Below are 802,294 nucleotides of genomic sequence, written 5' to 3' on the forward strand. Positions count from 1 at the left end.
AGAGCGCTTGCATGGCATGCAAGAGGTCAGCGGTTCGATCCCGCTTAGCTCCACCAAATCCTGCTCCCATCAGGTTTGGAACGTAAAGAAAATGTGGGGCTATAGCTCAGCTGGGAGAGCGCTTGCATGGCATGCAAGAGGTCAGCGGTTCGATCCCGCTTAGCTCCACCAAAATTCGAAACCCTCGCCTATGGCGGGGGTTTTTTGCTTTGTGCATGTGAACAAAAAAACAGCATTTATATTATAAAAGGCATGCGTAGATCAGGATTTACTCAACTCGGTTTGCTTCGAATAATAACTATCAATAATATTTGAACAGTCACTCTACGTACGATAAAGGATATCGGCAGATACGCATGACTGTGCAACGGAATACCCCTATTAGGAAATTCGTCCTGGCATTGGCTATTAGCCTGGTGATGATTCCTGCTTCTCGATATATCTCTCCGACCGCATTTTATGATGGTCACTCTGTATATCTGGCATGGTTACCGCTGAGCGTAATGATTGCGCTGATGATGTTGTTTGGCCGTCATGCAGTGCTGCCTCTGGCGCTAGGCTTTATCGCCACCAACTACTGGCAGTTGCACCTTTCGCCTTTTGATTCATTAGTGTTATTGTTCTGTCAGTTAACGGCTGTCTGTATTTCAAGCCTTATTTTATATTCCATTCTGGGGCGGCGTTGGCGTCATGGATTAGCTATCCATCACATTGGCTTACGTATTTTTTGGCTTGGCTTTGCGACGCCGATATTAGCTAAGGTTATGATGTATTTAGTGGGCGAGGTGACTATTGTTCCCGCCGTAATGTTTAGCTATTTTAATATAACCTCCGTTATTTATGCGATTGTTGATATTCAAGGGTTGGTTTGTGCATCCTTAATATTTACTAAACTATTCTATTATCCAATACGGATGTGCCTGAATACCCGCTATGCAAGAGTATTCTGGCGTAAAAACATTGCGGGCTATACGGGGCTAAAGGGGAAATGCTTCGTTATCTCCTGGTTCCTCGCGTTGATTTGCATGCTGTTTTTTCTTTGTGCACCATTCGGTGAGCGCTATTTTGCCGGTTATCTCGTTCCCATCATCTTTATCTTTTTTGCCTTCGGTATCAGCCAACTGTCGTATCCGTTGATCATTATGAGCTGGACGCTGTCCGCCTTTATGTTGGTGATGTACAACAAAAACTTCCTGCACGGTATCCAAACCCAATACTCGCTCTCATTTATCCTGTCGGCGCTGATCTCGTTTACCGTCTGTCTGCAATACATGCTGCAAATTTACCATCGCAGTAAACATCTCAAGCAGAAGTGGCACGAGCAGGCATTGCTTGACCCATTGACCGGGCTGCCTAACCTACGTGCGCTAGAGGATTATATGAAAATGCCAGGCGTCACCAGCGTCTGTTGCCTGCACATCAAAAACCTGGACTTCCTCAGCCGCCACTACGGCATGATGATGCGTATCCAGTGCAAACGCAGTATCACCCAGGTGCTGCAGCCTAAGCTTGACAGCAATGAGAAGCTGTTCCAGCTGCCGGGCAATGAACTGCTGCTGGTGTTAAATGGACCAGACACTGAAGCGCGGCTCAATCATCTGGTGGATTTCCTGCAGCGCCAGGATATTCGCTGGAACAACACACTCTTGACGCTGGAATATGGCATCTCGTGGGGCAGGGTGCGTACGCAGGACGATAATCTCTACCATACGCTTGGGCAGCTCAGTTGGTTGGCAGAGCAGGCGGGTGAAGAGAACCAGATCTTGCAGCTGGATAACGGTCAGGTGGAGGCTTTTGACGAAACCGGAGACCGCGTTGTGCTCCTCAACCGCATTAAAAGCGCGCTGGAGTGGGACAATTTTGTCCTCTACGCGCAGCCCATCAGAAAACCATCGGGCGAAGGGTACTATGAAATCCTCAGCCGACTGGTGGATGCTAACGGCATGGTGATGCCGGATAAATTTATCCCCATTCTGACGCAGTTCAACCTGAGCAAACGCTTCGACATGCAGGTGCTGGAAAACCTGTTCCGCTCGCTGCCGGCGTTTCCAGGGCAGCGTTTTTCCGTCAACCTGATGCCCTACACGTTGATGCATAAGGAGAGCGCCGCGGAAATCATTGCGCTGTTTCGACGCTATCGGGTGAAAGTTCAGCGCATCATTATTGAAATTACCGAAGAGCAGGCGTTTTCGAACTCCGATATCAGCATTCAGAATCTCAATAGATTACGGGAGTTCGGCTGCCAGATTGCGATTGATGACTTCGGCACCGGCTACGCCAACTATGAGCGCCTGAAGCGTCTTGAGGCCGACATCATCAAGATTGACGGGGCGTTTGTGCGTGACGTACTCGCTAACCCAATGGATGCGATGATTATTCGTTCCATCTGCGAGCTGGCGGAGATGCAGGATCTGGAGGTTGTGGCGGAATATGTCGAGACCGAGGAGCAGCAGGCGCTGCTGGTGGAGCTAGGTGTGGACTATATGCAGGGGTATCTCATTGATAAGCCAAGACCGCTTTGCGATATTGGCTACCAGACCGAGTCATAAATAAAAAGGGCCTGTAACAACGTTACAGGCCCTTTTTTAATGCGGGTAGATTACAGAACCAGTGCCGCGATAGAAGCGGACAGTACGCTCACCAGCGTAGAACCGTAAACCAGCTTCAGACCGAAGCGGGAAACCACGTTACCCTGTTCTTCGTTCAGGCCTTTAATCGCGCCAGCGATGATACCGATAGAAGAGAAGTTAGCGAAGGAAACCAGGAATACGGAGATGATGCCGACCGCGCGCGGGGAGAGTTCAGCGGCGACTTTCTGCAGATCCATCATGGCAACGAATTCGTTAGAAACCAGTTTGGTCGCCATGATGCTACCAACCTGCAGGGATTCGCTTGCCGGTACACCCATAACCCATGCAACGGGATAGAAGATGTAACCCAGAATGCCCTGGAAGGAGATGCTGTAGCCGAACCAACCGGTAACGGTCGCGAACAGGGCGTTCAGCGCAGCGATCAGGGCGATAAAGCCGATCAGCATTGCCGCAACGATAATCGCAACTTTGAAACCTGCCAGAATGTATTCACCCAGCATTTCGAAGAAGCTCTGTCCTTCGTGCAGGTTAGACATCTGAATGTTCTCTTCGCTGGCATCTACGCGGTACGGGTTGATCAGCGACAGAACGATAAAGGTGCTGAACATGTTCAGTACCAGCGCCGCAACAACGAACTTCGGCTCCAGCATGGTCATGTATGCGCCCACGATAGACATGGAAACGGTAGACATCGCGGTGGCCGACATGGTGTACATGCGGTTACGGGACATTTTACCGAGGATATCTTTATAAGCGATGAAGTTTTCAGACTGGCCCAGAATCAGGGAGCTGACGGCGTTGAAAGATTCCAGCTTACCCATGCCGTTGATTTTAGACAGCACGGTACCAATTGCACGAATGATAATCGGCAGAATACGGATATGCTGCAGAATACCGATCAGCGCGGAGATGAAGACGATAGGGCAGAGAACCTTCAGGAAGAAGAAGGCCAGACCTTTATCGTTCATGCTGCCGAAGACGAAGTCGGTCCCGTTGTTCGCAAAACCAAGCAGTTTTTCGAACATTTCGGCAAAGCCACGTACGAAGCCCAGACCAATATCAGAGTTCAGGAAGAACCATGCCAGTAAAACTTCAATGACAAGTAATTGAATAACATAACGAATGCGAATCTCTTTGCGGTTGGTGCTGACCAGCAAGGCCAGGATACCTACCACCACGAGCGCGAGAACAAAATGCAAGACGCGGTCCATATTTGCTCCAAACATGAGACGGGTTAAATTTTCTTGCACATTCTATGTAACATCATTAAATAAAACGAGATCTCCATCCCACTATATTTAGTTCCTGTGAGCAAACTCAAAATTAGTGATCAAAGATACATTTTTGTGATGTTAAGTAAATGTATGAAAAGTTCCCTTGTTGTACTACTCTCATCTTAAGCGTACACCAAACCCCCGCAACCTCCAGTCTGGCGATTGATTCCGGCTATCAGAGCAATCATTATCATCTTTTACAAATGAACTTGATAATCATTCGCATTCTGTTAGCCTGAAACATAGCAAAGGCTATGTTTTTGAGGCAGACCATGACAAACAGTCGCGTTGAGAGTAACACCGGTCGTGCAGCGCGCCGTATGCGGCTAGCGCTGATGGGGCCCGCATTTATTGCCGCCATCGGCTATATCGATCCCGGCAACTTTGCCACCAACATTCAGGCTGGGGCGAGCTTCGGCTACCAGCTGCTGTGGGTTGTCGTCTGGGCAAACCTGATGGCGATGCTGATTCAGGTGCTGTCCGCGAAGCTCGGTATCGCCACGGGGAAAAACCTGGCGGAGCAGATTCGCGACCATTATCCGCGTCCGGTAGTCTGGTTCTACTGGGTACAGGCGGAAATCATCGCTATGGCAACCGATCTGGCAGAATTTATCGGGGCAGCAATCGGCTTTAAGCTGATCCTCGGCGTTTCGCTGTTGCAAGGGGCGGTGCTGACGGGGGTTGCCACCTACCTGATTCTGATGCTGCAACGCCGTGGGCAAAAGCCGCTGGAAAAAGTGATTGGCGGCCTGCTGCTATTTGTGGCGGCGGCCTATATCGTTGAGCTGGTTTTCTCGCAGCCGCAGATGGCACCGCTCGCCAAAGGGATGATTATTCCGTCGCTGCCTAACTCCGAAGCGGTGTTCCTCGCGGCGGGCGTTCTGGGTGCGACTATCATGCCGCACGTTATCTATCTGCACTCATCTCTGACTCAGCACCTACATGGCGGTAGTGCCAAAGAGCGCTATCACGCCACGCGCTGGGATGTGGCTATCGCCATGACCATTGCCGGTTTCGTTAACCTCGCCATGATGGCGACGGCGGCGGCGGCGTTCCACTTCCACGGTCATACTGGTGTTGCCGACCTCGATGAGGCGTATCTTACCCTCGAACCGTTGCTGAGCCATGCGGCAGCAACCATCTTCGGCCTGAGTCTGGTGGCGGCGGGGCTTTCCTCTACGGTAGTTGGGACGCTGGCCGGACAGGTGGTGATGCAGGGCTTTATTCGCTTCCACATTCCGCTGTGGTTCCGTCGTGCGGTGACGATGCTGCCGTCATTTATTGTGATTCTGATGGGGCTCGACCCAACGCGCATTCTGGTGATGAGCCAGGTGCTGTTAAGCTTTGGTATCGCGCTGGCGCTGGTGCCGCTGCTGATTTTCACCAGCAATCGCCAACTGATGGGTGAGCTGGTCAATACGCAGTGGATTAAACGAATTGGCTGGGTGATTGTGGCGATTGTGGTGGCGCTGAATGGGTGGCTGCTGCTGGGGACGTTGCTTGCCTGATGACGCTGCGCTTATCTGGCCTACATGAAACCTGTAGGCCAGATAAGGCGAAGCCGCCATCCGGCAAACTCCGGCAAGGTATCAATGATGATGCCCGTGTCCATGACCGTGGCCTCTTCCGCGCCCACGATGATCGTCGCGGTCGCTCCAGCCTTCACGATAGCCGCGCTCATAGGCTTTGCGGTTATCCCAACCGCGGTGCCAGCCGTTATCGCGGTGATACCAGTTTCGATGCCAGTAATCACGATCGCGCCAGCGACCGCCGTCCCAGTAGTTACCGTAATTATCGCGATCGCCAATTTGTAATTTTACGGACGGCAGCAGGGTGATTTCACCAGCATTCGCGAACATCGGGGCCGATGCCATCAACACTGCCGCCAGAATCAGTGACCTGAACATACTTCTCTCCTATACGATCGTGGCCTGTAAGGCCTGTTAACGCAATATTACAATTCGGTAAATACCGCGATTATTGGGGTAACTCTTAAATCGTCAGGAGAGAGCACTTTTTGCTAAAGTTGCCGTTATTTTATACTGCGCAGAACACTATCGATGGTATCGCTTTCCTCAGCGCTGAAATGCCGATTGCTCAGCATGCCCACTGCATCATCAAGCTGCGCAGTTTTGCTGGCACCAATCAACACCGACGTCACCGCCTGTTGGCGTAATACCCACGCCAGTGCCATCTGCGATAGCTTCTGACCACGCTGCTCTGCGATAGCGTTAAGCTGGCGTACGGCTTCCAGCTTGCCGTCGGTCAGCTGCTCCGGCTTCAGGAAGATGCTGCCGCTGGCGGCGCGGGAGTCTGCTGGAATACCGTGTAGGTAACGATCTGTCAGTTGCCCGCCCGCTAACGGCGAGAAGGCGATACAGCCGACTCCTTCCTGCTGCAGCACCTGAAGCAGGCCATTTTCAGGGCTTCTTTCAAGCATTGAATATTTCGGCTGGTGAATAAGACACGGCGTACCAAGGTCGTTCAGAATCGCAATGGCCTGACGAGCCAGTTCGGCCGGGTAGTTGGAAAGCCCGATGTACAGTGCCTTACCCTGACGCACGATATGGTCCAGCGCGCGCATGGTTTCCTGCAGCGGCGTTTCCGGGTCCGGGCGGTGGTGATAGAAGATATCGACGTACTCAAGCCCCATCCGCTTCAGGCTCTGATCGAGGCTTGAAATCAGATACTTACGCGAACCCCAGTCGCCATACGGCCCGTCCCACATGGTATAGCCGGCTTTGCTGGAGATAATCAGTTCATCACGGTAGGGCAGGAAATCTTCCCGCAGAATGCGGCCAAAGTTGCTTTCAGCAGAGCCTGGAGGCGGCCCGTAGTTGTTGGCTAGATCGAAATGGGTGATCCCAAGGTCGAACGCGTGGTGCAGCAGCTGGCGGCTGTTTTCTACTCGCGTTTCGTCGCCAAAGTTGTGCCACAGCCCCAGCGAAATGGCCGGCAGTTTGAGGCCGCTATTGCCGCAGCGCTGAAACGTCATGGTCTCATAACGCGTCGGGCTTGCCTGGTAAACCATTGTGTCCTCCAGATTATCCGGTTGTGTATACGCTTACACTAGCGAATGTCCACCGACTCGTACACTCCTGAAATCTGTAAAAATTGCTTTCCAGGGGACTTTTTGACGAAATCTGGACAGCCTTAACACTTCCTCAATACTCAAAGAATACTGACTGGAGGAGGTGCATGATGACAACGTCCTATACCGTGGCAGATTATCTGCTTGACCGCCTCGCCGACTGTGGCGTTGACCACCTGTTTGGCGTCCCCGGAGACTACAACCTCCAGTTCCTCGACCATGTTATCGCGCACCGACAGATTCGCTGGGTCGGCTGTGCGAACGAACTTAACGCCGCCTACGCCGCCGATGGCTACGCGCGGATGCAGGGTTGCGGCGCGCTGCTCACCACCTTCGGCGTCGGTGAGCTGAGTGCGCTGAACGGGGTAGCGGGGAGCTTTGCTGAACACGTTCCGGTACTGCATATTGTCGGTGCCCCCTGTACAGGTGCTCAGCAGCGACGTGAGTGTTTACACCATACCCTGGGGGACGGCAATTTCGATCGCTTTCGCCAGATGAGCGCGCCTGTCTCGGTAGCGCAGGGCGTGCTGGATGCCGCTAACGCCCGCGATGAAATCGACCGCGTGCTGCGCGATATTCTGCACTACAGTCGTCCTGGCTATCTGCTGTTGCCTGCGGATATCGCTGCGCTGCCAACCTCTCCTCCTGTAAACGCTCTCACGGCAAAACAAACGCCGGTTGATTCGACTGAACTGGCCGATTTTGTTTCGCACGCTCGCGCTTTGTTGAATGACCGCCGCCGTATCTCTCTGCTGGCCGATGTGCTTGCCCTGCGCTTTGGTCTGCAATCGACGCTAAATAAATGGATGGATGCGGTTCCGATCCCTCACGCGACCATGCTAATGGGCAAAGGACTATTTAATGAGACGCATGCTGGGTTTGTGGGCACTTACAGCGGCGGTGCCAGCCAGCCGGAAACGCGCGCCGCAATAGAAGATGCGGAGGTTATTTTTTGCATCGGTACCTGTTTTACCGACACGCTCACGGCAGGCTTCACCCACCAGATTCCGGCAGAAAAATCTATTGAAATCCAGCCTTTTGCTGCGCGGGTCGGGAAACGCTGGTTTAGCGGAATAGGCATGCAGGAAGCGGTGAATGCGCTGATTGCGCTGAGCCGTGACTTTTCCGCGCAGTGGCAAATACAGCCTGCCCGGGTGCTGAAAACGACGGCGGCGGATACCGGTCAGCTAACCCAACGCCACTTCTGGCAAACGCTGGATAAATATCTGATGCCGCACGACATTATACTGGGCGATCAGGGGACGGCGGCGTTCGGGCTTGCTGACCTGACGCTCCCGCAGGGGGCTAGCCTGATCGTGCAGCCGCTGTGGGGATCGATTGGCTATACGCTGCCGGCCGCATTTGGCGCGCAGACCTCGCAGCCGGAACGGCGCGTGGTGCTGGTGGTGGGCGACGGGGCCGCGCAGCTGACGATTCAGGAGCTCAGCTCAATGCTGCGCGATGGGCTGAAACCGCTGATCCTGCTGCTGAATAATGAAGGCTACACGGTTGAACGGGCGATTCATGGCCCGGAAGAGCGCTATAACGATATCAGCCTATGGAACTGGACCCAGTTGCCGCAGGCTCTTAACCTGGATTGTCAGGCCGAATGCTGGAAAGTGAGCAACGTCTCGCAGCTTAGCGACGCGCTGGCGCGCGCCGCCCACCGGGACAAGCTGACCCTGCTTGAGGTGATGCTGCCGAAAATGGATATTCCGCCGCTGTTAAAAGCGGTCACACAGGCGCTAGAGGCGCGTAACAACAGCCATTAATCCTTACGTTTGCGCGGCACCATCATTGTGGGTTTCCCCGCCAGCAGGAGCCAGGCGGGGAGCATCACGATGCACAGCAGCGGCAGCAGCGTGGTATCAGGCACTACCACAGCAGCCATAAACAGGCTCAGCCAGGCATCGCGAGTGACCACTAAAACCAGCCCCAGAATGGCGCAGGAGACGGTAATCGCCGCCGGAACGGCATCCACGTGCGCATGGAGCATCAGGCCTAACGCCACCGCAACAAATACCGCCGGGAAGATGCGCCCGCCCCGGAACCCGCAGGCGGCAGCTACGACCAGCGCCGCCAGCTTGCTGAGCGCAAATAGCATATAGTCACCTGCACCGAAGCTCTGACCTGCGGTCAGCCGCTGCATCTCATCCAGCCCTTTAAACAGGGTGATAGGCCCGCCAACGGTACCAATAATCCCCAGCACAAAACCGCCGACGCCGAGGATCAATACTGGATGTTTTAAACGGTGCATCAATGCGTGCAGATGCGGCAGGCACCAGACGGCAACCATCCCAATGGCGATAGCAAAGACGGCGACAATCGCCCCGCTGAAAATATCGACGATGCGCAGCGTCTGATAATGCTCAATCGGCAGTGAAAACTGCGGATGAAAGAATACGCCGGTGGTTAATGCCCCGGCGGCGGCGGCCAGCAGCGGCGCAAAAAGGCGGTCCCACAGCGGCGATTCGTTATTGCTGGTTAGCGTCTGGGTGAAAATCAGCGCGGCGGCAACTGGGGTGCCAAACAGAGCGCCGATGGTGCCCGCTGCGGCGAGAATGGTCCAGTCCAGCGAGCTGACACGCGGGAAGAAGCGCGCGCCCAGCGCAACCGCTAGCGCGATGTTCACCGACATAATCGGGTGCTCAGGGCCGAGGCTCACGCCGCCCGCCAGCCCGATAATTAACGCAATGACCAGTCCCGGCAGATGAGAAGGGGGAACCGCCGCGCCAATTAACGGTTCGCTGGCCGGGTCCGGCCCGGCATGACCGGGGCTATAGCGAATGACCAGACCGACGGCGATGCCGGTCAGGGTCAGCATCAGGATTATCCAAAAAGGGGAGTCAAAGGCCACGCCGAACGTCGCGGGCAGATTGCGCCACAGCAGATGTTGCAGCACGGCGGCAATTTTCATCACCACAATTAAAAGCAGGCTCGAGGCGATACCGATCAGCACCGCGGGAATAGAGAGCAACAACATCGTTCTGGCTCGCGGGTGGAGCATGTTTTTATCCTTTTGACTGAATGCTGAGGTTACTTTGCATTTTCCGTCGGTTACGTTCAGCGCAAATGATGCTGAAACGATACGGCGCAATAGCGCATCCGGCCTTTGCATCTGATAAGAATGACGCAAAAAATGTGACCGGGATCGATAATCCTGGGGTGCTCACACAAACGTCATTGTCGTGAAAGCGCCTTGAATTTACAGTGTGACAAAGATTTATTCTGACTTTAGCGGAGCCGTAACGGAATGACAAAGTTTGCTTTAGTGGGTGATGTTGGGGGCACCAATGCGCGTCTGGCATTGTGCGATTTAGCCAGCGGTGAAATTTCGCAGGCGAAAACCTATTCCGGTCTGGATTATCCAAGCCTGGAAGCCGTTGTCCGCGTCTATCTCGACGAGCATAACGTGTCGGTCGAAGACGGCTGTATCGCGATTGCCTGCCCGATTACCGGTGACTGGGTGGCGATGACCAACCACACCTGGCAGTTCTCGATTGCGGAAATGAAGAAAAACCTCGGTTTCTCGCACCTGGAAATCATCAACGATTTTACCGCGGTCTCCATGGCGATTCCGATGCTGAAAAAAGAGCATCTGATCCAGTTCGGCGGCACCGAGCCGGTTGAAGGCAAACCGATCGCCGTTTACGGTGCGGGCACTGGCCTTGGCGTGGCGCATCTGGTTCACGTCGATAAGCGTTGGGTCAGCCTGCCGGGCGAAGGCGGCCACGTTGACTTCGCGCCAAATAGCGAAGAAGAGGGGATTATTCTTGAAGTGCTGCGCGAAGAGATTGGCCATGTTTCCGCCGAGCGCGTGCTCTCCGGCCCTGGCCTTGTCAACCTCTATCGGGCCATTGTGAAGTCCGACAACCGTGTACCGGAAAACTACAAGCCGAAGGATATTACCGAACGCGCGCTGGCGGATACCTGCACCGACTGCCGCCGCGCGCTGTCGCTGTTCTGCGTCATCATGGGCCGCTTTGGCGGTGACCTGGCGTTAACCCTTGGCACCTTTGGCGGCGTCTATATCGCCGGTGGCATTGTGCCGCGCTTCCTCGAATTCTTCAAAGCCTCCGGCTTCCGTGGCGGGTTTGAAGATAAAGGCCGCTTTAAAGATTACGTTCACCCGATCCCGGTCTACCTGATTGTACACGACAATCCAGGCCTGCTGGGCTCAGGTGCCCATCTGCGTCAGACGCTGGGCCAGATTCTGTAATCCCCGGCCCGATAAAACAAAAAACCGCGTTCATCGCGGTTTTTTTATTTCTATGCCAGAGGCGGTTTTCGGCCCAGAATCTCTTTACGGATGATCTCGGCCCCTGCGTTCAACGCCTTGAGCTTGCCGCGAGCGACCTGGCGAGGCAGCGGTGCCATACCGCAGTTGGTTGACGGGTAGAGGTTCTCTGCATCGACAAACTGTAGGGCCTTGCGCAGCGTATTGGCCACTTCTTCAGGCGTTTCAATCGCGTGGTTTGCCACGTCAATCGCCCCAACCATCACCTTTTTACCGCGAATCAGCTCCAGCAGATCCATCGGTACGCGGGAGTTATGGCACTCCAGCGAAATAATATCGATATTCGACGACTGCAGTTTCGGGAACGCTTCTTCGTACTGGCGCCACTCTGAGCCCAGCGTCTTTTTCCAGTCGGTGTTGGCTTTAATGCCGTAGCCGTAGCAAATATGTACCGCGGTTTCGCATTTCAGCCCTTCAACGGCGCGCTCTAAGGCGGCGATGCCCCAGTCGTTAACTTCATCAAAGAAGACATTAAATGCAGGTTCATCGAACTGAATGATATCCACGCCAGCGGCTTCTAATTCACGGGCTTCCTGGTTAAGGATTTTGGCAAATTCCCACGCCAGCTTTTCGCGGCTTTTGTAGTGGTTGTCATACAGCGTATCAATCATGGTCATCGGCCCCGGCAGCGCCCATTTGATAGGCTGCTTAGTGAGCTGACGCAGGTAGCGTGCGTCTTCAACAAAGACCGGTTTCTGACGCGCCACTTCACCCACCACCGTCGGCACGCTCGCATCGTAGCGATTACGAATTTTCACAATCTCGCGTTTTTCAAAATCGACGCCGCTCAGGTGCTCAATAAAGGTAGTGACGAAGTGCTGACGGGTCTGCTCGCCGTCGCTGACGATATCGATACCGGCCAGCAGCTGTTCCTGCAGGGAGAGACGCAGCGCATCCTGTTTCCCTTCAATTAACTCGTCGTTCTGCAGTTTCCACGGAGACCATAGCGTCTCGGGCTGCGCCAGCCAGGAAGGTTTTGGCAGGCTGCCAGCAGTGGAAGTAGGGAGCAATGTTTTCATATTCGATAACCTGGTATTTTTCGTTAATCAAAGAGCGTAGCTTGCGGACCATTGCTCAAGAATGTTCTGGTAAGGCTTAATAAAGTGCTCTTCGGTAAATTTGCCCTGCTCAATCGCTAACCGGCTACGCTCTTCGCGGTCGTAAACAATTTTGGTTAATGAGTGATCCTGCTGGTTCAGGTCTGGCTGATAGCACAGGCCCGCCGCTGAGTTGGCATTGTAAATTTCCGGGCGATAAATCTTCTGGAACGTCTCCATGGTGCTGATGGTGCTGATAAGCTCCAGGCTGGTGTAATCCGCCAGCAGGTCACCGGAGAAGAAGAAGGCCAGCGGTGCGACGCTGTTTTTTGGCATGAAATAGCGCACCTTCAGGCCCATCTTGCCGAAGTACTGCTCAGTCAGCGACGCACTGCTTGGCTGATATTCAATGCCCAGTACCGGATGTTCATTACCGGTACGGCGGTAGACGTCTTTGCTGGACACGCTCAGGCAGATAACCGGCGATTTTTTAAAGTTCGCTTTGTACTCTGCGGAGTGAGCGAAGAGCTTAAAGATATTGCCGTGCAGGTCGCCGAAAGTATCCGGGATGTTAAATTCCGCACGGTTTTTATTATGTTCTAACAGCAGTACGCTGAAGTCATAATCCCGCACGTAGGACGAGAAGTTATTGCCGACGATCCCTTCGATACGTTCGTTGGTTTGCTTATCAACAATATGCGTTTTCAAAATTTCGATGGCCGGGAAGGCATTCGTTTTCCCTTCCGCATCGATATTCATTTCGACGGAAATAATCTCCAGCTCAACGGCATAGCGATCGCCTTTCGGATTATCCCAATGCGCTAAGGTATTGAAACGGTTATCAATCATCTTCAACGTATTACGCAGGTTCTCCTGACGATTTTCCCCACGGGCCAGGTTCGCGAAGTTGGTGGTAATACGCGTATTTTCCGCCGGATTATAGTTCTCGTCGAAACGGCTGCTTTTAATCGTAAAGGTAAAGTCTTTGTTCATCGCGTCTTGCATCCCGAGTGCTGAAATGAAAATTAAAATCACGTCCTGGTTCCCAGAGTTTGTGCTCTGGTTTGCTCATTCAGCAGTCTTAATGTTGCCGATAAGTTAATGTTGATAATTTATGCCAGAGGCGGTGGAAGAGGGAAAGCGACTTAATTTCATTGCAACATGAGAGAAGTTCATGGTGCTGAGGAAGGGGATGCTGAGAAGGTGAATAAAATTCATTTATGATAAAAGGGTAACGACACCCTGATGGAGCAAACATGAGAACGCAGAAACGATGCATGGGGCACGTGGCTATCGTGGTAGATGACTACGACCGCGCCATTGAGTACTACACCAACAAACTGGGTTTCACACTGGTTGAAGATACGCCGCAGCCGGGAAAACGGTGGGTGGTGGTCTCGCCAAACCCGGAAAGCGACTGCAATTTGCTGCTGGCGCGTGCCTCAAACGAGCGGCAGGAGAGCTTTATCGGTAACCAGTGCGGTGGGCGGGTATTCCTGTTCCTGCAAACCGATGATTTCTGGCGCGATTACCATGCCATGAAAGCGAAAGGTGTCACGTTCTGCGAGGAACCGCGAGAAGAAGAATATGGCACGGTGGTGGTCTTTGAAGACCTCTACGGTAACCGCTGGGATCTTTATCAGAACAAGTAACCCTAACGTTCTGGGTATAATACGCGTTCGATACGTTAAATAACCTTGTACTGACGACGATGAATCTCAATCGCTTTTGTTATTTGCTGCTGGTGCTGGCGGCTCTTGCCAGCATTTTTACACCTTATCCGGTTGTGGCGTGGTTCCTGCTGGCTAACGTTCTGACGCTGGTGATTTACGGCGCCGATAAACTGGCGGCTCGTCAGGGTTGGCGTAGAGTGCCGGAGGCCACACTGCTGGCGTTTGGCGTGGTGGGCGGTTGGCCCGGCGCGCTGATGGGACAGCAGGTCTTTCGCCATAAAACGCAAAAACAGCCGTTTAAAACCTATTTTATTATCAGTGTGATAGTGAACATCGTGGTAATGATCGCGGTGTATCTACTGCTGAATAAGGGAGGGGTATGAACCTTTATCTCATTGACCAGAAGGGTGGCTTAGCGTTGCAGCAAGGCGGCAGCGTTGTGGTTGAGTTTGATAACGGCAAGACGCTTGAACTGGCAGAAAGCCAGCAGCCGTTACCGGCGGAAATTCCAGACGGTATTCATATCTGGGGCGGGAGGATGCCCTCTGCCTCCTCGGCCGATACCGCGTTTTCGACGCTGAACATCATGCCGGTGGCATCAAATGGCGTGATTATCTCCCCGCATCATGAAAATAATTCCACTTCGGGCGGCGGTATTGCGCTGTTTATTGCAAATGCTGATGGTGCCCTGCAGCCGGTGAAAGAGAATAACCTGCTGATTGAGCTGAACAATGGCAAAACGCTGGAAGCTATGTCCGACTACGCCAATAAGGGGCTGCTTATCTGGGGAGGGCGTGAACCTATTGCCGGGCTACCGCTGGAAGATACCCGAAAACGAACTGAAAATCTGGGGCTCTTCCCGCTAGCGGCTAATGTTGTTCATCTCTTTCCCTATCGATTGGCGTAACACTCCGGCAGAACTTGCGCGAACTGCCGGATGATGGCGTAAATACCTTATCCGGCCTACCGTTCATGACATAATCAATTAATGCTCGCTATCGGTGTGCGGTTTTTCCGGCGTCGATGTGGCATTTTTTTCGCGTAACAGTCGCTGCACCCGGTTGTGCTGCCATTGGGCAATTCGCTCCCGGAGGATAAAAGTTCTCAGTCCGCGAAAGGCGATAAGTGAACCCCAGATAAGGGTCACTATCAGCGACCAGTAGCTGCCTGGCGAGTAAAAGTAGTTCACCGCCATCAGCCCGGCACAGACCAGAACGGCAATGGTCAGACTGCGGTAGAAGCGCGTCTCCTCCTGTACGCGTTGTCTGGCATCGTGGATCCGCGTATCCAGCGCCTCGCTTGCTATCTCCGTCTCCTCCGAAAGCTCCGAGACCGTAACGTTAAATACCGAGGCCAACGCGCTGATGGTTTCCAGCCCCGGCGTGTGACCATTTTCAATGCGCTGTACCGTTCTTACCGACAGAGAAGCCAGTTGCGCCAGTTGTTCCTGTGACCATGCATTTTTGAGTCGGTAGGCTTTAATTTTTTCACTCGTACTCATTGCTGTTGCCTCGTAGATATGGGATAGGAACAGTCTTGCACATCTTTTCTCACAGCGGCACGACAGGCAGGCGACACCAACCCGACAGGTGCCCGACACCTCATTTAGGGGAGTTTTTTAAACCCATGGGGCACAGGTAAAATTCGCTATCCCGTTCAGGATAACGGATGATAAAAGCATTAACGTACAGAGAGAATAGAAAAGGGAAAGCGCTGTGTTGAAAAAGTTGGTCACCGGGCAACTGAGTTTGCCAATGACGTTTTGGGGATGGGGATTTTGTGGCGGGCTGGTTTTGGGGCTGATTGGCCTTGCGGGCATTCATACCACCCATGCCGCGCTGGTTCCGTTGTCTTACCTTTTAAAAATCGTTCTGTTTTGTGCCGTACTGTCAGGCGTGACGTTTATTCTGCGTAGAAAAATAACGGTATTCGGGAGCCTGGCTTTTCTGGTGCTTCTGGCGCAGGTCATCCTCAACATCATCATGTTTATCGGACTCTATTCATTATTATTTATCTGGTAGCGCCATTCCCGTTTTCGTCGACGTCTCGCTTTATATCGCTAAGGGTAAACTGCTCGGCGTCGATGCCTTTACAAGCTGTAGCTGAGGATAGCGTTCCAGCCATCTTTTTATCGCAACCCGCTCTCTGAAAACGGCGAGTTTATCCCGCTCAAACGGGGGCGTCGGCCTGAGACGGAGTTCAAACAGGTCGTGAAGCCCATAAGGGGCGATACTCTCAATAAGACCTGAAGGTGCGATTCTGACGGCCACCGCCGTCGCGGTTTCGGGCCAGAAGCTCAGCGCATGCTCCGTTGAGTCATAGGGAGAGTTGCCGTTATGGTGATGCATTCTGGCCTGATTCTTCACTGACCAGTCAAATGCTGATGTCAGTTGCCGAAGCTTTTCTTCCAGGCGTCGATCCTCATCCGGGCTGCACTGATTTTTATCGAAGAACACCACATCCACATCGCCTGCTACGGGGCGTGGGCTAAACCCATGAAGGTGATCCCACACTGCTTCCCGCACAAATCCGGCGCCGATCCAGCCGTCCCTGAGCCCTAGAGTTTGCACAGCATGAAGCGCCTGCATTCTGCCAGGGTCGGCAAGCAAAATTCTCTGTAAGGTCTCCTGGTAGGACATCGCTTTCATCTACAGAATATCCATTTAATGTCGCCCGTCCCCAAGCTAGAGATGCATGATCTGGCGAAACTCTTTCACCTTGCTGCGGCTTACCGGCACCTGAAACTCCAGGTCGCGCAGGCGCAGAATGTAGGTGTTATTAAACCACGGCTCTATCTCGCGAATTTTATTCAGGTTGACGCAAAAAGAACGGTGGCAGCGGAAAAACTGGCTGGCCGGCAGCCTGGCGCAAAACTCGGTGATGTTCATCGGCATCACGTACGACTCGCGTCGGGTATAGACAAACGTCATTTTCTCGTGCGCTTCGGCGTAATAGATGTCGTTTACCGGCGTCACGATGATACGCTCGTCCTTAATCAGGTTGATGGTGTCATTTTCTCGCGGTGCGCTGCTGGCCACGTTGACGCTGCCAGACTGCTGCTGTTGCCAGCTGGCTTCCAGCTTTTGCAGCATGGTGACGATGCGTAATTCCTGATACGGTTTCAGAATATAGTCGAACGCTTCCAGCTCAAAGGCCTCCACTGCATGCTCTTTCCACGCGGTGATAAAGACGATAAACGGCTTATGGGCAAACTGGCTGATGTTCTGCGCCAGCAGTACGCCGTCCAGAGACGGAATGTTGATGTCGAGGAAAATGGCATCCGCTTTGTTGTGCTGCAAAAATTTCAGCACGTCGAGCCCGTCGTCAAACGTTCCGACAATCTCCATCTGGCTATGCTGCTGAATCAGCCAGGTAAGCTCCTGCTGTGCCAGGAATTCATCTTCGACAATGATGACTTTCATGTAAGCTCCGGGTTAGGGCAATAACGTGGCGGCGACCGGCTGGGGCGTACGCTGGTTAGGAATATAGAACGACATTTCCGTGCCCGGCTCCAGACGGCGAATATGCAACCCTTCGCCGTACAGCAGTTTGACGCGGTGGTGCACGTTGAGCAGGCCTATCTTATTCCCCGGCATTTCGTTGGCTTCAACCCGCGCAATCACCAGCGGGTCGATACCCGGCCCGGTATCGCGCACGCCAATGCGCACGCGGTTGCCGGACTCCGTCACGCTGATAGTGACCACACCTTTCCCCTTGCTGCGCTGAATGCCGTGCACGATGGCGTTTTCCACCAACGGCTGGATCAGCAGGCTAGGGATCAGGCAGTTCACCTCATCGTCAATATCATAAATGACCGTGAGCTTATCGCCGAAACGCGCCTGTTCGATGGCGATATAGTCTTTAATCTGGTACAGCTCTTTGCGAATATCAATCTGCTCATCATCTTTTAATTCAATGTTATAGCGCAGATAGCGCGAGAGATTGAAAATCAGTTGCCGGGCGGTATCCGGGTTCATGCGAATCGAGGATGAAATCGCATTCAGGGCGTTAAACAGAAAATGGGGATTGATTTTACTTTGTAGCGCGCGTAGTTCTGCCTTATTTGCCATTTCCCGCAGCTGTTCGGCGCGAGAAACTTCCAGTTGGGTAGAGATGATTTGCGATAACCCTATCGCCATCTCTTGCAGCGAGGAGGTGATCTGGTGCGCGTGGCAGTAGTAAATTTTTAGCGTACCGGTGACGACCCCTTTCTCGGAAAGCGGGATCACCAGCATCGAGTGAATTTCCGGGGTGCGATAGGCTTCATCATTGTTTTTAATGATGATTTCGTTGTTGTTGATCGCCTGTTTGGTGGTGGGGCTGATGGCGTCATCGTTATTGTGGTAGTTATCTTCCCCCACGCCGACGTAGGCCAGTACCCGGTCGGTGTTGGTGATCGCTACCGCATCGGCGTGAATATCCTGACGGATGATGTCGCAAATTTGACGCAGCGTGTCGCTGTTTATCTGGCGAAACAGCGGCAGCGTTTTGTTGGCTATATCCAGCGCAAGCTTGGCCTGGCGTGCGGCGCTGGCCTCTTTTTCTCCCTCAACGCTTTGTACCAGCAAAACGATAAAGCCGATGCAGACGCTGCCAGCAATCATTGGGATACCAATCTTCGACACGATATCCACGCCCAGCGCGATGTTCGGTGCCCAGACGATCACCAGAATCATGGTTAGCGTTTCACACAGCATCCCACCAAGAATACCGATTTTCCAGTGCAGCTCTTTTGGCACCCGGCGGTTAATCAGGCCGGAGAGGATCCCCGCAATAATGCTGGTAATAAAACATGGCACTGCGGTGACGCCGCCAGCATCAATCAGGTAGCGGTGGATCCCAGCGATGATCCCCACAATACCGCCGACCCACGGGCCAAACAGGATCCCGCCAGACATCACCGCGATGATTCGCACGTTTACCAGCGACCCTTCCACCGGCACGCCGGACCAGGTACTGAAGATAGCGAACATCGAGAAAATGACCGTGACCGCCAGCAGTTCTTTTGGGGTATGCGCTGATTTATGCAGCAGCTCGCGGAATAGACGGATGCGAATCAGGAAAAAAAGACAGATCAGCATTAATGCGGCCCGATCATAGACCGCGAGCAGCATATTGAGTATTTCGTGCATGGGGGAGCGCCGAATGTTTTCTGGAAAGCGCTTATGATAAGAAACCCGGCGGCGGATGACCAGCGGTACGCATGAATAGGGATAAACCCTGTTTTTAAAAGGGGATTGATAGAAGAAACGAATCACTGAGGTGAGATCATAAATTTTCGACCTGTCAGTACAACTCTGATGAAAATCACTAGATAATATATTGTTATATTTGTGTTTTAATTTTACTGGTTTTGACCGCTAGTGATTAATTCCCGTTCGCAGACTTTCCCCTTTTCGCCGCAGAAATATTTTTTTACTTGCCCCCTCGACAGCGCCAATTTTTTCAGGTTATTTTCTAGTCATGCCACATCGGTGGCAGCGTCGCTCGAACGGTTCGGGCGCTAACGTAAATCTGAGGAACCTATGGCTGACTCCAGTCCTGAACGCCGTTTTACGCGTATCGATCGCTTACCCCCTTATGTTTTTAACATTACCGCTGAACTGAAAATGGCTGCGCGTCGGCGCGGCGAAGATATTATCGATTTCAGCATGGGTAACCCGGACGGCGCGACGCCGCCGCACATTGTCGAAAAGCTCTGTACCGTGGCTCAACGCCCGGATACCCACGGCTACTCTACCTCACGCGGTATTCCGCGCCTGCGCCGGGCGATCTCTCGCTGGTATCAGGAGCGCTACAACGTTGAGATCGATCCGGAAAGCGAAGCGATTGTAACCATTGGTTCAAAGGAGGGGCTGGCGCACCTGATGCTGGCGACGCTCGATCACGGCGATACCGTACTGGTGCCGAACCCGAGCTACCCGATCCACATTTACGGCGCGGTGATTGCCGGAGCCCAGGTACGTTCCGTACCGCTGGTGGAAGGGGTCGATTTCTTTAATGAACTGGAGCGGGCGATCCGCGAAAGCTATCCGAAGCCGAAGATGATGATCTTAGGTTTCCCATCTAACCCGACCGCGCAGTGCGTCGAGCTGGAATTCTTCGAGAAAGTGGTCGCGCTGGCCAAACGCTACGACGTGCTGGTGGTGCATGACCTGGCTTACGCCGATATCGTCTACGACGGCTGGAAAGCGCCGTCAATTATGGAAGTTCCCGGTGCTCGTGACGTGGCGGTTGAGTTCTTCACGCTGTCGAAAAGCTACAATATGGCGGGCTGGCGTATTGGCTTTATGGTGGGTAATAAAACCCTGGTCAACGCCCTGGCGCGTATTAAGAGCTACCACGACTACGGCACCTTCACCCCGCTTCAGGTTGCTGCGATTGCCGCACTGGAAGGGGATCAACAGTGCGTGCACGATATTGCCGCGCAGTACAAACGCCGCCGTGACGTGCTGGTGAAAGGGTTACATGAAGCGGGCTGGATGGTCGATATGCCAAAGGCGTCGATGTACGTATGGGCTAAAATTCCCGAACAGTACGCCCATATGGGTTCGCTGGAGTTCGCCAAGAAGATGCTGCAGGACGCGAAGGTTTGCGTGTCGCCGGGCATCGGTTTTGGTGACTATGGTGATACCCACGTGCGCTTTGCGCTGATTGAAAACCGTGACCGTATTCGCCAGGCTATTCGCGGTATCAAAGCGATGTTCCGCGCCGACGGGCTACTGCCGTCAGAGGGTAAATCGGCAGGCTGATTTACCCGCCCCTACAAATGCAAACAGGAGCCAATTGGCTCCTGTTTTTTTTGCTTTTTATTGGCTAGATCATCAGGGCGAACGTGCCGGCAAAAACGATGACCATAAAGGAAATGCCCATAAAGAAATATTTCACGACTCATCTCTCCGCGTAATTTTTTCTACGCACTTATGACCGGGTGGTACTGCGAGTTGATATCAACCGACGGAAAAATCTGACCCACTTTTCGCGGCTGGCATCACCTCAGAATTCTGTGCATTTGTGCTCCAGATGGCGCTAATGTACGCCTAAAGATGAGGGGAAACAAGAGGGATTTTTTTATTAATTTTTAGTTACTTACGAGTGTCGTGATTCAGCGACACTTTAATTTCATACGGTAATAAATTCCATTCTGGCGACGTTTCGGTTGCCACTTTTTCCTCGCTTAAACCCCATTGATTTCAAGGCTAATTTTGTGACGGGTGTCGAAAAAATCATCGCTCTGCCCCTGAGCCCTTTATCGGCAGCATGGAGAAATAGAATGTGCCCTCGATGCGAATGTCGAGCATGCGGTGTCAGATCGGCAAAAACGCGCGGTTTTATTTTTACTTTTTGTTTTTTCAATGAATACTGAATGGACGAGGGATAATACTGACAGAGGATTTTTTATGATGACCCTGGGCGTTCGCCGGACAATGTTAATGATGATGACCACTATTCCGCTGCTGCTTGGCAGTACGGCACTGTACGCCGGGACTAACAATGTGCAGCAAAAGCTGGAAGCGTTGGAGAAAAGCACGGGCGGACGGCTGGGCGTGGCGCTGATTAACACCGCCGATGATTCACAAATTGTCTATCGCGCAGACGAACGCTTTGCCATGTGCAGCACCAGTAAGGTGATGGCGGCAGCGGCGGTGCTCAAGCAGAGCGAAAGTGATAAGGCGCTTTTAAATCAGCGTGTTGAAATTAAGAAGAGCGATCTGATTAACTACAATCCGATAGCGGAAAAGCACGTTAACGGCACCATGACGCTGGCGGAACTTAGCGCGGCGGCTCTGCAGTACAGCGATAATACCGCCATGAATAAGCTGATCGCGCATCTTGGCGGCCCGGATAAGGTGACTGCTTTTGCCCGTTCGCTGGGTGATGAAACCTTCCGTCTCGACCGAACCGAGCCAACGCTCAATACTGCTATCCCCGGCGACCCGCGCGACACCACCACGCCGTTGGCGATGGCGCAGACGCTGCGTAACCTGACGCTGGGTAAAGCGCTGGCAGAAACCCAGCGGGCGCAGCTGGTGACGTGGCTTAAGGGCAACACTACTGGCGGTGCGAGCATTCAGGCGGGCCTGCCAAAATCATGGGTGGTGGGAGATAAAACCGGCAGCGGGGATTATGGTACGACCAACGATATCGCCGTTATCTGGCCGGAAGACCATGCGCCGCTGATTCTGGTGACCTACTTTACCCAGCCGGAGCAGAAGGCGGAAAGTCGCCGCGATGTGCTGGCCGCTGCGGCAAAAATCGTTACCGAAGGGCTTTAGCGTCAGTGGTTAAAAACGCCCCGCGCAGGACGGCGGGGCATTGATGACACTCAGCGGGCTGGCGCGCTGTCACCAACCTGAGCCATGGCATACCACGCCATCAATTCTGCGGTTCCCGCTTCCCCTTCAGCCGGAGACCACGGCGCGTAGTCTTCTTCAGCGACAGGCTGATACGCGCCCTGTTTCACTTCAAAAATCACGCCGCCGTTGTCCAGCGACAGCACGGCATGCCAGGTGCCCGCCGCCATTTCCAGTACGGTGCAGCTTTCGCCCAGTACCGCCCGGTGAGTTACCGTTCCCTGCTCGTCAAAATTCAGCACCACAAAGCGCCCGCTGAGCGGCAGCAGTAGCTCAAAGGTATGCGGATGGCGGTGTGGGCGCACGTAGGTACCTGGCTCCATCGCAATCGCCAGACGCTGAACCGGATCGCTTAGCTCAGGATGGAAATTACGGTGCGCGCGCAGTCGTGGAGATTGAGCGGCAGCGGCGCTCTGCTGTTGCATATCGTTACAGGTGATCTGTTTCATCCTGACGGCCTTGTTTATACGGGAAAATGTGGTCGCCAGATTGCCAGAACTTACCGGGCAAGTGAAGCCTGTTGCTTGTGTCTTATGCCGCTAAAGGTCATAGTTGCATGGTTGTTATTTAATTTATGAATGATTGTTATGTGAGAGAGTCGCCCATGGAGACATACCTGAAGAAGATGAAAGGCGAGTGGCTGTTGCTGCTTAAACAGACCGAACCTCACATACGGACGCTGGCCGCAGAGATTGCCGCCGCAAATGCGCATGCGCTGTGCGCTGAATTTTATAAAGTGGTGCTGGCCGACCCTCACGCTGAAGAGTTCCTCAGCAATGAGCAGGTGGAAAAACAGCTCAAGAGCGCGCTGGAGAAGTGGATTATCGATATTCTCTCCTGTAAAGAGGAGGACATCGATCGTCTGATTGAAGCCCAGCATACCGTTGCGGAAGTGCACGCACGGATAGGTATTCCGGTTGAACTGGTGGAGATGGGATTCCGGGTACTGAAGAAAATCCTCTATCCTGCCATTATTTACAGCTCGCAGGAGGCGGCTGATAAGCTGCAAATCTACCACTTCGCTATCAACAGTATTGACCTGGCGATGGAGGTCATGTCGCGGGCGTTTTCCTTCAGTGAAAGCAGCCTATCGAAAGAGGATGAGAACTACCGAATCTTCTCACTGCTGGAGAATGCCGAAGAGGAGAAAGAGCGGCAAATCGCCACGCTGCTGACCTGGGAGCTCGATATTATCTATAAAGTCGTGCTGGATTCGGATCTCGGCAACAGCATGCCGCTCAGCCAGTCGGACTTTGGCCTGTGGTTTAACCATAAGGGACGTCATTACTTCAGTGGTATTGCCGAAGTGGGCCATATTTCCCGACTGATGCAGGATTTCGATGGTGTTATCCACGCCCAGAGCGCGGGAGATAAATCACCTGGCAACAAAGCCCAGCGTAATAAGTTCCTGATCCAGCTTAGAAGTACGGTATCGCAGATCCTGACTCTGCTACGCGAACTGTTTGAAGAGGTTTCCCGCCATGAGGTAGGGATGGACGTGCTGACGAAACTGCTCAACCGTCGTTTTCTGCCAACTATTTTTAAACGTGAAATCGCCCACGCTAACCGGGTTGGCACGCCGCTGTCGATTCTGGTGATTGATGTCGATAAGTTTAAAAAAATTAATGATACCTGGGGCCATAACACCGGCGATGATATTTTGCGTCGGGTGTCTCAGGTCTTTTATGACAACGTGCGCAGCAGCGATTACGTTTTTCGCTACGGCGGTGATGAATTTATTATCGTCCTCACCGAAGCGTCCCCGGTTGATACTCTGCGCACCGCTGAACGTATCCGCAGTCGGGTTGAGAAAACCAAAGTGAAAGCACCGGATGGTAATGATATCCCGCTGTCGCTGTCGATCGGGGCGGCGATGTTTAACGGTCATCCGGACTATGAACGCCTAATCCAACTGGCGGATGAAGCGCTCTATATCGCCAAAAAACGCGGTAGGAACTGCGTCGAGATGTGGAAAGCCCCCGAGTAAACCGCCAGTTTTGCCATCACTCCCCGAAACCATCAGGAGAATCTCTCCTGATGGTTAATCTTCAGTCCATTTCCCCTGTTTTCCCATCGCTACCCGGTGTCACTGCCCGCCCGTCATCCAGATTTTTTATGTTTCTATCAGGCATAAGAGGGATGTTTTAAATCATAAGTAAAATTTATATATTTTTTAACTTTTTAGTGATTTAGTACGTAATGTAACGTGAATGATATATATGTGATGCAATTGTGTTTCTTTTCCTGGGGAGAGGGAAATGAATAAAAAATCAATGCGTTTGCTCGTCGCGGGTTTTACCGGCAGCGCCGGTCTCTTTACTGTTCCAACCGCGTTTGCGGATTGCTCCAGTTCAAGCACCACCTCTGTGACGTGTTCCGGCACCATTACGTCATCTCAGCGTTTTGATTCTGCCGGACAAAATATCAATATTACGCAAGGAACGACGATAACCACCTCTGGTCAACTGTACGCGGCGTACTTTTCAAGCATGGGGGGGACTCTTCAAAACAACGGCAGCATCATATCGACCAATGGCGATGCGGTTCAGTATCACACCACCGGTGGGGCGACGCTCGGAAATACGGGGACGATTACCACCTCTGGTGATTGGTCTGATGCCATTGATATAAGCGAAGTCAGAAACAGTTCGCTAAACAATAGCGGTACGTTGGCGACGACGGGGGCGAACAGCCACGGTATCAATATTGGCGCTGACACTCGTCAGCCGTTGCTGAACAATAGCGGCAATATCGTGACGACCGGGGACACCGCGAACGGCATTAATGTGCTGTATAGCAATGACGGTACGATAGTTAACCAGGGGAATATTACGACCAGCGGGGCCGGAAGCAACGGCATTTATCTGGGCGACCAGGTTACTAACTACACTCTGCAGAACGCGGCGAATGGCGTTATCTATTCATCGGCGGGCAACGGCATCACCACGCGCGATGGCGCAACGGTCAATTCGATCATCAACGATGGCATTATTGATGCGGGCGTTGCTGGTATCTCACTGGGTGGCACCTCGCGGGTTATCTCGTTGAAGAATAATGGCTATATCATCGGTGCGGGTACCGGTGACGCTATCGTAGTAACGGACAGCGCTTTCCTTGGGCAGTTGACGAACACCGGTATTATTGGCGCATTGGATGGCGATGCTATTCGTGTCGATGGCTCAGCCGTCATTAGCGATGGGGTGAAAAACCAGGGTGCGATTGTCGGCAGGATCAACGCCCCAAATACCAATCTGCATAACTACGGCATCGTTGAACTGCTCAGTACCAGCGCACCATCGGTGGTCAAAGACTACTCGCAGACCGCGGCTGGCGTGCTGGGCCTACAGGCTGACAGCTCGACCAGCTACGGACAATTACAGGCCACGGGTGATGCAACGCTCAACGGACGGGTGGTGGTCGCGACGCGCGGCAGCACGAGCTTTGCCGATGGTGATGAACTGACGAACGTGGTGACGGCGACCAGTATTACCGGCACGCCTTCCGCGGTGTTGGATGATTCGCTCCGTTACCAGTTTGTGCAAGAGCTGACCGGGACCACCTACTCGTTGAAAATCGTCGATACTAATCTGACGACGGTATCCAATGCTATCGCGGCGACCAAAAGCAATTATTCGCTGGTGGACGTAGGGACGGCAGTTGATACAATTATCAACAATAATAACGCTTCTCAGGCGACAGCCTGTACAGGCGCGCTCGCCAGTACCGTTTGTGCCATTACCTCATCGTTTAATGCCAGCCAGGTGCGCAAAAACGTGGTACAGCTTGCTCCGCTGATGGATGGCAGCATGCCGTATATCGCGCTTAATAATTTGCGTGCATTTGGCGATATCGTCAGTGGCCGCCAGGATTCGGTACGCGGGCAGGGCTACCTCAGCGAGTTTAACCCGGAGAAATATCTGTGGATCCGCCCGGTGGGCGTTGGGATAGCCAGTCCACTCGCGGCGATTACGCGGGCTACAACGCGGATACCCGCGGCATTGCTATCGGGGCCGATGGGCTAGTTTATGATCGCACCCGGCTTGGCTTAGCGCTGGGAATGAGCCGTACCGATGTTAACGATACGTCCGATGATATTCGTCATGATGCACGGGTTGATAGCTGGAACATGCTGGTCTACGGCGGCTATGATTTTACGCCGGACACTGGCTTGACATGGCAAACCGGGCTGGGGCGAAATACCACTAAGGGTAATCGATACCTGAATATTGAGAACCCGACGGACGGTAGTTCGGTGTTTAACGGCGTGGCGCACTCAGACTATAACAGCGATACCTTCCAGGCTGGTTTGGGGTTGCAAAGCACATACCATCCGACGAACGAGGTAACGTTAACGCCTGAGGTGCGTACCGACTACTATCGGGTGAAGGATGATGGTTATCAGGAGTCCGGTGCTGATGACGTAGGTCTGAAGGTGGATGGTACCACTACCGAAGCGCTGATTGTCTCCAGTAAGTTAAAAACTGGGCTGCAACTCTCTGATATTGTGAATGTTCACGGCTATATCGGTGCAGGTTATGACACCATGAACCGGCGCTCTGACACCACGGCGGCCTTTATCGGCAGCACGGCAACGCCATTCACCTATCGTGGTATGAGCGAAAGCCCGTGGATTGCGATGGCAGGCGTTGGGGTAACGGCGAAGTTCAGCGATGTGCTGGACGGCACGGTTCAGTACGACGCCGGGCAGCGCACCGGCTTTACCAGTCAAAGCGTTAGCCTGAAGGTACGTTACGCGTTCTGATAAGCGAGCAGGAAAAGAGAGAGGCGACGGAATCGTCGCCTCTGTTGTGTTTTACATTACTCCGAAGAGTTTAGGCAGGAACAGCGAGATCTCTGGGATATAGGTGACCAGCATCAGAATCAGGAACAGGACGGCGTAGAAAGGCAGCATAGCTTTTACCACCTGTTCGATTTTTTGCTTACTGACCGCACTGGCAACGAACAGCACCGAGCCGACCGGTGGCGTAATCAGACCAATTCCGAGGTTAACCAGCATAATCATCCCGAAGTGAACCGGGTCGATGCCCAGCGCATTGGTCACCGGCAGCAGCACCGGCGTTAGGATCAGAATCAGCGGCGCCATATCCATCAGCGTACCGATCAGCAGCAACATGATGTTAATGCACATCAGAATCACATACTTGTTATCGGAGATGCTGGTGAAGGCTTCGGTGATACGCATTGGCAACTGCATGTAGGTCATGATGGCGCCAAAGGCAGCGGCAAAGCCAATCAGGATCATGACGATAGTGACGGTTTTTACCGTGCGGTACATCAGTTTTGGCAGCTCGGACCATTTGTAATCGCGGTAGATAAACATCGTCACAAAGAACGACCACAGACAGGCGATGGCCGCGGATTCCGTTGCGGTAAAGATACCGGAGAGGATCCCGCCCATAATGATGACCACGGTCATCAGCCCCCAGAGGGTATCGACGAAGATCTTCAGCGCCTGGCGGAACGGCACACGTTCACCTTTCGGGTAGCCGCGCTTGCGGGCGAAGCATACGCACATCACCATCAGGCTTAAACTCAGCAGCAGCCCCGGTAAAATACCGGCAATAAACAGCGCGGCAATGGAGACCGTGCCGCCGGTCGCCAGCGAGTAGATCACCGAGTTGTGACTTGGCGGTGTCAGGATGGCCTGCACTGAACCGCTGGCGGTGACCGCTGCGGCGAAATCGCGCGGATAACCCTTTTTATCCATTTCCGGGATCATCACCGAACCAATAGATGCCGTGTCTGCCACGGATGAGCCGGAGATGGCGCCAAAGAAGGTCGAAGCGACGATGTTCACCAGTGACAGGCCGCCGCGGATAAAACCCACGAAAATATAGGCGAAGTTCACCAACCGGCGGGCAATGCCGCCCTCGGCCATAATCGCCCCGGCGAGAATAAAGAACGGAATCGCCAGCAGCGAGAATTTATTGACTCCGTTGGTTAACTGAATCATCACCGCTTCCAGCGGGATATCAATATACCAGGCGCCAATAATGGCGCTGATGCCCACGGCGAAAGCCACCGGTACCCCAATTGCCAGCATAATGCCGAGCGTAAAGACGAGAATAAATGCGTCCATCTGTATTCCTTTTCTCAATAACCGGGGCTTAACTGGTGGAACCCAGCATCACGACAGGGCGCTGATACTGCGGGCCGCGCCAGAGCTTTTCGATAATGAAAAGCAGGGTGATAGCGGAACCAATTGGCAGTGGCAAGTAGTTTTCTCCGGCGGTGAGCAGCGGAAACTCCGCCACCGGTTGCTCCCACAGTTCGTAGCAGAGCAGGGTGCCGTACCAGAGGATAAATAGACTGATGGCCATCAGCATCAGGTCAGCCAGGATCAGGCAGACGCGGCGCGCGCCTTCGCTCAGACGATCGGTAACCATGCTGACGGCAATATGGGAGCCCGCTCGGTAGCTGACGGCGGCACCGATAAAGGTAAAGGTCACCATACATAAAATGGCGACGGGTTCAGGCCAGGAGAGGGCGCTGTTCATCACGTAGCGGGCAAAAATACCCACGGGGATAACGGCAACCATGACCAGCAACGCGAGCCCGGCAATCCACATGGAGATACGATAGATAATATCCATCAATGACGAATAGCGTTCGTCCATAATTATAACCTCTAAGACATAATTGAACTGAGGCGGATGAAAATGCTCATCCGCCCGAACGATTACTTCACGTCCTGAATTTTCTTAATGAGATCCTGATGGTCTTTACCGTATTTATCGCGCACAGATTGAGTAGCGTTATAAAAGTATTCGGTATCGATGTTATGGAACTGAACGCCGCTGGCTTTCATCGTTTCGAGGGATTTTTCGTTATAGACTTGCCACAACTGGCGCTGTTCCATCTGTGCTTCTTTCGCCAGGTTAAGAATTAACTGCTGGTCTTCTTTTTTCAACTTGTCCCATTTTGGTTTTGAAAACAGGAACAGTTCAGGAATAATAAAGTGTTTACTCCAGGTATAGTTTTTCGCTACCGGTAAATAGTTATGGGCCACAAAGGTTGGCGGGTTATTTTCCGTGCCGTCAATGACGCCGGTTTGCATGCCGCTGAACACTTCGCTGGTTCCCATAGCAACGGCGTTAGCGCCCATCGCTTTTAAGGTATCCAGCGCTACCGGGCTGGTCTGTACGCGAATTTTCATCCCTTTAAGGTCTTCCGGTTTGGTGACCGGTTCTTTGGTGATGAGGTTACGAGTACCGGCATCCATCCAACCGAGGAACACCAGCCGAGATTTGCTATTACCGGTCAGACGATCGCCAATTTCCTGGCCAATCATACCATCAAGTACCTGATGCATATGGTTTTCGTCACGGAAAATATAGGGCAGGGTAAAGACGTTTATCTCCGGTAGAATCGCCGCAACCGGGGCCATTGATACACGAATAATATCAATTGCACCTAATTGCGCCTGCTCAATCATCTGCTTTTCATCGCCGAGAACGCCGCCAGGGAAGGTTTTAATATCAAGACGGCCCTGAGTTGCGGTACTGAGTTTCTCCCCCATATGCTTTACGGCAACCACGTTCGGATAATCGGCGGGATGGACGTCAGCGGCGCGTAATGTCTGCGCGAGAGTGGTGTGGGCAGTCAATATTAAGGTCGAACCAATGCACAAGCTTAACAGTGTTTTTGTCAATTTCATTTTCCTTCTCCAGACACGTATTAATATCCATTAATAGAGAAAAACAGAGTAAGAACCGCCCCTGGAAAGGGACAGTGAAAAAGGGTCTTAATGCTGCTCGTGATGCAGGTTAATGAATGTAACTAATTATTTCGCTGACGATGTTCACAAAAAATGATGCCGGGAGTGTGGTTTTGGAACAATGTTTCAAAAGTGTTTGTGGGATCGACTTATTGGCGTGGTAATAAATATGAATTTGTTTTTTGTATGTTAGGTGGCTATTTATATTGTGAGTAATAATATAAAAGGCATAGCGCTGTGTCATTGCAGTTGATGGGAAGTGTTAAGGCTGGAGAGGGAGGGATTTGTCCCCTGCAGGAATCGAACCTGCAACTAGCCCTTAGGAGGGGCTCGTTATATCCATTTAACTAAGGGGACAGAGCGGGCCGAGTATAGCGTTTTTTGCGCGCCTGGGTAAGTGCTCGGCCGCTCGACTGCTCAAACACTCGCCATTCAGAGTTGATTCTTCTCATCTTTTTGTCGCTTTCCTTCCTGTTCGGCCTCTAAGCGCGCTCTTTCCTTACGCGCGTTGCTCATATCATTACGGATCTGCGCATGGCTCATCAGGGCGAAAATAAAGGTGCCTCCGCAGATATTGCCGGCGAGAGTTGGCAGGGCGAAAGGCCAGATAAAATCCCCCCAGTGGAGCGTGCCGCTGAATACCAGATAGAGTATTTCGACCGAGCCAACGACAATATGGGTGGTATCTCCCAGCGCGATAAGCCAGGTCATCAGGATGATGACCACGATTTTTGCCGCCCCTGCTGAAGGGAACATCCAGACCATCGTCGCAATCAGCCACCCTGATATAATGGCGTTTGAAAACATCTCTATTGGGCTGTTCTTCATCACATCCATGCCGATTTTGGTGAAGGCATCGCGCGTCGGTTCATCGAAAATAGGCATATATTCAAACGCCCATGCTGCGATTCCCGTTCCGATAATATTCCCGAGAAGCACCACGCCCCACAGCCTCATCAGCAAACCGACGTTGCCCAGCGTCGGTTTTTGCATCACGGGCAGTACGGCAGTGACGGTATTTTCGGTAAAGAGCTGCTGACGGGCCATAATGACGATGATAAAACCGAAGGTATAGCCAAGGTTTTCAAGAAGAAAACCGCCGGGAACTCCCTCAAGCTGAACGTGAAAAATACCTTTTGCGAGTAATGATGCTCCCATCGATAGCCCGGCGGCGATGGCGGACCACAGCAGCGCCATTGCATCGCGCTCCATCTCCTTTTCTCCCTCCTGGCGAATATGCTCATGAATCGCCATGGCGCGGGAGGGGAGCCGGTCTTCATTCACTTCAATGCTTTTCCCTTGCCGTTTTTCTTCGCTTTCAACTGCTATTTCGTCATGGTGGCGGTCTATGTTCTCTTTTTTGAGTTCATCCATCGCGGTAGCCCTGAAATAAGCACATATAGCCTAAGCGTAGCGGGTTACAGACAATGCAGGTTTGGCGCTATTCTGAAATACTGACGTTATTGCAAAGATTTAATTGCGCCAGGCAGGCACGGCGTGCCGCAGTCCTGGCTTTACCAGGCTATGATAAAATCAACAAAACTTGGCTATATAGACATCGTCCGATGGGCTGTTACAATCGCTCACATCTAAACAGGCGGATACGTAAACGTGCCGCATGGATGGCAATCAGCGATAGCCATAATCAACAGGGAGACATTTATGAAGCTTCGCCTGTCGGCGCTTGCGCTTGGGACGACACTGCTGGTGGGCTGTGCGAGTTCCGGTACAGAACAGCAGGGGCGTTCTGACCCCTTCGAAGGTTTTAACCGCACGATGTACAGCTTCAACTTCAATGTGCTGGACCCGTATGTCGTTCGTCCAGTCGCTGTCGCCTGGCGTGACTATGTTCCACAACCTGCGCGCAATGGCCTCAGTAACTTCACCAGCAACCTGGAAGAGCCAGCGACGATGGTGAACTACTTCTTACAGGGCGACCCGTACCAGGGGATGGTTCACTTCACCCGCTTCTTCCTCAACACCATTCTGGGGATGGGTGGCTTTATCGACGTGGCGGGTATGGCTAACCCGAAACTGCAGCGCGTCCAGCCGCACCGCTTTGGCAGCACGCTGGGCCATTATGGCGTAGGCTATGGTCCGTATCTGCAACTGCCGTTCTACGGCAGCTTCACGCTGCGTGAAGACGGCGGTGATTTTGCGGATACCACTTATCCGGTTCTCTCCTGGCTGACCTGGCCGATGTCTATCGGTAAGTGGATGGTTGAAGGGGTAGAAACGCGTGCACAGCTGCTCGACTCCGACGGCCTGCTGCGCCAGTCTTCCGATCCGTACATTTTGGTGCGTGAAGCCTACTTCCAGCAGCATGACTTTATCGCCAGCGGCGGTAAGCTGAAACCGGAGGAGAACCCGAATGCGCAGGCGATTCAGGGTGACCTGAAGGACATCGATTCCGAATAGCGAATTGGTGGCAATAAAAAAGGGTGAACATGATGTTCACCCTTTTTTTATGTTGGCTAACTATCAGAAGCGATAGTTGAAGTTGGTACCGAACAGCCAGGCTTTACCTTCGGATTTGAAGGAGTAGCCACCTTCTTCAATCGTCACGTCCTGACCATGCATATAAGATGCACCAAAGTCGATAGAGGCATCATCGTTAAAGGCATAGGTCGTACCGGCGCTAATCCAGAAACGGTCCTGATCCGGAATAGAGATAGAACGGTTATCTGCTGGAACCGGGCTATCGTCAAATGCGATACCGGTACGGAAGGTCCAGTTCTTATCGTAGTAGTAGGTGGTACCCAGGGCGATACGGTAAGCATCTTTGAAGCCTTCTTCTTTATAGAAGAGCTGCTGGCCGTTTGAACCGGTAGCTTTTAGCTCCTGGAACTGGCTCCAGCTGGTATAGGCGATGCTGTAGTGGATAGCCCACTGCGGATCGACGCGGTTATAGCCGGAGACTTCCCACATTTCCGGCAGGTTCAGAGTCAGAGAACCTGGGACGGTAGCTCCGCTGGTGCCGTATGGTGCGGCAATACCCATTCTTGGGAATGTCGCGTTTCCAGCAGGGGTTATTGAGCTTCTGTAGTCGCCGTCGAAATCAATTTTCACTTCGGAGCGATAGGTCAGACCCCAGCGGTTGTTTTTATCCAGCTCATACAGAATACCGGCGTTCCAACCGTAACCCCACTCATCGCCTTTCAGATGGGCAATTTGTGAGCTCGTCGAAGGTACACCGAGGATCGGGCCCGCAGCACCTGCAGCAGTGCTGATATCACCCGCCGTACGCTCAATTTTCGCTTTAGCATACACCGCATCAAAACCGAGACCGAAGCTCCAGGAGCTATTCAAACGGTAAGCGCCGCTCAAATTCAGGTTAACCGTTTGCAGGTCGGTAGTGCCGCCAAACGGACCGGCCGCATAGTTATCATTAAACTCCGTCGCCAGACCATAGTTGGAGGTGACCGAAGCGCCCCAACCAAACTGTTCGTTAATAGGCATAACGAAGTGCATGTTAGGAACCCATGCGGTTGGCGCAATATTATCGGCATCGGTGCTTTTTTTCGTTTTTGGTGCGGTACCCGAGATATTTACATCCGGATCGATAAATACCGCACCAGCAGAAAACGTTGGACGGTCGAACATCATAATCAGCGCTGGGTTACGGCTAGCATTACCCGCATCATCTGCGATAGCACCTTCGCCGGAATAGGCACGGCCCAGACCAGAGGCTGAGAATTCATTTAGCTGGAAGCCTGCGGACCAGGCTTGAGTTGAAACAAGTGCCACTGCAACAGCAAGAGCAGACTTCGTATAACGGGTTTTCTGGCTCATGACCATAACCTCATTGAGTTATTTTTATACAAACAATGTTACATGTAGTAACAGAAGCGCGAAGTGTAGGGGCTGGACTACGACAGAGAAATCAGACCAGTGACGAGAGTATAGGTCTGACCAGCTGGTATGTTGCAATATTGTTTATTAGTTTTTTCCGAGATGTTGTTTGAAACGAGATCTGGTTGGCAAAATTGCGGGTCTTGTCATAGGGGGAGAAACACTAAATTTGTTTTAGATCATTTTTAATTGTGATTTCGGTCACTTAACGTCAGAGATCACATTCTCGACTGGAGGCATAAAGCGGGTGGACGTAAAATATGCTCATCGTTTATCTGGCACCTTGAGTGCACAAAACAGAGGAAATCTACAATGAGCAAATGTAGTGCTGATGAAACCCCGGTTTGCTGCTGCATGGACGTGGGTACCATTATGGACAACTCCGACTGCACCGCTTCCTATAGCCGTGTATTCGCTAACCGTGCCGACGCAGAAGCAACGCTGGCCGCGCTGTCAGAAAAAGCCCGTAGCGTAGAATCTGAACCCTGCAAAATTACCGCTGACTTCAAAGAAGTCGAAGGCGGCGTTCAGCTGGATATCGATTTTGTCTTCGCCTGCGAAGCTGAAACGCTGATTTTCCAGCTGGGCCTGCGTTAATCGCGCCTCTCGCATAACGGCTTTAAATAACGCCCCCTGTTACTCGCGTAACAGGGGGCGTTTTCTTTTGTTCTCAGTGTGTTTTAGCTCCCAATTTTTTCTCTCCCCGATTGGCTAAGTGTAATAAATTAGTTAAAACTGTTATCAGGTCAGACCACTTAGTTTTATTCCGTTAACAGGGGAGAGTTATGAGTCAGGCGTTACCGCTTATCACCCGTCAGGGCGATCGCATTGCTATAGTCAGTGGATTACGTACCCCGTTTGCCCGACAGGCGACTGCTTTTCACGGGGTTCCCGCCGTCGACCTCGGTAAAATGGTCGTGGGTGAAATGCTGGCCCGTAGCGAAATCTCCCCTGACGTTATCGAACAGCTGGTCTTTGGCCAGGTGGTGCAGATGCCCGCTGCGCCGAATATCGCTCGTGAAATTGTGCTGGGTACCGGCATGAACGTGCATACCGATGCCTACAGCGTCAGCCGCGCCTGCGCCACCAGCTTCCAGGCGGTGGCAAACGTTGCGGAAAGCCTGATGGCAGGCACCATTCGCGCTGGGATTGCGGGCGGGGCCGACTCTTCTTCGGTGCTGCCTATCGGCGTGAGCAAAAAGCTGGCGCGTACGCTGGTGGATGCCAACAAGGCCCGTACTCTGGGCCAGAAACTCAAACTCTTCTCTCGACTGCGCCTACGTGACCTGATGCCGGTACCTCCGGCGGTGGCGGAATACTCGACCGGTCTACGGATGGGCGACACCGCGGAGCAAATGGCGAAAACCTATGGCATCACCCGTGAGCAGCAGGATGCGCTGGCCAACCGTTCGCATCTACTGGCGGCGCAGGCCTGGGCGGCAGGGAAATTGAATGATGAGGTCATGACGGCCTACTCGCCGCCGTACCGCAACCCGCTGGAGCAGGACAACAACATCCGTGCAAACTCCACGCTTGCCGATTACGCCAGGCTGCGTCCAGCGTTCGACCGCCAGCATGGCACGGTGACGGCGGCCAACAGTACGCCGTTAACCGACGGTGCCGCTGCGGTTATCCTGATGACTGAATCCCGCGCCAAAGAGCTGGGTCTGGTGCCATTGGGCTATTTGCGCAGCTATGCTTTTACCGCGATTGATGTCTGGCAGGATATGCTGCTGGGGCCGGCATGGTCCACGCCGCTGGCACTGGATCGTGCAGGGCTGACCTTTGCCGACCTCACGCTTATCGATATGCATGAAGCCTTTGCTGCACAGACGCTGGCGAATATTCAGTGTCTGGCGAGCGAAAAATTTGCCCGCGAAGTGCTCGGGCGCAGCCACGCCACCGGTGAGGTTGATGAAAGTAAATTCAACGTCCTGGGCGGTTCAATTGCCTACGGCCACCCGTTTGCGGCAACCGGCGCGCGTATGATCACCCAAACCCTCAACGAACTGCGCCGTCGCGGCGGTGGGTTCGGACTGGTGACGGCGTGTGCGGCGGGCGGGTTAGGCGCGGCAATGGTTCTGGAGGCTGAATAATGGAAATGAAATCCGCATTTACGCTCACCGTACGCCCGGACAACGTGGCGGTAGTGACGATTGATGTGCCTGATGAAAAGATGAACACCCTGAAGGCCGAGTTTGGCGGCCAGGTGCGCGCTATCCTCAAACAGATCAGAGAAAACAAAGCGCTCCAGGGTGTGGTGCTGATCTCCGCGAAGGCAGATAACTTTATCGCCGGGGCGGATATCAATATGATTGGCCGCTGCAAAAGCGCCCAGGAGGCAGAATCCCTCGCTCGACAGGGACAGCAGGTGATGGCCGAAATTCATAGCCTGTCGATCCCTGTGGTCGCGGCGATCCACGGAGCCTGTCTTGGCGGTGGGCTTGAGCTGGCGCTAGCCTGCCATGCGCGTGTTTGCTCAGACGATGGGCGAACCGTGCTGGGATTGCCGGAAGTGCAACTTGGTCTGCTGCCGGGTTCCGGCGGCACCCAGCGTTTACCGCGCTTGATTGGCGTCAGTACGGCGCTGGATATGATCCTCACCGGTAAGCAACTTCGCGCTCGTCAGGCGTTGAAGGCGGGGCTGGTAGATGAAGTGGTGCCTCACTCAATTCTGCTGGAGGCAGCAGCGGAGTATGCCCGCAAGCCGCATCACGAACATCGTCGTTTGCCGGTACGTGAGCGAATTCTGGCGGGGCCGCTGGGGCGCAATCTGCTGTTTAGCATGGCCGCCAAAAAGACGGCGCAAAAAACCCAGGGTAACTACCCGGCGACCGATAAAATATTGCAGGTTATTGAAACCGGCCTGGCGCACGGCGTGAACAGCGGCTACGAGGCGGAGGCTCGCGCGTTTGGCGAGCTGGCAATGACGCCGCAGTCTAAAGCGCTGCGTAACATTTTCTTTGCCAGTACTGATATCAAAAAAGACCCCGGTGCCGTTGTTGCCCCTGGCCCGCTGCGCTCAGTAGGCGTACTGGGCGGTGGGTTAATGGGAGGAGGCATCGCCTACGTCACGGCCATAAAAGGTAAATTGCCAGTACGTATTAAAGATATTAACGCCAACGGCATTAACCATGCGCTGAAATACAGCTGGGATCAGCTCGAACAAAAAGTACGCCGTCGCCATATGAAAGCGGCGGAGCGTGACGCGCAGCTGGCGCTGATCTCCGGTAGCACCGACTACCGTGGTTTTGCCCATCGCGACCTGGTGATTGAGGCGGTATTTGAAGATTTATCCCTCAAACAGAAGATGGTTGGTGAGATTGAACAGTATTGCGCACCTCACACCATTTTTGCTTCGAATACCTCATCTTTACCGATTGGCGATATTGCCGCCTTTGCGGAGCGGCCTGAGCAGGTTATCGGGTTACATTTCTTCAGCCCGGTTGAAAAAATGCCGCTGGTTGAGGTGATTCCCCATGCAGGTACCTCAGAGCAGACGATTGCCACGACGGTGAAGCTTGCTAAGAAACAGGGCAAAACGCCGATTGTGGTCGCAGATAAAGCAGGATTCTACGTTAATCGCATTCTTGCGCCCTATATCGCCGAAGCCATGCGTATGCTGGTGGACGGTGAAAGCGTCGAACATATTGATAATGCGTTGGTTAAATTTGGTTTCCCGGTGGGGCCTATTCAGTTGCTCGACGAAGTGGGTATCGACACCGGTACCAAAATTCTGCCTATTCTTGAAGCCGCCTATGGCGAGCGTTTTAGTGCGCCTGCAACGCTGATTCAGGCAATTTTGAATGACGATCGCAAAGGCAGAAAAAATGGTCGCGGTTTCTATCTTTATGGTGCGAAAGGGCGTAAAAGCAAGAAACAGGTCGATAGCGCGGTCTACTCCCTCCCGGGGATGTCGGCTCGGCGTAGTCAGTGTTCGGCGGAGCAAGTGGCCGAACGCTGCGTGATGCTGATGCTGAATGAAGCGGCGCGTTGTAGCGATGAAGGCGTTATCCGTAGCGCCCGTGACGGCGATATCGGCGCGGTCTTTGGCATTGGTTTTCCACCGTTCCTCGGTGGCCCGCTGCGCTATATGGATTCATTAGGCGCGGGTGAGGTGGTTGCCCGGTTGCAACGATTGGCTACACAGTATGGTTCGCGATTTACCCCATGCGAGGCACTTTTGCAGCGGGCTGAGCGCGGCGATACCTTTTGGCCAGGTGATGAAACAGATTCACTGAGCTGAGGTCAAAGGTATTGAACCCAGATGAAATGCATGGTTTTTGGCTATTTTGTAAACGGATGTTGACTATACTTACACCAGTAAGGTAAAAATCAGCGTTTCATTCAGTGAATGGATAAGGCACAATGCCCGGCTACCGCGTCACCGTTATGGTGACGCTGGTGCTTCTGGTCAACAAAAGCGGTGCAATATGCAAGTTTTTATTATGCGTCACGGCGACGCTGCCCTCGATGCAGCCAGTGACTCGGTTCGTCCTCTCACCGGTTGTGGTTGTGATGAATCTCGTCAGATGGCAACCTGGTTGAAAGACCAAAATGTGAATATCGATCGTGTTCTGGTGAGCCCGTTCCTGCGCGCGGAGCAGACGCTCGAAGTGGTAGGGGAGTGCGTTAACCTGCCAAAAGAAGTGGATGTTCTGCCTGAGCTCACGCCATGCGGCGATATTGGCCTGGTCAGCGCCTATCTTCAGGCGTTAGCCAATGAAGGGACTTCATCGGTGCTGGTGATTTCTCACCTGCCGCTGGTGGGCTATCTGGTTGCTGAACTCTGCCCAGGTGAAGTTCCGCCGATGTTTACCACCTCCGCCATTGCCAGCGTTACTCTTGACGCTAACGGACAAGGTGTCCTGAACTGGCAAATGAGCCCGTGCAATCTGAAAATGGCGAAAGCGATTTAACGATTGAGACGTCAAGGCCTCTGTAGGCCTGATAAGCGCAGCGCCATCAGGCAGCCTGGAGCACATTGCCGGATGGCGCTTCGCTTATCCGGCCTACATCACTCAAGGTAATTCCGGCGGCAGCCACTCTTCAACTTCAATCAGCACCAGCAGCGCAGCGTCTCCGCCGTACTCTTTCGACGCCTGATGAAACGCCATCACGTGCGGATGCTGAGCCAGCCACAGCGGCGTTTGCTGCTTCAGAATATGTTTGCCGTGCCCGTGCATCACGCAGGCGCAGAACACATGCTCCCGACGGCAGGCGGCAATCAGCGCGCCCAGCTCCTGTTTGGCCTGCATTTGCGTTAACCCGTGCAGGTCGAGAAACAGCTCCGGTGAATAGTCACCGCGGCGTAGCTTTTTCAACTCAAAGTGGCTGACATCTTCGCGCACGTATTTGACCGGTCCGTTGGTATTGAGCAGCGGCTGAAATTCGTCGGAAAAGTAGTGGCTATTGTCGGCTTGCTCCTGTAACAGGCGCTTTGGCGGCACTTCGCTTATCTTTTTGCGTATCGGGCGATGAACGATGGTGTCCTGCTTAATTTTGCGGGTGCCCGTCATCAGCTGCTGGAAGAGCGCCTGATCCTCCTCGCTCAGTGAATTTTTGTTCTTCATTGATTCTTCTCAATTCGTCTTTTCCCTTAGTTTACCTTTTCACGCTGCTCCCTGCAGCGAAAACGCTTTTTTCCCCGCACCCTACGCAAGAATGCTGATTTATCGCCGCCTTCATGGCAAACTAGCCGCCGAATTTACCCCGACGCATGCCCCTGGAGGACAATGTGGATAAGATTTTTGTTGATGAAGCAGTCAATGAGCTGCATACCATTCAGGACATGCTCCGCTGGGCGGTAAGCCGCTTCAGCGCGGCCGAGATCTGGTACGGTCACGGCACTGACAACCCGTGGGATGAAGCGGTGCAGCTGGTGCTGCCTACGCTCTACCTGCCGCTGGATATTCCAGAAGATATGCGCAGCGCGCGTCTGACCACCACGGAAAAACAGCTGATCGTTGAACGCGTGATCCGTCGCGTGAACGAGCGTATTCCGGTGGCCTACCTGACCAACAAAGCCTGGTTCTGCGGTCACGAGTTCTACGTTGACGATCGCGTACTGGTGCCGCGCTCCCCAATTGGTGAGCTGATTAACAACCGCTTTGCGGGCCTGATTAACCATCGTCCTGAGCATATTCTTGATATGTGCACCGGCAGCGGCTGCATCGCGATTGCCTGCGCTTACGCTTTCCCGGAAGCGGAAGTGGATGCCATTGACGTCTCCCCGGATGCGCTGGCCGTCACCGAATTCAACATTGAAGAACACGGCATGATCCACAACGTCACGCCGATCCGTTCCGATCTGTTCCGCGACGCGCCGCAGCTGCAATACGATCTGATCGTCACTAACCCACCGTACGTGGATGAAGAAGATATGTCTGACCTGCCGTCAGAATATCGCCACGAACCGGAGCTGGGTCTGGCTTCCGGCGCCGATGGTCTGCACCTGACCCGTCGTATTCTCGGCTGTGCACCGGATTACCTTACCGACGACGGTATTCTGATTTGTGAAGTGGGTAACAGCATGGTACATCTGATGGACCAATACCCGGATGTTCCGTTCACCTGGCTTGAGTTTGATAACGGCGGTGACGGCGTCTTTATGCTGACCAAAGCGCAGCTGATTGCCGCGCAGGATCGCTTCGCCCAGTACAAAGACTGATTAATCCAGCACGCAACAACAGAACAACGATAACGGAGTCGTGATGGCAGGAAATACAATTGGACAACTCTTTCGCGTAACGACCTTTGGCGAGTCGCACGGCATCGCGCTGGGCTGCATCGTTGACGGTGTGCCACCGGGCATCCCGTTAACCGAAGCGGACCTGCAGCACGACCTTGACCGTCGTCGCCCGGGCACGTCGCGTTACACCACCCAGCGTCGCGAACCGGATCAGGTGAAAATCCTCTCCGGCGTGTTCGAAGGGGTGACCACCGGTACCAGCATTGGTCTGCTGATTGAAAACACCGATCAGCGCTCGCAGGACTACGGCGCCATTAAAGACGTCTTCCGTCCGGGGCACGCAGACTACACCTACGAACAGAAATATGGCCTGCGCGACTATCGCGGCGGCGGACGTTCTTCTGCCCGTGAAACGGCGATGCGCGTAGCGGCTGGGGCGATTGCCAAGAAATTCCTCGCGGCGAAATTCGGTATCGTTATTCGCGGTTGTCTGACCCAGATGGGCGACATTCCGCTGGCGATTAAAGATTGGGATCAGGTCGAGCAGAACCCATTCTTCTGCCCGGATCCGGACAAAATCGACGCGCTGGATGAACTGATGCGCGGCCTCAAAAAAGAGGGCGACTCCATTGGTGCGAAGGTGACTGTGGTTGCTGATGGCGTACCGGCTGGCTTCGGTGAGCCTGTGTTCGACCGTCTGGATGCCGACATCGCCCACGCGATGATGAGCATCAATGCGGTAAAAGGCGTGGAGATTGGCGATGGCTTTGAGGTGGTGAAACTGCGCGGCAGCGAAAACCGTGACGAAATCACCAAAGCCGGTTTCCAGAGTAACCACGCGGGCGGCATTCTGGGCGGTATCAGCAGCGGTCAGCAGATCGTGGCGAATATTGCGCTGAAGCCGACTTCCAGCATCACCGTACCGGGCAAAACGCTAAACCGCTTTGGTGAAGAAGTGGAGATGATCACCAAAGGTCGTCACGACCCTTGTGTGGGCATCCGCGCGGTGCCTATTGCTGAAGCGATGCTGGCGATCGTCCTGATGGATCACTTTATGCGCCAACGCGCGCAAAACGCCGATGTGACGACGTCTATTCCACGCTGGTAAACATGAAAAAAACCGTTATTGCGCTGCTGGCCCTGGTGGCCAGCGGGACGGCGCTGGCAGCAACGCCGTGGCAGAAAATCACCCAGCCTATTAGCGGCAGCGCGCAGTCTATTGGCGCTTTTGCCAACGGCTGTATCGTTGGCGCACAGGCGCTACCGCTACAATCAGACACCTATCAGGTGATGCGTACCGACCAGCGCCGCTACTTTGGCCACCCGGATCTGGTGCAGTTTATCCAGCGCCTGGGCAACCAGGTACAGCAGCATGGCATGGGCACGATGCTGATTGGTGATATGGGGATGCCTGCCGGCGGGCGCTTTAACGGTGGACACGCCAGCCACCAAAGCGGTCTGGATGTTGATATTTTCCTGCAGCTACCGAAAGCGCGCTGGAGTTCCGCTCAACTGCTGAAACCTCAGGCGCTGGATTTAGTCAGCGCGGACGGCAAACGTGTGGTCCCCACGCTGTGGAAACCGGAAATCGGCCAGATGATTAAGCTGGCGGCTGAAGACCGTGAAGTGACGCGTATTTTTGTTAACCCAGCCATTAAACAGCAGCTTTGCCTGGAAGCGGGTAACGACCGCGACTGGCTGCGTAAAGTTCGCCCGTGGTTCCAGCACCGTGCGCATATGCACGTACGTCTGAAGTGCCCGGCGAACAGCCTTGAGTGTGAAGAGCAGGCACCGCCTCCGGCCGGAGACGGCTGCGGCGCTGAGCTGCAAAGCTGGTTTGAACCGCCAAAACCTGGCACCACTAAACCTGTGAAGAAGACGCCTCCTCCGTTGCCGCCTTCCTGCCAGGCGCTACTGGATGAACACGTACTCTAATGGACAGCTTCTCCGCATTATTTATGGTTGAACCACTGATGCTGGTGGTCCTTTTCTTTACTGCGATTCTGGCGGGTTTTATTGACTCACTGGCGGGTGGCGGTGGTTTGCTGACCGTGCCGGCGCTGATGGCCGCCGGGATGCCACCTGCGCAGGCGCTGGCGACCAACAAGCTGCAGGCCTGCGGCGGGTCGCTTTCTGCCTCACTCTATTTTGTGCGTCGCAAAGTGGTGAACCTCGCGGATCAAAAGCTCAATATCCTGATGACCTTTATCGGCTCGATGACCGGCGCGCTGTTGGTGCAACACGTGCAGTCAGAGATCCTACGTCAGATCCTGCCGCTGCTGGTGATTGGTATTGGCCTCTATTTTCTGCTGATGCCGAAACTCGGCGAAGAGGACCGTCAACGCCGCCTGCACGGCCTGCCTTTTGCGCTGGTAGCCGGTGGCTGCGTTGGTTTTTATGACGGCTTTTTCGGCCCCGGCGCCGGTTCATTCTACGCGTTAGCGTTTGTGACGCTGATGGGCTTTAACCTCGCTAAATCGACCGCGCATGCCAAAGTACTGAACGCCACGTCAAACGTTGGCGGGCTGCTGCTGTTTATCATCGGCGGCAAAGTCATCTGGGCCACCGGATTCGTGATGATGGTCGGGCAGTTTTTCGGTGCCCGCATGGGTTCTCGCTTAGTATTAAGTAAAGGGCAGACGCTGATCCGCCCGATGATTGTGGTGGTTTCCGCGGTGATGAGCGCGAAGCTGCTGTATGACAGCCATGGACAGCAAATCTTGCATTGGTTAGGGATGAATTAATGACGAACACGCACGATTACCAGCAGCTGGTCGCTATTTTCGATGGCTGCTTTGCCGATGAGTTTAATACTCGTCTGATTAAAGGCGACGACGAACCCATCTATCTTCCGGCTGATGCCGGGGTGCCCTATAACCGTATCGTTTTTGCGCACGGTTTTTTCGCCAGCGCGCTGCACGAGATCTCACACTGGTGTATTGCCGGAAAGGCACGGCGTGAACAGGTCGATTTTGGCTACTGGTACTGTCCAGACGGACGCGATGCCAAAACCCAGGGGCAGTTTGAAGACGTTGAGGTGAAGCCGCAGGCTTTTGACTGGTTGTTCTGCGTGGCGGCGGGCTTCCCGTTCAACGTTAGCTGCGACAACCTGGAAGGTGATTTTGAGCCGGATCGTATTGTGTTTCAGCGACGCGTGCACGCCCAGGTGATGACCTATCTTGCCGAAGGTATCCCGCCGCGCCCGGCTAAGTTCATCAAGGCACTACAGAATTATTACCATACGCCGTCCCTAACGGCGGAACAATTTCCATGGCCGGAAGATCTCTAAAGCCATGTTACCGAAAGAGGAAAGAAGATGATCGCGGAGTTTGAAGCACGCATTCTGGCGTTAATTGATGACATGGTGGAGCACGCCAGTGATGATGAGCTGTTTGCCAGCGGTTATCTGCGTGGCCATTTAACGCTCTCCGTGGCGGATCTGGATGAAGATGAAGTCCATAACGCCGATGCGCTGTATCGCAACGTAACCCAGAGTCTGGAAACAGCTATCAGCGCCGGTGAACTCTCCCCGCGCGACCAGGCACTGGTGAAAGAGATGTGGGATAACCTCTACCAGCAGGCTTCCCACTAATCGCTATTGCCCGGTATCGCTGCCGGGCAATTGCCTTGTTTATTTTACCGCTTTTCCCTTCAGCAGTTTTCTGACCCACAGTCGATTAGGATTGAGCGCCGCCAGGGTGTGTGCATCCAGCGGTAGTGGTTCATCACTCATTTGTGCCGCGAGCACTTCCGCCGTTAACGGGGCCGTACACAGCCCACGCGAGCCCAGCCCACCCAGCATAAACAAGTCCTGATAGTACGGCGCGGAAGCCGCCGCTTGTGGATCCTCATTCAGCGTTGCGTACTCGGCGAGCGTGGCGGCGTAATCCGGAACGTTACCGACCATCGGCAAGTGATCGCGCGTGGCGCACCGAACGCCGCAGCGGGCTTCATTGGCGCTAATGTCCACTTCCTGCGCCCAGCGTTGCTGTGGGAAACAGTCAATCAGACGCTGGCGGTTATGCTGCTGGTCTTCCTCGTTAAACACCATGTCGCGCTGCCCACGATGGTAGCTTGCGCCAATACAGTGCTGCTGGTTATTAGGATTTTGCGGTGTTAAATAGCCGTCGTAGCACAGCACCTGGCGCAGGTTTGACAGGTTCTCAGCGGTGGGGATATGGCTGACCTGGCCACCGACGGCATAGACCGGCAGCGCCTCAGTCTGGGCTAACTGATTGATGTTATGCCCGTTTGCCAGCACCATGGCAGGGGACGAGGTGGTTTGCCCATCGGCAAAACTAAGCTGCCAGCCATCGACGTCGCGGGTGAGGGCCGTCAACGTTTTTCCCCAGAGCACCTGAAGGCCCTGTTGGCGAGCCAGTTCGAAGGCTCCGGCAGTTAACTGCGCGGGACACAGCCAGCCACCGAGCGGGTATTGAATACCTCCGCAGTCGGTTGTCAGCCCTACGCTTGCGTGAACGTCATTTGCTGTCACCGCATGAGCAATCTCTGCAGGCAGATCCATGGCCAGCATATTGGCGATTTTCTCCGCGCTTTTTTCATCAAAGCCAAGCTGTGTCACGCCGCACCACTGATGATCAAACGCTACGGGCAGGGCGTCGTAGAACCGTCGGGCGTAGAGAAATGCGGCGGGGAAGAACTGCGCCAGCGCGGCATCGTGGGCGCTTAACAGGGGATACAGCGCACCCTGGCGATTGCCCGATGCACCCTGAGCAGGTGCATCATCGGCGCAATAGAGCGTCACCGCCCAGCCGCGACGCAGTAAGGCCAGGGAAAGCAGGGCGCTGGCAATGCCGCCGCCGATAATCGCAACATCGCGCTTTTCGCTAGCAATACGTGCAAACCACGGTGTGCGCTTTTCGTTAGGCTGGGCGAGTGCCATTTCACCGATCAGCATGTCGCGTTTGCGGCCAAACCCCTTGGTCTTGTGCATGGTGAACCCGGCGTCCTGCAAGCCACGACGAACAAATCCTGCTGAGGTGAAGGTGGCAAGCGTACCGCCCGGTCTGGCGGTTCTCGCCATCGCGGCAAACAGCGTTGGGGTCCACATATCCGGGTTTTTCGCGGGGGCGAAGCCATCAAGGAACCAGGCATCGACCTGCTGATTAAAGCTATCGTCGAGTTTGTCGGTGAGCTCGTTGATATCGCCAAACCATAAATCCAGGGTGACGCGACCCCCGTCGAGCAGCAGGCGATGACAGCCAGCCAGCGGCAGCGGCCACTGTGCCTGGAGCTGTTCAGCCCACGGTGCCAGTTCCGGCCAGTGCTGATGCGCCAGACGCAAATCATCGGCTTTGAGCGGAAATTTTTCAAAACTGACGAAATGTAATCTTTGTAGCGTAGCGTCAGGATGCTGGCGGCAAAAGGCGTCGAACGCCTGCCACAGCGTCAGGAAATTGAGGCCGGTACCAAAACCACTTTCTGCCACCACAAACAGCGGGCGGGGGTGGACTGGGAAGCGTTCTTCCAGATGGTTACCGCCGAGAAAGACGTAGCGTGTCTCTTCCAGACCATTGTCATTGGAGAAGTAGACATCATCAAAATCTCGGGAAACAGGTGTACCCTCACTGTTAAATTCGAGGTTGGCAGATTGTATGGCGTTATGTTTCACGTAAGTTACTCGTGCGGCAAGGAGTCTGAGGATCTTAACGATGCGGGCTCGAAGGCGCAAATTTCTGCATAAAATTGCTGATCGGACTTGTTCGGCGTACAAGTGTACGCTATCTTGCGACTCGAAACTTTAAAATAGTGATGACTTACAGAGGTATTGAATGAAACGTGCAGTGATTACTGGCCTGGGTATCGTTTCCAGCATCGGTAGCAACCAGCAGGAAGTCCTGGCATCTCTGCGTGAAGGACGCTCGGGGATCACTTTCTCTCAAGAGTTCAAAGATTCTGGTATGCGTAGCCACGTATGGGGTAACGTCAAACTGGACACCACCGGTCTTATCGACCGCAAAGTGGTCCGTTTCATGAACGATGCCTCTATCTATGCTTATCTCTCCATGCAGCAGGCGGTTGAAGACTCTGGCCTGAAAGCAGAAGATTATCAGAACAACCCGCGCGTAGGCCTGATTGCCGGCTCCGGTGGTTCTTCTAAAGCGCAGGTATTTGGTGCTGACGCAATGCGTAGCCCACGTGGCCTGAAAGCGGTGGGTCCATACGTTGTGACCAAAGCGATGGGTTCTGCGGTTTCCGCGTGCCTCGCTACGCCGTTCAAAATTCACGGTGTGAACTACTCCATCAGCTCTGCATGTGCCACCTCCGCACACTGCATCGGTAACGCAGTAGAGCAGATTCAGCTGGGCAAACAGGACATCGTTTTTGCCGGTGGCGGCGAAGAGCTGGGCTGGGAAATGGCCTGTGAGTTCGATGCGATGGGCGCACTGTCTACCAAATACAATGAAACGCCAGAGAAAGCTTCCCGTACCTATGACGCGCACCGTGATGGTTTCATCATCGCAGGCGGCGGCGGTATGGTTGTGGTTGAAGAACTGGAACACGCACTGGCTCGCGGCGCGCATATTTATGCAGAGATCGTTGGTTACGGCGCAACGTCCGATGGCGCAGACATGGTTGCTCCATCCGGTGAAGGCGCAGTGCGCTGCATGAAGATGGCGATGCACGGCGTTGATACCCCAATCGACTACCTGAACTCCCACGGTACTTCTACGCCGGTAGGCGATGTGAAAGAACTGGGCGCTATTCAGGAAGTGTTCGGCGACAACAGCCCAGCAATTTCTGCAACTAAAGCGATGACCGGTCACTCTCTGGGCGCCGCTGGCGTACAGGAAGCTATCTACTCTCTGCTGATGCTGGAACACGGCTTTATCGCCCCAAGCATCAACATCGACGAGATGGACGAGCAGGCTGCGGGTCTGAACATCGTGACGGAACCAACCGACCGCGAACTGACTACCGTCATGTCCAACAGCTTCGGCTTCGGTGGTACTAACGCCACGCTGGTCATGCGCAAGCTGTAATTTTTACAGTTGGTGAGAAAAAGGAGCCTTCAGGCTCCTTTTTTTATGCGTTGACAATCGCCTGAAATAACAGGCAAACTCCTGGCTCAACATTATCATCACGATAATGCGTAAGCGTTCAACGTCAACCAACGCACCTTAATCCTGATGATCAGGTAGAGGGGGCGTGGCCACAGTACCTCGCCTTACTCAGCATTCTGGAGTAAAGCATGACAGCAGTCACTCAAACTGAACCAACATCGTCTTCGAACGGGTCGTTATTTCGCATCGCTTTTGCGGTGTTTTTGACCTATCTCACCGTCGGCATTCCGCTGCCGGTCATTCCCCTATTTGTGCACCAGGAACTGGGCTATGGCAACACCATGGTGGGCATTGCCGTGGGCATTCAGTTCTTTGCTACCGTTCTGACGCGCGGCTACGCCGGGCGTCTGGCGGATCAGTATGGCGGTAAGCGCTCGGCATTGCAGGGCATGGCCGCCTGTGCGTTTGCCGGGGCAGCCTGGCTTGGTGCGGCGCTGCTGCCGGTGGATGCGATGATCAAATTTGGTCTGCTTATTGTCGGACGCTTAATCCTCGGCTTTGGTGAAAGTCAGCTGTTAACCGGCACCCTGACCTGGGGAATGGGGCTGGTGGGGCCGAAGCAATCCGGCAAGGTGATGTCCTGGAACGGGATGGCGATATTCGGTGCGCTAGCCGCAGGGGCTCCACTGGGGCTGTTTATCAATGCGCGCTATGGTTTTGCCGTGCTGGCCGGGGTCACCATGGCGCTGCCGTTGCTGGCCTGGGCCTTTAACGGCTCGGTGCGTAAGGTCGCCGCGATGGCCGGGGAGCGTCCGTCGCTATTCAGCGTCATTGGTCTTATCTGGAAACCGGGCATGGGGCTGGCGCTTCAGGGTGTAGGCTTCGCGGTGATTGGTACCTTCGTATCGCTCTACTTTATGAGCAAAGGCTGGTCGATGGCGGGCTTCACGCTGACGGCATTCGGTGGCACCTTCGTACTGGTGCGTATTCTGTTTGGCTGGATGCCGGATCGCTTTGGTGGCGTGAAGGTGGCCGTGGTCTCGCTGCTGGTGGAAACCGTGGGGCTGCTGTTGCTGTGGCAGGCGCCGAGCGCATGGGTGGCGCTTTCCGGTGCGGCGTTGACCGGAGCCGGCTGCTCGCTGATTTTCCCGGCGCTGGGCGTGGAAGTGGTGAAACGCGTGCCGCAGCAGGTTCGTGGTACGGCGCTGGGTGGCTACGCCGCGTTCCAGGATATCGCACTGGGCGTATCCGGGCCGCTGGCAGGCATGCTGGCTACCTCATTCGGCTACCCGTCCGTCTTTCTGGGCGGAGCGATTTCTGCCGTGCTGGGGATCGTGGTCACCCTCTGGTCATTCCGTAAGTAATCGTGATTGCCCGGCTCCGCGCGTCTGGGGGCCGGCAACCGCTTTGCGCGGCAGGAAATATTTCACCTGGAATTCAAACATGTTGGTGTACAGAATCGAGTAATCGATAGGGTTCGACTGTTCATCAATGGCCTGTGTCTGCATACGAATAATCGGGTCTAACGCACTGATATGCAGAAGGTTGGCCACGTCCGGCGACGGTAGAATGGGCTGAATAGACTCATAGCAGCCAAGAATTTTCACGCCGCACTCATTCTCAATATAGGCAAACTTCGACTTCTTCATATGGGCGAGCGTCAGGTCCGGGAACCGACTGGCGGAGAGCCACGTCTCTTCAATCTGCATGGCAATATTGTCGATTAAACGCAGACGCTTGGCATAGTAGACCGGTTCGCCGAGCATCACCCGCAGGTTATTGGCAATCTCTTCAGAGGCGGTCTGTAGCTCAAACTTCAGGATCTGGCTGGTGGGCGTTTTGCCCTCGTTGCGGGCGATTTCGGTAAAGCTATCGAGATGGGTCACGGAGGCCTGGAAATGTTTATTTCGCAGATAGGTGCCTGAACCATGCCGCCGTTCAATCATCCCTTCCTCTTCCAGCGTTTTTAGCGCTTTGCGTAACGTATTGCGCGAAACATCATAATGCTCTGCCAACTCTTTTTCCGATGGCAGAAGATCGCCGATATTGTAGATTGAGCTGTTTAATCTGTTTTTAAGCAGATTGATGATGCTCTGATAAACCACTTTTGAACCTCCTTAAATCCTTTTTAAACAAAAGGTTACAAAACCATTTCCGTAATAATGCATCAACACGTTCAGCTATCAGTCAATTATTGAACAACTTTGGCATCGTTAACTGTGATCGCAATGCAAGTTAAGAAAAATAACAATAATTAAAGTGGGCGTCAATGAATGACATATTTTTTGAGAAAGGAAATAGGATGCAAAATATATTATTAGACTACGCGATTGAAATATCAAAAAGAATGAAAAATTGGGATCGTCTGGATAACTAATCGTTATTTTAATTGATTGGTAAATTATTTTGTTAATAATTTTTTATTTTTATTATAAAATTAAGGGACCATTATGGGGTTGATGAATTCATTTGAACGCGGGATGGAGAAAATTCTCGTTCCGATAGCCATTAAATTAAACTCGCAGATCCACGTTTCAGCCATTCGCGATGCCTTTATTCTGTCATTCCCAATCGTCATGGCCAGCTCGCTGATTATTCTCATTAACTTCGCCATCCTCTCGCCGGACGGCTTTATCGCCAGTATCCTGCATCTGGGAACGATATTCCCGAACCTGGCCGATGCTCAGCAAATATTTACCCCGGTGATGAACGGCTCGGTCAATATTATGGCGGTGCTAATTACCTTCCTCGTGGCGCGTAATATGGCGATAAGCTACCAGCAGGATGATCTGCTGTGTGGCCTGACCGCTATTGGCGCGTTCTTTGTGGTCTATACCCCGTATACAATTATCGACGGGCAGGCTTACCTGAGCACCAAATATCTGGGGCCGCAGGGGCTGTTTGTGGCGGTTATTGTCGCGCTGCTGGCGAGTGAAATTTTCTGCCGTCTGGCGCGTAATCCGAAGGTGACCATTAATATGCCAGCCGCAGTACCGCCTGCAGTAGCACGCTCCTTCAAGGTACTGCTGCCGATCTTCTTCGTGATGATCTTCTTCTCGGTGCTGAACTACCTGCTGTTAAAAATCTCGCCAAACGGCCTGAACGACCTGATCTATTCCCTGATCCAGGCGCCGCTGAAGGATATGGGCACCAACATCGTGACCGTATTGATTCTGGGGCTGGTGGCGAACTTCTTGTGGATCCTCGGTATTCATGGGCCGAACACCGTGGCGGCGATTCGTGAAACCATCTTCTCAGAAGCGAATCTGGAGAACCTCTCCTATGCGGCTTCCCACGGCTCCACCTGGGGCGCGCCGTACCCGATTACCTGGACCGGTATTAACGACGCCTTCGCCAACTGCGGCGGCTCCGGGATGACGTTGGGTCTGCTACTGGCTATTTTTATTGCCTCTCGCCGCAAGGATTACCGTGACCTCGCCAAGATGGCCTTTGTGCCTGGCCTGTTTAACATCAACGAACCGGTGATGTTCGGTCTGCCTATCGTACTGAACCCGATTCTGGTGATTCCATTTATTCTGGTGCCGTTTATTAACTCGCTGATTGGCTACTTCTTTATTACCCTGGAAATCATTCCACCGATTGCCTACGCGGTGCCGTGGACCACGCCTGGGCCGCTTATCGCCTTCTTTGGCACGGGGGGGAACTGGATGGCGCTCTTCGTCGGCATACTGTGCCTGGTCGTCGCAACGCTTATCTATCTGCCGTTCGTGATTGCCGCCAACAAAGTCAATATGTCGGCCGCAGCGGAACAGAATGCTTAACGAAGGTAACGGCACACATGGTCCCCTCGCCCCATTGGGGCGAGGGGACATACGCGCACCATTTTTCGGGAGATAAAGATGATTAAGCTGATTATTACCGACCTCGACGGCACTTTCTTAAACCGCCATGGCGATTATAACCGTGAGTTGTTCCCGCAGATTAAGGCATTGATGCAGCAGCAGGGGGTGGCCTTTGCGCTGTGTACCGGCAAACAGTGTGAGCGCGTTGAGGAGCTGTTTGGCGAACAGGTACATGATTTCTGGATCCTGGGCGACAGCGCCACGCGGATTAAACACGCTGGAGACTATGTCTATCAGTCGCTGATCAAAAACGCGCTGGGGCGTGAAATCATCCACACGCTTGAGGAGGCCAACAGCGAGCCGGTGATCATTGCCTGCACGCCGTTTGGGGCGTATGTCAAAAACACCATTGCCCCGGAGATGCTGCTGAAAGTGAAGATGTCCTACGCCAATGTGGTGCAGGTTGCGGCATTCGATGAGGTCGGCCACGACTTCGTTAAAATTTCCCTCTTCGACATCAAAGGCCGCTGCCCGCAGATTAAGCCGCATCTCGCGGATTACTTTGATAAAGCCTATATCGTGGTATCAGAAGACGCGTGGATTGATATCGCCGACGTGGGCGTGCACAAAGGCCATACGGTGGAAATTCTGCAGGAGAAGCTGGGCGTCAACAAAGACGAAACGATGGTTTTTGGCGATGGGTTGAACGATATCGAACTGATGACCCGCGCCACCTGGAGCTTCGCCATGCGCAATGCGTTTGACGAAACCAAGCAGGCCGCGCGGTTTATTACCGGCAGCAATGATGACGATGCGGTCATGACGACCATTGCCCAGGTGCTGAGTTTACAGCAGCACCCAAAGTAGTATCGCCACCACGATCAGCACCACAAAGGCCAGCCCAGGGCGTGCTGACAGCGACTTTATTGAAGTAATCATCGGCGCGAACGGCGCGTAAATCGGCTGAATGTTCCGCGCCTCCAGCGCCTCTGCATGCGCCACGCGTTCACGCTCAATACGCTTGAGAAACAGGAGATTGAGCAACTCCTGAACCTGAACGGTGGTGAGCACCGTCTGCGGTGTCATATTCCAGTTCTGCTGCCCGTAATCGCGCAATACCTGAAACTCCTGATCGCCCAGCGGCTGCTTAAGTGCGGCCTGCAGCACATTAAGCGTAGGGGCTGGGTGCGTGCTCAGCGTTAGCCGAGCCTGCAATAACGTCACCAGCGAGGTGAAATATTTTGCGGGGATCAGCTCACTGGTCTTCACCGGCGAAAATTCCTGTAGCGACTGCCATAGCGGTTTATTGGCGTCACTGGACGACGATGGCGCTTTATCGGAGTAGAGCGCGTCGGGCTTCACGCTGGCGAGCTCAATCAGCGACTGCCAGATTTGCTTGCTCGACTCGCCGGTTGCTGCGGACAGCTTGCTGACCAGTTGGTTGAGCGTGGTGTACTCCGCCGGCAGTAGCGGACGGTCGGTCGCCGGGCGCTGCTGCGGCTGAGGAATCGACAGCTGGCCACGCTGGAGCAACTGCAGCACATTATTAAGCTGCGGCGGGGTAAGCTGGTTCAGGGCGGTGTGCCCGTACTGTTGACGGATAAAATCACTGACGGCCTGGCGATTATTGCCCTGGCCCAGCAGTTCGGTGAGCTGTGAGAGCGTCTGCCGCATGCTGAGGTTCTGCTCGGCAGTGCCGATACGCTGGTTCAGATTCTGTTCCGCCGCCGGAAAATGACGCGCCAGCAGCGGCGTATCACCTTTCAGTCCCAAATCGTGTTTCACGCCCGCCCACACTTCGGCATTTTGCTGCGACGTCATGGTGATAAGGCGCGTGATCAAGCGCTCCAGCACGGTGCGTTGCTGAAGGTTAAGCGGCTGCTCTCCGGCACTGGAAAGCGGAGTGGGACCGGCCCCCGGAGGGCGCGCAGGCATACCTGAGATGGGTTGCGTCATGATTCATCCTTTCTGTAAAGCGGTACTGATACCAGGCGCGAGTATTCCTGGCGGCAAGATTATGGCACACTTCCCCGGTTTACTCTCGTTCTCAGACAGGTACTGAACCGTGAAAATCCTTGTTGATGAAAATATGCCCTACGCCCGTGAGCTTTTTAGTCGTCTGGGCGAAGTGAGGGCTGTTCCTGGCCGCCCGATCCCGACCGACGCGCTAACCGATGCCGATGCGCTGATGGTGCGCTCGGTAACGAAGGTGAATGAAGCGCTGCTTGGCGACAAGGCGATTAAGTTTGTTGGTACCGCCACCGCGGGCACCGACCACGTCGACCAGCCGTGGCTGGCGCAGGCGGGCATCGGTTTTTCTGCCGCGCCGGGCTGTAATGCCATTGCGGTGGTGGAATATGTCTTCTCGGCGCTGCTGATGCTGGCCGAACGCGACGGTTTTGCGCTGGCTGACCGCACCGTCGGTATCGTCGGCGTGGGTAACGTCGGCGGCCGTCTGCACAAGCGTCTTGAAGCGCTGGGGATTAAAACGCTGCTCTGCGATCCGCCGCGTGCGGACAACGGCGATGAAGGGGATTTCCGCTCGCTCGACGAACTGGTCGCTGAGGCTGACGTCATTACGTTCCACACGCCGTTGTATAAAGAAGGTCAGTATAAGTCGCTGCATCTTGCCGACGAAACGCTGATTCGCCGCCTGAAGCCGGGGACGATTCTGATCAACGCCTGCCGTGGCCCGGTGGTGGATAACGCCGCGCTGTTGAAATGTCTGGAAGCGGGGCAGAAACTGAGCGTGGTGCTGGATGTCTGGGAGCCCGAACCGGATCTCAACCTGGCGCTGCTCGATAACGTCGATCTGGGCACCTCGCATATCGCCGGCTACACGCTGGAAGGTAAAGCGCGCGGCACCACCCAGGTGTTTGAAGCCTACAGCCAGTTTATTGGCCAACCACAGGAAGTAGCGCTCTCGACGCTGCTGCCGGCGCCGGAATTTGGCCGTATTAGCCTGCATGGCCCGCTCGATCAGCCTACGCTGAAAAGACTGGTCCATTTAGTGTATGATGTGCGCCGCGATGACGCGCCGCTGCGAAAAGTGGCGGGTATCCCCGGCGAATTCGACAAACTGCGCAAGAACTATCTCGAGCGTCGCGAATGGTCATCATTGACCGTTGAGTGTGATGATGCCGATGCGGCCGAGCTGCTGCAAAAACTCGGGTTTAACGCCGTACACTGTTAATGTCTTCTTAATCACTCTGCTGGATACTCCGGCAGAGTCGCATTTTTTCTGGAGTAAATCACCATGTCTGAAGGCTGGAATATTGCCATCCTGGGCGCAACCGGCGCCGTAGGCGAAGCCCTGCTTGAAACCCTTGCTGAACGTCAGTTCCCGGTGGGTGATATCTATGCGCTGGCGCGCACCGACAGCGCGGGCGAACATCTGCGTTTTAACGGTAAATCGGTCAGAGTACAGGACGCTGCAGAGTTCGACTGGACTCAGGCTCAGCTGGCGTTCTTTGCTGCCGGTCAGGAAGCCTCGGCGAGCTACGCGGAAGAAGCCACCAACGCGGGCTGCCTGGTCATCGACCTCAGCGGTCTGTTCGCGCTGGAGCCGGACGTACCGCTGGTGGTGCCGGACGTGAACCCATTCGTAATGGCCGACTACCGTAACCGTAACCTGATTGCCGTCGCCGATAGCCAGACCAGCCAGCTACTGGCTGCGCTGAAGCCGCTGATTGATGACGGCGGCCTGTCGCGTATCAATGTGACCAGCCTGATTTCTGCTTCCGCGCACGGCAAGAAAGCCGTCGATGCGCTGGCAGGGCAGAGCGCCAAGCTGCTGAACGGTATTCCGATTGATGAAGATGACTTCTTTGGCCGCCAGTTGGCGTTCAACATGCTGCCGCTGCTGCCAGACCGCGAAGGTAGCGTGCGTGAAGAGCGTCGTATCGTCGACCAGGTTCGCAAAATCCTGCAGGACGAAGGCCTGATGATTTCTGCAAGCTGCGTGCAGTCGCCGGTATTCTACGGCCATGCGCAGATGGTGAGCTTTGAAGCCATGCGCCCGCTGTCTGCGGAAGAAGCGCGTGATGCTTTCTCCCGCGGTGAAGATATCGTGCTGTCTGAAGAGGGTGAATTCCCGACCCAGGTTGGCGATGCCACCGGCAGCGCGCATCTTTCCATCGGCTGCGTCCGTAACGATTACGGGATGCCGGAGCAGGTTCAGTTCTGGTCCGTCGCCGACAACGTCCGCTTCGGCGGCGCGCTGATGGCGGTCAAAACCGCTGAGAAACTGGTGCAGGAGTATCTGTACTAATGTCTGACAAAGAGCTGCTGCCGGTCTATCGAATTGCGCTGGGCATTGAATACGACGGCAGCAAATACTACGGCTGGCAGCGGCAAAACGAAGTGCGCAGCGTGCAGGAGAAGCTCGAAAAAGCGCTCTCGCAGGTGGCAAACGAGCCTATCAACGTGTACTGCGCCGGGCGTACCGACGCTGGCGTTCACGGCACGGGCCAGGTGGTGCACTTTGAAACTCGTGCGCAGCGAAAAGACGCCGCATGGACGCTGGGGGTAAATGCGAATTTACCTGGTGACATCGCGGTACGTTGGGTGAAAGCTGTTCCCGACGATTTTCACGCGCGCTTTAGCGCGACGGCGCGCCGCTATCGCTACGTTATCTACAACCACCGGCTGCGCCCGGCGGTGTTGAGCCAAGGGGTGACCCATTATCACCAGCCGCTGGACGCGGAGCGGATGCACCGCGCCGCGCAGAGTCTGCTGGGCGAGAATGACTTCACCTCGTTTCGTGCGGTGCAGTGCCAATCGCGTACGCCGTGGCGTAACGTTATGCATATCAACGTGACGCGCTATGGCAACTATATTGTGGTGGACATCAAAGCAAACGCCTTTGTGCACCACATGGTAAGGAACATTGTTGGCAGCCTGATGGAAGTTGGCGCAGGAAACCAGCCGGAGAGCTGGATTGCAGAACTGCTGGCGGCAAAAGACAGGACGCTTGCCGCCGCAACGGCAAAAGCGGAAGGGCTGTATCTGGTGGCGGTAGATTATCCCGCCCACTTTGCACTGCCCGCCGCGCCGATGGGCCCGCTTTTCCTGGCGGACTAACGAAGTCATTTAGGGCTAAGACAATATGGATCTCATCCGTTTTTTGATTGATTTCATCCTGCACATTGATGTGCACCTGGCGGAGCTGGTTGCGCAGTACGGCATCTGGGTATACGCCATTCTGTTCCTGATTTTGTTCTGCGAAACGGGGCTGGTGGTAACGCCGTTCCTGCCGGGCGACTCGTTGCTGTTTGTTGCCGGTGCGCTGTCGGCGCTGCCAACCAACGATCTCAACGTCCATCTGATGGTGGTGCTGATGGTGATTGCGGCGATCGTCGGGGATGCGGTGAACTACACCATTGGGCGGCTGTTCGGCGAGAAGCTGTTTAGCAATCCAAACTCGAAGATCTTCCGTCGTAGCTACCTCGATAAGACCCATGCGTTCTACGATAAGCACGGCGGAAAAACCATTATTCTGGCGCGATTTGTGCCTATCGTCAGAACATTTGCGCCATTTGTGGCGGGAATGGGCCATATGTCCTATCGTCATTTTGCTATCTACAACGTGACCGGTGGGCTGCTGTGGGTACTGTTGTTCACCTACGCGGGCTATCTGTTTGGCGATCTGCCGGTGGTTCAGGAAAACCTGAAGCTGCTGATTGTCGCTATCATTGTGCTGTCGATATTGCCGGGCGTGATTGAAGTGATTCGCCACCGTCGCAAGGCGGCAAAAGCGGCAAAATAAACCCTGCACACGGGGCACGATTCAGCCGTGCCCTGTTACGACATGTTTCGCGGTTCGACCACTTTTTTATGCCAAGTTTCGGGCTGTTATGTTTTAATGTGCAACATTCATGGTCTATGAGGGGCAAAAGTGGCATTATGCGCGCCCCCTTATGGCAAAACTGGCATCGACCAGGTTCAGGCAGAAAGGTTATCAATGAGCTGGATTGAACGAATTAAAAGCAATATCACACCTACCCGCAAGGCGAGCATCCCGGAAGGGGTATGGACCAAGTGCGATAGCTGTGGTCAGGTTCTGTATCGCGCCGAGCTGGAGCGTAACCTCGAGGTTTGCCCGAAGTGCGATCATCACATGCGTATGTCAGCGCGTAATCGCCTGCATAGCCTGTTAGATGAAGGGTCCCTGGTAGAACTGGGAAGTGAGCTTGAGCCAAAAGACGTGCTGAAGTTCCGTGACTCTAAAAAATACAAAGATCGTCTGGCATCCGCTCAGAAAGAGACGGGTGAAAAAGACGCGCTGATCGTGATGAAAGGCACCCTGCACGGGATGCCGGTTGTCGGTGCGGCCTTTGAGTTCTCCTTTATGGGTGGCTCAATGGGTTCTGTTGTCGGTGCGCGTTTTGTCCGTGCCGTTGAACAGGCGCTGGAAGACAACTGTCCGCTGATCTGCTTCTCCGCTTCCGGCGGTGCGCGTATGCAGGAAGCGCTGATGTCTCTGATGCAGATGGCGAAAACCTCTGCGGCGCTGGCGAAAATGCAGGAACGCGGTTTACCGTATATCTCCGTGCTGACCGACCCAACCATGGGTGGTGTCTCCGCGAGCTTCGCGATGCTGGGCGACCTGAACATCGCTGAGCCGAAAGCGCTGATTGGCTTTGCCGGCCCGCGCGTTATTGAACAGACCGTTCGTGAGAAACTGCCGCCGGGCTTCCAGCGCAGTGAGTTCCTCATCGAGAAGGGCGCTATCGACATGATCGTTCGCCGCCCGGAAATGCGTCTGAAGCTTGCCAGCATTCTGGCGAAGCTGATGAATCTCCCGGCACCGAACCCGGACGCGCCGCGCGAAAGCGTGGTGGTGCCACCGGTACCGGATCAGGAACCAGAGGCCTGATAGTGTAAGGGCAGGGCCGGGTGGCTCTGCCCTTTTTGCTTTTATTCACCGTTGTTGGATGTTGCGGCACTATGGACAAAAATCTTATTCCTCAGGCCACGTCGCCCCTGGCTACGTGGCTTTCTTATCTGGAAAACCTCCACTCAAAAACCATCGACCTCGGCCTCGAACGTGTTAGCCGCGTTGCCGGTCAATTAGATGTCCTGCAGCCTGCGCCGTTTGTCTTCACCGTTGCTGGAACCAACGGCAAAGGCACCACCTGTCGCACGCTGGAAACCATCCTGATGGCCGCGGGCTATAAGGTAGGGGTTTACAGTTCCCCACATCTGGTGCGCTACACCGAACGGGTACGTGTGCAGGGCGCTGAGCTTGCCGAAAGCGCCCACACCGCTTCATTTGCGGCGATTGAAGCCGGACGTGGTGATACCTCGCTGACCTATTTCGAATACGGCACCCTGTCGGCGCTGTGGCTGTTTAAGCAGGCAAAACTCGACGTGGTGATTCTGGAAGTGGGCTTAGGTGGTCGTCTTGATGCCACGAACATAGTTGATGCCAACGTCGCCGTGGTGACCAGTATCGCGCTGGACCACACCGACTGGCTGGGGCCGGACCGTGAAAGCATTGGCCGTGAGAAAGCGGGCGTCTTCCGCGCTAACCGTCCTGCGGTGGTTGGTGAGCCGGATATGCCGCACACCATTGCCGATGTGGCCCATGAAAAAGGTGCGCTGCTGCTGCAGCGTAACGTTGACTGGCGCTATACCGTCGAAGGCGATAGCTGGATCTTCAGCGACGCGCAGGGCGAACTGCGTAACCTGCCGTTGCCGAACGTGCCGCAGCCTAATGCCGCCACGGCGCTTGCCGCGCTGCGCGCCAGCGGGCTGAAGGTGAGCGAAGCGGTGATTCGGGAAGGCATCGCCAGCGCTATTCTGCCAGGCCGTTTCCAGACCATCCAGCTTGAGCCACGCGTGATCCTCGATGTTGCACATAACCCGCACGCCGCGGCCTATCTTGCCGGGCGTCTCAAATCGTTGCCGAAAACTGGGCGAGTGCTGGCGGTTATTGGTATGCTGCATGATAAGGACATCGCCGGTACGCTGGCGTGTCTGGAGGACGTTGTGGATAGCTGGTACTGTGCGCCGCTCGAAGGACCTCGTGGCGCCACGGCGGAACAGCTGCGCGAGCATCTGCGCGCAGGGGCCGTCTTTACCAGCGTAGTGCAGGCATGGCATGCCGCCATGGCTGACGCAGCGCCCGAAGATACGGTGCTGGTGTGTGGTTCATTCCACACGGTAGCGCATGTGATGGAAGCGTTGGACGCGGGGAGTGCCGGTGGCAAGTAAGTTTCAAAACCGTCTCGTCGGGACGATAGTATTAGTTGCGCTGGGGGTCATTGTGCTGCCAGGGCTGCTTGACGGGCAAAAAAAGCATTATCAGGATGAGTTCGCGGCGATTCCGCTGGTGCCAAAACCGGGGGACCGTGATGAACCTGATATGCTGCCGACGGCCACGCAGGCGCTGCCTGCTCAGCCGCCTGAAGGGGCGGCGGAAGAGGTGAGGGCAGGTGATGCGGCAGCACCGTCGCTGGACTCCAGCCGTCTGGCAGTGAACGGCAACGGCGATCTTGAACAGATCCCGCCGGCTGCCGAACTGCCGAAGCCAAAACCAGTAGAAAAACCGAAACCAAAACCGCAGCCTGTCGCTGAACAGGTTGCGGCAACGACGCCACCGCCGAAAGCCGCGCCGGAAGAGAAGCCGGCACCGGTAGGTAAAGCGTACGTGGTGCAGCTTGGTGCATTGAAGAATGCGGATAAGGTGAACGAAATTGTGGCGAGTCTGCGCGGTGCGGGTTATCACGCCTACACGTCGCCTTCGACGCCTGTTCAGGGTAAAATAACCCGTATTCTGGTCGGTCCGGATGCCTCGAAAGATAAGCTGAAAGGTTCACTTGGTGAACTGAATCGGTTGTCGGGGCTCAGCGGCGTGGTGATGGGATATACGCCGAACTAAGGCGTAGGTTTCTACCCCTCACCCTAACCCTCTCCCCATAGGGGAGAGGGAACTGTAGGGAGACGCCGGTAAGTTCGGCGCTGACTTTCTCCCTCGCCCCACTGGGGAGAGGGCCGGGGTGAGGGGTGTTGAACAACGCCGAAAACGACCAAAAAACGATGGCGTTGAATATTTTTTCAGCGCCATTTTTTATTTACGCCGGGGAAGGAAATCCCTACGCAAACGTTTTCTTTTTCTGTTAGAATGCGCCCGAACTGGATGACAGGGCGTAAAATCGTGGGACATATATGGTCTGGATTGATTACGCCATTATCGCGGTGCTGGGCTTATCTTGCTTGGTGAGCCTCATCCGCGGCTTTGTTCGTGAAGCATTATCGTTGGTGACATGGGGCTGTGCCTTCTACGTTGCCAGCCATTACTACACTGACCTGTCAGTCTGGTTTACGGGCTTTGAGGACGAACGGGTTCGAAATGGGATTGCTATTGCGGCGCTGTTCATCGCGACGCTCATCGTCGGCGCTATCGTCAACTTTGTGATAGGCCAGCTGGTGGAAAAGACCGGTTTGTCGGGTACAGACAGGGTATTGGGGATCTGCTTCGGCGCATTACGTGGGGTGCTGATTATCGCCGCTATCTTGTTCTTCCTTGACACCTTTACCGGGATGGCCAAAAGCGATGACTGGCAGCATTCGCAGTTTATTCCCTATTTCTCACCGGTTATCAGATGGTTTTTTGAATACCTTCAAAGCTCGTCAAGTTTCTTGCCCAAAGTATAAGCTTTGGGTCGTTGCTTAACGAGGAAAAGACGTATGTGCGGTATTGTCGGTATCGCCGGTGTCATGCCGGTAAACCAGTCGATTTATGATGCGCTAACGGTGCTGCAGCACCGTGGACAGGATGCCGCTGGCATCATCACCATTGATGCCAACAACTGCTTCCGCTTGCGTAAAGCGAACGGTCTGGTGAGCGATGTCTTTGAAGCCCGCCACATGCAGCGTATGCAGGGCAACATGGGTATTGGCCACGTGCGTTACCCAACGGCGGGCAGCTCCAGCGCCTCTGAGGCCCAGCCTTTTTACGTCAACTCCCCGTACGGCATTACGCTGGCGCATAATGGTAACCTGACCAATGCGCACGAGTTACGTCAAAAGCTGTTTGAAGAAAAACGCCGCCACATCAACACCACCTCCGATTCTGAAATCCTGCTCAATATCTTCGCAAGCGAGCTGGATAACTTCCGTCATTACCCGCTGGAAGCCGACAATATCTTCGCTGCTATCGCCGCAACCAACCGCCAGATTCGCGGTGCGTATGCCTGCGTCGCGATGATCATCGGCCACGGCATGGTGGCTTTCCGTGACCCGAACGGTATTCGTCCACTGGTGCTGGGCAAGCGTGATATTGGCGACGGTCGCACCGAATATATGGTGGCCTCCGAAAGCGTGGCACTGGACACCCTCGGTTTTGAGTTCCTGCGCGACGTTGCACCGGGCGAGGCGGTCTACATCACCGAAAACGGCCAGCTGTTCACCCGTCAGTGCGCTGACAATCCGGTGAGCAACCCGTGCCTGTTCGAATACGTCTACTTCGCGCGTCCAGACTCCTTTATCGACAAGATTTCCGTCTACAGCGCCCGTGTGAACATGGGAACCAAGCTCGGCGAGAAGATTGCGCGTGAATGGGAAGATCTGGATATCGACGTGGTGATTCCAATTCCGGAAACCTCCTGCGATATCGCGCTGGAAATTGCCCGTATTCTCGGCAAACCGTACCGTCAGGGGTTTGTGAAAAACCGCTACGTCGGCCGTACCTTTATCATGCCGGGCCAACAGCTGCGTCGTAAATCCGTTCGCCGCAAGCTCAATGCTAACCGCGCTGAATTCCGCGATAAGAACGTACTGCTGGTGGATGACTCCATCGTGCGCGGTACGACTTCTGAGCAGATTATTGAAATGGCGCGTGAAGCCGGGGCGAAGAAGGTTTATCTGGCCTCTGCGGCACCGGAAATTCGTTTCCCGAACGTCTACGGTATCGATATGCCAACCGCCACCGAGCTGATTGCTCACGGGCGTGAAGTGGATGAGATTCGCCAGATCATCGGTGCCGACGGTCTTATCTTCCAGGATCTGGACGATCTGATTGACGCGGTACGCGCGGAGAACCCGGATATTCAGCAGTTTGAATGCTCGGTATTCAACGGCGTGTATGTGACCAAAGATGTTGACCAGACCTATCTCGACTTCCTCGACTCTCTGCGAAACGATGACGCGAAAGCGGTGCAGTTGCAGAATGAAGTGGAAAATTTAGAGATGCATAACGAAGGGTAAATCAGGAATGCCGGATGGCGACGCATCGCGTCTTATCCGGCCTACCGTCCACCCTTGTTGTAAGCCGGATAAGGCGTAGCCGCCATCCGGCTTTTTTTATGCTTATACCTCGTCTACCCAGATCCGCATTTCGCCTTCGCCTCGGTTGGCCCAGCTAAACCACGGGATAAAGGTTAACGTCTGCTTCTCCACCGCCGTCTGGCGATTATCAAAGCTGTAGAGCGGCTTGTCTTCCTGCGCGGTCAGCACGCGAAGCCCTTCCGCCTGCAACAGAATCTTGCCTTTTAGTACGCCCACGCCCTGAATCTCGCGGAAGACGCTCTCTTTTGGCAGCGACAGGTTATGCAGTTCGCTGCCGTTATCCGCCTCTTCCAGGCAGTAGACCAGCGGCCCACGCTGAATCGCCACTTTCCCTGCCGCATGGCGCACCAGCGGGTTGGCATAGACGCGCCGGATAGTCATCGGCAGGTGCAGCGTAATCACGTCACCTTCCTGCCACTCCCGGTGCAGATGCAGGTAACCGTTGAGCGTGTTACCCACCGCCGACTGACCGTTGACCAGCACCTTCGGTGCTTCACACCACTCCGGTAGACGCAGCGCCAGGGTGTGTTCGACCGCTTGCGGATGCGTGAAGCGAATGTTCACCTCTTCATCCCACGGGTAGTTGCCTTCGATTTTGAGCGCCAGCGTCTGCTCGTTCACCGTGAACTGCGCTTCGCTACCGGCGTAGAAGTTGATGAACAGCGCGTCCGGACGCGGGGTGAAAATGTAGTGGCCGATAGCAACCAGCGTACGCGCAATATTCGGCGGGCAGCAGGCGCAGCCGAACCAGCGCTGGCGAACCGGTTTAATGTGATCGTAGATATGATTATGTGGAATGCTTTTCGGGTGCGTCTCCAATGGGTTGACGTAGAAGAAGTGCTTACCGTCCAGCGCCATCCCCCCGAGCACCGTATTGTAGAACGCGCGCTCCATCACGTCGGCGTAGTGGGCGTCTCCCTCCATTTCTAACATGCGGCGGGCGAACATCATCAGGCCGATCGAGGCGCAGCTTTCACCGTAGGCGGTGTCGTTCGGCAGGTCGTAGTCGCTGGTAAATGCTTCGCCAATCCCCTGCGAACCGATGCCGCCGGTGATATACATGCGGCGCTGCACCATGTTGTCCCAGATGCGCAGACAGGTCTGGCGCTTATCTTCGTCGTGGGTCATGCGGGCGATATGCGCCAGCCCGGTCATCAGGTACACCGAGCGGACGGCGTGGCCGACCGCTTCGTGCTGCTCGGAAAGCGGCTTATGCGCATGGGTGTACGATTTGTCTTTAATCATGCCCGGCCAGGCATCACCCCAGCCCACCCAGTGGCGAGTGCCGCCGCGTTTTTCAAACTCAATATCGTAGTAGTACGGCTGCTGACCGCGCTCTTCAACGAAGAAACGGGCCAGTGCCTGATAGCGAGGTTCTTTTGTGACTTCATACAGACGCATCAGCGCCAGTTCAATTTCCGGATGCCCCGGATAACCGCGCAGCTGATTGGGGTTGGGGCCGAAAACCGTGTCGATGTGATCGGCAAAGCGGCAGGAGATATCGAGCAGACGACGCTTGCCGGTGGCGTGGTAAAACGCCACCGCCGCTTCGAACAGGTGCCCGGCGCAGTAGAGCTCATGGCACTCTGCGACGTTGGTCCAGCGTAAGCCCGGCTCTTTTACGGTATACCAGGTATTCAGATAACCATCTTCACACTGCGCTTGCGCCAGCAGTTCAATCACCTCATCAGCGGTCTTTTCCAACTGGGCGTCAGGTTTCTGGCTGAGTGACCAGGCAACCGCTTCCAGCCATTTGGTGACGTCGCTGTCCTGAAAGACCATGCCATAAAAATCACCCTGTTCAAGACCGGCGGCAATGCGGTAGTTTGCCAGCGCGTGGCTGGGTTCCGCCTCCGGAAGATTGTCATTAAGCGCTTCCCATTGATAAGGGATAACCACGTCGCGGATGAGGCGCTGATATTCCCCTAAAAACGGGTCGGTAATGGTGATTTGGTTCAGATCGGCTTCAATCACATCAGACTGCATCATGTTTACCTCAGGAAATGTGTGAATGGCGTTGGTGAAGATCAGTAGAAATACGTTTCATCATTGGGCCGTTAAGACGGCACTTCAGCAGGCACATAGCGAGCACAAAGTGGAACACGGCTGGCACCAGGCTTTGCAGCAGGGTGATGCCATGGATAGACGCTGGCGTCTGGTTTCCAAGCCCCGGCTGATAGGCCACCATAATCAGGATCAGGCTGATAATGCCGCCTGAAGAGGCCCAGGAGAGCTTGATGAAAAAGAGGTTAAAGGCGAAATTCATCCCGGAGGAGCGCACGCCGGTTTTCCATTCGCCGTAGTCGTCGGCGAAGGCCATAATCGAGAAGTGCAGCGGCAGGGTGAAGCCCTGAATCACGCTGTTAACCGCAATGCAGACCAGCCACAGGACCTGGTACTGGGGGCCAACCGGGAGGAAGTACATGCCAATCCCGAACGCGACCAGCACCAGGTTCGTCCAGTAGTAGAGACGCACCATATCGACGCGGCGAGAGAGCGGGTTGACGATCACCGCCCCGGCAATGCCGGAAATGGTGAGGATACCGAAGAACATCGACATATACCCAGCGCCGCCCTCCAGCGCGTAGGAGATGAAGTACATGTAGCCGCCGCCGCGAATACAGAGAATATTCACCAGCAGGAAGGACATGATCAGCATCATCAGCAGCTGGTCATTTTTACGCAGCCCGGCCAGGTGTTCGCGCAGGGTAAAATTACCCGCCAGTGATAGCGGCACACGCTCTTTCACCCAGAAGAAGCACAGCAGGAACAGCACCATGCCGATGGTGCACAGCACGGTAACGCCATACTGATAACCTTTCGCCAGGTTGCCCTGACCAAAGAATTCCACCATCCACGGCAGGCCGACGGAGACGAGGAAACCGGCAATGCCGCTTAACACGAAGCGCCAGGACTGGCAGGACATCACCTGATCGTGGCGGTTGGTGATGGCATTAATCAGCGCGCAGTAAGGCACGTTGTTGGCGGTATAGCCGATAGAGAGCAGGAAGTAGGTGCCGAACGCCCACGCGATTTTCATGTTTGCGCTCATGTCCGGAACGGTAAACGTCAGGATACCGATTACGCCAAGCGGTACAGCCGTCCACAACTGCCACGGACGAAAACGCCCCCAGCGGCTGCGAGTTCGGTCGGCAATCACGCCCATCACGGGATCGGAAACGGCATCAAAGATACGCAGGGTAAAGAACATGGCGCCGACAATGGCGGGGCTTAGCCCAAAAACGTCGGTGTAGAAAAAGAGTAAAAAGCCGCTAATCAAATCTGAGATGCAATGCCCGCCGGCATCGCCTAATCCATAGCCTATCTTTTCGCGGGTAGAGAGCGTCTCTCCCGCATCAACGGTCTGTACATCAGTATCCAGGTTATCAGCAATGGTCATAACCAATCCTCGAACAGGGTGTGATGATTCAAAAAGTCATTACGGCGTATCTCTGACGATTTTTAGTAAATAACTAACGGCGCTGAGCATAGATCCTGAGCGAAATGCGGGTATATAGCGTACGGTTTAAAGAGTGAATTCGATCTTATTTTTACTATAAATTAAGTTTAACTAGCGATGTTGATCACAAAATAATGAATGATGGCGGGGTAAATATCATTTCCATCAAGAATTGAAATTATTTGGATAATTTGTTTAGTAAATACAATCCGGGAAGCGGACACCCTATGCTGCGTGGTATCCTCTGTCCGGCAATGTGGTTAACAGGCGGAAGCGAACGGAATGGCGAAGAAAATTAGAATCAAAGATATTGCCACGGCGTGCGGCGTTTCCATTGCGGCGGTCTCTCGCGCGCTAAAAGGGCAGCCGGGGCTGAGCGATGAAACGCGGCAGCGTATCTTGTCGATAGCTCAGGCGGAAGGCTATGACTTTAGCCGTCTGCGCACCGGGCGTATCAAGCGGCTGATGTTTTTGCTTCACCGGGAGCACAATATCGCCAGCGCGTTGCCGTTCTACTCAACGGTGATGCTGGGTGTGGCGGATGCCTGCCGGGAAAATGACATTGCCATGAGCTTTCAGCCAATTGGCCCGCAGGATTCGGTATCTGAATTGATTCAACTGCACCAGCCGGATGCGCTGGTCTGCGCCGGCTATCTTGAGCCGGAAGTGCTGGCTGAATTGCGCCAGACCGCGCTGCCAGTAGCGCTGGTCGATTTATGGGCGGCGGATTTTCCCTGCGTTAACCCGGATAATTTTCACGGCGGTTTCATTGCCACGCGCCATCTTCTGGAGCAGGGGAGAACCCGCATAGCGTTTCTGGGGACGTCACAGCGCCACTACAGTATTCGTCAGCGCGTCGAGGGCTATCAGCAGGCGCTGTTTGATGCCGGGCTGACGCTTGCGCCAGAATACTGCGTTGAAGTGCCGCCAATTAAAGAGATTGAGCAGGTACTGGTCGAAGGAATGTCACGGCTGCTGGCGTTACCGCAGCCGCCGGATGCGATTTTTGCCTACAACGACGTAGCCGCGCTGGTGGCGATGCGCGAATGCGCCCGTCGGGGGATCCGCGTGCCGGAAGAGGTGGCCATCGTCGGTTTCGATGACATCGATGCGGCCGCCTGGGCCCACCCGCCGCTGACCACGGTAGCGGTTGATAAACGTGAACTGGGGCGCGATGCTTTTCAGTTGCTGATGAACGACGAAAGCGAACGCAACCTGCTGCTTCCCGTGCGGCTGGTGGCGCGCGGCAGTTCGGTGACGGATAGCGACGCGTTGCGGTTGCGTCTGGCGCCGTAATCCGGCAAAGTTTGCCCCATTAAGGCTACAGGGCGGTCCGTGTGAAACGACTCATCATTGGTATTTCCGGCGCAAGCGGCGCTATTTACGGCGTACGCCTGCTGCAGGTGCTGCAAACCGTGGCGGACGTCGAAACGCATCTGGTGATGAGCCAGGCGGCAAGGCAGACGCTGGCGCTGGAGACGGATTTCTCGCTGCGTGAGGTTCAGGCGCTGGCGGACGTGGTACACGATGCGCGAGATATCGCCGCCAGCATCTCTTCCGGCTCGTTCAAAACCGCCGGTATGGTTATCCTGCCGTGCTCGATAAAAACGCTCTCCGGCATTGTGAACAGCTATACCGATGGCCTGCTGACCCGCGCCGCTGACGTGGTGCTGAAAGAGCGACGCCCGCTGGTGCTGTGCGTGCGCGAAACGCCGCTGCATTTAGGCCATCTGCGCCTGATGACCCAGGCAGCGGAAATCGGCGCGGTGATCATGCCGCCGGTGCCGGCGTTTTATCATCGCCCACAAACGCTGGACGACGTGATTAACCAGACCGTTAACCGTGTACTCGATCTGTTTGATATCACCCTGCCTGAAGATCTCTTTACCCGCTGGACCGGCGCATAACCCTGCGCCACCCTTGTGCATGATGTCGCTTTTGCCCTGTTTCAGGGCAATTGTGTAACACCGATCAAATCCTCGATATTTAATCATCCCGTTTGCGCTTTTGTGCTCGATTTATACGCTGCGGCTGATATCTTTCCTGATGATCACCTCTCGTTATCTTTTCGTTAACATTTTTAACATTGCAGATTATCCCAGCGTTAAAAATGGCACGGAAGATGCAGAGTAGGTTTTGCAAACACAACATAACTATTAGCAGTTAACGACATCACGGTTTAATAGGGGAACGTATGAAAAAGACGGTTCTGGCTCTCTCTTTGCTGCTGGGTCTCAGCAGCGCCTCCAGCGTATTTGCCGCACTGCCACAGAGCATCCGCATCGGTACCGATACCACCTACGCACCGTTCTCATCGAAAGATGCCAAAGGCGATTTTATTGGCTTTGATATCGATCTGGGCAACGAAATGTGTAAACGCGCCAGCATCAAGTGTACCTGGGTTGGCAGTGATTTTGACGCGCTGATCCCTTCACTGAAGGCGAAGAAAATTGACGCGATTATCTCTTCGCTGTCGATCACCGAAAAGCGTCAGCAGGAGATTGCCTTCTCCAACAAACTGTACGCGGCGGATTCCCGCCTGATTGCCGCTAAAGGTTCTTCGGTGAAACCGACGCTGGACGGGCTGAAGGGCAAGCACATTGGTGTGCTTCAGGGTTCAACGCAGGAAGCTTACGCCAATGAGAACTGGCGCAGCAAAGGCGTGGACGTGGTGGCCTATCAAAACCAGGACCTGATCTACGCCGACCTGGCAGCAGGCCGACTGGATGCGGCTTTGCAGGATGAAGTTGCCGCCAGCGAAGGCTTCCTGAAACAGCCTGCCGGTAAAGATTTTGAGTTTGCTGGCCCGTCGGTAAAAGACAAAAAATACTTCGGTGACGGCACCGGCGTTGGGCTGCGTAAAGATGATGTTGAGCTGAAAGCGGCGTTCGATAAAGCGTTAGCGGAGCTGCGCGCGGACGGCACCTACGACAAGATGGCGAAGAAGTATTTTAACTTCAACGTCTACGGCGACTAACCGGTCGCATGTATCATCGTGGTGCATATATTTTCGCGTGCACCACGATGGTGCGTTTTTTGTTCGAAAGTTGCGCAGGGTTGCATAATTAAGCATTTTAAATGAGAAAAAAGCCAGCCTGAAGGGCAGAATGCTTTGCCTTGAAGGGCCGAAAGATGGCACGATAACTGCTCAGATTATTTCTAAAAAACACACAAGAATCACAGCTTGTAGAGGATGATATGAAAAAACTGGCGTTGTCTTTTTCTCTGGTATTAGCGCTTGCTTCTGCATCAAGCGCATTTGCAGCAATCCCGCAAAAAGTGCGTATCGGTACTGACCCAACGTATGCACCGTTCGAATCAAAGAATGCACAGGGTGAATTAGTGGGTTTCGACATTGATCTGGCAAAAGAGCTGTGTAAGCGCATCCAGGCACAATGTACCTTCGTGGAAAACCCACTGGACGCCCTGATCCCCTCGCTGAAAGCGAAGAAAATCGATGCCATCATGTCCTCGCTGTCGATCACCGAAAAACGTCAGCAGGAAATCGCCTTTACCGACAAACTCTATGCCGCTGACTCCCGTCTGGTGGTGAAAAAAGGTTCTCCAATTACGCCAGACCTCGCCACGCTGAAAGGCAAGCGCGTGGGCGTACTGCAGGGTACCACTCAGGAGACGTACGGTAATGAACACTGGGCGCCGAAGGGTATTGAAATTGTCTCCTATCAGGGACAGGACAATATCTACTCTGACCTGACCGCTGGCCGTATTGATGCAGCGTTCCAGGACGAAGTGGCGGCGAGTGAAGGTTTCCTGAAACAGCCTATCGGTAAAGACTACCAATTCGGCGGCCCGTCCATTAAAGACGTGAAGCTGTTCGGTGTAGGTACCGGTATGGGTCTGCGTAAAGACGATACCGAGTTGCTGAACGCGCTAAACAAAGCGTTTGCTGATATGCGTGCCGACGGCACCTACGACAAGCTGGCGAAGAAGTACTTCGATTTTAACGTTTACGGCGAGTAATCATCACGAGTAACCCACCGTTTTGCACGCACAAAACGGTGGGCGTAAAGACAGGACTGGCAGCATGCTGTACGGGTTTTCACAGGTAATTTTTCAGGGCGCTCTTGTCACCCTTGAGCTGGCTATCAGCTCAGTGGTTCTTGCCGTGCTTATTGGTCTGGTGGGCGCGGGAGCGAAGCTCTCCCGAAATCGCGTGCTGGCGTTAATTTTTGAGGGCTACACCACGCTGATTCGCGGTGTGCCAGATTTGGTGCTGATGCTGCTGATTTTCTACGGGCTGCAGATGGCGCTTAACGTGCTGACCGACGCGCTCGGGCTGGCGCAGTTTGATATCGACCCGATGATCGCTGGTATCATCACCCTTGGTTTTATCTACGGCGCTTATTTCACCGAAACCTTCCGTGGCGCGTTTATGGCGGTGCCAAAAGGTCATATTGAAGCCGCGACGGCTTTTGGCTTCACCGGTGCACAAACCTTCCGTCGTATTCTGTTCCCCGCGATGATGCGCTATGCGCTGCCGGGCATTGGCAATAACTGGCAGGTTATCCTCAAAGCGACCGCGCTGGTTTCGTTGCTGGGTCTGGAAGATGTGGTTAAAGCGACCCAACTTGCCGGTAAAAGCACTTGGGAACCGTTCTACTTCGCCATCGTCTGTGGCTTGATTTATCTGCTGTTTACTACCGTTTCCAATGGCGTGTTGCTGCTGCTCGAACGCCGCTACTCCGTGGGCGTGAAGAGGGCTGACCTGTGATTGAGATCATTCAGGAGTATTGGAAATCGCTGCTGTGGACGGATGGCTATCGCTTTACCGGCGTGGCGATTACCCTATGGCTGCTGGTGCTGTCGGTGGTGATGGGCGGCGTGTTGGCGCTGTTTCTGGCTATTGCTCGCGTCTCCAGCAATAAATACATCAAATTCCCCGTCTGGCTGTTTACCTATATTTTCCGCGGTACGCCGCTCTACGTGCAGCTGCTGGTGTTCTATTCCGGCATGTATACGCTGGAAATCGTCAAAGGTACGGAGCTGTTAAACGCCTTCTTCCGCAGCGGCCTGAACTGCACGGTGCTGGCCTTAACGTTGAATACCTGCGCCTACACCACCGAAATTTTTGCCGGGGCGATTCGCTCGGTTCCGGCGGGAGAAGTGGAAGCAGCGCGCGCCTATGGTTTCTCGTCGTTTAAGCTTTATCGCTGCATCATTCTGCCCTCGGCGCTGCGCATTGCGCTGCCGGCCTACAGTAATGAAGTTATCCTGATGCTGCACTCAACGGCGCTGGCGTTTACTGCCACCGTGCCTGACTTGCTGAAGATTGCGCGCGATATTAACTCGGCGACCTATCAACCCTTTACCGCCTTCGGCATTGCGGCGGTGCTCTATCTGGCCATCTCTTATGTACTGATTAGTCTGTTCCGCAAAGCGGAAAAGCGCTGGTTACAGCACATGAAACCGTCTTCTACGCACTGAGAATATGATGTCTGATAAAAAACTAAACGTAATCGACCTGCACAAACGCTATGGCGAGCACGAGGTGCTGAAGGGCGTGTCGCTGCAGGCTAACGCCGGGGATGTGATAAGCATCATCGGCTCTTCCGGTTCCGGCAAGAGTACCTTTTTGCGCTGCATTAACTTCCTTGAGAAGCCAAGTGAAGGCACCATTATCGTCAATGGCGAGAATATTGGCCTGGTGCGTGATAACGACGGTCAACTGAAGGTGGCGGATAAAAACCAACTTCGCCTGCTGCGTACGCGCCTGACGATGGTGTTTCAGCACTTCAACCTGTGGAGCCATATGACGGTGCTGGAGAACGTCATGGAAGCGCCGATTCAGGTCCTTGGCTTGAGCAAGCAGGAAGCGCGCGATCGCGCGGTGAAGTACCTGACGAAAGTCGGTATTGATGAACGCCAGCAGGGCAAATACCCCGTGCACCTGTCCGGCGGCCAGCAACAGCGAGTTTCTATTGCCCGTGCGCTGGCGATGGAGCCGGAAGTGCTGCTGTTTGACGAACCGACCTCTGCGCTTGACCCTGAGCTGGTGGGCGAGGTGCTGCGCATCATGCAGAAGCTGGCGGAAGAGGGAAAAACCATGGTGGTGGTGACCCACGAAATGGGCTTTGCCCGCCATGTTTCATCGCACGTGATTTTCCTGCATCAGGGCAAAATTGAGGAAGAGGGCAACCCGGAAGAGGTGTTTGGCAATCCGAAGAGCCCGCGTCTGCAGCAGTTCCTGAGCGGTGCCTTAAAGTAAGCTTCACCCGCCCTCACGCATGCGTGGGGGCGTTTTCCCGCCGATAGACCCAGTCATCGTAATCTTTGCCGTTCAGCCTATAGGCTTTTGTCAGCACCTGCGTGCGGATAAAACCATGCTTTTCCAGCAGCCTTGCGGACCCTTGATTATCGCCGAGCACCCACGCATTAATCGCCCACAGCCCGAGTGAGGCAAAACCGTAGTCGCATATGGCTCCGAGGGCTTCGCTGGCATAGCCCTGACCCTGCGCTTCAGGCAGTAACGCATAGCCAACATCCGCTTCGTGCGGATTTTTACTGCTGATCTGCAGCCCTATATCGCCAAGCGGCGTACCGTTTTCATCGCGGATAACAAAGATCGCGGGAGAGTTGCAGCGCAGGGCAAAAATTGCACGTATCGCTGCTTCCTCCAGCATTTCCCCCATAAACTGCATCACCTCATGGTTTTGTCGCAGTTGTAGGAAGAAGGGCCAGTCGCTGTCATTAAAGGGAGAAAGCCGTAGTCGCCGGGTGGTGAGGGTTGCCATTTTCCTATGCCATTAAGCCAAATCTGAGGCTGTACTTTAGCACCGGCGATGATGAAATGGCACGGAATTAGCCGCTGAAGGCCGTCGTGTGTTCCAGGCGTGCAAAATAGTGCAGTACCGTTTTGCTCTCCTGAGAGGCGCGAAGCTGGAGTGCCAGGTTCAGGTTATCCAACGTGCGGGCATGCGCAACCATTGGTGAAGTCTCGGCGATTCGCCCCTCCGTCACCAGCCATTGCATGACCGTCTGCCATCGCCAGAGTGGGGAGTTGCCCTTGACGCGTTGAATGGGTGCGGGAAACTGACCGCCGCCACGAGCGCCATCTTTCAGCAGTGAAATCGCCTGGCGTGAGACGCCGGTGAGTTCGGCGATATCGCTAAGCCCGACCAGGGTCGAGTCGACAGACTCGACCCGCGCATTGAGTGAGGGGGCAGATTCAATGTCGCGAATGGCGGAAAGAATGGCCTGCTCCAGCGTGTCGCTTTCCCGGTCAAAATCGAGATAGACCGCCGTCCCGTAAAAGCAGATCAGCGCATCATCGCAATGTGCATGATAGAACGCCTCTTCAAGATTTGGCGTGCTGCGACTAACACCTGAAAGCGTTAGCGTAAAGTTAAATAACGGCATTTCGTTTCTCCCTTGCTCTACGAATGTTTGGGCTGGCAGCGGTCGACCATGCGCATGATTTGCCGGGCGTGGTGCAGCGGAACGGCAGGTGTCGACCATATGCTCATCATATGATCCCTATGCTCAGCCACGCCGCACTGCAAACGACCAAAACAGTGGGCGCTTTTACCGCTGGTGATAAACAACCAACCACGTTGTAGCGCGTAATCAATGGCTGCCCTGATATGCTTATCTGGATGTTCCTTCATCAATGTATCCCGCAGAGTATTGATATTTTGTTGACGGATGTCAACAGTGAGCTGGCGTAATAATATGCATTGGGCTGTTATGACAAAGCGGGAGATAACGCGTTGGAATCGGCTTCACGTTTGTATCAGAGGGAGATGCTCTCGTTAACAGATATGCGTGGCGAATTCCAGAAGTGGGAGAAGCAGGAAAAGTATGGTGATGGCCAGGCTCCATCACCATCGTGTGGAGCATCAGTGGGCGAGAATATCGCCTAGCGCTTCATCTAAATCGTACCAGCGAAACGCGAATCCGGCGGCTTCAAGTCGTTTGGGGAGCGCGCGCTGTCCGCCTAATACCAGCACCGAGGATTCGCCCATCAGCAGACGTATCACGGTGGCGGGAACGCGAAGAATGGCCGGGCGATTGAGCGCCTGACCCAGTGCATGGGAGAACTGCTCGTTATGCACCGGGTAGGGTGAAACCATGTTGAAAGGCCCGCGCAAATCGTTATCCAGCAGCCAGAGAATGCCGTTGACCATATCGTCGATATGGATCCACGCCAGGTACTGTCTGCCGTTGCCAATAGGGCCGCCGAGACCTAACCTGAAAGGCGGCAGTAGTTTAGCGAGGATGCCGCCTTTCGGCGCCAGCACCACGCCGGTGCGCAGCAGACAGACGCGAGTGTGCTCGCTTTGCGCGGTGCAGGCTATCTGCTCCCAGCGTGCGCACAGTTTATGGGTAAATTCATTGTGCGGTGGCTCCTCCTCCGTCACCACGACTTCGCCGAGGTCGCCGTAATAGCCGGTGGCCGAGCCAGAAATCAGTACTGAAGGGGGCGTCACGCTCGCCTGAATCAAATCGCTAATTCGCTGGGTGATGCCCCAGCGGCTGTCGCACAGCTTCTGCTTTTGCTGCGCCGTCCAGCGCTTGTCGGCGATGGGTTCGCCGGCAAGATTGATAACGGCGTCAATGCCGTCAAGCGATGACATATTCTGTAGCCCAGGCCAAAGCTCAACGCGTGGGTCGAGTATCTGGCGGGCTTTTTCCGGGGAGCGGGTCACCACGCAGACCGTATGCCCGAGCGTCAGTAAACGTGGAACTAAATGGCGGCCAATCAGCCCGGTGCCGCCGGTAATCAGAATTTTCATGCCACCTCCCGAAGGGAGCGCTTAGCGTTGCCAGCTCAGGGTAATGGATACCGAATCGGCGTAGCGCAGCGCGTGAACTTTATCGATCTCCACTTCAGCATAAGTGACCCAGTGATGTTCGCGTGCGATATCGAGCACATCCTGAGTTAATTTTTCCAGTAAAGAGAAACGGTTATTCTCAACGTGACGAATAATGCTCTTGGTAATAGTGCGGTAGTTCAGCGCATCGTTAATATCTTCGCTGTTGCGCGACTTTTCCGCCGGGTAGCGAATTTCAAGATTGATAACCACGTCCTGGCGGTTGGCAATCTCCTCTTCCTTAATGCCGATAAACGTACGCAGGCGTAAATTTTTGATGCGAATGATGGCGTCAGACTGAGACATTGCAGGTGTTCTCCGTAATTTTTGTTTTCCTGTGCATCATACACTAAAGCATCTTTATCGCGGCAGGGTCTGGCGCGCGTTTAGTTCGTGCGCCAGTTCAACAAACGCACGCAGTGACGGGAGCACATGCCGGTGCCCCGGATAATAAAGGCGCAGGCCGCCAAAGGTAGGGCACCATTCATCCAGTACGCTGATAAGTTTGCCGCTGCGAAGTTCGTCCTGAATAAACCATTCCGAAATAAATGCCAGCCCCAGTCCAGCCAGCGCCGCGCGGTGAATAGCCTGCATCTCGCTGACGACGATCCGCGGTGGGATATTAACGGTAAATTTTTGCTGGTGGTGCTCCAGTTCCCAGTGATAAATGCCGCCATGCGACATGCGCATGCCGATGCTCTGATGCTGCTGGAGGTCGTCAGGCGAGCGCGGCGTGCCGTAGCGTGCGAAGTACTCCGGCGAGCCGACAATTAGCATCCGCGCATCTGGCGTCAGGGCGACGGCAATCATATCCTGCGGGACGGACTCGGCGAGGCGAATACCGGCGTCAAATCCCTCTGCCACAATGTCGATAAGCCGTGACTCGGTGGTGATATCCAGGCGCATCTGCGGGTAGCGCTGTAGATAGGTATCAAACAGCCGAAATAGCAGCGACACGCATTCACGCGGGGCGTTGATGCGCAGCGTCCCGGTCGGATTTCCCGGTTCGGCGGCAATCTCCTCGGCGGCGCGCTGAATTTCCGCCAGTGCCGGAGCGATGCGCGCCACGTAGCGCTGACCCTGTTCCGTTAGCGCGACGCTGCGGGTGGTACGGTTAAAAAGCCGAACGTTAAGCCGTGACTCCAGCCCGGCGACGGCATTGCTGACGGCGGTGGCCGACATTCCCAACTCGCGCGCGGCGGCGCGAAAGCTCTGCTGGCGGGTGACGGCAAGGACGATTTCAAGTTCGGTAAGGCCGCTGCGGTGCATGATTGTTCCGATTTTCGTGACAGGTTATCCATATTATACCCTCTTATCGTAACGATATAGCGCTCCTATACTGCACGACATCCCACGATGAGAGGACCGAATCATGCTGCACATCAACCAGATTTATATCAACGGCGAGTTTGTTACCCCACACGGCAGCGAGCTTTTTGACCTGTTTAACCCAGCAACCGAAGCGGTGATTGGCCAGGTACGACTGGCGGATGAAGAGGACACCCTGCGCGCCATTGCTGCTGCGAAAGCCGCGTTCCCGGCCTGGTCGCAGACCACTCGTGAAGAGCGCATTGCGGTGCTGGAGAGAATGTACCTGGCCGTACAGGCGCGAGAAGCGGACCTGCTGGAAGCGCTTATCACCGAGTACGGCGCACCATCGGCACGCGCACACTGGATGGCGGCCTGGCCGGCGCAGACCATACGCTGTGCTATCGATGCGCTTAAATCATTTAGCTTTGAAGAGCGGGTAGGCCGCGCCAAAGTGGTGATGACACCGGTCGGTGTCACCGGGCTGATTACCCCGTGGAATAGCGATGCGGGTTTTATCTGCAATAAGCTGGCGACCGCGATGGCTTCTGGCTGTACTGCGGTTATCAAACCGAGTGAAATGAGCGCCTGGCAGACGCAGATTGTTACCGAAGCGCTGCACGCTGCACAGATTCCGGCGGGCGTGTTTAACATTGTCACCGGGCGGGGGGAGGTGGTGGGCGACACCATCAATCATCATCCCGACATCGCTAAAATCTCCTTTACCGGTTCGACGGCGGTGGGGAAACACATTGTGGAAAGCGGCGCCCGCACGCTTAAGCGCGTTACGCTGGAGTTGGGCGGCAAATCACCGACCGTGATCCTTGATGATGCGGATGTGAAGACGGCGGTACATCTGGCGCTGGAAGCCGGGTTTATGAATAGCGGACAGGCGTGCATCGCCGGGACTCGAATCCTGGTTCCCGCCTCTCGTCAGGCTGAGTTCGAACAGGCGTTTATCGAGGCGATTAGCGGGTTCACCACCGGCGACCCACGAGACAGCCAGACGGTGATTGGCCCGATGGTTAGCCAGAAACAGTGGCAGCGCGTGCAGGGCTATATTCAGCTGGGCCAGCAGGAAGGGGCGCGAATTCTGGTAGGCGGAGAGGGGCGCATGGCAGGTCAGCAAAAAGGCTGGTACGTGAAGCCGACCATTTTTACCGACGTGAACAGCCAGATGCGTATCGCCCGCGAAGAAATCTTCGGGCCGGTGCTGGTGATTATCCCTTATCACGACGAGGCCGAAGCGCTGGCGATTGCCAACGATACCGACTACGGCCTCAACGCCATGGTGCTGAGTGGCTCTCGCGAGCGTGGTGAAGCGCTGGCGCTGCGGATTGAATCCGGCCGCGTGATGGTCAATACCCTTGAGCATGAACCATTGGCACCGTTTGGCGGCGTGAAGCAGTCAGGTCTGGGCCGTGAGATGGGCAAATGGGGAATGCAGGCCTATCTGGAACCGAAAACGCTCGTGGTTGGCTGATTGCAAAATCCTCATGTTGCGGGCAAGTGACATCGCCCGCCAGACAGGCTATGTTGACAGCATGTTAGATGGACGCGTCCTGCGTCCATCGTTCGTGCATCTCCTGCCCGTGATTGAGGACGCTATGAGCCAGCCTGTGATAACGCTTTGGTCTGATTCTGATTTTTTCTCGCCCTACGTGATGTCCGTCTACGTTGCCCTGCAGGAAAAGGGGCTGCCGTTTACCCTCAAAACCGTCAATCTTGGCCTTGGCGAACACCTCCAGCCGGGCTGGCGCGGTTACTCTGCTACCCGTCGCGTACCACTGCTGGACGTTGATGGCTTTGAACTCAGCGAATCCTCCGCGATTACCGAATACCTTGATGAACGCTTTGCGCCGCCGGAGTGGGAGCGTTTGTACCCTCACGACCTGCAAAAACGTGCGCGCGCGCGCCAGATTCAGGCGTGGCTACGCAGCGATCTGATGCCCATACGCGAAGAGCGATCCACCGCGGTGATTTTCGCCGGAGAGAAAAAAGCACCTTTGACCGAAGCAGGACGCAAAAGCGCGGCTAAACTGTTTGACACCGCCAGTGCATTACTGGTCGATGAGCGGCCTAATCTCTTTGGTGAGTGGTGTATTGCCGATACTGACCTGGCGCTAATGATTAATCGCCTGGTGCTGAACGGCGACGATGTTCCGGAACGTCTCGCCGACTACGCTACGTTCCAGTGGCAGCGGGCTTCCGTGCAGCGCTATGTTGCACTTTCGGCAAAACGCACAGGCTGAAAAAAGTGTGGGAATCCATTATGATGGCAAGGTTATCATTGTGGGGAATTGACTCATGAAACTGATGTTTGCATCGGATATTCACGGCTCGCTACCGGCCACCGAACGCGTGCTAGCGCGGTTTGCCGAGAGCGGCGCGCGCTGGCTGATTATTCTGGGTGATGTGCTTAACCACGGGCCGCGCAATGCGCTACCGGAAGGCTATGCCCCGGCGCAGGTGGCAGAGCGGCTGAACACCATAGCCGATCGCATTATTGCGGTGCGCGGCAACTGCGATAGCGAAGTTGACCAGATGCTGCTTACGTTTCCCATCACCGCATCCTGGCAGCAGGTACTCACCGATTCACAGCGCCTGTTTCTGACTCACGGCCATCTTTATCATCCTGATAATCTGCCGCCGCTGTCGGCTGGAGACGTGCTGGCGTATGGCCATACCCACCTGCCGGTGGCAGAAAAACGCGGCGATATATTCTTATTTAACCCCGGTTCGGTTAGCATTCCCAAAGGCGGTTTTGCCGCAAGCTATGGGATGCTTGACGAGGGTAGGCTGCAGGTTTTCGCACTCAATGATCAACAGGTTATTGCAGAGGTTGCCATTAACCCGTAAGTTACCCATCAATCATAAAACGCGCCGTAAGAGCGCTTTCAATTTAAGGTTTACGGATGGTCGAGCAGAATCATTTGGCAAGCACGGAATGGGTCGATATTGTCAACGAAGACAATGAGGTCATCGCGCAAGCGAGCCGTGAGCAGATGCGCGCGCAGTGTCTGCGGCACCGGGCAACCTATATCGTCGTTCACGACGGTATGGGCAACATTCTGGTGCAGCGCCGTACGGAGACGAAAGACTATCAGCCGGGTAAGCTGGATGCCACCGCTGGGGGTGTTGTTCAGGCTGATGAACCGTTGCTGGAGTCTGCTCGCCGCGAAGCGGAAGAAGAGTTGGGTATTGCTGGCGTACCGTTTGCCGATCACGGGCAGTTCTACTTTGAAGATAAGAACTGTCGCGTCTGGGGAAGCCTGTTTAGCTGCGTTTCTCACGGGCCGTTTGCGCTGCAGGAAGAAGAGGTGAGCGAAGTTCGCTGGATGACGCCGGAAGAGATCACCGCGCGCTGCGATGAGTTTACTGACGACTCGCTGAAGGCGCTGGCGCTGTGGATGACCCGCAATGCCAACAACGAAGCTCACGTTGAAGAGGAAGCGGAATAAGCGCGGCTAAACGTCAGATACAAAAAATCCGGAGCGGTTTCCCGTCTCCGGATTTTTTTTGCCTTTAAACCACCCGCGAACGGGTGGCCTAAGGATTACTGCTGCTGCTGTGAAGACTGGATCGCGGTCAGAGCGATGGTGTAGACGATATCGTCTACCAGCGCGCCACGAGACAGGTCGTTCACCGGTTTGCGCATACCCTGCAGCATCGGCCCGATGGAGATCAGGTCAGCAGAACGCTGTACCGCTTTGTAGGTGGTGTTACCGGTGTTCAGATCCGGGAAGATGAACACGGTAGCGCGACCTGCAACCGGAGAGTTCGGCGCTTTGGATTTCGCCACGTCAGCCATTACCGCAGCATCGTACTGCAGCGGGCCGTCGATCATCAGGTCAGGACGTTTTTCCTGCGCCAGACGAGTTGCTTCACGAACTTTCTCTACGTCGCTACCTGCACCAGAGGTACCGGTGGAGTAGGAGAGCATCGCAACGCGTGGTTCGATACCGAAGGCAATCGCGGATTCAGCGGACTGAATAGCGATTTCTGCCAGCTGCTCTGCAGTTGGGTCCGGGTTGATCGCACAGTCGCCGTAAACATAAACCTGGTCTGGCAGCAGCATGAAGAACACGGAGGACACCAGAGAGCTGCCCGGTGCAGTTTTGATCAGCTGCAGCGGTGGACGAATGGTGTTCGCAGTGGTGTGAACGGCACCGGAAACCAGGCCATCAACGTCGTCCTGTTCCAGCATCAGGGTACCGAGAACCACGTTGTCTTCCAGCTGTTCGCGGGCAACGGTTTCGGTCATGCCTTTGTTCTTACGCAGTTCGACCAGGCGAGCAACGTAGCTTTCGCGAACCACTTCTGGGTCAACGATTTCAACGCCAGCGCCCAGTTCAACGCCCTGAGACGCTGCAACGCGGGTGATCTCGTCTGGGTTACCCAGCAGTACGCAGGTCGCAATACCGCGTTCAGCACAGATGGCAGCCGCTTTCACGGTACGTGGTTCGTCGCCTTCTGGCAGAACAACGCGTTTGCCGGCTTTACGCGCCAGCTCGGTCAGCTGGTAGCGGAACGCTGGTGGAGACAGACGACGGCTATGTTCGGAAGTCGCGGTCAGGGAATCGATCCACTCTGGATTGATAAAGTTCGCCACGTATTCCTGAACTTTCTCGATGCGCTCGCGGTCATCAACTGGCACTTCCAGGTTGAAGCTCTGCAGGCTCAGAGAGGTCTGCCAGGTGTTGGTGTTCACCATGAATACTGGCAGGCCGGTTTCGAATGCACGTTCGCACAGCTTAGTGATGCGCGCGTCCATTTCGTAGCCGCCGGTCAGCAGCAGGGCACCGATTTCCACGCCGTTCATTGCGGCGAGGCACGCTGCAACCAGAACGTCAGGACGGTCTGCGGAAGTGACCAGCAGGGAACCTGCACGGAAGTGCTCCAGCATGTGCGGGATGCTACGTGCGCAGAAGGTGACGGATTTCACGCGGCGAGTGTTGATGTCGCCTTCGTTGATCACGGTCGCATTCAGGTGACGCGCCATATCGATAGCACGAGTGGCGATCAGATCGAAGCTCCATGGTACCGCGCCGAGAACAGGCAGGGTGCTGGAGGTTTTCAGCTGGTCGGCATCGATTTTAACGACTTTCGCTTTGGAGGAATCGTCGAAGATCTCTGACAGATCCGGGCGAGTACGGCCCTGTTCATCAACCGGTGCGTTCAGTTTGTTAACGATAACGCCGGTGATGTTGGTGTTTTTCGCGCCGCCGAAGCTGTTACGAGTCAGTTCAATACGCTCGTTCAGCTGTTCTGGGGTGTCGGTGCCCTGAGACATGACGAAGACGATTTCCGCGTTCAGCGTTTTCGCGATTTCGTAGTTCAGAGACTGAGCAAACTGGTGCTTACGGGTTGGGACCAGGCCTTCAACCAGAACCACTTCAGCATCTTTGGTGTTTGCGTGGTAGTTAGCGATGATCTCTTCCATCAGCACATCTTTCTGATTGCTGGAGAGCAGGGCTTCTACGTGGCTCATCTTCAGCGGTTCAGCTGCAGTTGTGGTAGATGAGTTCGCGCGAACGATAGTGGTAGTCTGGTCAGGCGCATCGCCACCGGTGCGCGGCTGAGCGATTGGCTTAAAGACGCTCAGACGAACGCCTTTGCGTTCCATAGCACGGATAACGCCAAGGCTGACGCTGGTCAGGCCGACGCTGGTTCCGGTAGGGATCAGCATAATAATACGGGACACGGTTTATCCTCTTTCGTTACCGCCAGTTTCAGGCGGGATACAAAACAGCACCGCCAGCTAGGCTGGCGGTGTGATATTAGGCAGTCAGACGGCTCGCGTCTTGTGCGATGACCAGTTCTTCGTTGGTCGGGATAACGATGGCAGGACGGGTGCCTTCTTTGTTGATGAAGCCAGACTTGCCGAAACGGGCAGCCAGGTTACGTTCGTGATCAACTTCGAAGCCCAGAACGCCCAGTTTGCCCAGGGACAGTTCACGAACCATTGCGGCGTTTTCACCGATACCACCGGTGAAGATAACCGCGTCCAGACGACCGTCCATCAGTGCAGTGTAAGAACCGATGTATTTCGCCAGACGGTGGCAGTAAACGTCCATTGCACGTTTAGCGTCAGCTTTTTCTTTGTAGTTATCTTCTACATAACGGCAGTCGCTGGTCACTTCGGTCAGACCCAGCAGGCCAGACTCTTTGGTCAGCATCTTGTTGATCTGGTCGATGCTCATGCCCAGAGTGTCATGCAGATGGAAAATGATAGCTGGGTCGATGTCGCCGGAACGAGTACCCATTACCAGGCCTTCCAGTGGGGTGAGACCCATGGAGGTATCAACACATTTACCGTTACGGATAGCAGAAACAGAACCACCGTTGCCCAGGTGACAAGTGATGATGTTCAGTTCTTCTACCGGCTTGTTCAGTACTTTAGCGGCTTCCTGAGTCACATAGAAGTGGCTGGTGCCGTGTGCGCCGTAGCGACGTACGCCGTGCTCTTTGTACAGGCTGTACGGCAGAGCATAAAGGTAAGATTCTTCCGGCATGGTCTGATGGAACGCGGTGTCGAATACGGCAACGTTCTTGTCTTTCAGGTTAGGGAAGGATTTCAGCGCTTCAGCGATACCGATCAGGTGAGCCGGGTTGTGCAGCGGTGCGAAGGACGCAGAGTCTTTGATGCCCTGAATTACGGAATCGTCGATCACAACGGAGCTAGTGTACTTCTCGCCGCCGTGTACGATACGGTGGCCGATAGCGGTCAGCTGAGCGGACAGTTCTGGTTTTTGTGCCAGAATAGTATTAACGATGAAGTTCAGCGCTTCACTGTGAGCGGCGCCTGCACCTAAAGCGGCCTCTTGTTTACCGCCATCCATTTTCCACTTGATACGTGCTTCTGGAAGATGGAAACATTCGGCTAAACCAGAGAGGTATTCTTCACCGTTAACTGCATCAATGATGGCAAATTTCAGGGAGGAGCTACCGCAGTTCAGAACCAGTACTAACTTACTCGACATGGAAGTACCTATTTATGATACGTGGCTAAAAAAACGTCAATGAGTCATAAAGCGTAGCGCAGGATGACACCGACATTTATGATTAACATCATGCCCGAGACACTTTTCAGGCATGATCTAAGAAATACATATTGATTCTAAGCTATTTTGCACAATTTTCCGCCGATGGCAGAATATGCGATAATTTGATATGCCGGAGCGGATAGAATCTGGTTATCTCAGGCTGGCACAGGATACCCGATTGCAGGGTTTATGCCAAAATTTTTTGAACGATGTCATAGTCAGTTGTTGTTTTAAAAAATATTTTAATTTTTATATGTGAAGTTGAGGTAAGCCATGTCGACACCCGAGCAACGCCCGGTCAGTTTCTTCAGTTTGTTTAGCCGGGGGCAGTATTATGCAAAGACGTGGCCGCTGGAAAAACGGCTCGCGCCGGTGTTTGTTGAAAACCGCGTCATCCGTGCAACGCGCCACGCCATCCGTCTGATGCCGCCGCTGGCCATCTTTACGCTGTGCTGGCAAATCGCTCTTGGCGGCCAGCTTGGCCCTGCGGTTGCTACCGCGCTGTTTGCGCTGAGCCTGCCAATGCAGGGGCTATGGTGGCTGGGTAAACGCTCGGTGACACCGTTACCCCCTTCTATATTGCAGTGGTTTTATGAAGTACGCGGCAAATTGCAGGAGTCGGGCCAGGCGCTGGCGCCGGTCGAAGGCAAGCCGGATTACCAGGCGCTGGCTGACACGCTTAAGCGCGCCTTCAAACAACTGGATAAAACTTTCCTCGATGATTTGTAATTGAGGGCGAAAAACGCATATAAAAGAAGACACAATCATTGTGTCTTTTTTTATGCTGCAAAGCGCAACAGGAGTCGAAAAATGGAAATGACCCATGCTCAACGTCTGATTTTGTCTAACCAATACAAAATGATGACCATGCTTGATCCCGACAACGCTGAGCGCTACCGCCGCCTGCAGACCATCATCGAACGTGGTTATGGTCTGCAGATGCGTGAACTGGATAGGGAATTTGGGGAACTCAAAGAAGAGACATGTCGTATTGTTATCGACATCATGGAGATGTACCACGCGCTACACGTCTCCTGGACTAACCTGAAAGACGCCAGCACCATCGACGAACGCCGCGTCACCTTTCTCGGCTTTGATGCCGCTACCGAAGCGCGTTTCCTCGGCTACGTTCGCTTTATGGTCAACGTTGAAGGTCGCTACACCCACTTTGATGCCGGCACCCACGGCTTTAACGCGCAAACCCCAATGTGGGATAAATACCAGCGCATGCTGAACGTCTGGCATAGCTGCCCGCGCCAGTATCACCTGAGCAGCAACGAAATTAACCAAATCATCAACGCCTGATGGAGGCTACCGTGCAGTGTCGAGGTTTCCTCTTTGATTTGGACGGCACACTGGTGGACTCGCTGGCGGTGATTGAACGCTCATGGCGCCTGTGGGCCGACAGCTACGGCGTTGACCCGGAAGCGGTGCTGGACTATATCCACGGTAAGCAGGCGATCACCACGTTGCGCCACTTTATGCCCGGAAAATCGGAAGCGGAAATTCAGGCGGAGTTCTTGCGGCTGGAGCAGATAGAAGCGGGGGATCTTAACGGTATTCGCGCGCTGCCGGGCGCCGTTGAGCTGCTGGAGCATCTGGAAGCCAACGCGATTCCGTGGGCAATTGTGACTTCGGGGTCGATTCCGGTGGCCTATGCGCGCCACCGTGCGGCCGGGCTTCCACAGCCGAACGCCTTTGTCACGGCCGAGCAGGTCGCGCGCGGAAAACCGCAGCCGGATGCCTATCTGCTAGGGGCTGAACAGCTGGCGCTGCCGCCGCAAGCATGTCTGGTGGTGGAAGATGCGCCTGCGGGCGTGCAGTCTGGCCTCGCGGCGGGCTGTCACGTGGCTGCCGTTAACGTGCCGCCGGAAACGCCGGAGCTGCTTGAGGTTGATTTTGTGCTCTCCACGCTCTCGGCGCTTCGCGTTGAGAAATTGCCAGATGGCGCGGTCAACGTCACGCAGAATGCCTGATCTTATGATTTAGCCCCACACCGTTGGGGCTTTTTTCTGTCACTATGGTGAACGCCTTTTAGTTGATTCTCTAACCGCTTAATTGATGACAAGGAAATGTTGTGAACGGTGAACTGATTTGGGTGCTCTGTCTGTTAGCGATTGCGGTTGTCCTTTTTGCCACCGGCAAAGTACGCATGGATGCGATCGCTTTGGGCATTATTGTCGCTTTTGTTCTCAGCGGTACATTGACGCTCAGCGAAGCGTTTTCCGGTTTTAGCGATCCAAACGTTATTCTGATTGCCGCGCTGTTTATCATCGGCGATGGCCTGGTGCGAACCGGCGTTGCAACCAATATGGGCTCCTGGCTGGTGCAGGCCGCGGGAAGCAGTGAAACCAAAATGCTGGTTTTCCTGATGCTGACGGTGGCCGGGCTGGGGGCGTTTATGAGCTCCACCGGGGTCGTGGCCATCTTCATTCCGGTGGTGCTCAGCGTCTCTGCGCGCATGAATATCTCTCCCTCACGCCTGATGATGCCGCTCAGCTTCGCCGGGCTTATCAGCGGCATGATGACGCTGGTCGCCACGCCGCCAAACCTGGTCATTAACAGTGAGCTGATTCGTGAAGGGCTGGAAGGCTTTAGTTTCTTTAGCGTCACGCCGATTGGCCTTGTGGTGCTGGTGCTCGGCATCTTCTACATGCTGGTGATGCGCTTTATGCTGAAAGGCGATGACGCTAATACGTCGCGCGATGGCCGCAAACGCAGCACTTTTCGTGACCTTATCCGCGATTATCACCTTACCGGGCGTGCCCGTCGTCTGGCGATTCGCCCCGGCTCGCCGATGATTGGTCAGCGTCTGGACGATATGAAGCTGCGCGAACGATACGGCGCTAACATTATTGGCGTTGAGCGCTGGCGTCGTTTTCGTCGGGTGATTGTGAACGTGAATGGGGTGTCGGAATTCCGCGCCCGCGACGTGCTGCTGATTGATATGTCGGCGGCGGAAATTGACCTGCGCCAGTTCTGCAGCGAGCAGATGCTGGAGCCAATGGTGCTGCGTGGTGAATACTTCTCCGACCAGGCGCTGGACGTGGGGATGGCGGAAGTATCGCTGATCCCGGACTCTGAACTGCTCGGTAAAAGCGTGCGTGAAATGGGCTTTCGTACCCGCTACGGCCTCAACGTGGTTGGCATGAAGCGCAACGGCGAGGCGCTGGACGGCTCGGTGGTGGATGAACCGCTGCAGTTGGGCGATATCGTGCTGGTGGTGGGCAACTGGAAGCTGATTAGCCAACTGGCGCAAAACGGCCGCGACTTTGTGGTGCTGAATCTGCCGGTGGAAGTGAGCGATGCCTCACCGGCGCACAGTCAGGCGCCTCACGCCATTTTCTGCCTGGTGCTGATGGTTGCGCTGATGCTGACCGATGAAATTCCGAACCCGATTGCGGCGATTATTGCCTGCTTGTTAATGGGGAAATTCCGCTGTATCGACGCCCAGAGCGCCTACAAGTCTATTCACTGGCCGAGTATTATTTTAATTGTCGGCATGATGCCGTTCGCGCTGGCGCTGCAAAAAACCGGCGGGGTCGATCTGGTGGTGAAAGGGCTGATGGATATCGGCGGCGGGCAGGGGCCGTATCTGATGCTGGGCTGCCTGTTCGTGATGTGTGCCGCGATTGGCCTGTTTATCTCCAATACCGCAACGGCGGTGCTGATGGCGCCGATTGCGCTGGCGACGGCAAAATCGATGGGCGTGTCGCCCTATCCGTTTGCGATGATAGTGGCGATGGCGGCGTCCGCTGCGTTTATGACGCCAGTGTCGTCACCGGTGAATACGCTGGTGCTGGGGCCTGGGAAGTACAGCTTTAGCGACTTTGTGAAAATCGGCGTGCCGTTTACCGTACTGGTGATGATTGTCTGCGTGGCGCTGGTGCCGATTTTGTTCCCGTTCTGATGCTTCTGGGCAGCGCACGATGGTAGGCCTGATAAGCGTGCGCCATCAGGCAGAATGGCGCACGGTGCCGGATGGCGACGTAAACGTCTTATCCGGCCTACAAACATAATATCGCGCGAACGACTACAGCGGCGAATCCTGGCTTATTTCATCAAGCGAAAGATGGAAGCTTGGCACAAACACCGCCATAAAATAGTCCATCTCTTCGCTGCGGCGTGAGGCCAGGGTTTTCTCCAGACGCCCCTTTGCCAGCAGGAACTCATTGTTACCCGCCGACAGCTCCTCCAGGCACTTCAAATAAGCGCATAGCGCATCAGCCTGTTTCACAATCGCTTTTTCTTCATCGCTGCTCTGATGCTCGTCGATCAGCGGTGCAAAAATATCGTTCAGCTCTTCCGGCACCATATCGATAAGCTTCTGCTGGGCGATTTTCTCAATCGCTTTATATTCCTGCGCAATCTGCGAGTTGAAATACTTCACCGGCGTAGGTAAATCCCCGGTTAACACTTCAGAGGCGTCGTGATACATCGCCAGCAGCGCAATACGCTCGGCGTTGACCTGACCGTTGAACTTACGATTTTTAATGGCGGCGAGCGCGTGGGCGACCATCGCGACCTGCAGACTATGTTCAGAGACGTTTTCGGTGCGCACGTTGCGCATCAGCGGCCAGCGGTTGATTAACTTGAGGCGGGAGAGGTGGGCAAAAAAATGACTCTGATTCATAACAACCCTTACGCGTTAACAACAGTAAAGGCATTGTGCGCAGAGATGGCCGCTGGATGCAAATACCAGCGGCCATTAGCAGCATCAGAGCTGGTGGTAGCCCGACAGGAAGCGGCCAAAGCGAGTAATCGCCATCTCGAGGTCATCTTCGCGCGGCAGGGTCACGATACGCACGTGATCCGGCCACGGCCAGTTAAAGGCAGTACCCTGAACCAGCAGCACTTTTTCCTGCAGCAGGAAGTCGAGCACCATGCGCTGATCGTCATGGATGTTAAAGCGCTTAGCATCAATTTTCGGGAACATGTACAGCGCGCCTTTTGGCTTCACACAGGAGACGCCAGGGATCTCGTTGATAAGCTCCCACGCGCGGTTGCGCTGTTCGTACAGGCGACCGCCCGGCGTGATGAATTCACTGATGCTCTGATAGCCGCCTAGCGCGGTCTGAATAGCGTGCTGCGCCGGAACGTTAGCGCACAGGCGCATGGAGGCCAACATTTCCAGACCTTCAATATAGCCTTTGGCGTGTTTCTTCGGCCCGTTCAGCACCATCCAGCCCTGACGGAAACCCGCAACGCGATAGGTTTTGGACAGACCGTTAAAGGTAATGGTCAGCAGATCCGGCGCCAGCGCGGCGATCGAATGGTGCTGCGCTTCGTCGTAGAGGATCTTGTCGTAGATTTCATCGGCGAAGATGATCAGATTGTGCTCGCGGGCGATCTCAACAATCTCCAGCAGCAGCTCTTTGGAATAGACCGCGCCGGTCGGGTTGTTGGGGTTAATGATGACAATCCCGCGGGTGCGCGGCGTGATCTTAGCGCGGATATCGTCTAAATCCGGGAACCAGTCGGCGGATTCGTCGCACAGGTAGTGCACCGCTTTGCCGCTGGAGAGCGAAACGGCCGCGGTCCACAGCGGATAATCTGGCGCGGGGACCAGCATCTCATCACCGCTGTTCAGCAGTGCCTGCATCGCCTGAACGATAAGCTCAGATACGCCGTTGCCGATATAAATGTCTTCTACCGTCACGTCGCGCATGCCGCGCGCCTGGTAGTGCTGCATGATGGCTTTACGGGCGGAGTACAGCCCTTTGGAGTCACAGTAGCCCTGAGCGGTAGGCAGGTTACGGATCACGTCAACCAGAATCTCATCCGGCGCGTCAAACCCGAAAGGTGCCGGGTTACCGATGTTAAGTTTAAGGACCTTATTGCCTTCTTCTTCAAGACGCTTCGCCTCTTTAAGAACCGGGCCACGAATGTCGTAACATACGTTGTCTAACTTGCTGGATTTTTCAATGGGGGACATGAATCGTTGACCTTTTTAGCTGTTATTGCCACTCCCTGCCGTGGAAGTCAGCACGGAACAATGTACTCCGCATCCCCGGGGTTTTGAAGGGTTAGCAGTAGAAGATTTTGTTCATCTTGCGTTGTTGGTGCATTGTTTTTTACTGCCTGGTAAGGGATAACGTTGTGGGATGTTTTGTTAATTTATTGTTCAATAGTTCAAATCACTACGGTTTAAGGAATGTATAGATTTTATGCCTGGTAAAAAGAAAATGATTTAGCTTAGGTGCTAAGGTTGCTCTATATACTTTAAGCATTCTTCAACATTTTTAATTTTTAATTAAATAATGGCGAATAAGGATTAGGAGTGATACCCATTTTTGTGAAGTTGATGTTAAGGATTGCTGATGATGAAAATTAATATTTTCTTATATTTTGAAAAGTAATGCCTGTGAATTGTTAGATTTCTTAAATTGTTTTGAATCTAAACCTTTTTCTTTATTGAGATAGAACTTATTTAAGGCTTATAAATCTTATGGTTTTCGGTTAATATGAGGATGAGCACCAGACTCTCATTAGCTGTTTTTGTTGATGATTATCAAAGCTGATTCCATAACTTGATGTTATTTATTGGATTTATTGGCTTCTTTTATACGTACAACCTTCATTCTGATGCATTATCGCGGTGGCACCCCTACAACTTCTTACGCGAAAGTGAACCCAGAACGAAACGGATTATTAGCCTCAGGGCAAAGGATATATTGCAAAAGGAACTGTTACTCACGTTAGTAACAGAAAATTTAATACTGACACTCATCAGGCAGTCATTCGTCAATGATTGGTGAAAGATGATTTAAAGGATTAGCCTGAACTTTTGAGTGCAGCATCAATTAGGCAGGTCGGATCTCCGAACCTGTAAGTGGATTAATATGATAAATGCCAATCGTCCGATACTGAACCTCGATCTCGATCTGCTGAGAACCTTTGTTGCTGTTGCCGACCTGAGCACCTTTGCGGCTGCGGCGGCGGCGGTGTGCCGTACTCAATCCGCCGTTAGTCAGCAAATGCAGCGCCTGGAACAACTGGTGGGGAAAGAGCTTTTTGCCCGCCATGGGCGTAATAAACTCCTTACCGAACATGGTATCCAGCTGTTGGGCTATGCGCGCAAAATCCTGCGCTTCAACGATGAAGCATGCACATCGCTAATGTTTAGTTCCCTGCAGGGGCAGCTAACGCTCGGCTCATCAGATGAATCCTCTGATACCATTCTCCCGTTCCTGTTGAACCGCATTAGCTCTGCCTATCCAAAGCTGGCGCTGGATGTGCGGGTTAAACGTCACTGCGTGATGGCCGAGATGCTGAAAAGCAAAGAGGTCGATCTGGCGCTGACGACGCATCCGCTGGAAGGCTTTGAGTCGACGATTTTACGTACGTCGCCTACGCTTTGGTATTGTGCGGCGGACTTTACTCTGCGCCCGGAAGAGCCGGTACCGCTGGTGTTGCTCGACGACCCAAGTCCGTTCCGCGACATGATTATCAAAACGCTGGATGCCGCCGGTATTGCCTGGCGTCTGGCGTACGTTGCCTCAACGCTCTCCGCCGTTCGCGCCGCGGTCAAAGCGGGTCTTGGTGTTACCGGCCGGCCGGCTGAGATGATGAGCCCGGATCTCCGCGCCCTTGGCAAAGGAGAGGGGATGCCGGATCTGCCGGAAACGGAATATATGCTTAGCTACAACGTGGAGAGCGAGAACGAGCTGGCGCAGATGATTTTCCAGTCTCAGGAACAGCGTTACGATCCGTGGCCGAATGCGGGCAGTTATACCCCGGAAGGGGGAGATAATCCCCTTATTCATGAGAGGGATTTTGATTAACAACTCGCTCAAAATGTAGTAACAAAATGTGAATGCAAAAAAGAATCGTAGACGAAGAAAAATCCGTTTGCGGTTCTTTTTTCGTACTTCTACGTAGCCAGAAAAAAAATAAATCTGATAATGTGATAATAATCATGCAATTAGAATTATTTTTCTCTTCAAATGCCCTACCATTAAACGCAACGTCATATCACCTGCTAATGTTAAAAAAACGGATAGATTGTTGCCGTTTTGCGGGTCGAATTAACAAAAGCGTGTCTTAGATCAAGAAAATACTCCTCATTGGGGGGAGGAATCATTAGAAAATCCTGTCAAAATAGAAGGGTAATTCTTGTTGTCGCTACAAAACGGACACGATTCAACAACACGTAAACCGCAGGGTCTATTGAGCTGAATCAAATCAAAGGGCACGTAATGTTAATGAAATGCTTTTGATGTAAATTAATGTGAGGAAACTTTTGTTAAAGTTGACAAAAGGTTATCGAAAGGAGTAAAAAACCTCAACATTTTGCGGTCTATGTTTCGAATTGGGCTGTTTGTAGGTTTTTTAATCCTCCCCATGAATCGATGTAGCGTCCATCTGCCGGTAAGAGCAGAGGTGGTAATGCTACTTATTTGGTAAAGCTTTGCGTATGTCAACATCCACTGAAATCATCGCTCATCACTGGGCATTCGCTATCTTTCTGATCATTGCCATTGGCCTGTGCTGCCTGATGTTAATCGGCGGCTGGTACCTTGGTGGTCGCGCACGCGCAAGAAGCAAAAACACCCCGTTTGAATCGGGTATCGACTCCGTTGGCTCCGCCCGTTTGCGTCTGTCGGCTAAGTTCTATCTGGTCGCCATGTTCTTCGTCATCTTCGACGTTGAAGCGCTATACCTCTACGCCTGGTCAACGTCCATTCGCGAGAGCGGTTGGGTTGGCTTTATCGAAGCCGCCATTTTCATATTTGTGCTGCTGGCCGGTCTGGTTTACCTCGTTCGCATTGGCGCGCTTGATTGGACGCCTGCGCGTTCTCGCCGCACGCTGGCTAACCCAGAAACCGACAGCGTCACTAACCGTAATACGCAGTAAAAGCGAGGCAATAAGATGGATTATACGCTCACCCGCATAGATCCTAACGGTGAGAACGACCGTTACCCCCTGCAAAAACAGGAGATTGTTACCGATCCCCTGGAGCAAGAGGTGAACAAAAGCGTGTACATGGGGAAACTCGAACACGCGCTTCACGACATGGTCAACTGGGGCCGTAAGAACTCAATCTGGCCTTACAACTTCGGCCTTTCTTGCTGCTACGTTGAAATGGTGACGTCATTCACTGCGGTGCATGACGTTGCGCGTTTTGGTGCGGAAGTACTGCGTGCATCCCCACGTCAGGCTGACCTGATGGTGGTTGCCGGTACCTGCTTCACCAAGATGGCTCCGGTTATTCAGCGCCTGTACGACCAGATGCTGGAACCAAAATGGGTTATCTCAATGGGCGCCTGTGCAAACTCCGGTGGTATGTATGACATCTACTCCGTGGTGCAGGGCGTGGATAAATTCATTCCTGTCGACGTGTACATTCCTGGCTGCCCTCCGCGCCCGGAAGCCTACATGCAGGCGCTGATGCTGCTGCAGGAATCCATTGGTAAAGAACGTCGCCCACTGTCGTGGGTCGTTGGCGATCAGGGCGTTTACCGCGCCAACATGCAGTCGGAACGCGAGCGTAAACGCGGCGAACGTATTGCGGTGACGAATCTGCGGACACCGGACGAGATTTAATTTGCGCCTGCGGGCGGTGGCATCTTTTGACTTCGCAAACCAATATACAACAGCGCGAAGGCCACCCCGGCAGTCACCACGGACCTTTTGCAATGGTGAACAATATGACCGATTTAACCGCGCAAGACGCAGCCGCATGGCAAACCCGTGATCACCTTGATGATCCGGTCATCGGCGAGTTGCGCAACCGTTTTGGGCCGGATGCTTTTACCGTTCAGGCCACCCGCACCGGGATACCCGTTGTTTGGGTTAAGCGCGAACAGCTGCTTGAAATTGTCGACTTCCTGAAGAGATTGCCAAAGCCTTACGTCATGCTTTTCGATCTCCACGGCATGGACGAACGTCTGCGTACGCACCGCGAAGGTTTACCTGCCGCGGACTTTTCCGTTTTCTACCACCTGATCTCAATAGACCGCAATCGCGATATCATGCTCAAGGTGGCATTGTCTGAAAACGACCTGAACGTCGCGACCATCACCAAACTTTTCCCGAACGCTAACTGGTATGAGCGTGAAACCTGGGAAATGTTTGGCATTACCTTTAACGGCCACCCGAACCTGCGCCGCATCATGATGCCGCCAACCTGGGAAGGCCATCCGCTGCGTAAAGACTACCCGGCGCGCGCCACCGAATTCGACCCGTTTGAGCTGACGAAAGCCAAGCAGGATCTGGAAATGGAAGCGCTGACCTTCAAACCGGAAGAGTGGGGCATGAAGCGCGGGACCGAAAACGAGGACTTCATGTTCCTCAACCTTGGCCCGAACCACCCGTCTGCGCACGGTGCATTCCGTATTATTCTGCAGCTTGATGGCGAAGAGATTGTCGACTGCGTACCGGATATCGGCTACCACCACCGTGGTGCTGAGAAGATGGGCGAGCGTCAATCCTGGCACAGCTACATTCCGTACACCGACCGTATCGAGTACCTCGGCGGCTGCGTGAACGAAATGCCGTACGTGCTGGCAGTAGAAAAACTGGCTGGTATCACCACGCCGGACCGCGTGAACGTGATTCGCGTGATGCTCTCTGAACTGTTCCGCATCAACAGCCACCTGCTGTACATCTCGACGTTTATTCAGGACGTCGGTGCGATGACGCCGGTCTTCTTCGCCTTTACCGACCGTCAGAAAATCTATGATCTGGTTGAAGCGATTACCGGTTTCCGTATGCACCCGGCCTGGTTCCGCATCGGCGGCGTGGCGCACGACCTGCCTCGTGGCTGGGATCGTCTGCTGCGTGAATTCCTCGAGTGGATGCCGAAGCGTCTGGACTCCTACGAGAAAGCCGCGCTGCGTAACACCATTCTGAAAGGCCGCTCTGTCGGCGTTGCTGCTTATACCGCAAAAGAAGCGCTGGAGTGGGGCACCACCGGTGCTGGCCTGCGTGCTACCGGTATTGGCTTCGACGTGCGTAAATGGCGTCCATACTCTGGCTACGAAAACTTCGACTTCGAAATCCCGACCGGCGGTGGCGTTTCTGACTGCTACACCCGCGTGATGCTGAAAGTGGAAGAGCTGCGCCAGAGCCTGCGCATTCTTCAGCAGTGCCTCGACAACATGCCGGAAGGCCCGTTCAAAGCGGATCACCCGCTGACCACGCCGCCACCGAAAGAGCGTACGCTGCAGCACATCGAAACCCTGATCACCCACTTCCTGCAGGTTTCCTGGGGCCCGGTTATGCCGGCGCAGGAGTCCTTCCAGATGGTGGAAGCGACCAAGGGTATTAACAGTTACTACCTGACCAGCGACGGCAGCACCATGAGCTACCGCACCCGTATCCGTACGCCGAGCTATGCGCACCTGCAGCAGATTCCGTCGGCGATCCGTGGCAGCCTGGTATCAGACCTTATCGTCTATCTGGGTAGTATTGATTTTGTTATGTCAGACGTGGACCGCTAATTATGCACGAGAATCAACAACCACAAACTGAGGCTTTTGAGCTGAGTGCGGCAGAGCGTGAAGCTATTGAGCACGAGAAGCACCACTACGAAGACCCGCGTGCGGCGTCCATCGAAGCGCTGAAGATCGTTCAGAAACAGCGTGGCTGGGTGCCGGACGGTGCGATTTACGCGATTGCCGAGGTTCTGGATATTCCGGCAAGCGACGTAGAAGGTGTGGCTACGTTCTACAGCCAGATTTTCCGCCAGCCGGTTGGCCGTCACGTGATTCGCTACTGCGACAGCGTGGTGTGTCACATCACCGGTTATCAGGGCATTCAGGCCGCGATTGAGAAGAAGCTCGACATCAAACCGGGTCAAACCACCTTTGATGGCCGCTTCACCCTGCTGCCGACCTGCTGCCTGGGCAACTGCGACAAGGGGCCGACCATGATGATTGATGAGGACACTCACAGCCATCTGACGCCGGAAGCCATTCCTGACCTGCTGGAGCAGTATAAATAATGAAAAATATTATTCTGACTCCCGAAACCCATCCGCTGACCTGGCGTCTTCGCGACGACAAGCAGCCGGTGTGGTTGGAAGAGTATCAGGCGAAAAACGGCTATGCCGGTGCGCGTAAAGCGCTCTCCGGGATGGCCCCGGACGAGATCGTCAACCAGGTAAAAGACGCTGGCCTGAAAGGGCGCGGCGGCGCGGGCTTTTCCACCGGTCTGAAGTGGAGCCTGATGCCGAAAGACGAATCCATGAACATCCGTTACCTGCTGTGTAACGCCGATGAAATGGAGCCGGGCACCTATAAAGACCGCCTGTTGATGGAACAGCTGCCGCACCTGCTGGTGGAAGGCATGCTGATCTCCGCGTTCGCCCTGAAGGCGTACCGCGGCTACATCTTCCTGCGTGGTGAATACATTGAAGCCGCGCAGCACCTGCGTCGTGCCATTGCGGAAGCCACCGAAGCGGGCCTGCTCGGGAAAAACATTCTCGGCACCGGTTTTGACTTCGAGCTGTTCGTGCACACCGGGGCAGGGCGCTACATCTGCGGTGAAGAAACCGCGCTGATTAACTCCCTTGAAGGCCGTCGTGCTAACCCACGTTCTAAGCCGCCGTTCCCGGCGAGCTCTGGCGTATGGGGTAAACCGACCTGCGTCAACAACGTGGAAACCCTCTGCAACGTTCCGGCGATTCTGGCCAACGGCGTTGAGTGGTACCAGAACATCTCTACCAGTAAAGATGCCGGCACCAAGCTGATGGGCTTCTCCGGGCGTGTGAAAAACCCAGGCGTCTGGGAACTGCCGTTTGGCACCACCGCGCGCGAAATCCTTGAAGACTACGCTGGCGGTATGCGTGATGGCCTGAAGTTTAAGGCCTGGCAGCCGGGCGGCGCCGGGACTGACTTCCTGACCGAATCACACCTTGACCTGCCGATGGAGTTTGAAAGCATCGGTAAAGCGGGTAGCCGTCTGGGTACGGCGCTGGCGATGGCCGTCGACCACGAGATCGGCATGGTACCGCTGGTGCGTAACCTGGAAGAGTTCTTCGCCCGTGAGTCCTGCGGCTGGTGTACGCCATGCCGCGACGGCTTGCCGTGGAGCGTCAAAATTCTGCGCGCCCTTGAGCGCGGTGAAGGCCAGCCTGGCGACATCGAGACACTTGAGCAACTGTGTCGATTCTTAGGGCCTGGTAAAACCTTCTGCGCGCATGCGCCTGGTGCGGTTGAGCCGCTGCAGAGCGCCATTAAATATTTCCGCGAAGAATTCGAAGCAGGCATCAAGCAGCAGTTCAGCAACACCCATGCAATCAACGGGATTCAGCCGAACCTGCTAAAGACGCGCTGGTGAGTTAACGATTTTTTAATTTGGAAGCACGCTAATGGCTACGATTCATGTAGACGGCAAAGAGTACGAGGTCAACGGAGCGGACAACCTGCTACAGGCATGTCTCTCTATGGGCCTTGATATTCCATACTTTTGCTGGCACCCGGCGCTTGGGAGCGTCGGTGCTTGCCGCCAGTGTGCGGTGAAGCAATATCAGAACGCGGAAGACACGCGTGGCCGCCTGGTGATGTCCTGTATGACACCGGCATCTGACGGCACCTTTATTTCTATCGACGACGCAGAAGCGAAGCAGTTCCGCGAGAGCGTGGTGGAGTGGTTGATGACGAACCACCCGCACGACTGTCCGGTCTGTGAAGAGGGCGGTAACTGCCACCTTCAGGATATGACCGTAATGACCGGTCATAGCTTCCGTCGCTATCGCTTTACCAAGCGTACCCACCGTAACCAGGACCTGGGGCCGTTCATCTCTCACGAAATGAACCGCTGCATCGCCTGCTACCGCTGCGTGCGTTACTACAAAGACTACGCTGACGGCACCGATCTCGGTGTGTACGGCGCGCACGACAACGTCTACTTCGGCCGTCCTGAAGACGGTACCCTGGAAAGCGAATTCTCCGGTAACCTGGTTGAAATTTGCCCGACCGGCGTATTTACCGATAAGACGCACTCCGAGCGCTACAACCGTAAGTGGGACATGCAGTTTGCACCAAGCATCTGCCAGCAGTGCTCCATCGGCTGTAACACCAGCCCGGGTGAGCGCTACGGCGAACTGCGTCGTATCGAAAACCGTTACAACGGTACTGTGAACCACTACTTCCTCTGCGACCGCGGTCGTTTCGGCTATGGCTATGTGAACCTGAAAGACCGTCCACGTCAGCCGGTTCAGCGTCGTGGCGATGACCTCATCACCCTCAACGCCGAGCAGGCGATGCAGGGCGCGGCGGATATTCTGCGTCAGTCGAAGAAAGTGATTGGTATCGGTTCTCCGCGTGCGAGCGTGGAAAGCAACTTCGCGCTGCGTGAACTGGTGGGTGCGGATAACTTCTACACCGGCATCGCCAAAGGCGAGCAGGAACGTCTGCAGCTGGCACTGAAAGTGCTGCGTGAAGGCGGCATTCATACTCCTGCGCTGCGCGATATCGAATCTTACGATGCAGTACTGGTGCTGGGCGAAGACATTACCCAGACCGGCGCTCGCGTCGCGCTGGCGGTTCGCCAGGCGGTGAAAGGTAAAGCGCGAGAAATGGCAGCGGCCCAGAAAGTGGCTGACTGGCAGATTGCGGCAATCCTGAACATCGGCCAGCGTGCAAAACATCCGCTGTTTGTCACTAACGTTGACGACACCCGTCTGGACGATATCGCCGCGTGGACCTACCGCGCACCGGTAGAAGACCAGGCGCGTTTAGGCTTCGCCATTGCCCATGCGCTGGACAACAACGCACCGGCCGTTGACGATATCGGCAGTGACCTGCAGGGCAAGATCGACGTGATCGTTCAGGCGCTGGCCGGGGCGAAAAAACCACTGATTGTCTCCGGCACCAACGCCGGTAGCGCTGAAGTGATTCAGGCCGCCGCGAACGTGGCGAAAGCGCTGAAAGCACGCGGTTCTGACGTTGGCGTGACGATGATTGCCCGTGCGGTGAACAGCGTTGGCCTCGGCATGATTGGCGGTGGCTCTCTGGATGACGCCCTGAATGAGCTGGAAAGCGGCGCTGCCGATGCGGTTATCGTGCTGGAAAACGACCTGCATCGTCATGCGGCTGCCAGCCGTGTGAACGCGGCGCTGGATAAAGCCCCGCTGGTGATGGTCATTGACCATCAGCGCACGGCGATTATGGACCATGCGCACCTGGTGCTCTCGGCGGCAAGCTTTGCGGAAAGCGACGGTACGGTCATCAACAACGAAGGCCGCGCACAGCGCTTCTTCCAGGTATATGACCCAAGCTACTACGACAGCAAAACCATCATGCTGGAAAGCTGGCGCTGGCTGCACTCGCTGCACAGCACCCTGGAAAACCGTCAGGTTGACTGGACTCAGCTGGACCACGTGATTGACGCTGCCGTCGCGGCGCTGCCGCAGCTGGCGGGCATTAAAGATGCTGCGCCGGATGCGACCTTCCGCATTCGCGGTCAGAAGCTGGCGCGTGAACCGCACCGCTACAGTGGTCGTACGGCCATGCGCGCGAACATCAGCGTGCACGAACCGCGTCAGCCGCAGGATAAAGACACCATGTTCGCCTTCTCGATGGAAGGGAACAACCAGCCGGGCGCGCCGCGCTCGCAGATCCCATTCGCATGGGCTCCAGGCTGGAACTCCCCGCAGGCATGGAACAAGTTCCAGGCGGAAGTGGGCGGCAAACTGCGTCACGGTGACCCGGGCGTACGTCTGATTGAAGCGTCTGCCAACGGTCTGGATTACTTCACCACCGTACCGGCAGGCTTCCAGGCTGAAGCCGGGAAATGGCGCGTGGCCCCGTACTACCATCTGTTTGGTAGCGACGAGATGTCACAGCGCGCACCGGTGTTCCAGAGCCGCATGCCGCAGCCTTACCTCAAGCTTAACCCGGCAGATGCCGCGGCGCTTGGCGTAAACGAAGGCGCGAAGATGGCGTTCAGCTTTGATGGTCAGACGGTCACGCTGCCGCTGGTTATTTCCAGCGGGCTGGTGGCAGGGCAGGTTGGTTTGCCGATGGGCATGCCAGGCATTGCTCCAACGCTTGCGGGCGCACGTCTTGAGAATCTGCAGGAGGCACAGCAATGAGTTGGTTAACGCCGGATCTGATTGAGATCCTCCTTAGCATCATCAAGGCCGTGGTCATCCTGCTGGTGGTCGTCACCTGCGGGGCGTTCATGAGCTTCGGTGAACGTCGCCTTCTGGGCCTGTTCCAGAACCGCTACGGGCCAAACCGCGTGGGCTGGGGCGGTTCGCTCCAGCTCGTTGCCGACATGATCAAAATGTTCTTTAAAGAGGACTGGGTTCCGAAGTTTACGGACCGCATGATCTTTACGCTGGCACCGGTTATCGCCTTCACCTCGCTGCTGCTGGCCTTCGCCATTGTGCCGGTCAGCCCAAGCTGGGTGGTCGCAGACCTCAACATCGGGATCCTGTTCTTCCTGATGATGGCGGGTCTCGCGGTCTACGCGGTGCTGTTCGCCGGTTGGTCGAGCAACAACAAATACTCGCTGCTGGGTGCGATGCGTGCGTCTGCGCAGACCCTGAGCTACGAAGTGTTCCTGGGTCTGTCTCTGATGGGCGTGGTGGCGCAGGCCGGTTCATTCAACATGACCGACATCGTCAATAACCAGGCTCACCTGTGGAACGTCATTCCTCAGTTCTTCGGCTTCATTACCTTTGCGATTGCGGGCGTGGCGGTATGTCACCGTCACCCGTTTGACCAACCGGAAGCGGAGCAGGAACTGGCCGATGGTTACCACATCGAATATTCCGGCATGAAGTTCGGTCTGTTCTTCGTGGGTGAATACATCGGTATCGTCACCGTGTCAGCGCTGATCGTGACGCTGTTCTTCGGTGGCTGGCAAGGCCCGTTCTTACCGCCATTCATCTGGTTCGCGCTGAAAACCGCGTTCTTCATGATGATGTTCATTTTGATTCGTGCGTCGTTACCGCGTCCTCGTTATGACCAGGTAATGTCCTTCGGCTGGAAAGTGTGCCTGCCGCTGACGCTCATCAACTTGCTGGTAACGGCGGCTGTCATTCTCTGGCAGCAGCCATAAGGGGCTATAGACCATGACCTTAAAAGAATTACTCGTAGGCTTCGGCACCCAGGTACGCAGTATCTGGATGATCGGCCTGCATGCGTTCGCCAAACGCGAAACGCAGATGTACCCGGAAGAGCCGGTCTACCTGCCGCCGCGCTATCGTGGCCGTATCGTGCTAACGCGCGATCCGGACGGCGAAGAGCGCTGCGTTGCCTGTAACCTGTGCGCGGTAGCCTGCCCGGTTGGCTGTATCTCTCTGCAAAAAGCAGAGACCAAAGACGGCCGCTGGTATCCGGAGTTTTTCCGCATTAACTTCTCACGCTGCATTTTCTGCGGCCTGTGTGAAGAAGCGTGCCCGACTACGGCGATTCAGTTGACCCCGGATTTCGAACTGGGCGAATACAAACGTCAGGATCTGGTGTACGAAAAAGAGGATCTGCTGATTTCCGGTCCGGGCAAATACCCGGAATATAACTTCTACCGGATGGCGGGTATGGCAATCGACGGCAAAGATAAGGGCGAAGCAGAGAACGAAGCTAAGCCTATCGACGTCAAGAGCCTGTTACCGTAAGGAGAGGGGCAATGGAATTCGCTTTTTATATCTGTGGCCTGATTGCTGTCCTCGCGACCCTGCGAGTGATTACGCACACTAACCCGGTACACGCGCTGCTGTATCTGATCGTCTCGCTGCTGGCTATTGCCGGGGTGTTCTTCTCGCTGGGCGCTTACTTCGCCGGTGCGCTGGAGATCATCGTCTATGCGGGCGCCATCATGGTGCTGTTCGTCTTCGTGGTGATGATGCTGAACCTGGGCGGCGCTGAAATCGCCCAGGAACGTCAGTGGCTGAAGCCGCAAATCTGGATTGGCCCGGCGGTACTGTCCGCCGTGCTGCTGGCAGTGATGGTGTACGCCATCATGGGCCTGAACGACCAGGGTATTGACGGTAACGCTATCAGCGCCAAAGAAGTCGGTATTGCCCTGTTCGGGCCGTACGTACTGGCGGTTGAACTGGCATCGATGCTGCTGCTGGCAGGCCTGGTTGTGGCCTTCCATATCGGTCGTGAAGACCGCATGGGCGAAGTGCTGAGCAACCGCGCTGGCGATAGCGCGAAAAGGAAAACGGAGGAACACGCATGATTCCTTTACAACATGGGCTGATCCTCGCGGCGATTTTATTCGTGCTGGGTTTAACCGGTCTGGTTATCCGCCGCAACCTGCTGTTTATGCTGATTGGGCTGGAAATTATGATTAACGCCGCCGCGCTGGCCTTCGTGGTCGCCGGCAGCTACTGGGGCCAGACCGACGGTCAGGTGATGTATATCCTCGCCATTACCCTCGCGGCTGCGGAAGCGAGTATTGGCCTGGCGCTGTTGCTGCAGCTCCATCGTCGCCGCCAGAACCTGAACATCGATTCAGTAAGTGAGTTGCGCGGATGAACATGCTTGCCTTAACCATTATTCTGCCATTCATTGGCTTCGTTCTGCTGGCCTTCTCCCGCGGACGCTGGTCGGAGAATCTCTCCGCCACCGTTGGCGTCGGGTCGATTGGCCTCGCGGCGCTGGTCACGGCGTTTGTCGGTATGGACTTCTTTGCCAACGGCAAGCAGGCTTTCAGCCTGCCGCTGTGGACGTGGATGTCCGTCGGCGACTTCAACATCGGTTTTAACCTGGTGCTGGATGGCCTGTCCCTGACCATGCTCTCCGTGGTCACCGGCGTCGGCTTCCTGATCCACATGTTCGCCTCCTGGTATATGCGTGGGGAAGAGGGCTACTCCCGCTTCTTCGCCTACACCAACCTGTTTATCGCGAGCATGGTGGTGCTGGTGCTGGCCGATAACCTGCTGCTGATGTATCTCGGCTGGGAAGGCGTGGGCCTGTGCTCCTATCTGCTGATCGGTTTCTACTACACCGATCCGAAGAACGGTGCGGCGGCCATGAAAGCCTTCGTGGTGACCCGTGTCGGTGACGTATTCCTGGCGTTCGCGCTGTTCATTCTCTACAACGAGCTGGGCACGCTGAACTTCCGTGAAATGGTTGAACTGGCACCGGCGCACTTCGCGGCGGGCAATAACATGCTGATGTGGGCAACCCTGATGCTGCTGGGCGGTGCGGTGGGTAAATCCGCGCAGCTGCCGTTGCAGACCTGGCTTGCGGACGCGATGGCTGGCCCAACTCCCGTTTCTGCGCTGATCCACGCGGCGACCATGGTGACCGCCGGTGTGTACCTGATTGCCCGTACCCACGGCCTGTTCCTGCTGACCCCGGAAGTGCTGCACCTGGTCGGTATTATTGGGGCGGTAACGCTGGTGCTGGCAGGCTTTGCCGCGCTGGTACAGACCGACATCAAACGTGTACTCGCTTACTCCACCATGAGCCAGATTGGCTACATGTTCCTGGCGCTTGGCGTACAGGCATGGGATGCGGCGATTTTCCATCTGATGACCCACGCGTTCTTCAAAGCGTTGCTGTTCCTGGCGTCCGGCTCGGTCATCCTTGCCTGCCATCACGAACAGAACATCTTCAAGATGGGTGGCCTGCGTAAGTCGATTCCGCTGGTGTATGCCTGCTTCCTGGTTGGTGGTGCCGCGCTCTCCGCGCTGCCGCTGATTACCGCTGGCTTCTTCAGTAAGGATGAAATCCTCGCCGGTGCGATGGCGAACGGTCATATCAACCTGATGGTGGCGGGCCTGGTCGGTGCATTCATGACCTCGCTCTACACCTTCCGTATGATCTTCATCGTCTTCCACGGCAAAGAGCAGATTCACGCCCACGCAGGGAAGGGGATTACTCACCACCTGCCGCTGATCGTGCTGATGGTGCTGTCGACCTTTATCGGCGCGCTGATTGTGCCACCGCTGCATGGCGTACTGCCGGCAACAACCGAACTGGAACACGGCCGCGTGCTGACGCTGGAAATCACCTCGGGCATCGTAGCGATTGCCGGTATCCTGATTGCCGCATGGCTGTGGCTGGGCAAACGCACGCTGGTGACCTCCATCGCCAACAGCGCGCCTGGCCGCCTGCTCGGAACCTGGTGGTATAACGCCTGGGGCTTTGACTGGCTGTACGACAAGGTGTTCGTGAAGCCGTTCCTTGGCATCGCCTGGCTGCTGAAGCGCGACCCGCTCAATGCCTTGATGAATATTCCGGCTATCCTCTCCCGCTTCGCAGGCAAAGGCCTGGTACTGAGCGAGAACGGGTATCTGCGCTGGTATGTTGCGTCAATGGGCATCGGTGCCGTGGTGGTGCTGGCGTTGTTGATGGTATTGCGTTAATTCGTTGGGGAGGAGTTTCCTCCCCATGAAAATGTCGTGCTGTTTTCCTGTTCTGGCGGGCTTGTCGCCTCCGGATAGATTAATAAGGAAATGAATTGCCATGTTATTACCCTGGCTAATACTGATTCCCTTTATCGGCGGTTTCCTCTGCTGGCAGACCGAACGCTTTGGCGTGAAGATGCCGCGCTGGATCGCGCTGATCACCATGGGACTGACGCTGGCGCTTGGCCTGCAGCTGTGGCTGCAGGGCGGCTACTCACTCACCCAATCCACCGGCCTGCCGCAGTGGCAGTCTGAGTTCATCCTGCCGTGGATCCCACGTTTTGGGATAACGGTTCACCTCGCTCTCGACGGCTTGTCGCTGCTGATGGTGGTGTTGACCGGTCTGCTGGGTGTGCTGGCGGTGCTCTGTTCCTGGAATGAAATCCAGAAATACCAGGGCTTCTTCCACCTCAACCTGATGTGGATCCTGGGCGGCGTTATCGGCGTGTTCCTGGCCATCGACATGTTCCTGTTCTTCTTCTTCTGGGAGATGATGCTGGTGCCGATGTACTTCCTGATCGCGCTGTGGGGCCATAAAGCCTCCGATGGTAAAACGCGTATCACGGCGGCCACCAAGTTCTTCATCTATACCCAGGCGAGCGGTCTGGTGATGCTGATTGCCATCCTGGCGCTGGTGTTCGTGCACCACGATGCGACCGGCGTATGGACCTTCAACTATCAGGACCTGCTGAAGACGCCAATGTCCCACGGCGTGGAATACCTGCTGATGCTGGGCTTCTTCATCGCCTTCGCGGTGAAAATGCCGGTGGTTCCGCTGCACGGCTGGCTGCCAGACGCACACTCGCAGGCACCGACTGCGGGTTCCGTTGACCTTGCGGGTATCTTGCTGAAAACCGCGGCCTACGGTCTGCTGCGCTTCGCGCTGCCGCTGTTCCCGAACGCCTCTGCGGAGTTCGCGCCTATCGCCATGTGGCTGGGTGTGATTGGTATCTTCTACGGCGCATGGATGGCGTTCACACAGTACGACATCAAACGTCTGATTGCCTACACCTCCGTTTCCCACATGGGCTTCGTGCTGATTGCTATCTACACCGGCAGCCAGCTGGCTTACCAGGGCGCGGTTATCCAGATGATTGCGCACGGTCTGTCCGCAGCCGGCCTGTTCATTCTGTGTGGTCAGCTTTACGAACGTCTGCATACCCGCGACATGCGTCAGATGGGCGGTCTGTGGAGCAAAATTAAATGGCTGCCTGCGCTGTCACTGTTCTTCGCGGTCTGTACGCTGGGGATGCCGGGTACCGGTAACTTCGTCGGCGAATTCATGATTCTGTTCGGCAGCTACCATGTGGTTCCGACGATTACGGTGATTTCGACCTTTGGTCTGGTGTTCGCTTCCGTTTACTCGCTGGCGATGCTGCACCGTGCGTACTTTGGTAAAGCGAAGAGTGAAATCGCGGCAAAAGAACTGCCAGGGATGTCGCTGCGCGAGCTGTTTATCGTCCTGTTGCTGGTCGTGCTTCTGGTTCTGCTGGGCTTCTACCCGCAGCCGATTCTGGACACGTCACATTCTGCGATGAGTAACATCCAGCAGTGGTTTGTTAATTCTGTTTCAACTACAAGGCCGTAATTCGCCATGACAATAACTCCACAACAACTGATCGCGCTATTACCGCTGCTGATCGTCGGCTTGACGGTGGTGGTTGTGATGCTCTCCATTGCGTGGCGACGCAATCACTTCCTTAATGCCACGCTGTCAGTGCTTGGGCTTAACGCCGCGCTGGTCTCGCTCTGGTTTGTTGGTCAGGCGGGGGCGATGGACGTCACGCCGCTGATGCGCGTTGATGCCTACGCCATGTTCTACACTGGCCTGGTGCTGCTGGCGAGCCTTGCGACCTGTACCTTTGCTTACCCGTGGCTTGAGGGCTATACCGACAACAAGGAAGAGTTCTACCTGCTGGTGCTGATTGCTGCCCTCGGCGGCATTCTGCTGGCGAACGCCAACCATCTGGCGGCGCTGTTCCTCGGTATTGAACTGATTTCCCTGCCGCTGTTTGGCCTGATTGGGTACGCGTTCCGCCAGAAACGTTCTCTGGAAGCGAGCATCAAGTACACCATTCTGTCCGCCGCCGCATCGTCGTTCCTGCTGTTCGGTATGGCACTGCTGTACGCGCAGTCCGGCAACCTGTCTTTCGTCGCGCTCGGTAAGAGCCTCGGCGATAACATGCTGCACGAACCGCTGCTGCTGGCAGGTCTGGGGATGATGATTGTTGGCCTCGGCTTCAAGCTCTCTCTGGTGCCGTTCCACCTGTGGACGCCGGACGTTTATCAGGGTGCCCCTGCGCCGGTATCAACCTTCCTGGCCACCGCCAGCAAGATTGCTATCTTTGGCGTGGTGATGCGTCTGTTCCTGTATGCGCCGGTAGGCGACAGCGAAGCGGTACGCGTGGTGCTGGGCCTGATCGCCTTCGCCTCCATCATCTTCGGTAACCTGATGGCGCTGAGCCAGACCAACATCAAGCGTCTGCTCGGTTACTCCTCCATCTCTCACCTCGGCTACCTGCTGGTGGCGCTGATTGCGCTGCATAGCGGCGAGATGTCGATGGAAACCGTTGGCGTGTACCTGGCAGGTTACCTGTTCAGCAGCCTTGGCGCGTTTGGCGTTGTCAGCCTGATGTCCAGCCCGTACCGTGGCCCGGATGCAGAATCTCTGTACGCCTACCGCGGTCTGTTCTGGCACCGTCCGATTCTGGCGGCGGTCATGACCGTGATGATGCTGTCTCTGGCCGGTATCCCAATGACTCTCGGCTTTATCGGCAAGTTCTACGTGCTGGCCGTCGGCGTCCAGGCACACCTGTGGTGGCTGGTTGGCGCGGTGGTTGTCGGTTCCGCGATTGGTCTCTACTACTACCTGCGTGTGGCGGTGAGCCTGTACCTGAGCGCGCCGGAAAAACCAAACCGCGATGCGCCGTCTAACTGGCAGTACAGCGCGGGCGGTATTGTGGTTCTGATCTCCGCACTGCTGGTACTGGTGCTGGGTATCTATCCACAGCCGCTGATTAGCATTGTGCGACTGGCGATGCCGATGATGTAATCCATCGTTAACGATGTGAAAAAACCCCGCGATGCGGGGTTTTTTATTGCCGGATGGCGGCGTAGACGCCTTATCCGATCTACAAGGGAGTGGTGCAGTTTGTAGGCCGGATAAGCGAAGCGCCATCCGGTAGCAGGGTATTTAGTCGCACCACACCGGTTCATTTTCACGAATGCTGCGGATGCTAGCGTGGATCTCTTCCGGCACGATACGCGTCAGGGAGAGCGGCGGCAGATTGTTCGGGTCGACGTAGGCGATATCCAGCGATTCATGGCTAATGGCAAGCGTACCGCCCAGGGTTTCGCAGAGAAAAATCAGCTTATAGACATGCCAGGGATAGGGTGGATGCCCATGCTGGTTGCGGTCCCAGACGCCGAGGAGTCGGCTTACCTTCACCTCAAGCCCGGTCTCTTCACGCACTTCACGCTCGACCGCTTGTGCAGGGCTATCGCCAATATCGGCCCAGCCGCCCGGTAGGCTCCAGCCTTTATCGTCGGACTCCTGCACCATCAGCAGCTTGCCTTCATGCAGAATGATGGCGCGGACGTCGGTTTTCGGCGTGGCGTAGCCGGTGTCCACCTTATGCAGGTTTTGCAGCGTGGCTTCCGGCAGGTCAAAGCGCGCGGTTAGCATCCGCTCGGCAATACCCATCAGCTCTTCATAACGCTCCCGGTCATAGGCGTCTTTGGTGTAGGTGAGTCCGGTCTGCGCCAGCGCTTGTAAACGTTGGGCAATGCGTGCAAGTTCATTATCGTTGAGTACTTCTGACATGCTTCCTCCCGTTGTGTTTTCCGGTAAAAATGCCGGAAAACGGTCTTTGTAGGATACCTGGCGCGGTCACGTGTCCGTTAGGGTGAATGAAAATGCCACCTGGTAAATCCGGCTAAACGCTTCTATAGTCGAGACTGTTTCCCCGCAACAGGACTCACTAATGCGATTTAACGGATTGACCAAAGGCTTCTTTATTTTCATTCTCGCGCTCGTGACCTGGGCATTTTTCGATGTACTGTCGCCGTATTTCTCCGCCATTCTGTGGGCCGCGATACTCACCGTCGTCTTTAACCCGGTGAAAAACAAACTGCGCAGCGCACTGGGCGATCGTAACGGATTGGCCTCGCTGCTGACTATCGGCATTATCTGTCTGATCGTTTTTATTCCATTGATGGTGATCCTCTCCTCGCTGGCGCTTGAGCTGAACGTGGTGTACACCAAGCTGCAGGAGAACAACACCCGTTTTCCGCAGGTGATAGCCAGCCTGTTCTCGCATCTGCCGCATTGGGCGCGCGGGTTCCTGATAGAACACAATCTCGATAACGTCGCGCAGATCCAGAAAAAACTCTCTGACGTCGCGCTGGCGGGTGGACAGTACCTTGCTGGCAGCGCCTTCCTGATTGGTAAAGGGACGTTTGGCTTTGCCATCAGCTTCGGCATCATGCTCTATCTGCTGTTCTTCCTGTTGAAAGACGGGCCGTTTCTGGTGCGCCAGATCCTCGACTCCTTACCGCTGACGGATATCGTTAAGCAACACCTGTTTGCCAAGTTTGTCGGCGTCACGCGGGCAACGGTCAAAGGCACCGCGGTGGTTGCGGTGGTACAGGGGACGCTCGGCGGCATTGCCTTTGCGATTGTCGGCATTGACGGCAGCGTGCTGTGGGGCGCGCTGATGGCGTTTCTCTCGCTGGTGCCTGCCGTAGGGTCGGCGATTATCTGGGTACCGGCAGCAATCTTCCTCTTCGCCACTCAACAGGTGTGGCAGGGGCTGTTTATCGTCGGCTTCTTCGTGATTATTGTCGGGCTGGTGGACAATATTCTGCGCCCGCTGCTGGTGGGCAAAGATACCAAAATGCCGGACTACCTGATTCTTATCACCACCATTGGCGGTATGGAAATTTACGGTATCAACGGCTTTGTGATTGGTCCGCTGATTGCCGCGCTGTTCCTCGCCTGCTGGAACCTCTTCTCCGGGCGTGACCACGCCGGGAATGTCGAGGGGCTGGATGAAGAGTTTATCGAAGAGGGCAAAAGCCCGCCCGAGGCATGACGATCACGAAATAGCAAAAGGCGGCCTGAGGTCGCCTTTTTATTGTCACGAGAAATCAGGCGTTTCCTATAATTTCAATCATGCTTCTTGTTTTTAGGTAGTAGAAGGAACCGACAGGTGAGAATTGCCACAATAACCAACTGGGCCTACGGCGCGACGGTATGTCTGACGATTGCCTCCGGTATCGTCATGTTGATGGCCTCCAGTGCGGATAACGCCGAACGGCAGGCGGTACAGCAGCGTCTGATGTTCGACCAACTGACGGACGAGGTCGACGGCGATGCCTGGTCACTCTCTGACCTGGCGCGCCTGTACGTAGTGAATAAAGACCCAGCGGTGTTGAGCGAATATCAGCAACGAGAAAAGCAGCAGGTTGAGATTGAACAGCGTCTGTCAAAGCTCAAAGACGCCGGAGCAACAGGGGAAGAGCTGGCGCTGCTGCATGAAGGGCTGGAGATTGTCGATGGGCTTCAGGATGAGCAGCAAACCGCGCTCGCCAACCTCGCACACGATCAGGCTCCGCTGGCCGTATCGCTGCTGTATGGCAAAGTCTACGAGCAGGAGCTTGACCGGGCGCAGGAGCGCATGGACCATTTCCGCCAGATGCTCGATAGCCGGGCGCTGCGTGCGGTTCAGGAAGCGACTCGCGACTCTCGTATGCTGCGCACGCTGTCGGAGGTGATGGTCGGGCTGACGGCACTGCTGTTTTTATTCGTCCTCGGTTTTATTTTAAAACGCCGCGTGCTGCGCCCGGTTGTGCGGCTGAGCGACGTGGTGCATCGCCTGGCCTCGCAGGACTATGCCGTGGAAACGCCGAGCTTTAACCAGATTGATGAAATTGGCGACATGGCGCAGGCGATCCGCATTTTCCGCGAGAACGGCCTGGTGCGGCAGCAGCTTGAACGGCAGCGCGATGCCGACTGGGCGATACGCGAACTGCTGGCGCGCATGACCCAGCGTCTGCAGGGCTGTGAGTGTTTTGATGATGTGGTTAACGTCGCCGAGCTTTTTGCCCCGAACATTGCGCCGGGCGTGGCAGGGCGACTCTATATCCTCGACCGCGACCCGTGGCAGATGCGCTGCGTGGCGTCCTGGTTATCACCGGAGGGCGAGCCAACGCCGTTCCATCCGGATGAGTGCTGGGCGGTGCGCCGCGGGCAGAGCCACCCACCGGTGCACGGTGAGCCGGATATCGGCTGCTACCATCTGCCGGAGTCATGCCTCGACCATACGCTGTGCGTCCCGCTGATTGCCCAGGGCGAGGCCATCGGCCTGCTCTCATTCCAGAACCTCAACGACCAGACCGCACCTTCCCGTGCCTATCTTGAACTGATGGCGGAAGCGCTTGGCCTGGCGTTAGCCAACCAGCGACTACGCGATGCGCTGCTGGAAAAAGCGCTTTACGACCCGCTGACTGGGCTGCGCAACCGCCACCATCTGGACGATATCCTGAATACGCAGATGAGCCGGGCGATTCGTAACGAAGAGCCGATGAGCTGTCTGATGATCGACATCGATCACTTCAAAAATATCAATGACCGCTTCGGTCATGAGGCGGGCGACGGCGTGATTAAAAGCGTCGCCTCCACTATTCAGCGCGTGGTGCAGGACCGGGGCTTAGCTTTCCGTTACGGTGGCGAAGAGTTTCTGGTGCTGCTGTACGACATGGACGATGAGGCCGCGAACCGCATCGCCAGTGAGATTTTCGACGGTGTGCGCGAACTGGTGCTGCGTTTTAGCGGTGCGGAGATTGGCCATGTGGATGTTTCTATCGGCGTGGCGAGCTACCCGCAGCACGCCCAGAGCGACAGTCTGCTGCGTGCGGCGGATGTGGCGCTGTATCGAGCGAAGGAGTTGGGACGTTCGCGAATTGTGAGCTTTGGGGCGCTGGCGGGGTAGGGCTGGCGTGTGGCTATATAATAAAATGAAGGTGGTATTTTTCAGGAATACCGCCTTATTTTTTATTATATTTTATTACTTAAGCTTGATTGTTGATAATAGAAATAAAATATCCCGGCGTTCACCTCACAGTAATTCAACCACAATGTTAATTATTTATATAATTAAAGTAACACGTCGTGAAAATTGGCTGTTTTTAGTTCTCATAGACGAGTATTTACATATCATGATATAATGCGGAGGAAAAACGTGCAGATTATTAATCTGGCGTTAACGTAAATAAATATTTGAGGGGACTCTTCCAGTGGGACGTAAATGGGCCAATATCGTTGCTAAAAAAACGGCTAAAGACGGTGCAACGTCAAACGTATATGCAAAGTTCGGTGTAGAAATCTATGCTGCTGCTAAACAAGGCGAGCCAGATCCAGAATCAAACTCCGCGTTAAAATTCGTTATTGAACGTGCGAAACAAGCACAGGTTCCAAAGCACGTTATTGATAAAGCCATTGATAAAGCCAAAGGCGGCGGAGACGAAACCTTCGTAGCAGGGCGTTATGAAGGCTTTGGGCCAAGCGGTTCTATGCTTATCGCTGAAACGCTGACCTCTAATGTTAACCGCACGATTGCTAATGTCCGTAACATTTTCAATAAAAAAGGCGGGAACATCGGCGCAACGGGTGCGGTCAGCTATATGTTTGACAACACCGGTGTGATTGTATTTAAGGGAACAGACCCTGATAGTATTTTTGAAATTCTGCTTGAAGCTGAAGTGGAAGTTCGTGATGTTACCGAAGAAGAAGGCAACATTATTGTTTATACTGAAGCCACAGATCTTCATAAAGGTATTGCCGCGCTGAAAGCGTCTGGCATTACTGAATTCGCGACCACAGAATTAGAAATGATTGCGCAATCAGAAATTGAACTGTCACCAGAAGATTTAGCAATCTTTGAAGGGCTTATTGATGCCCTCGAAGATGATGATGACGTTCAGAAAGTATATCATAACGTTGCCAACCTCTAATTATAGATTAAAGAAATCTGCCATTATGGCAGATTTTTAAATTTATAAAGGCGTTATAAATATATCCAGCCTGATATATTTATTGCCAAAGACAGCGCTAAAAGATAGCTCACAGCGGTTTAAATACCGCTGTAAATAGCACTAGATGAAAGATCTGCCCACCTCGTCGTTGCCATATCAGTAGCATCTACTTTCAAGGGCCAACCCGCGAAGATTTGAAGGGATAGGGCTACAGTTAATCTATCGTCCCTTTTCTAAGCCACTCACATCATGACCCTTTCTCTCGGTACTTACTTTCGCGCACGTCTGCGCTTACTGATGGCTATTCTGGCCGGGTTAATCTGTTTCTTCACTCTTCCTCCCGCGCTGGGTTATTTGCAGCGGCTGCTGATTAGCTGGAACGTGCTGGCGTGGCTGTATCTGTTCTTTATGTGGTTTCTGATGCTGCGTACCGATGTGCGGGACATTCCGCGTATTGCCAGAATGCAGGATGAGAGCGCGGGGCTGGTGCTGGGTATGGTGATCGTTGGCTGTCTGGTCAGCATCCTGGCGATTCTGGTTGAGCTGACATCGCTTAAACATCTTTCCGGCACGCCGCGGGTGCTGCATCTGCTGCTCACTGGCGCGACGCTGGCGGTATCCTGGGCCTTGCTTCCCACCTCATTTGCCATGCATTACGCTCACCACCATTACCTGCACCGTAGCGAAGAGATCACGCCGATGATCTTCCCGGAAAAACCGGGGGAACCGGGCTACTGGGATTTCCTTTATTACTCCTTCACCATCGCCGTCGCGTCACAAACCGCCGACGTGGCCACGGGGACTACCGATATGCGACAAATCACGCTGCTCCATTCGGTCATCTCTTTTGTATTCAATCTGGCGATTCTGGGCCTGTCGGTTAACGTCGGAGCGGGGCTACTGAGCTAAACGCAGCATAATTTCGGACAAACCATTCCTTAGCACCCTAAAGCCATACAAAAACTTAACAAAAATGTGACAATGACAATATACATATAACTTATTATCTTTTATAAATTAGCGGGTGTACTCTGCGCTTTACCTACAAATGAGAAAAGTATATGGAACAGACACCTGCTAAAAAAACTGAACATATTCAGTCTGATAACAAAGAACAATTCACAAGATCTATTGGCCTGGTCTCAAATTTCGCGTTGGGTTTTACCTATCGTTCACCGCTGACTGCCGTCTACTCGCTGTTTGCCCTGGCGGTGACGCTGGCGGGGCCGCCGGCGGTATGGTGGATTCTGATCGTCGCCTGCGGGCAGCTACTGGTGGCGCTGGTTTTTGGTGAAGTCTCTTCGCAATACCCGATTACCGGGGGGTTATACCCTTGGGCCAGACGCCTGTGGGGGAAAAAGTACGCCTGGATTGCCGCCTGGATCTACCTCTGGGCGCTGGTCGTGACCGTCACCTCCATTGCGGAATACACCGCGACCTTCGTTGAGTCACTGTTCAAGTACGGACAAACGCCGATGACGATGTTGATAACCTCAGCGGTACTGCTGCTGATGATGATGGCTATCAATATGTCGGGCACTAAAAACCTGGCGCGCGTCGCCCGTATTGGCTTCTGGTGCGAGATTGTCAGCGTGATTGCGTTGGGCATCTACTTACTGATTTTCCATCGCACCCAGCCGTTCTCGGTTATTTTCGATTCGATGGGCGTGATGGCGCATGATGGCAGCTACACCACCGCCTTTATGTCCGCCGCGCTGATGGGGCTGTTTATGTTCTTTGGCTTCGAAGCCTGCGGCAACGTGGCGGAAGAGGTGCAAAACCCAGGCAAGAAGATCCCGGTCGCCATGATTTTAAGTATCGTCTTCGGCGCTATCTCCGCCATTATTTCGGTACTGGGCTATCTGCTCTCCTCACCGAATCTGCTCAATATCGTGAACGGCAAGGTCGCGGATCCTATCCCGGCAATTTTGCATGAAGCACTGGGTGAAACCGGCGCGACGGTATTTATCGTGATCGCAATTATTGCCATGCTCTCCTGCATTCTCTCTCTGCAGGCGGCGTTAAGCCGACTGATCTTCTCTTTCTCCCGCGACAAAATGTTACCGGGCAGCGAGTGGATGTCTAAAATCTCCAAAAACAGCGTGCCGGACAACGCGATGATCGTCAGCTGCCTGCTGCCGGTGATTGTCTGCGTCTGCGTCTACTTCCAGCCTGATAACCTGGCGCGCATTACCGCGTTTGCGGTGATCGGCATTTATATCTCCTTCCAGATGGTGGTGCTGGCCGCCATGCGCCAACGCCTGAACGGCTGGAAACCGGCCGGTGAGTGGACTATCGGTGGCTGGGGTACGCTGGTTAACGGACTGGCGCTGGCCTATGGCATAGCGGCTATCTGGCTGCTGGCGCAGCCTGCGGAAGGGAGTACCTTCCTCGATCGCTGGACGGTGCTGATTGGGCTGGCGATTGTGCTGGGAACCGGTCTGCTCTATATGGCGATTGCGCGACCGTTTGGTCGCTCCAGCGCGCCGGAAAATGATGCCATCGCCTATGCGGATGAGCTGAAAGCAAGAGAAAGTTATTAATACTCAAGGGCCTGCGGGCCCTTAATTGTCACACTGATACAGAATGAAGTAATCGCTTTGATGCAGCACCGTTGCCGGGAGCGTGGTCAGCAGATTGCCTACCCGGAAACGGGGTTCAGTCGAAAAAATGATGCGTCTGTCGCGGTTCGTCAGCACCACTTTTGCGGGAGGGCGACAGGAAAGTAGCTCCTCTTCAATCTGGCCTACCAGCATATCGATAGCCGCCACGCCAAGAAATTGCCCATTGCTGTAAACCGGCACCGCAGAGGTGAGGGTGTACGCGGTATTACAGACGTAATCCACATAAGGGCCGTGAATACAGGCCTTACCCACCGACGGCGTGTGTTTAAACCACTCAAAGGTTCTGAAATCCAGCCGCTGCTGGGTAGCCTGATCCAGGTCGAGATTGACCTGCTGCATCCCGTTGGCCTTTTTAAACCACCACTCCAGCAACCAGTATTCGCTGGTGGTAGGGCTGCTCTCAATATGGCTGGCGAAACCGGCGCCAGAGCAGTAACGGTTATGCTGCAACGTGTGTTGGATATGCCCCTGAATGGTGGCCTTCACGGCAGGCTCTAATAACATCTCCGCCGACGCCTTTTGTCCGCTGGTGATACTTTCACGTATGCGGTCAGCCAGTGCGACGGTGGACGCCACTGTTGAGGCGGTAATATCCTCAATTTTATCTATCAGGGTGGTAAACGATATGGGACAGGTCATTTTGCGGTCAGCCTTCGCTCAGATTATATTTCATCTTTTGGTCAATCAGGTGGTAGATAAACGTATCAATAAGTCGGGTTGCAATCGCCATGGCGGCCAGTTCATCGTGGTTCGCCAGCGCCTCCGTTAACGTCTCATACAGGGCCACGACCTGCGGGAAAATCTCATCGGAACGATAAAGTACCGCCACCAATGAGGCCCACTCAGCCTGTAGCTGTAGCTCCTGGTTTGCCAGCCTGGCGGAATGCGAGCTGGCGGCAAGCGCCAGCAGGCAGCGCATATCAGACTGGGTCCTTTGCTCCGGCGTCCCGGCGTGTTTCAGCACGTCAACAAACCCTCGCAGCCGGTCAATATCCGCCGCGGTCACCCGGCGGGAAGCCAGCCTGGCGCTATGGCTGATAATGGCCGAATGCATCTCTCCTAAATCGGAAAGGTAATCCGTGCTGATGGTTTTGAACGGGTGCAGGCTGCTGTTTTTATCGCGCACGCTTTCGCACACGAAGCTGCCGCCCTTTCTGCCCCGCACGGTGTAGATCAATTCATTGGCCCGCAGCGTGTTAAGCGCCTCGCGGATCGTAATGTGCGAAACCCCCATCATTTTCGCCAGATCGGTCTCATTAGGTAGCTGTTCATGAGGTTCCAGCAGCCCGGTAATGATCGCATTGGAGAGGCGCTGAACTATCTGATCGGAGCGACTGGCCTGTCCAATAGGCGCAAAGATAACTGCATGAGTAATCATAAGCTTTTCTATTATTTATTCCCTGAAAGAGCACCCTTCTTAACATAAGCCTGCCGGGCAGGAAAGGAGAGAATCACGGCAGATAACCCCTGCTTTCGCGATTTCCTGGCCTCCTGGCACTGAGCCAACATAGCGTAATCCCGTCGGTGAGCAATCCCTCCTCGCTGAGATTTAGCTATTTTGTGATTCTAATGTAAGAAAATGGTTAAATTTGCGAAGCGTATCATATTGTTCGCTCAGCAAGTTTGAATCCTGACGGCAACAAATATATTACATAAGTTTCTTTATGTTTTAAATGTCAGGAGTTGGTCATGAACACGCTGAAGCATTTTATTAACGGACAGTTCGTCTCGTCGTCATCGGAAGAGGCGTTTGAGCTGGTGAGCCCGGTCGACGGCGAATGCTACGCCATGAGCCCGAACGGCGGCAAAGCGGAGGTCGATCAGGCTTACGCAGCGGCAAAAGCAGCTTTCGCGGTATGGAAAAAGTCGACCCCGGCGCAGCGTCAGAAGGCGCTGCTGAATCTTGCGGATGCGATTGAAAGCAACGCCGCGCGCCTGGCGGAAATTCAGAGCCAGGAGACCGGGCAGCTGCGGCACTTTATCGAGAAAGAGGAAATTGCCGCGTCCTGCGACGCCATTCGCTTTTTTGCCGGGGCCGCACGCTGCCTGGAAGGTAAAGCCAGCGGGGAGTACAGCGAAGGCTTTACCTCCACGATTCGCCGCGAGCCCCTAGGGATCGTGGGGCAGGTGACCCCCTGGAACTACCCCTTCATGATGGCGGTATGGAAAATTGCCCCGGCGCTGGCTGCAGGCAACACGGTGGTGCTGAAGCCTAGCGACACGACGCCTATCAGCACTCTGATGCTGGCAGAACTTGCCGCACCGTTCTTCCCGGCGGGAGCATTTAACGTGGTGCTGGGTAAGGCCGGCACCGGTTCGCTGGTGGTCTCAAACCCCACAGCCTCGCTGGTGTCAATTACCGGCTCCGTGCGTGCCGGTCTGCAGGTCGCCGCGTCGGCGGCAGCCAACCTGACCAAAGCGCATCTGGAACTGGGCGGTAAGGCGCCGGTGGTGGTATTTGCCGATGCTAATCTGGACAAAGCCGTGGATACCATCCTCACCGCCGGGTTCTTCAACGCCGGGCAGGACTGCACCGCCGCCACGCGTCTGCTGGTTGAGCAGTCGGTCTATGACACCTTCCTGCAAAAACTGCTCGAGAAAGGCAAAGCCATTCGTTTTGGGCTGCCGGACGACAAATCTGCGCTTTATGGCGCGCTGAACAGCAAAAATCAGCTGGAGCAGGTGCAAGGCTTTATTGAGCGCCTGCCGTCGCACGCCAGAATTGAGATGGGCGGCCATGCAGGTCCAGGGCCGGGCTTCTATTTCGAACCGACGCTGGTCTCCGGCCTGCATCAGCAGGATGAAGCCATCCAGCATGAAGTCTTCGGCCCGGTGATGACCATTCAATCGTTCAGCAGCGAAGAAGAAGCGCTGCATAAGGCCAATGACGTGGAGTATGGACTGGCGGCCAGCGTCTGGACCAGCAACCACGGCCGCGCCCAGCGTTTCAGCATTGAGCTGGATTTCGGCACCGTATGGGTCAACAACCACATCCCGCTGTGTGCCGAAATGCCTCACGGCGGCTTCAAAAAATCTGGCTATGGCAAAGATCTCTCCTCCTATTCACTCGACGAGTACACCAGAGTGAAACACATCATGTGCGATATCACTGAATAACAAGGATAAAAAATGAAAACCCTTAAAGTTGCCCTTTTTTCCGCCGTGCTGTTCTCCGGGCTGGCGCAGGCCCATAGCTCCTCTCTGGAAGTTGTAAAAGCCTATATGGCGGCATGGAATGCCCATGATGCCAGCAAGGCCGCGACCCTGCTGTCCAGCGACGTGGTTTATTACGACGCGGCGGCGGGTGAGCCGGTGAAGGGGCGGGATAACGCCGAAAAAGAGGTGATCGGTGCCTTTATTCACGCCGTTCCCGACCTGAAATGGACCATGACCGATAAGCCGGTTTACGACAAAGATACCGTTGCCTTCCGCTGGCAGTTTGTCGGTAAAAACAGCGGCGAGTGGGCAGGTAGCCCGGCTACTAACAATGCCATCAAATTTGAAGGCGTGAGCTATATCCGCGTGAAGGACGGAAAAATCACCTGGCAGGGGGATTATTACGATTCCAAAAAGCTGGATGAAGAGCTGAAACCTGAGAACAAATAATCGGCCACCCCCTTTGCAAAAAAGGGGGGACGTTTAACCTGGCATCCAGAACCGGGTGTCAGCCATAAAAGACAGGATTATCAATGGCAATCACCAGACGTGATTTTCTTAACGGTGTGGCAATTACCATCGCGGCCGGGCTGACGCCGCTGGAGTGGGCGCGGGCGGCAGGCAAAGAGAATGAGTTTATCCATGGGGAGGCTTATCCCCCTGCGCTCACCGGTCTGCGCGGCAACCACCCCGGTTCATTTGAGATGGCCCATGCCCTGGGCCGTGAGCATGAAAAGTTTGATTTCGGTACTCTGCCGTTTGAAGAAGAGTATGACCTGGTTATCGTCGGCGGCGGGATAAGCGGGCTGGCTGCGGCCTGCTTCTGGCGCGAGAAAATGGGGCCGGAAAGCAAAATCCTGATCCTCGATAACCACGACGATTTCGGCGGCCACGCCAAACGTAACGAATTTACCGTCGGCAATAAAACGCTCATCGGCTATGGCGGCAGCGAGGCGTTTCAGTCTCCCACCCACAACTTCAGCCCGGAAGTGAATGGCTTGATGCAGAAGCTGGGGGTGAGCATCACGCGGATGAAAGAGAGCTTTGACGTCAACTTCTACCCGGACCAGCAGCTCAGCCGCGGCGTCTTTTTTGATAAGAAAAACTTTGGCGAGACCAAAATCGTCAGCGGCGATCCGGGCCGGGCGGTAGCGGATGATATTCCGCCGGACAGGCTGAATGGCCGCAGCATGGAAGCGTTCATCAATGATTTTCCGCTGGTGGAAAGCGATAAAAAAGCGCTTCTCGACCTCTACGAACATCCACGGGACTATCTGCCGGGCATGAGTCAGGAAGAGAAAATCGCCTGGATGGATACCCACAGCTACAGCGAGTTTCTCAGCGATAAGGTGGGGCTCAGCAAGATGGCACGCCTCTACTTCCAGCAGCGCTCCAACGATTTCTTCGCCATCGGCATTGAGGGCATTTCCGCCACCGACGCCCGCGCCTGCGCGCTGCCGGGGATGGAAGCCCTTGGCCTGCCGCCGCTGGATGGCGAAACGCTGGCCGACCTCGAAGAACCGTATGTGTATCACTTCCCGGACGGCAACGCGGGTCTGGCGCGCCTGATGGTGCGCCACCTTCTGCCAGACGCGCTGCCGGGCAGCACCATGGAAGACTCGGTCACTTCCCGCCTCGATTACAGCAAGCTTGATCTGGCCAAAAACAGCACCCGCCTGCGGTTGAGCAGCATTGTGATCAACGCTGCCAACGAGCAGGACGGGGTGAGTGTCACCTACATCAACGACGGCAAGCTCCATCGCGTGCGGGGCCGCAACGCGGTGATGGCGGGTTACAACATGATGATCCCGTATCTGGTGCCCGAAATGCCTGAGGAGCAAAAGGCCGACATGCGGCTGAACGTCAAAGCGCCGCTGGTGTACACCAACGTGGCGGTGAAAAACTGGCAGGCGTTTAAAACCCTCGGCGTGCATGAGTTTTACTCACCGACGGCACCTTACAGCCGGGTAAAACTCGACTATCCGGTGAGCATGGGCGGGTACGAACACTCCCATGGCCCGGATGAGCCGATCGTGCTGCATATGGTCTTTGTCCCCACCTATCCAGGCAGCAATATGAGTGCGCGGGAGCAGTTCCGCAAAGGCCGAGCCTGGCTGCTTGGCACCTCTTTTGAGGCGCATGAAAAAATGATCCGCGACCAGCTCCAGGAGATGTTTGGCGCGGTCGGGTTCGACCATCAGCGGGATATCGCCGGGATCACCGTCAACCGCTGGGCTCATGGTTACGCCTACTATGCCTGCCCGCTGTTCGACGATATGGACAAAATCCCTGACATCATCTCCCGCGCGAGAAAACCCGTTGGCCGCATCACCATCGCCAACTCCGATTCAGACTGGAGCGCTTACGCCCACGCGGCGATCGACCAGGCCTGGCGTGCCGTCAACGAACTCAAGGATATGGGGTAAGCGATGCGTATCGTAACCATGTTATTCACCGGCCTGCTTTCTGTTGGGGCCTCTGCGGCACCGATGACGGGGGAGTATATCGCCCGCGTTGCCGATTGCATGGCCTGCCACACGGCGGAAGGCGGCTCCCCTCTGGCGGGGGGCAAGAAATTTCCGACTCCCGTCGGGGATATTTATTCCACCAATATCACCCCGGATAAAACCCACGGCATCGGTAACTACAGCTATGCCGACTTTGAAAAGGCCGTGCGCCAGGGGATTGCCAAAGACGGCCATCCGCTCTATCCGGCTATGCCATATCCCTCCTACGCCCGGATGAGCGATAGCGATATTCACGCCCTGTACGACTACTTTATGAAAGGCGTCACGCCCTCAGAGAAAGCCAATCAGGAGAGTGACATCCCCTGGCTGCTCTCCGCCCGCTGGCCGCTGCACGTCTGGAACTGGCTGTTCCTGGACCCGCCGACGGGGGATAAGCACCCGCTTTCGGATCCCGTGCTTCAGCGAGGCGCGTACCTGGTTGAAGGGGCTGGTCACTGCGGAGCGTGCCATACGCCGCGAGGCGTGGCGATGAATGAAAAATCCTACGGCCACCAGGATGACACGTTCCTGAGCGGCGCCATGATTGACGGCTGGTATGCGCCGTCGCTGCGTACGCTGTCGCTGCCGGAAAACGAGCTGACTTCGCTTATCGTCACCGGTAGGAGCAAGCATGCCGCTGTATCGGGCTCTATGGCGGAAGTGGTTAGCCAGAGTACTCAGTATCTGACGCCTGATGATGCCACGGCCATTGCCCGTTACCTGTTAAGCCTCAATGACAACAAGTCCACCGCGGCGCCTGCTAGCTACGTTGCCACCGCCGCATCTGCTTCTCCGGCGGCGGGGAAAACTCTGTATGGCCGCTACTGTTCCACCTGTCACGGCACCGAGGGGAAGGGCACCGATGACAACGTTCCTTCGCTGGTGAATAACCCTCTCGTCAGCGCCAAAGAGGCCACGCCGCTGCTGCGTGTGGTCACGCAAGGCGCGGAAACGCCGACGACCGTGGGCAACGTCTCGTTCAGAATGCCCGGCTATGAGGATGTGATGACCGACGAAGAGCTGCGCGATGTGGTGAATTACGTTCGGCAAAGCTGGGGCAACAGCGCGGGCGAGGTCACGGCCGATGATGTGGCGAAGGTGAAAGCATCTCACCCTTAACCTGGCATAGGGGTCAGCAAAAAGGCAGAACATGGAAAACAGATTAGAAGCGGTAGGGCTGTGCTGCGAGCGGGACGATCGGCACTTATTTCGCGATCTCTCGTTTACCGTCGCGCCGGGAGAGTGGGTACAGATTGCGGGCGGCAACGGGGCGGGGAAAACCACGCTGCTGAGGATGTTAACGGGGATCATACGGCCCGACGGCGGAGAGGTGCGCTGGCAGGAGAAATCCGTCAGCCGTCACCGTGACGGCTTGCTCTCTCATCTGCTCTGGATTGGTCATCAGCCGGGCATAAAAATGCGCCTGACGGCGCTACAGAATATCGCCTTTTTTCATCCTGAGGCGTCGCCGTCAGAACGGTTGGCAGCGCTCGGGCTGGTGGGGCTCGCCGGCTACGAAGATGTACCGGTGGCGACGCTCTCTGCCGGGCAACAGCGCAATGTGGCGTTGGCACGGCTTTGGCTGACCCACGCCGTGCTGTGGATCCTTGATGAACCCTTTACCGCCATTGACGCGCAGGGCGTCGCCCGGTTGACGCACAGGATGGCACAGCATGTTGCCGCGGGCGGGCAGATTGTGATGACCACGCATCAGCCGCTGGCCGACTCAACCCTGCCTGTACGAAGGGTGGCGCTAACGGGGGGCGAGCCGGGATGATGTGGTCTCTTTTCTGCCTTGAACTGCGGGTCGCCTTTCGCAGCCGCGCTGAGCTTACCAACCCGCTGTGGTTCTTTTTTATTATCCTCACGCTCTTTCCAATCGCCCTGGGTCAGGACAGCAAACAGCTGGCGCACATTGCCCCCGGCGCCATCTGGATAGCGGCGCTTCTCGCCTCTTTGCTGGCGCAAGACCGGCTGTTCCGCGATGACTACCAGGACGGCAGCCTCGAGCAGCTGATGTTGCTCCCCGTGCCATTGCCCGCCGTGGTGCTGAGTAAAATCCTCGCTCACTGGTGCGTTACGGGCCTGCCGTTGCTGCTCTTCTCGCCGCTGGCGGCATTATTGATGGCGATGGATTTTGCCCAGTGGACGGTGATGGCGCTGACCTTGTTGCTCGGCACGCCGACCCTCAGCTTACTGGCTGCGCCCGGTTCAGGGCTGACGGTTGGGCTGCCCCGGGGCGGCGTCCTGCTCAGCCTGCTGGTGCTGCCCTTTACCTTGCCGCTGCTGATCTTTGCCACCGCCGCGATAGACGCCGCAGCGGCGGGGCTGCCCGTTTCGGGTTATCTCGCCATTCTGGCGGCGATGCTGACCGGCAGCGCCATGTTCAGCCCCTTTGCCACCGCCGCGGCCCTGCGCGCCAGCCTGCAGGGGTAAGCCTCATGTTATTTCGAAGAAGAGTGCGCACTATGTGGAAAACACTGCATCAACTGGCTATCCCGGAACGCTGTTATCGCCTCAGCGGCCGGGCCATTTTCTGGCTCGCTCCGGCGGCGCTGGTCACGCTGGCGCTGGGCTGGGTCTGGGGATTCGCCTTCGCCCCCGCCGATTACCAGCAGGGCGAGGGGTATCGCATTATCTATCTGCATGTTCCCGCGGCGATGTGGTCGATGGGGATTTACGGCGCGATGGCGGTGGCCGCTTTTGTCGGCCTCGTCTGGCAGCTCAAGCTCGCCTCCCTGGCGGTGGCGGCCATGGCGCCCATTGGTGCGGTTTATACCTTTATCGCCCTGGTGACCGGGGCGCTGTGGGGGAAACCGATGTGGGGGACCTGGTGGATATGGGACGCCCGGCTGACCTCGGAGCTCATTCTGCTGTTCATCTATATGGGCATTATTGCGCTCTGGAATGCCTTTGATAACCGCCGCACGGCGGGCCGGGCGGTGAGCATTCTGGTGCTGATTGGGGTGGTTAACCTGCCAGTGATTCACTACTCGGTGGTCTGGTGGAACACATTGCATCAGGGTTCCACCGGGCTGCAGCAAACCATCGACCCGGCGATGCGTCTGCCGCTGCGGCTCGTCATTGTGGGTTTTCTGCTGCTGTTTATCACGCTGACGCTGATGCGTTTACGCAATTTGATCCTGCTTGAGGAGCGCCTTCGCCCCTGGGTACGCCATATCGCTTGCGCAGGAGAACGACCATGACGCCAGCGTTTAAACACTGGACCGACTTTTTCGCGATGGGCGGCTACGGGCTCTATATCTGGCTGGCCGTGGCGCTGGTGCTGCTTGCGCTGGCCGGGCTGATATGCCACACCTGCTGGCAGCGGCGCGCCATTTTGCAGGCGATTCGCCGCAGTCACTCCCGGGAACAGCGCCGACGCAACGTGCCGCAACGCGAGGCCAGCTTATGAATACCCGCCGTAAAAATCGCCTGCTGATCACCAGCCTCCTGCTCGGTGGGCTGGTGCTGACTCTGGGCCTGATTCTGTATGCCCTGCGCGCCAATATTGACCTGTTTTACACGCCGGGAGAGGTACTGTACGGCAAAGGGGAGGCCAGAGAAATGCCTGTCGCCAGACAGCGTCTGCGGGTGGGCGGCCTGGTGCTTCCCGGCAGCATTAAGCGCTCGCCTACCTCAATGCAGGTGAGCTTCACGCTCTACGACGAGCGCGGCAGGGTGCAGGTCACCTTTGATGGGCTGCTTCCGGATCTCTTTCGCGAGGGGCAGGGCATTGTGGTTCAGGGGGAGTTGGCTTCCGGCAACCACATTATCGCCCGTGAAGTGCTGGCGAAACACGATGAAAACTACACGCCACCCGGCGTAAAAAAGGGAATCAAAACCCCTTCGGCTATAGGAAACCGTCAACATGATGCCTGAATGGGGGAACCTGCTGCTCTGCCTGGCGCTGGGGGCGGCGTGCCTGCTCTCCAGCCTGCCGCTGTATGGCGCATGGCGCGGACAACGCTTGCTGATAGCCGCCGCACCGCCGTTCGCCATCGCGCTATTTACCTGCCTTGCCGGGGCGTTTCTTATCCTGATGTACGCCTTTATCAGCAACGATTTCACCGTCGCCTATGTGGCGGCTAACGCCAATACGCAGCTGCCGATTATCTACAGAATGGCCGCCGTCTGGGGTGCCCACGAAGGCTCAATGCTGCTGTGGGTACTGCTGATGAGCGGCTGGACGCTGGCCACGGCCTTAAGTCGCTCCATACCGCCGTCATTACGCGCGCAGGTGCTGGCAGTGATGGGGATGATAAGCCTCGGGTTTCTGCTGTTTATCCTGTTTACCTCGAACCCCTTCGCCCGCACCTTGCCCGATTTCCCGATTGAAGGGCGGGACCTGAATCCGATGCTGCAAGACCCGGGGCTGGTTTTTCATCCTCCGGCGCTCTATATGGGCTACGTCGGTTTCTCCGTTGCCTTCGCGTTCGCCATTGCGGCGTTGCTCAATGGCCGCCTCGACCGGGAGTTTGCCCGGCTGGCGCGCCCCTGGACGCTGATGGCGTGGATCTTCTTAACGCTGGGCATCGTGATGGGCTCCCTGTGGGCGTACTACGAGCTGGGCTGGGGAGGGTGGTGGTTTTGGGATCCGGTAGAAAACGCCTCCCTGATGCCCTGGCTAGCTGGCACCGCGCTGCTGCACTCGCTGGCCGTTACCGAGCAGCGGGATACCTTCAGAGCCTGGAGCGCGCTGCTGGCTATCGCCGCCTTTTCCCTGTGTTTGCTGGGCACCTTTCTGGTGCGCTCCGGCGTGCTGGTCTCGGTTCACTCCTTTGCCGCGGACCCCACGCGCGGCATGTATATCCTGATCTTTATGGCGCTGGTGGTCGGCGGTTCGCTGCTGCTTTTTGCCCTGCGCGGCTACCGTATCCGCTCCAGGGTGAATAACGCCTTCTGGTCACGGGAGTCGCTGCTGATGGGCAATAACGTTCTGTTGATGACCGCGATGCTGGTGGTGCTGCTCGGCACCTTGCTGCCGCTGGTGCATAAAGCGCTGGGTTTGGGCGCTATCTCCATCGGTGAGCCGTTCTTTAACCGTCTATTTGTGGTGCTGATGGTGCCGTTAGCACTGTTGATGGGGCTGGCCCCGCTGGTGAGATGGGGGCGCGATCGCCCGGGCAAGCAGCGTAAGCCGGTCATCGTCACGCTGATCGCCACCCCGTTGCTGGCGCTGCTGCTGCCGTGGTGGTTGCAGGATAAGATTGTCGCCCTGACGGTGCTGGGCCTTTGCATAGCGCTGTGGATTGTCATCCTCCATCTGTGGGAGGTGATACGGCGTCTGAGGCGTGGGGAGCCGGTGACTCGCCGCTTTTGTGGCATGATTATCGCCCATCTTGGGGTGGCGGTGACGGTCATCGGCATCGCTTTTCACCAGAACCACGATATTGAGCGCGACGTGCGGATGGGGGTTAACGATACCCTGCAAATCCGGGAGTACCGTTTTACCTTCCGTGAGGTCCGCGAAAGCCTTGGCCCCAACTACCAGGCGGTGACGGCGGTGATTGATGCCGATGCCCCCGGCAGCAAAACGGCGACGTTATTCGCCGAAAAACGTTTTTACACTGCCAGCCGGGCGATTATGACTGAGGCGGCGATTCAGGTCGGCTTCACCCGCGACCTTTACGTTGCGCTGGGCGAACAGTTCGATGACGGCTCCTGGGGAATGCGTTTTTACTATAAGCCCTTTATCCGCTGGATTTGGGCCGGGGGGATCCTGATGGCGCTGGGGGGCGGGCTCTGTTTTCGCGGGCGTCGCACGCTGGCGGTAAAAGCCCAAAAGGTGACAGCATGAAACGTAACCTGTATCTGCTGCCGCTGGCGATTTTCGTCGTGCTGGCGGGCCTGCTTTTCTGGCAACTGCTGCGCATCGGCGACGGTGAAGACCCTAAAGCGCTGGATTCCGCCCTTATCGGCCAGTCGTTGCCCGCGCTGCGGGTGGCGACGCTGGCGCAGCCCAACGAGAAACAGGATTTTCAGACGCTGGGCAAGGGCAAGCCGCTGCTGCTGAACGTCTGGGCCACCTGGTGCCCCACCTGCCGGGCAGAGCACAGGTTCCTCAATACGCTGGCGGCGCAGGGCGTCGCGATAGTCGGGCTGAATTACAAAGACGACAGGCAAAAGGCGCAGCGCTGGCTACAGGATTACGGCAACCCTTATCGCGATAACCTGCTGGATGCAGACGGTACGGTCGGTATTGAGCTGGGCGTCTTCGGCGCGCCGGAGACTTTCCTGATTGATGGGCAGGGAATTGTGCGCTATCGGCATACCGGGGAGTTGAATGCCGACGTATGGCGTAAAGAGGTTGCGCCGCTGTGGGAAAAATACCGTAAAGAGGCCGGAGTATGAAAAACGGATTACTGGCGCTGCTGCTGATGACGCTGAGCTTTTGGGTGATGGCGGCGCCGGAGGTGATGACCTTTCAAAGCGAAGCGCAGGAACAGCAATACCGCCAGCTGACGGCCGAACTGCGCTGCCCTAAATGCCAGAACAACAGCATTGCCGACTCCGGGTCGCTGATTGCGGCGGATCTGCGCCAGAAGGTGTATCAGCTAACGTTGCAGGGCAAAACGCGCGAGCAGGTTGTCGATTACATGGTGGCGCGCTACGGCGCGTTTATCAGCTACGATCCGCCGCTGACGCCGGTCACGCTGCTGCTGTGGATGCTGCCGCTGCTGGCGGTTCTCGCAGGGGGCTATGCCATTTACGCTCGCAGCCGCAGGCGGGTGCGTATTACGGTGATGCCAGATTCCGCTGAGACACTCCCCGTCAGAGGAAACCCGTGGGGGCTGGTAGCCGGGATTGTGATGGCGCTGGCGGTAAGCGGGGCGGCGTTTTACGCGACCAGCGGCTATCGACAGGTGCACGACTGGCAGCAGGCAACCCGGCAGTTACCCGAACTGATGAACCGGGCGATAGACTCCCGCGCCGCGCCGCTGACAGAGAAAGAGCTGCAAACTCTGGCGCTGGGCTTACGGACCCATTTAGCGCATGACGGTGACAACCCGGAAGGGTGGATGTTGCTAGGGCGCGTGGGGATGATGCTCAACAACGCCACGCTGGCGACCCAGGCTTACGGCCGCGCCCATGCCATTGCGCCGGAGGATCTTGCCGCCGCATCAGGCTACGCCGACGTTTTGACCCGCACCGACGAACCGGAGGCGCTACAGCAGGCCGCCGGGCTACTGGCTCCGCTTCTAAACGCCCATCCGGACAACCTGCGTCTTCTGCAACTGGCGGCGGTCAACGCGTATCAACAGCAGCAATACAGTCTCGCCATCGCCCGCTGGCAGCGGATGCTGTCACTAAACGAGGGAGACGCCGCGCAGCGGGCGGACATCGAACAGAAAATTGCGCTCGCTCGCCAGCATCAGTCGGTTAAGCAGGGTTAAGCAGGTGCCTTTTGATGATCTCAGCCAGCCGCGTAAACGCCGGTGCCATCGCCTCCTCATCAATGCTGGCAAACCCCAGCAGCAGACCTTTTCGCGTTGGCGTGTCGGCAAAATAGCGTGACAGGGGGCGCACCAGCAGCGCCTGCTGGTTGGCCTCCTGGGTAATGGCGAGGTCATCGGCATCATCGGGTAGCTGCAAAATGAGATGCAGCCCGGCGTTGCTGCTGAACTCGCCCAGATACTGTTTCCCCAGTTGACGGGTAATCAGCGCGACCAGCGCGAGACGACGGCGGCTGTAGAGCTGGCGCATCTTGCGGATATGGGCCGCGTAGTAGCCTTCGCGAATAAACTCCGCCAGCGCGGCCTGCATCAGCAGGTGGCCTCCACGATAGAGATCGCTATGCACCTTTTTTAACGCCGCCGCTAGCGGTTCCGGCAGCACCATATAGCCAAGGCGGAGGGCCGGGTAGAGGGTTTTACTGAAGGTGCCGATGTAAATCACCGGGCTCGCCTCTTCCAGCCCCTGAAGGGACGGGATCGGCTGCCCGGCAAAGCGGAACTCGCTGTCGTAATCGTCCTCGACAATCCAGCTCTGGGTTTTACGTGCCAGCGCCAGCAGCTGCTGACGGCGACTCAGACTCATTACCGACCCTAGCGGGTACTGATGCGAGGGGGTGACAAAAATCATCCTCGGCGGCACCGCGTTCTCTTCAGCAGGCACCAGCCCCTCTTCATCCACCGCGATGGCGGAAAAATTCACCCCATTCATGCGCAGAATATTTTTGATGCCCCAGTAGCCCGGCTCCTCCACCCAGGCCTGATCGCCAGGGTTGCACAAGGTGCGCGTCACCAAATCCAGCGCCTGGTGGATCCCTTCGGTTATCAGAATCTGGTCCGGGGAGCAGCGCACCCCGCGCGCCGTGCGCAGGTAATCGGTCAGCGACGCTTTCAGTTCAGCCACGCCACCGTAGGCATCGTAGGTCAGATACTGCGGTAGCGGCTGGCGGGCGAGGCGATCCTGAATTTTTTTCAGCGCGCGATGCGGGAAGAGGGTGACGTCGGGGACGCCCGGCACAAACGCGCCCCACTGGCGCGGGCTGGCGCTGGCGTTGCCCAGCAGCGCCTGGCCGCGTTCTGACAATTGGACGCTGAGCGCTTGCTGTGGCGGGGCCGTAGGCGGCGCCTTTCGCTGAATCAGATTGTCCAGCACGCTCTCGCTGACGAAGGTGCCGCTGCTGGTGCGGGCCGAGATATACCCCTCCGCTTGCAGCTGCTCATAAACGCGCAGCACGGTGTTACGCGACAGCGCCAGTTCGTCGGCCAGATCCCGGGAAGGGGGGATACGGGTAGCGGGCTTCAGGCTGCCTTCCAGAATGCAACTGCATATCGCCGCATAGAGACGACGATGCAATTTCTCACCGCTCTGTTGCGAAAATGCCTGCGTGATCACATCTACAGCAAGAGAACGCATTTGGATCCTTAAAATAAAACGTTTTGGCTCTCGATTAGAGTACCAGATGGTGAATAAATAGCAGTGAGATGTATTCACAGACTTATAAAAAAGAATGAGGCAATACTATGAGTAATAAAAACCTGCATCAACGTCGCCTGGCCGCCACCCCACGTGGCGTGGGCGTGATGTGCGATTTCTTCGCGCAGTCCGCAGAGAACAGCACCCTGACGGATGTGGAAGGTCGCCAGTTTATTGATTTTGCTGCCGGCATCGCGGTACTCAACACCGGTCATCGCCACCCGCGCCTGGTGCAGGCCGTTGAAGCGCAGCTGCAGGCCTTTACCCATACCGCCTACCAGATTGTCCCTTACGAAAGCTATGTCACCCTGGCCGAGAAGATTAACGCCGCGGCCCCGGTGGGCAGCGACGCGAAAACCGCCTTCTTCACCACCGGTGCCGAAGCGGTCGAGAACGCGGTGAAAATTGCCCGCGCCCACACCGGCCGACCGGGCGTTATCGCCTTTGGCGGCGGCTTCCACGGTCGCACCTACATGACCATGGCCCTGACGGGCAAAGTGGCCCCTTACAAAAAAGGCTTTGGCCCCTTCCCGGGCTCGGTATTCCACGCGCCTTATCCTTCCGCGCTGCACGGGATCACTACCGACGATGCGGTAAAAGCCATCGAACGTCTGTTTAAGGCCGATATTGATGCTGAGCAGGTGGCTGCCATTATCTTCGAACCTATCCAGGGGGAAGGGGGCTTTGTCGTCGCGCCGCCAGATTTCGTTGCGGCAATTCGCCGCATCTGCGATAAGCACGGCATTGTGATGATTGCCGACGAAGTACAAAGCGGCTTCGCCCGTACCGGCAAGCTGTTCGCCATGGACCACTACGCGGATAAACCGGACCTGATGACCATCGCCAAAAGCCTTGCGGGCGGTATGCCGCTTTCCGGCGTGGTGGGCAAAGCCGAGATTATGGATGCGCCAGCGCCAGGCGGCCTGGGCGGCACCTATGCGGGCAACCCGCTCTCCGTCGCGGCTGCGCTGGCGGTTCTGGATATTATTGATGACGAGAAGCTGTGTCTGCGTGCCGATGCGTTAGGCGAACGCCTGCGTGCCACCCTGAACGACGCCCGTGAATACGCGCCGGGTCTGGCAGAAGTGCGCGGCGTCGGCTCGATGATTGCCGCAGAGTTTACCGACCCGGCAAGCGGAGAACCGTCTGCCGAACTGGCCCAGCGCGTACAGCGTAAAGCGCTGGAGCAGGGGTTACTGCTGCTGACCTGCGGCCAGTATGGCAACGTGATCCGCTTCCTCTATCCGTTAACCATTCCGGAGTTCCAGTTCACCCAGGCGCTGGAGATTATCAAAAACGCCCTGAAGGACTGACGAACCGCCACGTTACCCTCGCTTTCTGCACAAGATGGACATCTTTAGTGCCGTGGTACTTTGCTCATCCGAGCACCGACGATATCCATCCGTATCGTCGGTTTTTTTATTAAAAAATCCGATTTCACTGTTGAGGTAAACGATGAAAACGCTGTCGTTTCTGAATAACAATCCCGATTCCGCATGGAATATCTTTATTGCCCAGGTTGAACGCGTGCTGCCGTATTTAGGCGAGCTGGAGAGCTGGGCCGACACGCTGATCCGCCCAAAACGCGCGCTGATTGTCGACATTCCGCTAGAGATGGAAGATGGCACCGTGCGCCATTTCGAAGGCTATCGCGTACAGCATAACCTGTCCCGCGGGCCGGGTAAGGGCGGGGTGCGCTACCACCCGGACGTCACCTTAGAAGAGGTGATGGCGTTATCCGCCTGGATGACCATCAAATGCGCAGCGCTGAACCTGCCTTTCGGCGGTGCTAAAGGCGGCATTCGCGTTGACCCTAGCGAGCTCAGCAAGAAAGAGCTGGAACGGCTGACCCGCCGCTACACCAGTGAAATCGGCCTGATTATTGGGCCACAGCAGGACATTCCAGCACCGGACGTGGGCACCAACGCGCAGGTGATGGCCTGGATGATGGACACCTACTCGATGAACGTTGGTTCCACCACCACCGGCGTGGTCACCGGCAAACCTATCCACCTTGGCGGTTCACTGGGGCGCGTTAAGGCCACCGGGCGCGGCGTCTTTGTCACCGGGATGGCGGCGGCCAGACACATTAACCTCGACATCACCGGCGCGCGTATTGGCGTGCAGGGCTTTGGTAACGTCGGCAGCGTCGCCGCGCAGCTGTTTGCCAGCGAAGGGGCCAAGGTCATCTCCGTGCAGGATCACTCCGCCACGCTGTATGACGCTTCCGGCATTGATGTTGACGCGCTTATCGCCTGGCAAACCGAGAACGGCAAGATAAAGGGCTTTCCAGGTGCGGCTGACGTCAGCCCCGATGCTTTCTGGCTGTACGACTATGACATCGTGATCCCCGCCGCGCTGGAGGGCCAGATTACGGCCCAACGCGCCGAAGGTCTCTCATGCCGCCTGGTGCTGGAGGGCGCGAATGGCCCGACGGTGCCGCAGGCCGATGACATCTTGCGCGAGCGCGGCATTATCGTGCTCCCGGACGTTATCTGTAACGCGGGCGGCGTGACGGTGAGCTACTTTGAGTGGGTGCAGGATTTCTCCAGCTTCTACTGGTCAGAAGACGAGATTTATCAAAAGCTGGATAAAATCATCCTCAACGCCTTTGATGATGTGTGGAATAAATCCCAGCAGCTGAAGATCTCGCTGCGCACGGCGGCGTATGCGATTGCCTGCGAGCGTATTCTTACCGCGAGGAAAGAGCGCGGGATTTACCCGTAATCTCTGTTTGTTGGTAGCGCGGAATCAAGCCCGATGACGCTTTGCGCATCGGGCTTTAATGATGTTACGGCGGCAGGATTTTCATTCAGTTTTGCGAGCGTCCTTCCAGCAACCCGTATTGCTCGGCCCCGTTAAGCGCGGTATCCTGTTGTTGTACCTGCAAAATCAGGTGCCGGGATTGGAACCCTGAACTAACTTCATCGACGACATAAAGCGCGTAGCGCTATTTTTATGTCGTGCGCTTAGTCACATCTCAATGGTGGGCCAGCGGGGGCGTCGAAAGACGCGCCGGTGTCGATGAGGCCGGTAGTTCCAACCCCGTCTGGTTCCACCACCAATGAGATTGGAACCTCAGGTGGTGGGAGACAACATCACTCATCGGAGGCTGCCACCATGGCGACACCCCTCACTCAAACTACCGTACCCGATTTCACCCACTGCGAGTTTTACTCCTTCGTAGAAGGCCGCGCCGTCCACCTCGGCGGAGAATGGCTCACCCAAGCCGGATTTATCGACGGCATGCCCATCAAAGTCCGCGTAATGAAAGATTGCATCGTAATCACCCCGCAGAACACCCGCGAGCTATGGGGCTGCATTGAAGGCATGAGCGTCGCGAACATCAACCAGCGCAAAGTAAAGGCATGGCTGAAAACCTTTCCGGGTGCGTTGAACGATAGCGGGGATATTCCGGCGATTAAGCGGAGTAAATCGGGCGGGAAATTCTAGCGGCAAGCGACAATGGTAGCCCGGCCGAGCGGAGCGACGGCCGGGGGTTGTGCGGGAATAATCTGAGGATCGCACTTCTGCTTTGTGCCAATATAGGACGTTTCTGGCATCAGAATAATTTTCACTACCACAATACAAACCACTGGCGAAGAAAAAGGAAGCATAATGGATTTATGTATAAGGTGAAAGTAATATAAGCGGCAATATTTCAGCCGCTTGATTTGTTACAGAGTTTGCAGCCTATTTACCTTTCCATATTTCATATGCAGAATTTAGATCGTCCATTTTTTTCCATTTTATTATCTTGTCTTTATTTTCTTCATTTATTTCATTTTTTCCAAGTACTATATCTAAAATACACTTCATTTTTTTATAGAATCCATTATCTGATTTTATTATTTCTATTGAGTGGGAAGGCTTGTCGGATGATACTACTTCTGACAGGTAAGCATCTTCAAAATTTATTATAGATGCATAAACATCACTTCTATCAGTCATCTCATTCATTATTTTTTCATTATTTGTCCAAGCACCATTCACTTGCTCTATTTTCTTATACTCAATTGTTAGAGCATCAGTTTTAGCTCCAACTCTTCTTTTTGAAAAACATGTCTGAGTATCACTATCATGTAGAACATAATATTTCTTCTTGAAGTGATTTAGAACTTTCATCATAGATGCAACGGTAACTTTACCCCTAGCTCGTATGATATTTAGGTTTAAGTATTCATTGTTTCCAGTCTCAAGTTCTTTCATCTTTATATAGTTAAATATGCTATATTCAGTATCCCCCTCGATTACTAAAACGTCTCCGCCGAAGAAAGCCTTAGATATGTGCGAGTCAAAAGAGTTTTCTAATTTTAACCTTTCTTTATCTGTACCATCGAGCTTAGCTTTTTCGGGAGAGAAAAGAGTTGAGGCTTTGATATCGCCATCTTTTCTCTCTACCCTAATTATGGTTGTATGATCCTTGCTCAAGTCAATGAATTCAGGTGAATGAGTTGTAATCATAACTTGCCATCCATCTGTATTTGCTAAGTTGTATAACACATCTCTTACATTAGCTGCTGCTGTTGGATGCAGGCTAAGTTCTGGTTCATCAATGAGCAATATGTTTGAAATATTTTTACTAGCGGGTTTTGTTTTTTTATCGAGAAGCGCCTTTTTATCTGTTAGTGTTTTTAAAATTGACCATAGTACAGTTCGTTGTGTACCGCTACCTTGTTTTGATAGTGGATAACTGCATTCATCACTTCCTACTTCTATCAGGTAGTTGTTTTTAAATAATGCCCTGATAAAGTCATCGTTCCTCTTTATGTAGAACTTATGATCTTTGAATACGTTTGATATAACTTTATTTACTTCCTCCTCAATCATATCAGTTGTTTTCTTTTGAGATTCAGTTATTGCACCTTTATATTCTTTAATCTTCTCAATGTCTTTTTTGAATTTAATCGCATCCTTTTCATTATTTTCATTTGATAGCAATAGATCTATGTATGTATCAATCAATGCATCAAGTAAACCTAAGGTTTTCTTTTCCTGCTCACTCGGAGAGTCGAAAGTATTTATTCTGTGAGGATCTGGTCTTTTTGATTTTGCTACGTTTGATGCTCCCCAAGGACATTTTTCTTTATCGTTATCATTTGCCCATCTATATCCGTCTTTTGAGGCTGGATCTTTTAGCCACCCATATCTTGTTGGTGCTATATTTACTTTTTCCCATACCCATTTTTCTTGTACTTCCCATTCGTTTTTATTTTCTGTTGCAATGCACCATTCATCACCTGGCTTATTGGCTTTAACAACTAATGAGTGAATAATTATTTCTGGTTTGTTCGCGTCATTTCTATCATGAAAATCTTCTAATGTAAGCTTCCCAGAGGTTGTGACGACCTCAAACGCTCTCAAAATAGTGCTTTTGCCTATATTATTTTCACCCACAATGACCACGATTTTATTTATGTCAACGGACACACCTTTTTCATCAAAACATCCAAAGTTTTTTATGTGCAGTTTCATAATCCTAGGGATTGCAGGGGTGTTCTTTTCTATTTCATCACTCATAATATATTTTATCCTTATTAATTAATGATAATCATCTTATCGGGTGTATTGTCAGTATTTAGTAATAAACATGGGCTGAGGAATCGTTTTTTTACATACACAAAGTAGTAATGTTGGTAGCTATGCGAGTGTTGGGAACCGTTTTAAGCACAAGAAGAGCATACCTTACAAGATTCAATGTAATATGTAGCATAATCAGACGTTAGTGGATAGTTTTAATACACTACCTATTTTCATACTGACATATCTAATGAGATGGTCACTCCCTCCTTCCCGGTACTATGCTGAGGACAGGCTTTCATTCGGAGAACTATCATGGAAAACATTGCGCTCATTGGTATCGATCTGGGTAAAAACTCTTTCCATATTCATTGCCAGGATCGTCGCGGGAAGGCTGTTTACCGTAAAAAATTTACCCGGCCAAAGTTGATCGAATTTTTGGCGACATGCCCCGCTACAACCATCGCAATGGAAGCCTGTGGCGGTTCTCACTTTATGGCACGCAAGTTGGAAGAGTTGGGGCATTCCCCAAAGCTGATATCACCACAATTTGTCCGCCCGTTCGTTAAAAGCAATAAAAACGACTTTGTCGACGCCGAAGCTATTTGTGAAGCTGCATCGCGTCCGTCTATGCGTTTTGTGCAGCCCAGAACGGAATCTCAGCAGGCAATGCGGGCTCTGCATCGTGTCCGTGAATCCCTGGTTCAGGATAAGGTAAAAACAACCAATCAAATGCATGCTTTTCTGCTGGAATTTGGCATTAGCGTTCCCCGAGGAGCTGCCGTTATTAGCCGACTGAGTACCATTCTTGAGGATAATAGTTTGCCTCTTTACCTCAGCCAGTTATTGCTGAAATTACAACAGCATTATCACTATCTTGTTGAGCAGATTAAAGATTTGGAATCCCAGTTGAAACGAAAGTTGGACGAAGATGAGGTTGGACAGCGCTTGCTGAGCATTCCCTGCGTCGGAACACTGACAGCGAGTACTATTTCAACTGAGATTGGCGACGGGAAGCAGTACGCCAGCAGCCGTGACTTTGCGGCGGCAACAGGGCTTGTACCTCGGCAGTACAGCACGGGAGGTAGGACGACATTGCTGGGAATTAGTAAGCGAGGTAATAAAAAGATCCGAACTTTGTTGGTTCAATGTGCCAGGGTATTCATACAAAAACTGGAACACCAGTCTGGCAAATTGGCCGATTGGGTCAGGGATTTACTGTGCCGGAAAAGCAACTTTGTCGTCACTTGTGCTCTGGCAAACAAGCTGGCCAGAATAGCCTGGGCCCTAACGGCACGACAGCAAACTTATGTAGCATAACGGCAGAAATACACCGGTTTAAAGAATTACTGATCTGGTTTTGCGAATACTGATATTGATGATACTAACGGCCCACCGGCCTGTTGAGGAACCTGTAAAACGGAAAGGCTCATTGAAGCCGTATATTTTCTGGAGGTTCATCAGGCGCGGAACTCATCAAGGCGCGGGAATAAAATCCCATTCAGACGCCGGATAGATTCAAGCAAGCCAACTTGTCGTCAAAATCGGTGTTGCAAAAACGGGAGTGACCATAGATTCCGTTTTCCACTCATAGCGGATATTCAGTTCTGTTACTTTGCTATGAGTGAATGTTGCTAACATGCAAACGGTATTAATCCGTTGGAACAACTCAGTTACATAGTTAAGGACTCGGATCTATAGCCAACTATCTGCGATTGTGATAATTATTAATTCCATACTTCATAAGTAAGTATGGGGAAAAATGGAAGTGAAGCTTTTTCTGAAAGTATATCCAATAGGGATGCAATAGTTTTGGTAGGTGAGTATTTTCCATACTGAAACCTGCCGAAAAGTCTTTACCATCCCTTTTTACTGATTATATAGGTTTAGGAATGTCTTGATGTTCTGAAACACTGGTTTGTGATCAGTGTAATTCAGTGGATGGGATGGTGGAAAGGAGGCTTAAACTGCCTAAAAATCAGTCGTTTTATCCCGGGGATATGCTTATGTTCATCAAGTCGATACCACAAGGAAAACATTAAATTAATTGCGAGCGCTCGCTTGTATTCTTAACGCTACTATTAGAAAAAGTGATCATAGATCACGAATATTTTATAAAGCATACAATTTATTAACATGTTAAACTGGATAAGAACAAATGAAACAAATGGCGAACACTCTTTTTTTTGGCAATGGAATAAATAGGCTTTCTGAAAATCATGTCACTTGGAGTAATTTGTTAGATAGTATAAAAGGCATCAAAAAATTTGAAAATGGGCAACTTCCAAACACTATGGTTTATGAGCGTATCTATCTGGAAAAGCATGCGCCAGATAGATGCGAAAAAAAAGATGAACTAGAAATAAAAAATATTATAGCCAGCGAACTACGAGAACAAGGTACTAATGAGGTTCTTGAAGAGTTAGCGTTGTTATCAGTTGGAAATTATATTACTACTAATTATGATTACGCCTTCGAAAAGGCTCTTAAAATCCCGCCAATAAAGCTCAGTTCAGAAGATATCTATAGTCTGAGAAGGAAGAGAATGTATGAGTCTAAGAACGATAAAAAAATCCTCTGGAATATTCATGGTGAAATAGATAATCCTAAATCTATCATGCTTGGGTTAGACCATTATTGTGGTTCAGTAAGTAAAATCGATGCATATGTTAAAGGTACATACTCACATAAGGTTCATGGTGTGGATGTTACTGTTAAGTCTATGTTAAATAAACTTCGAGATGCTTCATTTTGCCACACATCCTGGGTTGATCTTTTTTTCTCAAGCAATGTTCATATTCTCGGTTTTTCATTAGACTATAGTGAGACTGACATTTGGTGGTTGTTAAATAAAAGAGCCCGTTTTTTATCAGAAGCAATAATAAATAACAAAATATATTTTTACACACATGATATTAGTGATGAAAAAAAAGGGCTACTTGAAGCATTTAATGTCAAAGTTATTTCAATTGATGTGGTAGATAATAACTTCAAAGAGATGTATTTGTCTGCTATTAAGAAAATAAATGCCAATCTTAATTGAGGCGCTGCAAGCTAACTTAACGTTTTTTATTAGAGGAAATAAAAATGAACATGATTTCGTACTGGAAAAACTCTAAACCATTCCATGAAGATGATGGTATGATATTAATTTATGGTCACTATGATCATAAGCACGAATATAATGGAGGCACTAAAGAACTCGGAGTTCACTGGGATGGATATCCGCAGTCACGTGGGATACTCAGTCCCTGTGTCATACCAGCTAACACACGTAATGCCATGCTCTCAGGCCTTTTGCACCAAGCAGTCACAAGCGGTGATAAGCAGATGATGAATAATATTATGGAAGCAATTGAGTTCTTTAGCATCTAACATATAACCCTTCCCTGCATTCGATTGAAAACCTTGTCCAGGAAGAAACTTAGCAAGATAGGACTGTCTGTTTATTTTATGCCTGCTCAGGAATTTACCGATTAAGCAATCTTTGCTCTCACAATCGAACCTAGGTTGTCAAGTCTGAATCGCCATTTCTAGCTGTTTTACAGACCTTCCCGCCTTGTTGGTCAAGCTGGCCGTGCTTTGTTGATGAAGATTATTCTGCTAAGTATTGGTCCGTGTTAACAATTGTAAACATCCGTTTCTCGTTCATAGCCGCCCTCAAACCCGCCAGGCACCTACACTTCCTGGCGGTTCCCCAATCACCTCACCGCATGCAACCCACTCTCCCCCCTCCCAGCCGCCTTATTCAGCACTCGCTCAATCACCGCCGCCAGCTCATTAATCTCAAACTTAGCCACATACCCATCGGCGTTAACCTTGCGAATATGGTCCTCGTTAGCGTTCCCCGACAGCGATGAGTGGATCACCACCGGAATATTGCGCAGCCGTGGGTCGGTTTTGATTTTGCGGGTCAGGGTAAAGCCGTCCATCTCCGGCATTTCGAGGTCGGTCAGCACGAGGGCGATTTTATCGCTCACCGGCACGCCTTCTTTCGCCGCTTCCTGGGCGATAAGCTCGATTTTCTCCCACGCTTCTTTGCCGGTCACGTGCAACTGGGCGGGGATGTCCATCGCCTTCAGCCCTTTCTCCAGCATAGCGCGCGCCACCTTCGAGTCCTCGGCAACAATCGCTGTGGCACCCGGTTTAATATTGAATTTGCGCGGGTTCAACTCTTTGGCATGCAGGTCGTGGTTGGAAGGGGTGATGTCGTAAAGAATTTGCTCCACGTCGATAACCATCGCCAGGTTGTTGCTCTCCTTATGATCGTCGAGGCAGGCGATGCTGGTGATGTATTTGCCGTTCACTGCCTTCTCAGCGGTGTGAATCTGCGTCCAGTCGAGGCGGGTAATGTTCTCGACGGATTCGACGGCGAAGGCCTGCACGCTGCGGGCGTATTCGGTAATCAGCAGAATGTTCAGGCCGGTGGCAGGTTTGCAGCCCGCCACGGCGGCGAGGTCGATAACCGGAATGATTTGATCGCGAATATTCACCATGCCCATCAGCGGCGGCTTAATGCCGGCGGGGCGGGTGAAGCTCGGCATCGGGACAATTTCCCGCAGCTTAAAGACGTTAATGCCGTACAGTTCCGAGGCGTCGCTCTGCGATGACGCGCCGAGGCGGAAAAGCAGCAGCTCAAAACGGTTGGACAGGGTCAGGTTAGCCCTGTCGTCGATCTCTTTCTGGAAGTTATCCATCATGCCCTCAGCGTAAAAAGCGTTCTCTTATTAGCTGAGTTATCGGCAGGCGTGGCTAAAACGTTATCACAGCGTGAAAGTAGCGAAATCCTCGGCCAGTTCGCATGCTGGGAAATAGGCCTGGCACTCAGCGAGCAGACGGCGACAGCCTTCGGCGTCGTAGCGTGAGCTGACGTGTGTGACGATAAGCCGCTTCGCGTTGGCGGCCCGCGCCAGCTGGGCGGTTTGCTCGGTGGACGAGTGACCGCGGCTGTTGGCTTTCTCCGCCATGGCGGCTTCCAGCGTCGCTTCATGTACCATCACATCAACGTCGCGGGCCATCGCCAGCGCGGCATCGCACGGTGCGGTGTCGCCAAAAATCGCCACTTTTTTACCGGGCGTGGCAGGGGAGAGGTAATCCGCGCCGTTAATTACGCGACCGTCAGCAAGCGTCACTTGCTCACCGGCTTTAAGCTGCTGGAACCGCGGGCCGGGGGCGACGCCTGCGGCAACCAGTCTGCGCGCATCCAGCGCCCCCGGCTTATCGTGCTCTTCCACGCGAAAGCCGTAGCACTCGACCGGGTGATTCAGCGGGAAAGCGGTGACTTTACGCAGGCCGTCATCGAGGATCTCCCCGCCGCTGATCTCAACCACTTCCAGCGGGAAATCGGTCCACGAACCGCTCAGGCGCAGGGTGGTTTCAACAAACTCTTTCAGCCCTTTTGGCCCGTACAGGGTGAGCGGCTGGGCGCTGCCCGACATCGAACGGCTGCAAATCAGCCCCGGCAGGCCAAACAGATGGTCGCCGTGCAGGTGGCTAATAAAGATGCGTTCGATTTTGCCCGGATGAAAAGCGGTGTGCAGCAGCTGGTGCTGGGTGCCTTCGCCGCAGTCAAAAAGCCACAGCCCCGGCTGCGTCGGGTGTTGCAGATTCAGCAGCATTGCTGTTACGTTGCGAGTTCGGGTTGGCACGCCCGCGGATGTACCTAAAAACGTCAATTGCATAGCGCCGCGCCCCTGGCGGTAAAAAATAAGGTTTAAGGAGCCTACCATGATTCGCTGGCAAGATTTGCACCATTCTGAATTAACCGTCCCGACGCTGTACGACCTGCTGAAACTGCGCAGCGAAGTCTTCGTGGTGGAACAGGCCTGCGTCTATCTGGATATTGACGGCGACGATCTGGTGGGTGAAAACCGCCATCTGCTGGGCTGGAAAGACGACAAGCTGGTGGCCTACGCGCGCATTCTGGTCAGTGAGGAAGAATTTGAACCGGTGGTGATTGGCCGGGTGATTGTCAGCTCAGCGGTGCGCGGCGAACGCCTGGGCTATCAGCTGATGGAACGCGCGCTGGCCAGCTGCCAGCAGCATTGGCCGCAGCGGGCGCTCTATCTTGGCGCGCAAGCGCATCTGCGGGAGTTCTACGGCCATTTCGGGTTTATCACCGTCACCGACGTTTACGACGAAGATGGTATTCCGCACGTGGGCATGGCGCGAGAAGTGGCGCAGGCATAACCCCAAATCCCGTCTATAGTGAAAGGCAAAGAGCGTTGATTTTCAGTGCGATATTGCCTTGTTACGTTTCCGCTCCCTAATCGTGGGTACTGCTTTTTATAACAAGTACCCCGTATACTATGTGGTTTTTATCATAGGGAGGTTTGCGTGCGATCCATTTTAGCGGCGTTGCAGAGCCTGTCAGGGCTGCTGACAGACGATTTTCCAGCGTTGCCCGGCACGCGAACCCTCGAAGTCTCTTTTCCCCTGAGCGATGCCTTTGACCCGCTTGCCTGGCTTAGCGGACAGGCGGTCTGGCCGCAGTTCTACTGGCAGCAGCGCAGCGGCAAAGAAGAGATTGCCGCGCTGGGTGCCGTACAGACCTTTACCTCCCTGGCCGAAGCCAATGCCTTTTTGCACACGCTTGAGCGCGACGATCTGCGCATCTGCGGCGTGAACGCGTTTGATCCCAACGTCGGCCAGCTGTTCCTGCCACGTCTGGAGTGGCGACGCGAAGCCGGGCACGCTCAACTTCGCATCAACCTGTGGAGCGATACGTCGCTCCGGCAGGATGCCGAACAGGCGCGGGCATGCCTGGCCTTGCTCACCGCCCATCACGCCTCGGCGGAGCTGGCCTTGCAGCAGGAAAGCGAAACCCATCGCCCTGGAAAAGAGGGCTGGTGTCGGCTGATTGAGCAGGCCACCCAGGCGGTTCGCGACGGCGCGTTTAGCAAAGTGGTGTTGGCACGAGCAACGGATCTGGTCTTTTGCGGCGCGCCAAACGCTAGTGCGCTGATGGCCGCCAGTCGCCGGGTCAATTTCTCTTGCTATCATTTCTATATGGCGTTCGACGCGCAGCGGACGTTTCTCGGTTCCTCGCCGGAACGTTTATGGCGGCGGCGCGGCATGGCGCTGCGCACTGAAGCGCTAGCGGGCACCGTGGCGGCGCACGACGATGCGGCAACCGCGAAGCGGCTGGGCGACTGGCTGATGCACGACGATAAAAACCAGCGGGAAAACAGCCTGGTGGTGGAAGATATCTGCCAGCGCTTACAGGGGCTGACCCACACCCTCGACGTTCTGCCTGCGGAAATCGTTCGCCTGCGCAAGGTACAGCATCTGCGCCGCTGCATTCAGGCGGAGCTTAACGTGGCGGACGATACGCGCTGCCTGCTGCAACTGCAGCCGACGGCGGCGGTGGCGGGGCTGCCGCGCGCGCAGGCGCTGGACTTTATCGACCGTTTCGAGCCGTTTACCCGCGAATGGTATGCCGGGTCGGCGGGCTATCTTTCTCGTCGCCAGAGCGAATTTTGCGTCACGCTGCGCTCGGCGAAGGTGGAAGGCAACACGGTGCGTCTGTATGCCGGTGCCGGCATCATCGACGGCTCGGATCCTGAGCAAGAGTGGCAGGAAATCGAAAATAAAGCGGCGGGTCTGCGCGCTTTGCTGTTCCCTGAATAGAACATTACCGATTCATATCAAAATCCTACTAAGCCGTAGAATTTATACTGAGTCGATTATTTGATACCGGACAACTTCATGTCAGTAAGCGCATTTAACCGACGCTGGGCGGCGGTGATCCTCGAAGCATTAACCCGTCACGGCGTGCGGCACGTTTGCATTGCGCCGGGGTCTCGTTCCACACCGCTTACGCTGGCGGCGGCGGAGAACCGCACCTTTATTCATCACACCCATTTTGATGAGCGCGGGCTCGGGCATCTGGCGCTGGGGCTGGCGAAGGTCAGCCAGCAGCCGGTGGCGGTGATTGTTACCTCCGGCACGGCGGTAGCGAACCTCTACCCGGCGCTGATTGAAGCAGGGTTGACCGGTGAAAAAATTATTCTGCTGACCGCCGATCGCCCGCCTGAACTGATCGACTGCGGCGTGAATCAGGCGATCCGCCAGCCCGGTATGTTTGCCTCACACCCTTCCAGCACCCTTTCGTTACCGCGCCCGAGCCAGGATATTCCGGCCCGCTGGCTGGTTTCCGTGGTGGATGACGCGCTGGGCTCACTGCATTCCGGCGGCGTGCACATCAACTGCCCGTTTGCGGAACCGCTTTATGGCGATATGGACGATACCGGCCTTGCCTGGCAGCAGGCGCTGGGCGACTGGTGGCAGGGGGAAAAACCCTGGCTGCGCGAATCGCTGCATCAGGAGAGTGCCGTCCAGCGTGACTGGTTCTTCTGGCGGCAAAAGCGTGGCGTGATTGTCGCCGGGCGCATGAGCGCGGAAGAGGGCAAGAAGGTTGCCGAATGGGCGAAAACCCTCGGCTGGCCGCTGATTGGCGACGTGCTGTCGCAAACCGGGCAGCCGCTGCCGTGCGCGGATCTCTGGCTCGGCAACCCGGCCGCCATCAGCGAGCTTGAGCAGGCGCAGATTGTGGTGCAGCTTGGCAGCAGCCTTACCGGCAAACGCGTGCTGCAATGGCAGCTGGCCTGCGAACCGGACGAATACTGGCTGGTCGACCCGCTCTCCGGCCGCCTTGACCCGGCGCACCATCGTGGTCGTCGACTGGTGAGCAACATTGCCCAGTGGCTGGAAAAACACCCGGCGGAAAAACGCGCGCCGTGGACCACGGTCATCCCTACACTCTCCGAGCAGGCATGGGATGCGGTCGCCGCGCAAAGCGAACACTTCGGCGAAGCGCAGCTGGCGCACCGTATTCGCCGCTATCTTCCTGAACAAGGACAATTGTTCGTCGGTAACAGCCTGGTGGTGCGCTTAATTGACGCCTTGGGCCAGCTTCCGGCGGGCTACCCGGTTTACAGCAACCGTGGTGCCAGCGGCATCGACGGCCTGATTTCTACGGCGGCTGGCGTGCAGCGTGCCAGTGCACGGCCGACGCTTGCCATCGTTGGTGACCTATCGGCGCTCTACGACCTCAACGCGCTGGCGCTGCTGCGTCAGGTCTCTGCGCCGCTGGTACTGATCGTGGTCAACAACAACGGCGGGCAGATTTTCTCTCTGCTGCCGACGCCGGTGGAGGAGCGCGAGCGCTTCTACGCGATGCCGCAAAACGTTCACTTCGAACATGCGGCGAAAATGTTTGGCCTGCGCTATCAGCAGCCAGAGGATTGGGCCTCGCTGGAAGCCGCGCTGAGCACCGCCTGGCGTACGCCCGCGACCACGGTGATTGAGCTGGTGGTCAACGACACCGACGGCGCGCAAACGCTGCAGCATCTGCTGGCGCAGGTCAGCAAGCTATGATTCTGCACGCCGTGGCCGAGCAGGGCGATCCAACGCAGCCGTGGCTGGTTTTTCTGCACGGTTTTTCCGGCGACTACCGCGAATGGCAGCCGGTAGGGCAACGCTTTGTGCGGGCGAATCGGCTGTATGTCGATCTCCCCGGCCACGGTGGTTCTGCGTCTGTGCGGGTCAATAACTTCACTGAGATGGACGCCGCACTCCAGGCTACGCTGCTTAGTTACAACATACTTAATTACTGGCTGGTGGGGTACTCGCTGGGCGGACGGATTGCCATGCACCACGCCTGCTCGCGGCCGGAAGGCCTCGCAGGGCTGATTGTCGAAGGCGGTCACCCTGGCCTGACGGACGACGCGGAGCGAGAATCGCGCTGGCGTAACGACGAAGCCTGGGCGCAGCGTTTTCGTGAGCAGTCGCTAGCGGACGTTTTCAGCGCCTGGTACCAACAGCCGGTCTTTGCCAGCCTTACCGACGCGCAGCGTGATTCGCTGGTAACGCTGCGTCAGCAAAACGACGGCAGTGCGCTGGCGGCAATGCTGCTGGCCACCTCGTTAGCCGTGCAGGAAGACCTCCGTCCTGCGCTGCACACGCTTTCAAATCCATTCTGGTATCTCTGTGGCGAGCGCGACCGCAAGTTTCGGGCTATTGCCGAGGAACTCTCGCGACCTTGCCACCTTATTCATGATGCCGGGCACAACGCGCACCGGGAAAATCCCGCGGGCGTGGCTGCGTGCCTGGCTCAGATTCTGCCTGTTAACTTATAGGACTCGCTATGATCTATCCTGATGAAGCTATGCTGTACGCCCCCGCTGAGTGGCACGATTGTTCCGAAGGTTTTACCGACATTCGCTACGAAAAATCCGCTGACGGCATTGCCAAAATCACCATTAACCGTCCGCAGGTTCGCAACGCGTTTCGTCCGCTGACGGTCAAAGAGATGATTCAGGCGCTGGCGGATGCCCGCTATGACGACAACGTCGGCGTGATCATCCTGACCGGTGCGGGCGACAAAGCCTTCTGCGCCGGCGGCGACCAGAAAGTGCGCGGCGACTACGGCGGATACCAGGACGACAGCGGCGTTCACCACCTGAACGTGCTGGACTTCCAGCGTCAGATTCGTACCTGCCCGAAACCGGTGGTGGCGATGGTCGCGGGTTTCTCCATCGGCGGCGGCCACGTGCTGCACATGATGTGTGACCTGACCATTGCGGCGGATAACGCCATCTTCGGCCAGACCGGCCCGAAAGTTGGCTCCTTCGACGGCGGCTGGGGCGCATCCTATATGGCGCGCATCGTCGGTCAGAAGAAAGCACGTGAAATCTGGTTCCTGTGCCGCCAGTACGACGCCAAAGCGGCGCTGGATATGGGCCTGGTGAACACTGTGGTACCGCTGGCCGATCTCGAAAAAGAGACCGTTCGCTGGTGTCGCGAAATGCTGCAAAACAGCCCGATGGCGCTGCGCTGCCTGAAAGCCGCGCTCAACGCCGACTGTGACGGTCAGGCGGGTCTGCAGGAGCTGGCCGGTAACGCCACCATGCTGTTCTACATGACCGAAGAAGGTCAGGAAGGCCGTAACGCTTTCAACCAGAAACGTCAGCCAGACTTCAGCAAATTCAAACGGAATCCGTAATGCGTAGTGCGCAGGTTTACCGCTGGCAGATACCGATGGACGCAGGTGTGGTTCTGCGCGAGCGGCGGCTGAAAACCCGTGATGGGTTATTCGTCTACCTGCGTGACGGCGAACGGGACGGGTGGGGAGAGATCTCCCCACTGCCGGGCTTTAGCCTGGAGTCGCTGGACGACGCGCAGTCGGCGCTTCTGGGCTGGGTTAACGCCTGGCGACAGGGCGACGATCGCGCGTTGCCAGAGGTTCCCTCGGTAGCCTTCGGCATCAGCTGTGCGCTGGCGGAGCTGAACGATGCGCTGCCTGAGGCGGCGGATTATCGCGCTGCGCCGCTGTGTACCGGCGACCCGGACGATCTGGTTATCAAGCTTGCCGACATGTCCGGCGAGAAGGTGGCGAAGGTGAAGGTTGGCCTGTACGAAGCGGTTCGCGACGGCATGGTGGTGAACCTGCTGCTGGAAGCCATTCCAGAGCTGACCCTGCGTCTTGACGCCAACCGCGCCTGGACGCCGCTGAAAGCCCAGCAGTTCGCCAAATACGTCAACCCGGATTACCGCTCGCGTATCGCTTTCCTCGAGGAACCATGCAAAACCCGCGATGACTCCCGCGCCTTTGCGCGTGAAACTGGCATCGCTATTGCCTGGGACGAAAGCCTGCGCGAGGCGGATTTCCGCTTTGAAGCCGAGACCGGCCTCAAAGCCGTGGTGATCAAACCGACGCTCACCGGCAGCCTGGAACGCGTAAAAGCCCAGGTGGCGGCGGCACACGCGCTTGGCCTGACGGCGGTGATCAGCTCCTCGCTGGAATCAAGCCTCGGCTTAACCCAGCTGGCGCGCATCGCTGCATGGTTAACCCCGCAAACCATCCCCGGCCTCGATACCCTGGATCTGATGCAGACCCAGCTGATTCGCTGTTGGCCTGGCAGCTTGCTGCCGTGCGGCGCGATCGAGGATATGGAGCCACTGCTGTGACCTTTACAACCTGGCCGTGGCGGCACTGGCGCGAGGTACACGGCGACGCGGTTGCGCTGCGGTTCGATGATGAAACCCTAAGCTGGGCGGCGCTCTGCGAACGTATCGACGCGTTGGCCGCCGGGTTTCAGGCACAGGGCGTTAACCCTGAAGACGGCGTGGCGCTCTGCGCGCGCAACAGCCCGGAGGCGGTGCTGGCCTGGCTGGCGCTGCTGCAGTGCGGCACGCGTATTCTGCCGCTGAACCCACGGCTGCCGGCGACGCTAGTCAGCCAACTGCTGCCGGGACTCAGCCTGCGTCACTTTTTAAATATGGAAGCCGATGAACACTATGGTCTCGCGCCGTTGCAGCTGCGTTCCGCACCGCTGACAACGCCGTGCGACTGGCGTGCTGGACGCCTGGCTTCCATGACCCTCACCTCGGGTTCAACCGGTCTGCCGAAAGCGGCGGTGCATACCTGCGCGGCGCATCTGGCGAGCGCGCACGGCGTGCTGAGCCTGATGCCGTTTGCTCAGGATGACTGCTGGCTGCTGTCGCTGCCGCTGTTCCACGTCTCCGGCCAGGGGATTTTCTGGCGCTGGTTGCTGATGGGCGCACAGATGGCGGTGAGTGAACGCCCGCTCGCGCAGGCGCTGCACGGCTGCTCCCACGCCTCGCTGGTGCCGACGCAGCTCTGGCGACTGCTTAATGATGAACAGCCGCTCACCCTGAAAACGGTGCTTTTGGGCGGTGCGGCGATTCCAGCGGTGCTGACCGAAGAGGCAGCAGCGCGGGGGATTAAAACCTTCTGCGGCTACGGCCTGACCGAGTTTGCTTCCACCGTCTGTGCGCGCGAAGCCAACGGCGGCGAGGATGTTGGCGTACCGCTGCCGGGCCGTGAACTGCGACTGGTGGACGGCGAAATCTGGCTGCGCGCCAGCAGCATGGCCTCAGGTTACTGGCGTAACGGTGAACTGGTGCCGCTGGTCAACGCCGAAGGCTGGTTTGCCACTCGCGATTGCGGTGAAATCCAAGACGGCAAGCTGCACGTCATTGGTCGTCTGGATAATCTGTTTTTCAGCGGTGGTGAGGGCATTCAGCCGGAAGAGGTAGAGCGGGTGCTGGTACAGCATCCGGCGGTGAATCAGGTCTTTATTGTCCCCGTTGATGATATCGAATTTGGTCAGCGCCCGGTGGCGGTGCTGGATGCTGAGCCGACGCTGGATATTACCGAGCTGGCACTGTGGGCAAAAGATAAGCTGGCGGGATTCCAGCAGCCGTGCCGCTGGTTGATGCTGCCCGAGGCGATGAAGGGAACGGGAATTAAGGTCTCTCGCCATCAGCTCACGCAATGGATAAATGCGCAGGCAAAATCGTAAGAAATAGATTTGCGTGATTGTATGTGCGTTAAGTATTTTTCATGCTGATGTATGAGACGTAATTCGTTACAATCCCACTGATTATTGCCTGTTTCGTACATTGAATCCGCTGCGTATCGCAGTACAATTCAGCGGATTATGGGCGTTTATTTTTGCGTTTGCGTGAAAGGATGAAGATGAAAAAGAGCGTGTTATTGGGTCTGGCGGGGCTGATGTTTGTCTCCGCGTCAGCGAGTGCAGTCAGCTTTAGCGGCCAGGCCGGTAAAGATTACACTAACCTGGGTTTTGGTCTCGGTACTGAGACATCCGGCCTGGCGTTAACCGGTAACTGGACGCACAGCGACGACGACGGTGATGTCGCAGGTCTGGGTCTGGGCCTGAATATCCCTCTCGGTCCATTCATGGCAACCGTAGGCGGTAAAGGCGTTTACACCGATCCGAACGACAGCGATTCCGGCTATGCTGCAGCGGTCGGCGGCGGCCTGCAGTGGAAAATTGGCGACAGCCTGCGTCTGTTCGGCGAGTACTACTACTCTCCAGATTCGCTTTCCAGCGGCATCGACAGCTACACCGAAGCGAACGCGGGCGCGCGTTACACCATCATGCGTCCAATCAGCATCGAAGCAGGTTATCGTTACCTGAACCTCGCGGGTAAAGACGGTCATCGTGACAACGCCGTGGCCGATGGCCCATACGTTGGCGTGAGCGCAGCGTTCTAATCCCCCCCCCCGGCGCGGCGGCACCGCTGCGCCAGTTTTTCTCTTCTTAAATCCTCCGCTTGCGTTATAGTGACTCGTCCTCTTTTTATTGGAGAAAGTGATGATAACGGTTGAGATGCTGTCCACCGGTGACGAAGTCTTATCGGGGCAGATCGTCGATACAAACGCTGCCTGGCTTGCCGACTTTTGCTTTCAGCAGGGAATCCCGCTGACGCGACGCAACACCGTGGGCGATAACCTGGAAGACCTGGTAGCGATTCTGCGCGAGCGCAGTACCCAGGCGGATATCCTGATTGTGAACGGCGGCCTGGGGCCGACCAGCGACGACCTCAGCGCGCTTGCCGCGGCAACGGCCAAAGGCGAATCGTTGATTCTGCACGAAGAGTGGCTGGCGTTTATGGAGCGTTTTTTCAGCGAGCGCGGCCGCGTTATGGCGCCGAGCAACCGCAAACAGGCCGAAATCCCGGCCAGCGCCGAGCTTATCGATAACCCGGTCGGCACCGCCTGCGGCTTTGCCGTTAAGCTCAACCGCTGCCTGATGTTCTTCACCCCGGGCGTGCCGTCCGAGTTTAAGGTGATGGTCGAAAAAGAGATCCTGCCGCGCATTCGCCAGCGTTATCCGGTCGGCGAACCGCCGCTGTGCCTGCGTCTGACCACCTTTGGCCGCTCAGAAAGCGATCTCGCTCAGAGCCTGCAGCACCTTGAGCTACCGCCGGGCGTCAGCATGGGCTATCGCTCCTCAATGCCGATTATCGAACTGAAGCTGACCGGGCCTGCGGAGCATCGCGAAGCCATGCTGGCGCTGTGGCCGGAAGTGCAGAAAGTGGCGGGGGAAAGTCTGATTTTCGAAGGTACCGAAGGGCTGCCTGCGCAGCTGGCGCGGGTGCTGAAAGAGAAACAGCTCAGCCTGACCTTAAGCGAGCAGTTCACCAGCGGGTTGATTGCCCTGCAACTGTCCCGCGCCCAGGCGCCGCTGCTCGCCAGCGAAGTGGTGCCGCCGCAGGATGAGAGCTTAGCGCAGACCGCCCGCTGGGCCGCTGAACGCCGGGTGAATCATTTTGCCGGGCTGGCGCTGGCGGTAAGCGGCCTTGAAAGCGAACATATCAACTTTGCGCTCGCCACCCCGGACGCCACCCACGCGCTCCAGGTGAAGTTCAGCAATACGCGACATAGTCTGGCGGTGCGTCAGGAAGTGTGCGCGATGATGGCGCTGAATATGTTGCGCCGCTGGCTGAACGGCCGCCCGGTTGCCAGCGAACACGGTTGGATTAATGTGGTCGATTCGCTGGTGCTGTAACACATCAACGCGTCGGAGATGACCTTCGGCGCTTTTTCAGTCCAACCTGTTGTACTTGCTTTGAAATAATCTGTGCGCTATCTCTCATCTTTTCCCTTCCAAACCTCCATCAAGCTGGAATAGCCCCATCGTTTGAAGTTGCTCACAATTTAGCACCCTGACAACCGCAACACTGATTCCAGTATTCAGGATTGGAGTCCAGTATGTTGGAATTAAGTAAGGTCCCGGCGCTCACCCGCGCCATTGATATTCTCAATTTGATCGCCCGTATTGGCCCCTGCAGCGCGGCGACCATTATTGACGAACTGGGTATCCCGAAAAGCACGGCCTATCTGCTGCTGGGGGAGTTAAAAAAACAGCGTTTCCTCAGCCTGGATAATCAGGATAACTACTGCTTGTGGACTAAGCTGGTTGAACTGGCCGGTCATGCACTGAGCAAAATGGACCTGCGCGAACTGGCGCGTCCGCGCCTGACGCAACTGATGGATCAGTGCGGACTGCTCTGCCACCTGGGGATCATCGATAACGGCAACGCCTATTACATTCTGAAGATCGAATCTCCGGCCACCATCAGTGTGCGTTCACATGAAGGCAAGAGCCTGTCGCTTTATCGTTCCGGTATCGGTAAATGCCTGCTGGCCTGGCAGCCTGAGCGGGTTCAGGAGTCGATTATCAGCGAACTGTGCTGGGAGCGGGCCACGCCGACCACCATCATCACTGCTCAGCAGCTTCACGATGAACTAAAACGCATTCGTGCCAGAGGTTGGAGCTTCGATAACGGCGAGGATTATCCCGACGTTCGCTGCGTCGCCGCACCCGTATTTAACGCGAATAACGAGCTGACCGCTGCTATCTCAGTGGTGGGCACGCGTCTGCAAATCAACGAAGACAATCGTGATTACCTCGCCGGTAAGGCGATTGCCTGCGCGAAAGATATTTCACGCCTGTTGGGGTGGAAAAGCCCCTTTGAACAACAAGCCTCATAATAAGGAAAAACACCATGACCCTACCGAAAATTAAACACGTTCGCGCCTGGTTTATCGGCGGCGCTACTGCAGAGAAAGGTGCTGGCGGCGGTGATTATCACGACCAGGGCGCAAACCACTGGATTGACGACCACATCGCCACGCCGATGAGCAAGTACAAACAGTATGAGCAGTCTCGCCAGTCATTTGGCATCAACGTTCTGGGAACGCTGATTGTTGAAGTTGAAGCTGAAAATGGGCAGACCGGTTTTGCGGTATCAACGGCGGGGGAAATGGGCTGCTTTATCGTTGAAAAACAGCTGAACCGCTTTATCGAAGGTAAGTGCGTCAGCGATATCAAACTAATCCATGACCAGATGCTCAACGCCACGATGTATTATTCCGGCTCCGGCGGACTGGTGATGAACACCATCTCCTGTATCGATCTCGCACTGTGGGATCTGTTTGGCAAAGTGGTTGGCCTGCCGGTGTATAAACTGCTGGGCGGCGCGGTGCGCGATGAAATTCGGTTCTATGCTACCGGCGCGCGTCCGGATCTGGCGAAAGAGATGGGCTTTATCGGCGGGAAAATGCCGACCCACTGGGGGCCACACGATGGCGATGCGGGGATTCGCAAAGACGCCGCGATGGTTGCTGATATGCGCGAAAAATGCGGCCCGGATTTCTGGCTGATGCTGGACTGCTGGATGAGCCAGGACGTTAACTACGCCACTAAGCTGGCTCACGCCTGCGCGCCTCACAACCTTAAGTGGATCGAAGAGTGTCTGCCGCCACAGCAGTACGAAGGTTATCGTGAACTTAAACGCAACGCGCCAGCCGGGATGATGGTCACCAGCGGCGAGCACCACGGCACGCTGCAATCTTTCCGTACCCTGTCGGAAACCGGCATCGATATTATGCAGCCTGACGTGGGCTGGTGCGGCGGTTTGACCACGCTGGTAGAGATTGCCGCCATTGCTAAAGCGCGCGGTCAACTGGTGGTCCCGCACGGATCATCGGTCTATTCGCACCACGCGGTCATTACCTTTACCAACACACCGTTCAGCGAATTCCTGATGACCAGCCCGGACTGCTCAACGATGCGTCCGCAGTTTGACCCGATTCTGGTCGGCGAACCGGTGCCGCAAAACGGGCGCATTCATAAAACCGTTCTCGACAAACCGGGCTTCGGCGTTGAGCTGAACCGCGATTGCAACCTGAAACGTCCTTATAGCCACTGATCCAGCCGTGCCGTACAGCGCTGATGTACGGCCCATTTTTTGAGGATATTACGATGAGCAACACCTTGCTTGAGAGCGTGGTGAAGAAAAACCGCGCCCGTTTGATCCCCTTTATGCTGGCGCTGTACGTGCTGGCATTTCTTGACCGCTCGAATATTGGCTTTGCTAAAGAGACCTATCAGCTGGATACCGGGCTAAGTAATGAAGCCTATGCGTTGGGGGCGGGGATCTTCTTTGTGGTGTACGCCTTTCTCGGGGTGCCTGCCAACCTGCTGATGCGCAAATTCGGCGCGCGAAAATGGATTGGTTGCACCACGCTGCTGTGGGGTGTTCTGTCGGCAGCGATGGCGTGGGCGGATACCGAAGCGAAATTTCTGCTGGTGCGCACGCTGCTCGGTGCCGCCGAAGCGGGCTTTTTCCCCGGCATGATCTACCTGACCTCCCAGTGGTTCCCGCAGCAAAACCGCGCCAGCATTATGGGGCTATTTTATATGGGCGCGCCGCTGGCGCTGACGCTCGGCTCGCCTTTATCCGGCGCGCTGCTGGAGATGCACGGTTTTATGGGGCATCCCGGCTGGTTCTGGATGTTTATCATTGAAGGCCTTCTTGCCGTTGGCGCGGGATTCTTCACCTTCCTCTGGCTCGACGACACCCCGCAAAATGCACGTTTCCTGACGTCCGCTGAGAAACAGGCGTTAATCAGCGAGCTGGCCAGCGAAGAGCAGAAAAAGGTCACCTCCCGGTTGTCCGATGCTCTGCGCAATGGCCGCGTCTGGCAACTGGCGATTATCTATCTGACCATCCAGGTTGCGGTTTATGGCCTGATTTTCTTCCTGCCAACTCAGGTCGCTGCGCTGCTGGGCACCAAAGTGGGGTTTGTAGCCTCGGTAGTGACTGCGATTCCATGGGTTGCGGCGCTGTTCGGTACCTGGCTGATTCCACGCTACTCCGACCGTACCGGTGAGCGGCGTAATATCGCGGCATTCACCCTGCTGGCGGCAGCAATAGGTATTGCGGTCTCAGGGCTGGTTTCACCGGTGCTGGCGATCATTGCGCTGTGTGTAGCTGCCGTTGGTGTTATTGCCGTACAGCCAGTCTTCTGGACCATGCCGACGCAACTGCTTTCCGGTACGGCGCTGGCGGCTGGCATTGGGTTCGTCAACCTGTTTGGCGCCATCGGCGGTTTTCTGGCCCCGATTATTCGCGTTCAGGCCGAAACGATCTTCGCCAGCAATTCTGCCGGATTACTGACGCTCGCCTGCGTGGCGATTGTTGGGGGCGTTATTATTTTTTCACTGCGTGTTAATCGCACGGTGCCGCAGGCTAGCACCTTACAGCATTAATTTAAGGGATCACTATGAACGCCATTTTATCGAATCCATTTAAGGCGGGACTCTTGCAGGGAGAGGTGCAAATTGGTCTGTGGCTGAGCACGACCTCTTCTTACATGGCGGAAATTGCCGCCACTTCGGGCTACGACTGGTTGCTGATTGACGGTGAGCATGCGCCGAATACAGTCCAGGATCTTTACCATCAACTCCAGGCTATTGCTCCCTACGCCAGTCATCCGGTAATTCGTCCGGTAGAGGGCAATCGTAGCCTGATTAAGCAGGTGCTGGATATTGGCACCAGAACGCTGTTGATCCCAATGGTCGATACCGCCGAGCAGGCGAGGGATATTGTCTCTGCCACTCGCTACCCACCTGTCGGTACCCGCGGTGTTGGCGCAGGGGTGGCTCGCGCCGCGCGCTGGGGACGCGTAGAGAACTATATGGCGCAGGCCAACGACGAGCTGTGTCTGCTGATTCAGATGGAGAGCAAAACGGCTCTTGAGAATCTGGATGAGATCCTCGAAGTGGAAGGTATTGATGGCGTCTTTATCGGCCCAGCTGATTTATCAGCCTCGTTAGGATATCCGGATAATGCCGGGCATCCGGAAGTTCAGCGGGTTATTGAGCAGAGTATACGACGCATTCGTGCCGCGGGAAAAGCGGCTGGTTTCCTGGCTGTTGACCCTGAAATGGCGCAAAAAGTACTCGGGTGGGGGGCTAATTTTGTTGCAGTAGGGGTGGATACCAATCTCTATACCAGCGCGCTTGATAAACGCCTGGCGATATTCAAATCTGTGACCGAACAGCCACAAGGAAAGGGGAGCTACTAGCGTTCTCCCCTTTGCAGAGCGTTGTTTAAGCCAACGCCCGTGCCAACAGCGTAATCGGATGTTCACAGCGCTTGCTGGTGGACATCTCAATCTGCCATTTGCAGGTCTCGCAGTCGGTAATCACCAGGTCTGCACCGCTCGCTTCAATTTGCGCGAAGAGCGGTGCGCCTATCGCCTGTGACGTTGGGTAGTTCTCCGTTTTGAAACCGTAGGTTCCCGCTATTCCGCAGCATTGTGAATCCAGCACTTGCAGCTCAATACCCGGTATGCGCCGCAGCAGTTCGAGGGTGTAGAGCGACCAGCCCATCTTTTCCATATGACACGGTGTGTGATACACCACTTTTAGCGGCTGCGGCTTTAACGGCAGCTCCGCGCCATCGTCCAGCTTGCGCCACAGCCAGCGGGTCGCCAGCTCAATGTTGTCGCGCAGGTCGTGGTTATCGACGTCCAGCAGGTGCGGGTACTCATCGCGCAGCGTAAAGGTGCAGGTGGATGACGTGGCAATCACCGGTAGCTTTTTGCCGCTAATGGCTTCCCGCAGCGAGGCGACGTTGCTTTGCGCCTGGCGACGCGCTTTGTCAAAGAATCCGTTGGCAATCAGCGGCACGCCGCAGCACTTCTCTTTGCTGAGCAACTGCACGCCAATCCCCATCGCGTTCATCACTTTAATCAGGTCGAGCCCGAGCTGTGGGTGGTTGTAATTGACGTAGCAGCCGTGGAAGAACGCGACCTGCTCGGCAAACTGTGCCTGTTGGGCGGCAAGGCGGGCGTAACGGCGGCGGAAGGTGCCGAAGGAGTATTTCGGCAGGGCGCGGTGGTGGTCAATCTTGAGGGCGCTATCCAGCAACTGGCGTACCGGCTTCAGGCCGGTGGCGGCGTTGACGATGGGGGCGAACGGCGTAGATAGCGTGCCCATCAGGTCGGTATGGCTGAGGATTGTATCGCGGATCCCCGGCTTTTGCTGGCTATAGTCGGCACGGGCGCGCTGAATAATATCGCCAATTTTTACATCGGACGGGCAGGCGACTTCGCAGCGCTTACAGTTGATGCAGTATTTTAGCGCCTCGTCATACAGCCCGGCGTCTTTGCGGCGCAGGCGTTCGCCGTCCGGCCCGGCCTGTTTTGGCCCCGGATAACGCGGGTTGACGCGGCTGACGGGGCAGACGGTGGTGCAAACAGTGCATTTTATGCAGTTTTCGAAACTTTGCTGGCTCATGCTTCACCTCCCGCTAAACGGATAATCTGTGCGGCCGCGTGCAGCGCGGTGACGGCGCATACGCCACCGCCGCAGCCCTCGGCAATCGGGTCGAAGCCGCCGAGCACCGAGCCGATGGCAAACAGATTACGCATAGGCAAGCCGCGGAGCGCGGGATGCAGTTCGGCATCGACGATGGCGCCGGACTGTTGCCACGGCTGCGGCGCAAAGAAGTCATCGCGGTAGCCCGCGCTTCGCGAGGCGGGCTGCTGAATATCCAGCCCCATGATCGACTCACGAATACCGTCGCGACCGGCAGTCAGGCCATTGCTGAAGAAGCTGCCGCTGGCCAGTATCGCAAAGCGTGGACGCAGAGGAATATCGCCGTGGTTACGCGTCCAGACTTCGCGAACCTTACCGCGGTCGTGACTGATGCGCACCGCTTCATCGCCCGCCATCCAGGTGCCGCCCAGCGCAACAAACCGCCGTTGCAGCGAGGCGTGCAGCCGCATGCCTGGCACCGAAGGCGGCAGCGTCGGCAGCAACGAAAGGGTGCAGGGGAGATTATGGTTAAGCCAGTCGAACAGCGCGGTATCGCGCAGGCCAAAGCAGGCGGGCATTACCAGCGTGTCGCGCCCTTCGCTGAGCGGTAGCAGCGCCTGATGCAGCACCGACCAATGCGCTTTTTCATCCAGAACTCTAGCGATATTAACCGCGCGAAACTCGGTGGGGTTCTCGCGCAGCACATCCAGCTCCGGTAAATCGATTTCAGCGGCATCGGCGTTAAGCCCCTGCTGCTGCAGGGATTCGGCGACCAGATGCGGCTGAAAATCGAGAAACCCGCTAATGCCCACCACCCGAATGCGCCCGTGTGTAAGCGGGATAATCGGCACTTCCGACGGGCTGAGCCAGGCGGCGCGCTGGGTGCCCAGCGGGGTAATGCGCTGATGCGGCTTTGCTATATCACCGAGCATGTTCATTCCACACTCTGCCAGCAGGGTCTGCGTTTGTCGCGCGTAGCGCTGCACAAGGTTAGCGCCAATCAGGCTATAGGGGTGTTGCGGAGATTGCTCGCGCAGCGCGGCCAGCCCGCTGTCGAGGTCGGTAACCGGCTGTCCGTCGGGCAGAGCGCTGAGCAAGTCCAGCGAACCGGAAGAGAAGTGCAGTGCGCTCTGGCCTCGGCTAACAATCACCGCGCGCAGGCCCGCTTTTTGTAGCTGAATGCCGCACAGCAGTCCGGCGAGCCCGCCGCCGATAATCACGCTATCAAATTTCATCTTCAGGCTCCTTTTTCAGGCCGCACAATCCCTGGTACACCCAGCGGGTCAGTTCGCTTTCGCGCAGCGCATCGCCCCAGGCGATCGGCTGCACGCCTTTCCAGCGTTCGTTAAGGAAGGCAGAAAGCTGGGTGAGCGATTGCGCCGAGGTGGCGGCGCGATAGCGCTGGAGCAGGCCGGCGGCGCGGCAGGCGCACAGTTCGCCCTGACAGGTTCCCATGCCGACGCGGGTGCGACGGCGTAAATCCAGTAGGTTATTGACCGCCAGATTCTCCACCGCGTACTCCACTTCGCCTGCGGTCACGGCTTCGCACTCGCAGACCACACTGCGCTGCAATCGACTGTTGCCGAGCCACTCCGGTGTGCGGTCGCCGTGGCGATAGACCGCTGAACCGCGCAGCGGGGCGGGCAGGGAAATCATGCGCTGGAGCGTTTTCTCCGCCGATTCTCGGGAGCCGGGCAGTGGTGTTTGGGCGGTGGTGCAGATACCGCTGTGGTTGAGTTTGCGGCAGATAGCATCGGTGGCCCATTCCGCCATCAGGCGGTAGGTCATCAGCTTGCCGCCGGTAATGGTAATGAACCCTTCCAGCCCGTCACGCTCGGCGTGATCCAGCAGGACAATGCCCCGGCTAACGTTGCGCCCGCTGGGGTCATCGTCGCTAGCAACCAGCGGACGCACGCCGCAGTAAGCGCGAAGAATGCGGGTATTCACCATTAATGGCGATAGCTTCTCGCCTTCACGCAGCAGGATATCCACCTCATCGGCGGTGACGCGGCAGCGGTCAATTTCATCGTAATCGATATGCGTTGAGGTGGTGCCAATCAGCGAAATCGTGTCGCCGGGCACCAGAATATCGGCATCGGCGGGCGGGCGGCAGCGGTTGATCACGTGCTGGTTGATACGGTTTTCAAAAATCAGCAGCGATCCTTTCGCCGGGAACATGCGGATGCGCAGGTCGGCGTATTCGGCGATGCGCTGGCCCCAGATCCCGGCGGCGTTGACCACCACCGGCGCATGCAGCTCGCGCGGTTGCCCGGTGGTGTGATTGAGCAGACGAACGCCGCTGATGCGGTCATGATGGCGAATCAGGCCGGTGACTTCATGGGCGGTAAAAATCGCCGCGCCGTGCTCGCGCGCGTCGAGCATATTGGCGGCGGTGAGACGGAAGGGGTCAACGGTGCCATCGGGCACGCGCACTGCGCCGACTAATGCCGGGTTCACCGCGGGCTCTATCCGACGCGCCAGCGCGGGGTCGATGGCTTCGGCCTGAATCCCTGCCGTCTGGCAGGCATCCATAAAGGTGCGCTGGTAGCTGAGGTCGTCTTCGGGCAGGGTGATAAACAGCCCGCTGGTGGGCTCGATGCAGTGACGGGCGATGCGCCTCAGGATCTGGTTTTCGCTGATGCATTCGCGCGCTGATTCGCTGTCGGTCACCGCATAGCGTGCGCCGCTGTGCAGCAGACCGTGGTTGCGGCCGGTGGCGCCGGTGGCGATATCAAAGCGCTCAACCAGCGCAACCTTCAGCCCGCGCAGGGAGGCGTCGCGGGCGATACCGGCTCCGGTGGCTCCGCCGCCGATGATGATGGCATCGTATTCATTGACAGAGGCGCTGTCCATAATGTGTCCTCAATGTTCGTTTTAACAACATTAAGTCATGTGCATGGATTGTTTTGTTTGATTTCGAACATATTCGCGCATTAATCGAAAAGGGTAATGGTGAGAAATGTGCTGCGTATCGCCTTTCTTAGATCTGCCCGTCGCTGACTAACTGGTGCAGACAGTTACGCAGCATTTGCAATGGGCTACCGCTCACCGGAGGCTCGCTGGCGATAAGCGACACCTGGCGATAGAACGGCGGCTCCAGCGGCACCGAGCGCAGCGGTTGCTCCAGCGTTTTCAGGGTTAGCTCCGGCAGCAGCGCGATACCCAGCCCCTGACGAATAAAGCTCATTGCCGTGCTGGGGTGGTTAAATTCGTATTTAATGTTGGGGGTAATATGCATTCCGGCAAACAGCGACATGATGCTCATTTCATAACGCCCTTTACTGACAATCAGCGGTTCGTCGAACAGGGCGTTCAGCGAAATGGCTTTTTTTCCCGCAAAGGGATGATTATCTGGCACCACGACGGCAAAGCGATCTTTATAGACCGGGGCAACGAACATGCCTTCAACCGGAATATGCACAAAGCCGGCGTCAATATTATTGTCGCGAATCGCGTCGATAATTTCGGCGCTGTTGGCTTCGTGGGGAACAATTTTAATATTGGGATGATACTGTTCAAAATAGCGCACCACCTTGGGCAGTACGCTGGCGCAAATACTCGGAAAGCAGCCAATGCGCAGCAGGCGTTGCGGCATTTTTTTCTCCTGCTCGGCAATCTCTTTAACCGCGCTGACTTCGCTCATCAGGCGGCGAAGGTGGGACACGATGCGAACGCCTGCTGCCGTCAGCGTAATGGCTTTACGGCGCTCGCGTACCAGAATGGCGACGCCCAGTTCCTCCTCCAACGCGGCAATAGCCTGGCTGATGGCGGATTGGGTCATGTACAGTCGTTTGCCCGCCTCGGTGAATCCCCCGCATTCGAGGACCGTTAACAGCGCGCCAATCTGCGTTAGCGTCATTAGTCTTTCCTAATTAAAGTCATTAAAACGATTAATTTTACTAATTTATACCGCCTGTCTATAATTTTTTCTACGGACTGAATCACACAATCACGCACGCAATTATTTGTATTTATAATGCATTCCTGAATTATATATTCGTGATGAATGTGATAATGCGCGCCGTTTAATTAGGTTGCATATAAATGAAAGAAAAATTATGGACTAAAGATTTTTGGGCAATCACAATTATTAGCTTTATTATCTTCTTCGTATTTTATGTTCTTCTCACGCTCCTGCCGATTTATATCGCTGATAACCTCCACGCCACGGCGGATAAAGCCGGGCTGCTGGTAACTTTTTTCCTCGCCGCTGCAATTATCGTGCGCCCGTTTGCCGGGCAATGGGTGGGAAAATATTCGAACAAAACGATTCTGATGCTCTCCTCTCTGGCGTTTTTAGCGGTGACTGCGCTGTATCCGTTCTGTCATTCCATTGAAGCACTGCTTTTTATTCGCGTGCTGCACGGTATTACCTTTGGGGTGATCACCACGGTGAAGGGTACGATCTCCGCGCGCCTGATTCCTGCTTCCCGACGTGGGGAAGGCATCAGCTTTTTCTCTTTAGCCATGGGGTTGGCGATGGTTGTTGGGCCGTGGATTGGCCTGAATATGGCGCGGCATAGTGCGTTCACCCAGGCGTTCTGGATGTGTACCGTCGTCTCGGCCATTGGTATCGTGCTGTCATTGATTGTTCGCGTGCCGCCGGTTATTCGTCATGCCGATGGTTCTCAGCCAAAGCTTGGCTTCTCCGCCATGTTCGACCGCGCCGCCATGCCGTTTGCGCTGGTCACCTTCTTTATGACCTTCTCTTACGCTGGCGTTTCTGCGTTCCTCGCCCTGTATGCTCGTGAGCTGGATCTGATGGCCGCCGCCAGTAACTTCCTGCTGTGCTACGCCATTTTCCTGATGATCTGCCGCGCCTTTACCGGCAACATTTGCGATAAAAAAGGGCCGAAATATGTGGTCTATCCTTGCCTGCTGGCGTTCACTGTCGGCCTGGTCGTGCTGGGATACACCCACGGCAGCGCGTCGATGATTCTGGCAGGCGCGTTAATTGGTATTGGCTACGGTTCGGTGACGCCTATCTTCCAGACGCAAATTATCAGCTCGGTAGAGCCGCATAAAATTGGCGTAGCGAACTCGCTGTTCTTCAACGCGATGGATGCCGGACTGGCAATTGGCGCTTTCGTGATGGGGATGATGGTCGAAGGGGTAGGCTATCGCGCCATTTACCTGGTCGGGGCGCTGCTGGTGGTACTGGCGGGGGCACTGTATATCTCGCAGATGAAGCGCCGTGGCGCGATGCCGCTGGTTAGCGCACACGAGGTGCACTAACCGTTACATCTCAATCTCAATATCACCCTTTGCCCTGCAGCAGCAGGGCAAAATTTCGCCCGGCTGGATAAAGGCTAGCGGTTCGGTCAGCCAGTCAACCTGGCCCGACACCAACCGCGTGCGGCAGGAGCCGCAGTAGCCTTCGCGGCACTGGTATTCCACCTCAACGTTGTGAGATTCCAGCGCCGCCAGCAGGGAAGGGTGTTCATCCTGGCACTGTAAACGCGTGCCAGAGATGCGCAGAAAAACGCGGCTCATTAGAGCTGGAAGTCGCTGAGATCGTCAGTATTGACTTCTGAGTCAATCTGGCCGACCAGATAGGAGCTGACTTCCACTTCTTGCGGGGCAACCTGCACGTTATCGGACACCAGCCAGGTGTTGATCCACGGAATCGGGTTAGATCGGGTCTGGAACGGCAGATCCAGGCCAACCGCCTGCATACGGATGTTGGTGATGTACTCAACGTACTGGCACAGAATGTCTTTGTTCAGGCCAATCATTGAGCCGTCGCGGAACAGATAGTCTGCCCACTCCTTTTCCTGCACCGCAGCCTGTACGAACAGGTCGTAGCACTCCTGCTTGCACTCTTCCGCAATCTCCGCCATTTCCGGGTCATCCGCGCCGCTGCGCAGCAGGTTCAGCATGTGCTGGGTGCCGGTCAGGTGCAGTGCTTCATCGCGGGCGATCAGACGAATAATTTTGGCGTTGCCTTCCATCAGTTCGCGCTCGGCGAAGGCGAAGGAGCAGGCGAAGCTGACGTAGAAGCGAATCGCTTCCAGCGCGTTTACGCTCATCAGGCAGATGTAGAGTTTCTTTTTCAGCTCGCGCAGGTTCACGGTCACGGTTTTGCCGTTAACGGTGTGGGTGCCTTCGCCCAGCAGGTGCCAGTAGCTGGTCATCTCGATCAGCTCGTCGTAATAGCTGGAGATACCTTCCGCGCGCTTCTGAATCTGTTCGTTGGTAACGATGTCATCAAACACAATCGCCGGATCGTTGACGATGTTGCGGATGATGTGGGTGTAAGAGCGCGAGTGGATGGTTTCAGAGAACGCCCACGTTTCAACCCAGGTTTCCAGTTCCGGAATGGAAATCAGCGGCAGCAGCGCGACGTTCGGGCTACGGCCCTGGATGGAGTCCAGCAGGGTTTGATACTTCAGGTTACTGATGAAGATATGCTTTTCGTGTTCTGGCAGCGCCTGGTAGTCGATACGGTCGCGGGACACGTCAACTTCTTCCGGACGCCAGAAGAAGGAGAGCTGCTTTTCAATCAGTTTTTCGAAGATGTCATATTTCTGCTGGTCGTAGCGTGCCACGTTGACCGGCTGGCCAAAGAACATCGGCTCTTTGAGCTGATCGTTTTTCGTCTGTGAAAAAGTGGTATATGCCATTGATGTCAATCCTGTCTGGAGAGTAATGCCGGATGGCGGTTACTTACCTGCTTACAATATCATCGCAAATAAATCCGTACACCGAATAAGGTTTTGGTCGATACGGAAATCAAAGGCCGGGTCAGCGTGTCGCTGCCCGGCAATCGTTATTAGATCTTACAGGCGCCGCTTTCGCAGCCGTCATCCTGAATGGAAGGCGCCAGATCGTCCTGTGCATCTTCCGCACCGTCACGGGTGTTCTGGTAGTACAGGGTCTTCACGCCAAATTTATAGGCGGTGAGCAGGTCTTTCAGCAACTGCTGCATCGGGACTTTGCCAGATGGGAAGCGCGTTGGATCGTAGTTGGTGTTGGCAGAGATCGACTGGTCGATAAACTTCTGCATGATACCCACCAATTGCAGATAACCGTCGTTGTTCGGCATCTCCCACAGCAGCTCGTAAGCGTTGTGCAGGTGTTCGTAGTCCGGCACCACCTGGCGCAGGATACCGTCTTTCGACGCTTTGATGCTCACGTAGCCGCGCGGCGGCTCGATGCCGTTGGTGGCGTTGGAGATCTGCGAAGAGGTCTCGGACGGCATCAGGGCAGAGAGCGTGGAGTTACGCAGGCCGTGGGTCTTAATGGACTCACGCAGCGTTTCCCAATCCAGATGCAGCGGCTCGTTGGCAATCGCATCCAGGTCTTTCTTATAGGTGTCGATCGGCAGAATGCCCTGCGAGTAGGTGGTTTCGTTGAACCACGGGCAGGCACCTTGCTCTTTCGCCAGCTCGTTGGAGGCTTTCAGCAGGTAGTACTGAATAGCTTCGAAGGTCTGGTGAGTCAGGTTGTTGGCGCTGCCGTCGGAGTAGCGCTTGCCGTTTTTCGCCAGCCAGTAGGCGTAGTTGATAACGCCGATCCCCAGCGTACGACGGCCCATTGCGCCACGTTCAGCGGCTTTAATTGGGTAGTCCTGGTAGTCCAGCAGAGCATCCAGTGCGCGCACTGCCAGCACCGCCAGCTCTTCCAGCTCGTCCAGGCTTTTGATAGCGCCCAGGTTGAAGGCGGACAGCGTACACAGGGCGATTTCGCCGTTTTCGTCGTTAACGTCGTCCAGCGGCTTGGTCGGCAGGGCGATTTCCAGGCACAGGTTAGACTGGCGCACTGGGGCAACAACCGGGTCAAACGGGCTGTGGGTGTTGCAGTGGTCAACGTTCTGGATGTAGATACGGCCGGTAGAGGCACGTTCCTGCATCATCAGGGAGAACAGTTCGACCGCTTTCACGCGCTGTTTGCGGATGCTGTCGTCGTTCTCGTATTGGGTGTACAGACGCTCGAACTCGTCCTGGTCGGCGAAGAACGCATCGTACAGGCCTGGGACGTCGGATGGGCTGAACAGGGTGATGTCGCCGCCTTTCAGCAGACGGGTGTACATCAGCTTGTTGATCTGTACGCCGTAGTCCATATGACGCACGCGGTTGCCTTCCACGCCGCGGTTGTTTTTCAGAACCAGCAGGCTTTCGACTTCCAGGTGCCACATTGGGTAGAACAGGGTGGCCGCACCACCGCGTACACCACCCTGGGAGCAGGATTTAACCGCCGTCTGGAAATGCTTGTAGAACGGAATACAGCCGGTGTGGAACGCTTCACCGCCGCGAATCGGGCTACCCAGCGCACGAATGCGACCGGCGTTGATGCCGATACCGGCGCGCTGGGAAACGTATTTCACGATAGCGCTGGAGGTGGCGTTGATGGAATCAAGGCTGTCGCCGCACTCGATCAGTACGCAAGAGCTGAACTGACGAGTTGGGGTACGCACGCCGGACATAATCGGCGTAGGCAGAGAAATTTTGAACGTGGAAACGGCGTCGTAGAAGCGCTTCACGTAGCTCAGACGGGTTTCACGCGGGTAGTTCGAGAACAGGCACGCAGCCACCAGAATATAGAGGAACTGGGCGCTCTCGTAGATTTCGCCGGTGACGCGGTTCTGTACCAGGTATTTCCCTTCCAGCTGCTTCACGGCAGCGTAGGAGAAGGTCATGTCACGGTCGTGAACAATGAACGAGTCCATCTGCTTGAACTCTTCTTCCGTATAGTCTTCCAGCAGATGATTGTCGTATTTACCCAGGTTAACCATGTGTTTGACATGGTCGAACAGTGCCGGTGGCTCAAACTGGCCGTAGGCTTTTTTGCGCAGGTGGAATACCGCCAGGCGCGCGGCCAGGTACTGGTAGTCTGGTGCTTCGCTGGAGATCAGATCTGCGGCTGCTTTGATGATGGTTTCATGGATGTCGGACGTTTTAATCCCGTCGTAGAACTGGATGTGTGAACGCAGTTCGACCTGAGAAATCGAAACGTTGTGCAGCCCTTCGGCGGCCCAATCCAGCACGCGATGAATTTTGTCGAGGTTAATGCGTTCTGTGCGGCCGTCACGCTTAGTCACCAGCAGACTCTGATTCATGTGATTTTTACCTGTCCGTGAAAAGGAAAATATCCCCTGATTTATCCACAATTGCCGTTGTAGCAAAACCTGTGGATAAATACTACATGTAGGGGTTCGTTGATTAATTAAACGCTATATGGTGAGTATTCTAGTCTGGATTCTTTTGAGCACAAGGGTTGATTTTGGCGTTAACTTGAGGTTGATAAAGGGTAAAAAAGGTGAAGTCCACGGCACGTAAGGGCTGGCGGGAATGTCAATAATTTGCAAAAAAAAATGAAAATTTGATCGAGTGCTGATTTCTTCGTCGAAGGGGGAAATTGCGCAATATGATGTAGCGCAATTTTAACGTAGACGCCCCCCATGATTGGTAGGCGACACGTAGGCCGGATAAGCGCAGGCCATCCGGCATGGGGTGTTTACTCTGCTTTTGCGGTGGTGTGCAGCATATAGTTAACGTCTACGCCCGGTGCCAGCTTAAAGCTGTTGGTTATCGGGTTGTAATGCAGGCCAATCATGTGGCGCTCTTTCAGCACGGTCTGGTCAACCCAGCTCAGCAGCTCGGCAGGCTTGATGAATTTCTTCACGTCGTGGGTGCCTTTTGGCACCATGCGCAGAATGTACTCCGCGCCAACCACCGCCATCAGCCAGGATTTGCCGTTGCGGTTGAGCGTGGAGAAAAAGACCTGCCCGCCGGGCTTCACCAGTTGGGCGCAGGCTTTCACCACCGACTGCGGGTCCGGAACGTGTTCCAGCATCTCCATACAGGTGACCACGTCATACTGCCCGGCGTGCTTTGCCGCATGCTCTTCGACGGTTTCCTGCACGTAGTCGACCGGAATACCGGTTTCCAGCGAGTGCAGCTTGGCCACCTGCAGCGGCTCGAAGCCCATATCCAGGCCGGTGACCGTCGCACCTTCACGCGCCATGCTTTCGGCCAGAATGCCGCCGCCGCAGCCGACATCCAGCACTTTTTTGCCAAACAGGCCGCCGGAACGTTCGGCGATGTAGCCCAGACGCAGCGGGTTAATGCGGTGCAGAGGTTTAAATTCCCCCTCCAGATCCCACCAGCGTGACGCGACGGCCTCGAATTTGGCAATCTCTTCGTGGTCTACGTTGTGCGCTACCGCAGCTTTTTCGGCATTCATGGCTGTTCCTGCTCCTTATTTCGTTATTGAGAGCGAGTATATCAGTACCACGGTGTGAATAAAGCGTTCGCGGGGTGCTAATGGGTTTACCTGTCTTTACGCTAATGTGTTATAATTTGCGACCTTTGAATCCGGGAATACAGTAGAGGGATAGCGGTTAGATGAGCGACCTTGCGAGAGAAATTACACCGGTCAACATTGAGGAAGAGCTAAAGAACTCTTATCTGGATTATGCGATGTCGGTCATTGTTGGCCGTGCGCTACCGGATGTCCGAGATGGCCTGAAGCCGGTACACCGTCGCGTACTTTACGCCATGAACGTATTGGGCAATGACTGGAACAAAGCCTACAAAAAATCAGCCCGTGTCGTGGGTGACGTGATCGGTAAATATCACCCGCATGGTGATACTGCCGTCTATGACACTATCGTCCGTATGGCACAGCCATTCTCGCTGCGATACATGCTGGTAGATGGTCAAGGTAACTTCGGTTCTGTCGATGGCGACTCCGCCGCAGCGATGCGTTATACGGAAATCCGTATGTCGAAAATCGCCCATGAGCTGATGGCCGATCTGGAAAAAGAGACGGTAGACTTCGTCGATAACTACGACGGCACCGAACGTATTCCAGATGTAATGCCGACCAAAATTCCTAACCTGCTGGTTAACGGTGCCTCTGGTATCGCCGTAGGTATGGCCACCAACATACCACCGCACAACCTGACGGAAGTGATCAACGGCTGTCTGGCATATGTCGACAACGAAGACATCACCATCGAAGGTTTGATGGAACACATCCCAGGCCCGGATTTCCCGACTGCCGCCATCATCAACGGCCGCCGCGGGATTGAAGAAGCCTATCGTACCGGTCGTGGCAAAGTGTACATTCGCGCCCGCGCGGAAGTCGAAGCCGACGCCAAAACCGGTCGTGAAACCATCATCGTGCATGAAATTCCGTATCAGGTGAACAAAGCGCGCCTGATCGAGAAAATCGCCGAGCTGGTAAAAGATAAACGCGTTGAAGGCATCAGCGCGCTGCGTGACGAGTCTGATAAAGACGGTATGCGCATCGTGATTGAAGTGAAACGCGACGCGGTCGGGGAAGTGGTGCTGAACAACCTCTACTCCCAGACCCAGCTGCAGGTCTCCTTCGGTATCAACATGGTTGCTCTGCACCATGGTCAGCCGAAGATCATGAACCTGAAAGAGATTATCGCTGCGTTCGTGCGTCACCGTCGTGAAGTGGTGACTCGCCGTACCATTTTCGAACTGCGTAAAGCGCGTGACCGTGCACACATCCTGGAAGCGCTGGCCGTTGCGCTGGCGAACATCGACCCGATCATTGAACTGATCCGTCGTGCGCCAACCCCAGCCGAAGCGAAAGCGGGCCTGGTGGCACAGTCGTGGGAACTGGGCAACGTTTCCGCGATGCTGGAACGTGCGGGTGATGACGCGGCGCGTCCAGAGTGGCTGGAACCTGAGTTTGGCGTTCGTGACGGTAAATACTACCTGACCGAACAGCAGGCACAGGCGATTCTGGATCTGCGTCTGCAGAAACTGACCGGCCTTGAGCATGAAAAACTGCTCGACGAGTACAAAGAGCTGCTGGAACAGATCGCTGAACTGCTGCGCATTCTGGGCAGCGCCGAGCGTCTGATGGAAGTGATCCGTGAAGAGCTGGAACTGGTTCGTGAACAGTTCGGCGACGCGCGTCGTACTGAAATCACCGCTAACAGCGCCGATATTAATATCGAAGATCTGATCAGCCAGGAAGATGTTGTCGTCACGCTGTCTCATCAGGGTTACGTCAAATATCAGCCGCTTACCGATTACGAAGCTCAGCGTCGTGGCGGTAAAGGCAAGTCAGCTGCTCGTATTAAAGAAGAAGACTTTATCGACCGCCTGCTGGTGGCCAACACCCACGACACGATCCTCTGCTTCTCCAGCCTTGGTCGTCTGTACTGGATGAAGGTTTATCAGCTGCCGGAAGCTAGCCGCGGCGCGCGTGGCCGTCCGATCGTCAACCTGCTGCCGCTGGAAGCGAACGAACGTATCACCGCCATCCTGCCGGTACGCGAGTACGAAGAGGGCGTGAACGTCTTTATGGCGACCGCCAGCGGTACCGTGAAGAAAACGGCGCTGACCGAGTTCAGCCGTCCGCGTTCTGCCGGTATTATCGCGGTGAACCTTAACGAAGGCGACGAGCTGATTGGCGTTGACCTGACCTCCGGCTCCGATGAAGTCATGCTGTTCTCTGCCGCCGGTAAAGTGGTGCGCTTTAAAGAAGATGCCGTCCGTGCCATGGGTCGTACAGCGACCGGCGTACGCGGTATTAAGCTCGCGGAAAAAGACAGCGTGGTATCGCTGATTGTTCCACGCGGCGAAGGCGCAATCCTGACCGTGACCCAGAACGGCTACGGTAAACGTACCGCTGCTGAAGAGTATCCGACCAAGTCGCGTGCGACGCAGGGCGTTATCTCTATCAAAGTCACCGAGCGTAACGGCTCCGTGGTGGGCGCGGTGCAGGTCGACGACTGCGACCAGATCATGATGATCACCGATGCTGGTACGCTGGTGCGTACTCGCGTGTCGGAAGTCAGCGTGGTAGGGCGTAACACCCAGGGCGTTATCCTCATCCGTACTGCGGAAGATGAAAACGTGGTGGGTCTGCAGCGCGTGGCCGAGCCGGTTGATGACGAAGAGCTGGACGCTATCGACGGTAGCGTGGCGGAAGGCGATGATGATATCGCGCCGGAAACCGACAGCGATGACGACGTCGCGGACGATGCTGAAGAGTAATCGTTGAGCAACGTTGAGAAAGGGCCGGTGAAAACTGGCCCTTTTTTATGCTTGTTGCATTCCCGGCGTCGCTGCGCTCGGCCGAGCTAGGTGTTCTAAGCGACTCTCTGATTGCGGCTGGCGGCTTTTCCCGCTACCTTAACCACATCCTGTTAGCCCTCAACGGCGGAGTTTCGCCACTTTGAAATATCTTGTCTCCTTTCGCACAACGCTGAAAGTTTCACGTTACCTGTTTCGGGCGCTGGCGCTGCTGCTTTGGCTGCTTATCGCGCTGATTTCCGTCTTCTATATCGTGAATGCCCTGCATCAAAAAGAGTCGGAAATCCGTCAGGAATTTATCCTTAACTCCGATCAGGCCCAGCGTTACTTCCAGCGCACCTCCGATGTGATAAAGGAGCTCAAGTACATTGCGGAAAACCGTCTTACCGCGGCGAACGGCGCGCTGCCGGGCGGGCAGGTAAAAGACAATTCCGATGTGCCTGATTTTGAACCGCTGTTCCCTGACTCTGACTGCGGTACTCTGGATACCACCTGGCGCGGCCCGCTGGAATCGCTGTCCTGGTTCCTGCGCTACTGGCGGGAAAATTTCTCGGCGGCCTACGATCTCAATCGCGTCTTTTTAATTGGCAGTGACAACCTGTGCATGGCCAACTTTGGCCTGCGCGAAATGCCGGTAGATCGCAGCGAGGCGCTGAAGGCCTTGCACGAACGTATTATGGCCTATCGCAATGCTCCGCAGGACGATCGCGGCGGCAACCTGTTCTGGGTAGGGCAAGGGCCGCGCCATAGCGTCGGTTACTTCTATGCGCTGACGCCGGTCTATCTGGCGAACCGTCTGCAGGCGCTGCTGGGCGTTGAGCAAACCATTCGCGCGGAAAACTTCTTTACGCCAGGCAGTATGCCGATGGGGGTATCCATTCTGGATGATAACGGTAACACGCTGATTAATCTGGCGGGGCCGGATACCAAAATGCATATCAACGCGCGTGGATTGCAGGAGCGACTGTGGTTCGGCTATACCGCCGGCTACCGTGAGCTGGTGCTGAAAAAGACGCTGTCGCCGTCCTCACTCAGTATCGTCTACTCGGTGCCGTTGGATGCGGTGCTGGAACGTATTCGTATTCTGGTGCTGAACGCGCTGTTGCTGAACCTGTTGACCGGTATTGCGCTGTTTACTATGGCGCGCATGTACGAACGACGTATCTTTTTACCGGCTGAATCCGATGCGCTGCGCCTTGAAGAGCACGAGCAGTTCAACCGCAAAATTGTCGCCTCGGCGCCGGTGGGGATCTGTATTCTGCGTACTCAGGACGGCACCAACATCCTGAGTAACGAACTGGCGCATAACTATCTCAATATGCTGACCCACGAGGATCGTCAGCGTCTGACACAGATTATCTGCGGCCAGCAGGTTAACTTCGTCGACGTGCTGACCAGCAACAATACCAACCTGCAAATCAGCTTCGTTCACTCGCGCTACCGCAACGAAAACGTAGCGATCTGCGTGCTGGTGGACGTGAGTTCGCGCGTCAAAATGGAAGAGTCATTGCAGGAGATGGCACAGGCGGCGGAGCAGGCGAGCCAGTCGAAATCGATGTTCCTCGCCACCGTCAGCCATGAGCTGCGTACCCCGCTGTACGGGATTATCGGTAACCTCGACCTGTTGCAAACCAAAGAGCTGCCGAAGGGCGTGGACCGCCTGGTAACGGCGATGAACAACTCTTCCGGGCTGCTGCTGAAGATCATCAGCGACATCCTCGATTTCTCGAAAATTGAGTCCGAGCAGCTGAAAATCGAGCCGCGCGAGTTCTCGCCTAAAGAGGTGATGAACCACATTACCGCTAACTATCTGCCGCTGGTGGTGAGAAAACAGCTTGGCATGTACTGCTTTATCGAGCCGGACGTGCCGATGAAGCTGATGGGCGACCCGATGCGCCTGCAGCAGGTTATCTCTAACCTGCTAAGCAACGCCATCAAGTTTACCGATATCGGCTGTATCGTTTTACATCTGAAGCGTGAAGGGTATTACCTCAGCATCAGCATTCGTGATACCGGTGTCGGTATCCCGGCTAAAGAAGTGGTGCGCCTGTTTGACCCATTCTTCCAGGTGGGGACCGGCGTACAGCGTAACTTCCAGGGGACCGGGCTGGGGCTGGCGATTTGTGAAAAGCTGGTCAATATGATGGATGGCGATATCGCAGTGGATACCGAGCCGGGTATGGGCAGCCAGTTTACGCTGCGCATTCCGCTGTACGGTGAGCAGGACGCTACGCCGTTGGCGATTGACGGGCTGGCGAAGATTCGCTGCTGGCTGGCGGTACGTAATGCGTCGCTCTCCGACTTTATTCATTCGCTGCTGAGCTGGCACGGTATTGACGTTCGCCTGTACGACGGTGAAGCGCCTGGGCCAGACGATCTGCTGATCGCTGATGACGAACTGTCACAGCCGTGGACGGGCAGGGCCGCGGTGGTTTTCTGCCGTCGCCATATTGGTATTCCGCAGGAATATGCGCCAGGCCAGTGGGTGCACAGCATTGTCTCTCCGCATGAGTTGATGACGTTGCTGGGACGTATCTATCGCGTGAAGGTGGAAACAGGCGATGCGGCGGAGCTTCAGTCTGCCCATGAAGCCCCGGCAGACAGCAACGACGATATGATGATCCTCGTCGTCGACGATCACCCGATCAACCGCCGATTGCTGGCCGATCAGCTGGGATCGCTGGGGTATCAGTGTAAAACTGCCAACGACGGCGTTGATGCGCTGAACGTGCTAAGTAAGAATCACATTGATATTGTGCTTAGCGACGTCAACATGCCGAATATGGATGGTTATCGTCTGACGCAGCGTATTCGCCAACTGGGGCTGACGCTTCCGGTTGTCGGGGTGACGGCCAACGCGCTGGCCGAAGAGAAGCAACGCTGTCTGGAATCGGGGATGGATAGCTGTTTGTCGAAACCAGTGACGCTGGACGTGCTCAAACAGACGCTAACGGTCTATGCCGCACGAGTCCGTAAAGCACGAGAGTAAGGGATTTTGTTGGTAGGCTGAATAAGGCAACGCCGCCATCCGGCGATTTGTACAGGATTGCCCGATGGCGTAGCGCTTATCGGGCCTACGTAAAGCAGGCCCGATATGCAACATGGTTTAGTCTTTGTCTGACGGCGAAAGCGTCACGGAGGAGAGGTAGTTCAGCAGCGCGATGTCGTTTTCCACGCCCAGCTTCATCATGGCCGATTTTTTCTGGCTACTGATGGTTTTGATGCTGCGGTTCAGCTTCTTCGCAATCTCCGTTACCAGGAAGCCTTCAGCAAAGAGACGTAACACTTCGCTCTCTTTTGGTGACAGGCGCTTGTCGCCGTAACCACCCGCGCTGATTTTCTCCAGCAGGCGAGAGACGCTCTCCGGGGTAAACTTCTTGCCTTTTTGCAGCGCTGCCAGCGCTTTTGGCAAGTCTGTCGGCGCGCCTTGCTTCAGCACGATCCCTTCAATGTCCAGATCCAGCACGGCGCTCAGAATTGCCGGGTTGTTGTTCATGGTCAGCACAATGATGGACAAACCCGGGAAGTGGCGTTTGATGTACTTGATAAGCGTAATACCATCACCGTACTTGTCTCCAGGCATGGAGAGGTCGGTAATCAGTACGTGTGCATCAAGTTTTGGTAAGTTGTTAATTAGCGCAGTGGAGTCTTCAAATTCGCCAACAACATTAACCCATTCAATTTGTTCCAGAGACTTACGAATCCCGAACAGCACAATCGGATGGTCATCGGCAATAATTACGTTCATATTGTTCATGTAAAGGCTACCTTGCTACAGCAAGCTCTTGACGTAGGTGTCAATGTCGCTGATGTATTTTTCTATGCCTGACGCATCTTTTTCACGAATCAGATGCTCAAGCGATTCACATAACTGCTTGCCAGGTACCAGATTTAGCATGGCAAACACACCCTTAAGGCGGTGAGCTGTCTGTGCCAGTGCGGCAAAATCCTTCGCCGCGGACTCAGTATACAGCCTGCTAACATCTTCCGGTACCGTATCCACAAACAGAGCATAATAGCCACTGGCCTGAAGCTCGGCACTTTCATCCCCGCCCAGCGGCGATTCCGTCACTTCTTCCTGCGCCAGTTGCTCTTCAATAAGCTGGAGTACGGCATCCTGCATGGCGTTGCTCATGTTAAAGTTCACACGCAGCTGACTTGGGCCAATTTTGCGTATCCCAGCCTCATCATCGCTTAAAAGCAAGCCCGAAGCAGTAAGATTAGACGGATTATCTGTTAAAAAAAGGTCAAATTCTTGACTTGTTGCTCGTTCGTCAGGGCTGATACAGGTCGCGCCCCAGCTTTCAAGCTGGCGGGTGACAATGTTGCGAACCTCGTTTGAGGTGATATCCACCATCGCCACCACATCATCCAGCAGCTGCTCTTCGGGCTCCACGTCCTCTTCGCGCACCGGCATTTTGACGTGCAGCGTATAGCGTGTGCCCAGCGACTCCCGTGCCTTAATGTTAAGGTGACCGCCGAGTTTACGCGCCAGCTGATCGCACAGCCAGAAGGTGAGGGCGTTGGCTTTGCCGTAGCGGTCTGACTGGGTGTCGTTCAGATACGGGAAGTGCAGATTATCGACTTCACCGTGCGACACGCCGTTGCCGGTATCAAGAATGCGGAAGGTTAAGCGTTCTTCCACCGACTCATCGGCATTGACCTCAAGGGTAATTTTGCCAATCTGCGTGGTGGTCACCGCGTATTGGATCAGCAGCAGTAGAATGCGGCGCAGCGCATCGCGGTCGCCGTGGCGCTGCTCTTTTGCTGGAAGCTGGTTATTGATCAGTAGCTGCAGCCCCTTGCGCTTAATCGACGGCAGCACTTCAGGCACCACTTCATCGATCAGCTCCTGCAGGGAGAACTGCGTGGACGAGCCTTTCCAGCTGTCGTTTTCCAGCATATTGGCAAGCTGAATTTCATCGACCAGCCGTACCAGCAGGTCGGCATGATTCGCGAGCTTCTGCCCGTCTGGCGTTTCAATGGTGCTGGCCTCGGCGGCGAGCGCTTTGATCGGCTGCTTCAGCGTGTCGCTAATGTTCTGCATAAACGCTGCGCGGCCCTGCTGGTTCTTCTCGTACAGACGCTGGGCCTGCTTGAGCTTCTTATTCACCAGAATTTCCCGGTCCTGATCGCGAATAATGAAAATCTGGGTGCGCGGTGAAACTTGGCTGCGGAACTGACGAATCTCATACAGTTCATTATTAATGGTGGCCTGAATCACTCCCTGATGCTGATCCGCCATGCTGGTGATGTTTTGCAGGTTGAGATGCGGCAGTAGATGGTCGGCAATTTTGTTGCTGATTATTGTTCGGTTCGACTCCTGATCGTGCACCAGTAGCCCGAGCGGCAGCAATGAGACAATCTCTTCATTGATGGCGCGCAGTACGCGCAGCTCATTATTGGTTCCCGTCGAAGGAACGTTGCTGTTACTGCCGCGAGTGGGCAGATTACGGAACGTCGAGTAGCCGAACAACGCCAGCGCCAACAGCCCAATGTTCAGCAGTAACGGCAGCATAATGTTCTGGAAGGTGTCGAGCAGCAGCGTGCCAAACGGCACCTGCCACACCAGCCGCATGCCGGTGCCGTTCAGCGCCGAGGTTATCTCAATGCGCGAGCTATTAAAGTTGATGGAGACGCTGTCGCTCGGGTCTTTTTCCTGTGCGCGTTGGGCATTCTGCGCCGGATCGGGCTCCAGGCGGAAACTGTCCAGCGACATGGTTGGCGGTACCAGGTCGTTAATCGGTAAATCAAAGGCGACGACGGTTGCCAGATGCCCAGGCTGGTTGAAGGTGGTGCGCAGGGTAAAGTAGCGGCCGTTCTGCCAGGCAAGACGGCGCAGCGACGAGAAGGTTTCGCGCTCATCCAGGGTGTTGGCCTGCTGCAGCATTTCAGCCCGGCGTGAGTCAACAATGCTGCCCACGGTTGACTCTTTAAAGCCGGAGGAGAGATCTTTTAACGGCAGGGTAGAGATAAGAATCAGGCTGTTATCCTGGCCGTTGAGATAGTACATCGACCAGGGAACATTTTCCGCGCCCCACAGGGTATCGAGATAGGTCGACATACGTTGGGTGATATCGAGCGTGGCGCTGTCGTGCGAACCGAAAATCAGCGCTTCGGTTTTACGGCGTGGCTTCTCAAGGTAATACACATCCTGCTTTAAGCGGGTTTCCTGCAGGCCATCGGCAGGCGGTGTATTGGAATTCGCGGCGGCGATGTTGTCGTAGATCTGCCAGGTGGTGTAGCGCCAGGTATCGATGCGCTTATGGACGGCGTGCGTCATATCGACAATCTGATAGCTCTTATCTTTAAGCCAGGCGTTGACGGCGCTTTGAATCATCACGCCCATCGTCACCAGCAATACGATGATCATAAGAAGGAAGAAACGCGTGATGCTCCCCGGAAGCAGAGAGAATTTCGTCGGGTTCATCTTGTCGGACTGACTCATTGGCGTGTGTAACCCATCATAACGGCATCTGAATGAGGAGAAGCTCAAGCCTGAATCGGCATTGAGGCGCGAAGATCCTGTTTTTGCACTGCTGGCAGTATATACAAAAAAGTCGGCAAGATGCATCTACGGGGCAAATTACACTGCGCGGAGCTGGCGGCAATGATATGCGGAGGAGGGCGTTGGATATTGGTGGTGAGCAGAAATAGTTTGTTGCGGATTAATTGTACAATGTAACATTTATTGTACAGTTATTTACGAATAACGACTGAAAAATAGCACTAAATAACAAGACATTATTAATCTAGTGTCTGGATACCATAAAAATGGTATGAGATTTGATTAGTTAATAGTCGTTACAATTTACGTGCGGTAGCACAGTTTGATTCAGTTTACGTAAAGAAAGGTAAAAAAAACCGGATGCGAAGCATCCGGTTGAAATAGGGGTAAACAGACATTCAGAATTGAATGACGGTAATAAATAAAGTTAATGATGATAGCGAGGACTATTTTAGTTGTAGGTGAAAGTTTTGTTTTACCATTCAGTGCTATACCTGATCTGTTTTTTAACTCATTGATTTGATGAATTTATTTTTTTCTATTTTGATTATTAGTGCTATTTTTCATGGCTTTTTGTGCTTATAAAAGTTCCCTTAAATTTACATTCTGAAACATCTATAGGGATAAATGAAACATTTGAGCGATTTTCGTATCATATTCTTATTGGATTATTCTAATTTTTACAGCACAATGGGTCTGCCGACTGATTAATGAGGGTTAATCAGTAAGCAGTGGCATATATAAAGGCATATATATAACAACAGAGGGTTAATAACATGAAAGTTAAAGTACTGTCCCTCCTGGTACCAGCACTGCTGGTAGCGGGCGCAGCAAATGCGGCTGAAATTTATAACAAAGATGGCAACAAATTAGATCTGTACGGTAAAGTCGATGGCCTGCACTATTTCTCCAGCGACAACGGTAACGACGGCGACCAATCTTACGTTCGTCTGGGCTTCAAAGGCGAAACTCAGATCAACGACCAACTGACCGGTTACGGCCAGTGGGAATACAACATCCAGGCGAACAACACCGAAGGTTCCTCCGACCAGGCATGGACTCGTGTTGGCTTCGCGGGTCTGCGTTTTGGCGATGCGGGTTCCTTCGACTACGGTCGTAACTACGGCGTGGTTTACGACGTGACCTCCTGGACCGACGTTCTGCCAGAATTCGGCGGCGACACCTACGGTTCTGACAACTTCATGCAATCCCGTGCTAACGGTGTTGCAACCTACCGTAACACCGACTTCTTCGGTCTGGTTGATGGCCTGAACTTTGCTCTGCAGTATCAGGGTAAAAACGGCAGCGTATCTGGTGAAGGCTCAACGGCTAACGGTCGTCAGGCTCTGAAACAGAACGGTGACGGTTTCGGCGGCTCCCTGACTTACGATCTGGGCGCAGGCTTCAGCGTGGGTGGTGCGATCTCCTCTTCTAAACGTACTACTGAGCAGAATACCAGCACCTTCGTGACCACTGATGCTACTACTAATGTAACTAGCACCAGCAAAATCTACGGTAGCGGCGATCGCGCTGAAACTTACTCCGCTGGCCTGAAATATGATGCGAACAACATCTATCTGGCAACTCAGTACACCCAGACCTACAACGCAACTCGTTTCGGTGGTTCCCCGAACGCTGGCGTTTACGGCTATGCTGACAAAGCTCAGAACTTCGAAGTGGTTGCACAGTACCAGTTCGACTTCGGTCTGCGTCCGTCCATCGCTTACCTGCAGTCTAAAGGTAAAAACATCGACAACGGCGTGAGAGATTTCGGCGACCAGGATCTGCTGAAATATGTTGATGTAGGTGCGACTTACTACTTCAACAAAAACATGTCTACCTACGTTGATTACAAAATCAACCTGCTGGACAAAAACGACTTCACTCAGGCTGCCGGTATCTCTACCGACAACATCGTAGCGCTGGGTATGGTTTACCAGTTCTAATTCGGTTTCGACCGAGACAAAAGGGGCCTTTGGGCCCCTTTTTTAATGTCTGATTTCAGCTAATTAGTGTACTCTTGCGCCGATTGCAGGAGGGTAATAACCGATGGAAATGACTTTTTTACGTACGATGCTGCTTGGCGTCGTTATTTTATTGGCTGGCTGTGACAACGCCAGCGCGCCGGCAACCCCAAAGGCGCAGGTGACCGTACTTGATGGTAAAACCATGGGCACGTTCTGGCGGGTGAGCGTGGTTGGCCTCGATCAAAACAGGGCGGAGAATCTGCGTCAGAAGGTGCAGACGCTGCTCGATGGTGACGATCAGCTATTGTCGACCTGGAAAAACGACTCGGCGCTGATGCGTTTTAACCAGTCGCAAAGCACCAGCCCATGGCCGGTAAGTGAAGGGATGGCGGATATCGTCACCGAATCGCTGCGCATTGGGCAGAAAACGCAGGGGGCGATGGACATCACCGTGGGGCCGCTGGTCAATCTCTGGGGCTTTGGTCCGGATAAACAACCGGTGAAAACGCCGACTCAGGCGCAGATAAATGCCGCGAAAGCGCGCACCGGGCTGCAAAATCTGACGGTGATTAACCGCGCGGGCCAGCAGTATCTGCAAAAAGCAATCCCCGATCTGTATGTTGACCTTTCGACCGTTGGCGAAGGGTACGCCGCCGATCATCTGGCGCGTCTGATGATCGAAGAGGGGATCTCCCGCTATCTGGTCTCGGTGGGCGGTGCGCTGGTAAGTCGTGGGATGAATGCCGATGGCCAGCCGTGGCGTGTGGCGATTCAAAAGCCAACCGACCGGGAAAACGCGGTGCAGGCGATCGTCGACATTAACGGCCACGGGATCAGCACCTCCGGCAGCTATCGCAACTACTATGAGCTGGATGGTCAGCGGATCTCGCACGTTATCGATCCGCAAACCGGGCGACCAATTACCCACAAGCTGGTGTCGGTCACAGTGATTGCGCCAACCGCACTGGAAGCAGACGGCTGGGATACTGGTCTGATGGTGCTCGGCACGGAAAAAGCCCAGCAGGTGGTGCGTGAGCAGGGGCTGGCGGTCTATATGATCATGAAAGAGGGTGACGGATTCACCACCTGGATGTCGCCGCAGTTCCGTGCGTTCCTGGTCAGTGGGAAAAATTAAAAAGCAAGATTGCGGGTTTTTTAATTCCTCCTTTTGGTCACAGTGATGGTTACACTAAAAGGAGGAGCCCGTTATGACATCTCATACCCTACATACCGATGATGACCGCTGGCTGGCGGTGATGAATCGCGACGCCCGCGCTGATGGTCAGTTTGTTTTTGCCGTACAGACCACCGGTATTTTTTGTCGCCCGTCCTGTCGTGCCCGTCACGCGCTGCGCCAGAACGTCCGATTTTATCCCAATGCGCAGGCTGCTCTGGATGCCGGATTTCGTCCCTGTAAGCGTTGCCAACCAGATAGCCTTTCTCCCGAACAGCAGAAAATCGACAAAGTTGCCGAGGCCTGTCGGCTGCTGGAACAGGATAGTCCGGTGACGCTCGAGGCGCTGGCTGAGGCGGTTGCCGTCAGCCCATATCATTTCCACCGCCTGTTTAAATCGGTCACTGGCATCACGCCAAAGGCCTGGCAGCAGGCGTGGCGGGCGCGTCGGCTGCGTGATTCACTCAGCGGCGGCGAGCCGGTCACCCAGGCGGTGCTGGCGGCGGGATTCCCCTCAAGCAGCAGCTACTATCGCCAGGCAGACAATGTGCTGGGGATGACGGCTCGCGCTTACCGTCAGGGCGGCAGAGCCGCTGACATTCATTATGCGACTGACCGCTGCGAGCTGGGCCGCTGCCTGGTGGCGCTGAGCGACCGTGGCATTTGCGCGGTGCTGCTGGGGGATGATGACGCTACGCTGCTGACGGAGTTGCAGCAGAACTTCCCGTCTGCCCACTTGACGGCAGCGAATGCAGCGTCTCAAGCGCAGATTCAAACCGTTATCGCCAGCCTGAATCAGCGTTCAACACCGCTAACGCTGCCGCTGGATATTCGCGGTACCGCCTTTCAGCAGCAGGTCTGGCAGGCGCTGCGCGCGATCCCTGCCGGTGAAACCCGTAGCTATCAGCAGATAGCCGACGATATCGGCAACCCGAAAGCGGTGAGGGCGGTGGCCGGGGCTTGTGCTGCGAACCGGCTGGCGATTCTGATACCGTGCCACCGTGTGGTTCGCGGAGACGGCAGTTTGTCCGGCTATCGCTGGGGTGTGGCGCGTAAGGCTGCGCTGTTAGTGCGTGAAAAAGAGCAGGAGCGGTGATGCTGGATCTGTTTGCTGATGAAGCGCCGTGGTCAGAGCCGCTGGCGCCGGGTGCCGTCGTTCTGCGCCGTCTGGCGCGTGAACAGAGCGATGTGCTGCTCGCTGCTATTGAGCAGGTTGCCAGCGTCTCGCCGTTTCGCCATATGGTGACGCCGGGCGGGTATACCATGTCGGTGGCGATGACCAACTGCGGCCCGCTTGGCTGGAGCACGGACAGCCGCGGCTACTGCTACACCGCCATCGACCCGCTGACTGGAAATCCCTGGCCAGCAATCCCTGAGGTGTTTCTCCACCTGGCGCAGGTGGCGGCGAGCCAGGCCGGATACCCGAACTTCAGCCCCGATGCCTGTCTTATCAATCGCTACCAGCCGGGTGCAAAGCTGTCGTTGCATCAGGATAAAGATGAAGCGCGGTTGGATGCGCCGATCGTTTCCGTTTCGCTGGGATTACCGGCTACCTTCCAGTTCGGTGGGGCAAAACGCAACGATCCGCTGCAGCGCGTCTGGCTGGAGCATGGCGATATCGTGGTATGGGGCGGCGCGTCCCGGCTGTTCTACCACGCTATTTTGCCCCTTAAGCCCGGAAGCCATCCGCAGGTGGGCGCCTGGCGCTACAACCTGACGTTTCGCCGTGCTGCGCAATGACGAATAAAAATAAGAATTATTCTTGATGTCGTTGCTCAGCAGTTTACACTGCTGGCTGTTTTTCTTGCTCTGGTTGCTGTTATGGAACTTCTTTTACTCGTCTGGCGTCAGTACCGCTGGCCCTTCATTGGCGTTATCGCCCTGAGCCTGCTGAGCGCGGCGCTCGGTATTGGACTTATCGCCTTTATTAACGTACGTCTGATTGAAATGGTCGACACCAACCTTACGGTGCTGCCGGAATTTCTCGGGCTGCTGCTGCTGTTGATGGCCGTGACGCTGGGCTCTCAGCTGGCACTGACGACGCTGGGGCATCATTTCGTTTATCGCCTGCGTCGCGAATTTATCAAACGTATTCTCGACACTCAGGTTGAACGCGTGGAGAAGCTCGGCAGCGCCTCGCTGCTCGCGGGCCTGACCAGCGATATTCGCGCTATCACCATTGCCTTTGTGCGCCTGCCCGAACTGGTACAGGGGGTTATCCTCACCGTGGGCTCCGCTGCCTATCTGGCGATGCTGTCGACTAAAATGCTGCTGATTACTGCACTGTGGATGGCGCTGACCATCTGGGGCGGTTTTATGCTGGTGGCGCGCGTCTATAAGCATATGGCAACGCTGCGTGAAACCGAAGATAGCCTCTATAACGACTATCAGACGGTGCTGGAAGGGCGCAAAGAGCTCACCCTGAACCGCGAGCGTGCGCAGTACGTGTTTGAACAGCAGTTCACGCCGGACGCAAAGGCTTATCGCCACCATATTATCCGCGCCGATACCTTCCACCTGAGCGCCGTTAACTGGTCGAATATCATGATGCTGGGCGCGATTGGCCTGGTGTTCTGGATGGCAAACGGACTGGGTTGGGCCGACACTAACGTGGCGGCAACCTACTCCCTGACGCTGCTGTTCCTGCGTACCCCGCTGCTGTCGGCGGTAGGGGCATTGCCTACGCTTCTGAGCGCGCAGGTCGCATTTAACAAGCTGAATAAATTCTCACTGGCGCCTTTCCGCGAGCCGTTCCCGCAGCCAACGGCGCACCCGAACTGGCAGACGCTGGAACTGCGCGATGTGACCTTCCACTATGAAGACAACACCTTCGCGGTCGGCCCGCTGAACCTGACGCTAAAGCGCGGCGAAATGGTCTTCCTGATTGGCGGTAACGGCAGCGGCAAATCGACGCTGGCGATGCTGCTGACCGGACTGTATCAGCCGATCTCCGGGCAGATCCTGCTCGACGGCCAGCCGCTGGCAGCGGATAAACCGGAAGACTATCGCAAGCTGTTCTCCGCGGTGTTTACCGACGTCTGGCTGTTTGAACATCTGCTGGGGCCGGAAGGCAAGCAGGCGAAGCCGGAGCTGGTAGAGAAGTGGCTGGCGCAGCTGCAAATGAGCCATAAGGTGAAGCTCGAGGATGGACGAATTCTCGACCTGAAGCTGTCTAAAGGGCAGAAAAAACGCGTGGCGCTGCTGCTGGCGCTGGCGGAAGAACGCGACATTATTATGCTTGATGAGTGGGCGGCCGATCAGGACCCGCACTTCCGCCGCGAGTTTTATCAGGTGCTGCTGCCGCTGATGCAGCAGATGGGCAAAACGATTTTCGCCATCAGCCACGATGACCACTACTTTACCCACGCAGATCGCCTGCTGGAGATGCGTAACGGTCAACTGAGCGAACTGGTGGGCGAGGAGCGCGAGCGCGCTTCCCGCGATGCCGTTGCGCGTACCGCCTGATTTTTTAGCCGCTTTGCTGATTTTTTCAACGTCTGAGCGGCTCGTTTAATTTTTTTTATATTCCCCCGCGCTATGCTTAATGCGCTCAATCATCCGATTGGGCGCACTTTCAGGAATAAGGATTATTCATGTCTCTGTTGAAGAAGAACAGCGCCCGCCTGCGTGATGAAGAGCGCCAGCGGCTCATCTGGTTGCTGACCACCGATAAAGCGGTGACTTCAGCGCTGTTGGGCAAGCTGACGCTGGCCGAGCAGTATGATGAGGGCACGCTGGTTGATGACCTTGCGGAAGTGGGCGCGCTGGTGGCGCACCTGCCGCCGCCGGATCTTGCCGATACCCTGGAAGCGTTGCCGTCAGAAGAGCGTCACGCGCTGTGGAACATGGTTGAAGATGATCGGCGCGGGAAAGTTTTGCTGGAAGCATCGGAGAACGTCTGGGATGACCTCATTGAAGATATGAGCGACCGGGCGTTGCTCGATGCACTGCAAACGCTGGATATCGACGAACAGATCTACCTGGTTCAGCACCTGCCGCGTGACCTGACCGGACGCCTGCTGGCCTCTATGGATCCCGCTGAACGCGCGCGCGTTCGCCAGGTGATGAACTATGCCCACGAGCAGGTGGGGTCGATCATGGAGTTCGAGGTGATCACCATTCGCCCGGACGTCACGCTAGCCTCGGTGCAACGCTTTTTGCGTCGGCTGGGCAAAATGCCGGAGAACACCGACAAACTGTTCGTGGTAAAGCGCGACCAAACCCTGATTGGCGAACTGGAGCTTAAAACGATCCTGCTGAATGCGGCGGAACGCTACGTTCATGAAGTGATGGAGGCCGATCCGGTCGCGTTTCACCCGGAGGAGCGATCGGAAAGCGTCGCTCGTACCTTCGAGCGTGATAACCTCATCAGCGCCGCAGTAATTGACTCGGAAGGCAAGCTGATGGGGCGTTTGACCATCGATGAGATCGTTGATGTGGTCTACGAAGAGACCGACAGCGATCTGCGCCGCATGGGCGGCCTGAGCAGCGAGGAAGATGTGTTTGCGCCGGTGATGAAAGCGGTGAAAACCCGCTGGGCGTGGCTCGCCATTAACCTCTGTACCGCTTTTATCGCCTCGCGCGTGATCGACGGTTTCGAACATACCATCTCACAGCTGGTGGCGCTGGCTTCGCTGATGCCGATTGTGGCGGGGATTGGCGGTAATACCGGTAACCAGACCATCACGATGATCGTGCGCGCGCTGGCGTTACAGCATATTCAGCCAGGCAACTTTTCGTTTTTGATCCTGCGCGAAATGGGCGTAGCGCTGATTAACGGCATCGTCTGGGGCGGCATTATGGGCACCGTCACCTGGCTACTGTACGGCGATCCACATCTGGGAGCCGTGATGACCCTGGCGATGATCCTCAACCTGCTGGTGGCCTCGGTGATGGGGGTGCTGATCCCGATGATCATGGTGAAGCTGGGGCACGACCCGGCGGTCGGCTCCAGCGTGATGATCACCGCGATCACCGATACCGGCGGCTTCTTTATTTTTCTGGGGCTGGCGACCGTGTTTCTGCTTTAAGCTTTGCGCGGTGCTTCAGGCGGGCAGGCACGACAACCATCATCATGATGCCCGCCAGTACGCCAATCGCCAGATTCCCCGTGCTGACCGTCGCACCGACGGTGACCAGCATCACCAGCGTTTCCGGCCACGGCGTGCGCTTCAGCGTGCCTGGCTGCAGGCTGTGCCAGTTAAAGGTTTTGAAGGCGACAATCACCATAATCCCCGCCAGTACCGACATCGGGATTTTTGCCATCACTTCGCTTAAGGCGGTGACCAGCAGCAGCAGTACCAGCGCTGCCGCGATGGTTGATATCCGGGTGCGGCCTTTGCCCATCTCCACGTTTACGATAGTCTGACCGATCATGGCGCAGCCGGCGATGCCGCCGTAGCAGCCAGCCAGAATATTCGCGATGCCAAGGCCCGCGCTCTCACGCGTTTTGTTCGATGGGGTGACGGTGAGGTCATCGACCAGCTTTGCGGTCAGCAGCGACTCCATCAGGCCTACAAAAGCAATACTCAGCGCGCACGGCCAGATAATCTGCAACGTCTCAAGATTCATCGGCACCAGCCACTGGGTGAAGCCAGGCAGCCCGCCACTCATCGAACCTTCATCACCAACGGTCGGTAAAATCTGCCCGCTGGTAGCGGTATAGAGGGTGAGGAGGACGACGGCGATAAGCGGCGACGGAATGCTTTTCATCACGCGCGGGAGCCACAACACGATGAGTATCGTGGCGGCAAATAGCGCAACAATCAGCGGGCTACGGCTCCAGAAATGGGGAACCTGAGCAAAGAAAATCAGAATACCCAGCGCATTCACAAACCCGGTCATTACCGATTGTGGAATAAAGCGCATCAGCTTTGCCATCCCGCAGGCGGCAAATAGAATTTGAATGATACCGGCCATCACTACGGCAGGCAGGATGTAGGCAACGCCGTGCTGATGCACCATTGGGCCGATAACTAGTGCCACGGAACCCGCAGCGGCGGTGACCATCGCCGGGCGGCCGCCGAGAAGCGACATCGACAGGCATAGCACCACGGAAGCAATCAGGCTGACCTTCGGGTCAACGCCCGCAATCACAGAAAATGAGATAACTTCGGGGATCAGCGCCAGTGCGGTAATCACGCCTGCCAGAACTTCACGCGTCAATAGAGAGGGTGATGTCAGGACGGCAAGCAGGGAGCCAGAAAAAGGGGAGGGGGAAGCATTTGACATAGGGTGTTCACAGGTTATCGATGGCGGGATTTCTATAATCCCGGCTTCCGTGCGTACCATCACAAAGGGGAGGATAATACCGCTTCACGTCACATTCTACCAGTACCAAATCTCATTTTTTGTACACATTTATTAAACATTTTAATAACAGATCTCAAAACTCAACTTAAATTTTAAACAATATTTAAATTTACCTTAGCTGGTGGTAACGTAACCGTACGGATGTTTTTACCTGCATGTAACAAATCGCAAGTCAAGTAAGGCCCCCTACGATGAAAAAAAAGATAGCTGTACCCAACGCACAGAAATCGGGTACCGAGAAGGTTTCTGTGGCGACTAAGGCGAAGACTCGTGTGGTGCACGAGACAGATGTATTGCTGATCGGTGGCGGCATTATGAGCGCTACGCTGGGTACATGGCTGCAGGAGCTGGAACCAGACTGGTCGATTACCATGGTTGAGCAGATGGAAAGCGTGGCTGAAGAGAGCTCAAACGGCTGGAATAACGCTGGCACCGGGCACTCGGCGCTGATGGAACTCAACTATACCCCGCAGAAAGCCGATGGCTCCGTCAGCATCGACAAAGCAATTGATATCAACGAAGCCTTCCAGATTTCCCGTCAATTCTGGGCCCACCAGGTAACGCGCGGCGTGCTGACGCAGCCGAAAAGCTTTATTAACACCGTGCCGCACATGAGCTTTGTGTGGGGCGATGACAACGTCAATTTCCTGCGTGCGCGCTATCGTGCGCTGCAAAAGAGCCCGCTGTTCAACGGCATGCGCTACTCCGAAGATCACGAGCAGATTAAAGACTGGGCGCCGCTGGTGATGGAAGGGCGCGATCCGCAGCAGAAGATTGCCGCAACGCGGACCGAAGCGGGCACCGACGTGAACTACGGTGAGATTACCCGTCAGCTCATTCAGGGCCTCAAAAAGCGCGAACGCTTTACGCTGCAGCTCAACACCGTGGTGCGCCGTTTCCGCCGTAATCCAGATAACAGCTGGAATGTAACGGTTTCTGACGCCAACGGCAGCCATGAAAAACGCACCATCAAAGCGAAGTTTATTTTCATCGGCGCGGGCGGTGCGGCGCTGAAGCTGCTTCAGCAAACCAAAATTCCTCAGGCGAAAGAGTACGCGGGCTTCCCGGTTGGCGGTCAGTTCCTGGTATGTGAAAACCCGGAAGTGGTTAACCATCATCTGGCGAAGGTCTACGGTCAGGCTTCTGTGGGCGCGCCGCCGATGTCTGTGCCGCACATCGACACCCGTATCATCGACGGTAAACGCGTAGTGCTGTTTGGGCCGTTCGCCACCTTCTCTACGCGCTTCCTGAAAAATGGTTCGCTGTGGGATCTGCTGGCCTCGACCAATAAATCTAACATCCTGCCGATGCTGAACGTCGGGCTGGATAACTTCGATCTGGTGAAATACCTGGTCAGTCAGGTGCTACAGAAAGATAAAGACCGCCACGCGGCTCTGCGTGCCTACTATCCGATGGCGAAAAAGCAGGACTGGCGTTTGTGGCAGGCCGGTCAGCGCGTGCAGATCATCAAACGTGATGCGCGTATCGGTGGCGTATTGCGTCTGGGTACCGAAGTGGTCAGCGATGATGAAGGCACCGTTGCCGCGTTACTGGGCGCTTCTCCGGGGGCATCAACCGCGGCACCTATCATGCTGGAGCTGATGGAGAAAGTCTTTAAGGACAAGATGCAGACGGCAGAATGGCAGGAAAAAATTCGCGCAGTGGTACCGACCTACGGTTCTACGCTGACGGAAAACCCGCATCTGATTGAAAAAACGTTGGCCTATACCAGCGAAGTGCTGGGGCTGCGTCATGAAGCGACCCGTGAAGCGGATCCGACGCCAGCGGTGCAGGTATCGTCCAAACCGGTTGAAGCAAAAGAGATGGCGGATATCGCACTCTAAAAAAGAAAAAATCCCGGTCAGACCGGGATTTATTATTTGGAAGCCCGGGTGAGCGCAAGCGACCCCGGGTTTTTTATTAACGCGCGACGGCGTTATGTACCGTTTCCTGGGCTTCCCAGATACGGTATTTCACTTCTACGTTCTCAGGCGCGTAGATAACAATCGGCAGCTTGCTGTTGTAGCGCAGCATGCCATCATCGCCCAGCGATGCGGTGACGAATTTTTTCGTTTTCTTCTGGTCAGGGCAGGCCATCATGGTCGACACTGGCCCGGAGATTTTCTCCACCACATAGTAGTCGTAGCCCCAGCCTTCCAGCGTTTTGCTTTCCAGCTCGCCGCCCAGGCGCTGATGGTTACAGTCGACTTCCAGCGTTTTACCAATCAATAATTCTACCTTGTAGGCAGACTCATCTTTCTGTTCCGGCAACTGAATCACCTGACGCGTCATACCTTTTTCCGCTTTAGGGAAAGGCGCGACCTTTTCCAGCGGTTGTTCTGCGGCCCAGGCGGAGCTGGAAGCGCAGGCGATGGCCAGTAACGAAGCGGCAAGTTTATGTGTGTTTTTCACTGTTCATCCTTTTTATCAGTTTGCAACGAGAGGAGAATATCATTCCTGACATCAATGGTAATCGTATTTTACTGAATTTTGCATTAGGACTAGTTCTAAATATTGTGTTTTAGAATGAATATAGCGATTAAGACTGATTAATTCGCCTGATAACGTACGGATATCCTGAAGAATGATGAAAATGACCCGATTTCTTATTATAGCTGCGCTTCTCGGCGTTATCCCTGCCGCACAGGCCACAATCCAGGTTGGGTTCTCACCAGAAGGGTCCGCCCGTGAGTTGGTGTTGAGCACTATCGATGGTGCGCAGCGCTCCATTGATATGATGGCCTACTCGTTTCAGGCCAAAGATATTGTCGACGCGTTGATTCGTGCCCAAAAACGCGGTGTGAAGGTACGGGCGGTGATTGATAAGCGACGAAATCAGGGGGAGGTCAGCCAGAAGGCCATTGCCCGGGCGGTAGAAAACGGCATTGATGTTCGCATTGACGGCCACTACCACATTCAGCATGACAAAGTGATGATCGTGGACGGCAATACGCTGGAGACCGGTTCGTTTAACTTCGCTAAATCGGCAGAGACGGAAAACTCAGAGAATGTGCTGGTGATTCGTGATGAACCGGAGGTTATCCGCCAGTATCAGGCGCATTTTGACAGCCGCTGGGCGCTGGGGAAGTCGCGGTAAGGGCATAAAAAAACCAGCCATAACAGGCTGGTTTATATAAGCTTTTTGGTCGGCACGAGAGGATTTGAACCTCCGACCCCCGACACCCCATGACGGTGCGCTACCAGGCTGCGCTACGTGCCGACGCATGGAAAAAATACTACCGCTTTTATCCCTGATTGCAAGTCAGTATTCACCAATTGATTTAAATTTAATCAATCAGTTAGCGATAAAGCGTTTTTCATCCGTCAGCACCTGCAGCAGCAAACTGAGCTGGGCTTTTTGATCTTCTTCCTTCTCGCCCGCCGCGTTCCAGGTCTTATAGTGACCATTATGGCTGAGCACGACGGTAATCGCTGGCGTGGTGATTGCCAGGGTATCGTTATCTGCCGACGTCACCCAGTTATGGCGGCGCGTGGCGCTGAACAGATCCTGACCCTGCGAGTATTCGTTTGCCGGCGTGCTGACGTGCAGCAGTCGTTGCATCAGGGTGGTCATAATATCTTTATGATCGGTCAACAGGTCGATGCGCTGAGCTGGGGTACCCGGCCAGTGGATGACCAGCGGCACCTGAAGCTGGGCGCGCGACCAGTTAAAGGTGCTGTTCTCGTCGCTGAGCGGCACGCCGTGACCGGCGGTAATAATCACCACGGTGTCATCGAGCTTGCCGGAGTCGCGCAGTGCGTCCAGTACCTTAGCAATTTGTGCATCCACATCCGCTGCCGCACGAGCATATTGACGGTCGTTGGCCTGAGCGTTGTTGATGGTGGTTCCGTTAAACGACACCCACGAGAACCAGCGGTTTTCGTCCTGGGCGTTGTTTTTAAGCCAGTTAGTCCACTGGCTTGCCGTCTGGGCATCGTTCTGCGATTTGCCCGGCGGCAGTGAGAAATCAGACAGCAGCGCCTGGCGATAAATCGGGCTGGTGAAGCCGTCAGAAGAGAACAGACCCAGCTGATAGCCCTGTTGATTAAGCGCGCTAATCAGCGCTGCCGGAATACGTGCCGACAGGACGCCATCCATATAGGACGGTGAAATCCCGTAGAACAGGCCAAAGATCCCGTTATCGGCGGTGTTACCCGCGCTCATATGCTGGGTAAAGTTGACGTTGCTGTCCGCAAAACGAGCCAGCGATGGCATCTGCTGTTCGAAGCGCGAATAGTTTAGACCATCGACGGTAATCAGCAGGACGTTCTTGCCGACACCCATATCGCGATAGCGCAGATCGCTGAGCGGGTACTGCACGGTAACGGCTTCCGGATCGCCTTGTTCCACCAGGCGGCGCTGGTAATCCTGCGCGTCAAGCAGCCCGTGCTTCTCAAGGAAGCGGCGCGCGGTCATTGGATACGACAGCGGCAGGTTGGCACGCTGCATGGTGACCGGACGATAAAAGTTAGCATCGGCCCAGATGTACATCACGTGCGAGGCGATAAACGATGCAAAGAAGAACCAGGCGACCGGGCGGGCGTAGTGACGGCGACGCGTCAGGCTGCGCAGCTTCTGCCAGCTCCAGGTGGCAAACAGCATCTCAACCAGCAGAATCACCGGCACGCTGATAAACATCAGCTGCCAGTCACGGGCGGTTTCGTTTTGATCGGGGTTGATAACCAGCTCCCACACCACCGGGTTGAGGTGCAGGTGGAAGCGGGTAAAGACCTCGCTGTCGATAAGCAGCAACGTCATGCCCGCCGTCGCCAGAATGGCGGACAGGAAGCGCATCAGGCGCTGGGACATGACGATAAAGGTCAGGGGGAACAGAATCAGCAGATAGGCAGAGAACACCAGAAAGCTGAAATGCCCAACAAGGCTGATGTAGGAGAAAATGCGTCCAGCCAGCGTCGTCGGCCAGTCGGCGACAAAAAGATAGCGGCTACCGAGCACCATGGCCAACAGCATGTTGAACAGGGCGAACCAGTGCCCCCAGCTAACCATCTGGGAGACTTTTTCTCGGTAAGGCTGACGATGAGTCACCATAAACTGTTGCTTGTACCCTTAGTGCGCAGGATCGCTGTTAATAGAAGACTGGAGCGCCTGGGCAAAAGAACGTGCGATAGCCTGGCGTTGAGCCGGAGCCACGCTGCTGTTAATCAGGTTGGTCACCATATTGCCCAGCACCATCAGCGAAAGATCGGTCGGGGCTTTATGTTCTTCCAGCACGTTGGCGAGCTCGCTCAGGAGTTTTTCAACGTGTTCATCACTATAGCGGGATTGTTGTGGCATAAATCGAAATCTGTCTATTCATTAAAGGGCAGTATATTACCGTAGCAGCAGCATTTTTTCCGCTTTTTTTCAGCGGAACGCGTTATCCTTTCGCCATTATGCTGCCGCGAGGGCGGTAATGTGTGAGTTGCACTGTCGCATCGGGGGTGATTGAATACACCCGATCTTAAAGGAGAGTTTAACATGAGTCTGGATATCGACCAGATTGCTTTGCATCAGCTCATCAAACGCGATGAGCAAAACCTGGACGTGGTGCTGCGCGACACGCTGCTGGAGCCGACCGCGCCGGTTGAAGAGATGATGGCCGAGCTGCATCGGGTGTACAGCGCGAAGAATAAAGCCTACGGCCTGTTTACCGAAGAGAGCGAACTGGCGCAGGCGTTAAAGCTGCAGCGTCAGGGGGAAGAAGACTTCCTCGCCTTCAGCCGCGCGGCCACCGGTCGTCTGCGCGATGAGCTGGCGAAATATCCGTTCGCCGACGGCGGGATCGTGCTGTTCTGCCACTACCGCTATCTGGCGGTGGAGTATCTGCTGGTAGCGGTGCTGAATAATCTCAGCAGCATGCGCGTTAACGAAGAGCTGGATATCAGCGCGACCCATTATCTCGACATCAACCATGCGGATATTGTTGCGCGCATCGACTTAACCGAATGGGAAACCAACCCTGAATCGACCCGCTACCTGACCTTCCTGAAAGGGCGAGTTGGCCGCAAAGTCGCGGATTTCTTTATGGACTTCCTCGGCGCGAGCGAAGGCCTGAACGCGAAAGTGCAAAACCGCGGCCTGCTGCAGGCGCTGGACGATTTTGCCGCCGAAGCCCAGCTCGACAAAAACGAGCGTCAGAACGTGCGTCAGCAGGTCTACTCCTACTGCAACGAACAGCTGCAGGCCGGTGAAGAGATTGAGCTGGAGTCGCTGTCAAAAGAGCTCTCCGGCGTGAGCGAAGTGAGCTTCAGCGAATTTACCGCGGAGAAGGGCTACGAGCTGGAAGAGAGCTTCCCGGCGGATCGTAGCACCCTGCGCCAGCTGACCAAATTTGCCGGTAGCGGCGGTGGCTTAACCATTAACTTCGACGCCATGCTGCTTGGTGAGCGAATTTACTGGGATCCGGCCACCGACACGCTGACCATTAAAGGCACGCCGCCAAACCTGCGTGACCAGCTCCAGCGCCGGACCTCCGGAAAAAGCTAAGTCCTCCCTCTAAAGCCCGCTCATCCCCGAGCGGGCTTTGTCTATCCGTATTCCCGCCAGTTTTGAGTGATGTTCCTCTCATTTTCTGTATCGATGTTTTTTCATCCAGGTTAAAACTTGAGCTGACTCTCGTTTAATACTTAATGAAATAAATAAAAATACGTTTCATTTTAAATGCAAAAACATTTTGATTTTGTAAATGAAGAGCCACTCTGATTCAGAAGGGCTCAAGGACGCGGCAACTGGGTGCCGCGAATCACTGAGAGGACTAACAACAAGATGCACAATACCTTCAGGCACTCCCGACTGGCGTTGGCCACCACCATAATGATCGCAGGCGTATTAAGCGGCTGTGACGATAGCGAAGCCGCTCAGGCGAAGGCGTCAGCGGCGCCGCAAAACGTCCAGTCGCCGGTGCTCTCCGTTGACGATGACAGCGCGGTGCTGGTGTGGGAAAAACCGCTGCTGGAGGCGGATAAGGTGGTGGACTATCACGTCTATCGTGGCGGTGAATTGCTGGGCAGCGCCCGCGACAATCAGGACGCGTTCTCCCCCGCTAAACCTTACATCGACAACTTCTACCAGACGCTGGATAACGACCACTGGCAGCAGAAGGTCGATCTGCGCAGCTTCACCGTCGAAGGGTTGAAAGCCGATACCGATTACCAGTTTACCGTCCGCGCGGTCTATTCAGACGGCAACGAGTCCGCCGATAGCGCACCGATTTCCCTTCGCACCACGAAGGTGCCGCACGTGGTGGATGCCAAAGCGACAGGTGCCGTCGGCGACGGAACAACGCTTGATACTGCCGCGCTGCAAAAAGCCATCGATAGTTGTACGCTGGCGCAGTATCCGCAAGGGTGCAAAGTCAGCGTGCGCGGCGGCGTGTTTAAAACCGGTGCGCTGTTTTTACACAGCGATATGACGCTGGAGATTGCCGAAGATGCGACGCTGCTGGGGTCGGATGACCCGGCACAGTACCCAATGAACAAAGGTTACTTTCTTTACCCCTATACTGATAATCCGCTGCCGAAGCGCCCACCGTCGTTGATTAACGCGCTGGAAGCCGATGATAAAGGAAGCTCCCACGCGGGCACTTTCCGCAATATTCGTATTGTAGGCAAAGGTACCATCGATGGTAACGGCTGGACGCGAGGCGTGAAGCACGGTGGGCCGGAGTCTATCGTTGATGAAGCCGGTAATGCGCTGCCGCAGTATCGCGCCAGCAACGCCAATAAGGTGGGCGAAGACGGGATTCTGGCAAAACATCAGACCGAGCTGGCGGTATCTGAAGGGATGGACCGCGACAGCGCCTACAAAAACCGCCGCTCCAGCCTGATGACGCTGCGCGGCGTCAGCAATCTCTACATTGAAGGGTTGACGATTCTCAACCCGGCATTTCACGGGATTATGGTGCTGGAGTCGGAAAATATCGCGCTGAATGCGCTCAGCCATAAGACTTTCGACGGTAATAACGCCGACGGCATCGAATTGAGTAATAGCCAAAATAGCCTGGTCTTCAATAACTTCTTTGATACCGGTGACGACGGGATGAACTTCGCAGCGGGCTACGGCAAGGGTGTTGAAACCTTTGGTCAGAAGCCGCAGAGCGGGGCATGGATCTTCAATAACTACTTCCGCAAAGGCCACGGCGCGGTAGTGACCGGCAGCCATACCGGCGCCTGGATCGAGAAGATCAAAGCGGAAGATAACGTTATGTATCTGACGGATATCGGCCTGCGAATGAAAAGCCGCCCGTACTACGGCGGTGGCGCGCGCGAGGTGCTGTTCCGCAATAATGCGATGAAAGATCTGGCGAAAGAGCCGTTTATCTTCACCATCAAATACAGCGCCGACGTGAATGACACCACACCAGCAGCCGAGCCTGCGCAGTTCCGCAATGTGACCGTTGAGAACGTCACCGTTGATGGCACGGCGGCTAAGAAAAGCATTCTGGTGGATGGCATGACGGTGCAGGAGATGGCGGCGGCCTACGGTATTACTTACCCGCGCGATGCCTATCACCAGAACCTGGCGTTCAGCAACGTGAAGTTTCGTAACGTACAGGCGAGCAAAATCACCTTCCTGCATGACAGCCAGTTTACCAACGTCATGTTTGATAATACGGAGCATGCCTGGAACCTTGCGCAGGTGAGCGGTATTACGCTTTCAGACAGCGTGAATAATGAGGTGATAACGTCGACAGGGAAGGAGACGGTCGTGCGGGAGGCGGCGAAGCAGTAAAAAAAAACGGCTCCGTAAGGAGCCGTTTTTCGTCACGTAGACTTGTCAGCGATTAAGCGCGAACGAAGTCGATGTGAGCCAGTTTTGGCTTGAACGGGTGACGCTGCACCGCCTGAGCCTTAACTTTTTCTTCTTTACCATCAACAACGATGGTCAGAACTTCGCTGTAGAATTCAGCGTTGTTCTGCAGGTTCCACAGCTTGTCGTGATCCAGTTCGATAGCAACAGGAGCTGCTTCGCCACCATAAATGATAGCTGGGAACTTGTTAGCTGCGCGCAGGCGGCGGCTCGCACCCTTACCCTGCTCTTTACGTACTTCTGCGTTAATAGTAAACATTGATAGCTCTCTTAATTAATCCTGCTACAGGCGACCCAGCAGCAGGCAAATGATCTGCTTCACGGATGTGAAAGCGGGCGGCATTATAGCCGCCTATTGCCTTACGGGCAATGAAAACCTCACCTTCAGTTGGCCGTTAAGCGCAGCCGTAAACTGTCCGGGTAGGGCGAAAAATAGCGCTGCGTCAGCAGGTAATCATCCGGGTGCTCGGCGAGGTAGTGCTTCAGCAGCGTCAGCGGCGCGAGGATTGGCAGGTGCCCGGCGTGGTAGTTGACGATAACGTCGCGAAGCTCTGCCCGCTGGCGGTCGTTGAGCTGTTTGCGGAAATAACCCTGAATATGCATCAGCACGTTGGTGTGATTTTTACGTGAGGCGGGGTGGCGCAGAATCGCCATCAGCTTGTCGCGATAGGCAACAAAAAAGGCATCCAGATCCTGCCACTCATGTAGATGAGCGATAAAGGGACCAATCTCGCGGTAGCCGGGCTGGTTGTGGGCCAGCAGATGCAGCTTATAGCGGCTGTGAAACGCCAGTAGAGCCTGACGCGTCAACCCATTTTCCCGCAGCGTATTCAGCTCGTGCAGCGCAAAAATTCGCGCCACGAAATTCTCCCGCAGAACCGGGTCGTGCAGTCGACCGTCCTCCTCCACCGGCAGCCACGGATAGCGCGCCTGCAGCGCCGCGGTAAACAGGCCAACGCCTTCCTTTGCACCCCGATTGCCGCGTTCATCGTACAGACGTACCCGCTCCATTCCGCAGCTGGGGGATTTTGCACAGACGATAAAACCCGAGAATTGCGCCGCGCCTGGCAGCACCCCCTCGGCAAACTGGTGCATTTTATCGGTGAGGTCGCAATCCAGGTCCTGACTCATGCGCACGCGGGTATCGCCATTTGCGGTCTTCACCAGCCGCAGCGCCGGGCGCGGTGTGGGCAGACCGATGCCCATTTCCGGGCAGACGGGCTTGAAAGTTACCCATTCGGCAAGCTCATCCATAATAAACCCCATCCGCTTATGCCCGCCGTCAAAGCGAACGGCAGCACCGGTCAGGCAGCCGCTGATGCCGAGTATCGGTTTGTCGTTCATATTATTGTCCTGTTTGTGGTGGGCCATAGCTCAAGCATAGGTTCTCCCGCTTCCGGCCGCGTGGCTTTTTATCCTCTACACTTAACTGAGGATCGTAAAGAGAGGAAACTGCATGAAGCTATGGCCCGTTGTCACCGGAGTGGCGTTGTCGCTTGCGCTGGTGGCCTGCCGTTCACCCACCCCACCAAAAGGGGTGACGCCGATTCGCCATTTCGATGCTAGCCGTTATCTGGGGAAATGGTATGAAATTGCTCGTCTGGATAACCGCTTTGAGCGCGGTCTGGAGCAGGTAACCGCTCACTACGGTAAGCGTAAGGACGGTGGCATTAGCGTGCTTAACCGTGGGTTTGACCCCGTGCAGGGCGAGTGGAAAGAGAGTGAGGGGAAGGCGTATTTCATCGGCGATCCAAGCGTTGCTGCACTGAAGGTATCGTTCTTTGGTCCCTTCTACGGCGGTTATAACGTCATCGCGCTGGATGATGACTACCAGTACGCGCTGGTCAGCGGGCCGAACCGCGACTATCTGTGGATTTTATCGCGCACGCCAACGCTGCCGCCGCAGGTACAGCAAAACTACCTGACTATCGCCCGTGGGCTCGGGTTCCCGGTCGACAACCTGCTGTGGGTGAAGCAGACACGCGGCTAACGCAGTTCGTTAGCCCGGCGATAGCGGCCTTCGTAGTCGAACACTTTTTCGCGCACCTGCCAGTAGACGCCTTTCTTACGGGCGACGACAAAATCCGGTGCCCGCAGCAGCGCCTGCTGGGCGATGATATCTCCAGGCGTTATCCAGCGCAGCGGCACGCCGGGCGTACGGGTGTGCGGGCGGATAAACAGCTGCTCGAACGCCGTTTTCTGCGCGGGGGTGTGCAGACGGAAGCGCTCACTGACGTCCGCACCGTCCTCGTCGTAATAGGTGATTTTAAGCCAGCCGCCTTTCTCATCCATGCCGTCCTGTAACACCATGCCGCTACAGCGCAGCACCAGCGCGTCTTTGAGCTTCAGCGCCGCTTTTAACATGTCGTCCGGGTCAACCAGCACCGTGTCGCATTCCCGACAGCGGCGGGCGGCAATGTCGTTTTCGGCGTTGCACTGCGGGCAGTTTTTAAAGCGGAAGCGGTAGTCGCACTGCTCGCGATGGCCTTCATCATCCTCGAGCCAGCCCTGACAGCGGCGGCCAAAGTGCTCAATAATGGTGCCGTCGGCGGTGGTTTTTCCCCAGAAGGTGTTGGCAAAGCCGCAGCCGGGACAGAAAACCTGCACCGGCACGTTATCGCTCTTGCCCTTAGGTGAGCCGACTTCCGGCGTGTAGAGGTCGTGTGGGTTACCGGCGTAATCGAGGATCAGACAGTCCGTTTTCCCCGGCGCCAGGCGCAGGCCGCGACCCACAATTTGCTGATACAGGCTGATGGATTCGGTAGGACGCAGAATCGCAATCAGGTCAACGTGCGGGGCGTCAAAACCGGTGGTCAGCACGGCGACGTTCACCAGATAGCGGAACTGCTGATTTTTAAAGGCTTCAATCAGCTCGTCGCGCTGCGGGCCGGGGGTTTCGCCGGTGATCAGCGCCGCGTCATTGGCGGGCAGCAGCCCGGTAATCTCGCGAGCGTGCTCGACGGTGGCGGCAAAAATCATCACCCCTTTGCGCGTCTGCGCAAACTCCTCAATCTGGCTGATAATGTGCGGCGTAATGCGCTGCTGCTGTTTCAGCTCGCGGTTGAGGTCAGACTCGCTGAACAGTCCGTTGCTATTGGCCTGTAGGCGGCTGAAATCGTACTGGACTACGGGCATATCCAGCCGCTCCGGCGGCGTCAGATAGCCGTGCTTGATCATGTAGCGCAGCGGCAGTTCGTAGATACAGTCGCGGAATAGCGCTTTTTCATCGCCGCGCACCATACCGTGGTAGTGGAACTGATAAATCCAGCCTTTGCCCAGGCGAAACGGCGTGGCCGTGAGTCCCAGCAGGCGGATGTGAGGATTCACTTTCCCCAGATGGCTGAGAATTTGCTGGTATTGGCTATCATCATCGTCGCTGATGCGGTGACACTCATCGACAATTAACAGAGAAAACTCACCCTGGAAGTGGTCGAGATTACGCGCCACCGACTGCACGCTGCCGAATACCACCTTGCCGTGGCTCTCTTTACGTTTTAGCCCGGCAGCATAAATATCGGCCTCCAGCCCTAGCGCGCAGTATTTCGCGTGGTTCTGCGCCACCAACTCTTTGACGTGCGCCAGCACCAGCACGCGGCCGCGCGCCAGCCGCGCCAGCTCGGCGATCACCAGGCTTTTCCCGGCGCCCGTGGGCAATACGATAACCGCAGGTTGAGTGTGGCGGCGGAAGTAGGCCAGGGTGGCGTCAACCGCTTCCTGTTGATAGGGGCGAAGTGTAAAAGTCATTGGCGTGATGATTGTCCTTAACAGCCAAATAGTATGCCATGAATCTTTTCACTTGAGTGGGATAACAAGCCCGTTATACTTACGGATTGTTATACTCGTTGTCTCTCCCGTTGCCGGTGCATTTTATCCCGCTACGCGGCAGGCATCGAGTCGATTACCCCATTTTTCGGACCTTTCGTCCGGCACCCGGCACTATTACAGGCTAAAAATACTTCATGCGACTTGATAAGTTTATCGCTCAGCAACTCGGCGTCAGCCGTGCTATTGCCGGGCGTTTGATCCGCGGCCACCACGTGACCGTTGATGACGAAGTGGTGCGCGATACCGCGTTTAAACTGCTGCCCGAACACGACGTAGCCTATGAAGGCAACCCGCTGACCCAGCAGAATGGCCCGCGCTATTTCATGTTGAATAAGCCGCAGGGCTACGTGTGCTCCACGGAAGACCCGGATCACCCAACGGTGCTCTATTTCCTCGATGTCCCGGTGGCACACAAGCTGCATGCCGCGGGTCGTTTAGACATTGATACCACCGGTCTGGTACTGATGACCGATGACGGTCAGTGGTCACATCGCATCACCTCGCCGCGTCATCACTGTGAAAAAACCTATCTGGTGACGCTGGAAAATCCGGTCAGCGATGACACCGCCGCGCAGTTCGCTAAAGGCGTTCAGCTACATAATGAGAAAGATCTCACCAAGCCTGCGGTGCTGGAAGTGATTACGCCGACCGAAGTGCGTCTGACCATCAGTGAAGGTCGTTATCACCAGGTGAAACGCATGTTTGCCGCCGTGGGTAACCACGTTGTCGGCCTGCATCGCGAACGCATCGGTGAGATTGCGCTCGACTCAGACTTAGAACCGGGTGAATACCGTCCGTTAACAGAAGCAGAAATTGCCAGCGTTGGCGCACCGTAGCGCTAACCAACTACCGAGGTAAATTGTGACGTCCAGGCCGCGCTCGTCGTTAAAAATTGTATTTATTCTTGGCCTCCTGGCCATGTTAATGCCGTTATCGATCGACATGTACCTTCCGGCGCTGCCGGTCATTTCGCAACAGTTTGGCGTGCCGGCAGGCAGCGCACAGATGACCCTGAGTACCTATATTCTGGGCTTTGCGCTGGGTCAGCTGCTGTACGGGCCGATGGCGGACAGCCTCGGGCGTAAACCGGTCATTCTGGGCGGTACGCTTATTTTTGCCGCGGCGGCGGTGGCCTGTGCGCTAGCGCCGACCATCGACTACCTGATCGTCACCCGCTTTTTCCACGGCCTGGCGGCTGCGGCGGCAAGCGTCGTGATCAACGCCCTGATGCGCGATATCTACCCGAAGGAAGAGTTCTCGCGCATGATGTCGTTTGTGATGCTGGTGACGACCATCGCTCCGCTGGTGGCGCCGATGGTGGGGGGGGCGGTACTGGTCTGGTTTAGCTGGCACGCCATCTTCTGGATCCTGGCGGCTGCCGCATTGCTGGCCTCGGCGGCAATCTGGTTCTTTATTGACGAAACGCTGCCGGTGGAGAAACGCCAGCCGTTCCGCCTGAGCACCACGCTTGGCAACTTTGCGTCGCTGTTCCGCCATAAGCGCGTACTGTCCTACATGCTGGCGAGCGGCTTCAGCTTTGCGGCGATGTTCTCGTTCTTAAGCGCCGGGCCGTTTGTCTACATCGAGCTTAACCATGTGTCGCCACAGCACTTCGGCTACTACTTTGCGCTGAACATTGTGTTCCTCTTTGTCATGACCACCATTAACAGCCGTTTTGTTCGCCGGGTTGGGGCGCTGTGGATGTTCCGCGCCGGGCTGACGATACAGTTCGTTATGGCAATCTGGATGGTGGTTTGCGCCCTGCTAGGCGTCGGCTTCTGGTCGTTGGTGCTGGGCATTGCGGTGTTCGTCGGCTGCGTGTCGATGGTCTCCTCGAACGCGATGGCGGTGATCCTCGATGAGTTCCCGCATATGGCCGGCACGGCCTCATCGCTGGCGGGGACGTTCCGCTTTGGTATTGGGGCCATCATTGGCGCGCTGTTGTCGTTTGCTACCTTCACCACCGCCTGGCCAATGCTGATTTCCATCGCCCTGTGCGCGACCTGCTCGATTCTCTTCTATCTCTACGCCAGTAGACCCCGCAAAACCGCGCACTAATAAGCCTTTAGAGGGGCGAAATACGCCCCTTTGTTGATACATATCAACAGAAATCGCATTCCTGATAGGGTGTAATGTTTCTTTTATGTAAAATCCATTAATGTAAAAAGTCACATTGTTGTAGATAAAAAGGTTGCGTTAGATCACAGATACGGGTACATATAGCGCGAAAACGCATCAGTACACCGAACTATGTCGTAAGAAGAATGTTGAATGCTGGCGTTTTTTTTCTGGATGCAGGACGATTTGTCAACAATGTGTTAATATGGATGTGAAATAATTGTGAAGCACTATCGCTTCCGGGGAAAAGAACGTAATGACATTACAGCTATCAATCGTACATCGACTGCCGCAGGACTATCGTTGGTCTGCGGGTTTTGCAGGTTCGAAAGTTGAACCGATTCCGCAAAATGGCGCATCCGGCGAAAATGCGCTGGTGGCCCTCAAACTGCTGAGCCCGGATGGCGATAACGCCTGGCCGGTGATGCACTCTCTTAGCCAGGCGTTAACCGATATCTCCGTCGACTGCTCGGTGCTCGAGTGCGAAGGGGAGCCGTGCCTGTTCGTGAAACGTCAGGATGAGTTTGCGGCAACCTGCCGCCTGAAAAATTTCGGCGTAGCCATTGCCGAACCGTTCTCCGGCAACAACCCGTTTTAACCGTCAGCTCAGCGCAATGAGCTGACGCGTATATTCCTTTTGCGGTGCTGAAAATACGCGCCGACACTCTCCCTGTTCGACGACTTCTCCCTGACGCAGCACCATCACCTGATGGCACAGCGAACGAACGACGTGCAGATCGTGGCTGATGAAGATGTAGGTCAGCTGATGCTTTTCCTGTAACGCTTTAAGCAGCGCCAGAATTTGCGCCTGAACGGTGCGATCGAGCGAGGACGTTGGTTCGTCCAGCACGATAAGTTCCGGCTGCAGGATGAGCGCCCGTGCGATGGCAATGCGCTGCCGCTGGCCACCGGAAAACTCAGACGGATAGCGCTGCCGGGTCTCCGGCTCCAGTCCCACCTCCTGCATGGCTGCCATCACCCGCTGCTCGCGTTCTGCGGCGGTGAGGGCGGGGTGATGAACCCGCAGACCTTCTTCAATAATCTGTAGCGCGGTTAGCCGTGGATTGAGCGACGAGTTAGGGTCCTGAAACACGACCTGAATGCGACGACGCAGCGGCAGCATCTGCTGACGGTTACGCCCCTGAATTGCCTCCCCGGCAAAACGAATATCGCCCTGCGAGGCGATTAAACGCAGCAGTGCCAACCCGGTGGTGCTTTTACCGGAACCGGACTCTCCGACCAGCCCCAGCGTTTCCCCTTTGCGCAGCGTAAAGCTCAGGTTGTTGACCACCGTGTTGTGGCTGACCACCCGGCGCAGGAGGCCTTTACGAATCGGGAAGGCCACGCTGAGCTTGTTCACCTCCAGCAGCGGAGCGGCCTCCGGCGGTAAAGGCACTGGATCGCCCGCCGGTTCGCTGTCCAGAAGCTTGCGGGTGTAGGGATGCTGTGGCGCGGCGAAAAGCGCGCTAGCGCTGTTCTGCTCAACGCAGCGGCCATGCTGCATCACCGCCACCCGGTCAGCCAGCTTGCGTACGATGCTCAGGTTGTGGGTGATGAACAGCAGCCCCATATTCAGCTCGCTGCGCAACTCTCTGAGCAACTGAAGAATTTGCGCCTGCACCGAAACGTCCAGCGCGGTCGTTGGCTCATCGGCAATCAATAATTCCGGGCGCGTCAGCAGGGCCATGGCGATCATCACGCGCTGGCGCTCACCGCCGGAGAGCTGGTGGGGAAAATCGGTCAACCGTTTTGCGGCATTGCGAATGCCGACCCGGTCAAGGCAGTCGAGGATCTCGCCGCGCGCCGCCTCTTTGCGCATGCCCCGGTGCAGTGACAGCACTTCATAAAGCTGCTTTTCCAGATTGTGCAGCGGATTCAGCGACACCATCGGTTCCTGAAAGATCATCGCAATGCGGTTGCCGCGCACCCCACGCAGCGTCTGCGGGCTGGCGTACAGTAATGACTCCCCGGCAAAGCGGATATCGCCCGTTGGGTAGCTGACCGGTGGCTCGGGCAGCAGGCGCAGAATCGACAGCGCCGAGACGCTTTTACCCGAGCCAGATTCCCCGACTAGCGCCAGCGTTTCTCCGGCGGCGAGCGTCAGTGAGAGCTGTTCAACCACCGTGGTGGTTACGCCCTGCTGGCGGAAGGCGATGGAGAGGTTATCGATCTCCAGAAGTGGTTGCTGCATCTTATACCGCCTTAGAAGGATCGAAGGCGTCGCGCACCGCCTCGCCGATGAAGATCAGCAGCGAGAGTAGTACGGCAACGCAGAGAAACGCGGCGATCCCAAGCCAGGGGGCCTGCAGGTTATTTTTGCCCTGGAGCAGCAGTTCGCCGAGCGAGGGTGAACCGAGCGGCAGGCCAAAGCCAAGAAAGTCGAGCGAGGTCAGCGTAGTGATGGAGCTGCACAGAATAAACGGAATAAAGGTCAGGGTGGCGACCATCGCATTGGGCAGCATATGGCGCAGGATAATGCTGCGATCCCCGACGCCCAGCGCCTGCGCGGCGCGAATATAATCATAGTTGCGGGTCCGCAGGAATTCGGCGCGCACCACACCGACCAGCGACATCCAGCCGAACAGCACGGTGATCGCCAGCAGCCACCAGAAGTTTGGCTGCACGACGCTTGAGAGCAGGATAATCAAAAACAGCGTCGGCATACCCGACCACACTTCGATAAAGCGCTGCCCCCATAGGTCAATACGCCCGCCATAGTAGCCCTGCACGGCGCCGACAATCACCCCCATCACGCTGGAGCAGACCGTCAGAATCAAGCCAAATAGCAGTGAGATGCGCGTACCGTAGAGAATACGCGCCAGCACGTCACGACCGTTAGCATCCGTGCCCAGCCAGTTTTGCCGCGACGGCGGGGCGGGGAAGGGGATGTCGGTGCTGAAGTTGATGCTACTGGCGCCGAAGCGAATCGGCGTCCACAGCACCCAGCCGTTTTCCTCCAGCCGCTGCTGTAGCCATGGATCCTGGTAATCGGCGGCGGTGGCGAATTCTCCGCCGAAGGTTTTTTCGCTGTAGTTTTTCACCACTGGCACGTACAGACTGCCCTGGTAGCTGACCAGCAGCGGACGGTCGTTGGCGATAAGCTCTGCGCCCAGACTACAGACAAAGATAACCAGGAAGATCCACAGCGACCAGTAGCCGCGTCGGTTGTGGCAAAAGCGCGCCCAGCGGGCCTGGTTAACGGCGTTCAGGGTCATGATTACCGGCCCTCAAAATCAATGCGCGGGTCCACCAGCGTGTAGCTGATGTCGCTGACGATGTTCATCAGCAACCCTATCAGGGTGAAAATATAGAGCGTGCCGAACATCACCGGATAATCGCGAGAGACGGTCGCCTCGTAGCCCAGCAGCCCCAGCCCGTTCAGGGAGAACATCACCTCGATCAGCAGCGATCCGGTGAAGAACATGCTGATAAAAGTGGCGGGGAAGCCGGCGATGACCAGCAGCATGGCGTTGCGGAAGATATGCTTCCAGAGGATCTGCTTTTCACCGACCCCTTTTGCCCGCGCGGTGACCACGTACTGTTTGCGGATCTCATCGAGAAACGAGTTTTTCGTCAGCATGGTGAGCGCCGCAAAGCCGCCAATTACCGTCGCCAGCACCGGCAGGGTGATATGCCAGAGGTAGTCGGTAATTTTCTGATACCACGGCAGAGTGTCAAAGTTCGCTGAGACCAGTCCGCGTAGCGGGAAGATGTCGTAATAGCTGCCGCCAGCGAAGAAAACGATCAGTACGATGGCGAAGAGAAACGCCGGAATAGCGTAGCCGATAATAATGCCGGTGCTGCTCCAGATATCAAAGCGGCTGCCGTTGTACACCGCCTTACGGATACCCAGCGGAATGGATACCAGATAGATAATCAGCGTGCTCCAGAGCCCGAGCGAGATGGAGACCGGCAGGCTCTCTTTCATCAGTTGCATGACCGAGGCGTTGCGGAACAGGCTGTTGCCGAAATCAAAGCGCAGATAGTCGCCGAGCATCTTGAAATAGCGCTCGTGCAGCGGTTTGTCGAAACCGTAGCGATGAGTTATCTCGGCGATAACCTCTGGGTCAAGGCCGCGTCCGCCGCGGTACTGACTTTCCGCGATATTGCCGACGCCCGCCCGCGCCTGGCTACGCTCCAGCCCACCACCACCGCCGGGTAGCCCACCCTGATGGCCGAACTCTACCGCCGCAATCGCCTGGTCAACCGGGCCGCCGGGCGCTATCTGTACGATAAAAAAGTTGAGCGTGATGATTGCCCACAGGGTCGGGATGATCAGTAGCAGTCGGCGAATCAGATAGGCACCCATGTTCTCTCCTTAACGTCGGGAAGCGGGTAACGTCGCCGCTTTATTCACGTCGTACCACCAGGTGTCGAAGCCCGGCGCATCCGTGCCGGAGGCATAGAGCGGGTGGATGCTGGGATAAGAAAACTTATTCCAGTAGGCGGTTCGACTGCCGGACATATACCACATCGGCAGCATGTAATAGTTCCAGGTCAGGACCCGGTCGAGGGCGCGCCCGAGCGGCAGCAGCTTCTGCTTATTGCCCTGCCAGCGGATGATTTGGTTGATCAGGCTGTCGATAGCCGGGCTTGCCACCCCAGGTGAGTTGTAGGACGAGTTGATGTATTCCGACGACCAGGAGATTTGCAGATCTGAACTTGGCCACGGCATCGCCCGCCACAGGCGCGGCATCATGTCGTAGTCGCGCTTACGCATCCGGTTGGTGATTTGTGAGATATCGACCTGGCGGATATCCATCGTCACGCCCAGACGCTGCAGATTACGCTGGAAGGGCATCACCCACTGATCGTTACCGCCGGAGGGTAGCAGCAGTTCAAAGCGCAGCGGCTGGCCGGTTTTTGCATTGACGCGCTGCTGGCCTTTCAGCACCCAGCCGGCGTCGGTCAGCAGATTTCCCGCCTTCAACAAATTGTCGCGGTCAAAGCCGTGCCCGTCTGACGTGGCGGGCTGGTAGATAGAGGTGAACACTTCCGGCGGCAGTTCGCTTTTGAGCGGAGCCAGTAGCGTTAGCTCGTCGGCATCCGGGTAGCCACGCGCGGCGTATTCGGTATTCTGGAAATAGCTGTCGGCACGGCTGTAGGCGTTGTAAAACAGCGCTTTGTTCATCCACTCGAAATCAAACGCCATGCTGACCGCCTGACGCACACGGCGGTCGTTGAATACCGGGCGCTGGATGTTAAAGGCCAGCCAGCGGGTGTCCTGCGCGGCGTTGTTTTTCTGTTCATCCTTAACGATGTAACCGCTGGCGAAGTTTTTGCCGATATAGCGCGTCGCCCAGTTTTTAGCGCTGCTCTCGGTGCGCACGTCATAGGCCCCGGCCTTGAAAGCCTCAAACGCGACGTTGTCATCGAGGTAGTAGTCATAGCGGATGGTGTCGAAGTTCCAGCGTCCACGGTTTACCGGCAGGTCGGCGCCCCAGTAATCTTTCTCGCGCTGATAGACGATATATTGCCCCATCTTCCAGGCGCTGATGCGGTAAGGGCCGCTTGCCAGCGGCGGCGTGCTGAGCGGTTCACTGAGGTTATGATCTTTCCAGAATTTTTCCGGCAGAATCGGCAGGGTAAACAAGCTCAGCATATCTTCCTTACCCGGCTTCGCCAGCTCAATGCGTACCGTCAGCGGGGCGATAGCCTTGACCGTGGTGCCTTTGTAGACCAGGCGAAACTGCGGCACGCCTTCGGTCATAAACTTGTTAAAGGTAAAGGCGACGTCGCGAGCAGTAATTGGGCTACCGTCGTGGAAGCGGGCGCGCGGGTTGATGGTTAACTCGACCCAGGAATAGTCATCGGCGTAGCGCGCCCGGTCGGCGACCAGCGGATAGTAGCTGCCCGGTTCGTCGTCGGAGGTGGTGAACAGCGCGTCGTACAGCGAGTCGGTGCGCACCGCGGCGTTTCCGCGCAGCGCAAAACGGTTGAAGTTATCAAAGGTGCCGAGTGCGGCCAATGTGACGTTCCCGCCTTTTGGAGCGGCAGGATTGACGTAATCAAAGTGGTTGAAGTCGACGGCGTATTTAGGTTCGCCGATCACCGCAAATGCGTAGCTCTCTTTAATGGTCTGCGCCTGCAGGGACAGGCTGAACAGCATCAGCAGGGTCAAACAGACACGCGCTACGATCACGATAGGGCTACCCCGCATTGAAAAGTATTGATTGAAAACGTCTTTTATCCCTGAATCTTAAATGACCTTGCTTAACTTGTGAAATACTTTGCTGGCTTACGATATTCCACAATCAGCTGCTGCAGCGTGAGAGGGCGGCTTATCAGATAGCCCTGAAGATAGTCGACGCCGTGATCGCGAAGCCAGCTTGCCTGCTCCTCGGTTTCCACCCCTTCGGCGACCGTCACCAGATTCAGGCGATGGGCCAGGGTTAGCACGGCATCCAGCACTGGCGATGTGATGGTCTCCCGACCTATAGCGTTGACAAAACCCCGGTCGATTTTCAGGTAATCGAGGGTGAAACGTTCAAGGTAGATAAGCGCGCTGTGCCCGGTGCCGAAATCATCAATAGCCACTTCAATGCCTTCACCGCGCAGCCAGGTAAACAGGCTCATGGCCTTCTCCTGGTGTAGCATGTCGCGCTCGGTCATCTCCAGCACCAACTGGAAGTAGTTTTGCGGCAGGCTGGCCGCCAGGTTACGGATATCCTGCTGAAAGCTCTCGGCATGCAGATGACCGGGCGCAATATTGATGCCGAGCTTGGCACCCGGCGGCAGCAGGTCTTTTAGCACGGGCGCGTCGCGGGCGATCAGCTCAAAAAGATGGCGGGTAAGGGGAACAATTAAATCCTGGGCTTCGGCGTAGCTGATAAACGCGTCTGGCGGGATATTGCCGACGGTTGGGTGTGACCAGCGTATTAGCGCCTCCGCGCCGGTGATCTGGCGATGCTTTGCATCCACCACGGGTTGATACGCGACATAAAACTGACCATGTTTGATGGCGGAGAGGATCTCCTTTCCCGGACGCGATCGAATGGCCAGAATATAGAGGCATAGCAGGCCACCAATCAGGCCGCAGGTGAGTCCAAGCAGGATGGAATAGAGCGAGTTATCGCTGTTGAGTGCGTTGCTGTAGAGATAGACCTCCAGCGGCACGTCGTTGATCTTCACGTGGCGGACGGCTGTATCGGTAATGTCGTCGACCGCAAGGGGTTTGCTGCTAAAGGTGGAGATGGCTGTTTTACCATTAACGACCAGTGCGACGCCGTTATACGGGGTCTGCTTTGACGAGTAGAGCACCCAGGGCATCAGATTGGCGTTGATTGAGGCGAAAACGCCGCGGTTCTCCAGCAGCGGGCTTTTTACCCACAGCACAAAGGCAGGAGTGGTCGGCATCATCGGTGTGCCGGGGACGATCCCCATAACGTGCGTTTTGCTGAGATCGAGATCCGGTACCAGATCCTTAAGCCCCAGCGACATCTCCCCGGTGGCCGATGAACAGTAGGCTATCTGATCTTTCACCAGTAAGAATGCCCGCACGTTCATGCTGAACGCGGCGCGTTCGGTGAGTTCCGACGACACGGCATGGCACGGATCCATCGTCAGCGGCTGCAGGGAATCCATCGTCACCAGGATCTGCCTGAAGTAGTTATTTAAGTAGTTTTGCAGGCTGGAAATTGTGTTATCAAACTGGACCGAGCGGCGGTGATGGAAAATTGAATACTGTGCCAGCCCGGCAGCGAGCGCAATCAGCAGGCCAGCGACAATACTGGTGAGGACGATTCGACGGTTAATCGATGAGTGGCGAGTGAACATGCAACTTCTCTATGCTACGGAACTCTAAAGAAAAGAATAATGATGAAGCATAAAAAAAGCACTGCCGAAGCAGTGCTTTTTTTATGCTTACCGTCAGCCAAGGGAAACTGGCGGTAAACGACATTACGAACGACTCAGGACGCGACGTGCTTCGTTGTAACGTTTATTCCAGTATGGTTCGTTCATGCTGGAAATCGTCACACCACTGCTGGTGGAAGCATGAACAAACTGGTTGTTGCCGATGTAGATGCCTACATGGCGACCGGTAGATCCGGCGCGGAACAACACTAAATCACCGGTTCGAAGCTGATTGCGTTTAACGGATTTGCCCGTTTCCTGCTGCTCCCAGGTGGAGCGAGGCAGCTCTAAACCAAACTGTTCGCGGAAGGTACGCTGCACAAAGCTTGAGCAGTCGATACCGCGCTTGGTGTCGCCGCCCAGACGGTAACGTACACCTTTCCATCCTGCGTATTGATCCATCAGACGGGACTTCACGTCGAGGTTACGCACCATGGTTTCAAATTCATCCTGAGAGGCTTGCAGTGACGAGGCATCTTCGGTGCCCACTGCATGCGTCTCAGAATGCATGTTCTTAGCGGTGTTGCTGGTGTTACTACAGGCAGAAAGCAGAACCGCAACTGCTACTGCTGGAATCGCTCGCAAGATATATCTCAAAATCGGCTGAGATTTGACCATTTTCGTTGTTTTCCCTTGAAGTCCTTAACGATGGAGTCGTTATAAAAAATGCCAAACGCGTCTGAGACTAAATACACGCAATCAATGAGACAATTCTTTGAATTCATTTTTGTGGCTTAGCGCACAAAGTTTTATTTACGAACCAAATAATTGCTCTTTGAAACGACAAACGCGAATGAGATTACCTTAACGAAAGCGGCATTGCGAGCGCTTTTGCCCGATTTTTTATAAGAAATCGTGATACACAAAGTTAAAAATTGTGAATGGCCAAAATTGCGTCAATGGTGAATGAAAAATGGGCAACTCATTCATTATCAAAATGAATGTTGTGACGGGATGATGACAATAACGCGGCGGGATAAAAAAAAGAAAAAGAGGGCGAATACCCTCTTTCTGGAATATCAGATGAATTGGTTATTTATTGCGCCGATTTCACTTTGGATAAATGGGGCAAATTTCGTTCAAAGAGACCCATTACATTATCGCTTAATGGCGTCATCAGCACCCACGGTACGCCAATCAGCACAGCGGTTAACGAACCGACGGCAATATCGGTAAACCAGTGTGCGCCGATCATCACGCGCGGGAAGGCGAAAACCACAAAAATAATCAGTGAAATAATGAACGCTTTCTGACCGAAATAGCGCCACATGAAGGTGGCGAATATCAGCAACATCATTCCGTGGTCACCGGGGAAGCTGTCTCGCGAGCCGTCTTTGGTCGAGAAGTCGATAAAGTCGCTGACGCGGTGTACGCCCGGCACGGAGAGCGACGGGCTGCTACGGGTGACCGGCATCAGGTGCTGCGCCAGCTGGTTAATGATGACCGCCGACAGCAGCATCACCAACCCCATCACCACGATTCGGCGACGGCCCTGAGGGGTTTCTTTTAGCCAGAAACTCAGCATCAGACAGCCCATTGCCAACAGCGAACAGCCGTCAAAGGCGCGATTATTAATAATGGCTAAGAACCAGGCGTAGCCCAAATTATCTGCGTTTAAACCCCGGTTAAAGAAGTGAAAAATGCCAAGGTCAGCCGCGGACCAGAATCCGTGATTTGCTGGCAGGAACCAGGAGAGAAACAACGCCACGCCGGCGGCGTTGAGTAAAATAATCAGGGGAAAACGTGTACGCATCTTAGTATTCATAGCAATTAGTCTCGGCGGAAACCTTAGCGGTTTCAACCTAAACGAAGTTTCAACAGCGCCGTTTGTAGCGAATTCCAGTCGGTTTGTGCGTCGTTTATCAGCTCAATACGGCTATCCGGTGGCGCAACGTTCTGTGTTTCAATGTGCAGATCGGCGCCCTGGCGATTAATACGCACCAGCCCTTCAGGAATACGCATCACTGCTTTCAGACGAGTCACCGGAGATAGACGCGCCCACTCCAGCAGGCCGATGGTGTCAAACACGGTATCGGCGTCAAAAATCCAGCCGCAGGCATAATAGCCCTGGCCCTCATTAACGCTTCTGCGCCAGCGCTGGTGCTCCGGCAGGCTTAACGCCGCGAGGCCTTTGTTTGACGGATGAGAATGTGAGTGCGCCGCGCTAGCCTTAAGCGGCGTGGTGTTGCTGCGCGGCATATCCAGCAGGGCATTATCGATATTGCCCTGTGTGGCCTCGAATAGCTGGCGTTCAGCGCCGTGCTGTTGCCACCAGGCGGCCAGCGCCTGCCGGCTTTCTGCGGTGGCACGGTCCGTTTTGTTGCTGACAATAATGTCCGCCGCGGCGAGCTGGTCGCGGAAGTTTTCATTGTTGGCAACCTTGTCGTCCAGCAACTGGCGAGGGTCGATCACGCACAGCGTGGCTCGCAGGTCGATCCACGGCTCGTAAACCGGGGCGGTAAGCAGATCGAGGATCTGCTTCGGGTGACCGAGGCCGGTAGGCTCAATCAGCAGACGATCCGGTTTCCCCTGGCGCAGCAGCGTATTCAATCCGACCTGCATCGGCAGGCCGTTAACGCAGCACATGCAGCCGCCGGGGATCTCTTTGAGCAACGCGCCGCTGTCGGCCAACAGGGCACCGTCGATGCCGACTTCACCAAACTCATTGACCAGCACGGCCCATTTTTCGTCGGCGGGTTTATTGGCCAGCAGATGCAGAATTGAGGTGGTTTTCCCGCTGCCGAGAAAGCCGGTGATCAGATTGGTTTTAGTCACGAAAACTCCGCACAGGACATAGTGATAATGTTATCTGGATCACTTTATCCTGGCGAAGCGGCGTCGAAAAGAGAAGTGTTAAGGCGGGCTAATCTAATATTAGCCCGCGAAATAGCAGAAAATGTTAACTATTGAGCGCGGTCAGCACCGCCTGGCGTGCGCCTTGTTGCACCAGATGCTGCCAGGCCTGCTCGATGGCCTGAACAAATTGCGGGTTGGCTGGCAGGTCGCTGCCGAAAATTTCCTGCAGCGTGAGCAGCGCAGCAAACCGGTTCTCGTCGCTGCTATTCGCCACGATGTTGCGAATTTTCTCCGCCAGCGGGTCACGAACATCAATCGGCTGCCCGGCATCGTCCACGCCGCTTACATAGCGCATCCATCCGGCGACGGCCAGCGCCAGCAGTGGCCAGCGGCTGCCGTTCTGGAGATGAATACGAATGCCGTCCAGCAGACGCTGCGGTAGCTTCTGACTGCCGTCCATGGCGATTTGCCAGGTACGGTGCTGAAGCGCCGGGTTGCTGAAGCGGTCAATCAGGCTATCGGCATACGCGCCGAGGTCTACATCGGTAATGCGTAGCGTGGGGGCCTGCTCGGCCATCATCAGATGACGTGCCGCCCGGCGGTAAGATTCATCCTGCATGCAGTCGCTGATGTGCGCGTAGCCCGCAAGATAGCCGAGATAGGCAAGGAACGAGTGGCTGCCGTTAAGCATACGCAGCTTCATCTCTTCCCACGGCAGGACGTCGTTGACCATCTGAGCCCCAACGCTGCCCCAATCAGGGCGCCCGGCGACAAAGTTATCTTCTATAACCCACTGGATAAACGGTTCGCAGCTGATGGCGCACGGATCTTCCACGCCCAGTTCCTGGGTGATTTCTGCCAGCGACGCTTCGGTGGCGGCCGGGACGATACGGTCGACCATGGTGCCGGGGAAGCTGACGTATTCCGCAATCCAGCTTGCCAGCTCTGGGTCCCGGCGGGTTGCCATGTCCAGCACCGCATTTTTAACCACATGGCCGTTATCAGGAATGTTATCGCAGGAGAGGACGGTGAAGGCCGGAAGACCGCGATCGCGACGGCGGGATAGGGCTTCGACCAGAATGCCCGGCGCGGAGTGGGGCTCCGTGGGGGATTCAAGATCGTGAACGATCCGCGGCTGGGTGAAATCGAGATGACCGGTCGCCGGATCGATGCAGTAGCCTTTTTCGGTGATTGTCAGCGAGACAATCGCTACCTGCGGCTCACAGAATTTTTCGATAATCGCTGCCAGAGAATCAAGCTTCGCGTTGAGGCACTCGTGGACCGCGCCAATGATAATCGGCTGGTTGCCCGCTGCGCTCTTCTCCATCACGGTGAACAGATGATCCTGCTGGCGGAGCTGGCTCATCAGCACGTCGCCGCTAAACAGGCTGATTTCACAAATTCCCCAGTCCCCGCTGTGCTGGTTCAATACCCGGTTGGTTAACAGTGCCTGGTGGGCGCGGTGAAATGCACCAAAACCGAAGTGCACAATCCGCGAACGTAGCTGTTGTCTATCATATTGAGGGAGCTGGACGCTGGCGGGAAGGGCGCTTGAGGCGATTGTATTCATTGTTCACACATCCGATTAACGATTAATTAACGTGTGCAGTGTAAAGTTATATGACAGCAAATTGAATTGGTGTGCCGTATTTATCGCGTTAATGTGAGCTTGATCAATCAATCCCAGCGGATTTATTGACGGTTCTGAATAAACATGTATGGTAGTCGTCATTGAAGGTGATTTTATTGGTATAACAACTTTAGAGGGTGAGGCAATGGAACAAACCTGGCGTTGGTACGGCCCGAACGATCCGGTATCTCTTGATGATGTGCGTCAGGCTGGCGCGACGGGCGTCGTAACGGCATTGCACCACATTCCAAACGGTCAGGTATGGCCGGTTGAAGAAATTAAACAGCGTAAAGCGATGCTGGCTGAAAAAGGTCTGACCTGGTCCGTGGTTGAGAGTATCCCGGTTCACGAAGATATTAAGACCGGCTCCGGTGAGTACAAAACCTGGATTGCCAACTATCAGCAGAGCATCCGCAACCTGGCTGAATGTGGCATCGACACCGTCTGCTACAACTTCATGCCGATCCTCGACTGGACGCGTACTGACCTCGAGTACACTCTGGAAGATGGCTCTAAAGCGCTGCGCTTTGACCAGATCGCTTTTGCGGCGTTTGAGCTGCACATCCTGAAGCGTGAAGGCGCACAGGCGGATTACACCGCAGAAGAGCAGCGTGAGGCTCAGGAATATTTCCAGGCAATGACCGAAGCGGAAGTCACTAAGCTGACCCGCAACATCATTGCTGGCCTGCCGGGTGCGGAAGAGGGTTACACCCTGGACCAGTTCCGTGCGCGTCTGGCGGAATACGACCACATCAGCAAAGAAAACCTGCGTGAAAACATGGCGGTCTTCCTGCGCGCTATCGTGCCGGTAGCGGAAGAAGTGGGCGTGCGTCTGGCGGTTCATCCGGACGATCCACCGCGTCCAATCCTCGGCCTGCCGCGTATCGTTTCTACCATTGAAGATATGCAGTGGCTGAAAGAGACCGTTGATAGCATCAACAACGGCTTCACCATGTGCACCGGTTCTTACGGCGTGCGTGCGGATAACGATCTGGTGAAAATGATCGAGACCTTCGGCGACCGTATCCACTTCACGCACCTGCGTTCTACCTGCCGTGAAGGGAACCCGAAAACCTTCCACGAAGCTGCACACCTGCAGGGCGATGTGAACATGGTTGCGGTAGTTGATGCGATTCTGACCGAAGAGCAGCGTCGTAAGAAAGCGGGCGATCTGCGTCCTATCCCAATGCGTCCTGACCACGGCCACCAGATGCTGGATGACCTGAAGAAGAAAACCAACCCAGGCTATTCTGCGATTGGTCGTCTGAAAGGTCTGGCGGAAGTGCGCGGCGTTGAGCTGGCGCTGAAAATGACCAAGTTCCGCGATCTGCTGTAATTCGTCATTTTCTCAAAATAAAAAAGGGCAGCCGTTTGGTTGCCCTTTTTGTTGGCCTATTTTCGTAGCCCGGACGAGGCGTCATCGCGCCGACTCCGGGAAATCCCGGCGTCGCGTTGCTCGGCCGGGCTACCAAAGATAGTTAGTCCGCGCGGCACATATAGCGTTTTTCTTCGATATGAACGCGAATTTTTTCGCCGGTGGTCAGGTATTCAGGAACCTGTACAACCAGACCGGTGGTCAGGGTTGCTGGCTTGGTACGGGAGCTGGCGGAAGCGCCTTTGATGCCCGGTGCCGTTTCAACGATTTCCAGATCGACCGTCTGTGGCAGTTCCAGCGCCAGAACCCGACCATCCCACAGCAGAACCTGCATTTCCGGCATACCGCCTTCAGGAATGAACTGCAATTCTTCAGCAATCTGGTCGTGGGTGAAGATGTACGGGGTGTAATCTTCTTTATCCATGAACACGTATTCGTTGCCATCAATGTAGGAGAAGTCAACGAAGCGGCGGTTCAGGGTCACGGTATCAACCATGTCGTCGCCTTTAAAACGCTCTTCAACCTTCAGGCCGGTGCTGACATCGGAGAAGCGCATTTTGTACAGCGTTGCTGCGCCACGGGCGCTCGGTGACTGAATATCAATATTTTTTACAATCAGCAGTTTGCCGTTGTAATTCAGCACCATACCTTTTTTAATTTCGTTCGCTCTTGGCATTGCAATTATCCTGTGAACTAGGGTGTCAAAAATATCGCGTAAAAGTACTCGTGCCGGGCGTTTCAGGCAAGAGGATTTAAAGGCTTTTGCTATGCCTGCTCAAAAGGTGGTAATGTGCGCGCCACCACCTTATCTACTCTACAGAGAACCCGCGATGGAATGTCGTCCGGACTGCGGGGCTTGCTGCACTGCACCTTCAATCTCCAGCCCCATTCCCGGCATGCCCAACGGCAAACCGGCTAACACGCCCTGCGTGCAGCTCGACGATCGCCAGCGGTGTAAAATCTTTGGCTCACCGCTGCGCCCGAAGGTGTGCGCAGGGTTGCAGCCCGCGCCTGAAATGTGCGGCGTCACCCGCGACGCGGCGATGACCTATCTGCTTCACCTCGAAGCGCTGACTGCGCCCTAAACGTCTTTAATCCGCACCAGGCAGCAAAGGGTGGCGACGCACAGCGCCAGCGCAATCCAGAATACGGTGTGGTAGTTCCAGATTTCCGCCACGACGCCCGCCAGCGAACCGGCGATGATCCAGCCGACGCGCGAAGTATTGGCGTACAGCGTGGTGGCTGAACCGGCTTGCCCCGGCATCAAATCCTGGAAGTACAGCATGCCAATCCCGCCGAGAATACCGATATACACCGCGTTCAGTAGCTGCATGGCCAGCAACAGCGTTGGGCTGCTGAAGGTTAGCATGCCTATATAGAAGAATAGCCCAGCCACGGCGGCCAGGCGCATCAGGAAGCGCTTACCCAGGCGTTTGGCAAAGTAGCCCGCAATCAGCATCGTCGGGATCTCCAACCCGGCGGCGGTGCCCATCATCACCCCAGCCAGTTTCTCCGGCAAATGCAGTTCATTAATGATATACAGCGGCATATTGATGATATAGAGGCTGTTAGTGCCCCACATCAGGGTACAGATAACAAACAGCAGCAGCGCATCGCGACGGTTGGTGCGCGGTGCCTGAATCGTACCGCTGGCCGCCGCTTTCTCCTTGCGCATGGTTGGCAAAAACAGCCAGACCATCGCACCACAGACCACAAACGCCACCGCAGCCGACAGATACATCACCGTAAAGCTAAAGCCCATTGCCAGTGCGTAGGCCAGCGGCGGGCCAATCACCCACGCCAGCGACACCTGCGCACGCATAATCGAGCTGAACATTACCGCCTCGCGGCCGGTTTTATCGGCGTGCTCGCGGGCGAGGGCAAACATTTGCGGGTTGGCCGTGGAGCCAAAGCTGCTGAGGAAGACACCGACAAACAGCAAAATAAAGTAGTTGCGGTTCCAGGCGAACAGTATGCAGGCCAGCACGCCGAGCAGGCAGCAGACCACGATCAAATTTTTACGGTCGCCGCGTTTATCCGAGTAGCCCGCCAGAAATTGGCTGACCAGGATGCCGATAACGGCGCTGCCGGTGAAAAAGAAGCCGACCATCGCCGGGCGAACGTGCACTTCATTACTGAGGAACAGGCTCAGCGTTGGGGTCTGTAGTGCGCCGGCAATACCGGTTAAAAAGGCAACAATCAGAAAGGATGACGAGGTGAAATCAAACGATCGCCGTGGGGCGGCGGCGGTACTGTTTTGCATGTTGTTTTATCGGTCGCTTTAGGAGAGGCGGGGAGTTTACGCCGCGACTCAGAAAATGAACAGTAACCTAAATCAAATTCGGCACGAAAAATTAAAAGGCCATTTCAAAATCTAGCTTACGTCTTGCTGAAGCAGTTGTTGAGTCGCCATCAGCGCGTCAGCAGATGTGGCGAGAATGCTAATGAAATGTGCTGTAGATCTAATTTATGCAATCAAATTGTCAGCAAAACTTGCAGGCTGATTAAGAAAGGCACAATATTATTGAAACGTTTCAGCGTCGTCTTCAGCACCTCACTCGCTAAGTACGACGATTTTTTCTCACCAAAGCTGAATCGATTCAATTCAGCGCGCGAGGGGAACCATGTTCCAGTTAACTGTTCAGGATATTCATCCCGGCCAGCAGGCCGCGAATAAAGAAGAGGCTATTCGGCAGGTTGCTGCGGCGCTCGTCAGCGCAGGCAACGTTGCTGACGGTTACGTTGCCGGTATGCTGGCGCGTGAGCAACAAACCTCCACTTTCCTTGGCAACGGCATTGCGATTCCGCACGGCACCACCGATACCCGCGATCAGGTGCTGAAAACCGGTGTTCAGGTTTATCAATTTCCGCAGGGCGTAACCTGGGGCGAAGGCCAGACGGCGTATGTCGCTATTGGTATCGCCGCCAGCTCCGATGAGCACCTCGGCTTGCTGCGTCAGCTGACGCATGTACTGAGCGATGACGCGGTGGCTGAACAGCTGAAAACCGCCACCACTGCAGAAGAGCTGCGTGCGCTGCTGATGGGTGAAAAGCAGAGCGAAGCGCTGAAGCTTGATAACGACACGCTCTCGCTTGACGTGGTCGCCAGTGACCTGGTGACGCTGCAGGCGCTTAACGCCGCACGTCTGAAAGAAGCGGGCGCGGTAGATGCCAACTTTGTGGCGCGCGTGATTAACGAGCAGCCGCTGAACTTGGGCCAGGGTATCTGGCTGAATGACAGCGCGGAAGGCAACCTGCGCAGCGCTATCGCGGTAAGCCGCGCGGCAACGCCATTTACCGTCGGTGACGCTTCTGCCTCACTGCTGATCTCCGTCGCCATGGCCGATGCCCAGCCGACCGCGGTGCTGAACCGCCTGGTCAATATTCTGCTGGACAACAAAGCTGAACGTCTGCTGAAAGCCGATGCCGCTACGCTGCTGGCGCTGCTGACCAGTGATGAAGCGCTGGCTGAAGACGTGCTGAATGAAGAATTCGTAGTGCGTAACGAACACGGTCTGCACGCCCGTCCGGGCACCGTGCTGGTGAACACCATTAAACAGTTTAACAGTGACATTACCGTCACCAATCTTGACGGCAGCGGTAAACCAGCCAACGGACGTAGCCTGATGAAGGTTGTCGCGCTGGGTGTCAAAAAAGGTCATCGCCTGCGCTTTACCGCACAGGGTGATGATGCTCGTCAGGCGCTGGACGCTATTGGCGAAGCCATTGCTTCAGGCCTCGGGGAGGGCGCATAAATGAGCAGAAGAGTAGCCACAATTACCTTAAACCCAGCCTATGATTTGGTAGGGTTCACGCCAGAAGTTGAGCGTGGCGAAGTGAACCTGGTGCGTACCACCGGGCTGCACGCAGCGGGTAAAGGCATCAACGTGGCCAAAGTGCTGAAGGACTTAGGCATCGACGTCACCGTAGGTGGTTTCCTGGGGAAAGACAACCAGGATGGTTTTCAGCAGCTGTTCAGCGAACTGGGCATTGCTAACCGTTTCCAGGTCGTCCAGGGCCGTACCCGTATTAACGTCAAGCTGACGGAAAAAGATGGTGAAGTTACCGACTTCAACTTCTCTGGTTTTGAAGTTACCCCGTCCGACTGGGAGCGTTTCGTCAATGATTCCCTGAGCTGGCTGGGTCAGTTCGACATGGTGTGCGTGAGCGGCAGTCTGCCAGCGGGCGTGAGCCCTGAAGCGTTCACCGACTGGATGACGCGTCTGCGTAGCCAGTGTCCGTGCATAATTTTCGACAGCAGCCGTGAAGCGCTGGTTGCCGGGCTGAAAGCCGCGCCGTGGTTGGTGAAGCCAAACCGCCGCGAGCTGGAAATCTGGGCTGGTCGCAAGCTGCCTGAAATGAAAGATGTGATTGAAGCGGCCCACGCGCTGCGCGAGCAGGGTATTGCTCACGTGGTGATTTCGCTGGGTGCAGAAGGCGCGCTTTGGGTTAACGCCTCCGGCGAATGGATCGCCAAGCCGCCGTCAATGGAAGTGGTAAGCACCGTAGGGGCAGGGGATTCAATGGTTGGCGGTCTGATTTACGGCCTGCTGATGCGCGAGTCCAGCGAGCATACCCTGCGTCTGGCGACCGCCGTTGCAGCGCTGGCGGTAAGCCAGAGCAACGTCGGGATCACCGACCGTACCCAGTTGGCCGCGATGATGGCGCGCGTCGACCTGAAACCTTTTAACTAACAGCGGGAGAGGCGTATGAAAACGCTGCTGATTATCGATGCCAAACTCGGACAGGCTCGCGCTTATATGGCGAAGACCCTGCTGGGTGCGGCGGCGCAGAAAGCGCGCCTGGAGTTCATTGATAACCCGAACGACGCCGACCTGGCGATCGTGCTGGGCACAGCTCTGCCAGCGGATACCGCGTTGGCAGGTAAACAGGTTTACCTTGGCGACATCAACCGTGCAGTTTCCCATCCGGAACTGTTCCTGAGCGAAGCCAAATCCCACGCCCTGCCTTACGAGGCTCCGGCGCAAGCCGAACCTACCGCAAAAGGTGCCGTAAAACGCATTGTGGCGGTTACCGCGTGCCCGACCGGCGTGGCGCACACCTTTATGGCGGCTGAAGCCATTGAAACCGAAGCTAAAAAACGCGGTCTGTGGGTGAAAGTGGAAACCCGTGGTTCCGTGGGTGCCGGTAACGCGATTACGCCAGAAGAAGTTGAGCAGGCGGATCTGGTTATCGTAGCGGCGGATATTGAAGTGGATCTGGCGAAATTTGCTGGCAAGCCGATGTACCGCACCACCACCGGTCTGGCGCTGAAGAAAACCGCGCAGGAACTGGATAAAGCGATGGTTGAGGCGAAGCCGTATCAACCGACTGGCCAGAGTAAATCCCCTGCGGATTCCGCGAAGAAAGAGAGCGGCGGCGGGGCGTATCGTCACCTGCTGACCGGTGTTTCTTATATGCTGCCAATGGTGGTGGCGGGTGGTCTGTGTATCGCCCTGTCGTTTGCCTTCGGTATCAAAGCGTTTGAAGTGAAAGGCACGCTGGCGGCGGCGCTGATGCAGATTGGCGGCGGTTCAGCCTTCGCGCTGATGGTGCCGGTACTGGCGGGCTTTATTGCCTTCTCCATTGCTGACCGTCCGGGCCTGACCCCAGGTCTTATCGGCGGTATGCTGGCGGTGAGCGGCGGTTCCGGGTTTATCGGCGGTATCATTGCAGGCTTCCTGGCCGGCTACGTCGCGAAACTTATCAGCACCAGGCTGAAGCTACCGCCAAGCATGGAAGCGCTGAAGCCAATCCTGATAATCCCGCTGGTCTCCAGCCTGATCGTTGGTCTGGCGATGATCTACCTGATCGGCACCCCGGTTGCGGCGCTGCTGAACTGGCTGACCCACTGGCTGCAAACCATGGGTACCGCGAACGCGGTCCTGCTGGGTGCGATCCTCGGTGCGATGATGTGTACCGACATGGGTGGCCCGGTGAACAAAGCGGCATACGCATTCGGCGTTGGTCTGCTGAGTACCCAAACCTACGCGCCGATGGCGGCGATTATGGCGGCCGGTATGGTTCCACCGCTGGCAATGGGTATTGCTACGCTGATTGCGCGTAAGAAATTCGATCAGGGTCAACGTGAAGGTGGTAAAGCGGCGCTGGTTCTGGGCCTGTGCTTTATCTCCGAAGGGGCGATTCCGTTCGCGGCTCGTGACCCAATGCGCGTCCTGCCTTGCTGTATCGTCGGCGGTGCCGTTACCGGTGCTATCTCGATGGCGGTTGGTGCGAAACTGATGGCACCACACGGTGGTCTGTTCGTCCTGCTGATCCCTGGCGCTATCACGCCGGTGGTGGGTTATCTGGTGGCGATTATCGTGGGTACGCTGGTGGCTGGCCTCTCTTACGCGGTGTTGAAACGCCCGGAAGCCGTCGCTAAACAGGCATAAGTTTACCTTCATTCGGAAAGGGCAGAGCGATCTCTGCCCTTTTTTTATTTTTCAAATCTGTGTCCTGCCTTTCAATTTTTTCCTCGCTTTCAGTCGCCTGCAATAAAAATTTGTGACTCCCCTCATATCTATTCATTTTCGCGCTTGCGGATGGATTTACTTTATCTAAATCCAGCTTATTATGAGCACATGTTTGATAATGAACATGTGCTCTAATAAATTTCATTGCGATCAACATCGTTAACGAACTCATTTTTATGGCAATTTATTGCCAGAGGACGTGCTATGCGTGAAAAGGAATACATTGTCACTATTGGCTCTGCCAATATGGACGTGGCAGGATATTCGCATGCTTCTTTAAACTATGCAGATTCCAACCCAGGCAAAATAAAATTCACTCCTGGCGGCGTCGGGCGCAACATTGCACATAATTTGGCACTGCTGGGAAAGGACTCGTGGTTATTAACGGCCGTCGGCAGTGACTTTTATGGTCAGTCATTATTAGCCCAGACCAGTCAGCCAGGTGTGCACGTTGATAAATGCCTTATCGTTTCTGGGGAAAATACCTCAAGTTATTTATCTCTGTTGGATAATACTGGTGAAATGCTGGTGGCTATCAACGATATGAGTATCACCGAATATATTTCTGCTGAGTTTTTAGCGCAGCATATGGATTTTATTCGTGGGGCAAAGGTGATTATTGCCGACTGTAATATCAGCGAAGCGGCGCTGACCTGGGTGCTGGAAAACGCTGGCTCCACGCCGGTGTTTGTCGACCCGGTCTCAGCCTGGAAGTGCGTCAAAATTCGCGAGCGGTTAGGCAAAATCCATACCCTGAAACCGAACCGTCTGGAAGCCGAAACCCTAAGCGGTATCACGCTCTCAGGGCGAGAAGATGTCGGCAAAGTCGCCGCATGGTTCCATGATCACGGCCTGAATCGCCTGGTGCTTAGCATGGGCGGCGACGGCGTTTACTACAGCGATATTCACGGTGAACACGGCTGGTCGCGGCCGCTGAAAACCAACGTTATTAATGTTACCGGGGCCGGTGATGCGATGATGGCCGGGCTAGCTTCCTGCTGGGTTGATAACGTGCCGTTTATTGAGTCTGTCCGATTTGCGCAGGGTTGTTCATCAATGGCGCTGTCCAGTGAATATACCAATAACCCTGATCTGTCTATTGCGAACGTTACATCGTTAGTGGAGAAAATAGAATGTCTGAATTAACTCTTTCCCCTGAATTATTACAAATTTCACCAGAAGTCCAGGAAGCCTTAAACAGCAAAAAGCCGATTGTTGCGCTGGAGTCGACCATTATTTCTCACGGCATGCCTTTCCCACAGAATGCGCAAACGGCGATTGAAGTTGAAGAAACCATTCGCAAGCACGGTGCTGTTCCTGCAACGATTGCGATTATTGGCGGCGTAATGAAAGTGGGCCTGAGCAAAGAGGAAATCGAATTATTAGGCCGCGAAGGGCATAGCGTGACGAAAGTCAGCCGCCGTGATTTACCGTTTGTGGTTGCCGCCGGAAAAAATGGCGCGACCACCGTTGCCTCTACCATGATTATTGCCGCGCTGGCCGGTATTAAAGTCTTTGCTACCGGCGGTATTGGCGGTGTTCACCGCGGTGCGGAACATTCATTCGATATTTCTGCCGATTTACAAGAGCTGGCGCATACCAACGTTACGGTTATTTGTGCAGGCGCGAAATCTATTCTCGACCTCGGCTTAACCACTGAATATCTGGAAACCTTTGGTGTGCCGCTGATTGGCTATCAAACCCAGGCGCTGCCCGCATTTTTCTGCCGTACCAGTCCTTTTGAGGTCAGCATTCGCCTCGATAGTGCGAAAGAAATTGCTCGTGCGATGGCGGTGAAATGGCAGGCCGGTCTGAACGGCGGTCTGGTGGTGGCAAACCCTATTCCAGAACAGTTTGCGATGGCGGAAGAAACCATCAATGCAGCCATCGACAGAGCGGTGAGGGAAGCGGAAGAGCAGGGCGTTGTGGGCAAAGAGAGCACGCCGTTCCTGCTGGCTCGCGTGGCGGAATTGACCGGTGGCGATAGCCTGAAATCCAACATTCAGCTGGTGTTCAACAACGCGGTGCTGGCTTGTGAAATTGCGAAGGAGTATCAACGCCTCGCATAAACCAACTTCACGGGCAGCGTGCGGTCGCCCGCGAATATCAAACATACCAAAACCTGGCGTTTACGCCGGGTTTCCTGGCATGAAGGGAAAATCATTATGGATATAATGAGAAGTCTTGTGGGTATGGTGGTATTGCTGGCCATCGCGTTTTTGCTGTCAGTGAATAAAAAGCGCATTAGCCTGCGTACCGTTGGCGCAGCGCTGGTGCTGCAAATTGCCATCGGCGGCATTATGCTCTATTTCCCTCCGGGGAAATGGCTGGTGGAGCAAGCGGCGCTGGGCGTTCATAAGGTGATGTCCTACAGCGATGCGGGCAGCGCCTTTATTTTTGGCTCGCTGGTGGGGCCGAAGATGGATGTGCTGTTTGACGGAGCGGGCTTTATCTTCGCCTTCCGCGTGCTGCCCGCCATTATCTTTGTTACCGCGCTTATCAGCCTGCTTTACTACATTGGCGTGATGGGGCTGCTGATTCGCGTACTGGGCGGTATTTTCCAGAAAGCACTGAACATCAGCAAAATTGAGTCCTTCGTGGCCGTGACCACCATTTTCCTTGGGCAAAATGAGATCCCGGCGATCGTCAAACCGTTTATTCATCGCCTGAATCGCAATGAGCTGTTTACCGCAATTTGTAGCGGCATGGCGTCTATCGCGGGGTCGATGATGATTGGCTATGCGGGCATGGGGGTGCCGATTGATTACCTGCTGGCGGCCTCGCTGATGGCTATTCCCGGCGGGATCCTGTTTGCCCGTATGCTGAGCCCGGCAACCGAGGCATCAACTGTCACCTTCGAGAACCTGTCATTTACCGAAACGCCGCCAAAAAGCATCATTGAAGCCGCGGCGAGCGGGGCGATGACCGGCCTGAAAATTGCGGCTGGTGTAGCGACGGTGGTGATGGCTTTTGTCGCCATTATCGCGCTGATTAACGGCATTATTGGCGGTATTGGCGGCTGGTTTGGTTTCGGTCATGCGACCCTGGAAGGGATTTTTGGTTGGGTGCTGGCGCCACTTGCCTGGATTATGGGCGTCGACTGGAGCGATGCGACGCTTGCGGGCAGCTTGATCGGTCAGAAGCTGGCGATCAACGAATTCGTCGCCTATCTCAACTTCTCACCGTACCTGCAAGCCGGCGGTTCGCTGGACGTGAAGACGATTGCGATTATCTCGTTTGCCCTGTGCGGTTTTGCCAACTTTGGCTCTATCGGGGTGGTGGTCGGGGCATTTTCCGCCATTGCGCCTCAGCGAGCGCCGGAAATTGCTCAGCTCGGGATGCGCGCGCTGGCGGCGGCAACGCTCTCTAACCTGATGAGCGCCACCATCGCCGGGCTCTTTATCGGATTGTCATAATTAACGGAACCGTAAAGCCCAGGCGTTATGCCTGGGCATTTTGCAGTAAGTAAATTGCGTTATCAGCGGAGAGGGTCGGGTTATTGATGCTGACGCTGGCGCGCGATAGCGCAGCGCAGGCCATGGCGAAATTCGCGCGGTCGCGAAACTCGCTCCCTTCCAGAAAACCGTAAATCAGCCCCGCCATAAAGCCGTCATCGGCACCGAAGCTATCGACAACGGTGTGCGCAGGTGGCGTCAGAACGAACTGCTCGCCATCTTTCTCGCTGCAGAAAACCGACTCATCTTCCAGACAGACAAAAATATGCTGAACACCCTGCTGATGCAGCGCATTGACGGCCTGAACGCGGTCGGCAGCGGAAACAATAGGCTGGCCCCACAGAATCTCCAGCTCTTTCTGCGTCGGTTTTAGGGTATGAATACGTGAGAACCAGGTCTTGATTTTGGCCGCTTTAAACTCGGATACGGTATCCACGAACACCGGAATATCATCGGCAATGGTAAAGACCCACTCAATGGCTTCCGGCGTCAGGTTACAGTCAGCCAGCACTACGCCCGCGTGGCGAATCAACTCTCGCGAACCGTTCAATAGCTGTGGCGTGAGCTGCTCAAGGATATGGGTGTCGTTAATGGCCAGCACCGTCTCTTCTTGCTGATTGGCAATGGAGAGATAGGTGGCGGTGCTATGCCCGTGCAGGCGAATACAGCTGGAGATATTCACCCCGGCCTGGCGGGTCTGTTCCAGCAGCGTTTCGCCGTAAAAATCACTGCCGACCGCCGAGATAAGATGCACATCGCGGCCCAATAACGCCAGGTTGTGGGCTATGTTGCGCCCCACGCCGCCGGCTGAACAGCGGATGTTACCTGGGTTAGAAGCGGCCTGTGGATAGTGAATATCTGCAATGCCGCGAATATCCATATTGATGGCACCCACCACCACGCAGTACTCCTGCTCGGTGAGGATATAGCCCTTACCTTTGATCATTCCTTTGCGCATCAGATCCATAATATGCGCCGCCACGCGAGAGCGGCTGATCTGCAAAATATCGGCAATCTCGTTTTGCTGAATCAGCGGATTGCGGCGCAGGATCTTGAGTATCTGCTTTTCCCTGTCGTTCATGATTAGGCTTCCACCGTTTCCTGCTGTTGCGCCTTCAGCCAGGCAATCTCTTCACCCCAGATATCCGGGTTGGTGGTTTCCAGCACCAGCGGGATACCGTCAAAGCGGTTGTCCTGCATGATGAAGCGGAACGCATCGTGCCCGATATTGCCGAGGCCCAGACTCTGGTGGCGGTCAACGCGGCTGCCGAACTCGCTTTTGGCGTCGTTGAGGTGCATGCCGCGCAGATACTGGAAGCCGACAATGCGTTCGAATTCAGCAAAGGTTTCCGCGCAGGCTTCGGTGGTTCGCAGGTCGTAGCCCGCGGCGAACGCGTGGCAGGTATCGATGCAGACGCCGACGCGGGACTTATCTTCTACGCCGTCAATAATGGCCGCCAGATGCTCGAACTTAAAGCCGAGGTTGCTGCCTTGACCGGCCGTGTTCTCAATCACCGCCGTGACGCCTTCGGTCTGCGCCAGCGCGATATTGATGGATTCGGCAATCCGCGCCAGGCACTTGTCTTCGTCAATTTGCAGCAGGTGGCTGCCCGGGTGGAAGTTCAGCAACGTTAGCCCCAACTGCTGGCAGCGTGCCAGTTCGTCGATAAAGGCTTCGCGGGATTTCTCCAGCGCCTCCTCAACCGGGTGGCCGAGGTTAATCAGGTAGCTGTCGTGAGGAAGAATTTGTGCCGGGGTGTAGTGATATTTTTCACAGGCGGCTTTGAAGTCGTCGATAACCTCGGTGGTTAACGGCGCGGCGCGCCACTGGCGCTGATTTTTGGTGAACAGGGCGAATGCGGTCGCTTCGATTTCCGCAGCCCGAATTGCGGCATTTGCCAGGCCGCCCGCGGCGCTGACGTGCGCTCCAATGTATTTCATATCGTTAAACCCGCCATACTCAAAAGGGGAGAGTATAGCGGGTTCGGGGGGGTTAGTCGTTGTCGATTATGCCATCACGCTATGGATAGCGTAGTTAATCGCACCGCCGCCAACAATCAGCCAGATGAACAGCACCAGCGCCATCATCAGCGGTTTTGCACCAGCTTTTTTCAGTGCGCTAACGTGCGTGGTCACACCCAATGCCGCCATGGCCATGGCCAGCATAATGGTGTCCAGCGTAATCAGCATTTGCACCACGCTGTTTGGCAGCAGGTGGAACGAGTTAAAGATAGTGACCACGATAAACATGATGGCAAACCATGGGATCGTGATTTTGCTTTTCTCGGTCGCACCAGCCGGAGCCAGTTGTTTAACGCGAGCGGCCATAAACAGCAGGAACGGCGCCAGCATCATCACGCGCAGCATTTTCGCAATGACCGCTGCGTTTTCGGTTTCTGGCGTCACCGCATGGCCTGCCGCCACAACCTGCGCCACTTCGTGCATGGTGGAACCGATATAGATCCCGTAAGCCTCAGGGCTAAACCAGTGTGCCAGCAGCGGGTACATGGCAGGGTAGATGAAGATTGCCAACGTACCGAAGATAACCACGGTCGCTACCGCAACGGTCACTTTGCTTGCCTCAGCTTTTACTACGGGTTCGGTCGCCAGTACCGCTGCCGCGCCGCAGATGCTGCTACCCGCGCCAATCAGCCAGCTGGTGTGTTTATCCAGGCCAAAGACTTTTTGCCCGAGCCAGCAGGCCATCGTAAAGGTGCTGCAAAGCGTCAGGGCATCAATAACAATCCCGCTCACGCCCACGTCTGCAATCTGGGAAAAGGTCAGGCGGAAGCCATAAAGAATGATCCCCAGACGCAGTAAATGCTGCTTAGCGAACAGTACGCCGCCGTCGCAGGACTGCCAGAGTTTCGGGTAAATCGTGTTACCAATCACCATCCCAAACAGGATGGCCAGCGTCAATGCGCTCATGCCGACGCCTGCAACGGCCGGGATATTGCCGATCCAGACCGCGGCGCCGGTAATCACGGCGGTCAGCGCAAGACCTGGGATAAAATGTTTGATACCGCGATGATGATGCGTTTCTAAGGTGACCTGTGTCATAGCCTTCTCCTTTGTCTGGCTAAAAGAGTACGCCTCGCTGGTTTAAAGATAAAATTGATTATATATTTATAATTAATCGTAATAACTGGTAAGGGCGGCCCGTGCGGGCTGAAGCGCTATGCATATCACGCTGCGGCAGTTAGAAGTTTTTGCAGAGGTACTGAAAAGTGGCTCAACCACCCAGGCATCGCAGATGCTGGCGCTGTCGCAGTCGGCGGTCAGCGCGGCGCTCACCGATCTGGAAGGCCAACTCGGCGTTCAGCTTTTTGACCGCGTCGGTAAACGGCTGGTGGTTAACGAGCACGGTCGCCTGCTCTACCCGCGCGCGCTGGCGCTGCTGGAACAGGCTGGAGAAATAGAACAGCTGTTTCGCGAAGATAACGGCGCGATTCGCGTCTATGCCAGTAGCACCATCGGCAACTATATTTTGCCGGGCATTATCGCCCGCTACCGCAAAGACTTTCCTACGCTGCCGCTGGAGCTAAGCGTGGGCAACAGCCAGGATGTGATTAACGCGGTGGCGGACTTCCGCGTCGATATTGGCCTTATCGAAGGCCCATGCCACTCGGCGGACATTATTGCCGAGCCGTGGCTCGATGATGAGCTGGTGGTGTTCTCCGCGCCGAACAGCGCCTGGCTGCTGGGGGAGGTGACGCTCGAGAAGCTGGCAATGGCGCCGTGGATCCTGCGTGAGAAGGGGTCGGGCACGCGGGAAATCGTCGATTATCTGCTGCTCTCGCATCTGCCGCAGTTCCAGATGGGTATGGAGTTGGGTAACTCGGAAGCCATTAAACACGCGGTACGTCATGATCTTGGCATCAGTTGCCTGTCGCGGCGGGTGATCGCTGAACAGCTAGAAGCCGGGACGCTGGTGGAGGTCTCCATTCCGCTGCCGACGCTTAGCCGTACGCTGTGGCGCATCCATCATCGGCAAAAGCACCTCTCCAACGCCCTCAAGCGTTTTCTGCACTACTGCGATATCTAAAATCGCCATCGGATGCTTTACTTATAATAAGAGAGCGATCATGAAGCTCTCTTATAACTGCGCATTTCTACCGTGATATGCCGGAATCGTCTGTTACAATCGCGCCTCATTTTTTGGATGGATAGCATTTTCACATGGGTTCCGAAACAAAAACCACACAAGCGCCCGCGTTACGTCGCGAACTCAAGGCGCGTCACCTGACGATGATCGCCATTGGCGGTTCCATTGGTACAGGTCTGTTTGTTGCGTCCGGCGCAACCATTTCTCAGGCGGGTCCGGGCGGCGCTCTGTTTTCCTATATTCTGATTGGCCTGATGGTGTACTTCCTGATGACCAGTCTTGGCGAGCTGGCAGCCTATATGCCGGTATCCGGTTCTTTTGCCACCTATGGCCAGAACTATGTGGAAGAGGGCTTCGGCTTCGCGCTGGGCTGGAACTACTGGTACAACTGGGCGGTGACGATTGCCGTCGACCTGGTCGCCGCACAGCTGGTGATGAGCTGGTGGTTCCCGGATACCCCAGGCTGGATCTGGAGTGCGCTGTTCCTGTGCGTTATCTTCCTGCTGAACTACATCTCGGTTAAAGGCTTTGGCGAAGCGGAGTACTGGTTCTCGCTGATCAAAGTCGCGACCGTTATCATCTTTATTATTGTCGGCATCATGATGATCCTCGGCATCTTCAAAGGTGCACAGCCGGTGGGCTGGAGCAACTGGACAACCGGTGATGCGCCGTTTGCCGGTGGGTTATCAGCGATGATTGGCGTGGCGATGATCGTCGGCTTCTCCTTCCAGGGCACCGAACTTATCGGTATTGCTGCAGGTGAATCTGAAGATCCAGAGAAGAACATTCCGCGCGCGGTCCGTCAGGTGTTCTGGCGTATCCTGCTGTTCTATGTGTTCGCGATCCTGATTATCAGCCTGATCATCCCTTACACCGATCCAAGCCTGCTGCGTAACGACGTGAAAGATATCTCCGTCAGCCCGTTCACGCTGGTCTTTGAACATGCGGGTCTGCTCTCTGCGGCGGCGATTATGAACGCGGTTATCCTGACGGCGGTGCTGTCGGCAGGTAACTCCGGGATGTACGCTTCTACCCGTATGCTCTACACCCTGGCCTGCGACGGCAAAGCGCCACGCATCTTCGCGAAGCTCTCCCGTGGCGGCGTGCCGCGTAACGCGCTGTATGCGACAACCGTGATTGCTGGCCTGTGCTTCCTGACGTCAATGTTTGGCAACCAGACCGTCTACCTGTGGCTGCTGAACACCTCCGGGATGACCGGCTTTATCGCCTGGCTGGGGATTGCGATTAGCCATTATCGTTTCCGTCGTGGCTATGTGATGCAGGGTCATGACCTGAATAATCTGCCGTACCGTTCCGGGTTCTTCCCGCTGGGGCCAATCTTCGCCTTCGTACTGTGCCTGATTATTACCCTGGGCCAGAATTACGAAGCCTTCCTGGCCGATACCATCGACTGGGGCGGCGTAGCAGCAACCTATATTGGTATTCCGCTGTTCCTGGTTATCTGGTTCGGTTATAAGCTGACCCGCGGAACGCACTTCGTGAGCTATAGCGAAATGCACTTCCCGGAACGCTTTAAGAAATAATTAGCCGTTCGGTATAATGTGAAAACCTCTCTCCGGAGAGGTTTTTTTATGCTTGCCGTCTATAAAATCGACGCAAATAGTTACTTCTTGACATAACTTTAAATAAACTTAATTGATAATCATTATCATTACGTTTATTATCACGCCTCATATAAATAGATGAAGCCATTTCCACTCCTGATGGATAAAACCTGGAGGGACCAGCCACATCTGCATAAAACAACAGGCCGTCGGTCAACGGCATTGCAGCAGCATTTGTGAGTAAGACCTCTTTGTTTTAATTCAGTATTCACCTCATGGAGATAGGAAATGTTCAGGTTAAACCCCTTGGTTCGGGGCGGGCTTTGTGCGTCCGTAATGTCCCTGGCGCTGCCGGTCAGCGCTGCAGATGATAAAGACGTGATGGTCGTGACGGCGGCTGCCACCGAACAAAGCGTGAAGGATGCGCCTGCGAGTATCAGCGTCATCACCCAGGAAGATCTGCAGCGCAAGCCGGTGCAGAACCTGAAGGATGTGCTGAAAGAAGTGCCGGGCGTTCAGCTCACCAACGAAGGGGATAACCGTCAGGGCGTGAGTATTCGCGGCCTGGACAGCAGCTATACCCTGATTCTTATTGACGGCAAGCGCGTCAACTCGCGTAACGTCGTCTTCCGCCACAATGATTTCGATCTCAACTGGATCCCGGTAGACGCCATCGAACGTATTGAAGTGGTGCGCGGGCCGATGTCTTCGCTGTACGGCTCCGATGCACTGGGCGGCGTGGTCAACATCATCACCAAAAAGATTGGCGCCAAATGGACCGGCACCGTCACCGCGGATACCACCATTCAGGAACACCGCGACCGTGGCGACACCTGGAACGGCCAGTTCTATACCGCCGGTCCGCTGGTGGATGGCGTGCTTGGCATGAAAGCATTTGGCAGTCTGGCAAAGCGCGAGAAGGACGATCAACAACCCTCCAGCACCAGCGCGACCGGTGAGAGCCCTCGTATTGAAGGCTTCACCAGCCGCGATGCCAACGTCGAGTTTGCCTGGACGCCGAACGAGAGCAACGACATCACCGCAGGCTATGGCTTCGACCGCCAGGACCGCGACTCCGATTCGCTCGACCGTAACCGTGTTGAGCGCCAGAACTACTCGTTGAGCCACAATGGCCGCTGGGAGCTGGGCAACAGCGAGCTTAAGTATTACGGCGAGAAGGTGGTGAATAAGAACCCGGGTAACACCAGTGAAATCACCTCTGAAAGCAACACCATCGACGGTAAATACGTGCTGCCGCTGGGTGCGATAAATCAACTGGTGACCTTAGGTGGCGAATGGCGTCACGACAAGCTGAGCGACCCGGTTAACCTGACGCGCGGCACCAGCAGCGAAACTTCAGCCAGCCAGTACGCGCTGTTCCTTGAAGACGAATGGCGCATTTTCGAACCGCTGGCGCTGACCACCGGCATCCGTATGGACGATCACCAGACCTATGGTGACCACTGGAGTCCGCGTGCGTATCTGGTCTATAACGCGACCGATACCGTGACGGTGAAAGGGGGCTGGGCCACGGCGTTTAAAGCGCCTTCACTGCTGCAGCTGAGCCCGGACTGGGCCACCAACTCCTGTCGCGGCGGTTGCCGAATTGTCGGTAGCCCGGATCTGAAACCGGAAACCAGTGAGAGCTATGAAATCGGCCTCTACTATCAAGGGGAAGAGGGCTGGCTGGAGGGCGTGCAGGCGAACGTCACCACCTTCCAGAACGATATCGACGACATGATTAACATCAGCCGTACGCGCGATAAAAATGCAGCGCCGGGCTATCCGAACTTTGTCGGCTTCGATAACGGCGTGCCGGTCTTTGCCTACTATAACGTCAATAAAGCACGTATCCGCGGCGTGGAATCCGAGCTGAAGGTGCCGTTTGGTGACGACTGGAAGGTGACGCTGAACTACACCTATAACGACGGTCGAGACCTGAGCAACGGTGGTGACAAGCCGCTGCAGGAGCTGCCGTTCCACACTGGTAACGGGCGCGTGGACTGGAGCCCGATTCAGGACTGGACGTTCTATCTGGCGGGAAGCTACACCGGTAAGCAGCGTGCTACCACGGCAACCTCGAAAACGCCGGGCGGCTATACCACCTGGGATATCGGCGGGGCATGGCAGGCGACCAAAGACGTTAAGCTGCGCGCAGGCGTGCTCAACGTGGGTGATAAAGACCTGAATCGTGATGACTACAGCTATAACGAAGACGGTCGCCGCTACTTTATGGCGGTAGATTACCGCTTCTAAACCTGTGCTAACCCCGGCGGCGCTTCGCTTGGCCGGGCTACTCACGATGGTACTCTGGGCGAGCAAAGCGCCCCTGGGAATCGCACTGTAAGTAGGCCCGATAAGCGTAGCGCCATCGGGCCTTTTATTACCAGTAGCTCTGCCAGTTCCGCGTCGCGCGCACCATCGCTTCCATCAGGAAGTAATCCCCCCAGCTACAGCACTCGTCCACGCCAATCCCGCCTTTAAAGTAATAGACCGAATGCTTAAGCAGCCCCTGGCCCGGCGTATGCTCGCGGTTAATGTAACCGTCGATCATGTTGCCAATCATCTGCAGCGCCAGGGTTTCATAGCTTTCGCGATCCGGATGGGTGACTGGCAGGTGCTTAACCAGCTCCAGCAGGGCGCAGGCCACAATCGCCGCCGCCGAACTGTCGCGCTCGCTGGCAGGATCGGTCAGCGCCAGATCCCAATAGCAGATGAGATCCTCCGGTAGCCGGTTCAGGTAGTAATTCGCCAGCGTCTGGCTCAGCGCCAGCAGGCGTTCATCCCCGGTGTGCAGGTAGTTCAGCAGGAAACCGTACACGCCCCACGCCTGGCCGCGCGCCCAGCACGAATCGTCGGAGAAGCCCTGATGGGTGTTGCCAAAGCGCGGCTCGCCGGTTTCCACGTCCATATACCAGGTATGGAAGGTAGAACCGTCTTCACGCACGATATGGCGGCGCGCCCGCTCAATATGCTGCTTCGCCGCCTCGGCGTAGCGCGGGTCGCCGCTGGCGGCGCTGGCTTCATACAGCAGCGGCAGGTTCATGTTGCAGTCGATGATCATACGGCCCTGTTGCTCAGGGTTATTCAGCTCGCCCCACGCCTGAATGATCCCGGCCTTCTCGTTGTAACGCTCCATCAGCGCCTCGGCGGCGAGCAGGGCGATGTAGCCCGCTTCACGGTTGCCGGTCAGACGTTCGCCCGCCACGCAGGAGAGGCTATAAAGGAAGCCCAGATCGTGATGGTTGGTGTGGTCGCGGTTAATAATCCGCTGGCCGAAGGAGTGGATATGCTGCTCCGCCAGCGTGCGGTAGCGCTCAAGCCCCGTCCACTCATAGGCCAGCCACAGCTGCCCGGTCCAGAAGCTGGTGGTCCATTCGACGTTATCAATAATCGGATAGACCCCGTTTTTACAGGCCGCATCCGGGAAGCGAGTGCCGAAATAGTCGACGTTGTCATCAATCGCCTTTAGCAGCGCGGGCATCGCCCCGCGAATTTTACGGCCAATCTCTTCACGTTCGCCCGGTTTCAGGGTGTGTGAGGCGAGCGGTTCTTTTCTGATCTGTTCAGACATCATGCTGGCATATTCCCGTTTTAATTCAGCGCTTGCTGCTTGATTTCCTGTTCTACAGCGCTTTTTTTATGGCTGTAGCAGGTCGATAAGGTGAGGGCGGAGACGCCGGTGAACACCAGGGCGATAATGCCCATGATGAGATAGGTGTGCTCGAAGCCGATGGTTTGATAGGCATAACCCGCCGGCGGCGCGACGACGATAGAACCGACGTAGATCATCGCCTGGTAGCCCAGCAGATACATGGTGGCGTTAACGCGTTTGTCGAAATGCTCGGCAATGTATTTGAAGACCGACACCAGAATCAGGGCAATCTCAATACCGTAGAGCGGCTTGACGAGGCAGATAATCAGCGGGTCGTTAGTCATACCGGAGATAATGAGGCGCAGGCTGATAACCAGTCCGGTGAGCAGCATCCCCTGCTTGGCACCGATGCGGTTGATAATCGCCGGTACCAGCATCATGCCGAAGAATTCGGCGGCGGACTGCGCGGTGCTCATATAACCGAACATCGCGTTGCCTTCCTCTTTGGTGGTGAAGAAGGTAACGAAGTAGCGTGAGAACTGCTGCTCGGCGATAAACATCATCCAGGCTACGCCTGCAATATAGAGCGCAAACATCCAGAACTTGCGGTTTTTCAGCAGGTTCAGCACGTCGGTAATGACGATTTTCTCTTTTGATAAAACGTTATTCTCTTCTTTGCCGAAGTGGTCCACCTTGAGCGTCAGCAGCACGGCAAACATGCACAGCGCTGACACGCTGCTGATGGCGAAGTTGATTTTTGGCGAAATGTTATAGAGGAAGCCGGAGAAAGAGGAGGCGGTTGCCCAGCCGAGCGCCGCCCACATGCGGATGCGGCCAAACTCCATGTTATACAGACGACTAAAGCGGTCAACATAGGACTCTTCCGCCGCCACGCCTGCGTACCAGCCGAGGCTAAAGAACAGCGCGCCGACAATCATGCCGGTGATAAAATGCGTTTGCAGCAGCGGCAGGTAGATCCAGATATAGAACGGTGCCATCAGCGCCGAGACGATGCAGACAAAATAGAGCAGATGCTTCTTCATGCCGATTTTATCCATGATGTAGCCGTACACCGGCTTAATCACCACTGCGAACACGCCGTTAACGGCGAAGACGGTGCCGATATCCACGGCATCGAGCCCCGCTTTATCGCCAAGCCAGATGGCATACAGGCCGAAGCTTGCCGCCCAGGTAAAGGTAAACAGAAAAACAAAGAGACTGAGTTTTATATACGCCGAACGTGTCGACTGAATCATCGTGGTCATTGCGGTCTCCGCCGTTATCCAGAGGTCAGGGTTATTTTAGGGTGAGCGTCAGGTCGTTCACGGTTAACTGCTGTGTCGTCACATCAAAATGCAATGGCCCCGGCAGCTCACGCACCGCGCCCGGGTCGGCGCTGACATAACAGGCGAGCCAGTGGGTTCCGGCGCTAAGCTGTGCGCGCAGGCAGGGAATAGTGGCCGGTGCGGCATACAGCAAATTGCTGTTCGGCGGCGTGGTGACGGTGAACGGGTGACGGCTGTCGGTCAGGCTCACCATCCGGCTGTAGTGGTGTATGGTTTCAAGGGTGACGCCGTTGTCGGTAACGGTCTGGCGCGTTTGCTGGTGGCGATTAGCGGCAAACCCGCCTTCAACGCACTCCAGCGTTCGCGGCGTGCGTACGCGGTGCACGCGCGCGTGGCCTTCCGGCAGCGCAACCAGCCAGGTGCTGACGGTGACGTCAGCCCACGGACGCCATTCGCTGCGAACCCAGTCATCCGTTACCTCAGCGCTGTCGCACTCGCGGCGGCCGCGATAGTAGTCATCGCCGTTGCTGAACAGCAGCATGGAATCCACCGCCGCATGACTCAGGCCAAAACGCCCGCGCTCCAGGGTAAAACCAAACTGGCTGGAGTAGGCGAATTTGCAGTACTTCTGCTCGAAGTTGACGAAGTTGTTTTTGTCGAACTGACCGGACATCAGCATCCACGCGTGGCGCTGTTCATCGCTGTGGACGATGATTTGCCCGGCTTCGGGAACAGGGTGAACGGCATCCAGCGTCGGCAGCGGTTCGCAGGCGGCCTGCCAGAAGGCGCTCTCTTCCGGCAGCGCCAGAATCAGCATCGCCTTCAGTGCCCAGTAAGGGGAGCCTGGGCTGTTGTAGTCCTCGGCCATAATCAGGTTTGGATAGCTGTAGCCAATGGTGAACAGGCCATCGGCGCCGATAAACGGTTTTTCGAGCCAACTTTCAAGGTGGCGCAAAATCAGCCCCTTCACCACGCCAGGGGTAAAGACTTCCAGTTCGGTAAAGGCGACCGCGCTCCAGAACGCGACCTGCACAAAGCGGTAGGTCAGGCTGCGGCCAAACGGAATACCGTCGCCGTTAGCAGCAAAATAATAGGCGTAATCGTTGGCAAACTGCTGGGCGCGCTGGCGATAGCGCAGGCAGCGCTCGGGGTCGACATCCTGCATAAAGTGGCTGTAGATCAGGCCATAAAAATGGAAGGCGCTGGAGATGTAATAGTCGCGCGGTTTGCCCGCGCCGTCGCTGTACCAGCCGTTGCCGAGCCAGAAGGGCTCAATGGCGTCGAGATGGCGATTGATGACCGCCATGTCGTAGGGGCGTCCGACGCATTTCAGCCCCAGTTGGATCAGCACCGGGAAGAAGTGCCAGTTATTGTCCGGCACCGCAACGTCTGCGCTTTGGCTGAGCCAATGGGCGAGGTTATCCTGCTCTTCGGCTGAGAGCGACGACCACAGCTTACCGTTAGGCAGCGCGAGGCCCAGGCCAAAGGCCGCCATTTCCACGCAGCGCTGGTCGTTGTCGCCTACATCGCCCCAGTAGCCTGCGTGCTGCGGGTTGCTGCCGTGACGCACTCCGGTAACGAATGTGTCGTGCCACGCCGGCACGGTGCCGCCGCTCACCAGCGGAAACAATCCCCACATCAGGCGAACAAAACCTTCCATTCCGGCGACGTCGTCCGGGTATTGCGCGGCGGTATCGCCCGCATGAAGTCGCGTGCAGTCTGCCGATAAACGGGGAACCGCCGCCGCTATCCAACCCTCGACTAATGCACCGTATTCTTGTTTCGTCCGCATGATGAAATCCCGTTTCAGTTTGTTGATGGCGGACGAATAATAGGAATTTGGCGCGGTTGGCAAATGTGATTACGCTCTTACTTTTAAGCATGAAGGGTAATTAAAAATAATTTTATGGCGTAATTTGGCGCAAAAGTTTTATTCCGATGATGAAAGTTTAAGTTTATTAACATGCGGAGCTGGCGCAGTGGCACATTCACAACCAACGGAAGACACCACTTATCTCGAGCAGATTCATCTCAACGATAAATCTATCTATTTCAACCGGATGCAGAATCTTCCCGCCAACTATTACCACTGGCACCAGTGCGCGGAGATCCTCTCCGTTTCACGGGGCGTGGGTATCGCGCTGATGGAGCATCAGCAATATACGGTGAAGCCGGGGCGGCTGTTTATTTTCCCACCGGGCAAGCTGCACAAGGTCTACGTCGAGCAGAGCGAGCGCAACCTCTATCACCGCACCACGCTGCACTTTAACCCGTCGTTGATTGAGCCCTGGCTGCGGGATTTTCCCCGTCAGCAGATGCTGCTACGCCACCTCTGCGGGCGCGGTGAAAAAGCGAGGGTGTTCGACGTTGGCGACCAGCTGCCGGTGATTGAAACGCTGTTACAGCGCTTTGAAACCTTAACGCACGAAGAGAGCTGGAGCACCAGCGACAGCGCGTTTTTAATTATGCAGCTGATTAGCCTGCTGCCACAGCAGGAGCAGGCGGTGGGGCATAACACCTTCTCGTCGACGATTATCCGCTGGCTGGAGAATCACTATCATGAACGCTGTTCGTTAGAGGAGATTGCCGCCGTGATGGGCTGCTCGCGCGGGCATACTTCGCGGCGATTTCATGATGAAACCGGCGGGACGATTCAGGAGTATTTGATGATGCGGCGCATTCGCCAGGCCTGCGAGCTGTTGCTGCACTCACAGCATTCGGTGAGGGAGATTGCCGAAAGGGTCGGCTTTACCGAATACGCGTGGTTTATTACCTGTTTTCGCAAGAATATGGGGAAAACGCCGTTGCAGTATCGCAAGGCGTATCCGTACACGTTGCCGGAGAGGTAGCCCGGACGAGGCGCGTAAGCGCTTACGCCGGGGCCACCATTATTTCAGCAGATACTCGGCGTGGAAGCGCAGGTGATCTTCAATAAACGTGGCAATAAAGTAATAGCTATGGTCATACCCCGGCTGAATGCGCAGGGTGAGCGGCCAGTCTTTCTGCCGCGCTGCCTCGGCGAACACCGCGGGCTGGAGCTGGTCGGCGAGGAACTGGTCGTTATCGCCCTGGTCGATTAGCATCGGGATAGCATGTTCTGTCTGGCTTGCCAGCAGCAGCTCGGTGCTGTCCCATGCTTTCCAGCGAGCAACGTCATCGCCCAGATAGGCGCTAAACGCTTTCTGCCCCCATGGCACCCGGCTTGGGTTGACGATCGGCGCGAAGGCCGACGCGCTGCAATATTTGCCCGGATTTTTGAGCGCCAGCATCAGCGCACCGTGGCCGCCCATGGAGTGGCCGCTTATCGCGATGCGTGCGCTCACGTTAAACTGCGCCTGAATCAGAGCAGGCAGTTCGTCGCACAGATAATCATACATCCGATAATGTGAGGCCCACGGGGACTCGGTGGCGTTCAGATAGAAGCCTGCGCCCTGGCCGAGATCGTAACCGGCATCATTGGCAACACCCTCGCCGCGTGGGCTGGTATCGGGCATCACCAGCACAATGCCCAGTTCGGCGGCAACCCGCTGCGCCCCGGCTTTGGTGGTGAAGTTCTCATCGTTACAGGTCAGGCCGGACAGCCAGTACAGCACCGGTGGCGGCGTTTTTTTTCCTTCCGGAGGCAAAAACAGACTAAAGGTCATCAGGCAATTTAGCGTGGCAGAATGGTGCTGCCAGCGCTGCTGCCAGCCGCCATAACAGCGGTGCTCTTCGAGCATTTCCATGCGGGCTCCTCGCGGTTTTGGTCAAAATATATCAGTCCATCATACAGATAATTCATCGGCGGTGAGTAACTTTCACTTCCGCATAACATCCACATGTTGCATCATAAAGATAACTTTACATTTACATCCGGGGCGTTCATGCCGGTACGTATTGCGCTAAGTGGGTTTCTGGTACTGGTAGTGGCGATGGGGATAGGGCGTTTCGCGTTTACCCCACAGGTGCCGCTGATGATCGGCGAAGGCGAGCTGACGCTGACCAGCGCCGGGCTGGTCGCCGCGCTGAACTATCTGGGATATCTGGTTGGCGCGTGGGATGCCATGCGCGCCCATCGCGGCGTGGAAATGCGTCTCTATTTGGGGATTGTGGGCGCCGTTGCGCTGACCTTTCTTTCGGCGCTGGCGGATAACGCCTGGCTGCACGGCGCGCTGCGTTTTGTCATTGGCTGCATGAGCGGCTGGGCAATGGTGCTGACGGCGGCGTGGGTTAACGAACGGCTGGCGCACTACGCAAGGCCTGGCCTCAGCGCGGCGGTTTTTGCCGGGCCGGGCGCAGGTATTGCGCTAAGCGGGCTGTTGGGCGTATTTATTCATGCGCAGTCGCTAAGCGCTGCGGCGGGCTGGCAGCTTTATGGCGTGCTGGCGCTACTGCTGGTGGCGTTGATTGGCCGCTGGCTGCCCCGTCCGGGTGAACTGCACCGCAGCGGCGAAAAGCCTGAGCCGCTGGCCTTAACGACTAACCTGAAACGCCTGGTGTGGAGCTATAGCCTGGCAGGCTTCGGCTATATTCTGCCCGCCACCTTTTTATCGCAGATGGCGAGCCATCGCTTTCCTGAGAGCCTGTTTGCGCAGTTTATCTGGCCGATTTTCGGGCTGGCGAGCGTTACGGGTATTGGCCTGAGTATCGCCATGCGTGGGGTAGGTCACGCGCATCAGCGTCTGGCCGTCGTACTATGGCTTCAGGGGCTGGGCGTACTGCTGGCCTGGCTGCTGCCGGGGATGAGCGGGCTGGTGAGCGGCGCACTGCTGGTCGGCGGCGGATTCCTGGCGGCGGTTCAGCTGTCGCTGCTTTATGGCCGAGAACTCGCGCCAAAACACGCGCGCTATATGGCCGGGCTGCTGACCACCGGTTACGCTGTTGGGCAATTAGTGGGGCCAATGACTTCGGCAATATCCACCTGGCTCACGCAACGGCTGGAGCCCGCGCTGGGCATTGCCGCCGTGGCCTTACTGATTGGCGGGGCGCTGGTCTGGCGTCCGCGGGTTGAAAGAGAATAACGATTGCAATAATTATCGCGACGAATACTGGATTCTGTGCGTCGCCTCACGCACAATGAGTGCAAACTTTGCACCGAAAAAGCAAAGCGCCACACCTGCAGGAGAATAAACGATGTCATCACTGAGTAAAGAAGCGGTCCTGGTTCATGAAGCGCTGGTCGCCCGTGGTCTGGAAACGCCGCTGCGCCCATCGGAGCGCGAAATGGATAATGAAACCCGTAAGCGCCTGATTACCGGGCATATGACTGAGATCATGCAGCTGCTGAATCTCGATCTGAGTGATGACAGTCTGATGGAAACGCCGCATCGCATTGCCAAAATGTATGTCGACGAAATTTTCTCCGGGCTTGATTACGCTAATTTCCCGAAAATTACCGTCATCGAAAATAAAATGAAGGTCGACGAAATGGTGACGGTGCGCGATATCACCTTAACCAGCACCTGCGAACACCATTTTGTCACTATCGACGGTAAAGCGACCGTGGCCTATATCCCGAAAGATTCGGTGATTGGTCTGTCGAAAATCAACCGTATTGTGCAGTTCTTCGCCCAGCGCCCACAGGTGCAGGAGCGTCTGACGCAGCAGATTCTGACCGCGCTGCAAACCCTGCTCGGTACCAACAATGTGGCGGTTTCTATTGATGCGGTGCATTACTGCGTGAAAGCGCGTGGCATTCGTGATGCGACCAGCGCCACCACCACAACCTCGCTGGGCGGCCTGTTCAAGTCCAGCCAGAATACCCGCCAGGAGTTCTTGCGCGCGGTACGTCACCACAATTAATTGACCAATGGAGCAGGGCACATGGAGCGAAACGTCACGCTGGATTTTATTCGTGGCGTAGCCATTCTGGGTATCCTGCTGCTGAACATCAGCGCCTTCGGCTTGCCGAAGGCCGCCTATCTAAACCCCGCCTGGTACGGCGAGATTACCTCTCGCGATGCCTGGACGTGGGCCATTCTTGACCTGTTTGCGCAGGTGAAATTCCTCACCCTGTTTGCGCTGCTGTTTGGCGCGGGTCTTCAGCTATTGCTACCGCGCGGTTCTCGCTGGATCCAAAGCCGCCTGACGCTGCTGGCGCTGCTTGGGTTTATCCACGGATTGCTGTTCTGGGACGGCGATATTCTGCTGGCCTATTCGCTGGTGGGGCTGGTCTGCTGGCGGCTGGTGCGCGATGCGCGTGAAGTGAAAGCATTATTCAACACCGGCGCGATGCTGTACGTCATTGGCGTTGCCGTACTGCTGTTACTTGGGCTGATTGCCGATAACGGACAAAGTCGTTCATGGGTGCCGGATGCTTCAAGTCTGCTCTACGAACATTACTGGAAGCTGAACGGCGGAATGGAAGCCATCACTAACCGCAGCGATATGCTGTCGGCGAACCTGCTGGCGCTGGGCGCGCAGTACGGCTGGCAGCTGGCGGGCATGATGCTGATGGGCGCGGCGCTGATGCGCTGCGGCTGGCTGAAAGGACAGTTCAGCCACCGCCACTATCGTCGCTGCGCGGCGGTGTGCATTTCGCTTGGCATGCTGATTAACCTGCCGGCGATTGCCGCCCAGTGGCATCTCGACTGGGACTATCGCTGGTGTGCGTTCCTGCTACAGGCACCGCGTGAAATCAGCGCGCCTATCCAGACGCTGGGCTATGCAGCGCTGGCCTATGCTTACTGGCCGCAAATCAGCCGCAGCCGGCTGGCGGCGGCGGTGGTCTGCGTCGGGCGCATGGCGCTCACCAACTATCTTCTGCAAACGCTTATCTGCACCACGCTGTTTTATCACTTCGGCCTGTTTATGGAATTCGATCGCCTGACGCTGCTGGCGTTTGTCGTTCCCGTCTGGCTGGTCAACCTCGCATTCTCGCTGCTGTGGCTGCGCTATTTCCGTCAGGGGCCGGTTGAATGGCTCTGGCGACAATTGACGGCAAAAGCGTCAGGCGTGTCATTTCGCGGCACATTTAGATAACGATCCAGATCACAACCATTAACAAAATGGATGTAACCGTTTCCAACCCTGTGACCTCACTCACGTAGTTGCCGCAAGCTCGCTGCCAGAATAGCGCTCACGCTGGACATAGGGGGTGTATCGTGAACTGCAGCAATTTTCAACCGGGCGGTGTGTATGGTCACCATTCGTGATGTCGCCCGCCAGGCGGGCGTCTCCGTTGCCACCGTTTCGCGGGTGCTGAACAACAGCGCGCTGGTCAGCCATGAGACGCGCGACATGGTGATGAAAGCGGTGTCAGCGCTGGGCTATCGCCCGAATGCTAACGCGCAGGCGCTGGCTACGCAGGTCAGCGATACCATTGGCTGCGTGGTGATGGACGTGTCCGACGCCTTTTTTGGCGCCCTGGTCAAAGCGGTGGATACCGTCGCCCAGCAGCATCATAAGTATGTCCTGATCGGCAATAGCTACCACGAAGCAGAAAAAGAGCGTAACGCCATTGAGGTGCTGATTCGTCAGCGCTGTAGCGCGTTAATCGTCCATTCAAAAGCCTTAAGCGATCGTGAACTGAGCGAGTTTATGGCGCAGATGCCCGGCATGGTGCTCATCAACCGCATCGTCCCCGGCTATGCCCACCGCTGCGTCTGCCTTGATAACGTCAGCGGTGCGCTGATGGGGACGCGGATGCTGCTCAATCATGGTCATCAACGCATTGGTTATCTCGCTTCCAGCCACCGCATTGAAGATGATGATATGCGGCGGGAAGGGTGGGCGCGTGCGCTGCTGGAGCAGGGGATTGTGGCACCCGATAGCTGGGTCGGCACCGGCTCGCCGGATATGCAGGGCGGGGAAGCGGCGATGGTTGAGCTGCTCGGACGTAATGCCGGGCTGACGGCGGTGTTTGCCTATAACGACAATATGGCGGCTGGCGCGCTCAGTGCGCTTAAAGATAACGGTATTGCGGTGCCACAGCAGGTGTCGGTCATTGGCTTTGATGATATACCCATCGCTCGCTATTCCGACCCGCAGCTGACGACCATCCGCTACCCGATTGTTTCTATGGCAAAACAGGCCACGGAACTGGCGCTGTTAGGGGCGGCAGGAAAGCTCGACGGCGAAGCAACGCACTGCTTTATGCCGACCTTAGTTCGCCGCCATTCGGTGGCGCAACGGCAATTTGTGCATCCCATCACGAACTGATTTGTTAGCTCGATGTAACCGTTTTCAATCTGTGAGTAAATTCACAGATTGTTAACATCGGCATGGCTATGATGGCAGCGTTTATCAGGCTGAAACATGATGTAACGGTGATTAATCACTTTTTATAACGTATTCCAGCTGCAAAAACAGTTTAGATCGTCATCTGGATTGTTACTCAACACGGAAGAACAAATTTTTATCAGTGAATTTCGTCGAGCAGTAACATTCCGTTAACGCTGCCCGCCGATTATTTTCACCCGAACTACCCTGCATAATAAAACCGGAGATACCATGAATAAGAAGGTGTTAACCCTGTCTGCCCTGATGGCCAGCATGTTTTTCGGTGCAGCAGCTCACGCTGCCGATACGCGTATTGGTGTGACAATTTATAAATACGACGACAACTTTATGTCCGTTGTGCGTAAAGCTATCGAGAAAGATGCGAAAACCGCGCCGGACGTTCAGCTGCTGATGAACGACTCCCAGAACGACCAGTCCAAGCAGAACGACCAGATTGACGTGCTGCTGGCAAAAGGCGTGAAAGCGCTGGCGATTAACCTGGTTGACCCAGCTGCGGCGGGCACGGTTATTGAAAAAGCGCGCGGCCAGAACGTGCCGATCGTCTTCTTTAACAAAGAACCTTCTCGTAAAGCGCTGGATAGCTATGACAAAGCGTTCTACGTCGGTACTGACTCTAAAGAATCCGGTATTATCCAGGGCGACCTGATTGCTAAACACTGGGCGGCAAACCCGAACTGGGACCTGAACAAAGACGGCCAGATTCAGTTCGTTCTGCTGAAAGGCGAACCGGGTCACCCGGATGCTGAAGCGCGTACCACCTACGTTATCAAAGAGCTGAACAACAAGGGCCTGAAAACCCAGCAGCTGGCGTTAGATACCGCAATGTGGGATACCGCTCAGGCTAAAGATAAGATGGACGCATGGCTGTCCGGCCCTAACGCCAACAAAATTGAAGTCGTTATCGCCAACAACGATGCGATGGCAATGGGTGCGGTAGAAGCGCTGAAAGCACACAACAAATCTTCCATTCCAGTATTTGGCGTTGATGCCCTGCCAGAAGCGCTGGCGCTGGTGAAATCCGGTGCGATGGCCGGTACCGTGCTGAACGATGCGAACAACCAGGCGAAGGCGACCTTCGATCTGGCGAAAAACCTCGCTGCCGGTAAAGGTGCTGCTGATGGTACCAACTGGAAGATCGAGAACAAAATCGTCCGCGTTCCTTACGTTGGCGTAGATAAAGACAACCTTAGCGAATTCACCGGTAAGTAATCTTTAAATATATAGGGCGCGCATTTGTGCGCCCTATAAATACTGACGCAGAAATATCGCAGCCAGGTATATATATGGACAACAATAATAGAGAGCCGTCTGGTGAATTCTTGTTGGAAATGAGCCAGATCAACAAGTCATTTCCGGGCGTTAAAGCACTCGATAATGTTAACCTGAAAGTTCGTCCGCACTCGATCCATGCATTAATGGGCGAGAACGGTGCGGGCAAATCAACGTTATTAAAATGTCTATTTGGGATCTACCAAAAAGATTCCGGCAGTATTCTCTTCCAGGGCAAAGAGATTGACTTCCATTCTGCCAAAGAAGCATTGGAGAATGGTATTTCGATGGTCCACCAGGAACTTAACCTGGTATTACAACGCTCGGTCATGGACAACATGTGGTTAGGTCGTTACCCCACCAAAGGCATGTTTGTCGACCAGGATAAAATGTATCGCGATACCAAAGCCATCTTTGATGAGCTGGATATTGATATCGACCCGCGTGCGCGCGTGGGTACGCTGTCCGTTTCGCAGATGCAGATGATTGAAATTGCTAAGGCCTTCTCCTATAACGCGAAAATCGTGATTATGGATGAGCCAACGTCATCGCTGACGGAAAAAGAGGTAAACCACCTGTTTACCATTATCCGTAAGCTGAAGGACCGTGGCTGCGGCATCGTCTATATCTCGCATAAGATGGAAGAAATCTTCCAGCTGTGTGATGAAATCACCGTTCTGCGCGACGGGCAGTGGATTGCCACCCAGCCGCTGGAAGGGCTGGATATGGACAAGATCATCGCCATGATGGTGGGCCGTTCGCTCAACCAGCGCTTCCCGGACAGGCAGAACGAACCGGGTGAAGTCATCCTCGACGTTCAGCACCTGACGTCCCTGCGTCAGCCGTCGATTCGCGATGTGTCGTTCCAGCTGCGCAAAGGGGAGATCCTCGGCATCGCCGGGCTGGTGGGCGCTAAGCGTACCGATATCGTGGAAACGCTGTTTGGCGTGCGCGAAAAATCGGGCGGTACCATTACGCTGCACGGTAAGAAAATCAACAACCATAGTGCCAACGAAGCGATTAATAACGGTTTTGCGCTGGTTACCGAAGAGCGCCGCTCAACCGGTATTTACGCCTACCTTGATATTGGATTTAACTCATTAATTTCGAATATCAAGAGTTATAAAAACAAAGTGGGCCTGCTGGATAACTCCCGCATGAAGAGCGACACCCAATGGGTTATCGACTCAATGCGCGTGAAAACGCCGGGGCATCACACGCAAATTGGTTCGTTATCCGGTGGTAACCAGCAAAAAGTGATTATTGGACGCTGGCTGCTAACCCAGCCTGAAATCCTGATGCTGGATGAACCGACCCGCGGTATCGACGTTGGTGCGAAATTTGAAATTTATCAATTAATCGCCGAACTGGCGAAGAAAGATAAAGGGATCATTATTATTTCTTCAGAAATGCCAGAGCTGCTGGGTATTACTGACCGCATCCTTGTCATGAGTAATGGCCTGGTTGCTGGGATTGTAGAAACGAAAACCGCAACGCAAAACGAAATTCTCCGTCTTGCGTCATTGCACCTTTAATTTCAGGGGCTCGACATGAGTGCGTTAAATAAAAAAAGCTTTCTCACTTATCTGAAAGATGGCGGTATTTACGTTGTTCTTTTGGTTCTGCTGGCCATTATTATTATCCAGGACCCGACTTTCTTAAGTTTGTTGAACCTTAGTAATATCCTGACTCAGTCTTCTGTACGTATTATTATCGCCCTCGGCGTTGCTGGTCTGATTGTTACCCAGGGTACCGACCTGTCGGCGGGGCGCCAGGTTGGCCTCGCGGCGGTGATTGCAGCGACGCTGTTGCAGTCGATGGAGAACGCCAACAAGGTATTCCCTGAGATGGCAACCATGCCAATCTTCGTGGTGATGATTATTGTCTGTGCCATTGGTGCGGTGATTGGCCTGATTAACGGGATTATCATTGCTTACCTGAACGTGACGCCGTTCATCACCACGTTGGGTACGATGATCATAGTTTACGGTATCAACTCCCTGTACTACGACTTCGTGGGCGCATCGCCGATTTCTGGCTTCGACGGCGGTTTCTCGACGTTCACGCAAGGGTTTATCGCGCTGGGCAGTTTCCGCCTGTCGTACATTACCTTCTACGCGCTGATTGCCGTAGGGTTTGTCTGGATCCTGTGGAACAAGACCCGCTTTGGTAAAAACATCTTCGCTATCGGCGGTAACCCGGAAGCGGCGAAGGTTTCCGGCGTGAACGTGGCGCTGAACCTGCTGGTGATTTATGCGTTGTCCGGCGTGTTCTATGCCTTCGGCGGGATGCTGGAAGCAGGGCGTATCGGCTCGGCAACCAACAACCTCGGCTTTATGTATGAACTGGATGCGATTGCCGCCTGCGTGGTTGGTGGGGTGTCATTCAGCGGCGGCGTAGGTACCGTACTGGGCGTGGTGACCGGTGTGATCATCTTCACCGTTATCAACTACGGCCTGACCTATATCGGCGTGAACCCGTACTGGCAGTACATCATCAAGGGCGGGATTATTATCTTCGCCGTGGCGCTGGACTCCCTCAAGTACGCACGTAAGAAATAAAAACAAGCCCGGCGAAATGCCGGGCATTTTCATTGTAGCCCGGACGAAGTGCAAAGCACCGACTCCGGGGCCCCGGCGTCGCTTCGCTCGGCCAGACGACTTGCTGCGGGCGGCAATATACAGCCCGCTGTTTTTCATCGCATAACCAAAAACCAACCCTACCAGCAGTGCAGGCAGCACCACTCGCCAGTTGCCGTCGCAGGCAAAGGTTGAACAGGCGCCGATAAAGGTGCCGGGGACAAAAGAGAGCCAGCCGCTTTTGGCCTGAATGCACATAGCGAAGGCCACCACACCGGTGAGCAGATAGCTGACAATCGTCAGCGCAGGCGACAGTGCGCTACCATGAATAATCACTTCCGCCCAGAATACGCCGCTGACCAGCGTACAAAATGAAATGCCCAGCCCTTTTAGCCCGCCCTGTGGACAGGCAAAATACGCGGTACAGCCAAGAAAACCCGCCCAGCTAAGCAACCCCCATGTCACGGCAACCCAACTCCAGATACCGGATAAAATCCCAGTGGTTAGCGCGATGGCGACAAGTGTGCTCATAGCGTTATCCATCCGGCCCGTTCGGCGGGCCGGTATGTTGAAGGGCGTTAAAGCGCCACGGCGTGCGCTGTTTCACCCGGTTTAAAGACTATCTCTCCAAGGCTAATACAGGCCACCGGACAGACGTGTCCGCAGAGCAGACAGCCGACGCATTTTTCGGTATCGCAGTGCGGCGTGCGGGTCTCCTCATTCCACTCCATCGCCTGATGCCCGCCGTCGTAGCAGGAGATATAGCAGCGGCCGCAGCCGACACATTTTTCCTGATTAATATGCGGATAGACGATGTAGCTGCGGTCAAGGTCTTCGGCCGGCACGATGTTGTGATTGGCCAGGCCAATCATGTCATCAAGCGAATTGAAGCCCTGATCGTTAAGGTAGTGGGAGAGGCCGCTTATCATATCTTCAACGATACGGTAGCCGTACTGCATGATGCCGGTCGTGACCTGCAGCGTCGCCGCGCCCAGCAGTAAAAACTCGGCGGCGTCTTCCCAGGTTTCAATCCCGCCGATCCCGCTGATGGGGAAATCCTTCAGTTCGGGGTGCGTGCGCAGTTGCTGAATGAAGCGCAGCGCAATCGGCTTCACGGCTTTACCAGAATACCCGGAGACGCTGGATTTACCGTTGACCACCGGCATGCCGATTTTACGGTTTAGGTCGATATTGGTAATAGATTTAACGGTGTTGATGGTCGCAATGCCGTCGGCACCACCGCGTTTCGCCGCCAGCGCCACTTCGCACATATCGCCGATGTTCGGCGTCATTTTAGCGAGCATCGGCAGAGTGGAGCCGCGCTTCACCGCCCGGCAGTATTTCTCTACCAGCTCCGGGCTTTGCCCGACGTCGCTGCCCATCGCGTGAGAGGTCATCTGCGGGCAGGAGAAGTTACACTCAATCATGTCGGCCCCGGCTTCCTCGACGAGCTTCGCCAGATCCTGCCACTGCTGCTCATTTTCGCCCATGATCGAGGCGATCAGCACCTTATCGGGATAATCCTGCTTGAGTTGGCGGATTGCCGCCAGGTTTTCCGCCAGCGGGTGCTCGGCAATCTGCTCCATATTCTTAAAGCCGATAAACCCGGTGTCTTCTTTGGTCAGATGGTCGAAGCGCGGAGAGACTTCGTTGGCAATGAAGAAGCCGATGGTTTTAAACACGATCCCGCCCCAGCCGCTGTCATAGGCTTTGGCGCACATGTCATAACAGTTGCCTACCGGTGAAGACGAGAGGCAGAACGGGTTAGGGAATTTAACGCCGCAGAAGGTGACCGACAGATCTTTGATTAACATGTTCATGCCTCCTCTAAATAGTGATGAATGGCCTGAGCGGCTTCTTTCCCGGTCTTCACGGCGTAGACCACGGTTTTATCTCCCTTGACGATATCGCCCGCGGCGAACAGCGCAGGATCGCTGGTCTGGTAGTCGTGCGTTTCCACGACGTTGCGCTGTACCTGAATGCCCGCAAAGGCATTTAGCTCAGCGTGTTGGCCTACCGCCAGGTAAATACGCTCCGCCGTCAGCGTTAGCTCACCGGGCAGGCGGACGTGCTGGAATGTGACTTTGTTGCCCGTCACGCTGACAGGCGTAAAGCCATCGATAATCGACACGCCCAGCGCCTGGGTAGTGGTGAACTCTTTATCGCTTGCCGGGAAGTCGGCCAGCTCTTCGCGCGCGACGCAGGTGACGGAGGAGCAGCCGAGAATTTTCAGCGTGCTGGCCACGTCCATTGCCACGTCGCCGCCGCCGACAATCAGGGCGCTTTGCGGTACGGTGATGTTGCCGCCTGAGGTACGGGCGCGCTGGAGAAAATCGACGGCAATCTCGACCGGGTCTGCGTCGTTAAACATTGGCAGCGTTGCGCCTTTAGACATCCCAACGGTCAGCAGCACGGCGCGGTAGTCGGCTTTTAGCTCGGCGAGGGTCAGGTTTTTGCCGGCTTCACAGCCGCAGCGAATCGTCACGCCCATTTCACTGATGCGTGCAATCTCAGCATCCAGCACCTTTTGCGGCAGGCGGAATTCAGGAATACCGTGACGCAACCAGCCGCCCGGCTGGGCCGCTTTTTCGAAAAGGGTCACGTCATAGCCCAGATTGGTGAGCGTGACGCTGGCCTGTAATCCGGCAGGGCCCGCGCCAACAATCGCCACTTTGCCTTTATCCTTGCGGCCCGGTTGGTAAATCTGCATCGCTGTCTGCTGTTCAAAGTCGGTGATAAAACGCTGCAGGCGGCCGATATCAATCGGCGTATCGATTCCCGAGCGGGAACAGCCCTGTTGGCACAGTTTTTCCGTTGGGCAGACGCGTGCGCATACCGCCCCTAACGCATTATTTTCCCGAATGGTTTCGGCAGCGCCTTTAACGTTGCGGAAATAGAGTGAGCGAATGAACTTGCCCGGGTCGGTCTCCGCCGGGCAGGACTGGCTGCACGGCGCATCGTGGCACAGCAGGCAGCGGGAGGCTTCTTTGATCGCCAGTAGCGGCGTAAAGGCGGGAATCAGCTCATCCTGGTATTCGTGTTGCGACATAATTGCTCCCTTAATGATTAGTTTAATTAAGGCAAATAAAGTGAAACAACTACTGGCAGGCTAAGCGGATGAGGGGGATGGTTCTGTGAAAGTATTCACAAATAACCTGATAATTAATGTGGTTTATTGGGGATCGCAAGAATACATAAGATGCAAATAGGAGCTATTAGCGAATGAAAACTCATTAACTAATTTAATGGCGGGAATCATGGTGTTTAGAAAGGGTTAGTTTGTTTTCTTCTTCTGCAATTCCAGCAGCTGCTCTGGCGTGACCGCCGGATAACCCTGAGCGCCTTCCGGCACTTCCTGCTGGGCAGGAATGGGGATCAGCGGGCCTAAGAAACGCGGCTCGCGTTTGAAGAGATAGAGGTCAGCCAGCGCGCCGAAGCGGGCACCGAACTCGCGCAGGCGAACGCTCCACATATCTTTCGGCGACGGCACGGCGTAGCACTGCGCCTGAATGCCCATATGCAGGGCGATAAACAGCGCACGCTCGCAGTGGAAGCGCTGGGTGATGATGATGAAATCGTTGGTGTCGAAGACTTTGCGGGTACGCACGATGGAGTCGAGCGTGCGGAAACCAGCGTAGTCGAGCACAATATCGGCAGGATCGACGCCAGCTTTAATCAGATCGCGACGCATGGTCATCGGTTCATTATAGCTTTGCAGCGCGTTATCGCCGCTCAGCAGCAGGTAGTTGACCTTGCCGCTGTTGTAGGCGTTCAGCGCGCCCTGAATGCGGTAACGATAATATTGGTTGATCACACCGGTGCGGTAATACTTGGCGGTGCCGAGCACCACGCCAACCTGGCGGTAGGGGAGATCCTGCAGTTCATCGTAGATATAGGGGGCGGTTTTCCAGCTCATCCAACGGTCAAGACCCAGCACGGTCAACAGCAGCAGGCCGCATAGGACTAACAGGCTGTATAACACACGCTTTAACATGAACTTGACTCAATAGTGGACGAGGGAGACATCAGGCTACTTTACCCGCCGGGCAAGAGCAAGAAACCATCGTTTAATTGCGGGGAAATTAGACAACGGAGACGGATTGCCGTTTGTAGGCCGGATAAGGCAACGCCGCCATCCGGCAATCAGCTCCAGTTCGCCTGATGGCGCTACGCTTATCAGGCCTACCGTTTACGCCAGCAGCACGCGATCGATATTGTGGCAGCCCAGCGCTTTCAGCGTGGCGGCGGTGGCATCCCACTGAATCAGTGGCGCATCGGCGCGTTCGGCCAGAATGGCGCGTTGAATATCCGGGTAGTCGTAACCATTCAGGCTCAGCAGGTTCAGGGCACCCTGCAGCGGTGGCAACGTTGGGTTAAACGCCGCGTTTTCCGCATAGCTGCCGCTGAAAATGGTACCGTCACGCAGTTCCAGCGCCACGCCGGAAGGCGCTTTACTGTACGGGGTGTGGCTGTGGTTAGCGGCCTGAATCGCGGCCTGCGCCAGCGCATCGCCCTCGAGCGGATAGCCGTGATCCTGCTCATCCATCAGCAGGGTTTTGATATCGAGGTCTTTTGGCCCGAACGCGTCCGGCAGGTAGTCTTGCAGCGTATGCGGCTGACGGCCCGGCAGGTTAATACGCAGCGCCAGCCCGCTGTTCAGTTCATTCATAAACTGACGGCAGTGGCCGCACGGCGTGTAGTTAACGGTAATGGCCTGCAGGGATTTTTCGCCGCGCAGCCAGGCATGGCTGATGGCGCTCTGTTCTGCGTGCACGGTCTGCTGCATGGTGGCGCCGAGGAATTCCATGTTGCCGCCAAAGTACCAGGTACCGCTCACGCCGCGGGCGATAGCGCCAACGTTAAAGTGAGACAGGTCAGCACGGGCGCAGGCTGCAGCCAGTGGCAGAAGCGCGAAAGCGAGCGCGTCTTCGTCCAGCCCCGTCGCCGTTTTAAGCGAAGAGACCTGCTCGGCGCTTAGCAGAGCAGGGAAGTGCGGATCGGCTAGCAGGGGAGCGATAGCGGTCTGCAGATCTGCCGCCAGTTGCGAAAAAGCAGATTGAAAACGTGGATGCATGGCGTTGTGCCTCATAACAATGTAATGGGATCGTAGTGTACGGGGCGCAAGCGCCCCAATTAGTGATCAATATCTCATTGTTAATGCAACGTGTGTAACATCAATTAAAAATGTGTGATTTGTCTCGTTTTATCCCACTACCGACAGAATAATCGGGAACAGGAATGGCGCAATCAGCGAGGTAATGATGCCGCAGATGACCAACGCCAGAGAACTAAACGCCCCTTCCTGGTAGTCCATCTCGGCACAGCGAGCGGTGCCGAGGGCGTGCGAGGCGGTACCCATCGACAGCCCGCGAGAGGCTTTGGTGGTAATCCGCATCAGGTTCAGCAGGGTATGACCAAACACCGCACCGAGAATACCAACGTAAATGACGCACACGGCGCTAATCGCGGGAATACCGCCGATGCTGCCGCTGACCGCCATCGCAATCGGCGTGGTCACCGATTTTGGCAGAATAGAGGCGGCGATTTGTGGGGACGCCCCCATCATCAGCGCCACCGACGTCCCGGTGATCATCGCCACCGCGCTGCCGACGAAGCAGATAGTAATGATGGATTTCCAGCGGGCGCGGATCTGGTGCAGCTGTTCATACAGCGGATAGGCCAGGGCGACCACCGCAGGCTGCAGCAGGTCGTTCAGTACCTCACTGCCCTTAAAGTAATGATCGTAAGGAATATTGGTCAGCAGCAGGAACGGAATAATCACTACCATCGACACCAGCAGCGGGTTAAGCAGCGGCATCTTAAAGCGCGCGGCAAGCTTACGGGCGGCGAAAAAGACGGCTAAGGTCAGCGGTAAAGACCACCAGATATAGTGCAGCATTATTTATCCGCTCCCTCACGACCCACCACTTTACGCTCACCGTGAATCAGGTGAGAGCTCCAGCTCACCACCACCAGCACTACCAGCGTACTGATGGTACAGGAGACGACCACCGGGCCGAACTGCGCGCTCAGCAGCGAGAAGTACTGCATCACACCGACGCCAATGGGTACGAACAGCAGCGCCATATAACGGATCAGGATGTAGCAGCCGGGGTTGACCCACTTCGCGGGCAGGATTTGCAGCGCCAGCAGCACGAACATAATAAGCATGCCGATAATGCTGCCGGGGATGGTAATCGGCAGCAGCGACGAAATAAAAATACCGGCATACAGACAGGCGTAAATCAGCACGAATGCACGCAGGTATTGCCAGATTAAATTCAGTGATTTGAGCATGGTATTCACCTTTGGTGGAATGCATTCATCATACAATTAAACCCTGAAATGTGCTACCGATCACATCATGAAATCTGAGCATACCTGATATAGATAACGCGAACATCAGGCATCTGCCCGGCGTTATTCCGCCATTTGTACCGGATGCGACAAATAGTGGAGAAACCGGCTTAGCGCCAGCGAAGGAATGCTCGATTTGCGCCAGAATACGCCGACGCTGCCTTTCTGCTCAACACGTGGCAGCGCCAGAATGGCGAGCTGGCCCTGGCTCTGGTATCGCTCCGCCAGACGCAGTGACAGAATTGAGACCATATCGCTGCTTTGCAGCAGGTTAACGCTGACGTTCATTGAGGCCGACTCTATGGTATTTTCCGGCAGCATGACGCCGTTTTCCACCAATGCGTTGTCGATGCTTTGGCGAATCGGCGTGCCGTTAGGCCAGACTATCCAGCGCCATGATGCCAGGTCCTCCCACGACAGGCGGCTGCGGTGGGCGAGGGGGTGGTCGGTTCGCGCCACGAAGCAGACTGGCTCGGTGTAGAGCACCTCATAGTTTAGCGGTAACTCCAGCGCCCGGCCGCCGATGCGCCCAACCACCACGTCCACGACGCCGGACTGCAAATCATGCAGCAGCGGCGTCATCACCTTCTCTTCAATATTCAGATGCAGCGTAGGCATCTCGGCCAGCAGCGGGAAAATCGCCTGGGAGACGCAGTCGGTCGCTACCGGCGAGCAGCCGATTTTCAGGCTCCCTACCAGGCCACCCTGCTTAAAACGCTCCATCTCAAACTGCGAACGTTCTATATCGTTAATCAGCCGTTGCGCGTGCTGAAGCAGCAGTTTGCCACCTTCCGACACGCGCAGCCCTTTGCTGTGGCGCTCAAAAAGCGTGATGCCCAGCTCTTCTTCAAACTGGGTTAACCATTTCGACAGCGCGGGCTGGGTGATGTGCATCATTTTAGCGACCTGAGTCAGGTTTCCCTGCTCGCCAAGTGCCACCAACATCTTCAGATGGTGGAGCTTCAGCTTCTGCGTCCAATCGGCCATGAGATATAACCTCCAGGTTATGGATAGGCATGAAATGCCATTGTACAACTCATTTCACATGTCACAAGATAGCAACATAAAAGCAAAAAAATAAACATCTTACTCTGAGCCGTTCTGGCGAAAGCGTGAACGGCGATGTGGATAACCTGCACATACCGAGGCCCTCCCTATGACGCAACGACGTGAACTACAGGCACTCATCGATGTCGCTCCGATCGGCAAGATGCAGTGGCGCGTCATCATCTGCTGTTTTCTGGTAGTGATGATGGACGGTTTTGATACCGCCGCGATTGGCTTTATCGCCCCGGCCATTCGTGACCACTGGCAGTTAACCGCAGGCGATTTAGCGCCGCTGTTTGGCGCCGGATTGCTGGGTTTAACCGCAGGCGCCTTGCTGTGCGGCCCGCTCTCTGACCGGCTCGGGCGCAAACGGGTTATCGAATGGTGCGTGGCGCTGTTCGGCCTCTTCAGTCTGCTGTCGGCGTTCTCACCGAATCTGGAAGCCTTAATCATCCTGCGCTTCTTAACCGGTCTCGGCCTTGGCGGCGCGATGCCCAATACCATCACCATGACCTCTGAATATCTGCCGGCCCGCCGTCGCGGCGCACTGGTCACCCTGATGTTCTGCGGCTTTACCCTCGGCTCGGCGCTGGGCGGTATTGTCAGCGCGCAGCTGGTGGCGGTGATTGGCTGGCACGGCATTCTGGTGCTGGGCGGCGTTCTGCCTATCGTGCTGTTCTTCGCGCTGCTGGCCGTGCTGCCTGAATCCCCACGCTGGCTGGTGCGTCGTCAGCGTCCGCAGGCGGAAATTCGCCGTACCATCAGCGCCATGACCGGCGAGCGCTATGACGATGCCGAGTTCTGGCTTGATGAACCAGCGGCAACCAAAAAAGGCAGCATCAGCCAGCTGTTCGCCGGGCGTCAGCTCACTATTACCCTGATGCTGTGGGTGGTGTTCTTTATGAGCCTGCTGATCATCTATTTACTCTCCAGCTGGATGCCAACCCTGCTGAATCATCGCGGGATCGATCTCCAGCACGCTTCGTGGGTGACGGCGGCGTTCCAGGTGGGCGGCACGCTGGGGGCGCTGATGCTCGGCGTCTTAATGGATAAATTCAATCCGTTCTGGGTGCTGGCGGTGAGCTATGCCCTGGGAGCGGTGTGCATTGTGATGATTGGCCTGAGTGAAAACGGCCTGTGGATGATGGCGCTGGCGATTTTCGGCACAGGTATCGGCATCAGCGGCTCGCAGGTGGGGCTGAATGCACTGACCGCCACGCTTTACCCGACCCAAAGCCGCGCCACCGGCGTGAGCTGGTCAAACGCTATCGGCCGCTGTGGCGCGATTGTCGGTTCCGTTTCCGGCGGCGTGATGATGGCGATGAACTTCTCATTCGACACCCTGTTCTTTGTGATTGCCGTACCGGCCGCCATTAGCGCCGTCGTGCTGACGCTGTTGACCCTGGTCGTACGTCAATCATCCCGAGTACCCGAATCGTCGCCTGTGATGGGCGCGGTGAAAAGTTAAGGAGAATAATAATGACCTCGGACGTAAAACACGATCGCCAACAGTTCTACCAGCATATTTCCGGGCAAAACCTGACGCCGCTGTGGGAATCGTTGCATCACCTGGTGCCCAAAACGCCAAACGCCAACTGCGCTCCGGCCTACTGGAACTACCAGGAAATTCGCCCGCTGCTGCTGGAAAGCGGCACGCTGATTGGCGCAAAAGAGGCGGTACGCCGCGTACTGGTGCTGGAAAACCCCGGCCTGCGCGGTCACTCATCGATTACCTCATCGCTGTACGCGGGCCTGCAGCTGATCATGCCGGGTGAGGTGGCACCAAGCCATCGCCATAACCAGTCTGCGCTGCGCTTTGTGGTGGAAGGCCACGGCGCATTTACCGCCGTTGACGGCGAACGCACTCAGATGAGCCCCGGTGATTTTATCCTCACCCCGCAGTGGCGCTGGCATGACCACGGTAACCCAGGCGATGAACCGGTTATCTGGCTCGACGGCCTCGACCTGCCGCTGGTCAACTACCTCGGCTGCGGCTTTGCGGAAGATTACCCGGAAGAACAGCAGCCGGTCACCCGCAAAGAGGGCGACTACCTGCCGCGCTACGCCGCCAACATGCTGCCGCTGCGCCACCAGGTGGGTAACTCATCGCCGATTTTCAACTACCGCTATGACCGCAGCCGTGAAGCGCTGCATGACCTGATGCGGATGGGCGATGCCGATGAGTGGGATGGCTACAAGATGCGCTACGTCAACCCGGTGACCGGGGGCTACCCGATGCCGTCGATGGGGGCCTTCCTGCAGCTGTTGCCGAAAGGCTTCCAGACGCGTCGGGCGCGCACCACCGACAGCACCATCTACCACGTGGTGGAAGGCAGCGGTGAGGTGACCATCGGCGAGCAGACCTTCAGCTTTAAAGCGAAAGATATTTTTGTCGTGCCAACCTGGCACAGCGTGTCCTTTAACACACCAGAAGAGACCGTGTTATTCAGTTTCTCGGATAGGCCTGTCCAGGAAGCCCTGGGACTGTTCCGCGAAGCGCGCTATTAATCAGGAGAAGAAAGATGAGCAAATACGTATTTGAACCCCAGGCGCCGGTTGCCGTGCCGGTTGTTGGCAGCGATGAGAAATTCCCGGTACGTCGCGTGTACTGCGTGGGCCGTAACTATGCCGCTCACGCCCGTGAGATGGGCTTTGACCCGGATCGCGAGCCGCCATTCTTCTTCTGCAAGCCGGCGGATGCCGTGGTTCCCGTTGCCGCTGGCGAAACCCTGAACTTGGCCTACCCGGCGCAGACCGATAACTATCACTATGAAATCGAGCTGGTGGTGGCCATTGGTAAAAAAGGCAGCGATATCCCTCTGGAGAAAGCCGAAGAGTATATCTGGGGCTACGCCACCGGGCTGGACATGACCCGTCGCGACCGTCAGATGGAGATGCGCCAGATGGGCCGTCCGTGGGAAATCGGCAAAGCCTTTGACCTGTCCGCACCGATTGCGCCGCTGCATAAAGTGGCCGACGCACCGTCCCTCGATAAAGCGCCAATCTGGCTGCAGGTTGATGGCAAAGACCGCCAGCGCAGCGATATTCAGCACCTGATCTGGGACGTGAAAGAGACCATCAGCTACCTGTCCGGCTTCTTCGAACTGCAACCGGGCGACCTGATCTTCACCGGTACGCCGGAAGGCGTTGGCGCGGTCGTGAAGGGCGAAACCATCACCGGTAATGTGGAAGGGTTAACGCCAATCGCGGTCAACATTGTTTGAGGTGAATGATGAAGCTGTACAGTTTTTTTAATAGTTCGGCCTCTTACCGCGTACGTATTGCGATGGCGCTGAAGGGCATTGACCACCAGACCGTCGGGGTCAATATCCGCATCGGCCAGCAGAATGCGCTGGAGTACCGACGCCTGAACCCGGTGGGACTGGTGCCAGCACTGGTCACCGATGACGGTGAATCGCTGGGGCAGTCGCTGGCGATTATTGACTGGCTGGACAGACATTTCCCGCAGACGCCGCTGCTACCGGCGAACGATCCCCAGCGCATGCGCGTGCTGGAGGTGGTGTACGCCATCTGTTGCGACATCCACCCCATCAACAACATGCGCGTATTGCGCTACCTCAGCGATGAGCTGAAGGTGAGTGAAGAAGAGAAAAAACGCTGGTATGCACACTGGATCCAGCAGGGGCTGAGCGCGGTAGAACAATTGCTGCGCCGTGGCCAGTCAGGGGTATTTTGCTTCGGCGATACGCCGACGCTGGCCGACTGCTGCCTGGTGCCGCAGTGGGCGAACGCGGAGCGTATGGGCTGCGATTTAAGCGGTTTCCCACGCTGTAAAGCCGTGTTTGATGCGTGCACGGCGCTGCCGGCATTTATCGCGGCGGCCCCTGAAAACCAGCAGGACAAGATCCCGGCGTAGTCAGAACAGGAGAAGAATCATGGCTAAAGTAACGCGTGCAATCATTGTCGGCGGCGGTATCGGTGGTGCGGCCACCGCGCTGTCGCTGGCGCGTCAGGGCATCCAGGTGATGCTGCTGGAACAGGCGCACGAAATTGGCGAAATTGGCGCCGGGATCCAGCTTGGGCCGAACGCGTTTTCCGCGCTCGACAGCCTCGGCGTGGGCGAGGTAGCCCGTCAGCGTGCGGTCTTTACCGACCATATCACCATGATGGATGCGGTCAACGGCGAAGAGGTGATTCACATTGAGACGGGGCAGGCGTTCCGCGACCACTTCGGCGGCCCGTATGCGGTTATCCACCGCGTCGATATCCATGCCACCGTCTGGGAAGCGGCGATGCAGCACCCGGGCGTGAAATACCGTACCTCCACCCACGTGGTGGACATTCGCCAGACCGCCGATGATGTCACCGTATTTGACGATAAAGGTAACAGCTGGACGGCGGATATTTTGATTGGCTGCGATGGGGTGAAATCCGTGGTGCGCCAGAGCCTGCTCGGCGATACGCCGCGCGTGACCGGCCACGTGGTTTATCGCGCCGTGGTGGAACGTGACGATATGCCGGAAGACCTGCGTATCAACGCGCCGGTGTTATGGGCTGGCCCGCACTGTCACCTGGTGCACTATCCGCTGCGCGGCGGTAAGCAGTACAACCTGGTGGTGACTTTCCACAGCCGCGAAACCGAGCAGTGGGGCGTGCGCGACGGCTCCAAAGAAGAGGTGCTGTCGTACTTCAAGGGCATTCACCCGCGTCCGCGTCAGATGCTGGATAAACCGACCTCCTGGCGTCGTTGGTCAACCGCTGACCGCGAGCCGGTGGAGAAGTGGGGTAACGACAGGATTACGCTGGTGGGCGACTCCGCGCACCCGGTCGCGCAGTATATGGCCCAGGGTGCCTGCATGGCGCTGGAAGATGCGGTAACGCTCGGTAAGGCGCTGACCCAGTGCGACGGCGATGCCGCCAGCGCGTTTGCGCTGTACGAGTCGGTGCGTATTCCGCGTACCGCGCGTATTGTCTGGTCTACCCGTGAAATGGGGCGTCTGTATCATGCGGCAGGGGTCGAGCGTCAGGTGCGTAACTTGCTGTGGAAAGGCAAGACTCAGGAAGAGTTCTATCGCGGCATCGAGTGGCTGTACGGCTGGAAAGAAGATAACTGTCTGCAACCGCGGTAATAGCGGTTGGCACCATGTGCTCCCTCTCCCTTTTTAAGGGAGAGGGTCGGGGTGAGGGTTCGGTGCATCTATGCCCCTCACCCTAACCCTCTCCCCAAAGGGGCGAGGGGACCGAATGGAGCAGGGTTTGTAGCCCGGCCAAGCAAAGCGCCGCCGGGAATATCACCGCACTAACCCACCAGCGCCTTATCTTTGGCTAACATAAACGGCCGCAGATACCCCACGGCGTTAGATAGCGGCAACACGTCATCGCTCAACGCAATATTCAACGTCTCGCGAATATAGGCTCGCCGTGCCTCGATGCGTGCCCACAGCGCTGGATACGCCTGCGCTATCTGCTGGCGTAACCTGGCGTCGGCCAGGGCAATGCTCTCTTCCGCGCTGGTACCGGTATATCCCGGTACCGACGGAATAATATCAATCTGCATCACCATGCCGCTTTTCAGCGTCTCGCTTGAGCCGGAATAGACCGGTGACGACATCCACTCTTCATCGGCGCTCAGGTGCCCTGGGTTAAGGTGCCAGCCGTACTGCGCTTTTGGCAGCACGCGCTCGACTAAATCATAAAGCTCACCGCCCGGCATCCCGACCTTAATATTTTCAAGCCACGTTGCCACCGCGCCAAAATAGGGTTTCACCACCCGGTCCAGGTAATCACGCTGGTTCTCCGGCAGCTCGCTCTCCTCGGCAATCACAAACCCGGTGCGGCTGGAGAGCCCGCCTTTAAACCCGGTGGTCATCGATAGCGGCTGGCCGCGCCCGACCTTTTTCCACGAAGGATAGAGGTTGGCTTTCTCAAAACGCTGGCCCGTTGCAGCGATGGTGACGACAGACGGTGCCTGCCCTTCGGCAGCGAGCAGCGCACCCAGATCCACTTCACGAACGCCCGGTTCGACGGCATCCAGCGCCGCCAGCATGCAGCGGGAGGCGAGGTTGGCGCCATATTCGTAATGGGCAATTTCGTTGGCGTTATTGACCGTTCTCGCGCCTTTATCACCGCGAATAAACAGATGCGCCGCGTTGACCAGATCGGCATGGGTACTCTGTTTTATCGCCTCGACGATAAACCACGGCAGGTCGAACAGCTTTGCGTTATCGCTCCCGGCGGTGGTAAACATCTTCCAGCCGACCAGCCCCACTTTAGACATCGCGCTCAGCCCGGTTTCGCTGAACAGCTGCGCCAGCGGCTTTTCGTTATCCATCGGCTGATTGGGCAGCGAGAACAGCGGGCAGTGCTTTAACGTCACCGGAATGCGTGAATGCGCAGCCATCTTCAGGTTTTCATTGCCGAGAATGGCGGTGGCGTGCCCGGACTTATGCAGCACCAGCAGGCCCTCTTCAAAGCGCGGGATAAAGCCGGTCAGGTACTCAAAATTACCGCCGTGCTCTTTATCGGCGTAAATCACCAGCGCATCAAAGCGCTCTTCCTGCATCCGTTCGAGCAGTTTATTTTTACGTTCGAGCAGGGTGGCATCGGTCAGCGTGACCGGTGGCACATCGCTGAATCCGTGCGGCGGCTGGATGGCTTTGAGCTTAATATCCCTTGAATTCATCATTCACCTCCTGGTGTGTTGACTGGCAGTGGAAAGCGGCATACTAAGACGTTACCATAGCGCCTCTTTTTTTTCCGGATAACGATATGCGTGTTTTACTGGCACCGATGGAAGGCGTGCTCGACTCCTTAGTGCGAGAGCTGCTGACCGAAGTGAATGATTACGATCTGTGCATCACCGAATTTCTGCGCGTGGTGGATCAGCTATTGCCGGAAAAATCGTTCTACAAGCTATGCCCCGAACTGCATAACCAAAGCCGCACACCTTCCGGAACCCGCGTGCGAATTCAGCTATTGGGGCAATACCCCGAGTGGCTGGCGGAGAACGCCGCCCGCGCGGTGGAGCTTGGCTCCTGGGGCGTAGACCTCAACTGTGGCTGTCCGTCGAAAACGGTAAACGGCAGCGGCGGTGGGGCGACGTTGCTGAAGGATCCGGAGCTTATCTACCAGGGTGCGAAAGCGATGCGCGAAGCGGTGCCCGCGCATCTGCCGGTGACGGTAAAAGTGCGTCTGGGCTGGGACAGCGGGGCGCGGCAGTTTGAAATTGCCGATGCGGTGCAGCAGGCGGGTGCTACCGAACTCGCTGTTCACGGACGCACCAAAGAGGATGGCTACAAGGCCGAGCGTATCAACTGGCAGGCGATTGCCGAGATTCGCCAGCGGCTCACCATTCCGGTTATCGCCAACGGCGAAATCTGGGACTACGACAGCGCGCAGGCGTGTATGGCCGTCACCGGCTGCGATGCGGTGATGATTGGCCGCGGCGCGCTGAACGTGCCGAACCTTAGTCGGGTTATCAAATACAACGAGCCGCGTCTGCCGTGGCCGCAGGTGGTGATGTTGCTGAAAAAATATGTTCTCCTGGAAAAACAGGGGGATACCGGGCTGTATCATGTGGCGCGTATTAAGCAGTGGCTTGGCTACCTGCGTAAAGAGTATGACGAGGCTAGCGAACTGTTTAGCGCCGTGCGCGCGCTGCAGGAGTCGAAGCTGATTGCGCGGGCGATTACCGACTGGCGCGTATAAAGTATCAGATCTCCATCACAATTTTCTCTTTGCTTCATTGAGCTTCACTGCATGAAAGTGAAATACTCATAAACGATTGTTACTGCTTCGGCAGGCAAAACCTGATTCTCTGGCTCCTGTCAGAAGTCAGGTTTTTTTGTTTCTGGGGTTCATAAATGCAAATCGCCAAAGTACTTAATAATAATGTGGTGGTGGTTCTGGATGAACACCGGCGTGAGCAAGTCGTGATGGGGCGAGGGCTAGCCTTTCAGAAACGCGTCGGCGACTCACTGGATGAGACGAAAATCGAGAAAATTTTTGCCCTGCAAAGCGATGAGCTGGTAGGGCGTTTAGGTGAATTACTCAGTCAGATCCCGCTTGAGGTGATGACCACCTGCGACCGGATCATCGAACGGGCGCGCGAGCGGCTCGGCAGGCTGCAGGAGAGCGTTTACATCACCCTGACCGACCACTGCCACTTCGCTATTGAGCGGCAGAAAAAGGGCGTAGCGCTGCGCAATGTGCTGTTGTGGGAGATAAAGCGGCTCTACCCGAAAGAGTTTGCGCTAGGGCAAGAGGCGCGAGCGCTGATTGAAAAGCGGCTCGGCGTGGCGCTGGCAGAGGATGAAGCCGGGTTTATCGCGCTACATCTGGTCACGGCGCAGCTCAACAGCGAAATGCCGGAAGTGATGCACGTCACCCGGGTGATGCAGGAAATTTTGCAGCTGGTGAAGTATCAACTGCGCCTGGAGTACAACGAAGAGTCGTTAAGCTATCAGCGTTTCGTGACCCACCTGAAATTTTTTGCCCAGCGAATGCTGACGCGAACGGTGGTAGAGGGCGATGACGCCGAACTGCATAGCGCGGTGAAGGACAACTACGCCAAAGCGTGGAAGTGTGCGGAAACCGTCGGTTTGCATCTGCAAAACAGCTACCAGCGGCCGTTGACGACGGAAGAGATTATGTTTCTCGCCATTCATATTGAACGGGTGAGAAAAGAGGGGCGTTAATCCCCCAATACAGTGGGATTGTTACTGCATAACGCAGGCAAAACCCGAGCGCGGCGCCATCTGGCGTCGTTCTCGGGTTTTTTTGTTTTTATACTCGGTCAAGGAATTTGGTATGAAATATCATGAACTTGCGCAGGATATTCTCCGCCACGTGGGGGGTAAAGAGAATATGGTGAGTCTGGTTCACTGCGCTACCCGGCTGCGTTTTAAGCTTAAAGACAGCGGCAAAGCTGACGCCGAGGCGCTGAAGGCGAACCCCGGCGTGATTATGGTGGTTGAAAGCGGTGGTCAGTTTCAGGTGGTGATTGGCAACCACGTCCACGATGTCTGGCTGGCGGTACGCGAGGCGGCAGGCATTACCGACGATAGCGAACCGGCCGCGGCCAAAGGTGAAAAAACCTCAGTGCTGGGCCAGGTTATCGACGTGGTGTCCGGTATTTTTGCGCCGTTTATCGGCGTGATGGCGGCCACCGGTCTGTTGAAAGGGTTGCTGGCACTGGCGGTGGTGTGCGGCTGGCTGAACACCGAACAGGCGACCTACAAAATCTGGTTTGCGGCAAGCGACGCGCTGTTCTTCTTTTTCCCGCTGTTCCTCGGCTACACCGCCGGGAAAAAGTTTGGTGGTAACCCGTTTATTACGATGGTGATCGGCGGCGCGCTGACCCATCCGCTGATGATTCAGGCTTTTGAGGCCGGGCAACTGCCGGGCGCCACGGCGGAGTATTTCCTGGGCATCCCTGTCACCTTTATCAACTACAGCTCCTCGGTGATCCCGATTATCCTCGCCTCCTGGGTGTGCTGCTGGATTGAGCGGCGCAGCAACGCGCTGCTGCCGTCGGCGATGAAGAACTTTTTTACCCCGGCTATCTGCCTTGCCATTGTGGTGCCGCTGACGTTTCTGGTTATCGGGCCAATCGCTACCTGGCTTAGCGTGATGCTGGCGAACGGCTACCAGACGGTTTACGTCGTTGCGCCGTGGCTGGCAGGGGCCGCGCTGGGCGGGCTGTGGCAGGTCTGCGTTATCTTCGGCCTGCACTGGGGGCTAGTGCCGCTGATGATCAACAACCTGAACGTGCTGGGCCACGACTCAATGCTGCCGATTATTCTGCCGGCGGTGCTGGCGCAGGTGGGGGCGGTACTGGGGATTTTCCTCGCCACCCGCGATGTGCGCCAGAAAGTACTGGCGGGCTCTGCGTTTTCTGCCGGACTTTTTGGTATTACCGAACCGGCGATTTATGGCCTGACGCTGCCGCTGCGTCGCCCGTTTATCTTTGGCTGCGTCTCAGGCGCCCTCGGTGGTGCGATTACCGCCTTCAGCAACAGCGCGACCTACTCTTTTGGCCTGCCGAATATCTTCTTCCCGGCGCAGATGATCCCGGCAAGCGGCATTGACGCAAGCGTATGGGGCGGGCTTATTGGTACGGCGGTGGCCTTTATCCTCTCTGGCTCGCTGACCTATTTCTTCGGGATGCCACACAAGGCTTCTGAACCTGCAGCGGTGGCAAAAGCTGCGGAAAACGACGTGCTGGCACCGATGACCGGCAGCGTACTGGCGCTGGAAAATGTTCCGGATACCACTTTCGCCAGCGGCCTGCTGGGCAAAGGCGTGGCGATTATCCCGGCGGAGGGCAAAGTGATTGCCCCCTTTAACGGTGAAGTGGCCTCGATTTTTCAAACCAAACACGCCATCGGTCTTGAGAGCGACAGCGGTATTGAACTGCTGATCCACGTTGGTATTGATACCGTCAAGCTGGACGGCGCGCCATTCACCGCCCACGTGAAAGAGGGCGACAAGGTGCGGGCGGGCGATCTGCTGCTTACTTTCGATCGTCAGGCCATTCTGGACGCCGGTTACGACCTGGCGACGCCCATTATTATCAGCAACAGCGATGATTATCCGGGGCTGGAGATCGTTGCAGGCAGCGCGGTTAGCGCCGGTCAGCCGCTGTTGACCATTACGCATTAATCACAGGAGAGAGAGATGAAAGCATTCCCGCAGACGTTTTATTGGGGCGGCGCGACCGCAGCAAACCAGGTTGAAGGCGCCTTTCTTGAGGATGGCAAAGGGTTATCCACCTCCGATGTGCAGCCGCACGGTGTTTTTGGTGACGTCGTTGATCGTGTGCCGGGTGACGCTGGCTTAAAGGATATCGCCATCGACTTCTATCACCGCTACCCGGACGATATCGCGCTGTTTGCCGAGATGGGCTTTAACTGCCTGCGCGTGTCGATTGCCTGGACGCGTATCTTCCCGAACGGTGATGATGCCGAGCCAAACGAGGCTGGTCTGGCCTTTTACGACAGGCTGTTTGACGAGATGGCTAAACATCACATTACGCCGCTGGTCACGCTCTCTCACTATGAAATGCCGTGGGCGCTGGTGAAAAACTACGGCGGCTGGGGCAACCGCAAGGTGATTGGCTTCTTCGAGCGTTATGCCCGCACGGTGTTCGAGCGCTACAAAGGCAAGGTTAAACTGTGGCTGACCTTTAACGAAATCAACATGTCGCTGCACGCGCCGATGACCGGCGTAGGCTTGCCGAGTGATAGCAGCAAAGCTGAGGTGTATCAGGCCATTCACCATCAACTGGTGGCGAGCGCGCTGGCGGTGAAAGCCTGCCATGAGATTGTGCCGGAAGGGAAAATTGGCAACATGCTGCTGGGCGGTCTGATGTATCCACTAAGCTGCAAGCCGGAAGATGTGTTCAAAACCCTGCAGGAGAACCGCGGCTGGCAGTTCTTTGGCGACGTACAGGCGCGCGGGGCGTATCCGGGCTATATGCTGCGCTATTTCCGTGACAACGGTTTTGCGCTGGAGATTACCGACGCCGACCGCGAAGCGCTGAAATCAAGCGTCGATTTTATCTCGTTTAGCTACTACATGACCGGCTGCGTGACCGCCGACGAAGCACTGAACCAGAAAGCGCGCGGCAATATCCTCAACATGGTGCCGAATCCACATCTGGAAAGCTCGGAGTGGGGCTGGCAGATTGACCCGCTGGGGCTGCGCACGCTGCTGAACGTGCTGTGGGATCGCTACCAGAAGCCGCTGTTTATCGTTGAAAACGGCCTCGGCGCGAAGGATAAAGTGGAAGCCGACGGCAGCATCAACGATGACTACCGTATCAGCTACCTGAATGACCATCTGGTGCAGGCGCGGGAAGCGATTGAAGACGGCGTTGAGCTGATGGGCTTTACCAGCTGGGGGCCGATTGACCTGGTCAGCGCCTCGAAGGCGGAGCTCTCAAAGCGCTACGGATTTATCTACGTGGATCGTCACGACGATGGCACCGGCACGCTGGCGCGCAGCAAGAAGAAGAGCTTCGACTGGTATAAAGAGGTGATTGCGACTAACGGCGCGAGTTTGAAAGCGTAAGCATCGGTGAATTGCCGGATGGCGCTTTGCTTATCCGGCCTACAAACCTCACCGCTCACTTGCAGGCCGGATAAGGCGTAGCCGCCATCCGGCACTCACCCAACTCACACCGGCTTACGCGCGCGCAGAATAAAAATCATCGGGCGTTCTTTCTCTTCATCCAGCGCCGGGTTGGCGGCAATCTGCTCCGCGGTTGGCCCCCACTCGTTCAGGCATTCAATCACAAAGCCGGCGGCTACCAGCGCGTTAATCCAACTGCCAAGCGTCCGGTGCTGCTTCTTCACGCCGTCGGCAAACCAATTGCTGATACGCTCGCCTTCCTGCTGATAATGACTCACCGGCCAGCTTTTCTGCCCCTGCTCATCTTCCTGCCAACCCTGCTTAAGCGGGGCGGTATAAATAGGATGCTCGGCGGAAAACAACAGCGTACCGCCCGGCGTCAGAGCATGATATACACAGGTGAGCAGCGAGGTGATATCGGGCAAATAGTGCAGCGCTAGCGAGCTGTAAACGACGTCGCAGCTATTGGCGGCAAGGGTGAGGGTTTGCAAATCTTCGCAGCGGTATTCAATTCCCGCATCGTGGGTCATCTCTCGTGCCCGTTCCAGCATGAGGCTGGAGAGATCCAGCCCGGTAACCTTAGCGGCATCCTGGTCGCGCGCCCAGCGGCAAAACCAGCCGTAGCCGCAGCCAAGATCCACCACCCGCTGACCGGCCAGCGTGGGCATCATGTGTACTATGGTGGCCCATTCCGGCGCACCGGCGAGCCCTTTAACCGAACGGTCAAGCGTGGCGTACCCGGCGAAGAAATCAGGGTTGTCATAAATATTCTGACTCATTTCTACTCCATGAAATTTAATAATTTTTGACTGTCACTAAGTATGTCAAATTATGTTCCCACACGCTTTACTAAAAGGATTGGCTGCATTTAAATTAATATAAACCTCCTTCTTTTGTAACCTGACCTCTCAAATGAACTTAACTCTGAAAAAAAGCGTGTTGTCTGGTTTACCCCTGCTCATCGCGCTGGCTGGCTGTGCTCCTTCGCACGATATTGGTAGTCCTGTTAAACAGCAGGTTCCGGCCTCGAACGTTTCAACGGAGCTCCCTGCGGCGGTGCAAAACGGCTGGCCGCAGAGTAACTGGTGGCAGGGCTACCACGACGCACAGTTGAACAGCTTAATTACCCGCGCGCTGGCAAATGCGCCGGATATGCAGATTGCCGATCAGCGCATCAAGCTGGCCGAAGCACAGGCGCGGATGTCGAAGTCGTCACTGGGCCCGGAAGTGGATTTCGGCGGTAACCTTGAACGCCAGAAAATGTCCTCTGAAGGCCTGATGGGGCCGTTTGCCACCGACACTGACGGCAATACCGGTCCGTGGTACACCAACGGTACGTTCGGCCTGACCGCCGGATGGGATCTCGACCTGTGGGGTAAAAACCGCGCGCAGGTGAAGGCGCGTATCGGTGAAGTGAAGGCGCAGGTTGCCGAGCGGGCGCAAACCCAGGAACTGCTCTCCAGCAGCGTGGCGCGTTTGTACTGGCAGTGGCAGACCGAAGCGGCGATTCGCGACGTGTTAGAGCAGGTGAAAAGCGAACAGAATAATATCGTGACCGTGGATACCGAGCTGTATCAGCACGGACTGACCAACTCCGCCGAAGGGGCAGAGAATGATATTAACGTCAGCAAAACCGACCAGCAGTTGACCGACGTGGCTGGCAATATGAAAGAGATTGAGGCGCGGCTGATGGCGCTGACCAACAGCCAGAGCCAGTCGCTGAATCTGCGTAAGGTCGACCTGCCAGCGGTCGCCAGCAAAATGCCGGCTCGCTTAGGCTACGATCTGCTGGCGCGTCGTCCGGATCTGCAGGAAGCACACTGGTATATCGAAGCGTCGCTGAGTGAGATCGACGCGGCGAAAGCGGCGTTCTACCCAGACATCAACCTGATGGCTTTCCTGCAACAGGATGCCTTGCACTTAAGCGATCTGTTCCGTAGCTCGGCCAACCAGATGGGCGTGACCGCCGGGCTGACGCTACCTATCTTCGATAGCGGCCGTCTGAACGCTAACCTTGATATCGCCAATGCGCAGAACAATCTCTCCATTGCTAAATATAATAAAGCGGTGGTGGATGCGGTAAACCAGGTGGCGAAAACCGCCAGCCAGGTTGAGACACTGATGGAGAAAAACCAGCAGCAACAGCAGGTTGAAAAAGACGCGCAGCGTGTGGTGACGCTGGCGCAGGCGCGGATGAACGCCGGGATTATTCCGGGTTCTAAAGTCAGCCTTGCTAAATTGCCCGCTCTGCAGGAGCGCGTGAACGCGTTACGCCTGCACGGCCAGTGGATCGATGCCAGCATCCAACTGACCTCGGCGCTGGGCGGTGGCTACCACATCAGCGAAGAAAAATAACCAACCTCGTGTTACTTTCCCCCTGTATTATTCATACAGGGGGAAGTGGAAAATAAATACTTAGATTAAATAATATCACTCGCTAATATCCACCCTCAGCATTTGATTTTTAACTTTATTAAAAATCACCATCAATATTGCATTAAAATATGTTTGCGATCACGTATTTTGATTTAAATTAATGACACCTAATGTACTCACCACTAGTATCGCCCTCCGAAGAAAGAATATTCTTTTATTGATAATAAATACCCTACACCTTTTTGTATTCATATTTTAAATATTAAAGCCAGTTCCTCACCGCTTTGGAGTTAACGATAACAACTGAGGACGATTGCGTGAAAAAAGTAATAACCTTTGGGATGCTGGCCTTTGCCAGCGCATACGCACAGGCGGTCACTATCGATCTACGCCATGAGTATACTGACGACAGTCAGGCGCAGAAGGACAGGGTGCTGATATCACACCGCTTTGCTAACGGCTTTGGCTTCTCGGTTGAGGCAAAAAGCAAATCGGGCGGTGAACATTCTCGGAAAGCGTTTAATGACGTCGTTGATAATGGTAGCGAATATGTGGTGAGCTATCAGTTTAATGCGACGCCGGAAATAACGATTCAACCCGGCCTGGCATTAGAGACCTCTTCGTCAAAATCAATTTATAAACCGTATATTCGTGGGCAATATAATTTTAGTAATGGTATTTATCTGGCGGCGCGATATCGCTATGAATATGTGCGTGACACTTCTGAAGATAAAGACGATGAACATATTAACCGCGGTGACGTGTGGCTGGGTTATAAAACCGGGGCGTGGGCATTTGAAGGTAACTACCTTTATAAAAAGAGCGAAGATTTTAATCGCTATGATAACGGTAAAGATGACTACGAGCTGAACGTTAAAACGGCCTACAGTATCGATAAAAACTGGAAGCCGTATGTGGAAATTGGTAACGTCTCTGTGCGCAATACGACCGACGAGCGTCAGACGCGTTATCGTGTGGGCGTGCAGTATTCGTTTTAAGTTTTGCGTGATTCCCGGCGTCGCGTTACTCGGCCGGGCTACCTATAACCCGGCCCATGCCGGGTTTATTCCTGCGGTTTTTTCGCTTCGCGATGCTTCATCCACCAACGAACGGCAATCACCAGCGCGACCACCAGCACCAGCCAGATGAGATGCTTCAGATGTTTATCCAGATGATGCAGCCACGGGCCAATGGCTTCACCGCCAAGGTACCCAAGCGTGGTGAACAGCAGCGCCCAGATTAACGCGCCCAGAATATTCAGCGGCAGGAAGATCTTCGGCGGCAAACCGCTGGCGCCAATCAGCAGCGGCCCAATGACGCGGAAACCGTACATAAAGCGGGTGCCAATCACGAACAGGTAGGGACGGCTTTTAATCAGCCGCTGTGCCTTGCGAATGCGCGCCTGGTGGCGTGAAAAACGTTTAAGCAGCCGCCCACCAAACCGCCGACCAAGCAGGTACAGCAACTGGTCGCCAATCATACCGCCCAGCGCTACAGAAATGACCACTAGCGGAAATTTTAACAGACCCTGATGCGCCACCACCCCGCCGAGCAGCGTAATCGTTTCGCCCTCCGCCATACTGCCAATCACCAGCGCAGCGTAACCATAGTGGGAAATCAGGTTATTGATATCCATGCAAACACTCACTCCTTACTGCATCAATCCTTTAATCATACACCCTCACGCGAGAAGTGCGGCTGCGTCTATTTTTTTCGTTGTACATAAAACAATCTATTTATGTGAATTATACTTAGAGCAACGTGGTACGAAGCCGTGCTGAGGAGGCGTTATGAACCATGTATGGGGACTCTTCTCCCACCCTGATAAAGAGATGCATGTGATCCGTAGTGAGAACGAAACCGTCTCTCACCACTATATGCATCATGTGCTGGTGATGGCGGCCATTCCGGTGGTGTGCGCGTTTATCGGTACCACCCAGCTTGGCTGGAACTTTGGCGAAGGCACCGTGGTCAGGCTTTCACTGATGACCGGGATTGGGCTGGCGATACTCTTCTACGCGCTGATGCTGGCGGGCGTAGCGGTGATGGGCCGGGTTATCTGGTGGATGGCGCGCAACTACCCGCAACGTCCTTCACTCAAGCGCTGTATGGTGTTTGCCGGCTACGTGGCGACGCCAATCTTCCTGAGCGGTATCGTCGCGCTCTATCCGCTGGTGTGGTTGTGCGCGCTGGTGGGAACGGTAGCGCTGTTCTACACCGGGTATTTGCTCTACGTCGGTATTCCTACCTTCCTCAATATTAACCGGGAAGAGGGGCTGAGCTTTGCCAGTTCCACCCTGGCAATTGGGGTGCTGGTACTCGAAGTACTGCTGGCGCTGACCGTGGTGCTGTGGGGCTACGGATACAGGCTGTTTTAACTCGCTGAATGCATTGCTGATGTGAATGTAGATTCCGTCAGCAATGCAGCATTTATTCACTATTCTTTTCTGGTAGATGCCGCGTACTCCGCGCTATGATGAGCCATTCCGCTTCGTACCCCTTAGGTACGAGGCGGTTGTCTATCATAATGTGCATAAATAACCACCAGAATACTCACCATGCAGAAATTTCGCGTTTCCCTGCTGAGCCTTGCCTTTGTGCTGGCTTTGCCTTTTGCGCCTCAGGCGAGTGCTAAAACGGCCGTCACCGCCGTTGCCTCGCAGCCGGAAATTGCTTCCGGTAGCGCGATGATTGTTGATCTTGAAACGAACAAAGTTATTTACGCCAACCAGCCGGATCTGGTGCGCCCGATGGCCTCTATCACCAAGCTGATGACGGCGATGGTGGTGCTGGACGCGCATTTGCCGCTGGATGAGATCCTGACGGTGGATATCAGCCACACGCCAGAGATGAAAGGGATTTACTCCCGCGTGCGTCTGAACAGCCAGATCAGCCGTAAAAATATGCTGCTGCTGGCGCTGATGTCTTCAGAAAACCGTGCGGCGGCGAGCCTGGCTCACCATTATCCTGGCGGCTATGACGCGTTTATCCGGGCGATGAACGCCAAGGCAAAATCGCTGGGGATGACCAATACCCGCTACGTTGAGCCAACCGGGCTGTCGATTCATAACGTGTCGACCGCGCGTGACCTGACGAAGCTGCTGATCGCCACCAAACAGTACCCGCTGATTGGTCAGCTCAGCACCACCAAAGAAGACACCGCGACCTTCGCCCATCCGGCCTACACGCTGCCGTTCCGCAATACCAACCATCTGGTGTATCGCGATAACTGGAGCATTCAGCTGACCAAAACCGGTTTTACCAACGCCGCGGGTCACTGCCTGGTGATGCGCACCGTGATGAACAAGCGCCCGGTGGCGATGGTGGTAATGGATGCGTTCGGTAAATTTACCCACTTCGCCGACGCCAGCCGTCTGCGTACCTGGGTAGAAACCGGGAAAGTGATGCCGGTACCTGCGGCCGCGCTGAGCTATAAAAAGCAGAAGGAAGCCCAGGTGGAAGGCGATATCGCCAGAGCCCAGAAGAGCGGGCAGACCACCCAGGACGATTAATTACTCGGGCAGCGTCCAGTCACCGTCGTTGAGTGGACGCTGCATGATTACCGTATCCCGCCAGTCACCCATCTTGTAGCCCACGCTACGCAGTTGACCCACCACCTCGAAACCGTGCTTTTTATGCAGGCGCAGCGAACCGGTATTGTTATTGCCATCGCCAATCACTGCCAGCAGTTGCCGCCACGGACCTTGCTCACAAATCGTAATCAACGCCGTTAACAGGCGACTGCCGATGCCGTGCGCCGTCATGGTGGTGTCGACGTAGATAGATTCTTCAAGGGTGTAACGGTAGGCCGGGCGAGGGCGGTAGTGGTTTGCATAGCAGTAACCGACCACTTCGCCGCGATAGAGTGCCACCAGCCACGGCAGGCCCTGTTCCTGAATACTGCGCATCCGCTGCTGCATTTCATCAATGGACGGCGGCACCTCTTCAAACGAGGCGCGGCCATTAAGAACGTGCCAGGCATACAGTGCGGCAATGGCTTGGACATCGTCAGCCTGCGCGTCACGGATTTCAACATCGCCGTCGCGGGTGACATCAAGCGTAGACATCATTGTATTCCTTATGGTTTCCATCGTTAATCTGGCGCTATGTAGGCCTGATAAGCGTAGCGCCATCAGGCATGGTGCGTCACGTTGCCGGATGGCGGCGTATCCGCCTTATCCGGCCTACAATGAACCTCCCAACATCTTCTCACACGTCGGTTTTTTCGCCCCAATATTTGAGCTTACTGGTTTTACCGATCCCCGGGTTCATGCTGTTGGTGGGGTCGTTCTCGCGATAATGGCGCTTCAGGTTTTCATCTGCTTCATACAGATGCCCCACGTTATGCTCCGCAGGGTACTGCGCGCCGCGCTCCCGCAGCAGGGCCAGCATCTGCTCTTTGACCTCGTGCGGATCGACCCCTTTCTTGACGATATAATCCTGGTGGAACACGTAACACATAAAGTGCCCGTAATAGAGCTTATGCACCAGCTTGCTGTCGATCTCTGCCGGCAGATGCTCAAACCACTCCGTATCGTTACGGCGCAGCGCGATATCCAGCGCCAGAATATCTTCCACCTCATCGGCGTGAACCGCCTGGTAGCGGATGGCCGCGCCCGCCGCCGCGAAGCGGTGCAGGAACGCTTTGCTGCCTTCTTCTGGCGTGCAGACGAAGAAGTCACCTTCTGCATCTTTAAAGTATTCGGTCAGCCACGCCTGCGCTTCATCAATGCCGTCACCGGACATTTTCAGCAGCAGGTGATGCTCGTACTTATCGCGCCAGGTTTTCATGCGCTCCGGCAGATGCGCCGGGAAGGCGTGCCCCAGCTTTTGCATAAAGCGGTCGGTGAAGTGCGGCTTGAACAGCGACACTTTTTCCAGCATCGCATCTGCGCGACCCTTCATGGTGAAGAAGAACGGCATTTTGTCGGTGCCGAGCTTGTCGATCATCAGGAAGGTATCTTTGCCGTACTGCTCAGCAATATCGTAGATATCGCGGTGCATATATTCGCCCGCGACCGGCAGGTTTTTGAACTCGGCCAGAATATGGCGGCGAATCTCGGTCAGCACGTCAGGCTGATTGGTGCCGATATAGAACACCTGCTGACGTTTTTCCGCCGGGAAGGTGTCGAGGCGCACCGCAAATACCGCCAGCTTGCCCGCACAGCCGGAGGATTCAAACAGACGTTCAGGGTCTGCGTTATAGCGCGCTGGCGTATCCGCGTTCACGTCGCGCACGCGGTTCACGTAGTCATAGTCATGAGCGTGGCGACCATCGTGCTGCACATCGCTGTCTTTGACGCGCTCGTCGTCAAGCTTGCTGAGGATCTGCTCCGGGGTCTCGCCAAGGTCAATGCCCAGATGGTTAACCAACGTCAGCTTGCCTTGTTCATCAATGCGCGCAAACAGCGACATTTCGGTATAGGCCGGGCCGCGCTGCACCAGCGAACCGCCGGAGTTGTTGCAGATACCGCCAATCACCGAGGCGCCGATACAGGAAGAACCGATTACCGAGTGCGGCTCACGGCCAAAGGGCTTCAGCGCTTTTTCCAGCGAATAGAGCGTAGTTCCCGGCCATGCCAGTACCTGCTCGCCGTTATCCAGCAGGTGCAGCTTATCGAGGCGCAGGGTGCTGATAATGACGATATCGCGGTCGTAGTCGTTGCCGCTTGGGGTTGAACCTTCGGTCAGACCGGTGTTGGCGGCCTGCATCAGAATAATTTTGTCGGCGTTGACGCAGGCGTTCAGCACGCGCCACAGCTCAAGCAGGGAGCCGGGGAAGACCACGGCCAGCGCGTCGCCGTGGCCAGAACGGAAGCCTTTGCGATAGCGAGCGGTTTTAGCGGGGTCGGTCAGCAGGTGGGCATGACCAACCAGGCGGGAGAGTTCGTTAATCAGCGCATTATTATCAGTTGTGGTTTGAGAAGACATTCTCCACTCCTTGTGGCGAGACAAATTTGTCGTTTCTAAGAATAGCGCTTTGTATGATCATTTGGTGAGTGAATGTTTCTAAAAATCAGAGAATAACCTTAGCTTTCTGTACCGCCGTCATTTAAGTTTATGGCAAACTGCGTTTTTTCATCGACTCTCGCCGCGCTATTCGGCATGGAATAAAGAGATTACAAGAATATGAAATGGCTACTTTCTGTTGGCGTCGCCGTGAGCCTGGCGCTGCAACCCGCTCTGGCGGAGGATCTGTTCGGCAACCACCCACTCACGCCGCAGGCGCGTGACGCCTTTGTGACCGGTTTGCTTAAGAAGATGACGGTCGATGAAAAAATCGGTCAGCTGCGCCTGATTAGCGTCGGACCGGACAACCCGAAAGAAGCCATTCGCGACATGATTAAAGAAGGGCAGGTCGGGGCGATTTTTAACACCGTTACCCGCCAGGATATCCGCGCCATGCAGGATCAGGTGATGTCCCTTAGCCGCCTGAAAATTCCGCTGTTCTTCGCCTATGACGTGGTGCACGGTCAGCGTACCGTCTTCCCGATAAGCTTAGGGCTCGCCTCTACTTTTAACCTCGATGCGGTGAAAACCGTGGGCCGCATTTCGGCCTATGAAGCGGCCGACGACGGCCTGAACATGACCTGGGCGCCGATGGTCGACGTGTCCCGCGACCCGCGCTGGGGCCGAGCGTCTGAAGGCTTTGGCGAAGATACCTATTTGACCTCCATCATGGGTGAAACCATGGTCGGCGCGATGCAGGGTAAAAGCCCGGCAGACCGCTACTCGGTGATGACCAGCGTGAAGCACTTCGCAGCCTACGGTGCGGTCGAAGGCGGTAAAGAGTACAACACCGTCGACATGAGCCCGCAGCGCCTGTTCAACGACTATATGCCGCCGTACAAAGCAGGGCTGGATGCTGGCAGCGGCGCGGTAATGATCGGCCTGAACTCCCTGAACGGCACACCGGCCACCGCCGACGCCTGGTTGATGAAAGACGTATTGCGTAAGCAGTGGGGCTTTAAAGGTATTACCGTTTCCGACCACGGGGCCATCAAAGAGCTGATTAAACACGGCGTGGCCGCCGACCCGGAAGATGCGGTACGCGTCGCGCTGAAAGCCGGTATCGACATGAGCATGAGCGACGAGTTCTACAGCAAATACCTGCCGGGGTTGATTAAGTCGGGCAAGGTAACGATGGCGGAACTCGACGATGCCACGCGCCACGTGCTGAACGTCAAATATGATATGGGGCTGTTTAACGACCCGTACAGCCACTTAGGGCCGAAAGATTCTGACCCGCAGGACACCAACGCGGAAAGCCGCCTGCACCGCACCGAAGCGCGTGAAGTCGCGCGTCAGAGCCTGGTGCTGCTGAAAAACCGTCTGGAAACCCTGCCGCTGAAGAAAAATGTCACTGTTGCTGTAGTTGGCCCGCTGGCCGATAGCCAACGCGACGTGATGGGTAGCTGGTCTGCCGCAGGCGTTGCCGCGCAGTCGGTGACCGTGTTGACCGGTATCAAGAACGTCATGGGCAACGAAGGCAAAGTGGTGTATGCCAAAGGGGCTAACGTTACCAACGACAAAGGCATCGTCGATTTCCTGAACCTGTACGAAGAAGCGGTAAAAATTGACCCGCGCTCGCCGCAGGCGATGATTGATGAAGCGGTTGAAGCGGCGAAACAGTCCGATGTTGTTGTTGCCGTGGTCGGGGAAGCGCAGGGGATGGCGCATGAAGCCTCCAGCCGCACTGAGCTTTCCATTCCGAAAAGCCAGCAGGATCTGATTGCCGCGCTGAAAGCCACCGGCAAACCGCTGGTCTTAGTGCTGATGAACGGGCGTCCGCTGACGCTGGTGAAAGAAGATCAGCAGGCTGACGCCATTCTGGAAACCTGGTTTGCTGGTACCGAAGGCGGTAACGCTATCGCCGACGTGCTGTTTGGCGACTACAACCCGTCCGGTAAGCTGCCGATGTCCTTCCCGCGCTCCGTGGGGCAGATCCCGCAGTACTACAGCCACCTGAACACCGGTCGCCCGTACAATGCCGACAAGCCGAACAAGTACACCTCGCGCTACTTTGATGAAGCGAACGGCCCGCTCTATCCGTTTGGCTACGGCCTGAGCTACACCACCTTCTCGGTCTCCGACGTGAAGCTGTCCGCGCCAACCATGAAAGCGGGCGGCAGCGTGACCGCCAGCGTGCAGGTGACCAATACCGGCAAGCGTGAAGGGGCAACGGTTATCCAGATGTATTTGCAGGATGTCACCGCCTCAATGAGCCGTCCGGTTAAGCAGCTGAAAGGGTTTGAGAAAGTGACCCTCAAGCCGGGTGAAACCCAGACCGTCAGCTTCCCGATTGACGTCAACGCGCTGAAGTTCTGGAACCAGCAGATGAAGTACGCGGCGGAGCCGGGCAAGTTTAACGTCTTTATCGGTGTGGATTCAGCGCGCGTGAAGCAGGGCGAGTTCGAGCTGCTGTAAGGATTACCCTCACCCCGACCCTCTCCCTAAAAGGGAGAGGGAGTGTGCAAACCTCCAGACCACACCGAACGGTTCCCTCTCCCCCTTGGGGAGAGGGTTAGGGTGAGGGGGCAATCCCCCAACCCTGACTCCCGCACCGCTTTGTGATCCTCCTCCCAATTTATCCCCCATTTCTTCTCTATCTGCGTCAACCCACCGCTTTTCTCCCACCAAACTCAATCAATATGTGACCGCCGTCACTCATCAAATCCCGCCGCCTCGCCGTTTTGTGCGCTTGCTCAAAAGCGATGACCGGGGGCCATAACCGGCGTGATGCCATTCACTAATACGTAAAAAAGCCCCTATCTGCCCGGCGAGAGAATCGGCGGAACCGCGTTAAATGCAGCTATCTCAACCTACGCAGGTAGCTACATGAAGATTTCATTGCATAACACCGCCCTCGACCGCAGCGGCAACACCCCGCTTACCGCGCAGCTTCAGCAGTTGATTGATGAAATCGACCGCGCGGGTGGCGGCACGCTGGTGGTCTCTCCGGGCGACTGGATGACCGGCACGCTGGTCCTGCCGTCGAACTTTACCCTGCATCTGGAAGCCGGGGCGCGCCTGCTGGCGAGCCCTCATGCTGAGGATTATCCCGCTGAGCTGACGCAAACCGTCGCCGAACTGTCCCGCATGGCGCTGATTTATGCGCGCAACGCTCACCACATTACGCTCAGCGGTGAGGGCTGCCTGACGGGCGGTGCCAACGCCTGGTTTTCTGCCAGCGCCGATGCCCAGGGCTACCGCCAGCCGAAAACCATGCGCCCACGCATGCTGGTGCTGGAAGGCTGCCAGCAGGTGCGCATCCGCGATATCACCATCAGCGACTCGCCGATGTGGACCGCACATCTGGTGAGCTGCAACCAGGTGTTTATCCAGAACCTGACCATTGATAACGATCTGGCGCTCTCCAACACCGACGCGCTGGACATCGACAGCTGCCAGCACGTGCATATCAGCGACAGCTACTTCAGCGCCGCCGATGATGGCATCTGCGTGAAAACTACCCGTAAGCCAGAAGGGCTTCAGCAGCCGACGCGCCACGTGGTGGTCAGCAACTGCCTGATCCGCTCGAAAAGCTGCGCCATCAAAATTGGCACCGAAACCTTCGCCGACATCAGCCATATCGCGGTGCATAACTGCTCAATCTTTGAGTCCAACCGCGGCATTGGCCTGGTCTCCCGCGACGGCGGCCAGTTCAGCCAGATGATCTTCAGCAACATCCTGTTCGACTGCCGTCACGGCCACCCGTGCCACTGGGGCAAAGCCGACCCGGTATTTATCTCGGTGCGCCACCGCGACCCGCAGGTGCAGCCGGGAAGGGTTGAGGACATTACCTTCAGCCAGCTTTCTGGGGTGAGTGAAGGGGCCATCAACCTGCACGCGGAAACGCCGGGCGATATCCGCCACGTCACCTTCAACGGGCTTTCATTGCAGCAGCTTACCGGCCCGTCCGATGAGCAGGGCTGCTATGACATTCGTCCGCCGTGCAACCCCGCAAGCCCAACCGGGATGGGGCTCGACAACGCCTACCGCGTGAACCCACAAACTGGCCGCGCCTGGGGCGTGGATGCCTATCCGGGCGGCCTGCCTGCGCTGTACGCCAACGGGGTGAGGGGACTCACGCTTAACGATTTGCGCATACGCCGCCCGCAGCCGCTGCCGCAGGGCTGGAGTGAGCATGCCATCGTGCAGGAAAACGCCGACGCCTGATGCTATTTGACGACGGCGCGGCTTGCGGCCTCGCCGTCCTGTTATGTTCAAGGGGATGGAAAATGATAAAAAAAGTGCGGGAGATAAAACTCCACAACTATATCTGTTACGGCCTGGCCGATGTTATCGGTTCAGGGGCTTTTACTCTGGTGAGTGCCTGGCTGCTGTTCTTCCTGACCACCTTCTGCGGCCTGACGCCGATTGAAGCAGGTTCACTGTTTGCCGTGGCGCGTATCGTCGATGTGATCATGTGTCCGTGCATGGGCTACATCTCCGATAACTTCCACAAAACGCGCCTCGGTCGTCGCTTTGGCCGTCGTCGTTTCTTCCTGCTGCTGAGCATTCCGCTGGTGGCGGTCTACAGCCTGCTGTGGGTGCAGGGCTTTAACTACTGGATGTACCTGCTGGTCTACATTCTGTTTGAAATCGTCTACTCAATGATTTTGATCCCGTACGACACGCTGTCGGCCGAGATGACCAATGACTTTACCAAACGCTCTAAGCTGACCAGCGCCCGTATGTACATTGCGCAGTTCGCGGGCTTCACCGCCGCGTTCCTGCCGGGCCGACTGCTGGCCTACTTTGGCTCTGATTCGGCGATATCGTTCTTCTACGCCGGGGCGATTTTCACCGTTGCCTTTATGGTGGTGCTGTTCTTCGTCTACTTCGGTACATGGGAACGTTCGCTGGAAGAGATTGAGCAGAGCGAACGCAGCGTTGAGACCGAAGAGAAGCCGCCGCTGAGTAAGCGCCTGTTCGATATCTACTACGATTTTGTCTCTACCCTGAAAATCAAAACCTTCCGTTCTCACCTGGGGATGTATCTGGGCGGTTCGGTCGCGCAGGATATCTTTAACTCCGTCTTTACCTATTTCGTGGTCTTTGCCCTGGCGACCTCTTCCGTTGTGGCCAGTAACCTGCTGAGCGTCATCAACGGTCTGCAGTTCTTCGGCGTCGGCGTCGCCACCTGGCTGACCTTGCGTTACTCGCCGTCTCGCGCGTTTGCGACTCAGGCGCTAATGGCGCTGGTGGCGTTTGCCCTGTTCGCGGTGACCTATCTCTACGGCTCGACCAGCATGTCGATGCTGTATCTGGCAGCAGGCGTGGCCGGTCTGGCGCGCGGCGGTATCTACTCCATTCCATGGAACAACTACACCTTCGTGGCGGATGTGGATGAAATTCTGACCTGTAACCGCCGTGAAGGGATCTTTGCCGGCTTTATGAGCCTGCTGCGTAAAGCGTCCCAGGCGTTCTCCATCTTCCTCGTTGGCGTGGCGCTGCAGATGTCCGGCTTTATCACCGGCCACACCAGCCAGCCGCAGTCGGCGATTAATATGATCCTCGCCATCATGATTATTCTGCCGGTTCTCCTGACCCTGTGGGGCATCTGGTCGGCCTTCCAGTTCAAAGTGAACAGCCGTACCCATGCGGTGCTGAATGAAGAAGTAGCGCGCCTGAAACAGGGCGGCAGCAAAGCAACCGTGACGGCAGAAACCAAAGAGGTGATCGAAAGCCTGACCGGGATGCCGTACGACCACTGCTGGGGGGATAACACCGTCGGCCACGTCAACCGCAGTCTGCTCAAAGCCAAACAGCATCAGTTAGCGCAGTTGAAAAACGCGTAAAACCAAACAAATAAACACCTTGTAGCCCGGGCGAGCGCAGCGACCCCGGGATTTTTTTGGATAACAGAAATGACCGATCAAAGTTTATATATTCAACAGGGCATCTGGGCGCGCCTCGGCCTACCGCGTGAGCTGGTATGGGGATTCGTGGGCGTCTTCCTGTTTATTACCGGGGCAACCATCGAACAGAGCTGGCTGGCCTCGCTGCTGCAACAGCGCGGGCTTGATGCGGTACACATCAGCCTGCTGTCATCCGTCTTTGGTCTGTGCGTGGCGGCGATTTCGTGGTTTTCCGGCATTGGCGCGGGCGTGCTTGGCGTACGTCGCCTGATGTGGCTGGCGACGCTACTCTACTTTGTCGGCTCAGTGCCGTTTATTTTCGTCGCGCTGCCGGACGGCAACTACCCATTGATGATGGTGAGCTACGCGGTGCGCGGCATGGCCTATCCGCTGTTCGCCTACTCGTTTCTGGTGTGGATTAACCAGCGCTGCGAAAGCCGGATCCTCGGCCGTGCCGTCTCCTGGTTCTGGATTGCCTTCGGCGTCGGCATGACCATCGTCGGGCCGTGGTTCTCCGGCTTTATGATCCCGCGCTTGGGGGAGACCACTACCTTACTCTCCGGCTTTATCTTTGTGCTGGCGGGCTGCGGCTGCGCGCTGCTCCTCAACCGCGATAAACCGCAGTGGCAGCAGGATGGCGCGGTCGGCAAGGCGCTGGCGGAAGGGATTATCGTACTGGTGCGCGAGCCGAAAATGCGCCTGGCAGTGGTGGTCAAAACCATCAACGATATCGGCAAGTTCTCGCTGGTGATTCTGATGCCGGTCTACCTGCCGCGCTTTGGCTTCAGCATTGAAGAGTGGCTGACTATCTGGGGGCTGGTGAACGTGGTGAATATCTTCGCCAACTATTTCTTCGGCTGGCTGGGCGATACCATCGGCTGGCGTAACACCGTGGTCTGGTTTGCCGGAACGCTCTGCGGCGCGTCGGCGCTGGCGGTGTGCTATGCACCGGTACTGTTTGGCCATAGCATCGTGGCGATGGTTATCGCGCTGGCGATTTATGCCATCGGCCTTGGCGCGTTCGGCCCGCTGAGTGCGCTGATTCCCTCGCTGCTGCCGGAAAATAAAGGCGCGGCGATCTCCTGCCTGAACCTTGGATCTGGCCTGAGTAATTTTGTCGGGCCATTTATCGTCACCCTGTGTGTTAACCCGCTCGGCGTGGAAGGCACGCTATGGGTTATCGCACTGCTGTACTTCGCCGCGAGCTTGCTGACGATCCCGTTAACGATCCCGAAAAAGGGCTGATTGCTGAGATTTCGTCTACGCTTTTTACTTAAGCGCCTGTTAATTGAGCGCAAATAATAAGAGGAAAGCGTATGACGATGGCAAGGGGATGGACGGCGTCACTGGTACTCCTGGCGGCGGTTGCGCTGCCGTTACAGGCCGCGGAGCCGGTAAAAGTCGGTTCTAAAATTGATACCGAAGGAGCGCTGCTCGGGAACATTATCCTGCAGGTGCTGGAAAGCCACGGCGTCAAAACGGTGAATAAAGTTCAGCTTGGCACCACGCCGGTGGTGCGCGGCGCTATCACCTCCAATGCGTTGGATATTTACCCGGAGTACACGGGCAACGGCGCATTTTTCTTCAAAGATGAAACCGACGCGGCCTGGAAAAATGCGGCGGCGGGCTACGAGAAAGTGAAAAAGCTCGATGCCGAGAAAAATCATCTGATCTGGCTGACCCCCGCACCGGCGAATAACACCTGGACCATCGCCGTGCGTAAAGAGCTGGCAGAACAGAACAAACTCACTTCGCTGGCCGACCTGAGCGGCTATCTGAAAAAAGGCGGCACCTTTAAGCTGGCGGCCTCTGCTGAATTTATCGAACGCCCGGATGCGCTCCCGGCGTTTGAAAAAGCCTACGATTTTAAACTGAGTCAGGACCAGCTGCTGTCGCTGGCGGGCGGGGACACCGCCGTCACCATTAAGGCGGCGGCACAGCAAACCTCGGGCGTCAATGCGGCGATGGCCTACGGCACTGACGGCCCGGTGGCGGTGCTGGGGCTTCAGACTCTGAGCGACCCGAAAGGCGTGCAGCCGATTTATGCGCCAACGCCAGTGGTGCGTGAAGCGGTGCTGAAAGCCTATCCGCAACTGGACGAATGGCTGAAACCGGTGTTTGCGAGCCTCGATGAAAAGACCCTGCAAACGCTGAACGCGAAGATTGCGGTCGAAGGGTTGGACGCCAAAACCGTGGCGGCGAAATACCTGAAGCAAAAAGGGTGGGCGAAGTAATCGGTTAATCGCATGCCTCGTTGTACTCATCGCGTGGTGGCGCTGCTGGCGGTTTTACTGCTGGCGGCCGCCGCGCTGCCATTTGTCAATTTCGCCCCGAATCGTCTGGTATCGGGCGAAGGTCGTTGGCTATGGCAAATCTGGGATTTCCCTCCGCTTATCCTGTTGATTATTCCGGCGCTGTTTTTGTGGTTTAGCTGGCTGCCCGGTCGGTTGCCGAGTCTGTTGATTCTGCTGCTGGCCGAAGGCGGCTTTGCGCTCCTGCTGTGGGCGAGCGGCGAGGCCGCGCAGCAACTGGCGCAGAGCAGCAGCCCGCTGGCGCGAACCTCGCCGGGGAGCGGGCTATGGCTGGGCTTACTGCTGATGCTGCTGAGTTGCAGCGAGGCCATTCGCCGCCTGACGCTGCATGCGCGGTGGCGCTGGCTGCTGAATGTGCAGCTGTGGCTGCTGCCTTGCTGGCTGCTGTGGAGCGGGGCGCTTGATGGCCTGTCGCTGATGAAAGAGTACGCCAACCGGCAGGAGACCTTTAACGATGCCTTGAGCCAGCACCTGACGCTGCTCTGGGGCACACTGCTGCCGGGACTGCTGCTTGGCGTGCCGCTCGGCATGTGGTGCTGGCGGCATCCGGGGCGGCAGTCGAGCGTGTTTACCGTTCTCAATATTATCCAGACCATCCCTTCGGTGGCGCTGTTCGGCCTGCTGATTGCGCCGCTTGCCGGACTGGTGCAGCGCTTCCCGTGGCTGGCGAATGTCGGCGTGGCGGGAACCGGGCTGGCCCCGGCGCTGATTGCGCTGGTGCTCTACGCGCTGCTACCCCTCGTACGCGGCGTGGTTGCTGGTATGCAGCACGTTTCGCCGCAGGTGCTGGAAAGCGCCGCGGCGATGGGCATGAGCCGTGCTCAGACTTTTCTTCGCGTGCAGTTACCGCTGGCGCTGCCGGTGCTGTTGCGTAGCCTGCGGGTGGTGACCGTACAGACGGTTGGCATGGCGGTGGTGGCGGCGCTGATTGGCGCGGGTGGCTTCGGAGCGCTGGTGTTCCAGGGGCTGCTCAGCAGCGCGCTGGATCTGGTGCTGCTTGGCGTGATCCCGACCATCGCGATGGCGGTTATCGCCGACGCCCTGTTCAGCCTGGCGGGCAGCTTATTACAAGGAGAGACCGATGATTGAATTCTTCCAGGTCAACAAATCGTTCGGTCACCATCCGGCGGTAAAAAACCTCTCATTGCGGCTGGCAGAAGGGGCGTTTTCGGTGCTGATTGGTACCTCCGGTTCGGGCAAATCCACCACCCTTAAGATGATTAACCGGCTGGTGGAGCCCGATAGCGGGACAATTCGTTTTGCCGGGCAGGATATCCGCGAGCAGCCGCTGCTCGCCCTGCGCCGACGTATGGGCTATGCCATTCAGTCGATTGGCCTGTTCCCGCACTGGACGGTGGCGCAAAATATCGCCACCGTGCCGCAGCTGCTGAAATGGCCGAAGGCAAAGGTCGATGCGCGCATCGATGAACTGATGGCGCTGCTGGGGCTGGAGCCGACGCTGCGCACGCGATTCCCGCATCAGCTCTCCGGCGGCCAGCAGCAGCGCGTCGGTGTGGCGCGAGCGCTGGCGGGTGACCCGGAGGTGTTGCTGATGGATGAACCCTTCGGTGCGTTGGATCCGGTGACGCGCGGCGCGCTTCAGCAGGAGATGCGTCGTATTCACCAGCTGTTAGGGCGCACCATCGTGCTGGTGACCCATGATATTGACGAAGCGCTACGTCTGGCGGACAACATTATCCTGCTGGACGGCGGCGAGGTGGTGCAGCAGGGCACGCCGCTCCAGTTGCTTAGCCAGCCGGGCAGCGAATTTGTGCGTACCTTTTTTGGCCGCAGCGAGCTGGGCGTGCGCCTGCTGTCGCTGCGGCGGGTGGCGGACTACGTGCGCCGCGGCGAGCAAGCCGAGGGTGAGGCAATTATTGCCACTTCGTCGCTGCGCGATGCGCTCTCCGGTTTTATGGACCAGCGGCGCACCGTTTTGCCGGTGGCGGATGAGGCGGGAAGGGCTTACGGCACGCTGCATTTTGCTGACCTGCTACGCGAGGATCCAAGCGATGCGACTATTCCGTGACCCGCTGCTGTGGCTGCTGGCGCTGTTTATCGGACTGCTGGTAGGGCTGCCCTACAGCGAGCCGCTGTTTCACCTGCTGTTTCCTGAGCAGCCGCGCCCGCTCTATCAGCAGGCGGGCTTTTTGTCGCTGACGCTGGCCCATGCCTGGCTGGTGGGGGTTTCCAGCCTGACGGCGATCGTCATTGGGGTGAGTGCTGGTGTGGCGGTAACGCGCCCGGCGGGCAGTGAATTTCGCCCGCTGGTTGAGACGCTGGCGGCAATGGGACAAACTTTTCCGCCGGTCGCGGTGCTGGCGCTGGCGGTTCCGGTGATGGGTTTCGGTGAAAAACCAGCCATTATTGCACTGATCCTGTATGGCATTCTGCCGGTATTGCAAGGCACGTTAGCCGGGCTGGCGGCAGTACCGCTGAGTGCGTTGAGCGTGGCAGAAGGGATGGGAATGTCGGGCTGGCAGCGGCTGCGTCAGGTGGAGCTACCGTTAGCGGCGCCGGTTATCGTGGCGGGCGTGCGGACCTCGGTTATCGTCAATATCGGTACGGCAACCATCGCCTCCACGGTGGGCGCGAATACGCTAGGCACGCCAATTATCATCGGCCTGAGTGGGTTCAACACGGCTTACGTGGTGCAGGGGGCTATTCTGGTGGCGCTGGCGGCGATTATCGTCGACCGCGCCTTTGAGCGACTGAGTCGACGGCTCAGCCAACACCGCCGCGCACAATAAATGAATAGCCTGCGAGCATCACGCCGCCAATACCGCTAATGGCCATCAGGGCAAAAATGAAGATCGCGGCAAGTTTGGTAGACTTCATGGTGTACTCCTTTTGTTAACCAAAAGATTATACCGCGAAGCTGGTCTGTTAACGAACGATTAATTTGTGGGAAGTGCGAAGGCCACGCCCTCTTCCTGCCAGCAGGCGAGCTGCTGTCGCTGCAAGGCGCTGGGTGACACACCGCACCAGATAAGCAGCGTCTGGCCGGGGAACAGCTCCGGCTGCACGTGGGTGAGCGTATGAGCCAGCACGTCAACGCGCCAGCCCTGCTCGCAGGCGACCCAGCTCTCCAGCCACAGGCGCGTCATATCGGTGACGTTCCAGCCGACCACCAGCGCGTGCGGCCCCGATTTACGTCGGCCGGAGGCGAGATTCAGCGCGATGTCGTTAATCAGCACGCCGTCGAGCAACCCCAGCAGCGTTTGCTGGGCAAACTGCGCGCTCTGTAACCGCTGGCGCAGTGGGTTAAACAGGCAGTCGACCAGCGTGCGGGCGCTGTGGCTGCGGCGCAGATCTTTGACCCACAGGCGCAGTGGGTGCAGATGACCGCTGCGCAGATAGCTCAGCACCTTTTCCTGCTGCTCCCGCCAGCCGTCCTGCTGCTCGCTGAGCAGCCCTTTGACTTTGCCTACCTGAACGCCGTTTTCTATCCAGCGCTGGATCTCGCGGATGCGGTCGATATCGTCATCATTAAACAGGCGATGGCCGCCGTCGGTGCGCTGCGGCTTCAGCAGCGCGTATCGCCGCTGCCAGGCGCGAAGCGTCACCGGGTTAATATCACAGAGCTGTGCGACTTCACCAATCGTATAAAGCGCCATCTTTTCCTCCGGCATGCGATATCCCATTTATACACTTCATCCTTCAAGCCGCCTCGGCGTTGGCTGCGCTCGCTCACCCCAGTCACTTACTAGAGTAAGCTCCTGGGGATTCACTCGCTTGCCGCCTTGATGCAACTTGAATGATTTTGTGTATAACTTTAGACGGGGATTACCGGCGCGGCCTGCTTTGATTGTTTTTTATCCACTTCGCGACCATGGTGATGGATAAAATGTGATCGGTAGCATTTTTTGCACTTTTTTTGCCAGGTTTCAAAGAAAGTTATGCCAACTGTGTGTATGTTACGCAGTTTTATTTCTGCTGTGGTGAACGGGTATGTACGAGTTTAATCTGGTGTTGCTGCTGCTTCAGCAGATGTGTGTTTTCCTGGTCATCGCCTGGTTAATGAGCAAAACGCGTCTCTTTATCCCGCTGATGCAGGTTACCGTGCGCCTGCCGCACAAGCTGCTCTGCTACGTCACGTTCTCCATTTTCTGTATTCTCGGCACCTATTTTGGCTTGCACATTGAAGACTCGATTGCCAACACCCGCGCCATTGGTGCGGTGATGGGCGGCCTGCTTGGCGGCCCGGTGGTCGGCGGGCTGGTAGGGCTGACCGGCGGCTTACATCGCTACTCGATGGGCGGGATGACCGCGCTTAGCTGCATGATCTCGACGATGGTTGAGGGGCTGCTTGGCGGGCTGGTGCACAGCCTGCTGATCCGTCGTGGCCGCCCGGACAAAGTATTCAGCCCGTGGACGGCTGGGGCGATCACTCTGGTGGCGGAGCTGGTGCAGATGCTGATTATTCTGCTGATTGCCCGCCCGTTCGAAGACGCGCTGCATCTGGTGCAGAGCATTGCCGCACCGATGATGGTCACCAACACCGTGGGTGCAGCGCTGTTTATGCGCATCCTGCTCGATAAGAGGGCGATGTTTGAGAAATACACCTCGGCCTTTTCCGCCACCGCGCTGAAGGTCGCCGCCTCGACGGAGGGGATCCTGCGTAAGGGCTTCAACGAAGAGAACAGCATGAAGGTGGCGCAGGTACTGATTCAGGAGCTGGATATCGGCGCGGTGGCCATCACCGACCGCGAGAAGCTGCTCGCTTTCACCGGCATCGGCGAAGATCACCATCTGCCCGGCAAACCTATCTCCTCACGCTATACGCAAAAAACGATTGAGACCGGCGAGGTGGTCTACGCCGACGGCAACGAAGTGCCATATCGCTGCTCGATTCATCCCAACTGCAAGCTCGGCTCGACGCTGGTGATCCCGCTGCGCGGTGAGAACCAGCGGGTGATAGGCACCATCAAACTGTACGAGGCCAAAAACCGCCTGTTCAGCTCCATCAACCGTACGTTAGGCGAGGGCATTGCCCAGTTGCTGTCGGCGCAGATTCTGGCCGGGCAGTATGAGCGGCAGAAAGCGCTGCTGACCCAGTCGGAGATCAAGTTGCTGCACGCGCAGGTCAACCCGCACTTCCTGTTTAACGCCCTGAATACGCTCAAAGCGGTGATTCGCCGCGACAGCGAACAGGCGAGCCAGCTGGTGCAGTATCTGTCGACCTTTTTCCGCAAAAACCTCAAACGCCCGTCGGAGATTGTCACCCTGGCGGATGAAATTGAGCACGTGAACGCCTACCTGCAAATTGAGAAGGCGCGTTTTCAGTCGCGGCTGCAGATACATCTGGATATCCCCGACGCGCTGGAGCATCAGCAGCTTCCGGCGTTCACCCTGCAGCCGATTGTCGAAAATGCCATTAAGCACGGCACTTCGCAATTGATGGATGTCGGCGAGATTACGCTGCGCGCCCGCCAGCAGGGCAGGCATCTGGTGCTGGACATCGAAGATAACGCCGGGCTGTATCAACCCAATACCTCGTCCAGTGGGTTGGGCATGAGCCTGGTGGACAAGCGTCTACGGATGCGTTTTGGCGACGAATGCGGGATTGCCGTCGCCTGCGAACCGGACCGTTTTACCCGGGTCACTCTGCGCTTACCTCTGGAGGAGAATGCATGATTAAAGTGCTGATTGTTGATGACGAGCCGCTGGCGCGAGAGAACCTGCGCGTCCTGCTGCAAACGCAGGAGGATCTTGAGATTGTGGGCGAGTGCGCCAACGCAGTAGAAGCCATCGGCGCGGTGCATAAGCTACGCCCGGACGTGCTATTTCTCGATATCCAGATGCCGCGCATTAGCGGGCTGGAGATGGTCGGCATGCTTGACCCGGAACATCGCCCCTACATCGTGTTCCTGACCGCTTTTGACGAATACGCAGTGAAGGCCTTTGAGGAGCACGCGTTTGATTATCTGCTCAAGCCGATTGAAGAAAAACGGCTGGAAAAAACGCTGATGCGTCTGCGTCAGGAGCGGGCGGTGCAGGATATGTCGGTGCTGGGCGAAAACCAGCAGGCGCTGAAGTTTATTCCCTGCACCGGACACAGCCGGATTTACCTGCTGCAGATGGACGACGTGGCGTTTGTCAGCAGCCGGATGAGCGGCGTGTACGTCACCAGCGGTGAAGGTAAAGAGGGCTTTACCGAGCTGACCTTACGCACGCTGGAGAGCCGCACGCCGCTGATCCGCTGCCATCGTCAGCATCTGGTGAACATGGCGCATCTGAAGGAGATTCGTCTGGAGGATAACGGCCAGGCCGAGCTGCTGCTGCGTAACGGGCAGACCGTGCCGGTAAGCCGCCGCTATTTGAAGACCTTGAAAGAAGCACTGGGGTTATAATTCGTGTATACTCGTCGCGCTTCAAGTTGCAGCGGCGTTGGCTGCGCTTGCTCACCCCAGTCACATAGTTTGCTATGCTCTTGGGGATTCGCGCGCTTGCCGCCTTGCTGCAACTCGAATCGCTTAGAGTATAAATTTGCCCACCGTATTTTTCACCATCACCACCGAAGGCACTATGGTCAGTAACGATATTTTACGCAGCGTCCGCTACATCCTGAAAATGAACAACAACGATCTGGTGCGTATTTTCGCGCTGGGCGAAGCCGAAGTCAGCGTTGAACAACTGGCGCCGTGGCTGCGCAAAGAGGATGAGGAAGGCTTCGTACGTTGCCCGGACATTATGCTGTCGTGCTTCCTGAACGGCCTGATCTACGAAAAACGCGGCCGCGACGAATCTGCGCCAGCGCTGGCGGTGGAACGCCGTATCAACAACAACGTGATGCTGAAAAAACTGCGTATCGCGTTTGCGCTGAAAACCGACGATATTCTGGCGATCCTGACCCAGCAGCAGTTCCGCGTCTCCATGCCGGAAATCACCGCCATGATGCGTGCACCAGACCACAAAAACTTCCGCGAATGCGGCGACCAGTTCCTGCGCTACTTCCTGCGCGGCCTGGCGATTCGCGAGCACGCCGCGAAGTAATTTCACGTTTTTCCCTGGCGGCGCTAAGCGTAGCGCCGCCAGGGATGCTCGAAACCTAAAAAATACTCAGACCTGATAACTATCTCGCCATCAGGCATTCCTAACTTACCATCGGCAGTTTGTAGCGAACGCTACGCCCTCCAGCCTCGCCGGTTTGCAGAAAACCAAGTTCACACAATTGTGCCAGATGGCGCGTTGCCGTCGCCCGACTCACTCCGGCAACGGCTTTATACTGCGTGTTGTTGATTCCCAATTCAAAATCACCGTCCAGCATCCGATTAAGTACTTTGACCTGCTCTGCGTTGAGCGAGGAAGCATCAAAAAAGCGCCAGTACTTTGCCTTGAATACTGTCTGTGCGATAAGTTCCTGCGTTTGCTCAATAGAGGTCTTTAGCGTATTGAGGAACCAGATTAGCCACACGGTGATATCCAGCTCACCTTTTTGCGTCTTTTCTATCACCTCATAGTACGCTTTACGTTGCTCATTGATGGTGCGTGACATGGCATAGAGACGAACGGTTCGCTGTTCCGCCTGGGCAAGCGCCAAATCCATAATCAGCCGCCCAATCCTGCCGTTCCCATCTTCGAAGGGGTGAATAGTTAAGAACCAGAGATGGGCGATGCCGGCACGTAACAGCGGATCAAGGCTGGTATCCTGTCGGCTCTCGTTAAACCAGGTCGTAAACGCGCTGATTTCCACGTTGATACGTGACGCTTCCGGGCCTTCAAAGTGAATAACTGGTTTGTCTATTCGACCTGAGACCACCTGTACTGAGCTATCACGGAACTTGCCACCGACAATTGTGTGTAGGATGGTGTGGTTTTCAGGAAAGAGCAGGTGATGCCAGTGCAGTAGTCGCGCCTCGTTTAATGGGGCATCCAGATTGTTAATGGCATCCAGGGCTGATTCGACCAGGCCTTCTGTTTTTTTATCGACCGGATAGGGGAGATCGGTTTGAACGCCGAGGTGAACGGCGAGCGATGAACGTACCGAGTGCGCATTGAGTTGTTCACCCTCAATATCGCTGGAGTAAATGATGTTGGCCAAAATCGCGTCAAGCGTGGTTTGCGCCGCATCGGCGATTTGACTGCTACCGTAGAGTGTGCCCTGCAGGAACTGCGTTTCGCGCAACAGTGGGGAGAGTTGTTGTCGATCCCAATGGAATGCGGGCCATTCTTTTTGCTGCCAAATCCACATATGTTTTCTCCCCCTGAGCTAAATACCGGCATTATTCGACTCATATAATGAGTAGAATGCTAGATGTAAATGACTCATAGGTCAATGCAACGGAAAGGGAGAGTATTATTACGGACCAATAAAAAACGCTGCCGAAGCAGCGTTTTTTTATGCAGATTATTTCACCTGCTGGCCTGGTTGCGCACCGTCATCCGGGCTTAACAGGAAGATATCTTTCCCGCCAGGGCCTGCGGCCATCACCATCCCTTCCGAGATGCCGAAACGCATTTTACGCGGTGCCAGGTTGGCGACCATGATGGTCAGGCGACCAATCAGCGGCTGCGGGTCCGGGTAGGCGGAACGGATGCCGGAGAAGACATTGCGCTTCTCGCCGCCGAGATCCAGCGTCAGGCGCAGCAGCTTATCGGAACCTTCCACGAACTCGGCGTTTTCAATCAGCGCCACGCGCAGGTCAACTTTGGCGAAATCGTCAAAGGTGATGGTTTCCTGAATCGGGTCGTCCGCCAGCGGGCCGGTGACCGGGGCTGCGGTTGCTTTTACTTCTTCTTTAGACGCTTCCACCAGCGCTTCCACCTGTTTCATTTCAATACGGTTATACAGCGCCTTGAAGGTGTTGATCTTGTGACCGACCAGCGGCGTGTTGATAGCATCCCAGCTCAGTTCGGTGTTGAGGAATGCTTCGGTACGGGCGGCCAGCTCTGGCAGAACCGGTTTCAACCAGGTCATCAGCACGCGGAACATGTTCAGACCCATGGTGCAGATAGCCTGCAGGTCGGCATCACGGCCTTCCTGTTTTGCCACCACCCACGGTGCCTGCTCGTCAACGTAGCGGTTAGCCACGTCGGCCAGCGCCATGATTTCGCGAATCGCTTTACCGAATTCACGGCTTTCCCACGCTTCGCCAATGCTTGCTGCCGCGTCGGTGAAGGTTTTGTATAGCTCAGGATCAGCCAGTTCAGCGGACAGTACGCCGTCGAAACGCTTAGCGATAAAGCCCGCGTTACGGGAAGCCAGGTTTACCACCTTGTTCACGATATCCGCGTTGACGCGCTGGATGAAGTCTTCCAGGTTCAGGTCGATATCGTCGATACGGGAAGAGAGCTTCGCGGTGTAGTAGTAGCGCAGGCTATCGGCATCGAAGTGCTTGAGCCAGGTGCTGGCTTTAATGAAGGTGCCGCGAGACTTGGACATCTTCGCGCCGTTCACCGTCACATAGCCGTGTACAAACAGGTTGGTCGGCTTGCGGAAGTTGCTGCCTTCCAGCATTGCTGGCCAGAACAGGCTGTGGAAGTAGACGATGTCTTTACCGATAAAGTGATACAGCTCGGCGGTAGAGTCTTTCTTCCAGTATTCGTCGAAGCTTACGGTGTCGCCGCGCTTGTCGCACAGGTTCTTGAACGAACCCATATAGCCGATTGGCGCATCCAGCCAGACGTAGAAGTATTTGCCCGGCGCATTCGGGATTTCAAAACCGAAGTACGGTGCGTCGCGGGAGATATCCCACTGCTGCAGGCCGGATTCAAACCATTCCTGCATTTTGTTTGCTACCTGCTCCTGCAGCGCGCCGCTGCGGGTCCACGCCTGCAGCATTTCGCTGAAGGACGGCAGGTCAAAGAAGAAGTGCTCAGACTCGCGCATCACTGGGGTCGCGCCAGACACCACGGATTTCGGCTCGATAAGCTCGGTTGGGCTGTAGGTCGCGCCGCACACTTCGCAGTTATCGCCGTACTGATCCGGTGATTTACATTTCGGGCAGGTGCCTTTAACGAAACGGTCCGGCAGGAACATGCCTTTTTCCGGATCGTACAGCTGAGAGATGGTGCGGTTTTTAATAAAACCGTTCTCTTTCAGGCGACCGTAAATCAGCTCGGACAGCTCGCGGTTCTCGTCGCTGTGCGTCGAGTGATAGTTGTCATAGCTGATGTTAAAGCCCGCAAAATCAGTCTGATGCTCCTGACTCATTTCGGCAATCATCTGCTCTGGGGTAATGCCCAGTTGCTGTGCTTTCAGCATGATTGGCGTGCCGTGGGCATCGTCCGCGCAGATGAAGTTAACCTCGTGGCCGCGCATTCGCTGGTAACGGACCCAGACATCAGCCTGGATGTGCTCCAGCATATGGCCGAGGTGGATGGAGCCGTTGGCGTACGGCAGTGCGCACGTTACCAGAATCTTCTTCGCGACTTGAGTCATAGTGGGTATTACTTCTTCTGTTTTAAAAAAGGGGTTTTGATATTACCAAAAGGGTAGAGGGTGTGCCATATATGGATGCCGCTTACCTGTGGTAGACTTAGGCGTACTGAAAGCATGTTAAAACAACAAAGGAGTCGGGATGAACTCAGAATCCCAGGCCAAATCACCTGAACGTCTACGTGCGATGGTGGCCGGCACGCTGGCAAACTTCCAGCACCCCACCCTTAAGCACAACTTAACAGCGCTGAAAGCGCTGCACCACGTCGCCTGGCTTGACGACACCGTGCACATCGAACTGCAGATGCCGTTTGTCTGGCATAGCGCCTTTGAAGAATTAAAAGAGCAAACCAGCGCGGAACTGCTGCGGGTCACCGGGGCGAAAGCCATCGACTGGAAGCTGTCGCACAGCATCGCCACGCTGAAGCGCGTGAAAAATCAGCCGGGCGTTAACGGCGTGAAAAACATTATTGCCGTCAGCTCTGGCAAAGGCGGGGTGGGGAAATCGTCCACCGCCGTGAACCTGGCGCTGGCGCTGGCCGCGGAAGGGGCGAAAGTGGGCATCCTCGATGCCGACATTTACGGCCCGTCCATTCCGAACATGCTGGGCGCAGAAAATCAACGCCCAACTTCGCCGGACGGCACCCATATGGCGCCGATTATGGCGCATGGACTCGCCACTAACTCTATCGGTTATCTGGTGACGGACGACAACGCCATGGTATGGCGCGGCCCAATGGCCAGCAAGGCGCTGATGCAGATGCTGCAAGAGACGCTGTGGCCGGATCTCGACTACCTCGTGCTCGACATGCCACCGGGTACCGGTGATATCCAGCTGACGCTGGCGCAGAACATTCCGGTGACCGGGGCCGTGGTCGTCACTACGCCGCAGGATATTGCGCTGATCGACGCCAAAAAAGGCATCGTGATGTTCGAGAAGGTGGAAGTGCCGGTGCTGGGTATCGTGGAAAACATGAGCATGCACATCTGCAGCAACTGTGGTCACCACGAGCCGATTTTCGGCACCGGTGGCGCAGAGAAGCTGGCGGAGCAGTATCACACCCAGCTGCTGGGTCAAATGCCGCTGCACATCAATCTGCGTGAAGATCTGGATAACGGTACGCCAACGGTGATTGCGCGTCCGGACAGTGAATTCACCGAGATTTATCGTCGACTGGCGGGGCGCGTTGCGGCGCAGCTCTACTGGCAGGGCGAAGTGATTCCTGGCGACATCGCGTTCCGCGCGGTGTAACGGGGGAAGAAAGAGGCCGGGCGCATCAGTGATGCGCCCGGCCTTTATTCATTAACGGTGGTAGAAAATTTCGCCGTCGTAGATTTTGCTGATGGTGCCGTCGGTATCGCTAATCTGTACATAGTTACCGCCCATGTACGTCCAGCGGGTGCCTGCATCCGGCGCTGGCAGGTTACGCTGCTGCCACTGCGTGATGTTGTACTCCGGCGTCAGGTACATTGCCGGCGCTTTGTCGCCAATCTTGAACTGCGTGAAGTCGGCAGTGAACTCTTGCAGTTCATACTGCTTGATTCCCGTTGCCGGTGCAGCCCACGCTGCGCTCGCCGTCGCCAACAGTACGCCCAGAAGCATCATTTTTGTTTTACGCATACTATCCCCACATTATCCTGGATATAAAATTGCAGCTCCGTATGATTCCTGATGCGCGGCCTGAATGGCAAGCGCTGCTTTCTTAAAAAGTGTAAGCAAACCGCGACTATTCGGTTTTGAGGACTATTCTGGCACTCGCGACTAAGGACCCCTTCATGTTCAGGCTGGAAGATTTATCTCTGTTCGTGCGCGCCGCCGCGCTGAACAGCTTTAGCGATGCGGCGCGCGAAGCGGGCATACCCCCGGCGCAGGTCAGTTCGGCCATGAAACGGCTGGAAACCGCGCTCAACGTTCGCCTGTTTGCTCGTTCAACGCGCAGCCTGCGCCTGACGGCGGAAGGGGAGACCTGGCTGCCGTTTGCCGTACAGATGCTTGATGCGCTGCAAAACGGGCTGCAAAAAATTCATACCCCGGACGATGAGGTGCGCGGCACGCTGCAAATCGCCGTGCCGTCCGATCTCGGTCGTAATTTACTGCTGCGGGTGTTTCGCCAGTTCCGCGAACGCCATCCGGCATTGCGCCTGCGCATCCTGTTTTCCGATCACCGCACCGATGTGTTTAAGGACCCGGTCGACGTGGCGTTTCGCTACGGTGAAAACGACGATGCTTCGTTTGTCTCCCTGCCGGTCGCAGCGGAAAACCGCCGCGTGGTGGTGGCCTCGCCCGACTGGATTGCCCGTCACGGCGAACCACAGACGCTAGCCGACCTCGAAAAATGTAACGCGCTAACCTACGTGCTGCGTGGCAGGCCGTTCGACCGCTGGCCGCTCAGTCTCGATGGCGTGGAGCACAGCGTGCAGGTCTCAGGTAGCATCACCAGCGATGATGCGGAAGTGATCCGTCGCCTGGCTATTGCGGGAGAAGGGATAGCGTTTAAATCGGGACTCGACGTCAGTGACGACCTGCGGGAAGGGCGGCTCAAGGCACTGCTGCCGCACTATCTGGGCGACCGGGTGCCGCTGAATATGATCTGCCCGCACCGCAAGCAGCTCTCTGCGGCGGTGCGGTTATTGTATGAGGCGGTGAAAGCGGAGTGTGCGTCGAAACAGCCTTAACTGCCGTTACGCTGGACGACTGAGTTGTAGTTAAAGCGCTGATAGTGATAGCGACTGGTGCAGAACTCGAAGGGCTGACCATCGCTTAGATAGGTGACCGAGCGAGTAACGCTGACCGGTTCGTTTGGCTGTAGCGCCAGCCACTCCTGCGCCTCATCATCGCTCGGCAGCGAAGAAAACTGGGTGTGACTGCTGGCGGGGATTTTACGCAGCGTGGATTCCACATACTGGTAAATAGACCCTAGCGCATCCTGACGCGTAAACTCCGGCAGTATATGCACGGGAAGCCAGGTGTCTTCAATCGACAGTGGAAGATCGTCGACGTATCGAACGCGACGAAAATGCCAGCAGAAGCGATCCGTTGGGATCGCCAGCATTTCAGCGACGTCAGCGGAAGGGTTAGCAATTTCAAACAGCAGCAGATGGCTTCTGACATTATGCCCCTGCGTCTGGTTAATGGTGCTGACGCCAAGGATCGGCGAAACCAGGTTGCTCTCCGCGTGGGTATAGCGTGGTGTTGCCGTTTTGACCACGGTGCCAAGACCACGCTGACGGGTAATAAACCCTTCGTTAACCAGAATCTCCAGCGCGTTATTTAGCGTTATCTTGCTACAGCTAAACTCTTCACAAAGCTGATGTCCGTAAGGGATCTTCTCCCCAGTCGTATAGACATTATTGACGATCCTTTCCCTGATTATATTCGCGATTTCAATATACCTACGCAATGTCCACCTCCTGCTTTATCCCGCCTGGGAGTATATCGCACACCTTAAATTTTTATCCAGATCTCATTTATTTTAAAAGTAGACTACTTTTAAAATAAAGGTATTGACTTGAGTGAAGGCGAGTTTCATTCTGCAACGGCGGTGCGCAGAAGGGGATTCAGATCTCGGCGAAGCGGGCGGTCTTGCCTGAAGGTGTGCTAACCCGGCGCAGAGGGGTGTTTTCATTGCAAGGGAAGAGTCATGAGTCAAACAACGATATTGACGAAAATTACTGATATATCGCAGAAAATGGCATCGGAAGTTCATCTTCGAAGCCTGCGCGATAGCTTTATTATCACCGTGCCCTTTTTGGTGTTAGCCGGGCTTTTTATCATGGTGAACTTCGTTTTTCTGGATGCGAAAGGGTGGGTTGGGCAGTGGGTTTCAGCCGAGACGCTGGCGGCGTTACGCAGCGTGGGCGATCGTATTCTGAACGGCACCATGAACATTCTGGCGCTGATGCTAGTGGTATTAATCTCCTGGAGTATCGCCAGCAAGCGTAAATTTGCCGCGCCGATGATCCCGGCGATGGTTTCTCTGGCGGCTTTTCTGGTGCTGATGCCCGGAACATTATCCATTGTGCCGCTGAATGCATCCGAACCGGTGCAGGTTAGCGGCATTATCTCCCAGAACCTCACCAACGCGGGCGGCGTATTTATGGCCATTATCACCGCCATTGTCGCCACCGATCTGTTTTTGTGGATAGCGAAGACCCGCTGGCTACAAATTCGCATGGGCGACGAAGTCCCGCCGATGGTGACGCAATCTTTCCAGTCGATGTTCTCGATTATGCTGGTGGTGCTGGCCTTCGCGCTGGTGGCGGCGGCGGTGAAGATGACCAGCGGCAAAGAGGTTCATGAGATTATTCAGGCCATTATCCAGGCGCCGTTGGTGCATTTAACCACTAATCTGCCTGGCTTTCTGGTGCTGACCACTTTAACCAACTTCCTGTTTTCACTGGGTATTCATCCATCGGGCATTATTAACCCGATTCTGGAGCCACCGCTGCTGGTGGCGATGCAGGAAAATATGGCTGCATTCGCGCGAGGTGAGCTACCGCCACATATTATCGTGCTGCCGTTTCGTGATTTATACGGCCACATGGGCGGCACTGGCAGTACGCTGGCATTACTCCTGGCGGTCTTTCTACGCAGCAAAATCTCCAGCCACCAAAAGCTCGGCAGAACCGTGCTGGCACCGGGATTATTCAATATTAATGAGCCGGTTATTTTTGGCTTCCCGGTGTTGTACAACCCGTTAATCATGATCCCATTCATTATTTACCCGCAGATTAATTTTGTTATCGCCTATTTCGCGACCGAGTTTGGCATGGTTTCGCGAATTGTTGCCTATGTGCCGTGGTCGGTTCCACCGCTGCTTTCCGGTTGGTTAGGGTCAGGCGGCGATTTCCGCAATGTACTGCTGCAGGTGGTGCTCTTAGCGTTGGGCGTCATTTTCTATCTGCCGTTCTTAATGGCGTATGAACGCACCATGCTGAAAAGCAAAGTGAAAGATCTGGTGAATACGCTGACCACCGAAAATACGCCAGAGGCACCCGACAATACGCCTGCATTAAGCGGGCTGGATATCCTGAATAATAAAACCATCATCCTGACCTGTAATGAAGGTATGTCGACATCCATCATGGCGAAAAAGATGCGCCAATACGCACAGGAACAGGGCTGCGAGCTGACGGTCTATGCCGTCAACATTGGGCGTATTGAAGAGGAATACCACAAAGCCGACCTGATTTTATTAGGGCCGCAGGTGGTTTATATGAAAGAGAGCATTATCGAAAATATACATGCGGCCTGCCCGGTTATTCCAATTAATACGCAATATTTCAGCAAGCTGGACGGGAAATCAGCCATTGAAGAGGCGGCCAGCCAACTAACTGGCATCAAAGAAATTTAACAGGAGGTTATACGATGATTCACAGTGCGTTTATTGGTTTTGGGAAAAGTGCCACGCGCTACCATTTGCCTTATGTTCTGGCTCGTCAGGACAAATTTAACGTTAAGCGTATTTATGACCAGCGGTGCAATCCCGAGCGTGAGCAAGAGGCGATTTATCGGGATATCGCCTTTACTTCGCAGGTTGAGGATATCCTGAATGATAAGGATATTACGCTGGTGACCGTCTGTACCCATCCGGACAGTCATTTTTATTACGCCAGGTTGTGCCTTGAGCACGGTAAGAACGTACTGGTGGAAAAGCCGTTTACGACCACCCCGGAGGAGGCGAAAACGCTGTTTGCGCTGGCGCGAGAAAAAGGTCTGCTGGTGACTCCGTTCCAGAACCGCCGCTTTGATAGTTGTTTCTTAACCATGAAGCAGGCGATTGAAAGCGGCAAACTTGGGCAGATTGTTGAGGTAGAGAGCCACTTTGACTATTTCCGCCCTGACGCCGCGCTTCAGCCCGGTGGGCATTTTGACGGCGCATTTTATGGCCTGGGCGTGCACACGCTTGACCAGATCCTGTCGCTGTTTGGTCGCCCGCAGCAGGTCTTTTATCACCTGCGCCACCTTCGTCAGCCGGGTAATCCGGACGACACCTTTGAAGCGCAGCTCTTTTACGGCGAAATGAAAGCCATTATCAAAACCAGCCATCTGGTGAAAACGCCGTATCCGAAATTTCTGGTTCATGGCACGCGCGGTTCGTTCGTCCGCTATCAGATTGACCAGCAGGAAACCTGCCTGAAAAACGGTGTAATGCCGCACGACAAGCACTTTGCAGAGGATGAAGAGCTGGCATTGCTGGAGTACGTCGATGAGCAGGGCGTCAGTCATATTGAACATCTTGCGTCGGTGAAGGGGGATTACGGACGTGTTTACGATGCTATTTATGCCTCGTTGACCGCTGGAGCGGCGAACTACGTCAGTGAAGAAGAGGCGTTAACCAATCTGGAAATTCTGGCGGGCGCATTCCGTCAGCCATCACCTTCGCTACTGGCTTTAGTCTAAGGAACGAATATGCAAAGGATACTGAACTGTCGCGCCAGTGACTTCGCGGCGCCAGTGACGGCGGCGGCGTTAAAGCAGGCCATTATGGCTTCCGAGGGGAGAGTCATTATGGCGGAAGTCGCCGCGGGTGCGGCGCCGTTGTACGGCGAGGTGACCAACGGCGAGCTGCTATGCGCGTTTGGTGCGGACATGCTGCTGGTGAAAGGGATGGACTGTCAGACGCAGCGCATTCAGGGCTGCGATGGGCTGCGCCATTTCAAACAGCTGACGGGGCGTCTGGTTGGCGTAAGCCTGGAAGTGCTGGCGGAAAATGCGCCGGACAATCCTCGTGCCTGGGATCCGTTCCATCTCGGCCTGATGACAGACGCGGATTTTTACTGTCTGACGGCCTATGACAAACCCGGCGTGGATGCGGCGCGGGTGCAGGAAGCGGTGAGGCAGCTGCGTGGGCTGACCGATAAGCTGATTCTGGTGGCGAAATTCTACAGTGCCGGGCTGGCAGAGGCTGAGGAGTATACGGCGTATATCAGCGCCGGTGCGGATGGCGTGATGGTGCCCGCGCCGTCCAGCTGCCGTGGCGCAACGGAAGCGCGGGTCGAGCAGGCGATGCTGGCAATACGGGCTGCCGGTGGAATGGCGATAACCACCATCAGCAGCAGCCAGGAAGGGGCGGACGAACAGACGGTACGCCAGATTGCCCTTGCCAGTAAGCGCTGTGGCGCCGACGTTTATAACTTCGGCGATGCCGGTGTAGCCGGGATGGCCGACCCACAGGCGGTGTACACGCTATCAATGGCGGTGCGCGGCAAGCGCCATACCTGGGTCAGGATGGCGGCGTCGTCATTGCGGTAATGTTGCGGTCGGCTATCACGTTCCTGCACCTCATTCGGTGCAGGAACAGGCTGACGATAACCGCTAGATTGCGTCCCGGATGCTCACCGTTATTGCGCTGTTGGTTTCAGTATCCCGCCCGTCGATTTGTTATTTTCTAAATATTGATGCTGGAAGATACACATGCGGATCGTGTTGCGGTATTCACCGTTCACGAAGAACTCATGGATTAATTCTCCCTCCTGGATAAAACCGAGCTTACGGTAAATATGAATCGCTTTGGCGTTCTCTTTATCGACGATGAGATAGAGCTTATAGAGATTCAGTACGGTAAAGCCGTAATCCATTGCCAGCTTCGCGGCGCGGGTCGCCAGGCCTTTACCCTGATATTCCGGCGAGATGATAATCTGAAACTCAGCCCGGCGGTGAATATGGTTTATTTCCACAAGCTCTACCAGGCCCGCGTTATTGCCATTAAACGAAATGACAAAACGGCGTTCGCTCTGATCGTGGATGTGTTTATCGTAAAGATCGCTAAGTTCAACAAACGCTTCATAGGGCTCTTCGAACCAATAGCGCATCACGCTCGCGTTATTATCGAGTTGATGAACAAAGCGCAAATCTTCCCGTTCCAGGGGTCTTAGTTTAATATCTGATGGTTCTGGCATAATATATTCAGCCTCTTGGTAAACTGGAAATATATTATCTGCTTGCAGTGGGCGTCATCAAGATTTGAAAACAATTACAATTAATTCAGCATACTCTGAGTCCCCATCAGGTAGAGGTGTTCACCTGATGGGGCAGCGGTTTTAGTGCTTCACCAGCGTCGCGAAGTAGTACACCAACGGAATCGCCAGCACCCACAGGCCAATCGGGATTTCACGCCATTTACCAGCGATGGTTTTAATCACGATAAAGAACAGCAGGCCGCCGGCAATCCCGGTACCGAAGCTGTTAGCAATCAGGGTAATCATCACCATCATCAGGACCGGCAGGCCGTCGGTGAAGTTACCGAGGTCAACCTTACGCAGGCCGCTGAACATATTCAGCCCGATCAGCATCAGTGCAGGGGCGGTCGCTTCTTTTGGGATCATCAGCGCCACCGGCGTGAACAGCAGCATCAGCAGGAACATCACTGCTGCTGCCAGCGCCGTCAGGCCAGTTTTGCCACCGGCTTCCGCCGCCGCAGAAGATTCAATCAGCGCGGTGGCCGCCGGAATGCCGAGCCACGGGCCGATAGCGGCGGCAATGGAGTCCACCATAAACGGGCGGTTGATGTGCGGCATATTGCCTTCTTTATCCAGCAGACCCGCTTCACCTCCGACCGCTAACGTGGTGCCCATGGTGGAGAAAAACTCAGAGGCAAAAAAGACGAACAGGAACGGCAGGAAGGCGATATTGAGCGCGCCCAGCATATCGACGTGACCGAGCACCGGCGTCAGCGAGTGCGGCATATCGATAAAACTGGCGGGCAGATGCGTCACGCCTGCGGGAATACCGACCAGGGTAGCGAACAAAATCGCCCATAAAATCGCTCCTGGAATGCGGCGAGCCTGTAACGCTATTGCGAGGAACAAACCGCACAGAGCGACCAGAGCGCCGGGTGCCATAAAGTCACCCAGCATCAGCGAGTTGGTTTTGGCGTTGGCCAGCACCAGTCCGGCATTACGAAAACCTAATACGGCAACAAACAGACCGATTGAGGCGGTGAGTCCGAGCTTAATCGATTGTGGAACCGAGCGGGTGACCACTTCGCGCAGGCCGAATTTGGTCAGCAGGAAGAAGAGGATGCCCGACCAGCAGGCGATGCCGAGGCCAATCTGCCAGCCAATGCCTTCGCTGCCCGCCAGCGTCACGCCGACCAGCACCGAACCACCAATACCCGGGCCGACGATAAACGGCAGGTTAGCGTAGAACGCCATCAACAGCGTACCGGCAACGAACACTAAAATGGTGCCGGTGGTGGCCGCACCTTTATCCATTCCCCCTACGGCCAGCAGGCCAGGGATCACCACCAGAAGGTAGGCGGCGGCGAGAAAACCGGTGACTCCTGCCAGGCACTCGGTACGCAGCGAACTGCCGCGGGAAGACAATGCAAAACGTCGCTCAAGCCAACTCCCAGCGGTTGGCGTTTGAAGGGTGTTATCGGCCATGGTGTGGCGCTCCCGTGATTATTGTTGTGATGTGTGTTCCGGCGTTTCCCGGCAATCCAGTACAGGGTCGACTATCTGGCGCGTCGTGCCGTCGGTCAGCCCTAAATCGGTTAAGTGCGGCCCGGCGTTGCAGGCAAGACAGGTGCCTTCAATCGCCTTAAAGACGCGATATGGCGGTTCCCAGTCGGCTATTTCGGCGCTCAGGTCGCGCAGCTGGCGGAATTCGGCGGCCAGCGTCTGCGCCGGTTTGTCGGAGAGCATGCCAGCAATCGGCATCGCCACGTGGGCAAGAATGCCGCCGTTTTGCGCCAGCGCCATGCCGCCGCCGGAGGCGATCAGCTGATTGGCAGCCACTGCCATATCTTCGGCGTTACGCCCCAGCACCACCAGATTGTGGGAGTCGTGTGAGTAGCTGGTGGCAATCGCGCCGCGCAGCTCACCCCAGCCTTCGAGCAGGGCAATCTGTGGTTTAGCTTCGTGACGGCCGTGACGGTGTTTCACCCAGATAAGGCTGAAGCCCGCAGGGATCTCGACCTCACCGTGACGGATTTGCACGTCGATTTCGCCCCACTGAGTAAAGCGCGCGCCGCGGATGTGGCGCAGGCGGGCGGTGCCGTGCTGGATATTGCCCACGCGCAGCACGAAATCATCAGCCTCAAGCGGGGAGAGGCGCAGGGTATTACGCGGCGGCGTGACCCCATCGGCTGCGGTCAAGGAGCTTAGCAGCTTGCCATCGCGGGCAATCTGCTTCCCGGCGACATACACTGCACGGGCGTTGAGTTTTTCCAGCGAATCGAACACCACCAGGTCGGCGCGGCGTCCGGCGGCAATCAGCCCAAGGTCATAGCGCTGGAGGCGAATGGCGGCGTTCAGCGTGGCGAAGCGCAGGGCATCGGTCGCTGGCAGGCCATGTTCAATTAGCAGGTTCAGCAGGGCAATAATGCCGCCTTTTTCCAACAGCATGTCCGGCGGTACATCGTCAGTGCAGACGGTAATTTGTGAAGAGAGATGCGGCAGTGATTTCAGCGCCTTGACGATATCCGGCAGCAGGTAAGGGTGCGAGCCGCGAATTTCCAGGGTCAGCCCAGCACGCAGTTTTTCAAGCGCGTCGTCGGCGGAGGTCAGCTCGTGATCGGAGGTGACGCCTGCGGCAAGATAGGCCTGCAGATCGGCACCGCTTAGCCCACGGGCGTGGCCTTCAATCAGCTTGCCGCTGTTGAGCCCCGCCTGCACGATCTCTTGCATCCGGCAGCTGCCGTGGAGCACGCCGTGCATGTCCATCACTTCAGCCACGCCGCGCACTTCCGGCCAGCCAAGCATGGTTTCCATTTCGGCACCGGCAAAATCGGCCCCGGACATTTCCAGCCCCGGCGTAGACGGCACGCTGGACGGTGCGGCGACCATCACCTGTAGGGGCAGATGGCGACTGGCTTCTACGGCATAGCGAACGCCCGCCACGCCCAGTACGTTTGCCAGCTCATGCGGATCCCAGAATACGGCGGTGGTGCCTTGCGCCAGTACGATCTCCGCGTAGCGCTCCGGCGGCAGATGTGAACTTTCGAGGTGAACGTGAGTGTCCATCAGGCCTGGAGAGAGGTAAACGCCGGGCAGGGAGTGGCGCTCTAGCGTGTCGCTGCGGCTGCCGCGCGGGTGGACGCTGGCAATCATATCGCCAACGATACCGACATCGGCTTCACGAATTTCACCGGTCGCCATATCGACAACGTTGGCATCGGTGATTAAAAGATCAAACGGGGACTCGCCACGTGCCGCCTGGACGGCGCGGCGGCGGTTTTCAGCATTGCTGGACATAACAACTCCGGCGCAGGGATAATGCGTGCTACTTTAGGGGCAGAGCAAACGGTTGCCCAGATGATTAAATTTATCACCCGATAACTTCAGCTTATTCTGCGTGATAGCCACGAGTGAAGCACACCATGACCGACCCCTGGCAGCGATTGCCTGCGCTCTCGCTTAAACAGTTGCAGTATTTTGTCACGCTGGCGCAGCTGCGTCACTTTACCGATACCGCTAACCGGCTGGCGATTAGCCAACCGGCGCTGAGCAGCGCCCTGCGCCAGATTGAAACGGTGCTGGGCGGTAAGCTGGTCAACCGTACCGCCTCGGCGGTGACGCTGACCGAGCTGGGCGCGGCGATTCTGCCGCATGCCCAACGAGTGCTGAGCGTGGCGCAGATGGCGTTTCACGATATGCAGCAGATTGTTGAGGCGGGCGGTGATGGCACGGTGCGTATTGGGCTGGTGCCGTCGGTCAGTTCGCTGCTGTTTCCGCTGTTACCCGAGGCGCTTGCGCAGGCATTTCCGCGCCTGCGCGTGGAGTTTCTTGATCGCACTAACGATGCGCTGGCGCGCGATCTGCAAAGCGGGCACATTGATTTTGGTGTGGGAGCTATCGACAGTTCTCTACCCGCAGAATTGCAGGTTTTCCCGCTGCGTGAAGACCCGCTGGTAGCGATACTCCATGTGGATGATCCGCTGGCCGGGCAGCCGCATCTGCCGTGGAAACAGCTGGCGGGACGCGATATTGCGGTGTTCTCAAAAGGTAATATTCAGCGTCTGGTTGGCGCGCTGGTGGAGAGTCAGCGGTTGACGCTTAATACCCGCTATCAAGTTGATTATATTGAAACGCTGTACGGGTTGGTGCGTTCGCGCTTAGCGGTGGGGATCCTCCCGCAGCTGTACACAACTCATCTGCAGGATGCGGCGCTGCGGGTCGCGCAGCTTCAGCAGCCAGAGCTAACGCGTACCGTCGCGTTAATGCGTGGCCCACAGGCACTGCCGCCGCTTATCGAAGCCTGCTTCACATTGCTGTTAAAAGAACTTCGCGAAACCGGCGCGCTATAACCGTAGCCCGGCCAGGCAAAGCGACGCCGGAAAGATGCCGCCCAATAAAAAATAAGGAGGCCGAGGCCTCCTTACCGAATTACTTCTGGGTAACGGTCAGCATTCCGTTATCGCGGCCATGAGTTTTATTCCATGACGCACTTTCAATACCATCGGCATTCATGCTGACGGAAATAACATAGCCCGCCCCGTGAATTTCATAGAAATTGGCGTTAACACGCTTAACCACTGCTTTCTTACCGTTGATGGTCGCAGAGAAGAAGCCGTTTGACAGGGTCGCTTTCAGGACGTTGGAAGAGAGGGTGGCTTCACGCATTGGGTCAGCGACGTGCGCTGCCTGAGCGTGCTGCTCGACGTCTTTGCTGCGGGTAGCGTTTGCCGCGTTAGCGTACGCCGCCGTCATCGCCGCATTGTTAATGCTCTGCTGGCGGTTCTGCTCAGATAAATAGCAGGTGTCTTTAGAGACGCCCTGTGCTTCGCAGGATGCCATGCGCTGTGCCGGGGAGCTGCAACCTGCCAGCGCTGCGGAACCGACCAGAACGGCTAACACCATCATTTTTGCTTTCATCATTAACCTTTTTTCTTATTTACCAATACACAATATTTAGCCGGAAGGATTATTTAATCACTTCCGTTATTACCAACAAAACGTTTAAAGTATAAGTGCAATCTGAATTATTCGTGGTTACAGTCAATGCTTATCGTTGATAGAGTATTGTTAAATATCGTACCAAGAAGCACGCCTGTTGCCACCAGAGCCATAGAGGCAATGGCGTAAGCAAGAATGATTTTTATCATCGGTCTTTATTTTTATAGAACGGCTATCGTCATTATTGTTTACGTTGTACCAAAAAAGAAAACCGGCAGCAGTGCACCGGACACTCGATTCTCTTCTTTCGTAACGCAAAGCAACTATCAACTAAGATGGCTCAGTGAATATTGATTTAGATCATGCATAGAATCGGAAGGGATGAGGGGGCGTCTCAGCAATGCAATTTATTGTTATTTGGTATAATAAACAATCAGTTATGTTCTTTTCTTATCTCTGTTGTGAATGGTAATTATTGCTAAATAGCAAAGATTTTTTTTGCTGATTCTGCTGGAGTTTAATGATTTCATTCATTTTTTATTTCCGTTGAACATTATTCCAGCATGGCGTTTCTATGCCGCGTGAGTTTCATATGAAGAGATTATCCTGATGTGCAGATTATTCTTAAATCATCATTGTTAATTAATATTTAAATATTAGTTTGCAAGTGTGATTTACCGATAATGAGTATTAAACGCTGATGTGTTAAAAATACCGTCAGAGGTATTACCCAGCGTAAACGAGAGCGTACGATGCAACAGGATCGCCGTAAGCCAGTCTTTAAGGCAATGGACTACATCAGTCAGAATCTCCATCTGAACCCCACGCTGGAAGAGATAGCCAGTTCAGTGGCGCTCTCAAGCTTTCACTTCCATCGGCTGTTTCGGGCTCAGGTGGGTGAAACGGTTGCGGCGTTTACCCGACGTCTGCGGATGGAAAGAGCGGCGATGTGGCTACTGACCTTCCCACAGGCGGATATCACCGGGCTGGCACTGCGTATCGGTTTTTCCAGTTCGCAGAATTTCGCCAAAGCGTTTCGCGCCCACTTTGCCGTTTCGCCGGGAGAATTTCGGCGTCGTCACATTCCCGCAACAATGAGCAAGCCAGGAAACGTCGCGCTGGAAAAAAGTGCCTATTCTCTTGTCACTGCCCCCGACGTTGGCCTGCTGGCTGCGCAAATCATCCAGCTTCCGGCACGGCGGGTAGCCTATATGCGCCGCTTTGGTCCTTATGGCAAAGAAACCTGTCAGCAGACGCATCAGGATCTGCTGGCCTCATTGCCTGTACGAACGCCGTCGCAGCCGGCAGGGACGATTTGTGTTTACTGGGATGCGCCAGAAATTACCTCGGCATCACGCTGTCGAACGGACGTCGCGGTCGATATTGGCAGTACGGAAAAAACGGGCAGGGGGATTGCGGTGCAAACATTAACGGGAGGAACCTACGCGGTCTGTAAATTTGCGGTATTTGAAGAGCAACTGGAGCCTGCATGGGAATGGGCATTTGCGTGGATAGCTTCCCGTGGCTTTATTAAAAATGATAAACCCTGCTATGAATATTATTATAATGAAACGGATGTCTCACGAAATTATTATGTTTTTGATATTTGCATTCCTTTGCAGACAGCATCAGAAGAATAACGCTTACACAAAATAATAAATGAGTTTATTCGCAACGCAACGGAGTTAATAATGAAGTTATCAAAACTATTTCTGGTGTGCGCACTGGGCGCAACCTCTTTGTCTGCTATGGCTCAACAGGAAACCAGGACGCTGATTTACGGCGGTGTTATCTACAGCGCCGACGCGCGCAATCCTCATCCACAGGCTATTGCGATTGAGGGAGATAAAATTATCGCGGTCGGTAATTATGAGGATGTGCTCAAAAAGGCCGGAAAGGATGCGATACGCCTGGATTTGAACGGCAAATATCTGCTGCCTGGGCTTATCGATAGCCATGCCCATGTTGCTTACGCGGGGTTTCAAACGGTAACGCTCGCTTTCCCGGATGGCATGAAAGATGCCGCCGCGATTCAGAAATTTGTTGCCGATAATAAAAATAATAGCCAGCGTGACCTCAATGGCGTGCAGTTCTATAGCAACCTTAACTTAGATTACTGGAATAATATTCAGCTGCTCTCGTCGGTATTTAACGCCCCTGAGTATAAAAATATTCCGGTCGTATTAGCTGGCTCGGATGCGCATACCGGTTGGGCTAATCAGGCGATGCTACGACAGTCTAATCTGACCGATGAGATGCTGAGTAAAGCCGACCCAGGAATTAAAGCCGGAACCGGATTAACCGCCGATGGAAAAATTAACGGATTCGTCGCTGAAGGCGCATGGGACTATGTGCTCAATGCTATTCCACCTGTCGATGATAATAAAATTGCTCAGGGGATCCTCGCGGGAACCAAAGAGATGAACAGCGTGGGTATCACGGCGTGGATGGACCCTATCAGCAACGTTCGCCCGCTGGCGCCAGTGTTCAATGCTCATCCCGGCCTGCACGATGAGGGCTTACTGCCGGCTTACACCACGCTTGCCGCAGAAGGTAAGCTCAATGCTCACGTGACCGGCCTGGCGCTGGTGAATATTCACTCCACGCCAGCGGCCATTGATAACGTTGTGGCGCTGAGAGCGAAATTTTCCCACACGCCAGACGTGCGCCTCGGCGGGATAAAGATTTTCCAGGATGGGGTGATTGAATACCCGGCCCAGACGGCAAAGCTCAGCGAGGCCTATCTTAATCGACCGGGCTACAGCGGTGATAACACCCTGAATAAAGCCCAATTCTGCCAGCTCATTGCCAAAGCGGATGCGGCACATCTGATTGCCCATTTCCATGCCATCGGCGACCGGGCCGTCTCTGAAGCGCTTGACGGCATTGCCTGCGCCCGTCAACAGAATGGTGATAGCGGCGTCATGCACAGCATTACTCATCTTGAAGTGGTCAGCCCGCAAAGCCTGCCTCGCTTCCAGCAACTGAACGTGGCGGCATCCATGCAGCTATTGTGGGCCGGTAAGGATGCGGCCTCGACCACGCTGATTGACGGTAAAGTGCCGGCGCCGTTGTTGAAAAACCTCTACCCGGCGGGGGATTTATACCGCCATCATGCGCTGATTGCCGGTGCCAGCGACTGGCCGGTTTCCAGCCCGAACCCGATGCTGGCGATTTACACGGCGGTGACGCGCATGGGTGAGTTGGGAGAGCTGCCGCCTGCCAGTGAAAAAATGCACCGCGAGGCGATGTTGCAGGCTTACACCCTGAACGCTGCCAAAGTGATCGGGCGGGATAAAGAGATTGGTTCAATTGAAGCGGGGAAAAGCGCTGACTTTGTGCTGTTTGACCGTAATCTGGAAACGGTAAGTATCGATAAATTGCAGGATGCCAAAGTGCTGTGGACCATGTTTGAAGGGAAACAGGTTTATCAGGCGCAATAAGATAAATAATTAACCACCGTTATTATATGGCCTTCGAAAGGCGGCCCTATATTAAAATATAGGCCGTCTTTACCCTCATAAAAAGCAACATTACTACCTTACAAACGCCCAATTCAGCCCTGGCGGCATTATATCTCCGATACCTTAGTGCTTTTTTAGAATCGTCACGTGGCGTTTTCTGATTGTATAGTAAACTGCGGCTGTACTATATTTAACCTTTGCTATAGTGCTTATGGGCGACGGTCCTCAAGAGTAGTCGCACTCATTCCTATATTCAGGCCTGACTTTCTCTATGGAATCGAATTCTCACGCACCGTTGAGCAGTTTTATCGATCTCATGATGGACGCGGTTTTTGCCGTTGACGCCCACGCCAATATCATTTTTGCCAGTGCGTCCTGCGAGCGTATTTTTGGCTATACGCCGAAAGAACTGATTGGCCGAAACATGTTCGAGATGATGCTGCCGGAAGACCGGGAATTAACCCGGAATTCGATAGTTGACGTGATGTCGGGTAACCCACAATTTCATTTCGAAAACCGTTATGTCCACAAAAATGGGCAGGTCTTGAATATCATGTGGTCAGCGCGCTGGTCACCGGCCGATCAATTACGTATCGGCGTGGCCCGCGATATCACCGAGCGTAAACGTTCCGAATTGCTCCAGTCGGTGCTTTATGCCATTTCGGAAGCCGCACATACCGCCGAAGATCTGCTCAAACTATTCCAGCGTATTCATGAGATAGTCGGTACGCTGCTACCGGCCGATAATTTCTCGGTGACGCTCTATGATGAAAAAACGTCCCAGCTGAGCTTTCCGTATCATGTCGATGAGTTTCAGCAAACCCCCGAGCCGTTCACCCTGATCCCTGAAACGTTTTATGCGGAAGTTATCCATACTGGCCAGCCTCTGCTGCTCACGTCTGAGACGATGACGGGGCGTATCGAGGAACTGCGCAGCTCATTTGGTCCTAATCCATTCTGCTGGCTGGGCGTGCCGCTAAAGTCGCATAAAGGCACTATTGGCGCGTTGGTGCTGAAAAGCTATCCGGGAGGCGTGTGCTACAACGAACGGGATCAGGAGCTGCTGCAGTTTGTGTCGACGCAAATTGCGACGGTCATTGAACGCCAGCAGATGCAGGCCCGATTGCAGCACATGGCGCAGTACGACCAGCTCACCGACTTGCCAAACCGCAGCCTGTTGTACGATCGCCTGAAAACAACGCTGGCGACGGTACGCCGTGAAGATGGACAACTGGCGCTGCTGTTTATCGATCTCGATAAATTTAAGCAGGTGAACGACACGCTGGGTCATGGTATGGGCGATCTCCTGCTGCAAGAGACCGCCGTGCGTCTAACGCGGTGTATACGTGAATCGGATACCGTCGCGCGCATCGGCGGCGATGAGTTTGTGATATTGATTCAGGGAACGTTGTCGCCTGAACGTGCGGCGCGGGTTGCTAAAAAGATTGATGATATGTTCCTCACGCCTTTCAACCTGCAAGGGAACGATTTGATGATTGCGCCCAGCATCGGTATCGCTTGTTATCCTCAACACGGCAGCGATGAACGCCAGCTACTCGATTATGCTGATAGGGCGATGTACGTAGCCAAACAAGGTAAAGCGTAGCAGCACAGAACGGATTTAATTTATACTAAGTTATTTTAATCAAGTGGTTATGCGAATCTTCCACAACGCGACAACCCGCGTAGAAGAGATGTCGATAAAAATCCTCTGAATGATTTGTATTATGAATAATACTTGGTAGTATATGTCTCATCAGAAAAATCCTAATGCGGAGAGTTTTTTCAAGCTACCAATCCACGCAGCTTATTTGAATATTTCGTTGATAGTATGATGAAGCGTATTTGCATTAATCAAGTCATATAAAATACTTAAAAAGTAACATCCCTGTTACTTCCTCACATCGACTTGCCGGCAAATAAAAAATTAAAAATAAATAAAGGTATTTTAGAATGTTGTTAGCTATTGAGAAAATTCGCCATGAAAATGGCAGAGTTTTTTTCGGTTGGATGTTATTTTTGATTTCAATTACCATTGTTGTTATGGTCAATTTTATCAATGCAAAATACAACTCGGTTATTAATCGTACTTTTGTATTTGCACTGGTTTTATTAACGCTTTGCTGCATTAGTAGTAAAGTATTAAGGAATATCATTGGCATTGTTCCACTGGTGCTAATTGCTGCCGATTTATCTCTTCAGCTTTATGCCTGGAGTAACTTCAATACTAAATTCTCCTATGGCTTCGCATTAAGTGTAATAAATACGACCGCAAACGAAGCATTTCAAATGTTAGGTGTTTATTGGCGTAACTGTGCTCTATTTATAGGGTTGTTGGGGGTGTTTGTCCTCACTATAAATTATGGTGAAAATGTTATTCCCAGGAAATATAAAAAATTCCCGGCAGTGTTTTTAGTGCTGTTGCTAACGGGCTATACGGTGCAGGCGGTATTGCATCAATTACGTGTCAGTAATGTCGAGAGCCTTGCTCAGCGCGTGATGAATTCAACTCCGCTGAGTACCGCGATGGTCTTTATGCAGGCTATCTCTGATATGAATATTACCTCAGATATTAACAAACATACGCCTGACTACAAGATAGCGATCTCAGATACTGGCATTGATAATTATGTATTGATTATCGGTGAGTCGGAGCGTACGGCAAATATGAGGATTTATGGCTATTCGAAGGACACCACGCCAAAACTGGAAGCCGAGAGTAAGAACCTTCTGCTGTTCCAGCACGCTATTAGCCCAGCTCCCGTGACTATTATGGCCGTTCCACTCGCTCTCACCGCTGCTTCGGTACAGGATGCGGCACCGGAGAAGTACGGTGATAATATCATTAGTATTGCCAACACAGCGGGATACGGTACCTATTGGTATAGTCATCAGGGAAAAGGCGGCGCACATAATAACGTGATCACGGGAATTGCCATGAATGCTCAGGATCATCAGTGGATTGAACAAGGTTTTGACGATGCATTATTACCTGCGCTTGATTCCGCCCTGCAAAAACCGGGTAAGAAGTTAATTGTCCTGCATCTCTTTGGTAGCCATGAGCCTGCCTGTATCCGTTTCCCGGGTGAGGCCGCCGTTTTCAAAAATGGCAATGACTATGATGATTGCTATGATAATTCGGTGCGCTTTACGGATGATATAATGGGCAAGATTTTTAACCGACTTTCCCAGTCTCGCTCTTCCGTTTTCTATTTCTCTGACCACGCTTTAATCCGCGATCCTTCGCGCGCCGTCGTTTACTCTCATGCGGGGGCTAATCCACCAAAAGAGGCTTTATCTATACCTGCTTTCATTTGGTATAGTCCTGAAGTAGATGAAAAAAATAAGTGGCTTGGTGACTACCAAACTCCCTGGTCTACGGATGATGCGAATACGCTCTCTGAATTATGGCTTGGTATTCATCGTGCCGAAAATAATCCCATTAGCATGAAGGAGTGGCTCCAGAACTATAATAAAAAGGTAGTCATTATGGATACCACTGGAGAGAAATTTAACTGGACTGATTTGCATTGATTGATATTTTGATGCTCAGAGTAACACGTAATCTGGCTGGCTAATATTTGTCTTTAACGCCAGCTATTCACTTTTGCCATTTACAAGACCTATCGCTGGCATTACTATCCTGACCAGCGATTCATCGCAATATTTTGATTTTGTAGTAAATGACTCGGGGTGCCCTTCCTTGTGAAGGCTGAGAAAAACCCGTACCACCTGATCTGGATAATGCCAGCGTAGGGAAGTCAGAGACCGCCTGGTCATTGCTTCTTCGCGTTTTGGCAGGAGCAAACCATGCAAGCCGACCTGCTAAGTCCCGCGCAATTCGCGCACACCGCACACCTTCTGCAGCAACATTCTCCCCTTGTTCACTGTATGACTAACGACGTCGTGCAGACCTTTACCGCCAATGTGCTGCTTGCGCTCGGCGCATCGCCAGCAATGGTCATTGATGCCGGAGAAGCCGCGCAGTTCTCGGCTATTGCCAGCGGATTATTGATTAACGTCGGCACCTTAACTCAGCCGCGCGCGCAGGCGATGCGGGCGGCGGTTGAGAGTGCGAACCTGGTGGGAACGCCGTGGGCGCTCGATCCGGTGGCGGTAGGCGCGTTGACGCTGCGCAGTGATTTCTGTCGCGAACTGGTGCAGATGACCCCGGCGGCCATTCGTGGCAATGCCTCAGAAATAATGGCGCTGGCCGGTGAAAGCCAGGGTGGGCGCGGTGTGGATACCACCGATACCGCTGGAGCGGCGCTGCCGGCGGCGCAGAAACTGGCGCGCGCAAGCGGGGCGATTGTTGCGGTGACCGGCGAAGTCGATTATGTCACCGACGGTGAACGCACGCTGGCGGTGAACGGTGGCTCTCCACTGATGACTCGCGTGGTCGGCACTGGTTGCGCGCTCTCGGCCGTCGTGGCGGCGAGCTGTGCCTTACCGGGCGACCGCTTGCTGAACGTCGCGGGGGCCTGCGCGGTGATGAAGCGGGCGGGGCAGGTTGCTGCGCAGGGGCGAGGGCCAGGCAGCTTTGTTCCCGCGTTTCTCGATGCCTTGTACGTGATGCACGGGGAGGTCGCGGTATGAAACGTATTAATGCACTGACGATTGCCGGCACCGATCCTAGCGGCGGCGCGGGCATTCAGGCCGACCTGAAAACCTTCTCGGCGCTTGGCGCCTACGGCTGTTCTGTTATCACCGCACTGGTGGCGCAGAACACCCGTGGAGTGCAGTCGGTCTACCGGATTGAACCGGACTTTGTTGCTGCGCAACTGGATTCCGTGTTCAGCGACGTGCGTATCGACACCACCAAAATCGGCATGCTGGCGGAGACGGATATCGTCGAGGCGGTGGCCGAGCGACTGCAGCGTTATCATATTCAGAACGTGGTGCTGGATACGGTGATGCTGGCGAAAAGCGGTGATCCGTTGCTTTCCCCATCCGCCGTTGAAACGCTGCGTCAGCGCCTGTTGCCGCAGGTGTCGCTGATTACGCCAAATCTGCCGGAGGCCGCAGCGCTGCTCGATACGCCGCATGCTCGTAACGAGCGCGAGATGCTGGAGCAGGGCAGAGCGCTGCGGGCGCTCGGCTGCGAAGCGGTGCTGATGAAGGGCGGCCATCTTGATGATGCAGAAAGCCCCGACTGGCTGTTTATCGCCGAGGGTGAAATGCGCTTTACCGCCCCGCGCGTGGTGACCAAAAACACTCACGGCACCGGCTGTACGCTGTCGGCCGCGCTGGCGGCATTAAGGCCGCGCCACGCCAGCTGGCAGGAGACGGTACCGGTCGCCAAAGTCTGGCTGTCGCAGGCGCTGGCGCAGGCCGATACCTTACAGGTAGGTGAAGGTATTGGGCCGGTGCACCATTTCCACGAGTGGTGGTAGCTGTCCGGCTGACGTGCCAGTCGGTTGTGCTTAAAATCTGCCAAAAGTTGGACATTCCACGCTCCCGGTACCAGGCTTATCCTGCTCAAAAGTGTTGAGCAGGATATCCAGCCGACATGATGTCGGCGCTTACGGGAGCATAGCTATGACTGATATTGCGCAGTTGCTTGGCAAAGACGCCGACAGCCTTTTACAGCATCGTTGTATGACCATTCCAGCCGACCAGCTCTATCTGCCTGGCCACGACTACGTTGACCGGGTGATGGTGGATAACAACCGTCCGCCTGCCGTGCTAAGAAATATGCAGACCCTCTATAATACCGGGCGTCTGGCGGGTACGGGCTATCTGTCGATTCTGCCGGTGGACCAGGGCGTCGAGCACTCGGCCGGGGCCTCGTTTGCCGCTAACCCACTCTATTTTGATCCGAAAAACATTGTTGAACTGGCGATTGAAGCGGGCTGTAACTGTGTAGCTTCCACCTACGGCGTGCTGGCCTCGGTCTCTCGCCGCTACGCGCACCGCATTCCGTTCCTCGTCAAATTGAACCACAACGAAACCCTTAGCTACCCGAATACCTTCGACCAGACGCTGTATGCCAGCGTCGAACAGGCATTCAATATGGGTGCGGTTGCGGTGGGTGCGACCATCTATTTTGGTTCGGAAGAGTCTCGTCGTCAGATTGAGGAGATCTCTGCCGCTTTTGAGCGCGCACATGAGTTGGGGCTGGTCACCGTGCTGTGGGCCTATCTGCGCAACCCGGCGTTTAAAAAAGACGGCGTGGATTACCACGTATCCGCTGACCTTACCGGTCAGGCCAACCATCTGGCCGCTACCATCGGCGCCGATATCGTGAAGCAGAAAATGGCCGAGAACAACGGCGGCTATAAAGCGGTGAACTTCGGCTACACCGATGAACGCGTCTACAGCAAACTGACCAGCGAGAATCCTATCGACCTGGTGCGCTACCAGTTAGCGAACTGCTATATGGGCCGTGCCGGGCTGATTAACTCCGGTGGCGCAGCGGGCGGCGAAACCGACCTTGCGGATGCGGTCCGTACGGCGGTGATCAACAAGCGTGCGGGCGGTATGGGTCTGATTCTTGGCCGTAAAGCCTTCAAAAAATCGATGGCCGATGGCGTGCAGCTTATCAACGCCGTTCAGGACGTCTACCTCGACGGTAAAATCACCTTCGCCTGATTTTTGCCCATCCTCTCCCGTCCGGGAGAGGATAATGATCGCACTCACACTTCCCCGTCCTTTTGTGAAAAACGTCACGCACCCTCGTGCGCATGCCCAAAAAACAGCCCGGCGTTAGCGGAATTTGTCCGTGGAAGTGGCGGTATTTTGTGCTTAGATTAGTGATGAAACGCCTTTTCAATTCCACAAAACCGTTTTACCGGAACCGTGTTTTACACAGACCCGTGGTGAATTAATCGCCATGTAGCATGTTGTATAAAGGACACTTAATGAAAATTGAATCTGTAAATGTCACCGTTTTCCAGCACCCTACGCGCCGCGTCTCCGACAGCGCCGGACACTCACATCCGGGGCCAGAAAGCATGGCCAAAATGGCGATGCTGACCATTACCGCCGACGACGGTAGCAAGGGCTACTCCTTTGCGCCGCCGGAAATCGTGCGTCCGTTTGTCGTCAACACCTTCTTCCGCAAGGTGCTGGTAGGGCAGGATCCGTTCGACCGCGAACGTATCTGGCAGGATCTGGTGCATTGGCAGCGTGGCAGCGCGCATCAACTGACCGAACGTGCGCTCTCCTTCGTTGAGCAGGCGTTATGGGACCTGATTGGGCGTAAGCTCAACATGCCGGTTTACAAGTTGCTGGGCGGCTATCGCGATAAAGTACCTGCCTACGGCAGCACCATGTGCGGTGATGACCTCGAAGGCGGCCTGTCCACGCCGGAAGAGTACGCAGCCTTTGCCGAAACGCTGGTCGCGCGCGGCTATAAAGCCATCAAGCTGCATACCTGGATGCCGCCGGTCTCGTTCGCGCCAAACCCTAAAATGGATATCAAAGCCTGCGCCGCGGTACGTGAAGCGGTAGGCCCGGATATCGACCTGATGATCGATGGTTACCACTGGTATAGCCGCACCGAAGCGCTGTGGATTGGTAAAGAGCTGGAAAAACTCAACTTTGCCTGGTTCGAAGAGCCGATGGAAGAAGACAGCATGTCCTCCTATGCGTGGCTGGCTGAAAACCTCTCTATTCCGATTATCGGGCCGGAAAGCTTTGGCGGTAAGCACCACAGCCGTGCCGACTGGGTGAAAGCCGGGGCCTGCGACATTCTGCGCGCAGGTGCCAACGGCGTGGGCGGCATTACGCCAACCATGAAGGTGGCGGCACTGGCAGAGTCGTTTGGTATGGACTGCGAAGTTCACGGTAACGGCGCGGCGAGCCTGGCGGTGATTGGCGCCATTCGCAACTGTCGCTGGTACGAGCGTGGCCTGCTTCACCCGTTCCTCGACTACGACCAGCCAGCGGCCTACCTGAACAGCATCGTCGACCCGATGGACGCCGATGGCTATGTTCATCTGTCTCAACGCCCTGGACTGGGCGAAGACATCAATTTTGCCTTTATCGAAGCCAACACCGTCAGCCACGACTGACACATAACAAATACAAGACAGGCACGGACGGATTCGTCGCCTGTCGTACCCTACAGGCGATAGATAGATGAAAAAATCCTCCTTACTGGGAGCGTGTTTGCTCGCGCTGACCATGACGATGGGGAGCGGGGCGGCGCTGGCAAAAACGCCGCCGGATCAGCTCATTATCGGCATGAACATGAATAACCTGCTCACCCTCGACCCGGCGGCAATGACCGGCAACGAAGTGGTGGGGATTGTGGTGAATCTCTATGACTCGCTGGTGGAGCTTGACCCTGAACAGCTCACCAACGTTAAACCGGCGCTCGCCAAATCCTGGGATATCAGCCCGGACGGCAAAACGCTGACCTTTCATCTGCACAACAACGTCAAGTTTCACTCCGGCAACCCGCTGACCGCCGCCGACGTGGTGTGGTCGATGCGTCGTATTCTGCACCTTAACCTGGCGCAGGCATCGGTGTGGAAATCCTACGGGTTTAGTAAGAAGAACGTCGACAAGCAGGTAACGGCGCTGGACGACTATACGGTGCAGATTGCCCTGCCAAAGGATAACGACCCGCAGCTGGTCATTTACTCGCTGGGCGCGCTCGGCAACCTTGGCGTGCTCGACAGTAAAACCGTCCAAAACCATGAACAGAATAACGACTGGGGCAATAAGTGGCTGACGACCCACGAAGCCGGTTCCGGGCCGTTTATGCTGGAAACCTGGCAGGCAAAAGACGTGCTGCGCATGAAGCGCAACCCGGACTACTGGCGCGGCGAAGCGAAGATGAATCGCGTGGTGCTGCGTCACTTCCAGGAGTCGCAGACCCTGCGCCTGATGATTGAAAAAGGCGACCTCGATATAGCCAGCAATATGGCGGTATCGGACATCAATGCCCTGCGTAAAGACCCGCAGCTCACCGTTGACGCGGTACAGCGCGGCACCATGTACTACGTGTCGATGAGCATGAAAGAGGCGCACTTCGCCAACCCGAAAGTGCGCGAAGCGGTGCGCTACCTGATTGATTATCAGGGGATTAATAAGGCATTGATGCCGGGCTATGGCGTGCTGCACCAACGGCCGATCAAGGCCGGTATGCCGTCAACGCTGCCGGACCCGGGCTACACCTTTGACCTGGCGCGGGCGAAAAAGCTGTTGGCGGAGGCCGGATATCCTGACGGCTTTGACACCACCCTGCGCGTACTCGCCGACCAGCCGTTCCTCAATATCGCCATCGCCGTGCAGTCCACGCTGATGCAGGCGGGCATTAACGCCAAAATTATCACCGGCACCGGCAACCAGATTTACGGCGCGATGCGCGAACGTAAGTTCGACATGCTGGTAGGGCGCGGCGGCAGCGGCATGGAGCCACACCCGCACTCTAGCCTGCGCGCGCTGGTCTATAACCCGGACAACAGCGACGAAGCGCGCCTGACCAACTTCCAGGGCTGGCGCACCGGGTTCTATGACAAACAGCTTAACGAGATGATCGACGGCGCGCTGCTTGAGCGTAACCCGCAAAAACAGATTGCCGATTATCAGGCCATTCAGACCCGCTTCGATGCGCTGATCCCAGCGATGATCCCAGTGTCGCAGATGGTCGACTCGGTGGTGGTGCGTAATGAGGTGAAGGAGTACAAGCCGCATCCGTCGGCCACCACGTTCCTGCGTGAAGTCTACAAAGTCAGCGAAGGAGAGAAAGGATGAGTACGGCAATGCTTGCGCCCGGCTCCCGGACCCGGCGCTTCTCAAAACGGTTGGTGCAGGTGGCGATTACGCTCTTCGGCCTGCTGCTGTTGACCTTCTTTATTGGCCGCGTGATGCCTATCGACCCGGTGCTGGCGATTGTCGGCCCGGATGCCGACCAGAGCACCTACCAGCAGGTCTATCACCAGTTGGGCTTTGACCAGTCGCTGATGACCCAGTTTGGCATCTACTTTGTCAATCTGCTGCACGGCGACCTCGGCAATGCGCTGCTGACCGGCAAACCGGTGACCGACGACATTATCCGTGTCTTCCCGGCTACTATGGAGCTGGCGACGATGGCGATTATCGTCGGTGCCGGCCTCGGTATTCCGCTGGGCGTACTGGCGGCGGCGCGCCGCAACAGTATCTCCGATTACGTAGTGCGTATTATCAGCCTCGCCGGTTACTCCACGCCGATTTTCTGGGTGGGGATGATGGGGCTGCTGGTGTTCTACGCCTGGCTCGGCTGGGTGGGCGGCGCAGGGCGCGTTGACCTGGGACTGGACGGCATCGTGCCGCGTCGCACCGGGCTGATGACCGTCGATGCGCTGCTGGCCGGAAACAGTGAAGTGTTCTGGAACGCCATTAACCACCTGATCCTGCCGGCGGCGCTGCTGGGCTTCCACTCGCTCGCCTACATCAGCCGTATGACCCGCAGCTTTATGCTGGCGCAGCTGTCGCAGGAGTTCATCATTACCGCGCGCGTCAAAGGGCTGACCGAACGTCAGGTTATCTGGAACCACGCGTTCCGCAACATCCTCGTCCAGCTGCTGACGGTGGTGGCGTTGGCCTACGGTTCGCTGCTGGAAGGGGCGGTATTAATTGAAACCGTCTTCTCCTGGCCGGGCTTTGGCTCCTATCTCACCGGCAGCCTGCTGCTGGGCGACATGAATGCGGTGATGGGCTGCGTGCTGCTGGTTGGGGTGATCTTCGTGATGCTAAACCTGCTCTCCGACATGCTGTATCAATTCTTCGACCCGAGGACAAAATCATGACGGTTTCTCTCGATAGTCGACTCTCCAGCGCCTCCGGTGAAGGCCGCCAGCGTTTGCTGCGCGGGCTGGCAAGGGCAGGGGGATTTATCGGCAAAATGGCGCGTAATCCGCTGACCGCCATTGGCGGCGGGATTATCTTCCTGCTGCTGGTGGTGGCGATATTCGCCCCGCTGATTGCCCCCTATAACCCGCTGGTGCAGGACTTAAACAACGCGCTGATGGCACCGAACGCCCAGCACTGGTTTGGCACCGACGAATTTGGCCGCGATATCTTTAGCCGCCTGGTGTACGGCGCGCGCATCACGCTCTACATCGTGCTGCTGGTGTCGGTCACCGTCGGCCCATTGGGACTGCTGCTCGGCGTTTGCGCCGGCTACTTCGGCGGCAAGGTCGATATGGTGCTGATGCGGGTGACCGATATCTTCATCTCCTTCCCAAGCCTGGTGCTGGCGCTGGCGTTCGTTGCTGCCTTAGGCCCAGGGCTTGAGCACGTGGTCATTGCGATAACGCTTACCGCCTGGCCGCCGATTGCGCGTCTGGCGCGTGCGGAAACCCTGTCGCTGCGTCAGGCCGACTTTATCTCTGCCGTCCGTTTACAGGGTGCCTCTCCGGCCCGTGTGCTGTGGCGTCACATTGTGCCGCTGTGCCTGCCGTCGGTGATCATCCGTATCACCATGAACATGGCGGGGATCATCCTGACGGCCGCCGGTCTGGGCTTCCTTGGCCTCGGCGCGCAGCCGCCCGATCCAGAGTGGGGGGCGATGATCTCCAGCGGCCGTACCTACATGATGGAGTGCTGGTGGGTAGTAACGATCCCGGGGCTGGCGATTCTTATTAACAGCTTAGCGTTCAACTTCTTAGGAGATGGCCTACGTGACATCCTCGATCCTCGCAGCGAATAGCGCTGCACCGCTGCTCGACGTACGCGATTTAAGCGTGGATTTCGTCAACGGCAGCGCGGTAACCCACGCGGTGCGCGGCGTCACCTTCCAGCTCGGGCAGGAGAAGCTGGCGATTGTTGGCGAATCCGGTTCCGGGAAATCCACCGTGGGCCGCGCGCTGCTGCACCTGCACCCGAAAAAAGCGCGCATTGACGCCAGTCGGATGCAGTTTGGCGATTTCGACCTGCTGAACGCTAGCGAGGCGCAGATGCGTGCTATTCGCGGCAAGCGCATTTCGATGATTATGCAGGATCCGAAATATTCGCTGAACCCGGTGGTGCGCGTCGGCGACCAGATTGCCGAAGCCTGGCTGACTCACCATCCGGGCTACAAAGCGGAGGCGAAAGCCAGGGCGATGGAGATGCTCGATGTAGTGCGCATTCGCCAGCCGGAGCGCGTCTACAACCTCTACCCGCACGAGATTTCCGGCGGGCAGGGGCAGCGCATCATGATTGCGATGATGCTGATAACTGACCCTGAGCTGGTGATTGCCGATGAGCCGACCTCGGCGCTCGACGTGTCGGTACGTCTGCAGGTGCTGGGGCTGCTGGATGACCTGGTGAAGTCACGCGGACTGGGGCTGATATTTATCAGCCATGACATTAACCTGGTACGCAGCTTCTGCGACCGCGTGTTGGTGATGTACGCCGGGCGAGTGGTGGAGTCGATAGCCGCCTGCGACCTCGATAATGCCACCCATCCGTACACACAAGGGCTGATTAGCGCCCTGCCGGATATGCACCATCGCCGACCGGTTCTCCCGGTGCTGCAGCGTCAGACTAGCTGGCTGACCGATTAAGGAGCACACGATGATTGAAGTGAAAAACTTAAGCCTGGTGTTTGGTGAGGGCGAAAAGCGCAACCAGGTGCTGTTTGATGTCAATTTCCACGTCAAGCCGGGCGAGATTTATGGCCTGGTAGGGGAGTCAGGCTCCGGGAAAACCACGGTGCTGAAGTGCCTTGCCGGGCTGTTTAACCACTGGCAGGGCGAGCTGGCGATTAGCGGCCAGCCGCTGGCGCATAAGATCAGCCGCGAGCGCTGCCGTCAGGTGCAGATGGTGTTTCAGGACCCTTACGGGTCCTTGCATCCTCGCCATACCATTGGCGACATTCTGGAAGAGCCGCTGCAAATTAACGGCATCGGCGAGCGGGACCGGCGCATCAACACGCTGCTCGACCGCGTGGGGCTGAACCGCGCCTTCCGCGACCGCTATCCGCACCAGCTTTCCGGCGGCCAGCGCCAGCGCGTGGCGATTGCCCGCGCGCTGATCCTCGAACCGCAGGTACTGTTGCTCGATGAACCGACCTCAGCGCTGGACGTGTCGGTGCAGGCGGAGATCCTGAATCTGCTGGCGGAGCTGCAAAAAGAGTCAAACCTGACCTACCTGATGGTGACGCACGATCTGGGCGTGATTGCCCACCTCTGCCAGAAGGTGGCGGTGATGCAGTACGGCAAGATCCTCGAAACGCTGACGGTTGATGCGCTGGTCAACGGTGAAGCGCAAACGCCGTACACGCAGATGCTGGTTAACGCCAGCCGTCAGTACACGCGAGAAATGGCGCGCGAGGTGGCAGCGTATTAACGGTAGGCCCGATAAGCGTAGCGCCATCGGGCAGTTGGGTGCAGGTGCCGGATGGCGGCGTAAACGCCTTATCCGGCCTACCCCATCAATTAGCCTCTGGGAATAATAAAAAATGCATAAAAAATCCTTCTGTCTTGCTCTTCCTCTTGTCCTCTGTGCCTGTTCTGCCTCCGCGCTGGCAGCGGAAACCGTCGACCTGCGAATGTCCTGGTGGGGCGGCAACGGCCGTCATCAGGTAACGCTGAAGGCGCTGGAAGCCTTCCATCAGCAGTATCCGGATATCAACGTCAAAGCCGAATATACCGGTTGGGACGGGCACACTTCGCGCCTGACCACACAACTGGCGGGCGGTACCGAGCCGGATGTGATGCAAACCAACTGGAACTGGCTGGCGCTGTTCTCTAAAGACGGCAGCGGCTTCTACGATCTCAACAAGGTCAAAGATGAAATAGGCCTCGACCAGTTCACCGCCAAAGACCTCCAGCCGGTCACGGTCAAAGGTAAGCTGAACGGCATCCCGGTCGCCATGACCGCCCGCATCTTCTACTACAACGATCAAACCTGGAAAAAGGCGGGTATCCGTTATCCGAAAAACTGGGACGAACTGATAAGCGCCGGGAAAACGTTTGAGAGCAAGCTCGGCAAACAGTACTACCCGGTGGCCCCGGAAAGCCTGGGCGTGCTGGCGTTGCTCAACTCCTATATGGTGCAGAAGTACAACATTCCGGCTATCGACCAGCAGAGTAAAAAATTCACCTACAGCGACGCGCAGTGGGTCGAATTTTTCCAGCTGTATAAAACCCTTATCGACAACCACGTCATCCCGGATATGAAGTACTACGCCTCGTTCGGCAAGGGCAATATGTACGAAATGAAGCCGTGGATTGAAGGGGGGTGGGGCGGCGTTTATATGTGGAACACCGCCGTCACCAAGTACTCGGACAACCTCAAGCCACCGGCGAAGCTTGAACTGGGTGACTATCCGATGCTGCCGGGCGCTACCGACGCGGGGCTCTTTATGAAACCGTCGATGATGCTGTCGATTGGCAAAACCACTAAACACCCGGAAGCAGCGGCGAAGCTGATTAACTTCCTGCTGAACAGCAAAGAGGGCGTCACGTTGCTGGGGCTGGAGCGCGGCGTGCCGCTGAGCAAAAGCGCGGTGGCGACGCTAACGGCGGCGGGGGTGATTAACGACAAAGACCCGTCGGTTGCCGGGATTAAACAGGCGCTGGCGCTGCCAACCTCGCTTTCCGTGTCGCCGTATCTGGAAGACCCGCAGTTGGTGCAGGAGTTTGATAGCGCGCTGCAGTCGATTGATTACGGCAAGAAAACCGTCGCCGAAGCAGCAACGGATTTCAAACGTCAGTCGGAGCGCATTTTAAAACGCGCAATGCGTTAACGTAGCAGCGGGCAGTCCGGCGGCAGGCGACAGCGTAATGCCGCCGGTAAAATCTCCATACGGAAAGTTTTACCACTCAGCGGTTCGCCGTCGAGGTTAAAGGTCATCTCGTGCGGCGCAGTGACTTCAAACCACGGCGAAACGCTATCCACCAGGTTTTCCGTACTATCGCTGCTGGCAAGCGTATTAAACAGCGCCGGGATAAGCTCTTCCCCGGTGAAAATACGCAGGTGCAGCAGACCGTCGTTAATCAGCGCATCTGGGCATAGCTGCTGCCCGCCACCCGCCTGACGTCCGTTGCCGATACCGATAACCAGCGCATCGCCCTGCCAGTGAAAGTTCTCGCCGTGAATTTCGCAGCGGTCAGGCTTCAGGGTATCCATCCGCATCAGCCCATGAATCAGGTAAGACACGCCGCCCAGCGCGGCTTTCAGCTTCTCTGGCGTTTCGGTGGTAATGCGTGTACCGAAGCCGCCGGTCGCCATATTGATAAAACAGGTTTTGTGGTTCACCTGGGCGATATCAACCGGCACGTCACGACCGGCAATGGCGAGCTTCAGCGCATTGGCCAGATCGGCCGGAATATTGACGCTGGTGGCAAAGTCGTTGGCGGTACCGAGCGGTAAAATACCGAGGGCCGGTACTTCACGGCTTTCGCTGTGGATCAGCGCCGTCGCCACTTCGTTAATCGTCCCGTCGCCGCCGCCCGCGATAACCGTCTCAACGTGCAGGCGAATGGCCTCTTCCACATAGCGCACCGCATCGCCTTTCTCCCAGGTGACACGCACATGAATGGTCACGCCCTCATCGCGCAGTATTTCAACCGCCTCGCGCAGTTGAGGGGTATTGGCACCCTTGCCGTTTAAAATCAATAAGCTTGCAGGAAAGTCGGACATCCGTGGTACCTCTTTGTGGGGTATGCAAAGAGTGTAACAAAGGAAGTGAGGACGCGCTTTAGGAGGATAGGGCAAAAAAATAAGCCCGTGTAAGGGAGATTACACGGGCTAAGGAGGTGGTTCCTGGGTACAGCTAGCATTTATGGATTATGTTTTTCAGCGAAGCGAATGATATCTACAATCGATTATTCCGTCTGTGATCCATTTCTAAGAATCTTTGCTATTGAAAAACAATATAAATGCACTAGCCGTTATGCGGATTCCGAGTGGATTCTCCTGCGAAGTTGCGCATCAGCAGGCCATACTCCAGCGCCACGTCTTCCGGTACGGGTAACCATACGGTGTGGCCATCGCCAGGCGCGACGGAGGTGGCTTCACCTTTGTTGTTTTCCATGTGCTCCAGGGTGAAGTTGACGTTGCCCTGTGGGGTCATCATCTCCAGGCTGTCGCCGACGGTGAATTTGTTTTTGACCGCGACGGCAGCCAGATTGCCTTTACGATCACCGGTGAATTCACCGACAAACTGCTGGCGCTCGGAGACGGAGTAGCCGTGCTCGTAGTTCTGGTAGTCATCGTGAGTATGACGACGCAGGAAGCCTTCGGTGTAGCCACGGTGCGCGAGGTTTTCCAGGGTTTCCAGCAGGGAGGCATCGAACGGTTTGCCAGCGGCAGCGTCATCAATGGCCTTGCGGTATACCTGAGCGGTACGGGCGCAGTAGTAATGCGATTTGGTACGGCCTTCAATTTTCAGCGAGTGCACGCCCATCTGGGTCAGACGCTCTACGTGAGCGATGGCGCGCAGATCTTTGGAGTTCATGATGTAGGTGCCGTGCTCGTCTTCAAAGGCGGTCATGTACTCGCCCGGACGTTTGGCTTCCTCAATCATAAAGACTTTATCGGTTGGCGCGCCGATGCCGAGGGTTGGCTCAACGTTCTGTACTGGAATTGGCTCGAATTTGCGGACGATGTTGCCCACGTCGTCTTCTTTGCCTTCCTGAACGTTGTATTCCCAACGGCAGGCGTTGGTGCAGGTGCCCTGGTTCGGGTCACGCTTGTTGATGTAGCCGGACAGCAGGCAGCGGCCGGAGTAGGCCATGCACAGCGCGCCGTGAACGAAGATTTCAATCTCCATATCCGGCACCTGGGTACGGACTTCTTCAATTTCTTCCAGCGACAGTTCGCGGGAGAGGATCACGCGGGTCAGCCCCATCTGTTTCCAGAATTTTACCGTTGCCCAGTTCACGGCGTTGGCCTGCACGGACAGGTGAATGTCCATCTCCGGGAAGTTTTCGCGCACCAGCATAATCAGACCAGGGTCAGACATAATCAGTGCATCCGGCCCCATATCCACTACCGGCTTCAGGTCACGAATAAAGGTTTTCAGCTTGGCGTTATGCGGGGCGATGTTCACCACCACATAGAATTTTTTACCCAGCGCATGGGCTTCGTTGATGCCGAGCTGAAGATTTTCGTGATTGAATTCGTTGTTACGGACGCGCAGGGAGTAGCGTGGCTGGCCAGCGTAAACTGCATCGGCACCGTAAGCGAAAGCGTAACGCATATTTTTCAGCGTTCCCGCCGGGGAGAGGAGTTCCGGTTTAAACATGATTATCTCGTTCTGATGACAGGTCAGATTCGTCGCACCTGATGCGGCGAGTTGGGGAGTGCCCCCACATTAAGGGCGGGCATTGTAGCGCTGCGAGGGGAGGGAGTAAACCTTTGTGCGCTTTGTGCCGGATGGCGGCGCTGGCTTATCCGGCCTACGGGGAAGTTTGATGTAGGCCGGATAAGCGTAGCGCCATCCGGCAATTCGTCACACTACGCCATGCGGCAGGCGTCAGCTTCCCAGCGGTAGCCTACGCCATAGACGGCGCGGATAAACGACTGTTCGGCGTCCAGCGACTCTAGCTTGCGGCGCAGGTTTTTGATGTGGCTGTCGATGGTGCGGTCAGTCACCACGCGGTAATCATCATAGAGATGATTAAGCAATTGCTCGCGAGAGAAGACTTTCCCCGGCTCCTGCGACAGGGTTTTCAGCAGGCGGAACTCGGCGGGAGTGAGGTCGAGCAAGCGATCGCGCCATGAGGCCTGAAAGCGGTTTTCATCCACGATAAGCGGGCTCTGAGCGTCCATCGCCTGGAGTTCAGCGCGCGGCTTGCAGCGGCGCAAAATGGTTTTCACGCGCGCCACCACTTCACGTGGGCTGTACGGCTTACAGATATAATCGTCGGCACCAATTTCTAAGCCCAGCAGGCGGTCAATCTCTTCGATTTTGGCGGTCACCATCACAATCGGCACATCGGAGAAGCGGCGGATTTCGCGGCACAGCGTCAGACCGTCGGTGCCCGGCAGCATCAGATCCAGCAGGATAAGATCCGGCGGCGTTTGATGAACGTATGGCAGCACTTTATCCCCGTGGCTAATCAGCGTTGGGGCATAGTGAGCGGCCAGCAAATAGTCGATGAGCAGTTGTCCCAGCTTCGGTTCATCTTCAACAATCAGAATGCGCGGGGCGTTTTCATCAATCGGTAAATCGGTCATATCTCTCTCGGTATTGCACGTTCCAGCGGTAACTCTACTTTAATGCTAACCCCGCCAAAAGGCGAATGTCCGACGCTTAGCTGCCCGCCGTGGGCGGTAACGATGTTGGCGCAAATCGCCAGCCCCAGGCCGGAGCCACCGCTGGCGCGGTTGCGTGAACCTTCGGTGCGGTAGAAACGTTCGCACAGTCTTGCCAGCTGTTCGTCGGTGACGCCGGGGCCGCTGTCGGCGAACTCCAGCACGATATGCTGCGCGTCGAGCGCGGTGCGAATCAGCACCTGACCGCCGCTGTCGGTGTAACGCAGGCTGTTTTCCAGCAGATTGTTGAACAGCTGCATTAAGCGGTCGGGGTCGCCAAACACGCTGGCGCTTTGCGCCAGCGCCAGATTGAGCGTCAGGCCGCGGCTGGCAAGGCGTTCGCGGAAGGCATCGGCAGCAATTTCCAGCAGCGCGATAATATCCACGGTGGATTTCTGATAGGCCAGCGCCCCTTCATCGGACATCGACAGCTGATGCAAGTCATTGACCAGCTTGGTTAGCGTGGCGACTTCGGCCTGTAGCGATGTCACCGACTCGGGAGTAAATTTGCGTACGCCGTCCTGTATCGCTTCCAGCTCGCCGCGCAGCACCGCCAACGGGGTGCGCAGCTCGTGGGAGATATCGGCCATTAAATCCCGGCGCATCTGCTGGTTTTTCTCCAGCGTACTGGCAAGCTGGTTAAAGTCTTTCGCCAGTCTCCCCAGCTCATCGCCGCTGGTCACCGGGACGCGGGTGGAGAAATCGCCCGCCGCCAGCTTATGAGTACCTTCCACCAGCCGTCTGACCGGGGCAATCAGGCCGCGGGCCAGCGGGAAGGTGGCCAGTGCAGCGAGCAGCGTCGCCAGCCCGACGATAAGCCAGCTGGTGCGCCGCTGCTGTTGATCAAAGTTGATGTCGGTGTTGCGCGTCAGGCGCTCTACCGGCGAGGCGATCACCGCACCCACTTCCATACCATTGACGATAATGCCGCGCCGGGAGCCGTCATGGGGCACCGCTTCACGCGGGCCAACCAGCACCCTGGCGTTTTGATCGACCACCCAGAACTGGGTACGCCAGCCGTGCGGCGGCATGCCGCCGCGATCCGGGCCACGAGGTGGCTCACCGTCAGGCCCCGGAGGGCCAGGCGGTTGGCGCTCTTCATTGTTGTCATGCTCAAAAGATCGCAGGATCTGGAAAATAAAACGGTCGTTATTGCGTAAAAAGCGCCAGTTTCCGTGTTGGGCGTACTGCTCCGCCAGCGCGTCGCTCAGTAGCTGGAGCCGCTGTTCGTTGCCGCGCTTGATATAGTCAATAAAGCCGCGCTCAAAGCTGATGCGCACGGCCCAGTGCATGCTGATAAGCAGCACGATACAGGTGGCTAAAATGACCAGAAACAGTTTGCCGGAGATGCCCGGGCGCCATAGTTTCACGCTTTACTCCTTGAGTTTGTGTCGGGCGATCACCACGTTTTTGGTGGTGTCGTCCGGTACGCGGGCAAAGACCAACGCCGGGAGGGCAATAATCGCCGCCATGCAAAGATAGGTGTACATAAAGACGTGGTGCGTAGCGTCGCTGCCGACGGCGATATGCTGCTGGCCGAAGGTGCCGAGCAGGATCCCGGCGATGGTGACACCGATACTCATCGAAAGCTGCATGATCATCGACAGCAGGCTGTTGCCGCTGCTGGCAAACTCATCGGGCAGGTCTTTCAGCGTCAGGGTGTTCATCGACGAGAAGCGGCTGGAGTTCACCATCCCCTGAATGAACAGAATCACCGGTAGCGCGTAGTACCAGCCCGCCAGCGCGGTGAACATAAACAGCAGGCTGATAACGGCCAGGCTGACGGTGCTGACCACCAGTACGCGGCGGTAGCCAAAGCGGTTCACCACCTGCACCACAATGCGTTTCATCCCCATGCTGCCTAACACCATCGGGATCATCATCAGCCCGGCGTGGAACGGTGTAAAACCCATGCCAATTTGCAGGAATACCGGGGTCATAAACGGCAGCATGCCGCTGCCGATACGCCCGCTAAAGCTGCCGGCAAGGCCGAGGGAGAAGGTTGGCGTACGGAACAGCTTGAGGTTGAACAGCGCGCCGTCGTTGCCGCGAGCGTGCCACAGATACATCACAATGGAGAAGATGCCGATAGCCACCAGCGCACCCATCATCAACGGTGAAATGCCGAGGCCTTTTTGCCCATCCAGCGCCAGCGTTAAGGTCGCCATTCCCAGAGCCAGTACGATAAAGCCGGCAATATCGAATCGCCGGGTCTGAACGGTGTAGTTGGGCATCAGCGCCAGCGTAGCAATACAGCCGATAATGCCGACCGGAATATTAATCAGGAAGATCCAGTGCCAGGAGGCGTACTCCACCAGAATCCCGCCGAGCGCCGGGCCGAGGAGTGGGCCAACCTGGCCGGGAATGGTGACGAAGGTCATTGCCGCCATATACTGGTCGCGCGGAACGATTTTCATCACCGTCAGTCTGCCTACCGGCACCATCATGGCACCGCCAATCCCTTGTAGTACGCGCGCCATCACTAGCTCGTTGAGCGTTCCGGCAAGCGAGCAGAACAGCGAACCGGCGGTGAACAACACGATGGCGGTGAAAAAGATATTTCGCACGCCAACCCGGTCAGCCAGCCAGCCGCTGGCGGGCAGCATTACCGCGACGGTCAGCACGTAGGAGACCACCACCATGTGCATATGCAGCGGGCTCTCCCCGAGGCTTAACGCCATTGAGGGGAGGGCGGTATTGACGATCGTGGTGTCCAGCGATTGCATAAAAAAGCCGAACGCCACGATCCAGAGTTGCCAGCGAACGTTGGCGGGTAGGTCAGTCATAGTTATTCAGTTACCGATTGTCGGGGTTGACGTGAAAAACGCAGACGCAGACGATCGAAGAACAGATAGACCACCGGGGTGGTGTAGAGGGTTAACAGCTGGCTCATCACCAGACCCCCTACAATGGTAATCCCCAGCGGTTGACGCAGTTCCGAGCCGTCGCCCCCGGAGAGAACCAGTGGTAAGGCACCAAAAAGCGCCGCCAGCGTGGTCATCATAATCGGACGAAAACGCAGCAGACAGGCCTGGAAAATCGCCTCTTCCGGGGCGAGGTTGCCGTTACGCTGCGCTTCAAGGGCGAAGTCGACCATCATGATGGCGTTTTTCTTCACAATGCCAATTAATAGCATGATCCCGATGAGGGCGATTAGGCTGAATGGGGCATCGAATAGCTCCAGCGCCAGCAGCGCCCCGACGCCCGCAGAGGGCAGCGTAGAGAGGATGGTCAGCGGGTGAACATAGCTCTCATACAGGATCCCCAGCACAATATAGACCGTAGCAATCGCGGCAATGATCAGGATCACCTGAGAGTTCATTGTCTGCTGGAATACCTGCGCGGTACCGGCGAATGAGCCGCGCACCGTGGACGGCACGCCAAGCTGGGTCATGGTCCGCGTGATGGCATCACTCGCTTCCGACAGTGATTTACCGGTTGGCAGGTTGAAGGAGATGGTCGATGCCGCCGACAGCCCCTGGTGGTTTACCGACAGCGGCGCGTTGGCTGGCTGCCATTTGGCGAAGTACGATAGCGGAATCGCCTTGCCTTCGCTGTTAATCACAAACATTTTGTCCAGCGCGCTGACGTCCTGGGTATAAACCGGGTCCACCTCCATCACCACCTTATACTGGTTCAGCGGTTGGTAGATGGTGGAGATTTGGCGCTGACCAAAGGCATTGTTCAGCAGGCTGTTCGCCGCTTCGACGCTGATCCCCAGCCGTGACATGGTTTCACGGTCATAGATAAGGTCCATTTCCGCGCCGTTATCCTGCTGGTCTGAGTTGACGTCGGCTAACTCCGGCAGCGCCGCCAGCGCTTTACGAATTTTCGGTTCCCATTCCCGCAGCGCGCTGAGGTCGTCGGAGAGCAGCGTGTACTGATAGCTGGCGTTGGCCTGACGGCCGCCGACGCGAATATCCTGTACCGCCATCAGGAACAGGTTAGCCCCTGGCTCTTTGGCTAGCTTTTTACGCAGCCGGTCGATAACCTGCTGCGCCGACTCATTGCGCACGTTGCGCGCTTTCAGGGTGATAAACATCATGCCGCTGTTAACCCGCGAGCCGCCGGTAAAGCCGGTGACGTTATCCACCGCCGGGTCTTCACGGATTATTTTCATAAAGTCCTGCAGCTTGCCGCGCATCGCCTGGAATGAGATGCTCTGGTCAGCCTGAATGCCGCCCATCAGCACCCCGGTATCCTGCTCCGGGAAGAAGGTTTTCGGCACCGTGATGTACAGCCAGATATTGAGCGCAATGGTGGCGAGGAACACCACGCCGACCAGCTTCGCATGCCCCAATACCCATTTCAGCGATTTACCGTAGCCCTGCTGCATGGCGACCAGCACGCGTCCAAATCCTTTGTTGCGGGTTGGCGAATGCCGACGGTTGGATTTCAGCATCCAGCCGCACATCATCGGCGTGAGAGTCAGCGAGACGGCGAGCGAAATACCGATAGCCACCGACAGCGTAACGGCAAACTCCCGCAGCAGCCTACCCGGTAAGCCGCCCATCAACAGCAGCGGCAGGAATACCGCCACCAGTGAAACGCTCATCGACAGAACGGTGAAGCCTACCTCGCGGCTACCCTGAAGCGCCGCCTGCATCGGTTTCATCCCGGCCTCAATATGGCGTGAAATATTCTCCAGCACCACGATGGCATCATCGACCACAAAGCCGGTGGCGATGGTCAGCGCCATCAGCGACAGGTTATTGAGGCTAAAGCCACACAGGTACATAGCCGCAAAGGTGCCAATCAGCGACACTGGCACCGCCACGGCAGGGATAAGCGTGGCGCGCCCGGAGCGCAGGAACAGGAAGACCACCAGAATCACCAGCGCGACGGAAATCACCAGCGTCTGCTCAACTTCCTCCAGCGAGGCGCGGATGGTGGGCGAGCGGTCCTGGGCAATTTGCAGATCAATCGCCGCAGGAATGGTCTGTTGCAGCTCCGGCAGTTCCGCACGGATGCGGTCCACCGTGTCGATAATATTGGCTTCCGGCAGCTTGCGGATCATCAGCAAAATCGCCGGTTTGGCGTTGGTCATCCCGGCGTTGCGGACGTCCTGTACCGAGTCGGTTACGGTGGCAACATCGCCAAGGCGCACCACACCACCGTTGTTGTAGTGAACGATCAGCGGCTGGTATTCCGCGGCTTTTTTCAGTTCATCGTTGGTCTGAAGCTGCCAGCGGTGGGTGGCGTCGTCAATCGCCCCCTGAGGTTTGCGCACGTTGGCGTTACTGATGGCGGTGCGCACGGCATCCAGCGACACGCCCTGGTTAAACAGTGCCTGTGGGTTGAGGTCAACGCGCACGGCGGGCAGGGAGCTGCCGCCGACGTCGACGTCACCCACGCCGTCAATCTGCGAAATGCTCTGCGCCAGCTGGGTAGAGGCGAAGTCGTACAGTTCACCCTGGGAATAGGTGTCAGAGGTCAGCGTCAGGATCATGACTGGCGCATCTGACGGGTTAGCTTTACGGTAGGTCGGGCGACTTGGCATACCGCTTGGCAGCAGGTTCTGTGCGGCGTTAATGGCCGCCTGCACGTCACGCGCCGCACCGTTGATATCACGGTCGAAGTTAAATTCGAGAATGATGCGCGTACTGCCGAGCGAGCTGCTTGAGGTCATCTCGTTGACCCCCGCAATACGTCCGAGCGAGCGTTCCAGCGGCGTTGCCACGGATGAGGCCATGGTCTCTGGAGATGCCCCCGGCAGCGAGGCGCTGATCATAATGACCGGGAAATCAACCTGCGGCAGCGGAGCGACCGGCAGCAGGCGAAATCCGAGGATCCCGCACAGCGTAATGGCCAGCGAAATAAGAATCGTCGCCACCGGACGGTAGATGAAGAGCGCAAAAAATTTCACTTACGCTTCCTCTTCACGGCGTGGGAACCGGCTTTTCAGGTACAGCGACAGTCGGTCGAACAGCAGATAGATAACCGGGGTGGTGAACAGCGTCAGCACCTGGCTTACCAGCAGGCCGCCGACCATGCCAATCCCCAGCGGGCGGCGTAGCTCCGCGCCGACGCCGGTACTCAACATTAGCGGCAGCGCCCCCAGCAGGGCTGCCAGCGTGGTCATCAGAATCGGGCGGAAACGCAGCAGGCAGGCCTGGTAAATCGCCTCACGCGGCGGCATGCCCTGTTCGCGCTCGGCAGCGAGCGCAAAGTCGATCATCATGATCGCGTTCTTCTTCACGATACCAATCAGCAGGATGATACCGATGATGGCGATGACATCCAGCTCATTACCGGCAATCATCAACGCCAGCAGCGCGCCAACGCCGGCGGTTGGCAACGTCGACAGAATGGTGATCGGGTGAATAAAGCTCTCATAGAGCACGCCGAGCACGATATACATCGCCACCACCGCCGCGACCACCAGCCAGATAGTACTGCTCAGCGCCGACTGGAAGGCGAGGGTGCTGCCCTGGAATTCGGTGCGAATATCTGACGGCAGGTTCAGCGTTTTTTCGGTATCCAGAATCGACTGCACCGCATCGCCGAGCGAGTATTTAGCCGGAACGTTGAACGAAATGGTGGTCACCGGGAACTGGTCGAGGTGGTTTATCGACAACGGCGCGAAACGTTGCTCAACTTTGGCAATCGCCGTTAACGGCACGATACCGCCGTCGCTGCTGGTCAGGCGAATGTTATCGAGCGCGGCTAGCCCCGGCGTTTCGCGGGTGTCGTGTTCCAGCACCACGCGATACTGGTTGGCCTGGGTGTAAATGGTGGAGATAAGACGCTGACCAAAGGCGTTGTACAGTGCGTTATCGACGTCCGCCATCGAAATGCCCAGGCGGCTAGCGCTATCGCGGTCGACGTTAACGTAGGCCACCAGCCCTTGATCCTGCCAGTCGCTGCTGACATCCGAGAGCTGCGGCAGCGCCTGAAGCTGTTCCATCAGCTGCGGCACCCACTGGCTTAACGCATCGAGCGAGTTGGCCTGCAGGGTGAACTGATACTGCGTGCGGCTCACGGTGGTATCAATGGTCAGATCCTGCGTCGGCTGCAGGTAAAGCTGGATGCCCGGAATACGGTCGGCCGACTGCTGCAGACGGCTGATAACCGCCTGCACGCGGTCGTCACGTTCGCTCAGTGGTTTGAGGTTAATCTGTAAACGGGCGCTGTTGAGCGCCGGGTTGGTGCCGTCCACGCCGACGAATGAGGTCAGACTTTCGACCGCAGGATCTTTCAGAATGGCATCAGCCACCGCCTGCTGGCGCTGCGCCATGCTGGCAAACGACACCGACTGCGGCGCCTGTAAGGTGCCCTGAATAATGCCGTTATCCTGAATCGGGAAGAAGCCTTTCGGAATGGTCACCCACAGAATCACCGACAGCGCCAGCGTACCGAGCGCCACGCTCAGGGTTAACCACGGATGGTTCAGCACGCGGGCCAGCAGGTGCCCGTAACCGGCAATCACCCGGTCAAAGAAACGCTCGCTAGCGCGGGAGAAACGGTTTTGTTTACGCAGCGATTCGTGGCTGAGCATGCGCGCGCACATCATTGGCGTCAGCGTCAACGACACCACCGCGGATATCAATATGGCCACCGCCAGGGTGACGGCAAACTCGCGGAACAGGCGGCCAACGATATCGCCCATAAACAGCAGCGGGATCAGCACCGCAATCAACGAGAAGGTCAGGGAAATAATGGTAAAGCCAATCTCGCCCGCGCCTTTCAGCGCCGCGGTCATCGGCTTCTCGCCTTTTTCGATATAGCGCGAGATGTTCTCAATCACCACGATAGCGTCATCAACCACGAAGCCGGTGGCGATGGTGAGCGCCATCAGCGTCAGGTTGTTAATCGAGAAATCAAGAAACACCATCACCGCGAACGTGCCCACCAGCGAGAGCGGGACGGCAACGCCGGGGATAATGGTCGCCGGAACGTTGCGCAGGAACAGATAGATGATCATCACCACCAGCGCAATCGCCAGCATCAGTTCGAACTGGGTGTCGGAGACCGAGGCGCGGATGTTGGTGGTACGGTCGGACAGCACCTCAACCTTGACCGATTTCGGCAGGCTTTCGGTGAGCTGTGGCAGCATCTGACGGATGCTGTCGGCCGTGGAGATGATGTTGGCGCCCGGCTGGCGCTGCACGTTCATCACGATGGCCTGCTTTTTATTGGCCCACGCGCCAAGCCAGGTGTTCTCCGCCCCTTGTTCCACGGTTGCCACGTCGCCTAAGCGAATCGGCGCACCGTTTTTGTAGGCGATAATCAGCGCCCGATATTCCTGCGCCGACTGCATCTGGTCGTTTGCCGAAAGCGTTACCGCGCGCGCTGGGCCGTCGAGGCTACCTTTCGCCGAGTTAACGTTGGCATTGGTAATAGCGGTACGAATATCTTCGCTGGTTAGCCCGAGCGCGGCAATGGCCTGAGCATTCAGCTTCACGCGCACGGCAGGGCGCTGACCGCCCGCCAGCGTCACCAGACCGACGCCGGAGACCTGCGAAATTTTCTGCGCAACGCGAGTCTCAACCATATCTTCCACTTCGGTCATCGGCGTGGCGGTTGAGGTCACGGCGAGGGTCATGATCGGCGGATCCGCCGGGTTGACCTTGCTGTAGACCGGCGGGTTAGGCAGGTCGCTTGGCAGCAGGTTGGTGGCGGCATTAATCGCGGCCTGCACTTCCTGCTCAGCAACGTCCAGCGGCAGCGTGAGCTGGAACTGGAGGGTGACGACCGACGCGCCGCCGGAGCTTTGTGATGACATCTGCTTGAGCCCGGACATCTGCCCGAACTGGCGTTCAAGCGGCGCGGTAATCGCCGACGTCACCACGTCCGGGCTGGCACCCGGATAGAGCGTGACCACCTGAATCGTTGGATAGTCCACCTCCGGCAGCGCGGAGACGGGCAGAAAACGGTAGCCGATGATCCCGGCCAGCAGAATCGCCACCATCAGCAGCGTGGTGGCGACAGGGCGCATAATAAACAGGCGGGACGGGCCGCCCGTGTTGCTCGGCGGTAAAACTTGCATCAGCCGCGCGCTCCTTTATGACCAGCGGCATGGCCTTCAGCCGCCGCCGGTTTTTCCGTTCCGGAGGTGGCGGCGTCGTGGGCGGTGACGACTTCCACTTTGGCCCCTTCGGTTAAGCGGTCGATACCGTCGGTCACCACGCGGTCACCTGCGGAGAGCCCGGCATCAATCACCACTTTCTGGCTATCCTGAATGCCCGGTATCACGGTGTGTTTGCTGACTTTGTTGTCGCTGTTCAGCACCCAGACAAAGTGACCGTCGTTGCCCATCTGCAGGGCGGCGGTAGGGATAACGACCGCGTTCTGCTGGGTATCGACCAGCATGCGCGCGTTAACGAACTGGTTCGGGAACAGCGCGTCGTCCTGGTTGTTAAAGCGCGCTTTGAGTTTGATGGTGCCGGTGGTGGCATCAGTCTGGTTATCGAGGCTCAGCAGCGTACCGGCGCTCAGCTTCTGCTTGTTGGTGCGGTCCCAGGCTTCAACCACCAGACTTTTGCCCGCTTTCTGTGCCGCAACCACGGTAGCAATATCATTTTCCGGCAGGGTGAAGACCAGGTCGATCGGGTGAGTTTGCGTCAACACCACGATACCGGTGGTATCACCGCTTGAGATCTGGTTGCCGATATCGACCTGTTTTAAGCCCACGCGGCCATCGATAGGCGCGGTGATGCGGCTCCAGTCGAGCTGTAACTGGGCGCTGGCAACGGCGGCTTCATCGGCTTTGATTGTCCCTTCGGATTCACTGACCAACGATTGCTGGGTATCCAGTTCCTGGCGAGAGATCAGGTTGGTTTTGACCAACTGCTGGTAGCGGGACAGATCACGACGTGCGTTGGCGAGCGTAGCTCTGTCTTTTGCCAGTTGCCCCTGCGCCTGGGCGAGGTCGACTTTGAACTGGCTTGGGTCAATTTCTGCCAGCAGGTCACCGGCTTTCACCTGCTGCCCTTCCTGGAAGTGAATCGCCATCAGTTGGCCGTCAACGCGGCTACGAACGGTGACGGTGTTGGCGGCGGTAATGGTACCCAGCCCGCTCAGATAGCGAGGTACCGCTTCGCTGGTGGCGGTGGCGGCCTGAACCGGCGCCAGCGTGCCGCCAAAGCGACCGCCGTGACGACCGCCAGCGGCAGGCGCGCCCGCCGGTTTCGCGGCGGTGGAGCCCGAGGTATCAGAATTGCTGCTGAAGTGCCAGATACCGAACGCGACTGCGATCGCCACCAGCACGGCCAGCGCAATGCGCCAGCGATAGTTATGAATGCCTTTCATTGTTATCCGTTTCTCGCCCTGAATCATTTCACGAAATGATACTAGTTTAGTTACGGAACGCTCAGAAAAAATGGAGGAAATATGAAAGACGGAAGGAATCGTCCGAATCCCGCGCGGCTTTACGAGTAGGCTCGCAAACTCTGGGGATGAAACTGCGTGGAATGCCGACGCGTGCTACCGTCTGCGGCGTTTAGCAGGGCGCTAAAACAGGAAAGCCCCTCCTGACGAAGGGGCCTTATATAAGGAAAGGGTTATGATGAAGCTAGTCATCATACTGGTGATACTCTTAGTGATTAGCTACCCAGCTTACTAAGACACCAGAGGGGGGAGAAATCCTCCCTTACCCTAACTCCTTTACGATAGGTCGAAAAAACAGCGAAGTCAACGACGATATATCAGGCGAAAACCACCTGCGCCCAGCGGGCCAGACCGGCGGTCACCGAGCCAAAATCGTCGCCGCCGGCAATCGGAATGCCGGGAAGCTGTTGGGCCAGCGCTTTCTTAATCAGCGGTGAGCGTGCACTGCCGCCGGTTAAGTAGATGACATCCGGCTTTTCGTTGCTGTTTTCCAGCGCCAGCTGCACCTGCTCAAGGATGCGCGTCAGCGGCTGATTCAGCGCCGCTTCCAGCCCATCCTGGCTGATGGCGGTAGCCAGTTCGTCGCTGATAAACGGCAGCGAGGTGTCAATCTGTGCGGCTTCGGACAGCGCGATTTTGCTCTCTTCGGCGCTGCGTACCAGACGGTAGCTCAGGCGCTGCTGCCAGACCTTATACAGCAAGGCGACTTTCTCGGCGTCGCGAGCATCGCGTGCCAGGTCGCGCAGCAGTCGGCCGTTGGCCGCGCTGTAGAAATCGGTTTGTGCCGGAACGTCGTTGATAGCCACCGCGTTCCACCACGGCAGAATCGGCAGGGCGATGCCTTTTTCGGTGTCGCCGCCCATGCCGAGCAGCGGCATCAGGCTCTTGAAGGCCAGCGCAATGTCCAGATCGTTACCGCCGACGCGGCAACCGCTGTGGCCAAGCAGGCTCTGTTCACGGTCGTGACGGGTGTGCCACTGCGGCCCCATCAGCAGCACCGAGCAGTCGGTGGTCCCGCCGCCGATATCGACGACTAGTACGCGTTTTTCTTCACTCAGCGTCGCTTCGAAATCGAGTCCCGCGGCAACCGGTTCATACTGGAACACCACCTCACGAAAGCCCGCGCGCTTTGCCGCACGTTCGAGGATGCCGACCGCCTGGGCGTTAGCGTCGTCGCCACCGAGGCCCTGGAAGTTAATCGGGCGGCCGATCACAGCCTGGTCGAGGTTATCCGTGAGCTGCGACTGCGCCTGCTGGCGAATATGCAGCATCATTGAGCAGACCAGGTCTTCGAACACGGCCACCTGCTGCGGCTTCAGGCCGCTGGCGCCAAGGAACGATTTCGGCGATTTAACAAAATAGACCTCTTCCGGGTCGGCGATGTATTGCTTGAGTGACGCGAGGCCAAACTGCACGCTATTGCTCAGCACATCGATATCTTCTTCGCGGTTGAAGTTCATCGCGCGACGCAGCAGCGCCTGCGCTTCATCGCCGGTGGCAGGCACCTGATGATGGCGATACAGCCACTCGCTTACCGCTTCGCGCGTTGGCGCCGCGAGCATTGAGGGCAGCAGCGTACTGCCGTTTTCCATCGTCAGCATGCGCGGTGCGCCATCCTGCATCACGGCGATAGAACAGTTCGCCGTCCCGTAGTCAAAACCAATAAACACGACAATTATCCCCATGCCAGTGAAGAAAGGGGGGCGACTTTAGCGGAATGTCGCGAAGGCGGCAACTGGAATATGAAAGCAAGGTCACTGACGTGATAACCCGCTATGCTATTACGTTCGGTTTATCGCTATGTGCTTAAGGAGCAATGATGTTTGAACTGCCGTGGTTACCGCCATACGACTGGCAATGGATGTTTGGCTTTTTGCAGGCGCGTGCCGTCAGCGGCATTGAACGTTTTGACGACGGTAGCTACACCCGCAGTTGGCGCTGTGGCGAACATCACGGGCTGATCACCATGACGCCGGACGCGGTGCACAATCGTCTTTGCATCACGCTCTCCGCCGGGCTTTTACCGGTTGCCGACCGGGCGCTGGCCGGTGTAGAAAAGCTGCTGGATCTGCGTTGCTGCCCGCAGCAGATTCAGCATGCGCTGGGAGACCTTGCCGCCGCCAGACCGGGGCTGCGCCTGCCGGGAGCGCTTGAGCCATTTGAACAGGGGATAAGGGCGATTCTCGGCCAGCTCGTGAGTGTGAAAATGGCCGCAAAGCTGACCGGCAGCGTGGTGGCACTCTATGGTGAGCCGCTGGACGAAGAGGAGGGATTTTTCCTGTTTCCTACCGCCGAGCGTCTGGCTGCGGGCGACCCGCTGGCGCTGAAAGCGCTGGGAATGCCGCTAAAGCGCGCGGAGGCGCTTATCTATTTCGCTCAGGCAACGGTCAACGGCGAGCTGCCGTCGATGCTACCTGCGGATGTTCCCCAGGCGCTAAAAACGCTACAGCAGTTTCCCGGCATTGGCCGCTGGACGGCAAACTACTTCGCGCTGCGCGCCTGGCAGGCGAAGGACATTTTTCTGCCGGATGATTATCTGATCAAACAGCGTTTCCCGGGAATGACGCCCGCGCAAATTCGCGTTTACGCCGAGCGCTGGCAGCCCTGGCGCTCCTACGCGTTATTGCATATCTGGCATACGGACGACTGGTCGCCGGCATGAATCACCGGCGTGTAGACCGTGACTCTACCGCGTCCGTTGTTTTTGGACTCGTAGCAGGCGGCATCGGCCTGTACCAGCAGTTCCGCCAGTTTAGCGTTGTGCTCATGTATCAGCGTTAACCCGGCGCTGGCGCCCACCCGGTGCAGGCGGCCTGCCCAGATAAATTCGTAGTGATTAATCGCCTCGACGACGCGCTCAGTGGCATTCAACGCCTGCTCGGTGGAGCAATGGCGCAGAATAAAGCCGAACTCATCGCCGCCGAGGCGCGCCAGAATATCGCTGGGGCGCAGCATTGAGCGCATCAACGAGGCGATTTCGTGCAGTAGCGCATCACCTGCCGCATGCCCCGCGCTGTCGTTGACCGCCTTAAAGAAATCAAGGTCGAGCATAATCAGCGCGTGCGACTGGTGGCTACCCGGCAGCGCTTTCAAGAGCCCTTTGAGCTGGCTTTCAAAGCTTGAGCGATTTGGCAGCCCGGTCAACGCATCGTGGGTCGCGCTGTAGCTAAGCTGGCGTAGCAGCTTGCGCGATTCGGTAACGTCCTGAATGACCAATACGAAGCCGATATGCTCCCCCTCAAGGGTTTTTAGCGGCGTCATGCTGTAGTGGATGTCAAAGCTGTCGCCATAACGGTTTTTCAAACTGTTGTCGTACTCGGCGTCGCTTTCGGGGCCCGCCTGCGCGCTGAGGGCCTCCAGTATCTCTCCACCTGGCCCCTCGGTAATACGTAACACGGTAAGCAATGGCTTGCCCTGCGCTTCTGACTGCTTCCAGCCGCACATTTTTTCAGCGACCGGATTCATGAAAATAATGTTTTGCTTATTGTCGGTGCTGATCACCGCATCATGAATGGAGTCGAGGGTGATATGCAGGCGCTCTTTTTCCTGGAATAGCGCCTCATTGGCCTGGGTTAGCTCCGCCATCAGCGCTTTATTCGCTTCGCGGCTTTTTTTCAGCGAGTTGATGTCTTCGACCTGCTTAATAAAATAGAGCGGCGTGCCGTCGTTATTGCGTACGACCGAGACGGCAAGGAGCGCCCAAACGACTTCTCCCTGCTTAGTGCAGTAGCGTTTCTCCAGCGAGTAGCTGTCAACTTCCCCGCGATTCAGCCGATCGAGTTGAGCCAGATCGGTGGCTAAATCTTCCGGCCAGGTCACCTGCTGGAAGGTCATTCGGTGAAGCTCGTCCTGGCTGTAGCCAAGGAAGGCGCTCAGCGCTTTGTTGACCTGCAGCCACTGCCCGTAAGTATCGACCAGCGCCATGCCGATGGCGGAATACTCCATCGCGTTACGGAACCGGGTTTCGCTCTCAGCAATATGTCGGCGTTCGTTATGCACAGCATACATGGCGATGCTCATCACACTGGTCGGTAGCAGCACCATCAGGAACGGCAGCCCCGGCATATTGTGCAGGCGATAGCTGTTGAGGGTGTTCTCAATCATGTGCTGAACCAGCGGGTGCAGTGAGGTCAGCATCAACACCACCATAATGGTCAGCAGGGAAATAATAAAGGCTTCTAAGCGCGGCAGGCGCACGGCGCTCCACATCAGCAGCACCATGATGAAGGTGAACGGCCACGGCAGATAGAGCATCGACGTTATGCTTAGCGTCAGGGTAAGCACGGCGGTCAGCAGCGTAGAGACCAGCAGCGCGGTATTCTGATAGCGCGTGACGAATCTCGCTTTCAGCAGCAGGCCAATCGGTAGCACTGCCAGCGCACCGGTGGCTTCGGCAAGCACCCAGACTATCAGCGTTTTCAGCGCATTCGCACCGGGAGAGAGGCTGGCGACCAGAATGCCGCCCAGCAACGCTGGCACCAGCGCGCAGGCGATTGCCATGCGGGTCCAGTCCACCAGGTTTTGCAACGGGTTATCGAGCACCAGCCAGCGGCGCAGCAGGAGTCCACCGACCAGCGCCTCCAGAATGTTAATCGCCGGGTAAGTGAGCGTCACCGCCGATGGGGAGTACAGACTTGTCGCGGCGATAATGCCCAGCGCGCCTGCCAGGCCAATACCGGGCCAGAGGCTGTGCCTAAAACGATAGAATCCCGCCATCATGACCGCCGTCGGGAACCAGACCGGCGAAAGGTCGCTTGGCTGATGCATCAGTGCGAAGGAGTAGAGCGTGAACAGGAACGTCAGGAACCCGAGGCCGAACAGGAGTTGCGCCGTACGAAACGGTGAGGTCAGGGAGATGGGGATGTACTGTTTTTCTTTCTTCATTACCACGATTATCCGGAACGACACACTCCGGCCTTGCTGACATTACCGCTGATTATGCACTAACTTACGTGCCTTTTATCAGATCGGTGACACTTATTGACAATAATCGGCAATTGATCACAAGTGTAATATTTACTTCGTGAATAACGACTTGCGACGGAATGCGCTTCGACAGCGTTTCACCGATTGTCGCCGCCGATCGATGCATACGACTGGTATCGTCGCTATGAAATCCCTATAATTGCCGCGTTTGGCGCTGGTACACCTGATTATTCAGAACTTCACCTCTTGAATAATATTGTCTGTCCGTGCCGTCCTTCCTATCATCCAGGTTAATCGGGTCGCAAAATTTATGACTGATAAGTCTCATCAGTGCGTCATTGTAGGCATCGCCGGCGCATCGGCTTCAGGTAAAAGTCTTATTGCTAGTACGCTGTATCGTGAATTACGCGAGCAGGTTGGTGATGAGCATATCGGTGTTATCCCTGAAGATAGCTATTACAAAGACCAAAGTCACCTGTCCATGGAAGATCGGGTAAAAACCAATTACGACCATCCTAACGCGATGGACCACAGTCTGCTGTTCCAGCATTTGCAGACCTTAAAGCGCGGCACCGCCATCGAACTGCCGGTTTACAGTTACGTCGAGCACACCCGTACTCAGGAAACGATCCACATCGAACCGAAAAAAGTGATCATCCTTGAAGGGATCCTGCTGCTGACGGATGCGCGCCTGCGTGAAGAGATGAATTTCTCTATCTTCGTTGATACCCCGCTGGATATTTGCCTGATGCGTCGTATCAAGCGTGACGTTAACGAGCGCGGACGTTCAATGGACTCCGTGATGGCTCAGTATCAGAAAACCGTGCGTCCAATGTTCCTGCAGTTTATCGAGCCGTCCAAGCAGTACGCCGACATCATCGTGCCGCGTGGGGGTAAAAACCGCATCGCTATCGACATTCTGAAAGCGAAAATTAGCCAGTTTTTTGAATAACTCACGCGAATTGTGTAACGTGCATTAATAGCCCTCAACCATGTCGGAAGAGGGCAGGTAGTACATAAAGGAGAGTGATATGCGTCTGTGCGACCGAGACATAGAAGCCTGGCTGGATGACGGCCGACTGTCGATTAACCCGCGTCCGCCGATTGAGCGTATCAACGGCGCGACGGTTGACGTGCGTTTAGGTAACAAATTTCGTACCTTCAGCGGTCATACGGCGGCCTATATTGATTTAAGCGGGCCGAAGGCGGAAGTCAGCGCGGCGCTGGATCGCGTCATGAGCGAAGAGATTGTGCTGCCTGAGGGCGATGCTTTCTATCTGCATCCGGGAGAACTGGCGCTGGCGGTGACGCTGGAGTCAGTGACGTTGCCGGCGGATCTGGTCGGCTGGCTCGACGGGCGCTCTTCACTGGCGCGTCTGGGGCTGATGGTACACGTGACCGCCCACCGTATCGATCCAGGCTGGTCCGGCTGTATCGTGCTGGAGTTCTACAATTCAGGCAAACTGCCGCTGGCGCTGCGTCCGGGGATGTTAATCGGCGCGCTGAGCTTTGAGCCACTGTCTGGCCCGGCCGATCGCCCGTACAACCGTCGCGAAGATGCGAAATATCGCGATCAGCAGGGTGCGGTCGCCAGTCGTATTGATAAAGACTGACCCGCCGCGAACCTGATGAGGGTGCCATGAGACGAATATTGACGACGCTGATGATCCTGCTGGTGGTGCTGGTCGCTGGACTGTCATCGCTGGTGCTGCTGGTGAATCCCAACGATTTCCGCAGCTATATGGTGAAACAGGTTGAAGCACGTAGCGGTTATCAGCTCCAGCTTGATGGCTCGTTGCGCTGGCACGTCTGGCCGCGCCTGAGCATCCTCGCAGGTCGTATGACCTTAACCGCGCCAGGGGCCAGTGCGCCGCTGGTGCGGGCGGACAATATGCGCCTTGATGTGGCACTGATGCCGCTGCTTTCGCATCAGCTTCAGGTGAAGCAGGTGATGCTCAAAGGCGCGGTGATTCAGCTGACGCCGCAAACCGAAGCTGAACGCGCGCAAAACGCCCCGGTGGCCCCAAAAGGCACATCGCTACCACAGGAACCGGGCAATAGCGGCTGGTCCTTTGATATTGCGGCACTGCAGGTGGTGGATAGCGTGCTGGTCTTCCAGCATGAAGATGACGAGCAGGTGACGGTGCGCGATATTCGTCTGCAGATGGAGCAGGATGCCAACCATCAGGCAGAAGTCGATTTCTCCGGTCGTCTTAACCGCGACCAGCGCGATTTAACCCTCAGTTTCTCCGCTCAGGTTCAGGCAGGAGACTACCCGCATCGCCTGGATGCGCAGCTGTCGCAGCTTAGCTGGCAGCTTCAGGGCGCAGACCTTCCCGCACAGGGCATCAGTGGTAACGGCAGCCTGAACGCCAGCTGGCAGGAAGAGGCGAAGAAGCTCAGCTTTAGCGCCCTGAACATGACCGCGAACGACAGTTCATTGACCGGCTCCGGCAGCGTAGTCCTCGGCGATTACCCGCTCTGGGCGCTGGATCTGCAGTCCGATAAGCTCAATCTTGATAACCTGCTGCTGCATTCGGATATTCTGCCGAGCGGCGGCGGTGACGTCCAAAAAGCGCAGGCGACGCCAAAACAGCCGCGTCCGATTATTGCCAATGGTGTAAAGGTGGTGCCGTACAGCGGGCTGAACAGCTTTGACGGCACGCTGGCGATGACGGCAAAGCAGGTGATTTGGCGTGAGATGCCGTTTACTGACGTGCGGATTCAGGCTGATAACCAGCGCGGTTTGCTGCACATCGCCCAACTGGAAGGAAAACTCGACGGTGGGATGCTCTCGTTGCCGGGGACGATAGACGCTCGTAACGGTGCACCGCAAGCTGAGTTCCAGCCGAAGATCGATAACATCGAGATAGGCAGTCTGCTGAAAGCCTTTAACTACCCGATAGACATGGCCGGAAAAATGTCGCTGGCGGGAGATTTCTCCGGCTCGGTGGTGGATGCCAACCATTTCCGTCGCGACTGGCAGGGGCAAGCATCCATTGAGATGAAGGATACCCGTACCGAGGGACTCAACTTCCAGCAACTGGTGCAGCAGGCGGTTGAACGCAGCTCCGACGTACGTGCTCAGGAAAATAACGACAGCGCGACGCGCCTCGATAAGCTCACCGCCGATATCGATCTTGACAGCGGCATCCTGACCCTCGACAACATGAACGGCTCGTCATCGCTGATGTCATTAACCGGCAAAGGCGCGCTGGATCTGGTGAAAGAAGAGGGTGATATGCAGTTCGCTATTCAGGTGACCGATGGATGGCAGGGCCAGGGCAAGCTGGTGGATATGCTTAAGCGCACTGCGATTCCACTGCGGGTTTACGGCAAATGGTCAGAGCTGAATTACAGTCTGCAGGTTGATCAGATCCTGCGTCGTCAGTTGCAAAACGAAGCGAAGCGTCGGCTGAATGATTGGGCCGAGCGCAATAAAAACACCCAGTCCGGCAAAGACGTGCAGAAGTTGTTGAATAAGTAGGCCGGATAAGGCGATAGCCGCCATCCGGCAATGTGTGCAGGTCTGTCTTATTGGGCCTGTAATACAAAACCCGGCGGCGTTTCGCTTGGCCGGGCTACAACTTGTGCACTCAGTTCCTTACTACACTTCGTAATCCCACTCATCATCCTTCGGCGGCGGGATAATCTGCACTTTTTGTACCCGGTGGCTCTCAACCTGCAGGGTCTTGAGCGTCCACGGGCCAATCTGCACTTCCTCACCGGCTTTCGGAATACGCTGCAGGTGCTCCATCAGCAGACCGGCGATGGTGTGATACTCGCGCTTCTCGTCCAGCGGCAGCGGAATGTACTGCACTAAATCTTCCAGCGGCATATGCCCGTTAGCGGTCCAGGTACCGTCGGCATTTTTCTGAATGTCGTGGCGGGCATCAATCTCTTCCGCTTCGTTAGGCAGGTTGCCGGCGATGGTTTCCGTGACGTCACTGAGCGTCACAATCCCCTCAACCGAACCAAATTCATCCACCACAAAGGCGAAGTGGGTACGGGCGTTACGGAACTGCTCCAGCGCTGACAGCAGCGGCAGCGCTTCCGGGAACACCAGCGGCTGGCGGATTAAGACACGTAGATCCAGTGGCTCGCCGCGTAGCGATTGTTGCAGTAGGTCGATGACGTGGACTACGCCGAGTAAATCTTCTTCATCATCGCCGCCGGTAACCACCAGACGGGTGTGCTGGTTTTTCTCCAGCAGCGCGCGCACTTCGCTTTCCGGCGCGCTCAGGTCGATGTGCTCAATATCATGACGCGAGGTCATGATGCTGCTCACGGTACGCTGGTTGAGGTTCAGCACGCGCTCAATCATCCGCCGCTCCTGCGGATCGAAGATCTGCTGATCGCTCTGGTCTACCAACAGCGAGGCGGTACCCGCATCAAGCTCGGCATCCTCCTTTTGACCGCTCAGCAGACGCATTACCGCTTCGGTGGTGCGGCTACGCAGCGATTGGTTGGCGGTAAGGAAGCGGCGACGGTTAAAGATAGCCAGCTGGTTTAAGAACTCGATCATCACCGAGAAACCGATGGCGGCGTACAGATAGCCTTTTGGTATGACGAGGCCGAAACCTTCCGCCACCAGACTAAAGCCAATCATCAGCAGGAAGCTCAGACACAGTATAACAATCGTCGGGTGGCTATTCACAAAGCGGGTCAGCGCCCGGCTGGCCATCAGCATCAGGCTGATAGCAATAATGACCGCTGCCATCATTACCGCCAGGTGGTCGACCATGCCGACGGCGGTGATCACCGAGTCAAGGGAGAAGACCGCATCCAGCACCACGATTTGCGCGACAACGCCCCAGAAACGCGCGCCGCGGCGCTGCGTTGGGTTATCGCTATCTTTCCCCTCCAGCCGCTCGTTAAGCTCTACCGTGGCTTTAAACAGTAAGAAGAAGCCACCGACCAGCATAATCAAGTCGCGGGCGCTAAAGGTGAAGTCGCGGACGCTGAACAGCGGTTTGGTTAACGTGACCAGCCACGAGATAGAGGCCAGCAGCAGCAGACGCATCAGCATCGCCAGAATCAGCCCGGTGACGCGCGCGCGGTCGCGTTGGGCTGGCGGCAGTTTTTCGGCGAGGATGGCGATAAACACCAGATTATCAATTCCGAGAACCAGCTCGATGACGACCAGCGTCACGAGTCCCGCCCAAATAGACGGATCGGCAATCCATTCCATACGTTGGTTAAAACCTTATGTTATATGACGAATTGATCATGGATAAAGCGACGGCAAATTGCAACGTCTGGCTGCGATTTCTCGCGGCAAAAAATCAATGTACAACAGGAAATAATAGCGAAAAATGCCCCTGTATTTATTATTGAAGATATATTTTCCGATGATGCATAATTTAATCTGTCAACATAAAGAAAATCCTAAAAAGTCATACGGTATTGATCTTAATCTTATTCTTAAAATTATTTTTTAAGCGGGGCTAACCTTGCCTGCTATTCGCTTAGCTGCAACAATTCTCCCGGTACTGAATGGAATAGCTATTGATGTACGTCATGAAATAGTCATGCGGGAATGAAAGTCTCTGCATTATATATCCAGGAATATTCTCCATTCTTATTTTTAGTGTGGTTAGATTCCATATAACAACATGATTTTTAGGTGAATTGGTAGCTATGAGCCAAGGGCGGTAGCGTGCCCGAAGGCGTGAAGCGAAGCCTCGATTATTCTGTCAATAGCCTGCGGATGAATCCAAACTTTTTTCGGATATATGCCAGTTATATTCACCAGTAATTAAATGCATGGTGGATGTAAGGGTAATCAAATGGTACGGATTAATTTAATTCGCACAGGATAATTTTCTGCCAAAGTGATAAATAATCAATGATGAAATCCAAACTAAAATTGATGCCATTATTGGTGTCGGTAACCTTGATGAGTGGTTGCACCATACTTCCCGGCAGCAATATGTCTACCTACGGAAAAGATGTGATTAAGCAGCAGGATGCTGATTATGACATTGGCCGAATGGTGAATGTTTATCCGCTGACCCCGCGACTGATTGAGCAATTACGCCCGCGTCCTAACGTCGCGCAGCCCAACATGTCGCTGGATCAGGAGTTAAGCAATTACCAGTACCGCGTGGGGTCGGGCGATGTGCTGAACGTCACCGTCTGGGACCACCCGGAATTGACGACTCCGGCGGGGCAGTATCGTAGTTCGAGCGACACCGGCAACTGGGTTCAGCCTGATGGCACCATCTTCTATCCCTACATCGGTAAAGTGCAGGTTAAAGGGCGCACGCTGGCGGAAATCCGCCAGACTATCACCCAGCGTCTGGCGGCCTATATCACTGACCCGCAGGTTGACGTCAACGTCGCCGCCTTCCGCTCGCAGAAAGTCTACGTCTCCGGTCAGGTAAACAAATCCGGTCAGCAGGCCATTACCAACGTGCCGTTAACCGTGCTGGATGCGATTAATGCTGCCGGCGGGCTGGGTGAACTGGCGGACTGGCGCAACGTGGTGCTGACGCACGATGGGCGTGAGCAGCGTATCTCCGTGCAGGCGCTGATGCAGAACGGTGACCTGAGCCAGAACCGACTGCTTTATCCAGGCGATATTCTGTTCGTACCGCGCAACGACGATCTGAAAGTGTTCGTGATGGGCGAAGTGAAGAAACAGAGCACGCTCAAAATGGACTTCAGCGGCATGACGCTGACCGAGGCGCTCGGCCAGGCGGAAGGTATCGACCTGACGACCTCGGACGCCAGCGGCATCTTCGTGATTCGCCCAACCAAAGAGGGCAACAACGGCAAGATGGCCAACGTCTACCAGCTGGATATGTCCGATGCGACCTCGCTGGTGATGGCAACCAACTTTGTCCTGCAGCCTTACGACGTGGTTTACGTGACTACCGCACCGGTTGCCCGTTGGAACCGTCTGATCAACCAACTGTTGCCGACCATCAGTGGCGTTCGCTACATGACCGACACGGCAAAAGACATTCACACCTGGTAACCGTCATGTTTAACAAAATTCTTGTGGTATGCGTGGGGAACATCTGCCGTTCCCCTACGGCAGAGCGTCTGTTACGCCGTCATCTTCCGGCGATCACCGTTGACTCGGCGGGGCTGGGAGCGCTGGTGGGAAAAACGGCGGATGAACGCGCCGTTAGCGTTGCGGCAGTGCATGACATTTCGCTTGAGGGGCACTGCGCGCGGCAAATATCCGGGCGCATGTGCCGGGAGTACGACCTGATTCTGGCGATGGAGAGACGGCACGTTGCCACCCTGCATGAAATGGCGCCTGAGATGCGCGGCAAGGTGATGCTGTTTGGCCATTGGGATAACGAGCGTGAGATCCCCGATCCGTATCGCAAAAGCCGTGAGGCGTTTGAAGCGGTGTACCAGTTACTCGACAGGTCTGCCAGCCAGTGGGCGCAGGCATTGAAAGCGCAGCAGGGATAACCATGACTGATAAAGTAAAACAGATAAGCCCGGCGGCCTCGGGCGGCGATGAGATTGATATTGGCCGCCTGGTGGGAACCGTTATTGAAGCGAAATGGTGGGTAGCTGGCATTACGGCGCTGTTCGCCGCCGCCGCGATTGTCTACGCCATCTTCGCCACGCCTATCTACAGCGCCGATGCGCTGGTGCGTATTGAGCAGAATCAGGGAAGCGCGTTGGTGCAGGATATCAGCAACGCCTTAACCAGCAAGCCACCGGCCTCCGAGGCGGAGATCCAGATGATCACCTCGCGTCTGGTGCTGGGCAAAACCGTTGACGATCTGGACCTCGATATTGCGGTCAGCAAAAACACCTTCCCTGTCCTGGGCGCAGGGTGGGATCGCCTGATGGGGCGTCAGAACCAGACCGTCAAAGTCACCACCTTCGAACGTCCGGCCGCAATGGCGGACAGCACCTTCACGCTGGATGTGCTGAGTCCAACCACCTTCCGTTTTAGCAACGATAATGGTTTCAGCGTTGATGGCAAAGTGGGTGAGCCTGTCAACAAAGGCGGCGTGTCGCTAATGGTTGCCGGGATTGCCGCCGATGAAGGGGCTAGCTTTACGGTCACCAAATACTCGACGCTGGGGATGATCAATACCCTGCAAAACAGCCTGAGCGTCACCGAAGACGGCAAAGACTCCGGCGTGCTGACGCTGACCATGGTCGGAGAAGATAAAGATCAGATTCGCGAGATCCTCAACAGCATTGCCCGCAACTATGTGGCGCAGAACGTGGCGCGCAAATCGGAAGAGGCGGCAAAGAGTCTGGAGTTCCTCGAAGTGCAGCTGCCGCAGGTGCGCAGCCAGCTTGATATCGCCGAAAACAAACTCAACGCCTATCGTCAGCAGAAAGACTCCGTCGACCTGCCGCTGGAGGCCAAGTCGGTGCTCGACTCAATGGTGAACATCGATGCTCAGCTTAACGAACTGACTTTCCGTGAGGCGGAAATTTCCAAGCTCTACACCAAAATCCACCCGGCGTACCGCACGCTGCTGGAAAAACGTCGGGCGCTGGAAGAAGAGAAAGCGAAGCTCAGTCAGCGCGTGACCGCGATGCCGAAAACCCAGCAGGAGATCGTGCGTTTGACCCGTGACGTGGAGTCCGGTCAGCAGGTCTATATGCAGCTGCTGAACAAACAGCAGGAGCTGAAAATCACCAAAGCCAGCACCGTAGGCGACGTGCGTATTGTCGACCCGGCGATTACCCAGCCGGGCGTGGTGAAGCCGAAGAAAGCGCTGATTGTGCTGGGCAGCATCATTCTCGGTCTGATGCTGTCGATTGTTGGCGTGCTGCTGCGCTCACTGTTTAACCGCGGTATCGAAAGCCCGCAGGTGCTGGAAGAGCACGGTATTAACGTGTACGCCAGCATCCCGCTCTCTGAATGGCAAAAATCCCGGGATAGCGTGAAGAGCGTCAACGGCGTGAAACGCTACAAGCAGAGCCAGCTGCTGGCGGTTGGTAACCCGACCGATCTCGCCATTGAAGCCATTCGCAGCCTACGCACCAGCCTGCACTTCGCCATGATGCAGGCGCAAAACAACGTGCTGATGATGACCGGGGTCAGCCCCTCAATCGGTAAGACCTTCGTCTGCGCTAACCTCGCGGCGGTGATTAGCCAGACCAACAAACGGGTGCTGATGATCGACTGCGATATGCGTAAGGGCTATTCGCACGAGCTGCTTGGCACCACCAACGACAACGGCTTGTCGGACGTGCTGGTGGGCAAAACAGCGATTGAGCACTGCGCGAAGAAAACCTCGGTTGCCAACTTCGACCTCGTCCCGCGCGGACAGATCCCACCGAACCCGTCAGAACTGCTGATGGGGGAGCGTTTTAGCGAACTGCTGAAATGGGGTAGCGCGAACTACGACCTGGTGCTGATAGATACCCCACCAATTCTCGCCGTCACCGATGCTGCGATTGTGGGCCGTCATGCGGGCACCACGCTGATGGTGACGCGCTACGCGGTCAATACGCTCAAAGAAGTGGAGACCAGTCTGAGCCGCTTTGAGCAGAACGGCATCGCGGTGAAAGGGGTGATTCTCAACTCTATCTTCCGCCGTGCCACCGGTTATCAGGATTACGGCTACTACGAGTACGAGTATCAGTCGGATTCGAAATAGCATTTTCCCCCTCATCCTAACCCTCTCCCCATAGGGGAGAGGGGATCGTCCGGTTTTCTCCCTCGCCCCTTTGGGGAGAGGGCTGGGGTGAGGGGAATAACCGCTTAATTGCCTATTCAGGGATATCTCATGACAGCAGACTACCCGTTGATCTCCATCTATATGCCGACCTGGAACCGACAGCAGCTGGCGATTCGCGCCATCAAGTCGGTTCTGCGCCAGGACTATCCCCATTGGGAAATGATTATCGTCGATGACTGTTCCAGCAGCTTCGAGCAGCTCCAGCAGTACATTGCCGAGCTGAACGATAGCCGCGTGCAGTACACCCACAACGATTTTAATTCCGGCGCCTGCGCGGTGCGCAACCAGGCAATTTTACAGGCCAAAGGCCAGTTTATTACCGGCATTGACGACGACGATGAGTGGACACCAACCCGGCTCTCGACCTTTCTGGCGGACCAACAGCAGCTCACCAACCATGCGTTTCTCTACGCCAACGACTACGTCTGCGAAGGGGAGGTCTATTCGCAGCCGGCAAGCCTGCCGCTGTACCCGAAATCACCGTTCTCTCGTGAGCTGTTCTATAAGCGCAACATCATTGGCAACCAGGTATTTAGCTGGGCGTGGCGCTTTAAAGAGTGTCTGTTCGATACCGAACTGAAAGCGGCACAGGACTACGACATCTTTCTGCGAATGGTGATGGCCTACGGCGAACCGTGGAAAATTGAGGCGGCGACGCAAATCCTGCACATCAACCACGGGGAGATGCAGATAACCTCCTCGCCGAAAAAATTCTCCGGCTACTTCAGCTTCTATCGCAAGCATAAAGAGAAGTTTGACCGTGCCAGTAAGAAGTACCAACTGTTCACCCTGTACCAGATTCGCAATAAGCGAATGACCTGGAGGACGTTTCTGACGCTGCTGTCGGTGCGTAACGGCAAGCGCTGGGTTGATGGATTACGGAGTAAATAATGCTGCTGGAAGATTTACGCGCCAATAGCTGGAGCCTGCGCCCGTGCTGCATGGTCACCGCTTATCGCATTGCCCATTTCTGCTCGGTGTGGCGTAAGAAAAACGTGCTCAACAATCTGTGGGCCGCACCAATTCTGGTGCTTTATCGCCTCATCACCGAATGCGTCTTTGGCTATGAAATTCAGGCGGCGGCGACCATTGGCCGACGCTTCACCATTCACCACGGCTATGCAGTGGTGATCAATAAAAACGTTGTGGCGGGGGATGACTTAACCATTCGCCACGGCGTAACGCTCGGCAACCGCGGCCCGAATAGCCTGGCCTGCCCGACGTTGGGTAACGGCGTGGAACTGGGTGCCAACGTAGTCATCATCGGTGGCATCACCATTGGCAATCAGGTGACTATCGGCGCGGGTAGCGTGGTGCTGGACGATATTCCCGACCATGCGCTGGTGGTGGGCGAAAAGGCACGAGTGAAGGTAATTAAATGAATATTCTGCAATTTAACGTGCGTCTTGCTGAAGGTGGCGCGGCGGGCGTGGCGCTGGACCTGCATCAGCGTGCGCTGCGTCAGGGGCTGTCCTCGCAGTTCGTCTACGGCTACGGTAAGGGCGGCAAAAAGAGCGTCAGCCACGAGCGTTATCCGCAGGTGGTAAAACAGACCGCGCGTCTGACGTCGATAGCAAACCTGGCGCTGTTTCGCCTGTTTAACCGCGACCTGTTTGGCAACCTGAATAACCTTTATCGTCAGGTGACCCGTACCGAGGGGCCGGTGGTGCTGCATTTTCACGTAATGCACAGCTACTGGTTGAACCTGGCGGAGATTATTGATTTCTGCGAGCGCATTAAGGCGCACAAAACGGACGTCACGCTGGTCTGGACGCTGCACGACCACTGGAGCGTGACCGGGCGCTGCGCGTTTCTCGACGGCTGCGACGGCTGGAAAAACGGCTGTCTGAAGTGCCCGACGCTCGACAACTATCCGCCGGTTAAGGTGGATCGTGCGCATCAGCAGGTGGAGGAAAAACGTCATCTCTTCCGCCGTATGCTTGCGCTAGGCTGCCAGTTTATCTCCCCGAGTCAGCACGTGGCCGAAGCGTTTAATAGCCTTTACGGCCCAGGACGCTGCCTGATTATCAACAACGGCATTGATGTTGCCACCGAAGCGATTCTGGCGGAGCTGAAGCCAATGACGGAAACCGCGCCGCGGCCGAAAATTGCCGTCGTCGCCCACGACCTGCGCTACGACGGTAAAACCAACCAGCGCCTGGTGCGCGACATCATGGCGCTCGGGGATAAGGTGGAAATTCATACCTTCGGTAAGTTTTCACCGTTTGAAGGTGCGAACGTGGTGAACCACGGTTTTCTCACCGACAAGCGCCAGCTGATGAGCGAACTCAACCCGCTCGATGCGCTGCTGTTTAGCTCCCGCGTTGATAACTACCCGCTGATCCTCTGCGAAGCGCTCTCCATTGGCGTGCCGGTCATTGCCACCCACAGCGAGGCGGCAAAAGAGGTGCTGGAAAAATCCGGCGGCCATACGGTTGACGAAAGCGCGGTGCTTTCGCTGGTGCAACTGCCAAAAGCGGAGATTGCTGAAGCGGTGTTTGGCACTACGCTCGGCGCATTCAGCGCCCGCAGCCGTAAGGCCTATAGTGGACAACAGATGCTGGAGGAATATGTCTCGTTCTATCAGAGTCTGTAGCTATCTGCTGCTGCCGTTAATCTATCTGCTGGTTAACGTGAAGCTGGCGCAGCTCGGCGAGAGCTTCCCCATCACCATTGTGACCTTCCTCCCGCTGCTGCTGCTGCTGTTTGTTGAACGCATTAACCTGAAAAAACTGATGATTGCCCTCGGGCTTGGCGTGGGGTTAACGCTGTTCAACTATGTATTCGGCCAGTCGCTGGACCCGAGCAAATACGTCACCTCAACGATGCTGTTTGTCTACATCGTTATCATCATTGGTATGGTCTGGAGCATTCGTTTTAGAACCATTTCACCGCATAACCACCGTAAGCTCCTGCGCTTCTTTTACGTGGTTATCGGCATCGTGGTGATGCTGGCGGCCCTTGAAATGGTGCAAATTATTCTCTCCGGCAGCAGTAGCCTGATTGAGATGATTTCGAAATATCTTATTTACAGTAATAGCTATGTACTGAACTTTATCAAATTTGGCGGGAAGCGCACTACGGCGCTCTATTTCGAACCGGCATTCTTCGCTCTGGCATTAATCTCAATTTGGCTTTGCATCAAACAGTTTGGTATCAAAACCCCAAAATCTGATGCTATGATTCTCGCAGGGATAATTCTTTCAGGATCGTTCTCCGGGGTAATGACATTTATCCTGTTTTATCTGCTGGAGTGGGCGTTTCAGTATCTAAACAAAGAGGCAATCCAAAAGAAATTACCGTTGGCAATTATTTCTTTAGGCGCGTTTTTTGTTGGGTTGATATTTGCTGGCCCCTATATTGCAGAACGTGTTGGCGATCTGGGGACGGAAGGGTCTTCATCGTATTACCGTATTATTGGTCCACTGGTGATGGTCGGTTATTCATTAACCAGTGTTGATGGGGTAGTGCGTTTTGGTTCTCTTTATGAATATGTTGCATCATTCGGAATATTTAACGGTGCGGATGTTGGTAAAACCATAGACAATGGTCTGTATCTGTTAATGATCTATTTTTCCTGGTTTGCCGTGATATTAACAATCGGCTACCTGTATTACGTTTTTAAAATGTTCGTTAACGCTTTTGGGAATAATCGCAATTTCGCCGTGCAGCTGTATCTCTTTACTCCGGTATCACTATTTTTTACCGGTTCGATATTTAGCCCGGAATATGCATTTTTAATTGTGTGTCCCTTTATTCTGCGTAAAGCGCTGAATATTGCCGACAGCAGATGAGGTGGAACATGTTGTTAAGTGTGGTGACCGTGGCGTTTCGCAACGTTGAAGGCGTGATGAAAACCTGGCGTTCGCTGGCCCATCTGGCGAACGATCCCAGTCTCGCTTTTGAGTGGATTGTGGTGGACGGCGGCTCAGAAGATGGCACCGCGGAATTTCTCGAAAAACGTAATGGACAGTACCAGTTACGCTACGTCAGTGAGCCGGATAAAGGGCTGTATGACGCGATGAATAAAGGCATTCGCATGGCGCAGGGCAAGTTCGTTTTGTTCCTCAACTCCGGCGACAGCTTTCACCCGGACGTCTCGCAGTTTGTCCGCCAGCTTCGCGGTAAAAGCGATGATGCCATGTATCTCGGTGATGCGATGCTCGACTTCGGTGATGGTACCCAGATTCGCCGAAATGCGAAGCAGGGCTGGTATATTTACCACAGCCTGCCAGCGAGCCATCAGGCTATATTTTTCCCGCTGCGTGGGTTGAGAAATTATCCATATGATGTGCAGTATCGTGTGTCGTCAGATTATGCATTGGCCGCCAGAATGTATAAATCAGGCTATGCCTTTAAGCGAATTAAAGGTTTGGTCTCTGAATTTTCAATGGGCGGCGTGTCAACCACGAATAATCTGCAATTGTGCCAGGATGCCAAAAAGGTACAGCGAGAAATATTGCGCATGCCTGCCGTGCTGACAGAATTATCTTATTTATTACGCCTGCGGACGACCGGAAAAACCAAAGCCTTATATCACAAAGCATAAGGAAACAGGATGCAGGAATTATCTGGCTTTACGGTGCCCAGAGGTTTTCGCGGTGCCGGGGGCATTAAAGTTCAAATCTGGTGGGCGGTGCAGGCGACATTATTTGCCTGGTCCCCGCAGATACTCTATCGCTGGCGCGTATTTTTATTACGCTTGTTTGGCGCAAAAATAGGAAAAAACGTAGTGATTCGCCCTTCGGTAAAAATCACCTATCCGTGGAAATTAACCATCGGTGATTATGCCTGGGTCGGGGATGACGCCGTGTTATATACCCTCGGCGATATTACCCTTGGGGCAAATTCAGTCGTCTCGCAGAAATGTTATTTATGCACCGGCAGCCACGATTATCAGAGCGCGCATTTTGATATTAATGCCACGCCAATTGTGGTCGGTGAAAAATGCTGGCTGGCAACGGATGTTTTCGTAGCTCCCGGCGTCACGATTGGCGACGGCACCATCGTGGGTGCACGAAGCAGCATTTTTAAATCGCTACCGGCAAATGTGATTTGCCGTGGCAATCCCGCCGCAGTGGTGCGGGCGCGGGAAAGTTGAGGCTTGGCCCCTCACCCTAACCCTCTCCCCCGAGGGGAGAGGGTCGGGGTGAGGGGAAACCCCGCAGCATTACCACAACATCCTAATTAACGAAGGAAATTTATTATGTCGAAAGTCGCTCTCATTACCGGCGTTACCGGGCAGGATGGTTCTTATCTGGCGGAATTGCTGCTGGAAAAAGGGTATGAAGTTCACGGGATCAAACGTCGTGCTTCCTCCTTTAACACCGAACGTGTCGATCACATCTACCAGGATCCGCACAGCAGCAACCCGAAATTTCACCTGCACTATGGCGATTTGACCGACAGCTCCAACCTGACGCGTATTCTGCAGGAAGTGCAGCCGGATGAAGTGTACAACCTCGGCGCGATGAGCCACGTGGCCGTGTCGTTTGAATCCCCGGAATATACCGCCGACGTGGATGCGATGGGGACGCTGCGCCTGCTGGAAGCCATTCGCTTCCTGGGGCTGGAGAAGAAAACCCGTTTCTATCAGGCGTCTACCTCTGAACTGTACGGCCTGGTGCAAGAGATCCCGCAGAAAGAGACCACGCCGTTCTATCCGCGATCTCCGTATGCTGTTGCCAAACTTTATGCTTACTGGATCACCGTCAACTACCGTGAATCCTACGGCATGTACGCCTGTAACGGCATCCTGTTCAACCACGAATCCCCGCGCCGCGGCGAAACCTTCGTGACCCGCAAAATCACCCGCGCGATTGCCAACATTGCTCAGGGGCTGGAGAAGTGCCTGTACCTCGGCAACATGGACTCCCTGCGTGACTGGGGCCATGCCAAAGACTACGTCAAAATGCAGTGGATGATGCTGCAGCAGGAACAGCCGGAAGATTTCGTTATCGCCACCGGCGTGCAGTATTCCGTGCGCCAGTTTGTTGAAATGGCGGCAGCACAGCTCGGCATCAAACTGCGCTTTGAAGGCAAAGGCGTAGAAGAGAAGGGGATTGTGGTCTCCGTGACCGGTCACGATGCGCCGGGCGTCAAGCCGGGTGATGTGATGGTTGCCGTTGACCCACGCTACTTCCGTCCGGCTGAAGTGGAAACCCTGCTGGGCGACCCAACCAAAGCGCATGAAAAACTGGGCTGGAAACCGGAAATCACTCTGCAGGAGATGGTCTCTGAAATGGTCGCCAAAGACCTTGAAGCGGCGAAAAAACATTCCCTGCTGAAATCCCACGGTTACGAAGTGGCGATCGCGCTGGAGTCTTAAGCATGACCAGAGAACGCATTTTTGTGGCGGGCCACCGGGGAATGGTGGGCTCTGCCATCGTCCGACAGCTTGAGCAGCGCGGCGACGTGGATCTGGTTCTGCGCAGCCGCGATGAGCTTAACCTGCTGGACAGCCGCGAGGTGCATGACTTCTTCGCCCGCGAAAATATCACTCAGGTGTATCTGGCGGCGGCGAAGGTGGGCGGTATTGTCGCTAACAACACCTTCCCGGCAGACTTCATCTACGAAAACATGATGATTGAAAGCAACATCATTCACGCGGCGCATACGCACAACGTGAACAAGCTGCTGTTCCTCGGTTCATCCTGCATTTACCCGAAAATGGCCAACCAGCCGATGCACGAAAGCGAGCTGCTGCAGGGCACGCTGGAAGCCACCAATGAGCCGTACGCGATTGCTAAAATCGCCGGCATCAAGCTGTGCGAATCCTACAACCGTCAGCACAACCGCGACTATCGCTCGGTGATGCCGACCAACCTGTACGGGCCGAACGATAACTTCCACCCGAGCAACTCCCACGTGATCCCGGCACTGCTGCGCCGCTTCCACGAGGCGGTACAGAAGAACGATGCTGACGTTGTGGTGTGGGGCAGCGGTACGCCGATGCGCGAGTTTCTTCACGTCGATGATATGGCGGCTGCCAGCATCCACGTGATGGAGCTGGACCGCAGCGTGTGGCTCGAAAATACCCAGCCGATGCTGTCGCATATTAACGTCGGCACCGGCGTTGACTGCACCATCCGTGAGCTGGCGCAGACGCTGGCGAAAGTGGTGGGCTTCAAAGGCCGCGTGGTGTTTGACGCCACCAAGCCTGATGGGACGCCGCGCAAGCTGCTCGACGTATCGCGTCTGCATCAACTCGGCTGGTATCACGAGATTTCACTGGAGGCTGGGCTTGCCAGCACCTACCAGTGGTTCCTCGAAAACCAGCACCGCTTCCGGGGGTAACGCATGTTTCTGAGCGAGGAGGCGTTTGCCACCGTAGTGCAGTCTACGCCGCTGATTTCCATCGACCTGATCGTGGAGAACGCGCAGGGTGAGTTTCTGCTGGGTAAACGCACCAACCGTCCGGCGCAGGGATACTGGTTTGTCCCCGGCGGACGGGTACAGAAAGATGAACCGCTGGCCGAGGCGTTTGCTCGCCTCACCCAGGCGGAACTGGGGCTAAGCCTGCCGATGACGGCGGGCCGCTTCTACGGGGTCTGGCAGCATTTTTATGACGACAACTTCTCGGGGGCGGACTTCTCAACTCACTACATCGTACTGGGGTTCCGCCTGCAGGTGGACGCCAACGCGCTCACGCTTCCGGAAGCTCAGCATAACGACTATCGCTGGATGAGCCCTAAGGCGCTGCTGGCGGCGGATAACGTCCATGAAAACAGCCGCGCCTACTTCCGGGTCGACAAAATGGCCGAGGTACCGGGCTTATGAAGATTCTGGTGTATGGCATTAACTACTCACCTGAACTGACCGGCATCGGTAAATACACCGGCGAAATGGTGGAGTGGATGGCGCGTCAGGGCCACGAGGTGCGGGTGATTACCGCACCGCCGTACTACCCACAGTGGCAGGTTGGCGTGAACTACTCCAGCTGGCGCTATCGCCGGGAAGAGGGCGAGGCCACCGTGTGGCGCTGCCCGCTGTACGTACCGAAGCAGCCCTCGACGCTCAAGCGTCTGCTGCATCTTGGCAGCTTTGCGCTCAGCAGCTTCTTCCCGCTGATGGCCCAGCGACGCTGGAAGCCGGATCGCATTATCGGCGTGGTGCCGACCCTGTTTTGCACGCCGGGCATGCGCCTGTTAGGCAAACTCTCCGGGGCGCGCACGCTGCTGCATATTCAGGATTATGAAGTTGACGCGATGTTAGGGCTCGGCATGGCCGGTAAAGGCAAGTCCGGCAAGGTGGCGAAACTTGCCAGCGCCTTTGAGCGCAGCGGCCTGCACAACGTCGACAACGTCTCGACCATCTCGCGTTCGATGATGAACAAAGCCTGCGAGAAGGGCGTTCCGGCGGAGAAGGTGATCTTCTTCCCTAATTGGTCTGAAGTTTCCCGCTTCCGCGAGGTGCCTGAAACGCTGGTTATCGCGCTGCGTCAGCGACTGGGTCTACCTGATGACCGCAGGATAGTGCTTTATTCCGGCAACATTGGCGAAAAACAGGGGCTGGAAAGTGTCATTACCGCCGCTGAACAGCTCCGCGAGCAGCCGCTGCTGTTTGTGATTGTCGGCCAGGGCGGTGGCAAAGCGCGGCTGGAAAAGATGGCCGCCGAACGCGGGCTGGATAACGTGAAGTTTCTGCCGCTGCAGTCTTATGACGATTTACCCGCCCTGCTGGCGATGGGCGACTGCCATCTGGTTATCCAGAAGCGCGGCGCGGCAGATGCGGTACTGCCATCCAAATTGACCAATATTCTGGCGGTGGGCGGCAACGCGGTGATCACCGCAGAGGCGGACACTGAGCTTGGACAACTTTGTCTCGACAACCCAGGCATCGCGGTGTGCGTTACGCCTGAATCGGTTCCGTCACTGGTGGAAGGGATTGAACAGGCGCTGAGCATGCCAAAACGCAACGCGGTAGCCCGCGCTTGGGCAGAACGCTCGCTCGAAAAAGAGCACGTTCTTAACCAATTTATTGCTGATATTCGGGGTTAAACGATGAGTCAATCTACGCTTTTCCCGGTCGTGATGGCCGGTGGCTCGGGCAGCCGCCTGTGGCCGTTGTCCCGAGTGCTGTACCCCAAGCAGTTCCTGTGCCTGAAAGGGGATATGACGATGCTGCAGGCCACGGTTAACCGCCTGGAAGGGGTGAGATGCGCGAGCCCGGTGGTTATCTGCAACGAGCAGCACCGTTTTATCGTCGCCGAGCAGTTGCGCCAGCTGAACAAGCTGACCGAAAACATCATTCTGGAACCCGCTGGGCGCAACACCGCCCCGGCGATTGCGCTGGCCGCACTGGCTGCTATGCGCCGTGAGCCGGATAACGACCCGCTGATGCTGGTGCTGGCGGCAGATCACGTTATCCAGGACGAAGACGCTTTTCGCGCAGCGGTGCGCGATGCCACACCGTACGCCGAAAGCGGAAAACTGGTGACGTTCGGTATCGTGCCGAGCCTGCCGGAAACCGGCTACGGCTATATTCGTCGCGGCAACGTGAGCCCGGCGGCCGGTGAGGCGCTGGCTTTTGAAGTGGCGCAGTTTGTCGAGAAACCGAACCTTGATACCGCTCAGGCCTACGTCGCCTGTGGTGAGTACTACTGGAACAGCGGCATGTTCCTGTTCCGCGCCGGGCGTTACCTGGAAGAGCTGGGCAAATATCGCCCGGACATTCTGAGTGCCTGTGAAAAAGCGATGAACGTTACCGACCCGGATCTCGATTTTATCCGCGTCGAAGAAGAGGCCTTCCTGAGCTGCCCGGACGAGTCTATCGACTATGCGGTGATGGAACGCACCAACGACGCGGTCGTGGTGCCGATGGACGCCGGCTGGAGCGACGTGGGTTCCTGGTCATCGCTGTGGGAAATCAGCAACCATACGCCGGAAGGCAACGTGCACCACGGCGATGTGATCAGTCATAAAACCGAAAACAGTTACGTCTACGCGGAATCTGGTCTGGTGACGACCGTTGGGGTAAAGGATTTGGTGGTGGTGCAGACCAAAGACGCGGTGCTTATCGCCGATCGCAACGCGGTGCAGGACGTGAAAAAGGTGGTCGAGAAAATTAAGGCTGATGGCCGTCACGAACACCATATCCATCGTGAAGTCTATCGCCCGTGGGGCAAATACGACTCTATCGACTCCGGCGATCGCTACCAGGTGAAGCGCATCACCGTGAAGCCGGGCGAGGGACTCTCTCTGCAGATGCATCACCACCGGGCCGAACACTGGATTGTGGTGGCCGGCACCGCCAAAGTGACCCTCAATGATGAGGTCACCCTGCTGGGTGAAAACGAATCCATCTACATCCCGCTGGGCGTGACTCACTGCCTGGAAAACCCGGGGAAAATCCCGCTCGACCTGATTGAAGTGCGCTCAGGCGCCTACCTCGAAGAGGACGACGTGGTGCGATTCGCCGACCGCTACGGGCGCGTGTAGCGCGCCTATTCTGCCGGATGGCGCTGCGCCATCCGGCAATTCACGATATGAAAAATCATGACCCTCACCGGTCAGGGCCAACCGTTGCCTGAAGAAAGGTAAAAACATGAAAAAGCTGACCTGTTTTAAAGCCTATGACATTCGCGGCAAGCTGGGCGAAGAGCTGAATGAAGAGATTGCCTGCCGCATTGGTCGCGCCTATGGCGAGTACCTGAAACCGAAAACCGTGGTGCTGGGCGGTGACGTACGCCTGACCAGCGAAGCGTTGAAGCTGGCGCTGGCACGCGGCCTGCGCGATGCGGGCGTGGACGTGCTGGATATCGGCCTTGCCGGTACCGAAGAGATCTATTTCGCCACCTTCCATCTCGGCGTGGACGGCGGCATTGAAGTGACCGCCAGCCATAACCCGATGGACTACAACGGCATGAAGCTGGTACGCGAAGGCGCGCGTCCTATCAGCGGTGATACCGGGCTGCGTGACATTCAGCGTCTTGCTGAAGAGAACTTCTTCCCGCCGGTGGACGAAGCAAAACGCGGCAGCTATCAGCAAATTAACCTGCGCGATGCCTACGTTGACCATCTGCTGGGCTATATCGACGTTAAAAACCTGACCCCGCTTAAGCTGGTCATCAACTCCGGTAACGGCGCGGCGGGCCCGGTCATTGATGCGCTGGAAGCCCGCTTCAAGGCACTGAATGTGCCGGTCAGTCTGATTAAGGTGCATAACAACCCGGACGGCAACTTCCCGCACGGCATTCCTAACCCGCTGCTGCCGGAGTGCCGCGACGACACCCGCGATGCGGTGCTGAAGTACGGCGCCGATATGGGTATCGCCTTTGACGGCGACTTCGACCGCTGCTTCCTGTTCGACGAGCAGGGGCAGTTTATCGAAGGCTATTACATCGTTGGCCTGCTGGCGGCAGCCTTCCTTGAGAAAAACCCTGGTGCGCGCATCATTCACGACCCGCGCTTGTCGTGGAACACCGTTGACGTGGTGACCGCCGCAGGCGGTACGCCGGTGATGTCGAAAACCGGTCACGCATTTATCAAAGAGCGCATGCGCAAAGACGACGCAGTGTACGGCGGCGAGATGAGCGCCCATCACTATTTTCGTGATTTTGCCTACTGCGACAGCGGGATGATCCCGTGGCTGCTGGTGAGCGAACTGCTGTGCCTGAAGGGCAAAACCCTGGGGCAACTGGTGCATGACCGCATGGCGGCGTTCCCGGCAAGCGGGGAAATCAACAGCCAACTGAAAGCGCCGTCTGAGGCGATTGCTCGGGTGGAGGCGCATTTCGCTGGCAGCGCGCTGGAGATTGACCGCACCGACGGCATCAGCCTGGCGTTCGCCGACTGGCGCTTCAACCTGCGTTCGTCGAATACCGAGCCGGTGGTGCGCCTGAACGTGGAGTCTCGCGGCAATACGCCGCTGATGCAGGCGCGAACGCAGGACATTCTGGCGCTGCTTAATCAGTAACAACTGCCCCCTAACTCTCTTCCCACAGGGGAGAGGGGACCATCCGGTTTTCTCCCTCGCCCCTGTGGGGAGAGGGCCGGGGTGAGGGGGAACACATTGAATAGGACCAACGATGACGACTCTAAAAAAGCGCGAACGAGCCAAAACGAATGCATCGTTAATCTCCATGGTGCAACGTTTTTCAGATATCACCATCATGATAGGTGGGCTGTGGCTGGTGTGTCAGGCTGTCGCGTTGCCGTTTTTGTACCTGCATCTGCTGATGGCGCTGGTCACGCTGGTGGTGTTCCAGATGATCGGTGGGATCACCGACTTTTATCGCTCATGGCGTGGTGTCCGTATCACCACCGAGCTGTTGCTGCTGCTGCAAAACTGGACGTTGAGCCTGGTTTTTACCGCCGGGCTGCTGGCGTTTAACGATGACTTCAACACCAACTTCGCCATGTGGCTGGCATGGTATCTGCTGAGCACCATTGGCATGCTGGCCAGCCGAGCGTTTATCCGCTACGGCGCGGGCGTGCTGCGCCATCGCGGCTACAACACCCGCTATGTAGCGGTAGCCGGTGATATGCCGGAAGGGCAGGCGCTGCTGGAAAGCTTCCGTAATCAACCGTGGCTTGGCTATGCGGTAGTGGGCTGCTATCACGATGCAAAACCGGGCGGCGTGAATACCGACTGGATGGGCAACTTCGAGCAACTGCTTGACGACGCCCGCTGCGGCAAGATTCACAACGTCTATATCTCCATGGCGATGCAGGACGAGCAGCAGATCAAAAATCTGGTGCGCGATCTCGCCGACACCACATGTACCGTGCTGCTGATCCCGGACGTCTTCACCTTTAACATTCTGCATTCCCGCGTTGAAGTGGTGAACGGCATTCCCGTCGTTCCGCTGTACGACACCCCGCTATCCGGCGTAAACCGCATCCTGAAACGACTGGAAGATATCGTGCTGGCTAGCGGCATTCTGCTGCTTATCTCTCCGGCACTTTGCTGTATTGCGCTGGCGGTGAAGCTCAGCTCGCCGGGGCCGATTATTTTCCGCCAGACTCGCTACGGCATGGATGGCAAACCTATCAAGGTATGGAAATTCCGCTCCATGAAGGTGATGGAGAACGACAAGGTGGTGACCCAGGCGACGCAAAACGACCCGCGCGTGACCCGTGTGGGCAACTTCCTGCGCCGGACCTCGCTCGATGAACTGCCGCAGTTTATCAACGTGCTCACCGGCGGGATGTCGATTGTTGGCCCACGTCCGCACGCCGTGGCGCATAACGAGCAGTACCGTCAGCTGATTGAAGGCTACATGCTGCGTCACAAAGTGAAGCCTGGCATCACCGGCTGGGCGCAGATCAACGGCTGGCGCGGCGAGACTGACACCCTGGAAAAAATGGAGAAACGGGTGGAGTTCGACCTCGAATACATCCGCGAGTGGAGCCTGTGGTTCGACATCCGTATTGTTTACCTGACGATTTTCAAAGGCTTTGTCAACAAAGCGGCGTATTGAGGTAGCGAGATGAGCCTGAGAGAAAAAACCATCAGCGGCGCGAAGTGGTCAGCGATGGCCACGGTGATCATCATTGGCCTAGGCCTGGTGCAGATGACCGTGCTGGCGCGCATTATCGACAATCACCAGTTCGGTTTGCTGACCGTGTCGCTGGTGATCATCGCGCTGGCGGATACGCTGTCGGATTTTGGCATTGCCAACTCCATTATTCAGCGTAAAGAGATTAGCCAACTTGAGCTCACCACACTTTACTGGCTCAACGTTGGGCTAGGGATCGCGGTGTTCGCACTGGTGTTCTCATTGAGCGGCGTGATTGCCAGCGTCTTGCACAACCCGGATCTTGCCCCGCTGATACGCACGCTGTCGTTCGCCTTTGTGGTGATTCCTCACGGGCAGCAGTTCCGCGCGCTGATGCAAAAAGAGTTGGAGTTCACCAAGATTGGCATGATTGAAACATCAGCCGTGCTGGCCGGATTTACCTTCACCGTGGTCAGTGCCCATTTCTGGCCGCTCGCTATGACCGCGATTTTAGGCTATCTGGTCAACAGCGCGGTACGCACGCTGCTGTTCGGCTGGTTTGGCCGTCGGATTTATCGTCCCGGCTTCCACTTTGCGTTGTCTTCTGTCTCCTCAAATCTGCGCTTTGGCGCATGGCTGACGGCAGATAGCATCATCAACTATGTGAATACCAACCTGTCTACGTTGGTGCTGGCACGCATTTTGGGCGCAGGCGTCGCCGGGGGATATAACCTGGCTTACAACGTGGCGGTGGTGCCACCAATGAAGCTCAACCCGATTATCACGCGCGTTCTGTTCCCGGCGTTTGCCAAAATTCAGGATGACACCGCCAAACTGCGTGTGAACTTCTACAAGCTTCTATCGGTTGTCGGGATTATCAACTTCCCGGTGCTGCTTGGCCTGATGGTGGTCAGCAATAATGTGGTGCCGCTGGTGTTTGGAGAAAAGTGGGTGAGCATCATTCCTATCCTGCAACTGCTGTGCGTGGTCGGTCTGCTGCGCTCGGTAGGCAATCCGATTGGTTCCCTGCTGATGGCGAAAGCACGCGTTGATATCAGCTTTAAATTCAACGTCTTCAAAACCTTCCTGTTTATCCCAGCGATTATCGTTGGCGGGCATCTTGCGGGTGCTTTGGGCGTGACGCTGGGATTCCTGTTGGTTCAAATTATTAACACCGTGCTGAGCTACTTCGTGATGATTAAGCCCGTGCTGGGCTCCAGCTATCGCGAGTACATCCTGAGCCTGTGGCTGCCGTTCTATCTCTCGCTGCCGACGCTGGCGGTGAGCTATGGGCTGGGCGTTACGCTGGGCGGCGAGCTGGCTCTGCCGTTGTTGCTGGTGACACAGATTGCGGCCGGGGCGTTGGCCTTCGCGCTGATGATTGTGCTGTCGCGCCATCCGCTGGTGGTGGAGATGAAGCGCCAGTTTTGCCGCAGCGAAAAAATGAAAGTGCTGATGCGGGTGAGCTGATTTCGCCTTACCCCGGCCCTCTCCCCAAAGGGGCGAGGGAGAAAAACATAGACTGCTCGATCTGCTCCCTCTCAATAAGAGGCGGGGTAGAAAAGTATAGACCGCTCGATCTGTCCCCTCTCCCTTTCAGGGAGAGGGTTAGGGTGAGGGTACAAACGAGAAAACCCCCTTTAGAGGTCAACATGAAATTACTGATCCTTGGCAACCACACCTGCGGGAACCGCGGCGACAGCGCCATTCTGCGCGGCCTGCTGGATGCCATTAACACCCTGAATCCGGATGCTGAAGTCGATGTGATGAGTCGCTATCCGGTCAGTTCGTCGTGGCTGCTGAATCGCCCTGTAATGGGCGATCCGCTGTATGCGCAAATGAAGCAGCATAACAATGTGGCTGGGGTGATGGGGCGAGTGAAAAAAGTTCTGCGCCGTCGCTATCAGCATCAGGTGCTGCTTTCCCGCGTGACCGACACCGGCAAGCTGCGCAACATTCGTATTGCTCAGGGTTTCACCGATTTCGTCCGTCTTCTCGGCAACTATGATGCCATCATACAGGTGGGCGGTTCGTTCTTTGTCGATCTTTATGGCGCGCCGCAGTTCGAGCATGCGCTCTGTACGTTCATGGCGAAAAAGCCGCTGTACATGATCGGCCACAGCGTGGGGCCGTTCCAGAATGAGCAGTTCAATCAGCTGGCAAACCATGTATTTGACCAGTGTGATGCGCTGATCCTGCGTGAATCCGTCAGCCTCAACTTAATGCAGCGTAGCAATATAACGACCGCGAAAGTGGAGCAGGGGGTCGATACGGCCTGGTTGGTGGATCACCATGACGGAGATTTCACCGCCAGCTATGCCGTTGAACACTGGTTCAACAAAATTGGTCAGCAGAAAAGCGTCGCGATTACGCTTCGCGAACTGGCACCGTTCGACAAGCGTCTCGGCACCACGCAGCAGGCTTATGAAGAGGCCTTCGCGAGCGTGGTGAACCGCGTTATCGATGCCGGGTATCAGGTGATTGCGCTTTCAACCTGCACCGGCATCGACAGCTACAACAAAGACGACCGCATGGTGGCGCTCAATCTGCAAAAACATATTCAAGACCCGTCGCAGTACCACGTGGTGATGGACGAATTGAACGATCTGGAAATGGGCAAAATCCTGGGTGCCTGCGACCTGACCGTTGGAACTCGCCTGCATTCGGCGATTATTTCGATGAACTTCGGCACGCCTGCGATAGCGATTAACTACGAACACAAATCCGCGGGCATTATGCAGCAGCTCGGCATGCCTGAAATGGCGATGGACATTCGCCACCTTCTGGACGGCAGTCTGGGCGCGATGTTAGCGGATACGCTGGGCCAACTGCCTGCTATCAACGAACGTTTGCAAATCGCAGTAAAAGCAGAACGAGCCAATGGCATGCAGATGGTGAAATCAGTGCTGGATCGCATTGGGGAGGGCAAATGAAGGTTGGTTTCTTCCTGCTGAAATTCCCGCTGTCATCAGAAACCTTTGTTTTAAATCAGATAGTGGCGTTTATAGAGATGGGCTACGAGGTGGAAATTGTCGCGCTGCTTAAAGGCGACATGACGAATACTCACGAAGCCTTCACGCGCTATAGCCTGGCTGAGAAAACCCGTTGGCTGCAGGACGAGCCGGAGGGGAAACTCGCCAAACTGCGCCAGCGAGCCGCGAATACGCTGAAAGGGCTGGGGCGCAGCGCCACCTGGCGGGCGCTTAATATCCGTCGTTACGGTGATGAGGCGCGTAACCTGATCCTTTCTGCTATCACCGCACAAAATCCCTGTCCTTATCAGGCGGATGTGTTCATCGCCCACTTTGGCCCGGCGGGCGTAACGGCGGCGAAATTACGTGAACTCGGCGTGATTCGGGGCAAAATTGCGACTGTGTTTCACGGTATCGATATTTCAAGCCGGGAAGTGCTTAGTCACTACACGCCTGAATATCAGCAGCTTTTTCATCGCGGCGATTTGATGTTACCCATCAGCGAACTTTGGGCGCGGCGATTACAGACGATGGGCTGCCCACCGGAGAAAATCACGGTTTCAAGGATGGGCGTAAACATGGATCGCTTTGCGCTGCGGCCCGTAAAAGCGCCAGGCGAGACGCTGAAAATTATCTCCGTGGCACGTTTAACCGAGAAAAAAGGCCTGCACGTAGCCATTGAAGCCTGCCGCCAACTGAAAGAGCAGGGGGTGCGTTTCCATTACCGCATTTTGGGAATTGGCCCGTGGGAACGCCGACTGAAAACGTTGATTGAGCAGTATCAACTGGAGGATGTGGTGGAGATGCCGGGTTTCATGCCAAGCCATAAGGTTAAGGCAATGCTCGATGAAGCCGATGTCTTTTTGCTGCCCTCTGTCACCGGAGCCGATGGTGATATGGAAGGTATTCCCGTGGCGCTGATGGAGGCGATGGCGGTGGGGATCCCGGTGCTGTCCACCTTGCACAGCGGCATTCCGGAACTGATCGACACCAGTGAGTCTGGCTGGCTGGTGCCAGAGAACGACGCTCCAGCGCTGGCGGCAAGGCTGAGTGAACTGGGCGGCTGTGATTGCCACAGCCTGCAGCCGGTGGTGCAGAAAGCCCGTGCCAAAGTGGAATCTGAATTCAATCAGCAGCTGATTAATCAACGGCTCGCCAGTCTGCTGCAAACGCTGTAAAGAGGTCGCATGTTGGTAAAAAAATCCTCCCTGACACGACGTTCCTTCCTGACGGCCGGTACCGCACTGGCCGCTCTTCCTTTGCTGCAAAGCCCGCTGGCTCGCGCTGCCGCGCGGGGTGGAGCGGCAGATATTCGCACGTTCAACACCAGTAACGACTGGATCAAAGCCTTTAATTATGCCTTTCAGGCGAACGATGTGGTCGAAGTCCCGAAAGGTGTGGTGTGTGACAACATCAACACCAGAATTATTATGCCGCCGGGCAAAACGCTTCAGATTAGCGGGGCGCTGAAAGGTAACGGCAAAGGACGATTCGCCTTACAGGATGGTTGTAAAATCGTTGGTAGCGAGGGCCGGTTGAACAATATTTGCCTGGATGTTCGGGGCTCTGACTGTGTGATTCAGGGCGTGACGATGAGCGGTTATGGCCCGGTTGCGCAGATCTTTATCGGTGGTAAAGACAAACGCACCATGCGTAACCTGCTGATTGATGACATCACGATAACCCAGGCCAACTACGGTATTTTACGTCAGGGGTTTCATAACCAGATTGATGGGGTGAAAATTACCAACGGTCATTTTAGCCAGCTGCAGGGAGATGCGATTGAGTGGAATGTCGCTATTAACGATAAGAATCTCCTCATTTCTGATCACGTTATCGATCGCATCGACTGCACCAACGGTAAAATCAACTGGGGCATTGGTATAGGTCTTGCTGGCAGCACTTATGACAACGGCTATCCCGAAGATCAGGCTGTGAAGAATTTTGTCGTTGCCAACATCACCGGCAGCAACTGTCGCCAGTTAGTTCATGTGGAAAACGGTAAACACTTTATTATCCGTAATGTTAAAGCCAGCAATATCACCCCGGATTTCAGCAAAAAGGCGGGGATTGATAACGCGACGGTGGCGATATACGGCTGCGATAACTTCATCGTCGAAAACGTCGATATGGTCAACAGCGCCGGAATGCTTATCGGCTATGGCGTTATCAAAGGCAACTATCTCTCTATCCCGCAAAACTTCCGCCTCAATGACATTCATCTGGATAATTCGACGCTGGCCTACAAGCTGCGCGGATTGCAGATTTCCTCAGGTAACGCGCAGTCGTTTGTCGCGATCACCAACCTCACGCTGAAGCGGGCTTCCCTGGAACTGCACAATAAACCACAGCATCTGTTCATGCGTAATATCAGCGTGATGCAGGATTCTGACCGTGGCGCTGCGCTTTCGATGAATTTTGATTTGCGAAAAGATGTGCGCGGTAAGTTTATGGCCCGCGACGACACGCTGCTTTCACTCGCAAATATCAAAGCGGTGAATGAGGACGGACAGCGTTCGGTGGATATCGACAGGGTTGATCAGCATAGCGTGAACTTCAGTGGGTTAAATTTCAGTCTACCCGGGCGTTAAATCCGACGATTCCTGGGAAAGGGAGTTAACTCCCGGAATCATCCGGAGGTTTTCTCAACTTTTGCCAGGTATTATCAAAAAAACATGCTGGATTAAACAGCCTGACTGGCTATAATTCTTCAACCATTTCTAGGTGGAACTAATAATGATTAATTTGAAAGCAGTTATTCCGGTAGCAGGTCTCGGGATGCATATGCTTCCTGCCACAAAGGCCATTCCTAAAGAGATGCTGCCGATCGTCGATAAGCCAATGATTCAGTACATTGTCGACGAGATTGTTGCTGCAGGGATCAAAGAAATCGTCCTGGTCACTCACGCTTCCAAGAACGCGGTAGAGAACCACTTCGACACCTCATATGAACTGGAATCACTTCTGGAGCAGCGCGTAAAACGTCAGCTTCTGGCGGAAGTACAGTCTATCTGCCCTCCGGGCGTAACCATCATGAACGTGCGTCAGGCACAACCGTTGGGCCTGGGCCACTCTATTCTCTGCGCTCATCCAATCATCGGCAACAACCCATTTGTGGTGGTGCTGCCAGATATCATTCTGGATAGCGCGACCGCCGATCCTCTGCGCTATAACCTTGCCGCGATGGTGGCTCGCTTCAGCGAAACGGGTCGTAGCCAGGTTCTGGCTAAGCGCATGGAAGGCGATCTCAGCGAATATTCAGTGATTACCACCAAAGACCCGCTGGAAGTGGAAGGCAAAATCAGCCGTATCGTTGATTTCATTGAGAAACCCGATCAGCCACAGACCCTGGATTCGGACCTGATGGCCGTTGGCCGCTACGTTCTTTCTGCCGATGTCTGGAAAGAGCTGGAGCAAACCGCGCCGGGCGCGTGGGGGCGTGTGCAGCTGACCGACGCTATCGCCGAACTGGCTAAGAAGCAGTCCGTTGACGCGATGTTGATGACAGGCGACAGCTACGACTGTGGCAAGAAGATGGGCTATATGCAGGCCTTTGTTCAGTATGGACTTCGTAACCTGAAAGAAGGCGCTAAGTTCAGAGAAAGCATCAGGAAATTATTGGTAGACTGATTCCGACAGGACAGTATTCCAGACTAAACGGCAGGTAACGTCATAGTGCAAACGAAACACACTTATGACGATACCGCCGTTTTTTTCTTTTAAAATCAGTATGTAATCCCTGTCTTAAAAGTTGTCGTTTCAGTCTTAAAAATGGGATTTGTCCTTGTTTTGCGGTCGGATTCGGACCACAATAATGGATTAAATATTTCTGTCATTTGTCTGATTTTTGGACAAGTGATGTTGTAAATAGACCCGTTTTAGTTGCATGCAGTGCACTGGTAGCTGTTGAGCCAGGGGCGGTAGCGTGTCTGATATATGCTTTAATTTGCAAGCACCGGCTAAATGTCAATAAATAAAAAAGCAATTCCGGTATTAAATTAATGTTGGATTCATTTTTAAGCAATTGCTCATGACCGAATATGGCCGGATAAAATTCAAACAGTGTGCTTCGCTTGCTTAACAGATAGGGGACGGTAATGAGAGTATTGGTGACTGGGGGAACCGGTTTTCTTGGAACCGCGTTGGTCAAATCGCTGAAAGCCGCAGGACACCAGGTCAGTCTTACCACACGGCAGCAGGAAGATATTGACCAGGGCATTTATAACCTTGGGGATATTTCGGCAGATACTCACTGGGAGAATATACTGCAAAACTGCGAGGTCGTTATTCATACCGCTGGCAGAGCACATATTCTCAACGATAATGCACAAGATGCGATGGCCGAGTTTCGTCGCGTAAACCATGATGCCACAGTAAAATTGGCCAGGGATGCGGTGAGTTGCGGGGTTAAACAATTCATTTTTGTGAGTTCTATTGGCGTAAATGGTAACTCGACGACCTCCGAAGCCCCGTTTACCGAACAATCTGCACCACGTCCGACGTCTGAATATGCGAAATCAAAGCTTGAAGCCGAAAATAGCTTACTCAATATTGCGGCTGACAGCGGAATGTCGTTAACCATTATCCGCCCAGCTTTAATTTGTGGTGAAAATGCGCCGGGAAATATACGTCGATTGCTAAAGCTCGTGGCGCGTAAATTACCCTTACCATTCAAAAATGTCAGTAATAAACGTGCATTAGTATCTCTGGATAATGTCGTCAGTTTTATAACTGAATGCGTTGTTAACGACAGGTCGAAAAATCAACTTTATCTGCTTGCCGATCCTGAGACTCCTTCCACGGAAGAGATGATTGACGCCTTTGCTGCGGGGATGGGCATCAAAGCAAGAGTCATTTATTTCCCAAAAGCGGTACTGAGAAAACTGCTATTGCTGGCAGGTAAGGGCAGCATCTACGAGCAATTGTTCGGTGATTTGGTCGTAGATGCCCGTAAATCCAGGGACCAACTTGAATGGTCGCCTCCAATAACGTTGCAAGAAACCATGAAAAAAACCGCAAAATATTATATTGAAGGTAATAAATGATGTTGGATTTGGCTATTGTGGTATTGGCATTTTTGGCTGCATGTGCAATGACCTGGGGTCTTAGGGTGTATGCCATTAAGCATAATGTTATCGACCAACCCAACCAGAGAAGCTCGCATTCGGTGCCAACGCCAAGAGGGGGCGGTGTTGCTATCGTTTTAACGTTGTTAGTCGCGCTGACCTGGTTGTATTTAAGTGGTTATCTTACGGCGGATAGTTTCTTTGGGTTATTTGTACCCGGATTGATTGTTGCTGTTATTGGGTTTCTTGACGATCATGGTCATATTGCAGCTCGTTGGCGTCTGCTCATGCATTTTCTGGCGGCAGCTATTGGTCTCTATTTTTTAGGTTCCTTCCCGGTTATAAATCTCGCTGGTTTTGATATTTCCATGGCATGGATTGGTATGATCCTGGGAAGTATTTATCTTGTATGGATGCTCAATTTATATAACTTTATGGATGGCATTAATGGCCTGGCAAGTGCGCAAGCTATTCTGTTTGCATTGGGCAGTGCCGCTTTACTGGTTTTACATCAGCATACAGATTTTTCGGGCAGCATCTATCTGTTGGTTCTTGCCCTTGCCGGGGCTGCAGCTGGCTTCATTGTTTGGAACTTTCCCGGCGCGAAGATTTTCATGGGAGATGCAGGAAGTGGTTTTTTAGGAATCATTATCGGTTTGATGATCCTTCATATTGCAAAGTTAGATACACACTTCTTTATGGCTGAGTTGTGTCTACTCGGCGTATTTATTGTCGATTCCACTATCACTTTATTGCGCCGTCTGGTGGCGGGTAAAAAAGTGTACGAAGCCCATGCCAGCCATACCTATCAGATTTTGGCCAGAAAATATGGTAGTCACGTTCCGGTAACGCTGACCTCTATTGCGGTGAATATTGTTTGGCTCTTTCCCATCGCCTATCTCATAGCTTCGGCAAAAATGGATGGCCTTGTTGGACTGGTTATCGCCTGGTGTCCGCTGATTGTCATTGCATTCAGATGTGGAGCAGGTGTGAGGGATAAAGAGAGCAGCGCTAATGCATGACCTGTTGATACTTGGTGCTGGCGGTCATGGCCGTACTCTTTATGAGACAGCAAAAATGTTAGGCTTCGCTGATATTGTTTTTCTTGATGATAGCCCATCATCTTATAACGAAACTAACCAGCGGATTATTGGAAAAATTTCAGATCTAAAATTACATCTGCCCCAAGCTAAGAATGTCATTATTGGCATTGGGAATAATTGTGTCCGGGAACAACTTTACGATCAGATTATCAGCACTGGTATTTATCCAATTACGCTAATTCATCCTTCTGCTTTTGTCAGTCCTTCTGCAGAGATTTCCTGTGGGTCGGTAGTGTTAGCAGGGGCGGTGGTGGGTGCCAACGCAAAACTAGGTGTAAGCACGATTGTAAATAGCCATTCGACGGTGGACCACGATTCTGTACTCGGCGATTTTGCTCATCTTGGGGTTGGTGTTCATCTTGCAGGAAGTGCGAGTATTGGGAAATCAGCATTCCTGCAGGCAGGTACGGTGGGCGGCTTTAAAGCAAAAGTAGACGAATACTCGGTATGCCCTGCTGGTACTATTTTATAAACTGAAGGCAAGTTTTCACGAGGCGGCTAGTTTTTAGTATGCTAACTTATTTGATATCTTTACCAAGACCAATAAAACGAATTATTACGTTATCGATTGATACCATCCTGCTCTTATGCGCATTCTGGTTTGCGTTTTGGGTACGAATAGATTCAATGACGCCAATATACAGTACGGCTCATTGGTTATTAATTTTCTCAATAATACTTGTCACCTTGGCAATGTTTGTCAGACTAGGGCTTTATCGTGCAGTCATCCGCTATATCACAGCCAAAATTCTGTTGGTAGCCGCTGCCGGGATGGTAATGTCTTCCATATTACTTATTATCGCAGCGTTTTATACCAACCTCTTTTTGCCCAGGACCATCCCGTTCATCTATTTCTCATTCGGTTTATTGTTAATTGCCGGGTCAAGACTTGGTATGCGAATGCTGGTAAATCGCGGGTTAAATTTGGGTACCCGTGTCGTTATCTATGGTGCGGGCGCTTCGGGTCGCCAACTTCTGCCTGCACTAAGTCAAATGGATGAGTACTACCCGGTTGCTTTTGTTGATGATAATCGTACGCTGCAAGGACAGGTTATTCATGGTGTCAGTGTGTTCGCGCCTGAAAAACTTGCATGGCTGATACAAAAATACGAAGCGAAGAAAATTCTGCTGGCAATGCCGAGCGCTAGCCGGGCAAGAAAGAACGAAGTGATCAAAACCCTGGAAGGTTTGCCTTGTGAGGTATTATCTATTCCAGGGATGGTTGATTTGGTTGAGGGTAAAGCTCGTATCGATGCTTTACGTAAAGTGGTTATTACCGATCTGCTAGGCCGTGACCCTGTTTCACCGATTCCTGAATTAGTTGCACGCAATATTACAGGTAAAACCGTTATGGTTACCGGGGCTGGAGGTTCTATCGGCTCTGAGTTGTGCAGACAGATAATTAAAAACAAACCTGCTCAACTTATTTTATTTGAACTGTCTGAGTTTTCCCTGTACTCCATCGATTCAGAGTTACGTAATCTGAATATAAGCCAGAATTTGCAGGTGAAAATTTTCCCAATTCTTGGAAACGTTCAAAATCAAGAACACCTTGAAAGGCTAATTAAGGCATTCAGCGTTGATACGATTTACCATACAGCGGCATACAAACATGTGCCTCTTGTGGAATTCAACGTTATCGACGGTGTGCGCAATAATATCTTCGGAACGCTGTGCTGTGCGCAGGCAGCTGCAAACTGTGGGGTTGAAAGTTTTGTTTTAATTTCTACCGATAAAGCGGTACGGCCAACCAATACGATGGGTACAACCAAACGCATGGCGGAACTCGTGCTGCAGGCGCTGGCGAAGGAATCCAACAAGACCTGCTTTAGCATGGTTCGTTTTGGTAATGTATTAGGGTCTTCTGGCTCGGTTGTCCCTCTGTTTGAAAAACAAATTGCTGCCGGCGGGCCTGTTACTCTTACCCATGAGGAAATCACTCGCTATTTCATGACCATCCCTGAGGCTGCGCAACTAGTGATCCAGGCCGGAGCCATGGGGACCGGGGGCGATGTGTTTGTGCTTGACATGGGTGAGCCGGTGAAAATCCTGGACCTTGCGCACCGAATGATTGCACTGCAGGGCCTTTCCATACGTGATGAAAACAATCCATACGGAGATATCGCAGTTAAAACAACGGGGTTGCGCCCGGGTGAGAAGCTCTATGAGGAATTACTCATCGGTGACAATGTCTCCGTTACTCAGCATCCACGTATTAAAACTGCTAACGAAGTGATGTTACCGTGGAGTGAGATGAGCAAGATTATTACGGAGCTGGATAAGGCCTGTAGTGAATTTGATTATGAACGGGTGCGTGAAATACTGTTGAATGCGCCCGCAGCGTTTAACCCAACTGACGGAATTTGCGATTTGCTCTGGAATGAAAAGATGGATTAAGTTGCAGGTTATGCCTCTAAAGTTCTACTTTAGTATTCAAATTCTAGCACGATGACTTAGTTCGTGTCTGCTATGAGACTTTTAGTCTACCTATAGTATCCATTTTTTTCCACTAATGAGTGGTTTCATTAATATAGCATACCTTAAATCTGCATCATGCGAACTATTGGTAGATGATGCCACAGTGCTTTCTCAGCATAAATTTTGGTTAACAGAGTAAAAAAAGTGTCTCACATTATTAAAATTTTCCCATCGGATATTTCATTCTCCGGAGATGGCGACAAATCGATACTTGATGCTGCGCTGACTGCAGGGATCCATTTAGAACACAGTTGCAAATCGGGGGATTGCGGTATCTGCGAGTCAGATATTTTGAATGGTGAAGCCGTTGATGTTGAAGGAAAAGTGTACGGCAAGGGTGATAAAATACTGACCTGTTGCTGTAAACCTAAAATGGATCTGGAGCTTAGCGCTCATTATTTTCCAGAGCTGGATGGCCAGATCAAGAAAATCGTTCCATGCAAGGTCAGCAAAGCATTACTAGTTTCAGATGACGTGATCAGCATTAATTTGCGGATGCCTCCAACGGCAAAACTGGGTTTCCTACCAGGCCAATATGTTAATTTACAATATAAGGGTGTCACGCGTAGTTACTCGATTGCTAACAGTAATGAAGCTGATGGCGTTGAACTGCATATAAGAAATGTGGTAAGCGGTCAGATGAGTACGCTCATTTTTGACAATCTTCAGGAAAATACTTTAATGCGTATTGAAGGTCCTTGTGGGACGTTCTTTATTCGTGAAAGTGACCGGCCTGTTATTTTTCTGGCCGGGGGTACCGGTTTTGCCCCAGTGAAAGCAATGGTTGAGTATCTTGTTCAACAGAAAACTAACCGCCTGATCTATATATACTGGGGGATGCCACTGGCGAAAGATTTCTATTCATCTTTGCCACAAGAGTTGAGCCAGTTATACGATAATATCAATTTTATCCCTGTTGTGTCTGAATATGATAGTAACTGGGAAGGGAGAAAAGGGTTAGTCCATCACGCGGTGATGGAAGACTTCGGTTCTCTTGAGTCCTTCGATATATATGCATGCGGTTCGCCTGTGATGATCGATGCAAGCAAAAAGGACTTTATGACTAAAGGCCTCTCTGTAGAACATTTCTATTCTGATGCATTTACCGCATCTAAATAATTTTGAGGATTAGATATGAAAGCGGTTATCTTGGCTGGTGGGCTTGGAACCAGATTAAGTGAAGAAACGGTAGTCAAGCCAAAACCAATGGTTGAAATTGGTGGTAAACCTATTCTTTGGCACATCATGAAGATGTACTCCGCCCACGGTATTAAAGATTTCATTATCTGCTGTGGCTATAAAGGCTATGTCATCAAAGAGTATTTTGCAAACTATTTCCTTCATATGTCAGATGTGACCTTCCATATGGCTGAAAATCGAATGGAAGTTCATCAAAAACGCGTAGAACCGTGGAATGTGACGTTGGTTGATACCGGTGATGCGTCAATGACCGGTGGTCGTCTGAAACGAGTTGCTGAATACGTAAAAGATGATGAAGCGTTCCTGTTTACCTATGGTGATGGTGTCGCGGATATAGATATCAAAGCGACGATTGATTTCCATCGCTCGCATGGTAAAAAAGCAACCTTAACGGCGACTTTTCCTCCTGGACGTTTTGGCGCACTGGATATTCGAGCAGGTCAGGTTCATTCTTTCCAGGAAAAGCCAAAAGGTGATGGTGCGATGATCAACGGTGGTTTCTTTGTTCTTAATCCATCGGTTATCGATCTCATCGATAATGATGCGACTACTTGGGAACAAGAACCCTTGATGTCATTGGCTGAGCAGGGCGAGTTAATGGCTTATGAACACGCCGGTTTTTGGCAGCCAATGGATACTCTGCGTGATAAAACGTATCTGGAAGGGCTGTGGGAAAAAGGTAAAGCCCCCTGGAAAACGTGGGAATAACTAGATGATTGATAAAAATTTTTGGCACGGTAAAAGAGTCTTTGTCACGGGCCATACTGGGTTTAAAGGTAGCTGGCTTTCACTGTGGCTAACTGAGATGGGCGCAGTGGTAAAAGGCTATTCTCTTGACACTCCCACCGATCCGAGCTTGTTTGAGATAATGCAACTCAGCCAGCACATGGAGTCAGAAATCGGTGATATTCGTGACTTTGCAAGTCTGCATAACTCAATTGCTGAATTTAAACCCGAGATCATTTTTCATCTTGCCGCTCAGTCGCTGGTTCGGCTTTCCTATGAGCAGCCGATAGAAACATATTCAACCAACGTAATGGGCACCGTTCATCTCCTTGAGGCGGTAAGACTAATTGGTGGAATTAAATCTGTAGTGAATATCACCAGCGATAAATGCTATGAGAATCGCGAGTGGGTGTGGGGCTATCGCGAGAATGAAGCGATGGGTGGCTATGATCCTTACTCAAATAGTAAAGGTTGTGCAGAACTCGTTGCCTCATCTTTTCGTCGTTCATTTTTCAATCCTGCAGATTACACGCAACACGGCGTTGGCCTTGCATCTGTCAGGGCTGGGAATGTGATAGGCGGGGGCGATTGGGCAAAAGATCGCTTAATTCCTGATATTTTACGCTCATTCGAATGTAATCAGCAGGTGGTGATTCGTAACCCTCATTCCATCCGCCCGTGGCAGCATGTGTTGGAACCACTTTCTGGTTATCTTGTTGTAGCACAAAAACTTTTCTCTGAAGGTGACAAGTTCTCAGAAGGTTGGAATTTTGGCCCTCGCGATGAAGATGCCAGGAGCGTTGAGTTTATTGTTGATAAAATGGTCGCTCTGTGGGGGGACAATGCAAGTTGGCTGCTGGATGGTGAAAATCATCCACATGAGGCGCATTATTTGAAATTAGATTGCTCGAAAGCAAATCTACAATTAGGCTGGCACCCCCGCTGGGGACTGGTTGAAACACTTGGTCGAATTGTTAAATGGCACAGGGCATGGATAGACGGTGAGGATATGCTGGCCTGTTCAAAACGCGAAATCCATGACTACATGACCACAACTACTGGTTAAGAATTTAAGTAACAGGAAACAAAGCAATGACAGCAAATAACCTACGTGAGCAAATTTCCCAGCTGGTTGCGCAGTATGCGGAAGAAGCTCTGAGTCCAAAACCTTTTGTCGCAGGTGCCAGCGTTGTACCGCCATCTGGAAAAGTGATCGGAGCAAAAGAGCTTCAACTGATGGTCGAAGCATCGCTTGATGGATGGCTAACCACTGGCCGATTTAACGATGCATTTGAAAAAAAACTTGGCGAATTTATTGGTGTTCCTCATGTTTTAACAACAACTTCAGGCTCTTCGGCAAACCTGCTGGCCCTCACTGCTCTCACCTCGCCAAAACTTGGCGAGCGTGCACTGAAACCAGGTGATGAGGTTATTACTGTTGCCGCTGGTTTCCCAACCACCGTTAACCCTGCAATTCAGAACGGCCTTATTCCTGTCTTTGTGGATGTCGATATCCCAACGTATAACATCGACGCCTCACTGATTGAAGCGGCGGTTACGGAACGTTCCAAAGCGATCATGATTGCTCACACGCTGGGTAACGCCTTCAATTTAAGTGAAGTTCGCCGTATTGCCGATGAATATAATCTGTGGCTGATCGAAGACTGCTGTGATGCCCTGGGTACCACGTATGATGGGCAGATGGTGGGGACATTTGGGGATATCGGGACTGTTAGCTTCTATCCAGCCCACCACATTACGATGGGTGAGGGAGGGGCTGTCTTTACAAAATCTGGTGAACTGAAGAAACTTATTGAGTCCTTCCGCGATTGGGGGCGTGACTGTTATTGCGCGCCAGGCTGTGATAATACCTGTGGTAAGCGTTTCGGTCAGCAACTAGGATCACTGCCGCATGGATACGATCACAAATATACATATTCTCACCTTGGGTATAATCTCAAGATCACTGATATGCAGGCGGCATGTGGTCTCGCACAGTTAGAACGAGTCGAAGAGTTCGTTGAGCAACGTAAAGCCAATTTTGTGTATCTTAAGCAAGGTCTGCAATCCTGCACCGAGTTCCTTGAATTACCTGAAGCTACTGAGAAATCGGACCCATCATGGTTTGGTTTCCCTATCACACTGAAAGAGAGCAGCGGCGTTAATCGTGTTGATTTGGTCAAGTTTTTGGATGAGGCCAAAATTGGTACACGTTTGCTTTTTGCGGGTAACCTGACTCGACAACCGTATTTTGCGAATGTGAAATATCGTGTGGTCGGCGAACTCACCAACACTGATCGAATTATGAATCAAACTTTCTGGATTGGCATCTACCCAGGTTTGACTACCGAACATTTGGATTATGTTGTCAGTAAGTTTGAAGAGTTTTTTGGCCTGAATTTCTAATTTAAATAAGGTGTGGCCAGTTTTGTAAACTGGTCACAATTTTTCGTTATGAGAATTTTGATTTGTGGCGGATACGGCTTTATTGGTAATAGATTATTATCTTACCTCCTTAATAAAGGTTGTGAAATCTTTACGCTTTCCCATCGTGCACATGAACCAATTCCAGGGGTTCACGAATTCGTATACGAGAACTTCGAACAAATAAAACTCCTTTCTCTTATAAGCGAAATTAACCCTGATTGTACGGTATTTCTTGCCACTCAGTATGATAATGGCGATCTGGATAAAATCATTGACGTTAATATAAAACTTCCTTCAATGCTGATGAAAGCTATCAGCCGCTTGCCAGAATCTCAGCGAAATTTTGTGATGACTGATTCCTATTGGTCATTAGGGAGCAAAGAGAGTAAAGGAATCCCTCTTGATGACTATGCGGCAGCGAAAGGTGCAGTAAAAGAGTTTGCAAAAACTTATAGTTATTATAACAAAGTTAAGATTATCAATCTGATGGTCTATGGCACATATGGCAACGGTGACCGACGAGGTAAAATTCTTGATGTGATACTGGATGCTGTTAGGGACAAAAAAGAAATTCATTTGACGGCAGGAGAACAATACATCGATTTAGTCCATGTTGATGATGTATGTTCGGCCTATTTACGTGCCATTGAATATCTTTTCAATAGTGCATTAGATAGCAACAATAGTTTTTGTACTTTTGCTGTTGGCTCTTCCAGCCCCATTCAATTAAAAGAAATAATCGCCAAAATTGGTAAAAAGTATGACGTATCGATGATCCATACTGGTACCAAGGAATATAGAGAAAGAGAACTATTTCATCCTCAATATGAGCATAGCAGTGTTCCCGGCTGGTTTCCAGAATACGATCTGTGGTCGTACATAGATGATTATCTGACTGAGCTTAAATAAGTTATTGGAATAACATTTAGTGGGTTGCCAGACAGCAAACCAGTTTATGGTTTGCAAAATGCTTACAAGAAACATAAACAGGCAGGTCATTCCACAAAGACAACATGGTTCTATCTAATGTTTAAAAAATTAGCTAATTTACTTGATATTGATTTCGATATTGGTAATACACTTATTTTAAGATTATGGTCAACATTTTCGGGTGGACTTTTAGTCCTGATGATCCCCACTTTTTTATCTGCATCGGAACAGGGATATTATTTTACCTTTTCCAGTATTATTGGGATGCAGATCTTCTTTGAGTTGGGCTTTAATTTTGTTATAACACAAATGATTAGTCACAAAATGGCTCATGTGCACCTTGCAAATAACAGGTTGAGTGGCAATAAGAAAGATATTAATGATATTTATCACCTGGTTTCACTATTGCTAAAATGGTACAGTGTGATATCAATATTGTTTTTTGTTATTGTTTTCTGTATCGGCTTATATTTTTTTGAACAGCACGGCTCGTTACCAAAAGGTGAGTGGTTAATGGCTTGGTTGTTGATCGTCCTGTTTTCTGCAGTCAATTTATTTCTCAGTCCTTTTCTGTCCGTACTCGAGGGGATGGGACTGGTTGGTAAAGTAGCCCAGATGCGATTAATGCAATCAGTTGTGGGTTTTATTATTCTTTCTGGTCTGTTCCTTATGCATTTTAGACTGAATTCTCTGCCAGCAATTACTGGATGTGCAGCGCTGTTTAGCCTTGTTTATCTTTTCCTGTATTACGATAAGATTTTATTTAAACCAATAAAAGAGAAGAAAGAAATTGAGCAGGAAGATAAAATTTCCTGGCGCAGAGATATTCTGCCGTTTCAATGGAAAATAGCTATTAGTTGGCTAAGCGGATATTTTATATTTCAGTTGTTCAATCCACTGATTTTTGCCCACCAAGGACCTGTGGAAGCCGGTAAAGTTGGGTTAAGCCTGACTATATTTACAACGATACTGACACTTTCGATTAGCTGGGTGAATGCTAAAGTACCACTCATAGCCCAATCTATTGCCCGGGGTGATAAAGCAAAGGTTAATCCACTATTCAGGAAATTGATGCTAAAGTCTGTATGTATCAATATTCTTGGTTCCTTATCTTTTATTATCGCAGTTTTAATTTTGAAGCACTATCATGTTTATATCACAGAGAGACTGGTTGACGTCAAAACACTTTGTCTGCTGCTGTTTATTAACATTATTAACCACATTGTCTTCTGCTGTGCTGCGTATATGAGAGCTCATAAAACCGAACCATTGCTTTATAGCTCATTAGCGACAGGAGTTATTGTAGGTATAAGTGTGTATTTCACATCGAAATACAGTGTTTTTTATACAATGTTGGCTTATTTGCTGACGCTAGCAATAGTTTGCATGCCATGGACACTAATGTTGTTCCGGAAGTTCTATCGACATAATTGATGGACTGGTTGAACATGTTGGATCGATCGTCATTTTATTGATTCAGCTGTTGCATTGTTGAAGTTATTTATCTGTGGGTCGGAGTTCTGTAAATGGAAGCTCGTATAGTTGATTCAACACAGTTAACGATTTGTATTCCTACATACAATCGGTTTGAAAAATTAAAAAAACAGGTTAAAGACCTTCTGCAGCAATTGGATGAAGTAGAAAAGATCGTAATTATTGATAACGCGACGCCGCTGGTTTCATGGGATCCTGATGATGAGCTGTTCAATGATCCGCGCATTACGCTGATTATTAACTCCGCCAATGTGGGTTTAAGTGCTAATCTTGTCAAAAGCATGGATATCGCTCAGCAAGGTTGGCTGTGGGTCTTAAGCGATGATGAACAAATTATGCCCGATGCTCTGATGACAATCAGAGAATACATCCAGCATGATGCTGTTGACTTTATTAATTTCAAATGTGAAATGGCGCAAGGCTATAAATCCGATAATCTATGCAAAGGGATAAATGATTATTTTCAAGCGATCAATAATGATTTTGGGAACCATCTTTTAATATCTAATAATATTCTTAAAGTAAGTGCTTTTAAAAAATATATTAAGTTTGCTTACTGGGGGTGCTTTACCAATGCACCACATATTGCACCAGTCCTAATGGCCTTGGATCAAGGTTCAACGATACTATTATCTTCAAAATCAATTGTAAGCTGGACTGCACCAGAGAAAAATCAGTCGTGGAGAATGATTAGTCATTTTAGTGTGATGTATCTTGCAGACATTTTATCTACAACTGAAGCAAGAACTGAAATGCTGAAAGTCTTAATGCGAAGTATGCCTAAGCTGGAAGTATTAACTGCCCAGCTTAGTTATAATATTCTGAATAATCCAAAAGATAAAAAAAGAATCATTGATTATGCAACCCGGATTTTTACAGTTTATAGTAAATATGGTACGTGTAGTTTGAGAATCAGAGCTCGTGTTTTGCAATTATTAATTAATTTCCCTGTAATTTATTTTGGCACCTTGAATTTTGTTTGTGTTGTGTTGAAAAAGAAAAAGCTGTCTGAGTATATGCAGAAGAAAAATTTTGAATTCTATTTATGAATGACAGCTCTTTTGGTGCTCCAATCTTAAACTAAATTAGCTCAGGTGGTTTTAACTTCAATGAAGAAAAAAATAGCGATTGTCACTACTAATATTATTAATAATGGTGGTACTGAAAGGGTCATTGCTAATGTTTGTAACTTACTGGCAGACAGATTTAACATTACAATATATAGCCTCTCTACTGACTCAGGAGAATGTTTTTACCCGTTGAATAATAATATTGAAATTATTCATATGGGGTTTGCTGGATATGAGCACGAAACATCGATTGTTAAAAAAAATATTCTACGACTTGGCAATGTATCCCGTGCCCTTTCATATTTCCGGAAAATTGAGTGTGACTACTTCTTAGGTGTAAATAAAAACATTAATATTCTTCTTTTATTAAGTCTTTATTTTTGTAAGCGCTCTAAAATTATTGGTTGGGAGCATTTTGCATATAATGCTCCTATGTCAAAAATCATAGCAGCGGTCAGAGGTTTTTTATATCAAAGGCTTGATAAGTTGATTGTCCTGACTGAGTTTGATAAACACTTTTATACCAAAGCGGAAATTGATACAGTCGTTATCCCCAATTCTGTTTCGCCTTTGGACAACCATGATAAAGTTGTTTTATCTAACGTTGTTTTGGCAGTTGGCAGGCATACTGAACAAAAAAGATTTGATCGGTTATTAAGAATTTGGAGATTAGTCAAAGCCCTTGGGCACGATGAATGGACATTGAAAATCTTTGGAGATGGCCCTCTTCTTGAAAAGAACAAGATGCTGGCTTCCGAGCTCGGTATTCATGACTCTGTTAGCTTTCTGATGCCAACTAAAGATATCGGACGTGAATATCGTAGTTCCGCTTTTTTGGTCATGACTTCCGCTTATGAGGCATTTCCTATGGTGTTATTGGAGGCGCTTAAAAGCGGTCTGCCGTGTGTGGCTTATGATTGCGATACAGGTCCACGCGACATAATTGTTTCTGGCGAAGATGGACTGGTTATACCTTATGCGGACGAAGATAAGTTTGTTTTGGCTGTTGATACGTTGATACGTGATCCGCTGCTAAGGCAAGGTATGGGAGAAGCCGCAATATCCAATGTTCAGCGATTTAGTGATGAAAATATCAGAAAGAAGTGGATCGATTTATTTGAATCAATGTGATTTTTAGAGCCAGCATTGCTGGTTGGAAGGTAATTTATGTATGTTGCAATTTTCATAATCGCATGTGCTCTACTTGCCACGGATTATTTCAGGCTGAGCATATTGAGGCATTTTTGTATTTGGCTATTTATAACTTTATTCTCTATATTAGTGTTCTTACGCCCGGAGTACGGTCTTAAGATAGATTATTATGAATATCTCGATTTCTTTCAGAATGTAACACTTTATAATTTTACCGGAGTAGCTTCTCAGCATGGTTTTGAAACTGGGTTTGCGTTATTATCAGCATTCATTAAAACCCTAAGTGATTCTGAAAGGATTTGTTTTGCAGTAATATCATTTTTAACACTGTATATATCTTACAGAGCAATTACTAAGCTCTCTAAACTACCAGCGTACTCCTTTTTTATCTTTATCTTGTCCTTTGGTGTATACTTGTTTTTAGGTCAAATACGTCAGGGATTGGCTTTGGCTTTTGCGTTATTAGCTGTGAGCTTTTGGTTAGACAACAGGCCTAAACTATTTTTCATTACTGCTGTAATCGCCGTTCTATTTCATATTACGGCTGTTATAATATTTATTGTTCCATTTGTTAGGTATATTAATATTCGTTTTCTTTATCTGGTGGGGTTAGCTTCATTCTCGCTAGTTTTCGTTGATATATTTAAACCTGCGATATTATTTGTTAGCGCCCATCTAAATCTTGGTGATTTTGCATCTGGTAAACTCGCAGCCTATTCTGAAAGTATTTATGCTGAAAAAGTTGGATTCTCAGCTATTCAGCTATACTACCTGCTGTTGATGTCGGTGCTGGTGTACTTCCAGGGGAGGGGGATTACCGACGAAAAATTTAGTTTTATGCTAAAAATATTTATTGTCGGTGTTGTGTTAAATTTTGCATTTAACTCCTTTTCAGTTATGCTCCGGTTGTCTTATTATTTCTTAGTATTTGACTGTATTCTGATATCATATTTTATCTTTCAATTGAAAAGTTATTATGAAAAATCTTTTTTTTATTTTCTATTCTTACTGGTCTTCATTTTAAGATTTTCCTTGCAGTGGCTTGAATGGAATGCAGCATAACTTTTCCTGATAGGTATTTTATTTATGATGAAAATATTGGTCGATTGCCGAATGGCTGACGCATCCGGTATTGGGGTATACACAAGGGAGTTGATGAAGTTTTTTATTAACAATGATGCACTGGATGTTTATGCATTAATTGATAAAGATAATGGACTTCATCCTGATATAAATGTTGATAAGGATCGAGTTGTTACTACCACGGTACATCGATTTAGCTTACGAAGTATTTTAGGAAACAATAAACTCTTGAAAGGGTTTGATGTTTATTTTATTCCATTTCTCGCGATTCCACCGATTATTTTCAATAAAACTAGAATTGTTTCAACAGTGCACGATTTGTGCCCCGTTGCGATGAGACAGTTTTTTGGCCCAAAAACTAGTTTTAGTTATTGGGCCATTATGTTGCTCCAGTGTGCACTGTCGCATCGTATTATTGCAATATCGAAGTTTACCCGTTCAGAATTGAGGAAGTATTACTGTGGTCTATTTAATAAGAAAGTTCTCGTTGTAGAAAATGGCATCCGTGATATAAAGCCTGCTGATAATGGTTTTGAGGATAAGCCATCGCCAGAGCAATATGGCATATGTGTAGGCAATGTTAAACCCCATAAAAATATTTTTCCGTTGATCAAATACCTTAAAAACAAAGGTGTCAGTAATAAGCTCTATATCATCGGAGACATTGATGGCTTTTCCACCAAGTACTCAACTGAGGCATTTGATGATTTACCTAAAAATATTGTATTCACAGGCAAGGTTTCCGATCAAGAACTTCATCGCTATATGGTTAATGCGGAGTTTATGATTTTTCCATCGCTATATGAAGGATTCGGTTTGCCAATGTTGGAGGCAATGCAATACAATTTAAGAATCTTTGCTGCGGATATTCCTGTTTTTCATGAGATTTCCGGAGAGGCAGTTGATTATTTTGACCCTAATACCTTCGAAAATTTGGATTCCCATTTAAAGTCACTAAATGAAAATATTAATCATGGTTTAGAATATAACAGTATTCTTAATAAATATACTTGGGGACGTAGTGCCGAAGAACTAGTTGGAGTGTTTTGTGAAAAAGATACTAATAGTAAATAAGTATTTTTCCCCTGATATTGGTGGAGTGGAAACTGTTGTTAAACAGCATGCTTATATATTAAAAAACGATTACATCATAAAAGTGCTGTGCGTCAGCAAAAACTTTTCTCTATTCAGTAAAAATGAATGCATCGACGGTGTGACAGTCTTACGTTGTGGATCATTTGGTACTTTCTTCTCAATGCCTGTATCTATTTCGTTTTTCCTTCATTATCTGGTAGGCTGGTTAAGATCTGATATTATTATTAATCACAGTCCATTTCCTCTTATGGATATTGCTCAGTATTTCTCTAAATTCTTTGCGCGAAGGACTAATATTCTTTTTTGGCATAGCGACATTGTCAAGCAGAAGAAATTGAAGTCCATTCTCATGCCTTTTATCCGGTCGTCTTTAGATAATTCTACGTTAATACTGACTACATCACCAAATCTTCTACAAAGCTCTCCAGACTTAAAGGACTATGTCAGTAAGTCCCGTGTATTGCCACTCTTCGTAGACAGTATGGAGATTAAAGAAAAAACATGTGGTCATGTACCTACAAAAAATTATGACTTCATCTTTTTTGGTCGACTTTGCTACTACAAAGGTGTCGATGTTTTGATGGCGGCCCTTGCCCATCTAAAAGAGCGTGGTGTACAGCCAAAGGTACTTATCGCTGGCGAAGGTGAGTTATCGGAATTAGTTACTAAGCAAATATTGCAACATCAGTTAGTCAACGTCACTTTCATGGATCGCTTTCTGACTGAGGAAGAGAAGTACCAATACTTGCTCGATTCAAAATGTTTTCTGTTTCCTTCGGTTGCCAGTTCAGAGGCATTTGGCATTACCCAGTTAGAATCTATGGCTTTGGGGACTCCTGTAATAAATACAAATCTCAATACAGGTGTACCTTATGTTAGCCTTAATAATGTGTGTGGCTTAACGGTTGAACCAAATAACCCTGAGCAATTCGCAGCTGCAATGCTTGATATCCTGAATGATGAGGAACGCCTCTCAGTGTTTTCAGATAATTGCAAAGTCAGAGTTGCTGAGTTATTTGAACAGCAGGTCGTGGAAAGAAAATTTAAAGAGATGATCGATGGAGTTTTGAAGTGACAATTTCAGGTTCATCTTTGTTAATTTAAAATGCATGGTGAGTAAAATGCAAGAAACTCGATTGTATCCAGTCATAATGGCTGGAGGAAATGGTAGCAGACTGTGGCCACTATCCAGAGAATTGTATCCGAAGCAATTTATTTGTCTGGATGGTGACCTGACCATGTTGCAGGCAACGATTCACCGCTTGCAAGGTATTGAATGCGAAAGCCCTGTAGTCATATGTAATGAACAACACCGTTTTGTTGTAGCTGAACAGTTACGTCAATTGGATAAACTCACTAAAAATATCATTCTTGAGCCGGTAGGGCGCAATACAGCGCCAGCGATAGCATTAGCGGCTCTGGCGGCCTCGCGTAACGATCCTGACGGTAGTGCATTGATGCTGGTTCTTGCCGCAGACCACGTTATTCAGGATGAAGAAGCCTTCCGCAATGCGGTTCGTAAAGCAGTTACTTATGCAGAAAACGGTAAGCTGGTCACTTTCGGTATTGTGCCGAATAAGCCGGAAACCGGATATGGTTATATTCGCCGCGGTAAGGCGTGCTCCAGCACAGCGCAGGCTTATCCGGTCGCCCAGTTTGTTGAAAAACCGAATCTGCAAACCGCTGAGTCTTACGTTTCAAGTGGTGAATACTACTGGAACAGCGGTATGTTCCTGTTTCGGGCTGGCCGCTATCTTGAAGAATTGAAAAAATACCGCCCGGATATTCTTTCCGCATGTGAAAAAGCGATGAGTACAGCTGACCCGGATCTTGATTTCATTCGAGTGAATCAGGAAGCTTTTATGGCATGTCCAGATGAGTCGATCGATTACGCAGTTATGGAACAGACTTTTGACGCTGTGGTCGTTCCGATGGATGCTGGCTGGAGCGATGTGGGTTCCTGGTCAGCGCTTTGGGATATCAGTGTCAAATCATCAGAAGGAAATGCTGTTACGGGCGATGTCATCTCTTACCACACCGAAAACAGTTTTCTTTATTCTGAGTCCGGTCTTCTTACTACTGTTGGCGTCAAAGATCTTGTGGTTGTACAGACGAAAGATGCTGTATTGATTGCCGATCGTAATGCCGTTCAGGATGTCAAGAAAATCGTTGAATCGATTAAGGCTGATGGTCGTCATGAGCATCATACTCACCGCGAAGTTTACCGCCCGTGGGGTAAATATGATTCTATTGATACCGGTGATCGTTATCAGGTAAAACGAATTACGGTTAAACCGGGTGAAGGGATCTCGCTGCAGATGCATCATCATCGTGCCGAGCATTGGATTGTTGTTGCGGGTACTGCGCAAGTTACGATTAATGAGCAGGTCAAACTGTTGGGCGAGAATGAATCGATATATATTCCAGTTGGTGCCCGACATTGTCTTGAAAACCCCGGTAAAATTCCGCTTGAGTTAATAGAAGTTCGCTCTGGCTCCTATCTGGGTGAAGACGATATTGTGCGTCTGGCTGACAGATACGGTCGTGTTTAAAATGCAGCATAAGGTCATTATGGAAAAGTTAACCTGTTTTAAAGCCTACGATATTCGCGGCCGTTTGGGTGATGAACTTAACGAAGATATCGCCTGGCGTATTGGTAGAGCCTATGGCGAATATCTTAAACCGAAAACTATTGTGCTCGGAGGTGACGTTCGCCTGACCAGTGAGTCGTTAAAACTTGCACTCTCAGAAGGGTTACGCGATGCAGGCGTAGACGTGCTGGATATTGGGCTCTCCGGGACAGAAGAGATTTACTTTTCCACCTTTCATCTGGGCGTCGACGGAGGCATTGAAGTGACAGCCAGTCACAACCCGATGGACTACAATGGCATGAAGCTTGTACGCGAAGGTGCGCGCCCGATCAGTGGCGACACTGGCCTAAGGGATGTGCAACGTCTGGCGGAGCGTAATGACTTTCCTGACGTCGATCTTACAAAACGCGGCAGCTACCAAAAGATCTCTCTACGTGAGAAGTATATTGACCATGTTCTCGGATACATTAATCTTAAGAATCTCAAGCCGCTGAAGCTTGTGATTAACTCGGGGAACGGTGCAGCAGGTCCGGTTGTTGATGCTCTGGAGTCACGCTTTAAGTCACTCAACGTGCCAATCACTTTTGTTAAAGTGCACAACATACCGGATGGCAACTTCCCGAATGGGATCCCCAATCCGCTGCTACCGGAGTGTCGTGATGATACCCGTAATGCCGTCATTGAGCATGGCGCAGATATGGGGATTGCCTTCGATGGTGATTTCGATCGCTGCTTCCTGTTTGATGAACACGGGCAGTTTATCGAAGGTTATTACATCGTTGGTCTCTTGGCTGAAGCTTTTTTGGAGCAAAACCCTGGTGCGAAAATCATTCACGATCCTCGTTTGTCTTGGAACACCGTTGACGTGGTGAATGCCTCAGGCGGTACACCGGTGATGTCAAAAACGGGCCATGCCTTTATTAAGGAACGCATGCGGCAGGAAGATGCGGTTTATGGCGGTGAGATGAGTGCACATCATTATTTCCGAGACTTTGCCTACTGTGACAGCGGGATGATCCCGTGGCTGCTGGTGACAGAATTATTGTGCCTGCGTGGTAAAACGCTGGGTGAACTGGTGCGCGACCGTATGGCGGCTTTCCCTGCAAGTGGTGAGATTAATAGTAAACTTGCCGATCCGGCTACGGCAATTGCCAGAGTGGCCGAGCATTTTGAAGGGCAGGCGCTGGACGTTGACCACACGGATGGTATCAGTATGTCTTATGCTGACTGGCGTTTTAACCTGCGCTCATCCAATACTGAACCGGTGGTTCGTCTCAACGTGGAATCACGCGGAGATACGGCTCTGATGGAAGCTAAAACCAAAGAGATCCTTGAGTTGCTTTTAAAATAAGCTACGGTTGACGATTTTGCTCAAAATATCTCCGGCAATTTACCGGGATCCTCATTGAGTAAGGTATTGAGCAGCAAATGCTATTCATCTCCTCTATTCCTGAGTTAACATCTTCACCACATTCCAAGCCGCGCGCACTCTGCGCGGTGACCACACCTGACAGGAGTATGTAATGTCCAAACAACAGATCGGCGTAGTCGGTATGGCCGTAATGGGCCGCAACCTCGCGCTTAACATTGAGAGCCGTGGTTATACCGTCTCCATCTTCAACCGCTCCCGTGAAAAAACCGAAGAAGTTGTCGCTGAGAACCCTGGCAAGAAGCTGGTTCCTCACTATACGGTCAAGGAGTTCGTCGAGTCTCTTGAAACCCCACGTCGTATCCTGTTAATGGTAAAAGCGGGCGCTGGCACCGATGCTGCCATCGATTCCCTGAAGCCGTACCTTGATAAAGGCGACATCATCATTGATGGCGGTAACACCTTCTTCCAGGACACCATTCGTCGTAACCGTGAACTGTCTGCTGAAGGCTTCAACTTCATCGGTACCGGTGTGTCCGGTGGTGAAGAGGGCGCGCTCAAGGGCCCATCCATCATGCCTGGCGGCCAGAAAGAAGCGTACGAGCTGGTTGCTCCGATCCTGACTAAGATTGCTGCAGTCGCTGAAGACGGCGAGCCTTGCGTAACTTACATCGGCGCTGACGGTGCAGGTCACTACGTGAAGATGGTTCACAACGGTATCGAATACGGCGACATGCAGCTCATTGCTGAAGCCTACTCTCTGCTGAAAGGCGGCCTGAATCTGTCTAACGAAGAGCTGGCAACCACCTTTACCGAGTGGAACGAAGGTGAGCTGAGCAGCTACCTGATCGACATCACCAAAGATATCTTCACTAAGAAAGATGAAGAAGGTAAATACTTGGTTGATGTGATCCTCGATGAAGCAGCGAACAAAGGTACTGGTAAGTGGACCAGCCAGAGCTCTCTGGATCTGGGCGAACCGCTGTCCCTGATCACCGAATCCGTTTTCGCACGTTATATCTCCTCCCTGAAAGACCAGCGCGTTGCAGCATCTAAAGTGCTGTCTGGTCCGCAGGCTAAACTGGCTGGTGATAAAGCAGAGTTCGTTGAGAAAGTTCGCCGTGCACTGTACCTGGGTAAAATTGTCTCCTACGCGCAGGGCTTCTCTCAGCTGCGCGCTGCGTCCGACGAATACAACTGGGATCTGAACTACGGCGAAATCGCGAAGATCTTCCGCGCGGGCTGCATCATTCGTGCACAGTTCCTGCAGAAAATCACCGACGCGTATGCTGAAAACAAAGGCATTGCTAACCTGCTGCTGGCACCGTACTTCAAGAATATCGCTGACGAATACCAACAGGCACTGCGTGACGTTGTTGCCTATGCGGTTCAGAACGGTATCCCGGTTCCAACCTTCTCTGCAGCCGTCGCGTACTACGACAGCTACCGTTCTGCGGTACTGCCAGCGAACCTGATTCAGGCTCAGCGTGACTACTTTGGTGCGCATACCTATAAACGCACTGATAAAGAGGGTGTGTTCCACACCGAATGGCTGGATTAATCTGAATTAGTTCACCGCTAAATGCAGGCCCGGAGCGCTCCTCCGGGCTTTTTTATTGTCTAAAAATGGGATTCAGTCAGGTCTGATAGCTGGCGTTGCACTAAATCACGATATACTGGCGTTATGCTGACCCGATACGCCAACCTACCGGCGACGTGTTCACCCTTACATGTTTAACCAGAAGAAGTTACACAACGAATGAAGATAACTATTTCAGGAACAGGTTACGTAGGTTTGTCTAACGGCATTCTGATTGCCCAGCATCACGAGGTGGTGGCGCTGGATATCGTGCAGGCCAAGGTCGATATGCTGAATCAGAAGAAATCGCCGATTGTCGATAAAGAAATTGAAGAGTATCTGGCAACGAAATCGCTGAATTTCCGCGCGACGACCGATAAGCACGATGCTTACCGTGATGCTGACTTCGTGATTATTGCCACGCCAACTGACTACGATCCGAAAACCAACTACTTCAACACTTCAAGCGTAGAATCGGTTATCCGCGACGTAACGGAAATCAACCCGAAAGCGGTGATGATTATCAAATCGACTATTCCAGTTGGTTTTACCAATTCTATTAAAGAGCAACTGGGCATCGATAATATCTTCTTCTCGCCGGAGTTCCTGCGTGAAGGCCGTGCGCTATATGACAACCTGCACCCATCCCGCATCGTCATCGGTGAGCGTTCAGAGCGTGCTGAGCGTTTTGCGGCGCTGCTGCAGGAAGGCGCCGTTAAGAAAGATATCCCAACGCTGTTTACTGATTCGACAGAAGCGGAAGCTATCAAGCTGTTCGCGAATACCTATCTGGCGCTGCGTGTGGCTTACTTTAACGAACTGGACAGCTATGCGGAAAGCCTGGGGCTGAATTCCCGTCAGATTATCGAGGGTGTATGTCTGGATCCGCGCATCGGTAATCACTATAACAACCCGTCGTTTGGTTATGGCGGCTACTGTCTGCCGAAAGACACCAAGCAGCTGCTGGCAAACTATGAGTCGGTACCGAACAACATCATCGGCGCTATCGTTGATGCTAACCGTACACGTAAAGACTTTATTGCGGATTCGATTCTGGCCCGTAAGCCGAAGGTGGTGGGGGTTTACCGGCTGATCATGAAGTCCGGCTCTGATAATTTCCGCGCGTCCTCGATTCAGGGGATTATGAAGCGTATCAAGGCGAAGGGTATTCCGGTCATTATTTATGAGCCGGTAATGCAGGAGGACGAGTTCTTTAACTCCCGCGTGGTGCGCGATCTTGATGCCTTTAAACAAGAAGCCGATGTCATTATCTCCAACCGTATGTCTGAAGAGTTAGCGGACGTGGAAGAGAAGGTTTATACGCGCGATCTGTTTGGGAATGATTAAGCGAGAGTATTAGCGCCGAACCCGGCGGTGCTGCGCTTGGCCGGGCTACGAAAGAAAAAACCCTCGTCAGAGGGTTTTTTTAGGCTTTATAAAATTCGCGATACCAGTCGACAAAGTTTTTCACGCCTTCCTTCACCGAGGTCTGCGGGCGGAAGCCCACCAGATCGTACAGCGGCTGCGTTTCCGCGCTGGTTTCCAGCACATCGCCGGCCTGCATCGGCATCATGTTTTTCTTCGCTTCAATACCCAGTGCTTCTTCCAGCGCCGTAATGTAGTCCATTAATTCCACCGGCGCGCTGTTACCAACGTTGTACACCCGGTATGGCGCTGAACTGGTTGCTGGAGAGCCGGTCTCGACGGTCCATTCGCTATTAGCTGTCGGAATGACGTCCTGCAGGCGGATAATAGCTTCTACGATGTCATCAATGTAGGTGAAGTCGCGCTTCATTTTACCGTAGTTGTAGACATCGATGCTCTTGCCTTCCAGCATTGCCCTGGTGAACTTGAACAACGCCATATCCGGGCGGCCCCAAGGACCATAGACGGTAAAGAAGCGCAGTCCGGTAGTCGGTAAGCCGTACAGGTGGGAGTACGTATGCGACATCAGTTCATTGGCTTTTTTGGTCGCGGCGTAAAGTGATACCGGGTGATCGACCGAGTCATCGGTCGAAAATGGCATTTTGCGGTTTAGACCATATACTGAACTGGAAGAAGCGTACAGCAGATGCTGAACCTTATGATGGCGGCAGCCTTCCAGAATATTCAGGTGGCCCATCATATTGGACTCGGCATAAACATGCGGATTGTCAATTGAATAGCGCACGCCAGCCTGGGCTGCAAGATGGATGACGCGTTCAATATTTTCGTTCGCAAACAGGTTTGCCATGGCTGCTCGGTCAGCCAGATCCACTTTGTGGAATCGGAAGTGCGGTGACTGTAAAAGATCGAGGCGTGCTTGCTTAAGGCTGACATCATAGTAGTCGTTAAGATTGTCGATACCCACAACCTGATGTCCCGCTTTCAATAAGCGCTCACAGACGTGAAAGCCAATAAAACCCGCAGCACCGGTAACAAGATAGATCATAATATTCCTCAATAACGCCCGCAGAGAAAGGCAATCAAACTTCTTTGCTATAGCGGGAGGGGGATCATACCCTCCAAATGAGAAAAAAGATAATCGTAATCAGTCATCACCGTTGTCACTTATTCAGATAATTCTGCCAGGATTCAGGGGGAAGAATTGGTGGCAACAGTGTGACGGTTTGGTAAAATAAAGGCATATATAAATTATAATTTTCATTTCTAATTTTAAGGTTTTTATGACTCAAGTGAGCAATGGCAGGCCGAGTGAGCAGCGTCATGACCCCGAACCGATCGATCTGATGGGTTTAGCCTTGGAACTCTGGCGGGGGAAAACGACAATCATTGCCAGCGTGGGGATTGTTCTTATACTGGCTGTGGCCTATCTGTTTGTGGCTAAGGAGAAGTGGGTCTCTACTGCCATTCTGGCAGAGCCTGATACTACGCAAGTAGACTTGTATTACAATGCGCTAAATCTGACTGGTTCTGAAAAGAAACAGACTGATAAAACAGACATTGCAACAGCAAGTGTTGTTGATGTGGGCATACTTTACAATGCCGCGTTATCAACGCTGTCAAATACGTTAGATAATCAGAACGGGGCTGAAAAGTTAACCATTGGGCAGGTGAACAAAGGCTATGACTTTCCCATGCAGGTGAAGTATGTATCAGGTAACGCAAAAGAGGCTCAGCAAAAGTTAACCCAATTTCTGGAGCAGGTTAATAGCAGTGTTGCTACAGAACTGTATACCGCTTTAAAAGGCAGTATTGACCAGCGGATCGTCATGCTGGAATCGTCTTTGAAGAATCAGACGTCAGTTGCGGAAGAGCAGCGTACAGAACGACTAAATCAGATCAAAGAAGCGTTAAAGTATGCCGAAGCGGCAAACATCACCAAACCTCAGGTGCAGCAGGCTCAATACGTAACCCAGGACACTATGTTCCTGTTGGGTAGTGATGGTCTGAAGGCAATGATTCAAAATGAGTCTACCCGCCCGCTGGGCTATTCTGATAAATATTATTTGACCAAAAATAATCTATTAGACCTTCAACACCTGAATATCGATCCGAAAATGTTCCGCACAATGCGCTACGTCCTGAAACCGGATCTTCCTGTTCACCGCGATAGTCCTAAACGCGCGATCGTGCTGGTACTGGCGGTGCTTCTTGGTGGCATGATTGGGGCTGGTATTGTACTAGGGCGTAAAGCAGTAGCTGATTACCACAGCCGTAATTAATGATGTGTAGCAGGTAATAAGAAGGGCCCATTGCACAAAGTGCAGTGGGCCTTTTTTGTTACTGATGCCGGTCGCGCAAGTTATCGATAACGGTCGTCAAATCCAGTTCCTGATCCTGCAGCAGCACCAGCAGGTGATACATCAAGTCAGAAGCTTCGTTCTTCAGCTCAAACTTATCGTGCACCGTAGCGGCCAGCGCGGTCTCCACGCCTTCTTCACCTACTTTCTGCGCGATGCGCTTGGTGCCGCTGGCGTACAGCTTGGCGGTGTAGGAGCTTGCTGGGTCGGCGGTTTTTCGCTCGGCCAGCAGCTGCTCAAGCTGATACAGGAACAGCCATTTATGGCTGGTCTCGCCAAAGCAGCTTGAGGTGCCTTTATGGCAGGTTGGGCCGATTGGGTTCACCAGAATCAGCAGCGTGTCATTATCACAATCGGGCGCGATGCTGACCACGTTCAGGAAGTGGCCGGAGGTTTCGCCTTTGGTCCACAGACGCTGTTTGGTGCGCGAGAAAAAGGTGACTTTGCCCGTTTCCTGCGTTTTGGCCAGCGCTTCCTGGTTCATATAGCCCAGCATTAACACTTCGCCGGATACCGCGTGTTGGATAACGGCGGGCATCAGTCCGTCGGTTTTTTCCCAGTCCAGTTGTTCAGTTAACATACCCGTATCTCCACGCCCTGTGCTGCCAGGTACGCTTTTAGTTCACCAATATTAATGATTTGCTTGTGGAACACCGACGCGGCCAGCGCACCGTCGACGTTAGCGTCGCGGAAGGCTTCCAGGAAGTGCTCCATGGTGCCTGCGCCACCAGAGGCGATCAGCGGTACATGGCAGACATCGCGCACTTTTTTCAGTTGTGCCAGGTCGTAGCCGTTACGTACGCCGTCCTGGTTCATCATGTTTAACACGATTTCGCCTGCGCCACGTTTTTGCACTTCCTGCACCCAGTCCAGCGTCTCCCATTGGGTAACGCGAGTGCGGCTTTCGTCGCCGGTATATTGATTGACGTGGTATTTGTCGGTGTCGGCATCAAACCAGGTATCAATACCCACCACAATACACTGCACGCCAAAGCGATCCGCCAGGCGAGTAATCAGCTCCGGGTCGGCCAGCGCCGGGGAGTTGATGGAAATTTTGTCCGCACCGAAGGAGAGAATGCGTGCGGCATCGTCGATGGACTTGATGCCACCGGCAACGCAGAACGGAATATCAATCACTTCGGCAACGCGGGAAACCCAGCTCTTATCGACTACGCGGCCATCGCTTGAAGCGGTGATATCGTAGAACACCAGCTCGTCTGCGCCTTCGTCAGCGTAGCGTTTTGCCAGCGGCACGATATCGCCGATGATTTCGTGGTTGCGGAACTGCACGCCTTTAACGACCTGACCATCACGCACATCAAGACAAGGGATTATCCGTTTTGCCAGCATTGGATGGCCTCCGTTACGTTGAATTTACCTTCCAGCAGCGCACGTCCGACAATCACGCCGCGCACGCCGGTGCCGCGTAGAGCGGCGATATCGTTGAGGTCGCCAATGCCGCCGGAAGACTGGAATGCGACCTGCGGATAGCGGGCGCAGACCTCTTCATACAGCGAGACGTTAGAGCCTGCCAGCGTGCCGTCGCGGGAGATATCGGTGCACAGTACATGCTGCAGGCCAACCGGCAGATAGGTTTCAACCAGCTCTTCCAGCGTAACGCCGGAATTTTCCTGCCAACCGCTGACCGCCACCTGTTTAGTGCCGTTTTCATCAATGCGCACGTCCAGTGCCAGCACCAGATGCTCGGCGCCAAAACGTTTAAACCAGCCTTTGACCACTTCCGGCGATTTTACCGCCGTCGAACCCACCACCACGCGAGCGACACCTGCGTCGAGCAGGGCGGCAACGTCTTCTTCAGTACGTACGCCACCGCCAACCTGAACCGGCACCTTTACGCCAGCAACCAGCGTTTTCAGCAAAGGGATCTGCCGCTGGGCCGGGTCTTTCGCGCCGGTTAAATCGACCAGGTGCAGCACTTCCGCGCCCTGCGCCGCATAGTCCTGCAGACGCGGCAGCGGGTCGTTGCCGTAGTCGCGCTGCTGACCGTAATCTCCCTGATGGAGCCGCACGACGGTGCCGTTAATCAAATCTAAAGCAGGAATGATCATCACATCTCCAGGAAGTTTTTCAGCAGCTGCGCACCTGCGCTACCCGAGCGCTCCGGGTGGAACTGCACGCCGTAAAAATTATCTTTCTGCACGGCGGCGGTGAACGGTTCGCCGTAATTGCACTGGGCGATGGTGTACTCGTTGACCGGCATGGCGTAGCTGTGGACGAAGTAAAAGTACGCGCCGTCCTCAATGCCGCGGAACAGACGATCGCCCGCTTTCGGGTAAACGCGGTTCCAGCCCATGTGCGGCAGCGGTAGACCAAAATCGGTCATCTTCGGCACGTCCTGGTCGATGATACCGAGCAGGTCAACGCCGTTCGTCTCTTCACTGCGGCGGCCCAATAGCTGCATGCCAAGGCAGATCCCCAGTACCGGCTGGGTACAGGCCTTAATCAGCTCGACCAGCTCGCGCTCACGAATTTGATCCATGGCGGCCTGCGCCGTGCCGACGCCTGGCAGAAAAAGCTTATCCGCGCGCAGCACCACCTCTGGGTCACGGCTCACCACCGGCTCGTAGCCGTGGCGGGCAATCGCTGACTTCACCGAATTGAGGTTCGCGCAGCCGGTATCCAGGACAACCACGTTCATCACAGCACTCCTTTTGAGGAGGGAAGGGTGTTGCCGTCTACGCGAATTGCCTGGCGCAGAGTACGGCCGAAGACTTTGAACAGGCTTTCTACGCGGTGGTGATCGTTTTTGCCCTTGGTTTTCAGGTGCAGCGTGATGCCCATCGCGTAAGAGAGCGAGCGGAAGAAGTGCTCGATCATCTCGGTGCTGAGGTCGCCTACGCGCTGGTAGGTGAACTCGGCTTTATATTCCAGGTGCGGGCGGCCGGAGATATCCAGCGCGCAGCGCGCCAGGCATTCATCCATCGGCAGCACAAAGCCGAAACGGTTGATGCCACGCTTGTCACCGAGCGCGGCCTTCAGCGCTTCGCCGAGCGCCAGACCGGTATCTTCTACGGTGTGGTGATCGTCGATATACAGGTCGCCCTTCACGGTGATGTTCATGCGGAAACCGCCGTGGGTGGCAATCTGATCCAGCATGTGGTCGAAGAAGCCGACGCCGGTGTTGATTTTGCTGCCGCCTTCACGGTCGAGCCACACTTCCACGTCAATCTGCGTTTCGCGGGTGTTACGCTCGATGTGCGCGTAGCGGTCGCGGCGGGTCAACTGTTCGCCGATCATCGCCCAGTTCAGCGTGTCGCGGTGATAGCGCAGGCCGGTAATGCCCATGTTTGTCGCCAGCTCAAGGTCGGTGGCGCGGTCGCCAATCACGTAGCTGTTGGCAGTGTCCATCACTTCATTCGCCAGCCAGGCGGTGACCAGCTGGGTTTTCGGCTTGCGGCACTCACAGTTGTCGGCCGGCAGGTGCGGGCAGATTAGCACATCGTCAAAAACCACGCCCTGAGAGGTGAAGATCTGCATCATCAGGTTGTGCGGGCCGTCGAAATCTGCCTGCGGGAAGCTATCGGTGCCCAGCCCATCCTGGTTAGTGACCATCACCAGCTTGTAGCCTGCTTTTTGCAGCTGCAGCAGGACCGGAATAGCATTGGGCTCGAAGGCCAACTTATCAAACCGGTCTACCTGATAGTCACTCGGTGGTTCAGAAATCAGGGTGCCGTCGCGATCGATAAAGAGAAACTTCTGGGTCATACGGTCTCCGCTTTCAAAGCGTCAATCACGCGCTGGCTCTCAGCACGAGTGCCGATAGTGATGCGCAAACAGCCGCTTAAAGAAGGTTGTTTATTTTGGTCTCGTAAGATAATGCCCTGATCCCACAAAGATTTAAATACGCTACTTGAGGCTTTGATGCGGGCCAGTACGTAGTTGGTCTCGGAATCAAAAACCTGTTCAACGCAGTCGATGGTGCGCAGCGCCTCCACCAGATACTCGCGCTCGCTTAAAATCTGCGCCACGCGCTCGCGCATCGCTGCAATTCCCTGCGCGCTAAGTGCCTGGGCGGCGATATCGGCAACCGGGGTCGACAGTGGATACGGAGCAATCACCTTCATTAATAAGGCAATCACTTCCTCGTTGGCGAGCGTGAAACCGCAGCGTAGCCCAGCCAGAGCAAACGCTTTGGAGAGGGTGCGCAGAATGACCAGGTGCGGGTACTCTGCCAGCCATCCTGCCAGCGTCGCCTGCGGGCAGAACTCAATATAGGCTTCATCGGCAACGACCAGCGCTTTATCGCGGGTCATCTCCAGCAGGGTGCGGAAGTCCTGCGGGTTAATAATCTGCCCGGTCGGGTTGTTCGGGCTACAGACGTAGACCACTTTCACATTGGTCAGGCTGTCGGCAATGGCCGGCAGGTCGAGCTGCCAGTCGGCTTTAGCGGGCACCGTACGGCACTCTACGCCGATAGTTTCGGCGCTGACGCTGTACATGCCGTAGGTCGGCGGACAGAAGAGCACCGCATCGCGGCCCGGCTCACAGAAGGCGCGCACCAGCAGTTCGATACCTTCGTCCGCACCGCGGCTGACCAGCACCTGCGTTGGCTTCACGCCCGCATAGGCAGCGTAGTTTTCAATCACCGCTTTAGGCTGACACTCCGGGTAGCGGTTCAGGGTCTGCTGGCTCAGCTCGAAAGGCACCGCCGTTGGGTATTCATTGGCGTTTAGCCAGACGTCACCTTTGCCGCCAAGGCGGCGGGCCGACTGATACGGGGTCAGGGCGCGAACGTTGTCGCGGGCTAACTGTTCAATGCTCATGCTTGCTCCTTCAGGGCGTTTACGCGCAGGGTGACGGCATTTTTGTGGGCGGTCAGCAGCTCGGCGGCGGCCAGCGTTTCAATCGTCGCGGCGAGAGCGCTAAAGCCTTCGCGGGACAGTTCCTGTACGGTCATCCGTTTCTGGAAATCGGCCAGTCCCAGGCTGGAACAGGTCGAGGTGTAACCGTAGGTCGGCAGCACGTGGTTGGTTCCGGAGGCGTAGTCGCCAGCGGACTCTGGCGACCAGTCGCCGAGGAAGACGGAACCGGCGCTGGTGATGTCGTCAACCAGCTCACGAGCGTTGCGGGTCTGAATAATTAAGTGTTCCGGACCGTAGGCGTTGGAGATAGCCACGCACTGCGCCAGATCTTTTGCCACGATAAGGCGACTGGCGGAAAGCGCCTGACGTGCAGTGTCGGCACGGGAAAGTTCGGCAAGCTGGCGTTCTACGGCCTCGGCGACGCCTTCGGCAATCTTCGCATCCGGGGTGAGAAGGATAACCTGGGAATCCGGACCGTGTTCTGCCTGAGACAGCAGATCAGAGGCAATAAAGTCTGGCGTGGCGCCGCTGTCGGCGATCACCAGCACTTCAGACGGACCGGCTGGCATATCAATCGCCGCGCCGTCGAGACGCTGGCTGACCTGACGCTTCGCCTCGGTCACGTAGGCGTTGCCTGGCCCGAAGATTTTATCAACCTTCGGAATGGATTCGGTGCCTAGCGCCAGTGCGGCAATCGCCTGCGCGCCGCCGACCTTATAGACGTTTTCTACGCCGCAAAGCTGCGCGGCATACAGGATCTCATCGGCAATCGGCGGTGGTGAACAGAGCACCACTTTTTTGCAGCCAGCAATGCGAGCCGGGGTGGCCAGCATTAATACAGTCGAGAACAACGGCGCGGAGCCGCCTGGAATATAAAGGCCAACCGAGGCGATAGGGCGGGTAACCTGCTGGCAGCGCACGCCTGGTTGGGTTTCGATATCCACAGGCGGCAGGATCTGCGCCGTGTGGAAGGTATCGATATTGCGAACCGCCGCCTGCATTGCCTGCTTGAGTTCATCACTCAGGCGGCTGCTAGCCTGTTGAATTTCTTCTGCGGTGACTTTCAGCGCACCGACCTCGGTTTTATCGAACTTTGCGCTGTATTCACGCAGGGCGCTGTCGCCGTTGGCTTTAACGTTTTCCAGAATCTCGGCCACCGTGCGGGTAATGCTATCGGAGGCAGAGATGGCCGGGCGCATTAGCAGCGCTTGCTGTTGTTCGGGGCTACAGCTGTTCCAGTCAATCAGGGTATTGAAGCTCATGGCGATTACTCCATCATCTTCTCAATCGGCAGCACCAGAATAGAGCTGGCACCCAGGGACTTCAGTTTTTCCATGGTTTCCCAGAACAGGGTTTCGCTGCTCACCATGTGCATCGCGACGCGCTGCTGATCGCCTGCCAGCGGCAGAATAGTTGGGCGTTCAGCACCTGGCAGCAGGGCGATTACTTCATCCAGACGCTCGGTTGGCGCGTGCATCATGATGTATTTCGATTCGCGGGCCTGAATCACGCCCTGAATACGGGTTAGCAGGCGGTCGATCAGCTGCTGTTTCGCTTCGCTCATCTCGCCGTCGCGCTGAATCAGGCAGGCTTTAGAGCGGAACATCACTTCCACTTCACGCAGACCGTTGGCTTCCAGGGTTGCGCCGGTAGAGACCAGGTCGCAAATGGCGTCGGCAAGGCCAGCGCGCGGAGCAACTTCGACAGAACCGTTCAGCAGGCAGGATTTAAAGCTGATGCCTTTCTGGTCGAGGTAACGCTTCAACAGGTGCGGGTAAGAGGTGGCGATACGTTTGCCGTCGAGGGCGCCCGGGCCGTTCCACGCTTCATCCGCCGGGGTGGCGAGAGACAGTCGGCAGCCGCCGAAGTCCAGGCGACGCAGGGTAAAGTAGCGCGGGTCTTCGCCCTGTGCGCGGCGGCTTAACAGCTCTTCTTCCAGCACGTTTTCACCGATGATGCCGAGGTCAACGACGCCGTCCATAATCAGGCCAGGGATATCGTCATCACGCACGCGCAGGATGTCGATTGGCATGTTCTCCGCCATCGCAATCAGGCGTTGAGTGTGGAGATTGATTTTGATGCCACAACGGGCCAGTAATTCGCGTGAATCATCGCTCAGGCGACCTGATTTCTGCATAGCTATGCGTAAACGGCTGTTATCTAACATTCTCTATTCCTCATTACCCTGCTGAATTTGGTTCAAAAAAAAGCCCCCGGAAGATATCTTCCGGGGGCTCTCTTGCGTTCATGCACCACTGGAAGATCTGAATGTCTCCCAGCACACATCGCCTGAAAGACTAGTCAGGGTGATGGTGATGATGGTGGTGTTTAAATTGAACGCGGCTCATAAATTTCTCGTTGAATGACTATTCACTTGATGTCTTTTAACCTAAACCACTTTTGTCATTGAACGCAAGCGCTTTTTACATTCATTAAATCAATTCATGTAGCGACTATAAATTGTCAGTTTTATCGTGGTGGCGTAGCCTTATAAAGGTAGTGCGGCAAGAACCAGGAGATAGCGCAATGAAGAAAGTGGCAATCGTCGGTTTAGGGTGGCTGGGTATGCCGCTAGCGCTGTCGTTGATGGCGCGTGGCTGGCAGGTGACCGGCAGTAAAACGACTGAGGACGGCGTGGAAGCAGCACGGATGTGCGGGATTGATAGCTATCCGTTGCGGCTCGACCCACAGTTGGTATGCGAGGCCGATGACCTCGATGCCTTAATGAACGTTGATGCGCTGGTGATTACCTTACCGGCGCGTCGTAGCGGCCCGGGGGAAGATTTTTACCATCAGGCGGTGCAGGAGATCGTAGACTCGGCGCTGGCTCACCATATCCCGCGCATTATCTTTACCAGTTCGACCTCGGTATACGGTAATGAAGAAGGTACGGTCAAAGAGAGTACGCCTCGTGACCCGGTGACCGCCAGCGGCAGGGTGCTGAAAGAGCTGGAGGACTGGCTGCATCAATTGCCGGGAACCTCGGTTGATATTCTGCGTCTGGCCGGGCTGGTAGGGCCGGAGCGTCATCCCGGCCGTTTCTTTGCCGGAAAATCGGCACCGGACGGGCAGCAGGGGGTAAACCTGGTGCATCTGGAAGATGTGATTGCGGCTATTACGTTGCTGTTGCAGGCACCAAAAGGCGGTCATATATACAATATCTGTGCGCCACAGCATCCTGCACGCGGCGTTTTTTATCCGCAGATGGCACGTGAGCTTGGACTGGCGGTACCCGTATTTAGCGACAGCGGTAAAGGGCAGGGGAAAATTATTGACGGTAGTTGTATCTGTCGCGAATTAGGCTTTGAATATCAATTCCCTGACCCATTGAGAATGCCTCTGGAGTAGCGTTTCATTGACATTTGGCGATGACGTAACCGCTGTCGCCAAATCATTTAACATATAAATAGAAACACATTTTGCATGGTTATTGGTTATGGTAGCCAATTGCGTTTTAGCAAAAAGTGCTATAAAAGTTAGCGCCGCTTTAGAGATTGCTTGTTAATCAGCCGGTTGGATGAGAAGTCGCATTATTACTTCTCTCGCTGGCTTGTATTTTTACATTCGTTTGGTGCAAAATATGTCGAATGTAAAAAATGAGACTAACCGACGTGATTGCCACGTCGGTTATTTTTTTACATCAAAACAACCATCCAATAAAAGAGGCCGGGCTTCGTACCGGATAGATATTTACTTAAAAAACGACAGTTGTTGTCGCTGAGGAAACAGAAAAAAAATGGGGCAATTTTTCTTTTTTGCACCGGCAGTCGCCGCACAGGAGACTCACCGTGTCAAATAACGTTACTCCAAACACCTCTCGCGTGGAATTGCGTAAAACGCTTACGCTGATTCCGGTTGTCATGATGGGCCTGGCCTATATGCAGCCAATGACGCTGTTCGATACGTTCGGTATCGTATCTGGCCTTACCGACGGTCACGTTGCAACGGCGTATGCCTTTGCGCTGATCGCGATTCTTTTTACAGCGCTAAGCTACGGTAAACTGGTTCGCCGGTTCCCGTCTGCTGGCTCTGCATACACCTATGCCCAGAAATCCATTAGCCCGGTCGTTGGCTTTATGGTTGGCTGGTCATCGCTGCTGGACTACCTGTTCATGCCGATGATCAATATTCTGTTGGCTAAAATTTACTTTGAAGCGCTGATGCCTTCTGTACCATCGTGGATCTTTGTTGTCGCGCTGGTGGCCTTTATGACCATCTCTAACCTGCGCAGCATCAAAGCCGTGGCGAACTTCAACACGCTGATTGTGGTTCTGCAGATGGGTATCGTGGCGGTCATCGTTGGCCTTATCATTTACGGTGTGATGCACGGTGAAGGCGCAGGTACGCTGACCAGCACCCGTCCGTTCTGGTCTGAAGGTGCGCATGTGGTGCCGATGATTACCGGCGCAACCATCCTGTGCTTCTCGTTCCTGGGCTTCGACGGCATCTCTTCACTGTCTGAAGAGACCAAAGATGCAGAACGTGTGATCCCGAAAGCAATTTTCCTGACCGCGCTGATTGGCGGGATGATCTTTATCGGTGCATCTTACTTCCTGCAGCTGTACTTCCCGGATATCTCCCGCTTCAAGGACCCGGACGCGTCTCAGCCTGAAATCATGCTGTACGTTGCGGGTAAAACCTTCCAGTGGGGCGTGCTGATTTTCTCCAGCGTGACCGTTCTGGCATCGGGTATGGCGGCACATGCAGGCGTATCACGTCTGATGTACGTGATGGGTCGTGACGGCGTGTTCCCGAACAGCTTCTTCGGCTATGTGCATCCGAAATGGCGTACCCCAGCGTTTAACGTACTGCTGGTTGGTGCAATTGCACTGCTGGCGATTAAGTTCGACCTGGTGACCGCAACGGCGCTGATCAACTTCGGCGCACTGGTGGCATTCACCTTCGTTAACCTCTCCGTGATTTCGCAGTTCTGGATCCGTGAGAAGCGTAACAAGACGCTGAAAGACCACTTCCAGTACCTGGTACTGCCAGTGTGCGGCGCGCTGACCGTTGGCGCACTGTGGATTAACCTGGAACAGAGCTCAATGATTCTGGGCCTGATTTGGGGCTCCATCGGTCTGCTGTACCTGGCGTGTGTGACCAAGCGTTTCCGCAACCCGGTTCCGCAGTACGAAGACGTCGCGTAAACCGCGAGCGTGAAATAATGAAACCGGAGGCCATGTGCCTCCGGTTTTTTTTGGTCTGAGTAAAACAGAATTAATAACCTTCAGGAATAATATAGAGCTTTTGGTTATTGGAGCCGAAAGGCGGGCTCAGGAATAATTTTACGACTGATAATATTGGGTTAATTAATTCTTATGTTGCACATGATAATAAGCGGAATAGTCTGCGGCGCACTGCTGGGGTTCGTCATGCAGCGCGGTCGCTTCTGCCTGACGGGCGGCTTCCGCGATATGTATATCACTAAAAATAACCGCATGTTCTACGCGCTGCTCATTGCTATCTGCATTCAAAGCGTAGGCGTTTTTGCGCTGATCCAGCTCGGTCTGGTGCAGTACGACGCTGGCGCGTTTCCGTGGCTGGGGACGGTTGTGGGTGGCTTTGTCTTTGGGATCGGTATTGTCTATGCCGGTGGCTGCGCTACCGGGACATGGTATCGTGCTGGGGAAGGGCTTATCGGCAGCTGGATTGCGCTGGTGACCTACATGGTGATGAGTGCGGTGATGCGTTCTCCCCATGCCGCTGGCCTGAATAAATTCCTCGGTGAACATACCACGGCGCATAACGGTATTGCGGAAACCCTCAATATCTCTGTCTGGCCGATTATCGCGCTGCTGGTGGTGGTGACGCTGTGGTTTGTGCGCAAAGAGCTGCGTAAACCAAAGTTGAAAGTGGCCTCATTGCCGCCGCGCCGCAGCGGCCTGGCGCATTTGCTGTTTGAAAAACGTTGGCATCCCTTTTTCACCGCGGTGCTGATTGGCCTGATTGCATTACTGGCGTGGCCGATGAGTGAAGCGACCGGCCGTATGTTCGGTCTGGGTATCACATCACCTACCGCCAATATTCTGCAGTTCCTGGTCGGCGGCGACAGCAAGTATCTGAACTGGGGTGTGTTCCTGGTGCTGGGTATTTTCATCGGTTCCTTTATCGCCGCGAAAGCCAGCCGCGAGTTCCGTGTGCGTGCCGCTGATGCGAGTACCACGCTGCGCAGCGCCGGTGGCGGCGTGCTGATGGGCTTTGGCGCCAGCATTGCCGGCGGTTGTTCGATTGGTAATGGTCTGGTCATGACCGCGATGATGACCTGGCAGGGCTGGATTGGCCTGGTATTTATGATCCTTGGCGTGTGGTGCGCGTCCTGGGTGTTGTATGTTCGCCCGCAGCGGAAAGCCAAACTGAAAACCGCGACGGCATAAGGAGTTAAAGATGGTTGTGAAGAAACTGGATGTGGTTACCCAGGTGTGCCCGTTCCCATTAATTGAAGCCAAAGCGGCGATGGCTGAACTGGCAAACGGCGACCAGTTGGTGATTGAGTTTGACTGTACCCAGGCGACGGAAGCGATTCCACAGTGGGCGGCAGAAGAGGGCTATACGGTCACGGATTACCAGCAGTCCGGTGATGCGGCCTGGACCATCACGGTACAGAAGTAAATACGTCGCCCGGTTGGGCGACTATTGCTGAATGAAGGGTAGGCCTGATAAGCGAAGCGCCATCAGGTCATTTGGCGCAGATTGCCGGATGGCGGCGTTGCCTTATCCGGCCTACAAATTAAACAATCTCCTGCGCGTACTGATACAGCGCTTTCAGCAGCGACAGCTTTTCCGCATTCCCTTCATACTGCCCGTAGAGCATTTCGAGCTCCTGCGCATAGGCCTGTAAAAACTCTGGCGTAAAGATCTGCCGACGGTGCTCTAACCAGCGCTGCTGCTCGCTTTCATCCAGCGTGCCGGGGAAATTGCGCGCCCGGTAGTTAAACAGCAGTTTCTCAATTCGCTTATCGGCGAAGGTGATATCCAGTGCCGGAAGATTGCGTGGCTCGGTCTCGAGTACGATTTTCATTGCCGTTCTGTCGGCATCGCTGAAGAAGCCGTTATAGAGTTGGGCATCGACGTTTTCTGACGGCACAAACGGCTCGGCTTCGGCAAAAATGGCTACCGCTTTCTCGCGAACCTGCGGGTTCTCACGCAGCTTTTTCAGATTATCCAGACAGTGCTGGCGGTTGATTCCCAGACGGTCGGCATCTTCCGGGCGCAGGGTGTTGGCCTGGGCCAGCACCGGACATTTGTTCAGGTGCACCAGCTTGATAGGGATCGGGGAATTATCGCCAAGATCGGCTTTGGCGGTATAGAGACGCTCGCGCAGCGTATCCGCATCCAGATCCAGCAATGGACTGATCTCGCCGGCAAGATCCACCATGATCACCGCGTTGCGGTTATCTGGATGCCACGCCAACGGCGCTACCCAACTGGTGTTGCCGCGCCAGGCGCCGAACATGCCGGAGACATGCACCAGCGGTTTCATCTGTGGCACGTCAATCAGGGTCATCAGCTTGTTTTTGCCGCGATAGGCGTAGAGATAATCAAACAGCTTCGGCTGCTGTGTTTTCACCAGTTTTGCCATCGCGATAGTCGCGTAAACGTCGGCCATCGCATCGTGGGCGTTGCTGTGTTCAATGCCGTTGGCTTTGGTTAAATGCTCAAGACGGAAGCTTGGCAGGCCGTCGTCGTTCTCCGGCCAGTTGATGCCTTCCGGGCGCAGGGCGTAGCAGGCGCGCATCACGTCCAGCAGATCCCAACGCGAGTTGCGGTTCTGCCAGCTCCAGGCGTACGGGTCATAGAAGTTGCGATAGAAGATATTACGCGTCACCTCATCGTCGAAGCGGACGTTGTTATAGCCCACCACGCAGGTATCCGGCACGGTGAAGATATCGTGGATACGCTTAGCAAACGCCGCTTCGTTATCGCCTTTGGCCCGCGCCTCCTGTGGCGTAATGCCGGTAATTAACACCGCTTCAGGCTGCGGCAGATAATCCTCCGCGGGCTTGCAGTAAAAAACCTCAGGCTCACCGATTATCGTGAAATCCTTATCGGTACGAATGGCGGCGAATTGCGCAGGGCGATCGAGGGAAGGGCTGGTTCCAAAAGTTTCGTAGTCGTGAAACAGGAATCCCGGCGCGCTTGAAGTCTCTTGCATGGCGTTAACAGTGTCCGTCTATGGCATTTGAGGTTCATGGTAAACGATTTGGCGGTGCATCAGAAGGGCGTTAACCGAATCTGGAAGAGGGCGCGCAGGGTATTTTTTCGTGTCCAGATAGATACATGTCATATTTTCTTGCAATTTAAGCCTGTCACAAAGCACGAACTTCCGTAAAAAGGACGACGAATTTGTGAATGTTGAGGATTTACCGTTGAAAGCCCGTTTTCTTATTGCCGTTTCTTTGCTCGCTTCGAGCGTTTCTTGTGCCTTTGCTGGCGAATCCGCGATTCCTTCCGTTACCCCGCCACCGATTAAAGCCGGTGCCTGGGTGTTAATGGACTACACCACCGGGCAGATCCTGACCGCCGGTAATGAGCACCAACAGCGTAACCCAGCGAGCCTGACCAAGCTGATGACCGGCTATGTGGTTGACCGTGCTATCGATAGCCACCGCATAACGGCAGACGATATGGTGACCGTGGGTCGCGATGCCTGGGCGGCAGGTAACCCGGTGTTTGATGGTTCTTCACTGATGTTTCTCAAGGCGGGCGATCGCCTGAGCGTCCGCGATCTGAGCCGCGGCCTGATTGTCGACTCCGGCAACGATGCCTGCGTGGCGCTGGCGGATTATGTGGCGGGTGGTCAACCACAGTTCGTGAAAATGATGAACGACTACGTGCAGAAACTGAACCTGCGCGATACCCATTTTGAAACCGTTCACGGCCTGGACGCACCGGGCCAGCATAGCTCGGCCTACGATCTGGCGGTGCTCTCCCGCGCGATTATTCACGGCGAGCCAGACTTCTATCACATGTACAGCGAAAAGAGCCTGACGTGGAACGGTATCACCCAGCAGAACCGTAACGGCCTGCTGTGGGAAAAATCGATGCACATCGACGGCCTGAAAACCGGCCACACTTCCGGGGCGGGATTTAACCTGATCGCATCATCGGTAGACGGCCAGCGTCGTCTGATTGCCGTGGTGATGGGGGCCGATAGCCCGAAAGGGCGCGAAGATCAGGCGCGTACGCTGTTGCATTGGGGCCAGCAAAACTTCGATACCGTGCAGATCCTGCAAAACGGTAAGAAAGTCGGCTCCGAGCGTATCTGGTACGGCGATAAAGAGAATATCGCGCTGGGTACCGACCAGGATTTCTGGCTGGCGCTGCCAAAGGCGGAAGTGCCAAATATTAAAGCAAAATATGTGCTGGATACTAAAGAGCTGGATGCCCCGATTGCCGCACACCAGCGCGTCGGAGAAATCCAACTGCTCGACCGCGATAAGGTTGTCGCGCAGTGGCCGCTGGTGACGCTGGAAAGCGTTGGCAAAGGTGGGCTGTTCTCACGCATGAGTGATTATCTGCACCATAAAGCCTGACCCGGTGTCGTGTAGCCCGGACGAGGTGCGCTAGCACCGACCCCGGGGCGGCTCGGTGCCACTCCCGGCACCGCGATGCTCGGCCGGGCTACTTTCTTGATGCAGGAGCAGGTACAATTCGCGCTTTAGTCTTGTCGGAGAGTGGGTGTGCGTCCGGATAAGTCACTCAGTCCTTTTGAAATTCGTTTATATCGTCACTATCGTACCGTGCACGGGGCGCGTATTGCGCTGGCCTTTGTCCTGACCTTTTTGATAGTCCGCCTGCTGGGCGTGCCCGATGGCTCCTGGCCGCTGATCACGCTGGTGGTGGTGATGGGGCCCATCTCCTTCTGGGGCAACGTGGTGCCGCGCGCGTTTCAGCGTATCGGCGGTACGGTGCTCGGTTCTGCCCTGGGCCTGATCGCCCTCAAGCTTGAGCTTTTCTCCCTGCCGTTGATGCTTATCTGGTGCGCCGCGGCGATGTTCCTGTGCGGCTGGCTGGCGCTGGGCAAAAAGCCGTATCAGGCGCTGCTTATCGGCATTACTCTTGGCGTAGTAGTTGGCGCACCGGCTGGAGATATGACCACCGCGCTGTGGCGAAGCGGCGACGTTATCTTCGGCTGCCTGCTGGCCATGCTCTTTACCGGTATCTGGCCGCAGCGGGCGTTTATTCACTGGCGTATCCAGATGGCCTCGTTCGTGACGCAGTTTAACCGTATCTATCAGGCGGGACTGTCGCCGAACCTGATTGAGCGTCCACGGCTGGAAAAGCATCTGCAAAAAGTCCTCAATGACGTGGTGAAAATGCGCGGCCTGATTACGCCTGCCAGCAAAGAGACGCATATCCATAAGGGCATTTTTGAAGCTATTCAGACCGTCAGCCGCAACCTGGTTTGCATGCTGGAGCTGCAAATCAACGCCCACTGGGCGTCACGCCCGGGCCACCTGCTGATGCTGAACGCCCATACGCTGCGCGAAACCCAACTGATGACACAGCAAACGCTGCTGGCGATTGCCCATGCGCTATACGAAGGCAACCCGCGTCCTATCAAAGCGAACAGCGAAAAGCTCAATGAAATCGTCTCGGAGCTGCGTCAACTGGTGCATGAGTACAAAGATGACCATCTGGCTGAGACGTCCATTCATGGCTACGTCTGGTTGAGCATGGAGCTGGCGCGTCAGCTGGAATTATTATCCAGCCTGATGTGTCGCGCATTGCGTAAATAAAAGGCAGATGCACACGCTTTTACGCCAGGTTGTTTCGATTCAGCTAGATTTAGGGTTATGATGAACCCAAAGTAAAAATGATTGTTTGCTACAACGGCAGTACGAAAAATCATACAGGTTGAAGGGTATATGACTAATGTGTACCTTATCGTGTAGCCGTTGTTTAACGAATCCGAGTCTCAACATATCAGGGGTATAAAAATGGAAACCACGAAACCTTCGTTTCAGGACGTACTGGAATTCGTACGTTTGTTCCGTCGTAAGAACAAACTGCAGCGTGAAATTCAGGACGTTGAGAAAAAGATCCGTGACAACCAGAAACGCGTGCTGCTGCTGGATAACCTCAGCGACTACATCAAACCAGGCATGAGCGTTGAAGCTATTCAGGGCATCATTGCCAGCATGAAAGGCGACTATGAAGATCGCGTTGATGATTACATCATCAAAAATGCTGAGCTGTCCAAAGAACGCCGCGACATCTCCAAGAAACTAAAAGTGATGGGCGAGCAGAAAGGCGAGTAACCGTCATTAACGGGTGGCTGCGCCAGCGGCCACCTGGTCCTTATTTTATTCCTCCCTGCACACTCTCTTCTTCGACCTTTCGACAATCCAGTGACATCGCGAGCAATGCGGAGTATAAAGCTTTCTGTTTGATATATTAGCCACGGTTATGTGGGAACGTGTTGATATCAAAGGATCTCGCCAACAATGCAGCAACATCTGGAAGCGCAATCATGATACTGGTGACCGGCGGCGCGCGCAGCGGAAAGAGCCGCCACGCGGAATCGTTACTCAGCAAATACCCCCGGGTTTGCTATATCGCGACCTCACAAATCTTCGACGCCGAAATGGCCGCACGCATCCAGCATCATCGGGACGACCGTCCTGCACACTGGCGCACCGAAGAGCGCTGGCAACATCTTGCCGACATCATCACGCCTGATAACGATCCTACCGAAGCTATTCTGCTGGAATGCATCACGACGCTGGTCACCAATATTCTCTTTGCCTCGGGAAACGAGGAAGAGATTGAGCACTGGGACTTCGCGGCGCTTGAAGCACAGGTCAATGGCGAAATCGATGCGCTGATCGTGGCCTGCCAGCGCTGCCCGTCGCCGATTGTGCTGGTGACCAATGAAGTGGGAATGGGCATCGTGCCCGAAAATCGTCTGGCCCGGCATTTTCGCGACATTGCCGGGCGCGTAAATCAAAAGCTGGCGCAGGCGGCAGATGACGTCTGGCTGGTGGTATCAGGGATTGGAGTCAAAATAAAATGAGTCGACTGTTTTTCGCCACACTCTCCTTTATGAGCCGTCTGCCGGTGCCACAGCGCTGGTCGCAGGGGTTGGATCTGGATCGCTACGTTAGCGGCGTCATTACCTTTCCGATTATTGGTCTGCTACTGGGGGCGATAAGCGGTCTGGTCTTCATCATTGTGCAGAGCTGGTGCGGTATTCCTCTGGCGGCATTCTTTAGCGTTCTGGCGCTGGCGCTGCTGACCGGCGGCTTCCATCTCGATGGTCTGGCGGACACCTGTGACGGCGTTTTCTCCGCGCGTCGGCGCGAGAAGATGCTGGAAATTATGCGTGATAGCCGGTTGGGCACCCACGGCGGTCTGGCGCTGATCTTTGTGCTGCTGGCCAAAGTACTGGCGGTCAGCGAACTGGCGCTGCGCGACACCCCTATGCTGGCGGCGATCGCCAGCGCCTGTATCGCCGGTCGTGGTGCCTCGGTACTGATGATGTATCGCCACCGCTATGCCCGCGAAGAGGGGCTGGGTAATCTGTTTATCGGTAAAATCAGCTTCCGCCAGACCTGGGTGACGTTAGTCATTGCAGGGGCGCTGGTCACCGCCATGCTGGGCGTACATGGCCTGAAAGCGCTGCTGGTGGCCTTTATCGGCGTCTTTATTCTGGGCCAGTTGCTGAAGCGTACGCTGGGCGGGCAAACCGGCGACACGCTGGGCGCAAGTATCGAGTTAGGCGAAGTGATTTTCTTGCTGGCGCTTTTGTAAGCCAGCGTATGACTACGTGGGAATAATAATGCAAACAACACTGGCTTCACTGCTGTCGACTATTCCAGAAATGGACAGCGCCGCGATGGCGCAGGCGCAGCAGCATATTGATGGGCTATTAAAACCAACGGGTAGCCTCGGGCGTCTGGAAGCGCTGGCGGTGCAGCTTGCGGGCATGCGCGGCCTACAGGGCACGCCGTGCGTTGATAAAAAAGCAATTCTGGTGATGTGCGCCGATCACGGCGTCTGGCATGAAGGGGTCGCCATTTCACCGCAGGTGGTGACCGCGATTCAGGCCATGAATATGACGCGCCACAATACCGGTGTTTGCGTTCTCGCGGCACAGGCAGGCGCGGACGTACATGTGATTGACGTGGGCATCGATGCCGACCCAATCCCAGGCCTTATCGATATGAAAGTGGCACGCAGCAGCGGCAACATTGCTCAAACGGCGGCCATGACGGCCGAGCAGGCGCAAACCGTGCTGCTGTCGGCAATTAACTATACCCGTAGCCTGGCAGAGCAGGGCGTGACGCTGTTTGGCGTGGGTGAACTGGGTATGGCTAACACCACGCCGGCCGCCGCGGTAGTCAGCGTGCTGACCGGCAGCGAGCCGGAGGCGGTGGTGGGCATTGGCGCCAACCTGCCTCAGGCGCAGCTAACGCATAAAGTGGATGTGGTTCGTCGCGCTATTGCGGTGAACCAGCCCAACGCCGCTGACGGCCTTGAGGTACTGGCGAAGGTCGGTGGTTACGATCTGCTGGGGATGACCGGCGTAATGCTCGGTGCTGCCTCGTGCGGCCTGCCGGTGGTACTGGACGGCTTCCTGTCGTACGCTTCTGCACTCGCGGCCTGCCGCATTGCGCCAGCCGTGAAGCCATACTTGATCCCTTCCCATTTCTCCGCCGAGAAAGGCGCGCGCATTGCGCTGGCGCATCTGGAACTGGAACCGTATCTGCATATGGAGATGCGTTTGGGTGAAGGCAGCGGCGCAGCAATGGCGATGCATATCGTTGAGTCAGCCTGCACCATGTATAACCGCATGGGGACGCTGGCTGGCAGCAATATCGTGCTGCCAGCGTAAGGGCTATTTCCCCGCCATTTGTTGTAAAAGCCATTCGCGTAGCGCCGTAATATCCTGGCGCTGCGCGTTCTCTTCGGTGGCCACCAGATAGTAGTTCGCGCCCGGTAGTGACATGTTGAAAGGCATCATGAGCACTCCACGTTGCAGTAAATCCCTCGCCAGCAACTCGCTGGCAATCACCACGCCTTGTCCCGCGACTACCGCCTGCAGCGCATGCGTTTCATCGCTGAAGGTCAACCCCGCCTGCAGATTTAATGCCTGAGGCCCATAGCGCTTTTTCCAGTTTGCCCAACTAGGTTCATCGGCCGGAACATGGCGATTTTCCACGTGAAACAGGGTGACGTTGGCTAAATCTTCGGGCTTTTGCAGCGCTAGCGCGGGGCTTGCCACAACGATAAAACGGTCTGTATGCAGGAGAGTGCAGTGCAGCGAGGATTCCGGCATTTCACGATAACGGATAGCCACATCAACGGTACGCTGGCTGAGATCGACACGCTCGACGCTGGTATGCAGCCGCAGATCGATGGTCGGGCATTCCGCTTTGAAGTCTGCAAGCCTCGGAACCAGCCAGTGGGTGAGAAAATTAGAGGTGGTGGTGATCGTCAGTGCGGGTGGTTGGTGGGCTTGCAGCACCTGCGCCGTAGCCTCTTCCAGCGCGCTGAAAGCGCGTTGGGTACCGGCATAGAGCACTTTCCCGCTCTCGGTCAGGCTAACGCCCTGAGCGCTGCGTTCACAGACCCGGCATTCCAGCACTGACTCCAGAAGTTTTATCTGATGGCTGACCGCCGTCGCACTCACGCCGAGGACGTCCGCTGCGCGCTTGAAGCTGAGCTGTTCCGCCAGCGCATGAAACGCTCTTAGCGCGCCGAGCGGTGGCAATCTGACTTTTCTCATGGCTGAGTTTTTCTCATCTATGGCTGAAAACTATGCGTTTGTTTTACCTGTTATAGAAGACGTAGTCTACCCAGCATAAGTAAGAGGGTGAATTAATCTCATGCTAATGCCGAAGGGGAAAACGATGAGCGTATGGATAAGTGGTACTACGCCGGGAAGTCGTAAGACTGCAGAGAGGGCGATAGCGATAAGCGCTGCGGTTGCCGGTGCTGGCCTACTGGCGAAGCTATCAATAGCGGTAAGCGTCACTCAGAGTCTGGTTCAGCTTTTTGCGCTGGGCCTGAGCTTTGCGGTAGGGATGATGCTGGCAAGCACAGGCAGTGTGGTGCGCCACGGTTTTCCGCTTTCGGCGGTGGGGTGGCTGCTGGTGCTGCTTAGCCTGCTTGGTGGACAAACGGGGCTGCTGCTATTGCCGGGAATCGTCACCGGTGGCCTGGGGCTGGGGTTGGCTCATGGGCGATTGATGGCTGACAACCGAATTGTCAATGCGCTGAGCAGCGTGGCAGCGTTAGTTGCAGTATTGCTTATCCAGGCCAATTCGGCGCCGGGTATAAATGGCTACGGGTTTGCCTTTGCGGTTGTCATCGATTTAACGCTGCTCGGGGTGGTGCTGGTGCGAATTGCTGAAACGGAGAGAAAATAGAAAGCAAAAAGCCTGCTTAGTTTCCTAAGCAGGCTTCTCAAATATGGCTCCTCTGACTGGACTCGAACCAGTGACATACGGATTAACAGTCCGCCGTTCTACCGACTGAACTACAGAGGAATCGGTGTGGAGTCGTATCTTAGCGGCGAAAAAATTTTTGTCAAACATCAATTCTGGTCTTGTGACGCGACTGCCTATTCCATCAACAATTTGTCGCCATTCCAGACAAAAATTAAGGAAAAATGTTTTGCAGGATCGGGAATTCTCCATCATCATTTGAAATGGAGTTTCAACTTTCTGATCTAAGGCCCATTTTGAACGTCACCACCGCACTTCGCCAGGCCGTTGCCCGCACGCCCTGGTACAAAAAACGCAAAAGTTATCGAGTTCTCTTCTGGCGTGAAATCACCCCCCTTGCTGTACCTATCTTTCTGGAAAACACCTGCGTTTTATTGATGGGGGTATTGAGTACCTTCCTCGTCAGTTGGTTGGGTAAAGAGGCGATGGCGGGCGTGGGTCTTGCCGATAGCTTCAACATGGTGATCATGGCGTTCTTTGCCGCGATAGACCTCGGGACGACCGTGGTGGTCGCCTTCAGTCTCGGTAAGCGTGACCGTCGTAAGGCGCGAGCGGCGGCACGGCAATCGCTGGTGATCATGACTCTGTTCGCGACCATCCTGGCGGCGGTTATCCACTATTTTGGTGCCGGGATTATTAATATCGTTGCCGGTGATGCCACCGAGGAAGTGAAAGGACTGGCGCTGACCTACCTTGAGCTGACCGTGCTGAGCTATCCGGCGGCAGCGATTGCGCTTATTGGCAGCGGCGCGCTGCGTGGGGCAGGGAATACTAAAATCCCGCTGATGATTAACGGCGGGATGAACATCCTCAACATTATTATCAGTAGCTTCCTGATTTACGGGGCGTTCTCCTGGCACGGTATGGGGTTTGCCGGGGCAGGGCTGGGGCTGACCATTTCCCGTTATATTGGCGCGGTGGTCACCATCATTGTGCTGATGGTTGGCTTTAACCCGGCGCTGCGTATTCCGCTTAAAAGCTATTTCAAGCCACTCAATTTCGCCATTATCTGGGAAGTGATGGGGATTGGTATTCCGGCAAGCGTCGAGTCAGTGCTGTTTAACAGCGGTAAATTGCTGACGCAGATGTTTGTCGCCGGGATGGGGACCGACGTTATAGCCGGTAACTTTATCGCCTTCTCCGTGGCGGCGCTGATTAACCTGCCGGGGAACGCCCTGGGTTCGGCATCCACTATTATTACCGGTAAGCGGCTGGGGACCGGGCAGCTTGCCCAGGCAGAACGCCAGCTACGCCACGTGTTCTGGATGTCGACCATCGTCCTTACCCTGATAGCCTGGGGGACGGCGCCGTTTGCCGGATTGTTCGCGTCGTTCTATACCCACGAGCAGGACGTCAAAGACGTGGTGAAAATTCTTTTGTGGATGAACGCTGCCTTTATGCCAATCTGGGCCGCCTCTTGGGTGCTGCCAGCGGGCTTTAAAGGGGCGCGAGACGTACGCTTCGCCATGTGGGTCTCCATGCTCAGCATGTGGGGCTGTCGCGTGGTAGTAGGCTACGTGCTGGGTATTCTGCTGGGTTGGGGCGTGGTCGGCGTCTGGATGGGGATGTTCCTCGACTGGGGCGCGCGTGCGGTGCTGTTCTACCGTCGCCTGATAACCGGCCGCTGGGCGTGGAAATACGCGCCGGCAAAGAAAACGGACGCCGCGTAACAGCCTGATTGCGGTGAAAATCGGCAATAAAAGTCAGTTTTCAGCCGAATCGAAGAATAAATCGGCAAACGAATTATTTTGTGCAAATCAGGCTTTGACAACAATGGGGCACATCGATAATATGCGCCTCGTTCACACGATTCCTCTGTAGTTCAGTCGGTAGAACGGCGGACTGTTAATCCGTATGTCACTGGTTCGAGTCCAGTCAGAGGAGCCATATTTAAGAAGCCTGCTTAGGAAACTAAGCAGGCTTTTTTCTTTTCTGCGTTTGATAAAAAAAGCCGGACCAGAGTCCGGCTGATATTGTCTTAACGGAACGGCGGCTCGTTAAAGGTCCGCAGCTTACGGGAATGCAGACGATCGCCTTCCGCGCGCAGCAGGTCGATGGCCCGAATGCCAATTTGCAGATGTTCGGAAATCGCCCCTTCATAGAAACGGTTCGCCTGACCGGGCAGCTTAATTTCACCGTGCAGCGGTTTGTCTGATACGCACAGCAGCGTGCCGTATGGCACGCGGAAGCGGTATCCCTGAGCGGCAATGGTCGCACTCTCCATATCAATCGCCACGGCGCGACTCAGGTTGAAGCGCAGCGCCGACGCGGAATAGCGCAGCTCCCAGTTGCGATCGTCGGTGGTAACCACCGTCCCGGTACGCAGTCGCTGTTTGACCTCTTCGCCCGGCATCCCGCTCACCTGCTTGGTGGCGTCGTACAGTGCGCGCTGCACCTCGGCAATGCTCGGGATTGGAATATCCGGTGGCAGTACGGCGTTCAGCACGTGGTCGTCACGCAGATAGGCATGTGCCAGTACATAATCGCCAATCGACTGACTTTCACGCAGGCCGCCGCAGTGGCCGATCATCAACCAGACGTCTGGACGCAGCACCGCCAGGTGGTCGCAGATATTTTTGGCGTTCGACGGACCTACGCCGATGTTAATTAAAGTGATCCCTTGTCCATCTTTGGTGATCAGGTGCCAGGCAGGCATCTGGTGCTTCTTCCACGCCAGATCGGAAATAGCCTCTTCCGGCGCTTCGGTATCGGCGGTGATCCAGATCCCTCCCGCGCAGGAGAGCGACACGTACGGGCTATCAGGATCGAGAATCTGACTGCAGCCCCAGCGCACGAACTCATCGACGTAGCGGGTGTAGTTGGTGAACAGTACAAACGGCTGGAAGTGTTCGACCGGAGTGCCGGTGTAGTGACGCAGGCGCGCCAGCGAGAAGTCTACGCGGCGGGCGTCAAAGTGCGACAGCGGATAGAAATCGGTGGAGTGGGTCAGGCCATCCGCGGTTTCATCGCCAATCTGCGACAGCTCGGTGGTGGGGAAAAAGCGCGTCAGGTCAGCGCTCATCGAGCGATCGAGATTCAGGCCATCGATCACGTACGGATAGGGGATTTCATGCTGCGACAGGCCGACTTCAATATGGGCGTCGTAATCTTCGTGCAGCAGGCTTAGCTGCTCTAGCAGGTAGCTGCGGAACAGCACCGGGTGCGTGATGGTAGTGGTGTAGCAGCCGGAGTGGGTAAAGCGGCCAAACGCGCGGGTTTTCTGCGCCTTGTGCGCGTTGCCGCTCCAGGAGACCGAAAGCTGAGGGTAAACAAATAGCCCGTTTGCCCGCGCTTCTGCGCTTGGTAATGAACGGTCGTCAATAAACAGACGGATAGCGTCACGTAATGCACTTACCGATTGATCGTACAGCGCCTGGAGTTTCTCCAGCGCTTGTTCTGGGGTCAGACTCACGCCCGTATTACTCATCGTTCGCTCCTTGTGTGCGGCTTTTCCCGATAGTATGCCAGCCGATGATGAAACAAAAGCGTAAGCCGGTTTCAATGTAACAACTGATTAACCTTTAACCGGGTGATTTCTCATCCGGTTAAAGGCTGCGTGTCGGAGTAAAAAAGCTATAATCAACCGACATCTGCTGTGATTTGAGGAAAGGGAAATGAAACCTCGTGTAAAACTCTTGTGTGCTTTCGCGCTGGCACTCTGTAGCCAGGGCGCGCTGGCTGTGACCTATCCGCTTCCTCCGGAGGGGAGCCGTCTTGTGGGCAGCACGTTGAATATCACGGTGCCGCAGGATAACCACCTGCCGCTGGAGGCCTTTGCAGCGCAGTACGGGCAGGGGCTCAGCAATATGCTGGAGGCGAATCCGAACGTGGATGTCTTCTTGCCAAAATCGGGTTCCACGCTGGTGGTACCGCAGCAGCTAATTCTGCCAGACACGGTGCGTCGGGGAATTGTGGTTAACGTCGCGGAAATGCGCCTTTATTATTATCCGCCAGAGGGTAACACCGTTGAGGTTCTGCCCATTGGTATCGGCCAGGCAGGGCGAGAAACGCCGCGTAACTGGGTGACGACCGTCGAGCGCAAACAGGAAGCACCGAGCTGGACGCCAACGCCAAATACCCGTCGTGAATACGCCAAACGCGGGGAAAGCCTGCCTGCGTTTGTCCCGGCCGGGCCGGATAACCCGATGGGCCTGTACGCTATTTATATTGGTCGGCTGTACGCGATTCACGGTACCAATGCGAACTTTGGCATTGGGCTTCGCGTCAGTCAGGGCTGCATCCGCCTGCGCAATGATGACATCAAGTATCTGTTCGATAACGTGCCGGTCGGCACGCGCGTGCAGATTATCGACCAGCCGGTGAAATATAGCGTTGAGCCAGACGGCAGTCGCTGGGTGGAGGTGCACGAGCCATTATCGCGCAACCGCACAGAATATGAGTCTGATAACAAAGTTCCGTTGCCTATTACGCCTGCGCTGCGTAGTTTTACTCAGGGTGAAGGCGTGGATGGTAGTCGGGCAAGAGGCGCGCTCGAAAGGCGCTCCGGCATGCCGGTCAATATCAGCACCTCGCATAACGCGTTGTAAGCCTGTCTATATTCAACGCCAAAAGCCCGCGATTTGCGGGTTTTTGACTTTTTAACCAGGGTTGGCAAAAGGAGCATTGAATGAGTGATGTCGTGAACTGGGGCGTGCTGGGCTATGCCCGAATCGCAAAAAATTCCATTATTCCGGCGATTCAACGTGCCGATAACGCGCGCGTCTACGGCGTAGCGTCGCGCCATCAGGATGAACTGCCGGTGGGTGAGTGGCAGAAAAGCTACGGCGATTACGCTGCGCTGTTGGCCGATGAGGCCATTCAGGCGGTGTATATCCCTCTGCCTAACTCACTGCACAAAGAGTGGGTGATCCGGGCGCTGGAGGCGGGTAAACACGTGCTGTGCGAGAAGCCAATTGGCCTTACCGCCGACGAAGCGCGCGATATGCAGCGGGTGGCGCAGCAGCATAACCGCCTGCTGATGGAAGCCTTTATGTATCAGTACACCGACCGGGTACGGGTTATTAAACAGGTGCTGGAGAGCGGTGAGCTGGGTGAGTTGCGCCATATTAACGTTTCGTTCCGCTTCTTCCTCGACCGGCCTGGCACCATCAAAATGCAGCCCGCGCTCGGCGGCGGGGCGCTGTATGACGTTGGCTGCTACCCGGTGAACTTTATCGGTATGGTGACCGGACGCCTGCCGGTGAGCTGCAAAGCGGTGAGCGAAACGGATCAAGGGGTGGACACCAATCTCTCCGCGCTGCTGCAATATGACGATGGCCTGATTGCCAATATTCACTGCGGCTTTAACGCCTTTGGTCGCAACTATGCGGAGATTATTGGCAGCAAAGGGATGCTGATTATCGATAAGCCCTTCCTGGATGATGCTGGCGCGCTGGAGCTGCACACCCGCGAGGGCGTACGCGAGCTGCCGGTGAGCGAGTCGGACCGTTACCAGGCTGAAATCCGCCACTTCTCCAGCGCGATCCTCAACGAGCCGTCGCGGCTGATCCCGCTGGATGAAACCGTGCGTAATATGCAGGTGCTGGATATGATTCGCGCCGCGCTGTAGTGGGTAACGCCCGGCCGGTATCGCGCCGCCGGGCTTTGCTATCGGGCAAACTTTTTCGAGCCGATAACGCAGAGGATCACCCCAAGCGTAATCAGCATCATCAGCGGATTCACCGCCTCGTGCAGCAGCAGGGCGCTCAGCGCCAGCCCTAAAAACGGCTGCAAAAGCTGGAGTTGGCCTACCGCGGCAATTCCGCCCTCCGCCAGACCTTTGTACCAGAAGATAAAGCCAATCAGCATGCTGAACAGCGAGACATAACCGAGCGCCAGCCACGCCTGACCCGTAATAGCACCGGGATCGGCAGGTAACGCCAGTAACGTCGCTAACAGCATCATCGGCAGCGATAAAATCAGCGCCCAGCTAATCACCTGCCAGCCGCCCAACTGGCGCGTCAGCGTGGCCCCCTCCGCATAGCCCAGCCCACAGACCACCACGGCGGCAAGCATCAGCAGATCGCCGGTTAACGATGCGCTGGCGTTTTGTGAGAGAGCAAACCCCGCGACTAGCAGGCTCCCCAGCAGCGAGAAGATCCAGAACGCCGGATGAGGCCGCTCCCGCCCGCGCAGTACGCCAAAAATCGCCGTAGAGAGCGGCAGAAGTCCAAGAAAGACGATCGAGTGCGCCGCCGTGACGTAGCGTAGCGCCATGGCGGTGAGCAGGGGGAAGCCCACCACCACGCCGAGTGAAACGACCAGCAGCGGAAAAATTTGCCTGACCGTGGGGCGCCGCTCACGAAAGATGACAATCAGCGCCAGGGCGAGAAGCCCGGCAATCGACGCCCGCAGAAAGGTCAGAAAAAACGGGTCCATAGGACCGACCGCGATACGCGTTGCGGGCAATGAACCGCTAAAAATCACTACGCCCAGCAGCCCGTTAAACCAGCCGGATGCTGTGTGTGTTAGAAATACCGCAGCCTTCATTTTGTCCACCTCACCGTTGAGTCATTAACAGCGCGATGGTAGTTTTCTTAATCTAATACAATCAAATTATTGTCATGGATACATTGTATGAAGGCGCGATACAAAACGATCGTCGACAGATATGCCGCGCGGATACGCGATGGACAACTCGCAGCCGGAACCCGGCTATACACGCACCGGCGGCTGGCGGCGGAGGAACGTATTTCTCTTGCCACTGCCACGCGCGTTTATGCCGAACTGGAGGCGATGGGGCTGGTTAGCGGTGAAACCGGGCGCGGCACGTTTGTGCGTGAAATTACCCTCGCGGCGGGTCATGGCGTGGATCAGCAGGCGATGATGCCGGGCGTGTGCGATCTGAACTTTAACTACCCGTCGCTGCCGGGTCAGGGGGAGGAGTTGCGCGACGCACTGCGACAGCTCGCCTGCGTTGGCGATATTGAATCGCACCTGCGCTACCAGCCCCATGCCGGGCGTAAAGCGGATCGCGAGATTGCCGCCCGATACTTTGCGAGCCAGGGTTTTACCCCTGATTCTGACCATATTTTGCTGGTTAACGGCGCCCAACATGGGCTGGCGGTCACGGTAATGGGGCTGCTACAGCCCGGTGATGTAGTGGCGGTAGACGCGTTAACCTACTCCGGATTTAAGGCGTTGGCGGCGCTGTATCACCTCGAACTTCTGGCGATCCCTTCGCTTATCGATGGCCCTGATCTTGAAGCTCTCGATACTCTCTGCCAGCAGCGCCATGTACGAGCGGTCTACACCATGCCAACGTTGCATAACCCGCTAGGCTGGGTGCTCAGCCACCAACAGCGGCAGCGGCTGGCCGCTATTGCCCGTCAGTATGATCTGCTGATTGTTGAAGATGCCGCCTACGCTTTTTTAGCCGAACAACCACCTTCGCCTGTTGCCTGCTACGCGCCAGAAAGAACGGTCTATATCAGCGGATTTTCAAAGAATGTGGCGACCGGATTGCGCGTTGGCGTAGTGATTTGCCCCGGCTCGCTAAAGCCGGCGCTGGAACGAGCCATCCGGGCGACCACCTGGAATACACCCTCGCTTATCACCGCGTTGATGAGCCACTGGATTCAGGACGGCACGGTGGCCCGGACGACGGTCTTAAAAAGAGACGACGCCTGTCAACGGCAGGCGCTGGCTCGCGAATGTCTGCACCCGTTGCCCTGTATCGGCCACCCAAACTCCTGGTTTGTCTGGCTACCGCTGGCCGATGAGTGCCGCGCTGACCGCATCGTGAAGGCGCTGATGGATAACCATATTCTGGTCTCCACCGCTGAACCGTACTCTACTTCAATCAACGTCCCGCAGGCATTACGCATCGCACTGGGTTCGGTGCCGATGGCGACTCTGCGTGGGGCGCTGGTGGCGGTGAGGGAAGCGGTGGAGTATGAGATGAGTCGGTAGGAAGGTGAAATGCTTAACGCTTAAGCGCTGCGGGCTGATTTACGCAAGGCAAACGCAGAAAAGCAAAAAGCCCGCTCGAAAGCAGGCTTTTTAAATTTGGCTCCTCTGACTGGACTCGAACCAGTGACATACGGATTAACAGTCCGCCGTTCTACCGACTGAACTACAGAGGAATCGTGTGAACGGGGCGCATATTATCGATGTCACCCCGGCTTGTCAAAGGGTGAAAAGCGCTAATAAGTTCGTTTGCTGACAATTTCAGCAATTCCATGCCATTTGCTGTTTTTTTGACTGTTCTGCACCGTGAAAGTGCAGAATTACCCCTTATGGGGCAGATCACAAACTTCTGATAGCCGCAAAAAAGGGCCTGAGCGATAGGTTTACACGGTTTTACTGGCAATTTTAAAACTGGCAAGCATCTTGCAACTCCTCCGATTACTTAACGCCAGCGTGGCAGTGATTCCGAACCGGAGGCAAAAATGAACTTAAGACGGCTGAAGTACTTTGTAAAAATCGTCGATATCGGCAGCCTGACTCAGGCCGCTGAAGTGTTGCATATCGCGCAGCCTGCGTTGAGTCAGCAGGTGGCGACGCTGGAAGGGGAACTGGATCAGCAGCTGTTGATTCGTACCAAGCGCGGCGTCACGCCAACGGAGGCGGGCAAAGTGTTATATACCCACGCCCGGACAATCTTACGCCAGTGCGAGCAGGCGCAGTTAGCGGTGAACAACGTGGGTCAGACCCTCAGCGGCACGGTGTCTATCGGCCTTGCGCCAGGTACGGCGGCGTCATCTATTACCATGCCGCTGTTGCAGGCGGTGCGTAACGAACTGCCGGAAGTGCTGGTTTATCTGCATGAAAATAGCGGTACCGTGCTGAACGACAAACTGCTGAACGGTCAACTGGATATGGCGGTGCTTTACGATCGTGCGCCGCTGGCGGGGATCGTCAGCCAGCCGCTGCTGAAAGAGGATCTTTATCTGGTCGGTACTCGCGATTGTCCTGGTCAAAGCGTCGATCTCACCGCGGTGGCGGAGATGAACCTTTTCCTGCCACGGGATTACAGCGCCGTTCGCGCCCGCGTTGATGAAGCCTTCTCGCTGCGTCGATTAACGGCAAAAATCATTGGTGAAATTGAGTCTATCTCTACGCTGACTGCTGCGATTGCCAGCGGGATGGGCGTGACAGTATTGCCAGAATCGGCGGCGCGTTCGCTGTGCAGCGCGGCAAACGGCTGGATGGCGCGGATCACGACCCCGTCGATGAGCCTGCCGCTGTCGTTAAACGTGTCGGCGCGTGGTCAGCTGAGCCCACAGGCGCAGGCGGTGAAAGAAATCCTGATGTCATTGGTTAGTCGCCCTATGCTGGAGAACCGCGAATTACTATTGGTGAGCTAAGCTTATATTCCATTCAGATATAACTTGCTGGTTTTTATTATTTGTTCACAAGGGCATCAGACTTTAACAATAGTTCAACGTCTGATTGACCCGGAGAGAAGCGTGAACTTCCAGCAGCTCAAAATAATTCGTGAAGCGGCACGGCAGGATTACAACCTGACCGAAGTGGCCAATATGCTTTATACATCGCAGTCTGGCGTAAGCCGACATATTCGTGAGCTCGAAGAAGAGCTGGGGATTGAGATTTTCATCCGTCGCGGTAAGCGCCTGTTAGGGATGACGGAGCCGGGTAAAGCCCTGCTGGTGATTGCCGAACGCATACTGAACGAGGCCAGCAACGTCCGACGTCTGGCCGATCTCTTTACTAACGATGAGTCCGGCGTGCTGACAATTGCCACCACGCATACCCAGGCTCGTTATAGCCTGCCGCCGGTGATCAAAGCGTTCCGGGAAATTTTCAAAGACGTGCGCCTGGAGTTGATTCAGGGCACGCCGCAGGAAATTGACGCGCTGCTGCACAACGGCGAGGCGGATATCGGCATTGCGAGTGAGCGCCTCAGCAACGACGCGACGCTGGTGGCCTTCCCGTGGTTCCGCTGGCATCACAGCCTGTTGGTTCCACAGGCTCATCCACTTACTCAAACCTCACCGCTGACGCTGGAGGACATCGCCCGCTGGCCGCTCATTACCTATCGCCAGGGGATCACCGGGCGTTCCCGTATTGATGAAGCCTTTAACCGCAAGGGACTCACGCCGGATATCGTACTGAGCGCACAGGACTCCGATGTGATTAAAACCTACGTTGAGCTGGGGCTCGGCATTGGCCTTGTGGCTGAGCAGTCTGGCGACCCACAGGAGTCCGGCAGCCTGGTGCGCCTGGATACCCATCACCTGTTTGATGCTAATACCGTCTGGCTGGGGCTTAAGCGCGGGCAGCTGCAGCGCAACTACGTGTGGCGCTTTATTGAGCTCTGTAATGCCGGACTGTCGCTGGAGGAAATTAAGCGGCAGGCGATGGAGCTCGAAGAGTCGGTACTGGATTACCAGATTTAACGCCGCGCCCCTTGGGGCGCGCTGCTTCTTACCTCACCATGTTGTTTCATCTCATCTCCTCATCATATTCTGAGCCAGAAAACTGGCGCCTGGTTTAGTCTATGTTTAAAAGGCACATCGCAGGATCGCAATTGGTCTTACGATAAACCCTTCATGAACAGAGAGATAATCCGGATAGTACTATGGCAATGATGCGTGTAACCCGACTGCTGAATACGTCTGGTAAGAGACTTATCTCATGGGCAAAAAAAGCGCTTATCGGCGTGATAGTCGTCATCATTGTCTTTTTCATCGGTCGTATCTACGAATCCCAGCGCGGCCCGGCGCTGCACCGCTGGCATACCTGGACGGCGGATGAAATGACCGCCGGTGAGATTGATAACGCGACGTTTGCTGACTATCAGGCGCGGGAAGCGACGATTTTCCGCGATATGAAAAATAAGATTACCGACACGTTGAACGCTGATGAAAAAACGGCGATTAATCGGTTTTACGCCCAAAGCCTGGTCTATCCGGATAAGTTTCAGCCGGACTGGAATCGCTCCTTTATTCTGCAGCCAGAGGGCAAACCCCGCGGTGCTGCAGTGCTGCTCCACGGCCTGACGGACTCTCCGTACAGCGTACGCTATCTGGCACAACGGTATCAGCAGCAGGGGTTTATTGCCGTTGTCCCCAGACTACCGGGGCACGGTACCGCACCAGGGGCATTAACCGGCGTTGACCGCGAGCAGTGGATCGCGACAACGCGTATGACCGTGCGCGAAGCGACGCGGCTGGCGGGAAATGATGTACCGCTGCATATTGTCGGTTACTCCAACGGCGGAGCGCTGGCGATGAAATATGCCCTTGATAGCCTGGATGATAAATCGCTGCGTCGGCCGCAGCAGATAATCCTGCTATCACCGATGATCGGTGTGACCGCCTTTGCCCGTTTTGCCGGGCTTGCCGGACTGCCCGCGATATTCCCTGCCTTTGCTCGTGCGGCGTGGCTTAACGTCGTGCCGGAGTTTAATCCTTATAAATATAACTCGTTTCCGGTTAAGGCCGCGCGCCAGTCGTGGCTGTTATCTCAGGCGCTGCAGCAGCAAATCGTGCAGGAATCGCAAAATAAGCGGCTGGATGAACTGGCGCCGGTACTCACGTTTCAATCGGTAATGGACTCCACGGTGAGCACCCGGGCGGTGGTGGATTCGCTCTATCGCTATTTGCCGGATAACGGCAGTGAGCTGGTCATTTTTGATATTAACCAGGCGGCGAATTTACGCGCGCTGTTCAGGCCATCGTCCTACTCGGCGGTGAACACCTTGCTGCCGCCTGCGCCAAGGTTATACACGACCACGGTTATCACCAACACCGCGCCGGACACCAATCAAACGGTGTCGCGCTCAACGGAGGCAGGCGCTCTGACAGAGACCGTGACGCCTCTGCAAATTGCCTGGCCGCAGGATATGTATTCGTTGTCGCACGTGGCGGTGCCGTTCCCGCTGACCGACTCACTTTATGGCCGGGACCCGCAGGAGAGAAATCGTTACGGCATCAGTCTGGGCACAATTTCGCTGCGCGGAGAGACGGCTACGCTGAGCGTGGGGCTGGATACACTGATGCGCGTCACCTCCAACCCCTTTTTCCCATGGATGATGGCGCGGGTTCAGCAGCATATTGCCTGTAGCGACCGGCCTGATGTTATCGCCTGTCTCCGGGATGCCGTGTCAGAACAGAGCAAGGTGCAAAAGGGTGCGGAGCGCAATCCCGGCGAGCGCGCCGGTGGCGGCGTAGCGGAACAGACGAACGAAGCGGGAACTTACGCCCAGAAAAATACCGATACCGGGAAGGTCGAAGGTCTGAACTAACAGCCCCGCAGAGGCGTTAATCTGGCTCACGGTGATTTTCCCCTGCTGCACCAGTTCAGAGACGACGCCAAAGTAGGCCGTGCCGCCAGCTACGCATTTGACCAGCGCGGGGAGCACGAAGTTAACCGGAATATGCAACCACACCAGTAACGGCATCAACAGTTGCTGGAGCATCTCAATCAGACCTGCCGACTTCATTACGCCAACGATAGCCAGCGACAGGATAAGCATGGGTACTGCGCCAAGCGCCAGACGAATGGCGTCGGAGCCCGCGCTGTTAATCACCGAAATAATCCCTTGATTGTTTTTCTCTGCGTCAGGTAATGCCTCGGCTCGGGCGTTCTCGACCACCGATAGCCGACGCCCCGTGACGTGCCAGGTAACCGCAGCAGCGCACAGTCCGCCAGCAATTGAGATAACGATGGAGGCCAGCCAGTGCAGGCCAAACGGCGTGAGTGGATAGAAGACGTTGCCCTGGCCCATCGCGAAGAGCATCGCCAATGTAGCGGCCATCTGCCGGTCTGAAACGCCGCGTTTGTCCATAATGGCGAGGGTGGCGAGCGGGGCGGCAAAGCTGACGAAGTTCATCTGGATCATGGCGAAAGCGCTCATTCCGGTGAGACCAAACGGCTTAAGCAGCGGGGCGAGCCAGCGTACAATAACGTCCAGTACGCCGCGCACTTCCAGATATTTCATGACGATGAGCATAACTACCATGATCGGCAGCAGCGTATAGAGCGCTACATCGACGGAGGTTTTCCCCGCCGACATAATGATGCTGATGAAGTCCATCAATTTCTCGGTGACAACGAACAGAAAGGATAATGAGCGTCATCATAATCCTCGTGGGGAGGAAATGAAATTGTCGTTACGGACTAATCTGTCCTGAAAGGCGCGGTGAACTGTACTGCGGTTTGGCAAATGCAGAAAAGCAAAAAGCCTGCTTAGTTTCCTAAGCAGGCTTCTTAAATATGGCTCCTCTGACTGGACTCGAACCAGTGACATACGGATTAACAGTCCGCCGTTCTACCGACTGAACTACAGAGGAATCGTGTGAACGAGGCGCATAGTACTGGCCCCCGATAATTGTGTCAACACTAAATTTAACTCGCTGATTCGAATGGCTGAATTTAGCGCAAGATGTTGTTTTAGTGAACTACTGGGGGATTTTCATCCTGTTCGTTGTTATCACGCAACCGCTGCAGTGGATCCTGGCGATAGAAGCCGCAGAAACGCTGCCACAGTGCCGGGAAGCGCGGGGCGAAAAGTTCAGGTGCGCTGAAAAAGTATTCAGAGAGCACGGCAAAGCACTCGGCGGGGTCGGTGGCCGCATAGGCATCGATACTGGCCGCGTTTTCGCCAACTAAATCAATTTCATCCTGAATGTTATTCATCGCAGCATGAAGGTCATGCTCCCAGCCTGCGACTTCGCGCAGCGGGATAAAAGGCACGCCGCTGGCGCGATCGCCATTGCGGGTATCCAGCTTATGCGCCACTTCGTGAATGATGAGGTTAAAACCGGAGGCATCGAACGAGTCCTGAATATCCAGCCAGTTGAGCACAATCGGCCCCTGCTGCCAGCTTTGACCAGACTGAACAACGCGCTGATTGTGCACCAGGCCGATGTCATCTTCCCATTCGTCGTCAACGATAAAAGGCGCCGGGTAGATCAACACTTCATGGAATCCGTCGAGCCACTCGATCCCGAGTTCCAGAATCGGCAGACAGAAGAGCAGGGCAATACGCGCCTCGATGATAGGCTCCGCCGTCAATCCTTGCAGAAACACCAGCCGTTTTTGCTGTAAAAAACGGTCGGCCAACTGTACCAGTTTGACCTGCTCGTCGTCAGACAAATTCGCTAATAGGGGGATCGCCAGAGCTTCCGCCCACGGTAAGTCGGTTATCTCGGCAGTGTCACTTGCTTTCCAGGGCCATTTAATCATCGTTTTGCTCGCAAACTCGTCACTTGAACGCAATTGAAGAGACTTGGTCTGTTAAAATGCCAAATAACCTGGCATGATGGCAACCATCAAAACGGAGAGATGCCAGAGCGGCTGAATGGACCGGTCTCGAAAACCGGAGTAGGGGTAACTCTACCGGGGGTTCAAATCCCCCTCTCTCCGCCACTTTTCAACGAGTTATATCCCCCAGGTTCTCCAGTAAATATCCCTTTTCAAACCGTCCGTAGAATATTTTCGTAACCGTCTACCGTCACTTCATTCTGTCTGCAATTGTGACATTGAACACAGGAATATCGCGTTTTCCACGTATTACCTGGATCGATTCAATTCGCTTTACCCGCATTCCGTCTACCTAGCGCAAAACACATCATCGGCAGCGGCAGGGTCACAATCAGCAGCATCCACAGCAGCGTATATACCGCATCTACGCCGTCGTTTTGCAGGTTGGTATAGAGTTTGACCGGGATCCCTTGAGGAAAATAGGCGAAAATCATCACAATGCCAAACTCACCGACGGCCCGCACCCAGGCAAGGGTGACGGCAGAAGCAAGGCCGGGAAAGGCGATGGGGAGCGTGAGGTAGCGAAAGCGATTCCAGCCCGAAGCGCCGAGAGTCTGGCCGGCTTCGAGTATATCTTTGGGCACGGTAACGAATGCTGAGCGGGCGACCACGATAAAGTAGGGCAACGAGCCGTATATCTGCGCCAACACGAAGGCTGCTGGATTGTTGACCAGCGTCACGCCAAGTTTTGAGATCCACGTGCCGACTAAACCATAAGGCCCCAGCGCCGAGACCAGCAGGATGCCCATTGCCAACGGCGGCGTGAGCAAGGGGATCATCACCAGCAATTCACCCAGTAAACGGCGGCGTCCGCGCGCCTGCGAAAGCCACCAGGCAACGGGCAGCCCAATGGCGACAGTGATGCACAGCGCCACGCCTCCTAGCCCCATTGACACGGCGATGGCATCTCCGTCACGCCAGGCCAGCTGTAAATGGTGCCACGGCGTAACGCTAACCAGGGTAATAAAAGGAATGCTTAGCAAGAGAATAGCGGGCAGGGAGAGCCAGCCCGCTATTCTGGCTGGGCGGTTTAGCGGGCGTATAACGCGTCCCCTTTTGGTTCCGCGTAACCATACTGTTTAAACAGCGCCTGACCCTGTGCACTTTGCATAAATTTGACGAATTTTTCGCCTTGATCCACGCCGTTAGGCGCATTTTTCAGCACCGCGGCGTAGAACACCATCGGCTGGGTATGCAGAACCTGGTCTTTGCCCTGGGCGTCTTTAATGGTGAAGCTGACGGTGTCATACCACTGTTTTGCCATGGCCGGATTGCTCAGGTTAATTTCATCCGGCAGCGCCACATACGGCAGGTGTGCGGAGCGGATTTCGCTCTCATAGCCCGCGGCGGCGTCCACCTGACCGCTTTCAAGACGGGAGATCAGGCCGCCTTCCTGGTGGGTTTGCTGTGGATTTTGCAGGCTGCCGAGGATTTTCATCGCGATGCCCGGCTGCTGGTAATATTTCTCCGCCAGCATCAGCGTAAAGACGATGCTCTGACCTTTCGGATCAACGTACGGGTCGGTGCGCCCGAAGCTGATATCTTTTTGTGCCAGCAGATTAAGCCATGAGCCATCGTGTTTCTGATTGGCGGCGGCAAACTGAGCGCCATATTTTCCTTTTGGATTGTACGCTACCACCATGCTGGTGCTGGCAACGGGCACGGCTTTATCAATCAGCCCGGCATCTTTGAGGATCTGCATTGGACCTGGGTTGATGGAAACAAACACATCGGCCTCAATCTTGTGGCTGGCTAGCAGGCGAGCCATACCGTATGCCCCCTGACCTTGCCCTTGATAGTCACCGTTATCGGCTTTACTGAACGCAGGACCAAGCCCCTGATCCATGACTTTACCCATTGAACCGGCGTAGGTGACGCGGATGTCTTTTGCGAACACCGCTGGGGTGCATACCATCAGCGCCAGAATGCCGTACTTCATTTTTCCTGAAACCATCGACTCATCTCGTTATGTAGTTTTTTACATATCGATTTTTCATGAAAAAGGCGGTGCTGGCAACGACGATGAAACGGTCGTTGAGCTTAAATTGAAAAAATACTCACTATGGAGTAAATCCTGTGTCTAACTGTTTCTAAATATTAATGTTTTAGGGTGATGTTAAATTATAGAATGACATGATATTGAGATTTTAATATTTAAAAATGGTGATAAATATGACTGCGATACTTGCCTTGCTGAATTATTCGGGAATGACGAGCATTAAAGATGTTATTTTTTGTAGTGCATGAAATGAAATTAGTCAAATTAAAAAGATTATTTTAATTTATTGATTTAAAAGGATTAACTCTAATATTGAAAACCATTTTTTATCTGGGTTTTTTCCTTGCGCAATGATGATTCCTGGTTATGTTTTTATAGGGTGAGGAAAAATATCGTATCTCAACCAATTACCTTCTGGGGTTATATCAAATACTGCACAATCGAGGGTCATAATGAAAATAAAGCTTATTGTCAGAAGCCTGGCGCTGGCAGGTTTTATGTCGACAATTATCCTCCCGGCCTATGCCGACGTGACGCCGAAAGAGGCGACGGATACCACGCAAAAAGCTAACGATGCACTCTTAACTCAGCTGCCTTTCTCTGACAATACCGATTTCACCAATGCCCACAAAGGCTTTATCGCCGCGCTGCCAACCGACGTGATTAAAGGCGAGCAGGGCAACGTTATCTGGAACCCTCAACAGTACGCCTTTATCAAAGAGGGCGAAAAAGCCCCGGCTACCGTCAACCCGAGTCTGTGGCGTCAGTCGCAGCTGATCAACATCAGCGGGCTGTTTGAAGTGACCGATGGCGTCTACCAGATTCGCAACCTCGATCTTTCCAATATGACGATTATCGAAGGGAAAGAGGGGATCACCGTTGTTGACCCACTGGTCTCGGCGGAAACCGCCAAAGTAGGCATGGATCTGTACTACAAAAACCGTGGCAAAAAGCCGGTGGTGGCGATCATTTACACCCACAGCCACGTTGACCACTACGGCGGCGTGCGTGGGGTAGTGGACGAAGCCGATGTGAAATCCGGCAAAGTTAAAGTGTACGCACCGTCCGGCTTTATGGAAGCGGCGGTGGCGGAAAATATTATGGCCGGAAACGTGATGAGCCGCCGTGCCAGCTACATGTACGGCAACCTGTTAAAACCGGATGCGAAAGGGCAGGTTGGTGCAGGGCTGGGTACCACCACCTCGGCTGGGACCGTCACCTTAATTGCGCCGACCAATATTATCGATAAAGACGGGCAGAAAGAGACGATTGATGGCCTGACGTATGACTTTATGCTGGCCCCTGGCTCAGAAGCGCCGTCTGAAATGCTGTGGTTTATTGAAGAGAAAAAGCTTATTGAATCGGCAGAGGACGTGACGCATACGCTGCACAACACCTACTCACTGCGCGGCGCGAAGATTCGTGAACCGTTGCCATGGTCGAAGTACATCAACGAAGCGATCGTCCGCTGGGGGGATAAAGCGGAAGTGATTATGGCTCAGCACCACTGGCCGACCTGGGGTAACGAGAATGTGGTCAACCTGCTGAAGAGCCAGCGTGACCTCTATCGTTACATCAACGACCAGACGCTGCGCATGGCAAACGAAGGGCTGACCCGCGATGAAATTGCCGCTAACTTCAAGCTTCCGGACAGTCTGGCGAATACCTGGGCCAACCGTGGTTACTATGGATCGGTGAGCCACGATGTGAAGGCGACCTACGTGCTGTACCTCGGCTGGTTCGACGGCAACCCGGCGACCCTCGACGAGCTGCCGCCTGAAGAAGCGGCGAAGAAATTTGTCGACTATATGGGCGGCGCTGAGGCGATTCTGAAAAAAGCCAAAGAGGATTACGACCAGGGTAACTACCGCTGGGTGGCGCAGGTGGTCAGCAAAGTGGTCTTTGCCGATCCGCAAAACCAGGATGCGCGTAACCTGGAAGCCGATGCGCTGGAGCAGCTGGGTTATCAGGCCGAATCAGGTCCGTGGCGTAACTTCTACCTGACCGGCGCGCAGGAGCTGCGTAACGGCGTGGTGAAAGGGCCAACGCCGAATACCGCCAGCCCGGACACGGTGCGCGCGATGACGCCAGAAATGTTCTTTGACTATCTGGCCGTGCACATCAATGGTGAGAAGGCAGGGAATGCGAAGTCGGTGTTTAACATCGCTCTTGGCAACGATGGCGGCAAATATAAGCTGGAGCTGGAAAATGGCGTGCTGAACCATACCGCCAACGCGGAAGCGAAAGATGCCGATGCGACGCTGACCCTGGATAGGGCAACCCTGAACAAAATCATCCTGAAAGAGGAAACGCTTAAACAGGCTGAAGATAAGGGCGAAGTGAAAATCAGCGGCAACGGAGCAAAACTCGACGAGATGCTGGGCTATATGGACAAGTTTGATTTCTGGTTCAATATCGTCACGCCATAACCCTGTAGGCCGGATGGCACTAAGCTTATCCGGCCTACCGCCAGGACAAGCTTTTATTGGTTTGAATTTAAACAACGTTGCGCTTTATGGCACATCTGCCGATGTGCGTAAATGCAACGTTGTGTCATTTTTACAGGTAGGACTATGCAGAATTTACCGCCGATTCGCCCGGAGCAGAGCATTCAACGATTGACGGCGCTGCTGCAGCCGATAGCCGAAAAAATGAAGGTGGTTCCCCGTAAACGGATGACCTGGACGCACAAAAACCAGCCGCAGCTGTTTCTCTTTCTTGAAGGCGAACTCTCCATCTTGCGAGCGTCAGATGGCCTGCTGATTGTCACCGTCTATGACCCCCATCTGTTCGGTATTGCCGAGATGATCCAGCCGGTACGCGGCCATTTGCTGCGGGCGGAGTCGGAGTCAACCATTCTACGCGTGGATGCACAAACGGCGATGCAGATGTTCCGCGAAGAGGGGGTATGGGAAGATGTGGCTTCGGTGTTGTCGTATCACACCGCCTATCTTTTTTATCGTGACGCGCTGGTGGTGCAGCAGCGCACCTATTCGGTGATTCGTAATCACCTGCAAGAGATGATATTACTACCTGAAGAGACGCGGATGAAAATATCGATCCTTGATTATATTCAGGAGCGTACGCATCTCTCGCGAAGTAGCGTATTAAATGTATTATCGGCGCTTAAAAATGGTCATTATATTGAGTTTAAGCGCGGTGGTTATTTAATGTCAGTCAGTAGTTTGCCTGAGAGATTTTAGTTCAATGAAGAAAGCTCACTCATCGATGATGAGTGAGCTTTTTTTTATCCTTTCTCTAGCGGCTGCAGTGAACTGCCCACGTGGTTAAGGCCGTCGAGATTCTGCGCTTTCAGATAATAGCGGTTGATAAGCTGAAGCTGGTCGAGCTTAGACAGCGCAGCGTAGACCTGGTGCGCTTCGCTATGAACGTCAAAAATGTCACGGCTGCTAACATTTTGTAGATACTGTGTTTTTAGCGCTTCGGTGACGTTTTCTATAATGCGCTCATTGTTCTTATATTGTGCAGCGAGTGCAGCAGACTCCGCAGGGTGCAGGCTCTGTGCGACCACCGGAATTTGCAGGGCATCAATTTTGCTCAACGTTTGCTGTTTATCGGCACTGCAGGCGGTTAACATGCCGACCAGAAGCAAAACAGTCACTTTATACATGGTATTTCCAGACTTAACGAATAAGGCACCTATTATCTTTTTATGCCGTGGCCTGGCGACCCACGATTTGTTTATTTTTAAATGCACAGTGGGCTTGCAGTATAAATTTAAATTTAAACGGTTCTTGTTTTCTTCACGCTAAATACCGGTGTTACTCTTACCTCATCGTTATTCAATCGAAATATCTCCCGCCGCGGCTTATATCAATAAGCAACCTCCTTTGTGCGGCGCAATGTTATGAATAGAGGCTTTATGAAACTGAAAAAAATAGCGGGCTATATGGCCATCGCTGGCGTGTGCACGAGCGCCGTCATTTCCCTTCCGGCAATGGCGCAGGAGCCAGGTAAAGCGGCAACGGCACAAACTAAAGAGGCGAATGATGCTCTGTATGCGCAACTACCTTTCGCAGATAACACCGATTTCGCCAATGCGCACAAAGGATTTATTGCGCCTCTGCCACCAGAGCTGATTAAAGGTAAGCAAGGGAACGTGGTCTGGAACCCGCAGCAGTACGCATTTATTAAAGAGGGCGAAAAGGCGCCGGATACGGTGAATCCAAGCCTGTGGCGCCAGTCGCAGCTCATCAACATCGGCGGCCTGTTTGAAGTGACCGACGGCGTCTACCAGATTCGTAACCTCGACCTTTCCAATATGACCATCATGGAAGGGAAAGAGGGGATCACGGTTATCGATCCGCTGGTTTCGGCGGAAACGGCGAAGGTAGGAATGGATCTCTACTATAAGAATCGCGGTAAAAAGCCGGTCGTCGCGGTGATTTATACCCATAGCCACGTTGACCATTACGGTGGCGTGCGCGGCGTGGTGGACGAAGCTGATGTGAAGTCTGGCAAGGTGAAGGTCTATGCGCCAGCGGGCTTTATGCAGGAAGCGGTATCGGAAAATATCATGGCCGGGAACGCCATGAGCCGTCGTGCCAGCTATATGTATGGTAACCTGCTGAAACCGGACGCGAAAGGTCAGGTTGGCGCGGGACTGGGTACCACCACGTCAGCCGGTACGGTAACGCTGATTGAGCCGACCAACTACATCACCCATACCGGTCAGAAAGAGGTGATCGACGGCCTGACCTACGATTTTATGATGGCACCGGGTTCGGAAGCGCCATCTGAAATGCTGTGGTATGTCGAAGAGAAGGGAATGATTGAGGCGGCGGAAGATGTGACCCATACGCTGCACAATACCTACTCACTGCGCGGCGCAAAAATCCGCGATCCGCTGGCCTGGTCGAAGTACGTCAACGATGTCATTGACCGCTGGGGCGGGAAAGCGAAGATCATTATTGCTCAGCACCACTGGCCGACCTGGGGCAACGAGAACGTTGTTAAGCTGATGAAAGGCCAGCGCGATATGTACCGCTATATCAATGACCAGACCCTGCGTATGGCAAACCAGGGGCTGACCCGTGATGAAATCGCCGCCAACTTTAAGCTGCCGGACAGTCTGGCGCAAACCTGGGCCAGCCGCGGCTATTATGGATCGGTCAGCCATGATGTGAAGGCGACCTATGTCTTCTATCTCGGCTGGTTTAACGGCAACCCGGCAACCCTGGACGAGCTGCCACCGGTGGCCGCAGCGAAGAAATACGTTGAGTATATGGGCGGTGCCGATGCCATCATGCAAAAAGCAGAAGCTGACTTTGTGAAGGGTAACTACCGCTGGGTGGCGCAGGTGACCAATCAGGTCGTGTTTGCCGATCCGAGCAACAAAGCCGCGCGCAGTCTGGAAGCCGATGCGCTGGAGCAGATGGGTTATCAGGCAGAATCAGGCCCGTGGCGTAACTTCTACCTGACCGGTGCGCAGGAGCTGCGTAACGGCGTGGTGAAAGGACCAACGCCGAACACCGCCAGCCCGGATACCGTGAAGGCGATGTCGCCGGAGATGTTCTTTGACTATCTGGCAGTTCACATTAATGGTGAAAAGGCGGCGAATGCCAAAGCGGTCTTCAACGTCGATTTAGGCAGCGATGGCGGCAAGTATAAGCTGGAGCTGGAAAACGGCGTGCTGAACCACAGCGCGAACGCGCAGGCCAGCAATGCCGATGCCTCAATTACACTTAACCGCGCGACTTTGAACAAGATTATCCTTAAGGAAGAGACGCTGAAGCAGGCGGAAAACCAGGGCGATGTGCGCATCTCCGGTAACCACGCCAAAGTGGATGAGCTGTTGAGCTATATGGATAAGTTCGAGTTCTGGTTCAATATCGTGACACCATAGTCGTTTGCCTTCCCGGCGGCGCTACGCTTGGCCGGGCTACAGGAAAAGTAGCCCGGGCGAGGCGTTTACCCCGACCCCGGGTTCAGGCACCAGAACTACGTCGCACCACCAATTCCACCGGCAGCATCACGTTCGCCTCCACTCGTTCACTGAGCAAAATATCCAGCGCTTCCTGCGCTAGCTGCTGTTTATCCACCGCCAGCGTGGTCAGCGGCGGCTGCGACCAGGCCGCAGGCTCAATATCATCAAACCCCACCACCGCGACATCTTCCGGCACCCGCAGACCGCGTTCGGCGCACACCTGCAGCACCAGCAATGCGGTGGCATCGTTATAGGCAAAAAGGGCATCCGGCGGTTCGGCAAGGTCGAACAGTTCGTTTATCGCCCGCAGCAGCGACTGCTCGGTATCCAGCTGCGGTAGAGCGATGGCTTCATACTCCGGGGGCATCAGCAGCTTTGCATCGTACAGCGCCTGACGATACCCTTTTTCTCGCTGACGGATGCTGTAATGCCCCAGCGTGCTGGCCAGAAACGCGATACGCGTGCGCCCTTGATCCAGCAAGTGACGGGTGGCGAGATAGCCGCCCTGTAGGTTATCCGGGTTGACGCAGGGCAGGCCGGGCGACCAGAGATCGACCAGCACCAGCGGTAGCTTCAGCTGTTCGAGCACCGCCAGCAGCTCCGGCTCAAAGAACCCCGCGCAGATTAGCGCATCCGGCTGGTGGAGCATTACCTGCTCGGCGACGGCATCGCCAGGGCCAACGGACAAAAAGCTCAGCGCAATGCTCTGTTCACGGCAGGCGGACTCCAGCCCCAAAAACAGCGGCGAGTAAAACGGCAGCGCGCGGCTGATATTGTGCTGACGGTGCAGTAAAAACAGCACCCGTTTGATCTTCTCGCTACGCAGGCGGCCAAAGTCGTAGCCCTGCTGCTCTGCCGCTGCAATAATGCGCTGCCGCGTCTCTTCCCGCAGGCCTGGCTGGCCTTTTAACGCGCGGGAGACCGCACCCGGCGACACGCCGCAGGCGGCGGCAATATCTCTGATTCTGACGGCTTTCACCTGTTCACATCCTGTCTTTATGCTTTACGTTGGGCACCGAGCCAAGCCGCGCCGCGAACGCCGCTGCTGTCGCCGTGGCGCGCCTGTAGAATTGGAGTGCAGCACTGTTTGCCGAAGACATACTGCGCAATACGCGCCTGCAGCCCGTCGTAGAGTTGCGGGATATTCGATACACCGCCGCCGATGACAATCGCATCCGGGTCGAGGGTGTTAACGACGCCTGCCAGCGCCCGCGCGACCTGATCCTGATAGCGTTCCCATAGCGCGGCAACCTGCTCATCACCGGCGTTCAGCCGTGCAACGATCTGCGGGACTTTATCATGTTTACTAAACAATTGAGCGTATTGACGTTCAAGGCCACTGCCGGAGATAAAGCTCTCGATGCAGTTGGTTTGGCCGCAGTAGCACTGCGCCGACTCGCCGTCTTTAGCGGGATGATAGTGGGGCAGGACGTTGTGACCCCACTCACCGGCGCAGGCGTTCGGCCCTGTGATCAGACGATTATCTACGCACAACCCGCCGCCGCAGCCGGTGCCGAGGATCACGCCAAACACCACACCATAGCCTCTCCCCGCACCGTCAATGGCTTCTGACAAGGTAAAGCAGTTAGCGTCGTTGGTCACCGCAACAGGCATACTGAAATGTTGTTCAAGTTGCTGCACAAAGGGTTGCTGGTTCAATACCAGAATATTGGAATTCTTGATGAGCCCGTCGGTGGCAGAGGCGCCAGGTATACCAAGCCCGATGGAGAGCGAGTGCGTCGTTGCCGCCCTGGCAGCGTCAATTGCCGCGATAACCGAATGGAAAAAAGCTTCGTAGTTCTGCTTTTGTGTACTGTAGCGCTGGCGGTAAAGCGTTTCGCCCTGGTCAGCCAGCACTACCGCCTCAATTTTGGTCCCGCCAATATCCAGCCCTAATCTCATTGCCGTCTTCCCAATAGTCAGTAGGTTAATGGCAACGCAGTGTAGATATTTTGTTTACTATACAAAAGAGGCGGGTGGTAATTTTGTGATGGTGTCATGCAAAATTCACCGTGACGGGGGCTGGCGGCTTCTTACCCGCAATGGAAAGAAGCCGCACGGCAGAGTAGCTTAGAAACGATAGCCGACGCCGATGTTGAAACCGTTGATCCGGTATTTGTCTTCGATATCGGCGGTGGTGCCTTCGTAGCCAACGTTTACCGTCAGGTTTTCGATTGGGTTGATGATAACCCCTGCGCCGTAGGCGAAGGAGGTGGAATGACGTGACTCGCTCTCACGATAAAATTCGTTGTTACTCGACTCCAGCCACTTCACATCGATATCGGCTTTGGTTCGCGCCGCGCCGCCCAATGCGTAAAGAGAGACATATTCATTAATACGGTAGGCCGGACCGACCATCAGTGAATAATATTTAACGTCAATATTGGTGTTAACCGAATCAGAATCAACATAATAATTACGGTCTTCGCTGCCGCTCATATAGGTAAATGAACCGACAACGCTGAACGGAGAATCAAATTCGTAGCGATATTGCAGGTTAACGCCCCGGATATTCTTGAAGTCCTTAACGTCGGACTGGGCATAACCAATCGAAACGCTTTGACTATCCGCAATAGCGATTCCGCTGGTCAGAGTTCCCATGACCAAAACTGCCAGAGATAGTTTTTTCACTTTTAAAAATCCTATAAAAATTATTGTGTTGTGTTTATCAGTGAGTTTGAAAATCGAGGGGAGTATATCGGTAATGGTATTTCTGATGAACTACCTGAATTTATGGGAATAAGATTGGAATAGTGTTTTTGAGACGGTGTAGTGCAGGGGGTAATTTATTCCTGTGTTAAGAAAAGTCCTAAAACAAATCCCCCCGCTATGGCGGGGGGAGGTGAATTTAACGCTGAGGACACCCTGCGCACTGCTTATTCTGAATTTGCTGGAAGAAGTCGTTCCCTTTATCATCAACCAGAATAAAGGCCGGGAAGTTTTCCACCTCAATTTTCCAGATAGCTTCCATCCCCAGTTCAGGATAGGCAACGCATTCCAGGCTCTTGATGCTGCTCTGTGCCAGAACGGCCGCCGGGCCGCCAATGCTGCCAAGATAGAAACCGCCGTGTTGATGGCAGGCATCGGTCACCTGCTGGCTGCGGTTGCCTTTAGCCAGCATCACCATGCTGGCGCCGTGGGACTGCAGCAGGTCAACGTAGGAATCCATACGTCCAGCGGTGGTTGGGCCTAAAGAACCCGAGGCATAACCTTCAGGCGTTTTGGCCGGGCCGGCGTAGTAGATCGGGTGATCTTTCACGTACTGAGGCAGTGCTTCGCCGTTATCCAGTAATTCTTTCAGTTTGGCGTGGGCGATGTCGCGGGCAACGATAATGGTACCGTTCAGCGACAGGCGGGTGGAAACCGGATGGGCGGAAAGCTGGGCCAGGATCTCGCTCATCGGCTGATTGAGGTTGATGCTGACCGCAGCGCCTTCACCCTGCTCGCGCAGCGCTTCGGGAATGTACTGCGCCGGGTTATGTTCCAGCTTCTCGATCCAGATACCGTCACGGTTGATTTTGGCTTTAATGTTACGGTCGGCAGAGCAGGAGACACCCATGCCGATCGGGCAGGAAGCGCCGTGACGCGGCAGACGGATCACGCGGATATCATGGGCGAAGTATTTGCCGCCGAACTGTGCGCCCAGGCCCAGATTCTGCGCCTCGATCATCAGTTCTTTTTCCAGATTCACGTCGCGGAACGCTTGGCCGTGCTCGTTACCTTCGGTTGGCAGGCCATCGTAATAGCGGGTTGAGGCCAGTTTCACCGTTTTTAGCGTCACTTCCGCCGAGGTTCCGCCAATCACGAAGGCGATATGGTACGGTGGGCAGGCTGCGGTGCCGAGGGTACGCATTTTTTCCACCAGGTAGTTTTTCAGCTTCGCTGGGGTAATCAGCGCTTTGGTTTCCTGATAGAGATAGGTTTTGTTGGCTGAGCCGCCGCCTTTGGCGATGCACAGGAACTTGTATTCGTCACCGTCGACGCTGTAGAGGTCAATTTGTGCGGGCAGGTTAGTACCGGTGTTCACCTCTTTGTACATATCCAGTGCGGCGTTTTGCGAGTAGCGCAGGTTGTCGGAGATATAGGTGTTGTACACGCCCTGAGAAAGCGCCGCTTCATCGCCGCCGCCGGTCCAGACGCGCTGGCCTTTTTTCCCCATGATGATCGCCGTGCCGGTATCCTGGCAGGTTGGCAGCACGCCTTTAGCGGCAATTTCGGAGTTACGCAGGAACTGCAGGGCAACGTATTTATCGTTTTCACTGGCTTGTGGGTCACTCAGAATGGCGGCCACTTGCTTCTGGTGGGAAGGGCGCAACATGAAGGCCGCATCGTGGAAGGCCTGCTGGGCAAGCAGCGTCAGGGCTTCAGGTTCAACTTTTAGCACGTCCTGACCGTCAAACTGGGCCACGGAGACGTGCTCACGGCTGAGCAGGTAGTATTCGGTATCGTCGTGAGACAGCGGGAAGGGGTTCTGGTAGAAAAACGGTTTGTTCGACATAGCTCTTCACTCCATAAAAATAAAACCGCCGGAGGTTGCCCCCCGACGGTTATGAATCAGAACATCATAGACATCCATGGGTAGCCGATGACCAGCAGCGCCACCAGGAAGATGCCCCCAAAGATGGTGCCAAGGCGCCAGTAGTCTTTGGTCGGCAGATATCCGCTGCCGTAGTAGATAGGGCTTGGGCCGGTGCCGTACGGGGTGATGATCCCCATGATACCCAGCGAGGTCACCATCAGCAGCACGAAGACGTTCATGTTCATGCCCGGAATGGTTGACGCGATGGTCAGCATCGCTGGCAGCAGCGCGGTGGTGTGGGCGGTGGTGCTGGCAAACAGGTAGTGCAGCAGGTAGAACGCCAGCAGCAGGACGATGGTCGCCACGCCCGGAGAAATACCGCTCATCAGCATGCCGCCTTCTTTACCCAACCAGCCGATAAAGCCGGTTGAGGAGAGGCCGTCGGCGAGAGCGACCAGGGTGGCGAACCACACGAAGGTGTTCCATGCAGCTTTATTACCGGTGATGTCGCTCCACTCCAGCACGCCAGTCCACAGCATCAGGCCGATAATCAGCAGCGCAGCCATTGCCGGTTCAATCCACTGAGCGGCAAAGATCCACATCATCAATGCGCAGCAGACGAAGACCAGCAGCAGGATTTCGTTACGGGACAGTTTGCCCAGTTTTTCCAGCTCACGTGCAGCCCACAGCGGAACTTCATCGTTCACCTTCACTTCTGGTGGATAGAACCAGTAGGCCAGCAGAGGCATAGTCAGAATTAACAGCAGGCCCAGCGGCAGGAAGGCGATAAACCAGGTGCCCCAGGAGATGTTGATACCGACGATGCTTTTCACCAGCGCCAGCGCCAGCAGGTTAGGCGCCAAAGCGGAAAGGAACATAGAACTGGTGATACAGGCGGCGGTAATCGCAACCCACATCAGGTAGGAGCCAATTTTACGCGCGCTTGGGTCGTTTGGTTTTGAGCCGTACAGCGGCGGCAGGTTGGCGATAATTGGGTAGATAGTCCCGCCGCTACGCGCGGTGTTGGACGGCGTAAACGGTGCCAGCAGCAGGTCGGCCAGCGTGATAGCGTAGCCGAGCGTCAGGCTACGACGGCCCAGATATTTCACCAGAATCAGCGCCAGACGGCGGCCGAAGCGGGTTTTATCGTAACCGGCGGCGAACATAAACGCGCCGAAGATAAGCCAGACGGTAGAATTGCCGAAGCCGCTGACCGCCCATTTAAAGGAGGCGCCCGCCAGCTGGAACTTCGGTGCCGCCATCTGTTCAGGGCTGAACAGCACCCACTGGCTGCACAGGGCGATGGCAACCACCCCGGTCAGGCCGATAACGGCGCCCGGCAGCGGTTCAAAGATAAGGCCGACAATCACGCCGACGAAGATAGCGAAATAGTGCCATGCATACGGTGGAAGCCCGTCAGGAACCGGGACAAAGAGGAGCAGCACGGCCACGATAATAGGCAGTGCCATCATCAGAAGACGGTTGTTCTTACCGTCCTTTGGTTTACTCACCGGCGTCGGTGAGTGCGATGTCGCAGATTTCTCGTTCATATTACGCTTCTATAAGTAGTTAATAATTCGGGTTGCTAAAACTGCCGCTTTGCTTTTTTTAGTTTTTTTACTTTATTTAGATTTCAAAAGTACGGCTGGCAATTTCGTATATAAGGTCAATGTCGCTATATTATTTAGCGCCAGGTTTAAAAAATCTTATATTCATATAATGCGCTTTTGGATGCTATTACAATTGATCGCGATCAAAAAAGCACAACCACGGCATTATTTTTATGCTTATTGAAAATAACCCTATTAGGTTATTGGGTATTAATGGTGTTAGGTTAAATTAATTTCTAAATAAAATGTTATTAACCGTACGTTGTTTTGTTTTAACTGATTGATTTTGAAGTGATTTTAAATAATGAAACACTGGTTCGACCACTGTTACAAAAGTTATAATTGTACTTATTAATATTAAATAATTGTGAATAAAATAGAATTTAATTAGTAACACCATAGAGGTATGTGTGTTATTTAAGGGATTAAATAGTTTTATAACTAACGTAATGACTTTAGTAACTAAAATTATCGCTATATTAATATCATGATATCGGCATAACAAATAACTCAAATGCAGCCCGATCCCGAATTCTTAAATTTTAATTTTTAAAAGTTTGGAGTTAACCCTTATGAACAATCATCATCGCGTACTGAGCTCTTGTACATTACCGAATGGTACCGAGCTTAAAAACCGTCTGTTTATGGCGCCAATGACAACCTGCTCTGGTTATTATGATGGCTCTGTCAGTAGCGAACTGGTGGAGTACTACCGAGCGCGTGCCGGTCTGATTGGCACCATCATCGTCGAATGTTGTTTTGTTGATGATTTAGGCCTGGCGTTCCCCGGCGCACTCGGCATCGACAGTGATGACAAAATCGCTGGGCTGGCAAAAATCGCTGAGGCAATTAAATCAAAAGGCTCCAAAGCGCTGCTGCAGATTTACCACGGTGGCCGCATGGTTGACCCGAAACTGATTGGCGGCCGGACGCCGGTTGGCCCAAGCGCCGTAGCGGCACCGCGTGATGGCGCAGCAACGCCGGTGGCCCTGACTGCTGAAGAAGTGGAAGGGATGGTCGGTAAATTCGGCGATGCCGTACGCCGCGCGATTCAGGCTGGTTTTGATGGCGTCGAGATCCACGGCGCCAATACTTACCTTATCCAACAGTTCTACTCACCAAACTCCAACCAGCGTGACGACGAGTGGGGCGGCAGCCGCGATAACCGCGCGAAGTTCCCGCTGGCGGTACTGGATATCACCCACAAAATGGTTCGCCAGTATGCGGACGACGCCTTCATCATCGGCTATCGCTTCTCGCCGGAAGAGATGGAAGTGCCGGGGATCCGCTTTGACGACACGATGTATCTGCTGGAAAAACTGGCCGCACGCGGTCTGGATTATCTGCACTTCTCCGTAGGCGCGTCGTTGCGTTCGTCCATTGTTGACACTACCGATCCAACGCCGTTGATTGAAAAATACGTTGCTCAGCGTTCTGAAACGCTGGCGCAGGTGCCGGTAATGGGCGTTGGCGGCGTGGTAAACGACAGTGATATTGATAGCGCGATGGAACATGGTTACGACCTGATTGCTGTGGGTCGCGCTTGTATTGCTTATCCGGATTGGGCTGAACGCATTGCTGACGGCCAGACGCTGGAGCTGTTTATCGACAGCACACAGCGGGAAGCACTGAACATCCCTGAACCGCTGTGGCGTTTCTCGCTGGTGGAAGCCATGATCCGTGATATGAGCATGTCGGTATCTAAATTCAAACCGGGCGTGTTCGTTGAAAAAGTGCAGGATGAAGCCGGTGAACTGATTATCAACGTCAGCCTGGAAACCGACAGAATCGCCGACATTGAACTGACCGGCGGCGTGGATCAGGATGTGGAGTTTGTTACCAGCTTTGAAGAGATTCGTTCACGCATTCTGGACGCCAATACCCCGCATGTTGATGCCATTTCCGGGGCAACCAGCCAGAGCGAAGCGGTGAAAAAAGCCGTCTCCAAAGCGATGGTTAAGTCTAGTAAAGCACTGGTAGCGGAAGAGGGGGGCGATAGCACTGCACCGAAAGCTTATGACGTGGTGGTGGTCGGGAGCGGCGGCGCCGGTCTGGCTGCGGCTATCCAGGCGCACGATGACGGCGCCCGGGTGCTGATCGTTGAGAAAATGCCGACCATTGGCGGTAACACCATTAAAGCGTCCGCCGGGATGAACGCCGCAGAAACGCGCTTCCAGCGGGTGAAAGGGATTCAGGACAGTAAAGAGCTGTTCTATGAAGAGACCCTGAAAGGCGGCAAAAACAAGAATAACCCAGCGCTGCTGCGCCGCTTCGTGGAAACGGCTCCGCAGGCTATCGAATGGCTGGCGGATCGCGGCATCATGCTGAACGACATCACCACCACCGGCGGCATGAGCATTGACCGTACGCACCGTCCAAAAGATGGCTCTGCGGTAGGCGGCTACCTGATCAGCGGCCTTGTGCGTAACGTCACAAAACGCCAGATCGATGTCATGCTCGATACCTCTGTGGTCGATATTGTCATGGATGGGGGCGAAGTTTCTGCCGTACGCCTGCTGACCGACGAGCAGGAAACGATCACCATTCAGACTCGCAGCATTATCATGGCGACCGGCGGCTTTAGCGCCAACAGCGAAATGGTGGTGAAATACCGTCCGGATCTGGCGGGCTTTGTCACCACCAACCATAAAGGGGCGACCGGCGGCGGTATCGCTCTGCTGGAACGCATCGGTGCCGGTACGGTGGATATGGGCGAGATCCAGATTCACCCAACCGTTGAGCAGAAAACCTCTTACCTGGTTTCTGAATCGATTCGCGGTGGCGGGGCAATTCTGGTTAACCAGCAGGGTAACCGTTTCTTCAATGAGATGGAGACCCGTGACAAAGTGTCTGCGGCGATTATTGCGCTGCCGGAGCACTATGCTTACATCGTGTTTGATGAACACGTACGTACGAAAAACAAAGCGGCGGATGAGTACATCGCTAAAGGGCTGGTGACCAGCGCCAGCACGCCAGCTGAGCTGGCGGCTAAACTGGGTCTTGACGAGCAGGCCTTTGAAGCAACGCTTGCCCGCTATAACGGCTTTGTCGAAAAACAGGATGATGAGGAGTTTGGCCGCAAAACTGCGCTGCGTGCGCCGCTGAATGAAGGTCCGTATCACGCCATCCAGATTGCGCCAGGCGTACACCACACCATGGGTGGGGTAACCATCAATACCGATACCTGCGTGCTGAATGTTAACAAACAGGTGATCCCTGGCGCTTATGCGGCCGGTGAGGTGGTTGGTGGTATCCACGGCGGTAACCGTATTGGCGGGAACGCAGTGGCTGATATTATTATCTTTGGTACGCTTGCCGGTCGTCAGGCCGCACAGCGCGCGCAGCAGGTACCCTGGGCGATGCTTGAATCCGCGTAATTAACCCATGGCACCATCCCATAGCCCGGCCGAGCGTAGCGACGCCGGGTTGTTACCATCAGCAGAGGGGATATCGATGTCAGACAGTACAAGGGTATACAGCTATTCTGCCGTACTGATGGGGTCACCCATCCTGCTCAAGCTTTTCGCGCATAACGAAGCGCTTGCCTCACGCGTTTTCCGACTTATCAAACAGTATGAAGATCTGCTTACCGTCAACCGCGCCCAATCGCAGGTGATGGATATCAACCACGCTGCGGGCCAGCACCCGGTCGTCGTGAGCGCCCCCGTTTATGCCCTTATCAAATGCGCTAAATCAGCGAGCCTGCTGCCGCAAAGCGCATTTAACCTCGCGATTGGCCCGTTGGTGAAGCGCTGGCGTATTGGCTTTAAAGGCGACAGCGTCCCGCCGGCGGACGAAATTTCGCACCTGCTGACGCTCACTAATCCTGAGCAGGTTGTACTAAACGACGACGATAACAGCGTGTATCTGGCGCAAATGGGTATGGAGATCGATCTTGGCGCGATTGCCAAGGGCTATATTGCCGACCGCGTGCGGGACTATCTGCGTCAGGAAGGGGTTGAGCAGGGGCTGATTAATCTTGGCGGTAACGTCCAGACGCTGGGCACGCCGGAAGGCGGCTGGTCAATTGGCCTGAAAAAACCGTTCTCAACCTCTGGGGCGATGATTGGCACGCTGGAAATTGAGAATAAATCGGTGGTGACCTCCGGCGTGTATGAGCGCTTCTTTGAACAAAATGGTCAGCTATATCACCATATTCTCGACCCGCGTACCGGTTATCCGCTGGATAATGAACTGGACAGCGTGACTATTATCAGCGCCGACTCGATTGACGGCGATATCTGGACCACGCTGATGTACGGCATGGGCGTGGAGAAAGGGTGTGCGGCGCTGCGTTCGCGCCCGGACATTGAAGCTATTTTTGTGACTAAAAACAAAGAGGTGGTGCTCTCTTCATCCCACCTCTATCGTTTTACGCTGCTGGACAGTGAGTACCGTCTTACTGGCAGTACTGCTTGAGCAGACCATACTGCTCCTGCAGCAAGCGATAGCGGTAGACCGGGCGGCCGGTCGCGCCGTAGTGAATGCTGGTGAACAGAATATTAATCTGCGCCAGCCAGATAAGATATTTACGGCAGGACACGCGCGAGATATTGACCGCCTGTGCCAGATCGTCGGTGGAGAATTCGGTCTCAGGATGCGCATCTATCCACTGGCACAGCGTGCGCAGCGTTTGCGGCGTGAGCCCCTTTGGCAGCCGCTTAGTGTCCGCTAATTCTGGCGAGCCACCGTGCAGCAGGCGATCGACGTCTGCCTGCTCGTAGTAGGCGTGACTACCCATCAACTGCTTTTTCTCACGCCAGCTCAGCAGCGCCTCTTCAAAGCGCGGAAACTGGAACGGCTTGATGAGGTAATCCACCACGCCATAGCGCAGCGACGTCTGCACGGTGGCGGCGTCCGAGGCGGATGAAATCATAATCACGTCGATGGCGCGGCCCGAGTCGCGTACGATAGGCAACAGATCCAGACCGTTGTCCTGCTGCATATAGACATCCAGTAAAATCAGGTCGATGGACTGGGAAGCATCCTGCACTTTATCTTTCGCCTGCTGGAGCGTGGAGGCGATACCGCAGCAGACGAACCCATCTACGCGCTCAATGTAGCAGCGGTTCAGGTCGGCCACCATGGCATCATCATCGACAATTAAAACATTTATCACGCGCTTGTCCTCTCGCTATCCCAGGGAATTTGAACAAAAAATTGGGTGAACACGCCCGGCTCTGACTCGACGGAAAGTGTCCCGCCGAGATTCTCCGTCTGTTGACGGGCTAAAAACAGTCCGACACCGCGGTTTTCGCCTTTGGTGGAAAATCCTTTATTAAAGATGGCCTCGATGCGATCGGCCGCAATACCCGGACCATCGTCGCTAACCTCACCGCTGAGCCAGCCGTTCTGGTAGTGCAGCAACAGGCCAATTTCGCCTTCGCCCTGGTCTGCCATCGCATCCAGCGCGTTCTCAATCAGGTTACCCAGCACCGTGACCAGCACCGCGACCTGCTCTTCATTTGGGTTGTCCGGGATCAGGCTCTCTTCGGCCAGCGTTAGCGCGATCCCGGCATCGCTGGCTCGGTTGATTTTACCGAGCAGGAAGCCAGCAATGATCGGTGATTTGATCTTATGCTGCAAGGTGCCAATGTCGGTCTGGTAGTTTTGCGCGGTCTGCAGGATGTAGCCTTCCAGCTTATCGTAGCGCTTCATGTGCAGCAGCCCCAGAATCACATGCAGCTTGTTCATAAATTCATGCGAGTGGCTGCGCAGGGCATCGACGTAGTTGACCAGCCCGTCCATTCGCTGCATCAACTGGCTGATTTCAGTTTTATCGCGGAAGGTAGTGATCGCGCCAATCACGCGTCGGTTATTGAGCACTGGCACGGTGTTGCACAGCAGCAGACGACCGTTACAGCCGATTTCGCGATTTTCAACGGGAGTGCCGCTGCTTAGCACCTCTTTCAGACTCGACAGCAGCGGCGCATGCTGAACAGCGCCCAACGCCGGTGCCTGAGGTGAAAACAGGATCTGCCGTGCGGCCTGGTTAATCAACGTGACCCGGCCTTTGGCATCGACGGCAATGACCCCTTCGCGAATCGACTGCAGCATGGCCTGACGCTGTTCGAACAGGCTGGAAATTTCATGGGGTTCGAGACCAAACAGGATATTTTTGAGTACCCGCACCAGCCCCCAGATACCGAGCAGGCCGACGATGGCGCTAAACAGCACGAACCCAATTGCATTCCAGCGGGCGGCGTTAATCTGCTCATCCACTTTTTGCAGCGAAATGCCGACAATCACCACGCCAATCTGCTGATGCCGATCGTTATAGATCGGGGTAAACACGCGCATGGCTTCAGCCAAAACGCCGTGGTTAATTGAGAGGTTCTCTTTGCCTTGTAGCGCTGGCTGGAGGTCGGTGCCGATAAAATGCTGGCCTATAAGATGCGCGTTCGGGTGCGAGTAGCGAACACCGTCCATATTGGTGACAACGGCGTACAGTAAACCGTTGTGCTGCTGCACGGCGCTGGCAATGGGCTGGATGCTATTGTGGTCCGGCGGTTCGCTCAGCCCGCGCTTGATATCCGGGGAGTTGGCCAGCGTACGAGCAATAGCAAAGGCGGTGTCTTCCACACCGGAGCGGGTGGCTTTGGTTATCTGCACAAAATAGAAGGCGTAAACCACCAGTAAAACGGAAATGATGACGCTGCAGACCATCAGCGTCACCAGCGTACTGAGCTTCATTGGGCGCTTCGGCTGGGGCTGAGTTTGCTGCATGGCGCGCATTAACACCTTTTATTATCGGAGGTCAAAAACTCATTATCGCCGATGTGCCTGATTTCATAAAGCTATCCTCCCTTACAAAACCAAACCTCTCTTTGTGACCGTTCTCGCAGAGCAATCCATACAAAACACTTTAGTATTGCTTCAGAACCCATAATAAGGAGTCCGTTTATGAGCATTAAGCTTGCCGGTTCAGTCATGGAACGACGCAATTCAACGACGGCTGAGATTGATAGACTGTCCACCCGTGATATGTTGAACGTTATTAATCAAGAAGATAAACGCATTGCTGATGCGATTACCCCTTGTCTCGACGACATTACCCTGCTGATTGATAACGCGGTGGCCACCCTTAGCCACGGTGGGCGCGTGGTGATGGTTGGTGCTGGCGCTTCCGGGCGCAATGCGGTGATGACCGCAAACGAATTTTCCCCGGATGAAAAACACCCGGTCATGGGGCTGATTGCCGGTGGGGCGCTGGCGATGCTGCACGATATGACGGGGGCTGCTCAGGACTACGATCGTGGGGTGCTGGATCTTCAGGCTATCGGGTTCACGCAAAAAGATATGCTGGTGGCATTAAGCGTCAGCGGCAAAACGCCGTGGCTGTGGGGCGCGCTGCGCCATGCCTGGTCTCTGGGGGCAACACGCGCGCTGATCACCCGTAATCCACAAAGCGAAGCAACCGATCTTGCCAGTATCGTCATTGCGCCGCAAACCGGCGCTGAAGTGGTGGCAGGTTACGGCAATCCAAAGGCCATTGCCGCGCAAAAAATGGTGCTCTCCATGTTAACGACCGGGCTCGCCATTCGCACCGGACGAGTCTATAGCAATATGCGCGTGGACATCCGCGATACCGGTACGCATATGGTTGAGCGGCAAATTGCGATAGTGATGGAAGCGGGCGGGTGCAGCCGGGCGGTAGCAAAAGCGGCGCTGGAAAGCTGCGATCACCAATGTAAGACGGCGGTGTTGATGGTTCTCACCGGGTTGGACGCCTGGAAAGCGCACGACCTTCTGACGCAGAACAATGGTTTTGTGCGGGTGGCGCTACAAGAGGCGCCGTAGTTGGCAACAGCATAAAAAAAGCCCGCGTTGCGGGCTTTTTTACGCCAGTCGATTAGAACTGATAAACCAGGCCGATAGCCAGGATATCGTCAGTGGCGATACCGTTATCGTTGTAGAACTGTACGTCATCGTCCAGCATGTTGATTTTGTAATCAATGTAGGTGGACATGTTTTTGTTGAAGTAGTAGGTGGCGCCGACATCGATATAGTTCACCAGCGCTTTGTCGGTGTACTCAATACCGTGACGACCATCGTAACCGCCCATGTCTTTACCCTTGGAATAAACCCAGGCTAGAGATGGACGCAGGCCGAATTCAAACTGATACTGTGCCACGGCTTCGAAGTTCTGCGTTTTGTTGGCAATGCCGTTGTTGCCGTAGCGGGTCATGTTGTTGGTTTCGGCATACATCATCGCCAGATAGACGTCATTAGCGTCATATTTGGTACCGATGGTCCAGGCTTCAGCGGTATCACCGCCAGCGTATTTGCTGTAGCGGTTATGGACGCCGCCAGCAACCACCTGGTCGTTGGTACGATCGGAGTTGGAATAGGCTGCACCCACGCTTAAGCCCGGCAGAACATCGGTAAAGTTATAGGTGGTGGACATCGCGAAGCCGTCGCCGTTGCCTTTCGCCATGTTGCCGCCAGCGCCGTTAGCGGTGCCTTCGCCGGAGCCACCGTCTTCATTTTTGCCCTGATACTGCAGCGCAAAGTTCAGGCCATCCACCAGACCGAAGAAATCGTTGTTACGATAGCTGGCAATACCGTTAGCACGGCCGGTGAAGTAGACGTCGGTCTGGGTGTAGCTGTCACCGCCGAACTCTGGCAGCATATCGGTCCAGGCTTCGATGTCGTAGATGGCGCCGTAGTTACGACCGTAATCGAATGAGCCGAAGTCGCCAAATTTCAGACCGGCGAAGCCAAGTCGGGTCCAGGAGTCGTTACCGCTGTCGCTTTCCGGGGTGTCGGCCTGAATGTTGTATTCCCACTGACCGTAGCCGATCAGCTGATCGTTGATTTGGGTTTCACCCTTGAAGCCGATACGTGCGTAAGACTGATCGCCGTCATCACCGCTGTGGTCTGAGAAATAGTGCAGGCCAACGACTTTGCCGTACAGGTCCAGCTTATTGCCATCTTTGTTATAAACTTCAGCAGCATTCGCTGCACCAGCCATCAGTAAAGCTGGAACTAACAGTGCCAGAGCTTTTGTTTTCATTATATTTTCCTTTGCGTTATTGCGCATATGAATATAAGTATTACCATCCGTTGTTGCTAAATTGGATGGTATAGGCAGAGTTCATTTTTATTAAAAATATAAATGTAAGAAGTTTATATAAAATATTTCAAAATATTTCTTTTATATTGTACTTGATATGTATTGCATTAATTTATCTGGTTTTTCCATTGTTTTTACTATGATTATTATTTTTTTGTTATTTTCTATTTATTATCATTGGTGAGGCGAATGCGTCTCGTAAAGGCAAAAAAAATCCCGAACGTACTGGCATACGATCGGGAAGGTCAAAAATATAAATATATTGATGCATAACAAAAGGCTAATAACGAGAAGGATAATGGCATGGTTGTCATAAAAAATAAAGATACAGAAAAAGACTTTATGATTATTTATCATGTGAATTTAAATTGGTAATTATTATAATGTTTTTATTATTAAAACCGCATGGTTGAGGCGATTTCGCAGGGTAGAGGGGAAAGATCGCTGCTGCGAATCAGGAGTACCTCCGTTGGCGTAGATGTCATCTGACAAAATTGCTGGAGATCAAGCTAACGGCAAATTGTTACCGGTAACGTAGCGGTGGACTACCTTGCACCATATTAATCGTTATAATGTGAGCGATATCACATCAATTGCCAGCGTGATGTCGTGGCAGTGAACATGAATAGCGTAATGAGAGTGTTTTTATGGAAGAGCAAATGGAGCGTGGCCCAGGCGGCAAACTGGCGCTGTGGGTGTTTTACGCGTTTTGCGGCTACTTTGTCTGGGCGATGGCGCGTTACCTGTGGGTCATCAGCGATGTACAGAGTATTCCCGGCGCGACGATCGATGGTGAAATCGGTTCGTCTATAGGGAAATGGATTGGCGCGCTGCTGGGCTTCCTGGTGCTTAGCATCGTCGGCGCATTGCTTGGCGGGATAGCCTGGTATACTCGTCCTCGCCGTCTGGAACAGGAAGAACAGCGCTAATATTGCTATGCTGGGGGTCAATGTACTCTCATCCACGGTGAAGGAATGGATCTAGCAGCATGGCAGCAGGACGTTGAGCGTTGGTTTGAAACCCATTATGTCGGCAGCGATGCGGCGCATGATATCGCCCATTTTCGCCGCGTCTGGCGCACTGCCAGGCACATTGCTGCCGACGATACCGTCGACCTCACGGTGATTCTGCTGGCGAGTTATTTTCACGATCTCGTCAGCCTGCCAAAAAACCATCCCGATCGCGCCCGTTCCTCTTTATTATCAGCACAGCAAACGCTGCTGATTCTACAGCGCGATTTCCCGAATTTTCCCGCTGAACGCTATGGCGCCGTTGCCCACGCCATTGAAGCGCACAGCTTTAGCGCGCGTATCACCCCGAATACCCCAGAGGCTAAAATCGTTCAGGACGCCGATCGGCTGGAAGCACTAGGCGCAATTGGCCTGGCGCGGGTGTTCGCCGTCTCCGGGTCGATGAACGCGGCGCTGTTCGATGCCGACGATCCCTTCGCCGATAACCGTGAGCTGGACGACAAAACCTACGCGCTCGACCATTTCCAGACCAAGCTGTTGCGGCTACCGGAGACGATGCAAACCGAAAAAGGGCGCGAAATGGCGCAGCATAATGCTAATTTTCTTGCGCACTTTATGGCGAAACTAAGCGCCGAACTGGCGGGAGACCCGCTCGCCGTTGACGTGGAGGTGCTGCGGAGATTCGCGACGCCAGACTCAGGCAACTTATGGTAACCTCAGGTTTATTTTTCTTTTTCTGTATCTGGTCAAATTTATGCAACAACGAGTCTTATCACACGAGGGCGCGTCGTTAGGCGCACCGGATGCTCAGACGCTGCTTGAGCATATTCTGGAGATTTACGATTTAAAGACCGTTGTCGCTGAGCTTAGCGCTGTGGGGGAACAGCACTGGAGCCCGGCTATAGTGAAACGCGTGGTGACCCTGTCGCGCGCCAACACGCGTCTGAGTGAAAATGAGTGCGCCCATCTGGCCTCTCTGCTGCCGAAACCGTCGAAGCATCACCCGAAGTATGCGTTTCGCTTTGTCGATCTTTTTGCGGGTATCGGTGGCATTCGCCACGGCTTTGAAGCGATTGGTGGCCAGTGCGTGTTTACCAGCGAGTGGAACAAACACGCGGTGCGCACCTACAAAGCTAACTGGTACTGCGACCCGATAGAACATCGGTTTAATGCCGATATCCGCGATGTGACGTTGAGCAATCAGCCTGACATCAGCGACAGTGAAGCCCAGGAACATATCCGGGCCTCGATTCCTCAGCACGACGTGCTGCTGGCGGGCTTCCCGTGCCAGCCGTTCTCGCTGGCGGGGGTATCAAAAAAGAATGCATTGGGCCGGGCGCACGGCTTTGCCTGCGATACTCAAGGCACGCTGTTCTTCGATGTGGTGCGCATTATTGATGCCCGCAGGCCACCTATCTTTGTGCTGGAAAACGTCAAAAATCTGAAGAGCCACGATAACGGCAAAACCTTCCGCATTATTATGCAGACGTTGGATGAGCTGGGCTATGAAGTCTCCGACGCTGCTGATATGGGGGCCGATGACCCGAAAATCATCGATGGTCAGCACTTCTTGCCCCAGCACCGTGAGCGCATTGTGCTGGTCGGTTTTCGCCGTGATTTAGGGCTGCACGACGGCTTTACCCTGCGTGATATCCCGTCGCTCTATCCGGCGCAGCGCCCGACCTTCGGCGAGCTTCTGGAGCCGAGCGTTAACCCGAAATTTATCCTCACCCCAGTGCTGTGGAAATATCTCTACCGCTATGCACGCAAGCACCAGGAGAAGGGCAACGGATTCGGTTACGGTCTGGTGGACCCTACGCGCGCCAGCAGCGTCGCGCGGACGCTATCAGCGCGCTATTACAAAGACGGCGCGGAGATCCTTATCGACCGTGGCTGGGATCGCGAGCTGGGTGAAAAGCACTTTGACGATCCGCAAAATCAGCTGCATCGCCCGCGCCGCCTGACGCCGCGCGAGTGTGCACGCCTGATGGGCTTTGAATCACCGCAGGGCTACGGTTTTCGTATTCCGGTGTCGGATACCCAGGCGTACCGCCAGTTTGGCAACTCGGTGATTGTACCGGTCTTTGCTGCCGTCGCGCGCCTCCTGCAGACGCGCATTTTGCAGGCGGTGGCACTGCGTGACTCGGAAACCGGCGATGGCGGACGTTCACGATAAGGCCACCCGCAGTAAGAATATGCGCGCCATCGGCGCGCAGAATACCGCCATTGAAAAACGGATGGCCGCGCTGCTGGATAGCCTTGGTTTGCAGTGGCTCGCGCAGGACACGCGCCTGCCGGGCCGCCCCGACTTTACCCTCGACGACTACCGCTGCGTGATATTTACCCACGGCTGCTTCTGGCATCACCACGACTGCTATCTGTTTAAGGTGCCCGCGACGCGCACCGACTTCTGGTTGAATAAAATTGGCGCTAACGTCGCGCGCGATGAGCGGGATATGCGCCAGCTCATTGCTCAGGGTTGGCGTGTGCTGGTGGTGTGGGAATGCGCGCTGCGTGGGCGTGAGAAGCTGACGGACCTGGCGCTATGCGAGCGGCTGGAGGAGTGGATCTGCGGCGGCGAAAGCAGCGCGCAGATCGATATACAGGGAATTTCTCGCCTGAGTTTTACTTCTGCGTCTGGCAGGGAATAGCGGCGGCTTTCGCCGGGAAGAGATATTTCCCCAGCGTCACCAGTACCACGGCGGCAATGATGATGGCCAGCGCCAGCCACTCGGTCCCGGAGAGGTGCTCACCGTTAAAGCCGGTGCCTAATAGCACGGCGACCACCGGGTTGACGTAGGCATAGCTGGTTGCCACTGCTGGCGTGACGTTGCGAATCAGATACATATAGGCGTTGATGGCAATGATCGAGCCAAAGACCGCCAGATAGCCCACCGCCAGAAAACCATGCAGGCTCGGCAAGGTGGTTAAACGCTCACCGCTGAGCAGCGAGGCGACCATCAGGACAATACCGGCGGCCAGCATTTCGATGGCGCCCGCCATCATGCCGGTCGGCAGTTCAATACGCGAGCCATATACCGAACCAAATGCCCAGCTCAACGAGCCAATCAGGATCATCAATGCGCCCCACGGGTTGCCGCTGAGGTTGCCGCCGCTGTTGAGCAGCACAATGCCCGCGAGACCAATGGCAATCCCCAACCACTCCAGTTTACGGGTGGCAATGCCAAAGAAGCGGCTAAAGCAGAGGGTAAATAACGGTACTGTCGCGACCATCACGGCAGCGATACCAGAAGGCACGTTCTGATGTTCCGCGACGGTTACCATCCCGTTACCCACTGCCAGCAGCAGAACGCCGATGATGGCGGCATTGATCAGCGGTTTACGCGCCGGTAAGCGATGCCCGGTAGCAAGCAGGAAACCCATTAACACCACGCCCGCCGACAGGAAGCGAATGCCCGCCATCATTAAGGGGGGCCAGCTGGCAACGCCAATGCTGATGGCAAAGTAGGTCGAGCCCCAGATGATGTACAGCGCGAACAGCGCGCCTATCAGCGGTAACAGTTGTTTAAAACGCATACTTCCTCACGGCAAAATAGCAAGCAGGCAGATAGTAAACGCCAAAACTACCGCGCTGGCGAGTGCTTTAATTCAGGGGTTGATGTTGTCTTTATGTTATAAATATGTATCTCTTACGCCCCGCGTGATTTTGCTTCATACTTTGTTATCACTAAAAAAATGAAGGAAGTCGTTTGTGGCAGGAAGTAGCTTATTAACCTTGTTAGATGACATCGCCACCTTGCTGGATGATATCTCAATGATGGGGAAACTGGCGGCGAAGAAAACCGCTGGCGTGCTGGGGGATGATTTGTCGCTGAACGCCCAGCAGGTGTCTGGGGTGCGGGCCAACCGGGAATTGCCGGTGGTGTGGAGCGTGGCGAAAGGTTCGCTGCTCAACAAGGTCATTCTGGTGCCGCTGGCGCTGCTCATCAGCGCGTTTATTCCCTGGGCCGTGACGCCGTTGTTAATGATTGGCGGTGCGTACCTCTGCTTTGAAGGCGTGGAGAAGGTGCTGCATACCCTTCATGAACGCAAGCATAAAGGTGACGAAGCCGCGCGTCAGCAGCGACTGGAAGCGATAGCCCAGCAGGATCCCGGCCTTTACGAGCGGGACAAAGTCAAAGGCGCTATCCGCACCGATTTTATTCTCTCCGCAGAAATCGTTGCTATTACTCTCGGTATCGTGGCAGAAGCGCCGCTGCTCAATCAGGTGCTGATTTTATCCGGCATCGCCGTTCTGGTGACCATCGGCGTGTATGGCCTGGTCGGCGTGATTGTGAAGCTCGATGATATGGGCTACTGGCTGGTGGAGAAGCACAGCGTGCTGGCGCAAGGCGTGGGCAAAGGACTGCTGGTGGTTGCTCCCTGGCTGATGAAAACGCTGTCGGTGTTGGGCACGTTGGCGATGTTCCTTGTCGGTGGCGGCATTGTGGTCCACGGCGTGGCGCCGGTGCATCACGCTATCGAAGCGTTTGCCGCCCAGCAGGCCGCATGGCTTGCCGCGCTGGTACCGGTGCTCGCCAATCTGGTCCTTGGTTTTATCATCGGCGCAGTGGTGCTGGCGGCGGTCAATCTGGTTTCACGCTGGCGGCAGACAGACGCATAAAAAGTGCGGTTCCGGTACGCAAACCGTCTGTGGATCGGCTAAGGTGAAACAGTTTCACCCTGATACCGGAGGCAACAATGGTCTTTTTGGTCAGTGATGAAGTCCGGCCCAAAAACGGTGGGCCGCGAATGGTTGTAACGGGGTATGCCAGCGGGATGGTAGAGTGCCGCTGGTATGACGGTTTTGGCGTCAAGCGGGAGGCATTCCGCGAGGAAGAGCTGATCCCAGGCGAGATTTCTCCGCAAGAGCAAGCTTAGTCTCTACCTTTGCGCCCGGCGCTAGCCGGGCGGTTTAGCGCCGCATTATTCCGGCGTTTTGTCGTAGTATGTCGTCGTGGAGCACCATGAATTATCAGCAGCAGGCCAGTATAGAACGGTATCGGGTGCTCGGCCCTAACGAGAGTGTGGGAGCGCAATTATGCCTCCCGTGAACGTGACGACAGTAACCCCCACAGGCTGGTGGGCAAAATTAATGCGCCGCATTCGTCCAGACCGAGTGGTGAATATCTGCTTTCTGGTGGTGTTGTTCTTTTCAACGCTGCTGACCTGGCGCGAAACCATCGTGCTTGAAGACGCCTATATCTCCAGCCAGCGTAATAATCTGAAGAACGTCACCAACGATATGGACGCGCAGCTGCAGTTCAATACCGACCGGCTGATGTTTTTCCGCAACGGCATGCAATCGGCGCTGCAAATCCCGCTGGCGTTCGAAGTGCTGCGCACCGCCGAGCAAGAGTTTGAACGCCAGCGCGCGCAGGCTGATTGGCGAATCTCCCTTAATAACAACCGCACGCTGCCGCTGAACGGCGTCTCCGATACGTTTGTTGAACATACTAATCTGCTCTCGCGCGATAACCCTCTGCTGGGTAACGAGTTTATGGCCGCCATTGAACTTGGTTATCTGCTGCGTCTGTCGGCAATGACGCGTCAGCATCTGGCGCGCTTTGAAACGCATATGCTGTACGTCTCACGTGCCGGTTTTTATCTCAGCACCGAACCGACGCAGGAAGGCAGCATCACTGAATATTACTATCGTCTGGCAACCAGTCCGTGGTTTATCCAGCAGTCGCAGCGGGATAACCCGGAGCGGGGCGTTAAGTGGCATACCACCTTTAGCCGCGATAAAACGCCGGTGGCGCAGACCGTCACGGCGGCGGTGCCGCTTGATTATCAGCAGTACTGGTTTGGCGTGCTGGCTATTCAGCTCTCGGTCAGCGAAATGACCCAGTTTCTCACGCACGCGGTGGAAGGGGAGGATGAAGGCGAATATCAGCTTTATGACCGACGCATGAACCTGATTGCCTCTTCTGAACCCGATAAATCAAAGCACACCCAGCTGTCGCAGGAAGTCCAGGCGCAGCTGGCGCGGGCCTACGAATCGGAAAATGAAGGTAATGTGCGCCAGTTGTCGCGCTATATCAGCTGGGAGAAGCTGCGGAATTTTGATGGTGTACTGCTGCGCATCCACTCTCTGGAAGAGGGGATTCGCGGTGATTTCGGCTCAATCAGTATTGCCATCACGCTGCTGTGGCTGCTGTTTACCGCCATGCTGCTGATCTCCTGGATGGTTATCCGCCGTATGGTACGCAATATGTCCTCTCTGCAGGATTCACTCTCGTGGCGTGCGTGGCACGATATGCTCACCCGCCTCTACAACCGTGGGGCGCTTTTCGAGCGTGCGGGTATTGCGCTGGCGACCTCTCAGCAGGCCAATGAACCGCTGGCGGTGATCCAACTCGATCTGGACCATTTCAAAAGCATCAACGACCGCTTTGGCCATCAGGCCGGTGACCGGGTGCTGATTCATATCGGGAGGGTGATCCTGAATAAGATCCGCAAAGACGATATTGCGGGCCGTGTCGGCGGGGAAGAGTTTTGTATCGTGCTGCCAGGCACGTCGCTGGCGGAGGCGGAGGTGATTGCCGAACGTATCCGGGACAGCATCAACAGTCGGGAGATCCTGATTGCCAGAAAACAGACTATCCGGGTGAGCGCATCGCTGGGCGTATGCAGCAGCGAGGAGCTGGAGCAGTATGACTTCCAGCACCTGCAATCTATTGCCGACAAGCGGCTGTATCAGGCAAAAACCGGTGGGCGAAATCAGGTCTGTGCGAAAGATGGCTAGCAGGGTGATTAATTACGGCACGAAACATAAATTTAACTTATGGAAGCCTGGTTAAATGGGATTAATCTTAAAGCCTGATTGGCGCAAATCTGAAAATAAAAACGCTATCTTCCTGATTTATCATTATGTTAGTGAAGTGTCTACGTAAGCACGACTATGCTGTCATATTAATTTATTAGGTGAATAATTCTTGTCATTCAACATAAACGAAGATAATGTTTCACCCACGTCAGGTTTCCTGATGTAACGAATATTTCAATGCTTCTTGCTTAGGCAAGGTTGATCCCGACGCTCGCGTGTCGGGATTTTTTTTCCATTTAGCGCGTGACTTCCGTTACGCTGAAGTCGTGGATATCCAGCTCAAAGGCTTCCGCCAGATCGCGCCAGGTATGGTATTCGCGGCCGTCGACGCTCACGTGATGTGGGTCATCCGTCGCGCGGTGGATTTCGCTTTCGCTGATTTCGTTAATCGCCGCCAGCAGCGCATCAACGTTTACCCCTCGGGGGTCAATCGCCATCTTCATCACCGACATCCTTTATTTCCGTCCCTGTATAAGTATACATCTAATGAATGTTTTTGCTCAAAAAATGAGCAATCAGGTCAATGTGAATGAGAATTAAGCACTTATGCAGCGGGGCGCTGTCAGCGCGGTCATTTTGTTCTAAACTGGGCTAAACCACTCAGGAGATGACGTTTATGCAAGTTAACGATCGTGTGACGGTCAAGACAGATGGGGGGCCGCGTCGCTCCGGTGTCGTGCTGGCAATCGAGCAGTTCAATGAAGGAACGATGTATCTGGTGTCGCTGGAAGATTATCCGCTGGGGATCTGGTTCTTCAACGAGTCGGGGCATCCTGATGGTATTTTCGTGGAGAGCGAAGCGTAATCAAATCATCTGGCGGTAGCGATACCGCCAGTTTCCCTGCTGTTGTTGTCCTAGCGCATATTGACGTAAATACCGGAAGTGACATTCTCCGCCAGACGGACAACATGATAGATAACCTGCTTGTTATGCGTTTTTATTTTCTTTTTAATATTACCCTTATGTGACGATACGGTTTTGGCTTTAATATTCATCTGATCGGATATTTGTATCGTTCCCTGGCCTGACATCCACATTTTCAGCATGCTGGATTCCGTCCGACTTAATGACAGGGTAGAGATATTAGCTTGCTTTACTTCTGCCGTTTCTTTTTTCAGATAATTCCCCAGAATGCTATCGAGCGTTTCGGGTTTTATTGATTTAGAACTAATTAGCAGATTACTGCGCACCATCAGATATTCGTCAAAATGTATATTGGCAATCGCCATAAAAACAATGAACAACGTCCTGGGGTGTTGATTAATGATCTGCTTAATATGCAGACTACTCTGCACATCATGAATGAAGCAGTCCTCATTAATAAACACGACAGCTGGACCGCGAGCAGCGCAGATCTCAGCGAGCCCGTCGACGTTATCTACATTGTCAATATCACGTTTTTTTACCCCACGACTGGCCAGGTATCCGGTTAACCCTAGCCGCGTATAACTACATAGATCCATAATAATCGTTGACATGGCATACCCTCACTCAATGCGTAACGATAATTAACCCAGTGCCCTCGAACTTCATCGCCGCAACGAACCTGGAAAAAATAAAAAACAAGAGGATGAAGACGAACAGGCGGCATCAACTATCCCGTAAAGTTACGTATAATTTGCCAGGAATCATCTCAAAGTAAAGTAAATGTTATGTTATGTGAAAGACCTAAAAACAAATAACCCGCGCCAGCGATATGCTGGTAGATGTTTTTTGCGTTTGACTTTAGGAATTTCCTCATAATAACCAGGAGAGGATTATGGAGAATTTATGCGTGGTAACTCACTGATAATATCTGCTAATAGATCAAATATCTCGCTAAATAAGTGCTCGCAGAACGGTGCGATAAGCGGCATTAATGCGGCCATCAACAGAATACCGACGGTGAGCGTAATGGGAAAACCGATAACGAAGACCGACAGTTGTGGCGTCATGCGGTTTAGCATCCCCAGCGCCAGGTTAACCGTTAGCAGCAGGGTGATAATCGGCAGCGCTAGCATCAGGCCGTTAAGGAAGATCATGCCGCCCGCGCGGGTTAGCGCCAGAAACGCGTTGCTGTTGATCGGCTCGCCGCCGATGGGCAGGGTGTGGAAGGTGTCGACCAGCAGCGAAATCAGCCACAAATGACCGTTAAACACCAAAAACAGCAGCAGGGCGAGCATATCCATAATACGCGCCAGGATCGGCATGTTGAGGTTGCTGCCAGGGTCAACAAACGTCGCAAACGACAGCCCCATCTGCAGGCCGATAATCTCGCCACAGTAGCGTATCGCGGCAAAAGCGAACTGCATGGTAAACCCGAGCGCAATGCCGATAAGAATTTGCTGTAGCGCCAGCCAGAGTGCGGCTGCGGAGAAAATCGGTACTTCCACCACCGGCAAAGAAGGGGCGATAACAAGGGTGATGATGATGCCCAACCCCACCTTGACGCGTTTAGGCACCGAGCGTTCGCTTAAAATAGGCGCGGTGGTGACCAGCGCCAGCACGCGCAGCAGCGGCCAGAAATAGAGGCTGAGCCAGGAGAGCCACTGGTCACTGGTAAAATTGAGCATCGCGCTTAGCCGATGATATAGGGCAGGTTGCTGAACAGCGTGCGCACGTAGTCCAGCAGCAGATTAAGCATCCACGGCCCGGCGACGATGATAGCGATAAATACGGCGATGATCTTTGGAATGAACGACAGCGTCATTTCGTTAATCTGCGTCGCAGCCTGCAGAATACTGATAATCAGACCGGTGACCAGCGACACCAGCAGCAGCGGAGCGGCCAGCGCCAGCGCTACCTTCATCGCTTCGGTGCCCATCATCATGACGGATTCAGGGGTCATGGGTACTCCTTAACTGTAAAAACTCTGCGCCAGCGAACCGACCAGCAGCTGCCAGCCGTCAACCAGCACAAACAGCATTAGCTTAAACGGCAGCGCGATAGTGGCGGGGGGCACCATCATCATCCCCAGCGCCATCAGTACGCTGGCGATCACCAGGTCGATAATCAGGAACGGGATAAAAATGGTGAAGCCAATCTGGAAGGCGGTTTTCAGCTCGCTGGTGACGTAAGCAGGGAGCAGGATGCGCATCGGTACTGCTTCTGGCCCTTGAATCGGCTGGCTGTTGGCCAACCGGGCAAACAGCGCCAGATCGGCTTCACGCGTCTGACGCAGCATAAATTCACGCAGCGGCTGTGCGCCTTTTTCCAGCGCGTCCTGCATCGTGATTTTGTCCTCGCTGAACGGCTGATAGGCGTCGGTGTAAACCTTGTCGATGACCGGCGACATGATGAAAAAGGTGAGGAACAGCGCCAGCCCCAATAGCACCTGGTTAGGGGGCGCGGACGGCGTGCCCAGGGCGCTGCGCAGCAGGCCGAAGACGATGATGATGCGGGTGAAGCTGGTCATCATCAGCAAAATGGCCGGAAGAAAAGTCAGCGAGGTAATGAATACCAGCGTCTGAATCGGCAGCGACCAGCTCTGACCGCCGTTCGCCAGCGGTTGGCTGATGAGGCCAGGAAGTTCAGCAAATGCTGAAGGCGAAAGCAGTAATAGCCCGCTCAGCGCAAGGGAATAAACACGACGCATCAGGATCTCCCGGGACGCTTAAGCATATTTTTCATCAGTGAAGCAAACTCAGGCGCAGCGGCCTGCGGCTGGCTATCGGTCGGTGCGGGCGGCAGCTTATGCAGCAGCGTGACCTGCTGGGCAGTGACGCCTAGCACCAGGCGCGCATCGTCGACGTTCACAATGACGACGCGTTCGCGAGCGCCAAGTGAAGCGCTGGCGCTCACTTTCAGCCCGCTAGCGGCCTGATTTCTCATCGCACCAGGCATCACGCGTTTGACCACCCACGCGGCGGCGAGAATTAAGACAATAATGCCCAGCAATGCACCGCTCACCTGAATCAACGGTGAGGTCATAGGTTCATTGACATGGGCAACGGTCACCGGCGTGGTGGCCGGTGCCGTCGCCGCACCGTGGCTTGACGGCGCGGCGGCGTGGGTAGTAGAGGCGGGTGGCGCAGCGTGGTTGGTACTCATTTTAACGGCTCAGGCGGCGCATACGTTCTGACGGCGTAATGATGTCGGTGATGCGTACGCCGTACTTGTCGGCCACGACCACGACTTCGCCCTGGGCAATCAGATAACCGTTGATCAGGATGTCCAGCGGCTCGCCGGCCAGACCGTCCAGCGCCACCACGGAACCCTGCGTCAGACGCAGCAGCTCTTTGATGGTCATCCGGGTACGCCCCAGTTCAACGGTCAGCTTGACCGGAATATCCATGATGAGATCGATATCCTGCAGCGTGCCGCTGACGTCGCCGCCGCCCAGTTGCTGAAATACCGCATCGGCAGCGCTTTTGCTGCTGGTCGTTTTCTGTTCGTTCAGCGCGTCAGCCCACAGATCGTCCACGGATCCGCTGTTGTCATCGGGTGGAGTATTCATATCACTCATTTGGGCTGTTCCTCGTTCAGCGAATTCAAAATCGGGTTGATCAAATGTTCTACGCGCAGCGCATATTGTCCGTTAACCGTGCCGTACTGGCTGGTTAGCACCGGCACGCCGTCGACGTGCGCAATAATGCGATCGGGCTTCTCTATCGGCAGCACATCGCCGGGTTGTAGTTTGAGTATTTGTGACAGTCGAAGCGAGATATCGGCGAAGTTCGCTACCAGTTCCAGCTCGGAATGCTGCACCTGGCGCACCAGGTTTTCGCGCCAGTTCTGATCTTCATGGCGCGAGTTTTCCAGCGGCGGGTTGACCAATAGTTCGCGCAGCGGCTCGATCATGCTGAACGGCAGGCAGATATTAAACTCGCCGGTCAGGTTACCGATCTCTACGTGGAACGGGGTATTCACCACAATGTCGTTTGGCGAGGTGGTAATATTGGTGAACTTCACCTGCATCTCCGAGCGCACGTACTCCACTTCCAGTGGGTTAATCGCTTTCCACGCGTCGCTATAGCCTTCCAGCGCCAGCTTCAACATGCGGTTGATAACCCGCTGCTCGGTATGGGTGAACTCGCGACCTTCTACCTTGGTCGGGAAACGCCCATCGCCACCGAACAGGTTATCCACGGCGATAAACACCAGGCTTGGCGAGAACACCACCAGACCGGTACCGCGCAGCGGCTTCAGATGGATCAGGTTAAGGTTGGTCGGCACCGGCAGGTTGCGGGCAAATTCGTGGTAGGGCTGAATGCGAATTGCCCCCACGGTGATGTCCGGACTACGGCGCAGCAGGTTGAACAGCCCCATACGGAAGTGACGGGCAAAACGCTCATTGATGATCTCCAGCGCCTGCAGACGCTCGCGGACGACGCGTCGTTGGGTATTGGGATCGTAGGGGCGAATGTCATCTTCGCCCACAGCGCGTGCCTGCGGTTCGTTAGGATTGTCGCTGTCGCCGTTCAACAGCGCGTCAATTTCGGCCTGAGAAAGAATGCTATCGCCCATGGTGCTATCGCAAAATAAAGGCTGTATACAGCACGTCAGTAATGTTCTGTTTCGGCTGACCAGCAATCAACGGCGCGCTCAGCGTCTCTTTAATCTCGGCGGCGAGCTGTTTTTTGCCATCATCAGTAGCAAGCTTAGTCGCATCCTGGCGAGAGAGCAGCAGGAGCATACGGCTGCGCACTTCCGGCAGATAGTCATTCAGACGGGCGCGGTCGGTCTCAGACTTCATGCGCAGCGTCACGCCAACGTACAGCACGCGGTCGGCATCGCCGAGATTAACGGTAAAGGTATCCAGCGGGAAGAAGACCGGCGCGGCGGGCGGCGGCGCTTCTTTTGGCGCGGCGGTCTCCGCTTTGTTGGTTAAACGCCAGTAGCTGTAGCCTGCGGTGGCGCAGGCGGCGAGCGTTACCAGCACCAGCAGGGGGATCCAGAGGGAGCGTTTGCTCTTTTTATTGATAGCGGTGTCAGTCATCTGATGCGGTCTTCCTTTTTACTACTGCTTATCCGATGATTATCCCGCCTCCCGCGCGGGTCAAAGCGTGGAAAAGACGGGAATAATCGTGTTACCTCGGGCGTTTAAGCAAAGATGTCTACCGCATTGTCCCCGCGAGCGGAGGATTGCAGGGCGGCAGGGACGGCAAGAAGCTCATTGTCGTCCTGATTTTCTCGGCCGTCAGCGTCGCTACGCGCGGCAAACGACTGTTGGGACGAAGGCTGTTGCTGCTGCCCGGCAAAACCATCGCTGCTGATATTGCTCTGCCCCAGCTGAATACCGTTCTCCTCAAGCTGTGTACGCAGTACCGGCAGCGCAGCTTCCAGCGCGGCGCGAACGTGGCTGTGCGGTGAGGCCATCTGGATTTGTGCCAGGTTGTCTTCCACCTTCAGCGTAATGTGAACCTGCCCGAGTGATTCGGGGTGCAGACGCAGTTCTGCGGTCTGTTGGCCCGAACGGGTAAACAGCGTGATGTGCTGGCTCACGTTCTGCTGCCAGTCCGGGGTGCCAAGCTGGGCGCGAATGTTTGCCGTTGCCGCTGCCGGAAGAACCGGAGCTGCATTGTTCTGGTTGGCGACCGGTGCCAGCGCGGCGGTTGCGGCCGTTGGGCTTGAGACGCTTTCCGATTCTGCTTTCTGCGTTGGGATCACAAAGGCGGAATCGGCGGGCAGCGTGCGAGCATCAACGCCCGTTTGCGTGGTCGGCGTGCCTTTGACATCCACAAAGCCCTGAGATTTTGCACCACCACGGCTGAGTGCGCTGGTCAGCGAACTGAGCGTGTCACCATGTTGCACAGGCGCAGTGACGGTCGTCGTCTGCTGAATCGGCGGGGTGACAGGCAGCATTGCCATCAACGCGTTGAGACTTTTCAGGTCGTCGTCGCTGAGTTTGCTCTCAGTGGAATCGTCGTCACTCTTCGCACCGGCGATGTCGGTTTTGTCGCCAGCTAGCTCACCTTTCAGGTGCGCAGCCAGCGAGCTGAGCAGCGACTGCGCGTCGCTCGAAGTTGATAAATCGAGGTCAGGCTCGGTGCCAGCGTTGGCTCGTGTGGCTTCCTGCTGAACCAGCCATTTAGTCAATGACTGTCCCTGGACTTTAATATCGCGCAGGCTTTTTGCATCGTCGCCGGTCAACAGTGCGTTTTTCGCACCGCTTGGATCGGCGCTCTGGGTTAATGCGCCTGCCAGCAGCGCCAGAAAATCCTCGGGAGACCCCGGGGTTTTCGCCGTCGCGTCCGCGCCTGCAAGGTTCGCATCGCTGACAGCAAGGTTAGGCAGAGTAATCATTCGGGTTTCCTCAAGGTTGCGCGTTGGGCAAACTCATCCATTTTTTTCTGATCAAGACGGTTTTCTGCCAGCAACGCGGCAGAGGCTTGACGGTCCTGGAGCGTCTGCCATGCCTGCAAGCGCTGTTTTTTCTCGCGCCAGAAGTTCAGAGCCTGCTCCACTTTGTTATTCCACTGAACTAACTGCTGACGGTGCTGATCGATGGCTTTTTCCAGCGTCTGGATAAATTGCTGGTAGTTCTGCCATCGCAGGCTGGCAATGCCCTGCGTCATGTCGTTGTTCAGGCTGTTCTGGTATTCCAGTTGATAGTCCATCAACATCTTGAGCTGTTCTTCCGCCTGTTGGCAGCCGCGGCGCATCTCGCCCAGTACCAGGGCGGCGTTGTCCACGTCGGTTTCTGCCAATTCTTTCAGCGTTGCTAATGCACCGTGCTGCGCCATATTTGTGATCCTCTTGCTTCACTATGACGATGGGAAGATCAATTCCAGGGCCTGGATTGAAGATTCCCAGTCTGCTTTTTCAAGAATGCCTTGCTGTAAAAATGCTTCCAGATGCGGCCAGAGCGTAATGGCCCTGTCGAGCATCGGATCGCTGCCCTTGGCGTACGCGCCGACGCTTATCAGGTCGCGGTTACGCTGGAAGCTCGAGAGCAGCTGTTTAAAGTTACGCACCCGAGCGTAATGCTCTTCGCTGATGAGCGCGGTCATCGCGCGGCTGATGGACGCTTCAATATCAATCGCCGGATAGTGCCCGGCCTCTGCCAGCCGACGCGACAGTACGATATGACCATCAAGGATGGCGCGCGCGGAGTCGGCAATCGGATCCTGCTGATCGTCACCTTCGGTCAGTACGGTATAAAACGCGGTGATTGAACCGCCGCCGGTGATCCCGTTGCCCGCACGTTCAACCAGCGCGGGCAGTTTGGCGAATACGGAAGGCGGATAGCCTTTGGTGGCCGGCGGTTCGCCGATCGCCAGCGCGATCTCACGTTGCGCCATCGCGTAACGGGTCAGGGAGTCCATGATCAGCAGGACGTGCTGACCGCGGTCACGGAAATCTTCCGCCACGCGGGTGGCGTAGGCGGCACCCTGCATACGCAGCAGGGGAGAGACGTCCGCCGGGGCGGCAATCACCACCGAACGCGCGCGGCCTTCGGTGCCAAGAATGTTCTCGATAAAGTCTTTTACTTCACGGCCACGTTCGCCGATAAGTCCGACAACAATCACGTCAGCGCGGGTACAGCGGGCCATCATGCCGAGCAGCACGCTCTTACCGACGCCGGAGCCGGCAAACAGCCCCATACGCTGGCCGCGCCCGACGGTGAGCAGGGCGTTGATTGGCCGTACGCCGGTATCCAGCACGTGCTCAATTGGCGTGCGCTGTAAGGGGTTAAATGGCGCGGTGATCAGCGCCCCGGTTTCGGTCGTGTCGGGAGCCGGTAGGCCGTCGAGCGGTTTGCCACTGCCGTCCAGTACACGGCCCAGCAGCGCCGGGCCGAGCGGCAGCTGTTTGCCACTCTGCAGGCCATCGCCCGCGGTATTGCGCGCATAAACGCGCGCACCGGGCAGAATGCCTTCCACCTCTTCGAGCGGCATTAAAAACAGACGATGACCGTTGAAGCCAACCACTTCGGCCTCCACCTCCTGCATCTCAGCACCTTGCTGGCGCTCAATAATGCAGGTCGCGCCAAGCGGTAGCTGCAGCCCGGTGGCTTCCAGCACCAGCCCGGTAGCGCGAGTCAGGCGACCGTAGCGGCGCACGGCAGGCAGCTGCGCGATGCGTGCTTCGAAATTGTCGAGCGTATTCAGCCAGCGGGTCAGGCGCACGGTCATCAGCAGGCTCCCGGTGCCGCCAGGCGGCACAGTTCCTGCCATCGCGTGGCTACGCTGGCATCGAGATCGCCTTCATCCGCAGAGACTTTGCAGCCGCCGGGGTGCAGCGTTGGGTCGCCGCGCAGCCGCCAGCCGTGCAGGTTGAGCGTGGCGCCGAGCATCTCCTCAACGCGTGGTAGATCTTCCGGGCTGACGCGCAGCTGCGGCTTGCCGCTGAACAGCGGCTCCTGCTGCAACAGCGCCTGGATCTGCTTAATCAGCGCGGTGTTATCCACCACCGGTACCTGGCCGACAATCTGTCGCGCCGCTTCCAGTGCCATCTGCATCAGGCGCGAGGCAATCACGCTGTCGAGGGTATCCAGCGTATGTTGAAACTCGCTCGCCAACTGCTGCATTCGGGCGTGAATGGGGGCCTGCTCCTGTTTGGCCTGCACCAGGCCCTGTTCGAGCCCCTGCGCCAGACCTTCCTGATAGCCCTGCTGCTGACCGGCGGCATGACCTTCACGCAGCCCGGCCTGGTAGCCCTGTTCATGGGCCTGAATCTGCAGCTGAGCCAGCTGCTGCTGTTGCAGCTGTTCAGCGGAGATCTCCTCCTGCTCTTCACTCGGCTCGTCGAGGGAGAGTGGGGTAAACTCCATCTCCATTGGCGGCGAAAGATCGTCAGGCTGCCAGACTTTCCACGGCGTGGTATCAGACATAGGTGTCGTCTCCGCTGCCAATTACCATCTCGCCGGTTTCGGCCAGACGACGAACAATAAGCAGGATGGCTTTCTGTTCGTTCTCGACCTGAGACAGACGGACCGGGCCACGGTTGGCCAGATCGTCGCGCAGAATGTCGGCCGCACGCTGGGACATATTGCGCAGGAACTTCTCGCGCAACGGCGGCTCGGAGCCTTTGAGGGCAATGAGCAGCGATTCGGAGTCCACTTCCTGCAGCAGGCGTTGGATGCTGCGATCGTCGACCTCGACCAGGTTTTCGAACAGGAACATCTCGTCGATGATTTTCTGCGCCAGATCGCCGTCGAACTCGCGTACCGCGGTGATGACCGCTTCTTCCTGCTGCGTTTTCATCAGGTTGATAATTTCGGCCGCCGTTCTCACGCCGCCCATTTTGCTGCGCTTGAGGTTCTGGCCGTCGAGCAGGTTGTTCAGCACCTCGGTCAGCTCCGCCAGCGCCGCCGGCTGCACGCCGCCGAAGGTGGCGATACGCAGCATGACATCGTGACGTAGGCGCTCGTCGAACAGCGCCAGAATATCCGCCGCCTGAGCACGTTTGAGGTGCACGAGGATGGTGGCGATAATCTGCGGGTGCTCGTCGCGGATAATATCGGCGGCGCTCTGCGGCTCCATAAAGTTGAGCGTTTCGATGCCGCTGGTGGTTTCGCGGGTTTCGAGAATATCCTCCAGCAGGCTGGCGGCACGTTCTTCGCCCAGTGCTTTCACCAGCACCGAACGCAGATATTCGTTGGCGTTGACGCTGAGCGCCGCGAACTGCTCGGCCTCTTGCTCAAATTCCGCCAGCACGTCGGTTAACTGCTGATTAGAAATCTGCTTCACGCCCGCCATCGCGGTACTCAGCTGTTGTACTTCGCGGGTGCTGAGGTGTTTGAACACCTCAGCCGCGCGGTCTTCGCCAATCGTCATCAGCAGAATGACGCTTTTATCGATTCCAGTCAGGTTACTCATGGTCGTTATTCATCCATTGGCGAATGACCAGCGCCACGACGCGCGGATCGTTATCAGACATTTCGCGGATACGTTGGCTCATGACCTCTGCACCCAGGCGCTGGTTAGCGCGGCGCTGCTGCGTCTGTTCATCTTTGCTGAGGCGAACCTCAACGGCTTGCTGCGTTTCTTGCTTAACTTTGGTCTGCTCGGCAGCGGCCAATGCGAGAGCTTCGCGGCGCTGGAGCTGTGGTTTAATCGCCTTACGCCACAGCAGCCAGGCAACGATCAGCACCAGTAACCAACGACCGGCGGACAACAGCTGATCGATAAACGACTGTTGCTTCCAGAACGGCAGTTCGCCGCCGCTTTCATCGGTATCGTTAAACGGTGAGTTGACCACATTGAGGGTGTCGCCACGGGTGGTGGAGAAGCCCATCGCTTCGCGGGTCAGATCTTCAATCTGCTTCATCTGATCGCTGGTCAGCGGCAGCGGTTTTCCGTCCGGCAGATTGCGATAGTTGACCACCACGGCCACCGACAGACGCTGGACATCGCCGACGTTTTTCTTGGTGTGCATGATGGTGCGGTCAAGTTCATAGTTACTGGTTTCATTGCGCTGCGTATTGCGCGGGCCGGTGGTGGTGGTATTCCGGTTCGCGGCAGTCTGGCCGTTAGCCTGATTGGCTGGCGGCGTGCTGATCGGTGCCGAAGGCGCTGGAGCGGGAGTATTCGATAACGCACCCGGTACACCACCTGGATATGGGCTGCCCACCTGGTCGCTTTCGCTGACCTGACGGGAACGCACCGCCGCCTGGCTGGCATCGCCGTTTGGACGATACTGCTCGTCGGTTTGCTCTTTATTGTCGAAGTTGAGCTGCGCGGTAACCTGCGCGTGAACGTTGCCGTTGCCGACAATCGGCCCCAGAATCGCTTCGATACGGCGCTGAACGCGGCCTTCCACGTCGGCTGTGTATTTCAGCTGCGCATCATTAAGGTCGCGGGCGTTGGTATTGGACTGGGTCAGTAGATGGCCGCCCTGATCGACCAGCGTCACGTTACCTGGCGGTAAACCCGCTACGGCGCTGGATACCAGGTGCACCACGGCAGAAATCTGGCCTTCATCAAGCGCGCGACCCGGTTCCAGGTTAACGGTGATGGAAGCTGAAGGGGATTTTTGTTCACGGACGAACAACGACGGTTTCGGCATGGCTAAGTGCACACGCGCGCTTTTTACCGGGCCAAGGGTTTCAATGGTACGGGCCAGCTCACCTTCCAGCGCGCGCTGGTAGTTCACCTGCTCGCTGAACTGGCTGATGCCGAATTTTTCCTGATCGAGCAGTTCAAAGCCGACCGCGCCACCCTTCGGCAGACCGATCTGCGCCAGACGCAGGCGCAGTTCGTGAACTTTGTCCGCAGGCACTTCCAGCGCGCCGCCGTTATCGGCAAAGCGGTAGGGGACGTTCATCTGGGTTAACTGCGTGACGATAGCGCCGCCGTCCTGATCGGACAGGTTGCTGAACAGCGTGCGATAGTCTGGGGTTTTTGCCCACAGCACCATCGCCACCAGTACGGCCACCGCAGCTGCGCTGGCGACCATCAGTGGAATTTTAGGATTCGCGCGCAGGCGGTTGACCCACTCTAAGGTTTTATTTTGTGGCGTAGCCGTAGCACTTGCGCTCATTGCGCACCTCGTCGATCCTGATCAATGGCGTTAAACGTTAACGAAAACAAAGCAGACTCCCAGGTCAGAACACATAAAGATAGCCATGCCATTATTTGTTCCTTTAGGAAATTTGATGGGCCAAATAACCCATTTTTATGGTGCTATTTAGCGCCTTTATCTTATTGACAAACTGGTAAGCTCGTTTCCAGGTTAAACACAATCCGGGAGTTCATATGGCGATTCAGGGTATTGAAGGTGTTCTGTCACAGCTGCAAGCCACGGCGGCGATGGCGCGCAATCAGAGCGTGGATACGCAACCAAGCATCAGCTTTGCCGGGCAGCTTCACGCCGCGTTGGATCGGGTGAGCGAAACGCAAAACAGCGCGAAGGCGCAGGCGGAGAAGTTTTCGCTGGGTGAGCCGGGCATCGCGCTGAACGATGTGATGACCGACTTGCAAAAAGCGTCCGTCTCGCTGCAGATGGGGATTCAGGTGCGCAATAAGCTGGTGAGTGCGTATCAGGACGTGATGGGGATGCAGGTTTAATATTGAATTTGTAGGCTGGATAAGGCGTTTAGGCCGTCATCCGGCAATGTGCTCAGGCTATGCCGGATGGCGCTTTGCTTATCCGGCCTACAATGGCCATTTCCCTTTCTGACTTTTTCCTTTCATCTCTAAAACCCCACGCCAATGGTCAATTACCGTGAAACGGCAGTCGGTTTAACGCTATAATGTTTCTGTTTTTTTCTCCCGGAACAGGACGAATAATGAAAAAATTAGCCATTGTGGCGGCGCTGTTAACGCTGGCAGGTTGTGCGCAGATCACCGATTACTCCGCCGTGGTAAAAGCCCCGGCACCGGCGGGGCTGGCAGGCTACTGGCAGTCGGTTGGCCCGCAAAGCGCGCTGGTGAGCCCCGAAGCGATGGGCAGCCTTATTGTTACCCGTGATGGCGATACCCTGGACTGTCGCCAGTGGCAGCGTGTGATTGCTGTTCCGGGGAAACTGATGCTGCGTGATACGGATGTCTATAACGTGACCAATAAGCTGGACGTTTACGCGGTGAAGCGTGATGGTAATACGTTGAAGTATGATGGGATGACGCTACAGCGTGTCGAACGTCCAACGGTCGAATGTGCCGCTGCGCTAACCAAAGCACCGCTGCCGTCCGTACTGCCGTAAGGCACTGTCGCTCCGGCACAAACCGTTGCCGGAGCGAACCCTGTTAATGGTTCAGATCGACATTATCCTGAGGGACCAGCACCTGACCCCCTTGTTTACCATAGGTCGACATCACCGACTTTTGGATCGACGATTGCCCCACCAGTTTGGCCAGTTCATCCATGCGCGCCTGTAGCAGACGTTTTACGGTGTTTTCATTATCCAGTACCGTGCGCAGCAGCGGACGAAGCTGCTCCTGAACCGGGTCGGTAGGTTCACTTATCTGGGTTAATTGAGCAATCTTTTGCACCGCATTAACGTATTCCATTTCACTGGCAATCAGTTCATCCCATAGTCCTTCCGTTGCAAGTCGCAGCATCCTGTTGCTTTTTTCGACCAGATGTTGGTACGCGAGATAAAGGTGCGGTGCATAGCTCATTAGACGGCGTCCTGAATCAAGTTAGGCGTAAGGAGAGATTCCTTCCAGGCATCGGCGATATTGCGCATGAGGTTTTCTACCTCTTCAACGGCGCCGGTGTCATTGTGCAGGTTGGCCTGCAGAAGTCGTCTCACCATATAGGCGTAGAGCGCTAACAGATTCTGCGTCAGCTCATCGCGGCTCTCTTCATCGAGGCCGATTTTCAGACCATTTTCGATGATGTTGATCGCCTTCGACAGGGAAAGCCCTTTCCCCTGCAGATTACCGTCCTGCATAAACAGGCGGGCGCGAATCAGCGCGCTGAGCGCGCCGTCGAACAGCATGCTGACAAGCTGCTGCTGGCTGGCGCTCATCACTGCGCTTTCTACTCCAATCTGTGCGTAGGCCTGCGTACCTTTTGCCCCGTACATGATGTCTCTCCTGGTTAAGAATGATTACTTGGAATTGCTGGTAGATTCGAACTGCTGCGTTAAATAGTTACTGGTGTTATTTAACGAGGTCATCAGCACGTCCAGTTGAGTAAATTGATCTTTATAGCGCGCGACTTTCTGATCGATCAGATCGCTGGCGGCGTTATAGTCTTTGGTCAGCTTGTTCAGCGTTTTGCTGACGCCATCTTTAGCGGCCTGGATGATCCCGGTGCTGGAAAGCCAGCTGGTCAGGTTGCTGCCGATGGTGGTGGTGATACCGGTTTTTTTGCCGTCGCCGACGATCAGGGTGCCAACGGCTGAGGAGTCTTTTTTCAGTGCGGCGCTGAGTTTGTCGTCATCAACCTTCAGTTCACCGGTGCTTGGGTCTGAGGTGATACCAATCTGGGCCAACGTTTTGTAAGAAGAGGTGCTCAGCGTATTGCTCAGCGCGCTCTTTAGCTGGGTCTGAATGGTGCGCAGCGTAGTATCGCCAATTAGGGCACCGTTGTTGCTGCTTTGGCTGTCGGATCCAGGGTCAACTGCAGTGTATTTGGTCAGGCTGCTGAAAGTATCCTGTAGGGCGTTATAGGCCGTTACCCAGTCTTTGATGGCGCTTTGTGCTTTCGTCGTATCCTGGGTGATGGTCAGCGTCTGGTTGCCGGTGGTGACATCATTGAGGTTCAGCGTAATATCTTCCAGCGCATCGCTAATGGTATTGCTGCTGTTTTCAATGGCAACGTTGTTTACCTTAAGCTCGGCGTTTTGCGCAGTCACACTCTCAGTCATACCATTGCCAGCAGCGCCATTGGTGCCGTTATAGCCCATAAAGCTTTGCAGTGCGCTGTCGCCGCTGACGCTCAGCGTCATGCCGTTATCTTTACCGGTGTCGTTCGACGTGATTGACAGACGGTAGGCGCCACCGACGTTAATAATACTGGCGCTGACGCCCGCTTTGGCGTTGTTGATAGCGTCGCGAATCCCGGTTAATGAGGAGTTTGCTGCGCTGATATCAATGGTCACCGGCTTTTTGTCGCCGCCTTGTTGAATGGTCAGGACGCTGTCGCTGGTGGCGATGGCTTTTTTGCTGTCGGCCTGCGTTGTACTGGTGGTCAACGTTTGTGCCTGCGCCAGCTGCGTAACGCTAATGGTGTATTTACCCGCAATGGCGTTACCGGTAGTGGTGGCGCTAAAGGCGGTAGTAGAGCTTGCGGTGGTGGTGGCAGTAAACAAGTCAGCTTTAGACAGCGCGGTGTTGGCGGTCTGGAACGCTTCCAGCGAGCTTTTCAACGTGCCGTAGGCGCTGAGTTTGGAAGTATAGGAGCTTTGCTGTTTGGTAATAGGCGTTAATGTGGCTTTTTCAGCCGCGGTCAGGCTATCCAGAATGTCGCTCAGCTTCAGGCCCGATCCGATCCCCAATGAAGAAATGCTTGCCATTTTTATTCCTTAAATGTGTCGACACGTAGAATGAATGTCTGGGTTATCGGCCTGAATGCGTCAAAGTTTACGCTTAATTGTTTTTTTTTAATGGCGCGAATAAGCGCCAGAGAAAAGAGTATTTCGGCGGCTAAAAAAAAGCGGGATTGGTAAAAAAAATTCTAAAGGTTGTTTTACGGCAGACGATAACACCTTTGACGGCGATTGAGCCGACGGGTGAAAACCCAATACGTAATCAACGACTTGAAATATAGGATAACGAATCATGGCACAAGTCATTAATACCAACAGCCTCTCGCTGATCACTCAGAACAACATCAACAAGAACCAGTCTGCTCTGTCCAGTTCTATCGAGCGTCTGTCTTCTGGCTTGCGTATCAACAGCGCGAAGGATGACGCAGCGGGTCAGGCGATTGCTAACCGTTTCACCTCCAACATCAAAGGCCTGACTCAGGCGGCTCGTAACGCTAACGACGGTATCTCTCTGGCGCAGACCACTGAAGGCGCACTGTCTGAAATCAACAACAACTTACAGCGTGTACGTGAGCTGACCGTTCAGGCAACCACCGGTACTAACTCCGATTCTGACCTGTCTTCTATCCAGGACGAAATCAAATCCCGCCTGTCTGAAATTGACCGCGTATCTGGCCAGACCCAGTTCAACGGCGTGAACGTGCTGGCAAAAGACGGCACTATGAAAATTCAGGTTGGCGCGAACGATGGCCAGACTATCTCCATCGACCTGAAAAAAATTGACTCTGATACTCTGGGTCTGAACGGTTTTAACGTGAATGGCTCGGGCTCAATTGCTAACAAAGCCGCAACGATTAGTGATTTGACGGCTCAGAAAGCTGTTGATAACCATGATGGGACTTATACAGTTACCACCAACAACGCTGCGCTCACTGCATCTCAGGCATTAGGTAAGCTGAGTGATGGTGATACCGTAGATATTGCGACTTATGCTGGTGGTACAAGCTCAACGGTCAGCTATAAGTATGATGCGACAGCAGGTAACTTTAGTTATAAAAATACTGCAAATAACACTAGTGCTGCAGCAGGTAGCTTAGCTGATACTCTGCTTCCAGCGGCAGGCCAGACAAAAACAGGTACATATAAGGCGGCTTCTGGAGAAGTTAACTTCAATGTTGATGCTACTGGTAATCTGACAATTGGTGGTCAGCAAGCTTATCTGACCACTGATGGTAACCTGACAACAAACAATTCTGGTGGTGCAGCTGCCGCTAGCCTTAAAAGCTTGTTTACCCTGGCTGGTGATGGTAAATCACTGGGAAATAACGGCACTGCGACCGTTACCCTGGATAACACAGCATATGATTTCAAAGCTGCTGCGGACGTTACTATTCCTGCTGGTGTTACCGCTGCTGCTGGCGTAACTTACACCGCGACCGTTTCCAAAGATGTCATTCTGGCGCAACTCCAATCCGCAAACCAAGCTGCTGCAACAGCAGCTAATGGTGATACTGTAGCAACAGTAAACTATAAATCAGGCGTTATGACCGGTTCAGCAACCTTTACAAACGGTAAAGGAACAGCTGATGGTATGACTTCCGGTACTACGCCAGTTGCTGCTACGGGAGCTAAGGCTGTATATGTTGATGGTAATAATGAACTCACTTCAACAGCGTCTTATGACACTACTTACTCTGTTAATGCAGATAATGGTGCGGTAAAAGTAGTTTCAGGTACAGGTAAAGGTAAATTTGAAGCGGTAGCTGGCGCCGAAGCTTATGTAAGCAAAGATGGAAAATTAACGACAGAAACCACAAGTGCAGGTACAGCAACCAAAGATCCTCTGGCTGCCCTGGACGCTGCTATCAGCTCCATCGATAAATTCCGTTCTTCCCTGGGTGCTATCCAGAACCGTCTGGATTCTGCGGTAACCAACCTGAACAACACCACCACCAACCTGTCTGAAGCGCAGTCCCGTATTCAGGACGCCGACTATGCGACCGAAGTGTCCAACATGTCTAAAGCGCAAATCATTCAGCAGGCCGGTAACTCCGTGCTGGCTAAAGCGAACCAGGTTCCACAGCAGGTTCTGTCTCTGCTGCAGGGCTAATCGCTCTCAACCTGACCAACCCCGCCTCGGCGGGGTTTTTTGTTGCTGAAATTTCACTTACTCCGCAAATAACCCCACATTTCTCCCACTGTTCCATCGATTAAAACGGCTATAGAAACGGATAATCGTGCCGATAACTCATATTAATGCAGGGCTGTTTATCGTGAATTCAATGTATACCGCTGAAGGTGTAATGGATAAACACTCGCTATGGCAACGCTATGTGCCGCTGGTGCGTCACGAAGCATTGCGCCTTCAGGTGCGTTTGCCGGCGAGCGTGGAACTGGACGATCTGCTCCAGGCGGGCGGTATCGGCTTATTGAACGCAGTTGAACGCTATGACGCTCTGCAAGGTACGGCATTTACGACTTACGCAGTGCAACGCATCCGTGGGGCGATGCTGGACGAATTACGCAGCCGTGATTGGGTGCCGCGTAGCGTCCGGAGGAACGCGCGTGAAGTTGCGCAGACGTTAGGACAGCTGGAGCAGGAACTGGGACGAAACGCGACCGAAACCGAAGTCGCGCAGCGGCTGGGAATCGCGATTGAAGAATACCGTCAGGTACTGCTGGATACCAATAACAGCCAGCTTTTCTCCTATGATGAATGGCGAGAAGAGTATGGCGACAGTATCGAGCTGGTGACGGAAGAGAATCAACACGAAAACCCACTACATCAACTACTGGAAGGCGATCTTCGCCATCGCGTGATGGAGGCCATCGAGGCCCTGCCGGAACGCGAGAAGTTGGTGTTAACACTCTATTACCAGGAAGAGCTGAACCTCAAAGAGATCGGCGCCGTACTGGAAGTCGGGGAGTCGCGCGTCAGCCAACTGCACAGCCAGGCCATTAAGCGTCTGCGCATTAAACTGGGTAAATCGTAGGTTGGAGTAACGTCACGTTAGCGCCAAAAATGCCGCATTATGTAATGAGAACCCGGAGTTATCATAATGATGCAGGTAAAAAGACGGCCATTAAGCCGCTATCTCAAAGACTTTAAACACAGCGAAACGCATTGCGCCCACTGTCATAAGCTGCTCGATCGCATCACCTTAGTGCGTCAGGGGGTGATCGTGAATAAAATCGCCATCTCCCGTCTGGATACGCTAATGGACGACAGCGCGTGGCAGCAGGAGCGTAGCGCCTGGTCCGCGTTGTGCCGCTTCTGCGGCGATCTGCACTGCAAGGAGCAGAGTGCGTTCTTCAATATCATCGGCTTTAAACAATACCTCCTCGAACAAACCGACATGAGCGCGGGCACCGTACGTGAGTACGTCGTACGCCTGCGTCGGCTGGGCAACCACTTCGTCGATAATGACGTCCCGCGAGCGCTGCTGCATGATCGCCACGCGGATGAGAAGCTTGAAGCCTGGTTGCCGGATACCAGCACCAACAATTATCGTATTGCCCTGCGTAAGTACCTGCGTTTTCAGCGTCACTTACCGCTAAACAGCGAGCAAAATTTCGCAGACTGTGAAACCTCTGATATATATTAAATTGGAATAAGATGTAGCGCATGGGTGTTTGTCATTGATGATGAACGGTTTACACTACGAAAAAAAGTGATGCTTTTCGGGGGTATAATGAAGCTGAAGTTTCTGGGTCGTCAGGCGCTGATGGGCGCTATGGCCGTTGCGCTGGTCGCTGGTGCAAGCGTGCAGGCGTTTGCTGCAGAGAATTTATTAAACCAGGTTAAAGAGCGCGGTACGCTGCGCGTTGGCCTGGAGGGCACTTATCCTCCGTTCAGTTTCCAGGGCGATGACGGTAAGCTGACCGGTTTTGAAGTGGAATTTGCCAACGAGCTGGCCAAACACCTGGGCGTGAAGGCTGACCTCAAACCGACCAAGTGGGATGGGATGCTGGCATCGCTGGACTCTAAACGTATCGACGTGGTGATTAACCAGGTCACGATTTCGCCGGAGCGTCAGAAGAAATATGACTTCTCCACCCCGTACACCATCTCCGGTATTCAGGCGCTGGTGAAAAAGGGGAGCGAAGACACCATCAAAACCGCCGCTGACCTGAAAGGCAAAAAAGTCGGTGTCGGTCTGGGGACCAACTACGAAGAGTGGCTGCGTAAAAACGTTCAGGGCGTGGATATTCGCACCTATGACGATGACCCGACGAAATATCAGGATCTGCGCGTAGGCCGTATCAACGCGATTCTGGTTGACCGTCTGGCGGCGCTGGATCTGGTGAAGAAAACCAACAATACGCTGGCCGTTGCGGGTGACGCGTTCTCTCGTCAGGAATCTGGCGTGGCGCTGCGTAAAGGCAATGAAGACCTGCTGAAAGCGGTTGATGGTGCCATCGACGCCATGCATAAAGACGGTAGCCTGAAAGCGCTGTCTGAGAAATGGTTCGGGGCAGACGTGACAGAATAATCGTCATGCTTTAAAAAAGGCGCTGATTGAGCGCCTTTTTTTATTTAAGGCGCATAATAAAAACAACACCAAGGAGATGCTATGTCACTGCAAAATTTAACCCGCTTTCCGCGCCTCGAATTGATTGGCGCACCCACGCCGCTGGAATATCTGCCGCGTTTTTCTGACTACATTGGCCGCGATATCTTTATCAAACGCGATGATGTGACTCCGCTGGCGATGGGCGGCAATAAGCTGCGCAAGCTGGAGTTCCTCGCCGCCGATGCATTGCGTGAAGGGGCCGATACCCTGGTAACCGCCGGGGCGATTCAGTCTAACCACGTACGCCAGACGGCGGCAGTGGCAGCCAAGCTTGGCCTGCACTGCGTGGCGCTGCTGGAAAACCCGATGGGCACGACGGCGGAAAACTACCTCAGCAACGGCAACCGTCTGCTGCTGGATCTGTTTAACACCCAGGTCGAGATGTGCGACGCGCTGACCGACCCGAACGCGCAGCTCGCGGAGCTTGCCACGCGTCTTGAAGCGCAGGGTTTTCGTCCGTACGTGATCCCGGTGGGGGGTTCCAATGCGCTGGGCGCGCTGGGCTACGTTGAAAGCGCACTGGAAATTGCCCAGCAGTGCGAAGGGGCGGTTTCGATTTCATCCGTGGTGGTGGCTTCCGGCAGTGCGGGAACCCACGCGGGCCTGGCCGTTGGCCTTGAGCAGGTGATGCCTGACGCGGAATTGATTGGCGTGACCGTCTCGCGCAAAGTCGCCGACCAGTTGCCGAAAGTGGTTACACTGCAGCAGGAGGTGGCCCGTAGCCTTGAGCTGACGGCAAGCGCCGGTATTACGCTGTGGGACGACTATTTTGCGCCAGCCTACGGCATTCCTAATGATGACGGCATGGAAGCGGTGAAGCTACTGGCACGCCTCGAGGGTATTCTGCTTGACCCGGTTTATACCGGCAAAGCGATGGCTGGGCTGATTGATGGCATCAACCAGAAACGCTTTAAAGACGAAGGGCCGATTCTGTTTATCCATACCGGCGGAGCGCCTGCGCTCTTTGCTTATCATCCTCACATTTAAATAGAACGCGCTCATGCAAGAAAGTATTCAACTGGTTATTGACTCCGCGCCGTATCTGCTTAAAGGCGCGGTCTTTACGCTCCAGCTCAGTATCGGCGGGATGTTCTTCGGCCTGATTCTGGGCTTTATTCTCGCGCTGATGCGGCTCTCGCCCATTGGTCCCATCCGCTGGCTGGCACGCTGCTATATCTCTATTTTCCGCGGCACGCCGCTGATTGCGCAGCTGTTTATGATCTACTACGGGCTGCCGCAGTTTGGTATCGAGCTCGACCCTATCCCATCGGCGATGATTGGCCTGTCGCTCAATACCGCGGCCTACGCGGCGGAAACGCTGCGTGCGGCGATTTCGTCAATCGACAAAGGGCAATGGGAAGCTGCCGCCAGTATCGGGATGACGCCGTGGCAAGCCATGCGCCGCGCGATTCTGCCGCAGGCGGCACGGGTGGCGCTGCCGCCGCTGTCGAACAGTTTTATCAGCCTGGTGAAGGACACCTCGTTGGCAGCGACCATTCAGGTGCCGGAACTGTTCCGTCAGGCGCAGCTTATCACCTCCCGCACGCTGGAAGTGTTCACCATGTATCTGGCCGCGTCGCTGATTTACTGGGTGATGGCGACGGTGCTGTCGGCGCTGCAAAACTATTTTGAAAACCAGCTTAACCGCCAGGAGCGAGATCCGAAATGAGCGCAATTGAAGTCAAAAACCTGGTGAAGAAATTCCACGGACAGACGGTGCTGCACGGGATTGACCTGGAAGTAAAAGAGGGGGAAGTGGTGGCGATCATCGGGCCGAGTGGTTCGGGGAAAACCACGCTGCTGCGCAGCATTAACCTGCTGGAAGTGCCGGAAAGCGGCACTATCCGGGTCGGTGAGATGACCATCGACACCGCGCGTCCGCTCAGCCAGCAGAAAGGGCTGATCCGCCGCCTACGCCAGCACGTCGGCTTTGTGTTCCAGAACTTCAACCTGTTTCCGCACCGCACGGTGCTGGAGAACATCATTGAAGGGCCGGTGATTGTCAAAGGCGAAGATAAAGCAGAAGCCACCGCCAGAGCGCGGGAACTGCTCGGCAAGGTAGGGCTTTCAGGGAAAGAGGAGAGCTATCCGCGCCGTCTCTCCGGTGGCCAGCAGCAGCGCGTCGCGATTGCCCGTGCGCTGGCGATGCGCCCGGACGTGATCCTGTTCGATGAACCCACCTCGGCGTTAGATCCGGAGCTGGTAGGGGAGGTGCTCAACACCATCCGCGCGCTGGCTGAAGAGAAACGTACAATGGTTATTGTCACCCATGAAATGAGCTTTGCGCGCGACGTTGCCGACCGGGCCATCTTTATGGATCAGGGGCGCGTGGTTGAACAGGGGGATGCGAAGGCACTATTTGCGAACCCACAGCAGGCGCGTACTCGGCAGTTCCTGGAAAAATTCCTCATGCAGTAATGGCGGTGCGGACGCGCCCGGAGATAAACGGCGCGCGTCCGTGTACGACTTATTTTTTATCGCAAATGATGCCCTAAGTTTATTTACGCGCTTTTAATGAAAAATTTTACTTAAGTATGCCTAATCAATAGGTGGGCTTTATATCACCATGAATAGAGCTAAATGGCCTGATGACGGTGATTACGCGGCATTCGTTGCAAAAATAGGGGAAATTAGGATTATTTTGCCGAAGCGTGATATTTTATACATATAAATAAGATTTATGTGTTAGGTTTCTGTATTCATAAAAATGATTATTGATCAGGGGGTTTCTCGTAGTTATGAGAGACGATGATTTTTTCAGTTGGCGGCGGGAAATGCTGCAAATTTTCCAGGCGGCTTCAGCAAGCGATCAGATATATGCGCTCTTACAGCAGCAAACCGAATATCTGGAATATGACTTCTTCGCATTGTGCGTACGCCATCCGGTGCCTTTCACACGGCCTCGCATCTCGGTATATACCACTTATCCCGACGCCTGGATGAGTCACTATAAGTCCGCGAATTATATGGCTATCGATCCGGTGCTGAAACCGGATAACTTCTCGTTAGGTCACCTGCGCTGGAATGATGAACTGTTTAGCGATGCGCAGGAGCTGTGGCTCGCCGCTCGCAAACACGGACTGCATACCGGGGCGACCCAGTGTCTGATGCTGCCAAACCATGCTCACGGTTTCCTGTCGGTATCGCGCACGCGCGTGGCGCGTCAACCGCTTGCGGAAGACGAAATGGCGCTGCGGTTGCAGATATTACTGGAGATGAGCCTGCTGGCGTTATTACGCGTCGAAGACGAAATGGTAATGCCGCGGGAAATGAAATTCAGTAAGCGGGAATTAGAAATTCTGAAATGGACGGCAGAGGGGAAAACATCGGCGGAGATTTCGATGATTCTGTCTATTTCCGAGAATACCGTAAACTTCCATCAAAAGAACATGCAGAAGAAATTTAATGCGCCTAACAAAACGCAGATTGCCTGCTATGCGGCGGCGATTGGATTGATCTGACTCGTTCGTGCGTTCTGCGTGCCAGACGGCAAACCGGCTGTAAGCAGCGATGCTTCAGCCGGTTTAAGATTACTGGCGATAAGCTTGTTTAATTTGCTTAACGGTGCTGGAAAATACGGCAGCCTGAGCTTCGTCTTCTAACTGCGCAATTTGTTTTTCCATTTTAATAATCACACGTCCCGCGTCTGCCTGCCCCATTGCCTGCAGCATCAGCGTCAGCATTGCCTTCAGACAGGAAAGTTCCTGGGCCAGATTTTGATTATTTTCAGCGGTAGAAAAATCAGGTGTGCTCATTTATTGCCTCGTACAATTTCTGCGCATTATGCGCGATCCGGATTATGAAAGCGGCGCAGTATACCACAAGCCGGGAGAAAAAAAGGAGTGCCTGTTTTTTGCGCGCAGCTCAGATCTGTTATTCATTATTATTTAGCGGTGAGAAGACAGACAGTTAGCCCTGAATTGTTTAAATATGGTTCCTTCATCGTTAATTGTTGTTACATATTATAGGGGCTATTTATCAAATATACGACAAAGTGCCTGTTTACTCAGATTATTGTTGTCTGCATACTGACTTTTGTGCTGGGCATCTTATTGTTTTTTAGGTCTTTCCAGCGCCTGTACACGAATATTTCCAAAAACGAGATCGAAATCGGTGCTCTGGCATTTTTAGACTTTCACAGTTGATATAAAACCCGGTAGTATGGGTGAATTAAGAAGTAGTAGCGTTATCCCTATTCTGGAGATTATTCCTTTGATCAACGTCCTTCTTGTTGATGACCACGAACTGGTGCGCGCAGGGATACGACGCATTCTCGAAGATATAAAAGGTATTAGAGTGACCGGCGAAGCCAACTGCGGGGAAGATGCGGTGAAATGGTGCCGCGCCAACCCGGTCGATGTTGTGCTGATGGACATGAATATGCCGGGCATCGGTGGCCTGGAAGCCACGCGTAAGATTGCGCGCTCTGCCGTCGACACCAAGGTCATCATGTTAACCGTACACACGGAAAACCCGCTTCCCGCGAAGGTGATGCAGGCCGGAGCTGCGGGGTATCTGAGTAAAGGTGCCGCCCCGCAAGAGGTGGTCAACGCGATTCGCTCGGTATTCTCAGGGCAGCGTTATATTGCCTCAGACATCGCCCAGCAAATGGCGTTGAGCCAGATTGAGCCGGAAAAGACCGAATCCCCGTTCTCCAGTTTGTCTGAACGTGAATTGCAGATTATGCTGATGATCACTAAAGGTCAGAAGGTGAATGAGATCTCAGAACAGTTGAATCTGAGTCCTAAGACGGTCAACAGCTACCGCTATCGTATGTTTAGCAAATTGAACATACACGGTGACGTTGAACTGACGCACCTGGCAATTCGCCATGGCCTGTGCAATGCGGAGTCGTTAGCAAGTCAGTGAGTGATGTTTTTGATTCAAAAGCCTTTCTGAAAACCGTAACCAGCCAGCCCGGCGTTTATCGTATGTATGATGCCGGCGGTACGGTCATTTACGTTGGCAAAGCCAAAGATCTCAAAAAACGCCTATCCAGCTATTTCCGCGCTCAGGTTGCTTCCCGCAAAACGGAAGCCCTGGTGGCGCAGATAGCGCAGATTGATGTCACCGTTACCCATACCGAAACGGAAGCGCTGCTGCTTGAGCATAACTACATCAAGCTTTATCAGCCTCGCTATAACGTTCTGCTGCGCGATGACAAATCCTATCCCTTTATTTTCCTGAGCGGCGACGCGCATCCGCGTCTGGCGACCCATCGCGGCGCAAAACACGCGAAAGGGGAGTACTTCGGGCCGTTCCCTAACGGCTATGCGGTGCGGGAAACGCTGGCGCTGCTGCAAAAGATCTTCCCGATTCGTCAGTGTGAAAACAGCGTCTACCGTAACCGCTCTCGTCCGTGCCTGCAGTACCAGATTGGTCGCTGCCTGGGGCCGTGTGTGAAAGGGTTGGTGAGTGAAGAAGAGTACGCCCAACAGGTTGACTACGTGCGGCTTTTTCTCGCTGGAAAGGACGACCAGGTGCTGACCCAGCTGATTGCGCGGATGGAGAAAGCGAGCCAGGCGCTGGCGTTTGAAGAGGCCGCGCGTATTCGCGATCAGATTCAGGCCGTTCGTCGCGTCACCGAGAAACAGTTTGTTTCTAACAACGGCGACGACCTCGATGTGATTGGCGTGGCGTTTGAAGCGGGTATGGCCTGCGTGCACGTGCTGTTTATCCGCCAGGGGAAAGTGCTGGGCAGCCGCAGTTATTTCCCCAAAGTCCCGAGCGATACCGAACTGGGCGAAGTGGTGGAAACCTTCGTCGGCCAGTTCTATTTCCAGGGCAGCCAGATGCGAACGCTGCCGGGCGAGATCCTGCTCGACTTTACGCTGAAAGACAAAACGCTGCTGGCCGATTCACTATCCGAGCTGGCGGGGCGTCGCATTCAGGTGCAAACCAAGCCGCGCGGTGACCGTGCGCGCTATCTGAAACTGGCACGCACCAATGCGGTGACGGCGCTGTCGACTAAACTTTCTCAACAGTCGACCGTCCATCAACGCCTGCAGGCGCTCTCCGCCGAGCTAAAGTTACCGGCTATCAAGCGCATGGAGTGTTTTGATATCAGCCACACCATGGGGGAGCAGACCGTTGCCTCGTGCGTGGTATTTGACGCCAACGGCCCGCTGCGCGCCGAATATCGCCGCTACAACATTACCGGTATTACGCCGGGCGATGACTACGCGGCGATGAACCAGGTGTTGCGTCGTCGTTATGGCAAAGCCATCGATGACAGCAAAATTCCGGACGTTATTCTGATCGACGGCGGGAAAGGGCAATTAGGACAGGCAAAAGCGGTATTTGCTGAGCTTAACGTGCCGTGGGATAAAAACCACCCGCTGCTGCTGGGCGTGGCCAAAGGCAGCGACCGTAAGGCGGGCCTTGAGACGCTGTTCTTTGAGCCGGAAGGTGAGGGCTTCAGCCTGCCGCCGGATTCCCCGGCGCTGCACGTCATTCAGCATATTCGCGACGAATCACACGATCATGCGATTTCCGGGCACCGTAAGAAACGCGCTAAGGTTAAAAGCACCAGTTCGCTGGAAACCATCGAAGGCGTGGGGCCAAAGCGCCGTCAGATGCTGCTGAAGTACATGGGCGGGCTGCAAGGTTTGCAGCAGGCAAGCATTGAAGATATTGCGAAAGTGCCGGGAATCTCGGTCGGACTCGCAGAAAAGATCTTCTACTCGTTGAAACATTAGGGGCTCTGTAGCAACATAGGGCTAATATTTACTGACAACAGATAGTTACCTCGCCATGCAATATAATATTCCTACATTGCTCACGTTGTTCCGCGTCGTCCTGATCCCGTTTTTCGTGCTGGCGTTCTACCTGCCGTTCACCTGGGCTCCCTTTGTGTGTGCGCTCATCTTCTTTATCGCAGCGGTAACCGACTGGTTTGATGGCTACCTGGCGCGTCGCTGGAACCAAAGTACCCGTTTCGGTGCCTTCCTCGATCCGGTGGCGGATAAAGTGATGGTAGCGATTGCGATGGTGCTGGTGGCCGAACACTACCACACCTGGTGGGTGACGCTGCCGGCAGCGACCATGATTGCTCGTGAAATTATCATCTCCGCGCTGCGCGAGTGGATGGCGGAGCTGGGCAAACGCAGCAGCGTAGCGGTCTCCTGGATTGGTAAAGTAAAAACCACCGCACAGATGGCAGCGCTGGTCTGGATGCTGTGGCGTCCAAATATCTGGGTTGAGTGGGCCGGGATCGCATTATTCATGGTTGCGGCAGTGCTGACGCTGTGGTCAATGCTGCAATATTTGAACGCGGCGCGCGGTGATTTGCTTCAAGAGTGATCGTTTCGGCGTAATTTTCAGCAAACGATTCAAAGTTGAGAAAATTACCGTTGACTCACCGCGTCAGATAAGTAGAATGCAACGCATCGAACGGCAGCACTGATTGCCAGACGATAGCAAAATCAAGTGGTTAGCAAATCAACTTGATAATGCGGGAATAGCTCAGTTGGTAGAGCACGACCTTGCCAAGGTCGGGGTCGCGAGTTCGAGTCTCGTTTCCCGCTCCAAATTAAAAGCATCGGCAATCGCGGGTGTTTAAGCATCAAGGGCGCGTTAGCAAAGCGGTTATGTAGCGGATTGCAAATCCGTCTAGTCCGGTTCGACTCCGGAACGCGCCTCCACTTTTTTCCCTGGCCGGATGGTGGAATCGGTAGACACAAGGGATTTAAAATCCCTCGGCGTTCGCGCTGTGTGGGTTCAAGTCCCACTCCGGCTACCATGGGAAACAAAAGAATAATCAAAGCAATAAGCAGTGTCGTGAAACCACCTACGGGTGGTTTTTTTGTTTTTGTCCTTTCTACTCTCTTTCATCTATCGCCTTATTTTTACTGCTTATTCTCCCCAGTGTTTTTAATTTTGTCTTGTCTGACGCGTTCTGGCTTTGGCGTTGCGAGTAGTATCGATCATGCCAATTGCATGGAGGTGCTGACGCTCGAGTTGATGCCGCTAACAGCGCTATTCTGCAGTGGGGATGAGATGGACAAAGTAGGTGTTAGTATGAAAAGGATGGTTAAATGTCAATAACAGAGTTAGATGCCAATTTTATCGAACGACTTAAAAATATTTCAATTGATAGCGAATCTGAGCTCAACTTTTTTGAACTGGGCGGCTCCGGATATCTTGAAAATCCAACGTCAGACTTAATGGCGCTTTTTATGGGGGCTCAGAAGACGGTTTCGCCATGGTTGCTCAAAGCATTGTTGTGCAACCTGGATACGACTCTTGATGTTGATGATATTGATTTCACTTCGCTGGAAGTTCAGAGAGAGGCTCAAACAGATGATGGAAAATATCTGGATATCCTGATAAAGCATGATGAATTCATTATCGGCATTGAGCATAAGGTGCGTGCTGATACGTATAACCCTTTCCCAAGCTATGTAAATCTTATTGAGAGCTATGGTGATAACAACCAACGCGTTTATCGATGCATATTGAAGCCCGATAACAACTACGCGAAAGGTGCGGAGGGTTGGCAACTTGTCAATTATTCAGAACTGTTAACAACCGCATTGCAGCGTTTAGGCGGTGAGTTAATGAACAATCCGCTCAGCAAGTGGACTGTCTTCTACCAAGAGTTTTTAAATCATCTTAAAAATTTAAGCGAGACTAGCATGGATAGCGTATCAGATAAAAATGTCGAGTTCGTTACTGAGAACTTCAGCTCATTAATTAAGTCGGTTCAATTGCTTGAGATGTATGAGAGCGCTATGACCGAAGAAGCAAAGCTCGTGGTATCAGAAGTCCTGCCAGATGCGCATATCGCCACCAGTATAAATAACTGGAGGGACTACTATAAAGCCATTCATCTTATGCCTGGATGCTGGGGGCAGGGGAAAACCGGTGTGACCCTGGTTTATCGTCCTTCTTCTAATGGGCAAGGCGAAGCTGAGTTTTATGTGAACGGTTGGATTCACTCCGATAATTACCCAGATATTAATGCGCTCAAAGAAGAAGTGAGGCTCGCGTTAAGCAACGGGAGTTTTATTCCAACGGCCAGCCCAGAAGATTACGACGTCTCAATCACGAGCAAGGGGCAGCTTCTTGAGTTGAGTTTCTGGGGTAAGACGCACAGTAAAAAGGATGCGATGATACTTCTGAAAGACATGACTGCGTGGGTAGATGAACGCATCAGGGCGTAGCGGCAGTACGTATTTAATAACCACCTGAATGCTCATATTTCTTAATTCTTGCGACAATATTGCTTCACAGCCAGAAACGATTGCCCGAAAACGATACCTCACTTTGAGGGCAATCATTCAACAGCTTATTCCTCTGATTCTCCCAACCCAAAATACCTGCAAAATGATACCATCCAGCGATAGTCTGATAATAACCCCACGACGGTGATGCAAAGATGATGGTTCCGCATGCAGTAGGGCAGCGTAAAGCATTATGGGATGCTTTTTGCCGCGATCAGAACATAATTGCAAATAGCGCGCCGCTCTTCGAATTGGACCACGAATCTGTCGTGCGCATTCGTCAGATAGGCAAAACCGCATCCAGGAGTATTCTCTCGCGAAGCCTATCGATGGAAGAGAAGGTTATCACCGAGACCAATATCCTCATCGATGATATTTCGAGCGCTCGTGAGCAGTTCGACGGACTTATTTATATGATGTTTACCCGCCAGAATGACGATGTGATGCCGCTCTATATCGGTAAAGCAGAGTCAAAAGGGCGCAGTAATCCGGTGTCCGCCAATATAAAAGATATCGCCCGGGTAAAAGACAAATTTGCCCGATGGGGAGATAACTACCAGTACCATATTGGCGACCTGAGCGCTTCTGTGCTGCCGGGACACGATGCTAAATACGTGACCTTAAAGTATCAGCACTGGGCTGAACGTCTCTTTGTTTCATATCCCTCGGAAAGGCCGCAGCTAAAACAGGATGTCTGGTTCTGGTGCAAAGCGTGGAATAAAAATGATGTCGGTATCTGGCCCGAGTTTGGCCCAACACGATTAACGTTCCTGGAATATCTTTTGATCGGCGTGGCAAGCTCGCTATTCCCTGACGTATTGCTTAACCGTGAAGGGCACAGCCGAAGCTAATTGCCCTATATCATGCTGGAGAGTCATGTACCCGGAAAGCCGAATCACGACGCTTAGGCGAACCCCTCAGGTCAAATCCTTCATAAACTCGTTGCGAAAGCGCGCAATCGGGTTTTTCTTGCGCGACCAGCCGGGCTGGAAATGCTGCCAGTGCGCATCGCTGGCGGTGGCCAGCAGCTCATAATCGCCGCGCGTATCTCCCCAGGCGCGGAGATGATAGCGGCTGAGCGGGCCATAAACCGCCTCAAGGCGATTGATTTTATGAATGCATCGGCAGTTATGGCCGACGATCCGCCCCGTCAGCACGCCGTCTTTGCTCTCAAGCTCGGTGCCTATCAGCTTAATCCCCAGTTTCTCAGCAAAAGGCCGCAGGACGATCATCGGCGAGGCGGAGCATAGCGTCACTTCGGCGCCGGATGCGCGTTCTGCTGCCACCGCCATGAGTCCGGCCGGGCGCATCAATTTTTTCCAGGTGCGCTGGCAGTAGGCTTCCGCTTTGTCCTGTACCCATTTTTCGTCACATCCTGCCAGGAAGGTGGTGATCAGCACTTCCTTAAGTTCATCGCGGGTCAATCGGCGGCGAAAGCATTGCACCGAAGGGATAACGAGACGCAGCATTTTACGGGCAAACCGGCGACGACCGAAGGCGAACTTCAGGAAGGGAATAAAGCTGTCGTGCCGGGTCAGGGTACCGTCAAAGTCAAAAACGGACAGGATCTGTTTATCGGCCTCGATTATCGTCATCATTTTTCTCGCACAGGTATGTATAGATAAAATGTTACCACTAGCCATAGTGGAAGCAAAATATGCCCCGTTTGTCTCTGCACGCCGTCTGCGCATCGCCTCACTCCCTTTGCACCATCAGGTAACATAAGCCGAACAATTTGCTACAAAAATGCACAAAGCGTGACTATTGCATTATTTATGTACTTTATTGTTAACGAGATGTGATCCCCGCCGTAATTTCACCGCGTCGAGGCAGAGGCTTGACCCGCGCACTCTATACTCAAAATTGTCAAATTCCAGGCAAGGGTGCGTAAAGTTGGCAACCATTTTGCTTAATGATTTGGCCTGAAAAGCGTAAGGAAACCTCGCCGTTATCAGCAGGATATTGTCAGGATGTCGTTGTTTGGTGCTCGCGCCAGTCGTTCGGCTTCACACCGTTATGCATAAACCTCTTTGCTAAGGTAGATAATAATGTCGCTGAAATTTATAAAAAGTCCGCTTTCTCTTGTTTTGGCAGGGTGTCTGGTGACGGCGTTTTCCGCCCAGGCCGATATCGTCATCGGTGTTGCGGGGCCATTCACGGGCCCTAACGCCACCTATGGCGATCAATACTGGCATGGCGCCACCCAGGCGGCAGCGGACATCAACGCTGCCGGTGGGATTAACGGCGAGAAAATTAAGCTGGTGCAGGGGGATGACGCCTGCGAACCTAAGCAGGCCGTGTCGGTAGCCAACCGACTGGTCGATCAGGACAAAGTCCAGGCCGTGGTCGGCCATTTCTGCTCCTCCTCCACCATGCCTGCCTCAGAGGTCTATAACGACGCTGGGGTGCTCGCTATTACCCCGGGCTCCACCAACCCACTCATTACCGAACGTGGGATGAACGACATGTTCCGTATGTGCGGCCGTGATGACCAGCAGGGCGGCGTCGCCAGCGATTTCATCATCGACAAGCTGAAGGCCAAGCGCGTGGTGATCATCCACGATAAAGACACCTACGGGCAGGGGCTGGCGGACGCCACCCGCGCCGCGCTAGCAAAACGTGGCGTCAAGGACGTGATGTACGAAGGTCTGTCTCGTGGGGAGAAAGACTTCAACGCCCTGGTGACCAAGATTGGGGCGCAGAAACCGGATGTAGTCTTCTTCGGCGGCTGTCACCCGGAAGCGGGCCCGCTGGTGCGCCAGATGCGTGAGCAGGGCGTACAGGCGAAATTCTTCTCTGGCGACTGTATCGTCAATGAAGAGATGGTCACCGCCGCGGGTGGGCCGCAGTACACCAAGGGCATCTATATGACCTTCGGTAAAGACCCTCGACTGATCCCGGACGGCAAGGCGGTCATCGAGAAATTCCGTGCCAACAAGTTTGAGCCAGAAGGCTACACCCTTTACTCCTACGCCTCTATTCAGGCGATTGCCGCGGCGTTCAAAGCCACCGGCGGCGCCGACTCCGCGAAAGCCAGCGCCTGGCTGAAAGCAAATCCGGTTGAGACGGTGATGGGCAAGAAAGCCTGGGATAGTAAAGGTGACCTGAAGGTCTCTGATTACGTGGTCTACCAGTGGGATGACCAGGGCAAGTACAAGGAAGTCGAGTAACGAGACGGAATCACGCTCAGCGCCGGTATGAGTCGATACCGGCGCTCAATAATAGATGACACAACACGAGCGAGCGATGATGGAGACATTCTTCCTGCAACAGTTAGTTAATGGATTGACGCTAGGTTCCGTCTACGGATTGATAGCCATTGGTTACACCATGGTCTACGGCATTATCGGTATGATTAACTTCGCCCACGGCGAAGTGTATATGATATCGGCCTATCTCTGCGCCATTGGTCTGGCGCTGCTCTCTTATTTCGGCCTGCACTCTTTTCCGCTGCTGATCCTCGGCACGCTGGTATTTACCATCGTGGTGACGGGAGTTTACGGCTGGACGATTGAGCGCATCGCCTATAAACCGCTGCGTAACTCCACGCGCCTGGCGCCGCTGATTTCCGCCATCGGCATGTCGTTAATCCTGCAAAACTACGCGCAAATCAGCCAGGGGCCGCGTCAACAGGGCGTGCCGACGATGCTTGACGGCGTGCTGCGTCTGCATATTGGCGAAGGCTTTGTGCAGATAACCTACACCAAAATCTTTATTCTGCTGGCCTCGTTTGCGGGCATGCTGCTGCTGACCTGGATAATCGGCCATACCCGCCTTGGGCGCATGTGTCGTGCCGTACAGCAGGACCGCAAAATGGCATCGATCCTCGGCATTAATACCGACCGGATTATCTCGCTGGTGTTCGTTATCGGCGCGGCGATGGCGGGGCTGGCGGGGGTGCTTATCACCATGAATTACGGCACCTTTGATTTCTACGCTGGGTTTATTATAGGCATTAAAGCCTTTACCGCTGCGGTGCTGGGGGGAATTGGTTCGCTGCCGGGGGCGATGCTCGGCGGGTTGCTGCTCGGGGTTGCTGAAGCGCAGTTCTCGGGGCTGGTGAACACCGACTATAAGGACGTCTTCTCCTTTGGTTTGCTGGTGGTCATTCTGATTTTCCGTCCACAAGGGCTGCTTGGCCGCCCGATTGTTGCCAAAGTGTAGGAGCCGAACATGACGCATTCAACGGCTATACACGACGGTTTTTCTCTCAAGCGCTGCGTGCTGGATACGATTTTTGCAGGCCTGGTGGCGCTGATTATCTTTGGCCCCATCGTGGGCGTCGTGCTGGATGGCTATAGCTTCAACTTTAACGGCCAGCGGCTGGTGTGGATTGTCGCGGCGGTGATGATAGGGCGTTTTGCCTTAAGCGCCCTGTCGATGACCGCTGTCGGCAGGCGCTTCAGCGCGCGGTTTGAAGGCGATAGTGCCGGGGTTTATGTTCGCTCGCCGGACTATAAAAGCAGCATGCGCTGGGTTATCCCGCTGATTCTGGCGCTGGCGGTCTGCTTCCCATTTGTGGCGACCAAATATGTGCTGACGGTGGCGATCCTCGGGCTTATCTACGTGCTGCTTGGCCTGGGGCTGAACATCGTGGTCGGGCTCGCGGGGCTGCTGGATCTCGGTTATGTCGCTTTCTACGCCATTGGCGCCTACGGGCTGGCGCTTGGGTATCAGTATCTGGGGCTAGGCTTCTGGTCGATGCTGCCGATTGCGGCGCTGATGGCCGCTGCCGCCGGCGCACTGCTCGGCTTCCCGGTGCTGCGGATGCACGGCGACTATCTGGCGATCGTGACGCTGGGGTTTGGCGAAATCATCCGCCTGGTGCTCAACAACTGGCTGAGCTTTACCGGCGGCCCGAACGGCGTATCGGCACCGCCGCCAACCTTCTTTGGCCTCGAGTTTGGTCGGCGGGCGAAAGAGGGGGGCGTGCCGTTCCACGAGTTTTTCCATCTCACCTACAACCCCAATATGAAATTTATCTTTATCTATGCGGTGCTGGTTCTGGTGGTGCTGCTGGTGCTTTACATTAAGCATCGTTTAACCCGCATGCCGATTGGCCGCGCCTGGGAAGCGCTGCGGGAAGATGAAATTGCCTGTCGTTCTATGGGGCTTAACCACGTGCTGGTGAAGCTGTCGGCGTTTACGCTTGGTGCCTCCACGGCGGGAATCGCCGGGGTATTCTTCGCAACCTATCAAGGGTTCGTCAACCCGACCTCGTTCACCTTCTTTGAGTCGGCGTTAATTCTTGCCATCGTGGTGCTGGGCGGCATGGGCTCGACCATTGGCGTGGTGCTGGCGGCATTTGTGCTCACCGTCACTCCGGAGCTGCTGCGTAGCTTTGCCGAATATCGCGTGCTGCTGTTTGGCGTGTTGATGGTGGTGATGATGATCTGGCGGCCGCGTGGCCTGATTCGTATTAACCGCAGCGGTTTTGCCGTGCGTAAAGGAGTTGCGCCATGAGCCAGGACGTGATTCTGAGCGTTGAGCATTTAATGATGCATTTTGGCGGTATTAAGGCGCTGAACGACGTCAACCTTGAGGTTAAGCGCGGGTCAATTACCGCGCTGATTGGCCCGAACGGTGCGGGAAAAACCACGGTGTTTAACTGCCTGACCGGCTTTTATAAAGCCTCCGGTGGCAACATTCTGTTCAATACCCGTAATAAAACCACCAACGTGATTCAAATCCTCGGGCAGAAATTCCAGCCCGGCGACTGGATAAATCCCGCGCAGTTCGGCCAGCGGCTGTTCTATAAAATGTTTGGCGGCACCCACCTGGTAAACCGGGCCGGACTGGCGCGAACGTTCCAGAATATCCGCCTGTTCCGCGAAATGTCGGTGATTGAAAACCTGCTGGTGGCGCAGCATATGCAGGTCAACCGCAACCTGATTGCCGGGGTGCTCAATACGCCAGCTTATCGCCGGGCCGAAAGCGACGCACTGGATCGCGCCTTCTACTGGCTGGAGGTGGTGGATCTGGTGGACTGCGCTAACCGGCTGGCGGGCGAGATGTCCTACGGCCAGCAGCGACGTCTCGAGATTGCCCGCGCCATGTGCACCGGGCCGGAGATGATCTGTCTTGATGAGCCGGCGGCGGGCCTGAACCCGGTGGAAACCCGGGCGCTAAGCAAGATTATCCGCTTCCTGCGTGAGCACCATGCGATCACGGTGCTGCTGATTGAACACGATATGGGGATGGTGATGGAGATATCGGACAACATTATCGTGCTCGACCACGGCGATGTGATTGCGCAGGGAAAGGCGGAGCAAATTCAGAACGATGAAAAGGTGATTGCCGCCTATCTGGGAACCAGCGAAGACGAGGTGAGCCTATGAGCGAGCCGATGCTGGAGTTTCGTGAGGTCGATGTTTTTTACGGCGTGATCCAGGCGCTTAAGCAGGTCTCCCTGCAGGTCAATAAAGGCGAAACGGTCTCGCTGATTGGCGCCAACGGGGCGGGAAAATCCACTCTGCTGATGTCAATTTTCGGCCAGCCGCGCATTCGCAGTGGGCAAATACTTTTTTGCGGTGACGATATCAGTCATAAATCGACCCACTACGTGGCCTCAGGCGGGATTGCCCAGGCGCCGGAAGGGCGACGAATCTTCCCCGATATGACCGTCGAAGAGAACCTGCTGATGGGCACCATCCCGGTGGGTACGCAGTATGCGGCAGAAGATCTGCAAACCATGTTCGATCTCTTTCCGCGCCTGAAGGAACGACGCAAGCAGCGGGCAATGACCATGTCCGGCGGTGAACAGCAGATGCTGGCGATTGCTCGCGCGCTGATGAGCCGCCCGAAACTGTTGCTGCTGGATGAACCGAGCCTCGGGCTCGCGCCGATCGTGGTCAAACAAATCTTCCAGACGCTGCGTGAGCTGGCGCGCAACGGCATGACCATTTTTCTCGTGGAGCAGAACGCGCACCATGCGCTAAAGCTTTCGGACCGCGGCTACGTGATGGTTAACGGTCAGATTCGCCTCAGCGGCAGCGGAGAAGAGTTGCTCGGTAATCAGGAGGTGCGTAAGGCGTATCTGGGCGGGGCGTAGCGTGCTATAACAGAGCATCTTTGGCTGCTGTATACGATAATCATGCCTACGCTCGAAACGTTTTTAACCTTCCTGGCCGCGCTGGCGCTGCTCGAAATCTCCCCCGGCCCTGACATGATGCTGACCATTGCGCGCGGCATCGGTCAGGGGCGGCGTATTGCGCTGCTCTGCGTACTGGGGAACGTCTTTATTGCCGGGGTTGTGCAGGTTTCGTTTCTGGTTCTCGGGCTGGTTACGGTGGTGCACGCCTGGCCGATGGCGCTGGATATTCTGCGCTGGGTCGGCGCGGCCTATCTTATCTGGCTCGGCATCAAGATGTTGGCCACCTCTGGCACCGATACCCGGCTCAAGCGTACGGTGCGCATTTCCGGCAAGCAGGCGCTGAAAGAGGGAGCCATCAATAGCCTGACTAACCCAAAATCGGTGCTGTTTATGTTCGCCTTCCTGCCGCAGTTTGTTGACCCAGCCGTCGGGCCAATCTGGCTTCAGTTGCTGATTTTTGGCGTTATTCAGAAGCTTGCCGGGATCTTCTCACTGGGTACCGTCGCGATGGCTTCCGGCAGCTTTGGCGAATGGTTAGGCAAACACCCGGGTTTCCTCAAGTGGCAGGAGCGCTTTACCGGGGTGGTGATGATTGGTCTTGGCCTGCGCATGCTGCTTGGCGGCAGCGCCATGTCGCCGGGGAAAGGGCAATGACGCTGGAGTTCAAGGTCAAACTCCTGCATCATTGCGCCTTAACTGATATGCCTCATCAACAACGATAGAGAAAGAGTATGAAAACGGGACCGTTAACCGAAAGCGAACTGGAATGGCTGGACGAAACAATTGCAAAGTATGCCACCGATGCGTCAATTATTGATGTGTCTGAACTAGACGGCATGCTGACGGCGATCCTGTCGTCTCCACTGGAGATTGAACCCGCCGAGTGGATGTTCGCCGTATGGGGCGGGGCCGACCACGTGCCACACTGGGCGACCGACCGCGAGCGTGACCGTTTCGTCAACCTGACGCTGCAGCATATGAGCGACATCGCCGACCGCCTGAACGACTACCCGGATCAGTTTGATCCGCTGTTTGGTACCCGCGAAGAAGAAGGCCAGGAGCTGACCATCGTTGAAGAGTGGTGCTATGGCTACCTGCGCGGCGCGGCGTTGACCGATTGGTCCGGCCTGCCGGAAGAGCTGCAGGCGGCGTTTGACTGCATTGCGCTGCACGGTGATGAAGAGAAAACGACGGCGCTGGGTGCCTTCACCGCCGAGCAGTATCTCGACAGCATCGATAGCATCAGCCCGGCCGCGCTGGCGCTGTTTGACTACTGGATGGACAATCCGAAAGAAGCACCGGTCAAACAACCGATTAAAAACGAGCAGAAGGTTGGGCGTAATGACCCCTGCCCGTGCGGCAGCGGTAAGAAATATAAGCAGTGCTGCGCAAAATAATGTTGTAGCCCGGACGAGGCGTTTACGCCGACTCCGGGTCATTCCCGGCGTCGCTTTGCTCGGCCGGGCAATGAAAACATTAGCCTACTGACGGTAATAGCCCCGTCGCAATCCCCGCCTGAATCAAAATCACCGCAATCCCACAGGCAAAGACCAGCCACAGCACCGGTTTGCCGCCCGCTACGCGATAGCCGCCTTCCGGGTGGTGTTTACGGCTTTGCATCGTCAGCAGTGACGGAATAATCAGCGCCAGAACCGCCAGCGCGACGCCAGCATAGCCGAGCGCCATCACGAACCCGCGCGGGTAAAACAGCGCGAAGGCCAGCGGCGGCAGGAAGGTGATGGCCCCGGTTTGCAGACGGCCACGTACGCTGTTTTTACGCTGGAACAGATCGGCCAGATAGTCAAACAGCCCTAACGCTACGCCGAGGAATGAGGTTGCCAGCGCCAGGTCGGCAAACAGGTGAACTGCCAGTTCGACGTGCGGCGAGGCCGCCACTTCACGGATTGCCAGCAGCAGGCCGTTCAGCCCGGAGTGCTGTTCCATCAGTGCGCTGAACACCGGCGAGTCGATGCTGCCGAGCGTGGCGAGCTGCCAGAACAGATAGGCAACCAGCGGGATAGCGCTGCCGATAACAAACACGCCGCGCAGTTTGCGAATATCGCCGTTCATATAGCTGACGATGCTCGGCACGCTGCCGTGGAAGCCGAAGGAGGTGAAAATCACCGGGATTGCCGAGAGCGCCAGACCTTGCTCTAGCGGCAGCGTCAGCAGGTTGATTTTGTGGATGTGCGGCAGCAGCAAGATCAGCATGACAATCAGAAAGATGATTTTGGCGCTGAACAGGAAACGGTTAAACAGATCGACCAGCGAAGTGCCAATACAAATCACCAGCCCGCCGACAGCGGTAAACAGCAGCACGCCAAGTGACGGCGGCATATCCATGCTGAACCACTGGCTCAGGCTGGAAGCCAACAGTTCGCCCGCGCCGCTGATGTAGGCCGCAGTTAGCGCATACATCAGGAACATCATGCTAAAACCGGTTGCCCACTGGCCGTAGCGGCCGAGGTAGCGTAGTGCCAGCGTCCCGAGACCGGTGTCGGCAGGTACGTGCTGGTAGACTTCGAGCAGCAGCAGGGCGGTATAGCACATCAGCGCCCATAGGCCTGCTAGCAGCAAGACGGTGACGCCAAAACCCACGCCCGCCGATGCTAACGGCATCGCCAACATTCCTGCGCCGATCGTGGTGCCGGCTACGATTAAAATACTCCCCAGGGTACGGTTCTTCACGCTTTCCTCTACTGCAGAACAAATTAACGACCAAAGATGCCGCGCAGAGTATGTGAAACCCGAAAGTTCGTCAAATCTGAATTACAGTGGGTGTACAGTATTATTTACGATTTAAGGCGGCGTGATAAAAGCTGCGCTAGCGCAAAACATGCAAAGTAAATGCAGTTTATGGTGGCATTTTTTACAGGAGGAATAATGGAATCCATTCACGGTCATGAAGTCCTGAATATGATGATTGATTCAGGTGAGCAGTACAGTATTGAAAGTCTGGAAGCGGCCATTCACGCACGCTTTGGCGAGCAGGCGCGTTTTCATACCTGTTCAGCGGAAAATATGAGTGCTGCCGAACTGGTCGCGTTTCTGCATAAGAAAGGGAAGTTTATTCCGCAGGAATCTGGCTTTACGACGACGGAAAGTAAAATCTGTCGCCATTAATCGGCAGCGGCGTGAAATACGCCGCTGCACGAACATTAATTTTGCGTATCGAGCGTGGCCAGCTCTTTATCAATAAAGTACAGGCCTTCACCGCTTTTACCCGCCAGCGTCAGCTTATCGATAACGGATTTAAACAGTTTCTCTTCTTCGTGCTGTTCAGCTACATACCACTGCAGGAAATTAAAGGTCGGATAGTCCTGATTGGTCATTGCGGCGTGAGCCAGTTCATTGATTTTACTGGTAATTAGCTGCTCATGTTCGTAGGTCACGCGGAACAGTTCGTCCAGTGACGCATATTCGGCAAACGGCGTCTGAATGGTGTTAATGCGCGGCAGGCTACCGGTATCGGTCAGGTAATCAAACAGGCGCTGCATATGGGTCATCTCTTCCTGAGCGTGGCGGCGTAAAAAGGCAGCAGCCCCTTCAAAACTATTGAAGCTACACCAGGCGCTCATCTGCTGGTACAGCAGAGAAGAATAGAGTTCGAGATTCATCTGTTCATTTAATTTCTCGATCATTGCCGCTTTAAGCATGTTTTCGCTCCTGGAAAAATACGTTACGAGTTAATTACAGCGGCACTATAAATTGTTATTAATTTATTTGCAAAAGGTAAATATAAAAACATTTATTTAATAATGCGAATGGGAATAAAACGCATTGGCATAAATATAACGGTTTATTATATTGTTATATTAACGCCGGAATACACCGGCGCGCATTTAATAATAGGCGGCGGAGGTGGGAACGTTGGCGATACCACGGCACTGATACTGCAAGGTAATGTGCTCGTTCAGGCACAGCGAACCGCTGGTGGTCGTACAGGTGGTGATGGGCTGGCCGTAGGAAAATGCGGTGGCATATCCTATCTGCTGGCAGGCTTTATTCGCCTCGGACTGGGCGAGATAGTTATCGGTTTTTGCATTCTGCAACATTGCCTGCCCATAGGTCAGACGGACGATGCCGCTGTTGGCGTCCACCTGGCTTACGCTCGCCGCACGGGGTACGGTACAGGCCGTCAGAGCCAGGAGGGCGGGAATAAGAATGAGGCTTTTCATCAATTCGCTCTGCGCAATAATCGTGATCTCATTGTAGCCGTCGTCCCTGCCCCCAATCCTTTGAATAGCCGCTATAACCTGGGGTTAATCCTCTTGTGACTCATAAATCGCCTTAAACTGCGGGTGCAATTCGCAGAACAGAGACACCAGCGTTGGGTCAAAATGACTGCCGGCGCTGCTGACGATAATTTCGTAGGCGCTTTCATGAGAAAAACTCGGCTTATAAACGCGCTTTTGCCGCAGGGCATCGTAGACGTCGGCCAGTGCCAGAATACGAGCTTCCAGCGGAATCTCCTCTCCGGCTAAGCCTTCGGGATAGCCGGTGCCGTCCCATTTTTCGTGGTGATAGTGAATCAGGTTTTCTGCCACCGATCCCAGCACCAGCCCCTGGACTATTCGCCAGCCTTTAATTGCGTGCTGTTGGATCTGTTTAAACTCATCGTCGGTCAATTTGCCTTTTTTTCGCAGAATATGTTCAGGCACGGCAATTTTGCCAATATCGTGCAGGGAAGCGAAGGTCTCTATATCGCGGATATGCTTCGGCGGTAGCTTGAGCGCGCCTGCCAGCAGACTGCAATAGGCTGCTACCCGGCGAATATGGCACCCGGTCTCATCATCATGGACGTGGTTAATTTTCTCCATCGCTTCAACAATGCTGCGGTTAATTGCCCGGTTCTTATTCATATGCCGCCACATCATCAGCATCAGGCTAAGAATAAAGAACAGCAGGGCCAGCAACCCGGCGCTGATAATCTGTAATGCGTTTTTGCTCAGCGAGGTGGATGCCGCGACGTTGGTCGGCGGCGTGAGTTGGTGGCGATAGCTGGAGATCAGGTGCACCTGAGTGAGCAGGGCGTATAACGGGTGAGTAAGATTGACCCAGGTACCAATCTGGTAGCTGGAATGGGTTAGCCCGGCAACCTTCAGCGCGCCACGAAACAGATCGCTACCGCGCAGCGCCTGCTCCAGCGAACTGAGGTCGCCAAGGATAAAGTCGATATGGTTGCTATCAATGGCATCAAGCAGTTCATCGATCGACGCTCGGGCAATCAGGGTGACATCGGTGCCGAACCGTTGACGCAGATAGTAGGCGGCAAACGAGCCACGAATCACCCCCACGCGCTGATGGCGAACCTGCTCTTCATCAAGAATAAAGGGAGCGCCAGCCTTGTTGTAATAGGCGTTGTACCAGTTCACCAGCGGGCCAACTAACCCCTCCATCTGCGCGCCGTCGCGCACATCAATAATATCGGCAAGGTGGATAGGCCAGTCTTCATTTTTCATCCTGATCATGTAGTTATCAACAAATTGTACATCGACGTTGATGTTCAGCAGGTCGCGTAAGTCGTTCACCATACTGATCGCGCTGCCGTGATAACCCTGGTTGTCTTTCCAGATGATGGGCGCGAAGTTTTCATTCTTTGGCAGCCACAGGGTGAGCCGGTTTTCCTGCAGCCAACTGCGCTCTTCAGGCGTGATGGTGAGAAAATGACGGAAGTACTCAAGCTGGCTTTGTTCCTCCAGCGCCTGCAGTTTTCCGCTTTGCAGCCATTCGTTGATTAACTGGTTGATGTTGTCGCGCAGCGAAATCAGCTCCGGGCTGATGCCAAATGAGGCGGTAATGCGCAGCGAGTCAAATGGGCGGGATAGGGTAAAGTAAAACTGTGGACTACCGATTTCACGATCTTCATTAATATAGAAATCCGCACCGCCGCTGCGCAGGATCTGCAGGGCCTCTTTACTGCTGTCGACTTCAATAATCTGTTGGAACTGCAATGCCGGATAGGTTTCTCTCACCAGCGCCTGTGTAGGGTCGCTACGGCGAAAAATGACCCGTGTATTATTGATGTCAGTGATGGATTTGGCCTGGCGAGTGATGCTGGCGGCGACGATCGAGTTTTCAAGCAGGCGGGTCGATAGAATCGTGTTTTTCAGATGGTCTTTGGTTTGCAACACGCTGGCATAGAGGCCATAGTCATGGTGGTTAAAGCGTTGCTCAAAGGTGGTGCCATCGATGGGACGCAGCGTCAGGTTATAGCCGTAACGCGCATTAATGGCGTGCAGTAGTTCCGGGTAGAAGCCCTGAAATTGCCCGCGCGCGTCGCGCCAGAACTCGAAACTATCGGCATCGAGTATCCATACGGGGATAGGGGCCGCAGCCCGGGTCTTTTGCGGCGGAGCCGCAAGGGCATGGGGCAGGCAAATTAGCAGCAGGGTCAGTAGAACAAGGAGACCCAGCGCGTGTCGAAGTCCTCGGCAGTCCTGTGTCACAAATCAGTTCCTTTGTAGTGACGATTTCATCCATTGAAACGCTGACAAACAGCAGGGGCTTTCTGCCCATTAACCCAGTGTAGTCGACCATTCGGCCAGGTGATAGTAAATAAGTAATGGTTTATGTAAGGTTTTATCTGCGGCACCTGGACAAAAATGTGACCTCATCGGTAAAAATCAAAACAACTTTTCATAAAATTTGAAAGTGTGTTTGCCTGGTAGTAAGGTGAATAGACTAATCGAACGACTGCGGGTAAGCCGCTTAGCTTTCAGGAGAGGAAAGAATGAAAATTGCACTGATGATGGAAAATAGCCAGGCCAGCAAAAACGCGACTATTCATCATGAGTTAAAAGCCGTTGCCGATGAAAAAGGCTTCCCGGTCTATAACGTGGGTATGAGCGATGAGAACGATCATCACCTGACCTATATCCACCTGGGTATTATGGCCAGCATCCTGCTGAACTCCAAAGCGGTAGATTTCGTGGTGACCGGCTGCGGTACCGGCCAGGGCGCGATGATGTCTCTGAACATTCACCCAGGAGTGGTCTGCGGTTACTGCCTGGATCCAGCAGATGCCTTCCTGTTTGCTCAGATCAACAACGGTAACGCGCTGTCTCTGGCTTTCGCTAAAGGCTACGGCTGGGGCGCAGAGCTGAACGTCCGCTACATGTTCGAAAAAGCGTTCACCGGCCGTAACGGCGAAGGTTACCCACCAGAGCGTAAAGAGCCACAGGTGCGTAACGCCGGTATCCTGAACCAGGTTAAAGCTGCGGTAGTGAAAGAAAACTATCTGGACACCCTGCGCGCTATCGACCCTGCGCTGGTGAAAACCGCCGTTTCCGGTCAGCGTTTCCAGGAATGCTTCTTTGAAAACTGCCAGAACAAAGAGATTGAAGCCTTTGTTCGCGAGATGCTGGCATAAGCCTGACGCTCAGCGGTTAAATAAAAACCCACGCCATGGCGTGGGTTTTTTGTTTGTGTCACTTATTGCTTCACTTTCTTCGACACCGCGCTGCCCGCATCCCGCGTTAAGTGCAGCGTATCAATCATTCCCACCAGACAGATAAGCGCGATAAAGATGAACGCCAGCCGGAAGCTGATACCCGGCACGTCGCTAAGGCTGAGCACGGCGCTAATCTTCTCTCCTAACCGTATGCCGATGGCCCCAAGCGTGATGCCAAGGCCGATAGCCAGTTGGCTAGCCGTACTGAACAGCGTATTGGCGTAGCTCATCTGGGCGGACGGCACATCGGCAAAGGCCAGGGTGCTGACGCCGGTGAACTGAATCGAACGGAAGACGCCGCCGAGATACAGCACCAGCATAATGACCCACACCGGCGTTTGCGGGGTTAAAAAGGCGCAGGCGACCAGCGCAATCACGTTCAGCGCGCCGTTGAGTAGCAGCAGGCGACGGAAGCCCAGCTTACGGATAAGCGGCGTGGTGGCCGGCTTAATCGTCAGGTTACCGACGAACACCGCCAGCACCAGCAGGCCGGAATGGAAGGGATCCATACCAAAGCCGACCTGGAACAGCAGCGGCAGCAGGAACGGCACGGCGCTGATGGAGGCGCGGAACAGCGAGCCGCCGTACATGGTCACCCGGAACGTGGGCACCTGCAGCGCATCCATGCGGATCATCGGTGACGGGCTGCGGCGGAAATGGCGCAGGGCGTAATAGAAGGTGGCGGCACCAATAACCAGCAGCGCGATGATTAATCCGCCCTGCATTTTTTCCGCTCCCAGCAGCTCCATGGCATACACCAGGCTCACCATCGAGACTGAGGTCGCCACAAAGCCCGGCAGATCGAAAGGCCGACGTTCGTCATCGCGAATGTTGGGGATGATACGCAGCGCCAGCAGAATTGCGATGATGCCGAGCGGCACGTTAATAAAGAAGATCCAGCGCCAGTCGGCGACCTTGGTGATAAACCCGCCCAGCGGTGGCCCGATGATCGGCGCGATGAGTGCGGGCCAGGTCAGGGTGGCGATGGCGGTAATCAGCAGATGCTTAGGCGTGGTGCGCAGGACCGCAAGTCGCCCGACCGGCACCATGAGCGCGCCGCCGACGCCTTGCAAAATGCGCATTGCCACAAAACTATGGGCGCTGGTCGCCAGACCGCAGAAGACGGAGGAGACGGTGAAGATCGCCAACGCCAGACTGAAGATCGTTCGAGCACCGAAGCGATCGGCAATCCAGCCGCTGGCAGGGATAAGCACGGCGAGGGTGATCAGGTAGGCGCTGATGCCGATGTTCAGGTCAACGGCTTCTACGCCAAAAGTTTTCGCCATATCAGGAAGGGCGGTGGCAATCACCGTGCCATCCAGGAACTCCATAAAGAATGCACCGGCCACAAGCAGCGCAGCAGGGGATACCCCGCGGCTCGCCTGGGCCTGGAGAGGCTCACTCATTGTTGTTTTACCCTATCAAAATAATTTTTAAAATTTATAGCTTTTGTAGATTTGGTAAGTGGTAGATTTTTATAACAAATTTTTTATAAATTTAACGCAATCGATAAAAATAGCGTGACTCAACTCTCAAAACGGTTGATTTTTGTGATGGTGGTCATATTATGTGCGTAAAGACAATAACACCTGCATAACAAACCGGAGCATCAACATGAAACAGCGCATGCGTAAAATCCTCAAAAGCATGTTTGAGAACTACTGCAAAACTTTCAAAGACGTACCGCCAGGCGCTATGTTCTGATAAAAAAAACCTGCCACGGCAGGTTTTTTTATCTTCTGCGAAAGTAGGTTACTATTACGCTCCGCAAAATAGGAGCAAAAAATGTCTCAGAACCTGACCCCGAATGATGAACTGGTATCCGATGTCGTGGCCTGCCAGCTCGTTATCAAACAGATCCTCGACGTTATTGACGTTATCGCCCCGGTTGAAGTCCGTGAAAAAATGGCGAGCCAGCTGAAAACCATCGATTTTACCACCCATCCGGCAGGGGCCGACCCGGTGACGATGCGTGCAATTCAGAAAGCGATTGCGCTGATTGAGCTGAAGTTTACGCCGCAGGACGCAACGCACTAATACGCGGTGAGGTATCAGGGCAGAGCGCCCTGAATACGCCTGAAATAAGGGCGGCGATCCCGCCCTTATGAATTCAATTAATGGTGTTGTTGAGAAACGATATTCAGCAGATGCTGATCGGTTTGCTGAATACACAGGCCTGCTTTACGCGCGCTGCGAACTTCATCCAGAATCGTCTTCAGCAAGATACCATCCTGTTCCTGCTCTTCTTCCAGTGCGTTCAGGAAACTCAGGGTGCTATCGTCATGAAGCACTTTCGCTTGTTCAGTTAATTCTGACAACGTAGACGCACGCTGGTGGTGGTCTTCGAGAGTTTTAAGGAAAAGATCTTCGAGGGTGGCACATTTATCTTCGCAAGTTTCAAAAGCCTTAACCACCGGATAAGCGCCAGATTTCTTCATATAATCGAACATCCGCATCATCTGCGTTACGCTGGACTGTGCCCGTGAACGTAGAAACGTCGCGGTTCCATTCAGCCGATGTTCTGAGCACCACTCGCTCAAACGCAAATAATGATTAGATGCAGAAAATTCAAGATTCATCTGTGCATTAAGCTTTTGAACCATTCCTGGAACTGCCATACAAATATCCTTATTACTGGTAGGAACGACACGCGTGACATCGCATAGTGCGTAATAGCTGCCAACCATGCGCTATTTCCGCGTTTGAGTGTGACTACATATTACCTGTAGTCCTTGCGTCCGACCTGGGGATATAATATCGCCCGGTCGAATAAAAGAATACTCTTAGTATGGATATAAGAAAAGTCTCACGAACTGCTTTTTACGTTTCGTTACAACCTATATTGTGAATAACTAACAAGGAAAGAAGGTATTCTCGTAACGCTATGATTAATAGTGAATATAACGAATATGTATATTCTGTGTAAGGCTTTGTTAACATAAGAGATTGTTATTGCAGTGTGTGCACTTAAAAATGTGATCGTGATCTTGTTTTTATTGCTGCATTCGGTAATAACGAATGAAATACGTATTATTTACTATGAATGGCATTTTACGAATAATAAATGCTAACTAAATCGCGTATTTTCAGACGGCTGTATTAAATATCAGAATGATGTTCAATTTGTTTTAGATCATTTTTGGTATTAGCAGGCTAGAGGATTATGTTCTCGGTAATAAAAACTAGGTAAAGTCCTTCCCGTTTCGTCGCTTCAGGGAAGACTCGTTGGTTTGAAATGACAGGAGTTAAAATGAAACAGGTTGCTGTACTGCTGGCCCCGGGCTTTGAAGAAGGGGAAGCGATTGTCACTATCGATATTCTGCGCCGTCTGCACATCGGTGTTGAACTGGTATCGTGCGCCGAATCTCGCGCGGTCGTGAGCTATCACGATATTCCGATGGTCGCTGACGCGACGCTGGCAGAACGCCTTGATACGCTGTATGACGCGGTGGTTCTTCCGGGCGGCCCACAGGGGAGTGTGAATCTGGCGGCGAATAAAGACGTCATTAAATTTGTCGCCGCTCATGATGCGGCCGGCAAACTGATCTGCCCAATCTGCTCTGCGGCAGCACGTGTATTAGCAGGTAACGATCTGCTGAAAGGGCGTCGTTACGTCTGCTCCGGTGATTTATGGCAGGACGTGAAAAATGGCGAATACGTTGACGCGCCGGTGGTGGAAGATGGCAACCTGATCAGCGGCAAAGGCTTCGGTCACGTCTTTGATTTCGCCTTTACCGTTTCTGCTCGCCTGCTCGGTGACGAAGCGCCGGTACGCGACCACGCCGATCATATCTATTACCGTTGGTAATACTGCGCGAATTCCTCCCAAAGGGATTTTCCCGCTGCTGATATAGAGATATCTGCTATTCCCCCGCGTGAATTGTCTGACAATTCACGCGTCTTATATGTACTTATTTGCTGAATATATGCATCACTTTACTGTAATTCTGCCGTGTGATGCCGCTCTCTTCTGCAAAGCCAATTCCTGGCTATTAATGTTTCAACAACGTTAACGCTGTTAATAAAACGGCTAATACATTGTTTTATGTCTAATTTAAATCACCTATTTGATTTTCCCTACATAAAAGAACATTAAGGCTGGAGTTAACCATGCACAAATTTACCAAAGCGCTGGCGGCCATTGGTCTGGCAGCGGTTATGTCACAATCGGCTATGGCCGAAAATCTCAAACTTGGTTTTTTAGTGAAGCAACCGGAAGAACCCTGGTTCCAGACGGAATGGAAATTTGCCGATAAGGCCGGTAAAGACCTCGGCTTTGACGTGATTAAAATTGCCGTGCCGGACGGCGAGAAAACGCTGAATGCGATCGACAGCCTGGCGGCCAGCGGCGCGAAAGGCTTCGTTATCTGTACGCCGGACCCAAAATTGGGGCCAGCCATCGTGGCGAAGGCGCGCGGTTATGACATGAAGGTCATCACCGTCGATGACCAGTTCGTCAATGCCAAAGGTAAACCGATGGAAGACGTGCCGCTGGTGATGATGGCCGCCAGTGAAATCGGCGCTCGTCAGGGGCAGGAACTCTATAAAGAGATGCAAAAGCGCGGTTGGGATGTCAAAACCACCGGCGTGATGGCGATTACCGCCAACGAACTGGATACGGCTCGACGTCGTACCACCGGCTCAATGGATGCCCTGAAAGCGGCAGGCTTCCCGGAAAAACAGATCTATCAGGTGCCAACGAAATCTAACGATATCCCTGGCGCTTTCGATGCCGGTAACTCCCTGCTGGTACAGCATCCAGAAGTGAAACAGTGGCTGATTATCGGGATGAACGACAACACCGTACTGGGCGGCGTCCGTGCGACGGAAGGCCAGGGCTTTAAAGCGGCGAACGTTATTGGTATCGGTATTAACGGCGTCGATGCGGTGAACGAGCTGTCAAAAGCGCAGGCGACCGGCTTCTTCGGATCGCTGCTGCCAAGCCCGGATATCCACGGCTATAAGACCAGTGAGCTGCTCTACAACTGGGTACAGAAAGGCGCGGAACCACCGAAATTTACCGCGGTGACCGACGTGGTGCTGATTACTCGCGATAACTTCAAAGAAGAGCTGGCGAAAAAAGGCCTCTGAGTCCTGATAGCTCTCCCTTCGCAACGGCGGAGGGAGACGAGTCGTGTCATTGTGGAGGTTGCGATGCAACAGTCGACCCCTTATCTCTCTTTCCGCGGTATCAGCAAGACCTTCCCCGGCGTTAAAGCGCTGTCCGATATTAGCTTCGATTGCTATAGCGGCCAGGTGCATGCGCTGATGGGGGAAAACGGTGCCGGAAAATCGACGCTGCTGAAAATTCTCAGCGGCAACTACGCGCCGACCTCCGGGTCTTTGCTGCTGCGTGGAGAAGAGATTTCTTTTGCCGATACCACCGCGGCGCTGAACGCCGGTATCGCCATTATTTACCAGGAACTGCATCTCGTCCCGGAAATGACCGTGGCGGAAAATATCTACCTTGGGCAATTGCCGAGCCGAGGCGGCTTCGTTAATCGCTCACTTTTAAACTATGAAGCGCGTCTGCAGCTGGAGCATCTGGGACTGGATATTGACCCTGATACCCCGTTGAAATATCTCTCTATCGGCCAGTGGCAGATGGTGGAGATTGCTAAGGCACTGGCGCGTAACGCCAAGGTTATCGCCTTTGATGAACCCACCAGTTCGCTCTCGGCGCGTGAGATCGACAACCTGTTTCGGGTGATCCGCGAGCTGCGCAAAGAGGGGCGGGTGATCGTCTATGTCTCCCACCGCATGGAGGAGATCTTTGCGCTTAGCGATGCGATAACCGTGTTTAAAGATGGCCGCTATGTTTGCACGTTTGATGATATGCAGACGGTAAGCCACGACCGATTGGTGCAGGCGATGGTCGGGCGCGAAATCGGCGATATCTATGGCTGGCAGCCGCGTGAATACGGCGAAGAGCGCTTGCGTCTTGAGCAGGTTAAAGCGCCGGGCGTGCGTACGCCAATATCGCTGGCGGTACGCAGCGGTGAAATCGTCGGTCTATTCGGGCTGGTGGGGGCAGGGCGAAGTGAACTGATGAAGGGGATCTTCGGCGGCACCCGCTTGAGCAGCGGGCAGATTTACATCGATGGTCAACCGGTGACGATTGATAAGCCCGCGCAGGCGATTCGCGCCGGGATGATGCTGTGCCCAGAAGACCGTAAAGCCGAGGGGATTATTCCCGTTCATTCGGTGCGCGATAACATTAACATCAGCGCCCGGCGTAAACACATCCACGCCGGTTGCGTTATCAACAACGGCTGGGAAGCGACCAACGCCGACCACCATATTCAATCGCTCAATATCAAAACGCCCGGTGCCCAGCAGCTGATTATGAACCTCTCCGGAGGCAATCAGCAGAAGGCGATCCTGGGTCGTTGGTTATCCGAGGATATGAAGGTCATTCTGCTCGATGAGCCGACGCGGGGTATCGACGTGGGGGCTAAGCATGAAATTTATAACGTGATTTACGCGCTGGCAGCCTCCGGCGTGGCGGTGCTCTTTGCCTCCAGCGATCTGCCGGAAGTATTGGGCGTGGCCGACCGCATCCTGGTGATGCGGGAAGGGGAAATATCCGGGGAGCTGCTGCACAACAGCGCTAATGAACAACAGGCGTTAAGCATGGCGATGCCTAAAGTCGGTCAGGCGGTTGCCTGAGGAAGGAGGTTACGATGTCATCTGTTACTACACCGGGCGCGCGCCGTACGTCGCTGAGCTTTGGTCGTATCTGGGATCAGTACGGCATGCTGGTGGTTTTTGCCGTGTTGTTTATCTGCTGCGCTATTTTTGTGCCTAACTTTGCCTCATTTATCAACATGAAAGGGCTGGGGCTGGCGATTTCGATGTCGGGGATGGTGGCCTGCGGGATGCTGTTCTGCCTGGCCTCCGGCGACTTTGACCTGTCGGTTGCCTCAGTGATTGCCTGCGCGGGGGTAACCACGGCGGTGGTGATTAACCTCACCGAGAGCCTGTGGATTGGCGTCTTTGCCGGTCTGCTGTTGGGGGCACTTAGCGGTCTGGTCAACGGTTTTGTGATTGCAAAACTAAAAATCAACGCGCTGATTACCACCCTTGCCACCATGCAGATTGTGCGCGGCCTGGCCTACATTATCTCAGACGGTAAAGCGGTCGGGATTGAAGACGAGCGTTTCTTTGCCCTCGGTTATGCCAACTGGTTAGGTCTGCCGGCACCCATCTGGTTAACCGTCGGCTGCCTGATTATATTTGGCCTGCTGCTCAACAAAACCACCTTTGGTCGCAACACGCTGGCGATTGGCGGCAACGAAGAGGCGGCGCGTCTGGCCGGGGTTCCGGTGGTGCGCACCAAGATTATTATCTTTGTGCTCTCCGGCGTGGTATCTGCGGCGGCGGGAATTATTCTGGCGTCGCGCATGACCAGCGGCCAGCCGATGACCTCAATCGGCTATGAGCTTATTGTTATCTCGGCGTGCGTACTTGGCGGGGTGTCGCTGAAAGGGGGCATTGGTAAGATCTCGTACGTGGTCGCCGGGATCCTGATTCTGGGGACGGTGGAGAACGCGATGAACCTGCTGAACATTTCGCCGTTCTCGCAGTATGTGGTGCGTGGGTTGATTCTGCTGGCGGCGGTGATTTTTGACCGCTACAAACAGAAGGCGAAGCGTACCGTCTGATAGTTTGGTGTTTGTCCCGGCGTCGCGTTGCTCGGCCGGGCTACAGATAGGCATTTTGGTAGCCCGGCCGAGCGCAGCGACGCCGGGTTTTGCATATTGTTACAGTGTCACTAACAGCACATCCACGCCGCTATTTCCCGCAATGGCTTTCGCCGAGCAGGTCGCACGCGAAAAGAAGCTTTGGTTATGGTTACCGCAAATAACCAGGTCTACCTGATGGTTCTTGCAGAACGCTTTGACATGGTCGCACAGTTCGCCGGAAGCAATATGTGTTTTCCAGATGGGGTAGTCCGCTGCATCAGTGAGGCTTTGCAGAAACGATCGCGTCTCCTCCTGCATCAGCTCGCGTAAATTCTCCATCATCGGCGCTGCAAGCTGGTTATACATTTCCGGGTCGGTAGACAGCGTCATCAGGCTAATCCGCGCGTTAGCGGGCCTGGCGATAGCTACGGCTTTCCTTAGCAGCTCATGACTCTCTGGGGTAGGCGCAACGGCCACCAAAAGATGCGAGTACGACATCAGACCTCCTTGCTCGAAGAATACGCACGCTTAACCTTCCATCTCTTACTCTTTTTACCGTGCCGCTGCAAGAGGCGGACGGAATATTGCTGTCTATAACTTAACCTAATACATAAGCAAGTTTTATGCGAATTATTGGTGGAATTATGCGCAGATTGCATAAGCCGCGCTGAATATATTATGTAACCGATAGCGATCTTAAATATTTAATTTTTGCTGAAATGATGTTAATGAAAAGTAAATAACAAGCGAATGAATTTGCTGCGAATGAATCACTGTTTCAATTTGTTGAATTTAAAATGAATTTTATTTATTAAATGAAAGTATGATCTGTGATAATTTTTTCGCATCTGGCTCACGTAAAGTCCTTCCCCCTGGCTGGATGTTAAATTGTTTTGGTGAATGAATATCCGTTAGGCAGGAATAAAATAGCGAAATTTTTGCTTAAATAATGCGCAAAGCACAATCGCGACTGATGGATTACTCCTAAAAATGGGGTTTGATTTTGTGAAGTGGATCACATAAATTTCAAATTAACAGTGAAGTAACATTGTATGTGTCACATCTGGCGAGTAAAGTTGCGTCGAATTAGGAAAAATCTTAGTAAATTGTAAGAAATGTTTAGATTTGTCGGGCCGAGGTTAACGCCCAGACCGACAATCCTGCAGAAAGATTTGCCTGATCGGCTATGCATTTCGACCGATTCATTTTTATCGGGCCTTGCCCGACGACATCACGGGGTATGCGGTTTGACCGCATAAAAGTACTAATTGGTTATTCGGGATGGGGAAAATGCATACATCCGAGTTGCTAAAGCACATCTATGACATCAATTTGTCTTACTTGCTTCTTGCACAGCGTTTGATTGGTCAGGATAAGGCTTCTGCTATGTTCCGTCTTGGTATTAACGAGGCCATGGCAAAAGTTCTGGGTGAACTGACTCTACCGCAGATGGTGAAAATTGCGGAGACCAACCAGTTAGTTTGCCAGTTCCGTTTTGATGATGCTCAAACCATCACCCGCCTTACGCAAGAATCACGCGTTGACGACCTGCAGCAGATCCATACCGGCATTCTGCTTTCCACCAGACTGCTGAATGAAGCCAGCCAATCAGGCGAACCTGCACGTAAGAAAAGGGCCTGAAGATGAGCGAAAAAAGCATTGTTCAGGAAGCCCGCGATATCCAACTTGCTATGGAGTTGATAACGCTGGGCGCGCGTTTGCAGATGCTGGAAAGTGAAACCCAGCTCAGCCGTGGTCGTCTGATTAAACTGTACAAAGAACTGCGCGGCAGCCCGCCTCCAAAAGGAATGCTGCCGTTTTCCACGGACTGGTTTATGACATGGGAACAGAATATTCACTCTTCCATGTTCTGCAATGCCTGGCAGTTTTTACTCAAAAGCGGACAGTGCTCCGGCGTGGATGCCGTGATCAAAGCCTACCGCTTGTACCTCGAACAATGCCCACAGCAGGATAATGGCCCGCTTCTGGCACTAACCCGCGCGTGGACGTTAGTCCGTTTTGTTGAAAGCGGAATGCTTGAACTCTCCAGCTGTCACTCCTGCGGCGGCAATTTTATTACTCATGCGCACCAGCCAGCGGGCAGCTTTGTTTGCAGCCTTTGCCAGCCACCATCTCGCGCAGTAAAAAGACGTAAACTTTCTGACAATCTTGCCGATAGTAATCCACAACTGCTGGATGAACAGATAGAGCAAGCTGTTTAACCTCACACGGTGTAGAAAACATACTCCAGCAGCGGTCCTAAGGGCCGCTGCTTTTTTTTACCCGTCGGTGAGTGAAATTGCTCGTCTGTCTCCACTCATGGTCAACGGTGGAAGGATGATAACGTGCTTATCTTAATAGGTTACCTGGTTGTTTTGGGGACAGTTTTCGGCGGCTATATGATGACCGGCGGACACCTTGGGGCACTGTATCAACCGGCTGAGCTGATAATTATCGGCGGGGCGGGGGTCGGCGCGTTTATTGTCGGCAACAACGGCAAGGCCATCAAAGGCACGCTTAAGGCGCTGCCGCTGCTGTTTCGTCGCTCGAAATACACCAAAACGATGTATATGGATCTTCTGGCGCTGCTCTACCGGCTGATGGCGAAGTCGCGTCAGCAGGGGATGTTCTCCCTTGAGCGCGATATTGAAAACCCAAAAGAGAGCGAAATTTTTGCCAGCTATCCGCGCATTCTGGCTGATAAGGTGATGCTGGAATTTATCGTCGATTATCTGCGTCTGATCATCAGCGGCAATATGAACACCTTCGAAATTGAAGCGCTGATGGATGAAGAGATTGAAACCCATGAAAGCGAATGCGAAGTCCCGGCGAACAGCCTGGCGTTGGTTGGCGACTCACTGCCGGCATTCGGTATCGTGGCGGCGGTTATGGGGGTGGTTCACGCATTAGGTTCAGCGGACCGCCCGGCGGCGGAGTTGGGTGCGCTGATTGCCCATGCGATGGTGGGGACGTTCCTCGGCATTCTGCTGGCCTACGGCTTTGTTTCTCCGCTGGCCAGCGTGCTGCGCCAAAAGAGCGCGGAAACGACTAAAATGATGCAATGCGTCAAAATCACGCTGCTGTCGAACCTCAACGGCTATGCGCCGCCGATTGCCGTCGAGTTTGGCCGCAAAACCCTTTACACCAGCGAACGTCCATCGTTCATCGAACTGGAAGAACACGTCCGTGCGGTGCGTAACCCGGCAGGCCAGCAGCAGACCACCACCGAGGACGCATGAAAAACCAATCGCATCCTATCGTCGTCGTAAAGCGGCGCAAGCATAAGTCGCACGGCAGCGCCCACGGTTCGTGGAAAATTGCCTATGCGGATTTTATGACCGCCATGATGGCCTTCTTTCTGGTGATGTGGCTTATCTCCATTTCCAGCCCGAAGGAGCTTATTCAGATTGCTGAATATTTCCGTACCCCGCTGGCGACGGCGATTACCGGCGGGCCGCGCATGGCGAACAGCGATAGCCCGATCCCTGGCGGTGGCGATGACGTCACTCAGCAGCAGGGCGAGGTGCAGAAACAGCCCAATATTGATGATCTGAAAAAACGGATGGAGACCAACCGTCTCAAGCGTATTCGCGGCGAGCTGGACCAGTTGATTGAGGCCGAACCGAAACTGCGCGCGCTGCGTCCGCATCTGAAAATCGATCTGGTGCAGGAAGGGCTGCGTATTCAGATTATCGACAGCCAGAACCGCCCGATGTTTAAAACCGGCAGTGCCGAAGTAGAGCCGTACATGCGCGATATTCTGCGCGCTATCGCCCCGGTGCTGAATGAAATTCCTAACAAAGTCAGCCTCTCCGGCCATACGGATGATTACCCGTATGCCTCCGGTGAACGGGGTTACAGCAACTGGGAGCTGTCGGCGGACCGTGCCAACGCCTCGCGTCGCGAACTGGTCGCCGGTGGGCTGGACGACGGCAAAGTATTGCGCGTTATCGGGATGTCTAACTCGATGCGCTTGTCAGAGCACGGCGGCAATGATGCGATCAACCGTCGCATCAGCCTGCTGGTGCTGAATAACCAGGCTGAGCAGGCCATTCTCCATGAGAATGCCGAGAGCCAGAATGAACCTTTAAGCGTATTACAGTCGCCGAATACCGCTTCAGACGCGGCAGGTACTACGCCGCCCCAACCCGACTCGAGGTGATAGCGTGAGCATGGATATCAGCGATTTTTATCAGACATTTTTTGATGAGGCCGACGAACTACTGGCCGATATGGAACAGCATCTGCTGAACCTGGTGGTGGACGACCCTGATGCTGAACAGCTGAATGCTATTTTCCGCGCCGCGCACTCGATTAAGGGCGGGGCGGGAACCTTTGGCTTCACCGTGCTGCAGGAAACGACGCACCTGATGGAGAACCTGCTGGACGACGCTCGTCGCGGTGAAATGCAGCTCAGCACCGATATTATCAACCTGTTTTTGGAAACCAAAGATATTATGCAGGAACAGCTCGACGCCTATAAAAGCTCCACCGAACCGGACGCTGCCAGCTTCGAATATATCTGCAATGCGCTGCGTCAGTTGGCGCTGGAAGCAAAAGGTGAAAGCGTCCCTCCGGTGGCGGGTAGCGCCCGCTTAAGCGTGGTGGATAACGCTCCTCAGCAGGCAGAATCAGTGACGCCTGCCGATGCCAGCGCAACGGCCGGTAAAAAGCAGATCACGCTCTCACGCCTGAAGGCGGGCGAGCCGGATATGCTGGAAGAGGAGCTGAGCAATCTGGCGACCCTAAGCCAGGTCAGTAAAACCGCCGACAGCCTGAGCGCGGTGATTGACGATAGCGTGGATGAGGACGATCTCGTCGCCGTGCTGTGCTTTGTCATTGAAGCCGATCAGATCGACTTCTCTGCCGCACCAGCTGCAGTTGCAGAGGTAGCTGAAGAGGTGGATGAAGCACCGCAAGCCCCTATTGAAGTTGCGATTGCAACACCCGTTGCCGTTGCAAGCCCTGCCGCACCGCGCGCTGAGCGAGAAAAACCGGCGACCCGCAGCAGCGAGTCCACCAGTATTCGCGTGGCGGTCGAGAAAGTCGATCAGTTGATTAACCTGGTGGGTGAATTGGTTATCACCCAGTCGATGCTGGCACAGCGCTCCAACGCGCTTGATCCGGTATCGCACGGTGATCTGATTACCAGCATGGGCCAGCTGCAGCGCAACGCGCGCGACCTCCAGGAATCGGTAATGTCGATTCGTATGATGCCGATGGAGTACGTTTTCAGCCGCTTCCCACGTCTGGTTCGCGATCTTGCGGGCAAGCTTGGCAAGCAGGTCGAATTGACGCTGATGGGCAGCTCGACCGAACTGGATAAAAGCCTGATTGAACGCATTATCGACCCGTTAACGCACCTCGTGCGCAACAGCCTTGACCACGGCATCGAACTGCCGGAAACGCGCCTGGCGGCGGGTAAATCGGCGGTGGGTAACTTGATTCTCTCCGCTGAACATCAGGGCGGTAATATCTGCATCGAAGTGACCGATGACGGCGCGGGGTTGAACCGCGAGCGCATTCTGGCGAAAGCGATGTCGCAAGGAATGGCGGTAAATGAAAGCATGACCGATGAAGAGGTTGGCATGCTGATCTTTGCGCCGGGCTTCTCCACCGCTGAGCAGGTGACCGATGTCTCCGGGCGCGGCGTGGGCATGGACGTGGTGAAACGTAACATCCAGGAGATGGGCGGTCACGTTGAGATCCAGTCGAAGCAGGGCACCGGGACGACTATCCGCATTCTGCTGCCGCTGACGCTGGCCATCCTTGACGGCATGTCGGTTAAGGTCAGCGAAGAGGTCTTTATTCTGCCGCTTAACGCGGTGATGGAGTCGCTGCAGCCGCGTGAAGAAGATCTGCATCCTCTGGCAGGTGGTGAACGGGTGCTGGAAGTACGCGGCGAATATCTCCCGCTGGTCGAGCTGTGGAAAGCCTTCGACGTGCAGGGCGCCAAAACCGAAGCCACGCAGGGGATTGTCGTTATTCTGCAAAGCGCCGGGCGTCGCTACGCGCTGCTGGTGGATCAACTGATTGGCCAGCACCAGGTGGTGGTGAAGAACCTCGAAAGCAACTATCGCAAAGTGCCGGGGATCTCGGCGGCTACCATTCTTGGCGACGGCAGCGTCGCGCTGATTGTCGATGTCTCTGCACTGCAGGGGCTCAACCGTGAAAAACGTCTGGCGAGCACCGCCGCCTGATACGCAGAAATAAGGGAACAACATGACCGGTATGACGAATGTAACAAAGCTGGCGGGTGAACCGACTGGGCAAGAATTCCTGGTATTTACGCTGGGCAATGAAGAGTACGGCATCGATATTCTGAAGGTGCAGGAGATCCGCGGTTACGATCAGGTGACGCGCATCGCCAACACCCCGGCCTTTATAAAAGGCGTGACCAACCTGCGCGGCGTGATTGTGCCGATTGTTGACCTGCGCGTGAAGTTCAGCCAGGAAGACGTGGAGTACAACGACAACACGGTGGTGATCGTCCTGAACCTTGGTCAGCGAGTGGTGGGGATTGTGGTTGATGGCGTTTCCGATGTGCTGTCGCTGGCGGCGGAACAGATTCGTCCGGCGCCGGAGTTTGCTGTCACCCTCTCAACGGAGTACCTGACCGGTCTGGGCGCACTGGGTGACCGTATGCTGATTCTGGTGAACATTGAGAAGCTGCTCAACAGCGAAGAGATGGCGCTGCTGGACAGTGCCGCAAGCCACGCGGCTTGATAGAGAGCAACAGGGTTCATCGCCAATACACGATGAACCCTGTTTTAAATGTGAAGCATCGCAATATTTTAAATGAGCGACACGAATATTTAAAAACTGTGCGCTTAATACATACCTGACACTCATTTCTCGATCAACCACGCTTTATTTTTATCACCATATTGGTTAGTCATTAAATATAAGCATTTAAATTGTGAATGATATATTTAAACCAATAACCATCGTATATATTTAATGTGTTATTCTTCGCGGTGGCTTTATCTCAAATTTCCCAGTGGTTGATAGCTAATAATCTAAAATGACGATAAATTAGCCTGCCATGATATTTTTATGTTAAAAATTACGGCGCTTTTTGTATCTTCTGTTATTTTTAAATGTTCACTAAATATAAATGAATGGTTTCATGTTTATATTCTGACATGTTTATATCAATGTTTGCAGTAAAATCTTAATCGATTGAATTACTAATTCATTAATTTGTAAAATTATAGACATAATGTGATTGGTCGAAAGAAAATAATTCTTAGTGATCGTCATCTTATTTTTTATTATTTTGCGTGGAAAATAGAATCTCGCTGCAATTAATATTTTGTGCGTGGAGAGAAAACTTTCTTTTCCGTTATTAAATTCAAAAGTGGCAAAAACATAATCTTAAATATTGATTAAGGGATTTCTATGCGCGTAAAAACTGTAATGATTAAACCCTCTATTATCGCTCTGGCCATTACCGCAGCGGTAGGGACGCCAATCTATGCGCTGGCTGCCAGCGGCGACTTCGCTTCGCCGGCCTATACGGCAACGCAGACCAAAGGTGAAATGGTATATCAGGGTGATGACACGGCGATTTCTATTATGGGTTCCGTTCGTCTGTATGCCAAAGACGACTCCGCGCATAGCGTAGAACATAATATCCAGAACAACGACTCACGTCTTGGCGTGGCGTTGAGGCAGAAAATTAACGACAAAGGCTATTATGCCGTCGGGTATTACGAAACCGGGATGCATGGCCTGGATTCCGCCACTGACGATCAGGGCAACGATGTTTATACCCGCCAAGCCTATGCGGGCCTCGGCAATGAAGAATACGGCGTGGTGACCTTCGGTAAACAATATGCGCCAACCGACTGGGGCTTGGGGATTGATACTACTTACGCCTACGGCGGTAAGGCAAAACACGACACTGCCGGGATGTCGACTGATATCGTTAACTCGGCGGCCATTTATTATTACAACACCAAAGCGTTTACCGTGGGCGTGATGGGCCAGGGTAACGACGACGTTGATAAAATTGGTTTCGGCAGCGGTTATGGTGACGGCCCGGATATGCACGATGCCTATCATGACGGCTCGGCAACCGTCCACGGCGGCGGCGCGCTGGCGGCGCAGTATCGTTTCGATAACGGCTTCTCTATTTCCGGCGCCGCGGCGTACAACAACTATACGGTGAATCAGGGTACTTCAACGAGCGACATGCCTTATTACGATGGCAACGGTAACCCGACGGGCGGCAGCGTTCCGGTCACTACCGTTACCGGCCCATCCTACGACGGTAATACCTACTCAATGGGGATGAATGCTAAATACACTGCTAACCTTGACGGTTTTACCTGGTATAACGGCGCGCAGGTCACCTACTACATCAACAAAGTGGATGACGTCAGCGCGGCGACCAGCGGTACCAGCAACGCCACCAACGATCAGGAAACCATTCTCGGCCTGGAATACGCCTCTCAGTTCAAAATTACCCCTGAGTGGAGCGTGTACGCCAACTTTGACTGGACCGAAGGCGGTGATGCGATGGACGGTCAGCACTTCCAGTCCACTACGCTGGGTACGGATTACTGGTTAGGCAAAAACGCCGTGACTTATATCGAGTACGGCTATGAGAAAGCCAGCGGCAATACCGACGAGTCGTATAACGTTTCCGATCACCTTGCTGCCGTGGGTCTGCGTATCTTTATCTAAACCGCGTTTTATCCCGTCTCTGGCCAGTGAGGCGGGCTGTTTTTTTCATTGCGCTTGAGTATTGCTTTTCGGTCGTCAGGGGAGGGGAGTTGACTTCGGGGCGACGGTGAAAGGTTTTTTGATGGATTTAGCCAGACCCTGGGGTCTGGCTTTTGTTTGGCTGCAGAACCCGGGGTCACTGCGTTCGCCCGGGCTACATTCGAGGGTAGCCCGGCCAAGCGAAGCGCCGCCGGGAAAGGCTCAACCCTTACATATTCTGCTGCACAACCTCTGGCTCAACTTCCTCGAACTGGCCTTCGTTCTGCGACAGCATCGCCGTCGCTACGCCGTTACCCAGTACGTTAATAGCCGAACGTCCCATATCGAGGAAGTGGTCAATCCCCATCAGCAGCAGGATGCCCGCCACCGGAATATTAAAGCTAGGAATGGTCGCCGCCAGCACCACCAGCGCGGAGCGCGGTACGCCGGCGATACCTTTAGAAGCCAGCATCAGCGTCAGCATCAACACGGCAATCTCAGAGAAGCTCAGGTGGATGTTGTACGCCTGGGCGATAAACATTGAGGCGAAGGAGCAGTACACCATCGAACCGACCAGGTTAAACGAATAACCAATTGGCAGAACGAACGATACGATGTTGCGTGAGCAGCCGAATTTGGTCAGCTGTTCCAGGGTTTTCGGGTAGGCCGCTTCGGAGCTGCTGGTGGTGAACGCTACCAGTACCGGATCTTTCAGCATGCTCAGCAGACGGAAAACCTCTTTCTTCAGCACCATATAGCCGAGCGCGACCAGCACGCAGCAGGTCAGCAGAATCGCCACATAGTAGCCGCCGATAAACGATGCATAGTTAAGCAGAATGCCCAGACCTTCAGTAGCGATTACCGAAGAGATAGCGGCGAAGATGGCCAGAGGCGCAACGTACATTACGTAGCCGGTCACTTTCAGCATGATATGGGAAACCACGTCCAGTGCGGCAACCAGCGGGGCGTTGAACTTCTGACCCAGCGACGCGCCGCCGATACCGAAGAACATTGAGAAGACGACAATCTGCAGAATTTCGTTATCCGCCATGGCGCCGACGATGCTGGTCGGAATGGTATGGGAAAGGAAGCCTTTCAGGCTCATACCGCCCACCGCCAGACCGGTTTCCACCGCGTCTTTTGGCACGGCCAAATTCAGGCCGCTGCCCGGATGCTGCAGGGTAACGATAAACAGACCCACCAGAATAGACAGCACCGAAGAGCTGATAAACCAGACCATCGCTTTACCGCCCACGCGGCCGATAGTGGAGGTTTCGCCAAGCTTCATGATCCCGACCGTCAGGGTGCTAAAGACCAGCGGTGCGATAACCATTTTGATTAGTCGCAGGAATATATCGGTAAGCAGAGTGATGTTGCTGGACCAGACTTGAATCGTTGTTGCGGATGCATAGGAATGGATCATTGCGCCGGTCAGAATGCCTGCCAGCATGAAAATCACGATAAAAACCGTGAGTTTATTTGCGTTTGCCACGAAAAATTACCCCGTCAGATTACAAAAATGTCGTGCGATGAAAAATGCTTTTTTAGTTATGTAATGTCATTAATCATTCACCACATAAATTGTATGAAAATGAGGGGATTTACAACTTTTTTTTATATCTTATAAAAAGCGTTGTTATTCAGTGACTCGCATCAGCCCCGTTTTGCCCCCGCGATTTTTACCCGCCCGCCGCATAAAGTTTCTTTTTGGGATGCCGATAACAGCCGTAACAAGTCATAGAGAAGGTGCTGTATGTTAAACCGTATCCGCGTTGTCACTCTGCTGATGTTGGTGCTGGTCGTCTTCGCACTTTTGCAGTTAGTCTCCGGGGGCTTTCTGTTCTCCTCGTTGCATCAAAACCAACAAAGCTTTGCGCTATCTAATACGCTTCGAACCCAACAAACCGAGCTCACGAAATCGTGGGATCTTTTACTGCAAACGCGTATCAACCTCAGCCGCTCCTCGGCGAGGATGATGATGGATGCGGCCAATCAGCAGAGCAGCGCCAAAACTGAACTGCTGAAAAATGCCCGTGCCACGCTGGAGCAGGCTGCCGGCCACTTTGCGCGGTTTAGCGAAACCCCTGCGCTGCCGGCAATGAGCGATGCCAGTCAGCAGGTGGCGAAAACATATCAACATTATTATGCCGCGCTACAGGAACTGGTCGGCTTCCTTGAAGCGGGCAATATGGATGCCTATTTTGCCCAACCGACCCAGGGCATGCAGAACGCGCTGGGCGAGGCGATGACCCAATATGCCAGTCAAAGTGAAGCGCTCTATCAGAACGCCTTTACCACCAGTAGCAGCGACTATCAGATAGCCCGCTGGCAGTTGCTGGTGCTGGCGGTGGTGCTGGTCGTTGTGATGGTCGGTGCCTGGTTTGGTATTCGCGCCATTCTGCTGAAACCGCTGGCATCGGTGATGGGCCATATCCGCCATATTGCGGCGGGTGACCTGACCCCAACGCTTTCACTTCGTGGGCGTAACGAAATCACTGAACTGGCCGACACCGTGAATCACATGCAGGCTTCGCTGATCGATACCGTCACTCACGTTCGTTCGGGCGCTGAAGCGATTTACCACGGCACCAGCGAAATTGCGGCGGGGAATAACGATCTCTCGGCGCGCACCGAACAACAGTCGGCGTCGCTCGAAGAGACGGCGGCCAGCATGGAACAGCTGACGGCAACCGTGAAGCAGAATGCTGAAAACGCCCGTCAGGCATCACATCTGGCACAAAGCGCCTCTGAAACCGCCCAGCGCGGCGGCAACGTAGTGAACGGCGTGGTGAATACCATGCATGAAATCGCTGCCAGTTCGCAGAAAATCTCCGATATTACCGGCGTTATCGACGGTATTGCTTTCCAGACCAATATTCTGGCGCTGAACGCTGCCGTTGAAGCGGCGCGCGCCGGTGAGCAGGGGCGTGGCTTTGCGGTGGTGGCCGGCGAGGTGCGCAATCTGGCAAGCCGCAGCGCGCAGGCGGCAAAAGAGATCAAAGCATTAATTGAAGATTCCGTCTCACGGGTCGATACCGGTTCTGTGCTGGTAGAAAGCGCGGGGGAAACCATGACCGATATCGTCAATGCGGTCACCCGCGTGACTGACATTATGGGCGAAATCGCCTCGGCCTCCGATGAACAGAGCCGTGGGATCGACCAGGTGGCGATTGCCGTCGCAGAAATGGACAGCGTCACCCAACAAAACGCCGCGCTGGTGGAAGAGTCGGCAACGGCCGCCGCCGCGCTGGAAGACCAGGCCGAACGTCTGAATCAGGCCGTTGCGGCTTTCCGCCTTAACGTCGCGTCCGCACAGCATGCGACAAAAACTGCCCCGGCCCCGATAGCGGCGAAACGCCTCGCGTCGAGTGGTGAACGGGCTGCCGACAGTAACTGGGAAACCTTTTAATTTTATCCGCGGTCTTTGCCGCCTTTAGGAGTGTGGTGATGCTTTATCGTATTCGAATCTCTACCACGTTGTTTCTGATTTTGATTCTCTGCGGCATTTTGCAGATTGGCAGTAACGGACTCTCTTTTTGGGCTTTTCGCGATGGGCAAAGCAATATTAATCAGATAGACCAGAGCAGCCAGCAGCTGAACACCTTGACCGAGTCTCGCGCCGCGATGCTGCAGGCCAGCACCATGCTCAACAAGGCCGGTACGCTGACCGCGCTGAGCTACCCGCCGGATGAAGTGCGCAGCATTGTCGATGATGTGAAGCAGAATTTGTCACAGGCCGACGCGCTGTTTCAGGGGTTTATGGCGCTGCCGTTGATGGGCGAACACGACAAAGAACTGCAGGCGCAGACGGCGAAAACCTTCACCGCCTGGCATGAAATGTTAGCTCATCAGACGGCCTGGCTTGAGAACAACCAACTGGCAGAGTTTGTGGCGGCACCGGTACAAAAATCGCAGGACCAGTTTGATAACGACTACGAAAGCTGGCGCAAAAATATCGAGAACTACGTGGCTTCCGCTGAACGCGAAAGTCAGAGCGACTACCAGCGTTCGACCATTACCTTTATTGGTATGGTGATCATTTCGGTATTGATCACTGTCGGCGCGCTGTGGTGGGTTCGCCATATGGTGGTCAAGCCAATGGATATCATCAGCCGTCACTTTGACAATATCGCCCACGGCAATCTGGCGCGGCCGATTTCTGTCTACGGTAAAAATGAAATCAGCGCCATTTTTGCTGGTCTGAAAACGATGCAGCAATCGCTGCGCGACACCGTCGGACAGGTGCGGGAAGGCAGTTATGCGATGCATACCGGGATTTCGGAAATTGCCGCAGGCAACAACGATCTCTCTTCACGTACTGAACAGCAGGCCGCTTCCCTGGCGCAAACTGCCGCCAGCATGGAGCAACTGACCGCCACCGTTAGCCAGAACGCCGATAACGCCCGTCAGGCTTCCCATCTGGCGCACGGCGCGGCAGATACGGCAAAACGCGGCGGCGAGCAGGCTTCTCATGTGGCCCGTACGATGCACAACATCGCCACCAGTTCACGCAAGATCAGCGATATTATCAGCGTGATTGACGGCATTGCTTTCCAGACCAATATTCTGGCGCTGAACGCCGCGGTGGAAGCCGCGCGTGCGGGCGAACAGGGGCGTGGGTTTGCCGTGGTCGCGGGGGAAGTCCGAAACCTGGCCAGCCGCAGCGCGCAGGCGGCGAAAGAGATCAAAGGGCTGATTGAAGAGTCGGTGGCCCGCGTACAGGAAGGGTCCGCGCTGGTGGAAACCTCCGCCAATACCATGACCGAGATTGTGCAGTCGGTCACCCGCGTGAACGACATTATGGGTGAAATTGCCTCCGCCTCTGACGAACAGCGTCGCGGCATTGAGCAGGTTGCGCAGGCGGTGACGCAGATGGATCAGGTCACCCAGCAGAACGCCTCGTTGGTTGAAGAGGGCGCAGCGGCGACGCAGCAGCTTGCCGACCAGGCCGATCGCTTAACCAACGTGGTTTCGGTATTTGCCCTGGAAGAAGTGAAAGCGGCGGCCCCGCGCGAAAGCGTAGAGCTGACCGCGGTACCCGCAGTTTCCTGAATGATGTGATGTAAGAAGGCGCTATGACTGTATCTCTGCCAAATGGGCAATCGCAATTATTGAGTCAACTGACACAGCGCCTGACGCTTACCGATGGTCAATTCCGTCGGATCTGTCAACTGATCTACCAGCGCGCCGGTATCGTGCTGGCCGATCACAAGCGTGACATGGTTTACAACCGCCTGGTGCGGCGTTTACGTACGCTGAACCTCGACGACTTTGGTCACTACCTTAGTCTACTGGAGGCCAACGGCGACAGTCCGGAGTGGCAGGCGTTTATTAACTCGTTGACCACCAACCTGACGGCGTTTTTCCGTGAGGCGCACCATTTCCCGACGCTGGCGGAACACGCCGCGCGTCGGCAGGGTGAATACCGGGTGTGGAGCGCGGCGGCTTCAACGGGGGAAGAACCTTACTCCATCGCGATTACCCTCGCTGATACGCTGGGTACCGCGCCGGGGCGCTGGAAGGTCTATGCCAGCGACATCGATACTGAAGTACTGGAAAAGGCGCAGAGCGGAATTTACCGCATGGACGAGCTGAAAACGCTCTCCCAGCAGCAGCTTCAGCGCTATTTCATGCGTGGAACCGGGCCGCATTCAGGCCTGGTGCGCGTGCGTGCCGAACTGGCGAACTACGTGGATTTTTCCACGCTGAACTTGCTGAATGCCCACTACCAGGTGCCGGGGCCGTTTGATGCGATCTTCTGTCGCAACGTGATGATCTACTTCGATAAAACCACGCAGCAGGAGATCCTCAAACGCTTTGTGCCGCTGCTGAAGCCGGACGGCCTGCTGTTTGCCGGACATTCCGAAAACTTCAGCCACCTGGCACGTGAGTTCAGCCTGCGCGGACAAACGGTCTATGCGTTAAGTAAGGGAAGAACATGAAAAAAATAAGGGTCCTCTCCGTAGATGATTCGGCGCTGATGCGGCAGATCATGACGGAAATTATCAACGAGCATGATGACATGGAGATGGTTGCCACTGCGCCGGATCCGCTGGTAGCTCGCGACCTGATAAAAAAATTTAATCCTGACGTACTAACGCTGGACGTCGAAATGCCGCGTATGGACGGCCTCGACTTTCTTGAAAAGCTGATGCGCCTGCGCCCGATGCCGGTGGTGATGGTGTCATCACTGACCGGAAAAGGTTCGGAAGTCACGTTGCGGGCGCTGGAGCTGGGGGCGGTGGACTTTGTCACCAAACCGCAGCTCGGGATTCGTGAAGGGATGCTGGCCTACAGCGAAACCATCGCCGAGAAAGTGCGTGCCGCCTCGCGCGCACGCATCAGCGCCCATAAGCCTATGCCCGCACCGGTGGCGCTCAAAGCCGGTCCGCTGCTCAGCTCCGAGAAACTGATTGCCATTGGTGCGTCGACCGGCGGTACCGAGGCGATTCGCCACGTGCTTCAGCCGCTGCCGCTCTCCAGCCCCGCGCTGCTGATAACCCAGCATATGCCGCCGGGCTTTACCCGTTCGTTTGCCGAGCGGCTCAACAAGCTGTGCCAGATAACGGTGAAAGAGGCGGAAGACGGCGAGCGCGTGCTGCCGGGCCACGCCTATATTGCGCCGGGTGACAAACATATGGAGCTCGCGCGCAGCGGGGCCAACTATCAAATCAAAATTCACGACGGGCCGCCGGTTAATCGCCATCGCCCGTCGGTTGATGTGCTGTTTCATTCGGTTGCGAAGCACGCGGGGCGCAATGCCGTGGGGGTGATCCTCACCGGTATGGGCAACGACGGTGCGGCCGGGATGCACGCGATGTATCAGGCGGGAGCCTGGACCATCGCGCAGAATGAAGCCAGTTGTGTGGTGTTCGGCATGCCGCGTGAGGCCATCAATACCGGTGGCGTCAGCGAAGTGGTCGATCTTAGCCAGGTAAGCCAGCAGATGCTGGCAAAAATCAGTGCCGGACAGGCAATACGTATTTGATCAGGAGAATTATTTTATGGCGGATAAAGAGCTTAAGTTTTTGGTTGTGGATGACTTTTCCACCATGCGTCGCATCGTGCGCAACCTGTTAAAAGAGCTGGGATTTAACAACGTTGAAGAAGCAGAAGACGGCGTAGATGCGATGAATAAACTGCAGACCGGCGGTTTTGGCTTTGTTATCTCTGACTGGAACATGCCAAACATGGACGGCCTCGAGCTGCTGAAAACTATTCGCGCTAACGGCGCCATGGCGTCGATGCCGGTGCTGATGGTAACGGCGGAAGCGAAGAAAGAGAACATTATTGCCGCCGCACAGGCTGGGGCCAGCGGATACGTGGTGAAGCCGTTTACCGCCGCGACCCTGGAAGAGAAGTTGAACAAAATCTTCGAGAAACTGGGCATGTGAGGTGACGAACATGATGCAATCTTCCATCAAGCCCGGCGATGAACATTCCGCCGCGGATATTATTAGCCGCATTGGCAATCTGACCCGTATGCTGCGCGATAGCTTGCGCGAGCTGGGGCTGGACCAGGCGATTGCGGAAGCGGCGGAGGCGATACCCGATGCCCGGGATCGTCTCGACTACGTGGTGCAGATGACCGCACAGGCGGCGGAACGCGCGCTTAACAGCGTGGAGGCTTCGCAGCCGCATCAGGACGAAATGGAGAAGGGTGCAAAAGCGCTGACTAAGCGCTGGGACGCCTGGTTTGAGAACCCGATTGAGCTTGCCGATGCCCGCGAGCTGGTGACCGATACCCGCCAGTACCTGGGTGACGTGCCGGGGCACACCAGCTTTACCAACGCACAGCTGCTTGAAATCATGATGGCGCAGGATTTCCAGGACCTTACTGGTCAGGTTATCAAGCGTATGATGGACGTAATTCAGGAGATTGAACGTCAGCTGCTGATGGTGCTGCTGGAGAACATTCCTGAGCAGGGCGCTCGCCCGAAACGTGAAAACGACAGCCTGCTCAATGGCCCGCAGGTTGATACCTCCAAAGCGGGCGTGGTGGCCAGCCAGGATCAGGTCGACGATCTGCTGGACAGTCTCGGCTTCTAAAGTCACCCCCGGCGTCGCGATGCTCGGCCGGGCTACCTTCAAAACGTAGCCCGGCCGAGGCGGTTACGCCGACGCCGGGGTAAACCCCTCTGCATTTCCCGAAAATGAAACCAACATCACGTTGGCTTACGCCTGAGTGCCACCCCGTTATATAGACTTGTCATAATTATTGCGCTTAAATAGTTATCAATGAGACCTGCAACAATATTTATTTTTCAATCCTTGCTATTCATTAAGGTCGGAATGTTATTGCCAAAATAAAATCGGGAGTGCTCATGCGGATATTACGTGACAGTGATTTCTTTCACTCGGAACAACATGCTTTTTGCCTGTTTACAATGAATAACCAGTTAATGGAAGGCGTACATGGGCATGAATTTGATGAGTTAGTTATTGTCCGTGATGGTAGCGGGTTTCATATTGTCAATGATATTGTCCACTTTATTTGTAAGGGTGATTTCTTTCTCGTTACAAAGAATGATACTCACAGCTATGTTTCCACGAATCACCTTTCGGTGATTAATATATTAATTCGCAGGAATCACAATTTTCATTTCTTACAGAATATCGACGCTCTGCTGCAGTGTGTGAAAACGCAGTTGCAGTCACGCAAGGACCGCACGCTAACGTCAAGCGAACTAGCAAATATCGAAGGCTGGAGCGAGCAGATCATCGCGAGGAACGAGCACGACTACGATGCGCTCTATTTTTCACAGTGTGAGTCGGCATTTCTCAATGTGATCAACACGCTGTGCCTATGTGGTCGGCAGCAGCAGCCGCTTAGCGTCGAGGAGAAAGGGCGCGTAAGCCTTATCAAAACGTTGAAATCCAACAGCCTACGGCAGCTAGACTGGAGTGCGCTTAGCGATGATAACGGCGTCGCGCGGCGTACGATGTTTCGCTTTATCAAACGCATTACTGGCTACACGCCGGTGAAATTTCAGATGCTATTTCGGGTTCTCAAAGCCCAGGAACTGCTACGCACGACCGATAAAACGGTCAGTGAAATAGCCGCTCGCTGCGGCTTTATGAATGCCATTAGATTGACCGAATCGTACAAACGCTATTTTAATTATTCACCCACTCATGAACGAGAGCTGCATTCACGGGTGTTAACGCAGATCTGATTTTCGGCTAATAAAAAAACGACAGTAATTTTATCTCAACAATCACGGTGAGAGGGGGTTCTGCGCCCATCTTCTTTCACCTATTAACATGAAGGGATACGTTATGGCAAAAAATAGTACACCCGGCCCCTGGTATATTGGGGTGGTGTCTGGAATGGCATCGTATATTGATTCTGCCGCCATTGTCTCTAATGGTACTGCGCTGGTTATTTATCAAAAAACTATCGGTATTACCGCTCTGGAAATTGGTATTTTATCCGGCTTGTTAACCCTCTGCATTGCCGCAGGGGCATTCTGCGGTGGTCGGCTTGGCGACCGTATTGGGCGACGTAACGTCTTTATTATCACCATGGCGATGATCGTCATCGGCACCCTGGCGCTGGCGTTTGGGCTGAGCTTCCACTTCCTGGTTGTCGGCACGCTGCTGGTGGGACTGGCCACCGGCGCGGATTTGCCGGTATCGCTGGCGACCATCTCCGAAGCGGCAACCGATGAAAACCGCGGCAAAATCATCGGTATGTCTAACTTGCTGTGGCTTGTGGGAATTGGCGCGACGATGGGGATCTCCGCGGTCGTGGGCGACTGGGGGCGGATTGGCGCGCAGATTATGTATATGCACGTTGGGTTAGTCGCGGCAGTGCTGCTGATTCTGCGCTGGTCGATACCTGAATCACCGCTATGGCTTGCCGCGCGTGACGAGCAGCGCCGCGGCGTGGCGACCGTCCGCGCACAGAAAAACGGCTGGCGTGACCTACTGGACAGCAAATACCTCTGGCCGTTTCTCTCCCTATGCGCCTTTTACACCTTCACCAATCTGGCGGCCAATACTGGCGGACAGTTTGGCACCTTTGTCGCCGTCAACGTGGTGGGGATCTCGGTTAGCACCAACTCGCTCTGGGGGCTGCTGATCCTGCCGGTTAGCGTCGCCTCGGGGCTGCTGTTTATGCGCATTGTTGATACCTCAAAGCGCATTCCCTTTTTCATCTTTGGAGCAGTGATGATGTCTGGCGGCTACTTTGTGCCGGTACTGCTGAATTTCTCGCCGCTTTCATGGTTCTGCTGCCTGCTGTTTACCAATATCGGTACCGGCTTTGCCTTTGAGGGGATCATGAAAGTGTGGGCCCAGGAGTCATTCCCGACCATGCTGCGCGCCACTGCTCAGGGGGTAATCGTCGGCGTGGCCCGCTTGACCTGCGGCCTTCTGGCTTTTGTCACACCGGTGCTGCTGAGCGCGGGGCCAATGGTGCTCTATTGCCTGCTGACGGCGATCGTAGTCGTCGGCATGGCCATAGGCTGGCTGTGCTTCCACGGCAAGCAGCGCAATGAATTTAATGCAGAAACGGAAATGGTCGCGGCGGCGGATGCGCGGACTGCGTCACATGACACGATGCGGGTGAAAGCCTGAACACGACGTTATTGAGGGAATAACTATGTTGGCAGTAGAAAAAGTTACGCTTAACTATGAACGCTCACTGGCGGGCTGTGAAACGCTCCCGATATTCGGCTGGACCATCAGCAGCAGCTTACGCAATGTCGTGCAGCGGAGTTGGCGGCTGCAGTTGGCAGCATCGGCTAGCTTTGATGACCCTTGCTATGATAGCGGCGACATCCATGATGACCGCTCGAATAACGTTGAGCTGCCTGCGTTTACCTGCGCGCACTCCACCCGCTACTACGTGCGGGTTCGCATCACCGACAATCACGGCCAGAGCAGCGACTGGAGCCCAAAGGCTTCGTTTATCACCGGCCTGCCTGCTGAGGCGTGGCAGGGCGAATTTATCTCAGCGGAGACGCCGCAGGATAAAGCCGAGTCGAAAGGCACGTTGCTGCGCCAGGATTTCACCCTGCCGCAGGGCGCCGATATCGTTTCGGCGGTGGTCCATGCCAGCGCGCTGGGGCTTTATCAGCTGTGGCTTAACGGGGAAAAGGTCGGCTGCGATGAGCTGGCACCGGGCTGGACCAGCTACCATCACCACCTGCTGTACCAGACCTGGGACGTGACCGAACGGCTACGAGAAGGCACGAATGCCATCGGAGCGATGGTGGGGGCGGGCTGGTACAAAGGGGATATGAGCTTTAACCGCTACCGTAACTACTACGGTGAGCAGACCGGCTTTATCTGCCATCTGGTGGTCACGCTGCGCGACGGTAGCCAGCAGGTCATTGCCAGCGATGGGGGCTGGCAGGGCAGCGACTCGGCGATTCTGTTCTCGGAAATCTATGACGGTGAAATCTACGATGCCCGGCTGGAACAGCGCGGCTGGAGCGAACCCGGCTTTGTGGCGCAGGGCTGGCGAGCGGTGAACCTGCTGACGGCCGACCGTGCGGTGCTGCAGCCGCAAACGGCCTGCCCGGTGCAAGAGATTGAACGCCTGACGCCGCGTGCACTGTTCACCACGCCGAAAGGCGAGACGGTGCTCGATTTTGGGCAGAACCTTAGCGGCTGGGTCGAGTTTTGCGTGCGCGGCGCAGCGGGTGACAACGTTTCGCTACGTCACTTTGAGGTGCTGGACGCGGGGGGTAACGTCTATCTGGATAACCTGCGCACCGCCAAACAGCGCATCGACTACACGCTGCGCGGCGACGGCGAAGAGCGCTACCACCCGCACTTTACCTTCCAGGGCTTCCGCTACGTAATGATTGAACGCTGGCCGGGGACGCCGACGCTGGATGATTTTACCGCCGTAGTGTTGCACTCGGCGATGGTCCCGACCGGCCATATTGAAACTTCTAACGCCGAACTGAATCAGCTTCATCACAATATCCTCTGGGGACTCAAGGGGAACTTCGTTGATATTCCCACCGACTGCCCGCAGCGCGATGAACGCCTTGGCTGGACCGGTGACGCGCAGATTTTCTGCCGTACCGCCAGCTATCTGATGCAGACGCACACCTTCTTCGCTAAGTGGCTGGTGGATCTTGCACATGACCAGACGCCGGAAGGCGGCGTACCGCACGTAATCCCCGACATTCTGACCGGGAAATGTGATAACGACCGTTTCCTGTCGCACGGGCGTACCCACTCCTCCGCCGCGTGGGCCGATGCGGCGGTGATCAACCCATGGACGCTGTATCTGATGTATGGCGATACCCAGACGCTGGCGCGACAGTACCAGAGTATGAAGGCCTGGGTGGAGTTTATGCGGGCCAACGCGGTCGACAATATGTGGTCGTGGAAGCTGCAGTTTGGCGACTGGGTGGCGCTGGATGCCCGCGAGGGTAGCTATTTTGGTGCGACGCCAAACGAACTGACCTGCATGGCCTACTACGCGCTGTCGACGCAACTGCTGGCGAAGTCGGCGAAAGTGCTTGGCCATGTGGACGATGCTGAACGTTACACGGCGCTGCATGCGTCGATCGTCGACAGCTTCCATCGTGAATTCTTTACCCCAAACGGCAGACTGGCGGCGAGAACGCAAACCGCGCATATTCTGGCGCTCTACTTCCAGCTGGTGCCAGAGGCCTATCGCGAACGCACGGTGCAAACCCTGCTGACGCTGCTGGAGGAGCAGGATGGGCATCTGGTCACCGGGTTCGTCGGCACGCCCTATTTCTGTCATGCGCTCAGTGAGAACGGCCAGGCCGATGCGGCGTGGCAGCTGCTGTTGAAGGAAGATTTCCCTTCCTGGCTGTATCAGGTAAAGGCTGGGGCGACGACGATCTGGGAGCACTGGGACGGCGTGAAGCCGGACGGCACCATGTGGAGCCCGGACATGAACTCGTTTAATCACTATGCCTACGGCGCCATCGGCGAATGGCTGTACCGGGCAGCGGCGGGGATCAACACCGAAGAAGAGGCGCCGGGCTTTAAGCGTTCGGTGATACATCCGATCCCAGGCGGTAACCTCCAGTGGCTGAACGCGCGCTACGACTCGGTATATGGCGATATCAGCGTGCACTGGACGCAGGAGGCGGCGCAGGAAAGTCAGACGATAACCCTCGAGATTGAGATCCCGGCGAATACGCGTTCGACGCTGGTGCTGGATCGGGCGCATACGCTGCTGGAGACGGATGGCCTCGACTTTGCGCCATCATCGGCGGGCTATTGCGCCGAAGTGGGTTCAGGACGCTACCGGGTTATCTTCCTGCGCTAATCATGTCGGCCGGATAAGGCGTTTACGCCACCATCCGGCGCTCTGCACGGGTTCGGCCGGATGGCGCTGTGCTTATCCGGCCGACAAAACGAATAAACGCTCGAATTCCTTCACTTTCATTCCGTTATTCGCCCTATTGGCAACGCGCGGCATCGAGATAATACTCGCGACCGTAATTGCGAGAGTGAAGCCGTGGCAGAAGAAAGCGACGACGACAAAACAGAAGACCCCACACCCCAGCGACTTGAAAAAGCGCGAGAAGAGGGGCAAATCCCACGATCCCGCGAGCTGACATCCGTGCTGATGTTGCTGGTGGGCGTTTGTGTGCTCTGGCTGGGCGGGGAGTCCCTTGCGCGTCGACTGGCGAACTTGCTCTCCGGTGGCCTGCGTTTTGACCACAGCATCGTTAACGATCCCAATTTGATTCTCGGGCAGATAATCATGCTGCTCAAAGAGGCCATGCTGGCGCTGCTGCCGTTGATTGTCGGCGTGGTGACGGTGGCGTTAGTGGCCCCGATGATGCTCGGTGGCCTGGTCTTCAGTACCAAATCCCTCGCCCTCAAACTCGACAAGCTCAACCCGCTGCCGGGGATTAAACGCATGTTCTCCGCCCAGACGGCGGCGGAACTGGCGAAAGCCATTATGAAAGCGGTGCTGATGGGTACCGTGGCAGGTTTCTTTATGTGGATGCACTGGCCGCAGATGATGCGACTGGTGAGCGAATCGCCACTGTCGGCGATGGGCAATGCCCTCAATATGGTTGGGCTCTGCGCGCTGCTGGTGGCGTTGGGGATTATCCCGATGGTGGGGTTCGACGTCTTCTGGCAGATCCACAGTCATCTGAAAAAGCTGCGTATGTCGCGTCAGGATATCCGCGACGAATTTAAACAAAGCGAAGGCGACCCGCACGTGAAAGGGCGTATTCGCCAGATGCAGCGCGCGGCAGCGAGACGACGCATGATGGCGGATGTCCCGAAAGCCGACGTTATCGTCAATAACCCAACTCACTACTCGGTGGCGCTACAGTACGACGAAAACAAAATGAGCGCGCCAAAAGTGGTTGCCAAAGGCGCGGGGCTAGTGGCGCTGCGCATTCGCGAAATCGGCGAAGAGAATCGTATCCCGATGCTGGAAGCCCCGCCGCTGGCGCGTGCGCTCTACCGTCATGCGGATATCGGTCAGCAGATCCCCGGCCAGCTATACGCGGCGGTGGCGGAAGTGCTGGCCTGGGTCTGGCAGCTTAAACGCTGGCGGCTCGCGGGCGGTCAGCCGCCGAAAAAACCGGATAACTTACCGGTGCCAGAGGCACTGGATTTTTTGAACGAGAAGGACTCTGATGGCTAATCTTGTCGCAATGCTGCGCCTCCCCAGCAACCTGAAATCCACCCAGTGGCAGGTGCTTGCCGGGCCGGTGCTGATCCTGCTGATCCTGTCGATGATGGTGCTGCCGCTGCCGGCCTTCGTCCTCGACCTGCTCTTTACCTTCAACATTGCGCTGTCGATTATGGTGCTGCTGGTGGCGATGTTCACCCAGCGTACCCTGGAGTTTGCCGCGTTCCCGACCATCCTGCTGTTTACCACCTTACTGCGTCTGGCGCTGAACGTCGCCTCCACCCGTATTATCCTGATGGACGGGCATACCGGTGCGGCGGCGGCGGGGAAGGTGGTAGAAGCCTTCGGCCACTTCCTGGTGGGCGGTAACTTCGCCATCGGTATCGTGGTGTTTATCATCCTCGTTATCATCAACTTTATGGTTATCACCAAGGGTGCCGGGCGTATCGCGGAAGTGGGCGCGCGCTTCGTACTGGACGGGATGCCGGGCAAGCAGATGGCGATTGATGCCGACCTCAACGCCGGGATCATCGGTGAAGAAGAGGCGAAAAAACGCCGCTCTGAAGTGACTCAGGAAGCAGACTTCTACGGTTCGATGGACGGTGCGAGTAAGTTCGTACGCGGTGATGCCATCGCCGGTATTCTGATCATGGTCATCAACGTTATCGGTGGTCTGTTGGTCGGTGTACTGCAACACGGGCTGGATCTCGGTAAAGCGGCGGAGTCTTATACCCTGCTGACCATCGGTGATGGTCTGGTTGCACAGATCCCCGCGCTGGTTATCTCGACCGCGGCGGGCGTTATCGTCACACGCGTCAGTACCGAGCAGGACGTGGGCGAGCAGATGGTCGGCCAGCTGTTCAGCAACCCACGCGTCATGCTGTTGAGCGCCGGGGTGCTGGGGCTGCTTGGTCTGGTGCCGGGCATGCCGAACCTGGTGTTCTTACTGTTCACCGCTGCACTGTTAGGGCTGGCCTGGTGGATCCGCGGTCGCGAAATGAAAGCGCCGGAACAGCCGCAGGCGGCGAAACCTCAGGAAGCCAGCACTCAGGCCGTTGAGGCCACCTGGAGCGACGTACAGCTTGAAGATACCCTCGGTATGGAAGTGGGCTACCGGCTGATTCCGATGGTGGATTTCCAGCAGGACGGCGAGCTGTTGGGGCGTATCCGCAGTATCCGTAAGAAATTTGCGCAGGAAATGGGCTTTTTGCCGCCGGTGGTGCACATCCGCGACAATATGGATCTCGCGCCTGCTCGCTACCGTATTCTGCTTAAAGGGGTTGAGATTGGCAGCGGCGAAGCCTATCCGGGTCGCTGGCTGGCGATTAACCCAGGCACGGCGGCGGGGACGCTGCCGGGTGAAGTCACCACCGACCCGGCCTTTGGTCTGGCGGCTATCTGGATCGAAAGCGCGCTGAAAGAGCAGGCGCAAATTCAGGGCTTCACGGTGGTGGAAGCCAGTACGGTGGTAGCGACCCATCTTAACCATCTGATTAGTCTCCATTCGTCCGAACTGTTTGGCCGTCAGGAAGCGCAGCAATTGCTGGATCGCGTCTCGCAGGAGATGCCGAAGCTGACCGAAGATCTGGTGCCGGGCGTGGTGACGCTGACCACGCTGCATAAAGTGCTGCAAAATCTGCTCGACGAAAAGGTGCCGATCCGCGATATGCGTACCATTCTGGAAACGCTGGCGGAACACGCGCCGATTCAGACCGATCCGGGCGAGCTGACCTCGGTAGTACGCGTGGCGCTGGGCCGGGCGATTACCCAACGCTGGTTCCCGGGTAATGATGAAGTGCAGGTGATTGGTCTGGATACGCCGCTTGAGCGTCTGTTGCTGCAGGCGCTGCAGGGCGGCGGCGGGCTGGAGCCGGGGCTGGCGGACCGTCTGTTGGCGCAAACTCAGGAGGCGCTGGCACGTCAGGAGATGCTCGGCGCGCCGCCGGTGCTGCTGGTGAACCATGCGCTGCGTCCGCTGCTGTCGCGCTTCCTGCGCCGCAGCCTGCCGCAGCTGGTGGTGCTGTCGAATATGGAGCTGTCAGATAACCGCAATATCCGCATGACCGCGACCATTGGAGGTAAGTAATGCGTAGGCTGCTGCTGTTACTCTGCCTGCCGGTGCTGGCGCAGGCGGCGGGTGAGGGGGCCTGGCAGGCGAGCCATATGGGCATTACGCTGAACTATCGTGGCGTTGCCGCTTCGTCGGCGCCGCTTGCCGCGACGTCGCCCGTCCAGGGGGCCACCACGTTGGTGGCCTGGCGCTACGAGCTTAACGGCCCAACGCCTGCTGGACTGCGTACCCGGTTGTGCTCACTGACCCGCTGTACTGAACTCGATGCCCAGAGCGGCACCACCATGGCGTTTAGCCAGGTGTCGGCATCTGAGCCTTTTCGTTTCATCTGGGAAATTCCCGGCGGTGGGCGATTAATTCCAGCATTGAAGGTACAAAGCGTACAAATTATCGTTAACTACCGATAACTGCCGCACAATTCACCAATCGCCACGCTAATCTGGTGGCGATGTCGCATTTCTGGTCCTTCCTTTTGATCGTAAAGAAACGTTGTTTTATAAATCAGTGACACATATGCCACGACTCTTTGCATTTTTGCCAATCCAGCCGTCGTGCTGGCAGAAATAGGAAGGTATCCCTCTACGCATACTTTTACTGTAGCCGTGTCAGTACTCCTTTTGGTGAAGCTCTAGCGCGCCGAAGGAGTTCCAATAATAAAAGGCACAGGATTGACGGCAATGAATAGAACGCGAAAAATAGGATTGGTGAATTACTTCGCCTACGGTTCGGGCGATTTTCTCGGCGCAGGCACCACCGCGCTGACCGCCGCATGGCTCCTCTACTTCTACACCACCTTCTGTGGGCTCTCTCCCATCGAAGCGACCTTTATTTTTGCAACCGCCAGGGTTCTGGACGCGGTTGTCAGCCCGCTGATGGGCTTCTTAACCGATAACTTCGGTTCGACCTGGTTCGGCAAACGCTTCGGTCGTCGTAAATTCTTTATCCTGCTCGGTATTCCCTGCGTGTTCAGCTACTCCTTTATGTGGATAGGGGACATGGGCTTCTGGTACTACCTGGTGACCTACCTGATCTTTGACGTGGTTTACACCATGATTCTGGTGCCGTACGAAACGCTGGTGCCGGAAATGACCGACGATTTCAAACAGAAGACCAAATTCTCCGGTGCGCGTATCGGTATGGCGCAGATGTCGGCAATTCTGGCCTCCTTCCTGCCTGGCATCCTGCTGACTCACTTTGGTAAAGACAACGCGGTCTCCTTCTTCTACGCCAGCCTGGTGTTCTCCGTGCTGTGCGCGTTGATGCTGACCTTTGTCTGGTTCTTCACCTGGGAACGCCCACGTGAAGAGTGGACGGCAGCGGCGCTACAGGCTGAAGCCGAGAAGAAACATCTGACCTTCGGCCAGAGCATGAGCCGTCTGTTCATCGAACTTTCTTCAACGCTGCGCATTAAGATTTTCCGTCAGCATCTGGGAATGTACCTCGGCGGCTATATCGCTCAGGACGTGTTTAACGCCGTCTTTACCTACTATGTGGTGTTTGTGCTGATGCAGGAAGCCTCAGTGGCCTCTAACCTGCTGGGCACCATGGCTATCTTCCAGTTCATCGCCGTTATCGCCATGATCCCGCTGTGCATTCGCTTTGGACCGGCACCGTCTTACCGCATGGTGGTCGTGCTGTTCGGTATTGGCTCGTTCTCCTATGCGGCGCTGTACTACGCGGGGCTGAGCGATATCTACTCGCTGCTGCTGCTGATTTCAGCGGTTGCTGGCCTGGGCCGCGGCGGCATCAACTACGTGCCGTGGAACACCTACACCTATATTGCTGACGTGGATGAAGTGATCACCGGTCAGCGCCGTGAAGGTATCTTCGCGGGCATCATGACCCTGACCCGTAAAGCGTCTCAGGCGGGTGCTGTGATGCTGGTGGGGATCATCATGCAGCTTTCCGGCTTTGTCTCCGGGCAGAAAACCCAGCCGCCTGAAGTGAGTCACACCATTCTGCTGATCCTCAGCATGGGGACCATCATCGTGCTGGCGCTGGGCTTCCTGGTCTCACTGCGCTTCAAGCTGAACCTGAAAACCCACGGCGTACTGCGTGAAGAAACCGCAAAAATGCGTGATTCCGGCCACGTGGTACCCGAAACCGTCACAGCCCAGGCGCGTGAAACCGTCGAAATGCTGGCGGGTATGCCGTACGAATCCCTGTGGGGCAATAACAATATTGGTTATCTGAATCGTAATAAGCCTGCCGCACCTTCTCTGAAGCAGGCTGCAACATTGAATTCGACTTACAACAGAGGTTAAAGATATGAAAGTTTGGCCCGTCAAACATAGCCCATTATTACGTCAACCGGAGCGTTTTATCTCCCGGGAAGAGCTGAAAGCCTTGATTCAGACGGTGACGAACAATCTGGTGAATATCAAGGATGAGACTGGTCAATTTCTGCTGCGCCTGGACGATGGTCGCGTGATTGATACCAAAGGCTGGGCAGGTTGGGAGTGGACGCACGGCGTGGGTCTGTACGGTATCTATCAGTACTACCAGCAGACCGGCGACGTGGCGATGCGCGACATTATTGATAGCTGGTTCGCCGACCGCTTTGCCGAAGGCGCGACCACCAAAAACGTCAACACCATGGCCCCGTTCCTGACGCTGGCCTACCGCTATGAAGAGACGCGCAACCCAGCGTATCTGCCGTGGCTGGAAACCTGGGCCGAGTGGGCGATGAACGAGATGCCGCGCACCGACCACGGCGGTATGCAGCACATCACGCTGGCGGAAGAGAACCATCAGCAGATGTGGGATGACACCCTGATGATGACCGTGCTGCCGCTGGCGAAAATCGGCAAGCTGCTGAATCGCCCGGAGTACGTGGAAGAGGCGGTATATCAGTTCCTGCTGCACGTGCAGAACCTGATGGACCGGGAAACCGGGCTGTGGTTCCACGGCTGGAACTACGAAGGGCACCACAACTTTGCCAATGCGCGCTGGGCGCGCGGCAATAGCTGGCTGACTATCGTGATTCCTGACTTCCTTGAGCTGGTGGATCTGCCGGAGAACAACGCGGTGCGTCGTTATCTGGTACAGGTGCTGAATGCGCAGATCGCGGCGCTGGCAAAATGCCAGGATGACAGCGGCCTGTGGCATACGCTGCTGGACGACTCAAACTCTTATCTGGAAGCGTCGGCGACCGCTGGTTTTGCCTACGGTATTCTGAAAGCGGTGCGTAAACGCTATGTTGGTCAGGAGTATGCCGACGTTGCGGAGAAAGCCATTAAGGGCATCGTGAAGCACGTTTCGCCGGAAGGGGAGTTGCTGCAAACCTCTTTCGGTACCGGGATGGGTTCCAACCTCGATTTCTACCGTGAAATTCCGCTGACCTCCATGCCGTACGGCCAGGCGATGGCGATTCTGTGCCTGACGGAATATCTGCGTAAGTTCTTCTAAGCCTTAGCGCTTCAAAAACCCGGCTATGCAGATGGCCGGGTTTTTTATTGCCTTTATTATCAAAAAAAGTTGTTATTTTTACTTTTGGTTATAAAAAAATTTTAACCAGATCACATTCCTGGCGTATGGCTAATAGCCGCAATGACAATGGTGATATAGCTCACATTCCTTCTACCTTTACAATAATATAAAAACAGTGTTTCAAAATAATAAAACACGAGGTTTAATTTTATGGCAAGAAATGCGGCTTCAGCCCCCCACGGGCTGCAGGGAAGACCTGTCAATCTGCGCCATCAACTGGCATACGGAGGCGGAAACCTTTTGGGGAGCGGCGCGCTGGCGATCAGCGGCGCGTGGCTTCTGTACTTCTATACCACATTCTGTGGTCTGACGCTGATTGAGGCGGCGTTCATTTTCTCCGTTGCGAGCGTCATTGACGCGATCAGTAACCCGCTGATGGGTTATCTCACCGATAATTTTGGTAAAACCGCGCTGGGCAAACGCTTTGGCCGTCGCCGTTTCTTCCTGCTTATCGGTATTCCACTGATGATGTTCTACCCACTGCTGTGGGTAGAAGGGCTGAGCTTCTGGTACTACCTCGCCACCTACGTCATGTTCGAGATTATCTACACCTCGGTGATGGTGCCATACGAAACGCTGGCTACCGAGATGACCGACGATTTTGCGCTGCGCTCGAAGCTGACCGGTTATAAGGCGATTTTTGGCAAGCTGGCCAACTTCCTTGCCGCATTTATTCCAGGGCAGTTTATCCTGATCTACGGTAAAGATTCCGCTACGCCGTTCTTCCTGACCGGCCTGACCTACGGTGCGATCCTCATCGCGGCGGTAGCCTGTCTGTGGTACAACAGCTGGGAGCGTCCGCGCGAAGAGGAGCCGGAAGCTCAGGTCAAATCGACCCTGCTGCATACGCTGCTGTCGCTGGCGAAAGATATGCGCTCCACCTTCTACCTGCGGGTATTCCGTAAGCACCTTGGTATGTACCTGTGCGGCTTTGGCGCCGAGTGGCTGTTCGCGTCAATCTTTACCTACTTCGTTATCTTTGTACTGCAGCATGACCCAGCGATGGTGGCGGGGCTGAACAGTCTGAACTCCATCCTGCAGCTGATTTCCACCGCGCTGTTTATCGGCCTGTGCGTGAAAAAAGGCTTCAGCAAGCCGTACATTATTGCGCTTTGCATTGTGATTTTCGCCGTATTCCTCTACACCTCACTGTGGTTCTTCCATCTGCCAGTGCATCTGGCGACCATTCTGATGTTCGGGATCACGATTATTTTCGGCCTGGGCACCGGTGGTGTGTACTACATTCCATGGACGGTCTATACCTTCCTGGCCGACGTGGATGAAGTCTATACCGGTCGCCGCCGCGAGGGGATTTATGCTGGCGCGATGACCTTCTCCGGCAAAATCCTGCGCTCGATTATCGTCTTCGTGATGGGAGCCATCCTTAGCTACTACGGCTTCCAGTCTAAAGCGCACGTGCAGCCCGAAAGCGCGGTGAATGCAATTGCGGTGGTGTTCTGCGGCGGCGTGGCGCTGTTGGCGCTGTTGGCTATCGTCTTCAGTAAGCAGATGAAGCTGGACCGTGAAACCCACAAAGTGGTGCTACAGGAAGTGGCGCGTATTAAAGCGGGCGGCAAGCTGGAAGATATTACTCCGGAAGTGCGCGCAGTGGTGGAAGACCTGGTTGGCCATCGCTACGAAGAGTGCTGGGGCAATAGCCCGCTGTTCAAAAAAGACGAATCTCCGGTTGTTATCGAGGCTGTATCCGCCGGGCGCTAATGCACCCGACGCTCACGTCAACTTACCCCTGGGGCGACGGCAGCTGCGCGTCGTCCTGGGGGACAAACAGATGGTCGAGGATCTGGCGCATCACCGGTGCCGCGACCACACCATCACTTCCCCCGTTTTCCAGCACCAGCGCAACCGCAACCTTCGGATTTTTATACGGTGCAAAGGCGGTATAGAAGATATGGTCGCGCAGGCGCGTTGGGATCATTTTCGCGTTATAGGTTTGGTTCTCTTTCAGGCTGAACACCTGTGAGGTGCCGCTTTTCGCCGCAATACCGTAAGGCGCAGTATGGAAAAACTTATAGCCGGTGCCGTTTGGCGCGTTGGCCATACCGAACATCGCCTGGCGCACCAGATTCCAGTATGGTGAGGCTGAGCTGGCAATCTGCGGTTCATTGGCTGGCTGCTGATACGGAATAACCGTCTTGCCTGACTCTTCATCCTTCAGCAGGTGCGGCGGGATCACCCGTCCGTTGTTGAGCAGGGCCACCATCGCTTTCACCATCTGAATCGGGGTGGCAATCCAGTAACCCTGGCCGATGCCGACGGAAATCGTATCACCCTGATACCAGGCTTTCTTGTGCACCTTCTCTTTCCAGCTACGGCTCGGCAGCAGGCCGGTGTACTCTTCGTCCAGATCGATCCCGGTTGGCTTGCCGTAGCCGAACTGGCTGAGCATATTATTGATGCGGTCGATACCCATCATATACGCTACCTGATAGAAGAAGGTGTCAGCGGACTCTTCAATCGCTTTGGTGACGTCCAGCATACCGTGGCCGGTTTTTTTCCAGTCGCGATAATGGCGCTGGGTCCCCGGCAGCGTCCAGGTTGGCGCGCCGAAGAAGCTGGTTTGCGGAGTGATCACGCCGTCGAGCAGCGCCGACATCGCCATATAGGGCTTCACCGTGGAAGCGGGCGGGTAGAGCCCCTGGGTGACGCGGTTAATCAGCGGCAGGTTCTTATCCTGCAGCAGCGAGTTGTAATCTTTGTAGCTTATCCCTTTCACAAACGGGTTCGGGTCATAGCTGGGGTTTGAGACCATTGCCAGCACTGAACCATCGTGTGGGTCTTCTACCAGCACCGCGGCGCGCTGGCCAACCAGCAGGCTTTCAATGTACTCCTGCAGGTGCAGATCCAACGTCAGGTGAATATCTTTGCCCGCCACCGGCGGCACGTCCTTTAACAGACGAACGATACGTCCGTGGTTATCGACTTCCACTTCCTGGTAGCCGGTTTTGCCGTGCAGTTCGTTTTCGTAGTAGCGCTCAATACCCTGTTTGCCAATGTTATGGTCGGCGGCGTAGTTTTCCGCAATGCCTTCTTTATCCAGCGTTTTAAGATCGCTATCGTTGATTTTCGACACGTAGCCCAGCACGTGCGCCAGCTCGGCACCGTACGGATACTGACGGTCTTCATAGCTGTCGATCGTCACGCCGCTAAAGCGGAACTGATTCACGGAAAAACGGGCGATTTCAACATCGGAGAGGGCGTTTTTTAATACTACGGGGCGGTAGCGGCTGCTGGACTTGAGCGCTTTATGAAACTGGTCGATGTCGTCGGGCGTCAGGTCAACGATGGGCGTCAGTTCGCGCAGCAGCGCGTTCATATCGTCGATTTTATAAGGGGTAACGGAAATATCGTACCAGGTGACGTTTTTCACCAGCGGAATGCCGTTACGGTCATAGATAATGCCGCGGGTCGGTGCGACCGGCAGCATCTTGATGTCGTTGGCATCTGAACGTGTGGCGTAGTAGCTGTGTTCGTCAATCTGTAGATGGTAGAGATTGAAAATCAGTATGCCAAAGCAGACCACCACCAAGCCAAAGGCCACGATCGCGCGGCGCATGAAGAGCTTTCGCTCCGCTTCATAGTCTCTAAAAGTCATTACGGTACCCAGTGTTTAAGCCGCCTAATGATACGGAGCGGGTACCGGCATGACAGACAAAAAATGTACCATCCCTATAGGGAAATGTGTCATTCCTTGTGTTTTGTAACAAATTGCGGGGATTTAGCCTATAGCTCGGCCAGGCGGAGCGCCGCCGGGAAACGCACGATATAAAAAAGCCCGCGACATGCGCGGGCTTTTCACATCACTCGAAGTAATTACATACGTTCTACGGTTTCGATACCCAGGGTATCCAGACCCAGCTTCAGGGTTTTCGCCGTCAACAGCGCCAGCTTCAGGCGGCTGTTACGCACGCTTTCGTTCTCGGCGGAGAGGATAGGGCAGTGCTCGTAGAAGCCGGAGAACAGACCTGCCAGATCGTACAGGTAAGCACACATTACGTGCGGCGTACCGTCGCGAGCGACGACGTTCAGCGTCTCTTCAAACTGCAGCAGACGCGCCGCCAGCTGTGCTTCACGGTCTTCAGTGATGGTCACTGCGGCATTGATGATAGCGCTCTCTTCCAGCTCCGCTTTACGGAACACGGACAGCACGCGGGTATAAGCGTATTGCATATACGGCGCAGTGTTGCCTTCGAAGGCCAGCATGTTGTCCCAGTCGAATACGTAGTCGGTGGTACGGTTTTTGGAGAGATCCGCATATTTCACCGCGCCGATACCGACGACGTTAGCCAGTTTTTCCAGCTCATCTGCTGGCATATCCGGATTCTTCTCTGCCACCAGGCGACGTGCGCGTTCCAGCGCTTCGTCCAGCAGATCCGCCAGCTTCACGGTACCGCCAGCACGGGTTTTGAACGGCTTGCCGTCTTTACCCAGCATCATGCCGAACATGTGGTGCTCCAGCGGTACGGAATCCGGCACGTAACCCGCTTTACGAACGATGGTCCACGCCTGCATCAGGTGCTGGTGCTGACGGGAGTCGATGTAGTAGAGCACGCGGTCGGCATGCAGGGTTTCGTAACGATATTTCGCACAGGCGATATCGGTAGTGGTGTACAGGTAGCCGCCATCCTTTTTCTGGATGATGACGCCCATAGGCTCACCTTCTTTGTTCTTGAACTCGTCCAGGAACACCACGGTCGCGCCTTCGCTCTCCACCGCCAGACCTTTGGCTTTCAGGTCCGCGACGATACCCGGCAGCATTGGGTTGTACAGGCTTTCACCCATCACGTCATCGCGGGTCAGGGTGACGTTGAGGCGATCGTAGGTCAGCTGGTTCTGGGTCATGGTGATATCGACCAGCTGGCGCCACATTTTACGGAAGTATTCGTCGCCGCCCTGCAGCTTCACGACGTAGCTACGCGCGCGCTCGGCGAAGGCTTCGTCTTCGTCGTAGTGTTTTTTTGCTTCGCGGTAGAAACCCTCGAGGTCGGCCAGCGCCATCTCACCGGCGTTTTCCTGCTGCTGCTTTTCCAGATACGCAATCAGCATACCGAACTGGGTGCCCCAGTCGCCAACGTGGTTCGCGCGGATCACTTTATGGCCCATCAGCTCCAGCGTACGGACGGCAGCGTCACCAATGATGGTGGAGCGCAGGTGGCCGACGTGCATCTCTTTTGCCACGTTTGGCGCGGAGTAATCCACCACGATAGTCTGTTTTTCTGGCTGGGCGATGCCCAGACGATCGCTTTTCAGCGCCTGACTAACGTGCTCGGCCAGGAAGGCTGGGTCGAGGAAAATATTGATAAAGCCTGGCCCGGCGATCTCGACTTTATTGGCAATGCCGTTCAGATCGAGATGAGACAGTACCTGCTCTGCCAGTTGTCGTGGTGCCATGCCCAGTTTTTTGGCCACTGCCATCATGCCGTTAGCCTGATAGTCGCCGAACTGTACTTTTGCTGACTGGCGAACCTGTGGTTCGCAATCGGCAGGCGCGCCTGCCGCAATCATGGCCTGACTGACTTTTTCTGAGAGAAGAGCCTGAATATTCACCGGAATACCTTACGTTTTAGACGCTGCAACCTGCACGGCCCAGCGCCGGGTGTGGATAAATTAAGGCGGGAGTATACTGCATTTGCCTGATGCCGTCAGCATCGGGCCGCCCTCTGCCATAGTGAAAAAACGTTGCCTGAGCAGGGATTAATCGCTCATCACGCCGAACGGTTGGTTCGCGGCCCACAACAGGGTAGATTAGCCTTTTCATGGAATAAGAGTAGGGCTGAAATGGCAAACTGGCAGACTATCGCGGAACTGCAGGATATCGCTGCGGATCTTCCGCGCTTCACCGACGCACTGGCGGCGCTTTCCCAACGGCTGGGGCTCGATATTGCGCCGCTCAACGCCGACCATATCTCGCTGCGCTGCCACCAGAACGCTACTGCCGAACGCTGGCGTCGCGGTTTCGAGCAGTGCGGTACGCTGCTGTCGGAAAATATCATCAACGGTCGACCGATTTGTCTGTTTAAGCTTGAGGAGCCGGTTTGCGTGGAACACTGGCAGTTTACGGTGGTTGAGCTGCCGTGGCCGGGTGAGAAACGCTACCCGCATGAAGGCTGGGAACATATCGAAATCGTTCTGCCGGGCGAGCCGGAAGAGCTGAACGCCCGCGCGCTGGCGCTGCTGTCTGATGACGGGCTGAGCCAGCCGGGTATTTCAGTCAAAACCAGCTCCCCGAAAGGCGAGCGTGAACGTCTACCGAACCCGACGATGGCGGTCACCGACGGTAAGGTGACGGTGAAATTTCACCCGTGGACGATTGAAGAAATTGTTGCCAGTGAGCAGCCAGTGTAACAATGTGAACTAACGCCGGGTCTGCAGACGGGAACGGTGGCATGATCTTTCGCTGAATCAAACGGAGAGAAATATGGCATTGCTGGAAATCTGCTGTTACAGCACGGAATGCGCGGTTATCGCGCAGCAGAATGGGGCGGATCGCATTGAACTGTGTGCGGCGCCGCTTGAGGGCGGACTGACACCTTCATACGGTGTGCTGAAAGCCACGCGTCATCGGGTGACAATTCCCGTCCACCCGATTATCCGGCCCCGAGGCGGTGATTTCTGTTATACCGACGGTGAGTTCGCCACCATGCTGGAAGATGTGCGTCAGATTCGCTCGCTGGGCTATCCCGGTTTTGTGATTGGCGTGCTGAATCCTGACGGGCAGGTGGATATTCCCCGCATGCGCCAGATTATGGTGGCAGCAGGCCCGCTGGCGGTAACATTCCATCGCGCCTTTGATATGTGCGCAAATCCGCAGCAGGCTATTGAACAACTTGCGGAATTGGGCATTGCCAGGGTTCTCACCTCCGGGCAGCAGCCATCGGCGGAAAAAGGTATTTTATTAATTCGGGAACTTATTGGCAGGGGGGATACTCCAACCATTATGGCAGGTGCAGGTGTAAGAGCGAGCAACCTTTCTCTTTTCCTCGAAGCCGGTGTCAAAGAAGTGCACAGTTCAGCCGGGCAATGGGTGCCCTCCGAAATGCGTTACCGCAACTCCGGACTATCAATGTCAACGGATCCTGAAGCTGATGAGTATTCTCGCTATACCGTCGATGGCGCGGCGGTAGCAGCAATGAGGGAAATCATTGAGCGCCACGTGTAGCTAAAAGTTTTTACCGCGTGTCATATTCGCCCAATATGATGCTTGCTTGTACCAGGCCCCTGCCCATTAAACAGGGGCCTTTTTTTCGCCGTTATATTTCGCCCTGCCACTGCGTTGGCTTTCCTCGCTCGCCGCCGGGAAGGGCACAACCGTTACGGTTTACGCGCAATCAACACCGCGCGCAGCGGTGCCGGATAGCCTTCAATCGTTTTGGTCGGATCGTTTGGATCGAGGAAATCGGCCAGCGACTCGGTAACCATCCATTCGGTGCGACGCTGTTCGTCGGTTGAGGTGACGCTCATATCGGCAATGCGCACGTCAACGAAACCGCACTTCTCCATCCAGTTTTTCAGCGCCAGCGCCGACGGAATAAAGTAGACGTTACGCATCTGCGCATAGCGGTCTCCAGGTACCAGCACCGTGTTCTCATCGCCTTCAACCACTAGCGTTTCCAGCACCAGCTCGCCATCGCTGACCAACTGATCTTTTAACTGCCAGATATGCTCAAGCGGTGAACGGCGGTGGTACAGCACGCCCATAGAGAAAACGGTATCAAATGCCTTCAGCGCCGGAAGCTGCTCAATGCCCAGCGGCAACAGGTGCGCGCGCTGATCGTTACCCAGCAACTTACGCACTGCTTCAAACTGGCACAGGAACAGATGGGTAGGGTCGATACCCACCGCCATGTGTGCGCCTGCACCAATCATGCGCCACAGGTGATAACCACTACCGCAGCCTACGTCGAGAATGGTACGTCCGCTCAGATCCGACAGGTGCGGCAACACGCGCTCCCATTTCCAGTCGGAGCGCCATTCGGTATCGATGTTCACGCCGTACAGAGAAAACGGCCCTTTACGCCACGGCATCAGGTTACGTAACAGCGTATCGATGCGTTTGATCTGACCTTCGCTTAGCGGCGTTTCACTTTCAGCGGTAACGCTGTGCAGCAGGTCGAGCTTCCACGGCTGAATTTCCGGCAGAAATTCAACGGCGTTGGACCACTGCTTAAACAGACCATGCTGATCGCGCTGCCAGGCGCCAATCTGCGCGGGCAGCGTTTCCAGCCAATGGGACAGCGGGCTTTTTGCGATTTGCTGATAAAAATTGCCAAACTCGATCATGCCGGGGTTCCCGCTTTCAGTGCCACCAAAGAGCCAAAGTTAAAGCACTGGAACCACAGCTCGCTATGCTCAAAACCGGCCTGACTCAGGCGAGCTTTGTGGACTTCAACCGAGTCGGTCAACATCACGTTTTCCAGCATGCTGCGCTTCTGGCTGATTTCCAGTTCGCTGTAGCCGTTGGCACGCTTAAAGTCGTGGTGCATGTTGAACAACAGCTCGCCGACGGTCGCGTCTTCGAAACTGAACTTCTCTGACAGCACCAGCGCACCGCCGGGGTTCAGCCCCTGGTAAATTTTGTTGAGTAATGCCTGGCGCTCTGCGGGCTCAAGGAACTGGACCGTAAAGTTCAGCACCACCATAGAGGCGTTATGAATCTCGATATCGCGAATATCGCCCTCAATAACATCCACCGGGGTCGGCGCTTTGTAGGCGTCGATATGGCGACGGCAGCGTTCAATCATCGCCGGAGAATTATCAACGGCGATAATACGACAGTCGTCGTGGGCAATGTTACGGCGAATGGAAAGGGTGGCGGCACCCAATGAACAGCCAAGGTCGTAAACCTGGGTGCCCGGCTGTACAAAGCGCTCGGCCAGCATGCCAATCATTGAGATGATATTCGAGTAGCCAGGCACGGAGCGCTGGATCATATCCGGGAAAACTTCAGCTACCCGTTCATCGAAGGTCCAGTCGCCGAGGCGGGCAATCGGTGCAGAAAAAAGCGTATCGCGGTCAGACATAAGGTTAAATCCGGAAAAATAAAAACGGCGTATTGTGCGCTAACGCAGCGAGAAAACCAACTCCCACGGCATATACCACAGGTTCACCAGCACCATTAGCAACAGCGAAAGATAGGTGGCGATCATGCCTGAACGTCGCCAGCGGAACAGTCGATGGTGAAAACCGTAGTAGTGCATCAACCGCCCGGCGAGCAGCATCAGGCCGCAGAGGTGCACCATCCAGGTTTCCGCGCCGTTCATTTCCATAAACAGCAGCAGGGCGACGCCAATCGGAATGTATTCCACCGCATTGCCATGAATGCGAATGGCGCTTTGCAGCTCGCTAAAGCCACCATCGCCGTAGGCAACGCGGTAAAGCCGGCGCAGGCGCACGACGTCGAAGGAAAATTTTATCAGCAACAACGCCGCGAGTACGGCGTACAGCGCGCTAACCATACAAACTCCCTTTATGTTGGTAGAGGCTACTCATTATCATAGGTATGAATGTCAAAAAAGAGAAGATTGTTGTGGAATCGACGGCGCGGAACCCAGTTCAGGAAGGGCGGAATGCAGCGCATCCCACAGAGAATGCACCAGCTCTGGTGCCTGGGCGATATCCGGGGTATGCAAAAACAGATATGGCGTGGTGGAATGCTGCCACTGCGCCAGTTTCTCCAGCCACGGCGCAAACATGGCCTGGTTCTGCGCCATATCATCGCTGCCGATAAATCTCACCATGGGCTGTTCAGCGGTCACCACCGCATGCACCGGCACTTTTGGCTTTTTGCGCTGGGCTTCTCGTACCGCTTCACTGTGCGGTATAGCGGCATGTACCGGTCGGCTGTCGAGGATCACACGATTCACGCCGCGTTCATGCAGACCGCGGTTAAGCAGCCGCTCGCTGTCGCTCTTATCAAAAAACTGCGGGTGACGGACTTCAACGCCATAGTGAAACATTTTCGGTAACCCGTCGAGGAAAGCCCACAGCGCGGGTAGGTCACGAGGGCCAAAGGTGGCCGGAAGCTGAAGCCAGTATTGCCCAATTCGCCCATCAAGCGGCGACATCCGCTGGAAAAACTCAAGGGTCAGATCGTCGCAATGACGAAGCGCGGCCTGGTGCGAAATGGTGGCTGGGAATTTAAAACAGAATCGAAAATTATCATCGGTCTGCGCCAGCCAGCGGTCGACAATGTCGGCCTTCGGCAGGGCGTACAGCGTGGTGTTGCCCTCCACGCAGTTAAAGTGGCGGGCATACTCTTCAAGGCTGGTGATACCAAGGCGCACCCATTTCGGGTGCGACCATTGGGGAAGCCCAAGATAAATCATAGCGCCGCGAGGATCTCATCGGTGCTGCGCACGCGCGCAATGCGCGGGAAGATATAGGAGAGGCTGCTCTGGTGCTGATCGTTATTGAACGCGCTGCAGGCGTCTTCGGCGATAACCAGGTTAAAGCCCAGTTCCCACGCGTTACGGGCGGTAGATTCCACGCCGATATTGGTGGAGATACCGCACAGGATAATGGTGTCGATACCGCGACGACGCAGCTGCACTTCAAGGTCAGTGCCGTAAAACGCGCCCCACTGGCGTTTGGTGACTTCAATATCGCTGTCCTGTTTGCCCAGTTCAGCCGGGTAGGTCCACCAGTTTTCCGGCAGCGCTTTAGCTGGTGCGGGCGCATCCACCGGCTGCTTCAGGGCGTCGGCAAAATCTGCTGACCAACCTACGCGAACCAACACGACGGGTGCGGATGCCGCGCGGCACTTGTCGGCGAGACGGGCGGCACGGGCGACAACGTCGGTGGCGGTATGCGGGCCGCCGGCAAACGGCAGAATGCCTTCCTGCAGGTCAATCACCACAAGGGCGGTTTTTTTTGCGTCTAAATTCAGCATGGTGGTTCCTCTGTAAACGGGCTGTCGGGGGCATACCTTACAATCGACGGCTGGTGATTGAACGGATAATTATTGTTAATTTTTGTGAGCGTAGGCAATAAGCGTTCAGCAAACAGTCGTATAAGCTGCTCCGGGCTTATCGCGAGCGAGAATTTCCAGTATAATAGCCCCCTTTTTTCATCCAGTAGTGACATTCAGCTAAAGCTGCGACAGTAACGCCTGCATGGCAGGCGACAATCCGCCGACGGCTAAGTTAAGGGATATCTCATGCGTACAGAATATTGCGGACAGCTTCGACAGTCCCACGTTGGGCAGCAGGTGACTCTGTGTGGTTGGGTCAACCGCCGTCGTGATCTCGGTAGCCTCATTTTTATCGACATGCGCGACCGTGAAGGCATCGTACAGGTGTTCTTCGATCCGGACCGTGCGGATGCCTTGAAGTTAGCCTCTGAACTGCGTAATGAGTTCTGCATTCAGGTAACCGGTACCGTTCGTGCGCGTGACGAGAAGAACATCAACGCGGATATGGCAACCGGTGCTATCGAAGTTCTGGCCTCCGATCTGACCATCATCAACCGTTCAGAATCACTGCCGCTGGACTCCAACCACGTCAACACCGAAGAAGCGCGTCTGAAGTACCGCTACCTCGACCTGCGTCGTCCGGAAATGGCTCAGCGCCTGAAAACCCGCGCTAAAATCACCAGCTTCGTACGTCGCTTTATGGACGATCACGGTTTCCTCGATATCGAAACCCCGATGCTGACCAAAGCGACCCCGGAAGGCGCGCGCGACTACCTGGTACCGTCTCGCGTACATAAAGGTAAGTTCTACGCGCTGCCACAGTCTCCTCAGCTGTTCAAACAGCTGCTGATGATGTCCGGCTTCGACCGCTACTATCAGATCGTTAAATGCTTCCGCGACGAAGACCTGCGCGCTGACCGTCAGCCAGAATTCACCCAGATCGACGTCGAAACGTCCTTCATGACCGCACCGCAGGTGCGCGAAGTGATGGAAGCGCTGGTGCGTCAGCTGTGGCTGGAAATCAAAGGTGTGGATCTGGGCGACTTCCCGATCATGACCTTCGCTGAAGCCGAGCGCCGTTATGGTTCCGACAAACCGGACCTGCGTAACCCAATGGAGCTGGTCGATGTTGCTGACCTGCTGAAGTCCGTTGAGTTTGCGGTATTCTCCGGACCGGCCAACGATCCGAAAGGCCGCGTGGCGGCACTGCGCGTACCGGGCGGTGCTGCACTGACCCGTAAGCTGATTGATGAGTACGGCAACTTTGTGAAGATCTATGGCGCGAAAGGCCTGGCTTATATCAAAGTGACCGAACGTGCGAAAGGCATGGAAGGCATCAACAGCCCAGTGGCGAAATTCCTGACCCCAGAGATCGTTGAAGCTATCCTTGAGCGCACCGGCGCGCAGGACGGCGACATGATCTTCTTCGGTGCCGACAACAAGAAAGTGGTTGCCGATGCGCTGGGCGCACTGCGTCTGAAGCTGGGTAAAGATCTGAACCTGACTGACGAAAACATGTGGGCGCCGCTGTGGGTGATCGACTTCCCAATGTTTGAAGAAGATGGTGAAGGCGGCCTGACCGCAATGCACCACCCGTTCACCTCGCCGAAAGACATGACCGCCGAAGAGCTGAAAGCGGCTCCGGAAGACGCGGTAGCGAACGCCTACGACATGGTTATCAACGGCTACGAAGTGGGCGGCGGTTCCGTGCGTATTCACCGTGGCGACATGCAGCAGACCGTGTTCGGCATCCTCGGCATCAATGAACAAGAGCAGCGCGAGAAGTTTGGCTTCCTGCTGGACGCGCTGAAATACGGTACGCCGCCACACGCGGGCCTGGCCTTCGGTCTTGACCGTCTGACCATGCTGCTGACCGGCACCGATAACATCCGTGACGTTATCGCCTTCCCGAAAACCACCGCAGCAGCGTGTCTGATGACCGAAGCGCCAAGCTTCGCGAATCCAGCTTCTCTGGGCGAACTGGGTATTCAGGTTGTGGCGAAAGAGCCAAAAGAGTCTGCGGAGAACAAGTAACATGCCATTCAAGCGCCCCGTCTCTATTCTGGTGGTGATTTATGCCCAGGACAGCAAACGGGTGCTGATGCTGCAGCGACGCGATGACCCTGATTTCTGGCAGTCGGTAACCGGCAGCGTGGAAGAGGGGGAAACCGCGTCGCAAGCCGCCATGCGTGAAGTAAAGGAAGAGGTCACTATTGATGTTGTGTCTGAGCAACTGACCTTGAAAGACTGTCAACGCACGGTGGAGTTTGAAATTTTTCAACATTTACGCCATCGCTATGCGCCGGGCGTTGTGCGCAATACAGAATCCTGGTTCTGTCTTGCGCTGCCCCACGAGCGGGACGTTGTATTCACCGAGCACCTGACCTACCAGTGGCTCGATGCGCCCGCCGCGGCGGCACTCACCAAGTCGTGGAGTAACCGGCAGGCGATTGAAGAATTTGTCATTAACGCTGCCTGAAAGGGCATAGTTTTTTGGAGATATTTTTATGGCAGGTCATAGTAAATGGGCCAACACCAGACATCGTAAAGCGGCGCAGGATGCTAAGCGCGGCAAAATCTTCACCAAGATCATTCGTGAACTGGTGACGGCGGCCAAACTGGGCGGCGGCGATCCAGATGCGAACCCGCGTCTGCGTGCTGCGGTAGATAAAGCCCTGGCCAACAACATGACGCGTGACACGCTGAACCGTGCTATCGCGCGCGGTGTGGGCGGTGATGAAGATTCCAACATGGAAACCATCATCTATGAAGGCTACGGTCCTGGCGGCACCGCGGTAATGATTGAATGTCTGTCCGACAACCGTAACCGCACCGTTGCTGAAGTGCGTCACGCATTCAGCAAAACCGGTGGTAACCTGGGTACCGACGGCTCCGTTTCTTATCTGTTCAGCAAAAAAGGGATTATTTCCTTTGAGCAGGGTGACGAAGACACCATTATGGAAGCCGCGCTGGAAGCTGGTGCGGAAGACGTTGTGACCTTCGACGACGGCGCGATTGACGTCTACACCGCGTGGGAAGAGATGGGTAAAGTACGTGATGCGCTGGAAGCGGCTGGCCTGAAGGCTGACGCGGCAGAAGTGTCGATGATCCCGTCCACCAAAGCGGACATGGATGCGGAAACCGCACCAAAACTGATGCGTCTCATCGACATGCTGGAAGACTGTGACGACGTTCAGGAAGTCTACCACAACGGCGAAATCTCTGACGAGGTCGCAGCGACCTTAGAATGAGGTGGCTGTACCGTAACCTAACAGGAGGTGCGTGATGTCAATTATTCTCGGCATTGACCCGGGGTCGCGCATCACCGGTTATGGTGTCATTCGCCAGGTTGGCCGACAGCTGACCTACCTTGGCAGCGGATGTATCCGCACCAAGGTTGACGATCTTCCGTCGCGTCTGAAGCTGATTTATGCCGGCGTGACGGAGATTATCACCCAGTTCCAGCCGGATTATTTCGCTATCGAGCAGGTCTTTATGGCGAAAAACGCCGACTCGGCGCTTAAGCTGGGGCAGGCGCGCGGAGTGGCCATCGTTGCTGCTACCAATCAGGATCTCCCGGTCTTTGAGTACGCTGCCCGTCAGGTCAAACAGACCGTCGTGGGTATCGGTAGTGCGGAAAAAAGCCAGGTTCAGCATATGGTGCGCACGTTGTTAAAGCTTCCCGCCAACCCTCAGGCCGATGCCGCCGATGCGCTGGCTATCGCCATTACCCACTGCCACGTCAGCCAGAACGCCATGCAAATGAGCGACACCCGGCTGAACTTAGCGCGTGGGCGATTACGATAATCACAAATCAGGCTGGATAAATATCCAGCCTTTTTTTATGATAGTACATTACTCTTTTAGCCCTTAACGCAGGAGCGTCACGTGATAGGCAGACTCAGAGGCATCATTCTCGAAAAACAACCCCCGCTGGTCCTTCTGGAGACGGGCGGCGTAGGCTATGAAGTGCATATGCCGATGACCTGTTTTTACGAGCTGCCGGAAGCCGGGCAGGAAGCCATTGTCTTCACCCACTTCGTCGTACGTGAAGACGCACAGCTGCTTTACGGATTCAATAACAAGCAGGAACGGACGCTGTTTAAAGAGCTGATTAAGACCAACGGCGTTGGGCCGAAGCTGGCGCTGGCAATCCTCTCAGGGATGTCGGCGCAGCAGTTCGTCAACGCGGTCGAGCGCGAAGAGCTTGGCGCGCTGGTTAAGCTGCCGGGCATCGGCAAGAAAACGGCTGAGCGCCTGATTGTCGAAATGAAAGACCGCTTTAAAGGCCTGCATGGCGATCTCTTTACGCCTGCTGCGGATCTGGTACTCACCTCTCCAGCAGGCCCAAGCGCCGACGACGCGGAGCAGGAAGCAGTTGCTGCGCTGGTGGCGCTGGGCTATAAACCTCAGGAAGCCAGCCGAATGGTGAGCAAGGTTGCCCGTTCGGATGCCAGCAGTGAAACATTGATCCGCGAAGCGCTCCGCGCGGCGCTATGAGGTAGAGGATGATTGAAGCAGACCGCCTGATTTCGTCAGGCAGTAGCATGGCGGAAGAGGTGGCGGATCGCGCCATCCGCCCTAAGTTACTGGCCGAGTATATCGGTCAGCCGCATGTTCGCTCGCAGATGGAGATCTTTATCCAGGCGGCGAAGCTGCGCGGCGACGCGCTTGACCACCTGCTAATCTTCGGCCCACCGGGGTTGGGGAAAACCACGCTGGCGAATATTGTTGCCAATGAAATGGGCGTAAACCTGCGTACCACGTCCGGTCCTGTGCTGGAAAAAGCGGGCGATCTGGCGGCAATGCTGACCAACCTTGAACCCCATGACGTGCTGTTTATCGATGAAATTCATCGTCTTTCGCCGGTGGTGGAAGAGGTGCTCTATCCGGCAATGGAAGATTACCAGCTCGATATCATGATTGGGGAAGGCCCGGCCGCGCGGTCGATTAAAATTGACCTGCCGCCGTTTACCCTGATTGGCGCCACTACGCGTGCAGGCTCGCTGACCTCGCCATTGCGTGATCGCTTCGGTATTGTGCAGCGCCTCGAGTTTTATCAGGTGCCTGATTTGCAGCATATCGTGGGGCGCAGCGCGCGCTTTATGGGGCTGGAAATGAGCGATGATGGCGCGCTGGAAGTAGCCCGTCGCGCGCGCGGTACTCCGCGTATTGCCAACCGACTGCTGCGTCGCGTACGTGACTTCGCAGAAGTGAAGCATGACGGCACCATTTCGGCGGATATCGCCGCGCAGGCGCTGGATATGCTTAACGTTGATGCAGAAGGCTTTGACTATATGGACCGTAAGCTGCTGCTGGCAGTGATCGACAAATTCTTCGGTGGGCCGGTTGGGTTGGATAACCTGGCGGCGGCAATCGGGGAAGAGCGGGAAACCATTGAAGACGTACTGGAGCCGTACCTGATTCAGCAGGGGTTCTTACAGCGTACTCCTCGTGGGCGTATGGCGACGAGCCGTGCGTGGAACCACTTTGGTATTACGCCACCGGAAATGCCTTAGTACCTGATGGCGCTGCGCTTACCGGGCCTACACGATTCTGTAGGCCCGGTAAGCGCAGCGCCACCGGGGAAATCAGACCGCCGCTTTCTTCGACATACTCAGAATAAACAGCAGCGCCGCACACAGCACCACGGATGGCCCAGCCGGGGTGTCATAGAACGCCGAGAAGGTTAACCCGCCGGTGACGGCAATCATTCCCACGCCAACGGCGACTCCCGCCATCTGCTCCGGGGTACGGGCGAAACGACGCGCCGTAGCCGCAGGGATAATCAGCAGTGACGTGATAATCAGCGCACCGACAAACTTCATCGCTACGCCAATGGTCAGCGCGGTAACCAGCATCAGCAGCAGTTTCACCCGCTGTAGCTTCACGCCGTCGACAAACGCCAGGTCCGGGCTGATGGTCATCGACAGTAAATTGCGCCACTGCCAGAACAGAATCGCCAGCACCACCACAACGCCCAGCGCGATAGAGATAAGATCCTGCGGCGTAACGGCCAGCAGGTCGCCGAACAGATAGGCCATCAGATCGACGCGAATATTCGACATCAGGCTGACCACCACCAGACCTAGCGACAATGCGCTGTGCGCCATGATGCCTAGCAGGGTATCCACGGCGAGGTGAGGGCGTTTCTCCAGCCACACCAGACCGCCAGCCAACACCAGCGTCACGGCAATAACCGCATAGAACGGGTTCACGTTCAGTAACAGGCCAAAGGCGACGCCAAGCAATGAGGCATGAGCCAGCGTATCGCCAAAGTAGGACATTCGTCGCCAGACCACAAACGAGCCCAGCGGGCCGGCAGCACACGCCAGCATCATTCCGGCAAGCCAGCCGGGAAGTAAAATTTCAATCATGACTGCCCATTTCCCCGACGTAAAACAATACGGCCCTGTAAATCATGGCGATGATTATGCTGATGGCGGTAAATCCCCAGCTGTTCTGCGCCGCGCGGGCCGAACATCGAGATAAACTCAGGGTGCATCGACACCACGTCCGGCGTGCCCGAGCAGCAAATATGATGATTCAGACACAGCACGTCGTCGGTCTTCGCCATCACCAGATGCAGGTCGTGCGACACCATCAGCACCGCGCAGTCGAGCTCCTGGCGCAGCTGGTTAATCAGATCGTAAAGGGCAACCTGACCGTTAACGTCCACGCCCTGAGTCGGTTCATCCAGCACTAGCAGCTGTGGCTTATTCAGTAGCGCACGTGCCAGCAGCACGCGCTGGGTTTCCCCACCTGAAAGCTTCTGCATGGGGGCATCCTGTAGATGCCCTGCCTGTACGCGTTTGAGCGCCGGAAGGATATCTTCTTTTCGCGTTGCCGGATGCAGGCGTAAAAAACGCTTGACGGTTAGCGGCAAGGTGGCGTCGAGGTGTAACTTTTGCGGCACATAGCCGATGCGCAAATGTTTATCGCGAATGACAACGCCATCGCTAGGTGCTACGAGGCCGAGCACCACGCGTACCAGCGTTGATTTGCCCGCGCCGTTCGGACCAAGCAGCGTCAGAATGCGGCCTGGCTTGAGATTCAATGAGATGTCGGAGAGCACCCGGCGTTGGCCGAAAGTGACGGAGACATTTTCCAGTGATACAAGATTCGTCATAGCAATTAGGGGTTGCACAAGATAGTGAATGTTATAATATCACACATCACTTATCCATTTCGATTAATAGACGCATTATGTTACAGAAAAATACGCTTCTTTTCGCAGCTTTATCCGCTGCACTTTGGGGAACGACAGCACAGCATGCTGATGCTGCCGTCGTGGCATCACTCAAGCCGCTAGGCTTTATTGCTTCAGCCATTGCAGACGGTGTAACAGAGACGCAGGTTTTACTGCCTGACGGTGCGTCTGAACATGATTATTCACTGCGCCCATCTGATGCAAAACGCTTACAGAACGCGGACTTAGTCGTATGGATTGGTCCAGAGATGGAAGCATTTATGGACAAGTCATCGCAAAGCATTCCCGACAACAAAAAAGTCACTATCGCCCAGCTTGACGGGGTGAAACCGTTACTCATGAAAGGGGCCGACGACGACGACCATGATGGTGGTGATGGAGACGATCATGACCATGCTCACGGCGAAAAAGGTGACGTGCATCACCATCATGGCGAGTACAACATGCATCTGTGGCTCTCCCCAGAGATAGCGCGGCTGTCGGCGGTTGCAATCCATGACAAATTAGTGGAACTTATGCCCCAGAGTCGAGCCCGGCTCGATGCCAACCTGAAGGATTTTGAGGCCAATCTGGCCGCAACCGATAAGCAGGTGGCGAGCGAGCTGGCACCGGTGAAAGGAAAGGGGTATTTCGTTTTTCATGATGCCTATGGCTATTACGAAAAACACTACGGTTTGACGCCGCTTGGGCACTTCACCGTCAACCCCGAAATTCAACCCGGTGCGCAGCGTTTACATCAAATAAGAACACAGTTGGTTGAGCAAAAAGCGACCTGCGTTTTTGCTGAGCCACAATTCAGGCCCGCTGTCGTTGAATCTGTTGCGCGGGGAACCAGCGTTCGCATGGGAACGCTCGATCCTCTTGGCACGAATATACAGCTGAGCAAAGAGAGCTATCCGGCGTTTCTTACTCAACTGGCGACCCAGTATGCGAGCTGCCTGAAAGGAGATAAGTAAGGAAGTGAATACGTGCAGCAGATAGCCCGCTCTGTCGCTCTGGCATTTAACAATTTGCCGCGGCCCCACCGCGTTATGCTGGGGTCACTTACCGTTTTAACACTGGCCGTCGCTGTCTGGCGGCCTTACGTTTACCATCCAACCTCTTCATCCCCCGTCGTCCGAACGATTGAGCTGGAGAAAAAAGAGATTCGCTCGCTTCTGCCAGAGGCTAGCGAACCGATTGACCAGTCTGCACAGGAAGACGAAGCCATCCCTCAGGATGAGCTGGACGATAAAGCCGACAACGAAACGGGCGTGCATGAATATGTGGTATCCACGGGCGATACCCTGAGCAGCATTCTGAATCAGTACGGCATCGATATGGGGAACATCAGCCAGCTTGCCTCGGTTGATAAAGACCTGAAAAACATGAAAGTGGGGCAGCAGCTCTCCTGGACGCTGAACGACGACGGTGATTTACAGCGTTTGACCTGGGAGATGTCGCGCCGCGAAACCCGTACCTACGACCGCGTTGCTAACGGCTTCAAAATGAGCAGCGAGTTGCAGAAGGGTGATTGGGTTAATAGCCTGGTCAAAGGCACCGTCGGCGGAAGCTTCGTGACCAGCGCCGTCAACGCCGGTTTAACCAGTGCGGAAGTGAGCGCGGTGATTAAATCGATGCAGTGGCAGATGGACTTCCGTAAGCTGAAAAAAGGCGACGAGTTCTCAGTGCTGATGTCGCGCGAAATGCTCAACGGCAAGCGCGAACAGAGCCAACTGCTGGGCGTGCGTTTACGCTCCGATGGCAAAGACTACTACGCAATCCGCGCTGAGGACGGTAAGTTCTACGACCGTAACGGTACAGGGTTGGCGAAGGGCTTCCTGCGCTTCCCTACTGCACGTCAGTTCCGCGTGTCGTCGAACTTTAACCCACGCCGTTTGAACCCGGTAACCGGTCGCGTAGCGCCGCACCGTGGCGTGGACTTTGCGATGCCGCAGGGTACGCCAGTGCTGGCCGTCGGTGACGGTGAAGTGGTGGTGGCGAAGCGCAGCGGTGCGGCGGGTTACTATGTTGCCGTACGTCATGGTCGCACCTACACCACTCGCTACATGCACTTGCGTAAGCTGTTGGTGAAACCAGGTCAGAAGGTGAAACGCGGTGACCGTATTGCGCTTTCCGGTAATACCGGTCGCTCTACTGGCCCGCACCTGCACTATGAAGTGTGGATTAACCAGCAAGCGGTGAACCCGCTGACGGCGAAACTGCCGCGTACCGAAGGGCTGACCGGTTCGGATCGTACCGATTACCTGGCGCAGGTGAAAGACGTTCTGCCGCAGCTGCGTTTCGACTAATTTCGCCTAAGAAGTATCCGTTCAGAGCCGGTGCCTATACAGCACCGGCTTTTTCTTTTGTGCGAAGCACCTGGCCTCGCTACACTATCTGATTATCCACATGACCCGATGATTCGACCCTGGAATAGGCATGGAAACGAAAAAAAATAACAGTGAATACATTCCCGAGTTTGAGAAATCTTTCCGCCACCCCCAGTACTGGGGTGCCTGGTTAGGCGTGCTGGCGTTTGCGGGAGTTGCTTACGTGCCGGCAAAAATCCGCGACCCTATTCTGGGTAAACTCGGTCGCCTGGCGGGGAAATTTGGCCGCAGCGCGCGCCGTCGCGCGCAGATCAATCTGCTGTACTGCTTCCCGGAAAAAAGCGAAGCCGAGCGCGAAGCCATTATTGATGAGATGTTTGCCACCGCGCCGCAGGCGATGGTCATGATGGCTGAACTGGCGCTGAAAGGGTCGGAAAAAATTCTGCCGCGTCTCGACTGGCAGGGGCAGGAGATTATCGATGAGATGCGAGCCAACGGCGAAAACGTCATCTTCCTGGTGCCGCACGGCTGGGGCGTTGATATCCCGGCGATGGTGATGGCGTCCCAGGGGCAGAAAATGGCGGCGATGTTCCATAACCAGGGCAACAAGGTCTTTGACTACGTCTGGAACACCGTTCGTCGTCGCTTTGGTGGCCGTCTCCACGCTCGTAACGACGGTATCAAACCGTTTATTCAGTCGGTCCGTCAGGGCTACTGGGGCTACTATCTGCCGGATCAGGATCATGGCCCGGAGCACAGCGAATTCGTGGACTTCTTTGCCACCTATAAAGCGACGTTGCCAGCGATTGGCCGCCTGATGAAGGTGTGCCGTGCGCGCGTGGTGCCGCTGTTCCCGGTTTATGATGGCAAAACACATCGCCTGACCATTCTGGTGCGGCCACCGATGGATGACCTGCTGGAAGCTGACGACAACACCATCGCGCGCCGCATGAACGAAGAGGTGGAGATTTTCGTTGGGCCACATACCGAGCAGTACACGTGGATCCTGAAGCTGCTGAAAACGCGTAAGCCGGGTGAAACCGAGCCGTATCAGCGCAAAGAGCTCTACCCAAAGAAAAAGAAATAGTCCCGTAGCCCGGCCGAATGAAACGACGCCGGGCTACGACGGCAAAAAAAAAACCGGACATTGTCCGGTTTTTTTATATCGAGAATCACTTACTCGACGGTCAGGATACGCGTGGTGTTGGTTGAGCCCACGGTGCTCATCACGTCGCCCTGAGTCACGATAACCAGGTCGCCGGACATCAGGTAACCTTTGTCGCGCAGCAGGTTCACCGCATCGTGTGCCGCTGCAACGCCGTCGCATTCACTATCGAAGAATACCGGGGTGACGCCACGGTACAGCGCCGTCAGGTTCAGCGTACGCTCGTGACGAGACATCGCGAAGATAGGCAGTCCGGAAGTGATACGGGAGGTCATCAGCGCGGTACGGCCAGACTCGGTCATGGTGATGATGGCGGTCACGCCTTTCAGGTGGTTAGCCGCATACATTGCCGACATGGCAATCGCTTCTTCCACGTTGTCGAACTGCACGTCCAGACGGTGTTTAGAGACGTTGATGCTTGGGATCTTCTCAGCGCCAAGACAAACGCGCGCCATGGCCGCCACGGTTTCAGAAGGGTACTGGCCCGCAGCGGTTTCCGCAGACAGCATCACCGCATCGGTACCGTCCAGCACGGCGTTTGCTACGTCCATGACTTCCGCACGGGTAGGCATTGGGTTGGTGATCATCGACTCCATCATCTGGGTCGCGGTAATCACGGAACGGTTCAACTGACGCGCGCGACGAATCAGCGCTTTCTGGATACCGACCAGCTCAGGGTCGCCGATTTCAACGCCCAGGTCGCCACGGGCAACCATTACCACGTCGGAGGCCAGAATGATGTCGTCCATCGCGTCCTGGCTGCATACTGCTTCCGCACGTTCTACTTTGGCGACGATTTTCGCATCGCAGCCCGCTTCACGCGCCAGGCGGCGAGCGTAGTTCAGGTCTTCACCACAGCGCGGGAAGGAGACGGCCAGGTAATCAACGCCGATTTTAGCGGCGGTATGAATATCCGCTTTGTCTTTATCGGTCAGGGCTTCAGCCGAGAGGCCACCGCCTAACTTGTTGATGCCTTTATTATTGGACAGCGGGCCACCGACGGTGACTTCGGTGAACACCTTCATGCCCTGGATTTCCAGTACTTTCAGCTGTACGCGGCCATCATCCAGCAGCAGGATGTCGCCCGGCACGACGTCGGCAGGCAGACCTTTATAGTCGATACCCACTTTCTCTTTGTCGCCTTCGCCTTTACCGAGGTTGGCATCGAGCAGGAATTTGTCGCCGATATTGAGGAAAACTTTACCTTCTTTGAAGGTGGAAACGCGAATTTTTGGTCCTTGCAGATCGCCAAGAATAGCTACATGGCGGCCCAGTTTTGCTGCGATTTCGCGTACTTTGTCAGCGCGTAGCTGATGATCTTCTGGTGTTCCGTGAGAGAAGTTCATGCGTACGACGTTAGCACCGGCGGAAATTACCTTCTCGAGGTTGTTATCGCGGTCGGTTGCTGGGCCTAACGTGGTGACGATCTTGGTTCTGCGAAGCCTTCTGGACATGTAATACTCCGTTGACTAATACAACTCAGGTGTTGCGTGAACAGGATTCGGTAGCAAGCGTTACCGAATGTTTTAATAGATTACACCGTTATTATCGCTTTTAATGATTATCGCTGTGTGCGGATAGCTCTTTATCAAACCGCGATTCCTTTAACGCTTCTTTGACTCGCTTCAAGTTATCCCGGAATTTTGCTCCTCGACGCAGGGTAAAACCGGTTGCCAGGACATCGATCACGGTAAGCTGCGCGAGTCGGGAGACCATTGGCATATAAATGTCGGTATCTTCGGGAACGTCCAGCGTGATGGCAAGGGTCGCTTCTCGGGCCAGCGGTGTGCCGGCGGAGGTGATGGCGATAACCATAGCATCATTTTCCCTCGCCACCTGGGCAACCTCAACCAGGCTTTTAGTTCTACCGGTATGGGAAATCAGCACAACAACGTCATCGTCGCTGCAATTCATACAGCTCATACGTTGCAGTACGATGTCATCAGAATAGATGACCGGGACGTTAAAGCGAAAAAACTTGTTCATGGCGTCGTGCGCCACGGCGGCGGAAGAGCCTAAGCCGAAGAAGGCAATTTTCTTGGCCTGGGTCAGCAGATCCACCGCGCGGTTAACCGCCGACATATCCAGCGACTGGCGCACGTGCGCCAGGCTTGCCATGGCGGACTCGAAAATTTTGGCCGTATACGCCTCAACGCTGTCATCTTCATCAACATTACGATTAACATACGGTGTACCGTTGGCCAGACTTTGGGCAAGATGGAGCTTGAAGTCGGGGAATCCACGGGTCTCCATACTGCGACAGAAGCGGTTAACGGTAGGTTCGCTGACCTCGGCCTCAAGGGCGAGCGCGGCAATGCTTGAGTGGATTGCCTGTTCAGGAGCGGCAAGAATAACTTCCGCCACTTTTCGCTCGGATTTGCTAAGGTTTTCCAGTTGGGTCTGGATTCTTTCCAGCATGTTCATCGTGACAAGTTGCTCATAGATTGAAACGATTCCATTAATGGGTGAAATCTGCAGGCGTTTTAGCAAGAATATACGCCTGAAGCCTGGCGAAAAGTGGAGAGAAACGGCAAAAAATGTTGTTTTTTTTCATTACATGATCAGCGTCGTATTTTAACAGACGCCGCTCGGGCGAAAGAACGAACAATACTGGCGGATTGCCTAAAACTCAGGCCTTGATGGTTCCGATTTGTGCGATCGGACGCGGTGACGCGCGTTAAAGGGTTTCGGCAATTTCGTAAACACAGTACAGTGCACCGTAAGAAAATTACAACGATATTCGCTATTTTTCAGGAAAACCTGATAGCTAGCGGGTATATAACCTGGCAGCGCCTTTGGGTGGTAAACCGGGATCTTTAACTGAGGAGAATGACATGGCGGTAACGCAAACGGCCCAGGCATGCGATCTGGTCATTTTCGGCGCGAAGGGCGACTTGGCCCGCCGAAAATTGCTGCCTTCCCTGTATCAGCTGGAAAAAGCCGGCCAGATTAACCCGGACACCCGGATTATCGGCGTAGGCCGTGCCGACTGGGATAAAGCGGCATACACCAAAGTTGTCCGCGAAGCGCTCGAAACCTTCATGAAAGAGAAGATTGACGAAAGTTTGTGGGATACCCTCAGCGCGCGTCTTGATTTTTGCAACCTTGATGTTAACGATGCGCCAGCATTTTCGCGTCTGGGTGAGATGCTCGATCAAAAAAATCGCATCACCATTAACTACTTCGCCATGCCGCCTAGCACCTTTGGCGCCATCTGCCGCGGCCTGGGTGAAGCGAAGCTGAATGCCAAGCCTGCGCGCGTCGTGATGGAAAAACCGCTGGGTACCTCACTGGAGACATCTCGTGAGATCAACGACCAGGTGGGTGAATACTTTGAAGAGTGCCAGGTTTACCGTATCGACCACTATCTGGGTAAAGAAACGGTGCTGAACTTACTGGCGCTGCGCTTTGCCAACTCCCTGTTCGTGAACAACTGGGACAACCGCACTATCGATCATGTGGAAATTACCGTGGCTGAGGAAGTCGGGATTGAAGGCCGTTGGGGCTATTTCGATCAGGCTGGTCAAATGCGCGACATGATCCAAAACCACCTGCTGCAAATTCTGTGCATGATTGCGATGGCACCGCCGTCCGATCTGACCGCTGACAGCATTCGTGATGAGAAAGTGAAAGTGCTGAAGTCGCTGCGCCGCATTGACCGCAGCAACGTTCGCGATAAAACCGTGCGTGGCCAGTATACCGCAGGGTTTGCGCAGGGGCAGAAAGTCCCGGGCTATCTGGAAGAAGAGGGTGCAAACAAATCCAGCAGCACCGAAACCTTCGTTTCTATTCGTGTGGATATTGATAACTGGCGTTGGGCGGGTGTGCCGTTCTACCTGCGTACCGGTAAACGTCTGCCGACTAAATGCTCTGAAGTGGTCGTCTACTTCAAAAACCCTGAGCTGAACCTGTTCAAGGAAACCTGGCCTGAGCTGCCGCAGAACAAACTGACTATCCGTCTGCAGCCGGATGAAGGCGTGGATATCCAGATCCTTAACAAAGTTCCAGGCCTGGAGCACAAGCATAACCTGCAGGTGACCAAGCTGGATCTGAGCTACTCCGAGACCTTCAATCAGACTCACCTGGCGGACGCCTACGAACGTCTGCTGCTGGAAACCATGCGTGGTATTCAGGCGCTGTTTGTGCGTCGTGACGAAGTGGAAGAAGCGTGGAAGTGGGTCGACTCCATCACGGAAGCATGGGCGAGCGATAAAGACGCGCCAAAACCGTACCAGGCTGGCACCTGGGGACCGGTAGCTTCGGTTGCGATGATCACCCGTGATGGCCGCTCCTGGAATGAGTTCGAATAACCGGCCGCGATAATCCGGAAGGGTTATTTTACCGGTAACATGATCTAACACAGCATGTAGTGCTATTTTTACGCATTTAAGCCCCGGGTGGATTCACCACCGGGGCTTTTTTTATTACACTACGGGCAGACCTTTGCCTCTGAGCTGCGCTATACGGGCTTTCTCGATAAATCAGACCAATGATTTAACCGTGTAAGATAGCGGCCTGGACAGAAAAATTTTAAGGAGCCTTTATGAACTCTGTAATGTTACGCGTAACAAATCGTATTATTGAACGCTCGCGTGAAACCCGCGAAGCCTACCTGGCGCGTATCAATCAGGCAAAAACTGAAACGGTTCACCGTTCTGAACTTGCCTGCGGTAACCTGGCACACGGTTTCGCTGCCTGCCAACCGGACGATAAAGCATCGCTGAAGAGCATGCTGCGTAACAATATCGCGATCATTACCTCCTATAACGACATGCTTTCTGCCCATCAGCCTTATGAACACTACCCGGAGCTGATCCGCAAAGCGCTGCACAGCGTGAATGCGGTCGGTCAGGTCGCGGGCGGCGTACCGGCCATGTGTGACGGTGTGACGCAAGGGCAGGACGGTATGGAGCTTTCTCTGCTGAGCCGCGAAGTGATTGCAATGTCCGCCGCTGTTGGCCTGTCCCATAATATGTTTGACGGCGCGCTATACCTCGGCGTGTGCGACAAAATCGTCCCAGGGCTTGCCATGGCGGCGCTCTCCTTTGGTCATCTGCCGTCTGTCTTTATCCCATCAGGCCCGATGGCGAGCGGCCTGCCGAACAAAGAAAAAGTACGTATTCGTCAGCTGTATGCAGAAGGTAAAGTGGATCGTAACGCGCTGCTGGAGTCTGAAGCCGCGTCCTATCACGCGCCGGGCACCTGCACCTTCTATGGCACTGCCAACACCAACCAAATGGTGATCGAATTTATGGGCATGCAGCTGCCGGGTTCCTCATTCGTTCACCCTGACGCACCGCTGCGTGCTGAACTGACCGCTGCCGCAGCGCGTCAGGTAACGCGTATGACCGGTAACGGTAACGAGTGGATGCCGCTCGGCAAAATGATCGACGAAAAAGTGGTGGTCAACGGCATCGTGGCGCTGCTGGCAACCGGTGGTTCAACCAACCACACCATGCACCTGGTGGCGATGGCGCGTGCGGCGGGCATCATCATCAACTGGGATGATTTCTCCGATCTCTCTGAAGTCGTGCCGCTGATGGCGCGTCTCTACCCGAACGGCCCGGCCGATATCAACCACTTCCAGGCGGCAGGTGGCGTACCGGTACTGGTACGTGAACTGCTGAAAGGCGGCCTGCTGCACGAAGACGTTAACACGGTGGCCGGTTTTGGTCTCTCGCACTACACCATGGAACCGTGGCTGAACGACGGCAAGCTTGACTGGCGTGAAGGTGCAACCGCGTCGCTGGATGACAACATCATCGCCACTTTCGACAAACCGTTCTCAAAACACGGCGGTACCAAAGTACTGAGCGGCAACCTGGGTCGTGCGGTGATGAAAACATCGGCGGTACCGGTTGAAAACCAGATTATTGAAGCGCCAGCCGTGGTATTCGAGAGCCAGCACGATGTGCTGCCAGCGTTCGAAGCAGGCTTACTGGATAAAGATTGCGTGGTTGTTGTGCGCCATCAAGGGCCAAAAGCGAACGGCATGCCAGAATTACATAAACTTATGCCGCCACTTGGTGTATTATTGGACCGCTGTTTCAAAATTGCGTTAGTTACTGATGGACGACTGTCCGGTGCATCCGGTAAAGTGCCGTCAGCGATCCACGTAACCCCTGAAGCTTATGACGGTGGCCTGCTGGCGAAAGTGCGCGATGGCGACATGATTCGCGTCAATGGCCAGACTGGCGAGCTGACGCTGCTGGTTGATGAAGCTGAACTGGCCGCACGCCAACCGCATATTCCCGATCTGAGCGCTTCGCGCGTGGGGACAGGCCGTGAACTGTTTAGCGCACTACGGGAAAAACTGTCCGGCGCAGAGCAGGGCGCAACCTGTATTACCTTTTAAGATGACACGTTTTGTAGATCTGGCGAGAGAAAATTTCTGATGAAAAACTGGAAAACAACTGCTGAAGCAATCCTGACCACCGGCCCGGTAGTACCGGTAATCGTGGTTAACAAGCTTGAGCACGCAGTACCGATGGCGAAAGCGCTGGTTGCGGGTGGCGTACGTGTTCTGGAAGTGACGCTGCGTACCGCTTGTGCGATGGACGCTATCCGCGCCATTGCCAAAGAAGTGCCGGACGCTATCGTGGGCGCGGGTACCGTGACCAACGCTCAGCAGCTGAAAGAAGTGACCGAAGCTGGCGCGCAGTTTGCTATCAGCCCAGGCCTGACCGATAGCCTGCTGAAAGCAGCGACTGCGGGTACCATTCCGCTGATCCCTGGTATCTGCTCCGTGTCTGAACTGATGCTGGGTATGGAACACGGCCTGAAAGAGTTCAAATTCTTCCCGGCTGAAGCGAACGGCGGCGTGAAAGCGCTGCAGGCGATCGCGGGTCCATTCTCTCAGATTCGTTTCTGCCCAACCGGCGGTATCTCTCCAGCTAACTACCGTGACTACCTGGCGCTGAAAAGCGTACTGTGCATCGGCGGTTCCTGGCTGGTGCCAGCTGACGCGCTGGAATCAGGCGACTACGATCGCATCACCAAGCTGGCTCGCGAAGCGGTTGAAGGCGCGAAGCTGTAAGGTGTTTGCTGCACCCAGCCTGATGGCCGGGTGAGCAAAAGAAGGGCGGGTATGCGCAAGCAGCCCGCCTTTTTTCTTATCCCTGAATCACCACTGCCGCGGCGGCAATTTTGGCGCGCTCGACGGCCTCTTCAACGCTGTCCGCCGTTGCCAGCGCTACGCCCATACGGCGAGAACCCGTAATATCCGGTTTACCGAACAGACGCAGCTGTACCCCGGCGCTTAGCGCATTCTGCACGTTATCAAAGGTGACGTTGCGGCTGGTCAGCGTGGGCAACAGTACCGCAGAAGCGGACGGGCCGTACTGACGAATGGCGCCAATCGGCAGCCCCAGGAAAGCGCGAACGTGCAGAGCAAACTCGGAGACGTCCTGCGAAATCAGCGTCACCATTCCGGTATCGTGCGGGCGAGGGGAAACTTCGCTGAATACCACGTCATCACCACACACAAACAGTTCTACGCCGAAAAGACCATAGCCGCCCAGTGCGAGCACCACCTCGCGGGCGATCTCCTGTGCACGCGCCAGCGCCAGTTCGCTCATCTGCTGCGGCTGCCAGGACTCGCGGTAGTCGCCATCTTCCTGACGGTGACCCACTGGAGCACAGAAGTGCACGCCGTCGACAGCATTGACGGTCAGCAGGGTGATTTCGAAATCAAAATTAACCACCCCTTCAACAATCACCCGACCCGCACCGGCGCGGCCGCCTTCCTGCGCATACTGCCAGGCCTGCGCCAGCTGATCTTCACGGCGAATAAAGGTCTGTCCCTTGCCGGATGAACTCATCACCGGCTTCACGATGCACGGCAGGCCGATATCGGTGACTGCCTCGCGGAACTGTGCTTCGCTGTCGGCAAAGTGGTAGGCCGAGGTGGGAAGCTTGAGGGTATCTGCCGCCAGACGGCGAATACCTTCGCGGTTCATCGTCAGTTTGGTTGCCCGGGCGCACGGCACCACTTTCTGGCCTGCCTGCTCAAGCTCAATCAGCGTGTCCGTGGCAATCGCTTCAATTTCTGGCACGATAAAGTCAGGCTTTTCCTGCGCAACCAGCGCTTTCAGGACGTTGCCGTCGAGCATGTTGATAACGTAAGCGCGGTGCGCAACGTGCATGGCCGGCGCATCGGCGTAACGATCGACCGCGATCACTTCAATGCCTAAGCGCTGGCATTCGATCGCCACTTCTTTACCTAACTCACCTGAACCCAGAAGCATTACGCGCGTCGCAGCGGGACGCAGAGCTGTTCCTAATAACGTCATTACCCATTCCACCGTCTATCCAAAGTTTGGCGCATTATAAACGAAAACGTTTGCGTCTGTCTTGCGAGTGGCACAAAAGGCGGATGAAACGTAGGATGAGGGGATAGGTTAAGTTGGCAATGAGCGCGACTTTTGCCAGGCTTAATAATGAATTAACACGACAAGAAGAATAACGAGATGCCACCTAAAGCGAAACGGATACCCCACACCATGACTTTGCATGGTGATACGCGCGTCGATAATTATTACTGGCTTCGCGATGACACGCGCTCTAAACCAGCGGTGCTTGATTACCTGCAGCAGGAGAACACCTACGGGCGTGAAGTGATGTCCTCCCAGCGCAGCCTGCAGGATCGCGTGCTTAAAGAGATTGTCGACAGGATCCCTCCACGTGAGGTTTCAGCGCCCTATATCAAAAACGGCTATCGCTATCGCCAGGTGTTTGAGCCGGGCCGTGAATATGCGATTTACCAGCGCCAGGCATTAAACAGTGATGAGTGGTCATTGCTGATTGATGAAAACAAACGGGCGGCGCACAGCGAGTTCTATACTCTGGGCGGGCTGAACGTCGCGCCGGACAATAACCTGTTGGCGGTAACCGAGGATTTCCTTTCCCGTCGCCAGTACAGTCTGCGCATTCGCCATCTGGAGAACGAAACCTGGCTGCCGGAAGTGATTGACGATGTTTCACCGGGCGTGGTGTGGGCCAACGATTCGCGCGTGCTTTACTACGTGCGTCAGCATCCAACGACGCTGCTGCCGTGGCAGGTGTGGCGACATCAGGTTGGGGCATCTACGGAACAGGATGAGCTTATCTATGAGGAGCAGGACGAGACGTTTTACGTCAGCCTGCATAAGACCTCTTCACGCCAGTACGTGGTGATTGCCTTGTCCAGCACTACCACCAGTGAAATGTTGCTGCTGGATGCCGACCAGGCCAACGCTAAGCCGCGCGTCTATGTACCACGCCGTAAAGATCACGAGTACAGCCTCGACCACTACCAAAACCAGTTCTACCTGCGTTCTAACCGCGAGGGTAAAAACTTCGGCCTGTACCGCAGTGAATCCTGGGAAGAGGCCGAGTGGCAAACCCTGATCGCGCCACGCGATGCGGTGATGCTTGAAGACTTTACGCTGTTTCGCGACTGGCTGGTGGTGGAAGAACGTCAGCGTGGCTTAACCAGCCTGCGGCAGATCCATCGCCATAGCCAACAGGAAACGGCAATTGCCTTTGACGATCCGGCCTATGTGACCTGGATTGCCTATAACCCGGAACCCGAAACCGCCTGCCTGCGCTACGGCTATTCATCGATGACCACACCGGACACGTTGTTTGAGCTGGATATGGACAGCGGCGAGCGCCGCGTGCTGAAACAGCAAGAGGTGAAAGGGTTTGACGCCAGTCGTTACCGCAGTGAACGTATCTGGATTACCGCACGTGATGGCGTCGAGGTGCCCGTGTCGCTGGTCTATCGTCATGAGCATTTCCGTCGTGGTAAAAATCCGCTGCTGGTCTACGGCTACGGCTCCTACGGGGCCAGTATGGACGCCGATTTTAGCAGCAGCCGCTTAAGCCTGCTCGACCGGGGCTTTGTCTTTGCCATCGCCCATATCCGCGGCGGCGGGGAATTAGGGCAGCTCTGGTATGAAGAGGGGAAATTTCTCAAGAAGAAAAACACCTTCAATGATTACCTGGATGCCTGCGATGCGCTGCTGGCGAAAGGCTATGGTGACCCGGCGCTCTGTTATGGGATGGGCGGCAGCGCGGGAGGCCTGTTGATGGGAACCGTGATTAACGAGCGTCCTGAACGGTTCCACGGCGTGGTTGCGCAGGTGCCGTTCGTCGATGTGGTAACTACGATGCTCGATGAGTCGATTCCACTGACCACCGGCGAGTTTGAGGAGTGGGGTAATCCGCAGGATGAAACCTACTATCGCTATATGAAGTCCTATAGCCCTTATGACAACGTCAAGGCACAGGTTTATCCGCACCTGCTGGTGACCTCCGGGCTGCATGATTCACAGGTGCAATACTGGGAACCCGCAAAATGGGTGGCCAAGCTGCGTGAGCTGAAGGTAGACGATAACCTGCTGCTACTGTGCACCGAGATGGACTCCGGCCACGGTGGGAAGTCTGGTCGCTATAAAAGCTATGAGGGGGTGGCGCTGGAGTTTGCCTTCCTGATTGCCCTGGCGCAGGGGACCTTGCCGGGGCAGTCCGAGCGCTAGCTACTACTCCAGGTAGTGCTTGAGAGTCACGCGCAGTTCCGGGCTCATGCGGTCGAGGTTGTTAAACAGCCAACGCAGGTAGCCCGGATCGTTTTTTGCTACTTCAGCCACTTCCTGCCCGCGGTATTTACCGAAGGTAAAAGTACGCAGCAGCGCCGGTCGGCCGGTGACGTCTACCATCTGATCCGGCGTCCAGCCTGATACCTGCATAATGTCAATCAGCAACGAGGCGGTGATATAACAGTCGTAAAGCGCGCGGTGATGATGAAGACCCGGGGGCGTTGCCACGCTTAGCTTGCGCGACTTGTACAGCGCCATATTGCTGTATTTGATACCAGGCCACAGGCGGCGGGCCATCTTCATGGTGCAGATCCACTCGCCGTCCATTTCTGGCAGCACGCGGCGGTCGAAGCTGGCATTGTGGGCAACGTACCAGGGGCTACCCTGATAAAACGGCACCACTTCCTCAATCCAGGGTTTGTCTGCCACCATCTCTTCGGTGATCCGGTGAATAGCCATCGCTTGCGGGCTGATAGGGCGGTCCGGACGCACCAGATGACTCATTGGGTTGACGATTTTGCCGTCAATAACATCAACGGAGGCGATCTCCACGATGCCCCCTTGCAGGTCACAGGTTTCTGTATCGATTACGCGCAGCATGGCAAACTCCGGCCTAAAACGTTTAGCGTAATGGAATGATCTCGCCTTGCCAACCCTGGTCGCTCTTTCTGCCCGTCAGCAGCAGTTCACCGCCATCAGCACGCACGATAAGCTGGCCGTTTTCATCCCATAACGCGCTGCCGCCAGAGAAGGTGCCATTGGCATAGTTTGATTTCAGCACGGCAATGGCGTACTTGTGAGCGAAGCGCTGCAGTCGCTGGCTGGTTCTCTGTTGTTGAGGTTCTGCCATCGAGCTGACCGTGGCCAGCAAGGAGGCCTGCGGTGAAAGCTCGCAACCTTCATGGTGCAGCTCAAAGACGCTGATTTGATCGGACTCAGGGGCCAGGCAGGTTCCCTGGCCCTGATGCTGTTTGATAGGGCCGGTGGCGTGCGGGGCGAAGATAACGATGCCTTTGATACGCTTACCGTCGTTTTCCATCGGCAGCCCGGCGATAATGGTCATCTGATGCCGCTGGGCGGCCTCGCTTAAGGGCTGTAGCTGGGTATCGTTCGGCGGTGCGGGCAAAGTTTGCTCGTCATCGGGACCGGTCAGAGAAAGCTCCGGGAAGATTAATACCTTACAGGCCTGCTCGGCGGCGGCATCGATAAACCGCAGATGGTGGGTAATGTTCTCAGCGACATCCCCTCTGCGGGGAGCATATTGCGCTGCAGCAATAGTCCATGTCAGCATAGTTGCATCCTTCAACACGTTGTCATTGGGCTTTTATTCCAGACGATAGTATCAGGATGGACGTAAGGAACTGTCACTTAGCGTAAGCTTTATTTGGCTTTTGGCTCGTACGGCAGGCGAGAAAGGTTTACCGAGGCTAAGCGGTGCGTAATTAACCGTTCGCGGAACCAGTCACGCAGGTGCGCTGGCTGCTCGCGTTCCACCACTTCGGCGACGACCGGCATATTGTAGCGCTCTTTAAACGCCACGCCTGCGGCGGCCAGATCGACATTTACTTTGTCCATCTCGTCCTGAGGTAGAGTTGCCAGATTGGTATGCATGATTTTCTCCTTGGGATAACGCGCAAAAGTTACTAAGAGTATCGCAAAATGGCAAGTCCAGAGGGTGCTCATCTCGACGTGAACATTATACAGCGTTATTCTTTGTCATATATCGATAACAAAAGGGAATGATGGAAATGAAATTCACCGCTCCTCGCACGCTGGGTGCCACGCTGTTTTTACTCGGATCGCTGAGTGCTTCACCAGTCTTTGCGCACGCTCATCTGCAGCAGCAAACCCCCGCGGCCAATTCGGAAGTCAGTCCGGCGCCGCAAACCTTAACGCTTAACTTCTCCGAAGGGATTGAGCCGGGATTCAGCGGCGTGACGCTAACCGGCCCCGAAAAGCGGATTATCCCGGTCGGTAAAGCGGTGCGCAACGAAAAGGACAACACGCAGCTGGTTATTCCGCTGAACGAAACACTGGGTGACGGGCTCTATACCGTCGAATGGCACGTGGTTTCCGTCGACGGCCATAAGACCAAAGGTCAGTACCAGTTTAGCGTCAAGTAACCATGCTGACGGCTCTCTACGTTGGGCTGCGCTTTGCCCACTTCGCCGCGCTGATGGTTGCCTTTGGCTGTACGCTTTACGCCGGATGGTGGGCACCAACAGAACTTCGACGTCTTCTGGTACAACGTTTTTCCAGACTGCTGCGCGGTTCGCTGATGCTGAGTGTGCTCTCGGCGATGCTGATGCTGGTGGTGCAGGGCGGGTTGATGGGCGATGGTTGGTCTGATACCTGGCGGCCGGAGATCTGGCAGGCGGTGGTGCAGACGCATTTCGGCAGCGTCTGGCTATGGCAGATAGTGCTTGCGTGGGTGGCACTGGGCGTGGCCTGGGTTCAGCCGCGACAGATGATGCGGCGACTTTTGCTTCTCTGCGTGGCTCAGTTTATCCTGCTGGCGGGCATCGGTCATGCAGCCATGAACGATGGGGCACTGGGTGTTTTTCAGCGCGTCAATCATGCGATCCATCTGCTGTGTGCGGGCGCATGGGTGGGCGGGTTAATTCCGTTCCTCTACTGCCTACGGCTGGCAAAAGGGCGCTGGCGTCAACCGGCAATTGCCACCATGATGCGTTTTTCGCGCTATGGGCATCTGGCGGTAGCGGGGGCCATCGCCAGCGGAGTCGTCAACGCATGGCTGATTCAGGGCGGATTCACCACCAGCACGTTTTACGGAGTAGCGCTGTGGGTGAAGTGTGGTTTTGTCGCGCTGATGGTGCTGGTGGCGCTTGCGAATCGTTACCTGCTGGTGCCGCGCATGCCGACGGCTCCTGAACGGGTGTCGCGTATTTTCCTGCGGACCACGCAGGCAGAAATTATCCTGGGAGCGCTGGTGCTGGCGTGCGTAAGCCTGTTTGCGACCTGGGAACCTTTTTAATTGAACTGGCGAATTATGAAAAAGATTATTCTCTCTTTGTTGTTATTAACGGCGTCGGGATCCGCGCTGTCGGCGCAGATCATTACCGTGAGCCGCTTTGAGGTGGGCAAAGATAAGTGGGCGTTTAACCGCGAAGAGGTGATGCTGACCTGCCGTCCTGATAACGCGCTGTACGTGATTAACCCGAGTACGCTGGTGCAGTATCCGTTGAATGATGTTGCCGAGCAGCAGGTGAAGGCGGGCAAAACGCAGGCGCAGCCGCTGAGTATCATCCAGGTTGACGATCCGAAACAGCCCGGCGTAAAAATGAGCCTGGCGCCGTTTATCGAACGAGCACAGAAACTCTGCTAATTCGCAAAATATCTGTTTAGAAATCAATAAAAAACCGCAAGCCTTTTGCAGAAAGGGCTGCGGTTTTTTTATGTTATGCCGTTTATTGAACGAAATTTTTCAGCTCACTGCCGTTGTGGACTGGAAAACCTGTCACGGTCATCTATTCTTATAAAGCAAGGCGACTTAGCCTGCATTAATGCCAACTTTTAGCGCACGGCTCTCTCCCAAGAGCCATTTCCCTGGACCGAAAACAGGAATCGTTTTCGGTCTCTTTTTATCTGCAGTTTCCCTTCCACAGGATAAACACACTTTGCTGCTTGCGTGCTTGTTAATCCAATGTAAACAGATTCTCGGCGGCATCCAAGCATTTTTGTGTCATTTAGCAAAAAAAAATTTCCGTGGAAATGTGAGGCCGCTAATAGAACATCGGAAAATCGCTGGATAATCATTTCGTTTGTCATAATTGCTATCTCGCTAATTATATTTACGCTCATTATTCGAATATTTATTTCAACTCGTGAATAAAAATCGCTATTTTTTTTTGAAGAAAAAGCGCATGCTTGCGGCGAGTTAAGCCACAGCCTGCCACGCCGCATCACACCTCTGTTTTCTGCCGTTTTGTAAATAAACGTCCGGGCAGTGAATTTGTCGAATGCAGTACTGTCAAACACTCATACGTACCGCTTAAAGACAGATGAACGGACTCGTTTTTTCCTTATGCGTTACCTTGTGCTGTGCTCCACGTTATCCGGAAGAAATGATGTTCCAGAATTTTGATGTTCGTTTACTTCACCCTCGTAATGGGCTGAAGTGGTTTGCGCTTGCTCTGTTATGGCTGGTGGTCCAACTCCCTTATCCGCTTCTTCATCTGCTCGGCACCTCCGTTGGTAAAGCGTCGCGCCGTTTTTTAAAACGCCGTGAACAGATTGCTACGCGCAATATTGAGCTTTGCTTTCCACATATGGATGCCGCCGAGCGCGAAAAACTGATTGAACAAAACTTTATGTCTCTGGGCATGGGGCTTATCGAAACCGGTATGGCCTGGTTCTGGAGCGATGCGCGTGTGCGCAAATGGTTTGATGTCGAAGGTTATGCCAACCTGATGCACGCGCTGAAAGAGCAGCGTGGGGTGATGGTGGTTGGTGTGCACTTTATGTCTCTGGAATTAGGCGGCCGTGCGATGGGTCTGTGCCGTCCAATGATGGCAACCTATCGTCCGCACAACGACCCGCTGATGGAGTGGGTACAAACCACCGGCCGTCTGCGCTCGAACAAAGCGATGATCGATCGTCGTAACCTGCGCGGCCTGGTTCAGGCGCTGAAAGCAGGTGAAGCGGTGTGGTTTGCGCCGGACCAGGATTATGGCCCGAAAGGGAGCGTATTTGCCCCGTTCTTCTCGGTGAGCGAAGCGGCCACCACCAACGGTACCAACGTGCTGTCACGCCTCTCTGGGGCCGCGATGCTGACCGTGACCATGGTGCGTAAACCGAATGTGAAGGGCTACACGCTGCACATTAGTGAAGCGATGACCGATTATCCTTGTGGGGATGAAGTGTCGGCGGCGAGCTACATGAACAAAATTATCGAACGCGAGATTTTACGTGCGCCGGAGCAGTATCTGTGGGTGCATCGTCGGTTCAAAACTCGACCGCGGGGAGAAGCGTCGCTCTACAAAGCGGTGCCACACGCCAAATAAAATAAATAACCCGCCTATAGGCGGGTTCCTTTTGGGTTAGACAAGCCGCATAACCCAGGCATCGGACGGTTGATCGTAATGTTTGCGATAGAGAACTGAATGTTCGCCATCAAGAAGGGCTGGGATGCTGATATCGGCATCCCAGGCATCCAACTGCATGCACAAATCGGGATCTGACTTACAAGGGATGCTTAACGTTCGCTCGCCGTGTTGTTCGGCGTGCAGCACGGCATCATCAATCTCGAATGCGCCGATGCGTACGCTGGTTTTGCTCATAATGCTCTCCGTTAATCTGCTGGCCGGTGTGGTACGACCAGTGGCCGTACCTTTTCATCCTAGCCAACGCAGAGCATTTCGCCAATTAAAAAATGCGCTTTTTTTGTGCGCTACTCCGACCTGTTGATAAAAAGTTTCCCATCGCGCACCAGTTCTCGCGGATAGCTGTTTTTCAGGCGAGAGCCAATACGCTTTGCCAGCCCGAGCGGAAAGCCCTGGAACGTGACAATCACGTCATCCTGCGCTGGGGCATTTTCCGGGTAGACGTCGCGCCCGCGATACCACTCCTGCGCTTCCTCTGCCGTTAACTCATGCCCCAGTTTCTCCGTGTTTGCCAGCGCGATAACCGCTTCATGCTGCCAACGGAAGCCTTTATTGTGGGTTTCAGCAAGCTTAATGCCGATGCGGGAGAAGCGAACTTTACCCAGCAACGGCTCGATTTCTGCCGGGAACAGCCAGATCTCTTTGTCGCGCTGCCAGAGCGTTAGCGACGCATCCCACTCGATTCCTACGCGCTTAGCGGCCTCGGATACCGCCGTTGACTCGCGGGTTTTCATTGGTGCAAACGGGAATTTTCCGACCTTGTAGCCCGGTGCGGGCAGCGGGTCGATCGCCGCTGTTTTATGCAGTCGAGCGACGAAGAAACCTTCGCAGTCGTAAATTTGTGGGAAGACGTGCAGATAGCCTTCCGGGGTCAGCGCCTGCTCGGCGGTTGGGAAAAGGTCGCCCAGCGGCAGCACTTCCACCGCTTCCGGATAACGCTCAAGCAGCCAGTTGACCACCGACTCATTTTCATCGCGGTTGAGCGTGCAGGTGGAGTAGACCAGCGTACCGCCGGGGCGCAGGGCATGAAACGCGCTGTCGATAAGTTCACGCTGGGTGCTGGCGATCTCCTGATTGCTGGCGAGTGACCAGTTTTTTAGCGCGTCCGGGTCCTTACGTACCACGCCTTCGCCGGAGCACGGAGCATCAAGCAGGATGGCGTCGAAGCACTCTGGCAGCGCCGCGCCAAATACGCGACCGTCAAAGTGGGTCAGGGCGGTATTCGCGATTCCGCAGCGGCTGATGTTGGCATGCAGCACCTTGACGCGGCTGGCGGAAAATTCGTTCGCCAGCAGCATGCCATGGTTTTCCATTCGGGCGGCGATCTGCGTGGTTTTCGAGCCAGGCGCGGCGGCGACATCCATTACGCGCGTGGGTTCTGCGCCGTCGGCAAACAGCGCGGCGACGGGCAGCATGGAGCTGGCTTCCTGAATATAAAACAGGCCACTTAAATGCTCGGCGGCGCTGCCCAGTGGGATCTCGTCGGCATTTTCACGTTCAATCCAGAAACCTTCGGCGCACCAGGGAACCGGGGTTAGCTGCCAGCCGTACGGCGCAACCAGCGCCAGAAAATCATCCACGGAAATTTTGAGCGTGTTGACGCGAATGCTGCGACGCAGCGGGCGCTGGCAGGCATCAAGAAATGCATCAAAAGAGAGATTTTTCGGCATGGCCTCGCGCATCTGCGCAAGGAATTCATCGGGGAAATAGACTGAGTTTTGAGCCACTGGCGAATACCACAAGGAGATAAAGAGCGCGCAGTTTATCATAAAAATGCGCCGGTGACGGGCACCGGCGCAGAGGGTTTTAACGCGGCAGGGCGGTGCCCCATTCGCGCCACTCTTTCGGTTCAGACTCCAGCAGCAGGAAGTGTTTCCCTTCCTGCGCTTTCGGCGCCAGCGGGATGCCAGGCGGAGTCGCAAAGGCGATACCGCCACGAATGAACTGGTTGAAGGTACCGGTCTTGACCACTCCGCCCACCAGACCAAAATCGAGGCTATAGCCGGAGGCCAGCCAGAACACCGAGTTGTTGCGCACCAGATGCTGGTAGCGCTGGCCGATGCGCATCTCAATCATCACGCGGTCGGAAAGGCTGCCCAGACGTAGACCGGTGACGGTGCCCACCTCAAGCCCACGGAACAATATTGGTGTTCCGATGCTTAGCGAACCGGCTTCCGGTGCTTCCACCACGATGTTCAGGCCGTTGAGGTAGCGGGAGTCGGAGATCGTCGCTTCCTGTAGCTCAAAATCACGGCGCATTTCGCCGTGGCCTGGCTCGACGTTAACGTACGGCTGCAGCAGAGTATCCAGATGCTCCACGCCCGCCGCCGAGATTTGCGGAGTGATCACCGAGAAACGGGTGCCGCGTCGCGCAAAGGTCGAGACGTATTCAGGATAGAGCACGGCGCTGGCCTGTACTTCGTTGCGTGAAGCGTTCAGCTCCAGGTTCTGCACCTGACCGATATCAATGCCGAGGTAGCGAATTGGCATACCGGTCGAGAGCTTGTCGGCATCAAAGGCGTGCAGAGTGATTTGCCCGCCAATGGCGCGCGCGGCGGTCTCAGAAGCGTAAAGCAGGCGTTTATCGCCTTTACGGCTGCCTGCGCCGGCAGCATCGAGATTGTCAAAGCTGATCGCCCCTTTCAGCGCGCGGGAGAGTGGGGAGGCCTGCACCGTCAGGCCGCTGCCGTTGAGCTGCACTTTCGCGCCGCCTTCAGCCCAGAAGACGCTATTCGGGGTCAGCAGCGAGCGGTATTCCGGTTTAATGTGTACCGCAATATCGAACGCGTTGGCGCGGGGCTGCACCGAGGTGACCTCACCGACTTCAAATTTACGATACAGTACGATAGAGCCGGTCTGAATATCCGGCAGCGTCTCCGCCGTCAGCATCAGGGTGGTGGTCGGGTAGTCGCTGAGGTTGTTCTCCTGCGCTTTCTCGAGGTTAGAGAACAGTGGGTAGCTCGACTTCATCGGCCCTTTTTCACCCGGCAGGATACGAATCCCGCCGCTAAGCCATTCGTTGGCGCTGGCGCCTAAGAACTCAACGCCGTCGATGCCCACCTTGACGTCCATTTTGCTGTTGACCACAAACTTACTGTCGCCGTGGATCAGGTCGCGGTACTGCGGGTCAATGGCGATAGCAAAGCTAATGCCTTTTGCCGTCAACGAGCGTTCCATGACCTGGCCGATTTTCACCCCATGTAGCATGATGGGCTGCCCGGCATCAATGCCGTAGCTTTCCGGCGCGGTCAACGTGAGCGTCATGACGCCCGGCTGTTGCAGCAGCGTTTTGTCTGCCGCCAGCACGGTAAAGCGATCTTTCGGTTCGCCGTCGCCCGGTACCAGCTCAAAGGTGCTGCCGGTGAGCAGCGAGCTCAGGTTAGTGTTTTCCAGCGACAGCTTCGGTTGGTGCAGTTCAATGCGCGTTTTATCTCGCAGCAGCGAGACAACGCTAGGGTCAACGGTCATTTCACCGGTGACTGAGCTATCCGGGTTGAGCGTCAGTTTGGTCAACTGGCCCACTTCCAGCCCCTGATAAAGCATCGGCGTCGAACCGGCCTTCAGACCATCGCCGCTTGGCAGTTGAAGCTGCACCAGCACGCCGCGCTGGCTGTGAGCAAGATCTTCATAGAGGCCGTATTCATCGTTCTGTGCAGCGGCCTGCGAATCGGGCGGGGAGTCGAAGGCGATCGCGCCGTTGACCAGCGCTGCAAGGCTCTCAAGCTGCACCTTCGCGCCACTGAGTCCTACATCCGCCTTAATGCCCGAGACGTTCCAGAAGCGGCTGCCTTTTTTCACCAGATTGGTGAAGCGACGCTCGATCAGCACATCAATAGTGACGCCCTGATTGTTCGGGTTAATGGCGTAGTCATAGACGCGGCCGACTGGAATTTTGCGGAAGTAAACCAGCGACCCGCTGTTGAGCGAGCCTAAATCCGGGGCGTGCAGATGGATCATCAGCTCACCGTTGTTCAGCCGATATTTGGGCTGCGTATCCAGCGCGGTGAAGTGATCGCGGGCTTCGCCTTTACCCGGCATCATGCCGATATAGTTACCGCCAACCAGCGCATCAAGACCGGAGACTCCGGCAAGGGACGCCTTCGGGGTCACCAGCCAGAACTGGGTTTCGTCGCGCAGCGCATCTTCCATATCGGCTTTAATGCTGGCGCGCACTTCGATCTTACTGCGGTCCTGGGCGAGGCGGATATCCTGAACCGTACCGACCTCGACGCCCTGGAAGCGAACTGGGGTTCGGCCAGGCACAATACCGTCCGCCGACATGAAGTCGATGGTGATGGTGGTACCGCGATCCTCATAGCTGTTCCAGATAAGCCAGCCGGCAATCATCAGCGCGATGACCGGCAGCAGCCAGAACGGGGAGATACGGCGTTTGGTTTTAATTCGCGCCTCAGTCTGTGAAGCGGGCGTTTCCTGACTCATGTGCGTCCCAAAGTATGCGGCTGTCCAGCCATTCAACAGCAAGAATAGTTAATATTACCGCAGCGCCGAAATAAAACGCAGCGGGGCCCATCGTGAAGGCGAGAAGCTGATCACGATTGATGAGCGACATGGTTAACGAAATCACAAACAGATCGAGCATTGACCAGCGGCCAATCCAGGTGACAAAGCGCAGCAGCAGTATGCGCGTACGCAGCCCCTGTTCGCATTTAAAGTGAATGCTGGTCAGTAGCGTCAGCATCACGATAATTTTGGTAAACGGCACCAGAATACTGGCGATAAACACCACCGCCGCCACCGCCACGTTGCTGTTGGCAAGCGACATGATCCCGGACAGGATGGTGTCCGTCTGTCGCCCGCCGTTGACGTAGATAACGGAGATCGGCAGCAGGTTAGCCGGGATGAGAAAGACAATCGAACTGATCAGCGCAGCCCAGCTTTTTTGCAAGCTCTGCCGCCGACGGTAGCGCAGCGGTGTGTGGCAACGACGGCAGCGCCCACGCGTATCGGCAAAGCCGGTGTAGTGGCATTCAAGGCAGACGCGCAGGCTGGCGTCCGGGCGTGTGGCGGGGCGCTGGGGATAAAAGCGCTCCCACAGTTGCTCGATGTTCAGGTGAATCAGGGTCAGGATGCTGAGGACCACCAGGGAGATAAACGCCAGCAGGCCGATTCCAGGCTGCAGGAAGGCGTAGTCCTGGACTTTGATTGACGCGACAGCGATCCCGACCAGGTAGATATCCAGCATCACCCACTCTTTAAGCTTATCGAGCATCAGCAGGACGGGGCGCAGGTTCATGCCCAGAATGTTACCGAGCCACAGATAGACAATGGAGACGACCAGCACTGAAGGCGCGCCGACGGTGCAGAAAAAGACCATCGCCGCCGTGATGGGGTGGCCCTGATCGGTCATCTGCCAGATCCCGGACAGCAGGTTGGCATCGATACGTACGCCCAGCAGATGCAGGCGCAGCAGCGGTTCGCTCCATGCGAAGGGCATGAGTAGCAGCATAGTGATGGCCATCGCGCCCAGGCGGGTCAACGACCAGTCCCGCCCGTCGCGCACTTTGGCGTTACAGCGTGGACAATAGGCACTTTGCGATGATTTTACGACCGGTAACCGAAAAAGCATATCGCACTGTGGGCAACGTTGGTAATGTGCCCACGGCAACGGTGCATCAATCTTGTGAATATGTATTTTTTTCGACGGCGTTATGCGTGATGTTTTCAGTGCCATTTATTACATTGAGAAATGAATGTATAACTCTATCTTAACCTAAGTATCGATTCATCTTGAGCCCGAACGCACTTAATGCGTATTTTATAAGGCTACAAGCTGGATAACGCATCAGTAACACCGTAAACAATAGTGATTAGATAATGAGCAAAACAGAATTTTACGCGGATCTTAACCGCGATTTTCAGGCATTGATGGCAGGTGAAACGAGTTTCTTAGCCGTAATCTCCAATACCAGTGCGCTGCTGTACGAGCGTCTTTCTGATGTGAACTGGGCAGGATTTTATCTGCTGGAAGGCAATACGCTGGTTCTCGGGCCGTTCCAGGGCAAAATTGCCTGCGTACGTATTCCGGTAGGTCGCGGTGTTTGCGGTACTGCTGTGGCGGAAAATCGCGTTCAACGCATTGAAGATGTCCATGCCTTTGATGGTCATATCGCCTGCGATGCTGCCAGCAACGCCGAAATCGTACTGCCTCTTGAGGTGAACGGTCAGGTTATTGGCGTGCTGGACATCGATAGCACCGTCTTCTCTCGTTTTAGCGAAGAAGATGAGGCGGGCTTACGTGAACTGGTCGTCCACCTGCAAAAAGTGCTCGAAGCGACCGATTATCAAAAATTCTTTGCCCCCGTCGAAGGATAATCAACGGATAACGTAGCATTTACGAAATGCGTCATTATAATGTCGCCTGTTCATGCCTGCGGCTTGTTGGCTACGTCCGTTGTAATCAGGAAATTTCATGGAAAATCAACCTAAGTTGAACAGCAGTAAAGAAGTTATCGCATTTTTGGCCGAACGTTTCCCGCAGTGCTTTAGCGCGGAAGGCGAGGCCCGCCCCCTGAAAGTCGGTATTTTTCAGGATCTCGTAGCGCGCGTTGAAGGGGAAATGAACCTCAGCAAAACGCAACTGCGCTCCGCATTACGTCTTTATACTTCCAGCTGGCGCTACCTCTATGGTATCAAAGCGGGTGCAGTGCGCGTCGATCTCGACGGCAACCCTTGCGGCGAACTGGATGAGCAGCACGTGGCGCATGCGCGTCAGCAGCTCGAAGAAGCGAAAGCTCGCGTTCAGGCGCAGCGCGCTGAACAGCAGGCGAAGAAACGCGAAGCGGCTGCTGCTGCGGGCGAACAAGGTGATGCGCCACGTCGTGAGCGTAAACCGCGTCCTCCAGTACGTCGTAAAGAAGGCGCAGAGCGTAAACCACGTCCTGCGGCAGCAAAACCGGCGGCTAAACCTGTTCGTGAAGTACGCGAAGAGAAATTTACCCCCGTATCCGATCTGTCTGCGCTGACGGTCGGTCAATCCCTGAAAGTTAAAGCGGGCAATAACGCCATGGATGCCACAATCCTGGAAATCACCAAAGATGGCGTTCGTGTGCAGCTTACTTCTGGTATGTCAATGATTGTACGCGCAGAACACCTGGTGTTCTGAAACGGAGGCCTGGCCAGGCATGAACAAATTCTTTAGGCTCTCCGCGCTTGCTGGTCTGTTAGTGATAACAGGCCAGGTCTTAGCGGTGGAAGATATTACCCGTGTTGATCAGCTTCCGGTTCTGAAGGAAGAGACGCAGCACGCAACGGTGAGCGAGCGCGTGACATCGCGCTTTACCCGTTCCCACTACCGCCAGTTCGATCTTGACGAGGCCTTTTCGGCCAAAATCTTCACCCGCTATCTGAACCTGTTGGACTATAGCCACAACGTGCTGCTGGCCAGCGACGTGGAGCAATTCTCCGCGAAGAAAGGGCAGATTGGCGATGAACTGCGTTCTGGCAAGCTTGATGTCTTCTATGACCTCTACAACCTGGCGCAAAAACGCCGCTTTGAGCGCTATGAATATGCGCTGAAGGTACTTGAGCGTCCGATGAACTTCACCGGTACCGACACCTTTAACCTCGATCGCAGCAAAGCGCCGTGGCCGAAGGACGAAGCCGAGCTTAATGCGCTTTGGGACGGTAAGGTCAAATTTGACCAACTGAGCCTGAAGCTGGCGGGCAAAGACGACAAAGAGATTCACGATACGCTGTCGCGTCGCTACAAGTTTGCGATTCGTCGCCTGGCGCAGACCAACAGCGAAGATGTGTTCTCGCTGGCAATGACCTCATTCGCCCGTGAAATCGACCCGCACACTAACTACCTCTCTCCGCGTAACACTGAGCAGTTTAATACCGAAATGAGTCTGTCTCTGGAAGGTATTGGCGCGGTGCTGCAGATGGACGACGACTACACCGTGATTAACTCCATGGTGGCAGGCGGCCCAGCGGCGAAGAGCAAGGCGATTAGCGTAGGCGATCGTATCGTCGGCGTGGGCCAGACCGGTAAAGGCATGGTGGATGTGATCGGTTGGCGTCTTGATGACGTCGTGGCGCTGATCAAAGGGCCGAAAGGTAGCAAAGTCCGTCTGGAAGTGCTTCCGGCAGGCAAAGGCTCTAAAACCCGTATCGTGACCCTGACCCGTGAGCGTATTCGTCTTGAAGACCGCGCGGTGAAAATGTCGGTTAAAGGCACCGGTAAAGATAAAGTCGGCGTGCTGGATATCCCAGGCTTCTACGTTGGCCTCACTGAGGACGTGAAGGTTCAGCTGCAGAAGCTGGAAAAACAGAACGTCAGCAGCGTGATTATCGATCTGCGCAGTAACGGTGGCGGTGCACTGACCGAGGCGGTTTCGCTCTCCGGTCTGTTCATTCCGTCTGGCCCGGTCGTGCAGGTGCGTGATAACAACGGCAAGGTGCGAGAAGATAGCGATACCGATGGCGTCGTCTATTATAAAGGCCCGCTGGTGGTGCTGGTAGACCGTTTCAGTGCCTCGGCGTCGGAAATCTTTGCCGCCGCGATGCAGGACTACGGCCGTGCGCTGATCGTTGGTGAGCCGACCTTCGGTAAAGGCACCGTCCAGCAGTACCGTTCGCTGAACCGTATCTACGATCAGATGCTGCGTCCTGAATGGCCGGCGCTGGGCTCTGTCCAGTACACCATTCAGAAGTTCTACCGTATCAACGGCGGCAGTACCCAGCGTAAAGGGGTAACCCCGGACATCATGATGCCAACCGGCACGGAAGAGACCGAAACCGGTGAGAAGTTTGAAGACAACGCACTGCCGTGGGACAGCATTAATGCTGCCACCTATGTGAAGTCTGGCGACATGAAAACGTTCGAGCCGGAACTGCTGAAGCTGCATAGCGACCGCATTGCGAAAGATCCAGAGTTCCAGTACATCGCCAAAGATATTGCTCACTTCAATGCACTGAAGGATAAGCGCAGTATCGTTTCTCTGAACTACGCCCAGCGTGAGAAAGAGAACGAAGAGGACGATGCAACGCGTCTGGCGCGGATTAACGATCGCTACAAGCGTGAAGGTAAGCCGCCGCTGAAGAAACTGGAAGACCTGCCGAAGGACTACAAAGAGCCGGATCCATACCTTGACGAGACGGTGGATATCGCCATCGATCTGGCAAGGCTTGAGAAGGCCGCGCCGGCAGAACAGCCGGCAGCAACCAAGTAATCCCCCAACAGGCACAAGTCATTGTGCCTGTTTTTTTTATCTCTCGTATCTTCTCGTAAATCACGATGCTACAAAATGTAAAGTTGTGTCTTTCTCGTGACTTAGCCTAACGTAATCGTTGAAAATTCGCGTATTGCCCCTACGATATGGGTAATCGCATAGTGCGTTTTGTTAAAAAGAGGTTAAAAGTAAATTATGATGCGAATCGCGCTCTTCCTGATGACCAACCTGGCGGTAATGGTTGTGTTTGGGCTGGTGCTAAGCCTGACAGGAATTCAGTCGAGCAGCATGACCGGTCTGCTGATTATGGCGCTGCTATTTGGTTTCGGCGGTTCCATTGTGTCATTGATGATGTCGAAATGGATGGCCCTGAAATCAGTTGGTGGTGAAGTGATTGAACAGCCGCGTACCGAACAGGAACGCTGGCTGGTAGACACCGTTGCGCGTCAGGCGCAGCAGGTTGGTATTGCTATGCCGCAGGTGGCGCTGTACCACGCGCCGGATATGAACGCCTTTGCTACCGGTGCGCGTCGTGATGCGTCGCTGGTAGCCGTGAGCACCGGTCTGCTGCAGAACATGAGCCGTGACGAAGCGGAAGCCGTTATCGCCCATGAAATCAGCCACATCGCAAACGGCGACATGGTCACCATGACCCTGATCCAGGGCATCGTGAACACCTTCGTTATCTTTATCTCTCGCGTTATCGCACAGATTGCGGCCGGTTTCCTCGGCGGCAACCGCGACGATGGCGAAGAGAGCAGCAACGGCAACCCGTTGATTTACTTCGCGGTGGCCACGGTGCTGGAGCTGGTGTTTGGTATTCTGGCGAGCATTATCACCATGTGGTTCTCGCGCTATCGTGAGTTCCACGCTGATGCGGGCTCCGCGAAGCTGGTCGGTCGCGAGAAGATGATTGCCGCGCTGCAGCGTCTGAAAACCAGCTATGAGCCGCAGGAAGCCAGCAGCATGATGGCGTTCTGCATCAACGGTAAATCGAAGTCGCTGAGCGAAATGTTCATGACGCACCCACCGCTGGATAAGCGTATTGAAGCGCTGCGTAGCGGCGAATACATGAAGTAACGGGTTTACGTTAATAACACTAAACGGCATCCCTGAACCCATCAGGGATGCCGTGATTTAGTACCGTCTTCTCATCGTGACGTTGCACCGCAAGCGGTGTTAATTCACCGACATTTGATATTCAATCATGCCGCTTTTTTTCGCCACCCAGTCATAAAGACGTTGCCCGCGTAGGTTAGTCTCATGTGTGTGCCAGTACAGACGGGAGGCTCGTTGCTCACGTGCCTGTTGCTGCACGTATTCAATCAGCTGTCTGCCAATCTGCTGGCCCCGTACATCCGGGTTCACGAACAAATCCTCAAGATAGCAATAATCTTCTGTGGCCCAGGTTGAGCGGTGGAACAAGTAATGTACAAGGCCCACAGCTTTGCCGTCACATTCGGCGATGGCGCAAACCATCGGTTCGTCAGAATCTAAAAAACGACGCCATGTCTGTTGAGTCACCGCGTCAGGGATATCGACGCGATAAAACGTTTGATACTGTTCCCACAACGGTAGCCACTGCGCATAGTCGCGCTCCGTTGCTGGCCTGATGATGATCTTTGCCAAATGACTACCTGCCTTTTTATCGTTCATGAATCTTCCTTATTTTTCAAAAAACAGCTGTACCTTCATGCGGTAACGCTATGTTAGAAGACGTTATGGTTCCTATGAAGTTCCACTTTATGTATCTTTATGGGATCCACTTTTGTTGCGGTACATTGAAATGAAAAAGCCGGTTGCCCCTTTGTTCCAGGATCTGCTGCTACCTGGCGGCATTATTAAAGATCAGGTCTACGAGGTGCTCCGCCATGCCATTCTGGAAGGGCGTTTAGCGGCGGGCTCGAAAATACCGTCAAGTCGAGCGCTAGCTGAAATGATGGCGATTTCGCGCAACTCAGTTATCGCAGGCTTTGAACGTTTGCTGGATGAGGGCTATCTGATTGCGCGTAAAGGCGCGGGAACGTTTGTCACTGACAGCATTCCGGACAAAACCATTGATGGACATTATCCGGTGCTGGCATCTACACCGCCCGTATCGGCAGCCGGTTCGCTCAATCCTGATATTGCGGCGCTGCGCCCCCTCTGGTCTGAAGGGCAGAAAAGTGATGGGATGAATCGCTTATTTGCTGTGGGGGTAGGGTGTACCGACCTTTTCCCTCATGATTTATGGGGGCGACTGCTCGGGCGGGTCTGGCGGCAGTCCCGGCGTGAGCTTGGTATGCATACGAACGCCTGTGGTTATCAGCCTCTGCGTCGCGCGATTAATCATTATATTCAGACCACTCGCGGCGTTAACTGCGATGAAAGCCAGATAATCATCGTCAATGGCATCCAACAGGCGCTGAATGTCACCGCCCGGGCGTTGCTGCCTAAAGGTAGCGAAGTGTGGGTAGACGATCCCGGTTATGATGGCGCCCGAGGCGCCTTCACCTCGACAGGGGCGATTGTCAGGCCGGTCAGGGTCGACGATCAGGGGATGGATATTCATGATGGGATGCAGCATTTCCCCAACGCCAAACTGGTCTACACCGCTCCGTCGCACCAGTTTCCATTGAGCGGGACGCTCAGCCTCTCCCGACGGTTAGCGCTGCTGGAGTGGGCTGAATCCAGGCAGGCGTGGATCTTTGAAGATGACTATAACAGTGAGTTTCGCTATGCCGCTCGCTCATTGCAGGCGTTGCAGGGGCTGGATAAATATCATCGGGTTATCTATTCCGGAACGTTTTCCAAAATGATGTATCCGGAATTTCGGCTGGGGTTTTTGGTCGTACCGCCGGATCTACGTGAGCAGTTTATGATGACCAAGTATTTCTCCGATCTCTGTACCGGCTATCTGGAGCAGGCCGTACTGGCGCGTTTTATTACCGAAGGTCATTACGCCAGCCATGTCCGCCGGGTGCGTAAGGCGTGCTACGAACGTAAGAGCGCATTAGCGGCGGCGATAGCCACATATTTGCCGGGGAAAATGGTGGTGCATCCATCCGACTCAGGGATCCATATGGTGTGTTGGTTAGCCGACGGACTCACGGGGAAGGAGGTGGAAATGAAAGCCAGCCAACTGGGTGTGGGGATTCAATCCTTTGAACGCTATTGCCAGCGCCCAATGGCCCGAGAAGGTATTTTGCTTGGCTTTGCCAATCATTCCCCGGCGGTCCTGCAAGAGGCCATTCGGCGATTGGCCAGCGTGATTTAAACGCACGTAAAGTGAGGGGCTCTTGCGCCAAAACCGCCCGGCAAAGATACGATTCTTAACACCGGGCGATGGCGATATGACAATACCGGCTTTTAGCTTTGCGCGCGTGGCTGGGTGACGCGCAGCCCGCTGAACAGCGTGGCGACAACCGCCAGCGTACCGGCCAGCAGCAGCGACACGTGGGTACCGCCATTGCCGAAGGCGTTAAACATCAGCGCGACCAGCGCAGCACCGGTACTTTGCCCCAGCAGGCGTGCCGTACCGAGCATTCCGCTGGCACCGCCGCTGCGATTTCGCGGCGCAGAGGCAATAATGGTGTGGTTGTTGGGTGACTGGAACAACCCGAAGCCTGCACCGCACAGCAGCATACGCCAGATAATATCGATATCGCTAGGTGACGATGGCAGCAGCGCCAGCCCAAACAGGCCGCAGGCCATAATCGCCATGCCCAGCGCTCCCAGCAGGCCTGCGTGAACGCGTTCGATCAGATACCCCGCCAATGGGGCCATCACCATCGTCGCCAGCGGCCACGGCGTCAGCAGTAAGCCGGTCTCTACTTCGGTACGGCCGACCACTGACTGCAGGAAGAACGGCAGCGATACCATTGCCAGCATCTGCGCGCAGAAAGAGCAAATAGACGTGCAGATAGAGAGTGAGAATAGCGGAATACGCAGCAGATCGACCGGCAGCAGCGGCACCGGTAACTGCAGTTGGCGACGCACGAAGAAGAAACCAATCACCAGCAGCCCAACGATTTCCAGCAGCACCACTTCGGTAGACTGCCCCTGAGCGAAACTGCTCAGTGCGGTGATAAGCAGACCGAAGGTCAGGGCGTTCATCACCGCGCTTGGCAGGTCGAAACGCTGTGACTGGCTGCGGGTGCCGTTCGACGGCAGGAAGCGCACGGCCAGCAGCCAGGCAATAATCCCCAGCGGCACGTTAATAAAGAACAGCCACTGCCAGGAAGCCAGCGACAAAATAGCCGCGGCGATCGTTGGCCCGGCAGCTGACGACACGGCAACCACAAAGGAGTTGATACCCATCCCACGTCCCAGTTGACGCTGCGGGTAAATCAGGCGGATCAGCGCCGTGTTGACGCTCATCAGCGCTGCGCCCCCAAACCCCTGTAGAATACGCGCCAGCGTCAGCATCTCGAGCGAGTTTGAGAAGGCACAGAACAGCGAGGCGAGGGTAAAGACCACCAGACCGGCTTTATAAATGCGGTGGTAGCCAATCATATCGCCGAGGAAGGAGAGGGAGAGCAGGGAGATAACAATGGCAATCTGGTAGGCATTGACTATCCAGATGGAAGCCGCCGGGGAAGCGTTCAGGTCGGTAGCGATGGTTGGCAGCGCAACGTTGGCAATCGCGCCGTCAAGAACGGCCATCGTAATACCGATAACAATAGTCAAAATGGCGCCGTAGCGTTGGGGCGTCGGCAGGCCATCGATCAGGTTTCGTGTCATGTTAGAAACTTGTTTTTGTGTGAATTATTAACCAGGAAATGATTCTAGCATTGATTATTCGACCTAATGTCGCAGATTTGTAACCAGGTCACAGAAGTTTCATTGCTACAGACGCTTTGCGAAATTATAATAAAAACCGGTTCTAATTTTTATAAAACAGTTGCGATGAGGTGATAAATGTCAGCAACGGATTTGGACAAACAACCAGATTCTGTCTCTTCGGTACTCAAGGTATTTGGTATCCTGCAGGCACTTGGCGAAGAACGCGAAATTGGTATTACTGAACTGTCGCAACGCGTCATGATGTCGAAAAGCACCGTTTATCGCTTTTTGCAAACCATGAAGTCATTGGGATATGTTGCCCAGGAAGGGGAATCCGAAAAGTATTCACTCACGCTGAAGCTGTTTGAGCTGGGTGCTCGTGCCCTGCAAAACGTTGATTTGATCCGCAGCGCGGATATCCAGATGCGTGAGCTCTCTCGCTTGACGAAAGAGACCATTCACCTGGGTGCGCTGGATGAAGACAGCATTGTTTACATCCACAAAATCGACTCGATGTACAACCTGCGCATGTACTCCCGTGTGGGCCGTCGTAACCCACTGTACAGCACCGCGATCGGGAAAGTACTGCTGGCCTGGCGCGACCCTGCAGAAGTTCGTCAGATCCTCGAAGGCGTTGAGTATAAGTGCAGCACCGAGCGTACAATTGCCAACACTGATGAGCTGATTACCGTTCTCGAGCAGGTCCGTAAGCAGGGCTGGGGCGAAGATAACGAAGAACAGGAAGAAGGTTTGCGCTGTATCGGTGTACCGGTATTCGACCGCTTTGGCGTGGTTATCGCCGGTTTGAGTATCTCTTTCCCAACGCTGCGCTTCTCTGAAGAGCGCCTGCATGAGTATGTTGAGATGCTGCATACTGCAGCGCGTAAGATTTCAGAACAGATGGGTTATAACGACTACCCGTTCTGAGTCAGCAATAAAAAAGCCCGGTGTTGAACCGGGCTTTTTTTTATCCATTTTTAACCGTTATCCACCACGCTCGTGCTCTTACGCAGCAGTGGGCAGCTGGAACGCCCCACCACGCCGTTGTCGCTGTGAAGATAAAATGCGGTGCTATAGCCCTGTGCGGTCAGATACTTACACTGCAAGCCCAGGCCGCCAGCCGTCTTTTGACTCCCGGCCAGTACGCCGTACCCGCTCAGAAGCACCCCGATCGCGACGATAACCAGAAAAACGATAGTTCTGATAAACAGGCGCATAAAAATTCCTCTTCTATTATATCTTTCATGAATACTACGTTACTGCGATAACGGATTGACACAAGTCTATGATTCCTAAAAGCGTGAGATGCCGTTACAGTTAGCCGCGGTTTAAGGTTAGCATGCTAACCTCGCTACATCTGAATAAGAATTCATGCGGAGAGTTGAGTGAAAAAGTTTCGGTGGGTATTACTGATACTCGTGATTGCCGCCTGCCTGCTGCTCTGGACCCAGATGATCAACGTAATGTGCGATCAGGACGTTCAGTTTTTCAGCGGCATATGCAGCATTAACAGGTATATACCCTGGTAAAACATTTTTGCCGGCAGCGATTTCCTTCCGTAATGTGAGTGGTAGAATGGATCGTTCTTTTTGAGGTGGTAAAATGAGTGATCTTGTAAGTTCTGGGGCATTAAATCTGGTATCTCTGGCATTTTCCTTCTTGCTGCTGTTAGTTGGTCTGGTGTTGTGGTTCTTTGTGAATCGCGCCAGTTCCCGTGCTAACGAGCAAATCGAACTCCTTGAATCGCTGCTCGACCTGCAAAAGCGCCAGAATGCGCTGCTACGTCGTTTATGCGAGGCCAATGAGCCAGACGCGAAGGAAGAAGAGGCACCAAAAGCAAAAGCAGAAGACGTTAAAGAAGAAGACAAAGAGGATTTTATCCGTCTGGTGGCGGAACGATAACCTCTTTGTATGCTAACGCCGGGCAGCCTGTTCTGGGCTGCCGGACACCGCACGATGCACTTTTCTGGTGCTCATATTCCCTGAAAGCCTAATTGATCTGCGTTACGCGACAAGATATTCACTTTGCGCAACTGACGCGTTGCGTGGCGATATTCGCGCTCACGTATCGGTATAATCTATAACGTTATGTTATTGTTATTCATAAATCATTCCTAAGTTCTATTTATCGCACCTTAATATTATTGTTCGTATTAACATTGTACGAACTGGACAATTAATCGCCCATTTGGCAAAGCATAATCCAGAGAGCAATAGCGAAACGTTTTTATTGCGTTGTGATGAAGCAATGTCACGAAAGTTTCATTATTTTGGTGCAATATAGTCCAGGATGTTAATCGCCAGGGCCTTGCTGGATAACCGTACTCATGTGAAGTACTTATAACCGGTTAGCCGAACGGCATGCGAAAATGTTATAGCGAAAATAATCTAACGATATAAAAATTTTTTGCGGCGATAAGGATATTCTGGACGCCGAAAAAATGTTGGTCTATGTTAAAAATGTCTTACGTTACCGTAAGCTAGGTCACATTTTAGATCTGCTAACATTCATTCAACGAAACGTTTTGTTGGGGAAAAATTCACCCCGTGCGGAAGGATTTGTTAGGATTTGTGCGGCCGATCGAGACACCTTTAAAAATGGCTTGCCATTATTATCGTTGTATGTGATAACACGTTTTGGGTTAAACGAGGTACAGTTCTGTTTATGTATGGCATTATCAGTAAAGAAGTTCTGAGTAAACACGTTGACGTTGAATACCGCTTCTCTGCCGAACCTTATATTAGTGCCTCATGCAGTCATGTCTCAGTTTTATCTATGAAAACGCCTGCGGGCGCAGAAAACACTCTAAGGAATTTTGCAAATGGCAAAGATTAAAGGTCAAGTTAAGTGGTTCAACGAGTCTAAAGGTTTTGGCTTCATTACTCCTGCTGACGGCAGCAAAGATGTATTCGTACATTTCTCTGCAATCCAGGGTAACGGCTTCAAAACTCTGGCTGAAGGCCAGAACGTTGAGTTCGAAATTCAGGACGGCCAGAAAGGCCCAGCGGCTGTTAACGTAACCGCTATCTGATTCGACAATCACTGATCTTGCAGCGCGTCAGCGTAACATTATCAGACATAAAGCCTCGCTTATGCGGGGCTTTATCATTTCTATGCCTGCTGCTTTTAACCGCCGCTTCGCCTTTCTCCCTCGCTCGAATAGCGGTACACTTTCGCCCTTTGAAATAGAGCCGGAGTTGCTATGTCCTACAGTTGTCCGCTTTGCCACGCGCCGTTAACGCGCAGCGGCAATAGTTATCTTTGCCCACAGCGTCACCAGTTTGATCGGGCGAAAGAGGGCTACGTCAATCTCCTGCCGGTACAGCACAAACGATCTCGTGACCCGGGTGATAGCGCAGAGATGATGCAGGCGCGGCGCGCGTTTCTCGATGCCGGACATTATCAGCCGCTGCGCGACGCCGTGAGTGCGAAGCTACATGCCATTACGCCTGAACATCTGTTAGATATTGGCTGTGGGGAAGGGTACTACACCCACGCTTTTGCCGCCGAGGCGAAGGCAACATGGGGGCTGGACGTGTCGAAAACCGCCATTCGCTACGGCGCAAAGCGCTATTCGCAGGTGGATTTCTGCGTTGCCTCCAGCCAGCGTTTGCCGTTTGCTGATGCCAGCATGGACGCCGTCGTGCGGATCTACGCACCGTGTAATCCGCAAGAGTTGAAACGCGTGGTGAAACCGGGCGGTTGGGTGATAACCGTTACGCCGGGGCCGCGTCATCTGGTTGAGCTGAAAGGGCTTATCTATAGCGAAGTGCAGCTGCATGCGCCGCATTCCGAAGTGCTGGACGGGTTTAGCCTGCAAAGCCACGATGCGTTAGCCTATCCGATGCAGTTGACCGGTCAGGAAGCGGTGACGTTATTGCAGATGACGCCGTTTGCGTGGCGGGCGAAGCCGGAGGTATGGGAGACGTTAGCGCAGCAGGCGCAGTTTGCTTGCCAGACGGATTTCGCGATTCACGCCTGGCAAAGAGATGCCGATTAACCCATATAGTGGGCGTAGAGGATTTGTGCGCCAATAGCGATAAGCACGATCCCGCCCAGAATTTCAGCCCGTTTGCCGAGCAGCGGGCCGATAAAGCGACCGACCATCATGCCAAGAGTGGACATTACAAAAGTGGCGCAGCCGATGGCAAATGCGGTGGCGAGAATATTAACCTGCAGGAAGGCCAGGCCAACGCCCACGGCCATCGCATCCAGGCTGGTGGCAATTGCGGTGGTGACCAGCAGCCAGAAGCCGTGACGACGCGGCGTTTCTGCTGCTTCATCATCATCCGTACCGCGGATCCCTTCCAGTACCATACGCCCACCGAGGAACACCAGCAGGACGAAGGCTACCCAGTGGCTCCACTCCATGACGAACTGGCTTGCCAGCATACCAAGACCCCAGCCGATAAGCGGGGTAAGCATCTCAATAACGCCAAAAATCAGGCCAGTACGCAGGGCTTCGGAGAATTTCGGTTTGTGCAGCGTCGCGCCTTTACCAATCGATGCAGCGAAGGCATCCATTGACATACCAAGGGCGAGAAGGATAGTGGCGGTTAAGTTCATGCGAAGGTCCAGACCGGGAAGTTTCCATACGACACATTCCTGCCCCCAGTAATCAGCAGTAATGCGTCTATGGTCTCGCTTGATTACGATGTAATCCGTACGCACCACGTTTTTCAACGAGTATGTTGACACGTACATTTCCATTTGATGGAAATTAGCTACTCCCCAACGACGGGCGCAACCTTAACATATTTTTAGAATATAAAACAACTCTATGACTTGCTTATTTAATCGTTTAATGATAACGATTTTCATTTAGATTTATTGCGTAATCAGAAGGTTAACAAATATGAAGGGTATGTGCGGAATAAACATAGCCAACGCTATAACTTAACTGCCTGAAAATAGCACAGATATAGCGATGGCTATATTTTAAATCATTGAGAATTAACAAGAAGTTTGTAGATCTTCTCCAGGTCATCAATATTCTTAACGCGGACAAGAAGACGACGCTGTTCTAATTGCATCACCAGTACACCATCTTCCGATAAATTCATTTTTTGAATTCGGCTGTATTTAATCCAGGCATTTGCGAAGAAGAAACCTTCCGATTTAAAGATAATTTTCGGACTGCGGATCCAGAATAGATAAAAACCGGTCAGCGCGAGTGCACATAATAACCATGTGGTAATTAATGCGCCGTGGCTGGTCACATTGTTGTACACCAGGATAACGATCAGCACGACGAAGATAACGCTATCAACGCGGCCGGGGCGCAAGAGCGGGACGGATAGCAGGGTGGTGCCATGACGGCGGGGCATGATGAACTGGTCGTAGATGGCAAATGCCAGCATTGCCACGATAAAGAGAACCAGTACCAAATCCGTTAATGTCATTCAGCCTCCAGATAAAAAAAAACCGGGGGCAGGGGCCCCCGGCATACTACTAATATTACAGACCCAGCAGGCCGACAGCGTAACCTGCGATACCAATGACGAAGAAGCCAATGATGATCCACAGGGCGTTAACTTTCTTACGCAGCAGCCACATACAGGCGAAGGTCAGCAGCAGAGGTACCAGGCCCGGCATCAGCTGGTCGAGGATTGTCTGCACGGTGGTCACACGAGTCTGGCCATCCTGACCGGTGATGGTCGAAACCACCAACGGGATGTTCACGTGCGTCCACTTGTTAACCAATGCCCCCATGACAAACAGGCCGAGGATAGACGCCCCCTCAGTCAGTTTCTGCAGGAAGCCGCCGCCCATATCCTTAACGATATCGATCCCTTTCTGGTAGCCGTAAGCGACGCCGTAGTAACGGGTCAGCAGACGTACTGCGTTGAAGAGGATGAAGAACAGCAGTGGCCCAAGCAGGCTGCCGCTCATCGCGATACCGGCACCCAGTGCCGCGAATACCGGACGTACGGTACCCCAGAAGATTGGGTCGCCCACGCCTGCCAGCGGCCCCATCAGACCTACTTTGATGCCGTTGATGGCACCATCGTCGATCTCAGCGCCGTTTGCACGCTGCTCTTCCATCGCCAGCGTTACGCCGAGTACCGGTGCCGCTACGTATGGGTGGGTGTTAAAGAATTCCAGGTGACGCTTAATTGCTTGTTTACGCGCATCGTTATTCTCCGGGTACAGGCGACGAATCGCTGGAACCATAGAGAAGCAGAAGCCCAGCGCCTGCATACGTTCGAAGTTCCATGAACCCTGGAACAGGTTAGAACGAATGAACACGCCACGAATATCACCCGGTGTGAGTTTTTTCTCGGTGGTGGTAGTTTTAGTCATATCAACCATTTCGCTCACCTGTTAGTCCAGTTCGTTATCAAGATCGTTATTACCAGCTGCCTGAACTGGCGCACCGGCTACGCGGTTATATTTCGGGCTCAGCTGAATGTAGAGGATGGCCATAACTGCACCAATCACACCCAGAGCAACCAGGTTGAAGTTAGTAAACGCCGCGGTAACGAAGCCGAGATAGAAGAACGGCATCAGGTAGCCTGCGCGCATCATGTTGATGACCATCGCATAACCTACTACCACAATCATACCACCGGCGATGTTCAGACCGCTGGTGACCACTTCTGGCAGGGCGTTCAACAGACCCTGAACTTCGCTGGTGCCTACGGATACCGCAACGATAACCGCTGGGATAGCGATACGCATTGCCTGCAGGAACAGGGAAGAGACGTGCAGCCACGAGATGGCCGTCAGGTTGCCGTTTTCAGCCGCTTTATCCGCCGCGTGCTGGAAAGCAACGGTGATAGTACGAACGATGATGGTCAGAACCTGGCCTGCTGCTGCCAGAGGAATCGCCAGAGCGATACCTGCACCAATGCTTTGGTGACCGGCAATAACCAGAACGGTAGAAATAATTGAGGCCAGTGCGGCATCCGGTGCTACTGCTGCACCGATGTTCATCCAGCCCAGCGCGATCATTTCAAGGGTACCACCGATGATAATACCGGTTTTCATGTCCCCGAGAACGGCACCGATCAGCGTACAGGCCACCAATGGACGGTGGAACTGAAATTCATCAAGTACCGACTCCATACCCGCGATACATGCGACGATGAACACCAGCACAATCTGAAGAGTGGTAATCTCCATTGTACTTCTCCTATTGCTTATACAGACTTAAGTGTGAAGGCTAAAAAACGTTGCCCAAGCGGTTATTTATCCGCTTTGGCAATCAGATCCATCATTTTCAGTTTCTGATCGGTGGAGACCTTACGGGCTTCCAGCTCAATACCGCGTGCGTTCAGTTTCTTGAAGGCTTCGATATCTTTTTCATCAACGGAAATTGCGTTGTTGACCTGGGTTTTGCCCTGACGGAATGCCATGCCACCAATGTTTACGCTGGTCAGTTTCACGCCGCCTTCGACGATACGTTCAACGTCGGTTGGGTTAGTGAACAGCAGCATCACACGATCGCCCGCATATTTCGGGTTGTTGTAAACGCGGATCATTTTGGCGACATCGACAACGTGTGCCGTTACGCCTGGAGGAGCAACCTGAGTCAGCAGGGTTTTACGCACGGTATCGGCAGCAACTTCATCGCTGACCACAATGATGCGGGTGACGTTGGTCTCTTTGGTCCAACGGGTCGCAACCTGGCCGTGAATCAGACGGTCATCGATACGCGCCAGACCGATGGTCATGTAGTCGTTCGGGCCCATTGGTTTTGCCGGAGCGGCAGCTTTCGGTGCAGCAGGAGCAGCAACCGGAGCCGCTTTTTCGACGGGTTTGGCTTTCAGCGCTTTCACGCCTTCGCTACCGGTTTCCACCGCCAGCGCCACCAGCTCATCAAAGCTTGGGTTATCGTCACGCGCCATGAAGGTTTCGACCAGCATCGGTACGTTGACGCCCGCGATCACTTCATAGTTTTCTTTATCGACAACAATGCGGCTTGCCGCGTTGAATGGGCTACCGCCCCAGGTGTCAACAAGGAACAACACGCCTTTACTGGTATCAAGCTTCGCCAGCTGCGCGTTGTATTTTTCGATTAACGTGTCTGCATTCTCGCCAGGCACGAAGTCGATCCAGCCAACATTGTCCTGCTCGCCCAACAGCATTTCTGCCGTTTTCAGCAGTTGTTCTGCTGCCCAACCATGTGTGCCTATTACAATAGCAATCGTCACTTGCTACCTCCTTTATTATCGTGTGTATCAGTAGGGCTGATACATTCTCTTGAGTCGAAACGGTAACCGAATCGATTCAGACAAGGGTTAGAGACAAAAAAATAAATAACTACCGAGAATTATTTTAGACAGTGAAAGAATAATTAATGTGATGAAGATCCGTAATTTAGTTAAAGGACCGCAATTATTTTGTGGTGCAAAAAATTACCTTACATTTTGCAAAGACTCGTAAATCTCTGCCAAAATGTCATTTGTTTTTGCTATGTTAATGCTTCGTTTAATCACACAGGAGTATAGGGCATCAGCCCGTAGTATGGATCGTCACCGACGCCTTTTCGCACTCGTTCGCTTTTGCGACGCATCTCCCGGCCTTTTGCGCCACGCTTTTCTATCGTCTGGTATCGTCTCGCTTAAACATGACATAGCGATGACTCGTCTCGTCTCTCGTTGGAGTGGTTTATGGAATTGCTAATGGACCCGTCAATCTGGGCCGGATTATTGACGCTTGTCGTTCTGGAAATCGTTCTCGGTATTGATAACCTGGTGTTTATCGCTATCCTTGCCGATAAACTACCACCAAAACAACGAGATAAAGCGCGACTGATCGGCCTGTCGCTGGCGCTGGTTATGCGTCTGGGACTGCTTTCCGTGATCTCGTGGATGGTAACGCTGACCGCGCCGCTGTTCAGCGTGTGGGGGCAAACCTTCTCCGGACGAGACCTGATTATGCTGGTCGGGGGTCTATTCCTGTTGTTTAAAGCGACGACCGAGCTGCACGAACGGCTGGAAAACCGCCAGCACGATTCCGGGCACGGTAAAGGTTATTCCAGCTTCTGGGTGGTGGTGGCGCAAATTGTTGTGCTGGATGCCGTCTTCTCGCTGGATGCGGTGATCACGGCGGTCGGGATGGTGAACCATCTGCCGGTCATGATGGCGGCGGTAGTGATTGCCATGGGTGTGATGCTGCTGGCCTCGAAGCCGCTGACGAACTTCGTCAATCAGCATCCAACGGTGGTGGTACTGTGTTTGAGCTTCCTGCTGATGATCGGCCTGAGCCTGGTTGCAGAAGGCTTTGGTTTCCACATTCCGAAAGGTTATCTGTACGCGGCGATTGGCTTCTCGATAATTATCGAACTGTTCAACCAGATTGCCCGTCGTAACTTTATTCGCCACCAGTCGACGCTGCCGCTGCGTGCGCGCACGGCGGATGCGATTCTGCGCCTGATGGGTAACCGCAAGCAGGTGAACGCGGCGCACGACGAAGGCCATCAGTCGGCTATGCCGGTGCCGGAAGGGGCGTTCGTGGAAGAAGAACGCTATATGATCAACGGCGTCCTGACACTGGCCTCACGTTCCCTGCGCAGTATTATGACCCCGCGTGGGGAAATCAGTTGGGTGGATGCGGACCTGAGTACGGAAGAGATCCGCCAGCAGTTGCTGTCGTCACCGCACAGCCTGTTCCCGGTGTGTCGGGGCGAGCTGGATGAAATCGTTGGTATCGTGCGTGCTAAAGAGCTGCTGGTGGCGCTGGAAGCCGGTGAAGACGTGCTGGCGATAGCCTCCGCCAACCCGGCGATTATCGTGCCGGATACGCTCGACCCGATCAACCTGTTGGGCGTGCTGCGTCGGGCGCGCGGTAGCTTCGTTATCGTCACCAACGAGTTTGGTGTGGTGCAGGGTCTGGTGACGCCGCTGGACGTGCTGGAAGCGATTGCCGGTGAGTTCCCGGATGCCGATGAAACCCCGGAAATCGTCGCCGATGGTGACGGTTGGTTAGTGAAGGGGACGACGGACCTGCATGCGTTCCAGCATACGCTGGGCCTGGATAATCTGGTGGATGATGATATCGCCACCGTGGCCGGTCTGGTGATTGCTGTTAATGGGCAGATCCCACACGTTGGTGACGTGATTGAACTGCCGTCGCTGCACATCACGATTACTGCGGCCAATAACTATCGCGTCGATCAGATTCGCGTGGTGAAGCTGGCTTCACCGCACGACGAAGACGAATAAGATAACTGACTAACCCCGGCGGCGCTCCGCTTGGCCGGGCTACAGTGATGGTTGATCCCGTAGCCCGGACGAGGCGCACAAGCGCCGACTCCGGGGAACTCCCGGGGTCACTTCTTTCGACCGGACGACGATATCTGCGAATTCAATTTTTATGCTTCTTCAGCCACTGCGGAAACTCCTCCAGCGGCATCGGCTGAGCATAAAGATATCCCTGCAAAAAATGCACGCCGTGCTGCTGCAAATAGAGCGCCTCTTCCTGCGTCTCAACTCCCTCCGCGACCAGCTCAACGTTCAGCCGCTGTCCCAGCGCAATAATAATATCCGTCACCGTGGAGTTCACGGCATCGGTGCCAATTGCGCCGGTAAAGGCCTTGTCGATTTTCAGCACGTCCGGATGTAGCATCTCAAGCCAGGAGAGCGAGCTGTTGCCGGTGCCAAAATCATCTATCGCCAGCTTAATTTGATGGTTACCAAGCTCGCTGCGCAGTTGATAGTTCACATCGTTCAGCGCGTCGCGCTCGGTCAGTTCGACCGTAAGCTGCTGTAGCGGCTTGCGGCTGAACCAGAGTTGCTTTAAATCTTTCAGCAGCTGGCCGTTTTTAAAGTGCGGGGCGGCGACGTTGATGCCAATCTGGAAATCACGTTCCTGAGGAAACAGATGCAGCCGCTGCGCCGTTTCACCGATGACGTAGCGGGTCAGCGGAATAATCAGGTTCTGTGTTTCAGCAATCGGAATAAACACATCTGGCGCAACCCAGCCTACGCGTGGGTTGTTCCAGCGCAGTAGGATCTCTGCGCCGATGCAGCGCTGCGTCCGCGCGTCCATCTGTGGTTGGCAGTAAAGGGCAAACTCCTTGCCGGCGATGCCCATATTAATTTCGCGTGAAAAGCTGAGCCGCCCGGCGGTGGCAAGCCAGGCAATCCACGTAAACAGAATGCTCATGATGGCGGCTAGCGGCAAATCGGTGACCAGATTATTCAGTGCGAGATGAGCAGGACCGGGGCTGAGCGCCGCAACGCTAAACGGAAAGTCCGTCGACGAACGGATGAAAACGCGGTTACCGTCATCATCCATCTCCCCGGTAATGCCAATATTGTGCTGATAGTGGCGTTCACCAACGTTCAGGCTGATATGGGTGATGAGCGGCGGGGTGGGTTCGAGAATAATATTGCTGAGTAAATCGATGTTAATGGAGACCATCACGCCGTCTTTACCGTCAGCCGATGCGGGAAACCACTGAACCAGAATCGGGGTACCGACCAGCAGCGAATGATCGGTGCCCAGCAGTAGCAGCGGCGCGGTATTGGGCAGCTGCGGTTGCAGCGTGTTGACCGCGATGTTGCGCGAACCGAGTGCGCTGGAGCAGTAGAGTTTCCCCCCTTTCACCAACGCAATAGAGCGCACGGTTTGCAGCATCACCGCCAGCTTGCGCAACGGCAGATGAATGGCTTCACAGGGCTGACCGACCAGGGCAAGCATGGCGGTACGTTGGGTTTTCAGCGGCTGGAGGATTCTATCGAGACGATCGACCGAGTGGGCGGTGAGGGTATTTATCTGTTTCTGATTTATGCTGCGCTGCGAAATAAATCGTATCCCTAAGGTCAGCGCAAAAGCACACACCGCGACGATCGCACAGACGGCGATTCGCTTGCGTAGATACTTTCTGATAATCCATTGTGCTGATTGCATTTCCGCTGCTCGGCGCGCATAGAGTGGTAATGAAAATAGCAGTGACGACAGAGCAAGTGAAGCAGGTCGAGAAAATAGTGGAGTTAAATCACCCACCTGAATTAGGGGTGGGTGATTAGGCGTATTAGTCGCACTGAACCTTGATGGCCAGACCGCCGCGCGAGGTTTCGCGATATTTGGCGTTCATGTCTTTACCGGTTTCGTACATGGTCTCAATGACCTTATCGAGGGAAACGCGCGGCTCGCTGGTACGACGCATCGCCATACGTGCGGCGTTAATCGCCTTGACCGACGCAATGGCGTTACGCTCGATGCACGGCACCTGAACCTGACCGGCAACCGGGTCGCAGGTCAGACCGAGGTTATGTTCCATACCGATTTCCGCCGCGACGCATACCTGTTCCGGGCTGGCACCCAGCAGTTCAGCCAGACCGGCCGCCGCCATTGAGCAAGCTACGCCCACTTCACCCTGGCAGCCCACTTCGGCACCGGAGATAGAGGCATTCATCTTGTACAGCGCACCAATGGCGCCGGAGGCCAGGAAGTAGCGAATGTAGATATCCGGGCTGACGGACTCGATAAAGTGATCGTAATAGGCCAGTACCGCTGGAACGATACCGCAGGCGCCGTTCGTTGGTGCGGTAACCACGCGACCACCGGCGGCGTTCTCTTCGTTCACCGCCAGCGCAAACATGTTCACCCAGTCAATAACGTTCATCGGATCGCTGGAGAGCTTGTCGCTGGAAACCAGCATACGACGCAGTGCGGAAGCACGACGCGGTACGCGCAGCGGCCCCGGCAGCACGCCTTCGGTGTTCATGCCGCGGTCAATACAGGCGCGCATAGTCTGCCAGACGTTCTCGAAGTACTCTTCAATCTCTTTCTTGCTGTGCAGCGCCAGCTCGTTCTGCATCACCATGCCTGAAAGCGACAGGCCGGTCTCTTTGCAGTAGTTGAGCATTTCGGTGGCTGAAGCGAACGGGTAAGGGACCTGTACTTCGCCGCTGTCCGCTTTGCCAAAATGCTCTTCGTCGACGATAAAGCCGCCGCCGATAGAGTAGTAGGTTTTACTGTAGAGTTGCGTTTCGCCTGCCCAGGCGGTTATCTGCATGCCGTTTTCGTGCAGCGGCAGATTACCGTTGTGGAAACGCATGCCGCTTTCGGCTGGGAAATCGACTTCGACGCGGCCAAGCGCCAGCAGCAGACGGCCGCGTGCTTCCACGTCACGAATAAATGCCGGGATGGCATCAATATCGACGGTATCCGGCTGGTTACCCGCCAGACCCATAATAATCGCGATATCGGTATGGTGGCCCTTACCGGTGAGGGACAGTGAACCGTAGACGTCAACGGCAACGCGCGTCACGTCATCAATCAGTCCCTTTTCGACCAGGTCATCGACGAACTGTTTGCCAGCCTTCATCGGCCCTACAGTATGGGAAGATGAGGGACCAATCCCCACCTTAAACATGTCGAATATACTAATCACTTTAACACTCCTGACAGGGTTGCCACGTTGTTGCGGCAACGATGTAATAACTGCGCATAGTGTATGAGGGAACCTGAAATCCAGCTTAACTATTCACATGAATTTAATTAATGCGTAGCGTTGATTTTACTAATGCTGAACCCCTGGTTATCAAGGTAAGTATAGTCAGGGTTTCAGGCCGACCTGTAGCGCCAGCTCACGAATAATACCGGCGGTCATGCCCCAGACAAAATAGTGCTGATACCAGGAGAGCCAGACGCGATGCGCGTTGCCGCGGCGATGAATATCTAGCGGGTGATAACGCCCCAGACGCAGGGCTTCGGCAAGCGGCATTTCAAACACCGATGCCACCTCATCTTCACTGGCGTGATAGTGCAGATCCGGTGGGATAACGCCGAGCACCGGCGTGACCTGAAAGCCGGTCACGCTGTCGACCGGCGGCAGAACACCGATAATATCCACACACTCCGGAGGAATGGCGACCTCTTCCTGCGCCTCACGCAGCGCCGCGGCAATCAGCGATGCGTCGCTGCTGTCTACCGCGCCGCCGGGAAAGGCGACCTGACCGGGATGTTTGCGCAAGCGCGCGGAACGCTGCGTCAGCAGCAGCCCAGGTTCAGGACGGCGCACGATGGGAATCAATACCGCGGCCTGTCGGGCGTTTAACGCCGTACGCGTCGCCTGCGGACGAAGCAGCTGAAAGCGGGAGAGAAAGTCATCCAGGTTCAGCGCGCGCTCTTGCATGGTCAGGACTCCAGTTGTTGTAGGATTCTATTCACTTTATCAAATGTTTCCTGATATTCCGCATCTTCGTCGCTGTCGGCCACCAGGCCACCGCCCGCCGAGCAGTAAAGCGTGCCGTCTGTCGCCGTGACAGTACGAATGGTAATGCTGGTGTCCATATTGCCGCAGGCGCTGAGATAGCCGATGCTGCCGCACCACGCGTTGCGGCGATGGGGCTCCAGCTCATCGATAATCTCCATCGCCCGCACCTTCGGTGCGCCGGTAATGGAGCCGCCGGGAAACGCTGCGCGCAGCAAATCGGTCGCGTGTAGCGTTGGCGGCAACTGTGCGGTGATGGTGCTGACCAGATGATGCACCGCCGGAAACGGCTCAACGACAAACAGCTCCGGCACCCGTACGCTGCCCGGCACCGCGACGCGACCAATGTCGTTGCGCATCAGGTCGACAATCATAAGATTTTCTGCACGATCCTTCGGTGAATTCGCTAGCCGCTGTGCCTGTTCGGCATCCGCCTGCGGGGAATCGAGGCGCGGCAGGGTGCCTTTAATCGGGCGGGTCTGAATCTGCCCCTGCTCGAGCTGGATAAAACGCTCTGGAGAGAGGCTCAGAATGGCGCTGTCTTCAAATCGTAGAAACGCGCTGAACGGCGCCCGGTTGGCGTGGTTCAGCCGCACAAATGCCGCCCATTCATCGCCCTCGTAGCACGCCTGAAAGCGCTGGGCGAGGTTAACCTGGTAGCAGTCACCGCTTTGCAGGTAGGCCTGCACCTGGCGGAATTTTTCGCCATACTGCGCGCGGTTCATATTGGACTGCCAGCCAGAGGTCAGGGCGAATGACGACGTTGCCGGGCTGGTTTGTTCCCGCAGCCAGCGCAGGCGGGCGTCAATATCGCCGTGGCACAGCAGGGTAACGACCTGACGCTGATGGTCAACGATCAGTGCCCAGTCATAAATGCCCACCGCCATGTCCGGGATGCTGATATCTTGCTGCGCCTGCTCGGGAAGCGTCTCGAAGCGGCGGCCTAAATCATAACCAAAGAGCCCAACGGCGCCGCCGGTAAAGGGTAAATCGGCCAGCGGCTTGTCGTTGATGTTCAGCCGATCAATCGCCTGCTGTAACAGCGCTAAGGGATCGTCATGGGAGACTACGGCAGTGCCGTCATGACTCACGGTAGTGACGTCGCCGCGTGTCACCAGCGTCTGGCGAGGGTCGGCGACCACGATATCGTAGCGGCTGTGCGGATGGTCTGCGTAGCCGGAGTGTAGCATCATCGCCCATGGCGAGGCGTTTAACGGGGCAAAGTAGTGTTCTGCGGCATCCTGTCGCCAGGGAAGCGTCGTCATTGAAGGGGGTAACATTGTTTCTCTGTCCAGCCTTGTTGCACTGCCTCTGGCGAATGTTCGGGCAGCATGAAATAATAAGCGCCCACAATGTAGCAGGAGTCAATGATGTTTGCAGGATTACCTTCATTAAGCCATGAACAGCAGCAGAAAGCCGTCGAGCGTATTCAGGAACTGATGTCGCAGGGGATGGCAAGCGGTCAGGCGATCGCGCTGGTGGCTGAAGAGCTGCGTGCTACCCACACCGGCGAACGTATTGTCGCTCGCTTTGAGGATGAAGACGAAGACGAATAACGTCATGTTCATCCGTTCAATACCGCTGCTGCTGACGCTGATGGCAGCGCCCTTAACGGCAGCAGCGGAAAATGCATGTCGGCTCACCGACCCCAGCCTGACGCTACAAAGCTATACCGCCGATCCCCAACATCAACGCATCGCCATGTACTGGCAAAAAGCCAACGGTAAAGAGTACGGTTCGCTGCGCGCGCTGCTGTCCGAGATCAACGGCGACGGGCGCGTACGCATGGCGATGAATGGCGGCATCTACGATAAAGCCTACGCTCCCCTTGGGCTGTATATTGAAAACGGTCAGCAAAGGGTGGCGGTGAATCGCGCATCCGGCGGTGGGAACTTCTTTATCAAACCCGGCGGTGTTTTTTACCTTCGCGGCGATCGCGCGGGGATAGTTAGCCTCGACAGGCTGAAATCGACCAAAGGCATGGACTACGCGGTGCAGTCCGGCCCGATGCTGATTGAAAACGGGGTGATTAACTGGCGGCTGAAGCCGTCGGCAAGTTCGCGCAAGCTGCGCAACGGCGTAGGGATCACCGCGCAAGGCAAAGTCGTGTTTATGCTGAGCGAGCGGGAAACCAACTTCTATGATTTCGCCTGCTATGCGAAATCACGCCTCAACGTGCGGCAGATGCTCTATCTCGACGGCACCATTTCAAAGATGTACCAGCAGGGGAGCAGTGTCCCCTGGCAGTACCATCCTTTCGTTACCATGATTACCGTGGAAAAACGCTGAGTTCTGGGGGATTGGTAGGCCGGATGGCGCTTCGCTTATCCGGCCTACATGATGACTATCAGGCTCACCCCACGAACTCAGGCCGCAGCGCGGGATCGTCATACAGCGTCACATGCGCTACCCGCTCCCCACGCCAGAAGCTCAGTTGCGTACCGATAGCGGTATGATGCACGCTCACCTCCGTCAACGGTGACTGCTTCGCCAAATCCCACAGACAGACGAAACGCGCCTGCGGAAGATGGTTGCGCAACACCAGATAGCTCAAATCGCTGATGGCCGGGTTATCGGGCGCCAGCCCTTGCCACAGTTCACCGTCGCCCGATAGCCACAGGGCAAAAGTGTCGCCCTGATGCGTGAAGTGGCGCGGCTGACAGCCGTGCAGCGGCGTGACGGTCGCGTTGCGCATTTCGCGCAGCGGGCCGCTGAGCGAGAAGGGCTGTGGCTTGCCGCTCTGGTCCAGCGCATCGGCCGCCAGATGTAGCGTCCAGTCAAGCTGCTGGCGGTGCGGGTTTTCCACCGTCGACAGGTCGATCAGCACGTCATCCAGCCACAGCAGACGGCGGCGAAAACGCACGTCGCGCCAGGCCTCAACGTCCCACTCCACGCGGGTGTGGCTGTTCAACTGCGGTGGTGGTTTTCCCCAATCGGTTTCAGTATCCAGCCACAGGTACTCCTCGCCCATATGCCAGCCGAGCACGTCGGAGTTGGCGGGGGGCTGGTTGGTCTGATTGACCGTCAGCGTATTGTGGGTGGCGCTGTTTTTGTAATAGTCATAGTGCATCCTGGCCCCGTAACCGGTAGTGCCGAGGTCCGGCAGCAGCCAGCCATCGCGCTGCCACAGCATCAGGCTCTGGCGGTCGTAATGATCGTGCTCGCCGCCCCACGGACTGTGTTTAATCAGCACCGCCTGCTGTTGTTGCGGGCGTCGCCACAGTGTGATCCCGGCACCGGGCGCGTACAGCGACCGTTGCGGGATCAAATCCAGGTGAGTTTCCGGCAGCGACTGATGACGCCAGAGCAGCGTTTCGCGCTCGTCAGGCTCACCGGCGGTAAACTGCAGCACCGCAGCGTAGAGCGGATCGCGCCAGATAAACCAGGCAAATTCGTACAGATCCCGATGATGCAACTTCTCCTGCCCGGCGAGACAATCGTTGAGCCGGGGAAAGGTGCCATCCGGCAGCAGCAGCTCAAGCGGAAAGCGCAGCATCTGTGGGTACCATGGGCCATCAATCAGGCTCCAGCGGGTACCGTGCGCCATCTTCTCGAAGGCAAAGAACCCCTGTAGCGCGTAATAGTGATAATGGATGGAACCCTCAAACCACATCCCTTCCGCCAGCAGACCATGTTCAAGCTGCCAGCGCAGTCCGTAAGGCGCGTTGACGGCGAACTCCAGCAGGCTGTCGTCCTCCAGTACAAAACCGAGCACCCCCAGCGCGGCGCTGATTTTAACCTCGTGGTTGTGGATCTGCGGACTGCGGTGTTCGCATAAAAAGGTCGCCGCGCAGCGCAGCAGGTTGTCGCTGATATGCTGACGCTCGCCCGCCGTCAGGCTCTCGGCAATAAAGTCATAACCCAGCGCCATATCAAGAATGCAGTTGGCTTCGCACAGGGTCTGGGCGTTCATCTTGCCGGGACCATTGTGCGGAATATCGCCGTGCACCGCGTAGTCAGGGTAGACATCCGCATAGCCCATCAGCAGCGTACGCACTTTATCGCGGTACGCGGCGTTGCCGGTCAGCCGCCAGAGCAGGCCCAACTGCTGGCAGGCGCTGGCGTTACGGCCGTTCATTTCTCGCCACCAGGCACCGTCCCACGGTTCACCGCTGAATACCTCACCGTCCACCGGGCAAGCGTGGTGGTGAGGTGAGTCTGGCTGCCAGGTCAGCCGCACCCCATGGTGTGGGCAGAAATAGTAGAGATTCCAGCTGGCGATCCCGGTTTGCGGGATGCACACAGCGGCGTCAAGCATCGGTTGTGCATCCTTCACGAGCTGTTCAATCAGGCCCTGCTCGCCGACAGCACGCGCGGCGATCTCCGGCCATAGCCCAGAAAATTGTCTCATTTTTGGTTTTCCCTGACCTCTGAAGACGCGGTAAGCGGTGCAATGAGCGTGGTGATATCGTCGGGATATTTCGCCCGCAGCCAGCGCGCTTTCTCGCGGAACAGTGCGTCGTCAGGCCAGGCATGGGCAGCAGTGGCGATGTTGCGCAGCGCCTTCTTGTCATCCTTTTTGTCGAGGTCTTTCCATGGCCACGGCGTGTCGCTGTCGACAAATCCGGCGATGTACTGATAGCCCTTGCGCAGGCTGTGATCGTCGAGGGTAAAGTTCCAGATATCGACTCCGGCTTTTTCACCCAGACGACCCAGGCGGCTGTAGGCGTCGAGGTTAAAGTTGCTGTAGTGCCACGGGCGAGTGCGCTCCAGTTCAGCCATCTGGCGGCCTTCAACGTCAAACTGCCCGGCAATACGGCGAAGTTGGGTGACATACAGGCGCTTTTTGGCCTCTTCCGGCTTGCCGCTGAACAGCGCAAAGGTCGCCGCTTGCATATCGAAGTAGGTGCCGTGGTTGTTGTGCCAGTTCTCTTCTTCAAAGCCATTCTGGCTGGTGGTCATCCAGTGATAGAAATCGCCAAACCACTTTTTCAGCTCGGTCACGTCGGCATCGCTCAACTTACCGGATGCTTGCAGCAGGGCAATGGCATCCACCACGTCAACCAGCGCGCGGCTGTCGATAATGCCGATGCCGCGGCCGGTGTTGATCCCTGGAATGGCCTGAGCGTGCTGCAGATTTGGCGTCATGCGGGTTTCCGGGGCCAGGAACCAGCTTTTGAGTTGTTCGGCCGCTTTCTGTGCGTAGCGGTCGTCATGCGAGAAGTACCATGCCAGCGCCAGCGTGGAGACGTCGTTGCTCATTTTCACCAGACGATTTTTATCGGTGGCATCGCTGTTGGCGTCCGGGTTGGTTTGACCATCTTTGCGGATGTACGGCAGACCGTCTTTGGTCTCCGGGTTCGGCCACCAATAAGGCGGGAAGCTGTAGTAATCGTGTTTATTGCCGCTGGCGGCAACCAGCGTTTTATCCATCACCGAATAGAGCGGGTGTTTCAGCGCAGCGTCCGCTTTTTTTAGCAGTGCGTTTTCCGCCTGTAAAAACAGCGGGTCTTTGGCCGCAATCTGTTCACGGCTGAACGCCAGATCTTTGCCATCAAGCGTATAAGGCTCTGCCGCATACAATGAAGCGCTGAACCCAGAGCAGAGTAGCGCAATGCCTAATATTCCACGGCGATGTATTGAACTCATAGTGATAACCCTTCTGCAAATAGAGAAAAGATAACAAGAGAATTTTGCCTTTAGCGTATTTTAACAACACTAAAAGCAGGCGATTTAATTAAAAAATAATGCTTTCGTAAATAGGTTGGCGTGCAGTGTAAAAGACAAAGTGATTTTTTTTGTGATGCTCATCATGGTTATCGAGTTGAATAAAAAATGACGCTTTTATTGTAGCCTGGTTCACATTTTTAGCCGTTTTTCTTATTTTGTTGAGTTTATCAAAAAAATAAATAAAATGTTAATGCGTTGAATTTAAATAATAAAAAATTTATGTCACTTTTTGTGTCACTTCCATGTGTGATCTCGTTCAACTTTTCTGTTTCTGAAATACGATTTCTTTTTTGTGTGGTTGTATTGGAAAATATATTTCTATTTAATGTTCGGAAATAATTTTTTACGCATGTTGTATTCACCGCAAAATGTTAATCCAGATCACGGAAATGCATTTTGTGAGAATTTAATTATCTTTGTGCCCTACACAATAAAGGATATGCAATCATGTCTGCGAATAAATTACGTTCATTATTACTGCTTTCCGCTCTAGGACTGGGTATCGGGCAAAGCTACGCCGCCACCACCCTGAACGTCTGGATCCGTGCGAGCAACGACTCCAAAAATATCTACAAGCAAGAAGCCGAGAAGTTCGAAGAGAAGACTGGTATTAAGATTGAGTACTTCAATGCCACCACCGACTTCGAACAGCGGCTGGCGCGCGCCACGGCGGGTAATGCCTTACCGGATTTGATCTTCAACGATGCCGCTTCACTCGGTCAGTTTATTCAGCTTGGCATTGCCGACGAAATTGACCCGAAAGCCATCAGCGGTGGCGACCAGCTATACCAGACAGCCTGGAACAGTACCCGCTATATCGACGGCAAATACTACGGCGTGCCAACCTCAGCGCAAACCTTCGCGCTGTTTGTGCGCAAAGACTGGCGCGAGAAGCTGGGCCTGCCGCAGCCGAAAAGCTGGGATGATATCCAGAAATTAGCCAAAGCTTTCACCACTCAGGACCCGGACGGCAACGGTAAAAACGACACCTACGGCTTTATCGTGCCTGCCTCTACCACCCGCGGCTACGCAAGCTGGTTTATGAGCAGCTTTATCTGGCAGGCGGGCGGTGATTTCGTCAAAGAGAACGGTGGTAAATTCAGCGCCTCGCTCGATACCCCTGAAGTGGCTCAGGCGATGACCTTTATGCGCACCATGATGTGCGAAAAAGTGACCCAGCCGGGGGCGATTAACGCCACCACCGCCGACGTTATCCCATCGTTCCGTTCCGGTCAGAGCGGCATGTTCTTCAGCGGCCCTTACCACATTGCGCTGTTTGATAAAGACCCAGGCAAAGACAACTTCGACGTCGTGCCGGTGGTTGGGCCGAAAGGGGAGGCCACCCTCGCCGAAGGGACCACCGTCTTTATGATGAAGAGCAGCAAGCAGAAAGAGGCGGCGCAGAAATTTATCGAATTTATGATTTCACAAGAAGGCCAGGAGATCGGCATGGGTAAAGGCAGCCAGCATATTCCAGTGGTGCGTCTGCCGGTGAACAAAAACGTCGATGTCAAAGCGGTTTACCAGGACGCGCGCTGGGAAACCTTCGCCAGACTGTATAACGAGCAGGGCCGCTACGTGCCGCAAATTCCAAACTGGACGCCGGTGCGTCAGGTGGCAGCCGACGGCTTCAACCGTATTTTCGCCGATTGTAATAGCAATATCAGCGCTGAGCTGAAGTCCATCGACGTGAAGGTGAACGCCGAGCTGGAAAAACAAAACGTGCTGGCTAAGTGAGAGGGAGTAAGTAATGACGCTGCATGAGACGAAGTCCGCGCCGCTAAAGCAAGCCGCTTCGCCTGACGCGACCGGCTGGCTGACGGCAAAACGCAAGCGGGCGCTGATTCCGTGGCTGTTCCTGGCACCCGCGCTGATTATTTTTAGCTGGTTTAAGTTCATCCCGATGATTCAGGGGCTGGTGATGAGCTTTTACAAGGTCAACTTTAATCAGCCGGACGAGTGGGTCGGGTTCGATAACTTTACCCGCGCCTTTGCTGACGTAGAGCTGCACGCGGCGGTGGTGAATACGCTGCTGTACGTGGTGGTGACGATGTTCGCCGCCGCTATCCTGGCGTTCTTCCTCGCCATGTTGCTGGAAGGCCCGGCGCGCCATCTGCGCTTTATTCGTACCGCTATTTTCTTACCGGCGGTAACCAGTGCTGCGATCGTCGCCGAGATGTGGCGCATTCTGTTCAACCCAACGCCGAACGGCGTGGTGAACCACATTCTCAGCTGGTTTGGCGTGGCGGATCAGGGGTTCCTTGCCAGCTCCGATCAGGCGCTGGGGGTCATCATGCTGCTGCATATCTGGAAAGCGGTGCCCTACAACATGGTGATTTTTATCGCCGGTCTGGCGGGCATCAGCCGTGACCTGTACGACGCCTCGAACGTCGACGGCGCGAACTGGTGGAACCGTCTGCGCTACGTGACGCTGCCTGGGATGATCCCGGCGCTGTCAGTGGTGCTGATGCTCTCCTTTATCCGTGGCTTCCGCGTGTTTGCCGAGGTGTATGCCACCACTGGCGGTGGGCCATCTAATGCTACAGAAATGGTCATGACGCATATCTATAAGCTGGGCTTTGAACAGTTTGACTATGGCTACGCCTCGGCGGTGTCGTTCCTGCTGTTCACCTTCACCGTTATCTTAACCATTTGTCATTTGACGCTGAAAAAACGTATCGCACGTTACTAAGGAGCCGTGATGTTGAGTAAACGTTGGGATACCGTTGGGCGCTGGTGCATCTACGCGCTGCTGCTGATTGTCTTCGTCGGGCCGTTCTGGGGCATTGTGGCTACCGCCTTTAGCGGTGCGCCGGTCAAACCAGGCGAGCTGCTGGCATGGCCGAATCAGTTCTCGTTTGAAAACTTCATCTTCGCGTGGATGGATATCGGCGTCTGGCAGTATCTGCTGAACTCCATTCTGGTGGTGTTCTTCGGCACCATCCTGCAGGTGTCGGTCAGCGCGCTGGCGGCCTATGCCCTGGCTCGTAAGAAGTTTCGCGGCGTCGCGCTGGTCAGCCTGGTGATTTTATCCACCATGATGCTGCCGGAAGAAGTTATCGCCATTCCGCTGTACATGATAATCAACTGGCGGCTGCCGTTTATCGATGCGTCGCTGTACAACAGCTACCTCGGGATGATTTTGCCGGTGGTGGGCTGGGCGTTCTCCATCTTCGTGCTGACCGAGTTTATGTCGGCTATTCCGAAAGAGCTGGAAGAAGCGGCGCGTATCGACGGCGCGAATGAGTGGCAGATCTTCTTCCACGTTATTCTGCCGCTGGTGAAGCCGGCGCTGGGTACGGTAGTGACCTTCGGCTTCATTATGATTTGGGACCAGTACCTGCTGCCGCTGATTGTAGTGAACCAGGACAGCCTGAACACTATTCCAGTGATCCTCGGCACGCTGCGTACCGATGAAAGCATCACGCCGAACATTTTTATCGCCATTACGCTACTGGCGATGCTGCCAAGCATCATCGTCTATCTGGGTCTGCAAAAACATTTCAACCGCGGGATCATGTCCGGCGCGGTCAAAGGATAAGGGGTTACCGATGGGATCTGTTGTATTAAATAGCGTGCGCAAATCATACGGTGATGCTCACGTCATTAAAGATGTGTCGCTGACTATCCCTGACGGCGAGTTCTGCGTGCTGGTAGGGCCGAGCGGCTGCGGAAAATCGACGCTGCTGCGGATGATTGCCGGGCTGGAGGAGATTTCCGCTGGGGAAGTGCATATCAACGAACGTGATGTCACCGAGGTTGAACCGAAGCTGCGCGATATCGCGATGGTGTTCCAGAGCTATGCGCTCTATCCGCAGATGACCGTGCGTGAAAACATGGGCTTTGCGCTGAAGATGGCGCGTCTGCCGAAGAGTGAAATTAACCAAAAGGTGGACGAAGCCGCGGCGCTACTGGGGCTGGAACCGCTGCTGGAGCGTCTGCCAAAAGATCTCTCCGGCGGCCAGCGTCAGCGTGTGGCGATGGGGCGCGCCATCGTACGTAAGCCGCAGGTGTTCCTGTTCGATGAACCGCTGTCGAACCTCGACGCCAAGCTGCGTACTCAGGTGCGCGGTGAAATTCGCGAGCTGCACCGTCGCCTGAAAACCACGTCGGTGTACGTCACCCACGATCAGATTGAAGCGATGACCATGGGACAGATGATCGTGGTACTGCGTGATGGGCGTATTGAGCAAGCGGGCACGCCGCTGGAGCTGTACGACCAGCCGGCCAACCTGTTCGTTGCCGGGTTTATCGGCTCGCCGGAAATTAACCAGTTGAAGGGGGAAGTGGTGCTCAGCGGGAATAGCACCAGCCTGCGCCTGAAAGATGGATCGCTGCTGGCGCTGCCGGTAGGTTTACAGGTGACCGACGGCCAGCAGGTGGTGTACGCCATTCGCCCGGAACAGGTCAACGTGGTGCACGAAGCCCGCGACGATGCGCTGGCGGCGAAGGTCACGGCGGTGGAGAACACCGGTTCGGATATGCAGCTGTTCTGCGATACCGGCGGTGGGGCGTTTACCTCGGTGTTTAAGCAACGTCTGGCGGTGAAAGAGGGTGACACTATCTGGCTGCAGCCGAAACTCTCCGGCGTGCATCTGTTCGATGCGCAAAGCGGTCTGCGCATAGCGTGCCTGGAGGGTCAATAAGGTGGCGATGAAGCTGTACACCCTTGATGAAACCTGTCTGGAAAATGCCCGCGCGGGCCTGAAACAGCCGTTCTCGCCGCTGCAGCTGGCCCTGAGCAAGCTGGTGGCTGAGGCGGATATGCTTAAGCGCGAACCGCCGGAAAGCGTGGTGCATAAAAAGCTGCGCCCGGCGAGCGGCGACGCGCATGATTACTACAGTCTGGGCACCTACTGGTGGCCAAACCCACGGCGGCCCAACGGGCTGCCCTACATTCGCCGCGACGGGCATATCAACCCGCAGTGCGAAAATAACGATACCGATACCTCGCGCATTATCCGCATGTGCGAGCGCTGCCTGACCCTGGGGCTGGCGTGGTACTTCACCGGCCAGCGCCAGTACGCGCAGGCGGCAGCGGTGCAGATCCGCTGCTGGTTCCTCGACGGCGACACGCGCATGAACCCGCATCTGAACTACGGCCAGGCAATCCCCGGCGTGGTTTCCGGGCGCGGAACCGGGCTTATTGACACTCGCCTGCTGTGGATGGTGGTCGATACTATCGGGCTGATTAACGCCGCCAGCGTGCTGGATACCGACGATATCATCGGCCTGCACCAGTGGTTCCGCGATTTTAACCACTGGATGTACTACAGCGATATCGGCCACTCCGAATACGTCTGGCACAATAACCACGGCACCTGGTACGACGCCCAGCGCGCAGTCAATGCGCTGTTTTACGGCGATAAAGGGCTGGTGGCGCGGATTATTGAGCAGGGGATCACCCAGCGCATGGCGGCGCAGATTGATCAGGACGGCAAGCAGACGATGGAGCTGGAGCGTACCATTCCGTTCCACTATTCGCTGTTCAATCTTGAGGCGCATTTGCTGCTCAATCGTTACGCTGAACACGTCGAGTTTGATCGCTGGAACCACATTCGCGACGGACGAGGAGTGAAGCAGGGGATTGATTACCTGGTGCCGTTTATCCGCGAACCGGATCTGTGGCCGTATAGCGATTTGCAGGGCATTGTCTGGGATAGCGCGCTGCGGGTGCTGCTGCAGACGCAGCGTGGGTATCCGAAGCAGTCACCGAGCTATCGTGACGTGCTGAAGTGCTTGCCGCAGGAGACGCTGCAGTTGAAAGAGCAGCTGATGTGGTGCCCGGGATTGTAGGCCTGATAAGCACAGCGCCATCAGGCATTAGGCGCACGTTGCCGGATGGCGGCGTGCCGCCTTATCCGGCCTACCGATACCGTGTCTCGCCGACCCCGGGAGGCACGGTATACCGATTTACACCGCGGCGATAATCTTAATCTCAACCTTATATTTCGGGTTCATCAGCTTCGCCTGCACGGTGCAGCGTACCGGCGCGTGACCGGCGACTACCCACGCATCCCACGCTTTGTTCATGGCGGCGAAATCGTCACCGTCCGGCAGGAAAATGGTGGCGTCGAGAATACGCGACTTATTGCTGCCCTGTTTTTCCAGCACCGCATCAATCTGCGCCAGCGTATTTGCTGTCTGCTCAAACGCATCGGCGTCCAGGTTTGCCGGTACGCCAGTGTAGTACAGCGTATTGTTATGAATAACGACATCAGACCAACGGGCTTCGGCATCAATACGTACAATTGTCATTTCATTTTCCTTTTAACATCACGTAAACGCGCTAAGACTGCCACATTGTTGACGCCGCGTCACGACTTCGGCTGGCATAAGCGGGGTTCGCCTGACATATACACGTCATACTTCAAGCTGCATGTGCGTTGGCTGCGTTCATTCACCCCAGTCACGTACTTATGTACGCTCCTGGGGATTCACTCTCTTGCCGCCTTCCTGCAACTCGAATTATTTAGTGTATAATCACTGGGAATTTTTCCAGGGGGTAACGTGACGGACGATTTTGCAGAAGATGGCCAGCTAGCGCAGGCGATAACCGGCTTTAAACCGCGTGAACCGCAGCGTCAGATGGCGCACGCCGTCGCGAAGGCGATTGATAACGGCCAGCCGCTGGTGGTAGAAGCGGGGACCGGGACCGGGAAAACCTACGCCTATCTGGCTCCTGCGCTACGTTCAGGTAAAAAAGCCATTATCTCTACCGGCTCGAAGGCATTGCAGGATCAGCTCTACAGCCGTGACCTGCCGACCGTCGCCACCGCACTCACGTTTACCGGCAAGCTGGCGCTGCTGAAAGGGCGCTCAAACTATCTTTGCCTCGAACGTCTAGAGCAGCAGGCGATGGCGGGCGGCGACCTGCCGGTGCAAACCCTCAGCGACGTTATTTTGCTGCGCAGCTGGGCTAACCAGACTGTGGATGGCGACATCAGCACCTGTGTTAGCGTGGCGGAAGATTCCCAGGCCTGGCCGCTGGTCACCAGCACCAACGATAACTGTCTGGGCAGCGACTGCCCGCAGTATCAGGACTGCTTTGTGGTGAAGGCGCGTAAAAAGGCGATGGATGCCGACGTGGTGGTGGTCAACCATCACCTGTTCCTTGCCGACATGGTGGTGAAAGAGAGCGGCTTTGGCGAGCTTATCCCCGAGGCCGACGTGATGATCTTCGATGAAGCCCATCAGCTGCCGGATATCGCCAGCCAGTACTTTGGTCAGTCGCTCTCCAGCCGCCAACTGCTGGATCTCGCCAAAGACGTGGTGATTGCCTATCGCACCGAACTGAAAGATACCCAGCAACTGCAAAAGTGTGCCGACCGTCTGGCGCAGGCCACCCAGGATTTCCGCCTGCAGGTGGGCGACCCTGGCTACCGTGGCAACCTGCGTGAACTGCTGGCAGAAACCGCCGTGCAGCGCTCGCTGCTGCTGCTCGATGATGCCCTTGAACTGTGCTACGACGTGGCAAAGCTGTCGCTTGGCCGCTCTGCCTTGCTCGATGCCGCTTTCGAACGCGCGACCCTGTATCGCGCTCGCTTAAAGCGCCTCAAAGAGATCAACAAGCCCGGCTACAGCTACTGGTATGAATGCAACTCGCGCCACTTTACGCTAGCGCTGACGCCGCTCACCGTGGCGGACAAATTCAAAGAGGTGATGGCGGCCAAACCGGGCAGCTGGATCTTTACCTCTGCGACGCTGTCGGTCAACGACGACCTACACCACTTTACCGAACGCCTCGGCATTGAAGCGGCAGAATCGCTGCTGCTGCCAAGCCCGTTTGACTATGCCACTCAGGCGCTGCTGTGCGTGCCGCGCAACCTGCCGTTGCCGAATCAGCCGGGGGCCGCGCGCCACCTGGCGGCGATGCTGAAACCGCTTATTGAGGCCAACGACGGGCGCTGTTTTATGCTCTGCACCTCACACGCCATGATGCGCGACCTCGCTGAACAGTTCCGCGCCACCATGACGCTACCGGTGTTGTTGCAGGGGGAGACCAGCAAAGGCCAGCTGCTTCAGCAGTTTGTTAGCGCCGGTAACGCTCTGTTGGTGGCGACCAGCAGCTTCTGGGAAGGGGTTGACGTGCGCGGCGATGCGCTGTCGCTGGTGATCATCGACAAACTGCCGTTCACCTCGCCGGACGACCCGTTGCTGAAAGCGCGTATGGAAGATTGCCGTCTGCGCGGCGGCGACCCGTTTGAAGAGGTACAGCTACCGGATGCGGTGATTACCCTCAAGCAGGGCGTTGGGCGACTGATTCGTGACGTTGACGATCGCGGAGTGCTGGTGATTTGCGACAACCGCCTGGTGATGCGTCCCTACGGCGCCACCTTCCTCGCCAGCCTGCCGCCGGCGCCGCGCACCCGTGATATTCGACGGGCGACGCGTTTCCTGGCGCTGTCATCGACGCGGTAATACAGAGCAAAGTGTGATAAGATGCGCGCCATTTTGTTGATCGAGAGCGCGACTAACCATGCGAATTCTGGCTATCGATACCGCCACGGAAGCCTGCTCGGCTGCTCTGTGGAATGATGGCAACACCTGTGCCCACTTCGAGCTTTGTCCTCGGGAACACACCCAACGTATCCTGCCTATCGTGCAGGATATCCTCACTCAAGGCGGCGTAAGCCTGACCGACCTCGATGCGCTGGCGTTCGGCCGTGGGCCGGGCAGCTTCACCGGCGTGCGTATCGGCATTGGTATTGCACAAGGGCTGGCGCTGGGCGCGGAACTGCCGATGATCGGCGTATCGACCCTCGTTACCATGGCGCAGGGCGCCTGGCGTAAGCAGGGTGCGACCCGCGTGCTGGCGGCTATCGACGCCCGTATGGGTGAAGTTTACTGGGCCGAATACCAGCGTGATGAAAACGGTATCTGGCACGGTGAAGAGAGCGAAGCGGTGCTGAAGCCGGAAGCGGTACAACAGCGTCTGGCGGAGTTAAGCGGTGAATGGGCGACGGTGGGCACCGGTTGGGCCGCGTGGCCTGATATGGCGCAGGGCGCGACCGCCACGCTGGTCGATGGCAACGTGACGTTACCGGAAGCTGAAGACATGCTGCCGATCGCCTGTGCCATGCTTGAGCAGGGCAAAACCGTCGCCGTGGATAAAGCGGAACCGGTTTATTTGCGTAACAATGTTGCGTGGAAGAAACTTCCTGGCCGTGAATGAATCTCAGTAGATAGAGATCGTAAAAATCAGGAGCAGCATCATGGCAGGTAAAAGTTTTCTCATTCGTGGAGCCGCCGTTGGGCTTATCGCCTTCGCGTTAAGTGGCTGCGTCAGCGTGCCGGATGCCATTCAGGGTAGTAGCCCAACGCCGCAACAGGATCTGGTACGGGTCATGGCGGCACCGCAGCTGTACGTAGGGCAGGAGGCTCGCTTTGGCGGGACCGTCGTTGGCATCGAAAACCAGCAGGGTAATACCCGTCTGGAAATCGCTACCGTCCCTCTGGACAGCGGTGCGCGCCCGATTCTGGGTGAAGCCTCGCGCGGGCGCATCTATGCCGAGGTGAACGGCTTCCTCGATCCGGTTGACTTCCGTGGTCAGCTCGTCACGGTGGTGGGGCCAATTGTTGGCGCGGTAGAAGGCAAAGTCGGCACCACCAAATATAACTTCCTGCAGATGAAGGTGACGGGTTACAAACGCTGGCATGTGGCTCAGCAGGTAGTTATGCCGCCGCAGCCTATTGATCCGTGGATGTTTGGTCCGCGCCCCTGGAATTACGGTTACGGCGGTTGGGGATGGTATAACAGCGGCCCCGCTGAAGTCCGGAACGTCGTAACTGAATAAGATCTGATGTAAAGCAGACAAAAAAGAAACAGCGGCTAGCCCGCTGTTTCTTCGTTGTAATGGATATAAAAAAAATAAAGAGTGACGCGCTTCGCAACCTTAATTCTGATTAATTCTTAAACTGGTACGCTGAGTTAATATAATGTTAATGAAAGTTTATCATTTGGGGTTGCGATGACGACGAATACGTATTTTAGAGGTGATGCTTTGAAAAAGGTTTGGCTCAACCGTTATCCTGCTGACGTCCCGGCAGAGATCAATCCTGACCGTTATCAATCCCTGGTGGAACTGTTCGAACACTCGGCAACGCGCTTTGCCGACCAGCCTGGCTTCGTCAACATGGGCGAAGTCATGACCTTCCGTAAGCTCGAAGAGCGCAGCCGCGCCTTTGCCGCTTATCTCCAGCACGGGCTGGGTCTCAAGCAGGGCGACCGCGTCGCGCTGATGATGCCTAACCTGCTGCAATACCCGGTCGCCCTGTTTGGTATTCTGCGTGCCGGGATGATCGTGGTGAACGTTAACCCGTTGTACACCCCGCGCGAGCTGGAACATCAGCTGAACGACAGTGGCGCGCAGGCGATTGTTATCGTCTCCAACTTTGCCCATACCCTGGAAAAAGTGGTCGACAAAACTTCGGTTAAACATGTGATCCTGACCCGCATGGGCGACCAGCTCTCCACGGCGAAAGGCACGCTGGTTAACTTCGTGGTCAAATACATCAAACGGCTGGTGCCTAAATATCACCTGCCAGATGCCATTTCGTTCCGCAGCGCGCTGCATAACGGCTACCGCCTGCAGTACGTGAAGCCGGAAGTGAAGGCCGACGATATCGCCTTCCTGCAGTACACCGGTGGTACTACCGGCGTGGCGAAAGGGGCGATGCTGACTCACCGCAACATGCTGGCGAACCTCGAGCAGGTGAAAGCGACCTATGGGCCGCTGCTGCACGAAGGCAAAGAAGTGGTTATTACCGCGCTGCCGCTGTACCACATTTTCGCGCTGACCATGAACTGTCTGCTGTTTATCGAGCTGGGCGGTAAAAATATTCTCATCACCAACCCGCGTGATATTCCGGGACTGGTGAAGGAGCTCGCGAAATACCCGTTCACCGCCATGACCGGGGTGAATACCCTGTTTAACGCGCTGCTGAACAATAAAGAGTTCCAGCAGCTGGACTTCTCAACCCTGCATCTCTCCGCAGGCGGTGGGATGCCGGTGAACCACGCGGTGGCAGAACGCTGGGTGAAGCTGACCGGGCAGTATCTACTGGAAGGTTACGGCCTGACCGAATGTGCGCCGCTGGTGAGCGTGAACCCGCACGATATCGACTACCACAGCGGCAGCATTGGCCTGCCGGTGCCGTCTACCGATGTGAAGCTGGTGGATGACGACGATAACGAAGTGCCCGCTGGCCAGCCAGGTGAACTGTGTGTGAAAGGCCCGCAGGTCATGGAAGGCTACTGGCAGCGTCCTGACGCTACCGACGAAATCATCAAAGACGGCTGGCTGCACACCGGCGATATTGCGGTGATGGACGAAGAGGGCTTCCTGCGCATCGTCGACCGTAAAAAAGATATGATTCTGGTCTCCGGCTTCAACGTTTATCCGAATGAAATTGAAGACGTGGTGATGCAGCACACCGGCGTGCTGGAAGTCGCCGCCGTCGGCGTACCGTCCGGCAACAGCGGCGAAGCGGTGAAGATTTTCGTGGTCAAGAAGGATGACAGCCTCACCGAAGAGGCGTTGATTACCTTCTGTCGCCGCCAGCTTACCGGCTATAAAGTGCCGAAACTGGTTGAATTCCGTAAGGAATTGCCGAAGTCAAACGTCGGTAAAATTTTAAGACGAGAATTACGTGACGAAGCCCGTGCCAAAGTGGACAATAAGGGATAAGTCACGAGTCATGATGCCAAACGCCAGCTCTGCTGGCGTTTTTTTTGGCGCTATCTAAGAGAGTACGATTTGAACTATCAGATGATCACCACCAACGATGAACTCAGCACCCTGTGCGATGCGGTTCGTCAGACCACCGCCGTGGCGCTGGACACCGAGTTTGTCCGCACCCGCACCTATTACCCGCAGCTGGGGCTGATTCAGCTTTTCGACGGCGAGCGTACGGCGCTGATTGATCCTCTGAATATTACCGACTGGTCGCCGCTGCAGGCGATTCTGCAAGATCGCAACATCACCAAGTTCCTGCACGCAGGTAGCGAAGATCTGGAAGTGTTCATGAACACCTTCGGTTCAATGCCGCAGCCGCTTATTGATACCCAGGTGCTGGCGGCGTTCTGCGGTCGCCCGATGTCCTGGGGCTTCGCACCAATGGTGGCGGAGTATTCCGGCGTTGAGCTTGATAAGAGTGAATCCCGCACCGACTGGCTGGCTCGCCCGCTGACCTCACGTCAGTGTGACTATGCCGCGGCGGACGTCTGGTATCTGCTGCCTATCGCCCACAAGCTGATGGCGGAAACCGAACAGGCCGGGCGACTGGAGTGGGCGCTCAATGAGTGTCAGCTGATGCAGCAGCGCCGTCAGGAAGTGACCGACCCAGCCGACGCCTGGCGCGATATCACCAACGCCTGGCAGCTGCGTACGCGCCAGCTGGCGTGCCTGCAGCTGCTGGCGGACTGGCGTTTGCGTAAAGCGCGTGAGCGTGATCTGGCAGTCAACTTTGTGGTGCGTGAAGAGCATCTGTGGAGCGTGGCGCGCTATATGCCGGGCAGCCTCGGTGAACTGGACAGTCTGGGGCTTTCCGGTAGTGAAATTCGCTTCCACGGCAAAACGCTGATTAGCCTTGTGGAAAAAGCGCAGGCGCTGCCGGATGACGCATTGCCGGAACCGCTGTTGAACCTAATGGATATGCCGGGCTACCGCAAAGCGTTTAAAGAGATTAAGGCGCTGGTGCAGGAAGTGGGGCAGGCGAATGACGTCAGTCCTGAAATGCTGGCATCCCGTCGTCAGATTAACCAGTTGCTGAACTGGCACTGGCAGCTGAAACCGCGCACCACGGCACCTGAGATGATCTCCGGCTGGCGCGGTGAGCTGCTCTCGGGTGCGCTGGACAAACTGCTGGCGGCGTACCCGCGTTAAGCCACGAGTATCCGAACATGTAGGCCGGATAAGGCAACGCCGCTATCCGGCAATGGTGCGCCGGGGCTGCCTGATGGCGCTGCGCTTATCAGGCCTACCCTGTTTGTCGCCATGGAAGCCTCAAATGGCGGGCACAAAAAAAGCGCTATCACTAGCGCCTTTTTTTTACACCACCGAAAGTCAGGATTTTGACTCTTCTGCTTCCGGCAGCGTGACGTTGAGTTCCAGAATCGAAATATCCCCGTCTTTTTGCTCTAACTGCACCGTGACCATTTCTGGGTCAATCTGCACGTACCTGCAAATCACTTCCAGAATATCCTTCCTTAACTGCGGCAGATAGTGCGGTTCTGCGTCACTGCGGCGGCGTTCCGCGACAATGATCTGCAGGCGTTCTTTAGCAATGTTGGCGGTATTCTTTTTCCGTGAGAGAAAAAAGTCGAGTAATGCCATGATTTATCCTCCGAACAGGCGTTTGAGGAAACCTTTCTTCTCTTCTTCAATGAAGCGGAAAGGACGTTCTTCTCCCAACAGACGATCGACGGTGTCGGCGTAGGCTTTGCCTGCGTCAGACACGGTATCCAGAATCACCGGCTCGCCCTGGTTAGAGGCGCGCAGCACTGACTGATCTTCTGGAATCACACCGACCAGTTTAATGCGCAGGATCTCCAGCACATCTTCCATGCTCAGCATATCGCCTTTGTTAACGCGGCCTGGGTTATAGCGCGTCAGCAGCAGGTGTTCTTTAATCGGTTCTTCACCATTTTCGGCGCGACGGGATTTCGACGCCAGAATGCCCAGAATACGGTCGGAGTCACGAACGGACGACACTTCCGGGTTGGTGGTGATGATCGCTTCATCAGCGAAATAGAGCGCCATCAGCGCGCCGGTTTCGATGCCGGCAGGGGAGTCGCAGACCACGAAGTCGAATTCCATCTTCTTCAGTTCGTCGAGTACTTTCTCGACGCCTTCGCGGGTCAGCGCATCTTTATCACGGGTCTGGGACGCAGGCAGGATAAAGAGATTCTCGGTACGCTTATCTTTGATTAACGCCTGGTTCAGCGTGGCGTCGCCCTGAATAACGTTAACAAAATCATATACTACACGACGTTCGCAGCCCATGATCAGGTCAAGGTTACGCAGACCGATATCAAAATCGATAACGACCGTTTTCTTTCCCTTCTGCGCCAAACCAGTTGCGATGGCCGCGCTGGAGGTGGTCTTACCCACGCCCCCTTTACCTGAAGTCACAACAATAATGCGTGCCATAGAAATTCCTTGTTAAAAAGGGATTAATTTAACGGTTGAATAGTCAAAGCGCTGTTGTCTAAACGCAGACGCGCCGCTTTGCCATAAAATTCGGCTGGGATCTGATCGCTCAGCCAATATTCCCCGGCAATGGAGACCAGCTCCGCCGCCAGGTGGGTACAAAATACTTGTGCTTCCCGGTCTCCGCCGGCACCGGCGAGAACGCGTCCACGCATCATGCCGTAAACGTGAATATTCCCATCGGCAATCAGCTCCGCGCCCGCGCTAACGTGGCTTGTCACAATCAGATCACAGTTTGGTGCATAAATGCGCTGACCGGAACGTACTGGCGTATCAATCATTCGCGTTTTTGTGATCGGACTAACAATTGGTTCGGGTTCTACGGGTTTGGGCTGTTCTACGGGGGCCGGGCGGGTAACTTTTTCTTTACCTTCAGTCAGTAAAGGAAGGCCGGATTGGTCGATGGCCGCCTTAAACTGCGGGTTTTTACAGCCGCTGACGCCGACAATGCGTAAACCCACTGACATAATGGCCTGCTGAATCGCACGCCATTGGGTGAATTCTTCAAGGTTACCGACGTTGACGACCACCGGGGCATGACGGAAAAAGGCCGGAGCCTGGGCGACTTTGTCTTCCAACGCCTGACGAATAACCTCGGGCTTTGCATCATGCAAATGAACCACAGATAGGGTGAAGCTGCTGCCTTTTAGTTCGATTGGCGTGTTTGACATCCTGGCCTTACTCAATTTGCTATTTATCGCCGCGCCACGCGCAGTGATATTCCGAAGACTATCAGTCATGTTATAGTCACATATATATTCAAGCAAGTAACCACTGTCCTAATTCCGAGTATAAAGTATGTTTTGTGTGATTTATCGTAGTTCTAAACGTGATCAAACCTATTTGTATGTCGAAAAAAAAGACGATTTCTCCCGTGTGCCTCAGGAACTGATGCAGGGCTTCGGTCAGCCGCAGTTAGCCATGCTGTTGCCGCTTGATGGACGTAAGAAAACCGTCAATGCCGATCTGGAAAAAGTAAAACAGGCGCTAAAAGAGCAGGGTTATTATTTACAGATCCCGCCACCGCCTGAAAATCTGTTAAAGCAGCATTTGGCTGAGTCGCAAAATAAGAGCGAGTAACCGCTTCGCTTCCGGCAAAATGCGTCCATGGTTGAACAACGAGTAAGGGAAAAGCATGTATCAGCATCATAACTGGCAGGGTGCTCTGCTGGATTACCCGGTAAGCAAAGTTGTCTGTGTTGGCAGTAATTATGCAAAACATATCCAGGAAATGGGCAGCGCAACGCCGGAAGAACCTGTTCTCTTTATCAAACCGGAAACGGCGCTGTGCGACCTGCGTCAGCCGCTGATTCTGCCGCAGGGCCTTGGCTCCGTGCATCATGAAGTCGAACTGGCGGTACTGATTGGCAGCACGTTGCGTCAGGCAACCGAAGACCACGTGCAGCAGGCGATTGCCGGCTACGGCGTGGCGCTGGACCTCACTCTGCGCGATATTCAGGGGAAGATGAAGAAGGCCGGTCAGCCGTGGGAAAAAGCCAAAGGCTTTGATAATTCCTGCCCGATCTCCGGCTTTATTCCCGTATCTGCCTTTGAGGGCGACCCGCAAAATATTTCGCTGGGCCTGACCATCAACGGCGAAGTGCGTCAGCAGGGCAGTACGTCTGACATGATCCACAAGATCGTGCCGCTGATTGCCTATATGAGCCGCTTCTTTACTCTCAAACCGGGTGATGTTGTGCTGACCGGTACGCCGGAAGGCGTTGGCCCGCTGCACGCGGGTGATGAGCTTGAGGTGCAGTTTAACGGCCTGTCACTGACCACGCGCGTACTGTAAGCCCACCTTGCCGCCCCATTCGGGCGGCAAAACTTGCATCCCTGTGCCAGACTGGTTATAAGAAGCACCCCGATTTTTGACGTGGACATCCTGATGAGCGAATTACCTTTCTGGCAGAGCAAAACCCTTGATGAAATGACAGATGCACAATGGGAGTCGCTGTGCGATGGCTGTGGGCAGTGCTGCCTGCACAAGCTGATGGATGACGACACCGATGAAATCTACTTCACCAACGTGGCCTGTCGCCAGCTCAACATCAAAACCTGCCAGTGCCGTAACTACGAACGTCGCTTCGAGTACGAACCGGACTGCATCAAGCTGACCCGCGACAATCTGCCAACCTTCGAATGGCTTCCGCATACCTGCGCCTATCGCCTGCTGGCGGAAGGGCAACCGCTGCCGCAGTGGCACCCGCTCATTACCGGTTCCAAAGCGGCGATGCACGGTGAGCGTATTTCCGTACGCCATATTGCAGTAAAAGAATCAGAAGTACATGACTGGCAGGACCATATCTTAAATAAGCCTGATTGGGCTAAATAAACCGCAATTTGCGGAACCATTCACTATTTTTATATTTCCTACCTTAAATCCCTACGAAATTCTTATACCGGGCCGATAGAGATTAAAAGCGATTCGGTATAAGGACGCGTATGCGCAATCCAATAAAGCTGTTAATGCTGGCGTTGATTATCAATCTGAGCGGCTGGAGCCTGCTTTTTGCGGTGGGGTATGGGATATGGTCGTTGGTAGGATAGCTTACCAGCAGCCTGCGCAAGGCCGCTGGTAAGGTAGTGATTAGCGGCCGAACAGGTCGCGTCTTTTCGGTTTGAACGGTTGGGCAATCAGTACCAGCAGCGCCACAATCAGATAGGCAGCAAAAATGCCGACCAGCCACTGCGGCATCTCCAGCGATAAGAATTCCCACTGACGAACAGAGCAATCACCTGATGCGACAAACACTTGTGGCAGCCACTTATCAAGCGGCAGCCAGCTTGGGAAGCGCGCCATAAAATCACAGGTCATAAACGGCGACGGGTGCAGCTGAATCATGGTGTGTTCCCAGGCTAACTGCAGGCCGCGGAAGGCGCTGTACAGCCAGATAAGCAGGGCCACATAGCGCAGCGGACTCTTCGGCGCGATAGCGCCAACTAAGCCTGCACCCATAATCCCGAATAGCGCACAGCGCTCGTAAATACAGAGTACGCACGGCTTTAATAGCATCACATGCTGGAACCATAATGCCACTAACTCAAGCGCAAAAGCGGTTAACGCCATTAATAACCAGGCACTGCGGCCACGTGAGCTCTGGTTTAAATATCGCAACATAAACATTTCCCTGGAACGTGCTTTGAAAGCGCAGTGTAAACGAAAACGATAGCTGTGCCATCGGGTGATACGCAATTATTCGTAAATAGCGATTCAACGCCCGAACAAAAGTTGTCGAGCGTTAATAAAGGAACCGTTATTAAGACGTTATTTAGGTAAAACTAATAGCCCATGATTCATCATCCAGTCTATCGCTGGCTGCAGCGTAAACTCGACGCACAGCAGGCCGATAAGCGTCAGGACTACCGTATAGGGCAGCGCCATCCATACCATTCTCCCGTAGGAGAGGCGAATCAGCGGCGCCAGCGCCGAGGTGAGCAGGAACAGGAAGGCCGCCTGGCCGTTTGGCGTCGCCACCGACGGCAGGTTGGTGCCGGTGTTAATGGCTACCGCCAGCAGTTCAAACTGCGGCAGGCTGATAGCTCCGTTATCCAGCGCGGCTTTCGCTTCGTTGATATAAACGGTGCCGACAAACACGTTATCGGAGATAGACGACAGCATGCCGTTAAAAATGTAGAACAGCGAACGTTGAGCGTGCGGCGACGCTTGCAGAACGAAGTCGATAATCGGCGCAAAAAGGTGCTGGTCGATAATCACCGCCACCACGGCAAAAAAGACCGTAAGCAGGGCGGTAAACGGCAGCGCTTCGGTAAAGGCTTTGCCAATGGCATGTTCGTCGGTGATGCCGGTAAATGAGGTCGCGAAGATAATGACCGACAGACCAATCAACCCCACCTCCGCCAGATGCAGCGCCAGCGCCAGCACCAGCCAGACGCCGATAATGCCCTGGACAATCAGCCGCATTTGCTCCTGTGGCGTACGCTGTTGGCGGCTGCGCTCGTCGAAATCGTGCAGAATTTTACGCACCGGGTCGGGCAATTCAGCGCCGTAGCCAAAGACTTTGCACTTCTCGAGCAGCCAACAGGTCAGCAGGCCACAGATAAACACCGGTACGGTGACCGGCGACATGCGCAGGAAGAACTCGCCGAAATGCCAGCCGGCGACTTTAGCAATAATCAGGTTCTGTGGTTCGCCGACCATCGTCATCACGCCGCCGAGCGCGGTTCCGACACCGGCGTGCATCATCAGGCTGCGCAGGAAGGCGCGGAACTGCTCCAGCACTACGCGGTTGTGTTTGTCGATATGGCTGTCGTCGAGCAGATCGTCATCGTCAGGACGCGATGACACCACCCGATGGTAGATGCTGTAAAAGCCCACCGCGACGCTGATAATGACGGCAACGACCGTTAGCGCATCGAGGAACGCCGACAGGAAGGCAGCAGCGAGGCAGAATGCCAGTGAGAGTAGCCGTTTGCTGCGAATGGTGAGCAGAAGACGGGTGAAGATAAACAGCAGAAGCTGCTTCATAAAGTAGATGCCGGCGACCATAAAGATCAGCAGCAGCAGCACTTCGAGGTTGGCAGCTATCTCATCGCGTACGTGGTCGGCGGAAGTCATGCCGATAAACACCGACTCAATCGCCAGCAGCCCGCCGGGAATCAGCGGATAGCACTTCAGCGCCATCGCCAGGGTGAAGATAAACTCCACGACCAATAGCCATCCGGCGACAAAGGGATGAATTAAAAAAACCAGCGGATTGATGATTAAGAAAATAATCAGCAGCAGCTTGTACCAGTCGGGTGACTGTCCAAGAAAGTTACGCCACAGCGCACGACCGTAAGAGATTTCCATGACAACCGTCTTCCTCCTGAAAAGATGTCATTTTTTACCATTAAATCAACAGCACTGCCAGACATAGCCTGTCTGGCGGGGTTTTTATGAGCAAAAAGAAATGTGAAAAATGAAACGGCGATCCCTTTTTAATTCGTTGGCCATGCTATCTGCTCTATGTCGCCTCTGGTATGATGAGTCTAATTGCAACGCTGTGTAATGGAATTATTACTATGGTCATTAAGGCGCAAAGCCCGGCGGGTTTCGCTGAAGAGTATATTGTTGAAAGTATCTGGAATAATCGCTTCCCTCCTGGGTCTATTCTTCCCGCTGAACGTGAACTCTCGGAATTAATTGGTGTGACCCGCACGACCTTACGTGAAGTGTTGCAGCGTCTGGCGCGTGATGGATGGTTAACTATCCAGCACGGTAAGCCGACGAAGGTGAATAACTTCTGGGAAACGTCCGGCCTCAATATTCTGGAAACGCTGGCGCGTCTCGATCACGATAGCGTACCGCAGCTGATTGATAATCTGCTGTCCGTGCGTACCAATATCGCGACCATCTACATCCGCACCGCTTTCCGTCAGCATCCTGAAAAAGCGCTGGAAGTGCTCGCGAAAACGCGCGAAGTGGAAGATTACGCCGATGCCTTTGCCGAACTGGACTACGGCGTGTTCCGTGGCCTGGCATTTGCTTCCGGGAACCCTATCTATGGGCTGATTCTCAACGGCATGAAAGGTCTCTACACGCGTCTGGGGCGTCATTACTTCTCCAGCCCGGAAGCGCGCAGCCTGGCGCTTGGCTTCTATCATGAGCTGGCGAAGCTGTGTGAAGAGGGCGCGCACGATAAGGTGTATGAGACGGTGCGTCGTTACGGTCATGATAGCGGTGAGATCTGGCATCGGATGCAGAAGACGCTGCCAGGGGATTTGGCGATCCATAGCCGCTAGCAAGTGCTCCCTGTAGGCCGGATGGCGCTTCGCTTATCCGGCCTACAATAGAAAGGGAAAGCAACCCCGGAGTCGGCGCTTCGCACCTCGTCCGGGCGACAATATTAGGTTATAGTGCATTTGGCCGCGGTGGGCAGCGATCCAGCAACTCCACGCTGCCGTCCGCATTCTGTTGCTCCAGATTCACATCAAACCCCCACAAACGATGCACATGCTTAAGCACCTCACGACGCCCTTTATCGAGCGGCGCACGGTTATGCGGCACATAGCGCAGCGTGAGCGAACGGTCGCCGCGTAAATCCACGTTCCACACCTGAATATTCGGCTCCAGATTACTGAGGTTGTACTGGGATGAAAGCTGCGAACGAATCTCCCGATACCCCTCCTCATTATGAATCGCCGAAATCTCCAGATAGTTATTACGATCGTCATCCAGCACCGTGAACAGGCGGAAATCACGCATGATCTTCGGTGACAGGAACTGGCTGATAAAGCTCTCGTCTTTAAAATCACGCATCGCGAAGTGCAGGGTCGTGAGCCAGTCAGAGCCCGCGATGTCCGGGAACCAATACTTATCTTCATCCGTAGGGTTCTGACAGATACGTTTAATATCCTGGAACATGGCGAAGCCCAGCGCATACGGGTTAATGCCGCTGTACCACGGGCTGTTATACGGCGGCTGATACACCACGTTGGTGTGGCTGTGCAGGAACTCGAGCATAAAGCGCTCGGTCACTTTCCCCTCATCGTACAGATGGTTGAGGATAGTGTAGTGCCAGAAGGTCGCCCAGCCTTCGTTCATCACCTGGGTCTGCTTCTGCGGATAAAAATACTGGCTGACCTTGCGCACAATGCGCAGGATCTCACGCTGCCACGACTCCAGCAGCGGCGCGTTCTTCTCCATAAAGTAGAGCAGGTTTTCCTGCGGCTCAGACGGATAGCGGTGCGCCGACTCGACGGCTTTCTCTTCATCGCGTTTCGGCAGGGTGCGCCACAGCATATTCACCTGGCTTTGCAGGTACTCTTCACGGCTCTTCTGCCGCGCTTTCTCTTCCTGCATGGAGATTTTCGATGGCCGTTTGTAGCGATCCACCCCGTAGTTCATCAGCGCGTGACACGAGTCGAGCAGGCGCTCTACCTCGTCCACACCATAGCGCTCTTCGCAGTCGGCAATGTATTTGCGGGCGAACAGCAGGTAGTCGACGATGGAGCTGGCATCGGTCCAGCTACGGAATAGATAGTTGTTTTTAAAGAAGGAGTTGTGGCCGTAGCAGGCGTGCGCCATCACCAGCGCCTGCATGGTGACGGTGTTCTCTTCCATCAGGTAGGCGATACACGGGTTGGAGTTGATGACAATCTCGTAGGCCAGCCCCTGCTGCCCGTGCTTGTAGCCGCGCTCGGTCTCAATAAATTTTTTGCCAAAGGACCAGTGCGTGTAGTTAATCGGCATCCCGACGCTGGAGTACGCATCCATCATCTGCTCGGAGGTGATCACTTCAATCTGATGCGGGTAGGTGTCTAACCGGTACAGCTTCGCCACCCGGTCGATCTCCGCCAGGTAGGTTTCGAGCAGCGGAAACGTCCAATCGGGTCCATCGCTCAGACGAGTGGTGTCCTTATTCATCGAGTCAATCGTAGCCATTAGCGCGCCCTCATTGTTGGCGACTCTCTCTGTCTGGAGAGCCTCTCTTCAAGAATAGAACACCGCAGAAATTCTGTAACAAGCGCCATTTCTTTTCTTCATGATTTATTCATTTTGATAGCGATTATTTTTCATTTTCACAGAATTATATGCTGACAAAAAATAGAGGGTAGCAGGAGATATCAAATTCTCCGCTACCCCGTGTGGTGGGCACTCTGTGAGGTAAGTCACCATAAAAAAAGCATATGTTGAATAATATTTTCATCTGGGTTATCAATTTGTAATTAGATGATTGTTCTTTTACTCATTCTGGAGTGGCTATGCACATTGTCATACTGGGAAGTGGCGTGGTTGGCGTAACCAGCGCCTGGTATTTAAGTCAGGCGGGGCATCAGGTTACGGTGATCGACAGGGAAGCCGGTCCGGCGCTGGAAACCAGCGCGGCTAACGCGGGGCAAATTTCACCGGGCTACGCAGCGCCGTGGGCCGCACCTGGCGTGCCGCTGAAGGCGATTAAATGGATGTTCCAGCGCCATGCGCCGCTAGCGATTCGTCTGGACGGCACCGGCTTCCAGCTGAAGTGGATGTGGCAGATGTTGCGTAACTGCGACACCCGCCACTATATGGAAAACAAAGGGCGTATGGTGCGCCTGGCCGAGTACAGCCGCGACTGCCTGAAAACGCTGCGTGAAACTACCGGTATCGCCTATGAAGGGCGACAGGGCGGCACGCTGCAGCTTTTCCGTACCGAACAACAGTATGAAAACGCCACTCGCGATATCGCGGTGCTGGAAGATGCGGGCGTCCCGTATCAGCTGCTGGAAGCTTCACGCCTGGCGGAAGTCGAACCGGCGCTGGCGGAAGTGGCCCACAAACTAACCGGCGGTCTGCGTCTGCCAAATGATGAAACCGGCGACTGTCAGCTCTTCACCCAGCGTCTGGCAAAAATGGCTGAACAGGCTGGCGTACAGTTCCGCTTTAATACTCCGGTCGACAGCCTGATTCAGGAAGGCGATCGCATTGTCGGCGTGAAATGCGGTGACGAACTGGTAAAAGCTGACGCCTACGTGATGGCCTTCGGCTCCTATTCAACCGCGATGCTGAAAGGGCTGGTGGATATTCCAGTTTACCCGTTAAAGGGTTACTCGCTGACCATCCCTATCGTCGAGGAGAGCGGTGCACCGGTGTCGACCATTCTCGACGAAACCTACAAAATCGCCATTACTCGCTTTGATAACCGCATCCGCGTCGGCGGCATGGCGGAGATCGTCGGTTTTAATACCGAACTGCTGCAGCCGCGCCGTGAGACGCTGGAGATGGTGGTGGGGGATCTCTTCCCGCGCGGTGGCAAAATCGAAGACGCCACCTTCTGGACCGGGCTGCGTCCAATGACTCCAGACGGCACGCCGGTGGTGGGTAAAACTGCGTTCAAAAATCTGTGGCTTAATACCGGTCACGGCACGCTGGGCTGGACCATGTCCTGCGGCTCCGGCCAGTTGCTGAGTGATTTAATGTCTGGCCGAATGCCGGCTATCCCCTATGATGATCTTAGCGTTGCACGCTATTCGCCGGGCTTTACCCCGGCACATCCTCAGCATTTGCATGGCGCACACCAATAAGGAGAACGCATGTCACGTCCCGTGCTCGCCACGATTGATTTGCAGGCGCTGAAGCAGAATCTGAGCATTGTCCGCCGGGCGGCGGGCGGCGCTCGCGTCTGGTCGGTGGTGAAAGCTAACGCCTACGGCCACGGATTGGATCGCATCTGGAATGCGCTGCGGGAAACTGACGGCTTTGCAATGCTCAATCTTGAAGAAGCGATCCTCCTGCGCGAGCGTGGCTGGAAAGGGCCGATTCTGCTGCTGGAAGGCTTTTTCCACGCCGATGAGCTGGAGCTGTTTGATAAGTACCGCCTGACCACCAGCGTACACAGCAACTGGCAGATTAAGGCGCTGCAGAACGCGCGTCTGCACGCGCCGATTGATGTCTATCTCAAGGTGAACAGCGGCATGAACCGCCTCGGCTTTGCGCCGGAACGCATCCATACCGTGTGGCAGCAGCTACGGGGTATTAGCAACGTTAGCACCATGACGCTGATGTCTCACTTTGCCCAGTCTGAACTGACCGACGGCGTAGCGGAGCCGATGCAGCGTATCGAACAGGCCGCTGAAGGGCTGGAGTGCCCGCGTTCGCTCGCCAACTCGGCGGCAACGCTCTGGCACCCCGAGACCCACTTTGATTGGGTGCGGCCGGGAATTGTGCTCTACGGTGCTTCGCCGTCCGGGCAGTGGCAGGACATTGCCAACACCGGGCTGAAGCCGGTGATGAGCCTCAGCAGCCAGATTATCGGTATTCAGAATCTGAAGCCGGGCGATGCCGTCGGTTACGGTGGCCGCTACCGCGCCAAAGAGGAGCAGCGAATCGGGATTGTGGCCTGTGGTTATGCCGACGGCTATCCGCGCATCGCCGCCAATGGCACCCCGGTGCTGGTGGACGGTATCCGAACCGGCACCGTCGGGGCTATCTCGATGGATATGCTGGCAGTGGATTTAACGCCGTGCCCGCAGGCGGGAATTGGTACGGCGGTGGAGCTGTGGGGGCAGGAGATCAAGATTGATGAAGTGGCCGCCAGCGCGGGCACCGTCGGTTACGAGCTGATGTGCGCTCTGGCGCCGCGCGTGCCGGTTGTGACGGTGTAACTTTGTTGGCATTGCCCGGTGGCGCTTTGCTTACCGGGCCTACAGGTTCGGCATCGTGATTGTAGGCCGGATAAGCGCAGCGCCATCCGGCAACAACACACTACTCAGCTTCTTCCTCAGCCACGCGAACGCCGACCTTCAGCACCTGATTTTCCTCTTTCTCCGCTACCGTCCACACCATACCGGCGAACTCCACCTGGTCACCCACGACCGGTGCTGCCCCCAGCAGATGCTCAACGATATCTCCCAGCGACTGCTGGTTATCGCGGAACTCTTCACCGCCGTCGAGGCCATAAATCATGGCCACGTCGGCAAACTTCGCTCCGGCTTCAAGGATAAAGTCGCCGAAGAAGCTTTGATCCAGCGCGACCGGCGGTGACTGACTGAACATTTTACCGAGCGATGGCAGGTCGCGTTCGCGACCAATCACGCACAGAATATCGTTTTCCCGCAGGCGGGTACTGCCGGTTGGATGCAGCAGTACGTTATCGCGGAACAGCGCGGCGATCCGCGTTTCCGGCGGCATATGCAGGTCGCGCAGCGCGGCGCCGACGCACCATTTCTCGGCGCTCAGTTGATAGACAAACTGCTCCCACGGATTTTCCGGGTGAATATCCAGCCCGACGCGCGAGATAGGCCAGCCAACCGGCGGCACCACCACTTTAGCTTTCTTCGCCGCCCAGGAGAGCGAGGTGCCCTGCAGCAGCAACGAGACCAGTACCACAAAGAAGGCGACGTTAAAGAACAGACGCGCGTTCTCAAGCCCAGCCATCATTGGGAAGACCGCCAGAATGATCGGTACCGCGCCGCGCAGGCCAACCCAACTGATAAACGTGCGCTCGCGCAGATTAAAGCCGCGGAATGGCAATAGCCCGGCAAACACCGACAGCGGACGGGCGATAAAAATCATCCAGATAGAGAGCAGCAGCGCCGGAATGGCGATCGGCAGCAGGTCAGACGGCGTCACCAGCAGCCCCAGCACGAGGAACATGGCGATTTGCGCCAGCCACGCCAGGCCATCGAAGTTTTGCAGAATGCCGAAGCGGTTGCGAATTGGCCGGTTACCGAGCAGGAAGCCGCACAGGTAGACCGCCAGGATACCGCTGCCGTCGAGCGAGGTGGTGACGGCGAAAATCATGATCCCGCCGCTCAGCGCCAGCAGCGGATAGAGACCGGCGGGCAGGGCAATACGGTTGATCATTTGCAGCAGCAGGTAGCCGCCAGCGCCGCCAATCAGAATCCCCAGGCCGAACTGTTGAATAATGTGCACCAGAAACATCCAGCTCAGCCCGCTTTCATGCTGCTGGATCATCTCAATAAGCGTAATGGTCAGAAACACCGCCATCGGGTCGTTACTGCCGGACTCAATTTCGAGGGTTGAACCTACGCGTTCGTTCAGCCCCTTGCCGCCGAGCAGTGAAAACACCGCCGCCGCATCGGTTGAGCCAACAATGGCGCCAATCAGCATCCCTTCCATGATATCGAGTTTGAACAGCCACGCCGCCATCATCCCGGTCAGCCCGGAGGTGATCAGCACCCCGATGGTCGCCAGCGACAGCGCCGGGCCTAAGGCGACGCGAAAGGAGCTGGCCTGGGTGCGCATCCCGCCATCAAGCAGGATCACCGCCAGCGCCAGGTTACTGACCATATAGGCGAAAGGGTAGTTATCGAAGGGGATGCCGCCGATGCCGTCAACGCCCGCCAGCATGCCAATGGCTAAGAAGATAACCAGAATAGGGATACCGAGACGGGAAGAAAATGAGCTTAAGAGAATACTGCAGGTTACTAAGACTGAACCCAAAATAAAGAGACTAATGACTGCCGTGGCGTCCAATGTTCACGCACTCCCCGATAACGTACAAGCTAGTTACAAAACGTTACCATAATTGCGGCGTGAACAGTGGATTAATAAAGGGTGATTATTGTTTTTTATTCAACTAATACCGGATGCCCGCTGATGGTGAGTCGGGATTGCCCCGCGGCGTGACAAAGCTGCGCCTGTGCGCCGAGCGCCAGCGTCACCGTCCGCTGTTCGTGACCAAAGTCGAGACCGCTGATGACAGGAATTGGCAGGCGTGAGCGCAGATAGTCATACATTGATTCAAGCGAGTACCCGGCGTCGTAATCATTCGGGTTAGCGCCGGTAAAGCTGCCCAGCACAATCGCGCGCTGACGTGGCAGGATCCCAGCGTACAGCAGCTGTAACAGCATACGCTCAACGCGGAACGGGTGTTCGTTAATATCCTCAAGCACCAGAATACCGTCGCGAATCTCCGGCATCCACGGCGTGCCGATAAGCGAGGCGATCATCGCCAGATTGCCACCCCATAGCGTGCCCGCCGTTTCGCAGTCGGGGCCCTCTCCCTGCCATTCTACGGTGTAGGTCGGCTGGCGCAGCGCTGTCCAGAAGTGCTGCTCGGTAAAGTCGTTCAGCGTTTCTGCGCCAAAGTTTCCTGCGAGCATCGGGCCGCTAAAGGTGATGACATTGCCGGCGGACAGCAGGCCAAACTGAATGGCGGTGAAATCGCTGTGGCCGCAGATCAGCAGCGGATCCTGCTGCTGACGGGCAACCAGCGCCGGCCAGTCAATGCTGTCCAGCAGGCGGCTTGCCCCATAACCGCCGCGCACCGGCATGACGATGCGGTTCTTGCCCTCAAGGGTCGCCAGCGCGTTAATATCGTGCAGGCGTTCGGCCTCAACCCCGGCAAAACGGCGATCGCGACGAGCGATAACCTGCTGATTTTCCACCTGATGTCCGGCCTCTTCTAATCGCTTAACCCCGCACTGCGCGGCGGACTGATTGATGCAATAACCGGAAGGGGCGACGAGATGAAACTGAGACATGGCATTTCCTTGCTGATAGTGAAACGAGTATCATGCCGCCTGAGCCCATGGTTGTCATTAACGGCGGCACAGTTCAGCTAAAAGGATAGATGCGTGAAATTGAGATGGTTTGCTTTTTTAATTGTATTACTTGCAGGGTGCAGTTCTAAATCGGATTACCGTAACCCGCCCTGGAATCCCGAAGTGCCGGTGAAACGAGCAATGCAGTGGATGCCTATCAGCGAAAAAGCCGGTGCGGCCTGGGGCGTAAGCCCACGCCTGATAACCGCGATTATCGCCGTAGAGTCCGGCGGTAACCCGTCGCTTGTCAGTAAATCGAACGCGGTGGGTCTGATGCAGCTGAAAGCCTCCACCTCGGGTCTGGACGTATACCGCTATATGGGCTGGAGCGGGCAGCCGTCAACCAGCGAGCTGAAAAATCCGGAACGTAATATCTCGATGGGTGCCGCTTATCTGAGCATTCTTGAACACGGTTCGCTTGCCGGGATCACCGACCCGGAAGTGATGCAGTACGCGCTGGTGGTATCCTATGCTAACGGTGCTGGTGCGCTGCTGCGCACCTTCTCATCGGACCGTAAAAAGGCGATTGCGGAAATTAATGATATGGATAAGGATGAATTCTTCGACCATGTGGTGAAGAATCACCCGGCACCGCAGGCTCCGCGCTATATCTGGAAAGTTCAGAAAGCGATGGATGCGATGTAATTAGCGGACGTTATTCGCCCGTTCGCGCGCTTCACGCTCCAGCGAAAAGATAATGCGCTGGAGCGAGCGCTCAAGCACCGGATTCATATGCAGAAAACGGAAGCTTAAGCGCGGCGTGACGATAGTTTCATTTTTACTGTCCACCACCTTGCGTTCGCTGATTGCCAGCAGCTGCGCGTCAAAACGAAAACGTCCCCACTGCGCCATATCCAGCTCGATCTCTTTGAGCTCCATTCCCGGAATCAGGCCGCCAGGTGGCGGTGCATCCAGCAGCGCGCCCATGCCGCCAAGCGACAGATCGTACAGCCGGAAGCGCAGCGTGCTTTTATCCGGCAGCGTCGCCTTGCCGAAATAGGGTGGGTGCAGCGGCGCGGGAATGCGGAAAAACTCGCGACGCTGAATAAACCAGACCGTCGGCGGGGTAGGCATGACAAAGGCGGGCAGGCTTTGATAATCCTCCACCTGCATTTGCGGTACCGTAAACTCTATTTTCGCGCCGTTGGTTTCGGCAACAATGGTAATGTTTTTGGCCGAGCGGGCCGCCACGTTGTCCTCTTCACGGCTGCCGAAATCGATAACCAGACGCTGCTGGCTGACATCAAGAATACGACTAATAAACTGGCGGGACGACCAGCTGACGCGCAGCGCAGCGTTAGCCTGCTGAAGATCGCGCAGCACGTTTAAAACGGCTAATGGGTTTTGCTTTAAAAACTGTGTGTTGTGCTCACTCACCTGGAATGGCTCCTGAATGGCAGAGGCTTTATGTTTTATCGGCTTACGAAAATATAACTTCAGCGCCCAAATGAAAAAAATTAACATCTTCGCAGCTTTTGGCTGCCCAAAGCACTTAAGACAGTGCTTACGTCAATTTTCGTATTTATCCGTATAAAATATCATCGCCTCGCCAGGTTTTTTAAGAACAATTACCTATACTTGAAGTATTAGCGGCGCAGAATGTCGGCGCTTTTATGGCTGTTTAATGGAACTGAAGAGGTGGGAAAAATGGGTATTATTACCTGGATTATTTTTGGTCTGATTGCCGGTGTTATTGCCAAACTGATTATGCCGGGGCGTGATGGGGGCGGATTCATCCTCACCTGCATCCTGGGGATAGTTGGTGCGGTTGTGGGCGGCTGGTTAGCGACCACGTTTGGCCTCGGCGGCAGCGTCACCGGTTTTAACCTGCACAGCTTCCTGGTTGCCGTCGTCGGCGCCATCGTTGTGCTGGTGGTTTTCCGCCTGATTCGCCGCGAATAATGTCTCTCAACGGCCCCGCAAGGGGCCGTTCTTTGTTTTACCTTACGATATCTTTCTGTCATCTCCCGGACCGGCTACGTGATGCTACCAGGTAGCCAGGACGAGGCGTTTACGCCGACTCCGGGGCTGCACCGACCGTATCAGACAGCCGCTGTGTCGCCTTCATCGGAATAAATGCGATAATTACCGCGCCCAGCACCAGGAACCCGGCGACCATATAGATCCCCGCGTTAAAGCTGCCGGTCACGTCCTTCATCAGCCCCATCAGCAGTGGTCCCAGCGCCGCGCCGGTCATCCCGGTGCCGTTAATCACCGCAATACCCAGTGCGCGAGCGCGCAGCGACAGCGCTCTGTCCGGCGTGGTCCAGAAAATCACCATAGCGGCAAACGCCCCCATCGACGCCATCACAATGCCGGTAAACTGCAACGGTGGGTAAGGGCTGGTGGCGGTCAGCACCCAGCCTGCGGCAGCGAACAGATACGGTAGCAGGGTGTGCAGCTTACGCTCGTTATGGCGGTCAGAGCGTTTGCTCCACCAGACCATCCCGACAATGGTACAGACCTGAGGAATAGCGCTAAGCAGGCCGATGGTGACGTTACTGCTTTCAGCGTTAAAGCTACGCAGAATCAACGGCGTCCAGACGCTTAGCGCACTGAGCGTATTGGTCAGGCAGAAGTAGGCCAGCGTGTAGAGCATGATGGTGGGCGTCATCAGCTCGCGCATTACGCTCTTTTGCCCCACCGACGCCGCCTGAATTGCGCTTTGCGTTTGCAGCGCGCTCTGGCGGTCGGCTTCCATCATCTCTTCGAGGCAGGCTTTATCGTCGTCAGTCAGCCATTTCGCCTTCGACGGGCTATCATCAAGCCAGAACCAGACCACCAGACCGAGCAGCACCGATGGGAAACCTTCCAGCAGGAACAGCCACTGCCAGCCTTTGAGATTTAAGATGCCGTCCATGTTGAGAATATAGCCGGAGGCCAGCGACCCCAGCGCCATCGTTACCGGCATCGCAATCATAAACAGGGCGTTGGCGCGGGCGCGGTAATGCGCCGGGAACCAGTAGGTTAAGTAGTAAAGCAGGCCGGGCAGGAAGCCCGCTTCGGCGATTCCGACCAGCATACGCAGCGCATACAGGCTGTTTGGCCCGGTGGCGAATAGGGTTGCGGTCGAGGCGATGCCCCAGACAATCATCAGGACGGCAATCCAGCGGCGGGCGCCAACGATGGTCAGCATGACGTTGCTGGGAATACCGCACACCACGTACATCACGTAAAACAGGGTCGTCGCCAGACCAAACATGGTGCTGGTGAGTCCCAGGTCTTTGCCCATGGTCAGGCCGGCAAAGCCGATGTTAATACGGTCGAGGTAGGAAAAGACAAACAGCACGAATAAAAACACGATTAAGCGACGGAAAAGTTTGTTGATAACCGCCTGCTGACGCGGGTTCAGCGGCTGCTGCGTCGGGGGCGGAGTGGCAAGCTCCCCGTCGCGTTTGTGTCCCAGAGAAGGGCTATCGTTCATGAAAAGCTCCACATTGTGTTTATTAGTATGGGTGCCGTGCAGGCTGCTAACGTATAGAAAATAGCCGCCCAGGATGTCAATTTTCCGTGGTTAAAATGATACGTAATTGTTATGCGTGTGGCATTTGCGAATCATAATGAGATCTACATCGCTTTCATTGACGCGACATTGTGGTTCGCAACAAAAAGGGGTCAGGACGGGCGGAAAGACAAAGCGTATAATCATAAAATCTGAAGTTTTTTGGGGTAAGGAAACGCATGGGTCATATAAAAAAAGTATCGGAAGACGCCGTCTTTCATCGTGAAGAGTTTCCGTTCTACTGGATTGTTAACGTTTATGCGCGTTACACCCAAACTGTAGAGGTCGCCCTGAAAAAGATTGGCCTGGATGTCTCCCGTTTTCGCGTGCTGATGATCACTCACCAGTACGGCGAAGCGAGTATTTCGCAAATCTCCGAATACGCGCTGGCGAAAATGCCGACGGTAACCAAAATCGTTGGTCGCCTGCGCGACGATGGGCTGGTCACGACCGCCAACAGTGTCCACGACGCCCGGGTGACGGTGGTGATGCTGACAGAAACCGGCCAGCAGAAAGTGGCGGAAGCGATGCCGCTGGTGGGCAAGATTTTCGACAAAGGTTTTAAGGGAATCAGCGCCAGCCAGGTGGAGAAAATGAACCTGACGCTGTCAAAAGTGCTGGATAATCTTAACGAGCTGTAGCCCGCCACACGGCACAATGACAAAATTGTGACTGGTGTAGAAAAATATCATAACTCGCTGTAAATAAACCCTTTTATGACGACCGCCGCTGGAGAGTGCTTCAGCGGTAACGCCCTCCCTTATGCCGAAATTTGCTATGTAATTCATCAGGCTGCATGAGTAACCCTGCTAATTTAAAGGTTAATTAATTGTTATATCATGGTAAATTTAACGTGAAAATTTACTTGAATTTTCATCTAAATATTCCATAGTGATTAACTATCGGACAGGGCAATAAAGCAGCATCGACTGCGTGCCTGAATATGATTCATTTTTTCTGGTTAAGGTGTTAATCATGCAGCCAGTTTGTGAGAGCAATGGGTTTATCGAACGGTTCACCCTCGGTGAGGGCGACCTGAGTTTTGCCGTCAAAGACACGCTGGACGTGGCGGGATTCCGCACCCAGGCGGGTTGTCCGGCGCTGGCTGATACGCCGGTTGCCGCCCAGCATGCGAGCGTCGTCGCCACTCTGCTGGCCAACGACTGCGTCCTGTCGGGGAAAACCACGCTGCACGAACTGGCGTTTGGCGTCACCGGCATTAATCCCTGGAGCGGCACACCGGTGAATCCGCACTTTCCGTCGCTGATTCCCGGCGGCTCCTCCAGCGGTTCGGCTGCCGTTGTGGCGGCAGGCGAGGTCGATTTTGCCCTCGGCACCGACACCGGCGGTTCGGTACGCATGCCGGCGGCCTGTTGCGGGGTCCTCGGCCTGAAACCGGGCTACGGCGTGCTGAGCCGTCAGGGCGTGATGCCTGCCGCCAGCTCGCTGGACAGCGTGGGCCTGTTTACCCGCGATGCACATACTCTTCGTCAGGCGCTGAACCGCCTGCACATTGCCGTTGAAGCCCCGCTGGACGCGCTGCCAGCCATTACGTTCATCCCTGCGGCGCTGCCGGAAATTGATACCGCGCTGCTGCGCTTCCTTACCGAAGCGGGCGTGCTGCCAGAGCAGGGAGAACTGCCCACGCTTACCGATGCCCATCTCGCGGGCGTCGCCATTATCAGCCATGAAAACTGGCAGGCCTTTAGCCCGCTGCTGATGGAAGAGTCCGTCTCCCAGGACGTTGCCACGCGCATTCGCGCCGGAGGTGCGGTCACCGCCGAAGCACTGTCCCAGGCCGAGCAGGTGCGCCGCTGCTTTAGCGACGATGTCGATGCGCTGCTTGCCAACACGCCGCTGCTGGCGCTGGCGACCTTGCCGGAGCTGCCGCCAACGCTTACCGAGGCGAAAGATCCGCTCAGCGTCGTCAACCTGACCCGGCTGGTGAGGCCGTTTAACCTCAGCGGACATCCGGCGCTCACGCTGCCAGCAGGCACGCTTGATGGCCGACCGATTGCGCTGCAATTGGTGGCCCGCAAAGGTGCTGAAGGGCTGCTGGTGCAGGCCGCCGAGTGGCTCACGGCCCGAACGCGCCGCTAACCTTACTCGCTTTACCTTTTCCCTGATGACTCAGTGAGTTCGACTCATTGCGGCCTCGTTCGCCCGGCGAACGGCTGCCTATCAATTTCTGGAGAAAGCTATGTCTACCGTCCAGGTCCGTGAATCGCTGGTTCCGCTGCTGAGTGAAGTGAGCGCACGCAGCACTGATTTTGAGCATCAACGCCATATTTCTGACGACATCATTACCGGTTTTAAACAGGCGGGCGTCTATCGCGCGCTGGTGCCGAAAATCTACGGTGGCGACGAGTGTACCCCGGCACAGTTTTGCGAACTGATTGAGCAGATTGCCACCGCGGACGGTTCCGCAGGCTGGGTGGCCAGCTTCGGTATGAGCCCGTTTTACCTCGGCGCGCTGCCGGTAGAAACCTTAAAAGAGCTATATCGCGATGGCCCGGACGTGGTCTTTGCGGGCGGGATTTTCCCGACGCAAAAAGCGCGTCAGGCTGACGGCGGCTACCGGGTCAGCGGGCGCTGGAGCTTTGCCAGCGGCAGCATGGGAGCGTCGGTGCTGGGGGTAGGCATTCAGCCCGATGGCGACCAGGCGCTGCCGCGCATGGCGGTATTGCCTCGCGCCAGCGTGCAGATTGACCCGGTATGGGACACCGTCGGCCTTGCCGGAACCGGTAGCCACGATCTGCTGGTGGATGACGTTTTTGTGCCGCAGGAGTGGACCTTTATTCGCGGCGGCGCGTTGAACCTCGAAGGGCCATTGTACCGCTATCCGGTGCTCTCTCTGGCGACCCAGGTGCTTTCGGTAGTGGCGCTCGGTGTGGCCCGCGCGGCGCTCAACGAAATCTACGCCATTGCCCATCGTCAGCAGTCGGTCACCGGCGCGCCGCGCCTGGCCGACCGCCCGCAGGCGCAGATGCAAATTGCCCGCTGCGAGGCTGACCTGCGTTCCGCCCGCGCCTGGTTCTATGACGCCATCGACGACGTCTGGCAGCAGCTGCTCAGAGGTGATGACGCGGAGTGCGCGCAGATCAACGCCTTACGACTTTCCTCAACCCACGTGACCCGCGTCGCCGCTGAGGTGGCACGCCAGGCGCTGGCGCTGAACGGCATGGGCGGCGTCACTATGACCAGCCCGCTGCAGCGCTACGTCCGCGACACGATGGTGATTACCCAACATGCCTTTATGGGCGACCTCTCGTACCTGAATGCCGGTACGGTCTTTTTCGGCGGTAAACCGATGCCCGGTTACCTGTGATTTTTAACCTAAGGAGCAACTAATGAGCCAATCAACCAAACTGCGCGTGCTGTTTTGCATCGGCGTGAACCAGAACTTTTTCGATGCCAGTCAGGCTGAAGCCAAACAGGTATGGGCCGCCTTTGGCGTGATGATGAAAGGGATGGAAGAGACCCCGGGGATCACAGTTATCGGCAACATGGATGACGACCAGTTGATGGTCGGCCCATCTACCACTGCACCGTGGACTACCTACGTACTGGCGGACGCTCAGGCGCTGGAAAATGTCGCGGCGGTCTGCAACCTGTTCCGTACCACCCCGGTCGGCGACAGCGGCAGCAAGCTGTGGAAGTACTGCAAAATCGAAGCCCGCGTCGGTCGCGAGCTGATTATCCAGGGCTAAGGGAGTAGATGATGACCTCTCAGGATGAGCTGCGCCTCCAGCAGCTCGAAGACCAGCAGGCTGCGCGGGTGTGTATCAGCCACTACATGCACCTGTGCGACAGGCTGGATTCTCTCGACACGGTGCAGGCCATTGGCGCGCTGTTTTCCATCGATGCCTGCTGGGAAGGCGTGGGCGAACCCTACGCCGCGCGACTGGGGCGTCATCAAGGGCGCGCGGCTATTATCGCGATGATGGCGGGCTACGTTCGCCAGCCCGCGCACTTCGCCATGAACGCGCACTTTCTCTGCTCAGAGGCGCTGATGACAGCACCCGGTGGCGACGTACAGGGCCGCTGGCTGATGCTGCAAACCTCCGCCTTTAACGCGGGTGGCGCGCACCTCAACGCCGCCGAATTAAACGTTACCTTCCGGCGCGAAGCGGGGGAGATGGTGATGCACCATTTTGCCACCCGCAACCTGTTTAGCCGACCCGTAAGTCACTGGCACGCCGAGGATACCCTCCCGGTGCCGGACCAAAATCAGACCGTCGAAGACGTGCAGGAGAATGGACATGCAGTGTGATCACCTGATTAATGTGAAGAATATCGATACCACGATGCCAAACGCGCCGAGTCGCGAAGCGATTGCCTCGTTGGTACAGCACGACCGTGTACACACCTCGCTGTACACCTCCGAAGAGCTGTTCAATCTGGAGCTGGATCGCGTGTTCGGCAAAACCTGGGTATGGGTGGCGCACGCCAGCGAAATCCCGGAGACCGGCAGTTTCAAAACCACGGAAATCGGCACCCAGCCGGTGATTGTGGTGCGTGGCCGTAAAGGCGCCGTCCACACGCTGCTGAACCGCTGCCGCCACCGCGCGGCCACCGTCTGCGAACATCGCAGCGGCAAAACCAACAGTTTCGTGTGCCCGTACCACGGCTGGGGCTACGCGCTCGACGGCAGCCTGCGCGGCGTGCCGCACCCGGAAAGCTATGCTGACCAGTTAGAAAAGGGCGAACTGGGGCTGGTGTCCCTGCGTACCGAACAGTATGCGGGCATGATCTTCGCCACCTTTAACGATCATATTGAACCGCTGGAGGATTTCCTCGGCGCGGCGAAAAAGTGGATGGATCTGTTTATGAAGCAGGGCGCGGGCTACCCGATCAAAACCGGCCCGGCGCATCGTTTCCGCTTCCCCGGCAACTGGAAAATTCAGCTCGAAAACACCACCGATGGCTACCACTTCCCGGTAGTGCATCGCTCATTTTTAAGCTCGGTCGATAAGCAGACCGAAGAGATGCTCAACTTCGTTGACGGCAGCGGCTATGTCGAAGATCTCGGCAACGGCCACAGCGTGATGGTGATGATCCCAGAACTGGTGGATCTGGAAGCCAACCTTGATGCGCCGATCCCTGAGCGCTTTACCGAACTGGCCGACGCGCTGCGTGCCGATCACGACGAGGAGCAGGTGCGCCGCATCGTCCGCGCGGTCGGTGGCTCCGGCTTCAACCTCAATATCTTCCCGAATATTGCCTGCTCGATGGCCTTCTTCCGCGTCTTGCAGCCGGTGTCGGTGAACGAAACCGAAATTCACCACGCGGTGATCACCATGGACGGCGGCCCGGAAATCGCTAACCAGGCGCGCCTGCGTCTGCACGAACACTTCCAGGGACCGATGGGCTTCGGCACGCCGGATGACTCGGAAGCGTGGGAGCGTGTCCAGCGCGGGGCCACCGCCGGGGACGATCTCTGGATCATGCTCAACCGCGGCCTGGCCGGGGAATACCGCACCGACGACGGCCTGCGCAGCGACGTTAGCGCCGAAACCGGCATGCGCGCGGCCTACCAGCAGTGGAAAAAATTGATGACGGAGATGGAATAAATGACGACCGCTGAATCTGTACTGTTTAACGCCATCGCGATTATCAACCTCGAAGGCGACCTGCTGGATCAGGGTGAATTCGATGCCTGGCTCGATCTCTGGCAGCACGATGGCCTGTACGTGGTGCCGATCGACCCGACCGAAACTGACTTTAAAAACACGCTCAACTACGCCTGCGATGACCACGAGATGCGCGCCAAGCGCGTGAAGCGTCTTTATAGCGGCGAGTCTATCTCCACCACCCCGCGAGCCAGAACGCTGCGCACGCTGTCGCGCTTCCGCCTGCTGGAAGCCAGCGAAAACGAAGTGGTGGTGCGCGGCGCACAGTCGCTGTGGGAGCACCGTAAGGGCCATAGCCGCCACTACGCTGCCGACATTACCTGGCACCTGCAGCCGCAGGAAGGCGGCTGGCGCATCACGCAAAAAGTGATCCGCCTGGTCAACAGCGACGATGTGCTGCACAGCATCGGCTACATCCTGTAAGGAACCGTTTATGACGCAAACCGTATTAGTCACCGGGGCCGCCTCCGGCCTCGGCAACGTGATTGCCGCCCACCTGCTGGCCGAAGGTTTTCAGGTGGTGCTGACCGACGTTGATGCTGCCCGTGCCGCCGATGCCGCAGCAAAACTGGATAACGGCGAAGGCAAGGTGCTCGCGCTGGGTCTGGATATTCGTCAACCAGAAGCCTTCGACCAGGCGCTGGCGGCGACCATCGAACGCTTTGGTAGCCTGCAGGTGCTGGTCAATAACGCCGCGCTGACGCTTGCCACCCCGGTAATGGACATTACCGCCGAAGAGTTTGACCAGGTGATTTCCACCAACCTGCGCGGCACCTTTGTCGGCTGCCAGACGATGGGGCGCTACTTCGCCCGTCGCGGCTACGGCCGCATTATCAACCTGGCGTCGCTCGCCGGGCAGAATGGCGGCACCGCTTCCGGGGCGCACTATGCGGCCTCGAAGGGCGGCATTCTGACGCTGACCAAAGTTTTTGCCCGCGAGCTGGCGAAATCCGGGGTGACGGTCAACGCTATCGCGCCGGGGCCGATGGACCTGCCGACGGTGCACGCGCTGGTGCCGGAAGAGAAGATGCCTGGCCTGCTACAGATGATCCCGGTGGGGGAACTTGGCGACGCGGCGTTTGTCGCGCAGGCCGTTGCGCTGTTGGCCTCTCAATCATCGTCGTTTGTCACCGGGGCCACCTGGGACATTAACGGCGGGCTGTTTATGCGTTAGGGGGCCATCGATGCTGACATTACAGGTTATCCGCCGCGAGCTACAGGGCGAGGTAGTGCTGCTGACGCTGGCTCAGGCCGACGGTGCCGTGCTGCCCGCGTTCACCGCCGGGGCGCATATCGACTTGCATCTGGGCGACGATCTGGTGCGCCCGTACTCGCTGTGCGGCGATCCGTGCGAGCGCCACCACTATCAGCTTGGCGTGCTGAAAGACAGTCAGTCCAAAGGCGGTTCGCTTGCCGTTCACCGGTTACAGGAAGGCGACGCGATTCAGGTGAGCGAGCCGCGCAACCTGTTTGCGCTGGATGAAAAGGCCAGCCACAGCCTGCTCATCGGCGGCGGTATTGGCATTACGCCGATGCTGGCGATGGCGGCAGAGCTACTGGCGGCCGGGCGCTCTTTCAGCCTGCATTACTGTGCGCGAAGCCGCGCCCAGGCGGCGTTTGTCACCCAGTTGACGGCGTCGGCCTACGCCCCGCAGGTGCATCTGCACTTCAGCGATGAACAGCGTATCAACCTTGATGCGGTGCTGTGTGACGTGCCTGCTGGCACCCATGTCTACGTCTGCGGCCCAACGCGGCTAATGGATGCGGTCAGCGAGCAGGCCACCGCGCGGGGCTACGCGCCGGAGCAGATCCACCAGGAGTGCTTCAGCGCCGAGGTGGACACCGGCGGGCAGCCGTTTGAAGTGGTGGCAGCCGCCAGCGGCATCACCGTTCAGGTGGCGGCAAATCAGACCATCGTTGAAGCGCTGGCGCTGGCGGGGCTGAAGGTCTGCGTCTCCTGCAAACAGGGGATCTGCGGTAGCTGCCTGACCGACGTGCTGGAAGGTGAGCCGGATCATCGTGACCACTATCTGACCGACGAAGAGAAGGCCGATGGCGATCAGATCCTGCTGTGTTGCTCCCGGGCGAAAAGCGCCCGCCTGATAATCGATCTTTGAGGATCTTCTCTATGACTCTGCAAACCGAGTTTCGTAACGCGATGGCGCAGTTGGGTAGCGCGGTATCGGTGATCACCACCGACGGCCCGGCGGGCAAGTTTGGCTTTACCGCCTCTGCCGTCTGTAGCGTGACCGACCAGCCGCCAACGCTGCTGGTGTGCATGAACCGCAACTCTTTTGCCCACGCGCACTTTAAGCAAAACGGTGCGCTGTGCGTCAACGTGCTGTCGAGCGACCACCAGACGCTGTCCGGCATTTTTGCCAACGCCAGCCTGCGTTCGGAAGAGCGCTTCTGCCACGACAGCTGGCAGGTGATGGCCAGCGGCGCGCCGGTACTCAGTTCGGCAGTAGCGAGCTTCGACTGCCTGATTGATGACTGTCACGAAGTGGGCAGCCACTCGGTCTTTTACTGCCGGGTGCAGGCGATTCGTATCAGCGAGCAGCCGCGTGGGCTGGTCTATTTCAACCGCCGCTACCACACGGTTGGCTGTGACGTGGAAGCCTAAAGACGAAAAGGGGAATGCCGGATGAGCAATGTCGTTTCTGAAACTGCCGTCACATCAACGACCGTCCGTCAGGACGCGCAGCAGATGCGCAAGCTGGTGATCGCGTCGGTACTGGGTAATGCGCTGGAATGGTATGACTTCTTTCTCTACGGTACCGCAGCGGCGCTGGTGTTTGGCCCGCTGTTCTTCCCGGTAGGCGGCGACCCGTTGCAGGGAACGCTGCTGGCGTTTTCCGGCTTTGCGGTCGGCTTTCTGGCGCGCCCGCTCGGCGGCATTCTGTTCGGCCATATCGGCGACCGCTATAGCCGCAAGATGACGCTTATCATGACCCTGACGCTGATGGGGGCGACGACCTTTATTATCGGCCTGCTGCCGACCTATGCGCAGATAGGCATTTGGGCACCGCTGTCGCTCATCATCCTGCGTCTCTTACAGGGCGTGGCTTCCGGCGGCGAGTGGGGCGGTGGCGTGCTGATGCTGAGCGAAAATGCCCCGGCGTCCCGTCGCGGTTTCTATACCGCGTGGAGCCAGATGGGCGTCTCCGGTGGCTTTGTGCTCTCGGCCTTCGCTTTTTACCTCGTCCAACAGCTGCCAGAGAGCGATTTCCTGAGCTGGGGCTGGCGCGTGCCGTTCTTGCTGAGCATCGTCATCTTCCTGGTCGGCGTCTATATCCGCAAAAACATTCGCGAGAGCAAAGCCTTCACCCAGGCGAAGCCGGAAGATAAGCACGAAAAGATCCCGCTGCTGGTACTGGTGCGCGAACACCCGAAAGCGTTGCTGCAGGCGATTGCGCTGCGGCTGCCGGAAAACGGGGCTTCCTATATTTTCTTCACCTTCTCGGTGGTCTACGCCAAACACATTGGCATTGGTACCGGGGAGATCATCAGCGCGGTGACGCTGGCAATGCTGATTGAGTTCTTCTCGATCCTGTTTTGGGGCGCGCTGTCGGACAAGATTGGTCTGAAGCCCGTTTATTACATCGGCGTGATTGGCCTGCTGGTGATGGCGTTCCCGTTCTTCTGGCTGCTCTCCACCGGCAACTACGGCGCGGTGATGCTGGCGATGTTCCTCGGCCTGCCGGTGTGCCACGGCGCGATGATCGGCACCCAGCCGTGCATCATGAGCGATCTCTTCCCGGTGCGGGTGCGCTACTCCGGGCTGGCGCTGGGCCACGAAGTGGGCTCGATCTTCTCCGGCGGCCTCGGCCCGATGCTGGCGGTGGCGCTGCTGATGGCGTTCGATGCCTCCTGGCCGGTTTCCTTACTGCTGATCGGCTATGCGCTGCTGGCGTGGATTGCCCTGCGAAGCCTGCCGTCAAACCCAACACTCTCTACAAAGGCTGGAGCAACGGATGTTAACGATTGAATCACTGACCTGCTGGCTGGTGGATATTCCCACCATTCGCCCGCACAAGCTGTCGATGGCCACCATGGGCTGTCAGACCCTGACCATTGTGCGTATGCAGTGCGCCCAGGGCGTGGTTGGCTGGGGTGAGGCCACCACTATCGGCGGGCTGAGCTACGGCGCGGAAAGCCCGGAGGCCATCAGGTCGGCCATTGAAACCTACCTGTCGCCGCTGCTGTGCGGCCAGACCTTCAGCGGCGTAGCGGCACTGGCCGACAAAATGAACGCCAGCGTGAAGGGGAATACCTTCGCCAAATCGGCGCTGGAAACTGCGTTTCTGGATGCCCAGGGCAAGCTGCTGGGGCTGCCGGTGAGCGCGCTGCTCGGCGGGGCGATAACTGACCGTCTGCCGGTGCTGTGGACGCTGGCGAGCGGCGACACCGACAAAGACATTGACGAAGGTAAACGGCTGCTGGCGGAAGGGCGGCACGACACCTTCAAGCTGAAAATTGGTGCCCGGGATCTCAAAACCGATATTCGCCACGCGCTGGCGATTAAAGCGGCGCTGGGGCCGGAGGTCAGCGTTCGCGTTGACGTTAACCAGGCGTGGGATTTCACCACCGCCGTCAACGGCATGAGCCAGCTGCAGGACGGCGGCATTGACCTCGTTGAGCAGCCAACCCCGCTGTGGGACCGGCAGGGGCTGATTGCCCTCAGTCAGCGCTTTGACGTTCCCATTCTCGCTGATGAAGCGGTGGCAACCAGCCACGACGGCTACGCGCTGGCGCACGGTGGCTTTAGCGGCGCCTATGCGCTGAAGATTGCCAAAGCGGGTGGCCCGGCGCAGGCGCTGAAGCTGGCGCACGTGGCGCAGGCGGCGGGTGTGGCGCTGTACGGCGGCACCATGCTGGAAGGCTCGCTCGGCACGGTGGCCTCGCTGCACGCCTGGTCCACCGTACGGATGCAGTGGGGCACCGAGATGTTCGGCCCGCTGCTGCTGAAAGATGACATCGTGGTCACGCCGCTCGACTTCCGCCAGGGGCAGGTTTCGCTGCCGCAGGGGCCGGGGCTGGGGGTGGAGATTGACCTCGACAAACTGCGTTATTACGCCCGCCACTAAAAGGACATCCCGATGCTGTTCAAAGTTGAAATGACCGTCAATATCCCGTCAACGATGCCGAAAGCACAAGCGGACGAGATTAAGGCTAAAGAGAAGGCTTATTCCCAGCAGCTTCAGCGTGAAGGGAAATGGCCGCATATCTGGCGCGTTGCCGGGCAGTACGCCAACGTCAGCATTTTTGACGTGGCCGATAACCAGGAGCTTCACGACCTCTTAACCGCGCTGCCGCTCTATCCGTATATGGAGATCAGCGTTCAGCCGTTATGCCGACACCCGTCGGCCATTGATTAAAACAACAAACCTTACCCTACGAAGAGGAATACGCAATGTCCGTTAATCCCGCAAAACAGACCGAACTGGAATCCTTACTGGCCATCAGCAGCGGCTTGAACGCCGAGCAGGGCAACGAGCGCTTTAAGGCAATCATGCACCAGGTGCTGAGCGACCTGTGCCAGACTATCCGCAAATTTGATATCACCGACGAAGAGTTCTGGCTGGCGGTGAACTACCTGAACGAACTGGGCGAGCGTAAAGAAGCGGCGCTGCTGGCGGCAGGGCTGGGGCTGGAGCACTATCTGGATATGCGCGCCGATGAAAAAGAGGCTGCCGCAGGTAACGACGTGGGCACGCCGCGCACCATCGAAGGGCCGCTATACGTCGCGGGCGCGCCGCTCAGCAAGCAGTTTGCGCGCATGGACGACGGCAGCGAGCAGGGCGAGCCGATGTGGCTGCACGGACAGGTAACCGACCTTGAAGGTAATCCGGTGGCGGGCGCAATTGTCGATATCTGGCATGCCAACACGCTGGGCGGCTATTCGTTCTTCGATCAGTCGCAGAGCGAATACCACCTGCGCCGCCGTGTGGAAACGGGCGCTGATGGACGCTACGCCGTGCAGAGTATCGTGCCTTGCGGCTACGGCTGCCCGCCGGATGGCCCAACGCAGAAGCTGCTGAACCAGTTAGGTCGCCACGGTAATCGTCCCGCGCATATTCATTTCTTTGTGTCAGCGCCGGGGTATAAGCATTTGACCACGCAGATAAACCTCAACGGTGATGCCTACCTGTGGGACGATTTTGCCTTCGCCACCCGTGAAGAGCTGATTGCAGACCCGGTGAAAATCACCGACGAGGCGCTTTCGCAGGAACGCAATATCAACCAGCCGCATACCGAGGTGAGCTTTAGCTTTGCGCTGGTGACGTCCGCGGAGACCAGCGAAGAGAGCCGCATTAAGCGTGCGCGTGTGATGGAGTAATCGCCCCGCCACGGTGGCGAATATTGCACCCTTGTAGCCCGGCCAGGCGAAGCGCCGCCGGGTTTACCACAACGCGTATTACTTCGCCGCCAGCGCCTCTTTTATCCAGCCATCAAACGTCTGCTGATGGGCCTTAATCCACCCATCGACGTGGCTCTGGATATCCTCCGGCGTCGATTTCCCGGTATGCATCAGCTGGTTCTGGGCGTTCACGTCCGCTAGCGGCAGTTTCGCCACCGCAAACAGCTTCGCCGCCGCCGGGTTCTTCGCCGCCCATTCTTTGTTAGCCACGATGTACTCGTTGTTTACCGCAAAGCCGTAATTTTTGCCGTTCGGCAATTCGGTATTCAAATCCTTAAGCGTGCCCGGATTCGCCGAGAACGGCACGGTCAGCCACACCACATCTTTACCCGGCTTGAGCTCATCGCTGACCCAGTAAGGCGTCCAGGTCCAGTAGAGCACTGGCTTCCCGGCCTTATAGCGGGAGAGGGTGTCGGCGATAATTGCCGAATAGTTGCCCTGGTTTTGCGTCACCGTCTTATCAAGACCGTAGGCTTTGATTTGGGTATCAATCACCGAGCCGCACACCCAGCCGGGGTTACAGCCTGCTAAATCCGCTTTGCCGTCACCGTTGGCGTCAAATAGCTGCGCGAGCTTAGGGTCTTTCAGCTGCGAAATATCGTTAATATGGTATTTATCGGCGGTTTTTTTATCGATCAAATAGCCCTGTGCTGCACCGCTAATATAGGTGCCCTGACGGTAGAACTTTTTATCGCCACCGCTGGCGTGGTACATATCCTGCTGCAGCGGCATCCAGTTCACCGCCATATAGGTGGCATCCCCGGCGGCAATGGAGGTGTAGGCGACGTTGTACTCCACCTCTTCGATAGGTGCGACGGTATAGCCGAGCTGCGTCAGCGCGCGGTTGATTATCTCGGTTTGAAAGGTCTCTTCCGGTAGGGGACTTTGCACCGGATGGACGGTAACGCCCTTGCCGGGCAGGTCGGCAGCAAATAGGGTAGATGAGGTAAAAATTGCTGCCAGCGTAAGGACGCTTTTTGTTGTGGTTTGCATAATCATGACCTTATTATTTTCGCGTGTTAAGCCAGAAATGACAGGTTATTCCCGCTTGGATAAAAGGTGGAAATAAAGGCAGGTGAGACGGCTATTTTCTCCATAAATTAACAACAATAACATTACCCTAACATATTGCGCCGGACTGGCAATGCGTAATATCCGCAGAACGGCCGTTTTATTGCCTTTTTAGACTGAGGTTAATCCTAAAAATTATCTGATGACGATCGCGGATTCGGCTGAAATAAGGGCTGAATACGACGAATGCGCGATACCTGAAAAACGTCACCGACGATAGAGTCAGCAGACTAACCTTTTCCGCCGACACGATGGCGAAACAGGCCGAAGAAGGAGGTATGGCGAGGCGCTCGCGATACCGGTCATTGCTCACAGGATGTGAGGTCTGAAGATGAAAACCGTTCATGCAATCTGCCTGGCGCTTGCCGCTTTAACGTTATCCTCCCCGCTATTGGCACAAACTCGCGCTACCTCAGGAAAAATTCACTTTATTGGTAAGATTGTTGAAGGTGGTTGTAATGTGGTTCCCCAGGCACAAATCATGCAGGTAAGCTGCTATCGCGATGGAAAAAATAAGGTTGACCAGGTCGTCATGTCTGCGACAGGCAATGCGCCGTTTATGCAGCATTATGGTATGGTGAGCCAGAAAGCGATATTGGGTCATCCGGAGTTGCGCGAAGTAACCATTAGCTATTATTAAGTGATATCCCATCGTTGCCTTTTCTCCTATCCAGAGAAGAGGCGCTCTCCGCATCACTGGGGGCGTCTTTTTGTCCGTCAGACGATAGTACCTGACTAAATTAGTAAGCTACCGACAAGTAAAAATATCTTTTGCGATGAAGATCCTACTGACATTTTTATAAATTAAAAGTGCATGTTTATTTACGCTTATTTAGTCACTATTTGGTGTATTTTTCGCTATAAATTAATAAATATTATCTACCGCTGAAATGCTATTTAACTTCCTTGGTGAGATACTCCTTACGTGGTATTAATACACAAAATTAACATAGTGTAACGGTGTTAATATTTACTTGAAACAACACGTTAGGTCATGGCTTTCAAGTGAAATCATCATTCTTCGAAAAGTAACTGTCCACTATCGGATAAAAACGACGTTGTAAAACAATATTGGCATTGTGGATAATCTGCGCCATCAGGTTCGGACGATCTGACGACAAAATATTATTTATAGCGATTGCTGCGAGAAAAATTGCCCAGTTCAATAATTACTTTGCAGACTATTTAATTTATTAAATGGGAACGTTCCCCTATTTTGTCTTAAACATCAGGGAAATATTAATTTTGACAACTCAAAGGCAATGAAAATGAAAAATTTAACGGTTAAAGGACTGACGCTGGCATTAATGATGGTGGGTGGGTCGGCAATGGCAATGGGCGGCTCCAGCGATGCGACCGGCCCAACCACGGTAACCGGTGGTTCCGTTCATTTTACCGGTTCGGTGGTGAATGCTGCCTGTGCCGTCGCACAAGACTCGGTCAACAAAACCGTTGATATGGGGCAGGTTCGCCTGGCGGCCTTCGGCGAGCAACCGACGGTGGGCACGGCGGCAAACCAGAAAACCCCGTTCAGCATCACGCTGACCGACTGCGACACCCAGGTGTCTACCCAGGCAACCGTGACCTTTAACGGCGCGGCGGCGGAAGGCAGCGCAGGCGTCCTGGACAACATGGCCGGTGCGGGCGGCGCGCAGGGCGTTGGCGTGCAGATTTATGACACCGACGGCACCGCGCTGGATCTGGGCAAAGAATCGAAAGCCGCCACCCTTATCGACGGCGATAACGTCATGAGCTTCTCTGCGGACTACATCACCACCGCAAGTACGCTGACTGCCGGTAACGTCGACGCGACGGCGACCTTCAACGTCACCTACGAGTAACGTTTCAGGGATGGTTAACGCCACGGAGGGCAAATTTGTGAAGAGGAGGCGGGATGAAGCTATCGCAACCGGGCCTGGCGCTGCTGCTAAACGGTCTGATGCCGCTGGCCTGGGCCGGCAATCACCATGTGGTCACCGTACCCGGCGGCGACGTGCATTTTACCGGCGCAGTGGTAGAAGCGGCCTGCGCGGTGGATACCAATAGCGATGCCCAGACGGTGGACATGGGGCAGGTACGCTCCAGCCTGTTTGGCGGCACCGGCAGCTGGGGAAACCCGCAGCCATTCACCATCGTGCTAAAGGACTGTGACACCGCCATTAGCCAGCAGGTTGGCGTGGCGTTTAACGGCGTCACCGACGAGAAGGATCCGACGGTGCTGGCGGTGACCAGCGGAGCGGGCAGTGCGGCCCACGTGGGCATCGGCATCTTTGATAGCAACGGCAATGTGATTGTCCCCAATACGGCACCGCAGCTTTTTACCACGCTGAAAGATGACACCAATGTACTGAACTTTGTCGCCAAATATCGGGCAACTGCAGAGAACGTTTCACCAGGCGAAGCGGATGCACAAACCTGGTTCACGTTGACCTACATGTAACTATTCCGCCGCGGCGGGCGCATTTTATTAAAAGGTAACTCATGTCTATTTTTTCCCGAACCGGCCTATGGGCGACGGCGCTGACGTTAGCCAGCCTGCCGTTATTCTCGCCGCTTGCCCAGGCGGCTGACTATGGCGGTATTGCGCTTGGCGCTACGCGGGTTATTTATCCTCAGGGAAGCGAGCAGATTTCACTGTCGGTCAATAATACCGATAGTCACGGCGTGTTTTTAATTCAGTCCTGGGTAGAAAACGCCGACAGTAAAAAGAGCAGCGATTTTGTGGTGACGCCACCGCTGTTTGTGATTAAACCGAAAAAAGAAAACACCCTGCGGGTGATGTATATCGGCCAGGATGCGTCATTGCCAAAAGACCGTGAAAGCCTGTATTGGATGAATGTGAAAGCCATTCCGGCCGCCAGTAAAGAGGCGCAAAATAAAAATACGCTGCAAATTGCGGTTCTCAACCGTATCAAGCTGTTTGTCCGTCCTAAGGGGCTGACGATGCCGTCCGCCGACGCGCCAGCACAGCTGCGTTTTCATCAGGCTGGCTCGCAGTTGACGATTAAAAACCCCACGCCGTACTACGTGACCCTGGTTGAACTGACTGAAGGCACCGCCGCGCTTCCAGCCACGATGGTACCGCCATTAGGGGAGAGCCGCCTCGCCGTGCCGTCAACCGCGCACGGTGATATCACTTTCCAGACGGTGAATGATTACGGCGCGAATACGCCGAAACAACATGCGGTTATGGAATAACCCGCGGGACAGGTCGGCGAAATAATGACACTTCGTAACTGCTATGCCGCTCAGGCAATCGCACGGGCTTTGCGTTGTCCAAAGTACGGCTTTACCGTTATTTTGCCGGCGGCACTGAGCGCTATTCCCTATATGGCCTGCGCGGATAACTATTTTAACCCAGCGTTTCTTTCCGGTGATAATTCAGCGGTAGCGGACCTGTCGCGTTTTGAAAATAGCAATGGACAGGCACCTGGAAAATATCGGGTTGATATTTATCTTAACCAGCAGTTTATTTCCAGCGAAGACGTCGATTTTAAAGCAGTTAAGAAAAGCCAGGATGATACCGGGCTGTCACCGTGCTTTACCCTGACGCGTCTGGAAGCGATGGGGCTTAACCCGAATGCTTTCCCGGCGCTCAAAGCGCTGCCTGCAGACCAATGCGTCCCGTTTGACGCTATTCCTGACGGCAGCACCCGTTTTGATTTTGAACACCAGAAACTTGATATCAGCATTCCGCAGGCCGGGATGAAGCAGAGCGCGCGTGGCTATATTCCGCCGGAACAGTGGGATCAGGGGATAAACGCTATGACCCTGAACTATGACTTTTCCGGCAGTAACAGCGGCGGCACCAGCAGCCAGGACAGCTATTACCTGAACTTACAAAGCGGTCTGAACCTCGGGGCCTGGCGTCTTCGTGACTACTCCACCTGGAACTACAGCCACGGCGAAGGCAGCACGCAGAACGAATGGCAGCACATCAGCACCTATGTCGAACGGACGATCGTCCCGTTAAAGTCGGAGTTAACCTTGGGTGAAAGCTACACACCGTCGGATGTATTTGATTCGCTGGGCTTTCGCGGCGCGCAGATCGCCTCCGATGACAATATGCTGCCGGACAGCCTCAAGGGCTTTGCGCCGACCGTGCGCGGTATTGCCCGCAGCAATGCCAAAGTCACCATCAAACAGAACGGCTACGTCATCTACCAGACCTACGTGTCGCCGGGGGCGTTTGCCATTAAGGATCTCTATCCCACCTCATCAAGCGGCGATTTGCAGGTGACGGTGCAGGAGACGGACGGCAGCGAAAATAGCTACACAGTACCCTATTCAGCGGTGCCGCTGCTCCAGCGTGAAGGGCGGCTGAAATACGCGCTGACCGCCGGGAAATACCGCAGCGGTAACGATCAGCAAGACGAAGTGGATTTTGCGCAGGGGACGCTTATCTGGGGGTTGCCGAGGGGATTTACCGCCTACGGCGGCAGCCAGGCATCGGCGGATTATCGGGCGTTTGCGCTGGGTATTGGGCTCAATATGGGCGACCTGGGGGCGGTATCCACCGATATCACCCAGGCCAACAGTACGCTGGTGGACGGCAGCCAGCATGAAGGTCAGTCCGTGCGTTTTCTGTACGCCAAAGCGCTGAACTCGCTCGGCACTAACTTCCAGCTGCTGGGCTATCGCTATTCGACGCAGGGTTTTTACACCCTCGATGAAACCACCTACCAGCATATGGACGGGTACACCGGGGAAGCCGGTTTTCAGGATGACGACCACGACGGCAAGCAGGATAAGCCGCAGTGGACCGATTTCTACAACCTCTACTACACCAAAAAAGGCAAAGTGCAGATCAACGTTTCGCAGTCGGTGGGCGAAAACGGTTCGCTGTTTATCACCGGCTCCGAGCAGAGCTACTGGCATACCGATGAAACCGACCGGCTTATCCAGATTGGCTATAACGGCAGCTGGCACACTATCTCCTTCGGTCTGACGTGGAACTACGATCGCTCGCCCGGAGCGCGCGAGGCTGACCAGGTTTATGCCTTTAACGTCTCGCTACCGATTGGCGAATGGCTCGCCGGGCGCGGTAACGCCGACGTCTACCACGCGGCGAACACGTTTAACGCCTCGTACAACATGAGTACCGACCGCCACGGCAAAACCTCACAGACCGCCGGGGTCAACGGCACGCTGCTTGCTGAGAACAACCTGAACTACAACGTGCAGGAGAGCTACGGCAACCACGGTACTGGCGACAGCGGCAACGCCAGCCTCAGCTATCAGGGCACTTACGGCAACCTGAAGGCCGGTTACAACTACAGCGACGGCTATCACCAGCGCAACTACGGCATGAGCGGCGGCGTTGTGGTTCACCGTAACGGCGTCACCCTGAGCCAACCGCTGGGCGACACCAATATTCTGGTGAAAGCGCCAGGGGCGGCGGGCGTGGCGCTGGAGAACACCACCGGGGTTAAAACCGACTGGCGTGGTTACGCGGTCGTGCCGTATGCCACTACCTATCGACAGAACCGCGTGGCGCTGGACACCAACTCAATGGGGCAAAACGTCGATATCGACGATGCGGTGGTCAACGTGGTGCCAACGCAGGGGGCGATGGTGCGCGCGGAGTTTAACGCCCATATCGGCGCCCGCGTGCTGATGACCCTCAACCATCTGAATAAACCGGTGCCGTTTGGTTCTACGGTGACGGTCAACGACAGCCAGCAGAGCAGCCTGGTCGGCGATGACGGACAGGTTTATCTCTCCGGCCTGCCGCCGTCCGGCACGCTGGTGGTGCAGTGGGGGGAAGGGGACGACAAACGCTGCTCAGTGGCCTACCAGCTCTCGGCCGACCAGATGACCACCTTTAATCGGGTGGCGGAAACCTGTCATTAACGCTGCGGAAAGTTCATGAAAATATTAATAAAAATGCTATTTAGTTTACTGTTATTGAGCGCAACCAGCACGGCGTTTGCCGGTTCGTCGGACAGCTGTTCCAATGCCACCGGGTCAACGCAGAACGAAAACTTTGACGTGACAACCGCGCTGACGGCGGATACCAACGTGGCCGGAAAAACCACCCAGGTCGTACGCTCTGGTGATATTCATATGAATGCGAACTGTCCGAAGGTGGCTTCAAACAGAAATAACTACACCTATCGTTCCTACGTCTCGAACTACCCGGTAGTGGAGACGTCCGGTAGCTGGAAATACCTTCAGCTCAACGATTACCTTGAAGGCGCGCTGCGGGTGACCGATGCGGTTGCCGGGGATGTTTACGCACCGGCCAACTACGCCAAAATGGGCACTGACGGCTGTGTATCCAACGGCTGCAACTTCCCGGTGTCAGATTCCAACATCACGCTGCAGATAAAAATTGCCAAACCCTTTGTCGGCAACGTGACAATTCCTCAGACGCGCCTTTTCAACGTCTATATCAACCGCAGCAGCGGCGGGTCGTTCGGTACGCCGGTTTATACCATCTCGTTTAGCGGCTCGATCACCGTGCCGCAGAGCTGCGAAGTGAACGGCAACCAGGTGATTACCATCGACTTCGGCACGCTCTCCTCGGGTAACTTCAAAACCAAAGGACAAAAGCCTTCCGGCTTCACCCCGGTGAGCCGCCAGGTGCCGGTGAAGTGCTCGGGCGGCGTGAGCGAAATGGCGAGCCTGAGCTTCCGTTTTCAGGGGCAGGCCGATGTGAATGAACCGACGGCGATTGCTACCGACAACAGCGATATCGCGGTGCAGTTCACCGATATTCTCGGCAATGTGATCGTGCCCAACACCGGCACCATCCCGTTCCAGCTGCAGGACTACGTCGCGACGGTACCGTTTACCGTTGCGCCGATTAGCGCCACCGGTAAGAAGCCGCAGCAGGGAGTGTTCCATGCGCAGGCCTATATCGTGGTCGATTTTAATTAAGGGGCAGCAATGAATAACGGCAAACGGAGGTACTGGCTGGCGATCATCGGATGGGCGCTGAGCGCGGCAACGGTTCAGGCGGCGAATAACGGCGTTGAAATCGACATGAGCGGCACGGTAGTAGCCTCCACCTGTGATGTGGAAACCGCCGACACCCTGCAGACCATTTTTATTGGCAATTTCAGCAGCAACACCTTTCACACGGCGGGCGACGTATCGCCAACCGCCGATCTGGTCATCCGCCTGAAAAATTGTAGCAGCGGTATTTCCGGGGCGACGGTGATGTTCAGCGGCACGCCGGACGGCGACAACGGCAAGCTGCTGGCGCTTTCAGATACCGCCGGGAAAGGGGATATGGCCTCTGGGGTTGGCGTGGAGATCCTTGATGCCAATAAGAAAACGGTGGCGATTAACACCACCAGCGACAGCCAGTCGCTGCAGTAAGGAGACAATAACGCGCTGACGTTTTTCCTGCGCTATCAGGCGACGAAAATTCCGGTCACCGCCGGAAACGCCTCGTCGGTCATGTACTTCGATCTGAGCTACCAGTAATGAAAATAATCCTCACGCTACTTCTGCTGGCCGCTGTCAGCGCGCAGGCGCACGACGGCACCGTCTACGTGAGCGGATCCATTCAGGATAACACCTGTATCGTGGCACCGTCCTCCCAGGCGCAGACCGTACCGCTGGGCGATATCGCCGCAAAGCAGTTCGCCACTAAAGGCAGCGGCTCGTCGCCGGTGGCTTTTATTATCGATCTGCAACAGTGCGGTGCCGCAGCGACCGGCGTTGACTTTACCTTTAGCGGGACGGCAGACACGGCGGATAAAACGCTGCTGGCGCTCGACAGCGGTAGCGATGCGGCTCAGGGGGTTGCTATTGAACTGCAAAGTGCCGATCACGCCCGGCTGCCGCTGAATCAGGCCTCATCCCGCTACGTAATTGACCCGACACGTACCGATAACGTCTTTATCTTCTACGCCCGCTATATGGCAACGGCGAGCAGCGTGACCAGCGGCACGGCAAACGCCACCGCGACCTTTACGCTGACCTGGCAATAGCGGGGGAGTGCCCATGAAATATTGCCCGTTTGCCCTGCTGGTCTTCGGCGTTTCCGCCCACGCGGGCGTTACCGTAGACGGTACCCGTTTTATCTTTGATGCCGACAAGCCGAGCATCACCTTTACGGTGAACAACACCGCTCAGCAGCGCTATCTGGTGCTGTCAAAGGTGCTGGACTCGCAGGGGCAGAGCGGCAATCAGGTGCCGTTTATCACCACGCCGCCGCTGTTTCCGCTGCTGCCAGGGCATAGCAACATTGTACGCATTATGCGTATGGGCGGTGACCTGCCGGATGACCGCGAAAGCCTGTTCTGGTTGAGCGTGGCCAGCATTCCTGAAACCCAGAGCAAGCCGACCGCAAATGCCTTACAGATAGCGATTCGGAGCCGGATGAAACTGTTTTATCGCCCAGTGGGTCTGAAGGGGCGCGAAGAAGAGGCCTATCGTCAACTGCTGTGGAAAGCGCAGGGCAGCAAGACCCTGGTCAGCAACCCGACGCCCTATTACGTCACGCTAGTTAACCTACGCGTCAACGACCGAACGGTGGAGAATGCGGGCATGGTGGCGCCGTTTGCCTCCGAGGTGAAAAACATCTGCCCGACCAGCGGCCGCTGCGTGCTGCAGTGGCAAACCATTAATGACTACGGGCGTGTAATGCCCATACAGACGCAAACGCTAAGGTAAGCAAATGGCTGTCCAGAACAGGGATGTGAATATGCGAAAGGCCTGGCCATTGGTCGCCATGCTGGCGCTGATTTATCTGCTGGTGATGCATCTGGTGATCGCTAATATGGGCGGCAGCGGCAGTGAACTCCCTACCTCGCTGTGGGTCTGGTTTTGCATGCTGCTGTTGTTGGGCTGTGGCTGGCCCTGTTTTATCCGCTCCGCCATCGTCGTGGCACCCGGCACCCGACGCATTCTTCTGGGCGCGTTGTTAATGAGCCTGCCGCTGGCGTGGAGCCCCGAACCGAGCTGGCGTCTTGATGCGCTGCCGCGTTTTGCCGGGCTGTGGGCAGGCGTGATGCTGCTACTGTTGTTGACGCATGTGAGATTCAGCGCGCGCCAGCGGCAAACGCTGCTGTATTTGTTGGTGTTAGCCGGGCTGATTCAGGCGGTTTACAGCCTGCTGGGGCTGCATCTGCCGACCGTCCTTCCCGGGTTTGAACAACAGGTGCTTGCCGCCTCGCCGGGAAATATCAGCGTTTTTCAGCAGCGCAACGTTGCCGGGTCGTTTCTGGCGTGCGGTGGCGCGGTGGGGTTGTTCAGTCTCGGTTCACCGTTTTTCCGTAGCCGATATCCGCGAAGGGAGGCTGCGCGAATCGCTGCCATCAGCGTGGCGGTGATGGTGCTGTTCTGGGTGTTAACAGAGATTTCCTCGCGCATCGGTTGGCTAAGCGCGATTTGCGTCTACGTTGGGATGGTATGCCTGCACTGGCAGACCTCCCCGGTATGGCGACGCGGACTGTTACTGGGTGCCCCGGCGGTGGGCGTAGCTATCGGCATAAGTTTGATGCCGCTGTCGTTTAGCGAGGCGCTGGCGCAGCACGATGGTTCGACCCTCCAGCGGCTGATGATTTTACGTGAAACCCTACGCATGATTGCGCTGCACCCGTTCGTGGGCTGGGGCTACGGCAGCTACGTCTGGCACTTCAGCCACTTTATTGCCGATCGTGCGATGCCGATTGCCAATGGCAGCCTGGTGATTCCGCATCCGCACAATGAACTGCTCTACTGGTGGGTTGAAGGCGGACTGGTGGCGCTGATGGGGCTAATGCTGCTGGCGTGGGCCGGCATGACTCTTTTTTTCCGCACGACAAACCGCCAGACGCTGTCGCTGCTGTTCTGCCTGCTGCCGCTGCTGTTGCATACCCAGGTGGAGTACCCGTTTTATCAGTCAGCAACGCACTGGCTGACGTTTATTATGCTGCTTAGCCTCGCCGTTGGGGATGGTTCGCTCGTACGCGCGTTCAGCGGTCGTTGGCTGCCGTATTTTTCGGCGCTTATAATGATTGCCGTTTGTGCCGGCGCATTTACGCTATTAGCGACCCTACGCCAGCAGTCCGTATTAACGCATTTTGAGCAGATGCCAGAAAAATATTATCACCAGGTATTGATACTACGTGAAAGCGGTCTGGAGACAGCGCGTTTCAGAAAAGACCGCGCGCTGGCGCTGATTGTGGAATATCAGAAAACCGGGAATCGACAGGCGCTATCAACGTATTTATCACAGGCAACCTGCTGGCTTAATTTATGGGTTGATGCCGATATGTATAATAATGTGATCAATGTCGATTTTTTTATGGGTAACGCCATTGCCGGCAAAACATTTAAATCGGAAGCGGAAAGGATATTTATTGATGATAATCGTTTTCAATAATATCAATATCAGAAAGCGACGGGTAATTTTTCCATAGCAATCAGCACGCCTGATTTCATCTCGATATAATTTCCCTTTTTTAATTCTGCGAGTACATCCATAATTCGACTGCGAGATATTCTGGTCCGGCGTTGAATAAAAGAGGAAACTTTAATTTGCAGTCGAATATCTTCCGGGTAGAGCCAGAGTTCCATCAGCAGTGAGCGAATTTTGCTATAGGCATCGTTACCGACCAGTTCGCTGTCGCGCGCGCTCATGACCATGACGCGCTGGGCGAGAATTCGCGAGATATCGTGCCATAAATTAAACTCATCGCACTTCTCAACAAACAGGTCCAACGGCACAATCCAGCCAGTGCAGTCGGTTTCTGCGCGAATATAGTGCTGCGGGCGCGCCTTAACATCATAATAAAGGCTATAGCCGTCAATAAGGCCCACGACGGTGGGGGCAAAAACGGTGGCCATATGCAGATCGACCTGGGCATGGCTTACAGAAAAGCAGCCGGTGGTCACCAGTAAAATAAACGCCGATTCACGATCGTTACTGAGTAGCATTTTTGTCGATGCGTTTAGCGTAAACGCGGTGCCAAAAGGGGCCAGCACGTTGTGTAGATCCGTTATTGCCTTCAGCGGTTTCGTTTGCTGACTAAACTCAAAGGCATGTAGCGGTCGGGACGAATCGTCTGATTGCGACATTTCTTATTTCTCAATGGATATTCTGGAAAGAAGTATAGCATGCCGAAATCGGATGATATAGCTGATGTTAATGATTGTTCTTGATTTATTTTTGCGAATGAGACTAATCCTTTTTTGTTGTCCGAAATAGTATTCTTAGCGATGAATTAACGGGTCCAATTATGGACATTATGCTGTGTTGCAATAACATTTCATACTCATTAGCATTTTACGCTGGCTACTATTACCATGGAGTCAGCTAAATGGAGGTTGTCAGTTACAGCGACAATATTTTTCTTAATTTGGGTATTCAGTCGATATTGAACGTCAGTGCGGCGAGCACTCGCCAGTATAAGTTAAATAGTGCGGTTCTCGACTACATCATTATCCTTAACGATCTGGATATCCGTCAGACGATCGACGCGCTTGGCGCAGAAGCCGCAAGGTTTCGACGAAAAAACGTCATGGTACTCACCGAGGCCATTTCGCCGTTGATTGTCGGTTATTTATTGCGTAAATGCCGCGGCCTGGTGGCATATAGTATTAAAAATAACCACTGTGAACTACTGATTGATGCGCAGAGCGATGAGTCGTGCGATGACATTGAACAGGCGCACTACTTTTCGCTGTCGGATAACGAACTGTTTATTCTGCTGTCGCTCAGTATGGGTATGAAGCCAGAATTATTAACGAAGATCACCGGGCGCTCGGAAAAACGCGTTAGCGCCATTAAGCGCGAGGTGATGAGTAAGTTAAATATTAAGAACAGCACTATTTTTTATGATGTTATCAGGGCGCTGTTTGTGCCAGTCAGGCAAAGTACGGTACATCCCCGGCACAAGTCGTCGCACGCCAAAGCCTGACGCACTGCAGGGCGCTATTCAGTCCGTTTTACGCCCGCTATACTCAGCGCATTTGGGGAATAATTTTCCCGTATTGAGGGGGTAACGTGGAACTGAATCGCATTGGCGATATTGCCGCTTTTATCGCGGCGGTTGACGCTGGAAGCTACACCCGCGCAACGGCAAGCGTCGGTTTATCGCGCTCGGCGATTGGTAAAAGTATCACTCGTCTTGAGGCCCAGCTAGGCGTTCGCCTGCTGAACCGTACTACGCGCCAGCTCAGCCTGACTGAAGAAGGCTGCATTATGTATGAGCGCTGCAAACGCATTCTGGAAGATCTTGAAGCAGTGGATGACGCCATGGCGCTGCGCCGGGAAAAACCGACCGGCACCCTGCGTCTGACCGCGCCGCTCTCGCTGGGGCAGCGCCATATTCTGCCGGTTATTGACCGCTTTTTGCGCGCCTCGCCCGCGCTACGCGCCGACGTGGTGTTCACCGACCGCTTTGTCGATCTGATTGACGAAGGGTTTGATATTGCTATTCGCATCGGTGAGCCCCGAGGTGACTCACGCATTCTGACCCGCACCATCGGCACGCAGCATATGGTCACCTGCGCGTCACCGGCATACCTGGCAGCGCGCGGCACGCCGATGACGCCGCAGGCGTTGCGCCAGCACGATACCATCTTCTTTCGCAGCGCCGAGCGGCGTAGGAGCTGGCGCTATGCCACCCCGGAGGGCGAATTTGTCTATGAAGGCCCGGGGCGTATTGATATCGATAGTTCAGAGGCGATGCTGTCGTCGGCTATTTCCGGCTTTGGCGTGATCCAGTTGCCCGATTATCTGGCTGCCGACGCGATCGCCAAAGGAACGCTGGTGGCTATCCTCACCGAATTTAAGATCCCGCCGGATCCGGTGCGGATAATTTACCCCAGCAAACGCTACCTCTCGCCGCGCATTCGTGGATTTGTCGATTTGATTGCTGAAGAGTGGCAAACGCTCGGCGTACCCTGGGAGCGCGCTGACCGCCTGTAGCGCTTTACTGTGCCCGGCGCGCCCCTGGTAAGGGACGCACATTCCCCAATGTTTGTTTTAGTATGCGAATCATCGATGACCATCCCGGTCCTGTTATTTTCATTCTGGAGCAGATATGAAGGATTACCGTTTTTTAACACCCATGACCTTGCCTAATGGCGTCGTGCTGAAAAACCGCGTGGTGTTACCGCCAATGACCGAGCAGATGTCTTTTGAAGACGGCTCGGTGACGGCGGAAGAAATTCACTATATGCAGCAGCGCGCCGGCGGCGTAGGGCTGTTTATTACCCCAGTGGCCTATATCAACAAAGAGGGCAAAGGGTTCGAAGGCCAATTAGGCATTGAGGACGATGGAAAAATCCCCGGGCTGGCAAAACTGGCGCAGGCAATCAAAGCGCGCGGGGCGAAAGCGATTCTGCAGATGTTTAGCGCCGGGCGGATGACCAATCAGTGGATCACCCGTGGGCGTCAGCCGGTGAGCGCCAGCGCCGTTGCCGCGCCGCGTAATGGGGCGGAAGTTCCGCGTGAACTGACTGCCGACGAGGTGGTGAGCCTGATTAACGACTTTGCTGAAGCCACCCGCCGCGCCATCGAGGCCGGGTTTGACGGCATTGAGTTGCACGGTGCCAATACCTACTTGCTTCAGCAGTTTGTCTCGCCGCACTCCAACCGTCGTACCGACAAATGGGGCGGCACGCTGGATAAACGCCTCGCGCTGCCGCTGGCGGTGATTGAGGCAGTGATGAAAGTGAAACAGCAGCACGCGAGCGCCGACTTTATCGTGGGCTACCGTCTGTCGCCGGAAGAGATTGAAGAGCCGGGCATTACCCTCGACGACACGAAATATTTTGTCGGCAAATTACAGGATACGGCGCTCGACTATATCCACGTCTCGATGGGCTCAGTATGGCGCCCTTCACTGCGCGATAAGCACAATACCGCGCCGATTATCACCCAGCTTAACGCGGTCAGCCCGCGTAAACCGATTATCGCCGTGGGTAATATCCGCACTCCGGCGCAGGCGGAAGAGGTGATGCAAAGCGGTGTTGACCTGGTGGCGCTGGGCCATCAGCTGATTATTGAACCGAACTGGGTGGAAAAGGTGAAAGCGGGCGATGAAGAGGCGATCCGCTATCAGCTGCATGCCGCCGATCTGACGCTGCTCGGTATCGCACCGCCGTTCCTCGAATTTATTCGTGATATGCCGGGCTTCGATATTCAGGGGCTGAACGATGAAGCGCAGCGTCAGATTGATAACGTGACCTACCTGTAAACGTGCGGGTCACATCACTTCGGCGGCGGGCACGGCATCGCGCAGCGCTCCCGGCGAGTGGCCGACCACGCGCTTGAACGCTCGGCTAAAGGCGGCAACGGAACCGTAACCCAGACGCAGGGCGACGGTTTCAATGGCCTGCTGCTCCTGGCCGATATACTGGATAGCCAGCCGCATTCGCAGCTCGCCGAGGTATTTCGCCGGCGTTGTGCCGGTTGCCGAGAGAAAGCGTTCGGCAAACACCGAGCGTGACGTGCCCGCCTCTTTGGCGAGGTCCGCCACGCTCCAGTTCACCCCCGGCTGCTGGTGCATGGCGTAAATAGCCCGGCTCAGGCGCGGGTCACGCAGTACCTGAATCCAGCCGGTAGCTTTACCACAGCCGCTCTCCACCCAGCCACGAACGATCAGCGCCGCCACCACGTCAGCGAGGCGAGCGAGAATACCGGCAAAGCCAACCTGTCGGCCCAGCGATTCACGTTCCATCGCCGCCAGCAGCGCCTGGATTTCCGGTCGGTCAGACATCAGGCTGCTAACCATCATCACTTCAGGCATCGCTTTTACCAGCGGCTGCATACCACCCAGTTCGAAATTCATACACCCGGTAAAGATGACTACGTTTTCCGCGTCTGGACAGGACGGACAGTGGATGTCATGCACCTGGCTGCAGATAGGTTCGCTGGGGAAATCGGTAATCGGCGTGACGCTGGCCGACTCGTCAGAAAGCAGGGCATGACCCTCGCCGTTAGGGATAAACACCGCATCGCCGCTATTCAGGGTAAAGCGCGCGCCGCTTTGCATTCGCAGCAGGGCCGGCCCGCGGCTGACAAAATGGAACTGCGCCTTGCCGGGCACATCGCCGAAGGAGACGCCAAACGGCGCGCTGGCTTCGAAACGGCGATAGTTCACGCCGGAGAGACGCATGCCGCGCAGCAGTTCGCTAATCATATCAGGGGCATTCAGGGTCATTTTCGTAACTCCGGACGAATTATCAATAAATGAAGATTATCCATCATAGATCGTCCCGGCGGATCTTTCTATCCTTTGCGACAGCCATCACATTTTTATAACAGGAGATTCACCGATGAATACATGCGTCGCAGAGAGCGGGCCTATCGCCCCCGCAAAACCCGCCTGGCGCGCCGTGTGGGCGCTAGGTCTGGGGGTGTTTGGGCTAATTACCGCCGAGTTTCTTCCCGCCAGTTTGTTGACCCCGATGGCGGCAAGCCTGGGCGTGACCGAAGGCGTGGCCGGGCAGACCGTGACCGCCACCGCGCTTGTCGCGCTGGTGACCGGGCTGCTGATTACTTCAGCCACCAAAAGCCTCGACCGCCGCTGGGTGCTGATGTTCTTTACCCTGATGCAGATTGTCTCCAGCCTGCTGGTGGCCTTTGCGCCGTCGTTACAGGTTCTGCTGCTGGGACGCCTGCTGCTCGGTGTGGCCATTGGCGGATTCTGGGCAATGTCGACGGCGACCACCATGCGGCTGGTGCCCGCCAGCGATGTGCCAAAGGCGTTGTCAATTATCTTTGCCGGCGTGTCGATTGCGACCGTCGTTGCGGCCCCGTTGGGCAGCTATCTGGGTAGCCTGATTGGCTGGCGCAACGTGTTTATTCTCTGTGTGGTACCGGGCGTGCTGGCGCTGCTCTGGCAACTGTGGGTGCTGCCGTCTATGCGCCCAGAAAACGGCGGCAGCCTGCGCACGCTGCTGCACGTGCTGCGCCGTCCCGGCATGATTGGCGGGCTGCTGGCGACCATCTTTATCTTTAGCGGTCACTTCGCCTTCTTCACCTACCTGCGTCCGTTCCTTGAAACGGTAGGGCGTGCCAGCGTGGAGACGATTTCGCTGATCCTGCTGGGCTTTGGCCTCGCTAACTTTGTTGGCACTTCGATTGCCGGGCACCTGCTGGCGCGCAACCTGCGTCTGACGCTGGCGCTGGTACCGTTCGGCATGGGTGTCCTGGCGCTGCTGATGGTGGCCTTTGGGCATCTGGCGCTGCTTGATGGTCTGCTGGTGACGCTGTGGGGCTTTGCCTTTGGGCTGGTGCCGGTGGGCTGGTCAACCTGGCTTGCCACGACCGTCCCGGACGAAGCGGAAAGTGCGGGTGGGCTGATGGTGGCGTCTATTCAGCTGGCCATTAGCGCGGGTGCGGCGGGCGGCGGTCTGGTGTTCGATCTTAATGGTGCCAGCGGCGTGTTTACCGTTAGCGGCGTGCTGCTGGTGGCGGCGATGGTGATGGTGTTTGCTGGGGTGCGCGTTAAGCCGGTGACGACGGAGTAGGGTGGCGCGGTAACCCTCACCCCATCCCTCTCCCTTAAAAAGGGAGAGGGGGCCGATCGGCAACATGATTGAGGAAAAGGGCTGAACCTCTCAACGACGCAAAACGGTTCCCTCGCCCCCTTGGGGAGAGGGCCAGGGTGAGGGGATGAAATCAAGCCAACAAATAGCTCAACCCCATAAACGCCGCCATCCCCGCAATCACAGTGGCAAAGAGACTCCGACTGAGTGCCCCCACCAGCGTCGCCGCGACGGCGGCCAGCAGCGAAATGCTCAGCCCACCGCTGGTTAACGCCGGTTTACCGACCAGTTCAGCGGCAATAATCGCCGACATAATCGCCGCCGGAATAAAGCTCAGCCACTGCTGCAGCGCGGGTGGCATACGAAAACGTGATAGCAACAGCACCGGCACCACGCGCATCAATGCAGTGACCAGCGCCGAGGCGATAATCGCCAGCAGAATATTACGCTCCATCCTGACTCTCCTTCTTGCCAGACAGGCGCAGGCCAATCGTTGCCAGCGTAGCGGCGACGGAGGCGGCGACAATGACCACGATGCTGGTATCGGTATGCCCGGACATCGCAAGGGTAATGACCGCCGCGACGGCGATGCTGAACGACTCCAGCCATTTACGACGGCTGGCAAACCACAGCATCAGCACCAGGCCGATAAACATCGATACCAGGCTGAAGCTCAGTCCTTCCATCAACGCCTGCGGCAGGGCGGAGGCCAGCCCCGCGCCAATAATGCAGGCGAGGATCCAGTTGAGCCAGGCCGCCACGTTCAGGCCAAACATCCAGGCAAACGACACCTTGTTTTGCGCGCCACCGCGCTGCACCGCGACGCCGAAGGTTTCATCGGTCAGCAGCAGACCGCTGACGATTTTTTGCAGCGTGGTGTGCTCACGGAAATAGACGCTCATCGCCGAACTCATCAGCAGATAACGCAGGTTTACCAGCAGCACGCTCAGTACCACCGACGCGACTTCCGCGCCCGCCGCCCACAGTGAATAGAAAAGAAACTGTGCCGACCCGGCGTACAGCAGGCTTGCCAGCAGGGCGGTTTGCAGGGTCGTAAAGCCGGAGAGTGTACCGATGGCCCCGGCTGCAAAGCCGATGCTCCAGTAGCCGGGAATGGTGGGGAAGCAAGCGGCGACCCCCGCGCGAAATTGTGCCCTGGCCTCTTGGCGTGACGAGGCGGCGGTATGAATTAACATCCATCTGTCCTGTGGTTTGCGTTACGGTCTGCGATGTGCGCGGTAGCGCCATCTTTTATAGGTATAAGAAAATGGTCTGTATCAGAACGAACAGCATATTACAGGTTCGACGGCGGGGGATAAAAAAATCCACGCCGGGCGTGGATTTTAGTGGGTAGCGAACGTCGAGGATTACGCTTCGCATTTGGCCATCAGCAGCGCCAGGTCGACCAGGCGGTTGGAGAAGCCCCATTCGTTGTCGTACCACGCCAGGATTTTGACCATGTTACCGCCAATCACCAGCGTGGAGAGACCGTCGATAATTGAGGAACGCGGGTCGCCCTGATAGTCGCTCGACACCAGCGGTTCATCGCTGTAGCCCAGAATCCCTTTCAGCGGGCCACTTGCGGCCGCTTCACGAAACGCGTTGTTCACCTCTTCGACGGTAACGTCACGTTCAAGGGTCACGGTCAGGTCGACGATGGAGACCACCGGAACCGGCACGCGCAGTGAATAGCCCGTCAGGCGTCCGTCCAGCTCGGGGATCACTTTACCCAGCGCTTTTGCCGCGCCGCTGGAGTAAGGCACTATCGACAGCGCGGCGGCGCGGGCCCCGCGCAGATCTTTCTCCGGCTGGTCGTGCAGCGCCTGGCTGTTGGTGTAGGCGTGGGTGGTGTTCATCAGACCATGCTTGATACCGAAATGTTGGTGCAGCACCTGCGCGGCGGGGGCCAGCCCGTTGGTGGTGCAGCTACCGTTACTGACCACGTAGTGCTTATCCGGGGAGTAGAGGCCGTCGTTGACCCCCATCACGATGGTTAAATCGTCGTTCTTACCGGGCGCGGAGATAATCACCCGTTTTGCGCCGCCGCTGTGGATATGCACCGCCGCTTTGTCACGCTCGGTGAAGAAACCGGTGGCTTCAATCACGATATCGACTTCAGCCTGTCGCCACGGAATGTTCGCCGGGTCGCGTTCGCTGTAGACGGTGATAGGTTGACCTGCCACCACCAGTTGGCCTTCGCTGGCGCTGACCTCGGCGGCAAGCGTGCCAAGCAGGGAGTCATATTTCAGCAGATGCGCCAGCGTTTTGCTGTCCGTCAGATCGTTAATCGCCACAATCTGGATATCCGGGTTGCCCAGCGCTGCGCGCAGTACGTTACGTCCGATACGGCCAAAACCGTTAATACCGACCTTTACCATGATCCACTCCTTATCTGTTGTCTCTGGCGCTACTGTAGGCCGGTCGCCATTTGGCGTAAACGACAAAAAAGGATCACTTTACGCCATTTTGCGACAGTGGAATCGCTGGCGGTACTCACCGGGCGTGAGGTGCAGCTGTTTTTCAAACAGACGGCGTAGGTTAATGCTGCTGCCAAAACCGGTCTGCTGCGCCACTCTCTCCAGCGTGTCGTTAGTCTGCTCCAGACGCTGACGGGCGGCGGCCAGGCGTGCTTCGGCGACGTAGCGTGCCGGAGATGCGCCGGTCTCGCGGGTAAAGACGCGGGTGAAATTGCGTGGGCTCATGGCGACTTTTTCCGCCAGCGTTTCGACGCTGAGGTCGGCGGTCAGGTTGTCGAGCAGCCAGGCGAGCAGGTCGTTGATGGGCCCCACGCTGCTGGTGCGCTGGAGATTGTAGCGGCTGAACTGTAGCTGGCTGCCGGGGCGATGGAGATACATCACAAAATCCTGGGCGATATCGCGCGCCAGGCTAAAGCCGTAATCCTCTTCCACCAGCGCCAGCGTCAGGTCGAAGCCGGAGCTCACCCCGCCGGAGGTCCAGATATGATCGTCCTGAATATAGAGCGGCCCGCCTTCGACGCGCACCTGCGGGTATTCCGTCTGGAGGGTGTCCAGCAGCTTCCAGTGGGTGGTGGCGCGCTTGCCGTCGAGCAACCCGCTTTGCGCCAGCAGCATAGCGCCGCCGCAGATTGAGGCAATACGGCGGGCATGCGGGGCGGCAAGGCGCAGCCAATCCACCACCGCAATACCTTCCTGTGCGTTCTGACCTCTGCCGGTGATGATGATGGTGTCGAGAGGTTCGCGAGGGTCTATCTCATGCAGGCGATGATCCGCCAGCAGGTTGAGGCCGGATTGGCCGTGGATCACCTGATGCGGCTGAGTGGTTGCCAGTTGAACCTGGTAGCAAGGAGAGGTGGCACCCTCAGGATGCAGACGGTTGGCCTGCATCAGGATGTCGGCTATACCGGCGGACTCAAACAGCATGCCGCCGTCAGGGACGATAATCAGTATTTTCTTCATGTCCTGAAAAGTAATCTTTTTACAGAATAAGTCAATATGGCGTTCGCTTGCCGAAGAGAACCTTGTCACGCCGACGAGAGGCTAAAAACAGGCATTCTGGGTGATATTTTTGCCGACCATCACCACCTTCTGGCTGGTGGGGTCGACGTTCAGCACTACCGAGCGAATTTGCGGGCAGATCACTTCCATGCTCTGTTTGTCGCACGTTGTCTGCAACCATTGATGGTCACCGTCCTCGGTGCTGACGAGATGGCGCTCGGCATAGGGGCTACACGTGTACCCGCGCTGGGTGATGGCGGCCCGAGCGGCGTCAAGGCTCATGCCCACGACGTGTAGTTCATCGACCTCTTTAGCGTGGGCGCTCTCTGAGACGCGGCTTAATACGCAGCCTGTCAGTAGGCTGGTGATAAAAAACAGCGCGATTGGCGGGAAAAGCGAGCGAAGGTAGCGGTTGGGCATCGGTTAACGGTGTCGGTTGCATTGGGTGACTTTATGATTGTTCGTCACGGCGGGTTACGCAACCCTTACGTAGACTTACGTAGAAAAATGCCCGCGAGTTCTCGCGGGCAGTTGGTCGAACGGTTAGCCCCGTGGGCGTTGCGCCAGAGCTTTAAACACCATCGCAATGGCATGGGCACCGGGGTCCATATTACCCGCAAGACTATCGCTGTTGAGGTAGGAAGCGCGGCCCGCGTTGGCTTTGGTGGCATGGCTGGTGGCGTCGGCTCCCGCCTGCGCGGCTCGGTAGGCGGCATCGAGGTTGCCAGGCTGCTGCGCCAGTGCGTCCAGTGCCGGTTGCAGGGCATCAATTAGCGTACGATCGCCGAGGTCAGCACCGCCGTAAAACTTCATCTGTGCCAGCCCGGCCTGCAGGGCAGCAACCACAGGTTTGCCTTCGTGGATAGCCTGCCCGGCGGCGGTGAAGAAGATAGACATCAGCACGCCGCTGGAGCCGCCCATCACCACGGTTAACCGTTCGCCAATCAGCCCGCACAGCGTCTCAAGCTGCGCCAGTGGCAACTGGTGGTCGTGCAGCAGACGGGCAATTTCACGCGCCCCGGCGGCGAAGGTAGAACCGGTATCACCATCGCCCACTTTGGCATCCAGCGCGTTCAGGCAGCTTTCCAGGTCGGACAGCGTGGCGGTTACCGTCTCAATATAGTCCGCCACCTGCGCATCTTCCGACGGCGTAAAGGCCACGCGAGCGCTCTTTATATCGCACGGCAGGGTGGTCTGCGGGCGCAGGCGCACCGGCGGCAGCCAGCCAGCGGTTCTCACCTCTGACAGCAGCGCTTTTTCCACGCTCTCTTCCATCACCATCGCGGTAATTGAAAAACCCTTCATATCGAGGGCGCTGACCAGCGGGGCGGGCCCAATCAGCCAGTCGCAGCGTGAAGCCAGCGCGCTGGAGGCCAGTTCACGAGTGAGGATCGCCATCTCGGTCACCGAGCCGCCGCCGAGGTTGTTGAGCATCAGCAGCAGGCGACCGGTAGCCGGTAACGCCGCGCTGAGTTTTTCGACCATCAGGTGCACAAGTTCGGCGCTGTTTTGTGTGTCAACCACGCTCGCGCCAGGCTCGCCGTGGATCCCCATTCCCAACTCGGCTTTGCCTGGGAAGTGGCGAACACCATCCTGCGGGTCGCCGGGCAGGTGACAGCTTGCCAGCGCGACGCCGAGGCTGAACACGCGGGACATCGCCAGACGCGCTTCCCGGGTGACCGTATCCAGGTTGCTGCCCATTTCCGCGAAGTAGCCGGCAACCTTATGGACAAGGATTGTGCCCGCAATGCCGCGCGGGTGCTTGTTGTCCGGCAGGGAGATATCGTCGCCGACGATGACCATCTCGACTTTGTAGCCCAGACGGCGAGCTTTTTCCGCCGCAAGGCCGAAGTTTAAGCGGTCACCGGTGTAGTTTTTGACAATCAGCAGGCAGCCCGCATCACCGGTCACCGCCTGGATGGCGGTCAGCACGGCATCCACGCTCGGCGAGGCGAAAAGGTCGCCGCAGACCGCTGCTGTGAGCATTCCCTTGCCGACAAAGCCCGCGTGAGCCGGTTCATGACCCGCGCCGCCGCCGGAAATCACCGCCACCCGGGATTTAACCAGATCGCGACGGACCACAATACGAATCGCCGGATCGCTTTCCAGACGGGCAAGGTTGTTCCACGGGCTCGCGATGATCGCCCCTTCAATAGCGTCATTCACGAGGTTTTCGCGTTGATTGTAGAAAAATTGCGACATAACAGATTCCTGAGCTTAGGGTGTGACACCCCTCCATGGCGAGCCATGCAGGGCGTGTCCGGGAGTGAACGAATGGGTATTACGGTTGGGGTAGCGTGAGCTTGTCGCCGTTTTGCCGCCCGGCAAAGGCGTCGTCACCGAGCTGGCAGCGCCAGGGAATACCCGCCGCCTGAGCAATGATGGCGCCGTGGGCCAGCGGGCTGCCGTGTCGTAGGCAGATGGCGGCGGTTTTCGTCGCATCCAGCTGCAAAACGACCGATGGATACAGGTTATCGGCGATGAGTATCGTGCGCTGCGACAGGTGAGGCGCGCTGTCGACGGTTCCCGCCAGGTGTCCCAGCGTACGGTGCAGAATATCCTCAATATCGATATAGCGTGCCTGAAGGTAGGCATCGTCCAGCGACCGGTATTGCTGGCTGAGGGTGCTCATCACCTGCGACCAGGCCCATTCGGCGCAGCAGTTCTGCTGCTGCAGTTCTTCAAAGACGCTGTTCAGCAGCTCCGGGTCGTCAAGCAGGGTATGCTGACCGAAGAAAATGGCGGCAATCTCCTCCGAATACTTGTCGGCCGCCAGCGCGGCGAGCGCCAGCAGATCGTCCAGCGTATGGCTGACCGCCATTTTCAGACGCCGAAACTCTGCATCCGGACTTTCGGCGGGTTCAGGTTCGAGCGGAAACACGGTGGGCTGATAATGCAGTACCACGCCGCTGAGGGTGCCATGAAGCGCTGGTGCGTTCACCGTCGGGGCGCTAACGACCTGGCGCTCGCCAAAATGGTCGTCTGCCAGCGTCTGAAACGCCGCCAGCGCTTCTGCGGCTTCCGGGCCTTTGGCAATCAGGCGGATGCGGTCATTGCAGCGCACCTTCAGCAGCGCTATCTGATTGAGGCTATCGGGCTTCACGCATTTGCCGTCTTTTTCCAGCAGCAGCTCGGCATTAAACCCGGCGAGCCCTTCGACCAGACGGGCGGCGGGGCGCACATGCAGACCGTGAGGATTGACTATTTCGACGGTCACGGACTGCGCGTCGTCAGACTCGTCGGTTTGTAGCGCTGACGGGTCGTGATACTCCTCCTGCGCCGGAAAGCCGAGCTGGACGCGTTTAGCCTGCAGGGCGCACTGGGCGTCGGCAATCACCTTCTCAATACCTGCACCGCTGGCGGCGCTCACCGTGGCGGCCAGCGCGCCTTCTACTAACGGCGCCGGGCACAAATGCACCTTCGCGGCAATATCCGGGTCCAGCAGGTCGAGTGCGGTTTCCGCGCTCAGCAGCGCGCTGCCAATATCCATCAGCACCAGAATATCGTCGGTGTCGGCGACCGAGATGATGGCCTCCATCACCTTGATAGGGTCGGTGCCAATCGGGCTATCGGGGTCGTCAATACCGGCGGCGATGGCGAGCTGGCAGCCATCTCCCCTTAACATCTGTCGGGCGAGCTCCCCGACCCCCTGGCCCAGTTGGGCGCTGTGAGACACAATGACCAGATTTACCATCGCCTTATCCTTTCTCTACTTATGCGTTAGCCGCAGCGGCCAGCATTTGCACCATAAACAGGGCGGAAGTGGCCCCCGGATCCTGATGACCGATGCTGCGTTCACCGAGATAGCTGGCGCGGCCTTTGCGTGCCTGCATAGTGATGGTCGCCTGGACCGCCTGTTGAGCGACCTCACAGGCGGCGTCCAGCGCCGCGCTGATTGACAGGTTCTGTTCGCTGGAGCGGTGCAGGGAGTCGGCTACCGGCAGCCAGACGTCGCACATGGTTTTATCACCCCGTTCGGCCTTGCCACGGCTGACGACGCCGTCGGTGCCTTCGCGGATCATCAGGTAAAGCTCTTCCAGCGAGAGATTCTGGCGCGCCTGCGTTACCTGGGCGGCGCGGATAAAGAAGGTGCCAAACAGCGGGCCGCTGGCGCCGCCGACGTTAGAGAGCAGCACCATGCCGGTATTTTTCAAAATAAAGCCAATGTCTTTGTCGGCAATCGACGGCAGCTTTTCCACCACTTTGCTGAAGCCGCGGTGCATATTGAGGCCGTGGTCGGCATCACCGATTTCGCGGTCGAGCCCGGTGAGAAAATCACACTGGGTGGTAAAGGTTTCGCCGCAGCGGTACAGCCAGTCGACAATCGTATCTCTGTTCAGTGACATTGCAGATCTCCTTAGTGACCCCAGTTGAGGGCAGGGGTGTGAACCGGGGCGTCCCACAGGGCGAGGGTATCCGCATCCACGTTGAGCAGGGTGATGGAAAAACCGGTCATATCAAGGGAGGTACACCAGGAGCCGACCAGCGAACGTTCAATGGCGATACCCGCGTCGGTGCACAGTGTTTCCAGGCGGTTATAGACGCCATACAGCTCGGAAAGCGGCGTTGCGCCGAGGTTGTTGACCAGCGCAATCACGCGGTCGCCTTTTTGTAACGCTTGCTTAGACTGCGTCACCTCCTGCCAGCCGCCTTTGACCGGGTCCCATTGGCGCAGAGTACGGCTGTACTGACCGTTTTCCAGCAGGGTAGCGAACATGGCATCGACGGTGTCGTCCAGCGAGGTGAACGGGCGGCGGTCAATGCCCGGTTCCCCGTGGATGCCTACGCCAAATTCCATTTCATTATCGTTGAGTTCAAATGACGGCTTACCCGCGGCTGGAACAGTACAGGCGCCCAGCGCGATGCCGATTGAGTGACCCTGGTTGTTGAGCTGACGACCCAGACGAGCGCACTCTTCCAGACTATCGCCGCGTTCGGCGGCGGCACCCATCAGCTTTTCAATCAGCACGGTATTCGCCACGCCGCGTCGACCGGCAGTGTAGAGGCTGTCTTTTACCGCCACATCGTCATCGATCACCACGGTGGTGACTTTAATGCCGCTTTCGTGCAGCAGCTCGGTGGCGGTTTCAAAGTTCAGCACATCGCCGGTGTAATTTTTAATAATCAGTACCACCCCTTCGCCGCCGTCGACGTGCATGGCGCATTCGAAGATTTTATCCGGCGTCGGTGAGGTGAAAATTTCGCCCGGGCAGGCACCGCTCAGCATCCCGGTGCCGATAAAGCCGCAGTGCATGGGTTCGTGACCGCTACCGCCGCCGGAGAGCAGGGCAACTTTGCCCGCGACCGGCGCATCGGCTCGGGTGAGATAAACCGGATCCTGATACAGCTTCAGTTCCGGATGCGCTTTTACCAATCCCGCCAGCTGTTCTGCCAGGACATCTTCCACACGGTTAATCAGTTTTTTCATTATGTGTACTCCGCTGGATATTTTGTGGGCCGCCCGTCGAGCGACTCCCCTGTAGGGTTTCGGCTGCGGTAGCGTGAATGCCGATGCCGTGGCCGATGAGTGAATTCTCGCCTGGCAGGAAAAAAAGAAAATCCCCGCCGCCGATGGTTTCATCCCGGAACAAAATTTGTCGAAAATGTTCCATAGTGAAACGTATTTTGCCGGTGAATGAGAAAAATGAGAGCTGATGCAGGCTTCTTAGCCACCGCATCGGCCCGGCGTTGGCTCGGGCTGAACGGCGGTGCTATTTTTTTTTATTCATCAGGGGCAGAATAGGCGTGGAATAGACATATTGAACTGGTGAATAGTGTGAACGCGGCGCGGATCTGGATCGCAATCCTGGCAGCATTGCCGAAGCTGCGTTTCGTTATGGAACGAAATATTTTTGAAGACGTTTCGTAGTGGAACCAAATAACCCAACATTCTTTTGCTCGGTACCCGCTTTACAGTGATGTCACCGCGTCGGTCGTGCTCAACCTCTCGTTGGATTGCGTTGTCAGCAGGAGCGAGCCACACCTGACGCCATCATGGAAACGAGTTCAATGTGAGGGTGTAGAGAATGCTACAAGTTATTCAGTCTCCGGCAAAATATCTTCAGGGTCCTGATGCATCTGCGTTATTCGGTCAGTATGCCAAAAATCTGGCGGACAGTTTTTTTGTGATTGCCGACGACTTCGTCATGAAGCTGGCCGGAGACAAAGTGCTGAACGGTTTGCATGACAACGGCATCAGCTGCCATGCCGAGCGTTTTAACGGCGAATGCAGCCACGCGGAGATCAACCGCCTGGGCGCCATCGCTAAACAGAAAGGCTGCAAAGGCGTGGTAGGGATTGGCGGCGGGAAAACCCTCGATACGGCGAAAGCCATCGGTTATTACCAGCATCTGCCGGTGGTGATTATCCCCACTATCGCCTCTACCGATGCGCCAACTAGCGCGCTGTCGGTGATTTATACCGAATCCGGCGAGTTTGAAGAGTACCTGATCTACCCGAAAAACCCGGACATGGTCGTAATGGATACGGCGATTATCGCCAAAGCGCCGGTGCGTTTACTGGTCTCCGGGATGGGCGATGCGCTGTCGACCTGGTTTGAAGCGAAAGCCTGTTACGACGCTCACGCGGTCAGCATGGCCGGCGGTCAGTCCACGGCGGCGGCGTTAAGTCTGGCGCGTCTGTGCTATGAAACGCTGCTGGCGGAAGGTGAAAAAGCGCGTTTGTCCGCCGAAGCGGGTGTGGCAACCGTGGCGCTGGAACGCATTGTCGAAGCCAATACCTATCTCAGCGGCATCGGTTTTGAGAGCAGCGGCCTGGCGGCGGCGCACGCTATCCATAATGGATTCACCATTCTGGAAGAGTGCCACCATCTGTACCACGGGGAAAAAGTGGCCTTTGGTACGCTGGCGCAGCTGGTTTTACAGAACAGCCCGATGGATGAAATTGAAACCGTGCTCGGTTTCTGCCACAAGGTTGGGCTGCCGGTGACGCTGGCGCAGATGGGCGTGAAGGACGGTATTGAGGAGAAAATTCTCGCCGTGGCGAAAGCCACCTGCGCAGAAGGGGAAACCATCCACAATATGCCGTTCCCGGTTGACCCGCAGAGCGTCTACGCCGCAATTCTGGCGGCCGATCGTTTAGGTGCTCAGTGGCGCTCCACTCACTAAGCGTTATCGCTGACCGGTCCCCCGGTCAGCGCACCACAAGCGTTGTGGTTATCCCCCGGGCTGGCAGTTTCTGGCACCGGGGGGTGTTGTTTTATGGATGTGCCGCTAACGGCACGCAATGAAGGGAGTGATAGCCGCTATGACCACGCAGAACGCGCAACCTGAGCAGGCGCTGACCTCATTTATCGCCCAGTCCTGGCATCGCTGCGGCAAAATGATGCAGCGCGAGACCTGGACCACGCCGCATCAGGCGCAGGGGCTGACGTTTGCCTCTATCAGCCGCCGTAAGACCGCGCTGCTGACCATCGGCCAGGCGGCGCTGGAGGATGCGTGGGAGTATATGGACGGTCGCCCGTGCGCGCTGTTTATCCTTGATGAGTCGGCTTGTATTCTGACCCGCTGCGGACACCCGGAGACGCTGGCGCAGCTGGATACGCTGGGATTCTTTGCCGGAAGCTACTGCGCGGAAAGCATTATGGGGACCTGTGCGCTGTCGCTGGCTTCAATGGTGGGGCAGCCGGTGAGAACCAGCGGCGAGCAGCACTTCAAGCAGGCGCTCTTCCCGTGGACGTTTTGCTCCACGCCAATTTTTGATAATCATGGCCGACTTTCCGGCTCCATTGCCCTGTGCTGTAAAGCGGAACACACCAGCGCGGCCGACCTGTCGCTGACGCTGGCGATGGCCCGCGAAGTGGGTAACTCGCTGCTCACCGACAGCCTGCTGGCGGAGTCTAATCGCCACCTCAATCAGATGTATGGCCTGCTCGAAAGTATGGACGACGGGGTGATGGCGTGGAATGAAGCGGGGGTATTACAGTTTCTTAACCCTCAGGCGGCGAAGCTCTTGCATCTGGACGCGCAGGCCTGTCAGGGCAAAAATATTGCCGATCTGGTGATTCTCCCCGCACTGCTGCGTCGCGCCATCAAGCACGCTAAACCGCTCAGCCACGCCGAGGTGGCCTTTGAAAGTCAGCACCAGTTTGTGGATGCGGTGATCACCTTAAAGCCCATCGTCGAAGCGCAGGGAACCAGCTTTATCCTGCTGCTTCATCCCGTTGAACAGATGCGTCAATTGATGACCAGCCAGCTTGGCAAAGTGGGCCACACCTTTGCGCAGATGTCGGCAGATGACCCGGAGACCCGTCGCCTGATCCACTTTGGCCGTCAGGCGTCGCGCGGCAGCTTCCCGGTGCTAATGTGCGGTGAAGAAGGGGTGGGCAAGGAGCTGATCGCCCAGGCGATTCATAACGAAAGTGAGCGCGCCGCAGGGCCGTTTATCGCCGTCAACTGCCAGCTGTATGCCGATAACGCGCTGGGGCTGGATTTTATGGGCAGTACGGCCACCGAGGAAGAGAACGGGCGGATGAGCCGTCTGGAGCTGGCCTCCGGCGGGACGCTGTTTCTCGAAAAGATTGAGTATCTGGCCCCGGAGCTGCAGTCGATCCTGCTGCAGGTAATCAAACAAGGCGTGGTGACGCGACTTGATGCCCGTCGGCTGATTCCGGTGGATGTGAAGGTGATCGCCACTACCACCATGGATCTGGGCAATCTGGTGGAACAAAACCGCTTTAGCCGTCAGCTGTACTATGCGCTGCACTCGTTTGAAATCAGCATTCCTCCGCTGCGCGAGCGCCGCAACAGCATTCCGTCGCTGGTGCACAGCCGCCTGCGAACGCTGGAACGCCGCTTTTCATCGCGGCTGAAGGTGGATGATGACGCGCTGGCCCACCTGGTGGCCTACTCCTGGCCGGGCAATGATTTTGAGCTTAACAGCATCGTTGAGAATATTGCCATCAGCAGCGAACACGGGCATATCCGTTTGAGTAATCTGCCGGGTTGGCTGTTCCGCGAGCATCCCGGCGTGAGCGGCAATAGCGCGTTAATTCCGGCTAGCATGAGCATGTCGGCGATGGAAAAAGAGGCTATTATTCATGCCGCCCGCGTGACCAGCGGGCGAGTGCAGGAGATGTCCAATCTACTGAATATTGGCCGCACCACGCTCTGGCGCAAGCTCAAGCAGTTTGATATCGACGTGAGCCAGTTTAAGCATCGGCCTCAGGATTAACCGCCGTTTCGGCCTCGCTTTCGGCGACTCGCGCCATAGCGAAAAGCGCATCCGACAGGCGGTTGATATAGCTTTTTAACGCCGGGCGTAACGGCGTTTGACGATACATAGCGACCAGCGTGCGCTCAATGTGCCGGGCTTGGGTACGCGCGACGTGCAAATGCGCAGACGGCAGATTCTTCCCGGGGATCACAAAGGTTTTCAGCGGGCCGGTGAGGGCCATATGATGGTCAATCTCCCCTTCAAGGCGGACAATATCCGCGTCATCGATCAACCGATTGAGCCGGGTTAAGCCACGCGCGTCGCAGGCCAGTTCCGCGCCCACCACGAAAAGCTCCTCCTGAATGCGGTGCAGCACCGCCCGCAGCGCCGGATTGCTGCTGGCGGCATAGCACACGCCTAACAGTGAAATCAGCGTATCTACGCTGCCGTAGGCTTCTACGCGAATATCGTCTTTCTCAATCCGGCTGCCGCCAAACAGCGCGGTGGTACCTTTGTCGCCGGTGCGGGTATAGATGCGGTACATGATTATTCAACCTCAGTTAACGGAAGCGTTTTCACCAGTTGGCCCGCGTTAGCGCCAAGATTACGCCACTGTGATTTGGTAGTGGCGGCAGGAAGATGGCGCAGCGCACGGTCAGCCGGATACTGGGCATGGGTCAGCGCTACGTCGCCGCCAGCGGTCATGCCAATGCCGATACGCAGCGCTGAGTGCTGCGCGGCGTTGCGTGCCAGCGCCATCGCATCGTTCTGTTCATCGCAGGGCAGCGGACGGCACGGTACGCCCTGTTCCTCCAGCCCGAGACTTATCTGGCGCAGGGCTTCACTCCGTTCCTGCGAGGGGTGATAAAACAGATGCACGGCGGGTGATGCCGGAACACCGGGATTTTGCATGGGAAGCTCCACGAAGATAAATGCTAAAAAAGCGGGCACGAGGCCCGCTGGTGGGGATAAGGTCAATCAGAAGGCCTGACGGAAAATCTCAACGATCTCTTTTTCGTTGCCTTTACGCGGGTTGGAGAAGGCGTTGCCATCCTTCAGCGCCATTTCAGCCATGTACGGGAAGTCGGCCTCTTTGACGCCCAGGTCGCGCAGGTGCTGAGGAATACCGACATCGTTGGACAGACGTGCGATGGCGTTAATTGCCCGCTCGGCGGCATCCATGGTGGAGAGTCCGGAGACGTTTTCACCCATAAAGGTGGCGATATCGGCGAATTTTTCCGGGTTGGCAATCAGGTTGTAGCGACAGACGTGTGGCAGTAAAACCGCATTAGCGACGCCGTGGGCCATATCGTAAAGCCCGCCTAGCTGGTGGGCCATCGCGTGAACGTAGCCGAGGTTGGCGTTGTTAAACGCCATGCCGGCGAGCAGGGAGGCACAGGCCATATTTTCACGGGCTTTCAGGTTGGTGCCGAGCGCAACGGCCTGGCGCAGGTTGGTGGCAATCAGCTTGATGGCCTGAATGGCCGAGGCGTCAGTCACCGGGTTAGCGTCTTTGGAGATATACGCTTCCACGGCGTGGGTCAGAGCATCCATCCCGGTAGCGGCAGTCAGACCGGCAGGTTTGCCGACCATCAGCAGCGGGTCGTTGATCGACACCGACGGCAGGTTACGCCAGCTCACAATCACGAACTTCACTTTGGTTTTGGTGTTGGTCAGCACGCAGTGGCGGGTGACTTCGCTGGCGGTACCGGCGGTGGTGTTGACCGCAATGATGGGCGGCAGCGCATGGGTCAGGGTTTCGATGCCTGCATAGCTGTAGAGGTCGCCTGGATGGGTGGCGGCAATCCCGATACCTTTACCGCAATCGTGCGGGCTACCGCCGCCGACGGTAATAATCATGTCACAGCCTTCTTTCTGGAAGACGGCCAGACCATCGCGTACGTTAGTGTCTTTCGGATTCGGTTCCACGCCGTCAAAAATGACCACTTCAATGCCCGCTTCGCGCAGATGCTTGACCGTCTGATCGACCGCGCCGTCTTTAATCGCCCGCAGGCCTTTATCGGTCACCAGCAGAGCTTTTTTGCCGTTCAGTAATTTGCAGCGCTCACCGACAACGGAGACGGCACCGGGGCCAAAAAAGTTCACATTTGGAACAAGAAAATCATACATACGATCGCTCATCATAAATCCTTAAAATGGGGTTGCGAAATAGTGTGAATTAAAGCTGTTGGAAATAGGTTAATGCCGCCATGGCTATTTCCATGTCCTGTTCTACGGTACCGCCGCTGACGCCGATAGCGCCTATCACCTTATCGTTTTCAATAATAGGGAAGCCGCCACCGAAAATAACAATGCGCTGCTGATTGGTGAGCTGTAAACCATAAAGTGACTGACCGGGTTGTACACATTCGGTAATTTCATGCGTTGCCTGCTGTAAGCAGCATGCGGTCCAGGCTTTATTCAGTGAGATCTCACAGCTGGTAATAAAAGCCTCATCCATCCGCTGCATCAGCAGAGGGTTTGCGCCGCTATCGACAACGGAAATAACAACCGGAACATTGATTTTAATCGCTTTTTTCTCGGCCTTTGCCGCCATAGCTTGCGCCATGGCGAGGCTTACGGTGGCACGGGGTAGACTCTTTTTCACCAGAACTCCTGAACGCATCAGCAGATTGTTAATGGATGTAGCGTTAATTTAATAAAACTTTAATTCATGGTGGATTAATGGACTGAAATGTCGTTAATCCTTTGGTGTTATTTTTGCCTCAAAAAATATTAAGTCAATGGCGTTAAAAATAACCCGCGGTGAATGTTTATAGCGTTGTTATGGCTATTTTGATTTGGGGGCGGTTGCGTATCACATTTGCTTATTTATCGGCGTTATTGGGTTTCACACTGAAACGTATTAAATAAATGACGTCTCAGAATGGAACGTTATTTATTTAATTTTTTTCTGACCGAGAGCCCTTTAAGTTGCCGGTAACTCTCACCCGTAGCCCAACGCGCGGGTGCCATTTTTACATTTACGAGCCTGAGCAATATGAGACGATCAAAACGATTCGAAGTCCTCGAAAAGCGGCCGGTTAACCAGGATGGTCTGATTGGAGAATGGCCCGAAGAGGGGCTGATAGCGATGGAAAGCCCGTGGGACCCGCCCTCCTCGGTAAAGGTTGAAAACGGCCGCATTGTGGAGCTGGACGGTAAATCCCGAGCAGACTTTGACATGATTGACCGGTTTATCGCCGACTACAGCATTAACGTGGCGGAAACGGAACGCGCGATGGCGCTCGATGCCTTAACCATCGCGCGCATGCTGGTGGATATCAACGTCAGCCGCGCCGAGATTGTAAAAGTCACCACGGCGATCACCCCGGCGAAAGCGGTCGAAGTGATGGCCCATATGAACGTAGTGGAGATGATGATGGCGCTGCAAAAAATGCGCGCCCGCCGTACGCCGTCGAATCAGTGTCACGTCACCAACCTGAAGGACAACCCGGTACAAATTGCCGCCGATGCGGCAGAGGCGGGGATCCGCGGCTTCTCCGAACAGGAAACCACCGTTGGGATTGCCCGCTACGCACCGTTTAACGCGCTGGCGCTGCTGGTCGGCTCGCAGTCCGGCCGTCCGGGGGTGTTAACTCAGTGTTCGGTAGAAGAGGCGACGGAACTCGAGTTGGGGATGCGCGGCTTGACCAGCTATGCGGAAACTGTGTCGGTGTATGGTACCGAAGCGGTGTTTACCGACGGCGATGATACCCCGTGGTCGAAAGCCTTCCTTGCCTCGGCCTACGCTTCTCGCGGCCTGAAAATGCGCTACACCTCAGGCACCGGTTCTGAGGCGCTGATGGGCTATTCCGAAAGCAAATCCATGCTGTATCTGGAGTCCCGCTGCATCTTTATCACCAAAGGCGCAGGCGTACAGGGGCTGCAAAACGGCGCCGTGAGCTGTATCGGTATGACCGGCGCGGTGCCGTCGGGCATTCGTGCGGTGCTGGCCGAAAACCTGATTGCCTCAATGCTCGACCTGGAAGTGGCCTCCGCCAACGACCAGACCTTCTCCCATTCCGATATTCGCCGCACGGCGCGCACCCTGATGCAGATGCTGCCGGGAACCGACTTTATTTTCTCCGGCTATAGCGCGGTGCCGAACTACGACAACATGTTTGCCGGGTCGAACTTCGACGCCGAAGACTTCGATGATTACAACATTTTGCAGCGTGACCTGATGGTCGACGGCGGCCTGCGCCCGGTGTCGGAAGCAGAGACCATCGCCATTCGCAACAAAGCGGCCCGCGCCGTGCAGGCGGTATTCCGCGAACTGGGGCTGCCGCCGGTCAGCGATGAAGAGGTCACGGCGGCGACCTACGCCCACGGCAGTAAAGACATGCCGCCGCGCAATGTGGTGGAAGACCTCAGCGCGGTGGAAGAGATGATGAAGCGCGAGATTACGGGGCTGGATATCGTCAAGGCGCTGAGCGTAAACGGTTTTGATGATGTGGCAGACAATATTCTCAACATGCTGCGCCAGCGCGTTACCGGGGACTATCTGCAAACCTCCGCCATTCTTGACCGCGACTTTGAAGTGGTGAGCGCGGTGAACGACGTCAATGATTACCAGGGCCCAGGCACGGGCTATCGACTCTCCCCGGAACGTTGGGAAGAGATTAAGAACATCGCCACGGTGATCCAGCCGGACAGCATCGAGTAAGCGGGGCAACAGCATGGAAACAACACAGAAAAAAGCGCCGGTATTCACCCTGAAGCTGGTGGAGAGCGGCACGGCACGCGTCGGTGAACGGGCCGATGAAGTGGTGATTGGCGTGGGGCCAGCGTTCGATAAGTTTCAGCATAAAACGCTGATCGACATGCCGCACAAGGCGATCATCAAAGAACTGGTGGCTGGGGTCGAGGAAGAGGGGCTTCACGCCAGAGTGGTGCGGATCCTGCGCACCTCAGACGTCTCGTTTATGTCCTGGGATGCCGCCAACCTCAGCGGTTCTGGTATCGGTATTGGCATTCAGTCCAAAGGGACGACGGTGATTCATCAGCGCGATTTACTGCCGCTCAGTAACCTTGAGCTGTTCTCTCAGGCGCCGCTGCTGACCCTTGAGACCTACCGCCAGATTGGCAAAAACGCTGCCCGCTATGCCCGCAAAGAGTCGCCATCGCCGGTGCCGGTGGTCAATGACCAGATGGTCAGACCGAAATTTATGGCCAAGGCGGCGCTGTTTCATATCAAAGAGACCAAACATGTGGTGCCGGATGCCAAACCCGTCACCCTGAATATCGAGATTATCCGGGAGGAAAAATGACCGCTTATACCACGATGACCGCCGCGGATTACCCGCTGGCCACCCGCAGCCCAGAGCGCATTCAGACCCCAACCGGCAAACCGCTGACCGATATTACGCTGGAAAATGTGCTCGCCGGGAAAATTGGGCCGAAGGATGTGCGTATTTCGCGTGAGACCCTGGAGTACCAGGCGCAGATTGCCGAGCAGATGCATCGCCATGCTATCGCCCGCAACCTGCGCCGGGCGGGAGAGCTTATCGCCATTCCCGATAGCCGGATCCTCGAAATTTATAATGCGCTGCGCCCGTATCGCTCCACCGTGGAAGAGCTGCTGGCGATTGCCGATGAGCTGGAAACCCAGTACCAGGCGACGATCAACGCCGCGTTTATCCGTGAGTCGGCCGAGGTTTATCGCCAGCGCGATAAGCTGCGCAAACAGGATGTATAGGGGCAACAGACGATGGCATTGATTGCGGGCATTGATATTGGCAATGCCACCACGGAGGTCGCGCTGGCGGAGATAACCGACCAGGGGAAACGCTTTCTCTCCAGCGGCATTGTGCCCACCACCGGCACCAAAGGGACGCGGGATAACATCAGCGGCGTAATGGCCTCACTTCAGCAGGCGCTGGAGAAGGCGGGCAGACATCAGCGGGAGGTGACACGGGTTTGTCTTAACGAAGCCGCGCCGGTGATTGGCGATGTGGCGATGGAAACCATTACCGAAACCATTATCACCGAATCAACGATGATTGGTCATAACCCACAAACGCCCGGTGGGCAGGGGCTGGGGGTAGGCACCACGATTCGTCTGGCGAACCTCGACGCGCTGACGTCCGAGCAGTATGCCAGCGGCTGGATCCCGCTGGTGGACCGCGAGGTGGATTTTATGGACGCGGCCTGGCAGTTGAACGAGGCGCTGGCGCGCGGCATTAACGTGGTGGCGGTGATCCTCCAGCAGGATGACGGGGTGCTTATCCATAATCGTCTGCAGCGAACCCTGCCGATTGTCGATGAAGTGACGCTGATTGACCAGGTGCCGGAAGGGGTGCTGGCGGCGGTGGAGGTGGCACCCACCGGGCAGGTTATCTCGCTGTTGTCGAACCCCTACGGCATCGCTACCTGGTTTCATCTCACCCCGGATGAAACGCGGATGATTGTGCCGGTGGCCCGAGCGCTTATCGGCAACCGTTCGGCGGTGGTGCTCAAAACGCCGCAGGGGGACGTGAAGTCGCGGGTGATCCCGGCGGGGCATATCACGGTGTGCGGTGAGAAGCGTAGCGTTCAGGCCGATGTTGCCAGCGGTGCCGAGGCGATTATGCAGGCGGTCGCCGGGTGCGCGCCGATCCGCGATATTCGTGGCGAACCGGGTACGCATGCCGGGGGGATGCTGGAGCGGGTGCGCCAGGTGATGGCGTCGCTTAGCGGCCACGGCACCGACGAGGTGTTTATCCAGGATTTACTGGCGGTGGATACCTTCATCCCGTGCAAAGTCCAGGGCGGGCTGGCCGACGAGTTCTCGATGGAGAATGCGGTGGGCATTGCCGCGATGGTGAAATCCGACCGCCTGCAAATGGAGGTGATTGCCCGTGAACTGAGCCAGCGCTTAGCGACGCGAGTAGAGGTGGGTGGCGTGGAGGCCAATATGGCGATTACCGGTGCGCTAACCACGCCCGGTAGCGACACGCCGTTGGCCATCCTCGACCTCGGGGCGGGCTCCACGGATGCGGCAACCATCAACGCCGCCGGGCAGATCAATGCCGTGCATCTGGCGGGGGCGGGCAATATGGTCAGCCTGCTTATCAAAACCGAGCTTGGGCTCAGCGACCTGCACCTGGCGGAGGAGATCAAAAAGTACCCGCTAGCCAAAGTAGAAAGCCTGTTTAGCCTGCGCCATGAGAACGGCAGCGTGGAGTTTTTCCGCGAGCCGCTCAGCCCGGCGGTATTTGCTAAGGTGGTGTATATCAAAGAGGGCACGCTGGTGCCGATTGAGAGCCAGACCTCGCTGGAGAAAATCCGCCTGGTACGGCGTCAGGCGAAAGAGAAAGTGTTTGTCACCAACTGTCTACGGGCGCTACGGCTCGTCTCCCCCGGCGGGAATATTCGTGATATTGCGTTTGTCGTGCTGGTGGGGGGCTCGTCGCTTGATTTTGAACTGCCGCAGCTTATCACCGATGCCCTATCGCACTACGGCGTGGTGGCCGGGCAGGGGAATATTCGCGGTACGGAGGGGCCGCGTAATGCGGTGGCGACCGGGCTGGTTTACCGTTGCGCGCCTGATGTGTCAACGCGGTAAATTTAAATATCGAAATATATAAATATTGCAATGTATCGATATTGAGAATAGGCTTTGTTCCATCATCGGCAGGCACCGTTGCCTGCCAGAGCGTCTATCAAGATGGAATATGTCATGGAAAATACTGCACTTTTTACCCCGTTAACCCTGGGTGCCTTCACGTTGAAAAACCGCATTGCGCTGCCGCCGCTGACGCGCTCACGCAGCAGCCAGCCGGGTAACGTTGCCAACGATCTGATGGCGGAATATTACGCGCAGCGCAGCAGCGCCGGGTTTATGGTCAGCGAAGGGACGCAGATTGAACCGCGTGGTCAGGGTTACGCGTGGACGCCGGGTATCTACACGCCAGAGCAGATAGCGGGTTGGAAAAAAGTGACTGAGCGGGTGCACCAGCAGGGCGGCGTGATTTTTGCCCAGCTCTGGCACGTGGGGCGAGTCTCTCATACCTCTCTGCAACCGGGAGAAGACGCGCCCGTTGCGCCGTCGGCGATTCCGGCGACCAATGTGAAAGTGTTTATTGAGACCGGGCCGGGGACGGGGGCGCTGGCAGAGCCATCTGTACCGCGTGCGCTGAGCACCGATGAAGTGCGTGAGCTGGTGGCGCTGTACGCGACCGCCGCGCGCAATGCGATGGCGGCGGGCTTTGATGGCATTGAGCTGCATGCCGCCAACGGCTATCTGATTAACCAGTTTATGTCGGTGCATACCAACCAGCGCGACGACGTCTACGGTGGCTCGCTGGATAACCGACTGCGTTTTCTGCGCGAAGTGACTCAGGCGGTGATTGGGGTTGTCGGCAAAGAGCGTGTCGGGGTTCGCTTCGCACCGCTGTTTGAAAGCACGTCGGAGGATCGCGTCTACCTCGGGCTGGTAGAGCCGGACCCGTTTACCACCTATATCGAAGCGGCAAAACAGCTCAACCAACTGGGGATTGCCTATCTCTCCATCGCCGAAGCGGACTGGGATAATGCGCCTGACCTGCCGGCAGAATTCTGCCGTGCGCTGCGTGAGACCTTCGACGGGGTGCTGATGTATGCCGGGAAATATACCGCCGAAAAGGCGAAGCGGATGCAGCAAGCCGGGCTTGCGGATTTGTTCGGTTTTGGCCGTACGTTTATCGCTAACCCGGACCTGCCTGCGCGCCTTGCTAACGGCTGGCCGCTGAACCCGGCGGACCGTAACACGCTGTTTGGCGGTAGTGCTGTCGGCTACACCGACTACCCAACGTACAGCGCGAACTAGGTGGTCTGCGGGCGTCATCCGTCGCCCGCATTGACTTTTAACGGCGTGCTGCCTAATGTACCGTCCAACTCCATTACCGTAGCCAGCCTGATGCCGCTAAATACTGACGATATTCTGAAAGCGATTTCCAACCCGACCCGTCGGGAGATCCTGCACTGGCTGCGTGACCCTGCCGCGCATTTCGCCGGGTATCCGCATCTGCTGGACCCGCAGCAGGATGGCGTCTGCGCCAGCTTTATCCAGGAAAAAACGGCGCTGTCGCAGCCGACCATCTCTTCACACCTCAGCAAGCTGCAAAAAGCCGGACTGCTGACCAGCAAAAGAGTCGCCACCTGGACCTATTTCAAGCGCAATGAACAGGTTATCGCTCAGTTTTTGAGTGAGCTGGAGCAGTCGCTTTAGCGTCTATAGATCACCACGACATCAGGCGTTTATCGCCGCCGGAAAAGCCTCAACCAGCCATTGGGTAAAAACCCGCAGTCGCGATGGGACATAGCGGTTCTGCGCGTAGACCACGTGGAAAGGATAGGGGGCCGGACGCCACTCGCTTAAAATCTCTACTAACTCCCCGCAGGCTAACGCATGGCGCAGCGAATAAGAAAACGTCTGCACAATGCCGAGACCCGCCTGGGCGGCGGCGATATGGGCGTTGCTCTCATTGATGCCGAGGTGATGCTCGGTCTTTATCTCGTACGGTTGACCGTCCTGCATAAAGCGGAACGGGAACGCTCGCCCGCTGGCTGGCGATAAATAGCTGATAAGCCGATGCCCGTTCTTCAGTTCGTCAGGATAGGCGGGCGTACCACAGCGTTTAAGATAGCCGGGCGTGGCACAGGTGATAAGCGCCGCTTCGCCAAGTTTTCGGGCGATAAGCGTGGAGTCTTCCATCGGCCCCCCGCGAATCGCGCAGTCGATGTTGCCGCCGATCAGATCCGAGGGTTTATCGGTGACCAGCAGGTCGATACGGATATCCGGATAGGTGACCATAAATTCGGCCAGCAGCGGGATCAGCACATCCCGCGCGGTGGAACCGCCTATCGCAATGCGCAGTTGCCCTTTGGGCTTGGTGCTGGAGGTGTTAAACGCGCTATCGATCGCTTCCAGGTCCGCCAGAAGCTGACGCGCCTTTTCATAGTATTCCAGCCCCTCCGGCGTGACGGTTATTCGCCGCGTGGTGCGCTGCAGCAGGCGAGTGCCGAGATGAGCCTCCAGCAGTTGAATCGTTTTGCTGAGGGTAGCATTCGGCATGTTCAGCGAGTCCGCCGCGCGGGTAAAGCTGTTGGCCTCGACCACGCGCGTGAAAACTTTGAGGGCTAGAAATTGGTCCATTATTCGTTTTTCCCCGGTAATCGGCTGCCATTATTCATACAGGTGAATAGTGTTTTTCATTTTGCACTATTTTTCTCCCTATGTGATGCACGTTAGAGTGATTTCCGAGCTTAGCAGTCAGTTAATCGCTGCAAGTAAATGATCTTGTTAACCTATTTTAAGGATGTGCATCATGAGCAAAAAATTAGCGGAAAAAGTCGCGTTAGTGACCGGCGGCAGCACGGGGATTGGCCTGGCCTCCGCACAGGAACTGGCAGCGCAGGGCGCGAAAGTGTATATCACCGGTCGTCGCCAGGAAGAGCTTGATGCCGCAGTGGCTTTAATCGGGCCGTCGGCGAAAGGCATTCGCGCTGACGCTTCCGTCCTGAGCGATCTTGATAGCGTGTTTGCCACCATCGCCAGCGAATCCGGCAGACTGGACGTGCTGTTCGCCAACGCCGGTGGCGGCGACATGATGCCGCTGGGGGCGATTACTGAAGAACATTTCGACCGTATTTTTGGCACCAACGTGCGTGGCGTGCTGTTCACCGTACAGAAGGCGCTGCCGCTGCTGACTCAGGGGGCGTCGGTTATCCTCACCGGTTCAACCGCCGCGGTGAAAGGGACCGCTAACTTCAGCGTGTACAGTGCCAGCAAGGCCGCGGTGCGCAATCTGGCGCGCTCATGGGCGCTTGACCTGCAGGGGCGTGGTATTCGGGTGAATGTCGTCAGCCCAGGCCCGGTCCGCACACCGGGTCTCGGCGGGCTGGTGGCGGAAGAACATCGACAGGGGCTGTTTGATGCGCTGGCTGCCGGGGTGCCGCTGGGCCGTCTGGGGGAACCGGAAGAGGTGGCGAAAACCGTCGCTTTCCTGGCTTCCGACGACGCGAGCTTTATTAATGCTGCAGAAATTTATGTTGATGGCGGGTTGGCGCAGATTTAATGGGGAGCGCCGGGTTCCGTGCGGCTCCCGGCCGGGCTACGGATAGTGCACACTATCCGTAGCGGATTCTGCCATCAACATAAGGTTGAGGCTTACTAAACAGATAGCCTTGCGCGAAGTCACACCCCAAAGCCTGAAGGTTTTCCAGTTGCTCCTGCGTTTCAACGCCTTCCGCCACCGCCTTCATGCTGAGGGATTTCGCCATCCCGGTGATGAGCTTGATGATATTCAGGGCGTCTTCCTGCGTCGATATCGAATGGACAAAGGACTTATCAATTTTGATTTTATCGAAGGAAAGCCGACTCAACCGCGCAAGGGACGAGTAGCCGGTGCCAAAATCATCGATGGAGATTTTCACGCCCAGGGCTCTGAGTTTGTTAAGGGTATTCATCGGCGTGCTGCTCTCGGTAAAGAGGGCAGATTCGGTGACTTCCAGTTCAAGGCGATCGGCAGAAAGCCCGGTCTCTTTCAAAATGGACAGTACGATTCCCACAAAGCCTTTGCAGCTCAACTGCACCGGTGAGACGTTAACTGAAATTTTAGCCGGAACCGCCCAGGAGGCCGCTTCCCGGCAGGCCATTTCGAGCACCAGCTTGCCCATCTCGTTAATCATCCCTGTTTTTTCAGCAACCGGAATAAAGCTATCCGGTGGCATGAGACCCTTGCGCGGATGTATCCAGCGTATAAGGGCTTCATAGCTGTAAATTTCCCGGCTAAACGAGTCGACAATCGGCTGGTAATAGACCACGAATTCTTTATTGGCTAAGGCCAGCGCCATATCGTGCTCAAGCGTTCTGGTTTCCTGCAGCTTATCCAGCATGCGTTGGCGGAAGACTTTTATCTTCCCGGTACCGGCATTTTTCGCTTCATAGAGTGCCAGATCGGCGAACTTGTAAAGATAGTCGGAGCGGCGTTCCGTGTCTGAGATAACAATACCCACACAGGTGGTGATATTAATGATCGCGTTATAAATCGTGTAGGTCTGGTTAATGACATCGCATATTTTCTGGGCGCGTGAAACCGCGCTGCTCTCCGTCAGGCCACGCGCGAGAAAGGCAAATTCATCACCTCCCAGCCGATAAAGCGTATCCGAACTAAATTTCAACGACATCAGTCTTTCAGAAATCTGCCGTAATAACATATCCCCGGCATCATGACCGTAGGTGTCATTTATCTCTTTAAATCGGTCTAAATCAAACAGCATCACCGTGACCGAGTCATGGTGCTTTTCCGCGATCTCGATAGTGTTATTTAAATTCCACCAGAATAGCTGACGGTTATTCATCTCGGTAAGAGAGTCATGGTAAACGTCATACTCCAGTCTGGCATTCTGGGTTTGTAGCTTTTCTTTCGACTTCTGCAACTCTTCCGCCAGGCTCTTAACCTGACGGTGCGCCTTGAGGATATTTCTATTCTGGACAAAGCTCAGCATGCCGAGGATGGCGCTCAGTATTATCAGCAGTACGGACGTCGTGGAATACACATAGTACAGCGTCTGAATTTTTAGGTTGGCGATATTCACCGAGTTAACGTCTTTGTCTAATGCTCCGGATGAAAAACGACTGAGCGGTACATCAAGCTTATGCATTGTTTTCAGATAAGCCTGAAGTTCTGGACGGTCCATGGTCTCAAGATGAACGTCCAGATATTTGAGGGTGTTTTCAAGCTTCAGCGCCAGGTCGCGATGCGTTTTATTGCTTTCAATATAATGCGCCAAATCACCTTCTTTTAGTAAGTCGCTCTGGCTGAGCATGATGTCGAGGCGAAGGCGCACCTCATCGAGCGTCATCGACTCATCGATAGCGTAAAGGCCGACCGATGACTCAAATCGATAGTATTCAGATACCACCTGCGCGGCAGACCACGAGTTGGCGTAGTGCGTCAGACTCTGTAGCTCCTGTTGCCTTTCATGCACCAGGTAAGAGACATACCCGGTAGCGATAAAAAGGGAGAAGATAATGCCAGCCAGTATTCTGTTCATAATGCTTTTCTGAACCCTTACTCAATACTCATTCTGCTGACCTGCCATGCTGACCTTGAATAATAGACCTGGTTATTCAGTTCAGGGATACTGTCATAAGGATACACAATGAATAATGGGCCTTTGTCACGGATACGCATATATTCTCCGTTGACTTTAACCGCAAGGATGACATTGTATTTTTTGAAATCACTGAGCGGGATAATGGTCGTGTAGTCGTTGAGTGCCGTGACCTTCACTACAGATCCTTTTGCTCCGACATAGTCCATCAGTTTTTGCAGCGGTATACCCGTAAAAGTCGTACGGCCATTATACCAGGGCGTGGTGGTCTGGAAGGTGACAGTGCCCAGTTTCTCAAGGCTGGCGAGATCAAAAACGGCTTTCCCATCTGCATTTTTATTTTCGATATTCCCGGACATCGTTAAAAGCACCTTGCCGGTGGGTTTGGCAAGTTCACCCGCCCAGGCCTGCGTGGCGACGACAAAGCTTAACAACATGACAATTAACCGCATTTTCTCTCACCTCTCTACCGGATGTTGCAGAAGTATAATTTAGTTATCCTGTCATTTATATATGTTGAGTAATTATTAAAGTAATAATTTCAGTCATACATTAAGTGATTGGAATCAATGGTTTGCTAATATTTTGTTTTTAGAGATGATTGAAAAAAGTAGATGCTGTCATTTGAAGTGAGATAAATCTCATTGCTATCGAACAAAAAAAGAACTTCTGACCATTCGGGGAAATAAACACACTAATTGAGTGGTTTATTTCTCCGAATGGTCAGGCATTTCAAAAAAGGCGCTCAAAACGCATCGTCTCGTATGAATCACGCTTCGCTACGAAGTTTATTAGCAGGGAGGCCTTCTGTATCGTCTTTTTTAAAGAGTGACGAAGCGCCGATTTTATTACAAAATGGACAAGTTATTGTCACTGAAAATGCCTCTTGTTTTTTCTCTTCGGCATATTTATTAAACAACAATGAATATTCTTTGATATCACTGTTGCTCGGGGATTGTTTCCATATTAACGCTATGATAGTAAACCAGTTATATAGCATAAATCCGGATAACGCATAGAGCGCCAATGAAAATGCTTGTTCATATATTACTGTGCTTTGCTCAAAAATAATTGCTCCCAAAATGCAAAATATAAAAACTAGCATTTGAATAAAATGATAAGCATTTCCCAGGTTGCTCGTAAATGAAGCTATAAGTGACTGAATGAAACTTTTCTTTTTTATGCGGAAGTTGTAGGGGGCGTTGGATTCCAATCGGCCTTCCAGTTTGCAAAAATAACCTATTGGCTTACTCTCTCTTGCTATTATATCTAATAACGGTTTATGAAACGAATTGTCTTTAATACCAGTAATGTAAGTGTTAATGTCATTTTTGACAATTGCAAAATGTACCGATGATTTTAACTCCTGTTGCGACAATTTTGCGAAATCAATGACCTCTTTTATGCGGGAATCTTTGTCCTTAAAGACTACGGCTGCGAGTGCTGCGGATGCGCCGACGAGAGCAATTGAAGATAATGGCATAGTTCTTAATCCTGATACCTTTTATATGGATAAAATCGAAGGTGACGGTCTGCTAAGTGCGAACAACGGGCATTTCATCACGTTATCAACCAACCTGACGAGCATTCCATTCGTCACGGGTGATTTCCCAGAGCTCAGAATCCAGTAGCCCGCTGACATACTCTTTCTTTTCAATCCTGATGAGCCGCATGCCACTGCTGTCTGAAATGCGTTTTGAACGGCTATTGAGAGCCGCTTTAGGGGCGCGCAACACGGCCTTATTTAAAGAATTAAACCAATAATCCGTCGCCGCAATACTGGCCTCACGCATAAAGCCCTGGCCCTGATACTCAGGAGCTAACCAAAATCCACGGTTATTATCATCAACGTCATAAAGACAGATTAAACCCATCAGTTTGTCAGGCGTTTCACGGTGTCTGATAGTCCAGAACCAGGCGACTCCATTTGCCATATCAGGTAGGGCAACATTATTAACGTAATTCTCTGCACCGTTATCAGGATAGGGCCATGGTACAGAGGAGACCATGTAGCGAACTATCTCCCAACGTGGATAAAGCATCTGAATTTGTGAGGCATCTTCGGGGGCTAATGGCTTTAACAGCAAGCGTTCTGTAGAGAGCATGGGTATTGGCATCCGCACTTATCCTTCCTGAGCTTGATAGCTGTTTCATTTATACCCGTTCAATAATTACCCCAGTGTATCTGGATGTACAGAAAATATTCACGTAACTGGAGGTGCCGTGAGCAAATGGTCAAAGTCATGGCACGCAGCGGACCGCCTAAAGCGCAGCAAGGTCCGCTTTGAGCGAGAAGCGGTCGTTCTCAGTGACAATTTACTTTGATCTTACTGGCGTAATGAGGACACTTCCCTATGCACGGTTCTGGTTTTCAAATTGTGGTGGGCTGAGGACGCCACAGGGGCTGCTGGCGCCGCCAGCAATGCATTAGCGTAGGATGCCAATTAAACATCCGAGATAACCAGCCCGGCTTAACCACAAAAATGGGCTTGTGAGGCCAGAGCGACGGATATTGATTAATTCCCTCATTGGCGCAAGTCCGTCGTTTTTGATAACTACATTCTTTGCACCATAACGGCAATGCATTATCAGAAAGAAAATCCCAGCAATCCCTAGACCAAAATAGCTTTCATGGCTGCCCCAAAAATTGATCCGTAATTTTGAATAGGTGAGCCCCCACAAGCTCAGTAAAAAGATCATAAAAGAACAGGCAGCAATATTCATATCACGTTTACTGCTCAGTCCAAAAAAGAGGGCATCAAAGAAATACATCGGTGTAGAAGATGACTGGACGCTTCTGCCTGTTGCTTTACTAAACCGATAAAATATGAACGTTCCGACTGCAAAAGCAGAAAGTGCAATACCTAACAGCACATAAATCATTTGGTTAGTCCTTTTTTCATAGGTCAGGAGATTAGCTCGGTACTACCAGAGCCGTTAGCTACACCTTCTGTATTCCCACCAACAATACCGCAAGCTATGCCTGAAGAGATACTCACTAGCGTACTCAGCGTCCGCTTCTGGCACTAAGCGGACGGACAGGAGAACACTACACTCATTGTCGATATCCCACTCACTGTTCCAATTCAGCCATCGCCAACTCGGCAACTTTTAGGGTTGTTGAAACCGTTTCGTTACTTGAGAGAGACCAGGCGGTTGAAAGACCGCACCATGCCATTATCCATTTGAGCAGGCGTTCTCGGTCCAGGTCTGCCATCCGGGTGACGATACTAAGACGCTGTTTAAATATCTCCGGTACCGTCGCAATAGGAGGCTCTGGATTACCAAGATCCGGATTAGTAAAGATATTGGCAAAGTCGAACCCGCGTTCACCTATTAGCCCTTTAGGGTCAATGGCAAGCCAGCCAGATGCCTCAAAATCAAGCACATTGCCGTGATGTAAGTCACCATGTAATGCAACCACCTCTTGCGGAGAAGAAAGTAGTTCTTCTGAAATTTCTGCGCAACGTGTCAGGATGCCGCCATACTTCAAGGCCGCTGGTTTTAGAGGATTAAACCATTCATGTAAAGGGGTAAGCTGGGGAAACGGTCTTTTTGCAAATGAATGAAGTTGGTTCGCCGTCATACACAAAATACGACAAGCAACGTCATCCTTACCTCCTCGTGACATTGCTGATAAAGACGAGGAACCTGTGGCTCTTGAGAGAAGAATGGCTTCATTTTCATGTGCAATCACCTGTGCCGCACCATTCCCTTCCCACCATGCCATGAGTGCACTACCGGCTTGTTCATCCAGGTCATCCGTAACTTTTAACATGGCCTTAATGCCATGAGCTGCCGTTTTGACCGGATACAACTGTGATGTATGCGTTATAAATGGAGTGCCATCAGGAATGAGGTTCCAGCGATGTAGCCAGGGTTTTAACTTGAACATATCCATAAAGCTTTCTTTAACATCCTTATAATCAAAGTGGGAAACAGGTATGCATTCGGGCATTTTAACCCTGGGTGATGCGCTTTTCTGCATGCTGTTTCCTAGAAAGCCCGCTCAAGAGCATCCTCCCATCACTTCCCCCCATTAACCCCCAGCGCTGCAACGATCGCCGCCTCCATTTTCTCCGGCGTTGTAAACGGTGCAAAACGCTTGAGCGGTTTGCCATCACGTCCGATCAGAAACTTAGTAAAGTTCCATTTGATTCGTCCACCCAGTACGCCGGGCAATTCGTCTTTCAGGTAACGAAACACCGGATGCACCGTGCCCCCGTTGACCTCGATCTTCTCGAACATCGGGAAGCTAACGCCGTAGTTGATGTGGCAGGTCTGGGCGATGTCGTCGGCGCTGCCGGGTTCCTGCTTACCAAACTGGTTGCAGGGGAAGCCCAGTATCACCAGACCTTGCGCGGCGTACTTTTTGTAGAGCGCTTCAAGGCCGGCGTATTGCGGCGTGAAGCCACAATGGCTAGCAGTGTTTACGACCACAACCACGTTGCCTGCATAGTCGTCCATGGCGATAGGTTGCCCTTGCAGGCTGGTGGCGGAGAGTTGATAAAAGGAAGTCATGACGGGATCCTTAGCGCTGAGCGAGTGGGGGAGCAGGTCGTCAAAGGCCCAACGCATAAATCGTTGAGCCTTGATGATTATTTAACGTACCACGCTAACATTTTCCAGTTTTACCGGGCTTTCCGGCTGATCGCCTATTTGTTGAGTCAAGGGAACGAACAGGTTGAGGTCCTGCAGCAAGGCGAGCTTTTCTGTGCTGCTCTTTTGATTTTCTCTCGTGTAATGACAATCAACGAGTAGATATTTACCGCTAAATTCAGGAGCAATGCTGTTCGCCTCTCCCCCTGTCGTGACGTCACAGCGCAAGGTTGAGGCCGTGACTTTCTTATCGGCATCAATATCATCCCATTGCGCCTGGTAATGTTGACCCGCCGCTAACGGGAAGTGTAGATCCGTTTGCAGCGAGTTCAGCACTGAGGCGCCGGTGCTGATAGACATAGTAAATTTCAGCTGCAGTTGATTGGCCAACGTTAAGCGTTGCACCGTCCAGATGCCATAATCCTCAAGCTTGCGGAGATATCCATCTGGCTGCGCATCAAGCTGGACTTTAATCTTGCCGAGGTCGCTGCTCTGGGTATAGCGAATCTGTTTAAAGCGCGGAAGCGCCCAGGGCTTAATCAACGACTGTACCTGGCGCTCAATATTGGCCGAAAGGGGATATTTGTTCAGCCACTGCGGATTATTATTGGTCAGATCCGGCATGGTCGGCCCCATCAACGTGGAAGGTTTCTTGTTTGTGGCGGGAACAAAGAGCCCTTCGGCGGTAAACGTTTTTCCTGCGGGGAGTTTGCAGAGCTGCTCGAAGCGCTGCGTCATTTTGTCATCAATAGGGAAGCTGCTTTTACGGCGAAGGATATCCCCGGTAATAAGCGAGTCGGTGACGCGATCTTCGCTGTCGAAATTCATGGCCGCAGCAGCAGCGCCCTGATGGGTTTCGCAGTTATAGAGGTAGCGCTCAACTTTTAACACCAGCGGTGCGTCATAAGGCGGCTCCCAGGTAATATCGGCAAAGTCATAGCCCATGTTTACCGATAAAATATCGTCGGTACGCTTAATGCTATTCACATCGATTAGTGCGGTCATGCCGTTATCTGACGTCGCGGATAATTTTTCCCACCGCGCTGCTTTTATCGGTAGCTGACAAACCGTGCGAATATCCTCGGGCTTCATCTGCGGGTCGTCCTGCGCCGGCGCATAATGAAGATAGCTACTGCCGTAGAAGCGCGCCCTGGTTAATCCTTCTTTATTCAGCAGATCCTTATACAGAAGCTGTGACTTATCCTGTTTGCAGTCAACGGAGCGCCATTGTTGAGCGGTGTTGCCATTATCGAAGGTTAACGACACCATAAAATTCACCCGATCGTTAATTCTGGTGATGGATAGGGGATTGGTGCTGCTGCTGACCAATACGGGATTATCAGCGGCCTGAACGTAAGAAAAAGGGATAAGCGTCAGAAAGGCAAGAGGGTGAATAAAGGGGCGTACGCGGTACATACATGTTCCTTCACATATTAATTGAGAAATAAAGATATCGGCATCAAAGGAAAAATGATGAGTTCAATTGGGTAGTTACCTTAGAGAAAAACAGCCCTCAGGTAAATCGTAAGAGGCGGTATTTAAATTAACCGAAGCACTAACGGGAACATCACAGACTCGCCGTGTGCCAGGCTGACAATGTTGATTATCTGACACGACGTCACATAAGTGCAGCGCTCAATGGACACGCAAAAATGGGGAGAACGCAATGATCACATTATGCAAAACCTGCGGCACATCCTATAAAACGACCGGTTCCCATCCTGCGCACTGTTTAATTTGCGAAGATGAACGTCAGTATATACCCGCAGAAGGGCAGCAATGGGTCGATTTTGACACCCATTGCGCTTCGCACACCACCACGTGGAAACAGCACGATAGCGAACTTTTTAGCATTCGCACCGTTCCTGATTTTGCGATCGAGCAGCGTGCATTTCTGCTGCGCACCCCGCAAGGCAATATTCTGTGGGACTGTATTGCCACCCTGGACGATGCCACGAAAACGCTGATTGCATCGCTCGGCGGGCTTAAGGCTATTGCGATATCACATCCCCATTACTACACCGCCATGCAGGATTGGGCTGCCGAGTTTAACGCGCCGATATACCTTCATGCCAACGATAGTCAATGGGTGATGCGCGACAGCCCCTGGATTCATTTCTGGGAAGGCGAAACGCTGGAACTGGCTCAGGACGTCACGGTTATCCGTCTCGGTGGGCACTTTGCTGGCGGCTGCGTGCTGCACTGGGCGCGGGATGAGGGCATCGTGCTTTCCGGCGATATCGTTCAGGTGACCGCCGGGGCGCGGGCCGTCTCATTTATGTGGAGCTACCCTAACTTACTGCCGCTGCCCGCCGCCACGGTCAGCGATATTACCCGACGTCTGGCGACGGTTAAATTTAAGAAACTCTACGGCGCGTTTGCGGGCAAAGATATTACGCACAATGCCGATGAAATCGTGCGCCGCTCGGGGGATAAGTATGTCTCCTGCCTGAAATAGCGGTGACTATCGCTCAGGCAATTCAGCATCGCCAGCATAGCGCTTGCGGTACTGCAAAGGCGACTGGCCCAACATTTTTTTAAAGCAGGTAATGAAGTAGGTCATTTCGGTGAAGCCTACCTGCTGGGCTATCTCCGTCACGCTGAGCGACGAGTAGCGCAATAAATCGCAGCTTTTTTTAATCCGCCGGGTCAGGATGTACTCCTGAATGCCGCCGCCGGTTTGCTGACGGAAAATGCGAGAGGTATAGCTGCGGGAAAAGCCGATATCTGCGGCCAGTTCCTCCAGCGAAAATTTGTGCTGATAGTGTTCTTCCACCCACTGCATGATGCGCGCGGCCACGGTCTGCTGCTGGTGGACGTCACTTTGCGGCTGGGTTGGAAGAAAATCCAGTAGCTGCATGACCAGAAAGGCAACATCGCTGGCGGAGCGGTGCCCCTGTTTTTCCTGCGACTCGAAGCGGTCGAGGATATAGGCAATATGGCTCGCATGCTCGCTGAGATCGTGGATCTGCGCGGGCGCATGGGTGCTGGAGAGCGCGGCAAACTGCGTCTGGTGGCGGGGGAACATCTGCAGGGCGCTGAACACGGCATTGTGTTCAATGTGCATGGCGGTGCGAAAAGTGGGGTTGTTCTGTGCCGCTTCTACCTGAACCTTATGCAGGCGAAACGGCGGGAAGATAAAAAATCGCCCTGGCCTTGCCGTGTAGTGCTGTTTGTCCACCACGACAATGCCATACCCTTCGGAGATATATAAAAACTCCACGCACTGATGCCAGTGGTAGTAGTGGGCGCTTGCTTGTTTTGGCCGCTGAAAGGAGACCACATCATTGCCCAGTGCGATACGTTCGAGTCGTTGCGGATCGTTCATTGTTCACCATGACAACAGAATTAAGCTTTACTGCTACGATTTGCAAATATTGCTGATTATCTGCCCATGAATCTAATCAAACTTAAAAATCGAAACTATTTTGTGAACAGGCTCACGCTGTGGCCGCCAATAAATTGGCTACTCTCCGCTCGTCAGCATCCGGATTCTGTCATCAGATTTACCCTATAAACACTCTTTAAAACGGTAGGACATTATGATTACCTCAGAATCTCTTATGTTTGTTAATGATAGCGATGAATATCGAAATTATGCTGGAGCCGTATCATGAACGCGATTTCACCGATGCGCTTAGCGCAGTGCAAAATGAGCGGTTTTATCTTTCTCTACTTCTTTACCTGGTCATCCAGTTTTGGCTTATATGCGCTGTGGCTCAGTCAAAAAGTTGGGTTGGATAGCGTGACCATTGGTAGCGTATTCGCAATTAATGGTGTATTTGCCGTGGCCATGAAACCGGTGTATGGCTATATCATGGATAAAATAGGCATGAGCAAATGGCTGCTCTATTTTGTCTGCGCTACCTCAGCATTAATGGCGCCGTTTTTTGTCTTTATTTACCAGCCGCTGCTGCTGAGCTATACGCTGGTGGGCATTATTATTGGCGCCTTCTATTTAAGCCTGGGCTGGTATGCGGGGGTGGCTGCAGCTGAATCCTATGCAGACCGTTTTAGTCGTCTCTACGGTCTGGAGTTTGGCCGTATCCGCATGTGGGGTTCGCTTGGTTGGGCGTTGGCGGCTTCGATGTCTGGGGTGCTGTTTAACTATACCCCGGCGGCCAACTTTATCCTTAGCAGCAGTACCTCGCTGCTGATGCTGGCGGTATTGCTGAGTCTGAAGATCGGCGACGAGCAGTTGCGTAACAATGCGGTTATCTCGGAAAACAAAATAGTATTTGCTGACGTTATCGCGCTGATGCAAAACCGCAAGTTCTGGATGTTCAGCCTCTACGTCGCGGGCGTTGCGTGGATGATGTTTGTGGCTGAGCAGCAGTTTCCACGCTATTTCGTCTCTTTCTTTGCCACTAAAGAACAGGGCAACGCCTGGTATGGCTATCTGGGCACGCTGCAGGCGGGCATTGAATTTCTGATGATGATGTTTATTCCGGCGTTGGTGAACTATTACGGCGCAAAAAAAGGCTTATTGCTGTGCGGTTGTGTCGTCGGAGTACGTTTAATCCTCTCGGGATTAACGGTCGACCCGCTGATGATTTCCATTATTAAGCCTTTCTACGGCGTGGAAATTGCGCTGCTGTTAATTTCCGTCTTCAAATATATTGCTGAACATTTCCATAAACGCGTCAATGCGACGATGTATTTATTAGGTTATCAGGCAATGGTTTATGTCGGTTCAGTGGTCGTCGCGCCACCGGCGGGATATTTATACGATAAAATTGGCTTTTCGCACACGTTCTTAATGATGGGATGCTGCGCGCTATTATTTACCCTCATCTCCTCTTTCACCTTATCCAGCAGCCATGCCGGAAAAAAAACATCCACCGTGCGTACTGATGTACTGCATCCTCAAACGGTTAAGCCCTCGAAATAGTAATAACAGGATAAATTATGACTGGTAATAAATCGGCGCATGTCGTTACCGAACCCCTGCGCCCGTTAAACGGCTCGCCTGTCGATCGTCAGGCATTAAAAACCACTATCGACAAGGCGCTGCAGCCTATTACGTCGCGCATTGATCGAACGCTGTTTGCGCTGGGTGATAAATTCCCGAATGAGGCGTGTGAAGGTGGAAAATGGCAGCCAGCGGAAAACAATCAATGGACTAACAGTTTCTGGACTGGTCAACTCTGGCTGCTCTGGGAAATGACCGGCAATCACAAATATCGTCAGGCCGCCGAACGGTTCATTATCTCTTTTGCCGACAGACTGGCCCGGCAGGTGGAGACCCAGACCCATGACCTCGGCTTTCTCTATACCCTGTCCTGTGTCAATGCCTGGCGGCTGACGGGGAACTCCCGAGCACGAGATATTGCACTGCACGCCGCGGAGATGATGATGCAGCGCTACAGCCCAACGGCAGGGATTATCCAGGCATGGGGCGACCTGACGGATCCGGAGCAGCAGGGGAGGATGATTATCGACTGCAATATGAACCTGCCGCTGCTTTACTGGGCCAGTGAACAGACGGGGAATCCGGCGTTTGCGCAGGCCGCGTTATCCCATGCCACCCAGGCGGCAAACTATATTGTCCGGCCCGATGCTTCCACCTATCACACGTACTATATGGATGTGACGACCGGTGAGGCGCGCTACGGTAATACGCATCAGGGGCACAGCGACAGTTCCTGCTGGGCGCGTGGCCAGGCGTGGGGGATTTATGGCTTTATGCTCAGTTACCTCTATACCGGCAATGTCGATTTTGTCAGCCTGACCCGTAGCCTGAGCCATTACTTCATCAACCGTTTGCCGGAGGACGGGGTCTGCCACTGGGATCTCGCCTTAGCCAACACGGATGCGGTACGCGACAGTTCGGCAGCGGCTATTGCCGCCTGTGGCCTGCTGGAGCTGGCGAAAGCGCTGCCGGCGACCGATGCGGGTCGAATGCAGTATGAAGAGGTGGCCCTACGTATTGTTAAGTCGTTGACCGAACGCTATCTCTCCCGTGATGCCCTGGCATGCGAGGGACTGCTGATGCACTCGGTCTACCACATGCCAGCCGGAAAAGGGGTTGATGAATGCTGCTCCTGGGGGGACTACTTCTATCTTGAAGCGCTGATTCGCGTGCGTCAGTGCTGGAAGCCGTACTGGTAAGTCGGTGCGGGGCAACGGCAAAGGTTGCCCCGCGTCATGGGGAGAATTAAGAAAGCGTCTGGTGAGGCTTAGCCTGCGCGCTGTTGTCGAGTCGCCGAATGGCAGGCACCAGACTGGCGCAGACGGTGGCAATCACCACCGCTATCGCTGACACCATCAGCACGTTGCTGCTGCCGTAGCGCATCGCCAGCGGCCCAGCGACCAGTTCGCCAAACGGGATTGCCACGAAGGAGCCCACGGCATCATAGGCGTAAACCCGCGCCAGCTTGTCCGGCGGAATATGCGTTTGCAATGAATGTGCCCAGGAGACGCCGAACAGGCCAAATGCGACGCCGGTGACGAAAAAGGCGGCGGTCAAGTATGGCGCAGAGGCGAGCTGGCTCAGCATAAAAATAGGTACTGCGCAGAAGATAACCAGCATCACGCCAATAAAGAGATCCCGGCGCGGGCGCCAGCGCAGGGCAAGGAAGGTGCCGGTAATTAGCCCCACGCTCTGGGCCGCGACGATCATTCCCCAGTGCGCTCGCCCGAAAGAGGCGTCGGCAATCGCCGGGCCGAGCACCATCACCACGCCGCTAAACGCCGCGTTGACTATCGTAAACTGCACCACGACAGACCACACCCACGCGCGGCTGGCAAACTCTTTCCATCCTGCTTTTAAGTCCTGCAAAATATTGCTTTGCGATTCGCTACCGCTGATAGCGGTAACCCGAATCATCGCATACAGCGGTGCCGACGCCGCAAAGCCTAGCGCATCAATCGCCAGACCCCAGCCCGGCCCGACCGAGCTGGCGAGAATCCCGCCCAGCGACGCGCCAATCACCGTCCCGCTGTAGATACCCAACTGGATTAAAGCGTTGGCTTCACGCAGATTTTGTGGCGGCACCGTCTGCGGCACCAGTGCAGAGGAGGCCGGTAGGGCGATACCCGCCGCCGCGCCGTTCAGTGCGCCGAGCAGGGCCAGACTGAGTACCGAAGCTGAACCGTCGAGCACCGACCAGGCGACAATCGCCTGCGAAAGGGCGGCAACGGCGGAGGAGTAGACCAGCACCCGGCTGCGGGAGTAACGGTCGGCTAACACGCCGCCAAGCAGCAAAAATGCCACGTTAAAAATGGAGCGCGAGGCGACGACAATGCCTAAATCGGAGACGGTGCCGCCGATGTCCAGCACGGCAAACGCCAGCGCTATCGGGGCGATACCGTTGCCGAGTACGGTCAGCAGTCGCGCGGTGAAAAGATGGCGAAATACGGGGAAGTGGTAAGCTCGAACTTTTTTATTATGCGTATTCATTGCGACAATGATTTCTGGTCAGCGGTTCGACGATAAGACGTGAGGTCGCAACAGAGTATCGGTAGGTTTGGGAGGGGTAAAGTCGTGCCGACAAAAAAATCCACGCCGGGGCGTGGATTTAGCCTGATGAAGGTTAATTCAGCCTGACCGGCATCCCGGAGCGCAGGGCCAGCGCCTGACTTAACACCGTCTGCTGAATATCCGCTGCCGCCAGAGTGGATTCCAGCGCCGCCGGGATCGTACTCGCCGAAGCCTTGCTGGTTCCGGACTCGGATAGCGGGCTGTGCACTTCGATATAGCGCTCGCCGTTCGGTTCAACGTCAGCTTTTATCGGCTGATTCACAAACTCAACGCGGGTCCCCACCGGGACTTCGCTAAACAGCGTTTTAAGATCGTCGGCGCGTAAACGCACGCAGCCGTGGCTGACCCGCAGGCCGATGCCGAAGTTTGCGTTGGTGCCGTGAATCGCAAACTCGTTGCCAATGTACATGGCGTACAGCCCCATTGGGTTATCTACGCCCGCAGGAACGACGGCGGGGAGAATATCACCGGCTGCGGCAAATTCGGCGCGCTCGTTGGGCGTTGGCGTCCAGGTCGGTCCGACCTTTTTCTGTTTAACAGAGGTCACCCAGTGCTCCGGCGTATCGTGCCCAATCTGACCAATGCCCACCGGATAGATTTCGACGGTGTTGCTGCCCGCCGGGTAGTAATAGAGGCGCATTTCCGCCGTGTTAATGATAATCCCTTGATGCACCGTAGCGGGCAAAATGGTCTGCAACGGGAAGGTGAGAACAGTACCGGGTGCCGGGAGATAAACGTCCACGCCGGGGTTGGCGTCGAGGAGATTGCTCATACCGATATGATGTCGGGCGGCGTAGGTTTCCAGCGGGGCTTTTTGTCCTTGGGGAACCTGCTCGTATTCGTTGCTGCCCACCAGGTTTCCACCAGCTTTCGGTAAGGTATAGGTCAGCGCAAAGGCGGGGTGAACGGGGAAAACGACGGCGAGCGATACCAGTAACGTGTTAAGTTTCATTGAGTTGAATTGTACGACAAATGTGTGTATCGCTGATTATACCTACCCGCTATCGCCAACTCCATCGTTTTTGGCGCGATAGCGGGGGGACTACAGGGATCTCATTCTAAAGGCGAGCTTTTTTGCAAAATCCGATGGCGGCAGGCTACCACTTCATTTCTCCGGTGTTCACTTTGGCGCTAAGCTCAAGTGAACTCTCATCGGCAAGGCCAGGGTACGCCGCTTTCATCGCGGTAATCACCTCTGCTGAGCTTTTCTGGCTACTGAGCGCCTGCTCAAAGGTCTGCAGATAGCGGTTAGTAAAGGCGATGGCCGCATCATTTGCCGGGCGCTCTCCCAGGTAGTGGCCGGGAATGACCTGCTGCGGTTTCAGCGCCTGCATTTCGCTCAGCACCTTCATCCAGCCCTGACGAATCGCTGGGGTTTGCGTATCGGCGGTCCAGACGTGGATGCCGGAGGCAATACCGGTACCGCCCAGAATCGCTTTGTTCGCCGGGATCCAGACATAGGCGGCATAATCGCCCGCGTGTTTCAGCTCCAGCGGTTCGCCGTCAACGGTAAAGCGTGTAGCGCTGGTGGCCTGCGGCACGATGATTTTGGTTGGCGCGCCGTCTTTCATCTGCGGCCCCCAGAAGGCCAGTTTGGCATCTTTGGTGGCCTTGATGTGCTCAACCACGGAAGGTGATGCCACAACCTTAGCCTGCGGGAATGCCTTCACCAGCGGTTCCAGCCCAAAATAGAAATCCGGGTCGCCGGAGGTGATGACGATGGTTTTCAGCGTCTTGCCGCTGTCGCGGATCATCTGCACCAGCTTTTCGCCATCTTTAACGCTGAACTGCGCGTCAAACAGCACCGCCTCTTTCGGGCCTGAAACCAGCGTGGACGAGACCGGGAAAATGCCTTTTTCCTGTGGGTTGTAGACTTCAAGGTGCAGCGGGGCGGCAAACGTGGAGGTGGCTGCCAGTGACAGAATCAGCGTGAGGGATGTTAATTTCATGGCGATGAGCTCCGTAAAGGGTGTAAAGCGCATTCTACGGATTTCTGCTTCTGCTAGAATTCCTGAAACAATACATGCTGAGTTTCATAAAACGATCAAATGGAGACGCAATGGACCGGATTATGGCGGCCATCACCTACAACCGCATCTGCGAACTCGGCAGCCTGAGCGCCGCGGCCCGCTCGCTGGGCATCTCTCGCCCGATGGTCAGCCGCTATCTTGATGAGATGGAGAAGTGGGCCGGTTCCCGACTGATCCACCGTTCCACCCGGCGGTTAACCATCACGCCAGCGGGGGAAAAAACGCTGGAGAAGACGCGGCAGCTGGCGTTGCTATCGCAGGGAATTGAAGGGGAGGCGACCGGCGTTACGCCGTCCGGGACGCTACGTATTGCCTGCGCCCATTTTACGGCGACGCATTTGTTGAACCCAATTATACCGGTATTTCTGAGTCGCTACCCGGCGCTGCGCATTGAGGTTGATATCAACAACCATCCGGTGAGTCTGGTGGGGGAGCGTATCGATCTGGCTATTCGCATTACCAATGTTCCGGAACCTGGCGCGATCGCCCGTCATCTGGGAACCTGTCGTTCCGTGCTGTGCGCATCGCCGGGCTATCTTGCTCGCGCGGGCGTGCCGACCACCCTTGATGAACTCGCTCAGCATAACTGCCTACACTACAGCCGCTTTTCCGGCCAGTCCTGGACCTTCCGTGACGGCGATAAAGGCGAGGTCTCGGTGGCGGTAAACGGTAATTTCAGCGCCGGAATATCATCGCTGCTGTGTGAGATGGCGGCGGCGGACGTTGGCCTGGCGATGGTGCCCGACATCGAGGCGAGAGCCGGGCTGGAAAGCGGGCGGTTAGTGCGAGTACTGCCGGAACTGGAGCCGCAGGCGCTCGGGATATATGGGCTTTACCAGTCCCGGGATCATCAGCATGCGGCGCTGGGGCTGTTTCTTGATGCAGTTAAAGGGTATCTGGCTGCTGGGTAAGTGCGGTTGAGGTACTACGGGGCCGCTTCGGCCCCGTTGCACGGTTAAGCCAACTTTACTGCTCCGCCGCCAGTTCCTGCAGATCGCTTTGCGGATGATGTTTTTTACTGAGGGTGAAATAGCCAAATATCAGTGTGATGACCACGATGCTCGCCATAATCAGGAAGATCTCCTGATAACCCACTTTATCAAACAGCTTACCGATAGGCAGCGACAGCACGATGATGCCGATGGAGCTGGCGATATTAAAGCCAATCAGATACATCGTTGATGAGAGGCGCTTATCAAAATTCGCGACGCTGAATTTAAACACGGAGATGACGAACAGCGGCACTTCCAGCGCATGCAGCATTTTGATCAGGGAAATAATATAGATATCGGTGAACAGCGCTGAGCCCAGAATTCGACAGGTCATGATGGTGCCGCCCAGCAGCAATGCGGATTTAGGCCCGATGCGGTTAATCAGGAACGGAATCAGCGCCATCCCGACGGCTTCCATAAACACCTGTACTGAGTTGAGATAGCCGTATACGCGCGGGGCCAGTTCAGGATCGTCAAATAAGCTGGCGTAAAACACCGGGAACATCTGCTGATCGTAGATGCTATAGAACGACCAGGTGCCGACGACAAAGATAACGAAAAACCAGAACTGCGAATCTTTAAAGATAGTCAGGAAATCTTTTCGGGTCAGCGTATCTGGCTCGGGCGAAGGCGCTTGCATGGATGCTGGGGCCGGTGAGTCGGTTTTAAACAACACGTTAATCACCAGGAATAACGCCCCCATGACCGACACGCACCAGAAGTTAATATGTGGGTTGATACTGAAGAAGATGCCACCCACAAAAGTCCCTGCGGCGTAGCCAAGCGACCCCCAGAAGCGGGCGGTGCCGAATTCAAAGTTGAATTTACGGCTCACTTTTTCGACAAAACTTTCCACCAGACCGCAGCCGGCGAGATAGCCAAGGCCAAAGAAAATGGCACCCAGTACCATGCCAAGCTTGAAGTTAGAGACCAGCAGCGGTTCATAAACATAAATCAGGAACGGGCCGCTGAGGGTGATGACTATTCCCATCATCCAGATAAGGGGTTTGCGGGTACCGAGTTTATCCTGCAGAAAACCGTAGCCCAGCATAAATAACATGCTGAAAAACTGGTTTACGGCATACAGCATTCCCAGCTCCGTACCGGACAGGCCTAATTTGCTTTTAAGCCAGATGGCGTAAAAAGACCACCACAGCGACCAGGCAGCAAAGAAAAAGAGCAGATACCCGGATGAATACCGGTATTTATTATTACTGAACGGCATCGTTATTTTCATGTTTTTTCCAATCCAGATTGGGTCATTGTAAGGTCATTTTGCTGTGACGTAACGCGTGCGCAGTATTACGGGGTAATCGTTCTCCGTAGCGAAGGGTGTGACTGAATAAAGTGGCCCAGCAGCTGTCTGTCGGGGAATGCACTTAGCGCTCCGCGTTGGGTGGTCGCCAGTGCCCCGCAGGCGCTGGCCTGTTCGAGAAGGGAGAACAACGCCGCCGTTGATGTAGGCCAGCCTTCTCCGGCGAGTGCCGCCAATAGCCCGGCCATAAAGGCGTCACCTGCGCCGGTGGTGTCGATGCTGTCGACGCGATAGCCGCTTAAATCCAACCTGTAGCCCTGACAGAAAGCGATAGCGCCATCGGCACCGCGGGTGATGATTTTCAGGCGTGCGGGAAAATCAGCCAGCCGTTCGCTGGCGATGCTTAAATTGTCGGATTGTGTTAGCCAAAGCAGTTCTTCCTCGGACATCTTCAGAATGTCGCTCTGTCGGGCGAACTCGCTGACAAGGTCAAACATCTGCGTCTCATTGCTCCACATCTGCGGACGCAGGTTGATGTCGAAGCTGAGCGTGCCGCCGGCCTGGCGCGTGGCCGCCATCGCCTGGGCGAGAGTGTCTCGGCAGTCAGAGGCGACCAACGCCAGCGAGCAAAAATGCAGAATATCGGTGCCAAAGTCGGGCAAGCTCACCGGGCTGAGAAACTGATCGGCAGACGGATTAACCAGAAACTCAAACTGTCTCTCGCCGTCAGCACCCAGCGACACCAGCACGGTACTGGTGTGCCGCTGCGAATCAAATTCCAGGCTTCCTGTGTCCACCTGCGCCGTCACCAGCGTTTGGCGCAGAAAGCGGCCGAAGGCGTCATTGCCTACGCGGCCGATAAAGCCGCTGGCGTGACCGAGGCGGGCGACGCCGATGGCCACATTGAAGGGGGCGCCTCCCGCGCAGGCTTCAAACTGCATATTGTCGCGCGGTAGTAAATCCACCACGGCATCTCCGAGCGTCCAGATTGTCATTATTTATCCCCAAAGCAGTGAAACGGGTGGTTATTTAGCGGCGAGCGGCCAGGCATGCCCGTGATTAAAAATGGCGTGTCCGTTCTGGCTGAATAAGATCAGCTGGCGATCGTTAGGTTCTGGATAAATGCGGCTGCTAAGGGTGTACTCGCCGTGATTGACAAAGACTTCGACTGAAGAGCTATCGATAAACAGGCGCAGATCCAGCACATCATTGGCGGGCAGCGGGACGCTGCGACAGCCAGAGAGGCCATGCTGTGGGTAGCGGCGTTCCAGCACCAGACGTTGTGACTGGGCATCGACGTAGACGCGCAGTCCGTCACCCAGCGCGATGCCATATTGTTCAGCGCGGCTGCGGGCGATATCGAGGCTCAGTTCGATTTCGATAGCGAGTGCCTGCTCTTCCACCATCAGAGTACGATTGTGCAGCTCGCTGACCGGCCAGACATGAAGCTCGCCGCGTAATGATTCCAGCTCTTTGACCGGGTTCATGCGCAGCCGTTGGTTGGCATCGAGCGTCACTTCCCGGGGGAGGGTAAGCATCCCCGCCCAGCCGTCGGCCTGTTCTGGCATCGGCGACTCCCACATCGACAGCCAACCGATCACGACACGGCGGCCATCCGGGGTGTTAAATGACTGCGGGGCGTAAAAATCATGCCCATGATCCATCTCCTGGAAGGGCTGGGTCACGTGGAACGAGTGGTTATCCTGCCATTTGCCGACCATATAGCCGCTCTGGAACAGGTTACGGTAATGGTACCCGTCGGCGGCGATACCCTGCGGCGAGAACATGAAAACGAGCTTATCGTTCAGCGGGAAGAGATCCGGGCACTCCCACATATAGCCCATGCCGTCATCGGCCTGGCCAAGGGTGGTGGCAAACTGCCAGTGCTGCAGATCCTGTGAACGATAGAGCTGAACTTCGCCCACATCATCAACCCGAGCACCCACCACCATGAACCAGCTGTCTCCCTCTCGCCAGACTTTCGGATCGCGAAAATGGTGAACACCCTGCGGGGTATCCAGAACCATGCCCTGGCGTTCGAAGTGAACCCCGTCGGTGCTGGTGGCCAGACATTGCACCTGATACAGGTTTTCCTCTTTCGCCTCGCCGTCGAATTTGTGCCCGGTGTAGAGAAGCGCCAGCTTATTGCCGTCAACCACCGCGGAACCAGAAAAACAGCCGTCTTTATCTTCTGGCCCTTCTGGTGCCAGTGCTATCGGTAAGTGCTCCCAGTTCACCATATCGCGGCTGCGCGCATGGCCCCAGTGCATTGGGCCCCAGACAGGTTGCCACGGATAGTGCTGATAGAACGCATGGTAGTATCCATCGAACCAGCACAAGCCGTTGGGATCGTTCATCCAACCCGCGGGAGGGGCGAGGTGATAACGCGGATACCAGCGTGGGTTTACCCGATCTTTCTGCTGGTTTAAGGCCTCGTTGGCTTTGGTGAGTTGCGACGTCATTTGCTTGTCCCTGTAAGTAAGTTGAGCAAAAGATAACGTTAACATTCTCAGTTTTCTCGCAGATTTGATGGTAATATCGATGTTAATCACAAAAGTTAACGTTAACATTTTGCGGGTGTTATCGAGATCGCATTTTCAGATCCCGGCAAAGTACAGGCTGTCAAAGGAGAGGATATGGCATCTTTAAAGGATGTGGCGCAACGGGCGAACGTCTCGTTGATGACCGTATCGCGAGCGATTAACGAGCCAGAACGGCTGCGGCCAGAAACCTATAAAAAGGTGATGGAAGCGGTCGATGCGCTGGGATATGTCTCCGATCTCTCCGCTAAAAAAATTCGTGGCGCGAAAACCACGGCTAATACCATTGGTGTGCTGGCGCTGGACACCATGACCACGCCATTTTCCGTGGAGATCACTCTTTCTATCGAAGAGACCGCGCGGGCGCACGGTTGGAATAGTTTTGTGGTGAATATGTTCAGCAATGACCAGCCAGAGAAAATGGTTGATCTGCTACTGGCGCATCGCCCGGACGGTATTATCTACACCGCGATGGGGCTGCGTCAGGTACCTGTGCCGGAAAAACTGCATAAATATCGCTGCGTGCTGGCGAACTGCGAGAGCATCAGCGGCCCTTTTCCTACCTACATTCCCGATGATGAACAGGGGCAATACCTGGGTGTGAAAGCGCTGCTGGCCGCAGGCTATCGTCGGCTGCTGTGCATCCACCTGCCAAAAGGGATAGTGGCGACCGATCGCCGTCGGGCAGGAATGGAGAGAGCCTGTCGTGAAGCGGGTGTCGACCCCGATACCATGTTCCACCACTATCTTCCGCCTGGCGAACGTCACCATATTGATGCGGCGGAAATTGTCGGGCATTACCTGAGTGGCGCGCGCCCGATGTTTGATGCGGTAGTGTGCGGTAATGACCGCGTGGCTTTTGTGATTTACCAGGTCTTACTGGGGCGAGGGCTGCGTATTCCGCAGGACGTCGCTGTGCTGGGCTATGACAATATGGTGGGCACCGGCGAGCTGTTTTTACCACCGCTATCGACGGTACAGTTGCCGCACTATGATATTGGCCGCCTCAGCGCATTGCATCTTATTCAGGGGCTTGAACACCGGGATACCGTGCGGGTGGACAGCCCCTGGCTTCCTCGCGCTTCAATATGATTAAGCCTGGCCCGAGGTGCCATAAAACCGCCATTCGCGGATTGGCGGCTGAGGGCATGCGCGACTTCTTCTCTCTCCCGCACCGCGACTCAGTCGAAAGATGATGTAATGCGTAAAGACGGTGTGTGGTTATTCCGGGATATATTGCAACGACGAAAACAGAAGGGCCACGATCGCTAACCTGTTGACTGCTTCAATAATAAATTCTTGAGGATAACGTTGACTGCTTTTGTGCATCTCTCTTTATGCCATTTTAAAAGACTCATCGATAACGGTTAACGTCGTGGCGATTCAATTTATCGATATTAGAGAAGTCGGTCGATGAGGCGTTTTTTGGTGTCGATGTCATATTTTTACTCGTTAGATAGCATGCTATATTATTTCTCCTTAACCGTATCGCTGCGCGTTCCAGTAGCAATGTGCTGATCACACTAGTGACCCTTCTAATATATAAACAACAAACTATTTTACTGCTATGGGAAATTACCCGCAAAAGATGCCATCACCGGGAGCCCTCGCCCCTGGACACGGGACCTGGTGTACTGAGCCTTTTGGCAGTGGAAATGTAAGACCCCAGCAAATTCAGAGGGTAATCGTGCGCACGTTCTGAGGGAGGGGCACTGCAAAATGGTAAATGAGAACAAACTGATGTTTCATAAATTGTTATTTATTTGTGTAATTATTAATACTGGCATCAAATAATTGTTTTATTTCTGTACAAGCGCAGCCATAAAAAAACGAGTTGTTAGCGATATAATTTGTATTATTTCCCTCCAGTTTTTAATATATTTAATGAAGAAAGTGCCTATGAATATAAGCGCCTTGAGAATGGTAAAATAAAATATACCGCTGGGCCAGATGGAATGTCCATAAATGGACATTTTTGCAGATCAAAGTCATTCGTAAAATAATTGTTATTACATTTAGGTCTGTGGCGATAAATATAAGTTAAGATGATATCTAAGAGAGGGTACTGTGAGTGGTGCACTGGGTGTTATTAAAGCAGTTATTGGCCAGGTTTTTGCCGTAGCGGCAGATGGCTCAAAGCGACTTTTGCAGGAAGGTGACAGAGTCTACAGTGGCGAAGAGATCGTCACGGGCAACACTGGTGCAGTAAGCATTGGTCTGACGAACGGCAAAACCGTAGATATTGGGCGTAACAGCCACTGGACCGAGCACGGTATCCATATTGCAGAAAATGTCGAACATAGCATGCAGGACGTGGCGGCCATGCAAAAAGCCCTCGCCGACGGCGCCGACCCGACAACCGCGTTAGAAGCGACGGCTGCGGGTAATGAGCCGGAAGTGAAGATGGAAGGCGGCGGCGGTGGACATACCCTGGTGCAGTTAGAGCTGACCAATGAAATGGTCGATCCTACCGCAGGCTTTAACACCAAAGGCATCGGCGCCCCGACCTGGGAGCGCGAATTACCGGAGGGGGCGCTCGGCTCGGATCACGGCGCTCACATCCTGCCACCGCAGGTGAGTATCACCACGTTTGCCGGTGATGACGGGTTCATTAACAAAACCGAAATAAATAATACGGATATCGAAGGGACCAGTAACCAGACTTCCGTCCGACTGCTGTTCACAGATAGCCAAAAAAACACACTCATCGTCGACGTTCCGGTGGAAAACGGTCACTGGACGACGCATCCAGATCTCAGCTCGCTTGCGGAAGGCGAGATTCTGGTGGTGGCAACGGCCACTGACGTCGCGGGACGGACGGCGCAAAGCTCTACCTCGGCACTCATTGATACGATTGCCGGTCATGATGATATTACGGTAGACAGCGTCACGCCGGATAACGTGATTAACTTCGAGGAATCTCAACATCACCAGACGCTGATTCGGGGCAACGTCTCCGGGGATGCCAAAGTCGGTGATAATGTCACCTTAACCGTTGATGGGCATACCTATACCGACGTCGTGGTCGATCTCGGCGGCGGTAAATTAGGTTATCAGATCCAGGTCGACACTCAGGACCTGCTGGACTCGCCGCTGATCCATGCGACGGTGACCTCTATTGATGAAGCCGGAAACGTTAATCAGGATTTTATCGATCATCGCGTTGACATCGATCTCTACGCGCACAACGACGTGACCATTGCTACCGTTGACGGTGACAACATCGTTAACACCGCTGAATCCCGTATGCCGATGCTGATTAGCGGTGACGTCGGCGGTGATGCGAAAGCAGGCGATCCGGTGACCGTTACTATCGACGGACACGAATACTATGGCGTGGTAACCAACGACAATAACCAGCTGCGCTACAGTGTGACCGTTCCAACCTCGGTGCTTAACGAAGGCGAAAACGCGCTGACCGTCAAGGTCGTCAGCCATGACCCGGCAGGCAACGAAGCGATCGCGATTGAGCATCAGGTCATCACGCTGGATACCACCGCGCATAGCGAACTGACCATCAACACCGTGGCGGGCGACAATGTTGTCAACCTGACAGAAAGCCGCATGCCGTCGATGATCGGCGGCGAGGTGATGGGTGACGCTCACGCTGGCGATCGCGTGGTGCTCACTGTCAATAATCAGCAATTTTATGGTTCTGTGGTCGATGAAAACGGCAAGCTGACTTATGAAGTGCCGGTACCGACCACAATGCAGGTGAACGGTAAAACGGTGCCCGTTCTGTTCGAAGGCCACAATGATGTGCAGGTCGAGATTACCAGCGTGGACAGTTCAGGCAATACCACCATTGCCATCGAGAACAAAACTTTCACGTTGGATACCGAGGCACACAATGCGCTGACCATCGACACCGTCGCGAATGACAACGTCGTCAATGCGATTGAGCATCGTATGCCGACGGTGATTACAGGTGAGGTGAGCGGTGACGCTCAGGTGGGCGATTCGGTCGTGGTAACCGTTAACGGACAGGTCTTCCACGGCAGTGTGGTGTTGGATAATGGTCACCTGGGGTACAGCGTGACCGTTCCCGCGCCAACGCTGCTTGAAGGTCGCAACGGTGTTGAGGTCATGGTGATCAGCCATGATGCCGCAGGTAACGAAGCGATTGCCGTAGAGCATAAAACGGTCACGCTGGATACTCACGCTGAAAATACCGTTGATATCCGTACGGTGGCGGGTGATGACGTGGTGAACGCTGACGAATCCCGGCATGACACCCTGATCACCGGTGCCGTAGGCGGGAAGGATGCGCATGCCGGTGACAAAGTGGTCGTTACCGTTCAGGGTCAATACTTTAACGGTGAGGTGGTGGATAACGGCGGTGGGCATTTGCACTATCGCGTTGCCGTGCCGAGCGGTGTCCTGTTGGAAGGTAACAATGCCGTCCAGGTGCAGGTTATCAGTCACGATAAAGCCGGCAATGAAGCGATTGCCGTCGATCACAGAAATGTCGTCCTCGACACCACCGCGAACGCCAGTATTACCGTTAACGCGGTGACTCACGACAACGTTCTGAACCATGACGAACTAGACGGTAAGCAGTGGGTGACTGGAACGGTGGGTGGGGATGCCCGTCCGAACGACCCGGTTGAGCTTATCATCAATGGCAAGTCGTATTCCGGTAACGTTGAGGTTCTGCACGACGGTTCGCTGGGCTACAAAATTCAGGTTCCGGCCGGTGCCTTTGGTGATAACAGCGGCACGGTGAATGCTGATTTACGCTTCACCGCCAGCGTTACCGCGCACGATAAAGCCGGGAACGAGGTGGTGCAGACTATGGAACACACCGTACACCTGGATAATACGGCCTACAACGCCGTAGATATCCGCACGGTGTCGGGTGATAACATCGTTAACCACGATGAGTCCCAGCATGAGACGCTGATCAACGGTGTCGTCAGCGGTAAAGATGCGCGCGTGGGGGATAAAGTGGTTGTCGAGGTGCAGGGCCATATTATTACTGGCCGTGTCTTTGACGATGGCCATGGAAATCTGCACTACAAGGTTGCGGTGCCGACCGGCGTGCTGAAGGAAGGCAACAATGACGTTCAGGTGCAGGTTTACAGCCATGACAAAGCGGGTAACGAAGCGGTAGCTGAAGCACATCATAACGTGGTGCTGGATACCGCCGCACACGCCGACATTACCGTCAACGCAGTGACCCCCGACAACGTTCTGAACCATGACGAGCTGGACGGTAAGCAGTGGGTGACCGGGACGGTTGGTGGGGATGCCCGTCCGAACGATCCGGTTGAGCTTATCATCAATGGCAAGTCGTATTCCGGTAACGTTGAGGTTCTGCACGACGGTTCGCTGGGCTACAAAATTCAGGTTCCGGCCGGTGCCTTTGGCGATAACAGCGGCGCGGTGGATCGCGATTTACGCTTCACCGCCAGCGTTACCGCGCACGATAAAGTCGGGAACGAGGTGGTGCAGACCACTGAGCACACCGTCCATCTGGATAATACGGCCTACAACGCCGTAGATATCCACACGGTGTCGGGTGATAACATGGTGAACCACGACGAGTCGCAGCAGTTGACGCACATCACTGGCGCGGTGAGCGGTCCGGATGCGAAGGTCGGTGACAAAGTGGTGGTGTCAGTCCACGGGCATGACTTTTACGGTCGGGTGGTGGAGACCGGTGGTGGCCATCTGCATTACGATGTGGCTATCGACTCCTCACTCCTCACCGAGGGCGGCAATGACGTTCAGGTCAAAGTCACCAGCCATGACATACCGGGTAACATCGTCGTTTCAGAAGCACATCATAACGTGGTGCTGGATACTGCAGCGCAAGCCAGCATTACCGTTAACGCGGTGACCTACGACAACATTCTGAACCATGATGAGCTGGACGGTAAGCTGTGGGTGACCGGAACGGTTGGCGGGGATGCCAGTCCGAACGATCCGGTTGATATTATCATCCAGGGTCACACCTATACCGGTAGCGTTGAAGAGTTGCCCGACGGCTCGCTGGGCTACAATATTCAGGTCCCGGCCGGTGCCTTCGGCGATAACAGCGGTACGGTGAATGCTGATTTAACTTTCACCGCCCGCATCACTGCCCACGATAAAGCCGGGAACGAGGTGGTGCAGACCAAGGATCACATCGTCCACCTGGATAATACGGCCTACAACGCCGTAGATATCCGCACGGTGTCGGGTGATAACATCGTTAACCACGACGAGTCCCAGCATGAGACGCATATCACCGGTGCGGTGAGCGGCAAGGATGCGAAGGCCGGTGATAAGGTGGTGGTGTCGGTACACGGGCATGACTTCTATGGTCAGGTGGTGGAGACCGGCGGCGGCCATCTGCACTACGATGTGGCGATCGCCACCACAGCTCTCACTGAGGGCGACAATGACGTCCAGGTCAAAGTCATCAGCCACGACAAACCGGGTAACGAAGCGGTAGCAGAAGCACATCATAACGTGACGCTGGATACCGCCGCACACGCCAGCATCACTATTGATTCCGTCACCGCAGACAATGTGTTGAACCATGATGAGCTGGCAGAACGGAAGCAGGTTATCAGCGGGACCGTCGGTGGTGATGCCAAAGTCGGTGATGAGGTGACGCTTGAAATCAACGGTCATCAGTTTACTGGCAACGTTGTTGACCTGGGAAATAATCACTTAGGCTACCATATCAAGGTTGATTCCAGCACATTCAGTGATAATGTCGGCCGTATCGACAAAGATGTCAGTTTTACCGCTAAGGTGGTTTCGCATGACGCGGTTCACAATGAAGTGGTTGCGAGTACAACGCATAAGCTGCATATCGATAACCACGCTGAGGCGACTATCACCCTCGATAAAGTCACCGGTGATGACATCATTAACTATAACGAATCCGGTGAACGCCTGACCCGCGTGAGCGGAACGGTTGGAGGGGAAGATGTACACCTGGGTGACCGTGTGGTGGTCATGGTGGGGGGGCATAACTACGCTGCCACGGTTGAAGCGTTGCCGCATCAGAATGGCGCCCTGGGCTACCACGTTGATGTTCTCACCAGCGATATTATCTCCGACCCGAACCACACCGTAAGGGTGCGTATCGACGGCGTGGATCACGTGGGTAACGATCAGTCAGCCATCGCGTCGAAAGATCTGGCCATTGACCTGAAGGCGGAGGCGACCATCACTATCGATCCGCTGACCGCCAACCACGACAACATGATTAACGCTGACGAGTCAAAGAATCAGACCACGACCATCACCGGTACCGTCGGTGGCGACGCGAAAGAGGGTGATATCGTCACCCTGCACGTCAATGGCTTTGACCTGACGGGGCGCGTCGATGCGCATCTGCATTACAGCATTGATGTCAGCACCCACGATCTGATGAGCGACCCGCATCTGACCGCCTCAATTACGGTAACCGACAATGCGAACAACGTCGCCACCGCGACCGCAAAACAGGATATCGTGGTGGATACAAAGGTGGATGCCGTTATCACCGTTGATTCGGTGACCGACGATAACACCCTGAATGGCGAAGAACTGAATCACCGTTATTCCCTTGTCTCGGGTACGGTGACGGGTGAAATGAAGATTGGCGATCCCCTCACGCTGACCATTAACCATCAGGTGTACCAGGGCAAGGTCGAAGATCTCGGTAACGGCAAGATGGGCTATCGCATCCTGGTGCAAACCACGGATATTCACGCCGGTGACCACAACATTCACGCCAGTATCAGCGTGACCGATGCGGCCAAAAACAGCGCGGAAGCCACCGCCGATCACCACGTCAATATTGTTGAGCATGCAAACGCAGGGGTGACGATCAATATCGTCTCCGGTGATGATGTGCTGAACGGGGCCGATCTGAACAAGCCGACCACCACCATCAACGGTGTCGTGTCCGGGGACGTGAAGGCAGGGGATTATGTTCATCTGACGGTGAACGGTCATACCTATGATGTCGAAGTTAAGGCGCAGCCTCATCTGGACGGCAAACTGGGTTATTCGTTTGAGGCCGATACTTCCGACCTGGCAAATGACACCCATATTGTCGCGACGGTTGATGTCACGGATGCGGCTGGCAACTCCATGACCGCTGGCACGACCCACGACATCGCTATCGACAGAAGTGCCTGGGCGACCATCACCGTCGATCCGGTGACTGCGGATAACGTCATCAACAATGATGAAGCACACCAGCAGTACACCGCCGTTACGGGCCAGATTTACGGTGACGTCCAGCCTGGAGACAAGGTGGAGTTAGTGGTGAATGGGCAGCATTACTACGGCGCCATGCACAATGACGGCAGCTACAGTATTAATGTCAGCACCGCAGATTTGCTCTCTGGCAGTAATCAACCCATTATCTCAGCGTCAGTCATGGGCGTGGATAAAGCGGGAAATACGACTCTGGCGGTGATCGATCATATGGTTAATATTGATACCCGCGCAGAGGGGTCAATTACGGCTGACCTTACGCCAAATAACCCTCTTTATCCAAATAACCCTGATTATTATATCGTCAGGGGGGATGTGGGCGGTGATGCCAAAGTCGGCGATCTGGTGAAAATCTTCGTTGGCGACAAAACCCTTGAAACGCATGTTCAGGTGGTGGGCGATCATCTGGGCTACGTCTTAGAGAGCTACCAGGAGCCGGGCAGTAAGTATCCATTCTATCTGGACAAGCAGTATGTTCAGCAGCATCCGGATATCACCGTGCAGATTACCTGCACCGATCCGCACGGCAATATCGTCACCGTTGAAGATCATCTGCATGCCAATATTCCAGGCGTTGTGACCCCGCCAGACAACCCAACCGGTACCACCGGAACGCCGGTTGATCACACCCCACCGCATGCGACGGTGACCATCAGCCCAGTGGCCGGTGATAACGTGATCAATACACAGGAAAGCCAGTCCCCGGAAACCATCGTCCGCGGTACGGTCTCCGGCGATGTTCACCCGGGGGAAGCGGTTACGCTGCATATTGGTAAAGACACCTATACCGGCACGATTATTGAACGTCCAAACCTGCCGGGTGAATACGGCTATGAAATTAAGGTCCCAACCCAAAGCCTGATTGATCACCCTGATATCACGGCGACGGTGATTGCCCATAACGCCAATGGTAGCCAGGAAGTTAGCGCGTCCAACCCTCTGGTGATTGATACCCACGTTCAGGCCTCGATTACCCTCGATGCGGTGGCGGGTGATGACATTATCAATATCGTCGAGTCACAGTCGGGGACCACGCCGGTCAGCGGGGTGGTGAGCGGGGATAATATCCATGCTGGCAGCAACGTGACGCTGGTCGTCAACGGTCATGAAATCACCACCCAGGTGTTTGAAGATGCGAACCATATTCTGCGTTTCAGCGAAAAGGTCAGCATTGACGATCTGCGTCAGGATCACAACATTATTGCCAAAGTGACCGGTTCTGACGATCACGGCAACACGACCACAGTCACTGATAGCAAACCTATCGTGGTGGATACCGTTGTCAATGCGACGGTCACCATCGATGACGTGACCGATCATAACGTGCTGAATCGTGCGGAAACCAAGACCGCTACCACGGCGGTGACCGGTAGCGTCACCGGTGACGTGAAGCCGGGTGAATATGTGACGTTGACGGTGAACGACCACAAGTATCACGCGAAGGTTGATCAGAACCTGCACTACAAAGTGGACGTCAAAACGGCGGATATCGTTGCTAATCCAACGATCACTGCCCACGTTCTCGGACACGATGATGCTCAGAACCAGTTAGATGCCTTCGACCACAAGACCGTGGGCATTGATACCAAGGCTGAAGGGGAGATCGCTGTTAACGTTATCTCCGGTGATAACATCCTGAGCGCGGCAGATATTGGCAATGCGCAGACGGAGATCAGCGGCACCGTTGGCAAAGATGCGCGGGTGGGCGATGAGGTGTCGGTAACCTTAAATCACGTTACCACCACCGTTCATGTTATCGAACTGCCAAATATGAATGGGCAGCTCGGCTATAGCATGAAAGTGAACACCGCCGATCTGGTGGCGGAACTGGATGCGGTTAAGAACGCACATCCAACCCTGACGCCGGAGATCACCGTGACCGTGACCGGCAGCGACGATGTGGGTAACCCGTTCAGCCAGAGTGCAACGCAGCATGTAACCATTGATAACCATGCCGATGTGCAGCTTAACCTCAATCCGGTCTCGACAGACAACGTTCTGAACCTGGATGAGGCCGGCCATCCGATGACCGAAATCAGCGGCTCCGTCACCGGCGATGTGATTGCCGGTAACAACGTGATTGTCCATGTCAACGGTAATGACCTGGTCGTCCCGCTGGTGAAAGATGCGAACGGCGCGCTGACCTTCTCGGTGTCCGTGAACACAGCTGAACTGCTGCAGGATCCAAAAATCACCTACACGGTGAACGGTGAGGATGCGGTAGGTAACAAGGTCACCGTCACGGAAAGCAATAAGCTGGTCATCGACCAGCATGCGGAAAACCACATTGCGATAAATGTGGTTGCCGGTGACGACAAGGTTAACTCTGAAGAGCAGATGAAAGGTACCACCAACATCACCGGCCCGGTCAGCGGTGATGTACACGCGGGAGATATCGTCAAGCTGGAGGTCAACGGTCATCAGTACACCGGTACTGTGGAAGAGGTCGGTAAGAAACATCACCTGGGCTACATCATCAGCGTCGATACCCATGACCTGAATGAGGGCTCGAATACCGTTAACGTCTCGGTCACCGGCAAGGATGACGCAGGGAACGTCGCCAGTTCGACGGCAACGCATACCTTTGTGATGGATACCCATGCTGATGCCACCATTAACATGGATGTCGTGGCGGGTGATAACATCATCAACGCTAAAGAGTCTAAGCAACTTTCGGTCACCGGTGCGATTACCTATGAGGCTGGTGCAACGCTGGGCGATAAGGTGACGCTGGATATTAATAATCACCAGATCCAGACCGACGTTAAGATGGTCAATGGTCATCCGAGCTATGACGTCAAAATACCGAAATCATGGCTGAATGAGGGTACTAACGACATTAAGGTGAGTGTGGATGTGACCGATCAGGCCGACAACCATGCGACAGCAACGCATACCCAAAATGTTTTTGTGGATACCAAAATTGATGCCTCGATAACTATCGACCCGGTCGTGGTGCATCACGTGGTTAACTCGACGGATCCGGACAGTATCCTGGTAACAGGGAGCGTGGGTAAAGACGTTCAGGTCGGAGACACCGTCACGCTTAACGTCAACAATCATCCCGTGACGGAACACGTCAAAATGATCAACGGTCATTTAGGCTATGAGATGAACATTGAGAAATCCTGGCTTCATGAAGGAAGCAATGTTCTGAAGGTGAGTGTCACCACGGAAGATGCAGCCCATAACCATATTACCGTTTACCACAGCGAGAAAATCCTGCTCGATACCCAGGCTGACGCTAAGATCCATATTGATAATCTGAGCAGTGACAAGCATGCGACGCTGCACGATATCGATCACCATACCGTGCATATTACCGGTGAGGCTATGGGTGAGGTGCATAAAGGTGAACATGTCGACGTGACGCTGAATGGCAAGCACTATGATGCCGCACTCCATGAAACCGATGGGCATCTGCGCTATGACATCCCGATTAACGCCGGCGATCTTCACATCGGTAGCAACGTCGGGGAAATCATGGTGCAGGCGCGTGATGAGCACGGTAACGTGGCTCCGATCATCCAGCCGCTGAATGTGATGCTGAGCGCGCCAGGCCACGGCGGCGCGCAGCAGTACTCGATTTCAGAACTCCAGCAGGATGGCAAACATGCTAAAGGTCTGCATAACCTGCTCTCTAATGGTCATGATTCTTTAAACATGAGCTACGACCATGATAAGAAAGGGGATGATGCGCATCGTCAGGATCCGGCGAGCGTAAAAGGCCACGCGAACCATGGGCAGGCGGATCTGAGCTCGTTGCTGCATGAACTGCACGACAAAGGGGATATCACGCAGCTGATTAAAGGGACGGATGACCACCAGGGGAGCCACACTGCTCCTGCGGCCAGCGTACCGGCAGCTCACGATGCACATAGCTCACCGATCTACTCACTGGATCATCTGATCGCGAAACCGGACCACTACTCGCACTAATTACGCGTAAAGCGGGTTCTGCTATAAACCACCACCCTTACCGGCGGTGGTTTTTTTTGGCTGCTGGTGGCCAGTGAGACGCGATGAAATAAAAAAATCCACGCAATTGCGTGGATTTTATGTTTTTTGCGATTCTGATGAGATTTAGTGAAAGCTCATAAGACGACAGATTTTATTTAGGCATTGAACGGCGATTATCAATGTAATGAAATTATTATAAAGTGTTATTTATATATTCATCACCGTTGTACTCATCCCAATACTCACTCTTAAATAAACACTCAAATAGCGTGCTATACTGGGTTTGTCACATACGATTCTGGCAAAAGTAGTCTTAATACTAATACTTCTTTTTTCAAGGATGTGCCATGTCTCCACAAGCAGATGTTGAGAATCATCAGCAGGCAAACAATGTTGTCGTGCTTTACCGTGAGATGACGTGGCTGTCTCAGGTCATTAACCAGGTTATTTGCAGCTACTTGAAACAAGAGGGGCATGAACGCCATTGGGTGGATATTCCTCCTCCTGAGTTACAGCAAGGCACACCCTATGCCGACCTGATTATTGACTGGCAGCTCTCTCTTTTTGACCGCCTGGCCCTGGCGCTTGCCATGGCGCCGAGTGTGAAACCGGATACCCTCGATATCTTCTTTGGGCTTAACAGCCTTATCGACCGCCCCTTTACGGAATTTGGCGGCGTCAGCGATAAAGCCTTCAGCGGCTTTATTCCCACCGGGCAGACGCTCAACTTTCTTATCAGCGCTAATGATCCCGACTGGCGGGTTCATGTCCACGCGATTTTCTCAAATAAACATCGCCTGATGGCGGAACAGGTTACCCAACTGCTCTCGGTTGATGATGGAGTGCCCAAATGGGCCGGTATTTATCGCTTAAATGAAGAGTGGCTGCACTATTTTACGACCGGTGAACGCCTGCGCCCGGAATTAAGCGCCAGTTTCCCTGCCCATTTACTGGAATCGCCACTAGATTGGAATGATCTGGTGCTGGATGGCGAAGTGATGGCGCAGATTGAAGAGTTGCATGCGTGGCTCAAACACGGCCATACGTTGATGAACGAGTGGCAACTGGTGAAAAAGGTGAAACCGGGTTATCGGGCGGTGTTCTTTGGCCCACCGGGCACGGGGAAAACGCTTACCGCCGCGCTGCTCGGCAAGGCTACCGGGCGGGATGTGTATCGTGTCGATCTCTCTATGGTGGTGTCCAAATACATTGGTGAAACCGAGAAAAACTTATCCCGCGTGTTTGATGCCGCCAGCTACAAAGAGTGGATCCTGTTTTTTGATGAAGGGGATGCCCTATTTGGCAAACGCTCTGAGGTAAGTTCATCCAACGACCGTCATGCCAACCAGCTAACGGGCTATTTACTGCAAAAAATAGAGGATTTTCCCGGTACGGTGATTATCGCCACCAACCTGAAAACCAATATGGATGAGGCGTTTACCCGCCGCTTTCAAAGCATGGTGCAGTTTGCGATTCCAGGTCCAAAAGAGCGCCTGTTGTTATGGCAAAAGGCGTTTAACGGGGCGTGCTGTCTTTCCGAGGGTGTCAATTTACCCGCTATTGCCGACCGCTATGAAGTGGCCGGCGGGCAAATTATCAACGTGTTGCGCCAGTGCGCATTAACCGCCATTCAGCGCGGGGAACGTACGGTGTCGCAGGACGATATTGTTGCCAGCATTCGCCAGGAATTCAGGAAAGATAACAAAATATTCTTTGAATGAATGCGCCGTCACATCGAGGGCAGCGGGTAAGTGGGAAAGTTTAGCTAACTATCTGATACAGCAAGATTGATAACGAGGATGGTTGTTATGTTTACAAAACAGAAACCACAGCATCAATCAACCCGCCGGGCGGTTTCGCAGCGTAAAGAGATCCGTCAGCGTAAAGAAAGCCATACTTCGGCTGCTCTGGAAGACAAACGCGCACCGACCGTGCAAAAACAACCCAATAAAACCGGGCTGCCCGATAACCTGAAAAGCGGGATGGAAAATCTCAGCGGCATGAGTCTGGATCATGTTCGGGTGCATTATAACTCAGCAAAACCCGCCGCCGTGCAGGCGCATGCCTATGCCCAGGGCAGTGATATTCACCTGGCTTCCGGGCAGGAAAAACATCTGCCGCATGAACTGGGGCACGTGGTGCAGCAGGCGCAAGGACGGGTGACGGCAACGACCTCGGTAGCGGGGATGGCGGTGAATGATAGTCCTGCGCTGGAGCATGAGGCGGATGTGCTGGGGGGGAGGGCGTTACAGCGGAATTCGATCTCTTGATGATATGAGTATTTATGCATGTGGTGAAATAACAAAGGGATTAGGTGCTCCACCAAAACATTAAGGTTCTGATATATGTATAAACAATCAACGAAGTCTAATGATAATTTGAAAAGAACAATTCCTTATTCTAAGGCTAAGAGCAATAGTGTAGTAAAACAATGTGTTCAACTTTATGATGGTCGACCCAATTATTTATTGAAGCAGGAAAATACTGATTTAGTAACCGAAAAACTATCTCAGACAGAACGAACTGCCTCATATAGAACGATACAAAAGGTATCGATGAAAGCTGGTGAGGGGGAGCTTTCATCCCTTGAGGAATTTCAGACAGATTGCGATGTGATGTATGGTATGTTGAAGTCAAAAGTGCTAAGCGACCAGTGGGTATCATGTGGGCTAAGTATGAGTAATTTCGATGTTCCTAAATGGGATGAATATCTGAGTAAAACCTTTATAAGGACTTATGGGTCTAAAGACAAAACAGTGAAAAAAGTTATCATTGATAATTTTAAAATAAGAGCGAAAAATGATGAGCTAGGCAGTGTGTCTTTGAGTGAAGAACCTGGTGATATTGAAATAAATTTAGAATCATTGAAAGCTTGTGTGATAACGGCTTTACTTTATGCAGAGGGGGGAAGTCTTCTAGGTGCCCGTAGTGTGGAAGGTCTTCATCAAATACTTATTAATAGGTTTCCAAAAACATTTGGTCAATATAGTGATGATAATGTAATAGATGTCTTGTACCCATTTTTTAACTACAAAAAAACCACTGTTTCTGGAAAGGTTAAGGATGTGATTGGAAAATATAATAAAGGGATGGTATCAATATCTGGGCATATGATTGGTTTCGCCAAAAAAGGAGATAGTTACGAACTTAAGGATAATGAGGGGGTAGCTGAAAATATTACCAATCATAAATATAAAAATGGTGACGCATCAGTGATTTGGACAAAATAATTTAAATGTGATAAATAAGGATTCTGTTTCTATATTATACTTTCAGCTCAATTCAAAGCATGAAAATGGATTTATGAAAAACTCATTGGGTTTGTTTTTTTAAATTATGAGTTTTTTACTATTTCGTGAGTTGCTTCCGCTTTTATTTCTTATTTATTCAAATGTGCTGAAAAACGTGGGGATAAGGCGCAGGCCAATTATCCCCATGCGAAAAATCAACCGTTAAGGTTTATCCCCCTCCTTCCTCACCATCCTTACCGCAAACAATATCCAGCCAATCACAATCATAAAGATAATCAAAATCGGCCCCTGATACGCCTGAAACGCCGGGTCGGCGACAAATACCAGCATCAATCCGCTAATGGACAGCGCGGTTAGCGCCACAAACGGGAAGCGGCTGAGGTGTTTTCTCAGCGGGTATGACCAGATGCAGATGATCAGGAACAGCAGAATAAAGAAGAACGAGACAAATAAACCGGTTCGCAACTCCCAGCGATGGATACAGATCCAGTTCAGCAACCGGGTAACGCTATTCACCATCTGGTTGATCGGCTGCGGGTATTGCTGGGCTTCCGGGAAGAAGGTTTTATCAATCAACTTCTCATTGGCGTCGCTGAGCGGCAATGGCCAGTAGCCTGCGCCCAAAAAGCTCCAGCTGGAAAGATTAACCAGTTGGGTCAGGGCAGTTGTTTGGTCGCGGTTATCTTCGCTGATAAGCATCGGCACCAGGCGTTTGTACACCTGCTGGACGTCAAGCTGATCCGCCTGTTTACTTAGCCATCGTTGTAATCCTTTAATTTGGTCCAGTTCGTCAGCCGCTTTATCGTGTCTCGCCGGTGAGCCCGGACGCACAATCAGCAGGTTGGTTCGTTTTGAGAGTGCATTGAAATTCTGGAAACTGTAAAAATGATATTTACGCTCAACGACATCACTTACCGGGACAATGACGCTCAGATAATAGGTATCGTTGCTGGTGGGAGGGCCACTTAATTCTGCGGCGCTGGACTGGCGGCGCTCACTCTGGCGGAGCGCAATTTTAAGTCTGTCCAGGAACGAGAAGAAGGCCTGTTGGCTTTCCGGGGTATCTAAGACGGAAAGGTCGATATCCAGGGTAATCCCATCGGCCATTGACGGCACGCCCTGGAGCCCAAAGCTTATCCACGGCTTCAGATTATTGATGACATATTTATCCATTGGCATCGTCACGGTCTCAACCAGCTGTTTCACCATATCGTCGGTAAACAGCCCGGTAAGCTGATCGCGGGACAAATCTCGTGGCGTCGTCACGACCAGGTCGAGCTTGGTGCGGTAACGGTGGGTTGTCTGAATAAACTGACTGAATTTTTTCTCGGCTGACCAGTTTTGCGGCAGCGCTAAGGTATTGCCGTTACCTTCCGGTTTCATCACCGCACCCACGTAGCCAATGCGATCTAAACGACTAAAATCAATCGATTGTCCTTCTTCGAGATGCTGCCAGTAGGGGTAGAAACCATAAAAAGTTCCCATTGTGAATATCGATTTGACGGTGTCCTGGCATCCGCAGTCCGGCGGGGCTATCCAACGCACAGGGTTGGCGTGAATTGGGCTTAGGCCGCTTTTCCTGGCTAATTTGAAGATGCCATAGTCTTGCAGGCTGTCGGGTTGAATGCCTGATTCATTAATTGCCATCTGCAATAAATAGAGGCTTGGAAAGACTTCATCCTGTAGCGGTGCGAGCGTTTTTAAGACGTCTTCCGGTGGGGCGGTGATCTTAAATTGCTTGATGGTGTTGCTTAAGGCTTCAGGGTCCAGTTGCCACACGAGCTGTGGCGCTGTCGTTTGAGTATCGCTTTGTGTACTGGTATCAATGACCTGTGTTGATGGGACGGGAGGGCTGGCCGGGGTATCATCGAGACTTTGATTCTCAGCGGTGTTTTCAACCCCCTCACTGCTAGCGGGCGGGGTGGTATTGGTGCTGGTACTCGTGCTGGTGCTGGTCGTGGTGCTTGTACTGGGATGCGGGATCTCGATACTGCTGGATTTAATTAAGCTGTCAATATTCGGCCCAGGTGTCGCGGTAATATTCAGTTGCGCGAATAAGTCGCTGAGCTGGTTATACAGCTGGCTACGTTGATCAAACTGTTGTTTCTCTAACTTGGCAAAGGTGGCCAGTACGGTCTGGCGCTGCGCCAGGCTGGCGAAATCTTTCTCCGTCAGTTGGTAATAATAAGGGGCCGTATCGCTGTCGGTTTTTTCCGGAACAGACGGTGTGGCAGGTTTTGGCATGTCAGAATTTTTACCGGAACCTGCGCTCCGAAGGCCCAGCTTTATCTCTATTTCAGCGGGCGTTAAATTAAGCAGCTGCGGAGGCGTTATCGCCGTGCGCCACGTCGGATAGAGCGCATTTCGCTCGGCGGCGCGGTTTAAGGCAATCATCAGCGATTCAACAAAAATTGGGTGCTGATCGTTAGATGACTCGGGAACGGTGAACGCAAATTCACCGCAGAAATAGTCCAGCCAGTAGCGGGTGGTGGGGCCCACGATGCCATCGTTGAGTCGCTGGCCTCTTTTCAACTGGGCCTGGAAATCGCTGTTGTTCTGATAAAAATCGGCAAGCTGCGTTTGTATAGCTTTCCCCAAATTGCGCTTATCGGTTGCCGTGAGCTGCTTGCTGCATGTTTTATACGGCAGGGCGCTCTCCGCCAGACCGTTTTGCGCAGCGTAGCCTATCGCTGGCAGCGTGCACAGCAAGCCACCGCAGAGCAGCCCGCTGATAACGCGCCTGATAAGACCCGGCGATGGCTGACGAATGAGGGATAACAGACTGAAAGCAGGATTTATCATTGTTTTTATCCTTAGCGCCATGACACGAAAAGAGGGATATCCATCCATGGATATTTGATGGTCTGAAAGCTCCACGGCAGTTGATCGAGCAGCATGTCAAAAGTGCCGGGAATGATGTTCAGTTGCCAGTGTTCTGGGGTCACGCTGAGTACACCTTCACGTTGAATAAAGGTAGATTGCAGCCCACCAATAGAGGTTCTTCCTAAGACTCGCCAGTGGGCAATAATGGCGGTGAGCAACCCTTCGATAAGCGTTTCAGCCCCCTCCGGCAATGCAACCTGTTGAGGGATCGCCGTGGAGGGCGCTACGCCGCAGAGTATTTTGTTCAACAGCAATTGATATTCAGGTGCGCTGTTGGTGTTATTGGTCATCCATTGCAGGCAGAACAGCGCCTGTAGCTGCGACTGGCTATCCACAAACTTACGCCCGTCGGTCAGCCCTAAGCGCTGAAACAAAACCGGAATATAGACCGAAGTGATAACTAATCCCGCATTGTGAACGGTAACGGGGTCTGCGTTGGCTTCTGCGTTCTCTTGCGGTTTATCCCATGTCGTTTCCGCGTTTTTCTTCACGTCCTTGTCTGTCATATCAATGGCCTCAATAAGCTGTTTAATTTCGGTTTGTTGGTTATTCAGGTGCGTTGCCCATGCCGTGTTGTCCTGCGGTTTCTGTTCACTGCGACGGGCAATGCGAACGAATGTTTTTTGCTGTGATGTTGAGTGGATATGGGGTAGCAATCGCCTCACCAACACGGCAATCGACGCACCGTCTTTCTCATTGTGCTGATGGGTGTGAGCCCGCCACTGCTGATTTAATTCTCTGAGAACGTGTGGCATGAATGTGTTGGCGGTGATGGCGGTTCCTTTGAGCCAGTGCTGGCGATAGAGCGTTTGCCAGAACAGAATCTCGCCCTGAAGCGGTGAGGCAAAGAGTTGAGCGAATGCCTGACGTAATGCCAGCAGGGTAAGCGTTGCGCTGTTGATCGTAGGGAATAGCATCGCGAGATGTGCTTGCACGGGGATCTCTTCCAGCCAGCGCCGCATATGACGCGGATTGGCCAGAGTACGCTGTAACCATTGCCTCACAGGATGCTGCATTGAGCGCTGTGACAGACACATTAACCAGCCTTGTTGTGGGGCTGGCGCTTTACCGTCAAACCAGAGCTGTAACCCTTCGCGCAACGCGTCATCGGGGAGAAGGCGGTCTAACCACTGCCTGCGTTCCGCCAGCGGCTGGGGAATGGCGTGACTGCTGAGGATAAACTGTTGCAGTTGCTGGTAGTGTGCACCGTCCGATGAGGTATTGTGCCTGCCCATCTCGCGTAATAACCGTTGAAGCCATTGCTCTGGCGTCGAGGGGCCGTCATTGCTGAACAAAACGGTATAGAACCAATCAAGTGATGAGGTGAACCGCTGGGCTATGGCAAACAGAAGGGGGAGCAACGCGATAGTGCGCTCAGCAAACGGTGGCTGCATGACGCGAACCAGACGCGTTAACTGGGGGATATTCCAGGTCTGAAGCTGCGTTGCCATTGCCGAGGCATTGATGGTGGCGTACTGCTGCAAAAGTCTGCGCTGTGGCTGACTGATAATCGATATGTGCTCATCAGACTGAATATGTGCCAGCAACTGGGGAGGTGTCAGCGAAGGTTGCTGATGGTGACTGACAAGATCAATCAGCTGTTGTCGCCATAAAAATTGGTGATTGCTCAGGCTTAACCATTCGTGAATTAACACCTCAACCTGAACCTGGTAGCGTGCGGAAAGCTGTTCAGTGATATTCAACAAATATTGGTATTGATTAAATTCACTTCCTCTACGGCTCATGACGTAGTGCAGCGACAACTCCCATAGCGCATTTCTGGTATTGCTCGCGTTAAGCGGATTTGACACGTGGCTAATGGCGGTACCGAGGGTTTGGCTCTCGTGAATAATGGTGCGTACGGCTTTGGTGGCGGGCGAATTCACAATGGCGGTTAATGTGAATAACGTAGAATCATCGAAATGTGCCACCCAGCGCTTTAGCGTGGGAACGGAAAGCCCAATGCTGAGAATGAGCTGAGCCAGTCGTTGCCCATAATCACGCTGCCATCGTTGAATCTGGCGGTTCCATTGGGTTTGATTGGCGCGTTCTAACGTGGTGACGATCTCCTCAATGTCGGCCAGTTGCGCCAACGAGAGGCCGCTTATTAGCGACGGGGAGAGCGCTAACGGATAGCGAGACGCAGACGACTTAGTAGGTTGCGTCAATTTTCTCAACAACGCGTCGGGGATAAATGTCCTCAGCAGGTGGCCCAACGTTGAATCCGCCAAAGCGCGGTCGCCGCTATTCAGCACGTTACCCTGCAGCGCTGCAAGCTGATCGGTGAACGTAATATTACGCCAGCTCGCCAACCGTTGAATCACGTAGCGAAGGAAGCGAGGCGGCGTAAATGCGCGGTCGCTTTCCACAATCAGAAAGGCGAAGGTGAATTGCCATAACATGACCACCGTCGTGCGTTCCGTGGACGCAGTCCCCGGGAAGGCAAACAGACGATGTTCCGCCATCAGGCGGCGTAATAGCGGCGTTGCAAGCGGCTCAAGCGCATCTGCCAGCGACAGTAAGGTTTTATCAGAGTAGCGCTCGGCCCAATGACGGCGAACATAGTCTAACTGACCACACCAGCGTAACAGGGAGACAAACGACGGTGAAAGAGGCGGCCAATAGCGTAAGAGCTGGTGCTCCTGTCCTGAGCTGAGCGCTAACAGCAGTTCGTTAATATTGGCTAACGGCGGTGTCTTATCTTCCCCAGGATGTACCGCGACGTCGGGCACTTGTGTTTTGTCGCTCTCCGATGCTTTTAAAGGCGACGTCGCAATAATAGGCGCGATGGCGTGGAGTAAATCTAACAATTGCCCCCGTAGTGCGCTGTCGATGGTTGTGCTGTTAAGCGTTGAAATCAGCGACGCCAGCAGAACATCAGCCTTTTGGTTTTGCGAGCGGGCCATCTGCACCACCAGGCCAGACATATAGCTTTGGCGATTGAACGCGCTGCCGCGATCGATAAGCAGGTATTGAAAGGTAAACAGCCACAGTTGCTGGTGGATTTGTGACGGGGGTAATACCTGCTCGGTCTGAAGAAGGGTAGTTGTTGTATCGGTACGGCGTTTTACCGACCACCACTCAGGCATATGCAAAATTGCACGTAAAAATGGATATTCTTGTGGTGTTAACGCGGCAAGTAGCGGCAAACGCTCGGCTTCCAGTAAATCACGCACCAGAATCCAGGGGAGCTGGTTATCGCCATGCCTCTGGTACAGCGCCTTAATTAGCTGTGGTGAAAATTGGTGCAGCAGTTTTTCCCAATCGGCACGAAGCGGCGCTAAGTTGTGCTGTGCGAATAACTGCGAGAAACGGGTAAACCACGCCAGCGCCAGGCGGTTGGCTAGTTCATCTTGCCGACTTTTAGGATGCGCTAATAACAGCGACATGATGACCCATTGCTGCGCGGGCGATAACGATGGGAATAACGTCGAAATCGCCTCGCTGGAAAATTGTTCAACGATGCGCCGTAATAGGTACTCAGGCCGACGCGCGTGATTGAGTTCGTCTTTCAATCGGGCAGAATGTTCGACCAACATGTCGGATAGACCGAGCGACTCCAGTGTCTGTTCGCCGGAAACCGACCACGGAAGTGCGCCCGTGTTGAGGAATTGCCAGAGCACGTTCCAGCGCTGTTGCTGCTGACTCAGCATCTTTATGCCAGATGGTTGAACGGAATGTGAGGCTTCTCTGGCGGTGTGTAGCTGTGAGCGCAGCGTTGCCTGTAGCGCTTGCCTGAGCTTTTCTGGCGCGTCCTGATAAAACGTTTTGGCGTTAAACTGGCCGAGGTCGAGAGTCAGGGTGTCGAGAACCAGGGTTTGATCCTCAGGACAGATCTCGTCAAATACCGTCTCCATCACTGGGAGAAAGTGCTGGACGACCCACTGCGCCGCGCGTGACTCGAAGTTTTCCGCATCAGCAAATCCGGTGAAATCAAACTCGAGGTTGAGGTGATTGATTTTGTGGTATTGGCTCATCGGCTCTCCACTCCGTCTGCCTCAGGGCGTGCGCGCTGCAAAAAGAGATAAAGCTGCTGAGCAATGGCATCGCACTCTGGCTGGCGTTCTTTGTGCTGTAACGCGTCGGATTTTGCTTGCCGCCATTGGGTATACAGCGTTTCGAACGGGTTAAACATCGTGAAATCAAGCCACAGACACTGTGTCAGCAGGTGAGCGGGGCTATTTTCAACGATTAACTGTTCCACCTGTTCCCGAAAACGGAGGTTGCTGAAGCGTGCGGTGTAGCCAGGTAAAACCAGGATGACCCGGTTGGCGTAATCGCTTAGCGATGCGCTTGTAGCCTCCGTGCGCAGTAAAATGGGCTCAACAACGTAAAGACCTTCACTGTCACGGTTAAGTTGAACCAGCCAGCGTTGCAGTTGGTGGCAAAGCAGGGTGAGCGCCTGTTTGTCGAAATGGCTGGCAATATGAAGCCACCGCTTGTGACCGTCGATATCAACGTTATAAAAGAGCTGATGAACGTCATGATTCTGACGTGAAAGTAGACGGAATCGACGGTTGTCAGTACCAAACTGCAGCAGGGCAGCAGGCAACGTTTTTTCGCGGAAAAGTGGGGCTGTTAACAAGGTGTCCTGAATTTCACCGTCATTCGGATAACCCGTTAAGTGATTTTCCGCGATAGGCTGGAGCGCCGCTTGCGCGTCGGGAGTGGTTAACCACAGTGCTTTTCTGCCAGTGTCGCTATGAAAGTAGTCCTCGTCTGACACCAGTTTTAGTGAATACTGGGCAAACGTGCGTACGTTTCCTTTCGCGGCGTCGGTTGACGGGAATAACCCCAGCAGTAACGCCAGACGCTGGCAATATCCGCCCTGATGTTCGGGTTGGAGCAAATTATCACCAATGCCTCGACCATTGGTCATCGTGACGATATTCAGGATAAAAGCTTGTTTATATTTGAGGATCTCTTTTTCTAATGTTTGGGCAGAAAAATAGGGATTGAACTGGCGGTGTAACCCATCCGGATAACGTTCGCTATAAAGGGCAAGTAAGTAATTAAAAATACGATGCTTACAGTCAGGGTAGTTATCTAGCTGAGCGCGCAGACGCTCCAGACTGGCGCTGGCGTCAGGAGGATAATGTTTGTCGATATTATAAAATTCATCATCCTGAAGGCGATGCGCGTGATAGGTCACTTCGGGCGTTAATGACAGCGAGTACAGCGTATTTAACCCCGCGATATCATCACAAAAATTCGCCATCAACTGATCAAATAACAGCAGGTAGCTGCGAAGTTGGTGGCGCTGTGCCTGCTGTTGCGCATGGTACTGAATCGGTGTTCCCGGCGCTAAATGATAGTTTCTGGGGAAAAGGGTTTGAATCGACTCATAGCGCGTGAAATCAACATATTGGCCCACAGGCAGTGCGGGAGGTGTGGGCGTTTTGAACTGGGCGTTACGCTGCTGATATTGGATCTGCTCGATTTGAATGGCGAGGTCGGCATAGTCGATGTTGACCGGATGTTGAAACTGAACGATTTCAATCCCGGAATGTGCGGACGCTTCCGGCAGCATCAAATAAGAAAACGGGGCAATATCATCAATCGTTTTTGGCCCGTCGTGGCTGGCGCTGCCACTATGCTGCATAAATTCCAGCCTATCGATTTGCAGGATCCCATCTTCGGCGAGCAGCGATTCCTTGATGACATTAACGGGCGTGTTTTGCTGGTTTGATTCAAGCCAAAGACGGATCCGCTGATAGATACAGGCGGCAAGCCAGGTGACATCGGCGACATCATCGCTGATATGAATAACAGCGCTGAGCGAAAGAGGATGCTGCCCGGTTAATTCAATGGCGGCCAAATCCTCGCCCACCGCGCGTACCCGATAAAACTCGTGGCGAATACGGTGAAGGGCGGCATGTTGCTGCGTATAAACGGAATGCTTGCCGGTTACAGCGTGTTGCTGACTTAATGCGTAAAAATGGTTGAGCTGCGCATTGAGGGTATAAATACCCAGGTGTGGACCATTTTCGCTGTTGCGTAGCCACACTTTATCAAGCTCAGGGAGCCGGGCCAGCAACCACGCTTCATACTCTTTAGGCTGCTGGGGATACGCTGGGATGATATCTTCAGCCAACGCTAAACCATGCGCCCGGTAATCAATGTTCCCCGAAGGCTCGCTAAGGTAGTCGGTGACCTCAAACTCACAGCGGTAGATAAGGTCGGTCAGGGCATAGCACACCTGCTCCAGGATGGTCATTCCTGGGTCGTGGGTATTGTAGTCAGTCCAGAGATGACCGCTTAGCTGCTGAATATACGTCAGGCCAAGCTGGTAAAGATGTTCAAAACTATTTGGATTATCGTTATGGTCTTTTTTCGAAATAGTCTTAGACATGATTGAATTTACTCCCCCATCGCTGCGCGTTGGCAGTGCTGCATAAAGGGGTCATTCCATAATTGCGTAATATGGTATTGAATGGTCTGATCGTCGCCAAATGGCGTGTTGGTGCGAATTTGCAAAGCGTAAGGGCGCACGGTGCCTCGGTGATTATGCTGGCGCCAGCGGAGTTGGATTTTATCGGCCGAAGAATGAAAGAAGGCCTGAGTCATATGGATGGGATTCTTATCCCCCCAGTGCCACCACCGTTTATTGGGGGCGCAGGTATTAATGGCGATGGCGTGCACAAGCGCATAGCGGCCGCTATAGCGGATGCCAATCCCCGCGACCACTTCGAACATATGGCAGCCTTCAAGCTCCGGGGTGATGTCATGCCATTCGCCATCCGCGGGGATGGGCGTATCCATGATTACGCTGCCCATTCTGCCCTGAGAGGCAATGGTGCCATTCACATCGAGGGCCTGCCGCGGCGTGGCAGTGTTAATGCCTACCTGTCCTGTGGGCGTCATCGAGAGATTGATGGCCTGTATTGTTCCTCCGCCCTCCGGGGCCTCTTCAGTGATATCCGCCGCTGGATTGGCGAAAACCTGCAAATTAATGCTCTGTGGGGCAAAGCCGACGTGCCACAGCGGGGTATCAGGGCTATTTTGCTGATAAAAGCTCAGCAGGTGCTCCTGATCTAATGCTCTGAGCTGTAGGCCCGTTTCCGGTGGTTTGATAAAACCTTCATCACTCTGATTAACGCATGAGTCAATTAAGTCTGAAAAATGTTCCGCTGACGGCATAGTCCCATGACGAAAATAATTCTTAAGCGTGCTTCGATTACGTTTAGCCATTATTTTGAGCGCCTTTAGGGTTAGACGTTGGTGATGTGCTGACAATAAATTGTTCCCCGATCACCAATTCGCCAATACCGACGGTCACTGGTTTATGGGAAAGATTATCGGGTGAAATTTGAATGTACTGATGTTCTTCCGGAATCAACAAAAACCATGGATAGGCAGCGCGTATTGGCTGGCTGGTCGCCGCGCTATCCTGGAGGGCGTATTCGGTATTTTCATCAAGGCTAATTTTCAGCGCCGAGAGTGCGCTGACCTTGACGACATTTTTCTGTTTGAGAATAAAGGCGCTGAGCTTCTCAAGTGATAAGCAGAATCCTAGCCCTGTATTCAGGGTATCTGCTTCCCATGGGCATAGCTGCGATTTGATCGCGTATTCCAGTCTGCGTAGCGCAGGGCCATGGCTCACTCCCTCTTTTAACGTCACTTTGCACCGGATCTGGATTTTTTCGTAGCCCGGGTTACGAACTTCTATCTGCACGTGCGAACGAGAAACGGAGAGCAGGAAGCGGCGAATAGCAAGCAAGTATGAAGAATCTAGCTGCTTTGGCGAACAAAGTGAGTGGTCGCAGTCGGTATTGAGAGGCGTCACGATGATAAGGATTCGGCCCGGTTCCTGGTTCAGGGAGTAGTAGCTGCGCGTGGGGAAACAGTGTACGGAACCGACCTCGGGGAAATTTTCCAGAACCAGGCGTTCGTAATCCCAGGGGGTTAACGCCTTGCCTTTATGGCGCAAATTTTCACTGACGCGCATCAGGAAGTGTTGTTCGCTCTCGATGTCGGGAATTCTTATCATGGCATTAAGCTGGGAAATAGCGGCCAGATTCGCTTTGCGCGGCGAGCTTCGCCAGGCCGAAAACCTGAGCGGTGTAACGCCATCGTCAGCAAGAGGGGCACCTTTGCCGGTGACTTTCACCACGTGTGTGGCAACATGCAGACAATCAGGATACCGGTCGATCCCTTTGTTGGTACTCACTCGTAGCCAAAACAGGCCCGACGGCATCACGCTGTGGTCCGTGTTGATTTCACTCGGTAAATCTAAAGTGACAATCCCGGTTGTGAGAAAGTTAAGGGTCGTATCATGGATAATCTGATGCGGATTGAGGGCCTGCCATTCATTATCCACCAGGTAATACCAGCGGTATGAGGTTGATGGATAAGGCATGACCAGCCGGGCGTTACCATCAAAAACGAAGAATATATTTAAATATCCCGACAGCTCCCTTGCCGTGATACCGATGAAACAATGGCTATCCTCTTTATAATTTGGGAAAAATCGCGGCCTGTGAATCTGGTGAGTTTGCTTTGGAGGATAAATAATATTTTCGCCGAACGGGTGCAGGTGGGTGATTTCACTCTGGCTGCGACGGTCGATACTTAATAAATCAATGGTTGATTCCGCCGAATAGTCGATAGAAATATGGGTGACTAATGGCGTATAGGGCTGATTGGGCAACGTCTTTTTATGTTTTTTGGTGACGTTATAGGTGAGCGTGTCGCTCAGTAAAGGCGCATAGTCTTTATGACCGAATGCCGGTTCCGGGCCTGTGAGCAGCAGCTTAAATAGCCCGTTACGTAAGCCAGATTGGTTACTGTAGGGCGTTTTCGGCCAAGGGCGGGTCACCGGCGTGTAGCCATTGCGCAGATTTAAAAAATGAAGATGCCTGTCATGACGAAGCGCGCCGCTCGCCGGTGTAAATAGTGAGAAGCCAGCGGGGCCGAACTCAACCCATTGCCCGTTATTGAGCACTTCTGCGCGCATTTGAAAACTGGCATTGGTGTAGGGGTAATGATACTCAGCATAATACTGTTTAAAACCATCTGACCCCCGCGGCAGGTTTCCCCAATCAAGATGCAGCGAGAGCTGGCTGATGGATTTCCGGGCAATCTCTTCGTTAGCCACCACCATGTAAGCATCCAGATAAGGTTGTGAGCCAAATAAGAAGAAGGGCTGCGAGGAGTCAACTTGCCCTTCAGGGTTAAATAACTGCATTTGGGTTACGCCGCTAACCTGAGTCGACATCGCCAGTTTTGATAACTCAAAATCACGGAAAATCGCGTAGGGGAAGCAGTTACTTTGACGCTTCAAGGTGATTTTCAGTGATGCACTGTGAGGGAGATGTGCAAGGCGCGGAATAATCGGTGCAAAGCCGGTATCGATATGACATTTCACCTTGAACCCTATTTGGCACTCTTGAGGGGTACAGGGATAAATCTCTACGCTATCCATTAATTCCCAACCATTTTCGGTTGTCGCTTCAATATCGAAGACACCCTGGAATAGCTGATAAAAAGCAGCCGTCGTGGAGTGACTAAGAAGCTCTTCAATGGTGGTGTAAGCAGTAGGTTCAGCAACAAGAATAGATTTTAAACCGCTAAGGGCTGTCGAAATATCCGTTTTAGTTAACCAGGTGGCGGTATAAAGGCAGCGTCGGCTTACCAACTGACCAACAATACGAAAGAGAAGGTCTACCTTCGATAAACCGTATTGCATCCCTTTCTCTGGGGTTGAGCAGAGGTACTGTAGTGTTTGTAGATAAAATAATTTATAGGCTACCCACACTCGCTGCGACGGTCTGAGCTGACGAAACTGGCTAAGCTGTTCCTGGCTAATTTGTTTGGCCAGGCCGCTGGCCGTGATGCGGGCAGCCCAGTCTTCAAACAGATGGGCATGTAGGGAAAGTAGCTGCGCAAATATGCGAGTCAGCGCGGCGCCGGTTTTATTATTATCATCTATTACCAGTAGTTCCTGAGCCACGATGCTCGAGCGCACCTCTTTAAGATGCACAATAATTTCGATGACTCGTTTACCCTGCTGCATAGAAAAGAGCGGGTCGGAGATAATCAGCCCCATGGGGTGGGTGCTGTCTTCGGTTTTGTACTTGTTATTGAAGATATTGAATTGCTGGTTTTTTGGAAAATCATCGCCGGTGGCGTTCGCCGTTATCTGAACGCGTTGTCCGCTAACCCCGCACACGAGCCCAGATTCTTTTTCGGGCGAAACCAGAGGGTCACGCTGCAACGTGAGGTTGAATACATGAGATACCTCTGCATCCGTAACCTCAATGGGATAACGACTACGATAAGCAATCGGCTTAAACTCAGGATCATCACCAGGACTAAATTCGGCACCTTGCTCAAAGTGAATTGAACTGCTGGTTGGGTGGTTTAATGAGAGTTTCAGGTAAACGGCGTTATCGGGTGTAGGTTGTTTCTCCTGCTGCAAAACCTGACGATAATAAAACTGCAGGTGTTTTTCCGTAAACTGATTAAGACTTTGTTGGGCCCGTTCAAACAGTTTCAGGAAGGCAAAATAAAGTGCCTGTTGCGGGTTATTTTCCTGGTGTTCCAAAGCGACCTGCAGCACCTGCTGGCTTTGCTGTTTTATCTGTTCTATGACAAAAACTATCTTGGCGAAGCAGTGACGCATTTGTTCTGTAAAACTGCTGTGCTGCAACACGGGTGATGCGGTATCCAACGTGTGTTGATCAAGATTCCATAGCGGATCAAGCTCTTGTACGCTGTGGCGAAATTGTTCAGGTAAACGGGTGATAACCAGGCTTAACGGCAGCGAAAGGTGATGCTGATATTCATGCAGCAGGTAGTATTTAAACTGGTAAGCCGTCTCAGGCACACCAGGAAGATGTTGATACCAGGCCTGCAAGCGTTTTAATAAAATCAGTAAAAACTCAACGGTGACGTTCTCATCATGCGCAAGAGCTTGCTTGAATTGGCTTTGGATATGTTTTGTGTCACTGGTTGAAATAGCAGCACAGACGACAATCTCGCTTTTCTGAAATAAATTTCCCCAGTGGCCATCGGCCTGGTCCTGCAGATTTCTGAAGGGCAACTGCTGGGCAAATTGATGCGCCCATTCCACCAATTGCTCAAAACTGAGCTCATGTGGATGGAATAGGGATGAATTTATCGCCTCATCCTGCCGCTGCTGCCTTGAGGTCATTATGCGATATCCCACTCGTTAGATAACGGCAGCAGTTGAGGTGAGACTAGCGTGCCTTCATTTAAATAGAAGGGATAAACCATATTGCTGCGCGTGTTGGTGGTGATAACGCTGTAGTCAATTTGAATGAGTAATTTTCCGGAGAGAGGTTCGGGCAGGAAATGAACATCTTCAACATTAATGCGTGATTCGAAAAATAAAATAGCATGGCGAATCTCAGACGACAGTTGGGTTAATACAGTCTGGGTGAGTTCTTCAAAGACAAACTGATTAATGCGGCAACCGAAATCAGGCGTCATAAGCCGCTCCCCTGGCGTTGTGGAGAGAAGAATGGTCAAGCTCTGTTCTATATCCTGCATATCGGAGCTCATGACGACCTGATGATTGGGCCCGGTAAAACAGGGTGGAAAAGCCCAGCCCGTCCCTAAAAATGCGTTGTCGTTTGTCATTGATATCACGCTATCCTCGCCGGTGGTAATTAGCCGCCAATAATGACCGTAGGGCAGCCAATCGTGATGCTGCCACCGTGACTGGTGGTGTCACCCATTCTGGCTGCTGGTTTGCCGCCAATGAGCACGGTAGCCGAGCCTTTCACAATGGTTGATGGCGGCCCAACGCAGACACAGCTATCCCCAACAACAGCGGCAGGCAAAGAGCCAATCAAAACCGTTGGCACGCTTGGTCCGATAATCGGGCCGCCGACATGCGGAATAGGCGGGAGTCCAGGGGTCGCCATTGGACACATCTGTAGATCCGTAATTCTTGCTGCAAAGGGCATATCACTACTCCGTTAGTCGCTAATTAATTTTGACCAGGGCACCTTTGACGGTCGTTATTCCTGAACAAGAGAGTTCCGCGGTTGCCGTGCCTTTTAGCGTTAACCCCGTATTGGCTTGTGCAGAAACATTTAATCCGGAAATTTTTGCGTCCCCGGTGGCCTTAACGGTTGTATCGCGAGTGGAGCTAATATTGACTCCTCCTTTGGCTGAAATCGTGACATCTTTGCTACTGGTGATAGCAATACCGTCTTTATCCATGCATATCGTATTGCTATTTTGATCGGCAAGGGTGATTGATTTATTCTTATCGCTGATAACAATAGTATTGCCATTTGGTGTTTTTAACGTCATGACGCTATTCTCATCATCAAAAATAATTTTCATTTTACTTTTGGTGACAAGGGTCTTGATATAATTGTCGGATGTTATCTCTTCCGGCATTTTATTTTTGCTGCTATACAAGGAGCCCAGAATAATGGGGTTACTGGGGTCCTGGTTGATGCAGCCTACGATCACTTCGTCCCCGACTTCAGGAATGAAAAAATTCCCAAAACCCGAGGAGGCATAGTAAGAGGCCAATCGTGCCCAGATGACATTCGCTTCGCTATTTAGCGTCGGTATCTTTATCTGGATGCGATAGTTTGACTCAGGATCGCCATCCAATTTGGTTACCACCCCGATCTGTAGCCCATCGATGGGTGGCAGGTAACCTGAAGCTGGCGGCGCACCAATATCACGATGATCCGCGGACCACATTGGAGACATCCCGAGTTCAGCCGTGGTAATCCACTGGCCTTTTTCAATACTGTGGTGAACGCCGCTAACATAATGCGAACCGTTGTAGCGTTCGCCCACTCCAGCAAGTTCAATCAGGCTGTTGATGGTTGCGCTAGCGTTTCCCTGGAAAGTGACGCTTCCGCGTACCTTACTCAGCATCGCTTTGACCTGTTGCCCATCAGCCCAGCGCGTTAACGAATCGGTACTCAGGGTAGAGGCCGTTTGAAGCGTGTAATCGCTAATGCCCAATACCTTTGCCAGCTCACTGCTGGTTAAATTTCCCTGTCCTGAGATTGATTGAGCCGGTCCGGTTCCCGTCACCATGTTCTGTTTAGTCGGATCCCAGGCGGTGGCGGTGACGGATTTTAGTTGGTTTCGTGCATCGACTTTTGCAGAAAATGAGATCAAATCCGTGCCGTAGGTTACGACAAGCGCTGCCGCATTGCTTATTGCCGGCTTATCAACGGTCACCTTATTCGACTGATTGGTGACGACAAAACCATTTGCCTCTGCTCGGGTGAGGATAAAATCCCAATCCGTACTGTTAAACTGCACTAACTCTGGATGAGGGTCGGTAATGCTGCCGACGGAGGCGGTGATATTGGGGTAATTTGCGAGCAGTGCGCTGATGATTTTGCTGTCGGATTTCGCGAGAAAACACTGGCTATGCTTAGCAATCGTCATTGCAACAGCCTGATCTTTACAGACAACGCTGAGCGATGAGCTGTTATTTGCTGCTATTTCTATTCCATGACTAATAATGATACCGTCGAATATGGTTTGTTCATCACTCGCATAGCCTGCAGAAATAGAAATGGTTGAACCCGGCTTAAAGGTATCGGCGTCGCTGATATCGAAACGTTGGGTCGGCATATCACCATCGCTAATGGTTATCTCTGCCGTGGCAATATGATTAACGTGATAATGAATATGGATAGCGATAACGCCTATCGCGCTATCAATCGCTTTGCCGCCGACTTTAATGGTGTAGGTGGTTACGCCAGTACTATTATTACTTAATGGGGAAATGGCCATAATTAACCTGATGTCTAAACTAAAGGTGGAAAGTAAATTTTTGTGCCCGGTTTGATCTGCCGGGCACTGACTAGATTATTCGCTCTGGCGACCTCAATATAATAACTGCTGTCGTTATAGATCTTATGGCAAAGCATCGGGAGCGTGTCACCGGCCTTGAACTCAATGATATGCGTCAGATCAGGAGAGGACTGTTTTTTTAACGCGCTTTTTTCTTGTTGCGTGAGGTATTTAGCAAAACTAAGCGATACTGTAGCGCGCAGTGGGTTACCGGAGGAGTCGAAGAGAGAATAGTTGATACTGATAGCGGTCAGGCGTCCCTGGAAATTCACAGATGAACCCCACGCAATCACTACCGGATTAGGCTCATGCTGTTCACCATCATAGGCGTAGGTCACCTTCTTCAGCGTGGCAAGCTGCTTCTGTACGGTGTTGGTGCTGGTGTTCCCCGTGACTCCCGTACCGTCGAGCAACAGCTCGAAATCCAGCTTTTCACTCTCATAGCCTTTAAAAACCGTAGTAGGCGAGATATCGCCCTGTTGCTGGGGACCTTTATCCGTGTAGGAAATGCCAAAATTATGCTTAATGCTATTAGGATTTAACGTTGCCGAAAATGTTTGGGCGACGGTTCCTTTAGACGTTATTGATTTTATTGTTATTTTTTCCATACAGCAGTCCCTTCGTCTAAATCACTTATCGTTCTCTTACTTCGTCAGGCGACGGCATAAAGGGATAAGGAATAACTTTTGTAGACACGCTTTCTTCAGACTCAATGCCTGGCCATTCGGGTCCGAACGACGGAGTTTTATTATCGTCATTTATGGTTTGTGATTTAATCACTAGCTGTTTTATTTCTAATGGCACCGTTATAAGTTCCTTTTCAAATGATGAAAGCAAATTTCAATTTCTTCAATCGCGATGTCGTTTTGCGTTGAGTTGAAAGGGGCCATTTTCAGCTTAACGGGATAGGCATTAGAAGCCGTCCAGCTTTTACAGGTAGAGCCTTTTTCATTGAGCAAATTGATCGACACGCTTTTTGTCTGAATCGGTTTTGAGAGCTCATCATTTAAAATGCCAAGACACCAGCTAAGTAGCCTGGAAGATTTATCCGTTACCGCGCGTTTAAGCGTTAAATTGCTACTTTTTATCGTCTTGGGCAGATGGTAAACCAGATTATTTCCACCTTCACGATACTCTTCCGTTTCTATCTGGAACTCGAGTCCTGAGACTTCCTGAAAGGCTGTGTCATCGGCACAGCCACTGATAGAAACGCTGAAGTAGAAAGCCGGAAGAGGCCAGTCGCCATCGCCCTGAGCAGCCCCCGAATCTTTTGCGGTTACCATGATGATGCTTTCCCCATCCTGAGAATAAGATTTTGCTCAACACCAGAAATCAGACGGCGATTTCTAATCCTTCATGGGCCAGTTCAATGGTTTCAACCGCGACTTCATTACTGTCTGACTTTAAATCAGTACCGGTCACTTTGGTAGGCCATGCATTTTTTAACTTCCAGCTCATTACCGGCGCGCCGCTTTCATCGAGCAGGTTGATGGTCACGGCAGTTCGGGCGATGGTGTTCATCTTGATCTTCGAATACCATTCGTAGAACTTATTATCACCTTTAAAAATACCTTTCTTAAGCGTGACGTTGCCGCTTTTAATTAATCCGGGCATTTTTATGGTCGAAAATACCGGGCTATTACCCGCGCGATATTCGATAGGCTGGGCTTCTAAATCAAGCCCTGAAACTTCCTGAAATGCGGACACCATTCCCGCACCAGCTCCGCCATCCCATTTCACTTCGAAATGGAATTTCGGCATTGGCCATACGGTGTCGGATTGTGCTGAACCATCATCTGCCATGGGAGTCTCCTGAAAAGCTATCCACGTTATATTTGACGATATTGAATGCTAACCATGCTGTTAAGCAGAGGTCAAAATCTAGGATTCCTGCATTTTCTGCTGGAAGGTAATTTCGATAAATTCAGCTGGCCGAACCATCGCAACCAGGACGGTAATACGCAAAATACCTTCCAGAATATCGTTGCCGGTCATCGTCTTGCCCAGACCAACGCTGACATTGTAAGCTTCTCCCGGAGTGGAACCGGCTAACCCGCCTCGCTTCCAGATACCGTACAGGAAGTTGCCCAGCATGCTTTCCATCGACACCCAGGTGTTAGCCACATTAGGCTCGAAGACATAGGCCTTTGAAGCGAGCTTAATGGACTCTTCTAGCATTATCATCGTGCGTCTGACGTTGATATAACGCCAGTCTAAGCTATTGCCATCAAGCGTTCTGGCTCCCCAGACAAGTGTGCCTTCCCCGATAAACGGCCGAATGGCGTTGATTGATTTGCCCTGGGTTGTGACGTTCAGATCTTCCTGTTCATCATCGCTGATATTCACGGTTGGGGAGACCACAGCATTAACGCTGACGTTTGCAGGCGCCTTCCACACCCCGCGAGAGTTATCGACCATGGTGTAAATACCCGCCATCGCCGAAGACGGTGGCAGGACATTTTGCTGGAATTTAATGTCCGCCATAATGGTTTGGTATAGCGGACTCATATTCGACAAAATCTTGTGCAGCAGCACGGCATCCGGTCGAGAGATCTCAGTGCTGAGCTTGGCTATTTCGTCGAGCATTGCCTGTTTGCGTGTGACTCTGAGTTTGTTACCACCCGTACTCAGTTCTTCTTCCGAAAGACCTTCTAAGTCACTGAACATCAGCGCAACTTCCCCGTTCAGCAACTCTGCTAACTTATCGACATTACTGATGTTGAGGAAACTGACATCGCTGTCCTGCACGATAGAGGTATTGAGCCACGGATAGTAAGCCGCAGAGTAGTCAAGATAGTTGGTGCCGAGTTTTGAACGGAAGCTTTCAACGCAGTCACCATCAGGGTGTTGGCGATCTTTGTAACCGTTCCAGACGTCCAGGATAGCCACGCGGTTTTTCATCTTGCCGCCGCAGTGGCCAAGCATTGCCTGCTCGACGTTAATACAGTCGTCCTCGGCCAGTTGAATGGCTTCGGGGATAAGCAGCATCGTGGGTTCGGCTTCTTTAATCAGCGGAAGAATACCGCCTTTTAACACCGCGGCGTCGATATCATCAGCATAATTACCTACCGAAACGATATAGCAAGGCCCGCCGCCATTCTGGAAGAAAAAGAGCATGCTGTAGTAAAGGTGATGGCGGGTGTTTGATTGCGTTATCTGATAAGTTTTTCCTGATTGCTTGAATGCCTCTCGGGTATTCGCATCAGAGGTGGTGCTAATTTCGGATATCTCAAATAAATGTTGAGGTTCTCCGCCAAAATATTGGCGGTATTCCGACATGGAAGTTATGCGCCATCCTTGGTTGCTTAACGATTTACCGCCGTTATCCGCTTTTTCTGTATAGCCGATAAAAGCGGGAACTGCAGTGGCAACCTCAACAACAGAGTTTGGGAATGCGTTCTGCTCAACAATATATACGCCAGGTGTTTTCATTACGCCCATAGTTTGGACCTTCATGTAATTGATTGGCAACCATGCCCATCTGTTAACACACAGAAAAAAGCGCTGTTAAGAAAGGCATTCAATTAAGAACTATCTTATTAACTTTTGATACGTCTGGTATAGCGTTTGCCGTGTTTTCTGTCAACTGTCGTTGTTGGGAAGTTCTGGTTACATTTTTTTCTTTACCAATATAAACATTCGGCAGTGCTTGCTTAGTCTGTTAGCGATAACCCACGATTACCGCGGCACTCATGGCCTGACTCTCGGAATTAACATCCTATTTTCATGGGGGCGTAGAGATAACTATTTCGATTTTTATCACGCAAGGGGTTAAAAATTTCATGATTTATACCCATGAATACGTAGTTGTTTTTATTTAATATCGAGTCAGCTTAAGTGCCTATATGATTGATATAAGAGACGTATATTCCATCGTTAGGTCAGTTGACGTAGATGTGTGCAATAGCGCTTTTGAGACCATTGACAATGGATGTTGATATATTGTCCGGCATCGGTAAAGGCAGAGACTTAATCATCACGTTGTTAGCATCCAGCAGTGAAAACGGCGCCGTATAAATTTTTCTTAAGGGTATTGGGCTGTTGGACATAAAAATTCTTGCCGTTTTATTGGCTACTTGCTCAGGTTCTTGCTCGGTAAACGAGTGGGGGATGTTGAGGTTTTTTTTACCTCCTGAAGAGAATATATAATATTTCCAGTAGGCCGAGATGGCGTTGAATCGAAGGGTGATGTTTTTTTTCACTAAGGTGCAGTGGGATTTGGGCAGTGAAATAGTGAGTAGGCCAATAAAATTTTTGTTATGGATAACTGCGCTCTCAATGGCCGTACTGTTTACATCCACCCACTGTTCTGCGGTGATATCGAGGTCTGAGCTATCTGTAAATTCGGCGTTTAATATCGAGATATCAAACACACCAGGCATTTCTGTGATGTTCCTGAACCCGGGATCCGTGCTTACAAGGTAAAACCTAAAGGTCAACTCTGCTGTCAAATCCGCTAAATCACTAAACCGTACAGCATCAACAATCAACTGGGCAATCCCCCGCGCTGATTTCAGCAGAATACCGTATCGCCTGAGTAAAAATACGGTTTCCCGGTCGGCAACTAGCCCTATGGGTGCGAACTTATCGCTGCTGGCATTGTAATACTCATGCACAACGCTGAGGGTTAAGATTGATTGATAGTCCGCCATTTAATTATCCCTTTTGGCCATGGTGGTATCTGATAAATGGATGTTGCCCACTTGCGTCAGAATAGACTCACTATCCGGTATCAGCGCTCTTACGCGATAGGTACAGGACGGCAGGTAGTGCGAACCGAATATTCCCCACAGGTGATTAAGCTGATCCCCCGGTATGGAGTCCAGTTCCATGTTGAGCTGTTCAATGTTTTTCGGCAGGTCAGGGGAGTTTTGTCGGTTGAAGCTGTTATGACGATTGAAGAATGCCAGAAAATGCGAAAGGACCTTCAGTCCGTCGGAATAATGGTTGGTACTAAAGTTTGCCGCCACGGTTACCGTCATGGTGATAAAAAGCGGCTGTGATGATATGGATGTTCTATTGCTAGTATGATTGAAATCTTGTCGGTAGCTTTTTGAAAATGCATCTTTCTCAATGTTGCTAATAAAAATCAGGATCTTGTTTTGTATTTTCGGCGACTTTGAGCCATCGAGATCTGTTGGTGGGGAGACAATTACCAAATCGTCGGCTAATTCAAAGACGTTTTTAACGGATTGGTTCATCCTTTCTTTGAGGTAATCTAAGCATAGATCTAGCATGGGATGTTCCTGATTAAGAATAACAATAGGGATCAGATTAGAGGATATAGCTATAACGCATTGGTCGAAGGTTTTGCAACTTTAAACGGTGTTCGGCCTGATTTTTCCAAATAAGGATGTACGTCGACGTATTGTAACCCTGGCGTATTACGCCTTGAGTAACATTTTTTCCCATTACAAGAATTCATCGAAATCGTTGTAGATCCAGTCAATGCAAGAAACCATCTATACTGTATTCTGTGTATGCGTTTCTGGCTCGCGGCTCAAGGTCAATCGTGCGAATGCTATTAACGGTCTCTATAGCATCCTCGATGTTATAGACAAGGGGAAGGTACAACAAAATTGGATAAATATAAAAGGTGTAAAACATGCGTGAACAAATAGAGAAGAAAAAAGAAAATAAGCGTCTGCCGGTTGCAAATACTGTTGCCCAGAAAAAAAGCAATATAAAGCATGGTATTGAATTTGTGGATAATAGGACTGACTCTATTACGCAGCGAAAGTTGTATGCAGCGGAAGAGGGTTTTTCTACCCCAACGCAAACACCATCTATACAACTTAAAAAATTAGATGTTTTACAGCTTCAAGGAAAGCGAAAAGGAAAAGGGAAATTCTCCACAGTGGGTGCTTCTCCAGCAGCTGTAGCTGTAACAAATATGTTTATAAATCAGCATATTGGAAATTACGCTGCAGCAGTTCAGATGGCACAAAATAGAGCTGGAACAGGTATTGCTGCTAGTCATACCATTGATCTGACTGAAACGGCGAGGTTGCTTAGTGAAATGCAGCAAAGGATTGCTGCTGGATATTATATACCGGGAAACCAGGTTATGAGTCCATATGCAGGTGGTATGCAGTACCTGACTGGAAATACATATAAAATATGGGAGACAAAGTTTAGTAACAAGGGTAAGTTAAAACGAACTAAAATGATTAATACACGATTTTACTATGATGTACTAGGTATTGCTGGAAATGCGTTACATCATTTTGATGGACCAGAATAAATTTAATTTTTTCAATGCAAAAGTGAGAGATAAAATGCAGCTTATAATAATGAAAAATCCACGCAATTGCGTGGATTTTATAGGTTTTTGCAGTATTCATGAGGTTTCAGAGAATCTCATGAGACGACAAATTTTTTATACGTTGAACAAGAAGTTCATCACATCGCCATCTTTAACGATGTAATCTTTCCCTTCTGCACGCATCTTGCCGGCTTCTTTCGCCCCTTGCTCACCTTTGTAGGTGATGAAGTCTTCAAACGCGATGGTCTGTGCGCGGATAAAGCCTTTTTCGAAGTCGGTGTGGATTTTACCCGCCGCCTGCGGTGCAGTTGCGCCAACAGGAATAGTCCATGCACGGACTTCTTTCACGCCCGCGGTGAAGTAGGTCTGCAGGTTCAGCAGTTCATAACCGGCGCGGATAACGCGGTTCAGACCAGGCTCTTCGAGGCCCATTTCAGCCATGAATTCTTCGCGGTCAGCGTCGTCGAGTTCAGCGATGTCAGCTTCAACGGCGGCGCACACGGCAACCACAACAGAACCTTCAGCCGCTGCAATTTCGCGTACTTTATCGAGATACGGGTTGTTTTCAAAACCGTCTTCGTTAACGTTGGCGATATACATGGTTGGCTTCAGGGTCAGGAAGCTCAGGTATTTGATGGCCGCTTTGTCTTCGTCGGTCAGCGTTTTCAGTGCGCGCAGCATGCCCGCGTTTTCCAGCTGTGGCAGACATTTTTCCAGCGCAGCCTGTTCAGCTTTAGCGTCTTTGTCGCCGCCTTTGGCTTTTTTCTGCACGCGGTGCAGGGCGCGTTCGCAGGTGTCGAGGTCAGACAGCGCCAGCTCGGTGTTGATAACGTCGATATCGTCAGCCGGGTCCACTTTGTTGTTCACGTGGATGATGTTGTCGTTCTCGAAGCAACGAACAACGTGGCCGATAGCTTCGGTTTCACGGATGTTGGTCAGGAACTGGTTACCCAGGCCTTCACCTTTGGAAGCGCCTTTTACCAGGCCCGCGATATCAACGAATTCCATGGTGGTTGGCAGGATGCGCTGAGGTTTAACGATTTCCGCCAGCTGGTCCAGACGCGGATCGGGCATCGGAACAACGCCTGTGTTCGGCTCAATAGTACAGAACGGGAAGTTCGCCGCTTCAATACCCGCTTTGGTGAGCGCGTTGAACAGGGTGGATTTGCCTACGTTTGGCAAACCAACGATACCGCATTTGAATCCCATGTTTAAATCACCTTAATCTTTTGATATTCAACCTGTTATAGAAAACAGATTGTAGAAAAGTTAATAACTCTGCCTATTATACACGTCATACAGGAAAAAAACCGTACTTCATCCTGCTGCGATGGCGGCAACCTGAATACTTTAGCGTACCGGTGAATATTTATTGCGCTTTAAAGGCGTGTAGGCGGTTAGTGGCTTTAGTCAGCCCGTCTTTCAGCCAGATCTCGGTACAGCGCGCCGCTTCGTCTACGGCATCGTCAATCAGCTTCTGTTCGGCCGCCTGCGGCTTACCTAATACAAAGCCAACAACTTTGCTTTTATCGCCCGGATGACCAATTCCGATGCGTAAGCGGTGAAAATTAGGGTTATTACCCAGTTTGCTGATGATGTCCTTCAGACCGTTGTGGCCACCGTGGCCGCCGCCAAGCTTGAACTTTGCTACGCCGGGCGGAAGATCCAGCTCGTCATGCGCCACCAGAATTTCATCTGGATTAATGCGATAGAAGGTCGCCAGCGCCGCAACGGCTTTGCCGCTGAGGTTCATAAAGGTGGTTGGCACCAGCAGGCGAACATCTTCTCCGGCAAGGTTAATGCGGGAGGTGTAGCCAAAAAACTTACTCTCTTCACGCAGCGGTGCGCGAAAACGCTCTGCCAGCAAATCGACGTACCAGGCACCCGCGTTATGACGCGTTCCCGCGTACTCTGCGCCGGGGTTAGCCAGGCCGACAATCAGTTTAATCGTCACGTTGTTATTCCTGAGTGGGCAATCTTTCCGGCGGCTAGTTTACGTCGAGAGGGCGCGCTTGACAAAAATAAGCGCCCTAAGCGGCAAAACTTGAATAATTCAGATCCGGAATAATATTGATTGAAAAGTATTTCAGTCACTTAAATGTAAAGATTTGTTGATGAGATGTTCTTATTTGTGATCACCAGCGCACTTATCCCTGGCGGTGTTGTCTATACTTTACACACTAGGAATAGGGATATATCCCTAAACCCAAAGCCAATCTACGGAGGTGACACTATGAAACGCAAAAACGCTTCGTTACTCGGTAATGTGCTCATGGGGTTAGGTCTGGTCGTCATGATCGGCGGCGTTGGTTATTCTATTTTAAACCAGATGCCGCAGCTTAACCTACCTCAGTTTTTTGCGCATGGTGCGGTGTTAAGCATCTTTGTAGGCGCACTTCTCTGGCTGGTTGGCGCGCGTGTCGGTGGGCACGAGCAGGTGAGCGATAGATACTGGTGGGTACGCCACTATGATAAACGCTGCCGCCGCAACGATAATACCTCTCACCGTCACAGCTAAATATGACAATGGCTCCCGTGGGAGCCATACAGACAACTTCCAAAGTCCTGGCCGTAAGCCGGGACTTTGTGCTTTCCGGACGGTCGAATTTATTCGAACAGTCGATGGTGCAACGCTTTGACCGCACTGTCGGCCGCATCGCCTGGCAGCAGGAAACAAAGGTTGTTATGAGACGCGCCGTGACAAATCATCCGCACAGCATGCTCTTCCAGACGAGAGAAGACATCGTTGCACACACCCAACTCTTTGGTCAGTTGATTACCCACCAGTGTCACCAGCGCCAGCCCGGTTTCTACTTCCACACGACAGTGGGAGGAGAGGGCCGTAAACAGCGCGGTGGTCAGCGTATGATCTTCACCTGACGTCGCATTTGACGAGTCCAGCGCCAGCGCGATGGTCGATTCTGATGTCGTGACCAGATCCGTTGCCACGTTGTGCTGAGCCAGCAGCGTGAAAATCTGCGCTAAGAAGCGGTTAGATGGCTGATCGTCGAGACGGTGCAGGCGCAGCAGCGTCTGCTTGCGGCGTACCGCAACCGCACGATAGCGCGGCGGATTCTCCGTTGTGCAGCATACCAGCGTACCGCCAGCAGCCGTGTCTTTACTGGAGCCTACAAACACCGGAATGTTCTTACGCATCGCTGGCAGCAGCGTCGCCGGGTGCAGCACTTTCGCGCCGTAGCCTGCCATGTCACTCGCTTCAGAGAACGAAATGCTGTCGATGCGTTTCGCGTTTGGCGCAATACGAGGATCGGTGGTGTAGATACCGGCGACATCGGTCCAGATATCAACGCGGCCTGCGTGCAGCGCTTCACCCAGCAGGGAGGCGGTGTAATCACTGCCGCCACGGCCCAGCGTGGTGGTGCGACCGTTAGCGTCACGGCCGATAAAACCCTGGGTAATCATTATTTCTTGTTCGATACGCGGGCGCAGATGCGTTTCCGCCAGCTCAGCTACGGCGCTAACCTGAGGTTCAGCGCAGCCGTGAGTAGAGTCGGTGCGAATCACACTGCGGGCATCAAACCAGCTGGTTTCAACGCCGCGTTCACGCATCACTTCCGTAAACAGCAGGCTGGACATCAATTCCCCGTGACTCACCAGCTCGTCGCTCAATGCGTCAGACGGTGAAACCATCGCCGTTTGCGCCAAACGGCTAATATTATCGAGGAGATTATCGATTTCCTTGCTGATGACAGAAGGCTGCTTCAGACGGGAGATAATGTTGTATTGAATGGTCCGGAGGGTCTCAAGCTTATCTAACTGCTGATGACTTTCCAGACCTTCAGAAAGCTCAACCAGTAAGTTGGTGACACCTGCGGAAGCAGACAGAACAACTAAACGAACATTTTGATCGGCAAGCACAATGCTGGCGCTGCGGTTCATCGCATCAAAGTCAGCAACGCTGGTGCCGCCAAACTTGGCAACGATGAATTGTGGGTAAATGCGGGTCATAACACTCTCATATCAGGGCGCCATAATATATGGCTAGAAAATTTTCATTCTCGGCATAAGGGAAGGTTCCTTCTCCTTACGAAATGTCCGCCCGCGAACATTTCTGGATGACAACCCAGGAGTAATCCTGTTGTCGATAACGTGTTCTGCCCGTCACACGCTATCGGGTGCTGCGCATTAGTCTATATTTACTGGGGGGTAAATAAGCGCGCCATAGTAAGTGATTTATCACAAGGGATCGACTTTTTTATTTATCTCTCAGTAAATAAATGAAAAATCCCGTTTTATTCGAAATCCTCAACCTTATTTACGGTAAAGACACGTAAAAAAATAATAAAACCTTAACAATTGGGTGGCTATCATTACATCGCAGGCTTTGTATTTCTCTGAAGCTTTTTAAAATAAATGGTAACAATTTAGCATCAGGGTGTTGTTGGTTTTATGTTGTTACCTTTTGATTTTTAAGTAAAAAATGATACCTGAAAACCGCGTAAAATAAATGATTGAGTCCTTAGCTAAAACAACATATATTAGCCGCGATTTTTTACAGGTAATCCTTATAACCATTTATTCAATCAGGCGTTAATCTACACCTGGTTGTAGGAGTGATATGATGACGGATAAAGTCCGTATTGATACTTTACGTGCTAATTCATTACCACAGAGCAATGATACCTTTTTAGCAAGACAAGCTGAGTTTGAATCTAACGTCAGAAGTTATCCACGTAAGCTGCCGCTGGCTATTGCCAAGGCACAGGGCGTTTGGATCACTGACGTTGAAAATAATCAATACCTTGACTGTCTGGCGGGTGCCGGCACCCTGGCACTTGGTCATAATCATCCTGATGTACTTCAAAGCATTCAAAGTGTCATCACGAGTGGCTTACCGTTACATACGCTTGATCTCACGACCCCATTAAAAGATGAATTTTCATCTTATTTACTCTCCCTGTTACCAGGAGAAGGTAAAGAATATTGCCTGCAGTTCACCGGCCCATCCGGCGCGGATGCTGTAGAAGCGGCTATCAAACTGGCGAAAAAAGCGACCGGTCGTTCTGGCGTAATCAGCTTCTCCGGCGGTTACCACGGTATGACTCACGGCGCGCTGTCCGTGACCGGTAACCTGTCACCGAAAGAAGCCGTCAGCAACATGATGCCGGAAGTGCAGTTCATGCCTTATCCGCACGAGTACCGCTGCCCGCTGGGTATCGGTGGCGAAGCGGGTGTGAAAGCGCTGACCTACTACTTCGAAAACCTGATCAACGACGTTGAAAGCGGCGTGCGTAAACCTGCGGCGGTGATTCTTGAAGCCGTTCAGGGTGAAGGCGGCGTGAACCCGGCTCCGGTCGAGTGGCTGCAGCGCATCCGTAAAGTGACTCAGGAACACGGCATCATGCTGATCCTCGATGAGGTTCAGGCTGGTTTCGCACGTACCGGTAAACTGTTCGCCTTCGAACACGCCGGTATCGAACCAGACATCATCGTGATGTCCAAAGCGGTTGGCGGCGGTCTGCCACTGGCGGTTCTGGGTATCAAAAAGCAGTTTGATGCATGGGCTCCAGGCCACCACACCGGTACCTTCCGCGGCAACCAGCTGGCGATGGCGACCGGCCTGACCACGCTGAAAATCCTCAAAGACGACAAGATTGCCGATAAAGTTGCCGCCCAGGGCGAGTGGCTGAAAGGCAAACTGGCTGAGCTGCAGAAACGTTACCCGGTTATCGGTCACGTTCGCGGTCTGGGTCTGATGATCGGTCTGGAAATCGTTAAGCCTAACGAAGCGCCTGACCACATGGGCTGTTTCCCGGCTGACGGCGAGCTGTCTGCGCTGCTGCAGAAGAAATGCTTCCAGGCGGGTCTGATCCTGGAACGCGGTGGTCGTAACGGTTGCGTACTGCGCCTGCTGCCATCCCTGCTGATCACCAACGATGAGCTGGAAATCTTCCTCGATAAATTTGAAAACGCCCTGAATGCCGCTGGCGTGAAGCCGGTTTAAACGGAGTAGGATCGAATGTCTGACGTAAACCCGATTCTGTCCGGCTCGGCGCAGAGTATTGCTGCCTATCAGGACGCTATCGAGCAGAGTACTAAAGCGGTCGTTGAATGGTTAAAACAGCCTGAGATGTATCAGGGCAAAACCGTTGAACAGCTGCGTGAACGTATCAACCTGAATTTTACGTCTCAAGGCCTGGGTAACCAGGCCGCCATTGAGCGTGCGGTTGAATACTTTCTGAAAGACAGTCTGTCCGTTCACCATGCACAGTGCGTAGCGCACCTGCACTGCCCAAGCCTGGTCATTAGCCAGGCGGCGGAAGTGCTGATCAACGCCACCAACCAGAGCATGGACTCCTGGGACCAGAGCCCGTCCGCGACCATTATTGAGATCAAACTGATCGAATGGTTGCGCGACCAGGTAGGTTTCCCGGCAGGCGATGCAGGCGTGTTCACCAGCGGCGGCACCCAGAGCAATCTGATGGGCCTGATGCTGGCGCGTGATGCGTTCTATGCGCGTCAGGGGCACTCTGTACAGCAAGACGGTATTACCGGCGACCTGCGCAAGATGAAAGTGTTCTGTTCTGAGAACGCGCACTTCTCCGTGCAGAAAAACATGGCGCTGATGGGCCATGGCTATCAGTCCGTCACGCTGGTGAAAACCGATGCTTTCTCTCGCATGGACATCAACGACCTGAAAGAGAAGCTGGCGCAGGCGAAAGCCAACGGTGAACAGGTGATGGCGATTGTTGCTACAGCGGGTACCACCGATGCGGGCGCGATTGACCCGTTAACGGAAATCACCGCGCTGGCCGCCGCAGAGCAGATCTGGGTTCACGTGGATGCAGCATGGGGCGGGGCGTTACTGCTGTCTGAGAAGTATCGTCATTTCCTTAATGGACTTGAGCAGGCTGACTCCGTCACTCTGGACTTCCACAAGCAGTTCTTCCAGACCATCAGCTGTGGGGCGTTCTTGCTGAAAGATGCGCGTCATTATGAACTGATGCGTTATCAGGCGGCGTACCTGAACTCTGATTTCGACGAAGAGCACGGCGTGCCGAACCTGGTGTCCAAGTCTCTGCAGACCACGCGTCGTTTCGATGCGCTGAAGCTGTGGATGGGCCTTGAAGCGCTGGGCAAAAAGCAGTATGCCGAAATCATTGATAACGGCGTAACGCTGGCGCGCGATGTTGCTGAGTTTGTGAAAACCCAGCCGCATCTGGAGCTGGTCATGGAGCCGCAGCTGGCAAGCGTACTGTTCCGTTTCCGTCCGGAAAACAACGACAGCGCGTTTGTGGCCCTGCTGAATCAACGTATCGGTGACGTTCTGCTGGCTTCCGGTAGCGCTAACGTGGGTGTGACTGAAGCTGATGGCGTAACCTGCCTGAAGCTGACGCTGCTGAACCCAACGGTTTGCCTGGAAGACGTTAAAGTTCTGCTGGCAAGCGTGAAAGACACCGCAGATCAACTGCTGAAAGCGTAAGCATTCACGTTGCACGTTGCGATAAAAATGGCTCCCTCGGGAGCCATTTTTTTGCCTGTCATTTGTAGCCCGGCCAAGCGAAGCGCCGCCGGGAGACGGTTAGATGATGTCTACTAGTGCAGCATCTTTATTCGGGAAGAATGCCAGACGGCCAGGAATCGGCTGAATACCGGCTCGGGCCATGGTGCGAAGCGGCTGGAATTCCAGGTTGGAGACGCGCAGCTCGCAGCCTTCAGGCAGTTTTTTCACGAAGCGCTGGAAAGCATCCAGGCCACCGGCGTCCAGCACCGGTACGGCATCCCACTTCAGCACGACAATACGTTTACCCTCAATCCGCGTCTCAAGATCGCTAAACAGACCTTCGGCGGCGGCAAAGAACAGCGGGCCAATTACGCGCAGTACCAGTACATCGTCCGGAACGGTGACGTTCACGGCGGAAAGACGCGTCATACGCGCAATACGGCGCATAAACAGCAGCGAGGCCAGCACGATCCCAACGCTGATGGCGATAACCATATCAAACAGCACGGTCAGCGACATACAGATCAGCATCACGATGATGTCGTCTTTCGGCGCTTTGCGCAGCAGGTACACCACCTTGTGCGCTTCGCTCATGTTCCACGCCACCATCAGCAGCAGGGCGGCCATCGCCGACAGCGGAAGCCAGGAGAGCACTGGCGCCAGAATCAGCAGCGCCAGAATCACCAGAATGGCATGGATCACCGCCGAAACCGGTGAGGTGGCGCCAGCGCGAACGTTCGCCGCCGAGCGCGCAATGGCCGCGGTGGCGGTAATGCCGCCAAAGAATGGCGCGATGATATTGCCGAGGCCCTGACCGACCAGCTCGCTGTTCGCTTTATGCTTGGTGCCAGTCATACCGTCGAGCACCACTGCACACAGTAGGGACTCAATCGCCCCCAGCATCGCCATAGAAAATGCCGCGGGCAGCAGAGCGTGAATGGAGGCCCAGCTTAAGGTAAAGGTTGAACCCGGCATGTCCCACGGCAGCACAAACTGCGGCAGCAGCTGCGGGATACCGTTGCCCTGAGAACCGTCCGCCAGGATGTAGTGGAACTGAGAGCCAATGGTGGCGACGTGACCGCCAAGCAGGTTCACAATCAGCATCACCACGCAGCCAGCAATGAGCGCGGGTAGGTGGCCCGGCAGGCGCAGGCCGAGGCGTGGCCAGAGGATCAGCGTGCCGAGGGTGACGACGCCAATGGCCGCATCGCCAACGTTGATGGTCGGCAGCGCCATCACCAGCGCACCCACCTTCTGTAAATAGTGTTCCGGAACGTGCGTCATCTGCAGACCAAGGAAGTCTTTAATCTGCATGGTCCCGATGGTAATACCAATCCCCGAGGTGAAACCGAGCGTCACCGACAGCGGAATATATTCGATCAGGCGGCCAAAGCGGGCCAGGCCAAAGAGGATCAGAAAAATCCCGGACATCAGGGTCGCCACCAACAGGCCTGCCAGGCCGAACTGTTGAGACACAGGGTAGAGAATCACCACGAAGGCTGCCGTCGGCCCGGAGACGCTAAAGCGCGAGCCACCGGTCAGGGCGATAACAATCCCCGCGACGGCGGAGGTGTACAGGCCGTATTGCGGTGCCACGCCGCTGCCGATCGCCAGCGCCATCGCCAGTGGAATCGCGATGATCCCGACGGTGATACCGGCTATCAGGTCGCGCATAAATCGCGCGGAGGTGTATTTCTCTTTCCAGCAGGCGTCAATCAGCGCGCGGAAAGGCATAACGTGAGGGGAGAGTAATTTATTCACAGTCGTCTTTCATCCATGAGCGCATCATCTACCATATGAATGATAGTTGAAGTTGGCATAAATCATACAAATTAACTACACAGACAAAAAAACCCGCCGCAGCGGGTTTTTTAACCAAATCCGATTAGTGTTCGAACATGGCGGAGATGGATTCTTCGTTGCTGATACGACGAATCGCTTCGGCCAGCATCCCGGACAGGGTCAGGGTACGAACGTTTGGCAGCGCTTTGATCTCATCACTTAATGGGATGGTATCGCAGACAACCACTTCGTCGATGACGGAGTTACGCAGATTGTTCACCGCATTGCCGGAGAAGATCGGGTGGGTAGCGTAAGCAAATACGCGTTTCGCACCACGTTCTTTCAGCGCTTCAGCTGCCTTGCACAGCGTGCCACCGGTATCGATCATGTCATCGACCAGTACGCAGTCACGACCGGCAACGTCACCGATGATGTGCATAACCTGGGAAACGTTCGCACGTGGGCGACGTTTGTCGATGATAGCCATGTCGGTATCGTTCAGCAGTTTAGCAATAGCACGAGCGCGGACTACGCCACCGATGTCTGGAGAAACCACGATTGGGTTATCCAGGTTCAGCTGCAGCATATCTTCGAGCAGAATTGGGCTACCAAATACGTTATCAACCGGAACATCGAAGAAGCCCTGGATCTGTTCAGCGTGCAGGTCTACGGTCAGTACGCGGTCAACGCCAACGCTTGACAGGAAGTCAGCGACAACTTTAGCGGTGATAGGTACACGAGCAGAACGAACGCGACGGTCCTGGCGAGCATAACCGAAGTAAGGGATAACGGCGGTGATACGGCCTGCGGAAGCACGGCGCAGGGCATCTACCATAACGACTAATTCCATCAGGTTGTCGTTAGTTGGGGCACAAGTGGACTGGATGATGAAAATATCACCACCGCGTACGTTTTCGTTAATTTGTACGCTGACTTCGCCGTCGCTAAAGCGACCTACAGCGGCGTCGCCGAGAGAAGTGTACAGGCGGTTGGCAATACGTTGTGCTAGTTCCGGGGTGGCGTTACCAGCAAAAAGCTTCATATCAGGCACGAGAAGAACCTCAGGCATGCGTCCAGTGGTGGATGAAACGGGCCAAAAACTGTGCGGGCCAGGCGCGATTTCATCCAGGCGGTGTATTAAAGAGCGCGATGCAACGTCTGGAACAGGGTGACGTTGTCACCAGAGCTCAGTTTGCCCGGCAGGGTCACTCATCACCATTCTTCTTTCGTCAGCATGACTGACGGAAACCGAATGATTCAGAGCAGGGCTTGCTTCAATGGAGAGAGGTTAACACCTTTCGCCACAAAGCCTTGCAACCATTCCGGGGCTTGCTCAAGCACCTGGCGGGCAGCGAGTTCTGTGTCGAATTCAGCAAAGACACAGGCTCCTGTTCCAGTCAGGCGCGACGGCGCGTATTCTAACAGCCAGGAAAGCACATCATCAACCTCGCGAAAACGTTTTCTTGCGATAACCTCGCAATCATTGCCGAATTCACAATTTAATAACGTTTCTATTGACCTGACAGGGGTGTTTCGTGGCAGCTCCGGATCGCGGAAGATAACCGGGGTCGGAATGCTGACGCCCGGATGGGCAACCAGATACCATTTTTCCGGAATCTCTACCGGCGTTAGCACCTCGCCAACCCCTTCAGCAAAGGCTGCATGACCACGAACGAACACCGGCACATCGGCACCGAGCGTCAGGCCAATGACCGCCAGCTCATCTTCCGAGAGCCCGCATTGCCACAGATGGTTAAGCGCAACCAGTACGGTAGCGGCGTTTGAGGAGCCACCGCCCAGGCCGCCGCCCATCGGCAGGCGTTTCTCAATGCTAATGTCCGCGCCGCTGCCGTCCGCCAGACGCTGGGTGTCTGCGGCGGTTTTCATCAGCAGGCGCGCAGCGCGGATAATCAGGTTCTCTTCGTTTGGCACGCCGTCCACGGGAGTGAGCAGCCGCAACTGCCCATCCTGACGCGGCACAATGGTCAGCGTGTCGCCGTAGTCGAGAAACTGAAACAGCGTCTGCAGCGTGTGATAGCCGTCAGCGCGCTGCCCGGTAATGTATAAAAACAGGTTCAGTTTTGCAGGAGAGGGCCAACGGGTCATCATTTAACGATCCAGTTGTCCATCTTCAGCTTGATGCGCTGGGAGCCTTCGGTCAGCTCCATGTTGGACGGCAGCGCTGGCTGGGTTTTGTTGTCGTAACCGCCGTACACCACTTTCCAGGTTTTCCCGTTCTGGGTGTAGTTGAGTTCACTCAGACGGTACTGGTCGTCAAGTTTATAGTCGGTGGCGTCGCCCGGCAGGCCGAGGATCCACTGACGCAGGCTGTTCAGCGGAATGGGCATCCCGGTCAGCTTACCAATCATCTCTTCGCCGTCGGCGGCGGTATAGTGCTGGCCTTTGTTATCGGTCAACTGAGCAGAGCCCGGTTTGCCAATCAGCTCAAGCTCGGTGCTGCCAAGCGGGTTGGTTAACAACAGACGATAGTTGTCCTGGCCTGTTTGCTGCCAGAAGAAGCGGGCATAAACCTTTTGTTGGTCAGACAGATACGCAAACGCACCGCGGGTCTGATACTGGCTTAAGTGAAGAACGTCCTGCTGGTGCTGCTTCCACTGTGGGGCGGTAGGGCTTTTACCCGGACCGGTTGGCGCAGTAGTCGTACAGGCGGTAAGAACCAGGGCTGCCAGCGGCAGCAGGCGAATCAGGCGGAAATCAGACATGACAATCCTTGAAGTGCGTTGCAGTGATAACGCTTAATGCTAGCGTCGCCTGCGGGCAGCGTCTACGCTCAAGTTGTCTTAAATCATAAAATTAACCCAGCCTGCCTATTACTCCAAAAGGGGGGCGTCCCTTTTATTGATCTCGCGCATCCTGTATGATGCGCTCAGACTAACCTTATCAACGCTGGTACTACTCCCGCACAATGACCCTTTTAGCTCTTGGCATTAATCACAAAACAGCCCCGGTAGCGCTGCGAGAACGTGTAACGTTTTCGCCAGATACGCTCGACCAGGCGCTGGAGAGCCTGCTGGCTCAGCCAATGGTGCAAGGAGGCGTGGTACTGTCGACCTGTAACCGCACCGAGCTCTACCTCAGCGTAGAGGAGCAGGAAAATCAGCATGAAGCGATTATCCGCTGGCTGTGCGATTACCACGGCCTGAATGAAGATGAACTGCGCCAGAGCCTTTATTGGCACCAGGATAACGATGCCGTCAGCCATCTGATGCGTGTTGCCAGCGGGCTGGACTCGCTGGTGCTGGGCGAACCGCAAATCTTAGGGCAGGTTAAAAAAGCGTTTGCCGACTCCAGCCGCGGGCATCTGCACGTCAGCGAGCTGGAACGCATGTTCCAGAAATCCTTCTCTGTTGCCAAGCGCGTGCGCACGGAAACGGATATCGGCGCCAGCGCGGTGTCGGTGGCCTTTGCGGCCTGTACCCTGGCGCGACAGATTTTCGAATCACTCTCTTCGGTGACGGTGCTGCTGGTCGGCGCCGGTGAAACCATCGAACTGGTGGCGCGCCATCTGCGCGAGCATCATGTGAAAAAAATGGTGATTGCCAACCGTACCCGCGAACGTGCACAGGTGCTGGCCGATGAGGTCGGGGCCGAAGTGATCGCGCTGAGCGACGTGGATGAGCGGCTGAAAGAGGCCGATATCATTATCAGTTCTACCGCCAGCCCGCTGCCGATTATCGGTAAAGGGATGGTGGAGCGCGCGCTGAAAGCGCGTCGTAACCAGCCCATGCTGCTGGTGGATATTGCCGTACCGCGCGACGTCGAGCCGGAAGTGGGGAAACTCGCCAACGCCTATCTCTACAGCGTCGATGACCTGCAAAACATCATTCAGAATAACCTCGCGCAGCGCAAAGCCGCCGCGGTTCAGGCTGAAACCATCGTTGAGCAGGAAACCAGTGAATTTATGGCCTGGCTCCGCGCGCAAAGCGCCAGCGAAATCATCCGTGATTATCGTTCCCAGGCTGAAACGGCGCGTGAAGAGCTCACCGCTAAAGCGATCGCGGCTCTTGAACAGGGCGGCGACCCGCAGGTCATCATGCAGGATCTGGCGCGGAAATTAACCAACCGCCTGATCCACGCGCCAACCAAATCTCTTCAGCAGGCCGCCCGTGACGGGGATGATGAACGCCTGCATATTCTGCGCAACAGCCTCGGGCTGGAGTAGCACAACTCTATTTATAACAAGGTGCATTTACGCCAATGAAGCCTTCTATTGTTGCTAAACTGGAAGCTCTCTACGAGCGCCATGAAGAAGTTCAGGCGCTGCTCGGAGACGCAGCAACTATTGCCGATCAGGACCGTTTCCGCGCGCTGTCCCGCGAATACGCACAGCTGGGCGACGTGGCCCGCTGCTATACCGACTGGCGTCAGGTTCAGGACGATATTGAAACGGCCCAGATGATGCTCGACGACCCGGAAATGCGCGAAATGGCGCAGGAAGAGCTGCAGGAAGCCAAGGCTAAGGAAGAAGAACTGGAGCAACAGCTGCAGGTGCTTCTGCTGCCTCGTGACCCGGACGACGAACGCAACGCTTTCCTTGAAGTGCGCGCCGGTACCGGTGGTGACGAAGCTGCGCTGTTTGCTGGCGATCTGTTCCGTATGTACAGCCGCTACGCCGAATCACGCCGCTGGCGCGTGGAGATCATGAGCGCCAACGAAGGCGAGCATGGTGGCTTTAAAGAAGTGATTGCCAAAATCAGCGGCGAAGGCGTTTATGGCCGTCTGAAGTTTGAGTCCGGCGGTCACCGCGTGCAGCGCGTTCCGGCCACCGAATCTCAGGGGCGTATCCACACCTCCGCCTGTACCGTGGCCGTGCTGCCAGAGGTACCGGAAGCCGAATTACCGGATATCAACCCGGCGGACCTGCGTATTGATACCTTCCGCTCCTCGGGCGCAGGTGGTCAGCACGTTAACACCACCGACTCCGCTATCCGTATTACCCACCTGCCAACCGGTATCGTGGTGGAGTGTCAGGACGAACGTTCTCAGCATAAAAACAAAGCCAAAGCGATGTCGGTGCTGGGTTCGCGTATTCGCGCGGCGGAAATTGCCCGTCGTCAGCAGGCGGAAGCCTCCGAGCGTCGTAACCTGCTGGGCAGCGGCGACCGCAGCGACCGTAACCGTACCTATAACTTCCCGCAGGGCCGTGTGACCGACCACCGTATTAACCTGACGCTCTACCGTCTGGATGAAACCATGGAAGGCAAGCTGGATATGCTGATCGAGCCTATCGTTCAGGAATACCAGGCCGACCAGCTGGCGGCGCTCTCTGAGCAGGAATGATGACCTATAGACAATGGCTGCAGCAGGCCGTGATGGCGCTACAGGGTGGTGAAAGCCCTCGCCGTGATGCGGAAATCCTGCTGGGGCATGTGACCGGAAAAGCGCGTACCTATATCCTCGCGTTTGATGAAACCGAACTGGACGCGGCGCAGGCTGAGACGCTGGCGCTGCTGTTGGCGCGCCGCGTGAACGGCGAGCCGGTGGCCCATCTGGTGGGAACGCGCGAATTCTGGTCGCTGCCGCTGTTTGTCTCTCCCGCTACGCTTATTCCGCGCCCGGACACGGAATGTCTGGTCGAACAGGCGCTGGCACGTCTGCCGTCCACGCCTTGTCATATTCTGGATCTCGGCACCGGTACCGGCGCGGTCGCGCTGGCGCTGGCGAGCGAACGCCCTGACTGTCAGCTCATCGCCGTGGATTATATCGCCGACGCCGTCGCGCTTGCTCAACGTAACGCCGAGCATCTGGGTATTACCAACATCACCATTATGCAAAGCGACTGGTTCAGCGCGCTGGACGCGCAGCGTTTTGCCATGATTGTCAGCAATCCGCCGTATATCGATGAGCAGGATGAGCATCTGGCGCAGGGTGACGTGCGCTTTGAGCCGAAAACCGCGCTGGTGGCCGGTGACCATGGTCTGGCCGATCTGGCGCATATCATCACTCAGGGCCGTGAGTGGCTGGAACCCGGCGGCTTCATGCTGCTTGAGCATGGCTGGAAACAGGGTGCCGCGGTGCGCGCACTGTTCGACAATGCAGGATACCGTCAGGCGCAAACCTGCCGCGACTACGGCGATAACGATCGTCTGACGCTGGCGCAGTGGCCCGGGAACATGGAGGCACATGCATGAGCCTGTTTTTGTGGGTACTCTATTTACACATCGCCTCGGCTATCGTCTCGGTGAGCTTTTTCGCACTGCGTTTCTGGTGGAAACACCACCAGAGCGCGCTGTTTGATGCGCGCTGGGTGCGCATACTCCCGCATACCGTTGACAGCGTGCTGCTGCTCAGCGGTGTTGCGCTGATGGTGATGACGCGCTATTTCCCGTTTACCGAAGAAGGGACGTGGCTGACTGAGAAGCTGTTTGGCGTTATCATTTACATTATTTTAGGGTTTGTCGCGCTGGGCCGTCGTCGTCCGCGCAGTCAGCAGAGCGGTTTTGTCGCCTTTCTGCTGGCGCTGGTGGTGTTGTGCATCATCGTTAAACTCGCCATCACTAAAGTTCCGCTGTTAGGGTAGGGTATGAAGTCACTGGCTGATTTTGAATTTAATAAAGCGCCGCTCTGCGACGGTATGATCCTGATTTCCGAATTCATTCGTGATGATTTCCCGTCGCAGGTGGTGCGTGAGCAGCTCGAGTGCCTGGTGGCGCTGGCGCGCGAAGAGATTAGCCCATCCTGGACGCTGACGCGCCAGATGGAGCGCCTGATCGAGCTTTTCTATCATGAGTGGAATTTTAGCGATTCCTCCGGCAAATACCGTCTGTCAGACGCGCTGTGGCTGGATCAGGTGCTGAAGAATCGCCGCGGCAGCGCAGTGGCGCTGGGGGCTATCATGCTGTGGATTGCCGATAGCCTCGATATTCCCGTCGTGCCCGTCATCTTCCCGACCCAGCTGTTGCTGCGTGCCGATGTTGACGATGCCGAGATGTGGCTGATTAACCCGTTTAACGGCGACACGCTGGATGAACACACGCTGGAAGTGTGGCTGAAAGGCAACATCGGCCCGATGGCTGAGCTGTTCAATGAAGACCTCGATGAAGCGGATAATGCTGAAGTTATACGCAAATTGCTCGATACGCTGAAGTCGGCGCTGATGGAAGAGCGACAGATGGAGCTGGCGTTGGGCGCCAGCCAGACGCTGCTGCAGTTTAATCCGGAAGATCCGTACGAAATTCGCGATCGTGGGCTCATCTATGCCCAGCTTGAATGTGAGCATATCGCACTGAATGATTTGAATTATTTCGTTGAACAATGTCCGGAAGACCCGATTAGCGAAATGATTCGCGCGCAGATTAATACTATTTCGCATAAACAAATTACGCTTCACTAATTAGCGACAAACGCGGTTATAATCGCGGAAAATTCCCTAACAAGGCGATCTTATGAAAGAAAAAGTGGTTAGCATTGGTGATATCAAGGTAGCAAACGACCTGCCGTTTGTTCTCTTCGGCGGCATGAACGTGCTGGAGTCTCGTGACCTGGCTATGCGTATCTGCGAACACTACGTGACCGTGACTCAGAAGCTGGGCATCCCTTACGTATTTAAAGCTTCATTTGATAAAGCCAACCGTTCATCCATTCACTCTTACCGTGGTCCAGGCCTGGAAGAGGGGATGAAGATTTTCCAGGAGCTGAAGCAGACCTTCGGCGTGAAAATCATCACTGACGTTCACGAAGCAAGCCAGGCGCAGCCGGTTGCTGACGTGGTTGACGTGATCCAGCTGCCAGCGTTCCTCGCTCGCCAGACCGATCTGGTGGAAGCGATGGCGAAAACCGGCGCGGTCATCAACGTCAAGAAACCACAGTTTGTGAGCCCTGGCCAGATGGGTAACATCGTCGACAAGTTTATCGAAGGCGGTAACGACAAGATTATCCTGTGCGACCGTGGCTCTAACTTCGGTTACGACAACCTGGTTGTGGATATGCTGGGCTTTGGTGTGATGAAAAAAGCGTCCAACAACTCCCCGGTTATCTTCGACGTGACCCACTCCCTGCAGTGCCGCGACCCGTTTGGCGCAGCAAGCGGCGGCCGTCGTGCTCAGGTTACCGAGCTGGCGCGCGCGGGTATGGCAGTGGGTATCGCTGGCCTGTTTATTGAAGCGCATCCGGATCCGGAAAACGCACGCTGCGACGGCCCGTCCGCGCTGCCGCTGGATAAGCTGGAACCATTCCTGAAGCAAATGAAAGCTATCGATGACCTGGTAAAAGGCTTCGATGAGCTGGATACCAGCAAATAAGTGTTGCTGATGAACAAAAAAAGCCGACCCTGGGGTCGGCTTTTTTATTGCGGTTGCCGGATGGCGGCGTTGCCTTATCCGGCCTACAGACGGCGCTTGGCACGGCTAAGCGAAGCGCCGCCGGGAACCGCACTCAGGCAAAAATCGTCATCAGATACGCCGCAAACAGCGCCAGATGCGCCGCGCCATTCAGCACGTTGGTACGCCCGGTCGAGAACGAAATGTGGCACAGCACCAGTGAGGCGACCATCACAATCATCTCTGGCACCCCAAGACCAAACATCAGATCATTTCCGGTCATGTAGGCAATCAGCGTCACCACTGGCACGGTCAGCGAGATAGTTGCCAGCACCGAGCCAAAGAACAGGTTCATCGCGCGCTGTACCTGATTGTTCAGCACCGCCTTCAATGCCCCCAGACCTTCAGGGGAGAGAATCAACAGCGCCACCAGGAAGCCGGTAAAGGCGACCGGTGCATTCATGCTGGTCAGCAGCGTCTCCAGCGGGTTGGCATTCATTTTGGTGACGGCGATAACCGCCACCAGGTGCACAATCAGCCATACCGCATGCCAGAGACTGCTGTGCGCCGACGGTTTACCATGGTGCGGGTCGTCGTCGTCGCTGTCATCTTCATGCTCGTAGACAAACAGGCTCTGGTGCGTTTTGGTTTGAATAAGCAAAAATACGCCGTACATGGCGGCAGAAATGAGAGCCACCAGCAGCGACTGGCCAATGGTAAAGTTGGCGCCCGGCAGCGAGGTCGGGAATACCAGCACGATAATAGCCAGTGGGAACAGGGCAATTAAATACTGCTTAATACCAAACAGGTTCATATATTGCGTGGCAAACTTGCGCCCACCGAGCAATAACGAGAAGCCGACTAAACCGCCGGTCACAATCATAATGATGGAGTAGAGCGTATCGCGCATCAGCGTCGGCGCGGCATCGCCCGTCGCCATCAGGGCTGAGATTAAGCTCACCTCAAGAATAACCACCGAAAGGCTTAAAATCAGAGAACCGTAAGGCTCGCCTAAACGGTGTGCCAGAACGTCCGCGTGTCGAACAACGCTAAAGGCGCTGCTCAGAATACCCACCAGCGCCAGGGCATTGATGGCGATAACCACTGGCAATGACTGGCTGCTTCCCCAGAAGGCCAGAATTGCCAGCGCCACCAGCGGGAAAATGAGCGACGTCTCCTTATGGCGAGTTTTCACCGCCTCTTGTACGTGGGTCATGTTTGTCTCCATATCTGCAGGTATTTATAATTATAGAAAAAATCAGCTGCGTAAATTAACAAATTTTTCCATCTGAATTGCGATCTTTTACTAAAGTTTACCCATAAGGCCATTTTTTCTAATAGATGGCTATAATATAAAATACTGACTAAATATTTTTTAAATAACAGCGTATTAATGCGCTGGTTTTCCTATTTTACTTATCGGTAAAACCGGCTTGAACAGCGGATCGCAATGGGAGACAAATTGCATCCTGAACCATAAAGCTGGATAATATTTCATCAAAGACAGCTCCGGAGGTCGCCATCCGTTCCCGTAAGAACGCATGTGAAGCAGGGAAGAGAAGTGGCGGTGGAGGTTTAAAGTGTTAACGCGTGATTTCTTAATGAAGGCGGATTGTACAACGGCGTTTGGCGCCATTGAGGAATCTCTGCTTTGGTCTGCTGAACAACGTGCAGCGTCGCTGGCGGCGACGCTGGCCTGTCGGCCAGATAATGGACCCGTATGGATTTTCGGCTACGGCTCCCTGATGTGGAACCCGGCGCTGAATTTTAGCGAGTCGGTAACCGGTACGCTGGTGGGTTGGCATCGTGCTTTCTGTTTGCGCCTGACGGCGGGACGCGGCAGCGCCTGTCAGCCAGGGCGTATGCTGGCGCTGAAAGAGGGCGGGCGCACCACCGGTGTGGCCTACCGCTTGCCAGATGATGAAATTGAAAACGAGCTGTCGCTGCTGTGGAAGCGCGAGATGATCACCGGCTGCTACCTGCCAACCTGGTGCAAGCTGGCGCTCGATGATGGTCGGACGGTCAACGCGCTGGTGTTTATTATGGACCCGCGCCATCCGCTGTATGAGTCAGATACCAGCGTGCAGTTGATTGCGCCGCTGATTGCCAGGGCCAGTGGGCCATTGGGAACCAATGCGCAGTATCTTTTCTCACTGGAGCAGGAGTTACAGAAGCTGGGAATGCCGGACGACGGCCTGAACGAGCTGATTAGCAATGTGCGGCATCTGGTGGGCGGAAAGTAAGGCAATAAAACCCCCGGAAGTGCGTGCTTCCGGGGTGAATCATCAGGCGGCAACGTAGCTGATGGAGTGTTCAAGAGACTGGCTGTGGCTGTCGATCAGCACATTCCAGGTCCCACTGTAAGGCACAGTCAGATACGCTTTCTCTTCGTTCTGCACGCTTAAAATATCGGAACCGCTGCTGCTGGTACTCTTCTGCGTGCTCATTAAATGAATATGGCAACGTTCTGAACAACGCACCACTACCGTATCCCCGCCAAATAACGTCAAACTTGCTTTTACCATCGCCAAAATACCCCGCTGCAAATGAGCCTACGCACTCCCTACGCGTTAATCCTGCCTGTGATGTTGTTCACAAATCACTCATCGCATAACACCAAACCCTGACCTCACCGATGCTGATTTTGATCAAAAAATGCCGTAACACTTCAACAAAAATGACAATATCCCTGAATCCATTCAGCTATCGTGACAAAGAGGTGAGGAATCTCGCAGAGGTGAAATAATATCCTTCAAATGGTCATGGTTTTAGCGGGCTACGCTGATTGGACGTTGGCGACGCCCAATCAGAAGGTCAGTACCTTGTCGGCCGCCAACGTCCACTGGGCCAGTTCGACCAGCGTGCCAATCTCGACGCCGTCAATCAGCGGCAGAGCGGTGATGCCGCGCCCGTCGGTGCAGGTCTTACACAGTTTTACCGGCACGCCCTGAGCGGTCAGAATTTCCAGCATCTGCTGAATGTTGTAGCCCTCGGCCGGTTTCTGCCCGCGCAGGCCCGCCGTCACGGCATCAGACATCAGAAAAAGCTGCAGCTGCAGATTGTCCTGCTGCTCGCGCAGGGCGATGGCTAAACGCAGGCTATTGAACAGGGATTCGCTGCCGTAGGCAGCACCGTTAGCGATAATGACGATACGTTGCATCAGAACTCCTTTAAGGCACGGTTATTGCTAGACGTTAGGATGGTAAGAAAATCCTCTAACGGGAGAGCGCATGATAAACCGTGAAGATGATACACCCGGCGCTATCGAGTGGTTTCGTTACGCGCGTCAGGTGCAGAAAGCACAGCTCCGGCAGCTGGCGCAGCAGGGGCAACTGGTCAGCCAGCTAAGCCACGTGGTGCACATGTTACAGTGTGAACGCGGGGCATCCAACATCTGGTTATGTTCGCAGGGGCGATTATACGCCGCCGAGCGTCGCGCCAGCGCTGCGCTGGTAGATGAACAGATACGCCAACTGCTGGCCCATCTCCAGCCGCAGTACCTACCCTCCGCCAGCGGGTTATGCCAGCGCATCGCTCGCGCCGTCTGGTCGCTGGAACAGCTACCGTCGCTGAGAGAAAGTGTTGCCGGTCTGCAGGTCTCGGCGGAAACGGCAACCAGCCAGTTCAACCGCACTATCCGCCATCTGCTGAATATCATCCCGCAGCTCAATGACAGTATTGATGACCCGACGCTCGCCGGGCGACTGGTGGCGCTGTACAGCTTTATGCAGGGCAAAGAGCTGGTGGGGCAGGAGCGAGCGCTGGGGGCGCAGGGTTTTACTCAGGGCTGCTTTAGCAGCGAACTGCGCCAACGCCTGGTGGATCGTATCGATGGTCAGCAGCCCTGCTTTGACAGCTTTTTATCGCTGGCGACCAGCCCACTCAAGATGCTGTTTTATACCGAATGTCAGGCGAGTATCGCCATTGAACAATTACGGCGTATGGCCTGTACTCGTCAACCTCCGGCGGACGACGGCGCCAGCGCGCTGCGTTGGTTCCAGCTGCAAACCCAGCGTCTGGAGCAGATGCGCGGCCTGGAAGAAGCATTGATTGGTGAACTGATGGCGGCGGTGGATGATCTGCTGCTCGATGATGAAGAGCGGCAGGCGCTGGACCCGGCGGGTGACGATCCGGCCAGCGATAACCTGATGTTGCATCTCGACCGCCAGCTTCTGCCGCTGGTGCGCCAGCAGGCGCGGGAGCTGGAGCAGCTCTCCAGCCAGTTGGCCTCGCTCAAGGATACGCTGGAGGAACGTCGATTGATTGATAAAGCCAAAAGCGTGCTGATGACCCATCGGCAGATGAACGAGGAACAGGCCTGGCACTGCCTGCGCAAAATGGCGATGGATAAGAACCAGCGCATGGTGGAAATTGCCCGCGCGCTGCTGGCGGTGAAAGCGCTGTGGCAAACCGAACCGGCATCGCCGTTGCACAATGAACGGGCATGAATGCCTTTCGCCGGTGCAAAAATAGCGATCGGGCGCACATTTCCCCCGGATTTCGCGCTGTAAAAGCTGGCATCTGAATTGCATTAGAGTAGTCAGAAAGTAAATAGTCGGTGGCAGGCCAATGGCGGCCCGTACACCACGAGGATAAAGGCGTCCTGCAATGCGTAAGCATTGCCGGGCGCTTTTTTTTTGCATTCGGGAGCGAGTATGGGCGAGACGGTTTCACTATCACGGCGACGTCTGTTGCAGGCGGGCGCAGTACTGGGCGGCGCAATGCTGCTGCCCGGTATGAGTCAGGCGGTCTGGGCGGCAGGTTCCGATAAGCCGGAACTGCAGACGGTTAAGGTGGGCTTTATTCCGCTGACCGACTGTGCACCGCTGGCGATAGCCTCACTGAAAGGCTTCGACAAAAAGTACGGCATTACATTGGTACCGAGCAAAGAGGCCAGCTGGGCGGCGGTGCGCGACAAGCTGGTTAACGGTGAGCTGGACGCCGCGCACGTGCTTTACGGCCTGCTGTATGGGCTGGAACTAGGCGTGGCGGCGAAACCACAGCCGATGGCGAACCTGATGACCCTCAACCGCAACGGTCAGGGGATCACGCTGTCGAGCGATCTACAGGAAAAGGGCGTCACCACCCTCGGTGCGTTGAAAACTCTGGTCGGGCAAAGCGCGCCGGGCACCTATACCTTCGCCCACACCTTCCCGACCGGCACCCACGCCATGTGGCTTTATTACTGGCTGGCGAGCGGCGGGATCAACCCGTTTGACGATGTGCGCACAGTGGTGGTGCCGCCACCGCAGATGGTGATGAACATGCGCATCGGCAACATGGTGGGCTTCTGCGTCGGCGAGCCGTGGAACGCCCGCGCCATTAACGATCGCATCGGTTTTACCGCTGCCACCAGTCAGGACATCTGGCCGGAGCATCCGGAAAAAGTGCTCGGCGCGCGTCGTGACTGGGTGGAGCAACACCCAAATACCGCACGGGCGCTGGTGGCCGCGCTGATGGATGCCGCCCGCTGGATTGATGCCTCTGACGATAATAAACACGAAACCGCGCAAATCCTCTCTCACCGCGGCTGGCTCAACACCAAAGAACAGTACCTCACTGGGCGAATGCTGGGTGAGTACGACAACGGTATTGGCCGTCGCTGGCAGGATGCGCACCCGATGCGCTTCTTCGAGCAGGGTGAGGTGAGCTATCCGTGGCTCTCGGACGGCATGTGGTTCTTAACCCAGTTCCGCCGCTGGGGCTTGCTGAAAAGTGACCCGGACTACCTGGCCGTCGCCCAGCGCATTAACCGTATCGATGTCTGGAAAGAGGCGGCGCAGGCGGTTGGCGGTATTGCCGTCCCCACGCAAACCCTGCGCAGCAGTAAGTTAATCGACGGCTCCGTCTGGACCGGGGCTGACCCGGCTGGATACGCCCGCAGTTTCGCCATTCAACGTATAGGGGCATGAGATGAATACCAAAACCAAACCTATCGACGCGCCAGCACCTGCTGGCGAAGTGATCGCCATGCCGCCGGTACAGGTTCGCCGTAGACCACCAGCGCTGCGCCGCCATCTTCGTGAACTCGCAGAGCGCACTATTCCCGCGGTGCTGGGGCTGGGCTTGCTGGTGCTGGTCTGGCAGCTGGCCGCCGTCAACAGCAAAGGCTTTCCAACGCCGCTCAGTACCCTCGATTCGGCGATAACCCTCTTTTCTGACCCGTTCTACAACAACGGCCCTAACGATGTCGGCGTGGGCTGGAACGTGCTGGCCTCTTTACAGCGTGTGGCGGTGGGTTTTGGCCTCGCGGCGCTGGTGGGGATCCCGCTCGGTTTTCTGATTGGTCGTTTTACCTTTGCCTCGCGCATGTTCACCCCGCTGATCGCGCTGCTGCGTCCGGTCAGCCCGCTGGCATGGCTGCCAATTGGCCTGCTGCTGTTCCAGAAAGCGGAACCCGCCTCCAGCTGGACGATTTTCATCTGCTCGATCTGGCCAATGGTGATTAACACCGCCGAAGGGGTGCGACGCATTCCGCAGGACTATCTCAACGTGGCGCGGGTGCTGAATCTCTCGGAATGGACGGTAATGCGCAAAATCCTCTTCCCGGCGGTGCTGCCGTCGGTGCTCACCGGGGTGCGGCTGTCGATTGGTATCGCCTGGCTGGTGATTGTCGCCGCAGAGATGCTGACCGGCGGGCTGGGCATTGGTTTTTGGATCTGGAACGAGTGGAACAACCTCAACGTCGAAAACATCCTTATCGCCATCGTCATTATCGGCGTGGTGGGACTGCTGCTGGAGCAGGGGCTGATGCTGATTGCGCGTCGTTTTAGCTGGCAAGAGAAATAGGAGCACATCATGAAACCATTAATTCAGGTCCAGGCCGTGAGCCAGCGTTTTCATACCGCCAGCGGCGAATTTCTAGCCTTGCAGAACGTCTCTTTTGATATTCACGAAGGGGAGACCGTCAGTCTGATTGGGCACTCGGGCTGCGGCAAATCGACGCTGCTTAACCTGATTGCCGGTATTACGCTGCCGACCGAAGGCGGGCTGCTGTGTGATAACCGTGAAATTGCCGGGCCGGGGCCGGAGCGGGCGGTGGTGTTCCAGAACCACTCGCTGCTGCCGTGGCTGACCTGCTTTGACAATGTGGCTCTGGCGGTCGACCAGGTGTTTCGCCAGACCATGAACAAAGCGGAGCGTCGGGAGTGGATTGCGCACAACCTCGACCGCGTCCAGATGGGCCACGCCATGCACAAACGCCCGGGTGAAATCTCCGGTGGCATGAAACAGCGCGTGGGCATCGCGCGAGCGCTGGCGATGAAACCAAAGGTGCTGCTGATGGACGAGCCGTTTGGCGCACTGGATGCGCTGACCCGTGCCCATCTGCAGGACTCAGTCATGCAAATCCAGCAGTCGCTGAACACCACCATCGTGCTGATTACCCACGACGTTGATGAAGCGGTGCTGCTCTCTGACCGGGTGATGATGATGACCAACGGCCCGGCGGCCACGGTGGGCGAAGTGCTGGAGGTGAATCTGCCGCGCCCGCGTAACCGCGTGCATCTGGCGGATGACAGCCGTTACCACCACCTGCGTCAGCAGATCCTCCACTTCCTTTACGAAAAACAGCCGAAAGCGGCGTAAGGGGCTCCTATGCGGCGACTGGTGATGATCGGCAACGGGATGGCGGCGACCCGGCTAGCGGAAATGCTGGTCACGAACGCGCCGGGTGCGTTTGCGATAACCCTTATCGGTGACGAGTCGCATCCGGCCTACAGCCGTATTCAGCTCTCCCCGGTGCTTGGCGGGGAAAAGGATTTTAGCCAGACGCTGCTGCAGCTGGCGCAGTGGTACCGCGACCATAACATCACGCTGTGCCTCGGTGAAACGGTGCTGGCGGTTGACGTGCAGTCGCGTCGGGTGACCACCACCCAGCGCGAGCTGGAGTGGGATGAACTGGTGTTCACCTGCGGTTCGCAGGCCTTCCTTCCGCCGCTGCCGGGCATCGACCTGCCGCACGTTTTTGCCTTCCGCACCCTGGCTGATGTGGAGGCCATTCTTGCGACGCCGGGTAATGCGGTGGTGATTGGCGGCGGGGTGTTGGGGGTAGAAGCCGCCGCTGCGCTACGCCTGAGAGGTGACGGTGTCACTTTAATCCATCGCAGCGGACGATTGATGGAACAACAGTTAGACGAGATGGCGGGCGAGCTATTGACCCAGCAATTAGCTGAACGCGGCATCGACTGCGAACTGAGCGCCGGTATCGCGCAGATTACGCCGAATGCGGTGGTGTTAAACACCGGGCGCGCCATTCCGGCAACCCGCGTGGTAATGGCGACCGGCGTACGTCCCAATATCGCGCTGGCGCAGCGGGCTGGAATTCCCTGCCAGCGCGGCATTGTGGTTAACCGCCAGCTGGAAACGGCTATCCCCGGCGTGAGCGCCATCGGAGAGTGCTGCGAAATTGACGGACAAACCTTTGGCCTCGTCGCGCCCTGCATGCAACAGGCGGACGTGCTGGCGGCAAGGCTATGCGGTTACCCGCGGGCCGATTTCCACTGGCAGGACCGAGGTACCCGCCTGAAGGTGACCGGCATCGACCTGTTCAGCGCCGGGCGCGTTCAGCCCATCGACGGGGATAGCCAGTGGTCCTCCTATGACCCGCAGACCGGGCATTATCGGCGGCTGCTGGTGGCAAACGGCCAGTTGGCCGGCGTGCTGCTGCTTGGTGACTGCACCAGCGCCGCCGCCTTTACCGATTTATTGCATACCGTCCAGCCCGCACAGGCGAGCTGGATTTTCGACCCCTTTACCACGCAGCCGTTGGCTGCAGGAACGCAAACCATGACAAAACCAACATTAGCGGTCGTCGGGCACGGGATGGTCGGCCACCATTTTCTTGAGCAGTGTGTCAGCCACCAGTTGCATAAACAGTATCAGATTGTGGTGCTGGGCGAAGAGCGCTATGCCGCCTACGACCGGGTGCATCTGTCGGAGTATTTTGCCGGTCGCAGCGCGCAATCGCTCTCAATGGTGGCGGGGGATTTCTTTGCTGATAACGGCATTGAGCTGCGCCTGGCGCAGCCGGTAGCGGAAATTGACCGCGAAGCCCGGATTATCCGCGACGCGGAAGGGCATGAGCTGCACTGGGATAAGCTGGTGCTCGCCACCGGCTCATACCCGTTCGTACCGCCCATCCCCGGTAATACGCTGCCCGGCTGCTTTGTCTACCGCACGCTGGACGATCTCGACGCGATCGCTGCATGTGCTAAAACGGCGAGCCGCGGCGTGGTGATCGGCGGCGGCCTGCTGGGGCTGGAGGCGGCAAATGCGCTGCGTCAACTGGGGCTGGAGACCCACGTGGTGGAGTTCGCGCCGAATCTGATGGCAGTACAGCTGGATAACGGCGGTGCCGCCATGCTGCGGGAGAAAATTACCGAGCTTGGCGTGAGCGTGCACACCAGCAAAGCTACCACAGAAATTCGTCAGACGGACGAAGGGCTTACGCTGCAGTTTGCCGACGGTGAATGTTTGATTACCGATATGGTGGTGTTCTCGGCGGGTATTCGCCCGCAGGACGCGCTGGCGCGTAGCAGCGGCATTCTTCTGGGGGAACGCGGCGGTATCGCCATTGATAACCAGTGCCGCACTTCCGATAGCGATATCTTTGCCATCGGCGAATGCGCGCTGTGGGATAACAAAATCTATGGTCTGGTGGCGCCCGGCTATCAGATGGCGCGGGTAGCCGCCGGGGCGTTGGCGGGGGAAACGAGCGAATTCACCGGGGCGGATATGAGCACTAAGCTCAAGCTGCTCGGCGTCGATGTGGCCTCATTTGGCGACGCGCACGGGCGCACCGCTGGAAGCCAGAGCTATCAGTGGGTTCATGGGCCGGAGCAAATCTATAAAAAGATTGTGGTCAGCGCCGACGGTAAAACGTTGCTCGGCGGCGTGCTGGTGGGGGATGCCAGCGATTACGCCACGCTGCTGCAAATGATGCTCAACGATATCACGCTGCCGTCGCACCCGGAATCGCTGATCCTGCCCGCGCTGGAAGGCAGTGCGCCAAAAGCGCTCGGCGTGGCGGCGCTGCCGGACAGTGCGCAAATCTGCTCCTGTCACAACGTCAGCAAAGGCGATATCTGCCATGCCGTGAGCAACGGTGCCAGCGAGATGGGGGCCATTAAAAGCTGCACCAAAGCGGCCACCGGCTGCGGCGGCTGTAGCGCGTTGGTCAAACAGGTGATGGAGTATCAGCTGGCGCAGCAGGGCGTGGAGGTGAAAAAGGATATCTGCGAACACTTCCCGTATTCGCGTCAGGAGATCTATCACCTGGTGCGCGTGAACCGGATTCACACCTTTGAACAGTTGATGGCCCGTTACGGTCACGGCGACGGCTGCGAAATCTGCAAACCGCTGGTGGGGTCCGTGCTGGCCTCCTGCTGGAATGAATACTTGCTGAAACCTGCACATTTACCCCTGCAGGACACCAACGATCGCTACTTTGCCAATATTCAGAAAGACGGCACCTATTCCGTGGTACCACGCATGCCTGCCGGTGAGGTGACGCCGGACGGGCTGATTGCCATCGGGCAGATAGCCAAACGCTATGCGCTTTACAGCAAAATTACCGGTGGCCAGCGTATTGACCTGTTTGGCGCGCGGCTGGAGCAGCTTCCCGCTATCTGGCAAGCGCTGGTGGAGGCCGGTTTTGAGACCGGGCATGCCTACGGCAAGTCGCTGCGCACGGTGAAGTCCTGCGTGGGCTCAACCTGGTGCCGTTACGGAGTGCAGGATTCCACCGGGCTGGCGGTAACCCTGGAGCATCGCTACAAAGGGCTGCGCGCGCCGCACAAGATTAAAATGGCGGTCTCCGGCTGTACCCGAGAGTGCGCGGAAGCGCAGGGTAAAGACGTGGGGGTGATTGCCACCGACAAGGGCTGGAACCTCTATCTGTGCGGCAACGGCGGGATGAAACCGCGTCATGCGGATCTGTTCGCCAGCGACCTTGACGACGCCACGCTGTTGCGCACTATCGACCGGTTTCTGATGTTTTACATCCGTACCGCCGACCGTCTGCAGCGCACCAGCACCTGGATGGATAACCTGGAAGGCGGGCTGGAATACCTGCGCAGCGTAATCCTCGACGATTCGCTGGGCATTGGCGAAGAGCTGGAGCAGGAGATGGCACGTGTTATCGACAGCTACCAGTGCGAATGGCAGACCACCCTGAGCGATCCGCAACGGTTGACGCTGTTCCGTTCGTTCGTCAACAGCGATATGCCAGACGAAGCGGTGCAGCGTGAAACCGTGCGCGGGCAGCCGCAGTTGGCGCCGGTCACCGTGACGCCGGTGCTGGCGGGTAGCCGTCGTCCGTGGCAGGCGGTCTGCACGCTGGAAGAGATCCCCGCGCAGGCCGGGATTGGCGCGCGGCTAGGGGAGATGCAGATTGCCCTGTTCCGCCTTAATGGCCACGTCTATGCGCTGGATAATCAGGAGCCCGGCAGCCAGGCTAACGTGCTGTCGCGCGGCTTGCTGGGTGATGCCAGCGGCGAACCAATTGTCATTTCACCGCTCTACAAGCAGCGTATTCGTCTGCGCGATGGCCGCCATCCTGATAGCGGTGAGCCTGTGGTGCGCGCCTGGCCGGTGAAAGTAGAAGAGGGCAAAGTGTGGGTCAGTAGCCAGGAACTGGTGATGCGCGCGGAGGCCTCATGACAGAAACCCGAACAACGTGCCCATACTGTGGCGTTGGCTGCGGGGTGCTGGCCACGGTGATTGACGGCGCGGTCAGCGTGCGGGGCGATGAGGCCCATCCGGCAAACTTGGGTCGCCTGTGCGTGAAGGGCTCTGCGCTCGGCGAAACCACTGGTCTGGAGGGGCGCTTGTTGCATCCGTCCGTTGATGGACATGAAGTTAGTTGGGATCGGGCGCTGGATGCGGCCGGTGAACGGCTACAGGCGATTATTGCCGAGCACGGCCCGCAGGCGGTGGCGTTTTATGCCTCCGGACAGCTGCTGACCGAGGACTATTACGCCGCCAATAAGCTGATGAAAGGATTTATCGGCGCGGCGAATATCGATACCAACTCGCGGCTGTGCATGTCGTCGGCGGTCACCGGCTATAAACGCGCGTGGGGCGCTGATGTGGTGCCGTGCAGCTATGAGGACGTAGAACGCAGTGACCTGGTGGTGCTGGTCGGTTCCAACGCGGCCTGGGCGCATCCGGTGCTTTATCAACGGTTGGTGCAGGCTAAGCAACAGAACCCGCAGATGAAGGTGGTGGTTATCGACCCGCGTCGCACCGCCACCTGCGATATTGCCGACCGCCATCTGGCGATTGCCCCTGGCACGGATGCCGGGCTGTTTGTCGGGCTGCTGAACGCCATCGTCAAACGCGGCGGATGCGAGGATGATTTTGCGGATGCGCCTGCCGCGCTGGAGGCTGCGCAATCCTGGGACATCGAACGCGTGGCGGCATTTTGTGGGCTGCCGCTCGCGGAGGTCGCTGCGTTTTATCAGGACTTTATTGCCGCACCGAGAGCCATCACGCTCTACACCATGGGCATTAACCAATCCTCCAGCGGTAGCGACAAATGCAACGCTATCATTAACGTCCACCTTGCCAGCGGCAAATTTGGCCGTGAAGGCTGCGGCCCGTTTTCGCTGACCGGGCAGCCAAATGCGATGGGGGGCCGTGAAGTGGGTGGGCTGGCGACGATGCTGGCGGCGCATATGAACTTCGAACCCGCCGACCTCGCTCGGGTGGCGCGTTTCTGGGGCACCGAGCGGCTGGCGCAAACACCGGGGCTGATGGCGGTGGATCTGTTTGCGGCGATGGGGCGCGGCGAGGTGAAAGCGGTGTGGATCATGGGCACCAATCCGGCGGTGTCACTGCCGGACAGCCACGCGGTAAGCCAGGCGCTGAAGCGCTGCCCGCTGGTGATTGTCTCTGAAATTGCCGCGCAAACAGAAACCTCACAGTACGCGCATATTCGCTTCCCGGCGCTGGGGTGGGGGGAGAAAAACGGTACCGTGACCAACTCCGAGAGGCGTATTTCGCGCCAGCGGGCATTTTTGCCCATGCCCGGCGAGGCGCGAGCCGACTGGTGGATAATTGCCCGCGTCGCCGAGCGCCTGGGCTTCGGGGTGGCGTTTGCCTGGCAGCATCCGCATGAGGTCTTTAGTGAACATGCCGCGCTCTCCGGCTTTGAAAATGATGGCCAGCGAGCGTTTGATATCAGCGGGCTTGCGGAATTAAGCCGTGAGGCGTGGGATGAACTTGCGCCGGTGCGCTGGCCGGTCAGCCGTCACAAGGTCACGTTGGATCTGTATCGTGGCTGGCGAGGCGACGGGCGAGTACGAATGGTGCCGGTCACGCCGCGTGGCATGCAGGCGCAGACACAGCCGCTCTATCCACTGATCCTCAACAGCGGGCGGATCCGTGACCAGTGGCACACCATGACCCGCACCGGTAGCGTTCCGCGCCTGATGCAGCATATCGCGCAGCCGATAGTGGAAGTTTCGCCGCAGGATGCCGCGCACTTTGCGCTGTTGTCCGGCGGTTTAGCGCGCATCAGTTCGCCACACGGCGTGATGGTGGCGAAGGTGGTGGTGACGGAGAGCCAGCGCCGCGGCTCGCTGTTTACGCCGATGCACTGGAACGACTGCTTTGCCCGTCAGGGGAAGGTGAACGGGCTGGTGGCCTCGGTGGTCGACCCGCACTCCGGGCAGCCGGAAAGTAAGCAGACCGCGGTGCGCATCGCGCCGTGGCAACCGTTGTGGCAGGGCGAGCTTTACTCCCGCAGCGACGTGCCGCTGCCGGGGCATCTACACTGGTGGCGTAAAGCCGCACCGGGACTGCGCCACGTCACCCTCTGCGGCGATCGTCTGGTACAACACGAGATACTAGCCTGGTGCCAGCAGCAGGGTTGGCAGGTGCAACTCGCCAACGCCGGTGATATCTGGCATGTGCTGGCGTGGCAGAATGAACGTTTGATGCTCGGCTTCTGGAGCGGTGATGCGCTACCGGAAGTGGACGATGCATTAGTATGTCGGGCGTTTAACGAGGCGCCGCAGACGCTGGCGGCGCGTCATGCGCTGCTGAGTGGGCAGGATCTGGCGCGTCCGGCGGTGGGTAAAATTGTTTGCAGCTGTTTCAGCGTTGGCGAAAAAACCATCCTCGACGCGATTGAAAAACAGGGCTGCCGCACGGCGGGTGAGCTGGGCGAACGGCTGAAATGCGGCACCAACTGCGGCTCCTGCGTGCCAGAGCTGAAGGCGCTGCTCGCCAGCACGGCAATGAAGGTGACGATTTTATGACCTTCAGGCAATTCTTATAAGAGGCCACCAGGGCTGAACCCTGTCCGCAAAGGCGCTAGACTAATGTCTTTGGGGCTGAATTTTTCAGCCTGCATTGAAGCTGGCTATGGGGTTGCGGTTTTGTCTTTGCGTTTTTACTCGTCATTTTTCGTGTTGCTGGCGTTGACCGGCGGAAGTGCGCGTGCGCTGACGTCGTTTGTCGAAGAGGCGGAACATCCCTTCGATAATCAGGCTGATAGCCTGCCGGATCTAAGTATTGCACCGGAAAATCACGACGCAGAGAAACACTTTGCCGAGATGGTGAAGGCCTTCGGTGAAGCCAGCATGACCGACAACGGGTTGGATACCGGCGAGCAGGCGCGGCTATTTGCCATGACGCAGTTGCAGGACAGGCTCAACGGTCAGATGAATCACCAGCTTGAAAACTGGCTCTCTCCCTGGGGGAATACCAACATTCAGCTGCTGGTGGACGATCAGGGCAAGATGACCGGTAGCCACGGAAGCTGGTTTGTACCGCTGCAGGATAATACGCAGTATCTTACCTGGAGCCAGCTTGGCCTGACGCAGCACGACGAAGGGCTGGTGGGCAATCTGGGTCTGGGGCAGCGCTGGGTCGCCGGGCAATGGTTACTTGGCTACAACACCTTTTATGACAGCCTGCTCGATGCCCATCTCAATCGCGGCGGGCTTGGCGCGGAAGCGTGGGGCGAGAACCTGCGTTTTTCGGCGAACTACTACTATCCATTGCACGGTTGGCAAAACAGCGGCACCACGCTGCAACAGCGCATGGCGCGCGGCTATGATCTGACCGCGCAGGCGTGGATCCCGGCTTATAATCACATCAACACCAGCCTCAGCGTCGAGCAGTATTTCGGCGACAGCGTCGATCTGTTTCGCAGCGGCACGGGATACCGTAACCCGGTCGCGGTATCACTGGGCCTGAACTACACCCCGGTGCCGTTATTCACCTTCAGCGCTCAGCACAAGCAGGGGGAGAGCGGGGTAAATCAGAATAACCTCGGCATGAAGGTCAACTATCGCTTTGGCGTGCCGCTGAAGAAGCAGCTTGCCGCCGATGAGGTGGCGCAGACCCGCACGCTGCGTGGCAGCCGCTACGATGCGCCAGAGCGCAACAATCAGCCAGTGATGGAGTTTCGTCAGCGCAAAAGCCTGAGCGTCTATCTCGCTACCCCGCCGTGGGATCTCACGGGCTACGAAACGGTGGCGCTGAAAATTCAGGTTCACGACGAATATGGGATCAAATCAATCAGCTGGCAGGGGGATACCGAAGCGTTAAGCCTGACGCCGCCGGCCACGGGCAACAGCACCGATGGCTGGAGCATTATCATGCCGGCCTGGGATCCGACGGAGGGGGCCAGCAATATCTGGCATCTGTCGGTGGTAGTGGAGGATGGTAAGGGGCAGCGCGTCACCTCGAATGAGATAACGCTGGCGTTGACTGAGCCTGTCGTCAGCTTTGCCCCGCAGGGCAATAGCTGGTTGGATATGACACCGTAGCGGCGATTCTCAGAAAATACGTTCCTGGTGCACCCACACGGCGGCTTCGACGCGGGATTTCAGCTTCATTTTCTTCAGCATATGCTTCACGTGAACCTTCACGGTGCTTTCCGTAATGTCCAGACGGCGGGCAATCATCTTGTTTGGCAGACCCTGGGCAATCAGCTTGAGAATATCGCGCTCGCGCGGGGTCAACTGGTTGATGTCGCGGTCAGAGGTGGCGCGGTTGGCGCGCAGGCTGGCAGCCAGCACCGGCGTTAACGCTTCGCTTAATACCATCTCACCGGCGGCAGCCTGTTGCAGGGCTTTCAGCAGATCTTCCGGCTCCATATCTTTCAGCAGATAGCCATCGGCACCGCGTTTGAGGGCGGTGACCACGTCTTCTTCGTGGTTGGACACGCTGAACACCACCACGCGGCCAGAGAGAGATTTCTCACGCAGCTTGTCGAGGGTTTCCAGACCGTTCATGCCGGGCATATTGAGATCGAGCAGGATCAGATCGGGATCGAGTGCTTCTGCCAGTTCAATACCTTGTTCACCGTTGCTGGCCTCGCCTACGACCTGAATATCTGATGCCATACTGACCAGCTGTTTGACGCCGGTACGCAGCATAGGATGATCGTCAATTAACAGGATAGTAGCCCGTTCCTGATTACTCATGGGTATCTCCTTGGGGAGTAGAAAGCGATTGTTCGGGGACAAACGTAACCACGACTTCTGTGCCGCCGCTTTCGCGACGACGAACCTGGCAATCGCCACGCAGGCTTTGAGCGCGGTCACGCATAATAATTAGGCCATAATGGTTGCTGCGTTCAGCATGCAGCGGAACGCCACAGCCGTTATCAGCCACCACCAGTTTGACCTGGTTGTTTTGTTGGGTAACGCTGACTTTCACTTCTGTTGCCTGCGAGTGCTTCAACGCGTTGCTTAAGGCCTCACGGGCAATCTGCAGCAGGTGAATGGCCTGGTGCGACGGTACGTAGCGCGGCGGCAGCTGGTAGTCGAGCTGCACCGGGAAGCCGAAATGGCCGCTGTACTCCTGACAGCTGGCTTCCAGCGCCGGACGCAGGCCGGACTCGGTCAGCTTCAGGCGGAAGGTGGTTAGCAGTTCGCGCAGCTGCGCCCACGAGGTGTTCAGTTCATTACGCACCTGACTCAACAGCTCGCGGCTTTCCTCAGACGACTGCTCTTTTTGCATCATCTGCAGACAGCTGACCTGCATCTTCATACAGGAGAGCGACTGGGCGATGGAGTCGTGAAGCTCGCGGGCAATCGTTGAGCGTTCTTCCATCACGATCAGCTGCTGCTGGCGCTCCAGCTGTTTGTCCAGCGCCAGCGTCGAGGTGATTTGCTCGAGCAGGGTATCAACCAGCTGTTGCTGATCGTGGCTCAGCTCACGTCCGTGCGGTAGCGTCGCCAGCAGGATACCGTACTGGTTACGCGGGTCGGTTAGTCGCCATTTCAGCGTAATACCGTCATGGGCTGCGGTATCGACGTCGCGTGGGCAGAGGTAACAGCCTCTGTCATCGCACTCCCAGCCGGAGTGGCAGCTAAATTCCTGATGGTTATCTTCATCTTCGGTATCGTAAACCCGGACTTCAATTTCCCGCAGCGGGGTGAGTTCCTGAAGGCCGTTCAGCACCGGAGAGATACGCTCGCACAGCGGTGCACTGGAGTGCAGGCGGCGGTTAGCCTGCCACAGGAAGGAGAGAATGGCGTTTTTTTGCTCCAGCCCGGCGGTTTTCTCCTGCACACGACGCTCCAGCGAGGCGTAGCTTTCCGCCAGCTCGGCGGACATATTATTCAGCGACATGCCGAGGGTCGCCATTTCATTGCGGCCGCTGATTTGTGCGCGATGGGTAAAATCGCGGTGGCTGATGGCTTCGGCCATGCGCAGCAGCTGTCGCCACGGGTGCAGCAGACGTGTACGCAGCCAGAAGACGGTAAAGATCAGCAGTACCGCCATGAAAAAGGCCAGCAGCCGGTGCATCCACACCACGTGAGAGATACGTTGTTCGGTGGTATGGTCAAAGACGGTGACCAGTTGGTCGATGCGATTAACAAAGCCGGTGAGATCGGCGGCGATATCATCCGGGTTCTTCGCCTGACTAATATCCGGCGCCAGATGTTTTAGCCAGTACTGCTGAAGCTCGTGAAGCTGCGCGACCTGACCATCGCGCTCGGCAGCTAGCTGCAGTTCCGGGCTGAAGACGGTTTTTTGCATCTCAGCGAACAGCGGCTCATCGTTCTGATCCACCGGAATCGCGGCCAGCAGGCGGTAGCTCTGCATGCGCAGCGAACCCGCCTGGTTGATGGCATGCGCGCTTCCCTGGACACCGTTCACCAGGCGTGCGGAAATCATCATACTCGCCACGCCGATGAGGGTGGACAGCAGTACGATGAGGGCCAGTTGATTCACCAGCGTGAGTGGTGTAAAAAAACGTCTAAACATGGTGCGATACGGCTCCTGACGGAAGTCTCTCCGGCGAGTGGCGTTATTTTCGACTATCGCCTGGAGTATACCCATACCCCTAAAGAGTTACCCCTTTATTTCCATGATAGCCGAGTTGCAAGGGGTAGAGGGGTACGGGCGTAACAGCCACGTGATAAAACAGGTTTTTTTATCGATTAAAACCTACCCATAAAGGGTAATGATGTTTTTTTAAACAAGATAATGTCAACTTTTCCTTTGATTTATATCAACTTACCGCGCGGTGTAAACCCTAATGTGGCAAGGGTTGATATTAATAATCAGAGGTGTCTATGAGTCACTCCACTGCCCCCGAAAGGGCAACCGGCGCTGTCATTACCGACTGGCGACCGGAAGATCCGGCGTTCTGGCAAGAACGCGGCCATCGCGTTGCAAGCCGGAACCTGTGGATTTCCGTTCCATGTTTACTGCTGGCTTTCTGCGTATGGATGCTGTTCAGCGCGGTCGCCGTCAATTTACCAAAAGTGGGCTTCCAGTTTACAACCGATCAGCTGTTCATGCTGACCGCGTTACCTTCCGTTTCTGGCGCACTGCTGCGCGTACCGTATTCCTTTATGGTACCGCTGGTGGGTGGCCGTCGCTGGACGGCGTTCAGCACCGGGATCCTTATCATTCCTTGCGTATGGCTGGGCTTTGCCGTTCAGGACACCTCCACGCCGTTTAGCACCTTCATCATTATCTCTCTGCTGTGCGGCTTCGCGGGTGCAAACTTTGCGTCTAGCATGGCGAACATCAGCTTCTTCTTCCCGAAAGCGAAGCAGGGCGGTGCGCTCGGCCTTAACGGCGGTCTCGGCAATATGGGCGTGAGCGTGATGCAGCTGGTGGCTCCACTGGCGGTTTCTCTCTCCATTTTCGCCGTTTTTGGCAGCCATGGCGTGACGCAACCCGATGGTAGCGAGCTGTTCCTGGCGAACGCGGCGTGGATTTGGGTACCGTTCCTGGCCATCTTCACCGTAGCGGCCTGGTTTGGCATGAACGAATTGGCCACGTCTAAGGCGTCGCTTAAAGAGCAGCTGCCGGTACTGAAACGTGGTCACCTGTGGATCATGAGCCTGCTGTATCTGGCGACCTTCGGTTCATTTATCGGCTTCTCCGCCGGTTTTGCGATGCTGTCGAAAACCCAGTTCCCGGAAATTCAGATCCTGCATTATGCCTTCTTCGGTCCGTTTATCGGCGCGCTGGCACGTTCTGCCGGCGGGGCTATTTCCGACCGTCTGGGCGGGACGCGCGTGACGCTGATTAACTTTATCCTGATGGCGGTATTCAGTGCGCTGCTGTTCATGACTCTGCCAACCAATGGTGAAGGCGGCAGCTTCATTGCCTTCTACGTGGTCTTCCTGGCGCTGTTCCTGACGGCCGGGTTGGGTAGTGGTTCCACCTTCCAGATGATTTCCGTTATCTTCCGTAAGCTGACGATGGATCGCGTGAAAGCAGAGGGGGGTTCCGACGAGAAAGCGATGCGCGAAGCGGCTACCGATACGGCGGCAGCGCTGGGCTTTATCTCGGCAATTGGCGCTATCGGCGGCTTCTTTATTCCGAAAGCGTTCGGGACTTCGCTGGATTTAACCGGCTCACCGGCTGGCGCGATGAAAGTGTTCCTCGTGTTCTATATTGTCTGCGTCGTGGTGACCTGGGTGGTATACGGTCGTAAAGCGAAAAAATAACGGATTACGTTATTTCTGAAATAAAGGCGCGAGGTTTCGCGCCTTTATTTTATCTCTGCTTAGTTACAACATACTATCTTCGCTTTGCCTTCTGTTGGCATCGTGCCCGGGTGGCAAAACGTCCAGCAGGAATGGCTCTACCCCTTAATACCGTCAGGGCTAAATTTTACATATTGAAATAAGCGCTTTTCATTAAAAACCTTTAATTTTCAATGCTATAAAAAATAAGAATGTATACCACCTTGGTGGTATGTGGCTTTTTTGCGGCGTTTGTTAAGCAGTGCCGCCTTGATCGTTATCAATTCCCTTCATCTTTCAGCGCGTTAACTTCGCTGCAAATTCAGCAATGTCGATTTATCAGAGAGCCGTGAGGCTCCAAACAGGAGAGACCCGATGAGTAAATTCCTGGACCGGTTTCGCTACTTTAAACAGAAGGGTGAAACATTTGCCGATGGGCACGGACAGATTCTAGATACCAACCGGGATTGGGAAGATGGATACCGCCAGCGCTGGCAGCATGACAAAGTCGTTCGTTCTACGCACGGCGTAAACTGCACTGGCTCCTGCAGCTGGAAAATTTATGTTAAAAACGGTCTGGTCACCTGGGAAACCCAGCAGACTGACTATCCGCGCACCCGTCCTGATCTGCCAAACCACGAACCTCGCGGCTGTCCGCGTGGGGCGAGCTATTCCTGGTACCTCTATAGCGCCAACCGTCTGAAATATCCGCTGATGCGCAAACGCCTGATGAAAATGTGGCGTGAGGCGAAAAAACTGCACAGCGATCCGGTTGATGCCTGGGCATCCATTATTGAAGATGCCGACAAAGCGAAAAGCTTCAAACAAGCGCGTGGCCGCGGCGGCTTCGTTCGCTCCTCCTGGCAGGAAGTGAACGAACTGATTGCGGCGTCCAACGTTTACACCGTAAAAACCTACGGCCCAGACCGTGTAGCAGGCTTCTCGCCAATTCCGGCGATGTCGATGGTCTCCTACGCTTCCGGCGCACGCTATCTCTCCCTGATTGGCGGCACCTGCCTGAGCTTCTACGACTGGTACTGTGACCTGCCGCCTGCCTCTCCGCAGACCTGGGGCGAACAGACCGACGTACCGGAATCCGCTGACTGGTATAACTCCAGCTACATCCTCGCCTGGGGTTCCAACGTTCCGCAGACCCGTACCCCGGACGCGCACTTCTTCACCGAAGTTCGCTATAAAGGTACCAAAACCGTTGCTATTACCCCGGACTACGCTGAAATCGCTAAGCTGTGCGACCTGTGGTTAGCACCGAAGCAGGGTACCGATGCAGCCATGGCGCTGGCGATGGGCCACGTGATGCTGCGTGAATTCCACCTCGACAAACCAAGCCAGTACTTCACCGACTACGTGCGTCGCTACACCGACTTCCCGATGCTGGTGATGCTGGAAGAGCGCGAAGGTTATTACGCTGCGGGCCGTATGCTGCGTGCTGCTGACCTGGTTGATGCTTTGGGCCAGGAAAATAACCCAGAGTGGAAAACCGTTGCCATCAATACCGATGGTGAGATGGTGGCACCGAATGGTTCTATCGGTTTCCGTTGGGGCGAAAAAGGTAAATGGAACCTTGAGCAACGCGACGGCAAATCCGGTGCTGAAACTGAACTGCAGCTGAGCCTGCTGGGTAGCCACGATGAGATTGCTCAGGTGGGCTTCCCGTACTTTGGCGGTGAAGGCACTGAGCACTTCACCAGCGTCGAACTTGAAAATATCTTGCTGCACAAGCTGCCGGTGAAACGTCTGCAACTTGCCGATGGTACCACCGCGCTGGTGACCACCGTTTATGACCTGAACATGGCTAACTACGGCCTGGATCGCGGTCTGAACGATGAAAACTGTGCAACCAGCTACGATGATATCAAGGCATATACGCCGGCGTGGGCTGAGAAAATTACCGGCGTTCCACGTGCGCAGATTATTCGTATTGCTCGCGAGTTTGCCGATAACGCCGATAAAACGCACGGTCGTTCGATGATCATCGTTGGTGCCGGTCTTAACCACTGGTATCACCTCGATATGAACTATCGTGGTCTTATCAACATGCTGGTGTTCTGCGGTTGTATCGGTCAGAGCGGCGGCGGTTGGGCCCACTATGTTGGCCAGGAAAAACTGCGTCCACAGACCGGCTGGCAGCCACTGGCATTCGGTCTTGACTGGCAGCGTCCAGCACGACACATGAACAGTACTTCCTACTTCTATAACCACTCCAGCCAATGGCGTTATGAGTCGGTTACCGCGCAGGAACTGCTGTCGCCGATGGCGGATAAATCTCGCTACACCGGTCATCTGCTGGACTTTAACGTCCGTGCAGAACGTATGGGCTGGCTGCCGTCTGCACCGCAGTTAGGCACAAACCCACTGCGTATTGTTGATGATGCGAAGAAAGCCGGGATGGATCCGGTTGATTACACCGTTAAGGCGCTGAAAGAAGGCACCATTCGTTTTGCGGCTGAACAGCCAGAAAACGGTAAAAACCACCCACGTAACCTGTTCATCTGGCGTTCTAACCTGCTGGGCTCTTCCGGTAAAGGCCATGAATACATGCTGAAATATCTGCTGGGTACCGAACATGGTATTCAGGGGATGGATCTGGGCAAGCAGGGCGGTCTGAAGCCTGAAGAAGTGGAATGGCAGGACAACGGTCTCGACGGTAAATTGGATCTGGTGGTGACGCTGGACTTCCGTCTGTCGAGCACCTGTCTGTATTCCGATATCGTGTTGCCAACGGCAACATGGTACGAAAAAGACGATATGAATACCTCGGATATGCATCCGTTTATTCACCCGCTGTCTGCTGCTGTCGACCCGGCATGGGAGTCGAAAAGCGACTGGGAAATCTACAAAGGCATCGCGAAGAAATTCTCCGAAGTCTGCGTGGGTCACCTCGGCCAGGAAACGGATATTGTTACGCTGCCAATCCAGCATGACTCCGCGGCCGAACTGGCACAGCCGTTAGACGTGAAGGACTGGAAAAAAGGCGAGTGTGACCTGATCCCAGGTAAAACCGCACCGCACATTATCCCGGTTCAACGTGATTATCCGGCAACCTACGAACGCTTTACCTCCATCGGGCCATTGATGGAAAAAATCGGTAACGGCGGTAAAGGGATTGCCTGGAACACCCAGAGCGAAATGGATCTGCTGCGTAAGCTCAACTACACCAAAGCAGAAGGCCCGGCGAAAGGCCAGCCGATGCTGGATACGGCGATTGATGCTGCAGAGATGATCCTCACCCTGGCACCGGAAACCAACGGTCAGGTGGCGGTGAAAGCCTGGGCGGCGCTGAGCGAGTTCACCGGTCGTGACCACACGCATCTGGCACTCAATAAAGAAGACGAAAAAATTCGCTTCCGTGATATTCAGGCGCAGCCGCGCAAGATTATCTCCAGCCCAACCTGGTCCGGTCTGGAAGACGAACACGTCTCTTACAACGCTGGCTATACCAACGTTCACGAGCTGATTCCATGGCGTACGCTGTCTGGTCGTCAGTCCCTGTATCAGGACCACCAGTGGATGCGTGACTTCGGTGAAAGCCTGCTGGTTTACCGCCCACCTATCGACACTCGTTCGGTGAAAGAGGTGATGGGTAAGAAATCCAACGGTAACCCAGAGAAGGCGCTGAACTTCCTGACCCCGCACCAGAAATGGGGGATTCACTCAACCTACAGCGACAACCTGCTGATGCTGACCTTAGGTCGCGGTGGTCCGGTGGTGTGGATGAGCGAAGAAGATGCCAAAGAGATCGGTATCGAAGATAACGACTGGATTGAGGTCTTCAACAACAACGGTGCGCTGACGGCACGTGCAGTTGTGAGCCAGCGTGTACCGGCCGGGATGACCATGATGTACCACGCGCAGGAACGTATTGTTAACCTGCCAGGTTCAGAAATTACCGGTCAACGCGGTGGTATCCATAACTCAGTGACCCGCATCACGCCAAAACCGACCCATATGATCGGCGGCTATGCGCACCTGGCTTATAGCTTTAACTACTACGGTACCGTGGGTTCGAACCGTGATGAGTTTGTGGTGGTACGTAAGATGAAGAACATTGACTGGTTGGACGGCGAAGGCAATGACCAGGTACAGGAGAGCGTAAAATGAAAATTCGTTCACAAGTCGGCATGGTGCTGAATCTCGATAAATGCATCGGCTGTCATACCTGCTCAGTGACCTGTAAAAACGTCTGGACCAGCCGTGAAGGGACCGAATACGCATGGTTCAACAACGTTGAAACCAAGCCGGGCACCGGTTTCCCGACCGACTGGGAAGACCAGGAGAAATACAAAGGTGGCTGGATCCGTAAAATCAACGGCAAGCTGGTACCGCGCATGGGTAACAAAGCGCTGCTGCTGGGTAAAATCTTCGCCAACCCGCATCTGCCGGGTCTGGATGATTACTACGAGCCGTTTGATTTTGACTACCAGACGCTGCACAACGCACCGGCCGATAGCAAGGCACAGCCGATCGCACGCCCACGTTCGCTGATTACTGGCAAACGCATGGACAAAATCACCAAGGGTCCGAACTGGGAAGATGACCTTGGCGGTGAGTTCGAGAAGCTGTCGAAAGACAAAAACTTCGACAACATGCAGAAGGCAATGTACGGCCAGTTCGAAAATACCTTCATGATGTACCTGCCGCGTCTGTGTGAGCACTGCCTTAACCCGGCATGTGTCGCCACGTGCCCGAGCGGTGCAATCTACAAACGTGAAGAAGACGGCATCGTGCTGATTGACCAGGACAAGTGCCGCGGCTGGCGTATGTGCATTACCGGCTGTCCGTACAAAAAAATCTACTTCAACTGGAAGAGCGGCAAGTCTGAAAAATGCATCTTCTGCTACCCGCGTATTGAAGCGGGTCAGCCGACCGTGTGTTCAGAAACCTGTGTAGGCCGTATTCGTTACCTCGGCGTGCTGCTGTACGACGCGGATGCGATTGAAACTGCTGCGAGCACCGAGAACGAGAAAGATCTGTATCAGCGTCAGCTGGACGTGTTCCTCGATCCGAACGATCCGAAAGTGATTGAACAGGCGCAGAAAGACGGTATTCCGCTGAGCGTAATTGATGCCGCACAGAAATCGCCGGTTTATAAAATGGCGATGGACTGGAAGCTGGCGCTGCCGCTGCATCCTGAATACCGCACGCTGCCGATGGTCTGGTACGTGCCGCCGCTGTCACCAATTCAGTCCGCAGCCGATGCGGGTGAACTGGGCAGCAACGGTATCCTGCCGGACGTTGAAAGTCTGCGTATCCCGGTTCAGTACCTGGCTAACCTGCTGACCGCAGGCGACACCCAGCCGGTACTGCTGGCGCTGAAACGTATGCTGGCGATGCGCCACTTCAAACGTACGGAAACCGTCGATGGTGTTATCGATACCCGTGCGCTGGAAGAGGTGGGTCTGACCGAAGCACAGGCGCAGGAAATGTACCGCTATCTGGCGATTGCTAACTACGAAGATCGTTTCGTGGTGCCAAGCAGTCACCGTGAACAAGCGCGCGAAGCGTTCCCAGAGAAAAACGGTTGTGGCTTTAGCTTCGGCGATGGCTGTCACGGTTCGGACACCAAGTTCAACCTGTTCAACAGCCGCCGTATCGATTCTGTGGACGTGAGCAGCAAAACGGAGCCGCACGCATGATTGAACTCGTGGTGATTTCACGTCTCCTTGAGTACCCGGATGCTGCCTTATGGCAGCATCAAGGCGAACTCTTTGACGTTCTGTCTGAATCAGAAAAACTGGAACCCGCAGACGCCCAGGCCCTGGGCGTCTTCCTGCGCGATTTAACCGCGCAGGATCTGCTGGATGCTCAGGCTGCCTACAGTGAACTGTTTGACCGTGGTCGCGCGACGTCGCTGCTGTTGTTTGAACACGTTCACGGCGAATCCCGCGACCGCGGGCAGGCGATGGTCGATCTGCTGAATCAGTACGAACAGCATGGTCTGGTCCTCGACAGCCGCGAGCTGCCGGACCACCTGCCGCTGTATCTGGAATATCTGGCACAGCTGCCAGAGAGCGAAGCGATTGGCGGCTTGCAGGACATTGCGCCGATTATGGCGCTGCTCTGCGCACGTCTGCAGCAGCGTGAGAGCCGCTATGCGGTGCTGTTTGAGCAACTGCTGAAGCTCGCAAATAGCGCGGTGGATGAAGCGAAAGTGGCGGAAAAAATTGCGGACGAAGCCCGTGATGATACGCCACAGGCGCTGGACGCGGTATGGGAAGAAGAGCAGGTGAAATTCTTTGCCGACCAGGGCTGCGGTGATTCGGAAATTACCAATCACCAGCGTCGTTTTGCCGGAGCCGTGGCCCCGCAATATTTGAATATCTCTAACGGAGGACAGCAATAATGCACTTCCTGAATATGTTCTTCTTTGACATTTATCCGTACATCGCGGGTTCTGTCTTCCTGATTGGCAGCTGGCTGCGCTATGACTACGGTCAGTACACCTGGCGTGCCGCTTCCAGCCAGATGCTGGATCGCAAAGGGATGAACCTGGCATCGAACCTGTTCCATATCGGGATTCTGGGCGTCTTTGCTGGTCACTTCCTGGGTATGCTGACCCCGCACTGGATGTATGAAGCGTGGCTGCCGCTGGAAGTGAAACAGAAGATGGCGATGTTTGGCGGCGGTGCGGCTGGCTTGATGTGTCTGGTCGGCGGTGTGCTGCTGCTTAAACGCCGCCTGTTCAGCCCACGCGTGCGTGCCACGACGACGGGTGCTGATATTCTGGTGCTGTCCGTACTGGTTATCCAGTGTGCGCTGGGCCTGCTGACGATTCCGTTCTCTGCGCAGCATATGGACGGTAGCGAGATGATGAAACTGGTCGGTTGGGCGCAGTCCGTGGTGACCTTCCACGGTGGCGCTTCCGCCCACCTGGACGGCGTAGCGTTTATCTACCGTATGCACCTGGTGCTGGGGATGACGCTGTTCCTGCTGTTCCCATTCTCGCGTCTGGTACACATCTGGAGCGTGCCGGTCGAGTATCTGACCCGCAAGTATCAGATTGTTCGTGCGCGTCATTAATACGGTTCTATGATGCTCTAAACCCCGCTTCGGCGGGGTTTTTTGTTTGTATGGCCTGTGTTCCCCGGCGGTGCTGCCGGGATATATATGGCAGAGTTTTAAAATAGAATGAGAAAACGAAAAGAGAAGACTAAGACAGCTTTGAATATTTAATTAGAGGAGGTACTACCAGGAAGTGATGGTGGTGGGGGAAGGATTACTCGGCTGCGCCTCGCCCTTCGGGTCGTTGCCTGCGGCAACGCTTTCTCGCTGGCGCTCGAATCGAACCTTAGTCGAAGCTTCTCATCCTTCCCTGTTTGGGCAGGATATAGATTTTTAGCGTTTTAATTTAGTTGGGTGCTTTCAAGAAGTGATGGTGGTGGGGGAAGGATTCGAACCTTCGAAGTCGATGACGGCAGATTTACAGTCTGCTCCCTTTGGCCGCTCGGGAACCCCACCAGGGGTAATTCAAATTGTAGGTAAAGCTTGGAGATGGTGGTGGGGGAAGGATTCGAACCTTCGAAGTCGATGACGGCAGATTTACAGT

General features: G+C 54.8%; 698 protein-coding genes, 13 tRNA genes, 1 other RNA gene, 7 pseudogenes, 2 riboswitches and 1 other annotated feature (1 of these 722 only partly in view). Of the genes and pseudogenes, 441 read left to right on the forward strand and 278 right to left on the reverse strand.

Features of this window, described 5'->3' with window-relative positions; genetic code table 11:
- The 3 genes from V6940_RS00020 to V6940_RS00030 form a co-directional block, all read left to right on the forward strand.
- A tRNA-Ala gene (locus tag V6940_RS00020) sits at positions 1–56 on the forward strand (it extends 120 nt beyond the left edge of the window).
- A gap of 39 nt (positions 57–95) precedes the next feature.
- Positions 96–171: transfer RNA gene (locus V6940_RS00025), tRNA-Ala, on the forward strand.
- 185 nt (positions 172–356) lie between these two features.
- The gene (locus V6940_RS00030) at positions 357–2,549 is read left to right on the forward strand and encodes a bifunctional diguanylate cyclase/phosphodiesterase (protein ID WP_333494364.1); all 2,193 of its coding nucleotides are present in this window, start codon (positions 357–359) and stop codon (positions 2,547–2,549) included.
- Between the two features lie 50 nt (positions 2,550–2,599).
- Here V6940_RS00030 and V6940_RS00035 read toward each other — a convergent pair whose 3' ends face one another.
- Positions 2,600–3,802 carry a NupC/NupG family nucleoside CNT transporter gene (locus V6940_RS00035; protein ID WP_333494365.1) on the reverse strand — a complete coding sequence of 401 codons (1,203 nt, stop codon included), beginning with the start codon at positions 3,800–3,802 and terminating at the stop codon, positions 2,600–2,602.
- 335 nt (positions 3,803–4,137) lie between these two features.
- Between V6940_RS00035 and V6940_RS00040 the strand changes: the two genes are divergently transcribed.
- The gene (locus V6940_RS00040; RefSeq protein ID WP_333494366.1) at positions 4,138–5,373 is read left to right on the forward strand and encodes an Nramp family divalent metal transporter; all 1,236 of its coding nucleotides are present in this window, start codon (positions 4,138–4,140) and stop codon (positions 5,371–5,373) included.
- Between the two features lie 81 nt (positions 5,374–5,454).
- Here the strand turns inward: V6940_RS00040 and V6940_RS00045 are convergent, their stop codons facing one another.
- Together V6940_RS00045 and mgrA are read right to left on the reverse strand one after the other, a co-directional pair.
- Entirely contained in the window at positions 5,455–5,772 is a 318-nt protein-coding gene (locus tag V6940_RS00045; RefSeq protein WP_333494367.1) for a DUF2502 domain-containing protein, read from the reverse strand.
- A 125-nt stretch (positions 5,773–5,897) separates the two neighbouring features.
- Entirely contained in the window at positions 5,898–6,896 is a 999-nt protein-coding gene (gene mgrA, locus V6940_RS00050) for an L-glyceraldehyde 3-phosphate reductase (RefSeq protein ID WP_333494368.1), read from the reverse strand.
- A 170-nt stretch (positions 6,897–7,066) separates the two neighbouring features.
- On the opposite strand from mgrA, the gene V6940_RS00055 reads away from it, so the two are divergent.
- Positions 7,067–8,728, forward strand: a complete 1,662-nt coding sequence (locus V6940_RS00055) for an alpha-keto acid decarboxylase family protein (protein WP_333494975.1) — start codon at positions 7,067–7,069, stop codon at positions 8,726–8,728.
- Here V6940_RS00055 and V6940_RS00060 read toward each other — a convergent pair.
- Positions 8,725–9,963 (reverse strand): ion channel protein, encoded by a 1,239-nt coding sequence (locus V6940_RS00060; RefSeq protein WP_333494369.1) that lies wholly within the window; start codon positions 9,961–9,963, stop codon positions 8,725–8,727. The genes V6940_RS00055 and V6940_RS00060 overlap by 4 nt on opposite strands.
- Positions 9,964–10,209: 246 nt before the next feature.
- Here V6940_RS00060 and glk point away from each other — a divergent pair, with 246 nt between their 5' ends.
- Positions 10,210–11,175, forward strand: a complete 966-nt coding sequence (glk, locus tag V6940_RS00065; RefSeq protein WP_035895490.1) for a glucokinase — start codon at positions 10,210–10,212, stop codon at positions 11,173–11,175.
- Between the two features lie 50 nt (positions 11,176–11,225).
- Here glk and V6940_RS00070 read toward each other — a convergent pair whose 3' ends face one another.
- Both V6940_RS00070 and V6940_RS00075 read right to left on the reverse strand, forming a co-directional pair.
- Complete coding sequence (locus V6940_RS00070; RefSeq protein ID WP_220438243.1) at positions 11,226–12,272, reverse strand: methionine synthase; 1,047 nt, start codon at positions 12,270–12,272, stop codon at positions 11,226–11,228.
- Positions 12,273–12,299: 27 nt separating this feature from the next.
- Entirely contained in the window at positions 12,300–13,283 is a 984-nt protein-coding gene (locus V6940_RS00075; protein WP_333494370.1) for a DUF1852 domain-containing protein, read from the reverse strand.
- Between the two features lie 263 nt (positions 13,284–13,546).
- On the opposite strand from V6940_RS00075, the gene V6940_RS00080 reads away from it, so the two are divergent.
- From V6940_RS00080 to V6940_RS00090, 3 genes are read left to right on the forward strand one after another with little or no spacing between them, the layout of a single operon-like run.
- Complete coding sequence (locus tag V6940_RS00080) at positions 13,547–13,942, forward strand: VOC family protein (protein WP_333494371.1); 396 nt, start codon at positions 13,547–13,549, stop codon at positions 13,940–13,942.
- A gap of 59 nt (positions 13,943–14,001) precedes the next feature.
- Positions 14,002–14,346 (forward strand): DUF1294 domain-containing protein, encoded by a 345-nt coding sequence (locus V6940_RS00085; RefSeq protein WP_333494372.1) that lies wholly within the window; start codon positions 14,002–14,004, stop codon positions 14,344–14,346.
- The gene (locus V6940_RS00090; RefSeq protein WP_333494373.1) at positions 14,343–14,870 is read left to right on the forward strand and encodes a hypothetical protein; all 528 of its coding nucleotides are present in this window, start codon (positions 14,343–14,345) and stop codon (positions 14,868–14,870) included. The genes V6940_RS00085 and V6940_RS00090 overlap by 4 nt, the downstream gene beginning before the upstream one ends.
- 78 nt (positions 14,871–14,948) lie before the next feature.
- On the opposite strand, the gene V6940_RS00095 is transcribed toward V6940_RS00090, so the two are convergent.
- On the reverse strand, positions 14,949–15,464 hold the full coding sequence (locus tag V6940_RS00095) for a helix-turn-helix domain-containing protein (protein ID WP_333494374.1): 516 nt from the start codon (positions 15,462–15,464) through the stop codon (positions 14,949–14,951).
- Positions 15,465–15,678: 214 nt separating this feature from the next.
- Between V6940_RS00095 and V6940_RS00100 the strand changes: the two genes are divergently transcribed.
- The gene (locus tag V6940_RS00100; protein WP_185669513.1) at positions 15,679–15,984 is read left to right on the forward strand and encodes a hypothetical protein; all 306 of its coding nucleotides are present in this window, start codon (positions 15,679–15,681) and stop codon (positions 15,982–15,984) included.
- Between the two features lie 30 nt (positions 15,985–16,014).
- Here V6940_RS00100 and V6940_RS00105 read toward each other — a convergent pair whose 3' ends face one another.
- Genes V6940_RS00105 through V6940_RS00115 form a run of 3 tightly spaced genes read right to left on the reverse strand, consistent with a single transcriptional unit; the run spans position 16,015 to position 19,095 of the window.
- Positions 16,015–16,602: a nucleotidyltransferase family protein gene (locus tag V6940_RS00105; protein ID WP_333494976.1), complete on the reverse strand. Its 588-nt coding sequence runs from the start codon at positions 16,600–16,602 to the stop codon at positions 16,015–16,017.
- Between the two features lie 45 nt (positions 16,603–16,647).
- Positions 16,648–17,385 (reverse strand): LytR/AlgR family response regulator transcription factor, encoded by a 738-nt coding sequence (locus tag V6940_RS00110; protein WP_333494375.1) that lies wholly within the window; start codon positions 17,383–17,385, stop codon positions 16,648–16,650.
- Positions 17,386–17,397: 12 nt separating this feature from the next.
- Positions 17,398–19,095 (reverse strand): sensor histidine kinase, encoded by a 1,698-nt coding sequence (locus tag V6940_RS00115; protein ID WP_333494376.1) that lies wholly within the window; start codon positions 19,093–19,095, stop codon positions 17,398–17,400.
- Positions 19,096–19,488: 393 nt separating this feature from the next.
- Here V6940_RS00115 and alaC point away from each other — a divergent pair, with 393 nt between their 5' ends.
- Positions 19,489–20,715: an alanine transaminase gene (alaC, locus tag V6940_RS00120; protein WP_333494377.1), complete on the forward strand. Its 1,227-nt coding sequence runs from the start codon at positions 19,489–19,491 to the stop codon at positions 20,713–20,715.
- Between the two features lie 64 nt (positions 20,716–20,779).
- On the opposite strand, the gene ypdK is transcribed toward alaC, so the two are convergent.
- Positions 20,780–20,851 (reverse strand): membrane protein YpdK, encoded by a 72-nt coding sequence (gene ypdK, locus V6940_RS00125; protein WP_100249902.1) that lies wholly within the window; start codon positions 20,849–20,851, stop codon positions 20,780–20,782.
- Positions 20,852–21,363: 512 nt separating this feature from the next.
- Between ypdK and blaCTX-M the strand changes: the two genes are divergently transcribed.
- On the forward strand, positions 21,364–22,239 hold the full coding sequence (blaCTX-M, locus tag V6940_RS00130; RefSeq protein ID WP_333494378.1) for a CTX-M family extended-spectrum class A beta-lactamase: 876 nt from the start codon (positions 21,364–21,366) through the stop codon (positions 22,237–22,239).
- A 50-nt stretch (positions 22,240–22,289) separates the two neighbouring features.
- Here blaCTX-M and V6940_RS00135 read toward each other — a convergent pair whose 3' ends face one another.
- A complete protein-coding gene (locus tag V6940_RS00135) occupies positions 22,290–22,766 on the reverse strand; it encodes a WbuC family cupin fold metalloprotein (RefSeq protein WP_333494379.1) in 477 nt (158 codons plus the stop codon).
- A 155-nt stretch (positions 22,767–22,921) separates the two neighbouring features.
- Between V6940_RS00135 and V6940_RS00140 the strand changes: the two genes are divergently transcribed.
- The 3 genes from V6940_RS00140 to V6940_RS00150 all read left to right on the forward strand — a co-directional run bounded on the left by V6940_RS00140 (position 22,922) and on the right by V6940_RS00150 (position 27,079).
- A complete protein-coding gene (locus V6940_RS00140; RefSeq protein ID WP_333494380.1) occupies positions 22,922–24,304 on the forward strand; it encodes a diguanylate cyclase in 1,383 nt (460 codons plus the stop codon).
- A 271-nt stretch (positions 24,305–24,575) separates the two neighbouring features.
- Positions 24,576–26,339 carry a beta strand repeat-containing protein gene (locus tag V6940_RS00145; protein ID WP_333494381.1) on the forward strand — a complete coding sequence of 588 codons (1,764 nt, stop codon included), beginning with the start codon at positions 24,576–24,578 and terminating at the stop codon, positions 26,337–26,339.
- On the forward strand, positions 26,237–27,079 hold the full coding sequence (locus V6940_RS00150; protein WP_333494382.1) for an autotransporter outer membrane beta-barrel domain-containing protein: 843 nt from the start codon (positions 26,237–26,239) through the stop codon (positions 27,077–27,079). Before V6940_RS00145 ends, V6940_RS00150 begins: the two co-directional genes overlap by 103 nt.
- 51 nt (positions 27,080–27,130) lie before the next feature.
- On the opposite strand, the gene V6940_RS00155 is transcribed toward V6940_RS00150, so the two are convergent.
- The 5 genes from V6940_RS00155 to V6940_RS00175 all read right to left on the reverse strand — a co-directional run bounded on the left by V6940_RS00155 (position 27,131) and on the right by V6940_RS00175 (position 31,429).
- Positions 27,131–28,417, reverse strand: a complete 1,287-nt coding sequence (locus tag V6940_RS00155) for a TRAP transporter large permease (RefSeq protein ID WP_333494383.1) — start codon at positions 28,415–28,417, stop codon at positions 27,131–27,133.
- 28 nt (positions 28,418–28,445) lie between these two features.
- Positions 28,446–28,955 carry a TRAP transporter small permease gene (locus V6940_RS00160; RefSeq protein WP_185669522.1) on the reverse strand — a complete coding sequence of 170 codons (510 nt, stop codon included), beginning with the start codon at positions 28,953–28,955 and terminating at the stop codon, positions 28,446–28,448.
- A 62-nt stretch (positions 28,956–29,017) separates the two neighbouring features.
- The gene (locus V6940_RS00165) at positions 29,018–29,995 is read right to left on the reverse strand and encodes a TRAP transporter substrate-binding protein (protein ID WP_333494384.1); all 978 of its coding nucleotides are present in this window, start codon (positions 29,993–29,995) and stop codon (positions 29,018–29,020) included.
- A gap of 345 nt (positions 29,996–30,340) precedes the next feature.
- Positions 30,341–30,412: transfer RNA gene (locus tag V6940_RS00170), tRNA-Arg, on the reverse strand.
- Positions 30,413–30,487: 75 nt separating this feature from the next.
- Complete coding sequence (locus V6940_RS00175; protein ID WP_333494385.1) at positions 30,488–31,429, reverse strand: formate/nitrite transporter family protein; 942 nt, start codon at positions 31,427–31,429, stop codon at positions 30,488–30,490.
- A 288-nt stretch (positions 31,430–31,717) separates the two neighbouring features.
- Here V6940_RS00175 and mlaA point away from each other — a divergent pair, with 288 nt between their 5' ends.
- Positions 31,718–32,473 (forward strand): phospholipid-binding lipoprotein MlaA, encoded by a 756-nt coding sequence (mlaA, locus tag V6940_RS00180; protein ID WP_333494386.1) that lies wholly within the window; start codon positions 31,718–31,720, stop codon positions 32,471–32,473.
- Between the two features lie 63 nt (positions 32,474–32,536).
- Here the strand turns inward: mlaA and fadL are convergent, their stop codons facing one another.
- Positions 32,537–33,847 carry a long-chain fatty acid transporter FadL gene (gene fadL, locus V6940_RS00185; protein WP_333494387.1) on the reverse strand — a complete coding sequence of 437 codons (1,311 nt, stop codon included), beginning with the start codon at positions 33,845–33,847 and terminating at the stop codon, positions 32,537–32,539.
- 372 nt (positions 33,848–34,219) lie between these two features.
- Between fadL and V6940_RS00190 the strand changes: the two genes are divergently transcribed.
- The 4 genes from V6940_RS00190 (at position 34,220) to sixA (ending at position 38,826) form a co-directional block, all read left to right on the forward strand.
- Positions 34,220–34,504 (forward strand): YfcZ/YiiS family protein, encoded by a 285-nt coding sequence (locus V6940_RS00190; RefSeq protein WP_185669527.1) that lies wholly within the window; start codon positions 34,220–34,222, stop codon positions 34,502–34,504.
- A 188-nt stretch (positions 34,505–34,692) separates the two neighbouring features.
- Complete coding sequence (gene fadI / locus V6940_RS00195) at positions 34,693–36,003, forward strand: acetyl-CoA C-acyltransferase FadI (RefSeq protein WP_333494388.1); 1,311 nt, start codon at positions 34,693–34,695, stop codon at positions 36,001–36,003.
- Positions 36,003–38,153, forward strand: a complete 2,151-nt coding sequence (fadJ, locus tag V6940_RS00200; RefSeq protein ID WP_333494389.1) for a fatty acid oxidation complex subunit alpha FadJ — start codon at positions 36,003–36,005, stop codon at positions 38,151–38,153. Before fadI ends, fadJ begins: the two co-directional genes overlap by 1 nt.
- 187 nt (positions 38,154–38,340) lie before the next feature.
- Positions 38,341–38,826, forward strand: a complete 486-nt coding sequence (gene sixA, locus V6940_RS00205; protein ID WP_220438227.1) for a phosphohistidine phosphatase SixA — start codon at positions 38,341–38,343, stop codon at positions 38,824–38,826.
- A gap of 102 nt (positions 38,827–38,928) precedes the next feature.
- Here sixA and smrB read toward each other — a convergent pair whose 3' ends face one another.
- Positions 38,929–39,480, reverse strand: coding sequence for an endonuclease SmrB (gene smrB, locus V6940_RS00210; RefSeq protein ID WP_185669531.1), 552 nt, complete (start codon positions 39,478–39,480; stop codon positions 38,929–38,931).
- A 164-nt stretch (positions 39,481–39,644) separates the two neighbouring features.
- Here smrB and prmB point away from each other — a divergent pair, with 164 nt between their 5' ends.
- The 6 genes from prmB to V6940_RS00240 are packed head-to-tail and all read left to right on the forward strand — an operon-like array spanning position 39,645 to position 44,190.
- On the forward strand, positions 39,645–40,577 hold the full coding sequence (gene prmB / locus V6940_RS00215) for a 50S ribosomal protein L3 N(5)-glutamine methyltransferase (protein WP_333494390.1): 933 nt from the start codon (positions 39,645–39,647) through the stop codon (positions 40,575–40,577).
- Positions 40,578–40,620: 43 nt separating this feature from the next.
- Positions 40,621–41,706, forward strand: a complete 1,086-nt coding sequence (aroC, locus tag V6940_RS00220; RefSeq protein WP_333494391.1) for a chorismate synthase — start codon at positions 40,621–40,623, stop codon at positions 41,704–41,706.
- A 2-nt stretch (positions 41,707–41,708) separates the two neighbouring features.
- Positions 41,709–42,533, forward strand: coding sequence for a penicillin-insensitive murein endopeptidase (gene mepA / locus V6940_RS00225; RefSeq protein ID WP_333494392.1), 825 nt, complete (start codon positions 41,709–41,711; stop codon positions 42,531–42,533).
- The gene (locus tag V6940_RS00230) at positions 42,533–43,342 is read left to right on the forward strand and encodes a sulfite exporter TauE/SafE family protein (RefSeq protein WP_035895081.1); all 810 of its coding nucleotides are present in this window, start codon (positions 42,533–42,535) and stop codon (positions 43,340–43,342) included. The genes mepA and V6940_RS00230 overlap by 1 nt, the downstream gene beginning before the upstream one ends.
- On the forward strand, positions 43,342–43,887 hold the full coding sequence (locus tag V6940_RS00235) for an elongation factor P hydroxylase (protein WP_333494393.1): 546 nt from the start codon (positions 43,342–43,344) through the stop codon (positions 43,885–43,887). The genes V6940_RS00230 and V6940_RS00235 overlap by 1 nt, the downstream gene beginning before the upstream one ends.
- 27 nt (positions 43,888–43,914) lie before the next feature.
- A complete protein-coding gene (locus V6940_RS00240) occupies positions 43,915–44,190 on the forward strand; it encodes a YfcL family protein (RefSeq protein WP_333494394.1) in 276 nt (91 codons plus the stop codon).
- 39 nt (positions 44,191–44,229) lie between these two features.
- Here V6940_RS00240 and mnmC read toward each other — a convergent pair whose 3' ends face one another.
- On the reverse strand, positions 44,230–46,230 hold the full coding sequence (gene mnmC, locus V6940_RS00245; protein ID WP_333494395.1) for a bifunctional tRNA (5-methylaminomethyl-2-thiouridine)(34)-methyltransferase MnmD/FAD-dependent 5-carboxymethylaminomethyl-2-thiouridine(34) oxidoreductase MnmC: 2,001 nt from the start codon (positions 46,228–46,230) through the stop codon (positions 44,230–44,232).
- A gap of 160 nt (positions 46,231–46,390) precedes the next feature.
- Between mnmC and fabB the strand changes: the two genes are divergently transcribed.
- Together fabB and V6940_RS00255 are read left to right on the forward strand one after the other, a co-directional pair.
- Positions 46,391–47,602 carry a beta-ketoacyl-ACP synthase I gene (gene fabB, locus V6940_RS00250; RefSeq protein WP_185666770.1) on the forward strand — a complete coding sequence of 404 codons (1,212 nt, stop codon included), beginning with the start codon at positions 46,391–46,393 and terminating at the stop codon, positions 47,600–47,602.
- Positions 47,603–47,811: 209 nt separating this feature from the next.
- A complete protein-coding gene (locus V6940_RS00255; RefSeq protein ID WP_333494396.1) occupies positions 47,812–48,987 on the forward strand; it encodes an MFS transporter in 1,176 nt (391 codons plus the stop codon).
- Here V6940_RS00255 and V6940_RS00260 read toward each other — a convergent pair.
- Positions 48,973–49,728 (reverse strand): GntR family transcriptional regulator, encoded by a 756-nt coding sequence (locus V6940_RS00260; RefSeq protein WP_333494397.1) that lies wholly within the window; start codon positions 49,726–49,728, stop codon positions 48,973–48,975. The genes V6940_RS00255 and V6940_RS00260 overlap by 15 nt on opposite strands.
- Before the next feature lie 345 nt (positions 49,729–50,073).
- On the opposite strand from V6940_RS00260, the gene V6940_RS00265 reads away from it, so the two are divergent.
- Positions 50,074–51,405: a PTS sugar transporter subunit IIC gene (locus V6940_RS00265; RefSeq protein WP_333494398.1), complete on the forward strand. Its 1,332-nt coding sequence runs from the start codon at positions 50,074–50,076 to the stop codon at positions 51,403–51,405.
- 78 nt (positions 51,406–51,483) lie between these two features.
- Positions 51,484–52,293: an HAD-IIB family hydrolase gene (locus V6940_RS00270; protein WP_333494399.1), complete on the forward strand. Its 810-nt coding sequence runs from the start codon at positions 51,484–51,486 to the stop codon at positions 52,291–52,293.
- Here the strand turns inward: V6940_RS00270 and V6940_RS00275 are convergent.
- Positions 52,273–53,382: a flagella biosynthesis regulator gene (locus tag V6940_RS00275; RefSeq protein WP_333494400.1), complete on the reverse strand. Its 1,110-nt coding sequence runs from the start codon at positions 53,380–53,382 to the stop codon at positions 52,273–52,275. The two genes, V6940_RS00270 and V6940_RS00275, sit on opposite strands and share 21 nt — an antisense overlap.
- Before the next feature lie 109 nt (positions 53,383–53,491).
- Between V6940_RS00275 and pdxB the strand changes: the two genes are divergently transcribed.
- The 9 genes from pdxB to purF all read left to right on the forward strand — a co-directional run bounded on the left by pdxB (position 53,492) and on the right by purF (position 62,637).
- Positions 53,492–54,619 carry a 4-phosphoerythronate dehydrogenase PdxB gene (gene pdxB, locus V6940_RS00280; RefSeq protein ID WP_333494401.1) on the forward strand — a complete coding sequence of 376 codons (1,128 nt, stop codon included), beginning with the start codon at positions 53,492–53,494 and terminating at the stop codon, positions 54,617–54,619.
- A gap of 63 nt (positions 54,620–54,682) precedes the next feature.
- A complete protein-coding gene (locus V6940_RS00285; protein ID WP_035892524.1) occupies positions 54,683–55,696 on the forward strand; it encodes an aspartate-semialdehyde dehydrogenase in 1,014 nt (337 codons plus the stop codon).
- The gene (gene truA, locus V6940_RS00290; protein ID WP_333494402.1) at positions 55,696–56,508 is read left to right on the forward strand and encodes a tRNA pseudouridine(38-40) synthase TruA; all 813 of its coding nucleotides are present in this window, start codon (positions 55,696–55,698) and stop codon (positions 56,506–56,508) included. Before V6940_RS00285 ends, truA begins: the two co-directional genes overlap by 1 nt.
- 25 nt (positions 56,509–56,533) lie before the next feature.
- The gene (locus V6940_RS00295; RefSeq protein ID WP_333494403.1) at positions 56,534–57,193 is read left to right on the forward strand and encodes a DedA family protein; all 660 of its coding nucleotides are present in this window, start codon (positions 56,534–56,536) and stop codon (positions 57,191–57,193) included.
- A gap of 195 nt (positions 57,194–57,388) precedes the next feature.
- Positions 57,389–58,303 (forward strand): acetyl-CoA carboxylase, carboxyltransferase subunit beta, encoded by a 915-nt coding sequence (accD, locus tag V6940_RS00300; protein ID WP_035892521.1) that lies wholly within the window; start codon positions 57,389–57,391, stop codon positions 58,301–58,303.
- A gap of 71 nt (positions 58,304–58,374) precedes the next feature.
- On the forward strand, positions 58,375–59,643 hold the full coding sequence (gene folC, locus V6940_RS00305; RefSeq protein WP_333494404.1) for a bifunctional tetrahydrofolate synthase/dihydrofolate synthase: 1,269 nt from the start codon (positions 58,375–58,377) through the stop codon (positions 59,641–59,643).
- Positions 59,633–60,310, forward strand: a complete 678-nt coding sequence (gene dedD / locus V6940_RS00310; RefSeq protein WP_185666781.1) for a cell division protein DedD — start codon at positions 59,633–59,635, stop codon at positions 60,308–60,310. Before folC ends, dedD begins: the two co-directional genes overlap by 11 nt.
- A 287-nt stretch (positions 60,311–60,597) precedes the next feature.
- Positions 60,598–61,086, forward strand: a complete 489-nt coding sequence (gene cvpA / locus V6940_RS00315) for a colicin V production protein (RefSeq protein WP_185666782.1) — start codon at positions 60,598–60,600, stop codon at positions 61,084–61,086.
- A gap of 33 nt (positions 61,087–61,119) precedes the next feature.
- The gene (purF, locus tag V6940_RS00320; RefSeq protein ID WP_185666783.1) at positions 61,120–62,637 is read left to right on the forward strand and encodes an amidophosphoribosyltransferase; all 1,518 of its coding nucleotides are present in this window, start codon (positions 61,120–61,122) and stop codon (positions 62,635–62,637) included.
- A 102-nt stretch (positions 62,638–62,739) separates the two neighbouring features.
- Here the strand turns inward: purF and V6940_RS00325 are convergent, their stop codons facing one another.
- Entirely contained in the window at positions 62,740–64,707 is a 1,968-nt protein-coding gene (locus V6940_RS00325) for a glycoside hydrolase family 127 protein (RefSeq protein WP_333494405.1), read from the reverse strand.
- A gap of 7 nt (positions 64,708–64,714) precedes the next feature.
- Positions 64,715–66,118 carry an MFS transporter gene (locus tag V6940_RS00330; RefSeq protein WP_333494406.1) on the reverse strand — a complete coding sequence of 468 codons (1,404 nt, stop codon included), beginning with the start codon at positions 66,116–66,118 and terminating at the stop codon, positions 64,715–64,717.
- Between the two features lie 342 nt (positions 66,119–66,460).
- Here V6940_RS00330 and V6940_RS00335 point away from each other — a divergent pair, with 342 nt between their 5' ends.
- From V6940_RS00335 to hisP, 7 genes are all read left to right on the forward strand, one after another.
- Positions 66,461–67,474 carry a LacI family DNA-binding transcriptional regulator gene (locus V6940_RS00335; RefSeq protein ID WP_333494407.1) on the forward strand — a complete coding sequence of 338 codons (1,014 nt, stop codon included), beginning with the start codon at positions 66,461–66,463 and terminating at the stop codon, positions 67,472–67,474.
- 41 nt (positions 67,475–67,515) lie between these two features.
- Positions 67,516–68,085, forward strand: coding sequence for a UbiX family flavin prenyltransferase (locus V6940_RS00340; protein ID WP_333494408.1), 570 nt, complete (start codon positions 67,516–67,518; stop codon positions 68,083–68,085).
- A gap of 287 nt (positions 68,086–68,372) precedes the next feature.
- Positions 68,373–69,155: a lysine/arginine/ornithine ABC transporter substrate-binding protein ArgT gene (gene argT, locus V6940_RS00345; protein WP_220439677.1), complete on the forward strand. Its 783-nt coding sequence runs from the start codon at positions 68,373–68,375 to the stop codon at positions 69,153–69,155.
- 221 nt (positions 69,156–69,376) lie between these two features.
- Positions 69,377–70,159: a histidine ABC transporter substrate-binding protein HisJ gene (hisJ, locus tag V6940_RS00350; RefSeq protein WP_035892515.1), complete on the forward strand. Its 783-nt coding sequence runs from the start codon at positions 69,377–69,379 to the stop codon at positions 70,157–70,159.
- 64 nt (positions 70,160–70,223) lie between these two features.
- The gene (locus tag V6940_RS00355; RefSeq protein WP_185666789.1) at positions 70,224–70,910 is read left to right on the forward strand and encodes a histidine ABC transporter permease HisQ; all 687 of its coding nucleotides are present in this window, start codon (positions 70,224–70,226) and stop codon (positions 70,908–70,910) included.
- Complete coding sequence (locus tag V6940_RS00360) at positions 70,907–71,623, forward strand: ABC transporter permease (RefSeq protein ID WP_333494409.1); 717 nt, start codon at positions 70,907–70,909, stop codon at positions 71,621–71,623. The genes V6940_RS00355 and V6940_RS00360 overlap by 4 nt, the downstream gene beginning before the upstream one ends.
- A 7-nt stretch (positions 71,624–71,630) precedes the next feature.
- The gene (hisP, locus tag V6940_RS00365) at positions 71,631–72,404 is read left to right on the forward strand and encodes a histidine ABC transporter ATP-binding protein HisP (protein ID WP_185666791.1); all 774 of its coding nucleotides are present in this window, start codon (positions 71,631–71,633) and stop codon (positions 72,402–72,404) included.
- Positions 72,405–72,417: 13 nt separating this feature from the next.
- Here hisP and V6940_RS00370 read toward each other — a convergent pair whose 3' ends face one another.
- The 6 genes from V6940_RS00370 to V6940_RS00395 all read right to left on the reverse strand — a co-directional run bounded on the left by V6940_RS00370 (position 72,418) and on the right by V6940_RS00395 (position 76,278).
- The gene (locus V6940_RS00370) at positions 72,418–72,930 is read right to left on the reverse strand and encodes a GNAT family N-acetyltransferase (protein ID WP_333494410.1); all 513 of its coding nucleotides are present in this window, start codon (positions 72,928–72,930) and stop codon (positions 72,418–72,420) included.
- A 67-nt stretch (positions 72,931–72,997) separates the two neighbouring features.
- Entirely contained in the window at positions 72,998–73,555 is a 558-nt protein-coding gene (locus tag V6940_RS00375) for a helix-turn-helix transcriptional regulator (RefSeq protein WP_333494411.1), read from the reverse strand.
- Between the two features lie 17 nt (positions 73,556–73,572).
- Positions 73,573–73,803 carry a hypothetical protein gene (locus V6940_RS00380; protein ID WP_333494412.1) on the reverse strand — a complete coding sequence of 77 codons (231 nt, stop codon included), beginning with the start codon at positions 73,801–73,803 and terminating at the stop codon, positions 73,573–73,575.
- A gap of 231 nt (positions 73,804–74,034) precedes the next feature.
- On the reverse strand, positions 74,035–74,931 hold the full coding sequence (locus V6940_RS00385) for a TIGR01777 family oxidoreductase (RefSeq protein WP_333494413.1): 897 nt from the start codon (positions 74,929–74,931) through the stop codon (positions 74,035–74,037).
- Between the two features lie 21 nt (positions 74,932–74,952).
- Positions 74,953–75,315, reverse strand: coding sequence for a dihydroneopterin triphosphate 2'-epimerase (folX, locus tag V6940_RS00390; protein WP_333494414.1), 363 nt, complete (start codon positions 75,313–75,315; stop codon positions 74,953–74,955).
- Positions 75,316–75,369: 54 nt separating this feature from the next.
- Entirely contained in the window at positions 75,370–76,278 is a 909-nt protein-coding gene (locus tag V6940_RS00395) for a LysR family transcriptional regulator (protein WP_333494415.1), read from the reverse strand.
- A 103-nt stretch (positions 76,279–76,381) separates the two neighbouring features.
- On the opposite strand from V6940_RS00395, the gene V6940_RS00400 reads away from it, so the two are divergent.
- From V6940_RS00400 to yfcD, 4 genes are all read left to right on the forward strand, one after another.
- Positions 76,382–77,800 carry an aldehyde dehydrogenase family protein gene (locus tag V6940_RS00400; RefSeq protein WP_333494416.1) on the forward strand — a complete coding sequence of 473 codons (1,419 nt, stop codon included), beginning with the start codon at positions 76,382–76,384 and terminating at the stop codon, positions 77,798–77,800.
- Positions 77,801–77,924: 124 nt separating this feature from the next.
- The gene (gene yfcF / locus V6940_RS00405) at positions 77,925–78,569 is read left to right on the forward strand and encodes a glutathione transferase (protein ID WP_185666799.1); all 645 of its coding nucleotides are present in this window, start codon (positions 77,925–77,927) and stop codon (positions 78,567–78,569) included.
- A gap of 55 nt (positions 78,570–78,624) precedes the next feature.
- Entirely contained in the window at positions 78,625–79,176 is a 552-nt protein-coding gene (gene yfcE / locus V6940_RS00410) for a phosphodiesterase (protein ID WP_333494417.1), read from the forward strand.
- A gap of 56 nt (positions 79,177–79,232) precedes the next feature.
- Positions 79,233–79,778, forward strand: a complete 546-nt coding sequence (gene yfcD / locus V6940_RS00415) for an NUDIX hydrolase YfcD (RefSeq protein WP_333494418.1) — start codon at positions 79,233–79,235, stop codon at positions 79,776–79,778.
- A gap of 95 nt (positions 79,779–79,873) precedes the next feature.
- Here yfcD and pta read toward each other — a convergent pair whose 3' ends face one another.
- Both pta and ackA read right to left on the reverse strand, forming a co-directional pair.
- Positions 79,874–82,021 (reverse strand): phosphate acetyltransferase, encoded by a 2,148-nt coding sequence (gene pta / locus V6940_RS00420; protein WP_333494419.1) that lies wholly within the window; start codon positions 82,019–82,021, stop codon positions 79,874–79,876.
- A 76-nt stretch (positions 82,022–82,097) separates the two neighbouring features.
- A complete protein-coding gene (gene ackA, locus V6940_RS00425) occupies positions 82,098–83,300 on the reverse strand; it encodes an acetate kinase (protein ID WP_333494420.1) in 1,203 nt (400 codons plus the stop codon).
- Positions 83,301–83,636: 336 nt separating this feature from the next.
- Between ackA and yfbV the strand changes: the two genes are divergently transcribed.
- The 4 genes from yfbV to V6940_RS00445 all read left to right on the forward strand — a co-directional run bounded on the left by yfbV (position 83,637) and on the right by V6940_RS00445 (position 87,273).
- Positions 83,637–84,092: a terminus macrodomain insulation protein YfbV gene (gene yfbV, locus V6940_RS00430; protein ID WP_185666803.1), complete on the forward strand. Its 456-nt coding sequence runs from the start codon at positions 83,637–83,639 to the stop codon at positions 84,090–84,092.
- Positions 84,093–84,173: 81 nt separating this feature from the next.
- Positions 84,174–84,668, forward strand: a complete 495-nt coding sequence (locus V6940_RS00435; protein ID WP_333494421.1) for a YfbU family protein — start codon at positions 84,174–84,176, stop codon at positions 84,666–84,668.
- Between the two features lie 11 nt (positions 84,669–84,679).
- Positions 84,680–85,339, forward strand: coding sequence for a sugar phosphatase (locus V6940_RS00440; protein WP_333494422.1), 660 nt, complete (start codon positions 84,680–84,682; stop codon positions 85,337–85,339).
- A gap of 101 nt (positions 85,340–85,440) precedes the next feature.
- Positions 85,441–87,273: an SLC13 family permease gene (locus V6940_RS00445; protein ID WP_333494423.1), complete on the forward strand. Its 1,833-nt coding sequence runs from the start codon at positions 85,441–85,443 to the stop codon at positions 87,271–87,273.
- A gap of 123 nt (positions 87,274–87,396) precedes the next feature.
- Here the strand turns inward: V6940_RS00445 and yfbR are convergent, their stop codons facing one another.
- Both yfbR and alaA read right to left on the reverse strand, forming a co-directional pair.
- Positions 87,397–87,996 carry a 5'-deoxynucleotidase gene (gene yfbR, locus V6940_RS00450; RefSeq protein ID WP_333494424.1) on the reverse strand — a complete coding sequence of 200 codons (600 nt, stop codon included), beginning with the start codon at positions 87,994–87,996 and terminating at the stop codon, positions 87,397–87,399.
- 84 nt (positions 87,997–88,080) lie between these two features.
- A complete protein-coding gene (gene alaA / locus V6940_RS00455; protein WP_185666808.1) occupies positions 88,081–89,298 on the reverse strand; it encodes an alanine transaminase AlaA in 1,218 nt (405 codons plus the stop codon).
- Positions 89,299–90,205: 907 nt separating this feature from the next.
- Here alaA and lrhA point away from each other — a divergent pair.
- The 14 genes from lrhA (at position 90,206) to nuoN (ending at position 106,733) form a co-directional block, all read left to right on the forward strand.
- The gene (gene lrhA / locus V6940_RS00460) at positions 90,206–91,147 is read left to right on the forward strand and encodes a transcriptional regulator LrhA (protein WP_333494425.1); all 942 of its coding nucleotides are present in this window, start codon (positions 90,206–90,208) and stop codon (positions 91,145–91,147) included.
- A 626-nt stretch (positions 91,148–91,773) separates the two neighbouring features.
- Complete coding sequence (nuoA, locus tag V6940_RS00465) at positions 91,774–92,220, forward strand: NADH-quinone oxidoreductase subunit NuoA (protein ID WP_185666810.1); 447 nt, start codon at positions 91,774–91,776, stop codon at positions 92,218–92,220.
- A 15-nt stretch (positions 92,221–92,235) separates the two neighbouring features.
- Positions 92,236–92,910: an NADH-quinone oxidoreductase subunit NuoB gene (gene nuoB / locus V6940_RS00470; protein ID WP_002913178.1), complete on the forward strand. Its 675-nt coding sequence runs from the start codon at positions 92,236–92,238 to the stop codon at positions 92,908–92,910.
- Between the two features lie 92 nt (positions 92,911–93,002).
- Positions 93,003–94,808 (forward strand): NADH-quinone oxidoreductase subunit C/D, encoded by a 1,806-nt coding sequence (gene nuoC / locus V6940_RS00475; protein ID WP_115073849.1) that lies wholly within the window; start codon positions 93,003–93,005, stop codon positions 94,806–94,808.
- 2 nt (positions 94,809–94,810) lie between these two features.
- On the forward strand, positions 94,811–95,311 hold the full coding sequence (nuoE, locus tag V6940_RS00480; RefSeq protein WP_035892483.1) for an NADH-quinone oxidoreductase subunit NuoE: 501 nt from the start codon (positions 94,811–94,813) through the stop codon (positions 95,309–95,311).
- Complete coding sequence (nuoF, locus tag V6940_RS00485) at positions 95,311–96,648, forward strand: NADH-quinone oxidoreductase subunit NuoF (RefSeq protein ID WP_115073851.1); 1,338 nt, start codon at positions 95,311–95,313, stop codon at positions 96,646–96,648. Before nuoE ends, nuoF begins: the two co-directional genes overlap by 1 nt.
- Before the next feature lie 31 nt (positions 96,649–96,679).
- A complete protein-coding gene (gene nuoG / locus V6940_RS00490; protein WP_333494426.1) occupies positions 96,680–99,406 on the forward strand; it encodes an NADH-quinone oxidoreductase subunit NuoG in 2,727 nt (908 codons plus the stop codon).
- Complete coding sequence (gene nuoH / locus V6940_RS00495; RefSeq protein WP_185666812.1) at positions 99,403–100,380, forward strand: NADH-quinone oxidoreductase subunit NuoH; 978 nt, start codon at positions 99,403–99,405, stop codon at positions 100,378–100,380. The genes nuoG and nuoH overlap by 4 nt, the downstream gene beginning before the upstream one ends.
- A gap of 13 nt (positions 100,381–100,393) precedes the next feature.
- Complete coding sequence (nuoI, locus tag V6940_RS00500; protein WP_000172742.1) at positions 100,394–100,936, forward strand: NADH-quinone oxidoreductase subunit NuoI; 543 nt, start codon at positions 100,394–100,396, stop codon at positions 100,934–100,936.
- An 11-nt stretch (positions 100,937–100,947) separates the two neighbouring features.
- Complete coding sequence (gene nuoJ / locus V6940_RS00505) at positions 100,948–101,502, forward strand: NADH-quinone oxidoreductase subunit J (RefSeq protein WP_185666813.1); 555 nt, start codon at positions 100,948–100,950, stop codon at positions 101,500–101,502.
- Entirely contained in the window at positions 101,499–101,801 is a 303-nt protein-coding gene (gene nuoK / locus V6940_RS00510) for an NADH-quinone oxidoreductase subunit NuoK (protein ID WP_035892477.1), read from the forward strand. The genes nuoJ and nuoK overlap by 4 nt, the downstream gene beginning before the upstream one ends.
- Positions 101,798–103,639 (forward strand): NADH-quinone oxidoreductase subunit L, encoded by a 1,842-nt coding sequence (gene nuoL, locus V6940_RS00515; protein ID WP_333494427.1) that lies wholly within the window; start codon positions 101,798–101,800, stop codon positions 103,637–103,639. Before nuoK ends, nuoL begins: the two co-directional genes overlap by 4 nt.
- Positions 103,640–103,739: 100 nt before the next feature.
- Positions 103,740–105,269 carry an NADH-quinone oxidoreductase subunit M gene (gene nuoM, locus V6940_RS00520; protein ID WP_333494428.1) on the forward strand — a complete coding sequence of 510 codons (1,530 nt, stop codon included), beginning with the start codon at positions 103,740–103,742 and terminating at the stop codon, positions 105,267–105,269.
- A gap of 6 nt (positions 105,270–105,275) precedes the next feature.
- Positions 105,276–106,733 carry an NADH-quinone oxidoreductase subunit NuoN gene (gene nuoN / locus V6940_RS00525; RefSeq protein ID WP_185666816.1) on the forward strand — a complete coding sequence of 486 codons (1,458 nt, stop codon included), beginning with the start codon at positions 105,276–105,278 and terminating at the stop codon, positions 106,731–106,733.
- A gap of 141 nt (positions 106,734–106,874) precedes the next feature.
- Here nuoN and V6940_RS00530 read toward each other — a convergent pair whose 3' ends face one another.
- Positions 106,875–107,504 carry an NUDIX hydrolase gene (locus tag V6940_RS00530; RefSeq protein WP_333494429.1) on the reverse strand — a complete coding sequence of 210 codons (630 nt, stop codon included), beginning with the start codon at positions 107,502–107,504 and terminating at the stop codon, positions 106,875–106,877.
- 160 nt (positions 107,505–107,664) lie between these two features.
- Here V6940_RS00530 and V6940_RS00535 point away from each other — a divergent pair, with 160 nt between their 5' ends.
- The 5 genes from V6940_RS00535 (at position 107,665) to V6940_RS00555 (ending at position 114,258) form a co-directional block, all read left to right on the forward strand.
- Positions 107,665–108,774, forward strand: a complete 1,110-nt coding sequence (locus tag V6940_RS00535) for an AI-2E family transporter (RefSeq protein ID WP_333494430.1) — start codon at positions 107,665–107,667, stop codon at positions 108,772–108,774.
- 117 nt (positions 108,775–108,891) lie between these two features.
- Positions 108,892–110,673, forward strand: a complete 1,782-nt coding sequence (locus V6940_RS00540) for a diguanylate cyclase (protein WP_333494431.1) — start codon at positions 108,892–108,894, stop codon at positions 110,671–110,673.
- A 304-nt stretch (positions 110,674–110,977) separates the two neighbouring features.
- Positions 110,978–111,694, forward strand: a complete 717-nt coding sequence (locus V6940_RS00545) for a YebC/PmpR family DNA-binding transcriptional regulator (RefSeq protein ID WP_333494432.1) — start codon at positions 110,978–110,980, stop codon at positions 111,692–111,694.
- Between the two features lie 270 nt (positions 111,695–111,964).
- Positions 111,965–112,624 (forward strand): DUF1345 domain-containing protein, encoded by a 660-nt coding sequence (locus V6940_RS00550; protein ID WP_333494433.1) that lies wholly within the window; start codon positions 111,965–111,967, stop codon positions 112,622–112,624.
- Positions 112,625–112,776: 152 nt separating this feature from the next.
- Positions 112,777–114,258, forward strand: a complete 1,482-nt coding sequence (locus V6940_RS00555) for an APC family permease (RefSeq protein WP_333494434.1) — start codon at positions 112,777–112,779, stop codon at positions 114,256–114,258.
- A gap of 21 nt (positions 114,259–114,279) precedes the next feature.
- On the opposite strand, the gene V6940_RS00560 is transcribed toward V6940_RS00555, so the two are convergent.
- Together V6940_RS00560 and V6940_RS00565 are read right to left on the reverse strand one after the other, a co-directional pair.
- Positions 114,280–114,978, reverse strand: coding sequence for a cache domain-containing protein (locus V6940_RS00560; protein ID WP_333494435.1), 699 nt, complete (start codon positions 114,976–114,978; stop codon positions 114,280–114,282).
- A 7-nt stretch (positions 114,979–114,985) separates the two neighbouring features.
- Positions 114,986–115,717: a FadR/GntR family transcriptional regulator gene (locus V6940_RS00565; RefSeq protein WP_333494436.1), complete on the reverse strand. Its 732-nt coding sequence runs from the start codon at positions 115,715–115,717 to the stop codon at positions 114,986–114,988.
- Positions 115,718–116,028: 311 nt separating this feature from the next.
- Here V6940_RS00565 and V6940_RS00570 point away from each other — a divergent pair, with 311 nt between their 5' ends.
- From V6940_RS00570 to V6940_RS00625, 12 genes are all read left to right on the forward strand, one after another.
- The gene (locus tag V6940_RS00570; RefSeq protein ID WP_333494437.1) at positions 116,029–117,456 is read left to right on the forward strand and encodes a gamma-aminobutyraldehyde dehydrogenase; all 1,428 of its coding nucleotides are present in this window, start codon (positions 116,029–116,031) and stop codon (positions 117,454–117,456) included.
- 12 nt (positions 117,457–117,468) lie between these two features.
- A complete protein-coding gene (locus V6940_RS00575) occupies positions 117,469–117,945 on the forward strand; it encodes an ester cyclase (RefSeq protein ID WP_185666826.1) in 477 nt (158 codons plus the stop codon).
- A gap of 83 nt (positions 117,946–118,028) precedes the next feature.
- A complete protein-coding gene (locus V6940_RS00580; RefSeq protein WP_333494438.1) occupies positions 118,029–119,921 on the forward strand; it encodes an NAD(P)-binding protein in 1,893 nt (630 codons plus the stop codon).
- A gap of 3 nt (positions 119,922–119,924) precedes the next feature.
- Positions 119,925–121,121, forward strand: coding sequence for a c-type cytochrome (locus V6940_RS00585; RefSeq protein ID WP_442910766.1), 1,197 nt, complete (start codon positions 119,925–119,927; stop codon positions 121,119–121,121).
- A 31-nt stretch (positions 121,122–121,152) separates the two neighbouring features.
- Positions 121,153–121,779 (forward strand): cytochrome c biogenesis heme-transporting ATPase CcmA, encoded by a 627-nt coding sequence (ccmA, locus tag V6940_RS00590; protein ID WP_333494439.1) that lies wholly within the window; start codon positions 121,153–121,155, stop codon positions 121,777–121,779.
- Positions 121,776–122,438 carry a heme exporter protein CcmB gene (ccmB, locus tag V6940_RS00595; protein WP_333494440.1) on the forward strand — a complete coding sequence of 221 codons (663 nt, stop codon included), beginning with the start codon at positions 121,776–121,778 and terminating at the stop codon, positions 122,436–122,438. Before ccmA ends, ccmB begins: the two co-directional genes overlap by 4 nt.
- A 32-nt stretch (positions 122,439–122,470) precedes the next feature.
- Entirely contained in the window at positions 122,471–123,208 is a 738-nt protein-coding gene (locus tag V6940_RS00600) for a heme ABC transporter permease (protein ID WP_333494441.1), read from the forward strand.
- On the forward strand, positions 123,205–123,417 hold the full coding sequence (ccmD, locus tag V6940_RS00605) for a heme exporter protein CcmD (RefSeq protein ID WP_333494442.1): 213 nt from the start codon (positions 123,205–123,207) through the stop codon (positions 123,415–123,417). Before V6940_RS00600 ends, ccmD begins: the two co-directional genes overlap by 4 nt.
- A complete protein-coding gene (gene ccmE / locus V6940_RS00610; protein WP_333494443.1) occupies positions 123,414–123,884 on the forward strand; it encodes a cytochrome c maturation protein CcmE in 471 nt (156 codons plus the stop codon). The genes ccmD and ccmE overlap by 4 nt, the downstream gene beginning before the upstream one ends.
- Positions 123,874–125,802: a heme lyase CcmF/NrfE family subunit gene (locus V6940_RS00615; protein WP_333494444.1), complete on the forward strand. Its 1,929-nt coding sequence runs from the start codon at positions 123,874–123,876 to the stop codon at positions 125,800–125,802. The genes ccmE and V6940_RS00615 overlap by 11 nt, the downstream gene beginning before the upstream one ends.
- The gene (locus tag V6940_RS00620; protein ID WP_333494445.1) at positions 125,799–126,356 is read left to right on the forward strand and encodes a DsbE family thiol:disulfide interchange protein; all 558 of its coding nucleotides are present in this window, start codon (positions 125,799–125,801) and stop codon (positions 126,354–126,356) included. The genes V6940_RS00615 and V6940_RS00620 overlap by 4 nt, the downstream gene beginning before the upstream one ends.
- Complete coding sequence (locus tag V6940_RS00625; protein WP_333494446.1) at positions 126,353–127,399, forward strand: cytochrome c-type biogenesis protein CcmH; 1,047 nt, start codon at positions 126,353–126,355, stop codon at positions 127,397–127,399. Before V6940_RS00620 ends, V6940_RS00625 begins: the two co-directional genes overlap by 4 nt.
- On the opposite strand, the gene pdxR (V6940_RS00630) is transcribed toward V6940_RS00625, so the two are convergent.
- A complete protein-coding gene (gene pdxR / locus V6940_RS00630; RefSeq protein WP_333494447.1) occupies positions 127,386–128,870 on the reverse strand; it encodes a MocR-like pyridoxine biosynthesis transcription factor PdxR in 1,485 nt (494 codons plus the stop codon). The genes V6940_RS00625 and pdxR (V6940_RS00630) overlap by 14 nt on opposite strands.
- A gap of 107 nt (positions 128,871–128,977) precedes the next feature.
- Between pdxR (V6940_RS00630) and puuE the strand changes: the two genes are divergently transcribed.
- The 3 genes and pseudogenes from puuE to V6940_RS00645 form a co-directional block, all read left to right on the forward strand.
- Entirely contained in the window at positions 128,978–130,243 is a 1,266-nt protein-coding gene (gene puuE, locus V6940_RS00635; RefSeq protein WP_333494448.1) for a 4-aminobutyrate transaminase, read from the forward strand.
- 142 nt (positions 130,244–130,385) lie between these two features.
- Complete coding sequence (locus tag V6940_RS00640) at positions 130,386–131,657, forward strand: Glu/Leu/Phe/Val family dehydrogenase (RefSeq protein WP_333494449.1); 1,272 nt, start codon at positions 130,386–130,388, stop codon at positions 131,655–131,657.
- A gap of 474 nt (positions 131,658–132,131) precedes the next feature.
- Positions 132,132–132,383: pseudogene (locus tag V6940_RS00645) on the forward strand (SymE family type I addiction module toxin); the annotation flags it as partial.
- Between the two features lie 240 nt (positions 132,384–132,623).
- Here the strand turns inward: V6940_RS00645 and V6940_RS00650 are convergent.
- Positions 132,624–134,450 carry an ATP-dependent nuclease gene (locus tag V6940_RS00650; protein WP_333494450.1) on the reverse strand — a complete coding sequence of 609 codons (1,827 nt, stop codon included), beginning with the start codon at positions 134,448–134,450 and terminating at the stop codon, positions 132,624–132,626.
- 315 nt (positions 134,451–134,765) lie between these two features.
- Here V6940_RS00650 and V6940_RS00655 point away from each other — a divergent pair, with 315 nt between their 5' ends.
- The 3 genes from V6940_RS00655 to V6940_RS00665 all read left to right on the forward strand — a co-directional run bounded on the left by V6940_RS00655 (position 134,766) and on the right by V6940_RS00665 (position 137,825).
- Entirely contained in the window at positions 134,766–135,770 is a 1,005-nt protein-coding gene (locus V6940_RS00655) for an IS110-like element IS4321 family transposase (protein WP_000427623.1), read from the forward strand.
- Between the two features lie 838 nt (positions 135,771–136,608).
- Positions 136,609–137,493, forward strand: a complete 885-nt coding sequence (locus V6940_RS00660; RefSeq protein WP_333494451.1) for an SIR2 family protein — start codon at positions 136,609–136,611, stop codon at positions 137,491–137,493.
- Between the two features lie 44 nt (positions 137,494–137,537).
- Positions 137,538–137,825: a hypothetical protein gene (locus tag V6940_RS00665; protein ID WP_333494452.1), complete on the forward strand. Its 288-nt coding sequence runs from the start codon at positions 137,538–137,540 to the stop codon at positions 137,823–137,825.
- Between the two features lie 326 nt (positions 137,826–138,151).
- Here the strand turns inward: V6940_RS00665 and V6940_RS00670 are convergent, their stop codons facing one another.
- Positions 138,152–139,147 carry a chemotaxis protein gene (locus tag V6940_RS00670; RefSeq protein WP_185667033.1) on the reverse strand — a complete coding sequence of 332 codons (996 nt, stop codon included), beginning with the start codon at positions 139,145–139,147 and terminating at the stop codon, positions 138,152–138,154.
- Between the two features lie 66 nt (positions 139,148–139,213).
- Positions 139,214–140,131 (reverse strand): ribonuclease BN, encoded by a 918-nt coding sequence (rbn, locus tag V6940_RS00675; protein WP_333494453.1) that lies wholly within the window; start codon positions 140,129–140,131, stop codon positions 139,214–139,216.
- Positions 140,132–140,177: 46 nt separating this feature from the next.
- On the opposite strand from rbn, the gene V6940_RS00680 reads away from it, so the two are divergent.
- From V6940_RS00680 to yfaU, 13 genes are all read left to right on the forward strand, one after another.
- Positions 140,178–140,639, forward strand: coding sequence for a GNAT family N-acetyltransferase (locus tag V6940_RS00680; protein WP_333009635.1), 462 nt, complete (start codon positions 140,178–140,180; stop codon positions 140,637–140,639).
- A gap of 147 nt (positions 140,640–140,786) precedes the next feature.
- Positions 140,787–142,079, forward strand: coding sequence for an isochorismate synthase MenF (menF, locus tag V6940_RS00685; RefSeq protein WP_333494454.1), 1,293 nt, complete (start codon positions 140,787–140,789; stop codon positions 142,077–142,079).
- Positions 142,080–142,157: 78 nt separating this feature from the next.
- Positions 142,158–143,828, forward strand: coding sequence for a 2-succinyl-5-enolpyruvyl-6-hydroxy-3-cyclohexene-1-carboxylic-acid synthase (gene menD / locus V6940_RS00690; RefSeq protein ID WP_333494455.1), 1,671 nt, complete (start codon positions 142,158–142,160; stop codon positions 143,826–143,828).
- Positions 143,825–144,589 carry a 2-succinyl-6-hydroxy-2,4-cyclohexadiene-1-carboxylate synthase gene (gene menH / locus V6940_RS00695; RefSeq protein ID WP_333494456.1) on the forward strand — a complete coding sequence of 255 codons (765 nt, stop codon included), beginning with the start codon at positions 143,825–143,827 and terminating at the stop codon, positions 144,587–144,589. Before menD ends, menH begins: the two co-directional genes overlap by 4 nt.
- Before the next feature lie 8 nt (positions 144,590–144,597).
- Positions 144,598–145,455 carry a 1,4-dihydroxy-2-naphthoyl-CoA synthase gene (gene menB / locus V6940_RS00700; RefSeq protein ID WP_035892608.1) on the forward strand — a complete coding sequence of 286 codons (858 nt, stop codon included), beginning with the start codon at positions 144,598–144,600 and terminating at the stop codon, positions 145,453–145,455.
- Positions 145,455–146,420 carry an o-succinylbenzoate synthase gene (menC, locus tag V6940_RS00705; RefSeq protein WP_333494457.1) on the forward strand — a complete coding sequence of 322 codons (966 nt, stop codon included), beginning with the start codon at positions 145,455–145,457 and terminating at the stop codon, positions 146,418–146,420. The genes menB and menC overlap by 1 nt, the downstream gene beginning before the upstream one ends.
- Complete coding sequence (gene menE, locus V6940_RS00710; protein WP_333494458.1) at positions 146,417–147,778, forward strand: o-succinylbenzoate--CoA ligase; 1,362 nt, start codon at positions 146,417–146,419, stop codon at positions 147,776–147,778. Before menC ends, menE begins: the two co-directional genes overlap by 4 nt.
- Before the next feature lie 176 nt (positions 147,779–147,954).
- Positions 147,955–148,497, forward strand: coding sequence for a YfaZ family outer membrane protein (locus V6940_RS00715; protein ID WP_333494459.1), 543 nt, complete (start codon positions 147,955–147,957; stop codon positions 148,495–148,497).
- 100 nt (positions 148,498–148,597) lie between these two features.
- Positions 148,598–149,794 carry a nicotinamide mononucleotide deamidase-related protein YfaY gene (locus V6940_RS00720; RefSeq protein WP_333494460.1) on the forward strand — a complete coding sequence of 399 codons (1,197 nt, stop codon included), beginning with the start codon at positions 148,598–148,600 and terminating at the stop codon, positions 149,792–149,794.
- 203 nt (positions 149,795–149,997) lie between these two features.
- Positions 149,998–150,780: an IclR family transcriptional regulator gene (locus tag V6940_RS00725; protein WP_333494461.1), complete on the forward strand. Its 783-nt coding sequence runs from the start codon at positions 149,998–150,000 to the stop codon at positions 150,778–150,780.
- A gap of 14 nt (positions 150,781–150,794) precedes the next feature.
- A complete protein-coding gene (gene rhmD, locus V6940_RS00730; protein ID WP_333494462.1) occupies positions 150,795–152,000 on the forward strand; it encodes an L-rhamnonate dehydratase in 1,206 nt (401 codons plus the stop codon).
- A gap of 53 nt (positions 152,001–152,053) precedes the next feature.
- Positions 152,054–153,343, forward strand: coding sequence for an MFS transporter (locus V6940_RS00735; RefSeq protein WP_333494463.1), 1,290 nt, complete (start codon positions 152,054–152,056; stop codon positions 153,341–153,343).
- Between the two features lie 14 nt (positions 153,344–153,357).
- The gene (yfaU, locus tag V6940_RS00740; protein WP_333494464.1) at positions 153,358–154,161 is read left to right on the forward strand and encodes a 2-keto-3-deoxy-L-rhamnonate aldolase; all 804 of its coding nucleotides are present in this window, start codon (positions 153,358–153,360) and stop codon (positions 154,159–154,161) included.
- 25 nt (positions 154,162–154,186) lie between these two features.
- Here yfaU and glpC read toward each other — a convergent pair whose 3' ends face one another.
- The 4 genes from glpC to V6940_RS00760 all read right to left on the reverse strand — a co-directional run bounded on the left by glpC (position 154,187) and on the right by V6940_RS00760 (position 159,257).
- Entirely contained in the window at positions 154,187–155,377 is a 1,191-nt protein-coding gene (glpC, locus tag V6940_RS00745) for an anaerobic glycerol-3-phosphate dehydrogenase subunit GlpC (protein WP_333494465.1), read from the reverse strand.
- Entirely contained in the window at positions 155,374–156,633 is a 1,260-nt protein-coding gene (gene glpB, locus V6940_RS00750; protein ID WP_333494466.1) for a glycerol-3-phosphate dehydrogenase subunit GlpB, read from the reverse strand. Before glpB ends, glpC begins: the two co-directional genes overlap by 4 nt.
- Positions 156,623–158,251 carry an anaerobic glycerol-3-phosphate dehydrogenase subunit A gene (glpA, locus tag V6940_RS00755; RefSeq protein ID WP_333494467.1) on the reverse strand — a complete coding sequence of 543 codons (1,629 nt, stop codon included), beginning with the start codon at positions 158,249–158,251 and terminating at the stop codon, positions 156,623–156,625. The genes glpB and glpA overlap by 11 nt, the downstream gene beginning before the upstream one ends.
- Before the next feature lie 127 nt (positions 158,252–158,378).
- Entirely contained in the window at positions 158,379–159,257 is an 879-nt protein-coding gene (locus tag V6940_RS00760; protein WP_333494468.1) for a LysR family transcriptional regulator, read from the reverse strand.
- A gap of 185 nt (positions 159,258–159,442) precedes the next feature.
- Between V6940_RS00760 and V6940_RS00765 the strand changes: the two genes are divergently transcribed.
- Positions 159,443–160,633, forward strand: a complete 1,191-nt coding sequence (locus tag V6940_RS00765; protein ID WP_333494469.1) for an MFS transporter — start codon at positions 159,443–159,445, stop codon at positions 160,631–160,633.
- Positions 160,634–160,636: 3 nt separating this feature from the next.
- Here V6940_RS00765 and yfaE read toward each other — a convergent pair whose 3' ends face one another.
- The 4 genes from yfaE to ubiG all read right to left on the reverse strand — a co-directional run bounded on the left by yfaE (position 160,637) and on the right by ubiG (position 165,583).
- Positions 160,637–160,891, reverse strand: coding sequence for a class I ribonucleotide reductase maintenance protein YfaE (gene yfaE / locus V6940_RS00770; protein ID WP_035892620.1), 255 nt, complete (start codon positions 160,889–160,891; stop codon positions 160,637–160,639).
- On the reverse strand, positions 160,891–162,021 hold the full coding sequence (gene nrdB / locus V6940_RS00775; RefSeq protein ID WP_035892621.1) for a class Ia ribonucleoside-diphosphate reductase subunit beta: 1,131 nt from the start codon (positions 162,019–162,021) through the stop codon (positions 160,891–160,893). Before nrdB ends, yfaE begins: the two co-directional genes overlap by 1 nt.
- Positions 162,022–162,170: 149 nt before the next feature.
- Positions 162,171–164,456: a class 1a ribonucleoside-diphosphate reductase subunit alpha gene (gene nrdA, locus V6940_RS00780; RefSeq protein ID WP_185666860.1), complete on the reverse strand. Its 2,286-nt coding sequence runs from the start codon at positions 164,454–164,456 to the stop codon at positions 162,171–162,173.
- A 398-nt stretch (positions 164,457–164,854) separates the two neighbouring features.
- On the reverse strand, positions 164,855–165,583 hold the full coding sequence (gene ubiG / locus V6940_RS00785) for a bifunctional 2-polyprenyl-6-hydroxyphenol methylase/3-demethylubiquinol 3-O-methyltransferase UbiG (protein WP_185666861.1): 729 nt from the start codon (positions 165,581–165,583) through the stop codon (positions 164,855–164,857).
- Between the two features lie 161 nt (positions 165,584–165,744).
- On the opposite strand from ubiG, the gene gyrA reads away from it, so the two are divergent.
- Both gyrA and rcsC read left to right on the forward strand, forming a co-directional pair.
- Positions 165,745–168,381: a DNA topoisomerase (ATP-hydrolyzing) subunit A gene (gene gyrA, locus V6940_RS00790; protein ID WP_333494470.1), complete on the forward strand. Its 2,637-nt coding sequence runs from the start codon at positions 165,745–165,747 to the stop codon at positions 168,379–168,381.
- Between the two features lie 181 nt (positions 168,382–168,562).
- Entirely contained in the window at positions 168,563–171,409 is a 2,847-nt protein-coding gene (gene rcsC, locus V6940_RS00795; protein WP_333494471.1) for a two-component system sensor histidine kinase RcsC, read from the forward strand.
- Between the two features lie 117 nt (positions 171,410–171,526).
- Here rcsC and rcsB read toward each other — a convergent pair whose 3' ends face one another.
- Together rcsB and rcsD are read right to left on the reverse strand one after the other, a co-directional pair.
- Complete coding sequence (rcsB, locus tag V6940_RS00800; RefSeq protein ID WP_035892628.1) at positions 171,527–172,177, reverse strand: response regulator transcription factor RcsB; 651 nt, start codon at positions 172,175–172,177, stop codon at positions 171,527–171,529.
- Between the two features lie 15 nt (positions 172,178–172,192).
- Positions 172,193–174,868, reverse strand: a complete 2,676-nt coding sequence (rcsD, locus tag V6940_RS00805) for a phosphotransferase RcsD (RefSeq protein ID WP_333494472.1) — start codon at positions 174,866–174,868, stop codon at positions 172,193–172,195.
- Between the two features lie 836 nt (positions 174,869–175,704).
- Between rcsD and V6940_RS00810 the strand changes: the two genes are divergently transcribed.
- The 6 genes from V6940_RS00810 to mgtE all read left to right on the forward strand — a co-directional run bounded on the left by V6940_RS00810 (position 175,705) and on the right by mgtE (position 183,099).
- The gene (locus tag V6940_RS00810; protein WP_333494473.1) at positions 175,705–176,874 is read left to right on the forward strand and encodes a porin OmpC; all 1,170 of its coding nucleotides are present in this window, start codon (positions 175,705–175,707) and stop codon (positions 176,872–176,874) included.
- Positions 176,875–176,977: 103 nt separating this feature from the next.
- Entirely contained in the window at positions 176,978–178,030 is a 1,053-nt protein-coding gene (gene apbE, locus V6940_RS00815) for an FAD:protein FMN transferase ApbE (protein WP_333494474.1), read from the forward strand.
- Between the two features lie 73 nt (positions 178,031–178,103).
- Positions 178,104–179,165: a bifunctional DNA-binding transcriptional regulator/O6-methylguanine-DNA methyltransferase Ada gene (ada, locus tag V6940_RS00820; RefSeq protein ID WP_333494475.1), complete on the forward strand. Its 1,062-nt coding sequence runs from the start codon at positions 178,104–178,106 to the stop codon at positions 179,163–179,165.
- Complete coding sequence (alkB, locus tag V6940_RS00825) at positions 179,165–179,809, forward strand: DNA oxidative demethylase AlkB (protein ID WP_333494476.1); 645 nt, start codon at positions 179,165–179,167, stop codon at positions 179,807–179,809. The genes ada and alkB overlap by 1 nt, the downstream gene beginning before the upstream one ends.
- Before the next feature lie 81 nt (positions 179,810–179,890).
- The gene (locus V6940_RS00830; RefSeq protein ID WP_333494477.1) at positions 179,891–181,534 is read left to right on the forward strand and encodes a multidrug ABC transporter permease/ATP-binding protein; all 1,644 of its coding nucleotides are present in this window, start codon (positions 179,891–179,893) and stop codon (positions 181,532–181,534) included.
- A 128-nt stretch (positions 181,535–181,662) separates the two neighbouring features.
- Positions 181,663–183,099, forward strand: a complete 1,437-nt coding sequence (gene mgtE, locus V6940_RS00835; RefSeq protein WP_333494478.1) for a magnesium transporter — start codon at positions 181,663–181,665, stop codon at positions 183,097–183,099.
- Here mgtE and V6940_RS00840 read toward each other — a convergent pair.
- Positions 183,062–184,300, reverse strand: coding sequence for a SulP family inorganic anion transporter (locus tag V6940_RS00840; RefSeq protein WP_333494479.1), 1,239 nt, complete (start codon positions 184,298–184,300; stop codon positions 183,062–183,064). The two genes, mgtE and V6940_RS00840, sit on opposite strands and share 38 nt — an antisense overlap.
- 272 nt (positions 184,301–184,572) lie before the next feature.
- Between V6940_RS00840 and mqo the strand changes: the two genes are divergently transcribed.
- Complete coding sequence (gene mqo, locus V6940_RS00845) at positions 184,573–186,225, forward strand: malate dehydrogenase (quinone) (RefSeq protein WP_333494480.1); 1,653 nt, start codon at positions 184,573–184,575, stop codon at positions 186,223–186,225.
- A gap of 76 nt (positions 186,226–186,301) precedes the next feature.
- Here mqo and eco read toward each other — a convergent pair whose 3' ends face one another.
- Entirely contained in the window at positions 186,302–186,793 is a 492-nt protein-coding gene (eco, locus tag V6940_RS00850) for a serine protease inhibitor ecotin (protein WP_185666873.1), read from the reverse strand.
- Between the two features lie 181 nt (positions 186,794–186,974).
- Between eco and V6940_RS00855 the strand changes: the two genes are divergently transcribed.
- The gene (locus V6940_RS00855; protein ID WP_223883148.1) at positions 186,975–187,478 is read left to right on the forward strand and encodes a phospholipase D family nuclease; all 504 of its coding nucleotides are present in this window, start codon (positions 186,975–186,977) and stop codon (positions 187,476–187,478) included.
- A 46-nt stretch (positions 187,479–187,524) separates the two neighbouring features.
- Here the strand turns inward: V6940_RS00855 and V6940_RS00860 are convergent.
- The 3 genes from V6940_RS00860 to V6940_RS00870 form a co-directional block, all read right to left on the reverse strand.
- Positions 187,525–187,601: transfer RNA gene (locus V6940_RS00860), tRNA-Pro, on the reverse strand.
- A 75-nt stretch (positions 187,602–187,676) separates the two neighbouring features.
- Positions 187,677–189,431 carry an LPS biosynthesis-modulating metalloenzyme YejM gene (yejM, locus tag V6940_RS00865; RefSeq protein ID WP_333494481.1) on the reverse strand — a complete coding sequence of 585 codons (1,755 nt, stop codon included), beginning with the start codon at positions 189,429–189,431 and terminating at the stop codon, positions 187,677–187,679.
- A gap of 18 nt (positions 189,432–189,449) precedes the next feature.
- The gene (locus V6940_RS00870; RefSeq protein ID WP_035892650.1) at positions 189,450–189,677 is read right to left on the reverse strand and encodes a YejL family protein; all 228 of its coding nucleotides are present in this window, start codon (positions 189,675–189,677) and stop codon (positions 189,450–189,452) included.
- 183 nt (positions 189,678–189,860) lie between these two features.
- On the opposite strand from V6940_RS00870, the gene yejK reads away from it, so the two are divergent.
- A complete protein-coding gene (gene yejK, locus V6940_RS00875) occupies positions 189,861–190,868 on the forward strand; it encodes a nucleoid-associated protein YejK (RefSeq protein ID WP_035892652.1) in 1,008 nt (335 codons plus the stop codon).
- 279 nt (positions 190,869–191,147) lie between these two features.
- Entirely contained in the window at positions 191,148–193,112 is a 1,965-nt protein-coding gene (locus V6940_RS00880; RefSeq protein WP_333494482.1) for a glycosyl hydrolase family 28 protein, read from the forward strand.
- A 52-nt stretch (positions 193,113–193,164) separates the two neighbouring features.
- Here V6940_RS00880 and rplY read toward each other — a convergent pair whose 3' ends face one another.
- Positions 193,165–193,449, reverse strand: a complete 285-nt coding sequence (rplY, locus tag V6940_RS00885) for a 50S ribosomal protein L25 (protein WP_052285124.1) — start codon at positions 193,447–193,449, stop codon at positions 193,165–193,167.
- Between the two features lie 125 nt (positions 193,450–193,574).
- Positions 193,575–194,534: a YbgA family protein gene (locus tag V6940_RS00890; protein ID WP_333494483.1), complete on the reverse strand. Its 960-nt coding sequence runs from the start codon at positions 194,532–194,534 to the stop codon at positions 193,575–193,577.
- A 112-nt stretch (positions 194,535–194,646) separates the two neighbouring features.
- On the opposite strand from V6940_RS00890, the gene blc reads away from it, so the two are divergent.
- Positions 194,647–195,180, forward strand: a complete 534-nt coding sequence (blc, locus tag V6940_RS00895; protein ID WP_333494484.1) for an outer membrane lipoprotein Blc — start codon at positions 194,647–194,649, stop codon at positions 195,178–195,180.
- Here blc and V6940_RS00900 read toward each other — a convergent pair.
- Positions 195,177–196,934 carry a DEAD/DEAH box helicase gene (locus V6940_RS00900; protein ID WP_333494485.1) on the reverse strand — a complete coding sequence of 586 codons (1,758 nt, stop codon included), beginning with the start codon at positions 196,932–196,934 and terminating at the stop codon, positions 195,177–195,179. The two genes, blc and V6940_RS00900, sit on opposite strands and share 4 nt — an antisense overlap.
- 215 nt (positions 196,935–197,149) lie before the next feature.
- Here V6940_RS00900 and rsuA point away from each other — a divergent pair, with 215 nt between their 5' ends.
- The 3 genes from rsuA (at position 197,150) to V6940_RS00915 (ending at position 199,731) form a co-directional block, all read left to right on the forward strand.
- On the forward strand, positions 197,150–197,851 hold the full coding sequence (gene rsuA, locus V6940_RS00905) for a 16S rRNA pseudouridine(516) synthase RsuA (protein ID WP_333494486.1): 702 nt from the start codon (positions 197,150–197,152) through the stop codon (positions 197,849–197,851).
- Between the two features lie 25 nt (positions 197,852–197,876).
- Positions 197,877–199,073 (forward strand): Bcr/CflA family multidrug efflux MFS transporter, encoded by a 1,197-nt coding sequence (locus V6940_RS00910; RefSeq protein WP_333494487.1) that lies wholly within the window; start codon positions 197,877–197,879, stop codon positions 199,071–199,073.
- Positions 199,074–199,389: 316 nt separating this feature from the next.
- Positions 199,390–199,731, forward strand: a complete 342-nt coding sequence (locus V6940_RS00915) for a YejG family protein (protein ID WP_333494488.1) — start codon at positions 199,390–199,392, stop codon at positions 199,729–199,731.
- Between the two features lie 3 nt (positions 199,732–199,734).
- Here the strand turns inward: V6940_RS00915 and yejF are convergent, their stop codons facing one another.
- The 9 genes from yejF to V6940_RS00960 all read right to left on the reverse strand — a co-directional run bounded on the left by yejF (position 199,735) and on the right by V6940_RS00960 (position 211,353).
- Positions 199,735–201,324 (reverse strand): microcin C ABC transporter ATP-binding protein YejF, encoded by a 1,590-nt coding sequence (gene yejF / locus V6940_RS00920; protein ID WP_333494489.1) that lies wholly within the window; start codon positions 201,322–201,324, stop codon positions 199,735–199,737.
- A 1-nt stretch (position 201,325) separates the two neighbouring features.
- Positions 201,326–202,348 (reverse strand): microcin C ABC transporter permease, encoded by a 1,023-nt coding sequence (locus V6940_RS00925; protein ID WP_442910767.1) that lies wholly within the window; start codon positions 202,346–202,348, stop codon positions 201,326–201,328.
- 2 nt (positions 202,349–202,350) lie between these two features.
- On the reverse strand, positions 202,351–203,442 hold the full coding sequence (locus V6940_RS00930) for a microcin C ABC transporter permease YejB (protein ID WP_185666884.1): 1,092 nt from the start codon (positions 203,440–203,442) through the stop codon (positions 202,351–202,353).
- A gap of 9 nt (positions 203,443–203,451) precedes the next feature.
- Entirely contained in the window at positions 203,452–205,242 is a 1,791-nt protein-coding gene (locus V6940_RS00935; protein ID WP_442910777.1) for an extracellular solute-binding protein, read from the reverse strand.
- Between the two features lie 104 nt (positions 205,243–205,346).
- A complete protein-coding gene (locus V6940_RS00940; RefSeq protein WP_333494490.1) occupies positions 205,347–206,909 on the reverse strand; it encodes a cyclic di-GMP phosphodiesterase in 1,563 nt (520 codons plus the stop codon).
- A gap of 123 nt (positions 206,910–207,032) precedes the next feature.
- Positions 207,033–207,605, reverse strand: coding sequence for a bifunctional murein DD-endopeptidase/murein LD-carboxypeptidase (gene mepS / locus V6940_RS00945; RefSeq protein ID WP_185666886.1), 573 nt, complete (start codon positions 207,603–207,605; stop codon positions 207,033–207,035).
- A 418-nt stretch (positions 207,606–208,023) separates the two neighbouring features.
- The gene (locus V6940_RS00950) at positions 208,024–208,740 is read right to left on the reverse strand and encodes a phosphatase PAP2 family protein (RefSeq protein ID WP_333494491.1); all 717 of its coding nucleotides are present in this window, start codon (positions 208,738–208,740) and stop codon (positions 208,024–208,026) included.
- Positions 208,741–208,784: 44 nt separating this feature from the next.
- Entirely contained in the window at positions 208,785–209,762 is a 978-nt protein-coding gene (locus tag V6940_RS00955; RefSeq protein ID WP_333494492.1) for a CobW family GTP-binding protein, read from the reverse strand.
- Positions 209,763–209,886: 124 nt separating this feature from the next.
- Positions 209,887–211,353, reverse strand: coding sequence for a mannitol dehydrogenase family protein (locus tag V6940_RS00960; protein WP_333494493.1), 1,467 nt, complete (start codon positions 211,351–211,353; stop codon positions 209,887–209,889).
- A 205-nt stretch (positions 211,354–211,558) separates the two neighbouring features.
- On the opposite strand from V6940_RS00960, the gene uxuA reads away from it, so the two are divergent.
- Entirely contained in the window at positions 211,559–212,749 is a 1,191-nt protein-coding gene (gene uxuA / locus V6940_RS00965; protein ID WP_333494494.1) for a mannonate dehydratase, read from the forward strand.
- 142 nt (positions 212,750–212,891) lie between these two features.
- On the opposite strand, the gene yeiP is transcribed toward uxuA, so the two are convergent.
- Positions 212,892–213,464, reverse strand: a complete 573-nt coding sequence (gene yeiP / locus V6940_RS00970) for an elongation factor P-like protein YeiP (protein ID WP_185666890.1) — start codon at positions 213,462–213,464, stop codon at positions 212,892–212,894.
- A gap of 154 nt (positions 213,465–213,618) precedes the next feature.
- Here yeiP and V6940_RS00975 point away from each other — a divergent pair, with 154 nt between their 5' ends.
- Entirely contained in the window at positions 213,619–213,873 is a 255-nt protein-coding gene (locus V6940_RS00975) for a YkgJ family cysteine cluster protein (RefSeq protein WP_333494495.1), read from the forward strand.
- On the opposite strand, the gene setB is transcribed toward V6940_RS00975, so the two are convergent.
- A complete protein-coding gene (gene setB, locus V6940_RS00980; RefSeq protein WP_333494496.1) occupies positions 213,870–215,051 on the reverse strand; it encodes a sugar efflux transporter SetB in 1,182 nt (393 codons plus the stop codon). The genes V6940_RS00975 and setB overlap by 4 nt on opposite strands.
- Before the next feature lie 361 nt (positions 215,052–215,412).
- On the opposite strand from setB, the gene fruB reads away from it, so the two are divergent.
- The 3 genes from fruB to fruA are packed head-to-tail and all read left to right on the forward strand — an operon-like array spanning position 215,413 to position 219,183.
- Positions 215,413–216,543, forward strand: a complete 1,131-nt coding sequence (fruB, locus tag V6940_RS00985; protein ID WP_333494497.1) for a fused PTS fructose transporter subunit IIA/HPr protein — start codon at positions 215,413–215,415, stop codon at positions 216,541–216,543.
- Positions 216,544–217,482: a 1-phosphofructokinase gene (fruK, locus tag V6940_RS00990; RefSeq protein ID WP_185666893.1), complete on the forward strand. Its 939-nt coding sequence runs from the start codon at positions 216,544–216,546 to the stop codon at positions 217,480–217,482.
- A 15-nt stretch (positions 217,483–217,497) separates the two neighbouring features.
- Complete coding sequence (fruA, locus tag V6940_RS00995) at positions 217,498–219,183, forward strand: PTS fructose transporter subunit IIBC (RefSeq protein WP_333494498.1); 1,686 nt, start codon at positions 217,498–217,500, stop codon at positions 219,181–219,183.
- On the opposite strand, the gene V6940_RS01000 is transcribed toward fruA, so the two are convergent.
- Positions 219,170–219,421, reverse strand: a complete 252-nt coding sequence (locus V6940_RS01000; RefSeq protein WP_333494499.1) for a hypothetical protein — start codon at positions 219,419–219,421, stop codon at positions 219,170–219,172. The genes fruA and V6940_RS01000 overlap by 14 nt on opposite strands.
- Before the next feature lie 47 nt (positions 219,422–219,468).
- Between V6940_RS01000 and V6940_RS01005 the strand changes: the two genes are divergently transcribed.
- The 3 genes from V6940_RS01005 to V6940_RS01015 all read left to right on the forward strand — a co-directional run bounded on the left by V6940_RS01005 (position 219,469) and on the right by V6940_RS01015 (position 222,680).
- Positions 219,469–220,410, forward strand: a complete 942-nt coding sequence (locus V6940_RS01005; RefSeq protein ID WP_333494500.1) for a pseudouridine kinase — start codon at positions 219,469–219,471, stop codon at positions 220,408–220,410.
- On the forward strand, positions 220,398–221,333 hold the full coding sequence (locus V6940_RS01010; protein ID WP_333494501.1) for a pseudouridine-5'-phosphate glycosidase: 936 nt from the start codon (positions 220,398–220,400) through the stop codon (positions 221,331–221,333). The genes V6940_RS01005 and V6940_RS01010 overlap by 13 nt, the downstream gene beginning before the upstream one ends.
- Positions 221,334–221,429: 96 nt before the next feature.
- The gene (locus V6940_RS01015; RefSeq protein WP_333494502.1) at positions 221,430–222,680 is read left to right on the forward strand and encodes a NupC/NupG family nucleoside CNT transporter; all 1,251 of its coding nucleotides are present in this window, start codon (positions 221,430–221,432) and stop codon (positions 222,678–222,680) included.
- A gap of 25 nt (positions 222,681–222,705) precedes the next feature.
- On the opposite strand, the gene V6940_RS01020 is transcribed toward V6940_RS01015, so the two are convergent.
- From V6940_RS01020 to V6940_RS01030, 3 genes are all read right to left on the reverse strand, one after another.
- Positions 222,706–223,800, reverse strand: a complete 1,095-nt coding sequence (locus V6940_RS01020; protein WP_333494503.1) for a sugar kinase — start codon at positions 223,798–223,800, stop codon at positions 222,706–222,708.
- Between the two features lie 2 nt (positions 223,801–223,802).
- Complete coding sequence (gene nfo, locus V6940_RS01025; protein WP_220440429.1) at positions 223,803–224,660, reverse strand: deoxyribonuclease IV; 858 nt, start codon at positions 224,658–224,660, stop codon at positions 223,803–223,805.
- Between the two features lie 66 nt (positions 224,661–224,726).
- The gene (locus tag V6940_RS01030) at positions 224,727–225,779 is read right to left on the reverse strand and encodes a YeiH family protein (protein ID WP_333494504.1); all 1,053 of its coding nucleotides are present in this window, start codon (positions 225,777–225,779) and stop codon (positions 224,727–224,729) included.
- 118 nt (positions 225,780–225,897) lie between these two features.
- Between V6940_RS01030 and yieE the strand changes: the two genes are divergently transcribed.
- The 3 genes from yieE (at position 225,898) to cirA (ending at position 230,645) form a co-directional block, all read left to right on the forward strand.
- Positions 225,898–226,764: a DNA-binding transcriptional regulator YeiE gene (yieE, locus tag V6940_RS01035; protein WP_333494505.1), complete on the forward strand. Its 867-nt coding sequence runs from the start codon at positions 225,898–225,900 to the stop codon at positions 226,762–226,764.
- 134 nt (positions 226,765–226,898) lie between these two features.
- Entirely contained in the window at positions 226,899–228,368 is a 1,470-nt protein-coding gene (locus V6940_RS01040) for an amino acid permease (RefSeq protein ID WP_185666902.1), read from the forward strand.
- Positions 228,369–228,677: 309 nt separating this feature from the next.
- Complete coding sequence (gene cirA / locus V6940_RS01045; RefSeq protein WP_333494506.1) at positions 228,678–230,645, forward strand: catecholate siderophore receptor CirA; 1,968 nt, start codon at positions 228,678–228,680, stop codon at positions 230,643–230,645.
- 127 nt (positions 230,646–230,772) lie between these two features.
- Here cirA and V6940_RS01050 read toward each other — a convergent pair whose 3' ends face one another.
- From V6940_RS01050 to V6940_RS01060, 3 genes are read right to left on the reverse strand one after another with little or no spacing between them, the layout of a single operon-like run.
- Positions 230,773–231,963: a glycoside hydrolase family 88 protein gene (locus tag V6940_RS01050; protein WP_333494980.1), complete on the reverse strand. Its 1,191-nt coding sequence runs from the start codon at positions 231,961–231,963 to the stop codon at positions 230,773–230,775.
- A gap of 20 nt (positions 231,964–231,983) precedes the next feature.
- On the reverse strand, positions 231,984–233,249 hold the full coding sequence (locus V6940_RS01055) for an oligosaccharide MFS transporter (RefSeq protein WP_185666904.1): 1,266 nt from the start codon (positions 233,247–233,249) through the stop codon (positions 231,984–231,986).
- A 31-nt stretch (positions 233,250–233,280) separates the two neighbouring features.
- Positions 233,281–235,062: a DUF2264 domain-containing protein gene (locus V6940_RS01060; RefSeq protein WP_333494507.1), complete on the reverse strand. Its 1,782-nt coding sequence runs from the start codon at positions 235,060–235,062 to the stop codon at positions 233,281–233,283.
- Between the two features lie 187 nt (positions 235,063–235,249).
- On the opposite strand from V6940_RS01060, the gene V6940_RS01065 reads away from it, so the two are divergent.
- The gene (locus V6940_RS01065) at positions 235,250–236,119 is read left to right on the forward strand and encodes an AraC family transcriptional regulator (RefSeq protein WP_333494508.1); all 870 of its coding nucleotides are present in this window, start codon (positions 235,250–235,252) and stop codon (positions 236,117–236,119) included.
- A gap of 39 nt (positions 236,120–236,158) precedes the next feature.
- On the opposite strand, the gene fghA is transcribed toward V6940_RS01065, so the two are convergent.
- Entirely contained in the window at positions 236,159–236,995 is an 837-nt protein-coding gene (gene fghA / locus V6940_RS01070) for an S-formylglutathione hydrolase (RefSeq protein WP_333494509.1), read from the reverse strand.
- Positions 236,996–237,133: 138 nt separating this feature from the next.
- On the opposite strand from fghA, the gene V6940_RS01075 reads away from it, so the two are divergent.
- The 7 genes from V6940_RS01075 (at position 237,134) to mglC (ending at position 245,320) form a co-directional block, all read left to right on the forward strand.
- Entirely contained in the window at positions 237,134–238,270 is a 1,137-nt protein-coding gene (locus V6940_RS01075) for a YbfB/YjiJ family MFS transporter (protein ID WP_333494510.1), read from the forward strand.
- A gap of 112 nt (positions 238,271–238,382) precedes the next feature.
- Positions 238,383–239,051, forward strand: a complete 669-nt coding sequence (gene folE / locus V6940_RS01080; RefSeq protein ID WP_035893451.1) for a GTP cyclohydrolase I FolE — start codon at positions 238,383–238,385, stop codon at positions 239,049–239,051.
- A gap of 21 nt (positions 239,052–239,072) precedes the next feature.
- On the forward strand, positions 239,073–240,230 hold the full coding sequence (gene yeiB, locus V6940_RS01085) for a DUF418 domain-containing protein YeiB (RefSeq protein WP_333494511.1): 1,158 nt from the start codon (positions 239,073–239,075) through the stop codon (positions 240,228–240,230).
- Between the two features lie 156 nt (positions 240,231–240,386).
- Positions 240,387–241,409, forward strand: a complete 1,023-nt coding sequence (gene galS / locus V6940_RS01090; protein WP_333494512.1) for an HTH-type transcriptional regulator GalS — start codon at positions 240,387–240,389, stop codon at positions 241,407–241,409.
- 291 nt (positions 241,410–241,700) lie between these two features.
- Positions 241,701–242,699, forward strand: a complete 999-nt coding sequence (gene mglB, locus V6940_RS01095) for a galactose/glucose ABC transporter substrate-binding protein MglB (RefSeq protein WP_333494513.1) — start codon at positions 241,701–241,703, stop codon at positions 242,697–242,699.
- A 74-nt stretch (positions 242,700–242,773) separates the two neighbouring features.
- Entirely contained in the window at positions 242,774–244,294 is a 1,521-nt protein-coding gene (mglA, locus tag V6940_RS01100; RefSeq protein ID WP_185666911.1) for a galactose/methyl galactoside ABC transporter ATP-binding protein MglA, read from the forward strand.
- Positions 244,295–244,309: 15 nt separating this feature from the next.
- The gene (gene mglC / locus V6940_RS01105; protein ID WP_220440434.1) at positions 244,310–245,320 is read left to right on the forward strand and encodes a galactose/methyl galactoside ABC transporter permease MglC; all 1,011 of its coding nucleotides are present in this window, start codon (positions 244,310–244,312) and stop codon (positions 245,318–245,320) included.
- Positions 245,321–245,422: 102 nt separating this feature from the next.
- Here mglC and V6940_RS01110 read toward each other — a convergent pair.
- The 8 genes and pseudogenes from V6940_RS01110 to V6940_RS01145 form a co-directional block, all read right to left on the reverse strand.
- A pseudogene (locus V6940_RS01110) lies at positions 245,423–245,869 on the reverse strand (DUF1097 domain-containing protein); the annotation flags it as partial.
- Positions 245,870–245,916: 47 nt separating this feature from the next.
- The gene (gene preA / locus V6940_RS01115) at positions 245,917–247,152 is read right to left on the reverse strand and encodes an NAD-dependent dihydropyrimidine dehydrogenase subunit PreA (protein WP_333494514.1); all 1,236 of its coding nucleotides are present in this window, start codon (positions 247,150–247,152) and stop codon (positions 245,917–245,919) included.
- A gap of 2 nt (positions 247,153–247,154) precedes the next feature.
- On the reverse strand, positions 247,155–248,387 hold the full coding sequence (locus tag V6940_RS01120) for an NAD(P)-dependent oxidoreductase (protein WP_333494515.1): 1,233 nt from the start codon (positions 248,385–248,387) through the stop codon (positions 247,155–247,157).
- Positions 248,388–248,612: 225 nt separating this feature from the next.
- Positions 248,613–249,332, reverse strand: coding sequence for an outer membrane permeability protein SanA (gene sanA / locus V6940_RS01125; RefSeq protein WP_333494516.1), 720 nt, complete (start codon positions 249,330–249,332; stop codon positions 248,613–248,615).
- Positions 249,333–249,527: 195 nt separating this feature from the next.
- Positions 249,528–250,412 (reverse strand): cytidine deaminase, encoded by an 885-nt coding sequence (gene cdd, locus V6940_RS01130; RefSeq protein ID WP_333494517.1) that lies wholly within the window; start codon positions 250,410–250,412, stop codon positions 249,528–249,530.
- 129 nt (positions 250,413–250,541) lie between these two features.
- Positions 250,542–251,237 carry a CidB/LrgB family autolysis modulator gene (locus V6940_RS01135; protein WP_333494518.1) on the reverse strand — a complete coding sequence of 232 codons (696 nt, stop codon included), beginning with the start codon at positions 251,235–251,237 and terminating at the stop codon, positions 250,542–250,544.
- Positions 251,237–251,635: a CidA/LrgA family protein gene (locus V6940_RS01140; RefSeq protein WP_185666919.1), complete on the reverse strand. Its 399-nt coding sequence runs from the start codon at positions 251,633–251,635 to the stop codon at positions 251,237–251,239. The genes V6940_RS01135 and V6940_RS01140 overlap by 1 nt, the downstream gene beginning before the upstream one ends.
- 123 nt (positions 251,636–251,758) lie before the next feature.
- Positions 251,759–252,682 (reverse strand): LysR substrate-binding domain-containing protein, encoded by a 924-nt coding sequence (locus V6940_RS01145; protein ID WP_333494519.1) that lies wholly within the window; start codon positions 252,680–252,682, stop codon positions 251,759–251,761.
- A gap of 169 nt (positions 252,683–252,851) precedes the next feature.
- Between V6940_RS01145 and mhbT the strand changes: the two genes are divergently transcribed.
- Genes mhbT through V6940_RS01170 form a run of 5 tightly spaced genes read left to right on the forward strand, consistent with a single transcriptional unit; the run spans position 252,852 to position 257,832 of the window.
- Positions 252,852–254,210: a 3-hydroxybenzoate transporter MhbT gene (mhbT, locus tag V6940_RS01150; RefSeq protein ID WP_333494520.1), complete on the forward strand. Its 1,359-nt coding sequence runs from the start codon at positions 252,852–252,854 to the stop codon at positions 254,208–254,210.
- 11 nt (positions 254,211–254,221) lie between these two features.
- Positions 254,222–255,250, forward strand: a complete 1,029-nt coding sequence (gene gtdA / locus V6940_RS01155) for a gentisate 1,2-dioxygenase (RefSeq protein ID WP_333494521.1) — start codon at positions 254,222–254,224, stop codon at positions 255,248–255,250.
- 14 nt (positions 255,251–255,264) lie between these two features.
- A complete protein-coding gene (locus V6940_RS01160; RefSeq protein WP_333494522.1) occupies positions 255,265–255,966 on the forward strand; it encodes a fumarylacetoacetate hydrolase family protein in 702 nt (233 codons plus the stop codon).
- 8 nt (positions 255,967–255,974) lie between these two features.
- Positions 255,975–256,619 (forward strand): maleylacetoacetate isomerase, encoded by a 645-nt coding sequence (gene maiA / locus V6940_RS01165; protein ID WP_333494523.1) that lies wholly within the window; start codon positions 255,975–255,977, stop codon positions 256,617–256,619.
- A gap of 19 nt (positions 256,620–256,638) precedes the next feature.
- Positions 256,639–257,832, forward strand: a complete 1,194-nt coding sequence (locus V6940_RS01170; RefSeq protein ID WP_333494524.1) for a 3-hydroxybenzoate 6-monooxygenase — start codon at positions 256,639–256,641, stop codon at positions 257,830–257,832.
- Positions 257,833–258,002: 170 nt separating this feature from the next.
- Here the strand turns inward: V6940_RS01170 and V6940_RS01175 are convergent, their stop codons facing one another.
- Positions 258,003–259,385 (reverse strand): M24 family metallopeptidase, encoded by a 1,383-nt coding sequence (locus V6940_RS01175; protein ID WP_333494981.1) that lies wholly within the window; start codon positions 259,383–259,385, stop codon positions 258,003–258,005.
- A gap of 86 nt (positions 259,386–259,471) precedes the next feature.
- Here V6940_RS01175 and dusC point away from each other — a divergent pair, with 86 nt between their 5' ends.
- From dusC to V6940_RS01195, 4 genes are all read left to right on the forward strand, one after another.
- Positions 259,472–260,410, forward strand: coding sequence for a tRNA dihydrouridine(16) synthase DusC (dusC, locus tag V6940_RS01180; protein ID WP_333494525.1), 939 nt, complete (start codon positions 259,472–259,474; stop codon positions 260,408–260,410).
- 155 nt (positions 260,411–260,565) lie between these two features.
- The gene (gene bglG, locus V6940_RS01185; RefSeq protein ID WP_333494526.1) at positions 260,566–261,399 is read left to right on the forward strand and encodes a transcriptional antiterminator BglG; all 834 of its coding nucleotides are present in this window, start codon (positions 260,566–260,568) and stop codon (positions 261,397–261,399) included.
- A 28-nt stretch (positions 261,400–261,427) separates the two neighbouring features.
- Complete coding sequence (gene bglF, locus V6940_RS01190) at positions 261,428–263,365, forward strand: PTS beta-glucoside transporter subunit IIABC (RefSeq protein ID WP_333494982.1); 1,938 nt, start codon at positions 261,428–261,430, stop codon at positions 263,363–263,365.
- A 15-nt stretch (positions 263,366–263,380) separates the two neighbouring features.
- Positions 263,381–264,775, forward strand: a complete 1,395-nt coding sequence (locus V6940_RS01195) for a glycoside hydrolase family 1 protein (protein WP_333494527.1) — start codon at positions 263,381–263,383, stop codon at positions 264,773–264,775.
- A gap of 104 nt (positions 264,776–264,879) precedes the next feature.
- On the opposite strand, the gene V6940_RS01200 is transcribed toward V6940_RS01195, so the two are convergent.
- Positions 264,880–265,614, reverse strand: a complete 735-nt coding sequence (locus V6940_RS01200) for a class I SAM-dependent methyltransferase (RefSeq protein ID WP_333494528.1) — start codon at positions 265,612–265,614, stop codon at positions 264,880–264,882.
- A gap of 133 nt (positions 265,615–265,747) precedes the next feature.
- Between V6940_RS01200 and mdtQ the strand changes: the two genes are divergently transcribed.
- Together mdtQ and V6940_RS01210 are read left to right on the forward strand one after the other, a co-directional pair.
- A complete protein-coding gene (gene mdtQ, locus V6940_RS01205) occupies positions 265,748–267,190 on the forward strand; it encodes a multidrug resistance outer membrane protein MdtQ (RefSeq protein WP_333494529.1) in 1,443 nt (480 codons plus the stop codon).
- A gap of 362 nt (positions 267,191–267,552) precedes the next feature.
- Positions 267,553–268,209: an oligogalacturonate-specific porin KdgM family protein gene (locus V6940_RS01210; protein ID WP_333494983.1), complete on the forward strand. Its 657-nt coding sequence runs from the start codon at positions 267,553–267,555 to the stop codon at positions 268,207–268,209.
- A gap of 65 nt (positions 268,210–268,274) precedes the next feature.
- Here the strand turns inward: V6940_RS01210 and V6940_RS01215 are convergent, their stop codons facing one another.
- Positions 268,275–268,847 (reverse strand): DedA family protein, encoded by a 573-nt coding sequence (locus tag V6940_RS01215; RefSeq protein WP_185666930.1) that lies wholly within the window; start codon positions 268,845–268,847, stop codon positions 268,275–268,277.
- A gap of 154 nt (positions 268,848–269,001) precedes the next feature.
- Here V6940_RS01215 and V6940_RS01220 point away from each other — a divergent pair, with 154 nt between their 5' ends.
- Together V6940_RS01220 and pbpG are read left to right on the forward strand one after the other, a co-directional pair.
- Complete coding sequence (locus V6940_RS01220) at positions 269,002–269,589, forward strand: Yip1 family protein (RefSeq protein WP_185666931.1); 588 nt, start codon at positions 269,002–269,004, stop codon at positions 269,587–269,589.
- A 180-nt stretch (positions 269,590–269,769) separates the two neighbouring features.
- On the forward strand, positions 269,770–270,723 hold the full coding sequence (gene pbpG / locus V6940_RS01225) for a D-alanyl-D-alanine endopeptidase (protein ID WP_185666932.1): 954 nt from the start codon (positions 269,770–269,772) through the stop codon (positions 270,721–270,723).
- On the opposite strand, the gene V6940_RS01230 is transcribed toward pbpG, so the two are convergent.
- A complete protein-coding gene (locus V6940_RS01230; RefSeq protein WP_333494984.1) occupies positions 270,724–271,278 on the reverse strand; it encodes a GNAT family N-acetyltransferase in 555 nt (184 codons plus the stop codon).
- Positions 271,279–271,420: 142 nt separating this feature from the next.
- Positions 271,421–273,142, reverse strand: a complete 1,722-nt coding sequence (gene dld / locus V6940_RS01235) for a D-lactate dehydrogenase (RefSeq protein WP_333494530.1) — start codon at positions 273,140–273,142, stop codon at positions 271,421–271,423.
- A 198-nt stretch (positions 273,143–273,340) separates the two neighbouring features.
- Between dld and bglX the strand changes: the two genes are divergently transcribed.
- From bglX to V6940_RS01275, 8 genes are all read left to right on the forward strand, one after another.
- Positions 273,341–275,638: a beta-glucosidase BglX gene (gene bglX / locus V6940_RS01240; protein ID WP_333494531.1), complete on the forward strand. Its 2,298-nt coding sequence runs from the start codon at positions 273,341–273,343 to the stop codon at positions 275,636–275,638.
- A gap of 411 nt (positions 275,639–276,049) precedes the next feature.
- Positions 276,050–277,390, forward strand: a complete 1,341-nt coding sequence (locus V6940_RS01245; RefSeq protein ID WP_333494532.1) for a glycoside hydrolase family 28 protein — start codon at positions 276,050–276,052, stop codon at positions 277,388–277,390.
- A 62-nt stretch (positions 277,391–277,452) separates the two neighbouring features.
- Positions 277,453–279,015, forward strand: a complete 1,563-nt coding sequence (locus V6940_RS01250; RefSeq protein ID WP_333494533.1) for an MFS transporter — start codon at positions 277,453–277,455, stop codon at positions 279,013–279,015.
- A 69-nt stretch (positions 279,016–279,084) separates the two neighbouring features.
- Entirely contained in the window at positions 279,085–280,320 is a 1,236-nt protein-coding gene (locus V6940_RS01255) for an MFS transporter (RefSeq protein WP_333494534.1), read from the forward strand.
- Positions 280,321–280,391: 71 nt separating this feature from the next.
- Positions 280,392–281,309: a glycine betaine ABC transporter substrate-binding protein OsmF gene (gene osmF / locus V6940_RS01260; RefSeq protein WP_333494535.1), complete on the forward strand. Its 918-nt coding sequence runs from the start codon at positions 280,392–280,394 to the stop codon at positions 281,307–281,309.
- A 12-nt stretch (positions 281,310–281,321) separates the two neighbouring features.
- The gene (locus V6940_RS01265; protein WP_333494536.1) at positions 281,322–282,476 is read left to right on the forward strand and encodes an ABC transporter permease; all 1,155 of its coding nucleotides are present in this window, start codon (positions 281,322–281,324) and stop codon (positions 282,474–282,476) included.
- Positions 282,469–283,416 (forward strand): ABC transporter ATP-binding protein, encoded by a 948-nt coding sequence (locus V6940_RS01270; protein WP_333494537.1) that lies wholly within the window; start codon positions 282,469–282,471, stop codon positions 283,414–283,416. The genes V6940_RS01265 and V6940_RS01270 overlap by 8 nt, the downstream gene beginning before the upstream one ends.
- Positions 283,400–284,137 carry an ABC transporter permease gene (locus tag V6940_RS01275; protein ID WP_333494538.1) on the forward strand — a complete coding sequence of 246 codons (738 nt, stop codon included), beginning with the start codon at positions 283,400–283,402 and terminating at the stop codon, positions 284,135–284,137. The genes V6940_RS01270 and V6940_RS01275 overlap by 17 nt, the downstream gene beginning before the upstream one ends.
- Here V6940_RS01275 and V6940_RS01280 read toward each other — a convergent pair.
- Both V6940_RS01280 and V6940_RS01285 read right to left on the reverse strand, forming a co-directional pair.
- Complete coding sequence (locus V6940_RS01280) at positions 284,112–284,225, reverse strand: protein YohO (RefSeq protein ID WP_333494539.1); 114 nt, start codon at positions 284,223–284,225, stop codon at positions 284,112–284,114. The genes V6940_RS01275 and V6940_RS01280 overlap by 26 nt on opposite strands.
- Positions 284,226–284,284: 59 nt before the next feature.
- Positions 284,285–285,004, reverse strand: coding sequence for a MerR family transcriptional regulator (locus tag V6940_RS01285; RefSeq protein WP_333494540.1), 720 nt, complete (start codon positions 285,002–285,004; stop codon positions 284,285–284,287).
- Between the two features lie 334 nt (positions 285,005–285,338).
- Here V6940_RS01285 and V6940_RS01290 point away from each other — a divergent pair, with 334 nt between their 5' ends.
- The 3 genes from V6940_RS01290 to V6940_RS01300 all read left to right on the forward strand — a co-directional run bounded on the left by V6940_RS01290 (position 285,339) and on the right by V6940_RS01300 (position 288,383).
- Positions 285,339–287,024, forward strand: a complete 1,686-nt coding sequence (locus V6940_RS01290; RefSeq protein WP_333494541.1) for a sensor histidine kinase — start codon at positions 285,339–285,341, stop codon at positions 287,022–287,024.
- Positions 287,021–287,740: a two-component system response regulator BtsR gene (gene btsR / locus V6940_RS01295; protein ID WP_333494542.1), complete on the forward strand. Its 720-nt coding sequence runs from the start codon at positions 287,021–287,023 to the stop codon at positions 287,738–287,740. Before V6940_RS01290 ends, btsR begins: the two co-directional genes overlap by 4 nt.
- A 175-nt stretch (positions 287,741–287,915) precedes the next feature.
- A complete protein-coding gene (locus V6940_RS01300; protein ID WP_333494985.1) occupies positions 287,916–288,383 on the forward strand; it encodes a DUF1456 family protein in 468 nt (155 codons plus the stop codon).
- Between the two features lie 100 nt (positions 288,384–288,483).
- Here V6940_RS01300 and V6940_RS01305 read toward each other — a convergent pair whose 3' ends face one another.
- Positions 288,484–289,581, reverse strand: coding sequence for a Fic family protein (locus V6940_RS01305; RefSeq protein WP_333494543.1), 1,098 nt, complete (start codon positions 289,579–289,581; stop codon positions 288,484–288,486).
- 156 nt (positions 289,582–289,737) lie between these two features.
- Positions 289,738–291,771 carry a methionine--tRNA ligase gene (gene metG, locus V6940_RS01310; RefSeq protein WP_333009718.1) on the reverse strand — a complete coding sequence of 678 codons (2,034 nt, stop codon included), beginning with the start codon at positions 291,769–291,771 and terminating at the stop codon, positions 289,738–289,740.
- Between the two features lie 139 nt (positions 291,772–291,910).
- Here metG and apbC point away from each other — a divergent pair, with 139 nt between their 5' ends.
- Positions 291,911–293,020 (forward strand): iron-sulfur cluster carrier protein ApbC, encoded by a 1,110-nt coding sequence (gene apbC / locus V6940_RS01315; RefSeq protein ID WP_333494544.1) that lies wholly within the window; start codon positions 291,911–291,913, stop codon positions 293,018–293,020.
- A gap of 51 nt (positions 293,021–293,071) precedes the next feature.
- On the opposite strand, the gene V6940_RS01320 is transcribed toward apbC, so the two are convergent.
- On the reverse strand, positions 293,072–293,389 hold the full coding sequence (locus tag V6940_RS01320) for an RcnB family protein (protein ID WP_333494545.1): 318 nt from the start codon (positions 293,387–293,389) through the stop codon (positions 293,072–293,074).
- A gap of 155 nt (positions 293,390–293,544) precedes the next feature.
- Here V6940_RS01320 and V6940_RS01325 point away from each other — a divergent pair, with 155 nt between their 5' ends.
- Entirely contained in the window at positions 293,545–294,444 is a 900-nt protein-coding gene (locus V6940_RS01325; protein WP_333494546.1) for a LysR family transcriptional regulator, read from the forward strand.
- Here V6940_RS01325 and V6940_RS01330 read toward each other — a convergent pair.
- Positions 294,441–295,169, reverse strand: coding sequence for a GntR family transcriptional regulator (locus tag V6940_RS01330; protein WP_333494547.1), 729 nt, complete (start codon positions 295,167–295,169; stop codon positions 294,441–294,443). The two genes, V6940_RS01325 and V6940_RS01330, sit on opposite strands and share 4 nt — an antisense overlap.
- A 240-nt stretch (positions 295,170–295,409) precedes the next feature.
- Here V6940_RS01330 and V6940_RS01335 point away from each other — a divergent pair, with 240 nt between their 5' ends.
- Genes V6940_RS01335 through V6940_RS01345 form a run of 3 tightly spaced genes read left to right on the forward strand, consistent with a single transcriptional unit; the run spans position 295,410 to position 299,023 of the window.
- Positions 295,410–297,122 (forward strand): PTS transporter subunit EIIC, encoded by a 1,713-nt coding sequence (locus V6940_RS01335; protein ID WP_333494548.1) that lies wholly within the window; start codon positions 295,410–295,412, stop codon positions 297,120–297,122.
- 14 nt (positions 297,123–297,136) lie between these two features.
- On the forward strand, positions 297,137–298,171 hold the full coding sequence (locus V6940_RS01340; protein ID WP_333494549.1) for an oxidoreductase: 1,035 nt from the start codon (positions 297,137–297,139) through the stop codon (positions 298,169–298,171).
- Between the two features lie 9 nt (positions 298,172–298,180).
- The gene (locus V6940_RS01345) at positions 298,181–299,023 is read left to right on the forward strand and encodes a DUF7916 family protein (RefSeq protein WP_333494550.1); all 843 of its coding nucleotides are present in this window, start codon (positions 298,181–298,183) and stop codon (positions 299,021–299,023) included.
- Positions 299,024–299,112: 89 nt separating this feature from the next.
- Here V6940_RS01345 and speG read toward each other — a convergent pair whose 3' ends face one another.
- The 3 genes and pseudogenes from speG to V6940_RS01360 form a co-directional block, all read right to left on the reverse strand.
- A complete protein-coding gene (gene speG / locus V6940_RS01350) occupies positions 299,113–299,670 on the reverse strand; it encodes a spermidine N1-acetyltransferase (protein WP_185666950.1) in 558 nt (185 codons plus the stop codon).
- 141 nt (positions 299,671–299,811) lie between these two features.
- Positions 299,812–301,155 carry an NCS2 family permease gene (locus V6940_RS01355; RefSeq protein ID WP_333494551.1) on the reverse strand — a complete coding sequence of 448 codons (1,344 nt, stop codon included), beginning with the start codon at positions 301,153–301,155 and terminating at the stop codon, positions 299,812–299,814.
- A 17-nt stretch (positions 301,156–301,172) separates the two neighbouring features.
- Positions 301,173–302,967, reverse strand: a pseudogene (locus V6940_RS01360) (adenine deaminase); the annotation flags it as partial.
- Between the two features lie 125 nt (positions 302,968–303,092).
- Here V6940_RS01360 and V6940_RS01365 point away from each other — a divergent pair.
- Positions 303,093–304,019 (forward strand): LysR family transcriptional regulator, encoded by a 927-nt coding sequence (locus V6940_RS01365; protein ID WP_333494552.1) that lies wholly within the window; start codon positions 303,093–303,095, stop codon positions 304,017–304,019.
- A gap of 79 nt (positions 304,020–304,098) precedes the next feature.
- Here V6940_RS01365 and V6940_RS01370 read toward each other — a convergent pair whose 3' ends face one another.
- The gene (locus V6940_RS01370; RefSeq protein ID WP_370631757.1) at positions 304,099–304,590 is read right to left on the reverse strand and encodes a hypothetical protein; all 492 of its coding nucleotides are present in this window, start codon (positions 304,588–304,590) and stop codon (positions 304,099–304,101) included.
- 770 nt (positions 304,591–305,360) lie between these two features.
- On the opposite strand from V6940_RS01370, the gene V6940_RS01375 reads away from it, so the two are divergent.
- From V6940_RS01375 to V6940_RS01440, 14 genes are all read left to right on the forward strand, one after another.
- On the forward strand, positions 305,361–306,248 hold the full coding sequence (locus tag V6940_RS01375; protein ID WP_333494553.1) for an AraC family transcriptional regulator: 888 nt from the start codon (positions 305,361–305,363) through the stop codon (positions 306,246–306,248).
- A gap of 51 nt (positions 306,249–306,299) precedes the next feature.
- A complete protein-coding gene (locus V6940_RS01380) occupies positions 306,300–308,051 on the forward strand; it encodes an amidohydrolase (protein ID WP_333494554.1) in 1,752 nt (583 codons plus the stop codon).
- Between the two features lie 292 nt (positions 308,052–308,343).
- Positions 308,344–309,678 carry a sensor domain-containing protein gene (locus V6940_RS01385; protein ID WP_333494555.1) on the forward strand — a complete coding sequence of 445 codons (1,335 nt, stop codon included), beginning with the start codon at positions 308,344–308,346 and terminating at the stop codon, positions 309,676–309,678.
- 347 nt (positions 309,679–310,025) lie between these two features.
- A complete protein-coding gene (locus V6940_RS01390; protein ID WP_333494556.1) occupies positions 310,026–311,606 on the forward strand; it encodes a phosphoethanolamine transferase in 1,581 nt (526 codons plus the stop codon).
- A 145-nt stretch (positions 311,607–311,751) separates the two neighbouring features.
- Positions 311,752–311,848: riboswitch (TPP riboswitch) on the forward strand.
- Between the two features lie 34 nt (positions 311,849–311,882).
- Complete coding sequence (gene thiM, locus V6940_RS01395; RefSeq protein ID WP_333494557.1) at positions 311,883–312,668, forward strand: hydroxyethylthiazole kinase; 786 nt, start codon at positions 311,883–311,885, stop codon at positions 312,666–312,668.
- Complete coding sequence (gene thiD / locus V6940_RS01400; protein ID WP_333494558.1) at positions 312,665–313,465, forward strand: bifunctional hydroxymethylpyrimidine kinase/phosphomethylpyrimidine kinase; 801 nt, start codon at positions 312,665–312,667, stop codon at positions 313,463–313,465. The genes thiM and thiD overlap by 4 nt, the downstream gene beginning before the upstream one ends.
- A gap of 145 nt (positions 313,466–313,610) precedes the next feature.
- Positions 313,611–314,663 (forward strand): class I fructose-bisphosphate aldolase, encoded by a 1,053-nt coding sequence (fbaB, locus tag V6940_RS01405; RefSeq protein ID WP_185666957.1) that lies wholly within the window; start codon positions 313,611–313,613, stop codon positions 314,661–314,663.
- A gap of 269 nt (positions 314,664–314,932) precedes the next feature.
- Positions 314,933–316,087, forward strand: coding sequence for a mandelate racemase family protein (locus tag V6940_RS01410; RefSeq protein WP_035894884.1), 1,155 nt, complete (start codon positions 314,933–314,935; stop codon positions 316,085–316,087).
- Positions 316,088–316,154: 67 nt separating this feature from the next.
- Positions 316,155–317,777: an ABC transporter substrate-binding protein gene (locus tag V6940_RS01415; RefSeq protein ID WP_333494559.1), complete on the forward strand. Its 1,623-nt coding sequence runs from the start codon at positions 316,155–316,157 to the stop codon at positions 317,775–317,777.
- Positions 317,774–318,811: an ABC transporter permease gene (locus V6940_RS01420; protein WP_333494560.1), complete on the forward strand. Its 1,038-nt coding sequence runs from the start codon at positions 317,774–317,776 to the stop codon at positions 318,809–318,811. Before V6940_RS01415 ends, V6940_RS01420 begins: the two co-directional genes overlap by 4 nt.
- A complete protein-coding gene (locus tag V6940_RS01425) occupies positions 318,808–319,713 on the forward strand; it encodes an ABC transporter permease (RefSeq protein WP_220439400.1) in 906 nt (301 codons plus the stop codon). Before V6940_RS01420 ends, V6940_RS01425 begins: the two co-directional genes overlap by 4 nt.
- Positions 319,685–320,551 carry an ABC transporter ATP-binding protein gene (locus tag V6940_RS01430; protein WP_333494561.1) on the forward strand — a complete coding sequence of 289 codons (867 nt, stop codon included), beginning with the start codon at positions 319,685–319,687 and terminating at the stop codon, positions 320,549–320,551. The genes V6940_RS01425 and V6940_RS01430 overlap by 29 nt, the downstream gene beginning before the upstream one ends.
- Positions 320,552–320,561: 10 nt before the next feature.
- On the forward strand, positions 320,562–321,335 hold the full coding sequence (locus V6940_RS01435; protein WP_333494562.1) for an ABC transporter ATP-binding protein: 774 nt from the start codon (positions 320,562–320,564) through the stop codon (positions 321,333–321,335).
- Between the two features lie 112 nt (positions 321,336–321,447).
- Entirely contained in the window at positions 321,448–322,737 is a 1,290-nt protein-coding gene (locus tag V6940_RS01440; protein ID WP_333494563.1) for an ABC transporter substrate-binding protein, read from the forward strand.
- On the opposite strand, the gene yegS is transcribed toward V6940_RS01440, so the two are convergent.
- The 8 genes from yegS to V6940_RS01480 all read right to left on the reverse strand — a co-directional run bounded on the left by yegS (position 322,734) and on the right by V6940_RS01480 (position 336,503).
- Positions 322,734–323,633, reverse strand: coding sequence for a lipid kinase YegS (yegS, locus tag V6940_RS01445; protein ID WP_333494564.1), 900 nt, complete (start codon positions 323,631–323,633; stop codon positions 322,734–322,736). The genes V6940_RS01440 and yegS overlap by 4 nt on opposite strands.
- Positions 323,634–323,877: 244 nt before the next feature.
- Positions 323,878–325,239: a prephenate-dependent tRNA uridine(34) hydroxylase TrhP gene (trhP, locus tag V6940_RS01450; protein WP_333494565.1), complete on the reverse strand. Its 1,362-nt coding sequence runs from the start codon at positions 325,237–325,239 to the stop codon at positions 323,878–323,880.
- 212 nt (positions 325,240–325,451) lie between these two features.
- Entirely contained in the window at positions 325,452–326,174 is a 723-nt protein-coding gene (gene baeR, locus V6940_RS01455) for a two-component system response regulator BaeR (RefSeq protein ID WP_333494566.1), read from the reverse strand.
- Entirely contained in the window at positions 326,171–327,622 is a 1,452-nt protein-coding gene (gene baeS, locus V6940_RS01460; RefSeq protein WP_333494567.1) for a two-component system sensor histidine kinase BaeS, read from the reverse strand. The genes baeR and baeS overlap by 4 nt, the downstream gene beginning before the upstream one ends.
- A gap of 3 nt (positions 327,623–327,625) precedes the next feature.
- The gene (locus V6940_RS01465; RefSeq protein ID WP_333494568.1) at positions 327,626–329,038 is read right to left on the reverse strand and encodes an MFS transporter; all 1,413 of its coding nucleotides are present in this window, start codon (positions 329,036–329,038) and stop codon (positions 327,626–327,628) included.
- Between the two features lie 2 nt (positions 329,039–329,040).
- Positions 329,041–332,118 carry a multidrug efflux RND transporter permease subunit MdtC gene (mdtC, locus tag V6940_RS01470; protein ID WP_333494569.1) on the reverse strand — a complete coding sequence of 1,026 codons (3,078 nt, stop codon included), beginning with the start codon at positions 332,116–332,118 and terminating at the stop codon, positions 329,041–329,043.
- Positions 332,119–335,241, reverse strand: a complete 3,123-nt coding sequence (locus tag V6940_RS01475) for an MdtB/MuxB family multidrug efflux RND transporter permease subunit (RefSeq protein ID WP_333494570.1) — start codon at positions 335,239–335,241, stop codon at positions 332,119–332,121.
- On the reverse strand, positions 335,241–336,503 hold the full coding sequence (locus tag V6940_RS01480) for an MdtA/MuxA family multidrug efflux RND transporter periplasmic adaptor subunit (RefSeq protein ID WP_333494571.1): 1,263 nt from the start codon (positions 336,501–336,503) through the stop codon (positions 335,241–335,243). Before V6940_RS01480 ends, V6940_RS01475 begins: the two co-directional genes overlap by 1 nt.
- 253 nt (positions 336,504–336,756) lie before the next feature.
- Here V6940_RS01480 and V6940_RS01485 point away from each other — a divergent pair, with 253 nt between their 5' ends.
- Positions 336,757–336,816: a type I toxin-antitoxin system Ibs family toxin gene (locus V6940_RS01485; RefSeq protein WP_126440999.1), complete on the forward strand. Its 60-nt coding sequence runs from the start codon at positions 336,757–336,759 to the stop codon at positions 336,814–336,816.
- Between the two features lie 82 nt (positions 336,817–336,898).
- On the opposite strand, the gene yegD is transcribed toward V6940_RS01485, so the two are convergent.
- The gene (yegD, locus tag V6940_RS01490) at positions 336,899–338,251 is read right to left on the reverse strand and encodes a molecular chaperone (protein WP_333494572.1); all 1,353 of its coding nucleotides are present in this window, start codon (positions 338,249–338,251) and stop codon (positions 336,899–336,901) included.
- Positions 338,252–338,400: 149 nt separating this feature from the next.
- Between yegD and alkA the strand changes: the two genes are divergently transcribed.
- Positions 338,401–339,243 (forward strand): DNA-3-methyladenine glycosylase 2, encoded by an 843-nt coding sequence (alkA, locus tag V6940_RS01495; RefSeq protein WP_333494573.1) that lies wholly within the window; start codon positions 338,401–338,403, stop codon positions 339,241–339,243.
- Here the strand turns inward: alkA and V6940_RS01500 are convergent.
- Positions 339,195–341,465: a diguanylate cyclase domain-containing protein gene (locus tag V6940_RS01500; RefSeq protein ID WP_333494574.1), complete on the reverse strand. Its 2,271-nt coding sequence runs from the start codon at positions 341,463–341,465 to the stop codon at positions 339,195–339,197. The genes alkA and V6940_RS01500 overlap by 49 nt on opposite strands.
- Positions 341,466–341,817: 352 nt before the next feature.
- Here V6940_RS01500 and udk point away from each other — a divergent pair, with 352 nt between their 5' ends.
- From udk to asmA, 3 genes are all read left to right on the forward strand, one after another.
- Complete coding sequence (gene udk, locus V6940_RS01505; protein WP_185666974.1) at positions 341,818–342,459, forward strand: uridine kinase; 642 nt, start codon at positions 341,818–341,820, stop codon at positions 342,457–342,459.
- A gap of 79 nt (positions 342,460–342,538) precedes the next feature.
- Complete coding sequence (dcd, locus tag V6940_RS01510; RefSeq protein WP_185666975.1) at positions 342,539–343,120, forward strand: dCTP deaminase; 582 nt, start codon at positions 342,539–342,541, stop codon at positions 343,118–343,120.
- A gap of 26 nt (positions 343,121–343,146) precedes the next feature.
- Entirely contained in the window at positions 343,147–344,994 is a 1,848-nt protein-coding gene (asmA, locus tag V6940_RS01515) for an outer membrane assembly protein AsmA (RefSeq protein WP_333494575.1), read from the forward strand.
- Between the two features lie 120 nt (positions 344,995–345,114).
- Here the strand turns inward: asmA and V6940_RS01520 are convergent, their stop codons facing one another.
- Positions 345,115–346,698 (reverse strand): TerC family protein, encoded by a 1,584-nt coding sequence (locus tag V6940_RS01520; RefSeq protein WP_333494576.1) that lies wholly within the window; start codon positions 346,696–346,698, stop codon positions 345,115–345,117.
- Positions 346,699–347,355: 657 nt separating this feature from the next.
- Here V6940_RS01520 and V6940_RS01525 point away from each other — a divergent pair.
- The 40 genes from V6940_RS01525 to ugd all read left to right on the forward strand — a co-directional run bounded on the left by V6940_RS01525 (position 347,356) and on the right by ugd (position 394,307).
- Positions 347,356–348,489: a polysaccharide export protein gene (locus tag V6940_RS01525; RefSeq protein ID WP_185666978.1), complete on the forward strand. Its 1,134-nt coding sequence runs from the start codon at positions 347,356–347,358 to the stop codon at positions 348,487–348,489.
- 5 nt (positions 348,490–348,494) lie between these two features.
- Complete coding sequence (gene wzb, locus V6940_RS01530; protein ID WP_333494577.1) at positions 348,495–348,938, forward strand: low molecular weight protein-tyrosine-phosphatase Wzb; 444 nt, start codon at positions 348,495–348,497, stop codon at positions 348,936–348,938.
- A 2-nt stretch (positions 348,939–348,940) separates the two neighbouring features.
- On the forward strand, positions 348,941–351,103 hold the full coding sequence (wzc, locus tag V6940_RS01535) for a tyrosine-protein kinase Wzc (protein ID WP_333494578.1): 2,163 nt from the start codon (positions 348,941–348,943) through the stop codon (positions 351,101–351,103).
- A gap of 129 nt (positions 351,104–351,232) precedes the next feature.
- Positions 351,233–352,075 carry a colanic acid biosynthesis glycosyltransferase WcaA gene (wcaA, locus tag V6940_RS01540; protein ID WP_333494579.1) on the forward strand — a complete coding sequence of 281 codons (843 nt, stop codon included), beginning with the start codon at positions 351,233–351,235 and terminating at the stop codon, positions 352,073–352,075.
- A gap of 2 nt (positions 352,076–352,077) precedes the next feature.
- On the forward strand, positions 352,078–352,566 hold the full coding sequence (gene wcaB / locus V6940_RS01545) for a colanic acid biosynthesis acetyltransferase WcaB (protein ID WP_333494986.1): 489 nt from the start codon (positions 352,078–352,080) through the stop codon (positions 352,564–352,566).
- Positions 352,563–353,780, forward strand: coding sequence for a colanic acid biosynthesis glycosyltransferase WcaC (gene wcaC / locus V6940_RS01550; protein WP_333494580.1), 1,218 nt, complete (start codon positions 352,563–352,565; stop codon positions 353,778–353,780). The genes wcaB and wcaC overlap by 4 nt, the downstream gene beginning before the upstream one ends.
- A complete protein-coding gene (gene wcaD / locus V6940_RS01555; RefSeq protein WP_333494987.1) occupies positions 353,755–354,978 on the forward strand; it encodes a colanic acid polymerase WcaD in 1,224 nt (407 codons plus the stop codon). Before wcaC ends, wcaD begins: the two co-directional genes overlap by 26 nt.
- 8 nt (positions 354,979–354,986) lie before the next feature.
- Entirely contained in the window at positions 354,987–355,733 is a 747-nt protein-coding gene (gene wcaE / locus V6940_RS01560; protein WP_333494581.1) for a colanic acid biosynthesis glycosyltransferase WcaE, read from the forward strand.
- Positions 355,734–355,742: 9 nt separating this feature from the next.
- Positions 355,743–356,285 carry a colanic acid biosynthesis acetyltransferase WcaF gene (gene wcaF / locus V6940_RS01565; RefSeq protein WP_333494582.1) on the forward strand — a complete coding sequence of 181 codons (543 nt, stop codon included), beginning with the start codon at positions 355,743–355,745 and terminating at the stop codon, positions 356,283–356,285.
- Between the two features lie 105 nt (positions 356,286–356,390).
- Positions 356,391–357,512 (forward strand): GDP-mannose 4,6-dehydratase, encoded by a 1,122-nt coding sequence (gmd, locus tag V6940_RS01570; protein ID WP_333494583.1) that lies wholly within the window; start codon positions 356,391–356,393, stop codon positions 357,510–357,512.
- Between the two features lie 2 nt (positions 357,513–357,514).
- Positions 357,515–358,480 (forward strand): GDP-L-fucose synthase, encoded by a 966-nt coding sequence (gene fcl, locus V6940_RS01575; protein ID WP_333494584.1) that lies wholly within the window; start codon positions 357,515–357,517, stop codon positions 358,478–358,480.
- Between the two features lie 3 nt (positions 358,481–358,483).
- Positions 358,484–358,963, forward strand: a complete 480-nt coding sequence (locus V6940_RS01580; protein ID WP_333494585.1) for a GDP-mannose mannosyl hydrolase — start codon at positions 358,484–358,486, stop codon at positions 358,961–358,963.
- Positions 358,960–360,183 (forward strand): colanic acid biosynthesis fucosyltransferase WcaI, encoded by a 1,224-nt coding sequence (gene wcaI / locus V6940_RS01585; protein ID WP_333494586.1) that lies wholly within the window; start codon positions 358,960–358,962, stop codon positions 360,181–360,183. The genes V6940_RS01580 and wcaI overlap by 4 nt, the downstream gene beginning before the upstream one ends.
- Positions 360,184–360,186: 3 nt before the next feature.
- Complete coding sequence (gene cpsB, locus V6940_RS01590) at positions 360,187–361,623, forward strand: mannose-1-phosphate guanyltransferase (RefSeq protein ID WP_333494587.1); 1,437 nt, start codon at positions 360,187–360,189, stop codon at positions 361,621–361,623.
- Positions 361,624–361,729: 106 nt separating this feature from the next.
- The gene (cpsG, locus tag V6940_RS01595; RefSeq protein ID WP_333494588.1) at positions 361,730–363,100 is read left to right on the forward strand and encodes a colanic acid biosynthesis phosphomannomutase CpsG; all 1,371 of its coding nucleotides are present in this window, start codon (positions 361,730–361,732) and stop codon (positions 363,098–363,100) included.
- A 112-nt stretch (positions 363,101–363,212) separates the two neighbouring features.
- Positions 363,213–364,607, forward strand: a complete 1,395-nt coding sequence (gene wcaJ, locus V6940_RS01600; RefSeq protein WP_333494589.1) for an undecaprenyl-phosphate glucose phosphotransferase — start codon at positions 363,213–363,215, stop codon at positions 364,605–364,607.
- Positions 364,608–364,616: 9 nt separating this feature from the next.
- The gene (gene wzxC / locus V6940_RS01605) at positions 364,617–366,095 is read left to right on the forward strand and encodes a colanic acid undecaprenyl disphosphate flippase WzxC (RefSeq protein ID WP_333494590.1); all 1,479 of its coding nucleotides are present in this window, start codon (positions 364,617–364,619) and stop codon (positions 366,093–366,095) included.
- Positions 366,096–366,277: 182 nt separating this feature from the next.
- Positions 366,278–367,558, forward strand: a complete 1,281-nt coding sequence (gene wcaK, locus V6940_RS01610; RefSeq protein WP_333494591.1) for a colanic acid biosynthesis pyruvyl transferase WcaK — start codon at positions 366,278–366,280, stop codon at positions 367,556–367,558.
- A complete protein-coding gene (gene wcaL, locus V6940_RS01615) occupies positions 367,555–368,775 on the forward strand; it encodes a colanic acid biosynthesis glycosyltransferase WcaL (RefSeq protein ID WP_333494592.1) in 1,221 nt (406 codons plus the stop codon). The genes wcaK and wcaL overlap by 4 nt, the downstream gene beginning before the upstream one ends.
- Positions 368,776–368,784: 9 nt before the next feature.
- On the forward strand, positions 368,785–370,188 hold the full coding sequence (gene wcaM / locus V6940_RS01620) for a colanic acid biosynthesis protein WcaM (protein WP_442910768.1): 1,404 nt from the start codon (positions 368,785–368,787) through the stop codon (positions 370,186–370,188).
- Between the two features lie 145 nt (positions 370,189–370,333).
- A complete protein-coding gene (gene galF / locus V6940_RS01625; RefSeq protein WP_333494593.1) occupies positions 370,334–371,227 on the forward strand; it encodes a UTP--glucose-1-phosphate uridylyltransferase GalF in 894 nt (297 codons plus the stop codon).
- A gap of 467 nt (positions 371,228–371,694) precedes the next feature.
- Positions 371,695–372,642, forward strand: a complete 948-nt coding sequence (locus tag V6940_RS01630) for an NAD-dependent epimerase/dehydratase family protein (RefSeq protein WP_333494594.1) — start codon at positions 371,695–371,697, stop codon at positions 372,640–372,642.
- Entirely contained in the window at positions 372,642–373,685 is a 1,044-nt protein-coding gene (locus tag V6940_RS01635; protein ID WP_333494989.1) for an MraY family glycosyltransferase, read from the forward strand. Before V6940_RS01630 ends, V6940_RS01635 begins: the two co-directional genes overlap by 1 nt.
- Complete coding sequence (locus V6940_RS01640; protein ID WP_333494595.1) at positions 373,678–374,238, forward strand: PglD-related sugar-binding protein; 561 nt, start codon at positions 373,678–373,680, stop codon at positions 374,236–374,238. The genes V6940_RS01635 and V6940_RS01640 overlap by 8 nt, the downstream gene beginning before the upstream one ends.
- Before the next feature lie 38 nt (positions 374,239–374,276).
- Complete coding sequence (locus V6940_RS01645; RefSeq protein ID WP_333494596.1) at positions 374,277–376,163, forward strand: polysaccharide biosynthesis protein; 1,887 nt, start codon at positions 374,277–374,279, stop codon at positions 376,161–376,163.
- A gap of 225 nt (positions 376,164–376,388) precedes the next feature.
- Positions 376,389–377,363 carry an FAD-binding oxidoreductase gene (locus V6940_RS01650; RefSeq protein WP_442910769.1) on the forward strand — a complete coding sequence of 325 codons (975 nt, stop codon included), beginning with the start codon at positions 376,389–376,391 and terminating at the stop codon, positions 377,361–377,363.
- A 15-nt stretch (positions 377,364–377,378) separates the two neighbouring features.
- Positions 377,379–378,152 (forward strand): glucose-1-phosphate cytidylyltransferase, encoded by a 774-nt coding sequence (rfbF, locus tag V6940_RS01655; protein ID WP_333494597.1) that lies wholly within the window; start codon positions 377,379–377,381, stop codon positions 378,150–378,152.
- A gap of 4 nt (positions 378,153–378,156) precedes the next feature.
- Positions 378,157–379,236, forward strand: a complete 1,080-nt coding sequence (gene rfbG / locus V6940_RS01660; RefSeq protein WP_333494598.1) for a CDP-glucose 4,6-dehydratase — start codon at positions 378,157–378,159, stop codon at positions 379,234–379,236.
- Between the two features lie 26 nt (positions 379,237–379,262).
- A complete protein-coding gene (gene rfbH / locus V6940_RS01665; RefSeq protein ID WP_333494599.1) occupies positions 379,263–380,576 on the forward strand; it encodes a lipopolysaccharide biosynthesis protein RfbH in 1,314 nt (437 codons plus the stop codon).
- 48 nt (positions 380,577–380,624) lie between these two features.
- The gene (locus tag V6940_RS01670; RefSeq protein WP_333494600.1) at positions 380,625–381,506 is read left to right on the forward strand and encodes an NAD-dependent epimerase/dehydratase family protein; all 882 of its coding nucleotides are present in this window, start codon (positions 380,625–380,627) and stop codon (positions 381,504–381,506) included.
- Positions 381,507–381,623: 117 nt separating this feature from the next.
- Positions 381,624–382,961: a hypothetical protein gene (locus V6940_RS01675; protein ID WP_333494601.1), complete on the forward strand. Its 1,338-nt coding sequence runs from the start codon at positions 381,624–381,626 to the stop codon at positions 382,959–382,961.
- A 92-nt stretch (positions 382,962–383,053) separates the two neighbouring features.
- Positions 383,054–384,070, forward strand: coding sequence for a glycosyltransferase family 2 protein (locus V6940_RS01680; RefSeq protein ID WP_333494602.1), 1,017 nt, complete (start codon positions 383,054–383,056; stop codon positions 384,068–384,070).
- Positions 384,071–384,130: 60 nt separating this feature from the next.
- The gene (locus V6940_RS01685; RefSeq protein WP_333494603.1) at positions 384,131–385,222 is read left to right on the forward strand and encodes a glycosyltransferase family 4 protein; all 1,092 of its coding nucleotides are present in this window, start codon (positions 384,131–384,133) and stop codon (positions 385,220–385,222) included.
- 36 nt (positions 385,223–385,258) lie between these two features.
- Positions 385,259–386,305: an EpsG family protein gene (locus V6940_RS01690; RefSeq protein WP_333494604.1), complete on the forward strand. Its 1,047-nt coding sequence runs from the start codon at positions 385,259–385,261 to the stop codon at positions 386,303–386,305.
- Between the two features lie 51 nt (positions 386,306–386,356).
- Complete coding sequence (locus tag V6940_RS01695; RefSeq protein WP_333494605.1) at positions 386,357–387,400, forward strand: glycosyltransferase family 4 protein; 1,044 nt, start codon at positions 386,357–386,359, stop codon at positions 387,398–387,400.
- The gene (locus V6940_RS01700) at positions 387,375–388,496 is read left to right on the forward strand and encodes a glycosyltransferase (RefSeq protein WP_333494606.1); all 1,122 of its coding nucleotides are present in this window, start codon (positions 387,375–387,377) and stop codon (positions 388,494–388,496) included. Before V6940_RS01695 ends, V6940_RS01700 begins: the two co-directional genes overlap by 26 nt.
- A gap of 46 nt (positions 388,497–388,542) precedes the next feature.
- The gene (cpsB, locus tag V6940_RS01705; RefSeq protein ID WP_333494607.1) at positions 388,543–389,973 is read left to right on the forward strand and encodes a mannose-1-phosphate guanyltransferase; all 1,431 of its coding nucleotides are present in this window, start codon (positions 388,543–388,545) and stop codon (positions 389,971–389,973) included.
- Positions 389,974–389,992: 19 nt separating this feature from the next.
- Complete coding sequence (gene cpsG, locus V6940_RS01710; protein ID WP_333494608.1) at positions 389,993–391,363, forward strand: colanic acid biosynthesis phosphomannomutase CpsG; 1,371 nt, start codon at positions 389,993–389,995, stop codon at positions 391,361–391,363.
- A 172-nt stretch (positions 391,364–391,535) separates the two neighbouring features.
- The gene (gene gndA / locus V6940_RS01715) at positions 391,536–392,942 is read left to right on the forward strand and encodes an NADP-dependent phosphogluconate dehydrogenase (protein WP_035897610.1); all 1,407 of its coding nucleotides are present in this window, start codon (positions 391,536–391,538) and stop codon (positions 392,940–392,942) included.
- Between the two features lie 198 nt (positions 392,943–393,140).
- Entirely contained in the window at positions 393,141–394,307 is a 1,167-nt protein-coding gene (gene ugd / locus V6940_RS01720) for a UDP-glucose 6-dehydrogenase (RefSeq protein ID WP_333494609.1), read from the forward strand.
- A gap of 79 nt (positions 394,308–394,386) precedes the next feature.
- Here the strand turns inward: ugd and V6940_RS01725 are convergent, their stop codons facing one another.
- Positions 394,387–395,391: an NAD-dependent epimerase gene (locus tag V6940_RS01725; RefSeq protein ID WP_333494610.1), complete on the reverse strand. Its 1,005-nt coding sequence runs from the start codon at positions 395,389–395,391 to the stop codon at positions 394,387–394,389.
- Positions 395,392–395,626: 235 nt separating this feature from the next.
- Between V6940_RS01725 and wzzB the strand changes: the two genes are divergently transcribed.
- Positions 395,627–396,625 carry an LPS O-antigen chain length determinant protein WzzB gene (gene wzzB, locus V6940_RS01730; protein ID WP_333494611.1) on the forward strand — a complete coding sequence of 333 codons (999 nt, stop codon included), beginning with the start codon at positions 395,627–395,629 and terminating at the stop codon, positions 396,623–396,625.
- A 58-nt stretch (positions 396,626–396,683) separates the two neighbouring features.
- Here wzzB and hisIE read toward each other — a convergent pair whose 3' ends face one another.
- The 9 genes from hisIE to hisL form a co-directional block, all read right to left on the reverse strand.
- The gene (gene hisIE, locus V6940_RS01735) at positions 396,684–397,283 is read right to left on the reverse strand and encodes a bifunctional phosphoribosyl-AMP cyclohydrolase/phosphoribosyl-ATP diphosphatase HisIE (protein ID WP_333494612.1); all 600 of its coding nucleotides are present in this window, start codon (positions 397,281–397,283) and stop codon (positions 396,684–396,686) included.
- Positions 397,277–398,053 (reverse strand): imidazole glycerol phosphate synthase subunit HisF, encoded by a 777-nt coding sequence (gene hisF, locus V6940_RS01740; protein ID WP_333494613.1) that lies wholly within the window; start codon positions 398,051–398,053, stop codon positions 397,277–397,279. Before hisF ends, hisIE begins: the two co-directional genes overlap by 7 nt.
- Positions 398,035–398,772: a 1-(5-phosphoribosyl)-5-[(5-phosphoribosylamino)methylideneamino]imidazole-4-carboxamide isomerase gene (gene hisA, locus V6940_RS01745; protein ID WP_315406168.1), complete on the reverse strand. Its 738-nt coding sequence runs from the start codon at positions 398,770–398,772 to the stop codon at positions 398,035–398,037. Before hisA ends, hisF begins: the two co-directional genes overlap by 19 nt.
- Positions 398,772–399,362: an imidazole glycerol phosphate synthase subunit HisH gene (gene hisH / locus V6940_RS01750; RefSeq protein WP_333009768.1), complete on the reverse strand. Its 591-nt coding sequence runs from the start codon at positions 399,360–399,362 to the stop codon at positions 398,772–398,774. The genes hisA and hisH overlap by 1 nt, the downstream gene beginning before the upstream one ends.
- Complete coding sequence (gene hisB / locus V6940_RS01755; protein WP_333494614.1) at positions 399,362–400,429, reverse strand: bifunctional histidinol-phosphatase/imidazoleglycerol-phosphate dehydratase HisB; 1,068 nt, start codon at positions 400,427–400,429, stop codon at positions 399,362–399,364. Before hisB ends, hisH begins: the two co-directional genes overlap by 1 nt.
- Positions 400,426–401,487, reverse strand: coding sequence for a histidinol-phosphate transaminase (gene hisC / locus V6940_RS01760; RefSeq protein ID WP_333494615.1), 1,062 nt, complete (start codon positions 401,485–401,487; stop codon positions 400,426–400,428). The genes hisB and hisC overlap by 4 nt, the downstream gene beginning before the upstream one ends.
- Positions 401,484–402,788, reverse strand: a complete 1,305-nt coding sequence (gene hisD / locus V6940_RS01765) for a histidinol dehydrogenase (RefSeq protein ID WP_333494616.1) — start codon at positions 402,786–402,788, stop codon at positions 401,484–401,486. The genes hisC and hisD overlap by 4 nt, the downstream gene beginning before the upstream one ends.
- A 5-nt stretch (positions 402,789–402,793) precedes the next feature.
- Positions 402,794–403,693: an ATP phosphoribosyltransferase gene (gene hisG / locus V6940_RS01770; RefSeq protein WP_333494617.1), complete on the reverse strand. Its 900-nt coding sequence runs from the start codon at positions 403,691–403,693 to the stop codon at positions 402,794–402,796.
- 34 nt (positions 403,694–403,727) lie between these two features.
- Positions 403,728–403,848, reverse strand: a sequence feature (His leader region).
- On the reverse strand, positions 403,824–403,874 hold the full coding sequence (gene hisL, locus V6940_RS01775) for a his operon leader peptide (protein ID WP_071594744.1): 51 nt from the start codon (positions 403,872–403,874) through the stop codon (positions 403,824–403,826). It overlaps the preceding feature by 25 nt.
- Positions 403,875–404,052: 178 nt before the next feature.
- Between hisL and V6940_RS01780 the strand changes: the two genes are divergently transcribed.
- From V6940_RS01780 to tsuB, 4 genes are all read left to right on the forward strand, one after another.
- A complete protein-coding gene (locus tag V6940_RS01780; protein WP_333494618.1) occupies positions 404,053–404,874 on the forward strand; it encodes an SDR family oxidoreductase in 822 nt (273 codons plus the stop codon).
- Positions 404,875–405,314: 440 nt separating this feature from the next.
- The gene (locus V6940_RS01785; protein WP_035894859.1) at positions 405,315–406,673 is read left to right on the forward strand and encodes an APC family permease; all 1,359 of its coding nucleotides are present in this window, start codon (positions 405,315–405,317) and stop codon (positions 406,671–406,673) included.
- Between the two features lie 171 nt (positions 406,674–406,844).
- Positions 406,845–407,900: a thiosulfate utilization transporter TsuA/YeeE gene (gene tsuA, locus V6940_RS01790; RefSeq protein ID WP_333494619.1), complete on the forward strand. Its 1,056-nt coding sequence runs from the start codon at positions 406,845–406,847 to the stop codon at positions 407,898–407,900.
- 10 nt (positions 407,901–407,910) lie between these two features.
- Positions 407,911–408,135, forward strand: a complete 225-nt coding sequence (gene tsuB, locus V6940_RS01795) for a thiosulfate utilization sulfurtransferase TsuB/YeeD (protein WP_035894857.1) — start codon at positions 407,911–407,913, stop codon at positions 408,133–408,135.
- A 118-nt stretch (positions 408,136–408,253) separates the two neighbouring features.
- Here the strand turns inward: tsuB and sbcB are convergent, their stop codons facing one another.
- Complete coding sequence (gene sbcB / locus V6940_RS01800) at positions 408,254–409,678, reverse strand: exodeoxyribonuclease I (protein WP_333494620.1); 1,425 nt, start codon at positions 409,676–409,678, stop codon at positions 408,254–408,256.
- A gap of 214 nt (positions 409,679–409,892) precedes the next feature.
- On the opposite strand from sbcB, the gene dacD reads away from it, so the two are divergent.
- The 6 genes from dacD to cobT all read left to right on the forward strand — a co-directional run bounded on the left by dacD (position 409,893) and on the right by cobT (position 415,363).
- Complete coding sequence (gene dacD, locus V6940_RS01805) at positions 409,893–411,059, forward strand: serine-type D-Ala-D-Ala carboxypeptidase DacD (RefSeq protein WP_333494621.1); 1,167 nt, start codon at positions 409,893–409,895, stop codon at positions 411,057–411,059.
- A 147-nt stretch (positions 411,060–411,206) separates the two neighbouring features.
- Positions 411,207–412,265 (forward strand): FUSC family protein, encoded by a 1,059-nt coding sequence (locus tag V6940_RS01810; RefSeq protein WP_333494622.1) that lies wholly within the window; start codon positions 411,207–411,209, stop codon positions 412,263–412,265.
- Between the two features lie 201 nt (positions 412,266–412,466).
- Positions 412,467–412,787 (forward strand): DUF496 family protein, encoded by a 321-nt coding sequence (locus V6940_RS01815; protein WP_035894853.1) that lies wholly within the window; start codon positions 412,467–412,469, stop codon positions 412,785–412,787.
- Positions 412,788–412,996: 209 nt separating this feature from the next.
- Positions 412,997–413,542 (forward strand): bifunctional adenosylcobinamide kinase/adenosylcobinamide-phosphate guanylyltransferase, encoded by a 546-nt coding sequence (gene cobU / locus V6940_RS01820; protein WP_333494990.1) that lies wholly within the window; start codon positions 412,997–412,999, stop codon positions 413,540–413,542.
- On the forward strand, positions 413,539–414,279 hold the full coding sequence (cobS, locus tag V6940_RS01825) for an adenosylcobinamide-GDP ribazoletransferase (protein WP_333494623.1): 741 nt from the start codon (positions 413,539–413,541) through the stop codon (positions 414,277–414,279). The genes cobU and cobS overlap by 4 nt, the downstream gene beginning before the upstream one ends.
- A gap of 28 nt (positions 414,280–414,307) precedes the next feature.
- On the forward strand, positions 414,308–415,363 hold the full coding sequence (cobT, locus tag V6940_RS01830) for a nicotinate-nucleotide--dimethylbenzimidazole phosphoribosyltransferase (RefSeq protein ID WP_333494624.1): 1,056 nt from the start codon (positions 414,308–414,310) through the stop codon (positions 415,361–415,363).
- A gap of 3 nt (positions 415,364–415,366) precedes the next feature.
- On the opposite strand, the gene V6940_RS01835 is transcribed toward cobT, so the two are convergent.
- Positions 415,367–416,257 carry a LysR substrate-binding domain-containing protein gene (locus V6940_RS01835; protein WP_333494625.1) on the reverse strand — a complete coding sequence of 297 codons (891 nt, stop codon included), beginning with the start codon at positions 416,255–416,257 and terminating at the stop codon, positions 415,367–415,369.
- Positions 416,258–416,381: 124 nt separating this feature from the next.
- On the opposite strand from V6940_RS01835, the gene V6940_RS01840 reads away from it, so the two are divergent.
- Positions 416,382–416,900: a hypothetical protein gene (locus V6940_RS01840; RefSeq protein WP_333494626.1), complete on the forward strand. Its 519-nt coding sequence runs from the start codon at positions 416,382–416,384 to the stop codon at positions 416,898–416,900.
- 44 nt (positions 416,901–416,944) lie between these two features.
- On the opposite strand, the gene V6940_RS01845 is transcribed toward V6940_RS01840, so the two are convergent.
- Positions 416,945–417,020: transfer RNA gene (locus tag V6940_RS01845), tRNA-Asn, on the reverse strand.
- A gap of 6 nt (positions 417,021–417,026) precedes the next feature.
- Between V6940_RS01845 and V6940_RS22725 the strand changes: the two genes are divergently transcribed.
- The 3 genes from V6940_RS22725 to V6940_RS01855 all read left to right on the forward strand — a co-directional run bounded on the left by V6940_RS22725 (position 417,027) and on the right by V6940_RS01855 (position 418,865).
- Positions 417,027–417,206, forward strand: a complete 180-nt coding sequence (locus V6940_RS22725) for a DUF5951 family protein (protein ID WP_442910770.1) — start codon at positions 417,027–417,029, stop codon at positions 417,204–417,206.
- A complete protein-coding gene (locus V6940_RS01850; protein ID WP_333494627.1) occupies positions 417,182–418,648 on the forward strand; it encodes an EmmdR/YeeO family multidrug/toxin efflux MATE transporter in 1,467 nt (488 codons plus the stop codon). Before V6940_RS22725 ends, V6940_RS01850 begins: the two co-directional genes overlap by 25 nt.
- Positions 418,649–418,789: 141 nt before the next feature.
- Positions 418,790–418,865 (forward strand) — tRNA-Asn (locus V6940_RS01855).
- Between the two features lie 91 nt (positions 418,866–418,956).
- Here V6940_RS01855 and V6940_RS01860 read toward each other — a convergent pair.
- Complete coding sequence (locus tag V6940_RS01860) at positions 418,957–420,405, reverse strand: AMP nucleosidase (protein ID WP_333494628.1); 1,449 nt, start codon at positions 420,403–420,405, stop codon at positions 418,957–418,959.
- A 187-nt stretch (positions 420,406–420,592) separates the two neighbouring features.
- On the opposite strand from V6940_RS01860, the gene ldtA reads away from it, so the two are divergent.
- Both ldtA and V6940_RS01870 read left to right on the forward strand, forming a co-directional pair.
- Positions 420,593–421,525 carry a L,D-transpeptidase gene (ldtA, locus tag V6940_RS01865; RefSeq protein WP_333494629.1) on the forward strand — a complete coding sequence of 311 codons (933 nt, stop codon included), beginning with the start codon at positions 420,593–420,595 and terminating at the stop codon, positions 421,523–421,525.
- An 80-nt stretch (positions 421,526–421,605) separates the two neighbouring features.
- Positions 421,606–422,547 (forward strand): Gfo/Idh/MocA family protein, encoded by a 942-nt coding sequence (locus V6940_RS01870; protein WP_333494630.1) that lies wholly within the window; start codon positions 421,606–421,608, stop codon positions 422,545–422,547.
- A 38-nt stretch (positions 422,548–422,585) separates the two neighbouring features.
- Here the strand turns inward: V6940_RS01870 and V6940_RS01875 are convergent, their stop codons facing one another.
- Positions 422,586–423,467 (reverse strand): DMT family transporter, encoded by an 882-nt coding sequence (locus V6940_RS01875; RefSeq protein ID WP_333494631.1) that lies wholly within the window; start codon positions 423,465–423,467, stop codon positions 422,586–422,588.
- Positions 423,468–423,554: 87 nt separating this feature from the next.
- Here V6940_RS01875 and V6940_RS01880 point away from each other — a divergent pair, with 87 nt between their 5' ends.
- Entirely contained in the window at positions 423,555–424,889 is a 1,335-nt protein-coding gene (locus V6940_RS01880) for an aminotransferase-like domain-containing protein (RefSeq protein WP_333494632.1), read from the forward strand.
- Between the two features lie 97 nt (positions 424,890–424,986).
- Here the strand turns inward: V6940_RS01880 and V6940_RS01885 are convergent.
- A tRNA-Asn gene (locus V6940_RS01885) sits at positions 424,987–425,062 on the reverse strand.
- Positions 425,063–425,368: 306 nt separating this feature from the next.
- On the opposite strand from V6940_RS01885, the gene nac reads away from it, so the two are divergent.
- The 3 genes and pseudogenes from nac to V6940_RS01900 form a co-directional block, all read left to right on the forward strand.
- Positions 425,369–426,286 carry a nitrogen assimilation transcriptional regulator NAC gene (gene nac / locus V6940_RS01890; protein WP_333494633.1) on the forward strand — a complete coding sequence of 306 codons (918 nt, stop codon included), beginning with the start codon at positions 425,369–425,371 and terminating at the stop codon, positions 426,284–426,286.
- A gap of 102 nt (positions 426,287–426,388) precedes the next feature.
- The gene (gene cbl, locus V6940_RS01895; protein ID WP_333494634.1) at positions 426,389–427,339 is read left to right on the forward strand and encodes an HTH-type transcriptional regulator Cbl; all 951 of its coding nucleotides are present in this window, start codon (positions 426,389–426,391) and stop codon (positions 427,337–427,339) included.
- A gap of 188 nt (positions 427,340–427,527) precedes the next feature.
- A pseudogene (locus V6940_RS01900) lies at positions 427,528–429,132 on the forward strand (alpha/beta hydrolase); the annotation flags it as partial.
- Here V6940_RS01900 and V6940_RS01905 read toward each other — a convergent pair.
- From V6940_RS01905 to mtfA, 3 genes are all read right to left on the reverse strand, one after another.
- Positions 429,049–429,981 carry a nucleoside recognition domain-containing protein gene (locus tag V6940_RS01905; protein ID WP_333494635.1) on the reverse strand — a complete coding sequence of 311 codons (933 nt, stop codon included), beginning with the start codon at positions 429,979–429,981 and terminating at the stop codon, positions 429,049–429,051. The pseudogene V6940_RS01900 and the gene V6940_RS01905 overlap by 84 nt on opposite strands.
- 180 nt (positions 429,982–430,161) lie before the next feature.
- Positions 430,162–430,237 (reverse strand) — tRNA-Asn (locus V6940_RS01910).
- A 100-nt stretch (positions 430,238–430,337) separates the two neighbouring features.
- Positions 430,338–431,132: a DgsA anti-repressor MtfA gene (gene mtfA, locus V6940_RS01915; protein WP_333494636.1), complete on the reverse strand. Its 795-nt coding sequence runs from the start codon at positions 431,130–431,132 to the stop codon at positions 430,338–430,340.
- Between the two features lie 93 nt (positions 431,133–431,225).
- Here mtfA and V6940_RS01920 point away from each other — a divergent pair.
- Positions 431,226–431,315: transfer RNA gene (locus tag V6940_RS01920), tRNA-Ser, on the forward strand.
- 158 nt (positions 431,316–431,473) lie between these two features.
- Here V6940_RS01920 and V6940_RS01925 read toward each other — a convergent pair.
- Together V6940_RS01925 and V6940_RS01930 are read right to left on the reverse strand one after the other, a co-directional pair.
- Positions 431,474–432,226, reverse strand: coding sequence for a molybdate ABC transporter permease subunit (locus V6940_RS01925; RefSeq protein WP_333494991.1), 753 nt, complete (start codon positions 432,224–432,226; stop codon positions 431,474–431,476).
- A gap of 14 nt (positions 432,227–432,240) precedes the next feature.
- Positions 432,241–433,164 (reverse strand): extracellular solute-binding protein, encoded by a 924-nt coding sequence (locus V6940_RS01930; RefSeq protein ID WP_442910771.1) that lies wholly within the window; start codon positions 433,162–433,164, stop codon positions 432,241–432,243.
- 497 nt (positions 433,165–433,661) lie between these two features.
- On the opposite strand from V6940_RS01930, the gene V6940_RS01935 reads away from it, so the two are divergent.
- Entirely contained in the window at positions 433,662–435,638 is a 1,977-nt protein-coding gene (locus tag V6940_RS01935; protein WP_333494637.1) for an alkyl/aryl-sulfatase, read from the forward strand.
- A gap of 144 nt (positions 435,639–435,782) precedes the next feature.
- Positions 435,783–436,412, forward strand: coding sequence for a winged helix-turn-helix transcriptional regulator (locus tag V6940_RS01940; protein ID WP_333494638.1), 630 nt, complete (start codon positions 435,783–435,785; stop codon positions 436,410–436,412).
- Positions 436,413–436,456: 44 nt separating this feature from the next.
- On the opposite strand, the gene V6940_RS01945 is transcribed toward V6940_RS01940, so the two are convergent.
- A complete protein-coding gene (locus tag V6940_RS01945; RefSeq protein WP_333494639.1) occupies positions 436,457–436,840 on the reverse strand; it encodes a hypothetical protein in 384 nt (127 codons plus the stop codon).
- Between the two features lie 252 nt (positions 436,841–437,092).
- On the opposite strand from V6940_RS01945, the gene V6940_RS01950 reads away from it, so the two are divergent.
- The gene (locus V6940_RS01950; RefSeq protein ID WP_333494640.1) at positions 437,093–439,075 is read left to right on the forward strand and encodes an alkyl/aryl-sulfatase; all 1,983 of its coding nucleotides are present in this window, start codon (positions 437,093–437,095) and stop codon (positions 439,073–439,075) included.
- A gap of 82 nt (positions 439,076–439,157) precedes the next feature.
- On the opposite strand, the gene V6940_RS01955 is transcribed toward V6940_RS01950, so the two are convergent.
- The 5 genes from V6940_RS01955 to V6940_RS01975 all read right to left on the reverse strand — a co-directional run bounded on the left by V6940_RS01955 (position 439,158) and on the right by V6940_RS01975 (position 445,225).
- Positions 439,158–440,135, reverse strand: coding sequence for a LacI family DNA-binding transcriptional regulator (locus tag V6940_RS01955; protein WP_333494641.1), 978 nt, complete (start codon positions 440,133–440,135; stop codon positions 439,158–439,160).
- Between the two features lie 17 nt (positions 440,136–440,152).
- Positions 440,153–441,058 (reverse strand): ROK family protein, encoded by a 906-nt coding sequence (locus V6940_RS01960; RefSeq protein ID WP_333494642.1) that lies wholly within the window; start codon positions 441,056–441,058, stop codon positions 440,153–440,155.
- Positions 441,059–441,226: 168 nt separating this feature from the next.
- A complete protein-coding gene (locus V6940_RS01965; protein ID WP_333494643.1) occupies positions 441,227–441,787 on the reverse strand; it encodes an Ail/Lom family outer membrane beta-barrel protein in 561 nt (186 codons plus the stop codon).
- Positions 441,788–442,004: 217 nt separating this feature from the next.
- Complete coding sequence (gene fumA, locus V6940_RS01970; RefSeq protein ID WP_333494644.1) at positions 442,005–443,654, reverse strand: class I fumarate hydratase FumA; 1,650 nt, start codon at positions 443,652–443,654, stop codon at positions 442,005–442,007.
- A gap of 56 nt (positions 443,655–443,710) precedes the next feature.
- Positions 443,711–445,225 carry a DASS family sodium-coupled anion symporter gene (locus tag V6940_RS01975; RefSeq protein ID WP_333494645.1) on the reverse strand — a complete coding sequence of 505 codons (1,515 nt, stop codon included), beginning with the start codon at positions 445,223–445,225 and terminating at the stop codon, positions 443,711–443,713.
- A 632-nt stretch (positions 445,226–445,857) separates the two neighbouring features.
- Between V6940_RS01975 and V6940_RS01980 the strand changes: the two genes are divergently transcribed.
- Both V6940_RS01980 and V6940_RS01985 read left to right on the forward strand, forming a co-directional pair.
- Positions 445,858–448,662 carry a flavocytochrome c gene (locus V6940_RS01980; protein WP_333494646.1) on the forward strand — a complete coding sequence of 935 codons (2,805 nt, stop codon included), beginning with the start codon at positions 445,858–445,860 and terminating at the stop codon, positions 448,660–448,662.
- A 76-nt stretch (positions 448,663–448,738) separates the two neighbouring features.
- Positions 448,739–449,704 (forward strand): FAD:protein FMN transferase, encoded by a 966-nt coding sequence (locus V6940_RS01985; protein ID WP_333494647.1) that lies wholly within the window; start codon positions 448,739–448,741, stop codon positions 449,702–449,704.
- Here the strand turns inward: V6940_RS01985 and dcuR are convergent.
- Positions 449,685–450,404, reverse strand: a complete 720-nt coding sequence (gene dcuR, locus V6940_RS01990) for a two-component system response regulator DcuR (protein WP_333494648.1) — start codon at positions 450,402–450,404, stop codon at positions 449,685–449,687. The genes V6940_RS01985 and dcuR overlap by 20 nt on opposite strands.
- Complete coding sequence (locus V6940_RS01995) at positions 450,401–452,020, reverse strand: sensor histidine kinase (protein ID WP_333494649.1); 1,620 nt, start codon at positions 452,018–452,020, stop codon at positions 450,401–450,403. Before V6940_RS01995 ends, dcuR begins: the two co-directional genes overlap by 4 nt.
- A gap of 168 nt (positions 452,021–452,188) precedes the next feature.
- Between V6940_RS01995 and V6940_RS02000 the strand changes: the two genes are divergently transcribed.
- On the forward strand, positions 452,189–453,085 hold the full coding sequence (locus V6940_RS02000) for an N-acetylmuramic acid 6-phosphate etherase (protein WP_333494650.1): 897 nt from the start codon (positions 452,189–452,191) through the stop codon (positions 453,083–453,085).
- Positions 453,086–453,137: 52 nt separating this feature from the next.
- Here V6940_RS02000 and ompC read toward each other — a convergent pair whose 3' ends face one another.
- Positions 453,138–454,301 carry a porin OmpC gene (gene ompC, locus V6940_RS02005; protein ID WP_333494651.1) on the reverse strand — a complete coding sequence of 388 codons (1,164 nt, stop codon included), beginning with the start codon at positions 454,299–454,301 and terminating at the stop codon, positions 453,138–453,140.
- Between the two features lie 707 nt (positions 454,302–455,008).
- On the opposite strand from ompC, the gene drpB reads away from it, so the two are divergent.
- The 4 genes from drpB to V6940_RS02025 are packed head-to-tail and all read left to right on the forward strand — an operon-like array spanning position 455,009 to position 457,983.
- Positions 455,009–455,290 carry a cell division protein DrpB gene (gene drpB / locus V6940_RS02010; protein WP_333494652.1) on the forward strand — a complete coding sequence of 94 codons (282 nt, stop codon included), beginning with the start codon at positions 455,009–455,011 and terminating at the stop codon, positions 455,288–455,290.
- A 45-nt stretch (positions 455,291–455,335) separates the two neighbouring features.
- Positions 455,336–456,046, forward strand: coding sequence for a phosphohydrolase (locus tag V6940_RS02015; RefSeq protein WP_333494653.1), 711 nt, complete (start codon positions 455,336–455,338; stop codon positions 456,044–456,046).
- Between the two features lie 40 nt (positions 456,047–456,086).
- On the forward strand, positions 456,087–457,508 hold the full coding sequence (locus tag V6940_RS02020) for a DNA cytosine methyltransferase (RefSeq protein WP_333494654.1): 1,422 nt from the start codon (positions 456,087–456,089) through the stop codon (positions 457,506–457,508).
- A complete protein-coding gene (locus tag V6940_RS02025; protein ID WP_333494993.1) occupies positions 457,489–457,983 on the forward strand; it encodes a very short patch repair endonuclease in 495 nt (164 codons plus the stop codon). Before V6940_RS02020 ends, V6940_RS02025 begins: the two co-directional genes overlap by 20 nt.
- On the opposite strand, the gene yedA is transcribed toward V6940_RS02025, so the two are convergent.
- Positions 457,958–458,869 (reverse strand): drug/metabolite exporter YedA, encoded by a 912-nt coding sequence (yedA, locus tag V6940_RS02030; RefSeq protein ID WP_333494655.1) that lies wholly within the window; start codon positions 458,867–458,869, stop codon positions 457,958–457,960. The genes V6940_RS02025 and yedA overlap by 26 nt on opposite strands.
- A gap of 175 nt (positions 458,870–459,044) precedes the next feature.
- Here yedA and V6940_RS02035 point away from each other — a divergent pair, with 175 nt between their 5' ends.
- The 3 genes from V6940_RS02035 (at position 459,045) to dgcQ (ending at position 462,080) form a co-directional block, all read left to right on the forward strand.
- Positions 459,045–459,956 (forward strand): DUF808 family protein, encoded by a 912-nt coding sequence (locus V6940_RS02035; RefSeq protein WP_333494656.1) that lies wholly within the window; start codon positions 459,045–459,047, stop codon positions 459,954–459,956.
- Between the two features lie 77 nt (positions 459,957–460,033).
- Positions 460,034–460,213 carry a YodC family protein gene (locus V6940_RS02040; protein ID WP_333494657.1) on the forward strand — a complete coding sequence of 60 codons (180 nt, stop codon included), beginning with the start codon at positions 460,034–460,036 and terminating at the stop codon, positions 460,211–460,213.
- A gap of 160 nt (positions 460,214–460,373) precedes the next feature.
- Entirely contained in the window at positions 460,374–462,080 is a 1,707-nt protein-coding gene (gene dgcQ, locus V6940_RS02045; RefSeq protein ID WP_333494658.1) for a cellulose biosynthesis regulator diguanylate cyclase DgcQ, read from the forward strand.
- A 317-nt stretch (positions 462,081–462,397) separates the two neighbouring features.
- Here the strand turns inward: dgcQ and V6940_RS02050 are convergent, their stop codons facing one another.
- Positions 462,398–462,613 carry a YodD family protein gene (locus tag V6940_RS02050; RefSeq protein WP_333494659.1) on the reverse strand — a complete coding sequence of 72 codons (216 nt, stop codon included), beginning with the start codon at positions 462,611–462,613 and terminating at the stop codon, positions 462,398–462,400.
- Positions 462,614–462,777: 164 nt separating this feature from the next.
- Here V6940_RS02050 and dsrB point away from each other — a divergent pair, with 164 nt between their 5' ends.
- A complete protein-coding gene (dsrB, locus tag V6940_RS02055; protein ID WP_185669465.1) occupies positions 462,778–462,966 on the forward strand; it encodes a protein DsrB in 189 nt (62 codons plus the stop codon).
- Between the two features lie 50 nt (positions 462,967–463,016).
- Here the strand turns inward: dsrB and rcsA are convergent, their stop codons facing one another.
- The 14 genes from rcsA to fliF all read right to left on the reverse strand — a co-directional run bounded on the left by rcsA (position 463,017) and on the right by fliF (position 474,567).
- Positions 463,017–463,640 carry a transcriptional regulator RcsA gene (gene rcsA / locus V6940_RS02060; RefSeq protein WP_333494660.1) on the reverse strand — a complete coding sequence of 208 codons (624 nt, stop codon included), beginning with the start codon at positions 463,638–463,640 and terminating at the stop codon, positions 463,017–463,019.
- A gap of 279 nt (positions 463,641–463,919) precedes the next feature.
- Positions 463,920–464,714, reverse strand: coding sequence for a flagellar biosynthetic protein FliR (fliR, locus tag V6940_RS02065; RefSeq protein WP_185669463.1), 795 nt, complete (start codon positions 464,712–464,714; stop codon positions 463,920–463,922).
- A gap of 5 nt (positions 464,715–464,719) precedes the next feature.
- Positions 464,720–464,989 carry a flagellar biosynthesis protein FliQ gene (gene fliQ, locus V6940_RS02070; protein WP_062778154.1) on the reverse strand — a complete coding sequence of 90 codons (270 nt, stop codon included), beginning with the start codon at positions 464,987–464,989 and terminating at the stop codon, positions 464,720–464,722.
- A gap of 9 nt (positions 464,990–464,998) precedes the next feature.
- The gene (gene fliP / locus V6940_RS02075; protein ID WP_333494661.1) at positions 464,999–465,736 is read right to left on the reverse strand and encodes a flagellar type III secretion system pore protein FliP; all 738 of its coding nucleotides are present in this window, start codon (positions 465,734–465,736) and stop codon (positions 464,999–465,001) included.
- Complete coding sequence (fliO, locus tag V6940_RS02080; protein ID WP_333494994.1) at positions 465,736–466,071, reverse strand: flagellar biosynthetic protein FliO; 336 nt, start codon at positions 466,069–466,071, stop codon at positions 465,736–465,738. Before fliO ends, fliP begins: the two co-directional genes overlap by 1 nt.
- 121 nt (positions 466,072–466,192) lie before the next feature.
- Positions 466,193–466,606, reverse strand: a complete 414-nt coding sequence (gene fliN / locus V6940_RS02085; RefSeq protein WP_185669461.1) for a flagellar motor switch protein FliN — start codon at positions 466,604–466,606, stop codon at positions 466,193–466,195.
- Entirely contained in the window at positions 466,603–467,607 is a 1,005-nt protein-coding gene (gene fliM, locus V6940_RS02090) for a flagellar motor switch protein FliM (protein WP_185669460.1), read from the reverse strand. The genes fliN and fliM overlap by 4 nt, the downstream gene beginning before the upstream one ends.
- Before the next feature lie 4 nt (positions 467,608–467,611).
- Positions 467,612–468,079, reverse strand: coding sequence for a flagellar basal body-associated protein FliL (gene fliL, locus V6940_RS02095; RefSeq protein WP_220439315.1), 468 nt, complete (start codon positions 468,077–468,079; stop codon positions 467,612–467,614).
- A 104-nt stretch (positions 468,080–468,183) separates the two neighbouring features.
- The gene (locus V6940_RS02100; protein ID WP_333494662.1) at positions 468,184–469,386 is read right to left on the reverse strand and encodes a flagellar hook-length control protein FliK; all 1,203 of its coding nucleotides are present in this window, start codon (positions 469,384–469,386) and stop codon (positions 468,184–468,186) included.
- Positions 469,383–469,826 (reverse strand): flagellar export protein FliJ, encoded by a 444-nt coding sequence (gene fliJ / locus V6940_RS02105; protein WP_106929946.1) that lies wholly within the window; start codon positions 469,824–469,826, stop codon positions 469,383–469,385. Before fliJ ends, V6940_RS02100 begins: the two co-directional genes overlap by 4 nt.
- A gap of 21 nt (positions 469,827–469,847) precedes the next feature.
- Entirely contained in the window at positions 469,848–471,218 is a 1,371-nt protein-coding gene (gene fliI / locus V6940_RS02110) for a flagellar protein export ATPase FliI (RefSeq protein WP_333494995.1), read from the reverse strand.
- Entirely contained in the window at positions 471,218–471,916 is a 699-nt protein-coding gene (fliH, locus tag V6940_RS02115; protein WP_333494663.1) for a flagellar assembly protein FliH, read from the reverse strand. The genes fliI and fliH overlap by 1 nt, the downstream gene beginning before the upstream one ends.
- The gene (fliG, locus tag V6940_RS02120; RefSeq protein ID WP_333494664.1) at positions 471,909–472,904 is read right to left on the reverse strand and encodes a flagellar motor switch protein FliG; all 996 of its coding nucleotides are present in this window, start codon (positions 472,902–472,904) and stop codon (positions 471,909–471,911) included. The genes fliH and fliG overlap by 8 nt, the downstream gene beginning before the upstream one ends.
- Complete coding sequence (fliF, locus tag V6940_RS02125; RefSeq protein ID WP_333494665.1) at positions 472,897–474,567, reverse strand: flagellar basal-body MS-ring/collar protein FliF; 1,671 nt, start codon at positions 474,565–474,567, stop codon at positions 472,897–472,899. The genes fliG and fliF overlap by 8 nt, the downstream gene beginning before the upstream one ends.
- A gap of 215 nt (positions 474,568–474,782) precedes the next feature.
- Between fliF and fliE the strand changes: the two genes are divergently transcribed.
- Both fliE and yedD read left to right on the forward strand, forming a co-directional pair.
- Positions 474,783–475,094 (forward strand): flagellar hook-basal body complex protein FliE, encoded by a 312-nt coding sequence (gene fliE / locus V6940_RS02130; protein WP_220439309.1) that lies wholly within the window; start codon positions 474,783–474,785, stop codon positions 475,092–475,094.
- Positions 475,095–475,315: 221 nt separating this feature from the next.
- Positions 475,316–475,729, forward strand: coding sequence for a lipoprotein YedD (gene yedD, locus V6940_RS02135; RefSeq protein WP_333494666.1), 414 nt, complete (start codon positions 475,316–475,318; stop codon positions 475,727–475,729).
- A gap of 43 nt (positions 475,730–475,772) precedes the next feature.
- Here yedD and fliT read toward each other — a convergent pair whose 3' ends face one another.
- The 3 genes from fliT to fliD are packed head-to-tail and all read right to left on the reverse strand — an operon-like array spanning position 475,773 to position 477,991.
- Positions 475,773–476,147, reverse strand: coding sequence for a flagella biosynthesis regulatory protein FliT (gene fliT, locus V6940_RS02140; RefSeq protein ID WP_185669452.1), 375 nt, complete (start codon positions 476,145–476,147; stop codon positions 475,773–475,775).
- Positions 476,147–476,557 carry a flagellar export chaperone FliS gene (gene fliS, locus V6940_RS02145; protein ID WP_035894125.1) on the reverse strand — a complete coding sequence of 137 codons (411 nt, stop codon included), beginning with the start codon at positions 476,555–476,557 and terminating at the stop codon, positions 476,147–476,149. The genes fliT and fliS overlap by 1 nt, the downstream gene beginning before the upstream one ends.
- A 24-nt stretch (positions 476,558–476,581) precedes the next feature.
- Positions 476,582–477,991 carry a flagellar filament capping protein FliD gene (gene fliD, locus V6940_RS02150; protein ID WP_333494667.1) on the reverse strand — a complete coding sequence of 470 codons (1,410 nt, stop codon included), beginning with the start codon at positions 477,989–477,991 and terminating at the stop codon, positions 476,582–476,584.
- A 265-nt stretch (positions 477,992–478,256) separates the two neighbouring features.
- Between fliD and V6940_RS02155 the strand changes: the two genes are divergently transcribed.
- The 8 genes from V6940_RS02155 to sdiA all read left to right on the forward strand — a co-directional run bounded on the left by V6940_RS02155 (position 478,257) and on the right by sdiA (position 485,999).
- The gene (locus V6940_RS02155) at positions 478,257–480,074 is read left to right on the forward strand and encodes a FliC/FljB family flagellin (protein WP_333494668.1); all 1,818 of its coding nucleotides are present in this window, start codon (positions 478,257–478,259) and stop codon (positions 480,072–480,074) included.
- 163 nt (positions 480,075–480,237) lie between these two features.
- A complete protein-coding gene (locus V6940_RS02160) occupies positions 480,238–480,957 on the forward strand; it encodes an RNA polymerase sigma factor FliA (RefSeq protein WP_185669448.1) in 720 nt (239 codons plus the stop codon).
- Positions 480,958–481,017: 60 nt separating this feature from the next.
- Entirely contained in the window at positions 481,018–481,569 is a 552-nt protein-coding gene (gene fliZ / locus V6940_RS02165; protein WP_333494996.1) for a flagella biosynthesis regulatory protein FliZ, read from the forward strand.
- Positions 481,570–481,656: 87 nt separating this feature from the next.
- Positions 481,657–482,457 carry a cystine ABC transporter substrate-binding protein gene (gene tcyJ / locus V6940_RS02170; protein WP_185669447.1) on the forward strand — a complete coding sequence of 267 codons (801 nt, stop codon included), beginning with the start codon at positions 481,657–481,659 and terminating at the stop codon, positions 482,455–482,457.
- A gap of 81 nt (positions 482,458–482,538) precedes the next feature.
- Complete coding sequence (gene dcyD / locus V6940_RS02175; RefSeq protein WP_185669401.1) at positions 482,539–483,525, forward strand: D-cysteine desulfhydrase; 987 nt, start codon at positions 482,539–482,541, stop codon at positions 483,523–483,525.
- A 13-nt stretch (positions 483,526–483,538) separates the two neighbouring features.
- The gene (gene tcyL / locus V6940_RS02180) at positions 483,539–484,207 is read left to right on the forward strand and encodes a cystine ABC transporter permease (protein WP_185669402.1); all 669 of its coding nucleotides are present in this window, start codon (positions 483,539–483,541) and stop codon (positions 484,205–484,207) included.
- Positions 484,204–484,956 carry an L-cystine ABC transporter ATP-binding protein TcyN gene (tcyN, locus tag V6940_RS02185; RefSeq protein WP_333494669.1) on the forward strand — a complete coding sequence of 251 codons (753 nt, stop codon included), beginning with the start codon at positions 484,204–484,206 and terminating at the stop codon, positions 484,954–484,956. Before tcyL ends, tcyN begins: the two co-directional genes overlap by 4 nt.
- Positions 484,957–485,276: 320 nt before the next feature.
- The gene (gene sdiA, locus V6940_RS02190; RefSeq protein ID WP_333494670.1) at positions 485,277–485,999 is read left to right on the forward strand and encodes a transcriptional regulator SdiA; all 723 of its coding nucleotides are present in this window, start codon (positions 485,277–485,279) and stop codon (positions 485,997–485,999) included.
- Between the two features lie 69 nt (positions 486,000–486,068).
- Here sdiA and V6940_RS02195 read toward each other — a convergent pair whose 3' ends face one another.
- Entirely contained in the window at positions 486,069–486,293 is a 225-nt protein-coding gene (locus V6940_RS02195) for a DUF2594 family protein (RefSeq protein WP_035894108.1), read from the reverse strand.
- A 457-nt stretch (positions 486,294–486,750) separates the two neighbouring features.
- Between V6940_RS02195 and uvrY the strand changes: the two genes are divergently transcribed.
- The 8 genes from uvrY to V6940_RS02235 all read left to right on the forward strand — a co-directional run bounded on the left by uvrY (position 486,751) and on the right by V6940_RS02235 (position 492,613).
- Complete coding sequence (gene uvrY, locus V6940_RS02200; protein WP_064544562.1) at positions 486,751–487,407, forward strand: UvrY/SirA/GacA family response regulator transcription factor; 657 nt, start codon at positions 486,751–486,753, stop codon at positions 487,405–487,407.
- Positions 487,404–489,236, forward strand: coding sequence for an excinuclease ABC subunit UvrC (gene uvrC / locus V6940_RS02205; protein ID WP_333494671.1), 1,833 nt, complete (start codon positions 487,404–487,406; stop codon positions 489,234–489,236). Before uvrY ends, uvrC begins: the two co-directional genes overlap by 4 nt.
- A 55-nt stretch (positions 489,237–489,291) precedes the next feature.
- Positions 489,292–489,840: a CDP-diacylglycerol--glycerol-3-phosphate 3-phosphatidyltransferase gene (gene pgsA, locus V6940_RS02210; RefSeq protein ID WP_185669406.1), complete on the forward strand. Its 549-nt coding sequence runs from the start codon at positions 489,292–489,294 to the stop codon at positions 489,838–489,840.
- Positions 489,841–489,991: 151 nt separating this feature from the next.
- Positions 489,992–490,067: transfer RNA gene (locus tag V6940_RS02215), tRNA-Gly, on the forward strand.
- A gap of 40 nt (positions 490,068–490,107) precedes the next feature.
- Positions 490,108–490,181: transfer RNA gene (locus V6940_RS02220), tRNA-Cys, on the forward strand.
- 11 nt (positions 490,182–490,192) lie between these two features.
- Positions 490,193–490,279, forward strand: a tRNA-Leu gene (locus tag V6940_RS02225).
- A 295-nt stretch (positions 490,280–490,574) separates the two neighbouring features.
- On the forward strand, positions 490,575–491,702 hold the full coding sequence (locus V6940_RS02230; RefSeq protein WP_333494672.1) for a PD-(D/E)XK nuclease family protein: 1,128 nt from the start codon (positions 490,575–490,577) through the stop codon (positions 491,700–491,702).
- Positions 491,703–491,917: 215 nt separating this feature from the next.
- A complete protein-coding gene (locus tag V6940_RS02235) occupies positions 491,918–492,613 on the forward strand; it encodes a hypothetical protein (protein ID WP_333494673.1) in 696 nt (231 codons plus the stop codon).
- 66 nt (positions 492,614–492,679) lie between these two features.
- On the opposite strand, the gene V6940_RS02240 is transcribed toward V6940_RS02235, so the two are convergent.
- Positions 492,680–493,357, reverse strand: coding sequence for an HAD family hydrolase (locus tag V6940_RS02240; protein ID WP_333494997.1), 678 nt, complete (start codon positions 493,355–493,357; stop codon positions 492,680–492,682).
- A 453-nt stretch (positions 493,358–493,810) separates the two neighbouring features.
- Between V6940_RS02240 and V6940_RS02245 the strand changes: the two genes are divergently transcribed.
- From V6940_RS02245 to V6940_RS02275, 7 genes are all read left to right on the forward strand, one after another.
- A complete protein-coding gene (locus V6940_RS02245; protein WP_185669409.1) occupies positions 493,811–494,932 on the forward strand; it encodes a branched-chain amino acid ABC transporter substrate-binding protein in 1,122 nt (373 codons plus the stop codon).
- 79 nt (positions 494,933–495,011) lie between these two features.
- On the forward strand, positions 495,012–495,926 hold the full coding sequence (locus tag V6940_RS02250; RefSeq protein ID WP_123652222.1) for an ABC transporter permease subunit: 915 nt from the start codon (positions 495,012–495,014) through the stop codon (positions 495,924–495,926).
- 9 nt (positions 495,927–495,935) lie between these two features.
- Positions 495,936–497,225, forward strand: coding sequence for a high-affinity branched-chain amino acid ABC transporter permease LivM (livM, locus tag V6940_RS02255; protein WP_333494674.1), 1,290 nt, complete (start codon positions 495,936–495,938; stop codon positions 497,223–497,225).
- A complete protein-coding gene (locus V6940_RS02260; protein WP_333494675.1) occupies positions 497,222–498,100 on the forward strand; it encodes an ABC transporter ATP-binding protein in 879 nt (292 codons plus the stop codon). Before livM ends, V6940_RS02260 begins: the two co-directional genes overlap by 4 nt.
- Complete coding sequence (locus V6940_RS02265; protein ID WP_333494676.1) at positions 498,097–498,813, forward strand: ABC transporter ATP-binding protein; 717 nt, start codon at positions 498,097–498,099, stop codon at positions 498,811–498,813. Before V6940_RS02260 ends, V6940_RS02265 begins: the two co-directional genes overlap by 4 nt.
- A gap of 42 nt (positions 498,814–498,855) precedes the next feature.
- Complete coding sequence (locus V6940_RS02270) at positions 498,856–499,509, forward strand: LysE family translocator (RefSeq protein WP_333494677.1); 654 nt, start codon at positions 498,856–498,858, stop codon at positions 499,507–499,509.
- A 77-nt stretch (positions 499,510–499,586) separates the two neighbouring features.
- Positions 499,587–500,252: a YecA/YgfB family protein gene (locus V6940_RS02275; protein WP_220439290.1), complete on the forward strand. Its 666-nt coding sequence runs from the start codon at positions 499,587–499,589 to the stop codon at positions 500,250–500,252.
- A 79-nt stretch (positions 500,253–500,331) separates the two neighbouring features.
- Here the strand turns inward: V6940_RS02275 and tyrP are convergent, their stop codons facing one another.
- Positions 500,332–501,543 (reverse strand): tyrosine transporter TyrP, encoded by a 1,212-nt coding sequence (gene tyrP, locus V6940_RS02280; protein WP_333494678.1) that lies wholly within the window; start codon positions 501,541–501,543, stop codon positions 500,332–500,334.
- Between the two features lie 195 nt (positions 501,544–501,738).
- On the opposite strand from tyrP, the gene V6940_RS02285 reads away from it, so the two are divergent.
- A complete protein-coding gene (locus V6940_RS02285) occupies positions 501,739–501,978 on the forward strand; it encodes a YecH family metal-binding protein (RefSeq protein ID WP_333494679.1) in 240 nt (79 codons plus the stop codon).
- A 35-nt stretch (positions 501,979–502,013) separates the two neighbouring features.
- Here V6940_RS02285 and ftnA read toward each other — a convergent pair whose 3' ends face one another.
- From ftnA to V6940_RS02300, 3 genes are all read right to left on the reverse strand, one after another.
- Positions 502,014–502,511, reverse strand: coding sequence for a non-heme ferritin (gene ftnA, locus V6940_RS02290; protein ID WP_220439287.1), 498 nt, complete (start codon positions 502,509–502,511; stop codon positions 502,014–502,016).
- Between the two features lie 186 nt (positions 502,512–502,697).
- The gene (gene yecR, locus V6940_RS02295; protein ID WP_185669419.1) at positions 502,698–503,033 is read right to left on the reverse strand and encodes a YecR family lipoprotein; all 336 of its coding nucleotides are present in this window, start codon (positions 503,031–503,033) and stop codon (positions 502,698–502,700) included.
- An 84-nt stretch (positions 503,034–503,117) separates the two neighbouring features.
- Complete coding sequence (locus V6940_RS02300; RefSeq protein WP_333494680.1) at positions 503,118–505,304, reverse strand: HD domain-containing phosphohydrolase; 2,187 nt, start codon at positions 505,302–505,304, stop codon at positions 503,118–503,120.
- 284 nt (positions 505,305–505,588) lie between these two features.
- On the opposite strand from V6940_RS02300, the gene V6940_RS02305 reads away from it, so the two are divergent.
- Positions 505,589–506,227, forward strand: coding sequence for an RpiB/LacA/LacB family sugar-phosphate isomerase (locus V6940_RS02305; RefSeq protein WP_185669421.1), 639 nt, complete (start codon positions 505,589–505,591; stop codon positions 506,225–506,227).
- A 62-nt stretch (positions 506,228–506,289) separates the two neighbouring features.
- Here the strand turns inward: V6940_RS02305 and V6940_RS02310 are convergent, their stop codons facing one another.
- The gene (locus tag V6940_RS02310; protein ID WP_333494681.1) at positions 506,290–507,714 is read right to left on the reverse strand and encodes an MFS transporter; all 1,425 of its coding nucleotides are present in this window, start codon (positions 507,712–507,714) and stop codon (positions 506,290–506,292) included.
- Positions 507,715–507,922: 208 nt separating this feature from the next.
- Between V6940_RS02310 and azuC the strand changes: the two genes are divergently transcribed.
- Together azuC and V6940_RS02320 are read left to right on the forward strand one after the other, a co-directional pair.
- A complete protein-coding gene (gene azuC / locus V6940_RS02315; RefSeq protein WP_015963980.1) occupies positions 507,923–508,012 on the forward strand; it encodes a stress response protein AzuC in 90 nt (29 codons plus the stop codon).
- Between the two features lie 81 nt (positions 508,013–508,093).
- Positions 508,094–508,345, forward strand: coding sequence for a DUF2766 family protein (locus V6940_RS02320; RefSeq protein ID WP_185669423.1), 252 nt, complete (start codon positions 508,094–508,096; stop codon positions 508,343–508,345).
- A gap of 77 nt (positions 508,346–508,422) precedes the next feature.
- Here V6940_RS02320 and V6940_RS02325 read toward each other — a convergent pair whose 3' ends face one another.
- Positions 508,423–508,926: a non-heme ferritin-like protein gene (locus V6940_RS02325; protein WP_333494682.1), complete on the reverse strand. Its 504-nt coding sequence runs from the start codon at positions 508,924–508,926 to the stop codon at positions 508,423–508,425.
- 632 nt (positions 508,927–509,558) lie between these two features.
- On the opposite strand from V6940_RS02325, the gene V6940_RS02330 reads away from it, so the two are divergent.
- The 4 genes from V6940_RS02330 to araH all read left to right on the forward strand — a co-directional run bounded on the left by V6940_RS02330 (position 509,559) and on the right by araH (position 513,972).
- Complete coding sequence (locus tag V6940_RS02330; protein WP_333494683.1) at positions 509,559–510,116, forward strand: DJ-1/PfpI family protein; 558 nt, start codon at positions 509,559–509,561, stop codon at positions 510,114–510,116.
- Positions 510,117–510,418: 302 nt separating this feature from the next.
- Positions 510,419–511,399, forward strand: a complete 981-nt coding sequence (locus tag V6940_RS02335; protein WP_185669426.1) for an arabinose ABC transporter substrate-binding protein — start codon at positions 510,419–510,421, stop codon at positions 511,397–511,399.
- 63 nt (positions 511,400–511,462) lie between these two features.
- Positions 511,463–512,977: an L-arabinose ABC transporter ATP-binding protein AraG gene (gene araG / locus V6940_RS02340; protein ID WP_333494684.1), complete on the forward strand. Its 1,515-nt coding sequence runs from the start codon at positions 511,463–511,465 to the stop codon at positions 512,975–512,977.
- Positions 512,978–512,991: 14 nt separating this feature from the next.
- Positions 512,992–513,972, forward strand: a complete 981-nt coding sequence (gene araH / locus V6940_RS02345; RefSeq protein WP_333494685.1) for an arabinose ABC transporter permease AraH — start codon at positions 512,992–512,994, stop codon at positions 513,970–513,972.
- Positions 513,973–514,071: 99 nt separating this feature from the next.
- On the opposite strand, the gene uspC is transcribed toward araH, so the two are convergent.
- Positions 514,072–514,491 carry a universal stress protein UspC gene (gene uspC, locus V6940_RS02350; RefSeq protein WP_185667542.1) on the reverse strand — a complete coding sequence of 140 codons (420 nt, stop codon included), beginning with the start codon at positions 514,489–514,491 and terminating at the stop codon, positions 514,072–514,074.
- A 792-nt stretch (positions 514,492–515,283) separates the two neighbouring features.
- Here uspC and flhD point away from each other — a divergent pair.
- The 7 genes from flhD to V6940_RS02385 all read left to right on the forward strand — a co-directional run bounded on the left by flhD (position 515,284) and on the right by V6940_RS02385 (position 522,684).
- Complete coding sequence (gene flhD / locus V6940_RS02355) at positions 515,284–515,634, forward strand: flagellar transcriptional regulator FlhD (protein ID WP_220439276.1); 351 nt, start codon at positions 515,284–515,286, stop codon at positions 515,632–515,634.
- Positions 515,631–516,215, forward strand: a complete 585-nt coding sequence (flhC, locus tag V6940_RS02360) for a flagellar transcriptional regulator FlhC (protein ID WP_181814576.1) — start codon at positions 515,631–515,633, stop codon at positions 516,213–516,215. Before flhD ends, flhC begins: the two co-directional genes overlap by 4 nt.
- A 123-nt stretch (positions 516,216–516,338) precedes the next feature.
- Positions 516,339–517,232, forward strand: coding sequence for a flagellar motor stator protein MotA (gene motA / locus V6940_RS02365; RefSeq protein ID WP_185667544.1), 894 nt, complete (start codon positions 516,339–516,341; stop codon positions 517,230–517,232).
- Positions 517,229–518,155, forward strand: coding sequence for a flagellar motor protein MotB (gene motB / locus V6940_RS02370; protein ID WP_333494686.1), 927 nt, complete (start codon positions 517,229–517,231; stop codon positions 518,153–518,155). Before motA ends, motB begins: the two co-directional genes overlap by 4 nt.
- 4 nt (positions 518,156–518,159) lie before the next feature.
- Positions 518,160–520,193, forward strand: a complete 2,034-nt coding sequence (cheA, locus tag V6940_RS02375; protein ID WP_333494687.1) for a chemotaxis protein CheA — start codon at positions 518,160–518,162, stop codon at positions 520,191–520,193.
- 22 nt (positions 520,194–520,215) lie between these two features.
- A complete protein-coding gene (cheW, locus tag V6940_RS02380) occupies positions 520,216–520,719 on the forward strand; it encodes a chemotaxis protein CheW (protein WP_035895231.1) in 504 nt (167 codons plus the stop codon).
- 816 nt (positions 520,720–521,535) lie between these two features.
- Positions 521,536–522,684: a porin gene (locus tag V6940_RS02385; RefSeq protein ID WP_333494998.1), complete on the forward strand. Its 1,149-nt coding sequence runs from the start codon at positions 521,536–521,538 to the stop codon at positions 522,682–522,684.
- Positions 522,685–522,931: 247 nt separating this feature from the next.
- On the opposite strand, the gene V6940_RS02390 is transcribed toward V6940_RS02385, so the two are convergent.
- The gene (locus V6940_RS02390; RefSeq protein ID WP_333494688.1) at positions 522,932–524,194 is read right to left on the reverse strand and encodes a dicarboxylate/amino acid:cation symporter; all 1,263 of its coding nucleotides are present in this window, start codon (positions 524,192–524,194) and stop codon (positions 522,932–522,934) included.
- A gap of 261 nt (positions 524,195–524,455) precedes the next feature.
- Between V6940_RS02390 and tar the strand changes: the two genes are divergently transcribed.
- From tar to V6940_RS02465, 15 genes are all read left to right on the forward strand, one after another.
- The gene (tar, locus tag V6940_RS02395) at positions 524,456–526,111 is read left to right on the forward strand and encodes a methyl-accepting chemotaxis protein II (protein WP_333494689.1); all 1,656 of its coding nucleotides are present in this window, start codon (positions 524,456–524,458) and stop codon (positions 526,109–526,111) included.
- A gap of 38 nt (positions 526,112–526,149) precedes the next feature.
- The gene (locus tag V6940_RS02400; protein WP_333494690.1) at positions 526,150–527,754 is read left to right on the forward strand and encodes a methyl-accepting chemotaxis protein; all 1,605 of its coding nucleotides are present in this window, start codon (positions 526,150–526,152) and stop codon (positions 527,752–527,754) included.
- 23 nt (positions 527,755–527,777) lie between these two features.
- Entirely contained in the window at positions 527,778–528,644 is an 867-nt protein-coding gene (cheR, locus tag V6940_RS02405; RefSeq protein WP_185667550.1) for a protein-glutamate O-methyltransferase CheR, read from the forward strand.
- The gene (locus tag V6940_RS02410) at positions 528,641–529,690 is read left to right on the forward strand and encodes a protein-glutamate methylesterase/protein-glutamine glutaminase (protein ID WP_333494691.1); all 1,050 of its coding nucleotides are present in this window, start codon (positions 528,641–528,643) and stop codon (positions 529,688–529,690) included. The genes cheR and V6940_RS02410 overlap by 4 nt, the downstream gene beginning before the upstream one ends.
- 16 nt (positions 529,691–529,706) lie before the next feature.
- Positions 529,707–530,096 (forward strand): chemotaxis response regulator CheY, encoded by a 390-nt coding sequence (gene cheY / locus V6940_RS02415; RefSeq protein ID WP_333494692.1) that lies wholly within the window; start codon positions 529,707–529,709, stop codon positions 530,094–530,096.
- Between the two features lie 10 nt (positions 530,097–530,106).
- The gene (gene cheZ, locus V6940_RS02420) at positions 530,107–530,751 is read left to right on the forward strand and encodes a protein phosphatase CheZ (RefSeq protein WP_185667553.1); all 645 of its coding nucleotides are present in this window, start codon (positions 530,107–530,109) and stop codon (positions 530,749–530,751) included.
- Positions 530,752–531,026: 275 nt separating this feature from the next.
- On the forward strand, positions 531,027–531,878 hold the full coding sequence (locus tag V6940_RS02425; RefSeq protein ID WP_333494693.1) for a helix-turn-helix domain-containing protein: 852 nt from the start codon (positions 531,027–531,029) through the stop codon (positions 531,876–531,878).
- A gap of 154 nt (positions 531,879–532,032) precedes the next feature.
- Positions 532,033–533,283 (forward strand): MFS transporter, encoded by a 1,251-nt coding sequence (locus V6940_RS02430; RefSeq protein WP_333494694.1) that lies wholly within the window; start codon positions 532,033–532,035, stop codon positions 533,281–533,283.
- 25 nt (positions 533,284–533,308) lie between these two features.
- Positions 533,309–535,972 carry a family 78 glycoside hydrolase catalytic domain gene (locus V6940_RS02435; protein ID WP_333494695.1) on the forward strand — a complete coding sequence of 888 codons (2,664 nt, stop codon included), beginning with the start codon at positions 533,309–533,311 and terminating at the stop codon, positions 535,970–535,972.
- Between the two features lie 192 nt (positions 535,973–536,164).
- Complete coding sequence (gene flhB / locus V6940_RS02440; protein ID WP_185667557.1) at positions 536,165–537,316, forward strand: flagellar biosynthesis protein FlhB; 1,152 nt, start codon at positions 536,165–536,167, stop codon at positions 537,314–537,316.
- The gene (flhA, locus tag V6940_RS02445) at positions 537,309–539,390 is read left to right on the forward strand and encodes a flagellar biosynthesis protein FlhA (protein WP_333494696.1); all 2,082 of its coding nucleotides are present in this window, start codon (positions 537,309–537,311) and stop codon (positions 539,388–539,390) included. Before flhB ends, flhA begins: the two co-directional genes overlap by 8 nt.
- On the forward strand, positions 539,390–539,782 hold the full coding sequence (gene flhE / locus V6940_RS02450; protein ID WP_333494697.1) for a flagellar protein FlhE: 393 nt from the start codon (positions 539,390–539,392) through the stop codon (positions 539,780–539,782). Before flhA ends, flhE begins: the two co-directional genes overlap by 1 nt.
- Positions 539,783–540,052: 270 nt before the next feature.
- Entirely contained in the window at positions 540,053–541,639 is a 1,587-nt protein-coding gene (locus tag V6940_RS02455) for an MFS transporter (RefSeq protein WP_185667560.1), read from the forward strand.
- Positions 541,640–541,643: 4 nt separating this feature from the next.
- Complete coding sequence (gene bglB / locus V6940_RS02460; protein ID WP_333494698.1) at positions 541,644–542,783, forward strand: beta-galactosidase BglB; 1,140 nt, start codon at positions 541,644–541,646, stop codon at positions 542,781–542,783.
- Positions 542,784–543,014: 231 nt separating this feature from the next.
- On the forward strand, positions 543,015–544,583 hold the full coding sequence (locus V6940_RS02465; RefSeq protein WP_333494699.1) for an MFS transporter: 1,569 nt from the start codon (positions 543,015–543,017) through the stop codon (positions 544,581–544,583).
- 22 nt (positions 544,584–544,605) lie between these two features.
- Here the strand turns inward: V6940_RS02465 and mrdA are convergent, their stop codons facing one another.
- Together mrdA and argS are read right to left on the reverse strand one after the other, a co-directional pair.
- Positions 544,606–546,477 (reverse strand): penicillin-binding protein 2, encoded by a 1,872-nt coding sequence (mrdA, locus tag V6940_RS02470; protein ID WP_333494700.1) that lies wholly within the window; start codon positions 546,475–546,477, stop codon positions 544,606–544,608.
- Between the two features lie 218 nt (positions 546,478–546,695).
- On the reverse strand, positions 546,696–548,429 hold the full coding sequence (gene argS, locus V6940_RS02475; protein ID WP_333494701.1) for an arginine--tRNA ligase: 1,734 nt from the start codon (positions 548,427–548,429) through the stop codon (positions 546,696–546,698).
- Between the two features lie 231 nt (positions 548,430–548,660).
- Between argS and V6940_RS02480 the strand changes: the two genes are divergently transcribed.
- Positions 548,661–549,227 carry a VOC family protein gene (locus V6940_RS02480; RefSeq protein ID WP_333494702.1) on the forward strand — a complete coding sequence of 189 codons (567 nt, stop codon included), beginning with the start codon at positions 548,661–548,663 and terminating at the stop codon, positions 549,225–549,227.
- Positions 549,228–549,300: 73 nt separating this feature from the next.
- The gene (gene cutC / locus V6940_RS02485) at positions 549,301–550,041 is read left to right on the forward strand and encodes a copper homeostasis protein CutC (protein ID WP_333494703.1); all 741 of its coding nucleotides are present in this window, start codon (positions 549,301–549,303) and stop codon (positions 550,039–550,041) included.
- Between the two features lie 152 nt (positions 550,042–550,193).
- Here the strand turns inward: cutC and cmoB are convergent, their stop codons facing one another.
- From cmoB to V6940_RS02510, 5 genes are read right to left on the reverse strand one after another with little or no spacing between them, the layout of a single operon-like run.
- Positions 550,194–551,162, reverse strand: coding sequence for a tRNA 5-methoxyuridine(34)/uridine 5-oxyacetic acid(34) synthase CmoB (gene cmoB, locus V6940_RS02490; RefSeq protein ID WP_333494704.1), 969 nt, complete (start codon positions 551,160–551,162; stop codon positions 550,194–550,196).
- Positions 551,159–551,902 carry a carboxy-S-adenosyl-L-methionine synthase CmoA gene (gene cmoA / locus V6940_RS02495; RefSeq protein WP_333494705.1) on the reverse strand — a complete coding sequence of 248 codons (744 nt, stop codon included), beginning with the start codon at positions 551,900–551,902 and terminating at the stop codon, positions 551,159–551,161. Before cmoA ends, cmoB begins: the two co-directional genes overlap by 4 nt.
- A gap of 39 nt (positions 551,903–551,941) precedes the next feature.
- Positions 551,942–552,337 carry an MAPEG family protein gene (locus tag V6940_RS02500; RefSeq protein WP_185667569.1) on the reverse strand — a complete coding sequence of 132 codons (396 nt, stop codon included), beginning with the start codon at positions 552,335–552,337 and terminating at the stop codon, positions 551,942–551,944.
- Between the two features lie 51 nt (positions 552,338–552,388).
- Complete coding sequence (locus V6940_RS02505; RefSeq protein WP_333494706.1) at positions 552,389–553,207, reverse strand: DUF72 domain-containing protein; 819 nt, start codon at positions 553,205–553,207, stop codon at positions 552,389–552,391.
- Positions 553,204–553,770 carry a hydrolase gene (locus tag V6940_RS02510; RefSeq protein ID WP_220438788.1) on the reverse strand — a complete coding sequence of 189 codons (567 nt, stop codon included), beginning with the start codon at positions 553,768–553,770 and terminating at the stop codon, positions 553,204–553,206. The genes V6940_RS02505 and V6940_RS02510 overlap by 4 nt, the downstream gene beginning before the upstream one ends.
- A gap of 267 nt (positions 553,771–554,037) precedes the next feature.
- On the opposite strand from V6940_RS02510, the gene aspS reads away from it, so the two are divergent.
- From aspS to ruvB, 6 genes are all read left to right on the forward strand, one after another.
- Positions 554,038–555,825: an aspartate--tRNA ligase gene (gene aspS / locus V6940_RS02515; protein WP_333494707.1), complete on the forward strand. Its 1,788-nt coding sequence runs from the start codon at positions 554,038–554,040 to the stop codon at positions 555,823–555,825.
- A 1-nt stretch (position 555,826) separates the two neighbouring features.
- Entirely contained in the window at positions 555,827–556,270 is a 444-nt protein-coding gene (gene nudB, locus V6940_RS02520) for a dihydroneopterin triphosphate diphosphatase (protein ID WP_185667573.1), read from the forward strand.
- Between the two features lie 28 nt (positions 556,271–556,298).
- Entirely contained in the window at positions 556,299–557,042 is a 744-nt protein-coding gene (locus V6940_RS02525) for a YebC/PmpR family DNA-binding transcriptional regulator (RefSeq protein ID WP_185667574.1), read from the forward strand.
- A gap of 34 nt (positions 557,043–557,076) precedes the next feature.
- A complete protein-coding gene (ruvC, locus tag V6940_RS02530) occupies positions 557,077–557,598 on the forward strand; it encodes a crossover junction endodeoxyribonuclease RuvC (RefSeq protein WP_061284686.1) in 522 nt (173 codons plus the stop codon).
- Positions 557,599–557,679: 81 nt separating this feature from the next.
- The gene (gene ruvA / locus V6940_RS02535) at positions 557,680–558,291 is read left to right on the forward strand and encodes a Holliday junction branch migration protein RuvA (RefSeq protein ID WP_035891707.1); all 612 of its coding nucleotides are present in this window, start codon (positions 557,680–557,682) and stop codon (positions 558,289–558,291) included.
- 8 nt (positions 558,292–558,299) lie between these two features.
- A complete protein-coding gene (gene ruvB / locus V6940_RS02540) occupies positions 558,300–559,310 on the forward strand; it encodes a Holliday junction branch migration DNA helicase RuvB (RefSeq protein ID WP_185667577.1) in 1,011 nt (336 codons plus the stop codon).
- 72 nt (positions 559,311–559,382) lie between these two features.
- Here the strand turns inward: ruvB and znuB are convergent, their stop codons facing one another.
- Both znuB and znuC read right to left on the reverse strand, forming a co-directional pair.
- A complete protein-coding gene (gene znuB, locus V6940_RS02545) occupies positions 559,383–560,168 on the reverse strand; it encodes a zinc ABC transporter permease subunit ZnuB (protein ID WP_185667578.1) in 786 nt (261 codons plus the stop codon).
- The gene (gene znuC / locus V6940_RS02550; protein ID WP_185667579.1) at positions 560,165–560,920 is read right to left on the reverse strand and encodes a zinc ABC transporter ATP-binding protein ZnuC; all 756 of its coding nucleotides are present in this window, start codon (positions 560,918–560,920) and stop codon (positions 560,165–560,167) included. Before znuC ends, znuB begins: the two co-directional genes overlap by 4 nt.
- Positions 560,921–560,997: 77 nt before the next feature.
- On the opposite strand from znuC, the gene znuA reads away from it, so the two are divergent.
- The 3 genes from znuA to lpxM all read left to right on the forward strand — a co-directional run bounded on the left by znuA (position 560,998) and on the right by lpxM (position 564,400).
- Positions 560,998–561,957, forward strand: coding sequence for a zinc ABC transporter substrate-binding protein ZnuA (gene znuA / locus V6940_RS02555; protein WP_333494708.1), 960 nt, complete (start codon positions 560,998–561,000; stop codon positions 561,955–561,957).
- Positions 561,958–561,969: 12 nt separating this feature from the next.
- A complete protein-coding gene (mepM, locus tag V6940_RS02560; RefSeq protein ID WP_333494709.1) occupies positions 561,970–563,292 on the forward strand; it encodes a murein DD-endopeptidase MepM in 1,323 nt (440 codons plus the stop codon).
- A 130-nt stretch (positions 563,293–563,422) separates the two neighbouring features.
- Entirely contained in the window at positions 563,423–564,400 is a 978-nt protein-coding gene (gene lpxM, locus V6940_RS02565; RefSeq protein ID WP_333494710.1) for a lauroyl-Kdo(2)-lipid IV(A) myristoyltransferase, read from the forward strand.
- Between the two features lie 89 nt (positions 564,401–564,489).
- Here lpxM and pyk read toward each other — a convergent pair whose 3' ends face one another.
- Positions 564,490–565,932 (reverse strand): pyruvate kinase, encoded by a 1,443-nt coding sequence (gene pyk, locus V6940_RS02570; RefSeq protein ID WP_035891694.1) that lies wholly within the window; start codon positions 565,930–565,932, stop codon positions 564,490–564,492.
- A 100-nt stretch (positions 565,933–566,032) separates the two neighbouring features.
- A complete protein-coding gene (locus tag V6940_RS02575) occupies positions 566,033–566,902 on the reverse strand; it encodes a MurR/RpiR family transcriptional regulator (RefSeq protein ID WP_035891692.1) in 870 nt (289 codons plus the stop codon).
- A 410-nt stretch (positions 566,903–567,312) separates the two neighbouring features.
- Between V6940_RS02575 and zwf the strand changes: the two genes are divergently transcribed.
- The 3 genes from zwf to V6940_RS02590 all read left to right on the forward strand — a co-directional run bounded on the left by zwf (position 567,313) and on the right by V6940_RS02590 (position 571,514).
- Positions 567,313–568,788 carry a glucose-6-phosphate dehydrogenase gene (zwf, locus tag V6940_RS02580; protein ID WP_185667582.1) on the forward strand — a complete coding sequence of 492 codons (1,476 nt, stop codon included), beginning with the start codon at positions 567,313–567,315 and terminating at the stop codon, positions 568,786–568,788.
- Between the two features lie 233 nt (positions 568,789–569,021).
- Positions 569,022–570,833: a phosphogluconate dehydratase gene (gene edd / locus V6940_RS02585; RefSeq protein ID WP_333494711.1), complete on the forward strand. Its 1,812-nt coding sequence runs from the start codon at positions 569,022–569,024 to the stop codon at positions 570,831–570,833.
- A 39-nt stretch (positions 570,834–570,872) separates the two neighbouring features.
- On the forward strand, positions 570,873–571,514 hold the full coding sequence (locus V6940_RS02590; protein WP_185667584.1) for a bifunctional 4-hydroxy-2-oxoglutarate aldolase/2-dehydro-3-deoxy-phosphogluconate aldolase: 642 nt from the start codon (positions 570,873–570,875) through the stop codon (positions 571,512–571,514).
- A 76-nt stretch (positions 571,515–571,590) separates the two neighbouring features.
- Here V6940_RS02590 and purT read toward each other — a convergent pair whose 3' ends face one another.
- Positions 571,591–572,769, reverse strand: coding sequence for a formate-dependent phosphoribosylglycinamide formyltransferase (gene purT, locus V6940_RS02595; RefSeq protein ID WP_333494712.1), 1,179 nt, complete (start codon positions 572,767–572,769; stop codon positions 571,591–571,593).
- A 177-nt stretch (positions 572,770–572,946) separates the two neighbouring features.
- Here purT and ptrB point away from each other — a divergent pair, with 177 nt between their 5' ends.
- Positions 572,947–574,998: an oligopeptidase B gene (ptrB, locus tag V6940_RS02600; RefSeq protein ID WP_333494713.1), complete on the forward strand. Its 2,052-nt coding sequence runs from the start codon at positions 572,947–572,949 to the stop codon at positions 574,996–574,998.
- Between the two features lie 3 nt (positions 574,999–575,001).
- Here the strand turns inward: ptrB and exoX are convergent, their stop codons facing one another.
- The 3 genes from exoX to V6940_RS02615 form a co-directional block, all read right to left on the reverse strand.
- The gene (exoX, locus tag V6940_RS02605) at positions 575,002–575,658 is read right to left on the reverse strand and encodes an exodeoxyribonuclease X (RefSeq protein ID WP_333494714.1); all 657 of its coding nucleotides are present in this window, start codon (positions 575,656–575,658) and stop codon (positions 575,002–575,004) included.
- Positions 575,659–575,680: 22 nt separating this feature from the next.
- Positions 575,681–576,349: a carbon-nitrogen hydrolase family protein gene (locus tag V6940_RS02610; protein ID WP_333494715.1), complete on the reverse strand. Its 669-nt coding sequence runs from the start codon at positions 576,347–576,349 to the stop codon at positions 575,681–575,683.
- An 89-nt stretch (positions 576,350–576,438) separates the two neighbouring features.
- Positions 576,439–576,669, reverse strand: coding sequence for a DNA polymerase III subunit theta (locus tag V6940_RS02615; RefSeq protein ID WP_185667589.1), 231 nt, complete (start codon positions 576,667–576,669; stop codon positions 576,439–576,441).
- A 137-nt stretch (positions 576,670–576,806) separates the two neighbouring features.
- Here V6940_RS02615 and yobA point away from each other — a divergent pair, with 137 nt between their 5' ends.
- Genes yobA through V6940_RS02630 form a run of 3 tightly spaced genes read left to right on the forward strand, consistent with a single transcriptional unit; the run spans position 576,807 to position 578,404 of the window.
- Positions 576,807–577,181 carry a CopC domain-containing protein YobA gene (yobA, locus tag V6940_RS02620; RefSeq protein ID WP_333494716.1) on the forward strand — a complete coding sequence of 125 codons (375 nt, stop codon included), beginning with the start codon at positions 576,807–576,809 and terminating at the stop codon, positions 577,179–577,181.
- Between the two features lie 2 nt (positions 577,182–577,183).
- Positions 577,184–578,053, forward strand: a complete 870-nt coding sequence (gene copD / locus V6940_RS02625; protein ID WP_333494717.1) for a copper homeostasis membrane protein CopD — start codon at positions 577,184–577,186, stop codon at positions 578,051–578,053.
- A gap of 12 nt (positions 578,054–578,065) precedes the next feature.
- Positions 578,066–578,404, forward strand: a complete 339-nt coding sequence (locus tag V6940_RS02630; protein ID WP_185667764.1) for a YebY family protein — start codon at positions 578,066–578,068, stop codon at positions 578,402–578,404.
- Between the two features lie 188 nt (positions 578,405–578,592).
- Here V6940_RS02630 and V6940_RS02635 read toward each other — a convergent pair whose 3' ends face one another.
- A complete protein-coding gene (locus tag V6940_RS02635) occupies positions 578,593–579,057 on the reverse strand; it encodes a hypothetical protein (RefSeq protein WP_333494718.1) in 465 nt (154 codons plus the stop codon).
- 89 nt (positions 579,058–579,146) lie between these two features.
- Between V6940_RS02635 and lpxP the strand changes: the two genes are divergently transcribed.
- Positions 579,147–580,082 carry a kdo(2)-lipid IV(A) palmitoleoyltransferase gene (lpxP, locus tag V6940_RS02640; protein ID WP_333494719.1) on the forward strand — a complete coding sequence of 312 codons (936 nt, stop codon included), beginning with the start codon at positions 579,147–579,149 and terminating at the stop codon, positions 580,080–580,082.
- A 36-nt stretch (positions 580,083–580,118) separates the two neighbouring features.
- Here lpxP and V6940_RS02645 read toward each other — a convergent pair whose 3' ends face one another.
- From V6940_RS02645 to yebS, 4 genes are all read right to left on the reverse strand, one after another.
- The gene (locus tag V6940_RS02645) at positions 580,119–580,358 is read right to left on the reverse strand and encodes a YebV family protein (RefSeq protein WP_035891671.1); all 240 of its coding nucleotides are present in this window, start codon (positions 580,356–580,358) and stop codon (positions 580,119–580,121) included.
- A gap of 110 nt (positions 580,359–580,468) precedes the next feature.
- On the reverse strand, positions 580,469–581,908 hold the full coding sequence (rsmF, locus tag V6940_RS02650) for a 16S rRNA (cytosine(1407)-C(5))-methyltransferase RsmF (RefSeq protein ID WP_333494720.1): 1,440 nt from the start codon (positions 581,906–581,908) through the stop codon (positions 580,469–580,471).
- A 79-nt stretch (positions 581,909–581,987) separates the two neighbouring features.
- A complete protein-coding gene (locus V6940_RS02655) occupies positions 581,988–584,621 on the reverse strand; it encodes a PqiB family protein (protein ID WP_333494721.1) in 2,634 nt (877 codons plus the stop codon).
- On the reverse strand, positions 584,590–585,873 hold the full coding sequence (yebS, locus tag V6940_RS02660; RefSeq protein WP_333494722.1) for a membrane integrity lipid transport subunit YebS: 1,284 nt from the start codon (positions 585,871–585,873) through the stop codon (positions 584,590–584,592). Before yebS ends, V6940_RS02655 begins: the two co-directional genes overlap by 32 nt.
- 143 nt (positions 585,874–586,016) lie before the next feature.
- Here yebS and V6940_RS02665 point away from each other — a divergent pair, with 143 nt between their 5' ends.
- The 4 genes from V6940_RS02665 (at position 586,017) to htpX (ending at position 590,452) form a co-directional block, all read left to right on the forward strand.
- A complete protein-coding gene (locus tag V6940_RS02665; protein ID WP_185667645.1) occupies positions 586,017–586,514 on the forward strand; it encodes a GAF domain-containing protein in 498 nt (165 codons plus the stop codon).
- 97 nt (positions 586,515–586,611) lie between these two features.
- The gene (gene proQ, locus V6940_RS02670) at positions 586,612–587,304 is read left to right on the forward strand and encodes an RNA chaperone ProQ (RefSeq protein ID WP_185667646.1); all 693 of its coding nucleotides are present in this window, start codon (positions 586,612–586,614) and stop codon (positions 587,302–587,304) included.
- 19 nt (positions 587,305–587,323) lie between these two features.
- The gene (gene prc, locus V6940_RS02675) at positions 587,324–589,372 is read left to right on the forward strand and encodes a carboxy terminal-processing peptidase (protein ID WP_333494723.1); all 2,049 of its coding nucleotides are present in this window, start codon (positions 587,324–587,326) and stop codon (positions 589,370–589,372) included.
- 195 nt (positions 589,373–589,567) lie between these two features.
- Positions 589,568–590,452 carry a protease HtpX gene (gene htpX, locus V6940_RS02680; RefSeq protein ID WP_035891656.1) on the forward strand — a complete coding sequence of 295 codons (885 nt, stop codon included), beginning with the start codon at positions 589,568–589,570 and terminating at the stop codon, positions 590,450–590,452.
- 99 nt (positions 590,453–590,551) lie between these two features.
- Here htpX and V6940_RS02685 read toward each other — a convergent pair whose 3' ends face one another.
- The gene (locus V6940_RS02685) at positions 590,552–591,028 is read right to left on the reverse strand and encodes a GNAT family N-acetyltransferase (protein WP_333494724.1); all 477 of its coding nucleotides are present in this window, start codon (positions 591,026–591,028) and stop codon (positions 590,552–590,554) included.
- A 130-nt stretch (positions 591,029–591,158) separates the two neighbouring features.
- Here V6940_RS02685 and pdxR (V6940_RS02690) point away from each other — a divergent pair, with 130 nt between their 5' ends.
- Complete coding sequence (gene pdxR / locus V6940_RS02690; RefSeq protein WP_333494725.1) at positions 591,159–592,628, forward strand: MocR-like pyridoxine biosynthesis transcription factor PdxR; 1,470 nt, start codon at positions 591,159–591,161, stop codon at positions 592,626–592,628.
- A 92-nt stretch (positions 592,629–592,720) separates the two neighbouring features.
- On the opposite strand, the gene V6940_RS02695 is transcribed toward pdxR (V6940_RS02690), so the two are convergent.
- Positions 592,721–594,094 carry an MFS transporter gene (locus V6940_RS02695; RefSeq protein WP_333494726.1) on the reverse strand — a complete coding sequence of 458 codons (1,374 nt, stop codon included), beginning with the start codon at positions 594,092–594,094 and terminating at the stop codon, positions 592,721–592,723.
- 177 nt (positions 594,095–594,271) lie between these two features.
- Here V6940_RS02695 and kdgR point away from each other — a divergent pair, with 177 nt between their 5' ends.
- On the forward strand, positions 594,272–595,063 hold the full coding sequence (gene kdgR, locus V6940_RS02700) for a DNA-binding transcriptional regulator KdgR (RefSeq protein ID WP_185667651.1): 792 nt from the start codon (positions 594,272–594,274) through the stop codon (positions 595,061–595,063).
- Positions 595,064–595,113: 50 nt separating this feature from the next.
- Here the strand turns inward: kdgR and V6940_RS02705 are convergent, their stop codons facing one another.
- Positions 595,114–595,353 (reverse strand): YobH family protein, encoded by a 240-nt coding sequence (locus V6940_RS02705; protein ID WP_185667652.1) that lies wholly within the window; start codon positions 595,351–595,353, stop codon positions 595,114–595,116.
- Positions 595,354–595,521: 168 nt separating this feature from the next.
- On the opposite strand from V6940_RS02705, the gene mgrB reads away from it, so the two are divergent.
- The 5 genes and pseudogenes from mgrB (at position 595,522) to rlmA (ending at position 598,137) form a co-directional block, all read left to right on the forward strand.
- Positions 595,522–595,665, forward strand: a complete 144-nt coding sequence (gene mgrB / locus V6940_RS02710; protein ID WP_185667653.1) for a PhoP/PhoQ regulator MgrB — start codon at positions 595,522–595,524, stop codon at positions 595,663–595,665.
- Positions 595,666–595,738: 73 nt separating this feature from the next.
- Entirely contained in the window at positions 595,739–596,038 is a 300-nt protein-coding gene (locus tag V6940_RS02715) for a YebO family protein (RefSeq protein ID WP_185667654.1), read from the forward strand.
- Between the two features lie 763 nt (positions 596,039–596,801).
- Positions 596,802–596,946, forward strand: a pseudogene (locus tag V6940_RS02720) (DUF2627 domain-containing protein).
- Positions 596,947–596,958: 12 nt separating this feature from the next.
- Positions 596,959–597,168 carry a transcription antiterminator/RNA stability regulator CspE gene (gene cspE / locus V6940_RS02725; RefSeq protein WP_001062678.1) on the forward strand — a complete coding sequence of 70 codons (210 nt, stop codon included), beginning with the start codon at positions 596,959–596,961 and terminating at the stop codon, positions 597,166–597,168.
- Between the two features lie 171 nt (positions 597,169–597,339).
- The gene (gene rlmA / locus V6940_RS02730) at positions 597,340–598,137 is read left to right on the forward strand and encodes a 23S rRNA (guanine(745)-N(1))-methyltransferase (protein ID WP_333494727.1); all 798 of its coding nucleotides are present in this window, start codon (positions 597,340–597,342) and stop codon (positions 598,135–598,137) included.
- On the opposite strand, the gene mntP is transcribed toward rlmA, so the two are convergent.
- The 5 genes from mntP to manX form a co-directional block, all read right to left on the reverse strand.
- Positions 598,134–598,703 carry a manganese efflux pump MntP gene (mntP, locus tag V6940_RS02735; protein ID WP_333494728.1) on the reverse strand — a complete coding sequence of 190 codons (570 nt, stop codon included), beginning with the start codon at positions 598,701–598,703 and terminating at the stop codon, positions 598,134–598,136. The two genes, rlmA and mntP, sit on opposite strands and share 4 nt — an antisense overlap.
- A gap of 3 nt (positions 598,704–598,706) precedes the next feature.
- Positions 598,707–598,882, reverse strand: a riboswitch (yybP-ykoY riboswitch).
- 198 nt (positions 598,883–599,080) lie between these two features.
- Positions 599,081–599,539, reverse strand: coding sequence for a DUF986 family protein (locus V6940_RS02740; protein ID WP_333494729.1), 459 nt, complete (start codon positions 599,537–599,539; stop codon positions 599,081–599,083).
- Positions 599,540–599,594: 55 nt separating this feature from the next.
- Positions 599,595–600,449, reverse strand: coding sequence for a PTS mannose transporter subunit IID (locus V6940_RS02745; RefSeq protein WP_333494730.1), 855 nt, complete (start codon positions 600,447–600,449; stop codon positions 599,595–599,597).
- Positions 600,450–600,461: 12 nt separating this feature from the next.
- Positions 600,462–601,262 carry a PTS mannose/fructose/sorbose transporter subunit IIC gene (locus tag V6940_RS02750; RefSeq protein WP_035891636.1) on the reverse strand — a complete coding sequence of 267 codons (801 nt, stop codon included), beginning with the start codon at positions 601,260–601,262 and terminating at the stop codon, positions 600,462–600,464.
- A 62-nt stretch (positions 601,263–601,324) separates the two neighbouring features.
- Entirely contained in the window at positions 601,325–602,293 is a 969-nt protein-coding gene (gene manX / locus V6940_RS02755) for a PTS mannose transporter subunit IIAB (RefSeq protein WP_035891635.1), read from the reverse strand.
- A gap of 459 nt (positions 602,294–602,752) precedes the next feature.
- Here manX and yoaE point away from each other — a divergent pair, with 459 nt between their 5' ends.
- Positions 602,753–604,306 carry a CNNM family cation transport protein YoaE gene (gene yoaE / locus V6940_RS02760; RefSeq protein ID WP_333494731.1) on the forward strand — a complete coding sequence of 518 codons (1,554 nt, stop codon included), beginning with the start codon at positions 602,753–602,755 and terminating at the stop codon, positions 604,304–604,306.
- 142 nt (positions 604,307–604,448) lie between these two features.
- On the opposite strand, the gene V6940_RS02765 is transcribed toward yoaE, so the two are convergent.
- The 4 genes from V6940_RS02765 to pabB form a co-directional block, all read right to left on the reverse strand.
- Positions 604,449–605,996 carry an EAL domain-containing protein gene (locus tag V6940_RS02765; RefSeq protein ID WP_333494732.1) on the reverse strand — a complete coding sequence of 516 codons (1,548 nt, stop codon included), beginning with the start codon at positions 605,994–605,996 and terminating at the stop codon, positions 604,449–604,451.
- Between the two features lie 124 nt (positions 605,997–606,120).
- The gene (sdaA, locus tag V6940_RS02770) at positions 606,121–607,485 is read right to left on the reverse strand and encodes an L-serine ammonia-lyase (protein WP_333494733.1); all 1,365 of its coding nucleotides are present in this window, start codon (positions 607,483–607,485) and stop codon (positions 606,121–606,123) included.
- Positions 607,486–607,650: 165 nt separating this feature from the next.
- Complete coding sequence (locus V6940_RS02775) at positions 607,651–608,229, reverse strand: CoA pyrophosphatase (protein ID WP_333494734.1); 579 nt, start codon at positions 608,227–608,229, stop codon at positions 607,651–607,653.
- Positions 608,230–608,231: 2 nt separating this feature from the next.
- Positions 608,232–609,587 carry an aminodeoxychorismate synthase component 1 gene (gene pabB / locus V6940_RS02780; RefSeq protein WP_333494735.1) on the reverse strand — a complete coding sequence of 452 codons (1,356 nt, stop codon included), beginning with the start codon at positions 609,585–609,587 and terminating at the stop codon, positions 608,232–608,234.
- A 90-nt stretch (positions 609,588–609,677) separates the two neighbouring features.
- On the opposite strand from pabB, the gene V6940_RS02785 reads away from it, so the two are divergent.
- Positions 609,678–609,863: a YoaH family protein gene (locus V6940_RS02785; protein WP_035891624.1), complete on the forward strand. Its 186-nt coding sequence runs from the start codon at positions 609,678–609,680 to the stop codon at positions 609,861–609,863.
- 4 nt (positions 609,864–609,867) lie between these two features.
- Complete coding sequence (locus V6940_RS02790) at positions 609,868–610,596, forward strand: phosphodiester glycosidase family protein (protein WP_333494736.1); 729 nt, start codon at positions 609,868–609,870, stop codon at positions 610,594–610,596.
- Between the two features lie 64 nt (positions 610,597–610,660).
- Here V6940_RS02790 and V6940_RS02795 read toward each other — a convergent pair whose 3' ends face one another.
- A complete protein-coding gene (locus V6940_RS02795) occupies positions 610,661–612,658 on the reverse strand; it encodes a heparinase II/III domain-containing protein (RefSeq protein WP_333494737.1) in 1,998 nt (665 codons plus the stop codon).
- Complete coding sequence (locus V6940_RS02800) at positions 612,655–613,896, reverse strand: alginate lyase family protein (protein WP_333494738.1); 1,242 nt, start codon at positions 613,894–613,896, stop codon at positions 612,655–612,657. The genes V6940_RS02795 and V6940_RS02800 overlap by 4 nt, the downstream gene beginning before the upstream one ends.
- A 528-nt stretch (positions 613,897–614,424) precedes the next feature.
- On the opposite strand from V6940_RS02800, the gene V6940_RS02805 reads away from it, so the two are divergent.
- Genes V6940_RS02805 through V6940_RS02825 form a run of 5 tightly spaced genes read left to right on the forward strand, consistent with a single transcriptional unit; the run spans position 614,425 to position 619,773 of the window.
- Positions 614,425–615,714 carry an ABC transporter substrate-binding protein gene (locus V6940_RS02805; RefSeq protein WP_333494739.1) on the forward strand — a complete coding sequence of 430 codons (1,290 nt, stop codon included), beginning with the start codon at positions 614,425–614,427 and terminating at the stop codon, positions 615,712–615,714.
- A 13-nt stretch (positions 615,715–615,727) separates the two neighbouring features.
- Positions 615,728–616,669 carry a carbohydrate ABC transporter permease gene (locus V6940_RS02810; protein WP_081918560.1) on the forward strand — a complete coding sequence of 314 codons (942 nt, stop codon included), beginning with the start codon at positions 615,728–615,730 and terminating at the stop codon, positions 616,667–616,669.
- A 9-nt stretch (positions 616,670–616,678) separates the two neighbouring features.
- Positions 616,679–617,518: a carbohydrate ABC transporter permease gene (locus V6940_RS02815; protein ID WP_185667670.1), complete on the forward strand. Its 840-nt coding sequence runs from the start codon at positions 616,679–616,681 to the stop codon at positions 617,516–617,518.
- Positions 617,519–617,528: 10 nt separating this feature from the next.
- Positions 617,529–618,623: an ABC transporter ATP-binding protein gene (locus tag V6940_RS02820; protein ID WP_333494740.1), complete on the forward strand. Its 1,095-nt coding sequence runs from the start codon at positions 617,529–617,531 to the stop codon at positions 618,621–618,623.
- A gap of 7 nt (positions 618,624–618,630) precedes the next feature.
- Positions 618,631–619,773, forward strand: coding sequence for an alginate lyase family protein (locus V6940_RS02825; RefSeq protein ID WP_333494741.1), 1,143 nt, complete (start codon positions 618,631–618,633; stop codon positions 619,771–619,773).
- A 117-nt stretch (positions 619,774–619,890) separates the two neighbouring features.
- Here the strand turns inward: V6940_RS02825 and V6940_RS02830 are convergent, their stop codons facing one another.
- A complete protein-coding gene (locus V6940_RS02830) occupies positions 619,891–620,235 on the reverse strand; it encodes a RidA family protein (protein ID WP_185667672.1) in 345 nt (114 codons plus the stop codon).
- Between the two features lie 252 nt (positions 620,236–620,487).
- Between V6940_RS02830 and V6940_RS02835 the strand changes: the two genes are divergently transcribed.
- From V6940_RS02835 to rnd, 5 genes are all read left to right on the forward strand, one after another.
- Complete coding sequence (locus V6940_RS02835; RefSeq protein WP_333494742.1) at positions 620,488–622,398, forward strand: ATP-dependent DNA helicase; 1,911 nt, start codon at positions 620,488–620,490, stop codon at positions 622,396–622,398.
- A 58-nt stretch (positions 622,399–622,456) separates the two neighbouring features.
- Positions 622,457–623,152, forward strand: coding sequence for a tRNA (adenosine(37)-N6)-threonylcarbamoyltransferase complex dimerization subunit type 1 TsaB (gene tsaB, locus V6940_RS02840; protein WP_333494743.1), 696 nt, complete (start codon positions 622,457–622,459; stop codon positions 623,150–623,152).
- A gap of 40 nt (positions 623,153–623,192) precedes the next feature.
- Positions 623,193–623,774, forward strand: coding sequence for a Slp family lipoprotein (locus V6940_RS02845; RefSeq protein WP_185667675.1), 582 nt, complete (start codon positions 623,193–623,195; stop codon positions 623,772–623,774).
- A 207-nt stretch (positions 623,775–623,981) separates the two neighbouring features.
- Positions 623,982–625,667: a long-chain-fatty-acid--CoA ligase FadD gene (fadD, locus tag V6940_RS02850; protein WP_333494744.1), complete on the forward strand. Its 1,686-nt coding sequence runs from the start codon at positions 623,982–623,984 to the stop codon at positions 625,665–625,667.
- An 81-nt stretch (positions 625,668–625,748) separates the two neighbouring features.
- Positions 625,749–626,864, forward strand: a complete 1,116-nt coding sequence (gene rnd / locus V6940_RS02855) for a ribonuclease D (RefSeq protein WP_333494999.1) — start codon at positions 625,749–625,751, stop codon at positions 626,862–626,864.
- A 180-nt stretch (positions 626,865–627,044) separates the two neighbouring features.
- Here the strand turns inward: rnd and minE are convergent, their stop codons facing one another.
- Genes minE through minC form a run of 3 tightly spaced genes read right to left on the reverse strand, consistent with a single transcriptional unit; the run spans position 627,045 to position 628,861 of the window.
- Complete coding sequence (gene minE / locus V6940_RS02860) at positions 627,045–627,314, reverse strand: cell division topological specificity factor MinE (RefSeq protein ID WP_035894584.1); 270 nt, start codon at positions 627,312–627,314, stop codon at positions 627,045–627,047.
- A gap of 3 nt (positions 627,315–627,317) precedes the next feature.
- The gene (gene minD, locus V6940_RS02865) at positions 627,318–628,130 is read right to left on the reverse strand and encodes a septum site-determining protein MinD (protein WP_333494745.1); all 813 of its coding nucleotides are present in this window, start codon (positions 628,128–628,130) and stop codon (positions 627,318–627,320) included.
- 23 nt (positions 628,131–628,153) lie between these two features.
- Positions 628,154–628,861 carry a septum site-determining protein MinC gene (gene minC, locus V6940_RS02870; protein ID WP_185667678.1) on the reverse strand — a complete coding sequence of 236 codons (708 nt, stop codon included), beginning with the start codon at positions 628,859–628,861 and terminating at the stop codon, positions 628,154–628,156.
- Between the two features lie 127 nt (positions 628,862–628,988).
- On the opposite strand from minC, the gene V6940_RS02875 reads away from it, so the two are divergent.
- The 3 genes from V6940_RS02875 (at position 628,989) to V6940_RS02885 (ending at position 630,525) form a co-directional block, all read left to right on the forward strand.
- A complete protein-coding gene (locus V6940_RS02875; protein ID WP_185667679.1) occupies positions 628,989–629,270 on the forward strand; it encodes a YcgL domain-containing protein in 282 nt (93 codons plus the stop codon).
- Between the two features lie 55 nt (positions 629,271–629,325).
- Complete coding sequence (locus V6940_RS02880) at positions 629,326–629,985, forward strand: fumarylacetoacetate hydrolase family protein (protein WP_333494746.1); 660 nt, start codon at positions 629,326–629,328, stop codon at positions 629,983–629,985.
- Between the two features lie 93 nt (positions 629,986–630,078).
- The gene (locus tag V6940_RS02885; protein ID WP_185667681.1) at positions 630,079–630,525 is read left to right on the forward strand and encodes a YcgN family cysteine cluster protein; all 447 of its coding nucleotides are present in this window, start codon (positions 630,079–630,081) and stop codon (positions 630,523–630,525) included.
- 255 nt (positions 630,526–630,780) lie between these two features.
- Here V6940_RS02885 and dsbB read toward each other — a convergent pair whose 3' ends face one another.
- Both dsbB and nhaB read right to left on the reverse strand, forming a co-directional pair.
- Positions 630,781–631,311: a disulfide bond formation protein DsbB gene (gene dsbB, locus V6940_RS02890; protein WP_185667682.1), complete on the reverse strand. Its 531-nt coding sequence runs from the start codon at positions 631,309–631,311 to the stop codon at positions 630,781–630,783.
- Between the two features lie 147 nt (positions 631,312–631,458).
- Positions 631,459–633,003, reverse strand: coding sequence for a Na(+)/H(+) antiporter NhaB (gene nhaB, locus V6940_RS02895; RefSeq protein ID WP_333494747.1), 1,545 nt, complete (start codon positions 633,001–633,003; stop codon positions 631,459–631,461).
- A gap of 212 nt (positions 633,004–633,215) precedes the next feature.
- Between nhaB and fadR the strand changes: the two genes are divergently transcribed.
- The gene (fadR, locus tag V6940_RS02900) at positions 633,216–633,935 is read left to right on the forward strand and encodes a fatty acid metabolism transcriptional regulator FadR (RefSeq protein WP_333494748.1); all 720 of its coding nucleotides are present in this window, start codon (positions 633,216–633,218) and stop codon (positions 633,933–633,935) included.
- A 109-nt stretch (positions 633,936–634,044) separates the two neighbouring features.
- On the opposite strand, the gene V6940_RS02905 is transcribed toward fadR, so the two are convergent.
- Positions 634,045–635,577, reverse strand: coding sequence for a SpoVR family protein (locus V6940_RS02905; RefSeq protein WP_333494749.1), 1,533 nt, complete (start codon positions 635,575–635,577; stop codon positions 634,045–634,047).
- 320 nt (positions 635,578–635,897) lie between these two features.
- Between V6940_RS02905 and V6940_RS02910 the strand changes: the two genes are divergently transcribed.
- From V6940_RS02910 to V6940_RS22730, 3 genes and pseudogenes are all read left to right on the forward strand, one after another.
- Positions 635,898–637,196: a D-amino acid dehydrogenase gene (locus V6940_RS02910; RefSeq protein WP_333494750.1), complete on the forward strand. Its 1,299-nt coding sequence runs from the start codon at positions 635,898–635,900 to the stop codon at positions 637,194–637,196.
- A 9-nt stretch (positions 637,197–637,205) separates the two neighbouring features.
- Positions 637,206–638,276, forward strand: coding sequence for a catabolic alanine racemase DadX (dadX, locus tag V6940_RS02915; RefSeq protein ID WP_333494751.1), 1,071 nt, complete (start codon positions 637,206–637,208; stop codon positions 638,274–638,276).
- A 55-nt stretch (positions 638,277–638,331) separates the two neighbouring features.
- Positions 638,332–638,436 (forward strand): annotated as a pseudogene (locus tag V6940_RS22730) (hypothetical protein); the annotation flags it as partial.
- On the opposite strand, the pseudogene V6940_RS02920 reads toward V6940_RS22730, so the two are convergent.
- Both V6940_RS02920 and ldcA read right to left on the reverse strand, forming a co-directional pair.
- A pseudogene (locus tag V6940_RS02920) lies at positions 638,395–640,110 on the reverse strand (potassium/proton antiporter); the annotation flags it as partial. The pseudogenes V6940_RS22730 and V6940_RS02920 overlap by 42 nt on opposite strands.
- Before the next feature lie 95 nt (positions 640,111–640,205).
- Entirely contained in the window at positions 640,206–641,120 is a 915-nt protein-coding gene (ldcA, locus tag V6940_RS02925; RefSeq protein ID WP_333494753.1) for a muramoyltetrapeptide carboxypeptidase, read from the reverse strand.
- Positions 641,121–641,213: 93 nt separating this feature from the next.
- Here ldcA and emtA point away from each other — a divergent pair, with 93 nt between their 5' ends.
- Positions 641,214–641,825 (forward strand): membrane-bound lytic murein transglycosylase EmtA, encoded by a 612-nt coding sequence (gene emtA, locus V6940_RS02930; RefSeq protein ID WP_220438857.1) that lies wholly within the window; start codon positions 641,214–641,216, stop codon positions 641,823–641,825.
- On the opposite strand, the gene ycgR is transcribed toward emtA, so the two are convergent.
- Positions 641,826–642,557 carry a flagellar brake protein YcgR gene (ycgR, locus tag V6940_RS02935; RefSeq protein ID WP_333494754.1) on the reverse strand — a complete coding sequence of 244 codons (732 nt, stop codon included), beginning with the start codon at positions 642,555–642,557 and terminating at the stop codon, positions 641,826–641,828. It abuts the gene before it with no gap.
- 270 nt (positions 642,558–642,827) lie between these two features.
- On the opposite strand from ycgR, the gene V6940_RS02940 reads away from it, so the two are divergent.
- Positions 642,828–643,082, forward strand: a complete 255-nt coding sequence (locus tag V6940_RS02940; protein ID WP_035893566.1) for a GlsB/YeaQ/YmgE family stress response membrane protein — start codon at positions 642,828–642,830, stop codon at positions 643,080–643,082.
- A 109-nt stretch (positions 643,083–643,191) separates the two neighbouring features.
- Here V6940_RS02940 and hpaX read toward each other — a convergent pair whose 3' ends face one another.
- Entirely contained in the window at positions 643,192–644,604 is a 1,413-nt protein-coding gene (gene hpaX, locus V6940_RS02945) for a 4-hydroxyphenylacetate permease (protein ID WP_333494755.1), read from the reverse strand.
- Positions 644,605–644,861: 257 nt separating this feature from the next.
- Here hpaX and V6940_RS02950 point away from each other — a divergent pair, with 257 nt between their 5' ends.
- From V6940_RS02950 to catA, 14 genes are all read left to right on the forward strand, one after another.
- Positions 644,862–645,323: a MarR family winged helix-turn-helix transcriptional regulator gene (locus V6940_RS02950; protein WP_185667695.1), complete on the forward strand. Its 462-nt coding sequence runs from the start codon at positions 644,862–644,864 to the stop codon at positions 645,321–645,323.
- Between the two features lie 334 nt (positions 645,324–645,657).
- Entirely contained in the window at positions 645,658–646,782 is a 1,125-nt protein-coding gene (locus V6940_RS02955) for an amidase (RefSeq protein ID WP_333494756.1), read from the forward strand.
- Between the two features lie 100 nt (positions 646,783–646,882).
- Positions 646,883–648,010, forward strand: coding sequence for an acyl-CoA dehydrogenase family protein (locus tag V6940_RS02960; protein WP_333010555.1), 1,128 nt, complete (start codon positions 646,883–646,885; stop codon positions 648,008–648,010).
- Positions 648,011–648,032: 22 nt separating this feature from the next.
- Entirely contained in the window at positions 648,033–648,392 is a 360-nt protein-coding gene (locus V6940_RS02965) for an IacB protein (RefSeq protein ID WP_333494757.1), read from the forward strand.
- 8 nt (positions 648,393–648,400) lie between these two features.
- Entirely contained in the window at positions 648,401–648,955 is a 555-nt protein-coding gene (locus V6940_RS02970) for a nuclear transport factor 2 family protein (protein ID WP_333494758.1), read from the forward strand.
- Entirely contained in the window at positions 648,945–650,255 is a 1,311-nt protein-coding gene (locus V6940_RS02975; RefSeq protein WP_333494759.1) for an aromatic ring-hydroxylating oxygenase subunit alpha, read from the forward strand. Before V6940_RS02970 ends, V6940_RS02975 begins: the two co-directional genes overlap by 11 nt.
- Positions 650,256–650,738, forward strand: a complete 483-nt coding sequence (locus V6940_RS02980; RefSeq protein WP_333494760.1) for an aromatic-ring-hydroxylating dioxygenase subunit beta — start codon at positions 650,256–650,258, stop codon at positions 650,736–650,738.
- Between the two features lie 10 nt (positions 650,739–650,748).
- Positions 650,749–651,489 (forward strand): SDR family NAD(P)-dependent oxidoreductase, encoded by a 741-nt coding sequence (locus V6940_RS02985; protein ID WP_333494761.1) that lies wholly within the window; start codon positions 650,749–650,751, stop codon positions 651,487–651,489.
- 10 nt (positions 651,490–651,499) lie between these two features.
- Positions 651,500–652,432: a PDR/VanB family oxidoreductase gene (locus V6940_RS02990; protein ID WP_333494762.1), complete on the forward strand. Its 933-nt coding sequence runs from the start codon at positions 651,500–651,502 to the stop codon at positions 652,430–652,432.
- An 11-nt stretch (positions 652,433–652,443) separates the two neighbouring features.
- Complete coding sequence (locus V6940_RS02995) at positions 652,444–652,938, forward strand: flavin reductase (RefSeq protein WP_185667702.1); 495 nt, start codon at positions 652,444–652,446, stop codon at positions 652,936–652,938.
- 21 nt (positions 652,939–652,959) lie between these two features.
- Positions 652,960–654,303 (forward strand): MFS transporter, encoded by a 1,344-nt coding sequence (locus V6940_RS03000; RefSeq protein ID WP_333494763.1) that lies wholly within the window; start codon positions 652,960–652,962, stop codon positions 654,301–654,303.
- On the forward strand, positions 654,290–655,402 hold the full coding sequence (locus V6940_RS03005) for a muconate/chloromuconate family cycloisomerase (protein ID WP_333494764.1): 1,113 nt from the start codon (positions 654,290–654,292) through the stop codon (positions 655,400–655,402). The genes V6940_RS03000 and V6940_RS03005 overlap by 14 nt, the downstream gene beginning before the upstream one ends.
- A gap of 12 nt (positions 655,403–655,414) precedes the next feature.
- Entirely contained in the window at positions 655,415–655,693 is a 279-nt protein-coding gene (gene catC / locus V6940_RS03010) for a muconolactone Delta-isomerase (RefSeq protein WP_333494765.1), read from the forward strand.
- A 35-nt stretch (positions 655,694–655,728) separates the two neighbouring features.
- Positions 655,729–656,655 carry a catechol 1,2-dioxygenase gene (gene catA, locus V6940_RS03015; protein ID WP_333494766.1) on the forward strand — a complete coding sequence of 309 codons (927 nt, stop codon included), beginning with the start codon at positions 655,729–655,731 and terminating at the stop codon, positions 656,653–656,655.
- Positions 656,656–656,733: 78 nt separating this feature from the next.
- On the opposite strand, the gene proX is transcribed toward catA, so the two are convergent.
- Positions 656,734–657,729 carry a glycine betaine/L-proline ABC transporter substrate-binding protein ProX gene (gene proX, locus V6940_RS03020; RefSeq protein ID WP_333494767.1) on the reverse strand — a complete coding sequence of 332 codons (996 nt, stop codon included), beginning with the start codon at positions 657,727–657,729 and terminating at the stop codon, positions 656,734–656,736.
- Between the two features lie 409 nt (positions 657,730–658,138).
- Here proX and V6940_RS03025 point away from each other — a divergent pair, with 409 nt between their 5' ends.
- The 10 genes from V6940_RS03025 to V6940_RS03070 all read left to right on the forward strand — a co-directional run bounded on the left by V6940_RS03025 (position 658,139) and on the right by V6940_RS03070 (position 668,128).
- On the forward strand, positions 658,139–658,447 hold the full coding sequence (locus V6940_RS03025; protein ID WP_333494768.1) for a hypothetical protein: 309 nt from the start codon (positions 658,139–658,141) through the stop codon (positions 658,445–658,447).
- A 628-nt stretch (positions 658,448–659,075) separates the two neighbouring features.
- Entirely contained in the window at positions 659,076–659,648 is a 573-nt protein-coding gene (locus tag V6940_RS03030) for a fimbrial protein (protein ID WP_333494769.1), read from the forward strand.
- Between the two features lie 53 nt (positions 659,649–659,701).
- On the forward strand, positions 659,702–660,247 hold the full coding sequence (locus tag V6940_RS03035; RefSeq protein WP_333494770.1) for a fimbrial protein: 546 nt from the start codon (positions 659,702–659,704) through the stop codon (positions 660,245–660,247).
- A 41-nt stretch (positions 660,248–660,288) separates the two neighbouring features.
- Entirely contained in the window at positions 660,289–661,005 is a 717-nt protein-coding gene (locus V6940_RS03040; RefSeq protein ID WP_333494771.1) for a fimbria/pilus periplasmic chaperone, read from the forward strand.
- A gap of 24 nt (positions 661,006–661,029) precedes the next feature.
- Entirely contained in the window at positions 661,030–663,660 is a 2,631-nt protein-coding gene (locus V6940_RS03045) for a fimbrial biogenesis usher protein (RefSeq protein ID WP_333494772.1), read from the forward strand.
- Between the two features lie 15 nt (positions 663,661–663,675).
- Positions 663,676–664,689: a fimbrial protein gene (locus V6940_RS03050; RefSeq protein ID WP_333494773.1), complete on the forward strand. Its 1,014-nt coding sequence runs from the start codon at positions 663,676–663,678 to the stop codon at positions 664,687–664,689.
- Positions 664,690–664,698: 9 nt separating this feature from the next.
- Complete coding sequence (locus V6940_RS03055; RefSeq protein ID WP_333494774.1) at positions 664,699–665,133, forward strand: fimbrial protein; 435 nt, start codon at positions 664,699–664,701, stop codon at positions 665,131–665,133.
- Between the two features lie 107 nt (positions 665,134–665,240).
- On the forward strand, positions 665,241–665,750 hold the full coding sequence (locus V6940_RS03060) for a fimbrial protein (RefSeq protein WP_333494775.1): 510 nt from the start codon (positions 665,241–665,243) through the stop codon (positions 665,748–665,750).
- A 13-nt stretch (positions 665,751–665,763) separates the two neighbouring features.
- On the forward strand, positions 665,764–666,435 hold the full coding sequence (locus tag V6940_RS03065; protein ID WP_333494776.1) for a fimbrial biogenesis chaperone: 672 nt from the start codon (positions 665,764–665,766) through the stop codon (positions 666,433–666,435).
- 31 nt (positions 666,436–666,466) lie between these two features.
- Positions 666,467–668,128, forward strand: a complete 1,662-nt coding sequence (locus V6940_RS03070) for a PglL family O-oligosaccharyltransferase (protein WP_333494777.1) — start codon at positions 666,467–666,469, stop codon at positions 668,126–668,128.
- 8 nt (positions 668,129–668,136) lie between these two features.
- Here the strand turns inward: V6940_RS03070 and V6940_RS03075 are convergent, their stop codons facing one another.
- Positions 668,137–668,823: a helix-turn-helix domain-containing protein gene (locus tag V6940_RS03075; protein ID WP_333494778.1), complete on the reverse strand. Its 687-nt coding sequence runs from the start codon at positions 668,821–668,823 to the stop codon at positions 668,137–668,139.
- Between the two features lie 242 nt (positions 668,824–669,065).
- Here V6940_RS03075 and V6940_RS03080 point away from each other — a divergent pair, with 242 nt between their 5' ends.
- The 3 genes from V6940_RS03080 to V6940_RS03090 all read left to right on the forward strand — a co-directional run bounded on the left by V6940_RS03080 (position 669,066) and on the right by V6940_RS03090 (position 671,951).
- Positions 669,066–669,665, forward strand: a complete 600-nt coding sequence (locus V6940_RS03080) for a hypothetical protein (protein ID WP_333494779.1) — start codon at positions 669,066–669,068, stop codon at positions 669,663–669,665.
- Positions 669,666–669,751: 86 nt separating this feature from the next.
- On the forward strand, positions 669,752–670,678 hold the full coding sequence (locus V6940_RS03085; protein ID WP_333494780.1) for a LysR family transcriptional regulator: 927 nt from the start codon (positions 669,752–669,754) through the stop codon (positions 670,676–670,678).
- 115 nt (positions 670,679–670,793) lie between these two features.
- The gene (locus V6940_RS03090) at positions 670,794–671,951 is read left to right on the forward strand and encodes an NADH-dependent flavin oxidoreductase (RefSeq protein WP_333494781.1); all 1,158 of its coding nucleotides are present in this window, start codon (positions 670,794–670,796) and stop codon (positions 671,949–671,951) included.
- 9 nt (positions 671,952–671,960) lie between these two features.
- Here V6940_RS03090 and V6940_RS03095 read toward each other — a convergent pair whose 3' ends face one another.
- On the reverse strand, positions 671,961–672,917 hold the full coding sequence (locus V6940_RS03095; RefSeq protein WP_333494782.1) for an AraC family transcriptional regulator: 957 nt from the start codon (positions 672,915–672,917) through the stop codon (positions 671,961–671,963).
- A 115-nt stretch (positions 672,918–673,032) separates the two neighbouring features.
- On the opposite strand from V6940_RS03095, the gene V6940_RS03100 reads away from it, so the two are divergent.
- Complete coding sequence (locus tag V6940_RS03100) at positions 673,033–674,229, forward strand: MFS transporter (protein ID WP_333494783.1); 1,197 nt, start codon at positions 673,033–673,035, stop codon at positions 674,227–674,229.
- Between the two features lie 151 nt (positions 674,230–674,380).
- On the opposite strand, the gene V6940_RS03105 is transcribed toward V6940_RS03100, so the two are convergent.
- From V6940_RS03105 to V6940_RS03150, 10 genes are all read right to left on the reverse strand, one after another.
- Positions 674,381–674,701, reverse strand: a complete 321-nt coding sequence (locus tag V6940_RS03105; protein WP_333494784.1) for an AzlD domain-containing protein — start codon at positions 674,699–674,701, stop codon at positions 674,381–674,383.
- Complete coding sequence (locus V6940_RS03110) at positions 674,691–675,443, reverse strand: AzlC family ABC transporter permease (RefSeq protein ID WP_333494785.1); 753 nt, start codon at positions 675,441–675,443, stop codon at positions 674,691–674,693. Before V6940_RS03110 ends, V6940_RS03105 begins: the two co-directional genes overlap by 11 nt.
- A 171-nt stretch (positions 675,444–675,614) precedes the next feature.
- Positions 675,615–676,625: a type I glyceraldehyde-3-phosphate dehydrogenase gene (gap, locus tag V6940_RS03115; RefSeq protein WP_333494786.1), complete on the reverse strand. Its 1,011-nt coding sequence runs from the start codon at positions 676,623–676,625 to the stop codon at positions 675,615–675,617.
- A 78-nt stretch (positions 676,626–676,703) separates the two neighbouring features.
- Positions 676,704–677,684, reverse strand: coding sequence for a GlxA family transcriptional regulator (locus tag V6940_RS03120; protein ID WP_333010513.1), 981 nt, complete (start codon positions 677,682–677,684; stop codon positions 676,704–676,706).
- Positions 677,685–677,765: 81 nt separating this feature from the next.
- Positions 677,766–678,143, reverse strand: coding sequence for a hypothetical protein (locus V6940_RS03125; protein ID WP_333494787.1), 378 nt, complete (start codon positions 678,141–678,143; stop codon positions 677,766–677,768).
- A gap of 123 nt (positions 678,144–678,266) precedes the next feature.
- Complete coding sequence (locus V6940_RS03130) at positions 678,267–679,925, reverse strand: glycerone kinase (protein ID WP_333494788.1); 1,659 nt, start codon at positions 679,923–679,925, stop codon at positions 678,267–678,269.
- Positions 679,926–680,004: 79 nt separating this feature from the next.
- Positions 680,005–681,417 carry a dihydroxyacetone kinase phosphoryl donor subunit DhaM gene (gene dhaM / locus V6940_RS03135; protein WP_333494789.1) on the reverse strand — a complete coding sequence of 471 codons (1,413 nt, stop codon included), beginning with the start codon at positions 681,415–681,417 and terminating at the stop codon, positions 680,005–680,007.
- A gap of 19 nt (positions 681,418–681,436) precedes the next feature.
- A complete protein-coding gene (gene dhaL, locus V6940_RS03140; RefSeq protein WP_333494790.1) occupies positions 681,437–682,069 on the reverse strand; it encodes a dihydroxyacetone kinase subunit DhaL in 633 nt (210 codons plus the stop codon).
- Positions 682,070–682,080: 11 nt separating this feature from the next.
- Positions 682,081–683,151: a dihydroxyacetone kinase subunit DhaK gene (gene dhaK / locus V6940_RS03145; RefSeq protein ID WP_333494791.1), complete on the reverse strand. Its 1,071-nt coding sequence runs from the start codon at positions 683,149–683,151 to the stop codon at positions 682,081–682,083.
- The gene (locus tag V6940_RS03150) at positions 683,135–683,335 is read right to left on the reverse strand and encodes a hypothetical protein (RefSeq protein WP_333494792.1); all 201 of its coding nucleotides are present in this window, start codon (positions 683,333–683,335) and stop codon (positions 683,135–683,137) included. The genes dhaK and V6940_RS03150 overlap by 17 nt, the downstream gene beginning before the upstream one ends.
- 414 nt (positions 683,336–683,749) lie before the next feature.
- On the opposite strand from V6940_RS03150, the gene V6940_RS03155 reads away from it, so the two are divergent.
- Both V6940_RS03155 and dhaR read left to right on the forward strand, forming a co-directional pair.
- Positions 683,750–684,850, forward strand: coding sequence for a glycerol dehydrogenase (locus V6940_RS03155; protein ID WP_333494793.1), 1,101 nt, complete (start codon positions 683,750–683,752; stop codon positions 684,848–684,850).
- A 139-nt stretch (positions 684,851–684,989) separates the two neighbouring features.
- A complete protein-coding gene (gene dhaR, locus V6940_RS03160; RefSeq protein ID WP_333494794.1) occupies positions 684,990–686,915 on the forward strand; it encodes a dihydroxyacetone kinase operon transcriptional regulator DhaR in 1,926 nt (641 codons plus the stop codon).
- Here dhaR and V6940_RS03165 read toward each other — a convergent pair.
- From V6940_RS03165 to V6940_RS03180, 4 genes are all read right to left on the reverse strand, one after another.
- Entirely contained in the window at positions 686,893–687,441 is a 549-nt protein-coding gene (locus V6940_RS03165) for a cob(I)yrinic acid a,c-diamide adenosyltransferase (protein WP_333494795.1), read from the reverse strand. The two genes, dhaR and V6940_RS03165, sit on opposite strands and share 23 nt — an antisense overlap.
- Positions 687,442–687,443: 2 nt before the next feature.
- A complete protein-coding gene (locus V6940_RS03170; protein WP_333494796.1) occupies positions 687,444–687,809 on the reverse strand; it encodes a glycerol dehydratase reactivase beta/small subunit family protein in 366 nt (121 codons plus the stop codon).
- 66 nt (positions 687,810–687,875) lie between these two features.
- Positions 687,876–689,039, reverse strand: a complete 1,164-nt coding sequence (dhaT, locus tag V6940_RS03175; protein WP_333494797.1) for a 1,3-propanediol dehydrogenase — start codon at positions 689,037–689,039, stop codon at positions 687,876–687,878.
- Positions 689,040–689,076: 37 nt separating this feature from the next.
- Positions 689,077–689,523, reverse strand: a complete 447-nt coding sequence (locus V6940_RS03180) for a GlcG/HbpS family heme-binding protein (protein ID WP_442910772.1) — start codon at positions 689,521–689,523, stop codon at positions 689,077–689,079.
- A gap of 375 nt (positions 689,524–689,898) precedes the next feature.
- Between V6940_RS03180 and V6940_RS03185 the strand changes: the two genes are divergently transcribed.
- The 6 genes from V6940_RS03185 (at position 689,899) to V6940_RS03210 (ending at position 696,090) form a co-directional block, all read left to right on the forward strand.
- A complete protein-coding gene (locus V6940_RS03185) occupies positions 689,899–691,566 on the forward strand; it encodes a propanediol/glycerol family dehydratase large subunit (protein ID WP_333494799.1) in 1,668 nt (555 codons plus the stop codon).
- Between the two features lie 13 nt (positions 691,567–691,579).
- Positions 691,580–692,170 (forward strand): propanediol/glycerol family dehydratase medium subunit, encoded by a 591-nt coding sequence (locus V6940_RS03190; protein ID WP_185667739.1) that lies wholly within the window; start codon positions 691,580–691,582, stop codon positions 692,168–692,170.
- Positions 692,167–692,598 (forward strand): diol dehydratase small subunit, encoded by a 432-nt coding sequence (locus V6940_RS03195; protein WP_185667740.1) that lies wholly within the window; start codon positions 692,167–692,169, stop codon positions 692,596–692,598. Before V6940_RS03190 ends, V6940_RS03195 begins: the two co-directional genes overlap by 4 nt.
- Before the next feature lie 12 nt (positions 692,599–692,610).
- On the forward strand, positions 692,611–694,446 hold the full coding sequence (locus V6940_RS03200) for a diol dehydratase reactivase subunit alpha (protein ID WP_333494800.1): 1,836 nt from the start codon (positions 692,611–692,613) through the stop codon (positions 694,444–694,446).
- 114 nt (positions 694,447–694,560) lie between these two features.
- Entirely contained in the window at positions 694,561–695,688 is a 1,128-nt protein-coding gene (locus V6940_RS03205; RefSeq protein WP_333494801.1) for an alkene reductase, read from the forward strand.
- Between the two features lie 30 nt (positions 695,689–695,718).
- Positions 695,719–696,090, forward strand: coding sequence for an ArsR/SmtB family transcription factor (locus V6940_RS03210; protein ID WP_333494802.1), 372 nt, complete (start codon positions 695,719–695,721; stop codon positions 696,088–696,090).
- 21 nt (positions 696,091–696,111) lie between these two features.
- Here V6940_RS03210 and V6940_RS03215 read toward each other — a convergent pair whose 3' ends face one another.
- Complete coding sequence (locus V6940_RS03215) at positions 696,112–697,017, reverse strand: LysR family transcriptional regulator (protein ID WP_333494803.1); 906 nt, start codon at positions 697,015–697,017, stop codon at positions 696,112–696,114.
- 172 nt (positions 697,018–697,189) lie between these two features.
- Here V6940_RS03215 and V6940_RS03220 point away from each other — a divergent pair, with 172 nt between their 5' ends.
- Positions 697,190–697,939, forward strand: coding sequence for an SDR family NAD(P)-dependent oxidoreductase (locus tag V6940_RS03220; RefSeq protein ID WP_333494804.1), 750 nt, complete (start codon positions 697,190–697,192; stop codon positions 697,937–697,939).
- Between the two features lie 52 nt (positions 697,940–697,991).
- On the opposite strand, the gene V6940_RS03225 is transcribed toward V6940_RS03220, so the two are convergent.
- The 9 genes from V6940_RS03225 to V6940_RS03260 all read right to left on the reverse strand — a co-directional run bounded on the left by V6940_RS03225 (position 697,992) and on the right by V6940_RS03260 (position 705,995).
- Complete coding sequence (locus V6940_RS03225; protein ID WP_333494805.1) at positions 697,992–699,920, reverse strand: putative bifunctional diguanylate cyclase/phosphodiesterase; 1,929 nt, start codon at positions 699,918–699,920, stop codon at positions 697,992–697,994.
- 17 nt (positions 699,921–699,937) lie between these two features.
- The gene (locus V6940_RS03230; RefSeq protein ID WP_185667747.1) at positions 699,938–700,432 is read right to left on the reverse strand and encodes a molybdopterin-dependent oxidoreductase; all 495 of its coding nucleotides are present in this window, start codon (positions 700,430–700,432) and stop codon (positions 699,938–699,940) included.
- Positions 700,433–700,749: 317 nt separating this feature from the next.
- Positions 700,750–701,463 carry a hypothetical protein gene (locus V6940_RS03235; RefSeq protein ID WP_333494806.1) on the reverse strand — a complete coding sequence of 238 codons (714 nt, stop codon included), beginning with the start codon at positions 701,461–701,463 and terminating at the stop codon, positions 700,750–700,752.
- Between the two features lie 85 nt (positions 701,464–701,548).
- Positions 701,549–702,097, reverse strand: coding sequence for a GNAT family N-acetyltransferase (locus V6940_RS03240; protein ID WP_333494807.1), 549 nt, complete (start codon positions 702,095–702,097; stop codon positions 701,549–701,551).
- A gap of 310 nt (positions 702,098–702,407) precedes the next feature.
- Positions 702,408–702,863, reverse strand: a complete 456-nt coding sequence (locus tag V6940_RS03245) for a hypothetical protein (protein ID WP_121529438.1) — start codon at positions 702,861–702,863, stop codon at positions 702,408–702,410.
- A 23-nt stretch (positions 702,864–702,886) separates the two neighbouring features.
- Positions 702,887–702,991 carry a hypothetical protein gene (locus V6940_RS22735; RefSeq protein ID WP_442910778.1) on the reverse strand — a complete coding sequence of 35 codons (105 nt, stop codon included), beginning with the start codon at positions 702,989–702,991 and terminating at the stop codon, positions 702,887–702,889.
- 62 nt (positions 702,992–703,053) lie between these two features.
- Positions 703,054–703,881, reverse strand: a complete 828-nt coding sequence (locus V6940_RS03250) for an aminoglycoside phosphotransferase family protein (RefSeq protein ID WP_333495000.1) — start codon at positions 703,879–703,881, stop codon at positions 703,054–703,056.
- A gap of 125 nt (positions 703,882–704,006) precedes the next feature.
- On the reverse strand, positions 704,007–704,501 hold the full coding sequence (locus V6940_RS03255) for a glutathione peroxidase (RefSeq protein WP_333494808.1): 495 nt from the start codon (positions 704,499–704,501) through the stop codon (positions 704,007–704,009).
- 81 nt (positions 704,502–704,582) lie between these two features.
- Entirely contained in the window at positions 704,583–705,995 is a 1,413-nt protein-coding gene (locus tag V6940_RS03260; RefSeq protein WP_333494809.1) for a hypothetical protein, read from the reverse strand.
- 250 nt (positions 705,996–706,245) lie between these two features.
- On the opposite strand from V6940_RS03260, the gene V6940_RS03265 reads away from it, so the two are divergent.
- Positions 706,246–707,037, forward strand: coding sequence for an MBL fold metallo-hydrolase (locus tag V6940_RS03265; RefSeq protein WP_333494810.1), 792 nt, complete (start codon positions 706,246–706,248; stop codon positions 707,035–707,037).
- A 6-nt stretch (positions 707,038–707,043) separates the two neighbouring features.
- Here V6940_RS03265 and V6940_RS03270 read toward each other — a convergent pair whose 3' ends face one another.
- Positions 707,044–707,907: an AraC family transcriptional regulator gene (locus V6940_RS03270; RefSeq protein WP_333494811.1), complete on the reverse strand. Its 864-nt coding sequence runs from the start codon at positions 707,905–707,907 to the stop codon at positions 707,044–707,046.
- A 285-nt stretch (positions 707,908–708,192) separates the two neighbouring features.
- Between V6940_RS03270 and V6940_RS03275 the strand changes: the two genes are divergently transcribed.
- Both V6940_RS03275 and V6940_RS03280 read left to right on the forward strand, forming a co-directional pair.
- Positions 708,193–709,470, forward strand: a complete 1,278-nt coding sequence (locus V6940_RS03275; protein ID WP_333494812.1) for an oligosaccharide MFS transporter — start codon at positions 708,193–708,195, stop codon at positions 709,468–709,470.
- 17 nt (positions 709,471–709,487) lie between these two features.
- Positions 709,488–710,690 carry a glycoside hydrolase family 88 protein gene (locus V6940_RS03280; protein ID WP_333494813.1) on the forward strand — a complete coding sequence of 401 codons (1,203 nt, stop codon included), beginning with the start codon at positions 709,488–709,490 and terminating at the stop codon, positions 710,688–710,690.
- A 46-nt stretch (positions 710,691–710,736) separates the two neighbouring features.
- Here the strand turns inward: V6940_RS03280 and V6940_RS03285 are convergent, their stop codons facing one another.
- The 3 genes from V6940_RS03285 to V6940_RS03295 form a co-directional block, all read right to left on the reverse strand.
- Complete coding sequence (locus V6940_RS03285; protein ID WP_333494814.1) at positions 710,737–711,981, reverse strand: MFS transporter; 1,245 nt, start codon at positions 711,979–711,981, stop codon at positions 710,737–710,739.
- A gap of 133 nt (positions 711,982–712,114) precedes the next feature.
- Positions 712,115–713,014, reverse strand: coding sequence for a L,D-transpeptidase family protein (locus V6940_RS03290; protein WP_333494815.1), 900 nt, complete (start codon positions 713,012–713,014; stop codon positions 712,115–712,117).
- Between the two features lie 145 nt (positions 713,015–713,159).
- The gene (locus V6940_RS03295; RefSeq protein ID WP_333494816.1) at positions 713,160–714,011 is read right to left on the reverse strand and encodes a Vmh family MBL fold metallo-hydrolase; all 852 of its coding nucleotides are present in this window, start codon (positions 714,009–714,011) and stop codon (positions 713,160–713,162) included.
- 110 nt (positions 714,012–714,121) lie between these two features.
- Here V6940_RS03295 and V6940_RS03300 point away from each other — a divergent pair, with 110 nt between their 5' ends.
- The gene (locus tag V6940_RS03300) at positions 714,122–715,003 is read left to right on the forward strand and encodes a LysR family transcriptional regulator (protein WP_333494817.1); all 882 of its coding nucleotides are present in this window, start codon (positions 714,122–714,124) and stop codon (positions 715,001–715,003) included.
- 55 nt (positions 715,004–715,058) lie between these two features.
- Here V6940_RS03300 and V6940_RS03305 read toward each other — a convergent pair whose 3' ends face one another.
- The 3 genes from V6940_RS03305 to V6940_RS03315 all read right to left on the reverse strand — a co-directional run bounded on the left by V6940_RS03305 (position 715,059) and on the right by V6940_RS03315 (position 718,801).
- A complete protein-coding gene (locus V6940_RS03305; RefSeq protein ID WP_333494818.1) occupies positions 715,059–716,321 on the reverse strand; it encodes an MFS transporter in 1,263 nt (420 codons plus the stop codon).
- 65 nt (positions 716,322–716,386) lie between these two features.
- Positions 716,387–717,334, reverse strand: a complete 948-nt coding sequence (locus V6940_RS03310; RefSeq protein ID WP_333494819.1) for an aminoimidazole riboside kinase — start codon at positions 717,332–717,334, stop codon at positions 716,387–716,389.
- A 30-nt stretch (positions 717,335–717,364) separates the two neighbouring features.
- The gene (locus tag V6940_RS03315; RefSeq protein WP_333494820.1) at positions 717,365–718,801 is read right to left on the reverse strand and encodes a glycoside hydrolase family 32 protein; all 1,437 of its coding nucleotides are present in this window, start codon (positions 718,799–718,801) and stop codon (positions 717,365–717,367) included.
- A 174-nt stretch (positions 718,802–718,975) separates the two neighbouring features.
- Between V6940_RS03315 and V6940_RS03320 the strand changes: the two genes are divergently transcribed.
- The 5 genes from V6940_RS03320 (at position 718,976) to V6940_RS03340 (ending at position 734,274) form a co-directional block, all read left to right on the forward strand.
- On the forward strand, positions 718,976–719,971 hold the full coding sequence (locus V6940_RS03320; RefSeq protein ID WP_333494821.1) for a LacI family DNA-binding transcriptional regulator: 996 nt from the start codon (positions 718,976–718,978) through the stop codon (positions 719,969–719,971).
- A gap of 975 nt (positions 719,972–720,946) precedes the next feature.
- Positions 720,947–731,023 carry a retention module-containing protein gene (locus V6940_RS03325; RefSeq protein ID WP_333494822.1) on the forward strand — a complete coding sequence of 3,359 codons (10,077 nt, stop codon included), beginning with the start codon at positions 720,947–720,949 and terminating at the stop codon, positions 731,021–731,023.
- Between the two features lie 368 nt (positions 731,024–731,391).
- Positions 731,392–732,765, forward strand: coding sequence for an ATP-binding protein (locus tag V6940_RS03330; RefSeq protein WP_333494823.1), 1,374 nt, complete (start codon positions 731,392–731,394; stop codon positions 732,763–732,765).
- Between the two features lie 87 nt (positions 732,766–732,852).
- Positions 732,853–733,314, forward strand: coding sequence for an eCIS core domain-containing protein (locus V6940_RS03335; RefSeq protein WP_333494824.1), 462 nt, complete (start codon positions 732,853–732,855; stop codon positions 733,312–733,314).
- 75 nt (positions 733,315–733,389) lie between these two features.
- Positions 733,390–734,274 carry a hypothetical protein gene (locus V6940_RS03340; protein WP_333494825.1) on the forward strand — a complete coding sequence of 295 codons (885 nt, stop codon included), beginning with the start codon at positions 733,390–733,392 and terminating at the stop codon, positions 734,272–734,274.
- Between the two features lie 222 nt (positions 734,275–734,496).
- Here V6940_RS03340 and V6940_RS03345 read toward each other — a convergent pair whose 3' ends face one another.
- The 14 genes from V6940_RS03345 to V6940_RS03410 form a co-directional block, all read right to left on the reverse strand.
- On the reverse strand, positions 734,497–737,097 hold the full coding sequence (locus V6940_RS03345) for a hypothetical protein (protein WP_333494826.1): 2,601 nt from the start codon (positions 737,095–737,097) through the stop codon (positions 734,497–734,499).
- An 11-nt stretch (positions 737,098–737,108) separates the two neighbouring features.
- Positions 737,109–741,155 (reverse strand): contractile injection system tape measure protein, encoded by a 4,047-nt coding sequence (locus tag V6940_RS03350; protein ID WP_333494827.1) that lies wholly within the window; start codon positions 741,153–741,155, stop codon positions 737,109–737,111.
- Positions 741,152–743,530, reverse strand: coding sequence for a hypothetical protein (locus V6940_RS03355; RefSeq protein ID WP_333494828.1), 2,379 nt, complete (start codon positions 743,528–743,530; stop codon positions 741,152–741,154). The genes V6940_RS03350 and V6940_RS03355 overlap by 4 nt, the downstream gene beginning before the upstream one ends.
- Before the next feature lie 8 nt (positions 743,531–743,538).
- Positions 743,539–744,369 (reverse strand): hypothetical protein, encoded by an 831-nt coding sequence (locus V6940_RS03360; protein WP_333494829.1) that lies wholly within the window; start codon positions 744,367–744,369, stop codon positions 743,539–743,541.
- Positions 744,362–748,333 carry a hypothetical protein gene (locus V6940_RS03365; protein WP_333494830.1) on the reverse strand — a complete coding sequence of 1,324 codons (3,972 nt, stop codon included), beginning with the start codon at positions 748,331–748,333 and terminating at the stop codon, positions 744,362–744,364. Before V6940_RS03365 ends, V6940_RS03360 begins: the two co-directional genes overlap by 8 nt.
- On the reverse strand, positions 748,333–748,782 hold the full coding sequence (locus V6940_RS03370; RefSeq protein ID WP_333494831.1) for a GPW/gp25 family protein: 450 nt from the start codon (positions 748,780–748,782) through the stop codon (positions 748,333–748,335). The genes V6940_RS03365 and V6940_RS03370 overlap by 1 nt, the downstream gene beginning before the upstream one ends.
- 29 nt (positions 748,783–748,811) lie before the next feature.
- Positions 748,812–749,111, reverse strand: coding sequence for a PAAR domain-containing protein (locus V6940_RS03375; protein ID WP_052285313.1), 300 nt, complete (start codon positions 749,109–749,111; stop codon positions 748,812–748,814).
- A 19-nt stretch (positions 749,112–749,130) separates the two neighbouring features.
- Entirely contained in the window at positions 749,131–750,924 is a 1,794-nt protein-coding gene (gene vgrG, locus V6940_RS03380) for a type VI secretion system tip protein VgrG (RefSeq protein WP_333494832.1), read from the reverse strand.
- Between the two features lie 14 nt (positions 750,925–750,938).
- Complete coding sequence (locus V6940_RS03385; protein ID WP_333494833.1) at positions 750,939–751,592, reverse strand: CIS tube protein; 654 nt, start codon at positions 751,590–751,592, stop codon at positions 750,939–750,941.
- Between the two features lie 198 nt (positions 751,593–751,790).
- A complete protein-coding gene (locus V6940_RS03390; RefSeq protein WP_333494834.1) occupies positions 751,791–752,267 on the reverse strand; it encodes a phage tail protein in 477 nt (158 codons plus the stop codon).
- 49 nt (positions 752,268–752,316) lie between these two features.
- Entirely contained in the window at positions 752,317–752,787 is a 471-nt protein-coding gene (locus V6940_RS03395) for a phage tail protein (RefSeq protein ID WP_315406378.1), read from the reverse strand.
- Between the two features lie 78 nt (positions 752,788–752,865).
- Positions 752,866–754,425, reverse strand: a complete 1,560-nt coding sequence (locus tag V6940_RS03400) for a phage tail sheath family protein (protein ID WP_333494835.1) — start codon at positions 754,423–754,425, stop codon at positions 752,866–752,868.
- Between the two features lie 440 nt (positions 754,426–754,865).
- Positions 754,866–755,636 (reverse strand): hypothetical protein, encoded by a 771-nt coding sequence (locus tag V6940_RS03405; RefSeq protein ID WP_333494836.1) that lies wholly within the window; start codon positions 755,634–755,636, stop codon positions 754,866–754,868.
- Complete coding sequence (locus V6940_RS03410) at positions 755,637–756,221, reverse strand: DUF4255 domain-containing protein (protein ID WP_333494837.1); 585 nt, start codon at positions 756,219–756,221, stop codon at positions 755,637–755,639.
- Between the two features lie 368 nt (positions 756,222–756,589).
- On the opposite strand from V6940_RS03410, the gene V6940_RS03415 reads away from it, so the two are divergent.
- A complete protein-coding gene (locus V6940_RS03415; RefSeq protein ID WP_333494838.1) occupies positions 756,590–757,228 on the forward strand; it encodes a hypothetical protein in 639 nt (212 codons plus the stop codon).
- A gap of 135 nt (positions 757,229–757,363) precedes the next feature.
- Here V6940_RS03415 and ychF read toward each other — a convergent pair whose 3' ends face one another.
- Entirely contained in the window at positions 757,364–758,458 is a 1,095-nt protein-coding gene (gene ychF / locus V6940_RS03420) for a redox-regulated ATPase YchF (RefSeq protein WP_106926651.1), read from the reverse strand.
- A 160-nt stretch (positions 758,459–758,618) separates the two neighbouring features.
- The gene (gene pth, locus V6940_RS03425; RefSeq protein ID WP_106926653.1) at positions 758,619–759,203 is read right to left on the reverse strand and encodes an aminoacyl-tRNA hydrolase; all 585 of its coding nucleotides are present in this window, start codon (positions 759,201–759,203) and stop codon (positions 758,619–758,621) included.
- Between the two features lie 279 nt (positions 759,204–759,482).
- Between pth and ychH the strand changes: the two genes are divergently transcribed.
- On the forward strand, positions 759,483–759,767 hold the full coding sequence (gene ychH / locus V6940_RS03430; RefSeq protein ID WP_185669702.1) for a stress-induced protein YchH: 285 nt from the start codon (positions 759,483–759,485) through the stop codon (positions 759,765–759,767).
- 89 nt (positions 759,768–759,856) lie between these two features.
- Here ychH and lysC read toward each other — a convergent pair whose 3' ends face one another.
- Entirely contained in the window at positions 759,857–761,218 is a 1,362-nt protein-coding gene (gene lysC, locus V6940_RS03435) for a lysine-sensitive aspartokinase 3 (RefSeq protein ID WP_185669703.1), read from the reverse strand.
- Positions 761,219–761,828: 610 nt separating this feature from the next.
- Between lysC and V6940_RS03440 the strand changes: the two genes are divergently transcribed.
- Both V6940_RS03440 and V6940_RS03445 read left to right on the forward strand, forming a co-directional pair.
- Complete coding sequence (locus V6940_RS03440; protein ID WP_072011324.1) at positions 761,829–763,214, forward strand: diaminobutyrate--2-oxoglutarate transaminase; 1,386 nt, start codon at positions 761,829–761,831, stop codon at positions 763,212–763,214.
- Between the two features lie 15 nt (positions 763,215–763,229).
- Positions 763,230–764,693 carry a pyridoxal phosphate-dependent decarboxylase family protein gene (locus V6940_RS03445; RefSeq protein WP_333494839.1) on the forward strand — a complete coding sequence of 488 codons (1,464 nt, stop codon included), beginning with the start codon at positions 763,230–763,232 and terminating at the stop codon, positions 764,691–764,693.
- Between the two features lie 99 nt (positions 764,694–764,792).
- Here V6940_RS03445 and dauA read toward each other — a convergent pair whose 3' ends face one another.
- The 4 genes from dauA to lolB form a co-directional block, all read right to left on the reverse strand.
- Positions 764,793–766,475, reverse strand: a complete 1,683-nt coding sequence (gene dauA, locus V6940_RS03450; RefSeq protein WP_333494840.1) for a C4-dicarboxylic acid transporter DauA — start codon at positions 766,473–766,475, stop codon at positions 764,793–764,795.
- A 124-nt stretch (positions 766,476–766,599) separates the two neighbouring features.
- A complete protein-coding gene (gene prs, locus V6940_RS03455) occupies positions 766,600–767,547 on the reverse strand; it encodes a ribose-phosphate diphosphokinase (RefSeq protein ID WP_003856663.1) in 948 nt (315 codons plus the stop codon).
- Positions 767,548–767,753: 206 nt separating this feature from the next.
- On the reverse strand, positions 767,754–768,602 hold the full coding sequence (gene ispE / locus V6940_RS03460) for a 4-(cytidine 5'-diphospho)-2-C-methyl-D-erythritol kinase (RefSeq protein ID WP_333495001.1): 849 nt from the start codon (positions 768,600–768,602) through the stop codon (positions 767,754–767,756).
- Positions 768,602–769,225, reverse strand: a complete 624-nt coding sequence (lolB, locus tag V6940_RS03465) for a lipoprotein insertase outer membrane protein LolB (RefSeq protein ID WP_333495002.1) — start codon at positions 769,223–769,225, stop codon at positions 768,602–768,604. Before lolB ends, ispE begins: the two co-directional genes overlap by 1 nt.
- A 197-nt stretch (positions 769,226–769,422) precedes the next feature.
- Between lolB and hemA the strand changes: the two genes are divergently transcribed.
- Genes hemA through kdsA form a run of 6 tightly spaced genes read left to right on the forward strand, consistent with a single transcriptional unit; the run spans position 769,423 to position 774,757 of the window.
- Positions 769,423–770,679: a glutamyl-tRNA reductase gene (gene hemA / locus V6940_RS03470; protein ID WP_333494841.1), complete on the forward strand. Its 1,257-nt coding sequence runs from the start codon at positions 769,423–769,425 to the stop codon at positions 770,677–770,679.
- A gap of 35 nt (positions 770,680–770,714) precedes the next feature.
- Entirely contained in the window at positions 770,715–771,797 is a 1,083-nt protein-coding gene (prfA, locus tag V6940_RS03475) for a peptide chain release factor 1 (protein ID WP_185669706.1), read from the forward strand.
- On the forward strand, positions 771,797–772,648 hold the full coding sequence (gene prmC, locus V6940_RS03480; protein ID WP_333494842.1) for a peptide chain release factor N(5)-glutamine methyltransferase: 852 nt from the start codon (positions 771,797–771,799) through the stop codon (positions 772,646–772,648). Before prfA ends, prmC begins: the two co-directional genes overlap by 1 nt.
- Complete coding sequence (gene sirB2, locus V6940_RS03485) at positions 772,645–773,037, forward strand: invasion regulator SirB2 (protein ID WP_333494843.1); 393 nt, start codon at positions 772,645–772,647, stop codon at positions 773,035–773,037. Before prmC ends, sirB2 begins: the two co-directional genes overlap by 4 nt.
- A gap of 3 nt (positions 773,038–773,040) precedes the next feature.
- Positions 773,041–773,850 (forward strand): invasion regulator SirB1, encoded by an 810-nt coding sequence (sirB1, locus tag V6940_RS03490; RefSeq protein ID WP_333494844.1) that lies wholly within the window; start codon positions 773,041–773,043, stop codon positions 773,848–773,850.
- 52 nt (positions 773,851–773,902) lie between these two features.
- Positions 773,903–774,757, forward strand: coding sequence for a 3-deoxy-8-phosphooctulonate synthase (gene kdsA, locus V6940_RS03495; protein WP_333494845.1), 855 nt, complete (start codon positions 773,903–773,905; stop codon positions 774,755–774,757).
- Positions 774,758–774,890: 133 nt separating this feature from the next.
- On the opposite strand, the gene chaA is transcribed toward kdsA, so the two are convergent.
- Positions 774,891–775,991, reverse strand: coding sequence for a sodium-potassium/proton antiporter ChaA (gene chaA, locus V6940_RS03500; protein WP_333494846.1), 1,101 nt, complete (start codon positions 775,989–775,991; stop codon positions 774,891–774,893).
- A gap of 364 nt (positions 775,992–776,355) precedes the next feature.
- Here chaA and V6940_RS03505 point away from each other — a divergent pair, with 364 nt between their 5' ends.
- Entirely contained in the window at positions 776,356–777,018 is a 663-nt protein-coding gene (locus tag V6940_RS03505; protein WP_185669710.1) for a gamma-glutamylcyclotransferase, read from the forward strand.
- Between the two features lie 42 nt (positions 777,019–777,060).
- Here the strand turns inward: V6940_RS03505 and V6940_RS03510 are convergent, their stop codons facing one another.
- Together V6940_RS03510 and V6940_RS03515 are read right to left on the reverse strand one after the other, a co-directional pair.
- A complete protein-coding gene (locus V6940_RS03510; RefSeq protein WP_185669711.1) occupies positions 777,061–777,306 on the reverse strand; it encodes a DUF1883 domain-containing protein in 246 nt (81 codons plus the stop codon).
- Positions 777,307–777,581: 275 nt separating this feature from the next.
- Positions 777,582–777,935: a DsrE/DsrF/TusD sulfur relay family protein gene (locus V6940_RS03515; protein WP_333494847.1), complete on the reverse strand. Its 354-nt coding sequence runs from the start codon at positions 777,933–777,935 to the stop codon at positions 777,582–777,584.
- Positions 777,936–778,005: 70 nt separating this feature from the next.
- Here V6940_RS03515 and nasR point away from each other — a divergent pair, with 70 nt between their 5' ends.
- The 7 genes from nasR to V6940_RS03550 all read left to right on the forward strand — a co-directional run bounded on the left by nasR (position 778,006) and on the right by V6940_RS03550 (position 790,557).
- Positions 778,006–779,223: a nitrate regulatory protein NasR gene (gene nasR / locus V6940_RS03520; protein WP_333494848.1), complete on the forward strand. Its 1,218-nt coding sequence runs from the start codon at positions 778,006–778,008 to the stop codon at positions 779,221–779,223.
- Between the two features lie 207 nt (positions 779,224–779,430).
- Positions 779,431–780,687: a CmpA/NrtA family ABC transporter substrate-binding protein gene (locus V6940_RS03525; RefSeq protein WP_333494849.1), complete on the forward strand. Its 1,257-nt coding sequence runs from the start codon at positions 779,431–779,433 to the stop codon at positions 780,685–780,687.
- A gap of 1 nt (position 780,688) precedes the next feature.
- Entirely contained in the window at positions 780,689–781,564 is an 876-nt protein-coding gene (gene ntrB, locus V6940_RS03530) for a nitrate ABC transporter permease (RefSeq protein WP_185669715.1), read from the forward strand.
- A gap of 9 nt (positions 781,565–781,573) precedes the next feature.
- The gene (locus tag V6940_RS03535) at positions 781,574–782,362 is read left to right on the forward strand and encodes an ABC transporter ATP-binding protein (RefSeq protein ID WP_333494850.1); all 789 of its coding nucleotides are present in this window, start codon (positions 781,574–781,576) and stop codon (positions 782,360–782,362) included.
- 9 nt (positions 782,363–782,371) lie between these two features.
- Positions 782,372–786,436 carry a nitrite reductase large subunit NirB gene (gene nirB, locus V6940_RS03540; protein WP_333494851.1) on the forward strand — a complete coding sequence of 1,355 codons (4,065 nt, stop codon included), beginning with the start codon at positions 782,372–782,374 and terminating at the stop codon, positions 786,434–786,436.
- Positions 786,433–789,039: a nitrate reductase gene (locus tag V6940_RS03545; RefSeq protein WP_333494852.1), complete on the forward strand. Its 2,607-nt coding sequence runs from the start codon at positions 786,433–786,435 to the stop codon at positions 789,037–789,039. Before nirB ends, V6940_RS03545 begins: the two co-directional genes overlap by 4 nt.
- A gap of 63 nt (positions 789,040–789,102) precedes the next feature.
- Entirely contained in the window at positions 789,103–790,557 is a 1,455-nt protein-coding gene (locus V6940_RS03550; protein WP_442910773.1) for a YchO/YchP family invasin, read from the forward strand.
- 9 nt (positions 790,558–790,566) lie between these two features.
- On the opposite strand, the gene narL is transcribed toward V6940_RS03550, so the two are convergent.
- Positions 790,567–791,217: a two-component system response regulator NarL gene (gene narL / locus V6940_RS03555; protein ID WP_065356687.1), complete on the reverse strand. Its 651-nt coding sequence runs from the start codon at positions 791,215–791,217 to the stop codon at positions 790,567–790,569.
- Positions 791,210–793,009: a nitrate/nitrite two-component system sensor histidine kinase NarX gene (gene narX, locus V6940_RS03560; protein ID WP_333494854.1), complete on the reverse strand. Its 1,800-nt coding sequence runs from the start codon at positions 793,007–793,009 to the stop codon at positions 791,210–791,212. Before narX ends, narL begins: the two co-directional genes overlap by 8 nt.
- Before the next feature lie 311 nt (positions 793,010–793,320).
- Here narX and V6940_RS03565 point away from each other — a divergent pair, with 311 nt between their 5' ends.
- The 5 genes from V6940_RS03565 (at position 793,321) to narI (ending at position 801,768) form a co-directional block, all read left to right on the forward strand.
- Positions 793,321–794,712: a NarK family nitrate/nitrite MFS transporter gene (locus tag V6940_RS03565; RefSeq protein WP_333494855.1), complete on the forward strand. Its 1,392-nt coding sequence runs from the start codon at positions 793,321–793,323 to the stop codon at positions 794,710–794,712.
- A gap of 393 nt (positions 794,713–795,105) precedes the next feature.
- Positions 795,106–798,849, forward strand: coding sequence for a nitrate reductase subunit alpha (locus V6940_RS03570; RefSeq protein ID WP_333494856.1), 3,744 nt, complete (start codon positions 795,106–795,108; stop codon positions 798,847–798,849).
- Complete coding sequence (gene narH / locus V6940_RS03575; protein WP_333494857.1) at positions 798,846–800,384, forward strand: nitrate reductase subunit beta; 1,539 nt, start codon at positions 798,846–798,848, stop codon at positions 800,382–800,384. Before V6940_RS03570 ends, narH begins: the two co-directional genes overlap by 4 nt.
- Positions 800,381–801,091, forward strand: coding sequence for a nitrate reductase molybdenum cofactor assembly chaperone (gene narJ, locus V6940_RS03580; RefSeq protein ID WP_333494858.1), 711 nt, complete (start codon positions 800,381–800,383; stop codon positions 801,089–801,091). The genes narH and narJ overlap by 4 nt, the downstream gene beginning before the upstream one ends.
- Positions 801,091–801,768, forward strand: a complete 678-nt coding sequence (gene narI / locus V6940_RS03585; RefSeq protein ID WP_333494859.1) for a respiratory nitrate reductase subunit gamma — start codon at positions 801,091–801,093, stop codon at positions 801,766–801,768. Before narJ ends, narI begins: the two co-directional genes overlap by 1 nt.
- A gap of 179 nt (positions 801,769–801,947) precedes the next feature.
- Here narI and V6940_RS03590 read toward each other — a convergent pair.
- Together V6940_RS03590 and V6940_RS03595 are read right to left on the reverse strand one after the other, a co-directional pair.
- Positions 801,948–802,075: non-coding RNA, RtT sRNA (locus V6940_RS03590), on the reverse strand.
- A 46-nt stretch (positions 802,076–802,121) separates the two neighbouring features.
- Positions 802,122–802,206: transfer RNA gene (locus V6940_RS03595), tRNA-Tyr, on the reverse strand.
- Positions 802,207–802,294: the final 88 nt, after the last annotated feature.

Origin of the sequence: Kluyvera sp. CHPC 1.251, assembly GCF_036759945.1 — a bacterium.
In the GTDB taxonomy this organism is placed as follows: Bacteria; Pseudomonadota; Gammaproteobacteria; order Enterobacterales; family Enterobacteriaceae; genus Kluyvera; species Kluyvera sichuanensis.

Coding starts and splice junctions, on each gene's coding strand:
- fliQ (WP_062778154.1), bottom strand. CDS start 464,989: ATGACCCCTGAATCCGTCATGATGATGGGCACCGAAGCGATGAAGGTA.
- rnd (WP_333494999.1), top strand. CDS start 625,749: ATGATCACCACCAACGATGAACTCAGCACCCTGTGCGATGCGGTTCGT.
- nuoI (WP_000172742.1), top strand. CDS start 100,394: ATGACCTTAAAAGAATTACTCGTAGGCTTCGGCACCCAGGTACGCAGT.
- V6940_RS03275 (WP_333494812.1), top strand. CDS start 708,193: ATGAACGCGATTTCACCGATGCGCTTAGCGCAGTGCAAAATGAGCGGT.
- cdd (WP_333494517.1), bottom strand. CDS start 250,412: ATGCATCCACGTTTTCAATCTGCTTTTTCGCAACTGGCGGCAGATCTG.
- hisG (WP_333494617.1), bottom strand. CDS start 403,693: ATGTTAGATAACAGCCGTTTACGCATAGCTATGCAGAAATCAGGTCGC.
- V6940_RS01675 (WP_333494601.1), top strand. CDS start 381,624: ATGTTTAAAAAATTAGCTAATTTACTTGATATTGATTTCGATATTGGT.
- V6940_RS02250 (WP_123652222.1), top strand. CDS start 495,012: ATGGAGACATTCTTCCTGCAACAGTTAGTTAATGGATTGACGCTAGGT.
- V6940_RS03260 (WP_333494809.1), bottom strand. CDS start 705,995: ATGTACCGCGTACGCCCCTTTATTCACCCTCTTGCCTTTCTGACGCTT.
- V6940_RS03065 (WP_333494776.1), top strand. CDS start 665,764: ATGAAATATTGCCCGTTTGCCCTGCTGGTCTTCGGCGTTTCCGCCCAC.
- V6940_RS00890 (WP_333494483.1), bottom strand. CDS start 194,534: ATGAACGACAAACCGATACTCGGCATCAGCGGCTGCCTGACCGGTGCT.
- V6940_RS00950 (WP_333494491.1), bottom strand. CDS start 208,740: ATGCGTACACGTTTTCCCCTGATTATTTTACTCAACGCCGCCGGCGTG.
- proX (WP_333494767.1), bottom strand. CDS start 657,729: ATGCAAACCACAACAAAAAGCGTCCTTACGCTGGCAGCAATTTTTACC.
- V6940_RS01290 (WP_333494541.1), top strand. CDS start 285,339: ATGTACGAGTTTAATCTGGTGTTGCTGCTGCTTCAGCAGATGTGTGTT.
- V6940_RS00085 (WP_333494372.1), top strand. CDS start 14,002: ATGAATCTCAATCGCTTTTGTTATTTGCTGCTGGTGCTGGCGGCTCTT.
- wcaF (WP_333494582.1), top strand. CDS start 355,743: ATGCAGGAATTATCTGGCTTTACGGTGCCCAGAGGTTTTCGCGGTGCC.
- V6940_RS01935 (WP_333494637.1), top strand. CDS start 433,662: ATGAAAATAAAGCTTATTGTCAGAAGCCTGGCGCTGGCAGGTTTTATG.
- V6940_RS02815 (WP_185667670.1), top strand. CDS start 616,679: ATGTTGAGTAAACGTTGGGATACCGTTGGGCGCTGGTGCATCTACGCG.
- V6940_RS01980 (WP_333494646.1), top strand. CDS start 445,858: ATGAACAATCATCATCGCGTACTGAGCTCTTGTACATTACCGAATGGT.
- narI (WP_333494859.1), top strand. CDS start 801,091: ATGCACTTCCTGAATATGTTCTTCTTTGACATTTATCCGTACATCGCG.
- uspC (WP_185667542.1), bottom strand. CDS start 514,491: ATGTCGTACTCGCATCTTTTGGTGGCCGTTGCGCCTACCCCAGAGAGT.
- wzc (WP_333494578.1), top strand. CDS start 348,941: ATGACTGATAAAGTAAAACAGATAAGCCCGGCGGCCTCGGGCGGCGAT.
- V6940_RS02305 (WP_185669421.1), top strand. CDS start 505,589: ATGAAAATTGCACTGATGATGGAAAATAGCCAGGCCAGCAAAAACGCG.
- yobA (WP_333494716.1), top strand. CDS start 576,807: ATGAAATTCACCGCTCCTCGCACGCTGGGTGCCACGCTGTTTTTACTC.
- dusC (WP_333494525.1), top strand. CDS start 259,472: ATGCGTGTTTTACTGGCACCGATGGAAGGCGTGCTCGACTCCTTAGTG.
- cheY (WP_333494692.1), top strand. CDS start 529,707: ATGGCGGATAAAGAGCTTAAGTTTTTGGTTGTGGATGACTTTTCCACC.
- lysC (WP_185669703.1), bottom strand. CDS start 761,218: ATGACCCGCATTTACCCACAATTCATCGTTGCCAAGTTTGGCGGCACC.
- V6940_RS00165 (WP_333494384.1), bottom strand. CDS start 29,995: ATGAAATTGACAAAAACACTGTTAAGCTTGTGCATTGGTTCGACCTTA.
- V6940_RS00275 (WP_333494400.1), bottom strand. CDS start 53,382: ATGACGCAACCCATCTCAGGTATGCCTGCGCGCCCTCCGGGGGCCGGT.
- V6940_RS03370 (WP_333494831.1), bottom strand. CDS start 748,782: ATGACAAACGACAACGCATTTTTAGGGACGGGCTGGGCTTTTCCACCC.
- yedD (WP_333494666.1), top strand. CDS start 475,316: ATGAAAAAATTAGCCATTGTGGCGGCGCTGTTAACGCTGGCAGGTTGT.
- minD (WP_333494745.1), bottom strand. CDS start 628,130: ATGGCACGCATTATTGTTGTGACTTCAGGTAAAGGGGGCGTGGGTAAG.
- V6940_RS01250 (WP_333494533.1), top strand. CDS start 277,453: ATGATAAAAAAAGTGCGGGAGATAAAACTCCACAACTATATCTGTTAC.
- ccmA (WP_333494439.1), top strand. CDS start 121,153: ATGGAAAACAGATTAGAAGCGGTAGGGCTGTGCTGCGAGCGGGACGAT.
- V6940_RS02100 (WP_333494662.1), bottom strand. CDS start 469,386: ATGATTACTCTGCCTAACCTTGCTGTCAGCGATGCGAACCTTGCAGGC.
- V6940_RS02525 (WP_185667574.1), top strand. CDS start 556,299: ATGGCAGGTCATAGTAAATGGGCCAACACCAGACATCGTAAAGCGGCG.
- V6940_RS02885 (WP_185667681.1), top strand. CDS start 630,079: ATGAGCGAATTACCTTTCTGGCAGAGCAAAACCCTTGATGAAATGACA.
- uxuA (WP_333494494.1), top strand. CDS start 211,559: ATGGAACAAACCTGGCGTTGGTACGGCCCGAACGATCCGGTATCTCTT.
- V6940_RS00285 (WP_035892524.1), top strand. CDS start 54,683: ATGTCTGAAGGCTGGAATATTGCCATCCTGGGCGCAACCGGCGCCGTA.
- ptrB (WP_333494713.1), top strand. CDS start 572,947: ATGCCACCTAAAGCGAAACGGATACCCCACACCATGACTTTGCATGGT.
- flhA (WP_333494696.1), top strand. CDS start 537,309: ATGGCTAATCTTGTCGCAATGCTGCGCCTCCCCAGCAACCTGAAATCC.
- purT (WP_333494712.1), bottom strand. CDS start 572,769: ATGACGTTATTAGGAACAGCTCTGCGTCCCGCTGCGACGCGCGTAATG.
- catC (WP_333494765.1), top strand. CDS start 655,415: ATGCTGTTCAAAGTTGAAATGACCGTCAATATCCCGTCAACGATGCCG.
- gmd (WP_333494583.1), top strand. CDS start 356,391: ATGTCGAAAGTCGCTCTCATTACCGGCGTTACCGGGCAGGATGGTTCT.
- V6940_RS01420 (WP_333494560.1), top strand. CDS start 317,774: ATGAGTACGGCAATGCTTGCGCCCGGCTCCCGGACCCGGCGCTTCTCA.
- V6940_RS00270 (WP_333494399.1), top strand. CDS start 51,484: ATGATTAAGCTGATTATTACCGACCTCGACGGCACTTTCTTAAACCGC.
- V6940_RS00325 (WP_333494405.1), bottom strand. CDS start 64,707: ATGATGCAGTCTGATGTGATTGAAGCCGATCTGAACCAAATCACCATT.
- V6940_RS02260 (WP_333494675.1), top strand. CDS start 497,222: ATGAGCCAGGACGTGATTCTGAGCGTTGAGCATTTAATGATGCATTTT.
- fliE (WP_220439309.1), top strand. CDS start 474,783: ATGGCGATTCAGGGTATTGAAGGTGTTCTGTCACAGCTGCAAGCCACG.
- V6940_RS01950 (WP_333494640.1), top strand. CDS start 437,093: ATGAAACTGAAAAAAATAGCGGGCTATATGGCCATCGCTGGCGTGTGC.
- V6940_RS02750 (WP_035891636.1), bottom strand. CDS start 601,262: ATGGAGATTACCACTCTTCAGATTGTGCTGGTGTTCATCGTCGCATGT.
- cobS (WP_333494623.1), top strand. CDS start 413,539: ATGAGTCGACTGTTTTTCGCCACACTCTCCTTTATGAGCCGTCTGCCG.
- mepA (WP_333494392.1), top strand. CDS start 41,709: ATGAAAAAAACCGTTATTGCGCTGCTGGCCCTGGTGGCCAGCGGGACG.
- V6940_RS01645 (WP_333494596.1), top strand. CDS start 374,277: ATGCTAACTTATTTGATATCTTTACCAAGACCAATAAAACGAATTATT.
- rplY (WP_052285124.1), bottom strand. CDS start 193,449: ATGTTTACTATTAACGCAGAAGTACGTAAAGAGCAGGGTAAGGGTGCG.
- V6940_RS01305 (WP_333494543.1), bottom strand. CDS start 289,581: ATGTGGATTTGGCAGCAAAAAGAATGGCCCGCATTCCATTGGGATCGA.
- V6940_RS02715 (WP_185667654.1), top strand. CDS start 595,739: ATGAGTGATCTTGTAAGTTCTGGGGCATTAAATCTGGTATCTCTGGCA.
- V6940_RS01210 (WP_333494983.1), top strand. CDS start 267,553: ATGCTGGCCTTTGCCAGCGCATACGCACAGGCGGTCACTATCGATCTA.
- V6940_RS00530 (WP_333494429.1), bottom strand. CDS start 107,504: ATGTCAGAAGTACTCAACGATAATGAACTTGCACGCATTGCCCAACGT.
- yieE (WP_333494505.1), top strand. CDS start 225,898: ATGCATATCACGCTGCGGCAGTTAGAAGTTTTTGCAGAGGTACTGAAA.
- cmoA (WP_333494705.1), bottom strand. CDS start 551,902: ATGTCTGACCGCGATACGCTTTTTTCTGCACCGATTGCCCGCCTCGGC.
- V6940_RS02335 (WP_185669426.1), top strand. CDS start 510,419: ATGCACAAATTTACCAAAGCGCTGGCGGCCATTGGTCTGGCAGCGGTT.
- hisC (WP_333494615.1), bottom strand. CDS start 401,487: ATGAGCATTGAACAGTTAGCCCGCGACAACGTTCGCGCCCTGACCCCG.
- V6940_RS00935 (WP_442910777.1), bottom strand. CDS start 205,242: ATGCTGTTCAGCCTGTCCCTGCAGGCGCAGACCATTAAAGAGAGCTAC.
- V6940_RS03205 (WP_333494801.1), top strand. CDS start 694,561: ATGGAAAATACTGCACTTTTTACCCCGTTAACCCTGGGTGCCTTCACG.
- znuB (WP_185667578.1), bottom strand. CDS start 560,168: ATGATTGAAATTTTACTTCCCGGCTGGCTTGCCGGAATGATGCTGGCG.
- V6940_RS03165 (WP_333494795.1), bottom strand. CDS start 687,441: ATGTACCGCATCTATACCCGCACCGGCGACAAAGGTACCACCGCGCTG.
- V6940_RS03415 (WP_333494838.1), top strand. CDS start 756,590: ATGCGTGAACAAATAGAGAAGAAAAAAGAAAATAAGCGTCTGCCGGTT.
- V6940_RS03030 (WP_333494769.1), top strand. CDS start 659,076: ATGAAAAATTTAACGGTTAAAGGACTGACGCTGGCATTAATGATGGTG.
- vgrG (WP_333494832.1), bottom strand. CDS start 750,924: ATGGCCATTTCCCCATTAAGTAATAATAGTACTGGCGTAACCACCTAC.
- V6940_RS02645 (WP_035891671.1), bottom strand. CDS start 580,358: ATGAGCAAAACCAGCGTACGCATCGGCGCATTCGAGATTGATGATGCC.
- thiD (WP_333494558.1), top strand. CDS start 312,665: ATGAAACGTATTAATGCACTGACGATTGCCGGCACCGATCCTAGCGGC.
- V6940_RS02040 (WP_333494657.1), top strand. CDS start 460,034: ATGGTCTTTTTGGTCAGTGATGAAGTCCGGCCCAAAAACGGTGGGCCG.
- V6940_RS02455 (WP_185667560.1), top strand. CDS start 540,053: ATGAATAGAACGCGAAAAATAGGATTGGTGAATTACTTCGCCTACGGT.
- V6940_RS02880 (WP_333494746.1), top strand. CDS start 629,326: ATGTATCAGCATCATAACTGGCAGGGTGCTCTGCTGGATTACCCGGTA.
- V6940_RS00680 (WP_333009635.1), top strand. CDS start 140,178: ATGATTCGCTGGCAAGATTTGCACCATTCTGAATTAACCGTCCCGACG.
- V6940_RS00040 (WP_333494366.1), top strand. CDS start 4,138: ATGACAAACAGTCGCGTTGAGAGTAACACCGGTCGTGCAGCGCGCCGT.
- V6940_RS02970 (WP_333494758.1), top strand. CDS start 648,401: ATGATGACCTCTCAGGATGAGCTGCGCCTCCAGCAGCTCGAAGACCAG.
- V6940_RS01390 (WP_333494556.1), top strand. CDS start 310,026: ATGTTGTTAGCTATTGAGAAAATTCGCCATGAAAATGGCAGAGTTTTT.
- V6940_RS01145 (WP_333494519.1), bottom strand. CDS start 252,682: ATGGCCGATTGGACGCAGAAGCTGAAGCTCCACCATCTGAAGATGTTG.
- nasR (WP_333494848.1), top strand. CDS start 778,006: ATGATAAACCGTGAAGATGATACACCCGGCGCTATCGAGTGGTTTCGT.
- V6940_RS03375 (WP_052285313.1), bottom strand. CDS start 749,111: ATGCCCTTTGCAGCAAGAATTACGGATCTACAGATGTGTCCAATGGCG.
- V6940_RS01320 (WP_333494545.1), bottom strand. CDS start 293,389: ATGCGTAAAACAAAAATGATGCTTCTGGGCGTACTGTTGGCGACGGCG.
- preA (WP_333494514.1), bottom strand. CDS start 247,152: ATGTTAATCAAAGATCTGTCGGTCACCTTCTGCGGCGTTAAATTCCCT.
- V6940_RS00075 (WP_333494370.1), bottom strand. CDS start 13,283: ATGAACAAAGACTTTACCTTTACGATTAAAAGCAGCCGTTTCGACGAG.
- glpB (WP_333494466.1), bottom strand. CDS start 156,633: ATGAAATTTGATAGCGTGATTATCGGCGGCGGGCTCGCCGGACTGCTG.
- V6940_RS03230 (WP_185667747.1), bottom strand. CDS start 700,432: ATGCGGTTAATTGTCATGTTGTTAAGCTTTGTCGTCGCCACGCAGGCC.
- fliS (WP_035894125.1), bottom strand. CDS start 476,557: ATGTACGGGGCAAAAGGTACGCAGGCCTACGCACAGATTGGAGTAGAA.
- V6940_RS00870 (WP_035892650.1), bottom strand. CDS start 189,677: ATGCCACAACAATCCCGCTATAGTGATGAACACGTTGAAAAACTCCTG.
- V6940_RS02330 (WP_333494683.1), top strand. CDS start 509,559: ATGAAACAGGTTGCTGTACTGCTGGCCCCGGGCTTTGAAGAAGGGGAA.
- V6940_RS02785 (WP_035891624.1), top strand. CDS start 609,678: ATGTTTGCAGGATTACCTTCATTAAGCCATGAACAGCAGCAGAAAGCC.
- V6940_RS02610 (WP_333494715.1), bottom strand. CDS start 576,349: ATGCTGACATGGACTATTGCTGCAGCGCAATATGCTCCCCGCAGAGGG.
- V6940_RS03220 (WP_333494804.1), top strand. CDS start 697,190: ATGAGCAAAAAATTAGCGGAAAAAGTCGCGTTAGTGACCGGCGGCAGC.
- wcaK (WP_333494591.1), top strand. CDS start 366,278: ATGAAATTACTGATCCTTGGCAACCACACCTGCGGGAACCGCGGCGAC.
- nuoN (WP_185666816.1), top strand. CDS start 105,276: ATGACAATAACTCCACAACAACTGATCGCGCTATTACCGCTGCTGATC.
- dhaK (WP_333494791.1), bottom strand. CDS start 683,151: ATGAAAAAACTGATTAACCGTGTGGAAGATGTCCTGGCAGAACAGCTG.
- V6940_RS03385 (WP_333494833.1), bottom strand. CDS start 751,592: ATGGAAAAAATAACAATAAAATCAATAACGTCTAAAGGAACCGTCGCC.
- wcaI (WP_333494586.1), top strand. CDS start 358,960: ATGAAGATTCTGGTGTATGGCATTAACTACTCACCTGAACTGACCGGC.
- V6940_RS02285 (WP_333494679.1), top strand. CDS start 501,739: ATGGAATCCATTCACGGTCATGAAGTCCTGAATATGATGATTGATTCA.
- sirB2 (WP_333494843.1), top strand. CDS start 772,645: ATGAGCCTGTTTTTGTGGGTACTCTATTTACACATCGCCTCGGCTATC.
- htpX (WP_035891656.1), top strand. CDS start 589,568: ATGATGCGAATCGCGCTCTTCCTGATGACCAACCTGGCGGTAATGGTT.
- nuoH (WP_185666812.1), top strand. CDS start 99,403: ATGAGTTGGTTAACGCCGGATCTGATTGAGATCCTCCTTAGCATCATC.
- V6940_RS02655 (WP_333494721.1), bottom strand. CDS start 584,621: ATGAGTCAGGAAACGCCCGCTTCACAGACTGAGGCGCGAATTAAAACC.
- V6940_RS03310 (WP_333494819.1), bottom strand. CDS start 717,334: ATGACAATCTGGACGCTCGGAGATGCCGTGGTGGATTTACTACCGCGC.
- V6940_RS01050 (WP_333494980.1), bottom strand. CDS start 231,963: ATGTCTGAACAGATCAGAAAAGAACCGCTCGCCTCACACACCCTGAAA.
- nrdA (WP_185666860.1), bottom strand. CDS start 164,456: ATGAATCAGAGTCTGCTGGTGACTAAGCGTGACGGCCGCACAGAACGC.
- V6940_RS03335 (WP_333494824.1), top strand. CDS start 732,853: ATGTTTACAAAACAGAAACCACAGCATCAATCAACCCGCCGGGCGGTT.
- V6940_RS00230 (WP_035895081.1), top strand. CDS start 42,533: ATGGACAGCTTCTCCGCATTATTTATGGTTGAACCACTGATGCTGGTG.
- V6940_RS00960 (WP_333494493.1), bottom strand. CDS start 211,353: ATGAATACAATCGCCTCAAGCGCCCTTCCCGCCAGCGTCCAGCTCCCT.
- V6940_RS03395 (WP_315406378.1), bottom strand. CDS start 752,787: ATGGCAGATGATGGTTCAGCACAATCCGACACCGTATGGCCAATGCCG.
- V6940_RS00535 (WP_333494430.1), top strand. CDS start 107,665: ATGCGATTTAACGGATTGACCAAAGGCTTCTTTATTTTCATTCTCGCG.
- nuoC (WP_115073849.1), top strand. CDS start 93,003: ATGGTGAACAATATGACCGATTTAACCGCGCAAGACGCAGCCGCATGG.
- V6940_RS00765 (WP_333494469.1), top strand. CDS start 159,443: ATGAAAGAAAAATTATGGACTAAAGATTTTTGGGCAATCACAATTATT.
- alkA (WP_333494573.1), top strand. CDS start 338,401: ATGTTTGAACTGCCGTGGTTACCGCCATACGACTGGCAATGGATGTTT.
- rfbH (WP_333494599.1), top strand. CDS start 379,263: ATGACAGCAAATAACCTACGTGAGCAAATTTCCCAGCTGGTTGCGCAG.
- hisIE (WP_333494612.1), bottom strand. CDS start 397,283: ATGTTAACTGAACAACTGGACTGGGAAAAAACCGACGGACTGATGCCC.
- V6940_RS03340 (WP_333494825.1), top strand. CDS start 733,390: ATGTATAAACAATCAACGAAGTCTAATGATAATTTGAAAAGAACAATT.
- V6940_RS03360 (WP_333494829.1), bottom strand. CDS start 744,369: ATGGCTAAACGTAATCGAAGCACGCTTAAGAATTATTTTCGTCATGGG.
- V6940_RS01170 (WP_333494524.1), top strand. CDS start 256,639: ATGGCTAAAGTAACGCGTGCAATCATTGTCGGCGGCGGTATCGGTGGT.
- V6940_RS03200 (WP_333494800.1), top strand. CDS start 692,611: ATGGCATTGATTGCGGGCATTGATATTGGCAATGCCACCACGGAGGTC.
- nuoG (WP_333494426.1), top strand. CDS start 96,680: ATGGCTACGATTCATGTAGACGGCAAAGAGTACGAGGTCAACGGAGCG.
- hisP (WP_185666791.1), top strand. CDS start 71,631: ATGTCTGATAAAAAACTAAACGTAATCGACCTGCACAAACGCTATGGC.
- V6940_RS01960 (WP_333494642.1), bottom strand. CDS start 441,058: ATGAGATTAGGGCTGGATATTGGCGGGACCAAAATTGAGGCGGTAGTG.
- V6940_RS00265 (WP_333494398.1), top strand. CDS start 50,074: ATGGGGTTGATGAATTCATTTGAACGCGGGATGGAGAAAATTCTCGTT.
- sanA (WP_333494516.1), bottom strand. CDS start 249,332: ATGTTAAAGCGTGTGTTATACAGCCTGTTAGTCCTATGCGGCCTGCTG.
- V6940_RS01325 (WP_333494546.1), top strand. CDS start 293,545: ATGTTCAGGCTGGAAGATTTATCTCTGTTCGTGCGCGCCGCCGCGCTG.
- dhaR (WP_333494794.1), top strand. CDS start 684,990: ATGACCACGCAGAACGCGCAACCTGAGCAGGCGCTGACCTCATTTATC.
- V6940_RS03545 (WP_333494852.1), top strand. CDS start 786,433: ATGACAGAAACCCGAACAACGTGCCCATACTGTGGCGTTGGCTGCGGG.
- V6940_RS01375 (WP_333494553.1), top strand. CDS start 305,361: ATGCAACAGGATCGCCGTAAGCCAGTCTTTAAGGCAATGGACTACATC.
- alkB (WP_333494476.1), top strand. CDS start 179,165: ATGCTGGATCTGTTTGCTGATGAAGCGCCGTGGTCAGAGCCGCTGGCG.
- V6940_RS01440 (WP_333494563.1), top strand. CDS start 321,448: ATGCATAAAAAATCCTTCTGTCTTGCTCTTCCTCTTGTCCTCTGTGCC.
- V6940_RS00035 (WP_333494365.1), bottom strand. CDS start 3,802: ATGGACCGCGTCTTGCATTTTGTTCTCGCGCTCGTGGTGGTAGGTATC.
- yfcF (WP_185666799.1), top strand. CDS start 77,925: ATGAGCCAGCCTGTGATAACGCTTTGGTCTGATTCTGATTTTTTCTCG.
- V6940_RS02875 (WP_185667679.1), top strand. CDS start 628,989: ATGTTTTGTGTGATTTATCGTAGTTCTAAACGTGATCAAACCTATTTG.
- V6940_RS03225 (WP_333494805.1), bottom strand. CDS start 699,920: ATGAACAGAATACTGGCTGGCATTATCTTCTCCCTTTTTATCGCTACC.
- hisD (WP_333494616.1), bottom strand. CDS start 402,788: ATGAGCTTCAATACCCTGATTGACTGGAACAGCTGTAGCCCCGAACAA.
- V6940_RS00560 (WP_333494435.1), bottom strand. CDS start 114,978: ATGACCTGTCCCATATCGTTTACCACCCTGATAGATAAAATTGAGGAT.
- dhaM (WP_333494789.1), bottom strand. CDS start 681,417: ATGGTAAATCTGGTCATTGTGTCTCACAGCGCCCAACTGGGCCAGGGG.
- aspS (WP_333494707.1), top strand. CDS start 554,038: ATGCGTACAGAATATTGCGGACAGCTTCGACAGTCCCACGTTGGGCAG.
- V6940_RS03095 (WP_333494782.1), bottom strand. CDS start 672,917: ATGACCCTGAATGCCCCTGATATGATTAGCGAACTGCTGCGCGGCATG.
- kdgR (WP_185667651.1), top strand. CDS start 594,272: ATGTCAGCAACGGATTTGGACAAACAACCAGATTCTGTCTCTTCGGTA.
- mglC (WP_220440434.1), top strand. CDS start 244,310: ATGAGTGCGTTAAATAAAAAAAGCTTTCTCACTTATCTGAAAGATGGC.
- V6940_RS02940 (WP_035893566.1), top strand. CDS start 642,828: ATGGGTATTATTACCTGGATTATTTTTGGTCTGATTGCCGGTGTTATT.
- V6940_RS01480 (WP_333494571.1), bottom strand. CDS start 336,503: ATGAAAGGCATTCATAACTATCGCTGGCGCATTGCGCTGGCCGTGCTG.
- V6940_RS00940 (WP_333494490.1), bottom strand. CDS start 206,909: ATGTTCACTCGCCACTCATCGATTAACCGTCGAATCGTCCTCACCAGT.
- fliL (WP_220439315.1), bottom strand. CDS start 468,079: ATGACTGACACCGCTATCAATAAAAAGAGCAAACGCTCCCTCTGGATC.
- V6940_RS02805 (WP_333494739.1), top strand. CDS start 614,425: ATGTCTGCGAATAAATTACGTTCATTATTACTGCTTTCCGCTCTAGGA.
- V6940_RS01355 (WP_333494551.1), bottom strand. CDS start 301,155: ATGGCCGATAACACCCTTCAAACGCCAACCGCTGGGAGTTGGCTTGAG.
- V6940_RS03400 (WP_333494835.1), bottom strand. CDS start 754,425: ATGGGCGTAATGAAAACACCTGGCGTATATATTGTTGAGCAGAACGCA.
- V6940_RS01985 (WP_333494647.1), top strand. CDS start 448,739: ATGTCAGACAGTACAAGGGTATACAGCTATTCTGCCGTACTGATGGGG.
- V6940_RS00070 (WP_220438243.1), bottom strand. CDS start 12,272: ATGAAAACATTGCTCCCTACTTCCACTGCTGGCAGCCTGCCAAAACCT.
- cirA (WP_333494506.1), top strand. CDS start 228,678: ATGTTCAGGTTAAACCCCTTGGTTCGGGGCGGGCTTTGTGCGTCCGTA.
- V6940_RS01725 (WP_333494610.1), bottom strand. CDS start 395,391: ATGATCTATCTTGTTACCGGTGCTGCGGGTTTTATTGGCTTTCACGTC.
- fadJ (WP_333494389.1), top strand. CDS start 36,003: ATGGAAATGAAATCCGCATTTACGCTCACCGTACGCCCGGACAACGTG.
- V6940_RS01270 (WP_333494537.1), top strand. CDS start 282,469: ATGATTGAATTCTTCCAGGTCAACAAATCGTTCGGTCACCATCCGGCG.
- V6940_RS03025 (WP_333494768.1), top strand. CDS start 658,139: ATGAAAACCGTTCATGCAATCTGCCTGGCGCTTGCCGCTTTAACGTTA.
- V6940_RS02845 (WP_185667675.1), top strand. CDS start 623,193: ATGGCAGGTAAAAGTTTTCTCATTCGTGGAGCCGCCGTTGGGCTTATC.
- V6940_RS00055 (WP_333494975.1), top strand. CDS start 7,067: ATGACAACGTCCTATACCGTGGCAGATTATCTGCTTGACCGCCTCGCC.
- mrdA (WP_333494700.1), bottom strand. CDS start 546,477: ATGACTTTTAGAGACTATGAAGCGGAGCGAAAGCTCTTCATGCGCCGC.
- folX (WP_333494414.1), bottom strand. CDS start 75,315: ATGTCTCAGTCTGACGCCATCATTCGCATCAAAAATTTACGCCTGCGT.
- rcsA (WP_333494660.1), bottom strand. CDS start 463,640: ATGTCAACGATTATTATGGATCTATGTAGTTATACGCGGCTAGGGTTA.
- yfcE (WP_333494417.1), top strand. CDS start 78,625: ATGAAACTGATGTTTGCATCGGATATTCACGGCTCGCTACCGGCCACC.
- V6940_RS02990 (WP_333494762.1), top strand. CDS start 651,500: ATGCTGACATTACAGGTTATCCGCCGCGAGCTACAGGGCGAGGTAGTG.
- V6940_RS03150 (WP_333494792.1), bottom strand. CDS start 683,335: ATGGAACATTTTCGACAAATTTTGTTCCGGGATGAAACCATCGGCGGC.
- V6940_RS01030 (WP_333494504.1), bottom strand. CDS start 225,779: ATGACACAGGTCACCTTAGAAACGCATCATCATCGCGGTATCAAACAT.
- V6940_RS01685 (WP_333494603.1), top strand. CDS start 384,131: ATGAAGAAAAAAATAGCGATTGTCACTACTAATATTATTAATAATGGT.
- V6940_RS03060 (WP_333494775.1), top strand. CDS start 665,241: ATGAAAATAATCCTCACGCTACTTCTGCTGGCCGCTGTCAGCGCGCAG.
- V6940_RS01380 (WP_333494554.1), top strand. CDS start 306,300: ATGAAGTTATCAAAACTATTTCTGGTGTGCGCACTGGGCGCAACCTCT.
- fadI (WP_333494388.1), top strand. CDS start 34,693: ATGAGTCAGGCGTTACCGCTTATCACCCGTCAGGGCGATCGCATTGCT.
- wcaD (WP_333494987.1), top strand. CDS start 353,755: ATGTCTCGTTCTATCAGAGTCTGTAGCTATCTGCTGCTGCCGTTAATC.
- V6940_RS02910 (WP_333494750.1), top strand. CDS start 635,898: ATGCACATTGTCATACTGGGAAGTGGCGTGGTTGGCGTAACCAGCGCC.
- V6940_RS02960 (WP_333010555.1), top strand. CDS start 646,883: ATGTCTACCGTCCAGGTCCGTGAATCGCTGGTTCCGCTGCTGAGTGAA.
- wzb (WP_333494577.1), top strand. CDS start 348,495: ATGTTTAACAAAATTCTTGTGGTATGCGTGGGGAACATCTGCCGTTCC.
- mgtE (WP_333494478.1), top strand. CDS start 181,663: ATGTCTCTGTTGAAGAAGAACAGCGCCCGCCTGCGTGATGAAGAGCGC.
- V6940_RS00580 (WP_333494438.1), top strand. CDS start 118,029: ATGGCAATCACCAGACGTGATTTTCTTAACGGTGTGGCAATTACCATC.
- V6940_RS03330 (WP_333494823.1), top strand. CDS start 731,392: ATGTCTCCACAAGCAGATGTTGAGAATCATCAGCAGGCAAACAATGTT.
- nuoB (WP_002913178.1), top strand. CDS start 92,236: ATGGATTATACGCTCACCCGCATAGATCCTAACGGTGAGAACGACCGT.
- tsuB (WP_035894857.1), top strand. CDS start 407,911: ATGGTTGTGAAGAAACTGGATGTGGTTACCCAGGTGTGCCCGTTCCCA.
- cvpA (WP_185666782.1), top strand. CDS start 60,598: ATGGTCTGGATTGATTACGCCATTATCGCGGTGCTGGGCTTATCTTGC.
- fliH (WP_333494663.1), bottom strand. CDS start 471,916: ATGTCTGATACCACGCCGTGGAAAGTCTGGCAGCCTGACGATCTTTCG.
- V6940_RS00115 (WP_333494376.1), bottom strand. CDS start 19,095: ATGCACGAAATACTCAATATGCTGCTCGCGGTCTATGATCGGGCCGCA.
- dcd (WP_185666975.1), top strand. CDS start 342,539: ATGCGTCTGTGCGACCGAGACATAGAAGCCTGGCTGGATGACGGCCGA.
- ldtA (WP_333494629.1), top strand. CDS start 420,593: ATGAAACCTCGTGTAAAACTCTTGTGTGCTTTCGCGCTGGCACTCTGT.
- V6940_RS03515 (WP_333494847.1), bottom strand. CDS start 777,935: ATGCAACGTATCGTCATTATCGCTAACGGTGCTGCCTACGGCAGCGAA.
- V6940_RS03535 (WP_333494850.1), top strand. CDS start 781,574: ATGAAACCATTAATTCAGGTCCAGGCCGTGAGCCAGCGTTTTCATACC.
- sdiA (WP_333494670.1), top strand. CDS start 485,277: ATGAGAGACGATGATTTTTTCAGTTGGCGGCGGGAAATGCTGCAAATT.
- V6940_RS00135 (WP_333494379.1), bottom strand. CDS start 22,766: ATGAAACAGATCACCTGTAACGATATGCAACAGCAGAGCGCCGCTGCC.
- V6940_RS00330 (WP_333494406.1), bottom strand. CDS start 66,118: ATGACCATTGCTGATAACCTGGATACTGATGTACAGACCGTTGATGCG.
- V6940_RS03255 (WP_333494808.1), bottom strand. CDS start 704,501: ATGACTTCCTTTTATCAACTCTCCGCCACCAGCCTGCAAGGGCAACCT.
- pbpG (WP_185666932.1), top strand. CDS start 269,770: ATGCAGAAATTTCGCGTTTCCCTGCTGAGCCTTGCCTTTGTGCTGGCT.
- prc (WP_333494723.1), top strand. CDS start 587,324: ATGAACAAATTCTTTAGGCTCTCCGCGCTTGCTGGTCTGTTAGTGATA.
- V6940_RS00375 (WP_333494411.1), bottom strand. CDS start 73,555: ATGCCGTTATTTAACTTTACGCTAACGCTTTCAGGTGTTAGTCGCAGC.
- ruvC (WP_061284686.1), top strand. CDS start 557,077: ATGTCAATTATTCTCGGCATTGACCCGGGGTCGCGCATCACCGGTTAT.
- V6940_RS00140 (WP_333494380.1), top strand. CDS start 22,922: ATGGAGACATACCTGAAGAAGATGAAAGGCGAGTGGCTGTTGCTGCTT.
- V6940_RS03550 (WP_442910773.1), top strand. CDS start 789,103: ATGTCTTTGGGGCTGAATTTTTCAGCCTGCATTGAAGCTGGCTATGGG.
- V6940_RS02665 (WP_185667645.1), top strand. CDS start 586,017: ATGAGCAAAACAGAATTTTACGCGGATCTTAACCGCGATTTTCAGGCA.
- wcaL (WP_333494592.1), top strand. CDS start 367,555: ATGAAGGTTGGTTTCTTCCTGCTGAAATTCCCGCTGTCATCAGAAACC.
- sirB1 (WP_333494844.1), top strand. CDS start 773,041: ATGAAGTCACTGGCTGATTTTGAATTTAATAAAGCGCCGCTCTGCGAC.
- V6940_RS03180 (WP_442910772.1), bottom strand. CDS start 689,523: ATGCGTTCAGGAGTTCTGGTGAAAAAGAGTCTACCCCGTGCCACCGTA.
- mdtQ (WP_333494529.1), top strand. CDS start 265,748: ATGAACTTAACTCTGAAAAAAAGCGTGTTGTCTGGTTTACCCCTGCTC.
- wcaJ (WP_333494589.1), top strand. CDS start 363,213: ATGACGACTCTAAAAAAGCGCGAACGAGCCAAAACGAATGCATCGTTA.
- fbaB (WP_185666957.1), top strand. CDS start 313,611: ATGACTGATATTGCGCAGTTGCTTGGCAAAGACGCCGACAGCCTTTTA.
- V6940_RS00735 (WP_333494463.1), top strand. CDS start 152,054: ATGAGCAACACCTTGCTTGAGAGCGTGGTGAAGAAAAACCGCGCCCGT.
- flhD (WP_220439276.1), top strand. CDS start 515,284: ATGCATACATCCGAGTTGCTAAAGCACATCTATGACATCAATTTGTCT.
- V6940_RS01695 (WP_333494605.1), top strand. CDS start 386,357: ATGGCTGACGCATCCGGTATTGGGGTATACACAAGGGAGTTGATGAAG.
- V6940_RS02800 (WP_333494738.1), bottom strand. CDS start 613,896: ATGAGTTCAATACATCGCCGTGGAATATTAGGCATTGCGCTACTCTGC.
- V6940_RS00615 (WP_333494444.1), top strand. CDS start 123,874: ATGATGCCTGAATGGGGGAACCTGCTGCTCTGCCTGGCGCTGGGGGCG.
- V6940_RS01905 (WP_333494635.1), bottom strand. CDS start 429,981: ATGGACTTCATCAGCATCATTATGTCGGCGGGGAAAACCTCCGTCGAT.
- V6940_RS00915 (WP_333494488.1), top strand. CDS start 199,390: ATGACATTACAGCTATCAATCGTACATCGACTGCCGCAGGACTATCGT.
- V6940_RS00720 (WP_333494460.1), top strand. CDS start 148,598: ATGATAACGGTTGAGATGCTGTCCACCGGTGACGAAGTCTTATCGGGG.
- fliR (WP_185669463.1), bottom strand. CDS start 464,714: ATGCTCAATTTTACCAGTGACCAGTGGCTCTCCTGGCTCAGCCTCTAT.
- mhbT (WP_333494520.1), top strand. CDS start 252,852: ATGACGCAACGACGTGAACTACAGGCACTCATCGATGTCGCTCCGATC.
- V6940_RS01120 (WP_333494515.1), bottom strand. CDS start 248,387: ATGTCGCAACACGAATACCAGGATGAGCTGATTCCCGCCTTTACGCCG.
- V6940_RS01060 (WP_333494507.1), bottom strand. CDS start 235,062: ATGCGGACGAAACAAGAATACGGTGCATTAGTCGAGGGTTGGATAGCG.
- V6940_RS00110 (WP_333494375.1), bottom strand. CDS start 17,385: ATGAAAGTCATCATTGTCGAAGATGAATTCCTGGCACAGCAGGAGCTT.
- V6940_RS01850 (WP_333494627.1), top strand. CDS start 417,182: ATGGAGTTTCAACTTTCTGATCTAAGGCCCATTTTGAACGTCACCACC.
- V6940_RS01370 (WP_370631757.1), bottom strand. CDS start 304,590: ATGATGAAAGCAAAAATGATGGTGTTAGCCGTTCTGGTCGGTTCCGCA.
- V6940_RS03405 (WP_333494836.1), bottom strand. CDS start 755,636: ATGGCGGACTATCAATCAATCTTAACCCTCAGCGTTGTGCATGAGTAT.
- ldcA (WP_333494753.1), bottom strand. CDS start 641,120: ATGTCTCAGTTTCATCTCGTCGCCCCTTCCGGTTATTGCATCAATCAG.
- V6940_RS03120 (WP_333010513.1), bottom strand. CDS start 677,684: ATGAAGAAAATACTGATTATCGTCCCTGACGGCGGCATGCTGTTTGAG.
- accD (WP_035892521.1), top strand. CDS start 57,389: ATGAGCTGGATTGAACGAATTAAAAGCAATATCACACCTACCCGCAAG.
- araG (WP_333494684.1), top strand. CDS start 511,463: ATGCAACAGTCGACCCCTTATCTCTCTTTCCGCGGTATCAGCAAGACC.
- hisA (WP_315406168.1), bottom strand. CDS start 398,772: ATGATCATTCCTGCTTTAGATTTGATTAACGGCACCGTCGTGCGGCTC.
- mlaA (WP_333494386.1), top strand. CDS start 31,718: ATGAAGCTTCGCCTGTCGGCGCTTGCGCTTGGGACGACACTGCTGGTG.
- sbcB (WP_333494620.1), bottom strand. CDS start 409,678: ATGCAAGAGACTTCAAGCGCGCCGGGATTCCTGTTTCACGACTACGAA.
- V6940_RS02000 (WP_333494650.1), top strand. CDS start 452,189: ATGAGCATTAAGCTTGCCGGTTCAGTCATGGAACGACGCAATTCAACG.
- V6940_RS01930 (WP_442910771.1), bottom strand. CDS start 433,164: ATGGTTTCAGGAAAAATGAAGTACGGCATTCTGGCGCTGATGGTATGC.
- yfaU (WP_333494464.1), top strand. CDS start 153,358: ATGAACGCCATTTTATCGAATCCATTTAAGGCGGGACTCTTGCAGGGA.
- V6940_RS02410 (WP_333494691.1), top strand. CDS start 528,641: ATGAAAAAAATAAGGGTCCTCTCCGTAGATGATTCGGCGCTGATGCGG.
- narL (WP_065356687.1), bottom strand. CDS start 791,217: ATGAGTAATCAGGAACGGGCTACTATCCTGTTAATTGACGATCATCCT.
- rfbF (WP_333494597.1), top strand. CDS start 377,379: ATGAAAGCGGTTATCTTGGCTGGTGGGCTTGGAACCAGATTAAGTGAA.
- V6940_RS00090 (WP_333494373.1), top strand. CDS start 14,343: ATGAACCTTTATCTCATTGACCAGAAGGGTGGCTTAGCGTTGCAGCAA.
- nrdB (WP_035892621.1), bottom strand. CDS start 162,021: ATGGCATATACCACTTTTTCACAGACGAAAAACGATCAGCTCAAAGAG.
- V6940_RS01230 (WP_333494984.1), bottom strand. CDS start 271,278: ATGTCTACGCTTGATGTCACCCGCGACGGCGATGTTGAAATCCGTGAC.
- V6940_RS01220 (WP_185666931.1), top strand. CDS start 269,002: ATGAACCATGTATGGGGACTCTTCTCCCACCCTGATAAAGAGATGCAT.
- dhaL (WP_333494790.1), bottom strand. CDS start 682,069: ATGTCACTGAACAGAGATACGATTGTCGACTGGCTGTACCGCTGCGGC.
- V6940_RS01275 (WP_333494538.1), top strand. CDS start 283,400: ATGCGACTATTCCGTGACCCGCTGCTGTGGCTGCTGGCGCTGTTTATC.
- gtdA (WP_333494521.1), top strand. CDS start 254,222: ATGACCTCGGACGTAAAACACGATCGCCAACAGTTCTACCAGCATATT.
- V6940_RS03080 (WP_333494779.1), top strand. CDS start 669,066: ATGGAGGTTGTCAGTTACAGCGACAATATTTTTCTTAATTTGGGTATT.
- edd (WP_333494711.1), top strand. CDS start 569,022: ATGAACTCTGTAATGTTACGCGTAACAAATCGTATTATTGAACGCTCG.
- V6940_RS00335 (WP_333494407.1), top strand. CDS start 66,461: ATGGCGAAGAAAATTAGAATCAAAGATATTGCCACGGCGTGCGGCGTT.
- V6940_RS02740 (WP_333494729.1), bottom strand. CDS start 599,539: ATGACATTAACGGATTTGGTACTGGTTCTCTTTATCGTGGCAATGCTG.
- V6940_RS01520 (WP_333494576.1), bottom strand. CDS start 346,698: ATGGAATGGATTGCCGATCCGTCTATTTGGGCGGGACTCGTGACGCTG.
- hemA (WP_333494841.1), top strand. CDS start 769,423: ATGACCCTTTTAGCTCTTGGCATTAATCACAAAACAGCCCCGGTAGCG.
- ccmE (WP_333494443.1), top strand. CDS start 123,414: ATGAATACCCGCCGTAAAAATCGCCTGCTGATCACCAGCCTCCTGCTC.
- catA (WP_333494766.1), top strand. CDS start 655,729: ATGTCCGTTAATCCCGCAAAACAGACCGAACTGGAATCCTTACTGGCC.
- V6940_RS01680 (WP_333494602.1), top strand. CDS start 383,054: ATGGAAGCTCGTATAGTTGATTCAACACAGTTAACGATTTGTATTCCT.
- V6940_RS02510 (WP_220438788.1), bottom strand. CDS start 553,770: ATGCTGAATTTAGACGCAAAAAAAACCGCCCTTGTGGTGATTGACCTG.
- V6940_RS01005 (WP_333494500.1), top strand. CDS start 219,469: ATGCGTGAAAAGGAATACATTGTCACTATTGGCTCTGCCAATATGGAC.
- V6940_RS01815 (WP_035894853.1), top strand. CDS start 412,467: ATGGAAACCACGAAACCTTCGTTTCAGGACGTACTGGAATTCGTACGT.
- V6940_RS00355 (WP_185666789.1), top strand. CDS start 70,224: ATGCTGTACGGGTTTTCACAGGTAATTTTTCAGGGCGCTCTTGTCACC.
- bglB (WP_333494698.1), top strand. CDS start 541,644: ATGAAAGTTTGGCCCGTCAAACATAGCCCATTATTACGTCAACCGGAG.
- V6940_RS01335 (WP_333494548.1), top strand. CDS start 295,410: ATGAGTCAAACAACGATATTGACGAAAATTACTGATATATCGCAGAAA.
- V6940_RS02465 (WP_333494699.1), top strand. CDS start 543,015: ATGGCAAGAAATGCGGCTTCAGCCCCCCACGGGCTGCAGGGAAGACCT.
- V6940_RS00030 (WP_333494364.1), top strand. CDS start 357: ATGACTGTGCAACGGAATACCCCTATTAGGAAATTCGTCCTGGCATTG.
- yeiB (WP_333494511.1), top strand. CDS start 239,073: ATGGAGCGAAACGTCACGCTGGATTTTATTCGTGGCGTAGCCATTCTG.
- V6940_RS03105 (WP_333494784.1), bottom strand. CDS start 674,701: ATGGAGCGTAATATTCTGCTGGCGATTATCGCCTCGGCGCTGGTCACT.
- V6940_RS03000 (WP_333494763.1), top strand. CDS start 652,960: ATGAGCAATGTCGTTTCTGAAACTGCCGTCACATCAACGACCGTCCGT.
- wcaM (WP_442910768.1), top strand. CDS start 368,785: ATGTTGGTAAAAAAATCCTCCCTGACACGACGTTCCTTCCTGACGGCC.
- cheZ (WP_185667553.1), top strand. CDS start 530,107: ATGATGCAATCTTCCATCAAGCCCGGCGATGAACATTCCGCCGCGGAT.
- ccmD (WP_333494442.1), top strand. CDS start 123,205: ATGACGCCAGCGTTTAAACACTGGACCGACTTTTTCGCGATGGGCGGC.
- V6940_RS02590 (WP_185667584.1), top strand. CDS start 570,873: ATGAAAAACTGGAAAACAACTGCTGAAGCAATCCTGACCACCGGCCCG.
- dgcQ (WP_333494658.1), top strand. CDS start 460,374: ATGCCTCCCGTGAACGTGACGACAGTAACCCCCACAGGCTGGTGGGCA.
- V6940_RS03070 (WP_333494777.1), top strand. CDS start 666,467: ATGCGAAAGGCCTGGCCATTGGTCGCCATGCTGGCGCTGATTTATCTG.
- fliG (WP_333494664.1), bottom strand. CDS start 472,904: ATGAGTAACCTGACTGGAATCGATAAAAGCGTCATTCTGCTGATGACG.
- wzzB (WP_333494611.1), top strand. CDS start 395,627: ATGACTCAAGTGAGCAATGGCAGGCCGAGTGAGCAGCGTCATGACCCC.
- pdxR (WP_333494725.1), top strand. CDS start 591,159: ATGAAAAAGCCGGTTGCCCCTTTGTTCCAGGATCTGCTGCTACCTGGC.
- V6940_RS02245 (WP_185669409.1), top strand. CDS start 493,811: ATGTCGCTGAAATTTATAAAAAGTCCGCTTTCTCTTGTTTTGGCAGGG.
- V6940_RS00105 (WP_333494976.1), bottom strand. CDS start 16,602: ATGTCCTACCAGGAGACCTTACAGAGAATTTTGCTTGCCGACCCTGGC.
- osmF (WP_333494535.1), top strand. CDS start 280,392: ATGACGATGGCAAGGGGATGGACGGCGTCACTGGTACTCCTGGCGGCG.
- V6940_RS00160 (WP_185669522.1), bottom strand. CDS start 28,955: ATGGACGAACGCTATTCGTCATTGATGGATATTATCTATCGTATCTCC.
- V6940_RS01140 (WP_185666919.1), bottom strand. CDS start 251,635: ATGCTCAAATCACTGAATTTAATCTGGCAATACCTGCGTGCATTCGTG.
- lpxP (WP_333494719.1), top strand. CDS start 579,147: ATGTTCCAGAATTTTGATGTTCGTTTACTTCACCCTCGTAATGGGCTG.
- V6940_RS01640 (WP_333494595.1), top strand. CDS start 373,678: ATGCATGACCTGTTGATACTTGGTGCTGGCGGTCATGGCCGTACTCTT.
- argT (WP_220439677.1), top strand. CDS start 68,373: ATGAAAAAGACGGTTCTGGCTCTCTCTTTGCTGCTGGGTCTCAGCAGC.
- V6940_RS00810 (WP_333494473.1), top strand. CDS start 175,705: ATGAAAGTTAAAGTACTGTCCCTCCTGGTACCAGCACTGCTGGTAGCG.
- V6940_RS00235 (WP_333494393.1), top strand. CDS start 43,342: ATGACGAACACGCACGATTACCAGCAGCTGGTCGCTATTTTCGATGGC.
- V6940_RS00600 (WP_333494441.1), top strand. CDS start 122,471: ATGTGGAAAACACTGCATCAACTGGCTATCCCGGAACGCTGTTATCGC.
- V6940_RS01670 (WP_333494600.1), top strand. CDS start 380,625: ATGAGAATTTTGATTTGTGGCGGATACGGCTTTATTGGTAATAGATTA.
- V6940_RS03390 (WP_333494834.1), bottom strand. CDS start 752,267: ATGGTAACCGCAAAAGATTCGGGGGCTGCTCAGGGCGATGGCGACTGG.
- nuoE (WP_035892483.1), top strand. CDS start 94,811: ATGCACGAGAATCAACAACCACAAACTGAGGCTTTTGAGCTGAGTGCG.
- fadL (WP_333494387.1), bottom strand. CDS start 33,847: ATGAGCCAGAAAACCCGTTATACGAAGTCTGCTCTTGCTGTTGCAGTG.
- znuC (WP_185667579.1), bottom strand. CDS start 560,920: ATGACGAATCTTGTATCACTGGAAAATGTCTCCGTCACTTTCGGCCAA.
- nuoJ (WP_185666813.1), top strand. CDS start 100,948: ATGGAATTCGCTTTTTATATCTGTGGCCTGATTGCTGTCCTCGCGACC.
- hpaX (WP_333494755.1), bottom strand. CDS start 644,604: ATGAACGATAGCCCTTCTCTGGGACACAAACGCGACGGGGAGCTTGCC.
- gndA (WP_035897610.1), top strand. CDS start 391,536: ATGTCCAAACAACAGATCGGCGTAGTCGGTATGGCCGTAATGGGCCGC.
- dadX (WP_333494751.1), top strand. CDS start 637,206: ATGTCACGTCCCGTGCTCGCCACGATTGATTTGCAGGCGCTGAAGCAG.
- V6940_RS02435 (WP_333494695.1), top strand. CDS start 533,309: ATGTTGGCAGTAGAAAAAGTTACGCTTAACTATGAACGCTCACTGGCG.
- yegS (WP_333494564.1), bottom strand. CDS start 323,633: ATGTCCGACTTTCCTGCAAGCTTATTGATTTTAAACGGCAAGGGTGCC.
- fcl (WP_333494584.1), top strand. CDS start 357,515: ATGACCAGAGAACGCATTTTTGTGGCGGGCCACCGGGGAATGGTGGGC.
- copD (WP_333494717.1), top strand. CDS start 577,184: ATGCTGACGGCTCTCTACGTTGGGCTGCGCTTTGCCCACTTCGCCGCG.
- V6940_RS03315 (WP_333494820.1), bottom strand. CDS start 718,801: ATGACGTCGCAACTCACCAAAGCCAACGAGGCCTTAAACCAGCAGAAA.
- menH (WP_333494456.1), top strand. CDS start 143,825: ATGATTCTGCACGCCGTGGCCGAGCAGGGCGATCCAACGCAGCCGTGG.
- V6940_RS03250 (WP_333495000.1), bottom strand. CDS start 703,881: ATGGATATGTTCAAGTTAAAACCCTGGCTACATCGCTGGAACCTCATT.
- V6940_RS03295 (WP_333494816.1), bottom strand. CDS start 714,011: ATGAAATTAACATCCCTCACGCTGATTCTGTCACTGGCAGCCACCTCC.
- V6940_RS00665 (WP_333494452.1), top strand. CDS start 137,538: ATGAACATGATTTCGTACTGGAAAAACTCTAAACCATTCCATGAAGAT.
- hisJ (WP_035892515.1), top strand. CDS start 69,377: ATGAAAAAACTGGCGTTGTCTTTTTCTCTGGTATTAGCGCTTGCTTCT.
- V6940_RS00255 (WP_333494396.1), top strand. CDS start 47,812: ATGACAGCAGTCACTCAAACTGAACCAACATCGTCTTCGAACGGGTCG.
- gap (WP_333494786.1), bottom strand. CDS start 676,625: ATGGTAAAGGTCGGTATTAACGGTTTTGGCCGTATCGGACGTAACGTA.
- ugd (WP_333494609.1), top strand. CDS start 393,141: ATGAAGATAACTATTTCAGGAACAGGTTACGTAGGTTTGTCTAACGGC.
- aroC (WP_333494391.1), top strand. CDS start 40,621: ATGGCAGGAAATACAATTGGACAACTCTTTCGCGTAACGACCTTTGGC.
- V6940_RS01580 (WP_333494585.1), top strand. CDS start 358,484: ATGTTTCTGAGCGAGGAGGCGTTTGCCACCGTAGTGCAGTCTACGCCG.
- nudB (WP_185667573.1), top strand. CDS start 555,827: ATGCCATTCAAGCGCCCCGTCTCTATTCTGGTGGTGATTTATGCCCAG.
- V6940_RS01280 (WP_333494539.1), bottom strand. CDS start 284,225: ATGAAGTCTACCAAACTTGCCGCGATCTTCATTTTTGCCCTGATGGCC.
- V6940_RS01245 (WP_333494532.1), top strand. CDS start 276,050: ATGAAGATTTCATTGCATAACACCGCCCTCGACCGCAGCGGCAACACC.
- V6940_RS00715 (WP_333494459.1), top strand. CDS start 147,955: ATGAAAAAGAGCGTGTTATTGGGTCTGGCGGGGCTGATGTTTGTCTCC.
- V6940_RS00650 (WP_333494450.1), bottom strand. CDS start 134,450: ATGAGTGATGAAATAGAAAAGAACACCCCTGCAATCCCTAGGATTATG.
- sixA (WP_220438227.1), top strand. CDS start 38,341: ATGCAAGTTTTTATTATGCGTCACGGCGACGCTGCCCTCGATGCAGCC.
- hisB (WP_333494614.1), bottom strand. CDS start 400,429: ATGACCCAGAAGTTTCTCTTTATCGATCGCGACGGCACCCTGATTTCT.
- yfbR (WP_333494424.1), bottom strand. CDS start 87,996: ATGAATCAGAGTCATTTTTTTGCCCACCTCTCCCGCCTCAAGTTAATC.
- glpA (WP_333494467.1), bottom strand. CDS start 158,251: ATGGACAGCGCCTCTGTCAATGAATACGATGCCATCATCATCGGCGGC.
- V6940_RS02965 (WP_333494757.1), top strand. CDS start 648,033: ATGAGCCAATCAACCAAACTGCGCGTGCTGTTTTGCATCGGCGTGAAC.
- V6940_RS02050 (WP_333494659.1), bottom strand. CDS start 462,613: ATGTCGGTGATGAAGATGGCGATTGACCCCCGAGGGGTAAACGTTGAT.
- V6940_RS01945 (WP_333494639.1), bottom strand. CDS start 436,840: ATGTATAAAGTGACTGTTTTGCTTCTGGTCGGCATGTTAACCGCCTGC.
- yejK (WP_035892652.1), top strand. CDS start 189,861: ATGAGTCTGGATATCGACCAGATTGCTTTGCATCAGCTCATCAAACGC.
- V6940_RS02505 (WP_333494706.1), bottom strand. CDS start 553,207: ATGATTTATCTTGGGCTTCCCCAATGGTCGCACCCGAAATGGGTGCGC.
- V6940_RS01465 (WP_333494568.1), bottom strand. CDS start 329,038: ATGACTGACCTACCCGCCAACGTTCGCTGGCAACTCTGGATCGTGGCG.
- V6940_RS02480 (WP_333494702.1), top strand. CDS start 548,661: ATGGCAAACTGGCAGACTATCGCGGAACTGCAGGATATCGCTGCGGAT.
- rhmD (WP_333494462.1), top strand. CDS start 150,795: ATGACCCTACCGAAAATTAAACACGTTCGCGCCTGGTTTATCGGCGGC.
- V6940_RS00900 (WP_333494485.1), bottom strand. CDS start 196,934: ATGACTTTTACACTTCGCCCCTATCAACAGGAAGCGGTTGACGCCACC.
- V6940_RS03050 (WP_333494773.1), top strand. CDS start 663,676: ATGAAAATATTAATAAAAATGCTATTTAGTTTACTGTTATTGAGCGCA.
- tcyN (WP_333494669.1), top strand. CDS start 484,204: ATGAGCGCAATTGAAGTCAAAAACCTGGTGAAGAAATTCCACGGACAG.
- mglB (WP_333494513.1), top strand. CDS start 241,701: ATGAATAAGAAGGTGTTAACCCTGTCTGCCCTGATGGCCAGCATGTTT.
- rbn (WP_333494453.1), bottom strand. CDS start 140,131: ATGCAATTGACGTTTTTAGGTACATCCGCGGGCGTGCCAACCCGAACT.
- V6940_RS01880 (WP_333494632.1), top strand. CDS start 423,555: ATGAAGGCGCGATACAAAACGATCGTCGACAGATATGCCGCGCGGATA.
- dcyD (WP_185669401.1), top strand. CDS start 482,539: ATGTCACTGCAAAATTTAACCCGCTTTCCGCGCCTCGAATTGATTGGC.
- V6940_RS01215 (WP_185666930.1), bottom strand. CDS start 268,847: ATGGATATCAATAACCTGATTTCCCACTATGGTTACGCTGCGCTGGTG.
- alaA (WP_185666808.1), bottom strand. CDS start 89,298: ATGTCCCCCATTGAAAAATCCAGCAAGTTAGACAACGTATGTTACGAC.
- cspE (WP_001062678.1), top strand. CDS start 596,959: ATGGCAAAGATTAAAGGTCAAGTTAAGTGGTTCAACGAGTCTAAAGGT.
- livM (WP_333494674.1), top strand. CDS start 495,936: ATGACGCATTCAACGGCTATACACGACGGTTTTTCTCTCAAGCGCTGC.
- V6940_RS00930 (WP_185666884.1), bottom strand. CDS start 203,442: ATGGGTGCCTATCTGATTCGCCGACTGCTACTGATCATCCCGACCCTG.
- narH (WP_333494857.1), top strand. CDS start 798,846: ATGAAAATTCGTTCACAAGTCGGCATGGTGCTGAATCTCGATAAATGC.
- udk (WP_185666974.1), top strand. CDS start 341,818: ATGACTGATAAGTCTCATCAGTGCGTCATTGTAGGCATCGCCGGCGCA.
- nirB (WP_333494851.1), top strand. CDS start 782,372: ATGCGGCGACTGGTGATGATCGGCAACGGGATGGCGGCGACCCGGCTA.
- kdsA (WP_333494845.1), top strand. CDS start 773,903: ATGAAAGAAAAAGTGGTTAGCATTGGTGATATCAAGGTAGCAAACGAC.
- cutC (WP_333494703.1), top strand. CDS start 549,301: ATGGCATTGCTGGAAATCTGCTGTTACAGCACGGAATGCGCGGTTATC.
- V6940_RS01075 (WP_333494510.1), top strand. CDS start 237,134: ATGCCGGTACGTATTGCGCTAAGTGGGTTTCTGGTACTGGTAGTGGCG.
- V6940_RS00975 (WP_333494495.1), top strand. CDS start 213,619: ATGGAATGTCGTCCGGACTGCGGGGCTTGCTGCACTGCACCTTCAATC.
- yoaE (WP_333494731.1), top strand. CDS start 602,753: ATGGAATTGCTAATGGACCCGTCAATCTGGGCCGGATTATTGACGCTT.
- drpB (WP_333494652.1), top strand. CDS start 455,009: ATGGAAGAGCAAATGGAGCGTGGCCCAGGCGGCAAACTGGCGCTGTGG.
- exoX (WP_333494714.1), bottom strand. CDS start 575,658: ATGCTGCGCGTAATCGATACAGAAACCTGTGACCTGCAAGGGGGCATC.
- V6940_RS01975 (WP_333494645.1), bottom strand. CDS start 445,225: ATGAACGAGAAATCTGCGACATCGCACTCACCGACGCCGGTGAGTAAA.
- dsrB (WP_185669465.1), top strand. CDS start 462,778: ATGCAAGTTAACGATCGTGTGACGGTCAAGACAGATGGGGGGCCGCGT.
- dld (WP_333494530.1), bottom strand. CDS start 273,142: ATGTCTTCTCAAACCACAACTGATAATAATGCGCTGATTAACGAACTC.
- V6940_RS00380 (WP_333494412.1), bottom strand. CDS start 73,803: ATGAAGGAACATCCAGATAAGCATATCAGGGCAGCCATTGATTACGCG.
- yfaE (WP_035892620.1), bottom strand. CDS start 160,891: ATGAGCCGCGTTTTTCTGCGCATCTCTGGCACGCGTTTACAGTGCCAG.
- V6940_RS02310 (WP_333494681.1), bottom strand. CDS start 507,714: ATGAGTGAGCCTCTCCAGGCCCAGGCGAGCCGCGGGGTATCCCCTGCT.
- V6940_RS00655 (WP_000427623.1), top strand. CDS start 134,766: ATGGAAAACATTGCGCTCATTGGTATCGATCTGGGTAAAAACTCTTTC.
- mtfA (WP_333494636.1), bottom strand. CDS start 431,132: ATGATTAAATGGCCCTGGAAAGCAAGTGACACTGCCGAGATAACCGAC.
- V6940_RS02195 (WP_035894108.1), bottom strand. CDS start 486,293: ATGAGCACACCTGATTTTTCTACCGCTGAAAATAATCAAAATCTGGCC.
- V6940_RS02695 (WP_333494726.1), bottom strand. CDS start 594,094: ATGACACGAAACCTGATCGATGGCCTGCCGACGCCCCAACGCTACGGC.
- speG (WP_185666950.1), bottom strand. CDS start 299,670: ATGCCAGAACCATCAGATATTAAACTAAGACCCCTGGAACGGGAAGAT.
- hisF (WP_333494613.1), bottom strand. CDS start 398,053: ATGCTGGCAAAACGGATAATCCCTTGTCTTGATGTGCGTGATGGTCAG.
- fabB (WP_185666770.1), top strand. CDS start 46,391: ATGAAACGTGCAGTGATTACTGGCCTGGGTATCGTTTCCAGCATCGGT.
- V6940_RS01340 (WP_333494549.1), top strand. CDS start 297,137: ATGATTCACAGTGCGTTTATTGGTTTTGGGAAAAGTGCCACGCGCTAC.
- ruvB (WP_185667577.1), top strand. CDS start 558,300: ATGATTGAAGCAGACCGCCTGATTTCGTCAGGCAGTAGCATGGCGGAA.
- V6940_RS03100 (WP_333494783.1), top strand. CDS start 673,033: ATGAATACATGCGTCGCAGAGAGCGGGCCTATCGCCCCCGCAAAACCC.
- V6940_RS00925 (WP_442910767.1), bottom strand. CDS start 202,348: ATGACCCTGAACGCCGTTAACCAGGCCCGCTGGGCGCGCTTTTGCCAC.
- V6940_RS03365 (WP_333494830.1), bottom strand. CDS start 748,333: ATGACCTCAAGGCAGCAGCGGCAGGATGAGGCGATAAATTCATCCCTA.
- narJ (WP_333494858.1), top strand. CDS start 800,381: ATGATTGAACTCGTGGTGATTTCACGTCTCCTTGAGTACCCGGATGCT.
- fliF (WP_333494665.1), bottom strand. CDS start 474,567: ATGAGCGCAAGTGCTACGGCTACGCCACAAAATAAAACCTTAGAGTGG.
- V6940_RS02155 (WP_333494668.1), top strand. CDS start 478,257: ATGGCACAAGTCATTAATACCAACAGCCTCTCGCTGATCACTCAGAAC.
- chaA (WP_333494846.1), bottom strand. CDS start 775,991: ATGACCCACGTACAAGAGGCGGTGAAAACTCGCCATAAGGAGACGTCG.
- purF (WP_185666783.1), top strand. CDS start 61,120: ATGTGCGGTATTGTCGGTATCGCCGGTGTCATGCCGGTAAACCAGTCG.
- V6940_RS02950 (WP_185667695.1), top strand. CDS start 644,862: ATGGGTCATATAAAAAAAGTATCGGAAGACGCCGTCTTTCATCGTGAA.
- ada (WP_333494475.1), top strand. CDS start 178,104: ATGACATCTCATACCCTACATACCGATGATGACCGCTGGCTGGCGGTG.
- V6940_RS00045 (WP_333494367.1), bottom strand. CDS start 5,772: ATGTTCAGGTCACTGATTCTGGCGGCAGTGTTGATGGCATCGGCCCCG.
- V6940_RS03285 (WP_333494814.1), bottom strand. CDS start 711,981: ATGAATACGCATAATAAAAAAGTTCGAGCTTACCACTTCCCCGTATTT.
- V6940_RS03440 (WP_072011324.1), top strand. CDS start 761,829: ATGATGACGGATAAAGTCCGTATTGATACTTTACGTGCTAATTCATTA.
- V6940_RS00370 (WP_333494410.1), bottom strand. CDS start 72,930: ATGGCAACCCTCACCACCCGGCGACTACGGCTTTCTCCCTTTAATGAC.
- V6940_RS00295 (WP_333494403.1), top strand. CDS start 56,534: ATGGATCTCATCCGTTTTTTGATTGATTTCATCCTGCACATTGATGTG.
- cpsB (WP_333494607.1), top strand. CDS start 388,543: ATGCAAGAAACTCGATTGTATCCAGTCATAATGGCTGGAGGAAATGGT.
- motB (WP_333494686.1), top strand. CDS start 517,229: ATGAAAAACCAATCGCATCCTATCGTCGTCGTAAAGCGGCGCAAGCAT.
- V6940_RS03040 (WP_333494771.1), top strand. CDS start 660,289: ATGTCTATTTTTTCCCGAACCGGCCTATGGGCGACGGCGCTGACGTTA.
- fruB (WP_333494497.1), top strand. CDS start 215,413: ATGTTCCAGTTAACTGTTCAGGATATTCATCCCGGCCAGCAGGCCGCG.
- glpC (WP_333494465.1), bottom strand. CDS start 155,377: ATGAGCCAGCAAAGTTTCGAAAACTGCATAAAATGCACTGTTTGCACC.
- V6940_RS02500 (WP_185667569.1), bottom strand. CDS start 552,337: ATGGTTAGCGCGCTGTACGCCGTACTCGCGGCGTTGTTGCTGATAAAA.
- cheR (WP_185667550.1), top strand. CDS start 527,778: ATGACTGTATCTCTGCCAAATGGGCAATCGCAATTATTGAGTCAACTG.
- azuC (WP_015963980.1), top strand. CDS start 507,923: ATGAAACAGCGCATGCGTAAAATCCTCAAAAGCATGTTTGAGAACTAC.
- V6940_RS03090 (WP_333494781.1), top strand. CDS start 670,794: ATGAAGGATTACCGTTTTTTAACACCCATGACCTTGCCTAATGGCGTC.
- menC (WP_333494457.1), top strand. CDS start 145,455: ATGCGTAGTGCGCAGGTTTACCGCTGGCAGATACCGATGGACGCAGGT.
- znuA (WP_333494708.1), top strand. CDS start 560,998: ATGTTACAGAAAAATACGCTTCTTTTCGCAGCTTTATCCGCTGCACTT.
- V6940_RS00880 (WP_333494482.1), top strand. CDS start 191,148: ATGCACAATACCTTCAGGCACTCCCGACTGGCGTTGGCCACCACCATA.
- V6940_RS01135 (WP_333494518.1), bottom strand. CDS start 251,237: ATGCTGCACTATATCTGGTGGTCTTTACCGCTGACCTTAGCCGTCTTT.
- V6940_RS03345 (WP_333494826.1), bottom strand. CDS start 737,097: ATGATAAATCCTGCTTTCAGTCTGTTATCCCTCATTCGTCAGCCATCG.
- V6940_RS01040 (WP_185666902.1), top strand. CDS start 226,899: ATGGGTTCCGAAACAAAAACCACACAAGCGCCCGCGTTACGTCGCGAA.
- V6940_RS01015 (WP_333494502.1), top strand. CDS start 221,430: ATGGATATAATGAGAAGTCTTGTGGGTATGGTGGTATTGCTGGCCATC.
- V6940_RS02265 (WP_333494676.1), top strand. CDS start 498,097: ATGAGCGAGCCGATGCTGGAGTTTCGTGAGGTCGATGTTTTTTACGGC.
- ntrB (WP_185669715.1), top strand. CDS start 780,689: ATGAATACCAAAACCAAACCTATCGACGCGCCAGCACCTGCTGGCGAA.
- V6940_RS01940 (WP_333494638.1), top strand. CDS start 435,783: ATGCAGAATTTACCGCCGATTCGCCCGGAGCAGAGCATTCAACGATTG.
- V6940_RS01285 (WP_333494540.1), bottom strand. CDS start 285,004: ATGGCGCTTTATACGATTGGTGAAGTCGCACAGCTCTGTGATATTAAC.
- tsaB (WP_333494743.1), top strand. CDS start 622,457: ATGCGAATTCTGGCTATCGATACCGCCACGGAAGCCTGCTCGGCTGCT.
- V6940_RS01265 (WP_333494536.1), top strand. CDS start 281,322: ATGCCTCGTTGTACTCATCGCGTGGTGGCGCTGCTGGCGGTTTTACTG.
- V6940_RS02775 (WP_333494734.1), bottom strand. CDS start 608,229: ATGCAAGAGCGCGCGCTGAACCTGGATGACTTTCTCTCCCGCTTTCAG.
- baeR (WP_333494566.1), bottom strand. CDS start 326,174: ATGACCGATTTACCGATTGATGAAAACGCCCCGCGCATTCTGATTGTT.
- fumA (WP_333494644.1), bottom strand. CDS start 443,654: ATGTCGAACAAACCGTTTTTCTACCAGAACCCCTTCCCGCTGTCTCAC.
- V6940_RS03185 (WP_333494799.1), top strand. CDS start 689,899: ATGAGACGATCAAAACGATTCGAAGTCCTCGAAAAGCGGCCGGTTAAC.
- V6940_RS01385 (WP_333494555.1), top strand. CDS start 308,344: ATGGAATCGAATTCTCACGCACCGTTGAGCAGTTTTATCGATCTCATG.
- V6940_RS00395 (WP_333494415.1), bottom strand. CDS start 76,278: ATGCACCGCAGCGGCCTTACCGAACTTGAAATCGTCCTTGCCGTCACC.
- wcaC (WP_333494580.1), top strand. CDS start 352,563: ATGAATATTCTGCAATTTAACGTGCGTCTTGCTGAAGGTGGCGCGGCG.
- V6940_RS02430 (WP_333494694.1), top strand. CDS start 532,033: ATGGCATCGTATATTGATTCTGCCGCCATTGTCTCTAATGGTACTGCG.
- zwf (WP_185667582.1), top strand. CDS start 567,313: ATGGCGGTAACGCAAACGGCCCAGGCATGCGATCTGGTCATTTTCGGC.
- V6940_RS01365 (WP_333494552.1), top strand. CDS start 303,093: ATGACCGACCCCTGGCAGCGATTGCCTGCGCTCTCGCTTAAACAGTTG.
- cpsB (WP_333494587.1), top strand. CDS start 360,187: ATGAGTCAATCTACGCTTTTCCCGGTCGTGATGGCCGGTGGCTCGGGC.
- cpsG (WP_333494588.1), top strand. CDS start 361,730: ATGAAAAAGCTGACCTGTTTTAAAGCCTATGACATTCGCGGCAAGCTG.
- fliP (WP_333494661.1), bottom strand. CDS start 465,736: ATGCGTCGTGTTTATTCCCTTGCGCTGAGCGGGCTATTACTGCTTTCG.
- tar (WP_333494689.1), top strand. CDS start 524,456: ATGTTAAACCGTATCCGCGTTGTCACTCTGCTGATGTTGGTGCTGGTC.
- V6940_RS00575 (WP_185666826.1), top strand. CDS start 117,469: ATGAAAACCCTTAAAGTTGCCCTTTTTTCCGCCGTGCTGTTCTCCGGG.
- V6940_RS03195 (WP_185667740.1), top strand. CDS start 692,167: ATGACCGCTTATACCACGATGACCGCCGCGGATTACCCGCTGGCCACC.
- wcaA (WP_333494579.1), top strand. CDS start 351,233: ATGACAGCAGACTACCCGTTGATCTCCATCTATATGCCGACCTGGAAC.
- V6940_RS02575 (WP_035891692.1), bottom strand. CDS start 566,902: ATGAACATGCTGGAAAGAATCCAGACCCAACTGGAAAACCTTAGCAAA.
- mgrA (WP_333494368.1), bottom strand. CDS start 6,896: ATGGTTTACCAGGCAAGCCCGACGCGTTATGAGACCATGACGTTTCAG.
- V6940_RS02795 (WP_333494737.1), bottom strand. CDS start 612,658: ATGAGACAATTTTCTGGGCTATGGCCGGAGATCGCCGCGCGTGCTGTC.
- yfbV (WP_185666803.1), top strand. CDS start 83,637: ATGTCGACACCCGAGCAACGCCCGGTCAGTTTCTTCAGTTTGTTTAGC.
- V6940_RS01195 (WP_333494527.1), top strand. CDS start 263,381: ATGAAAGCATTCCCGCAGACGTTTTATTGGGGCGGCGCGACCGCAGCA.
- V6940_RS01300 (WP_333494985.1), top strand. CDS start 287,916: ATGGTCAGTAACGATATTTTACGCAGCGTCCGCTACATCCTGAAAATG.
- fadR (WP_333494748.1), top strand. CDS start 633,216: ATGGTCATTAAGGCGCAAAGCCCGGCGGGTTTCGCTGAAGAGTATATT.
- V6940_RS00565 (WP_333494436.1), bottom strand. CDS start 115,717: ATGATTACTCATGCAGTTATCTTTGCGCCTATTGGACAGGCCAGTCGC.
- V6940_RS02975 (WP_333494759.1), top strand. CDS start 648,945: ATGCAGTGTGATCACCTGATTAATGTGAAGAATATCGATACCACGATG.
- V6940_RS00155 (WP_333494383.1), bottom strand. CDS start 28,417: ATGGACGCATTTATTCTCGTCTTTACGCTCGGCATTATGCTGGCAATT.
- V6940_RS00175 (WP_333494385.1), bottom strand. CDS start 31,429: ATGGATGAACTCAAAAAAGAGAACATAGACCGCCACCATGACGAAATA.
- lrhA (WP_333494425.1), top strand. CDS start 90,206: ATGATAAATGCCAATCGTCCGATACTGAACCTCGATCTCGATCTGCTG.
- V6940_RS02425 (WP_333494693.1), top strand. CDS start 531,027: ATGCGGATATTACGTGACAGTGATTTCTTTCACTCGGAACAACATGCT.
- V6940_RS00625 (WP_333494446.1), top strand. CDS start 126,353: ATGAAAAACGGATTACTGGCGCTGCTGCTGATGACGCTGAGCTTTTGG.
- V6940_RS00400 (WP_333494416.1), top strand. CDS start 76,382: ATGCTGCACATCAACCAGATTTATATCAACGGCGAGTTTGTTACCCCA.
- pabB (WP_333494735.1), bottom strand. CDS start 609,587: ATGTTACCCCCTTCAATGACGACGCTTCCCTGGCGACAGGATGCCGCA.
- pdxR (WP_333494447.1), bottom strand. CDS start 128,870: ATGCGTTCTCTTGCTGTAGATGTGATCACGCAGGCATTTTCGCAACAG.
- mntP (WP_333494728.1), bottom strand. CDS start 598,703: ATGAACTTAACCGCCACTATCCTTCTCGCCCTTGGTATGTCAATGGAT.
- smrB (WP_185669531.1), bottom strand. CDS start 39,480: ATGAAGAACAAAAATTCACTGAGCGAGGAGGATCAGGCGCTCTTCCAG.
- V6940_RS01255 (WP_333494534.1), top strand. CDS start 279,085: ATGACCGATCAAAGTTTATATATTCAACAGGGCATCTGGGCGCGCCTC.
- ubiG (WP_185666861.1), bottom strand. CDS start 165,583: ATGAATGCCGAAAAAGCTGCGGTAGCGCACAACGTAGACCACGAAGAG.
- pyk (WP_035891694.1), bottom strand. CDS start 565,932: ATGTCCAGAAGGCTTCGCAGAACCAAGATCGTCACCACGTTAGGCCCA.
- V6940_RS03110 (WP_333494785.1), bottom strand. CDS start 675,443: ATGTTAATTCATACCGCCGCCTCGTCACGCCAAGAGGCCAGGGCACAA.
- V6940_RS03290 (WP_333494815.1), bottom strand. CDS start 713,014: ATGAAACTTAACACGTTACTGGTATCGCTCGCCGTCGTTTTCCCCGTT.
- V6940_RS01780 (WP_333494618.1), top strand. CDS start 404,053: ATGAAGAAAGTGGCAATCGTCGGTTTAGGGTGGCTGGGTATGCCGCTA.
- V6940_RS03355 (WP_333494828.1), bottom strand. CDS start 743,530: ATGTCTAAGACTATTTCGAAAAAAGACCATAACGATAATCCAAATAGT.
- V6940_RS03235 (WP_333494806.1), bottom strand. CDS start 701,463: ATGCCATTATCTTCAATTGCTCTCGTCGGCGCATCCGCAGCACTCGCA.
- V6940_RS02955 (WP_333494756.1), top strand. CDS start 645,658: ATGCAGCCAGTTTGTGAGAGCAATGGGTTTATCGAACGGTTCACCCTC.
- V6940_RS03215 (WP_333494803.1), bottom strand. CDS start 697,017: ATGGACCAATTTCTAGCCCTCAAAGTTTTCACGCGCGTGGTCGAGGCC.
- narX (WP_333494854.1), bottom strand. CDS start 793,009: ATGTTTAGACGTTTTTTTACACCACTCACGCTGGTGAATCAACTGGCC.
- V6940_RS00190 (WP_185669527.1), top strand. CDS start 34,220: ATGAGCAAATGTAGTGCTGATGAAACCCCGGTTTGCTGCTGCATGGAC.
- V6940_RS01875 (WP_333494631.1), bottom strand. CDS start 423,467: ATGAAGGCTGCGGTATTTCTAACACACACAGCATCCGGCTGGTTTAAC.
- mqo (WP_333494480.1), top strand. CDS start 184,573: ATGAAAAAAAAGATAGCTGTACCCAACGCACAGAAATCGGGTACCGAG.
- V6940_RS03265 (WP_333494810.1), top strand. CDS start 706,246: ATGATCACATTATGCAAAACCTGCGGCACATCCTATAAAACGACCGGT.
- V6940_RS03045 (WP_333494772.1), top strand. CDS start 661,030: ATGACACTTCGTAACTGCTATGCCGCTCAGGCAATCGCACGGGCTTTG.
- V6940_RS01635 (WP_333494989.1), top strand. CDS start 372,642: ATGTTGGATTTGGCTATTGTGGTATTGGCATTTTTGGCTGCATGTGCA.
- V6940_RS02995 (WP_185667702.1), top strand. CDS start 652,444: ATGACTCTGCAAACCGAGTTTCGTAACGCGATGGCGCAGTTGGGTAGC.
- V6940_RS03300 (WP_333494817.1), top strand. CDS start 714,122: ATGGACCGGATTATGGCGGCCATCACCTACAACCGCATCTGCGAACTC.
- minC (WP_185667678.1), bottom strand. CDS start 628,861: ATGTCAAACACGCCAATCGAACTAAAAGGCAGCAGCTTCACCCTATCT.
- fliI (WP_333494995.1), bottom strand. CDS start 471,218: ATGACCGTGCGCCTGACCCGCTGGCTGAATACGCTCGACAATTTCGAA.
- V6940_RS01630 (WP_333494594.1), top strand. CDS start 371,695: ATGAGAGTATTGGTGACTGGGGGAACCGGTTTTCTTGGAACCGCGTTG.
- V6940_RS02275 (WP_220439290.1), top strand. CDS start 499,587: ATGAAAACGGGACCGTTAACCGAAAGCGAACTGGAATGGCTGGACGAA.
- V6940_RS00385 (WP_333494413.1), bottom strand. CDS start 74,931: ATGAAAATTCTGATTACCGGCGGCACCGGGCTGATTGGCCGCCATTTA.
- V6940_RS02705 (WP_185667652.1), bottom strand. CDS start 595,353: ATGCGCCTGTTTATCAGAACTATCGTTTTTCTGGTTATCGTCGCGATC.
- blaCTX-M (WP_333494378.1), top strand. CDS start 21,364: ATGATGACCCTGGGCGTTCGCCGGACAATGTTAATGATGATGACCACT.
- V6940_RS02980 (WP_333494760.1), top strand. CDS start 650,256: ATGACGACCGCTGAATCTGTACTGTTTAACGCCATCGCGATTATCAAC.
- V6940_RS02790 (WP_333494736.1), top strand. CDS start 609,868: ATGTTCATCCGTTCAATACCGCTGCTGCTGACGCTGATGGCAGCGCCC.
- galF (WP_333494593.1), top strand. CDS start 370,334: ATGATTAATTTGAAAGCAGTTATTCCGGTAGCAGGTCTCGGGATGCAT.
- V6940_RS03170 (WP_333494796.1), bottom strand. CDS start 687,809: ATGCAAAATCCCGGTGTTCCGGCATCACCCGCCGTGCATCTGTTTTAT.
- V6940_RS00760 (WP_333494468.1), bottom strand. CDS start 159,257: ATGACGCTAACGCAGATTGGCGCGCTGTTAACGGTCCTCGAATGCGGG.
- nac (WP_333494633.1), top strand. CDS start 425,369: ATGAACTTAAGACGGCTGAAGTACTTTGTAAAAATCGTCGATATCGGC.
- fliN (WP_185669461.1), bottom strand. CDS start 466,606: ATGAGTGATATGAATACTCCACCCGATGACAACAGCGGATCCGTGGAC.
- V6940_RS02985 (WP_333494761.1), top strand. CDS start 650,749: ATGACGCAAACCGTATTAGTCACCGGGGCCGCCTCCGGCCTCGGCAAC.
- rlmA (WP_333494727.1), top strand. CDS start 597,340: ATGTCCTACAGTTGTCCGCTTTGCCACGCGCCGTTAACGCGCAGCGGC.
- V6940_RS00660 (WP_333494451.1), top strand. CDS start 136,609: ATGAAACAAATGGCGAACACTCTTTTTTTTGGCAATGGAATAAATAGG.
- apbC (WP_333494544.1), top strand. CDS start 291,911: ATGAACTCAGAATCCCAGGCCAAATCACCTGAACGTCTACGTGCGATG.
- V6940_RS01995 (WP_333494649.1), bottom strand. CDS start 452,020: ATGCGCGCCATGCAGCAAACTCAGCCCCAGCCGAAGCGCCCAATGAAG.
- V6940_RS01690 (WP_333494604.1), top strand. CDS start 385,259: ATGTATGTTGCAATTTTCATAATCGCATGTGCTCTACTTGCCACGGAT.
- V6940_RS02615 (WP_185667589.1), bottom strand. CDS start 576,669: ATGCATACCAATCTGGCAACTCTACCTCAGGACGAGATGGACAAAGTA.
- yfcD (WP_333494418.1), top strand. CDS start 79,233: ATGGTCGAGCAGAATCATTTGGCAAGCACGGAATGGGTCGATATTGTC.
- V6940_RS03565 (WP_333494855.1), top strand. CDS start 793,321: ATGAGTCACTCCACTGCCCCCGAAAGGGCAACCGGCGCTGTCATTACC.
- glk (WP_035895490.1), top strand. CDS start 10,210: ATGACAAAGTTTGCTTTAGTGGGTGATGTTGGGGGCACCAATGCGCGT.
- puuE (WP_333494448.1), top strand. CDS start 128,978: ATGAGTAATAAAAACCTGCATCAACGTCGCCTGGCCGCCACCCCACGT.
- V6940_RS00855 (WP_223883148.1), top strand. CDS start 186,975: ATGACCCGATTTCTTATTATAGCTGCGCTTCTCGGCGTTATCCCTGCC.
- fliM (WP_185669460.1), bottom strand. CDS start 467,607: ATGGGCGATAGCATTCTTTCTCAGGCCGAAATTGACGCGCTGTTGAAC.
- V6940_RS02015 (WP_333494653.1), top strand. CDS start 455,336: ATGGATCTAGCAGCATGGCAGCAGGACGTTGAGCGTTGGTTTGAAACC.
- fghA (WP_333494509.1), bottom strand. CDS start 236,995: ATGGAAATGCTCGAAGAGCACCGCTGTTATGGCGGCTGGCAGCAGCGC.
- V6940_RS02810 (WP_081918560.1), top strand. CDS start 615,728: ATGACGCTGCATGAGACGAAGTCCGCGCCGCTAAAGCAAGCCGCTTCG.
- cobT (WP_333494624.1), top strand. CDS start 414,308: ATGCAAACAACACTGGCTTCACTGCTGTCGACTATTCCAGAAATGGAC.
- nuoF (WP_115073851.1), top strand. CDS start 95,311: ATGAAAAATATTATTCTGACTCCCGAAACCCATCCGCTGACCTGGCGT.
- rcsD (WP_333494472.1), bottom strand. CDS start 174,868: ATGAGTCAGTCCGACAAGATGAACCCGACGAAATTCTCTCTGCTTCCG.
- V6940_RS01425 (WP_220439400.1), top strand. CDS start 318,808: ATGACGGTTTCTCTCGATAGTCGACTCTCCAGCGCCTCCGGTGAAGGC.
- dhaT (WP_333494797.1), bottom strand. CDS start 689,039: ATGAGCGATCGTATGTATGATTTTCTTGTTCCAAATGTGAACTTTTTT.
- V6940_RS01870 (WP_333494630.1), top strand. CDS start 421,606: ATGAGTGATGTCGTGAACTGGGGCGTGCTGGGCTATGCCCGAATCGCA.
- bglX (WP_333494531.1), top strand. CDS start 273,341: ATGAAATGGCTACTTTCTGTTGGCGTCGCCGTGAGCCTGGCGCTGCAA.
- V6940_RS01200 (WP_333494528.1), bottom strand. CDS start 265,614: ATGAGTCAGAATATTTATGACAACCCTGATTTCTTCGCCGGGTACGCC.
- pgsA (WP_185669406.1), top strand. CDS start 489,292: ATGCAATATAATATTCCTACATTGCTCACGTTGTTCCGCGTCGTCCTG.
- V6940_RS00725 (WP_333494461.1), top strand. CDS start 149,998: ATGTTGGAATTAAGTAAGGTCCCGGCGCTCACCCGCGCCATTGATATT.
- V6940_RS01840 (WP_333494626.1), top strand. CDS start 416,382: ATGAGCGTATGGATAAGTGGTACTACGCCGGGAAGTCGTAAGACTGCA.
- V6940_RS03055 (WP_333494774.1), top strand. CDS start 664,699: ATGAATAACGGCAAACGGAGGTACTGGCTGGCGATCATCGGATGGGCG.
- mepS (WP_185666886.1), bottom strand. CDS start 207,605: ATGGTCAAATCTCAGCCGATTTTGAGATATATCTTGCGAGCGATTCCA.
- btsR (WP_333494542.1), top strand. CDS start 287,021: ATGATTAAAGTGCTGATTGTTGATGACGAGCCGCTGGCGCGAGAGAAC.
- proQ (WP_185667646.1), top strand. CDS start 586,612: ATGGAAAATCAACCTAAGTTGAACAGCAGTAAAGAAGTTATCGCATTT.
- gyrA (WP_333494470.1), top strand. CDS start 165,745: ATGAGCGACCTTGCGAGAGAAATTACACCGGTCAACATTGAGGAAGAG.
- V6940_RS03035 (WP_333494770.1), top strand. CDS start 659,702: ATGAAGCTATCGCAACCGGGCCTGGCGCTGCTGCTAAACGGTCTGATG.
- cpsG (WP_333494608.1), top strand. CDS start 389,993: ATGGAAAAGTTAACCTGTTTTAAAGCCTACGATATTCGCGGCCGTTTG.
- V6940_RS03130 (WP_333494788.1), bottom strand. CDS start 679,925: ATGTCGCAATTTTTCTACAATCAACGCGAAAACCTCGTGAATGACGCT.
- V6940_RS03075 (WP_333494778.1), bottom strand. CDS start 668,823: ATGTCGCAATCAGACGATTCGTCCCGACCGCTACATGCCTTTGAGTTT.
- tcyJ (WP_185669447.1), top strand. CDS start 481,657: ATGAAGCTGAAGTTTCTGGGTCGTCAGGCGCTGATGGGCGCTATGGCC.
- V6940_RS02025 (WP_333494993.1), top strand. CDS start 457,489: ATGGCGGACGTTCACGATAAGGCCACCCGCAGTAAGAATATGCGCGCC.
- V6940_RS02020 (WP_333494654.1), top strand. CDS start 456,087: ATGCAACAACGAGTCTTATCACACGAGGGCGCGTCGTTAGGCGCACCG.
- V6940_RS02765 (WP_333494732.1), bottom strand. CDS start 605,996: ATGCAATCAGCACAATGGATTATCAGAAAGTATCTACGCAAGCGAATC.
- V6940_RS02400 (WP_333494690.1), top strand. CDS start 526,150: ATGCTTTATCGTATTCGAATCTCTACCACGTTGTTTCTGATTTTGATT.
- V6940_RS01475 (WP_333494570.1), bottom strand. CDS start 335,241: ATGCAAGTTTTACCGCCGAGCAACACGGGCGGCCCGTCCCGCCTGTTT.
- V6940_RS00550 (WP_333494433.1), top strand. CDS start 111,965: ATGACCCTTTCTCTCGGTACTTACTTTCGCGCACGTCTGCGCTTACTG.
- V6940_RS00145 (WP_333494381.1), top strand. CDS start 24,576: ATGAATAAAAAATCAATGCGTTTGCTCGTCGCGGGTTTTACCGGCAGC.
- fruA (WP_333494498.1), top strand. CDS start 217,498: ATGAAAACGCTGCTGATTATCGATGCCAAACTCGGACAGGCTCGCGCT.
- rfbG (WP_333494598.1), top strand. CDS start 378,157: ATGATTGATAAAAATTTTTGGCACGGTAAAAGAGTCTTTGTCACGGGC.
- maiA (WP_333494523.1), top strand. CDS start 255,975: ATGAAGCTGTACAGTTTTTTTAATAGTTCGGCCTCTTACCGCGTACGT.
- yejF (WP_333494489.1), bottom strand. CDS start 201,324: ATGCAGCAACCACTTCTGGAGATCGATAACCTCTCCATCGCCTTCCGC.
- cheW (WP_035895231.1), top strand. CDS start 520,216: ATGACCGGTATGACGAATGTAACAAAGCTGGCGGGTGAACCGACTGGG.
- folE (WP_035893451.1), top strand. CDS start 238,383: ATGTCATCACTGAGTAAAGAAGCGGTCCTGGTTCATGAAGCGCTGGTC.
- yejM (WP_333494481.1), bottom strand. CDS start 189,431: ATGGTGACTCATCGTCAGCCTTACCGAGAAAAAGTCTCCCAGATGGTT.
- apbE (WP_333494474.1), top strand. CDS start 176,978: ATGGAAATGACTTTTTTACGTACGATGCTGCTTGGCGTCGTTATTTTA.
- cmoB (WP_333494704.1), bottom strand. CDS start 551,162: ATGATCGAGTTTGGCAATTTTTATCAGCAAATCGCAAAAAGCCCGCTG.
- lpxM (WP_333494710.1), top strand. CDS start 563,423: ATGGAAACGAAAAAAAATAACAGTGAATACATTCCCGAGTTTGAGAAA.
- ychF (WP_106926651.1), bottom strand. CDS start 758,458: ATGGGATTCAAATGCGGTATCGTTGGTTTGCCAAACGTAGGCAAATCC.
- V6940_RS01860 (WP_333494628.1), bottom strand. CDS start 420,405: ATGAGTAATACGGGCGTGAGTCTGACCCCAGAACAAGCGCTGGAGAAA.
- V6940_RS03240 (WP_333494807.1), bottom strand. CDS start 702,097: ATGCCAATACCCATGCTCTCTACAGAACGCTTGCTGTTAAAGCCATTA.
- yebS (WP_333494722.1), bottom strand. CDS start 585,873: ATGGCACTGAAAACATCACGCATAACGCCGTCGAAAAAAATACATATT.
- fruK (WP_185666893.1), top strand. CDS start 216,544: ATGAGCAGAAGAGTAGCCACAATTACCTTAAACCCAGCCTATGATTTG.
- flhE (WP_333494697.1), top strand. CDS start 539,390: ATGCGTAGGCTGCTGCTGTTACTCTGCCTGCCGGTGCTGGCGCAGGCG.
- V6940_RS03270 (WP_333494811.1), bottom strand. CDS start 707,907: ATGAACGATCCGCAACGACTCGAACGTATCGCACTGGGCAATGATGTG.
- nuoM (WP_333494428.1), top strand. CDS start 103,740: ATGTTATTACCCTGGCTAATACTGATTCCCTTTATCGGCGGTTTCCTC.
- V6940_RS03005 (WP_333494764.1), top strand. CDS start 654,290: ATGTTAACGATTGAATCACTGACCTGCTGGCTGGTGGATATTCCCACC.
- V6940_RS03155 (WP_333494793.1), top strand. CDS start 683,750: ATGCTACAAGTTATTCAGTCTCCGGCAAAATATCTTCAGGGTCCTGAT.
- V6940_RS02685 (WP_333494724.1), bottom strand. CDS start 591,028: ATGAACGATAAAAAGGCAGGTAGTCATTTGGCAAAGATCATCATCAGG.
- V6940_RS03190 (WP_185667739.1), top strand. CDS start 691,580: ATGGAAACAACACAGAAAAAAGCGCCGGTATTCACCCTGAAGCTGGTG.
- menB (WP_035892608.1), top strand. CDS start 144,598: ATGATCTATCCTGATGAAGCTATGCTGTACGCCCCCGCTGAGTGGCAC.
- truA (WP_333494402.1), top strand. CDS start 55,696: ATGTCTGACAAAGAGCTGCTGCCGGTCTATCGAATTGCGCTGGGCATT.
- V6940_RS02385 (WP_333494998.1), top strand. CDS start 521,536: ATGGTATATCAGGGTGATGACACGGCGATTTCTATTATGGGTTCCGTT.
- V6940_RS00620 (WP_333494445.1), top strand. CDS start 125,799: ATGAAACGTAACCTGTATCTGCTGCCGCTGGCGATTTTCGTCGTGCTG.
- ispE (WP_333495001.1), bottom strand. CDS start 768,602: ATGACCCGTTGGCCCTCTCCTGCAAAACTGAACCTGTTTTTATACATT.
- trhP (WP_333494565.1), bottom strand. CDS start 325,239: ATGTTTAAACCGGAACTCCTCTCCCCGGCGGGAACGCTGAAAAATATG.
- yecR (WP_185669419.1), bottom strand. CDS start 503,033: ATGAAAAGCCTCATTCTTATTCCCGCCCTCCTGGCTCTGACGGCCTGT.
- prfA (WP_185669706.1), top strand. CDS start 770,715: ATGAAGCCTTCTATTGTTGCTAAACTGGAAGCTCTCTACGAGCGCCAT.
- ackA (WP_333494420.1), bottom strand. CDS start 83,300: ATGTCGAGTAAGTTAGTACTGGTTCTGAACTGCGGTAGCTCCTCCCTG.
- bglG (WP_333494526.1), top strand. CDS start 260,566: ATGCAAATCGCCAAAGTACTTAATAATAATGTGGTGGTGGTTCTGGAT.
- nfo (WP_220440429.1), bottom strand. CDS start 224,660: ATGAAATACATTGGAGCGCACGTCAGCGCCGCGGGCGGCCTGGCAAAT.
- V6940_RS02820 (WP_333494740.1), top strand. CDS start 617,529: ATGGGATCTGTTGTATTAAATAGCGTGCGCAAATCATACGGTGATGCT.
- V6940_RS03245 (WP_121529438.1), bottom strand. CDS start 702,863: ATGATTTATGTGCTGTTAGGTATTGCACTTTCTGCTTTTGCAGTCGGA.
- mglA (WP_185666911.1), top strand. CDS start 242,774: ATGGACAACAATAATAGAGAGCCGTCTGGTGAATTCTTGTTGGAAATG.
- V6940_RS03445 (WP_333494839.1), top strand. CDS start 763,230: ATGTCTGACGTAAACCCGATTCTGTCCGGCTCGGCGCAGAGTATTGCT.
- alaC (WP_333494377.1), top strand. CDS start 19,489: ATGGCTGACTCCAGTCCTGAACGCCGTTTTACGCGTATCGATCGCTTA.
- galS (WP_333494512.1), top strand. CDS start 240,387: ATGGTCACCATTCGTGATGTCGCCCGCCAGGCGGGCGTCTCCGTTGCC.
- setB (WP_333494496.1), bottom strand. CDS start 215,051: ATGCAAAACAGTACCGCCGCCGCCCCACGGCGATCGTTTGATTTCACC.
- V6940_RS03410 (WP_333494837.1), bottom strand. CDS start 756,221: ATGCTAGATCTATGCTTAGATTACCTCAAAGAAAGGATGAACCAATCC.
- V6940_RS01055 (WP_185666904.1), bottom strand. CDS start 233,249: ATGACCACGATGATTCAGTCGACACGTTCGGCGTATATAAAACTCAGT.
- nuoK (WP_035892477.1), top strand. CDS start 101,499: ATGATTCCTTTACAACATGGGCTGATCCTCGCGGCGATTTTATTCGTG.
- V6940_RS03525 (WP_333494849.1), top strand. CDS start 779,431: ATGGGCGAGACGGTTTCACTATCACGGCGACGTCTGTTGCAGGCGGGC.
- yedA (WP_333494655.1), bottom strand. CDS start 458,869: ATGCGTTTTAAACAACTGTTACCGCTGATAGGCGCGCTGTTCGCGCTG.
- V6940_RS00080 (WP_333494371.1), top strand. CDS start 13,547: ATGAGAACGCAGAAACGATGCATGGGGCACGTGGCTATCGTGGTAGAT.
- V6940_RS00840 (WP_333494479.1), bottom strand. CDS start 184,300: ATGTCAAATGCTTCCCCCTCCCCTTTTTCTGGCTCCCTGCTTGCCGTC.
- V6940_RS02240 (WP_333494997.1), bottom strand. CDS start 493,357: ATGACGATAATCGAGGCCGATAAACAGATCCTGTCCGTTTTTGACTTT.
- V6940_RS03350 (WP_333494827.1), bottom strand. CDS start 741,155: ATGAGCCAATACCACAAAATCAATCACCTCAACCTCGAGTTTGATTTC.
- V6940_RS01410 (WP_035894884.1), top strand. CDS start 314,933: ATGAAAATTGAATCTGTAAATGTCACCGTTTTCCAGCACCCTACGCGC.
- fliJ (WP_106929946.1), bottom strand. CDS start 469,826: ATGGCGCAGCACGGTGCATTAGCAACGCTGAAAGAATTGGCAGAAACC.
- araH (WP_333494685.1), top strand. CDS start 512,992: ATGTCATCTGTTACTACACCGGGCGCGCGCCGTACGTCGCTGAGCTTT.
- fliT (WP_185669452.1), bottom strand. CDS start 476,147: ATGAGCTATGCACCGCACCTTTATCTCGCGTACCAACATCTGGTCGAA.
- V6940_RS01010 (WP_333494501.1), top strand. CDS start 220,398: ATGTCTGAATTAACTCTTTCCCCTGAATTATTACAAATTTCACCAGAA.
- ftnA (WP_220439287.1), bottom strand. CDS start 502,511: ATGCTTAAAGCGGCAATGATCGAGAAATTAAATGAACAGATGAATCTC.
- V6940_RS02830 (WP_185667672.1), bottom strand. CDS start 620,235: ATGACAATTGTACGTATTGATGCCGAAGCCCGTTGGTCTGATGTCGTT.
- V6940_RS01835 (WP_333494625.1), bottom strand. CDS start 416,257: ATGAGAAAAGTCAGATTGCCACCGCTCGGCGCGCTAAGAGCGTTTCAT.
- fliO (WP_333494994.1), bottom strand. CDS start 466,071: ATGACCTCACCGTTGATTCAGGTGAGCGGTGCATTGCTGGGCATTATT.
- wcaE (WP_333494581.1), top strand. CDS start 354,987: ATGTTGTTAAGTGTGGTGACCGTGGCGTTTCGCAACGTTGAAGGCGTG.
- V6940_RS03320 (WP_333494821.1), top strand. CDS start 718,976: ATGGCATCTTTAAAGGATGTGGCGCAACGGGCGAACGTCTCGTTGATG.
- minE (WP_035894584.1), bottom strand. CDS start 627,314: ATGGCATTACTCGACTTTTTTCTCTCACGGAAAAAGAATACCGCCAAC.
- V6940_RS01160 (WP_333494522.1), top strand. CDS start 255,265: ATGAGCAAATACGTATTTGAACCCCAGGCGCCGGTTGCCGTGCCGGTT.
- V6940_RS02825 (WP_333494741.1), top strand. CDS start 618,631: ATGAAGCTGTACACCCTTGATGAAACCTGTCTGGAAAATGCCCGCGCG.
- nuoL (WP_333494427.1), top strand. CDS start 101,798: ATGAACATGCTTGCCTTAACCATTATTCTGCCATTCATTGGCTTCGTT.
- menD (WP_333494455.1), top strand. CDS start 142,158: ATGTCAGTAAGCGCATTTAACCGACGCTGGGCGGCGGTGATCCTCGAA.
- V6940_RS01415 (WP_333494559.1), top strand. CDS start 316,155: ATGAAAAAATCCTCCTTACTGGGAGCGTGTTTGCTCGCGCTGACCATG.
- V6940_RS01525 (WP_185666978.1), top strand. CDS start 347,356: ATGATGAAATCCAAACTAAAATTGATGCCATTATTGGTGTCGGTAACC.
- V6940_RS01500 (WP_333494574.1), bottom strand. CDS start 341,465: ATGAAGAAAGAAAAACAGTACATCCCCATCTCCCTGACCTCACCGTTT.
- thiM (WP_333494557.1), top strand. CDS start 311,883: ATGCAAGCCGACCTGCTAAGTCCCGCGCAATTCGCGCACACCGCACAC.
- V6940_RS00670 (WP_185667033.1), bottom strand. CDS start 139,147: ATGGATAACTTCCAGAAAGAGATCGACGACAGGGCTAACCTGACCCTG.
- V6940_RS01175 (WP_333494981.1), bottom strand. CDS start 259,385: ATGAATTCAAGGGATATTAAGCTCAAAGCCATCCAGCCGCCGCACGGA.
- asmA (WP_333494575.1), top strand. CDS start 343,147: ATGAGACGAATATTGACGACGCTGATGATCCTGCTGGTGGTGCTGGTC.
- V6940_RS00095 (WP_333494374.1), bottom strand. CDS start 15,464: ATGAGTACGAGTGAAAAAATTAAAGCCTACCGACTCAAAAATGCATGG.
- blc (WP_333494484.1), top strand. CDS start 194,647: ATGAAGCTATGGCCCGTTGTCACCGGAGTGGCGTTGTCGCTTGCGCTG.
- rsuA (WP_333494486.1), top strand. CDS start 197,150: ATGCGACTTGATAAGTTTATCGCTCAGCAACTCGGCGTCAGCCGTGCT.
- V6940_RS02235 (WP_333494673.1), top strand. CDS start 491,918: ATGATGGTTCCGCATGCAGTAGGGCAGCGTAAAGCATTATGGGATGCT.
- metG (WP_333009718.1), bottom strand. CDS start 291,771: ATGACTCAAGTCGCGAAGAAGATTCTGGTAACGTGCGCACTGCCGTAC.
- V6940_RS00060 (WP_333494369.1), bottom strand. CDS start 9,963: ATGCTCCACCCGCGAGCCAGAACGATGTTGTTGCTCTCTATTCCCGCG.
- V6940_RS00570 (WP_333494437.1), top strand. CDS start 116,029: ATGAACACGCTGAAGCATTTTATTAACGGACAGTTCGTCTCGTCGTCA.
- ccmB (WP_333494440.1), top strand. CDS start 121,776: ATGATGTGGTCTCTTTTCTGCCTTGAACTGCGGGTCGCCTTTCGCAGC.
- V6940_RS01000 (WP_333494499.1), bottom strand. CDS start 219,421: ATGTTGATCGCAATGAAATTTATTAGAGCACATGTTCATTATCAAACA.
- V6940_RS03280 (WP_333494813.1), top strand. CDS start 709,488: ATGACTGGTAATAAATCGGCGCATGTCGTTACCGAACCCCTGCGCCCG.
- V6940_RS00830 (WP_333494477.1), top strand. CDS start 179,891: ATGGAACTTCTTTTACTCGTCTGGCGTCAGTACCGCTGGCCCTTCATT.
- V6940_RS01020 (WP_333494503.1), bottom strand. CDS start 223,800: ATGAACGACAGGGAAAAGCAGATACTCAAGATCCTGCGCCGCAATCCG.
- yeiP (WP_185666890.1), bottom strand. CDS start 213,464: ATGCCAAGAGCGAACGAAATTAAAAAAGGTATGGTGCTGAATTACAAC.
- V6940_RS03570 (WP_333494856.1), top strand. CDS start 795,106: ATGAGTAAATTCCTGGACCGGTTTCGCTACTTTAAACAGAAGGGTGAA.
- tcyL (WP_185669402.1), top strand. CDS start 483,539: ATGCAAGAAAGTATTCAACTGGTTATTGACTCCGCGCCGTATCTGCTT.
- V6940_RS02270 (WP_333494677.1), top strand. CDS start 498,856: ATGCCTACGCTCGAAACGTTTTTAACCTTCCTGGCCGCGCTGGCGCTG.
- wzxC (WP_333494590.1), top strand. CDS start 364,617: ATGAGCCTGAGAGAAAAAACCATCAGCGGCGCGAAGTGGTCAGCGATG.
- hisH (WP_333009768.1), bottom strand. CDS start 399,362: ATGAACGTGGTTGTCCTGGATACCGGCTGCGCGAACCTCAATTCGGTG.
- V6940_RS00435 (WP_333494421.1), top strand. CDS start 84,174: ATGGAAATGACCCATGCTCAACGTCTGATTTTGTCTAACCAATACAAA.
- nhaB (WP_333494747.1), bottom strand. CDS start 633,003: ATGGAAATCTCTTACGGTCGTGCGCTGTGGCGTAACTTTCTTGGACAG.
- ychH (WP_185669702.1), top strand. CDS start 759,483: ATGAAACGCAAAAACGCTTCGTTACTCGGTAATGTGCTCATGGGGTTA.
- V6940_RS02905 (WP_333494749.1), bottom strand. CDS start 635,577: ATGGCTACGATTGACTCGATGAATAAGGACACCACTCGTCTGAGCGAT.
- V6940_RS01345 (WP_333494550.1), top strand. CDS start 298,181: ATGCAAAGGATACTGAACTGTCGCGCCAGTGACTTCGCGGCGCCAGTG.
- V6940_RS00640 (WP_333494449.1), top strand. CDS start 130,386: ATGAAAACGCTGTCGTTTCTGAATAACAATCCCGATTCCGCATGGAAT.
- fliD (WP_333494667.1), bottom strand. CDS start 477,991: ATGGCAAGCATTTCTTCATTGGGGATCGGATCGGGCCTGAAGCTGAGC.
- V6940_RS02325 (WP_333494682.1), bottom strand. CDS start 508,926: ATGGCAGTTCCAGGAATGGTTCAAAAGCTTAATGCACAGATGAATCTT.
- V6940_RS01435 (WP_333494562.1), top strand. CDS start 320,562: ATGATTGAAGTGAAAAACTTAAGCCTGGTGTTTGGTGAGGGCGAAAAG.
- V6940_RS03305 (WP_333494818.1), bottom strand. CDS start 716,321: ATGAAAATAACGATGCCGTTCAGTAATAATAAATACCGGTATTCATCC.
- V6940_RS02745 (WP_333494730.1), bottom strand. CDS start 600,449: ATGGTTGATATGACTAAAACTACCACCACCGAGAAAAAACTCACACCG.
- ompC (WP_333494651.1), bottom strand. CDS start 454,301: ATGAAAACAAAAGCTCTGGCACTGTTAGTTCCAGCTTTACTGATGGCT.
- prmC (WP_333494842.1), top strand. CDS start 771,797: ATGACCTATAGACAATGGCTGCAGCAGGCCGTGATGGCGCTACAGGGT.
- rcsB (WP_035892628.1), bottom strand. CDS start 172,177: ATGAACAATATGAACGTAATTATTGCCGATGACCATCCGATTGTGCTG.
- tsuA (WP_333494619.1), top strand. CDS start 406,845: ATGTTGCACATGATAATAAGCGGAATAGTCTGCGGCGCACTGCTGGGG.
- V6940_RS02320 (WP_185669423.1), top strand. CDS start 508,094: ATGTCTCAGAACCTGACCCCGAATGATGAACTGGTATCCGATGTCGTG.
- folC (WP_333494404.1), top strand. CDS start 58,375: ATGGACAAAAATCTTATTCCTCAGGCCACGTCGCCCCTGGCTACGTGG.
- dsbB (WP_185667682.1), bottom strand. CDS start 631,311: ATGTTGCGATATTTAAACCAGAGCTCACGTGGCCGCAGTGCCTGGTTA.
- V6940_RS00240 (WP_333494394.1), top strand. CDS start 43,915: ATGATCGCGGAGTTTGAAGCACGCATTCTGGCGTTAATTGATGACATG.
- V6940_RS00555 (WP_333494434.1), top strand. CDS start 112,777: ATGGAACAGACACCTGCTAAAAAAACTGAACATATTCAGTCTGATAAC.
- V6940_RS03125 (WP_333494787.1), bottom strand. CDS start 678,143: ATGCCCAACCGCTACCTTCGCTCGCTTTTCCCGCCAATCGCGCTGTTT.
- V6940_RS02230 (WP_333494672.1), top strand. CDS start 490,575: ATGTCAATAACAGAGTTAGATGCCAATTTTATCGAACGACTTAAAAAT.
- V6940_RS00585 (WP_442910766.1), top strand. CDS start 119,925: ATGCGTATCGTAACCATGTTATTCACCGGCCTGCTTTCTGTTGGGGCC.